General features: G+C 72.9%; 678 protein-coding genes, 1 tRNA gene, 18 pseudogenes and 3 riboswitches (2 of these 700 only partly in view). Of the genes and pseudogenes, 287 read left to right on the top strand and 410 right to left on the bottom strand.

Features of this window, described 5'->3' with window-relative positions; genetic code table 11:
- From GVV04_RS00275 to GVV04_RS00295, 5 genes are all read right to left on the bottom strand, one after another.
- Positions 1–248 carry the 5' portion of a small basic family protein gene (locus GVV04_RS00275; protein WP_161683699.1) on the bottom strand. It extends 85 nt beyond the left edge of the window, so the window shows 248 of its 333 coding nt (coding positions 1–248); its start codon is at positions 246–248; its stop codon lies off the left edge, out of view.
- Positions 245–1,213, bottom strand: coding sequence for a DUF881 domain-containing protein (locus tag GVV04_RS00280; RefSeq protein WP_161683700.1), 969 nt, complete (start codon positions 1,211–1,213; stop codon positions 245–247). The genes GVV04_RS00275 and GVV04_RS00280 overlap by 4 nt, the downstream gene beginning before the upstream one ends.
- Positions 1,210–1,848, bottom strand: a complete 639-nt coding sequence (locus GVV04_RS00285) for a CDP-alcohol phosphatidyltransferase family protein (protein WP_161683701.1) — start codon at positions 1,846–1,848, stop codon at positions 1,210–1,212. The genes GVV04_RS00280 and GVV04_RS00285 overlap by 4 nt, the downstream gene beginning before the upstream one ends.
- A gap of 290 nt (positions 1,849–2,138) precedes the next feature.
- Positions 2,139–2,609, bottom strand: a complete 471-nt coding sequence (locus GVV04_RS00290; RefSeq protein ID WP_161683702.1) for a MarR family winged helix-turn-helix transcriptional regulator — start codon at positions 2,607–2,609, stop codon at positions 2,139–2,141.
- Positions 2,610–2,654: 45 nt separating this feature from the next.
- A complete protein-coding gene (locus tag GVV04_RS00295; protein WP_161683703.1) occupies positions 2,655–3,842 on the bottom strand; it encodes a PP2C family protein-serine/threonine phosphatase in 1,188 nt (395 codons plus the stop codon).
- 266 nt (positions 3,843–4,108) lie between these two features.
- Between GVV04_RS00295 and GVV04_RS00300 the strand changes: the two genes are divergently transcribed.
- The 3 genes from GVV04_RS00300 to GVV04_RS00310 all read left to right on the top strand — a co-directional run bounded on the left by GVV04_RS00300 (position 4,109) and on the right by GVV04_RS00310 (position 5,776).
- Positions 4,109–4,990, top strand: a complete 882-nt coding sequence (locus GVV04_RS00300; RefSeq protein WP_161683704.1) for a universal stress protein — start codon at positions 4,109–4,111, stop codon at positions 4,988–4,990.
- A 106-nt stretch (positions 4,991–5,096) separates the two neighbouring features.
- The gene (locus tag GVV04_RS00305) at positions 5,097–5,306 is read left to right on the top strand and encodes a phosphatidylethanolamine-binding protein (RefSeq protein ID WP_161683705.1); all 210 of its coding nucleotides are present in this window, start codon (positions 5,097–5,099) and stop codon (positions 5,304–5,306) included.
- Positions 5,303–5,776 (top strand): hypothetical protein, encoded by a 474-nt coding sequence (locus GVV04_RS00310; protein WP_161683706.1) that lies wholly within the window; start codon positions 5,303–5,305, stop codon positions 5,774–5,776. Before GVV04_RS00305 ends, GVV04_RS00310 begins: the two co-directional genes overlap by 4 nt.
- Here the strand turns inward: GVV04_RS00310 and GVV04_RS00315 are convergent.
- On the bottom strand, positions 5,773–5,979 hold the full coding sequence (locus tag GVV04_RS00315) for a hypothetical protein (RefSeq protein ID WP_161683707.1): 207 nt from the start codon (positions 5,977–5,979) through the stop codon (positions 5,773–5,775). The genes GVV04_RS00310 and GVV04_RS00315 overlap by 4 nt on opposite strands.
- A 202-nt stretch (positions 5,980–6,181) precedes the next feature.
- Between GVV04_RS00315 and GVV04_RS00320 the strand changes: the two genes are divergently transcribed.
- Entirely contained in the window at positions 6,182–6,835 is a 654-nt protein-coding gene (locus GVV04_RS00320) for a hypothetical protein (protein WP_161683708.1), read from the top strand.
- 38 nt (positions 6,836–6,873) lie between these two features.
- On the opposite strand, the gene GVV04_RS00325 is transcribed toward GVV04_RS00320, so the two are convergent.
- The 11 genes from GVV04_RS00325 to GVV04_RS00375 all read right to left on the bottom strand — a co-directional run bounded on the left by GVV04_RS00325 (position 6,874) and on the right by GVV04_RS00375 (position 19,053).
- The gene (locus GVV04_RS00325) at positions 6,874–7,059 is read right to left on the bottom strand and encodes a hypothetical protein (protein ID WP_161683709.1); all 186 of its coding nucleotides are present in this window, start codon (positions 7,057–7,059) and stop codon (positions 6,874–6,876) included.
- A 77-nt stretch (positions 7,060–7,136) separates the two neighbouring features.
- Complete coding sequence (locus tag GVV04_RS00330) at positions 7,137–7,334, bottom strand: hypothetical protein (protein ID WP_161683710.1); 198 nt, start codon at positions 7,332–7,334, stop codon at positions 7,137–7,139.
- Between the two features lie 90 nt (positions 7,335–7,424).
- On the bottom strand, positions 7,425–9,206 hold the full coding sequence (selB, locus tag GVV04_RS00335; protein ID WP_161683711.1) for a selenocysteine-specific translation elongation factor: 1,782 nt from the start codon (positions 9,204–9,206) through the stop codon (positions 7,425–7,427).
- 1 nt (position 9,207) lies between these two features.
- A complete protein-coding gene (selA, locus tag GVV04_RS00340) occupies positions 9,208–10,506 on the bottom strand; it encodes an L-seryl-tRNA(Sec) selenium transferase (RefSeq protein WP_161683712.1) in 1,299 nt (432 codons plus the stop codon).
- A gap of 22 nt (positions 10,507–10,528) precedes the next feature.
- A tRNA-Sec gene (locus tag GVV04_RS00345) sits at positions 10,529–10,624 on the bottom strand.
- 68 nt (positions 10,625–10,692) lie between these two features.
- Positions 10,693–11,856, bottom strand: coding sequence for an NrfD/PsrC family molybdoenzyme membrane anchor subunit (gene nrfD / locus GVV04_RS00350; RefSeq protein ID WP_161683713.1), 1,164 nt, complete (start codon positions 11,854–11,856; stop codon positions 10,693–10,695).
- Positions 11,853–12,899 carry a 4Fe-4S dicluster domain-containing protein gene (locus GVV04_RS00355; protein WP_161683714.1) on the bottom strand — a complete coding sequence of 349 codons (1,047 nt, stop codon included), beginning with the start codon at positions 12,897–12,899 and terminating at the stop codon, positions 11,853–11,855. The genes nrfD and GVV04_RS00355 overlap by 4 nt, the downstream gene beginning before the upstream one ends.
- On the bottom strand, positions 12,892–16,221 hold the full coding sequence (fdh, locus tag GVV04_RS00360) for a formate dehydrogenase (RefSeq protein WP_161683715.1): 3,330 nt from the start codon (positions 16,219–16,221) through the stop codon (positions 12,892–12,894). Before fdh ends, GVV04_RS00355 begins: the two co-directional genes overlap by 8 nt.
- 454 nt (positions 16,222–16,675) lie before the next feature.
- On the bottom strand, positions 16,676–16,990 hold the full coding sequence (locus GVV04_RS00365; protein ID WP_161683716.1) for a MazG-like family protein: 315 nt from the start codon (positions 16,988–16,990) through the stop codon (positions 16,676–16,678).
- A 97-nt stretch (positions 16,991–17,087) separates the two neighbouring features.
- Positions 17,088–17,687: a hypothetical protein gene (locus GVV04_RS00370; protein ID WP_161683717.1), complete on the bottom strand. Its 600-nt coding sequence runs from the start codon at positions 17,685–17,687 to the stop codon at positions 17,088–17,090.
- Between the two features lie 379 nt (positions 17,688–18,066).
- Positions 18,067–19,053 carry a GntR family transcriptional regulator gene (locus GVV04_RS00375; protein WP_328822135.1) on the bottom strand — a complete coding sequence of 329 codons (987 nt, stop codon included), beginning with the start codon at positions 19,051–19,053 and terminating at the stop codon, positions 18,067–18,069.
- 144 nt (positions 19,054–19,197) lie between these two features.
- Between GVV04_RS00375 and GVV04_RS00380 the strand changes: the two genes are divergently transcribed.
- Entirely contained in the window at positions 19,198–20,307 is a 1,110-nt protein-coding gene (locus GVV04_RS00380) for an FAD-dependent monooxygenase (protein WP_161683719.1), read from the top strand.
- A 129-nt stretch (positions 20,308–20,436) separates the two neighbouring features.
- Here GVV04_RS00380 and GVV04_RS00385 read toward each other — a convergent pair whose 3' ends face one another.
- The 4 genes from GVV04_RS00385 to GVV04_RS00400 form a co-directional block, all read right to left on the bottom strand.
- Positions 20,437–21,168 (bottom strand): hypothetical protein, encoded by a 732-nt coding sequence (locus GVV04_RS00385; protein WP_161683720.1) that lies wholly within the window; start codon positions 21,166–21,168, stop codon positions 20,437–20,439.
- Positions 21,169–21,521: 353 nt separating this feature from the next.
- The gene (locus tag GVV04_RS00390; protein ID WP_161683721.1) at positions 21,522–22,151 is read right to left on the bottom strand and encodes an MBL fold metallo-hydrolase; all 630 of its coding nucleotides are present in this window, start codon (positions 22,149–22,151) and stop codon (positions 21,522–21,524) included.
- Complete coding sequence (locus GVV04_RS00395; protein WP_161683722.1) at positions 22,148–23,236, bottom strand: S-(hydroxymethyl)mycothiol dehydrogenase; 1,089 nt, start codon at positions 23,234–23,236, stop codon at positions 22,148–22,150. Before GVV04_RS00395 ends, GVV04_RS00390 begins: the two co-directional genes overlap by 4 nt.
- Before the next feature lie 177 nt (positions 23,237–23,413).
- Positions 23,414–24,733, bottom strand: a complete 1,320-nt coding sequence (locus GVV04_RS00400) for an MFS transporter (RefSeq protein ID WP_328822136.1) — start codon at positions 24,731–24,733, stop codon at positions 23,414–23,416.
- 299 nt (positions 24,734–25,032) lie between these two features.
- Here GVV04_RS00400 and GVV04_RS00405 point away from each other — a divergent pair, with 299 nt between their 5' ends.
- On the top strand, positions 25,033–26,478 hold the full coding sequence (locus GVV04_RS00405) for a cryptochrome/photolyase family protein (RefSeq protein ID WP_161683723.1): 1,446 nt from the start codon (positions 25,033–25,035) through the stop codon (positions 26,476–26,478).
- Positions 26,479–26,484: 6 nt separating this feature from the next.
- Here the strand turns inward: GVV04_RS00405 and GVV04_RS00410 are convergent, their stop codons facing one another.
- From GVV04_RS00410 to GVV04_RS00420, 3 genes are read right to left on the bottom strand one after another with little or no spacing between them, the layout of a single operon-like run.
- Positions 26,485–27,336, bottom strand: a complete 852-nt coding sequence (locus GVV04_RS00410) for an alpha/beta fold hydrolase (protein WP_161683724.1) — start codon at positions 27,334–27,336, stop codon at positions 26,485–26,487.
- Positions 27,337–27,367: 31 nt separating this feature from the next.
- The gene (locus GVV04_RS00415; protein ID WP_161683725.1) at positions 27,368–28,300 is read right to left on the bottom strand and encodes an SDR family NAD(P)-dependent oxidoreductase; all 933 of its coding nucleotides are present in this window, start codon (positions 28,298–28,300) and stop codon (positions 27,368–27,370) included.
- A 33-nt stretch (positions 28,301–28,333) separates the two neighbouring features.
- Complete coding sequence (locus GVV04_RS00420) at positions 28,334–29,839, bottom strand: flavin-containing monooxygenase (RefSeq protein WP_161683726.1); 1,506 nt, start codon at positions 29,837–29,839, stop codon at positions 28,334–28,336.
- 311 nt (positions 29,840–30,150) lie between these two features.
- Here GVV04_RS00420 and GVV04_RS00425 point away from each other — a divergent pair, with 311 nt between their 5' ends.
- The 3 genes from GVV04_RS00425 to GVV04_RS00435 all read left to right on the top strand — a co-directional run bounded on the left by GVV04_RS00425 (position 30,151) and on the right by GVV04_RS00435 (position 32,057).
- Positions 30,151–30,570: a VOC family protein gene (locus GVV04_RS00425; RefSeq protein WP_161683727.1), complete on the top strand. Its 420-nt coding sequence runs from the start codon at positions 30,151–30,153 to the stop codon at positions 30,568–30,570.
- A gap of 136 nt (positions 30,571–30,706) precedes the next feature.
- A complete protein-coding gene (locus GVV04_RS00430) occupies positions 30,707–31,636 on the top strand; it encodes a pentapeptide repeat-containing protein (RefSeq protein WP_328822137.1) in 930 nt (309 codons plus the stop codon).
- A gap of 190 nt (positions 31,637–31,826) precedes the next feature.
- The gene (locus tag GVV04_RS00435) at positions 31,827–32,057 is read left to right on the top strand and encodes a hypothetical protein (protein ID WP_161683728.1); all 231 of its coding nucleotides are present in this window, start codon (positions 31,827–31,829) and stop codon (positions 32,055–32,057) included.
- Positions 32,058–32,085: 28 nt separating this feature from the next.
- Here GVV04_RS00435 and GVV04_RS00440 read toward each other — a convergent pair whose 3' ends face one another.
- From GVV04_RS00440 to rnhA, 3 genes are all read right to left on the bottom strand, one after another.
- Positions 32,086–32,277 (bottom strand): ferredoxin, encoded by a 192-nt coding sequence (locus tag GVV04_RS00440; RefSeq protein WP_161683729.1) that lies wholly within the window; start codon positions 32,275–32,277, stop codon positions 32,086–32,088.
- 14 nt (positions 32,278–32,291) lie between these two features.
- A complete protein-coding gene (locus tag GVV04_RS00445) occupies positions 32,292–33,509 on the bottom strand; it encodes a cytochrome P450 (RefSeq protein WP_161683730.1) in 1,218 nt (405 codons plus the stop codon).
- Positions 33,510–33,595: 86 nt separating this feature from the next.
- Positions 33,596–34,069 (bottom strand): ribonuclease HI, encoded by a 474-nt coding sequence (gene rnhA / locus GVV04_RS00450; protein WP_161683731.1) that lies wholly within the window; start codon positions 34,067–34,069, stop codon positions 33,596–33,598.
- 94 nt (positions 34,070–34,163) lie between these two features.
- On the opposite strand from rnhA, the gene GVV04_RS00455 reads away from it, so the two are divergent.
- Positions 34,164–35,264 carry a serine hydrolase domain-containing protein gene (locus GVV04_RS00455; protein ID WP_161683732.1) on the top strand — a complete coding sequence of 367 codons (1,101 nt, stop codon included), beginning with the start codon at positions 34,164–34,166 and terminating at the stop codon, positions 35,262–35,264.
- A 17-nt stretch (positions 35,265–35,281) separates the two neighbouring features.
- Here the strand turns inward: GVV04_RS00455 and GVV04_RS00460 are convergent, their stop codons facing one another.
- Together GVV04_RS00460 and GVV04_RS00465 are read right to left on the bottom strand one after the other, a co-directional pair.
- Entirely contained in the window at positions 35,282–36,475 is a 1,194-nt protein-coding gene (locus GVV04_RS00460; RefSeq protein WP_161683733.1) for a lycopene cyclase family protein, read from the bottom strand.
- 45 nt (positions 36,476–36,520) lie between these two features.
- Entirely contained in the window at positions 36,521–37,414 is an 894-nt protein-coding gene (locus tag GVV04_RS00465; RefSeq protein WP_161683734.1) for an aldo/keto reductase, read from the bottom strand.
- An 87-nt stretch (positions 37,415–37,501) separates the two neighbouring features.
- Here GVV04_RS00465 and GVV04_RS00470 point away from each other — a divergent pair, with 87 nt between their 5' ends.
- Positions 37,502–38,329 carry a class I SAM-dependent methyltransferase gene (locus GVV04_RS00470; protein ID WP_161683735.1) on the top strand — a complete coding sequence of 276 codons (828 nt, stop codon included), beginning with the start codon at positions 37,502–37,504 and terminating at the stop codon, positions 38,327–38,329.
- 12 nt (positions 38,330–38,341) lie between these two features.
- Here GVV04_RS00470 and GVV04_RS00475 read toward each other — a convergent pair whose 3' ends face one another.
- Positions 38,342–38,875, bottom strand: a complete 534-nt coding sequence (locus tag GVV04_RS00475) for a GNAT family N-acetyltransferase (RefSeq protein ID WP_161683736.1) — start codon at positions 38,873–38,875, stop codon at positions 38,342–38,344.
- 95 nt (positions 38,876–38,970) lie between these two features.
- Between GVV04_RS00475 and GVV04_RS00480 the strand changes: the two genes are divergently transcribed.
- A complete protein-coding gene (locus GVV04_RS00480) occupies positions 38,971–39,480 on the top strand; it encodes a DinB family protein (RefSeq protein ID WP_161683737.1) in 510 nt (169 codons plus the stop codon).
- A 75-nt stretch (positions 39,481–39,555) separates the two neighbouring features.
- Here the strand turns inward: GVV04_RS00480 and GVV04_RS00485 are convergent, their stop codons facing one another.
- Entirely contained in the window at positions 39,556–40,488 is a 933-nt protein-coding gene (locus tag GVV04_RS00485) for a TauD/TfdA family dioxygenase (protein ID WP_161683738.1), read from the bottom strand.
- Positions 40,489–40,650: 162 nt separating this feature from the next.
- Positions 40,651–41,088 carry a DUF6069 family protein gene (locus GVV04_RS00490; protein WP_161683739.1) on the bottom strand — a complete coding sequence of 146 codons (438 nt, stop codon included), beginning with the start codon at positions 41,086–41,088 and terminating at the stop codon, positions 40,651–40,653.
- A gap of 200 nt (positions 41,089–41,288) precedes the next feature.
- On the opposite strand from GVV04_RS00490, the gene GVV04_RS00495 reads away from it, so the two are divergent.
- The 7 genes from GVV04_RS00495 to GVV04_RS00525 all read left to right on the top strand — a co-directional run bounded on the left by GVV04_RS00495 (position 41,289) and on the right by GVV04_RS00525 (position 47,238).
- Positions 41,289–42,383 (top strand): sensor histidine kinase, encoded by a 1,095-nt coding sequence (locus GVV04_RS00495; protein WP_161683740.1) that lies wholly within the window; start codon positions 41,289–41,291, stop codon positions 42,381–42,383.
- Positions 42,380–43,045: a response regulator gene (locus tag GVV04_RS00500; RefSeq protein WP_161683741.1), complete on the top strand. Its 666-nt coding sequence runs from the start codon at positions 42,380–42,382 to the stop codon at positions 43,043–43,045. The genes GVV04_RS00495 and GVV04_RS00500 overlap by 4 nt, the downstream gene beginning before the upstream one ends.
- 193 nt (positions 43,046–43,238) lie before the next feature.
- Positions 43,239–43,721 (top strand): LPXTG cell wall anchor domain-containing protein, encoded by a 483-nt coding sequence (locus tag GVV04_RS00505; RefSeq protein WP_161683742.1) that lies wholly within the window; start codon positions 43,239–43,241, stop codon positions 43,719–43,721.
- Positions 43,722–43,808: 87 nt separating this feature from the next.
- A complete protein-coding gene (locus GVV04_RS00510; protein ID WP_161683743.1) occupies positions 43,809–44,444 on the top strand; it encodes a class F sortase in 636 nt (211 codons plus the stop codon).
- 75 nt (positions 44,445–44,519) lie between these two features.
- Positions 44,520–45,629, top strand: a complete 1,110-nt coding sequence (locus tag GVV04_RS00515; protein ID WP_161683744.1) for a magnesium and cobalt transport protein CorA — start codon at positions 44,520–44,522, stop codon at positions 45,627–45,629.
- Positions 45,630–45,997: 368 nt separating this feature from the next.
- Positions 45,998–46,660 carry a C39 family peptidase gene (locus tag GVV04_RS00520; RefSeq protein ID WP_161683745.1) on the top strand — a complete coding sequence of 221 codons (663 nt, stop codon included), beginning with the start codon at positions 45,998–46,000 and terminating at the stop codon, positions 46,658–46,660.
- A 254-nt stretch (positions 46,661–46,914) separates the two neighbouring features.
- Positions 46,915–47,238 carry a YchJ family protein gene (locus tag GVV04_RS00525; RefSeq protein ID WP_407938750.1) on the top strand — a complete coding sequence of 108 codons (324 nt, stop codon included), beginning with the start codon at positions 46,915–46,917 and terminating at the stop codon, positions 47,236–47,238.
- 381 nt (positions 47,239–47,619) lie between these two features.
- Here GVV04_RS00525 and GVV04_RS00530 read toward each other — a convergent pair.
- The 3 genes and pseudogenes from GVV04_RS00530 to GVV04_RS00540 all read right to left on the bottom strand — a co-directional run.
- Positions 47,620–48,342, bottom strand: a pseudogene (locus tag GVV04_RS00530) (membrane protein); the annotation flags it as partial.
- Positions 48,343–48,461: 119 nt separating this feature from the next.
- The gene (locus GVV04_RS00535) at positions 48,462–49,304 is read right to left on the bottom strand and encodes a hypothetical protein (RefSeq protein ID WP_235965711.1); all 843 of its coding nucleotides are present in this window, start codon (positions 49,302–49,304) and stop codon (positions 48,462–48,464) included.
- Positions 49,305–49,339: 35 nt separating this feature from the next.
- Complete coding sequence (locus GVV04_RS00540) at positions 49,340–51,016, bottom strand: serine/threonine-protein kinase (RefSeq protein WP_161683748.1); 1,677 nt, start codon at positions 51,014–51,016, stop codon at positions 49,340–49,342.
- Between the two features lie 349 nt (positions 51,017–51,365).
- Here GVV04_RS00540 and GVV04_RS00545 point away from each other — a divergent pair, with 349 nt between their 5' ends.
- Positions 51,366–52,496 (top strand): peptidoglycan recognition protein family protein, encoded by a 1,131-nt coding sequence (locus tag GVV04_RS00545; protein WP_161683749.1) that lies wholly within the window; start codon positions 51,366–51,368, stop codon positions 52,494–52,496.
- Between the two features lie 106 nt (positions 52,497–52,602).
- Here GVV04_RS00545 and GVV04_RS00550 read toward each other — a convergent pair whose 3' ends face one another.
- On the bottom strand, positions 52,603–54,648 hold the full coding sequence (locus tag GVV04_RS00550; RefSeq protein WP_161683750.1) for a HelD family protein: 2,046 nt from the start codon (positions 54,646–54,648) through the stop codon (positions 52,603–52,605).
- A gap of 90 nt (positions 54,649–54,738) precedes the next feature.
- Here GVV04_RS00550 and GVV04_RS00555 point away from each other — a divergent pair, with 90 nt between their 5' ends.
- The 5 genes from GVV04_RS00555 to GVV04_RS00570 all read left to right on the top strand — a co-directional run bounded on the left by GVV04_RS00555 (position 54,739) and on the right by GVV04_RS00570 (position 58,408).
- A complete protein-coding gene (locus tag GVV04_RS00555) occupies positions 54,739–55,416 on the top strand; it encodes a TetR/AcrR family transcriptional regulator (RefSeq protein WP_328822138.1) in 678 nt (225 codons plus the stop codon).
- A gap of 75 nt (positions 55,417–55,491) precedes the next feature.
- Positions 55,492–55,603, top strand: a riboswitch (SAM riboswitch).
- Positions 55,604–55,635: 32 nt separating this feature from the next.
- Positions 55,636–55,779 (top strand): hypothetical protein, encoded by a 144-nt coding sequence (locus GVV04_RS31985; RefSeq protein ID WP_201752771.1) that lies wholly within the window; start codon positions 55,636–55,638, stop codon positions 55,777–55,779.
- Between the two features lie 102 nt (positions 55,780–55,881).
- Complete coding sequence (locus GVV04_RS00560) at positions 55,882–56,775, top strand: ABC transporter substrate-binding protein (protein ID WP_161683751.1); 894 nt, start codon at positions 55,882–55,884, stop codon at positions 56,773–56,775.
- A gap of 80 nt (positions 56,776–56,855) precedes the next feature.
- Positions 56,856–57,662 carry an amino acid ABC transporter permease gene (locus GVV04_RS00565; protein ID WP_161683752.1) on the top strand — a complete coding sequence of 269 codons (807 nt, stop codon included), beginning with the start codon at positions 56,856–56,858 and terminating at the stop codon, positions 57,660–57,662.
- Positions 57,659–58,408: an amino acid ABC transporter ATP-binding protein gene (locus GVV04_RS00570; RefSeq protein ID WP_161683753.1), complete on the top strand. Its 750-nt coding sequence runs from the start codon at positions 57,659–57,661 to the stop codon at positions 58,406–58,408. The genes GVV04_RS00565 and GVV04_RS00570 overlap by 4 nt, the downstream gene beginning before the upstream one ends.
- A gap of 119 nt (positions 58,409–58,527) precedes the next feature.
- On the opposite strand, the gene GVV04_RS00575 is transcribed toward GVV04_RS00570, so the two are convergent.
- Positions 58,528–59,559, bottom strand: a complete 1,032-nt coding sequence (locus GVV04_RS00575) for a serine protein kinase RIO (protein WP_328822139.1) — start codon at positions 59,557–59,559, stop codon at positions 58,528–58,530.
- 269 nt (positions 59,560–59,828) lie between these two features.
- Between GVV04_RS00575 and GVV04_RS00580 the strand changes: the two genes are divergently transcribed.
- Positions 59,829–61,238 carry an endo-1,4-beta-xylanase gene (locus GVV04_RS00580; RefSeq protein ID WP_161683754.1) on the top strand — a complete coding sequence of 470 codons (1,410 nt, stop codon included), beginning with the start codon at positions 59,829–59,831 and terminating at the stop codon, positions 61,236–61,238.
- A 552-nt stretch (positions 61,239–61,790) separates the two neighbouring features.
- Here GVV04_RS00580 and GVV04_RS00585 read toward each other — a convergent pair.
- The 6 genes from GVV04_RS00585 to GVV04_RS00610 form a co-directional block, all read right to left on the bottom strand.
- Entirely contained in the window at positions 61,791–62,897 is a 1,107-nt protein-coding gene (locus tag GVV04_RS00585; protein WP_328822140.1) for an ABC transporter ATP-binding protein, read from the bottom strand.
- Positions 62,894–63,715, bottom strand: coding sequence for an ABC transporter permease (locus tag GVV04_RS00590; protein ID WP_161683755.1), 822 nt, complete (start codon positions 63,713–63,715; stop codon positions 62,894–62,896). The genes GVV04_RS00585 and GVV04_RS00590 overlap by 4 nt, the downstream gene beginning before the upstream one ends.
- A gap of 5 nt (positions 63,716–63,720) precedes the next feature.
- The gene (modA, locus tag GVV04_RS00595; RefSeq protein ID WP_407938740.1) at positions 63,721–64,521 is read right to left on the bottom strand and encodes a molybdate ABC transporter substrate-binding protein; all 801 of its coding nucleotides are present in this window, start codon (positions 64,519–64,521) and stop codon (positions 63,721–63,723) included.
- 23 nt (positions 64,522–64,544) lie between these two features.
- Entirely contained in the window at positions 64,545–64,967 is a 423-nt protein-coding gene (locus GVV04_RS00600; RefSeq protein WP_161683756.1) for a TOBE domain-containing protein, read from the bottom strand.
- Between the two features lie 342 nt (positions 64,968–65,309).
- Positions 65,310–66,494 (bottom strand): acyl-CoA dehydrogenase family protein, encoded by a 1,185-nt coding sequence (locus tag GVV04_RS00605; RefSeq protein WP_201752852.1) that lies wholly within the window; start codon positions 66,492–66,494, stop codon positions 65,310–65,312.
- A gap of 130 nt (positions 66,495–66,624) precedes the next feature.
- Entirely contained in the window at positions 66,625–67,470 is an 846-nt protein-coding gene (locus tag GVV04_RS00610) for a maleylpyruvate isomerase family mycothiol-dependent enzyme (protein WP_161683758.1), read from the bottom strand.
- 128 nt (positions 67,471–67,598) lie between these two features.
- Between GVV04_RS00610 and GVV04_RS00615 the strand changes: the two genes are divergently transcribed.
- Positions 67,599–68,537, top strand: a complete 939-nt coding sequence (locus GVV04_RS00615) for a hypothetical protein (protein WP_161683759.1) — start codon at positions 67,599–67,601, stop codon at positions 68,535–68,537.
- 52 nt (positions 68,538–68,589) lie between these two features.
- Here GVV04_RS00615 and GVV04_RS00620 read toward each other — a convergent pair whose 3' ends face one another.
- Positions 68,590–69,141, bottom strand: coding sequence for a carboxymuconolactone decarboxylase family protein (locus GVV04_RS00620; RefSeq protein ID WP_161683760.1), 552 nt, complete (start codon positions 69,139–69,141; stop codon positions 68,590–68,592).
- A 248-nt stretch (positions 69,142–69,389) separates the two neighbouring features.
- Here GVV04_RS00620 and GVV04_RS00625 point away from each other — a divergent pair, with 248 nt between their 5' ends.
- The 3 genes from GVV04_RS00625 (at position 69,390) to GVV04_RS00635 (ending at position 72,586) form a co-directional block, all read left to right on the top strand.
- A complete protein-coding gene (locus GVV04_RS00625) occupies positions 69,390–70,544 on the top strand; it encodes a M20/M25/M40 family metallo-hydrolase (protein WP_235965522.1) in 1,155 nt (384 codons plus the stop codon).
- A 145-nt stretch (positions 70,545–70,689) separates the two neighbouring features.
- Positions 70,690–71,808, top strand: coding sequence for a carboxylate-amine ligase (locus tag GVV04_RS00630; protein WP_161683762.1), 1,119 nt, complete (start codon positions 70,690–70,692; stop codon positions 71,806–71,808).
- A gap of 178 nt (positions 71,809–71,986) precedes the next feature.
- Positions 71,987–72,586 carry a nitroreductase family protein gene (locus tag GVV04_RS00635; RefSeq protein ID WP_201752854.1) on the top strand — a complete coding sequence of 200 codons (600 nt, stop codon included), beginning with the start codon at positions 71,987–71,989 and terminating at the stop codon, positions 72,584–72,586.
- Positions 72,587–72,589: 3 nt separating this feature from the next.
- Here GVV04_RS00635 and GVV04_RS00640 read toward each other — a convergent pair whose 3' ends face one another.
- The gene (locus tag GVV04_RS00640) at positions 72,590–74,143 is read right to left on the bottom strand and encodes an NAD(P)-binding domain-containing protein (RefSeq protein ID WP_161683764.1); all 1,554 of its coding nucleotides are present in this window, start codon (positions 74,141–74,143) and stop codon (positions 72,590–72,592) included.
- Positions 74,144–74,324: 181 nt separating this feature from the next.
- Complete coding sequence (locus GVV04_RS00645) at positions 74,325–74,639, bottom strand: hypothetical protein (RefSeq protein WP_235965523.1); 315 nt, start codon at positions 74,637–74,639, stop codon at positions 74,325–74,327.
- 578 nt (positions 74,640–75,217) lie between these two features.
- Here GVV04_RS00645 and GVV04_RS00650 point away from each other — a divergent pair.
- From GVV04_RS00650 to GVV04_RS00675, 6 genes are all read left to right on the top strand, one after another.
- On the top strand, positions 75,218–77,188 hold the full coding sequence (locus GVV04_RS00650; protein WP_161683765.1) for a CRTAC1 family protein: 1,971 nt from the start codon (positions 75,218–75,220) through the stop codon (positions 77,186–77,188).
- The gene (locus GVV04_RS00655; RefSeq protein WP_161683766.1) at positions 77,185–78,168 is read left to right on the top strand and encodes an enediyne biosynthesis protein; all 984 of its coding nucleotides are present in this window, start codon (positions 77,185–77,187) and stop codon (positions 78,166–78,168) included. The genes GVV04_RS00650 and GVV04_RS00655 overlap by 4 nt, the downstream gene beginning before the upstream one ends.
- Before the next feature lie 97 nt (positions 78,169–78,265).
- Positions 78,266–84,085 (top strand): type I polyketide synthase, encoded by a 5,820-nt coding sequence (locus GVV04_RS00660; protein WP_161683767.1) that lies wholly within the window; start codon positions 78,266–78,268, stop codon positions 84,083–84,085.
- 1 nt (position 84,086) lies between these two features.
- Complete coding sequence (locus GVV04_RS00665) at positions 84,087–84,560, top strand: acyl-CoA thioesterase (RefSeq protein ID WP_161683768.1); 474 nt, start codon at positions 84,087–84,089, stop codon at positions 84,558–84,560.
- 45 nt (positions 84,561–84,605) lie between these two features.
- Positions 84,606–85,109 carry a flavin reductase family protein gene (locus tag GVV04_RS00670; RefSeq protein ID WP_161684572.1) on the top strand — a complete coding sequence of 168 codons (504 nt, stop codon included), beginning with the start codon at positions 84,606–84,608 and terminating at the stop codon, positions 85,107–85,109.
- A 140-nt stretch (positions 85,110–85,249) separates the two neighbouring features.
- Positions 85,250–85,513: a hypothetical protein gene (locus GVV04_RS00675; protein ID WP_161683769.1), complete on the top strand. Its 264-nt coding sequence runs from the start codon at positions 85,250–85,252 to the stop codon at positions 85,511–85,513.
- A gap of 216 nt (positions 85,514–85,729) precedes the next feature.
- Here the strand turns inward: GVV04_RS00675 and GVV04_RS00680 are convergent, their stop codons facing one another.
- The 5 genes from GVV04_RS00680 to GVV04_RS00700 form a co-directional block, all read right to left on the bottom strand.
- On the bottom strand, positions 85,730–86,461 hold the full coding sequence (locus GVV04_RS00680; protein ID WP_161683770.1) for a hypothetical protein: 732 nt from the start codon (positions 86,459–86,461) through the stop codon (positions 85,730–85,732).
- Between the two features lie 231 nt (positions 86,462–86,692).
- Positions 86,693–87,556: an NADP-dependent oxidoreductase gene (locus tag GVV04_RS00685; RefSeq protein ID WP_201752772.1), complete on the bottom strand. Its 864-nt coding sequence runs from the start codon at positions 87,554–87,556 to the stop codon at positions 86,693–86,695.
- A gap of 132 nt (positions 87,557–87,688) precedes the next feature.
- Positions 87,689–88,531, bottom strand: a complete 843-nt coding sequence (locus tag GVV04_RS00690; RefSeq protein ID WP_161683771.1) for a helix-turn-helix domain-containing protein — start codon at positions 88,529–88,531, stop codon at positions 87,689–87,691.
- Between the two features lie 223 nt (positions 88,532–88,754).
- Positions 88,755–90,122 (bottom strand): cytochrome P450, encoded by a 1,368-nt coding sequence (locus tag GVV04_RS00695; RefSeq protein ID WP_161683772.1) that lies wholly within the window; start codon positions 90,120–90,122, stop codon positions 88,755–88,757.
- Positions 90,119–91,105 (bottom strand): DUF1702 family protein, encoded by a 987-nt coding sequence (locus GVV04_RS00700; RefSeq protein ID WP_161683773.1) that lies wholly within the window; start codon positions 91,103–91,105, stop codon positions 90,119–90,121. Before GVV04_RS00700 ends, GVV04_RS00695 begins: the two co-directional genes overlap by 4 nt.
- Positions 91,106–91,338: 233 nt before the next feature.
- On the opposite strand from GVV04_RS00700, the gene GVV04_RS00705 reads away from it, so the two are divergent.
- Positions 91,339–92,430 carry an SDR family NAD(P)-dependent oxidoreductase gene (locus GVV04_RS00705; RefSeq protein ID WP_161683774.1) on the top strand — a complete coding sequence of 364 codons (1,092 nt, stop codon included), beginning with the start codon at positions 91,339–91,341 and terminating at the stop codon, positions 92,428–92,430.
- The gene (locus GVV04_RS00710) at positions 92,427–93,128 is read left to right on the top strand and encodes a maleylpyruvate isomerase family mycothiol-dependent enzyme (RefSeq protein WP_161683775.1); all 702 of its coding nucleotides are present in this window, start codon (positions 92,427–92,429) and stop codon (positions 93,126–93,128) included. The genes GVV04_RS00705 and GVV04_RS00710 overlap by 4 nt, the downstream gene beginning before the upstream one ends.
- 200 nt (positions 93,129–93,328) lie before the next feature.
- On the opposite strand, the gene GVV04_RS00715 is transcribed toward GVV04_RS00710, so the two are convergent.
- Both GVV04_RS00715 and GVV04_RS00720 read right to left on the bottom strand, forming a co-directional pair.
- Positions 93,329–94,108 (bottom strand): helix-turn-helix transcriptional regulator, encoded by a 780-nt coding sequence (locus GVV04_RS00715; RefSeq protein WP_201752773.1) that lies wholly within the window; start codon positions 94,106–94,108, stop codon positions 93,329–93,331.
- 454 nt (positions 94,109–94,562) lie between these two features.
- Entirely contained in the window at positions 94,563–95,642 is a 1,080-nt protein-coding gene (locus GVV04_RS00720; RefSeq protein WP_235965525.1) for a carboxymuconolactone decarboxylase family protein, read from the bottom strand.
- A 349-nt stretch (positions 95,643–95,991) separates the two neighbouring features.
- Between GVV04_RS00720 and GVV04_RS00725 the strand changes: the two genes are divergently transcribed.
- Together GVV04_RS00725 and GVV04_RS00730 are read left to right on the top strand one after the other, a co-directional pair.
- Positions 95,992–96,552: a carboxymuconolactone decarboxylase family protein gene (locus tag GVV04_RS00725; protein WP_235965526.1), complete on the top strand. Its 561-nt coding sequence runs from the start codon at positions 95,992–95,994 to the stop codon at positions 96,550–96,552.
- A 25-nt stretch (positions 96,553–96,577) separates the two neighbouring features.
- Complete coding sequence (locus tag GVV04_RS00730) at positions 96,578–97,453, top strand: SDR family NAD(P)-dependent oxidoreductase (RefSeq protein ID WP_161683777.1); 876 nt, start codon at positions 96,578–96,580, stop codon at positions 97,451–97,453.
- 79 nt (positions 97,454–97,532) lie between these two features.
- Here the strand turns inward: GVV04_RS00730 and GVV04_RS00735 are convergent, their stop codons facing one another.
- The 3 genes from GVV04_RS00735 to GVV04_RS00745 form a co-directional block, all read right to left on the bottom strand.
- Complete coding sequence (locus GVV04_RS00735) at positions 97,533–98,132, bottom strand: copper resistance CopC family protein (protein ID WP_161683778.1); 600 nt, start codon at positions 98,130–98,132, stop codon at positions 97,533–97,535.
- The gene (locus tag GVV04_RS00740) at positions 98,122–98,712 is read right to left on the bottom strand and encodes a hypothetical protein (protein WP_161683779.1); all 591 of its coding nucleotides are present in this window, start codon (positions 98,710–98,712) and stop codon (positions 98,122–98,124) included. Before GVV04_RS00740 ends, GVV04_RS00735 begins: the two co-directional genes overlap by 11 nt.
- A 165-nt stretch (positions 98,713–98,877) precedes the next feature.
- Positions 98,878–100,224 carry a carotenoid oxygenase family protein gene (locus GVV04_RS00745; protein WP_161683780.1) on the bottom strand — a complete coding sequence of 449 codons (1,347 nt, stop codon included), beginning with the start codon at positions 100,222–100,224 and terminating at the stop codon, positions 98,878–98,880.
- Positions 100,225–100,320: 96 nt separating this feature from the next.
- Between GVV04_RS00745 and GVV04_RS00750 the strand changes: the two genes are divergently transcribed.
- Together GVV04_RS00750 and GVV04_RS00755 are read left to right on the top strand one after the other, a co-directional pair.
- Entirely contained in the window at positions 100,321–100,971 is a 651-nt protein-coding gene (locus GVV04_RS00750; protein WP_161683781.1) for a TetR-like C-terminal domain-containing protein, read from the top strand.
- Positions 100,972–101,190: 219 nt separating this feature from the next.
- A complete protein-coding gene (locus tag GVV04_RS00755; RefSeq protein ID WP_161683782.1) occupies positions 101,191–102,729 on the top strand; it encodes a GMC family oxidoreductase in 1,539 nt (512 codons plus the stop codon).
- 381 nt (positions 102,730–103,110) lie between these two features.
- On the opposite strand, the gene GVV04_RS00760 is transcribed toward GVV04_RS00755, so the two are convergent.
- The 5 genes from GVV04_RS00760 to GVV04_RS00780 all read right to left on the bottom strand — a co-directional run bounded on the left by GVV04_RS00760 (position 103,111) and on the right by GVV04_RS00780 (position 108,165).
- Positions 103,111–103,671, bottom strand: a complete 561-nt coding sequence (locus tag GVV04_RS00760) for a pyridoxamine 5'-phosphate oxidase family protein (RefSeq protein ID WP_161683783.1) — start codon at positions 103,669–103,671, stop codon at positions 103,111–103,113.
- Between the two features lie 330 nt (positions 103,672–104,001).
- Positions 104,002–105,465 carry an MFS transporter gene (locus GVV04_RS00765; RefSeq protein WP_201752775.1) on the bottom strand — a complete coding sequence of 488 codons (1,464 nt, stop codon included), beginning with the start codon at positions 105,463–105,465 and terminating at the stop codon, positions 104,002–104,004.
- A 209-nt stretch (positions 105,466–105,674) separates the two neighbouring features.
- Positions 105,675–106,475, bottom strand: coding sequence for an SDR family NAD(P)-dependent oxidoreductase (locus GVV04_RS00770; protein ID WP_161683785.1), 801 nt, complete (start codon positions 106,473–106,475; stop codon positions 105,675–105,677).
- 95 nt (positions 106,476–106,570) lie between these two features.
- Complete coding sequence (locus GVV04_RS00775; RefSeq protein ID WP_161683786.1) at positions 106,571–107,830, bottom strand: RNA polymerase sigma factor; 1,260 nt, start codon at positions 107,828–107,830, stop codon at positions 106,571–106,573.
- Positions 107,827–108,165: a YciI family protein gene (locus GVV04_RS00780; RefSeq protein WP_161683787.1), complete on the bottom strand. Its 339-nt coding sequence runs from the start codon at positions 108,163–108,165 to the stop codon at positions 107,827–107,829. The genes GVV04_RS00775 and GVV04_RS00780 overlap by 4 nt, the downstream gene beginning before the upstream one ends.
- A gap of 204 nt (positions 108,166–108,369) precedes the next feature.
- Between GVV04_RS00780 and GVV04_RS00785 the strand changes: the two genes are divergently transcribed.
- Both GVV04_RS00785 and GVV04_RS00790 read left to right on the top strand, forming a co-directional pair.
- On the top strand, positions 108,370–109,254 hold the full coding sequence (locus GVV04_RS00785; protein ID WP_161683788.1) for an alpha/beta fold hydrolase: 885 nt from the start codon (positions 108,370–108,372) through the stop codon (positions 109,252–109,254).
- A 130-nt stretch (positions 109,255–109,384) separates the two neighbouring features.
- Entirely contained in the window at positions 109,385–110,251 is an 867-nt protein-coding gene (locus GVV04_RS00790) for a helix-turn-helix transcriptional regulator (protein ID WP_328822141.1), read from the top strand.
- A gap of 104 nt (positions 110,252–110,355) precedes the next feature.
- Here GVV04_RS00790 and GVV04_RS00795 read toward each other — a convergent pair whose 3' ends face one another.
- Positions 110,356–111,108 (bottom strand): DUF899 domain-containing protein, encoded by a 753-nt coding sequence (locus GVV04_RS00795; protein WP_161683789.1) that lies wholly within the window; start codon positions 111,106–111,108, stop codon positions 110,356–110,358.
- Between the two features lie 252 nt (positions 111,109–111,360).
- Between GVV04_RS00795 and GVV04_RS00800 the strand changes: the two genes are divergently transcribed.
- The gene (locus GVV04_RS00800) at positions 111,361–112,545 is read left to right on the top strand and encodes an acyl-CoA dehydrogenase family protein (protein WP_161683790.1); all 1,185 of its coding nucleotides are present in this window, start codon (positions 111,361–111,363) and stop codon (positions 112,543–112,545) included.
- Between the two features lie 67 nt (positions 112,546–112,612).
- Here GVV04_RS00800 and GVV04_RS00805 read toward each other — a convergent pair whose 3' ends face one another.
- The 3 genes from GVV04_RS00805 to GVV04_RS00815 all read right to left on the bottom strand — a co-directional run bounded on the left by GVV04_RS00805 (position 112,613) and on the right by GVV04_RS00815 (position 114,019).
- A complete protein-coding gene (locus tag GVV04_RS00805; protein WP_161683791.1) occupies positions 112,613–113,395 on the bottom strand; it encodes an inositol monophosphatase family protein in 783 nt (260 codons plus the stop codon).
- Between the two features lie 85 nt (positions 113,396–113,480).
- On the bottom strand, positions 113,481–113,735 hold the full coding sequence (locus GVV04_RS00810) for a hypothetical protein (protein WP_161683792.1): 255 nt from the start codon (positions 113,733–113,735) through the stop codon (positions 113,481–113,483).
- Positions 113,732–114,019 (bottom strand): DivIVA domain-containing protein, encoded by a 288-nt coding sequence (locus tag GVV04_RS00815; protein ID WP_161683793.1) that lies wholly within the window; start codon positions 114,017–114,019, stop codon positions 113,732–113,734. The genes GVV04_RS00810 and GVV04_RS00815 overlap by 4 nt, the downstream gene beginning before the upstream one ends.
- Before the next feature lie 395 nt (positions 114,020–114,414).
- Here GVV04_RS00815 and GVV04_RS00820 point away from each other — a divergent pair, with 395 nt between their 5' ends.
- The 6 genes from GVV04_RS00820 to GVV04_RS00845 all read left to right on the top strand — a co-directional run bounded on the left by GVV04_RS00820 (position 114,415) and on the right by GVV04_RS00845 (position 119,255).
- Positions 114,415–115,296 carry a helix-turn-helix domain-containing protein gene (locus GVV04_RS00820; RefSeq protein WP_161683794.1) on the top strand — a complete coding sequence of 294 codons (882 nt, stop codon included), beginning with the start codon at positions 114,415–114,417 and terminating at the stop codon, positions 115,294–115,296.
- On the top strand, positions 115,289–115,483 hold the full coding sequence (locus tag GVV04_RS00825; protein WP_161683795.1) for a DUF397 domain-containing protein: 195 nt from the start codon (positions 115,289–115,291) through the stop codon (positions 115,481–115,483). The genes GVV04_RS00820 and GVV04_RS00825 overlap by 8 nt, the downstream gene beginning before the upstream one ends.
- Before the next feature lie 332 nt (positions 115,484–115,815).
- Positions 115,816–117,192 (top strand): alpha/beta fold hydrolase, encoded by a 1,377-nt coding sequence (locus GVV04_RS00830; protein ID WP_161683796.1) that lies wholly within the window; start codon positions 115,816–115,818, stop codon positions 117,190–117,192.
- A gap of 4 nt (positions 117,193–117,196) precedes the next feature.
- A complete protein-coding gene (locus GVV04_RS00835) occupies positions 117,197–117,796 on the top strand; it encodes a hypothetical protein (RefSeq protein ID WP_161683797.1) in 600 nt (199 codons plus the stop codon).
- A 305-nt stretch (positions 117,797–118,101) separates the two neighbouring features.
- A complete protein-coding gene (locus GVV04_RS00840; RefSeq protein WP_161683798.1) occupies positions 118,102–118,857 on the top strand; it encodes a DUF4352 domain-containing protein in 756 nt (251 codons plus the stop codon).
- 59 nt (positions 118,858–118,916) lie between these two features.
- On the top strand, positions 118,917–119,255 hold the full coding sequence (locus tag GVV04_RS00845) for a nucleotide pyrophosphohydrolase (protein WP_161683799.1): 339 nt from the start codon (positions 118,917–118,919) through the stop codon (positions 119,253–119,255).
- A 61-nt stretch (positions 119,256–119,316) separates the two neighbouring features.
- On the opposite strand, the gene GVV04_RS00850 is transcribed toward GVV04_RS00845, so the two are convergent.
- The 3 genes from GVV04_RS00850 to GVV04_RS00860 form a co-directional block, all read right to left on the bottom strand.
- Complete coding sequence (locus GVV04_RS00850; protein WP_161683800.1) at positions 119,317–120,222, bottom strand: bile acid:sodium symporter family protein; 906 nt, start codon at positions 120,220–120,222, stop codon at positions 119,317–119,319.
- A 543-nt stretch (positions 120,223–120,765) separates the two neighbouring features.
- The gene (locus GVV04_RS00855) at positions 120,766–122,946 is read right to left on the bottom strand and encodes a UvrD-helicase domain-containing protein (protein WP_161683801.1); all 2,181 of its coding nucleotides are present in this window, start codon (positions 122,944–122,946) and stop codon (positions 120,766–120,768) included.
- On the bottom strand, positions 122,943–129,386 hold the full coding sequence (locus tag GVV04_RS00860) for a DEAD/DEAH box helicase (protein ID WP_161683802.1): 6,444 nt from the start codon (positions 129,384–129,386) through the stop codon (positions 122,943–122,945). Before GVV04_RS00860 ends, GVV04_RS00855 begins: the two co-directional genes overlap by 4 nt.
- Positions 129,387–129,599: 213 nt before the next feature.
- On the opposite strand from GVV04_RS00860, the gene GVV04_RS00865 reads away from it, so the two are divergent.
- The 7 genes from GVV04_RS00865 (at position 129,600) to GVV04_RS00895 (ending at position 136,564) form a co-directional block, all read left to right on the top strand.
- Positions 129,600–130,946: a hypothetical protein gene (locus GVV04_RS00865; protein ID WP_161683803.1), complete on the top strand. Its 1,347-nt coding sequence runs from the start codon at positions 129,600–129,602 to the stop codon at positions 130,944–130,946.
- Positions 130,936–131,574, top strand: coding sequence for a hypothetical protein (locus GVV04_RS00870; RefSeq protein WP_161683804.1), 639 nt, complete (start codon positions 130,936–130,938; stop codon positions 131,572–131,574). Before GVV04_RS00865 ends, GVV04_RS00870 begins: the two co-directional genes overlap by 11 nt.
- A 2-nt stretch (positions 131,575–131,576) precedes the next feature.
- Positions 131,577–132,251 (top strand): hypothetical protein, encoded by a 675-nt coding sequence (locus GVV04_RS00875; RefSeq protein ID WP_161683805.1) that lies wholly within the window; start codon positions 131,577–131,579, stop codon positions 132,249–132,251.
- Between the two features lie 142 nt (positions 132,252–132,393).
- The gene (locus GVV04_RS00880; protein ID WP_161683806.1) at positions 132,394–133,623 is read left to right on the top strand and encodes a trypsin-like serine peptidase; all 1,230 of its coding nucleotides are present in this window, start codon (positions 132,394–132,396) and stop codon (positions 133,621–133,623) included.
- A 294-nt stretch (positions 133,624–133,917) separates the two neighbouring features.
- Positions 133,918–134,754, top strand: a complete 837-nt coding sequence (locus tag GVV04_RS00885) for a CPBP family intramembrane glutamic endopeptidase (protein ID WP_161683807.1) — start codon at positions 133,918–133,920, stop codon at positions 134,752–134,754.
- The gene (locus tag GVV04_RS00890) at positions 134,754–135,908 is read left to right on the top strand and encodes a sensor histidine kinase (protein ID WP_161683808.1); all 1,155 of its coding nucleotides are present in this window, start codon (positions 134,754–134,756) and stop codon (positions 135,906–135,908) included. The genes GVV04_RS00885 and GVV04_RS00890 overlap by 1 nt, the downstream gene beginning before the upstream one ends.
- A complete protein-coding gene (locus GVV04_RS00895) occupies positions 135,905–136,564 on the top strand; it encodes a response regulator (protein WP_161683809.1) in 660 nt (219 codons plus the stop codon). The genes GVV04_RS00890 and GVV04_RS00895 overlap by 4 nt, the downstream gene beginning before the upstream one ends.
- 48 nt (positions 136,565–136,612) lie before the next feature.
- Here GVV04_RS00895 and GVV04_RS00900 read toward each other — a convergent pair whose 3' ends face one another.
- The 3 genes from GVV04_RS00900 to GVV04_RS00910 form a co-directional block, all read right to left on the bottom strand.
- Entirely contained in the window at positions 136,613–137,872 is a 1,260-nt protein-coding gene (locus GVV04_RS00900; protein ID WP_161683810.1) for an RNA polymerase sigma factor, read from the bottom strand.
- Positions 137,860–138,231, bottom strand: coding sequence for a YciI family protein (locus tag GVV04_RS00905; protein ID WP_161683811.1), 372 nt, complete (start codon positions 138,229–138,231; stop codon positions 137,860–137,862). Before GVV04_RS00905 ends, GVV04_RS00900 begins: the two co-directional genes overlap by 13 nt.
- 148 nt (positions 138,232–138,379) lie before the next feature.
- Positions 138,380–139,297 (bottom strand): hypothetical protein, encoded by a 918-nt coding sequence (locus tag GVV04_RS00910; RefSeq protein WP_161683812.1) that lies wholly within the window; start codon positions 139,295–139,297, stop codon positions 138,380–138,382.
- A gap of 405 nt (positions 139,298–139,702) precedes the next feature.
- Here GVV04_RS00910 and GVV04_RS00915 point away from each other — a divergent pair, with 405 nt between their 5' ends.
- Positions 139,703–139,984: a hypothetical protein gene (locus GVV04_RS00915; protein WP_235965527.1), complete on the top strand. Its 282-nt coding sequence runs from the start codon at positions 139,703–139,705 to the stop codon at positions 139,982–139,984.
- A gap of 470 nt (positions 139,985–140,454) precedes the next feature.
- Complete coding sequence (locus tag GVV04_RS00920; RefSeq protein ID WP_161683814.1) at positions 140,455–140,991, top strand: hypothetical protein; 537 nt, start codon at positions 140,455–140,457, stop codon at positions 140,989–140,991.
- A gap of 97 nt (positions 140,992–141,088) precedes the next feature.
- Here the strand turns inward: GVV04_RS00920 and GVV04_RS00925 are convergent, their stop codons facing one another.
- Positions 141,089–141,736, bottom strand: coding sequence for an SDR family NAD(P)-dependent oxidoreductase (locus GVV04_RS00925; RefSeq protein ID WP_328822142.1), 648 nt, complete (start codon positions 141,734–141,736; stop codon positions 141,089–141,091).
- Positions 141,737–141,776: 40 nt separating this feature from the next.
- Between GVV04_RS00925 and GVV04_RS00930 the strand changes: the two genes are divergently transcribed.
- A complete protein-coding gene (locus tag GVV04_RS00930; protein WP_161683815.1) occupies positions 141,777–144,647 on the top strand; it encodes a hypothetical protein in 2,871 nt (956 codons plus the stop codon).
- 282 nt (positions 144,648–144,929) lie between these two features.
- On the opposite strand, the gene istB is transcribed toward GVV04_RS00930, so the two are convergent.
- On the bottom strand, positions 144,930–145,721 hold the full coding sequence (gene istB / locus GVV04_RS00935) for an IS21-like element helper ATPase IstB (protein WP_161683816.1): 792 nt from the start codon (positions 145,719–145,721) through the stop codon (positions 144,930–144,932).
- The gene (gene istA / locus GVV04_RS00940) at positions 145,721–146,947 is read right to left on the bottom strand and encodes an IS21 family transposase (protein ID WP_161683817.1); all 1,227 of its coding nucleotides are present in this window, start codon (positions 146,945–146,947) and stop codon (positions 145,721–145,723) included. The genes istB and istA overlap by 1 nt, the downstream gene beginning before the upstream one ends.
- A gap of 492 nt (positions 146,948–147,439) precedes the next feature.
- On the opposite strand from istA, the gene GVV04_RS34200 reads away from it, so the two are divergent.
- Complete coding sequence (locus GVV04_RS34200; RefSeq protein ID WP_161683818.1) at positions 147,440–148,930, top strand: pentapeptide repeat-containing protein; 1,491 nt, start codon at positions 147,440–147,442, stop codon at positions 148,928–148,930.
- A 1,588-nt stretch (positions 148,931–150,518) separates the two neighbouring features.
- A complete protein-coding gene (locus tag GVV04_RS00950) occupies positions 150,519–151,205 on the top strand; it encodes an HAD family hydrolase (RefSeq protein WP_161683819.1) in 687 nt (228 codons plus the stop codon).
- Between the two features lie 686 nt (positions 151,206–151,891).
- On the opposite strand, the gene GVV04_RS00955 is transcribed toward GVV04_RS00950, so the two are convergent.
- Positions 151,892–152,515, bottom strand: coding sequence for a TetR/AcrR family transcriptional regulator (locus GVV04_RS00955; protein WP_161683820.1), 624 nt, complete (start codon positions 152,513–152,515; stop codon positions 151,892–151,894).
- A gap of 167 nt (positions 152,516–152,682) precedes the next feature.
- On the opposite strand from GVV04_RS00955, the gene GVV04_RS00960 reads away from it, so the two are divergent.
- A complete protein-coding gene (locus GVV04_RS00960) occupies positions 152,683–153,447 on the top strand; it encodes an SDR family NAD(P)-dependent oxidoreductase (protein WP_161683821.1) in 765 nt (254 codons plus the stop codon).
- Positions 153,448–153,529: 82 nt separating this feature from the next.
- Here the strand turns inward: GVV04_RS00960 and GVV04_RS34205 are convergent, their stop codons facing one another.
- Positions 153,530–157,045, bottom strand: coding sequence for a CHAT domain-containing protein (locus tag GVV04_RS34205; RefSeq protein WP_161683822.1), 3,516 nt, complete (start codon positions 157,043–157,045; stop codon positions 153,530–153,532).
- Positions 157,046–157,134: 89 nt separating this feature from the next.
- Here GVV04_RS34205 and GVV04_RS00970 point away from each other — a divergent pair, with 89 nt between their 5' ends.
- From GVV04_RS00970 to GVV04_RS00980, 3 genes are read left to right on the top strand one after another with little or no spacing between them, the layout of a single operon-like run.
- Positions 157,135–157,497, top strand: coding sequence for a hypothetical protein (locus GVV04_RS00970; RefSeq protein WP_161683823.1), 363 nt, complete (start codon positions 157,135–157,137; stop codon positions 157,495–157,497).
- Positions 157,494–158,324 carry a hypothetical protein gene (locus GVV04_RS00975; RefSeq protein ID WP_161683824.1) on the top strand — a complete coding sequence of 277 codons (831 nt, stop codon included), beginning with the start codon at positions 157,494–157,496 and terminating at the stop codon, positions 158,322–158,324. The genes GVV04_RS00970 and GVV04_RS00975 overlap by 4 nt, the downstream gene beginning before the upstream one ends.
- 17 nt (positions 158,325–158,341) lie before the next feature.
- On the top strand, positions 158,342–158,941 hold the full coding sequence (locus GVV04_RS00980) for a tetratricopeptide repeat protein (RefSeq protein WP_161683825.1): 600 nt from the start codon (positions 158,342–158,344) through the stop codon (positions 158,939–158,941).
- Positions 158,942–159,042: 101 nt separating this feature from the next.
- On the opposite strand, the gene GVV04_RS00985 is transcribed toward GVV04_RS00980, so the two are convergent.
- On the bottom strand, positions 159,043–159,369 hold the full coding sequence (locus GVV04_RS00985; RefSeq protein ID WP_161683826.1) for a hypothetical protein: 327 nt from the start codon (positions 159,367–159,369) through the stop codon (positions 159,043–159,045).
- A gap of 12 nt (positions 159,370–159,381) precedes the next feature.
- Positions 159,382–160,038, bottom strand: a complete 657-nt coding sequence (locus GVV04_RS00990; protein WP_161683827.1) for a DJ-1/PfpI family protein — start codon at positions 160,036–160,038, stop codon at positions 159,382–159,384.
- Positions 160,039–160,135: 97 nt separating this feature from the next.
- Between GVV04_RS00990 and GVV04_RS00995 the strand changes: the two genes are divergently transcribed.
- Positions 160,136–161,104, top strand: a complete 969-nt coding sequence (locus tag GVV04_RS00995) for a GlxA family transcriptional regulator (protein WP_161683828.1) — start codon at positions 160,136–160,138, stop codon at positions 161,102–161,104.
- A gap of 27 nt (positions 161,105–161,131) precedes the next feature.
- On the opposite strand, the gene GVV04_RS01000 is transcribed toward GVV04_RS00995, so the two are convergent.
- Together GVV04_RS01000 and GVV04_RS01005 are read right to left on the bottom strand one after the other, a co-directional pair.
- A complete protein-coding gene (locus GVV04_RS01000; protein ID WP_161683829.1) occupies positions 161,132–161,302 on the bottom strand; it encodes a hypothetical protein in 171 nt (56 codons plus the stop codon).
- A gap of 38 nt (positions 161,303–161,340) precedes the next feature.
- A complete protein-coding gene (locus tag GVV04_RS01005) occupies positions 161,341–162,177 on the bottom strand; it encodes a LysR family transcriptional regulator (RefSeq protein ID WP_161683830.1) in 837 nt (278 codons plus the stop codon).
- A gap of 94 nt (positions 162,178–162,271) precedes the next feature.
- Here GVV04_RS01005 and GVV04_RS01010 point away from each other — a divergent pair, with 94 nt between their 5' ends.
- From GVV04_RS01010 to GVV04_RS01020, 3 genes are all read left to right on the top strand, one after another.
- Positions 162,272–162,997, top strand: a complete 726-nt coding sequence (locus GVV04_RS01010; protein WP_161683831.1) for an SDR family NAD(P)-dependent oxidoreductase — start codon at positions 162,272–162,274, stop codon at positions 162,995–162,997.
- 421 nt (positions 162,998–163,418) lie between these two features.
- Complete coding sequence (locus GVV04_RS01015) at positions 163,419–164,300, top strand: helix-turn-helix domain-containing protein (protein ID WP_161683832.1); 882 nt, start codon at positions 163,419–163,421, stop codon at positions 164,298–164,300.
- On the top strand, positions 164,293–164,487 hold the full coding sequence (locus tag GVV04_RS01020; protein WP_161683833.1) for a DUF397 domain-containing protein: 195 nt from the start codon (positions 164,293–164,295) through the stop codon (positions 164,485–164,487). The genes GVV04_RS01015 and GVV04_RS01020 overlap by 8 nt, the downstream gene beginning before the upstream one ends.
- A 64-nt stretch (positions 164,488–164,551) precedes the next feature.
- Here the strand turns inward: GVV04_RS01020 and GVV04_RS01025 are convergent, their stop codons facing one another.
- The 5 genes from GVV04_RS01025 to GVV04_RS01045 form a co-directional block, all read right to left on the bottom strand.
- The gene (locus tag GVV04_RS01025; RefSeq protein ID WP_161683834.1) at positions 164,552–164,836 is read right to left on the bottom strand and encodes a hypothetical protein; all 285 of its coding nucleotides are present in this window, start codon (positions 164,834–164,836) and stop codon (positions 164,552–164,554) included.
- A 190-nt stretch (positions 164,837–165,026) separates the two neighbouring features.
- On the bottom strand, positions 165,027–169,943 hold the full coding sequence (locus GVV04_RS01030; RefSeq protein WP_161683835.1) for a DNA methyltransferase family protein: 4,917 nt from the start codon (positions 169,941–169,943) through the stop codon (positions 165,027–165,029).
- Positions 169,940–172,741 carry a DEAD/DEAH box helicase gene (locus GVV04_RS01035; RefSeq protein WP_161683836.1) on the bottom strand — a complete coding sequence of 934 codons (2,802 nt, stop codon included), beginning with the start codon at positions 172,739–172,741 and terminating at the stop codon, positions 169,940–169,942. The genes GVV04_RS01030 and GVV04_RS01035 overlap by 4 nt, the downstream gene beginning before the upstream one ends.
- Before the next feature lie 13 nt (positions 172,742–172,754).
- Positions 172,755–173,822 carry a serine/threonine-protein kinase gene (locus GVV04_RS01040; protein ID WP_161683837.1) on the bottom strand — a complete coding sequence of 356 codons (1,068 nt, stop codon included), beginning with the start codon at positions 173,820–173,822 and terminating at the stop codon, positions 172,755–172,757.
- Between the two features lie 96 nt (positions 173,823–173,918).
- The gene (locus tag GVV04_RS01045) at positions 173,919–175,889 is read right to left on the bottom strand and encodes an N-6 DNA methylase (RefSeq protein WP_161683838.1); all 1,971 of its coding nucleotides are present in this window, start codon (positions 175,887–175,889) and stop codon (positions 173,919–173,921) included.
- 217 nt (positions 175,890–176,106) lie between these two features.
- On the opposite strand from GVV04_RS01045, the gene GVV04_RS33790 reads away from it, so the two are divergent.
- The 8 genes from GVV04_RS33790 to GVV04_RS01085 all read left to right on the top strand — a co-directional run bounded on the left by GVV04_RS33790 (position 176,107) and on the right by GVV04_RS01085 (position 184,930).
- Entirely contained in the window at positions 176,107–178,614 is a 2,508-nt protein-coding gene (locus GVV04_RS33790) for an AAA family ATPase (RefSeq protein ID WP_161683839.1), read from the top strand.
- A complete protein-coding gene (locus GVV04_RS01055) occupies positions 178,611–179,060 on the top strand; it encodes a hypothetical protein (RefSeq protein ID WP_161683840.1) in 450 nt (149 codons plus the stop codon). The genes GVV04_RS33790 and GVV04_RS01055 overlap by 4 nt, the downstream gene beginning before the upstream one ends.
- 153 nt (positions 179,061–179,213) lie before the next feature.
- Positions 179,214–179,606, top strand: a complete 393-nt coding sequence (locus GVV04_RS01060) for a DUF1974 domain-containing protein (RefSeq protein ID WP_161683841.1) — start codon at positions 179,214–179,216, stop codon at positions 179,604–179,606.
- A 93-nt stretch (positions 179,607–179,699) separates the two neighbouring features.
- Positions 179,700–181,058 carry a coiled-coil domain-containing protein gene (locus GVV04_RS01065; RefSeq protein ID WP_161683842.1) on the top strand — a complete coding sequence of 453 codons (1,359 nt, stop codon included), beginning with the start codon at positions 179,700–179,702 and terminating at the stop codon, positions 181,056–181,058.
- Between the two features lie 80 nt (positions 181,059–181,138).
- On the top strand, positions 181,139–182,137 hold the full coding sequence (locus GVV04_RS01070) for a radical SAM protein (RefSeq protein ID WP_161683843.1): 999 nt from the start codon (positions 181,139–181,141) through the stop codon (positions 182,135–182,137).
- Positions 182,134–183,243 carry a PEP-utilizing enzyme gene (locus GVV04_RS34210; RefSeq protein ID WP_161683844.1) on the top strand — a complete coding sequence of 370 codons (1,110 nt, stop codon included), beginning with the start codon at positions 182,134–182,136 and terminating at the stop codon, positions 183,241–183,243. The genes GVV04_RS01070 and GVV04_RS34210 overlap by 4 nt, the downstream gene beginning before the upstream one ends.
- Before the next feature lie 53 nt (positions 183,244–183,296).
- Entirely contained in the window at positions 183,297–183,842 is a 546-nt protein-coding gene (locus tag GVV04_RS01080; protein ID WP_161683845.1) for a dCTP deaminase domain-containing protein, read from the top strand.
- Positions 183,842–184,930, top strand: a complete 1,089-nt coding sequence (locus tag GVV04_RS01085) for a pentapeptide repeat-containing protein (RefSeq protein ID WP_161683846.1) — start codon at positions 183,842–183,844, stop codon at positions 184,928–184,930. Before GVV04_RS01080 ends, GVV04_RS01085 begins: the two co-directional genes overlap by 1 nt.
- 17 nt (positions 184,931–184,947) lie before the next feature.
- On the opposite strand, the gene GVV04_RS01090 is transcribed toward GVV04_RS01085, so the two are convergent.
- Positions 184,948–185,682, bottom strand: a complete 735-nt coding sequence (locus GVV04_RS01090; protein WP_161683847.1) for a PEP/pyruvate-binding domain-containing protein — start codon at positions 185,680–185,682, stop codon at positions 184,948–184,950.
- 222 nt (positions 185,683–185,904) lie between these two features.
- Here GVV04_RS01090 and GVV04_RS01095 point away from each other — a divergent pair, with 222 nt between their 5' ends.
- From GVV04_RS01095 to kynU, 9 genes are all read left to right on the top strand, one after another.
- Entirely contained in the window at positions 185,905–186,837 is a 933-nt protein-coding gene (locus tag GVV04_RS01095; RefSeq protein WP_161683848.1) for an STM4015 family protein, read from the top strand.
- 7 nt (positions 186,838–186,844) lie between these two features.
- Complete coding sequence (locus tag GVV04_RS01100) at positions 186,845–187,795, top strand: STM4015 family protein (protein ID WP_161683849.1); 951 nt, start codon at positions 186,845–186,847, stop codon at positions 187,793–187,795.
- A gap of 1 nt (position 187,796) precedes the next feature.
- Positions 187,797–188,927: an STM4014 family protein gene (locus tag GVV04_RS01105; RefSeq protein ID WP_201752777.1), complete on the top strand. Its 1,131-nt coding sequence runs from the start codon at positions 187,797–187,799 to the stop codon at positions 188,925–188,927.
- Positions 188,915–189,718: an STM4013/SEN3800 family hydrolase gene (locus tag GVV04_RS01110; RefSeq protein ID WP_161683850.1), complete on the top strand. Its 804-nt coding sequence runs from the start codon at positions 188,915–188,917 to the stop codon at positions 189,716–189,718. The genes GVV04_RS01105 and GVV04_RS01110 overlap by 13 nt, the downstream gene beginning before the upstream one ends.
- Positions 189,715–191,040, top strand: coding sequence for an STM4012 family radical SAM protein (locus GVV04_RS01115; RefSeq protein WP_328822143.1), 1,326 nt, complete (start codon positions 189,715–189,717; stop codon positions 191,038–191,040). The genes GVV04_RS01110 and GVV04_RS01115 overlap by 4 nt, the downstream gene beginning before the upstream one ends.
- A complete protein-coding gene (locus tag GVV04_RS01120; protein WP_328822144.1) occupies positions 191,037–191,954 on the top strand; it encodes an STM4011 family radical SAM protein in 918 nt (305 codons plus the stop codon). Before GVV04_RS01115 ends, GVV04_RS01120 begins: the two co-directional genes overlap by 4 nt.
- Before the next feature lie 322 nt (positions 191,955–192,276).
- Entirely contained in the window at positions 192,277–193,920 is a 1,644-nt protein-coding gene (locus tag GVV04_RS01125; RefSeq protein WP_161683852.1) for an MFS transporter, read from the top strand.
- A 47-nt stretch (positions 193,921–193,967) separates the two neighbouring features.
- The gene (locus tag GVV04_RS01130; RefSeq protein ID WP_161683853.1) at positions 193,968–194,939 is read left to right on the top strand and encodes an Lrp/AsnC family transcriptional regulator; all 972 of its coding nucleotides are present in this window, start codon (positions 193,968–193,970) and stop codon (positions 194,937–194,939) included.
- A gap of 177 nt (positions 194,940–195,116) precedes the next feature.
- Entirely contained in the window at positions 195,117–196,379 is a 1,263-nt protein-coding gene (gene kynU, locus GVV04_RS01135) for a kynureninase (protein ID WP_161683854.1), read from the top strand.
- A gap of 74 nt (positions 196,380–196,453) precedes the next feature.
- Here kynU and GVV04_RS01140 read toward each other — a convergent pair whose 3' ends face one another.
- The 3 genes from GVV04_RS01140 to GVV04_RS01150 are packed head-to-tail and all read right to left on the bottom strand — an operon-like array spanning position 196,454 to position 199,085.
- The gene (locus GVV04_RS01140; protein WP_161683855.1) at positions 196,454–197,026 is read right to left on the bottom strand and encodes a GerMN domain-containing protein; all 573 of its coding nucleotides are present in this window, start codon (positions 197,024–197,026) and stop codon (positions 196,454–196,456) included.
- A complete protein-coding gene (locus tag GVV04_RS01145) occupies positions 197,023–198,402 on the bottom strand; it encodes a sensor histidine kinase (protein WP_161683856.1) in 1,380 nt (459 codons plus the stop codon). The genes GVV04_RS01140 and GVV04_RS01145 overlap by 4 nt, the downstream gene beginning before the upstream one ends.
- A complete protein-coding gene (locus GVV04_RS01150) occupies positions 198,399–199,085 on the bottom strand; it encodes a response regulator transcription factor (protein WP_161683857.1) in 687 nt (228 codons plus the stop codon). Before GVV04_RS01150 ends, GVV04_RS01145 begins: the two co-directional genes overlap by 4 nt.
- Before the next feature lie 152 nt (positions 199,086–199,237).
- On the opposite strand from GVV04_RS01150, the gene GVV04_RS01155 reads away from it, so the two are divergent.
- Genes GVV04_RS01155 through GVV04_RS01165 form a run of 3 tightly spaced genes read left to right on the top strand, consistent with a single transcriptional unit; the run spans position 199,238 to position 200,320 of the window.
- Positions 199,238–199,675 (top strand): STAS domain-containing protein, encoded by a 438-nt coding sequence (locus GVV04_RS01155; RefSeq protein WP_328822145.1) that lies wholly within the window; start codon positions 199,238–199,240, stop codon positions 199,673–199,675.
- A gap of 31 nt (positions 199,676–199,706) precedes the next feature.
- Positions 199,707–199,976 (top strand): GlsB/YeaQ/YmgE family stress response membrane protein, encoded by a 270-nt coding sequence (locus GVV04_RS01160; protein WP_161683859.1) that lies wholly within the window; start codon positions 199,707–199,709, stop codon positions 199,974–199,976.
- A 44-nt stretch (positions 199,977–200,020) separates the two neighbouring features.
- Positions 200,021–200,320, top strand: a complete 300-nt coding sequence (locus GVV04_RS01165) for a BON domain-containing protein (protein ID WP_161683860.1) — start codon at positions 200,021–200,023, stop codon at positions 200,318–200,320.
- A gap of 273 nt (positions 200,321–200,593) precedes the next feature.
- Here the strand turns inward: GVV04_RS01165 and GVV04_RS01170 are convergent, their stop codons facing one another.
- Positions 200,594–200,797 (bottom strand): hypothetical protein, encoded by a 204-nt coding sequence (locus tag GVV04_RS01170; RefSeq protein WP_161683861.1) that lies wholly within the window; start codon positions 200,795–200,797, stop codon positions 200,594–200,596.
- 777 nt (positions 200,798–201,574) lie between these two features.
- Between GVV04_RS01170 and GVV04_RS01175 the strand changes: the two genes are divergently transcribed.
- Entirely contained in the window at positions 201,575–202,177 is a 603-nt protein-coding gene (locus GVV04_RS01175; RefSeq protein ID WP_161683862.1) for a hypothetical protein, read from the top strand.
- Positions 202,178–202,334: 157 nt separating this feature from the next.
- Here the strand turns inward: GVV04_RS01175 and GVV04_RS01180 are convergent, their stop codons facing one another.
- The 4 genes from GVV04_RS01180 to rph all read right to left on the bottom strand — a co-directional run bounded on the left by GVV04_RS01180 (position 202,335) and on the right by rph (position 211,883).
- Entirely contained in the window at positions 202,335–205,685 is a 3,351-nt protein-coding gene (locus tag GVV04_RS01180) for a hypothetical protein (RefSeq protein WP_161683863.1), read from the bottom strand.
- Positions 205,686–205,928: 243 nt separating this feature from the next.
- Positions 205,929–206,591 (bottom strand): transglycosylase family protein, encoded by a 663-nt coding sequence (locus GVV04_RS01185; RefSeq protein ID WP_161683864.1) that lies wholly within the window; start codon positions 206,589–206,591, stop codon positions 205,929–205,931.
- Positions 206,591–206,744, bottom strand: a riboswitch (cyclic di-AMP (ydaO/yuaA leader). It overlaps the preceding gene by 1 nt.
- Before the next feature lie 467 nt (positions 206,745–207,211).
- On the bottom strand, positions 207,212–209,125 hold the full coding sequence (htpG, locus tag GVV04_RS01190) for a molecular chaperone HtpG (protein ID WP_161683865.1): 1,914 nt from the start codon (positions 209,123–209,125) through the stop codon (positions 207,212–207,214).
- 157 nt (positions 209,126–209,282) lie between these two features.
- Positions 209,283–211,883, bottom strand: coding sequence for a rifamycin-inactivating phosphotransferase (gene rph, locus GVV04_RS01195; RefSeq protein WP_161684584.1), 2,601 nt, complete (start codon positions 211,881–211,883; stop codon positions 209,283–209,285).
- A 982-nt stretch (positions 211,884–212,865) separates the two neighbouring features.
- Here rph and GVV04_RS01200 point away from each other — a divergent pair.
- On the top strand, positions 212,866–213,579 hold the full coding sequence (locus tag GVV04_RS01200) for a hypothetical protein (RefSeq protein ID WP_161683866.1): 714 nt from the start codon (positions 212,866–212,868) through the stop codon (positions 213,577–213,579).
- A 138-nt stretch (positions 213,580–213,717) separates the two neighbouring features.
- Complete coding sequence (locus tag GVV04_RS01205; RefSeq protein ID WP_161683867.1) at positions 213,718–214,164, top strand: hypothetical protein; 447 nt, start codon at positions 213,718–213,720, stop codon at positions 214,162–214,164.
- Between the two features lie 151 nt (positions 214,165–214,315).
- On the opposite strand, the gene pip is transcribed toward GVV04_RS01205, so the two are convergent.
- The 22 genes and pseudogenes from pip to GVV04_RS01310 all read right to left on the bottom strand — a co-directional run bounded on the left by pip (position 214,316) and on the right by GVV04_RS01310 (position 256,847).
- On the bottom strand, positions 214,316–215,296 hold the full coding sequence (gene pip / locus GVV04_RS01210) for a prolyl aminopeptidase (protein ID WP_161683868.1): 981 nt from the start codon (positions 215,294–215,296) through the stop codon (positions 214,316–214,318).
- A gap of 120 nt (positions 215,297–215,416) precedes the next feature.
- Positions 215,417–216,589, bottom strand: a complete 1,173-nt coding sequence (locus GVV04_RS01215; protein ID WP_161683869.1) for a trans-sulfuration enzyme family protein — start codon at positions 216,587–216,589, stop codon at positions 215,417–215,419.
- Between the two features lie 34 nt (positions 216,590–216,623).
- Positions 216,624–217,484, bottom strand: a complete 861-nt coding sequence (locus GVV04_RS01220) for a carbon-nitrogen hydrolase family protein (RefSeq protein ID WP_161683870.1) — start codon at positions 217,482–217,484, stop codon at positions 216,624–216,626.
- Entirely contained in the window at positions 217,466–217,795 is a 330-nt protein-coding gene (locus tag GVV04_RS01225; RefSeq protein ID WP_128763597.1) for an AzlD domain-containing protein, read from the bottom strand. The genes GVV04_RS01220 and GVV04_RS01225 overlap by 19 nt, the downstream gene beginning before the upstream one ends.
- 5 nt (positions 217,796–217,800) lie before the next feature.
- Complete coding sequence (locus GVV04_RS01230; RefSeq protein WP_161683871.1) at positions 217,801–218,742, bottom strand: AzlC family ABC transporter permease; 942 nt, start codon at positions 218,740–218,742, stop codon at positions 217,801–217,803.
- Positions 218,735–223,885 carry a non-ribosomal peptide synthetase gene (locus tag GVV04_RS01235; protein WP_161683872.1) on the bottom strand — a complete coding sequence of 1,717 codons (5,151 nt, stop codon included), beginning with the start codon at positions 223,883–223,885 and terminating at the stop codon, positions 218,735–218,737. Before GVV04_RS01235 ends, GVV04_RS01230 begins: the two co-directional genes overlap by 8 nt.
- 16 nt (positions 223,886–223,901) lie before the next feature.
- Positions 223,902–225,740, bottom strand: coding sequence for a condensation domain-containing protein (locus GVV04_RS01240; protein ID WP_161683873.1), 1,839 nt, complete (start codon positions 225,738–225,740; stop codon positions 223,902–223,904).
- Positions 225,737–228,541, bottom strand: a complete 2,805-nt coding sequence (locus GVV04_RS01245; RefSeq protein ID WP_161683874.1) for a non-ribosomal peptide synthetase — start codon at positions 228,539–228,541, stop codon at positions 225,737–225,739. The genes GVV04_RS01240 and GVV04_RS01245 overlap by 4 nt, the downstream gene beginning before the upstream one ends.
- Positions 228,538–229,404 carry an SDR family oxidoreductase gene (locus GVV04_RS01250; RefSeq protein ID WP_161683875.1) on the bottom strand — a complete coding sequence of 289 codons (867 nt, stop codon included), beginning with the start codon at positions 229,402–229,404 and terminating at the stop codon, positions 228,538–228,540. Before GVV04_RS01250 ends, GVV04_RS01245 begins: the two co-directional genes overlap by 4 nt.
- Positions 229,401–230,102 (bottom strand): thioesterase II family protein, encoded by a 702-nt coding sequence (locus tag GVV04_RS01255; RefSeq protein ID WP_161683876.1) that lies wholly within the window; start codon positions 230,100–230,102, stop codon positions 229,401–229,403. Before GVV04_RS01255 ends, GVV04_RS01250 begins: the two co-directional genes overlap by 4 nt.
- Positions 230,099–230,854, bottom strand: a complete 756-nt coding sequence (locus tag GVV04_RS01260; RefSeq protein WP_161683877.1) for a thioesterase II family protein — start codon at positions 230,852–230,854, stop codon at positions 230,099–230,101. Before GVV04_RS01260 ends, GVV04_RS01255 begins: the two co-directional genes overlap by 4 nt.
- Positions 230,847–232,700, bottom strand: coding sequence for a condensation domain-containing protein (locus tag GVV04_RS34655; protein ID WP_407938751.1), 1,854 nt, complete (start codon positions 232,698–232,700; stop codon positions 230,847–230,849). The genes GVV04_RS01260 and GVV04_RS34655 overlap by 8 nt, the downstream gene beginning before the upstream one ends.
- Before the next feature lie 300 nt (positions 232,701–233,000).
- Positions 233,001–236,189: pseudogene (locus GVV04_RS34660) on the bottom strand (amino acid adenylation domain-containing protein); the annotation flags it as partial.
- Positions 236,186–237,205 carry a TauD/TfdA family dioxygenase gene (locus GVV04_RS01270; protein WP_161683879.1) on the bottom strand — a complete coding sequence of 340 codons (1,020 nt, stop codon included), beginning with the start codon at positions 237,203–237,205 and terminating at the stop codon, positions 236,186–236,188. The gene GVV04_RS01270 and the pseudogene GVV04_RS34660, both read right to left, overlap by 4 nt.
- Entirely contained in the window at positions 237,202–238,299 is a 1,098-nt protein-coding gene (locus tag GVV04_RS01275; protein WP_161683880.1) for a TauD/TfdA family dioxygenase, read from the bottom strand. Before GVV04_RS01275 ends, GVV04_RS01270 begins: the two co-directional genes overlap by 4 nt.
- The gene (locus GVV04_RS01280) at positions 238,296–241,718 is read right to left on the bottom strand and encodes a non-ribosomal peptide synthetase (RefSeq protein ID WP_161683881.1); all 3,423 of its coding nucleotides are present in this window, start codon (positions 241,716–241,718) and stop codon (positions 238,296–238,298) included. Before GVV04_RS01280 ends, GVV04_RS01275 begins: the two co-directional genes overlap by 4 nt.
- 524 nt (positions 241,719–242,242) lie before the next feature.
- Positions 242,243–242,818, bottom strand: coding sequence for a GNAT family N-acetyltransferase (locus GVV04_RS01285; RefSeq protein WP_161683882.1), 576 nt, complete (start codon positions 242,816–242,818; stop codon positions 242,243–242,245).
- A gap of 138 nt (positions 242,819–242,956) precedes the next feature.
- Entirely contained in the window at positions 242,957–243,370 is a 414-nt protein-coding gene (locus tag GVV04_RS01290; RefSeq protein ID WP_161683883.1) for a type II toxin-antitoxin system Phd/YefM family antitoxin, read from the bottom strand.
- Positions 243,371–243,438: 68 nt separating this feature from the next.
- A complete protein-coding gene (locus GVV04_RS01295) occupies positions 243,439–243,678 on the bottom strand; it encodes a hypothetical protein (protein WP_235965529.1) in 240 nt (79 codons plus the stop codon).
- Positions 243,675–254,948, bottom strand: coding sequence for a non-ribosomal peptide synthetase/type I polyketide synthase (locus GVV04_RS01300; protein WP_161683884.1), 11,274 nt, complete (start codon positions 254,946–254,948; stop codon positions 243,675–243,677). The genes GVV04_RS01295 and GVV04_RS01300 overlap by 4 nt, the downstream gene beginning before the upstream one ends.
- Positions 254,945–256,204 carry an MFS transporter gene (locus tag GVV04_RS01305; protein WP_161683885.1) on the bottom strand — a complete coding sequence of 420 codons (1,260 nt, stop codon included), beginning with the start codon at positions 256,202–256,204 and terminating at the stop codon, positions 254,945–254,947. Before GVV04_RS01305 ends, GVV04_RS01300 begins: the two co-directional genes overlap by 4 nt.
- Before the next feature lie 97 nt (positions 256,205–256,301).
- Positions 256,302–256,847: an RNA 2'-phosphotransferase gene (locus GVV04_RS01310; protein WP_161683886.1), complete on the bottom strand. Its 546-nt coding sequence runs from the start codon at positions 256,845–256,847 to the stop codon at positions 256,302–256,304.
- A 114-nt stretch (positions 256,848–256,961) separates the two neighbouring features.
- Here GVV04_RS01310 and smpB point away from each other — a divergent pair, with 114 nt between their 5' ends.
- The 4 genes from smpB to GVV04_RS01330 all read left to right on the top strand — a co-directional run bounded on the left by smpB (position 256,962) and on the right by GVV04_RS01330 (position 261,410).
- Positions 256,962–257,450, top strand: a complete 489-nt coding sequence (smpB, locus tag GVV04_RS01315; RefSeq protein WP_161683887.1) for an SsrA-binding protein SmpB — start codon at positions 256,962–256,964, stop codon at positions 257,448–257,450.
- A 220-nt stretch (positions 257,451–257,670) separates the two neighbouring features.
- On the top strand, positions 257,671–258,354 hold the full coding sequence (locus tag GVV04_RS01320) for a TetR/AcrR family transcriptional regulator (protein WP_161683888.1): 684 nt from the start codon (positions 257,671–257,673) through the stop codon (positions 258,352–258,354).
- Positions 258,355–258,401: 47 nt separating this feature from the next.
- On the top strand, positions 258,402–259,889 hold the full coding sequence (locus tag GVV04_RS01325; RefSeq protein ID WP_161683889.1) for an MFS transporter: 1,488 nt from the start codon (positions 258,402–258,404) through the stop codon (positions 259,887–259,889).
- Positions 259,890–260,030: 141 nt separating this feature from the next.
- A complete protein-coding gene (locus GVV04_RS01330; protein WP_161683890.1) occupies positions 260,031–261,410 on the top strand; it encodes a hypothetical protein in 1,380 nt (459 codons plus the stop codon).
- A gap of 8 nt (positions 261,411–261,418) precedes the next feature.
- On the opposite strand, the gene GVV04_RS01335 is transcribed toward GVV04_RS01330, so the two are convergent.
- Together GVV04_RS01335 and GVV04_RS34215 are read right to left on the bottom strand one after the other, a co-directional pair.
- A complete protein-coding gene (locus tag GVV04_RS01335) occupies positions 261,419–262,618 on the bottom strand; it encodes an RtcB family protein (protein WP_161683891.1) in 1,200 nt (399 codons plus the stop codon).
- A 529-nt stretch (positions 262,619–263,147) separates the two neighbouring features.
- Complete coding sequence (locus GVV04_RS34215) at positions 263,148–264,143, bottom strand: LuxR C-terminal-related transcriptional regulator (protein ID WP_201752778.1); 996 nt, start codon at positions 264,141–264,143, stop codon at positions 263,148–263,150.
- Between the two features lie 230 nt (positions 264,144–264,373).
- Here GVV04_RS34215 and GVV04_RS01345 point away from each other — a divergent pair, with 230 nt between their 5' ends.
- Positions 264,374–267,304, top strand: a complete 2,931-nt coding sequence (locus GVV04_RS01345; protein ID WP_201752779.1) for a S8 family serine peptidase — start codon at positions 264,374–264,376, stop codon at positions 267,302–267,304.
- A 108-nt stretch (positions 267,305–267,412) separates the two neighbouring features.
- Here GVV04_RS01345 and GVV04_RS01350 read toward each other — a convergent pair whose 3' ends face one another.
- Positions 267,413–267,811: a hypothetical protein gene (locus GVV04_RS01350; RefSeq protein ID WP_161683893.1), complete on the bottom strand. Its 399-nt coding sequence runs from the start codon at positions 267,809–267,811 to the stop codon at positions 267,413–267,415.
- Between the two features lie 187 nt (positions 267,812–267,998).
- Between GVV04_RS01350 and GVV04_RS01355 the strand changes: the two genes are divergently transcribed.
- Positions 267,999–268,784 carry an alpha/beta hydrolase gene (locus GVV04_RS01355; RefSeq protein ID WP_161683894.1) on the top strand — a complete coding sequence of 262 codons (786 nt, stop codon included), beginning with the start codon at positions 267,999–268,001 and terminating at the stop codon, positions 268,782–268,784.
- A gap of 70 nt (positions 268,785–268,854) precedes the next feature.
- Here GVV04_RS01355 and GVV04_RS01360 read toward each other — a convergent pair whose 3' ends face one another.
- From GVV04_RS01360 to GVV04_RS01380, 5 genes are all read right to left on the bottom strand, one after another.
- On the bottom strand, positions 268,855–269,361 hold the full coding sequence (locus GVV04_RS01360; protein ID WP_161683895.1) for a DinB family protein: 507 nt from the start codon (positions 269,359–269,361) through the stop codon (positions 268,855–268,857).
- 143 nt (positions 269,362–269,504) lie between these two features.
- A complete protein-coding gene (locus tag GVV04_RS01365) occupies positions 269,505–270,179 on the bottom strand; it encodes a M15 family metallopeptidase (RefSeq protein WP_328822147.1) in 675 nt (224 codons plus the stop codon).
- A 505-nt stretch (positions 270,180–270,684) separates the two neighbouring features.
- Positions 270,685–271,536: a peptidylprolyl isomerase gene (locus GVV04_RS01370; protein ID WP_328822148.1), complete on the bottom strand. Its 852-nt coding sequence runs from the start codon at positions 271,534–271,536 to the stop codon at positions 270,685–270,687.
- 188 nt (positions 271,537–271,724) lie between these two features.
- Complete coding sequence (locus GVV04_RS34220; RefSeq protein ID WP_201752780.1) at positions 271,725–272,174, bottom strand: hypothetical protein; 450 nt, start codon at positions 272,172–272,174, stop codon at positions 271,725–271,727.
- Positions 272,175–272,271: 97 nt separating this feature from the next.
- Complete coding sequence (locus tag GVV04_RS01380) at positions 272,272–273,555, bottom strand: D-alanyl-D-alanine carboxypeptidase family protein (RefSeq protein ID WP_161683897.1); 1,284 nt, start codon at positions 273,553–273,555, stop codon at positions 272,272–272,274.
- A 240-nt stretch (positions 273,556–273,795) separates the two neighbouring features.
- Between GVV04_RS01380 and GVV04_RS01385 the strand changes: the two genes are divergently transcribed.
- On the top strand, positions 273,796–276,069 hold the full coding sequence (locus GVV04_RS01385; protein WP_161683898.1) for an ATP-binding cassette domain-containing protein: 2,274 nt from the start codon (positions 273,796–273,798) through the stop codon (positions 276,067–276,069).
- A 98-nt stretch (positions 276,070–276,167) separates the two neighbouring features.
- Here the strand turns inward: GVV04_RS01385 and GVV04_RS01390 are convergent, their stop codons facing one another.
- Positions 276,168–276,590: a protein-tyrosine phosphatase family protein gene (locus GVV04_RS01390; protein ID WP_161683899.1), complete on the bottom strand. Its 423-nt coding sequence runs from the start codon at positions 276,588–276,590 to the stop codon at positions 276,168–276,170.
- 142 nt (positions 276,591–276,732) lie between these two features.
- A complete protein-coding gene (locus GVV04_RS01395) occupies positions 276,733–277,335 on the bottom strand; it encodes a hypothetical protein (protein ID WP_161683900.1) in 603 nt (200 codons plus the stop codon).
- Between the two features lie 452 nt (positions 277,336–277,787).
- Between GVV04_RS01395 and GVV04_RS01400 the strand changes: the two genes are divergently transcribed.
- From GVV04_RS01400 to GVV04_RS01410, 3 genes are all read left to right on the top strand, one after another.
- A complete protein-coding gene (locus GVV04_RS01400) occupies positions 277,788–278,150 on the top strand; it encodes a hypothetical protein (RefSeq protein ID WP_161683901.1) in 363 nt (120 codons plus the stop codon).
- Positions 278,147–278,809 carry a nucleotidyl transferase AbiEii/AbiGii toxin family protein gene (locus GVV04_RS01405; protein ID WP_161683902.1) on the top strand — a complete coding sequence of 221 codons (663 nt, stop codon included), beginning with the start codon at positions 278,147–278,149 and terminating at the stop codon, positions 278,807–278,809. Before GVV04_RS01400 ends, GVV04_RS01405 begins: the two co-directional genes overlap by 4 nt.
- 88 nt (positions 278,810–278,897) lie before the next feature.
- Positions 278,898–280,691, top strand: coding sequence for a bifunctional metallophosphatase/5'-nucleotidase (locus GVV04_RS01410; RefSeq protein ID WP_161683903.1), 1,794 nt, complete (start codon positions 278,898–278,900; stop codon positions 280,689–280,691).
- 113 nt (positions 280,692–280,804) lie between these two features.
- Here GVV04_RS01410 and GVV04_RS01415 read toward each other — a convergent pair whose 3' ends face one another.
- The 3 genes from GVV04_RS01415 to GVV04_RS01425 all read right to left on the bottom strand — a co-directional run bounded on the left by GVV04_RS01415 (position 280,805) and on the right by GVV04_RS01425 (position 284,225).
- Positions 280,805–281,839, bottom strand: coding sequence for an LVIVD repeat-containing protein (locus GVV04_RS01415; protein ID WP_161683904.1), 1,035 nt, complete (start codon positions 281,837–281,839; stop codon positions 280,805–280,807).
- Positions 281,840–281,878: 39 nt separating this feature from the next.
- Complete coding sequence (locus tag GVV04_RS01420; protein WP_161683905.1) at positions 281,879–282,769, bottom strand: hypothetical protein; 891 nt, start codon at positions 282,767–282,769, stop codon at positions 281,879–281,881.
- A gap of 292 nt (positions 282,770–283,061) precedes the next feature.
- Positions 283,062–284,225: a geranylgeranyl reductase family protein gene (locus GVV04_RS01425; protein WP_161683906.1), complete on the bottom strand. Its 1,164-nt coding sequence runs from the start codon at positions 284,223–284,225 to the stop codon at positions 283,062–283,064.
- A 160-nt stretch (positions 284,226–284,385) separates the two neighbouring features.
- On the opposite strand from GVV04_RS01425, the gene GVV04_RS01430 reads away from it, so the two are divergent.
- Both GVV04_RS01430 and GVV04_RS01435 read left to right on the top strand, forming a co-directional pair.
- Positions 284,386–284,622, top strand: a complete 237-nt coding sequence (locus GVV04_RS01430; protein WP_161683907.1) for a hypothetical protein — start codon at positions 284,386–284,388, stop codon at positions 284,620–284,622.
- An 84-nt stretch (positions 284,623–284,706) separates the two neighbouring features.
- Positions 284,707–286,179 (top strand): MFS transporter, encoded by a 1,473-nt coding sequence (locus GVV04_RS01435; protein WP_161683908.1) that lies wholly within the window; start codon positions 284,707–284,709, stop codon positions 286,177–286,179.
- Positions 286,180–286,294: 115 nt separating this feature from the next.
- Here the strand turns inward: GVV04_RS01435 and GVV04_RS01440 are convergent, their stop codons facing one another.
- The 3 genes from GVV04_RS01440 to GVV04_RS01450 form a co-directional block, all read right to left on the bottom strand.
- Positions 286,295–286,957 carry a hypothetical protein gene (locus GVV04_RS01440; protein WP_161683909.1) on the bottom strand — a complete coding sequence of 221 codons (663 nt, stop codon included), beginning with the start codon at positions 286,955–286,957 and terminating at the stop codon, positions 286,295–286,297.
- A 13-nt stretch (positions 286,958–286,970) separates the two neighbouring features.
- Positions 286,971–288,755, bottom strand: coding sequence for a DUF4012 domain-containing protein (locus tag GVV04_RS01445; RefSeq protein WP_161683910.1), 1,785 nt, complete (start codon positions 288,753–288,755; stop codon positions 286,971–286,973).
- 88 nt (positions 288,756–288,843) lie between these two features.
- A complete protein-coding gene (locus tag GVV04_RS01450; protein ID WP_161683911.1) occupies positions 288,844–290,103 on the bottom strand; it encodes a glycosyltransferase family 4 protein in 1,260 nt (419 codons plus the stop codon).
- A 147-nt stretch (positions 290,104–290,250) separates the two neighbouring features.
- On the opposite strand from GVV04_RS01450, the gene GVV04_RS01455 reads away from it, so the two are divergent.
- Entirely contained in the window at positions 290,251–290,805 is a 555-nt protein-coding gene (locus tag GVV04_RS01455; protein ID WP_161683912.1) for an arsenate reductase/protein-tyrosine-phosphatase family protein, read from the top strand.
- On the opposite strand, the gene GVV04_RS01460 is transcribed toward GVV04_RS01455, so the two are convergent.
- The 8 genes from GVV04_RS01460 to egtA all read right to left on the bottom strand — a co-directional run bounded on the left by GVV04_RS01460 (position 290,786) and on the right by egtA (position 298,587).
- A complete protein-coding gene (locus tag GVV04_RS01460; protein ID WP_161683913.1) occupies positions 290,786–292,258 on the bottom strand; it encodes a polysaccharide biosynthesis tyrosine autokinase in 1,473 nt (490 codons plus the stop codon). The two genes, GVV04_RS01455 and GVV04_RS01460, sit on opposite strands and share 20 nt — an antisense overlap.
- 369 nt (positions 292,259–292,627) lie before the next feature.
- Positions 292,628–292,834: a hypothetical protein gene (locus GVV04_RS01465; protein WP_161683914.1), complete on the bottom strand. Its 207-nt coding sequence runs from the start codon at positions 292,832–292,834 to the stop codon at positions 292,628–292,630.
- Between the two features lie 126 nt (positions 292,835–292,960).
- Positions 292,961–293,314, bottom strand: a complete 354-nt coding sequence (locus GVV04_RS01470) for a DUF1622 domain-containing protein (protein WP_161683915.1) — start codon at positions 293,312–293,314, stop codon at positions 292,961–292,963.
- 38 nt (positions 293,315–293,352) lie between these two features.
- A complete protein-coding gene (locus tag GVV04_RS01475; protein WP_161683916.1) occupies positions 293,353–293,940 on the bottom strand; it encodes a TMEM165/GDT1 family protein in 588 nt (195 codons plus the stop codon).
- 251 nt (positions 293,941–294,191) lie between these two features.
- Positions 294,192–295,157, bottom strand: coding sequence for an L-histidine N(alpha)-methyltransferase (egtD, locus tag GVV04_RS01480; RefSeq protein WP_161683917.1), 966 nt, complete (start codon positions 295,155–295,157; stop codon positions 294,192–294,194).
- A gap of 16 nt (positions 295,158–295,173) precedes the next feature.
- Complete coding sequence (egtC, locus tag GVV04_RS01485) at positions 295,174–295,950, bottom strand: ergothioneine biosynthesis protein EgtC (RefSeq protein ID WP_161683918.1); 777 nt, start codon at positions 295,948–295,950, stop codon at positions 295,174–295,176.
- Positions 295,951–296,023: 73 nt separating this feature from the next.
- Positions 296,024–297,355 (bottom strand): ergothioneine biosynthesis protein EgtB, encoded by a 1,332-nt coding sequence (egtB, locus tag GVV04_RS01490; RefSeq protein WP_161683919.1) that lies wholly within the window; start codon positions 297,353–297,355, stop codon positions 296,024–296,026.
- Positions 297,352–298,587 carry an ergothioneine biosynthesis glutamate--cysteine ligase EgtA gene (egtA, locus tag GVV04_RS01495; RefSeq protein ID WP_161683920.1) on the bottom strand — a complete coding sequence of 412 codons (1,236 nt, stop codon included), beginning with the start codon at positions 298,585–298,587 and terminating at the stop codon, positions 297,352–297,354. The genes egtB and egtA overlap by 4 nt, the downstream gene beginning before the upstream one ends.
- Before the next feature lie 502 nt (positions 298,588–299,089).
- On the opposite strand from egtA, the gene GVV04_RS01500 reads away from it, so the two are divergent.
- Both GVV04_RS01500 and GVV04_RS01505 read left to right on the top strand, forming a co-directional pair.
- Positions 299,090–300,481 carry a serine/threonine-protein kinase gene (locus GVV04_RS01500; RefSeq protein ID WP_161683921.1) on the top strand — a complete coding sequence of 464 codons (1,392 nt, stop codon included), beginning with the start codon at positions 299,090–299,092 and terminating at the stop codon, positions 300,479–300,481.
- A 152-nt stretch (positions 300,482–300,633) separates the two neighbouring features.
- Positions 300,634–301,896, top strand: coding sequence for a nucleotide sugar dehydrogenase (locus GVV04_RS01505; protein WP_161683922.1), 1,263 nt, complete (start codon positions 300,634–300,636; stop codon positions 301,894–301,896).
- 48 nt (positions 301,897–301,944) lie between these two features.
- Here GVV04_RS01505 and GVV04_RS01510 read toward each other — a convergent pair whose 3' ends face one another.
- The 4 genes from GVV04_RS01510 to GVV04_RS01525 form a co-directional block, all read right to left on the bottom strand.
- Positions 301,945–304,428, bottom strand: coding sequence for an ABC transporter permease (locus GVV04_RS01510; protein ID WP_161683923.1), 2,484 nt, complete (start codon positions 304,426–304,428; stop codon positions 301,945–301,947).
- Positions 304,425–305,210, bottom strand: coding sequence for an ABC transporter ATP-binding protein (locus tag GVV04_RS01515; RefSeq protein WP_161683924.1), 786 nt, complete (start codon positions 305,208–305,210; stop codon positions 304,425–304,427). The genes GVV04_RS01510 and GVV04_RS01515 overlap by 4 nt, the downstream gene beginning before the upstream one ends.
- A 147-nt stretch (positions 305,211–305,357) precedes the next feature.
- On the bottom strand, positions 305,358–306,023 hold the full coding sequence (locus GVV04_RS01520) for a response regulator (protein WP_161683925.1): 666 nt from the start codon (positions 306,021–306,023) through the stop codon (positions 305,358–305,360).
- Positions 306,020–307,249 carry a sensor histidine kinase gene (locus GVV04_RS01525; protein ID WP_161683926.1) on the bottom strand — a complete coding sequence of 410 codons (1,230 nt, stop codon included), beginning with the start codon at positions 307,247–307,249 and terminating at the stop codon, positions 306,020–306,022. The genes GVV04_RS01520 and GVV04_RS01525 overlap by 4 nt, the downstream gene beginning before the upstream one ends.
- A gap of 371 nt (positions 307,250–307,620) precedes the next feature.
- Here GVV04_RS01525 and GVV04_RS01530 point away from each other — a divergent pair, with 371 nt between their 5' ends.
- Positions 307,621–308,625: a hypothetical protein gene (locus GVV04_RS01530; protein ID WP_161683927.1), complete on the top strand. Its 1,005-nt coding sequence runs from the start codon at positions 307,621–307,623 to the stop codon at positions 308,623–308,625.
- A 133-nt stretch (positions 308,626–308,758) separates the two neighbouring features.
- On the opposite strand, the gene GVV04_RS01535 is transcribed toward GVV04_RS01530, so the two are convergent.
- Complete coding sequence (locus tag GVV04_RS01535; RefSeq protein WP_161683928.1) at positions 308,759–309,766, bottom strand: linear amide C-N hydrolase; 1,008 nt, start codon at positions 309,764–309,766, stop codon at positions 308,759–308,761.
- Positions 309,767–309,949: 183 nt separating this feature from the next.
- On the opposite strand from GVV04_RS01535, the gene GVV04_RS01540 reads away from it, so the two are divergent.
- Positions 309,950–311,176: an ArsB/NhaD family transporter gene (locus tag GVV04_RS01540; RefSeq protein WP_161683929.1), complete on the top strand. Its 1,227-nt coding sequence runs from the start codon at positions 309,950–309,952 to the stop codon at positions 311,174–311,176.
- An 18-nt stretch (positions 311,177–311,194) separates the two neighbouring features.
- On the opposite strand, the gene GVV04_RS01545 is transcribed toward GVV04_RS01540, so the two are convergent.
- Positions 311,195–311,665 carry a DUF1203 domain-containing protein gene (locus GVV04_RS01545; protein ID WP_161683930.1) on the bottom strand — a complete coding sequence of 157 codons (471 nt, stop codon included), beginning with the start codon at positions 311,663–311,665 and terminating at the stop codon, positions 311,195–311,197.
- Positions 311,666–311,962: 297 nt separating this feature from the next.
- Between GVV04_RS01545 and GVV04_RS01550 the strand changes: the two genes are divergently transcribed.
- Positions 311,963–314,962 (top strand): carbohydrate binding domain-containing protein, encoded by a 3,000-nt coding sequence (locus GVV04_RS01550; protein ID WP_161683931.1) that lies wholly within the window; start codon positions 311,963–311,965, stop codon positions 314,960–314,962.
- A gap of 39 nt (positions 314,963–315,001) precedes the next feature.
- On the opposite strand, the gene GVV04_RS01555 is transcribed toward GVV04_RS01550, so the two are convergent.
- From GVV04_RS01555 to GVV04_RS01580, 6 genes are all read right to left on the bottom strand, one after another.
- Positions 315,002–316,603, bottom strand: coding sequence for an asparagine synthetase B family protein (locus GVV04_RS01555; RefSeq protein WP_161683932.1), 1,602 nt, complete (start codon positions 316,601–316,603; stop codon positions 315,002–315,004).
- Positions 316,604–316,606: 3 nt separating this feature from the next.
- Complete coding sequence (locus tag GVV04_RS01560; RefSeq protein ID WP_161683933.1) at positions 316,607–317,575, bottom strand: DUF5715 family protein; 969 nt, start codon at positions 317,573–317,575, stop codon at positions 316,607–316,609.
- Between the two features lie 606 nt (positions 317,576–318,181).
- Positions 318,182–318,427 carry a transposase family protein gene (locus tag GVV04_RS32605; protein ID WP_328822149.1) on the bottom strand — a complete coding sequence of 82 codons (246 nt, stop codon included), beginning with the start codon at positions 318,425–318,427 and terminating at the stop codon, positions 318,182–318,184.
- Between the two features lie 251 nt (positions 318,428–318,678).
- Positions 318,679–319,017, bottom strand: a complete 339-nt coding sequence (locus GVV04_RS01570; protein WP_161683934.1) for a YrdB family protein — start codon at positions 319,015–319,017, stop codon at positions 318,679–318,681.
- 5 nt (positions 319,018–319,022) lie between these two features.
- Positions 319,023–319,526 carry an SRPBCC family protein gene (locus GVV04_RS01575; RefSeq protein WP_161683935.1) on the bottom strand — a complete coding sequence of 168 codons (504 nt, stop codon included), beginning with the start codon at positions 319,524–319,526 and terminating at the stop codon, positions 319,023–319,025.
- Positions 319,527–319,570: 44 nt separating this feature from the next.
- Complete coding sequence (locus tag GVV04_RS01580) at positions 319,571–319,921, bottom strand: hypothetical protein (protein WP_161683936.1); 351 nt, start codon at positions 319,919–319,921, stop codon at positions 319,571–319,573.
- 70 nt (positions 319,922–319,991) lie between these two features.
- Here GVV04_RS01580 and GVV04_RS01585 point away from each other — a divergent pair, with 70 nt between their 5' ends.
- The gene (locus GVV04_RS01585; RefSeq protein ID WP_201752783.1) at positions 319,992–320,465 is read left to right on the top strand and encodes a MarR family winged helix-turn-helix transcriptional regulator; all 474 of its coding nucleotides are present in this window, start codon (positions 319,992–319,994) and stop codon (positions 320,463–320,465) included.
- Positions 320,466–320,771: 306 nt separating this feature from the next.
- Here the strand turns inward: GVV04_RS01585 and GVV04_RS01590 are convergent, their stop codons facing one another.
- Positions 320,772–322,367: a cellulose binding domain-containing protein gene (locus GVV04_RS01590; RefSeq protein ID WP_161683937.1), complete on the bottom strand. Its 1,596-nt coding sequence runs from the start codon at positions 322,365–322,367 to the stop codon at positions 320,772–320,774.
- A 475-nt stretch (positions 322,368–322,842) separates the two neighbouring features.
- Here GVV04_RS01590 and GVV04_RS01595 point away from each other — a divergent pair, with 475 nt between their 5' ends.
- A complete protein-coding gene (locus tag GVV04_RS01595; protein WP_161683938.1) occupies positions 322,843–324,555 on the top strand; it encodes a DEAD/DEAH box helicase in 1,713 nt (570 codons plus the stop codon).
- A gap of 109 nt (positions 324,556–324,664) precedes the next feature.
- Here the strand turns inward: GVV04_RS01595 and GVV04_RS01600 are convergent, their stop codons facing one another.
- Entirely contained in the window at positions 324,665–325,036 is a 372-nt protein-coding gene (locus GVV04_RS01600) for a DoxX family protein (protein ID WP_161683939.1), read from the bottom strand.
- 123 nt (positions 325,037–325,159) lie between these two features.
- Positions 325,160–327,490, bottom strand: a complete 2,331-nt coding sequence (gene lon / locus GVV04_RS01605) for an endopeptidase La (RefSeq protein WP_161683940.1) — start codon at positions 327,488–327,490, stop codon at positions 325,160–325,162.
- Positions 327,491–327,983: 493 nt separating this feature from the next.
- Between lon and GVV04_RS01610 the strand changes: the two genes are divergently transcribed.
- Positions 327,984–328,331, top strand: coding sequence for a histone-like nucleoid-structuring protein Lsr2 (locus tag GVV04_RS01610; RefSeq protein ID WP_161683941.1), 348 nt, complete (start codon positions 327,984–327,986; stop codon positions 328,329–328,331).
- A gap of 1,442 nt (positions 328,332–329,773) precedes the next feature.
- Here the strand turns inward: GVV04_RS01610 and GVV04_RS01615 are convergent.
- Together GVV04_RS01615 and GVV04_RS01620 are read right to left on the bottom strand one after the other, a co-directional pair.
- A complete protein-coding gene (locus GVV04_RS01615) occupies positions 329,774–330,667 on the bottom strand; it encodes a PDDEXK family nuclease (RefSeq protein WP_161683942.1) in 894 nt (297 codons plus the stop codon).
- A complete protein-coding gene (locus GVV04_RS01620; RefSeq protein ID WP_161683943.1) occupies positions 330,651–330,833 on the bottom strand; it encodes a hypothetical protein in 183 nt (60 codons plus the stop codon). The genes GVV04_RS01615 and GVV04_RS01620 overlap by 17 nt, the downstream gene beginning before the upstream one ends.
- Before the next feature lie 24 nt (positions 330,834–330,857).
- Between GVV04_RS01620 and GVV04_RS01625 the strand changes: the two genes are divergently transcribed.
- The 3 genes from GVV04_RS01625 to GVV04_RS01635 all read left to right on the top strand — a co-directional run bounded on the left by GVV04_RS01625 (position 330,858) and on the right by GVV04_RS01635 (position 333,546).
- Positions 330,858–332,000: a DICT sensory domain-containing protein gene (locus GVV04_RS01625; RefSeq protein ID WP_328822151.1), complete on the top strand. Its 1,143-nt coding sequence runs from the start codon at positions 330,858–330,860 to the stop codon at positions 331,998–332,000.
- A 459-nt stretch (positions 332,001–332,459) separates the two neighbouring features.
- Positions 332,460–333,017: a hypothetical protein gene (locus GVV04_RS01630; RefSeq protein WP_328822152.1), complete on the top strand. Its 558-nt coding sequence runs from the start codon at positions 332,460–332,462 to the stop codon at positions 333,015–333,017.
- Positions 333,018–333,177: 160 nt separating this feature from the next.
- Positions 333,178–333,546: an FKBP-type peptidyl-prolyl cis-trans isomerase gene (locus GVV04_RS01635; RefSeq protein WP_161683944.1), complete on the top strand. Its 369-nt coding sequence runs from the start codon at positions 333,178–333,180 to the stop codon at positions 333,544–333,546.
- A gap of 270 nt (positions 333,547–333,816) precedes the next feature.
- On the opposite strand, the pseudogene GVV04_RS34225 reads toward GVV04_RS01635, so the two are convergent.
- Positions 333,817–334,128 (bottom strand): annotated as a pseudogene (locus tag GVV04_RS34225) (STAS domain-containing protein); the annotation flags it as partial.
- A gap of 265 nt (positions 334,129–334,393) precedes the next feature.
- On the opposite strand from GVV04_RS34225, the gene GVV04_RS01645 reads away from it, so the two are divergent.
- Complete coding sequence (locus GVV04_RS01645; RefSeq protein ID WP_161683946.1) at positions 334,394–335,413, top strand: SMP-30/gluconolactonase/LRE family protein; 1,020 nt, start codon at positions 334,394–334,396, stop codon at positions 335,411–335,413.
- 148 nt (positions 335,414–335,561) lie between these two features.
- Here the strand turns inward: GVV04_RS01645 and GVV04_RS01650 are convergent, their stop codons facing one another.
- The 5 genes from GVV04_RS01650 to pdhA all read right to left on the bottom strand — a co-directional run bounded on the left by GVV04_RS01650 (position 335,562) and on the right by pdhA (position 343,475).
- Positions 335,562–336,821: a L,D-transpeptidase gene (locus GVV04_RS01650; protein ID WP_161683947.1), complete on the bottom strand. Its 1,260-nt coding sequence runs from the start codon at positions 336,819–336,821 to the stop codon at positions 335,562–335,564.
- A 227-nt stretch (positions 336,822–337,048) separates the two neighbouring features.
- Positions 337,049–338,731: a right-handed parallel beta-helix repeat-containing protein gene (locus tag GVV04_RS01655; protein WP_161683948.1), complete on the bottom strand. Its 1,683-nt coding sequence runs from the start codon at positions 338,729–338,731 to the stop codon at positions 337,049–337,051.
- A gap of 1,017 nt (positions 338,732–339,748) precedes the next feature.
- Positions 339,749–341,230: a dihydrolipoamide acetyltransferase family protein gene (locus GVV04_RS01660; RefSeq protein ID WP_161683949.1), complete on the bottom strand. Its 1,482-nt coding sequence runs from the start codon at positions 341,228–341,230 to the stop codon at positions 339,749–339,751.
- Positions 341,227–342,243 carry an alpha-ketoacid dehydrogenase subunit beta gene (locus GVV04_RS01665; protein WP_161683950.1) on the bottom strand — a complete coding sequence of 339 codons (1,017 nt, stop codon included), beginning with the start codon at positions 342,241–342,243 and terminating at the stop codon, positions 341,227–341,229. Before GVV04_RS01665 ends, GVV04_RS01660 begins: the two co-directional genes overlap by 4 nt.
- Entirely contained in the window at positions 342,243–343,475 is a 1,233-nt protein-coding gene (pdhA, locus tag GVV04_RS01670; RefSeq protein WP_161684596.1) for a pyruvate dehydrogenase (acetyl-transferring) E1 component subunit alpha, read from the bottom strand. The genes GVV04_RS01665 and pdhA overlap by 1 nt, the downstream gene beginning before the upstream one ends.
- A 135-nt stretch (positions 343,476–343,610) precedes the next feature.
- Between pdhA and GVV04_RS01675 the strand changes: the two genes are divergently transcribed.
- Positions 343,611–344,054 carry an Lrp/AsnC family transcriptional regulator gene (locus GVV04_RS01675; protein ID WP_201752889.1) on the top strand — a complete coding sequence of 148 codons (444 nt, stop codon included), beginning with the start codon at positions 343,611–343,613 and terminating at the stop codon, positions 344,052–344,054.
- Between the two features lie 61 nt (positions 344,055–344,115).
- Here the strand turns inward: GVV04_RS01675 and GVV04_RS01680 are convergent, their stop codons facing one another.
- On the bottom strand, positions 344,116–344,937 hold the full coding sequence (locus GVV04_RS01680) for an SAM-dependent methyltransferase (protein WP_161683952.1): 822 nt from the start codon (positions 344,935–344,937) through the stop codon (positions 344,116–344,118).
- Positions 344,938–345,043: 106 nt separating this feature from the next.
- Positions 345,044–345,370 (bottom strand): hypothetical protein, encoded by a 327-nt coding sequence (locus GVV04_RS01685; protein WP_161683953.1) that lies wholly within the window; start codon positions 345,368–345,370, stop codon positions 345,044–345,046.
- A gap of 349 nt (positions 345,371–345,719) precedes the next feature.
- Here GVV04_RS01685 and GVV04_RS01690 point away from each other — a divergent pair, with 349 nt between their 5' ends.
- The 3 genes from GVV04_RS01690 (at position 345,720) to GVV04_RS01700 (ending at position 349,829) form a co-directional block, all read left to right on the top strand.
- Positions 345,720–347,210 carry a S8 family peptidase gene (locus GVV04_RS01690; protein ID WP_161683954.1) on the top strand — a complete coding sequence of 497 codons (1,491 nt, stop codon included), beginning with the start codon at positions 345,720–345,722 and terminating at the stop codon, positions 347,208–347,210.
- Positions 347,211–347,434: 224 nt separating this feature from the next.
- A complete protein-coding gene (locus tag GVV04_RS32615; protein ID WP_235965530.1) occupies positions 347,435–349,210 on the top strand; it encodes a GNAT family N-acetyltransferase in 1,776 nt (591 codons plus the stop codon).
- A 118-nt stretch (positions 349,211–349,328) separates the two neighbouring features.
- Complete coding sequence (locus tag GVV04_RS01700; RefSeq protein ID WP_161683955.1) at positions 349,329–349,829, top strand: hemerythrin domain-containing protein; 501 nt, start codon at positions 349,329–349,331, stop codon at positions 349,827–349,829.
- Between the two features lie 159 nt (positions 349,830–349,988).
- On the opposite strand, the gene GVV04_RS01705 is transcribed toward GVV04_RS01700, so the two are convergent.
- A complete protein-coding gene (locus GVV04_RS01705; RefSeq protein WP_161683956.1) occupies positions 349,989–350,837 on the bottom strand; it encodes a metallophosphoesterase family protein in 849 nt (282 codons plus the stop codon).
- A gap of 142 nt (positions 350,838–350,979) precedes the next feature.
- Positions 350,980–351,069: riboswitch (ZMP/ZTP riboswitch) on the top strand.
- Positions 351,070–351,087: 18 nt separating this feature from the next.
- Here GVV04_RS01705 and GVV04_RS01710 point away from each other — a divergent pair.
- The gene (locus tag GVV04_RS01710) at positions 351,088–352,527 is read left to right on the top strand and encodes a glycine hydroxymethyltransferase (protein WP_161683957.1); all 1,440 of its coding nucleotides are present in this window, start codon (positions 351,088–351,090) and stop codon (positions 352,525–352,527) included.
- A 109-nt stretch (positions 352,528–352,636) separates the two neighbouring features.
- Here GVV04_RS01710 and GVV04_RS01715 read toward each other — a convergent pair whose 3' ends face one another.
- The 6 genes from GVV04_RS01715 to GVV04_RS01740 all read right to left on the bottom strand — a co-directional run bounded on the left by GVV04_RS01715 (position 352,637) and on the right by GVV04_RS01740 (position 358,955).
- A complete protein-coding gene (locus tag GVV04_RS01715; RefSeq protein WP_161683958.1) occupies positions 352,637–352,897 on the bottom strand; it encodes a hypothetical protein in 261 nt (86 codons plus the stop codon).
- Positions 352,898–352,958: 61 nt separating this feature from the next.
- Positions 352,959–354,362, bottom strand: a complete 1,404-nt coding sequence (locus tag GVV04_RS01720; protein WP_161683959.1) for an aminotransferase-like domain-containing protein — start codon at positions 354,360–354,362, stop codon at positions 352,959–352,961.
- Positions 354,311–355,423, bottom strand: a complete 1,113-nt coding sequence (locus GVV04_RS01725; RefSeq protein ID WP_161683960.1) for an alpha-hydroxy acid oxidase — start codon at positions 355,421–355,423, stop codon at positions 354,311–354,313. Before GVV04_RS01725 ends, GVV04_RS01720 begins: the two co-directional genes overlap by 52 nt.
- Positions 355,416–356,387, bottom strand: coding sequence for an alpha/beta hydrolase (locus GVV04_RS01730; RefSeq protein ID WP_161683961.1), 972 nt, complete (start codon positions 356,385–356,387; stop codon positions 355,416–355,418). The genes GVV04_RS01725 and GVV04_RS01730 overlap by 8 nt, the downstream gene beginning before the upstream one ends.
- A 9-nt stretch (positions 356,388–356,396) precedes the next feature.
- Positions 356,397–357,614: a cytochrome P450 gene (locus GVV04_RS01735; protein WP_161683962.1), complete on the bottom strand. Its 1,218-nt coding sequence runs from the start codon at positions 357,612–357,614 to the stop codon at positions 356,397–356,399.
- A gap of 69 nt (positions 357,615–357,683) precedes the next feature.
- Positions 357,684–358,955 carry an SGNH/GDSL hydrolase family protein gene (locus GVV04_RS01740; protein ID WP_161684599.1) on the bottom strand — a complete coding sequence of 424 codons (1,272 nt, stop codon included), beginning with the start codon at positions 358,953–358,955 and terminating at the stop codon, positions 357,684–357,686.
- A 377-nt stretch (positions 358,956–359,332) separates the two neighbouring features.
- Here GVV04_RS01740 and GVV04_RS01745 point away from each other — a divergent pair, with 377 nt between their 5' ends.
- Positions 359,333–360,907: an AMP-binding protein gene (locus tag GVV04_RS01745; RefSeq protein WP_161683963.1), complete on the top strand. Its 1,575-nt coding sequence runs from the start codon at positions 359,333–359,335 to the stop codon at positions 360,905–360,907.
- Between the two features lie 113 nt (positions 360,908–361,020).
- On the top strand, positions 361,021–362,244 hold the full coding sequence (locus GVV04_RS01750; RefSeq protein ID WP_161684601.1) for an MFS transporter: 1,224 nt from the start codon (positions 361,021–361,023) through the stop codon (positions 362,242–362,244).
- 45 nt (positions 362,245–362,289) lie between these two features.
- Here GVV04_RS01750 and GVV04_RS01755 read toward each other — a convergent pair whose 3' ends face one another.
- Positions 362,290–362,874 (bottom strand): hypothetical protein, encoded by a 585-nt coding sequence (locus GVV04_RS01755; protein ID WP_161683964.1) that lies wholly within the window; start codon positions 362,872–362,874, stop codon positions 362,290–362,292.
- 563 nt (positions 362,875–363,437) lie between these two features.
- Here GVV04_RS01755 and GVV04_RS01760 point away from each other — a divergent pair.
- Positions 363,438–364,136, top strand: coding sequence for an SGNH/GDSL hydrolase family protein (locus GVV04_RS01760; protein ID WP_161683965.1), 699 nt, complete (start codon positions 363,438–363,440; stop codon positions 364,134–364,136).
- A gap of 41 nt (positions 364,137–364,177) precedes the next feature.
- Here the strand turns inward: GVV04_RS01760 and GVV04_RS01765 are convergent, their stop codons facing one another.
- Positions 364,178–364,921, bottom strand: coding sequence for an ABC transporter permease (locus GVV04_RS01765; protein WP_161683966.1), 744 nt, complete (start codon positions 364,919–364,921; stop codon positions 364,178–364,180).
- Between the two features lie 26 nt (positions 364,922–364,947).
- A pseudogene (locus tag GVV04_RS01770) lies at positions 364,948–365,652 on the bottom strand (ABC transporter ATP-binding protein); the annotation flags it as partial.
- Positions 365,653–365,784: 132 nt separating this feature from the next.
- Between GVV04_RS01770 and GVV04_RS34230 the strand changes: the two are divergent.
- Together GVV04_RS34230 and GVV04_RS01780 are read left to right on the top strand one after the other, a co-directional pair.
- Entirely contained in the window at positions 365,785–367,710 is a 1,926-nt protein-coding gene (locus GVV04_RS34230) for a sensor histidine kinase (RefSeq protein ID WP_161683968.1), read from the top strand.
- Positions 367,674–368,321, top strand: a complete 648-nt coding sequence (locus GVV04_RS01780; RefSeq protein WP_161683969.1) for a response regulator — start codon at positions 367,674–367,676, stop codon at positions 368,319–368,321. Before GVV04_RS34230 ends, GVV04_RS01780 begins: the two co-directional genes overlap by 37 nt.
- Positions 368,322–368,365: 44 nt before the next feature.
- Here GVV04_RS01780 and GVV04_RS01785 read toward each other — a convergent pair whose 3' ends face one another.
- From GVV04_RS01785 to GVV04_RS01845, 13 genes are all read right to left on the bottom strand, one after another.
- A complete protein-coding gene (locus GVV04_RS01785) occupies positions 368,366–369,343 on the bottom strand; it encodes a phosphotransferase family protein (RefSeq protein WP_328822153.1) in 978 nt (325 codons plus the stop codon).
- 180 nt (positions 369,344–369,523) lie between these two features.
- Positions 369,524–370,882 carry a hypothetical protein gene (locus GVV04_RS01790; RefSeq protein ID WP_201752786.1) on the bottom strand — a complete coding sequence of 453 codons (1,359 nt, stop codon included), beginning with the start codon at positions 370,880–370,882 and terminating at the stop codon, positions 369,524–369,526.
- Positions 370,882–371,853: an alpha-ketoacid dehydrogenase subunit beta gene (locus tag GVV04_RS01795; RefSeq protein ID WP_161683970.1), complete on the bottom strand. Its 972-nt coding sequence runs from the start codon at positions 371,851–371,853 to the stop codon at positions 370,882–370,884. The genes GVV04_RS01790 and GVV04_RS01795 overlap by 1 nt, the downstream gene beginning before the upstream one ends.
- Positions 371,853–372,824 (bottom strand): thiamine pyrophosphate-dependent dehydrogenase E1 component subunit alpha, encoded by a 972-nt coding sequence (locus GVV04_RS01800; protein ID WP_161683971.1) that lies wholly within the window; start codon positions 372,822–372,824, stop codon positions 371,853–371,855. Before GVV04_RS01800 ends, GVV04_RS01795 begins: the two co-directional genes overlap by 1 nt.
- Entirely contained in the window at positions 372,821–373,618 is a 798-nt protein-coding gene (locus GVV04_RS01805) for a DUF3050 domain-containing protein (protein WP_161683972.1), read from the bottom strand. Before GVV04_RS01805 ends, GVV04_RS01800 begins: the two co-directional genes overlap by 4 nt.
- 3 nt (positions 373,619–373,621) lie before the next feature.
- Positions 373,622–374,551, bottom strand: coding sequence for a phytanoyl-CoA dioxygenase family protein (locus GVV04_RS01810; protein WP_161683973.1), 930 nt, complete (start codon positions 374,549–374,551; stop codon positions 373,622–373,624).
- A complete protein-coding gene (gene hppD, locus GVV04_RS01815) occupies positions 374,548–375,633 on the bottom strand; it encodes a 4-hydroxyphenylpyruvate dioxygenase (RefSeq protein ID WP_161683974.1) in 1,086 nt (361 codons plus the stop codon). The genes GVV04_RS01810 and hppD overlap by 4 nt, the downstream gene beginning before the upstream one ends.
- A 71-nt stretch (positions 375,634–375,704) precedes the next feature.
- Complete coding sequence (locus GVV04_RS01820; protein WP_161683975.1) at positions 375,705–376,964, bottom strand: beta-ketoacyl-[acyl-carrier-protein] synthase family protein; 1,260 nt, start codon at positions 376,962–376,964, stop codon at positions 375,705–375,707.
- A complete protein-coding gene (locus GVV04_RS01825; protein ID WP_161683976.1) occupies positions 376,961–378,577 on the bottom strand; it encodes a class I adenylate-forming enzyme family protein in 1,617 nt (538 codons plus the stop codon). Before GVV04_RS01825 ends, GVV04_RS01820 begins: the two co-directional genes overlap by 4 nt.
- The gene (locus GVV04_RS01830) at positions 378,574–379,140 is read right to left on the bottom strand and encodes a hypothetical protein (RefSeq protein ID WP_161683977.1); all 567 of its coding nucleotides are present in this window, start codon (positions 379,138–379,140) and stop codon (positions 378,574–378,576) included. Before GVV04_RS01830 ends, GVV04_RS01825 begins: the two co-directional genes overlap by 4 nt.
- Positions 379,137–380,231: a beta-ketoacyl-[acyl-carrier-protein] synthase family protein gene (locus tag GVV04_RS01835; RefSeq protein WP_161683978.1), complete on the bottom strand. Its 1,095-nt coding sequence runs from the start codon at positions 380,229–380,231 to the stop codon at positions 379,137–379,139. Before GVV04_RS01835 ends, GVV04_RS01830 begins: the two co-directional genes overlap by 4 nt.
- Positions 380,224–380,469, bottom strand: a complete 246-nt coding sequence (locus GVV04_RS01840; RefSeq protein WP_161683979.1) for an acyl carrier protein — start codon at positions 380,467–380,469, stop codon at positions 380,224–380,226. Before GVV04_RS01840 ends, GVV04_RS01835 begins: the two co-directional genes overlap by 8 nt.
- On the bottom strand, positions 380,469–380,735 hold the full coding sequence (locus GVV04_RS01845; RefSeq protein WP_161683980.1) for a phosphopantetheine-binding protein: 267 nt from the start codon (positions 380,733–380,735) through the stop codon (positions 380,469–380,471). Before GVV04_RS01845 ends, GVV04_RS01840 begins: the two co-directional genes overlap by 1 nt.
- Positions 380,736–380,750: 15 nt before the next feature.
- On the opposite strand from GVV04_RS01845, the gene GVV04_RS01850 reads away from it, so the two are divergent.
- On the top strand, positions 380,751–381,491 hold the full coding sequence (locus GVV04_RS01850) for a 4'-phosphopantetheinyl transferase family protein (protein ID WP_161683981.1): 741 nt from the start codon (positions 380,751–380,753) through the stop codon (positions 381,489–381,491).
- A gap of 50 nt (positions 381,492–381,541) precedes the next feature.
- Here the strand turns inward: GVV04_RS01850 and GVV04_RS01855 are convergent, their stop codons facing one another.
- On the bottom strand, positions 381,542–382,882 hold the full coding sequence (locus GVV04_RS01855; RefSeq protein WP_407938741.1) for a class I adenylate-forming enzyme family protein: 1,341 nt from the start codon (positions 382,880–382,882) through the stop codon (positions 381,542–381,544).
- A 460-nt stretch (positions 382,883–383,342) separates the two neighbouring features.
- Between GVV04_RS01855 and GVV04_RS01860 the strand changes: the two genes are divergently transcribed.
- On the top strand, positions 383,343–386,915 hold the full coding sequence (locus GVV04_RS01860; protein WP_161683983.1) for an nSTAND1 domain-containing NTPase: 3,573 nt from the start codon (positions 383,343–383,345) through the stop codon (positions 386,913–386,915).
- Between the two features lie 51 nt (positions 386,916–386,966).
- Here the strand turns inward: GVV04_RS01860 and GVV04_RS01865 are convergent, their stop codons facing one another.
- The 9 genes from GVV04_RS01865 to GVV04_RS01905 are packed head-to-tail and all read right to left on the bottom strand — an operon-like array spanning position 386,967 to position 395,065.
- Entirely contained in the window at positions 386,967–387,287 is a 321-nt protein-coding gene (locus tag GVV04_RS01865; RefSeq protein WP_161683984.1) for an antibiotic biosynthesis monooxygenase family protein, read from the bottom strand.
- Positions 387,284–388,573: a beta-ketoacyl synthase N-terminal-like domain-containing protein gene (locus GVV04_RS01870; RefSeq protein WP_161683985.1), complete on the bottom strand. Its 1,290-nt coding sequence runs from the start codon at positions 388,571–388,573 to the stop codon at positions 387,284–387,286. Before GVV04_RS01870 ends, GVV04_RS01865 begins: the two co-directional genes overlap by 4 nt.
- Positions 388,570–389,844: a beta-ketoacyl-[acyl-carrier-protein] synthase family protein gene (locus tag GVV04_RS01875; RefSeq protein ID WP_161683986.1), complete on the bottom strand. Its 1,275-nt coding sequence runs from the start codon at positions 389,842–389,844 to the stop codon at positions 388,570–388,572. The genes GVV04_RS01870 and GVV04_RS01875 overlap by 4 nt, the downstream gene beginning before the upstream one ends.
- Positions 389,841–390,275, bottom strand: coding sequence for a cupin domain-containing protein (locus GVV04_RS01880; protein WP_201752787.1), 435 nt, complete (start codon positions 390,273–390,275; stop codon positions 389,841–389,843). The genes GVV04_RS01875 and GVV04_RS01880 overlap by 4 nt, the downstream gene beginning before the upstream one ends.
- The gene (locus GVV04_RS01885) at positions 390,268–390,996 is read right to left on the bottom strand and encodes an SRPBCC family protein (protein WP_161683987.1); all 729 of its coding nucleotides are present in this window, start codon (positions 390,994–390,996) and stop codon (positions 390,268–390,270) included. Before GVV04_RS01885 ends, GVV04_RS01880 begins: the two co-directional genes overlap by 8 nt.
- Positions 390,996–392,432, bottom strand: a complete 1,437-nt coding sequence (locus tag GVV04_RS01890; protein ID WP_161683988.1) for an acetyl-CoA carboxylase biotin carboxylase subunit — start codon at positions 392,430–392,432, stop codon at positions 390,996–390,998. The genes GVV04_RS01885 and GVV04_RS01890 overlap by 1 nt, the downstream gene beginning before the upstream one ends.
- 13 nt (positions 392,433–392,445) lie before the next feature.
- Positions 392,446–392,874 (bottom strand): acetyl-CoA carboxylase biotin carboxyl carrier protein, encoded by a 429-nt coding sequence (accB, locus tag GVV04_RS01895; RefSeq protein ID WP_161684609.1) that lies wholly within the window; start codon positions 392,872–392,874, stop codon positions 392,446–392,448.
- Positions 392,875–392,885: 11 nt separating this feature from the next.
- Complete coding sequence (locus GVV04_RS34665) at positions 392,886–394,835, bottom strand: acetyl-CoA carboxylase carboxyltransferase subunit alpha (RefSeq protein WP_161683989.1); 1,950 nt, start codon at positions 394,833–394,835, stop codon at positions 392,886–392,888.
- Complete coding sequence (locus tag GVV04_RS01905; RefSeq protein WP_161683990.1) at positions 394,832–395,065, bottom strand: hypothetical protein; 234 nt, start codon at positions 395,063–395,065, stop codon at positions 394,832–394,834. The genes GVV04_RS34665 and GVV04_RS01905 overlap by 4 nt, the downstream gene beginning before the upstream one ends.
- A gap of 425 nt (positions 395,066–395,490) precedes the next feature.
- On the opposite strand from GVV04_RS01905, the gene GVV04_RS01910 reads away from it, so the two are divergent.
- The 5 genes from GVV04_RS01910 to GVV04_RS01930 all read left to right on the top strand — a co-directional run bounded on the left by GVV04_RS01910 (position 395,491) and on the right by GVV04_RS01930 (position 400,850).
- Complete coding sequence (locus GVV04_RS01910) at positions 395,491–396,303, top strand: AfsR/SARP family transcriptional regulator (protein ID WP_161683991.1); 813 nt, start codon at positions 395,491–395,493, stop codon at positions 396,301–396,303.
- A 221-nt stretch (positions 396,304–396,524) separates the two neighbouring features.
- On the top strand, positions 396,525–396,875 hold the full coding sequence (locus tag GVV04_RS01915) for a TcmI family type II polyketide cyclase (protein ID WP_161683992.1): 351 nt from the start codon (positions 396,525–396,527) through the stop codon (positions 396,873–396,875).
- A gap of 15 nt (positions 396,876–396,890) precedes the next feature.
- Positions 396,891–398,240: an FAD-dependent oxidoreductase gene (locus tag GVV04_RS01920; protein WP_161683993.1), complete on the top strand. Its 1,350-nt coding sequence runs from the start codon at positions 396,891–396,893 to the stop codon at positions 398,238–398,240.
- A 1,216-nt stretch (positions 398,241–399,456) separates the two neighbouring features.
- On the top strand, positions 399,457–400,110 hold the full coding sequence (locus tag GVV04_RS34245; protein ID WP_407938752.1) for a hypothetical protein: 654 nt from the start codon (positions 399,457–399,459) through the stop codon (positions 400,108–400,110).
- Positions 400,111–400,640: 530 nt separating this feature from the next.
- Positions 400,641–400,850, top strand: coding sequence for a hypothetical protein (locus tag GVV04_RS01930; protein ID WP_161683994.1), 210 nt, complete (start codon positions 400,641–400,643; stop codon positions 400,848–400,850).
- Positions 400,851–401,010: 160 nt separating this feature from the next.
- Here GVV04_RS01930 and GVV04_RS01935 read toward each other — a convergent pair whose 3' ends face one another.
- The 4 genes from GVV04_RS01935 to GVV04_RS01950 all read right to left on the bottom strand — a co-directional run bounded on the left by GVV04_RS01935 (position 401,011) and on the right by GVV04_RS01950 (position 407,921).
- Positions 401,011–403,290: an APC family permease gene (locus GVV04_RS01935; protein ID WP_235965533.1), complete on the bottom strand. Its 2,280-nt coding sequence runs from the start codon at positions 403,288–403,290 to the stop codon at positions 401,011–401,013.
- A gap of 565 nt (positions 403,291–403,855) precedes the next feature.
- Positions 403,856–404,002 carry a hypothetical protein gene (locus GVV04_RS01940; RefSeq protein ID WP_161683995.1) on the bottom strand — a complete coding sequence of 49 codons (147 nt, stop codon included), beginning with the start codon at positions 404,000–404,002 and terminating at the stop codon, positions 403,856–403,858.
- Between the two features lie 72 nt (positions 404,003–404,074).
- The gene (locus tag GVV04_RS01945) at positions 404,075–404,845 is read right to left on the bottom strand and encodes a DUF5995 family protein (protein WP_161683996.1); all 771 of its coding nucleotides are present in this window, start codon (positions 404,843–404,845) and stop codon (positions 404,075–404,077) included.
- A 124-nt stretch (positions 404,846–404,969) separates the two neighbouring features.
- Complete coding sequence (locus GVV04_RS01950; RefSeq protein ID WP_161683997.1) at positions 404,970–407,921, bottom strand: helix-turn-helix transcriptional regulator; 2,952 nt, start codon at positions 407,919–407,921, stop codon at positions 404,970–404,972.
- Positions 407,922–408,109: 188 nt separating this feature from the next.
- On the opposite strand from GVV04_RS01950, the gene GVV04_RS01955 reads away from it, so the two are divergent.
- Positions 408,110–410,776 (top strand): AAA family ATPase, encoded by a 2,667-nt coding sequence (locus tag GVV04_RS01955; RefSeq protein WP_235965534.1) that lies wholly within the window; start codon positions 408,110–408,112, stop codon positions 410,774–410,776.
- Between the two features lie 104 nt (positions 410,777–410,880).
- On the opposite strand, the gene GVV04_RS01960 is transcribed toward GVV04_RS01955, so the two are convergent.
- Positions 410,881–411,447, bottom strand: a complete 567-nt coding sequence (locus GVV04_RS01960; protein WP_161683998.1) for a dienelactone hydrolase family protein — start codon at positions 411,445–411,447, stop codon at positions 410,881–410,883.
- A 213-nt stretch (positions 411,448–411,660) separates the two neighbouring features.
- On the opposite strand from GVV04_RS01960, the gene GVV04_RS01965 reads away from it, so the two are divergent.
- The gene (locus tag GVV04_RS01965; protein ID WP_161683999.1) at positions 411,661–412,848 is read left to right on the top strand and encodes a hypothetical protein; all 1,188 of its coding nucleotides are present in this window, start codon (positions 411,661–411,663) and stop codon (positions 412,846–412,848) included.
- A 114-nt stretch (positions 412,849–412,962) separates the two neighbouring features.
- Here GVV04_RS01965 and GVV04_RS01970 read toward each other — a convergent pair whose 3' ends face one another.
- The gene (locus tag GVV04_RS01970; protein ID WP_161684000.1) at positions 412,963–413,934 is read right to left on the bottom strand and encodes a zinc-binding dehydrogenase; all 972 of its coding nucleotides are present in this window, start codon (positions 413,932–413,934) and stop codon (positions 412,963–412,965) included.
- A 327-nt stretch (positions 413,935–414,261) separates the two neighbouring features.
- On the opposite strand from GVV04_RS01970, the gene GVV04_RS01975 reads away from it, so the two are divergent.
- The 3 genes from GVV04_RS01975 (at position 414,262) to crcB (ending at position 416,118) form a co-directional block, all read left to right on the top strand.
- Positions 414,262–415,044: a class I SAM-dependent methyltransferase gene (locus tag GVV04_RS01975; protein WP_161684001.1), complete on the top strand. Its 783-nt coding sequence runs from the start codon at positions 414,262–414,264 to the stop codon at positions 415,042–415,044.
- Between the two features lie 145 nt (positions 415,045–415,189).
- Positions 415,190–415,759, top strand: coding sequence for a FluC/FEX family fluoride channel (locus GVV04_RS01980; protein WP_161684002.1), 570 nt, complete (start codon positions 415,190–415,192; stop codon positions 415,757–415,759).
- Positions 415,756–416,118 (top strand): fluoride efflux transporter CrcB, encoded by a 363-nt coding sequence (gene crcB, locus GVV04_RS01985; protein WP_161684003.1) that lies wholly within the window; start codon positions 415,756–415,758, stop codon positions 416,116–416,118. The genes GVV04_RS01980 and crcB overlap by 4 nt, the downstream gene beginning before the upstream one ends.
- Before the next feature lie 64 nt (positions 416,119–416,182).
- On the opposite strand, the gene GVV04_RS01990 is transcribed toward crcB, so the two are convergent.
- Positions 416,183–416,518 carry a hypothetical protein gene (locus GVV04_RS01990; RefSeq protein WP_161684004.1) on the bottom strand — a complete coding sequence of 112 codons (336 nt, stop codon included), beginning with the start codon at positions 416,516–416,518 and terminating at the stop codon, positions 416,183–416,185.
- 224 nt (positions 416,519–416,742) lie between these two features.
- The gene (locus tag GVV04_RS01995) at positions 416,743–417,993 is read right to left on the bottom strand and encodes an MFS transporter (protein ID WP_328822154.1); all 1,251 of its coding nucleotides are present in this window, start codon (positions 417,991–417,993) and stop codon (positions 416,743–416,745) included.
- Between the two features lie 164 nt (positions 417,994–418,157).
- On the opposite strand from GVV04_RS01995, the gene GVV04_RS02000 reads away from it, so the two are divergent.
- Positions 418,158–418,874 carry an alpha/beta hydrolase gene (locus GVV04_RS02000; protein ID WP_161684006.1) on the top strand — a complete coding sequence of 239 codons (717 nt, stop codon included), beginning with the start codon at positions 418,158–418,160 and terminating at the stop codon, positions 418,872–418,874.
- 42 nt (positions 418,875–418,916) lie between these two features.
- Here the strand turns inward: GVV04_RS02000 and GVV04_RS02005 are convergent, their stop codons facing one another.
- Together GVV04_RS02005 and GVV04_RS02010 are read right to left on the bottom strand one after the other, a co-directional pair.
- The gene (locus GVV04_RS02005) at positions 418,917–420,074 is read right to left on the bottom strand and encodes an FUSC family protein (RefSeq protein ID WP_235965535.1); all 1,158 of its coding nucleotides are present in this window, start codon (positions 420,072–420,074) and stop codon (positions 418,917–418,919) included.
- A gap of 69 nt (positions 420,075–420,143) precedes the next feature.
- On the bottom strand, positions 420,144–420,761 hold the full coding sequence (locus tag GVV04_RS02010; RefSeq protein WP_201752789.1) for a DedA family protein: 618 nt from the start codon (positions 420,759–420,761) through the stop codon (positions 420,144–420,146).
- Positions 420,762–420,973: 212 nt separating this feature from the next.
- Here GVV04_RS02010 and GVV04_RS02015 point away from each other — a divergent pair, with 212 nt between their 5' ends.
- The gene (locus GVV04_RS02015; RefSeq protein WP_161684007.1) at positions 420,974–421,831 is read left to right on the top strand and encodes an HD domain-containing protein; all 858 of its coding nucleotides are present in this window, start codon (positions 420,974–420,976) and stop codon (positions 421,829–421,831) included.
- A 948-nt stretch (positions 421,832–422,779) separates the two neighbouring features.
- Here GVV04_RS02015 and GVV04_RS02020 read toward each other — a convergent pair.
- The 5 genes from GVV04_RS02020 to GVV04_RS02040 all read right to left on the bottom strand — a co-directional run bounded on the left by GVV04_RS02020 (position 422,780) and on the right by GVV04_RS02040 (position 426,979).
- The gene (locus GVV04_RS02020; RefSeq protein WP_268926213.1) at positions 422,780–423,172 is read right to left on the bottom strand and encodes a phosphotransferase; all 393 of its coding nucleotides are present in this window, start codon (positions 423,170–423,172) and stop codon (positions 422,780–422,782) included.
- Between the two features lie 35 nt (positions 423,173–423,207).
- The gene (locus GVV04_RS02025; RefSeq protein ID WP_161684008.1) at positions 423,208–423,531 is read right to left on the bottom strand and encodes a hypothetical protein; all 324 of its coding nucleotides are present in this window, start codon (positions 423,529–423,531) and stop codon (positions 423,208–423,210) included.
- Positions 423,528–425,717, bottom strand: a complete 2,190-nt coding sequence (locus GVV04_RS02030) for an EAL domain-containing protein (protein ID WP_161684009.1) — start codon at positions 425,715–425,717, stop codon at positions 423,528–423,530. The genes GVV04_RS02025 and GVV04_RS02030 overlap by 4 nt, the downstream gene beginning before the upstream one ends.
- Before the next feature lie 181 nt (positions 425,718–425,898).
- Positions 425,899–426,630, bottom strand: a complete 732-nt coding sequence (locus GVV04_RS02035) for a restriction endonuclease (protein WP_161684010.1) — start codon at positions 426,628–426,630, stop codon at positions 425,899–425,901.
- Positions 426,631–426,739: 109 nt separating this feature from the next.
- Complete coding sequence (locus tag GVV04_RS02040; protein ID WP_161684011.1) at positions 426,740–426,979, bottom strand: winged helix-turn-helix domain-containing protein; 240 nt, start codon at positions 426,977–426,979, stop codon at positions 426,740–426,742.
- 310 nt (positions 426,980–427,289) lie between these two features.
- Between GVV04_RS02040 and GVV04_RS02045 the strand changes: the two genes are divergently transcribed.
- Together GVV04_RS02045 and GVV04_RS02050 are read left to right on the top strand one after the other, a co-directional pair.
- Positions 427,290–427,583 (top strand): DivIVA domain-containing protein, encoded by a 294-nt coding sequence (locus tag GVV04_RS02045; protein WP_328822155.1) that lies wholly within the window; start codon positions 427,290–427,292, stop codon positions 427,581–427,583.
- Between the two features lie 2 nt (positions 427,584–427,585).
- Positions 427,586–427,855 (top strand): hypothetical protein, encoded by a 270-nt coding sequence (locus GVV04_RS02050; protein WP_161684012.1) that lies wholly within the window; start codon positions 427,586–427,588, stop codon positions 427,853–427,855.
- Between the two features lie 17 nt (positions 427,856–427,872).
- Here the strand turns inward: GVV04_RS02050 and GVV04_RS02055 are convergent, their stop codons facing one another.
- Entirely contained in the window at positions 427,873–429,672 is a 1,800-nt protein-coding gene (locus tag GVV04_RS02055) for an ABC transporter ATP-binding protein (RefSeq protein WP_161684013.1), read from the bottom strand.
- A gap of 83 nt (positions 429,673–429,755) precedes the next feature.
- Here GVV04_RS02055 and GVV04_RS02060 point away from each other — a divergent pair, with 83 nt between their 5' ends.
- On the top strand, positions 429,756–430,208 hold the full coding sequence (locus GVV04_RS02060) for a MarR family winged helix-turn-helix transcriptional regulator (protein WP_161684014.1): 453 nt from the start codon (positions 429,756–429,758) through the stop codon (positions 430,206–430,208).
- 262 nt (positions 430,209–430,470) lie between these two features.
- Here the strand turns inward: GVV04_RS02060 and GVV04_RS02065 are convergent, their stop codons facing one another.
- Complete coding sequence (locus GVV04_RS02065) at positions 430,471–430,995, bottom strand: peptidoglycan-binding domain-containing protein (RefSeq protein WP_161684015.1); 525 nt, start codon at positions 430,993–430,995, stop codon at positions 430,471–430,473.
- Positions 430,996–431,319: 324 nt separating this feature from the next.
- Here GVV04_RS02065 and GVV04_RS02070 point away from each other — a divergent pair, with 324 nt between their 5' ends.
- The 11 genes from GVV04_RS02070 to GVV04_RS02115 all read left to right on the top strand — a co-directional run bounded on the left by GVV04_RS02070 (position 431,320) and on the right by GVV04_RS02115 (position 440,217).
- Complete coding sequence (locus GVV04_RS02070; RefSeq protein WP_328822156.1) at positions 431,320–432,672, top strand: flavin monoamine oxidase family protein; 1,353 nt, start codon at positions 431,320–431,322, stop codon at positions 432,670–432,672.
- A gap of 57 nt (positions 432,673–432,729) precedes the next feature.
- Entirely contained in the window at positions 432,730–433,281 is a 552-nt protein-coding gene (locus GVV04_RS02075) for an NADAR family protein (RefSeq protein WP_201752792.1), read from the top strand.
- A gap of 315 nt (positions 433,282–433,596) precedes the next feature.
- Complete coding sequence (locus GVV04_RS02080) at positions 433,597–433,938, top strand: hypothetical protein (RefSeq protein WP_161684017.1); 342 nt, start codon at positions 433,597–433,599, stop codon at positions 433,936–433,938.
- The gene (locus tag GVV04_RS02085; RefSeq protein WP_161684018.1) at positions 433,935–435,035 is read left to right on the top strand and encodes a WXG100 family type VII secretion target; all 1,101 of its coding nucleotides are present in this window, start codon (positions 433,935–433,937) and stop codon (positions 435,033–435,035) included. Before GVV04_RS02080 ends, GVV04_RS02085 begins: the two co-directional genes overlap by 4 nt.
- A complete protein-coding gene (locus GVV04_RS02090) occupies positions 435,032–435,427 on the top strand; it encodes a YbaB/EbfC family nucleoid-associated protein (protein WP_161684019.1) in 396 nt (131 codons plus the stop codon). Before GVV04_RS02085 ends, GVV04_RS02090 begins: the two co-directional genes overlap by 4 nt.
- Before the next feature lie 9 nt (positions 435,428–435,436).
- Positions 435,437–435,793, top strand: a complete 357-nt coding sequence (locus GVV04_RS02095; protein ID WP_161684020.1) for a YbaB/EbfC family nucleoid-associated protein — start codon at positions 435,437–435,439, stop codon at positions 435,791–435,793.
- Positions 435,794–435,804: 11 nt separating this feature from the next.
- Positions 435,805–435,930 (top strand): hypothetical protein, encoded by a 126-nt coding sequence (locus GVV04_RS33795; RefSeq protein ID WP_268926189.1) that lies wholly within the window; start codon positions 435,805–435,807, stop codon positions 435,928–435,930.
- Between the two features lie 123 nt (positions 435,931–436,053).
- On the top strand, positions 436,054–436,569 hold the full coding sequence (locus GVV04_RS02100; RefSeq protein WP_161684021.1) for an NUDIX domain-containing protein: 516 nt from the start codon (positions 436,054–436,056) through the stop codon (positions 436,567–436,569).
- A gap of 144 nt (positions 436,570–436,713) precedes the next feature.
- Positions 436,714–438,120 carry a selenium-binding family protein gene (locus GVV04_RS02105; protein WP_161684022.1) on the top strand — a complete coding sequence of 469 codons (1,407 nt, stop codon included), beginning with the start codon at positions 436,714–436,716 and terminating at the stop codon, positions 438,118–438,120.
- Positions 438,117–438,773 carry a hypothetical protein gene (locus GVV04_RS02110; RefSeq protein ID WP_161684023.1) on the top strand — a complete coding sequence of 219 codons (657 nt, stop codon included), beginning with the start codon at positions 438,117–438,119 and terminating at the stop codon, positions 438,771–438,773. The genes GVV04_RS02105 and GVV04_RS02110 overlap by 4 nt, the downstream gene beginning before the upstream one ends.
- 112 nt (positions 438,774–438,885) lie before the next feature.
- Entirely contained in the window at positions 438,886–440,217 is a 1,332-nt protein-coding gene (locus tag GVV04_RS02115; RefSeq protein WP_161684024.1) for a sulfite oxidase, read from the top strand.
- Positions 440,218–440,314: 97 nt separating this feature from the next.
- On the opposite strand, the gene GVV04_RS02120 is transcribed toward GVV04_RS02115, so the two are convergent.
- The gene (locus GVV04_RS02120) at positions 440,315–442,414 is read right to left on the bottom strand and encodes an ABC transporter ATP-binding protein (protein WP_328822157.1); all 2,100 of its coding nucleotides are present in this window, start codon (positions 442,412–442,414) and stop codon (positions 440,315–440,317) included.
- Positions 442,415–443,202: 788 nt separating this feature from the next.
- On the bottom strand, positions 443,203–444,258 hold the full coding sequence (locus GVV04_RS02125) for an ISAzo13-like element transposase-related protein (protein WP_161684025.1): 1,056 nt from the start codon (positions 444,256–444,258) through the stop codon (positions 443,203–443,205).
- A gap of 484 nt (positions 444,259–444,742) precedes the next feature.
- Between GVV04_RS02125 and GVV04_RS02130 the strand changes: the two genes are divergently transcribed.
- From GVV04_RS02130 to GVV04_RS02165, 8 genes are read left to right on the top strand one after another with little or no spacing between them, the layout of a single operon-like run.
- Positions 444,743–448,690 carry a non-ribosomal peptide synthetase gene (locus tag GVV04_RS02130; protein WP_161684026.1) on the top strand — a complete coding sequence of 1,316 codons (3,948 nt, stop codon included), beginning with the start codon at positions 444,743–444,745 and terminating at the stop codon, positions 448,688–448,690.
- Positions 448,687–449,679, top strand: a complete 993-nt coding sequence (locus tag GVV04_RS02135; protein ID WP_161684027.1) for a fatty acid desaturase family protein — start codon at positions 448,687–448,689, stop codon at positions 449,677–449,679. Before GVV04_RS02130 ends, GVV04_RS02135 begins: the two co-directional genes overlap by 4 nt.
- Positions 449,676–450,320 (top strand): GNAT family N-acetyltransferase, encoded by a 645-nt coding sequence (locus GVV04_RS02140; protein WP_161684028.1) that lies wholly within the window; start codon positions 449,676–449,678, stop codon positions 450,318–450,320. Before GVV04_RS02135 ends, GVV04_RS02140 begins: the two co-directional genes overlap by 4 nt.
- A gap of 21 nt (positions 450,321–450,341) precedes the next feature.
- On the top strand, positions 450,342–452,060 hold the full coding sequence (locus tag GVV04_RS02145; RefSeq protein WP_161684029.1) for an aspartate aminotransferase family protein: 1,719 nt from the start codon (positions 450,342–450,344) through the stop codon (positions 452,058–452,060).
- A gap of 2 nt (positions 452,061–452,062) precedes the next feature.
- Positions 452,063–453,517: an AMP-binding protein gene (locus GVV04_RS02150; RefSeq protein WP_161684030.1), complete on the top strand. Its 1,455-nt coding sequence runs from the start codon at positions 452,063–452,065 to the stop codon at positions 453,515–453,517.
- Entirely contained in the window at positions 453,514–454,458 is a 945-nt protein-coding gene (locus tag GVV04_RS02155; RefSeq protein ID WP_161684031.1) for an amidohydrolase family protein, read from the top strand. Before GVV04_RS02150 ends, GVV04_RS02155 begins: the two co-directional genes overlap by 4 nt.
- Positions 454,455–454,706 carry an acyl carrier protein gene (locus tag GVV04_RS02160; protein ID WP_161684032.1) on the top strand — a complete coding sequence of 84 codons (252 nt, stop codon included), beginning with the start codon at positions 454,455–454,457 and terminating at the stop codon, positions 454,704–454,706. The genes GVV04_RS02155 and GVV04_RS02160 overlap by 4 nt, the downstream gene beginning before the upstream one ends.
- Positions 454,703–455,659: an amidohydrolase family protein gene (locus tag GVV04_RS02165; RefSeq protein ID WP_161684033.1), complete on the top strand. Its 957-nt coding sequence runs from the start codon at positions 454,703–454,705 to the stop codon at positions 455,657–455,659. Before GVV04_RS02160 ends, GVV04_RS02165 begins: the two co-directional genes overlap by 4 nt.
- Positions 455,660–455,742: 83 nt before the next feature.
- On the opposite strand, the gene GVV04_RS02170 is transcribed toward GVV04_RS02165, so the two are convergent.
- Positions 455,743–456,627, bottom strand: a complete 885-nt coding sequence (locus GVV04_RS02170; RefSeq protein ID WP_161684034.1) for a phenylalanine 4-monooxygenase — start codon at positions 456,625–456,627, stop codon at positions 455,743–455,745.
- A gap of 336 nt (positions 456,628–456,963) precedes the next feature.
- Here GVV04_RS02170 and GVV04_RS34250 point away from each other — a divergent pair, with 336 nt between their 5' ends.
- Positions 456,964–458,211, top strand: coding sequence for a cytochrome P450 (locus tag GVV04_RS34250; RefSeq protein WP_161684035.1), 1,248 nt, complete (start codon positions 456,964–456,966; stop codon positions 458,209–458,211).
- Here GVV04_RS34250 and GVV04_RS02180 read toward each other — a convergent pair.
- Positions 458,177–459,202 (bottom strand): methyltransferase, encoded by a 1,026-nt coding sequence (locus GVV04_RS02180; RefSeq protein WP_161684036.1) that lies wholly within the window; start codon positions 459,200–459,202, stop codon positions 458,177–458,179. The two genes, GVV04_RS34250 and GVV04_RS02180, sit on opposite strands and share 35 nt — an antisense overlap.
- Before the next feature lie 192 nt (positions 459,203–459,394).
- On the opposite strand from GVV04_RS02180, the gene GVV04_RS02185 reads away from it, so the two are divergent.
- The 3 genes from GVV04_RS02185 to GVV04_RS02195 are packed head-to-tail and all read left to right on the top strand — an operon-like array spanning position 459,395 to position 464,734.
- Positions 459,395–462,562, top strand: coding sequence for a non-ribosomal peptide synthetase (locus GVV04_RS02185; RefSeq protein WP_161684037.1), 3,168 nt, complete (start codon positions 459,395–459,397; stop codon positions 462,560–462,562).
- On the top strand, positions 462,559–463,407 hold the full coding sequence (locus GVV04_RS02190; protein WP_161684038.1) for a thioesterase domain-containing protein: 849 nt from the start codon (positions 462,559–462,561) through the stop codon (positions 463,405–463,407). Before GVV04_RS02185 ends, GVV04_RS02190 begins: the two co-directional genes overlap by 4 nt.
- Positions 463,408–463,459: 52 nt before the next feature.
- Entirely contained in the window at positions 463,460–464,734 is a 1,275-nt protein-coding gene (locus GVV04_RS02195) for an MFS transporter (protein WP_161684039.1), read from the top strand.
- Positions 464,735–464,939: 205 nt separating this feature from the next.
- On the opposite strand, the gene GVV04_RS02200 is transcribed toward GVV04_RS02195, so the two are convergent.
- Together GVV04_RS02200 and GVV04_RS02205 are read right to left on the bottom strand one after the other, a co-directional pair.
- Positions 464,940–466,688, bottom strand: a complete 1,749-nt coding sequence (locus tag GVV04_RS02200) for a M28 family metallopeptidase (protein ID WP_161684040.1) — start codon at positions 466,686–466,688, stop codon at positions 464,940–464,942.
- Positions 466,689–467,017: 329 nt separating this feature from the next.
- Complete coding sequence (locus GVV04_RS02205; protein WP_161684041.1) at positions 467,018–468,676, bottom strand: FAD-binding dehydrogenase; 1,659 nt, start codon at positions 468,674–468,676, stop codon at positions 467,018–467,020.
- A gap of 136 nt (positions 468,677–468,812) precedes the next feature.
- Between GVV04_RS02205 and GVV04_RS33800 the strand changes: the two genes are divergently transcribed.
- Positions 468,813–470,006 carry a helix-turn-helix domain-containing protein gene (locus tag GVV04_RS33800; protein WP_161684042.1) on the top strand — a complete coding sequence of 398 codons (1,194 nt, stop codon included), beginning with the start codon at positions 468,813–468,815 and terminating at the stop codon, positions 470,004–470,006.
- A 158-nt stretch (positions 470,007–470,164) separates the two neighbouring features.
- Here GVV04_RS33800 and GVV04_RS02215 read toward each other — a convergent pair whose 3' ends face one another.
- Genes GVV04_RS02215 through GVV04_RS02235 form a run of 5 tightly spaced genes read right to left on the bottom strand, consistent with a single transcriptional unit; the run spans position 470,165 to position 477,604 of the window.
- A complete protein-coding gene (locus GVV04_RS02215) occupies positions 470,165–473,062 on the bottom strand; it encodes a DUF5682 family protein (protein WP_328822199.1) in 2,898 nt (965 codons plus the stop codon).
- A gap of 53 nt (positions 473,063–473,115) precedes the next feature.
- Positions 473,116–474,228, bottom strand: a complete 1,113-nt coding sequence (locus GVV04_RS02220) for an ATP-binding protein (protein ID WP_161684043.1) — start codon at positions 474,226–474,228, stop codon at positions 473,116–473,118.
- Positions 474,229–474,240: 12 nt separating this feature from the next.
- Entirely contained in the window at positions 474,241–475,689 is a 1,449-nt protein-coding gene (locus GVV04_RS02225) for a VWA domain-containing protein (RefSeq protein WP_161684044.1), read from the bottom strand.
- Entirely contained in the window at positions 475,686–477,101 is a 1,416-nt protein-coding gene (locus tag GVV04_RS02230) for a hypothetical protein (RefSeq protein ID WP_161684045.1), read from the bottom strand. The genes GVV04_RS02225 and GVV04_RS02230 overlap by 4 nt, the downstream gene beginning before the upstream one ends.
- Positions 477,101–477,604 carry a hypothetical protein gene (locus GVV04_RS02235; protein WP_161684624.1) on the bottom strand — a complete coding sequence of 168 codons (504 nt, stop codon included), beginning with the start codon at positions 477,602–477,604 and terminating at the stop codon, positions 477,101–477,103. The genes GVV04_RS02230 and GVV04_RS02235 overlap by 1 nt, the downstream gene beginning before the upstream one ends.
- A gap of 385 nt (positions 477,605–477,989) precedes the next feature.
- Between GVV04_RS02235 and pgi the strand changes: the two genes are divergently transcribed.
- From pgi to GVV04_RS33805, 5 genes are all read left to right on the top strand, one after another.
- The gene (pgi, locus tag GVV04_RS02240; RefSeq protein WP_161684046.1) at positions 477,990–479,627 is read left to right on the top strand and encodes a glucose-6-phosphate isomerase; all 1,638 of its coding nucleotides are present in this window, start codon (positions 477,990–477,992) and stop codon (positions 479,625–479,627) included.
- Positions 479,628–479,832: 205 nt separating this feature from the next.
- Positions 479,833–482,532: a class III lanthionine synthetase LanKC gene (gene lanKC / locus GVV04_RS02245; protein WP_201752794.1), complete on the top strand. Its 2,700-nt coding sequence runs from the start codon at positions 479,833–479,835 to the stop codon at positions 482,530–482,532.
- 6 nt (positions 482,533–482,538) lie between these two features.
- On the top strand, positions 482,539–482,658 hold the full coding sequence (locus GVV04_RS02250; protein ID WP_117669281.1) for a SapB/AmfS family lanthipeptide: 120 nt from the start codon (positions 482,539–482,541) through the stop codon (positions 482,656–482,658).
- A 74-nt stretch (positions 482,659–482,732) separates the two neighbouring features.
- Entirely contained in the window at positions 482,733–484,454 is a 1,722-nt protein-coding gene (locus GVV04_RS02255) for an ABC transporter ATP-binding protein (protein WP_161684047.1), read from the top strand.
- Positions 484,451–486,451: an ATP-binding cassette domain-containing protein gene (locus GVV04_RS33805; RefSeq protein WP_161684048.1), complete on the top strand. Its 2,001-nt coding sequence runs from the start codon at positions 484,451–484,453 to the stop codon at positions 486,449–486,451. Before GVV04_RS02255 ends, GVV04_RS33805 begins: the two co-directional genes overlap by 4 nt.
- Positions 486,452–486,538: 87 nt before the next feature.
- On the opposite strand, the gene GVV04_RS02265 is transcribed toward GVV04_RS33805, so the two are convergent.
- From GVV04_RS02265 to GVV04_RS02285, 5 genes are all read right to left on the bottom strand, one after another.
- Positions 486,539–487,117 carry a response regulator transcription factor gene (locus GVV04_RS02265; protein WP_161684049.1) on the bottom strand — a complete coding sequence of 193 codons (579 nt, stop codon included), beginning with the start codon at positions 487,115–487,117 and terminating at the stop codon, positions 486,539–486,541.
- A gap of 123 nt (positions 487,118–487,240) precedes the next feature.
- On the bottom strand, positions 487,241–487,846 hold the full coding sequence (locus GVV04_RS02270) for a response regulator transcription factor (protein ID WP_328822159.1): 606 nt from the start codon (positions 487,844–487,846) through the stop codon (positions 487,241–487,243).
- A 197-nt stretch (positions 487,847–488,043) separates the two neighbouring features.
- Positions 488,044–489,090 (bottom strand): hypothetical protein, encoded by a 1,047-nt coding sequence (locus GVV04_RS02275; RefSeq protein WP_161684051.1) that lies wholly within the window; start codon positions 489,088–489,090, stop codon positions 488,044–488,046.
- 423 nt (positions 489,091–489,513) lie between these two features.
- Entirely contained in the window at positions 489,514–494,061 is a 4,548-nt protein-coding gene (locus GVV04_RS02280; protein WP_161684052.1) for a HAMP domain-containing protein, read from the bottom strand.
- Positions 494,062–494,173: 112 nt separating this feature from the next.
- Positions 494,174–494,656 carry an ATP-binding protein gene (locus tag GVV04_RS02285; RefSeq protein ID WP_161684053.1) on the bottom strand — a complete coding sequence of 161 codons (483 nt, stop codon included), beginning with the start codon at positions 494,654–494,656 and terminating at the stop codon, positions 494,174–494,176.
- Positions 494,657–494,746: 90 nt separating this feature from the next.
- Here GVV04_RS02285 and GVV04_RS02290 point away from each other — a divergent pair, with 90 nt between their 5' ends.
- Entirely contained in the window at positions 494,747–495,787 is a 1,041-nt protein-coding gene (locus GVV04_RS02290) for an SDR family NAD(P)-dependent oxidoreductase (RefSeq protein WP_201752795.1), read from the top strand.
- 28 nt (positions 495,788–495,815) lie between these two features.
- Here GVV04_RS02290 and GVV04_RS02295 read toward each other — a convergent pair whose 3' ends face one another.
- Complete coding sequence (locus GVV04_RS02295) at positions 495,816–496,439, bottom strand: DUF305 domain-containing protein (RefSeq protein ID WP_161684054.1); 624 nt, start codon at positions 496,437–496,439, stop codon at positions 495,816–495,818.
- Between the two features lie 61 nt (positions 496,440–496,500).
- Entirely contained in the window at positions 496,501–497,253 is a 753-nt protein-coding gene (locus tag GVV04_RS02300; RefSeq protein WP_161684055.1) for a lytic polysaccharide monooxygenase, read from the bottom strand.
- Between the two features lie 824 nt (positions 497,254–498,077).
- On the opposite strand from GVV04_RS02300, the gene GVV04_RS02305 reads away from it, so the two are divergent.
- From GVV04_RS02305 to GVV04_RS02340, 8 genes are all read left to right on the top strand, one after another.
- Complete coding sequence (locus tag GVV04_RS02305) at positions 498,078–499,469, top strand: DegT/DnrJ/EryC1/StrS family aminotransferase (protein WP_328822161.1); 1,392 nt, start codon at positions 498,078–498,080, stop codon at positions 499,467–499,469.
- Positions 499,466–500,671 (top strand): MFS transporter, encoded by a 1,206-nt coding sequence (locus GVV04_RS02310; protein ID WP_161684056.1) that lies wholly within the window; start codon positions 499,466–499,468, stop codon positions 500,669–500,671. Before GVV04_RS02305 ends, GVV04_RS02310 begins: the two co-directional genes overlap by 4 nt.
- Positions 500,668–501,621, top strand: coding sequence for a sulfotransferase (locus tag GVV04_RS02315; RefSeq protein ID WP_161684057.1), 954 nt, complete (start codon positions 500,668–500,670; stop codon positions 501,619–501,621). The genes GVV04_RS02310 and GVV04_RS02315 overlap by 4 nt, the downstream gene beginning before the upstream one ends.
- 5 nt (positions 501,622–501,626) lie before the next feature.
- The gene (locus GVV04_RS02320) at positions 501,627–502,454 is read left to right on the top strand and encodes an SDR family NAD(P)-dependent oxidoreductase (RefSeq protein WP_161684058.1); all 828 of its coding nucleotides are present in this window, start codon (positions 501,627–501,629) and stop codon (positions 502,452–502,454) included.
- Between the two features lie 61 nt (positions 502,455–502,515).
- Positions 502,516–503,361, top strand: a complete 846-nt coding sequence (locus GVV04_RS02325; protein ID WP_161684059.1) for a class I SAM-dependent methyltransferase — start codon at positions 502,516–502,518, stop codon at positions 503,359–503,361.
- A 60-nt stretch (positions 503,362–503,421) separates the two neighbouring features.
- On the top strand, positions 503,422–504,297 hold the full coding sequence (locus GVV04_RS02330; protein ID WP_161684060.1) for a family 3 encapsulin nanocompartment shell protein: 876 nt from the start codon (positions 503,422–503,424) through the stop codon (positions 504,295–504,297).
- 10 nt (positions 504,298–504,307) lie between these two features.
- Positions 504,308–505,660, top strand: a complete 1,353-nt coding sequence (locus GVV04_RS02335; protein ID WP_235965536.1) for an NAD(P)/FAD-dependent oxidoreductase — start codon at positions 504,308–504,310, stop codon at positions 505,658–505,660.
- On the top strand, positions 505,657–506,358 hold the full coding sequence (locus GVV04_RS02340; protein ID WP_161684061.1) for an aspartate/glutamate racemase family protein: 702 nt from the start codon (positions 505,657–505,659) through the stop codon (positions 506,356–506,358). Before GVV04_RS02335 ends, GVV04_RS02340 begins: the two co-directional genes overlap by 4 nt.
- Positions 506,359–506,753: 395 nt before the next feature.
- Here GVV04_RS02340 and GVV04_RS02345 read toward each other — a convergent pair whose 3' ends face one another.
- The 6 genes and pseudogenes from GVV04_RS02345 to GVV04_RS02365 form a co-directional block, all read right to left on the bottom strand.
- Entirely contained in the window at positions 506,754–508,598 is a 1,845-nt protein-coding gene (locus tag GVV04_RS02345) for an IucA/IucC family protein (protein ID WP_407938753.1), read from the bottom strand.
- A 114-nt stretch (positions 508,599–508,712) separates the two neighbouring features.
- Positions 508,713–509,189: pseudogene (locus GVV04_RS34670) on the bottom strand (GNAT family N-acetyltransferase); the annotation flags it as partial.
- Positions 509,186–510,481, bottom strand: a complete 1,296-nt coding sequence (locus GVV04_RS02350) for a lysine N(6)-hydroxylase/L-ornithine N(5)-oxygenase family protein (RefSeq protein ID WP_161684063.1) — start codon at positions 510,479–510,481, stop codon at positions 509,186–509,188. The pseudogene GVV04_RS34670 and the gene GVV04_RS02350, both read right to left, overlap by 4 nt.
- A gap of 44 nt (positions 510,482–510,525) precedes the next feature.
- Positions 510,526–512,064: a pyridoxal phosphate-dependent decarboxylase family protein gene (locus tag GVV04_RS02355; RefSeq protein WP_161684064.1), complete on the bottom strand. Its 1,539-nt coding sequence runs from the start codon at positions 512,062–512,064 to the stop codon at positions 510,526–510,528.
- Between the two features lie 134 nt (positions 512,065–512,198).
- Entirely contained in the window at positions 512,199–513,056 is an 858-nt protein-coding gene (locus tag GVV04_RS02360; RefSeq protein ID WP_161684065.1) for a siderophore-interacting protein, read from the bottom strand.
- 3 nt (positions 513,057–513,059) lie between these two features.
- Positions 513,060–514,091 carry an ABC transporter substrate-binding protein gene (locus tag GVV04_RS02365; RefSeq protein ID WP_161684066.1) on the bottom strand — a complete coding sequence of 344 codons (1,032 nt, stop codon included), beginning with the start codon at positions 514,089–514,091 and terminating at the stop codon, positions 513,060–513,062.
- A gap of 64 nt (positions 514,092–514,155) precedes the next feature.
- Here GVV04_RS02365 and GVV04_RS02370 point away from each other — a divergent pair, with 64 nt between their 5' ends.
- From GVV04_RS02370 to GVV04_RS02380, 3 genes are read left to right on the top strand one after another with little or no spacing between them, the layout of a single operon-like run.
- The gene (locus tag GVV04_RS02370) at positions 514,156–515,268 is read left to right on the top strand and encodes a FecCD family ABC transporter permease (protein WP_407938743.1); all 1,113 of its coding nucleotides are present in this window, start codon (positions 514,156–514,158) and stop codon (positions 515,266–515,268) included.
- The gene (locus tag GVV04_RS02375; RefSeq protein WP_161684067.1) at positions 515,265–516,290 is read left to right on the top strand and encodes a FecCD family ABC transporter permease; all 1,026 of its coding nucleotides are present in this window, start codon (positions 515,265–515,267) and stop codon (positions 516,288–516,290) included. The genes GVV04_RS02370 and GVV04_RS02375 overlap by 4 nt, the downstream gene beginning before the upstream one ends.
- 29 nt (positions 516,291–516,319) lie before the next feature.
- On the top strand, positions 516,320–517,132 hold the full coding sequence (locus tag GVV04_RS02380) for an ABC transporter ATP-binding protein (protein WP_161684634.1): 813 nt from the start codon (positions 516,320–516,322) through the stop codon (positions 517,130–517,132).
- A 275-nt stretch (positions 517,133–517,407) separates the two neighbouring features.
- Here the strand turns inward: GVV04_RS02380 and GVV04_RS02385 are convergent, their stop codons facing one another.
- Positions 517,408–518,106, bottom strand: a complete 699-nt coding sequence (locus GVV04_RS02385) for a hypothetical protein (protein WP_161684068.1) — start codon at positions 518,104–518,106, stop codon at positions 517,408–517,410.
- A gap of 381 nt (positions 518,107–518,487) precedes the next feature.
- On the opposite strand from GVV04_RS02385, the gene GVV04_RS02390 reads away from it, so the two are divergent.
- From GVV04_RS02390 to GVV04_RS02400, 3 genes are read left to right on the top strand one after another with little or no spacing between them, the layout of a single operon-like run.
- A complete protein-coding gene (locus GVV04_RS02390; protein WP_161684069.1) occupies positions 518,488–518,874 on the top strand; it encodes a GntR family transcriptional regulator in 387 nt (128 codons plus the stop codon).
- Positions 518,871–519,761, top strand: a complete 891-nt coding sequence (locus GVV04_RS02395; RefSeq protein ID WP_161684070.1) for an ABC transporter ATP-binding protein — start codon at positions 518,871–518,873, stop codon at positions 519,759–519,761. Before GVV04_RS02390 ends, GVV04_RS02395 begins: the two co-directional genes overlap by 4 nt.
- Positions 519,758–520,753 (top strand): ABC transporter permease subunit, encoded by a 996-nt coding sequence (locus GVV04_RS02400; protein ID WP_161684071.1) that lies wholly within the window; start codon positions 519,758–519,760, stop codon positions 520,751–520,753. Before GVV04_RS02395 ends, GVV04_RS02400 begins: the two co-directional genes overlap by 4 nt.
- Before the next feature lie 114 nt (positions 520,754–520,867).
- Here the strand turns inward: GVV04_RS02400 and GVV04_RS02405 are convergent.
- From GVV04_RS02405 to GVV04_RS02420, 3 genes and pseudogenes are all read right to left on the bottom strand, one after another.
- Positions 520,868–521,556, bottom strand: a pseudogene (locus tag GVV04_RS02405) (SDR family oxidoreductase); the annotation flags it as partial.
- Positions 521,439–522,611, bottom strand: coding sequence for an AMP-binding protein (locus GVV04_RS02415; protein WP_201752796.1), 1,173 nt, complete (start codon positions 522,609–522,611; stop codon positions 521,439–521,441). The pseudogene GVV04_RS02405 and the gene GVV04_RS02415, both read right to left, overlap by 118 nt.
- Positions 522,612–522,670: 59 nt before the next feature.
- The gene (locus GVV04_RS02420; protein WP_161684073.1) at positions 522,671–522,916 is read right to left on the bottom strand and encodes an acyl carrier protein; all 246 of its coding nucleotides are present in this window, start codon (positions 522,914–522,916) and stop codon (positions 522,671–522,673) included.
- Positions 522,917–523,032: 116 nt separating this feature from the next.
- Here GVV04_RS02420 and GVV04_RS02425 point away from each other — a divergent pair, with 116 nt between their 5' ends.
- Complete coding sequence (locus GVV04_RS02425) at positions 523,033–523,386, top strand: hypothetical protein (protein ID WP_161684074.1); 354 nt, start codon at positions 523,033–523,035, stop codon at positions 523,384–523,386.
- 87 nt (positions 523,387–523,473) lie between these two features.
- Here GVV04_RS02425 and GVV04_RS02430 read toward each other — a convergent pair whose 3' ends face one another.
- Both GVV04_RS02430 and GVV04_RS02435 read right to left on the bottom strand, forming a co-directional pair.
- Positions 523,474–524,565, bottom strand: coding sequence for an IS630 family transposase (locus GVV04_RS02430; protein WP_161684075.1), 1,092 nt, complete (start codon positions 524,563–524,565; stop codon positions 523,474–523,476).
- 45 nt (positions 524,566–524,610) lie between these two features.
- Entirely contained in the window at positions 524,611–525,033 is a 423-nt protein-coding gene (locus tag GVV04_RS02435; protein ID WP_161684076.1) for a MarR family winged helix-turn-helix transcriptional regulator, read from the bottom strand.
- A 150-nt stretch (positions 525,034–525,183) separates the two neighbouring features.
- Between GVV04_RS02435 and eno the strand changes: the two genes are divergently transcribed.
- Positions 525,184–526,491 (top strand): phosphopyruvate hydratase, encoded by a 1,308-nt coding sequence (gene eno, locus GVV04_RS02440; RefSeq protein ID WP_161684077.1) that lies wholly within the window; start codon positions 525,184–525,186, stop codon positions 526,489–526,491.
- Positions 526,492–526,559: 68 nt separating this feature from the next.
- On the opposite strand, the gene GVV04_RS02445 is transcribed toward eno, so the two are convergent.
- On the bottom strand, positions 526,560–526,994 hold the full coding sequence (locus GVV04_RS02445; protein ID WP_161684636.1) for a VOC family protein: 435 nt from the start codon (positions 526,992–526,994) through the stop codon (positions 526,560–526,562).
- A 148-nt stretch (positions 526,995–527,142) separates the two neighbouring features.
- Between GVV04_RS02445 and GVV04_RS02450 the strand changes: the two genes are divergently transcribed.
- The 5 genes and pseudogenes from GVV04_RS02450 to GVV04_RS02470 form a co-directional block, all read left to right on the top strand.
- Positions 527,143–527,715 (top strand): GNAT family N-acetyltransferase, encoded by a 573-nt coding sequence (locus GVV04_RS02450; protein WP_161684078.1) that lies wholly within the window; start codon positions 527,143–527,145, stop codon positions 527,713–527,715.
- Between the two features lie 199 nt (positions 527,716–527,914).
- Positions 527,915–529,417: an MFS transporter gene (locus tag GVV04_RS02455; RefSeq protein ID WP_161684079.1), complete on the top strand. Its 1,503-nt coding sequence runs from the start codon at positions 527,915–527,917 to the stop codon at positions 529,415–529,417.
- A gap of 39 nt (positions 529,418–529,456) precedes the next feature.
- Positions 529,457–530,059 carry a TetR/AcrR family transcriptional regulator gene (locus GVV04_RS02460; RefSeq protein ID WP_161684080.1) on the top strand — a complete coding sequence of 201 codons (603 nt, stop codon included), beginning with the start codon at positions 529,457–529,459 and terminating at the stop codon, positions 530,057–530,059.
- Between the two features lie 97 nt (positions 530,060–530,156).
- Entirely contained in the window at positions 530,157–530,639 is a 483-nt protein-coding gene (locus GVV04_RS02465; RefSeq protein WP_161684081.1) for a hypothetical protein, read from the top strand.
- A gap of 76 nt (positions 530,640–530,715) precedes the next feature.
- Positions 530,716–531,096 (top strand): annotated as a pseudogene (locus GVV04_RS02470) (MFS transporter); the annotation flags it as partial.
- A 151-nt stretch (positions 531,097–531,247) separates the two neighbouring features.
- On the opposite strand, the gene GVV04_RS02475 reads toward GVV04_RS02470, so the two are convergent.
- Complete coding sequence (locus GVV04_RS02475; RefSeq protein ID WP_161684082.1) at positions 531,248–532,150, bottom strand: LysR family transcriptional regulator; 903 nt, start codon at positions 532,148–532,150, stop codon at positions 531,248–531,250.
- A 95-nt stretch (positions 532,151–532,245) separates the two neighbouring features.
- Between GVV04_RS02475 and GVV04_RS02480 the strand changes: the two genes are divergently transcribed.
- Both GVV04_RS02480 and GVV04_RS02485 read left to right on the top strand, forming a co-directional pair.
- Positions 532,246–533,409, top strand: coding sequence for a nuclear transport factor 2 family protein (locus GVV04_RS02480; RefSeq protein WP_161684083.1), 1,164 nt, complete (start codon positions 532,246–532,248; stop codon positions 533,407–533,409).
- A gap of 501 nt (positions 533,410–533,910) precedes the next feature.
- A pseudogene (locus tag GVV04_RS02485) lies at positions 533,911–534,000 on the top strand (VOC family protein); the annotation flags it as partial.
- 154 nt (positions 534,001–534,154) lie between these two features.
- Here the strand turns inward: GVV04_RS02485 and GVV04_RS02490 are convergent.
- The 6 genes and pseudogenes from GVV04_RS02490 to GVV04_RS34675 all read right to left on the bottom strand — a co-directional run.
- Complete coding sequence (locus tag GVV04_RS02490; protein ID WP_161684084.1) at positions 534,155–534,415, bottom strand: hypothetical protein; 261 nt, start codon at positions 534,413–534,415, stop codon at positions 534,155–534,157.
- 178 nt (positions 534,416–534,593) lie between these two features.
- Complete coding sequence (locus GVV04_RS02495; protein WP_161684638.1) at positions 534,594–534,809, bottom strand: GntR family transcriptional regulator; 216 nt, start codon at positions 534,807–534,809, stop codon at positions 534,594–534,596.
- Entirely contained in the window at positions 534,779–535,060 is a 282-nt protein-coding gene (locus GVV04_RS02500; RefSeq protein WP_161684085.1) for a winged helix-turn-helix domain-containing protein, read from the bottom strand. Before GVV04_RS02500 ends, GVV04_RS02495 begins: the two co-directional genes overlap by 31 nt.
- 207 nt (positions 535,061–535,267) lie before the next feature.
- The gene (locus tag GVV04_RS02505) at positions 535,268–535,915 is read right to left on the bottom strand and encodes a 2'-5' RNA ligase family protein (protein WP_161684086.1); all 648 of its coding nucleotides are present in this window, start codon (positions 535,913–535,915) and stop codon (positions 535,268–535,270) included.
- A 9-nt stretch (positions 535,916–535,924) separates the two neighbouring features.
- Entirely contained in the window at positions 535,925–536,491 is a 567-nt protein-coding gene (locus tag GVV04_RS32670; RefSeq protein WP_328822163.1) for a UTRA domain-containing protein, read from the bottom strand.
- A gap of 9 nt (positions 536,492–536,500) precedes the next feature.
- A pseudogene (locus GVV04_RS34675) lies at positions 536,501–536,710 on the bottom strand (GntR family transcriptional regulator); the annotation flags it as partial.
- A 273-nt stretch (positions 536,711–536,983) separates the two neighbouring features.
- On the opposite strand from GVV04_RS34675, the pseudogene GVV04_RS34680 reads away from it, so the two are divergent.
- From GVV04_RS34680 to GVV04_RS02520, 4 genes and pseudogenes are all read left to right on the top strand, one after another.
- Positions 536,984–537,203, top strand: a pseudogene (locus tag GVV04_RS34680) (DivIVA domain-containing protein); the annotation flags it as partial.
- A gap of 192 nt (positions 537,204–537,395) precedes the next feature.
- Positions 537,396–537,737 carry a hypothetical protein gene (locus tag GVV04_RS32675; RefSeq protein ID WP_235965537.1) on the top strand — a complete coding sequence of 114 codons (342 nt, stop codon included), beginning with the start codon at positions 537,396–537,398 and terminating at the stop codon, positions 537,735–537,737.
- Positions 537,721–537,891 (top strand): hypothetical protein, encoded by a 171-nt coding sequence (locus tag GVV04_RS32680; protein ID WP_235965538.1) that lies wholly within the window; start codon positions 537,721–537,723, stop codon positions 537,889–537,891. The genes GVV04_RS32675 and GVV04_RS32680 overlap by 17 nt, the downstream gene beginning before the upstream one ends.
- Positions 537,878–538,801 (top strand): helix-turn-helix domain-containing protein, encoded by a 924-nt coding sequence (locus GVV04_RS02520; RefSeq protein WP_328822164.1) that lies wholly within the window; start codon positions 537,878–537,880, stop codon positions 538,799–538,801. The genes GVV04_RS32680 and GVV04_RS02520 overlap by 14 nt, the downstream gene beginning before the upstream one ends.
- A gap of 232 nt (positions 538,802–539,033) precedes the next feature.
- On the opposite strand, the gene GVV04_RS02525 is transcribed toward GVV04_RS02520, so the two are convergent.
- Positions 539,034–539,558: a DUF6194 family protein gene (locus GVV04_RS02525; protein WP_161684090.1), complete on the bottom strand. Its 525-nt coding sequence runs from the start codon at positions 539,556–539,558 to the stop codon at positions 539,034–539,036.
- Positions 539,559–539,647: 89 nt separating this feature from the next.
- On the opposite strand from GVV04_RS02525, the gene GVV04_RS02530 reads away from it, so the two are divergent.
- Positions 539,648–540,391: a TioE family transcriptional regulator gene (locus GVV04_RS02530; protein WP_161684091.1), complete on the top strand. Its 744-nt coding sequence runs from the start codon at positions 539,648–539,650 to the stop codon at positions 540,389–540,391.
- Between the two features lie 54 nt (positions 540,392–540,445).
- Here the strand turns inward: GVV04_RS02530 and GVV04_RS02535 are convergent, their stop codons facing one another.
- The 3 genes from GVV04_RS02535 to GVV04_RS02545 form a co-directional block, all read right to left on the bottom strand.
- The gene (locus GVV04_RS02535; protein WP_161684092.1) at positions 540,446–541,072 is read right to left on the bottom strand and encodes a lipoprotein; all 627 of its coding nucleotides are present in this window, start codon (positions 541,070–541,072) and stop codon (positions 540,446–540,448) included.
- Between the two features lie 124 nt (positions 541,073–541,196).
- Complete coding sequence (locus tag GVV04_RS02540) at positions 541,197–541,451, bottom strand: hypothetical protein (protein ID WP_161684093.1); 255 nt, start codon at positions 541,449–541,451, stop codon at positions 541,197–541,199.
- 156 nt (positions 541,452–541,607) lie between these two features.
- On the bottom strand, positions 541,608–542,849 hold the full coding sequence (locus GVV04_RS02545; RefSeq protein WP_235965539.1) for a hypothetical protein: 1,242 nt from the start codon (positions 542,847–542,849) through the stop codon (positions 541,608–541,610).
- Positions 542,850–542,987: 138 nt separating this feature from the next.
- Between GVV04_RS02545 and GVV04_RS02550 the strand changes: the two genes are divergently transcribed.
- From GVV04_RS02550 to GVV04_RS02565, 4 genes are read left to right on the top strand one after another with little or no spacing between them, the layout of a single operon-like run.
- Positions 542,988–544,592, top strand: a complete 1,605-nt coding sequence (locus GVV04_RS02550; RefSeq protein ID WP_161684094.1) for an NAD(P)/FAD-dependent oxidoreductase — start codon at positions 542,988–542,990, stop codon at positions 544,590–544,592.
- Positions 544,593–544,625: 33 nt separating this feature from the next.
- Positions 544,626–545,348 (top strand): FadR/GntR family transcriptional regulator, encoded by a 723-nt coding sequence (locus tag GVV04_RS02555; protein WP_161684095.1) that lies wholly within the window; start codon positions 544,626–544,628, stop codon positions 545,346–545,348.
- Complete coding sequence (locus GVV04_RS02560) at positions 545,336–546,172, top strand: sterol desaturase family protein (RefSeq protein WP_235965540.1); 837 nt, start codon at positions 545,336–545,338, stop codon at positions 546,170–546,172. The genes GVV04_RS02555 and GVV04_RS02560 overlap by 13 nt, the downstream gene beginning before the upstream one ends.
- The gene (locus GVV04_RS02565; RefSeq protein WP_161684096.1) at positions 546,169–546,843 is read left to right on the top strand and encodes a lysoplasmalogenase; all 675 of its coding nucleotides are present in this window, start codon (positions 546,169–546,171) and stop codon (positions 546,841–546,843) included. Before GVV04_RS02560 ends, GVV04_RS02565 begins: the two co-directional genes overlap by 4 nt.
- Before the next feature lie 90 nt (positions 546,844–546,933).
- Here GVV04_RS02565 and GVV04_RS02570 read toward each other — a convergent pair whose 3' ends face one another.
- The 5 genes and pseudogenes from GVV04_RS02570 to GVV04_RS02590 form a co-directional block, all read right to left on the bottom strand.
- Positions 546,934–547,203 (bottom strand): GlsB/YeaQ/YmgE family stress response membrane protein, encoded by a 270-nt coding sequence (locus GVV04_RS02570; protein WP_161684097.1) that lies wholly within the window; start codon positions 547,201–547,203, stop codon positions 546,934–546,936.
- A 266-nt stretch (positions 547,204–547,469) separates the two neighbouring features.
- A complete protein-coding gene (locus GVV04_RS02575; protein ID WP_161684098.1) occupies positions 547,470–548,837 on the bottom strand; it encodes a helix-turn-helix domain-containing protein in 1,368 nt (455 codons plus the stop codon).
- A 45-nt stretch (positions 548,838–548,882) separates the two neighbouring features.
- Positions 548,883–549,095: pseudogene (locus GVV04_RS02580) on the bottom strand (hypothetical protein); the annotation flags it as partial.
- 12 nt (positions 549,096–549,107) lie between these two features.
- Positions 549,108–549,293: an SDR family NAD(P)-dependent oxidoreductase gene (locus tag GVV04_RS34685; RefSeq protein ID WP_407938754.1), complete on the bottom strand. Its 186-nt coding sequence runs from the start codon at positions 549,291–549,293 to the stop codon at positions 549,108–549,110.
- A 25-nt stretch (positions 549,294–549,318) separates the two neighbouring features.
- On the bottom strand, positions 549,319–550,947 hold the full coding sequence (locus GVV04_RS02590) for an alkaline phosphatase D family protein (RefSeq protein ID WP_161684101.1): 1,629 nt from the start codon (positions 550,945–550,947) through the stop codon (positions 549,319–549,321).
- Between the two features lie 122 nt (positions 550,948–551,069).
- On the opposite strand from GVV04_RS02590, the gene GVV04_RS02595 reads away from it, so the two are divergent.
- Positions 551,070–551,999, top strand: coding sequence for a diacylglycerol/lipid kinase family protein (locus GVV04_RS02595; RefSeq protein ID WP_161684102.1), 930 nt, complete (start codon positions 551,070–551,072; stop codon positions 551,997–551,999).
- Between the two features lie 229 nt (positions 552,000–552,228).
- Here the strand turns inward: GVV04_RS02595 and GVV04_RS02600 are convergent, their stop codons facing one another.
- Positions 552,229–552,795, bottom strand: a complete 567-nt coding sequence (locus tag GVV04_RS02600) for a snapalysin family zinc-dependent metalloprotease (protein ID WP_161684103.1) — start codon at positions 552,793–552,795, stop codon at positions 552,229–552,231.
- 134 nt (positions 552,796–552,929) lie between these two features.
- Here GVV04_RS02600 and GVV04_RS02605 point away from each other — a divergent pair, with 134 nt between their 5' ends.
- Both GVV04_RS02605 and GVV04_RS02610 read left to right on the top strand, forming a co-directional pair.
- Complete coding sequence (locus GVV04_RS02605) at positions 552,930–554,285, top strand: carbohydrate-binding protein (RefSeq protein ID WP_161684104.1); 1,356 nt, start codon at positions 552,930–552,932, stop codon at positions 554,283–554,285.
- Positions 554,286–554,520: 235 nt separating this feature from the next.
- Positions 554,521–555,519, top strand: coding sequence for a DUF1996 domain-containing protein (locus GVV04_RS02610; protein ID WP_161684105.1), 999 nt, complete (start codon positions 554,521–554,523; stop codon positions 555,517–555,519).
- Between the two features lie 27 nt (positions 555,520–555,546).
- On the opposite strand, the gene GVV04_RS02615 is transcribed toward GVV04_RS02610, so the two are convergent.
- From GVV04_RS02615 to GVV04_RS02625, 3 genes are all read right to left on the bottom strand, one after another.
- A complete protein-coding gene (locus GVV04_RS02615; protein ID WP_161684106.1) occupies positions 555,547–556,302 on the bottom strand; it encodes a dienelactone hydrolase family protein in 756 nt (251 codons plus the stop codon).
- 73 nt (positions 556,303–556,375) lie between these two features.
- Complete coding sequence (locus GVV04_RS02620) at positions 556,376–557,311, bottom strand: ion transporter (protein WP_161684107.1); 936 nt, start codon at positions 557,309–557,311, stop codon at positions 556,376–556,378.
- 432 nt (positions 557,312–557,743) lie between these two features.
- Positions 557,744–558,958, bottom strand: a complete 1,215-nt coding sequence (locus tag GVV04_RS02625; RefSeq protein WP_161684108.1) for a Cmx/CmrA family chloramphenicol efflux MFS transporter — start codon at positions 558,956–558,958, stop codon at positions 557,744–557,746.
- Positions 558,959–559,326: 368 nt separating this feature from the next.
- Here GVV04_RS02625 and GVV04_RS02630 point away from each other — a divergent pair, with 368 nt between their 5' ends.
- Positions 559,327–560,340 (top strand): LacI family DNA-binding transcriptional regulator, encoded by a 1,014-nt coding sequence (locus GVV04_RS02630; protein ID WP_161684109.1) that lies wholly within the window; start codon positions 559,327–559,329, stop codon positions 560,338–560,340.
- Positions 560,341–560,573: 233 nt separating this feature from the next.
- A complete protein-coding gene (locus GVV04_RS02635) occupies positions 560,574–562,013 on the top strand; it encodes a cellulase family glycosylhydrolase (protein ID WP_161684110.1) in 1,440 nt (479 codons plus the stop codon).
- Between the two features lie 58 nt (positions 562,014–562,071).
- Here GVV04_RS02635 and GVV04_RS02640 read toward each other — a convergent pair whose 3' ends face one another.
- The 6 genes from GVV04_RS02640 to GVV04_RS02665 all read right to left on the bottom strand — a co-directional run bounded on the left by GVV04_RS02640 (position 562,072) and on the right by GVV04_RS02665 (position 568,812).
- A complete protein-coding gene (locus tag GVV04_RS02640) occupies positions 562,072–563,211 on the bottom strand; it encodes a DUF3103 family protein (RefSeq protein WP_161684111.1) in 1,140 nt (379 codons plus the stop codon).
- 106 nt (positions 563,212–563,317) lie between these two features.
- Positions 563,318–564,382 carry an ABC transporter ATP-binding protein gene (locus GVV04_RS02645; RefSeq protein ID WP_161684112.1) on the bottom strand — a complete coding sequence of 355 codons (1,065 nt, stop codon included), beginning with the start codon at positions 564,380–564,382 and terminating at the stop codon, positions 563,318–563,320.
- Entirely contained in the window at positions 564,379–565,434 is a 1,056-nt protein-coding gene (locus tag GVV04_RS02650) for an ABC transporter ATP-binding protein (protein ID WP_161684113.1), read from the bottom strand. The genes GVV04_RS02645 and GVV04_RS02650 overlap by 4 nt, the downstream gene beginning before the upstream one ends.
- Complete coding sequence (locus GVV04_RS02655; RefSeq protein WP_161684114.1) at positions 565,431–566,312, bottom strand: ABC transporter permease; 882 nt, start codon at positions 566,310–566,312, stop codon at positions 565,431–565,433. Before GVV04_RS02655 ends, GVV04_RS02650 begins: the two co-directional genes overlap by 4 nt.
- Entirely contained in the window at positions 566,309–567,253 is a 945-nt protein-coding gene (locus GVV04_RS02660; protein ID WP_161684115.1) for an ABC transporter permease, read from the bottom strand. The genes GVV04_RS02655 and GVV04_RS02660 overlap by 4 nt, the downstream gene beginning before the upstream one ends.
- 17 nt (positions 567,254–567,270) lie before the next feature.
- Positions 567,271–568,812, bottom strand: coding sequence for an ABC transporter substrate-binding protein (locus tag GVV04_RS02665; RefSeq protein ID WP_161684116.1), 1,542 nt, complete (start codon positions 568,810–568,812; stop codon positions 567,271–567,273).
- A 390-nt stretch (positions 568,813–569,202) separates the two neighbouring features.
- On the opposite strand from GVV04_RS02665, the gene GVV04_RS02670 reads away from it, so the two are divergent.
- Positions 569,203–569,739 carry an STAS domain-containing protein gene (locus tag GVV04_RS02670; RefSeq protein WP_161684117.1) on the top strand — a complete coding sequence of 179 codons (537 nt, stop codon included), beginning with the start codon at positions 569,203–569,205 and terminating at the stop codon, positions 569,737–569,739.
- Between the two features lie 130 nt (positions 569,740–569,869).
- On the opposite strand, the gene nhaA is transcribed toward GVV04_RS02670, so the two are convergent.
- Entirely contained in the window at positions 569,870–571,222 is a 1,353-nt protein-coding gene (nhaA, locus tag GVV04_RS02675) for a Na+/H+ antiporter NhaA (protein ID WP_161684118.1), read from the bottom strand.
- A gap of 226 nt (positions 571,223–571,448) precedes the next feature.
- Here nhaA and GVV04_RS02680 point away from each other — a divergent pair, with 226 nt between their 5' ends.
- The 3 genes from GVV04_RS02680 to GVV04_RS02690 all read left to right on the top strand — a co-directional run bounded on the left by GVV04_RS02680 (position 571,449) and on the right by GVV04_RS02690 (position 573,759).
- Positions 571,449–572,759, top strand: coding sequence for an extracellular catalytic domain type 1 short-chain-length polyhydroxyalkanoate depolymerase (locus GVV04_RS02680; RefSeq protein WP_161684119.1), 1,311 nt, complete (start codon positions 571,449–571,451; stop codon positions 572,757–572,759).
- 242 nt (positions 572,760–573,001) lie between these two features.
- Positions 573,002–573,352, top strand: a complete 351-nt coding sequence (locus GVV04_RS02685; RefSeq protein WP_161684120.1) for a hypothetical protein — start codon at positions 573,002–573,004, stop codon at positions 573,350–573,352.
- Positions 573,349–573,759: a hypothetical protein gene (locus GVV04_RS02690; RefSeq protein ID WP_161684121.1), complete on the top strand. Its 411-nt coding sequence runs from the start codon at positions 573,349–573,351 to the stop codon at positions 573,757–573,759. The genes GVV04_RS02685 and GVV04_RS02690 overlap by 4 nt, the downstream gene beginning before the upstream one ends.
- 124 nt (positions 573,760–573,883) lie before the next feature.
- On the opposite strand, the gene GVV04_RS02695 is transcribed toward GVV04_RS02690, so the two are convergent.
- The gene (locus GVV04_RS02695) at positions 573,884–575,188 is read right to left on the bottom strand and encodes an MFS transporter (RefSeq protein WP_328822165.1); all 1,305 of its coding nucleotides are present in this window, start codon (positions 575,186–575,188) and stop codon (positions 573,884–573,886) included.
- 212 nt (positions 575,189–575,400) lie between these two features.
- Positions 575,401–575,793 carry an HflX-like GTP-binding protein gene (locus tag GVV04_RS32685; protein ID WP_235965541.1) on the bottom strand — a complete coding sequence of 131 codons (393 nt, stop codon included), beginning with the start codon at positions 575,791–575,793 and terminating at the stop codon, positions 575,401–575,403.
- 154 nt (positions 575,794–575,947) lie between these two features.
- On the opposite strand from GVV04_RS32685, the pseudogene GVV04_RS32690 reads away from it, so the two are divergent.
- Positions 575,948–576,202, top strand: a pseudogene (locus GVV04_RS32690) (mycothiol transferase); the annotation flags it as partial.
- Positions 576,203–576,362: 160 nt separating this feature from the next.
- Here GVV04_RS32690 and GVV04_RS32015 read toward each other — a convergent pair.
- Positions 576,363–576,512, bottom strand: a pseudogene (locus GVV04_RS32015) (IS5/IS1182 family transposase); the annotation flags it as partial.
- 236 nt (positions 576,513–576,748) lie between these two features.
- Between GVV04_RS32015 and GVV04_RS02710 the strand changes: the two are divergent.
- Complete coding sequence (locus tag GVV04_RS02710; RefSeq protein WP_235965659.1) at positions 576,749–580,051, top strand: CHAT domain-containing protein; 3,303 nt, start codon at positions 576,749–576,751, stop codon at positions 580,049–580,051.
- An 82-nt stretch (positions 580,052–580,133) separates the two neighbouring features.
- Here GVV04_RS02710 and GVV04_RS34255 read toward each other — a convergent pair whose 3' ends face one another.
- A complete protein-coding gene (locus tag GVV04_RS34255; RefSeq protein ID WP_161684123.1) occupies positions 580,134–581,195 on the bottom strand; it encodes a T3SS (YopN, CesT) and YbjN peptide-binding chaperone 1 in 1,062 nt (353 codons plus the stop codon).
- Positions 581,182–581,541: a hypothetical protein gene (locus tag GVV04_RS02720; RefSeq protein WP_161684124.1), complete on the bottom strand. Its 360-nt coding sequence runs from the start codon at positions 581,539–581,541 to the stop codon at positions 581,182–581,184. The genes GVV04_RS34255 and GVV04_RS02720 overlap by 14 nt, the downstream gene beginning before the upstream one ends.
- A gap of 273 nt (positions 581,542–581,814) precedes the next feature.
- Between GVV04_RS02720 and GVV04_RS02725 the strand changes: the two genes are divergently transcribed.
- Positions 581,815–582,447, top strand: coding sequence for a CG0192-related protein (locus GVV04_RS02725; protein WP_161684125.1), 633 nt, complete (start codon positions 581,815–581,817; stop codon positions 582,445–582,447).
- Between the two features lie 599 nt (positions 582,448–583,046).
- Here GVV04_RS02725 and GVV04_RS02730 read toward each other — a convergent pair.
- The 3 genes from GVV04_RS02730 to GVV04_RS02740 all read right to left on the bottom strand — a co-directional run bounded on the left by GVV04_RS02730 (position 583,047) and on the right by GVV04_RS02740 (position 586,023).
- Entirely contained in the window at positions 583,047–584,897 is a 1,851-nt protein-coding gene (locus GVV04_RS02730) for a UvrD-helicase domain-containing protein (RefSeq protein WP_201752797.1), read from the bottom strand.
- A gap of 50 nt (positions 584,898–584,947) precedes the next feature.
- The gene (locus GVV04_RS02735; RefSeq protein ID WP_161684126.1) at positions 584,948–585,385 is read right to left on the bottom strand and encodes a hypothetical protein; all 438 of its coding nucleotides are present in this window, start codon (positions 585,383–585,385) and stop codon (positions 584,948–584,950) included.
- Between the two features lie 80 nt (positions 585,386–585,465).
- The gene (locus GVV04_RS02740; RefSeq protein ID WP_161684127.1) at positions 585,466–586,023 is read right to left on the bottom strand and encodes a winged helix-turn-helix transcriptional regulator; all 558 of its coding nucleotides are present in this window, start codon (positions 586,021–586,023) and stop codon (positions 585,466–585,468) included.
- A gap of 74 nt (positions 586,024–586,097) precedes the next feature.
- Here GVV04_RS02740 and GVV04_RS02745 point away from each other — a divergent pair, with 74 nt between their 5' ends.
- Positions 586,098–586,742 carry a dihydrofolate reductase family protein gene (locus GVV04_RS02745; RefSeq protein WP_161684128.1) on the top strand — a complete coding sequence of 215 codons (645 nt, stop codon included), beginning with the start codon at positions 586,098–586,100 and terminating at the stop codon, positions 586,740–586,742.
- Between the two features lie 90 nt (positions 586,743–586,832).
- Here GVV04_RS02745 and GVV04_RS02750 read toward each other — a convergent pair whose 3' ends face one another.
- Together GVV04_RS02750 and GVV04_RS02755 are read right to left on the bottom strand one after the other, a co-directional pair.
- On the bottom strand, positions 586,833–587,714 hold the full coding sequence (locus GVV04_RS02750; RefSeq protein WP_161684129.1) for a helix-turn-helix domain-containing protein: 882 nt from the start codon (positions 587,712–587,714) through the stop codon (positions 586,833–586,835).
- On the bottom strand, positions 587,711–587,980 hold the full coding sequence (locus GVV04_RS02755) for a hypothetical protein (RefSeq protein WP_161684130.1): 270 nt from the start codon (positions 587,978–587,980) through the stop codon (positions 587,711–587,713). Before GVV04_RS02755 ends, GVV04_RS02750 begins: the two co-directional genes overlap by 4 nt.
- A gap of 135 nt (positions 587,981–588,115) precedes the next feature.
- Between GVV04_RS02755 and GVV04_RS32700 the strand changes: the two genes are divergently transcribed.
- The 4 genes and pseudogenes from GVV04_RS32700 to GVV04_RS34690 all read left to right on the top strand — a co-directional run.
- Positions 588,116–588,316 carry a helix-turn-helix transcriptional regulator gene (locus GVV04_RS32700; protein ID WP_328822166.1) on the top strand — a complete coding sequence of 67 codons (201 nt, stop codon included), beginning with the start codon at positions 588,116–588,118 and terminating at the stop codon, positions 588,314–588,316.
- A gap of 268 nt (positions 588,317–588,584) precedes the next feature.
- Positions 588,585–588,821 carry a GntR family transcriptional regulator gene (locus GVV04_RS02765; protein WP_161684132.1) on the top strand — a complete coding sequence of 79 codons (237 nt, stop codon included), beginning with the start codon at positions 588,585–588,587 and terminating at the stop codon, positions 588,819–588,821.
- A gap of 24 nt (positions 588,822–588,845) precedes the next feature.
- A complete protein-coding gene (locus tag GVV04_RS02770; protein WP_328822167.1) occupies positions 588,846–589,046 on the top strand; it encodes a helix-turn-helix transcriptional regulator in 201 nt (66 codons plus the stop codon).
- A gap of 187 nt (positions 589,047–589,233) precedes the next feature.
- Positions 589,234–589,375, top strand: a pseudogene (locus GVV04_RS34690) (transposase); the annotation flags it as partial.
- A 271-nt stretch (positions 589,376–589,646) separates the two neighbouring features.
- Here the strand turns inward: GVV04_RS34690 and GVV04_RS02780 are convergent.
- Genes GVV04_RS02780 through GVV04_RS02790 form a run of 3 tightly spaced genes read right to left on the bottom strand, consistent with a single transcriptional unit; the run spans position 589,647 to position 594,600 of the window.
- Positions 589,647–591,377: an ABC transporter ATP-binding protein gene (locus GVV04_RS02780; RefSeq protein ID WP_161684133.1), complete on the bottom strand. Its 1,731-nt coding sequence runs from the start codon at positions 591,375–591,377 to the stop codon at positions 589,647–589,649.
- Positions 591,374–593,437, bottom strand: coding sequence for an ABC transporter ATP-binding protein (locus GVV04_RS02785; protein WP_161684134.1), 2,064 nt, complete (start codon positions 593,435–593,437; stop codon positions 591,374–591,376). Before GVV04_RS02785 ends, GVV04_RS02780 begins: the two co-directional genes overlap by 4 nt.
- A 56-nt stretch (positions 593,438–593,493) precedes the next feature.
- Entirely contained in the window at positions 593,494–594,600 is a 1,107-nt protein-coding gene (locus GVV04_RS02790) for an NYN domain-containing protein (RefSeq protein WP_161684135.1), read from the bottom strand.
- A 1,049-nt stretch (positions 594,601–595,649) separates the two neighbouring features.
- On the opposite strand from GVV04_RS02790, the gene GVV04_RS02795 reads away from it, so the two are divergent.
- From GVV04_RS02795 to GVV04_RS02805, 3 genes are all read left to right on the top strand, one after another.
- On the top strand, positions 595,650–603,122 hold the full coding sequence (locus GVV04_RS02795) for a LamG-like jellyroll fold domain-containing protein (protein ID WP_161684136.1): 7,473 nt from the start codon (positions 595,650–595,652) through the stop codon (positions 603,120–603,122).
- Positions 603,123–603,332: 210 nt separating this feature from the next.
- Positions 603,333–604,187 carry a DUF4240 domain-containing protein gene (locus GVV04_RS02800; protein ID WP_161684137.1) on the top strand — a complete coding sequence of 285 codons (855 nt, stop codon included), beginning with the start codon at positions 603,333–603,335 and terminating at the stop codon, positions 604,185–604,187.
- A 146-nt stretch (positions 604,188–604,333) separates the two neighbouring features.
- A complete protein-coding gene (locus tag GVV04_RS02805; RefSeq protein WP_235965543.1) occupies positions 604,334–605,698 on the top strand; it encodes a serine hydrolase domain-containing protein in 1,365 nt (454 codons plus the stop codon).
- 53 nt (positions 605,699–605,751) lie between these two features.
- Here GVV04_RS02805 and GVV04_RS02810 read toward each other — a convergent pair whose 3' ends face one another.
- Positions 605,752–607,761, bottom strand: coding sequence for a putative bifunctional diguanylate cyclase/phosphodiesterase (locus GVV04_RS02810; protein ID WP_161684139.1), 2,010 nt, complete (start codon positions 607,759–607,761; stop codon positions 605,752–605,754).
- A gap of 447 nt (positions 607,762–608,208) precedes the next feature.
- Here GVV04_RS02810 and GVV04_RS02815 point away from each other — a divergent pair, with 447 nt between their 5' ends.
- A complete protein-coding gene (locus tag GVV04_RS02815; protein ID WP_161684140.1) occupies positions 608,209–610,332 on the top strand; it encodes a cellulose binding domain-containing protein in 2,124 nt (707 codons plus the stop codon).
- 276 nt (positions 610,333–610,608) lie between these two features.
- On the opposite strand, the gene GVV04_RS02820 is transcribed toward GVV04_RS02815, so the two are convergent.
- From GVV04_RS02820 to GVV04_RS02850, 7 genes are all read right to left on the bottom strand, one after another.
- Positions 610,609–611,592 (bottom strand): NAD-dependent epimerase/dehydratase family protein, encoded by a 984-nt coding sequence (locus tag GVV04_RS02820; protein WP_328822168.1) that lies wholly within the window; start codon positions 611,590–611,592, stop codon positions 610,609–610,611.
- On the bottom strand, positions 611,589–612,719 hold the full coding sequence (locus tag GVV04_RS02825; RefSeq protein WP_161684141.1) for a cytochrome P450 family protein: 1,131 nt from the start codon (positions 612,717–612,719) through the stop codon (positions 611,589–611,591). Before GVV04_RS02825 ends, GVV04_RS02820 begins: the two co-directional genes overlap by 4 nt.
- Positions 612,720–612,777: 58 nt before the next feature.
- The gene (locus GVV04_RS02830) at positions 612,778–614,268 is read right to left on the bottom strand and encodes a class I adenylate-forming enzyme family protein (protein ID WP_161684142.1); all 1,491 of its coding nucleotides are present in this window, start codon (positions 614,266–614,268) and stop codon (positions 612,778–612,780) included.
- Positions 614,269–614,300: 32 nt separating this feature from the next.
- Positions 614,301–615,038 carry a glycosyltransferase family A protein gene (locus GVV04_RS02835; protein ID WP_328822169.1) on the bottom strand — a complete coding sequence of 246 codons (738 nt, stop codon included), beginning with the start codon at positions 615,036–615,038 and terminating at the stop codon, positions 614,301–614,303.
- Complete coding sequence (locus GVV04_RS02840; protein ID WP_161684143.1) at positions 615,035–616,066, bottom strand: 3-oxoacyl-ACP synthase III family protein; 1,032 nt, start codon at positions 616,064–616,066, stop codon at positions 615,035–615,037. The genes GVV04_RS02835 and GVV04_RS02840 overlap by 4 nt, the downstream gene beginning before the upstream one ends.
- 177 nt (positions 616,067–616,243) lie before the next feature.
- Positions 616,244–617,392 (bottom strand): hypothetical protein, encoded by a 1,149-nt coding sequence (locus GVV04_RS02845; protein ID WP_161684144.1) that lies wholly within the window; start codon positions 617,390–617,392, stop codon positions 616,244–616,246.
- 391 nt (positions 617,393–617,783) lie between these two features.
- Complete coding sequence (locus GVV04_RS02850) at positions 617,784–620,228, bottom strand: ATP-binding protein (protein WP_328822170.1); 2,445 nt, start codon at positions 620,226–620,228, stop codon at positions 617,784–617,786.
- 247 nt (positions 620,229–620,475) lie between these two features.
- On the opposite strand from GVV04_RS02850, the gene GVV04_RS02855 reads away from it, so the two are divergent.
- Positions 620,476–621,441: an ABC transporter permease gene (locus GVV04_RS02855; RefSeq protein WP_161684145.1), complete on the top strand. Its 966-nt coding sequence runs from the start codon at positions 620,476–620,478 to the stop codon at positions 621,439–621,441.
- Positions 621,442–621,590: 149 nt separating this feature from the next.
- Positions 621,591–622,823 carry an ATP-grasp domain-containing protein gene (locus GVV04_RS02860; protein WP_161684146.1) on the top strand — a complete coding sequence of 411 codons (1,233 nt, stop codon included), beginning with the start codon at positions 621,591–621,593 and terminating at the stop codon, positions 622,821–622,823.
- Between the two features lie 182 nt (positions 622,824–623,005).
- Here the strand turns inward: GVV04_RS02860 and GVV04_RS02865 are convergent, their stop codons facing one another.
- The 4 genes from GVV04_RS02865 to GVV04_RS02880 all read right to left on the bottom strand — a co-directional run bounded on the left by GVV04_RS02865 (position 623,006) and on the right by GVV04_RS02880 (position 627,296).
- Positions 623,006–623,878 carry a hypothetical protein gene (locus tag GVV04_RS02865; protein ID WP_161684147.1) on the bottom strand — a complete coding sequence of 291 codons (873 nt, stop codon included), beginning with the start codon at positions 623,876–623,878 and terminating at the stop codon, positions 623,006–623,008.
- A 317-nt stretch (positions 623,879–624,195) separates the two neighbouring features.
- On the bottom strand, positions 624,196–625,047 hold the full coding sequence (locus tag GVV04_RS02870) for a phosphatase PAP2 family protein (protein ID WP_235965544.1): 852 nt from the start codon (positions 625,045–625,047) through the stop codon (positions 624,196–624,198).
- A gap of 141 nt (positions 625,048–625,188) precedes the next feature.
- Entirely contained in the window at positions 625,189–626,832 is a 1,644-nt protein-coding gene (locus tag GVV04_RS02875) for an MDR family MFS transporter (protein WP_161684149.1), read from the bottom strand.
- Positions 626,829–627,296 carry a MarR family winged helix-turn-helix transcriptional regulator gene (locus tag GVV04_RS02880; protein ID WP_328822171.1) on the bottom strand — a complete coding sequence of 156 codons (468 nt, stop codon included), beginning with the start codon at positions 627,294–627,296 and terminating at the stop codon, positions 626,829–626,831. The genes GVV04_RS02875 and GVV04_RS02880 overlap by 4 nt, the downstream gene beginning before the upstream one ends.
- Positions 627,297–627,405: 109 nt before the next feature.
- On the opposite strand from GVV04_RS02880, the gene GVV04_RS02885 reads away from it, so the two are divergent.
- Positions 627,406–628,020: a TetR/AcrR family transcriptional regulator gene (locus GVV04_RS02885; protein WP_161684151.1), complete on the top strand. Its 615-nt coding sequence runs from the start codon at positions 627,406–627,408 to the stop codon at positions 628,018–628,020.
- A gap of 3 nt (positions 628,021–628,023) precedes the next feature.
- Here the strand turns inward: GVV04_RS02885 and GVV04_RS02890 are convergent, their stop codons facing one another.
- The 10 genes from GVV04_RS02890 to GVV04_RS32020 all read right to left on the bottom strand — a co-directional run bounded on the left by GVV04_RS02890 (position 628,024) and on the right by GVV04_RS32020 (position 640,091).
- Positions 628,024–629,343, bottom strand: coding sequence for an ROK family transcriptional regulator (locus GVV04_RS02890; protein WP_328822172.1), 1,320 nt, complete (start codon positions 629,341–629,343; stop codon positions 628,024–628,026).
- A gap of 109 nt (positions 629,344–629,452) precedes the next feature.
- Positions 629,453–630,553, bottom strand: a complete 1,101-nt coding sequence (locus tag GVV04_RS02895) for a substrate-binding domain-containing protein (protein WP_161684152.1) — start codon at positions 630,551–630,553, stop codon at positions 629,453–629,455.
- A gap of 53 nt (positions 630,554–630,606) precedes the next feature.
- Positions 630,607–631,905, bottom strand: a complete 1,299-nt coding sequence (gene mmsB / locus GVV04_RS02900; protein ID WP_161684153.1) for a multiple monosaccharide ABC transporter permease — start codon at positions 631,903–631,905, stop codon at positions 630,607–630,609.
- Positions 631,902–633,449, bottom strand: a complete 1,548-nt coding sequence (mmsA, locus tag GVV04_RS02905; protein ID WP_161684154.1) for a multiple monosaccharide ABC transporter ATP-binding protein — start codon at positions 633,447–633,449, stop codon at positions 631,902–631,904. The genes mmsB and mmsA overlap by 4 nt, the downstream gene beginning before the upstream one ends.
- Before the next feature lie 490 nt (positions 633,450–633,939).
- The gene (locus GVV04_RS02910; RefSeq protein ID WP_161684155.1) at positions 633,940–634,134 is read right to left on the bottom strand and encodes a ferredoxin; all 195 of its coding nucleotides are present in this window, start codon (positions 634,132–634,134) and stop codon (positions 633,940–633,942) included.
- A gap of 36 nt (positions 634,135–634,170) precedes the next feature.
- The gene (locus GVV04_RS33810; RefSeq protein WP_268926191.1) at positions 634,171–634,296 is read right to left on the bottom strand and encodes a hypothetical protein; all 126 of its coding nucleotides are present in this window, start codon (positions 634,294–634,296) and stop codon (positions 634,171–634,173) included.
- Positions 634,290–635,579: a cytochrome P450 gene (locus GVV04_RS02915; protein WP_328822173.1), complete on the bottom strand. Its 1,290-nt coding sequence runs from the start codon at positions 635,577–635,579 to the stop codon at positions 634,290–634,292. Before GVV04_RS02915 ends, GVV04_RS33810 begins: the two co-directional genes overlap by 7 nt.
- A gap of 189 nt (positions 635,580–635,768) precedes the next feature.
- Positions 635,769–638,027, bottom strand: coding sequence for a catalase (locus tag GVV04_RS02920; protein ID WP_161684157.1), 2,259 nt, complete (start codon positions 638,025–638,027; stop codon positions 635,769–635,771).
- A 118-nt stretch (positions 638,028–638,145) separates the two neighbouring features.
- Positions 638,146–638,625 (bottom strand): hypothetical protein, encoded by a 480-nt coding sequence (locus GVV04_RS02925; protein WP_161684158.1) that lies wholly within the window; start codon positions 638,623–638,625, stop codon positions 638,146–638,148.
- Between the two features lie 134 nt (positions 638,626–638,759).
- Positions 638,760–640,091 carry a helix-turn-helix domain-containing protein gene (locus GVV04_RS32020; protein WP_328822174.1) on the bottom strand — a complete coding sequence of 444 codons (1,332 nt, stop codon included), beginning with the start codon at positions 640,089–640,091 and terminating at the stop codon, positions 638,760–638,762.
- 177 nt (positions 640,092–640,268) lie between these two features.
- Here GVV04_RS32020 and GVV04_RS02935 point away from each other — a divergent pair, with 177 nt between their 5' ends.
- Entirely contained in the window at positions 640,269–641,012 is a 744-nt protein-coding gene (locus tag GVV04_RS02935; protein WP_161684159.1) for a YqjF family protein, read from the top strand.
- 47 nt (positions 641,013–641,059) lie between these two features.
- Here GVV04_RS02935 and GVV04_RS02940 read toward each other — a convergent pair whose 3' ends face one another.
- The 6 genes from GVV04_RS02940 to GVV04_RS02965 all read right to left on the bottom strand — a co-directional run bounded on the left by GVV04_RS02940 (position 641,060) and on the right by GVV04_RS02965 (position 647,006).
- The gene (locus GVV04_RS02940) at positions 641,060–641,899 is read right to left on the bottom strand and encodes a peptidoglycan-binding domain-containing protein (RefSeq protein ID WP_201752798.1); all 840 of its coding nucleotides are present in this window, start codon (positions 641,897–641,899) and stop codon (positions 641,060–641,062) included.
- A 116-nt stretch (positions 641,900–642,015) separates the two neighbouring features.
- Positions 642,016–642,678, bottom strand: coding sequence for a M23 family metallopeptidase (locus GVV04_RS02945; protein WP_328822175.1), 663 nt, complete (start codon positions 642,676–642,678; stop codon positions 642,016–642,018).
- Positions 642,679–642,739: 61 nt separating this feature from the next.
- Entirely contained in the window at positions 642,740–643,726 is a 987-nt protein-coding gene (locus tag GVV04_RS02950; RefSeq protein ID WP_201752929.1) for a LacI family DNA-binding transcriptional regulator, read from the bottom strand.
- Between the two features lie 97 nt (positions 643,727–643,823).
- On the bottom strand, positions 643,824–644,663 hold the full coding sequence (locus tag GVV04_RS02955) for a carbohydrate ABC transporter permease (protein WP_161684162.1): 840 nt from the start codon (positions 644,661–644,663) through the stop codon (positions 643,824–643,826).
- Positions 644,660–645,658 carry a carbohydrate ABC transporter permease gene (locus tag GVV04_RS02960; protein WP_161684163.1) on the bottom strand — a complete coding sequence of 333 codons (999 nt, stop codon included), beginning with the start codon at positions 645,656–645,658 and terminating at the stop codon, positions 644,660–644,662. The genes GVV04_RS02955 and GVV04_RS02960 overlap by 4 nt, the downstream gene beginning before the upstream one ends.
- 55 nt (positions 645,659–645,713) lie before the next feature.
- On the bottom strand, positions 645,714–647,006 hold the full coding sequence (locus tag GVV04_RS02965; protein ID WP_161684164.1) for an extracellular solute-binding protein: 1,293 nt from the start codon (positions 647,004–647,006) through the stop codon (positions 645,714–645,716).
- 251 nt (positions 647,007–647,257) lie between these two features.
- Here GVV04_RS02965 and GVV04_RS02970 point away from each other — a divergent pair, with 251 nt between their 5' ends.
- Together GVV04_RS02970 and GVV04_RS02975 are read left to right on the top strand one after the other, a co-directional pair.
- On the top strand, positions 647,258–648,883 hold the full coding sequence (locus GVV04_RS02970) for a glycoside hydrolase family 43 protein (RefSeq protein ID WP_161684165.1): 1,626 nt from the start codon (positions 647,258–647,260) through the stop codon (positions 648,881–648,883).
- Positions 648,884–648,909: 26 nt separating this feature from the next.
- The gene (locus GVV04_RS02975; RefSeq protein ID WP_161684166.1) at positions 648,910–649,608 is read left to right on the top strand and encodes a polysaccharide deacetylase family protein; all 699 of its coding nucleotides are present in this window, start codon (positions 648,910–648,912) and stop codon (positions 649,606–649,608) included.
- Positions 649,609–649,708: 100 nt separating this feature from the next.
- Here the strand turns inward: GVV04_RS02975 and GVV04_RS02980 are convergent, their stop codons facing one another.
- The gene (locus GVV04_RS02980; protein ID WP_161684167.1) at positions 649,709–651,109 is read right to left on the bottom strand and encodes a glycosyltransferase; all 1,401 of its coding nucleotides are present in this window, start codon (positions 651,107–651,109) and stop codon (positions 649,709–649,711) included.
- Positions 651,110–651,496: 387 nt separating this feature from the next.
- Here GVV04_RS02980 and GVV04_RS02985 point away from each other — a divergent pair, with 387 nt between their 5' ends.
- On the top strand, positions 651,497–651,727 hold the full coding sequence (locus GVV04_RS02985; RefSeq protein WP_161684168.1) for a DUF2188 domain-containing protein: 231 nt from the start codon (positions 651,497–651,499) through the stop codon (positions 651,725–651,727).
- Between the two features lie 300 nt (positions 651,728–652,027).
- Here the strand turns inward: GVV04_RS02985 and GVV04_RS02990 are convergent, their stop codons facing one another.
- The 13 genes from GVV04_RS02990 to GVV04_RS03050 all read right to left on the bottom strand — a co-directional run bounded on the left by GVV04_RS02990 (position 652,028) and on the right by GVV04_RS03050 (position 665,249).
- Positions 652,028–652,300: a hypothetical protein gene (locus tag GVV04_RS02990; protein WP_161684169.1), complete on the bottom strand. Its 273-nt coding sequence runs from the start codon at positions 652,298–652,300 to the stop codon at positions 652,028–652,030.
- A gap of 101 nt (positions 652,301–652,401) precedes the next feature.
- The gene (locus GVV04_RS02995) at positions 652,402–653,148 is read right to left on the bottom strand and encodes a GntR family transcriptional regulator (RefSeq protein WP_161684170.1); all 747 of its coding nucleotides are present in this window, start codon (positions 653,146–653,148) and stop codon (positions 652,402–652,404) included.
- 108 nt (positions 653,149–653,256) lie between these two features.
- Positions 653,257–654,459: a dipeptidase gene (locus tag GVV04_RS03000; protein WP_201752799.1), complete on the bottom strand. Its 1,203-nt coding sequence runs from the start codon at positions 654,457–654,459 to the stop codon at positions 653,257–653,259.
- A 33-nt stretch (positions 654,460–654,492) separates the two neighbouring features.
- Complete coding sequence (locus GVV04_RS03005) at positions 654,493–655,497, bottom strand: ABC transporter ATP-binding protein (RefSeq protein WP_161684171.1); 1,005 nt, start codon at positions 655,495–655,497, stop codon at positions 654,493–654,495.
- Positions 655,466–656,449: an ABC transporter ATP-binding protein gene (locus GVV04_RS03010; protein ID WP_161684172.1), complete on the bottom strand. Its 984-nt coding sequence runs from the start codon at positions 656,447–656,449 to the stop codon at positions 655,466–655,468. Before GVV04_RS03010 ends, GVV04_RS03005 begins: the two co-directional genes overlap by 32 nt.
- Positions 656,446–657,282 carry an alpha/beta fold hydrolase gene (locus GVV04_RS03015; protein WP_161684173.1) on the bottom strand — a complete coding sequence of 279 codons (837 nt, stop codon included), beginning with the start codon at positions 657,280–657,282 and terminating at the stop codon, positions 656,446–656,448. Before GVV04_RS03015 ends, GVV04_RS03010 begins: the two co-directional genes overlap by 4 nt.
- Positions 657,279–658,460 (bottom strand): M24 family metallopeptidase, encoded by a 1,182-nt coding sequence (locus tag GVV04_RS03020; protein ID WP_161684174.1) that lies wholly within the window; start codon positions 658,458–658,460, stop codon positions 657,279–657,281. Before GVV04_RS03020 ends, GVV04_RS03015 begins: the two co-directional genes overlap by 4 nt.
- Positions 658,461–658,462: 2 nt before the next feature.
- Positions 658,463–659,344, bottom strand: coding sequence for an ABC transporter permease (locus tag GVV04_RS03025; RefSeq protein WP_161684175.1), 882 nt, complete (start codon positions 659,342–659,344; stop codon positions 658,463–658,465).
- A 118-nt stretch (positions 659,345–659,462) separates the two neighbouring features.
- Positions 659,463–660,416 (bottom strand): ABC transporter permease, encoded by a 954-nt coding sequence (locus tag GVV04_RS03030; protein ID WP_161684176.1) that lies wholly within the window; start codon positions 660,414–660,416, stop codon positions 659,463–659,465.
- Positions 660,417–660,447: 31 nt separating this feature from the next.
- On the bottom strand, positions 660,448–662,073 hold the full coding sequence (locus tag GVV04_RS03035; protein ID WP_161684177.1) for an ABC transporter substrate-binding protein: 1,626 nt from the start codon (positions 662,071–662,073) through the stop codon (positions 660,448–660,450).
- Entirely contained in the window at positions 662,070–663,272 is a 1,203-nt protein-coding gene (locus tag GVV04_RS03040; RefSeq protein ID WP_161684178.1) for a dipeptidase, read from the bottom strand. The genes GVV04_RS03035 and GVV04_RS03040 overlap by 4 nt, the downstream gene beginning before the upstream one ends.
- Positions 663,273–663,656: 384 nt before the next feature.
- Positions 663,657–664,406: an ABC transporter permease gene (locus GVV04_RS03045; RefSeq protein WP_235965545.1), complete on the bottom strand. Its 750-nt coding sequence runs from the start codon at positions 664,404–664,406 to the stop codon at positions 663,657–663,659.
- An 87-nt stretch (positions 664,407–664,493) separates the two neighbouring features.
- Positions 664,494–665,249 carry a M23 family metallopeptidase gene (locus GVV04_RS03050; RefSeq protein ID WP_161684179.1) on the bottom strand — a complete coding sequence of 252 codons (756 nt, stop codon included), beginning with the start codon at positions 665,247–665,249 and terminating at the stop codon, positions 664,494–664,496.
- Between the two features lie 584 nt (positions 665,250–665,833).
- On the opposite strand from GVV04_RS03050, the gene GVV04_RS03055 reads away from it, so the two are divergent.
- Together GVV04_RS03055 and GVV04_RS03060 are read left to right on the top strand one after the other, a co-directional pair.
- Positions 665,834–666,271 carry a hypothetical protein gene (locus tag GVV04_RS03055; RefSeq protein ID WP_235965546.1) on the top strand — a complete coding sequence of 146 codons (438 nt, stop codon included), beginning with the start codon at positions 665,834–665,836 and terminating at the stop codon, positions 666,269–666,271.
- Positions 666,272–666,312: 41 nt separating this feature from the next.
- The gene (locus tag GVV04_RS03060) at positions 666,313–666,678 is read left to right on the top strand and encodes a hypothetical protein (RefSeq protein WP_161684667.1); all 366 of its coding nucleotides are present in this window, start codon (positions 666,313–666,315) and stop codon (positions 666,676–666,678) included.
- A gap of 96 nt (positions 666,679–666,774) precedes the next feature.
- Here GVV04_RS03060 and GVV04_RS03065 read toward each other — a convergent pair whose 3' ends face one another.
- Complete coding sequence (locus tag GVV04_RS03065) at positions 666,775–668,076, bottom strand: MFS transporter (RefSeq protein ID WP_161684180.1); 1,302 nt, start codon at positions 668,074–668,076, stop codon at positions 666,775–666,777.
- Between the two features lie 107 nt (positions 668,077–668,183).
- Positions 668,184–670,352, bottom strand: coding sequence for an ABC transporter permease (locus GVV04_RS03070; protein WP_161684181.1), 2,169 nt, complete (start codon positions 670,350–670,352; stop codon positions 668,184–668,186).
- Between the two features lie 171 nt (positions 670,353–670,523).
- Here GVV04_RS03070 and GVV04_RS03075 point away from each other — a divergent pair, with 171 nt between their 5' ends.
- Positions 670,524–671,180, top strand: a complete 657-nt coding sequence (locus GVV04_RS03075) for a TetR/AcrR family transcriptional regulator (RefSeq protein WP_161684182.1) — start codon at positions 670,524–670,526, stop codon at positions 671,178–671,180.
- Positions 671,181–671,274: 94 nt separating this feature from the next.
- On the opposite strand, the gene GVV04_RS03080 is transcribed toward GVV04_RS03075, so the two are convergent.
- Positions 671,275–672,720 (bottom strand): peptidoglycan DD-metalloendopeptidase family protein, encoded by a 1,446-nt coding sequence (locus GVV04_RS03080; RefSeq protein WP_161684183.1) that lies wholly within the window; start codon positions 672,718–672,720, stop codon positions 671,275–671,277.
- Positions 672,721–672,914: 194 nt separating this feature from the next.
- Positions 672,915–673,331, bottom strand: a complete 417-nt coding sequence (gene tnpA, locus GVV04_RS03085; RefSeq protein ID WP_161684184.1) for an IS200/IS605 family transposase — start codon at positions 673,329–673,331, stop codon at positions 672,915–672,917.
- On the opposite strand from tnpA, the pseudogene GVV04_RS34695 reads away from it, so the two are divergent.
- Positions 673,312–673,431: pseudogene (locus GVV04_RS34695) on the top strand (helix-turn-helix domain-containing protein); the annotation flags it as partial. The gene tnpA and the pseudogene GVV04_RS34695 overlap by 20 nt on opposite strands.
- On the opposite strand, the gene GVV04_RS32705 reads toward GVV04_RS34695, so the two are convergent.
- Positions 673,380–673,736: a hypothetical protein gene (locus GVV04_RS32705; RefSeq protein ID WP_235965548.1), complete on the bottom strand. Its 357-nt coding sequence runs from the start codon at positions 673,734–673,736 to the stop codon at positions 673,380–673,382. The pseudogene GVV04_RS34695 and the gene GVV04_RS32705 sit on opposite strands and share 52 nt — an antisense overlap.
- Positions 673,737–673,798: 62 nt before the next feature.
- Between GVV04_RS32705 and GVV04_RS32710 the strand changes: the two genes are divergently transcribed.
- Positions 673,799–674,332 (top strand): RNA-guided endonuclease InsQ/TnpB family protein, encoded by a 534-nt coding sequence (locus GVV04_RS32710; RefSeq protein ID WP_328822177.1) that lies wholly within the window; start codon positions 673,799–673,801, stop codon positions 674,330–674,332.
- On the opposite strand, the gene GVV04_RS03095 is transcribed toward GVV04_RS32710, so the two are convergent.
- The 10 genes from GVV04_RS03095 to GVV04_RS03140 all read right to left on the bottom strand — a co-directional run bounded on the left by GVV04_RS03095 (position 674,319) and on the right by GVV04_RS03140 (position 700,799).
- Positions 674,319–675,854: a hypothetical protein gene (locus GVV04_RS03095; RefSeq protein ID WP_161684185.1), complete on the bottom strand. Its 1,536-nt coding sequence runs from the start codon at positions 675,852–675,854 to the stop codon at positions 674,319–674,321. The genes GVV04_RS32710 and GVV04_RS03095 overlap by 14 nt on opposite strands.
- A gap of 144 nt (positions 675,855–675,998) precedes the next feature.
- Positions 675,999–676,178, bottom strand: a complete 180-nt coding sequence (locus tag GVV04_RS03100; protein WP_161684186.1) for a hypothetical protein — start codon at positions 676,176–676,178, stop codon at positions 675,999–676,001.
- Between the two features lie 166 nt (positions 676,179–676,344).
- Positions 676,345–677,928 carry a bifunctional NAD(P)/FAD-dependent oxidoreductase/class I SAM-dependent methyltransferase gene (locus GVV04_RS03105; protein WP_161684187.1) on the bottom strand — a complete coding sequence of 528 codons (1,584 nt, stop codon included), beginning with the start codon at positions 677,926–677,928 and terminating at the stop codon, positions 676,345–676,347.
- Between the two features lie 164 nt (positions 677,929–678,092).
- Positions 678,093–679,088, bottom strand: a complete 996-nt coding sequence (locus GVV04_RS34260) for a peptidoglycan-binding domain-containing protein (RefSeq protein WP_161684188.1) — start codon at positions 679,086–679,088, stop codon at positions 678,093–678,095.
- A 35-nt stretch (positions 679,089–679,123) separates the two neighbouring features.
- Positions 679,124–681,001 carry a hypothetical protein gene (locus tag GVV04_RS03115; RefSeq protein ID WP_161684189.1) on the bottom strand — a complete coding sequence of 626 codons (1,878 nt, stop codon included), beginning with the start codon at positions 680,999–681,001 and terminating at the stop codon, positions 679,124–679,126.
- Positions 681,002–681,053: 52 nt separating this feature from the next.
- The gene (locus GVV04_RS03120; protein WP_161684190.1) at positions 681,054–682,985 is read right to left on the bottom strand and encodes a hypothetical protein; all 1,932 of its coding nucleotides are present in this window, start codon (positions 682,983–682,985) and stop codon (positions 681,054–681,056) included.
- On the bottom strand, positions 682,982–687,706 hold the full coding sequence (locus GVV04_RS03125; protein ID WP_161684191.1) for a hypothetical protein: 4,725 nt from the start codon (positions 687,704–687,706) through the stop codon (positions 682,982–682,984). The genes GVV04_RS03120 and GVV04_RS03125 overlap by 4 nt, the downstream gene beginning before the upstream one ends.
- Positions 687,703–692,667: an FG-GAP repeat domain-containing protein gene (locus GVV04_RS03130; protein ID WP_161684193.1), complete on the bottom strand. Its 4,965-nt coding sequence runs from the start codon at positions 692,665–692,667 to the stop codon at positions 687,703–687,705. Before GVV04_RS03130 ends, GVV04_RS03125 begins: the two co-directional genes overlap by 4 nt.
- Before the next feature lies 1 nt (position 692,668).
- Positions 692,669–696,388: a DUF6603 domain-containing protein gene (locus GVV04_RS03135; protein WP_161684195.1), complete on the bottom strand. Its 3,720-nt coding sequence runs from the start codon at positions 696,386–696,388 to the stop codon at positions 692,669–692,671.
- Between the two features lie 46 nt (positions 696,389–696,434).
- Complete coding sequence (locus GVV04_RS03140; protein ID WP_161684197.1) at positions 696,435–700,799, bottom strand: hypothetical protein; 4,365 nt, start codon at positions 700,797–700,799, stop codon at positions 696,435–696,437.
- Between the two features lie 277 nt (positions 700,800–701,076).
- Here GVV04_RS03140 and GVV04_RS03145 point away from each other — a divergent pair, with 277 nt between their 5' ends.
- The 8 genes and pseudogenes from GVV04_RS03145 (at position 701,077) to GVV04_RS03180 (ending at position 709,966) form a co-directional block, all read left to right on the top strand.
- A complete protein-coding gene (locus GVV04_RS03145) occupies positions 701,077–701,430 on the top strand; it encodes an NAD(P)/FAD-dependent oxidoreductase (RefSeq protein ID WP_235965549.1) in 354 nt (117 codons plus the stop codon).
- Positions 701,431–701,942: 512 nt separating this feature from the next.
- Positions 701,943–703,109, top strand: a complete 1,167-nt coding sequence (locus tag GVV04_RS34265) for a cytochrome P450 (protein ID WP_201752802.1) — start codon at positions 701,943–701,945, stop codon at positions 703,107–703,109.
- Positions 703,110–703,145: 36 nt separating this feature from the next.
- Entirely contained in the window at positions 703,146–704,612 is a 1,467-nt protein-coding gene (locus GVV04_RS03155; RefSeq protein ID WP_201752803.1) for a M28 family peptidase, read from the top strand.
- Between the two features lie 87 nt (positions 704,613–704,699).
- Complete coding sequence (locus tag GVV04_RS03160) at positions 704,700–705,806, top strand: methyltransferase (protein ID WP_456238319.1); 1,107 nt, start codon at positions 704,700–704,702, stop codon at positions 705,804–705,806.
- Between the two features lie 990 nt (positions 705,807–706,796).
- Entirely contained in the window at positions 706,797–707,357 is a 561-nt protein-coding gene (locus GVV04_RS03165) for an RICIN domain-containing protein (RefSeq protein ID WP_161684205.1), read from the top strand.
- Between the two features lie 573 nt (positions 707,358–707,930).
- Positions 707,931–708,407: pseudogene (locus GVV04_RS03170) on the top strand (transcriptional regulator); the annotation flags it as partial.
- Complete coding sequence (locus tag GVV04_RS03175; RefSeq protein WP_161684207.1) at positions 708,404–708,985, top strand: HD domain-containing protein; 582 nt, start codon at positions 708,404–708,406, stop codon at positions 708,983–708,985. The pseudogene GVV04_RS03170 and the gene GVV04_RS03175, both read left to right, overlap by 4 nt.
- A gap of 372 nt (positions 708,986–709,357) precedes the next feature.
- The gene (locus GVV04_RS03180) at positions 709,358–709,966 is read left to right on the top strand and encodes a dihydrofolate reductase family protein (protein WP_161684209.1); all 609 of its coding nucleotides are present in this window, start codon (positions 709,358–709,360) and stop codon (positions 709,964–709,966) included.
- Between the two features lie 112 nt (positions 709,967–710,078).
- Here the strand turns inward: GVV04_RS03180 and GVV04_RS03185 are convergent, their stop codons facing one another.
- The 9 genes from GVV04_RS03185 to GVV04_RS03225 form a co-directional block, all read right to left on the bottom strand.
- Positions 710,079–710,609, bottom strand: a complete 531-nt coding sequence (locus tag GVV04_RS03185; protein ID WP_161684211.1) for a P-loop NTPase family protein — start codon at positions 710,607–710,609, stop codon at positions 710,079–710,081.
- A gap of 90 nt (positions 710,610–710,699) precedes the next feature.
- On the bottom strand, positions 710,700–712,757 hold the full coding sequence (locus GVV04_RS03190; RefSeq protein ID WP_161684213.1) for a non-ribosomal peptide synthetase: 2,058 nt from the start codon (positions 712,755–712,757) through the stop codon (positions 710,700–710,702).
- Positions 712,754–715,642 (bottom strand): type I polyketide synthase, encoded by a 2,889-nt coding sequence (locus GVV04_RS03195; protein ID WP_161684215.1) that lies wholly within the window; start codon positions 715,640–715,642, stop codon positions 712,754–712,756. Before GVV04_RS03195 ends, GVV04_RS03190 begins: the two co-directional genes overlap by 4 nt.
- A complete protein-coding gene (locus tag GVV04_RS03200) occupies positions 715,639–719,103 on the bottom strand; it encodes a non-ribosomal peptide synthetase (protein ID WP_161684217.1) in 3,465 nt (1,154 codons plus the stop codon). Before GVV04_RS03200 ends, GVV04_RS03195 begins: the two co-directional genes overlap by 4 nt.
- Positions 719,103–719,369 carry a phosphopantetheine-binding protein gene (locus GVV04_RS03205; RefSeq protein ID WP_161684219.1) on the bottom strand — a complete coding sequence of 89 codons (267 nt, stop codon included), beginning with the start codon at positions 719,367–719,369 and terminating at the stop codon, positions 719,103–719,105. Before GVV04_RS03205 ends, GVV04_RS03200 begins: the two co-directional genes overlap by 1 nt.
- Positions 719,369–721,639, bottom strand: a complete 2,271-nt coding sequence (locus tag GVV04_RS03210; protein WP_161684221.1) for a beta-ketoacyl synthase N-terminal-like domain-containing protein — start codon at positions 721,637–721,639, stop codon at positions 719,369–719,371. The genes GVV04_RS03205 and GVV04_RS03210 overlap by 1 nt, the downstream gene beginning before the upstream one ends.
- Positions 721,632–724,856: a non-ribosomal peptide synthetase gene (locus GVV04_RS03215; protein WP_161684223.1), complete on the bottom strand. Its 3,225-nt coding sequence runs from the start codon at positions 724,854–724,856 to the stop codon at positions 721,632–721,634. The genes GVV04_RS03210 and GVV04_RS03215 overlap by 8 nt, the downstream gene beginning before the upstream one ends.
- A 187-nt stretch (positions 724,857–725,043) precedes the next feature.
- On the bottom strand, positions 725,044–725,883 hold the full coding sequence (locus GVV04_RS03220; protein WP_161684225.1) for an aminoglycoside phosphotransferase family protein: 840 nt from the start codon (positions 725,881–725,883) through the stop codon (positions 725,044–725,046).
- Positions 725,884–725,888: 5 nt separating this feature from the next.
- Positions 725,889–726,656 carry a LuxR C-terminal-related transcriptional regulator gene (locus GVV04_RS03225; RefSeq protein ID WP_201752804.1) on the bottom strand — a complete coding sequence of 256 codons (768 nt, stop codon included), beginning with the start codon at positions 726,654–726,656 and terminating at the stop codon, positions 725,889–725,891.
- 545 nt (positions 726,657–727,201) lie between these two features.
- On the opposite strand from GVV04_RS03225, the gene GVV04_RS03230 reads away from it, so the two are divergent.
- Complete coding sequence (locus tag GVV04_RS03230) at positions 727,202–728,449, top strand: MFS transporter (RefSeq protein ID WP_161684226.1); 1,248 nt, start codon at positions 727,202–727,204, stop codon at positions 728,447–728,449.
- A 122-nt stretch (positions 728,450–728,571) separates the two neighbouring features.
- Here the strand turns inward: GVV04_RS03230 and GVV04_RS03235 are convergent, their stop codons facing one another.
- Together GVV04_RS03235 and GVV04_RS03240 are read right to left on the bottom strand one after the other, a co-directional pair.
- Positions 728,572–729,921 carry an FAD-dependent oxidoreductase gene (locus GVV04_RS03235; RefSeq protein WP_161684228.1) on the bottom strand — a complete coding sequence of 450 codons (1,350 nt, stop codon included), beginning with the start codon at positions 729,919–729,921 and terminating at the stop codon, positions 728,572–728,574.
- A gap of 202 nt (positions 729,922–730,123) precedes the next feature.
- The gene (locus GVV04_RS03240) at positions 730,124–730,609 is read right to left on the bottom strand and encodes a hypothetical protein (protein ID WP_161684230.1); all 486 of its coding nucleotides are present in this window, start codon (positions 730,607–730,609) and stop codon (positions 730,124–730,126) included.
- 347 nt (positions 730,610–730,956) lie between these two features.
- Here GVV04_RS03240 and GVV04_RS03245 point away from each other — a divergent pair, with 347 nt between their 5' ends.
- The 3 genes from GVV04_RS03245 to GVV04_RS03255 all read left to right on the top strand — a co-directional run bounded on the left by GVV04_RS03245 (position 730,957) and on the right by GVV04_RS03255 (position 733,648).
- Complete coding sequence (locus GVV04_RS03245; RefSeq protein ID WP_161684232.1) at positions 730,957–731,772, top strand: RNA polymerase sigma factor SigF; 816 nt, start codon at positions 730,957–730,959, stop codon at positions 731,770–731,772.
- Between the two features lie 220 nt (positions 731,773–731,992).
- Entirely contained in the window at positions 731,993–732,427 is a 435-nt protein-coding gene (locus tag GVV04_RS03250; RefSeq protein ID WP_161684234.1) for a beta/alpha barrel domain-containing protein, read from the top strand.
- Positions 732,428–732,625: 198 nt separating this feature from the next.
- Positions 732,626–733,648, top strand: coding sequence for a fatty acid desaturase family protein (locus tag GVV04_RS03255; protein ID WP_161684236.1), 1,023 nt, complete (start codon positions 732,626–732,628; stop codon positions 733,646–733,648).
- 24 nt (positions 733,649–733,672) lie between these two features.
- Here the strand turns inward: GVV04_RS03255 and GVV04_RS03260 are convergent, their stop codons facing one another.
- The 6 genes from GVV04_RS03260 to GVV04_RS03285 form a co-directional block, all read right to left on the bottom strand.
- Positions 733,673–735,205: a glycoside hydrolase family 130 protein gene (locus GVV04_RS03260; RefSeq protein WP_161684238.1), complete on the bottom strand. Its 1,533-nt coding sequence runs from the start codon at positions 735,203–735,205 to the stop codon at positions 733,673–733,675.
- Positions 735,202–736,266, bottom strand: coding sequence for a glycosyltransferase (locus tag GVV04_RS03265; protein WP_407938746.1), 1,065 nt, complete (start codon positions 736,264–736,266; stop codon positions 735,202–735,204). Before GVV04_RS03265 ends, GVV04_RS03260 begins: the two co-directional genes overlap by 4 nt.
- Positions 736,263–737,399 carry a glycosyltransferase gene (locus tag GVV04_RS03270; RefSeq protein WP_161684240.1) on the bottom strand — a complete coding sequence of 379 codons (1,137 nt, stop codon included), beginning with the start codon at positions 737,397–737,399 and terminating at the stop codon, positions 736,263–736,265. Before GVV04_RS03270 ends, GVV04_RS03265 begins: the two co-directional genes overlap by 4 nt.
- Before the next feature lie 165 nt (positions 737,400–737,564).
- Positions 737,565–738,578: a glycosyltransferase family 4 protein gene (locus GVV04_RS03275; protein ID WP_161684241.1), complete on the bottom strand. Its 1,014-nt coding sequence runs from the start codon at positions 738,576–738,578 to the stop codon at positions 737,565–737,567.
- A complete protein-coding gene (locus GVV04_RS03280) occupies positions 738,575–738,751 on the bottom strand; it encodes a hypothetical protein (protein ID WP_161684243.1) in 177 nt (58 codons plus the stop codon). Before GVV04_RS03280 ends, GVV04_RS03275 begins: the two co-directional genes overlap by 4 nt.
- A 179-nt stretch (positions 738,752–738,930) precedes the next feature.
- Complete coding sequence (locus tag GVV04_RS03285) at positions 738,931–739,134, bottom strand: hypothetical protein (RefSeq protein WP_161684245.1); 204 nt, start codon at positions 739,132–739,134, stop codon at positions 738,931–738,933.
- 236 nt (positions 739,135–739,370) lie between these two features.
- Between GVV04_RS03285 and GVV04_RS03290 the strand changes: the two genes are divergently transcribed.
- Positions 739,371–740,603, top strand: a complete 1,233-nt coding sequence (locus GVV04_RS03290; RefSeq protein ID WP_161684247.1) for a S8 family peptidase — start codon at positions 739,371–739,373, stop codon at positions 740,601–740,603.
- Between the two features lie 264 nt (positions 740,604–740,867).
- On the opposite strand, the gene GVV04_RS03295 is transcribed toward GVV04_RS03290, so the two are convergent.
- Both GVV04_RS03295 and GVV04_RS03300 read right to left on the bottom strand, forming a co-directional pair.
- Positions 740,868–741,842, bottom strand: coding sequence for a COG1361 family protein (locus GVV04_RS03295; RefSeq protein ID WP_161684249.1), 975 nt, complete (start codon positions 741,840–741,842; stop codon positions 740,868–740,870).
- A gap of 52 nt (positions 741,843–741,894) precedes the next feature.
- The gene (locus GVV04_RS03300) at positions 741,895–742,440 is read right to left on the bottom strand and encodes a hypothetical protein (protein WP_161684251.1); all 546 of its coding nucleotides are present in this window, start codon (positions 742,438–742,440) and stop codon (positions 741,895–741,897) included.
- Between the two features lie 430 nt (positions 742,441–742,870).
- On the opposite strand from GVV04_RS03300, the gene GVV04_RS03305 reads away from it, so the two are divergent.
- From GVV04_RS03305 to GVV04_RS03345, 9 genes are all read left to right on the top strand, one after another.
- Positions 742,871–743,173: an urease subunit gamma gene (locus GVV04_RS03305; protein WP_161684253.1), complete on the top strand. Its 303-nt coding sequence runs from the start codon at positions 742,871–742,873 to the stop codon at positions 743,171–743,173.
- A 42-nt stretch (positions 743,174–743,215) separates the two neighbouring features.
- The gene (locus GVV04_RS03310; RefSeq protein ID WP_161684255.1) at positions 743,216–743,677 is read left to right on the top strand and encodes an urease subunit beta; all 462 of its coding nucleotides are present in this window, start codon (positions 743,216–743,218) and stop codon (positions 743,675–743,677) included.
- A gap of 49 nt (positions 743,678–743,726) precedes the next feature.
- Entirely contained in the window at positions 743,727–745,445 is a 1,719-nt protein-coding gene (locus tag GVV04_RS03315; protein WP_161684257.1) for an urease subunit alpha, read from the top strand.
- Between the two features lie 63 nt (positions 745,446–745,508).
- Positions 745,509–746,072 (top strand): urease accessory protein UreE, encoded by a 564-nt coding sequence (gene ureE / locus GVV04_RS03320; RefSeq protein WP_161684259.1) that lies wholly within the window; start codon positions 745,509–745,511, stop codon positions 746,070–746,072.
- Between the two features lie 21 nt (positions 746,073–746,093).
- A complete protein-coding gene (locus tag GVV04_RS03325) occupies positions 746,094–746,771 on the top strand; it encodes an urease accessory protein UreF (protein ID WP_201752806.1) in 678 nt (225 codons plus the stop codon).
- Positions 746,772–746,876: 105 nt separating this feature from the next.
- Positions 746,877–747,506: an urease accessory protein UreG gene (gene ureG, locus GVV04_RS03330; RefSeq protein WP_161684263.1), complete on the top strand. Its 630-nt coding sequence runs from the start codon at positions 746,877–746,879 to the stop codon at positions 747,504–747,506.
- On the top strand, positions 747,503–748,420 hold the full coding sequence (locus GVV04_RS03335; protein ID WP_161684264.1) for an urease accessory protein UreD: 918 nt from the start codon (positions 747,503–747,505) through the stop codon (positions 748,418–748,420). Before ureG ends, GVV04_RS03335 begins: the two co-directional genes overlap by 4 nt.
- 19 nt (positions 748,421–748,439) lie before the next feature.
- Entirely contained in the window at positions 748,440–749,486 is a 1,047-nt protein-coding gene (yut, locus tag GVV04_RS03340; protein WP_161684266.1) for an urea transporter, read from the top strand.
- Between the two features lie 6 nt (positions 749,487–749,492).
- Positions 749,493–751,157 carry an ammonium transporter gene (locus tag GVV04_RS03345; protein WP_328822178.1) on the top strand — a complete coding sequence of 555 codons (1,665 nt, stop codon included), beginning with the start codon at positions 749,493–749,495 and terminating at the stop codon, positions 751,155–751,157.
- Between the two features lie 121 nt (positions 751,158–751,278).
- On the opposite strand, the gene GVV04_RS03350 is transcribed toward GVV04_RS03345, so the two are convergent.
- The 4 genes from GVV04_RS03350 to GVV04_RS34270 form a co-directional block, all read right to left on the bottom strand.
- On the bottom strand, positions 751,279–752,013 hold the full coding sequence (locus tag GVV04_RS03350) for a YoaK family protein (RefSeq protein WP_161684268.1): 735 nt from the start codon (positions 752,011–752,013) through the stop codon (positions 751,279–751,281).
- A 227-nt stretch (positions 752,014–752,240) separates the two neighbouring features.
- A complete protein-coding gene (locus GVV04_RS03355) occupies positions 752,241–752,636 on the bottom strand; it encodes a DUF3037 domain-containing protein (protein ID WP_161684270.1) in 396 nt (131 codons plus the stop codon).
- A complete protein-coding gene (locus GVV04_RS03360; RefSeq protein ID WP_235965552.1) occupies positions 752,633–753,415 on the bottom strand; it encodes a HipA family kinase in 783 nt (260 codons plus the stop codon). Before GVV04_RS03360 ends, GVV04_RS03355 begins: the two co-directional genes overlap by 4 nt.
- A gap of 64 nt (positions 753,416–753,479) precedes the next feature.
- On the bottom strand, positions 753,480–754,697 hold the full coding sequence (locus tag GVV04_RS34270) for a cytochrome P450 family protein (RefSeq protein ID WP_161684272.1): 1,218 nt from the start codon (positions 754,695–754,697) through the stop codon (positions 753,480–753,482).
- A 65-nt stretch (positions 754,698–754,762) separates the two neighbouring features.
- On the opposite strand from GVV04_RS34270, the gene GVV04_RS03370 reads away from it, so the two are divergent.
- The 3 genes from GVV04_RS03370 to GVV04_RS03380 are packed head-to-tail and all read left to right on the top strand — an operon-like array spanning position 754,763 to position 757,611.
- Entirely contained in the window at positions 754,763–755,521 is a 759-nt protein-coding gene (locus GVV04_RS03370) for a TetR/AcrR family transcriptional regulator (RefSeq protein WP_201752807.1), read from the top strand.
- A gap of 57 nt (positions 755,522–755,578) precedes the next feature.
- Positions 755,579–757,249, top strand: coding sequence for an MFS transporter (locus tag GVV04_RS03375; RefSeq protein WP_161684274.1), 1,671 nt, complete (start codon positions 755,579–755,581; stop codon positions 757,247–757,249).
- A gap of 29 nt (positions 757,250–757,278) precedes the next feature.
- Positions 757,279–757,611, top strand: coding sequence for a DUF6204 family protein (locus tag GVV04_RS03380; protein WP_161684276.1), 333 nt, complete (start codon positions 757,279–757,281; stop codon positions 757,609–757,611).
- A gap of 66 nt (positions 757,612–757,677) precedes the next feature.
- Here the strand turns inward: GVV04_RS03380 and GVV04_RS03385 are convergent, their stop codons facing one another.
- The 11 genes from GVV04_RS03385 to GVV04_RS03435 form a co-directional block, all read right to left on the bottom strand.
- Positions 757,678–759,090: a leucyl aminopeptidase family protein gene (locus GVV04_RS03385; RefSeq protein ID WP_161684278.1), complete on the bottom strand. Its 1,413-nt coding sequence runs from the start codon at positions 759,088–759,090 to the stop codon at positions 757,678–757,680.
- Between the two features lie 3 nt (positions 759,091–759,093).
- On the bottom strand, positions 759,094–759,648 hold the full coding sequence (locus GVV04_RS03390) for a DUF2087 domain-containing protein (protein WP_328822180.1): 555 nt from the start codon (positions 759,646–759,648) through the stop codon (positions 759,094–759,096).
- A 135-nt stretch (positions 759,649–759,783) separates the two neighbouring features.
- Positions 759,784–761,733 carry a RiPP maturation radical SAM C-methyltransferase gene (locus GVV04_RS03395; RefSeq protein ID WP_201752808.1) on the bottom strand — a complete coding sequence of 650 codons (1,950 nt, stop codon included), beginning with the start codon at positions 761,731–761,733 and terminating at the stop codon, positions 759,784–759,786.
- A gap of 7 nt (positions 761,734–761,740) precedes the next feature.
- Positions 761,741–762,928, bottom strand: a complete 1,188-nt coding sequence (locus tag GVV04_RS34275) for a cytochrome P450 (RefSeq protein WP_201752809.1) — start codon at positions 762,926–762,928, stop codon at positions 761,741–761,743.
- Positions 762,918–764,315 carry an amidohydrolase family protein gene (locus GVV04_RS03405; RefSeq protein WP_161684280.1) on the bottom strand — a complete coding sequence of 466 codons (1,398 nt, stop codon included), beginning with the start codon at positions 764,313–764,315 and terminating at the stop codon, positions 762,918–762,920. The genes GVV04_RS34275 and GVV04_RS03405 overlap by 11 nt, the downstream gene beginning before the upstream one ends.
- The gene (locus GVV04_RS03410) at positions 764,312–765,115 is read right to left on the bottom strand and encodes an alpha/beta fold hydrolase (RefSeq protein ID WP_161684282.1); all 804 of its coding nucleotides are present in this window, start codon (positions 765,113–765,115) and stop codon (positions 764,312–764,314) included. Before GVV04_RS03410 ends, GVV04_RS03405 begins: the two co-directional genes overlap by 4 nt.
- Positions 765,102–767,003, bottom strand: coding sequence for a RiPP maturation radical SAM C-methyltransferase (locus tag GVV04_RS03415; RefSeq protein WP_161684284.1), 1,902 nt, complete (start codon positions 767,001–767,003; stop codon positions 765,102–765,104). Before GVV04_RS03415 ends, GVV04_RS03410 begins: the two co-directional genes overlap by 14 nt.
- Positions 767,000–768,328 carry a YcaO-like family protein gene (locus GVV04_RS03420; RefSeq protein ID WP_161684286.1) on the bottom strand — a complete coding sequence of 443 codons (1,329 nt, stop codon included), beginning with the start codon at positions 768,326–768,328 and terminating at the stop codon, positions 767,000–767,002. The genes GVV04_RS03415 and GVV04_RS03420 overlap by 4 nt, the downstream gene beginning before the upstream one ends.
- Positions 768,261–769,391, bottom strand: a complete 1,131-nt coding sequence (locus GVV04_RS03425; RefSeq protein ID WP_161684288.1) for a hypothetical protein — start codon at positions 769,389–769,391, stop codon at positions 768,261–768,263. The genes GVV04_RS03420 and GVV04_RS03425 overlap by 68 nt, the downstream gene beginning before the upstream one ends.
- A 90-nt stretch (positions 769,392–769,481) precedes the next feature.
- Positions 769,482–769,622, bottom strand: a complete 141-nt coding sequence (botA, locus tag GVV04_RS03430; RefSeq protein WP_161684290.1) for a bottromycin family RiPP peptide — start codon at positions 769,620–769,622, stop codon at positions 769,482–769,484.
- 54 nt (positions 769,623–769,676) lie between these two features.
- Entirely contained in the window at positions 769,677–771,605 is a 1,929-nt protein-coding gene (locus GVV04_RS03435) for a RiPP maturation radical SAM C-methyltransferase (protein WP_407938747.1), read from the bottom strand.
- 204 nt (positions 771,606–771,809) lie between these two features.
- Here GVV04_RS03435 and GVV04_RS03440 point away from each other — a divergent pair, with 204 nt between their 5' ends.
- The gene (locus GVV04_RS03440) at positions 771,810–772,697 is read left to right on the top strand and encodes a helix-turn-helix domain-containing protein (RefSeq protein ID WP_161684294.1); all 888 of its coding nucleotides are present in this window, start codon (positions 771,810–771,812) and stop codon (positions 772,695–772,697) included.
- A gap of 160 nt (positions 772,698–772,857) precedes the next feature.
- Positions 772,858–773,691: a class I SAM-dependent methyltransferase gene (locus tag GVV04_RS03445; protein WP_161684296.1), complete on the top strand. Its 834-nt coding sequence runs from the start codon at positions 772,858–772,860 to the stop codon at positions 773,689–773,691.
- A 47-nt stretch (positions 773,692–773,738) separates the two neighbouring features.
- Here GVV04_RS03445 and GVV04_RS03450 read toward each other — a convergent pair whose 3' ends face one another.
- Positions 773,739–774,998: an MFS transporter gene (locus tag GVV04_RS03450; RefSeq protein WP_161684298.1), complete on the bottom strand. Its 1,260-nt coding sequence runs from the start codon at positions 774,996–774,998 to the stop codon at positions 773,739–773,741.
- Between the two features lie 228 nt (positions 774,999–775,226).
- On the opposite strand from GVV04_RS03450, the gene GVV04_RS03455 reads away from it, so the two are divergent.
- A complete protein-coding gene (locus GVV04_RS03455) occupies positions 775,227–775,556 on the top strand; it encodes a DUF6204 family protein (RefSeq protein WP_161684300.1) in 330 nt (109 codons plus the stop codon).
- Positions 775,557–775,623: 67 nt separating this feature from the next.
- Entirely contained in the window at positions 775,624–776,181 is a 558-nt protein-coding gene (locus GVV04_RS03460) for a DUF2087 domain-containing protein (protein ID WP_161684302.1), read from the top strand.
- A 70-nt stretch (positions 776,182–776,251) separates the two neighbouring features.
- Here GVV04_RS03460 and GVV04_RS03465 read toward each other — a convergent pair whose 3' ends face one another.
- From GVV04_RS03465 to GVV04_RS03530, 14 genes and pseudogenes are all read right to left on the bottom strand, one after another.
- Positions 776,252–777,595, bottom strand: a complete 1,344-nt coding sequence (locus GVV04_RS03465; protein ID WP_161684304.1) for an acyltransferase domain-containing protein — start codon at positions 777,593–777,595, stop codon at positions 776,252–776,254.
- Between the two features lie 52 nt (positions 777,596–777,647).
- Positions 777,648–778,607, bottom strand: coding sequence for a class I SAM-dependent methyltransferase (locus GVV04_RS03470; protein WP_161684306.1), 960 nt, complete (start codon positions 778,605–778,607; stop codon positions 777,648–777,650).
- Positions 778,604–779,059 (bottom strand): aspartate 1-decarboxylase, encoded by a 456-nt coding sequence (panD, locus tag GVV04_RS03475; protein WP_161684685.1) that lies wholly within the window; start codon positions 779,057–779,059, stop codon positions 778,604–778,606. Before panD ends, GVV04_RS03470 begins: the two co-directional genes overlap by 4 nt.
- Positions 779,060–779,070: 11 nt before the next feature.
- On the bottom strand, positions 779,071–780,270 hold the full coding sequence (locus GVV04_RS03480; RefSeq protein WP_161684308.1) for a cytochrome P450: 1,200 nt from the start codon (positions 780,268–780,270) through the stop codon (positions 779,071–779,073).
- Positions 780,271–780,521: 251 nt separating this feature from the next.
- Entirely contained in the window at positions 780,522–783,782 is a 3,261-nt protein-coding gene (gene fabD, locus GVV04_RS03485) for an ACP S-malonyltransferase (RefSeq protein WP_161684310.1), read from the bottom strand.
- Positions 783,783–783,784: 2 nt separating this feature from the next.
- Positions 783,785–784,786 (bottom strand): methyltransferase, encoded by a 1,002-nt coding sequence (locus GVV04_RS03490; protein ID WP_161684312.1) that lies wholly within the window; start codon positions 784,784–784,786, stop codon positions 783,785–783,787.
- 23 nt (positions 784,787–784,809) lie between these two features.
- Positions 784,810–787,887, bottom strand: a complete 3,078-nt coding sequence (locus tag GVV04_RS03495; protein ID WP_161684314.1) for a non-ribosomal peptide synthetase — start codon at positions 787,885–787,887, stop codon at positions 784,810–784,812.
- Positions 787,884–788,705: a hypothetical protein gene (locus GVV04_RS34280; RefSeq protein ID WP_161684316.1), complete on the bottom strand. Its 822-nt coding sequence runs from the start codon at positions 788,703–788,705 to the stop codon at positions 787,884–787,886. The genes GVV04_RS03495 and GVV04_RS34280 overlap by 4 nt, the downstream gene beginning before the upstream one ends.
- Before the next feature lie 299 nt (positions 788,706–789,004).
- A pseudogene (locus GVV04_RS32735) lies at positions 789,005–798,253 on the bottom strand (SDR family NAD(P)-dependent oxidoreductase); the annotation flags it as partial.
- Positions 798,254–798,288: 35 nt separating this feature from the next.
- A complete protein-coding gene (locus GVV04_RS33820) occupies positions 798,289–805,203 on the bottom strand; it encodes an SDR family NAD(P)-dependent oxidoreductase (RefSeq protein WP_161684320.1) in 6,915 nt (2,304 codons plus the stop codon).
- A 20-nt stretch (positions 805,204–805,223) separates the two neighbouring features.
- The gene (locus GVV04_RS03515) at positions 805,224–825,050 is read right to left on the bottom strand and encodes an SDR family NAD(P)-dependent oxidoreductase (protein ID WP_161684322.1); all 19,827 of its coding nucleotides are present in this window, start codon (positions 825,048–825,050) and stop codon (positions 805,224–805,226) included.
- The gene (locus GVV04_RS03520; protein WP_161684324.1) at positions 825,050–829,756 is read right to left on the bottom strand and encodes a non-ribosomal peptide synthetase; all 4,707 of its coding nucleotides are present in this window, start codon (positions 829,754–829,756) and stop codon (positions 825,050–825,052) included. Before GVV04_RS03520 ends, GVV04_RS03515 begins: the two co-directional genes overlap by 1 nt.
- A complete protein-coding gene (locus GVV04_RS03525) occupies positions 829,753–843,246 on the bottom strand; it encodes an SDR family NAD(P)-dependent oxidoreductase (protein ID WP_161684326.1) in 13,494 nt (4,497 codons plus the stop codon). Before GVV04_RS03525 ends, GVV04_RS03520 begins: the two co-directional genes overlap by 4 nt.
- 26 nt (positions 843,247–843,272) lie before the next feature.
- On the bottom strand, positions 843,273–849,293 hold the full coding sequence (locus GVV04_RS03530) for a beta-ketoacyl synthase N-terminal-like domain-containing protein (RefSeq protein WP_201752810.1): 6,021 nt from the start codon (positions 849,291–849,293) through the stop codon (positions 843,273–843,275).
- A 1,347-nt stretch (positions 849,294–850,640) separates the two neighbouring features.
- Here GVV04_RS03530 and GVV04_RS03535 point away from each other — a divergent pair.
- On the top strand, positions 850,641–851,411 hold the full coding sequence (locus tag GVV04_RS03535; RefSeq protein ID WP_201752811.1) for a hypothetical protein: 771 nt from the start codon (positions 850,641–850,643) through the stop codon (positions 851,409–851,411).
- Between the two features lie 78 nt (positions 851,412–851,489).
- Here the strand turns inward: GVV04_RS03535 and GVV04_RS03540 are convergent, their stop codons facing one another.
- The gene (locus GVV04_RS03540; RefSeq protein WP_161684328.1) at positions 851,490–852,584 is read right to left on the bottom strand and encodes a prenyltransferase; all 1,095 of its coding nucleotides are present in this window, start codon (positions 852,582–852,584) and stop codon (positions 851,490–851,492) included.
- Between the two features lie 565 nt (positions 852,585–853,149).
- On the opposite strand from GVV04_RS03540, the gene GVV04_RS34285 reads away from it, so the two are divergent.
- From GVV04_RS34285 to GVV04_RS03555, 3 genes are all read left to right on the top strand, one after another.
- On the top strand, positions 853,150–853,404 hold the full coding sequence (locus tag GVV04_RS34285; protein WP_328822183.1) for a carbohydrate-binding protein: 255 nt from the start codon (positions 853,150–853,152) through the stop codon (positions 853,402–853,404).
- Between the two features lie 138 nt (positions 853,405–853,542).
- Positions 853,543–854,976 carry a sugar porter family MFS transporter gene (locus GVV04_RS03550; RefSeq protein WP_161684330.1) on the top strand — a complete coding sequence of 478 codons (1,434 nt, stop codon included), beginning with the start codon at positions 853,543–853,545 and terminating at the stop codon, positions 854,974–854,976.
- A gap of 68 nt (positions 854,977–855,044) precedes the next feature.
- Entirely contained in the window at positions 855,045–856,025 is a 981-nt protein-coding gene (locus GVV04_RS03555; RefSeq protein ID WP_161684332.1) for a DUF2804 domain-containing protein, read from the top strand.
- A 43-nt stretch (positions 856,026–856,068) separates the two neighbouring features.
- Here GVV04_RS03555 and GVV04_RS03560 read toward each other — a convergent pair whose 3' ends face one another.
- The 3 genes from GVV04_RS03560 to GVV04_RS03570 form a co-directional block, all read right to left on the bottom strand.
- The gene (locus tag GVV04_RS03560; protein ID WP_161684334.1) at positions 856,069–857,874 is read right to left on the bottom strand and encodes a glycoside hydrolase family 2 protein; all 1,806 of its coding nucleotides are present in this window, start codon (positions 857,872–857,874) and stop codon (positions 856,069–856,071) included.
- The gene (locus GVV04_RS03565; RefSeq protein WP_328822184.1) at positions 857,871–859,274 is read right to left on the bottom strand and encodes an MFS transporter; all 1,404 of its coding nucleotides are present in this window, start codon (positions 859,272–859,274) and stop codon (positions 857,871–857,873) included. Before GVV04_RS03565 ends, GVV04_RS03560 begins: the two co-directional genes overlap by 4 nt.
- Positions 859,275–859,387: 113 nt before the next feature.
- Positions 859,388–860,182 carry an anti-sigma factor gene (locus GVV04_RS03570; protein ID WP_161684336.1) on the bottom strand — a complete coding sequence of 265 codons (795 nt, stop codon included), beginning with the start codon at positions 860,180–860,182 and terminating at the stop codon, positions 859,388–859,390.
- 307 nt (positions 860,183–860,489) lie between these two features.
- On the opposite strand from GVV04_RS03570, the gene GVV04_RS03575 reads away from it, so the two are divergent.
- Complete coding sequence (locus GVV04_RS03575; protein WP_161684337.1) at positions 860,490–861,149, top strand: LuxR C-terminal-related transcriptional regulator; 660 nt, start codon at positions 860,490–860,492, stop codon at positions 861,147–861,149.
- Positions 861,150–861,192: 43 nt separating this feature from the next.
- Here the strand turns inward: GVV04_RS03575 and GVV04_RS03580 are convergent, their stop codons facing one another.
- The 3 genes from GVV04_RS03580 to GVV04_RS03590 all read right to left on the bottom strand — a co-directional run bounded on the left by GVV04_RS03580 (position 861,193) and on the right by GVV04_RS03590 (position 890,269).
- A complete protein-coding gene (locus GVV04_RS03580) occupies positions 861,193–863,265 on the bottom strand; it encodes a hypothetical protein (RefSeq protein WP_161684339.1) in 2,073 nt (690 codons plus the stop codon).
- Between the two features lie 43 nt (positions 863,266–863,308).
- Positions 863,309–883,324 carry a hypothetical protein gene (locus tag GVV04_RS03585; RefSeq protein WP_161684341.1) on the bottom strand — a complete coding sequence of 6,672 codons (20,016 nt, stop codon included), beginning with the start codon at positions 883,322–883,324 and terminating at the stop codon, positions 863,309–863,311.
- A 102-nt stretch (positions 883,325–883,426) separates the two neighbouring features.
- The gene (locus GVV04_RS03590) at positions 883,427–890,269 is read right to left on the bottom strand and encodes a hypothetical protein (protein ID WP_161684343.1); all 6,843 of its coding nucleotides are present in this window, start codon (positions 890,267–890,269) and stop codon (positions 883,427–883,429) included.
- A 1,429-nt stretch (positions 890,270–891,698) separates the two neighbouring features.
- Between GVV04_RS03590 and GVV04_RS03595 the strand changes: the two genes are divergently transcribed.
- Positions 891,699–892,100: a hypothetical protein gene (locus GVV04_RS03595; protein ID WP_161684344.1), complete on the top strand. Its 402-nt coding sequence runs from the start codon at positions 891,699–891,701 to the stop codon at positions 892,098–892,100.
- Between the two features lie 474 nt (positions 892,101–892,574).
- Positions 892,575–892,901, top strand: coding sequence for a YbaB/EbfC family nucleoid-associated protein (locus tag GVV04_RS03600; RefSeq protein WP_161684346.1), 327 nt, complete (start codon positions 892,575–892,577; stop codon positions 892,899–892,901).
- A 54-nt stretch (positions 892,902–892,955) separates the two neighbouring features.
- Here GVV04_RS03600 and GVV04_RS03605 read toward each other — a convergent pair whose 3' ends face one another.
- The 7 genes from GVV04_RS03605 to GVV04_RS03635 all read right to left on the bottom strand — a co-directional run bounded on the left by GVV04_RS03605 (position 892,956) and on the right by GVV04_RS03635 (position 902,969).
- Positions 892,956–894,347: an EsaB/YukD family protein gene (locus tag GVV04_RS03605; RefSeq protein WP_161684348.1), complete on the bottom strand. Its 1,392-nt coding sequence runs from the start codon at positions 894,345–894,347 to the stop codon at positions 892,956–892,958.
- A gap of 39 nt (positions 894,348–894,386) precedes the next feature.
- Positions 894,387–894,713, bottom strand: coding sequence for a WXG100 family type VII secretion target (locus GVV04_RS03610; RefSeq protein ID WP_161684350.1), 327 nt, complete (start codon positions 894,711–894,713; stop codon positions 894,387–894,389).
- 27 nt (positions 894,714–894,740) lie between these two features.
- Entirely contained in the window at positions 894,741–895,115 is a 375-nt protein-coding gene (locus GVV04_RS03615) for a WXG100 family type VII secretion target (RefSeq protein ID WP_161684352.1), read from the bottom strand.
- Between the two features lie 121 nt (positions 895,116–895,236).
- On the bottom strand, positions 895,237–899,280 hold the full coding sequence (gene eccCb, locus GVV04_RS03620; RefSeq protein WP_161684354.1) for a type VII secretion protein EccCb: 4,044 nt from the start codon (positions 899,278–899,280) through the stop codon (positions 895,237–895,239).
- Positions 899,281–899,308: 28 nt separating this feature from the next.
- Positions 899,309–900,064 (bottom strand): hypothetical protein, encoded by a 756-nt coding sequence (locus GVV04_RS03625; RefSeq protein ID WP_161684356.1) that lies wholly within the window; start codon positions 900,062–900,064, stop codon positions 899,309–899,311.
- A 60-nt stretch (positions 900,065–900,124) separates the two neighbouring features.
- Complete coding sequence (locus GVV04_RS03630) at positions 900,125–900,649, bottom strand: WXG100 family type VII secretion target (protein WP_161684358.1); 525 nt, start codon at positions 900,647–900,649, stop codon at positions 900,125–900,127.
- 22 nt (positions 900,650–900,671) lie between these two features.
- On the bottom strand, positions 900,672–902,969 hold the full coding sequence (locus GVV04_RS03635; RefSeq protein ID WP_161684360.1) for a WXG100 family type VII secretion target: 2,298 nt from the start codon (positions 902,967–902,969) through the stop codon (positions 900,672–900,674).
- 174 nt (positions 902,970–903,143) lie between these two features.
- Between GVV04_RS03635 and GVV04_RS03640 the strand changes: the two genes are divergently transcribed.
- The 3 genes from GVV04_RS03640 to GVV04_RS03650 are packed head-to-tail and all read left to right on the top strand — an operon-like array spanning position 903,144 to position 906,452.
- Positions 903,144–905,453, top strand: coding sequence for a right-handed parallel beta-helix repeat-containing protein (locus GVV04_RS03640; protein WP_161684362.1), 2,310 nt, complete (start codon positions 903,144–903,146; stop codon positions 905,451–905,453).
- Entirely contained in the window at positions 905,363–905,851 is a 489-nt protein-coding gene (locus GVV04_RS03645) for an AAA family ATPase (RefSeq protein ID WP_161684364.1), read from the top strand. Before GVV04_RS03640 ends, GVV04_RS03645 begins: the two co-directional genes overlap by 91 nt.
- A gap of 58 nt (positions 905,852–905,909) precedes the next feature.
- On the top strand, positions 905,910–906,452 hold the full coding sequence (locus GVV04_RS03650; protein ID WP_161684366.1) for a hypothetical protein: 543 nt from the start codon (positions 905,910–905,912) through the stop codon (positions 906,450–906,452).
- Positions 906,453–906,528: 76 nt separating this feature from the next.
- Here the strand turns inward: GVV04_RS03650 and GVV04_RS03655 are convergent, their stop codons facing one another.
- Positions 906,529–907,044 (bottom strand): sigma-70 family RNA polymerase sigma factor, encoded by a 516-nt coding sequence (locus GVV04_RS03655; RefSeq protein WP_235965556.1) that lies wholly within the window; start codon positions 907,042–907,044, stop codon positions 906,529–906,531.
- 379 nt (positions 907,045–907,423) lie between these two features.
- Here GVV04_RS03655 and GVV04_RS03660 point away from each other — a divergent pair, with 379 nt between their 5' ends.
- From GVV04_RS03660 to GVV04_RS34700, 4 genes are all read left to right on the top strand, one after another.
- Entirely contained in the window at positions 907,424–909,166 is a 1,743-nt protein-coding gene (locus GVV04_RS03660) for a lysozyme family protein (RefSeq protein ID WP_161684370.1), read from the top strand.
- Positions 909,167–909,213: 47 nt separating this feature from the next.
- The gene (locus tag GVV04_RS03665; RefSeq protein WP_328822185.1) at positions 909,214–911,016 is read left to right on the top strand and encodes a S8 family serine peptidase; all 1,803 of its coding nucleotides are present in this window, start codon (positions 909,214–909,216) and stop codon (positions 911,014–911,016) included.
- A 96-nt stretch (positions 911,017–911,112) separates the two neighbouring features.
- Entirely contained in the window at positions 911,113–912,201 is a 1,089-nt protein-coding gene (locus GVV04_RS03670; RefSeq protein WP_161684372.1) for a hypothetical protein, read from the top strand.
- Between the two features lie 139 nt (positions 912,202–912,340).
- A complete protein-coding gene (locus GVV04_RS34700; protein WP_161684695.1) occupies positions 912,341–912,607 on the top strand; it encodes a type 2 periplasmic-binding domain-containing protein in 267 nt (88 codons plus the stop codon).
- A gap of 31 nt (positions 912,608–912,638) precedes the next feature.
- Here the strand turns inward: GVV04_RS34700 and GVV04_RS34705 are convergent, their stop codons facing one another.
- Both GVV04_RS34705 and GVV04_RS03680 read right to left on the bottom strand, forming a co-directional pair.
- A complete protein-coding gene (locus GVV04_RS34705; RefSeq protein WP_407938755.1) occupies positions 912,639–912,899 on the bottom strand; it encodes a M64 family metallopeptidase in 261 nt (86 codons plus the stop codon).
- 21 nt (positions 912,900–912,920) lie between these two features.
- Positions 912,921–913,457 (bottom strand): annotated as a pseudogene (locus GVV04_RS03680) (M64 family metallopeptidase); the annotation flags it as partial.
- 597 nt (positions 913,458–914,054) lie between these two features.
- Here GVV04_RS03680 and GVV04_RS03685 point away from each other — a divergent pair.
- The 3 genes from GVV04_RS03685 to GVV04_RS03695 all read left to right on the top strand — a co-directional run bounded on the left by GVV04_RS03685 (position 914,055) and on the right by GVV04_RS03695 (position 921,333).
- Positions 914,055–916,985 carry an ATP-binding protein gene (locus GVV04_RS03685; RefSeq protein ID WP_235965558.1) on the top strand — a complete coding sequence of 977 codons (2,931 nt, stop codon included), beginning with the start codon at positions 914,055–914,057 and terminating at the stop codon, positions 916,983–916,985.
- Positions 916,986–917,056: 71 nt separating this feature from the next.
- The gene (locus tag GVV04_RS03690) at positions 917,057–917,233 is read left to right on the top strand and encodes a hypothetical protein (RefSeq protein ID WP_161684376.1); all 177 of its coding nucleotides are present in this window, start codon (positions 917,057–917,059) and stop codon (positions 917,231–917,233) included.
- 38 nt (positions 917,234–917,271) lie between these two features.
- Entirely contained in the window at positions 917,272–921,333 is a 4,062-nt protein-coding gene (locus GVV04_RS03695; RefSeq protein WP_161684378.1) for a S8 family peptidase, read from the top strand.
- Between the two features lie 93 nt (positions 921,334–921,426).
- Here GVV04_RS03695 and GVV04_RS03700 read toward each other — a convergent pair whose 3' ends face one another.
- Positions 921,427–922,746, bottom strand: the end of a protein-coding gene (locus GVV04_RS03700) for a hypothetical protein (RefSeq protein ID WP_161684380.1). Its footprint extends 25,167 nt past the window's final position; 1,320 of the gene's 26,487 nt are visible here — the last part of the coding sequence; its start codon lies beyond the right edge, outside the window — the gene reads right to left on this strand; it ends in the stop codon at positions 921,427–921,429.

The following is a 922,746-nucleotide window of genomic DNA, read 5'->3' on the forward strand; positions in this document are numbered from 1 at the left end:
TGCCCACCCACCCCCAACTGGTCACCCAGGTACACGATCAGACCCGCCACCAGCACGTTCGAGATGAACGACACCACGAACTGCTTGTCGTCGAAGATCCGGTCGAGCTTCGCCCGCACCCCGCCGAACACCGCGTCCAACGCGGCCACCACCGCGATCGGCAGATACGGCTGCAACGCCGCCGGGACCGTGGGATCCAGGTACACCCCCAGCACCACACCGACGAGCAACGCCAACACCGCGATCATCGGCCACCTCCGGAAGGGCTGGGAGACGTACCCGAGCGGGACGGCTCGGGCCGGGACGAACGGTCGGCACCCGACCCCGACACGGACGGGCTCGGACTGACCGACGGCTCGGCGTAGCGTAGCCGTGGCTCCGGCGCCGCCGGCAGGGTGAGGTCATCCACCTCACGCACCTGGAACGACAACCCCACCGACTCCACCAGGTCCCGCATCAGATACGCCGCCCGGCTGTCCTCGAACCGGTCCCGCATCGACCCCGGCCCGATCGCCGACACCTCGTACGGACCCGTCACCGGCCGGAAATCCACCAGGATGGCCTCACCCGCCGACCGGATCGTCGACGTCGCCGTCAACCGCTGCCCGTTGATCGCCACCGCCTCCGCACCCGCCGCCCACAGGTCGTTGGCCACCTTCTGCAGATCCGTGTACAACACGCGCGGCGGACCGCCCCCGGACCCGGTCACCCCGTCCTTGTTCTGCGCCGGCGCGTCCGCCAGCCGCACCACCACACCGTCCCCGCGCACCCGACCCAGCCCCGTGCCCGCCTCCAGCCGACGCAGCCGCGACGCCTGCGAACCACTCAACGCCGCGTCCCGCTGCCGACCGACCTCCTCACGCAACCGGTCCGCCCGCGCCGCCAACCCGTCGGTCTCCGCCTCGCGCTCCTTGATTTCCGCCACCAGCCCGGCCCGTGCCTGGCTGCGCCCCGGCTCCTCGGCCATCGTCTGCCGGTACGCCACCGCGAACAGGAAACCCAACGCCACGGCCAGCACCAGGCTCACCGACCGCGACGGCCACGCCCGCCACCCCGACGGCGCCTTCCGGCGGCGGGCCGCCGCGTCCGCGTACCCCGGATCCAACGGGTTGCGGAACAACTCGGTCAGGAAATCCGGCGTGTAGACCCGGGAGGTGGGACCCGGCCCCTCGCCGGCCGCGCCCGACCGCTGCCCCGCCGGCTCCTCCGTCACGCCGGCACCCCCGACGACCCGGCCCGCGCAGACCGCACCAGCCGCGCCGCCTGGACCACGTAGAGCGCGGCGGCCGCCCAGTACAGCACCAGGCCCCACCACGCCAGGCCCCAGCCGACCGCGCCCGCGACGGTCGCCGTGGCCGCCGACGTCGCGTGCGCCACCAGCAGCACCGGGAACGCGGCCAGCAGCAGGAACGTGGCGGTCTTGCCGACGTAGTGCACCGGCGGCGGGCCGTAGCCGTGCCGGCGAAGCACGCCGAGGGACCCCAGCAGCAGCAACTCCCGCGCCAACAGCGCGGCGGTGAACTGCCACGGCACCACCTCACGCGCCGTGAACGCCAGCAGGGTGGCCAGGATGTACAACCGGTCGGCGAACGGATCGAGCAGCTCGCCCAGGCGGCTGACCTGCTGCAACCGGCGGGCGACCCAGCCGTCCACCCAGTCCGTCGTGCCCCCGATCGCCAGCACCACCACGGCGGCGACATCGGCGCGCCGGACCAGCAGCAGGTACAGGAACAGCGGGACGCCGAGCAGCCGGATGAGGCTGATCAGGTTGGGCAGGGTGAGGATCCGGTCCCCGCTCGGCCCGGCGGTGTTTTCCGGGGGTGACGCCCCCGCCGGCCGACGCGACACCGAACCTCCCTCCGCAGCACGGTCCGGCACCCGCGGGCGGGTGCTACGGAAGGACGTGCGCGTTGCCGGGCCGGGCTCCGCCGGCGCCTGTGTGGTCCCGGACCGGGACCATCTCCCCTGGTCGGCCTGCGATCACGGGGACCACCGGCCGGTGAGTTCCGCTGCCACTATATCGGGCTCGCTTTCGGCTTCCACGGGCCCGCGTGCGGCTGACCGCCGTGTTCCGTGTGTTGTGGCGTAGATCACGTCGCCTGCCGGATCCCAGGGCGTGGGGTGCGTGCGGCGGCGGGTCAGGCCGTTCGGGCCGGCGAGTCCGACTGGGCGTCGACCGGGCCGGGCGCGGCCGCCTGTCCGAACGCCAGCAGGGCGAGCAGCAGCTCGTGCTGCGTGAGTGGGGGCATCCGGTCCAGCACCGCGCCGATCGCCCGATGCCGGCGCTCCACCAGCTCCCCCAGCAGGGTCTCGGCGGCGGCCGTCGGCACCAGCCGCACCTCCCGCCGGTCCCGCGGGTCGGCGGCCCGCCGCAGCAGCCCGATCGCCTCCAGCCGGTCGCACAACCGGCTCGCCGACGACGGCACGACGTCGAGCAGCTCCGCGAGCCGGTTCACGTTGGTCGCCGGGCGGCTGCTGATCAGCGAGAGCACCCGCAGCTGAGTGGGCGACACGGTCATCTGGTGCCGGGAACCCGCAGGGTCCAGGACGCCGACGAGTGCCTCGGCGGCAGCGGCGATCGCCGCTGCCAGATCCGGAGGTTGCTCCACCAACGTCCCCTGCGATTTCGCGCTCGTGTTCCGCTTACCGCCCCGTCACCGTGCCCAGCCGACCCCTGCCCCGCTCTGGCCGCGCCAGTCGAGGCAGACGACCACGGCGTCGTCGCGGAGATCGACGTCCGCGTGATAGGACTGCAGCCCGCGCATCACCGTACCAACTGCCTCGGTCGCCGGTTGCAGCCGCGTCGCGCGCATGGACCGCGCCATGGCCCGCTCCCCGTACGGTTCGCGGCCGCCGGGAGCCGCCGCGTACACGCCGTCGCTGACCACGAAGAGCCGATCCCCGGGCTCCACGGTGAACTCCTGCACCTCGTACCGGGTCTCGGCGAACATGCCCAGCGGCAGCTGCTGCTCCAGCGGCACCCGGGCGACCGACCGGCCGCGCACCCGCAGCACGTGCGGGGACCCGGCGTCCACCGCCCGGACCCGGCCGTCGGTGGTGTCCAGCTCCAGCAGCAGCGTCGCCACATGCCGTTCGCCCCGGTGCTGGAAGAAAATTGTGTCCGAGGCCAGCTCGGCCTGCTCGACCAGGCTGCCACCGGAGCGGCGGGCGTTGCGCATGGCGTTGACCGACACCGCCGTCAGCAGCGCCGCCGACAGGCCCGTGTCGGCGCCGTTGAGCACCGTCACGGTGAGCCGGTCACCGTCCACCGACCAGTCGAAGTGGTCACCGCCCACCGTGTACGCCGGCTCGAGCTGCCCGGCCAGCAGGAACGCGCCGTGCGTCACGCTGCGGCCCGGCAACAGATCCCACTGCATCTCGGCGGCCATGCTCAGCCGCTCCCGGCGGCGGGCCCGGCGGTACCGGTCGGTCTGCCGGTCCGCCGCGCGCAGCGCCACCGCCAGCTCGCCGGCGATGTCCCGGACCGTCTCGACCGTCGCCGCCGACGGGGAGGCCGGCAGCTCCACCAGGAACACGCCGAGACGTTCACCCCAGACCGTCAGCGGAAGGTACACCCGGCAGCGGCCGTCGTCCCCGCCGTCGAACATCGGCTGCTGGCTGCTGAAGCAGCGCTGGGCCACGCCGTGGCAGGCGAGGAAGCCGGCGTCGGGCAGCTCCGGGTCGAGCACGGGCCACAGCCCGCTGATCCGGTAGTCGGCAACGAAGACGTCCGTGCGCGACGCGCCCATCCCGGCGCGGACGGCCCGGTCGGCGACCTCGGCCAACCGGTCGGGTGCCGCCTCGCGCAGCGCGCGGGCCACCGGTCCGAACGCGTCCGACATGATCCCCCTCCGACAACTCTTGCTGTAGGGCAAGCATCATACGGAGGGCCGCCGCCGGTCGGGCGGCGCGGTCGGTCGGGGGCGGGCGCGACGGCCGTCAGCCGGAGCGCTTGGTGGCCAGCCCGCGACCCCATCATCGCCAGGGCCTCCGAGTACGGCGAAGTGTCGGAGCAGCGTAGCGACCCCCCGTCCTGCGCGGTATCGCCTCGACGACGCCCAAACGGCCGGGATACTGACCGCGAAACCACGGCGGAGGAGGTACGGCGGTGAACGCGGCCAACGGCGCGGCGGTGGTCGTCGGGGTGGACGGCTCCGAACCGGCCCAGCGGGCCGTCCGGCTCGCCGCCGGGGAGGCCGCGCGCCGGGGCCGGGCCCTGCGGGTGGTGCACGGCTTCGTCTGGCCGCTGCTGCGCGTGCCGCTGGGCCCGGTGCCCGACGCGCCGCCCGGCGCCGGCCTGCGCGAACAGGCCGGACGCCTCGTCGCGCAGGCGGTGGCGCACGCCGAGTCGGCCGCCCCGGGGGTGCGGGTCACCGGAGAGGTCATCGACGGGGAGGCGTCCGCCGTGCTGGTCGGCGAGTCGACCGCCGCCGCGCTGATCGTCCTCGGCGACCGAGGGCTGGGCGGCTTCGCCGCGCTGGCGGTCGGCTCCGTGGCGATCCAGGTCGCGGCGCACGCCGACTGCCCGGTGCTGGTCGCCCGCGGCGCCGACCGGGCCGACGGCCCGGTCGTGGTCGGGGTGGACGGCTCCGCGCCGGCCCGCGCCGCCGTCGAGTTCGCCGCCGACGAGGCGGCGACCCGCGGCGTCGCCCTGCGCGCGGTGCACGCCTACCGGCACCCGGCCTCCACCGGGCCCGGTGACATGCAGCCCCTGGTGTACGACGAGGGGCAACTGCGCGGCGACGAGGAGCGGGTGCTGGCCGAGTCGCTGGCCGGCCTCGGCGACCGCCGGCCGGCGGTGCGGGTCGAGCGGGTGCTGGCCCGGGGTCGGGCCGCCGCCGCGCTGGCCGAGGCGTCCCGCGCGGCGCAGCTGCTGGTGGTCGGCGGCCGGGGACGCGGCGAGTTGACCGGCCTCCTGCTCGGCTCGGTCAGTCACGCCGTGCTGCACCGCGCCGACTGCCCGGTCGCCGTGATCCGCGCCCCGGAGTGACACCTGCCCACCCGGCCGGCGGCACCCCGGGCAGGGGCGACGGTTGGCCCCGGCGCAGGCGGGTAGACGGCGTGACCAACGGTCACCGCGACGTCAGGAGGCGGCTATGCCAGGACCACGGCCGGGCAGCAACGCGTACGACAAGGAACGGGCGCGACTGCGCGATCTGATCGAGAACTCCGGTCGGGCGGCCGACCAGGAGGCCAACCAGGTCGCCAACCGGATCCTGCAGGAGGACCGGGGACAGCGCGGCATCGTGCGGGGCGAGCGGACGTACGGCCCGAAGGGCGAGCGCGAACCGGGCGACCCGAAGTGAACGGCGCCAAACTGGTCGACGGGGCCATCGCCGGAGCGGTGGGCAGCGCCGCGCTCAACATGGTCAGCTACCTCGACATGGTGCTGCGCGCCCGACCGGCGAGCAGCACACCAGAGGAGACCGCCGGGCGGGTGGCCGGGCTCGCCCACGTCGACCTGGGGCCCGAGGACCGGGCGGCCAACCGCCGCTCGGGCCTCGGGCCCCTGCTCGGGTACGGGATGGGCATCGCCGCCGGCGCCGCCTTCGCCCTGCTCGCGGGGCGGCGCACGGCGGGGCCGGTCGCGGTGGCCCTGCTCGGCGGGAGCGTGATGGCGATGTCGGACGGCTCGATGACCGCGCTGGGGGTGACCGATCCGCGCCGGTGGGGCCGCACCGACTGGCTGTCGGACCTCGTGCCGCACCTGGCGTACGGGATGGCGGCCGCAGCCACCTGGAACCGGCTGCGGCCGCCATCGTCCCGACGGTGCTAGCCGCGCTCGGCGCTCTCGTCGTCGGCCACCTGACCGCCGGCCGGGCCGTACGGCGACACCTGACCGCGCGGCACCGTGCGGCCACGGTCGCCCTGGGACGTGCCACGGTGGCCGGGGTGACCGGACACGCCGGGCCCCTTGGCGTCCTGCACCGCGTCGTTGCGCGCGTTGCGGCGCAGTTCCGGCTGCTGAGGGTTCGTCACGGGAGTCTCCCTTCCGGGTGGACGGCGCGGCGTGGGCCACGCCACGACCGGCTTACCCGCCGCCGTTGCCCCCATGCCGCCCACCCCCCACGCTGCTAATACACGGAATCAGTGGCCTCGCGCCGCCTCAAGGCCACTAATTCCGTGTATCTGCGCGACGTCGGGGGCGGGGTGAGCGGTGGCGATCGGGGTACCCCTGGGTGTGGCAGACACGCGGAGGACGGCACGGGCCCTGCTGGACCGGCAGGGCCGCACGTACGCGGAGGAGGCCGGCATCCGGCTCGCCGACCGGCCCGGGCCGCTGTACCAGCTGCTGGTGCTGACCACGCTGCTGAGCACCCGGATCCGGGCGTCGGTCGCGGTGGCCGCCGCGCGGGAGCTGTTCGCCGCCGGCTACCGCACCCCGCAGGCGATGGAGGCGTCCGGCTGGCAGGACCGGGTCGACGCGTTGGGCCGGGGACACTACCGCCGCTACGACGAACGGACCGCCACGATGCTCGGCGCCGGCGCGCGGCTGTGCCTGGACCGGTGGCACGGCGACCTGCGCCGGCTGCACCGGGAGGCCGGCGGGAACCGGCCCGCGCTGCGGCGGCTGCTCACCGGGTTCCCCGGCATCGGCCCCACCGGCGCGGACATCTTCCTGCGCGAGGCGCAGCAGGTGTGGCCCGACGTGCGCCCGTACGCCGACCGGCGGACGCTGGCCGGGGCTGAGCGCCTCGGCCTGCCGGCGAACCCGGACGGGCTGGCCGGGCTGGTCGGCGGCGGCGACTTCGGCCGGTTCGCCTCGGCCCTGGTCCGGGTCGCCCTCGACGAGGAGTCCGCCGGCGAGGTCACCCGCGCCGCCGCCGCCCGCTGACGCCGGTCGGGTGTCGCCCGCGTCCCGCGTGGACGCGGTCACTTGGTCGCGTTGTCGCCCGGCTTGGTCAGGTGCCAGGCCAGGGCCGCGGCCAGCACCGCGAGCACCACCACCCCGCCGGAGACCCCGCCGCCCTCGTCGGCGCTGCGTCCCTTGCTGCCGAAGTAGATGACCGCGAGGCCGGCGAGCACCGCCACGGCCGTCCGCATTCCTCGGTCCTTCACGCCCCGCACGGTACGGAGACGACACCGGCCCACACTCCGGAAACGGGGACGGTTCCCCCGGACGAGGGGCGGCCGGCTCAGTCGGTCTCCAGGTCGTCCAACGAGATGGCGTGGGTTATCAACCAGCGGGCCAGGGCGGCCATCCCGAACAGCCACAACGGGGCGGACTCGGTGGGGCCGTTGGTGGCGTAGACGGCGAAGCGCAGATCCGGCGCCCGGTACGCCTCGATCCGCCACCGGTGGCTCTTGTCCCGCCAGACCGCCGAAGGGTCCATGCGGCCACGCTAGGCCACGCCCGGCCCCACCGGGGCCGCGTCGCGGCGGACCCCTCCACCCGTGATCGTTCGCCGTGGACGCAGCCGGCGTCATGGCGGGGCGGCGGCCACGCCGGGCTGGGCGACGACTGTGCGGGCGTCGTCGGGCAGGCGGCGGGTGACGCCCCGCCGGTCCAGCAGCTCCAGCAGCGGCACGGCGACCCGGCGGGTCGTGTCCAGGGCCTGCCGGGCGGCGCTGAGGGTGAACGGCTGCGGCAGCCGGGCAAGGACCCGGGCCGCGTCGTCGACCGCGCCGGGCAGCAGCACCACGTTCTCCGCGAGCCGCAGCAGCGCCCCCGCGCGCACGGCCGCGCCGATCTCCCGGGGCCCGAGACCCAGGCCCGCGAGGCGGTCCGCCCCGGGGGCCTGGAACGGGCGGTCGCCGTACTCGGCGCGGACCCGGGCCACGGCCCGGGCCACCGGCTCCGGCAGCGCGTCCCCGGCGTCCTGGCCGACCCGGCCGGCGCGCACCCGCAGCGGCGGGCGGACCAGGGCCTCCACCAGCGCCCGGTCGGGCAGGTCGAGGCGCTGACGTAGCACGTCGACCGGGACGCCCGGCTCCAGCGGGTGCGCGGCGGCGTACCGGGCGGTCTCGGCGGTCAGCCGGACGGCGAGGGACCGCCAATGGTCCGGGTCGGCCACCCAGTCCCCGGCGACCGGGGCGACGGTGACCGGCACCCCCATCCGGGTCAGCTCGCCCCGGCGGGCCAGGAGCCGGCGGCGCAGCTCCCCGGCCAGGTCCGGCCGCCCGTCGAGGCCGGCGAGCACCCGGGCGCGGGCGGCGGCGGACCCCCGCCGGGTCAGCGGCGGCGGGGCCACGTCGAGGACGGTCACCCCGCCGGCGACGTGGTGGCGGCCGGGGTCACGCAGCAGCGCCCGGTCGCCGACGAGCAGCGGCAGCGGGCGGACCAGCCGCAGCCGTGCGGTGTCCGGGCCGAGCGGGCGGACCCGGGCGGCGACGGCGGCGGCGCCGACGTGCAGGGTGAGGGTGGCCGGCAGGTCGGCGGCCGGGGCCCCGGCGACCCGCACGTCGAGCAGGTCGGTGCGGTGGAACCGGCCGGGGGTGAGCAGGGCGTCGCCGCGCCCCAGCCGCTCACGGGGCACGTTGCGCAGGTTCACCGCCACCCGGGCCACCGCGTCGACCCGGTCGTGGGGCACGCCGAGACAGTGCAGGCCACGCACCCGCACCGGCTCGCCGGTGTCGGCCAGTTCGAGGTGGTCGCCGACGGACAGCCGGCCGCCGCCGAGGGTGCCGGTCACGACCGTGCCGCTGCCCCGGACGGTGAACGACCGGTCCACCCACAGCCGCACCGGGGCCTCGGCCGCCGGGGCGGGCAGCCGCGCCACGAGCCGGTCCAGGGCGTCCCGCAGCTCGGGCAGGCCGGCCCCGGTGACCGCGCTGACCGCAACGGCGTCCACGGCGCCCAGGGAGGTGGCGGCGATCTCCGCGCGGGCGTGCGCCAGCGCCGGCCCCGGATCGGCCAGGTCCGCTCGGGTCACCACCAGCAGCCCGTACGCCACCCCGAGCGCGTGCAGCGCCGCCAGGTGCTCGGCCGACTGGGGCATCCACCCCTCGTCGGCGGCGACGACCAGCAGGGCTGCCGGGGCGGGGCCGACACCGGCGAGCATGTTCGGCACGAACCGCTCGTGGCCGGGCACGTCGACGAACGCCACGGTGCCGCCGGAGGGCAGCGTGGTCCAGGCGAAGCCGAGGTCGATGGTCATACCCCGGCGCCGCTCCTCGGCCCACCGGTCGGGCTCCATCCCGGTCAGCGCCCGGACCAGGGTCGACTTGCCGTGGTCGACGTGCCCGGCGGTGGCCACCACCCACACGTCAGGCGTCCACGGGCACGGTCAGGACCGCCGAGCGCAGCGCGTCGTCGGCGGTGGCGGGGACGCAGCGCAGGTCCAGCAGCAGCCGCCCCTGGGCCACCCGGCCGAGCACCGCCGGCGTGCCGGCGCGCAGCGGCCCCGCGTACCGCTCGGGCAGGGCCAGGGCCCACGAGCCCAGCTCGACGCCCGGCGCTCCGCCCCCGCCGACCACCGCGACGGCGGGCACCACCTCGGCCTTGCAGCCGTCGGCGGCCAGCCGGTCGCGCAGCCCCTCGGTGCGCTGCCGCAGGGCCGCCGGGTCGGCGTGCAGCGCGGCCCGGGTGGGAGTGTCCGGGGTGTGCAGGGTGGCCGCGAGGGCCGCCAGGGTCAGCTTGTCGACCCGCAGGGCGCGGGCGAGTGGGTGCCGGCGCAGCCGCTCGACCAGGTCGGCCTCGCCGAGCAACAGCCCGGCCTGGGGGCCGCCGAGCAGCTTGTCGCCGCTGGCGGTGACCAGGTGGGCGCCGGCCCGCAGGGTGCTGGCCGCGTCCGGCTCGGCGGGCAGCAGTGGGTCCCCGGCGAGCAGCCCGGAGCCGATGTCGGCGACCACCGGCACGCCGAGGGTGGCCAACCGGTCGACGCCGACGGCGCTGGTGAACCCGGTGACCACGAAGTTCGACGGGTGGACCTTGAGCACGAAGCCGGTGTCGGGGCCGACCGCGGCGGCGTAGTCGGCCAGGCTGGTGCGGTTGGTGGTGCCCACCTCGCGCAGCCGGGCACCGGTGCTGGCCAGCAGTTCCGGCAGGCGGAACCCGTCGCCGATCTCCACCAGCTCGCCCCGGCTGACCACGATCTCCCGGCCGGCGGCGAGGGCGGTGGCGGCGAGGACCAGGGCGGCGGCGCCGTTGTTGACCACGTGCACGGCGCCCGCGTCGGGCACGGCGGCGGCGAGCGCGGCGAGGGCGTCCCGGCCGCGCCGGGCCCGCCGGCCGGTGGACAGGTCCAGCTCCACGTCGGTGTGCCCGGCGGCGGCCACGAGGGCGTCCACGGCGACGGCGGAGAGCGCCGCCCGGCCAAGGTTGGTGTGCAGCACGACGCCGGTGGCGTTGAGCACCACCCGAGGGGCGGGCGCGGGCAGGGCGGCGAGCGCGGCGTCGCGTACCCGCTCGGGGGTGATCTCGCCGCGGCGGGCGCGTTCCTGGGCGACGACGATCGCGGCCTTGACCCGGTTGCGGCCGAGCGCGGCGACGGCCGCGGCCAGCCGTGGGTCGGCCAGCAGGAGATCTGTGCGCGGCACCCGCCGCCGTGGATCGGCGTCGCGCATCGCGTCCTCTCCTAGGGTCGCCTGGCGGAGACGGACGGGAATCGAACCCGCCTGGCCCGGGTACCGGACCACACCGGTTTTGAAGACCGGGAGGGGCACCAGCCGCCTGAACGCCTCCACCGGCTATTCGATCACAGCGCCCGCCCTGCCGCGCGGGAAGGGCCTCAGCGCCCGCCGGGAGGGGCCTCAGCCCTCGACGGCGGGGCGCTCCGCCTCGCGGCGGCGGATCCGTTCGCGCTGCGGGACGACCGTGTACTTCGGATCGCGGGCGGAGGCGACGCCACCGTGGAAGATCCCGAACCGGGTGGCCACCGACGCGGCGAGCAGGGCCACGCCGGAGAGCCCGGACAGCACGCGGCTGCGCCGGCCGACGAGCGCCCCGGCCACCCCGGCCGCCGTCAACACCCGGCCGGCGCGCAGCAGCCGCCCGGGGGTGCCGGTGCGGTAGGGCTCGCTGAGCAGGCCGAGCCGGTGCTCCACCCGGTGCGAGCCCCACAGCTCCAGGGCCGCGCCGGCCACCGCCATCCGCCGGGCCGGCCCGGCCTGGTCGCCGGGCGCGGCGAGCAGGCCCACGCCGGCGCCGCTGGCCAGGGCGCTGCCCGCGAAGATGATCGGCAGTTCCGGGTACGCCTCGTGCCACGACGGTACGGCCGTGCCGGCCAGCAGCACCCCGGTGTACGTGGCCAGGGCCGGCGCGGTCGCGGCGGCCAGCAGCCCGGCGGCCTGCCCGACCGGGGGCAGCAGCCGGCGGCCCAGCCCGAGCACGCCCCGCTCGGGCAGCCACGGCGCGGCCTCGGTGACGGCGGCGACCCCGGCGGCGGGGCCGAACACCGTGAGGATCCAGGTGCCCACCGACATCGGGGAGGTCAGCTTCGCCACCCGCAGCATGTGGTGGAACCGGGCCGGCCGACCCAGGTCGTTGACGAGAAAGTACGCGCTGGCGCTCACCGCGACCAGCGAGGCGATCCGGCCGGCGCGGCGCAGCGCCGGCCGACCGGTGAGCTGGCCGCCGGCGGCCAGCAGCGACGAGCCCGCGGCCAGCCCGCCGGTGAACAGGTACGCCGCGATGTCCCACTTCCACACCGGCGGCTTGAGCACCGGCCGGCCGTAGTAGGAGGTGAACTCGGCCGGCGGGACGTTGAGCTGTTCCCCGCCGCCGCGCCGCCCGCCGCCGCGCCGACGCCGCTCCCCGGGGGCCGCCGAGCGGGGCTGGCCGGGGGTGCGGTCCCCCTCGGGGGTGTGCGGTGCGGCGGGGCGGTCGGCGCTGAGCCCGCCTGCCGGGCCGGCGGCGTCGAGGCGGCCCAGGAAGCGGCGGAACCGGTCACCCACCGGGGGGCGGTGCGGGCTCACGAGGAACCTCCGACGAACGCGACGACGGCAGCCGCCGCCATGGTCAGGGCGGCCAGCCCGGCGCGCTTCCACATTTGGGGCAGGTCCCGGGTGGTGACCACCGGGTCCGGGGGCAACCCGTACACCTCGGGAGCGTCGAGGAGCAGGAAGAACGCGCCGTCGCCGCCGACGCCGTCGGTGGGATCGTGGCCGTAGAGCTGGGCCTCCGGCACCCCCCGCTCGTGCAGGGTGGCCACCCGCTGGGCGGCCCGCTCCCGCAGCTCGTCCAGCGGGCCGTACATGATGGACTCCGTGGGGCAGGCCTGCGCGCACGCCGGGGTGTTGCCGGCGCCGAGCCGGTCGTAGCACAGGGTGCACTTCCACGCCCGGCCGTCGCCCTTGCGCTGGTCGATCACCCCGTACGGGCAGGCGGAGATGCAGTAGCCGCAGCCGTTGCAGATGTCCTCCTGCACCACGACGGTGCCGAACTCGGTGCGGAACAGCGAGCCGGTGGGGCAGACGTCCAGGCAGGCGGCGTGGGTGCAGTGCTTGCACACGTCCGACATCATCAGCCAGCGGAAGTCGGTGCGCTCGGCCACGCCGGTGGCCCGGCCCGGCGGCTGGGAGCCGGGCATGCCGAGGAACTCGGGCCCGGCGGCCATCCGGGCGGCGGCGACCGGATCGCCCGTCGGGAGCCCGGGTTCCGTGCCGGTGTCGTCGGCCGTCCCGGCGGCCACCACCGCCGCCGACGTGGCGCTGGCCGGCGCGGCGGTGGGGTAGCCGGCGAACGGCGGGGTGCGATGCCCGGCCGGGGCGGGCTGCTCCACGAACGCCACGTGCCGCCACGAGTTCGCGGTCAGCGCGCCGGTGTTGTCGTACGACATGCCGAGCAGGTCCAGCCCAGAGCCCGGCACGTCGTTCCACTCCTTGCAGGCCACCTCGCACGCCTTGCAGCCGATGCAGACGCTGGTGTCGGTGAAGAAGCCCATCCGGGGGCGGGCGTCGGTCCAGCCGGCGTCCGGGGCCGGGTCCAGCGGCCCGTAGAGGCTGTTGGCGTCAGGCATCCTCGCCTCTCTTCTCGCCCGCCGCCGCCTCCGGCGAGCGCTGGTCCGTGCTGCCGGCCGCGTCGTCGCAGCCCACCGCGTCGGTAGTGACCAACGGGATCCTCCGGTCCACGGTCATTCCGGCCCGCCGCCGGTAGTCGGCGACCAGGTCGAGCAGGGCCGGCCCGGTGGGCCGCCGGCCGGACCGCACGTCGCAGGTGCCGACCTTGCTCTCCTGGATCAGCACGTTCGGGTCCAGGGTGATGCCGAACAGGTCGTTGGCCGAGTCGCCGGTGACCAACCCCTCGGTGCCGAAGTGGTACGGCAGCCAGAGCTGGTGGATGATCCGCCCGTCCACCCGCAGCGGGGTGAGCCGGTCGGTGACCAGCACCTTCGCCTCGATCACCGAGCGGCCGGTGACCAGGTGCGCCCAGCCCAGGTGGGCCAGCCCGGCCTCGGCGGCCAACTCCGGGGACACCTCCACGAACATCTCCGGCTGCAGCTCCGCCAGGGGCCGCACGGTGCGGCTCATCCCGCCGGCCGTGTGGTGCTCGGTGAGCCGGCTGACCGTGAACACGTACGGGAAGACGTCGCTGTGCGCCTCCGGCGGGCTCGGGTTCATCGGGTTCACCGGGTTCTCGTAGACCTTGCGGGCCGGGTTGGCCTGCTGGCCGTACATCGGGTTGCGCATCGGGGACTCGGCCGGCTCGTAGTGCGTCGGCAGCGGGCCGTCGAGCACCCCGCTCGGCGCGTACAGCCAGGCCTTGCCGTCGCTCTGCATGATGAACGGGTCGTCGCCGGCGATCCCGTCCGGCCCGGAGGCGTCCTCCGGCGGACGGTACGTCGGCGGCTTGTTCTTCTCGAAGTCGGGCACGTCGTAACCGGTCCACTCCGCCTTCTCCGGGTCCCACCAGACGTAGCGCTTACGTTCGCTCCACGGCCGGCCCTGCGGGTCGGCGGAGGCGCGGTTGTACAGGGTGCGGCGGTTCGCCGGCCACGCCCAGCCCCACTCGGCGGCCACCCAGTCCTGCTCGTGCCGGGACTTGCGCCGGGCCGCCTGGTTGACGCCGTCGGCGTACACGCCGGTGTAGATCCAGCAGCCGATCGCGGTGGAGCCGTCGTCGCGGGCCTCGGTGAACGCGGACAGCGGCCGGCCGGAGGCCGTCTCGTAGCCGTTGATCTCGCGCAGCACCGCCTCGGCGCTGGGCTCGGCCAGGTCACCATGGGTCGGGTAGTCCCAGGTCAGGTCGAGCAGCGCCCGGTCGCGCGGGTGGGGTGAGTCGGCCAGCCTCTCCCGCAGCTTCCGGCCCAGGTGGTAGAAGAACCACAGTTCGGAGCGGGCGTCGCCCGGCGCGTCGACGGCCTTCTCCCGCCACTGGAGCAGCCGCTGGGTCTGGGTGAAGGTGCCCTCCTTCTCCACGTGCGACGCGGCGGGCAGGAAGAACACCTCCGTGCGGCACTCCTGCGGCACGATCTCGCCGGTGGCCACCTCGGGGCTGTTCTTCCAGAACGTGGCGCTCTCGATCAGGAACAGGTCCCGCACGACCAGCCAGTCGAGGTTGGCCATGCCGAGCCGCTGGGCCTTTCCGTGCGCGGAGCCGACGGCCGGGTTCTGGCCGAGCAGGAAGTATCCCTTGATCCCGCCGTCGATCATCTTGAGCACCTGCTGGTACGTGCCGTGGTCGCCGGTCATCCGCGGCAGGTACCCGTAGCAGAAGTCGTTGTCCGGCGTCGCCGCGTCGCCCCAGTACGCCTTGAGCAGGCTCGCCGCGAACGCCCGGGAGTTGCCCCAGAAGCCCTTCTGGCCGGGGCGACTGATGCTGCCCACCCAGTCGTCGAAGGTTTCGTGGTCGGCGTGGTGCGGCATCGGCAGGTAGCCGGGCAGCAGGTTGAACAGGGTCGGGATGTCGGTCGAGCCCTGGATGCTGGCGTGCCCGCGCAGCGCCAGGATGCCGCCGCCCGGCCGGCCCATGTTGCCCAGCAGGGTCTGGATGATCGCGCCGGTGCGGATGTACTGCACGCCGACGCTGTGCTGCGTCCAGCCCACCGAGTAGACCAGCGCGCCGGTGCGCTCCCGGCCGGAGTTCTCCGTCCAGGCGCGGGCCAGCTCGAGGAACCTCTCCTGCGGGATCCCGCAGACCCGCTCCACCATCTCCGGGGTGTACCGGGAGAAGTGCCGCCGCAGGATCTGGTAGACGCAGCGCGGGTGCTGCAACGTCTCGTCCCGCCGGATCCGCCCCGACGTGGGCACGCCGTGCGACTCGTGCTCCAGGCCGGCCGCGCTGTCCCGTTCCTTCCCGGTGTCCTCACCTCCGGAGTTGCGCTCCTGGCCCTCGTACTGCCAGCTCGCCTGGTCGTACGAGTTGGTATCGGTGTTGTAGCCGGAGAAGAGGCCGTCCAGGTCCTCGGTGTCGAGGAACTGCTCGCTGACGACCGCCGCCGCGTTGGTGTACGCCAGCACGTACTCCCGGAAGTCCAGCTCGTTCTCCAGGATGTACCGCACCACGCCGCCGAGCAGGGCGATGTCGGTGCCCGCCCGGATCGGCAGGTACGTGTCGGCGACCGCGCTGGTCCGGGTGAACCGGGGGTCGACGTGGAAGACCTTGGCGCCGCGCCTCTTGGCCTCCATCACCCACTGGAAGCCCACCGGGTGGGCCTCCGCCATGTTGGAACCCTGGATGACGATGACATCAGCGTTGACCAGGTCCTGCTGGAAGTCCGTCGCGCCGCCGCGACCGAAGCTGGTCCCCAGACCGGGGACGGTGGCGGAGTGTCAAATACGGGCCTGGTTCTCGATCTGGAGCGCCCCCATCGCCGTGAACAGCTTCTTGATGAGGTAGTTCTCCTCGTTGTCCAGCGTCGCCCCGCCCAGGCTGGAGATGCCCAGCGTGCGGTTCAGCGGCCGGCCGGCGTCGTCGACGTCCTCCCAGGTCTCCTCGCGGGCGGCGAGGATCCGGTCGGCGATCATGTCGACGGCGGTCTCGAGGTCCAGGTCCTCCCACTCGGTCGCATACGGCCTGCGGTAGCGGACGGTGGTCTGCCGCAGCGGGCTGGTGACCAGCGACTTGCTGGCCGAGCCCTTCGGGCAGAGCCGGCCGCGGGAGATCGGGCTGTCCGGGTCCCCCTCGATCTGGGTGACCCGGCCGTCGGTGACGAAGACCCGTTGGCCGCAGCCGACCGCGCAGTACGGGCAGACCGACCGGGCCACGCTGTCGGCGGTCTCGGTGCGCGCGGTCAGCGCCGCCGAGCGGGCCGACTGGGCCGCCGCGCCCCGGCCGAGCGGGTCGGTGCCGGTGAGCTGCCGGTAGACCGGCCAGCCCTGGATGAAGGTCCGTAGACCCATCCGGAAGCACCCCCTCCCCCGGTCGGTGGACGCTGACCTCCTGAACATAGGTCAGGCCGGGCCGGGTCGTGTCCCCGGGCCGGATCTTTTCCGCCCTGTGGGGCCGGTTCGACCGGAGCGAGGACGGCGAGCCCACCGTGTCAACCGGGCCGTCGGCCCGAGAGCAGGGCCCACGGCGTACGGGTCGGGGACGCGAAACCGCCCCCGGCCGGTGGCCGGGGGCGGTTCGGTGTCGGTGTGCAGGTCGCCTCTCGGCGCGTGGCGCAACGCGGCTCCAGCCGGACGGTATTCCGCGAAGGCAATTCAGGTGAGGCCCGGGGACACTGAGCACACCGACACTGGCTACAACCTACCCACCCCACGGGCTGTTCCAACCGTCCCGGGTAATCCACCTCACTCCCCGACCGTCGCCGGTACGCGGGCGGACACCGCCGCGCGTCGCACCCGGAGGCGGTCAGCCGGTGCCCGTGCGGGCGCGGACCTTGGCGGCGCAGGCGTCCAACAGTGCACGCGGGTCGAGGCCGAGGCTCTCGATGGCCACCAGGGCGGTGAACGCCACGTCGGCCAGTTCGGCCCCGACATCCTCGCGGCTGTGCGTCACCCCCTTGCGCGGGTTCTGGCCCAGCACCCCGATCCACGCCCCGGCAACTTCGCCGGCCTCCTCGGTCAGCTTGAGGATCCGGCAGGTCAGTTCCGCGTCCCCGGTGCCGTTGGCGGCGTCCAACCAGCCCCGCGACGCCCGCACCGAATTCCAGATCGACTCGTCCACCCGTCCAGTGAACCCGACGGGGTCGCCCGCGCGAACGCCGCCGGCCGGTCCCCGGTGTGTCGGGGACCGGCCAGTTGGCTGTTCGGTGGTGCTGTGGTCAGCTGTTCCAGTGCTGGGTGACGAGGTCGGCGGCCTGCTGTTCCCACTGTGCGTACGCGTCGGGGTAGGCCGACACCTGGACGGTCTGTGCGGCGTCGGTCAGGGGCATGTCCTGCCACCCGTCGACCTGCTTCAACCCCTTCAGGAACGCCAGGGTCGAGTACTCGGGGTCGGTGATCTGCTCCGGGGTGCCCCAACCAGACGTCGGGCGCTGCTGGAACAGGCCCAGCGAATCGTGGTCATTGCGGTCACCGAGGTGACCCAGGTTCTCCAGCTTCGACTCCTGCAGGGACGTGCCGATGGAGATGACGGCCGCCCGCTCGTCCAGGCCGGCCTTCTTCGTGGCGGCGATGATCGCCTTCACGTTGGCGGTCTCCTCGTCACCGAGGTCGATGCGGGACTGCTCACCCTGCACACCGTGCGGGATCAGCTTGCCCTTGTCCACGCCGGGCTTGTCGGCCTGCACGGCCACAGCGGTCGTCGGGGTCGCCGACTCGGGGGTGGGGGTGGCGTGGGCGGTGGCCGGGCCGGCGAACACGCCACCGGCGAAGGCCAGACCAGCGATACCGAGAACGCTCTTACGCATGATCGTGTTCATGGGGGTGACTCCAATCGGGGGTCGACACACACACCACCCCAGGGGAAGGGGCGGGGGTGTAAGCACCACGTCGAGGCGCCCAAAAGATCAAAAAGGGGGAAAGCCATCCGGCTGCTCACCGCACCGGGGGGTGCTCGTGGCGCCGGGACCATGTGTAACGACCGGCCACCGGCCCGCATTCCCTGGGTCCGGGGGGTTCAGTAGCGGTGTGCGCTACTCGATCGTCTGCCAGGTGTAACGACCCCGCCCCGGCCGATGTTCCGCCGACCGGATGCCACCGGTCACACCCGCAGCCCGGACCGGACATCTGATGCGATTGGCCTCAGACAGCCCGGCCGGCACACGGGCTGGTTCGAGGCCTGTCAGCCATCCCCAGGGCTCATGTCGACGGGTGCTCCTTCGTCTCGTGGTCGATGAGTCGCTCCAAGCCGTCGAGCAGCGCCCGGAGACCAGTCTCGAACAGCGCGTTGATGTCGAAGTCGTAGCCATCGACGAGTCCGTCCATCATGTGGGCGTAGTTCGGATACCTCCCGGAGTGCGCGAGCGCGTGCATTTCCGCGGCCTGACCGTCTATCCACTGCTCGTCCGACAGGCCGGTTTCCGCCTGCGCGCGCGCCTCCCGCTCCAGATGGACGGCGAGGCCTTGACCGTGGCTGTACAGCAGGATCTGGAGGTCGAGAACGCGGGTCGCCGGCAGACCCTGCCTGGTCAATGCGCCGATGATCCATTCGCCGTGGCGCAGCAGATTGGGCAGCGGCAGGGGCCTGGCGAGCGGGCCCAGGTGCGCGAGCCACGGGTGGCGGCAGTACAGCCGCCACAGCGTGCGTGCGCCGAGTTCGAGCCTGGCACGCCAGTCGTCGGGCGGTATCGCCGGGTATTCGCCTTCGCCGTATGCCGCATCGACCATCAGCAGGACGAGTTCGTCCTTGCCAGCGACGTGTCGGTACAGCGACATGGTGGACACCCCCAGCCGTGCGGCGACGGTGCGCATCGACAGGGTCTCTAGGCCCTGGGCGTCGGCGATCTCAACGGCGGCCCGGACGACGCGGTCGCGGCTCAGCTCCACCTCCGGCGTGGCGGCGGATCGGGGCGACGCCGCCTCCGGGCGGGCCACCGACCGTCGAGCCGTCCGCCCGATGCGCGCGGCAGGTGGCGGCGCCACGATGGTGCCCACCCGCGGTTGGACGCGGACCACGCCCGCCTGGCGCAACTCGTTCAGTGCCTTCGCGGCGGTGGCCAGCGCCACTCCCCACTGCGCGGCGAGCGCCCGGGTGGACGGCAGCCGGTCACCCGGGCTCAACTCCCGTGCGGCGATCCGGCGGTGCAGATCCGCGGCGATGCGCAGGTACGGCGGCTCAGTGGTCACGCAGCTCCCCATTCTGTTCTAGGACACACACCGGGGCAGAGCATCTCTGTACTAGCTCAATGCCGCCACAATACGTTGTCGAATCAGGCGCGTACACCGTATCTTCGCGGTGCGTACAGCGTACATCCACACAAGGAGGACTACGTGAAGACTGTGCTGATCTCGGGTGCCGGCGTCGCCGGACCGGCTCTGGCGTACTGGCTGCACCGGCATGGCTTCGTCCCCACGGTGGTCGAGCGGGCACCCTCGTTACGGGCCGGCGGACACGCGGTGGACGTGCGCGGCGTGGCGCTCGACGTGATCGAGCGGATGGGGCTGACCGATCCGCTGCGCCGGGCGCGTACCCAGATGCGAGGGATGTCGATGCTCGACCCGCACGGCAACGAGGTCATGCGCTCGACCGAGGTGACGCTGAGCAGCGGCCGGCTCGACAGCGGCGACGTCGAGGTGCTCCGGGAAGACCTGATCGGGCTGCTCTACGACCTGACCCAACCCCACACCCGATACCTCTTCGGCGACTCGGTGACCGCCCTCGAACAGAACGGCGACGGCGTCCGGGTGACCTTCGACAACGCCGCAGCGGAAACCTTCGACCTGGTGGTCGGCGCCGACGGCCTGCACTCCACCGTGCGGCGACTCGCCTTCGGGCCGGAGCAGCCGTACCTGTACCACCTCGGTTCCTACGTCGGCGTGTTCACCGCCCCCAACTTCCTCGATCTCGACCGCTGGCAGGTCTGGCTGGGCGCCGAAGGCGTCGGCTACGGCATCTACTCGGCGCGCGACAACACCGAGATGCGCGTGAACCTCGGCTTCGGGGCCGACCCCCTGGACTACGACCGTCACGACATCGATGCCCAGCGCAAGCTGGTCGAGGACCGGCTCGCCGGCGTGGGCTGGGAAACCCCGCGGTTGCTCGCCGCGATGTGGCAGGCCACCGACTTCTACTTCGACGCGATGGCGCAGATCCGCATGGACCGCTGGTCCGCCGGCCGGGTGACGTTGCTCGGCGATGCGGGCTACTGCCCGTCACCGCTGTCCGGACAGGGCACGAGTCTGGCGCTCGTCGGCGCGTACGTGCTCGCCGATTCCCTGGCCAGCTCCGGCGGGGACCACGGGGCCGGACTCGAACGCTACGAACAGCGGATGCGCGAGTTCGTCACGCTCAACCAGGCGCTCGCCACCGAAAATCCCGGCGGCCCGCCGTCAGAGGAGTCCAGCGAGCGGGCCAAGTCGGCCATCGACCTCGATGCGTGAGCACGTCATTGCGGCCGGGGCGGGGTGGAGCATCGGTCACTCGTACCCGTGATGCCGTTGACCTGGGCGACCACGACAAGGCCCCGGCCGGCCCGGTGAAGGGCCGGCCGGGGCCGGGTCAGGATTCCGTCACCAGAGCTGCTGGACGACGTCCGCAGCCTGCTCCTCCCACTGCGCGTACGCGTACGGGTACGCCGACACCTGCACCGTCTGCGCGGCGGCGGTCAGCGGCAGGTGGTTCCAACCGCCCACGTTCTTCAGGGCGTCGAAGAACGCCTTGGAGGCGTAGTCGGGGTCGGTGACCTCGTCGGGCGAGCCCCACCCCGACGACGGACGCTGCTGGAACAGGCCCTGCGAGTCGTGGTCGTTGTACGCCCCCAGGTGGCCGAGGTTGTACAGCTTCGACTCCTGCAGCGAGGTGGCCACACCGATCACCGCGCCCCGCTCGCCGACGCCGGTCTCCTTGGCCGCCTTGATGATCGCCTCGGCGTTTTCCAGCTGCGCGTCGTCGAGGGGGATGCGCGACTGGGCGCCCTCGAGGCCGTTCGGGATCAGTTCGTCCCGGTCCGGCTTCTCGGCCGACGTGGTCTTGCTGATGCTCTCGCCCGTGGTCAGCGCGGACTCGACGGTGGCGCTCTCGCGGCTCTTGCCGGTGGCCAGGTCGATCGCGGCCACCGCACCGGCGTGCGGGCCGCTGGTGACCGGGGCGGCGACGGCCATGGGGCCGAACGCCAGGCCGCCGAGGGCGGCGACGCCGGCGACGCTCAGGACGGTCCTACGGGTCGGGGTCTTCGCGATGGTCTGGATCCGGTCGGTGGTCTTCGCGATGGCCGGGAGCCATCGAGTGAAGTCAACCCTCACGATGGTTGCCCTTTCGATCGTTGCGACGCGCTCCGGGTTGAGCGCCCCTCGGGGGACCGCTCCGCCATAGGGGTTTACCGACGGGCGGTACGGGGGACACAACCAGCCGCACAGGTCCGTCATTCCGGATATGCGGGGTAGCGGCGTGGGCTGCGACCCCGGTCACGCCCAGAATCGGTCGACCCCGCCAACGGGCGCGCGGCGCCCCGAACCGGACGCACACGTGCCGGATCAGCCCGTCGGCCGCTGACCCGGTGTCGACCGGCGCGGCCGCGACGACGGGGGTGACGCCCACCCCGCCACCCGCCCCGCCCCGGCGGGCCTGCTGGCCGGGGCGGGTGGCGGCGGACGGGTCAGTGCCCCCGGGCGATCCACTCGTCGAGGTGCGGGGCCTCGTCGCCGACGGTGCTGCTGTCGCCGTGGCCGGTGTGCACGACCGTCTCCGGCGGCAGGGTGAGCAGCCGGGTACGGATGGAGTCGACGATGGTGCCGAAGTCGCTGTACGAGCGGCCGGTGGCGCCCGGTCCGCCGGCGAAGAGGGTGTCACCGGTGAAGACCACGCCGAGCTGCGGGGCGTACAGGCTGCACGCGCCGGGGCTGTGGCCGGGGGTGTGCAGCACCCGCAGGCCGGTGCCGGCCACCTCGATCGTGGCCCCGTCGCGCAGTTCCCCGTCGGGGGCGGTGCCGGGGTGCACCAGGTCCCACAGCACCCGGTCGTCGGGGTGCAGCAGCACCGGCGCACCGGTGGCCCGGGACAGCTCCGGGGCCACCCGGACGTGGTCGTCGTGGGCGTGGGTGGCCACGATCGCCACCACCCGGCGCCGGCCGACGGCGCGCAGGATCGCGTCGACGTCGTGCGGGGCGTCGACGACGACGCATTCGCTGTCGTCCCCGACCACCCAGACGTTGTTGTCGACGTCGAAGGTCTGCCCGTCGAGGGAGAACGTGCCGGAGGTGACGGTGTGGTCGACGCGGACGGTCACGGGAAGACCACCACCGAGCGCAGCACGTCGCCGTGGTGCATCCGGGTGAACGCCTCCTCGACCTGGTCCAGGGCGATCTCCTCGGTGACGAACGCGTCCAGGTCGAGCCGGCCCTGCAGGTAGAGCTCGGTGAGCATGGGGAAGTCGCGGCTGGGCAGGCAGTCGCCGTACCAGCTCGACTTGAGCGCGCCGCCGCGGCCGAAGACGTCCAGCAGCGGCACGTCGACGGTCATCTCGGGGGTCGGCACGCCGACCAGCACGGCCGTCCCGGCGTGGTCGCGGGCGTAGAACGCCTGCTTCCAGGTCTCCGGCCGGCCGACGGCGTCGATGACGACGTCGGCGCCGAAGCCGCCCGTGGCGGCGCGGATCGCCTCGACCGGGTCGTCCTCCGAGGCGTTGACCGTGTGGGTGGCGCCGAACTTCCGGGCCCAGTCGAGCTTGCGGGAGTCGGTGTCCACGGCGATGATCGTCGTCGCCCCGGCCAGGGCCGCGCCGGCGACGGCGGCGTCGCCGACCCCGCCGCAGCCGATGACGGCCACGGAGTCGCCCCGGGTGACCCCGCCGGTGTTCATCGCCGCGCCGAGGCCGGCCATCACCCCGCAGCCGAGCAGGCCGACGGCGGCCGGCCGGGCCGCCGGGTTGACCTTGGTGCACTGTCCGGCGTGGACGAGGGTCTTCTCGGCGAAGGCCCCGATGCCCAGGGCCGGGGACAGCTCGGTGCCGTCGGTGAGGGTCATCTTCTGGGCGGCGTTGTGGGTGGCGAAGCAGTACCACGGCCGGCCCCGCCGGCAGGCGCGGCAGACCCCGCACACGGCCCGCCAGTTGAGCACCACGAAGTCACCCGGCGCGACGCCGGTGACGCCCTCGCCCACCTGTTCGACGATGCCGGCCGCCTCGTGGCCGAGCAGGAACGGGTACTCGTCGTTGATCCCGCCCTCGCGGTAGTGCAGGTCGGTGTGGCAGACCCCGCAGGCCTGGACGCGGACCACCGCCTCGCCCGGCCCCGGGTCGGGCACCACGATCGTGGTGACCTCGACCGGCGCGCCCTTGCGCCGTGAAATGACTCCCCGGACTTCCTGGCTCACGTTCTCCTCCTGCTCCACCGCTGTCGATGCCGGCGGCCCGCGGTGGGCGGACCGACGACAGAGAGCGCCACCGGGCGGGTACGCCACGTCGATCGCGCTTCCCGGCGAAACTACCGCCGATCACCATGTCGAGCCCAGCAACGCCCGACGCCTACCCCGGCCGAGGCCGCAGGGGGCTCACGCGGGTCGATGGGCCGGCGCGGGTTGCGTGAGCGGGGCGGCGTCGCGGGCGAGGTCGGCGAGGTGGCGGCGGGCGGCGTTGCGGTAACGCAGCACCTGGACCGCGCCGAGCGCCCACAGGACGTACTGCATGGCGAAGGCCCACCGGAACGCGGTCAGGTCCGGTGCGGCGTGGCCGGCAGGGGTGGCCAGGTCCAGCACGACCCCGACGGCCAGCACCAGGACGATCGAGGCGGCGAAGCCGCCCACGTTCACGATGCCGGTGGCGCTGCCGATCCGGCTGGCCGGGTTGGAGGTGCGGGCGTAGTCGAAACCGATGGCCGAGCCGGGGCCGTTGACGGCCAACACCACGACCAGGGCGACCAGCAGCCAGCCCGGGGCGCGGCCGGGCCAGGCCAACACCACCGCCCAGATCGCGGCGGTGGCCGCGGTGACGGTGAACACCAGCACCGAGCGGCGGAACGGGTGCCGGGCGCACAGGTGGGCGATCAGCGGCCCGGCCAGCAGGCCGGACAAAGTCATCAGGGTGAGCAGGGACGCCGCGGTGGTGGGCGACATCCCCTGGCCCTGCACGAGGAACGGGTATCCCCACAGCAGCGCGAACACCGCGCCGGAGAACTGGGTGACGAAGTGCGTCCACAGGCCCAGCCGGGTGCCGGGCTGGGCCCAGGCGGCGGCCAGTTCCCGGCGTACGGTGGCCAGGTCGGGGGCGGGCGTGGCGGCGTGCTCCCGGTGCGGGGTGTCCCGGACGGCCACGACGACCATGGTGAGCACGGTCGCGCCGAGCGCCGCGGCGGTGAGGAACGCCGGGGTCCAGCCGGCGCGGTGCAGCAGGGCGACCAGCGGCACGGCGCCGAGGACCGCGCCGAGCTGGCCGAGTGAGCCGGTGAGCTGCACCAGCATCGGGTTGCGGCGGCCGGGGAACCAGAACGCGACGATGCGCAGCACGCTGATGAAGGTCATCGCGTCGCCGAGGCCGACCAGCACCCGGGCGGCGACGGCGAGCCCGACGTGGGTGGCCACCGCGAAGCAGAGCTGGCCGGCGACCATCAGCAGCCCGCCGGCGATCAGCAGCCGGCGGGAGCCGAACCGGTCGAGCAGCACCCCCACCGGCACCTGCATGGCGGCGTACACGGCGAGCTGGGCGACGGTGAAGACGGCCAGGGTGGAGGCGCTGATGTCGAAGCGGTGCGCGGCGTCGACCCCGGTCACGCCGAGGGAACTGCGGTGGAACACCGCCGCCACGTACGCGCTGAGGGCCACCGCCCAGACCAGCGCGGCGGAGCGGCGGGGCACGGCGGTCGGGGCGGCGCTCACGGGTGCCGGTACGCCCGCCCGGTGGTCACGGTGGCGGCGGCGCGCGCCGTTGAGCTGGGATGCGTCATGTCCTCATGGTGCGTCGCACCCCCTGCGGGGCCGGTACGCGGGCTGCCCGGACGTGGCCCGGGCCACGGGCGGCCAAGGCTTCCGGGTGGGATCACCGCCGGCTGTCGGCCCGGAGTCGCCGGCCATGCCCGATCGTCACCTGGACGAGGGAGGGGCGCTGTGGCGTGCGCCACTTGTGGGACACGCCGGCACGGCGGGCGACGCCCCGCCGCACTGGGCAGAATCGACGCATGTCTTCGCGCCGGTGGCTGCTCGCCGATCAACTCGGGCCGCACTTCCTCGACGACGGGGCGCAGCCGGTGCTGCTCGTGGAGGCCCGGGACCTGTTCCGTCGGCGCCCCCTGCACCGGCAGAGGGCCCACCTGATCCTGTCCGCGCTGCGTCACCGGGCCGCGGAGCTGGGCGACCGGGCGCTGCTGGTGCGGGCCGCGACGTTCCGGGAGGCACTGGCCCGGGTCGACGGGCCCGTCGAGGTGTGCCACCCGCCGTCGCGGGCGGGGCTGGCCTTCGCCCGTTCCGTGCCGGGGCTGACGATCCTGCCACCCCGGGGCTTCCTCACCAGCCGCGACGACTTCACCGCCTGGGCGGACGCGTACCGGCGGGGGCCGTTGCGGATGGCCGAGTTCTACCGCTGGGCCCGCCGTGAGCACCGCGTGCTGGACGGGCCGCCGGGGCGGGTGCCGCGCCGGCCCCGGCGGGCCGGCGGCACGGTCGCCCCCGCTCCCCCGCCGATCGTGGAGGACGAGATCGACGCGGAGGTGCGCGACGATCTGGACCGGTGGGAGAAGGAGGGGATGCGGTTCGTCGGCCGAGACGGGCCGCGCAGCTACCCCGCCACACACGCCGAGGCCGACGCCCGGCTGCGGCACTTCGTCCGGCACCGGCTGCCCGACCACGGCCGCTACCAGAAGGTGATGAGCGTCGACGACCCGATGCTGGCGCACAGCGTGCTGTCGTCGTCGTTCAACCTGGGGTTGCTCGACCCGGCGGAGGCGATCCGGGCGGCCGAGGGAGCGTGGCGCGACGGGGCCGCGTCGCTGTCGGCGGTGGAGCCGTTCATCCGGGGGCTGCTCGGCTGGCGGGAGTTCCTCTGGCAGCTCTACTGGTACTTCGAGCCCGCGTTCCGGAACGGCAACTGGCTGGCCGCGACCGAGCCGCTGCCCGGCTGGTTCGCCGACCTGGACGCCGACGCGGTCGAGGCGCACTGCCTGGCCGACGTGCTGGCCGGGGTGCGGGACCGGGCCTGGGCACACCACTCGCAGCGGCTGCTGGTGCTCGGCAACTACGCGTTGCAGCGCGGCTGGCGGCCGGCGGAGCTGGCGGACTGGTTCAAGGGGTGCTTCGTCGACGGCGCCGACTGGGTGATGAACGCGACGGTGGTCGGCATGAGCCGCTACGCCGACCTGGGCCGGGTCGACACCCGCCCGTACGCGGTCGACGGCCGCTACATCGACGAGCTCAGCGACTACTGCGGCGGCTGCCGGTACCGGCCGGACGCGGTGCTCGGCGACCTGGCCTGCCCGTACACCGGGGGGTTCGACGCCTTCCTGCACCGCAACCGGGGGCGGCTGGCCGGCGACCCGCGGCTCGCCGCGGAGCTGGCCGAGCGCGAGGACCCGCAGGTGCGGGAGGCGGTGCTGGCCCAGGAGGACAAGCGCGGCGGCAGCCCGCCCTGACCGCCCTCAGCCGCGCGCGGGGTGCCCGGCCCAGAAGTCGGTGACCAGCCCGTGGAACTCCGCGGCCCGCTCGACCTGGGGCAGGTGGCCGGTGTCGGCGAACAGGTGGGCGCGGGCCCGGGGCAGCCGGGCACGGGCGGCGTCGAGGTGCGCGGCGGGCAGGATCAGGTCGCGGTCGCCCCAGATCACCAGGATGGGCAGGTCCAGCCGGGCCACGGCGTCGAGCAGTTCGGCGCGCCACCCGGGGGCGACACCGCGGACCGTGCCGAGGCTGCCGACGAGTTCCAGCATCACCCGGGCGGCGTGTGGTCGGCGGGCCACCGCGAGGGCCTCGGCGAGGCGTGCCCGCGTGACGTGCCGCCGGTCGTGGAACAGGGCCCGCTCGGTGTGCCGGACCACGGCCCGGCTCGGCCGCAGCAGCAGCCGGCCGAGCGGTCGCAGCGCCAGCAGGCGCAGGGCGATCGTCACCTCCGCGCCGAAGCCGGCGCTGTCGACCAGGACCAGGCTGGCCGCGCGGGTCGGGTCGTCGACGGCCAGCCGCATCGCGACCGCCCCGCCGAGGGAGTTGCCGACGAGGTGGGCGGGGCGGTCGACGCCGAGGGCGTCGAGGCAGTCGGCGGTGGCCCGGGCCACCGCCGGCAGGGTGTGCGGCTCGTCCAGCGGCGCGGAGCCGCCGTGCCCGGCCAGGTCGAGGCTGATCACCCGGTGGTCGCGGGCGAGCAGGTCGTGCTGTTCGGCGAAGTCGGCGAGGGTGCGGCCGACGCCGTGCAGCAGCACCACCGGCGGCCCCTGCCCGGCCACCCGGCAGCGGACCGCCCGCCCCCGGACGGTGAGGGTCGTGTCGGTCGGCCCGGTCACGTCGGCTGCCCCTTCCGGCCGTCCGGCCCGGTCACGTCGGCTCCCCCGCGCCGTCCGCCGACGCCGGGGCGGGGGGCGGCGCGGCCGGCCGGTGGGGTACGGGCGTCGGGGGCGCGACGGCGGCCGGCCGGGGGGCGCGGTTGAGGGCGAGGGCAAGGGCGAGGACCCGCCCGTACGAGGCGGGGGCGAGCCGGGCCAGCAGGTCCGGCAGCTTCGCCGACCAGCCGATCAGCACCCGGCCCCGGCGGCGCTCGACGCCGCGCAGGATGACCTCGGCGGCGACGGCGGGGTCGATGGAGAGCAGCTTCTCGAACTGCCGGCGGTCGGCCTCGAACTCCTCGGCGGGCACGCCGCTGCCGAGCCGGGCGCTCTGCGCGATGCGGGTGCGGATGCCGCCGGGGTGCACGGAGGTCACCCCGATGCCGTCGTCGACCAGTTCGTGGCGCAGCGCCTCGGTGAAGCCGCGGACGGCGAACTTGCTCGCCGCGTACGCGGTCTGCCCGGCGGGGGCGATGAGCCCGAACAGGCTGGACACGTTGACCAGGTGGGCGCCGGGTTCGGCCTTCAGGGCGGGCAGCAGGGCGTGGGTCAGCCGCACCACGGCCCGGAAGTTGACGTCGATCACCCAGCCGAACTCGTCGAGGGTGATCTGGTCGAACCGGCCGCCGAGGGCGACGCCGGCGTTGTTGATCAGCAGCCGCACCCGGGGGTGGCGTCGGCGGATCTCCTCGGCCACCGTGATGGTCGCGGCGGCGTCGGCGAGGTCCACCAGGTGGGTGGTGACCGGCCGGTCGGGGTGGTCGGCCCGGATCGCGGCCACCACGGCGGCGAGCCGGTCGGCGTCCCGGTCGAGCAGGACCAGGCCGGCGCCGCGCCGGGCCAGGCCGTGGGCGAGGGCCTCGCCGATGCCGCTGGCCGCCCCGGTGACCACGGCCGTCCCGGCCGCGAAGTCGAACCTGCGCACGTCGGTCTCCTCTGCTCGGTCGGCGGGGTCCGGTCAGCCGGCGGGGGTGCCGGCGGGATCCCACCGGTCGGTGGTGGCCGCCTCGCCCGCGCGGGAGAACCGCACCCCCGAGTCGGCGAGCCGGCCGTGCCGCATCAGCAGCACGTCCCGGGCGTAATTCTGGTGCAGCCGCCACGGCGCCGCCGCGCCCTGCTTGGGCAGCACGTCGAGGCCGCGCAGCACGTACCCGGACTTCAGGTCGATGAGCGGCTCCAGGTCGCCGGAGGTGGGGGCGAGCGGGGTGACGACCTGCTGGCCGGTGGCGTCGAGGTGGGCCAGCAGCCGGCAGACGTAGGTGGCCACGAGGTCGGCCTTGAGCGTCCAGGAGGCGTTGGTGTAGCCGATGGTCAGCGCGAAGTTCGGCACGCCGGAGAGCATCATGCCCTTGTACGCCACCGTCCGGGCGAGGTCGACCCGCTCGCCGTCCACGACGATCGTCATGCCGCCGAGGACGAGCAGGTTGAGGCCGGTGGCGGTGACCACCACGTCGGCGGTCAGCTCCGCGCCGGAGGCGAGCCGCAGGCCGGTGGCGGTGAAGGTCTCGATCCGGTCGGTGACCACCGAGGCCCGGCCCTGACCGAGGGCGGTGAACAGGTCGCCGTCGGGGGCCACGCACAGCCGCTGGTCCCACGGGTCGTAGCGGGGCGAGAAGTGCCGGTCGACGTCGTAGCCGGCGGGCAGCCGATCCGTCGCCGCGCGCCGCAGGAACCGCTTCACCAGCTTCGGGGCGCGGCGGCTGAGCTGGAAGGTGGCCGTGCCGAACAGCACGTTCTTCCACCGCACCACCGGGTGCACGGCCTTCGGGGGCAGGAAGCGGCGCAGCGCGTCGGCGAGGGCGTCGCGCGAGGGCAGCGCGACCACATACGTCGGTGAGCGCTGGAGCATGGTGACGTGGGCGGCCCGCTCGGCCAGGGCCGGCACCAGGGTCACCGCGGTCGCGCCGCTGCCGATCACCACCACCCGCTTGCCGGTGTGGTCGAGGTCGGCGGGCCAGTGCTGCGGGTGCACCACCCGCCCCGTGTACGCCCGCGCGCCGGGGAGGTCCGGGGTGTAGCCGGTGTCGTAGCGGTAGTAGCCGGAGCAGGTGAACAGGAACGCGCAGGTGACGGTGACGTCCTCGCCGGTGTCGTCGCGGTGGGCGCGCACCGTCCAGCGGGCGGTCGCGCTGTCCCACTCGGCGGCGAGCACCCGGTGGTGGAAGCGGACGTGTTCGTCGACGCCGTACTCGCGGGCCGTCTCGCGCACGTAGTCGCGGATCGAGTCGCCGTCGGCGATGGCCACCGGGTTCGTCCACGGCTTGAACGAGTAGCCGAGGGTGAACATGTCCGAGTCCGACCGGATGCCCGGGTAGCGGAACAGGTCCCACGTGCCGCCGATCGCGCCGCGCGCCTCCAGCACCGCGTACGTCTTGTCGGTGCGGCTGCGGCGCAGGTGGCAGGCGGCGCCGACACCGGACAGGCCGGCGCCGACGATCAACACGTCGACGTGCTCGGGGGCCATCGCGCGTCTCCCGTCGCAGGGCGGTGGATCGGACCATATCCAGTGCCGTCGACGTCGGTCAACGGCTGGCCGAGGACCCGCGGGCCCGGCGGCGGGAGCTGATCCACCGGTTCCGCCCCGGTGGGCCGCCAGGGCGGCGTGGTCGGGTTCGACGGCTGACCCGGTACGACCGACCGGGGGTGCCGCGGCCACCCCCCGAGCCGGCACGATTCGTCAGGCGGCAAAAAAGACTGTCGATGTCGCGAGGGCTCGACGGCCGGACCCGCCGCCGCACCGGACAGAACCGCTCGTCGAGGCCAGGGGGCTGGACAATGGACTTCACGCTCGAACTCGTCGCGGTGCCGGTGTCCGACGTGGACCGGGCCAAGGAGTTCTACCAGGAGCGCGCCGGGTTCCGGCTGGACGTCGACATCCGCTCCGGTGAGGACTTCCGGGTCGTGCAGCTCACCCCGCCGGGGTCGGCGTGTTCGATCGCGCTGATGCGCGACCCGGACGGCGCGGGCGGCGTCAGCGGCCTGCACCTGGTGGTGACGGACCTCGACATCGCACGCGAGGAACTGCTGGCGCGCGGGCTGCCGGCGAGCGAGATCTTCCACTTCGAGGAGGGCGGGGTGCGGGTCCCCGGCCCGGACCCGCAGCGGCGCGACTACGCCTCCTACCTGTCGTTCAGCGACCCCGACGGCAACGGGTGGCTGGTGCAGGAGGTCCGCCGGACGACCACGACGGCCTGACGGGCGGACCCGGGTTTCCCGGCGGAGTGCCGCGACACCGCCGGCACCCCCGGCCCTCGGGCACGGGAGCCGGCGGGACAATGGGGGAATCCGGGGGACCGCCCCCGGCGCCTCGCCCCGTAGGAGAACGCCCACCGTGTCCGGAACGCCCCAGCCCGCGCCGTCACCGTCCACCGGCGGCGGCGACCTGCGGGCGGACTGCTCCCGGTGCTTCGGGCTGTGCTGCGTGGCGCCCGCCTTCGCCGCGTCGGCGGACTTCGCCGTCGACAAGCCGGCCGGGCGGCCCTGCCCGAACCTGGGCGGTGACTTCCGCTGCGGCATCCACCGGGACCTGCGGGACAGGGGCTTCCCCGGGTGCACCGTCTTCGACTGCTTCGGGGCGGGGCAGCAGGTCGCCCAGGTCACCTTCGCCGGCCGCGACTGGCGGTCCGCCCCGGCCACCGCGGCGCGGATGTTCGACACGTTCGCGGTCATGCGTCCGCTGCACGAGCTGCTGTGGTACCTGACCGAGGCGGTCGCGCTGACCCCGCCCGGCCCGCTGCGCGAGGAGTTGGGCGACGCGTTGGCGCAGACCCGGCGGCTCACGGCCGGCAGCCCGCAGGAACTGCTCGGGCTGGACGTCGACGCGCATCGGGGGCGGGTGAATCCGCTGCTGTCCCGGGCCGGCGAGCTGGCCCGGGGCGACCGGGCCGGGCTCGACCGCCGGGGGGCCGTACTGGTCGCCGCCGACCTGCGGCGGGTCGACCTGGTCGGGGCGAACCTGCGCGGCGCCGTCCTGCTCGGCGCGGACCTGCGCGACGTGGACCTCACCGGCGCCGACCTCACCGGCGCGGACCTGCGCGGCGCCGACCTGCGCGGGGCGGACCTGCGGCGGGCCCTGTTCCTGCACCAGTCGCAGGCCGACGCGGCCCGCGGCGACCACCGGACCGGGCTGCCGCCGGCGCTGACCCGGCCGGCGCACTGGTCCCTGCCGATCACCCCGGTCCGCCGTCCCGCCGGGCCACGGCAGCCCCGCAGGCCCCACCGCGACGGCGGCAGCCCGGCGGCCGGCGGTCGCCGCCGGTGACGAGCCGGAGTGCGAGGAGCCGGCCGGTGGAAGTCGCCTGAGCGGGCGGCCACCGGACGCGCGCCGCGGCCCGGGACAGCGTGGCTGAAACACGCGGCCAGCGAACACCGCGACCCCACAGCGGGCGGGCCGCGACGGTGCGGGCCGCCGGGGCACGTTTGCCGCAGGCCGGGGCGGGCAGGACTGCGACATGACCAGTGAGGAACGCTTCGACCGAGCCAGCAGCGACGAACCCGACGGCGCGACCGCCTACGAGGCGTCCCTGCGACCGCCGGGCGAGTCGCTGCGCACGACCGAGGACACCGGGGACGACTTCGCCGACCTGCCGTCCGAGGACGCCCGCCCGGCACGGGAGACCAGCCGCGCCGGTTACGACGTCGACGCCGTCTCCGGCACCACCGACCCCACCCGCGAAACCTGACCCCACCCACGTCGGCGCCGCACCGGGGTCAGGTGAGGTGGATGGCGCCGGCTGGGCAGAGGTCGGCGGCGCGGCGCACCCGGTCGGCCGCCTCGGCCGGCGGGGCGGGGCGGAGCAGGAGCACCAGGCCGTCGGCTTCGTCCTGGTCGAAGACCTCGGGCGCGGCGAGCACACAGTTGCCCGACCCGCAGCAGCGGTCCCGGTCCACCTCGATCCGCATCGTGCCGCCTTCGGTCACCACGTCACCGGGAGCCTGTTGAGGCCGAACACGACCGACGTGTCGCGGGTGGAGAGCTGCTCCGGCGTCGCGGTGGTGCGCAGGCCGGGGAAGCGGCGGGCCAGCTCGACCAGGGCGATCCGCAGCTCGGCGCGGGCCAGTGGCTGGCCGATGCACTGGTGCACCCCGAAGCCGAACGCCAGGTGCTGGTGCGCCTGCTGGTAGGGATCGAACTCGTCGGCGGTGCCGAAGACCTCCGGGTCGCGGTTGGCCAGGGACAGCACGGCGATCGCGCCCTCCCCCGCCCGGATCAGCCGGCCGCCGATCTCGACGTCGTCCACAGCCAGCCTGGGCAGGCCGGTGCGGACCACGCTGAGGTAGCGCAGCAGCTCCTCGACGAGCGCGGGGGCCCGGTCCGGGTCCTCGCGCAGCGCGTCGAGGCGTCCCGGCTCACGCAGCAGCAGCAGGGCGCTCAGGCCGATCATGTTGGCGGTGGTCTCGTGGCCGGCGACGAGCAGCAACAACGCCATGCCGACCAGCTCGTCGACGGAGAGCTCGCCGGTGGCCACCCGGTCGCGGACCAGCCGGCTGATCAGGTCGGTGGCGGCGTCGGCGTGCCGGGCGAGGGCCAGCTCGCGCAGGTAGGCCCGCAGCTCCCCGACCTCGGTGCGGACCCGCTCCACGGGCGCGGTGCGGTCGAGCAGGGTGCGGCTGCGGGCCTGGAAGAAGCCGTGGTCGGCGTACGGGACGCCCAGCAGGTGGCAGATCACCATCGAGGGCACCGGCAGGGCGAACGCCTCGACCAGGTCGGCGGGCGGGCCGGCGGCCTGGAGGGCGTCGAGGGCCTCGTCGACGGTCTGCTGGATCAGCGGCTCGACCCGCCGGACATTCTTGATCATGAATTCGGCGGTGAGCATCCGGCGCAGCCGGGTGTGCGCGTCGCCGTCCATCCGGATGAAGCCGCCCTGACGCTCCAGCTCGGACTGGGGCGGCAGCGGACGCAGCAGCGGGAAGCCCGGCTTCTCGAAATTGGCGCTGAAGGCGGGGTGACGCAGCAGCTGACGCACGTCGGCGTGCCGGGTGACGAGCCAGGCGGTGGCGCCGGTCGGCAGCCTGACCCGGGTCACGGGCTTGTCCAGGCGACCCCGCTCCTGCTCGTCGAGCAGGGCGAACGGGCCGTGGTCGGGGTTGGTCGGCGGCCAGAGGGGCAGGTCGGTAGCGGCGGTCGCGGTCACGCGGACACCTCCCGTGACAACTGTCAGTGACGCAATCGATCCGCAACGTTACCCATCGATGTGGATCGACGCAAGGCTGCGCGGCCTCACCTGGCTGCGGTCACCGCCCGGGCCTCGGTCATCCCCCGGTTGGCCAGGGCGTCGGCCCGCTCGTTTTCGGGATGGCCGTTGTGCCCCTTCACCCACAGCCACGTCATCTCGTGCCGTTCGCAGGCCGCCTCCAGCCGCTGCCACAGGTCGGCGTTCTTGACCGGCTGCTTCGCCGCCGTCAACCAACCGTTGCGCTTCCAACCCGCCAGCCAGCCGGTGATGCCGTTGCGCACGTACGTGCTGTCGGTGTGCAGCCGCACGGTCACCGGCCGGGTCAGGCTCTCCAACGCTCGGATCGCGGCCATCAGCTCCATCCGGTTGTTGGTCGTCGGCGTCGCCTCACCGCCGCACAACTCCCGCTCGTGGGTGCCGTAGCGCAGCAGCGCGCCCCAGCCGCCCGGCCCCGGGTTGCCGCTGCACGCCCCGTCGGTCCAGATCTCCACGACCCGCTCGGCCGCCGCGTCCACCATGCCCGCAACCTACCGGGTACGCCCCGTGCCCCCACGGACCGGACCGTCGAAAACGGGCGGCGCCGGCCGCGGCCCTCTGGCAGGCTGCCCCACCATGACCGGACACTTCGACGGCCTGCGGGCCGAGGTACGCGACACCGTCGCCGGGCTCGTCTCCTCCGGGCGGGAGGCGGGGATCCAGGTGGCGGCGTACCTGAACGGCGAGCCGATCGTCGAGGAGCAGGCCGGCGTCGCCGACACCACCACCGGCCGGCCGATGACCGCCGACACCCCCGTGTACGGCGTCTCCACCGGCAAGGGCCTGACCGCGACGGTCGTGCACGTGCTCGCCGAACAGGGGCAACTCGACTACGACCTGCGCGTCGCCGACGTGTGGCCCGAGTTCGCCCGGCACGGCAAGGACCGGATCACGCTGCGCCACGCGCTGACCCACACGGCGGGCCTGCCGGCGCTGCCGCCCGACACCACCCTCGACGACTTCGCCGACTGGGACCGGATGTGCGCGATCGTCGCGGACTCCGCGCCGCTGTGGGCCCCGGGCGAGCGGTTGGCGTACCACGCGTGGACGTTCGGCTGGATCGTCGGCGAGGTGGTCCGGCGGGTCACCGGTCGCCGGGTCGGCGAGGTCCTCGCCGAGGACGTGGCCGCGCCGCTCGGCGTGGCCGGGGAGCTGCTCCTCGGCGTACCTCGGGCCGGGCAGGGCCGGCTGGCCCGGATGGAGGACGGCAACCTCTCGGCGATGCTGGAGGCGTTCGCCGGCCAACTGCCACACCTGGACCGGGTCGCCCCGCCGGGGGTCCGCCCGGACGCGGGCCTCGCCGCCCGCCCGGACGTGCTCGCCGCCGACGTGCCCGCCGTCGGCACCCTCACCGCCCGGGCCGCCGCCCGGATGTGCGCGGCGCTGATCGGCGAGGTGGACGGCGTACGGCTGATCTCGCCGCGGCGGCTGCGGGCGGTGGCGGCGCGCGGCCCGGAGTGGGTCTTCGGCCAGGAGGCGGCGTGGGGGCTCGGCTACGCCGTGGACGACGACGGGTCGTTCGGCGCCGCCGGCAGTGGGGGCAGCCTGGCCTTCGCGTACCCGGACCTGGGGCTCACCGTGGCGGCGACGCGCAACCGGCTCGCGGTCGGCGACGGCGACCCGCTGGAGCGGCTGCGCCGCACGATCCGCGACGCGGTCGCCGCGCGCGTCGACTGACCGGCCCCCGCGACGGGTCAGCCGGCGGGGCGGCGCAGCCGGCCGCGCAGCCGGCCGGCGGCGTCGCCGACGACGGCGGAGGTCATCGCCAGCAGCGGGCTGGACCGCATCACCGCCAGGTCCTCCCCCGGCGACGTGTCGCCGTCGAGGAAGCGCAACACCCGCTCGGCGGGGTTGCGGTCGAACAGCCGGTCGAAGAACTCCGGGCCGCCGACCCGGCCGGTGTCCAGGGCCCGCAGCGCGACCGCGTCCATCCACAGGTGCCGCCGGGGGTACGCGGGCGCGGGCACCGGCGGCCGGCCGGCGGCCAGCGCGCGGGCCACCTGGTCGGCCTGGCGCAGCATGGCGGAGAAGGTGAAACCGGTGGACGGGCGGGTGGCGCCGCCGGCCGTGCCGAGGCGGACCACCCGGGGCGAGGGGCGGCGCGGGAACGGGGCGTCGGTCATCGGGATCACCCCGTCCTCCACCTCCCGCACCGTCAGCGCGGCCGGGTCCAGGCCGAGCCGGCCGAGGTAGCCGCGCAACGCCCGGTCGTACCCGTCGTCGGTGAGCCGGTCCGGGGAGAACTCGGTGTACTCGACCAGCGCATACCGGTCACTGACCGGCAGCACGTAGCCGAAGGAGACGCCCCGCCCGGGCTGCGGGGTGCGGAAGTCCATCAGCACCGCCCGGGCGGGGTCGAACAGCGGCCCGCCGGACTCCACCCACCAGCCACGGAAGTGCTGCAACCAGGACGTGCGGCCGGGCCGGGCCGGCGGGTGGGGGCGGGAGTCGAGCACCCAGGACGCCCGGGCCAGCGGGATCCCGTCGTCGCCCCGGATCAGCACCCCGGTGCCGTCGTCGTCCAGGCCGGTCACCGCCGCGTCGATCCGCCTCACCCCGAGGCGCCGCTCGGCGTCGGCGGCCCGGGCGTAGACCGGGGCGGAACGCAGCATGGCGTACCGCAGCGGGGTGAGGTCGAGCACCCGGCGGCGGGCCGGGGTGGTCACCTCGACCTGACCCCAGCTCGCGCTGAGCAGCGGGTCCAGGTCACCGCCGGGGCGGCCCCAGAACGCCCAGGTGCGGTCCTGGCCGCGCCTGCGCACCGGGTCGACGACCGCGACCCGCAGCCCTCGCACGCCGTGCCGGTCCAGGGCGGCCAGCACGAGGGACCCGGCCCCGCCGCCGCCGACCAGGGCGAGGTCGACGGCGACCGGCGCGGAATCGTTCACCCCGACACGCTGTCACACCGCCCGACCGGGGGCGTCACTCGGGCGTCACTCGCCGCGCTGGTGCACGGCCTCCAGCCGGGCCAGGTCGTCGGCGGTGAGCCGCAGCGCCCCGGCGGCCACGTTGGCGGCCAGGTGCTCCGGGTTGCCGGTGCCGGGGATGGCCAGCATGTTCGGGCTGCGGTGCAGCGCCCAGGCGATCCGCAGCTGGGCGGTGGACACCCCGTGGGCGGCGGCGACCGCCCGGACCTCCGGGTCCTCGTCGCCGCTCGCGCCGGCCTCCCGGCCCGTGGTGGCGATGGAGAAGAACGGCACGTACGCCACGTCCTGCGCGGCGCAGTCGCGGACGAACTGGTCGTGGCGGGGCCGGAAGCCGAGGCCGTACGCGTTCTGCACGCAGACCACGGGGGCGACGGCCAGGGCCTGGGGCAGGTGGTGCGGGCGGACGTTGGAGATGCCGAGGTGCCGGATCAGGCCGGCGTCGCGCAGCTCGGCGAGCGCCCCGACGTGCTCGGCGACCGACTCCAGGCCGGCCTGACGCAAATTGACCAGGTCGAGGTGGTCGCGGCCGAGCTGACGCAGGTTCTCCTCGACCTGGCCGCGCAGCTCGTCCGGCCGGGCCAGCGGCAGCCACCGCCCCGACGGGTCCTTGCCCGGCCCGACCTTGGTGGCGATGACCAGGTCGTCGGGGTACGGCGCGAGGGCCGCGTTGATCAGCTCGTTCGCGGAGCGCAGCGGCGAGAAGTAGAAGGCGGCGGTGTCGATGTGGTTGACGCCCAGCTCCACGGCCCGGCGCAGCACCGCGATCGCCCGGTCCCGGTCGCTGGGCCGGCCGTCGGCGGTCGCGGTGAGCCGCATCGCGCCGAAGCCGATCCGGTTGACGGTCAGGTCGCCCAGCGTCCAGGTGCCCGCGGCGTCCGCGGTGATGATCCCCGTTTCCATGATCATGATTGTGGCATGGGTCGGGGGCCGCCGCCGTCCCGTGAATCCCCGTTGAACCCGAAGCGGCGGCTGTGGGACCGTCGCGCCGTGACGGACTATCGCAGCGTCAATCGGGCCAGCTGGGACGAGCGGGCGCCCGCCCACGCCAAGTCGCCGGACTACGCCCTGGACCGGTTCCTCGCCGACCCCGGGCACCTCAGCGAGGTGGTCCGCTTCGACCAGCCGCGCCTGGGCGACCTCACCGGCCTGCGCGGGGTGCACCTGCAGTGCCACATCGGCACCGACACCGTGTCGCTGCACCGCCTGGGGGCCCGGATGACCGGGCTGGACTTCTCCCCCACCGCCCTGGCCGAGGCCCGCCGCCTCGCCGCCGGCACCGGCGCGGCGGTCGACTTCGTCGAGTCCGACGTGTACGACGCGGCGGAGGCCCTGGAGCCGGGCGGCTTCGACCTCGTCTACACGGGCGTCGGGGCGTTGTGCTGGCTGCCCGACATCCGCCGCTGGGCGTCGGTGGTCGCCGCGCTGCTGCGCCCCGGCGGGCGGCTGTTCCTGCGTGAGGGCCACCCGATGCTGTTCACGGTCGACGACGCCCGCCCCGACGGGCCGCTCACCGTCGAGTTCCCATACTTCGAGCGGCCGGAGCCGACGGTGTTCCAGGCCCAGGGGACGTACGTGACGACCGAGGAGACGTTCACGCACAACGTCACCCACGAGTGGAACCACGGGCTCGGCGAGGTCGTCACCGCCCTGCTGGACGCGGGGTTCGAGCTGACCATGCTCGCCGAGCACGACAGCGCCCCGTGGGACGCCCTGCCGGGGCGGACGGAACGCGCCGGTCCCGGCGAGTGGCGCCTTGCCGACCGGCCCTGGCGGCTGCCGCAGACGTACACGCTCCAGGCCCGCCTGCGCGGCTGACCCGGGGTGGGGTCACGCGCCCGCGCGCCGGCGGTACAGCACGCTGCGGCGCAGCGGGCCCGACTCGACCTCGGGGTCGTCGAAGTCCTCACCCGGGTCGGTGGTCATGCCCAGGCGGCGCATCACCGCCTGGGAGCGCACATTGCCGGCGGCGGTGATCGCGACGATCTCGGGCAGCCCGAGATCGCCGAAGCCGTGCCGCAGAACGGCGTGGGCGCCCTCGGTGGCGTAGCCGTGGCCCCAGGCGGTACGGGCCAGCCGCCAGCCGACCTCCACGCCCGTGAGCGGCATCCCCTCGTCGACGTCGTCGAGGCCGACGAAGCCGACGAACTCGCCGGTGTCGCGGACCTCGACGGCCCAGAAGCCGTAACCCCTGGCGTCGAGGTCGGCCTGGAAGCGGCGGGCGGACGCGGCGGACTCCTCGGCGGTCAGCGGCGGGCCGAGGAACTCGCGCACCTGCGGGTCGGCGTTCATCGCCGCCCACGGCGCCAGGTCGCTGTCCTGCCAGCCCCGCAGCACCAGCCGTTCGGTCCGAATCTTGATCATCGACCCACCGTACCGCCGGGGTCGAGGGGTTTCCGTGGCCGCGACGGCGACGGCGCTCACGGTCGCCGGGCCGGCCATGGCGCATACTCCCCGCCATGAGCCTGCCACTGCCGGAGCCCGGGCCGTCGTCGGACGTGCCCACCCTCTTCCTCACCTACCTGGACTCCTACCGGGAGACCGTGGCCGACCGACTCGCCGGGCTGACCGACACGCAGGCCCGCTCGGTGCGGGTGCCGTCGGGCTGGACGCCGATCGAGCTGATCCGGCACCTGACGTTCATGGAACGCCGCTGGCTGGTGTGGGGGTTCCTCGGCGAGCCGATGCCCGACCCGTGGGGCGACCGGGTGGACGGGCGCTGGCACGTCGGCCCCGACGAGTCGGTGGCCGACGTGTTGGCCGCGCTGCGCCACGGCGGGGCGCGGACCAGGAGCATCGTCGGGAGCACCGCGCTGGACGCGCCGGCCGCCCTCGGCGGGCGGTTCACCGACCCGGCCGCCCGGCCGACGCTGGCCGCGATCCTGTTCCACGTGCTGCAGGAGTACGCGCGGCACGCCGGGCACCTCGACGTCGTCCGCGAGCTGATCGACGGCCGCACGGGCAAGTGACCGCCCGCTGGGGGTAGCCGTCGGGCTGGTCGCGCCGGCGTCCCGTCCCGCTGCCCGCCGGCCGAGCCGGGCGGGTCAGCGGCGGCCGGTGTCCAGCCAGAGCCGGATCAGGTCGCGGCGCCGCTCCGGCTCGGGATGGTCCTCGTACGCGGTGCGCGCGTGCACCACGACACCGTTGTCGAGGAACTGCATGTCCCCGGCCCGCAGATCCATGCCGAGGAAGAACCGAGGGTCGGCGTGCAGCCGGTCCAGGACGTCCAACGCCTCCCGTTGCCCCGGGGTCAGCGGCGGCACGTGCGCGCCCCGCTGGGCCGAGCGGATGTAGTCCGGCCCGTAGTGGGCGGCGAGGCGATCGCCGTCGCGGGCGTACACGGGCCGCTGGACGAAGCTGTCCGGCCCGTCGCCGGTGCGCCGGTCGTGCCACCACGGCTGGTAGAGCAGCCGGGCCAGGTCGGGGCGGGTGCGCACGACCTCGTTGTGCACCGCCACCGAGCTGACGACCGTGCTGAGCCCGCCGCTGCGGGCCGGCCGGACGCAGAGCAGGGCGACGACGTCGGTCGGGTCGGCGTGGTACCCGACGCCACGACGATGCTCGTAGCTGCGGGTCGTCGGCCGGTCGGGGTCGGCCCCCCGGTCGCGGACGTGCCGCAGGAGCACGCCGTCGGGCCCCTGCGGGACGAGCCGGCCCAGGTGCGCGGCGACGCCGAGGGCGAGCAGTTCACACCCGCGTTCGGTCAACCCGGCGACGGGCAGGCCCCGCACCATCCCGACGCCGCAGCCGCCGGTCACCTCGGCGGCCAGCCGGTCCAGCTCCGGGCCGAGGGCCGGCAGCGGGAAGTCGGCCCGGGACAACCCGTCGAGGGGTACGCCCGCGGCCCCCACCGCGGCGACGGCGGCCCGCAGCTCGGCGCGCTGGGCGTCGTCGACCGTGAACCGCCACCGCCCGCCGTCGGCGAGCTGGTCGGCCCGCCAGTCGGCCGGCCCCCGCACCTGGTCGATCACCGCCACGGCGCCTCCCCCGGGTCGGGCCCGGCCGGGACGGCCGGGCGTCACCTCCAGTCTGGACCGGCATGGTGTGCGGACGCGGCACGCTCTGCCAGGGGCATAAACGCCGGCCGGACCACGCCCGCTGGTGCCCGACCGTTCGGCACCCTGCCGGCCTCTGCCCGGTCAGGGGCGTCGGGCGCCGCCTCGGCCGAGCACCGGGATCAGGACGGCCCCGGCCACGAGGTGCAGGGCCAGCAGCGTCGCCGTCGAAGCCGTCCCGACGCCCTCGGTCACCGGCCCGGCCAGCGAGACCAGCAGGACCGCGACCGCGACCGCCGTCCACACCCCACGCGCCCGCCGGGTCCGACGCTCCAGCAGGGCGAGCAGCGCCCAGCCGGCGAGGCCGGCCAGCAGCGTGGCGACGGCCACCGCCCCCGGAGCCAACGGCTGCGGCCCGGTGCCCGACCGGACCTCGACGTCGATACCGGCCAGCCCCGTGGCGGCGTACCAGACGGTGTGGGTGGCCGCCGTCGCGGCGAGGACGGCCAGGGCCCGGGTCCGGCGCCGGGCCGCCACGCAGGATGCGGTGGTGGCCGGCCGGCCGGTCGTGTCGGTGATCATCGCGTTGCGCCTCCTGTGGTGGGCCGGGTGTCGGCGTGCGCCGCCCGGTGTTCTGCGTTCTCCAGCACGGTAGGCGGGGCCGCGTCCCACGCGGATCGGCTGCGGGACCGGTTCGACGCTCCGTCCCAGGACGGGGGGACGGCCGGATCTCCGTCTCACGGCCGATGAGCCCGGCGTCGGGCCCGCCTACCATTCCGGGCATGTACCGCTGGTCCCGCCCCACCGTCCTTCTGCTGGTCGACGCCGGTCTCGCCCTCGCCGCCCTCGCCGTGTCACTGCCCGTCGCCGTCGTCGTGCAGTCCGGCGGTGGCCTCGTGGCGGCGTGGGGGCTGGCCGCCGCGCAGGCGAGCTGCCTGCTGTGGATCCGCCGGCGGCCCGTGGCGGCGCTGGCGGTGGCGACGGTCGCGGGCGTCGGCCTGGAAGTCCTCTGCCCGCAGCTCGGCTGGCTGGGCCTGGTGGCCGCGCCGCTGGCCTACCTGGCGCGGCTGGGTCCGCCACGGGTGTCCCTGGCGGCGCTGGGGCTGCTGGCCGCCGGCACACCCTGGAAACTGATCGACGGCGGCGGCCGGGACCTGCTGCTGGCGCTGGCCGGCCTCGTCGCGGCCTGGGCGCTGGGCGAGGTGCAACGCGGCCACGCCGAGCGCCGCGACGCGCTGCGCCGGCAGGTCGCCGTGGCCGAACGTGCCCGGATCTCCCGCGAGCTGCACGACGTGGTGGCGCATCATGTGGCGGTCATCGCCGTGCAGGCCGCCGCCGCCGAGGACGTGCTGGAGCTGCGGCCGGACCAGGCACGCGCCGCGCTCGGGTCGATCCAGGAAGCCGCCCGCTCCGCGCTGACCGAGCTGCGCGCGATGCTCCAGGCGCTCAGCGCGTACGACGACGGGGCCGAACAGAACCGGCCACAGCCCGGCCTGGCCCAGCTCGACACCCTCGTCGAGGCGGTCCGGGCGGCCGGGGTGCAGGTCACCGTCGACCGCACCGGCGTCGGCGGCGCCCTGCCCGACGGGGTGGAGCTGTCGGCGTACCGGATCGTGCAGGAGTCGCTGACCAACGTCCTGCGGCACGGCCGGGCCCGCCGGGTCGACGTCACCATCCGCCACGACGACGGCGATCTGCGGGTGGAGGTCGTCGACGACGGCTCGGGCCCACACCGCCGGTCGACCACGGGGCTGGGCCGCGGCGTCGTCGGCATGCGCGAGCGGGCCCGGCTGCTGGGCGGCACATTGGAGGCCGGCCCGCTGCCGGCGGGCGGGTTCCGGGTCCGCGCCCAGCTCCCCGTGCGGGAGGTCCGGTGACGATCCGGGTGCTCATCGCCGACGACCAGGACCTGATCCGCGCCGGCCTTGCCATGATCATCGAGGCGCGGCCGGACCTGACCGTGGTGGGCGAAGCCGCCGACGGCGTGGAGGCGGTCACCCTGGCGGAGCGGCACCGCCCCGACGTGGTGCTGATGGACGTGCGGATGCCCCGCCGCGACGGCATCGAGGCCACCCGGGACCTGGTGGCGCGGGGAAACCCCGCCCGGGTCATCATGCTCACCACCTTCGACCTGGACGAACCGGTGTTCGCCGCGCTGCGGGCCGGCGCCAGCGCCTTCCTGCTCAAGGACACCCGGCCCGCCGACCTCGCCGAGGCGGTACGGGTCGTGGCCCGCGGCGACGCCCTGCTGGCCCCGACGGTGACCCGCCGGCTGCTCGACCGGTACGTCGACCGGCTCCCCGCCGACCCGCAGGCGCCCCGGCGCCTCGCCGAGCTGACCGCCCGGGAGACGGAGGTGCTCGTGCTGGCCGCGCAGGCGCTGTCCAACGCCGAGATCGCCGCCCGGCTGTACGTCAGCACCGCCACGGTGAAGACCCACATGTCCGCCGTGCTCACCAAGCTGGGCCTGCGGGACCGCGTCCAAGCCGTGGTCCTCGCCTACGAGACCGGCCTGGTACGACCCGGACCGCCGGGCTGACGCACGCCAGCACCTCCGTTTCCGCAGCTCTCACGCCGCCCGGGTGGACACGTGACGGCAACGAAGAATTCTCGTTTTCACCCGATCGGGGGGCCAACCCTCCTAGTGTTGGGCACACCGGTGCTAGTCACGGAGTTGGCCACCCGAACGACGTCCCACGCAGTCAGCGGACGAAAAGTGAGGGAAGACGCGAATGAAGACACAGTCAATTCTCGGATCGGCGGCGCTCGGCGTGGGTCTCGGCACGCTCCTGCTCCCGGCCGCCGCGCTCGCCGACACCACGGTGTCACCGGCCACCACCCCCGTCGGCGGGACCGTGGTGCTCACCTCAACCTGCAACCCGAAGTCCGGCGACGCGCTCTTCCACGTCACCGGCCCCGACCGCGACCAGAACGTCCGATCCACCACCGCCGCCGCAGGCGGCGGACTCAGCGCCGAACTGTTCACCGCCGGATTCACCCTCGGCACCTACACGGTCACGGCGACCTGCGGCGACGGGACCTCCTCCGGCAGCGCGACATTCACCGTCACCCCCATCGGCGGGGCCCCGGCCGGCACCGGCACCGACGCCGACAACCACGGCCTGCTGGCCGCCGGCGGCACCCTCATCGGGGCCGCGACCACCGGCGCGCTGCTCCTGGTACGCCGCCGACGCCACGCGGCCACCCACGCCTGACGACCTACCTCACCACCATCCTGAGACGGGTGCCCGCGCCGGCCCACGCCGCCGCGGGCACCCCCCGCACACCCGAAGGAGACGCACATGCCCACCGGCGACCGGGTCCCACGGACCGCCGTGGCGCTGATCGCGCTGGCCGGCGTCGCCGGAGGCGGACTACTCACCCTCGGGGCAACCCGCACCCACCCACCACCACCCCGGGCCGCCCCGGGCACCAACACCGATCCGGCGGAAGGCAGCGGCACCGCACCCGGGACACCGCTGCCCCACGCCACACCGGCCCAGATCACCATCCCAGCGATCCACGTACACGCCGACCTGGTGCCCGTCGGCGCCAGCGCCACCGGCGAACTGGAGGTCCCACCGCCCGACCGACCCACCGTCGCCGGCTGGTACCGCCTCGGGGTCAGCCCCGGCGAAGCCGGCAACGCCGTCATCGTCGGACACGTCGACTCCCGCGAGACCGGACCGGCGGTCTTCTACGCCCTCAGCCGGCTCCAGCCCGGCGACCGCATCCACGTCACCCGCTCCGACGCGCGGACCGCCACCTTCACCGTCGACGGCATCGGGTCGTACCCGAAGACCCGATTCCCCACCGACCTCGTCTACGGTGCGGGCACCGCACCCCGGCTGCGCCTGATCACCTGCGGCGGCCGGTTCGACGAACACACCCGCTCCTACCTGGACAACGTCGTCGTCTTCGCCACCCTGCTCCCCTGACCGCCGCCCCCGGACCACCAACCGCCGGGAGATCGCCTACGGTTGCCGTCAGTCCCGGCATGGCGGAGGTGAGCGGTGGACCAGCGACCCGCACGGGCCCGATGGCTCGGGCAACTGCCCGCCCTGCTGCGCCACCCATGGAACCGGCCGGTCGCGGACCCCACACCAACCGACACACGGTCCAACCCGGACGCCGTGGTCGACTGCGCCGTCTACGTCAACGGACGACGCCAGCCCGGGCGCCCGCACTACGCCGAGGCGCACGCGCAACGCCGCCGCGACCGGCGGTCCTTCGTCTGGCTGGGCCTACACGAACCGACACCCGCGGTGATGGCCGCCGTCGCATCGACCTTCGGCCTCGACGAGCACAGCGTCACGCAGGCCCTCACCGACGGACACCGGCCGACCCTGCAACGATACGGCGACGTGACGCTGCTGGTGCTACGCACCGCCGGCTACGTCGCACACACCGAACTGACCGACACCTCCGAAGTGATCGACACCGGCGACGTGATGGTGTTCCTCGGCGACCGGTACGTCATCACCGTCCGACACGGCGCCGCCGGAGCGCTCGCCACGGTCCGCGAAGACGTCCAACGCCGCCCGGCCGTGCTGACCCAAGGCCCCTGGGCGGTGGCGTACGCGGTGTGCGCCCGGATGGTCGAGCTGTACCTGGAGGTCGCCGGAAACGTCGAGACGGACTTGGAACGGCTGGAGGAAACGGTCTTCGCCCGCGACCGCTCCGCCGACATCCAGCAGATCTACCAACTCAAGCGCGAAATCGTCGAATTCAAACGGGCAGTCCTGCCGCTACAGGCACCGCTACGGGCGCTGCTCGGGCAGCAACCCGACGGCCCACCCCCCGCCCTGCACAACTGGTTCGCCGACGTGGACAGCGACCTCGCCCGGGCCGTCGACCGGGTCGGCGCATACGACGACCTGCTCAACTCGATCCTCCAGTCCCGGCTGGCACAACTGGCCGTCGAACAGAACAACGACATGCGCAAGATCGCCGCCTGGGCGGCGATCGCCGCCACCCAGACCGCCGTCGCCGGCATCTACGGCATGAACTTCACCAACATGCCCGAACTGCACTGGCGCTACGGCTACCCGGGAGCGCTCCTGGTGATGGCAACCGCCGCACTGACCCTGCACCGACTCTTCCGCCGCTCCGGCTGGCTCTGACCCGCCACCCAACCACCACATCAGGCCCGCCAGCACACCCCCTCCCACGCCGGAGGGCGGATGTCCGGTCCGGGGATGGATGTCCGTTTGCCTGGATGGGTCGGTGGTCGGGGTCACCGTGGGTGTGGAATCGGTGGGGGATCGGGGGCGTTGTACATGGTTCACCCGGGTGAGACCGGCCCGGGGCAGCTCCCCGGCACCGGGGCCTCGTGGAATGCGGGGCCGGCCGGGATGGTTACACCCCCCGGACGCCCGAGCAGGTCCCCCGGATCGCCGGGCTGTCCCCCTGATCTGATCCCCCCCTCGCGGCGCATGTCGTCCCCCGGCGGATGTCGCCGCGTGTCCCCCGACCAGAGGAGCACGCCATTATGCGTACCGATCTGATCCGTAAGACTGTTCTGACCGCTGCTGGGTTCGCCGCCACCGCTGGTGGTGTCGCCGTTCCCGCCATCGCCGCGCAGGCGGCTCCGGTGGAGAAGGCCGCCGTCGTTTCGGTGCGGGCCGATGGTAAGGCTGGCGGGGAGCGTCAGCTTGATGTGCGGTACGAGGCGCAGCCGAACTTCTACTTCTGTGGGCCGGCTGCCGCGCGTAATGCCCTGTCGGTGCAGGGTAAGGCCATCAGCGTCGACGCGATGGCGAAGGAGATGGGCACCACCGAGGACGGCACCGACTCGATCAACGACATCACCCCGGTGCTGAACAAGGAGACCGGTAAGGCCGACGCGTACCGCAGTGTCGAGATCAAGAGTGGTAAGGCCGACGACGGGCAGACCGACAAGCTGCGCGCCGACGTCGTGCGCACCGTTGACGACGGTCGCGCGGTGGTGGCCAACATCGCCGGCACCGCCACCGACGTCAACGGCGGCGTCCACTCGTTCGAGGGTGGTCACTACATCAGCGTCGTCGGTTACCGCGACAACGGCCACATCGTGAGGATCGCCGACTCGGCCAACCCCGACCAGGCCAGCTACGAGGTCACCGTCGACAGTCTTGCCGACTGGATCGCCACCCGCGGCTACGCCACCTCCTGACCCACCACAACAACGACAGGGCCGACCCCACCACGGGGTCGGCCCTGTCGTTGCGGGTCAGCCGACCATGCCCCACGGCCACCACGCGAAGCCGGGAGCCCGGGACAGAGCCAGGAACCCCCGCCCAGGCGTCCCGACCGCTGCGGCAGGATGGAGACGTGGCGAAAAAACCCGCCCGGGGCGGCGCACCCCGAGACGCGAACAGACCCTGCCCGTGCGGGAACAGCCTGCCCTACCCGGAGTGCTGCGGACCGCTGCACCAAGGCAAGACCGACGCAGCCACCGCCGAAGCGCTCATGCGATCCCGGTTCAGCGCATTCGCCACCGGCCACACCGCCTACCTGCTGCGCAGCTGGCACTCCTCGACCCGACCCGAACGACTGCGCCTCGACCCCGGCCAGCGGTGGACCCGGCTGGAGATCCTCGGAGCCGAGCACGGCGGCCTGTTCGACAACGCCGGCACTGTCACGTTCCGGGCCCACTACCGCGAAGACGGACAGCCCGGGACGCTCACCGAACACAGCCGCTTCACCCGCCAGGACGGCCGCTGGGTCTACGTCGACGCGCTGCCGGACTGACCAGACGCGGGGCGGACCGGGCCCGCTGCCCATCCACCCCGCGCCCCGGCCTCAGCGAGCAGAGGCCTCCCCGTCCGGCCGGGGAATGACCACCGTGGCGTCGCCCGGCAACCGATCGTGGTCGCCGCCGCGCTGCGCAAACGGCGAGGCCGGCTCCGCCCCGGCATACGGGACCACCGGCTGGATAGGCTCGACACCCTCGCCGGCCAGCCGGGGCACCACCTGGGTCCGGTCAGGATCCTGACCGGCCACGACCACCTGCGTCCGATCGGGGTCATAGCCGGACTCCCTCGGCACCACCTGCGTCCGGTCCGCGTCATCATCGGCCGCCGCGACGACCTGCTCGGCCCCCTCGGAGTCCCCGGCAGCCGGCCCCGTCGCCGCCAACCGAGCCGCCACATCCCGCCGACCCGCCTGGTACGCCCGCGCATGCGTCGCGATCAGCCGCGACTCCCGCTCCGCCCGGCTCAGCCACGACTCCCACCGACTCTGCATCGGCCGGACCAGCCCGCCGCCCACCCCGACGACAAGAATGCCGCCGACGGTCGCCAGCACCGCGACCAACACCGGCGTGGTCACCGCCGTCGCCACACCGATCTGGTTGAGCGCCGCGATGACACCCAACCCGAGGATGAACACCGACGCGATCGTCGCCAGCACCCGCCCGTACGACAGGCCACCCAGCGCGCTGCTGATGATGTCCTTCACCGCGTGCGCGATCGCCGCCGCTACCACCACGATCACGATCGCCACAAACGCCCGCGGCAGCCACGCGATCACCCCGGCGATCAGGTCCGAGATCGGGTTCGGACCCCAGATACCGAAAGCGAGCTGCAACGTCACCAACAGCACCCCGTAATAGGCGAGCTTCGCCACGATGTCACTCGCGTCGAACCTGGACCGGGCCAACGCGGCCTTGACCCCGCCCCGCTCGACCGCCCGGTCGAAGCCGACCCGTTCCAACACCTTGTCCACGACCTTCAGCACGGCCTTCGCGACCAGCCAACCAGCCACCAGGATCGCCACAAAACCAAGAGCCTTGGGCAGGAACAGCAGCACCGCGCGCAGGGCATCCCCCACCGCGTCACCGAAGTTGTCTCTCATCGAAGGGTCCTTCACACCAGAGGTCGCAACAGATCCGCCCGCTCTACCCCGACCGCCCAACGCGCAAACGCCACCACACCCCGCAGCGGACCACCGGCGGCGCCCGCAGACATCCGCCGTCAGCGCCGCCGGCAGACGTAACGGACCTCGGTGCCGGCCTGCACCGGCGACGGCTCGACGATGTTGACCGTCGCCGTCTCCCGCGTCGCACCCACCCCGCTGAAGGACCACTTCAGGGGCAGCGCCACCGTCCGCTGCCCCCGCCCGACCCGCTCGCCGACGAGCGCCCCCGGCGTCGACCCGGAACGCAGCCACTGGTACCGGATCGTGCCGGCGTTGCCGTTGGTCCGCACCGTCGCGACCACCTCCACCGTCACGTCACACCGGTCGCCGGCGGGCTCGGTCACCGCCACCACGACCCCTTCGACCACCAAGGGACTCAGCCGCTGCCAGACGAACAGCCCGACCGCCACCACCAACACCACCGTGACCAGGGTGGACAACACCGAGACGACCCGCCGCCACGGCGACCGGGGCCGCCGGGCCGGGCCCGACTGCCGCCAGGCCGGGGCAGCCGGCGCGACGCCCGGCACCCCCGGCCCGAACCGCACCTCGCCCCCCGACCCGCCGACGGTCGGCCCCGCCGCCGTGGCCGATGCGGCCCCGCCGGCCCCGATCGTGGGACCGGCAAAGCCCCCGGCGGTACGCGCAGAGCCGCCCCCGCCCCACGTCGCCTCCTGCTCGCCCGACCCGTGCGGCCACACCCCGCCCCCTGCGGGCGGCACAGCCGCAGGGACCGTACCGCCCAACCCGACCGTACGGCCGAGGTCCACCGTCCGGCCCAGGTCGGCGGTCGGCTCCCCCAGCCCCGATCCCGGCCCCGGCCGCCCCGAGCCGGACGGCACCCCGGGGCGCGCGCCACCGAGGGGCAGCGCCGTCGTCGGCTCGTTCGGATCGCTCATCGCCAGCCTCCCGGCATCATCGTCGGCCGCCCCGCTCAGCCCGGCGTGCAGAACGACTGCAGGCTCACGTACGCCGGCCCACCCGACCCGGCCGAGTTGCCCGCGGCGTCGACGGCGGTGACCTGCACCGAAATACGCAGGCTGTCGGCGGGCGGGGCGAACGGGCCGAGGATGCCCTCGAACACGCCCCTGCCCACCGACGACATGGACACCGTGCCCGACTCCCCACCGGACGTGTAGCGGAACGACACCCGCAGCCCGTCGGCACCCGACCGGTCGTCGGTGACCGTCACCGTGACCGGGGTCGACGTCGCCCCGTACGGGCAGCCCCTCGGATCCAGGGTGGTCCACCGGGTGCTCGGCGCCCCGACCGTAGGGGCGGAGACGTCCGGCGCCGGCGGGGTGCTGCCGGCCGACACGGTGGGGGTCGGCCTCGCCGTGCGGGTGGGCCGGCCCGTCGGCGTCGGGGGCCGGGTCGTCGGGGCGGCAGTCGTCGGCCCGCCGGTGGTCGGGGCGACGGCCGAGGGCGTCGGCGTGGTCACCGGCGGGGTCGGCGTGACCGGCGGCGGCGTGGCGGATCCGGAGACCGGGTCGACCGGCGCCGGCGGGGCGGCATCGCCCGCCACAGGCACCACGTCGGGTTCATCGCCGGAGGCGTACCAGTAGCCGACGCCACCGACCAGCACGGCCGCGACCAGGGCGCCGCCGATCAGGGCCGGGCGGGCCCGCCCGGTGCGCATCCGTCGACCGGTGCGGATCTCCCGACCCGCGCCCAGGCCGTCGTCCGACACGAGGACCGTGCTGGCCAGGCTGGTGCTGCCGCCCGAGGCGTCGGAGAACGGGAAGAACGCGGCCAACAGGGCGGCCCGTCGGGCCAGCTCGCGCACCCCACGCTCCTCCCAGTCCGCCCCGTACCCCTCGGCGGCGATCTGCTCCAGGATGCCGAGGAAGACGTGTGCCGGTTGGGGGCGTTCGGCGGGCAGCTTGGCCATCCCCCAACGCAGCAGCTCGTGCACCGGCGGCGGAGCCGGGTCGGTGGGGACCGGCGCGTACGCGTGCTGCTCGCGCAGGGCCAGCAGACTACGGCCGTCGTAGGGAGGTCGACCGGTCAGGCACTCGAAGAAGGTGGCCGTGGCGGCGTAGATGTCGCAGGCCGGGGACGCCGCCGCGCCCGTCCACTGCTCCGGGGCCATGTAGCGGGGCGTGCCGGTCACCGTGGTGGCCGACTCCCGGCCGACCGGCATGGCGATGCCGAAGTCCGCGAGCTTGCTCTCCCCCTGGGCGGTGACCAGCACGTTCTCGGGCTTGTAGTCGCGGTGCACCACGCCCCGCGAGTGCGCGGCCGCGAGCCCGGCGAGGGACCCCTTGAGGACGCGGAGCGCGGCCTCCGGCCCGGTGGGCCCGTTGGCGCGCAGCATCTGCCGCAGCGACACCCCGTTGACCAGCTCCATCACGATCGCCGCGCCCCCGGGCGACTCTACGTACTCGTAGAGCCGGGAGACGTTCGGATCGTCGATGTCGGCCAGCAGCCGGGCCTCGGCTCGGAAGGGATCGCGGAAGGCCGGGTCCGCGCCGAGGACGCCGACGAGGTACTTCACGGCGACCGGCGTGCCGGACGCGTCGTGGGTGGCGAGCACCACCCGCCCGGACGCGCCCGAGCCCAGCTCGCGCACCTCGGTGTAGCCGGACACCCGCCAGCTGTTCCCACTCATTGGACGGTCTCCACGGCTCTTCCGGATTTATGCCCGGCACACAGGGACGCCGCTCATTGTGGCGGGCGCTGTCCAGTCCGCCATCGGCGCAACGGTTGTATCCCCCGCGCTGCGTGTCGGTGCCTTGTTGGTGGTCCGTTTACCTTGACTGTGGGCGGCACCCCTCCCCCTAAGGCATCCTAGGAAGCTAGGTGTACGGGTAAGCGGGCTGTGGCGACCATCCGCACCGGCGCCGACTCCCTGCCGGTCACCTCTGGTGCTGCGCGCCGGCCGGAAATATCCTCCACCTCATGCGTTGCCCCTGAAGCTCCTTTTCACCCCGGCCGTCGTCGGCCACAGAGGAGATGTCATGCACTTCGACCACCCCGAGCTGGACCGCCGCACCCTGTTGCGGGCCGGACTCGGCGCGGCGGCTGTCGCCGTCGTCGGCACGGAACTCGCGTTCCCCGCCGCCGCGCAGGCGTCCGGATCGGACGTCGACTGGATCATCAGCTGCGACGAGTGGGGCGCCCGGCCGCCGGCCGGCTCCCTGCCGCTCAGCGCCATCGCCACCAACAAGATCATCGTGCACCACATGGCGTTCCCGAACGTCACCGACTACTCGCGGGAACAGGCCGTGAAGCTGGCCCGGGACTGCCAGGACCTGCACATGGACGGCAACGGCTGGTCCGACACCGGCCAGCACTTCACCGTCAGCCGGGGCGGGCACGTGCTGGAGGGCCGGCGCGGCAGCCTCGAGCGGCTGGCCGTCGGCGACCGACAGGTGATCTCGGCGCACTGCCCCGGGGAGAACGGCCGCGCCATCGGCATCGAGAACGAGGGCACGTACGTCACCGAGACGCCGCCGCAGGAGCTGCTGGACTCGCTGGTCCAGCTCTGCGCCACAATCGGCCGCCGGTACGGCCTGCACGCCCACGACATCTTCGGGCACTGGGACTTCCGCGCCACCGCGTGCCCGGGAGCGGCGTTCTACCGGCAGTTCCCGGAACTGCGCCGACGGGTCTTCCACGAGCTGGGCACCAACATCGGCGACGTGCCGGCCCGCCGCTGGCCGGACCTGTGGCGGTTCGTCAACTCCCCCACCGTGCGGGTGGCGCAGTACCTGCTCACCCACCGCGGCTACGTCGTGCCGGTGAACGGCACGTTCGACGCCGCGACCGTCGCCGCCGTGCAGGACTGGCAGGCCCGCAACGGCATCCCCGTCGACATCGACGCCACCATCACCGCGCCGACGTGGGAGACCCTCGCCCCCGAGCTGGACAAGAAAGCCACCGGCGCCCCGGTCAGCGCGGTGCAGTTCATCCTCAACTCGAAGGGCTACGCCGACGTCGCGGTGACCGGCGAGTTCGACCACGCCACCATGAAGGCCGTCCAGGACCTCCAGCGGCTGCACGGCCTGACCCCGAACGGCAAGGTCAGCACGAGCACCTGGTGCGCGCTCGTCGGCGGCGTGGTCCGCCAGTCGTTCCAGGCGGGCTGACCGGCCCACGGCCGTGGTGGGGCGGGTCCGGCCGTGGTCCGGCCCCACCACGCACGCCGGGGCGCCCGTAGCAGGCCGCGGGACGCGGGGGCGGCACCTCGGCCGGTCAGCCGCGCAGCGCCGCCGGCAGGGGCCGGTGGTGGACGATGTCCAGTCGGGACACCGCCCTGGTCAGGGCCACGTACAGCCGGTGCGGGCCACGCGCCTCGGCGGCCACGATGTCCGCCGGCTCGACCAGCACCACGTGGTCGTACTCCAGGCCTTTGGCCAGGGTCACGGGCAGCAGGGTGACCCTGGCCGACGGATCCACCTCGTCCACCCCGGCGGCCGGGACGCCGGCGGCGCGCAGCGGGCCGGCGAGCCGCGTGACGGCCGCGTCGACGCCGATGACCGCGACCGAGCCCGCGTACCCGAGCGCCTCCCGGACCGCGTCGAGGACGCCGGCGTCCAGGTCGTCGGCGTGATGTACGCGCAGGTGGCCGTCGGCACGGACGGACCGGGTCGGCGGCACGTCCACGCCGAGCGTCCCGAGCAGCCGGTTGGCCGGCGCCAGCACCGCGCCGGGCACCCGGAATCCCGCGGTCAGCGGCACGACCCGGGCCGTGGGCCGGCCCAGGTGGGTCAGCTGGTCGGGCCAGCTCCGCGCCGCCCACGGCGTCGTGCCCTGGGCCAGGTCGCCGAGCACGGTGAGGGAGCCGTGGACGCTGCGGCGGGCGAGGGCGCGGCACTGCATCGGCGAGAGGTCCTGCGCCTCGTCGACGATGACGTGGCCGTATCCGGGGGGATGCTCGATCAGCCCGGCGACCTCGTCGAGCAGGACGAGGTCGGCCACGGACCAGCGGGCGGTCCGGGCGCCGCGCGGGCGGGTCCAGCGGACGGCGTTCTGTTCGTCGGCGGTGAGCGTCCCGTCGGCCGCCTCGGCGAGCGCATCCGGGTCACCGAGCAGCCTCGCGAGCAGTTCCTCCGGGCGCACTGCGGGCCAGGCCCGGTCGAGGAGGTCGCGGACCGGGGCGCAGCGGCCCACCCGCCGCGCCCAGGCGACGCCGGACAGCTCCACGCGTCGCTCGGCCTGTCGTTGCAGCAGGCCCACGACCCGGGACCGCAGCCGCTCCCGGCCGATCCCGTAGGGCGGGGACTCCCGCCGAATCTCGGCGACCAGTCCGGCGACGGCCCCGGCGGGCAACCGCCAGCGGTAGGACCCGTCGGGCACGGTGAGTGCCTCGGCGGGTACGCGAAGGCGTCCGTACAGCGCCCGGTCGAGCACGGCGGCCATCCGGATGTCGTGCTTGACGGCGGCCGCGGCATCGTCGTCGACGACGGTGGCCGCGATCGGGTGCCGGGCCAGGAGGTCCTCCAGGGTCCGCTGGTCGACGTCGACCTCGCCGAGCGCGGGCAGCACGGCCGAGACGTACCGCAGGAAGGCCGGGTTCGGGCCGATCACCAGCACCCCGGTGCGGCCGAGCTGCCGCCGGTGGGTGTAGAGCAGCCAGGCGGCGCGGTGCAGCCCCACGGCGGTCTTGCCGGTGCCGGGCGCGCCTTGGACGCAGACGGACGTGTCGAGGCCGGCGCGGACCAGCTCGTCCTGTTCGGGCTGGATGGTGGCGACGATGTCGCGCATCGGGCCGATCCGGGGACGCTCGATCTCCGCCGCCACGAGCCGGCTGCCGCCGCCGAGTTCCTCCCCCCGGTCGAGGTGCTCGTCCTCGAACCCGGTCAGCCGGGCCGGGGCCGGCGGGGCCGAGCTCCACCCGTACCGGCGGCGGACCGCGACGCCGAGATGGTCCCGGGCGGTGGCCCGGTAGAAGGTACGCGACACCGGCGCCCGCCAGTCGATGACGAGCGGGTGGCCGGCCTCGTCGGTGATGTGGCGGCGGCCGAGATGGTAGCGCTGGCCGGCGTGCTCGCCCGCCTCGGCGGCGACGCCGAACCGGAGGCGGCCGAAGTAGGGCGGAGCGTCCGGCTCCTCGGCGAGTTCCTTGGCGTGGGTCCGCAGCATCCGGCCGAGGGTCTCGGCGGTCCACCGGTCGCCGGCCACGTCCGCGCCGGTGGCCACCCGGTGCCGGGCGGTGTCGCGCATCCGGGCGAGCGCGGCGCGGGTCGCGGCCAGGTGCGCCTGCTCCCGCGCGAGTTCCCGGTCTACCCGGTCGTCCATGGCAACCTCCGATGAAATGACTTGACCGGGTTAACACTCTAACCGAGTTATGGAATTGACCCGGTATCGGTCGCTGGTAGCCTGGGCCGCGTGACCGGAGAGCAGGGACTGCGCGAACGCAAGCGGCAGCGCACCCACGACGCGATCTCGGCGGCGGCGATCTCGCTGTTCGTCGAGCGAGGCTTCGACCGGGTGTCGGTCGCCGAGGTGGCCGCGGCGGCGGAGGTCTCCAAGCCGACGCTGTTCAAGTACTTCGCCACGAAGGAGGACCTGGTCCTACACCGGATCGCCGACCACCGGGGCGAGTCGGCCCGGGTGGTGCGCGGCCGACACCCGGGCGAGGCGCCGCTCGCCGCGCTGCGCCGGCACTTCCTCGACGGGCTGGACCGCCACGACCCGGTCACCGGTCTCAACGACGACCCGCGGGTGCTGGCGTACCACGGGATGGTCTTCTCGACCCCGAGCCTCGCCGCCCGGCTGGCCGGGCACGCCGCCGCCGAGGAGGCGGTGCTGGCCGACGCCCTCGACGACGCCGCCGGCGCGCGCGGCGACGAGCGGGGACGGCCGGCGGCCGGGGCCCGGCCCGACGGGCTGACCGGCCGGCTCGCGGCGGCACAGATCGTCGCGGCGCAGCGGGTGCTCGCGCGGGACAACTGGCGCCGTCTCACCGAGGGGCACACCGCCGCGCGGGCACACCCGGAGGCGGTCGCCGCCGCCGACCACGCCTTCACGCTGCTCGGCGCCGGCCTGGCCCCGTACCGGGGCTGAACCACGTGGTGCCGGAGTGAGCGTGGTCATAACGACTGGACGCCCGGCCCGGTGCCGTTGCTAGGCTCCCCACCAGGTCATGAGCGCCAGCGTCAAGCCCCGGCTCGCTGGCCGGCAACCCTCCTCCGCGGTGGGGTGCCCCGGGTGAAGACCAGGCACCGGAGTGTCCCCGGTGCAAGCGTGGCCTGGTCCCCAGGTCAACACCGACCTTGGAGAGCCATGTCTGCTCGTCCTTACGTCCTGCTCGGTGCCGCCCGCTCGGCACCGGCCGCGTCACCATCCCGCCCCGCGCTGATCAGGCGTCGGCACGTGGACCTGATGCGGGTGTGCAGCGACGGCTGTCGCCGGCACGCGGCGCGCTGAGCGCCTCCCCTCTTCCGCAGTAGCCCCTTCCGCGGCGCCCCACCGGCGTGCCGCGTCCGGCGGTGTGCCGTCCGCGCGCCGCCCTCATCCCAGGAGACACCTGTGCGATTCCTCCCTGCCCTGACCAGGTTCGCCGCGCTGGGCGTCGCGGCCGTCGTCGGCGCCGCCGCCCTCACCGCCTGTGGCGACGACACCCCGGCCGCCGCCGAGAACCCGTACGGCCTGGTGCAGCCCGGCGTGCTGCGGGCCGGCACCCTCACCGACGCGCCGCCGAACGTGTACCTGAAGGACGGAAAGTTCACCGGCTTCGACAACGACCTGCTCACCGCGGTCGCGGCGAAGATCGGCCTGAAGGTGGAGTTCGTCGGCACCGACTTCTCCGCGCTGCTGTCGCAGGTCAACAACCGCAAGTTCGACGTGGGCAGCTCCTCGATCACCATCACCGAGGCGCGGAAGAAGACCGTCGACTTCGGCAACGGCTACGACTTCGGCTACTTCGGACTGGACGTACCGGCCGGCTCCCCGATCACCGGCTTCGACCAGCTCGCCGGCAAGCGGGTGGTGGTCGTGCAGGGCACCGTGCAGGACGACTACGCCACCGGCCAGAAACTGGACCCGGTGCGGGTGCCGGACTACAACGGAGCGCTCAACCAGCTCAAGGCGGGCACCGCCGACGCCTGGATCGCCCCGGCCGAGATCGGCGAGAAGTCCGCCGCCGACAGCGGCGGGAAGATCACGGTGGCCGCGAAGCAGCTCAGCCCCACCCCGACCGCGTACGCGGTGGCCAAGGGCAACGACGCGCTGCGCGCGGCGCTGGACAAGGGTCTCGACGAGGTCATCGCCGACGGCACGTGGAGCCGGTTGCAGGAGCAGTACTACCCGGGCCGGCCGGTCCCGGCGGACTTCAAGCCGGGCAGCGGCTCGGTTCCGGTGCCGGGCGCATCGGCTGCGGCCCCGGCCGGGTCCGCCGCGCCGTCGGCGTCGGCGTCGTCCTGAGTACGCGGGCGTGACGGCACGGGCGACGACGAGCCGACGGTACGGATGACCAGCGAGCGGGGCGGACGGGAAGACGACTGATGGATCCACTGAGCACCCTGTGGGAGACCTTCTTCGACTGGGACTCCATGCGTGCGGCGCTGCCCGAGATGCTGACCGTCGGGCTGCCCAACACGCTGATCCTGGCGATCTCGGCCGCCCTGCTCGGCTCGCTGCTGGGCATGCTGCTGGCGGTCGCGGGCATCTCGCGTACCCGGTGGTTGCGCTGGCCGGCGCGGGTGTACACGGACGTCTTCCGCGGCCTGCCGGCGGCGGCGACGATCCTGCTCATCGGCGTCGGCCTGGCGCCGCTGGGCATGCAGGTGTGGGGGCCGAACCCGTACCCGCTGGGCATCCTGGCGCTGTCGCTGATCGCGTCGGCGTACATCGGGGAGATCTTCCGGGCCGGCATCCAGAGCGTGGAGGCCGCCCAGCTGGAGGGGGCCCGGGCGCTGGGGTTCTCCTGGGGCGAGGCGATGCGGCTGGTGATCATCCCGCAGGGGGTCCGCCGGGTGCTGCCGGCCTGGGTGAACCAGCTCATCGCCCTGATCAAGGACTCCAGCCTGGTCTACTTCCTCGGCCTGGTGGCCAGCCAGCGGGAGCTGTTCCGGATCGGGCAGGACCACGCGGCGACCACCGGAAACGAGTCGGCGCTGCTGCTGGCGGGCCTGTTCTACCTGACGCTGACCGTGCCGCTGACCCACGCGGTGAACTGGATCGACCGGCGGCTGCGGCAGGGCCGGCCCGCCACGGCGGCCGAGGACGACGACGCGCTGGCGCTCGCCGGGCAGAACGCGCTGCCCGGCGACGCTGCCGCCCGCGCGAGCACGGGAAGGGACGAGCGATGAGCACCGCGACCGGCACGACGACCCCGGTGAGCCTGAGCGTGCGGGACGTGCACCTCGCCTTCGGCGCCAACCGGGTGCTGCGGGGCGCGAGCCTGGACGTCGGCCGGGGTGGCACGGCCTGCGTCATCGGGCCGTCCGGGTCGGGGAAGTCCACCCTGCTGCGCACGATCAACCGGCTCATCGAGCCGGACCGCGGGGACGTGCTGCTGGACGGGCGCAGCGTGCTGGGCGACGACCCGGACGCGCTGCGCCAGCGAATCGGCATGGTGTTCCAGCAGTTCAACCTCTTCCCGCACATGACGGTGCTGCGCAACATCACCCTGGCGCTGCGCCGGCTCAAGCGGCTCGGCGAGGACGAGGCCGCGCAGGTGGCCCGCGCCCAGCTGGAGCGGGTCGGGCTGGCCGGCAAGGCCGACGCCCGGCCGGCGCACCTGTCCGGCGGGCAGCAGCAGCGGGTGGCGATCGCCCGCGCGCTGGCGTTGCAGCCGCAGGTGATGCTGTTCGACGAGGCGACCTCGGCCCTGGACCCGGAGCTGGTCAAAGGGGTGCTGGGCATCATGGCGGAGCTGTCGGCGGGCGGCATGACCATGGTGGTGGTGACCCACGAGATGGGCTTCGCCCGCGAGGTCGCCGACACCGTGGCGTTCATGGACGGCGGGGTGGTGCTGGAGTCCGGCGAGCCGGCGGCGATCTTCGAGCGTCCCCAGCACCCCCGGCTGCGCCGCTTCCTGTCCGAGGTGCTCTGACCCGGCCTCGGGGAACGTCGGTACGGCCGCAGCCCGGGCCGGGAGTCCAGCTGGACTCCCGGCCCGGGGTGGCAGCTCGGCCACGCATCGGCTGAGGGCCCGCGTTCTGCAGAAGGCGATCAGAACACCATCGTGAGCAGGTCGGCGAACAGCTCCTGTTCGTCGATCTCGAGCCCGCGGCTCGTGAACCACGTGGCCATGTTGTGGCAGTCGCGCATCAGGAAGTCCATGCCCTTCGGGTTGCCGACGATGTCGACGACCTGGGGCAGGTCGATCATCACGATCCGCTCGGCCTGCGCGAGAACGTTGTACGGCGAGAGGTCGCCGTGCGCGAGCCCCGCGCGGGCCAGTTCACGCATGCCGTCGCGGAGCTGCTCGAAGTACACACCGAGCAGCTCCTTCGACGGCCGGACCTGGGCGAGCCGGGGCGCGGCACCGTCCTCACCGTCGTCGATGAACTCCATCAGCAGCTCGGTGCCGTCCACCTGCACGGGATACGGCACCGGGACGCCGGCCTTCCACAACCGGTTGAGGGCGTCCCATTCGGCGTACGCCCACTGATCGGCCGCGACACTGCGGCCATGAGAGGTCTTCTTCGCCATCGCCCGGCTGTCGCGGCTGTTGCGGGTACGGCGGCCTTCGACGTACGACGTACTGCGGTGGAAGGACCGGTGTTCCTCGGTGCGGTACCGTTTCGCGGCCAGCAGCGAGGACTTCGCCGGGTTGTCGCCGATGGCTTCGACGGCCCGTTCGAGCAGGAAGACGTCGGCTTCCTTGCCGGTTTTGAGGACGCCGAGCTCGGTATCGATCGCAGCCTGTTCCGTGACGACCCATGAGGGGCGTGGTTCTGGGCCGCGAGAGCCGCGCTCGACGTCCAGCCAGGTCGACCACCGCTGATCCGGGCCCAGCTTCTCGTCGACCGAATGGAACGTGAAGACGAAGGCGTCGGCCGGATCTGGTTGGGGCTCGGCACCGGTGAAATCGGACCTGCGGGAGTCGAGGTCGGAGTAGGTATCAGAGAGTTCGTACTCGGAAGACAACGGGTGTGCTCCTGAACAAAGAGGTGGGACTGTTGCGGACATGCCGCAGCACCGTGACGACCATCCGTCAGCCCTCCTTAGTCCAGGCAGCGTTCGCCGCCGCTCGATCACCGAGCATGCCCGCCCGTTCCGGACCCCGCAACGTATTTACCGGAACCGGGACCGAGCGGTGTGCACGCGCCCGCCGAAGCGCCGACACGTTCGAACTGCGGTGCTCACCCCAAGAACTGCACGGACAGCCGAAACTTTCGGCGTCGCTGGCCACGCATGACCGGCAAATGTCGGACTAGAGCTTTCCGAAACTTCTCGATAACCTGTATCGAAAGTCGCTGATGTCGTCGGCCGCGCGACGACTTCGATCCCCCGGAGGGCAGTCAGGCATGAACAGCTCAGCAGCACGCGACCGCGGAAGCGCCAGGGTTCGACCGGGCCGACGCGCGGCGCTGGTCTCCACCGCCGTCGGCACGGTGGCCGCCGGCATGGTGCTGGCGCTGGCCACCGCGGCCAGCGCCGGCACCACCCTCGCCACCTCGGCGGCCGAGAAGGGCCGCTACTTCGGCACCGCGGTGGCGGCGAACAAGCTGTCGGATTCCACGTACGTCGGGATCCTGAACCGCGAGTTCAACATGGTCACCCCCGAGAACGAGATGAAGTGGGACGCGACCGAGCCGTCCCAGGGCCAGTTCAACTACACCAACGCCGACCGCATCGTCAGCCACGCCCAGGCCAACGGCATGCGGGTCCGGGGCCACGCGCTGGCCTGGCACCTCCAGCAGCCCGGCTGGGCGCAGAACCTCAGCGGCAGCGCGCTGCGCTCGGCGATGGTCAACCACGTCACCCAGGTCGCCACCCACTACAAGGGAAAGATCCACTCCTGGGACGTGGTGAACGAGGCGTTCGCCGACGGCGGCAACGGCGCCCGGCGCGACTCGAACCTCCAGCGCACCGGCAACGACTGGATCGAGGTGGCGTTCCGCACCGCCCGCGCCGCCGACCCGGGCGCGAAGCTCTGCTACAACGACTACAACACCGACGGGCAGAACGCGAAGTCCAACGCGGTGTACGCGATGGTCTCCGACTTCAAGGCCCGGGGCGTGCCGATCGACTGCGTCGGGTTCCAGTCCCACTTCAACAGCGCGTCCCCGGTGCCCGGCGACTACCAGGCGAACCTGCAGCGGTTCGCCAACCTCGGCCTCGACGTGCAGATCACCGAGCTGGACATCGAGGGCTCCGGCACGGCGCAGGCCAACTCGTACGCGACCGTCGTCAAGGCGTGCCTCGCGGTGTCCCGCTGCACCGGCATCTCGGTGTGGGGCATCCGGGACACCGACTCGTGGCGGGCCAGCGGCACTCCGCTGCTGTTCGACGGCAACGGCAACAAGAAGGCCGCGTACACCGCGACGCTGGACGCGCTGAACGGCGGCACCACCCCGCCGACCAGTACCCCGCCGACCACCGTCCCGCCGACCACCACTCCCCCGACCACCCCGCCGCCCGGCGCGGGCTGCACGGCGTCGCTGTCCCTGCAGACCTGGACCGGGGGCTTCGTGGCGACGGTCCGGGTGACGGCCGGTTCGTCCGGCACCAACGGCTGGGCGGCCACCGTCACGTTGCCGTCGGGCACCGCGGTCACCAACGCGTGGAACGCGCAGGGCAGCGGCACCACCGGCACGGTCCGGTTCGCCAACGTCGCCTACAACGGCCGGCTCACCGCCGGGCAGTCGACCGAGTTCGGCTTCCAGGGTGCCGGCACCCCGCCGTCGGGCACCCCTTCCTGCACCGCTAGCTGACCCGGCTCCGGACCGTCGTCGAGGCGTACCTCCCTCGGCGACGGTCCGGCCCCGCCGGGCCCGGCCGCTCGACCAGGGCCCGGTGGGGTGGCCGTAGTTTCCAGCCGCGCTGGCTGCCGGCCGGGCTACTTGGCCAGGGCCTCGGTCTGACCGGTCCTGCGCTGTGTCCCCTCCCCCGCGAGTGTTCCGGGGACGTCGGCCGCCCCACGCCGCCCCGCATGCCGGGCAGCCGGGCGGCGGCCTGACGAATGCGCCCCGCACCCGGTCGGGGACCTGTCCTTCGGCCCCTGTGGAGCTGCCCCGTCCACGCGCCCGCTCCACCGGTAGCACAAACGGGGCAGCTCCACAGGGACCAACGGAGGGTAGGCCGCCTCGGCGAAGACCGCCCCGGCACGGGCCGATGGTGTCGGCAGCGCGCACATCCCCGGGGGCCCGCCAAGCCGGAGAACCACGACTTACCCAGAGGTCGGAGTCGGTGGGCCGTACCTGAGTCGTCACAACCCACTATGGCCGGCCGGCCCGGTCCTGTTGCGTGTCCGGGTCAGCGGCAGGTCAGCGACCCACCGGGTACGCGCGGGTCTCGGCGGCCCTGACCGCCGCCCACACCGCCAGGCCCGGGACCAGCCGCAACTGCGCGGCGGCGGCCGGGGTGACGTCGGCGACGACGGGCAGCGGCCCGTCGAGCTGGACGCGCAGGTTGTCGCCGTGCCGCTGCACCCCGGCGACGGTGGCTTCCCAGGTGTTGCGGGGGCTGCCGTCGGGCCGGGCGGGGTGCAGCACCACGGCGGCCGGCGGGAACGCCACGAACGCCTCGCCGGCCACGCTGTCGGCGGCGGTGAGGGTCAGCCCGCCGACCCGGACCTGGTGGCCGTCGGCGTGGCCCCGGTGCAGGTTCAGCCCGACCAGGCGGGCGACGTAGTCGGTGCGGGGGCGGGCGGTGACGGTGGCCGCGTCGCCGGTCTGGACGACCCGCCCGTCCTCCACGATGACCAGCCGGTCGGCGAGCACCAGCGCGTCGAGGGGGTCGTGGGTGACCAGCACGGCCGCGCCCGGGTGGGCGGCGAGGTGGCGGTGCAGCTCGGCGCGGGTGTCCAGGCGGGTGCGGGCGTCGAGGGCGGCGAGCGGCTCGTCGAGCAGCAGCAGGGTGGGATCGACGGCGAGGGCGCGGGCCAGCGCGACCCGCTGCGCCTGCCCGCCGGAGAGCTGCCGGGGCCGGCGCCGGGCGTGCTCGGCGAGGCCGACCCGGGCCAGCCAGGCGTCGGCGACGGCCCGGGCGGCCCGCCGGTCGGCGCCGCGTCGGCGCGGGCCGAAGGCGACGTTGTCCCGGGCGCTCAGGTGCGGGAAGAGCAGGTAGTCCTGGAAGACGACGCCGACCGGGCGGCGCTCCGGCGGAATCCACGCCCGGCGGTCGGGGCGGTCGAGGTCGGCCCCGGCGAGGGTGAGGTGGCCGGCGGTCAGCGGGTGCAGGCCGGCCAGCACGCGCAGCGCGGTGGTCTTGCCGGCGCCGTTGGGGCCGAGCAGCGCCACCACCTCCCCGGCGCGCACCCGCAGGGCGACGTCGAGGTGGAAGCCGCCCCGGTCGGCGACGAGGTGGGCGTCCAGCAGCGGCGGGCCGGGGTCGCCGGTGCCCGCCCCGCCAGACGCCGCGGCGGCGGTCACGGGCCGGCTGTCCACTTGTCGCGCAGCCCGGCGAGGATGGCCACGGAGACGGTGAGCAGGACGAGGCTGAGCACGATCGCGGCCTCCAGGTCGGTCTCCAGGGCCAGGTACACGGCCAGGGGCATGGTCTGGGTGCGGCCCGGGAAGTTGCCGGCGAAGGTGATGGTGGCGCCGAACTCGCCGAGGGCGCGGGCCCAGCACAGCATCGCCCCGGCGGCCACGCCGGGGGCGACCAGCGGCAGGGTGACGTGCGTGAAGGTGGTCCACCGGCCGGCCCCGAGGGTGGCGGCGGCCTCCTCGTACCGGACGTCGGCGCCGCGCAGCGCGCCCTCGACGGCGATGACCAGGAACGGCATGGCCACGAACGCCTCGGCGAGGACGACGCCGGCGGTGGTGAACGGCAGGGTGATCCCGAAGGTGGCGTCGAGCCAGCCGCCGAGCAGGCCCCGCCGACCGAACACCAGCAGCAGGGCGACGCCGCCGACCACCGGCGGCAGCACCAGCGGCACGGTGACCAGCGCCCGGACCAGCCGCCGGCCGGGGAACTCCACCCGGGCCAGCAGCCACGCCAGGGGTACGCCGAGGACGACGCAGACCAGCGTGGCGACCGTGGCGGTGAGCAGGGAAAGCCGCAGCGCGGTGAGCACCCCCGGCGCGGCCAGCCGCTGCGGCAGGGTGGCCCACGGGGCGCGGGCGAGCAGCCCGGCGAGGGGCAGCACGAGGAAGATCAGCCCGAGCCCGGCCGGGACGAACAGGGCGACGGGCATCCGCCGCCCGGGGACTCGGCGGCGCGGTGTCGCCGGGCGGGCTCGTACCATCGAAGTCAGGCCCGTGGGGGCTGGAACCCGGCGGCGGTCAGCGCGGCGCGGCCCCGGTCGGACCGCACGTACGCGACGAACTCCCGGGCGGCGGCCGGGTTGCCGGCCTGTCGGAGCACGACGATCGGGTAGTCGTTGACGGCCCCGGCGGACTCGGGGAACTCCACGGCGTCCACCTCGGACGCGGCGGCGTCGGTGCGGTACACCAGCGCGGCGTCGACCTCGCCGAGGCGCAGCTTGGACAGCGCGCCCTTGACGTCCTGTTCGAGGGTGACCGGGGTGAGCGGCACGCCGGCGGCGTCGAGGGCGGTGCGGGCCGCCGCGCCGCAGGGCACCTGCGGGGCGCACAGCGCGACCTTCGTCCCGGGCCGGGTCAGGTCGGCGAGCCCGGCCACGGACCGCGGGTTGCCCTGCGGCACGGCGATGACGAGCTGATTGCGGGCGAAGACGACCGGGGGGCCGTCGGCGTTGCCGGCGTCGGTGACCGTACGCATGGTGGCCGGAGACGCGGCGGCGAACACGTCGGCGGGTGCGCCCTGGTTGACCTGGGTGGCCAGGGCGGAGCTGCCGGCGAAGCTGAAGGTGACCGTCGTGCCCGGGTGGGCGGCCTCGAACTCGGCGCCCAGCCGGGTGAACGACTCGGTCAGCGACGCCGCCGCGAAGACGGTGACCGGGCCACGCACCCCGTCGCCGTCTGCGGACGGGTCGGCCCCGCCGGCGCAGCCGGTGGCGGCGAGGGCCAGCGCGACCGCCCCGACCAGCGCGGCGCAGGCCCGACGGGTCCCCGGGTTCCCGCGTGCGGTCACGGGCCGGTCCTTCCTCCGTGCGGTCACGGGCCGGTCCTTCCTCGCGGGGGGTGCGGGGCCGGCCGTTCCACCACGACCGTGGTCGACTTGATCACCGCGACGGCGACCGAGCCGACCTGGAGGCCCAGGTCGTCGACCGCCTCGCGGCTCATCAGCGACACGATCCGGAACGGCCCGGCCTGGATGTCGACCTGGGCCATCACGGCGTCCTTCACCACGGCGGTGACGATGCCGCGTAGCCGGTTGCGGGCCGACGACAGCTCGGCGTGGCGCTCGGGCGCGGCGGCAGCGGCGCGGACGAACGCGGCCAGGTCGACGCCGTCGAGCGCCCGGTGGCCGTGCTCGTCGCGGGTGGCGACGAGGCGGCCGGCGTCGACCCAGCGCCGCACCGTGTCGGTGCTGACGCCGAGAAGCTCGGCCGCCTCGCCGATCCGAAACATCGTCACGAGGGCACTCTACCGTGCCGCAGATGCGGCCCGATAGCTCACCGGTTCCCTGCATCTGCGGCGTTCATACCGACCAAGTATTCGCAGATGCGTCGCCGGGCCGGCGTCCCGGGCGGACGGGACTCGCCGGCCGTGCGAAACCCGGCGACCCCGGGGAGACTGACGGCATGAGATGGGGTACGCCGAACCGTGCCCGCCGTCGCCGCCGCAGTCGCGGCGCTGGCCGCCCGTGACGTCCTCCCCACCGCCATACCCTGACGGCGGCGGCCCCCGCCCGGTCCGGACGCAGGCGCCCGGGGCTCCCCCACCAGGGGCGGTGGGAGAGCCCCGCGACGCGAGGCGTCACAGGTAGAGGGTGTTGGGCTCCAGCCCGCACAGCACCCGGCCGTACAGCTCGGTGTTGACGTCCGGGACGACGAGGCCGTGCAGCGCGGCGGAGGTGACGTCCCGCACGATGCGCTGGATCGGCACGTCGCTGTAGATGGAGGTGCCGCCGCTGGCCATCTGGAAGATGTCGGCGACCTCCTTGGCCAGGCGGGCCGCCTCGCCCTGGTCGGCGCGCGCCCGGACCCGCTCCTCGACGGTCCACGCCTCGCCGCTGAACGCCTTGTGGTCGACGACCTCGGCGATCCGCCGGGCGTGGAACAACGCCTGGTCGATCTTGTGGGCGGCGGAGCCGACCCGCAGGTGGGTCAGCGGGGCCTCGGCCTGGCTCGGGTACTCGGTGTAGATGATCTTCCGGTCGGGCAGCCGCTCGAAGAAGCTGTCCCAGGCCGCCTTGGCCAGGCCGGCGAGCATGCCGGCGCCGGAGACGGCGGCGACCAGGGTGGCCGGGGTGGAGTAGATGGGAATGTTCCGGTTGGTCTCGGACAGGGTCTCCGGACCGAGCGCGGCCCCCAGCGGGATGACCCGCTCGGCCGGGAGGAAGACGTCCGTGGCCACGGTGGTGATGCTGCCGGAGCCGCGCAGCCCGGTGGTGTGCCAGTCGTCGACCAGCTCCATGTCCGACATCGGGACCATGGTCATGACCGGCTCCGGCTCGGCGCCGTCGCGCAGGATCACCGCCGCGGCCTCCATCCAGTGCGCGTGGTGCGCGCCGCTGACGAATGGCCACCGGCCGTTGAGGAGGTAGCCGCCCTCGACCGGGACCATCGTGCCCTTGGGGGCGTTGGTGCCGCAGACCCGCACGTCCGGGGTCGAGAAGACCTCGTCCTGCACCTCGTCGGGGAACATGCAGACCAGGTAGGTGGGGATCCAGTTCACCATCGCCACCCAGGCCACGGAGCCGTCGATGCGGCCCAGCGCCGCGCCGACCTCGACCAGGGTGGCGCCGTCGCACTCGTAGCCGCCGTACCGCTTGGGCACCCGCATCCGGAAGATGCCCGCCTCGGCCATCGCCTCGACCGTCGCCTCGTGCAGGCGGCGGTTCTCCTCCGACCACGCCACGTGCTCCCGGAGCACCGGCTCGGCTTTGGCCACGCGGCGCAGGATCTCCTCGCGGGTGGGGATTTCGGTGATCGTCACCAGTTCCTCCTTGGGAAGGCTCTCCGGTCCATGGACCTTGTCCCCCTCACGGTCGCACCGGCCGCCGCGCGGGCACTTCTTCTGTATTGCGGGGGTGCCCCGGAGCCGGATCCGGGGGCGCCACGGCCTCGGCTCAGGACGGCATCCGCATGGTCCGCAGGAAGACGGGCAGCAACCAGGGCCGCCGCCCCCCGACGGACAACTTTCGGGCGAGCACCGCGCGCACCCGGTGCACCCGCCCGAACAGCATCAGGGTGAAGGTGGCCGGGTCGAAGGAGAGCCGGACGTCCGGGCGCGGGTCCGGCGGTTCCACCGACACCCGGCCGTCGACCAGGGCCAGGGTCACCTCCGGGCCGAAGCGGTGCCGGAAGTTCACCGAGATCCGTCCCGGACGCGCCGGGGCGTCGCGGTCCAGCAGCCGGCCGTAGCTGCGGCGGGTCATGTCGACCAGGAACAGGTCGACGAAGAGAGCGGCGTCGGCGGGGTCGATGACCCAGCGTCTCCCAAGCGCCCGGGCGATGTCCCAGGAGTGGATGTTCAGCTCGTTGAGCAGGTGGGCCAGCACTCCGGTGACCGGCAGCCGGGCGCCGCCCAGCCAGGACACCTCGTGCTCCGGCCCGGTCTCCCCGACCGCCCGCAGCACCTCCTCGACGTCGGCGCGCAGCCGGTCGGCCAGCACCGGCAGGCGCCGCTCGGTGAACTGCCGCAGCACCTCGGCGTTCATCACCGAGACGGTGTCGACGGTGGTGCGGCGGCGCAGTTCGAGCAGGCCGGGCACCGGAAGGTCGGGCGGGGAGCCCCGGACGAGGGACAGGCCCATCGCGGCGACGCCGCACAGGTGGGCCAGGGTGTCGGCCACCGTCCAGTGCGCGGTGGCGGCCCGGTCGGGCGGGGCGTCCTCGACGAGGTCGAGCAGCCGCCCCAGGACGACGGGCACGGAGGTTCGGACGCGGCGCCACTGGTGCGGGGTGACCGACATACGTCCACCATGGAGGACGGGGCGCGGTGGAGACTTGTTCGAGGTTGCTGTCCTGCCGCCGTCGGGCCCGGCGCGAATTCGGCAATTCTGAAGAAGTCAACGGGCAGATCGGTCCCCATAATCCATCCATGACTGTCACCGGAAGCGCGGGCGCGGTCCACCTCGCCGCGCACACCCACCCGCGGGCGCGCGGGCGGATCGTCCTGGGCGGTGTCGCGGCGGGAGTCCTGCTCGCGGTGCTGTGGTCGTACGAGTTCGTCGACCACGTGATCGGTGACAACGTCGCCAACACCCTGCTGGGCCACGACGCGAAGGCCACCGCCATCGGTGGCACCGTCGCGGGCCTGGTGTTCGCGTTCGTCTCCGGCCTGGCCGGCACGTTCACGGCGTGCAACATCGCCATGGCCGCCGCGGTCGGCCCGATGAGCCAGGCCGGCGGCGCCGGGGCCACCCGGGCCGGGCTGCGCGGCCTGCTGCGGCCGGTCGGCTGGCTCACCGTGGGGATGGTGGCGGTCTCCGCGGTGTACGGCTTCGTCGGCGTGCTGCTCGGCGACCGGCTGCCGCAGTTGTCCACCGACACGGTCGGCGGGCTGCCGGTGCGCCTGATCCAGTCGATGGTCGTCTTCGGCGTGATCGGGCTCGCCTTCGTCTACCTCGGGCTGGCCGCGCTCGGGACGCTGCCCGACCCGTTCGCGCACCGCCCCGTCGCCCGGGTGGTGGTGCTCGGCGCGCTGGTCGGCGGGTTCCTCATCGGCCGGCCGTACCCGCTGTTCAACAAGCTGTTCCACTGGGCGGTGGACACCGGGAACCCGCTCTACGGCGCGGGCGCGTTCGTGCTCCAGTCGCTCGGCAACATCGCCATCGTCGCCGCGCTGTTCGCGCTGATCATCGTGGCCACCCGGGGCCGGTTCATCCAGTGGCTGTCCGGCAGCCCCGCCCGCACGGCCGCGGTGACCGGGGCGCTGCTGATCGCGCTGGGCGTGTTCATGGTCGTCTACTGGGACGTGCGGCTGCCCGCGATGTTCGACTACGGCTGGTTCCCCACCATGCCGTACAACGCGCGATAGCGCCCCGCCGTGCCGGCGGGCGCGTCCCCGCGCCCGCCGGTGCCCGCGCCGGTCAGGCCGAGCCGACGTACCCGCCGGTCTTGATCCGCTGCGCGGTCTCCTCGTAGGCGACCGGGTCCTCGGGCAGCCGGGTGCCGAGCCCGTCGACGTAGCGGTTGAACATGCAGAACGCGCCGGCGATCAGCACCGCGTCGTGGATCTCCAGATCGGTGGCGCCCTCAGCGCGGGCCGCGTCGACCAGCTCCGCGCTCACCTTCTGCCCACTCTCCTGCACCGCCCCCGCGATCCGCAGCAGGCCGCGCAGCTTCGCCGACACCTCGGCCGCGTCCAGGTCCGCCCGGACCTGCCGCACCAGCGGCATGCCGCCGTCGAGCTGGGCGGCGGCGAACGCGGAGTGCGACGAGCAGCAGAACGTGCAGTCGTTGAGCCCGGAGACGTACGCCGCGATCAGCTCCCGCTCCCCGGCCGTGAGGGTCGGGTGCGGCGCGTGCAGCAGCGCCTCGGCCAGCGCGTTGAGCGCGACGGCGGTCTCCGGCCGGTAGCGCATGAGCCCGGTGATCCCCGGGTATTCAGCCTCGTCCAGACCCAGATCGATGTGTGCCACATGCTCTCCTCGGCGTGACAGGCCGCGGCCGGCGGCTACGCGGTCCTGCTGCGCATGGTGCCGGCCCGGCGGCCCGTCCGCTTCTTCCAGCGTGCCCCGTTCGGGCCGGCGACGCGGACCGCGATCTCTCCCAAAGTGCCGTTTACGGGGCCGACACCTGGGCCGACACGGAGCGCCACGAGCAGGGCACGGACGCGTATTGCCGCTGCGTACGGGGCACTGCCACGATCGGCTCCATGGTCGACACAATGGACATACGGCAGGGGGCCCTGGCACAGTCCGGGGCCCTGGTGGACCGACTTCGCCAACTCGTGCACCAGGAATCCCCACCCGGGGAGGTACGGCATCTGCACGCCTGCGCCGACCTGCTGGAGAGCTGGATCAACCCGGTGCTGGGCCGCCCCGCCGTGCGGGTGGTGCGCGACGGGCTGCCGCACCTGCTCTGGCCGGCAGAGGACCAGCGGGTGCTGCTGCTCGGGCACTACGACACGGTGTGGTCGGAGGGGACCGTGCGGGACTGGCCCTTCGCGCTCGCCGACGGCATCGCCACCGGCCCCGGGGTGTGCGACATGAAGGCCGGCATCGTCCAGATGGTCACCGCCCTGTCGCTGCTGCCCGACACCTCCCGGGTGGGGGTGCTGCTGACCTGCGACGAGGAGAGCGGATCGCCGACGTCCCGGCCGCTGATCGAGCAGCAGGCCCGGCGGTCGCGGGCGGTGCTGGTGGGCGAGCCGTCCACGGAGACGGGCGCGGTCAAGGTCGCCCGCAAGGGCGGCTCGAAGTACGAGATCACCGTACGCGGCCGGGCCGCGCACGCGGGCGTGGAGCCGCACCGGGGGGTGAACGCGGCCGTGGAGCTGGCCCACCAGGTCCTGGCCGTGCGGGCGTTCGCCGCCGAGGGCACCAGCGTCACGCCGACGGTGCTCAGCGCGGGCAGCATCAGCAACCAGGTGCCCGAGTCGGCGAAGTTCTGCGTCGACGTGCGCGCCTGGACCCGGGAGGAGCTCGACCGGGTGGACCGGTTGATCCACGCGATGACCCCCCGGCTGACCGACGCCGCGCTGGTGGTGGGCGGCGGGATCAACCGGTACCCGCTGCAGGAGGCGGTGGCGATGCCGCTGCTGGAGGTCGCCCGGCGGGCGGGCCGGGAGCTGGGCCTGCCGCCGCTGGAGGCCGCGCACGCCGCCGGGGCGTCCGACGCTAACTTCACCGGGTCGCTGGGCGTGGCCACCCTGGACGGCCTGGGCGGGGTGGGCGGCGGGTCACACGCCCGCAGCGAGTGGGTGGACGTCACCCAGATGCCCGACCGCGCCGCCCTGCTCGCCGCGACGGTCGCCGGCGTGCTCGCGCAGCCCCGCCGGGGCCACGTCGCCGCGGGCCGGGGCGTCCCCGCGCGCCTCTGACGCGCGTCGCTGCTCCCCAGGGGCGGGCTTGACGTCCATAATGGTGCGTCGAGACGGCGCGCCGCCCGGTCCCCGCGCCGCTGCCCATCCGCCGGCGGTCCACGTCCGTGGCCGCCGGCGCAGCGAGCGGGAGGACGACCGCACCATGACCCCCACCACGCGTCAGCCCACGCCGCCGCCACGCTTCGGGGTGGAGGAGGAGTTCCTGGTCGTCGACGCCGTCACCCGGGCCCCGGCGCCCCGGGCCGCCGAGGTCGTCGGGGCGGCGTCCGCGCTGCTCGGGGAGCGGGTCTCCGGGGAGATCACCACCCTGCAGCTGGAGACCCGCACCGACGCCTGCGACACGCTCGGCGAGCTGGCCGCCCAGCTCGCCGAGGCCCGCAAGGTCGTCGCGGACTGCGCGCGGACGGCCGGGCTGCGGGTGGTGGCCACCGGCACCGCCCCCGTCGCCGGGGCGGTGCCGCCGCCGATGACCGTCGGCCCGCGCCAGAGCAGGGGCAACGAGACGTACCGGGGCCTGCACGACGAACTGGCGCTGTGCGCGCTGCACGTGCACGTGGAGATGCCGAGCCGGCAACGGGCGGTGCTGGTCGGCAACCACCTGCGGACGTACCTGCCGCTGCTGCTCACCCTCACCGCGAACTCGCCGTACTGGGACGGCCGCGATTCCGGGTACGCGAGCTGGCGCACCACCGTCTGGGGGCGGTGGCCGGTGGCCGGTCCGCCGCCGGTGTTCCACTCGGCGGAGCACTACGACGAGGTGGTGCAGCGGCTGCTGGACACCGGCGCCCTCGTCGACCGGGCCACCATCTTCTGGGACGTACGCCCCTCGGAGCGGCACCCGACCCTGGAGGTCCGGGTCGCCGACTCCGCCCTCACCGCCGAGGACTCGGCGCGGTACGCGGCGCTGGTGCGGGCGCTGGTGGTGCACCTGTCGGCGGCGGTGCAGGCCGGCGAGCCGGCCCCGGACGTCGCCGGCGAGCTGCTGCGGGCGGCCTACTGGCGGGCGGCCCGCGACGGCCTGGACGGCGAGGGCGTGGACCCGCGCACGGGCCGGCTGCGGCCCGCGACGGCGCTGGCCCGCGACCTGCTGGACATGGTGGAGCCGGTGCTGCGCGCCCACGGCGAGCACGACCTCGTCGCGGGATGGTTGGAACAGCTGGGGGCCGACGGCACCGGGGCGCGGCACCAGCGGTCGGTGGCCCGCCGGGGCGGGACGCTCGCCGACGTCGTCGACCACCTGGCGGAGCAGACCGCGGGCTGACCCTGCCGCGTTGCCATCAACCGTGCCGTCCACGGCTCGGCGATCTGGGCAATTCCGCGCAACCAGCGGCGGGTGCCGTGGGTAATGCTGGAGAGGCCCCCGACCTGCCGATGGAGGCTCTTCCGTGAACCAGATCGCGACCACCCCGTTCCACCTGGACAGGCTGGAACCCACGCTGATGAACCGCACCGCCCGGGCGTTCGCCGACCAGATGGCGGCCCGCCGGTCGGTGCGACACTTCTCGGCCGAACCCGTGCCGCTGGACGTCGTCGAGGAGGCCGTGCGGGCCGCCGCGACGGCGCCCAGCGGCGCCAACCTGCAACCCTGGCGCTTCGTGGTGGTCACCGACGCGGAGCGCAGGCGTCGGCTGCGGGAGGCCGCCGAGGCCGAGGAGGTCGAGTTCTACACCCGACGCGCCTCGGCCGACTGGCTGAACGCGGTGGCGCCGATGGGCACCGACTGGCAGAAGCCGTTCCTGGAGACCGCCCCGGTGGTCATCGTCGTGTTCGAGGTCCACCAGGGCCCGCACACCCCGAAGCCCTACTACGTCAAGGAGTCGGTCGGCATCGCCGTCGGCGTGCTGATCACCGCCCTGCACCTGTCCGGGCTGGCCACGCTCACCCACACCCCCAGCCCGATGCGGTTCCTCAACGAGATCTGCGAGCGTCCGGCCGAGGAGCGCGCCTGCGTGGTGATGCCGGTCGGCTACCCGGCCGACGGGGTCACCGTCCCGGACCTCACCCGCAAGCCGCTGTCGGAGGTCATGGTCCGCCGGTAGGCGTCACCGCCCCAGGTCCGCGGCGAAAAAGTCGAGCAGGGGCTGCACGTGCCGGTCCGGCCGGCGCCACTCGGCCAGCAGGTCCTCCAGCAGGTGCAGCTCCTCGACCAGCTCCCCGCCCCGGTACCGGCGCACCACGGGGTGGATGAAGGCGCTCTCGGCGGCCCGGTCGGGCTGCGGATGCCGCTCGACGGCGAACACGTCGACGTACGCGTCGCGGCCCCAGCGCAGCGAGAACGTGTAGTAGTGGCTCTCGCCGCCGAACCGCTGCACCGCGTGGTCCTCGGGCAGGTCCTGGTAGTGGCGGGCCCCGCCGGCGCCGGGGTCGACGACGATGACGTCGCAGAGGAACTCGAACTGGGTCCACAGCGCCGAGCTCCAGTTGACCCGGTCCAGCACCACCCCGGTGAGCGTCTCGGGGTCGGCCTCCACCTTCTCGTACGGCAGCGGTGCGCCCTCGTACCGCTCGCGCAGCAGGGCGGTGAGCGTCCGCAGGTTGTAGCGGAACCCGTCGATGAAGGCCGAGGACGCCTTCTTGAAGTCGCGGTCCTGGGCGAGCGTGCCGGCGAAGTACAGCCCGTCGACGTCGACCGACTGCCAGTCGGTCCGGGTGGCCGGCAGCCGCCCGCTGGGCACCCTCGCCGGGCGGCAGTTCTCGGCGAACATCGAGGTGTCCATGGCGAAGCCGGTGCAGCGCAGCACGGTCTCGTACTCCATGACGGCCGTCTCGCCGTCGGCATGGGTGTAGGTCAGGTGCACCTCGTACCTGTCGCCCACCGGGCGGATCTCGTCGATGACGCAGTCGAGCACCGCGTGCAGGGTCTTGAACTGGTAGCTGTCCAGGACGGCGCCGTGGTGGCCCCGCACGTCGCCGGGGTGCTTGGTGTTCCAGGCCAGCCGCATCGGCCGGGGACTGGCCAGGTGGATCATGGCAGCGTGCCCGAGGATCGCCGAGGCGGTCTCGAAGCCGGAGTTGCCCTTGCCGAGGATGAGCACCCGCTGGCCGGCGTAGTCGGCCGGGTCGGTGCTCATGTCCTCGTAGCCGACCGCGTGCTCGATGCCGCGCACGTCGGGGACGTTCGGGGGGCCCCAGCCGGTGGCCACCACGACGCAGTCGGCGTGCAGCAGCCGGCCGCCGGCCCGCACGAGGAAGCCGTCGTCGGTCTTCTCGACCCGTTCGACGGTGGTGTCGTAGCGGACGGCCAGCCGGTGGTGCCGGGCGAAGTCGCCCAGGTAGCGGACCAGGTCGTCGGCGGAGGGGAAGTATTCGCGGCTGTAGTCGGAGAACGGCAGGTCGGCCGGCTCGTGCAGCAACGAGTTCCAGTCCCAGCGCAGCCGGATCTCCGGGTCGGTGCTCGTCGTGTGCACCTTGTTCAGGGAGATCAGCCGGCGGTGCCGGGGGAACCGGCGGAAGAACTCGCCGGGGCTGGCCGCGCGTTCCAGCGTCAGGTAGTCGCTGCCGGCCTGCTGGAGGTAGTAGCTCAGCTGTAGGCCGGCCGGACCTCCGCCGATGATCAGGTAACGGTGGTGCTCGGTGCCTTCTGGCAGTTCGGTCATGGGTGCTCCCGCGTCGAGTACCCATGACCATTGATGATAAATGCACTTAAGTCAATACATATCCGGGTTGGAGCGTGGACCCGAAGGGCCGAGGAGCGCGACCCCGGCGGGGGTTCCGATCCGGTGCCGACCGCCCCCGACGGGTGGACCCCGGGGGCGGTCGGGCGACGCGGGCGGCGGCTCAGGCCGGCTGGGCCGCCGGCTCGCGGTGGCCGCTGACCTTCGCGGCCGGCATCGGGCCACCACGGGCGGTGCCGGTCATCTCGTCGCCGTCGATCGTCACGTCGAAGGCCAGGTCCATCCGCATCGGCCTTTTGATGGACTGGTACCACGACAGGCGGTTGCCCTCCAGCTGGAGGTCGTTCAGGGTGAGCGTCTCCTTCTCACCCCGCGAGATTCCCTGTAGGACACCGTCCTTGCTGAACAGCTCCAGCTCGGTGCGGCGGGTGCCGAACGGGGTGGCCACGGCCACCTTCCAGAATCCCTCGACAGACACGGCGGCTTCCTCTCTTCGCGGGGTCCCGGGCGGGGTAATCCCCGAAGACAGCGCGCCCGGGCAGCGCCGCCACCCACGCTAGCCACCGCGCGGTCCACAGTTAGTCGCCATATTGCCGTCTTCGGCTCCCGGGGTGGACACAGCGGGTCAACACGACGAGATTGACCTAAAGGGATCCGGCGCGTCAAACCGCCCGCTAAACGCGAACCAAACGGCGACATGCTGGGAAGACGTCGGGAGCAATGTGAAAGAAGCGCAGTCCGGGGCCACCGTCGCACGATGAAGTCGCACGATGAACCTGGGCCCGATCCGGTCGCCCTAATCCACTTTCCCCGCCCGCCGCAGGAGGAAACCAGGCACCCCAGAAATCGCATTCGCCACGTCGGCAAAAACGGCCGGCTCTACCGGCCGGTTCCGACGCGCCGGCAGACCCGTGCCGCCAGGCGACAATTTCCCATTCCCTACCGCGCGCCGCCCACGGCACCGACCGTGGAACATCGTTGCGGCGACGCCGCCTGCCCTGTTCACGCCATCGGCTTTGACAGAAGTCGATGGCTCTGTCGTAAGGAGACCTTACCGTGCTGGGTCAACGCGCACGCTCGCTCAGTCCCGGAATAGTCGCGATTCTGCTCGCGGCCTCGCTCTTTTTCATCATCGACGCCCGAGTGTCCGTCGCCGGCGCCGACGAGGCCGCCACACGATACCGCTTCACCGAGCAGCCCATCGCCTACCCGGACGGCTACGACAAGCTGCCCAAGAGAACGAGCCGGGACGTCAACCCGACGTACCACAAGATCCGGGCCTGGATCTCGTCGGTCGGCGCGAGCATCGCGCTCAACGACCTCACCGACCACGGCCGGGCCAACAGCCTGTGCTTCGTGGACGTGCGCACCAACCAGGTGGTGGTCACCTACGCGCCCACCGCGCCGAAGGAGGACCAGTTCACGCCGTTCCTCCTCGACGCGGCGCCGCTGCCGATCGACGACACCATGGCGCCGATGGCCTGCGTACCGGGCGACTACAACCTCGACGGCCGGATGGACCTGATGGTCACCTACTGGGGCCGGGTGCCGATCATGTTCCTGCGCAAGGCCGGCGCCACGACGGTGTCCAACGCGACGTACCAGCGCCAGGAGCTGCTGCCGCAGAGCTCGCCGGACGGCCGCTACCACGGGCCCAAGTGGCACACCAACGCCTCCCTGGTCAGTGACCTCGACGGCGACGGCAAACCGGATGTGATCATCGGGAACTACTTCCCCGAGTCCGACGTGCTCAACACGCGGGGCCAGGACAACGTCGAGATGAACGACACCCTGTCCAGTGCCACCAACGGCGGCGGCCTCCACGTGCTGCGCTGGCACTCCGCGACCACCGGCGACAACCCCTCGGTGAGCTTCGTGGCGGAGCGCGGGGCGGTCCCGTTCAAGAAGTCCACCGGCTGGACGCTGGGCCTGGCGGCGGCCGACCTGACCGGGCGGGGGCTGCCGGACGTCTACGCCGCCAACGACTTCGGCCACAACCACCTGCTGCACAACATCTCCTCTCCCGGCCGGATCAAGTTCAAGGCGGCGATCGGGGAGCGCACCCCCACCACGCCCAAGTCGTTCGTGCTCGGCAACGGCTCGTTCAAGGGCATGGGCATCGACTTCGGCGACCTGGACCGCAACGGCAACTTCGACATGATGGTCTCCAACATCACCACGGCCTGGGGCCTGGAGGAGAGCAACTTCGTCTGGATCAACAGGGCCCGCAACGAGGGCGACATGCTCACCAAGCTCGGCAAGGGCATCGCACCGTTCACCCAGGAGGCCCGGCCGCTGGGCATGGCCTGGAGCGGCTGGGGCTGGGACGTCAAGTTCGGCGACTTCCTCAACAGCGGCGACCTGGAGGTCGTCCAGACGCTCGGCTTCGTCAAGGGCGACATCAACCGGTGGCCGTGGCTGCAGGAGATGGCCATGATGAACGACGACCTGCTGTCCAACCCGGCCATGTGGCCGAACATGCAGCCCGGTGACGACATCGCCGGCCACCAGCCGTTGGCGTTCTTCGCCCGCACGGCCAGCGGCGAGTTCGCCAACATCACCAAGGAGATCGGGCTGGACGTCCCGATCCCCACCCGTGGTGTCGCCACCGCGGACACCCGGGGCATCGGGGCGCTGGACCTCGCGGTGGCCCGGCAGTGGGGCCCGCCGGCGTTCTACGTCAACGAGGCGCCCAGCAAGGGCAACTTCCTGAACCTGCGGCTGTACCGGCCGGCAGTCGGCGCCCCTGCGGGCCAGATGCTCTGCACCCCGGCGTACGGCGCGACCGTCACGGTGACCACGCCGGACGGCCGCAAGCAGATCTCCCAGCTCGACGGCGGCAGCGGCCACGCCGGCAAGCGGAGCTTCGAGGTCCACTTCGGCCTCGGCAACAGCAGTGGCCCGGTCACCGTCGACCTGCGCTGGCGCGACCTGGGCGGCCAGCAGCACAGCACCAGCCAGCAGTTCACCGCCGGAACGCACACCCTCGTGCTGACCGACCGCGTCGAGGAGGTTCCGAACCGATGACCACGATCGCCCCGCCCCCCAGCATCAACACCGCCCCCGCGGCCCCCGTCGTCCCCGCCCCGGCCAAACCGGAGCCCGACCGCCGCTACCTGGCCCTGCGCAACTTCGCCCTGTCCATCAGTGTCTTCAACATCTTCGGCTACACGCTGCTCGGCTTCGAGCAGCCGTGGCTGTGGCCCATCTTCGCGGTGCTCACCGCCTACGCCGCCGAGATCACCTTCGAGCTGATCCGGGCCTGGGCCAAGAAGGAGACCCCCCGGTTCCTCGGCGGCGGCGGCCGCCGGGTGTACGAGTTCCTGCTGCCCTCGCACATCACCGCGCTGGCCTGCAACATGCTCCTCTACGCCAACGACATGTTCCTGCCGATCGCGTTCGCCGTGATCATCGGCGTCACCGGCAAGTACGTCCTGCAGGCCCCGGTCTACGGCCGGATGCGGCACTACATGAACCCGTCGAACTTCGGCATCACCATGGCGCTGGTCTGCTTCGGCTCCTGGATCTCCATCGCCCCGCCGTACGAGTTCACGGAGAACGCCAACACCTACTTCCGGGTGATGATCCCGATCATCATCGTCACCGCCGGCACCGTGATCAACGCGCTGCTGACCCGCAAGGTGCCGCTGATCGTGGGCTGGCTCGGCGGCTTCGCCATCCAGGCGTTCATCCGGCACTGGATCTGGGACGTCGCCCTGTTCTCCGCCCTCGGCGTGATGACCGGTGTGGCGTTCGTGCTGTTCACCAACTACATGATCACCGACCCGGGCACCACCCCGGCCAAGCCGATGAACCAGTTCATGTTCGGCTCCTCGGTGGCCATGGTCTACGGCGTGCTGATGCTGTTCAACGTCGTCTACACGCTCTTCTTCGCGGTGGTCGTGGTCTGCGCCATCCGCGGGCTGGGCTGGTGGGTGGCGGGCCTGCGCAAGAAGTCCCGGGAGCAGGCCGGGCTGTCCCTCGGCGCCCCCAGGCGCATCGCGTGATCCGGCGGGACAGGACGCGCCGCGCGGGCTGGCGCGACGCGCCGGCCGACCAGGTCGACCCCGTCAGGGCGGTCGACGGACGAAGCGAGGAGCAGGAATGAGCGAACGCATCGCGGTCGTCGGGATCGCCTGCCGATATCCCGACGCCGAGAACCCCAACCAGCTGTGGGAGAACGTGCTCACCGGCCGCCGGGCGTTCCGCCGGCTGCCCGACGAGCGGATGAACTCCGAGGACTACTACTCCCCCGACCCAACCGCGCCCGACCGGTTCTACTCGGCCAAGGCCGCCGTGATCGAGGGCTTCGAGTTCGACCGGGTCCGGTACAAGATCGCCGGAAGCACCTTCCGGTCCACCGACATGACGCACTGGCTGGCCCTGGACACCGTCGCCCGGGCGCTGGAGGACGCCGGCTTCCCCGACGGCGAGGGGCTGCCGCTGGCCACCACCGGTGTGGTCATCGGCAACACCCTCACCGGCGAGTTCAGCCGGGCCAACCTGCTGCGGCTGCGCTGGCCGTACGTGCGGCGCACGGTCGGGGCGGCGCTGCGCGAGCAGGGCTGGGGCGACACCGAGGTCGGCACGTTCCTCGACGAGCTGGAGCCGCGCTACAAGGCGCCCTTCCCGCCGATCGACGAGGACACCCTGGCCGGCGGCCTGGCCAACACCATCGCCGGGCGGGTGTGCAACCACTTCGACTTCAAGGGCGGCGGCTACACCGTCGACGGCGCCTGCTCGTCGTCGCTGCTGTCGGTCTCCACCGCCTGCAACGCCCTGGCCAACGGCGACCTCGACGCCGCCGTGGCCGGCGGGGTGGACCTGAGCATCGACCCGTTCGAGGTGATCGGCTTCGCCAAGACCGGGGCGCTGGCCACCGGGGAGATGCGGGTGTACGACCGCAACTCCAACGGGTTCTGGCCGGGCGAGGGCTGCGGCATGCTGGTGCTGATGCGCGACTCCGACGCCGTGGCGCGCGGGCTGCGCCGGCACGCCGTCATCGCCGGCTGGGGCTACTCCTCCGACGGCAAGGGCGGCATCACCCGGCCCGAGGCCAGCGGGCACCGGCTGGCCATCCGCCGGGCGTACGAGCGGGCCGGCTACGGCATCGACTCGGTCGCCTACCTGGAGGGCCACGGCACCGGCACCGCCGTCGGCGACGCCACCGAGCTGACGGCGTTCACCGAGGCCCGACAGGAGGCCGACCCGGCGGGCGCGCCCGCCGCGATCAGCACCGTGAAGGGCAACTTCGGCCACACCAAGGCCGCCGCCGGGGTCGCCGGGCTGCTCAAGGCGATCCTCGCGGTACGCCAGCAGGTCATCCCGCCGGCCACCGGGCACGTCGACCCGCACCCGGTGCTCGACGTGGAACGGCCCGCCGTGCGGGTGCCCGCGACGGCGGAGCTGTGGCCGGCGGACAAGCCGGTCCGGGCGGCGGTGTCCTCGATGGGCTTCGGCGGCATCAACGCCCACGTGGTGCTCGAGAGCGCGGAGAACGGCCGGCGGACCCGGATCGGGGCGTCGACGACCGCGCTGGTGCGCTCCCGGCAGGACACCGAGCTGCTGATGTTCGACGCGCGCACCCCGGAGGAACTGGGCTCGCGGCTGTCGGACCTGGCACCGTGGGTCGGCCGGCTGTCGTACGCCGAACTGGGCGACCTGGCCGCGGTCCTGGCCGGGAAGCTGGCCGACCGGCCGGTGCGGGCCGCGGTGGTCGTCGCGTCGCCCGAGCAGGCGCGACAGCGCCTGGAGCGGCTCGTCGAGCTGGTCGACTCCGGCGAGCAGCGGGTGATCGACGCGGCCGGGGGCGTCTTCCTCGGCACGACCGGTTCCGCCCCCCGGATCGGGTTCCTGTTCCCCGGCCAGGGCGCGGGTCGGCGGGCCGACGGCGGCGCGCTGCGCCGGCGGTTCGAGGAGGTCGACGCTTTGTACCAGGCCCACCAGCCGCCGCCCGGCGCGGACCTGGTGGCCACGGCGGTGGCGCAGCCGCGGATCGTGACCGCGTCGGTCGCCGGCCTGCGGGTGCTGTCGATGCTCGGGGTGCGGGCGGTCGGGGCCGCCGGGCACAGCCTCGGCGAACTGACCGCGCTGCACTGGGCCGGTGCCATGGACGAGGCGACGCTGATCGCCACCGCCGGGGCGCGTGGCCGGATCATGGCCGACGCCAGCGCCGGCGACGGCACGATGGCCAGCATCTCCGCCGCCCCCGAGGTGGTGGAGCCGCTGCTGGTCGGCACGCCGGTGGTCATCGCCGGCTACAACAGCCCGCAGCAGACCGTGGTCTCCGGCCCGGTCGCGGCGGTGGAGCAGGTCGGCGCGTTGGCCGAGCGGTCCGGGCTGTTCTGGACCCGGATCGCGGTGTCGCACGCCTTCCACTCGGAGGCCGTGGCCCCGGCCGCGGTCGCGTTCGCCGAGCACCTGGGCGGCCTGCCCTTCGCCCCGCTGTCCGGTGGGATGGTCTCCACGGTCACCGGGGACGTGCTGCCGGCCGACACCGACGTGCCCGACCTGCTGCGCCGGCAGGTGCTGGACCCGGTGCGGTTCACCCAGGCGGTGCGCCGCCTGGCCGACGACGCCGACCTGCTGCTGGAGGTCGGTCCGGGTCGGGTGCTGCGCGGCCTGGCCGCGGACATCGCCCCGGAGGTGCCGACGATCTCGCTGGAGACCGACAGCCTGTCGCTGGCGGGCCTGCTCAGCGCGGTCGGCGCCGCGTACGCGGCGGGCGCGACGGTGAACCACTCGGCGCTGTTCCAGGACCGGTTCACCCGGCCGCTGGAGCCGGGCCGGCCGCTGCGGTTCTTCGCCAGCCCCGCCGAGTCGGCGCCGGCCGGGGACTTCGCGGTGGCCCGTACCGGGACCGAGCCGGCCGCCGGCGCGGTGTCGCCGGCCGGCTCGTCGGTCGCGGTCTCCGGGCCCGGCGCGACGGCCGACACCCTGGAGCTGCTGCGCCGGCTCGCCGCCGAGCGGGCGGAGCTGCCGCTGGAGGCCGTACGGCCGGACAGCCGGCCGCTGGACGAGCTGCACCTCAGCTCGATCACCGTCGGGCAGATCGTCAACCAGGCCGCCCGGGAGCTCAACGTGACCGCCCCGACGTTGACCTCCAGCTACGCCACCGCCACGGTGGCGGAGATCGCGCAGATCCTCGACGAGGCCGGCGGTGGCGGCGGCGCGGAGGAGCCGGAACGGTCGATCGCCGGGGTGGCCCCGTGGGTCCGGGCGTTCGCGGTGGACCTGGTGCCCACCGAGGCCGGTCCGCGGGTCGACGCCCCGGTCGAGGGCGGCTGGCAGGCGTTCACGGCCGGGCACAGCCCGCTCGCCGAGCCGCTGCGCACGGCGCTGCAACAGGCCCGGGTCGGCGGTGGGGTGCTGCTGTGCCTGCCACGCGACTGCCAACCCGAGCACATCCCGGTGATGCTGCGGGCCGCCCGGGCCGCCGTGTCCCAGGGCGGCGCCGTCCGGTTCGTGGCGCTGGGCGACCGGCGCAACGCGGCCGGCCTGGCCAAGACGCTGCACCAGGAGCACCCGGAGATCACCACCACGGTGGTCACGCTGCCGCTGGCCGGCGAGCCGTCCGCCGACGACGTCGCGGCCACGGTGGCCCGGCTCGTCGCCGACGTGGCGGCGACCGCCGGATTCAGCGAGGTCCACTACGACGCCGACGGCAACCGGTACGTGCCGGTGCTGCGGCCGGCGCCCCTGCCGCCCAACGGCGGGCCCGGCCTCGGGGTGGAGGACGTGCTGCTGGTCACCGGGGGCGGCAAGGGCATCACCGCCGAATGCGCCCTGGCTCTGGGGCGGGACACCCTGACGGCGGTCGGCCTGATCGGCCGCTCCGACCCGGCGGCCGACGCGGAACTGGCGGCCAACCTCGAACGGCTCACCGCCGCCGGGGTGCGCTTCCACTACGCCCGGGCGGACATCACCGCCCTCGACGAGGTGAAGGCGGCCGTCAACGACATCGAGCGGGTGCTCGGCCCGGTCACCGGCGTGCTGCACGGCGCCGGCCGCAACGAGCCGACCACGGTGGCCAACCTCGACGAGGCGACGTTCCGGCGGACCCTCGCGCCGAAGATCGACGGGCTGGAGGCCGTGCTCGCCGCGACCGACCCGCACACGCTGCGGCTGCTGGTCACCTTCGGCAGCATCATCGGCCGGGCGGGGCTGCGCGGCGAGGCGCACTACGCCACGGCCAACGACTGGATGACCGACCTGACCCGCCGGGTCGGCGAGGACTACCCGCACATCCGGTGCCTGGCGCTGGAATGGTCGGTGTGGTCCGGCGCCGGCATGGGCGAGCGGCTCGGGGTGCTGGAGGCCCTCACCCGTGACGGCATCGCCCCGATCCCGGTGGAGGCCGGCATCGCCACGCTGAAGGAGGTGCTGGCCAGCCCGTCCACGCCGCAGGCGCTGGTGGTGATGGGCCGCGCCGACGGCCTGTCCACGGTCACGCTGGAGCGGCGCGAGCTGCCGCTGCTGCGCTTCGTCGACCGGCAGCAGGTGCACTACCCGGGCGTGGAGCTGGTCGTGGACGCCGACCTGACCGCCGACGACGACCTCTACCTGCCCGACCACCTGCTCGACGGGGACCTGCTCTTCCCCGCCGTACTGGGCATGGAGGCGATGGCGCAGGCGGCGGCGGCGCTCACCGGGCGCACCGAGGCCCCGGTGCTGGAGGACGTCGAGCTGCTGCGCCCGATCGTGGTGCCGCCCTCGGGCAGCAACACGATCCGGATCGCGGTGCTCGCCGCGGCGGACGGCGCGGTCGAGGCGGTGGTGCGCAGCAGCGACACCAACTTCCAGGCCGACCACTTCCGGGCCCGGCTGCGCTGGGACCAGCCGCTGCGGGTCGAGGCCCGGCCGGGGACCGCCGCCGCGCGGCTGTTGCCGATCGACCCGGCCCGCGACCTGTACGGCCCGGTGCTGTTCCAGGGACGGCGGTTCCAGCGCCTGCTGGGCTACCTGGACCTGGCGGCGACGAGCTGCACGGCGCGGGTGTCCAACCGGCCGGTCGAGGCGTGGTTCGCCCGGTACCGGCCCGGCGACCTGGTGCTCGGCGACCCGGGCACCCGGGACACGGTGATGCACGCGTTGCAGTGCTGCGTCCCGGACGCGACCCTGCTGCCGGGGGCTATCGAGCGGCTGCACCTGGCCGACCCGAAGGTCGCCGCCACCCTGGACACCGTCACCATCCACGCGGTGGAGCGGCTGCGCCAGGGCGACACCTACCACTACGACGTGGACGTCTGCGACGGTGACGGCAACCTCGTCGAGCGGTGGGTGGGGCTGCGCCTGCACGCCGTACGCAAGCAGGACGGCACCGGGCCGTGGCTGCCGGCGCTGGTCGGCCCGTACCTGGAGCGGCGGGCCGGCGCGTTCCTGCCCGACGAGCTGCGCTGCGTCGTACGGCCCGACGACCCGGACGCCACCGGCACGCCGGCCCGGCGTCGGCAGACCGCCCGGGCGGTGAGCTGGGCGTTGGGCGCGGAGACGACGGTGCGTTACCGGCCCGACGGCAAACCGGAGGTCGACGGGGACGTCCGGATCTCCGCCTCGCACGGCGCCGGGGTCACCTTCGCCGTCGCCGGCGCCTCGGCGGCGGTGGGCTGCGACGTGGAGCTGGCCGCGGCCCGTTCCGCCGAGGAGTGGGAGGGCCTGATCGGCCCGGACGGGGTCGCCCTGGCCACGCTGCTGGCCCGGGAGCAGGGCGAGGACCTGTCGGTCGCCGCCACCCGGATCTGGGGCGCGGTCGAGTGCCTGCGCAAGAACGGCCACACCCGGGTCGACCTGGTGGCCGAGCCGAACGGAACGGCCGGCTGGGTCGCCCTGCGGTCGGGGGCGGCGCGGGTCGCCACCTTCGTCACCGCGCTCAACGACATCGGCGACCCGGTGGTGTTCACGATGCTGGCGGAAGGAGGCAGGTGAGATGGAGTCCTACTACGAGTACCGGCACCTGGTGGGGTTCGAGGAGACCAACCTCGTCGGGAACGTCTATTACGTCAACTACATGCGCTGGCAGGGCCGGTGCCGGGAGATGTTCCTGCGGGACGAGGCACCGGAGGTCCTGGCGGACATCCGCGACGACCTGAAGCTGTTCACGCTCAAGTGCGAGTGCGAGTTCTTCACCGAGATCACCGCGTTCGACGAGCTGTCGATCCGGATGCGGCTGGAGGACCTCACGCAGACCCAGATCGGCTTCGCGTTCGACTACGTGCGGCTGCGTGACGGCTTCGAGGAGCTGGTGGCCCGGGGTCGGCAGCGGATCGCGTGCATGCGCGGCCCGAACACCGACACCCGGCCGACCCGGGTGCCGGACCCGCTGCGCGCGGCCCTGTCGCGCTACGCGGTGCCCCCCGCCGCGGGTGGCCGGCGGGTGTTCGAAGGCGTCGGGGAGGGCTGAGCCGTGACCAGAGCGGACCAGCGCCCGACTGCGGGCCCGGCGACGATGCCGGCGCCCGACGCGGCCAACCACGCCGAACTGCGGGCGGTGATGGGGATGTTCGCCACCGGCGTGACGGTGGTGACGTCGGGCCGGGACCTGCCGCACGGCATGACCGCGAACGCGTTCACCTCCGTGTCGCTGGACCCGGCGATGGTCCTGGTGTGCGTGAAGCGCAGCGCGGTCATGCACGACACCGTCCTGGCCCAGGGCACCTTCGCGGTGTCCATCCTGGCCGCCGACCAGGAAGGGCTGGCCCGGTACTTCGCCAGCTCCAGCAGGCCCCGCGACGAGCGGGAGTTCGAGACGGTGCGGTGCGAGCCGGGTCCGCACACCGGGGCGCCGATCGTGACCGGGAATTTGGCCTGGGTGGAGTGCAAGCTGGCGGCGGTGTACGACGGCGGCGACCACTCCATCTTCCTCGGCTCGGTCCTCAGCACCGGCCGTGGTGACAGCACCGACGCGCTGTTGTTCCACGGCGGCCGGTTCCGCGAGGTCGGCAAGGGCTGACCGGGTTGGCCGGGCACCCACCGGGCCGACCACCGACGGCCGGGCGGCCACGCACCCCGCGTGGTCGACCCGGCCGTCGGTGTCCGCCGCCTGTCCTGCTACGCCGACTGGCCGCATGGGCTGCGGCCAAAGGTCTGCCGGTGGACCTTCGTCGCTGGAGCGATGACGACGCCCGCGGCTGGATCGAACATCAGCGGGGAAACGTCGCACCCAGCACGCTGGTGTCGTTCGTCATCGTCGTCAAGCTGCTGCACCAGCTCGACCCGGTACTCACCGGCGGCGGTCTCACCCGTGACCCCTGGCCGGGCCGGCCCGCGCGCAACGTCGCCCAGTATGTCAACGAGCCCAGCGTCCGGACCCGCAACATCGCTCCGCCGCCATGTCGAGGAGGCGCTGCGCGCTGATCCCGGCCGCGGTGTTCCCGGTGGCCTGCTGGACCGCTACGCGCACGTCAGCCGGCTCAACGGCAGTACCGGTCCGTGGCATCCCGGCCTGTGTCCCCGCGGCGTGCTGGACGAATCCATCGCGCTGCGGGCGGCCTGCTACTGCTTCGTCGCCGCGCTGAGCATGATGCGCGACTCCGAGATCCGCGAGATCACTCGCGGCGCACTCGGCGAGTTCTACGGCGCGCCCGCCGTCGCCTCGATCAAACGCAAGCACGACCCCGACCAGCCGCGTGAGCACTGGTGGATCATCGAACCTGTCGCGGAAGCGATCCGGGTCGCCGAGCAACTCTCCAACCACCCAGAACTGATCTTCGGCAGCGTTAACGACCGGGCCGGCCGCCTCGGCGACGGATCCAGCGACTCCGGATTCCGCAGCGGCGTCGTCGTCACGAACTTCATCGCCCACATCAACGACACCAGCAGCTCGACCGGCCTGACCATCCCCGACGGCCACGTCGCACCGCACATGTTCCGCAAACCATGGCCATGCTCACCGGCACCGAGCCCAGCTCCGAGATCGCCCTTGGCATCCAACTCAAGCACGTCGCTGTCCGCGCACTGGCCAACCGCTGCACCCCCGGCTACGCCGCCACCGACACCTCCTGGGCGGCGCTCCTGGACACGGCACTCGATCAGGCCAGATTCACCCACCTGCGCGAGCTCTACGACGAACACCACGCCGGCTACAGCATCGGCTCCGGCCCGGCCGCCGAGCGGATGTCCAGCACCTTCCGCGCCATTCGGCAGACCGCGCTCGCCCGCCAAGGCGACGCCCGCACCGAATACGACCTGCTCCGCAAGGCACGCATCTCGCTGCGGTTCGGCAAACTGAACCACTGCCTCTTCGACGACAGCGACCCCGCCGGCGCGAAATGCCTGGAAAGCGCGATCTTGCCGCCGGGCCACCGCGGACCCCTCATCGACAGCGCTCCACCTCGGCGGCGAGGCGCCGACGACTCAACGATTACGTTGGGTGACGGCGAGCCGTCCGAGTGGCTTCCGGATCTGCCGACGAGCGGACGTCGGCGCGGGCGACGGACCAGCACTGGTGGCGCGTCTCGGAGAGTTGGCCCGGTGAAAAACAGGGCGGTGACGGGCCGGTTACGCATATCCCGTGGGGGTGGTGTTCGGGTGTTGTCAGAAGGCCACGGCGACCTTTCCCTTCAGACCGCCCTGTGCGAAACGCTCGTGCGCGGCACGCATTCGGTGGATCCAAAACGTGGAGTCGACGCGGAGCGTCACAGCACCCTGGTCGACGTACCTGGTGAGTTCACGCAGCCCGGCACCGTCCTCACGGACCTGGTTGACCGTGGTCCGCACGTTCCTCGCGGACAGGTCGGGGACCGGTCCGGCCTGGGTGGCGATCGAGGCGTACCGGCCGCCGTCGGCCACGGCGTCGGTGACGAACGCGCCGAAGGTGTCGAAGACCGCGTCGTAGCCGCGGTCGGCCAGGGTGGTCGGGTCGGTGGTGGCGAACTCCGCGCCGTGGTCCCTGACGAAGTCGAGGTGGACTTCGCGGGAGACCAGGGCGTCCACACGCGCGCCTCGTGCGCGGGCGATTTGCAGGGCCAGGCCTCCGACCGCGCCGGCGGCTCCGGCGATGAGCAGTCGTTTACCCGCCGACACGGCCAGCCAGTCCAGCGTCTGAAGGGCGGTCAACCCGGGCAATGGCAGGGTGGCCGCCTCGACGAGGCTGACTGACGCCGGTGCCGGTGCCACCGAATCAGCGGGCAGCGCCACACTGTCGGCCCATGTTCCCCGGCCCGTGCCCAGTTGGTGCGACATCGCGATAACCCGCTGCCCGGTCCGCAGACCGCTCGCGCCGCCGTCGATCACCACACCGGCCAGATCCCAGCCAAGCGTCATTGGCAGCGGCGGCGTCCCTTCGCCGATAGCGCCTTCCCGCGTCTTGTCGTCGACCGGGTTGATGCTGGTCGCGATCGCGCGGATCAACACCTCGCCGTCTCCCGGCTCGACCTCGGGAACCTCGTCGACCCGCAACGTGTCGATCCCGCCGAAACGATCGATTCGGATAGCACGCACGAAAGTCCCTCCCCGACATGATGGCCACTCTCCGCACGAAACCGGTCCGCCGGACGGTCGATTCCGCCCCGGCACGGGAAGTGCCCCAGATCACCCTTGCCGTCGGCACGCAGTCGGATGTCCTCGGCCGCACGGTTTCCCGGATGATCGTCCTGTCATGCCACGATCCGGCGTCGGCCGATTGCGTGCTGGTGACCGAGCGTAAACGGTGGCGCGGCGGACCGGTGGGCGGGTGGCAAACAGGCACGCGGCTGCTGCGGTATGCGGATCTTCGTACGTCGGCGTGCCTGACTCTGTAGCGGAACCAGTACGGCGACATCTGTCATCGGTAGGTGCTCGCATGCTCGCCGCCGACGGATCAACGCCCTGCCGGCTCCGACCCAACCAGGCCCGATGACGGACAGCCCCGAAGCGTCTCCTGAGACACCCGGATTCTGGAGAACACAACAACTGCGTCCACTCCGCGGCCACTGTGTGCAACTCGGGGGCGTGCGGGCCCCCGGCCTGCGCGGCGAGTTCCTGCACGGTACGCCACTGCGGAACGGCCGACGGCAGCATCAGCGGCGCGGCCACCGCGTCATCGAGGCGACGTTGCGCGGCCAGCACGTCGGCGAGGAGACGGACGGTCACCGCGTCCAGGTCGGTGGGCTGGGCGATCACGTGCGCGATCCGCTGGTTGTCGTCGGGTGTGGTCACGGTCGGCGTCTCGATGACCATCGCGGCGAGCTGCCCACCGGCCTGCAAGGCGGTGTCGAGGCGGCCCGCGACGTCGCTGGTCGGCGGCGTTCGGCCGACCTCAAGATCATGCAGGTAGCTTTTGCTGTAGTAGACGCGCCGGGCCAGGTCGCGCAGCGACATGCCGCGCTGGCGGCGCAGCCGGGCCAATTCGGCGGGGAATCGTGGAGCCACGAGGATACGGACGCGTGCTGGCATGAGAACTCCCCAGGCAATGTGGCGGTCTGGGTGGTGGGCCGCCGACCACTACCACCGGCGACGTCACCGTCCGCAACGGTACGCCTCCGGAACGACAGCGGAGCCATCCGTGATGTGGGTGCCCTGCGGCTGTCGAGGTCGGGCGGCCCGGCCCCCGGGCGGACACGACGAGGCGCAACCGGCGGGAAGCACCGGTTGCGCCTGGATCGACGGGTCGGACGGGTCAGGCCTCGTGGACGTGCATCGGCAGGCCGCCCCGCACCCGCAGGGTCAGCATCGGCTCCGGCACCACCTGGTAGCCGGGGCTCAGTGTCAGGCGTAGCTGGCGGGCCACGCAGGCGAGGACGAACACCGCCTCCATCAGCCCGAGGTTGTTGCCGACGCAGAAGCGCGGGCCGGCGCCGAACGGGATGTAGGCGTACCGCGGTCGGTCGGTGCGCCGGTCCGGGTCGAAGCGGTCCGGGTCGAAGCGGTCCGGGTCGGGCCAGAACTCCGGGTGCCGGTGCAGGGTGTACGGGCACAGCACCAGGTCGGCGCCGGCGGGCACGTGCCACCCGCCCACGTTGTCGTCGGCCTGGGCGACGCGCGGCAGCAGCCACACGGGTGGGTACATCCGCATCACCTCGTCGACCACCATCGCGGTGTACCGCAGCCGGTGCAGGTCCTCGTACACCGGGTTCCGGTCGCCGAGCACCTCGACGGCCTCGGCGTGCATCCGCTCCCACACCTCATGGTGCTGGTCGAGCAGGTAGAAGGCCCAGGTGAGGGTGCTGGCGGTAGTCTCGTGCCCGGCCAGCAGCAGGGTGACCAGCTCGTCGCGCATCCGCTGCCGGGCCACCCCCGGGTCGGTCTCCCGGCCCGTCGACTCGATCAGGCGGGACACCACGTCGTCGCGGCCCTCGGTGCCGCCGGGCTGCGCCCGCCGGTGCGCCACCAGCCGGTCGACGATCTCCTGGAGCTCGGCGCGGGCCCGGCGGAAGCGCAGCTGCCGGGGCAACGGCACCCAGGTCGGCACGGTGCTCAGCGACATCATCTCGAAGATCGCCTGGTCCTGGACCGCCTCGAAGGCCTCGCCGAGCCCGCCGAACTCGCTGAGGTCGGCGTCGAGCAGGGTCCGGCCCAGCACGCCGAGGGTCAGCTCGGTCATCTCGTGCCGGATGTCGACCGGCCCGCCGCCGGCCGCGCGTTGCAGCCGGGCGGCCATCCGCACCGCCTCCTCGGCGACCGCGTCGGCCTGGCGGGCGATGCGGCGTGCCTGGAACACCGGCTGGATCACCTTGCGCTGCTTGGTCCACAGCTCACCCTCGCTGGTCAGCAGGCCGTCGCCGAGGGTGCGACGGGCGTGCACCAGCCCGATCCCCTTGTGGTAGTTGCCGGGGTTCTCGGCCAGCACGTACTTGGCGTGGTCGGGGTGGTTGAAGAAGTAGAGCGTCTTCGGCCCCAGCGGCAGCCGGACCGCGTCGCCGTGCCGGGCGGAGACCGCCCGCATGACGTCCAGCCGGTTGCGGGCCATCCGCCCGAGCAGCACCGGCGCCGTCCAGGGCGACGGCCCCGGCGGGCGCAGCCGACCCCGGTCGGCGACGGCGGTCACGGCTGCACCCTCGCGCCGACCCGGAACCGCTCGGCCACGGCACGCCGCCACACCTCGTAGGCGGGCAGGCCGTCGGCCGCCGGGCCGGCGGGTACCAGCTCGTCGGTGATCCGGCCCGCCTCGGCGGCGGAGGTCCGGCAGAACACCCGGGCCGCCAGCTCCGTGTGCGGCACCAGCAGCCCGGCCCGGATCCGGGCCTGCGCCGCGAACGCGGAGGCCTGGGCGACGAACGGGGCGTGCTCGCCCGCCCGGGTCAGGAACAGCCGCAGTTCGTCCTCGGTGCAGCCGCCCGCGTACGTCGCCGCGAGGCCGGCGCCGCTGTAGAGGTCCTGGTGCCGCGCAGGCTCGAACCGGTCGATGAGGTCGGCCGCGAGCTTCGGGTCGCACCCGGCGACGAACCAGGTGGCCCGACCGATGCCCTGGTCGATGGCGCGGGCGGCGTACGAGGTCGGGCCCTCGGACGGCCACGGGAAGTCGGTCACCGCGCGCCGGCCGTGCACGTACTCGTCGGTGTGGAAGTACGCCTGGTGGAAGCCGTAGCCGTCGTGCACGAGCCAGCGCAGCAACGGATCGGTGGCGGCCGCCAGGGCCCGCCGCCACAGGAACTTCGGCAGTCGGGCGAGCGCCCAGCCGAACCCGACGTAGGCCATGTAGATGTGCCGGTCGCCGGTGCCGGCGAGGAACTCGGCGCTGCGCCGAGGGGTGCCCGGCATCAGCGCGTCGACCAGCGCGAAGCCCATGGCCGCACCCTCGTAGGCGAACCCCTGGAACCGGGTGGGCAGCTCGGCGAGGTCGGTGTCGACGTCGGTCACCCGGCGGGCGCCGGCTGCCGAGGAGAGCCCGGTCAGGAACGACGAACCGACCGTCTCCAGGATGGTGCGGGCCTCCGGCCCCTTGTCGTGGAACCCCCGGGTGGAGACGAGGGTCTCCTTGACGTCGGGGGTGAGGACGCGGCGCCTGAGCGCCCTGATGGTGCCGGCCACCTGCTGCTCCCATTCATCCAGGATTGACGATCCAACTGCCCAATCCTCCCGGCCGAGCGGCGCCCGACACCACTTCCCAATTGCCCTCTGACCTGCGGTGGAATGGCCAGGACAACGGCACGCTGGGAGTAGTTCGCCGCCGCCGGGCGGGGCACGATCGAGCCGCCCGCCAGGCCCGGCAGCCGCGACGCGCCGCGCGTCCCACACCGGTCGCGGGCGGAGAGGAACTCGCGATGTTGGTACTCGTGACGGGCGGTACGGGCTTCGTCGGCGCGCACACGGTGGCGGCGCTCGCCGCAGCCGGACACCGGGTGCGGGTGCTGGCCCGCGACCCCGACCGGGTCGCCCCGGCCCTGTCGCCGCTGTCGGTGCCGAGCGATGCCGTGCAGGTCGCGGACGGCGACGTCACCGACGAGACGGCGGTGGCCCGGGCCGTCCGCGGCGTCGACGCGCTGGTGCACGCCGCCTCGGTCTACTCGTTCGACAGCCGGTGGCACGCGGCCACCCGGCGCACCAACGTGCGCGGCACGGAGGTGGTGCTGGGGGCGGCCCGCCGGCTCGGGGTGGGGCGCTCGGTGCACGTGTCGACGTTCGGCGCGCTGCTGCCGTCCCCGGCCGGGACGGTGGGCCCGCAGTCGCCGCCGAGCGCGGCCCGGGAGACCTACCTGGCGAGCAAGGCCGCCGCGGAGCGGGTCGCCCGGCAGCACCAGGCGCACGGTGACCCGGTGGTGATCACCTATCCGCCCGCCCTGCTGGGCCCGGACGACCCGAAGCTCGGCGACCAGAACGCCCGGCTGCGCAACGTGCTGCGCGGCCTGATGCCGATGTGGCCCACCGGTGGCTTCCCGGTCGGCGACGTGCGGGACACGGCGGCGCTGCTCGCGGAGCTGGCCACCGGGCCGGGCGAGGTCGGCGACCGGCACCTCGGCCCGGGCCGCTACCTGCGCACCCGCGACTACGTGCGGGCCGTGCGCGAGGTGACCGGCCGGCGGCTGCCCACATTGTTCCTGCCGGCCCGGGCGATGCTGCCCTTCGCCTACGCCACCGACGTGGTGCAGCGGGTGTGGCCGTGGCACATCCCGGCCGAGTACGGCGCCTGCTACGTCTGCGCCTGCGACGCCCGCCCGGAGGACGCGGCGCGGTCGGCGGGGCCCGAGCCCCGGCCGTTCACCGAGACGCTCGCCGACACCGTGCGCTGGCTGCAGCGTACGGGGCGGCTCACGGCGGCGCAGGCCGGCCGAGCCGCCGCACCTGCCGAGCCCGCCGCGCCCGCGGCGGGGTCCGTTCGAGCCGCGGCAGCGCCGCGGAAGGAGGCACGACCATGACCGTCGCAGAACCGCACCCCACCCCCTCGTCCGAGGCCCGCGCCGTCGCGGCCTACCGCCAGGTCCGGGAGACCACGGCGGCCCTGCTGGCCCAGGCGCCTCCGGAGGCCGACGCGTGGCCGGTGGCCAACTGTCCGGGATGGACGGTCCGGGATCTCGTCGCGCATCTGGTGGAGATCTGCGCGCGGGTGCACGGCCGGGCCACCGGGTCCGCCCCCGGGCCGGTGCCCGCGGGAGGGATGCCGGAGCTGTTCGACGAGTGGGAGCGGTTGAGCGGGCCGGTGGAGGAGTTCCTCGCCGGACCGGGTTCGATGGACCGGCACATCCTGGTCATGGACGCGTTCACCCACGAGCTGGATCTGCGTCAGGCGCTGGGCGTGCCGCCGCCGGTCGACCACCCGGCGCTGCCGGTGGCCTCGGGTGTCCTGCTGACGGGGCTCTCCGCCTCGCTCGACGGCCACGGCCTGCCGCCGCTGGCGGTCGAGACCGAGCACGGGCGGCGCGTGGCGGGAACGGGCGAGCCTGCGGTCGAGATGTCCGGCCCGTGGTACGAGGTCTATCTGTCGCTGGCCGGTCGCCGCACCACGGCGCAGATCCGGTCGCTGTGGTGGAGCGCGGATCCGGGGCGCTGGCTGCCGGCGTTCACCTGGGGGCCGTTCCGGGTGCCGGATTCTGCCGGCGCCGAAACCGCACGCTGAACGCCGGTTGCGACGTGCGCGCCGGTCGGCGTCCCGGCCGACCGGTGCCCCCGTCCCACCGGCCTGCTCCCCTCCCCCTGGGAGGTCTTTCAGGGCTCGTTGCCGGGTCCCGCGCGGCCCGCGCCCTCATCCCCCGGTGGCGACGCCGCCGCCCGGTCCGTGGCCCCGGGTGCGGGGTCGCCGCCGCCCGGTGGCTGCGGTCACGACTTGGCCCCGTGCAGCATCCGCGACGACCGGGTGGCGCGCCGGTCGTTGCGGGCGAAGCCGTGCCGGGTCCGGCCGCCGGGTGCGCTGCTGTCCAGTTCGGGCAGCGCGATCAGGATGGGCAGGTCGAACACCCCGGTGTGGTGCAGCTCCAGATCCACCGTGAGTTCGTCGCCGACGGCGACGGTCAGCACGTCGTGGGAGCCGACCGCCAGGGGCCGGCGCATGGACGGCCGGGCCGCGATGTCGTCGAGCGCGATCGCCGCGGCGCGCAGGTACCACTCCCCCTCCGGCACGTCACGCAGCATGTACTCGCCAGAGGCCTCCAGGATGTCGCAGGAGGCCGGCAGGCCCTGCACGATGGGGCTGTCGAAGATGCCGACGTACACCTTGACCGGCACGTCCACCTGGGGCAGGACGAGGCGTCCGCCGATGCTGGCGCGGCGGCGCGGGCCGGCCGTGCGGGTGCGGGCCAGCTGCGGGATGCCGTGCTCGGCCAGCCACCGGTACCGGGCCGGCGAGATGCCCACGCTGCGGGTGAACCGGCTGATGAAGGTGCCCAGGCTGTTGTAGCCGACCGCGTAGGCGATGTCGGTGACGCTCATGTCCGTCTCGAGCAGCAGGTTCTTGGCCTTGTAGAGCCGGATCGCGGTCAGGAAACGGCCTGGCGAGGTGCCCGTCTTGGACCGGAAGAGCCGGGAGAAGTAAAAGCGGCTGAGAAAGGCTGAATCGGCCATTGCGTCGAGCGACAGCGGTTCGTGGTAACGATCCCACATGATCGTGATGGCTCTTTCGACGGCGTTGTGCACGGCGAATCAACTCCATTCGGTGAACACGTTGGAGACACTCCGGCCGCATCCTGACACGACGTGCCCGCGCGCCGGGCGCCGGTCGTGGGGCTGTCCCCACGACCGGCGGCGTGGTCCTGCCCAGGGTCGCCACGACTTCGTCGTCGCGCCGTATCGGAACAGGTGTTCGATCATCCGGTGAAAACTGTGGAGAATCGCCAGTTCACCGGTGTGGTCGGCTAGCGTAAGTGCGGGCCGAAACCTCTCGAACCGTCCTTACTGTAAGTGTCCTAAGTGGTCCGGATGGGTTAGGACGATACCATGCATGGAGATCAATAAATACGGTAGTTTTCAACGTTCTTACTCGCAGCGACGTGACTTAATCTGACAGTCGCAGCGATTATCCGAATTGTTCGCCGATGCGCGTCGTGTCCGGACATGATCAGTGCGGGGCCGGGAGCTGGCCACCCAGCCACCGGGCCGCCGCCATCGCCGCCCAGGAACAGATCTCGACCAGCGTCTGGTCGTCCGCGCCGACCAGCCGGCAGCTACGCAAGACCCCCGGGTCCACCTGGTAGGAGGCGAAGGCCACCAGCAGGGCCAGCCGGCCGACGGGGCGCTGCTTCTCGGACAGCCCACCGACGAGCTCCTCCACCCAGTCCCGGCTGATCCCCCGCGGACCGCCGCGCCAGCCGACCAGGTTGACCAGCACCAGGTCGCGAACCGCCTCGGGCACCGAGCGGCGTCCCGCCTCGTCGATCGCGGCGCAGGCCCGGCCGAACGCCTCCGCGATCGCCGGGCTGCCGGCCGCCCAGGACAGGTCTGCCGGCAGCGGCGCGGCCGGCAGCAGGTCCAGGGACCTGCCCGGATCGTGCGGGCGCCGCGACGCGCTCATCATCGCCCGGCCGAGCACCCGCAGCACCATGGGCAGGGCGACCTCAGGCACCCCCGGTGGCAGCGGCACGTCGCGCAGGAACACGTTCACCACCCGATTGAGGTAGTGCAGCAGCACCGCCACCCCGGCCAGCTCCGGCATCTGGGCCGCGGGGAACGGCGGCCGGTCCGGCCGGGTCCGCCCGTCCGCGGGCATCGCCCAGGCGACGACCTCCTCCAGCGCCGCCGCACCGACGTCACCTTCCGGGCCTGGTCGGGTGGGCCTGTCGGGGCCGGCGCCGCCGCCGAGCAGGTCCAGCGCGTTGTTGTGGATGGTCGCGCAGTACGGGCAGGCGTTGCCCAACGAGACCGCGGTGGCCACCGCCTCCTTGGCCGCCCGCGGGGCGGCGCCGGGAACGACCAGCGTTTCCCGGAGCAGCATCCACGCGGCAGCCAGCACCTCGGGAGCCGGCGCATGCAGGGCCACCGGCGGCGCGAGCACGCCGAAGTCCCTCTCCACCTGCTTGTACACCTCGGCCACCAGGCCACTCGCCCGACCCCGACGCACCGCGTCGACGTATCGGATCTGCGTCAACCCGAGCGCGCCCAGCACCGGTCGCAGCACACTTGCCGGCATCACGTACCTCATCCATCTCTGTGAATTGAATACAGGCTATCGGCGAAAAGTGCCTTCATCCAGTACTCAGTGCGGTCGAACCGCGCCGTCGGTTCATCCGGGGACGGCTGCAGTAGGCAACCTGGGAGAGCCTCGGACCTGCGGAGACGTGCCATCATGGGCCAGCGGAATCGCTGCCCGACCGCCGTCGTCGGCGTTTCCGTGTCGCCCCGCAGCCCCGTCGGAGATGGCTGCGGCCGGTGCCGACAGCGCTCCCACTTCGTTGCGGGGCGCAATGTCGCGCGGCCGGCCCGACGTCGCCCGAGCAACGAGGAGAAGGCTCATGGAAACGACGACGAAACAACCGGGAGTCAGAGTCCCGATGATTGACGAGGATCAGGCGGAGGGACGCACCGCCGAACTCTACGAAGAAATCAAGGCGGTCACCGGGCTGCCGTTCGTGCCCGACATGTTCCGGCTCACCTCCACCAATCCGCGGCTGCTCGCGGTGGTGCTCGCCGGATACGGCGGCGTCTTCGGTGGTGACACGCTCCCCCGACACATCAAGGAACTGATCTCGGCCTGGACGTCCAAGCTCAACGGCTGCCCATACTGCGTCGGGACGCACAGCTGGTTCCTCAGCCAGTTCGGCGGCAGCGACGAACTGCTGGAGGCGGTGTCGGACGCGAACACCGCCGAGGAGTTGCCGGTCGACGAGCGCACCATGCCGCTCATGCAGCTGGTGACGAAGGTGAGCACCGGCGCGTACAAGATCACCGACGCGGACTGGGCGAAGGCCGCCGCCGCCGGCTGGAGCGACGCCGAGATGCTGGAGGCGGTCTTCTGCGCCTGCCTGTTCGCGTTCATCAACCGGTTGGTCGACGCCACCGGTCTGGGCTCCTCCGTCGACCGCAGCCGCATCGCGCGGCTGTCCGACGAGTGACTCCCGGCCGGGAAGGGATCTCATCATGACCCAGTCACGCGCAATCCTGCTGACCGGCGCCTCGTCGGGCACCGGCATGTCCTCGGGCAGCGGCAAGGCGACCGCGTTGCGGTTGCACCGGGCCGGCTGGCCGGTCTACGCCACCGGGCGCAACCTGGAGGCCCTGGCCGACCTGGCCGACGAGGGCATCACGGTGCTCTATCTCGACGTCAACGACGAGGAGTCGATGGCCGCGGCGGTCAAGCGGATCACCGACGAGCACGGTGCGGTCGGCACCCTCATCAACAACGCCGCGTACAGCCTCAACGGCACCATCGGCGAGACCCCGATGGACCAGGTCCGCGCCCAGTTCGAGACGAACGTCTTCGGGCTGTGCCGGCTCACCCAGATGGTCCTGCCCGGCATGCGCGAGCAGGGCGGCGGGCGGGTGATCATGATGTCGTCCATCTTCGGCATGTTCGCCACCCCCGGCCGGGGCTACTACCAGGCCACCAAGCACGCGCTGGAGGCCATCAGCGACTCGCTGCGCCTCGAGGTGGCTCCCTTCGGCATCAAGGTGGTGGTGCTCCAGCCGGCGCCCATCCTCGGTGGCTTCGTTCCCGACAGCGTCTCCGACCTGGGCATGGACTCGCACGAGAACCCCGCGCTGTACCGGGACTTCTGGGAGCACTTCGTCGACTGGCACCAGGCGTACCGGCTCAGCGACAACCCGCCGCTGCGCGGCAAGATCGCGGTCCGGGCGGAGAACGTCGCCAAGGTCCTCGAGACGGCGGTCTCCACCCCGAACCCGCGCATCCGCTACCGGCTCGGCATGCCGCCACGACTGCTGCCGAAGATGCGGGCGATGATCGGTGAACGCGGGTGGGAGAAGTTCGTGCGCGCGTTCTTCCCCGTCCCCTGACCGCGGGCACGAGCGGCGCCGACGGATGTCGTCGGCGCCGCTTTCCGTTGCCCCGGGTGCCGTCACGTCGGGCCGCCCGTCAGGTCTGCGGGTCGAGGCGCAGGGACGCGGCCCGCCCGCCGCGCGGACGCAGCCACAGCAGGGCGAGGGCCACGGCCAGCACCGCGCCGTCGATGACCAGCAGGAAGGCGCTGAATCCGTCGATGCCGTGCCCGTGCCCGACCACCACTTTCTCGCCGGCCTGGCGGGCCGCGTCGTCCAGCGGGGCCGGCGCGACGCCGGTGCCCACGCTGAACCGGTGCGCCCCGGTCGCGGTCGACCCGTCGGTGAAGGTGACGTGGTACGCGATCGTGTAGTCGCCGGCGGCGCCGATGCTCACCGGCAGCCGCAGCCGCGTGGAGCCGGCCTTGGTCGGCTCGCCGTCGGTGACCGTCCGGCTCTCGACGTCGAGCACCGCGACGTGTGACTGCCCCTCGTCGACGCCGGCGTCGAAGTCCAGGGTCACCTCGGCCGGCGCGGCGGTGAGCACCGCGCCGGCCGAGGGGCCGGCGGAGACCAGGCCGCCGTCGGCCCGAGCCGCGCCGGGGGTGAGCGCGAGCAGCCCGGCGACCGCCGCGACCACGGCCGCGACGGCCGCCCGTCGACGGCCGCCGGACGGGAGGCTCAGCTCACGCGGCATGGGGCACGACGGACTGGCTGGAGACGCGGTGCACGATGCAGCTGCACGTCATCAGCTCCTGCTCGCGCCGGTTCGGCCGCAGGTGCAGGTACATCGCGACCACCATCGGGATGAACACGATCGAGTTGTAGAACAGGTGCAGCTCGACCCGCGGCAGCACCAGCTGAAGGATGCTGGTCGGCACCTTCTGGCCGAAGAACATGGTGCCGCTCTGCACCTGCCACAGCAGCATGAAGTGCTCGATGTGGTGCCAGAACTGGATGGCCAGCGCCACCACCCACCAGGTGTGGGCGCGGCCGACGAAACCGCGGCGCAGCGCGAAGAGGAAGACCAGCATCACGATGGCGTAGCCGTAGTGCAGCCACTCGGAGGAGACCAGCCAGGGATAGAACTGGCCCAGCACCCCGCGCGCCTGCGGCCGTGGCGTGCCGAGCACCCAGATCTGGTACGCCTGGACCAGGTGCTCGGCCCAGTGCGCCAGCACGATGATGAGGAAGCCGTTCAGGGCCGCCTTGTGATGGGCTCCGTTGAGCCGCGCGAGCAGCCCGGACGACGGAGCGGCGGTAAGGGGTTGGGTCATCTTTAGGCACCTTCCGTGAAAACGCGAGGGAGTCCGCCGTACGACCCGTGGGAACGGGGACAGCGGCTTGCCGCGAAGCTAACCGCCTATCCTGTTCCACGGTTCCTCCAGATTGCCCAGTTGCTGTCGGCAATCTGCCTGTTCCCGGCGCCGCCGAGTGACCACTCAGGACACCAGCCAGTTGGCGTGGAACCCGCTGGGCACCCGGCCCGGCAGGTGCACGACGGCGACCGGCGGGCCGGCGAAGTCGCCCGCGTCGAGCACGACGAGGTCGCTGCGGTCGGTCCGGCCGTCGTAGACGTAGGTCAGCAGCCAGCCGTCGTCCTCTGCGGACAGCGGCCCGCGCGGGACGAACACCGCCTCCCCCGCCTCGCGGTGCGGCCCGAAGTCGTGCACCGCGACCTCCCGGCGCACCATGTCGTGGCGCAGCAGCGCCGAGCCGCCCAGCACCCCGGCCCCGGACTGCATGGCCACGGTGTAGGCGTACCGGTGCGGCATCGTCTTGCGGCGGTCGTCGATGCGGGGGAACTCCTGCGGGATGTCGTCGAGCTGCTCGGCGCCGACGGTGCCCCGGGTCAGGTCCAGCGTCCACCGCCACAGGGTCGGGGCGGACTCGCCCGGGGCGTGCAGGTCGCGGTCGAAGACGCGGTCGTAGCGCACCACGTCGACCACGCACCGGTCGTCGACCTCGTAGGCGTTGACGGGGTGGAAGACGTAGCAGGGGTCGACCTCGAACCAGCGCACGTCGGCGCCGCGTCCCTCGCGCGGGAGCAGCCCGAGCCGGGCCGGCCGCTGCGGCGACCACGCGTACGGGAAGCGCGAGCCCGCCCGGGCCAGCGCCGGGTTGAAGGTGACCGGCAGGTCGAACAGCACCGAGTGCCGGTCGGTCAGCGCCAGCGAGTGCATCAGGGGCGGGCCGGACACCTCGATCCGCTCGCTGCGGCGCACCCGCCCCTCGGGGGTCAGCACGAGGTGCTCGACGTACGGCAGCTCGTGGTAGTAGGCGACGGCGAACAGCTCTCCGGTGACCGGGTCGCACTCGGCGTGCGCGGCGAAGCCGTGCGGCAGGGTGGCGTCGAAGTCGATCCGGGCCACGGAGTCCAGCTCGTCGTCGAGCTCGACGGGCAGCACCCCCGCCTCGCCGAGGGCGAGGATGCGCCCGCCGTGCCGGATGACGTTGGCGTTGGCGTTGTCGGACAGCCCGTGCCGCGGGCCGGGCAGGGCGAGCTCGCCCAGGGCGCGGGTGGTGCGGTCGGTGCGGATCCACCGGTTGCGATACCACAGCGCGCGGCCCTCGCGCAGGCGCACCCCGTGCGCCATGCCGTCGCCGACCAGGGCGTGGCCGGGCCGGTCGCCGGCCATCGGGTTCGGCCCGATCCGGACGAAGCAGCCGTTCAGCTCGGCGGGCAGCCGGCCGGTGACCGCCAGGTCGAGCTCGGTCGCCTCGGCGGCGACGGGGCGCCGGCTGTCGTGCTGGGGCAGGGTCTGGGGGGCGAGGGCGACGACGCTCATTGGGGCCTCCACGAGCTGGCGCGATCTTTTGGGATATCGCAGTTACGTAACAGCGTTACTTCATCGAAGGTACGCCGGGCGTGAGATCATGTCAACGTGAGCCCGCGCCGGATCGACCCTCAGTTGGCCACCACCCTGCTGGAGGCCGCAGCCCGACTGCTGGCCGAGGAGGGCGCCGCCGGCCTCACCACGCGCCGCCTCGCCGCCGCTGTGGGCACCTCGACCACGGCCGTTTACACGCACTTCGGCGGCATGGACAACCTGGTCCGGGCGATGGTGCACGAGGGCTTCGCGCGGCTGCACCGACGGATGTCGACCGTGCGGGCCACCCCCGACGCGGTCGCCGACGTGATGGCCCTCGGGTACGCGTACCGGGCCAACTCGCTCGACCACCCGCAGCTCTACCAGGTCATGTTCGGCAGCGCGGCACTCGGCGGGTTCGCCCTCGCCGACGGCGACCGGCAGCACGGCAAGTACACCCTCCAGCCACTGGTGGACGCGGTGGCCCGGGCCACCGAGCAGGGCCGGTTCCGCGCCGGCGACCCGCTGCTGGTCGCGCAGAACATGTGGATCGCCCTGCACGGGCTGGTCAGCCTCGAACTCGGCGGCTACCTGATCGACCCGTACGACGCCGACGTGTGCTTCGAGGCGCAACTGCGCTCGCTGATGGTCGGCGCGGGCGACGAGTACGAGGCGACGGCCACCTCCCTCGCCCGGGCCCGGCGGCGGCGCTCCCCGCGCTCCTGAGACGCCCGCGTCGCCGGCCCAGACGGCCCAGCGACGGCCTCCTGATGGAACACGCCCCCAGGAACGCCGGGGGCCGGTGAGCAACGGCGGAGAAGCGACGGGCGGAGCCCGGTGTGATGCTCGTGGCGGGTCCCGAGCACGTCTGCAATGGAAGCGCATCCACTCCTGTGGGTCAGCCGACAGGATCGCCAACCCTCCACGTACCGAAGGACGCCGATGATGCACGGAATCGATTATCTCGTGGTCGGGTCCGGCTCCGCCGGAGCCGCGCTGGCCGCCCGGCTGAGCGAGGATCCCCACCGCAAGGTCCTGCTGCTGGAGGCAGGCCCTGACTTCGCCACGGTCGCCGACACGCCATCCGACCTGCTCAACGGCAGCGCGATGTCGATGGACATCCACGACTGGCACTTCCAGGCCGAGATCACCGACCGGCGGCGGATCATCTACCCGCGCGGGAAGGTCACCGGCGGGTCCTCTGCGGTCGGCGCGACCATCGCGCTGCGCGGCAATCCGGTGAACTTCAACGAGTGGGCCGAGATGGGCAACCCGGCCTGGGCCTGGGACGAGGTGCTGCCGTTCTACAAGCGGCTCGAGGACGACCTGGACTTCGACAACGAGTACCACGGCAAGGGCGGCCCCATCCCGATCCGGCGGTTCAAGGGCGACGAGCTGGCCCCGGTGCAGCAGGTGTTCCAGGACGCCTGCCTCAAGGCCGGCTTCCCCGCCATCGAGGACCACAACCACCCGGAGGCCAGCGGCGTCGGCCCGATGCCGTCGAACCGCCGCGGCAGCCACCGGTTCTCCACGGCGATGGGGTACCTGGGCGAGGCTCGCGGCCGGGAGAACCTGGAGATCCGGTCCGGGGTCCAGGTCAACCGGGTGCTGTTCGCCGGCAACCGGGCGCGCGGCGTCGAGGTGGCCAAGCCCGGCGGCGGCACCGAGGTGATCGAGGCCGGCACCGTCGTGCTGGCCGCCGGCGCGGTCAACTCCCCGGCCATCCTCCTGCGCTCGGGCATCGGGCCCGCCGGCGACCTGCGGCGGCTGGGCATCGACGTGCTGCTGGACCGCCCCGGGGTGGGCGCCGACCTGATCGACCACCCGCGCACCGGCGCGTTCATGGTGCCCGAGCCGGGCACGTTCAACACCGACGACGCCTTCCTCCAGATGCTGCTGCGCACCACCGCACCGGGGTCCACGGAGTTCAACGACCTCCAGTACTACATGATCAACCACTTCGACCTGACACTCTTCCCCGAGCTGCAGATGCTGGCCGCAGCGAAGACGATCTTCGGGGTGATGGTCGTGCACCAACGGCCGGAGTCCCGGGGGCGGCTCACCCTCACCTCGGCCGACCCCACCGCACCGCCGGACGTCCTGCTCAACTTCCTCGACACCGAGAACGACATCCAGACCCTCATCGCCGCCGTGCGCCAGTGCTGGCAGTTCATGCAGACGGCGGGCATCCAGGACAAGGGCCAGCGGTTCGTCGTGCTCGGCGAGGAGATGGCCGAGGACGACGAGCTGATGCGCCACTACGTCCGGCTCAGCCTGGACAGCGGCTACCACCCCGTCGGCACCGCCCGGATGGGCGCGGCCGGCGACGAGGGCGCGGTGGTCGACGAGCGGCTGCGGGTGCACGGCATCGAGGGCCTGTACGTCTGCGACGCCTCCGTCATGCCGTCGATCGTCAACTGCAACACCAACCTGACCTCGATCATGATCGGTGAGCGCCTCGCCGACTGGCTCAGGCAGTCCTGACCGGCCGTACCGGACACGGGCGTCCCGCGTGGTGTGAATCCCGCGGGGCGCCCGTCGTGCTGCCCGGCCCCGCCGGCGGCACGGCCTGAGCGCGGCTCCCGGAGCCAGGCCCCGCACCGCGGCACCCACCTGCGCCGCGCGCACATGCCCGTGCCCACACGCCCCGCGAGCGCGAACCCGCCGGACGCCGCACGGGCCGCCCTTGCGGGCGGCCCGTGGAGGCCGACGTATGGCGTACCGAGCCCTCAGCGGGCCGGAGCGGGGCGCGGGTGGACCGCCCCGGGCCGGACAGCGCACCGTCGAACCCGCGCACCACCGCAGCGCGCCGCCGGATCAGCGCGCCGCCGGATCAGTGCGCCGCCGGATCAGTGCGCCGCCGGATCAGTGCGCCGCCGGCCCTGGGGACGCCCCGTGGGCGGGGGCGTTGACCTCGACCGGCGGCGGGAACCGGGTGACGAAGTCGCACACGGTCACGTGGGTCGGCACGATCGTGACCAGGGCCATCTCCCTGGTGTGCTCGCGCTTGCTGCGCTCCCACTCCGGCACGTTGTGCTCACCGATCATCCGGCGGGACGCGTCGATGTGCACCTGGGGCAGCCCCTGCTCGACCTCGATCGAGGCCGTGCCACGGACCAGCATCATCAGCGGTGTGTAGTCGGCGACCGGCGCACCGAGCACCGCCGCGACCTTCGCGCGGGGCTCAGCCGCCATGGTGTCCACGGTGAAGGACACCTGCGGATGCGCCGCGATCGCCCTGACCTTGTACGCCGTGGTCGGGCTGGCGAAGACGAAGGCCCTGCCGTTCCACACGTAGGCGACCGGGACCGAGCGTGGATGGCCGTCCAGCCCCACGTACCCGAGCCGCATCAGGATCGGCGCCTCCAACAGAATCTGCACCACCGGGTCGGTGTTCACCAGGCGCACTATCTCCGGGTAGTCCATGGGTGCCCCTTCGGTACGAGCGGAGCGACGACGGCGGAGACCACGCCCACTCCGTCACGGTGCGCACCCTCCGCCGCGATCCGATCTGCCGCGCCTCCGGGTGGGCATGTCCATACCGACCAATTTAGGCAGGGCGTGGAGGGCTCCCCTTCTCTGAACGTGCCTACCCGAACGAAGGCCCGTCGCCGCGACCGCGGCGACAACGGCGGCGAGGCCCCCGGCGGGTGGTCATCATCGATGAACCATCCGCCGGGAGCCTCGCCGGTCAACGGTCTCGGCACCCGGCCGAGCAAGGTGGGTCAGCCGCCACGGCGGACCCTGGCGCCGGCCCTACACCGGGTTCTCGCTGACGGTGCGCGGCACCGGCACCGGCGCGGGCTGCTGCGCCTCGGGGGTCAGCTCCGGCTCCTGCCGCCCGGTGGCCGACGGCCCGGCGGCGGTGCCCCGGTCGCGCAGACCGAACCAGATCAGCGCCACGGACACCAGGATCACGACGATCTGCACCTGCATGGCGAGGTGGACGCCGTCGAGCACGTCGGTGCGGGCGGCGACGATCGCCCCGAAGATCGGAATGCCGATGGTCACCGCGATCTGCTGGGCCAGGGTGGCCAGGCCGGTCGCCAGGCCCTGCTGCGAGTCTTCCAGCCCGGAGGTGGCGGTCACCGTGTAGGCGACGACGGCCGTGACGTGCCCGAAGTACATCAGGAACAGCGACGGGACGATCAGCAGGAGGCTCGGGGTGGTCGAGGTGCCGGTCAGCAGCAGCGGGACGGTGGTCAGCCCCTGCACCAGCAGGCCCACGGCGAGCACGTTGCGGTAGCCGTAGCGCCCGATCATCCGGCCGGCGATGACGCCCGCGACGACGGCCACCAGGCCCGGCACGCCGAACACCAGGCCGGTGGTGAACGGCTCCAGCTTGAGCACGTCCTGCATGTAGAGGGTGAGGCCGAAGTTGATGCCGCTGGCCATCACGAAGGCGACCATGCCGCCGAAGTTGCCCCACTTGATGTTCGGCCGGTTGAGCAGGGTCAGCGACACCAGGGGCGCCTTGGCCTTCAGCTCGACGAACCAGAAGGCGGCGATGAACACCGCGCCGACGGCGAGTGCGATCCAGTTCTGCATGCTCACGCCGTAGACCAGGGCGAGCAGGCCGGCGGTGACCGTGACGGCGCCCGGCACGTCCAGCTTGACGCCGGCCGGACGGACGCTCTCCTTGATCACCAGCGGGGTCAGCACCAGGATGGCGACCGCCACCGGCACGTTGATCCAGAACGCCCAGCGCCAGTCCAGGGCGCTGACGAGGCTGCCACCGACCAGGGCGCCGATGGTGAAGCCACCGGAGAGCAGCGCGCCGTTGAGGCCGAGCACCCGGGCGCGGGCCCGCTCGTCGGACACGGTCGTGATCAGCAGCGCCATCGCGGCCGGGATGGCGATCGCGTTGGCGAAGCCCTGCAGCACCCGCGCGCTCAGCAGCATCGTGGCGTTGGTGGCGAAGCCGCCAAGCAGCGAGGCCACGGTGAGCAGCGCGATGCCGGTCAGGAACAGCCGCCGTCGGCCGAACAGGTCGGCGATCCGGCCGAACAGGAGCGTGAAGCCGGCCGCGGGCAGCGCGTACGCGCTGGCGACCCAGGGAAGGTCGGCCAGGCTGAGCCCGACGCCCTCGCCCATCCGCGGCAGGGCCACGTTGAGGATGGAGAAGTCGACCGACAACATGAACTGCGCACCGAGCAATACGAAAAGGGCAAGTTTCTGCGCGGAGCTGAGCTGCTCCGACGTGCTCTGGTTCTCCGCCATGACCACAAACACTAGGTAGCCACGGTCGGGGTACCCATCTCCCTGCCGTGCGTACCACTGGCAGTGGCACCCTGCGCACCCGCCGTGGCGGCCCATCCACACGCTACCCCGCCCCGGCCCTCTTCGAGCTTGCTCTATTTATCACCTGGCGAGGAGGGCCGGTCGCCGGCCGCCCGGTCGATGTCGCACCCGGGCGGCCGGCCGGGCCGTCAGTCGACGAGAACTCCACACCCGACGGTGGTGATCGATCCGGTGAGCCCGCTGGACAGGTCCGAGGCGAGGTACACCGCGGTGCCGGCGACGTCGGCCAGGGTCACCGCCCGGCCCAGCAGCGGATCGGGCATGCCGGGCTTGGCGGCCAGCATGTCCTCCAGCGTCGCCCCGTTCGCCTCAGCCGCGCGCCGCCACGTGTCGCGGACGTACGAGCCGTGCCGCACGCTCTCCGGGATGGCATCGGGCCGCAGGCAGACCACCCGCACCCCGAACTGGCCCACCTCCCCGGCCAGCTCCCGGGAGAGCGACTCGATGCCGGCGCAGGCCACGCCGAACCCACCCGAGGGCATCGGCGCCCGGGCCGCCGACGTGGACAGGATGACGATGGCCCCGGAGCGCTGCTCGACCATCCGCCGCGCCGCCGCCGTGGAGGTGAGGAACTGGGTGCGGACGAAGGTGTTCATCGGCATCAGGAAGTCGTCCAAGCCCAGCTCGCGCAGTGGGACGCCCTGCACGTGGTCCAGGCCGACGGCGTTGAACGAGACGTCGATGCCCCCGGCCTGCTCGACGACCAGCGCCGCGTGCTCGTCGACCGACTCCTGGTCGAGCGCGTCGACCTGGTGGGCGTACGCCCGGCCGCCCTCGGCGGTGATCTCCTTGGCGAGCATCTCGACCCGGTCGAGGTGACGTCCGGCCAGGTAGACGGTGGCGCCCTCGCGGGCGAAGGCACGCGACACCGCGCCGCCCAGCGCGCCCGCGGCGCCGTAGACGATCGCGGTCCTGCTCTCCAGCAACATGTCTGATCCCCTCGTCGTGGACCGGGCCGGCGGTACCGGACCGGGTTCGTCAGACCGACGGGCAGCCCTTGGGAAAACATACATTTTCTGGTGCTTTATTTTGCTTGGTCCCGGGGCGGGCCGGTCACCTCCGCCAGCCGCCCCCGCAGGTACCGACGCTCGGCGTCGTTGCCGGCCAGGTCGAGCGCCCGCCGGTACGCCCCGGCCGCCTCGCCGCGCCGGTCCAGCCGGCGCAGCAGGTCCGCTCGGACGGCCGGGACGAGGTGGTTCCCGGCCAGCTCGCCCGAGCGCTCCACCTGCTCCAGCAGCGCCAGGCCCCGCTGCGGGCCGTGCGCCATCCCGACCGCCACCGCCCGGTTGAGCCGCACCACGGCCGACGGCGCCAGCTCCACCAGCTCGGCGTAGAGCCCGGCGATCTGGGCCCAGTCGGTGCGCGCGGCGTCCGGGGCGGTGGCGTGACAGGCCACGATCGCCGCCTGGACCTGGTACGGGCCGGGCCGGCCGCGACGCAGCGCCAGGTCCAGCAGGCCCAACCCCTCGGCCACCCGGCCCCGGTCCCACCGCCGGCGGTCCTGCCGTTCCAGCGGCACCAGGTCGCCGTGGGCGTCGGTCCGGGCGTCGCGCCGGGCCTCGTGCAACAGCAGCAGCGCGAGCAGGCCGAGCGTCTCCGGGTCGTCGGGCAGCAGCCGGGCCAACAGCCGGCCCAGCCGGACCGCCTCCGCGCACAGCCCGCGCCGCACCAGGTCCGCGCCGGCCGTGGCCGCGTACCCCTCGGTGAACAGCAGGTACAGCACCGCGCGCACCGCCGTGGCCCGCCCCGGCAGCTCGGCGGCCGGTGGCAGCTCGCAGCGCAGGCCGGCCTCGCGGACGCTGCGCCGGGCCCGCACCAGCCGCTGGGCCAGAGTCCCCGGCGGGACCAGCAGGGCGCGGGCGATCTCCGCCAGGCCGAGCCCCACGACGGTACGCAGGGTCAGCGCGACCTGCGACGGCAACGACAGCGTGGGGTGGCAGCAGGTGAAGATCAGGCGTAGCTGGACGTCCCGGATCAGGGGCGGCACCGCCGGCAGTTCGTCGTACGCCGGGAGGACGGCCGCCGCCTCGCGCAGCCGGGCGGCGCGTACGGTCTCGTGGCGCAGCCGGTCGACGGCCCGGTTGCGCGCCACGGTGGTCAGCCAGGCCCCGGGCCGGCGCGGCACGCCCTCGCCCCGCCAGCGTTCCAGCGCGGCGGCGAACGCCTCCTGCACGCAGTCCTCGGCCAGGCCCCGGTCCCGGGTGAGGTCGACCAGGCCGCCGACGAGCTGGTGGTACTCCCGGCGGAACGCGCCGGCCACGGCGGCGTCGACGGTGAAGGTCACCGGGTCCAGACCGGCCTCACCTCGATGGCCCCCAGCTCGGCGAACGGGTGCAGGGCGGCGAGCTCGGTCGCCTCGTCGAGGTCCGCGCAGTTCAGCAGGACGAACCCGCCCACCTGCTCCCGGGCCTCGATGAACGGCCCGTCGGTGACCAGCGTGCCCTCGGCCCGGGTGCGGACGGTCCGGCCGGCGCGGCCGGGGCGCAGCCGCTGCCCGCCCGCGAACGCCCCCCGCCGGCGCACCTCGTCCAGCCAGGCCCGGTGCCGGGGGTGTTCGTCGATCTCCGCCGGGCTCAGCTCGCCGGTCTCGTCGTGAAAGATCACCAGTGCGTACTCCACGGTCCCCCTCCCAGGTCCGCGCAATACAACGACGGGGGGACCGGGACAGACGCGACCACCCGGTCTTTCACCGGATCGGGGGACATCCCGGTCGATGCCGCACACGGGGCGTCGGGTCGTGGTAGGGGCAGCACGCAGGGAGAAGCGGGGCACCGTCGGCTCGGCCAGTCTTGGATCAATCCATGCCCGCCGAGGAGGCACCCCATGCGTCAATCACAGGTCACCGTCAACGGTGTCGACATCGCATACCGTGAGCTGGGCGAGGGGCCGCTGGCCCTGCTGGTGCACGGCTTTCCCTTCACTCCCGGCACGTACCGGCACCTGATGCCGGCGTTGGCCGACGCAGGCTACCGGGCCGTGGCCCCGTGGACCCGCGGTTTCGCCCCCAGCGCGGTCCCACCGCCGGGCCGCGAGCACCTCGCCGACCTGGTCGCCGACGTCAACGCCCTGCACCAGGTCCTCGGCGGGGACGAGCGGGCGGTGCTGGTGGGGCACGACTTCGGGGCGGCCACCGCCTGGGGCGCGGTGGCACAGGAGCCGCAGCGGTGGTCGCGGCTGGTCGCCTGCGACGTGCCGCCGTTCCAGTTCTTCGGACCGCTGGTGCTCAACCCGCGGGGCATCGACGTGCAGACGCACTTCTGGTTCTTCCAGATGGCCGCCGCCGACGAGCTGGTCGCCGCCGGCGACCTGGGCTACCTGGAATTCATGCTGAACAAGTACACGTCGGACCACTACGACGTCAGCGAGGACCTGGCCGCGATCCGGGCCGCCCTCGGCACCCCGGAGAACCTGCGCGCCGCGCTGGGCATGTACCGGACCACCTTCCCCGCCGCGACGTTCGGCAGCCCTCAATGGGCGGCCGAGCAGGCCGCGCTGTGGGGCGCCCTGCCGAGCCAGCCGACGCTGAGCGTCTTCGGCGCCCAGGACGTCAGCTTCGCGATGAACGAGGAGGTCCTCGCCCGGATCGTCGAGGCCCTGCCGAAGGGCTCGGCCGGCGTGCTGGTCCCCGATTCCCGGCACGTCCCGCTGACCGAGCAGCCCGACGTCACCAACGGCCACATCCTGCGGTTCCTGGCCGAGACGGCCTGACCGGTCCGGACGGCTCACCGGGTCCCGGCCGGGCGCGGCGGATTCCTGTCCCCGCCCGGCCGGAAACCTGTTGGTACTTCCACGGTGGGTACCACTGACAGTGTCAGGATGGTCCGTCATACTGAGTCGCATGAATCCGCTGGGCGAGTTCCTCCGATCGCGACGCGGTGTCATCCGGCCGCAGGACGCCGGCCTGGCCCGCTACGGCGAGCGCCGGCGGGTCTCCGGGCTGCGCCGCGAGGAGCTGGCCCAGCTCGCCGGGGTCAGCGTCTCCTATTACACCCGGCTGGAGCAGGGCCAGGCGCACAACGTGTCCGACGAGGTGCTCGACGCGGTCGCCCGGGCGTTGCAGCTCGGCGGTGACGAGCGGGCGCACCTGTTCACGTTGGCCCGCCCCGGCCGGACGGCGCCCGAGCGGGCGGTCCGGGCCAGCTCCGCGCCGCCGGCCCTGCGCCAGATGCTCGCGATGATGCCCGACGTGCCGGCGATGGTGCTCAGCGCCGCGACCGACGTGCACACCTGGAACCCGCTGGGCCACGCCCTGCTCGCCTGGCACCTCGACGAGGCGCCCAACATGAGCCGGTCGGTCTTCCTCGACCCCCGGATGCGCGAGCTGTACGCCGACTGGCCGGGCAAGGCCCGCTCCGTGGTGGCATACCTGCGGATGGCCGTGGGCCGCTACCGCGACGACCGCCGGGTCGTCGGGCTGGTCGAGGAGCTGCTGTCACGCAGCCCGGAGTTCGCCGGGATGTGGGCCGAGCACCCGGTCAGCACCTGCGAGACGATGACCTACGACATGGCCCACCCGGTGGTCGGCGCGCTGACGGTCAACCAGCACACGCTGCGGCTGGAGGAGGCCCCGAACCTGATGCTCGTGACCTTCACCGTCGAGGCCGGCTCGTCGTCGGCGGCGGCGCTGCGGATGCTCGGCGGCATCCCCCGGCAAGTCACGGCCCCGGTGCCGGCCCAGCGGCAGAGCGTCGCCGTCCCCTCCTGATCCCCCACGCGCGACGGCGGCCGGCCCCGGCGACGGCCGAAGCCGCCGGCCGGGAACCGGCCGCCGCGGACGGTGGGGTGCCGCCGCACCCCACCGCGCCGCCGTCACTGCGTCGCGGCCTCCGTCGGCTGCTGCGCGGCCGGGCTGTCGTGGCGCACCTGGAACTTGTTCACACCGGTCCACCAGTTCTCGCCCGGGTTGGCGGCCTGCTCGGCGTCGTAGCGGTCGTGGTGCCGCCACCAGTCCCACGGGTGGGCCAGCTCCTCCTCCTGCCGGCCCAGCGGGGTGACGTCGAGGTAGTTGTAGGTGTTGATGAACACCTCGCCGCCCCGGTCGAACACCGAGCTGGCGTGGAAGATCTTCTCGCCGTCGCGGATGAAGGAGCTGACCGCCGGCAGCTCACCCTTCTCCATGGTGACGTTGAAGTCGTAGTTGAAGTCGCTGCCGTACGAGGAGACCCACGGGATGTGGCTCCAGCCCATCCGGGCCTTGAACTTCTCGATCTTCTCCAGCGGGGCCCGGGCGATCATCACGAACGAGGTGTCCCGAGCGTGCATGTGCGACAGGTCCCCGACGTTGTCGGCCTGCATCGAGCAGCCGACGCAGCCCTCCTTCGCGTCCGGGGCGAACATGAAGTGCCGGACGATCAGCTGGCTACGCCCCTGGAACAGCTCGAGCAGCGTCACCTCACCAGTGGGCGAGGCGAACACGTACTCCTTTTCCACCGGCACCACCGGCATGGCCCGGCGCGCGGCGCTGAGCTGGTCGCGGGCGCGAGTGAGCGCCTTCTCCTCCTCCAGCAGCCTTTCCCGGGCACTGGTCCATTCCTCACGCGAGACGATCTGCGGAAAACTCATCGTTCCTCCCTCAACGGTCGCCGCCGGCGCACACGAAGACCGGGCGACACCTGCGACCCTGACACGGCCACGGAGGGGCCGACTTCTCCGCTCGTGCCCTCTTCACCGGCCTGATCCGTGCGCCGGCAACGAGCAATCCGGGTATCGGCAACGAGCAATCCGGAAGAGGTCGCGGCAGCCGGGATGTGACAGCGTCGATGGCGCTTGGCAGACAGGATTCCGGCCGATCCGGTCGCCCGTTGAGGAGGACACGTGCCCACGATCACCGAAGCACCCACCCGCGAGGAACTCGTGCAACGCGCCGCGGATCTCGTCCCGCTGATCCGCAAACACGCGGCGTGGCAGGAGGAGAACCGTCGCCTCCACGATGAGACGGTCGCCGCGATCGAGGAGGCGGGGCTGTTCAGGCTCCGCACGCCCCGCCGCTACGGCGGGTACGAGGTGGACACCCGCACGCTCGTGGCGGTCGCCACCGAGCTCGGCCGGGGCGACGCCAGCACCGCCTGGGTCACCTCCGTGCTGTGGATGCCCACCTGGCTCGCCGGCCTGTTCCCCGACGCGGCCCAGGACGAGGTGTTCGCCAACCCCAACACCCGGGTGTGCGGCACCAACAGCGTCGGCGGCACGGCCGTCCCCACCGACGGGGGCGTCGTCGTCAACGGCAGCTGGCACTTCATCAGCGGGGCGCACCACGCGCAGTGGCAGGAGATCGCCGCGGTCGTACTGCGCCCGGACGCCGAGCCGGAGCCGATCATGGCGCTGATCCCGATCGGCAGCCTGGAGATCATCGACGACTGGCACACCACCGGCCTGACCGCCACCGGCAGCGTCACCACCGTGGCCCGGGACGTGTTCGTGCCGAGCAGCCACATCATCCCGATGAGCGCGGCGATGATCCCGCAGGGCCTGTCGCAGGGCAACGCGGACTCCCCCGTCTGGCGCACCCCGGCCGCGCTGAACGCGGCGGCGTCCGGCGTGGGCACGGCGGTCGGCGTGGCCAAGTCCGCGCGCGACGAGTTCCTCGACCGGCTCCCCGGCCGGGGGATCACCTACACCGACTACGAGAACCAGAGCGAGGCGCCGGTCACCCACCTGAAGATCGGCACCGCCCTCATGAAGATCGACCAGGCCGAGTTCCACGCGTACCACGCCGCCGACCTGGTCGACAGCAAGGCGGCCAGCGGCGCGGAGTGGACGCTGGAGGAGCGGGCCCGGGTCCGCGCCGACCACGGCTGGGCCACCCGGTTGGCCAAGGAGGCGGTGGACATCTTCGCCTCCGCCAGCGGCGGCTCGTCCATCTACCGTGACGTGCCGATCCAGCGGATCGCCCGGGACATCAACGCGATGAGCCTGCACGGGCTCATCAACCCCGACACCAACACCGAGCTGTACGGCCGGGTCGTCTGCGGCCTGGGCCCGAACACGCTCTTCCTCTGAGCTTTCCCCGACGTGGCGAGCCGCCCGGCGCAACCCCCCGCCGGGCGGCTCGTCGCACTTTTCGGCGTCAGCCCAGCGCGGCGACCCGGGGCCGGAACTCGTCGATCAGCTCCGGCGGCGCGGCGAGCACCCGGCTGCCGGCCACCTCGACGGCCGCGCCGGCCTCGGTGGCGATCACCAGGCCGGCCGCCCAGTCCCAGCGGAAGGCGCGATCCTCGACGTACGCGTCGCAGCGCCCGGCGGCCACCCAGCACAGGGCCAGCGCGGTGGAGCCGAGCATCCGCACCCCGCGTACGTCCCCGGCCAGGTCGGTGACGACGGCCGCCTGCACCCTGCGGTGGGCGACGTCGTACGCGTACCCGGTGGCGAGGATGACCTCGTCGAGGGCCGTGCCGGCGGGCCGGGCCAACCGGGTGTCGCCCAGGTACGCGCCCCGGCCCAGGGCCGCGTGGAACAACTCGTCGTGCACCGGGTCGAGGACCACCCCGACGAGCGGCTGCCAGCCGTCGGCCGTCTCCTCCTCGCAGGCCACGCTGACGCACCAGAACGGCATCCCGGACACGTAGTTCACGGTGCCGTCCAGCGGGTCCAGCACCCAGCGCAGCCCGGAGCGGCCGACGTGGCCGCTGCCCTCCTCGGCCAGGATGCCGTCGTCGGGCCGGCGGGCGCGCAGCAGCTCGACGACGAGCGCCTCGCTGGCCCGGTCCGCGTCGCTCACCGGGTCGGTGTGGGCCGTCTTGTAGTCGACCCGGCCGTGGTCGCCGAAGCGCCGCAGCAGCTCGCGCCCGCCGAGCCTCGCCGCCTCCTCGGCGACCCGTCGGCAGTCGTCCAGCTCAGCGTCACTGACCATCGCGCTCTCCTCGCCGGGTTCGGGGCCGGTCATGATCGTCGCACCGGAGCGGGCCGGGCACCACTCGCCCCCGTAGACCCGGTCCTCAACGGCGCAGGCGGCGGGCGCAGGGGCCGTCATGGTCGGCGCGCAGCAGGCAGCGCCGGCCGCCGCCGGGCATCCGCCGGTCGCAGAAGACCCGGTGACGTACGTTCTGGTCGTCCTCGGTGGACACGGTGGTCTCCCCCGGGTCGGCGTGCGGCAGCACGAGCAGCCACCGACCGACCAGCCGGGCCAGCCGCTGCGCGGCGGCCAGGTCGACGGCGACGACGGGCAGGTGGATGACGTACCGCCGGGTCACCGGCACCGGTCCGGGTCGGTGGACGGGGCCTCCTCGCGGCGCAGCGCGTACGTGAGCCGGGCGGCCTCCCGCCGGCTCGCGCCGAGCGCGGCGTAGGCGCCGGCCAGGTCGGCGGCGACCCGGTCGAGGAAGGCGTACACGTCGTCGGGGTCCAGGCCGCGGCGTCCGCGCCCGGCGGGCCGGAAGCGGCGCTCACGCACCTGCCACGGCAGCAGGCTGGTGTACGCGGAGGAGCGGTACGTCGCTCCGCCCAGGTGATCCGGACGCTGGTTGCGCAGGCTCATCCGGCTCCGTCCTCTCGGCTGTCGGTGGGATGGCTGGGGCGCGCGGCGGCCGGCGCCGGGGGGATGGTCCGGCCGCCGCGTCGGGAACCAGCATGGGCCGGCCTCCAGCGGAATGGCAACGACCTGAACCGCCATTTCTCCGCATTCCGTTGACTTTCTTTCCCGTGAGCTGTAGCAGTTACGGGAAGGGCCACGTCCGGGTAACAGAAATGCACAGCACGTCACCCGGAAACGTCGTGGCGGGACACCCATCGTCGCAGGTGGACTGTAGTGTCGGGGAAGAAGCAACCAACCGGCGACGCACCCGCAAAACAATCATCGGCGGCGATCGCCGCATGTTTCAGCAATGGCATCCGGATGTAACAAAATGCAACGCGGAAAGGAGCCGAGAGCCGATGGCCGAGGACATGGGATCGACCGTGCCCCGACGACAGTTGGGGCGGGCCCTGCGCGAGTTGCGCACCGAGGCCCGCATGACGCTGGACGGCGCGGCGGAGGCGGTGCAGTGCAGCCGACAGAAGATGTGGCGCATCGAGACCGGCCTCGGCGCGGTCCGGGCGGTTGACGCCCGGGCGCTGTGCGAGTTGTACGGGGCGACGCCCGAGCTGACCGCCGCGCTGACCGGCCTGGCCGGCGAGACGAAGGCGAGCGGCTGGTGGCACTCGTACGGCCTCGCCATCCCGGACTGGTTCGAGATGTACGTCGGGCTGGAGTCCGCTGCCTCACGGCTACGCGGCTACGACGAGTCGTTGATCCCGGGCCTGCTCCAGGTTCCCGCCTACACCCGGGGCGTCTACCAGAACCGGTCAGGCATGGGTGACGAAGAGTTCGAGCAGGTCCTCGAAGTCAGACGCCAGCGGAAAGGTCTCCTGACCCGGAGGCTGCCCAAGGCCCCACATCTCCAGTCGGTGCTGTCCGAGGCGGTACTGCTCCGATGCGTCGGCGGGCCGGCAGCGATGGCGGAACAGCTTGGGCACCTGCTTGAGCTTGCCGACCTGCCCAACGTCTCCATTCGCGTTCTGCCGCTGGCTGCGGGGGCGCACTACGGCACGCTCGCAGGGACCTTCATGATGCTCGACTTCCCGCTGGCCAACCGGGTGACGCCAGAGCCCTCGGTCGTCTACTGCGAGTCGCTGACCGGCGCGCTCTACCTCGATCGGCCTGAAGAACTCGCGACCTACGAACGAGTGTGGGCGAGCCTCGATGCCCTGTCCCTTGATGAGGAACAATCCAAGGAACTGATCAACAAGATCACCGTGGAGGTCCACCATGGCTGAACTGACCAACGCCCAGTGGCGCAAGAGCACCCGCAGCGGCGACAACAACGGCGCCTGCGTCGAGGTGGCCGACAACCTGTTCGGCGTCGTCGCCGTGCGGGACAGCAAGGACCCGGCCGGTCCCGCCCTCACCTTCTCCCCCACCTCCTGGTCCGCCTTCGTCCGGTCGGCGAGGTCGGCACGCTGAGGTCGTACCCCGAGAGAGAGCGCGCCCGGCGGAGCCCGCCGGGCGCGCTCTTCTGTTTTCCCGGAAGGTCGTGCGCAGGTACTGGCTGAGGGCTGTCAGCAATCCGTCTGTCCGCGCCGTCATGCAGGCCAGCCCCACCGCCGCCCCGAAGGGGGCAGCATCGACGTCGTTGCATCCCTACGAGGCGGGCCGATGCTCGGTAACATCAGCGTCCCGTTCGTGACCGTCAGCCGGGGAGGTTGCACGGCGTGGATCCGCGACGCCCGTTCGCCGGCCGAGCGGCTGCTGTCCCACGCGGGTCCGTTGGCGATCTCATAGCGGGCAGGTGAGAGATGTCGGCCATCGTCCTCGTTCGGCATGTCGAAACCGAGAAGAACCGCAGCGACATCCACGGCGCATCCGCACTGGACACGGTGACGCCCGACGGCCACCGTCAGGTGGAACGGCTGGCCGTCGCGATTCGCACCAGCGCGGTCGCGGTAGCCGCCGTCGTCGCCACACCCACCCCGCAGGCTGTCGCATCGGCCCGGCTGATCGCGGCGGAGCTTCACCTGCCGTACGAGGGCGAGCTGGCATTGCCCGCCGTCGACCTCGGGGTGGCGGGCGGCCGGTCCGGCGACGAGCTGCGGGGCGTCCACCCCGAGGCTCATCGGGCGCTCGACCTGTTCCGAGCACGGGTGATCAGCGCCGGGGAGCTGAGGATCCGCGGAGGCGAGGACGCGTACGCCCTCGAACGGCGGCTGACCAACTGGTGGCGGACCGAGGGGCGGACGCGCTGCCCCAACCGCCTGGTCGTGGGTAGCAACTCCACCGTTCTCATGATCGCGCATCTACTCAACGGGATCCTGCCCACCGACCCGCGCTACCGCTGCCTGGCCACTCCCAACGGCACCGCGCGTCTCTGGCGCGGCGACGGCGACAGCTGGAACTCCGCTCCTTCGTTTCCCGGCGACTCGTGGCCCGACCTCGAACAGTTGCGACTGCCCTCGCCGGGCGGCTCGGTGGCCGTGACCAGGCATGCGCCGAGCTGGGTGCCCAGCGAACACCGCATCGTCATCGTGCCCGGCTACTTCGGCAGCTCACGGCACGGGCCGTACGGGCTCTACAACCGGCTGGCCCGGGCGTGGGCATGGCAGGGCTTCGAGACGTTCACCATCGACCCACTCGGGTCGGGCGATTCGACCGCCGTCTTCCGCGACTTCACCTCGGAGGTGCGGTCCGTGGAGATCGTCAGCGAGTGGGCCGCCCGACGGTCCGCCTCGCTGCTGCTGGTGGGACATTCGATGGGCGGCGCCACCGCGCTGCGGGCCCGGGAGCGGGCGGGGGCCACCGGGTGGAAGGTCTGGTGCCTCGCGCCGCTGTGCAGGCTGGCGGATCTGGTCAGGGTGTTCCTGTCTGCTGATCAGCTCGACGAGCTACGGAGGACCGGGCGGACCTACCGGCACGGCTTGGAGCTGCGCCAGGACATGATCGAGGAGTCCGGCGCGGCCTGGGACGAGCACTCCAAGGACGTGGACGGCGTGTGGATCGCCGGAGACGACCGCTACACGGCGGGCATGGACCTCTCTCCGATTCCCGCCACCAGGACCCACATCATCGACGGCGCTGACCACAACTTCTCGACCAACGACAGCCTCCCCCGCTTACTCACGTCCACCGGCGTCCTCCTCGCCGGGCTGGCCGGACCGATGCCCTCCACCGAGGGCTGAGAGGATGCCGCAGCGCCCCCACGCCGTGTGGTCCGGCCGGTTCCAGCCACCGCACGTCGGGCACCTCGCGGTGCTGCGGCACAGCCTGGCGGTTCTGCCGTTGCCGCACGTCGCGATCCTGACCACCCACTTCGGCTGGCGGGCACCGGGCGATTACGGCGAGCAGGCCGCTGCGGCGTACGCCCCGGCCCGAAATCCGCTGACCGTCTGGGAGCGGTTCTCTCTCCTGCGGCTGGCCCTGGCCGACGCAGGCATGACCGACCGCGTCTCGCTGCTCATCGCGCCTCGTCACGACCTGGACTGGCCGACCGTGGCACAGTTCTACCCACCCCACCGGGTGATCTGCCTGACCGCCAAGGACAGGTTCGAGGCGACGAAGGAATCCCTGTGGCGGTCCCGGGGAGAGCGCGTACACGTCTTCGAGGGCCTGGGGTCGGCCCAGGTTCTCACCACGACGGCCATTCGGGCCGAGGTGGCGGCGGGTGCGGACTGGCGGACGTTCATTCCGCCCCGATGTCACTCGTACTTCGAGGACATCAGCGGCCCTCGGCGGGTCTTCGGGATCATGGACGGCCCCGGGGCGCGAGACGCGACACAGCCCTGACGGGCAGGGATGTGACGCCCGGCGAGGCCCCGGGCGCCACATCCTTACGGGCATCAGCCGATCTGGGCGGAGCGGTCTCCCGCTGGCACGTTCTGTCGACGTGCGGAGCCGACCGGGCCCGATGTCCCATCAAAGGGACATCAGCCGGGTCCGGCTGGGCGCGAAACGTCCGACCTGTCGGTCATTTTCGGCCACAAACCCTGTCAGGAAGGAGACACGGCAGCATCGGCGACGATCCACATCAGTACCGTCGGCGGGACTCGCGCGGCCAGAATGCCGCGCGCACGATCTGTGGGGACCCATCGATGACCGCTCCTGGCCAACCGAGCCAACACCAGCCCTACCCGAACCGGCCCACGGCTGGACCCCCGCCGTACGGGCCGGCGCAGATGCCGGGGGCGACCGTGCCCGCCCCGCGCAAGCGGCCAGCTTGGCTCGTGCCGACGCTGCTCGGCGTCGGTGCCATGGTGGCGATCTGCTGCGGCATCGGCATTGTCGGCGCGCTGCTCGGGGACTCGAAGCCGGCAAGCGAGTCGACCAGCGGCAAGGCCCCGGCGGCAGAGCCGGCGCGGACCGACACCACGCCCGAGCCGGCGGCCGCCAAGACCAGCGCTGCCCCGAAGAAGACCACCGCGCCGTCGCCCGCCGGTCCCAAGTCGTACGGGGTCGGGGACAAGGTGCGAGGGGGCGACTTCGAGTTCACCGTCAACGGCGTCAAGTGCGGAATCTCGCAGGTCGGCGACTCGTTCCTGAACCACAAGGCCCAGGGCAGCTTCTGCCGGGTGAACATCACGGTGAAGAACGTGACGAAGTCGGCTCACCTGTTCCATGCCGACGGCACGGTCACCGCCGAAGATGCCGCCGGGCGGACGTTCGACGCCGACGGGGAGGCCGCCATCTACGGGAACGACGACGCCAAGGGCTTTCTCGACGAGATCAACCCGGGCAACTCGGTGCGGGCGAACGTCTTCTTCGACGTCCCGAAGGGCACGAAGCTCAAGACCGTCACCTTCGACGCCGGCCTGTTCACCTTCGCCGCGGACGCCGTGGTGACCTTGTGACGGCGGCCCGATAGGTTCCGTACTCGGGAGTGCGACACCGGCACGGTGTGGAGGATGCTGTGGACGAACTGACGGCCAGGGTGCGAGCGTTTGCCGAGGAGCGGGACTGGCAGCGGATCCACACGCCGAAGAACCTCGCCATGGCCCTCGCCGGCGAGGTCGGTGAGCTGCTGGCCGAGTTCCAGTGGCTGACGCCCGAGCAGGCCGCCGCCGTGATGGACGACGCCGAGGCCGGCGCCCGGGTCGAGGCGGAGATCGGCGACGTGATGATCTACCTGACCCGCCTCGCCGATGTGCTCGGTATCGACCTGTCGAAAGCGGCACTGACGAAGCTGGACGAAGTCGCCACCCGCTATCCCGTCGTCGAGGCCAGGGGGTCGGCGGAGTCGGCGCGCTGAGGCCGTACCAGGAGAGAGAGCGCGCCCGGCGGAGGCCGCCGGGCGCGCTCTTCGGTCTACGTCACACCCGGCTGGGAGTCGCCAGCCGCTCGGTGCCCCCGGTCCCGGCCCGCACGCGGCGGGAGACGATGATGCCGAAGACGGCGGCGGTGAAGAACATGACGAATCCGTACGTCACCGACGGCATCGCCATCGTGGAGTTGTTGAGCAGCGTCGGGCTCATCCCGATGGTGATGGCCAGGCTGGCGTTGTGCAGGCCGATCTCGAAGGCCGAGGCGATCGACTCCCGCTCGCGAACCTTGAACAGGCGCGGGCCGAAGTAGCCGATCGCCATGCTGATCAGGTTGAACGCCACCACCACGAGGATGATCTCCCCGAGGATGTCGAACACCTCCGCGCCCAGGCCGGCGATCACACCGGAGATCATCACGATCAGCGCCACCACCGAGAGGATCTTGACGGTGCGCTCCATGCGCTGTGCGGCGGCGGTGAACTTCGCGCGGATGGCCATGCCGATGGCGATCGGGATCAGGACCAGGGCGAACACCTGGATCACCTTGTCGAACTGGAGGCCGAGCGAGCTGTCCGACCCGACGAAGGCCGACACCGACAGGTTCACGATGATCGGCAGCGTGAACAGCGCCAGCACCGAGTTCACCGCGGTCAGCGAGACGTTGAGCGCCAGGTCGCCCTTGAACAGGTGGCTGTAGAGGCTGGCCGTGCTGCCGCCGGGCGAGGCGGCGAGCAGCATCATGCCGACCGCCAGCTCGGGGCGCAGGTTGAACACGACCACCAGGCCCAGGCAGATCGCCGGCAGGATCAGCATCTGGGAGACCAGGCAGATCACCATCGCCTTGGGATATTTCACCACCCGGCGGAAGTCCTCAAGGGTCAGGGTGAGGCCGAGCCCGAGCATGACGATGCCCACGATGATGGGGAAAAGTAGGAGGACCGAATCACTACTCATGATCACTCTGCCTTCTGGTCGTAAGAGATCCATGAGTTTCACATCGGTGATCGACGCCATACTTCTCGGAACTTGCCCTGTGCGGGGCCGGTATCCGCGCCAAGTGCACAGTGGACCATGGCGACGTAAAACGGCAGGTGGCGCTGGTTCGCGTTCTCGCGCAGGCGAAAGCGACATCCTGGTGATTGCGCCCCGGATCCGGTCGGGGACCTGTCCAGCGGCCCCTATGGAGCTGCCCCGTCCACGCGCCCACTCCACCGACAGCACAAACGGGGCAGTTCCACAGGGACCGAAGGAGGGCAGGCCGACCCGGCGAAGACCGACCCCGGCGAAGACCGACCCAGGGGCCGCCCCCGGCAGGGGCCGGCGTGGGCGGTGGCCAGGAACGCACCTGCCCGGGCGGCGATGGAGACCGCCTCGCCCATTCCGCCGCGCCGATGGGATGCGTCAGGACTCGTACCGATCGTCGATGCGATCCCGCGCCTGCGCCTCTTCTTGCCTACCCTGGTCGCGAACCGGCCCTGAACGCCCCGAGGCCGGCACTCAGGTCAGTTGCCGCTGGACGAGGCGGCTGGTCAGAAAAGGGCTGGGCGTGCCGTGCCAGAGCACCGTCAGCCCGTCGCGGGGCCGGGTGGCGGCGACGAAGAGCAGCGACCGGTCCCGTTGGCGTTCGCGCTGGTAACGCTTGGGGTCGGCGTCGCGGTACCGGTTGATCATCTGCCGTGGCACCAGCCCGTCGCTCACGCCGGCGATGATCATGCGCTGATACTCAAGGCCCTTGAAGCGGTGCATGGTGCCGACATGGACGCCGTCGGGCTGCTTCGGGCCGTCCGGGCCGATCTCCACGGCCGGCAGGCCGGCGGCTCCGAGGCGGCTGATCACGTCCGCCGCCAGCTCCTTCGTGGGTACGCAGACGGCCACCGAGCCGTCGGCGGGATCGCCCCAGCTGTGCAGCTGCTCGACGATCAGGTCGCGTTCCTGGGCCCAGGTCGACGCGCCCCGGAACACCGGTCGGCCTCCCCTCAGCAGGGAGCGGTACCCCGCCAGGTCCTCCTCGCCGCCGTCGAGGTCGTCGTACACCTCCCCGGTCATGATCTGAAGAGCGTCGGCCAGGATCTGGCGGGTGGTGCGGTAGCTCAGCGTGAGCCGCGACGATCGGCCCCGGATGTTGACGCCGAGGCTGCTCAACGTGACGTGGTTGTCGTAGATGCGCTGGTGGGTGTCGCCGGTGAGGAACATGTCGTCGGGGCCCGGAGCGACCATGGCCCGCAGCATCTTCCAGTGGGCCGCGCTGAGGTCCTGCGCCTCGTCGACGACCACATGCCGGTAGCGCGGTCGGTAGAACCCGCCGGACGACTCGCCCGTCACACCGCCGTTGTGCGCGGTGCGGTCCATCTCGAGGCGGGCGGCCCGCTGGGCGACCTGCCGCCAGGTCCACACCCCCTGCCCCTCCAGCCAGGTGGTGAACCGTTCGGTGAGGTGCCAGATCTGGTCCCGCTCGATCCGGGTCAGGCTACGACCACGGTTGGGGCGACGGGCCCGGAAGTACTCCGTCCGGGAGGTGAGCACCTGGCCGAGGACCACCTGGATCCACTCGGCGGCCAGGAACTCGGCGTCCCAGCCGGCGTCCCCGGTCTCGACGAGGAAGTCCGCCCACAGGTCGGGGACGCGGTTGTCGTCGACCACCCGCCGGCTGCCGCCCGCCTTCGCCTCGGTCACCACCCGGCTGGCCAGCCGGTCGATGTTGACGATGTCGACCCGCGACACCAGCTCCTGCCCGCCGAGGGCCAGCAGTCGGGTCTTCAGGTCCGCGGCGAGATTCCGGTTGAAGGTGGTCAACAGGATCGGCTTGTCCGCCCCGGCGGGCAACTGCCGGACGAGGTGCGCGACCCGGTGCAGGGCGACGATCGTCTTGCCCGTGCCCGGCCCGCCGCCGATCCGGGCCGGCCCCTTGTACCTGCGCTCGACCAGCTTCCGCTGCGTCGGGTGGAGGAAGATCTGCCACCGCTCGAACGCCTCGCCGAGCATCCCCTGCAACGCCTCGTCGTCGGAGGTCACCTGCGTGGCGGGGCGTTCCACCGCGGTCTCGAAGTCCTGCTGGTCCACCGGGTCGTCGGCGCGCACCGGATCGGTGACCTGGTGGAGCACCTGGTCGTAGGGGGCGCCGTCGAAGAGCGCGAAGAGCACGTCGGTGGTGAGCTGGGGCGCCCGGTCGAGCAGTTCCAGCAGCTCGGACTCGGCGGTGAGAACGCGGATCTGCGGCAGCAGCGGCTCGGCGACGCCGAGCTCCAGCAGCTGGCCGTCGGTGTACGCGGCGAAGAGCGGCTTGCGGGCCGGCTCGGGCTCCTCGGCCGGCGGGACGACCCGGCCGACGATGCTGTCACCCACCGGCGTCAGGTCGACGACCTCGATGCCGCCGGTGATCCGGTTGATCCGGTACGCGTACCGGCTGAGGTCGTCGTACACCTCGCCACGGTGCTTGACCGCGACGAGCAGGTAGTCGCGTCCGGCGATGTGCAGCAGCAGGGCCCGGTAGTCCTTGTTGACCCGGGCGGACATCAGCCGCGAGTCACCGCTGAGCGATTTCAGGTTGAGCCCGGGGTTCTCCGGGTTGTGCCGGAACTTGTGCATGAACTCGTAGACCGCGCCGATGTCGGCGCGGGTGAGCTTCATGACCTCCTTGTCGGCGCGGTCCAGCATCCGCAGGATTGCCCCGGTGCTCATCGACGTTCTCCCCCGCTCGTCGCCCTGATCTGTGCCGCCAGCTCGTCGACCGACCACTCCCGCGCGGTGCGCGCGCGCCAGCCGGCGTCCGCGTACGCCCGGTCGCGGTCTTCGGTCTCCGGGTCGTCGGGTCGGCCGGCGAGCACGATCGCGATGCGCTGCTCGGGCCAGGCCAACTCGGCCTGCCAGCCCTGGTCCCCCAGCTCGTAGCCGGCGACGGGCGTGGGAACGTTCTGCCGCGCGAGCTGCTGCACCAACAGCTCCAGGGTGCTCTCGTCCCGGTCGAGGTAGCGGAGGATGTCCCGCCATGGCGAGGAGTCGTCGACCGGCTCCGGCCCGGCGGGCACCGGTTGCGCCGCGACGCCGAGCCAGGTCGCGGTCTCCTCGTCCAGCGGCATCGCACGCTGGATCAGGGCGAGCCCGGTGCCCTCGGTCACCGCCATCGACGCGGGCTCGAAGGCGTCCAGGGCCGAGGCGGCGAGCTGGCCGGCGTCGCCACCGCCGGGCAGCAGGAACTGGATGATGTTGCCCCAGGTCAGCCAGGCGGCCCAGCGTTCCCGGTGCCCGGGGCCGGACACCGCGGCCGGCAGGTCGTCGAGGACGGCGAGCGCCGACCACGTCGGCAGCGGCTTGCTACGCCCGTCGACGACGACGATCACCGGGCAGTCCGCGTTGTCCCGCGCGCGGGCGACGATGATGTGGCGTGCGGTGGGGGCGGGCAGGGGCTGGCCGCGCAGCGCCGCGAGCAGCCGTTCCGAAACGCCGTTCGAGTCGGTGGTGGTGTTTTCCCGGGCCTGCTTGAGCAGGCCGCCGAGGGTCGCTTCGGCCCTGCGCTGCCAGCGGGTCAGGTCTGGCTCGGCGAGGAAGCGCAGCAACTGCTCGATCGGGTTCACCCAGATGCTCTCTTCGAGCTCGTTCGGGTCCACGCCGGGGAGGAAGCTGCGGTACCGCTCCCGGGCCGCCTGCTTGCAGACGCCGCCGTACGGGGTCCACCGTCCCTGGCCGTCGGTGCCGCCCCAGGTCTTGACGTCGTCCCAGGTGCCGGCGAAGACCAGGTAGCCGTGCGCGCGCAGCCGGGCCCGCTTCTCCGCGTCGTCGGCGAGCCGGTTGTGCTGGACGGAGGCGTGGTACTTGAAGCCGTCGAGGTAGACGACCACCTCCGGCGACGCGCCGTCGAGGCGGGTGAAGTGCACGTCGGGGCGGGTGCCCCGGATGGTGTTCTGCAGCTTCATCTGCCAGTGGGTGACGCCCCGCCCGCCGTCCCGGACGAACCTCAGGTCGGCGACGCGTGCGCCGTCGTGGTCGGTGCGCCGGTCGATGCGCAGCCCCGAGCCGGGGGTCTCACCGAGGGCGAGCAGCTTGGTGAGGAAGCGCATCTCCAGCTCGCTCTCCACCTGATGGATCAGCGAGATCTCGTCGGTGCGGACGTCCCGCTCGACCTCCCAGTTGTCGAGGAGCCGGTCGAGCATGCCCAGCGCCGCGTCGCGACTCATCAGCGCGAACTCCTCGTTGCGGGCGTAACGCAGGAGGCAGCGGTGGCACACCGCCTTGGCCTCGTGCCGGCAGTCGCAGTCGGCGATCCGCTGCCGGGCCAGCTCCAGCACGCGGCGGAACTCCGCCGGCGCGGCCAGGCGGTGCAGGTAGCCGGTGCCCTGCGGCTGGGTGTCATAGACGACGACGAAGTTGCGCGTGCCCTCGCTCTGCTCGTCGGGCATGGTGGCCGACACGATCTGAAGGTGCGCCGGGTCGCCGCCGTACTGCGCGGCGATGCCGAGGCGGACGGCGGCGGCGAACGAGACGAGCCGTTCCGCCACCATGGCGGTGGCCACGGGGATCAGGATGCGCAGCGCCTCGGTCTCCAGCTCGTGGGCCAGGATGAGATCCACATGGGTGTCCGACGTCGCCGGCGAGCGACGGTACGGACACCACGGCAGGTGGTGTTCGGCGCCCTGCACGACCGTCGCCCCGGAGGCCTGCGCGGCGAGCTGCTGACTGACCGCCGGGACGCCGTCCACCGTGGTGCCGCCGCACGACGTACAGGTGTGGAACCGGTTGATCCTGACCTCGTCGCCGGCGAACGCCTCGGCGGTCCGGTCGTAGCGCTGGGCGCCGAGGTTGAAGTGGCGGATCATGGCGTGCCGGCTGTAGTCGACGCCGAAGGTGTCGTGCGCGTGCCGCCACGAGGAGTCGACCCGGTCCGGGTCGATGTCGACGGCCGTGGTGGTGGCGTAGAAGCGGCGGTCCCGGTCGTCGCTGTCGTCGCGGATCCGCGCGTCGTCGCGCTTGTCGCGGCTGCGCACCCGGGTCGGCTGGAGCACCTGGAACAGCCGCCCGTGGTCGGCGATGCCCCGGTCCTTGCAGCGCGGGCAGGGGCTGGTGTCCTCCTTCGCCAGGTGGGTGCGGACGTAGCCACACTGGGCGCAGACCCGCCACTGCTCGTACGCGGGCCGGTCGGCCGGGCCCACGTCGAGCCCGGAGATCTCGTGCTTGTAGCCCCGGACGTAGTAGCTGTTGCCGGGGGCGATCTCCACCAGGGCCTGCCGGGCCGGGCGGGCGTACTCCCGCAGCTCGCTGTGGAACCGGCGGTCCCCGTCGGCCTTGTCCTCCCAGGTGAGGGTGGCTTCGAGGTCGGTGCGGGAGTCGATGAGGGCATAGTTCGGCAGCAGCCCGAACTCGACCATGGTGCCGTGCGCGGCGGCCCCGCTGACCTCCCGCAGCCGGCGGCGGACGGCGCCCTGCTCCGCCTTGAGCATCTTCAGCTCGCGGGCGTGGTCCGGGTCGCTGGACACCAGCGTCCCACGGGCGGCGGCGATCTCCTGGAGCCGACGCCGCAGGTCGGCCAGCCGCGCCTCCCAGGTCTCGTCGGCCTCCTTGACCCGGTGGACGATGCCGTCGCCCGCGAACTCCCGCAGCCGGTCGGCGGCGTCCGGCAGGACCTTGTCGCCGAAGAGCGCCAGGAACTGCTCGACCAGGCGGGACCCGTCGCGCCGGCCGGCCTCGGCGAGGCTCGTGAGCCAGCCGGTCGGGCCGAAGAGGAGGTGCGCCCGCCGGGGCATCGGCAGCACCCCGGCCAGCCGGCCACGGGCCGCCAGGTCGATCAGGTGGGCCAGGTACTGCCGGCGCAGGATCTCCACGGCCGACAGGAAACAACCGGGCGGCACGATCTGCCCGGCGATCATGTCCCGGGGGTCGGTGAGGTAGTAGCGGTCCCGCTCGGTGCGGCCGACCAGGGTCAGCACCAGCGCGTTGCCGCTCCTGCGGCCGGCCCGGCCGGCCCGCTGCACGTAGTTGGCCGGCCCGTGCGGGAGCGAGGCCAGCACCACCGCCGACAGCTCCCCGATGTCGATGCCCATCTCCAGGGTGGGCGTGCAGGACAGCACGTTCGGGTCGGTGTACCGCGTGCCCTCCCGGAACTGCTTCTCCACGGTTTCCCGCTGGTGGCGGGTGAGCATGCCGGTGTGCTCGCCCGTCACCACGCGGAACACCTGCCGCTCCAGGTAGAGCCGCCGGTAGTAGTCGTCCGAGGCGGTGTCGTCGTGGGCCGCCCGCAGGCTGCCCCGGCAGCGGTACTGCCGGCACGGCTGGTCGATCCAGTCGGCCACCCGGTCGGGATGCTCGGTCTGCTGCCAGTGACAGGTGTCGCAGCCGACCCCGGCCACCACGGCGGCCTCGTCGTCGAGCCGGGTGACCCGCAGGTGACCGGGCATCAGCCCGTACACCGTGTTGCCGTCCTCGGTGTCGCCGGCGGCCACGATGCCGGCCGCGGCCAGGGCGGGCAGCAGCCGGGCGAGGTACCCGGCGGTGTCGCCGAGGTCGAGGCCGAGGCAGCGGGACGTCCAGTCCTGGTACCAGTTCCCGCGCGCGGTGACCACGTCGAACTCCGAGCGCGACTTCGGCGACGCGAGCAGGAACGCGGGCGCCGACAGGCCCCTGGGGAAGGCCGGCATGCCGGACGGGCGACCACCCCAGACCTGCCACCGGGTCCCGCCCCGCCGCAGGTACGGCACCAGCCACTCGTGGTAGACCGCGCCCCGGGTCCGCAGCCGCTCCAACAGGCCACGCAGGAAGGCCAGATAGCGGGCGTCGTCCGGCGGGTCGGCGTCGAGCCGGTCGGCACCTCGCCGGTCGGCGCCGGTCAGGTCCACGTCCCGGCAGATCGCGGCCGCCCCGGCGGGGTCGTCGAGGGCGACCTCCACGGCGACGCTGCGGGTCAGTTCCAGGGTCCGGCCCTGCCGGGAGCGCAGCCCGGTCTCCATGACGGCGGCGAAGACGAGCCGCTCGCTGATTAGTTCCCAGGTGTCCCGGCTGCCGGTGTGCTCCCCGGCCAGCAGGCTGTCGACGCCCGGCTGGTCGTGCAGGTCGGGCGGCACGACGGTGCAGAGGATCTCCGGCTGCGCAGCCGCCTCGACCATGTCGGCGACGAGGTCGTCCAGCCCGACCGGCTCGCCCGGCCGCAGCTGGTCGGCGAGCAGGGTGCGCAGCGAGAAGGCGTACGAGCGGTTCGCGACGAAGCCGGCGCGGTGCGCGGCGTCCTGGACGGAGTCGTTGAACAGCAGCGTCTTGCGCTCCGCGTCGTCCAGCTCGCCGCCGGTGAAGAGCTGCGTGATCGCCACCGAGGCGAGGGTGGCCAGGCCGGCGCCGAGGAACCGGATGCCGTGGTCAAGCTGGCAGGACGGGCAGCGGTCCTTCTCCGCCGCGTCGACGCCGAGGACATCGCCGAGCACCACGATCTCGTCGTCGCCCACCTGCCGGTCCCGCTGCTCGTCGAAGGGGCGCACCCGCCGGCCGTACTCCAACACCAGCAGGCCGGCGGGGCGCTGTCGAACCTCGTCGTCGGTCGCGGCGATCAACGCGCGGATCCGGCGCTTGTCCCGCCCGACGCTGGCCCGGTAGATCTTGTCCGGGTCGGTCTCCAACTCCTGCGGATCCTTCTCCGGTGACAAGGCCATCCAGCCGGACCGACCGCAGTGCCGGCAGTAGACGGCCGGCAGCCGGGGATGACGGTTGTCGGCGACCACCGTGTCGGCGACCGGCGCGTAGGGGTCCAGCTCGCGCGGGGCCTCGCCGTACCAGCCGAAGGCGGCCTGGTGGGAGGTGCCGCGCAGCAGCCGGGAGACCGCGCGTACCCACAGGTGGGTCTCGATGTTGAGCAGCGGCCGGCGGATGTCCTCCGGGTTGCGCGCCATGGCGAGCAGGCCGACGAACCGCGCGAGCGCCCTGGCGGTGATCTCGGGCCGCGTCCTCATCGCGCTGCCCCAGCCGGTGGCGTTCTTGCGCGGCAACTCCTCGATGATCTCTTCGAGGGTGCACGGCCGGGCGTGCAGCGAGTCGAGCACCGCCTTGGTGAGCGGATGCTGCCGCAGCAGGTCACCGAGACGGGTCGGGTTGTCGAGACAGCGCTCGCCGAGCATCAGCTCGGCCACCTCGGCCATCATCTTCTCGGGGTCGCGGTCGTCGACGGCCGCGAGCTGCTCCGGGCTGGGCAGGGGCAGGCTGAAGTCCTGGCGGGCCACGAACTCTCCGGGCTCGTAGCGGTCCTCCCCCACCAGGGAACCGGCGTCGAAGGCGACGCCGAAGACCTGCTCGGCGACCTCAAGGATCGCCGTACGCCCGTCCCGGCCGCCGCCCTCGCCGAGGGTGGCGGAGGTGGCCACCGGGCAGATCGGCCCGAGCGGGCGGTCCGGCTCGTCCAGGCCGAGCGCGGCGGCGAGCCGCCGCAGCAGCATCGCCACGTCGGTGCCCTGCGCGCCGTCGTAGGTGTGGAACTCGTCGAGCACCACGTACGCCGGTTCGGCCCCCTCCCACAGCGGCAGGTCGTCGGCGCGCTGGAGCAGCAGGTCGAGCATCTTGTAGTTGGTGATGAGAACGTCGGGCGGGGTGCGGCGCATCTCCGACCGCTTGGTGAACACGTGCGGGTACTCGATGGCCGCGACGTCACCGATGTAGAGGCCGGCGGTGATCCCGTGCAGCGCCGGGTCGGCGAGCATCTCGTCGATGCGCTGCGCCTGGTCGGTGGCCAGGGCGTTCATCGGGTACAGCAGGATCGCCTTGATCCCGGCCCTCCCCTGCTGCCGCCGTCGGCGACAGTGGTCCAGCACCGGGATCAGGAACGACTCGGTCTTGCCGGAGCCGGTGCCGGTGGTGACGAGGGTCGGCTCGGCCGCCTTGCCCTTCGTCGACAGCCGGGCGAACGCCTTCGCCTGGTGCAGGTAGGGGCTGAATTCGGCCGGCGCCCAGTCGAGGCTCGCCCGCCAGTCGCCCTCGGCCGGGCGGAAGGGGGTGCGGATCCGCAGGTACGGCCCGCGGAAGATGCCCTGCTCGCGGTGCGAGAGGAAGCCCTCCAGGCCCTGGCGTACGCCGTCTTCGGTCAGGCCGAAGGTGGTGGTCAGGTACTGGGTGAGGGTCCGGCGCAGGATATCGGCGGCGATGGTCGGCCTCATGAGCGGATCACCCGGGGCATGCTACGTCAGCATCCACTGTGGTTAGAGCGCTCCTCAGTGGATCATGAGTCGGGTTCGCGACAATTCGCGGCATGGATCATCGCCTTGGTTCTCCTGAGCCGGAACAAGGTGGACATCGACCGCTTCCTGCCCGTGGCATGATCTGAGTCCCGGTTCATCGGGTGTTCGTGCGGATCTCGGGGAGAGCGGCAGGTGCGACAGCAGTCTGGTAGCGGAGCCTGTGGTGGCTGGTCGCGGCGCTCGGTGTTGCTGACCACCGGCCTCGTCGTCGCCGGCTGCGGGAAGCAGGAACGACCCGAACTCCAGGACGAGGGCAGCCAGTCCACGGGCATGCCCACCAAGGCGGCGCTGCAGACCCTGCTCGACCGGCGGGCCGAGGCGTTGCAGAAGGGCGACGAAGCGGCCTTCCTGGCAGACCTGAACCAGTCTGACGACAAGCTGGTCCAGGGGCAGAAGCTGCTCTTCGGCAACCTGCGCAAGCTCAAGCTGGCCACCTTCCGGTACGTCACGAACCAGGCCATCGCTCTGCCGGACGGTGACGTGCGCCGATTCCTCCCGGTGCACGAGGTGGTGCAGCTCAGCGCGGACGCCGGCCCCGGCGGGGTGGCACCCGCCTCCAGTCACCGCTACTCGGTGGCGCGCCGCGACGGCCGGTTGGTGATCACCGAGATCCTTCCGGTCACCAGGGAGAACACCAAGGAGCTGGGTGGGCCCAACGCCCTGCCCGGAAACGCCCCCTGGCACCTCACGCCGCTGACCGTCCAGCATGTCGACAGCGCCTGCCTGATCGCCGACGCCAGCGTGTCGGATCTTCAGCGCTACGCCGACGCCGCGAGCAGCGAGATCCGCCATGTCGAGTCACTCTGGGGTGACCGGCTCCGGTTCCCGGGCTACGTGCTGTTCCTGACGCGGGACGCGGAGAACTTCAAGAAGTGGTTCAGCTTCGGTAGCGCCGGCAACTTCAAGCCCGAGGTCGAGGGTTTCCAGGTCCCGCAGTACGGGGTGCGCCAGACCGGCGATGTCTACCACGAGCAGTACGCGGGCTCCCGGATCGTGGTCAACCTCAGGACCATCGCGGCCTTCGACGACGACCCGCGCCGAGTGATCCGGCACGAGCTCGCGCACAGCATCAGTTCCCGGGCCACCACGCTCAGCCCGGGTGGCTGGGTGCTGGGCGCACCGACCTGGGCCGTCGAGGGCTTCGCCCGCTGGACCGAGCAGATCAACGAGCGCCCGTACCTCGCCAGCCGGGTGGCGGCCGGCGCGTTCCAGGGCAGGGTGCCCGCCTCGACGGACTTCTACGGTCGGGATATGACCTTCAACTACGCATTGTCGTCGACGGTCTTCTCCTTCGTGGAGCGGAAGAAGGGCCGAGCCGCTGCGGTCGAGTTCTACGCCAGCGTGATCAAGTACAACGACCTCGAGGGCGAGCCGTTGGTGGACGCCCCGATCTTCAACGCCATCTGCAAGCGGGTGCTCGGCACGACGAGCAGCGCCTTCGCCGAGCAGTGGGCGAGCTTCGTACGAAATGGAGCGTGACGCGGTGCAGGCGACGCCCCCCACCGTCCCGGGCGAGCCCGCCCTGCCGTCCGGTCCGGCCGCCGCCGGAGCGAAGGAAGGGCGGCGCGGGACGGGCCGGCGGCGGCTGGTCCTCGTCGCCGCGGTGGTTGGCCTGGTCGCGCTGCTCGGCGCCGGCGCCGGCGGTTACGCCATCGCCCGCGACTCGAAGCTCGGCGAGCAGACCGCCTCCTGTGGGAACAGCCGATGCTTTCCCGGCATCACGCCGGCCATGGTGGTCGAGGCGCTCACGCGGAAGGGCTTCGCCTGCGAGGAGGAACGCCGCGGCGACTGGACCTGCCGGCTCACGATCGCTGGCGCGGAATTCAGGGCATATGTCGAAAGCTACGAGGGCTTGATCAGCGATTTCTCCGGGTCGGTGCACCCCGGCTACGAGGACGAGGTCCCGGCGATGACCAGGTCCTTCCTCGGCTGGCTCGGGTCCATCCCGGTCGCCCACGACCCGGTCCTCGCCGGGGAGGTTCGCGGCTGGCTCGACCAGCACTTCGAGGGCGGCGCGGAAGCCAGGGCCACCATCGGTCATTACCGCTACGAGTTGAACGCCGAGGAAAAGGCAAACATCGATCTTCGGGTCTGGGTGGAAGAGTGAACATGCCGCATCAGCCGCCCACGAACGCCGACGCCCAGTCGGCTGGCACGCCGCCGACGGCCGCCCCGCCGCCCGGAGGTCCCGGGCGCTCCCCCGCGCCGGGCAAGGCCCTGCTGGTGCTGGCCGTGGTCGCCCCCCTCGTCCTGTGCGGGCTCGTCGGCGTGCTGTCCGGTGGGATCGTCGCAACGTCGACCACCGATCCCGTGGGGCCGTCGGCGCTGCCGTCGACCGACGCCGACTTCCCCTCCGTGGATCGGCGCTACCTGCCCGGGGTCAAGGTCGCGACCGTCGTCGAAGACTGGTTGAAGAAGACCAACTCCTACACCTGTACGCCCCCCGAGCGGCCCAGCAGGACCCTCAGCGAGGCACCGCAGCGCCAGGGGTGCACGGCCCCGGGCAACCTGAGGTGGAAGCTGAGCGTCGACGTCGAGTTCGACGACGAGACGCATGTGCGGCACGTCAGGGGGGACTGCGTGTTCAAGCCGGGTGCCAAGGTGTGCGCCTCGCTCTTCGCCACCATGGCCGACGCCGTGCTGTCCGGGAACCCGGAGCTGCGCAAGCAGGCGTACGAGTGGGCGGAGAAGAACGCCGAGGCGGACAACGTCACCACGATCGGGGGCGTCCGGTTCACGATCAAGCTGGAGCCGCGCAGCATCACGGCGGAGCCAGCCCTCTGACACTCCAGCGTCGCCTGGCTTGGCGTTAAGCCGGGGGCCACGCCGGAGCCGCCATCGTCATTGGTTTATTTGCATGTGTCGATTGGTTCGGGTATGAAGGCTGGAAGCACGTCTGGATGCTGGTTCCTGGGGAGGAGCGACGATGAGACACACCCTGCGCCGTCTGCGAACGGCGGCGGTAGCGCTCGGCGCCTGCACACTCGGGCTGAGTCTGCTGTCAGTACCCGCCGCCGAGGCGTACTCGGCTCAGCCTCTCGCACCGCAGTCCGAGCGGGCACCCGAATCGGCCCAGTTCACGGCCGAGGGCGTCACCACAGTCGGTGAACTCCGCACCGTCACCGGCTCGCCGTCCTCCGCCCAGGCCGCCGGGACGCAGATCATTCGGCACCCCGGCGCGGCGTACGTCAAGGTGCACTTCAGCTCACTGCGGCTGGCCCCCGGCGACCACGTGACCGTGTCGAGCCCCGACGGCCGGGAGAGCTACCGGTACGACCGCCACCTGAACCGGGCGACCGGCTCGGACTACACCACCGACGGACAGCCGGGCTTCTGGGCGATGTCGGTGGAGGGCGACACCGCAGTGGTGACCCTGCACAGCAGCCGCTCCTCCTCCGACAACGCCGCGGTCGTCGACAAGTTCTGGCGCGGCTACGACCGCGCGGAGATCGCCCGGCACAACTTCTCCACGCAGTCCGTCTGCAGCACCGACGCTCGCCGCGACGTGGTCTGCTACCAGAGCAGCCACCCCACCGAGTACGCCCGCGGCCAAGCTGCGGCCAAGCTGCTGATCAGCGGCGGCGGGTCGTGCACCACCTGGCGGGTCGGCAACACCAACCGCATGCTCACCAACAAGCACTGCTTCTCGACGCAGGCCGCCGTCAGCGGCAGCGAGATGCAGTTCAACTACCAGTGCGCCACCTGCGGCGGCTCGAACCCCGGCGCCGGCACCAAGGTCAGCGGCGCCACCCTCTACAAGGTCAGCAGCGGCGGCTCAAGCGACCTCGACTACACCCTGTACTCGGTGAACAACTTCGCCAACATCCAAGGGTTCGGCACCCTGTACCTGGCGACGACGGCCACCACCACCGGCACGCGGATCTACATCCCCGGGCACGGCGACGGCAGCCCGAAGCGACTGTCGATCTACGAGGACACCCAGAACGGCACGACGTGCAGCGTGAAGAACGCCAACTACAACACCTCGAACATCAGCTACAGCTGTGACACCTCCGGCGGCAACTCGGGCTCGCCGGTGCTGAACGCCAGCCACCGGGTGGTCGCCCTGCACCACCTCGGCGGCTGCCCGTCGAACCAGGGCGCGAAGGCACACCTGATCTACAACGAAATCGCCAGCATGATCGACAACGGCTGACGACAACGCACAACCACGGGCCGCCGGGGCGCGACACTCGCCCCGGCGGCCCGCCTGCTCCCCCACCCTGTCCCGCCCCCCATCCCCGCGATCTTGCACCCCGGGCCCCGACAGAAGGCGCAAAAGCCTCACCACAGGGGCCGAAGGTGCAAGATCGCGGGGGTGGGTGGGGGGTGTCCCCCGGGCGAGCTACTCGCGAGTGTCCACCGCACGGTGACGACTGCTGGCCGGCTACTCCATAGCGTTTGACGTGGCCGCTGTGCTCCAGCCGCGGACCTCGTCGGAGGAGTCGTCATGCGTTTGTTGAAGCAGTTCGTGGCCGTTGCAGCGGTCACCTTCGTCGGCAGTCAGGCCGTCGCCGCGGTGGAGGGGAACGCCTGGCTCGCCCTGCCCCTGGGCGTGTTGGCGGCGGTGGCCGCGATCGGTGTCTACGCGTGGGTGGTGCGGCGTACCGAGCGCCGGGCGGTCACGGAGGTGGCCCGGGCCGGGGCCCGCGCCCGGATCGTCCGGGGGGTGCTGATCGGGTTCGGGATGTTCGCGGCCGTCATCGTCAACATCGCCTTCATCGGCGGCTACCACGTCCACGGCCTGGGCTCGGTGTCGGGCGCGGTGGCGCTGTTCGGGTTCATGGCCGCCGCCGCCACGACCGAGGAGCTGCTCTTCCGCGGCGTCCTGTTCCGCATCGTCGAGGAACGCACGGGCACCTGGATCGCGCTGTTGCTGACCGGCGTGGTGTTCGGCCTGATGCACCTGCTCAACCCGGACGCCAGCCTGTGGGGCGCGATCGCCATCGCGATCGAGGCCGGTTTCATGCTCGCCGCCTGCTACGCCGCCACCCGCAACCTGTGGGTGCCGATCGGCCTGCACTTCGGCTGGAACTTCGCCGCGGGCGGCCTCTTCAGCGTCGTGGTCTCCGGCAACGGCGAGTCGAAGGGGCTGCTGGACGCCACGACGTCGGGCCCCGCCCTGCTCACCGGCGGCGACTTCGGGCCGGAGGGAAGCCTGTACACGGTGGCGGCGGGTGTGGTGCTGACCCTGGTGTTCATGTGGCTGGCCCACCGCCGCGGCAACCTCGTCCCGCGTCGCCGCCGCGCGGTCGGCGTCGAGCCGGCGACCGCTACGGTTTCCTGATGATCGGCCTTCGGATGGTTCCGGACTCGTGGCGGCGGTGGGACGTCACGGTCCGGGATCTCCCGTTGGCGCTGCTGGTCGCCCTCGCGTCGGTGGTGCCGGCGCTGCACAACCACGGTACGCAGCTCGGTGACCTGCCGGGGCGTCCCTTCGACGCGCTGACCGTCGGGGTGGTCGCCCTGGAGTGCCTCCCGCTGGCCGTCCGCCGACGCTGGCCGGCGCTCTGCCTCGCCCTGGTGTCGGTCGGCTTCGCCATCGACCAGCTCCGCGCCTACCACACGGTCGCGGGCGCCGCGCTGGCCATCGCGCTGGTGAGCGCGGGGGCCCACCTGGAGCGTCGTCGGCGTACCACCGTGGCCCTGGCCTCCGCCGCGTACGTGGTGCTGGCCGTCGCCCTCGACCGGCTCGGGTCGACCGAGGGCGTGACCGGGTTCGTCACGTTCTACCTGGCGACGACCCTCGCCTGGGGCATCGGGGCCTGGCTGCGGCAGTCCCGGGCCGCCGAGGCCGAGCGCCGCCGCCACGTCGCCGTGACCGCCCGCGCCGCCGAACGCACCCGCATCGCCCGCGAGCTCCACGACGTCGTGACCCACCACGTGACGGCGATGGTGGTGCAGGCCGAGGCGGCGCGCTACCTGACCGCCGCCCCCGAACGCCTCGACACGACCCTGACCGCCATCACCGACACCGGCCGGCGGGCCATCACCGACCTGCGGCACCTGCTCGACCTGCTCAACCCCGACCACAGCGCCGAGCCGCGTACGCCGTCCGTCGGCGAGCTGCGCGCCCTGGTGGAGCAGGCCCGGCAGGCCGGGCAGCCGGTGGAGTTCACCGAGGAGGGTACGCCGGCGGAGACGACCGGCGGAGACGAGCTCGCGGCGTACCGGGTCGTGCAGGAGGCGCTGACGAACGCCCTCAAGTACGCCCACGGCAGCCGCACCGCTGTTCACGTGCACCATGGCGAAAGGGAGATCACGGTGGAAGTCAGCACCGACGGCTCGGGCTCGTACGCCGGGGCCCTCGGCGGGAGCGGGCGCGGCCTCGCGGGGCTCCGCGAACGGGTCGACGTGCTCGGTGGCGAGTTCAGCGCGGGACGGCGGGCGGGCGGCGGCTTCGTCGTACGGGCCCGCATTCCCACCGGGAGCCCGTCGTGACCGCGCCGATCCGGGTGCTGGTCTGCGACGACCAGGCGCTGATCCGTACCGGCTTCGCGACGATCATCGGCGCCCAGCCCGACCTGGAGGTGGTGGGCGAGTGCGGGGACGGGCGTGCCGCGGTCGACCTCGCCGGTCGACTGCACCCGGACGTGGTCGTGATGGACGTACGGATGCCGGTGCTCGACGGCATCAAGGCGACCCGGCTGCTGGCCGGCGCCGGGGTGGCGCACCCCGTCAAGGTGCTGGTGGTGACGACGTTCAACCTCGACGAGTACGTGTACGAGGCGCTGCGCGCGGGAGCGAGCGGGTTCCTGCTCAAGGACGCCCCGCCGGCTCAACTGCTGCACGGCATCCGCACCGTCGCGAGCGGTGCCGCGCTGCTGGCGCCCGAGGTGACCCGGCAGCTCGTGGGCAGGTACGCGGCGCGGATCCGTCCCGCCGAGGGCACCCCGGACGACGTGGGGCTGACCCCGCGCGAACTGGAGGTGTTACGCCTCATCGCCGACGGCCTGTCCAACGGTGAGATCGCCGCGACGCTGGTGATCAGCCACGAGACCGTCAAGACGTACGTGTCGCGCATCCTCACCAAGCTCGACCTGCGCGACCGCGTGCAGGCCGTGGTCTACGCCTACCGCCGGGGCCTGGTCACCTGAAAGGGGTGCTCCGCTCCGCGCGGCCGGGGAGATGGGACGTTTTCACCGTCACGTGTGACCAGCCGTCGGCGGCGACCAGTCACCCACCTGCTCGCGCATGGCGACGAGGTGTTGGCGTAGTGCTGCCTCGGTGGTCAGTGAAATGGCCTTGTCGAAGGCGTCCCGGGCGGCGTCGGTGTCACCGGCTCGCGCGAGCAGGTGGGCCCGGGTGGCCCAGGCGGGCTGGAAACGCTGAGCCGCCGGCCCGGTCAGGGTGTCGAGCAGGGTCAGCCCGGCCTGCGGCCCGTCGGTCTGGGCGAGCACCGCCGCGAGCGACACGGTGCCGCCGAGCGTGGGGACCACGGACAGCAGGGCCTGGTGCAGGGTACGTAGCGCGGCCCAGTCGGTGTGCCCGGTGACCCGCCGGGCACAGTGCACGGACTGGATGGCGGCCTCCAGCTGAAAGCGCCCTGTCCGACGCAGGCGGTGGGCGTCACGCAGGTACCGCTCCCCACGCTCGATCAACTCGCCGTTCCACGCGGTGACATCCTGTTCGGCCAGGGCGAGGAACCTCCCGTCGGGGGCGGTCCGGGTGCGGTTGCGTGCCGACGACAGGCAGATCAGGGCGGCCAGGCCGAGCACCTCCGGCTCGTTCGGGAGCAGGCCGGCGAGGGTTTCGGCTAGGTGCAACGCCTCGCCGCTCAGGTGTTCCCGTTCGGTCGGCGCGGCAATGCCCTGCCAGTCGATGGCGTAGGCGCCGTAGACGGCTTCCAGCACGGCGGCCAGCCGGCCCGGCATGGCCGACCGGTCCGGGATCGTGAACGGGATGCCTGCGTCGCGGATGCGGCGTTTGGCCCGGACCAGTCGCTGCAACATGGTGGGCGCGGGCACGGCGAAGGCCCTGGCGATGTCCTGCGAGGCGACCCCGAGCACGGTCTGCAGCATCAGCGGGGTACGGATCGTCGCTTCGATGGCGGGGTGGGCGCAGACGAACAGCAGCGCCAGACGGTGCTCGGGTATCGCGTCGGGGTCGACGTCGTCGACGGTGTGCAGGTGCAACGCCTCGTCCAGCGCGACGCTGGTGCGGTGGGCGGCCGACCGGTACCGGTCGCGCTGGCGGTTACGGGCCACGGTCAGCAGCCACGCCTGCGGGTTGTCCGGCACGCCGGTGTCCGGCCAACGGGTCAGGGCCTGCTCGAACGCGTCGGCCAAGGCGTCCTCGGCCGCGACGATGTCCCCGCTGCGCGCGGCCAAAAGGGCCAGCAGGCGGCCGTAGCAGGTACGGGCGGTGTCCTCCGCCCGTACCCACGCGGTGGCTACTTCGTCCACTGGCCGTTCAGGAACGCGGTCGCCGTCGGGCGCACCTCGACGGTGCCGTACTGGGCGCCGGGACACCGCTCGGCCCAGGCCAGCGCGGCATCCAGATCCTCGACGTCGATGACGAACACGCCCGCCAGGGCTTCCTTCGTGTCGGCGAACGGCCCGTCCTGCACCTGCAGGCTCCCGGCGCGCAGCGTGACGGTCGTGCTCGCCGTACTCGGCTGCAACACATCAGCGGACCGCAGCACCCCGGCTACCTCCAGGTCCCTGGCGTACGCCTGGAACGCCTGTTGCGCCGCGGCGATTGTTTCCTCGGGGACCTCCCCCGCAGTCGGCTCCAGATTGTGCAACAGCAGGCAGTAACGCATCGAAGTACCTTCTCTTCCACCACACGGAGCCGCCCCTTGCGGCTCCTACCAGTGATGACGAACAGCGGCCGCGCAGAACGACACCGCCCACACATGATGGCCCCGGCTGACCGGGTGGGTGTGGAGGTCAGTCATCTCCACCGCCAGCTCACCAGATCTCATAGCCGGCCCCCTGCCGCCCGCCGGCGGGCGGGTCCGGGTCGGGGCCGGTCAGGAGCATCGTCGACGACCACTGCAACTTCGGCACCTCGCGTCCGTTACGTCGGGCGGTCTCCGCCAAGTGGTCCCAGGAGTCCTCGTCAATCCCCTGGACGTGCTCCTCCAGCAGGGCGCCGTCGGGATCCAAAGCGTCGTACCGCTCCCACTGCTCGGTGCAGAAGAGGAAACGCGCCAACAGGTTCGGTGACTCCGGCTCCTGGCCGCTGTCCATGGCGGCGGCCAGCGCCTCGGCGTCGCCCTCACCGGCGAGCAGGCACAACCACTCCCGGCCCGGGCCGGGGCCCAGCGCACGCAGCCAACGGCGGCACACCTCGGCGACCGGTGCCGGGAACGTCCTGCCCGCGAGGCGCACCAGCTCCGACACCACGGACGCCGGGTCGTAGCTGTCGAGCAGGTCGGCCCGCCCTTTCAGGATCGCGACGACGGCGAGCCCGGTGCGGTACTGCCCGACCGGCGCGGGCCGGCACAGGTGGGGGTTGTCCAGCGCGAGGTCGAGCACCGCCTGGGAGGCGGTCCCCCCGCCGCCCAGGGCCGCCTCGAAGTCACCGAGGAGAACCGGATGGTCGGTGGCGCGCAGGACGCCGGCCATCGCCTCGCGCACCTTCGGATCGGGGCAGTCCAGCGCGGCCCGCAGCACCCGGCCACCGTCTGGTGGCGCGGTGACCAGCCGTACCCGCGGCTCGTGCGGACAGTCCGGCGCGGGCGCGAACAGGAACCGCGACGCCGGCCCCGGCGTGTCGGCCAGCGCGGTCCAGATCCGGTTGGACGCCTTCTGGTCGCTGCCCCAGGCTCGGGCCAGGGCCTCCTCGGCCATCGCCGAGACCCGCTCGTCCCGCGCACCCGACATCAGCCGGACCGCCGCGCCGGTCTGACGGTGGCGGCGCCGCAACCGTCTACAGAGCAGCCGCGTGGCAAGTCGTGCCGCCGGCCCGCCGCCACTCACAGCGATCCGCTCCAGCATTCGCCCATCATCCCCGGGGTCCGCCAAGGTCGCCAGGTGCTGCCACGTGGTGCCAGTGAGCGGTTGCCCTCGCGGGCGTGGTGACGGTTGACGGCGGCGGCCCGACCGGCGGTGATGACGTAAACGACTCAGCTCCATGGGCGCCGCCCCACGGCGCCGCCCCACGGCGTCGACCGCCGCGCCCACAGCTCCGCCCCGGCCACGGTCCCCGGGCCAACCAGGGACCGCACCCGCGACAACGCAATGCCCCTGGGGGGGCTCGCATGTAAAGATGCGCCCATGGACAGCGACATGGCGATCGACGTGAGCGCACTGGCCATCAATGTCACGATCCCGGAAGCACTCCGCTGGACCGACACCCGACGCGGCGAGGAGTTCAGGCTGAGCACGCTCAACGTCCGGCTTCTCCCGGACGGGCGCCTCGCGGCGAAGGCCTACGGCCGGCCGACCGCCGGCGGCCGGGGCGCGTACGTCTCGTTCCCCGTTCCCGACAGACCCGAGCTGATCGCGCTGGCGGACGAGGCAGCCCGGCGTGCCGGCGCGCTCTGGGCGGCCCACCGCGGTCTCGGCTAAGGGTTCGACTGCACGGGCACATGGTCATGCCGGCCCCCGCCGGTCAGGTCCCGGCATGACTGCGGGAGACGGCGGGGCGCAGTGGCCCGCCGACAGCTGACCGCGCTGCGCCTCGGCCGGCGCTTGGTGACCGAGGTGACCGCCGCCAAATCTACGACATCGGCGCGGTCCTGGCGCACAGCACGACGGTCACCGGCGAGACCCGACTCTCCGGGGGCGCGGACATCAACGCCCGCCAGCGGGCCCGATCGAGCTGAGCATGAGGCGTCGTCGTGGAGCGGGCTCCGGCCTCGGCAACCTCCGCTGTCCGGTCGCGCAGGAAAAGGGTCCCGGGTGGACGGACGCGCCGGATGGCGGCGGCCGCCCGGCCGCATGGTCGATATGGCTCCGCCGAAGGCCGACTGGATACTGCACGTGCCCAATCGAGCGCCCAGGGTTAACAATCTGGGTGTCTGCTGACAGGAGATGACGTGCTCAGACGTACTGCAACCGTCGGAATCGCCCTGCTGGCCTGCCTTGCGGGTGCCGGCGCGGTGGCCATGCCGGCGCATGCCTGGCTACCCGAGTGCCCCATCGAGGAATGCGGCGGTGGCGGCGGTGGCGGTGACGGCGGCGGCGGCCCCGTTACGCCGCCGTCCTCGCCAGCGTACAACCTGCAGGGCGTCATCCAACTGGAAGAGACCGGCCACGAGGGAGCCTGGCCGTTGCGCACCGGCGGCGTCAAGGTCCGTGGGTATTCACGGCTCGCCACCTGGGGCAACGACCGGGTGGACGCCAATTACATCAACGTGCGGTGCTTCGCCAACGTGCTCAGCTACAGCACGCAGGAGTACGACTCCGAGAACAACGGCGCGCTCGTTGACGTGCACTTCTGGTCTCCGACCGTCCCGGTCAGTGGCGTTCCCGTCCAGTCCCGGACGGTCACGGTCAACTGCGTCCACCACGCCGAGAAGTACGGCGTCAGTTACGACACCACCAGCACCGCGCAGTTCGTCATTTCCGAGTGATTCCCGGTGGGGCGCCCCGAACCGGGGCGCCCCGCCGGGCTGCTGCCGGAAACAGGGCCTGCCCGACGACGCCATCGACTGGTGCGGGCGTTGCCGCCTACCAGTTCAACTCCCCGAGTTCGTCCGTAAAGGTCCCGGTCGGGCCGTCCGCGCCGAGCGTGGCCAGGCGCACCACGGTCTTGGCACTTTCCACCACTGATCTCCCGATTCCGAAGGCGGCGGTCATGTCGGTGGCGGTGGCGCCGGGCTCGACTGCGTTGAACTTGATGCCCGGCTGGGACTTGGCGTACTGGACAGTGAGCATGGTTGCTGCCGACTTGGACGCCGCGTAGAGCGCCAACGGCATATTGAACTCCGGCCGGTCGGGATTGTTCACCGCCCAGAAAGATCCAAGGCTGCTGGAAAGGGTGACCACCGTGGGGTTCGACGACTTTCGCAGCAGGGGCAGTGCCGCCTCCGTGACTCGGACAATCCCCACCGCGTTGGTGTCGAACACGCGGAGGGCAGTTGGTCCGTCGATGGCTCCGGCCCCGAGGATGCCCGCGTTGTTCACCAGGACGTCGAGTCGACCCTCGGCCGAATCGGTGCAGCAGACCCGTCTCCCACCAAACGGCCGAACTCCTGTGCCTTCGAAGCTACAGCGCGGACATGGCACCAACGCCGAGGCAGCCCCGCAGCGAGGTGATACTCCGCCAGCTCGGCGGCCAAGTCTGGAAGTCTGGACACGCCGTGATCCTAGAGCCACGCTTCATGCTTCGCCAGTCCCGGCGAGCTAGGGTGACCGGATGCCACGCAACTACACGAAGTCGACGATCAAGTTGCTCTTTGGCACTGCTACCCACTGTGCATATCCCGGCTGCGCTGCAAAGCTGATTTTTCAGGACAGGGGCCTCTATACCGCCGTCACCGAGGTTGCTCACATTCGGTCGGAGCAGGTCAATGGTCCGCGCTATGACCCTACCTATCCTGTAGTCAAGCTAGATGAGTTCGACAACCTGCTTCTTCTCTGCGGTCAACACCACCCGCCCGTAGACCGTCACGAATCTGCGTACACCGTTGAGGAATTGCTCGAATGGAAGAAGGCTCAGGCCGAGCAGGGGGACCGGCCCCTACGTGAAGCTGAACTAGCTGCAATCGAGCGACAGGTAAACAAGGCGCAGCCGATCGCATCAAGCGCAATCCTCCGGGGTCCTGTTCACGACTTGGGAGAGGCTGAGCGTCTGCAGCAGGCCCAGGACCGTTTGTCCGAGGCCCCGCAAGAGGCTGCCGAACTATTTGGTCAAGTAGCTTCTGCGTTAGAGGCATCGCCATTTGTTCAGCACGCGTCGATCGTACGAGGCAGGCAGGCGGGAGCCTTGGAAGCCGCACAGAACTTCGAAGCCGCTGGAGAGTTGCGAATTGATTTAGGCTGGCGCAGCTACCGGTCAGGCGACCGCTTTGACATTCAACAGCAGTTGCGCGAAATTTCTAAATATGAATCCAGTCTGAAAGAGGAGACAAGGCGAGGGGCAGCCGGCCTCTCGGTGATCGCAGGCTTTGGGTTCGACCGCTCAATTTCTATTGAGAACTTGGCTGAAGTGTTCGATGAGATGGAGCCATCAGATCCAGGGTATGCAAATTGTGGTTTAGCCCTCGCAGAGCAAGCCATCGTCTGGCGTCGTTCAGATCTAATCACGGCCCGCACCGAATCGATTAGCAATCTCTTGAATGACGCATCGCTTGACGCTGCAGGCTTACGGTTCCGCGCTCGCATCGCGATGTGCCTGGCGGAAGCCTCCGACGACTGGATAAGCTTACTTGGCGTTGCCCGAACCGTATATCCGCCTGAACTAGTGGCGTGGATAGCGGCTCGGCACGCGCGTTACCTGTCATTAGTCGGGCGACCGGACGATGCAATTCAGAGGTGGCTTGATGCTATCGACAAGGCTGTTGCGGAAAATCTAAATGACAGTGCAGCATCGTGGCTCTATGGCCAGCGGCTAACCAAATTGCAATACAGGCGCCTTGAAGCCAATCTGGACGAACTCCATAGACTTGCCCAGGCGCTGCGTGCTGCCGGCAGTGACTCCGTTTTGCCAGAAGCTTATCCGTTGGCCGAGCGGGCCTTATCGCGGATGTTGGACAAGAAGTGGCCAGATGCGTTCGAATATCTGCACCAATACCTTAGCCATTCTGTAATAACTGCCAGTTGGCAAGGCGAACAGACCGCGCACGGTCGATTCGGGGATCTATTTGCGGCAACCGAACAATGGGACGAGGCGATAAAACACTATGTTTGGGCCGGAAGGTACAGCACGCTAGAAAAATTGGTGCCATCGCTTCCCGACCACCCGCTGCAGTTTGAACCGCCGCCCAAGGACGCGCCGGTGTGGGAGCGGATTGCGTCGTTTAATTTTGTAGCAAAGATGCCCGACATTCTTCCTGCTGAACTTGCGAAAACGTGGTCGAGTGCGTGCATGGAGGAATTGGTCGGTGTCGACCAGGACAAATCATGGACGGATTTCCGGATAGCCGCATTTGATGCTTTCGCTGCAGTTTCCGATGAGGCATCCAAGTCTGATGCGGAGAATTTCCTTAATCTTGCACAGGGCCTTTTCCGCCGCGAACCTGGGTCACATTATCGGACCGACGAAGGTCATGTGAAGGCGGTGGTGAAACTTGCTGGCGCTTACCCTGAGCTTCGTGAACGAGTCGCCGGCATGCTATGCGAGGCAATACTCATTGACAATGAGGTCGCACAGAACGCAATTTCCTCCGGGGAAACGATACTGAGGGACTATCCGAAAATCGTCGAAGCGACGCTCGCGAGAGCGGCGTCTGAGGGGCACGTTCACGCGGCGCTAGCCATGGTAGTCCTGGGAGCGGACCCTACTCCTGCTCTACAGGTCGCTCGCAATGAAGTCGCCCGCGACCTTCAGCCCGTGGAACGCGCTCCGGGGATGATGACCTTGGGTACTCTTGTCCGTCGAACCGGGATTCTGGCGACCATCCTCCCCGAGTCCGACCAAATTCGCTTCGCCGAAGCGATGCTTGCCCGACTCAGGGACGTTGAAGATGAAGCGAATAATCGCGGAGACGCCCTGGCTGCGATTTCGCGAGTTGCGCAGCAACTTTCCACAGATGAGAAGGCAAAAATCTTCGATGTACTGATCGAGTTCGCCCAGAATCCGACTGACAGTGAACCGCCCGTGCGCTTCGGATTTGGTGACGACCCCTTTAGTCGCTTCAAGTTCAATATTCCTGTACCACCGCTTGCCGCTGCAGCGCTCCATAGTTCTGCTCTACTTGCCTCAAATCCGGAGCAGTATCGGAGAGTGCGAGAGTTGACGCTCGAATTGATGCCTGGAGCCGATGACCGGTCAATGAGGATCCTGGCGCAGGCCCTACTCTCAGTTTCCTCGACCGAGATCGAGGATTCAGTCCCGTTCTTCGCGGCACACCCGAGCCGCTGGCTTCGCTGCTTGGCAGCCGTGTTGTGGTCGAAGAATCCACGGAGATGGCCACAACTTGGTGAACGCCTCGCCCGGGATGCCGAACCGCGAGTTAGGTTCACACTTGCCGCCGAGATGGGAAGTGAAGCTGACTTTGACAGCACGAGACAGATCCTGCAGCAGGACCCGCGGCGAGGAATTAAGCGTGCAGCGCAGCGCAGGTAGGCAGTCGTCTACTCGCAACCTGTGGGCTGATGGCATGTCTGGATGTGAGAACTTTCTGTACGAGATCAAGGCGGCCCGCTTCGCAGGCCGCTCGCGCCGCCGACCAGGGGCCGAGCCAAGCGGGTCGCCGATCGGGGACCCCGCGCCCTTAGCGCAAGCGCACGGGCGCACGCCGAACGGTTGCAGCCCCGCCGGCGGCGCGATATACGAAGTGTCAACGCCGCCTCAACCCTGACCACCGTGGTCCGGCTGAAACTGGACCACCCCCGGGTTGGTTGATCTTTAGTCGTTGGTTTTGGTGGCCGGTGGGACGCGGCCGAGGTCGCGGTCTTTGAGTCGGTAGCTGTCGCCCTTCATGGAGATGACCTCGGCGTGGTGGACGAGGCGGTCGATCATGGCTGCGGCGACGACGTCGTCGCCGAAGACTTCGCCCCAGCGGCCGAAGGGCTTGTTGCTGGTGACGATCAGTGAGGCTCGTTCGTAGCGGTTGGAGACGAGCTGGAAGAACAGGTTCGCGGCTTCGGCTTCGAAGGGGATGTAGCCGACCTCGTCGACGATCAGCAGCGGGATCCGGCCGAGCTTGACCAACTCGTCTTGAAGGCGGCCGGCATGGTGGGCATCGGCCAGGCGGGACACCCACTGGGCGGCGGTCGCGAACGCGACCCGGTGTCCGGCCTGACAGGCCCGGATCCCGAGTCCGATGGACAGGTGAGTCTTGCCAGTGCCGGGCGGGCCCAAGAAGACGACGTTCTCCTTCGACGCCACGAAATCCAGGGTGCCCAGGTGAGCGATCGTCTCCCGCTTCAATGATCGCTGGTGCTCGAAGTCGAACTCCTCCAGACTCTTGCGGGCCGGGAACCTCGCCGCCCGGATCCGGCCCTCACCGCCGTGGGCCTCCCGGGCAGCCACTTCCCGTTGCAGGCAGGCGGCGAGGAACTCCTCATGCGTCCACGACTCCGCCCGAGCCCGCTCGGCCAGACGTTCGACTGAAGCGGCCAGGGAGGGTGCTTTCAGAGCGCGGCTGAGGAACGCGATCTCCGAGGTGACATTGCGGTTGCTGGTCTTAGCGGCCATCACGCAGCCACCTCATCCAGGCCGAACATCCGGTCGTAATCGCTGAGCTGCCGGTGCTCGACCTCAGCAGTGACCACCGGCGCCGGTGCCTGCCGGGCAGCCGTCCGCAAATCGGCGGCTGCCTCGCGGTGAGCCGGATCGGTGATGCTCTGATGCCTCGCCCAGCAGCGGTCATGCCCAGCAACCTGGCGGCCGTCGCAGAACACCTGCACCCGATCGGCGTCAGCGACGATATCGACACGACGGCCCACCGCAGCCGGGTGCACCGAGTAGTCGTTGCTGTCCAACCGAACGTAATGATCACGAGGTAACCGCGTCGTCTGTCGCCAGCCAACCACCGGGGCGACCGGTGGCAGCGACAGCATCGCCTGCCGGTCGGCGTCCCACCGGTCCACCGGGCGGCAGCCCAACATCCGGTGTTGGCGGTTGTTCGCCCGCACCAACCACTCGGTGAGCTGGGCGTTGAAATCCTGCGCCGAGGCGAACCGGCGCCCAGGCAAAAACGACGTCTCCAGATAGCCGTTGGCCCGCTCCACCAGACCCTTGGCCTCCGGATCCGCCGGCCGGCACTGGATCACCTTGATGCCCAGGGTGCCACGGAAGCCGTTCATCGCCTCGGTCAACTGCGGCCGACCGGCCCGCCACTGCCCGACCGCGGACTCGTTGTCCCACACCAACGCCCTGGGCACCCGCTCCCACCCAGAGATCAACGTCCAATGCCCGAGCAGCAGATCAGCCGACTGCCGCGACGGGATCATCACCGCCGACAGCCACCGCGAATACCCCGACACCATCACCAACACCGGAGGTCGACCGGTCTGCCCGAACCCCAACGACACGTCCGCCGGCGGAAACCACAGATCACACTGCACCAACTCACCCGGCAGATACTCCGTCCGCTGCGCCGGATCCGGCCGGCGGAACAACGGCCGCAACTGCTGCACCCGATCACAGAACACCGTCTTACCCCGGGTCCACCCGACCCGCTCCATGATCACCGTCGAGGGCATCTCCGGGAACTCCGCCAACAACACCCGGATCTGCGGCTCCACCACATCCACGATCGAACCCTTCACCGCCCGCCGATACCGCGGCGGCTCATCACTGGCCAGGGCCTTCTTCACCGTGTTGCGAGACATCCTCAACCGCCGTGCGATGGCCTGAATCGCCATCCCCTCCGACCGCCGCAGCCGCCGGATCTCCGCCCAGTCCTCCACGCTCAGCACCTCCCGATGCTTCAGGAGGTGGTCCCGATTCAGCCGGAACCACGTGGTCAGTTTTCAGGCGGAGCCGACACGAAGAAGCCCCGGGCCGCCATGGTGAGTGGCAGATCCGGGGCTTCGGTGTTGAAGGCGACGACCGGGGCGTGCCTCCGGCGGGGCGCTCAGGCGCTCTGGGATGGTTGTCGCCATCCCGACAACCTCCGTCCGGGCAAAGCCGAGCGGATGGGGCCTGTCCGGTCAAGGTCGTTCAGACGGTGGGGTACTCCACCTTGACCGGACAGGCCCCACCGACTCCACGACGTGCGGACGAAGGCCGACGGGATGGCTTAGGTGCCGGGGGTTAGGCGGAGCGGGAGGGCTTCCGGCAGATCCGGCACCACCGTGAGCGGAAGCCGTTGCGCTAGTAACGGCGTGGATGCGCGCCTTGATCCGGGTGTCACGGCTTCGGCACTATGAGAACCAGAACCTGTTGCGTCACGACGACCGGGAGCCTGTGTGGGTGCAGAACGGACGGCTCGCCGTGGAGACGCAAAAGAAGCCAAGGGACGACACAGCTACCGGCCGCTGCGACCGGCAACTCTTGTCGCAACCAGCTTGGTTCTAGTCCTGCTCGCCGCCGCAGCAGGCTTTTGGATGTGGAAAAGCTATCTCTCGCTTCCGGTGCCACAGGCAGGGACTCTCACGCCGGCACAAGAAGCCGACTTCTCCGTTCGCAGAGTTCAGCTCCAACTCGACGCTATCCGCAACGCGCTCGGCGTGGCCGCCGGTTTAGGGGCGGTGGTAGCTCTACTGTTGGCGCTGCGAAGGCAGTATGTGAAAGAACGCGTCGATGGCGAGGATCTACAGGTCAAATCTCGCTCCGCAGATATTGCCGAGACGGATGCTACCGAGAAGCGGCTGACCGAGTTGTATGTCAAGGCTGCTGAGCAGCTTGGCTCAGAAAAAGCGCCGATTAGAATGGCCGGAATCTACGCCTTGGAAAGGTTGGCTGACGGCTATCCGCAACAGAGGCAGACGATCGTCGACTTGCTTTGCTCTTATCTTCGAATGCCCTTTGAGGCCGACACCGCTGATCCTGGAAATTCATGGCTTGAGTCGGAAATGCCAGAGCATCGAGAAAGGCGCGAAGCGGCATCGCGGGAGCGGGAAGTCAGACTGACTGTCCAGTCGGTCTTGCGGCGCCATCTCTGCGCAAAGGAATTGGGTCAGTCGGATGGCGCGATTGGCCTTGGTAAGCCGATCAGTGACGCTCCTATGGTCTATAAGTGGTGGGGAAGCCTTACTCTAAATCTTGCTGGTGCTTATCTCATTAACCTCGATCTTTCAGGCTCAAGGGTTGGAGCGGCGGTCTTCGACGGTACCGTCTTTTCTGGCCGAACATCGTTTGCGGAAAGCGTCTGTGAACATCTCAGCTTCGTGGACTCCACCTTTGTTGACGAAGTAGATTTCTCCTTCGCCATGTTGGAGGTGGCGAATTTTGCAAACACCAATTTCGTCGGCCCGGCTGTCTTGAGTGACATGCAATGCCACTTCCTCGACGCGGCCGGGGCGGTGTTTCACTCGGCGGGGTCTTTCGATCGTGCCAGCTTCTTGATTGGTGCCGACTTTGGGCGGGCTGTCTTCTTCGATGAGGCCCTCTTCCGTCAAGCACAGTTTGTTGACGGAATGAACTTCGAAGGCTGCCGATTTTCTGGCGATGCCTATTTCACCAGCTGCTCTTTCGGGCAGGCGGTCAGATTCCGTCAGGTGACAATTATGGGTCATCTCGCCTTGGACGGATCACTCGCTCCGCGCCTGCCTCTCGATAGGCATTGGTTGCCAGGTGGCTGGGAACTAGACAACGATAATACCGACGCGGTTGGCGTTTTGGTCCCAGTTTCGGTGGCCGCGCTCGGCGAGCCCGAAGACTTTCCGGCGCGCCCCTACACTGTTCCGGCATCCGAGGTGGGCTGTTGCGTTCCATCATCCCGATACATGGACTATTAAGGCTCCTGCAAGGTGCCAGCTCGTACGGACCCGGCAGTACAGCAGCGATGTACAGCAACCGACGGGATCACACACTAGACCGCTACGGCGCTCAACAGCCCGTTACACAGCGGCACCAGCCTCATCCGACCACTCTGCCGAGGTCTGGGGGTCAAGGGGTCGTCGGTTCGAATCCGGCCGTCCCGACGCAGGTCAGAGGGCTGATCCGGAAATCGGGTCGGCCCTTTCGCCGTTCTGGGGACCAAGATCAGTCAGGTTGGAGCGTGCTTGGCGCTGGTTGACCAGCGGTCAAGCAAGGCCGAGCGGTGCTCAGCCTTGTTTGGCATCTCCACCGGAGCCACGTTGAAGGGAAGTGACCCCCTGTTACCTCTGCAGCGGCGGCCTGGGCATCCTGTACCCTCGCGCTGTCGTTGCCCCCGCACCTCTATGGCAGGTGTAGATGTATGACGTCCGGGTCGACCTGCGGGACATCCAAGTGTTGGCGGGTGACGATGCTCCCCTCGTCGGACGGCTATGGATCCGCTTCCCTAACCAGTCCTTTCCTGGTGATGCTTGGTCCGACTTCATCGCTTCCGTAGTCAGTTCGACGGTTACGGCTCTACGCGAGACGGTAAGTGGAGACGGTGAGGGGTTCGCCTACTTTTTCGATGGGCCGTACTACGTCTACTACCGGCTTTTGCCGGCCGTTGCCCCGAGCTTGTATATCGAGGCAAATTGTGACAGAACTGGCGAGCCGTTAAGTGAGTGGGTGGGAGAGGTGCCGCTGGCGCAAGTCGTTGCTTCATGGCTCAGTGCAGTGAAAGCGATTCTTGCCCGATGTGCGGAGGCTGGTCTCTCAGGTGTGTCCGTAGCCGTACTGCAACGTTCTCAATCCGAGTTGGTAGCCATAGCCGCACAGGCTCCGTGGGCATCGAAAGACTGCGACTGACTGAGTTCCGGGAATTTCGTCGCCTGCTCCATCTGCGGCCCTGACGGCTGGGTCTGCGAAGCGAGCGGCTGGCTAGGTGGCGCGCACGCTGGTTACGTACCACAGCAGCAGGCTTGCCGGTGCGCCGGACTGGGGACCACGCAGGGACCACACGTTGTCCGCGCTAATGGACGGTGCGCTGTCGGCCGAACGGCTTGATCATGGGCATAGCGTGTGTGACGTGCGTGGACGTGTGGCGAAGCGTCCTGGGGGTCAAGGGGTCGTCGGTTCGAATCCGGCCGTCCCGACAGGATGTAACCGCAGGTCAGAAGGCTGATTCGAGTAATCGGGTCGGCCTTCTTGGGTTCTTGGGGACCACTGCGGTCAAGTGCGCCGTCTGGTAGCGCTCCTTGACCGCTGGTCAAGTTTCAGGTGGCTACCCGGGTCATCTGCCGAGCTGTTCGTCTTCTGGATCAAGGCGGCCCGCAAGCGGGCCGCGCCGGCCGCGCTCGGCCTGCTGGCGGCGCAAGCGCCGGCATCGGCCGGCGCGCCGGCCGATAAGGGCTTTGCCTCCGGCGGGGGCCAGACGACTCCGAGATGGAGTTGCCGAACGGTTCCGGTTCGTGGCTGGCGGGATGGCAAGAAAGGTAACAACGGTGATGATCTCAGTAGGATGCTGAGATGTCTCGACCAGTGATCTTCGACCTCTTCCATACCTTGATCCAAGGGGCCGACGAGGAGCGTGACCGGGTAGTCGGCGAAATGGCGGTCATGGTCGGCGTGGCTCCGGCCGAGCTGGTCGCCGCGTACCACGCCACCTGGCGGGACCGGCTGGTCCGGTGGGACGTGGAGGAGACCATCCGCATCCTCGCCGGACGCCTCGGCGGCACACCGACCGACGCCCAGGTGGCACGGGCCGGTGAGCATCGGCGAGCCCTCGGACGCCGGATGCTGGACAGCGTCTCGCCCGCCACCCTCGACGTGCTCGACGCGCTACGCGCCGATGGTCGTCCGCTGGCCCTCATCAGCAACGCCACCTCGGACACCTCCGAGCCGTGGCCGCAGAGTCCGCTTGCCCGACGGTTCGATGTCGCGATCTTCTCCTGCGATGTAGGGCTGGCCAAACCCGACCCGGCGATCTATCACCTTGCTGCCGAGCGCCTGGGGGTCGAGCCGGCGGAGTGCTTCTTCGTCGGCGACGGCTCAAACGGTGAGCTGCCCGGGGCGGCAGCGGTCGGTATGACCGTCTTCCGGACCACGGAGCACAACGACACCGACCCCAGCTGGGGCGGGCCGGTTATCCATACCTTGGGTGAGCTGCCCGCCATACTCCGAGAGCCGTCCAAGGTCATGGAGCCGGCCGAGTAGAGCGGTCAGTACAGCCATTCGTACAGCCAAGCCCGCCGACGGATACCGTCCGGGGCCGATGGCAGGCGACACGGCGAGCAGCTCAGCGGCAGTCACCGATCCAGGCAGACAGCCGTCTTGATCTTTGCAAGGCAGGGGCCAACTCCGGGGCTTGCCTTTCCGCGCCTGCGGCCTCGCCCTGCGGCCTCGCCCTGCGGCCTCGCCCTGCGGCCTCGCCCTGCGGCCTCGCCCTGCGGCCTCGCCCTGCGGCCTCGCCCTGCGGCCTCGCCCTGCGGCCTCGCCCTGCGGCCTCGCCCTGCGGGCGGCCTCTGGCCGCCCTCGGGCAGCCCGCAGCGCCCGTGCCGGTTGCTCGGACCATGTACGGATTGATCTTGGTCAAGCGCCCTGAAGGGTGCTCTAGCGATGCAGGCCAGTGGGCCGGGCCCAGCTCGGCCCATACTCCATTCCTAAACCGTGTGCTGAGGTCGTCGAGCGTGTCAGAGTCCCGGGGACCAAGTGGGGACCACGCGGCCTGCGCGATGGTACGCGGCACGACGTCGACCGCACGGTCTGATCTTGGGGATAGCGTGCGTGACGTGCGTGGACGTGTGGCGAATCGTCCTAGTGGTCAAGGCCGAGATCGGTCTTGAGTTGGCGGTAGTCGTGCTCGATGCGCCAGCGGCTCTTGGCCAGGCGTGTCGAGGGCGTCAGGTGGCGTCGAGGTCGGTTCTGCCCCGTTCGGGGCGTAGGACGTCGAAGGCCTTCTCCGTCAGGTCGGGCAGCAGGCCGACGCAGTCGCCGGCCACCCAGATCGCGATCGCGGCGTTCAGTGCGCCGATCGCCGCACCCGCGAGGGTGCGGGGCCGCAGGTCCATGTCGATCTCGCAGCCGAGTCGTGCCGCCAGGGCCTCCGCGACCGTCTGTTCCCAGGCGGGCTGAAGCTTCTGCCGAAAGTAGCTGCTCACCGGAGCCGAACTCGTGGAGAGCCGGGACCGCAGCATCACGGCCTGGCGGTCGCGGTCCAGGCCGTGCGCGAGGCTCAGCACCGCGGCGCGGACTGCCCGCAGCGGGTCCAGGGCCGGGTCGGCCTGCTCGACCTGACGGACCAGTTCGTCGAGCTGCCACTGCCACTCGCCGAAGAGAACCGCTTCCTTCGAGTCGAAGTGGCGGAAGAAGGTGCGCTGGGAGATGCCGACCTCGGCGACGATCTCGTCAACCGTCGTCGTCTGGTAGCCCTTCGACCGGAACAGCCGCAGCGCGGCGGCCTCGATCGCCTGCCGGGTGGCGAGCTGGCGCTGCCGCCGAGGGCCGTCCTCCGTCGAAAGCTGCACGAGTCGAGCATATCAGCGCGTTCGTGGCAGCTATGCCGCGTAGGTCAGAATGGCTTGACCTGCAAATATGTGTGATTATGGGCTCTAGTCTTCGAGGCTGTTGACAGAACTGCCACCACGGCGCAGCCTGCGGAAGAAGGGTTTTCTTGATCAGGCAGGGAGTCACCATGAGGTACGAGAACAAGGTCGTTCTGGTCACCGGAGGCGCGGCGGGCGTCGGGCGCGCGACGGTGCTGAAGTTCGCCGCCGAGGGTGCCAAGGTCGTCTTCACCGACCTCGACGGCAAGCTCGGCGAGGGATTCGCCGCCGAGCTCAAGGCGGCCGGCCACGACGTGCTCTTCACCGTCTCGAACGCCACCGACGAGCAGGACGTGCAGCGGCTGATCGCCACGGTCGTGGCCACCTACGGCCGCCTCGACGTGGCCATCAACAACGTCGGGAACATGGCCGGCGGCGACCGGGTGGGGTTGAAGCTGCACGAGACCCCGGCGGCGGCGTTCGAAGGCACCCTGTCGGTCAGCCTGCGCAGCACCTTCTACGCGATGAAGTACGAGATCGAGCAGATGCTCAAGCAGGGCGGCGGTGTCATCGCAAACACCGTCTCGGTGGCCGGCATGATGGTCTTCCCCGGCGCCTCGACCGCGTACGGCGCGGCCAAGGCCGGCGGCATCCATCTCACCCGGACCGCCGCCACCCAGTACGCCCAGGACAACATCCGGATCAACGCGGTGGCCCCGGGCGTCATCGAGACGCCCGGCATGCGGGCGGCGGTCACCCCCGAGGTGTACGCGGGAGCGGCCGGAGCCCACCCGATGAACCGCCTGATGGTGGCCGATGAGATCGCCGACGCGTTCCTCTACCTCTGCTCGGACGCGGCCTCCGCGGTCACCGGCGTCATCCTGCCGGTGGACGGCGGCGCCACGGCGGCCTGAGGTTGCCACCGCGCTTGTCGCGGGGCGGCGGGACGTTGGCGATCAGTGTCTATCCGCTTTCCACCGGAGCGAACCTCCGTGTTCACGGGCCGTGGTGGATGAACGGTGCCCACCGGCTCGGCTGGTACGGATCCTGCCGGCGCAGCCGCGCCGTCACCCCGTGCAGCGCCTCCGCCGACCGGGACGGGTCGAGTGCGCCGCCTTGGGCGGTAAGCACGTCGTACAGCTCGGCAGCCACGGCAGCCGCGGTGTCGTCGCCGATCGCCCACAGCGTGGAGACGACCTGGCGGAACCCAGCCACCTGGAGGGCGGCGGCCAGGTGGCTGGCCTCGTCGGGCAGTTCAGCGCCGCCCATGGCGGTGTGGCAGGCCGACAGCACCGCCAGGTGCGCGTCGGAGAGATCCAACCGCGCAAGGTCCGTGATGGTGAGCGGGGCGTCGGCGAGGAACAGCGCGGCCCGACCCTCCGAGCCGACGTCGCCGTGGCAGGCGAAGTGGGCGCAGGTCTGCCCAGCCAGCAGCTCCGTCACCCGGGCAAGGGTGGCCGACGCTCCGCTCAGGACCATGGCGTCGGGAAAGCGGGACCGTAGCAGGTCGGCCTCCCGGGCTGCGGCGGGCAGGTCGGGCAGCCCGGTGACGTAGCCGGGCCGCTCGGCGCAGGCCACCACCAGGAGTCGGTGCTCCGACGACCGTGACGGCCGGCGGGCATGGCGCAGCGACCGCACGGTCGAGGTGGTCGATGAGACCACCCGGTCGAGCACCGCGCGCCCTACGGGCTGGTCGTCGGGATCGTGATAGCCGGCGGCGTGCAGCGGGGCCAGGGCGAGCGGGCCCGTCGGGCACCACCACAGCCTCGTCACCGACGGTGGCAGGGCCGCGAGCACCGGGGCCGCGACCACGTCCCACAGCCACTCCAGGTAGCCCAGCAGCACCTGCTCGCGGGGCCCCGACGAGAGGCCGCCGACGCCGACCTGGGCCACCGTCTCGAGGTATCGACCGGTGCGCTCGTCGGCCTGCGCCGCGCTCAGCTCCGGCAGCGGCACGACGTGGACGTCCCGCTCGGTCAGCACGAGCGCGTCGCACCGGTGGCGGCTCACGTTGACCAGCACCACCGGGCCGTCGGTCGCCGCCTGCGCCAGCTCGACGAACGGCGTGGGCAGCAGGAAGTTGGCGAATCCGGGCCGGGCGCGTACGGCCGCGACGGCCTCGTCCCACCCCCGTGCCGAACGGCGCCGGCGCGCGGCGTCAGCCGACCCGTCGGTGCCCACCGGTTGGTCCTCGCGCAGTGCGGCGAGTCGGTCGGCGAGGTCCGGATGGGCCGCGCGCAGCGCGGTCAGCTCGGCCCGGCCGTCCAGCACCTGCCCCCACCACAGGGACCGTCCGTGGTCGAGCAACTCCACCGCCCGCCGGGGGGTGCCGGCGGCGATCGCCGCGGCTGCGGCGTCGCACGCGACGCTCGCCCAGCGCTTGACCAGCGTGTCGCGGTCCGCGGCCCCGATCCCCCGCCACACGGTCAGGTGCAGCTGCGCCACGGCATCGCCGTAGGCCCGGGCGGCGTCGTTCCACCCGGCGCGACCGTCGGCGGCGAGCTCGGCCCGGAGCCCGGCGAGCATCACCAGCGCGTCCATCCGGTCGAAGGAGCGGTCGGGGCCCACCTCCGCCACCCCGTCAAGCACGGCGAGGGCCTCCTCGGCGCGACCGAGGTCACCAAGCACCTGGGCCAGGCCCAACCGGGCGGTCAGGTGGGCCGGCGAGCCCGGCGGCACCGCGGCGAGGACGTCGCCGAACTCGTCGACCGCCTCGAGCAGATCATCGCGGCGCTCCGGGCCACGGTCCCGCAGGGCAAGAGCGAGGTTGAGCCGTGTGTTCGGGTTCGGATCGACTGCCGCCGCCGCGCGCAGGTGGGTCACCGCCGCGTCCAGGTCGTCCGGGTTGCGCCCGAGACGGAAGCGATGGCGCAGCCGGTTGCCGAGGTTTGCCCGCGCCAGGTTGGCGTCGTCCCCAGTGCCGGCGGCTGCCAGGGCCGCCTGCCCCACCTCGATCGCCTCGTCCAGGTCAAAGCGCCGCCCGGTGTGCTGCGACCGGTAGACCAGCGCGGTGCCCAGCGTGAGCAGGTAGCGGGCACGACTCGGATCCTCCCGCTCGGCCAGCTCCACGGCGCGGCGGCTGTGTGCGATCGCCTCGTCGAGGTCCGCCACGTCGCGGTCGCGTAGGAACCGGTTGATCAGGGCCGCGGCGAGGTTGATCAGCTCACCGCGGAGGTGCGTGGGGCTCAACGCGGGGCGGTCGACGGCCTCACACAGCAGATCGACCGCTTCGTCCAGGTCGGCGGCCAGCCCGTGCGCCTCGAAACGGCGCATCAGCGCCGGGCCCAGGGGAATGGCGATCATCGGACGGGCCGGATGACCGGCGGGCAACCGCGCCAGCAGGGTGTGCCCGTCGTCGCAGACGCGCTCCAGCAGGGCGAGGTCGCCGGTGCGCTCGTACGAGTCGAGTAGGCCGGCGAGCGCCGCGCTGTGCCGGGCCAGATCCTCGAGGTCGTCGACGGCGACCTCGGCCGCCGGGCGCAGTGGCGTGGAGCCGGGGCCGGCGACGAACTGCAGGTCGGGGGGTACGCGCACCGGGAACTGCGGACCCCGCAGGTCGACGATCTCGGCCAGCGCACCCTCGGCCGACGCGCGTGTCGTGTCGTCCGCTGTCCGCTCGGCGACCAGCCGCAGGTGGTGCGCGGCAGTGTCCAGGTCGGCCACATCGCCGGTCAGCCGGTAGCGGTCACGGTGCAGCAGGCCCAGGTTGTGCAATTTGGCCATCGCCACGGGATGCTCCGCCGGGTACAGGTCGAGCACCTCGCGGGTGGACCGCAGCACCGCGTCGAGCGCCTCCGCGCTGCCCGTCTGCTGGTAGCGCAACAGGTGTACGCCGCTGAGCAGAGCCACGAACGGCAGGCGGTTGGGATCACCGGCCGGGCACAGCCGCACCGCCCTTTCCACCTCCTCGGTGGCCTCGCCGATCCGCGACACGTCGCCGGTGCGTTCCGTCCACTGGATCAGGGCGGAGCCGCGCAGGGCGGCCAACGCGGCGCGGTCGGGATGGTCGACGGGCAGCAGCAGCACCGCCTGCCCCAGCAGCTCGGCCGCCGCGGCGTGCATCGGGGCTGTGCCGGTCGACGCGCCGAGGGCGTTGAGCTCCCGGGCGGCGAGCACGGCGTCCTCGACGTGGCGTTGTACGCCTGTGACGACCCCCAGCCGCAGCGACAGGCCGGCGAAGGAGTACAGGAAAACGCCCGTCAGGTCGGGCTGCTCCACCGGGGCCAGCCGGGCCAGCTCCCGGTAGACCTCGACGCAGCCCGCGAGGTCCTCGGGTGAATCGGCGACCTCAGCGCGCGCTTTCCGCGCCTCGCCGATGACGAGCAGGGCGGCGAACCGCTCCGGCGCGTCGGCGGGACAGAGCGCCAGCGCATACACTCCTGCGGCCACCGCCTCGTCGAGGTCGGCGGCCCGGCCGGACTCACGGAACCGGGCGAGCCAGCCCCGGACCTCCCGCAGCGCGGCACCGATCCGGTCCTCGTCACCCGCTGGCCGGTCGCGTCGTCGAAACACCGCGCAACCTCCCGTGGTCGGCGTGACACCCAGGGTAGAGCAAGCTCGATAGACTCAGGCGCCCACAACGGACCGGGGAGGCCACTCAGGTGCAGTCCGATGTAGACGTCCTGGCCGTGTGGTGCGCCCTACTGCCCGCGCTGCGCGAGCAGGCCCGGGCCAACGGCGTGCTGGACCGGCTCGACCGCGACGCCGAGCGGGTCCGGGCGGGCGGCTCCGCGCGGCAGGCGCTGCTCAAGTGGCAGCCACGCGACGCCGCCGGGGAGCTGCGCGGCTGGTCCGACCGACCGACGGCCGGGCTGGCCGGGCTGCCGGGGCTGGCCCACGCGCCGGGTGTCGGTGCGGGGAACTACACCTGCCCGCGGGACCGGTGCGCCCGCCGCGCCACCCGTGACGAGCACGGCCACCCGCCCCGCTGCCCCGCCTTCGACACCCCGATGCGGCCGGCATGATCGGCGTCCTCACCGAGGTCGGCAAGCGGGTCAACGGCCGCTGGCTGACTGCGGTCCTGCTGCCGGGTCTGCTGCTGGTCGCCGTCGCGGCGGTCGCCGCCGCGCTCGGTCACACCCGCCCGTTCGACGTGGACCACCTCGCCGCGACGACCGGGCGGGCGGGCCGCGACCTGGCGGCGGATCCGGGACGGCTGGTGGTCACGCTGGCCGCCGCCTTCGTCGCGGCGGGGCTGGCCGGCACGGCTGCACCCGGCCTCGGTCGGCTCGCCCAGCGCTGGTGGCTGCGCGAGCGCTTCCTCACCGGTGACCTGATCACCCGTACCCGGTGGTCACGGCGCTCCCGGGCGCTCGCCGCCGCGCGCCGCGCCGACGCGCCGGTCGTCGCCGCGTACCTGCCGCAGCGTCCCACCTGGCTGGGCGACCGGGCCCGGCTGGTGGAGGTGCGGGCGCGGGCGCAGTACCACCTCAGCGCGGCGCTGGTGTGGCCACGGCTGTGGCTGCTGCTGGACGAGGACTCCCGCCGCCCGATCACCGACGTGCGGACCCGCTACGGCGAGGCCGTCGCGCTGGTCGGCTGGGCGGTGCCGTACCTGTTGCTCGGGCTGCGGTGGTGGCCTGCGCTGCTGGTCGGTGCGGGGATGCTGCTGACCGCCTGGCGTCGCCTGCGCGACACGCTGGCCGAGCTGGCCGAGCTGATCGAATCCGCGCTCGACCTGCGCCTGCGTGACCTGGCGGAGGCACTCGGCCAGCCGCTGGCCGGTGCCGAGCCGAGCCCCGCCGAGGGGCGGGCGCTCGACGACCGGCTCGGCAAGGCCGGGCCCGTGTAGCGACCGAGGAGCACCGGATGAGATTCCTGCCGTCCCGACCCAAGCCGCTGCCCGCCGACCTGGACCGGCGCGCCCGGGCCGCGCTGGCCCTCTTCGACGCCGGCCAGTACGCGCTCGCCGAACGCGCCTGGCACACCCTGCTGGCCGACTGCGAGCGCCAACTGGGTCCGGATCATCCCGAGACCCTGTGTACCCTCGACCGGCTCGGGTCCGCGCTGTTCCGCCTCCGGCGGCCGGTCGAGTCGGCCGACCGGCACCGCGAAGCTCACCGCCGGGCCGCCGCCAGCCTCGGCCGCAGCCATCCGACGACACTGATGTACGCCTACAACCTTGGGTGCGCACTGGTGCTGATCCACCAGTGGGGCGAGGGGCTGCCGGTGCTGCGGGAAGCCCTGCGACGCCAGCAGCGCAAGCTCGGCGAGGCGCATCCGGCCTCCCTGGCCACGGCCAAGACCCTCGGCGTGTCGCTGTTCATGGCCGGCGACGCCCGGGCCGCGTTGGAACTGCTCGAATCCAGCTACCAGGTGGCTGCCCAGGCCTTCGGACCGCACGACCCGCTGGTGCGCGACATCGGCGAGAACCTGCGGGTGGCGCGGCGCAACACCCACCGAACCTGAGGGACGTCGGGGGTGCGTGGACTTCGGGATCGCCGAGCGGCCCTGCCGCATTCGTTGTCCGAGCACGACGACGGTTCCTGCCGGGACAACTCGGCCGTGGCCTAACTTCGGATGTCTCGGGACGCCTGATCGCGGCGGGTGCCGGTAACCGCGGTACGGGGCAGGCGCCCCGCGCGGGAGTGACCGGTCAGGGTGGCGCCATCCACGACCACGTCGAAGTCGAGATTGAGGCGCATCGGGCGGGTCACCGACTGCCGCCAGGTCACCCGGGGGCCGTCGCAGACGAGTGCGGCCAGCGCCACGGTCTCCGACGCGGTCGACGCGGTGCCGGTGAGCGCGCCGCTGACGTCGTCGAAGACATAGGTGGCGCGCAGGGTGCCGATCGGGGTCTTCAGGCTGACGTCCCAGGTGCCGAGAATGGGGTGCACGAGCGCCTCCCTTCAGACCGTGACGGGCGCGAGGCCGGCATTGCGCCACACGATGCCGCGCCGTTCGTACTCGAAGAGGGTTTCGACGGCGTGCGCGACGCGCGGGCCGAACTCGCGCTCCAGGATGTGCAGCCCGAGGTCCAGGCCGGACGTGACGCCACCGGCGGTGACGAGGTCGCCGTCGTCGACGACCCGGGCCTGAATCGCGCGGACGCCCGTCGCGTCGAGCACGTCCATGCCGAGGTGGTGGGTCACCGCGTGGCGGCCGTCGATCAGGCCGGCCATGGCCAGGGCGAGCGACCCGCCGCAGACGGCCGCGACCGTGACGTCGGGGTTGTGGAGGGCGGCGCGCAGCAGCGGCACGACCGCCGACTCGGCGAATCGGGCCAGCAGTACGGGGATCGTCACCGCGCCCTGGTCGGGGTCGCCGACCGTGGGCCCGCTGGCACCGGGTACGACGACGTAGCCCGGTCGGTCCGGGTCCAGCTTCCCGGTCGCCCGCAGCAGCAGGCCGCAGGTGCCACTGACCACGTCCCGCCGGCCCTCGGCGGAGACGAGCTCCAGGGTCAGGGCACCTCCGGCCGCGTCGCTTCCGGCCGCGAGGACCTCGAAGGGGGCGATGACATCGAGCGGGTCGAACCCGTCGAACAACACGATCTGCACCAACATGGCTCTGATCCTCGGCGTCACCGGTCGACGCGACCAGTGGCAAGATTGCCATCGTTCGACTGTTTCCTGCCGCGCCCTTCGACCGAGGAGTGTCGCCGTGCACACCGTGCTCGTCCTGGCGCTACCGGACACGATCGCGTTCGACCTCGCCACGCCGATCGAGGTGTTCGGCCGGGTGCGGCTGCCGGACGGTCGGGCCGGCTACCGGGTGCTGGTCTGCGGCAGCGAGCCCACGGTCGACGCCGGCCCGCTGCGACTGGCCGTCGACCACGGCCTCGACGCGCTCGCGGGCGCCGACACCGTGATCGTGCCCGGCCGGTACGATCCGGCCGCGCCGGTGCCCGCTGCGGCACTGGGCGCACTGCGGGCCGCTGCGGCCGCCGGCACCCGCATCGCCTCGATCTGCGTCGGCGCGTTCACGCTCGCCGCCGCCGGGCTGCTCGACGGCCGGCGGGCCACCACGCACTGGGCCGCCGCCGAGCGGTTGCGCGCGGCGTTCCCGGCCGTGCGGGTCGACCCCGAGGTGCTGTACGTCGACGCGGGCCAGTTCGTCACCTCGGCCGGGGCGACGGCGGGCGTCGACATGTGCCTGCACCTCGTGCGCCGCGACTACGGTGCCGCAGTCGCCGCCGACGCCGCCCGGCAGGCCGTGGCGGCACTGCACCGCGACGGCGGGCAGGCGCAGTTCATCGTGCGCCCCGGGGCGGGCGGCACCGAGATCGGCCTCGGCGCGGTCCTGCAGTGGCTGGAACTGCACGCCTGCGAGGGGCTGACCCTGGCCGATGTGGCCGCCCATGCCGGGCTCAGCGTGCGCACGCTCAACCGCCGCTTCCACGAGGAGACCGGCCGCACCCCGATGCAGTGGGTCACCGCCGTGCGCGTCCGCCGGGCGCAGGAGCTGCTGGAGAGCACCGATCACGGCGTCGACCGGATCGCGCACCTCGTCGGCTTCGCCTCGCCGGCGCACTTCCGCGTCCAGTTCAAGCGAATCAGCGGGGTGGCGCCGCAGGCGTACCGCAGCACCTTCCGCGCCCGGCCCCGCACGGCGACGAGCGCGCCCGCGTAGCGCACGCCGTCGGCCGGTGCTGCGCCGCTATCCGTCGAGCGACGCCTTGGCGGCGTCGATGGCGTCGAGCAGCTCCTCGTGGTGCGCGAAGGCATCCTCGACGACGGCGACGTCCACCCCGCATTCGCGTTGCCGAGCCCGCAGCAGCGTCTTCTCGGTCAGGGCCACCGGGAAGGCCAGCGGGTCGAGGCCGGGCACCTCGCCTTGGCAGTCGGCGGGGCTGGGGGAGCGGAGGCTCAGAGGCGTGTGGCTACGCGGACCAGGTCGGCGAGTGCTCGGGAGCGGCTGTGTGGCGGCCAGGCGATGACGGTCGTCACGGTCGGCGCGTCTAGAACCGGCACGGCGGCCAGGCCTTCGAGCAGGTTGGCTCGGCAGGATTCGGGCATGACCACGGTGGTGCGGCCAAGCGCGATCAGCTGGAAGAGCTGCGTCTGGTTGCGTACCTCCGCGCCGGGGCCTTCGGGGTAGGCGCCGCCGGGGCCGGGCCAGCGAGCAAGCGGGAGGTCCGACAGTGAACTGACATCCGCTGTCCGGACGTGGGATCTGCCGGCGAGTGGATGCGAGGTGGGAAGGATGGCGACCTGTCCCTCGGTGTTCAGGATTTCGGTGTCGAGTTCGGCCGTCGAGTCGAAGGGTTGATGCAGTAGTGCCACGTCGGCCTGGCCGTCATGCAGCGTTTGCTGGGGCTGGGATTCGCAGAGCAGCAGGTCGACGGCGACGGCACCCGGCTCGGCGGCGTACGCGTCGAGCAACTTTGCCAGTAGTTCGCCGGAGGCGCCGGCCTTGGCGGCCAGGACGAGCGAGGGCCGACTCGTCGCGGCATGCTGGGTGCGCCGCTCGGCTGCGGCCAGCGCGCCGAGGATCGCCCGGCCTTCGGCCAGCAGCACTGATCCGGCTTCAGTGAGCGTGACTCTGCGGCTGGTGCGTTTCAGCAACGGAACTCCGAGTCGTTGCTCGAGCTGAGTTATCGTCCGCGACAGCGGCGGCTGGGCGATACCCAGGCGCTGGGCGGCCCGGCCGAAGTGCAACTCCTCGGCGACCGCAACGAAGTACCGCAACTCCCGCGTCTCCACCCGTTCAGACTACCGCCCGATCCATACCAGCTGGGTATCGTTGCGTGACTCAGACGGTGTTGGTGCCTGCCAGCCGCCCAGTACGTTCAAAGGCATGAGCGAACAGACAATTGCGCTGGTCACAGGCGCGAACAAGGGAATCGGATACGAGATCGCGGCCGGGCTCGGCGCGCTGGGCTGGAGCGTCGGAATCGGGGCTCGGGACGAGCAGCGCCGGGAGGACGCCGTGGCGAAGCTGCGTGCGGCCGGCGTCGATGCGTTCGGTGTGCCCCTGGATGTGACCGACGACGCGAGCGTTGCGGCCGCCGCCGCACTGATCGAGGAGCGCGCCGGGCGGCTCGACGTGCTGGTCAACAACGCCGGCGTCGCCGGGGCATGGCCGGAGGAGCCCTCGACCGTTACGCCGGAGGGTATGCGGGCGGTGGTGGAGACCAACGTGATCGGCGTCGTGCGGGTCATCAACGCGATGCTGCCGCTGCTGCGCCGCTCCGAGCGCCCGCGGATCGTCAACCAGTCCAGCCACGTCGCTTCCCTGACCTTGCAGACCACGCCGGGCGTCGACCTCGGCGGGGTCAGCGGGGCGTACTCACCGTCGAAGACGTTCCTCAACGCGGTCACCATCCAGTACGCCAAGGAGCTGGGCGACACCAACATCAAAATCAACAATGCCTGCCCCGGCTACGTCGCGACCGATCTCAACGCCTTCCACGGAACCAGTACGCCCGCAGAAGGCGCCAAGATCGCCATTCGGCTCGCCACGCTGCCGGACGACGGCCCGACCGGAGGGCTGTTCGACGACGCCGGGAATGTGCCCTGGTGACGAGCCTCCTGCCCACCCACCGTTGAGATGCCCCACGAGGTGGGCGACCCAGTAGATCACTCCCTGTCTGCACACCGTCCCGTAACTGCCGTCGGCCGCGTAGTTCCGATATACCAAGCAACGAACCTATCGACCTCCGCCGCCGGGCATCTCACCCGGACGTCCGCTTCGGACTGCTCAGCCATGGCCGAGATGAGCAGGTGACGGCGGCCATCGCTGCCCGATGACGCGCCACAACCCGATTCTCCCCGCATGGAAATTGCACGGTGATGGCTCTTGTCGGGGGTGTCTTGTATGGTCAGAGGCGCATTCGAATTGAATGGTCGCCCACCTCCGTAACTCATCACAGGGCACCATTCCAGTGTTTCACGGACGCCAAGAAGCATGTAACAAAATGCAACACGGAGAGGGGCGGGAGCGGATGACCGAAGACATGGGATCGACAGTCCCCCGGCGACAGCTCGGGCGGGCGCTACGCGACCTGCGCACCGAGGCCGGCATGACACTCGACGGCGTCGCCGAGGCGATGCACTGCAGCCGGCAGAAGATGTGGCGCATCGAGAGCGGCCTCGGCGCCGTCCGCCCCATCGACGTCCAGGGCATGTGCCAGCTGTACCGGGCGACGCACGAGCTGATGGGCGCCCTCATCGCCCTGGCCGCCGAGACCAAGACCAAGGGCTGGTGGCACTCGTACGGCGACGCCATCCCCGACTGGTTCGAGATGTACGTGGGTCTGGAGGCCGCCGCATCGCGGCTACGCGAGCACGACGACACTCTGATTCCCGGGCTGCTCCAGACCCGAGGCTACGCTTATGGCGTCTATCAGCATCGCTCGCGCATTTCTCAGGACGAACGCGATCGGCTGGTCGAGGTCCGACTGCAACGCCAGGCGCTACTGGGACGCCGCCTTCCACCCGCACCACAGTTCGAGGTCGTTCTCTCCGAGGCGGTGCTGCTCCGGGTCGTCGGCGACCCGGCCACGATGGTCGAACAGCTACGACACCTGCTCGACGCAGGCAGGCTCCCGCACGTCTCGATCCGGGTGCTCCCCCTCAGCGCCGGTCTCCACTTCGGCGCGGTCGCCGGCCCCTTCGTCATGCTGGACTTCCCGCTTCGCAACAGGGTGGAGCCGGAGCCTTCGGTCATCTACAGCGAGTCGCTGACCGGGGCGCTCTACCTCGACCGCAGGGAAGAACTCGCGATCTACGAAGAGGTATGGACAAGCCTCACCGCACTCGCCCTTGATGAGCAACAATCGAGGCAACTGATCAACAAGATCATCGGAGAGGTCCATCATGGCTGAGCTGACCGGCGCCCAGTGGCGCAAGAGTATCCGCAGCGGCGACAACGGCGGTAACTGCGTCGAGGTCGCCGACAACCTGCCCGGCCTCGTCGCCGTACGCGACAGCAAGGACCCGGCCGGGCCCGGCCTCACCTTCTCCCCCGCCGCCTGGACCAGCTTCGTCCGGTCCACCAAGTCCCCGCACTGAGCCGTACACCAGACGGGAGCGCGGCCGGCAGACACGGCGGACGCGCTCCCGTCACGCAACCGGGTCAGGACGCCGCGTCTCCACACGCGGGTTGGGCCGGGTCACTGAACAGCGACCACCGGTTCCGCCACGCCTCCACATTCGCCGGGTGGATCGCCGTGTGCCGGCTACTCGGGTAGCGCGGGCGGATGCCACCAACGCTCGCCATAATCTCGTCGTGCCGCTCGCGTACTCCGCTGCGCAGCTCGTCCCCGGGCACGACGTAGAAGTCTCGGCGTCCATCGGTAACGTCCACGAGGACGTAGAGATCAATCGACGCCGCCGTCATCTGGTCGATGTCCGCGATCATCCACGCGTCCTACGCGGCGACCTGAACGGCCGCCTTCCTACCGTTGATCTCCACGAACCTCTGCGCACGTGCAGGCTCGCCGAATAACCCTGCAACAGAGCCTCGGCCACGGCAAGGTGCCGCCCGGCTTGGTGCTTCTGGTGGTTGCTCGGGGCCATCTACTCTCCCTCGGAGTGAAGAGGACAGTGAACTACGACGGCTGCCAGCCAGCGTCGATCGCATTCTGAAGCCGCTTGCTAAACACGGCATGAGCCTGCCGATACTCGTTCTCCCGGTCCGCCTTGTAAAACGGTGCCGTATACCCGTCCGGCACTGGCAGTGAATCAGGGTCGCCGAGAAATACGAGCAGTTTCTCGTAGGTGCCCTTCGCCTGACCAAATCCGTATGCGTATGAATCGGCAGCTACCCGACGCCCAGTAGAATCGAACCACATTTCTTCTTCCCGGTCAGACAAGATCGAGTATCGCGACCGCAGGACTGCAATTAGCTCATCAACGCCAATCCCTAACCACACAGCAACCAGCGCGTCGAGCTCGACAAGAAGGGAGCGGCGGGCGTACTCGCTACGCATCGGCACACAAGAGTCCCAAAAGCCATGCACGGAACCGAGGGATTCTTGGAAAGGCCACAACACAGCCCACCCCTCACCCAGCCACGTCTCGCTAAACAACGCCTCCCAGAGGTCCCTGTATGCAGAGGTAAGGCAGTTCAAGCGAAGCGTCCGAAGAAGAAGGGCGTTAGCCAGGGGATGACTCCCTTGAGCTGCTGGCATGGAACGAACATCTGCAGGATGCAAATCAGAACGGCCAGTGACTCTCAGGTAATAGTCCAGAGGAATCGACGCCCAAAAGCCCGCCGTGAGCGCCATAACCAACGGGTCCGAAAGCGCCATCGAACAGATTGTGTTCACATGCGCCGGGCCCGGAGGAAGGATCGCAGCAAAGAGCGAGCGCTCGGTATTGAATGGAATCATTCGACGCCACGCCAGTCGGAAGTAGTCCGTGTATGCACGCTCATTCCATTTATCCTGGCCAGATCGACTCAAAGCCTCACTCTGCGTCATCACGTAGTTCGTGACCGGGACAAAATCGTCGGGGAGGCGAGAAAGTTCCACATAATCCCAGTCACGGTTACTACGACAGGGAATTCTCGGCTGCTTCACGATGGGTTGCGCAACGCCAAAGTGCGGACCTTGAAGTACAACCTGGCTCAGCATCTCAGGCGCGGTCTGCTCCCAGTGAATCAAACCCTCCTTTCGAGCGGTGGATTCGTCATAGCCGCGGCTAATTTGAAGCGAACTCTCTCCCAGCCGGCGATAGAACTTGGCGAGAGCAGAGATAGCGCCAGCCTCATGCACAGTGATCGGATAAATGATCTGCACTTGCTCCAACGAGGCATCGGTCTCGCGCCTCAAGAGCCGCCACTCGGCCAACAGATCGGCGTTTACGTTAATAACCCGGGAACGATGCGGGCGAACGTCCCACCTGCCGCGAAACTTCAGTCTTGGTGACTCACCGATGCCATCATGAGTTAGCGACAACGCGAGGGTCGAGGCACTGTAGAGCCGGCTGAGATGCTTAAACTCGGGGTGTTGCGGAGAGCCGTAGATATGTAGCCCGAATTCAAGGCTTCTCACAGCGTCAGCAAACGCCCAGTTCGATCCGTTAACAAAGCTTCCATGAACCCTCAATCGGGCGTAGGACGCGGCCCGAAGGGCCCCTTCCTTCACCCCACCGAGATGCGTATCTGGGTGAATCATTCCCGACGTTCCTGGCGAATTTGAATTCCGCCATACTTGACACATCATCGCGCGATACAGGTCGGGCTGAGTCCCTACCAGCAAAGGGTAAGCTGCGACAGAACCCAGGAACGCGACAGTGCCACAGCTATTGGAGAATTCATGAAGGAAAGATAAGCGGAAATCTTTCGCAGAAAGTAGGCTCTTTGCGCGTCGTAGCCACTGCTCGGTCGACGCCCTTTCCACAAGTTTGAACCAGGGCTCAGATTCAGCCAATACAGCGTCGGCCTCCCAACGAGGCCGCACCCACGGCGGGTTGCCGACTTGGAGGTCGAAGCCGCCCTTGGCGAAGGCTTGGACGAAGGTCAACTCCCAGTGGAAGAAGCCCTGCTGTTCGGCGATCTGGTCGGCGGCGAGGAGCCAGGGGAACCGGTCGGAGAGCGTCCAGGGCGAGTCGACGCCGATAACCCCGTCAAGCCTCTGCTCGAACTCGCTGATCTCGCTCAGGCTCGTAAGCTCCCGACCGTAGAACCGTGCCGCGTTCTCGTCCGCGTCACTCCGGCCGATGAGCGCCTCGGCGAAGGTAAGCCAGTCGTCGAGGTTGGTCAGCGGCACCTGCTGACGGAGTTGCTCCGCCACGGTCACTCGCCGCGCGCCGCCGGTCGGCTTCGTCGGCAGCTTCATCTGCTGCGGCTGCACGTTTCCGAAGACGTCCACGACCTCGTAGGCAGCCGGCTCCTCGTGCTCCGGCACCTCGCTGACGTGCGACACCTGGACGGGCGTCGCCGGGTACGCCGCATCGGAGCCGTCGAGCAGGCCGACCTTGTCCAGCGGCCAGAACCACAGCGCGCACCACACGTCCATCAGCGTCTTCAGCCGCCAGTACGGCGTGCCGGGCGCGGTCAGGTCGGCGAGAATGTCCTCCCGGGCCACCGCCCCGGTCACCGGCGGCAGGTCCTCCGCGCCCCAGACCTTGATGTCCCGGCGGATCTCCCGCTCCGAGATGTCGAGCCGCTGCTGCACCAGCCCCCACAGGAACTCGACCCGCCGGGCGAGCGCCTGCAAGCGGCTGACCTGTGAGTTCTTCCCCTTCGCGGACGGCGTGCGCTTCATCGCCGTACGCCATGCCTTGAGCTTGGCGGTTTCGGCCGGGGCCAGCTCGCGGGCCTCCTTCTCCCCCGCGACCGCGCCCCACCCGTCGGCGGGGAGCAGGAAGTGGTGGATGGTGCCCTCGTCGATCGGCCCGTCCCGGAACGGCTTCTCCGCCGGGGCGGTGCCGAGCCACGACTTGTCGGCGAGCTGCTTCGCGTCGTAGGTCTTGCGCCCGCAGCCGATCAGGGAGTTGCCGCGTTGCAGGTGCAGGCCGAACCAGGGGGCCTGGAGGCCGGCGTGCATGACGTTGAGCCAGAGGGAGACCTCGGCCAGCTCGACGGCGGTGCGGTTGAGGTCGACGCCGTAGCAGTTGTGCAGGGCGATGTACGCCTTCACCCGCTGGAGTTCGAGGTGGTAGTCCTCCGGGTCGAGGGTCACGTCGAGTTCGGCCTGCCGGCGGCGCAGGTACTCGGCGGCGACCTGGTTGATGGCCTCGTTGAGGAACGCGCCGGAGCCCAGCGCCGGCTCGCAGATCGTCCAGTCCAGCAGCTCACGCGCCAGGGTGGTGGTGCCGTCCTGGTCGAGGCGGTACTTCAGGGCGAGCTGGACGGTGACCTCGGTGAGCGACTGCGGGGTGTAGTAGGAGGCGCTGGTCTGCCGGTCCCGGCCGGCGAGCCGGTAGACGAACTGGCCGGGCTGGTAACTGACCCGGCTGCGGACGCCCGTGTACGGGTCCTCCTTGTAGACGAAGACGCCGTCCTCGTACTCGTCCGACTTGGAGGCGGGGATCATCCACGAGCCGTCCTTCGGGTCGCCGTTCTTGGCGACCTCGTAGAGCTGCTCGGTGGCGACGAAACCGGTGTACGACATCAGGCCCTCGTACACCGCGCCGAGCTGGTTGATGCCGAGCTGGGCGTACGAGATGAAGCCGCCGCGCCGCTTCCGGCCGCCCTTGGTGAGCATCAGCCGGCGCAGCACCTCGTAGAGGACCTTGTTGCGCAGCCGGGTGTCGATCCGCGGGCCCTGCTCGTCGTCGGGGTCGCTGCCCGGCTCGGCGATGAGCCGGCCGATGAGCTTGGTCTTCTCCGGCAGGAACAGGTCCGAGCGCATCGGCTCGAAGCGCAGGCCCTCACCCTCGCTGGCCTTTTCCTCGACCTCCGCGCCGCCGCGCGGGCGGTGGCCCTCGTTGACCATGCGGAACAGCAGGTCCAGCGACTCGTGCAGGTGGGTGCCGCCCTCGGCCGACGGCGCGAGGCGGCGGGAGACGAGGTCGCCGAGGCGGGCGAGGCTGTACCCCTCGACGTACTGGGGGTCGTTGACCGGCAGCACGCCCAACTCGGGGCGGGCCTCGGCGTAGAGCAGGAACAGGATGCGGTAGAGGTAGCGCAGGGCCTCCCGGCCCAGTTCCTTGGCCAGCTCGTCGAGGTCCATGACCTGCTGCGGCTGGTGGCCCGCCTGGCGGATGCGGTCGAGGACCTCGTTGGCGATGAGCTCGACGGAGACCTTCAGGCCCTCGCGGAGTTCGCCGGAGACGCCGACGGCGTGCTGGCGGGAGCCGGCGACCAGGTCGGCGAGGGGTTCGGTGCCGCCCTCGGCGGGTGGGCGCAGCGAGTCGGCGCCGAACAGGGCGGCGACGACGTCGTACTCCCGGTCGTCGTTGCGGGCGTACAGGGTGTCGAGGCTGACGGCCAGGTAGCGGCCCTCGCCCCAGGCGCTGCGGTCGGCGAGGGTGACGACGCCGCCGCTGAGGATGAGCACGTACCGGAGTTTGGGGTTGTCGGCGGCGAGCAGCCAGGAGGCGAGCTTCGCGCCGGTGGTGATGGACTCGTTGCCGGGCAGGGTGAGCGGGTCAAGCAGCCGGCCCGCGCCGTCGGGGTCCTGGGCGGCCTCGGAGTCGACGGCCCAGCCGCAGTCCAGGGCGACGATGCCGTGGGTGGTGTCCAGCTCGGCGTGGGCGACGCGGATCTCGTGCGCGTGGCCGGCCCGCTCGACGGTGACGGTCCTCGGCTGCGGCTCGTACCCGAGGGACTTCAGCAGCTCCTGGTGGAGCTTGCGCAGCCGCTCCGGGTCGAAGAACTCGTCGTCGGCCAGCTCGGCCTTCGCGTCGAAGTAGGGGCGGCGCAGGCCGCGCAGCCCGGTGCGCGGCGTGCCCTGCCCGGACTTCTCCCGCTCGGCCCACTGCTTGACCAGCCCGCCCTTGAGGGTGGTGGGCAGGATCTCGGCCAGGTAGTGCGCGGAGAGGTACTCGCCGCGGTTGGTCAGCGACTCGAAGCTCATGCGGCACCCTCCGGGGACGGGACGAGGACGGCGAGGACCCGCAGCAGCGGATCGCCGGCGGTTTCCAGGCGGTCGAGCAGGTCGTGCTGCTCGGCGACGGTGGCGTGTACGCGCTGGCGGCGCTTCTCGCGGTGCGCGCCGGGCAACTCGTCGAGGATGCTGGCCTGCTCGAAGGTCCTCAGCTGCTCGCGGTGCCGGCGCAGCGGCTCGGCGTTGGCCTCGGCCCACTCGTCGCGCTTGCCCTCCAGGTGCCGCCGGGCGGCGTCCACGGCCTGCGGCAGCAGGTCCTTCAGCGGCGCGATCGCGACGGACCCGGCGCGGTTGACCATGGTCGGGCCGACGTCGGCCGCGCGGAGGACCTCGTCCATGGGGCGGACGGTCGGCTGCCCGGGCAGCCCGGAGACGGCCATCCACTGGACCACGGTGGGTTGGCCGAGGCGGTTGGCGTAGACGCCCTGGATCAGATAGGTCGGTGCGGTCACGTCGGCGGTGAGCACCGGGGCCTGCTGCCGGCCGAGGCGGATCAGCACCTTGTCCACCAGCCAGTCGACCATCGGGTGCACGTCGCTGAGGAACGCGATCTCCGGCCACATCGGCGTCCGGCTCTGCCGGGCCTGGTCGAGCTTGCGCTGGGCGAGCGCCCGATCGAAGGTGACCTTGAGTCGCAGCTTCTCGCCCTCCCGGTGGGCCCGCAGGTAGGAGCGGGGCAGGTCGGTGAGCCGGTGCACCAGGTCGTCGGGGGCGAAGAAGGTCAGCAGCTCGTCCTCGCGGCGCAGGTCGATGTGGTCCTCTGGGCGGTCCTCGTAGATCTCGTGCAGGGCGGCGTCGACGAAGTCGCGGGTGGAGTCGAAGAGCTTCGGCACCCGGGCGCGGGGCACGTCCGCCGTCACGGGGGCGGTGCCGACGTCGCCGAAGAGGTCGGCCATCACGTCGACCTCGGCGTGGGCGTCCTCGTAGGACTCCTCCACCGACCTGCCGGCGAGCAGGTCGCGGACGAGCCGGTCCTCCTCGGCCCTGGCGTCGTAGAGCCCGGTCGCCGCCTCGACGCTGCCGAGGCTGCGGTGGGCCGTCTCCTCCCGGTCGAGCAGCTTCTTGGCGACCGTGCGGTCGTCCTTGGCGTCGTCGCGGGCCGAGGTGAGGATGAGCGCCCGGAACTGCGGCTGGTGCTTCTGGCCGTACCGGTCGATGCGGCCGTTGCGCTGCTCGATGCGGATGAGGCTCCACGGGACGTCGTAATGGATCAGATGGTGGCACTGCTGGTGCAGGTTGACACCCTCGGAGGCGACGTCGCCGGTGAAGAGCAGCCGCACGTCGCTGCCGGCCAGCTCGAACTCCTGGAGGATCTTCTGCTCGTCGGAGTCGGCGACGCCGCCGTGCAGCACCCGGACGGCGTTCGGCTTGAGGCCGAGCAGGCCGGGGACGACCTCGGCGAGCCACTTGACGGTCGGCACCCGCTCGGAGAAGACCACCGCCCGGAGGTCGCTGCCCCGGCCGACGCCGATCTTCTCCAACTCCTCGACCAGCCTCCGCAGCTTGCTGGAGTCCCGGTCGGACATCGCCGAGGTCAGCTCCGCGAGCCGGTCCAGCGCCGCCAGTTCCGTGCCGGTGGCCTTGCCGCGCCGGTTCGCCACCGTCTCGCGCAGCGCCCGGTGGGAGGAGAGGAAGGACTTCAACAGCGTGTACGGGAAGAGCCGGTGCTGACCCGTGACCGCCTCGTCGCTCCACTTGCCGGCCAGCCACACGTCGGTCAGCTCGTCGAAGATCTGCTCCTCCACGCCGCCCGCCGCGCAGTGCAGCGCCTGGGAGGGGCCACGGTCGGCCCAGCGGTCGCCGATCTGGTCGCGCACCTCCGGGCTGATCTTCGTACGCCGCAGGTAGAGGTGGGCGATGTCGCTGGCCTGGTAGTTCTTCTCGTTGGCGATGGCCGCCGGGTCGAGCAGCGAGATCAGTTGGGCGAAGGACTCCTTGTCACCGTTGTGCGGGGTGGCGCTGGCCAGCAGCAGCGCGTCGGTCTGCGCGGCGAGCCGGCGGGCCAGCTCGTTGCGCTGGGTGCCCTTGTTGATGAGGTTGTGCGACTCGTCGATGACGACGGCGTCCCAGGTGGTGGCGTCGAGGTGGTGGCCGAACTGGCCGGCGTCCTTGAGGGTGTCGACGGAGATGATGGCCCGCTTGAAGTAGGTGAACGGGTTCCGCCCGGCGGGGATCTCCTGCTGGATGCGCTGAATGCCGGTCGAGTCGAGCCGGACCAGCGGGATGGCGAAGCGGGTCCAGAGTTCCCGCTGGAACTGCTCCAGCACCTGCTGGGGCGACACGACGAGGATGCGGTCGCCCCGGCCCCGGCGGATCAGCTCGGCGAGGATCAGCCCGACCTCCAGGGTCTTGCCGAGGCCGACCACGTCGGCGAGCAGGATCCTTGGGCGCAGGCCGGACAGGGCCAGCTCGACGGGGCGCTGCTGGTAGGTCAGCGGGTCGAGCAGGAACCGGTCGGCCAGGGCCAGGCCCCGCTCGGTGCGGGGCAGCGGGGTGCGCCGCAGCACGGCCTCCAGGAACAGCCGGCTCTGCCGGAACCGGGAGGAGGTGTCCTGGACGAGTTCCGTCTCCTCGGGCACCAGCGGCGTGATCTCCTCCAGGCCCGTGAAGAAGGTGGCCTCGACGTCCTGGACGAACTCGGAGACGCCGACTGCCTTGATCATGGTGCCGTCGGCGGTGCCGGTCTTCACGCCGCGGACCAGCCACTCCTCGTCCCGGACGGCGATGCGGGAGCCCGGGGCGAAGGTCGCGGCCTGGGTGGTGGTCATCGGTGGGGCCTTCCTACAGGGTCGAGCGGCGGGCGTACTGGCGGCGCATCCTGTCGACCAGCCACCGCACGTCGGCGGGGGGCGGGGCGGGCCGCTCGGGGTCGGCCTTCGTGGGGGCCGCCGTCTCCAGCTGCGGGGTGCTGTCCTCCGCGACGGGCGCGGCGTCCTCCGGGTCGCGGCGGGGGTCGTCCAGGCCCGGCGGGACCCGCAGCTCCAGGCCGCCGTCGTAGGTGAGGGCGGCGACCTCCTGCCGCAGGTCGTGGGCGGTCCGGCCGCTGCTGGCGGTGGCCACCGCGAGCAGTCGGGCGTGGACGGCGTCGAGCCGGGGCCGGGCCGTGGGGTCGAAGGCGAGCATCGCCCCCAGTAGCTGCACCAGCTCGGCCGGCACGTCGGACAGGTCGGGCAGGTCCCCCGGCTCGCTGATCCGCAGCAGCAGGTTCCACGAGTTGGTCGGCGGATAGAGCCCGTGCCCGGTGAGGGCGAAGACCAGGGTCGCGGCCAGGCCGTAGATGTCCAGCGCCGCAGTCAGCTGCCGCTCGCCCCGGACCTGCTCGGGTGACATGTAGGCGGGCGTGCCGACCAGCACGCCGGGCTCGGTCAGGTAGTCGCTGCGGTCGATGAGCAACGCCAGGCCGAAGTCGATGAGCTTCGGGCCGTCCGGCCCGAGGATGATGTTCTGCGGCTTGAGGTCGCGGTGCAGCAGCCCGGCCTGGTGCACCTTGGCCAGGCCGTCGGCCAGCATCGCGCCGGCCATGGCGGCCAGGGGAAGCGGCAGCGGCCCCCGCGCGTCGACGTGCTGCCGCAGGGTGGCACCGGCGACGTACTCGACGGCGAGCCAGGCCGGGTCGGCGAAGGGGTCGGCGTCCTCCAGCCGGGCGACCCGGGAGCCGAAGACCAGCTTGAGGCTCTCGACCTCGGCGGCGAACCGCTCCCGCACGGTCGGCCCCTCGATCAGGTGTTGCCTGATCACCTTGAGCGCCACCCGGTCCGCCGTCGGCGACACCGCGAAGTAGACGTCGCCCATGCCTCCCGAACCGAGCAGTCTGACCAGTTCATAGCCGCCGATTGTGCCCAGCGTCATTCGTCTCCTTCACGATGACACCCACCCGAACCGTGGCCGTCATGTCGGTCCACGTCAGACGGACGCATGACCGTACAACGCTGTCCGACCAGGGGGCTACCGGCGCCTCGGTGCCCTGCGCTGCTCCTGCGGGTCACCGTCCGGACGCAGGCCACCGCTCGCCAGGCCATCGGCGGTGAGCTGCACCAGCTCCGCCCCCAGCGCCGCAGCCTGTCGGATTGCCGACTCGAAGGCGGCGAGCCGCCGGAACGCCTCCCCCAGCGCCCGCTGCTCGTCGGGCGGCAGCCGCCGCACCTGCGCCCGCCGGATGTCGACGCGCAGCGTTCCGGACAGGCTGGACGCCTGCCGCTCGTTGGCGGAGGTGCGCAGCTGCCCGGCGAGGAACCACGGGTCGAGGGCGGCCGGGTTGGGGCGCAGCAGGTAGAGGTTGCGGCCGAGCAGCGCCCCCTCGGCGGTGACGACCCGGGGGGTGAGCTGCCGGGCGATCATCGGCACCACCACGTCGCCGACGGCGAGCGGTATCTCCTGGCCGAGCCTGCCGTCGTCCCGGCCGGAGGCGTCGTCGCCGTTCAGCACGTCCTCGACGGTGAGCACGGGCGGCCCGTCGGCCGGGGCGCCGTGGCCGTCCGGGCCGGTGGCCTTGATCGGCCCGATCAGGTGGAGCGCGCCGGTGCGGGCCAGCTCGCCGACGGTGAGGGTGGGCTGCGGCGGGCCGCCGGGCGCGGTGACGACCTGGGTCATCAGCGCCGGCAGCTCGCCGACGAGGGCGGCCAGCCGCTCTCTGGCGCGTACCAGACGCTCGCCTGTCGCCTCGCCCCCGACGGCGGGTTGGCGGCGGGCGGGGGTGAGGTCGACGTCCTCGTCGAGCAGCTCGATGACCGGGACCGCGCGGGCGAAGCCGGCCTGCTCCATCTCGGCGTCGCCGGCGGCGGTGAAGGCCCGCCAGGCGGCGAGGACCCGCGCGGACAGCGCGGCCGGGTCGCTCCCGGCGGCGTCGACGAGCAGCGCCCGCGCCGGTGGGGGCGCGTCGGCAGCGGCCCGCCGCAGCACCCACAGGTGCAGCGGTACGCCGTGCGCCGCGCCGACCCCGACCGGGAGCGCGACGACGGCGCGCAGATGGCCCCGGCGCAGCAGTTCGGCGCGGATCCGGCGGCCGGAGCGGCGGCCGGCGACGGTGGGTGGCATCAGCAGGACGGCGTGCCCGCCGACCCGCAGGTGGGCGAGGGCGTGCTGCGCCCAGGCAAGTTCGGGCTCGCCTCGGGGGGTGCTGCCGACGATCCACCGGGGGTCGTGGCCGAGTTCCTCGTCGCCCCAGTTGCTGACGCCGAACGGCGGGTGGCAGACGACGGCGTCGACCGGGTCGTCGGCGAAGGCGTCGGCGCGCAGCGAGTCGCCGGGGCGGACCTGGCCGGGGGCGTCGTGCAGGGCGAGCCAGAGGCCGGCGAGCGTGGCGAAGTCGGGGACGAGCTCCTGCCCGTACGCGGCGGTGCAGCCGGCGCGGACGGCGGCGCGGAGGAGGGCGCCGGTGCCGGCGGCCGGGTCGAGGACGGTGCCGCCGACGTCGGCGAGCCCGACCATGAGGTCGGCCAGGTCGTCCGGGGTGGCAGCGGGGCGGCCTGCGCTGTGGGCGGCGAACCGCTGCCACAGCTCGTCGAACGCGCCCTGCGGGCCCCGGTCGGCGGCGAGGGCGTCGAGGTCGGGCAGCAGGGGCGCGAGGTGCGGGTCGAGGTCGGGCAGCGGGGGCGTGTCGACCGGTCGGCGGTGGGGGCGCTCGCCCCGCCGGCGGCCCAGCAGGTGGGCGCCGACTGCGGCGAGGCCGGCGGCGGGTGAGTTGCCGGTCGCGGCGAGGTGTCGCCAGATCCGGTCGGCGGTGGAGAGCTCGCCGAGCTTGCCCTGCCCGCGCAGCCACTGCTCCACCTGGGTCAGGTCGAACTCGGGGCTGGCCGCGCTCCCGCCCACGGGGGCGGGGAAGTCGGCGTGCCGCTTGCGCCAGTTGCTGACGGCGGCGCGGCCCACCCCGGCGAGCCGGGCGATGTCCGCCGCCGTGACCGTCACTGTCTCCTGCATCCTCGCAGTGTGGCAGACGCGTCAACCGTCATGCTTGTTGACACGGTTCACAAGCGGTGCTTCTATTGACCGTCACCGCCGCCGGGTCAAAGGACGGCGGTCCCGGCCACCGGCCCGTCCGCGACACCAGCTCCACATCGTCCACACCCCACATCCACCGCCCGTCGGGCGGGCCGGCGAGCCGCCGGCCCGCAGACGCCACGCGCTTGGAGACGCCATGAACCGGACCTCGCAGCCCAGCACCGCGCCCGTGCTCGACCTGATCTTCGACCGGCTGGCCGACGACGACGTGCCGACCGACACCGCCGAGCTGGTCCTCGCCGCGTTCGGCGGCGACGGCGACCTGGCCTCCGCCCTCGCGGGCCACCCCACCCGGCTCGACCCCCGCTCCCACGAACCCGACGGCCCGCCGGACCGGATCTGGCTCACGTCGGTGACCGTCGCCGGGTTCCGGGGCGTCGGCGCGGAGCGGACCGTCGAGATCGGCCCCGGGCCGGGAATCACGCTGGTCGTCGGGCGCAACGGCTCCGGGAAGTCCAGCTTCGCCGAGGCCGTCGAGCTGGCCCTCACCGGGGACAGCGCCCGCTGGGCCGAGCGCACCAGCGTCTGGCGGACGGGCTGGCGCAACCTGCACACCCCGGACCCGTGCCGGATCGGCGTGGAGCTGCGGGTCGACGGGGAGGCCACGCCGACCCGGGTGACGCGGGCCTGGCCGGCCGGGGCCGAGCTGGACGACGCCCGGGTCACCGTCACCAGCGCCCAGGGGCGGCACGCCGGCCTCGCCGAGCTGGGCCTGGCCCGGCCGCTGGAGCTGTACCGGCCGTTCCTCACCGCCGCCGAGCTGGGCCGGCTCGCCGCCGGCACCCAGAGCCAGCTGTTCGACGCGCTCTTCGCCATCCTCGGCCTCGACGCGCTCACCGAGGCCGACCAGCGACTGCTGCGCGCCACGCGGCCCATCGACGCCGACAACAAGGAGGTGCGCGCCCGCCGCGCCGCCCTCACCGACGTGCTCGCCGGAATCGACGACGACCGGGCCCGGCGGGCCGGTGCGCTGCTGCGCGGCCGGGGACCGGTCGACGCCACCACGCTGACCGCGATCATCGACGAGCCGGACGAGACGGGCGGGGACGAGACCGTGCGGGCCTGCCGGTCCCTCGCCGCCCTCACCCTGCCCCCGGCCGACGAGGTGGCCCGGCTGGCCAGCGAGCTGCGCCGGGCGGCGGAGGAGGCGGTGCGGCACGACGGTGACCGGTCCCGGGCGGCGCTGCGCGGCGCGGAACTGCTCCGGCTCGCGCTGGAGGAGCACGAGGACCGGGGCGAGGGCCCCTGCCCGGTCTGCGCCACCGGCACCCTGGACGGCGGGTGGCGGGCCACCGCCACGGCGTCGCTGACCGAGCTGCGGCGCCGCAGTGTCGCCGCACAGTCGGCGGCGACCCGGCTGACCGCACTGCTGCAGCGGGCGCACCACCTCGTGGACGACCTGATGGTCCCCGGGGACGACGTGCCGCTCGCGGCGGCCTGGGCGGCGGGCGAGGCCGGGGCGCTGGGCGAGGCGACGGGGACCGTGGGCGAGGCGGTGCAGGCGCTGGGCGAGGCGACGGTGGCGCTGCGGCGCGTACCCGCTGATCCCGCGGAGCTGGCCGACCACCTCGCCGCGCGGTACCCGCAGGTGCTGGCGGCGGCGGACGTGGCGCGGACGCACGCCGAGGAGTTCCTGCGGGGACGCGACACCGGGTGGCGCGCGGCGGTGACCGAGCTGCGGAGCTGGCTGGCCGCCGTGGAGGGCCTGCCGGCCCGGGAGGCCACCCTGGCCCGGTTGAAGGCCGCGCGCGGATGGCTGAAGGAGGCCGGCGCGGCGATCCGCGACGAGCGGGTCGCACCGTTCGCCGCGCACTCCCAGCGGATCTGGGAGCAGCTGCGTCAGGAGAGCAACGTCGAACTGGGGACGATGGCCCTCGCCGGGACCAACACCCGGCGGCGGGTGGTGTTCCCGGTCAGCGTGGACGGCTCCGACAACGGCACCGCGCTGGGGGTGATGAGCCAGGGCGAGATGCACGCCCTGGGGCTGGCCACGTTCCTGCCGCGCAGCTGCGCCGAGGAAAGTCCGTTCCGGTTCGTCATCGTCGACGACCCGGTGCAGAGCATGGACCCGTCCAAGGTGGACGGCCTGGCCCGGGTGCTTGCGGAGCTGGCCGAACACCGGCAGGTGGTGGTGTTCACCCACGACACCCGGCTCCCCGACGCGGTGCGCCGGCTGGACCTGGGCCGGGCCCGGATCGTGGAGGTGCACCGGGCGGAGCAGTCGGTGGTGACGCTGCGGCCCGGCTCCGACCCGGTGTCCCGCTACCTCGACGACGCGTACGCGCTGTCGCGCAGCGACGAGGTGCCGGCAGAGGTGCGCGGGCCGGTCGTGGCGGAGCTGTGCCGCTCGGCGGTGGAGGCTGCCTGCCACCAGCGGGTGTGGCGGACCAGGGTGGCGCGCGGGGTGCCGCACGACGAGATCGAGGCGGCCGTCGCCGCGTCCCGCCGGCTGACCACGACCGTGGCGCTGGCCGTCTTCGACGACGCCGAGCGCGGCGGTGAGGTGCTCGGCTGGCTGGGCCGGCGGGGCCACCGGGCGGTCGACGCGTACCGGGCGTGCCGGGAGGGCGTGCACGGGGCCTACCTGGCGGACCTGCCCGGCCTCGTCGCGGACGCCCGCGCCCTCGCGGGGGTGCTGTCGTGAGCGCCCCGACGATGCTCCGCAGCAGGGTGACCGCGCCGACCCCCCAGCGCTGCCTGGCGGCAGCCGACCAACTGCTGCGCGGGGCGGGCCCACTCGGCGCGCAGGCGGTGGACGCCGGCTGGTGGCCGCGGGCGTGCGCGTGCCTGATCCGGCTGGCGCTGGAGGGCGGCGTCGACGGCTACTGGCGGCGGGTGCGTCCGGCGGTGGCGGAGTGCCAGCAGGGCCGGGCCAAGCACCTCATGCTGGGCGGCCGGCTCGGGCCGGGCCGGCCGGTGGCACGCCGCGTCGCGTACGCGTGGGCGGCGCTGTCGGCGGCGACCCACCACCACTGCTACGAGCTGGCGCCGACGGCGGCGGAGCTGCGCCGGCTGCACACGGAGGTCACCGCCCTGCTCGCCCGCCTCGACCGGACGGACACGACCCCGGCCGACCACGGGGCGGACTGACGGTCGGCCCGATGTCGCCGATCGGACAGCACGGGTGGCACCCGGTCGCGGGGATCGCGTCTACTGTCGAGGCCCGCCGCCCGGTCGCCCCGCCCGGCGCAGCCACGACCGTCGTGCGGGTCGTCGACACACAGCCGAACGGAAGGCTCCCCTGTGGATCGGGCATCGCCCCCGGGACCGACGGCGGAACAGCCGGGGTCGGACCCGCCGCCCGACCGGCGGCGGGTCCAGGCGCTCACCCGGCGGCTCGCCCAGCTCGCCACCCGGCACGCCGAGGCCGAGCACCGGCTGGTCGAACTCGACCATACGGTGCAGGACCACGCCCACGAGAACGGGCGGCTGCGCGCAGCGCTGGGCCAGGCGACGCGCACGGCGGACGACCTCGCAGCCCGGCTGGCGGAGTTCGGCGAGCTGACTCCCGAACACCTGCGCCAGCGGGCCGCCGAAGTCGACCGGGAAGCCGCCGACCGGCTCGCCGGAGGCCCGGCGGCGGACGGCGACCGGCCCGGACGGCAGACGGGCCGGACGGCGGGCGGGGCGGGGTGACCGGGTACGGCCAGCGGCGGTAACGTTGCGCGGCATCGCGTTCGGCGGAGGGGTGGTCCGCCCGCAGCGTCCCGGGAGTACGGAGGTCGACGCATGTCCACTGCTGGTGATTCTTTCGCGACGCGGGGGGACGCGGCCCAACGGCCGAACTTCGAGCAGGCGCTGCGCGGCTACGACAAGCGGCAGGTCGACCGGTACGTTGCGCAGGTCGACGGCGCCGCCGCGTCGCTGTCGTCCGAGCGGGACCGGGCGCAGCACCAGTTGCGCAACCTCACCCTCCAGTTCCAGCAGCTCCAGGCGGAGGTGTCCGAGCTGCGCCAGCGCCCGGCGCAGGTGGACCGGGCGTCGTTCCGGGACCTGGGGCCGGTCGTCGACCAGATCCTCGCCCTCGCCGAGAAGCAGTCCGGGCTCATCGCGGAGGCCGCCACCCAGCGGGCCGGCGAGTTGCAGGGCGAGGCGGAGCGGATCCTGACCGAGACCCGGGAACACGCCGCCCAGGCGCTGCACGACCTGGAGGCGGAGCTGTCGGCGCGGCGGGCCGAACAGGAGAAGGCGTACGAGGAGCGACGCTCGGCGGCCGAGGCGCAGCTCGCGGACATCCAGGAGCTGGTGGAGCAGTTGCGGGTGGACGGTGAGGCCGCCCACGAGCACGCCCAGCAGGAGGCGAAGCGGATCAACGAGCTGACCGCCCAGCAGGTGGAGCAGGCCCGCGCCGCGGCCGAGGCGCTGACCAAGGCTGCCCGTACGCAGATCCAGCAGGAGGTCCAGGCGGCACGCGCGCAGAGTCAGCAGGAGCTGACCCAGTGGCGGGTCAACGTGGAGCGGGAGATCAACGAGCGGCGGGCGGCGGCCGAGCAGGAGCTGGCCGAGCACCGGGCGGCGGCCGAACGGGAGGTGGCGGGTCAGCTCACCGCCGCCGAGGAGAAGATCGCCACGCTGATCGCCGAGGCGCAGCAGTACTCGACGGAGGTGCGCAAGCGCGCCGACGAGCAGGCGACCCTGCACCAGGAGCAGCTCACCGCCGTGCAGCAGGAGGTCGGCAGCCAGCGGCAGGCGCTGACCCAGCTGCACGCCGAGCTGGACGGCGCCCAGCAGCAGCTCGCCCGCGTCCGCCAGGAGGGGGGCGCGACCGAGCACCAGGTCCACCAGTTGCAGCAGCACCTGGGTGAGCTGCGGCAGGAGCTGGCGGCCGAGACGAGCCGGCTGGAGGAGGCCCGCCGTTCGGCGGACTCGGTCGAGCAGCACGCCAAGGACGTCCGGGCCCGGGTGCAGCGGGAGGCGAAGCGGGTGGCCGACCTGGCCGCCGCCGCGGTGATGGCCGCCGCGGCCGGGGGCGGCGAGACCGCCGAGTACCCGACGGTGCGGTCCCGACCGGACGCGCCCCGGCCCGCCGACGGGGTGGACGCGTCGCCGGTCGACCGGGCGGCCCCGCCCGTGGCCTCACCGGCCTGACACCCCGCCTCGGGGTGCCCGCATCCGACATTGTCGTGGCGAGGATATGACGCAGAGTTGGCGATCTGTAGGCTGACCGGGTGCACGTGCCCACTGCGGACATCTACGTGACCTACCGGTGCAACATGCGATGTCGGCACTGTTTCGTGGGGTCCGCGCTCGATCGGGAAACGGATCTACCGCGCGACGCGCTGATCGGCTTTCTCCGCACGGCGTGGTCGGACTGGAGCACCCGTGAGATCTCGTTGCTCGGCGGTGAACCGACGCTCTATCCGGACATCGACCTCGCCATCCGGGCCGGCCGGGAGATCGGATTCCAGGTCCGTGTCGTGTCCAACGGCGGGCCCGCGCTGCTGCGCATGATGGGTCGGCACGACACGACGGATTTCGGCATCGCCGTCAGCGTCGACGCGGCGTCGCCCGACCGCCACGACGCGATCCGCCGACCCGGCTCGCTGCGGTCCGCGTTGCGGTGCGTCGCGGCCGCCCGGGAGCAGGGACGCCCCGTCTCCGCGATCCTCTCGGTCGGCCGACACAACCTCGACCAGGCGGTCGCGACGCTTCGCCTCCTCGGCGGGCTCGGCGTCGACCACGTCAACGTGCACTACGTGACCGATCGCGGTTTCGCGTCCGCGGAAATGCTGGTGGGCGTGCCGGAGTGGCTGCGGTTGCGGGACGAGATCGCCGCCACGCCGGGGCTGCCCCCGGTCCGGTTCGAGGGCACCTTCCAGCCGGCCGGTCGCCCGCTCGTCTGTGCCGCGGAGCAGGAGTCGATGCTGATGCTCTTTCCTGACCTGCGGGTCTACTCGTGCAGCATGTACCTGGGGCTTCCCCATGGCAACGCCTTCCGGTGGAGCGGCCGCGCCCTGGTGCGCAACGCCCGTTTCGACGCCCGCTACGGGTCGCCGGTCCCCGGGGTGCGGCACTGCCCGGCGAGCCGGTTCGTGAACGCGTCGTTGCCCCGGTCCGCCGAGTCCGTGGGCCGTACCGTCGGCTGCATCTTCGACAAGGAACTGCTCAACGCCGGCCCTGCGGGCAGCACGGTCGCATCGAGGACAACCGACAGGAGAGAGCTGTGACCGCCGACAGGACCAAGGACTACTTCCGGCAGCACTCGGCGCTGGCGGACTGGTTGCGGGCGGTCCGCTCCGGTGACCGCAGCCCGATCCTCGCGGAGGACTCCACCCGCTCATCGCGCCTGAAGTTCCTGGCCGACACCATCGGCCTGCCCATCATCGGGACGACCACCTTCACCGGACGTGAGGTGGCGAGCAACTCCGATCGGTTCACCGCCTTCGTGCGGTCCGCGGATGGCCGGTACGCCGTGCGCGCATTTCCGTCACACGACGGCGGTCAGGTGCTCCGCAACCGGAACCTTCCCCTGGACCCGCTCGTGGCGTGGCTGATGCGGCAGGGACTCGACCTCGACACGTACGAGATCGAGTTCAGCCAGCACCTGCCGAACCAGTGGGCCACCATCTTCGTGGTCAACACCGACGGCATCATCGGTGAGATGGTGCGGGGAAGCCTGCGGCAGCTGACCCAGGGTGGGCCGGCGACGGCCCCGTCGGTCAGCTACGTGCACGACTTCCAGGGCTGGCAGTTGGACTCGCCGGATCCGCAGTGGCAGCGGATGGCTGCGGCAGCGGTCGCGTTCACCGAGGTGCCCGATCCCGTGGTCCGGGAACGGCTCCGGGAGAGCCTGGGCTGCTCGTTCGCGCGGGAACGCAACCTCTGCGGCTACTACGAGGCCATCGTCACGCCGAACGCCGACATCCGGTTCATCGACTACAACATCAGTCTCGGCGAGCAGATCCCCGGCGCGTTCGTGCACCTGATGAAGGGCGATCGCGATGGAGACGCCGACCTGCGGGGCAGAACGGCGAGCCGGGGCAGCGTCACCGCGCCGGCCCGCGTCGTCATGCACGACGTGGACGAGTCGACGCCGCTCGACCAGGGCGACGTGCTGGTCTGCGTGGAGCCCACGCCCGACATGGTGCCGCTGCTGGCGAGGGCCGGCGGGCTGGTCGCCGACCGGGGCGGCGTGCTCAGCCACGCCTCCATCGTGTGCCGGGAACTCGGCATTCCGTGCGTCGTCGGCACCGTCAACGCCACCGAGATCATCCCGGACGGCGCCCGCGTGCAGATCGACGCCGACGCGGGCCTCGTCCGAGTGCTGCACTGATCGAAGTATTTTAATATCGTGCTCTGGAGCGGAGTCTCTGTCGAGGAGTGGCGATGCATCTGTGCAGTCGGGACGACATCGGCCGGTTGAGGAAATCCGGGGACCTGGAGGTGTCGACTCCGGGCGGCACGGAACCCGTCTTCCTCGACGAGCACCGGCTGGGGATGCACATTGCTGAGCTGCACCGCGTCGAGGACGACATCGACCTGACCGCGCCGGACGCCGTGCGGTCCCGGCGGCTCGACCCGGCTGGCCTCCGGCTCGAACCCGACGCCTTCTACCTGGGGGTCACCAGGGAGCGATTTCGCCTCGGCGGAGGGCTGGCCGCCTCGCTGCACACCCGCTCCCGGTATGCCAGATTGGGGCTGGAACTGCTCGGCTCCTCCAACTTCGTGGTGCCGGGATTCGGCTCCACCGGGGCCGCGCCACTGGTTTTCGAGATCTCTGTCAAGAAAGCGACACAGGGCTTTTCCTCGTCCACGCCCTACTGCTTTCTTCTGTTGTACCGCCTCCTCTCACCCCGACGCACCGTCAATCAGTCGGACTACCGTAGACGATTCCCGATGCAGCACACCGCTCAAGCGGGGGACACAACATAGTGACGACGCACCCCTACACCGGAACCTGGTCGCCTGATCAGTTCACGGGCAAGACGCTCGTCGGCCTGGACTTCTCGAACCGCTGCCTGGTGGGCGCGGACTTCTCCGGCGCCGTCCTCAAGGACTGCGACTTCTCGAACAGCGACCTCAGCCACGCCGACTTCTCCGGCGCCGATCTCTACCGCTGCAACCTCTCCCGTTCGGTGCTGTACGCCGCCGAGCTGGACGACGCGAACCTGACCCGAGCCAACTTCTCCCAGAGCTACACCTACGGCTGGCTGCTCAACGCCTCCGCCAACGTCACCTACGCCCAGCTCCTCGACTTCTCGATCGAGGAGCGGCGACGCTCGGTGACGATCAGCGAGACCCGCCCGGACTACGTCCGGGCCGTCGCCTTCGGCCAACAGATCGGCCCGACCGGGGAGCTGTGCCAGCGGGACTACCAGGTGGGCAACTACCGGTACACGTTCAGCGAGTTGGAGCCGCAGGAGGCGGCGCTCCAGAAGTCCCAGGTCTACAACAGACTCAAGCGCCTGTACCGGGAGAACCAGAACGGCGAGGCAGCCCTGCACTGCCTCTACCAGGAGCGGTACTGGCTGACCCGGTCGTACTACCGGCTCAGCCCGCTCACCCTGGGCAGGTTCCGGGAGAGCATGGTGAAGACCGCCGCGAAGACCGCAGGCGCGTTCCTCGCCGAGGTGGTGAGCGGGTACGGGGTCCGACCGACCCGGATCATCCGCAACATCCTGCTGCTCTGGCTCACCTTCACGATCGCGACCACGGTGATCGCGGCGACGTCGCAGTCGGACGGGGTGCTCTACACGGCCCCCACCTGGCCGGCCACCGCCACCACGGCACCGGCCGGGGGCGAACCGGCACCCACGCCCCAGGTCGTCGACCTCGGCCGGCCGGACGTGCGCTACGGCCAGATCCTGCACTACACGCTGTTGTCGACGGTCACCCCGGATCCGCAGCGGTACACCGCGTACGGGGTCATGAACGCCCTGTCCCTGGTCTACTTCTTCCTCGCCGCGGCGCTGCTGGCGCTGTTGTTCTCGTCGGTCTTCATCCGCCTGCTGAGCGACTGAACGGGGCCGGGGACCGCTCAGCCGAGTGCGGAGATCGCCCTCGCCTGAAGGACCCAGACCATGCCGTCGCCGGAGGTCCACTCGATGTCCAGCCCCTCGCCCAGCACCGCCTCGCAGGATCGGGCGGCGCGCGCCAGCTCCCCGAACAGGGGCGGCAGCGCGGCGGGCAGGGCGGCCACCTCGTCGGGGTTCGCCGGTTCGCCGGAGGGCTCCAGGACGACGTACGCCACCGACGCGGATCCCGCCGCGTCGGGGGAAACCTCCACCACCAACTGCCGGGCCCCGGAGAGCGGGTCGCGGGTGAACATGACGCCGGCGCACGACCGGTCCATCATCGGTTGGACCAGCGCCGCCATCCCGGCAGCCGTGATGCCCATCGCCTGCCGATAGGTCTCGGCACTCGCCCCGCTCAGGGAGGCCCGCACCTCGCGCAACGCCCTCCGCACGCTGTCCGGGTCACTCGGAACGTCGAGCACGGACCGGAACACCCCCGCGTACGAGTGTTGCGGCGCGTCCTCCCCGATCGCCGAGGACCGCACCGCCACCCGTTGCGCACCCAACCGGCCGAGGGCCTCGACGAGCGCCTCCGACATCGCGTCCGAGTCGAGCCGGTCCATGCCGTCGGCCGTGACGCAGAACCCGGGTGGCACTCGGACCTCTTGCCGCAGCAGCCGGGAGAGGGCGAACGCCTTGCCGCCCACGGCCAGCGGCCCGGCTGCCGCGGCAGCCCCCAACAGCAGGAGGTTCTCCATCACAGCCTCTTCGGATCGTCCGGACCGCGTCCGCGCTCCCGCCGGAAACCCGGTGCGGTGACGGTGACACGCGCGACGTTTGCTGCGGTGAATCCTAGACGGGTCCCCGCACGCCGTCGGGGTGCGGACCCGGGAGGCAGCCGCGCCACCGCCGGTGACCTCAATGTCGGTACGGACTGTTACGGTCGCGCCGCCGCTGCACCAGTCGAATCGGAGGTTGGCGTGATCCGCTCCCATCTGTCGTCGTTCACGGGGCTACCCGTGCTGCCCTTCACCCCGGGGATGACCCTGCCCGACGACCCGTCGGCGGTCGCCTGGCGGCTGGAGGTGGAGGACTTCGAGGCCGACCCGGAGGAGTTCGCCGCCTTGGTGGCGGCCCTGCGCGACGAGGTGCCCGCCGACGCGGTCCGGGCCCTGGTGATCGGCGAGTGGGGCTCGGCGTACGAGCAGGCGCCGCCGGTCGACCTGCTGGTCGAGGCGGCGCAGAAGTGGACCTCCCTGCGGGCGGTCTTCCTCGCCGACCTGGTCAGCGAGCAGTGCGAGATCTCCTGGCTCACACACGGCGACATCACCCCCCTGCTGGAGGCGTACCCGTCGCTGGAGGTGCTCTGGGTGCGCGGGGGCAACGAGCTGCGCCTCGACCCGGTGCGGCACACCGGGCTGCGGGAGCTGGTGTTCCAGACCGGCGGGCTGCCCGGGTCGGTGGCCGCCGCGGTCGGCGGCTGCGACCTGCCCGCGCTGGAGCGGCTCGAGCTGTGGCTCGGCCGGCAGGACTACGGCGGCGACACGACCCGGGCCGAGTTGGCCGACGTGCTGGCCGGCACCCGGCTGCCGGCGCTGCGCCACCTCGCGGTGTGCAACGCCGAGTTCGCCGACCGGATCGCGGAGGCGGTCGCCGCCGCGCCGGTGGTCCGCCAGCTCGAGGTGCTCGACCTGTCGAAGGGGGTCCTCACCGACGTCGGCGCGGAGGCGCTGCTGGCCGGGCAGCCGCTGACCCACCTGCGCCGCCTCGACCTGCACCACAGCTTCCTCTCCGGGTCCGCGCGGGAGCGGGTCGTCGCCGCCCTGCCGGGCGTCGAGGTCGACCTGTCGGACCCGCAGACCGCCGAGGTCTACAACGACCGCGAGTACCGCTTCACCGCGGTCGGAGAGTGAGCAGGCCATGACCGTCGGATCCCACGCCGGCTCCTTCGCCGGCCGCACCGTCGTCGAGGTCCCCGCCGACGGCCCGCTGCCCGCCGCCGACGGCCCCACGGCCTGGCGGATCGCCGCGCACGACTGGGATGGCAAGAGCACCGAGAACACGCTCTCCCCCGGGTTCCGCGACGCCTTCGAGCGACTCGTCGACCGGGCCGGCGAGTCGGTGGAGGCCCTGGTGATCGGCTCCTGGGGGTACGCGGCGTTCAACGTCGCGCCGATCGCCCAGCTCTGCGAGGCCGCGCCGCGCCTGCCCAACCTGAGGGCCCTGTTCCTCGGCGACATCGTCGCCGAGGAGTGCGAGATCTCCTGGATGAAGGTCGGCGACGTCAGCCCGCTGCTGACCGCCTACCCCGGCCTGGAGGTGCTGCGGGTGCGCGGCGGGGAGGACTTCCGGTTCTCGCCGGTGCGCCACGAACGGCTGCGCCGGCTGGAGGTGCAGAGCGGCGGCCTGCCCGCCGAGTTCGTCCGGGCCGTGCTCGACTCCGAACTGCCCGCCCTGGAAGAGCTGGAGCTGTGGCTGGGGGTCGACGAGTACGGCGGCGACACCACCATGGCGGACCTGGCCCCGCTGCTGGCCGGGGAGCGGTTCCCCGCGCTGCGCCGGCTCGGGCTGTGCAACTCCGAGATCGCCGACGACATCGCCGAGGCCCTCGCCGCAGCGCCGGTGGTGCAGCGGCTGGAGGCGCTGGCCCTGTCGCTGGGCGCCCTCGGCGACCGGGGCGCGCTCGCCCTGGCCGGCGGGCAGCCGCTGACCCACCTCGCCAAGCTGGACCTGAGCCACCACTACGTCTCCGAGGACACCGTCGCGGCGGTGAAGGCGGCCCTCCCGGGCGTGTGGGTGGACCTCTCCGACCCGCAGGAGGAGGAAGAGTACGACGACGAGACGTACCGGTACACGGCGGTGTCGGAGTGACATGCGGCTGACCGTCGTCGGCAACCCCGACAACCGCCGGGTGGGCCTGTTCAACCGGGCGGTGCTGGCCGCCGGCCTGCCCCGGCCGACGGTGCTGCCCTGGGTCGACGTGCTCACCGGCGCGGCACCGCCGCCCGCGGGCGCCCTGGTGCGCGTCGACTCCCCCGGCGAGGACCCGGAGGTGGACCGGCTGCTGCGTCGGGCGGTCGGCCCGGCCCGGCACGGCGAGCTGATCGGCCTCGCCGACACGTACGCCGGCCTGGTCGACGGGCTGGCCCGGGTCGCGGCCGGCGGCGCGGAGCTGCTCAACGACCCGGCCGACGTGGCCGCGCTGTGCGACAAGCGCCGCTGCCACGCGCTGCTGGCCGCCGCCGGGGTCGCGGTGCCGGGCGCGCTGCCCCCGGTCGACGGGTACGCGGGGCTGCGCGCGGCGATGGCGGAGGCGGGCTGGTCGCGGGTGTTCGTCAAGCCCGCGCACGGCTCGTCGGCCGCCGGGGTGATCGCCCTCGCGGTCGGTCCCGGCCGGGTCCGGGCGGTCACCCCGATCGAGGTGGCCCCGGACGGGCTGTTCAACTCGCTGAAGGTGCGCCACTACGACGACGAGGCAGGCGTCGCCCGGCTCGTCGACCGGCTCGCCCCGGAGGGGCTGCACGTGGAGCGGTGGCTGCCCAAGGCGGGGCTCGGTGACCGGGTCGTCGACCTGCGGGTGGTGGTGGTCGCCGGCCGCCCCACCCACGCGGTGGTCCGCGCCGCGCGGGGGCCGATGACGAACCTGCACCTGGGCAACGCGCGCGGCGACCTGGCCGAGCTGCGGGACGCCGCCGGGCCGGCGGCGTGGGCGGCGGCGATGGAGACCTGCGAGCGGGCGGCGGCGTGCTTCCCGCGCAGCCTGCACGTCGGCGTCGACCTGATGTTCCTGCTCGGCTGGCGGCGGCACGCGGTGGCGGAGGTCAACGCGTTCGGGGACCTGCTGCCCGGGGTGCTGGTCGACGGCCGGGACACCTACGCCGAGCAGGTGCACGCCCTGACCAGCGGCCGGTGGGACCGCTGGCGGGCGGCCGGGGCGCGAGCCGGGCGGCCGGCAAGGCAGCCGGACCCGGCAGGGCGGGAGGTCATCGCGTGCGGAACCTGATCGGCGGCCACGACATCTGCCTGGTCACCCTGGACACGCTGCGCTGGGACGTGGCCGACGGGCTGGCCGACGCCGGGCGCACCCCGCAGCTCGCCCGGGCGCTGCCGGGCGGCCGGTGGGAGCGCCGGCACTCCCCCGCCAGCTTCACCTACGCCGCGCACCACGCGTTCTTCGCCGGCTTCCTGCCCACCCCGGTCAGCCACGGCCGGCACGAGCGGCTGTACGCGGCGGCGTTCCCGGGCAGCGAGACGGCGGGCTCCGACACCTGGGTGTTCGACGCGCCGGACCTGCCGACCGCCCTCGCCGGGGCGGGCTACCACACGCTCTGCCTGGGCGGGGTGGGGTTCTTCAACCGGCGCAGCCCGCTCGGGTCGGTGCTGCCCGGCCTGTTCGCCGAGGCGCACTGGGAGCCGGAGTTCGGGGTCACCTCCCCCACCTGCCTGGACGCCCAGCTCGACCGGCTGGCCGAGGTGCTGCCCCGGGTCCCGGCTGCCCAGCCGCTGTTCACGTTCCTCAACGTCGCGGCGCTGCACCAGCCCAACCGGCACTACGTCCCCGGTGCCGCGCACGACGACCCGGCCAGCCACGCCGCCGCCCTGGAGTACGTCGACAGCCGCATCGGCCGGCTGTTCGCCCTGCTCACCGGGCGGGGCCGGCCGGTGTTCACGATCATCTGCTCCGACCACGGCACGGCGTACGGGGAGGACGGCCACACCGGCCACCGGATCGGCCACGACGTGGTGTGGACGGTCCCGTACGCCCACTTCACCCTGCGACCGGGAGAATGGTGACCAGCATCGACACGGGCCTCGACGGCTCGCCGTACCAGCAGTACCTGTACGCGTACCCGCACAAGACCTCGTACCGGGCGCTGCGGCCCCGCCCCCTGCTGGCCGACGTGTGGCGGGCCGAGGCACGCGACGCGCTCTTCCTCTACGTCCACCTGCCGTTCTGCGAGATGCGCTGCGGGTTCTGCAACCTGTTCACCCGCGCCAACGCCCCCGCCGACCAGGTCACCGCCTACCTGGGGCAGCTACGCCGGCAGGCCCAGCGGGTGGCCGACGCGCTCGGCGGCGACACCGGGTACGCCCGGGTGGCGCTCGGCGGCGGCACGCCGACCTACCTGACCGCCGACGAGCTGACCGAGCTGTTCGACATCGCCACGTCCACGCTCGGGGCGCGGCTGCCCGGCGTACCGCTGTCGGTGGAGACCTCGCCGGCCACCGCGACGCCGGACCGGCTCGCGGTGCTCGCGGCGCACGACACCACCAGGGTGAGCATCGGGGTGCAGAGCTTCCTCGACGTCGAGGCCCGCGCCGCCGGCCGGCCGCAGCGCCGCACGGAGGTGGAGGCCGCCCTCGGCGCGATCCGTGACGCGCGGATCCCGGTGCTCAACATCGACCTGATCTACGGCATCGACGGGCAGACCGCCGACACCTGGCGGCAGAGCCTGGACGCGGCGCTCGCGTGGCGGCCGGAGGAGCTGTACCTGTACCCGCTGTACGTGCGGCCACTGACCGGGCTGGGCCGGCGGGCGCACGGCCGGGCCGACTGGGACGCCCAGCGGCTCGCCCTGTACGAGCAGGCGGTGGACGCCCTCGGCGCGGCCGGGTACCGGCAGGAGTCGATGCGGCAGTTCCGCCGGGCCGACGTGCCGACGCCGGACGGCCCGGACTACTGCTGCCAGGACGACGGGATGGTGGGGCTGGGCTGCGGCGCCCGCTCCTACACCACGGGCCTGCACTACTCGTTCGACTACGCGGTGAGCGTGCCCGAGGTGCGGGTGGTGCTCGACGACTACCTGGCCCGGCCGGCCGACGACTTCCGGTTCGCCGAGTTCGGGTTCGCCCTCGACGACACCGAGCAGCGCCGCCGCTGGCTGCTCAAGTCGCTGCTGCGCGCCGAGGGGGTGGACCCGGTCGCGTACCGGGCCCGGTTCGGCCGCCCGCCCGGCGAGGACTTCCCCGAGCTGGGGCGGCTGGCCGACCGGGGGTGGGCCAGCGACGGCGGGCTGCGGCTCACCCCGGCGGGGCTGGCCCGCTCCGACGCGGTCGGTCCGTGGCTGACCTCCGCGCAGGTGCGCAGCGCGATGACCGGGTACGTGCCACGGTGAACCCGGCCGAGCGGTGTCTCCCTGGCCCTCGCATCGACGCTGATGGCCTCGGCGGGGCAGCGGGCCTGGCGATCCTCTACCGAGGGCCCCTGGCGAGCTGCAACTACGACTGCCCGTACTGCCCGTTCGCGAAGCGGCGCGACCCGCCGGAGCTGCTGGCCGAGGACCGGGCCGCCCTGGAGCGGTTCGCCGGGTGGGTGGCCGCGACGACGGACGTGCGGCTGTCGGTGCTGTTCACCCCGTGGGGCGAGGGGCTGACCCGCCGCTGGTACCGGGACGCGTTGGTGTCGCTGTCGCACCTGCCGCACGTCGACCGGGTGGTCATCCAGACCAACCTGGCCGCCCGGGTGGACTGGCTGGCCGACGCCGACCCGACCCGGGCTGCGCTGTGGACGACGTACCACCCGGGGCAGGTCACCCGGGAGCGGTTCCTGGCCCGCTGCGCGCGGCTGGCGGAGCTGGGGGTCCGGTTCTCGGTGGGGGTAGTCGGCCTGCCGGAGCACCTCGACGAGGCGCGGGCCCTGCGCGCCGCGCTGCCGCCCGAGGTGTACCTGTGGGTGAACGCCGCCGAGGGCCGCCGCTACGACGCCGACGAGGAGGCGACCTGGACGGCGCTGGACCCGCTGTTCGGCTACAGCGTGCGCCCGCACCTGTCGCTGGACCGGCCGTGCCACGCCGGGGAGACGGCGATCTCCGTGCGCGGCGACGGCACGGTGCGCCGCTGCCACTTCGTCGACGAGCCGATCGGCAACCTGTACGACGGGTCGTGGCGGGCCGCGCTACGGCCCCGCGCCTGCGTCAACGCGGTCTGCGACTGCCACATCGGGTACGTCCACCTCAAGCCCCTCGGGCTGCGCGACGTGTTCGCCGGCGGCCTGCTGGAACGCATCCCCGCCGCCTGGCCGCGCGGCTGACCCGGGCCGCCCGGCGGTCAGACCCGCAGGCTGTGCGGCCCGGCGGCTGCCGATAGGCGTCGGCGAAGCGGGCGTCGCGGTACGCGTCGGCGAAGCGGGCGCCGTGGGCCAGCCCTCCGCCGCACCACAGCCGGCTCGGGTCCCGGCGGCCGTGTCGGAAATCGTGGGCCGACCGGGTCCTGATGTCGAGTTCCCGCGAGGTGGCGGGATCTGGCTGGCCCGGTGGCGTGGATTCGACGGATCGTGGGCGTGCGGTGACCAACCGCGTCGTGCCGTGTCGTGCTGGAGAAAAGGGCGTCCTTTGAACGTGTCGAGTGGGGGAATGACGGCTCGCGGGCGGGGGGCCACGATCGCGCTGGCGTGCGCGGGGGTCTTCGTCGCCTATCTGCCGGTGGTCACCGTCGCGGTGAGCCTGCCGGCGATCCAGCGGGCGTTGGGCGCCTCCACCGCGCAGCTGTCGTGGGTCTCCGACGCCTTCGTGCTGCCGGTGGCCGCGCTGATCCTCACCGCCGGGGTGTTCTCGGACGTCCACGGCCGCAAGAAGGTCTACCAGGTGGGCCTGGCGTTGTGTGCCGCGGGCGCCCTGGTGGCGTTGTGCGCCCGTTCGGTCCAGATGCTCTGGGCCGGGCAGGCCCTGGCCGGTGCGGGAGCCGCCGCGCTGCTGCCGGTGACGTTGGCGTTGATCAGTCACGCGGTGCCCGATCACCGGGAGCGCGGCAAGTACATCGGGTTGTGGACGACCTGCATGATGGCGGCCATGGCGGTGCCGCCGCTGATCGCCGGGGTGATCCTCAATCACGTGGGCTGGCGGTGGATCTTCCTGCTGCCGGTGCCGCTGGCGCTGTTGACCATGGTGTTCGCCGCGCGGCTGCTCGACGAGTCCCGGGGGCACGGCGGGCGCAGGCTCGACTGGCCCGGACAGCTCACCGCCGCGCTCGCGATCACCTCGTTGATCTACGGGGTGATCGAGGGTGGGGCCGAGTCGTTCACGCATCCGCGGGCGCTCGCGGCCCTGGCCGTGTCCGTGGTGAGCGCCGCGGCCTTCGTGCGGGTGGAACTGCGCAGCAAGGCGCCGATGCTGAACCTGGCGTTGTTCCGCAGCCCGGCCTTCACCGCTTCCACGCTGGCGGCCATGATCAGCTTCCTGGGGCTGATCGGCTTCTTCTTCGTGCTCAGCCTGTACTTCGGCCTGGTACAGCAGTTGACCACCCTGGAGTCCGCCATCCGGATGGTGCTGGTCAACATCGTGTCCATGTTCCTGGGCCTGGTGATGGGGCGCGTGATGCGGCACGTGCCGGCCCGGGTGCTCATCACGGTCGGCCTGCTGGTCGCGGCGGTCGCGCTGTTCTGCCTGACCACGGTCGGCACCGACACGTCCTTCGGCTCGGTGGCCTGGCGCCTGGCCCTGCTGGGGCTGGGTCTCGGCCTCGCCTTTCCGTGCATCACGAACATCGCCGTCTCCTCGGTGCCCCCGCAGTGGGCCGGCATGGCGGCTGCGGGCAACAACGCCTTCCGGCAGGTCGGCGGCGCGCTCGGACCGGCCCTCATGGGAGCCCTGCTGACCGTGAAGGCGGTGGGCGCCCTGCCGGGCCATCTCGCCGACGCGGGGCTGACCGGTGAGCGGGCGCGGCAGATCACCGAGACGGCCGACGCGAACGGGATCGGCGCCGTCGCCGGGATGGACCTGGGCGCCGACACCGAACGCGCCCTGGGCGCGATGTCCGAGGCGTTCCTCGACGGGCTGCGGCTGTGTCTGTTCGTCTCAGCGATCCTGCTGGTGCTCGCCGCGCTGGCTGCCGCCGTACTGCTGCGACGACGGCGGCCGGCCACGACGGCCCCCGCCGTGGCGGGCAACCCCTCCTCCGCTGGCTCGGTGCCGCAGCCGGCACTGAGCACGCCGCAGCCGGCGCGGTCTTCGCATCCGGGAGGCCGCGATCGTGCCTACAATGAGCCCGACCAGCCCTGAACGCCCGCCGCGCCGTGCCCCGTTGCCGCCCCGCGCAGGAGAAGCCTGTGGCGTCCCAGACGCTCGATCAGATCGACCTGAGGCTGCTGCAGGCGCTGGAACTCGACGGGCGGGCGTCGTTCAGCCGGATCGCCGAGGTGCTGGGGGTGTCCGACCAGACCGTGGCCCGCCGGTTCCGGCGGCTGCACGCCACGGTACGTCTGCGGGTGACCGGCATGACCGACGACAGCCGTCTGGGCCGCGACAGTTGGATCGTCCGGCTGGGCTGCACCCCCAACGTGGCCGAGCAACTTGCGCTCGCGCTCGCCAAGCGCCCCGACACCCAGTACGTCGACCTGGTCTCCGGCGGCACCGAGGTGTTGTGCGCGATGAGGCCGCGCACCCGCCAGGAACGCGACGACCTGCTCCTGGAACGTCTTCAACGCACCCCGCGCGTCACCTCGGTCAGCGCCCACTGCATCCTGCACTCCTTCTACGGCGGCCCCGTCGGCTGGTTACGCAAGATCAACGCCCTCGACCCCGACCAGGAGGCCGCGCTGCGCACCCCGGCCGGCGCCGCCTCCACCGCCCCGATCGTCCTGGACCCCGTCGACGAGGCGCTGCTGGCCGCGCTGCACCGCGACGGCCGCGCCGCCCTCGCCGAGCTGCAGAAGGCCACCGGTCAGTCCGAGGCGGTGACCCGGCGACGCCTGGAGCGGCTGCGCGCCACGGGAGTGCTGTACTTCGCCGTCGAATACGACTACGAACCCCTCGGGCAGGGCGTCGGGGCGATGTGCTGGCTGACCGTCGCTCCGCACGCCCTCGCCCAGACCGGACGGGCACTGGCAGGCCACCCGGAGGTGCGCTTCGCCGGGGCCGTCACCGGCCCGGCCAACATCGCACTCTTCATGGTCTGTCGCACCAGCGGCGACCTGTACGCGTACCTCAGCGACCGGATCGGCGCCCTGACCGGGGTCCAGAACGCGGAGACCGCCCTCATCCTCCGACGGGTCAAGACTCTCACCTACCTGCCCCGCTGACGCGCGCCGGCAGCCGGCGCAGGTGCCGGTGCCCGGCCGACGCGGTGCGCCCGGCCGGGCACCTCGCTACACCCCTGGCACGTGCGTCAACCGTGGGACCGGCGTACGCGGCCGTCGCCTCGACACCACCGATCAGCTAGGTTGGCCGTCGTTGCACGTCAGAGCAGGGAGCGGCACATGCGAGATGACTTCCCTCGGTACCTGGCCAAGGAGCTGGACGCCGCCGACCCGCTGGCCGACCTGCGGGACCGGTTCGTGATCGCCGACGACGATTTGATCTACCTCGACGGCAACTCCCTCGGGCGGCTGCCGGCGGCCACCCCGGCGCACCTCGACCGGCTGGTCCGGCAGGGGTGGGGCGATCGGCTCGTCCGCTCCTGGCCCGACTGGATCGAGTGGGGCCGGCGGCTCGGCGACCGGCTGGCCGCCCACGCCCTCGGCGCGCGCGACGGCGAGGTGGTGATCTCCGACTCCACCTCGGTGAACCTGTACAAGCTGGCCGCCGCCGCACTGGACGCCGCCGGGGACCGCCGCACGGTCCTCGTCGACGCCGAGGACTTCCCCTCCGACCGGTACGTCATCGAGGGGCTGGCGCGCTCACGCGGGCTGACGCTGCGGATGCTGCCCTCCGACCTCGACGAAGGGCTCGGGCTCGACGAGCTGCGCGCCGCCCTCGACGGGGACGTGGCGCTGGTCGTGCTGTCGGCGGTGTCGTACCGGTCGGGGGCGCTGCTGGACATGGCGGCCGTCAACGCCGCCGCCCGCGAGGCCGGCACGGTCGTGCTGTGGGACCTGTCGCACGCCGTCGGGGCGGTGCCGATCGAGCTGGACGCCAGCGGCGCCGACCTGGCCGTCGGCTGCACCTACAAGTACCTCAACGGCGGCCCCGGCGCCCCGGCCTTCCTCTACGTCCGACGGGAGTTGCAGTCCCGGCTGCGCCAGCCGATCCAGGGCTGGTTCGGCCAGCGCGACCAGTTCCTCATGGGCGCCGGGTACGACCCGGCCCCCGGCCTGGACCGGTTCCTGGTCGGCACCCCGTCGATCCTGGCGCTGGCCCCGCTCGACCCGGCCCTGGACGTCCTCGCCGAGGCCGGCATCGACCGGGTACGCGAGAAGGGCCGCCGCCTCGGCGAGCTGATCGTGACGCTGACCGACGCGTGGCTCACCCCGCACGGCTTCCGGGTGGCCTCCCCGCGCGAGGCCGGCCGGCGCGGCAGCCACGTCTCGCTGCACCACCCGGAGGCGTTGCGGATCTCCCGGGCCCTGACCGAGCAGGGCCGGGTGGTGGGCGACTACCGCACTCCGGACCGGCTCCGCCTCGGCCCCGCGCCGCTGTACACCCGGTTCGTCGACGTGTGGGACGCCATGGACCGGCTCCGGGACATCGCCGAGCGGCACGCCTGGGAGCGGGTGCCGGGCGGGCCGTCCCGGGTCACCTGACGCGTCACCCGGGGACGGCGAGAGAACTGTGAGATTTCCCGGCCGAGCAACCGGGGGCGCGGCAGCGGGCCGGGTCAGCGGACGGCGGTGAGGGCGGTGTAGTCGGCGGCCGTCAGCGGCTGGGCGGAGAGCGAGCCGTCCGCCCGGGGCACCCCGAGGGGGCGGCCGTCGCGCAGGAACGACACGGTGGTGACGTCGTCCCGGGCGTCGAGGGTGCAGACGATCTGCCCGAACGCCAGGACCTCGTCGCTGCGGCCGGTCTCGTCGCCGGTCTGGCCGACCGTCACCCGGGCGTGGCCGCCCGCGACGTCCGCGACGACGGCGCTCATCGCCCCCGGCAACGCGCTGGTCAGCCCGGCGTCCCGCTCGACGGCGGTGGGGCCGGCGAGCAGGTCGCTCAGCTGGGCGTCCGCGTCGGGCGCACGGTCGACGCGGCGCGGCACCGGCACCAGCCGGTCGTCCCGGACGAAGCACAGCGTCTCGGTGACCCGGCCGGTCGGCGCGGTGCTGCCGGCCGTCGCCGGGGACGGGAACGGCCCGGGCGGGACCTCGACCGCCCGGGGCCGGTCCTCGGCGGGCACCCCGCAGGCAGAGGCCAGGACCAGCAGGCCGGCCAGGACGGCCGGGACGGCACGGCGGCCGGTCACGGCAGGCTCCTGGGCAGGGTGACGTGGAACCGGGCGCCCCCGCCGGGACGGTCGACCACGCCGGCCCGCCCGCCGTGCGCAGTGGCGTGCTGGGCGACCAGGGCCAGGCCGAGGCCGGTGCCGTCGCCGGTGCCCCGGGCGTGGGCGGCCCGGCCACGGACGAAGCGATCGAAGATGGCCTCCCGGTCCTCCACCGGCACCCCGGGGCCGTCGTCGTCGACCTCGATCACGCCGGCGTCGCCGTCGCGCGACAGCCGCACCGCGACCGGGCCGGCACCGTAGCGGGTCGCGTTGTCGAGCAGGTTCACCAGCACCTGCGCGACGCGCCGCTGCTCCACCCGCCAGGTATGCGGCGTGCCCGACGTCAGGCGCACCAGCGAGGCCGGCAGGTCCCGCTCGGCGCAGGCCCGCCGCGCCAGCTCCGCCACGTCGACCGGGGTGCGGTGGGCGGGCTGGTCGCTGCGGGCCAGGTCGATGAGGTCGTTGACCAGCCGCTGGAAGCGGTCGATCTCGTCGGCGACGAGACCGGCGGCGGTGGCGGTGCGCTCGTCGTGGTGCTCCCGCCGCCGTTGCAGGACGCTGGCCGCCGCGGCGAGGGTCTGCAACGGCGAGCGCAGCTCGTGGCTGACGTCGGCGGCGAACCGGCGGTCCCGTTCGATCCGGCGGGCCAACTGGTCGACCATGTGGTTGAACGAGGTGGACAGCCGGGTGAGGTCGGGGTCGGTGGCCGGGTCGAGGCGGGCGGTCAGCTCACCGGCGGCGATCTTCTCCGCGGCGTTGGCGACCGCGGTCAGCGGACGCAGGCCGTGCCGGGTGGCGTACCAGCCCAGCGCCGCGCCGGAGCCGGCCACCATGATGGCCACGGCGGTCAGCGTCAGGGCCAGCGCCTGGAACGTCCGCTCCAGCTCGCCCAGCGAGTTGACCTCGTAGTACGTCGCCGAACCGGACAGCGGCACCCCCACCAGCAGGGCGGCCTGCCCGTCGACGCGGACCCGCTGCACGGCCGGTTCCCCCGCGCCGACGAGCCGTTGCAGCTCCTCGGGCACGGCTGCGGTGAGCCCGACGTCGGCGGTGCGGGCGTGCCAGTCGCCGTCGAGGTTGAGCAGCGCCCGGCGGCTGCCGCCGGTGTCCAGCGACCGCAGCACCTCCACCACGTCCGGGTCGTCGGTGTCCAGGCCGTTGCGCACCACGGCGGCGTCGAAGTATGCGGCCCGCACGGCGGTGCGTTCCCGCTCGTCGATCAGCGACCGGCGGGTCAGCTCGTACGAGACCAGGGCCATCGAGGCGGCCAGCAGCAGCGCCCCGGCGGCGAACGCCGCGGTGACCCGGGCGCGCAGGCCGAGGCGACGCCGCGCGGGCCGGCGGGGGCCGCTCATCGCTGCAGCTTGTAGCCGAGGCCGCGCAGGGTCACCAGGTGCTCGGGGTTGGCCGGGTCCGACTCGATCTTCTGCCGCAGCCGGCCGACGTGCACGTCGACGAGCCGCTCGTCGCCGGTGTCGTATCCCCAGACCCGTTGCAGCAGTTGCTGGCGGGACAGCACCCGGCCGGCGTGCTCGGCCAGCTCGCACAGCAGCCGGAACTCGGTGCGGGTCACCGACACGCGGTGCCCGGCCCGGCGCACCTCCCCCGCTTCAGGGCTGACCTCCAGGTCACCGAAGGCCAGCACCGGCACGGGCTCGGCCACGGCCGGCACGACGGCGCGGGCGCGCCGGCGCAGGGCGCGCAGCCGGGCGGTCAGCTCCTTGATCGCCACGGGCTTGACGACGTAGTCGTCGGCGCCGGCCTCCAGGGCGGCCACGATGTCGTGGGTGTCGTCGCGGGCGCTGACCACCACGATCGGCACGTCGTCGTCGCGGCGTAGCTGGCGGATGCACTCGAAGCCGTCCAGTCCCGGCAGCATCAGGTCGACCAGGACGTAGTCGGTCGGGTTCCGGCGCTGGGCGCGCAGCCCCTCCTCGGCCGTGGCAGCGCCGTGGGCGTCGTAGCCCTCGTCCTCCAGCGCGAGCAGCAGCGCCAGGCGGATGCGGTCGTCGTCCTCGATCACCAGTACGGACGTCATGCCGGAATCATCTCCAAGGCCGTCCGCCGACGGCCAACCGTGTCCCACGGATGGCGGATTTGTCACGCAACTGTCACACGTCCGCGCGGTGCCCGCCAACCCCGACCGGCACGGTGGTGGGCGTCCGGGTCCGCGAGGGAAGGGGTACGGCCGTGACGACGCCACTGGCACACCGGGAGTGCACGATTCCCCTGGTAGAGGTGGCCGTGACCGAGTTCGACCTGGCCTGCCTGTCGGCGACCGGCGCCGTGTTCGACCAGCTGCTCGCCCTGCACCCCGCCCAGGTCGTGGTCGACCTGTCCGGCTGCCGGCACATCGACGCCGCCGCGATCGGGCTGCTGCTCGACGTGCACCGGCGGCTCACCCGCGCCGACGCGGTGCTCACCGTACGTGACCCGAACCCCCGGATCTGGCGCATCCTGCAGTCCGCCCGCCTGGACCAGGTCCTGCCGATCGTCTCCGGCCGGCCGCCGGAAGCCGACCGGCCCCTTCCGCCGGGGTCCCACCGGGCGGGGCGAACGCCCGCCGGCCGGGCGGCCGTGCCGGTGCGGGGACTGCCCGACGGAACGCCGGCCGGCGGGCCGCGATGAGCCTCCGTACCCTCGTCGCCCGGGAGCGGCCGTGACCGTCGCCGGGCTCGTCAGCGCCCTTCTCGTGGGGCTCGTCGTCGGGGCTCTCGGCCGGCTCGTCGTCCCCGGCCGGCAGACCGCGCCGCTCTGGCTCACCCTGGTCGTCGGCGTGGTCGCCGCCCTGCTCGGCACCATCCTCGCCCGCCTCGTCGGCGTGGCCGGGGCCGGCTTCCGGTTCCAGGACGTGCTCGTGCAGGTCGGGCTGGCCGGCGTCGGCGTCGTCCTGGTGGCGGCCACCGCCGGCCGCTCCGACTCCGCCTAGACACACCGACACCGACACCGCACACCGAGAAGGGACCATCCCCCGTGGTCATCCCCTGGCCGTCGCCCGACGACCACTCCTGGCCCGCCGAGCCCGACAAGCCCGGGCCGGCGGACGAGGACGCCCGGCTCGCCGCCGTCGTCGCCCGGCGGCTCGGCGGCGACCCGACGGTCCGCCACGAGCCGGTCAGAGTCAGCGTGCAGAACCGGGTCGTCATCCTCACCGGGATCGTCACCGACCCGCGGGCCCGACGGGCCGCCGGGGAGCTGGCCTGGGAGGTCACCGACGTCGCCGACGTCTGCAACGCCCTGCGGCTGGCCGATCCGGGGCGTCCGCACCGGTGACCGCGAGCCCCCGCGCCGCCGCCCGGCCCCGCCGGTGCGACCCGGCCGGGGCGTGACCGCGGGGCCCGCAGCGCCCGCACCAGCGCTGCGGGTCTCGCGGTGACATCACCCCGCCGGCAGGACGGCGGCGGTCCCCGGAACGCGGGGCCCGGTCGTCGGGGCCCGGTCGTCGGGGCCCGGTCGTCGGGGCCCGGTCGTCGGGGCCCGGCTCACCTGCGGCCCGGGGACCGGATCCGGGCCCTGGCGGGCGACACGGGCGGGCACCCGTCAGGCTCAAGGTCCGGATGGTTCCTCATGACGATGCAGCCATCGCACGAGAAGTTCGATGCGTCCTTGTTCCCGCATCCGCCGGATCAACAGGGCCATTGCGAGCGACAGGATCAGGGCCGCCCACACGGGTGCACCCACTTTCCAGGCAAGCCCCCCGATGAGCAGGGCGATCAGGAGCAGCAGCCACTCCACCCATCCCGTGGTCACACCGCATAACGTAGCGCCCGTGTCACCGGGCCAGGGCCCCGGCAAGGTCGTGGGTCTCCGGCTTGGCAGGCCCCAGGGATGCGCGCGCTACCGACGTCATCGGCCCCTGCCGGGTCGGTCTTCGCGGGGTCTGTCTTCGCCGGGATGGCCTACCCTTCGTTGGTCCCTATGGAGCTGCCCCGTTTGTGCTACCGGTGGAGCGGGCGCGTAGACGGGGCAGCTCCATAGGGGCCGAAGGACAGGTCCCCGACCGGGCACGGAGCGCATTCGTCAGGCCGCCCACCCGACTGCCCGACGTACGGGGCGGCGTGGGGCGGCCGACGTCCCCGGAACATTCGCGGGAGAGGGAACACACAGCGCAGGACCGGTCAGACCGAGGCCCTGCCCAAGATTTCGGGTCATCCTCAAGGAGCGGAACGGGATTCCCGGAGAGCGGATCAACGCCGAGCGGGATCGGACACCCGCGACTGTGCCGGGGCCCTGGTCACCGGGCCGACCGGGAAGCGTGTGGCAGCGCGGCGACACTGGCGACGAGCAGGACCAGGTGGGCCGCGAAGGCGGGCCCTGTGGCGGGCAGGAAGGTCCGGCTCACCAAATCGCCCCTCTCTGTCCACCTTGGACATACGCCAAGCGGGCCTATGTGACACTCTTCGAGTGACGTTGCCTCCACCGCCGAGCATGCCCGACCAACCGGGTGCACCTCCACCGAACCCCGGGGCGCGACCGCCGCAGCCACCACTGACGCCACCGAAACGCAATACGCCTCTCATCATCGGTGTGGTCGCCGCAGCGCTGGCGCTGTGCCTGCTCGGAGTCTGCGGGGCCGCAGTGGGCGGGGTGGTCATCTTCAAGGCCAGGAGCGGCCCGCAGGACCGGTCCGCAGTCAGCCCCGCGCCCGGGCCGATGGAGACGACGAGAACACCTCCGCAGGTTGAGCCGACGTACTACCCGCCGCAGATCGTCCCCACGACCGAGGCGGTTCCGCCACCGCCACCGGCGAAGATCGGGCAGTGCGTCGTAGTCAGCGAGAAGGGCAGCTTTCAGGGCATCGGCAACTGCAACGGCACCCGTGGCACCTACCGGGTGGTCTCGATGGACAATTCCCAGGGCACCTGCGCTGACCCCGATTCCGCGTACATCACCGAGGCGGGCTATCGGCTGTGCCTCGAGCTTCACCTGGTGCGCTTCTACTGTTACAAGTTTCCGAAGGGCAGTGGCTGGGTCGTCGGCGCGACGAAGTGCAAGGCGAAGGGCACTGTCCACATCATCGACATCGTCCCCGGCGCCTCCAACGGAAACAGGTGCACGCGGGATCGCAAATGGAATCGTTGGTACCGGTTCCTGAACCCGACTGTCGTCTACTGCGTCATGAAATACTGACGGCGCCGCCGACCGAAGCTCCGGCGATCTACATCGATCGCCGACGAGCGGCCTCCCGACGCCGTCAGTCGCGCCGAGTGCATTCCAGGTGCGGCCCGCCACGCCTGCCGCCGGCACCCCACCGGCCCCGGTCCGCACCACCCCGGGGCGGGGCGGGTCACCCCGACATGGACAGGTCGAGGGCGGCGTCGCGGACGTCGGCGACGGGGTGCCCGCGCAGCGTCCGCAGCAGGTCCCGCCACGGCGTCGACCAGCCGTACGACTCCCCGGCCCGGGTCAGCGCCAGCGCGAGGAGCCCGGCCCCGTCGCCTCGGCCGGCCAGTTCCCGGGCCGCCGCCAGCAGCAGCCCGGCGTCCACGACAGCGGCGTCCCGGCGTACCCGGTCGGCGAGGGCGTCGGCCAGGCGGGCGGCCAGCGCCGGGCGGCCGGCGGCCAGCTCGAACAGCCCGGTCAGCTCGGCGACGAGCTGCTGCGGGGTGCGCCCGTCGAGGCGCACCAGAGCTGCCAGCAGCCCGGCCGCGCCGGGCACGAACCCCGGGTGCCGGGCCAGGTTGCGGGCGGCGTCCCGGGCCGGGCCGCGGTCGGCGTCGACGCCGGCGCGCTGCGCCCACACCCGCACGGTCCGCAGGATCGCGTCGATCCGGCGGCGGGCCGGCCGGTCCCGCTCCGGCCCGCCCGGGTCGTCGTCGGCCGCGTCGAGGGCCACCAGCCGGCGCAGGGCGACGTCGAGCGCGGCCCGCTCGGGGCGGTGCGGCAGGTCCAGCAGCGCGCGGAGCAGCATCGACCGGGCCGGCCAGCCGGCGTGCGCGTCTAGGTCGGTGAGCGTCTCGACGGCCAGGTCGGTGATGTCGGGCGCCCACCGGGCCCACTGCGCCAGCCGGGTCAGCGCCGCCTGGGAGACCACCTCGTCACCGCTGCGGCAGGCGGTGACGACCAGGCCGGCGTACCGGGGTCGGTGCGGCTCCGGCACCTCGTGCGGCCCGGCGGCCAGCACGGCCAGGGTGTCCTCCCGGCCGCCGCCGACGGCCAGGTCCAGCACCGCCCAGCTCTGCGGCGTGTGCAGCCGCTGCCGGGCGGCGGAGGTGACCGCCGCCCGGACGTCGCGGTGCTGGTCGGGCTGCTGCCACACCTGCCGCAGCAGCGGCACCGCCTCCGGCGGACCGTGCCGGCCGAGCAGCCGGACGGCCTCCTTGCGGCTGGTCACCCTGCCCCGGCCGAGGGCGATTCCGCTGAGCCGGGCCAGCAGCGCGGACGGGGCGACGAACCGGGCGGCCCGGCCGGCGGCGTACATCGCCACCCGGGCCCGATCGTCGTCGGCGTGCGCGAGCAGCGTGGTCAGGGCCTCCTCGGGCCGGTCGGTCCAGGGCAGCGCACCGAGGGCCGCCTCGGCGAGGGTGACGTTCGACGAGTCGACGTACCGCAGCACCAGGTCGCGGCCGGCGTCGGGGACCCGCGCCGCGCGGGCGAGCGCGGCGGCCCGGGCGTGCATCGGCTGACCCGCGTCGCGGGCCACCCGGGCCTGGAGGTCGACGTACGCCCGGCGGTGCCGGGGCAGCCAACGGCCGACGTGCCACGGATGCCCGGGCACCCAGCGCGGCCCGGCGGGCAGGAACGCCCCGGCCGGCGGCGGGCCGAGCAGCACCCCGTCGAGCAGGTCGGTGCGCCGGCCGCAGACCGTCCGCCACACCGCCTCGAACGTGATCACCGACGGGTCGGCGGCGAGCAGGAGGGCAACCCGCTCGCCGCGCGGCGCCGGGTCCGCCAGCCACAGGTCGGCGGCGGTACGGACGACCGGGGAGACGTTGCCCGGGCCGGTGGCCCGGTGCAGCAGCTCCTGGAGCGCGGGCAGCCGCCACGCCCGGCGTCCCAGCGCGCGGGTGACGGCGAACAGGGCGGTGAACTCGCCGCGCGCCATCCCGGCGGTGATCCGGGGCAGGAGCCGGTCGAGGACGACCCGCTCCTGCCCCCGCCGCAGGCCGTGGTCGAGCCGGCCCAGCGGGGGCAGGTGGTGCCCGCCGAGGAGGGCGTCGAGGGTGGCCAGCGCCCAGCCCAGCAGTTCCGGTTCGTCGACGTGGTGGCGCAGCACCCCGCACGCCAGGTCGCCCAGCGCGGACAGCGTGCGGATGGACGCGTCCCGGGCGTGGGTGGCGTCGGTGACCAGCGCCGCCAGCACGGGCCGCGAGTCGGCGCGCAGCAGTCGGGGCATGGTCGCCAGGGTGGCCAGCGCCGCCGACCGGACCGGGTCCTGCTCGTTGCGCAGCCCGCCGAGCCGGGCCACGGCCTCGGCCACCGCCGCCGGGTCGTCGCTGCGCCGCGCGGCGGTGAGCAGCAGCTCGTACGCGCTCGCCCGGTCCTGGGCGTCGGCGGCGCGCAGGGCGGGCGTCAGCACCGCGGACGCCTCCGGCCAGGGCAGCTCGGCGCTCCACGCCCGCACGGCGGCCTCGTCGGCGCGGACCCGGTCGAGGGTGAGCACCCGGCGGGCCTCCCGCTCCCGCCAGCGCCGGGGCAGCACCGCCATGACCTCCCGGGACGGGATCGCGGCGGCCGTCTCGACGTCGGCGAGCGCGGCGTCGTACAGGGTGCCGCGCGCCGCCGGGGGCAGCGCGTCCAGCAGCGCCGCGAGGCTGGCGCTGTCGGCGCGCAGCCGCCGGGCGAGGGTGACCAGGTCCGCCGCCGGCAGCACGGCGAGGCGGCGCAGCAGCACCGGGGGCAGGGCGGCCCGGGTCAGCCAGCCGGCGCGGGCGGGGGCGGTCAGCAGCGCGAGCGCCCGGTGCGGGGACGCCGCGGCGAGCACGCCGTAGCGGGCGAGGCCGCCGGGGAGCCCGTCGGCCGGGGCGTGGCGTTCGAGCAGGGCGAGCACCCGCTCCGGGTGGTCGGCCGCCGTGCCGAGCAGCGCGCCCGCGCGGGCCGCCCACCAGCGGGAGCGTTCCGGGCCGTCGAGGCCGGGCAGCGTCGCCTCGGCGTGGTCGAGCAGGACCCCGGCGTGCCGGCGGGCCAGGGTCGTCCCGCCGCCGAGCGCGTGGTCGAGCAGGGGCAGCAGCCGGCGTACCGTGTCGGGGCCGCAGGCCGGCAGCAGCGCGACCGCCTCGGCGTCGCCGAACCGGTCGCGGACCGCGTCGACGAGCCGGTCGGCGGCCTCCGGGCGGCGCAGCGACCGCAGCGACCGGTACACCAGCCGGCGCAGGTCGGCCGGGGCGTCGGCGAGCAGGGGGCGCAGGTCGTCGGCGGTGAGCCAGCCGGCGCGCAGGCAGGCGCGGACCGCGACGGCCCGGATCGCCGCGTGCGGGTCGTCGAGGGCGGCGGCCACCCCGGCGCGGTCGCCGACGACCTGGGCCGCGGTCACGGCGAGGAACCGGTGGTACGTCGACCCGGCGCGCAGGTCCGCGAGCACCCCGGCCAGCCGGCCGGCGGCGGCGAGGGCCCGGGACCGGGCGGCGAGGGCTGTCATCCGCTCCCGGTACGGCAGTTCGTCGAGGTCGTCGAGCAGGGCGGCGGTTCGGGGCGACATCGCGCCATTGTGCCCGGCGACGGGTTCGCGGCCGACTCGTTTATGCGGGGGCTGTGACGGTGTTCCCGCTCGCCTGACCTGACGTGGAGTCACCGGTCCCTCCCGGGTGGCCGGTGTCCCGGCCCGCAGTGTTGCTGCCCGTCGGGGACGCGGGAGCGCCCGGCCGGACGAACCGGCCGGGCGCCTGCGGTGCTGGGTGCCCCGCGACCGGGACGCCGGGTCGCGCCGACCCGGCCGGGCGGGTCAGAGGCTGAGCCGCTGGCCCGGGAAGATCAGGTTCGGGTGCTCGCCCACGACCCGCTCGTTCTTCTCCCACAGCGCGCGCCAGCCGCCCCGCACGCCCTGCGCCGTGGCGATCTCGGAGAGGGTGTCGCCCGACCGGACCACGTAGGTCGTCCCGCCGTTGGACGGGGCGCTCTTCGGGGCGCTCCTCGTGATGTCCCGCTTGCTGCGCGAGGCCGGCTTCTCGGTACGCGAGGACCGCTCCTTCGGGGCGGCCTTCGTCTCCGACTTCCGCTCCGACTTCGGGCTGTCCTTCGTCGAGCCGCCCTTCTTGCCGCAGGTCGGCCATGCCCCGATGCCCTGGCCGTCGAGCACCTTCTCGGCGATGCGGATCTGCTCGCTCCGGGTCGCCAGGTCGGCGCGGGCGGCGTACTTCTTGCCGCCGTAGCCGGCCCACGTGCCCTGCGAGAACTGCAGTCCGCCGTAGTAGCCGTTACCGGTGTTGATGTGCCAGTTGCCGCCGGACTCGCACGCGGCGACGGCGTCCCAGTTGACCGCGGCCTGGGCCGGCGCGGCCGGGCCGGCCAGGGCGACGGCCCCGGCGAGGGCGCCCGCGGCGAGAGTGCCGACGGCGGCGCGACGGACGGTCATCCGACGGTGGCGGGCAGTGTGTGCAGTTGCCATGTGTGATTCCTCCACGCCGGCGAGGTGAGCTGTCGGGTTCGGGCCGAGGAGCCCGGCCGCCGCAGGCGGCTTCACCCCGAGGTGCGGTGCACCGAGGAACATGTGGGTCCCCCGCTCCTGCCTGACTGACAAGGGAACCGACGGTCGAAGGCAGGACTAGGCGTTACCGACCGTGGTCGCCGCATTCGCGGACTCCATCGACGTTAGGCACCGTTCGTGACGAGTGCCCACCTCTTGTGAAGTTCTTCACCCGCTCGGGCGAAGGGCCGCATCGTCGACTTGCGAGACTTCACCAGCCATGCAGGGCGAACGCCGGGCCGAGTCTGATCAGGGCGAACCGCCATTGGACAACCTCACCCCATCACTAAGAGTAACTGGGGTCCGATTGCGCACATCGGATGCCGGAAACGCTCGGTGAGCGCCCACACAGCTCAGTGGGGCGATCGGCGGCCATGCCCGGCCGCGGCGCCAACCCGCGCGGCCGCCCCCGAAACATCGGGCCGTCATCCCGGTCGAACCGGCTGCCCGGGAACCCCGCTCGGGGTGGCAGACGGCGCGCGCCGGGCGTCCACGGTCGATGGTGTCGACCGTGGAGCCCGGCGCGCGGCGCTTCTCGGCGGCTACAGGGTGCGGGCCAGCCGGTCGGCGAGGATGCGGGTGAACCGGGACGGGTCGGCCAGCTCGCCGCCCTCGGCCAGCAGCGCCATCCCGTACAGCAGCTCGGCCGTGTCGCCGAGCGAGTCGGCCCCGGCCTCCTGCTCGTGGGCCTTGCGCAGCCCCTCGACCAGCGGGTGCCCCGGGTTCAGCTCCAGGATCCGCTTGACCTGCGGCACCTCGTGCCCCATCGCCCGGTACATCTTCTCCAGCGTCGGGGTGATGTCCTGGGCGTCACCGACGACGCAGGCCGGCGAGGTGGTCAGCCGGGTGGAGAGCCGGACCTCCTTGACGCTGCCGGAGAGCTTCTCGCTCATCCAGGTCAGCAGGTCGGCGTACTCCTGGCGCTGCTGCTCGCGGGCCGACTCGGCCTCCTCCTTCTCCTCCTCGGTGTCCAGGTCGACCTGGCCCTTGGCGATGGACCGCAGCGGCTTGCCGTCGAACTGCCCGACCCGCTCGACCCACACCTCGTCCACCGGGTCGGTGAGGATCAGCACCTCGTAGCCCTTGGCCCGGAACGCCTCCATGTGCGGCGAGTTCTCGATCATCGCCCGGGACTCGCCGGTCATGTAGTAGATGTCGCCCTGGCCGTCCTTCATCCGCTCGACGTAGTCGCGCAGGCCGGTCAGCTCCGCCGGGTCGTGGGTGGAGGCGACGGAGACGATGTCGAGGATGGCCTCGGCGTTGTCCGGGTCGTCGAGCAGGCCCTCCTTCAGCGCCGGGCCGAACTCCGACCAGAAGGTGCGGTACTTCTCGGCCTCGTTGGCCTTCAGCTCCTTGACGGTGGCGAGGATCTTCTTCACCAGCCGGCGGCGCACCGCCTGGATCTGGCGGTCCTGCTGGAGGATCTCCCGGGAGATGTTCAGCGACAGGTCGTGCGCGTCGACGACGCCCTTGACGAAGCGCAGGTAGTTGGGCATCAGCGCGTCGCAGTCGTCCATGATGAACACGCGCTTGACGTAGAGCTGCACGCCGCGACGGGCCTGCGGGGCGAACAGGTCGACCGGGGCGTGCGACGGCAGGAACAGCAGCGCTTCGTACTCGAAGGTGCCCTCGCCCCGCATGTGGATCGTTTCGAGGGGGTCGGCCCAGTCGTGGCTGACGTGCTTGTAGAACTCCTTGTACTCCGCCTCGTCGACCTCGCTGCGCGGGCGGGCCCACAGCGCCTTCATCGAGTTGACGGTCTGCACCTCGCGGGTGACCGCGTCGTCCTCGCCGGGACGCTCCACGGTCATCCGGATCGGCCAGGCGATGAAGTCGGAGTACCGCTTGACGATCTCGCGGATCTTCCAGTCGGCGGTGTAGTCGTGCAGGTTGTCGTCGCTGTCCTCCGGCTTGAGGTGGACGGTGACGGCCGTGCCCTGCGGCGCGTCGTCGATGGTCTCCACGACGTACGTGCCCTCGCCGGTGGACTCCCAGCGGGTGCCCTCGGCCTCCCCGGCGCGGCGGGTGACCAGGGTGACCCTGTCGGCCACCATGAAGGTCGCGTAGAACCCGACCCCGAACTGGCCGATCAGGTCGGCGGACCCGGCCGAGTCCTTCGACTCGCGCAGCTTGGTCAGCAGCTCGGCGGTGCCGGACTTGGCGATGGTACCGATCAACCCGACGACGTCGTCGCGGGACATGCCGATGCCGTTGTCCCGGACGGTCAGGGTGCGCGCCTCGCGGTCGACCTCGATCTCGACGTGCAGGTCGGAGGTGTCGGCCGCGAGATCCTTGTCGACCAGGGACTCCAGGCGCAGCTTGTCCAGCGCGTCGGACGCGTTGGAGATGAGTTCGCGCAGGAAGACGTCCTTGTTCGAATAGATCGAATGGACCATCAGCTGGAGCAGCTGGCGCGCCTCCGCCTGGAATTCCAGCGTCTCGATCCGGTTGCTCACACCGACCCCCTTCAGTTACGTCCGACCTTCGCGCACAGGATACGAGCCGTCGCTACCGGTCGCGTCACCCGCCCGGCCCGGGACGCCCCTGTGATTCGGCTGCGCCCGGCGCAATTGGTTCGACCGAAGCTACGACAGCCTTCCCGGTCGTGGTCGGTCAAGACAGGATCTCGACGTACCCGTCGGTTCCGTGCACGCGAATCCGTTGCCCGTCCCGAATCAGCGTGGTCGCCCGCTCCACACCGACGACGGCGGGCAGGCCGTACTCCCGGGCGACCACCGCACCGTGGGTCATCAGGCCGCCGACCTCCGTCACCAGCCCCTCGATCGCGACGAACAGGGGTGACCAGCTCGGGTCGGTGAAGGCGGTAACCAGGATGTCGCCCGGTTCGAGGTCGGCGTCGGCCAGGTCCAGGATGACGCGGGCCCGCCCCTCGACGATCCCGCCGGAGACCGGGAGGCCGACCAGCGCGCCGGTCGGCACGTCGTCGCGCCGGTACGCCCCGGAGATGCCCTCACCGTCCGACGTGAGCACCCGGGGCGGGGTGAGCGCCTGATACGACCTGAACGCCTCCTTCCTCCGGTGGATGAGCTGGTCATCCGCCCGATGCGTGCGTACGACGTCGTGCAGCTCCTGGAACGTGAGGTAGAAGACGTCCTCCTTCTCCCGAAGCACGTTGGCGTGCACGAGGCGCTCGGCCTCTTCCAGCAGGGCCTGCTTGTAGACGAAGTAGCGGCTGACGATGTCGTACTTCGGGTACTCCCGGTACCCGATGAAGGTGCGGACCCGGTCGATCATCCGCTTGGTCTCGTCGGCTTTCCGCTCCCCGTCCGGCAGGGCCCGCAGGCGCTCCAGGACGTCCTGTTCCTTCCCGGCCGCCGCCCGGAGGCCCTGTGCGAAGCGCCGTCCGCTGGCGCCCGACTCGAAGTTCCTGACGTTGTCGAGGATGAGGGGCACGAGCGTGGTGGGGCGTTCGCTCCAGCGCGGCCTCGTGATGTCGATCTCGCCGACGCAGCGCATGCCGTACGTGTCGAGGTAGGCCCGGATGGCGGCGCGCGCTTTCCGGCCGCCCGGGAGCGTGTGCAGCTCCTCCAGGAAGCCCTCGTCCTCGACCTCCCGCAGGTACGCCACCACCTCCGGATGCGGGCGGATGACGTCGGCGACGTCCAGGAGCGCCAGCCCCATCTCCGACGTGACGTTGCCGGGCGCGGAGAGCGTGAGGGTGTCGGCGGCGTTCTTCTCGCCCAGCCACTTGGCCAGGTGCTCGTTGAGCCACCGGGTGGCATCCATTCCCGCCATGATCACCTGCATGCTGCGGGGGTCGCCGAGGGACCGCTTGTGCTCCTCGAAGGCCGCCAGGAGAAGGTCGAAGAGCGCCGGCCCCGAGGCCGTCCGGATGGCGCCCCGCAGGGTGACGATGCGCGCCCGGCTGCCGTCGACCAGGTCGGTGACGATGGCCGGATCGGTCTCGATCGGGGCGGGCGGGCCCCCGGCGGGCGTCCACGCCTGCACCTGATCGGGCAGCGACGGGATGAAGTCGTCGCGGTCGATGACGGTCTCCAGCGCGTCCCTCATCAGCGGATCGGTATACGTGCCCAGGGCGTCGAGCAGGCCGGCGCGGCTCGTCGGCGACGCCAGGTGCCGGGTGACGTCGACGAAGAGCCGTCCCCCGGCGTGGTGCATCGGCGCGAGGGCCGTCAGCTGCCACACGGAGAACCCCAGGGGCTTCATGGCGTCGGTCATCATCTGCTGATGACCGACGGAGACGTACACGTGGTTCTCTGCGTCGTCGGTCTCGGGTACCGGAAAGAGCGTGGTGATCGGCCGGCTCTGGACGATCTGGAAGTCATCGTCGACCAGGCACCATTCAATGTCCTGGGGGTGGCCGAAGTGGGCTTCGATCCGCCGGCCCAGCCGCACCAGCCGCACGACCTGCGCATCCGTCAGCGCCGGCTGCTCCTGCCGCTCCGGGTCGATCGCCTGTTGCGTCGTCCCGCCACCCGGCAGGGCGTGGACGGCAAGCCGCTTGGCGGCGATCGCCCTGTCGATGATCTCACCGTCGCGCACCCGGTAGGCGTCCGCGTTCACCAGCCCGGAGACCAGGGCCTCGCCGAGGCCGAAGCTGGCCTCCACGGAGGCGACCTTCCGGTTGGACGTGACGGGGTCGGCCGTGAACAGGACGCCCGCCGCCTGCGGGAAGACCATCCTCTGCACCACAACCGCCATCTGGACCGTACGGTGGTCGATGCCGTTCCGCTGGCGGTAGGTCACGGCGCGCTCGCTGAAGAGCGAGGCCCAACACCGGCTGACGTGCGACAGGATCGCCGCCGGCCCCATGACGTTCAGGTACGTGTCCTGCTGGCCTGCGAAGGAGGCCGTCGGCAGGTCCTCGGCCGTCGCGCTGGATCGGACGGCGTAGGCAGCCCGCTCACCGAGCCGGGTGAGAGCCCCGGTGATCGCCGCAGCCACCTCGTCGGGAAGGACTATCCCTTCGATGATCCGGCGGATCTCCGCACTGCGCGTGCGGATCGCCTCCCGGTCGTCCGGGCTCAGACGCGACAACTGATCGAGCCGATCGTCAATCGACGGCGCCTCCGCCATGATCCGCCGGAAGGCGTCCGTCGTCACGCAGAAGCCGGCCGGCACCCGGATGCCGTCGATCCGCGACAGCGCCCCCAGGTGCGCGCCCTTGCCGCCAACAGTCGCGCCCTGCGTCTCGTCGACCTCTTGGAGACCTGACACGTAATGCTCGATCATCGCGATGCCTCCGAGGCGGCTGTCGTCCATTGCACTTCGCTGACCGGGTGAATCGCCATGCACGTCGTGCCCCAATTCGTCGTCCATTCCTGGGTCCGGCCGACGATTCTGCGGCAAGACCCGGGTCTTGCCGCAAGCCCCCCAGTGCGATATAAGTTGAAGTTGGCCGGCGCGCATTTTGTAGACACCACGCCGTCGCGGTAGGCCACCACCTCGCCCGAGAGGGCAGTTCGAGGGTAGGGCCCCGGCAGGTCGTGGATCTCCGATTTGGCAGGCCCCAGGGGGATGCGCGCTGCCGACACCATCGGCCCCCGCCGGATCGACCCCCGCCGGATCGACCCCCGCCGGATCGGCCCCTACCGGATCGCCCCCGCCGGATCGGCCCCTGCCGGGTCGGCCGTCCGCCGGATCGGCCTACCCTTCTTCGGCCCCTATGGAGCTGCCCCGTTTGTGCTACCGATGGAGCGGGCGCGTAGACGGGGCAGCTCCATAGGGGCCGAAGGACAGGCTCCCGACCGGGCACGGAGCGCATTCGTCAGGCCGCCCACCCGACTGCCCGACGTACGGGGCGGCGTGGGGCGGCCGACGTCCCCGGAACATTCGCGGGAGAGGGAACACACAGCGCAGGACCGGTCAGACCGAGGCCCTGGCCAAGATTTCGGGTCATCCTCAAGGAGCGGAACGGGATTCCCGGAGAGCGGATGAACACCGAGCGAGATCGGACACCCCGCGACTGTGCCAGGGCCCTGGGTTCGGGGGCCGGCCGTTCTTTGACGCGGTGGCCGTTGTACAGGTCGAGGCCGCGCGCGACGATCGCGCAGGTCGCTGACGGACCTTGGGGGTCAACCGGGACGTTGCGTAGCTGGGGCCGCGCCGACGAAGGTGGGTCAGCGGGATCGTTCAGCCACCCCTTCGGCCACGAGGGAGGTCCGACGCACTAGCATTGCCGCAGTCCGGGACGGCTCTGCTGAAACGAGGCGAAATGCGTTGGCTTCAGCGGTTGCTGGGCGGCGGGCGGGTCCAGCTCGATGCGGGGCGGCAGCAGGTGCTGCTACGGGAAGTCCAGCACCAGTACGGCGCCCATGCGCGGATCCCGTTTCCCGCGCAGGTCGAGGCGGTCACCGGGATGCTGAACGGCGACGACGGCCTGGTGGTGGCGGCCCGGATCGTGAGCCAGGTCGCCGACGAGGCCCACGCGGACCTACAGGCGCAGGCGCAGGAAGTGCACCGACGAACGGGGCGGCGGCTCCTGGTGCACCGCCGGAACTACCGGCCGCTGTGGATGGAGGCCGGCCGGTCCCTGCGCTGGCCACTGTTCACTCTGCCGTGCGGCTTCCACCCGTACGCGCAGGTGGCCGCCGCCGTCGCGGTGGTCGGCAGCCAGGCGTCCCGGCTCGACCGGGTGACCGACCCGAACGCGCTCGTGACCCACGTGTTCGAGGTGCTCGACCTCACCACCGCCGGCTGGGAGTACGGCCGGGTGCGCGTGGACACCGACGCCGCCGCCCTGGCCGATCGGCTGATCTCCACCGCAGGGCAGGTCCTCGCAGCCATGGACGACCCGCCCCGGCTGCCGCCGCCGGTCCGTGCGCTCATGCGTCGCAACAACACCCTCGGCGTGCTCGATCCGACCGGCCCTCGGATAGTAGGTGGGATCAATCCGGGCGCGAGGATGCGCGAGCACCTGCTGGCCTGAGGACAAGCCGAGGTCGACGGCCCGTCTTCCTCGTCCGGCCCTGCTGCTGTCACCGTCGCCGCTGACAGCAGCAGGGGCGACAGGGGCGGGTGCCGTCGACCGCATCAGTTCGTTGCTGACCCTTTCTAGAGTCCGACCATGATCCGTCGACGGATAAGCCGAACCTTCCTGCGGGTGTTCTCGACATTCGGTCTGGCCTTAGCGATCACGCTCACGGCGCTGGCCACCTGGTCCATCGCAGACGAATGCCGGGGAGCAGACGCAGTGGCTGAGGTGGCCGGCGTCGAGCATCGCGGAGCAAGAACCTTTCTGACGGTTCAGTTCACGACAGACCGTGGGGAGCTGTGTCAATCGACCCTGCGCGCTACGGTCGATACGAACCAAGCCGTGAGCATCGGAGAGCGCATCCCCGTCCACCACGCCAGGAGCGACCCTTGCCTGAGAGTGCGCGAGGTCGGCGATCAATTCGGATGGCTGATCATCCCCGGCGCAGTGGCACTTCTGATCACGTTCGCCATCCTGACCTACCTGGCGTGGCGCCGGCCCCGGCCTACGCTCCCCCTCCGATACGCGGACATGCCATGACGGCACGGACGAGGCCGGTCTGACCCGGACCATCGTCAGACGTTGAAGCGGAACTGGAAGCCGCTATCTCCCCACCAGCCGGAACGGGATCGGGCCGGTGCCCGGCAGACCCTCATCACACCCCGCCCACCCGGACCGACCGAGGCGCGGCTCAGCGGGCGGCGAACCGGGCCAGCGCGGCGCGCAGATGACCGCGCAGGGCGTCACTGCCTGTGTGGCCGGAGTCGTCGACCACGATCAGTTCCGCGTCGGGCCAGGCCCGGGCCAGCGACCACGGCGTCTCCAGCGGCGAGCCGAGGTCGAGGCGGCCGTGCACGAGCACCCCGGGAATGCCGGCCAGCCGCCCGGCGTCGCGCAGCAGGGGGTCGTCGTCGAGCCACGCGCCGTGCGAGAAGTAGTGCGCGCAGATCCGGGCGAAGGCGAGCCGGTCGTCCGGCGGTTGATCGGTGTACGCGTCCGGCTTGCCGTTGGGTTCCAGCGAGACGACGGCGTCCTCCCAGGTCAGCCAGGCGTTCGCCGCCCGGTGCCGCACCCGCGCGTCCGGGTGCTCCAGCAGGCGCGCGTACGCGGCGAGCAGGTCGACGGCCGGCCCCTGGCCCGGCTCGCCCGTCGGGCGGTCGGCGGCCGGCACGGCGTCGGCGAACCGCCGCCACTGCTCGGGGAAGAACCGGCCGACGCCCCGGTACAGCCAGTCGATCTCCGACCGGCGGGGCATGGTGACCCCGACGAGGACTATCGCGTTGACCCGCTCCGGGTGCCGCTGCGCGTACGCGAGCCCCAGGGTCGAGCCCCACGAGTCGCCGAACAGCAGCCAGCGGTCGATGCCCAGGTGCTCGCGCAGCCGCTCCATGTCGGCCAGCAGATGCGCCGTGGTGTTGTGCCGCAGGTCGGTTGCCGGGTCTACGGCGTGCGGGGTGCTGCGCCCGCAGCCACGCTGGTCGAACTGGACGATCCGGTACCGGGCCGGGTCGAACAGCCGGCGGACGCCCGCGCTGGAGCCGGCCCCGGGCCCGCCGTGCACAACGAGCGCCGGTGTGCCGCCCGGGTCGCCGGACACCTCCCAGTGCACGAGGTTCCCCTCACCCACGTCCAGCACGCCCTGCCCGTACGGCTCCCCGACCCCGTACCCCACGAACCTCTGGTGCGCGCAATTACACGGAATGTGTGGCCTTCGACGCACGCAATAGCCACGAATTCCGTGAATTTGCGGCGGTGGGTCGACGGGTGAGGCGGCGGGTGAGGCGGCGGTGGGTTAGTGGGTGACGGTGTTTAGGGCTTGGGTGAAGTCAGCGAGCAGGTCGGGTGTTTCCTCGATGCCGGTAGAGACGCGCACGAGGCCCTCGCCGATGCCCGTGGCGGCGAGTTGGTCGGCGTCGACGATGCCCGCCCACATCGAGCGCGGGTGCACCACCAGGGTGCTCACGCTGCCCAGGCTGGCGGCCCGCTTGGCCAGCCGCAGCTCTGATAGCAGGGTGGCCGCCGCCGGCCGGCCGCCGGCCAGGTCGAGGCTGAACACGCCCCCGTACCCGCTCATCTGTTTGGTGGCCAGGTCGTGCTGGGGGTGGCTGGCCAGCCCCGGGTAGCGCACCCGGGCGACGGCCGGGTGTTCCTCCAGCGCCCGGGCCAGCGCGAGGGCGTTGTCGTTGTGCCGGGCCATCCGCAGCGGCAGCGTCCGGATGCCGCGCAGCAGCAGCCAGGCGTCGATCGGGCCGAGCGTCGCCCCGGTGACGATCGAGGTCTGCCACACCCGGTCGATCAGCTCGGCGGGGCCGACCACGACGCCGGCGGAGACGTCGGAGTGGCCGCCGAGGAACTTCGTGGCGCTGTGCCAGATCAGGTCCGCGCCGAGGGCCGCCGGGCGCTGGTTGACCGGGGTGGCGAAGGTGTTGTCCACGACGGCGTACGCGCCGTGGGCGTGCGCCAGGTCGACCACGGCGGTCAGGTCGGTCAGCTCCAGCAGCGGGTTGCTGGGGGTCTCGACCAGCACCAGCTTCGTCTGTGGGGTGAGCGCCCGGGCGAACGCGTCGACATCGGTCTGGTCCACCTGGGTGCAGGTCACCCCGAAGCGGGTGAGCAGCCCGGTGGTCAGCGAGGTGGTGCCGCCGTACGTGCTGCGCTGCACGATCACGTGGTCGCCGGCGTTGAGCAGGGCCAGGGCGATCGTGGTGATCGCCCCCATCCCGGACGCGGTGACCAGGCCCGCCTCGACGCCCTCCAGCTCGGCCACCACGGCGGCGACCTGGGCGTGGTTGGGGTTGCCGTAGCGGGTGTAGAAGGCGTCGCCGCGCGTCTGCGTGGCGATCTCGGTGAACTGCTCGTCGGTCTCGGCGCTGAAGGTGGCGCTCTGCACGATCGGGGGCGACACCGCACCCGTGGGGCTCAGCCCGTCGTCGCCGTGGATCGCGGTCGTGCCGATGCCGGTCACGGGTGCTCCTTCGGTTGTCAGTGCGAGAGGGAGGTCAGGGTACGACGACGACGGGCGCCGGGGCGGGCGCGGGGGCGACCCGGTCGGCGAGCATCCGCTGGCTGTCGCGCTGGTGCCGCAGCCGGGCGTCGTCGAGGTCGGCGACGGCCACGCCGGCGGTGGCCCCGGCGTCGGCGAGGGGACGGCCGTCGGGGGCGTACACGGCGCTGTGGCCGGCGAACCGCCACCCGCCGTGCGTCCCGGCGAAGTTGGCGAACACCACGTAGCTGGTGTTCTCCAGGGCGCGGGCCGGGAAGTAGACGCTTCTGCGGTGGTCGGAGTCGCCGACGGTGAACGCGCCGGACACCAGGTAGGCGTCCGCGCCGGCCAGCGCGAGGCCCCGGGCGTGCTCGGGGAAGCTGGCGTCGTAGCAGACGCCGAGGCCGAGCCGCCAGCCGCGCACCCGCACGAGGGTGTCGGTGGTGCCGGGGACGAAGACCTTCCGCTCGTCGGCGTCGAGGTGCCGCTTGTGGTAGGTCGCGGCGACCGCGCCGTCCGGACCGACCACGTGGGCGGCGATGGCCCAGCCGTCGGCCCGCCGGGCGCAGCCGCCGACCACGGCGGTCACCCCACGGTCCCGGCAGGCCTGGCCCACCGTACGCAGGGCCGGGTCGCCGGGGGCGACCTCGCACCGGGCGACGTCGGCGGTGAGCAGCGGGTAGTCGTACCCGCACAGCGACAGCTCGGGGAAGACGACCAGGCTCGCGCCCAGGTCGGCGGCCCCGGCGATCGCGTCGGCGTGCGCGGCGGCGTTGCCGGTCAGGTCGCCGCCGACCGCCTCGATCTGCGCCGCCGCCACCCGCAGCGGCTGCCGCAGCGGGGTGTCGCCCGTCGTCGTCACATCGCCCCCAGCCACCAGCGCAGCCCGAAGAAGACCGCCAGCCCGACGGTCCACACGATCATGAACCGTTCGACGAAGAGGCCGGTCACCAGGGTCACCACCCCGGCCACCAGGTACGGGATCGTGACCACGGTGATCTCCACCCGGTTGTCGACGGGGGCGAGCACCGACGGCACCGCGATCGCGGCGAGCAGCGCGGGCGGCAGGTAGCCGAGGAACGTCTTCACGTCGGCGGGCAGCTCCCGGTCGCGGAAGACCAGCAGCGGCACGTACCGGGGGGCGAAGGTGGCCAGCCCCATCCCGAGGATGAGCAGCAGCATCGACATCGCGGTCACCTTCCGTCCACGTCAGCGGCGGCGTCGGCCGCCCGGTCCCCGGCCCGTACCGGCTCACCGGGGCGCCCGCGCGGCACGGCCCCCGGCGGCGGCCCGTCCGGCGGCGACCCGGCACCTGCCGCGCCCGCCGCGACCTCCGGTTCCACCGGGCGGGCCGGGTCGGACGGGTCCGGCGGGGCGGCCGGGTCGGCGGGCTTCGGCGGGAACCAGCGGCGTTCGATCCGCTCGCAGGCCATGCCGACGCAGGCACCGCCGAGCGCGGCCAGGATCAACCCCAGGTTGTACGGCAGGCCGAGGGTCAGCATGGCCAGCGCGCCGGCCGAGACGGCGCTGGTCCAGATCTTCCAGCCGGCGAGGGCCCCGGCGAGCACGACCAGGAAGACCGCGGTCATCGGGAAGTCCAGGCCGTCGCGCAGCCGCTCCGGCAGCAGGTGCCCCGCGACCATGCCGACGACCGTGGCGATCGCCCAGTTGACGTACATGATGGCGGACGCGCCGAAGTAGAACATGCTCTTGCGGCGGGCCGGCTCGTCGCCCTTGATCCGGTCGAACGCGACGAAGAACACCGCGTCGATCAGCCCGAAGCCGAGCAGCAGCCGCCACCGCTGCGGCAGCTCCCGCACGTGCGGGGCGAGCAGCGTCGAGTAGATCAGCATGCGCAGGCTCAGGATGAGGGTGGTAAAGATGATCACCGGCCACGCCGCGCCCTCGGCGATCAGCTTGAAGCCGATGAACTGGGCGGTGCCGGAGTTGACCACCATGGCCAGCCCGAAGGTCTCCAGGTAGGACAATCCGCTGGCCAGGCCGAGCGTCCCGCCGATCACCCCGAGGGGGAACGCGGAGATCAGGAACGGCACCATCGTGCGGGCCCCGGCGACGAACTCGCCGCGCGGCGTCGCGGGCCGCTCGGCGGCGCTGGTGGGCGTGCGGTCAGACATGGTCCTCCCCGGGGCGGCGGGCACGCGGAGCGGCCGGGCCGGCGGCGCCGACGAGGGCGGCCACCTCCCCGGCGCGGGTACGGCAGAAGTAGTGTCCCCCACCGTCGATCTCTTCGAGGGTCACGTCGGCGGCGATTCGCCGCCACGCGGCGTGCTCGTCGGCCGAGCCGGCGGTGAGCGGGTCGTCGCCGGCGAGCACCACCGTCACCGGCACCGTCAGCGGCCGGTCGGCCAGCGCGTCGAGCCGGTCCCGCAGGTACGCGTGCGAGCCGAGCGCGTCGTGCCGGAACGCGGCGACCAGCGCCGAGGTGTGGTCGGCGTCGAGACCGTCGAGGTCGGTGAAGCCGGTCTGCCCGACCAGCCAGTCCACCACCCCCGCCTCGTCGAGGGCCCGCACCTCGGCGATGCTGGCGTCGATGTCGGCCGCGTCCCGCAGCAGCTTGCCGCCGAGGAAGAGCCGCACCGGCGGGGCCCCGGCGGCGGCGAGCAGCCGGGTCACCTCGACGGCCAGGGCCGCGCCGACGCAGTGCCCCCAGAGCAGCACCTCGCCCCGGGCGTCGGCGCGGATCTCGTCGGCCACCCGCCGGGCCACCTCGTCGAGGTCGACCAGCGGCTCGGGGTTGCCGGGGTCGTGACCGGGCAGGGCCACCGCCTGCACGGCCACGCCGTGCCCGGCGAGCGCCCCGGCGAGGGGACGGAAGGCCAGCGGGTTGCCGGCGGCGTACGGGAAGCAGACCAGGACCCGGTCGGAGGCGACGCCCGACGGCGACAGCGGCTGGAGCAGCGGGTCGTCGCCGGCCCGGGCGACCCTGGCCCCGACCGCCGCGCCGGACCCGGAGGCGACCGCCGCGCCGGACCCGGAGGCGACCGCCGCGCCGGACCCGGACCCCGTGCCGGAGCCGGCGGGGGCCTCGGCGGACTGGGCGGGCTTGGCGGGCTTGGCGGGCTGGGTGGCCTCGGCGGCCCGGGCCAGCGGGCCGAGGTCGGAGTGGGTCATCAGCTGCCGCAGGGTGACCAGCGGGCGCAGCGCGGCGACGACCCGCATCGCGGCGAGGGAGTTCCCGCCGAGGTCGAAAAAGTTGTCCTCCTCGGCGATGTCGTCGACCGGCACGTCCAGGGTCGCGGCCCAGACCTCGGCGATGCGCCGGGCCACGTCGGTGGCGGGCGGGGTGCGCCCGGCGGGGCCGGCGGCCGGGGCGGGCGCGGTCCGGCTGAAGGTCCGCCGCGCGGGGGTGACCCGGGCCGGCGGCAGGCCGGCGGCGTACCCGCCGTGCGGGGCGTCCGGGGTGTCGGCCAGCGCGGCGAGGGCCCGCCGGTACGCCTCACCGATCCCGGCCGCCTGCTCCGGGCTGAACTCCGCCGAGTGGTAGTGCAGGCTCAGCCGGACCTCGTCGGTGAAGAAGTCGCGCATGAACTCGGCGCGCAGGGCGAACTCGGTCTCGGTGCTGACCCGCACGTCGAGCAGGTCGAAGCCCGGCCGCTCCCGCAGCCGCTTGAGCAGGTAGAAGTGGGTGTAGTTGAACACCGTCTCGAACAGCGGGTCGGTGGTGGCGGCGTCGGCCTTCATCTGGGCCATCGGGTAGCGCCGGTGCGGCAGCAGGTCCGCCTCGGCCCGGTAGACCCGGCCGACGAGGTCGGCCCAGCTTCCGCCGCCGAGGTCCACGCGCAGCGGCACGGTGTTGAGGAACAGCCCCATCGCGGTCGTGGCGCCCTCGGACTCGGGCCGGCCGCTCTGCTCGTACCCGGTGACGACGGCCGCCTCGGCGGCGAGCGCGCCGATGACCTTGACGTGCGCGGCGAGCAGCAGGGTCTTCAGCGGCACGGCGAGCCGGTCGGCCAGCCACAACAGCCGCTCGGACAGCCCGGCGGACACGTCCACCTCGTGGAAGGCCACCGGGCGTTGCGCCTCGGCGGTCGGCGGCTCCCAGCGGGGCAGCTCGGTCACCCCGCCGTCGGCCAGCACGTCCCGCCAGAAGTCCCGGTCGGCGGCCGAGGCGACGGCCCGGCGTTCCAGGCCGATGTAGTCGCGGAAGTGGTTCCCGGCCGGCGGCTCGGGCAGCGGCCGGCCGTCGCGCAGCCGGTGGTACGTGTCGAACAGCCGGGTGTGCAGCAGGGTGATGCTCCACCCGTCCAGGGCCGAGTTGTGCTGGCTGAGGCTGTACCGGTACAGGTCGTCGGCGAACAGGTGCACGTGGACGCGGACCAGCCCCGGCTCCCGCCAGACGAACCGGTACGCCTGCTCCCGGTCGTGCCAGTCGGCGTACCGGCGCTCCTGCTCGGCCGGGTCGAGGCCGCGCAGGTCGGTCACCCACAGCGGGGTCGGCGCGTCGGCGTGCACGAGCTGGAGGTACTCGTTGTACCCGGTGAGGTGATAGCTGGTGCGGAAGATCGGATTGTCGGCGACCAGCCGCCGCACCGCCCCGGTGAACGCGGCCTCGTCGAACGGCGCGCTGATCAGGAAGCTGATGATGTCGTGGTACTGGGCCGCGCCCCGGGCCAGCTCGTTCTGGAAGATCAGCCCGGCCTGGAGCTGCCCCAGCGGGTACGCGTCGACCACCCCGTCGGGCAGCAGCGCCCGGTCGGCCGGGGACACCAGGTCGAACGGCGCGTACGTGGGGGGCCGCTCGCCGGTCGCCGGGGCCGCCGCGAGGGCGGCGATGGTGGGGTGGCGGAACATCTGCTGGAAGGTGAGGTCCAGCCCGGCGGCGTGCGCCCGGGCGAGCACGGTGACGAAGTGGATGGAGTTGCCGCCGAGGGCGAACAGGTTGTCCTCCACCCCCACCCGGTCCACCCCGAGCACGTCGGCCCACACCTCGGCGAGAATCCGCTCGGCGTCGGTGCGCGGCGGCACGTACGGGCGGTCGTCGGCGGGCGGGTCGGGCAGCGCCCGCCGGTCGAGCTTGCCGCTGCCGGACAGCGGGAACTCGGCCAGCTCCACCACCCGGGCCGGGACGAGGTGCCGGGGCAGCAGGCCGGACAGGTGTTCGGTGAGCGCCCGCTCGGCCACCGGGGAGTGGGTCAGCACGTACCCGAGGAGGTTGCCGTCTCGGGCCACCACCACGGCGTCCTTCACCGCCGGGTGGCCGCGCAGCGCCTCCTCCACCTCGCCCAGCTCGACCCGGTGGCCGCGCACCTTGACCTGGTGGTCGAGGCGGCCCAGGTAGTCGATCGTGCCGTCGGGCAGCACCCGGGCCAGGTCGCCGGTGCGGTAGACCCGCTCCTCCCCCGCGTCCGGGGCGGCCACGAACCGGTCCCGGGTCAGCTCGGGGCGGTTGAGGTAGCCCCGGGCGAGCTGCACGCCGGCGATGCACAGCTCGCCGGGCACCCCGACCGGCTGGACCCGCAGCCGCTCGTCGAGGACGTGCAGCCGGGTGTTGTCCACCGGCCGGCCGATCGGCACCCGGTCGGCGCCGGGCACGCAGCGGTGGTGGGTGACGTCGACGGTGGCCTCGGTCGGGCCGTACAGGTTGACGAGGGTGACGTGCGGCAGCAGCGCGGCGAGCCGGTCGACGTGGTGTGGGCCGAGCGCCTCGCCGCTCGCGAAGACCCGGCGCAGCCCGGCCAGCGGCGCGGTGTCGGCGGTGGCCAGCCAGTCGAGGAACGCCCCCAGCATGGACGGGACGAAGTGCAGGGTGGTCACCCCGTGCGCGGCGACCGCCGCGACGATGGCCTGCGGATCGCGTTCCGCGCCGGGCGGCAACAGGCACACCGACGCGCCCTCGCGGGCCCACCAGAACAGCTCCCACACCGACACGTCGAAGGTGGTGGGGGTCTTGTGCAGGACGACGTCGTCCGGGCCGATCGGGTGCAGCCGTTGCATCCAGGCGAGCCGGTTGGCCAGCGACCCGTGCTCGATCATCGCCCCCTTCGGGGCGCCGGTGGAGCCGGAGGTGTAGATGACGTACGCCAGGTCCCGCCCGTCGGCCTCCGCCGGCGGCCCGGCCTCCACCGCGTCGGCCTCCGGCGCGGTCACCGCCGCGTCGGGCGGCGGCAGCGGGAGCGCCGGGACGCCCTCGGGGACGGCCGCCGGGTCGGCGGCCAGCACGAGCGCCGCGCCGCTGTCGGCCAGCAGGTAGCCGATCCGGGCCGACGGGTAGCCGGGGTCGACCGGCAGGTAGGCCGCGCCGGCGCGGTGCACGGCGAGGATCGCCGCGAGCTGGGCGGGCGACCGCTCGGCGAGCACGCCGACGACGGTCTCCGGGCCCGCGCCGGCCGCCCGCACGGTCGCGGCGAGGGCGGCCACCCGCCGGTCCAGCTCCGCCCAGGTCCAGGTGACCTCGTCGGTACGCACGGCGACGGCGTCGGGCGTCTCGGCGGCCCGGCGGGCCACCCAGGCGTCGGGGCGCAGGGCGAGGTCCGTGGCGGTGTTGGGGTCCGTGGCGGTGTTGGGGACCACGGCGGTGTCGTTCATCGCGTCGAGCACCGCCCGGTCGGCGGGGGTGACCAGGGCGACGTCGTCGACCGGGGCGTCCGGGGCGGCGAGCGCGGCGGTCAGCAGGAGCAGCAGGTGCCCGGCGATCCGGTCGGCGGTGGCCCGGTCGTGGCGGGCCGCGTCGTGGTGCACGGTCAGCTCGGCGACGGAGACCGCCACGGTGACGCCGACGCGGGGGTCGGGGGCGGCGTCGGTGGTGTGCACGGCGACGTCGAGAAACGGGTGCCGGTCGGCCTCGGCGTGCGGGGCGAGGTCCTCGGCGAGCAACTCGACGGGGTAGTCGGCGTACCGCTGCGCCTCGGGCAGCGCCGCGCGGAGCTGCCCAACCAGGTCCCGGTAGCTGACGTCGGGGCCGCCGGTCACCGGCAGGGGCAACAGGCCGGCCAGCGCGTCGCCGTCGGCCGGGCGGCCGACCAGCAGCGCCGACGCGCCGGTCCAGCGACGCAGCAGCGCCGCCACGGCGGCGGCCACCAGCACGTACCGGGCGGGCTCGGCGCCCCGGCTGGCGACGGCGAGCCGGTCGGCCAGCGCGGCGCCGAGGGGCACGGTGACGGCCTGCGGGCGGGCCGGGGCGCCGGGGGCGGGGGTGCGGTCGGCGGGGAAGCCGACCCGGTCCGCGCCGGCGGTGAGCACGTCGCGCCAGTGCCGGGCGTGGTCGGGCCGCCGCGCCGCGGCGATCCTGAGCTGGCCCCGGGTCATCAGAGACTGCATGATCTCGCTCTCCGGCTCACAGGTCGATGTCGATGTCGATGGTGGCCGCCGGGTCGGCGGCGGGCCGCGCGCCGGTCAGCGCGCCGACCGGTCGACCCGGGTCGGCCAGCACGGCGTCGAGGAGTTCCAGGTACAGGTCGGCGAACGCGCGCACCGTCGCCGGCAGGAACAGCCCGGCGTGGTACGCCCAGTGCACGCGCAGCGAGTCGGCCCGCTCGTAGACCTGCATGTCCAGGTCGAACATGGCCTGCCCGGTGGGGGCGATGGCCAGTTCCACCGGCCGGCCGAGGAAGTCGACCCGGGCCACCTCGTCGTGCTGCATCGCGAAGAGGGTGTCGAACAGCGGGTGCCGGTGCGGGTCGCGGACCGGCAGCACGGCCTCGACCAGGCTGTCGAACGGGAAGTCCTGATGGGCGAAGGCGTCCACCACGTCCCGGGCCACCTCGTCGAGCAGCGCCCGGAACGGCGCGTCGGGGCGGACCCGGTGGCGCAGGCACACGGTGTTGACGAACATGCCCATCGCGGCGTCCAGGCCCGGCGCGCCCCGCCCGGCGACCGGGGTGCCGACGGTGACGTCCGCGCCGACGGTGGTCCCGCCGCCGGAGCCCGCGCCGCCGGTGGTCCCGCCGCCCGTGGTCGTCGCGAGGAAGGCCGCGTAGACGGCGAGCAGGAGTTGGAACAGGGTCACCCCCTCGCGGCGGGCCAGGGCGCGCAGCGCGGCGGTGCGGGCGGCGTCCACGGCGAACTCGACGACCCCGCTGCCGGCGGTCGGCGTCGGCCCGTCGCCCGCCGGCCGGTCGGCGTCGGTGGGCAGCCGGGGCGGGGCGGGCGGGTCGGCGAACCGGGCCAGCCACCAGTCGCGCCCCGACGGCTCCCGCCCGTCGACCCAGGCCGCGTAGTCGGCGTACTGGGCGGGGACGGGTGGCAGCTCCCGGCCGGCGTAGCGGGCGTCGACCTCCCGCAGCAGCAGGGCCAGGGAAAGCCCGTCGGTGACGATGTGGTGCAGCTCCAGGGCCAGCTCCGGCCCGGCCGGGGTGCGCCGCAGCTCGGCGCGCAGCAGCGGCGGGGCGGCCAGGTCGAACGGGCTGACCGGCACCGGGGCGTCGGCGGGGGCGGCCGCCTCGGGCAGCTCGAACGTCACCCCCGCCAGCACCCGCTGCACCGGCCGGCCCGCCTCGGTGCCGAACGCGGTGCGCAGGACGTCGTGCCGGGCGATGACGTGCCGGAACGCCCCGGCCAGCCGGCCGGCGTCCACGTCCGCCGGCAGCGGCAGCACCAGCGGCAGGTGGTAGGCCACCGACGCCGGATCGCGGGACTGTGCCAGGTACACCCGCCGCTGCTGCGGCGACAGCGGGTGCGCCGCGCCGGCGGCGGCCGGCGGCAGCGGCGCGGCGGCCCGGGACCGGCGGATCTCGTCGGCGAGGGCGGCCACGGTCGGGTGACGCAGCACGGCGGCCAGCGACACCGCCACCCCGAACACCCGCTGGGCGTCCACCGCCAGCCCGGCGGCGGCCAGGGAGTCCCCGCCTGCGGCGTAGAAGTCGTCGAGGACGCCGAGCTTCGGCACCCCGAGCGCCCGCTCCCAGACGCGCACCAGCGCCCGCTCGACGTCGTCGCGGGGCGGCAGGTACGCCCCGTACCGGTCGTCGGGGGCGACCAGGTCGGCCGGGTCGAGCGAGTCGACCTGGACGACGTGCCGGGGCAGCTCCGCGTCGGTCAGCTCGGCGGCCAACTGGCCGCGCAGCACCAGCGGGTCGAGGAAGTCCTCGGCGACGACGTACACGCAGCCGTCCTTGACGGCCACCCGGTCTACCTGCGGCCAGAGCCGGGCGAGGGTTTCCACGTCGGGGGTCATCGGGCCGCTCCGATCGCCTCGGCCAGCCCGCGCACGGTCTGGTGCAGGTAGAGGTGGCGGGGGGTGAGGTCGGCCAGGCCCTGCTCGCGCAGCTCCCTGAGCAGCCGCAGGGCCAGCAGCGAGTTGCCGCCGAGGTCGAAGAAGTTGTCCTCCGGCCCCACCTCCGCGCCGAGGACCCGCTGCCAGATCGCCCGGATCCGCTCGTCCAGCCCCGCGTCGTCGGCCGGCGCGAGGGCCGGCTCGGCGGCGGGGACGGGAGCGGGCAGCCGGGCGGCGTCGAGCTTGCCGTTGGCGGTCAGCGGCAGCGCCGGCAGCGCGGTGATCGTCGCCGGGACCATGTAGTCGGGCAGCAGCCGGGCCGCCCGGCGGCGCAGCTCGGCCACCGAGCCGGCGGCGTCGGCGAGCACCACGTACGCGTGCAGCCGGGTGTCGGCGGCCTCCGCGCCGGTCTCGACCACCACCGCCACGGCGAGCGCGGCCGGGTCGTCCAGCAGCACCTGGCGGATCTCGTCCAGCTCGATCCGGTAGCCGCGCACCTTCACCTGGTTGTCGAGGCGGCCGAGGTGCTCCAGCCGGCCGTCGGGCAGCAGCCGGCCCCGGTCGCCGCTGCGGTACATCCGGCCGCCGGAGAACGGGTCGGGCCGGAACCGCTCGGCGGTCAGCTCCGGGCGGTGCAGGTAGCCGTCGGCCACCCCCGCCCCGCCGACGTGGATCTCCCCCGCCGCGCCCGGGGGCAACAGCCGACCGGCCGGGTCGAGCACGTACACCCGCCAGCCGGGCAGGGCCCGGCCCACCGACCGGCTGCCGGCCAGGGCGAGCCCCCGGTCGAGGGTCTGCGCGGTGACGTGCACGGTGGTCTCGGTGATGCCGAACATGTTCACCACCCGGCAGTCGGGCTCCGGGTGGCGGTCGTACCAGCCGGTGAGCATCCGGGCGTCGAGCGGCTCGCCGCCGAAGACGACCAGCCGTACGGCAAGCGGGTCGGCGGCCCGCCGGTCGACGTCGAGCAGCTGCGCGAACGCCGACGGGGTCTGGTTGAGCACGGTCACCCGCTCGGCGGCGAGCAGGGCGTGGAACTCGGCCGGGGAGCGCACCACCAGGTGCGGGACGACGACCAGGTGCCCGCCGGTGAGCAGGCAGCCCCAGATCTCCCAGACGGAGAAGTCGAAGGCGCTGGAGTGGAACATCGTCCAGGTGTCGTGCGGGCCGAGCCCGAAGTCGGCGGCGGTGGCGTCGACCAGGGCCAGGACGTTGCGGTGCGGCACCCGCACGCCCTTGGGCCGGCCGGTCGAGCCGGAGGTGTAGATGACGTACGCCGGGTCGTCCGGCCCGCCGACGTGCGGCTCCACCGGGCTGGGCCGATCGGCGGGTGGCCCGGCGGCGGTCAGGTCGGCGGCGTCGACGCCGCCGGCGCCGACCAGCAGGGTGACGCCGGAGTCCTCGACGGTGTAGCGGATCCGGTCGACCGGGTAGGCCGGGTCGACCGGCACGTATGCGGCCCCGGCGCGGAGCACGCCGAGCAGCACCGCGACCAGGTCCACGGAGCGGTCCAGGCAGACCCCGACCCGGTCGCCGGGGGCGACCCCGCGCGCCGCGAGGGCGCGGGCCACCCGCCGGGCGCGGGCGTCCAGCTCGCCGTACGTCAGTCGGGTGCCCGCGCAGGAGACGGCCGGCGCGTCCGGGTGGGTCGCGGCGTGCCGGGCGATCCGATCGTGGATGGTGTCCTTCGGGGCGGGCAGCTCGCCGGGCCCCCGGCCCAGGGCGACGATCGCGGCCCGGTCGGCGTCGCCCAGCGGTTCGCAGTCGTTCAGCGGGCGGTCCGGGTCGGCGAGGACCCGCCCGAGGACCCGGACGACCTGGCGGGCGAACGCCTCGACCAGGTCGACGGCCCACGTCGCCGTGTGGTGGTGGCAGGTGAGGGTGTCACCGGCCAGCGCCAGGGTGAGCGGCCACAGTGGGGAGAGACACGGCCGGTACGCGTCGGCGGTGCTGTCCGCTTCGAGCGCGCCCACCTCGAGGTCGAGCAGTCCGGCCGGCGCCGGGGTCCCGGGGGCCGGCCAGGGCGATCCGGGCCCCGCCGTGGCGAGCAGGTCGCGGGCGCCGCCGTCCACCGGCACCGCGACGACGGTCAGCCGCTCGCCGACGACCGCGCCGACCCGGGGCCGGCGCACCCCCCGGTACCGGGCCAGCACCGCGCCGGCTGCGGCGACGAGGGCGGTGAGGTCGGTGCCGGCCGGCACGGCGACGGTGTGTACGGCGGTCCGGTCGACCCCGGGGTCGCCGCGCAGCCACCCGACGTCGCCCGCGTCACCGGCGTTGCCCGCGTCGTCGCCGCCCGACAGCTCACCGGCCGACGCGTCAACGGCGAGGGCGGGGTCGGAGTCGGTCGGGGCGGAGTCGGTGAGGGCGGGGGCGGAGTCGGTCAGGGCGGAGTCGGTCAGGGTGGGGTCGGTGGGCTGGGTGAGTTCGGTGAGCAGGGTGCCGAGGCGGTGCCGGCCGACGGCGTGCCGACGGGCGACCAGCACCAGGTCGGCGCCGTCGTCGTGACGCAGCAGCACCGCCCGCAGGTCGGGCCCGCCGGCCGGCAGGGGCCGGGCCAGCTCGGCGTCCCGGCGGGTCGACGCGAGCCCCGCCGGGACCCGCTCGACCCACAGCCGCCCCGCGGCCAGCCGGTGCCGCCGGCTAACGGTGGCGTACCGGTCGGCCAGCCGGTCCGGGTCGGCGTCGGCGGCCAGCCGGACGGCCGCCGCGTGGCACAGCCGCGCCGGGTCCGGGTGTTGTGCACTGTGCTGGGCGCTCATCGGGTGGTGAACCCCCCGTCGACGGTGATGACGGCGCCGGTGACCTGCGCCGACTCGTCGGAGGCGAGCCAGAGGGCGGCCTGCGCCACGGACCCGGGCTCGATCAGCGCGTTCATCGGCTGGGCCTGCACGAAGGTCTCCTCGTGCTCGGCGACCGGGACGTCCAGCGAGCGGGCGATCTCGGCGAGCATCCGGCCCTCCACGTGCGGGTCGTCGCGGACCGAGCCGGGGCACAGCGCGTTGACCCGCACCTTCAGCGGGGCGTAGTCGAGCGCGGCGGCCCGGGTCAGCCCGACCAGGCCGTGCTTGGCGGCGACGTAGCCGGCGAAGTGCCGGTAGCCGACCAGGCCGGCGGTGGAGGCGACGTTGACGATGCTGCCGGCGCGCTGCCGGCACATCACCTCGCCGACCGCGCTGATCATCCGCCACGGCCCGGACAGGTCGACGTCCAGCATGAGCTGCCACTCGGCCTCGGTGATCTCGTGCGTCGGCTTGCCCGACGGCGCGGCGATGCCGGCGTTGTTGACCAGCACGTCCACCCGGCCGAACCGGTCCAGGCACAGCGCGACGGCGGCCCGGACGGCGGCGGAGTCCCGCACGTCGGTCCGCACCGGGTACGCGGCCACCCCGTACCCGGCGCACAGGTCGGCGGTGTGCCCGAGCTGGCTGGCCGAGCCGAGCGGGTACGGCACCCCGGGCAGGTCGGCGGCCAGGTCGACGAGGACCACGTCCGCGCCCTGGGCGGCGAACGCGACCGCGCAGGCCCGGCCCAGCCCTCGGGCGGCGCCGGTGACGATGGCGGTCTTGCCGGCCAGCCGGTCGCCGGTGACCACCGGCGCGGGCCGGGTCGGCGCGTCGGTCATCCCGCCAGCTCCCGCCGGACCAGGTCGAGCAGGACCGCCGGGGAGTCGGCCAGGTACATGTGGCCGCCGGGCAGCCGCCGCGCGGCGAAGCCGGCCGAGGTGACCCGCTCCCAGCCGACCAGCGCCGCGTCCGCGACGAGGGCGTCCTCCTCGCCGCGCAGCGCGGTGACCGGCACCTCGATCCGCTTGTCGGACGCCGGCCGGTACGTCTCGTGCAGTTCCACGTCGGCGCGCAGCCCGGGCAGCAGCAGCTCCCGCATGTCCGGGTCCTCCAGGGCCGGGTGGGTGTAGCCGGCGAACTCCTCCACCCGGGCGACGAACTCGTCGTCGGGCAGGTCGGCGGCCGTGCGGTCCCGGCCCGACCAGGGATCGGGCGAGCCGCTGACGAACAGGTGCGCCACGGTCACCCCGGCCGTCCCGGTCAGCCGGCGGGTCATCTCGTACGCCAGGACCGCGCCCATGCTGTGCCCGAACAGGGCCACCCGGTCCGCCCCGGCGACCAGTTCCAGCACCTCGTCGAGCAGCCCGTCGACGGCCTGCTCCATCCGGCGGTAGGGCTCCTCGACGAACCGCTTCTCCCGCCCGGGCAGCGACACCGGGGCGACCTCCAGCTCGGGCGGGGCGAGGCGACGCCACGGTTGGTACACCGACGGGCCCGCGCCGGCGTACGGGAAGCAGAGCAGTGTCGTGCGGGTCAAGACGACTCCTTGCCGACGAGGGCGGACCGGACGGCGCGCAGCAGCCCGGCATCGGCCCGGGCGAGCAGGTCGTGCCCGCCGGGGACGGTCAACGTGGTGCAGCCGGCGGTGGTCAGGTCGGCCCAGGCCGCCGCCTGCGTCGCCGGCACGTGCGGGTCGGCGTCGCCGACGATCGCGGTGACCGGGACGCCCACCGGGTCCGGGTCGCGCAGCCGGTAGCTGCGGCCCAGCTCGAAGTCGGCGCGGGCCGCCGGCAGCGCCGCCGCCGCCAGGTCCGGGTGCCCGGCGACCGCCGGTGGCATGGTGCCCAGCGCCACCAGTTCGGCGAGGAACGCGGCGTCGTCCACGGCGGACCAGTCCGGCTCGACGCCGGCCCGGTGCGGGGGCACCGCCGAGGAGACCACCAGCAGGTCGGCGGGGCGGTGGCCGCGCCGGGCCAACCGCCGGACCAGCTCGAACGCCACGTACGCGCCGAGGCAGTCGCCGTAGACGGCGTACGGGCGGTCCAGGTGGGGGGCGAGGGCCGCCTCCAGGGCCTGCACCAGCGGGGTCATCCGGCGGGGCGCCTGCTCGTCGGCCCGTTCCCGCCGGCCCGGGTACTGCACGGCGTTGACCTCGACGGACCGGGGCAGCCCGGCCCGCCAGGTCTCGAACGCCCCCGCGTTGCCGCCCGCGTACGGCAGGCAGAACAGCCGCAGCGCGGGGCGGGGCACCGGCGCGCGGACCACCAGCCAGGGCGTGTGCTCAGCCATGCCGGGCCATCCGGTCTACGAGCGCCCCGAAGTCGTCCAGGGCGACGAACTCGGCCAGGGTCAGGTCGCTGCCGTAGCGCTGCCGCAGCCCGGCGACCAGCCGCAGGGCGCGCAGCGAGTCCCCGCCGGCGGCGACGAACCCGGTGTCGTCGGAGCGCGGCGCCACCCCGACGACCTCCCGCCACAGCCCGGCGACGCGGGCGGACCAGCGGGACCGGGCGTCGGTGGGCACCGCTTCGGCCGACCCGACCGGCGGCAGCGGCGCGGTCGGGTCCGCGGCCAGCAGCCGGGTGAACGTCCCGGCGAGCCGGTCGGCCCAGTCGTCGTCGAAGCGCCGGCCGTCGTACTGGAGGGTGAGGGCGAGCCGGCCGGTGTCCGGGGCCACCTCGACGTCGACGGCGAGGCTGAACGCGACGTCGACGGTGATCCCCCGGCTGGCCACGATCCGGGGGCCGGCGGCGTCGGGGGCGGCGTGGAAGTGGGTGTAGTTGAAGAAGCTGTCGAAGCGGGGGCCGGTGCCGCCGGCCCGGACGATCTCGGCGAGCGGGAACCGGTGGTGGCCCATCAGGGACCGCTCGACGTGCCACGCGTCGCCGGCCAGCTCGGCCAGCGGCCGGTCGCGCAGGGTCGCGGTGACCGGCAGGGTGTTGAGGAACAGCCCGAGGGTGGCGTCGCTGCCCTCGCCCTCGGGCCGGCCGCCGACCACCAGGCCGGAGACCACCTCGTCCCGGCCGGTCGTCTCGCCGAGCGCCCGCAGGTGCACCGCCAGCAGGTACGCCTTCACCGGCACCCCGGCCGCGCGGGCGGCCCCGGTGACCCGGTCGGTGACGGCCGGCTCCAGCGGCACCCGCCGGGTGACGGTGATCCGGGGGGCCGGGCCGCCGAGCAGCAGCGGCGCCGCCGCCCCGGCGCCGTCCAGCCAGAACCGGCGGGCGGCCGGGTCGGCGAGGGCGGCCCGCTCGGCGGCGACGTAGGCGCGGAACGGCAACGTCGCCGGGGCCGGCGCGGACCGGCCGGCGCGGCGTCGGTCGTGGTCGGCCAGCAGGGCCCGGACGAACGCCTCCAGGCTCCAGCCGTCGAGGACGGCGTGGTGCTCGGCGACGACCAGGGTGAACCCGTCGGCGCCCTCGTCGAGGGCGTACAGCCGGACCAGCGGGGGGCGGGCCATGTCGAACGGCCGGGTCCGCTCGGCCTCGATGAGGGCGTCGACCCGGGCCCGCCGGGTCTCCTCGTCGGCCCCGGTCAGGTCCCGCACCGGCACCTCGACCGGCACGTCGGCGTGCACCAGTTGCAGCGGCTCGGCGTACCCGCCGGGGGCGAAGCCGGTGCGCAGCACCGGGTGCGCGGCCACCAGGGCGGCGAACGCGGCCCGCAGCGCGTCGGCGTCGAGCGGCGCGTCGATCCGGTGCGCGGTGACGTTGTGGTACGTCGCCGGGTCGCCGGTCAGCTCGCAGTGGTAGAGCATGCCCTGTTGCAGCGCCGTCATCGGGTACGCGTCGACCACCCCGGCCGGCAGCCGGTACCGGTCGGCGGCGGCCAGCAGCACGAACGCCTCGGCGTCGGGGGTTTCGGCGGCCGGCTGGCCGGCGGCGTCGGCCGACCCGGCGTCCGGGTCGGCGAGGCTGATCTCGCCGTGCTCGACCAGCTCCCGGATCGACTGGTGGACGAAGATGTCCCGCAGCCGGAACGACAGGCCCCGCCGGTTGGCCGCGACCTGCATCTGGATGCTGCGGATCGAGTCGCCGCCGAGGGCGAAGAAGCTCTCGGTCACCCCGACCGTCGGCACGCCGAGCACCTCCCGCCACGCCTCGACGAGGATCTCCTCGGCGCGGTTCGCGGGGGCCACCTGCGGGCCGGCGGACCGGCGGCCCAGCTCGGGGGCGGGCAGGGCGGCCCGGTCGAGCTTGCCGTTGCGGGTCAGCGGCAGCGCGTCGAGGACCACCACGGCGGCCGGGACCAGGTGCGCCGGCAGCCGATCGGCCAGCCACCCGGCGAGCCGGTCCGCGAGCGGCTCGCCGCCGGCCGGTTCGGGGGCGGTGACCACCGGGCGGGGGTCGTCGGCGTACTCGGGGCGCACGGCGTGCAGGGTGTACCGGTCGGTGCCGACGAGCAGGTCGTCCTGGCGGGTGACCACGTCGAAGCCGCGCTCCTCGAAGAAGGCGATCAGCTCGTCGAGGCGGCCCTCGGTGGGGGTGCCGACGCCGTCGTGCACCTCCATCGCGACCTGGGCGACCAGCGGCCAGTGCCGCTCGTGCAGGCCGGCGAGCACGTCCGCCTCGGCCCGCTGCACGTCGATCTTCAGCAGGTCGATGCGCTCCGGGGCCACCTCGTCGATCACGTCGGACAGCGGCCGGACGTCCACGGTCAACGTGTCACCGGCGAACCGCTCCTGGAGCAGCTCGTCGACCCGGTCGAGCAGGGTGTCCCGGTCGGCCTCGCCCCGGTCCCGCTCGTTGGCCAGGAACCGCTTGATGACGGCCCGCTCGGCGTCCGGGTCGGCGTACTCGGCGTGGCCGGACATCATGGCGTAGCCGGGGTAGTAGGTGAAGCTCACCTGCCCGGGTTCGGCGGCGAGCCCGTACGGGTGGACGGTGGCCGGGACCCCGAAGGCGGCCACGTTGCGGCGCAACGCGTCGGCCACCGACGGCACCGGCTCGAACGCGTGGATGGTGGCGTCCGGACAGACGGCGTGCGCGAACAGGGAGAACATGCCGATGTTCGCGCCGACGTCGAAGATCGTGGCGCCCTGGCGCAGCACCACCCCGTCGCGCAGGTAGACCTGCTGGACGAAGATCTCGTCGTACAGGTAGCGGGTCTCGTGCGGGTTGATCCCGACGACGCGGTCCACGTCGACCGTCGCGCCCGCGTCGGCCGGGGTGACGTAGCCGACCAGCCGGGCGCCGTGCCCGTCGTCGTCGCGGGCCACCACGGCGGCGTCGGCGACCCCGGGGTGCTGGCGCAGGGCGGCGGCGACCTCCCCCGGTTCGATCCGGAAGCCGTTGACCTTCACCTGGTCGTCGAGCCGGCCCAGGTACGCCAGCCGCCCGTCGGCGTCGAAGCGCACCCGGTCGCCGGTGCGGTAGACCCGCTCTGCGCGCCCCGACGGCAGGGTCACCGTGACGAACCGGCGGGTGGTGGTCTCCGGGTCGCCGAGGTAGCCGTCGGCGAGCTGGGGGCCGCTGAGACACAGCTCGCCGGCCACCCCGGGCGGCAGCGGGCGGAGCTGCCCGTCGAGCACCCACGCCCCCACCCCGGGCAGCGGCCGGCCGATGGTCGGCGCGGCCCCGGCGGTGATCTCGGCGGCGGTGGCGTCCACGGTGCACTCCGTCGGGCCGTACAGGTTGACCGCCCGCACCCCGGGCAGCCCGGCGAGGGCGTCCCACAGGTCGGGGGCGACCGCCTCGCCGCCGAGCAGCAGCAGCCCCGGCAGCCGGGTCCGGCCCGTGGCCACCCCGTCGGCGGCGAGCAGGATGCGGAGCTGCGACGGGGTCAGGTCGAGCACGTCGACCCGGTTCTCCGCGAGCACGGCGGCCAGCTCGGCGCCGTCGCGGCGGGCCTCCTCCGGCACCAGGTACAGGGTTCGGCCGTGGCCGAGCTGGACGAGCTGTTTGATCGAGGCGTCGAAGGTCAGCGGGGCGTTCACCGCGACCCGAGCCCCGGCCGTGGTGCCGGCGTGCACGGTGCGTTCCAGGGCGTGCGCCAGGTGGGCGGCGGCACCGTGCGAGACCTGCACCGGGCGCGGGGCCCCGGTGGAGCCGGAGGTGAAGATGACGTACGCCGGGTCGGCCGGCCGGGAGGCGGGCACGGCGGCGGTGGCGGCGGTGGCCGCCAGCTCGGCGACGCCCACGGCCGGCACGTCCCCGACGGCCCGGTCGCCGAGCACCAGGCCGGCTTCGACCGCGCGGACCAGGGCGGCGAGCCGCTGCGCCGGGGCGGCCGGGTCCAGCGGCACGTACACCGCGCCGGCCCGCAGCACGCCGAGGAACCCGACGACGGTGTCCCGGGACCGGGTGGCCAGCACGCCGACCCGCCGGCCGCCGTGCAGGCCGAGCTCGACCAGGCCGGCGGCGACCCTGGCGGACAGCTCGCGCAGCTCCCCGAAGGTGTACGCCCCGTCGGCGGCGACCACCGCCTCGGCGTCCGGGTCGGCGGCGGCGAGCCCGTCGTCGAGCAGCTCGGCGAGGGTGCGGGTGGGCGCGTCGGACGCGCTGCCGGCGGCCTCGACCAGCCAGCCCGCCTCGGCCGCGCCGAGCAGGGCCAGCGGGGTGCCGTCGGTCAGCGCTCCGGGCAGCGTGCCGAGGACGGCGAGCAGCCCGTCGCGCAGCGCCCGGCCGCCGGTCACCCGCAGGGTCACCGCGTCCGGGCCGCACACGGCGGTCAGGTGCGGGCCGGCGGGCGGCGCCGGGACGTCGACGTCCACGGCGGTGGCGCCGAGGCCGGCCAGGGTCGACGGGTCGACGGCCGGCACGGCGGCGAAGCCGGCCACCACGTCGGAGTCGACGCCGACCGGCTCCAGCAGATGGAACGCCTCCTCGGCCGGGCGCTCCGCGACGCGTACCTCGTCGAGGAGCTGCTTGGGCGCGGCCGGCAGGGGCAGGCCGAGCCGGACCGGCGCGTAGCCGCCCAGCGGCCCGACCACGGCGGCGGTCCCGTCGGCGTGCCGGCCGTCGGTCCACCGGGCAAGCACCAGATCGGCGTCGTCGGCCCCGGCGGGCGGCTCGGCGCGGCGGGACAGGGTCAGCGCCCACGCGGCGAGCAGCAGGCTGGGCACGCCCACCCCGGCGGCCTCGGCGGCGGCGGCCAGCGGGCCGAGCGGCACGTCCGCCTCCGCCGGCCCGTCGGCGTCGGCGTCGCCGTGCGGGGCGACCAGCCGGGCGGCCGGCGCGGCGGGGGCCGCCGACGGCTGCGCCTCCTGGCGCTCGCCGAGCTGCCACTCGGAGACGTCGAGGAACTGCAACCCGTCCGGGTCGTCGGCGAGGCCCTGCCCGGCGTACGCGGCGGCCAGGTCGGCCAGCACCAGCCGCAGGCTCGCGGGGTCGGCGAGCAGCGGGGTGGCGGCCAGCTCCAGGGTGTCGTCGGTGAGGGTCACCGACAGCTCGCCGGCCGCGCCGACGGTGACCGAGCGGGCGTCGTCGACGTCCTGCAACGGCACCCGCAGGCCGGGGTGGTGCACCAGGGTCAGCCGCAGCGCCTCGTGCCGGGCGACCACCGCGTCCACGGCGGCCTGCAGGCGCGCGGCGTCCAGGGGCCGGTCCAGGCGGACCTGGGCCCGGACCAGCTCCCGCGCGCCGGTGTAGGCGAGCCGCTGGACCGGGGAGAGTCGGTAACCGTTCACACCACGCTCCGGTTGACGTAGAGGTCGGACATGGCGACCAGGATCTGCCGGTCGCCGGAGAAGGGCTCCCGGCCGTGGGTGGCGAGGAAGTTGTCCACCACCAGCACGTCGCCGCGCTGCCACGGGACGGAGACGGCGTGCTCGCGGTACAGGTCGCGGATGCCGGCGACCACCTCGTCGTCGATCGGGCTGCCGTCGCCGTGGTACGCGTTGCGGGGCAACCCCTCCGGCCCGTACTCGCGCAGCAGGGCGGCGGCCACCTCGGCCGGCAGGTTCGAGGAGTGGAACAGGTGGGCGTGGTTGAACCACACGGTCTCGCCGGTGCGCGGGTGGGTGGCGGTGGCCTGCCGGCGGGCGCGGGTGCGCAGCCCGTCGTCGCCGAGCCAGGTGAACTCGGTTGCCGACGCGGCGCAGTACGCCTGCACCTCGGCCCGGTCGGTGGTCTGGAACGCCTCCTGCCAGGGCAGGTCCAGGTGCGGGCCGTAGTTGCGCACGTAGCACAGGCCGTCGCGGGTGAACCGCTCGCGCACCTGCGCCGGGATCCGTGGGGTCACCACCCGCTCGCTGGCCAGCGGGGTGGCCCCGCCGTCGCCGGTGGCCGGCTGGGCGCACCAGAAGTACAGGTGGGTGGGCCAGTTGTGCGAGTACGACATCTCGTGGTGCAGCGGGATCCACTGTTCGGCGTTGAACTCGGTGGAGGTGAACACCCGGTCGGCGACCTCGTTGCGGGGGGCGGCCCGCTCCAGGTAGCCGAGCAGGTCCGGGGTGACGGCGCGGGCGGCGCGGCTGAAGTCGTCGGGGCTGCCCACCTCGAAGCCGCGGAAGAAGACCGCGCCGTACGAGTCGAGGTCGCGCAGCAGCTCGTCGTGGCGCCCGGCGAGCCAGCCGGCGAGGTCGAGGTCCGGCACGGTGGCCTCGACCAGCAGCACGAACGTGTCGTCGACCAGCACCCGGCGGGTGACCGGCGCGGTGGCGGCGGAGGTCGTGCCGCGGCGGCGCGGTCCCGGCCCACTCACGACCGGTCCCCCGTTGTCGCCGTGCCTGCCGGGGCGGACGCGGCCCCGGGGACGGGCGTGGACACGGATGCCGCCTCGGGGGCGGCGAACGGGTCGGACATCGCGGTGAGAATCCGCCGGGGCGGCGTGAACGGCTCCCGGGCGTGCGCGGCGAGCATGTTCTCCACCAGCAGCACGTCCCCGCGCCGCCAGGGGAACGACCGGGTCTCCGCCGCGTACGCGGCGCGCAGCTCGGCGAGCACGTCGTCGCCGATCGGCGTGCCGTCGCCGTACGCGGTCTGGTAGGGCAGGTCCTCCTCGGCCAACGCCCGGCGCAGCCCGGCGCTGACCTCCTCGGGCAGCGAGGTGACGTGGAAGAACAACGCGTGGTTGAACCAGGTGCGCTCCCCGGTGACCGGGTGCTCGCGTACCGCCGGGCGGACCTGCCGGGTGCGTAGCTGCTCGTCGCCGACCCACTGCGCCTCGATCGCCGACCGGGCGCAGTACGCCTCCACCTCGGCGCGGCTGTCGGTCTGGAACGCGGTCTGCCAGGACAGGCTGATCCCGGGCAGGTAGTTGCGCTGGTAGCGGACCCCGCCCCGGCGCTCGAACTCCGCGACGGTGGCCGGGCTCAGCCGGGCCAGCACCCGCCGGCTGTCCGCCAGCGGGGTACGCCCGCCCGCAGCCGGCTCGGTCTCGCAGAAGAACACGATCCGCAGCGGCCAGTTCAGCGTGTACGACTGCTCGTTGTGCAGCACGATCGGCTGGTCAGCGGGGTGCTCGGTGGAGGTGTAGACGCCCTCGGTCACCTCGCTGCGCGGCGAGGAGCGCTCGCCGTAGCTGAGCACGTCCCCGGAGAGGGCGGCCATCGCGGTGCGGAAGTCGGCGGCATCGGCCACGGCGAAGCCCCGGAACAGGACGGCGGCGTGCCGCCGGGCCAACTCGTCGACGGTGGCCCGGTTGCCGGCCAGCCAGGTCGCCAGGTCAAGGTCGGGCAGGTTGGCCTGGACGAGGACCGGCAGCGGCCCGCCCGGCCAGTCGGGACGTACGTCGACCAGGGCTCGTTCCCGGTTGCGGCGCGGGATCACCGGCGCCACCCGGATCTGCTCAGTCATCTCTCGTTCCCCCAAGGGCCATCGACACACTCGGCGAGGCTGCGCTGCGGGTCGATGGCCGCCCGGCGCAGCACCTCGGTGAAGCGGCGGTGCCACGCGGTGACGCGCCCGCCGTCGAACAGGTCGGTGCGGTAGGTCCAGAGCGCTTCCAGGTCGCCCCGGCGCTCGTCCAGCCAGAGGGTCAGGTCCAGCCGGGCGGCGTCCGGCGCGAGTTCCACGCCGGCGAAGTCCAGCCCCCAGGAGCCGTTCCAGGCCGCCGCCGGGGCGTTCTGCACGCCGAAGGCGACCTGGACGAGAGGGCTGCGGTGCGGGTGGCGGGCCGGGCGCAGCCGCTCCACCACGGCGTCGAACGGCACATCCTGGCGGGCGGCGGCGGACAGGGCGGCGGCGCGGGCCTCGGCGAGCAGGTCGGCGAAGGACCGGCCCGGCGCGGGGCGCAGCCGCAGCGGCATGGTGTTGACGAAGCAGCCGAGGCTCTCCTCGGCCGGCACGCTGGTCCGGCCGGCGAAGGCGGTGCCGACGAGCAGGTCCGTGCGCCCGGTTCCCGAGCCGAGCAGGGTGGCGAAGGCCGCCAGGCCGACCATGTAGAGGCTGGCCCGGTGCGCCCGGGCGAGCCGCCGGACGGCGTCGGCGGTGTCGGGGTCTACCGGGACGCGCAGGCTGGCCCCGTCGGGCCGGTCCGTGGCCCCGGTTCCCCGCCCTGCGGTCGGCCGAGCGGTCGGGCCCCCGGTCGGTCGCACGGTCGGCTCCCCGGTCGGCCGAGCGGTCGGGCCCTCGGTCGGTCGGGTGGCGTCGGGGGTGGCCGGCGCGGCGGCGAGGTCGAGCAGGGTGGGCGCGCCACGCAGCCCGGCGACGACCTCGTCGAGGGCCCGGCGGCCAGCCGGGCCGGCCAGCCAGTCCCGCTGCGCCACCGCGAACCCCGCCGGGCCGGGCGCGGGGTGGGCGGGCCAGGGCGGCCGGGGCCGGGCGACCCGCACGGCAGCCTCACGCTCGCTGTCGTAGCAGCGGCCGAGATCGCGGACGAGGACGCTGAACGACCAGTCGTCGCAGACGATGTGGTGGGCGACCAGCAGCAGCGCGAAGCGCCGCCGACCGTCGCCGACCAGGTGGGCGCGCAGCAGCGGCCCGGCGGCCAGGTCCATCGGGGTGCGGGCGCTGGTCGCGGCGATCCGGGCGACCCGCTCGGCCAACGGCACCCCGGGCAGAGGCGCCTCGATGACCAACTCCACCTGCGGGTCGTCGTGCACCCGCTGGACCGGGCCGGCCGCGGAGCCGGGGAAGACGGTGCGCAGCGCGGGATGCCGGGCGACCACCCGGCGCAGGGCCCGGGCCAGCGCCGCCCGGTCCACGGGCCCGCGCAGCTCGACCACGTAGGACACCAGGTACGAGGGGTCGGCGGGGTCGAGCTGGTGCAGGAACCACAGCCGACGTTGCGCCGCCGACAGCGGCGCGTCCCCGTCCCCCGTCGTCCCGGCGACCGGCCCGTCCCCGGTGGCGGCTGACCGTCCGGCGGTGGCCGAACCGGTGGCCGTGGCGGGGCCGGTCGCCGTCCCGTCCCGCGTCGGCCGGTTTCCCGTGGCCATCGGCGCGTCCCCGGCGGTCGCCGGCCCGTCCCCCGGGCCACCGGGACGGCCGGGGGCGGCGAGGTGGGCGGCGAGGGCGGCCACCGTGGGGTGGTCGAAGAGCGCGGCCGGCGGCACCGGCACGCCGGTCGCGGCGGTGAGCCGGGCCGCGCACCGCACCGCCAGCAGGGAATCGCCGCCGAGGTCGAAGAAGTCGGCGTCCGGCCCGGTGACCGGCACCCCGAGCACGTCGCGCCACACGGCGGCCACCTCGCCGGCCGGGCCGGCGTCGCCCCCGTCGAAATCGGCCAAGGCGGGAGCGGCGTCGGGATCGTCCCAGGTCGGCGCCGGTAGGGCCGCCCGGTCGGTCTTGCCGCTCGGCGTGGTGGGCATCCGGTCCAACCAGACCACCACGGCCGGCACCATGGGTGCGGGCAGCCGCTCGCGCAGCCGGGCCGGCACGTCGTCGCGGCGCTGGCCGACCAGGTAGCCGACCAGCACCGGGTCGCCGCTCGGCCCGGTCCGCACCGCCGCGGCGGCCTCGCGTACGCCGGGCAGTGCGGCGAGGGCGGCACCGACCTCGCCCAGCTCGATCCGGTGTCCGCGCAGCTTCACCTGGTCGTCGAGGCGGCCGAGGAACTCCAGTTGCCCGTCGGGGCGCAGCCGCACCCGGTCCCCGGTGCGGTACATCCGGTCGCCGGGGCGGAACGGGTCGTCGAGGAAACGGGCCGCCGTCTCCTCGGGGCGGCCGAGGTAGCCCCGGGCCAGGCCGGCGCCGGCCAGGTACAACTCGCCGGGGGCCCCGGACGGAACGGGCAGGCCGTCGGTGTCGAGCACGTACGTCCGGGTGTGCGGCAGCGGCCGGCCGATCGGCGGCACTGTCCCGTCGGCGGTGACCTCCGCCCAGGTCGAGTAGGTGGTGTCCTCGGACGGGCCGTACAGGTTGAGCAGCCGGCGCACCCCCGGGCGGGCCCGGACCCGGGCGGCGAGGGCGGCGGTCAGCGGCTCGCCGGCCAGGCAGACGGTGCGCACGCCGGCCGGCAGGGCGTCGGCGGCGAGCAGCTCGCTCATCGCCGAGGGGACGGTGTTGACCAGGGTGACCGGCAGCCGGGCGGCGTCCGGCGCGGCGAGCGCGAGGACGGTGTCGACCAGCACGACCCTCCCGCCCCAGCAGAGCGGCCCGAATATCTCGAAGATCGACAGGTCGAAGCAGACGCTGGTGGCGGCGAGCATGCCGCCGAGTTCCTCGTCGGCGAAGGCGGACCGGGTCCAGTGCATCAGCACCGACGCGGAGCGGTGCTCGACGGCCACGCCCTTGGGGCGGCCGGTGGAGCCGGACGTGTAGATCACGTAGGCCAGGTCGGACGGTGCGCCGCCGACGTCCGGACGGCCGGCCGGCTGGTCGGCGAGGTCGAGGGCGTCCAGCGGCAGCGCCGCCTCGCCGAACCGGTCGGCGAGGCCGGAGCGGGTGAGCACCACCCGGGCACCGGAGTCCTCGGTCATGAACGCCACCCGGGCCGGCGGGTACGCCGGGTCGAGCGGCACGTACGCCGCGCCGGCCTTGAGCACGGCGAGCAGCGCGACGACCAAATCCACGTCGCGGGTGAGGCAGACGCCGACCCGGTCCTGCCCGGTGACGCCCCGGGCGAGCAGGGCCCGGGCGAGCCGGTTGGCGGACTCGTCGAGTTGGCGATAGGTCAGCGAGCGGTCGCCGTGGCGCACCGCCTCAGCGTCGGGGGTCCGTTCCACCTGGGACTCGACCATCCGGTGCAGACAGTCGACGATGACCGGGATGCCGGAGGCGCGGGGAGTGATGGACCGGCGGACCGGGCCGGTGGGCCGGACGGAGGTGGTCACTCCCGCCCGCGATTCGTCGTACGCATGCAGCCAGACACCGAACGCCCCCCAAGGATCGTGACGGTACGTGTGCTCCGGATTACCCCTCGGCAGGTCAGCGCCTCAAGGCCTTCACGCTGTGCTACTTAAAGCGATCAATTGATCGCTCTCCGGTGAGAGGTTCCACGAGCATCGACAGCACTGCCAAGAGCCCTCCCGAAATACGGGACGGCGGTGACGAAACCCGGAACGGGGGTGCCCAGCCACGCACTCGGGCCGACGGCCACCCCCGACGCGCCCACCAGCACCGATGCCCGCCCAGGCGAGCCTTCGCCCGCCTCCGCCGGGGCCGCTCCTGTCAGGAAGACGCCATCGGCCGTGGGACCGCGATCACCCGGGTCGGCGGCGCCCCCGGGGCCGCGACCTGCGGGGATGGATACGACATGCCGGATACGCCGCCGGGCGCCACGCGCCGCCGACCGTCCTCAGGGGATGGCGGGGACCGGCGGCGCGGCGGTCGGAAACCTGTCCGGGTCCGATGCCCGTCAGGGCGCCGCCGGGGGCGGCACGGTGGTGGACGGATTGCGCCACTCGTCGGCCAGCACCGACCAGATCTCGATGTCGATGCGCCGGGTGGCCCCCGGGTACACCTGCCGCAGGGTGCCGTCGTGGCGCATGCCGAGGCGCCGGGCCACGGCCAGGCTACGGACGTTGTCGGCGTTGGTGCGCCACTCCACCCGGTGCATCCCCCGCTGCCCCACCGCCCAGTCGAGGACGACGCCGACCGCCCGGGTGACCAGGCCGCGCCCCTCCGCGGCCGGCTCCAGCCAACAGCCCACCTCGCACACCCCGACCGCGGTGTCGAACGCCACGAACATCACCCCGCCGACCAGCACCCCGTCGAGCCAGATCCCCCAGATTCCCCCGGCGTCGCGGGCCCACCGGTCGGCGTAGCGTTGCAGCACCTCGCGGGCCGACGGCAGGTCGGTGGCCACGAAGGACGCGCCCACCCACGGCGTGATGTGCTCCCGGGCCCGGTCCAGGTTGCGCAGGAACTCCTCGGCCCGCCACGGCTCCAGCGGGCGCAGCTCGGCGTCGGCGGTCAGGGCGCGAGCGAACACCGGGCCTCCCGGGGCCTGCGGACGTCAGGGACCCGGCTAGCAGACCACAGACTGATCGCAATCGGCCACCCCGGGACGCGGGCTCGACCCCCAACCAGCCAGCTCGAAGCCGAGGTGCAGGCTCCCCGGCCGGGCGGGTCAGTCTCTCAGCAGGTCGGCGTGGGCGGCGCGGAGCCGGGCCAGAGCCGGGTCGCTGCCGGGGACGATCCGGTGGTCGAGCTCGGCCCAGACCTCGGCGAGCGCCGCCGTGAGGACCCGCAGCTCGGCGGCGTGTCGCCGGCTGCTCTGCCGGTGCAGCTCGTCGAGGCGGCGGGCCCAACCGGCGGTCACCGTGGCGAGCCGGTCGGCGTCGGCCCGGGCCTGCGCCGCCGAGCGGGCGGCGGAGGCGGGCACGATCGCGGCGATCGGGCGGGGGTCGCCGTCGCGGGTGACCAGCGTGACCGCGTCGGTCAGCTCGGCCATCGCGATGAGCTGGGTCAGCCGGGTGCGGGCCTCGCGCAACGGCAGGGCACGCGGCGGGGTGGGCTCGTGGGCCAGGGCGGGGGCAGCCATGCGTCCATGCTGACGACTGGGTACGACAATAAATGTCCCCGACCGTCCACGATGGCCGTCGCCACAGGTCAGGGCTCTACACGCATCGCCCTGATCCCGGTGCTGAACGTCGCGGTGACGGCGGGGACGGCGACCAGCGCCGGGAAGATCAGCATCGCTGTCCCGCTGGAGAACCGGGCCAGCAGCAGCCCGGCCAGCCCTGGGGCGAGGGCCGCCGCCGAGGTGGCCGCCAGGGACATGACGCTGACCACCCGGCCCTGACGCCGGTCCGGGGTGATCGCCGCCTGGTAGCTGCGGGCGCCGCTCACCGGGGCGAGCCGTCGCCACCCCGGGCGTCCGCGACCGCTCGGGTCAGGATGTCGACGTACCGGCGGCACCGGCCGGCGACGGTCGCCTCGTCGAACAGGTCCGTCGCATACTCGACGACACCCCGCAGGCCACCGTCGGCGGGGGTGACCATCAGCGCCCAGTCCCGGCGCGCGCAGTCCAGCCCCTGATCGGTGACGTCCGTGACCAGCCCCGCCAGGCGCAGCGGCGGCATCCCCGGATTCCAGGCGAAGATCGCACCGGTCATCGGCGGCGGATCCCCCATCCGCCAGTCCGGGTCGACGACGGCGTGGAGGACCGGCAACGGCGCGGGCTGGTGCCGCACCGCGTCGAGGAACACCGCGTCGGTCCGGGCCGCCAGGTCGACGAGGGGCTCCCCGTCGCGCAGCCCCACCCGCAGCGGCAGGGTGCTGGCGAACAGGCCGACCACCGGCTCCAGCTCCCGCCGCTCCCGGTGGGCGTACGGGCAGGACAGCACGACGTCCCGGGCCCCGGTCAGCTCGCCGACCAACCGGGCGTACGCGGCGGCGAGCAGCGGGAACAACGTTAGGCCCGCGTCGACGGCGAGCCGGTTCAGGCGGCCGGTCAGCTCGACCGGCACGTCGAAGGCGTACTCCGCCCCGCGGCCCGACGGCGTGGCCGGCCGGGGCCGGTCGGTGGGCATCGGGACGGCCCGGGGCGCGTCGGCGAGCCGGTCCCGCCAGTGGCGCAGCACCGCCGGCGGGACGCCGGTCGCCCGCTGCCGGCGCGCGTGGTCGACGTAGCGCAGCGCCGGCGCGCGGTCGGGCGGCGCACCCGAGTAGCCCCGCCCCAGCTCGTCGAGAAGCTGGAGCATGGACCAGCCGTCCCCGCACAGGTGGTGCACGACCATCAGGAGCACCCAACGGTCGCCGGTCAGCCGGGCGAGGCGGGCCCGCAGCCACGGCCCGTCGGCCGGGAACGGCGCCCGGCCGGCCGCCACGCACCACGCCCGCGCCCCGGCGAGGTCGGCGGTGGCGAGGTCGGTCACCGGCACCGGGACCGGCCGGTGGGCCAGCACCTCCTGCACCACCGCGCCGTCGCGCGCCACGACGCGGGTACGCAGGGCCTCGTGCCGGGCGACGAGGGCCTCGACCGCCGCCGCCAGTGCGGGCACGTCGAGCGGGCCGGCGAGGTCGACGCGTACCGCCATGTGCACGGCCGCCGGGTCGGGGGCCAGGCGCTGCCGGTGCCACATCAGCTCCTGCTGGTACGTCGCCGGCGCCCGGTCCCGCACCGCGACGTCGCACTCCACCGGGGCCGGGCCGGGGTCCGGGACCGGAGCGACGGAACCGGCCCGGTCACCAGGGTCCACCGGGGCGCCCGGCCCGGCCGATCCGCCGGGCCCGGCCGGGGCGGTGAGGGCGGGCGGGGCGGTGGGGGCGGGCGGCGGGTCGGCGGCCATCGCGCGGACGCCCGGGCTGCGCAGCACCCGGTCCACCCCGACCTCGACGCCGAGCGCCTCGCGTAGCCGGTTGGCCAGGCGGACCGCGCCCAGGGAGTCGCCCCCCGCGGCGAAGAAGGAGACGTCCAGCGGGACCCGGGCCACGCCCAGCTCCGCGCACCAGGCGTCGTGGACGAGCCGTTCCCGGCCGGGGCGCGGCTCCTCCCCGGCGGGCGGCTGGTCGGGAGCCGGGAGCCGGGCGACGTCGACCTTGCCGGTGTCCCCGGTGGGCAGGGCGTCCAGCGTCACCCACGCCCGAGGGACGAGGTGGGCCGGCAGCCGCTCCCCCAGCTCGGCGGTCAGCCGGGCGGTCCGGGCGGCGGGCGGCTCGCCGTCGTCGCCGCCGACCACGTACCCGACCAGGTACGGCTCGGCCCGGTCGTGCCGAGCGACGACGGTGGCCTGGCGTACCCCCGGCAGGAGCGCGAGCGCGGCGGCGGCCTCGCCCGGCTCGACCCGGTGCCCGGCGATCTTCACCTGGTCGTCGACCCGGCCGAGGAACTCCACCGTGCCGTCGCCGCGGAGCCGGACCAGGTCCCCGGTCCGGTACATCCGGCCCCCGGGCGTCGCGGCGAACGGGTCGGGCAGGAACGCCGCCGCGGTCGCCGCGGGCCGGCCCAGGTAGCCCCGGGCGAGCCCGGTGCCGCCGACGTACAGTTCGCCGGCCGCGCCCGGCGGCACCGGCCCGCCACGCCGGTCCAGCACGTACAGCCGGCGGTGGTCCACGGGCCGACCGATGTCGATCGGACCGGGGCCGTCGGCCGGCACCGGGCCGGCGGTGGTGACGACGACGACCTCGGTCGGGCCGTACGCGTTGAGCACCGCCGCCGGGTACCCGGCGGGCGGCCGGCGGCGCAACTGACTCCCGCCGACCACCAGGGCCCGGACCGTCGGGGCGGGCGGCGTCGGGAGCGCGAGCACCAGCTCGGCGAGGGGCGCCGGCAGGAAGGCGACGGTGACCCCGGCCCGGCGCCACTGCGCGACCAGCCGCGCCGGGTCCGCGCGCACCCGCGACGGCACGAGGTGCAGGGTCGCCCCGGCGGCGAGCGCCGGGTGGATCTCGGCGAGGTTCGCGTCGAACCCGAGGCCGAGGGCATGCGCCACGGTGTCCGCGCCGGTGAGGGCCAGGGCGCGCGCGTGCCAGTCGACGATGTCCACGGCGGCCCGGTGTGGCACGCCCACCGCCCTGGGCCGGCCGGTCGATCCGGAGGTGTACACGCACCAGGCGAGGTGCCCGGGCCCGGCCGCGTCGACCGGGTCGGGCAGGTCCGGCTCGGCGGGCCCGTCCACCAGCACCCGGACCACCCCGGCGGGGGCCCGGACGGGGTCGGGGACGTCGGCGGCAGTCAGCAGCAGGCGGGCGCCGCTGTCGGCGAGCAGGTCACGCAGCCGGGCCGCCGGCAGGCCCGGGTCCAGCGGCAGGAAGGCCGCGCCGGCCATCAGCACGGCGAGCTGCGCCGCGACCAGCTCCGGCCGGCGCGGCAGGAGCACGGCGACGAGGTCGTCCGGCCCGACGCCGTGCGCCGCGATCCGCCGGGCCAGGTCCCGGGCCCGGTCGCGCAGTTCCCGGTACGTCCACCGACGCTCCCCGGAGACCACGGCGACCGCGTCGGGGGTCCGGGCGGCCTGCCGGACGAACAGGTCGTGCAGCCGATCGGCGGCGGGTTCGGGTTGCGGCCCGACCGGGCGGACGGCCGGATCGTCGAGCCGGTCGGCCAACCGGGACAGCGGCAGGCCCGGCTCGCGGGTCAGCACATCCAGCAGCCGGTGGAGGTGGTCGAGCAGCCGGTCCACGGTGGCCCGGTCGAGCACCTCCGTGCGGTACTCGACGTGGCAGCGCAGCGTCCCGCCGTGCGACAGGTAGACCATCAGGTCGACCGGAGCCTTGTCCAGTCCCACCGGCAGGGGCTCGGCGGTGACGCCCGGCAGGTCGAAGGCGAACGCCTCGGGGCCGCTCTCGTACTCCACGACCACGTCGAAGAGGGGATGACGGCCGGCCTCGCGGTTCGGGGCCACGGCGTGGACCAGGGCGTCGAACGGGACCCGGTCGTGCTCGTACCCGTCGGCGGCGGTCACCCGGACCCGGGCGAGCAACTCCCGGAAGGTCGGGTCGCCGGTGAGGTCCAGCCGCAGCGGGAGGGTCCGGACGAAGAACCCGATCAGGTCGGCGGTTTGCTCGTCCCGGCCGCCCGTGCCGGTGCCGATCACCAGGTCTGCCTGGCCGGTGAACCGGAACAGCAGCACCCCGAACGCGCTCAGCAGGACGGTGAACGGGGTGACCCGCTCGTCCCGGCCGAACCGCCGTACCCGCTCCGCCAGCTCGGCGGGCAGCTCCCGGAAGACGCTCTCCCCCGCTGCCGACGGCAGCGCCGGGCGGGTCAGGTCGGACGGGATGACGAGGGTGGGCGGGGGCGGGTCGAGCCGGCCCCGCCAGTAGGCCAGGTCCTTGTCGTCGGGCTCGCCGACGCCGGCCGCCGCCAGCTCCGGGTAGGTGACCGGCAGCGGCGGCAGATGGGGGTCGGCGCCGGCAGCGCGGGCCCGGTAGCAGGCCGAGACCTCCCGGGTGAGCACGGCGTACGACCCGCCGTCGGTGGCCAGGTGGTGGAACGTCAGCACCAGCACGTGGTGGGTGGCGGAGAAGCGCAGCAGCGTGAAGGCGAACACCGGCCCACGGGCCAGGTCGGACACCCCCCGGCTCCCGGCGGCCAGCGCGGCCCGGACCACCGCGTCCTCGGCCTCGCCGGCATGGTCGCGCACCGGGCACTCCACCGGCACCCACGCGGATACGACCTGCCGGGGCTCCCCGTCGACCTCGGCGTAGCTGGTGCGCAGCGGGGCGTGCCGGTCGACCACGTCCCGCAACGCGCCCCGCAGCGCGGCGTGGTCGAGCGGGCCGCGCAGCCGCACGGCCACCCCCTCGTGGTACGCGGGGGTGCCCGGGTGCAGCCGCTCCACCAGCCAGAGCCGGCGCTGCGCGGACGACAGCGGCGCGGTCCGGACAGCCCCGCCGGTTGCGTCGGTTCCTGCGGTTCCTGCGGTTGCGTCGAGTGGCGGGGGCACCGGGCTGCCGGGGGCCGGCGTCGGTGCCGCGCTGGCCGCCGGGGGCCCGGTGGGGGCGGCGATCCGGCGCGGGGTGGCCCGGCGCAGTGCGTCGAGCGCCGGCAGGCCGGCACGGACCGCGTCCCCCGGGAGTCCGAAGTCGACGAAGCAGGCGATCTCGTCGACGCCGGCGTCGAGCACCGCCTCGACCACCGCCCGGCAGCCTCCCGGGGACCCGATGAGCGCGCGCTCGGCGCAGTACCGCTCGTACGCCCGGGACAGCACGAACCGGACGTCGTCGTCCGGGGTGTCGGCCAGGTCGACGTTCATGCCGAGGCTGTTGACCACCTGCCCGAGCAGGCTGAACGAGGAGCGCAGGTAGGCGCAGAACGGCTCGAACGCCTCGGCCCGGGCCCGCTCGGCGTCCTCGCCGAGGTAGGCGTGCAGCAGCACCACCACGCGCCCACCGGCCGGGTCGAGCCCGTGCTCGGCCCGGGTACGCCGATACAGGGCGACGTTCTCGGCGAGACGCGCCACGTCCTGCGTCATCAGGTTGGTCACCACGCCGACGTCGCGGCGGGCGGCCTCCCGGTAGCTGTCCGGGTTGCCGACGATCGCGGTGAAGACCGGCGGCTCCGCCTGGACCGGCCGGGGGAACAGGCGTACCGCGATCTGCTCGCCGCTGCCCGACCGGGCCGGCACCGACTCCCCGCGCCACAGCCGCCGGACGGTGTCCAGGTGCTCGTACATCACCTGTTTGTGCCGCCCGAAGTGGTCGGGCTGGAAGACGAAGTCGTTGGCGTGCCAGCCGGGCGCGCAGCCGAGCCCGATCCGGCCGCCGGAGAGGTTGTCCACCATGGACCACTCCTCCGCGACCCGGACGGGATGGTGCAGGGGCAGCACGACCGAGCCGGCGTTGAGCCGCACCCGCCGGGTGCGCGCCGCGAGGGCGGCGGCGAGCACGGACGGGTTGGGGAAGAGACCGCCGAAGGAGTGGAAGTGCCGCTCCGGCATCCAGACGGCGTGGAAGCCGTGCACGTCGGCGAACTCCGCCGCGTCGAGGACGACCCCGTACTTGTCGTCCCGGTCCTGGTCGGGGTAGTCACCGAAGAAGTAGAGGCTGAAGTCGGCGGTGTCCGGCGCGGCCACCGGCGGCGCGACGGCGTCCGTGGAAGCGACGACCGGCACGGCGGCGAGGGACACGGCGGCAACCGGCTCGGCGGCGAGGGGGCGGGCGGCGGACTCCGCAGCCGACGACACCGCCGGGGTCGCGCCTGCCGGCGGGCCGTCGACGAGCCCGGAAGCGGCGCCGAGCAGGGCGAGCTGCTGCTGCATCAGGTCCAGCTGCCGATGGATGATGCCGGCCAGCTCGCCCGGCACCGGCCGGCCCCCGCCGGCGACGAGGCCGGCCGGAGCCGGCCCGAGCGGCTCCGGCCCGGGCGACTCCCGTCCGAGGGACTCCCGTCCGAGGGACTCCCGTCCGAGCGGCTCCCGTCCGAGCGGCTCCGGCCCGAGCGGCTCCGGCCCGGTCGCGGGGGACCCGGCCGCCCGGTGCCGCCCGGGAGGCGCGGTCGCCCCCGGGTCCGTCGCCCCCGGGGTGGCGGTGGTGATGGCGGCGGCCAGGCGGCGGGGGGTGTCGACGGCGGTGAACAGGTCCCGCACCGGCACCCGGACGGCGAAGGCACGGTCGATCTCGCGGGACATGGTGATCAGCAGGAGCGAGTCGGCGCCCAGGGCGAAGAAGCTCTGGTCCGGGTCGACCTCGGCGACGGCCAGGCCGAGCCGCTCGGCGGTCAGCGCCCGCACCCGCTCCAGCACCGCCGAGTCCACCCCCGCCGATTCCTTCCCCACCGCCGGAGCCGGCGCGGCGACAGACCCCACGGAAGCGGGCACGACCGACGCTGCCATGACGGCGGGCGGGTCGGCGGCGGGCAGGTCGGCGGCGCGCGGATCGGCGGCGCGCGGGTCGGCGGCGGCGGGCGGGTCAACCCAGAACCGGCGGCGCTGGAACGGGTACGCGGGCAGCGTGGTCCGCCGGCCGCCACAGCCGTCCACGAGCCCTGCCCAGTCCAGCGGAGTCCCCGCGACGTGCAGCTCCGCCGCCGCCCGCCACAGTCCGGCGGCCGGGTCGAGACCGCGGCGCTGGGACGGGACCCAGCGCGGCGCCGGCCCGGCCACGGCGGCGATGCCGGTCAGCACGCAGTCCGCGCCCGCCTCGACCACCGTCCGACAGCCCTCGGCGGCCAGGGCGGACACGGCGTCGTGCCAGCGCACCGGCTCACGCGCGTGCCGGCACAGGTGCTCGGCGTCGGGCCGCCAGCCGGGCGGGTGGACCCGGCCGTCGAGGGCGCTGACGACCGGCAGCCGGGTGGGCCGGAACGCGACCTCGCCGGCCAGCTCCCGAAGGCGGTCCAGCACCGGCGCCACGGCCGCCGAATGGAACGCCCGGTCGACCGGGAGCCGCCGGGTCACCACCCCGAGCCGGGCGGCCCGGGCCGCGGCGGCGTCGACCTCGGCCGGCGGGCCGGCGAGGACGTGCTGGGCCGGCCCGTTGACCGCCGCCAGCTCCAGCGACGAGCCGGCGATCAGGTCGGCCACGACGTGCCGGTCGGCCAGCACCGCCAGCATCGCGCCGGGCGGCAGGCCGTCGGCCATGAGGCGGCCCCGGCAGGCGGCGAGGCGGACGGCGTCGGCGAGGGACAGCGCGCCAGCGACGACCAGGGCCGCGTACTCGCCGACACTGTGCCCGAGGACGTGGTCCACGGTCAGACCCCACGACCGCCACAGCTCGGCCAGCGCCACCCCGACGACGACCAGGGCCGGCTGGGCCACGTCGGTGGGTCGGCCGGCGGGCGGCCGATCCTCGCGCAGCCGGTCGACCAGGTCCCCGCCGCCCGCCTCCCGGTACGCGTCGGCGGCCTCGTCGAGCACCGCGCGGACCACCGGGAACCGCGCCGCCAGCGGGAGCAGCGCCTCGCGGACGTCCCCCTGGCCGGGGAACGCGAGGGCGACCGGCCCGGCGGCGTCCCCGCCGGTGTCGCCGGCGACCACGTCGGCCGGGAGGCCGGCGGCGTGCCGGTCCAGGGCATCGGCCAGCGCGGCGGTCGAGTCGCCGAGGGCGACGAGGCGGTGGCGCAGGTGACGGCGACCGGTGCCGGCGGTCAGCACCAGGTCCGCCAGCGGCGGGGCGGGGTCGGCGCGGAGCCGGTCCCGGTGGGCCAGGGCGAGCGCGGCCAGCGCGGCCGGGTCGGCGGCGGAGAGCGGGAGCAGGCCGGGGACCGGGGCGGGCCGGTCGCCGGGCCTGGGCGGTGGGGGCGGCGGTGGGGGCGGCGGCTCCTCGACGATCACGTGGGCGTTGGTGCCGCCGACGCCGAGGGCGCTGACCGCGGCCCGCCGGGGCGACCCGGTCGCCGGCCAGTCGGCGGCGACGGTGGTGACGGTGAACGGCCCGTCGGCCAGGCCCAGCGCGGGGTTCGGCCGGGTGAAGTTGATCTGCGGCGGGACGCGGCCGGAGCGGACGGTGAGCACGGCCTTGATCAGGCCGGCCATCCCGGCGCAGCTGTCCAGGTGCCCGATGTTGGCCTTCACCGAGCCGAGGAACGCCTGCGCGGGCGCGTACGCCTCGGCGAGGGCGTGGTGCTCGATCGGGTCACCGAGGGCGGTGCCGGTGCCGTGCGCCTCGACGTACCCGACGGAGGCGGCCGACACCCCCGCGTCGCGCAGGGCCCGCCGGACGACGTCCACCTGCCCGGGCACCCCGGGCGCGGTGTAGCCGACCTTTCCGGCCCCGTCGTTGTTGACCGCCGAGCCGAGGAGCACCGCGTGGATGCGGTCGCCGTCGGCGAGCGCCCGGTCGAGCGGCTTGAGCACGACGGCCGCCACCCCGTTGCCGCCGACGGTGCCGTCGGCGTCGGCGTCGAAGGGCCGGCACCGCCCGGTGGCGGACAGGATCGACCCGGGGGTGTGCCGGTACCCGGTGACCTGCGGGACGTGCACCGCCACCGCGCCCGCCAGGGCGATGTCGGCGTCGCCGGCCAGCAGGGCGCGCGCCGCCAGGTGCACCGCGACCAGCGAGGTGGAGCAGGCGGTCTGCACGGTCACCGCCGGGCCGGTCAGCCCGAGCCGGTACGCGACGCGGGTCGCCAGGAAGTCGGGCTGGTTGCCCAGCGCCGCGCCGATGGTGGTGGCCGGGTCGGCCGAGCCGACCGCCTGCGGGAGCTGGTGGCGCAGGTACGTGTGGTGCGGGTACAGGTTCATCCCGCCGCCCGCGTACACGCCGATCCGCCGGCCGTCGGTCTCACCGGGGCAGCCGGCGTCCTCGAGGGCGTGGTGGCAGGTCTCCAGGAACAGCCGGTGCTGCGGGTCCAGCAGCTCGGCCTCGCGGGGGCTGACGCCGAAGAAGCCGGCGTCGAAACCGGCGACGTCGTCCAGGATGCCGCTGGCCGCCACGAAGCCGGAGGCTCGCACGGCCTCCTCGGGCACCCCGGCCGCGGCCAGCTCCTGCGGGTTGAAGAAGTGGACGCTCTCCACCCCGGCGAGCAGCCGCTCCCAGTACTCGTCGGCGGTGCCCGAGCCCGGGAACCGGGCGGCCATGCCGACGATCGCGACCCGCCGGTCCGCCGGGAATGCCTGCGTCGGCGCGTGGCCGGCGCTCGGACCGGCGCTCGGACCGGCGCTCGGACCGGCGGCGAGGTGCGCGCTGAGGGCGTCGACGGTGGGGTGGGCGAACAGCGCCGGCTGCGGGACCGGGCGGCCCAGGGCCTGCTCCAGCCGGGCCCGGAACCGCACGATCTCGACGGAGCCGACGCCCAGCTCGTAGAACGGCCGGTCCGCGTCGACCGGCCGGCCGAGGACGTCGGCGAGCGCGGCACGGACGACGGTTCGCATCGCCGCCCGCCCGGGTCCGGCCTGCGGCGGCTCCCCCACCGGGCCCGCACCGCCCCCCGCCGGCTCCGCGCCCACACCCGCCGGGCCGGGGCCGGCGACAAAGCCGGCGACGGGGCCAGGGCCGGGGCCGTCGCCGGGCGGGAAGCCGCCGGCCAGGAACCGCCGCCGCAGCTCCGCCCGCTGGGCCTTCCCCCCGGAGGTACGCGGGAACTCCTCCTCGGGCACGGCCAGCACCCGCGCCGGGACGATCTGCCACCGGCGGGCCACCACCGCGGTGAGCGCCTCGGCCACCCGCTGCGCCGGCTCGGCCGCGTCGGGATCGGGGACGTGGAACAGCACCAGCGACTCGGTGCCGGTGCGGGCGTCGGGTACGCCGACGGCGGCGACGAGCCCGGCGCGTACCCCGGCGACCCCGGCGGCCATCCGCTCGATCTCGTGGCAGGGGATGTTCTGCCCGTTGAGGATCAGCAGGTCCTTGGCCCGCCCGGTGACGGTGACCGCGCCGTCGCGCAGGTAGGCCAGGTCCCCGCTCTCCAGCCAGTCCCCGTCGGGGAAGGCCGCGCGGTTCGCCTCGGGGTCGCCGAGGTAGCCGGGGGTGACCCGGGCCGAGCGGACCTGCAGCCGGCCGACCCGGCCCTCGGGGAGCACCGCGCCGTCGGCGTCGACGATGCGCAGCGTGACCCCGGGGGCGGGCCGGCCGACGGACAGGAACTCCGTGCAGTCGGCCGCCGCGTCGTCGTCGACCCACTCCAGGTCGCCGTCGAGGCTGGCCGTGCCGATCCGCTGCCGGCAGCCGGGCGCGGTGAACGACGCGAAGGTGATCCCGGTGCAGGTCTCGGACATCCCCCAGGCCGGGGTCATGGCCGCCGCCGGCACCCCGGTCGCGGCGACGAACGCCTCGAACGTCTCCGGCAGGCACTGCTCGCCGCCGCTGACCATGCGCCGCACCCCGTCGAGGTCCCACCGCCGGCCCGGGGCGCGCGCCACCGCGTCGACAACCAGCCGCAGGCCGAAGTTCGGTGCCCAACTGTGCGTCACCCCGTGCCGGCGCATGAGGTCCAGCCAGCGCGGCGGGTCCGCCAGCACCAGCGGTGTGGCGACGTGGACGGACGTGGCGCCGAGGAACACCCCGCCGAGGTGGTACAGGAGCAGGCCGGCGACGTGGTCCAGCGGCAGCCAGTTGAGCAGCACGTCGCCCGGGCGGACGTCGAGCATCTCGCGGGCGCCGACGGCGTACTCGGACAGGCCCCGGTGGGTCAACGGAATGATCTTCGGGGTGCCGGTGCTGCCCGACGACAGTTGCAGCACGGCCACCCCGGCGGGGTCGGGGGCGGCGTCGGGCTGTTCCCCGGTGGCGTCCGTGTCCCCCGCCGCCAGCTCCGCCACGGCGAGCACCCGGCCGGCCAGCGGCAGACCGGCCAGCCCCGCCACGTCCTCGGCGCCGGCGAGGACGACCGGGGCGTCGAGGGCCCGCCAGGCGTGCAGCAGCGCCGCTAGGGCGGGGCTGTCCGCGTCGTAGCCGGCCGGGGCCCCGACGGTCAGCGGCACGACGCCGCCGAGCACGCAGCCCCAGAACGCCGGCCAGTACTCCGTGCCGGCGGTGACCCGCAGGATCGCCGACGAGCCGGCGGCGACCCCCCGCGCCCGCAGGCCGGCCCGCACCACGCGGGCCCGGGCGAGCAGCGTCGGATGGTCGAGGAACACGCTGCGGCCGTCCTCGTCCACCACCCGGATGCCGGCGTCGGGGAACTCCCGCGCCGCCCGCCGCAGCGCGTCGCCCAGCGTCCGGGGGTGCTCCGGGTCGGCGGGCAGGTCGCCCCCATGGCTGACGGCGGGGCGGCGGGCGGGCGGCACGGCGGTCACGGCGTCACCTCGACGGGTCGGGGGCTCGGTGGACCGTGCCGGTCGGCCGGTCGGAACGTCTGGACGAGGAGGAACGCCAGGGCCGTGGCGAAGGCCGCCCCGTGGGCCACGGCGACAACCGTGAGCGGGGCCGCCCGGTCCAGCGCGGCGGCGCAGCCGACCATGCCGAGGCCGAAGCCGGCGTTCTGCGCCGCGCTGGCGAACCCGAACAGCCGGGCGCGCCAGGGCTCGTCGACCGCCTGGAGCCGGGTGGTGTAGCTGATCTCGGCGTAGCCGTCGGCGGCGCCAGCCGCCACGGTCAGCGGGACCAGCAGCCACAGGGGAGGATCGGTGAAGGCGAGCACGAAGAAGACCGACATCAGGCAGGTGGCGACGCCGAAGGAGCGCGGGGAGCCCACCCCGCCGGTGCGGGCGGCCAGCCGGGCGCACCACCGGCCGGCGACGAGGCTGCCCACCGCCCAGCAGGTCAGGAAGACGGCGGCGTATCCGGCGGGCGAGTCGGGGCGGACCAGGCTGGCCTGCACCGGGATGCCCACGTTGTGCGACGCGGACCCGAACGCGTCGGCGGCGCGTACCCCGATCATCGCCGCCACCACGGGCGCGACCACCCGCAGTATCCCGAAGCCGGCCAGGGCACGCGGGCCGGCGGGCGGCGCGGTCCCGGGCGGGGCGGTGGCCGGCCGGCGGGCCGGCACCCGGGCCAGCAGACCGGCGGACAGCACGTACGTGCCGGCGTCGAGCAGGAACGCCACCTCGTAGCCGAGCTGCGCGACCAGGATTCCCGCCGACGCGAACCCGAGCAGCATCGCCACCGACCGGGCCGCGACGAGCCGGGCGTTGGCGCGGGCCCGCCGATCGGGGCCGGCCAGCTCGGGCAGCTCGCTGCGCAGCGCGACCCCCCACAGGGTCTGCCCGCAGCCGAGCACCACGGCGAGCGCGTAGAGCATCCCAGGCCGCGCCCCGGCGGGGGCCGCGACCAGCAGCGCCAGGGTCACGGCCGACAGCACGTCGGCGCCGATCATCAGGCGGGCACGCCGGCACCGGCCGGCGAGCAGCCCGCTCACCGGCCCCATGAGGAAGCCTGCGGTCATGCGGACGGCCATGAACAGGCCGGTCTGCACGGCGGAGCCGGTGATCTCCAGCGTGAACAGGCCCAGCGCCACCAGATTCAGGTAGCTGCCGTACGTCGACGCCGCGTGCGCGGCCACGACCAGCCGCAGGTCACGCGCCGGACGCCCCCCGTCGGCCCCATCCACCACTGAAGGTCCCCACCATTGTCGATGCCTCCGGACCGCCGATCCTGCCTGCCGGCCGGGCGACTTTCAATGGCGCAGTCGGGATTGCGGGGTGCCCCTACCGTCCCGGGGTGAGGTAACGGGCGGGGACGGCGTCGGTCAGCCACACCCCGTTGGCGCTGCGGTGGAAGAGGTGCCCGTCGCGGGCCATCGCCGCCGCGTCCACGGTGAACACCACCACGGCCCCGCCCCGCCGCGCGCCGACCCGGCGGGCGGTCTCGACGTCCGGCGACAGGTGGACGTGGTGACGGTTACCCCGGTGCAGCCCGGTCGCCCGGATCGAGTCGAGGGCGGTGGCGCCGGTGCCGTGGTGCAGCCGGTCGGGCGGCACCGCCGGCGCCAACCCCAGATCGACCGGGATGGAATGGCCCTGGTTGGCCCGGATCCGTTCGGTCCCGTCGGGGCCCCGCTCCACCGCGAAGCGCTGCTTGTCGTTCTCGGCGACCACCACGTCGAGCGCGTCCCGCCCCACCCGCAGGGCGGCCAGCAGGTCGTCGACCAGGACCCACCCGGCCCGGTCCGGCGTGAGGCCCAGGCGGTGCGGCTCGTGCCGTAGCGCCCGGGACATCCGCTTGCTCAACTTGACCGTGGCGCGGTGATCCATCCCGGCATTGTGACCGGGGGTCACCGCGCCGCTCTACCCGTTTTCCACGCGACGACCGGCTGCGCGGCTGCTAGCCTCTCGCGTTGACGTGGAACCACCATCGGGAGGCCGACCGTGCCCAGGGAGACCGGACGCACCCTCGTCGCCTCGAACAAGAAGGCCCGGCACGACTACGACATCCTCAAGACGTACGAGGCGGGGCTGGTGCTCGTCGGCACCGAGGTGAAGTCGCTGCGGGCCGGCCGGGTCTCGCTCGTCGACGCCTTCGCCCAGGAGCACGACGGCGAGTTGCTGCTGCACGGCCTGCACATCGCCGAGTACGGCTTCGGCACCTGGACCAACCACCAGCCCCGCCGGATCCGCAAGCTGCTGCTGCGGCGCGTCGAGATCGACCGGATCCTCGACCGGACGCGCGAGGGCGGGCTCACCCTCGTGCCGTTGTCGCTGTACTTCGCCGACGGCTGGGCCAAGGTCGAGCTTGCCCTTGCCAAGGGCCGTAAGTCGTACGACAAGCGGCAGGCGATCGCCGAGCGGGACGCCAAGCGGGAGATCGCCCGCGAGTTCGGCCGCCGGCTCAAGGGCGCCCGCGCCCGCCGCGCCTGACCCGCCCCCGCCGCATTCCTTCCCGGCCCCGCCGCCTCTTTCCCGGGCCTCGCCGTGCCCGATCCCGGGCCTCGCCGTGCCCGGCCCCAGACACTTTGCTCACACCGGCATAAGACAATAGCGTTTCGCCCCCTGGAATGCGATACAGATCGCATCCCGGCCTGTAAACGCCCTGGTCCTTACTACGCTCGGGTACGACATCGTTTCGCAGGAGGGGCCAGTGACGAGCGAGCAGCAGCACGCGACGACCCCGGCCGTCCCGCCGGCACGGACCGCCGCGGCATCGGCACGGACCAGCCCGACGCCGGCCGTTCCCGCAGCGCGGACCGCCCCGGCACCGGCGCGGGCGGAACGCTTCCCGGAGCTGCTCGCCACCGTGATCCACCTGCTGCGCGAGGTGGGCTACGACCGGCTGACCATCGACACCGTGGCCGCCCGGGCCCGGGTCAGCAAGGCCACCATCTACCGGCACTGGCCGGGCAAGCCCGAACTGGTCGCCGCGGCCCTGCACGAGCGCCACGTCGACCGGCGCATCCCCGCCGACACCGGCTCGCTGCGCGGCGACCTGCTGGAGATGCTCCGCGTCACCGCTGCCATCTGCACGGCCGACAGCGACCTCATCCAGGCGCTGACCCTGGCCATGCGCACCGCCCCGGAGCTGGAGAAGCTCATCCGACATCAGGTGATGCCGGCCGGCCGCGTCCTCAGCGCCGCCGTCGTCGTCCGCGCCGCCGCCCGTGGCGAGATCCCGCCCGAGGCCGGCGAGCGCGACCTCTTCCACGACCTCGCACCCGCCATGGTGATGTCCCGGATCCTCGCCCACGGGCTCCCCGCCGACGACACGTTCCTCACTGAGCTCGTCGACCAGGTCCTGATTCCCGTTCTGCGGTACCGCGCCGACTGATCCGGCGGTCCGCCCACGCACCGACACCCTTCACGGAAGGCTTCACCATGCCCGGATCCACGTCCAGCGCGCCTGCCTCGCCCGGGGCGACGGCAACCTCCGCGCACCCGCGGCGCTGGGTCGCGCTGGCGATCATCGCGATCGCCCAGCTGATGGTCGTCCTCGACGCGACCATCGTGAACATCGCCCTGCCCAACGCCCAGATCGACCTCAACATCTCCGACGCCGACCGGCAGTGGGTCGTCACCGCCTACACCCTCGCCTTCGGCGGCCTGCTGCTGCTCGGCGGCCGGATCGCCGACTACTGGGGCCGCAAGCGGGCCTTCATCGTCGGCATGGCCGGCTTCGCCCTCGCCTCGGCCCTCGGCGGATTGGCCCAGAGCGGCGGGCTGCTCTTCGCCGCCCGCGCCCTCCAGGGCGCCTTCGGCGCGCTGCTCGCCCCCGCCGCGCTGGCCCTGCTCACCGTGCTGTTCACCGAGACGAAGGAGCGGGCGAAGGCGTTCGCCGTCTACGGGGCGATCTCCGGCGGCGGCGCGGCCGTCGGCCTCCTCCTCGGCGGCGTGCTCACCGAGTACGCCAACTGGCGCTGGTGCCTGCTGGTCAACATCCCGGTCGCGATCATCGCGATCGTCGCCGCCATCCCGCTGGTGCCCGAGAGCCGCGCCCACGGCGACACCCGGTACGACGTACCCGGCGCCGTCGTGGTCACCGCCGGCCTGGTCTCCCTCGTCTACGGGTTCACCAAGGCCGCCGAGGACGGCTGGGACGCCACCGCCACCCTCGCCTTCATCGCCGCCGGCGTGATCCTGCTCGCCGTGTTCGTGGTGATCGAGCTGCGCTCCAGCCACCCGCTGCTGCCGATGCGCATCCTGCTCGACCGCAACCGGGCCGGCGCGTACATCGCCTCCACGCTCGTCGGCGCCGGCCTGTTCGGGGCGTTCCTGTTCCTCGCCTTCTACTTCCAGGTGGTGCTCGACTACAGCCCGCTGGAGGCGGGCCTCGCCTCCCTGCCGGTCACCGCCGGCGTGCTGATCGCCGCCGCCGCGGCCAGCGTCCTGCTCCCCCGCATCGGCGCGAAGCCGCTGATGCTGGCCGGCGCGGTCCTGGCCGGCGCCGCCATGCTGTGGCTCACCCAGATCGACGTGGACACCTCGTTCGCGGCGCACCTGCTTCCCGCCCAGGTCGTCCTCGGCATGGGCCTCGGTTTCACCTTCGTGCCGGTGTCCAGCCTCGCCCTGGTCGGGGTGCCCGAGCACGACGCGGGCGCGGCCAGCGCCACGCTCAACGCCACCCAGCAGATCGGCGGGTCGCTCGGCACCGCCCTGCTGAACACCATGTACACCAGCGCGGTCGCCGGATATTTGGCCACCCGGGTCCCCGGCCCCGCGACCCAGGTCAACGCGCTGGTGCACGGCTACACGGTCGCGTTCGCCTGGGGCGCCGGGCTGATCCTGCTCTCCGGCCTGGCCACCCTGCTGCTGATCAAGGTCCGCCGGGAGGACATCCCGGCCGGTGGCACCGTACACATGGGCTGAGACCGCCCGGGCCATGGCCGGTCCCGGCGCCGCGCACCTAGCGCGCCGCCGGGACCGGCCTTTCCTCTTCCGGTACGCGACGCGCGGGCGACGCCGACCCGCGCGGTGGTATCAAGGACCGGAGTCCGCAGAGGAGGGGCCGTGCAGAGCTTCGCCCGTTCGTTCGTCCGCAACCTCGTGATCTTCACCGTCTGCGGGGCGGCGGGGCCGGTCCTCCTCGTCGTGGGCGCCCTCGGCGTCAGCGAGGTCGGCTCGGGCGAGGGAGGCGTCCCGCTGGCCTTCCTCGCCACCGGGCTGCTGTTCACCCTCGCGATCCCGATCGGCGCCTTCCTGTTCACCCGGGCGCACTTCCGGGTGATCACCGACCGCAACGAGGTGCACGACGCGCACCGGCGCGACGACGACAGCTTCGCCATGTGGACCCCCACGGCCCGGATCCCGTTCCAGGACGGCCGGTTGGCCATGGCCGAGGTGCGCGAGGCGACGTTCGTGACGTACGGCCAGGACTGGGAGGCGACGTACCAGAGCTACGGCGGCGACCTCGACCCCGACGAGCCGAAGGCGCGCATCCGGCTCAGGCTGCGGGTTCACCCCGAGGGCCGTGAGCCGTTCGAGTCGACGGCCACGTGGCGCGTGCCGTCCCTGTGTCTGGCGGCCGTCACCGCGGGGCGCCTCGTCGCCGTCGTCCACCCGGGCGTCCCCGCGAAGTTCGGCATCGACTGGCCGCGCAGCGCCCTGCTGTCGGGCGTCCGGGTCTGCCGGCTGGTCGGGCTCGACGGCCGACGCGTCGACCTGACCGGGCACCCGGATCTCCTCCTGGAGCGGATGAGAACCGCGAGCGCCACGGACCGGATCGCCCTGGACGGCGACACGATCGACCTGCGCCGCGTCGACCCCGCCGTGGCGGCGCAACTGCACAGCCTGGTCGAGCGGGCTGCGGCCGGTCGGCCGATGCCCGAGCCGGTGCCGGACGGCGGGGCCAGGTGGGTGATCGACCGCCTGCCCGGCGCGGAGGGGGCGTTCGGTGGCGTCGACCGCCGGTGGGCACGCCACGGCGGGCAGCTCGTCCGGGGCCGGTTCCTGGAGCTGCGGGGCACGGACACCTTCCAGTACGAGGGCCCGGTGCTGAAGACCGTCCTGCGGCTGTTCCCCGACGGCGGTGCCCCGTTCGACGTCGAGAAGAAGCTGACGGTGCCGATGAACTACCTCGCGCTGCTGCACCGGACGAAGCAGCTCGTCGTGCAGGTCGGCGGGGACCGGCGGTCGTACGAGATCGACTGGGAGCGCACCAACCTCGCCGCCGGCGTCACCCCCGCCGTCGTGATCGGTCCGGACGGCCGGCGGTTCGACCTGGCCGGCCGGTTCGACCCCCTGCTGGCGATCATGCGGCTGCTCGTGGCCCACCGGGTGAGCATTTCCGGCGCCGTCCTGGACCTCCGCGACCGCCACTCCTCCGCAGCGGCGGCGGCGGAGGTCATGGACGTGATCCGACGCACCCCGCTGAGCCTTCGATCAGGCTGAGCCGAGGCTCAGCCCTTCACGCAGACCACCTGCTTGAGGTGGGCGACCACCTCGACCAGGTCCTCCTGCTGGGCCATCACCTCCGTGATGTCCTTGTACGCGGCAGGGATCTCGTCGACCACCCCCGCGTCCTTTCGGCACTCCACCCCGGCGGTCTGCCGCGCCAGGTCGTCCGTGCTGAACGTCCGCTTCGCCTGCCCGCGCGACATCCGCCGCCCGGCCCCGTGCGAGGCGGAGCAGTACGCGTCCGGGTTCCCCTTCCCGCGCACGACGTACGATCCGGTGCCCATCGAGCCGGGGATGATGCCGAGGTCCCCCGCGCCGGCCCGGATCGCGCCCTTGCGGGTGACCAGCACGTCCACCCCGCCGTACGTCTCCTCGGCGACATAGTTGTGGTGGCAGCTGATCGGCTCGTCGAAGCCGACCTGCGGGAGCGCGTCACGGACCACGTTGCAGAGCACGGCCAGCATCACCGCGCGGTTGCGGCGGGCGTACTCCTGCGCCCACCACAGGTCCCGCCGGTACGCCGCCATCTCCGGCGTGCCGGTGAGGAAGACCGCCAGGTCCCGGTCGGGCAGCTCGGCGTTGTGCGGCAGCCGACGCGCGACGCCGATGTGCCGCTCCGCCAGCTCCTTGCCGATGTTGCGCGACCCGGAGTGCAGCATCAGCCAGACCCGGCCGTCGTCCGGGCCGCCCTGCTCCAGGCAGACCTCGATGAAGTGGTTGCCACCGCCGAGGGTGCCCATCTGCCGCTGGGCCCGGGTCTCGAGCTGGGCCACCCGGTTGTCGAGGGTGCCGAAGCGCTCCCAGAAGTCGGCCCAGCCGCGCTGCTCCAGCCCGCGCACCCGGCGCGGGTCGATCGCGGTGTCGCGCTTGGCGAAGCCGACCGGGATGGCCGCCTCGATCGCGGACCGCAGCCCGGCGAGGTCGTCAGGCAGGTCGGCGGCGGTGAGCGAGGTCCGCACCGCCGACATGCCGCAGCCGATGTCCACGCCGACGGCGGCCGGGGAGACCGCCTGCCGCATCGCGATCACCGAGCCGACGGTGGCGCCCTTGCCGAAGTGGACGTCGGGCATCACGGCGACGCCCTCGACCCAGGGCAGCGCGCCGATGTTGCGCAGCTGCCGGGCCGCCTGCTCCTCGATGGCGTACGGGTCGGTCCAGACCCGGACGGGCGCGCGGGTGCCCGGAAGCGGGGTGAATGCCATCGTGTTCTCCTCGTTCGTTCTCGTCTTCTCCGGGGCGGCTGGCCGGATTCCGTTCTCGTCTCGCCCGGAGCGGCTGGCCGTGTTCGGAACCGGCGGTCTCCGCTCTGGCGGGGTGACGCGCTGCCGGGCCGCACCACAGCCGCGAGGCCGGCCCACCGGCGGCGGGACGGGCGTGGGCGGTACGGTCCGACGGGCGGGCGCCGGGGACGAAAGAGCCGCCCGGTCCCGGACTCGGGATGGGCGGCTGCGCGTGTCGCGCTGGCGCTATCCGCGCCACCACCCGGGTTGTCGGCGCTGACACCGGCCGAGGGTCTGCCCACCGGTGAGCAGCGGGGCACCGCCGCGCGGCATGGGCCGCGAGGTTGTGGTGCGTGTGCGCTGCGACACGACGTGCTCCCTGGATCAGCTCGGGTTGGCCTTGTCCGATGAACGTAGGCGAGGGCCACGACGTCCGCAATGGATATCCGGCCGACCCGGCACGCCGGCCCGACGCGCGCCTCCCCGACGCTCGGCGGGTCGGTCGGGGCGGTCAGAGCCAGCCGCGCGCGGACGCCTCGACGCCGGCCTGGAACCGCGTGGTGGCACCCAGCCGGTCGATGACGGAGGCGATCCGGCGGGTGGCGGTGCGCGCGCTGACCCCGAGTTGGCGGGCGATGGCCTCGTCCTTGAGGCCGGCCTTGAGCATCTGGAGCAGCAGCAGGTCCTCGTCGCTCGGCTTGTCGTCGGCCGGCGGGTGGGTGCCGGCGAGCGGTGTGGCCCGACCCCAGTACGCCTTGAACAGTTCGATCAGCGCGTCGAGCAGCCCCGAGGGATGGATCAGCGCGATGTTGTCGTAGGCCCCGCCGGCGAGCGAGACCACCGCCACCCGCAGGTCCATGATCCGTAGCTTGAACGGCAGGCTGGGGAGCATCCGGGCCTGCTCGCCCGCCTCGGCGAGCCTGACCAGCAACTCGAAGCGGCCCGGGCGTCCCATGGACTCCGGGCAGTAGACCGTGCGGATGTCGACCCCTCGGGCGATCAGGTCCTCGGTCTCCGCGATCTCCGCCTCGTTGGTGTCCGGGGTGCCGTCCACGTGCTTCATGTAGGGCGGCCGGTCGAGCACCCACAGGTGGGTTCGCACGGACCGGGTGAGTTCGTCCACCCGCCGGTTGACCGTCTCCCGGCCCGACAGCACCTCCACCCAACGCCCCGGATCGCGGAGCCGAGCTTTCTGGAACTGTTGGGCGAAGTCCGCGACCGCCGCCTGTACGCCGTCCAGCGCCGCTTCCGTCTCCAGCCGGTGCCGGGCGACGAGGGCCGTCAGCGCCGCCTGCGGCCCCATGGCTTCGTACTTTCCCGGCGCTGTCCGTCTCAGCAGGTTGAGCCGGCTCAGCCGGGCGACGGCGCTGCGCACCCGGGCGGTGTTGACGCCCAGCGCGTCGGCGGTCTCCGACAGCGGTTGGTCGGGCTGGATCAGCAGCAGACGGTAGACCTGTTCGTCGAACTCGCTGATGCCCAGTGCGCCCAGCACCGGATCGTTCCGCACGCCCCACCCGCCCCGTATCCACGTTCCCGCTGCGTGGCGCGATTCGCCACGTGACCGAAGACGCCATGAAGATATCTCGACTTCTTTCGGGCTGAGACGTTCACTACTCACCGTCCCACCTGGCGATCTTGCCGGCGGGGGCAGGCCCTCGTCGTCTCGAACACCCCCAAAGAGGAGCAATGGCCCGTAGGATCCGACAAACCTCCCGCTATGGCGCGGCGGTAGCTGCTGTGGCCCTGGCGATCACGATCAGCCCGGTCGCGGCATCCGCCCAGCCGGAGCCACCGGCGTCGCCGAGTGTCCTGCCCTCTAGTGCCGGGGGCAGCGACGCCTACATCGTGACCTTGGCCGACAAGCCGCTGGCGACCTACGAGGGCGGGATCGCCGGAATCGCCGGCACCAAGCCCGGCAAGGGCAGGAAGGTGGACGTGGGCGCCGCCAACGCCCAGCGCTACCGCAGCCACCTGACGGACAAGCACACCAGGGTGGCGCGCAGCGTGGGCGCCAAGCCGCTCAGGAGCAACTCCGTCGCCTCGAACAGCTTCGTCGCGGAGCTGACCCGGGCGCAGGCGATGAAGCTGCTGGTCACCGGCGGCGTGGTTTCCGTGGTGCCGGACAAGCTGCTCAAGACCACCGACGACCGCAACTCCGTCGACTTCCTCGGTCTCTCCGGTCGCAGGGGCGTGTGGTCCAAGCTCGGCGGCACGGCCAACGCCGGCAAGGGCGTCGTCGTCGGTGTGATCGACACCGGGGTCTGGCCGGAGAGCGCGTCGTTCACCGCGCCGGCGCTCGACGCCACCGCGCCCACGTCAACCGACCCGTACCGGCCGTACCGTCAGGGCACGGCCACCGTCATGCGCAAGGCCGACGGTGGCACGTTCACCGGCACCTGCCAGACCGGCGAGCAGTTCGCCGCGACCCTCTGCAACGAGAAGGTCATCAGCGCTCGGTACTTCGGCGACGGCTGGATGAGGCGCGTTCCCGCGGAGAAGCGGAAGGACTACGTCTCTCCCCGGGACGCCCAGGGACACGGCACCCACACCGCGAGCACGGCGGCCGGCAACACCGCTGTCCCCGTCACCGAGCAGGGCGTCGACTTCGGGGAGATCTCCGGAGTCGCGCCGGGTGCGGCGATCGCGGTCTACAAGGCCCTCTGGCAGGGCACCGACGACGACACGACCGGCGGACAGACGTCGGACATCATCGCCGCCATCGACCAGGCGGTGGCCGACGGCGTCGATGTGATCAACTACTCGGTGGGCGGCACGAACGAGTCGTCTCCCGACGACCCGACCCAACTCGCCTTCCTCAACGCGGCGGCGGCGGGCATCTTCGTCTCCGCGTCCGCCGGCAACTCCGGTCCGGACGCGTCGACGATGGACAACACCCCACCGTGGGCGATGACGGTCGGCGCCAGCACGGTCGCTCCGTACCCGGCCAGCGTGGAACTGGGCAACGGGGCCCGCTTCAACGGCACCAGCACGACCGTCGCGGCGGCGTTCGGACCCAAGCCCCTGATCGCTTCCCGGGCGGCGAAGGCCGCCTCCGCCGACGACGCCAACGCCGACAACTGCCTGACCGGCAGCCTCGACCCGGCCAAGGTGACCGGCAAGGTCGTCGTCTGCCTCCGTGGCGTCGTCGCACGGCCGATCAAGTCCGCCGAGGTCAAACGGGCCGGCGGCGTCGGGATGGTGCTGGCCAACCCGAGTGACCAGGACCTCAGCGGGGACCTGCACAGCGTGCCGACCGTGCACATCAACTCGCCAGACACGCAGGCCGTGCTGGACTACGCGGCGACCGCGGGGGCGCAGGTGACCCTGCTGCCGACCGGCCCGACCATGCCGTACCCCCAGGTGGCGGCGTTCTCCTCGCGCGGTCCCTCGGAGCACCACCCGGACCTGCTGAAGCCGGACATCGCCGCTCCCGGCGTCGCGATCCTCGCGGCCGTGGCCCCGCCGGGTGCCGAGGGGAAGAACTTCGACTTCTACTCCGGCACCTCGATGGCCGCGCCGCACATCGCCGGCCTGGCCGCGCTCTACCTTGCCAAGAACCCGGACTGGTCGCCGGCGCGGGTCAAGTCCGCGATGATGACCACCACCTTCCCCACCAGGACCGCCACCGGGAAGCGGACCAGCGACGTCTTCGCCCAGGGCGCGGGCCACGTCGACCCGGCCAAGATGCTCAACCCCGGTCTGGTCTACGACGCGTCGGAGCAGGACTGGCTGGGCTACCTGGAAGGGCTGGGTGTCAGGACCGGTTCCGGGGTCAAGCCGATCCAGGGCAGCGACCTGAACTACCCGTCCATCGGCGTCGGCAAGCTCTTCGGCACCCGGACGGTCACCCGTAAGGTCACCGCCGTCACCCCCGGCGTGTACCACGCCACGGTCGACCTGCCCGGGTTGAAGGTCAAGGTGAGCCCGTCCACCCTGCGCTTCAAGAAGGCGGGGGAGACCAAGCAGTTCACCGTCACCATGGAGCTCAAGACGGCTCCCGCCGGCGTGCCGACCATCGGTTCGCTGACCTGGCATGGCGGCGGCACCGTCGTTCGCAGCCCGATCGTGGTGACCCCGCAGAGTGTGCTCGCGCCGACCGAGGTCCGGGGCGCCGGCGCCGCCGGCTCGGTGTCCTTCGAGGTGACTCCGGCGCTCAAGAAGCTCCCGATCACCACCTACGGGATGGTGTCGGGGCCGCTGACGCCCGGCACGGTGAACGCCAGCGACGTCTGGGGCAAGGACTTCCCGGTCACGGTGGCCAAGGGCACCAAGGCCGTTGAGTTCACCGCACGCGCGGACAACCCTCAGGCGGAGATCGCCCTCATCGTCTTCCGGATGGTGAACGGCAATTTGGTCTTCCAAGACTGGGCCGTGACGGGCAATGACATGCGCCTCATTTTTGCGAGGCCGGAACCCGGCCTGTACCAGATGACGATCCTCACCTTGGCGGACCTGCCGGGAACCACGGAAACGCCCTTCAAGGTTCAGGCGAACCTGGTCACCGGCAAGGGTGGCGTCGGCAAGCTGACGGTGTCCCCCAAGAACCCGAAGGTCACCCCGGGCACTCCGCTGACGGTCACCGCGAAGTGGTCGGCAGTGCCCGCCGGGCGGCACACGGGCTACGTCGAGTACCCGAACGGGATCGGCACCGTCGTCAGCGTCAACTGACCTGATGCCGTAAGGGCGGCGGGGCCGGACAGTATCGTCCGGCCCCGCCGTCGTACGTCCGAGGCCCGTCGCGGCGGCCGAACGCGCGCCCGAGGGATCGGGTGCCGGTCAGGCGAGCGTGGCGTCCTCGCCGACCGGCTCGGTCACGTGGTCGAGGAAGGGAAAGCGGGCCCGCAGCTCGGCGAACCCCACCCCGCCGCGCCAGGCGTCGGCGATCCGTACGACCTGGTCCAGGTCGGTGGTGTCGCCGTCGGCCCGGGACCCGTCCGAGCCCGAGATGTCGACCATGAAGTAGCGGGCCTGGGACCCCAGCCCCACACAGATCGTCCCCCGCTCGGAGATCAGCTCGGCGCAGGTGAACCGGCTCCGCCCCTGCTCGGGAGCGCTGATCCGGCCCACGTCCACCTGACACCGGGTGGCGGTCAGGGCCAGCGCGGACGCGAGCCCGCCCAGCTCGACCAGGTCGGGGTAGAGGCGCACACCCAGGGCCGTCGACACGTCGCTCATCACTGACTCCCACTTCTCTGTGACAGGTCCAGCAGCGCGGACGTTACAGCCTGGTAAACCTTTGATCTAGGGTCCTGGCCGTCCCCGGGACAAAAACGTTCCTTCGTGGCCGGTCCCGGCCGGGACGCCGCCGCGCCGGCCGGGACCGGCCGGAGGCGTTGGTTGACGCCGCGTAGCATCCACGCCCATGGCGCTGATCCGCTGCGACTTCCACTCCGAGGCGCTGGGCATGGGCACCTCGATGACCGTGCTCCTGCCCGACCCGGCCGGCTCCGGGATCGGCCTGGACGGCAGTGCGCCGGTTGGCGACCCGCCCGTGCTGTACCTGCTGCACGGCCTCAGCGACGACGACACCGTCTGGACCCGGCGCACCTCCGTCGAGCGGTACGTCGCGCCGCTCGGGCTGGCCGTGGTGATGCCGCAGGCCGGGCGCAGCTTCTACACCGACGAGGAGCACGGCAAACGGTACTGGACCTTCCTCAGCGCCGAGCTGCCCGAGCTGTGCCGGTCGTTCTTCCGGCTCTCCGACCGGCGCGAGGACACCTTCGTCGCCGGCCTGTCCATGGGCGGGTACGGCGCGGTCAAGTGGGCGCTGCGCGAACCGGGCCGGTTCGCGGCGGCGGCCAGCCTCTCCGGGGCGCTGGACTTCGCGCGGCGGCGCGACCACCCGACCAGCCCTGTGGACCCGGCCGTGTGGCGTCCCGTCTTCGGCGACCGGCACGTCCCGGGCAGCGACGACGACACGATGGCGCTGCTGGAACGGGCCGGGGACGACCTGCCGGCGCTCTACGTGGCCTGCGGCACCGAGGACTTCCTGTTCGACGACAACACCCAATTCGTCGACACGGCCCGGCGGAGCGGCGTGTCGCTGACCGTGGACTTCTCCCCCGGCGCCCACGACTGGGCGTACTGGGACGCGAAGATCCGCGACGTGCTGGCCTGGCTGCCGCTGCGCACGCCCAGCGGGGCGTGACGGCAGGTCCCGCAGGTCCTGGCCGAGGAGGGGCCGAAATCGTCGAGAACCGACCGGGCGCAGCGGCGGTTCAGACGCCGACCGAGCCGTCGACGGCCTCGCGCAGGAGGTCGGCGTGGCCGTTGTGCCGGGCGTACTCGTGCATCATGTGCAGCATCACCAGGCGCAGCGACACGTCCTCGCCCCAGCGGGGGTTGTGGGCGACGACGTCCAGCGACCCGGCCTCCCGCTCGATGCGCCGGGCGTGTTCGACCTCCTGCCGCCACGCCTCGAACGCCTCGGACGCGCCGGCGGTGCGGGCGTCGTACGCCTCCTGGTAGTCGCCGGCGTCCGACCAGACCAGCGGCACGTCCTCGCCGCCGATCACCCGGCGGAACCAGTTGCGCTCCACCTCGGCCATGTGCCGGACCAGGCCGAGCAGGCTCAGCGTGGACGGCGGGGACGACTGCCGGCGCAGCTCCTCGTCGGTGAGACCCGCGCACTTCATGGCGAGGGTGGCGCGGTGGAAGTCCAGGAACGCGCGCAGCATCTCGCGCTCGTCGGCGATCAGGGGCGGGCCGATCCGCTCGGTGGTCATGTCCGGGTCCTCTCCGGTCGCCGACGTCCCGGTCCCACAGGGGTCGGCGGACCGGAGGCCGCCGAGGGGCGATGCGCTCGCCGGACGAGCCTAGTGCCGATGCCGCCGGAGCCGCCGGGCGGCCGGGCGGGGCCCCGCCCAGTTCAGCGGGACGGGCGGGCCACGGGAAAGTCGAAGTACGTCTCGGGGTACGGCTCGTCGTCGTACCGGTAGTGCCACCACTCGCGCGGATAGTTGGTGAAACCGCCGTCGGCCATCAGCCGCTTCAGCAGTTCGCGGTTGTCCCGGGCGGCTCCGGTGACCCGACCGTCGGCGGTGTGGGCGCGTGGGTCGAAGCAGTCGAAGCCGGTGCCCATGTCGACGCTGTTGTCCGGGAAGCGGTCGTCCTTCGGCGCGGTGCAGGCGGTCAGGGGCTCGCCGGGGACGTAGGGGCGTTGGCCGGCCGGCGGGTCGTCGACCAGGGTCAGGTCGACGGTGCTGCCCCGGCTGTGCGCGGTGGGGGCGCCGAGGTAGCCCTCGTCGAACAGCCGCGACTTCGCCACCTCGGGGTAGAACTCGGCCTTCGTCTGCTCCTCGCCGGGGCGCTTCGCCCAGGCCACGAAGTCGTCCACGGCCGGCTGCGGGCGGTAGCAGTCGTACACCTTGAGGCTGTGGCCCGTCGCGCGGGCGGCCTGCTGCACCCGGCTCAGCGCCTCGGCGGCGGGCCGGGTAAGCAGGCACAGGGGCTCCCGGTACCCGGCGATCGGCCGGCCGACGAAGTTGTGCGCGGTGGCATAGCGGATGTCGGACCCGATGCTCGGGTCCACATCGGACAGCACCACAAAATCCCCCGGCACCCGCGAACCGTCCCCGCCCGACGAGGGCACCCCCGCAGACGACCCCACCGCAGACGGCGCCGACACGGACGGCCCCGACGCGGACGGCCCCGACGCGGACGGCCGCGCCACAGACGGCCCCGGCGCAGACGGCCCCGGCGCAGACGGCCCCGCCGCGGAGCACCCTGCCAGTAACAACGCACCCCCGGCGACGACCCGACCCAACCCCCCGCCCACCCGCTGCCGCCACCCCGCTCCCCTGCCACCCTCCCGCGCCCGCCCTACTGCGGTGATCAAGAGGTTTGCGTCAGGTCTGACCCCCGGTCCCGGCATAAACCTCTTGATCGACCAGCGGTGGGAGGGTGGGTGGTCGGGCAGCGCGCGGGGGGCGGGCAGGGGCGTCCGGCGTAGCTGTCCCATGCACACCGTTGTAGCAGCATCAGAGCCGTTCTACGGTGAAGCCCGGCGGACCCGCCGACACTCACCGCGCCGGCGGGTCGACCGAGGGTCACAGCCTGCGGGCCGCCCGGCAGATCTCCACCGGCAGCGCGGGTGCGCCGTCGACCGGGGCCGGGTCCTCGGCCGTGGGGGCGATCCCGCCGGCGGCGATCCGGTCCAGGGTGGCCAGGCCGGCGGCGTCCACCTCACCGAAGATGGTGTAGTTGGGGCGCAGCGCCGAGTTGGCGTACACCAGGAAGAACTGGCTGCCGTTGGTGTCCGGGCCGGCGTTGGCCATGGCGAGCATGCCCCGGGCGTACACCTTGCGCACACCCGTCGGGTCCGTCGGCGCGGGCGGCAGGTCGGTGGGCAGCTCGTCGGCGTACCGGTAGCCGGGCCCGCCCTCGCCGGTGCCCGACGGGTCGCCGCACTGGAGCACGCTGAGCGTCGGGTACGCGGTCAGCCGGTGGCACGAGGTGCGGTCGTAGAACCGGTGCCGGACCAGGTGCAGGAAGCTCTGCACCGTGCAGGGCGCCTGCTCGCGGTCGAGGGTCAGCCCGATCGGGCCCTGGTTCGTCCGCAGCGTGACCCGCACGGTGCCGTGGCCCGGCGTCCGCCGGGGGTCGGGCGGCAGCGGGACGGGCCGGGCGGCCGGCTCGTCCGGCGTCTCGGTGTACGCGCACGGGCCCGGGGTCGTCCTCGGCGGCGCGGCGGCCGCAGGGCCCGCACCGGCCGAGGCCGCACCGCCTGCGACGGCGGTCGGGACCGTGCCGCCCGGGGCGGCGGTCGGGGCGGCCACGGCGGCGACGCCGCTGCCGCCGATCAGGGCGGTGGCGAGCAGCGCGACACCGGTAAGGCGGGACAGCGTGCGCGTCCTGCGGGGGTGGGCCGGGAACGGCTGCCGACGGGATGACCTCGACACGGGGCGTCCTCCTGGGCTGATGAATCCAGAAAGATCGCAGTCTATGGATTCGGCGGTACCCCTGTCGATGGCGACACGCGAAGCAGGGCGCGGCGGCCGGGCTCGCCCGCTGGGCGGTGGCGAGCGCGACGGCGGCCGTGCCGATCAGCGCGGTGGACGCCTTCGCGGCGGACGTCCGACAGGGGCGGTCACCGCCGGCCCGTCCAGCGGATCGACGGCAGGACCGTGGCCAGCACCGCGACCGCCTCGCCCACCGCATCCAGCACCGACCTGCGGTGGTACGCCTCGGACGCGGCGACGGCCGGCAGCCGGGCAGCCACCTCGGCCACCAGCCCGGCCCGCCGGGCCCGTCCCCGCAGCGGCGTGAGCGCCCCCCGCAGCACGGCGGCCACCAGCCGGGACCAGCCGGTGGCGGCGATCAGCACGCCGTAGCCCCACGGAGTCCAGCGCAGGCCGCCCCGGTACGCCCCCCGACAGATCCACCGCACCGGGCGCGGCAGCAGGCCGAGGAAGTTCGCCCGGTCCACGACGAGACCCTGGTCGGCGAGCCGGCGCGTCGATTCGGCGGCCGCCGTGTCGTGGCCGGCGCTGACATCGGCCGACACCACGACGATCCGCCCCCGGCGCTCCGCGGTCACCGCCCGCGCTTACCCGCCCGACGCGGGTTGATTCCCCCGGCCCGGGCGGCCACGGCGCGGCGCCGGCACCAATCCCGTGGCACCGGCAGCGGAAAACTCAGGCCCGGCGGCGCCGGCGACGCAGGAGCGCCGTGGTAAGCAGCGCGGCCACGACGACGGCAGCGGCGGCAGCGCCCGCGACGACCGGCCACGACGCGGCCCAGCCGGGGCCCGCGACCCGGCGGGCGGCCACCGCCCGGGGCGCGGGCGAGACCGCCGGGCCGGGCGAAGCGGACGCCGACGGCGAGCCGTTGGTGGCCGTCTCCCCCGGGGAGACGAGACGGCCCACCGAGGCGTCCCGGGGCAGCGAGAAGCCCCAGTCCAGCAGCGTGGCGCCCTGTTCCCAGCCGCGCATCGGGCTGGGCTCGGCCCCGAGCAGGGTGACCACCAGCCGACGCCCGCCGCGCTGCGCCGCGCCGACGTAGGTGTGCCGGGCGTAGTCGGTGAAGCCGGTCTTCCCGCCCAGCGCCCCCGGATAGCGGTAGATGAGCTGGTTCTCGTTCTGGATCTGGAAGCCCTTCTTCCGCAACGCCGGCTGGTCGGGAATCCGGGTGCTCTCGGTCAGCGCGTACCGGCGGAAGGTGGGGTCGGCGAAGCAGGCCCGGGCGATCAGCGCCAGGTCGTACGCGCTGGTGAACTGGCCAGGGCCGTCAAGCCCGGAGGGGGTGACGGCGTGGGTCTGCAGGGCGCCGAGGCGGGCCGCCTCGGCGTTCATGGCCCGGACCCCGCCGGCCGCCCCGGCCGGGCCGCCGACGAGCCGGGCCAGCACGTTGGCCGCCTCGTTACCGGACTGGAGCAGCAGCCCGAGGAAGACCGTCTCGACGGTGTAGCGGCCGCCCTCCAGCAGGCCGACGGCGGAGCTGCCGGGGGCGATGTCGAGGTCGGCGTGGGTGACCGTCACCAGCTGTTTCGGGTCCAGCCTCGGCAGCGCGGTGGCGGTCAGCAGCAGCTTCTGCACGCTGGCCGGGGTGGCGTACCCGTGCGGGCCGCAGCCGCCGAGCACCGCCCCGGTGTCCAGGTCGGCGACCAGCCAGGAGGTGGCGGTGACCGCCGGCGGCGGGGTGACCCCGGCCGGTGCGGCGAGACCCGTGGCGGCCAGCGCCGCGCCGCCCACCGCCTGCTGCTCCGGCACCGACGGCGGGGGCGTCGGCTTCGGGGAGCGCGGCACCTTCGGCGCCACCGCCTTCGGGCAGGGCACCGCCGCAGTCGCCGGGAAGGCCGGCGCAGTGGTCGAGGAGGCCGCCGCAGTCGCCGGGAAGGCCGGCGCGGCGGCGGCTGGAACGGCCGGCACGGCACCGGCGAGGAGGACGGCGGCAGCGGCGGCCAGCACCGGAGCTCTCATGCCCAGCACCCTAACGGGCAGGATCCGGCGCCGACGGGCGGACCACACGCGCGCCGGCTGCCGCTCCGCCGGGGCGTCCGCCATCCTACTCACGCGCTGTTTGAGACTTTCCGTCGCTGTTTCCCTAGATGGTCGCGAAAAGTCTCAACGTGGGAGTCAATGAGATGATTGAACCGGCCAGGCCCAGCAAGCAGCAGCCGGGCAGGGTTCACCCTGCCCACGATCGACCGAAGGGTTCGCATGCAGCAGCCAACTCGGACCGTCGCCGACAGCCACGACATGATCGAGGTAAGCGGTGCCCGGGAGAACAACCTCGCGTCCGTCTCCGTGGACATCCCCAAGCGGCGCCTCACCGTCTTCACCGGGGTCTCCGGCTCCGGCAAGTCCTCGCTCGTCTTCGGCACCATCGCCGCCGAGTCGCAGCGGATGATCAACGAGACCTACAGCGCCTTCCTCCAGTCGTTCATGCCCAGCCTGGCCCGGCCGGACGTCGACTCGCTGCGCAACCTCAGCGCCGCGATCATCGTCGACCAGGAGCGGATGGGGGCGAACTCGCGCTCCACGGTGGGCACCGCCACCGACGCGTACGCCATGCTGCGCATCGTGTTCAGCCGGCTCGGCCAGCCGCACGTCGGGTCGGCCGGCGCGTTCAGCTTCAACCTCGCCGAAGGGATGTGCCCCACCTGCGAGGGGGTGGGCCGGGTCTCCGACCTCGACGTGCACGAGCTCGTCGACGTCGAGCGGTCGCTCAACGACGGGGCGATCACGGTGCCGAACTTCGCGGTCGACTCCTGGTACTGGCGGGCCTTCGTCACCTCGGGCCTGTTCGACCCCGACGTCAAGCTCCAGGATTTCACGCCCCAGCAGTGGCAGGACTTCCTGCACAAGCCGGCCACCAAGATGAAAATCGGCGGCGGCAACCTCACGTACGAGGGCCTGGTCGTCAAGGTCCGCCGGCTGTACCTGAGCAAGGACAAGGAGCCGGCCCAGCCGCACATCAAGGCGTTCGTCGAGCGGGCCGTGACGTTCGCGACCTGCGGCGACTGCGGCGGCGCCCGGCTCAACCGGGCCGCCCTGTCCTCCCGGATCGCCGGCCGCAACATCGCCGAGTGCTCCGCGATGCAGATCAGCGACCTGGCCGCGTTCGTCCGGGCGGTCACCGATCCGTCCGTGGCGCCGCTGGTGGCCAACCTGCGCGACCTGCTGGACTCGCTCGTCGAGATCGGCCTGGGCTACCTCAGCCTCGACCGCGAGTCGGGCACCCTGTCCGGGGGCGAGGCGCAGCGGGTGAAGATGGTCCGCCACCTCGGCTCCAGCCTCACCGACGTCACGTACGTCTTCGACGAGCCGACGGTCGGGCTGCACCCGCACGACATCGCCCGGATGAACGGCCTGCTGCTGCGGCTGCGCGACAAGGGCAACACCGTGCTCGTCGTGGAGCACAAGCCGGAGACCATCGCGATCGCCGACCACGTGGTCGACCTCGGCCCGGGGGCCGGTCCGGACGGCGGCCGGGTCTGCTACACCGGCGACGTCGCCGGGCTGCGCCGCTCCGACACCCTGACCGGCCGGCACCTCGACCACCGGGTCACCCTGCGCGAGCGGGTCCGGCCGCCCGCCGGGCAGTTGCCGATCCGCGGCGCCGACCTGCACAACCTGCGTGACGTCAGCGTCGACGTGCCGCTCGGGGTGCTGACGGTGGTGACCGGCGTCGCCGGCTCCGGCAAGAGCTCGCTGATCCACGGCTCGCTCCCCCGCCGCGCCGGGGTGGTGGTCGTCGACCAGTCCCCGATCCGCGGGTCCCGGCGCAGCAACCCGGCCACCTACACCGGCCTGCTCGACCCGGTCCGGGCCGCCTTCGCCAAGGCCAACGGGGTCAAGCCGGCGCTGTTCAGCGCCAACTCCGAGGGCGCCTGCCCGGCCTGCAAGGGCATCGGGGTGATCTACACGGACCTGGCCATCACGGCCGGAGTGGCCTCCAGGTGCGAGGAGTGCGAGGGCCGCCGGTTCACCCCGAAGGTCCTCACGTACACCCTGCGGGGGAGGAACATCAGCGAGGTCCTCGCCATGTCGGTGACCGAGGCCCGGGACTTCTTCCCCGGCGGGCCGGCCCGGTCGGTGCTGGACCGCCTCGCCGACGTGGGCCTGAGCTACCTCAGCCTCGGCCAGCCGCTGACCACCCTCTCCGGGGGCGAACGGCAACGGCTCAAGCTCGCCATCCACATGGGCGAGAAGGCGCACACCTACGTGCTGGACGAGCCCACCACCGGCCTGCACCTGGCCGACGTCGACAAACTGCTGGCCCTGCTGGACCGCCTGGTGGACGCCGGCAACACCGTGGTGGTCATCGAGCACCACCAGGCCGTGATGGCGCACGCCGACTGGATCATCGACCTCGGCCCGGGCGCCGGTCACGACGGCGGCCGGATCGTCTTCACCGGCACCCCGGCCGACCTCGTCGCGCACGGTGACACCCTGACCGCCACCCACCTGCGGGAGTACGTCGCCCAGTGAGGTCCGGGCCGGGTCCACCGCGCCCACGGTGGGCCCGGCCCGTCGTCGACATACCCGCGAACGCGCCGGCCGGAGTCCGAAGTCCGCGCCGCTGCGGATCAGTGCGGGACCCGTCGCACCCAACGCCGCTGCCCGGGGGTCTCCACCGCCTGCGGGTGGTAGTGCTCCCGTACCCACGACACCGCCCGATCGGCCGGCAGCCCGTCGAGCACGGCGAGCGCCGCCAGCGCCGTCCCGGTCCGGCCGAGCCCGCCCAGGCAGGCCGCTTCCACCCGCTCCCCCGCGTGCGACCGGCGCAGCGCCTCCCGCAGCGCGTCCAGCGCGTCGGCCCGGTCCAGCGGCACCCTGAAGTCGGGCCAGCGGATCCGCCGGTGCGCCCAGGCCGGTGCCGGGCCCGGTGCCAGCAGCAACGCGAAGTCGGCGGGCGACGCCGGATCACCGATCCGGCGTCCGCGCACCGTCGACCCGCCCGGCAGTACGACCACCCCGGCGCTGCCGTCCCATCCCGTCACCTCGCCCATAACCCACCATTGTCCGACCGGAGGGAAGGGCCCTCCATCAGCGGCTTCCATCGGGGGGCCGCGCCGGTCGAACTCCGTGGACGCCACTGGCCGGGCCCCCTTGTCGAGGGCCCGGCCAGTGGGCTGTTCGGTGGTGCTGGGGTCAGCTGTTCCAGTGCTGGGTGACGAGGTCGGCGGCCTGCTGTTCCCACTGCGCGTACGCGTCGGGGTAGGCCGACACCTGGACGGTCTGTGCGGCGTCGGTCAGGGGCATGTCCTGCCAGCCGTCGACCTGCTTCAACCCCTTCAGGAACGCCAGGGTCGAGTACTCGGGGTCGGTGATCTGCTCCGGGGTGCCCCAACCAGACGTCGGGCGCTGCTGGAACAGGCCCAGCGAGTCGTGGTCGTTGCGGTCACCCAGGTGACCCAGGTTCTCCAGCTTCGACTCCTGCAGGGACGTGCCGATCGAGATCACGGCCGCCCGCTCATCCAGGCCGGCCTTCTTCGTGGCGGCGATGATCGCCTTCACGTTGGCGGTCTCCTCGTCACCGAGGTCGATGCTGGACTGCTCACCCTGCACACCGTGCGGGATCAGCTTGCCCTTGTCCACACCGGGCTTGTCGGCCTGCACGGCAACGGCAGCGGCCGGGGCGGCCGACTCAACGGTCGGGGTGGTGGCGGCGTGATGCAGGGGACCGGCGGCCAGACCACCGGCGAAGGCCAGACCAGCGATACCGAGAACGCTCTTACGCATGATCGTGTTCATGGGGGTGACTCCAATCGGGGGTCGACACACACACCACCCCAAGGGGGAAGGGGCGGGGGTGTGAGCACCACGTCGAGGCGCCCAAAAGATCAAAAAGGGGGAAAATCATCCGGCTGCTCACCGCACCGGGGGGTGCTGGTGGCGCCGGGACCATGTGTAACGACCGGCCACCGACCCACATTCCCTGACGGGGTCACGGGCGGTTCAGTAGCGGTGTGCGCTACTCGATCGTCTGCCAGGTGTAACGACCCCGGGCCGGCCGATGTTCCGCCGACCGGGTGCCCCCGGTCACCACGAACCGGACATCCGCCCCAGACGTCCGCCACGGGCAGGCACCGGACAGCACGATCGACTCCAGGTCCCCGACACGGGGGCCGGCCGGGTGCGTACCGACGAAAACGGGTGGACGGCACGAGCGCCGCGACAGCCGGACCAGGCGTTACCCTGACACCATGCAGGGCGTTGCCTCCCCCACCTCGGCCGGCGTGGCCTTCCTGGCCCGCCCGGGCCGCCCGGCCGTCGTCACCCCCACCCTGGCCGAGCTGACCGGCCCCACGTGGGGGATCGTCGAGCTGCCCGTACGCCTGATGTGGAACACCCACCGCACCTTCGACCTCGGCGACCCGGACGACCTGCTCTGGATGTACGAGAACGTGTTGCGCGAGACCACCCACGCGGACGACCTGCGGAAGCTGGTCAACGGTCACCTGCTGCGCCAGGTATGGCCCATGCTCAACCTTCCCCGTGGGGTCCGCGCGGCGTGGGAGCACCGCCACCGGGCCCTGCGGGACGACCGGGCCCTCCGCACGGCGTGAACGACGCCGCACCGCCGGACGAGTTCTACCGCGAGGTCGCCCGGGTGGCCCTGTCGGTCGCCGGCCGGCACCGGTTCGTGCTCGGTGGCGGCGTCGCCTGGGCAGCGCACGGGCTGTTCTCCCGCCCCACCGAGGACGTGGACCTCTTCGCCGACGTCGAGGGAGCAGCCGCTGCGGCGGCGGCCGGCGTGCGTACCGCCCTGGAGCGCGCCGGCTTCGGCGTGACCGACGCGGACCCGGACAGTGACCTGGCCGAGCTGTTCGCCGGGTTCGACCAGGACATGAAGGACTTCGTGGTGAGCCGGGGAACCCGGCAGATCCGGCTGAGCCTGGCCCGGCTCGACCGGTACCGCAGCCCGGTGGTGATGGACCTCGGGCCGGTGATGGACATCCGCGACCTGGTGGCCAACAAGACGGCGGCGCTGGTCAACCGGCGGGAGGTCCGGGACTTCATCGACGTGGGGGCCGCCCTCGACCACTATTCGGTCGCGGAGCTGCTCGGCCTGGCCCGGCAGCTCGACCCGGCGCTGGAACCGGAGGACGTCCGGGCCGCCGGCCGCTACCTGGACCGCCTGCCCGACCGGCGCTTCGCCCGGTACGGCCTGGACGCGGCGCAGGTCGCGCGGCTGCGGGCCCGGCTGGCCGCCTGGCCCCGCTGACGGCCCCGGGACCGGGTACGGGCCGTCGGCTCGTTAGGGTGCGCAACGGCGCCGGTGAGGCGCGCCCACCCCCTTGGAAAGGCACCCCATGACCTCCTCCTCCGGCGCGTCGCGCCGCCAGGTGCTGGCCGTCGCCGCCGCAGCCGCGACCGCTCCCCTGATCGCGGGCGTGCCCGCGCAGGCGGCCGGGCCCAAGGGCCCGAAGACCTGGGACCTGACGATCCTGGGCACCTCGGACACCCACGGCAACGTGTACAACTGGGACTACTACTCCGACGCCGAGTACGACGACAGCAAGCACAACGACGTCGGCGTCGCGAAGCTGGCCACCCTGGTCAACCAGATCCGGGCCGAGCGGCGGGGCAAAGCCACCCTGGTCCTCGACTCCGGCGACACCATCCAGGGCACGCCGCTGGCCACGTACTACGCCAAGCAGGAGCCGATCACCAGCACCGGTGCGACGCACCCGATGGCCAACGCGATGAACATCCTGAAGTACGACGCGGTGACGCTGGGCAACCACGAGTTCAACTACGGCCTGCCCCTGCTCGCCAAGTGGATCAAGCAGCTCGGGTTCCCGGCCCTCGCCGCGAACGCGGTCAACGAGGCGACCGGCAAGCCGGCGTACCTGCCGTACGTGATCAAGGAGGTTCGGCTCGGCGGGCACGGCGCGCCGAAGCTGAAGGTCGGCATCCTCGGCCTGACCAACCCGGGCGTGGCGATCTGGGACAAGTCCAACGTCGAGGGCAAGCTGATCTTCGCCGACATGGTGGAGACCGCCGCCAGGTGGGTGCCGGTCATGCGGGCGCGCGGCGCCGATGTCGTCATCGTCTCCGCGCACGGCGGCGACAGCGGCACCTCCAGCTACGGCCCGGAGCTGCCGAACGAGAACCCGTGCACGATGATCGCCGAGCGGGTCCCCGGCATCGACGCGATCCTGTTCGGCCACGCGCACAACGAGGTCGTCGAGAAGTTCGTGACGAACGCGAAAACCGGTGCCCAGGTGCTGCTCTCCGAGCCGTCCAAGTGGGGCCAGCGGCTGACCCGGATGGACTTCACCCTCACCCGGGTGCGGGGCTGCTGGAAGGTGACCACCAAGCGCGCCACCATGCTGAACACCAACACGGTGGTCGAGGACCCGGCGGTGCTCGCGGCCGTGCGCGGCCAGCACAGCAAGACCATCGCGTACGTCAACACGGTGGTCGCCCAGTCGACCGTGGAGTTGTCGGCCGCCGCGTCGCGGTACCAGGACACCCCGATCCTGGACTTCATCAACCACGTCCAGACCGAGGTCGTCACGGCGGCCATGGCCGGCACCGCGTACGCGGGGCTGCCCGTGCTGTCGATCGCGGCGCCGTTCAGCCGCACCGCCGTCTTCCCCGCCGGTGACGTGCGCATCCGCGACGTGGCCGGACTGTACGTCTTCGACAACACCCTCGAGGCCGTGGTGCTCACCGGCGCCGAGGTGCGGGCCTACCTGGAGTACTCGGCGAAGTACTTCACCACCCTCGCGGTCGGCGCACCGGTCGACCCGGCGACGATCAGCGACCCGGCCGTCCCGGACTACAACTACGACGTCTTCTCCGGGCTGGACTACGACATCGACATCAGCAGGCCGGTCGGCCAGCGGATCACCCGCCTGGCCCTGCCCGGCACCGACACCCCCGTCGCCGCCGATGCGCAGTTCGTGGTCGCGGTGAACAACTACCGGCGCAGCGGCGGCGGCAACTTCCCCGGCATCGTGAAGACCCAGGTCTACAACGCGCAGCAGGAGATCCGCCAGCTCCTCATCGACTGGGCGCAGGCCCGGGGCACCATCGACCCGGCCGACTTCTACGTGCCGAACTGGAAGCTGGTGCGCGAAGGCGTGCCGGTCTTCTGACCCGGCGCCCCGCACGTCAGGGGCGAAGGGAAGAACGCGCGAGGGAGGCACCACGAGCCGGTGCCTCCCTCGACCACGCGGGGTGTCCTCAGGTGAGCGGCGGTGATAACCGCTCAGCCGGGGGAAGGGAACCGGGGAAAGCCAGTCAGGGTGTCAAGTGCCCACAACTGCACTTCGGAGGGTGGGGGGTTCGGCTCGACTTCCGGCGCAGGCACTTCGTGTCGAGCGATGAGCGCGCGTTTGCCGTCGTGGTCGAGCGCGATCTCCCACAGCAACGCGGAGCCGCCGCTGGTGTCCGGGACGATCTTCCACCCGGTCATCGGCCTCAGTTCGGTCTTGTCCCACGTGCGCAGGTCCCAGTAGGTGACGAAATTCTTGTAGGTGGTCCATTGGTGGTAGCCGACGAGTGCGGTGTTTCCGTCGCCGCTGAGGGCAACCGTGTTCGAGGAGTAGTACCCGCCATTGCGTATCAGCGAATACCCCTCCGGGTCGGCCCGGTTCGACAGGTCGTAAACCATCACGCCGCCATCGCCGTTGCCGGACTGGTGGCTGACCAGAGCGCGTTTCGCGTCGTCACTTATCGCCACCTCGTACCAGTCGGTCGAGTATTTGCCCACACCCAGGAGCATCTTTTTCCGCACCTGGGTCGGGTTGGCAAGGTCCCAGAAATGGACGCCCTCGTCGCCGCCGGAGATGGCATAGCGGCCGTCGTAGTTCAAGGCCAGTGACGTTACCCCTTTGGCGGCCAGTTTCCGGGGAGACGGGTGCGAAGGGTCTGCGAGGTCCCAGAGAGTCAGCTCTCCCCGCAGGTCGAAGGTCGCCGCATGTCTGCCGTCGCCACTCAGGGCCACCTCGCGCGCCGTGCCCCCGCGATCAGCTACGAGTGCCGAAGCACGAGGGCGCAGCGGATCGCTCAGGTCCCAGAGCGACACGGATCCGTGCGGAGGATCGGCCATTTCTTCCACGGAGCTCGTAAGGGCGCGTTCGCCGTTACTGCTCATGGCGACACCGTGGGCGATGTTCGTCTGCTCCGACAGCAGGGTGACTCGAAAGTCCTTCGGTGCCTGGGCAGTTGGCGAGTTCGCGGCCCCGCTCGGGGTCTTACCTGCCGAACAGGCCGTGCTCGTGGCGAGAAGGACTGCCGCCACGCAGCTGAGCCCAGCCAGAGAGGTGCGCCTCATGTTCGCTCACCCGCCGCACGAGGAGGAAGTTGACACCTTGGTCCAACCTCGTTCTGAAGGTTGGTGTACTTGTCGGTAGGCGGAGCAGTCGAGGTGGCCGCCCTGGACGACCAGGGCCGTTACCCGGAACGGCTTGCCCTGGTTGTCGACGGTCATCGACTCGGGTTTGCCGTCGGCAAGGTACTCCAGCTCGAAGGCGTATTCGCAGTATCGTCTGCCGGTCACGGCGGAAAGGCGAAAAGTGGCCTGCTCACCCAGCTTCAGCACGTATTTTCGGTCGGCAAAATAGTTGCCGGTCAACTGCGGCCGCAGATCACCGTCGTTCGTCTTGGACTCCTGTGCGAAAACGGGATCGCGGTCGAGATCGTAACCGATCTGGACGGTTTCCGCAGATCCCTCCGGTGGGTTGTCGAAGATCGCGCCCGTCAGCGGCTCACGGCAGTTCGGGCGGATGGCGATATTGGTCAGCCGCACGTCCTTCACGCGATTGCCCTCGAGTTCCAGCTCTACCGTGGAGACGCCAGCTTCGACGCCTCCGTGCGAGCGCATGATGTCATGGCTGCTCTTCTCGTACGCTCGGAACTCGTCATTGATCTGCCCGAGGGTCTGCGCGCTGACCACACCGGGAAACACCCAGGTGTTGTCGTTCTCCCTGGGCACGAGGGTGATCTTGTTGATTTTGATCGGATCGCCAGCAGGAGCAGGCGGCGGCGTCGGCTTGTCCCCACCGAGGCCGAGCCACTCCTGGCCGGCGGTGGTTCCCAGGGTGCCGACCACGGTGAAGACCACGGTGATGGCACCTGTCACGAGCGTGCGCCACAGCCACTTGTCGCGCGAGGTCGACTCGCTGTCTCGAATCTCCGGCCGTCGTCGGGTGGCTGACTTCTTGCCAGGCAACTACGTCACCAGCCTTGGGGCACGAGAGCTAATGGGGCCATTGATGCCACATCATAGCTCCGCATCGTCGTTCGGTGAGGGGCGCGGAGACCCCGTCAAGGTCTTCGCAAGACGGGATTCCGGATAAGGGCGCGGTCTTCTGACGATCATTCAGGTGTCCATGCCTCGCGCCTTCGCCAACGGGTACCCAAGGGCGGGCGCTGCTTACCTGGCCCACACCCTGCCGGCCGACAGCAGCCTCGCACCGCGGAAACAGCAGGGCCGGTGTTCCGGGCACGTCGGCGTGCCCGCCTCAGCGGGACACGACCGGCGTCGAACGGACCTGGCGGGCCGGCGGGAGCCGGTCCAGCAGCGCCAGCGCCGCCCGCACCGGAGCCCGGTTCAGCGTCTCGTCGAAGCTCGCCCGTCCCTGGCAGAACCGGACGAACATCCGCCACCCGGGCGGGGTGGCCAGCAGGGCGTGGAAGACGTCCGGCCGGTGGGAGAAGACCTCCAGCAGCCGGTGCCCGGCCCGCATCGACGGGACCAGGTCCCGATCGACGGCGCGCGAATAGCCGTCCAGGTCGCCTTCGACGACCGCCGCCCCGGCGAGCGCGCCGGAACGCAGCGCGTAGCTGATCCCCTCCCGGCTCCACGGCTCCAGCAGGCCGGCCGCGTCCCCGGTCACCAGCACCCGGCCGTGGCGCAGCGGCGAGTCATCGGCGCGGCAGCGGGTCAGGTGCCCGGAGTCGTGTTCCGGGTTCACCCCGGACAGGCCCAGCCGGTCGACGAAGTCGCGCAGGTACTCCCGGGTCCGCTCCCCCTCGCCCCGGCCGGCGATCACCCCCACCGTGAGCCGGTCGCCCTTCGGGAACACCCACGCGTACGAGCCGGGGATCGTCCCCCAGTCCAGCAGCAGCCGGCCGCGCCACCGGCGCTGCTCCTCCTCGGGCACCGGCAGTTCCAGCTCCAACCCCAGGTCGACCTGCCGGTACCGGACGCCGACGTGCCGGGCGGTCACCCCGGAGGAGCCGTCCGCGCCGATCACCGCACGGGCGCGCACGGTGTCGCCGTCGGCGAGCCGCAGGCGTACCTCGTCGGGGTCCTGCTCCAGGGCGCGGACGGCGACCCGCTCGCGCACCTCGGCCCCGGCGGCCACCGCCGCGGCGCGCAGCCGGTCGTCGAACTCGTCGCGGCGCACCATCGCCACCAGTGGGCCGTCGGCGTGCCGGCGGGTGAACTCGCGCCGCCCGTCCCGGGTGAACGTCACCCGGTCCACCCGGTCGTGCGCCGGCACGTCGATCCGGTCGCCGACCGCCGCGAGGGAGGTGCCGATCAGGCCGCCACCGCAGGTCTTGTACCGGGGGTGCGCGGCCCGCTCGACGACCAGGGTACTCAGGCCGGCGCGGGCCGCGGCGTGGGCGGCGGAGAGCCCGGCGGGGCCGCCACCGACGACAGCGAGGTCCCAGATGATCACGGATGCAGCCTAGGGCACGGCCGGTCGGAAGGCCGGGCGGCGCAGCGAGGTACGGGACGGCGGGAACCGCTCGATCGGGCTGGCATCAACGGCGGGGTGGCGGGTAACCGCGCGGCGCAGTCCCCGCCCGCAGCCGGGCGGCCACGCCGAGGAGGAAGTCATGCAGGAGGTACGGCTGTCGGACGTCGAGAAGCGGGTCTACCAGGCGGTGGCCGCGCTGGAGGCCCGTGGGCAGGTTCCCTATCCCGACATGATCGCGCAGGAGTCGGGGTTGGCCCAGGACGAGATCCACGGGCCGCTACACATGCTGACCGAGAAGAACCTCCTGCACCGGGAGGATTCACCGATGGCGGGGCTGGACTTCGGCCCGCGCTGGTGTGCCCGCCAGATGGCGTGAACCGGCGGAAAGCCCCGGCTTGCCCCTCGTGGGCCCGGGTAGCGATCATTGAGACGTGATCGACGGCCGACGGAGGGCATCGCCATGAGCCCAGGACGGCCGGACCGACCGGGCCGATCGACGGATACTGCCGGCGGGGCCGACGACGTCGACAACCGACGGCGCTGGCAGGCCCTCGGGGTCGGCCTGGTCGCCGCCTTCATGACGCTGCTCGACGTGAGCATCGTCAACGTCGCCGTGCCGTCCATCGACCGGGCGCTCGGCGCGACCCCGAGCGACCTGCAATGGGTCCTGTCCGGGTACGCGCTCACCTTCGGCCTGGTGCTGGTGCCGGCCGGACGGTTCGGCGACGCCCGGGGCCGCCGCAACGCGTTCGTCCTGGGGATCGCCCTGTTCACGCTGACCAGCGCCCTGGCCGGGCTGGCCAGCTCGCCCGAGTGGCTGATCGCCGCCCGGCTGCTGCAGGGCGCCGCCGCCGGAATCGTCAACCCGCAGGTCACCGGCCTGATCCAGCAGTTGTTCCGGGGCCCGGAACGCGCCCGGCCTTTCGGCCTGCTCGGTGCCACGATCGGCATCTCCACCGCGGTCGGCCCGCTGCTCGGCGGGCTGCTGATCCAGGCGGGCGGCGAAGAGCACGGCTGGCGGTGGGTCTTCTTCGTCAACGTTCCGGTGGGGATCGTCGCGGTGCTGCTCGGCTGGCGGCTGTTGCCCGCCCGCCCGTCCGGCGGCGTGTCCCGCCACCGGCTCGACCCGGTCGGGGTGCTGCTGCTGGCCGCCGGCGTGCTGCTCCTGCTGCTGCCGCTGGTGCAGCGGGAACAGTGGCACGGCCCGTGGAAGTGGGCGCTGGTTCCCGCCGGCCTGATCACGCTCGCCGGCTTCGGCCTCTGGGAGCGGTGGTACGCCCGGCACGAGACGCCGCTGTTCGACCTGCGACTGTTCAGGTTCCGCTCGTACACCCTCGGGTCCCTGATCGCGCTGGTCTACTTCGCCGGCTTCACCGCGATCTTCTTCATCTTCACCCTGTATCTCCAGAACGGCCTCGGCTACAGCGCGCTGATCGCCGGCCTGGCCATCACGCCGTTCGCCCTCGGCTCGGCCGCCGCGTCCGTGCTCGGCGGGCGGATCGTCAACCGGTACGGCCGCCCGCTGGTCGCCGTGGGCCTGCTCGCCGTGGTGCTCGGCCTCGGCGCGGTGGTGTTCGTGCTGCGCGGCGACCCGCACGGCTCGGTGCCCCTGCTCACGGCGGTGCCGCTGCTGATCGCCGGGCTGGGCAGCGGCCTGGTCATCGCCCCGAACCAGACCCTCACCCTGTCCCAGGTGCCGGTGGAGCAGGCGGGCAGCGGCGCGGGGATGCTCCAGACCGGTCAGCGGATCGGCTCCGCCGCCGGCATCGCCGCCGTCGGTGCGGTCTTCTTCTCGTCCCTGGCGGACAGCGGCGGAAACTGGTCGACGGCGTTCCGGCACTCGGTGCTGCTGGCCGCCGGCATCATCGCGTTCGCCCTGATCGCAGCCCTGATCGACATCCACCGCAGCCGCCGGGCCGCCACTCACCGCTGACCGCCCCGACCCACGTCGAAGGCCCCCGCCGGCAACGCGCGTGACGGTGCCCGCCGGTGAACAACCCGGCGGGCACCGTCACGCGATAGCTCGGGCACTGCCCGGCTCAGAGCGGTCAGCGCGTCGACCCCGTGCCGAAGCGGTTGCGACGACGCCAGGCCAGCCCGGCGAGCGTCAGCACCACGCCGACACCGACCAGCCCACCACCGACGGCCAGCGGCGTGCCGATGCTGTCACCGGTCACGGGCAGCCCTCCGTGCGGCTTGCGGGTCGGCGTGGGTGTCGGCTCGTGGCGTACGAGCACGGTCAGGGCCGCGGTGGCAGTCCTGCCCGTGGCGAGGCCGGTGGCCGTGAACGTGAGCCGCCCGGTGACACTCGGCGTGTAGCGAACGGAGAATTTACCCGCCGCGTCGGCCTGCACCGTGAACTGCAACGGCGCCGCCGCCTGGTAGGCCACCGGAGCCATCGCGACGGTGCTGCCGTCGCTGCGGCGGGCCGGCGCCTGACCGGGCAGGCCGGCGGCGAGTGGCGTCGTCGACACAACGTGCTCGACGGACTCGATCGGCTCGAACCCGGCACCGGTCAGGGTGACGGTCTGACCGAGGACGATCGTCGACGGGTTGACCGTCAGCGCCGGGGGCTGCGGCGGGTACTGCGGCGGCTGTTGTGGGCCGGACGGCGACGGTGTCGGCTGCGGCTGCGCCGCCCCCGCCGCGGTCGGCGCCGCCACGACGGCAAGGCCGACCGTGAGCGCCATGATGATGCGGGATAGCCGCATGATTGGTTCCCTCCTACTGTTCGCAGTGTGGTGCGGACTCAACTTGGGTGGTCCATGGGGTGGCGGTCGGGGTGAGCCAGAGGTCGGCGTCTCCGCTGTCGGTCCTGCCGGTCAGCACGTCGACATCGAGGGTCCGGGTGGTGCCGGGGCGTACCTCGACGTTGGCGATGACGACCTGTCGCCGCCGTTCGAGGCCGCTGCCGACCCGCAGGTCGGCTCCGTCGAGCCGGCTGGCTAGCACCGCGCCGCCGGCCGGGCTGTAGACGGAGACCAGGGTGCGGGCGGTGTAGGGATTTCCGGCCAGGCCGAGGCCGAGGACCGAGGGGGACAGCCCGCCGGGGGGCGCGGTCGAGTGGAGCGTGAAGCTCAGCCGTAGCTGCCGCCGGCCGTCGGGGCGGCACTGCCCCACGGTCAGGGTCGCCGACGGCCGCAGGTAGTAGCCGAGCTTCGCGCCGCTGCCGTCGTTGAGGAACACGCCGACGGTGGGAACGTTCTCCTGCTCGGGCAGCGCCCCACCCAACCGGCTGCCGGCGATGACCCGCTGCTCGGCCGGGTGGGCGCTCCAGAACAGGATCCGCCGCTCGACGATGGCGCGGTCCAGTGCGGACAGCAACGCCCGGGGGTCGACCTCCCGGGTGAAGAAGGTGTTGAACACCGCCGCAGCGGAGGCCGCGAAGAACTCGTCCTGCCGGGCCAGGTCCAGCCGCTGGTACGAGTCGGAGAGCAGGGTGTGCACCACCTTGTCGCTGACCAGCGTGGCGTTGCCCGGCACGGGCACCGGCCCGGTGGCCTTGAGCAGGTACGACAACACCACCGGGTCGACCGCGAGCACCCCGTCGACCGTGGTGCCGCTGCGCTTGCGGTACATCTCCCGGAAGAGCGCCGCAGCGGTCGGGAAGTGCGGGGTCAGGTTGACGTCCGCCGGGTAGGTGCCGACCAGATCGGTGTAGAGGTTGCGGACCTCGGTGCTCAGCTTCGCGGACAGGTCGAAGCGGCCCAGGCTGCTGGCCGCGTCCTGTGCGCCCATCCGGAGCCGGCCGTCCTCGGCCTTGATCACCGCGTACGCGCCGAACATGCCGCCGGTGGCCCGCAGCTCGGCAGGGTTCTGCGACACCAGCAGGTAGCTGCGCGGCTCGTCCGCGCCGAGCAGGTTCGGCAGCAGGCGGGCGGCCTGGTCGGCGGACCGGGTCAGGGCGGCCAGGCGATCGGTCTCGGCCCGCAGGTCCGTCACGGCCTGTCGGACCTGGTCGACCAGTCCGGTGGTGGGCACGGCGGCGAGCCGGGCGTTGGTGCGCCGGACGACGTCGTCGGTGTCGGCGAGCTGGGCCGAGACGGCCCGGAGCTGGTTGACGTCCAGCCGTCCCTTGCCGGGCAGCAGGGTGGACAGGTCGGTGCGCAGCAGGGCCGGGAACGCGTCCCGGGCGAGTTCGTCGACGGCCACCGCGATCTCGCGGACCGCGGCGAGGTCGTCCCCGGCGTACGGGGTGTGCCGCCCGACCCACCAGCCCGGGTCGGCGGTGGCGTCGCGGGCCGCGGCGGCCTGATCCTGGAGCGCGGCGAGGGTGCGTTGCGCCCGATCGGCGTCGCCCCCGACCACTTCGGTGCTGAGCTGCCGCGCCAGCCCGGCGGCGTTGAGCAGGTGGGCCCGGGCCTGCCAGCCACGGAAGCCGACCCAGCCGCCGCCGAGCGCGACGAGCGAGCCGACGATCAGGCCGGTGAGCAGGGCGCGGCGTACCCGGGCCCTGGTACGCCGTCGGGGTCTCCGCCGACGGCGGTGGGGCCGCACAGTTTCGCTCACACCTTCTCCCGTCGAAAAGCGGACAGAAATGACGATTCATCGTTTTCTAGCACGCATGACGCAGGCCGCGTGGCTGTATCGCGCTTTTTTAGCTTTCGAGTCCCGTACGAGAGTTTTCTTCCGTCGAGTCCGAACCGCGGCGCAGCGCGGCCACCTCGTACAGCAGCTCCTCGACGCGGTCCACCCCGCCGCGCGTGGACATGTCGCGCAGGTACGCCTCCCGGCCGCGTCGCCCCATCTCCAGCCGGGCCGGCGTCGGGATCGTGGCGGCCAGCCAGAACCGGTCGGCCAGGGTGGCCCAGTCCTCGGGCGGGCAGGACAGCCCGGCCCGGGCCCGTTCCACGATCTCCACGGTGTCGCCCCCGGCGGAGGCCACCACCGGCGAGGCGGAGCTGAACGCCGCCTGGAGCTTGCCGGGGACGCTCCCGCGCAGCTCCGGCAGGTCGCGCAGCATCACCAGCTGGTAGTCCGCGGCGGCGTACAGGTCGGACATCTCCAGCGGTGACCGACGCGCGACGAACCGGACGTTGCGGGCCCCCAACTCGTCGGCGAGCCCGCGCACCCGACCCTCGTCGGGGCCCGAGCCGACCAGGACCAGGTCCATCGTGCCGCGCAGCGGGGCGGCGGCCCGGACCGCCGTCTCCAGGCCCTGCCGGGCGCCGATGGTGCCGGCGTACATCACCGCGCAGCGGCCGTCGCCCCGGACCAGCCGGCGGGCCTCCCGGGTCGGCTCGGCGGGGTGGAACAGTCGCTCGTCGGTCCAGTTGAGCACCACCCGCACCCGGTCCGCGTCGGCACCGCCGGCGACCACCAGGTCACGCATGGCGGGGGCCGCCACCGCGACCAGGTCCGCCGAGCGGTAGAGCCGCCGGGTGGCGGCGGCGATCCGGCCCGCCCAGGGCCGTGCCGCCTCCGCCGGCCCGGGCAGCTCCGGGTGCACGTCCTGGACGTGCAGCAGCGTCGGAACCGCGCCCAGCAGGCGCAGCAGCCCGAGCGCGGCGAAGGTCGTCGGCGGCAGCTGGTGGACGTACAGGGCGTCGACGCCGGCGAGTTGCCCCCGGCCGATCGTCCCGGCGCTGGCGGCGAAGGACAGCCAGCTCGCCATCCGGGCGCGGACGGAGGCGTCCCCGCCGGTCCACCGCGGCACCCGACGCACGGTCAGCCGCTCGCTGCGGCTCTCGTAGCGCCACCGTTGCCGCCAGCCCGGATAGGCGTGGCCGCCCGGGTAGTCGGGAAAGCCGGTCAGCACGCGGACCTCGTGGCCGCGGGCCGCCAGCCCTTCGGCGAGGCTGCCGGAAATGAACGCCGGCTCCGGCGGGAAGTGGTACGCCAGGATGCCGATCCTCACCGGACACCCCCACCCCGGAGGTCACCTTCCGGCGCGGCGCAGCCACCCTGCGTGGCGACACCTGCATACGATGCCGGCAGCGCGCTGCCCACCGGCGCCGGCACGGTGCCAGGCCGCCGCGCGCCCAGACCGCTGGGAGAGTCTCCGATGGCCGACCGGATCCTGTTCGTCTGCCACGCCAACCTGTGCCGCTCGCCGATGGCCGAGTACCTGGCGGGCTGGCTGCTGGCGAAGCTGCCGGTCGAGGTGGCCAGCGCCGGCACGGCCGCCGTCGACGGCCGGCCGATGCATCCGTACGCGGCGCAGGTGGCCGCCGGGACCGGCCGGGACCCGGCGGCGTTCCGCAGCCGGGCGCTGACGGCCGGCCAGCTCGCCGACGCCGCGCTGGTGCTGACCGCGACCCGTCGCCAACGGGCGGCCTGCGTGTCGCTGGCTCCCGCCGCGCTGCACCGCACCTTCACCCTGCGCCAGTTCGGCCGGCTCGCCGGGCTGGCCGACGCGCCGGACACCACGGACGCCGGGCCGCTGCGCGCGGCGGCGCGGGCGGCGGCCCAGGCCCGGGGACGGTTGCAGCCGACCAGCACGGCCGAGGACGACCTCGGCGACCCGATCGGTGGCACGCCCGCGGACTTCCGGCGCTGCGCGCAGGAGATCGAGCGGTCGTTGACACCGGTCGCGGCGCTCATCGACGCAGCCGGGTGAGTTCCTGCGTCGGGTCGGCGGCCCGTTCCTGACCGAAGAACCCGCTGCTGGTGGCGGTCGCCGGGGGGCCCATCCGCTCGGCCGGGGCGGCGGCGGGCGCGGGGGGTACGTCGATCCGGTAGCTCTCGTACTGGTCGGTCTCGGCGCGGCCGAGCTTGGCCATGTTGAGCACGCAGCCGAGCATCCGGACGGAGACCGACTGGAGCGCCTGCGCGGCGGCGGCGATCTGGCCGCGGTCGGTGCGCCCGTACCGGCTGACCATCAGCGCCCCGTCGGCCTGGACGGCCACGACGACGCCGTCGGTGACGGTCCTCAGCGGGGCGGTGTCGATGACGACGATGTCCGCCGACTCCCGCAGCACCAGCAGCAGGTCCGCCATCGCCTTGGAGCCGAGCAGCTCGCTGGGGTTGGGCGGGACCGACCCGGCGGGCAGCACCAGCAGGGACTTGTCGCCCCACCGCTGCACCACGTCCCCCACGCTGACGTCGCCCAGCAGGACGTCGGTCAGCCCGACGCTCGCCTCCAGGTTCAGGTACTCGGCCACCTTCGGCCGGCGCAGGTCGGCGTCGACCAGCGCGACCCGCCAGCCGGCCTCGGCGAGCGCGATGGCCAGGTTGCAGGAGAGGGTGGTCTTGCCCTCCCCCTGCAACGCGCTGGTCACGGCGATGACGCGCGCCGGTTCGTGGACGTCGACGAAGCGCAGGTTCGTCCGCAGCTTGCGGACCGCCTCGGCGCGCGGCGAGCTGGCCGCGTCCCCGACGATCAGCGGCGCGGTGCGTGCGGCGGGGTCGAACGGGATCTCACCGAGCAGCGGGCTGCCGGTGGCGCGCTGGAGGCCGACCGCGTCCCGCAGCCGGTTGTCGAACCGGGTCCGGAGCACGGCCAGTCCGATGCCGACGAGCAGGCCGGCGAGCCCGCCGACGGAAAGGTTGAACGGCGGCTTGGGCGACACCGGCACGGAGCTGACCCTGGGTCCGCTGATCACCTCCACCTTGATCGGGGCGGTCCGCCCCTCGGGGGGGGTCTCCACCGCCTTGACCAGCTCGACGAACTGGGCGGAGACCGCCTCGGTCAGCCGCAGCGCCCGCGTCGCGTCGGTGTCGGTGACCGTGCCGCGCAACAGGACGGTGTCGGGGACGGTGCTGGCGCCGATCCTGGCCTGCACCTCCTCCGCCGTGAGCCCGAGCGGGTTCTTCGCCACGACGCTCTGCGCCAGCCGGTCACTCTTCAGCAGGTCGGCGTACGACTTGACGCGCTGCTGCATGAAGATGCCGCCCTGGTACGCCTCGCTGACCCCCTGATTGGGGACGGTGACGAAGTAGGTCACCGAGGCGACGTACCGGGGCTTCGTCTGGACCGTGACCAGAGCGGCCACGCCGAGGCCCACCATGACGGCGAGCAGGACCAGCCACCAGCTGCGTCGGACGGCCCGGAGGTAATCACGAACGTCCATCAGCCGGGAAGCCCCCGTCCGGTCCGTGCGGTCGACTTGTCAAGCACAAGAGCTCCTCAGCAGTCACGGGGCGGTCACCGGCTCCGACACCCCCCACCCAGCGCATTCGGTTCCACCGACTGTAGAGGATGTAAGCGGTCAAAACGCCGCAAACGGTTCACTCAGCCAGATATCACCATTAATGGCCGCACCGCATCGCCGAATGCGTTCGGAACAACTGCCCCGGGACCCGGGAAGTGACGTGCGACGCGGCGGACAACCGACGCGAGGGGCCCGTGGGCGGGCGGCGGCGGCCCTCGCGACCGCGGCGGGCCCGCTCCCCGGGTACGGCGGTGGGGGCGGCCGGCTGCCGTCGCCCCCACCGTGGACTCAGCGTCGGCGATCGGCCGGCTCGTCCTCCTCGGACTGCTCGGTCTCGTCGCTGATCGCCTCGTTGAACGGCTCGGTGAGGTCGTCGCCCGGGACGGCCACCTCCTCGGCAAGGTCCTGCTCGTCGGGCCGCCCGCCGGGTTGCGGCTGGGGCGCGGTGGCGCCACCGGCGAAACCGTACTCGTTGGGCTCGTCGTGCCGGCTCATACCGTCATCCTCCCGATTTATTCCGGTTTGTCTCCCGTGGCCCACGGTAGGCCGTGATCGTCTTCGGCGCAGCGCGCTACGGATTTGTCGACCCGACACCGGCTCGACCTGGCGGGCGTGGCGCGGTCATCGATCCAGGGTCACCTGTCGCTGCTCCTGGGCTATCTCACGACGCAGGAAGAAGTTCAGCGCGGTCCGGATGGTGGCGATGGCCGCGAGCTGGCCGATCTGGCCGAAGGTCGGCGACACGGCGGTGCGCAGGATGTCGGCGGCAAGCTGGAACTCCAGCCCGAGGACAAGGAACCGGCCGAAGGAGAGCCGGATAGGGGTGAAGACGGCGGCGCTGCGGTGGCGCAGTCCCTCGACCACGAACCGCAGCGCCGCCCAGAACGCGCCCACGAAGATCACCAACGCGCCGATGACCTCCACCAGGGCGACCAGGACCTGGTCGCCCTGGCGCAGGAATTCCTCCCACCTCACCCCGGGCCGTTACCCGCCCCGGCAGGCGGTAGTCGGGATCAGTTGAGCTCGGCGACGGCCTCGAAGATGAGCCAGAGACCGCAGATGGCGAAGAGCACCGCCGCGCCGTACCGGATGGCGCGCTCCGGCAGGTGCCGGCCGAGCATCCGGCCGACGAGGATCGCCAGCGCGTCCGCGGCCACCATGCCGATCGTCGACCCCAGCCAGGTGCCGAACCAGCCGTACTTGGTGGCCAGGGTGATGGTTGCCAGCATCGTCTTGTCACCCAGCTCGGCGAGGAAGAACGCGACGCCGACGGCGATGACGGCGGACTTGCCGCTCCGCTCGGCCTTGCGCTTCTCCTCCTCGGTGAGCTTGTCGCCGCGCAGCGTCCACGCGCCGAAGCCGAGGAACGCGATGCCGGCGACGAGGGAGATCCAGCCGGTGGGCAGGGCGGCACCCAGCCCGTAACCGATGGCCACCGAGGCCAGATGGACGAGGGCGGTGGCGATCGTGATGCCGATCAGCACCGGGACCGTCTTGAACCGCGTGGCGAACGTCAGCGCCATGAGCTGGGACTTGTCGCCCAGTTCGGCGACGAAGATGACGCCGAAGCTGACGACCAGCGCGACGAGGAAACCTTCCATGACACCCTTCCCGATGGTGCCGGGCCGGGGTGTCGGGGCGCCCTCGACCCGGCCGTTGTGCACAGCCTGGGTCGAAGGTCTCGCCCGCCTCACCTGACGGTGGGGCCGCGTGGCCGGATGCGTGACGCACCAGTATGTCGACCACGACATTGAGGGCTACTCCCCTTCGCCCCGGCAGCCTAGCCGACCGGCGGGGCAGGGGGCGACGCCGGGTGGACTGCGTCACCCGCGTCGGGCCGGCGGGGGCGGGCTCAGTCGGCGCGGGCCAGGGTCACGCCGAACAGACCGTCGGCGTCGGTCCAGAACTCCTCGGCGGTGAAGCCGGCGGTGGCCAGCTCCGCCGCGATCCGCTCCGGGCGGAACTTCGCCGACACCTCGGTGCGCAGCTCCTCCCCCGCCGCGAACGCCACCTCCAGATCGAGCACCCGGACCCGCTGCGGGCGCTCGGCGCGCAGCCGCATCTCGACCCACTCCCGCTCCGGGTCCCAGAGCGCGACGTGGGTGAACGCCTCCGGGTCGAAGTCGGCGCCCAGCTCCCGGTTGACCACCCGCAGCACGTTGCGGTTGAACTCGGCGGTCACCCCGGCCGCGTCGTCGTACGCGGGGACGATCACCGCAGGGTCCTTGACCAGGTCGGTGCCGAGGAGCAGCCAGTCGCCGGGCTCCAGGGCCGCGCGCATGGCGGCGAGGAAGCCGGCCCGCTCGGCGGGGAGCAGGTTGCCGATGGTGCCGCCGAGGAAGATCACCAGTCGGCGTCCACCGGCGGGCAGCCGGTCGAGATGTCGGGTGAAGTCCCCGACGATGCCGCGTACCCGCAGCCCGGGGTAATCGGCGGCGATCTGCTCGGTGGACTGCCGCAGGGCGCTGACCGAGACGTCCAGCGGCACGAAGGTGCCCAGCCCGCCATGGTGGGTGAAGGCGTCCAGCAGCAGCCGGGTCTTCTCCGACGAGCCGGAGCCCAGCTCGATCAGGGTCTTCGCCCCGGTCAGCTCGGCGATCTCGCCGGCCCGCTCGGTCAGCACGGACCGCTCGGCCCGGGTCGGGTAGTACTCCGGCAGGCGGGTGATCTCCTCGAACAGCTCGCTGCCCCGGGCGTCGTAGAACCACTTGGGCGGCAGCCACTTCGGTGCCGCGGTCAGCCCGGTCCGTACGTCCTCCCGCAGCCCCCGGCCGAGGTCCTGCTCCTCCAGGTAGATCTCCAGCGGCTCGACGCTCATCGGGTCTCCTCCTCCGTCACTCAGTCGTTTCCCCACCTGCGGGGCGGTCGACGGCCAGGGCCTCGACCCGGGCCCCGGCGGTCGTGGCGACCACCAGCCGCCCGTCCGGCACCGCCTGCCAGCCGGGCTCGTCGTCGTGCGGTTCCGAGGCCAGCAGCACCGCGCCCGGGGTCCGCCGCAGCGACAGCGCGTGGCCGGCGACGCTGGCCACGACGGTCCGCCCGTCGGTGAGCAGCAGGTTGAGCCGGGACCCGGGCGCCGCCGCCGCGACCCGGGTCACCGTGTCGGCGACCGCCCGCGCCGGGTCGTCCCCGGCGCGCAGCCGGTGCCGCACCAGGGCCCAGAGCAGCGCGGCGTCGGTCGGCGCGTCGAGGGTGAGCAGGTCGCGTACGGGAAGCCGGCCGGCGAGCCCGGCCACCGCGTCGGGCCAGCCGCGAACCACCCCGTTGTGGCTGAACAGCCACGGACCCTCCGCGAACGGGGCGGCGGCGGTGTCGAGCACCGGCATGCCGACGGTGGCCGACCGGACGGCGGCCAGCACCGCGCCGCTGGTGGTGGCCGCGGCCAGCTCCGGCAGCGTCACGTCGCCCCAGATCGGCGTGCCCCGCCGGTAGCGCAGCGGCTCGCCGCCGCCGGGCGGGTACCAGCCGACGCCGAAGCCGTCGGCGTTGACCGTCCCGCCACCGCGCATGTCCCGGGGCGCCCAGGACTGTCGCACCAGGGAGTGCGGCGGGTCGTACAGCAGGGCCCGCAGGCTCACCGGCGGCCCGACGTACGCCAGGTGCCGACACATCAGGCGGCCCCGCCGGACGGGCCCACGACCCCGCCGGACCTCCGTCGGGGCTCGGTCGCCGCCGGGTACGGCGTCACCGGTGGGACTCCTCCGGCCGGGCGTCGCGGGCGCAGCGGAAGCCGCTGAAGATCTGCCGCCGGATCGGGTAGTCCCAGTTGCGGAACGTCCCCCGGCAGGCGGCCCGGTCGGTGCCGAAGGACCCGCCGCGCAGCACCCGGTGGTCCTCGCCGAAGAACACCTCCGAGTACTCCCGGTAGGGGAACGCGGCGAACCCGGGGTGCCCCCGGAAGGCGCTGGCGGTCCACTCCCAGACGTCGCCGACGAGCTGGTGCACCCCGAGCGGCGACGCGCCGGCCGGGTACGCGCCCACCGGCGCCGGCCACAGGTGCCGCTGCCCGAGGTTGGCGTGCTCGGCGGTCGGGTCCTCGTCGCCCCACGGGTAGCGGCGGGACCGGCCGGTGACCGGGTCCCAGCGGGCGGCCTTCTCCCACTCGGCCTCGGTGGGCAGCCGCCTGCCGGCCCACGCGGCGTACGCCTGCGCCTCGTGCCAGCAGACGTGCACCACCGGCTCGTCGGCGCGCACCGGGGACCACCGGCCGAACCGCTGGTACGCCCACCGGCCGCCGTCGCGTCGCCAGTGCATCGGCGCGGTCAGCCCGGCGTCGGTGCGGTGCCGCCAGCCGGCCTCGCTCCACCAGCGCGGGTCGTCGTAGCCGCCGTCGGCGATGAACCCGGCGTACCGGCCGTTGCTGACGGGGGCGGCGTCGATGACGTACGCGGGCAGGTGGACGGTGTGCGCGGGGCGTTCGTTGTCCAGCGCCCACGGGTCGGTGGAGGTGCCCATGGTGAACTCGCCGGCCGGGACGAGGACCTCGTCGGCGACCCGGGCGCGCGGCTCCGGCGGGGGCGGGGCGTGCAGCGCCGGGGGGCCGAGGCGGAGCTGGTGGGTGGCGAGCATGGTCTCGTCGTGCTGCTGCTCGTGCTGGACGATCATGCCGAAGGCGAACCCGTCGGCGACCAGCGGCCGGTCGGTGAACGGCATCCGGTCGAGCAGGTCGTGCACCTTGTCCCGGACGGTGGCGAGGTAGGCGCGGGCCTCGGCGGGCGGCAACAGCGGCAGGGCCGGGCGGTCCCTGCGGGGCTGCTTGAACGCGTCGTACAGGTCGTCGATGTCCCGGCGGACGGGCTCGCGCCCGCCGACGTCCCGGACCAGCCAGAGTTCCTCCTGGTTGCCGACGTGGGCGAGGTCCCACACCAGCGGGGACATGATCGGCGAGTGCTGGCGCATCAGGTCGGCGTCGTCGACCGCCTCGGTGAGCAGGGTCGTCCGCGTCCGGGTGCGCTCCAGCTCGGCGGCGATCCGGTCGCGCAGCCGCTCCGTGCCGAGTTCGTGGATGGTCGTCACCTCGGTCCCCTCTCCGTGGCGGCCAGTCGCCGCAGTAGTGCGCGGGTGGTCTCGTCGTGCAGCGGGGCCGGCAGGTCGAGCCGGGGCAGGGCCGCCAGCGCCAGGTCGAGCAGGCCGGCGGCGGCGCGCGCCAGCGGGGGGTCGGCCAGCCCGTGCCGGGCCGCGGCGGCCCACCGGTCGGCCACCGGGGCGGCGACGCTCGCGGCGCGGGCCACCGTGCCGGGGTCGGCGAAGAGCGCGGCCAGCACGGCCAGCGGGAGCCGCCAGTCCGGCCCCGGCTGGGCGTCCAGGTAGCGGATCTCCAGGTACCCCCGGGGCCGGACCACCGGGAACAGGGTGCTCAGGTGGTAGTCCAGGTCGTCCGTGGTGGGCGGGCGGGGCAGCGCACCGGCGAGCCAGTCGCCGAAGGTCACCCCCGGCGGCGGGGTCCAGTCCGTGGCGTCGTCCCGCAGGCAGAGCAGCGGCGCGGCCAGCGCGTACGCCGTCCAGGCCGCCACCGGGTCGGCGTCGGGCCGGGCCGGGGACCAGACCGGCCGGGTGCGGGCGGGGTCGATGGCCAGCCAGGCCGCCATCCGGGCGGACGCCCAGCCGGTGCGCCGCCCGGCGTGCCGGCCGGCGGTGGCGAACGCGGCGAGCAGGGGCGGGCCGACCGCGTGCGCAGCCGCCCAGCGGGCCGCCACCTGGGCCGGTTCGCCAGCGTCGAGGCAGACCTGGAGGCCTGCGGTGCTGTACATCATGGTCCGGCCGGCCGGCCCGCACCGGTCGAACACGCAGCGCATGGCGCGGTAGCGCGGGGTGTCGACGACCGGGCGCGGTGCCCGGAACGGGTCGATGCCGGTGCGGCCGAGGGCCAGGCCGGCGGCCCGGAGCAGGCCGGTGACCTGGGCGATGTCGGCGTCGGTGGCCTCGATCAGCCCCGTGATCGAGGGTCGCGGCGGGGTGGATAACTCAAGCTGGCCGCCGGGCTCGACGGTCACGGCGCTGCCGTGTCGGAGCGGTGCGGCCGGGCTGGAGTCGTCGATGGTGACGGGGCTGTGTCGCCCCAGCGCCGCCAGCAGCCGTTCCCGGTCGACGGGGAGGGCGGGGTCGGCGGCGTCGTGCACGGTCCATTCCAGTTCGACGCCGGTGTGGGTGGGCGGGCCGGTCTTGAAGCAGATCCGGGCGATGTGCCGGGCGGCGTCGGCCGCCTCCAGCAATCGGATGTTCCGGTCCAGCTCCGGTGATGTCACCACGAGACGATTCCTCCCGCGCTGGTTGACTGACGACCACACCGGTGACGGCCGTTTCGTGACCGTGACCGTTCCGGGCGTCCATGCTGCCCCCATCCTCTGTCTAGCAGACGGAATCCGCTCGCCTTGTCGTAACAGATGTTTCGCGGCGGCCGGACCTCCTTCCGCGCCATGGCTCGGTAGGGGTGGAGGGTCGGGTGAACAAGTCACCGACCGCCGGGAAAAGAGTGAGAATTCTCAACTCGTGCGTCCGGCGTGTCGATGCAACGTGCCGGGGCCAGCCGACGCAACCGCCCGCCCGCGAGGGCCGCGGGTGGGCCGGTTGACGCAGGCCACGGCCCGCTTGACCGACCCGCCGGGCCGGACCCCATGACCGACTGTCGCGAAATGGTCACAGAATATCCGACATAGGGACCCACCCACAGCCCTCGTCGCCACGGGCGGCCCATCCGATTGGGCCAGATCACGAGAAGTGCTCCGCGCCGGCTCTGGGTACGGTAGTGCCGTGTTGTCTTCGGGAGTCGTGCTCAGCGGTCGGTACCGCCTGGACGACCGTGTCGCCACCGGCGGCATGGGTGACGTCTGGCGTGCCACGGACCAGATCCTCGGCCGCCAGGTCGCGGTGAAGGTCCTGCTTCCGGCGCTGGTCTCCGACCCCGACTTCATCGCCCGGTTCCGGACTGAGGCGCGGATCATGGCAGCCCTGCGGCACCCGGGCATCGTGCAGGTCTACGACTGCGGCGAGGACGACCTGCCCGACGGCGGGCGGGCCGACTACCTGGTCATGGAGTTCGTCGAGGGCCAGCCGTTGTCCCGGCGGATCGAGGCGGCCGGGCAGCTCGGCGTCGCCGAGACCATGTCGATGGTCACCCAGGCGGCGCAGGCGCTGCACGCGGCGCACATCGGCGGCATCGTGCACCGCGACGTCAAGCCGAGCAACCTGCTGGTGCAGGACGACGGCACCGTCGTGCTGGTCGACTTCGGGGTGGCCCGGTCGGCCGACGTCACGAGCATCACCAGCGCCAACGCGGTGCCGGGCACCGCGCTCTACATGGCCCCCGAACAGGCGGCCGGCCGGCCGGTCTCCGGGGCCACCGACATCTACGCGCTCGGCGCGGTGGCGTACTGCTGCCTGACCGGCGGGCCGCCGTTCACGGGGGACAACCCGTTGCAGGTGGCCGTCCGACACCTGGACGACGAGCCGCCGGAGCTGCCGCAGGAGATCCCGGCGTCGGTGCGGGAGCTGGTGGGCCGGGCCCTGGCGAAGAATCCGGCAGAGCGGTTCGCCACCGGCGCGGCGATGGCCGAGGCGGCGCGGGCCACCATCGCGGACGACTCGGCGCCGACCAGCACCGTGCCGGTCCCGCTGCGTGGGGCCGCCGGCCCCGCCGCCGCCCCGGGCATCAGCGCTACCACCCGCGACGACCTGACCCCGGTGCGGCGGCCCGCCCCCTCCTCCACCCGGCGCGGCGGGCGGCGCGGCACCCTGCTCGGCGCGCTCGCGGCGGTGCTGGTGGCGTTGGCCGGGCTCACCGCGGCCCTGGGGTTGACGCAGAACGAGGACCTCCCCGCGACGAAGTACCGGCCGACGGCCCCGGCGGCCGTCCCGACGCCTGACGGCGGATCGGCCGCCACCGAGGAGGCCGCGGTCGACGAGGATCGCACCGACCGGCCCGGCCCGACCCGCTCGGCCCCGGCCAGCCCGACGGCGACCCCGCAGCCCAGCGGGTCGCCCGCGCCGATGCCGTCCAACGCGCCGACGACGAGCGCGCCGGCCAACCCCCCGACCACGGCGAGCACCCCGGCCGATCCGCCGCCCACCACGGCGAGCACCCCCGCCGACCCGCCGCCCACCACGGCGAGCACCCCCGCCGACCCGCCCGCCCTGAACGGCTGACCCCACGAACCGACCGACCCCGGGGCCGGATGACCGATCCGGCCGGCGTCACGGCTTTCCCACCGGCCCCATCATCCCCAAACCGGACTTTAAACGCAGATACTCCCTTTACGCTGACGAGGATGCATTTTCCGTCGTCTGAGGGAGCGCGGGTGAGCGCTGAGAAGTTGGTCGTCATCGGCCAGGGATACGTCGGTCTGCCGCTGGCCGTGCGGGCGGTCGAGGCGGGACTGGACGTCGTCGGCCTCGACGTCGACGCCGACCGGGTCAAGCGGCTCGCCTCCGGCGAGTCCTTCGTCGAGGACATCCCGACCGACCGGCTCGGCCGGGCGCTGGGCAGCGGCCGGTACCGGCCGAGCACGGAGTACACCGACGCCGAGGGCTTCGACGTCTGCGTGATCACCGTGCCCACCCCGCTGCGCGACGGCGTCCCCGACCTGAGCTTCGTCGAGCAGGCCGGGGTCGGCATCGGCCCGTACGTGCGGCCGGGCTGCGTGGTGGTCCTGGAGTCGACCACCTACCCGGGCACCACCGAGGAGCTGCTCCGGCCGCTGCTGGAATCGGCCAGCGGGCTGACCAGCCCCGGCGACTTCCACCTCGGCTACAGCCCCGAGCGGATCGACCCCGGCAACCCCACCTGGAAGCTGGAGAACACCCCGAAGGTGGTCTCCGGGGTCGACGCGGAGTCCCGCGACCGGGTCGACGCGTTCTACCGGCGGCTGGTCGAGCGGACCGTGCCGGTGGACTCCACCCGGGTCGCCGAGCTGACCAAGCTGATCGAGAACACCTTCCGCCAGGTCAACATCGCGTTGATCAACGAGCTGACGATGCTCAGCCACCACCTCGACATCGACGTCTGGCAGGCGATCGAGGCGGCCGAGACCAAACCGTTCGGGTTCATGCCGTTCCGCCCCGGGCCGGGGGTCGGCGGGCACTGCCTGCCGATCGACCCGTGCTACCTGTCCTGGCAGGTCAAGCGGCGGCTGGGGCGGCAGTTCCGGTTCATCGAGCTGGCCAACGACGTCAACCACGAGATGCCCGAGCACGTCGCACAGCGGATCATGGGCGGGCTGAACCGGGTCGGCCGCGCGGTCAGCGGGGCCCGGCTGCTGCTGCTCGGGCTGGCGTACAAGCCGAACACCGGGGACATGCGGGACTCCCCCGCCGTCGACGTGGCCCGCCGCCTCCAGGCCCTCGGCGCGGACGTGCGCGCCGTCGAGCCGTACGCCGAGCCGCACCACGTGCCCGCCGGGGTGACCGTGGTCGGGCTGACCGAGCACGAGGTCCGGCAGGCCGACGCGGTGGTCGTGGTGACCGACCACGACTGCCTCGACTACGACCTGGTGGTGCGGCACGCCCGGTACGTCTTCGACACCCGCAACCGGTGCCACGGCCCGACCGTCGAGCGGCTCTGAACGAGGGATCGCGCGGGGTCCCCGCCCGTGGGCGGGGACCCCGCGTCGTCACTCGGCGCCGAGGGCCTCCACGACCGGGCGGGCCAGGGCCCGACGGGCCGGGAGGACGGACGCGGCGAGCGCGGCGAGCACCGCCACCGCGAGGATCAGCCCGAGCTGCCCCCACGGCATGACCAGCGTGAAGTCGCCGCCGATGCGGGCGACCACCGCCATCGCCCCGGCGCTGACCCCGGTGCCGAGGCCCACCCCGAGCACCGCGCCGACCAGCGCCATCAGCACCGCCTCCACGGCGAGCATGGCGCGCATCCGGCCCCGGGTCAGCCCGATCGCGCGCAGCACCGCGTTCTCCCGGGTCCGCTCCACCACCGACAGGCTCAGCGTGTTGGCGACCCCGACCAGCGCGATCACCACGGCCAGGCCGAGCAGCGCGGTGACGAACGCCAGCAGCATGTCGACCGTGCCGGTGAGCGACTTCTTGTACGCCGCCTGGTCCATCAGGTTCACCGTCGGGTAGCGGGTCACCACCGACTCGACGGCCTCCCGGGCCCGCTCGGCGGGCACCCCGGCGGCCGGGTCGACCTCGACGAGGTAGCCGCGCTCGGCCGGGAAGAGGCGGGTGAAGTCGGCGTCGACCACGTCGACCACGTGCCCGGCCGGGACCGGGCTGCCGGCCAGCAACGGGCCCTCGGCGTCGACGACGGCGGCCACCTCGAACGGCCGGCCGGCGAGGGTGACGGTGTCGCCGACCGCCCAGCCCTTCGCCCGGGCCAGTTCCCGGTGCACCAGCACCCGGCCCGGCCCGAGCCGGCCCGCGTCGCCGGCGTCCACGGTAGTCAGGGTGCGCCCGACCAGCGTCGGGTGGGCGGCCCGCAGCTCGATCCCGCCGCTGATCCGGCTGCGCTGCTCGTGCACGACGCCCAGCTCGACGCGGGCGGCCAGCTCGGCCGCGAGGGTCGGCGGCAGGTCCCCGCCGATGCCGGTGACCAGGAAGTCCACCCCGATCTGCCGGTCCACGGCGCGCTCGATGCCGGCCTTGACGCTGCCCGCCCCGACCACGAACGCGGACACCAGTCCGATGCCGATGACCAGGGCGGTGGCGGTGGCGGCGATCCGGCGCGGGTTGCGCACCGCGTTCGCCACGGCCAGCCCGGCGGTCGCCCCGAACAGCCGGCGTGCCGGCCAGCCGAGCACCCGCACCAGCGCCGGCACCAGCACCGGCCCGAACAGCACGATGCCGAAGAAGGTGAGCACCCCGCCGGCCGCGACCAGCGGCACCTGGCCGCTGGCCCCCGCCGCCACCAGCGCGGCCACCCCCGAGCCGAAGACCAGCGCGCCGGCGGCGAGCCGGACCCGGCCGGCCCGGCGGGTGGGCTGCACCGCCGCGTCGGTGAGCGCGGCCACCGGCGCGATCCGGGTGCCCCGCCAGGCCGGCACGGCGGCGGCCCCGACGGTGAGGGCGGCGCCCAGCAGCAGGCAGGTCAGCACGGTCGACGCGGTGACGGCGAGCCCGCCGGAGGAGACGGGCACGTCGAACGCGGACAGCAGCGCGTTCATCCCGACGGCGAGGCCGGTCCCGGCGGCCACCCCGAGCGCGGAGGCGGCCAGCCCGGTCACCGCCGCCTCCAGCAGCATCGCCCGGAACACCTGCCCCCGGGTCGCGCCGACCAGCCGCAGCAGGGCGGTGCGCCGGGTGCGCTGGGCGAGCACGATGGCGAAGGTGTTGGCGATGACGAACCCGGCCACCACCACGGCGACCCCGGCGAACGTGAGCAGGAGCAGGTTGAACTGCTTCACGTCGCGGACGGCGTTCTCGACGGCGGCGTCGAGGATCTCCTGCCGGTCCTTCACGGTCACGCCGGCACCGGTCACCGCCGCCAGCCGGTCGGCCAGCTCCGCCGCCGGCACGCCGGGCGCGGCGGCCACCATGATCCGCCCGTAGCCCTTCTCCGCGCCGACGTCGAGGGCGTCGGGCCCGGCCAGGCCGATGAACGGCCCGCCGACGTCCCGGGAGGTGCCGGCCACGTCGACAGTGCCGACCAGGGTGTACGGGCGGGCCGCTCCCCCGCTGCCGCCGACGCTCACCGGCGACCCGAGGGCGAACCCCTCCTCGGCCACCGTCGGCGCGTCGAGCACCAGCTCGCCGGGGCGCTGCGGGAGCCGCCCGGCCACCACGTCGTACGACTGGAGGGCCGGGTCGGTGGGGATCGCGGCGAGGACGGCGAAGCCGAGCACGGGCCGGCCGTCGGAGCCGACCACACCGGCGGTGCCGGTCAGTTCCCCGTCGGCGGCGCGCACCCCGTCGACCGCGCGCACCTGCTCGACCAGGGCGGGCGGGATCGGGGTCTGCTCGGCGTACACGGCGAGGTCGGTGTGCCGGTCGAAGGTGCCGGCCCGGTCGTACGCGCCCTGTTCCATCCCGTCGGTGAAGATCAGGGTGCCGGCGATGAACGCGACGCCGAGCACCACGGCCAGCGAGGAGAGCATCAGCCGCAGCGCGTCGGCGCGCATCAGGCGCAGGGTCAGCCGGATCATCGACGGGCCCCCGTCGCGCCGGCCGGGGCCGGGTCGAGGCGGGCGAGGGCGTCGAGGACCGCCTCGGCGGTCGGCGCGGTCAGCTCGCGGACCAGCCGCCCGTCGGCGAGGAACACCACCCGGTCGGAGTGGCTCGCGGCGACCGGGTCATGGGTCACCATCACCACGGTCTGGCCGAGGGTGTCGACGGCCTCGCGGAGCAGCCGCAGCACCTCCGCGCCGGAGCGGGAGTCGAGGTTGCCGGTCGGCTCGTCGGCGAAGATCACCCACGGCTTGGTGATCAGGGCGCGGGCGACGGCGACCCGCTGCTGCTGGCCGCCGGAGAGTTCGGCGGGCCGGTGCCGCAGCCGGTCGGTCAGCCCGACGGCGGCGACCACCTGGCGCAGCCAGCCCGGGTCGGGGCGGCGGCCGGCGATGGCCAGCGGCAGCACGATGTTCTCCTCGGCCGTCAGCGCGGGCAGCAGGTTGAACTTCTGGAACACGAAGCCGACCCGGTCCCGGCGCAGCAGGGTCAGCCGCTTGTCGTCGAGCCGGCCGGTGTCGGCGTCGCCGATGCGCACCGTGCCGGCGCTGGGCCGGTCGAGGCCGGCTAGGCAGTGCATGAGGGTGGACTTGCCGGAGCCGGACGGGCCCATGATGGCGGTGAACCGGCCGGCGGCGAAGTCGACGTCGACGCCGTCGAGGGCGACGACCCGCGCCTGGCCGGCGCCGTACTCCTTGCGCAGGCCCCGGGCGGTGACCGCGACGCCGGCGGCGGCGAACGCGGGAGGTGGTACGGACACGTGGTGCTCCCCGTGGAGAGGGTGGCTGGACGTCTCCGACGCTATGGCCGCTGCCGGTGTGTCCGCGTCCACCCACGTGCTCGGCCTCGGTGCGCCGCAGGGCGTCCCCGACGGGGCGGTCCCGTACGCCTCAGGTCGTACCTCCGGTCAGCCTCCGGGGGTGACCAGGCCGCTCTCGTACGCCAGCACCACCGCCTGGACCCGGTCGCGGAGCTGGAGCTTGGCCAGGATCCGCCCGACGTGGGTCTTCACGGTCGCCTCGGCGACGTGCACCCGGGCGGCGATCTCGGCGTTGGACAGGCCCTGCGCCACCAGCAGCAGGATCTCCCGCTCCCGCTCGGTGAGCTGGGTCAGCCGGGGATCCCCGGTGGGGCCGGGGCCGAGCTGGCCGGCGAACCGTTCCAGCAGCCGGCGGGTGATCGGCGGGGCGACCACCGAGTCGCCCTCGGCCACCACCCGGATCGCGGCCAGCAGCTCCTCCGGGGGGACGCTCTTCAGCAGGAACCCGCTCGCCCCGGCCCGGAGCGCGGCGAACGCGTCGGACTCGGTGTCGAAGGTCGTCAGGACCAGCACCCGGGGGCTGCCCCCGGGACGGCCGGCGCAGATCCGCCGGGTCGCCTCCACCCCGTCCATGGTCGGCATCCGGATGTCCATCACCACCACGTCGGCCTCGATCCGGTCGAGCACCCGCAACGCGTCCGCGCCGTCGATCGCCTCACCGACCACGGTCAGGTCGGGCTGGGAATCCAGCACCATCCGGAATCCCGCCCGCACCAGCGCCTGGTCGTCCACGATCATCACGCGGATCGTCATGCCGTCACCTCCGTCACGGTGCTCGACGGTAGCGGCAGCCGCACCTCGACCTGCCACCCCCCGGCCAGCCTGGGCCCGGCGGTGAGGCTGCCGTCGTACACCGTCACCCGTTCGCGCATGCCGACCAGGCCGTGGCCGCCGGAGGGCGCGGGCCGGACCACCGGCCGGCCGCGACCGTCGTCGACGGCCCGGACCACGACGGCGTCGGGCGGGTGGTCCATGCCCAGCGCGACCGTCGCGCCGACCCCGGCGTGCTTGAGTGCGTTGGTCAGCGCCTCCTGCACCACCCGGTACACGGTCAGCTCCAGGCCGGGCGGCAGCGCCGGGGGCTCGCCGGTGACCGTCCAGTCGATGCGCAGCCCGGCGGCGCGGAACCGGTCCAGCAGTTCGGGCAGCCCCACCAGCGCCGGTCGCCGGTGCACCGGTTCCGCCGACAGGCCCAGGGGCCCCGCGCCGTCCGTCCCGGCCGCCGGGTCGGCCGCGCTCGGCTCCCGCAGTACGCCCACCAGGCGGCGCATCTCCTCCAGCGCCTGCCGGCCGGTGTCGGCGACCACCTTCACCGCCTCCCGGGCGGTCTCCGGGTCCCGGTCGAACATGTACCGCGCCCCGTCGGCCTGCACGATCATCACGGCCATGCTGTGCGCCACCACGTCGTGCAGCTCCCGGGCGATCCGGGTGCGCTCCTCGGCCACCGCGGCCCGCGACTCGGCCTCCCGCTCGCGCTCCAGGGTGGTGGCCCGCTCCTCCAGGCTGAACACGTAGAGCCGCCGGGTACGCACGTTGAGGCCCATCAGCCAGACCGCGCCGGTGACCAGGCCGAACCAGATCGCCGTGGCCCACCAGGCGACGGTGCCCTGCATCTGTAGCGCGCCCAGCACCACCCCGACGGCGGCGACGATCCCGAAGATGATGCCGTCGCGCAGCCGCTCGGCGTACTTCACGACGCTGTACAGGGCGATCAGCACGGCGACGTCGAAGGCCAGCGGTCCCCAGCCGGCGGCGACCTGGACCAGGGCGAGCACGGCGACGGCCGCCGCCACCGCCGACGGGTGGGCGCGCCGGAACAGCAGCGCCACGGCCATCGCCGCGCCGACGCCGGTGCCCCACCACCCGCCGGGCTGGTTGACCGCGCCGGTGAGGCCGAACAGCACCACGAAGCCGGAGACCGCCACGTCGAAGGCCACGCTGCGCAGCGGCCGGCCGAACAGGATCCGCTTCACGGTCACCCAGCGTACGGGCCGGCATGCTCTCCGGGCGCGGCCGGCCGGCTCCGGGTTGCCCGGGCGCACCCGGCTCACGGGGGGCCCGTCGGGTGGGGCGCGAACTGGTAGGCGTACAGGAGTGTCGTGGGCCGCCGTTGATACACGATCACGCGTGACTATTCGATTCATGTTCCGCCGTATCCGGGAATTACCGCCTCCCCGGCAAATGCGGACACCCTTTGAGTAATCGACGCTCTTGAGTGTTTCATTGTTCGCGACCATTGCCCTACAGTAATCGAGCCGGGTGGACGGGATCACCGAAAACACTCGGACATCCACCGCCCCGTCGAAAGGGAATCAGTATGAGAATCGCACGCACACGTCCACGGCCGCGCATGGCGCGACTGCTGTTCGGCGCCGTCCTGACCGCTGTCATGGCATTCGCCGTGGGCGGCACCGCCGCAGTCGCAGCGGACGCGGGCAGCGGCATGTCCGCCAACGCCCGCACCGACGTCTACATCCGGGACATCGCGAGCGACACCGGCTTCGAGCCGCACGGTGCCATCTACTCGTCGTTCTTCAACAGCCCGGACATCAAGATCTGCCCCACCGCGGTGGAGTGCGCCGCGTCCACGAATCCGGTCGTCGGCTCGACGAGCTACGTTTTCGTGAAGCTGAACCAGCACGGCCCCTACGGTTCCGGAATCAGCACCGGAACGCTGAAGGCGTATTACACCACCTCCGGCGGCGCCGCGAACTGGCCGCTCAACTGGACGCAGATCGGCGCGAAGCCGCTGGTGGTCGCCGCCTCCGGAGTCACCACGACGTCGATCGCGTGGAACAACGTGCCCTCCATCGGGCACTTCTGCCTCCTGCTGCGTTGGGAGTCGCCGACCGACCCGATGCTGTTCGAGGGCACGTCGACGTCCATCAACACGCAGTACAACAACAACATCGCCTGGAAGAACGCCAACACCGTCCCGGCGGGCGGCGGCACGGGCGTCGTGGTCCGGCCGTACGCCCTGGCGAACGGCCTGGCAGTGCCGGCCAAGTACGACCTCGCGTTCCGGCCGCTGGGCGAGGCGGTGCCGGGTGCCAAGATCATCGCCGACCTCGGTCCGGAGATGTTCCAGCGCTGGCGGGCCGCGGGTGCGCCGGGTGAGGGCATCCGGGTCGTCGGCGACACCTCGATCCAGATCGTCGACCCGTACAAGGCACAGATCAAGGACCTGCTGATCAACCCGGACGAGCGGCCGGTGCTGTCGCTCAGCTTCTCGACGGACCAGGTCCTGCAGCGGTCGTACATGCTCCAGGTCGTCCAGGTCGGCCCGGCCAAGGAGCTCGGGGAGAAGTACGACGTCGGTGGGGTGGACTACACCTTCGAGCCCGCCAAGCGCTGATCGAGGGGGCGGTGGGCCGGGGGCCGGGGATCACATCCCACGGCACCCGGCCCACCGGCATGCCCCCGCCCTCTGTGCACCGGACAGATCTTGGAGGGAAACGGCCCCTCCGGGGGCCGAAATCTTCCAAGGTCTACGGGGTGACCGGGAGGCGGTACGTGCGGTCCGTGCCCGTCGCGGTGCGGAGGTGGATCTCGCCGGTGCGCAGGCCGTACGTGACCGACCAGCGGGTGTGGCCCTGCCGGACGTCGTTGAGCAGCTCCAGCGCCGCCCGGTCGTCGACCACCCCGCTGGCCTTGGTCAGCGCGGCGGCGAGCACGCCGTAGCGGTGGTCGGTGCGCCGCTTCTCCTCGGGCACGCCGACAACGGGCACGTTGGTCAGCGCCTGCCAGCTCCCCCGCCCCTTCTCGACCCTCATCGCGCCGTCGACGAACTCGACCACGGCCGAGGCGCCGGTGGCGTCGGCGAGCAGGTAGTGCAGCGGGGGCCCGCCCTCGAAGTCGAGGTTGTGCCGGCCGAACACGGCGACGGCCTCGTCCACGGTGGCGGCCTGGTCGAGCACCAGTCGCAGGATGCGCACCGAGCCGACGGTGGGCTTGCCCGCCTCGGGCCGGGCGGTGGCGGCGTCGTCGGCGGCCAGCCCGACGGCGAGCCCGCGCTCGTTCATCCCGTCGAAGGGCAGCAGGGGCGCGTCGAGCAGCCGGCGGTCCCCCGTGGGGTCGGCGCCGACGCCGAGGTAGGACATGTCGACCAGGGAGACCGTGGCGTACCCGTCCGGTGGGTCGGTGCGCAGCACCAGGGCGGGGTTGGCCTCCCAGTCGAAGTTGCGGGCGAACAGCGGCCGGCTCCGGTCGCCCCACGCGGCGAAGAGCGAGCAGCCGAACGGGCTGGGCGGCGCGGCGTCGGTGCCCACGGTGGGGTCGTAGTCGCCGACGAAGGTCATCTCCCACATCGGCAGGCCGTCGACCTTGCGCAGGCTGGCCAGAGTCTGTTCGGCCTCGGGCGCGCTCTGCCGCGAGGCGGTAGGCGTGCCGGTCGACGGGCCGGCGGGCGTCGACCCGGCGGCGGTGGGCTCGGGTCCGGAGCAGGCGGTGACGGCGAGCAGCAGGGCCAGGCCGGCGCCGAGGAGGGTCCTACGCATAGTCCCTGAACGCTAAATCAGCCATCGACCGTTGTCCACCACGGCCGGCGGCCCGGAGGGTCGCCGGTGGGAACACCGCCGCCGCCCGTCAGGTCCGTCCGATCCCGGCGGCACCGAGTGCCTGGTCACAGGGGTACGGCGAGCCGCCGGGGCAGCCCGGCCGCTGTGCGAGTATCACCCGCCGTGACCCCTGACGGCGGCGAGCCACCCGCACCGGCCGGTCGAACCCGGCTGCGTCGGTTGCACCCGCTCGACGGGGTGGCGCTGGGGCTGGCCCTGCTCGGGGCGGCCTGCGCGCTGACCGGGCTGCTGCCGCGCGCCGAGACGGCGGCCACCCTGGCACGCGTCCTGCCGCTGCTGCTGTTCCTCGGCACGGTGGTGGTGCTGGCCGAGCTGACGGCGGTGGCCGGGGTGTTCGACGTGCTGGCCACCCGGCTGGCCATCGTCGCCCGGGGCAGCTACCCCGCGCTGTTCGTGCTCTGCGTCGGCCTCGCCTCCGTCACCACGATCGCGCTGAACCTGGACACCACGGCCGTCCTGCTCACCCCGGTGATGCTGGCGCTCGCGCGCCGACTGGGCATGCCGCCGCTGCCGCTGGCGATGACCACGGTGTGGCTGGCCAACACCGCGAGCCTCCTGCTGCCGGTGTCCAACCTGACCAACCTGCTCGCCGCCGACCGGGTCGGCCTCGACCCGCTGCCGTACGCGGCCCGGATGGCGCTGCCACAGTTCGCCGCGATCGGGGTCACCATGGCGCTGCTCTGGGCCGGGTACTGGCGGCGGGGGCGGCGAGGCGTGGACCGGTTCGTCGCGCCCGAGCGGCTCGCGCCGGTGGACCGGGTGCTCTACCGGACAGCGCTCGCCGGCTGTCTGCTCTTCATCGCCGGGATCCTCGCCGGGGTGGAGATCGGGATCGCCTCGGCGGTGGCCGCCGGGCTGGTGCTGGCCGGGTTCGCCGTCCGGTCCCGGGCCACGCTGCGGCCGGCGCTGGTGCCGTGGCGGCTGCTGCTCTTCGTCACCGGGCTGTTCCTGGTGGTGCAGACCCTCGGCCGGCACGGGCTGGACGACCTCGTCGGCGTGCTGCTCGGCCCGGACGGGGGGACGCTCGGGGCGCTGCGGGCCGGCGGGACGGGCGCGCTGCTGGCCAACCTGGTGAACAACCTGCCCGCGTACGTGGCGGGCGAGGCGGTGCTGCCCCCGGGTGACGTCACCCGGCTGTTGGCCCTGCTCGTCGGCACGAACGTGGGGCCGCTGGTCGCGCCGTGGGCGTCGCTGGCCACCCTGCTCTGGTACGAGCGGTGCCGGGCCGCCGGGCTGGCGGTGCCGCTGGGCCGGTTCGTGGCCGCCAGCGCCGTACTCGCGGTGACCGCCACGCTCGCCGCCGTCGGCGCGCTGCTGCTCACCGGCTGACCCGGGCGGCGGGGCGGGTCAGCCGAGCCGGTCCACCGCGAACATGAAGCATCCGTATGCCACGTTGCGGCTGTGCAGTCGTTGCACCGCCGGGTCGGCCAGCAGTTCGGCGATCACCGCCTCGGGGTCGGAGCCGTCGTGCACCCGGGCGTCGTGGATCCACCCCCGCCGGTCGTACGCGCGTAGCACCTGCCTTCGCCCGCGCCAGGCCGGCGGGTACCCCGGGGCCGGGGTGCCCGCGCACGGGCCGGCGTGGGCGAAGACCGGGCCGACCTCCCGGTACGGGCTTACCGATATCGGCGGGGCGTAGCCGAACAGCATGATCTCCTCGCCCGTGGTGGCGTCGCGCAGGCAGCAGCGCAGCGGTTCGCCGCCGGCGGCGGTCGAGCGGTGCGGCGGCAGGCCGGAGGCGTCCCGGTCGGTGGCGCGGACGGCGGCGGGGACCTCGGGCGGCAGCGCCCGGACCCGGAAGGCGGGGGTCGTCGTCATGGTGCCAGCCTGCGCCACCGGCGGCCGGGACGCTGGCGGAAATCGGTCGTCGCGCCCGCGTGTCAGGCGGTGCCGGCAGGGTGTTTTCCCGCCTGTTGTGAACATCTGGTGTCGGGACGTTGATGGTGGTAACTTTCTCGACACTTGCAAGACTTTGCAGAAAGATTCGGCCTTGATTGACGTTATGCGTCATTCCACTGTCCGGATCGGACAGCCACCCCCGGACCGACGGCTGTCCCGCAAGGGTCCCGTCCCCCTTCGGCCCAGGTGCCGACATCTCACCCCCGAGGAGCCCCGATGGGCAGCAGATCCGGCCGACGACGACGGATGATCGGGGCCGCGACGGCCGCCGGTCTGGTCGTCGGGCTGGCCCCCCTCAGCCTCGCCGCCGCCGCGAACACCGTGACCGTCTACTACCAGCCCCCGGCCGCGTGGACCGGCACCGTGAACCTCCACTGGGCCCCCGACGGCGGCGCGTGGACGGCCGTGCCGGGCGTACCGATGGAGCCGGCCTGCACGGGCTGGCGCAAGCGGACCGTCGACGCCGGGTCCGCCACCGGCCTCCAGGCGGTCTTCAACAACAACGCGGGGACCTGGGACAACAACAACGGCCGCAACTACCGCCTCGGCACCGGCGTGGTGACCGTCTCCGGCGGCGTGGTCGGCACGGGCGACCCCTGCGCCGGCACGCCGCCCTCGCCCACCCCGTCGACCGGCCGGACGGCCGACGTCTGGTACCACGTCGCCACCCGGGGCTGGACCACCGCGAACATCCACTACCAGCCCGCCGGCGGAGCCTGGACCGCCGTGCCCGGCGTGCCGATGGAGGCCGGCTGCACCGGCTGGGCCCACCGGGCGGTCGACCTGGGTGCCGCCACGACGATGAAGGCGGCGTTCAACAACGGCGCCGGGAACTGGGACAACAACAACGGCGCGGACTACGCCATCGGGGCCGGGGTGACCACGGTCAAGGGCGGCGTGGTGACCGCCGGGGCGACCGCGCCGTGCGCGCCGGAGACGCCGGACACCACCGCACCCTCCACCCCGACCGGGCTGGGCGCCATCGCGAACGGGGTGCGGGTGGCGGTGTCCTGGGCGGCGGCCACCGACGACCGGGCGGTCACCGGCTACCGGCTCACCCGCACCGGCGGGCCTGAGGGCACGGTCACGACGACCACCGCCGCCACCAGCTACCTCGACGGCGCGCTGACCGCGAACACCCGCTACGAGTACACCGTGCGGGCGTACGACGCGGCCGGCAACACCTCACCGGCCAGCGACCCGGCGGCGGCGACCACCGGCGACGGCCCGCCACCGGCGACGGCCGGCAGCCCGCTCGGCGGCGATCCCCGCGAGGACAGCATCTACTTCGTGATGACCGCCCGGTTCGCCGACGGGGACAGCGCCAACAACCGGGGCGGCAGCCAGCACGTCAGGTCCGGCAACGCGGCCAACAACGACCCGATGTTCCGGGGCGACTTCAAGGGCCTGGTCGACAAGCTGGACTACATCAAGGCGCTCGGCTTCTCCGCCCTGTGGATCACCCCGGTGGTGCTGAACCGGTCCGACTACGACTTCCACGGCTACCACGGCTGGGACTTCTACCGCGTCGACCCGCGCCTGGAGAGCCCCGGCGCGAGCTACCAGGACCTGATCAACACCGCGCACGGCAAGGGCATCAAGATCTTCCAGGACGTGGTCTACAACCACAGCTCCCGCTGGGGCGCCAAGGGCCTGTTCACCCCCACGGTGTACGGCGTCCGCGACGAGCAGTGGAAGTGGATGTACAGCAAGCAGGAGCCGGGTCGCGGGTACGACCCGATGGTGGAGCACGCGGGCGCCGATCCGGACCTGACCCCGGCGCAGAACGCCCTGGCCAAGGGCCGCGCGTACAACGGGGACGTGTGGTCGACGGCCGCGCCGGCCGGCAACCAGTGCCCGCGCTGGGGCACCCCGAGCGGCACCAGCCCGGAGGGCTTCACGCTCTACGGGTGCCAGTGGCCGGCCCCCACCAACAAGCTGTTCCCGGCCGACCTGTACCACCAGTGCTGGATCGGCAACTGGGAGGGCGAGGACGCCCGGAGCTGCTGGCTGCACGAGGACCTGGCCGACTTCAACACCGAGAACGCCACCGTGCAGCAGTACCTGATCGACGCGTACAACCGGTACATCGACATGGGGGTGGACGGCTTCCGGATCGACACGGCCGTGCACATTCCCCGGGTCACCTGGAACCGCCGCTTCCTGCCCGCCATCCAGCAGCACGCCCTGGCCAAGCACGGCGAGAAGGGCAAGGACTTCTACGTCTTCGGCGAGGTCGCCGCGTTCGTCAACGACAAGTGGAACCGGGGCTCGGTCAACCACTCGGCGCAGTTCTTCACCTGGAAGGAGCGCAAGGAGTACAGCCCCGACGACGTCCGGGCCGCGATCGAGCAGTTCGACTACGAGCAGCTCGCCGGCCCGGGCGGCCAGCCCACCACCGACAACGCGTTCCTGCGCGGGAACACCTACCACGCCCCGGACCGCTCGAAGTTCTCCGGCATGAACGTCATCGACATGCGGATGCACATGAACTTCGGCGACGCCAACAACGCGTACGGCAACGGCAAGGACTCCGACGACAGCTACAACGACGCCACCTACAACGTCGTCTACGTCGACAGCCACGACTACGGGCCGAACAAGTCGAACACCCGGTACACCGGGGGCACCGACGCCTGGGCGGAGAACATGAGCCTGATGTGGACGTTCCGGGGCATCCCGACGCTCTACTACGGCTCGGAGATCGAGTTCCAGAAGGGCGTGAGGATCGACTGCGGGCCGACCTGTCCCCTCGCCACCACCGGCCGGGCCTACTACGGCGACCACCTCCAGGGCACGGTCACCGCGGCGGACTTCGGCAAGGTCGGCTCCGCCACCGGGCCGGTGGCCACCACACTCAGCCAGCCGCTGGTCAAGCACGTGCAGCGGCTCAACCAGATCCGCCGGGCGGTGCCCGCCCTGCAGAAGGGGCAGTACTCGACCGAGGGGATCAGCGGCTCGATGGCGTACAAGCGCCGGTTCACCTCCGGCGCGGTGGACAGCTTCGCGCTGGTGACGGTCTCCGGCAACGCGACGTTCACCGGGGTTCCCAACGGCCGGTACGTCGACGCGGTCACCGGCGACGTGCGGACGGTGACCAACGGGACGCTGACCGCGGCCGTCGCCGGCAGGGGCAACCTGCGGGTGTACGTGCTGGACCTGCCGGGCAACCCGGCGCCGGGGAAGATCGGCGAGACCGGCCCCTACCTGCGGTGACCCCGTGGCGGGGCGGCCGACCGGCCGCCCCGCCACCGGTCAGCCGACCGGCGTACGCCGTGTGGTGCGCGGGCCGACCAGCCGGCGGACCACCGGCGCGGCGTTCCACTTCGCCGCCCCGACCAGGTCCCGGGCGTGCTCCAGCATCGTGTAGTCCGGCCTGGCCAGCCCGTCGGCGATGGCCCGGTCCAGGTCGTTGCCGCACCGGCTGAGCACGCTGTCGAAGTCCCGCCGGACGGGTTCGAGCAGGTGGTAGCCGAACGAGCGGTGCAGCCGGGCGAACAGCGGCTTGTAGAGCCGGGCCCGCTCGTGCAGCCCCGACGAGTACGACATCGGGTTCTTCGGCCGGCGCAGCACGTAGTCGGGCAGCACGTCGGCGAAGGCCCGCCGCACGATCCACTTCTCCCGCCCCTCGCGCAGCTTCAGCTCCAGCGGCAGCCGCATCGCCAGCTCCACCACGCTGAGGTCGAGGAACGGCACCCGCGCCTCCACCCCGTGGCCCATGCTGGCCCGGTCCACCCGCTGCAACTCCGTACGGCACAGGTTGCGGATCCGGTGCAGGAACAGCCGGCGGGCCCGCTCGGGGCCGACCTGGTGGTACATCGGGTAGCCGCCGAACAACTCGTCGGAGCCATCCCCGGTGAGCACCACCCGCACGCCCAGCTCGCGGAGCCGACGGAAGATCGGCACCGAGACCACCGCGTTGATGATGTCCCCGTACTCGGTCAGCTCCGAGATCCGGATGGCCTCCCGCACGTCGGCGAGCCGGACGTCACCGGGGCGCAGCTCGACCACCTCGTGCGGCACCCCCAGGTCGGCGGCGAGCCGCCGGGCGTACGCCACGTCCGGGCTCTCCGGCACGCCGACGGTGACCGCCACGCAGTCCGGGTGCATCTGGTGGGCGTGCACCAGAGCCAGGGAGCTGTCCAGCCCGCCGGAGAGCACCACGCCGAGGGGCAGGTCGGTGTCCACCCGCATCCGGATGCTGTCGGTGAGGGCGGCACGGACGAGCAGGGCGGCCTCGTCCGGGTCGTCCACCATCGGCAGCCCTTCGCCGAGGGTCAGCAGGTCGACGTACGGGCGCAGCCGGACGTCGCCGCCCGGCTCGGCCCAGCCGTGGTGCCCCGGGGGCACCTCGCACACCGGCGCGCCGTGCCCGACCAGCGCCTTGACCTCGCTGGCGAGGTGCAGGCAGCCGGGCACCCGGGACCAGTACAGCGGCTTGACCCCGAGCGGGTCACGGGCCAGGTAGGCCCGCCCGGTGGCCCGCTCGACGACGACGAACGCGTACTCGCCGCGCAGCCGCCGCACCGCGTCCTCGCCCCAGGCCAGGAACGCGGCGAGCAGCACCTCGGTGTCGCTCGAACTGCGGAACGGGTGGCCGAGTCGCGTCAGCTCCGCGCGCAACTCGTGGTGGTTGAAGACCTCGCCGTTGAAGCAGAGCAGGAACCGCCCGTCGGCGGAGACCCAGGGCTGCACGGCCCGGTCCCGGTCGACGATCCGCAGCCGGCGGGTGCCGGCGAGCAGCCCGGCCTCCCGGCGGGTCTCGGTCACCTCGCCGCGCGGGGCGAGGGCGGACAGCATCCGGCGGAAGGTGGCCGGGTCAGCCTCCGGGCCGATGCTCAGCGCGATACCACACACGGCTCAGACCCCCATCTCGGCCTCGTACGACCGACGGAACCGCAGCCCGGCGGCGGGCGCGAGGCACAGATGCCAGGCCTGTCCCTCGTCGACCACGTTGACCTCCCCGGCCCGCTGCCGGGCGAGCAGCAGGCCGGCCAGGGCGTCCCGGGCGCCGAACCGCTCGAACCAGGCCAGCTCCACGTCGACGGCGTAGCCGAGGCAGTGCCCGCTGGGCACCATCGCGGCGTAGCCGAGGCGGCGCAGCTGGTGCTGGTGCGCGGCGCTGCGGACCAGGCTGGTCACCCACAGCGGCGGGGTGCCGGGCGGGGTGATCCGGGCGAACTCGCGTCCGATGTCGTTGAGCAGGCCGACCACCTCGCGGCGGGCGCGGCGGAACTTCAGCCCGGCGGTGCGCGGCCGGGCGTCCGGCAGCAACCGGCGACGCACCGCCCGCACGCCCCGGCCGACGACGGTGGCGGGCTGCTCCTGGTACCGGAAGCGGAGCAGGTCGCGGCGGCGCAGCCACTCCAGGTCCACCAGGTCGGCGCTGCCGTTCACCTCCGCGTCGGTCATGAAGGTGGGCGCGTCGCGCCACCACAGCATGTCGATGCGGGAGAGCAGGTAGATCCGGACCAGGGCGGTCAGGTCGGCGGCGGAGCTGCGCGGGTTGGGCCGGTAGCGGGCCATCTCCAGCAGCAGCGTCTCCCGGGCCCCGATGAGGCCCTGCGGGGTGGCGTCGAGCACCGCGGCGATCGCCGGCTCGCGCAGGCGCTCGTCGAGCAGCACCTGTCGGGCTCCCGCCGACTCGGGTTCGGCCAGGGCGCCGACCTCGATCAGCAGCTCCGCCACGGCCGCCCGGTAGGCGTCGAGGTCCGGGGCGGCGGGCGGGGCCGGTCGGCGGGCCACCCCCCGGGGCACCCGCCGGGCCGGGGTGGCGGACGCGACGGACGTGCCGGGCTGTTGGCCGGGGCTTCGGCTGGGCACTCGCATGGTCGGGTCCTCTCTCCCGGTACGACACGGTGCGGCTGGTACGAAACTCACCGTAAGCACCTGGAGCGGGAAGAGCCCGAACAATTCTCCTATTTCACCCAAAGTCTGCGAGCGGCCCGGCCAGCCCGGTACAGCACTTCAAAGACTTGGAACGGGGGCGGGCCTGGACGTTCCCGGCCGACACCGCGCCCCGGATCGGGCCGGTGGCCCACGGCGACGCGGAGCCGCCGGTGACCGCCGAGTTTGACCACCCGCGCTTGCACCGCTGACGGGGTGGAGCTGAACGGCCGGGGTGGGTGCGGCACCCCGGCCGTTCGCCCGGGCCTCGATTCCGATCGGAAGAGGCCCTTGTCCCAGTTTTGCCGAAGCCAGCCGATCCCGCAGCCCCCTCCGCCGACCCGGAAGCCGACGGGGTCGGGGCCGCCAGGACGGTGCCGAGGATCAGGCCGACGGAGCCGGCAGGCTGTGCGCCTCGAACCGGACACCCGCCGCCGCCACGGCCGCCACCGTCGGCGCGAGCTGCCGGTCGTACACCCGGGTGGCGTCGTTGACACACATTTGTGAGTCGCGCTCGCCGCAAGTTCGGGTCAAGTGCCGGGATGGAGATCATGATGGCGTTGCTGCGCCTTCGTAGCCGGCATCGGCCAGGGTCGGTAACCGCAGTTCGGAAGCTGCCCAGTACAGGGCGCCTGCGACGTTCAGTCGTTGGGCGCAGGTCAGGTCGTGGAGTTGTCCGGGCATCGCGTCGGAGGTCCAGATCGGTAACCCGTCCGGGCACGGCACGGCTTGGATGTTCGCGCCGAAGTCACGGTGCTTCCCGGAGTACCAGCCGTCGATCGTGTTGCCTTTCACGCTGAGGGTGGTCCGGGGCGGTCGGTGTTGAACAGTTTCCCGTCGAGGATGACGTGGCAGGCACCCACCCTGCACGACGCGCTACGCCGGGGTCGCCGCTGACGGCTGGTCACCCGCGAGGACCCGCACGGCCTCGGCGAGATATCGGTAGGCGGTCGCTCGCGAGATCCCGAATCCCGCTGCGAGGGTGGCCTTGTCCTCGGCCTTGCCAGCCGGCTCACTACCGCTTCCGCGACCGGGTGGCGGCCCGTTCATGGCCTATTGGCGACAGCGATGGCGATGTTGATGATCACGACGGCCGCCAATACGGCCGCCCAGCTGCGATGGCCGAGACTTGCCAGAGCCGCCACGGCGATGGCGAACACCAGCGCTTTGACGCTCACAACGCCGGCGAGAGGAAGCGTGATCCAGGCCCGTGGAGCGGCGAAGGCCGCCCAGGTCACCGCAGCCAGTAGCGGGGCGCCAAGTCCTAGCGCCGCCGAGGTGGGCAGACCGTAGCCGCGGGTGAATCCCCAGCGGGCCAGGACCGCCAGCATGATCAGCTCCAGCGCGAACGCCAGCAGGTCGTTCACTTGGATCAGTAGCCGCATGGCGCTCACCGGGCCTGGTTGATGTGGAGGTTCTGCGCGACGCGTTTGATGCCCTCTGCCCAGGCCACCAGCGCTTCCTGCAGCTTGGCGGTGTCGAAGAACAGGCCGAGGAGCGGTCCAGCCATGGACTCGTGTATCTCCAGGTCAGTACCGGCGTCGGCCCTGCGCTGCAACTGGTGCCGGTGGACGGCTCGGGCTCCGAAGCTCACCCCGGTCCAGCTCAGCTCCGCATCGGGACGGACCACTGCGAACCGGGATTCGATCTTCGCTTTGCCGTTGGTCCACGAAAACGGTGTGTCCGGCGCGACTGCCCCGATCATCGTCACGTCGCGGATCGTCGGGTCGATGCGTGACCACGTCGCCGGAGTGGCTAGGACGTGCCAGACCGTGCGGACGGGCGCGTCGATCATGACGATCTGAGAGGCCTTCACGGCCGCGTAATCGTCGATGCGGCCCTGCTTGGCGTAGTGCTCGTGCAGGTGGTCGAGCGACGGACCGGAGTACAGCAAGGATCTCAACATGGCAAGCCTTTCAGGGACGGATGGACCGGCTTTCAGCGGATGAGGAGCCACCAGGCCGAGCCCAGGTGGATAGCTGCGGTGACGCCCGCCGAGATCGCCATGCCGGCGACACGTCGTCGGATGCCCAGCGCCGAGTCGGCGGCCTGGACGAGACCGGAGGTGATCAGCAGCGGAAGGATCGCGGCCACATTGCCGGTGGCGAGCGTGACGATCGTGGCGATACCGAGCGGCACGGCCCGGACGCCGTAGGCATAGGCGTAGTACGTGAGACCTCTCGTCAGGTGCTCGCCACTCGCGAGCAGCAGCGGCCTGACAAGGCCGACGATGCCGAAGACAGCGGTGAGCAGCGCGCACAGGGCGTTGACGAGCACGACAACAGTCATCGAGACTCCCCAGTTCTAGCCGAGAATCGTTCACGGCCTGAATGAATACCGGGATGCTAGCATTCACAACGTGAACGATGTCAAGCTGTCGACCGGCCTGCCCGAGACCGTGACCTTTCAGCTCGGCACGCTGGGAGCGTTGATCGCCGAGCGGTTTGCCAACGAGATCGCGGTGTACGCCCTCAAGCCCAAGCACGTAGGACTGCTGACTGCGCTCATCCACGCCGGCGCCGCCTCCCAGCAGGAGCTGGCCGCCAAGCTCATGGTCGCCCCCAGCCTGGTGGTGTCCCTGGCGGACCATCTTGAACAGCTCGAGGCAATCAGCCGAGTACGAGATCCCGGAGATCGACGCCGCCAGATCCTCAAGCTCACCGACGAAGGCGCCCGTCTGCTGACCCGATGCGAGAACATTGCTCGCACGATCGACGACGACCTGCTAGGTCCGCTCCCCGGTCGCCAGCGCACGGCGCTCCGTCACGCCCTTAAAGCCCTCGCCGCACAGAAGGGGCTTCCGATCACATCTTCGAGGAAGGACGCTACATAGCGCGAGCGGCCCTGCGAGACCAGGCCGGCCTCGATGACACCCGACTCGGCACCGCACTGCTGTCATCAGCGCCCGTCCAGCAGGAGGGGTGTTCCGGCAGGAGAGCTTCGCGTACGGGTTCTGCGGCCCCGGGCGTGGCCCGCGCGCACAAATCGGCCCGGGGCGCGGAGGCGCGCGCCGCCCGGCCCCGGCCCCGGCCGGGCGGCGGGCGGCGGGCGGCGGGAAAGTCGGTGGTCCCCGGCCGGTTCGGCCGGGGACCCCGTGGCTGGTGCGGGCCTCCCCCTCGGGCCGCCCGCACCGGACGTGTCAGCTCTTGGCGCAGCCGACGCCGTTGAGGCTGAAGGCGGTCGGGACACCGTTGGTCCCGGGAGCCGAGGTGGCGGAGAAGCCGAAGTTGACGGTGCCACCGGCGGCGATCGTGGGGTTCCACGACGCGTTTCGGATGGTGACCTGCTTCCCGGACTGGGCGGCCTCCCCGTTCCAGATGTTGTTGATGGTCTGGGCACCGGGGAACGAGAAGGTCAACGCCCAACCGTTGACCGCGCTGCCGGCACCGTTGCGGATGGTGACGTCGGCGTTGAAGGTGTTGCCCCAGTCGGACAACACATACCGCACCGTGCACGCGCTGGGCGGCGTGGTGGGCGGCGCCGTCGGGGAAGCCGTCGGGCTCGGGCTGGTCGGTGACGCGGTCGGTCCAACCGTGGGGACCGTGCCGCCGCTCTTGGCGACCATCCGCTCGGAGTGGGCACGGAACACGGCCAACTCCGGATCGCCCTGGGTGACGCCGAACTTGCCGTCGATCTCGCGATCGGCGTACCACCAGAACGCGCTGCCGTCGCCGCCGGCGGCCTCGAAGTCGACGAAGAGCTCCCGCCACCATGCGGTCCGGTCGACGTTGTGCGTGTTGAACTCGCCCATGAAGAAGGGCTTGCCGACCAGGTTGTGTGAGTCCGAGATCCACCGCCGGACCAGCGCCTTGGTCTCGGCGAGGTCCAGGTCGGCCCACGACTCCGTCGGGTAGGGATGGGCGGAGGTGAAGTCGATGTACGGAGACTGGTGGACGTACACGAACGGGTTGCCCTCGTCGCCGCCGAACCCGTACCGCGTCTCGTGCGCCTCCAGGCCGGTGCCGAGCAGGTGGTGGGGGTCGATGCCCTTGACGAAGGCGCCCATCTCGTCGACCCAGGCCCGCAGGGTGGTGCCCGTGGTGTTCTCGTTCGGGGTCTGGTCCTGGTAGCGAGGCTCGTTCATCAACTCCCAGGCCAGGACGGTCGGCTCGTCCTTGTACCTGACGCCGCTGTAGTGGTTGACGCGGTTCAGGACGTGGCTGACGTAGTTCTTGTACGAGGTGAAGCAGCCAGGGCACTTGGACTTGTTGAAGAACTGACCGCGTCCGGGGTGACCACCGGACAGGCCCTCCCACTGGAGGCGACGGTCGATGCCGCCGTATGCCTCCCAGTAGTTCTCGAAGACCGGAACGAGCCGGATGTTGTGTGCCTTCGCCGACTGGATGACGTAGTCGAAGAGCGCGAACTGCTGCTCGTTGTAGATGCCCTCGGCCGTCTCGAACCCGTGCCAGCTTTCCATGCTGAACAGCCAGGTCCGCACCACCGTGACCCGATCCGCACTCATCCGGGCGAACTGGCCGTCGATGCGAGCCTTGTCCATGTACTGGTTCTCGGTCTCACCCGATCCGCTGCCGTAGGTGAACAGGTCGTACGTGTTCGTCCCGGCGAAGTAGAACGCCTGGCCGTCCAGACAGAAACGGATGCCGCACCGCTGGACGAACGGCGACGCCGCCGCCTGCGCGCCGGGGCCCACCGCGAACACGCCGATCGCGGCCAGCAGAGCGCCGAGGAGTAGACCTACGAACAGTCCTGGGCGGGATTTCTTCCTGGGCATGCTGAACTCCCAACCATTCGGGAACGCTGAACTTGTCGCGGCCAGGCCGGGCCGCTCGGGCGATGACCACAGGGAGGGGCCCCTGGGCCGGGGCTACGGCCGTTGGCCGCCCGAGCCGGGCGGCAGGTGGCCGTTGCGCCGAGGGAGGAGCGATACGCGGCCGAGTCCGGCCCGATGCAAGACATCGATCGTGCTGGTTGCCCGGTCAGCCCATCAAAGCACTGAACCGATTAAGTTACAAGACTGTGAACCGGGGACGGCGATCTGGCCGCCTTCGCCGCGACCGTGGCGTTTGCCCTACTGGACCGCGTCGCCGATTGTTAACCGATTCAGTTGCTCTTCCGGTGGCAGGGACGGTGCCATGCCAGCGGGCTGGTCGCGGCACCCCACCGGCCGTCGCCCGCGACACAGGCCGAGAAAGCCGGTTGTGCCGGTCGCCCGAGCACGCCTCGAGGGGTGATGAAAGGCTTGTCCCATGAGCTCCGCACCAACACCGACCGACCCGACCGCCACGCCCAGCACCGACGAGGCGACCGCCTTCACGGATCTCGGGTTGCGCGCCGAACTGCTCGGCGCCCTCTCCGCCCTCGGCTACGAGGAGCCGACCCCGATCCAACGGGAGGCCATCCCTCCCCTGCTGGCCGGTCGGGACCTGCTGGGCCAGGCGGCCACCGGCACGGGCAAGACCGCCGCGTTCGCGCTGCCACTGTTGCAGGGACTGCCGGACCGGCGCCCCGGCGGGGACCCGGTGGCGCTGGTGCTGGTGCCCACCCGGGAGCTGGCGGTGCAGGTCTCCGAGGCGTTCCACCGGTACGGCAAGGACCTCGGCACCCGGGTGCTGCCGATCTACGGCGGGCAGCCGATCGGCCGACAGCTACGCGCCCTGGACCTGGGCGTGGACGTGGTGGTGGCCACCCCGGGGCGGGCGCTGGACCACATCGCCCGGGGCACCCTGCGGCTGGGTGAGCTGGCCACGGTGGTGCTCGACGAGGCCGACGAGATGCTCGACATGGGCTTCGCCGAGGACATCGAGGCGATCCTGGAGCACGCCCCGGCGCAGCGGCAGACGGTGCTGTTCTCGGCGACCATGCCGTCGCGCATCGACGGGATGGCCCGCCAGCACCTGACCGACCCGGTGCGCATCCAGATCGGCCGGGAGCAGCCGGTGGCCGGCGAGGCGCCCCTGGTCCGGCAGAGCGCGTACATCGTGGCGCGGGCACACAAGCCGGCGGCGCTGGGCCGGGTGCTGGACGTGGAGTCGCCGACCGCGGCGATCGTGTTCTGCCGCAGCCGCGAGGAGGTGGACCGGCTCACCGAGACGATGAACGGCCGGGGCTACCGGGCCGAGGCGCTGCACGGCGGGATGAGCCAGGAGCAGCGGGACCGGGTGATGGGACGACTGCGCGCCGGCACCGCCGACCTGCTGGTGGCCACCGACGTGGCGGCCCGGGGCCTGGACGTCGAGCAGCTCACCCACGTGGTCAACTACGACGTGCCGTCGGCCCCGGAGTCGTACGTGCACCGGATCGGTCGGGTGGGCCGGGCCGGCCGGGAGGGCGTGGCGATCACCCTCGCCGAGCCGCGCGAGCACCGGATGCTCAAGACCATCGAGCGGGTGACCGGGCAGCGGATCGCGATCGACAAGATCCCGACGGCGGCCGACCTGCGCACCCGACGGCTGGAGCTGACCCAGGCGGCGCTGCGGGAGTCGCTGCTGGAGGACGACCTGGATCCGTTCCGGGTGATCGTGGAGTCGCTGTCGGACGAGTTCGACCTGATGGAGGTCGCCCTCGCCGCGGTGAAGCTGGCCCACGAGGCCGCCTCGCCGGGTTCGGACGACGACGAGGAGGAGATCCCCCAGGTCGCGGTCCGCCCGCAGCGGGAGACCCGCCCGGGGTACGAGGGGCGCGGCGGCGACCGTCGCCCGGCCCGGCCCCGGTCGGGGAGCGCCACGCAGGTGTTCATCGGGCTGGGCCGACGCGCCGGGGTGCGCCCGCAGGACCTGGTGGGGGCGATCACCGGAGAGACCCGGGTGAGCGGCCGGGACATCGGCTCGATCGAGATCGCCGACCGGTTCTCGCTGGTGGAGGTCCCGAACAGCGCGGTCGACGAGGTGATCGCCGCGCTGCGCGGCAGCACCATCAAGGGCCGCAAGACGACGGTACGCCGGGACCGCGACCGCCCCTGACCTCTTGATCGAATCGGCGTCGGTGACCATCGCGGCCCCCGCGTTCCAGGGCACCGCCAGGTCACCGACGCCGAGTTGATCCGCCGCGACGCGGGGCGGCCGGGTCAGGTCAGAACGCGTATGAGCCGAACCTGCCCCAGGCGACGACGAGCGCCGCGACCAGCAGCACGGCGGTGAACGCCGCGCCCGGGTACTCCTTGGCCCGGGCGTGCACGACGACGGCGCCGGCCATCACGATCGCCGCGCCCACGGCGGCCAGCGGGGTCAGCACAGTGGCGATGCCGGTGACGGCCGGCAGGATCAGGCCGACGGCGGCGAGCACCTCGAGTGCGCCGAGCGTCTTCACGGCGGGCTCGGGCACGCCCTCCACCCAGCCCATCCGCTCGCGCAGCTTCGCCTTGGGTTGGGCCACCTTGGTCAGCCCGCCCACGGCGAAGACCACAGCGAGCAGGATCTGCAGGATCCACAGGACGGTGTTCATGAGGGTGCCTCCGAAGGGCTGCCGCCCACCCGGGCGGGTAATTTACTTGACCGCCTTGGCCGGGCCCGCGTTGACAGAGGTCCCCCGCCGCGTGAAGCGATGACAGGGGACCTCTGTCGCCCCTCAGGCGGCCGTCAGGGTGGGGCCGGTGAGGGTGTCGGCGTCGGCCGGGCGCAGCGCCAGGGCGAGCACGTCGGCGACGTCGGCGAGGGTGTGCACGGTCAGCGCCTCCCGTACCTCGGTGGGCAGGTCGTCCAGGTCCGGCTCGTTGCGGGCCGGGATGATCACCTCGGTCAGACCGGCCCGGTGCGCCGCGAGCAGCTTCTGCTTCACCCCGCCGATGGGCAGCACCCGGCCGGAGAGCGTCACCTCGCCGGTCATCCCGAACTCGGGCCGCACCGGCCGGCCGGTCACCAGCGAGGCCAGCGCCGTCACCATCGTGATGCCGGCGCTCGGCCCGTCCTTGGGCACCGCGCCCGCCGGAACGTGCAGGTGGATCCGCCGCCCGGCGAGGGCGTTCGGGTCGATGCCGAGCCGACGCCCGTTGGAGCGCAGGTACGACAGCGCGATGTGCGCGGACTCCTTCATCACGTCGCCGAGCTGACCGGTGAGGGTCAGCCCCGGCTCGCCCTCCATGCTGGTGGCCTCGATGAAGAGCACGTCCCCGCCCGCGCCGGTGACCGCGAGGCCGGTGGACACGCCGGGCACCGCCGTCCGCTCCGCCGACTCGGGGGTGAACCTGGGCCGGCCCAGGTAGCGGGCCAGGTTGTCGGTGCCCACCCGGACGGGCGTCGGATCGGCCGCCAGGGCGACCGCGACCTTGCGCAGGATCTTCGCCAGCGCCCGCTCCAACTGCCGGACGCCGGCCTCCCGGGTGTGCTCCCCCGCGATCCGGGCGAGCGCGTCGTCGGCGATGGTGACCTCCTCGGCGGTCAGGCCGGCCCGCTCCCGCTGCCGGGGCAGCAGGTGGTCGCGGGCGATGGCGACCTTCTCCTCCTCGGTGTAGCCGTCCAGGGTGACCAGTTCCATCCGGTCCAGCAGTGGGCCGGGGATGGTCTCCACCACGTTGGCGGTGGCCAGGAACAGCACGTCGGACAGGTCGAGGTCGACCTCCAGGTAGTGGTCGCGGAAGGTGTGGTTCTGCGCCGGGTCGAGCACCTCCAGCAGGGCGGCGGCCGGGTCGCCGGCGTAGCCGACCGCGAGCTTGTCGACCTCGTCGAGGAGCACGACCGGGTTCATCGAGCCGGCCTCACGCAGCGCGCGGACGATCCGGCCGGGCAGCGCGCCGACGTACGTGCGGCGGTGGCCCCGGATCTCCGCCTCGTCGCGTACGCCGCCGAGGGAGACCCGGACGAAGTTGCGGCCGAGCGCCCGGGCGACGGACTCCCCGAGGCTGGTCTTGCCGACGCCGGGAGGGCCGGCGAGGGCGAGCACCGCGCCGGAGCCACGCCCGCCGACCACCCCGAGGTTGCGCTCGGCCCGCCGGTTGCGCACCGCGAGGTACTCCAGGACGCGGTCCTTCACGTCGGCCAGGCCGGCGTGGTCGGCGTCGAGCACGGCGCGGGCCGCGGCCAGGTCGGTGTTGTCCTCGGTACGCGTGTTCCACGGCATCTCCAGCACCGTGTCCAGCCAGGTGCGGATCCAGCCCGCCTCCGGGGAGGCGTCGCTGGCCCGCTCCAGCTTGCCGACCTCGCGCAGCGCCGCCTCGCGGACCTTCTCGGGCAGCTCGGCGGACTCGACCCGGGCCCGGTAGTCGGCGGAGCCGTCGGGCTCGTCCTCGCCGAGCTCCTTGCGGATGGCGGCGAGCTGCTGGCGGAGCAGGAACTCCCGCTGGGACTTCTCCAGCCCCTCGCGGACGTCGCTGTTGATCTGCTCGGTGACCTCCTGCTCGGCCAGGTGGTCCTTCACCCAGCCGACGAGCAGTTCCAGCCGGGCGGTGACGTCCGGCGCGGTGAGCAGTTCGGTCTTCTGCGCCAGCGTGAGCCAGGGAGCGTAGCCGGCCGCGTCGGCCAACTCGGAGAGGTCGGTCATCCGCTCCATGGCGTCGACGACCTGCCACGCGCCGCGCTGCTGGAGCACGGACGTCATCAGGGCGCGGTACTCGCGGGCGAGTTCCCGGGCCCGGCCGGTGGGGACGGTTTCGGGCAGTTCGGTGGCTTCGACCCAGAGGGCGGCGCCGGGTCCGGGTACGCCGGAGCCGATCCGGGCCCGGGACAGCCCCCGGACCACGGCGGCCGGCTCGCCGCTGGGCAGTCGGCCCACCTTCTCGATGGTGGCGACCGTGCCGACGGGGCCGTACTCGCCGTCGATGCGGGGCACGGCGAGGAGTTGCTTGTCGCCGGTGGCGCGGGCCGCGTCGACGGCCGCCTGGGTGGTCGGGTCGAGGGTCACCGGGATGACCATGCCGGGCAGCAGGACGGCGTCGGTCAGTGGAAGTACCGGAAGAGTTGCCATCGAACACCTACTATCGCGTCGGGTTGAGCCTGACTCACTCAAGTAACAAAGCGTTCCCCTTGTTCCGAAGCGTGACTCAGGACACTCACGCGGCCGGTCGGGGCGGCACCGGCGCAGGTCCCGGGAGCGGGTCCCCCGCGCCGACGCGGGGCGTCCGACGAGGAGCGACGCCAATCCCCGCACCCGATCGCGGCCGGGCCGGCACCCGCGAGATCTTCGGGAAACCGCCTGCTGCCGAAGGGAAGGCGTGGCGGATGACGACAACACCGCCGCCGCGCCGGCCACGGTGTCGGGCCGAATCGGGAGGCCTGTCCCGCCGGGCCTCGGGCCTGCTCAACCGCTTGAGCGGCACCAGCAAATTCCACCGGCCGAGCGGGATTCCAACCCACGTAACTCGACTCGCCGAATGCAGAACCGGGCATATTCTTGCGGAATTGCCAGTTGATACGTCAAACTCTTAGCACACCCCGTCCCACACAAGGAGTAATTGGCGATGGCTCGGAAAGTAATCACCGTTCTGACTGATGACCTCGACGGCGGGAAGGCGGATCGGACCGTCGAGTTCAGCCTGGACGGCGTGGCGTACACCATCGATGTCTCCGACGAGAACGCCGGCACCCTACGCAAAGCGCTCGACCCCTACATCAACGCCGGCCGGCGCATCGGTCGGGGCCCGGTCGAGACCGGCCGGACCGCCCGCCGCCCCGGAAGGGCCCCGGTCTCCGGAATGGACCGCGAGCAGAACCGGGCCATCCGGGAATGGGCCGCCAACAACGGCCACGAGATTTCCGACCGCGGGCGCATCCCGGTGTCGGTCGTCGAGGCCTACAAGAACCGCTGATCCCACGGCGGGGCCGCGATCCGAGGATCCCGGTCACGCCGTGGCGGCCAACACCCACTGGCCCCTTTCCGGTCGCATTTCCACGGCACCGGCCGGCTCCGGAGCCGAGCCGAGCCGAGCCGCCCCGCGACCCGGCCGGCCAGCTACTTGGCCGTCCCCCGGCCGGTCAGCGCACCCGGCCGATCGGCGTCGGCTCTTCCCGCCGTACCGAACCGCCGGTCCGCCGAGGTGACGGCCACCCGCGCCGTCCCACGTCCACCGGTCCGGCCCCGCAGGCACCGGCCCCGCCGGTGCCCGGACCGCGTGACGGGTCGCCCGGGGGCGATCGCCCCCGGGCGACCCCGGATCTTCCCGACGGGCGGCGGCGGCGCCGTGTGACTCAGTTGACCTGGACCCGCACACGTCGAAGGCGGGGTCCGGTCGGCCCGTTCCGCCATCGCGATGCGGTGCGGGCGCCATCGGCCCGGACCGCGCGCTGGGCGGCTCCGGGCTCGCGCTGGGCGGCTCCGGGCTGCGGCAGGCCGCGGATCCGGATGATCACGGCCCGGCTGCGCGCCGCCTGACCGGTGGCGAGAAGCCGGTCCCGCACCAGGTTTCGGGGGCGTCCGTCAGCTGAAGCGCCTGACAACGCTGAACCCGCTTCGAGAACTGGGGATCAGCAGCGACGGGTTGTTGGCCGCCGCGCCGGCCCCGCCGAACGAGGTGCTGACGCAGCGATTACCGATCTGAAAGCCGTCGTACGGCTGAAGCGGTTGTTACCGCAGCCCTTCGCGAGGACCTCCAGCCCGCTACCAGCCGCCGTTCTCGCCGCCTCCGTTCTGGCCGCCGCCGTTGTTCCCGCCGTGCTGACCGCACTTGTTGCCGATTCCGCCGAAGGCCGCGAGCGAGCCGACAACGGCCAGCAGCCTCCTGCTCCGCCGATACCGGCCTACGGCGTGCCCGGGCGGACCTGCGCGTCGAATTGCTCCCCTTCTCGATCCGGTGGCCGCCACGTGGCCCCGCCGGACCGATCAATTCGGGTGGGACGCCTCGGTGCGGATCGCTGCGGCCGTGCGGGCACATGTCGCTGGTCGTCGACGATGTGCTTTCCGCACCGTCAGCAGCCACGCCCGCAGACGCGGTGGCGAGAGAGATCCTGTCCATTTCCGCTGGAGTCGAGGCCGTGCCGCGAAGGTTCGACCCGGATATGGGAATTCTGCGGGAGCGGCCTTCCGGGGAAGCAGGGTCATTGCGTTGTCGCGGGTGCGGTCCCTGGTCGGCCCGGGGACCGTGGCCGGGCAGAGCTGTGGGCAAGGCGGTCGATGCCGTGGGCGGGGCGCGGTCGGTGCCGTGGACGGCTGGCGACGAGGCATACGACAACGAGCGGCGCCCACGCCAGGCCCCCAGACCTCCCGATCGAAGCGCTCCCGCCCGACCTCGCAATCGCCCTGCTCCAGGGGGCGTCAGTCCGCGCAGAGGTGATCGAAACCGAAGCCGTTCCGCATTTCGTCACGGCGTGCCCGCAGCCGGCGGATGTCCCCGTCGAGCTGCTCGCGGGCCACCAGCTCCGGCTCGTCGCCGTCGAGGCCACGCAGCCGCTCGCCCACCGCCACGGCGGCGAGATCCTCGGCGAGCCGCCCCGGCTCCACCCCGCAGGAGAGGCGGTGTTCTGACACCCGCACCCGTTCCACCAGGCACCGACCGGGACGCACCTCGACCCAGCTCCAGCCCTCGGCCGCGCCGTCCGCCCAGCACACGTGCAGGCCCCGAACGATCGGGTCGACCAGCCGACGGGAGACGTAGGCCTCCACGGCTGCCGCCCGGGCCAGGGCACCGAGGTCGTTGACGTGCCCGCTACGCCCGTCCGGCAGCCGGCCGACGATGTCCCGGAAGGCGACCGGCGTGGCCTCCCCGGGTTCGGTGTGTCCCGGGTCGGACCGGACGGCGTCGGCGTAGGTGCGCGCGTCGATGACGTACTCGACGATCCGCCGGCCATGGTCGGCGGCGCGCAGGGTGGGCGAGGCGATTCGCAGCACCGCCAGGCCGACCGCCGCGCACACGGCGTCCTTCATCCGCTCGGCGCGCTGGGCCGGCGACCCGGGCGGCACCGGCGGCCCGACCTCGACGGCGAACAGCGGGTAACCAGTAGGTGCGGCGCACACCACGTGGTCGAAGCACTCCCGGCCGGCCGAGCTCCACTGGTGGCCGGTGACCCCCGGCGGGCGGCCGTGCAGCAGCTCGCCGAGCCGACGGGCGGCGTACACCACCTGGCCGCCCCGGGCGAGGGCCGGGCCACGGCCGGTCGACGCCGCGACGGGGCGCAGCAGGGAGCCGTCGTCACTACCGGTACTCGTCATCCGCCTTGTCCATCCGTCGGGCCGTCGACCGGCCCGAGTCTAGGCCGTCGATCACGATTCCCACCTCGCCGGTGCGGCCTGCGCCCGGCCGCCGGTCGGCCCGGGTACGCCCCCCGGACGCTCCCGCCACGGCGCCGGCGGGGCGGGGCCGGCGGAAGCGGTCCATGGTCCGATTCTCTAGGCTCAGCGGGTGCTGCACAGTGGACGGCCCCCGGAACTCATGACCAAGCGCAGCCTCGTCGCCGTCTCCCACGCCATCGAGTGCGCCGCCCTGGCCACCGCCGAGGACGGGCCGCTGGTGGTCATCGCGCTCTTCCAGCGGATGCCGTACCTCGACCGGGAACGGGCGGTCTACGAGCGGATCGCCGCCTCGGGGGCGGTGACGGTGGTGGGCGTGGTCGGGCAGCGTCCTTCGGGGCTCCCCGACGGCGCGTACGCGGTGGCCCTGGAGGAGACCGAGGACCTCGCGCGGGAGTGGAGCGTGCTCGCGCTGACCCCCCGGTTCGGCGCGGCGCTGGTCGCGTACGACCGGGCGGAGGTGGAGCCGGCGGCCACGCTGGAGGCCGGCCGGCTCTTCGACGGCCAGTGGTGTTTCCGCCGCGACGAGGCGCTGCACCAGGTCCTGCGGCTGCGCGACCGGTTCGCCGACCGGCTTCCCGACCCGGTCCGCGCGGCCGTGGACGACGTGCTGGCCCGGGTACGCGATCTGCCCTCGACGCCCGGCGAGACACGCGGCGAGGCGGCACTGCGGCTGATGTTCTCCCGCGCCGAGCGGGCGGCCCGGAACCGCTGGGCGACCGGGTCGGGGCCGGGTGACCACGGCCGGGGCGCCGAGGCGGGAGCCGCCGAGGGCGCCGCCCCGCTGCTCGACGAGCCGGGGATGCGGCGGTGGACGGGCGCGGACGGGATCACCGCGTCGGGCACGCTGCCGGTGGCGCTGATCGGCGTCCGGGTGGACGAGCCGGCCGGCGCGCCGGAGCGCTTCGGCCGGCGCAGCGCGGCCCGCGAGGCGCAGGCGGTGATCGGGGCGGTGACCGCGCCGCTGCGCCCGGTGGACCGGGCCGTACGCCTGTCGGACCAGGAGTACCTGCTGTTGCTGCCGGCGCTGACCGAGGAGCAGGCGGTGATGGTGGCCGGTCAGGTGCACGAGGCGGTCGGCGGCCTGGTCCGGTCGTACCCGTTCGTCGCGTTCGCGGTGCACGCGGCGGTCACCGTGACGGCCCGACGGCCGCTGCCCGTGGCCGACGTCCGGCACGCCGTCGGGTGGGCCGCCCAGGAGGGCGTGCCGGTGGCCCGGCTGGCCCCCGAGACGGCCGAGGTGCCCGTCGGGTAGCGACGGGGCGACCAGATTGTCCCGCTCCTCCTGCGGGCGGTCGAGCAGCTCGTTGAGCAAGCGCATCGGCTCAGGGTGACCGGATCGTGGGGCACCGAACCGTTGTGTTTCCCGGCGTCGGGACCGCCAGCAGACTGAGCCGCAAGGCCGACGCGGAGGCGCTGCTGGCCGGGCAGCTCGACCGGCCGGTGTCCCACCCCGGCTGACCCCCTACGGACCGGCAGCCGGCGCGCTCACCGGTCTCCCGGTCCCATCGGTTGCGGTTGCGGTTACGCGATCATCAACTACGGTCGGACGAAGCCGACGGGGGGAAGGCCCGGCGGGGAAGGCCGACCGGACCGAGTGGATCGGGGTCCAAGGTCCCGGTCGGAAGCGGACCCATCGGCCCTGACCGGGACGTCGGTGACGATGTCCAATAGAACTGCCACCGGGAATGCGGTGCGAGGCACAGGAAGGGACGTGGAGACCATGGCCGCGACGATCGAGCGGACCACCGCCAACACCATCGCCCCATCGGGCGAGACCACCCGGCAGAAGGCCACCCGATACGTCCTGGCCGGAATTCGGATCGCCCTGGGCTGGACCTTCCTCTGGGCCTTTTTGGACAAGATGTTCGGCCTCGGCCACAGCACCGAGGCGAAGAACGCCTGGATCGAGGGGGGCAGCCCCACCAAGGGCTTCCTGGCCTTCGGCACGGCCGGCCCGTTCAAGGGGTTCTACACCGAGATCGCCGGCGCGGCCTGGGCGGACTGGCTGTTCATGGCGGGCCTGGCCGCCATCGGCGTGGCCCTGATCCTCGGCATCGGGATGCGGATCGCCGCCGTCGCCGGTGGCCTGCTGCTGGTGATGATGTGGACGGCCGTCCTGCCTCCCGAGAACAACCCCTTCATGGACGACCACCTCATCTACGCCGCGGTCCTGGCAGTCCTCGCCCTGCTCGGCGCGGGCGACACCTTCGGCCTCGGCCGGGCCTGGAAGCGGCTGCCCATCGTCCAGCGGTTCCCCTGGCTGATCTAGTCGGACGAGCACGGCCCCGGCGGGCGCCACCTTCCCGGTGGCGCCCGCCGACGCATGTCGGGACCGCCGGGCGCGGGACCGCCGGGCATCGGCAGATCGCGATCCGGCAGGATCGACGGCGACCGCAGTTAGCCGCAGCACCGAGCAGGAGGCGTACGACATGGACAAGCCCCAGGTTGGCCCGATCGAGGGCGCGCCGCCCGCCGATCTCGTCATCGAGGACCTCACGGTCGGCGAGGGCCCGGAGGCCCAGCCCGGTCAGCGGGCCACCGTGCACTACGTGGGGGTGGCCCACTCCACGGGCCGCGAGTTCGACGCGTCCTGGAACCACGGCGAGGCGTTCGAGTTCCCGCTGGGCGGCGGGAGGGTCATCGCCGGCTGGGATCAGGGCGTGGTCGGCATGCGGGTCGGCGGCCGGCGCAAGCTCACCATCCCGCCGCACCTCGGGTACGGCAACCAGGGCGCCGGCGGCCTCATCAAGCCCGGCGAGACCCTGGTGTTCGTCGTCGACCTGCTCGGCGTCCGCTGACCCGGGTGGGGTCGTCGGCCGGTGCCGGCGGCCCCACCCGACGGCAGGCCGTCAGACGCAGGCCAGCATGGGTGCGGAGGACGCCTCCGCCACGGGCACCAGCGACCCCAGGGCGCGGGCCAGCGACCCGAGCGCGGCCGGCTCCGGCAGGGTGACCGCCGGATCCGGTCGCGCCGACGACTCCCCCGCCGGGGTGAGGGCGAGCGGTGCCAGCACACGCGGCGCTGCCGCAGGCAGGGCGACGGCGGTCGAGGCGGCGGCGCCGTCCCGGACGGGGATGACGCGGTCCAGGCCGGTGACGTGCAGCACCCGGGCGACCACCGGGGCCGGGTCGACGAGCACCAGCTCCCCGCCGCGGGCGCGGACCCGTCGGTGCGCGGCGATCAGCGCCCGGACCCCGGCCGCCGAGAGCAGCCGGACGCCGGAGATGTCGAGCCGCAGCAGCGGCCGGGCCGGGGCGGCCCACAGCGCGGTGCGCAGCAGGCCGACGGTGGCGATGTCGACCTCGCCGGTCGCCCTCATCTCCACCGCGTGGTCCCCCACGCTGACCTGCACGTGGAACCGATCGCTGCGCTGCTCCATGACCACGAATCTAGCCCCACCCCCCGACAATTCCACCCTGCCAAGGGGTGACTCCGGGTACATCCAGGGTCTGACCCCGAGTCACTCCGGGTCCACCCTGAGCAGGAGATACGGCAACGCCGGGCACCCGGTGGCACCGGCCGACCGGGTACGGCTCGCGGGCGGGCCGGGCGGGCCCGGCGACCGTCGGGGTGCGGGCGGGCGGCCCCGCACGACACGCGCGGCGGGGACCGGGCCGGCGGCGCGGGCGGGCGACAATGACCCGATGGTCGTACCCCGCACCCGTGTGCCCCGGCCCATCCGGCCCGTCCGCGAGCCGGCCACCGTGCCGCCCCCGTTGAACGGGCCGTGGGAGGCGACCGACCTGCGGCTCGACGACGCGGAGCTGCTGCCGCTGGCCGAGGGCGCGCACGGCCCCGAGGACGTCGTGGTCGACCCGGACGGCCGGGTGGTCAGCGGCGACGAGGACGGCCGACTCTGGTGGTGGCCGGCGGACGCGCCCGCGGGCACCCGCTCCCAACTGCTGACCGAGACCGGAGGCCGGCCGCTCGGCATCGAAGTCGACCCGCGCGACGGTAGCCTCGTCGTCTGCGACGCCTACCGGGGGCTGCTGCGGGTCACCCCGGACGGGACGGTACGGGAGCTGACGGGCACCGCCCCGCCGGTACACCTGGCAAACAACGCCACCGTCGCCCGGGACGGCACGATCTACTTCACCGATTCCTCCGACCGGTTCCCGCTCTCGCACTGGAAGCACGACCTGCTCGAACACCGCCCCAACGGGCGGGTGCTGGCGTACGCCCCGGGCACCGGGCGCACCGAGGTGGTGGCGAGCGGTTTCTACTTCCCCAACGGAATCGCGCTCACCCCGGACGAGGCCGCGCTGATCCTGGTGGAGACGACCACCCACCGGCTGCTACGGATCGACCTGCCCGGCGGGGCGGCCACCGTGCTGACGGACCTGCCCGCGTACCCGGACAATCTGTCCGCGGTCGGCGACGGGACGTACTGGATCGCCCTGCCCAGCCCTCGGCTGCCGGCCGTGGAGCGGCTGCTGCCGCACCCGCGGCTGCGGCAGCTGGTGGCGCTGCTGCCCGACGCGGTCCGGCCGCAGCCGCGCCGCTACGGGCTGGTCGCGCTGGTCGACGGCGCGGGCACGGTGCTGCGGACCCTGCACGGCCCGCGCGGCGCCTACTGGATGATCACCGGCGTACGTCAGCACGGCGACCGGCTCTGGCTCGGCAGCCTGGTCGGCTCGGGCGTGGCCCGGGTGCCGCTCACCTGAGGGCCGACCGGGGGGCGTTTCCCTGTCGGCTGAGGGCCGACCGGAGGCGTCCCCTGTGCGGTGGGCGACGGGGGGGGTACCCGGTGAGGACGGCGACCGGTCCGCCACCGTGCGGTGGCGGACCGGTCCGGCGGTCGTTCCTCCCGTGTCAGCCGCCGCTGGCCGAGGGGGCCGGTGCGGGCGAGCTGCCGCCGGCCACCGCGCCGGGATGCTGCGCCGCGTGCGGGCTGGGCCGCAGCCCGGCCGGCACGGGCAACGCGCTGCCCTTCGCGAACTCGTCCCAGCCGACGTTCCAGGCCGTCCAGCCGTTGCCGGCCTGCAGCGGCACCTCGGTGCCCTTGACGGTCACCAGGTCGCCCACCTGGGTGTTTTCCATCAGCCAGTCGGCCGCCGTGGCGGAGACGTTGGCGCAGCCATGGGAGACGTTGGTGTAGCCCTGGTCGCCCTCGGACCACGGCGCCGAGTGGATGAACTCACCGCCCCAGGTGAGCCGCTGCGCGTCGTCGACGTCGACCACGTATCCGCCGTCGGGCTCGCCGCGGGTGTCGAACGTCGTCCGCTCGTGCTTCTCCATGATCACCATCTTGCCGCTGGAGCTGGGCGTGCTCGGCTTGCCGAGGCTGACCGGGATGCGGCGGACCAGCTTGCCGTCCCGGAACACCGACATCTGCTTCGTGGCGTTGTCGATGTCGACGGCGACCTGTCGCCCGATCTTCGAGGTGGCCTTGCGGTCGGCGTCACCCATCCGCTCCTTGCCGATCGGCAGCCCCTCCAGCGCCGCCCGGACGCTGATCGCGGTGCCCGGCCGCCAGAAGTCGGGTGCCCGGTAGTACACCTGGCTGCCGTCCTCCAACCACGACCAGGTGCCCGGCTGCGGCGGATCGGTCTTGACGAACAGCCGCTTCTGCACCGCCGCCCGTGCCTCCTTCGGCACGGCCGGCTCGAAGGCCACCGTCACCGGCATCGCGGTGCCGTACGTCTGGTTGCCCGCGAAGTAGAGGGTGCTGGTGATCGCCGGCTTCGTCGGCTTCGACGCCGTGGTGAAGGTGGTCTTCCGGGTGGACGTCCGCCCCCCGTCCCCGGTCGCCGTCACCTCGGCGGTGTACGTCCGCCCGTTCACCAGGGGCCCGCTGGGCACCCAGCTCGACCCGTCGTTCCGGGGCTCGCCGCCCAGCTGCCGCCCCTTGTCGTCGGTGAGCCGGACGGAGCTGATCTTCCCGTTCGTCACGCTGGTGCCCACCTCGGCGCTGATCGGGACGTCCCGGGCCCGGTCTGCGGGCGTCAGCTCGACCGCGGGCGGTGGCGCCGACTCCCCGGCTGCCTTCCGCTCGGCGGTGCACCCGCCGATGACCAGCGGCGCAGCTGCGATGGTTACCGCAAATAGCGTCAATCGCCGCCTCACGTTCATATTCCGCACCCCATTCCCATTTCCCCTTGGCCACATTCTGTACGGCCCGACGGGAGGCGCGACGCATCTTTCCTGGATTTACGTGAAACATTTTTCGGCAGTTTCGGCAACACCGGGGCGAAAGTGTTCCCGCCGACCTGACAGGACCCGGTGTCACGGTTCGGCCGGCTCACCCCGGACGACCGGTTCGCCCCGCCGTGCACCCGACCGGAACCGTCCACCGGCGGTCAGCAGTCCCAATCCTGGTCACCGTGGTTGCGGTCCCACCGGCCGCCGACCGGCGGGGTGTCCAGCCGGGTGGGGGCCACGGCGTTGCCGGCCAGGTCGTTGTCCTCCACCCGGCAGGCGACGCAACTGCCCCGCTCGGTGATCCACAGCCCGTGGGTCTGCGTACGCCTGTCGTGGTTGTCCCAGATCCGGTTGCCCCGGACGGTGGCGGAGTCGAACGGCGCGTTGATCGTGATCCCGGCCCGGCACTCCGGCGCAGCCGGCAGCTCGTACGCGGCACCGGGCAGGGGGGTGTCGCCGCTCCACGCACTGTAGGCGTCGGGGCGGACCGGGGCGAGGCTGAGCTCGTTGCCGTCGTTCGCAGCGACCACGGCGACCCCCCTGTCCACCCGCAGCACCTTGCCCCGGTGCCCGTCGTGCGGCCAGTCCGCTGCCCGGTCGATCAGCGACTGGGCGTCGTAGCGGACAAACTCCCCGCTGCCCCGGTACTCGTCGACGCACTGCCGGCCGTTGTTGCGGATCCGGTTGTTGAGCAGCACGGCGTCGACCATTGGGCGGTCGACCCGGATGCCGTCCAGGCCGTTGCCCCAAAAGTCGTTGCTGTCGATGACCACGTCCATGGCCGCGCCCTCGTAGCCGTGGCCCAGATCGTGCCCGTGGTACCCGTACGCCCCGTTCCCGCTGATCCGGTTACCCCGGATCGTGTACGGGCCGGGGGTGTTGCCCATGCTGACGCCGTCGCGGACGTTGCCGTCGATGACGCAGTCGGTCAGCAGGCCGCCCCGGCCGGCGATGCCGGACGTCCCCTCGGCGGAGACGTCGAAGCCAGCCTCCAGGTTGCCGATCATGGTGCAGGCGGAGACGATCAGCCCGTCGGCGCCCCAGTCGGAGATGCCGAACCGGTTGCCCTGGCTGTGGCAGCCGATGATCCGGTAGCCACGCGGGGGCGGCCAGTAGGGCTTCTGCAGCTCCAGGAAGATGCCGTTGGTGCCGTTGCCCAGCGTGGTGCAGTTGGCGATGGTGAGCCGCTCCACGGTGCCCCAGCCGCCGATGCCGACGCCGATCCCGGCGCCGCCCATCTCCTCGCCGTTGTCCAGCCGACCGCAGCCGACCGCCACGACCCCCTCAATCAGGCTGTCCTGGAGGAAGTCGCAGCCGAGCCCCGTCGCGGCGGTGTGGTGGATGTAGAGGTTCCGGAACCTCCCGCGCACCACGTACTGGAGGCCGAGCCCCTTGGCCAGGTAGTTGTACTCGGCCAAGCCCACGCCGGAGCCGTCGATCTCGAAGTCGGCGAAGGTGCAGTCGGCGATGTGCCGGTCGCGGTCGGCACCGTGTTGGACGGCGGTCCAGAAGGCCAGCGGCGTCGGCTCGACGCGGTTGCCCTCGTTGCTCAGCAGGAACCGGGTCGCGCCCGGTCCAGCCCCGATCAGCGACACCCCGCTGCGCCACACCGTGCCCGCGTCCCGGATGGAGTAGATGCCGGGCGGGCAATAGATCACCCGGGCCCGACCGTCGGCGGCGTACCCGGAACCGAGGCGGTCCACCAGCGCGGCCAGCGCTGGCTGATCGTTGGTCACCCCGTCACCGCACAGCCCGTACTCGGTGGCGTCGCAGTGCAGCGGCGCTCCGGCGACGGCGGGACGACGGTCCCGGACCTTGACCGGCACTCCCTGGAACGGCACTGCGCTCTCCTCTCGGACGGCGAACAGACGGGCGGTCGACGGCGCGGCTCGCACCCGTACCGCCACGGACGACCGGGACGCGGCCGCCGACGGCACCGTTTTCCCGGCCTCCGCGCCGGAAAACGGAATGGTGCCGCCGCTGTCCCGGCGCCTCAGTCAAGATTGCGCTCAGATCGGGGAAACAGTTCCCTCATCGCACCCGCGAGGCCACTATTTACCGGATCGCGCGCGATATTCCCCGCCGTGACGAGTTGACGGAATTGTCGGGGCAGTATGCCGGCAGGGCTCGGACACCTATTTTCGCCGGAAAGGACGTCGTCGCCCGGGCGAGGTGGTTCGCGACAAGGCGCGCCGAATGCGGGGACCGACGGGTTCGCGTGCGGACCCCGGGCCTCGGCGGAGTCGTGAGGGTCTCCGGCTTGGCCGGGCCCCAGGGGATGCGCCCGCTGCCGACATCATCGGCCCTGCCGGGACGGCCTTCACCCGGGGTGGCCTTCGCCCGGACGGCCGTCACCCGAACGGCCTCCGCCGGGGCGGCCTATCCTCCGTTGGCCCCTATGGAGCTGCCCCGTTTGTGCTACCGATGGAGCGGGCGCGTAGACGGGGCAGCTCCATAGGGGCTGAAGGGCAGGTCCCCGACCGGGTGCGGGCGTAATCGTCAGGCCGCCGCCACCCGACTGCCCGGTGCACGGGGCGGCACGGGCGACACGGGGCGGCGTCGCGGCGACGCGACTGTGCCGGGGCCCTGCGTGCGGACCGAACCGGACCGAACCGGACCGAACCCGACCGGGCCGACTGCCGCGGCCGAGCCCGGCCGTGGTCCGGCGCCGATCCGGTGCCCGACCCGGCCGGCGCCGTCACCGGCAGCCCGCGTGCGCGGGCCCCGCGCCGCCGCAGGCGCAGGCGCCACCGAGGGCGTAGCCGGCGATCGTCGCCCCGCCGCGCCTTCGGGTGCACCTCTTGTCGCCAGGGCAGCAAGAGACGCACCCGAAGGACGGCGCGCCAGGACCGGCGCGGTCAGACGTTCGCCACCAGCAGGGCTGGCTGTTCGACGCAGTCGGCGACGTGCCGCAGGAAGCCCCCGGCCACCGCGCCGTCGCAGACCCGGTGGTCGAAGGTGAGGCTGAGCTGCGTCACCTTTCGTACGGCGAGCTGCCCGTCGACCACCCACGGCTTGTCCACGATCCGGCCCACCCCGAGCAGTGCGGCCTCCGGGTGGTTGATGATCGGGGTGGAGCCGTCGACCCCGAACACCCCGTAGTTGTTGAGGGTGAAGGTGCCGCCGGTGAGGCGGGCCGGGGGCAGTGCGCCGGCCCGGGCCGCGGCGGTGGTCTCGGCGAGGGCCACGGACAGCTCCCGGGTGGTGAGCAGCTGGGCGTCGCGCAGCACCGGGACCAGCAGGCCCCGGTCGGTCTGCGCGGCGATGCCCAGGTGCACCCCACGGGACTGGACGATCCGCTGCCCCTCGGTGTCGACGTGCGCGTTGAGCTGCGGGAACCGGCGCAGGCCGCTGAGGCAGATCCGGGCCAGCAGGGCCAGGATGCTCACCGGCTGGTCCGGCGTCGCGGCGTTGATCGCCCGCCGGGTCTGCACCAGCGCGGTGGCGTCCGCGTCGACCCAGATGGTCACCTCGGGGATCTCCCGCCGGCTGCGGGAGAGCTTGTCGGCGATCGCCTTGCGGATGCCGGTGAGCGGGATGACGAGGTCCTCGTCGCCGGCCGCCCGGACGGGCTCGGGCCGGGCCGACACCGGGGCGAGCCGGGGGGCCAGGTCGAGTGGGGTGGTCTGGGCGAGCGGGGTGGCCTGGGCGAGCGGGGTGGCCTGGGCGAGCGGGGTGGCCTGGGCGAGCGGGGTGGCCTGGGCGGCGAGGGCCGCCTCGACGTCGACCCGGCGGACCACCCCGCCGGGGCCGGTGCCCCGCAGGGTGGCCGGGTCGATGCCGTGCTCGCGGGCCAGCCTCCGGACGATCGGCGAGATGACCAGCGCCGACCCGGTCCCGGTGCCCGCCACCGGGGCGAGCGCGAGAGCCACAGCCGGGGCCACGGCCGGAGTGACGGCCGGGGTTGCGGCCGGGGCCACGGCCGGGGTTGCGGCCGGCGGTTCCGGGGCGATCGCGAGGCGGGGGCGACGACGCCGCCGGCCCGTCCCGCCGTGCCCGGTGCCGTACCCGATGAGGACGTTGCCGGAGCCGGCGCGCTCCTCCTCCCGGTAGGCGGCGTGCTCGGCGGGCTCGCCGCCGACGCCGGCGGGCGGCGCGATGGTGATCAGTGGCTGGCCGACCGGGCGCATCTCGCCGGCCGCGCCGTGCAGGGCCACGACCAGGCCGGCGTACGGGCAGGGCACGTCCACGACCGCCTTGGCGGTCTCCACCTCGACGACGGTCTGGTCCACGGTCACGGTGTCGCCCACGGCGACCCGCCACTCGACGATCTCCGCCTCGGCCAGCCCTTCGCCCAGGTCCGGCAGGAGGAAGACCTGGGTACGGTCGACGGTGGTCATGCCGCGCTGCCCTGGGCCAGCCAGCGCGGGTCGGGCCGGTCGTCCCACTGGAGCCGGGCCACCGTGTCGAGCACCCGGTCCACCCCGGGCAGGTGGGTGTGCTCCAGCATCGGCGCCGGGTACGGGATGTCCAGCCCGGACACCCGCAGCACCGGGGCGTGCAGGGCGTGGAAGCAGCGCTCCTGCACCCGGGCGGCGATCTCGGCGCCGACCCCGGCGAAGCCCTGCGCCTCCTGGATCACCACGCACCGGCCGGTCCTGCGCACGGAGGCGGCGATGGTGGCGTCGTCGAGCGGGACGATGGTGCGCACGTCCACCACCTCCAGGTCCCAGCCCTCCTCGCGGGCGGCCTCGGCGGCCTCCAGCGCGACCGGCACCGCCGGCCCGTACGCGATCAGGGTGGCGTCGCGGCCGGGGCGGCGCACGACGGCCCGGCCGAACGGCTCGGTGCGGGTGGGCAGCTCGGCCTCGGCGCTGGAGAAGTAGAGCTTCTTCGGCTCCATGAAGACCACCGGGTCGGGGTCGGCGATCGCCTCGCGCAGCAGCGAGTACGCGTCGTCGACGGTCGCCGGGGTGACCACCTTCAGGCCCGGGGTGTGCGCGTAGTACGCCTCGGACGAGTCGCAGTGGTGCTCGACCCCGCCGATGCCGCCCGCGTACGGCACCCGGATGACCATGGGGACGCTCAGCGCGCCCCGGGTGCGGTTGCGCAGCTTGGCCACGTGCGAGGCGATCTGCTCGAACGCCGGGTACGCGAACGCGTCGAACTGCATCTCCACGACCGGCCGCATCCCGGACATGGCCAGGCCGACGGCGAAGCCGACGATGCCCGCCTCGGCGAGCGGGGTGTCGAAGCAGCGCCTGTCGCCGAACCGGGCCTGGAGCCCGTCGGTGATCCGGAAGACGCCGCCGAGCTTGCCGACGTCCTCGCCGAAGACGAGCACCCGCTCGTCGTCGGCCAACGCGTCGGCGAGCGCGGCGTTGAGCGCCTTCGCCATGGTGGTGGCGCCCATCAGCCGTTCCCCTCGGACTCCCGGTCGGCGGTCAGTTCGGCGCGGACCAGCTCGCGCTGCTCGACGAGCTGCGGGGTCGGCTCGGCGTAGACGTGGTCGAAGAGGCTGAGCGGGTCGACCTCCGGCTGGATGTGCATCCGCTCGCGCAGGTCGGCGGCGTACGCCTCGGCCTGCTCGGCGATCGCGGCGATCGCGGCGTCGTCGAGCACCTCGCGCGTGCGCAGGTACGTCTCCAGCCGGGCGATCGGGTCGCGGTCGCGCCAGGTGTCGACCTCGGCGCCGTCGCGGTAGCGGGTGGCGTCGTCGGCGTTGGTGTGCGGCTCCATCCGATAGGTGTGCGCCTCGACCAGGAACGGGCCCTGGCCGGCGCGGGCGTGCTCGACCGCGCGGGCCAGCACGGCGAGCACGGCGACGGGGTCGTTGCCGTCGACCTGCTCGCTGGGCACGCCGTACCCGACGCCCTTGTACGCCAGCGACGGCGCGGCGGTCTGCCGGGACAGCGGGACGCTGATGGCGTACTTGTTGTTCTGCACGAAGAACACGACGGGGGCCTTGAACACGGCGGCGAAGTTGATCCCCTCGTGGAAGTCGCCCTCGCTGGTGGCGCCGTCGCCGATGAAGGCCAGCGCGACGGTGTCCCGCCCCTGGTGGGCCTCCCCGTAGGCGAGCCCGGCGGCGTGCACGCACTGGGTGGCCAGCGGCGTGCACTGCGGGGCGGTGTGCCGCTGCGCGGGGTCGTACCCGCAGTGCCAGTCGCCGCGCAGCAGGGTGAGCACCTCGACGGGGTCGATGCCCCGGGAGACCAGCGCCATCGACTCGCGGTAGGTGGGGAAGACCCAGTCGGTGTCCCGGACGGCGAGCACGGCGCCGACCTGGCAGGCCTCCTGGCCCCGCGAGGAGGGGTAGACGGCGAGCCGGCCCTGCTTGGTCAGGGCGGTGGCCTGGGTGTCGAACCGGCGACCGACCACCATTCGGCGGTACAGCTCGCGGAGCGCCTCGGCGGGCGGCTCGGGATAGTCGGCGCGGGCCGGCAGCGGGGTGCCGTCGGGGTCGAGCAGTCGCACCGGCTCCGTCTGTGGCAGCAGGCCGGCGGTCGGGTCGGTCGTCGCCTGCCCGCGGGCGGGGGCCTTGGTGGGCTTCTTGGCCGGTGGGCGGGTGCGCGGGGATGCCCTGCGGACCGCCTGGGGTGTGCTCGTCACGGCGGGGACCTCCTGGACGTGTGGTGGCCCTATGCTCCTGCCGTTGGATGATTGACTCAAGATTCACGATGAACGTAGGACGAATGGCACTGGGGAGGGCTTGAGGTGAGCCAGGGGACAAATCCGGAGCCGGGCGGAACGGGCGGGGCGGGACGTTCGGCCGGGCCGCTGGACGAGGTCGACCGGCGCATCCTCGACGAGTTGGTCCGCGACGGCCGAATCTCCATCCGTACGCTCGCGGAGCGGGTGCACGTCTCCCGCACCAACGCGTACGCCCGGGTGGAGCGGCTGCTGCGCGACGGCGTGATCACCGGGTTCCGGGCCCAGGTCGCTCCGGAGCCGGCCGGGCTGGGCACCTCGGCGTACATCGCGCTGACCATCCAGCAGAACACCTGGCGGGAGGTGTCGGCCGAGCTGGCCCGGGTGCGCTACATCGAGCACGCGGCCCTGCTCGGCGGCGAGCACGACGTCCTCGCGCTGGTCCGGGCACCGGACAACGCCACCCTGCGGGACGTGGTGCTGGCCCGGGTGCAGAGCATCTCCGGGGTGCTGTCGACCCGGACCTGGCTGGTCTTCGAGGAGTTCGACGGCGCGCAGAGCCCCTGGGAGTGAGCCCGCGCCCGGCTCAGCGTTCCGGTGGGTTGACCCGCCTCCCGGCGGATCGGGCCCGCGGTCAGGGCTTGCGGGCCACGCAGCCGTACTGCGGGACGGTGACCGGCTCCTCCCCGTCGTCCGGCCGCCACCGCCCGCACGACACCAGCCCCGGATCGATCAGCTCCAGGCCGTCGAGGAACCGGGTGATCTCGGCTGCGGTGCGGGACCGGATCGGCGGGGCGGCGTTCTCGTTCCAGAACTTCATGGCCGGCACGTTCGCCTCGCCACCCAGCTCGACGGTCGGGTGGGTGAGCGCCAGGAAGCTGCCCGGCGGCATCTCGTCCATCAGCCGGCGGACTATCGCCACGGCCTCGTCGGTGTCGAGCACGAAGTTGAGGATGCCCAGCATCATCACCGCCACCGGCCGGTCGAGGTCCAGTGTCCGGGCGGCGCCGGCGAGGACCGACGCCGGGTCGTGCACGTCGGCCTCCAGGTAGTCGGTGGCACCCTCGGCGGAGCTGGTCAGCAGGGCCCGGGCGTGCACCAGCACCATCGGGTCGTTGTCGACGTAGACGATCCGGGAGTCGGGGGCGACGGCCTGCGCGACCTGGTGGGTGTTGTCGGCGCTGGGCAGGCCGGTGCCGATGTCGAGGAACTGCCGGACGCCCGCCTCGCCGGCCAGGTGCCGCACCGCGCGGGCGAGGAAGCGTCGGTCGGCCCGGGCGACCTCCTGGATGACCGGGAACGTGGTGCGGACGTGCTCCCCGACCCGGCGGTCCGGCTCGAAGTTGTCCTTGCCGCCGAGCCAGTAGTTCCACACCCGGGCGTTGTGCGCCACTGAGGTGTCGATGCGCTCCGCCCGTTCCCCGTTGCGGACCCCGACGTCGCCGGCCTCTGACACGAAAACTCCTCGACTGTCGCTGTTGTCCGGTCAGCGTAGCCGAGCCTGTGGCCACCGCCACGCCGTGGCCGGATGGTCGGACAGGACGTGTGGACGTTGGGGACGGTCAGGACAGCAGCGTCACGCCGACGACCATCAACGGCAGCGAGACGAACAGGAAGATGCCGACCCCGGTGAGCACCCGGCCGCCGCCCGCGTCCTCGCGCTCCGGGGCGAGCCCGAACGTCGCCCGGGCCGGCAGCATGCCGATCCGGCTCAGGGTCAGGTCGCCGGTCAGCCCGAGCAGGGTGCCGACCACGATGAGCGCGACACCGAACCGGAAGACGAAGTCGCCCCCGCCGACCACCGTCCACACGCCCACGGCGGCGGCCACCGCCACGAGCGCGATGACGAACAGCACGAGCGCCTCCCGCAGGCCCCTGACCACCGTCATCGCTCGCCGCCTCCTCCGGCCGGCCGGTTGCCGGCGTCGCACCGACACCCCGCCGCCGGGCACCCCGGCGACGCCCGGTGACATTCTGCCGGTCGGAACCCCTCTACGCTGCACCTGTCCCCTATGGCTCGAAGGAATGCCGGCCACGAACGCGCCGGCGAGTAGGGGTCCGCGCCGGACGGCCTGCATTGCCACCGTCTGACAGGTCCTGTTTGGCCGGACGGAGGTTTGTAACGCCGCGACGAATTCCTACGCTGTGTTCCGGAAGCGGGCGCCCCGTCCGCTTCCCGCCGAGCCGCGCCTCCGCCAGGGGCGCGAACCGGCCTGAAACAGCCCCCTGGGAGTCTGTGTGAAGAACCTCCGTCGCAAGACCCTGGCCGCCGCGTCCTCCGTGACGCTCGGCGTCGGTCTCGCCCTCACCGGCGGACTGGCCCCGGCGGCGGCCGCCGGCCCGGACGCCACCTACCTCGTCGTCGCCCCACTGGGCAGCAAGGCCGACAGGGCCGCCGCCCGGGTGGCCGCCGCCAACGGCACGGTGGTGGCCCGCTACGACCAGATCGGCGTGCTCGTCGCCCGCTCCACCAACCCGAACTTCGCCACGGACGTGAAGGGCGCCGGCGTCGAGGCGGCGGCCTCCACCGCCGGCCTCGGTACCGCCCTCGAAGAGGGCGAGACCGTGGAGGTCCCGGCGGCCAACGTCGTCAACTCCACGGGCGACCCGACCGCCGAGCCGATGTACGGCCAGCAGTGGGACATGCCGATGATCGGCGTCCCGCAGGCCCACGCGGTCAACAACGGCCGCCCGAGCGTGGTCGTCGGCGTGCTGGACAGCGGCATCTCCAGCAGCCACCCCGACCTGGCCGGCCAGATCGCCAAGGACAAGAGCGCGTCCTGCGTCGGCGGTGTCGTCGACACCACCGAGGCGGCCTGGAACCCGACCTCCTCCGACCACGGCACCCACGTCGCCGGCACCATCGCCGCCGCCGTCAACGGTGTCGGCGTCACCGGTATCGCCCCGGGCGTCAAGGTCGCCGCAGTCAAGGTGGTCAACGACGACGGCTTCATCTTCCCGGAGTCCGCGGTCTGCGGGTTCATCTGGGCGGCCGATCACGGCATGCAGCTGACCAACAACAGCTACTTCGTCGACCCGTGGGAGCTGAACTGCCGCAACGACCCGCGGCAGCGTCCGGCGTGGACCGCGATCCACCGGGCCATCCGCTACTCGCAGAGCAAGGGCGTGCTGAACGTGGCGTCCGCCGGTAACTCGAACTGGGACCTCGCGGGCAAGATCACCGACGACGGCAGCCCGAACAACGGCACCCCCGAGACCCGGCCGGACCTGGGCAACGAGTGCCGCGTCCTGCCGGCCGAGGTGCCGGGCGTGGTGACCGTGTCGGCGGTCGGCCCGACCGGGCAGAAGAGCTACTACTCGTCGTACGGCAAGGGCGTCGTCGAGGTGACCGCCCCGGGCGGCGACACCCGGTTCCGCACCCAGGGCGCGCAGTCGACCATCGCCGACGGCATCCTGTCCACCACCTTCAACACCGCCACCCGCACCAACGGCTGGGGCTACAAGCAGGGCACCTCGATGTCCTCCCCGCACGCGACCGGCGTCGCCGCCCTGGCGCTGTCGGCCCACCCGAGGATGGGGCCGCTGCAGCTGACGCTGTTCCTCCAGCTCACGTCGGTGGCTCAGGCGTGCCCGGCGGGCGCGGTGTACAACCCGGTGCCGCTGATCGCGGCCGGCCCGCACGCGTACGACTCGACCTGCTCCGGCGGGAAGTACTACAACGCGTTCTACGGCTCGGGCATGGTCAACGCGTACAACGTGGTGAAGTGACCGACTGACCGCACGACCAGTGGTGGGGCCCGGCGCGCACGTGCCGGGCCCCACCCGTGCGGTCACCGGGCCAGGCCGACCATCATCACCAGGTGCGCCACGTCGGTCGGCGTCGGACCGCCGCGCGCCACGTCACCTGGAACACCGGTGGCGCCGAGGTGTGGGCGGCACGGGCGATGACTTCGCTCGTTGACAGGACCCGGTGGCCGGGGAAGGGTCTGGCCATGATCGGACACCTCGATGACGACCGGCTGAGCGCCTTCGGCAAGCCGGCGCGGGTCACGGTATGGCCCGCGCCCGACGCGTTGCTGGAGGTCGGTAACGCGGAGACCCTGCTCAGGATCGTCGAGCGGGACGGCTGTTTCGTGGTGGAGAAGCAGGACCGTGGCGGGGCGTGGCACCCCCAGATGTCCACCGAGTCGCTGACGGTCGCGCGCCGCTACCTGATCGGGGAGATCGGCGGCTGGGTGCGGGCCGCCGTGGAACGGGGACAGCGAGGGCCGTCCCCGGACGAGCCGCTTCGGGACGGTTTCACGTTGACCGACCTCGGGCCGGCGGGGCTCGTGCTGTCCTGGCGCGAGGCGTCCGGTGAGCGGTCGGCCCGCTTCCCCCTTGGCCCGGGGCGCGGCAGGGCCGTGCGGTTCGCCAGGCACGCCGATCTGTCGGAGGAATCGATCATGCGCCGGTTCGGCGGCACCGGGGCGACGCCGGACGCGCTGCCGCCCGGCACCACCGCCCCGGCCGACGCCGACACCGAGGAGCAGCGGATGGCGGCGCGCGAGATCGTGCGGTTGGTGCGCCGCGAGCTGCCGGCGGGAGCGGACCGCCTCACGATGCGCGCCGGCGTCCTGGCGACGGTCGACTGCTGCCGGTGGTGGACGGCGTGGGGCGAGCGGCGCGAGGAGATCCACCCCCCGGACGACCCCGCGCTCCGCGACGCGCTCCACGCGTCGCGGCGGGCCTCCTACCGGCCGGGCCTGGGTACGTGGTTCGGCCTGGAGCTGACCGTGACGTCAACGGGCGACGTGACGATGCGGTTCGACCACGACGACGAGCCGGTGTGGTGGTCAGAACCCGTCGACCCCACCGCGTACGTGGCGGAGCAGCGGTGCTTTCCCCGCGAGGAGACGCACCAGCCGCCGTGGCTGCGTCAGCGCCTGGCGCAGGGGCGTGCGCAACTGCCGCAGCGCCTGGTCGAGTGGGGCACCGAACTGTTCGGCCGGATAGCGCCGGGCGCCGAACTCGTCCACCACCTGCTGCCGGAGGACGACGCGGTGCTCGTCGTCCGCCCGGTCCGGGGCGGCGGTTCGATCTACGTCGCGCACGACGGGACCGTGCTGTACGTGGCGTCCGCCGTGCCGCCGCACCAGGCGCTCGAACTGTTCCGGTCCGGGCGGCGTACGCCCGCCGAGAAGTTCGTGGGACCGCAGGAGGATCCGCGTCCGGGGCGGGCAGGAGGCGGGGCGATGACGCTCCCGCTCCGCGAGTTCTCCCGCCCGCCGGATAGGCCGCGGGTGACCGGGCTTCAGCGGCTCGACGTCCAGCACGCCGACGCGCTGCTCCGCTTCGAGCGGGAGAACCGGGCGTACTTCGCCCGGTCCGTGCCGGACCGGGGCGACGACTACTTCGCCGGCTTCGACGTGCGACACGCGGGCCTGCTCGCGGAGCAGGCCGCCGGCCTGTGCCACTTCCACGTACTGGTCGACGGCGACGGGGTCGTGCTGGGCCGGTTCAACCTGGTCGACGTCACCGACGGCAGCGCGGAGCTGGGGTTCCGGGTGGCCGAGCGGGCGGCTGGGCGGGGCGTGGCGACGGACGGCGTGCGCCGCGTGATCGAGCTGGCCCGCGCCGGGTACGGGCTGCGCCGGCTGGTCGCGTCGGCCGCGCTGGACAACGCCGGTTCGCTCGGGGTGCTGCGGCGCACCGGTTTCGTCCCGGCCTGCGAGGTGCTGCTCGACGGGCGTCCCGGGCTTCGGCACGTCCGGGAGCTGGGGGCCTGACGCGGATCGACGCGCCCGCGTCGCCCCCGGGAGGCGGTCGACCCGACCGGGTGACGGCTGTTTCCGCAGCTCACCTCATGGGTACCGGAGGGATCACCAGCAACCGAGGGGGTCACGGGTGTCCACCGATGCCATCGTCCTGTTGAAAGAGGACCACAAGGAGATGCGCCGTCTGTTCAAGGCGTTCCAGGATGCCGAGGACGGGCCGGCGAGCCGGCGGCAGAAGCTGGTCGGGCAGATCCTGGAGGCCCTCACGGTGCACACCTACCTGGAGAACGAGGTGATGTATCCGGAGGTCCGCAAGCTGCTGCCGGACCTGGAGGACGACATCCTCGAGTCGTACGAGGAGCACCACGTCGCCGACCTGCTCTGCGCCGAACTGGCCGCCATGGATGCCGACCACGAGCACTTCAACGCCAAGACGACGGTGCTGATCGAGAACGTGCAGCACCACGTCGAGGAGGAGGAGCAGGAGTGGTTCCCGAAGGTGCGGGAGGCGCTCGGCCGCAACCAGTTGCAGGAGATCGGCGAGCGGATGATCGCGCTGCGCCCCGACGCGCCGCGCAGCCCGACCGAGCCCAAGGCGATCAAGAAGGCCGTCGACGCGGTCACCGCCTGAGCGCGCACGACCCTGGCCCGGGGCCCGGCCCAACGGCCGGGCCCGCCGTCGTCTCCACCGCCGATTTTTGGACGGTTGCCGTCCGCCGGTGGCTGTTCAGTCCCGTGGGAACGGCAACCGTCCAAGATCCGAGGTCGCCGAGCGCGGGGAGGGGGCGGGTCAGGTGGTGGGGGGTGGGGGGAGGATCTGGCGGAGCTGGCCGGGTGGGGCGGCGCGGGGGCGCCACTCCCGGGGGTAGCCCACCGACACCTCCTCGAAGCGCACCCCGTCGTGCCAGGTGGTGCGGGGGATGTGCAGGTGGCCGTAGACGGCCGCGACGGCGTCGTAGCGCAGGTGCCAGTCGGCGGTGGCGTCGGTGCCGCACCACTGGGCGAAGATCGGGTAGCGCAGGACCCGGGTCGGCTCTCGCACCAGCGGCCAGTGGCTGACCAGCACCGTCGGTATTGCCGGGTCGCGGGCGTCGAGCCGCCGGGCGGTCCCGGCCACCCGGGCCGCGCACCACGCCTGCCTGCTCGGGTACGGGTCGGGGTGCAGCAGGAACTCGTCGGTGCAGACGATCCCGGTGGCGTACGCCTCGGCGAGCGCCGCCTCTCGGGTGTCCAGCCCTTCGGGCCGCCAGCCGTAGTCGTACAGCAGGAACAGCGGCGCCACCAACGCCGGCCCGCCGGGGCCCCGCCACACCGGGTACGGGTCCTCCGGGGTGAGCACGCCCAGCCCCCGGCAGACCTGGACGAGGTGCCGGTAGCGGGCCTCGCCGCGCAGGGCGATCGGGTCGGCCGGGGGCGTCCACAGCTCGTGGTTGCCGGGCGCCCAGACCACCTTGGCGAAGCGGCGGCTGAGCAGGCCGAGCGCCCACTCGACGTCGGCCACGGTGTCGCCCACGTCGCCCGCGACCAGCAGCCAGTCGCCCGGCGAGCGGGGCCGCAGGCCCTCGACGATGTCCCGGTTCTCCGCGTACCCCACGTGCAGGTCACTGATGGCGAGCAACGCGCCGTCGTCCTTCGCCATCCGTCGATCCTACGGGAGGCAACTCCCGCCCCGGGAGGCACGGCGGCGACGGCCGGGTCGTGCGCTCGCCGCGTCTCTCCGCTCCCCCGCAGGCAGGGCCACGGAGGGCGGCCGGGGCGGCGGAGGCGGACCGGGTACGATCAGCACGGGCCGTGACTGGCGCGTGGGGATGGAAAACCATCGGGAAGCGGTCCCGTCATGAGGACGTTTGCCGAGCGCCTGGGCCTTCCGCACGTCACCAGGAGGTCGCATGTCGTCGCCGAATGCCGAGTCCACCGCCTTCCGCAGCGCCCTTGAGGTGATCCGGGCCGTGGAGCCCCGGGTCGCCGACGCGATCGGGGCGGAGCTGGCCGACCAGCGCGAGTCGCTCAAGCTGATCGCCAGCGAGAACTACGCCTCCCCCGCCACGCTGCTGGCGATGGGCAACTGGTTCAGCGACAAGTACGCCGAGGGCACGGTCGGCCGCCGCTTCTACGCCGGCTGCCAGAACGTCGACACCGTCGAGGCGCTCGCCGCCGAGCACGCCAAGGAGCTGTTCGGCGCCGCGCACGCGTACGTGCAGCCGCACTCCGGGATCGACGCGAACCTGGTGGCGTTCTGGGCGGTGCTGGCCGACCGGGTCGAGGCGCCGGCCCTGAAGAAGGCCCAGGCGCGGCACGTCAACGACCTGACCGAGGAGGACTGGTTCACGCTGCGCCGGGAGCTGGGCAACCAGCGGATGCTCGGCATGTCCCTGGACGCGGGCGGCCACCTCACCCACGGCTTCCGGCCGAACATCTCCGGCAAGATGTTCGACCAGCGCAGCTACGGCACCGACCCGGTGACCGGGCTGGTCGACTACGACAAGGTCGCCGAGGCGGCCCGCGAGTTCAAGCCGATGATCCTGGTCGCCGGCTACTCGGCGTACCCGCGGAAGGTAAACTTCCGGATCATGCGGGAGATCGCCGACTCGGTCGGCGCGACGTTCATGGTCGACATGGCGCACTTCGCCGGCCTGGTGGCGGGCAAGGTCTTCACCGGGGACTTCGACCCGGTGCCACACGCGCACATCGTCACCACCACCACCCACAAGTCGCTGCGCGGCCCGCGCGGCGGCATGGTGCTCTGCGGCCCGGAGCTGGCCGACCAGGTGGACCGGGGCTGCCCGATGGTGCTCGGCGGCCCGCTGCCGCACGTGATGGCCGCCAAGGCGGTCGCCCTGGCCGAGGCCCGCCGCCCCGACTTCGCCGACTACGCCCAGCGGATCGTCGACAACGCCCAGGCCCTCGCCGAGGGCCTGCTGCGCCGGGGCGCGAAGCTGGTCACCGACGGCACCGACAACCACCTGGTGCTGATCGACGTCTCCGGGTACGGGCTGACCGGCCGGCAGGCCGAGCAGGCGCTGCTCGACTCGGGCATCGTCACCAACCGCAACTCCGTCCCGCAGGACCCGAACGGCGCCTGGTACACCTCGGGCATCCGGATCGGCACCCCGGCGCTGACCACCCGGGGCCTGGGCGTCGCCGAGATGGACGCCACCGCCGAGCTGATCCACACCGTGCTCAACCAGACCGTCTCCGGCTCGAACGCCGACGGCACCCCGTCGAAGGCCAAGTACGTCCTCGAACCGGCGCTGGCCGACAAGGTCAGCCACCAGGCCGCCGAGCTCCTGTCGGCCTTCCCGCTCTACCCCTCGGTCACCCTGAGCTGATCCGCCCCTCCGCCCCCGCCGATCCTGGAGGCGTGGTGCCCGGAGACGGCTGGTTCACACCAGCCCGTCCCCCGCCACAAGTCCATGATCGGCGGGGCGGGGGCGAGGATCAGTCGAGGGGACGCTTGAGGTGGTAGCGGTGGACCTCGGTGCTGCCCTGGACGTTGTTCACGTCCTCGGCGGCGGAGACCAGCTCCCAGCCGTCCCGGCCGGCGCGGTTGAGGTGGGCGATCGCGGTGTCGCCGTACGCGGTGATGTCGGTGCGGGACCCGTCCGGGCCGTACCAGACGAACGAGACGTGGAAATTGCGTCCCTGCCCCTGGTAGCGGCGGACCAACAGCGCGTACTCCCATGCGACCATGCGATCCATTATGGCCGGTGCGTCCGGACGGCGAACGCACGGGGGGTGGCGGAACGGCGACAGTGCGGGGTCAGGCCAGCGCCGCCGGGGCCGCCGCCCGGGTCAGCTCGTCGGCGATCAGCGCGGCGAGGCGGTCCAGGCCGACGTCGATCTGCTCGCAGGTGACGGCGCTGATCGACAACCGCAGCGCGGCCACCGGGGCGGTGTCGTCGTAGAAGTGCGCCATCGGGGTCCACAGCACGCCGTACTCCTGCGCCGAGCGGCGCAGCAGCGCGTCGTCGACGGGGAACGGGACGGTCAGCACCGCGAAGAAACCGCCGGCCGGGACGTTCCAGGACACCGGGGAGGGCGCCGGGAACCGCCGCGCCAGGCCCGCCACCAGGTGGCGCAGGTTGCGGGCGTACGCGGCGCGGTGCCGGACGTTCGCCGCGACCAGGCTGCCCCCGTGGGCGAGCAGCGCGCCCCCGACCACCGCCTGGGCGATCGCCGAGGTGTTCACCGTGACCATGCTCTTGATCTTCGCGAGCTGGTCGGCGAGCGGCCCCACCGCTCCGTCGGAGCCCCGGACCCGCTGGTCGGCCACCACATAGCCGACCCGGGCCCCGGGCAGCACGGTCTTGGCGAACGAGCCGAGGTAGACCACCCGCCGGCCGGTGTCCAGGGCCTTGAGCGTCGGCACCCGCTGCGCGCCGTCGGCGTGGAACAGCCCGTACGGGTTGTCCTCGATCAGCAGCAGGTCCTCCTCCGCGGCGAGGTCGAGCAGCCGCCGCCGGTCGGCCAGGTCGATGCTGGTCCCGGACGGGTTGGCGAAGTCCGGCATCACGTAGCAGGCGCGCGGACGCAGCCCCTCGGAGCGGGCCCGGCGCACCTGCTGGCGCAGGTCGGCCAGGTCGATCCCGGCCGGGCCGCCGGCGACCGGGCGCACCGGCAGGTCCACCAGCCGGGCCGCCCCGGTGAGCCCCACGTACGTCGGGGCGACCGCGAGCAGCACGTCCCGGGGGTCGGCGCGCAGCGCGCGCAGCACCAGCAGCATCGCCTCCTGGCAGCCGACGGTCACCACGATCGACTCCGGGTCGACGGTGATCCGCTCGTCGACGGCGAGGTTGCGGGCCACCAGGTCGTGGATGATCCCCTTGGTCCGGCCGTACTGGAACAGGGTGCGGTGCACCTGCTCCGGGCCGTACCCGAGGTCGTCGACCAGGTGCGCCCGGAAGGTCTCCAGGTGCCGGTGCAGGTCGGCGACGTCGAAGAACTCCTCGTGCGGCCGGCCGGCGGCCAGCGACACCGCCGCCGGGTAGCGCTGGGCCACCTCGTTGAGGAAGTTCATCGAGTTCAGCGCCGGATCGTCCACCGCCGGGTGCAGGTCCGCGACGTCCAGGTCCACCTCCATGGCCGCCTCCACCGGTCGTCCACCGTCCACGTTCAGCCTCCCGTGATCGTCTGCAGGTCGCGGGCCTCGGCCGGGTCGGCGCACCCGGCGAGGGTGAGCGCGTCGCGCAGCTCGGCGGCGAGCAGCGCGAACGCGGCGTCGGCGCCGGCCCGCCCGCCGACGGCCAGCGCCCACAGCAGCGGCCGGCCGACCAGCACCCCCGACGCGCCGAGCGCCAGTGCGCGCAGCACGTCGACGCCGCCGCTGATCCCGCTGTCGACGAGCACCTCGCACCGGTCACCCACCGCGGTCAGCACCTCCGGCAGCATGGTGACGGCGGCCGGGGCCGCGTCGAGCTGCCGCCCGCCGTGGTTGGACACCACCACCGCGTCCGCGCCCGCGTCGGCGGCGAGCACCGCGTCGCGGGGGTCGAGGATCCCCTTGACCACCAGCGGCAGGTCGGTCTGCCCCCGCATCCAGTCGACGTCGGACCAGGTCAGGGCGGGGGCGAAGACGGCGCTGGTGTGCCGGGCCACGGCGGAGGTGCCGGGGATGCCGGCGTGCGCGAGGTCGTCGCGGCTGCCCGGCAGGTTGGCCGCGCTCACCTCCCGCGGCAGGGCGAAGCCGTTGCGCACGTCGCGCAGCCGGGGGCCGAGGATCGGCACGTCGACGGTGACCATGAGGGCGGTGCAGCCGGCCCGGTGCGCCCGGTCCACCAGCTCCCGCACCATCCCCCGGTCGCGCAGCCAGTAGAGCTGGAACCAGACCGGGCCGCCGACCGCCGCGATCTCCTCGACGGTGGTGCTGCTCAGCGTGCTCACCACGTACGGCACCCCGGCCGCGTGGGCCGCCGCCGCGAGCGCCGGCTCGCCGTCGGGGTGCACCAACCGCTGGTACGCCATGGGTGCCACCGCCACCGGCAGGGCGTACGGCCGGCCGAGCAGCGGGGCGTCGGTGCGGGGCCGGTCGACGCCGCGCAGCATCCGGGGCAGCACGGCGATCCGGTCCAGCGCGGCCCGGTTCCCCGCGAGGGCGGTCTCGGTGCCGCTGCCGCCGGCCACGAAGTCGTACACCTCGGGCGGGAGGACGTCGCGGGCCAGGGCGGCGAAGTCGGCGAGGCTCGCCGCGAGCGGCACCCCGCCCGGGACGGGGGCCGGGTCAGTCATCGACGGCTCCCGCCTCGGAGAGGAGCGCCGGGGCGGTCCCGAGCCGCTCACGCAGGAACGCGGCGGCCCGGTCCTGGGCCCGCCGGCCCGCGTCGAACGCGCCCGGCATGGCGAAGAACCCGTGGATCATCCCGTCGTAGCGGGCCAGCTCGACCGGCACCCCGGCGTCGCGCAGGCGGGACGCGTACCGCTCCCCCTCGTCGCGCAGCGGGTCGTACTCGGCGGTGACGACCAGGGCCGGCGGCAGGCCGGTCAGGTCCTCGGCGAGCAGCGGCGAGGCGAGCGGGTCCTCGGCCGTGGCCGGGTCGGGCAGGTAGTGCCCCCGGTACCAGGCCACCGAGTGCCGGTTGAACAGCAGCGGGTCCTGCTCGCCGGCCGGCTCGTCCCGCCGGCGCTGGTCGGTGTTCGGGTAGACCAGGAGTTGGGCGGCGAGCGCCGGCCCGCCCGCGTCCCGGGCCAGCAGGGTGACCGCGGCGGCGAGGTTGCCGCCGGCGCTGTCCCCGCCGACGGCCAGCCGGTCCGGGTCGACCCCGAACTCGTCGGCGTGCCCGGCGAGCCAGCGCACGGCGGCGTGGCAGTCGTGCACGGCCGCCGGGAACGGGTGTTCGGGGGCCAGCCGGTAGCCGACGGTCACCACCTGGCAGCCGGCGGCGTTGGCCAGCCGGCGGCAGATGCCGTCGGCTGTGTCGACGCTGCCCAGCGTCCAGCCGCCGCCGAAGAAGTAGACCAGCGTGGGCAGCAGGCCCGCCCCGGCCGGCCGGTGCACGCGGATCGGGAGGTCCCCGGCGGGGCCGGGGACGACTTCGTCGCGTACCTCGTGCACCGGCTCGACGTCGCCGCCGCCGGCCCGGATCGCGGCCAGGTCGGCGGCGCGGGCCTCGGCGAGGGACTGGGTGTACAGGGGCGTGCCGCCGGCCGCCGCACGGGCGGCCCGGTACTCGATCACCTGCGGGTCCAGGGGCATGCCGGTCTCCTAACCGCCGGTAGTGACGAACAGCTTGTCGATGCCGCGCAGGAACAGACTGCCGCTGTACACCGGCGTCTGGGTGATCCGCAGCTCGGGGAAGCGGGCGAACAGCCTGGGCAGGGCCAGCCGGCCCTCCAGGCGGGACACCGCCGCGCCGAGGCAGAAGTGCAGGCCGACGCCGAAGGCCAACGACGGCGGGCCACCCCGGCGCGGATCGAAGCGGTCGGGGTCGGGGAAACGGGCCGGGTCCCGGTTCGCGGCGGCGATCAGCAACATCACGTTCTCGCCCTCGGCCACCGGGACGCCGTGCAGGACGGTGTCCCGGGGCGCGGCGCGGGCCAGGAAGTGCACGGGGCTCTGCATCCGCAGCACCTCGTCGACACAGCCCCGGGTCAGCTCGTCGTCGCCGGGCAGGGCGGCGGCCACCTCGGGGTGGTCGAGCAGCAGCGGCAGGCCGTTGCTGAACATGTAGACGGTGGTGACGAAGCTGGCGTTGAACAGGACGATCAGGTTGCTGATCAGCTCGTCCTCGGTGAGGTTCACGTCGCCGGAGTCCAGCGCCTCGACCAGGCCGCTGACCAGGTCCTCACTGGGGGCGCGGCGGCGGTCGGCGATCAGCTCCCGGTAGTACGCGCGCAGCTCGGTGGCGGCGGTGTTGGCCTTGGCCAGCCGCTCCGGGGTTCCCCCGCCGAGGTCCAGGAAGTCGTCGATCCGCTCGACCCGCTCGCGGTACCAGGCCAGGTCGGCCTCGGGCAGGCCGATGAACTCGGCCATCACCAGCGCCGGGAGCGGGTACGCGAAGTCGGCCACGAAGTCGACCTCGGCCCCACCGGCGCCGGCCTCGGCCATCTGGTCCAGCAGCCGGCCGGTGATCCGATCGATCACCGGTTCCAGGGCGCCAAGCCGGCGCGGCGTGAACGTCTTGGCGAACACCGCCCGCATCCGGGTGTGGTCCGGCGGGTTGATGAACATCATCGAGGACTCGAAGGTGCGCAGGATCTCGTGCTGCTCCCAGCCCGGCGGCGACTGCTTCGTCCACTCCGGGTCGCGCAGCATCTGGTCGACCAGGTCGTATCCCCCGGCGACCGCGGCGACGGTGCTCTGCGCGGCACGGTTCGGGATCTCGCGGATGGGGCCCAGCTCGTGCAGGGCCGCGTACAAGGGGTACGGATTCTGCCGGCCCTGTTCGCCGTACAGGCTGGTCAGCAGCTCTTGAACGTCCATCGTGGTGCTTCCTCCCCAGGAATTCAGAGACGGGGCGGCGGGGGGATCGCCCCCGCCGCCCCGCCGGTGTCACAGACCGAGCAGACGCAGCGGCACCGCGTTGGCGATCGCCTGGTTGCCCAGGTCGTTCGGGTGGATGTGGTCACCCGAGTCGTACGCCGGGAGCAGCCGGCTCGGCTGCGCCGGGTCGCGCAGCACCTTATCGAAGTCGAGGACCCCGTCGAACTCCCGGCTGCCGCGCAGGTACGCGTTGACCGCCTGGCGGGTGGCCTCCTTCTCCGGCGTCCACACCCCCTCGACGCCGTGCCCCTGGTACGGGGTCAGCGTGCCCACCAGGCTGGTCAGGCCGCGGGCCTTGACCTGCTGGTTGATCTGCCGCAGCGAGGCGATGATGTTCTCGGCGGAGTCGCCGGACATCCAGATGTCGTTGATGCCCAGGTGGGTGACGACGGTCTGCACGCCGGTCTGCGGGAAGACGTCCTCGTTGAGCCGGGCCAGCCCGTTCGGGCCCAGCTCGTAGTAGCCGGGGAAGCCGCCCGTGCCGGGCTCGGTGCCCTCGTGGTTGAGCCGGTTGCCGGCCAGGCTGAGGTTGAGCACGCCCGGCGTGCGCACCTCGGGACGGCCGTCGATCAGCCGGTCGGCGAGCAGGTCCGGCCAACGCTTGTTGGAGTTGACCGAGCTGCCGTTGCCGTCGGCGATCGAGTCGCCGAGGACGACCACCGAGCCGGGGCTCTGCCGCCGCTGCACGTCCACGCCGGACAGGAACATCCAGCAGCAGTCGGGGCGGGTGGTGAATCCGGTGCCCGCGGCGGCGCCGGTCAGGTCGGTGGCGCCGATGAACGTGGTCTGCCGGGACTGGCCGTGGAAGGTGACCGGCCCGGTCAGCACCGGGAAGTACAGCGTGACGACCAGGTCCTCCTGGTCACCGACCGGGAAGTCGATCGGGTCGCTGAGCAGCTCGGCGCCCCGGTTCATGGTGACCGTGGCGGAGCCGTCGAACTTCAGCTCCCGGACGCTGGCGGCGGTGACGTCCGACAGGTCCGTCGGGGTCGAGGCGTCCGGTCGGGCGACGGTGGCCCGGCCGACCTTCACGGCCTGCTCGCCGTAGACGTTGCTGAGTCGGATGCGCAGCCGTGGGCCGCCCACGGTGGTGTGCACGATCATCCGGATGCTGTGGTTGTTCAGGCCGGTGTTGGTCAGGCCGGCGCTGTTGCCCCGCGTCACCGCGGCGGCCCAGCTGCCCGCCCACACGGGAGCGCCGGGGCGCTCCCCCTTGTCCGGTCCGGCGGTCGCCACCACGGCCGGCGCCCCCACGACCAGTGCCGTGGCCACGGCCGCGATCATTTGCCATCTCTTCGGGGCTTTTGTCAAGTGCCATCTCTTCGGAGTCGACATTGAACCTCCATGTTGGCCCAGGGTCGTCCACTGACGACAGCTGCCTGGACGATGGTCCAGAAACCTAGCGGCGCCCCTGAGAGGCGTCAATCAACCTGATCGACAAGATCAAATGACGTCGAGGTGCGGCGGGGCACCGATCGGCCCTGTGCCGGGTGGGCCCGCGCGGCCTAGGCTCGAAGCGGCGGCGGTGCGGTCGTCGAAGCGCCCCGCCGTCGCCGCGTCCTGACCGTGAACTGTCCGGACGCCGCTCGCGGCCGGTCATCGCGGGTGCCTCACCGGGTCGCCACCGATCGCCGCCGAAAAGCTGATGGGGGCTGGCGATGACTGACGGGTCCAACCGACCGACGACCTACGTCCACGAGGCGCTGGAACTGTTCGCCGGCTTCGGCGACCGGGAGGCGCTGGTGGGTGGCGGACGCCGATACACCTATCTGGACGTGGCCGCCGAGGTGCGCGGCATGGCCGGCGCGCTGGCCCGGGGCGGGGTCCAGCCGGGCGCCGCGGTGCTGGTGATGCTCGGCAACGCGGTGGAGGGTCCGCTGCTCCAGCTCGCCCTGCACCTGCTGGGCTGCCGGACGATGTGGATCGCCCCGGTCACCTCCCGCCGAGAGGTCGACGACTTCGTCCGGCTGTCCCGCCCCGAGGCGTTCGTCTACGACGCCCGCACCGGCGACGGGTTGGGCGCGGAGATCGCCGCCGGGCTGGCCGGCGTACCGGTGCTCTGCCTCGGCCCGGGGGGTGCGGGTCCGGACCTGACCGCCGCCGACCGGGACGCGGCCGCCGGGCTGCCCGGCGACGTGCCGGAGCCGGAGTCGTTCCTACAGACCAGCGGCACCACCGGCACCCCGAAGCTGGTGCACCACCGGGAGAGCTTCTACCGGCAGATCCTCACCCTGGCCGCGGGCTTCCGCGCCGGCGGGGTCCCCCTGCTGCGGCACCTGTCCCACTCGCCGATGTGGCTGGCCAGCGGGCAGATCACCACACTGGTCAACCTCTTCAGCGGTGGCGTGCTGTTCCTGCGCGAGCAGTGGGACCCGGCGACGTTCATCGCCACCGTCGGCCGGGAGCGGATCAACTCGACGTTCGTCACCCCGCCGATGCTCTACGAGGTGCTCGACCACCCCGACATCGACGGCGCGGACTTCTCCGCGATGTTCATGTTCAACGTGGGCGCCGGGCCCGCCGCGCCCGCCCGGCTGCGGCAGGCCATCGCGCGCTTCGGCCCGTGCCTGCGCATCGTGTACGGCCTCAGCGAGGCCGTCGTGATCACCGCCCAGCCGGGGCTGACCGAGGACCCGGAGCACCCGGAGCGGCTGCGCTCCTGCGGCAGGCCCTACGGCGACGTGGCCGTGGAGATCCGCGACGCCGACGGCGCGGTGCTGCCGTCAGGGGTCGACGGCGAGGTGTGGGTGCGTACGAAGCTGAGCTTCGCCGGCTACCACGGCCAGCCCGAGCTGACCGCCGAGACCCTGGTCGACGGCTGGGTACGGACCCGCGACATCGGCCACCTGGACTCCGACGGGTACCTCTACCTCGTCGACCGGCTCCAGGATCGGATCCTCACCCGGCAGCGGAGCTGGCCGATCTACTCGCGGCCGATCGAGGACGTGCTGGCGGGCCACCCGCAGGTGCGCGCCGCCGCCGTGATCGGGGTGCCCGACGAGGTGGCCGGCGAGCTGCCGCACGCGTACGTGGTGCCGGCGCCCGGGGCGACGGTGACCGGGGCGGAGCTGATCGAGCTGGTCACCGCCGAGCTGAGCGAGACGTGGGCGCCCGGCGCGGTGGAGTTCGTCGACGCGCTGCCACTCAACCGCTCGGCGAAGGTGGACAAGCGGGCGCTGCGCGAACGGTACGCCGCCGGTCGCCCCGCCGACCCCGTCGGCAGCCCGGCGTGACGACCGACGCCGCCCCCGAGCCTGTGGTGAAGACCCCGGGGGCCACGCGGGAGGCGGACGTGCCGGCCGACGCCGAAGGCCGGCCCGGCGTGAAGGGCGCCCGGCCGCCCGGCGTGGCCGCCGCCCGGCGGGAACTGATCACCCTGGTCGCCGCCGACCTGATCTCCAACCTGGGCAGCCGGATCTCGGTCATCGCCATTCCGTGGCTGGTGCTGACCACCACCGGCAGCCCGGCGAAGATGGGCATCGTCGCGGCGGCGGAGTTCCTGCCGTACATGCTCTCCAGCTCCCTGGCCACGCCGTGGGCGGACCGGTTCGGGGTGCGACGCACCTCCATCGTGGTGGACGCCGCGAGCGCGGCGGCCATGGCCGTGGTGGCGCTGACCCCGTGGCTCGGCTTCGGGGCGCTGGTCGTCCTGGTCGCGTTCGCCGGCGGGCTGCGCGGCATCGGCGACCGGGTCAAGCACGTGATGTTCCGGCCGGCGGCGCAGCGCGCCGGGGTGGAGCTGATCCGGCTCACCTCCGCCTACGACGGCCTGGCCCGGGGGGTCACCCTGTTCGGGGCGGTGATCGGCGGCCTGCTCATCGACTGGGTCGGGGTGACCCGGGCCATCTGGATCGACGCGGGCAGCTTCGCGCTCTGCGCGCTGCTGGTCGGGATCCTGGTGCGCCCACCGGCCGCCGACGCGCCGGCCGCGCCCCGGGAGAGCTACTTCCGGGCGCTGCGCACCGGCTTCGCCTACCTGCGCACCGACCGGGTGCTGCTGGCCATGCTGCTGGTGGTCTCCGCGCTGAACATGATGGCCGCGGCCAACACGACCGTGTGGCTCCCGGTCTGGATCCGCGACGTGCTCGGCGACCCCGCCGGCTTCGGCCTGGTGCTCGGCGTATTCGGCGCGGGGGCGCTGCTGGGCAACGTGGTCTTCACGGCGATCGGCCCCCGGCTGCCCCGGACGCTGGTCTTCGCCGTCGGCGCCGCGTTGAGCGGCGCTCCCCGAATGCTCACCATGGCCGTCACCGACCACCTGGTGGTGGTGCTGGTGGTGACGTTCCTGTCCGGGATCGGGATCGCCGCCGTCAACCCGCTGCTCGGGGCGACCCTCTACGAACGGGTGCCGGACGCGCTGCAGACCCGGGTGCTCGGCATCGCCGGCTCGCTGGCCTTCGTCGGGCTGCCCATCGGTGGCCTGGTCGGCGGCTGGTCGGTGGCGGCGCTCGGGCTCAAGCCGGCGCTGCTGGTGATGGCGGTGGTGTGCGCGGTGCTGACCGTGGGGCCGCTGCTCGTCGGCCCGCTGCGGGCGGGCCGGTCACGACCCCGGCCGGCCCCGGCGGGCTGAGCGCCGGCCTCGACGCCCGCCGGTCCCGAGTCGGCGAACCCAGCCCTACCGGCCCGGGACCGGTGGGCTCGGCGGGCCGGCCGGGTTCGCCTCCTCCGCGCCGGGCGCGGTGGCGGGACGCCGTCGGCCGGCCAGCTCGGCACGCAGCCGGCCGACCCCCGGGGCGAGGCCGAACAGGGGCACCCGAATCTCGTACGGCCGCTGGGCTTGGGACTGGCTCCACAGGCCGCTGCGGCTCCACTCCCAGCGGTTCAGCGCCGGCCGGACGCGGCCCGGGTCGGCCGGCTCCAGGACCAGGATCGGCCTGCCCCGGCCGCGTACCTCGGCGACCGCCAGGTTGTCCCGGTCGATGGTGAGCGACCCGCCATCGGGACGGGTCACCACGATCTGCCCCTCGGTCAGCAGCAGCGGGAGGCCGACGTGCTTCTGCGCCTGGACGTACGCAACGACCGCCGCGAGCAGAGGGATCAACAGTTGCGGGAACAGGCCGACGCCAGCCACGCCGAAGAGGAGGCGGCGCGTCAGCCAGGCGACCGCCATGACGACCAGTGCTCCTGCGGCAAGGTACAGCAGCGTCCTGCGACGGGACCACCGGAACCGCACCTCCCCCGGCGCGCTCACGGTATTCATGACCCCTGATTGCCGGTTCCGCCCGTCGGCAAACGGGTGACACCGCGGGAAACGGTGGCGTTGGGCGGGAGGGGTGGCGCTGATGTCCACGCGGGCTCCGGCGTCGTCGCCGGTCGGCGGTCGGCGGTTGGCGGTTGGCGGTCGACGGATGGCGGTCGGCGGATGGCGGATGGCACCTGTGGCGGCTCCTTTGCTCTGCTGCCCCCGCTGCAACGCGCGGGTCGCGGCGACTCCTGCCCTGCGTTCGTGCTGGTCCGCGACGTGCGGCGGCCGCCTGGTCCGCGACGTGTAGCGGCCGTCTGGTGCCGGTGTTGCGGTGACGGCAGCAGCGCAAAGGGGCGGGGAGGCATCACCGGACGGCCGACGGCTCCTCCCAGCAACCGCCGACAGAACCCCGGCTGACTTCCGGGACAGGCCCCCGCCGAGCAGCGCGCCGAGCAGCAGGCCGAACCGTGCGCCGAACCGCAGGCCGAACGCGGTCGGCACAAGGCTCACGCCGAGGCCGCCGAGCACGTTGAAGGCCTCGATGGCGGGGTTCCCACCCCGCTGCTAGCGTGCCGATCATGGCATCGACCCTGACCGAGGCGACCGATCCGCACTGCCTGCGCGCCGGGGAGAGCGCGCGGCTGCTGGCCGGTCACCCGTGGCGGCGGTTCGTGGTGCTCGGCGACAGCGTCGCCGAAGGCCTGTGCGAGCCGGTCGACGGGTACCCGGACGTGCAGTGGGCCGACCGGATCGCCGCCGAGCTGAACGCGGCCCAGCCCGGGCTGGCGTACCGGAACCTGGGGTTGCGCGGGTTGCGGGCGCACGAGGTCCGCGCGGCGCAACTCGGCCCGGCGGTCGAGTTCGGCCCGGACCTGGCCCTGGTGGTGTGCGGCGGCAACGACGCGTTCCGCCAGGCGTACGACGCGGACGCCGTCGACGCCGAGCTGGCCGCGATCGTCACCGGCCTCCAGGCGGCCGGGGCGGACGTGATCACGGTGGGGATGTTCGACGTGTCGCACAGCCCGGCGGTGCCGGAGCGGCTGCGCGAGGCCCTGGGCGGGCGGATGCGCCGGCTGGCGGCGCGCACCCGCGCGCTGGGCGAGCGGCTGGGCACCCTGCACGTGCACCTGACCGACCACCCGGCGGTGGCCGAGGCGGGCCTGTACAGCACTGACGGCCGGCACGGCAGCGCCCGCAGCGACGCCATCGCCGCCGCCGAGACGATCCGCCGCCTCGGCGCCCACCTGGCCGTTCGAGGTGAGGCGGACACCCCTTGACCTACGGGACGTCGGCGGTGACCGTCTCCCCCGGTCGCGGCTCATTCCCAGCGGAAGTAGCGGGCCGCCAGTCCGCCCAGCACCACGGTGAACGCCACCATCACGGCCAGGTGCAGCAGCGTGGGCCACGAGCCCGCCCAGGCGTCCTGCACGGCCAGGGACGCGGCCCCCAACGGGGTGAAGTCGGCGATCTTCCGCACCAGGTCCGGCATCTGCGGCCCCGGCGTCCACACCCCGGCGAAGAACATCATCGGGAAGTAGATCAGCTGGCCGACCCCCATCGAGGCCCGGGCGCTCGGCGTGACCGCCGCCACGAGCAGCGCGAGGGCGCACATCGCGCTCGCCCCGAGCGTGAACGCCAGCACGAAGCCGACCGCGTTGCCGGGCGGCGGGACGTCGAAGACGGTCGCCGCCACCAGCCAGGCCAGGCCGCACGCGACCAGCAGTGCGGCGACGTTCACGGCCACCTGCGCGACGAGCAACGCCGTCGGCGAGACCGGGGTCGTCGACAGCCGGCGCAGGATGCCCCGCTCGCGGTAGCTGCCCACCACGCCCACCAGCGTCATCATCGTCACCGTCGCGATGGCCAGCGTCATGGTGATGGGCAGGTAGACCTCCAGGGGAAGGCGGCCGTCCAGCTCGTCCGCCGGCTCCCGAATCCCCGGCATGGCCAGGCCGAGCACCAGGATCAGCAGGGCCGGAAACGCGATGGCGAAGAACATGCCGACCGGATCCCGGAGAAACAGCTTCGCCTCGACTCGAATGATCTTGGCAAGGGCGGTCATCAGATACTCCTGGCAGAGGTGAGGGAGAGGATCGCGTCCTCGAGGGTGGGCCGTTCGACGCCGGGCACTTGGGCACCGGCGATCAGGTTGCGGGGAGTGTCGACGGCGACGACCCGGCCCGCCGCGACGACCGCCAACCGGTCACACAGGCGCTCCGCCTCGTCCATGAAGTGGGTCACGAGCAAGACCGTGACGCCACGGTCCCGGACGTGGCGGATCAGCTCCCACGTGTCGCGCCGCGCCTGCGGGTCCAGGCCCGTGGTCAGCTCGTCCAGGATCGCCACCGACGGGTTGCCGACCAGTGCGAGCGCGATCGACAGCCGCTGCTTCTGGCCGCCGGAGAGCTTCGCGAACACCGTGTTCCGTTTGGGGCCCAGGCCCAGCTCGTCCATCAGCGCCCGCCAGTCGGCCGGATGCGGATAGAACGAGCTGTACAGGTCGAGCACCTCCCACACCTTGATCCGATCCGGCAGCTGGCTCTCCTGGAGTTGGATGCCCAGCTTCTGCCGCACCGCCGCGCGGTCCCGGCGCGGGTCCAGCCCCAGCACCCGTACCGTGCCGGAGTCCGCGGTCCGGAGCCCCTCGATGCACTCCACGGTGGTGGTCTTGCCGGCGCCGTTCGGGCCGACAAGCCCGAAGATCTCGCCCTCGTCCACGCTCAACGACACATCGGCGACGGCCACCTGATCGGCGTACTGCTTGCGGAGGTTCCGCACCTCGATGACTGGCATGCCGACAACGCTAGGAATCTCACCGGCCGCGGATAATGGGTCCAGCTGCCCGGTGGGTGGTGTACCCAGCTCCACCCCTGGCCGGTAGCCTGCCCCAGTGCGGCGGCGGTCGGTGAGAAGAAGACTCGGTCCGTGACTCGCTTCGCGCTCGCCATACCACGTTGCGTTGCCCTGGTCGCGCTGAGCGTGGCCGGGTTCGCCTACGGGCATGTCCTCGTGGTCGCCGCCACCCTGGTGGTCACCTACCCGCTCGCCGTCTCCGGCCAGTACCGGCTGACCGCGCTGGCCCGCCGGCTCGCCCGCGCCTGGGCTGGGGCCGTCCTCCCCGACCCCGTCCGGTCGCTGCCACCCACACCGCACCGGCGCGAGGACGGCTGGTACGCCCACGACGACACGGTGTTCAGGTCGCCACGGGTGCCGGCGTTCCTGCTCAAGCTGGACCACTACGCGAAGGACCCGACGGTCGGCCGGGAATGGCTGTGGCTGATCCTCACCCCGGTCATCGGCGCGGTCCCGATCCTGGTGCCGCCCGCGCTGATCGCGGCCGGCGTGTTCCTGCTCGCCTCGCCCCCCTGGCCACTCGCGTGGTCGGTGCCGGCGGCCGGCGGGGCCGTTGTGGCCGCGTTCCTGCTGGCTCCGGGCGCTCTGCGGGCGTACGGGCTGTGGGCCGGCGTGCTGCTGGGAACCGGGGAGCCGCCGCAGACGGCGGTCAGCCGATGGGTCACCCGGACGTCGGCCGCAACCTGGCGGGGGGCCGGCCTGGCCGGGCTGACCCTCGCCGGGTTCGGCGGCCTGCTGCTCAACCTGCTCGCCGCAGCCCTGTCGTGGGGCGGGCTGCTGCCGTACACCCTGCCGGTCACGCGGTCACTGGTGGAGCTCTACCGGCGCCACGTCGGCCGGTGGACGGGCACCGACCTGCCCGCACCGTACCGGCCCTACCCGCCGGCGCCCAGCCCCGGTAAGGACGGCAGCTACCGGGTCGGGCGGGTCCTGTACACCGACCTCCCGGCAGCCGTCCAGGGTCAACGGCCAGGGTGGCTGCTCGGCGACCCGGCCACCTGGCGGGACCAGCTGTGGTCACTGGGCTCGGTCGCCCTGGCCCCGCTCTCGTTCGTCCCGGCGGTCCTGGTCGGCCTCGGGTTCTACGGCCTGTTCTGCCAGCCCCTGACCTGGGTGGGCTGGGCGGTGCCGATCGGCCTGTTCACCGGCTACTGGGTCACCCCGTTCTACCTGTGGTTCGGTATCGAGCACATCCAGCCCGACGCGTCGTGGTTGCCTGGCTGGGCGAGCATGACCGCCGGGCTGGCCATGGCGCTGCTCGGGCTCGGCCTGGCCAGCCCGCTGATGCGGCTGCGGCTGTGGTGGGACCGGCTCCTGCTCACCCCCACGGCGGCCACCGTGCTCGCCTCGCGGGTCGCGCACCTTGCCACGACCCGGGCCGACGCCGTCGACGTACAGGCGACCGAACTGCGCCGCATCGAACGCGACCTGCACGACGGCGCCCAGGCCCGGCTCATCGCCGTCGGGCTCGGCCTGGCCGCCGTCGCACGACTCATGGAGACCGACCCGGTGCGGGCACGCCGGGTGCTGGAACAGGCGCAGGAGACGTCCGCCGCCGCGCTGGCCGAGCTGCGCGACCTGGTACGCGGCATCCATCCGCCGGTGCTGGCCGAGCGCGGACTCGGCGACGCGATCCGGGCGATCGCGCTCGACACCCCGCTGCCGGTGGACGTGGACGTCGACCTGCCCGGCCGGCTCGACGCGCCGGTCGAGTCGGCCGCCTACTTCGTCACCTGTGAGGCCCTCACCAACGCGGCCCGCTGCGCGTCCCACATCTCGATCTCGCTGTCCCACCGCGACGGGGTGCTCCGGGTGGTGGTGACCGACGACGGTCCCGGCGGGGCCGACCCGACCAGGGGAACCGGGCTGCGCGGCATCCAACGGCGGCTCGCTACATTCGACGGGACCATGACCCCACACAGTCCGCCCGGCGGACCCACCGTCGTCACCATGGAGATCCCGTGCGCGTCGTCCTCGCCGAGGACCTCCACATCCTGAGGGATGGGCTGGTCCTGCTCCTCGAAAGCCACGGCTTCACCATCGCCGAGGCCGTCGGCGACGGGCCGGCGCTACGCGCCGCCCTGGCCCGGCACCGGCCCGACGTGGCCATCGTCGACGTGCGGCTACCGCCGACCTTCACCGACGAGGGCCTCCAGGCGGCGCTGGCCGCCCGGCGGGACGTTCCCGGCCTGCCGGTGCTGGTGCTGTCCCAGCACGTCGAGCAGCTCTACGCCCGGGAGTTGTTGGCCGACGGGGCCGGCGCGGTCGGCTACCTGCTCAAGGACCGCGTCCTGAACGCCGACCAGTTCATCGACGCCGTACGCCGGGTCGCGTCGGGCGGCACCGCGATGGACCCCGAGGTAATCGCGAAGCTGTTGACGGCCGGCGGCACCGCCTCGCCCCTGGCCCGACTCACGCCGCGCGAGCGCGACGTCCTCGAACTCATGGCCCAGGGGCGTTCCAACGCCGCCATCTCGCAGCGGCTGTTCCTCAGCGAGAGCGCCGTGGGCAAGCACACCGCGAGCATCTTCGACAAGCTGCGGCTCCCCCCGTCGTCCGACGACAACCGCCGCGTCCTGGCCGTGCTCACCTACCTCAACAACACCTGAACCCCGGATGCACGCCCGCCCGCACGGTCCTCGCCGCCACCGGCTCAGGCGAGCTGGTCCAGCGTCCTGGCGACGTTGTGCTCGGCGATCGCACGCATGCCGGCCCGGTCGGGGAAGTCGCCGTCGAGCAGGCGTAGCGGGCCCGCCACCAGCGACAGGTGCAGCGCGAGCCGGTAGAGGCGCATCCGGTCCTCGTCGAGACCCTGCACGGCCAGCGCCGGGTAGGCTTCGCCGAAGCGCAGTTCGAGGAAGGCGTGCTCCCACTCCACGTCGAGGAAGACCGCACCCTCGATGTCGACGAGCACCGGATGGTCCCGCGCGTCCACGAGCACGTGGTCCGGGCCGAGTTCCCCGTGGATCAGGCCGTAGCGGGAACGGGGTGCCACAGCGGCGTACCGCTCGGCGAGGGCCCCGGCGAGACGGTCCCGCACGGCGGCGATCCGCTCGACCCGGGCGGCGGCATCGGCCAGGTCGCCGAACGCCCGGTCGAGGATGATCCGCTGCACCGACCGGCCCGCCGTCGGCCCGTCGAGCCCTGGTCGGCCGTGCCGGTCGCGGCGGCGGGCGTGCATGGCCCGCACGGCGTCACCGAGCCGGTCCAGCACCACCCCGGCGCGTCGCGGATCACGTCGACACAGGTCCTGCAGGGTGCCGCCCCGGACGTCCTCCACCACCGCCACCTCGCCGGGCACGAGCCGTGCGGTGGGGGCGAGCAGCAGCCCGGGCACCCGCACCCCGGCGGCGGTTAGTTCCCGGTACGCCGCCGTGAACAGGTCGGCCCCGGTCGCATGCCCGAACGGGTCGTCCGGGTCCGGGGCAGACGGTGCCGGCCAGTAGTCCTCCGTGGGGTGCCACACGTAGGCGATGCCGGTGGACCCGTCGTCGAGGGTCAACCGGTAGACGCCCTTCTTCGTGCCGCCGGTCAGCCGTTCGACCGAGAGCAGCGCCCGCTCCCGCCCGAACGCCGCCCACCCCACCGCGCGCAACCCGTCGACCGTCAACCCCACCCGAGCCCCGTCCACCCGCCCATCCTGCCCGACCACCCCACCCGTGCCCCGCCTGACCCGCCTGACCGACGTCGATCATGCATTTATGGCCCTTGGTTCATTCACTTATGTCCACTTTAGGCGGGCCGCAAGTGCATGATCGACGCCGATGGGCGGCGGTGGGGGGCGGGGCGGGGGTGGGGGTGGGGTGGGGGGTCAGTCGGTTAGGAGGATGCCCGTGAGGAGGACGCCGCGGGCTAGGTTGAGGACGCTGTCGCAGCCGGGGAAGCCGACCCGGGCCAGGGCGCCGGAGCCCTGCCGGCCGAACAGGTACGGGGCGAGGCTGTACGGGACGTCGGCGGTGACCGTCTCCCCCGTCTCCATCCGGACGAAGTCCATCGCCACCCGGTCGGCCGGCATGTACTCCTGGAGGATGTAGCCGCCCTCGTCGATGGCGGCGCGCAGCCCCTCCTCCCACGCCTCGGCGGAGGTCTCCGGGCCGAGTAGCACCCCGATTCCGGCGGAGCCGTCGGCGGGCTTGGCGACCAGGTCGTGCTGCTCGGCCAGAGCCCGGGGCAGCTCGGTGGCGGTGAGCGCGCTGGTGCGCGGGACGTACCGGCGGATCAGCGCCTGGTCGGCCTCGGCCAGGATGTCGAGGTCCTCCCAGAGCCAGGCAAAGTTGATCTTGTTGCCGAGCAGCCAGGCGGCGGAGCTGACGAACATCGGCAGGGTGCCGGCCGCGAGGGCCCCGGCGACGGCGTCCAGGCCGGCGCTGGCGTGCACCCGGTTCGGCACGAACAGCCGGAACAGGCCGTCCACCGGGGCGCCGCCGACGACGAGCCGGCCCTTCTCGTCCAGGGTCGACAACTTGAGCTGGGCGATGACCAGGTCGATGCCGAAGTGCCGGGCCCGGTCTGCCAACGGCGAAAGGATCCTGATGAAGTCGTCCGGGGTCTCCAGGCCGGGGTAGTCGGCGTCGAAGTCCAGCAACAGCGCCACCCGGGCCCCGTCGGCCAGGCCCAGCTCGTCCCGGATCGCCACGAACCGCTGGTCCAGGAGGGACGGCGCGGGCCGCACCGGCAGCCCGTCGAAGATGCCCTGGTCCTGGTAGATCTTCGTGTACCGGTAGACGACCGTGTCGGCGTCGAAGCCGCCGCCGAGACTGCTGTCGATGTTGTACTCGACGAACTTCGGCACCCCGCCGGAGATCAGCACGTCCGGCCGGTACGCGGCCAGCAGCGCCTCGGACAGCTCCTCGTCCTCGTCGAGCAGCCTCGTCTCCTCCGCCGGCACGCCGAGCAGCCGGGTCAGCTCCCCCGCGGTGCGGGCGCGGCGCTGGCACGTCTCCAGAATGAGCTGGGCGAGCCGGTCGCAGACCTCGTTCAGCTCGCGGAAGGCGTCCGCCGGCATGACCGGCGGGCGGGCCAGCCGCCACGTCTGGTTGTACGTCGCGCAGCCGTAGAAGACCTCCTTCCAGGCGGCGGCACCAGCGGCCACCATCGCCGCTCGGGTCGGCTCCGGCAGGTCGTTCCACGCCTGGTCAAGCCTGGGCCAGGCGTAGTTCGGATCGATCATCATCCGTCCTTCATGGTGAGTTGGATGGCGGCGGTGAGCTGCTCGCGGCCGGGCTGCACGGCCCGGTCCAGCGCCGGGGCGAAGGGCAGCACCGCGCCGTCGGGGCGGGTGACCCGCCGGGGCGGCGCGAGCAGCCGCACCCGTTCGACCACGGTCGCCATGATCTCCCCGGCGATGCCGCAGGACCGGTTGGAGTCGTCGACCACGACCAGCCGGCCGGTGCGGGCCACGGACTCGGTCAGCCCGTCCCAGTCGAACGGGTAGAGCGTGCGGGGGTCGAAGACCTCCACCGAGACCTGCCCGGCCAGCTCCTCGGCGACGGCGAGCGCGTCGTGCACCAGGTGCCCGACCGCTACCACGGTGACGTCGTCGCCGGCCCGGTGCACCCGGCCCTTGCCGATCGGCACCGGGGCCAAAGTGGCGAAGTCCACGTCGGCCCGGACGTCCATCGCCCCGGCCGGGGCGAACAGCACCACCGGGTCGACGTGCCGGATCGCCGACACCAGCAGCCCGTACGCGTCGGCCGGGGTGGCCGGGACGAGGGTGGTCACCCCGACGTGGGCGAACAGGCTGTACGGGTGGTCGGAGTGCTGCCCCGCCCACCCGGTCCGCGAGCCGGAGCCCGGGACCAGGTAGGTGACCGGCACCGCGCACTGCCCGCCCGTCATCAGCGGGAACTTGTGCGCGTGGTTGACGATCTGCTCGAACACCAGGAACAGCAGGGACGGGATCTGGAACTCCACCACCGGGCGCAGCCCGGCCAGGGCCGCCCCGGTGGCGAAGTTGGTGAACGCCTGCTCCGACAGCGGGGTGTCCAGCACCCGCTCCGGCCCGAACTTCTTCAGCAGCCCGGCGGTGACGTTCGAGGCGGCCACCCGGATGTCCTCGCCGAGCAGGAAGACCGACTCGTCGCGGGCCATCTCGTCGGCGAGCGCCCGGGTGAGCGCCTTGCGGTACGACAGCCGTGGCATCAGCCACCTCCCATCCGGGCGACCAGCCCGCTGGCGTACAGGTACTCCAGCGCGCCGGCCGGGTCGGGCTCGGGGCTGGCCAGGGCGAACTCCACCGCCGCGTCGAGGGTGGCCTCGACCTCGGCGTCGACGGCGGCCCGGTCGGCGTCGGCCAGCCGGCCGCCCTGGATCTCGACCGGGTCCCGGGACCGGCCCCGGGCCACCTCCTCGGGCGCGCGGTAGTCGAGGCGTACCGCGTGCTCGAAGGTGTGGTGGGCGTCGAAGCGGTAGGTGCGGGCCTCGATCAGCTCCGGCCCGCCGCCGGCGCGCATCCGGTCGACGGCGGCGGACGCGGCCAGGCGTACCGTCTCGGGGTCCTGGCCGTCGACGACGGCGGCCGGCATGCCGAACGCCTCGGCCCGGCCGCCGATGGTGCCGGCCACCGCGCCCTCGACGGGCATGGTGGTGGCGTAGCCGTTGTTCTCGCAGACGAACAGCACCGGCACCCGCCACAGCGCGGCCAGGTTGAACGCCTCCAGCAGCATCCCCTCGTTGACCGCGCCGTCGCCGAAAAAGGTCGCCCCGACGATGTCGTCGCCGCGGCGCCGCCGGGCCCACACCGCTCCGGTGAGGATGGACCCGGCGGCGCCCACGATGGCGTTGGCGCCGAGCACCCCGACGCCGAGGTCGGCGGCGTGCATGGAGCCGCCCCGGCCCCGGTTGAGCCCGGTGACCCGGCCCAGCAGCTCGGCGAGCATGCGGGCCGGGTCGGCGCCCTTGGCGAGCACGTGGCCGTGCCCGCGGTGGGTGCCGGTCACCAGGTCGTCGGCGCGCAGCGCGGCGCAGACCCCGACGGCGATCCCCTCCTGACCGAGGTACGGATGGATGCCGCCGACGATCGCTCCGGAGCGGACCAGCTCGATCGCCCGCTCCTCGAACCGGCGGATCAGCCGTACCGCCCGGTACAGCCGGACGGGATCGGTGGGGGTCACGCCGGGCGGCCCTCCTTGATCGCGTCGAGGATGTCGTCCCAGAGCTGCGCCCGGGCGGCCAGCGCCATGTTGACCGTGTCGGCGCACTCCTGCCACTTGGCGTCGTCGTCGCCGCACAGGTCCGCCAGCATCTGCATGGCCATCGGGGTGTGCTGCTCCCCGTCGACCTCGATGTGCCGCTCCAGGTAGTCGACGAACTTGTTCAGCTTCTGGCTGCGCTCGTTGACCGCGACGACCTGGGTGAACATGTCGGGGATCAGGTCTTCCCGGCCGAAGGCGAACGCCGCCGCCTGGCAGTGCACCGGGGTCGACTCGATGATCTTCCAGGTGGTGCCGGCGAACGCCCGGGACGGGCCGGGCACGCCGGCGGACTCCAGCGCCTCGGTCACCGACGTGCCGGCCCGCAGCAGGTCGATCAGGGAGTTCACGGCGGTGGTGTCGGCGCCGGCCTCGGCCATGCCCTGCACGTACAGCTCGAAGTGGCTGATGTAGCCCTCGCCGAGCTCGTCGCTCTCCTCCACCATCACGATGTCGTTGATCAGCCGCCGGCTGCCGGTGGGCCCGGTGGGGATCCACGGCACCGTCACGCAGGTGAGCTGCCGCTGCAACGACTTCAGCAGGGACATGAAGTCCCAGACCGCGAAGACGTGGTGCTCCATGAAGGCGACCAGCGCCTCGTGGGTGTCCAGGTTGGCGTACAGCGGGTGCTTGACCACCACGTCGCGGCGGTCGCTGACCGCCTGCTCGAGCCGCTCGATGCCCGGGTGCGTCTTGCCCCAGTCGTACCGTGACATTGTTCAGCCTTCCTGCTGGGCGCTGTCGCGCCAGATAACCGGGCAGTATTCGGGGTCCGCGTAGTCCGGCCGCCCGTCGTCGGTGCGGCGGACCAGCACGTCGTGGTTGTACGCGGCGAGGGTGCCGTCGGAGAGCGGGAACTCCCGGTAGGCGTTCGCGCCGTCCTGCAGGTGCAGCGAGATCGCCCGGCGGGGGCGGTCGCTGACGTTCGCGCCGCTGCCGTGGTAGGTGCGGCAGTGGTGGAAGCTCACGTGTCCCTTGGGGATCACCATGGGGATCTTGTTGATCTGGGCGCCGTTGTGGGCGGCGTTCTCGGCCAGCATCTCCTCGAGCTGGCCGCGGTCGCGCTCGGCGAAGTGCCGCACGACGGTGTCGTTCGCGCCGATCTCCTTCCACCGGTGCGACCCGTCGACCATGGTGATGGTGCCCATCTCCTCGCCGCAGTCGTGGAAGGGGATGAACGCGGTGAGCATCTCCTCGGAGGACGAGGACGACCAGTAGTGCTTGTCGAAGTGCCAGGGCACGATGTTCGACGGCTCGCCGGAGATCGGCGGCTTGTAGATCAGCGTGGACTGGAACACCCGGATCTCGGCAGCCCGGGCCAGCCGGGCGGCGACCGCCCCGAGCAGCGGCTTGCGCAGGATCGCGGCGATCCCGTCGTGCTCGTGGTGGACGTAGTCGTTGTGCCGCTGCACCGGGCCCTTCGACGGGTCCCAGTAGGCCAGCTTCGGCGGGCGCACCGGCAGGGTGCGGTCCCGCTCGCCGTCGTAGTACCGGTCGGTGGCCGCCACCAGGGCGTCCACCTCCTCGTCGGTGAACAGCTTCTTCGACAGGTACCAGCCGTGCTCGGCGTAGAACCGCACGTCCTCCTCGGACGGCAGCAGCGCCTCCTCCTCGGCGGTCAAAGCCGGCTGAAAGTCGACGGTAGTCACGCTCCCACCCCCTGTGCTGTGGCCGTGGCGGCCAGCTCGCGTTCCTTGGCCTCGTAGAGGGCCTTGACGTTGCCGCTGCCGAAGGTCAGCGCCCCGCGCCGCTCGATCAGTTCGAGAAAGAGCGTGCGGCGCACGTGAATCGACTCGGTGAAGATCTGCAACAGCTGGCCTCCGTGGTCGCGGTCGACCAGGATGCTCAGCTCCCGCAGCCGGTCCAGCGGCGCGTCGACCGGGCCGACCCGCCGCTCCAGGTCGTCGTAGTAGGCACCGGGGGTGCCGGCGAAGCGGACCCCCCGCCCGCGCAGCGCGCCGACGGCGGTGACGATGTCGTCGGTGCGCAGCCCCAGGTGCTGCACCCCGGCCCCGGCGTGCTCGGCGAGGAACGCGTCGATCTGCCCCGGCCGGTGGCTGGTGTCCGGCTCCAGCAGCACCAGCGTGACCCGCCCGGACGGGCTCTGCACCGCCGTGGAGTTCATCGCCTGCCCGGCGACCTCCACGTGCTCGGTGAAGATGTCCGAGAAGCCGAAGACCCGCTCGTAGTGGGCGACGGTCTCCCCGAGCTGCCCCGGCGGCACGCAGATGGCCAGGTGGTCGATCTCGGTGAGCAGACCGTCGTCCCCGCCGGTCGGCGGGTCCATCTCGAACGCCCCGGGCAGGAACTCGCGCCGGTCGCCCCGGCGCTGCACCAGCCGGTGCAACACGTCGCCGAAACCCCCCACCTCGGCGGTCACCACCTCGGCGTCCACGCCGGTGAAGGTGGTCGGTGGGGTCACCGGCGTCGCCCCGCGGGCCACCAGCTCGGCGTACGCCCCGGCGGCGTCGTCGACCTCCAGCGCCACCACCGCGATGCCGTCGCCGTGCCGCTGCACGTACGTCGACGCCGGGTGCTGCGCGGTCAACCCGGAGGTGAGCACCATCCGGATGTCGGCCTGGCCCAGCAGCAGCGAGCGCTGCCCGGCCAGCCCGGTCTCCGGGCCGCCCTGGCCGCGGAGCCGGAACCCGACGGCGGTGCCGAAGTAGAAGGCGGCCTGCCGGGCGTCCCCCACGTAGAGTTCGATGTGATCTATAGAACGGATGTCCATTTTCCAGCCCTTCCCCATGTCCCCCCGTGACTGCCGCCCGGGCGGCGTACCGCCCGGAGTGGAACGAGCGATCACCTCCCCGGAGCGGCGGCGCGCGCACCCGCACCGGTGCTGCGCCGCAGTAGCAGGCTGACGTTCTGACCGCCGAACCCGAACGAGTTGGTCAGCGCGTGCTCCGGGGCGGCCGCCCTCGGTTCCTTGCTGATGTGATCGGCGGGGCAGGCCGGGTCCGGGTCGTCGAGGTTCCAGGTCGGGGGCAGCAGCCCTCGGCCCAGCGCCAACGCCGTGGCCGCGGCCTCCAGCACCCCGGACGCGCCGAGCAGGTGCCCGGTGAGCGCCTTGGTGGAGCTGACCGGCACCCCGCCGTCGCCGAACACCGCGGTCAGCGCGGCGGTCTCGGCGATGTCGCCGAGCTTGGTCGCCGTGCCGTGCGCGTTGACGTAGCCGATGTCGCCGGCCGTCACTCCCCCGCCGGCCAGGGCGCGGCGCATGCACTCCGCCGCCCCCGACCCGTCCGGCCGGGGCGCGGTCGGGTGGTACGCGTCGGTGTTCGCCCCGTAGCCGGCCACCTCGGCGTACCCGGTGACGCCCCGGGCGGCGGCGTGCTCGGCGCGTTCCAGCACCAGCAGCGCCGCACCCTCGGCGAGCACGAAGCCGTTGCGCCGGGCGTCGAACGGCCGGCTCGCCTCGGCCGGGTCGGCCCAGCCCCGCGCGAGGGCCCGGGCATTGCCGAAGGTGTCGGCGAAGGTGGGGAACAGCGGGGCCTCGCTGGCCCCGCAGACCACCACGTCGGCCTCACCGGCCCGGATCAGCCGGACCGCGTCGGCCACCGCCTGCGCACCGGACGCGCAGGCGGTGCCGACCGACGAGCTGTAGCCGCGGATGCCGTGGGCGATGGCGATCCGCGCCGCCGGCATGTTCGGCAGGATCCCGGTGAGCAGGTACGGGCTGACCGCCGCCCGGCCCCGGGCGGCCCGGGCCAGCACCTGGCTCTCCAGGGTGGACATCCCGCCGACCCCGCCCACGATCACGCCGATCCGCCCGGGGTCGACGTCCCGGCCCACCTCGATGCCGGCGTCGGCGAGCGCGTCGGCGGCGGCGAGCAGGGCGAGCACCACGATCCGGTCCAGCACCCGGGTCTCCGGGCCGGACGCGACGGTGCGCGGGTCGATGTCCGGCAGCAGCCCGGCCACCTCCAGGGACTCCCGTGCGGGGTGGTCGTCGGCCGGGCGGGTCAGCCCGGACCGGCCGGTGAGCAGGGCGTCGAAGGTCTCGGCGACGCCCCGCCCGACCGGGGTGAACAGGCCCATCCCGGTGATGACGGCGGTCATGACGGCGACTCGGTCAGGTAGCGCTCGCGCAGCGCCACCTTGCGCACCTTCCCGGTCACGGTGACCGGGATGTCCTCCGAGCGCACCGGCACCACCCGGCGCAGGGTCGCCCCGACGTCCTCGCCCAGCGCGGCGCGCACCGCCTCGGTGCGGTCGGCGTCCGGGTCGGCGCCGGCGGCCAGCTCCAGCAGCACGTCGGTGACGACCGTGTCGTTCTCCCTGACGATGACCACCGTGCAGTCGGTGACGTCGGGGCAGGCGGCGAGGATCCGCTCCTCGGACAGCGCGGTGAAGTACCGCCGGCCGTCGCCGACCTCGACGGAGTCGGCCGCCCGGTCCATGTGGTAATACCGGCCCTCGTCGTCGGCGTACACCAGGTCGCCGGTGAGGTACCAGCCGCGCAGCCGGAACCGGTACGTGGTGACCGAGTCGTTCCAGTAGCCCCGGAACAGCGACGGGGAGTCGATGCCGAGCCAGCCGACCTGCCCCGGGGGCAGCTCGTTGCCCTCGGCGTCGAGCACCGCGACCTTGGTGAACCGGTACGGGCGGCCGACGCAGCGGCCGTACTGGTCGGTCTCGGCGGTGTGGGTGATGTGGAACATCGAGTGGCCCATCTCGCTGGACCCCAGCCCGTCGATGAAGACGGACCCGGGCACCCGGACCACTCCCTGGCGGGTGACGGTGTCCCGCGAGCCGACCGCGACGAGCCGGCGCACGTGCGGCTCGTGCGAGCAGTCGCCGGTGTTGAACCACAGCCGCACCGAGTCCAGGGCGTACCCGGACAGGTCGAACCGGGCCAGCTCCGCCCAGGTGACGGAGAACCCGAACACCCCGTCCGGCCGCCACCGCTGGATGGCGTCGAGCACCCGTTCCCCGCCCTGCTCGGACAGCAGGAACATCTCCGCCCGGTTGCCCAGCGCCTGGTTGACCATGAGGACGGTCGCGGTGTGCGGGGCGGGCAGCGCGTTGAGGATACGGCCGGTGCCCTGCGCCTGCGGCATGGACAGCAGGTGCCGGGTCGCGGCGAAGAGACTCGCGTGCGAGTGCAGCACCGCCTTCGGCACGCCGGTGGTGCCGGAGGTGTGGGTGATGACGATCGGGTCGTCCTGATGGTGCCGGTAGTGCGCCGGGGCGGCGGCCGGGTCGCCGGCGCCGGCCTCGGCGGGGGTGCCGATCAGCGGCGCGCCGAGGTCGTGACCGGCCAGCAGCTCGGTGTGCGCGGCGTCGGCGAGCACGCCCGCGCCGCGCAGCCGGCGGATGTACTCGGCGGCGATCTCGGGGCGCAGCCTGCCGTTCATCAGCGCCGGGATCGCGCCGATGCGGGTCAGCGCCAGGAAGCTGAGCACCATGTCGGCGGCGGCGGTGGCCCAGACGGCGACCGGGTCGCGCGGCTTGACGCCCCGGGCGTGCAGCCAGGCAGCCCGGGCCGCGACCAGCTCGTCGAGCTGCCCCAGCGTCAGCGGGTGCTCGGCCGGGTGCCCGTCGACCGGCGTGTCGAAGGTCAGCCCCGGGCCGTCCGGGTCGGCGCCGTGCGCCAGCACCCGGGCCAGCACGTTGCCGGCGCCCAGTTCGGTGTCGGCGGCCAGCACGCCGCGCAGTCCTCTGGTCCTCATCGCGTGTCTTCTCCCCCCAGCAGCACCGCGGTGGCCCGGATCCCGGGCGCCTCGCCCGGAGTCCCGGCCGCGACGCCCGCACCGGCGTCGTCGGGTGCCTGCTCAATCATGATCAACAATGTCTCGTCGGCGTCGCCGTCGTACCGCAGCAGTTCCGCCTCGGCCGTGCCCTCGGCCAGCGGATCCCCGGTCGGGGCGACGCAGACCACCGGCCCGCCCAGCCCCCAGCGCGCGGCGACGTGCCCGGCGACGCTGTTGGGCACCGACTGGTAGAAGAACAGCGGCCCGGGCCGCCCGCCCCGCGCGACCGTGGCGTGCACGTGGTCGGCGCTGGCCCGGTCCCCGGCGGCGCTGACCAGCACCACCGCGGTCCGGACGCCGACCGGCTCCGGGGCCGGCCGTTCGCCGTGCCGCCGGGTGAGGCACCGGTCGGCGACGGCCGCCACGACCGGGCTGAACGTCGAGTGCACGAAGCCGGGCAGGGTCGGCGGCGCGCCGTCGCCCGGCTCGGGCCAGCGCGCCTGCGCGAGCACCCGCAGCGCGCCGGGCGTTCCCCCGGTCACGCCGCACCCACCAGAAGGGCGGTGTTGGCACCGCCGAAGGCGGAGTTGAGGCTCAGCGCGTAGGCGGTGGCGGCCCGGCGCGGCGCGTCGCGGATGACGTCCAGCGGGCACGCCTCGTCCGGGCCGAGCCAGCCGGCGTTGACCGGCAGCTTCCCGTGCCGCACCGCGAGCACGGTCACCACCAGCTCCAGCAGCCCGGACGCCTCCAGCGCGTGCCCGTGCAGCGCCTTGGTGGAGCTGACCGGCACCCGGCCGGCGTGCTCACCCCAGGCCAGCCGCAGGGCCGCCGCCTCGGCGGCGTCGCTGTACCCGGTGCCCGTGGCGTTGGCGTTGACGTACCCGATCTCCTCGGGGTCGAGCCCGGCCCGGCGCAGGGCCGCGCCGACCGCCCGGGCCAGCCCACGCCCCTGCGGGTCGGGCTGGCAGGGGTGGTGGCCGTCGCCGGCCCGCCCCCAGCCGAGCACCGACGCCAGCGTCGGCGCGTCCCGCCGCCGGGCCGCCCCGGCCGACTCCAGCACCACGGCGGCCACCCCGTCGCCGAGCAGCAGCCCTCGGCGGCCGGCGCTGAACGGGCGCACCGCGCCGTCGGTCGCGAGCGCCCGACCGGCGTCGAACAGCGCGTACTGGTCGGGCTCGACCAGGTAGCCGGCGGCGACGACGACCCGGTCGACGTCGCCGCGACCGATCAGCGCGGCGGCGTCGGCCACCGCCGTGGACGCCGACACGCAGGCGCTGGTGTAGACCCGGGGGGCGCCGGCCAGCCCGCACCGGCCGGCCACTTCCCCGGCCAGCGCGGGCACGCCCGCCCCGCCGTGCGCGGCGAGCAGCAGCGGCGCGCCGGCCCGGTCGCCGGCGCCGAGCCGGGCCGCCGCGCAGGCGGCGTCCACCGCCTCGGCCAGCTCGTCGGCCAGCGGGCCGACCTCCGGCAGGGTGGCCGCCACGGCGACCCGGCGGGCCGAGGTGTCGAAGCGACCGACCGGCCGGAACGCCGGGGTGCCGGCGAGCACCCCGGCGAGCTGCGCCTCGGCTCCCCTGCCGAGGGCGCTGAGCGCGTGGACGCCGGTGATCCTTACGCCGGGCCGCTCAGCCATCTGCGGGAGCGGTCAGGCAGGCGTGGAACACCGCCAGGGCGTCGTCGACCGTCCGGATGCCGGCGAGTTGGTCGTCGGTGAGGTCGAGCCGGCGGTCGTAGCGCTGTTCGACGAGGTGGACCAGCCAGGCGAGTTCCATCGATCCCACCCGGTCGGACACCTGGTCGACCGGTTTCGCGGTCATCTCGGCGAGCATGGTGAGCAGGTCAGCTCGCCCCAGGTCGGGCTGACCGGACATCAGGCGTTGCCGTCGGCCGACGCGACGACGCGGTCGGCGATCATCGTGGTGAATTCGCCGACCGTCATCAGGGCCAGCTTCTCGGACTCGTCGTCGGCGAACTTCAGGCCGTAGCGGTCCTCGACCCGCACGGCCAGGTCGGCCAGGGCCAGCGACTCCAGGTCGACGCCGGAGGGGCCGAGGGTGGTGTCGTCGTCGATGTCGTCGATGTCGTAGTTCATGTCGGTGAGCTGCTCGATCACAAAGACCCGGACCTCGTCGCGCATGGTTAACCTCTTTCCGTGAGCCAGTCAGCGGTGCCCGGTCGGGACACCGTGTACGTGTGGTTCGGCCGCACCACCGGCGATCGGCCGGAGGCGGCCCGACGGCTGTTGCGGCACGCGGGTGGCATGCTGCTCGGCCGGGCGGAGGCGGAGATCCGGGTGGGGCGCGACGCCGCGGGGCGGCCGTTCGCCCGCACCGGTGACGCGGCCGAGCTGCCGGTCAGCGTGAGTCACTCCGGCGACGTCGTGGTGGTCGCGGCCCGCCGCGCCGGCCCGGTCGGGGTCGACGTGGAGACGCGCCGGGAGCTGCCCGCGGTGGCGCTGGCCCGCCGCTGGTACGCCCCGGAGGAGGCCGCGTGGCTGGCCGACCGGCCCGCCGAGCGGCACGCCGAGGCGTTCCTGCTGCTCTGGACGGCCAAGGAAGCCGTCGGCAAGGCCCTCGGCCGAGGGCTGCGTGACGGCGGCCTGGGCCGGCGGATGCCCCGGCCCGATGGGCCGGGCGGACTGCTGCGCCCGGTCCCCGGGCCGGGCGGCCTGTGGGTCGGCCATCCCCGGCTGACCGGCGACGCCGCCGGTGACCGGGTCGCCGTCGCGGCCCTGGCAGGCAGCCCGGCGCTGGTCGCCGCCGCCGCTTTGACCGACGATCCGGCCCTGGCAGGCAGCCCGGCGCTGGTCGCCGCCGCGGCGGGGCCCGGCGGGCTGGTGCTGGCGGTGGCGGCCGGCGGGCCGGTCGACGGGGTCGAGCTCATTGCCGACTGATTGATCAGTCAGCGTCGGGGGCGCGACGGAGAACCGCCGGAGCGGGCTGGTCACGGCGTGGCCGCCCGCAGCGCCTGGGTCGAACGGACCAGCTTGCCGGTGGTGGTCCGGGGCAGCCGGTCGAGCAGGTGCAGCGTCCGGGGCCGCTTGTAGCCGGCGAGCCGCTCGGCGATCAGCTTCTCCAGCGCCTCCTCCGACAGCGGCCCGTCCGGCTGCACGTACGCGGTGATGCCGTCGTCGTAGACCACCACGGCGGCTCCGACGCCGGGCAACCCGGCGAGGGTCGCCTCGACCTCGGTGAGGTCGACCTTCAACCCGCCCACGGACACCTGGGAGTCGAGCCGGCCGCGCACGGTCACCAGGCCGGTGTCCGGGTCGACGAGGCCGGCGTCGCGGGTGTGCAGCCAGCCGTCGGACCAGCGATCCGGGTCGGAGAGCCCGACGTAGGGCGACTCCGGGCAGCTCACCCAGAGCTCGCCGGTGGCAGACTCGCGCACCTCGATGCCGGGGGCGGGGGCGATCGCCGGGCGGTGCCGACCGTGCAGGTCGGTGCCGATCACCCCGACCTCGGTCATCCCGTACATGTTGCCCAGCGGCACCCCGAACCGGTCGGTGAACGCGGCGACGACGGCCGCCGGGACCAGCTCGCCGCCGGTCGTCATCCGCTTGAGCTGCGGCAGCGGGCCGGCCGACCGGGTGGAGGCCAGCAGTCCGATGTGGAAGGGGACGCCCAACACGGTGGCGGGGGTGTCGTCGGCGGCGACGGCGGCGAGCACCGCGTCTCCGCTGAGCCGGTCCGGCGGGACCAGCGTGATCCGGGCGTGCAGGCCGTAGAGCAGGCCGCCCACGAGGCCCAGCACGTGCACCATGGACGGCAGCAGGATGATCCGCTCCCCGGGCAGCGCGACCCCGTCGATCCGGGTGTAGCGGCGCACCTCGGCGACGAGCGAGGCGGCGCTGCGACCGATCACCTTGGACGGTCCGGTGGAGCCGGAGCTGAGCTGGATCACCGCGTGTGGGCTGCCGGCCGGCCGGTCCGAGTGGGCGGTGACGCCCTCGGTCACGTCGACGAAGACCTTCAGTGCGGCGGGGCCGGTGCGCACCGGGGCCACCACGACCTGCGGGGTGAGCCGCTCCAGGGCTTGCTCCACCTCGTGGTCGGTGAGCCGGTGGTCCAGCAGGATGGCCTGCGCGCCGCTGCGCCAGGTGGCCAGCAGGTTCACCACGTACGCCAGCGACGGCGGCAGCCGCAGCGCGACGGCCCCGCCGGGGCGCAGCCCGCCCTCGGCGAGCCGGGCCTGGGCCTCGCCGACCAGCCGACGCAGGGTGCCCCGGTCCACCGGGTCGGGCAGCCGGAAACAGACGTCGGTCGACGGGCCGGCCAACAACACTTCGTCAACCCAGGCAGCATCGTCTACTGTAGATTCGGCTGCCGAACGATCCTTGCTCACTGTGGTCTACCGCCAAGCATCAGAAAAGGGCACAACCGCCCAATATGGTGCGTCTTTCGGTGTGCTGACGGAACAGTACGACAAGCGCCGAGGCCATTACTAGGTGCGAATGGCTAGATCAAAAAGGTCGGCCGGCCCGATTGCCGGTCGGCCGGTTCGGCGGGCAGGATCGGCCGCAACGGGGCGGCCGGCGGCAGCCTGCCCGCGTACACCCGGCGTCCGGCGGGGGCGTGAGCCTGCCCGCCTGGGAGCGGGCCCACCGGGGCGGCAACCTGCCCGCCGCCACGGGCCCGAGGTCCCGGCCCGGCTTCGTCCCCGTGGCGGCGCGGACCCGACATGATGGTCACAGGGCCGCAGACGGCCCGGCCCCTGCCGATCGACCGACGGGAACGGGTGGACCGTGGACGGAACGCGCCGCATCCCGATCGAGGCCGCTCTGGTCCGCCTCTGGAAGGGCGAGACCCCGGTCGGCGCCGGCTTCCTCGCCGGGCCGAGCCACCTACTCACCGCCGCCCACGTGGTGGCCACCGCACTCGGCTGCCCGGCTGACGGCGACCCGCCCACCGACGCGGTCGAGGTGGACTTCCCGCTGCTCGCCCCGGGCCGCCGGCTGACCGCCGAGGTCGTGGCCTGGCAGCCGGTCGCCCCCGAACACACCGGTGACGTCGCCGGGCTCCGCCTGCTCTCCCCACCCCCGCCCGGGGCGAGGCCGCTCAGCTTCGCCCGGCACCGGAGCCTCTCCGACGCCCAACTGGTCATGGTGGGCTTCCCGGCCGCCCTGAGGATGGGTGGCTGGGTGTACGGCCGCACCGGCGGCGCGGTCGCCACCGGCTGGGTGGAGATCCTCAGCGACGACCGCCGGCCGTCCACGCTGGAGAAGGGCTTCTCCGGGTCACCCGTGTGGGACACCGAGCTCGACGCCGTGATCGGCATGGTGGTGCAGAAGGCCAGCGGCACCCCGCCCCGGATCGGCTACCTCCTCCCCACCGACCGGCTCCTGCCGGCCTGGCCGGAGCTGGCCCGGGTCGCCGAGGGCGAAGCCCCGTTCCGGGGGTTACGGGCGTTCGGCGAGCAGGACGAGGCGCTCTTCTTCGGCCGCACCGAGCAGGCGGAGCAGCTCGCCCGGCAGGCGCTGTCCGTGCCGGTGCTCTGCCTGGTCGGGCCGTCGGGGGTCGGCAAGACCTCACTGTTGCACGCCGGGGTTCTCGCCCGGCTGCGCCGCACGCCGCGCCTCGCCTTCGCCGTCCTGCGCCCGTCGGACGCGGCCACCGGGCTGCACGCCCTCGCCCTGGCGCTGGACCGGCTGACCGACCCGGACCCGATGGACGGGACGGCCACCCAAGTCCGGACCCCGGTCGACCGGGTGGACCGGGTGGCCGCGCTGGCCGCCCGGCTGGTCGACGCGGGCGGCGCCGACGTGCTGGCGACCGTGCTCGCCGCCACCGGCGCCGACCGGCTGGTCCTCGTGGTGGACCAGTTCGAGGAGGTGCTCGCCCAACCGGAGGCCGCCCGCCGCGCCCTGACCGACGCGCTGGGCGCGGCGCTGCGCCCGGGGGCGCGGGTGTCGGTCCTGCTCGCCCTGCGGGACACCTTCCTCGGGGCGTGCCTGCGCGACCCGACGATGACGGAGCTGACCGCCCGCTGGCTGCCGGCCACCGTCGCCGAGCTCACCCCGTCCCAGTTGCGCGAGGTGGTCACCGGGCCGCTGGCCAGCACCGGCACGGTGACGGCGGAGGCCGGGCTGGTCGGGCGGATCGTCGACGACGTGCGGGACGCGCCGACCGCGCTGCCCCTGGTCCAGTTCACCCTGACCGAGCTGTGGCAGCGCCGGCACGCGGGGCTGCTCACCCACGGGGCGTACGACGAGCTGGGTGGGGTGCGCGGCGCGCTGGCCGGCTACGCCGAGCGGGTGTGGGGCAACCTCGGCCCGGCGGCCCGGGCCGCGGCGGAGCGGCTGCTGGCCCAGCTCACCCGGCCGCTGCCCGAGTCCGGGCTGTCGGTGCGCCGTACCGCCGCCCTGGCCGACCTGGACGACGCGCAGCTCGCGGTCGCCCAGCGGCTGGCCACCACCCGGCTGCTGGCGCTGCGGACGGCCGACGCGACGCCCGGCGTCGAGCTGGCCCACGAGTCGCTGGTCACCGGATGGGAGCGGCTGCGCGCGCTCACCGACCGGCACCGCGAGTTCCGCACCTGGCAGGAGATGCTGCGGCTGCGGATGGCCGGCACGCCGGCCGGCGACGCGGCGGGGCGGCGGTGGCTCACCGGCGGGGACCTGCACGACGCCCGGCGCTGGGCCGGCACCCACGGCGACCAGCTCGCCCCCGCCGAGCGCGCCTTCGTCGCCGACAGCTCGCGCCGGCACAACCGGCAGATCCTCGCGGCCCTCCTCGTCCTGCTGGTCGTCGTGGGCGCGGTGGGGGGAGCGTGGCGCACCACCGCCGAGCAGCGCGCCGAGATCGCCGCCGCCGACCTCGCCAGGGAGGCCGGCGCTCGGGCGGGGGTGGACAGCTACGGGGCGAACCAGCTCGCGCTGCGGGCCTGGCGCACCGACCCCGACGTGTCGTTCACACCCGGCGGCGCCCCGGACTGGTACGAGGGGGTGGACGCGCTGCTGCCGCACTACGCGGGCGTACGAAGCACCACGGCGGAGCCCACCTCCGGCAGCGCGACCAGCAAGCCGCCCACCGGCGAGTGGTTCCGCAGCGACCTGTCGCAGCAGCTCAGCGCCGACGGCACCCGACTGGTCACGCAGGACGCGGCGCTCCGCCCCGCGCTGTGGCACCTGACCGACGCCGTCAGCCGGGACGCCACCCTGACCCGGCTGGCCCGATCGGGCGTCGGCACCGGCCGGCCGGTCGTCAGCCGTTCCGGCGATCGGGTGGCGTTCGTCCAGTCGGTCCTGCCGGTCCTGCGGACGGGGGCGCCGGTGGACGGCAGGGGGCTCCCGAAGCCCGACCCCGACGACTACCCCACCTGCCGGCCCGCCTCGCTGTTCGAGGCGCTGAGCTGCCTCGTGGTCTACGACACCGGGGCGCGGCGGGTGAGCCACGCGGTGCCGCTGGACGGGATGGCGGCCGGTCTGCGGGTCCGGGCCATGAGCATCGATCCCACCGGGGAGGTGCTCGCCCTCGTGACGCCGGCCAGCAGAAAGCTCGGCGACCCGGGCGCGGACCTGAACACCGTCGTGCTGTACGACCTGCGCACCGGGGCGGAACGCAGCCGGGTCACCCTGGCCTGGCGCAGCACGGTCGCCAGGCTCTGGCTGGGCCCTGGCGGGCGCAGCGCGCTGCTGGTCGAGGTGCCCTCGGGCGAGGGCGGCACGCTCGGTCGGATCGCCCTGTCCGCCGCGGACCTGACCGGGGCGACCGCCCGGCGGGTCCTGGTCGACGGGATCAGCGACGTGGCGATGAGCGCGGACTGGAGCACGGTCGCCGCCACCACGCGGGACCGGACCGGCGACAACGCCCGGGTGAGCGTCCTGGACACCGCCTCGCTGCGCCCGAAGGCCCCGGCGATCGACCTGCGGCCGGAGGAACGGAGCGGGGCCATCGCCCTGGACGCGACCGGGTCGACCCTGGTGCTGTCCTGGCGGCGCGACCTGCTCAGCGCCACCACCAGCGACATCGGGGAGCTGGCCGCCAGCGCCACCCCCGAGGTGAGCGTGTGGTCGCTGCCCGACGGGGCCCGCTCCGGCGAGCGCCGCACCCACTCCGGCGAGTGGGATGCGGTGGTGCCCCTGGGTCGGGGCCCGGACGGGCCGGTGGCGGTGCTGGACAGCAGCACGATCGGCGTCGCCCTGCCGGCCGCCGGGAAGCCGCCGCCGCTGCGCCGACTGGCGCAGGACACGCGCCGCCGCTCCGTCGACGACGTGATGGACCGGCTCTGCGGGCTGCTGGCCGACCCGAACACCGACGACGCCGTACGCGACCGCGTGCCGGGCGACGCCGACCAGGGTGAGCTGTGCCCGGGCTGAGGCGACGCCGGTCTCGGCCACACCCTCCGGCCCGTCCCGCGTGGGCTCCGATCACGCCAGGGCGGGCGTCTGCGCGTAGACCAGGAAGCGCAGCGACAACTCCTCCTCGCTGAAGCACTCGCGCAGCGGCCGCACCAGGTCCCGGTGCTGCGCGCTGCGCTCCCACGCCTCGAACGCGGCCAGGTTGACCCACTCGCTGGTGATCAGCCACTGCTCCGGGTCGGCGGCCGAGCGGCACACCTGGTCCACCAGGTGCCCCGGCGTCCCCTCGGCGACCAGGTGCCGGATCGACTGGTACGCGCGGAGGAAGTCCCCCGTGCGCTCGTCCGGCACCCTGACCAGGAACACCACCCGGGCCCGCTGTTCGATCATCCATCCGCTCCTCTCGTCACGCCGGGCTCGGCCGCCCGGCGGGGTTGTGGCGCCGGGCGGCCCGCCGCGCCGCGCAGCACCAGCGCGCTGTTGAAACCGTCGAACCCGCGGGCGCCGACGAGCGCCACCCGGGATGCGGGCCGGCGCGGCTCACGCAGGAAGTCCAGATCGCAGCCGTCGGCGGGGCGGTCCGGGCCGGCGGAGGCGGGCAGCGTGTCGTGCGCGAAGGCGAGCAGGGCCGTGGCCACGTCCAGCGCCGACCCGCCCTGGTGGGCCCGGCCGGTCAGCGGCTTCTGGGTGGTCACCGGGACTCCACGCGCCCCGAACACCGCGCGCAGCGCGTCGGCCTCGGCCCGGTCGTGGCGGGGGGTGCCCAGCGCGTCGGGCAGCACCACGTCCACGTCCTCCGGGGCGACCCCGGCGCGGTCCAGGGCCAGCCGCATCGCCCGGGCGTACTGGGCGGGGTCGCCCGCCGAGTCGGGGCCGGTGTGCGCGGCGTCGTGGGTGGACCCCCACCCGGCGACCTCCCCGTAGACCCGGGCGCCCCGGGCCAGGGCGTGCCCCAGCTCCTCCACCACGAACACCGCGCCGCCCTCCGCCGGGACGTACCCGGCGGCGTCGGCGTCGAAGGGCCGGTACGCCCGCTGCGGGTCGTCCTCCGCGCTGAGCAGCCCGGAAGCGAGCTGGCAGGCCAGCGCGTACGGGCTCAGCGGGCACTCGGTGGCCCCGGCGATCACCACCGGGGTGCCCCGGCGCACGGTGCGCACCGCGTGCGCGAGGCTGTCCAGCCCGCCGGCGGACTCGCTGACCAGCACCCCGCACGGGCCCTTGAACTGGTGGTGGATGGAGAGCTGCCCGACGCTGGCCGCGTAGAACCAGGCGATCGACTGGTACGCCCCGACGGTGCGCGACGTGCCGCCCCAGAGCCGTTGCAGCTCCCGCTGGCCGAACAGGTTCCCGCCCGACGAACTGGCCAGGGTGACCGCGTACCCGTACGGGTCGGGGGCCCGCTCGGGCAGCCCCGCGTCGGCCAGCGCCAGCCGGGTGGCCGCGAACCCCAGGTGGGTCCACCGGTCGGTCTGCACCAGCCGGCGGTTGTCCGCCCAGGTCAGCGCCTCGAAGCCGGGCACCTCACCGGCGATCCGGGTGGGGTAGGACGCCGGGTCGAACAGGGTGATCGGGCCGGTGCGCCGGGTCCGCGTGGACACCGTGGACCAGTGCGCGTCCGCGCCGACGCCACTCGGGGCGACCACCCCGATGCCGGTGACCACCGCCCGGGCGGTCACCCGGCCACCACCGGGGACAGCCGGCGGAACAGCATCGCCGACTGGAAGCCGCCGAAGCCGCTGCCCACCGACAGCGCCACATCCACCGGCAGTTCCCGCGCCACGTTCGGCACGTAGTCCAGGTCGCACTCCGGGTCGCGGGTGGCCCAGTTGGCCGTCGGTGGCACCACCCCGTACTCGACGGCCAGGGCGCAGGCGGCCATCTCGATGGAGCCGATCGCGCCGAGCGAGTGCCCCACCATGGACTTGATGGAGCTGATCGGCACCCGGTGGGCGGCCTCGCCGAGGGCCCGCTTGAACGCCGCCGTCTCGTGCCGGTCGTTCTGCCGGGTGCCGGAGCCGTGCGCGCTGATGTAGGAGACCTGCTCGGGAATCAGCCGGGCCTGCTTCAGGGTGGCCGAGATGGCCAGCCCCATCTCCAGCCCGTCCGGGCGCAGCCCGGTCATGTGGTAGCCGTTGCTGCGGCTGGCGTACCCGGCCAGCTCGCAGTAGACGTGCGCGCCCCGGCGGCGGGCGTGCCCGTACTCCTCCAGCACCAGCACGGCCGCGCCCTCGGCGAGGACGAAGCCGTGCCGGTCGGCGTCGAACGGGCGCGAGGCGTGCGCCGGGTCGTCGTTGTCGGGACTGGTCGCCTTGATCGCGTCGAAGGAGGCGACGGTGACCGGGGAGATCGGCGAGTCGGCCGCCCCGGCCAGCACGATGTCGGCCTCGCCGTCGGCGATGAGCTGGTGGGCGTACCCGATGGCGTCGATGCCGGAGGTGCAGCCGGTGGAGATCACCTGCGCCGGGCCGTGCAGCCCGTGCCGGCAGGCCACGTCGGCGGCCAGGCTGCTGGGGATCAGTGCCTGATACAGGTACGGCCCGCCGCGCGCGTGGTCGACGAGCCAGCGGCTGCCGGAGTCGCTGACGGCGACGTACTCCTGTTCGAGGGCCATGGTGCCGCCGACGGCGGTGCCGAGCACCACCCCGGCGCGGTCCCGCTCGGCGTCGGTCAGTTCCAGCCCGCTGTCGGCGATCGCCTCGATCGAGCAGGCCAGCGCGAACTGCACGTACCGGTCGGCACGGCGCCGCTCGGCCTCGGTGAGCCCGGCGGCGACCGGGTCGAAGTCGCACTCGGCGGCGATCCGGGAGCGGAACGGCGACGGGTCGAAGAAGCTGATCCGCCGCGTCGCCGTACGCCCCTCGGTGATCGTCTTCCAGAACCGGTCCCGGGTCGCGCCGCCCGGGGCGACCACCCCGATGCCGGTCACCACCGTGCGGCGCGCGGTCACGACACGCCCCGCTGTTCGGCCAGTTCGGTGTCGACGTGCCCGAGCTCCGGGCGGGGCGCGAGCGGACCCAGGTGGAACACCACCTCGGCCGGCTCGGTGCCGGTGTTGCGCAGCCGGTGCCGCACGTTGACCGGCACGAACAGGGACTCACCGGTGGCCAGCGGCACGGGGCTGCCATCCAGGTCGACGGTGATCGCCCCGCGCGTCACGTACAGGAACTCCTCGCTGTAGGGGTGGTAGTGCTCGGCGATCCGCTCCCCTGGGGCCAGGGCCGCCACCCCCATGAACCCGGAGGTGCTGCCGACCGTCTTCGGGCCGAGCAGCACCCGCAGTTCGCCGCCGCGGCGCCGGTCGGCCGGCACGTCCCGGCCGGCGACGGGCCGGTGCGCCGGTGCGTCGGCCGCCGGCCGCTGGTCGGTGGTCTCACTCATCGTCGCCTCCGGTGGTGGTGTTGCGGGACCCGGCCGCCCGCTCGATCCGTTCCTTGATCACCGTGAGCTGGACACGGCTGTTGGCGTTGATCCGCGCGGTCATCCCCGCGTTGTCCAGCGGCGCCTGCGGGCGCATCGCGAAGTCCTGCGTCCAGGTCATCCGGGTGCCGTCGGGCTCGGTGTCGTAGCGCCAGTGGATGCGCATGTACTCGAACGGGCCGGTCTCCACCCGGTGCGCCCGCACCTCGCGGCTCTCCCAGTCGGTGGTGCGTTCGCTGACCCAGCTCCACACCGTGCCGTTCTCGTCCGGGTGCATGGTCAGCCGGAACCGGACGGTGCGGCCGTCGCGTTCGAGGATGTCCGCCGTGGCGTACTCGGTGAACAGGTCCGGCCAGTTCGCCACGTCGTTGGTCAGTTCCCAGACCAGCGGCAGGGGCGCGGCGATGACGATGCTGTTCTCGGTGTGCCCGGGCGGGTCGGTCTCCCGGGCGACCAGCTCGGCGACGGCGTCGATGCTCAGCTGCCCGGCCTCCTCCGGGATGCGCACCCGGTACCGGTCGGCGAGCACGGCGGACAGTTCGAGCAGGGCGAGCGAGTCCATGCCGAGTTCCTCCAGGGACGCGGCCGGTTCCCGGGCCGCGGCCTCGGCGTCCAGGCCGCAGTGCGCCACCAGGATCTCGGTGATCTCGGTGGTCAACGGTCGGCCGTGGGTAACGGTCATCAGTTCCTCCTCTGGTCGTGGCCGGACGGCACGGCGCCGTCGGCGGTCGGGGCGGCGGCACCGGCCGCGGCGTCGGCGGCCGGTTCGGCGGCCCGCAGCAGCCGGTCGACCAGGCCGGTCGAGTAGCGCCCCTTGCGGAAGGCGGCGTCGTCGAGCACCCGCCGGACGAAGGGGATGGTGGTCCGCACGCCCGGCCCTCCGATGTCGAACTCGTCGAGCGCCCGTTTCAGGCGGTTCAGCGCCAGTTCCCGCTCCGGCGCCCACACGGCGACCTTGGCGAGCAGGGAGTCGTAGTGGGGGCCGACGACGTAGCCAGGTCGGCCGTGGGTGTCCACCCGGGTGAACGGCCCCCCGGGCGGATGGAACCGTTCCAGCCGGCCGGGGGTGGGCGCGAACCCGCGGTCCGGGTCCTCCACGTTGACCCGGCACTCCACCGCGACGCCGCGCGGGCGGACGTCGGACTGCCGCAATCGCAGCGGCATCCCGGCGGCGATGTGCAGTTGCTCGTGCACCAGGTCGATCCCGGTGATCATTTCGGTGACCGGGTGTTCCACCTGGATCCGGCAGTTGATCTCCAGGAAGTGGAACCGGTCGGCGTCGTCCACCAGGAACTCCACCGTGCCGGCGCCGGTGAAGCCGACCTCCAGCACCCCCCGCAGCGCGGCCCGCGCGATGCTGTCCGCGACGGCCGCCGGCAGCGACGGGGCGGGCGCCTCCTCCACCAGCTTCTGGTGGCGTCGCTGCACCGAGCAGTCCCGGGTGCCCAGGTGCACGCCGCTGCCGCTGCCGTCGCAGAGCACCTGCACCTCGACGTGCCGCGCGTCGGTCAGATACCGCTCGACGTACACCCGGTCGTCGCCGAAGGCGGCCAGGGCTGCGGCCCGGGTCCGCGCGTACGCCCCGGGCAGGTCGCCCGGGGTGTACACCACGGTCATGCCCCGCCCGCCGCCGCCTGCGGCGGCCTTCACGATCACCGGGTAGCCGACCTCGGCGGCGATCTCGGCGGCCCGCTGCGCCGTCGGCAGGGTCTCCACGCTGCCCGGGGGCAGCGGCAGCCCGGCCCGGCGCATCCACGCCCGCGCGGTGGCCTTGTCCGACAGCGCGGACATCACCGACGGCGGCGGGCCGATGAACGTGAGCCCGTTGTCGGCGCAGATCTCGGCGAAGTCGGCGTCCTCGGAGAGGAACCCGTAGCCCGGGTGCACGGCCTGCGCCCCCGTGCGCCGGGCCGCCTCCACGATCGCCGCCGCGTTGAGGTAGCTGCGCCGGGCCTCCGCCGGCCCGATCCGGACCGCCTCGTCGGCCAGTCGCACGACCGCCGAGTCGGCGTCGGCGCTGGAGTAGACGGCCACCGTCCGCACGCCCAACTCCCGGCACGCCCGCAGCACCCGCAACGCGATCTCGCCCCGGTTGGCGATCAGCACCTTCTCGAACATGTCCCCACCCGACCTAGGCCGGTTCCAGCGCGACCAGCGGCTGGTCGTACTCGACCGGCGCCGCGTCGTCGGCGAGCACCGCCGCCACCCGGCCGGCCCGGTCGGCCGTGACCTCGTTCATCAGCTTCATCGCCTCGACGATCCCGACCACCTGACCGGGCCGGATCAGGTCACCGACCGCGACGAACGGCGCGGCACCAGGTTCCGGCGCGCGGTAGAACGTGCCGACGATCGGCGACCGCACGACGGCGCGGTCGGTCTCCTCGCGCGGCGGCGCGGGTTCGGCGCGCGGGGCGTCCGGCTGCTCCGCCGTACCGTGCCACTCCACCTCCAGGGCGGTCTGCCCGCTGCTCAGCCGCACCCGGCGCACCGGGCCCGCCAGCTCGGCGACGAGGGCCCGGGCGTGCCGGCGCAGCCCCGCCAACACGACGTCGTCGGGCATCGTCTCGGCGCTCACCGGACGACCCCCACCGTCGCGCCCGCGCCGCCGGCCCGGGCCGCGCCGTACCGGCGGAACCGCTGCCGGCGGCGGCGTACCAGCGTCGCGGGTGGCACGTCGAGCAGCGGGGCCAGGTTCGCCAGCACCGCCCGGCGCAGCAGCTCCCCGGCGGCCTCCGGGTCCCCGTGGGCCGCCGGCTCCGGCTCCGCCACTATGTCGTCGGCGATGCCGAGCGCGCACAGGTCCGGCGCGGTCAGCCGCAGCGCCCGGGCCGCCAGCGGGGCCGCGGAGCTGTCCGGCCAGAGGATCGCGGCGCATCCCTCGGGGCTGATCACCGAGTAGACCGCGTGCTGGAGCATCAGCACCCGGTCGGCGACCGCGAGGGCCAGCGCCCCGCCGCTGCCGCCCTCACCGGTCACCACCGCGACCACCGGCACCGGCAGGCTGCTCAGGGTGAGGATGTTCTCGGCGATGGCCGCCGCCTGTCCCTGCTCCTCGGCGCGTACCCCGGGATCGGCCCCGGGGGTGTCGACGAGGGTGACCACCGGCAGGCCCAGCCGGGCGGCGAGCCGCATCAGCCGCAGCGCCTTGCGGTGCCCGGCGGGGCTGGCCATCCCGAAGTTGCGGGCGACGAGCTCGGCGGTGTTGTGCCCCTTCTGGTGGCCGATGACCATCACGTGCCGGTCGCCGAGCCGGGCCAGCCCGCCGACCACGGCCGGGCAGTCGGCGCCGAGCCGGTCGCCGTGCAGCTCGACGAAGCCGTCGAACGCGGTGCCGAGGTAGTCCAGGGTGGTCGGTCGGCCCGGGTGGCGGGCCGTCCGCACCGTGTCCCACGGGTCGCGCGCGCCCGCCCGACCCTCGTCGGCCCTGCCCTCGCCCCTACCCCCGTCGGCCTTGCCCCCGTCGGCCCTGCCCTCATCGGCCCGGACCCCGTCGCTCTGACTCGCCGCCGCGCGGCCGTCCGACGCGCCGCTCAGCCGGCCGGGCGGCCCGTCTCCCCCGGCGCGACCGGCCGGCGCGTCGCTCGTGGCACGGCCCGGCGGGGCGGCGAGCCCGGCACGGCTGTGGCCGGCCGGCCCGGCGGCCGGCTGGCGGGGCATCAGTTGCGCGGCATCCGGCCGGCACACCAGCCGCCGGTCCGCCGCCCGCCGGTCCGCACGGGCCGAGCGGGCCGCCGCGAGCAACACCAGCAGCCGCGCCCGCAGGGACCGCCGCTGCACCACCATGTCGACCTGACCGTGCCGCAGCAGGAACTCGGCTGTCTGGAACCCCTCGGGCAGGTCCCGCCCGGTGACCTGGCGGATCACCCGAGGGCCGGCGAAGCCCATCCGCGCGCCACTCTCGGCCAGCACCACGTCCGTGTTGGTGGCGAACGACGCCGCCACCCCCCCGTACGTCGGGTCAGTCAGCACGCTCACCGTCAGCAGCCCCGCCTCGCGCAGCGCCGCCACCGCCTGGCTAACCGTGGCCATCTGCATCAGCGACAGGGCACCCTCCTGCATCCGCGCCCCGCCCGAGGCGGTGACCAGCACCAGCGGGACGCCGTCGTTCAGCGCCCGCTCGGCGGTACGGGTGATCAGCTCGCCGACCACGCAGCCGAGGCTGCCGCCGAGGAACCGGAAGTCCATCACCGCCAGCGCCACCGGGTGACCCCCGATCGTGGCCGTGCCACAGACCACGGCCTCGGGCAGGCCGGTGGCGGCCCGGGCCGCCACCAGCCGATGCGGGTACGGCAGCACGTCGACGAAGCCGATCGGGTCCACGTCGTCCGGACGGTCCGGCAGGGCGGCGAAGGAGGACGGGTCCACCAGCTGGCGCAGCCGCTCCGGCGCGCCGAGCCGAACGTGCGAGCCGCACTCCGGGCAGACGTCCAGGTTTCGCCGCAGCCGCTTGCGGTAGAGCAGGGCACCGCACCCGTCGCAGCGCGACCAGAGCTGCTCACCGTGACCGACGGTGGCGGTCACGGCCGTCGCCCGACTGTCGGCTCCCAGCGGTGGCAGCAGCCCGCCGCCGGCTCCAGCCCCAGCCGCCCTGGATCCCCCGGGTGGACGTGACGGACGTGCGGCCGGCACGGCGGCCGGTGGCGGTCCCCGGCCAGGCGCGGCAGCTCCGCCGCGCCGGGCCCGGCGAAGACCCCGGCGGCCTGCTCCCCGGCGGTCGGGACCACCGGGTCGACAATCAGCGAACGATGCATGGGCGTGCCTCCCTAGGGCGCGTGGCGGGCGTGGCCTGGCCCGTCCGTCACGCGGGACGACTGCCGTCACGGTGCGCGTGCCGCCGTCACGGCGGCGTCACCACCGAACCCCGACCGGACACGACCTGTGGTGACGGTGCGTTGATGCAAGCTGTGAATAATCCATGCCGCACCTTTGAATCACCTTGACGGTGACGACAAGTTTTCGCAGTTGGGAAGGTGTCGATCAGGTGACATGGCCCGTGTCACCGCAGACCACATGTTGACTCACTGTAATCAGTGGGTTTAATCTTCGAGAGGGCCAGCCCGGTGGTCGCGGCGCTCGGTCCGGTGCCTTGTGGAGCCACCGGCGACGGTGGCGTCCCGGGTACGCCGCACCGGGACACACGACAGTCCGGACGAGGTCCGGTGCAGGGGGTGCCGCCGTGACCGCTGATCCGACCACGCCGACCACGGAGGACGGCGCCTCCCCACAGGTCTCGCTGCACCTGCTCGGCGGCTTCCGCCTGCTGCACGACGGAACCCCGGTCGTCGTCCCCCGCGGGCTGCAACGGGTCCTCGCGCTGCTCGGCCTGCGCCCCGGCGCCACCCGCAGCCACCTCGCCGGCCTGCTCTGGCCCGAGGCGCCCGAGGAACGCGCCCTGTCCTCCCTGCGGACCGCGCTCTGGCGGCTGCGCCAGGACCCGTGCTGCCCGCTGGTCACCACCGGCGACACCGCGCGCCTGCACCCCCGCGTCCGGCTCGACGTCGACGAGCTGACCACCACCGCCGCCCGGGTACGCGACGGCGACGACCCGGGCACCACCAGCGCCGCCCGCACCGCCGGCCGACACGACCTGCTGCCCGGCTGGTACGACGACTGGGTGCTGCTCGACCGGGAACGACTGCGCCAGCTACGGCTGCACATGCTGGAACAGGTGGCCCGCAACCACATCGCGGCGGGCCGGCACGGCGAGGCCCTGGAGGCCGCGCTGGAGGCGATGGCGGCGGAACCGCTGCGCGAGACGCCACACCGGCTGGTGGTCCGCATCCACCTCGCCGAGGGCAACGTGTTCGAGGCCGTGCACGCCTTCTACGCCTACCGCGACATGCTCCTGCGGGAGTTGCGCCTGGAGCCGTCCCCGGCGATGTCCGCCCTGCTGCACGACACGCTCGCGCCGATCCGGCAGGCCACCCGGCCGGCCGCGCCCGAGCCGCGCCGCGAGCCGCTCCCCCGCACCGGCCCCCGCCCGCGCTGACCCCCGCCCACGCCCGGTCCGCACCCGGTGTCGGCCCGAGCCTGTTCTCGTTTTCGTTCCCGGCACCGGCACCGGCCGACCCCGCCCCGCGCCGGGCTGCTCCGTCACCATCGCCACACGGACAGTGACGGCCACGTGACAGGGTGACCGGCAAGGTGGGCGGCAACGGTGCACGCGGTCACCCGACCTGATCCAGGAGCACCACCGGCGGGAGGGGTCCCATGAGTCGTCTACTAATCGTCAGCCGGATCAGCCCCGGCGCGGAAGGCCGGGTGGCGCAGATCTTCGCCGAAGCCGACGCGACGGAACTACCGGGCCTCACCGGGGTCCGGCACCGCTCCCTGTACTGCCTGCACGACCTGTGCGTACACCTGATGGAGACCGAGGACGTCGACCCCGACGTCCTGGCCGAGGCGCGCAACCACCCGCTGTACCTCCAGGTCAACGAGCGGCTCTCCGCGCACACCTCGCCGTACCTGCCCACGTGGCGCTCACCGCGCGACGCGATGGCCGGCTGCTTCTACAGCTGGGACGCCACCTCGTCGGTCAGCGCCACCGGCACGGCCGGCTGAACCGGCGCCGGCCCCGTGTCAGCCAAGGCTCCACACGTACTTGTCATCGGGGCCGGCACCGGCGGCCTGTGCCTGGCCCACGGGCTGCGCCGGGCCGGCCTCGACGTCTCGGTGTACGAACGCCACACCACCCGCGCCGACGGGCTGCTCGGCTACCGCGTCGGCATCAGCCCCACCGGCAGCAGGGCGCTGCGTGAGTGCCTGCCGCCGGAACTGTTCGACACCTTCGTCGTCACCTGCGCCCGCGCCCCCCGCTACTTCAACGTCATCACCGAACGGATGCGCCAGACCGCGTCGTTCGAGCTGCGGCCGGACACCGACCCGGTCGACACCGAACGCTCCGTCGCGCGCATGACCCTGCGCCAGGTGCTGCTCACCGGCCTGGAGGACGCCGTCCACTTCGGCCGGACCTTCACCCGGTACGAACAACGCGACGACGGCACCGTCACCGCTTACTTCGCCGACGGCAGCAGCGCCACCGGTGATCTGCTGGTCGCCGCGGACGGCACGCACTCCGCGGTCCGCCGCCAGTACCTGCCGCACGCCGCCAGCCGGGACGCCGGCACCATCAACATCGCCACCCGGATCCCGCTGACCGACCACACCCGCGAACTGATCCCGGAGCGGCTCCAGCAGGGCATCTCCCTGATCTTCGGCGCCGGCGGGATGATGGGCGTGCTGCACGTGATGGAGTTCAAGTGGGGCCACCACGGCGAGATCAAACCCGGGGTCACCGACGCCGACGCCGCCCTGTTGCGCCGCTGGCCGGGCCTGCGCCACGACACCACCCGCGACAACATCAACCTCATCGTGTGGAGCACCGCCCGCCGCTTCCCCGCCGACATCATGCGGCGCCGAGGCCGCGAACTGGTCGAGGTCGCCCAGGAACTCACCCGAGGCTGGCACCCGAGGCTCCGCGAGGTGCTGGCCCGCTGCGACCCGGGCAGCGCCCTGCCGGTCAAGGTGTCCACCGCCGAGCCGGTGCAGCCGTGGAAGAGCAGCACCGTCACCCTGCTCGGCGACGCGATCCACAGCATGACCCCGGGCCGCGGGGTCGGCGCGAACACCGCCCTGCGCGACGCCGCCCTGCTCAGCCGCCAGGTCAGGCTGGCGGCCTCCGGCGGCAAGACCCTGGTGCAGGCCGTCGCCGACTACGAGGCCGCGATGATCCCGTACGGCTTCGACCGGGTCGCCGACTCGTTGCGCAGCAGCGGCACCAGCGGCGACGACGCGCTGTACCGGCCGGTGATCGGCCGGCTCGCGCTGCTCGGGGCGCGCAGCTACTTCGGCGTCACCAGCAGGGTGCCCGCACTGCGCCGCAGGTTCGTCGACGACTTCTACACCTACCGTGGCGAGGCCGACTGACCCTGCCCGCGCGGGCCCGGCACCGACCTACGGGTGCCGGGCCCGCGCTGTCCGGGTCAGGTCGCATGCCCTCGGTTGGACGGCGGGTCGGCGAGCCTGTGCCGAAGTCGGCCTACCTCTGACGTGGTCCGGGTCCGTATGAGCGCACACGATCGCGGGGCACACAACCGGGCTGGATCTTAGGTCTCCGTTCATCGTCAGGGCGGCGGTCGATTTCGGTTGGTGGCGATCGCGCCTGCCACCGCCGAAGTCGAAGACGTAGCCGTGCGTCTCCCGCGCCTCGACGCACGCCCGCGACGCGGCGGAGCGCGGACGCCCCGCCGAATCACGGTGAGTCACCCCGTCGCCACCCCGGGTGCGAAGCACCCCACCAGCGCAGGAAGCCCACGGACCGCCCTGTCGCCGATACGGCGCGTGTGCGAAGCTGCGACGGATTTTTCTCGCGACTTTTCACCGACCACACTCAATAAGAGGGAGGTTTGCCGTGCCGTCGACTTTCGGGCAATGGCTGATCGTGATCCTGGCTCTGCTGCTGGGTTCGGCGGCCGGATGGGTGCTACGCGGCCGGCAGGACGCACCGGCCACCGTTAAGCCCATCGTGGAGGGCGACCCCGTCGCCGGGGTCGCCGTGGTGTCCACCCCGACCGCCGAGGCCACCGTCGACGCGCACCGGCCGGAGGCGATCGTGGCCCCGGCCGTGGCCCCTGCCGCCGTGGTCGACCCCCCCGCTCCGGAGACCGCCGAGGCGACCCAACCGGGCGCGGTCCTCGCCGACACCGACCCGACGGTCTTCGCCCCCGACGACACCGCCACCACAGGTGTCCCCGCCGACGCCGAGCCCGGCCCTGGCCCCGCCTCCGCTCCTGCCACCGACCCGAGCCCGGTGGACGCGATCACGACCGAATCGCTCTCGGCCGACGCTGCCGTCGACAACGGAGCGACGAAGGCCGGCCCGTTCGTCGACGAGGTCCGGACGGACGACGAGGCCAGCCCGGCCGCGCCGGCCACCCCGGCCCACACCGACGCCGTGCCGATCGAGGCCGCCCACACGGAGGCCACTCCGGTCGAGGCCGCCCACACGGAGGCCGCTCCCGCCGCGACCACGCCGGCTGAGGACGCGGCGGAGGAGCCCGCTCCCGTCGGGACCCCGGCGGCTGAGGAAGCTCCGGTCCCGGCGGCTGAGGAAGCTCCGGTCCCGGCAGTCGCCGGGCCGATCGTGCCGGCCCCCCGGGCCGCCGCCGACGACGCCGAGCCGGCCCCGGCCGTTCCCGACGACGCCGAGCCGGCCCCGGCCGTTCCCGACGACGCCGAGCCGGCCCCGGCCGTTCCCGACGACGCCGAGCCGGCCCCGGCCGTTCCCGACGACGCCGAGCCGGCCCCGGCCGTTCCCGACGACGCCGAGCCGGCCCCGGCCGTTCCCGACGACGCCGAGCCGGCCCCGGCCGTTCCCGACGACGCCGAGCCGGCCCCGGCCGTTCCCGACGACGCCGAGCCGGCCCCGGCCGTTCCCGACGACGCCGAGCCGGCCCCGGCCGGGTCCCGGGACGGCGTCGGCGAGGCCGGCCCGTCGGCCCCGGACGTGGCCCCTGTCCCCACTCCGTCAGCCGGTTCCGCAACCGCCGACGACTTCCGGCGCATCCAGGGCATCGGGCCGAAGATGGCCGCCGCGCTCCAGGGCGCCGGCATCCGCACCTACCGGCAGCTCGCCGACCTGGACGAGGCCGGACTGCGGGACACCATCCGCACCGCCGGCCTCCGGGGGGCGCCGAGCCTGGCCACCTGGCCCCAGCAGGCCAAGGTGCTCGCGGGCGCCCCGGCTGAGGCCGACCAGGCCCTCCCCGCGCCGGTCGGCGCCGACGACCTGTCCTGACCGACGGCGTCGGTCGGTGGCCCTGCGCGGGCCATCGACCGGCGCGCGGCCGACCGTTCCTCGTCATCACCCCGGGCGATGACGCTCTGGCCGCCGGCACCATGTTCAGCCTCAGTCAGCCGAAGGCGTGGCAACCCGGCCGCCTCCGGCTGACGGTCCACGAAGGCCCGGCCGACGGTCGGCCCGGTGATCCGACGCCGTTCCCGGTCGGTCGGGCCGATCTGGGGCGCGGGGTTGCCCGGCCGGGTCTCACAGTCCTGACCGGGACGGCCTACCAGCCCTGCTCACCGCCGCCCTCGGGAACGCCACCCGCCGCCGCAGGTCACTGTGCCCCGGCGATGCCGGAGCTCACCTACGTCACCGTGACCGAGCACCGGCGCAGCCGGGGTCGCCGGCCCGGGCCGCCCGGCTGTGGCGCTGACCGAAGTCGGGCAACCGTCCCGCCTGCTCGGCCCGGACGCCGTTTAGCCGGTCGGCGCAGTTGGGTACAACGGGGCTCACCTTGACTCACCACAACCCGGGAGGAAGCCATGCGGCGTGGCCCGTCGATTTTGGGAATCATCCTTGTCATCTGGCTCGTCATCGGCGCGATCGCCGCAGGCCAGCGTGGCTACTACAAGGGCGACGACACGAACTGCGCCGAGGCGGGCACCATCCTGGTGACCATCGTGGCCGGCCCACTGAACTACATCGGTGCCAACCCGAAGATCGACTGCGATCTTCCAGAGCCGTCCAAGTAGGCCCACCCGCATCCGGCCCGCGCCCCCACCTCAGGGGCGCGGGCCGTTGCATGCCCGCCCGGCCCTGCTCTTCCGGGGACGCGTCGGCCCTTGGGGGGCGGAGCACCACCTCCAGGGCATCCTAGGAGGCTGGTTTTAGTCCTTCCGGAGCCGCCGGGGGTCAGCCGCCGACGTGGATGCCCGGACGGCGGGACGGGTCCGGCTCGGACCTGCGGATGATCTCCCGTACGACGGGCGGGGTGTCGCCGCGGCCGAGGATCAGGTACCGCAGCAGGTGGGCGATGGGGTTGCCCTCGGACCACTCGAAGTGGGCGTGCGGGCGTACGCCGGTGGCGTCGCGCAACGCGAGCAGGATCGCGGCGATCGCGTTCGGCACGGCCGGGCTCGCCGCCCGCAGCACCCGGAACCCGCCGGCCTCCACCCCGTGCACCCGCAGCACCCGGCTGAACTCCGACGGGTCGACCACGTCGATCTCCAGGAACAGCACGTCGGCGGCCCCCGGGACCGGGTTCATGCCGCGCTGCGCGCGCTCCTTGACCCGATACTCGCTGACCGCACCGCTGTCGCGCCTCTTGGCGATCAGGTGCAACCGGCCGTCATGGGCCAGGGACTCGGCGACGAACCGGCGGGCGGCGTCGTCGAACTCGATCCGCTCGGCGCGCAGCTCGGTGGTGCGGGTGACCCGGGAGACCAGCGAGACGACGACGATGCCGGCCACGAACATGCCGGAGATCGCGATCCCGTCCGGCTTCTCGATCACGTTCTCGGCCAGGGCGTAGAGCAGCACCGCCGTGAGCACGGCGAAGCCGGCCGCGGCGACCCGCTGGCGGGCACGGGCCGCCGCGGCAGTCACCGCCACCGCGCCGGAGACCATCATCGCCAGGATGCCGGTGGCGTACGCGCCGGCCTGGGCGTTGACGTCGGCGCGGAAGGCAACGGTGATGGCGATGCTGATCAGCGTGTAGACGATCACCACCGGGCGCACCGCCCGTCCCCACTCCGGAGCCATCCCGTACATGGGCAGGTAGCGCGGCACGATGTTGATCAGGCCGGCCATCGCGGAGGCGCCGGCGAACCAGAGGATCAGCACGCTGCTGACGTCGTAGACGGTGCCGAACCCCTCGCCGAGGCGCTCGTGGGCCAGCCAGGCCAGCGCCCGGCCGTTGGCCGCGCCGCCGGGCTGGAACTCCCGCGCCGGGATCAGCACGGTGGTGACGAAGGTGGTGCCGACCAGGTACACCGACATGATCAGCGCGGCGGTGGTGAGCAGCCGGCGGGTGTTGCGGATCCGGGCGGCCAGCCGCCGGGCGGCGTCCGGGCCGTTCCCGCGTACCAGCGGCATCATGCTCACCCCGGTCTCGAAGCCGGAGAGCCCCAGCACCAGCAGCGGGAAGGCCAGCACCGCCGGACCGACCACGTCGGCGAACCCGGAGCCGCCGGCGGTCAGCGCGCTGGACCAGTCGCCCACCGTGGCCGGCTCGGCGACGATCTGCGCCAGCCCCGCCACCACGATCACCGCGTTCAGCGCGAGGAAGACCGCGACCAGCGGGATGGCCACGGTCACCGCCTCGCTGAACCCCATCAGGAACACCCCGCCCAGCACGAGCAGCAGCACCACGGTCACCGCCACCGCCGCGAGATCACCGTGCGGGGCGGACGCCGGCAGGTACGGGTTCTCCAGCAGATGAACGGTCGCGTCGGCGGCCGACAGGGTGATCGTGATGATCCACGAGGTGGCGACGAAGCCGAGCAGGACGAGGACGAAGATCTTGCCGCGCCAGAACGGCAGCAGCCGCTCCAGCATCGCCACCGAGCCCTGCCCGTGCGGGCTCTCCCCGGCGACCCGCCGGTACATCGGCAGCATCCCGAACAGGGTCAGCGCCACGATCAGCAGCGTGGCCAGCGGGGACAGCGCCCCGGCGGCGAGCGCGGCGATTCCCGGAAGGTACGACAGGGTGGAGAAGTAGTCCACCCCGGTCAGGCACATCACCTGCCACCAGGGGTGGGTCTTCGCCTGCGCCTCCCCGGCCTCCGGCCCGACCGGCTGCACCCGGTGCTGGAACAGCCAGCGGCGCAGCCGGCCCGCGGGCTCGCCCCTGGGGCCGGGGCGCTCAACGCGCTCCGGGATCGCCGCCGTGCCGAGGCCGCCGGGGCCGCCCAGGCGCGGGTCCCGGGCGGCCCGCTCGGCCGGGCTGGGGCCCTGGGCAGGCTGCTCCCCCGGGCCCGGGCCCTGGACAGGCCGCTCCCCCGGGCCCGGCTCCCGGGCGGCCCGCGCCTGGCGGCTCGGGTCCCGGGCGGCCCGCTCCGACCGGCTCGGGTCCCGGGCGGCGTCCCCGTCGCCCGACGGGTCCCGGGGCGCGCGGGGTTTCCGGTCGGGATTCGGCGCACGCCGGTGCTCCCGGGCCCGCCTCGGCCGCGCACCGTCCCGCCGCTCCGCCATGCCACGCCACCCCTTCACGCCCTGCTCCGACGGTAGGCGGTGCCGGCGGCGTCGCCCGCCGGAACGGTGAGGAAGGCCGGCGGAATGGCGCGTGGACCCGGCAGGGTCACCGACGACCAGCGAAGCGGGCCACGCGGCGACGGGGAGCAGCACGGTGATGGGGGCGGCTGGTGGCGAGGGCGGCGGGTCAGCTCGGCCCGACGGCGCGGCACGCGCGAGGCTCAGCTCAGCGCGGCGGACCAGGCGTCCCGGTGCGCGTCGAGGTACCCCGCCACGTCCCGCCAGCAGGGGCCGTCGGGGGCCCAGATCCGGGCCCCCGGGCTGCCGACCCTCCCGGGTCCCGGCGGCGAGCAGGTCGTACATCGCCCGGGCCCGCGCCGCCCGAGCACCCGAGCGCCCGGGGCAGTTCGACCCGGTCCGGGCCGTCGAGGCCGTAGCCGTCGGCGGGGCCCGCAGCCGCGCCGCCGACTCCCGCACCGGCCGGCCCGACGCATCCCGGCCCGCTCTGCGCCGCGTACGCCAGCTCCCACAGCCGCGAACCCCGGCCCGGCGGCGTCCCAGTCGATCAACCCCCGGCCGCGCGACGACCGGACCAGATGTCACGGTGCGGCGTCGTGTCGGTCCACTGACCGGCCGGGCGCCGGACGGTGTCGCCGACCCGGACGACGCTCACGGTGGCGTTGCCGGGCGGCGGCTGTTCGCCGGTCGTCATCCGGCCATCCTGCCCGGGACAGGGGGATGCCCCCGCGCTCCCCCCCGGTAGCGCGGGGACCCCCCGTCCCGGCTACTGCAGGAGCGCCCCGAGGGGCGACAGCAGCAGCCGGCCGAGCGCGGCGGCGTTGTCGTCCAGCCGTTCGCGCTCACACTCACGGGCCTCCGGGTCGTGCCGGCAGCGCCAGATCTTCTGCGCGTTGCGCCAGGCCACGTTCCGGGTGTACTCCACCAACTCGCCCTGGTACCAGTCGTCGATGTCGCCGTTGAGCATGTCGATCATGATCTGCCAGTTGTCCAGGTAGCCGCGGCGCAGCTCCGGGATCCGCTCCGCGAAGATCTGATTGATCTCCAGGTAGTCGTGGTGCTGCTCGCTGCCGTCGACCGGCTCGGACTCCAGGCTGTCGAACGTGGTCACCAACGCGAACGGCAGGTCGTAGTTGATGTGCGCGTTCACCCCGGCCGCGGCCGAGGGCAGCGGCCGGGCGTCCGGGCCACGCATCCGCCGGAACAGGCACACCCAGGCCCGCGGCGTGACCGGGCTCGACTCGGTCCAGTACCGCAGCGCGTCGAAGTAGCGGGCGGCGAACTCCACGTCGAGCCGGGCCAGGAAGACCGGGTCGGCGAAGCGGTCGTCGTACAGGCCGTTGAGCACGCTGGTGGTGATGGTCAGGTAGAGCTCGTTGAAGTCCGCGAGGGGGCAGCTGCGCTCCAGCGGCGGCAGCCGGACCAGCATGTCCTGGAGTTTGGTGAGGTGGTCGACCACCGCCGGCACGTCCGCCGGGTGGTCGGCCAGCAGGCCGACGATGTCCTGGTGTACCGGGCCCCAGACCGGTTCGCCCATGTCTCCTCCACTGTGGTCCGAGGCACCCCCGTGCCGCCGTCATCGGAGCACAGCCTTTCAGCCACGGCCCGTGCGGCGGATCAGTAGAACGACGTATAAGCAGCCGACCGACGTACGTCGGCGGCTACTCGGAACGGTTACGCAGGAAGATGGCGCTGGCCTGCACCCGGGTGCGGACCTGGAGCTTGTCGAAGATGTGCGAGACGTGCACGCCGATCGTCCGCTCGCTGATGAACAGCCGCTGGCCGATCTCCCTGTTGGTCAGCCCCTCCGCCACCGCGGCGAGCACCTCGCGCTCCCGGGCGGTGAGCACCGCCAGCTCGTCGCTGGCCGACTCGGCGCCGGCCGGGGACCGGCCCTCGACCGACGCGCCGTGCTCCTCCAGCTGCACCCGGGCCCGGCCGGCCAGGGTACGGATCTCGGTGCTCAGCGGCACGGCCCCGAGCCCCTGCGCCACCTCGTACGCCTGGCGCAGCAGCTTGCCGGCGGTCGCCGTGCGGCTGCGCCGGGCCAGCAGCGCCTCGGCCTGCCGCAGCCGCGAGTACGCCGCCGGGTACGGGTGGTGGCGGCGGTCCCACTCGGCCACCGACCGGGCCCACAGCACCGGGTCGCTGCCGTCGAGCCGGCTGAGCTCGGCGTCGCACAGCGCCAGGAACCCGTCGACCACGTCCCGCACCGAGCGGACGGCGTGCTCGCTCTTGCGGGCCACCCGCTCGGCCACCTCGCGCAGCCGGCGTACCGCCGTCTGGTCGACCGGAACCGTGCGGGACGCGTACGCCTCGGCCTCGGCCCGCAGCCCGTGCCAGACCAGCGCGGCGAGGATGCCCACGTCGTCGGAGCGGCTCTCCGTCAGCCCCCGCTGCACCGCCTGGCGGGCCAGGTCGTGCCGGCCCTGCCACATCGCCAGGCCGGCGCGGAGGGTGAGTAGCGGGATGACGTGCCGGGCGCCGCCGCCGGCCAGCACCGTGGCGACGGCCTCCAGGTCCCGGTCGGCGGCCTCGATGTCGCCGTAGCCCACCCAGAGCCGGCAGCGGGCCAGCAGCAGCTCCACCGCGTCCGCGCCGGACGGGCGGTGCCGCAGGGCCGCCGCGACCACCTTCTCCGCCTCGGCCCACTGCCCGACCCGGAACAGCCCGTTGGTGGCGATGGCCAGCAGCCGGGTCTCGTACGTGCGGCCCAGCCCCAGCTCGGCGACCCGCTCGGCGCCCCGGCGGGCCACCACGACACCCTCCTCCAGGATGTTCAACGGCCCGGTGAGCAACTCCGCCAGGTGCAGGTACGCGCACGCCACGTCCTCCGGGCGACCGGCCCGCTCGGCGGTGTCCAGGGCCTCCCGCATGACCGCCAGCCCGGTGTCCGGGTCCTCCAGGTACGCCTCGCTGAACCCCAGCGCCATGCTGGCCATGACGACCTCGGGGACGGAGCCGTCCACCTCGGCGGCCAGCGCCAGGGCCTCCCGGGCCCGGTCGCCGGCGTCCGCGTACCGGCCCAGGTGCAGCAGCAGCTCGGCCAGGTGCGCGGCGGCGGTGGCCCGCTCCCGGGAGGTGCAGTCGGCCGCCGCGAGGGCCCGCCGGTACTCCGCCTCCGCAGGGGCGGACCGGCCGGCGGCTGCCAGGTAGCGGGCCCGCCGGATGTGCAGCGCGCAGGCCGGGGCCCCGCCGTCGGCGGTGGTGGTGACCAGTTCCTCCAGCAGGGCCAGCGCCCGGGCGTGCTCGCCGCAGTGGTGCGCCGCCTCGGCGGCGTGCCGCAGCAGGTCCGCGCGGTCGATGTCGAGGCCGCCGTCCGCCGGGGACGCCCCGGTGGTCGCCGCGGACGCCCCGGTGGGCTGGACGCCGGCCAACTGGAGGGCCACCGACCAGTGCCGGTGGGCCTCGGCGTAGCCGTGCAGCCGCTCGGCCTCCTCGGCTGCGGCCACCGCCGCCGGCAGGGCACGGGCGGGCTCGCCGGCCAGCCGCCAGTGGTGTGCCAGCCGGGCCTGGTGCAGCTCCGCCGGGGCCGACGTCAGCGCCTCCGCGTACCGGCGGTGCAGGGCCGACCGCTCGGCGGGCAGCAGCTCGTGGGCGAGGACCTCGGCGACGAGCCGGTGCCGCAGCCGGTACCCGTCGTCGTCGCCGACCAGCAGCCGGTGCGCCACCGCCGCCCGGACCGCGTCGATCAGCTCCTGCTCCGGCAGCCGGGTCACCTCGGCCAGCAGCCAGTGCGCCACCGGCTCCACCCCGGCGGCCACCGCGTGCACCACCGCGTGCGCGGGCTCGGGCAGGGCGTCCACCCGGGCCAGGAACACCTCCCGCACCGTGTCCGACAGCCCGTCCCGGCCGTCGCGCAGGTCCCGCGCCAACTCCTCCACCACGAACGGGTTACCGCCGCTGCGCTGCCACACCGACTCCGCCGCCTCCACCCCCAGCGGCCCGCCCACGATCTCCGCCGCCAACCGCTCGGTGTCCGCCCGGTCCAGCGGAGCCAGGTCGAGCACCCGCACCGACCGCAGCCGACGCAACTCGGTCAGCACCCGACGCAACGGATGCGCGCCCTGCAACGACTCGGCCCGCACCGCCCCCAGCACCGACAGCTGCAGGTCGCCCAGGCCGGCGAGCAGGTAGAGCAGCAACTGCCGGGTGCTCCGGTCGACCCACTGCAGATCGTCGAGCACCAGCACCAGCGGCCGGCCCTGGGCCACCAGGTGCAGCCCCCGGGAGACCCGCTCCAACAGGGCACCCGCGCCGTCCGGGCCACCGGTCTCCTCGGCGAACATCTGCAACAGCCCGCGCACCGCCGACGAGGTGCGGGGGTGCGAGGCGGTCAGATCCGCGTCGAACCGGCGCAACGCCTGCAACAGGGGGTGCAACGGGGAGGCGTCCCCGATGTCGAGGCACGCCCCGGTGAGCACCAGCGCGTCGGCCGCGCGCAGTTGGTCGCCCACCTCACGCAGCAGCCGGGTCTTGCCCACCCCGCTCTCGCCCGTGAGGAAGACCGCCGCCGTCTGTCCCGGCCCGACATCGTCGAGCAGCGCGGACCGCAGTGTCGCCACCTGGCCGGCACGGCCGACGAGCGGTGCGGCGTCCACATCGCTGGCCATGGCTCGCAGCCTAGTCACAGGTCCCCGGACCGTTCTACGGGTCTTTACCGCCACTGGTCCGCCTCGCGTCGACATTGCGACTAAAGGTTGCGGGGGGCCGACATACGTCGTTCTGCCGATCCCCCGACCTGCCGGTGGTGGGAGTCTCCAGAGGTCGTCAGGCACCAAACGGGGGGAAGGACGGTGCGATGCTTATGTCCACGATCGTCACAGAAGCGCACGTCACGGCACCGGCGGACTGGCCCGTGCCGGAGGAGCGGCGGACGGTCAGCGTGCTCTTCGCCGACATCGTCGGCTCGACCGCGCTGGTCGACCGGCTCGACCCGGAGGAGGTCCGGGCGCTGCAACGCGCGTACTTCGACACCGTCGCCGGGGTGCTGGCCCGGTGGGGTGGCGTGGTCGAGAAGTACGTCGGCGACGCCGTGATGGCCCTGTTCGGGGCGCGGGAGTCCGACGGCTTCGACGCGTACCGGGCGGTGCGGGCCGGGCTGGAGATCCAGCGCGCGCTGGACGGGCGGACGCTGCCCGGCGCGCCAGCCCTGCGTACCCGGGTCGGGGTCGCCACCGGCGAGGCGCTGGTGGACGTCGCCGCGTTGCGCGACGGCGCGCACGGCACGGCCAGCGGCGCGGTGATCACCGCCGCCGCCCGCCTCCAGGAGCACGCCCCGCCCGGCGCCGTCGTCGTCTGCGCGGCCACCCGCCGCGCCACCGCCACCCTGATCGCGCACCGCGCGCTCCCCCCGCTGACCGTCGCCGGCAAGCCACTGCCGATGGACGTCTCGATCGCCGCCGGCGTGGCCCGCCCCGAGCCGGCCGGCCACCACGGCCGGCTGGTCGGCCGCCGCCGCCACCTGGCGCACGCGCGGGACCAGGTGCTAAGGGCGGTACGCGAGAACAGCCCCCGCTGGGTGTCGCTGGTCGGCCCGGCCGGCAGCGGGCGCAGCCGGATGCTGCACGAACTGCGCCGGGCCGTCGACGCCTCCGACGGGACGCCGGTGCGCTGGTACGTGGTCGCCTGCCCGCCGTTCCCGGAACGGCCGGTGGAACCCGTGGCCGACCTGCTGCGCGCGTTCGCCGACGTGCGCGCCGAGGACCCGCCGGCGACCGTCCGCCGACGGCTGCTGGCGGCGACGGACGGCCTGGTGCCGCCGGTGCGGGCGCTGTCCACGGCCGTCGCCCTGGAGGGGCTGCTGGACGGGTCGTTCCCGGCCGGCGCGGTGGTCTGGCAGCGGCTGCTGCTGTCTCAGGCCGCCGTGCAGCCCCTGGTGGTGGCGGTGGACGACCTGGACCGCGCCGCCCCGGCGGTGACCCGGTTCCTGCGCGGCCTGATCGCGGCGGCCGTCGTGCGGCGACTGCCGTTGGCGGTGGTGACCACCCACCGTCCGGAGTGGGCCGACACCCGGCCGGGGCCGGACGACCGGCGCGACGAGGTGCCACTGCCGCCGCTTTCCCAGGTGGAGACCGGACGGCTGCTGCGTCAACTGCTCGCCCGGGCCGGTCAGCCGACGGCGCTGGCGACGCGGCTGCTGCCCCTGGTCGGCGGCCTGCCCGGGACCGCCGAGGCGTACGCGCGGCGGATCCCCGAGGGGGCGGACCCGGCGGCAGCGCTGCCGGACCGGGTGCGCGCGAGCGCCACTGCCAGGCTGGACGCCTGCGACGGCACGGAGCGCGCCGCGACGATGGTGGTCGCCGCGCTGGGGCCGTCGGCCCCCGCCACGACGGTGGACCAGGCGATCGGCTGGGCGCCGGGGCGGGCCGAGCCGGTCCTGCGCCGGCTCGCCGGACGCGGCCTGCTGCGACGCACGGCCCGGGACGGCTACCGCGTCGCCGATCCGGCGCTGCGCCGGGTCGCGCACGACCGGCTGCCCAGGTCGGTACGGACCGAGATCGCCCGGCGGGTCGACCTGGGAACCCCGGTCGGCCCGCGCCTGGCGACGCTGCCGATCAGCGCCGCCCTGAGGCACCCGACGCTGCCGATCAGCGCCGCCCTGACTCACCCGGCGGACCTGGCGCGACAGGCCGGCGCGACCCTGGGACACCCGGCGCGATCAACCGATACGACCCTGGGATACCCGACCGGCGCGCCCCTGCCCCGCCGGGGTGGCGGTGGCCCGCCGATGGGGACTGGGCGGTCGCCGGCCGCCCGGCGGGGCTTGACCGCGCTGGCCGGCCACGCCGTGGCTGCCCGCCCAACACCCGCCGGTTCGGCCCGGGATATGCCACGCCCCACGCCCACCGGCCCATCCGAGGGCCCACGCCCCACGATCGCCGTTCCGCCCGACACGGGGCGGGAACCCTGCGGCTCGCGGTCACCCGTCCTTCCGCACCCGACCACCGCATGTCGGGCGGCCCTGCCACGCCGGCCGGCCGGCCGGCGTGGCAAATCCGGCGCGGGCCGGGAGACAGCGGGGCGGCCCGATCCGGGCCCAACGGCGCGGCCTGGCCCGACGGCCGATGGGCGCCGGTCGTCCGCCTACCCGAGCGGGCAGCGCCGGCATCCGACGGGGCGGTCAGGTCAGTGGGCCCGGTGGACCCGGTGGACCCGACAGGGAGCATCGGCGGAACCGGGGCCGGGCCGGCCGACCGGCCGACGCCGGGCGGCACGACGACCGACGCACCGGCAGTCGCGTCGGTGGCACCGGCAGCTCCCGAGCGCACGACGGCCGCCCGGGGCGCAGCCGGCACGGCGACGGCGGCGGCTGCCGGGGTGCGCCCCGGCGCGACGGCCCGCCCCCGGACAGGCCGGGCGACGACAGGCCGGGCGACGACCGAGCGGGCGGTGGCGGTTCGAACGGCGGGCCCGACGGCGGGCCGAGCGGTGGACCGGACCGTGGCGGTCGGGGCGACGGGCCTGACGGAGGCCGACCGCCCGGCCACCGGGGCCGGACCCGCCCGGCTGGCCGAGGCCGCCTGACGACCGAGGCCGCCGGGTGGGGCCGGGTCAGCCGGGCGTGCGCCGTCAGCGGCCGTCGAGGAAGGCGAGCACGCGTTCCCAGGTCAGCTCGGCGGCGGCCGGGTCGTGATCAGGGAGGTCCGCGTCGGTGAAGAGGTGACCCGGGCCCGGGTAGCGGTACACCGAGAGGTCGGCGCCCGCGGCGGTCATCGCCCGCTGCCACGCGTCGACCTCGTCCTGCGGCTCGTGCTCGTCGGGGTCGGCGAGGTGCAGTTGCACCGGCAGGCCCGGCCGGACCGTCTCCGGCGGGCCGGCGACGCCGTGCCACAGGAGCAGGGCGGCGGCGTCGGGGCGCTCGGCGAGCAGTTCGGCGGCCACCCAGACGCCGAACGAGAAGCCGGCCAGGACCGTGTCGGGCGGCAGGTCGGCCACGGCCGCCCGGGCCCGGTCGAGCACGGCCCCCTTGCCGATCTTGTCGAGCAGGGCGAACCCCGCCTCGGCGGTGTCGGCGGCGGGCTCCCCGTACAGGTCGGGGGCGACGACCTGGTGCCCGGCCGCGCGGAGCCGGTCGGCGGCGGCGAGCACGGCCGGGCGCAGGCCGTAGACGGAGTGGAACAACGCGATCTGACTCATCCCGCCATCGTGGCGCGGGGGACCGACATCCGTTGACGGCGGACGGAACCCGCCGGCGCCCGGGAGACCTGTAGTACGGGAAGCCCCACGCCGGGTGTTCCACCAGGTGGACGTGGGGGCGACCCGCCCGGCACGAACACCCGAGGATCCCAGCTCATCACACAGAGGAGTCGCACAATGACGTCGAGTCGCCGACTTCCGAGAGGGCCACTGATGACGAGCAGCGGAGTCCACCACAAGACATCCCCGTGCGCCCCTGCGGCCGTCCCCCGGGTGCCGCCGGCCACCCGCCGGGAGGACCTGGTCACCGTCCTGTTCGGCGCGTGCCTGACGGCCGGGGCGATGTCCGACGGCTGGGCGCACAGCAACATCGTCGAGACCATCGAGGGGTTCTTCACCCCGTGGCACGGCCTGCTCTACGCGGGTTTCGTCGCCACCGCGGCGTGGACGTTCTGGCTGGCGTACCAGCGGCGCGACGCGGCACCCCGGTGGTGGCGGGACGCCTTCCCGGCCGGTTACCGGGTCGGGGCGATCGGCGCGGTGGTCTTCCTGCTCGCCGGCCTGGCCGACATGGCCTGGCACGAGATCCTCGGGGTGGAGGTGGGCCTGGACGCCGAGTTCAGCCCCAGCCACCTGCTGCTGGACGCGTCGGCGGTGCTGCTGCTGACCAGCCCGCTGCGGTCCTGGTGGGCCAGCGGGGAACGAGGCGGACGATCGGCGACGGGGGTGGCGTCCCTGGCCCTGGGCGTGATGGTGCCGTCGATCCTGCTCACCTACGCGTCGGCGTTCCTCACCCTGGCGCCGACCCGCGCGATCGGCGCCGTCGGGACGCAGCAGGCGGCGATCCTCGGCGTCGACGCGTACCTGATCACCACGCTGGTGCTGGTCGGGCCGTTCCTGCTCGCCCACCGGAGGCGGGCCACCCCGGGGACGGCCGCCGCCCTGGCGGCCGGGGTGGCGCTGTTCGACCTGGTGATGCACGAGTTTCCGACACCGCAGGCGTGGGCCGCCCTCGGGGCGGTCTGCGGCGCCGGCCTCGCCGACGTGCTGCTGCTCCGGCTGGACGCGATCCGTGGGCGGGACGCCGCGCTGCGACTGCCGCTCGCCGGCGCCCTGCTCGCCGGGCTGGTGGTCGCCGGGCACCTGGCGGGGCTCGCGCTGGACGCCGGGATCGGCTGGACGCCGGAGGTGACCACCGGCGTCATCACCCTCGCCGCGCTCCTCGGCGCCTTGCTCGGCGGGCTGGCCGCCCGGCCGGCACCGGCCCCGGACCCGGCCGACCCAGCCCGAATCCCGCCGCCGGCCGGCCCGGCCCGAATCCCCGCCCCGGCCGGGCCTGCCGGTGCTACCCCGGTGGTCGCCGACCCCGTCACCCCGGCCCCGGCCGACCCGGTCCGCTGACCGACAGCCGATTCCGTCCCGCCGGCCCCGGCCGACCAGGGCCGGGGTCGACCCGGGCCGCTGACCGGCGTCCGGCCGGGGCGTCGGTCCCCGGCCGGCCCTGGTCCGTCCGGGTCAGACGGAGAGCAGCGTCTTGCCGATTGTCTCCCGGTCCTCGATGGCCCGGTGTGCGTCGGCGGCGCGGTCCAGCGGGAACGTCTGCCCCACCAGCGGCGTCACCCGGCCGGCCGCGACGGCGTCCAGCGCCGCCAGCAGGTGGTGCCGTCGGGCCTGCGCCGTGAGGGCCCGCAGGTCCCCGATGCCGGTGACCGCCACGCCCCGGTCACGGGCCGACGCGGGGTCCGGCACGGCGAAGCCACCGGCCGGGGCGCCGTACGCGCACGTCCGGCCGCCGGGCACGACCAGATCGAACGCGGCCCGGCCGTACGCCCCGCCGGCGCCGTCGAGGAGGATGTCGACGCCGCCGAGGACGGCGCCTACCCGATCGGTCCAGTCCGGGGCCGAGTAGTCCACGATCTCCTCGGCGCCGAGCCGGCGAAGCGCGTCCCGCTTGGTCGCCCCGCGCGCCGCCCCGACCACCCGGGCGCCCGCGGCGTGTGCCGCCTGGAGCAGCACCGCGCCCGCTCCCCCGGCGGCGGCGGTGACCAGCACCCGATCGCCGGCCCGGACGCCGCCGACCAGGTCGAGCACGGCGAACGCGGTGAGCCCGTCGGTCAACAGGGCGGCGGCGTCCCGCAGCGACACCGTCGGGGGCACGGCGAAGAGTTCGTCGACCGGCACCAGTGCCCGGTCCAGATAACCGCCCTCCGGCCCGGTCCGCGTGACCACCCGCCGGCCGACCCAGGCGGGATCGACGCCGGCACCCACCGTGGCGACCGTCCCGGCCACCCCCGAGCCCGGCCGGTACGGGGGCCGGTCCGGGAACCACGCCCCGGCCCGGCCCGCCCGGATCGCCGTGTCGATCCACAGCACGTTCGCGTAGGCCACGGCGACCACCGCCTCGCCCGGGCCCGGCGACGGGTCCGGCACCTCGGTCAGCGCCAGCACCTCCGGCCCACCGAACCGGGTCACCTCGATCACTCTCATGCCGTACCTCCGTGTGGCTCGCCCTTGCTTGCCACCCAGGCTCGGAGATGAAGCAGCGTTGAGGTCAACCGGAGGCGGGAGTGATGTGGGTCACGGGTTCTCGGGGTCGAGCGGCCGCTCGCGCAGCAGCGGCGCTGGAGAAATTCGGACTGTCAGCCCGGCGGGATGGGCGACACGGGGCGACGTCCCGGGCGGGGATGGAACCACCGCCGCCCGGGACGCCCACGCCGGCCTTCCGGCGATCATCGCACTGCCATCATCAGGCAAATGCAAATAGTTTGCAACAAGGTCTGGACTTGCACCGGTGGCGTAACTAGCCTGCTCGGCATGACTCCTTACATTGCAGAGGCTGCGGACCGGCTCGCCGGCACGGCGACGGCCTTTCAGGAAAGCTGGGACCGGCAGCAGGAGGCGTTCATGCCGGACCGGGAGGCGCGCTTCGCCGCCATGCTCGACGCCGTCGACGCGGTCACCGACGGGGACGCGCCCCGCCTGCTCGACCTCGCCGGGGGCACCGGCACCATCTCCCTGCGGGCGCTGGCCCGCTTCCCCCGGGCCGAGGTAACCCTGGTCGACCTCGACCCGGCGCTGCTGGCCCTGGCCGGTGCGTCGCTGCGCGACCGGGCGAAGGTGCTGGTCGCCGACCTGAGCCGCCCCGACTGGCCCGACCGGCTGCCGCACCGCGACTACGACGCGGTGCTCACCGCCACCGCCCTGCACTGGCTGCCGGCCGACCGGCTCACCGACCTCTACGCCGAGATCCGGGGCCTGCTGCGGCCGGGCGGGCTCTTCGTCAACGCCGACCACATGCCCGACGACGCGCTTCCGGGGCTGACCGGCAGACTGACCGCCCGGGCCCGCGAGCGCCGGGCCGCCCGGTACGCCGCCGGGGCGGCCCTGTCGTGGCCCGACTGGTGGGAGCGGGCTGGCGCGGATCCGGTGCTCGGCCCACTGGTCGCGCGGCGCCGAGAGATCTACCCGACCGGGCACAGTCCCGAGTGGAACCCCCCGGTCTCCTGGCACCTCGCCACGCTGACCGCCGCCGGCTTCACCGAGGCCGGCACACTGTGGCGGGGCGGCGCCGACGCGGCGGTGGCCGCCGTCCGCTGACCGGACGCGCCGCCTACGTCGCGGCGGCCGATGGACCCGCCGCCGGTAGGCTCGTCCCGGCGAAGCCACGAGGGGCCGCCGGGCACCAGCACGTCCGCCGCCGACGGGTTCCCGCCGGCGGCGGACGTGCTGGTGGGAGGGCGAGGTGACCGGAGCGGACCCGCGCCGGGTCGATCCCGACGTCGACCTGCGCGTGCCCGGGGACCGGGGCGAACTGCGGGCGCACCCGGCGGCGGTGCTCGGCGTGATCGCGGCGGGGGGCGTGCTCGGCGCGCTGGCCCGCGCAGGGCTCCAGGCCGCCTTCCCGCACCGGCCCACCGGCTTCCCCTGGGCGACGTTCGCCATCAACGTGACCGGATGCCTGCTGATCGGGGCGCTGATGGCGGTGGTCGCCGCCGGGCGGACCCGGCCGCTCACCCGGCCCTTCCTCGGCGTCGGCGTGCTGGGCGGGTTCACCACCTTCTCCACGTACGCGGTCGACGTGCGGCTGGCGGTGGCCGCCGGGGCGGCCGGCACCGCGCTGGCGTACCTGGTCGCCACCCTGGTGGGGGCGCTGGTCGCGGTGTGGCTCGGCGACGCCGCTGCCGGCCGGCTCCTGCGCCGCTCGGCCCGGCCGGCAGCGGCGGGCGGTGACGGGCCGGGCGCGGGCGGTTCCCGGGCGGCGGACGGGCCGGCCCCGAACGACCGGGCCGACGAGGATCGGGGGGCCCGGTGACGGTCCTGCTGATCGCCCTCGGCGCGGCCGTCGGGGCGCCGCTGCGCTACCTCACCGACCGGGCCGTGCAGTCCCGGCACGGCTCGTCGTTCCCGTGGGGCACCCTGACCGTGAACGTGCTCGGCTCTCTGCTGCTCGGCGCCCTGGTCGCCGCGCCGGTCGGGCCGGCCGCCGCCGCGCTGCTCGGCACCGGCTTCTGCGGCGCGCTCACCACCTACTCGACCTTCGGCTACGAGACGCTGCGGCTGGCCCGCGACGGACCCCGGTGGACCGCCCTGGCCAACGCGCTGACCAGCGTGGCCGCCGGGCTGGCCGCGGCGTCGCTCGGCTACGCGGTGACCCGCGCGCTGAGCGGGTGACCTACGCACCGAGCGGGTGCCACCCAATCCCGACGGCCCGTGGGGGTGACGGCTCCGCCCGGGGTCAACGCGCCCGGCGCTCCGGGTGCGCCCGGTTCCAGGCCCGCATCCGCTCCGGGTACCCGGTGCGGGCGGCCTCGTACAGGGGCACCGCGTGCCGCTGGGCGATCTTCGCAGCGGCCCGGGGCGAACCGGTCCGCCGCCGGATCCACTCCCCGTCGTGGGCGATCGCCACCACGGTGGTGTCGGTCGCGGTGGTCTCCGGCTCGAGGTAGAACTCCACACCCCGGCGGCTGGCCACGAATGTCTCCAGGGCGGCGAGGTCGTCGGGCGTCGCCTCCCGGTCGAGTTTCGTCGGGATCCCATCGACGGCGCGCTGTCGCCGGCTGAACCAGCCCATGCCCGGCTCCTCTCCTCAGCGTCCCACCAGTGGAGCACCCCCGCCTGACATCCTGCTGGATGCGGGGTGAGAGGAACCTGACCACGGGGCCGGCGGGCCGTACGCTCGCCCGGTGACCGGTGTCGACGGCCCGGCGGCGGCCAAGCGGACCCGGCGGCCTCCGGCGGCAGGGACGGCGGCCCGGCGTTCGCTCGGCACCCCCGGGGCGCCGAGCGGGGGTTCAGTCAGCGGGTGGGCCGGGAGCCGGCCAGCGGCCGGATCACCGGGACCAGGGCGAGGGCCGGCAGCAGCAGGAGCGGCACCACGATCAGGGCACGCAGCGTGCCCACCTGGTCGCCGAGCAGGCCCAGCAGCGGAGGACCGCCGAGGAACGCGGAGTAGCCGATCACCCCGACGACGCTGACCCGGGCCGGCGCCCGGTCCTCGTCGTCCGCCGCGGCGCTCAGCCCCACCGGGAAGCCGAGCGACGCGCCGAGCCCCCACAGCGCGACCCCGGCGATGGCGACCGGCCCGGAGCCGGCCAGCACCGCGAGGGTGGCGCCGACCCCGGCGCACAGGATCGTGCCGAGCAGCACCGGCACCCGGCCCCAACGGTCGAGCGCCACCGTACCGACGGTGCGGCCGACGGTCATGCCGACCACGAAGACGCCGAAGACGGCAGCGCCGGCGGCCTCGCTCAGTCCGTACCCGTCGACGAACGCCACCGCGAGCCAGTCGTTGGCACTGCCCTCGGTGAACGCCATCACCAGCACAAACAGGCCGATGAGCAGGGTGCGCGGCTCCCGCCAGGCCGCGAGCAGCGAGCCGCGGCGCGCGGCGGCGGCGTCGCGGGCGGACCCCGGGTCGACCCCGTCGGCCGCCAGGAACGACCGGGCCCCGAGCAGCGTGCCGGCGAGCACGACCGCCGCCAGCACGGTCAGGTGCGCGGCGATCGGCACCCCGGCCCGGGCCGCCGCCGCGCCGAGTCCCGCGCCGGCCACCGAGCCGAGGCTCCATGCGGCGTGGAACCGGGGCAAAATGGTCCGGCCCAGCCGCCGTTCGACGGCCGTACCCTCGATGTTCATCGCCACGTCGCAGGTGCCGGAGCCGTAGCCGAACAGGAACAGGCCGACGGCGACGCCGGGCAGGAACCCGGCGAACCCGGCGGACATCCCGGCCACCGTCATGCCGCCCGCCACCAGCAGGACGCTGATCGCCACCGTGCGGGCCGCGCCGAGACGCTGGGTGACCAGCCCGGCGGTCGGCATCGCCAGCAGCGAGCCCGCGGACATGGCGAGCAGCAGCAGCCCGAGCTGTCCGGCGGTGAGGCCCAGCGCCTCGCGGACCGCCGGCACCCGGGAGAACCAGGAGGCGACCGCGAGGCCGTTGAGGGCGAACACGGCCGCGACGCCGTTGCGGGCGGCCAGGACCGCGCGTGGTGCGCCGGGAGGCGCGCTGCCCGGGCCGGCGGTCGGGGCGTCGGCGGTGCTGCTCACGGGGTGGTTTCCTCTCCGGGGATTACGTCGCCCGAACATTGGACACCCCGGGCCGACAGCACCGACTGCCGGCCCCACCCCTTACCGCGATCCGGGCCGCCTAGCCGGCGGCGGACCGGGTACCCCGGCCCCGGCGACGACCGACGCGAGGCGGTGAGGATGACGTGACCGAGCCCGCCCCGCCGCACCGGGAGCCGGCGCAGGACCACCGGCACGGGCGGCTGGCCGCCCGCCCGGCCCCACCGACCGGCCGGGGCCGGCCAGGGCTGACGCCGGTGACCGACCCCGGGGGCGAACCCCGGGCCCTGGTGTACGCCCCGGACGACGCCGACGAACGGCCGTACCGGTTGGTGCTGCTGCTGCACGGTGCGGGCGGCTCGGCCCGGCAGGGCCTGGACCTGTTGCTGCCGCTGGCCGACGCGCACCACCTGCTGCTCGTCGCGCCGCAGGCCACCGCGTCGACGTGGGACCTGATCACCACGGGTTTCGGGCCGGACGTGCGCCGGATCGACGAACTGCTGGAGACCGTCCTGTCCGCCCACCCGGTCGCCGACGTGGCGTTCGGCGGCTTCTCAGACGGCGCCTCGTACGCGCTGTCTCTGGGCCTGACCAACGGCGACCTGGTCCACGCGGTGCTGGCCTTCTCCCCCGGGTTCGCCGCGCCCCTGGTCACCCACGGTCGGCCACGCGTGTTCGTGTCGCACGGCGCCGCCGACCGGGTGCTGCCGGTGGACGTGTGCAGCCGCCGGCTGGTGCCCCGGCTGCGCTCGCTCGGCTACCCGGTCGACTACGCGGAGTTCGCCGGCGGGCACGAGGTGCCGGCGGAGCTGCGCCGCCGGGCGGCGGACTGGCTCGCCACCCCCTCGCCCGGCCCGGCCTGACCGCCCGCGCCGGCCCGACCACCCGCGCCCGCGCCGGCCGGGTCACAGCGCCGGCAGGCCGAGCGCTTCGTCGACCCGCCCGAGGACGGCCGCGTCGTCGTCCACCCCGACTCCGCGCAGCAGGTCGATGGCGGTGGCCCGCACCGACCCGACGATCATCGCGAGCGGCAGGGTCTGACCGGCGGTGAACAGGCGGCCGGCGCCCCGGACCGCCTCCAGCGCGGCCGTCTCGGCGCGGGCGGCGTGCTCGTCGGCGAGGGCGTCCCGGCCGTCCAGGTCGGCGGCGAACGCCTCCCCGGCGGCGTGCATCGCGTCGGCCAGCAAGCGGATGGCGACCCCCAGACCGGGCGGGACGGGGGTGGGCAGCCGGGTCAGGGTCACCCCGGCCCGGGCCAGGACCCGCACGTTGCGCACCGCGTAGTCGATCTGCCCGATGGACGCGTCGACCGAGCGCAGCCGGCCCAGGTGCCGGCGACGGCGTACGTGCAGGGTCAGCGCCTCGCCGGCGGCGAGCACCCCGGCGCGCAGCCGCTCCACGGCGGCGTCCATCCCCCGGGCCCGGTCGAGGGCGGCCAGGGCGGCGGTGGGGTCGCGCTCGTCCAGCGTGTCGGCGACCTCGCGCAGCAGCCCGGCGAGCTCCTCGAAGGTCTGCCGGAACTCGGCGACCAGCGGGGCGAGCGGGTGCCGGGCGTCGACGAGTTGGCTGGCGACGAGGGCCACCACCCCACCGATCAGCGCGTCGACGAACCGGAACGGGACCAGCGACTCGGTGGACGGGGAGACCACCACCAGGTAGAGAGCCGAGACCGCGGCCTGCACCACGGAGACGCTGCTCGCGCCGATCGCCACGGCCAGGACGATGGTCAGCAGGATGACCGTGAAGACCGTCCAGCTGGTGCCCGGCCCGAGGGCCTGCACCACCACGTCGGCGACGAGCACCCCGGCGGCGACGCCGAGCACCACCTCCACCGCCCGGCGCATCCGCTGCCCCCTGGCCTGCCCGAGGACGATCAGCGCGGCGGCCGGGGCGAAGAACGGCTCCGGGTGCCCGACCAGGCGGGTGGCCAGCACCCAGGCGACGGTGGCCGCCACGGTGCCCTCCACCACCGGCACCCAGCCCTGTCGGACCCGGCCGGCGGCCTCCCGCAACCAGCCCCACCGCACCATCGCCGCCTCCTCCGCCGTTGCACCGCCCACCATGGTGCTCCCCGGCGGGCCGGGCGCCGCCGCCCGGGCACGCCGACCCACCGCGCAACCGGCCCCACGGCCTCATCCGGCTGCCCGGCGGGCGGCCCGGCGGTGCCGCCAGAGGCGGGCCGCCACCAGCACCACCAGCAGTCCCAGCAGCGCCTCCCCGCCCAGGCCGAGTCGGCGCTCCAGCAGCCGGTACGAGGCGCCCGCCAGGTAGCCGAGCACCGCCACGGTCACCGCCCAGAGCACCCCGCCGCAGACGTTGGCCAGGGTGAACGTGCCCCGGGGCACCCCGCTGAGCCCGGCGATCCCCGGCACCAGGGCACGCAGCCCCGCCACCCAGCGGCCGAGCAGCACCGCCACCGCGCCCCGGCGGCGGACCAGGTCCAGCGCCCGCCGCAGCTCCCCCGAGCGGACCAGCCGGCGGGGCGCGTGGGACAGCAGCCGACGGCCGTACCGGCGGCCGATGAGGTAGCCGGTCTGATCGCCCAGCGTCGCCCCGGCCACCGCCATGGCAGCCACCGCCCACAGCGGCAGCCGACCCGAGTGGGCGAGCACTCCACCTACCAGCACCGCGATCTCCCCCGGAACGAACAGCCCGAGGAGGGTGGACGCCTCCAGCGCGGGAAGCAGGAAGACCAGGGCGAGCACCAGCGCGGGCGGCGACGCCACCAGCACCGCGAGCACCCGGTCCACCCGACCATTCTCCCCGGACGGCGACGGCCGGCGACCCCGATCACCGTTCCCGCCGCCACCCGCCCGCGCCGGGGACAGGGGACGAGACGGGGACGGTACGAACCCCGGTCCGGCTGGTCAAGCGGGTGTCGGGCGGCGGCTGACCCGCGTGGCGGCCGTCGCAAGGCCGACGAGGGTGCCCACCGACGGCGAAGATCAGCTATAAGTGGTCCATGGACTTCCCGCCGTACCTGGCCAGCATGCCGATGCACGCGATCACCGAGATCCACGGCGAGCCCGGGCTGCTGGAGCGGTTCCGGCTGGAGATCCGCGCGTTCGACTCCGGCGCGCAGGCCCGGCTCACCGCCGCCCTCGACCTGGCCGCCGAGCTGCACCGCGACGACCGGCGGGTGCGCGAGCCGTACCTGAACCACCTGCTGCGGGTGGCGATCCGGATGATGCACCACTACCAGGTGCGCGACGTGGACGTGATCGTCGCCGGCCTGCTGCACGACGCGGTGGAGGACCACCCGGCTGAGCTGGCGGGCCTGACGGAGAACCACCCGGTCGAGCCGGCGGGCCTGACGGAAAACCACCCGGTCGAGCCGGCGGGCCGGGCAGAGGACCACCCGGTCGAGCCGGCGGGCCGGGCGGGGCGCTACCCGGCGGGGCCGGAGGTGGAGGTGGCGGCCGGCGACCGCACCGCGGCGGCGTTGGCGGTGCTCGCCGCGCGGTTCGGCCCGCGGGTCGCGCGCCTGGTCGCCGCGGTCACCAACCCGGCGTACGACCCGGGGCGCGACCGGCACGCGCAGTACCGGGAGCACGTGGCGGCCAGCCTGGACCGGGAGCCGTGGGCCCGGGTCATCAAGGTTTCCGACTTCACCGACAACGGGGTCGGGGTGATCCACACGGTCGGCCCGAAGGTGTTCTCCTCAGCGACGAAGTACCGTCCGCTGGTGCCGGTCTTCCGGGAGCTGATCGCCCGGCCGGACACCCCGCTCGCGCCGGCGGTGAAGGCGCACATCTTCAGCCAGCTCGACCTCGCCGAGGAGCGCTTCAGCGCGATCCTCGACCATCCGGTGAGCACCTGAGGCCGAGACCGCCGTCGAGGTGAGTTTGGGCGGCTCTGAATACTCCAGCCGCGCCTGATGAAGTCGAAGTCTTCGCTGGTAGTGGGCTTGTTTAGCGCGGTACTGGTGTCGGCGTCACCATCGTGACCATCGATGTATGGGGTCGGTAGTCCGGGTGGCGGTGATCAGGTGTGCCAGGAGACGGCGGACCTCACCCAGGGTGAGAGGGGATGAGTATCTCATGATCAGGTTCGAGCCTCCTCCTTTCGCGTGGGCGGCGGTGACGGCAAGGTAGGCGCGGGCCCAGGGCCCCGGCAAAGTCGCGAGGTGTCCGATCCCGCCCGAAGTTCATCCACCTTCCGGGAATCCCGTTCCGCACCTCAGGATGGCCGGAGATCATGGAAGGAATTGGCCCCTCCGGGGGCCATTTTTTACCAAGATCTCCCGCGTGGTCAGTCGTGCCGTCGGAAATGGCGCTCCTGGTAGTGGTGCGCCGTACGGGGGCCGGGGCCTCGGTTCCGCCGAACCTCAGCTGTTCCATATTTCGCCCAAATGCCGGGGAGGCCGCCGCTACGCCGCCCCATGCCGCCCCGCCCGTGCGCCGGGCAGTCGGGCGGCGACCTGACAATCGCCCCCACCCGGTCGGGGGACCTGCCCTTCGGCCCCTACGGAGCTGCCCCGTCCACGCTCCCACTCCACCGACAGCACAAACGGGGCAGCTCCATAGGGACCAACGCAGGGCAGACCGACCCGGCAGGGCCGACGATGCCGGCAGCGCGCGCATCCCCGGGCGCCTGCCAAGCCGGAGACCCTCAAGACTTTGCCGGGGCCCTGGGCGCGGGCCCCGGTCCAGCAATCTGATAAGAGGGTGGCCCGCCGATCATGACTTGGCCGCTGTCGAACCAGAGCCTTCGCTTGGTTTGAGCGGTGAACGATGGGGCTCGGGCCGTACGCCGAACCTGTTTCGATTCAGCCCGACGCGTCCATCAGTGCGGTGATGTAGGCATCTAGGCGCTCCTCCACGGCCCGCGTCGTCAGGTCTGTCCTGCCTGCCTCGCGCCAGGGCTGCGAAACCGACTGCACCTCTTCTGAGCACGCCAGCGCGTCCCGCACTTGCCAGTACAGCCGCTCGCTCGCATGCGCGGCCAGCACCCCGCCGACCTGCTCATACGCCTGCGCGAACTGCGGGCCCCAGGCCAGGCCGTGCAACAGCGCGAGATTGGTGGAGCAGTGCGCCACATCGAGATCCGCCGGGCCCCAAGAGGTCCCTGCCCAGTCGACGACGCCGGCGATCTGGGCACCTGCCGGCCCGAGGGACCGCAGGTCAAACAGCACGTTGCCAGGTTGAAAGTCCCGGTGCAGGAATCGCCCTTACCTGCCACGGGTAGAGGTCGGCGTCAGTCCTGGTCGTCGAGGAGCGGGCGGAGTTGCTCCAACAACCGGGCCCGGCTGACGTTCCGCGGCAGGTCCACCTTCAGGTCGATCCCGGGGCCCGTGACCGTCAGGGTCACCGAGGGGCGAGGGTCCCGCAGCCGCCAGTTGCGAATCGCGGCCACCAGGTCGCCCAGCTGGGGCTGCAACGCGGCGAGGGCGGCGAGGTTCGCCAGCAGGCCCGTTCCCTCGACGGCAAGGGTGATCGCCGACAGGTCACGAACTCCCTCGTACGGCAGGTCGAGTTCCTCAAAGACCTCGGCCGGCAGCAGCAGTTTGACTGTGGTCATTCCTCGCCTCTCACCAGGCCCGCGATCCGCTCGCGGGCGGCTTGGTCCAGTGGTTGCAGCGACGTCGACGCGACGGCGCCGCTGAAGAATCCCTGCACGTGGTGGATTCCCAGGTCGTAGATCTGCTTGAGGGTCACCGGCGCCGCGTCGTCGAACCCCTCCACGATGACGGCCCTGGGCGTGGGGGCCTGCCCGAGGTCGCTCGCGTGCCGGGACACCCGCGCCACCAGCGCGAGTTCCTCCAGCGCCATCGGATGGTGCAGCACCGCCCGGTCGACCTTGATCTGGGTCAGCGGCAGCTCCGCCATCCGGGCCAGCGAGGCGTACCCGACGCCGAAGTCGTCGACGGCGAAGCTGATCCGGAGCTCCCGGGCCAGCTCGGTGAGGCGCCGGTGGAAGTAGAGCAGCGGTTCCTGCGGCCACCGCTCCCCCGGGCCGGGCTGGATCGCGTCCTGCTCGGAGATCTCCAGCGTGAGCGTTCGCGGATGCATGGCGGCCTCGGCGAGCGCCCGGCTCACCTGGTTGAGGTAGGAGTCGCTGAGCAGCGAGCGGACCGCGACGTTCACCGACAGCGGCTTGGTGCCGTGCCACGGGGCGTCCCCGTCCGCGACGGCGTACGAGTGGATCGACTTGGCGAGCAGCAGCGAGTCGCGCTCGATGATGAAGCGGTCACCCCAGACGTACGCCATCTGCAGCGCGGCGAGTGGCGCGCGAAGCTCCTTTTCGCTGCGGCGCGCGAGGGCCTCGAAGCTGTGGATGCTCACTCCGGCCGGGCGCAGGTCCAGCTCCACGACAGGCTGGAACACCATGATCATGGAGTCGACGAGCTTCTGGTAGAGGCTGAACGCGTACTCGTAGAGGTTCAGTGGCAGCCGACCGAAGGCGGTGCGCAGGGCGGTCACCACCTGCATCTCGGCCTGCAGCGGGTCGCCGAGGAGGTTCGAGTCCCACAGGGCACGGAGCATGACGGCGAGCGGCTCGCCCATGTCGAGCAGCGCGACGGCGGGGTCGACGACGGTCAGCGTGAGGATGCGATCGTCCTCGTAGGAGAGCGGAACGCAGAGGAGCCGCATGCCGGCGTCGTTCGAGACGATGTGCCCGGGCATCGACGTGCGGTAGCGAATCGCGTCGGCGGCGCTCAGCTCCAGCAGCGGCCGCAGCTCCTCCTTGTCGAAGCGGGCGGTGGAGTCGGCCACCCGGATGGCCGGGCCGGAGAACTCCACCACGGCCACGGAGGCCGCCGCCAGCGCGTGCCGGACGATCTCCACCCGCTCGGCGTGCCCGCGCTGCTGCGACGCCCGCATCGGGTGGGCCTCGGACCGGAAGACCCGACCGAGCAGCTGCACGATCGAGCTGGACTGGTCCTCCAGGGGGCTCTTGCAGGGCCGGGTGGTGCTGGGGTTCGCGGGCGAACTCTGCAACCGACGCTCGTGCCGCGAGGTCGGCGGCTGGACCAGCACGGTGGTCGGGCCCCACATGTGCACAAGCTGGACCGGTGGCGGTTCGAGCCCCTGCTCGGCCACGAACGCGGCCATCTGACCGAACGACACCCGGCCCCTGTCGTCCGCCGCGCCACCGCGAAGGGCGCTGAGCAGGTGATAGGTCAGCACCCCGTGCCCGTATTCCTCGTCCTCCCGTGCCGCCGCGCCGTTGCGGCAGGCCAGCAGCGCGCTGTGCCGGTCGACCCGGGTGCGGTAGGTCTGCATCGCCTCGGCGTGGCGCAGGTCGGCGTCCAGGTAGATCCCGGCGTGGCAGCAGTCGAGGACGAGGAAGGAGGTGCCGGCAAAGGTCTCGAAGACGTCCCGCTTGAGGAACTCCATCCGCAGGCCGTTGTCCGGCTCCCGGCGGAGGGCGTCCGGGTTGAGGTCCGCCGTGACGAGGTACGCGTCGAGTTGGGTGCTCCACTCGGGCACCAGCGCGTGGCCGGCGAAGTACACGAGCAGCACGTCGGAGGGGCCGGAGTCCAACGCCATCTCGCGAAGCCCGGCCTTGATCTCCCGCCAGGTCGCCTCCGCGCCGACGTACATCCTGATGTCGGCGTCGTCGAAGGTGCCGATCTCCTCGTCGAGCAGCACCCCCCGGACCGCCTGGACATCGCGTTCCGCATATCGCAGGGCGGGCAGTCGAACGTCGCTCCCGCCCTGGTTGACCCCGATCAAAACCGCCCGCCGCCGGCTCGGCGCCATGCAGAACCCCCACTGGATGATTCGCCCGCGCTGACGAGACGGAATCGGAGCAGCGCTCAGGGCGAGGCTATCGGTTTCGACGGGCGTCCTTGATCTGACCGCCGAGTCAGATACCCGTCAATGGTGGAATCGGCCAGCGAGCACCCGGCCTGCCGCCCGGGCGGACAGCCGATCGGGAGACTCAGCGGGCCACGAACAGGCCCGGGGGTGGAGTGTGCGTCAACGCCCAGGTCTCCAGAGCCGTTCGGTCCACCAGCGCGATGTCGAGCTGCTGGGCCAGCCGCACGCCGTCGCCCGCCGTGAAGAAGCTGTTGGTCACGATCACGCAGAGCTGACCCCCGTGCACCTCGCGGCAGGTCCCCGCGAAGCGCTGGATGGCGGCGCTGCCCACCCGGTTGCGTACACCCTGCCGCTTGCACTGCACGACCACCCGCCGCCCGTCCGGCGCGACGGCCACGACGTCGGCGCCCCGGTCCCCCGACCCGCCGGTGACCGTCACCTGCCGGAACCCCGACGCCTCCAACAGCCGGGCGAACCATCGCTCGAACTCCGGCCCGGACATCGCGTCCGTCACCGCGATCAGCCGGTCCCGCCGAGCCTGCTCAGCCCACTGTCGAGCCTGCTCAGCCCGCTGTCGGGCCCGCTGCCTCGCCCGCGCGAAGAGCAACGCGGCGACGGCGAGGCCGAGGACCGCCACCAGGAGGGCCGACCAGTACGGGTGCCGCCGCACGAAGTCGACCGCCACGACCACGAGCACCAGCGCGGGCACGCCCCAGAGGAGCGGCGCCGCGCTCCCTGCGCCTCCGCCGGACCGGCCACGGCGGGCCGCCCCGCCGCGAGCGCGCCGCCGCTTGCGGTAGTGGGCCCGGACCCGGGCACCGTCGCGGCGGATGTGGGACTTCACGTACGGCATGCGGCACCTCCGACGACGGGACACCAGCTTGCCGATCGGCGGGGACAAATCTCACGCCCCGACGCCGATTCTGTCGGCTACCCGTCACGCCGGCACCGACCTCGTCCGCCTACGGCTCCCGCATCCAGGTCTTCGGATCGGTGACGAAGACACCCTTGCCCTGCTGGCGGCGGATCACCCGGAGCGCTTCAAGCCGTGCGTACGACATCTGCACGGTGCCGTGACTGACTCCGTACTTCTCGCGCAGCTCGGTGATCGAGGGCAGCCTGTCCCCCGCCTTGAGCTTCTTGGACCTGACGTCGGCGATCACATCATCGGCGATGCGCCAGTAGTCCGGCACTTCTCGCATGGCACTCCTCGCGTGGCAACCCGATTCGATCACACCGCGACGCGCCTAACAAGCAGCGTTGACTGGTCTGACTGTTCTAGCTATGTTGTTTGCGGGCCGTTCCTCGCGTGGCAACGAGATCGGCTCATCCCCCGGTCGGGGCGGGCGCCCCCTGCCCGCCCCGACCCACCGGGCCGCTCTGCCGCCCTACCGCCGAACCGGGCTGCGGCGGCGGACCGGGCGGGCCGTCCGTGGCCGGCACGGACGGCCCGCCCCTCCCGACCCACCGCACGGACCCTGCACGCCTCCGTCTGCCCCGGAAAGGATCGTCGTGGCCCAGGTGTATCGAGGTCGCCAGCTCTACGGGACGGGCCGCCCGGCCCGGTTGACCCCGCAGGAGGTGCGAACCCGGGCGTTCGACCCGCGTCGGCGCGGCGTCGACGCCGATCAGGTACGCGAGTTCCAGACCCGGCTGGCCGACGAGCTGACCGAGCTGTACGGGGAGGTGCGGCTGCTCGCACAGGAGAACGACCGGCTCAAGCGGGCGCTGCGCGACTGGCAGATCATGCACGCCCAGGAGTGCCGCCCGCCGGAGCAGCGGCCACCCAACCGGGGTCGCTGGTAGCGATGCGCCCCTCCCCCGGAGACCTGCTGGCCATCGGCGGCCGGGCCTCGGTGCAGTTCGCCGGCGACCGCGCCCTCACGTTCCGCGTGGTGTCGGTGCCCGACCTGCCGACGTACCACGGCTGGATCTGGCTGACCGGCTACGTCCTCGACCATCGCGGCCTGGCCACCGCCAAGCGCGAGATCTACGTCCAACTCGCCGGCCTCCGCCCCGCCCTGCCGCCGGCACCGCAGTTCCGCCGGACGGCTCGACGCGCCGTACGAGCGGGTTGACCTCCCCCTGGGGTTGGTCAGGTGGCGAGGGCGGCGTAGCGGCCAGAGTAGTCGAGCAGGCCCTCGTGCGTGCCGGACTCGACGATCCGGCCGTGGTCGAGCACGGCGATCTGGTCGGCGTCCCGCACGGTGGAAAGCCGGTGGGCGATCGTGATCGTGGTACGTCCCCGGGCCAGCTCGTCGAACGCCCGCTGCACGGCACGCTCGGTCTCGGTGTCGAGCGCGCTGGTGGCCTCGTCGAGGACCAGCACCCGGGGGTCGCGCAGCAGGGTACGGGCGATGGCGAGGCGCTGCTTCTCCCCGCCGGAGAACCGGTGCCCCCGCGAGCCGACCATGGTGTCGTACCCGTCGGGCAGGGCGACGATGAGATCGTGGATCTGGGCGGCGCGGGCCGCGTCGGTGATCTCGGCGTCGGTGGCGTCCGGCCGGGCGTACCGCAGGTTCTCCCGCACGGTGGTGTGCAGCAGGTACGTCTCCTGGCTGACCACGCCCACGACGGCGGCCAGGTCGATCAGCCGCAGGTCGCGCAGGTCGATCCCGTCGATGGTGATCCGCCCGGCGGTGGGATCGTGCAGCCGGCTGACCAGGGCTGCGAGGGTGCTCTTGCCGGAGCCGGTGTGCCCGACGAGAGCCAGGCCGGTGCCGGCCGGCACATCGAGGGTGATCCCGGCGAGCGCGGCGGTGTCGCTGCCCGGGTACGTGAAGGTGACGCCCTCGACGCGCACGTGGCCGCGCACCCGGCGCGGGTCGATCTCGACCGGGCGCTCGGGGTCGTCGACCTCGACGGGAAGGTCGAGGTACTCGAAGATCCGGGCGAACAGCGCCATCGAGGCGGTGAGCGAGACGCCCACGTCGAGCAGGCCCATGAGCGGCCGGAACAGCCCGCCCTGGAGGGCGGTGAAGGCGACCAGGGTGCCGATGCTCAGCGTGCCGGCGGTCCCGGGGACGCCCGCGCCGAGGTAGATGAGCGCGGGGATCGCCGCGAAGATGACGCTCATCGAGGCCATCCGCCAGCGGCCGGCCAGGTCGGAGCGCAGCTCCAGGTCGACCAGGCGGGCCGACGAGGCCGCGAACCGGTCGATGAGCGCGTCGCCCGCGCCGAGGGTCTTGCTGAGCTGTACGCCGCTGATCGACAGCCCCTCCTCGATGGTGACGTTGAGGTCGGCCAGCTCGCGCTGCCGCTGCGCGGTGATCTCCCGACGCATCCGGGCGACCCGGCGGGTGAGCCAGATCGACGGGGGCAGCACGACCAGGGAGATCAGCGACAGCCGCCAGGACAGCGCCGCCATGGCGACGGCGGTGGCGACGACCGTGGTGAGGTTCGACGCGATCGAGGTGGCGGTGGAGGTGACCACCGTCTGCATGCCGCCGATGTCGTTGGTGATCCGGGACTGCACCTCGCCGGTGCGGGTGCGGGTGAAGAACGCGATGGACTGGCGGTGCAGGTGGGCGAAGACGTCGGTGCGCAGCCGGTGCATGACCTGCTGGCCGACGCGGGTGGAGAGCCAGGTCTGGACCACGCCGAGGGCCGCGGTCACGACCGCGACGGCGACCATGCCGAGGACCAGCCGGACCAGCAGCGTCAGGTCGCGCTCCGGCAGGGCCCGGTCGATCACCGTACGCAGCAGGAACGGCGACGCCATGGCGACGACCGAGGAGACCACGATGATCGCGGTGACGGTGCCGAGCTGCCAGCGGTGCGGGGCGAAGAGCCGGCCGATGCGGCGCAGCGAGACCTGCCGGGCCTGGGCCTTCTCGGCGGGGCTGACGGTACGGGAGCCGCCACGGCCCTCGCGCTGGGTGGGGGGTGTGTCCAAGGGTGTGCCTTCCGATGGGGGACGATGATGCTGAGGTTACCTCATCATGAGGTGACAACAGGAAGTGCTGCTACGGTATTCCGGTGACCGCCGACGACCGCGCGACCGGGCCGGAGCAGCCGGCCGGGGCCGACGAGGACAGCCTGGCGGAGAGCTTCTGGGCCGTTGCCCGGCGGTTGCGTCACCTGTCCCGGCAGACCCTCGAACCGTGGGCGATCAACCCCGGGCACTCCCGGGCGCTGGGCGTACTGACCCGGCACGGCGCCATGCGGCTCAGCGCGCTCGCCGAGCACCTGCGCATCGCACCGCGCTCCACCACCGAGGTTGTCGACGGCCTGGAGGAGCGGGGCCTCGTCGCCCGCCGCCCCGACCCGGGCGACCGGCGTGCCACCCTGGTCGCGTTGACCGACGAGGGCACCCGGGTCGGCGCGGCGATCCGGGCGGCCCGGCACGCCGAGGCGGAACGCCTCTTCGGCGGGCTCAGCCCGACCGACCGGGCCCACCTGGCCCGCATCCTGCGCACCCTGCGTGACTGACCCGCCGCCCGACACCGCCGAGTAGAATCGTCAAGCGGCCGGCTCCCGGCTCTGTGCCACGGAGACGCCAGCGGGCAGCTCCGCGACCGGTGCGGCGGCCGGCCAGGCCGGCCAGGACCTCGGCGCGCACCCGGCGCGGCTCGCGTACCGGCCCGCGTCGGCGAAACAGCGGAAGCGGCCCTGGCGATGCTCACCGGCTGAGCCGGCGGATACGGAAAGCCGGCCGCGCCCGCAGGGGCACGGCCGGCTTCCCTTCGTGTGATCAGGAGCAGACGCTGAAGTTCGCGTACGTGTACGAGAGAAGCTTCCAATCCTGGCCGGGAGCGAGGGTCATATCCCATTTGCCGTCGGCGTTGCGACCGAAGTAGATGAGTTTGCTGCCGGCGCCGTCGTACCAGTACCAGCCTTCGCCCTCATAAACGCCAAGCTTGGCCCCTGCCTTGGACAGGGTATTTGCGCCGACGACACCGTCGCTGACGAGACCTCGGTCGCTTTGCCACTTCTTCGTGGCGGAGGTCGTCACCGACCCGAATCGGCAGTCGACATCGGCCTGGGTCAGATATCCGTCGGCCCAGAGAATCATCTGCCACGCGGCGACGACGTTGTTGTACGAGCGCGTCGACGCGGAGATGGGGCCCTCATCTCCCCAGTCGTCCGTCCAGTCGCCTGAGCCCATGATGTATCCCTGGCTGACGGAGGCCGCCGCCGGAGCGGCCGAGATGGCGAGAGTGCCGCCGGACACGGCGACGACCATCGCCAACGCCGCGACCCTGATTCGTAGAGACATGTGCATCACCCTTATCTGGTCGATGAGTGGCCCAAGTGACCCATTGAATAACACCTTACTGCTTAGCGCCACCCGAAGGGCTTGTCGTGTAGGCGATTCGACGAGCCGCAGCCGACCCAGGTCCAAACGCGTCCGGAGGAATTCGCGGCCGGGGGTGTCGCGGGAGGAAATATCGGCGCCCCTCGATCCGTACCCGGAACTGCCGCCGCAGGCAGGGCATCGCCGACGATCAAGGAAGCGGAGGGCGTGGGCTGGCGTGGTGGGCCGGGTTGGGGGTATGCGGCTGGGGTGGGAGGGGTGAGGCGGGTGAGGCAGGTGGGGCGGGTGGTGGTTGTTGGGGGTGGGTTCTCCGGGCTTGCCGCTGCGCTGGCGCTCGGCCGCGCGGGGTGGGACGTGCGGGTGGTGGAGGCCCGGGAACGGGTGGGTGGGCGGACGCTCACCCGCTGGATGGCCGACGGCACCCAGCTCGACCTGGGCGCGCAGTGGCTCGGCCCCACCCAGGACCGGATGTACGCCCTGGTAGCCGAGTACGGCCTGACCACGTTCCCGTCGGCGGCCCTCGGCGCGCCGGTGGTGCGCTGGGACGGTGAGCGCCGCCCAGGACCGCCGGAGTCCGCCGGGCGGGTGCTGGCCCGGCTCGACGCCCTCGCCGCGCGGCTGGACCCGGCGGCGCCCTGGCAGGCTGCCGAGGCGCCCGAGTGGGACCGGCTGCCGTTGTCCGGCTGGCTGGCCGACGCCGCAGGTGATCCGGCGGGTGCCCGGTACCTGGGCCGGCTGCTGGCCGGCGGCCTGCTCGCCACGGGCCCGGACGAGATCTCCCTACTCCAGATGCTGTTCTACCTGCGCAGCGGCGGCGGCAGCGCCCTGCTCTTGGGGATGGTCGGCGGGGCGCAGCAGGACCGGGTGGTGGGCGGCCCGGCGGCGCTGGCCGAGCGGATGGCGCAGCGGCTGACGGCCACCGTGGGGCCGGGGGCGCTGTGCCTGGGCGCGCCGGTGACGATGATCGCGCAGGACGCCGGCGGGGTGCTGGTGCGCACGGACCGGGGCGCGTACCCCGCCGACGCGGCGGTGGTCGCCGTGGCCCCGACGCTGGCCGGCCGGATCCGGTACGACCCACCGCTGCCGGCGCTGCGCGACGGGCTCACCCAGCGGATGCCGATGGGCTCGGCGGTGAAGGTGCACGCGCTCTACCCGGAGCCGTTCTGGCGCGCCGACGGGCTCTCCGGCGTCGGCACGAGCGCGACCGGGCCGGTGACCGAGACGGTGGACAACAGCACCCCGGACTCGACGCGCGGGGTGCTGACCGCGTTCAGCTACGGCGACGAGGCGCGTGAGCTGCGCCGGATGTCCCCGGAAGCCCGGCGGGTGGCGGTGCTGGACGCGCTGGTGGCCATGGTCGGCCCGGACGCCGCCCGCCCGGACGGGTTCGTCGAGTACGACTGGTCGGCCGACCCGTACACCCGGGGGTGTTTCTGCGGGGCGCTGACCCCCGGCTCGTGGCGCAACTACGGGCCGGAGCTGCGCCCGCCGGTGGGGCGGGTGCACTGGGCGGGCACCGAGACGGCGGTCGGCTGGACGGGCTACCTGGAGGGCGCGGTGCGCGCGGGCGAGCGCGCGGCGGCCGAGGTGACCGGTCACGGCCGGGTCGGCGGGGACCGCGTGGACCCGGTTGGCTGACGGTCCACGTGGGAATTCGGCGGCGCGGTGTCGGGGGCGGAGGGCAGACTGTCGGCCATGTCGCCTCGATCCGTCGCCGACCTGGTGGCCCTGCACCGCGCCGGTAAGCCGGTGAAGTACCTGCACTTCTGGGGTCACCGGCCCCGGCCGGACGGCTCCGTCGGCCCGGGCTGCCTGAGCCAGTGGTGGCCCGCGCCGTTCACCGTGGATGGTCGGGTCTTCCACACCGCCGAGCACTGGATGATGTGGCGCAAGGCCGTCCTGTTCGGCGACGACGCGGTGGCGGAGCAGGTCCTCGCCGCCGGGCACCCGCAGCGGGCCAAGGCCCTCGGCCGCCGGGTCAGCGGCTTCGACGAGGCCGTCTGGGTGGCCCATCGGTACGACGTCGTGGTCGCCGGCAGCGTCGCCAAGTTCACCCAGCACGCCGACCTGCGCGCGTTCCTGCTGGCCACCGGCAACCGGGTGCTGGTCGAGGCGAGCCCGATGGACCGGGTGTGGGGCGTCGGCCTCGCCGCGAACGACCCCGCCATCGAGAATCCGGCCCGCTGGCGGGGCGAAAACCTGCTCGGCTTCGCCCTGATGGACGCCCGGGCGGCCCTGCGCGGCTGACCCAGGCGGCCCTGCGCGGCTGACCCAGGCGGCCAACGCTGACCCAGGCGGCCAACGCCGGATCCCAGGCAGCCGGCACCGGACCGCCAACCGGCGGCAGGCGCGGACCGGTGGCCGTTCGCGCCGTATCGAACCCGTCAAAATCGCGTAGGGAACGTATCAAGATCCTTGCGCCCCGGCCTCTGCCGCTGCTGTTCTGTGAATCCGATCCGGATGGATTCCGTGGTCCCGGCTCGACGAGTTGCGGGCCGCATGAACAGTTATCAATGGGCCGACAACACATGTCGGAGCAGCCGAGCGGGGAGTGGGAGTGTCGTGGCCGACAACGAGTTCGGGGACCTGGCCGCGTCGATCCAGTGGGGAATGGGCGCGATGCTGGAGCCGGCGGGGAGGCCGTTGCCAGAGCAGGTCGTCCGGCTATGCGCGCGCACCGTCGCCGAGTGGGATCCGGGGCGGCGCGTGCAGGCGACGGTCCGATTGGACGGCTTGCTCGAAGGGCTCCTCATCGCTCCGTACGCTCGGCGCGATTTGACTCCGGAGCGCCTGGCAGCCGCCTGCGAGGAGGCGCTCGCCGCAGCTCGCGCCAGTAGTGTGCGCCTGCTCGCCGAAGGGCTGCACGAACTCACCGACTTTCGAAAGACGACGGCGCGGGCATGACCACTGTCGATGTGCCTGGACTTCGCGAGGCGGCCGACGGCTACGTCCGGTACGGCAAGGACTTCGGCGGCGTCGCGAGGACCAGCATTCCCGCCTGCTCCCTGCCCTCGTCGGCGATACCCGTGGTCGACTTCGGGTTCCAGGGTGCCTACCGCGCTGCCTATGAGGCGATGGACCTGGCCACTCGGACGCTCAGCGGGACCCTGGGCACGATCGGGCTGGCGCTCACCCGGGTCGCTAACCACTATGAGGGCAACGACGCGGCCAACGCGCAGATGTTCCAGGGCAGACCGGTCACGGCGCTCTCGGCGCCCGAGCCGCGCCGGATGGACACCGGACTCGGCGACGGCGAGTACGACCGCGCCTATCTCGGCGGGATCGGAGCGGCGGCGCTGGTGCTCACGGCGGGCCAGAAGATGTTCGCCGCGGCGGGGCCGTTCGGTCTCCCCTTGCTCGGCATGGGCATCCCGCTTCTCACCTCGGCAGTGCTCAACCTCCGCGACCCAGTCCCGTACTTCGACGCCCAGGCGGGCTGGGCTGAGGTGGGCAAGGTCCTGAACGACGCGGCGGGCCGGGTCCCCCAGCTCTGCAACGACGTGGTCTACCGCGGCAACTGGGAGGGGGCAGGCAAGGACGCCTTCTACGCCTGCGTCAACAACGACATCCAGCCCAGCCTGGGCGCGATGAAGGACCTGAACAACACCATGCAGCTCAGCTGCGTCACCGGCGGCATCGCCATGGGTACGGGGATCGCCACGTTCGTCGCGGCCACCCTGACCGCGATGGGCTTCTGCGCCGCGGCCACCGCGACCGCGGCGGCCACCGGCGGCGTCGCCGCGCCCGCCGCCCAGGCCGCTGTCACGATCACTATCTCCCAGTGGATCATCTTCACGCTCGAACTGCTGGCCGAGGTGGGTGCGGTCTTCGGCGGCATGGCGCTCACCAGTACCCAGATCGGCCAGTCGTACGACGCGCTGAAGGCCTTCCTCGGTGGGAAGGACCAGCGACTGGAGGCGGGCTCGCTGCAGCTGAGGCCGGCGGAGGTGACGGCGATCGCCGACTGGGAGAACAACTGGAAGGAGCCGGAGGAGTCATGACGAACGAGTTCGACGCACTGCGGGACCTGCTTGACCGCGAGGGCCGGGCCGCCAACCCGTCCGCCTTCCGCCGGATGGCCGAGGCGGCCACCGCGCTGCACGACCAACTGACGCGGGAGCTGAGCCAGACCGTCGGGGGAGCTGACCCCACCGGGTACGTCCAGGCGACCGTACGCCTGGACGGCGGGGTGGAATCCGTCTATATCTCGCCGCACGCGCTGCGGCAGTTCGATGCCGCCGGCCTGGGCCGGGCCTGCGTTTCGGCGCTGGCCGCGGCACGGCAGGCCAGTTCCGAGACGCTGGCCGAGCGACTCGGGGAACGTTTCGGCATCCGCCCCGGGGAGTACACAAATGCCGATCTCGCTCGAATCGACCGACTAGCCGTGTACTGAGGAGAGACCGTGCCGACCCCCGATCCCAGTGAAGTAGTGACCATGCTCAACAGGCTCACCGCCGACCTGCCGGCGGCGCAGGAGCAGGCCAGCCAGGTGGCGGCGCAGATCGCCGAGGCGACCTTCGAGGGCACGGCGGCGGATGGCCGGATCTCAGCCACGGTCACCGGTCTGGGCGTTGTCACCAAGGTGAGAATCGGTGAACTGGCCCGCCGTGGAATGGACAACCTGACCCTGGGTGAGGCGGTGACCGAGGCGGTCCGGGCCGGCGAGGCCGTCGGCCGCAAGGCGCTACGCGACCGGATGGCCGAACTGGCGATCGGCGGGCGAGCCCTGTCGGAGTACGCGCCTTTCGGCCGCGACTAGGGGGCCTTGTCGTGCTGCTGGCGATGGATTCGTTGACGTTCACAGCGACGCTCTGCTTCTGGATATTCCTGGGCGCGATCCCGGCGGTGGTGGTGATCCGGGAGATCCGCCAGTACCTCCGGAAACGTCGCCGCTAGCACGCACGAGCGGACGCGTTCCGCCCAGCGCAACGCCGTCACCTCGCCGCTGTGGATCACCCGCCGGCTCTCCGCGGCCACCCCGGCGGGGGCCGGGCGGCCGGGGCGGTAACGTGCAGCGGCATGACCGGCGCACCGTACTCCCACTGCTCCTACTGCGGCGTCGCCTATCCGGCGGGGGACGGCTGGCCCCGGGCCTGCGCGGCCTGCGGGCACGCCGTCTGGCGTAACCCGCTGCCGGTCGCGGTCGCGGTGCTACCCGTCCGCACCGACGCTGGTTTGGGCGTGGTCGTGGTGCGCCGGGACATCGAGCCCGCGCGCGGCCTGCTCGCCCTCCCCGGCGGCTTCATCGAGTACGGCGAGGAGTGGCGCGACGCCCTGGTCCGGGAGCTGCGGGAGGAGACCGGCCTGGTCGCGGCGGCCGGGGACGCGGAGCTGTTCGCGGTGCACAGCGCCCCGGCGGGCGGCACCATGATGGTCTTCGGGACGCTGCCCGAGCAGGCCGCCGGGCAGCTCCCGCCGTCCGCGCCGACCGAAGAGGCCACCGAGTGGCTGGTGCTCACCGAGCCCGCCGAGCTGGCCTTCTCCACCCACACCCGGGTGCTCGCCGACTTCCTCGCCGCCCACCGGGACGCCTGAGAGGCCGCCCCCGCCGGGCAACCCTGGGCACGGAAGTCAGCACGATGCGTTAACCACAGCGCCCCCTCGGATCAGTAGGCTGTCTCCGCTCGCTGACATGCGTCGATGCGACCGGTCCGGCACGCCGACCCCGGAGGAGCAGCCATGAGCCGCTGGACACCCGACCCGTCCTTTTATCCCTCACCCCGCGACGCCGCCCGGGGCCCCGCCGAGAAGCTGGCCTACGTGGCCGCCTTCGACCGCTCGGCGGCCCGCCCCGACGCCATCGCGGTCCTCGACACCGACCCCGCCTCCCCCGCGTACGGGCGGGTGGTGGGCTGGACCGACCTGCCGAACACCGGCGACGAGGTGCACCACTTCGGGTGGAACGCGTGCAGCAGCGCGCTCTGCCCGGCCGCGCCGCACCCGCACGTCGAGCGGCGCTACCTGATCGTGCCCGGGCTGCGCTCGTCGCGGGTGCACGTGTACGACACCCAGCCCGACCCGCGCGCCCCGAGACTGGTCAAGGTGATCGGCCCGGAGGAGTTGGCGGAGCGGGCCGGCTACTCCCGGCCGCACACCGTGCACTGCGGCCCCGACGGGATCTACCTGTCCGCCCTCGGCGGCGCCGACGGCGCCGAGGGCCCCGGCGGCATCGCGATCCTCGACCACACCAGCTTCGAGGTCCGCCGGGCGTGGGAGGCCGACCGGGGGCCGCAGTTCCTCGCGTACGACTTCTGGTGGCACCTCAACCACGACGTGCTGGTGACCAGCGAGTGGGGCACCCCGTCGATGATCGAGGACGGCATCGTCGGCGAGCTGCTGCTGGGGCGGAAGTACGGGCACGCCATCCACTTCTGGGACCTGGCGACGCGCCGGCACGTGCAGCGGGTCGACCTCGGCGACGCGTACCAGATGGCCCTGGAGCTGCGCCCCGCGCACGACCCGACGAAGACGCACGGCTTCGCCGGTGTGGTGATCAACGTGGAGGACCTGTCGGCCTCGGTGTGGCTGTGGCACCGCGACGGCGACGCCTGGGCGGTGACCAAGGTGATCGACATCCCGGCCGAGCCGGCCGACCCGGCCGACCTGCCGGCCCTGCTCAAGCCGTTCGGGGCGGTCCCGCCGCTGGTCACCGACATCGACCTGTCGGTGGACGACAGGCACCTCTACGTCTCCTGCTGGGGCACCGGGGAGCTGCGCCAGTACGACGTCAGCGACCCGTTCCACCCCGTGCAGACCGGGTCGGTGCACCTCGGCGGCATCGTGCGGCGCACCCCCCACCCGGGTTTCCCCGACGAGCCCCTCGCCGGCGGGCCGCAGATGGTGGAGATCAGCCGCGACGGCCGCCGGGTGTACGTGTCCAACTCCCTCTACGGCTCGTGGGACGACCAGTTCTACCCCGACGGGGTGGGCGCCTGGCTGGCCAAGCTGGACGTCGACCCCGACGCCGGTGGGCTCGCCCCGGACCCGCGGTTCTTCCCGCGCGGGGAGGAGTTCCGGGGGTTGCGGGTGCACCAGACCCGGTTGCAGGGCGGCGACGCGTCCTCCGACTCGTACTGCTTCCCGTGACCGGGACGACCTGGCTGGCGCTGGCCGGGCTCGGCGCGTTCCACGGGCTGAACCCGGCCATGGGCTGGCTGTTCGCGGTGGGCCGGGGCCTTCAGGAGCGCAGCCGGCGGATGCTGGTGACGGCGCTGCTGCCCATCGCGCTGGGCCACCTCGCCTCGGTGGGCCTGGTGGCCGCGCTGGTCAGCGCCACCAGGTCGGTCGTGGCGAGCACCACCGTGGCGATCGTCGGCGGGGTGCTGCTGGTCGGGTTCGGGCTGTGGCAGCTGCTGTCGCGGCAGCACTTCCGCTGGGCCGGGATGCGGCCGTCCAACGCGCAGCTCGCCGGGTGGTCGTTCCTCATGTCGTCGGCGCACGGCGCCGGGCTGATGCTGCTGCCGGTGCTGCTCGCCGAGCCGGCCGCGGCGGGCGGGCACGGCGGGCATGCCGGGCACGCCGGGCAGTTGTCGGCAGCCCCGGCCGGCGCGCTGCCCGGGCTGGCCGCCGCCGGGGTGCACACGGTGGCGATGTTCGGCGTGGCGCTGGCCGCCGCCGTGGCGGTGTACGAGGTGCTCGGCGTCGGGGTGCTGCGGCGGGCCTGGTTCAACGTGGACCGGCTCTGGGCCTGGGTGCTGGTGGTCGCGGGGGTGATCACCGTCGTGGCGGCGGCGACCTGAGCGGCGCCGGTGGGCTCGGCCGAAGGAACGGCGGTTCCCGCTCGGCGCCGCCCCGGCGAAAACTCCTACTGATTGAATAGGAGTTCGTGCCGCCGAGCCGGAGGGACCCCCGATGCCGCACCCCCTGTCGTACGACGAAGCCGACCATGACGCCCGACGGGCCCGGCAGTGGCTGGCCGGCCGGGCCCGGGGCGCAGGCGTGCCCCGCCCCCACCTGCTGGAGCTGGGCACGGCGATGACCGCCCTGGCCGCCGCCGCCGACGAACGCGAGCCGGTCGCGGTGGCGGCCGACCCGGTCGGCGCCGACCCCGGGCGGGACGCAACCGGGCGGGACGCCACCGGGCGGGACGCAACCGGGCAGGGCATGGTCAAGCCGCTGCCGGACCGGCTGTTCACCCGGCACGACACCAATGCCGAGATGCGCTGGGAGGCGATGGCCGGGCAGGGGCACGTCGTGCCGAACGACCGGTTCTTCGTCCGCAACCACACCCGCACCCCGCTGATCGACCCCGAGACGTGGCGGCTGAGCCTGTTCGGCGACGGCCTGCGCGGCACGCCCACCCGGGACCGGCCGGTCGAGTTCGGCTACGACGACCTGCGTCGACTGCCCGCCGAGCGGGTCACCGCGCTGGTCGAGTGCGCCGGCAACGCCCGCCGGTTCTTCGCCGGGCAGCAGGACGGGCCCTCCCCCGGGGTGGCGTGGGGCCTGGGCGGCGTCGGGGTGGCGCACTGGCGGGGCGTGCGGCTGTCCACCGTCCTGCGGCGGGCCGGGCTGACCGACGCGGCGGTCGACGTGATGCCGGAGGGGCTGGACCCGGAGTATGTCACCGGCGGGGTGAACCTGGGCCGGGTCCGCCGGCCGCTGCCGATCGGCAAGGCCCTCGACGACGTGCTGCTGGCGTACGAGATGAACGGCGAGCCGCTGCCGCCGGACCACGGCTTCCCGGTGCGGGTGGTGGTGCCGGGCTGGATCGGCATCTCCTCGATCAAGTGGGTCGGCCCGGTGGAGGTGTCGACCACCCCGCTGTTCTCGCCGTGGAACACCCAGCTCTACCGCATGTTCGGCCCCGGCCAGCCCGACGGCGGCGGTGAGCTGGGCACCCAGTCGGTGAAGAGCGCCTTCGAGCTGCCCTGGGACGCCCGGGTCCCGGCCGGCGCGGAGGTGCTGCTGCGCGGCCGGTCCTGGTCGGGCGCTGGCCCGATCCGATCGGTGCAGGTGCACACCGGCGACGACGGCTGGCGGCCGGCCGAACTGGTCGCCGAGGACGCGGGCGGGCCATGGCAACGGTGGACGGCGCGCTGGCTGCCGGCGGGGCCTGGGCCGGCGACGCTGCGGGCGCGGGCCACCGACGTCACGGGAGCCGACCAGCCGGACCGGGCCCGGCCCAACGACCTCGGATACCTCTTCGACGGCGTCGTCCGACACCCGGTCACGGTCTGCTGACCGGGCCGGCGACCGGGCCGGCGACGTCGAGTTGCCAGGTGACGCGCGCCGACGCGGCGACGAGGCCGAGGACGAGCTTCGGCAGGGGACGGGTCGGTCAGCGCGGAGCCGGGGCGGGGTCGCCGGCCTCCCCGGCGGCGGCGAGGTACCCGCTGGCCTGGAGGTGGAACAGCTCGCGGTAGAGCCCGTCCGCGGCGATCAGCTCGTCGTGCGTGCCGCGCTGGACCAGCCGGCCGCGTTCCATCACGAAGATCTGGTCGGCGTGCCGGACGTTGGCCAGCCGGTGGGTGATCAGCACGACCGCCCGGTCGGGACGGCGGCGCAGGTGCTGGAAGAGGGCGTGCTCGGCCCGGGCGTCCAGCGCCGCCGAGGGCTCGTCACAGATCAGCAGCGGGGCGTCCCGGTACAGGCCACGGGCGGCGACGAGGCGCTGCCACTGGCCGCCGGAGAGGTCGTGGCCGTCCTTGAACTCGCGGTCCAGCAGGGTGTCGTACCCGAACGGCAGGTCCATGATCATGTCGTGGGCGGCGGCGGCCCGGGCGGCGTCCTGCACACTCGGCCCCCCGGCCGCCCGGTCGTGCCGGCCGACGCGGATGTTCTGGCCGGCGGTGAACGGAAACTTCCACCAGTCCTGGGTGAGCACCGCGACGTGCGCGCCGGCCTGACGGGGGTCGAGTTCGGCGGCGTCCACGTTGTCCCAGCGGATCGCCCCGCCGGTCGGCCGGTACAGGCCGGCGATGAGCTTGGCCAGGGTGGACTTCCCCGAGCCGTTCTCGCCGACCAGGGCGACCACCTGTCCCCGGTGGACGGTCAGGCTCACCCCGTCGACGGCGGCGCTGTCGGTGTCCGGGTAGCGCAGGCTGACCCCGTCCAGCTCGATGGCGTCGAAACCGTCGATCGGCTGGTCGCCACGGGGGCCGATCCGGCTGAGGGCCCGGTCCAGGAAGTCCCGGTAGTCCTGGTAGTAGAGGGCGTCCTCGTAGAGCGCGTTGGTGGCGAAAACCGCGATTCCGAGGTTGGAGCGCGCGGACTGGAGGGCGATCAGCGCGGTCGCGGCGGCGGCGAGCGCCACCATTCCGGTCAGGAGCAGGCCGGCGAGGACGGCGTACACGCCGAAGGTGGCCACGCCGGCGGCGGACGTGCCGAGCACCCGGGTCCGGGTCTGGGTGCGGACCAGGCGCAGGAGGGCGCTCGTCTCGGTGGCCATCATCCCCCGGTACTCGCCGAGCAGGAAGTCCCGCATCTGGTACGCCCGGACCTCGGCGGCGGTGTGCCGGTTGGCCATCAGGTTGGCCAACATCGACATTCGGCGACGCCGGTTGATCCTGGCCAGCATCTCCAGGTACTGCCGACGGGCGATCTTCACCGCGGTCGCCGCCTCGGGCACCGCGGCGAGCAGCAGGCAGGGCAGCAGCAGCGGCTGGATCACGGTGACCGCCGTCGCGGTGGCCAGCACCCCGACCACGCCGGTGATCAGGTTGACGGTGTGGTCGACGATCCAGGCCGCCTCGGTCACCCCGCGCTCCCGGGCCCGGTCCATCTCCTCGGCGAACCCGGCGTCGTCGAACGCGGCCAGGTCGACGGCCGTGGTGGCCTCGAACAGCCGCAGCTCGACCTGATAGTTGATCTGCGGGGTGAGCCGGGCCTGCGCCCAGCCGGCGGCGATGGTGAGCCCGCCCTTGGCCATCACGGCGGCGGCGGTCAGCGCCAGGGCCGGCAGGGCCCCCCGGATCCGGTCCGGCGTGGGGCCGGCCGCGAACAGCTCGCGCAGCACGCCGGTGGTGGCCAGCAGGCCGAGGGTGGTCATCGCCCCGGCGGCGACGTTCAGCCCGATGGACGCGGCGGTGTCCCGGCGGCTGGTCGCCCAGGCCAGGGCGATCGCCTCGCGGACCAGCCGGGGCAGCCGACGGGCCACCGCCCAGAAGCTGGTGTGGGCGAAGTCGTTCGCGTGGTGCATCCACGCCCGGTCCTCCAGCTCGGGCAGGGTCGACGCCTCGACGCCGTCAGTTGGCGGGCCCTCGGCCGGCGTGACGGGGTCGGCCGGCGTGACGGGGTCGGCCGGCGTGACAGGGTCGGCCGGGGTGACAGGGTCGGCCGGCGTGACAGGGTCGGCCGGGGCGACAGGGTCGGCCGGGGCGACGGGGTCGGCCGGCGGGGTCTGGTCGGGCGCTCGGCGTTGGCGGACGGCTTTCTCCACGGACCCTCCCGGAGAGCTGGCTCCGGACCGCCCGCTACGGTCGGCAGCCACGGGGGAGCCTACTGTCCGCAACGCGACGGTGTCTCCCCGTCATCGGCGTGTCGCACACGTGTCGCAGGCATCGGTGGCGGACCGCCCCGGCGCCGCATTTCTCCGACGCCGCAGCGTAATCGCCTCCCGTTCGCCGTGCCCGACGCGCCGTCCGTGCAATCGCGATGTCGGGCGGCCCCGGACACCCACCCGTGCCGTCCTTTTGCCGCAGCGAACCCAAAAATGGCAACGGGCAGTAACGTGGCGCAGGTCACTCGACAGTCGCTCCGACGGGGAATCGCGTGCGGCACATCGCCGCGATTCCTGACGCGGTTCCCCGCCCCGGCGTCACGGAACGTGCACATTGGCGTTCCGGTTCACAGATCGGGTGCCGGCAAATCCTGCCGGCTCCGTCCCGGTCGCCGCGCGCGCAAGGTCCACTCTCGACGGCGTGCCGTTTTCGGCGGCCGTGGTGGCGCCGAGCGACGGCCGGCCGAAAACGGCGACCCGGACGGCGGCGAACTGACGAGGCGCGGAGGAATCAGGGTCATTGCCGGTCGGGCCACCGCCGTCGCGTTACCCACCGCCCCGTCGGGTCGTCGCCGGCGGTCGCCGAACGCGGCGGACGTGGCTGATGTCGTATCCGGCTCAGCTCCATAGGCGCCGGGAGGCATCCCTGCCGTGGCGCGCGCCCACGCCAGGAACCCCCAGACACCCTGATCGAAGCGCTCCCGCCCGACTTCGCACCTGCGGGACGGTCACGCCTCGACGAGGTAGTTCCAGGCCGGCGGCCCCTGTGGGTCGGGAGGCCGGGCCGCCGGGCGGCGCACGCCCGACTCGGCAATGACCCGCAGCTCCACCTCGTGCCGGCTGGGCACGGCACCGGGCGGGCTGAGCAGGACGGTGGAGCGCACCTGGTCCTCCCCACGGTTCCAGCGCATCGTGTTGGCCGGCAGGTGCGACACGCAGACGGCCGCGTCGATCTCGCGGGCGAACCGGGTGAGCCCGGTCCGCCACGACGCGCCGAGGGTTCCGGCGACGTCGGCGACGAGCAGTAGCTGACGGGCCCGCTGCCGGGACTCGCTCCACCAGCCTCGGACGGTGGCCAGGGCGACGGCGGAGGTGCCGTGATCGGCGGGCTGGTCGGCCCAGCCGACGCCCCCCTCCGCGCCGACGGTCGGCAGCCCCGTCGCGGGGCCAGCCGGCCGGGGTGGGCCCACGGGCCGGCCCGGCTCGGCCCGCCGGCCGCCGAGCGCCGACTCGTCCGCCGGCCCGGCCCCGGCCGCCGGCCGCTGCCGCCGCATGGTGATCACGACGACCGGCTGGCCCGCTACCAGCCAGCCGTCGATCTGCTCGTTGACCCGGTGGAACTGGGCGTCCCGATCGAACCGCTGGCTGGCCACCAGCGGCCGGGAACTGCTCGACAGCCGGAAGCCGGCCTCGCGTAGCAGGCGGCTGACCGACCACGCCGAGACGCGATGCCCCCGGCCCGCCAGCTCCTCGGCGAGCCGCCGGGTGGACCGGGTGGTCCACTGCAGCACCGGACGGGGCTGCCCCCGGGGTTCCATGAGGCCCACCAGGGCCGTCATCAGGCCGGGGTCGGTCTCGGTGAGCCGCTTGCGACCGCCGCCCGGCCGGCGGGCCCGGCGCGACGGGGCCCCCGGCGACTCCAGTTCCTCGATGCCCTTGGAGACCGTGCTCGGGTGCACCCCCGCCGCCAGGGCGATCCGCCCGATACCCCCGCGGCCGAGGGAGCGGGCCCGCGCCGCGAGCACCAGCCGCCGCTGGCGTTCGTCGAGATGCGGTTCCAACATCCGGAACTCCTCGGCAAAACCCTTTACCCCGTCCCCGTTAGCCATCACGGCCGAAGCGTACACATCTGCATAATAGCTTATCAAGATCGTCTCGGGACGCCAATTTTCACATCCTTGAATTGACGGCTGGTGATGTGCAAAAGATCGGTTGATTGACCGACGCGGCGGTCGGGCCACCCCACCCGGCCGCTGCGCTAGCACAGCTACGACGCCTTTCGAGCCTCGCGCCGGGCACCAGAACCCATCGACGACCACCTCCGGACCAGAAGAATTCGCGCAGTTATTTCCTCGCGGACTCGGCCACCTTCACCTCACACGGGACCGGAGCCGCCGAAACTCGCCAGGCAATCCTGAAACAACCAGCCACGGCGGGCGGAAACATGCGAGGAAATAGATATTTGCCGCTGCCGCAAGTGCCGTGTTACCTCATGGGTCTGTGCGGAGCGAACTCGGGGGAACACGAACGGCTACTGGGGAGGCGTCGGTGTTGTTCGACCACGACAGGGAGGCCCGGCCGCTGCTGGGCGCCCAGTCCGGCATCTGGTTCGCGGAGTCACTGAACGCCACCGGGGCGTCCTACAGCATCGCCGACCGGATCGACATCCCCGGCCCGGTCGACGTCGCCGCCATGACCGAGGCGCACCGCCGGGTCGAGCGTGAGTGCGAGGCACTGCGGCTGCGCTTCACCGTCACCGACCAGGGACCCGCCCAGTACGTCGACCCGGACGCGTCGACCCCCCTGCGCCTGGTCGACCTCGGCGACGAGGCCGACCCGGAGGCGGCGGCGCAGCGGTGGATGGCCGACGACCTGGCCGCGCCCGTCGACCCGCTGGGCACTGACCTGTGCACCACCGCCCTGCTCCGGCTGGCACCCGAGCGCTGGGTCCTCTACCGGCGGGTGCACCACCTGACCGTCGACGGCTGGAGCCTGGCCCAGCTGCACCGGCGCACGGCCGCCACGTACACCGCGCTGATCACCGGTGGCGACCCCGGCCCGCCGCCGCCCCCGTTCCGCGTCCTGCTCGACGGCGAGGCGTCGTACCTGGCCTCCGCCCGGCTCGACCGGGACCGGCGGCACTGGCTGCGACGTCTCCCCGACCGCCGCGAGCCGACCCGCCTGGGTGGCCGGCGCGGGCCGCGTGGCGGCCCGGTGATCCGGCGCCGCGCCCGGCTCGGCCCCGACCTGATGGCCACCATGCATGCGTGCGCCCGGCGGCTGGGCGTCGGATGGTCGGAGCTGGCGATCGGTCTCGCCACGGCCTACGTGGCCCGGATGACCGGCGAGGATGAGGTCCTGCTCGGGCTGCCGGTCACCGGCCGCACCAGCCGCGCCGAGCGGGACGTGCCGGGCATGACCACCAACGCGATCCCGCTACGGGTGGGGCTACCCGCCGGCACCAGCCTCGCCGACTTCGTCGCCGGGGTCGGCTCGGAGCTGCGCGCCGGGCTCATGCACAGCCGGTACCCGGCCGCCCTGCTCGCCCGCGACCTGGGCCGCACGGGTCAGGGCCGGGCGTTCTGGGGCGCCGTCGTCAACGTCATGGGCTCCGCCGCCGAGCTGCGCTTCGCCGGGCACCCGGCGGCGGTCCGCACCCTGTCGCTGCCCGACATCGACGATGCCTCGATCGTCTTCTTCCAGCTCCCCGACGGAGACACCGAACTGCTGTTCGACGCGGACTCCGCCGCCCACCCGCCCCGGGACCTCGACGAGCACCTGCGCCGGCTCCTGTTCTTTCTGGGCGCCGCAGCCGCCGCCGACCCGGGCGAGGCCGTCGACCGGCTCCCGCTGGTGGACGAGGCGGAGCGGGAACGCCTGCTGGACTGGGGGCGCGGGCCGGTCCACGACATCCCGCCGATCGGCATGCACCAGCTGTTCGAGGACTGGGCGGACCGCACGCCCGACGCCCCCGCGCTGGACGACGGCACGACCACATTGTCGTACCGGGAGCTGGACGAGCGGGCCGACCGGCTCGCCCGGCACCTCGTCGAACGGGGCGTCGGGCCCGGCCAGGTGGTGGCCCTGGCCCTGCCCCGCTCGGCCGACCTGATCACCGCCGTGCTGGCCGTGCTGAAGTCCGGCGCGGCCTTCCTCTCCCTCGATCCCGCCTACCCGGTCGCCCGGCTGTCGTTCATGGTCGCCGACGCCACGCCCAGCCTGCTGCTGCTGCGCGCCGAGACCGCCGACCTCGGCACGGCGCTGTCCGTGCCGCACCTGCGGCTCGACGACCCGGTGCTCGCCGAGCGGTTGGCGGTGCTCGACGGCGGCCGGCTGACCGACCGCGACCGGACCCTGCCGACCTCGCCGTGGCAGCCGGCGTACCTGATCTACACCTCCGGCTCCACCGGCCGGCCCAAGGGGGTGGTGGTCCGCCACCGGGGCGTGGTCAACCTGACCGCGGCCATGGTGGACCGGCTCGGCTCCGGCCCCGGCGGCCGGACCCTCCAGTTCGCCTCGGCCAGCTTCGACGCCTTCGTCGGGGAGATGACCCAGTCCGTCCTGGTCGGCGGCACCCTGGTGACCGCGCCGGCCGAGCGGCTGACCCCCGGCCCCGAACTGGCCGCCCTGATCCGGGAGCAGCGGCTCAACGACCTCGTCCTGGCGCCGTCGGTGCTCGACGTGCTGTCCCCGGACGACCTGCCCGACGGCACCACCGTCTCCATCGTCGGCGAACTGTCCGCGCCGACGGTGGTCGAGCGCTTCGCCCCGGTGTGCCGGCTGATCAACGGGTACGGCCCCACCGAGACCACGGTCTCCACCGCGATGAGCCAGCCGCTGTCCGCCGGGCAGGCGGAGTCGCCCCCGATCGGCACGCCGCTGCGCAACCTCCGGGTCTACCTGCTCGACGAGCACCGGGCGCTCGTCCCCGCCGGCGCGGTGGGCGAGCTGTACATCGGCGGCGCCGGGGTGTCGCTGGGTTACCGGGGCGCCGAGGCACTCACCGAAGAGCGCTTCCTGCCGGACCCGTTCGTCCCGGCCGGCGACGGGGCCCGGATGTACCGCAGCGGCGACCTGGCCCGTTGGAACGCCGATGGCGAGCTGGTCTTCGCCGGCCGCGACGACGGCCAGGTCAAGCTGCGCGGCTTCCGCATCGAGCTGGGCGAGGTGGAGTCGGCGCTGGTCCGCCGGCCCGGGGTCGCCCGCGCCGCCGCGACGATCCGCGACGACGGGGCCGGCAATCGGCAGCTCGTGGGGTACGTGGTGGCCGAGGCCGGGGCGACGGTCGACCCCGGGCGGATCCGCTCCGGTCTTGCCGAGGTCCTGCCGGCCCACCTGGTGCCCGGGGTGGTCGCGGTGCTGGCCGACCTGCCGCGCAACGCCAGCGGCAAGCTCGACCGGACGGCGCTGCCGGACCCCTTCACCGTGGCGGACGCCCCGCCGGTGGCCGCACCCCGCACCGACGCGGAGGAGGTGCTGACAGGGCTCTTCACCGACCTGCTCGGCGTCCCCACGGTCGGTGCCGGAGACAGCTTCTTCGACCTGGGCGGGCACTCGCTCTCCGCCACCCGGCTGGTCGGCCGGGTCCGGGCCATGCTCGCGGTCAAGCTGTCGGTACGGGACCTGTTCCGACACCCGACCGTGGGAGCGCTGGCGGCCCACGTCGACCGGCTGCCCGTGCCGTCCCGCGGGGCCGCCGTCCTCGTACCGCTGCGGCCGGCCGGCGACCAGCCGCCGCTGTACTGCCTGCCCGGCGACGACGGCCGGGTGTGGCCGTACCGCCGGCTCGTCGCCCACCTGCCGGCGGACCTCCCGGTGCACGGGCTCCAGGGCGGGCTGACCCCGGACGCCGGCTTCGACGACCTGGTGGCCGCGTACACCGAGTTGGTCCTCGCGGCCGGTGCCGGCCGGCCGTACCGGCTGGTCGGCGTGGGGCTCGGCGGTCACCTGGCCTACCAGGTGGCGGTCGCGCTGCGGGCGGCCGGCGAGGAGGTGGGCCTGCTGGCGGTGCTGGACAGCTACCCGCCGGACGAGACGCACCCGCCCCGGGCGCTGACCGCCGACGGCGCGCTACGGGCGGTCCTCGCGCACTACGGCACTGCCGCCGTCGGGCAGGCGCCAGGGCCGGCGGACGTCGCCGCGGCGCTGCGCGGCCGGGGCGGTGGGCTCAGCGCCGTGGACGCGTCCACGGTGGAGCGGCACGCCGAGGCGTTCCAGCAGCTCAGCCGGCTGGCCCACGAGTTCGTGCCGGGCCGGTTCACCGGAGACCTGCTGGTGCTGACGACGCGCCGGGGCGGGGAGGCGGACGCGCCACCGGGGCCCGATTGGAGCAAGTACGCCGCGGGCCGGATCCGCGAGCAGAGCATCGACGGCGACCGGCCGGGTTGGCCGCTGGAGCCGCTCGGCGCGGCGCTGACCGACGCCCTGGCCGCCGACGCCGCCGACGGCCGGGCCGGGGCAGCCGAGGCGACGGCAGGAGGAGACGGCAGACCGTGAAGACCACCGATGACCAGACCCGCGTTCCACCGGCCAGCCCCGGGCCGGGGGGTGACGCGACCGGCGTCCGGCCCGGGGCGGCCACCCGGGCCGACGTACGAAACACGCTCGGGCACCTGCGCACCGAGGTCGACGGCCGCCGGTTCGCCCTGAAGCTGGCGCTGTGCGCCCTGCTCACCGGGATCGGCGCGGTGCTGGCCACCCGGCCGCACCTGGCGGCCCGGGTGCCGGGGGTGATCCTGCTCGGCTGCATGTTCGCGCACGCCGCGGAGTTGCAGCACCAGACGCTGCACGGGCTCGGCTTCCGGGGGCGGCGGGCCAACCGGTGGGCCGGGGTGCTGCTGGGCCTGCCGATGCTCATCTCCTTCTCGGCCTACCGGGCCACCCACCTGCGCCACCACCGCGACCTGGGCACCCCGGCGAACCGGGAGTTCTTCGACTACGGCGACCAGTACGGCGCGGACCGGCCCCGATCGCGGACGCGGGTGGGGCGGGACTGGCTGGTCCGGTTCTCGATGCTGCACCACTACGGGATGTTCCTGGTCGACGCCGGGCGGGCGCTGCGCGGGGCCGACCACCCCGGGGAGACCGCCACCACCTCCCGCCGGATCCGACACGAGCACCTGCTCGTCGTGGCCACGCTGGTCGCCCTGACCGCCGTGTCGGCGCTGGTCGGGTCGGCGCTGGTGGGATGGCTGTGGCTGGCCCCGCTGCTGCTGGTGGCCGGGCCGGTGCACGCCACCGTGGAGCTGCCCGAGCACTTCCGGTGCGAGACGCTGAACGAGGACCCGTTCGCCAACACCCGCACGATCCGGTCGAACCGGCTGATGACCTGGTTCACCAACGGCAACAACTTCCACGTCGAGCACCACCTGATGCCGAACCTGCCGATCGAGCGGCTGCCCGACCTGCACCGGCAGGTGCGGCACCGGCTGCTGCACTTCCACCCGAGCTACGTCGACTTCTTCCGCACCCTGGTGCGCCGGTGAGCGCCCCGCCGTCACCGCCGGTGACGTTCCAGCTGGCCGAGTCGCCCGCCGACCGGGCCGCCGTGCTGCGGCTGCGCGACGAGGTCTACGTCCGAGACCAGGGACGGCTGCTCGACGCCACCGACACCGAGGCCACCTTCGACCGCTTCGACCCGTACGCGCACTACATCCTGGCGGTCGCGGGCGACCGGGCGGTCGGCACGGTCAAGGTGATCCCCGACCAGGAGGCCGGGCTGCCCTGCGAGGACGTGGTGGACCTCGGCGCGCTGCGGCCCGGCCATCGGCTGGTGGAGTTCGGCCACCTGATGACCCTGCCGACCATCCGCAACCAGTCCATCGGGATGGGGCTGATGCGGGAGGCGCTGGTGCACAGCGTGTCCCGGTTCGCGGCCACCCACGTCATCGGGGACTTCTTCGTCGACGGCGAGTCCGGCCGGCTCCGGGACTTCTACCTGGAGCTGGGCTTCGTGCCGCTGGGCGAGCCGTACCCCGACGAGCGGTTCGCCGGGTCGCCCCTGAGCGCGGTGGCCTACCTCGACCTGCCCGCGGCGGTTCGCCTCTCGCGCACCGGGCCCGGCCGACAGAACCGCCTGCTCCAGTACTTCTTCGCCGACTACGACTCGTACGCCGGCGCCCGCTAGCGCCGAAGGGAAGGACGAGGGTTGCGCACAGATCGTCAGCTGCTGGCCGAGGCGAAGACGGCCCACAACCATCCCACCTACTCCACGATGTCCTTCGTGATGGGCTGCGGGGTGCAGGGGCCCGGCTCTGGCGCCCACGTCAGCGACGGCGCGGGCAACCAACTGCTGGCCCTGTTCGACCAGTACGGCAACCAGTCCTTCGGCTACTCCCACCCGCGGATCGTCGAGGCCGTCGCCGACCAGCTCGCGACCGGCCGACTGAACAGCACCAAGATCCTCTTCGAGGAGGAGCAGATCCGGCTGACCAGCCGGCTGGCCGAGCTGACCGGCGGCCGGCTGCCGTACTCCTACCTGGCCAACGGGGGCGGGGAGAGCATCGACAACGCGCTGAAGCTGGCCCGGGCGGCGACCGGGCGCTCCGGCTTCGTCACCGCGGTCGACTGTTTCCACGGCAAGACCCTCGCCGCGCTGAGCGCCTCCGGCCGGCCGGAGCACGCCGCGCTGTTCAGCCCGTTCCTGGAACGGTTCCGCCAGGTGCCCTTCAACGACGTAGCCGCCCTCGCCGACGCGGTGGACGGCGACACGGCGGCCGTGCTGCTGGAGCCGGTGCAGGCCGAGGGCGGGGTGATCGTGCCCGACCCCGGCTACCTGACCGAGGTGCGCCGGATCTGCGACGAGGCCGGGGCGCTGCTGATCCTGGACGAGATGCAGACGGCGTTCGGCCGCTGCGGCACGTTCTTCGCCCACGAGCGCTTCGGCGTCACCCCCGACCTGGTCTGCATCGGCAAGGCCTTCGGCGGGGGCGTGCTGCCGATCTCGGCGGTGCTGGGCAGCGCGGATGTCTGGCGGACGCTGCGGGCCCTGCCGTCGACCTTCGGCTCCAGCCTGGGCGGGAACCCGCTGTGCTGCCGGGTGGGTTCGGTGGCCATCGACATCGCCACCGACGAGTCGTTCCTGCGCGGGGTCGACGCGCACGGGGAAACCATCACCGACCGGCTCACCGCCCTGGTCGAGCGACACCCGGCGGTGCTGGCCGCGCACCGCGGCGTCGGCATGATGCACGGCCTGGAGTTCCACGACGAGTCGCTGGGCGGAATGGTGCTCAGCCTGCTGCTGCGGCACGGGGTCACCTCGACCTACTCGCTGTACCACAACCGGGTGCTGCGGGTGCAGCCGCCGATGGTCATCTCCGCCGCCGACCTGGCGCGCGGGCTGGACGTGCTGGAGATGGTGGTCGCCGAGGTCGACGCGCGGCGGCCGGCGGGCGCGGACCGGCCGACCGTGCCCTGTTCCCCGGTCATGCGCAGCGCGGTGCTGGCGGCGTCGCCCGGGCGGTTGCGGGCGCTGCTGCGCCGCCGGCCGCACCTGCTCGACCCCTTCGCGCTGGACGCCGACCGGGAGACCGGGCCGGGCCTGGAGGAGGAGTTCGCGGGCACCCTGGGCCACGACCGGGTGGTCTGGGGCGACCGGGTCGAGCCGACGGCGGAGGGCGTCGACCTGCGGGCGGTGCCGGACTGGCTGTGGCGCCGGCTGGACCGCTCGGTGCGGGTGCGTCCGGTCGAGGGCGACGAGGACCGGTGCGCCGTGGAGGTACGCGTGGATTGGGACACCGGCTCCGGGGCGTACGAGCCGCTGCTGGCCGGGCAGCTCGGCCCCTTCGTCACCGACCGGCTGCACACCCTGCTCACCCAGCTCGGCCGGCGTACCGGCGCGGCCGAGACGACGACGGCGAGGACGTGACCATGAACCTGGCAGAACTGACGGCCCGGTACCGCCACCGCGAGACCGCGCGGATCGTGGAGATCGACACCGGTGGGGGGCGGCGGGAGCTGACCCACGCGGAGCTGGGCGTGGCCGTCGAGGACCGGGCGCGCTGGCTGCGCGACGCCGGGGTGGGCGCCGGCCGGCGGATCGGCATCCGGGCGTCGAACAGCATCGACTGGGTGACCTGGGACCTCGCCGCCCTAGCGGTGGGGGCGGTGGTGCAGGCGTTCCCGGACGAGACCGAGATCGACGACCGGGCGGCGTTCGCGGCCCGGCACGGGCTGGCGGTGCTCGTCGACGGCGACGCCGTGCACCGCGCCGAGCCCGCGCCACCGGCCGAGGAGGTTCCCGGCGACCTGCACAGCCTGGTCTATTCCTCGGGCACCTCCGGCGCGCTCAAGGGGCTGCGGATCAGCCGGGCGGGCACCGAGTACGTGATCAACCGCTTCGTCGACAGCTTCGCGGTCACCCCGGCGGACCGACACCTGATCTTCCTGCCGCTGGCCAACTACCAGCAGCGGCTGTCGGTCTACTGCTGCCTGTGGGTGGGCGCGGACCTGGTGCTCTCGCCGTACCAGCGGGTCTTCGCCGCGATCCGGCAGGAGCGGCCGACCTTCGTCATCGCGCCTCCGGTGTTCTACGACACCGTCCTGCAACTGCACGCCCGCACGGCGGCCGGGACGCCGCTCGGGGAGTTCCTCGGCGGCCGGATTCGCTTCATGATCACCGGAATGGCGCCGATCTCCCGGGCCACCCTGGACGGCTTCCGGGCCGCCGGGGTCCGGCTGCTGGAGGCGTACGGGATGACCGAGAGCGGGATGATCGCCTGGAACACCGAGGACGCCCAACGGGTCGGCACGGTGGGCCGGCTCATCGACCCGGACGCGGTCACCTTCCTGCCCGACGGCGAGTTGCTGATCCACCGGCCGGCGCCGCTGAGCCTCGGCTACTTCGACGTGGAGCCGGCGGTCGCGGCGCAGACGTTCCGCCCCGACGGCGCGATCGTCACCGGCGACTACGGCCGGCTCGACCCGGACGGCTTCCTGACCCTGGTGGGGCGCAAGAAGGACGTCATCACCCTGGGCAACGGCCGCAAGGTGCACCCGGCGGAGATCGAGGGGCTGTTCGCGGGCGTGCCGGGGATCGCCGACCTGATCGTGGTGTCCACCCCCGCGCAGCGGCTGGGCGCGATCGTCACCCCGGTCGTCGACGGCGACGGGGAGCGGGCCGCGATCCGCGACGGCGTCGCCCGGGTCAACGAGCGCCTCGACGGGCACCAGCGGATCAGCGGCGTGGCGTTCAGCGCCGAGCCGCTGCGCAGCGACCGCCGGTTCCTGACCGCCAACATGAAGCTGAGCCGGACCGCGGCGGCCGACTGGTTCGCCGGGCAGGCCGACGCCGGCCCGCTCACCGCTGGGGCCCGCTCCGCATGATCGTCGACTCACACGTGGTGCTCGCCAGCGACCGGGTCATCCCCCGGGAGTACCTGGAGGAGCAGGCCACCAACATGCACCACCGGCTGAGGGCGCACGGCCGGGACGTCGGCCTCGGCCCGGTCACCGACCGGCTGCTGGCCCTGCACTCCGACCACGACGGCGACCGGCTGGTCGCCGAGATGGACTCCGCCGGTGTGTCGCTGGCCTTCCTGGTGGCGGCGGACTTCTCGCACGTCTCCCCCCGGGCCCTGCCCCCGGCCGAGCTGGCCCGCCTGCACGCCGCGGTGTGCCGCCGCCACCCGGGGCGGTTCCGGGTCTTCTGGGGCGTCGACCCGCGCGCCGGGCCGGACGGCCCCGCCCTGTTCGAGCGGCACGTCACCGACCACGGGTTCGCCGGGATGAAGCTGTACCCGCCGGCCGGGTACTCCCCGAGCGACCGCCGGCTGTACCCGTACTACGAGATCTGCGCGGCCCGCGGCCTGCCGGTGCTGACCCACACCGGCCCGGGTTGGGCCCCGCTGGACTTCACCCTCGGGCCGCCGCTGCTGGTGGACCAGGCCGCGCGGGACTTCCCGGGGGTCGACTTCGTCCTCGGCCACGGCGGCGTCACGCACGTCGAGGAGGCGTCGTACCTGTGCGCCCACCGGCCGAACGTGTACCTGGACGTCAGCCAGTTCCCGGCCATGCTCGCCGCGGAGGGCTGGGCGGAGCACCTGAACCGGCTGTTCCGCAGCGGAATCAGCCACAAGATCCTGTTCGGCACCTGCTGGCCGTCGTTCCGGATGTCCACCTCGCTGCCGGCGGTGCTGTCGGCCTTCACCCCGGACGCGGTCTTCGCCGGCGTCCGCCCCTCAGTACAGAAAATGATCATGGCGACTACCGCCCTTCGTCTGGTCGGCGACAGCGTCGCCGCCGTCACCCCGGGAGGCCACCAGTGACCGTCGACACCGAGGCGCTGCACGCGGAACTGATCGAGTGGGTCCGTTCCTGGAACGAGGACGAGTCGACGGCCGAGGTCGACCTGGACACGCCGTTGCTGGCCAACGGGCTGCTCGACTCGATGGGAATGGTCGCGTTCGTGTCCCACCTGGAGGAACGCACCGGCAAGCCGTTCGACTTCAGCACCTACATGCCGGGGCCGACCGCGTCGATCCGCACCCTGCTGGACCACTGCCTCGGTCGATGATCCTCGACGGCCACTGCCACGTCGCGTCCACCGACTTCGTCCCCCGGGCGTTCATCGAGGACGTCGTCGACAGCATGCGGCGGCGGTTGGCCGCCGTCGGCCGGGCGCCGGCCCGGGAGGCGCTGGTCGACTCGTACCTCGCCCAGCACCAGGACCACGACGCCGACCGGCTGGTGGCCGAGATGGACGCCGCCGGGGTGGCCCGGGCCGTGCTGCTGGTGCCCGACTTCGGGATGGTCATGGCGGGCCGGCTGGACCTGGCCGCGATGGCCCGCCGGCACCACGAGATCCGGCAGCGCCATCCGGGCCGGTTCTGGGTCTACCTGGGCGCGGACCCGCGCCGGGGCGAGCGGGGCGCCCGGGAGTTCGCCGACCTGGCGGACCGGTACGCCGTCGACGGGCTCAAGCTGTACCCGCCGTGCGGGTACTCCCCCTCCGACCCGGCCCTCTACCCCTACTACGAGGAGTGCCGGGCCCGACGGATGCCGGTGTTCGTGCACATCGGACCGACCGCCCACAGCCTGAGCTTCCCGTTTGCCCACCCGCTGCTGATCGACCGGGCGGCCCGGGACTTCCCGGACCTGGTCTTCGTGCTCGGCCACGGCGGGGTCAGCCACGTGGACGTCACCGCGTACCTGGCGCTGCACCGGCGCAACGTCTACCTGGACACGGGCGGCTTCGCGGGGACGCCGGACGGCGACTGGCCGGCGCGGCTGAACCGGCTGTTCCGGCTGGGCCTCAACCACAAGATCATATTCGGCACCGACTGGCCCCTCAACCAGCTCTCCGGCGGGATGCGGCGGCTGCTCGACCGGGTGGTCCACGGGCCGGAGGTGTTCGCCGGGGTGCCCCACGGGGACCGGGCCCTGCTGCTCGGGGAGAACCTGCTGCGCGTCTTGCCCCCGGCGCCGAACCGCTCCGGCCGGGAGGCCGGGGCCGGGGCGGCGTCGTGACCCCCGATCCGGCGAGCCGGCACACCCGGGGCGGCCACCGCCCGGCGGGCCCGGCAGGCCCGGCGGGACGGCGGACGGCCGGCTCAGCCCCGGGCCGCGCCGGTGGGTGCGCCGCAGCGCACCTCGTCGAGGAACCCGTCGAGGAACGCCTCCAGGTCGTCGAAGGAGTCCGCGCAGAACAGCACCGGCTGGTAGTCCTCCACCCGGTAGGTCAGCGCGCTCATCTCGGCGGCGTCGAGCGGGCGGATGTCGGCGGCCTCCCGGAACTGCTCCAGCTCCCCCACCGACGACAGCAGGCTGGCCCCGCAGGCCCGGATCTCCCCGTCCTCGCGGACCAGGCCGTACTCGAGGGCGAACCAGAAGACCCGGGAGAGCGCGGCCAGCGACTCGCGGTTCTCCGCCCGCCGAGCCGCCTCGCCGACGCGCAGGTAGATGCCCGCGAGACGGTCGTTGGCCAGCGCGCTGCCGTGCCCCACCACCTCGTGGATCATGTCGGGCTCGGGGGAGAACCGGGGCATCGAGCAGTGCCGGATGTACTGGGTGGCCTGGAACAGCCCGTCGGCGAGCGAGCCGTAGAAGTCCCGCATCTCCACGATGCCGGCCGCCGGGCGGAACCGGAACCCGGTCAGCTCGGTCAGCCGCGCCGAGGCCTCGCCGAGCTGGGGCAGCCGGTCCGTCGGCAGGTCCAGCCGGCGGACGCCGTCGAGGAACTCCCGGCAGGCGTAACGCTGGTGCTTCTCCCGCAGCTCGGCGCCGACCAGCCGCCACAGCTCGTGCTCCTCGTCGGTGTACCGCACGTCCGGGACCGGCTGACCGGGCACGTGGTCCAGGGCGAGCTTCGCGATCCGTGCGCGGTGCCGCTGGTACGCCTCGTCGTGGCGCCCAGGATGCTCCTCCGCGAACAGCACCGACACGTGCCCGTTCTCGGTCCGGATGACCGGCGAGTACAACGTCGCTTCCTTGAACATCGTCGCTTCCTTCTCACGCCCCCCGGGCGTGCGTCGAAGAACCACGGCACGTCGGCGCGGCCCGGGGCGTGCCGGCGTCGGCGCGATGTGCGCCCCCCGCGACGGACGAATGCTTTTCCGCTGCCGCACACGAACCCTTCCCGGCACCGCGCGGATGGTCATATGAGCCGAGCATAACCAGTCGAGCCCAATCGACGCAGTGAGAGAAAATAAGTGGGTGAATCCGCTCCGGAACAATTTTCCGACGCGAGCGGCAGCACAATGCTACCCATATTTCCCGCCACCGTTCCGGCGCCGGGCACCACCGCCGCGACCGCCACCGAATTGGGAGAGCCCGTGACCACGCAAACCCCACCGGCCACCGCCGCCGGGCCGGACTTCGACCCGACCGACCCGCGGCAGTTCACCGGGGACCGGCACCTGGCCCTGTGGCGGCAGGCGCGGGCCCGGCACCCCGTCGCCTGGCAGCCCACCGCCGACGGCGGCTTCTGGTCGGTCACCGGCTACCGGGCCGGGGACGAGGTGGTCCGCCGCCCGGCGGTGTTCACCTCCACGCGCGGGATGCGGCTGGGCAGCGCCCCCGAGGCCGTCCGGGCCGCCACCGACCGGATGCTGGTGGTCTCCGACGGGGCCGCGCACCGCCGGCTGCGCACCGCCCTGGCGTCGTGGTTCACCAGCCGGGCCCTGGCCGGGCTGCACGACGACCTGCACCGGCGGCTGACCGGGCACCTGGCCGGCCTGATCGGGCGCGGCACGGCGTTCGACGCGGTCGGCGAGCTGACCACGCTGATCCCGGCGTGGGTGCTGCTGCGGATGATGGGCGTGCCGGCCGAGGACTGGGACCGCCTCACCGGGCTGACGATCCAGGCCTTCGACGACTCCGACACCAGCCCCGGGGCCCTCGCCGACCGGGTCGAGGCGCACACCGAGATCTTTCTGTACTTCGGCGAACTGCTGGACAGCCGCCGGACGGAGCCGGGCGACGACATGGTCAGCGTGCTCGCCGGGGCCGTGGTCGACGGCAGGCCGCTGACCGACGAGGAGATCATCCTCAACTGCGACGGCCTGCTCAACGGCGGCCTGGAGACCACCCCCCACGCGGCCTCCGGCGCGCTGCTGCTCTTCGCCGAGCAGCCCGAGCTGTGGGACCGGCTGCGCCGGGAGCCGGAACTGACCGACCGGGCGGTGGAGGAGATCCTGCGGCACACCTCGCCGCCGATGCACGCGATGCGGACCGCCACCACGGCGACCACGCTCGGCGGAGCGCGGATCGCCGCGGGCGACCGGGTGGTGGTCTGGTTCCCCTCCTGCAACCGGGACGAGGAGGTGTTCGCCGAGCCGGACCGGTTCGTGCCCGACCGGTCGCCGAACCCGCACCTCGGCTTCGGCGCCGGCCCGCACTACTGCCTCGGCGCCGCCCTCGCCCGGATGGAGCTGCGCTGCCTGCTCGACGTGCTGCGGGACCGGGCCGAGGGCTTCGCGGTCGCCGGCGCGGTGACCCGCCAGCCGTCGAACTTCCTCAACGGGCTCAGCCGGCTGGATCTGGCGGTCACGCCGGCCGGCCGCCCCGGTGGGCCTCGATGACGTGCATGCCGGGCGGCCCCGCGACCGTGCCGTCCAGCGCCCAGCCGGCCTGCTCCAACAACGCCCGGTACTGCCCGAGGGTGCGCTCGCGCGCCCCGTCGTACAGGACCATCATCACCACGTCGGACCAGGCCTGGGTCGGGGCGAGCGGGCCCTTCTCCGGCAGCAGGTCCTCGAAGAGCCGCAGCCGGGCTCCGGGGGCCGCCGCCTCGGCCAACCGGGACAGGATCCGGGCCACCGCCGCGTCGTCCCAGTCGTGCAGCACCCGGGAGAGCAGGTACACCTCGGCGGCCGGGGCCCGGTCGAACAGGTCGTGCGGGAGCACGTCGCACCGGCCGGCGAGCCCGTGCCGGTCGAGCCGCTCCCGGGCCCGGGGCAACACCTGCGGCTGGTCCAGCAGCAGCCCGCGCACGCCGGGGGCCGCCTCGAGGACCGCCGTCAGCAGCACCCCGCTGCCGCCGCCGACGTCGGCCACCGTGCCGCCGGCGGGCCAGTCCAGCAAAGGCACGCAGGGCAGCGAGAGTAACCGGGCCTGCTCGGCCATCGCCTCGCTGAAGACCGCCTGGCGGTCCGGCCGCGCGGCCAGGTACGCCCAGAACCCCTCCCCCAGCGCCGCCGGGGCGGCCGGCCCGCCGGTGCGCAGCGTGTCCACGAGCCGGTGCGCCACGTCCGAGACGCCGAGCGTGGCGAACGTCGCCCGCAGCGACATCGGGTGGTCCCGGCAGAGCAGTTCGCCCCGGTCGGTGAGCCACGCCTCGTCGGCGCCCGGGTCGTACCCGACGATCTCGTGGCACTCCAGCAGGCGCAGCAGCCGGCGGAATGCGTCGGCGTCCAGGCCCAGCTCGGCGGCCACGCCGGTGACGTCCCGGGGGCCGTCGGCCAGCCGGTCGGGAACCTCCAGCCGGGCCATCGCGCAGATGGCGTGGAAGGCCAGGCCCTGCTGGTACACGTCGAACAGCGCCGCGATTTCCGCTATCGGTTCCCGGTACACCAGAATTCGCCCCCATAATCCCTCGGAGGCCGCCCGTTGCAAGCGGCTCCGGTCAATGTCGATACGCGTTCGCGGATCGTACCGCGCGGGCGCTGGAGACACGACCGCCGTTTTCCGGCGCCGTTGCGAATTACGCACGACGCCGTCGGCGGGTACCCGCATGATCCGTCGATCCATGAAAGGATGCCGATGATGACGTCCCCCACCACGACATCGGGCACTGCGGCCGACGAGGCCACCCCGGCGCCGCTGCCGCTGTCGTTCGCGCAGGAGCAGCTGTGGCTGGTGGACCAGCTCACCCCGGGCGAGTCCACGTACAACAGCCCCCTGTTCTACCGGTTGCGGGGCCCGCTCGACGTCGTCGCGCTGCGCCGGGCGGTCACCGGGCTCGTCGCCCGCCACGACGCGCTGCGGACCACCTTCGGCGCCCGCGACGGCGTGCCGTACCAGACGATCGCCCCGCCCGCCGACGTGCCGATCGACGTCGAGCCACTCTCCGGAGACCACGCCGCCCGGGAGGCGGCCCTGGCCGAGGCGCTGCACGACGAGGTGGGCACCCCGTTCGACCTGCGACGCGGGCCGCTGTACCGGTTCCGGCTGCTGCGGGTGGCCGACGAGGACCATCTGCTCTGCCTGACACTGCACCACATCGTCACCGACGGCTGGTCGACCGGGCTGCTCCAGCGGGACCTGGGCGCGCTCTACCGGGCCGCCGTCGAGGGGCGCCCGGCGAACCTCGCCCCGCCCCGCGGCAGGTACGCCGCGCACGTCCGGTCCCAGCGGGCGCGGGCGACGCCGGAGGCGCTGGAGGAGGGTCTGGCGTACTGGGCCGGGGCGCTGCGCGACCTGCCGACGCTCGACCTGCCCGGCGACCGGCCCCGACCGGTGGTGGCCAGCCAGCGCGGCCGGGCCGTCACCCGGGAGGTGCCGGCCGGCCTGGTCGGCCGGCTGCACCGGCTCTGCCGGGAGCGGGGGGTGTCGCCGTTCATGGCGTTGACCGCCTCCCTGGCCACGGTGCTGGCCACCCACGCCGGGCAGGAGGACCTGCCGCTGGGGGTGCCGCTGCTCGGCCGCGACGAGCCGGAGCTGGAGGACGTGGTCGGGCTCTTCGTCAACATGGTCGTGCTCCGCCTCGACCTCACCGGCGACCCGACCTTCACCGAGCTGCTCGACCGGGTCGCCGAGGCGAACCTGTCCCTGTACGACCACGCCGACGTCCCGTTCGAGAAGGTGGTCGAGCGGGTCCGGCCGGTGCGCGACGAGGCGCGCAACCCGCTGTTCGGAGTCTGCGTCCAGCTGCTCGGCGAGGGCACCACGGGCGGCGGGCTGGAGCTGCCGGGCGTCGCCGTCGAGCTGGTCTCCCCGCCCTCGACGCGCGCGCCTTTCGACCTCTCGGTGGACTTCACCGCCGCCGGTGACCGGCTGACGGTGCACGTCCAGTACGCCACGGACCTGTTCGACGACTGGCGGATCGAGGCGCTGCTCGACCACCTGTCGCGGGTGCTGGACGCCGCCTGCGCCGACCCCGACCGGCCGCTGTCGGCGTTGCCGCTGCTCTCCGGCGAGCAGGAGCGGGCGCTGCTCGACCTCGGCGACGGCGGTCCCGCTCCCGCCCACGACGAGCCGCTGGACGCCCTGATCGCGGCGGTCGCTGCGGACACGCCGGACGCGGTGGCCGCCGTCTGCCGGGGACGCGAGCTGACGTACGGCGAGCTGCTGCGCCGGGCCGACGGCATCGCCGCCGAACTGGTCCGCCGGGGGGTGGGGCCGGACCGGGTGGTCGCCGTGGTCGCCGACCGGGACCTGGACGTGCTGCCCGCCATGCTCGGCGTGCTGCGGGCCGGGGCGGCCTTCGCGATGCTGGACCCGCAGCACCCGGCCGCCCGGCTGGAACACCTGATCCGGGACACCGCCGCCCCGGTGGTGCTCACCCGGTCCACCCTGCTCGACCGGCTGCCCGCCGCCGTGGGCTGGGAGCCGGTGCTGACGGACCTGACCCCGCAGGCCCCGCCGGCCGCCCCGCGCAGCACCGCCGACGCGCTGGCCGCGGTGGTCTACACCTCGGGCTCGACGGGCCAGCCGAAGGGGGTGGCGCTGGAGCACGCCGCGCTCGCCTGCTTCGTCGCGCACTACCGGCGGCGGCTCGACCTCGGGCCGGCGGACCGGCTGCTCCAGTTCGCCGCGCTGACCTTCGACGTCGCGCTCGGCGAGATCCTCACCGCGCTGACCGCCGGCGCCACGCTGCTGCTGGTCTCCCCGGAGGAGGGCTCGTCCCCGGACGAGGTGGCGGCGCTGGTCCGCGACCGGCGGGCGACGTACCTGGGGCTCACCCCGACCATGCTGGCCAGCCTCGAACCGGGGTCGTACCCGGACCTGCGAGCGGTGATGAGCGTCGGCGAGGTGCTACCGGCGGAGCTGGTCAACGCCTGGAACCTGCCGGGCCGCCGGCTGGTCAACCTGTACGGCCCGACGGAGGCCGCCGTCGGCTGCACCGACCACGAGTGCGCGCACGACCGGTGGCGCTCCGCGCCCCCGATCGGCCGGCCCCACCCCGGGCGGCGGTTGTACGTCATCGACCGGTACGGCCGGCTGGCCCCGCACGGCGCCAACGGCGAGCTGCTCATCGGGGGCGCCGGGCTGGCCCGGGGCTACCTCGGTCAGCCGGAGCTGACCCGGGAACGGTTCGTGCCCGACCCGTTCCGCCCGGACGGCCGGGTCTACCGCAGCGGTGACCTGGTGCGGTGGGACGCCGACGGCCGGCTGGAGTTCCTCCGCCGCCTCGACGACCAGGTGAAGCTGCGGGGGCTGCGGATCGAGCCCGGTGAGGTCGAGGCGGCGCTGGCGGCCCTGCCCGGGATCCGCCGGGCGGCGGTGGCGGTCCGCCCCGACGCCCGTGGTGAGCCGTGCCTCGTCGGCTACCTCGCCGTGGACGGGACGCCGCCCGCGCCGGCCGAGCTGCGCGCCCGGCTCGGCACGCAACTGCCCGCCCACCTGGTGCCGGCCGTCTGGGTGATGCTCGACGAGCTGCCGCTGACCACGTCGCAGAAGATCGACCGGACGGCCCTGCCCGACCCGGGGCCCGCCGACCCGGGCTTCGCCCGCGGCACGACCGCCCCGGCGACCGCCACCGAGCGGGCGCTGGCCACGATGTTCGAGGAGGTCCTCGGCGTCGCCGGGATCGGCGCCGACGCCGACCTGTTCACCCTCGGCGGCAACTCGTTGCAGGCCATGCGGCTGATCAGCCGGATCAACCGGGCCTTCGGCGTCAAGCTCCAGCTCCGGCAGATCTACGGGGCCGCCACGGTGGCCGACGTCGCCGCCCTGGTCGACCCGCCGGGGCACGGGCGGGCGGGGCGATGAGCGCCGACGCCGCGGCAGTGATCGCCATGACCGATGCCACCGGGGGCCCGCCGCTGTGCTGCGTACCGGCCGTCTCCGGCTCGCCGTACCCGTACCTGCCGCTGGCGCGGCTGCTCGACGACCAGCCGATCGTCGCGCTGGAGGCCCCCGGGTTCGAGGACGACCGGCCCCCCGCCGGGTCGCTGGCGGAGCTGTCGGCCGGGTACGTCGAGGCGCTGCGCCAGGCCCGACCCGGGCCGGCCTACGCGCTGCTGGGCTGGTCGATGGGGGGCGTCGTGGCCCTCGACATGGCGCACCGGCTGCGCCGGGCGGGGGCGCGGGTGCCGGCGCTGATCCTGGTCGACAGCGCGCTGCCCGCGGCGATGCGCCACCCGGTGGGGCTGCGACGGGTGGCGAGGTTCGTGGTGGACCTGCTCGCCGCCGGAGGCGTCGACACCGCTGCCGTGGCCGCGGTGCTGGCGACCCTGCCCGCCGACACCCGGCCGGGGGCGGCGTTCGAGGCGCTGGGCCGGGCCGGGGTGCTCCCCGAGGACCTCGACGGATCGTTCCTGGACAGCCGGTACCGGCTGTTCGAGGCGCACCTGTCCGCGCTGATCGCCCACCGGCCGGTCGAGGGGTACCCCGGCCCCGTCACCGTGGTCCGCGCCGCCGACACGCCGGCCGAGCTGATGCGCTGGGAGCGGATCGCGGGAAACGTCACGCAGGTCGTCGTCCCGGGCGACCACTACTCGATCTGGCGAGGAGGTGGCCTGGCCGCGCTGAGCACCGTGGTGCGCCGGATCCTGCACGGCATCCGGCGTCCCGATGCGGCGTCCGACCCGGACGAACCGCACCACGACCAATGACCGATACCCCCCGCTCAGGGCGCCCGGGCGCCCCGGAAGGAACGGCTGACGAATGTCCTCCAGCACCTGGCGGCGCGTGATCGTGCTGCTGGCCCTCGCGCTGTCCGCGTTCACCTTCAACACCACCGAGAACCTGCCGATCGGCCTGCTCTCGCTGATCTCCGACGACCTCGACGTGTCGCTGTCCTCGGTCGGCTACCTCGTCACCTGGTACGGCCTCACCGTGGCCGTGATCTCGCTGCCGTTCGCGCACGTGAGCCGCGGCTGGCCCCGGCGGTACGTCCTCAGCGGCGTGCTGGCCGTCATGGTGGTGGCGACCCTGGTGTCGGTGCTGGCCGACTCGTACTGGGTCCTGCTCACCGCCCGGGTGGCCACGGCGCTGGCCCAGGCGCTGTTCTGGGCGGTGCTGGCCCCGGTGGCGGTGGGCCTGTTCTCCCCCGCCGTGCGGGGTCGGGTGATCGCGGTGATGTCGGTGGGCGGCTCGCTGGCCACCGTGCTCGGCGTGCCGGCCGGCACGTGGCTGGGCCAGCAGGGCGGTTGGCGTGCGCCGTTCCTGGCGCTGACCGCCCTGGGGGTGCTCGCGCTGGTGGTGATCGCGGTGCTGCTGCCGACGACCCGACCGGAGGACAGCCACGGCGCGTACGCCTCCGCCCCGCACACCGGCCGCTTCGTCATCGTGCTGGCCACCACCGCCGTCTCGGTGACCGGCATCTTCGCCGGGTTCACCTACGTGGAGCGGTTCCTCACCACCGTGACCGGCTTCGCCCCGCAGACGGTGAGCGTGATGTTGTTCGTCTTCGGCCTGGCCGGCATCGTCGGGGTGAGCGGGGTCGGCCCGCTTCTCGACCGGTTCCCGCACGGTTCGCTCGTGCTGACGGTGGGGTTGCAGGCGGTCGCGCTGACCGGGCTGTACCTGTTCGCCGACGTCAAGGCCGCCGTGATCGGCCTGCTCGCCCTGCTCGGCGCCTCCGCGGCTCCGGTGTTCATGGCCACCCAGGCGCGCATCCTCCAGGTCGCCCCGGGGCGGACCGAGCTGGGCTTCGCGGCGAACTCGGCGGCGTTCAACGTGGGCATCGCGGGCGGCGCGCTGATCGGCGGTGTCGCGCTGTCCACGGTGGACACCAGGGGCACGTTCCTGGTCGGCGCGGTGCTGACCTTCGTGTCGCTGGCCATCGTGCTCGCCGAGCGACTACTCCCGGGCGAGACCACCCCGGCACAGGCCGCTCCGGCACAGGCCGCTCCGGCACAGGCCGCTCCGGCACAGGCCGCTCCGGCACAGTTGAATCCGGCGCCGCCGACGCCTGAACGGGCCGCCGAGGCCTCCTGAGTCGTCCCGGGGCCACCCGGCCCACGCCGCGTCGGCCGCCGGCCCCACCCCGGGCGGGCCGCCGGGGGTGGGGCCGGGCCATCCCTGCGGAAACGACGGCCGGCCGTCGCGGCGGGCAGCCGCGACGGCCGGCGGAGGTCGACGTGAGCCGGTGGAAGGGAACCCCGCCGTGGCGCAGGCGCTGGCGGGGCCCCTTCCGCTCCGGTCAGCTGGCGGTGAGGGTGACGTCGTCGACGACGAAGCTGGTCTGCAGCGAGACGTCCTCGACGCCGGTGAACTTCAGGGTGACCGTCTGCCCGGCGTACGCGGCGGCGTTGAAGGTGCGCTGCACGTAGCCGGTGGCCTTGTTGAGGTTCGAGTACGTCGCCAGCGTGGTGCTGCCGACCTGGACGGTGAGCTTGTCGTACGCCGTGGAGGTGGTGGTCTCGGTGGTGTCGATGTGCAGCCAGAACGACAGCGTGTACGTGGTGCAGCCGGCCGGGACGGTCAGCGACTGGGACAGCGTCTCGGTGTTGGTGCTGCCGCTCCCGTTGAGCCACGCCTTGTAGGAGCCGGTGCGGGCGGCCTGGCTGGTGGAGTTGGTGATCACGCCGGAGGACGCGGTCCAGACGGTGGCCCCGCTCTCGAAGCTGGAGTTGCCGACCACCTGGCCGCCGGCGCAGCCACCGGTGCCGGTCACGGTGATGCTGTAGGTGGCGGTGCGGGTCGCCGACCCGGTGCCGGTGACCGTGATGGTGTACGTGCCGGTGGCCGCCGTCGAGGAGGCCGCGACGGTCATCGTGGACGAGCCGCCGGAGGTGACCGACGACGGGCTGAACGACACGGTCACCCCGCTGGGCGCGCCGGAGGCGGACAGGGCGACGGTCTGGGCGCTGCCGGAGGTGGTGGCGGTGGAGACCGTGGCGGTGGTGGAGGCACCCTGGGCGACGCTGCCGGAGGTCGGGCTGACCGCGACGGAGAAGTCGTTGGTCGGGGTGCCGCTGCCCACCGCCTGGTCCCAGATCGCGTACGCGATGCCGTCGGCGCTGCGGTTGAGCCCGGTGGCGTTGACGTTGCTGGTGGTGTCGCAGGACGCGTGGTAGCAGGGGTCGTACGCGGCGTTGGCCGTGCCGCCCCACTTGGTGGCCTGCGCGCTGGTCTTGCGGGCGCTGGCCCCCATCGCGTACCCGGAGGTGGGGATACCGCCCTGCTGGAACGAGTAGTCGTCGGAGCGGCCCTGGCCCTCGACGTTCTCCTCCGGCGCCAGGCCGAGGGAGTCCCAGTACGCCTTCAGCGGCGCGGCGGTGGTGGAGGTGACCCGGTTGATGAAGTAGCCGCCGTTGGTCGAGGCGACCATGTCGAAGTTGTAGTACCCCTTGATGTAGCCCTTCTGGGCGGTGGTCAGCGAGTTGACGTAGAACTTCGAGCCCTGCAGGCCCTGCTCCTCGCCGTTCCACCAGGCGAACCGGACCCGCTTGGTCATGGTCGGGTTCTGCTGGGCCAGCACCAGGGCGTTCTCCAGCAGCACCGAGGAGCCGGAGCCGTTGTCGTTCATGCCGGGGCCGGCGGAGACGCCGTCCAGGTGGGAGCCGAACATGACCACCTGGTCGGCCGGGGCGGTGCCGGGCCACTCGGCGATGACGTTGTTGCCCTGGTAGGTGCAGCTCGTGCAGGTCTGCTCGGTGACCGTGTAGCCGGCGGCCTGGAGCTTGCTCTTGACGTAGCTGACCGAGGCGGTGTAGCCGGCCGAGCCGGCCCGGCGGTGGCCGCTGTTGCTGGTGGCGATGCTCTGGAGCTGGGTCAGGTGGGCCTGGACGTTGGTCACGGAGATGTCCGGGGCGGCCAGCGCGGCGAACGCCGGGGCGGGGGCGGCAGGGGCGACGGGGGCGGCGGCGGCCGGCAGCGTCGCCGTCGACGCCGTCAGCGCGACGGCGGCGGCGAGCGCGATGCCCGCGGTCAACGTTGTGCGTCTCATGATGCTCCTCGGTGCAGGTCGGGGGTTCGTGCACCTGGGCGTGACCGGACCCCGCGCGCAGGGGGTGGGCGGCGGGGTCCGGCGGCGTCCGGAGGGGCGCCGCGACGTTCGTTCCAGGGAAGCAAACACTGACATGCGTCTATCGCCTGGTCAATATCCATTACGGTCATACTCCGCGCCGATTCCCCGATCGCGGCGCGGCGTCGGAGCTGCCCGCCGCCGACGGGTCGCGCGGCTCCCGGCGGTCAGGCGGTAGCGCGGCTCGCGGCGGTCAGGCGGTCGGGGCGATCAGGCGGCCACGGCGGTCGCGGTCGCGGCGGCCACGGCGGTCAGGCGGTCGCGGCGGCCACCGCCCGGCCGGCGGCCCGGCCGGAGAAGAGGCAGCCGCCGAGGAAGGTGCCCTCCAGGGAGCTGTAGCCGTGCATGCCCCCGCCGCCGAAGCCGGCCACCTCGCCGGCCGCGTACAGGCCGGGCAGCGGCTGCCCGTCGGCCCGCAGCACCCGGCCGTCCAGGTCGGTGTGCAGGCCGCCGAGGGTCTTGCGGGTGAGGATGTTGAGCCGGACGGCGATCAGCGGCCCGGCCGCCGGGTCCAGCAGCCGGTGCGGCGGGGCCACCCGGATCAGCCGGTCGCCCCGGTACGCCCGCGCCCCCCGGACCGCGGTGACCTGGGCGTCCTTGCCGAACGGGTTGGCGATCGCCCGGTCCCGGGCCTCGACGGTCCGGCGCACCTGCGCGACGTCCAGGCTCGGGCCGCCGTCCGGGGCGACGAGGTCGTTCATGCCGGCGACCAGGGCCTCCAGCGTGTCGGCGACGACGAAGTCCGCGCCGTGCTCCAGGAACGCCGCCACCGGCGCGGGGGTGCCCGCGCGGGCCCGGTCGACCACCTGCCGGATGCTGCGGTTGGTCAGGTCCGGGTTCTGCTCCGAGCCGGAGAGCGCGAACTCCTTGGCGATGATCTTCTTGGTGAGCAGGAACCAGCTGTGGTCGTGGCCGGTGGCGCGCAGGTGGCGCAGCGTGGCGAGGGTGTCGAAGCCGGGGAACAGCGGCGCCGGCAGGCGTCGGCCGGTGGCGTCCAACCACAGCGAGGACGGCCCCGGCAGGATCCGGATGCCGTGCTGCGGCCAGATCGGGTCCCAGTTGCGCAGCCCCTCGACGTAGTGCCACATCCGGTCGGGATTGATCACCTGCCCACCGGCGGCCTCGGTGATGCCGATCATCCGCCCGTCGACGTACGCCGGGACGCCGGAGACCATCCGCTTCGGCGGGCTACCGAGCCGGGCCGGCCAGGCCGCCCGGACCAGGTCGTGGTCGCCGCCGATGCCGCCGGAGGTGACGACGACGGCCTGCGCCGCGTACTCGAACTCGCCGACCTCGATCCGGGAGCTGGGCGCGCCGCGCGGGGCGTCGCTGGGCTCCAGCACCGCCCCGCGCACCCCGGTGACCGCGCCGCCGGCGGTGACCAGGCCGTCGACGCGGTGCCGGAAGCACAGCCGGACCCGGCCGGCGTCCACCGCCGCGCGCAGCCGGCGGGCGAACGGCTCGACCACCCCGGGGCCGGTGCCCCAGGTGACGTGGAACCGGGGCACCGAGTTGCCGTGCCCGTCGGCCGCGCCGCCGCCCCGCTCGGCCCAGCCGACGACCGGGAAGATCCGGTGGCCCATCGACCGCAGCCAGGCCCGCTTCTCCCCCGCCGCGAAGTGCACGTACGCCTCGGCCCACCGGCGCGGCCAGTGGTCCTCCGCGCGGTCGAACGCGGCGCTGCCCAGCCAGTCCTGCCAGGCCAGGTCCACGGAGTCACGGATGCCCATCCGCCGCTGCTCGGGCGAGTCGACCAGGAACAGCCCGCCGAACGACCACCACGCCTGCCCGCCGAGGTTCTGCTCCGGCTCCTGGTCCAGCAGCAGCACCGTCCGGCCGGCGTCGGCCGCCTCGGTGGCGGCGACCAGGCCCGCCAGTCCGGCCCCGACAACGATCACATCCGCGTCCATGCCGGAACCCTACGAACCATGGTGCCAAAATCGGTGGTACGCCGACGCAGGATCGGCCCCGGCATTTGTCACCCGGGTGACAAGGATTGCGGCTGTGGTGCCGCACATCGTCGGCGGATCGGGAAGGCGGGCGACCGTGGCGGACACCCTGGAAGAGCTGGAGCCCCGCCTCGCCGGGCTGCCCCGACACGTCGGCGAGCACCTGCGGGCGGTCCGGCCGCTGCTGCACGAGGAGACCCTCGACAGCGTCCGGGCCACCATGCGGGCCCAGGGCCGCTCGCTGACCGGCGGGCAGGGCCGGGGCCTCGCCCTGGGCGTGGAGACCGCCGTCGACGCGTTCGTGGCGGCCGTCGCCGACCCCGGCCGGCCCCTCGCCGACACCCGGCGGGTCTTCCACGACCTCGGCCGCACCGAGTACCAGGAGGGGCACCGCGTCGACGCGCTGCGCTCGGTGCTCACCGTCGGCGCCCGGGCCCTCTGGGCGTTCCTCGTCGCGCCCGAGCGGCCGGACCGGCTCGCCGCCGACGAGCTGTACCTCATCGCCGCCGCCCTGTTCGGCTACACCGACACCCTCGCCGGGGCCGCCGCCGAGGGCTACCTCGACGAGCAGCGGGACGCCGCCCACGACTGGACCGTGGTCCGCCGCCGACTGATCACCCTGCTCGTCCAGCCGGACCCGCCCGGCGACGCCGCGCTGCACGCCGCCGCCGAGGCCGCCCGGTGGCCGCTGCCCGGCACCGTCGCCGTGGTCAGCGTCGACGGCACCGACGACGAGCACCTCGCCCGCGCGCTCGGCGGCGGCGCGGTGGCCACGGTCATCGACGACGTGGTCCGGATCGTGCTGCCCGACCCGGGCGCCCCGGGCCGCCTCGCCCACCTGCGCCGGGCGTTGACCGGCCGGCGGGCGGCCCTCGGCCCGACCGTGCCGCTGCGGCAGGCCCGCACGTCGTACCGGCTGTCCCGGCGGGCGCTGCGCCTGCAACGGGACGGCGTGCTGCCCGCCGACGGCGTGCTGGACTGCGACGCGCACCTGCTCACCCTGCTCACCGCCTGGGAGCCGGGGCTGACCGACCGGCTCGTCGCACGGGCGCTGGCGCCGCTGGCCCCACTCGGGCCGGCCGCCCGGCGGGCCCTCGCCGACACGCTCGCCGCCTGGCTGGACACCCAGGGCCAGGTGGTCGAGACCGCCCGGCTCCTGCACACCCACCCGCAGACCGTCCGGTACCGGCTGCGCCGGCTGCGCGAGCGGTACGGCGCGCAGCTCGACGACCCGGACACCCGGCTCGCCCTGCACCTCGCGCTGCGCCACCACCTGGGCCGCCGCCCCTGACCGCCCCGCCGCTCCGCCCCGGACCAGCCCGACCGCCGACCCGACCCGACCGGCCATCGCCTGCCGGGCCATCGCCTGCCGGGTCGGGGTCCGCCGGTCATGGTCCGCCGGGTCGGATCAGCGGTCGGGGTCCGCCGCTCGTGGTCTGCCGGGTCGGGTCAGCGGGCCGGGGCGAGCAGGGTCTCGACCTCGGCCGTGGTGGCCGGGTGCGCGGCGAGCAGAGCGATCACCTCCGGATCGACCGCCGTCGCGGGGCCGGCCGGCGGCTCGCCGATCCGCCACTCGCCGGGGCAGCCGAGCAGGTCGGCCACGGCGTCGCAGGCCGCCGGGTGGCCGACGAGCAGGTCGACCACCGGCCCGGCCGGGGCGGACACCTGCGCGGCGGCGGGCGACGCGACCGGTCGGGCCGCCCACGGCGGCACCCACGCGTCCAGGGCGGGCAGCGCGGCGGGGAACGTCCGGCCGGCCTCGCGGACCAGCGTCGGCACCAGCTCGCCCGCCTGGTCGCGCAGGGTGGTGATCAGCGTGGGCAGCCAGGGCAGCAGCACCGGGTCGGGCAACCGGGCGAACGCCGTGGACATCAGCTCGACCACGAACGGCGCCAGGCCGGGCACCGGCTCCAGGGCCTGCACGAACCCGCTGAGGTACTGCGGGAACGCCGGCACCACCAGCGGGTTGGCCAGCAGCTCCACGGCGCGGGCCCGCAGCTCGGCGAGCGGCAGCAGGCCGAGCTGGTGCTGGGCGGCCCAGTGCAGCGCCACCCGGGCCGGCGCCTCCGGCCGGGACTGCCCAACGGCCAGTTCGAGCTGGGCCCGGTCGCAGCCGAGCGCCAGCGCGAGGCTCTCCATGCTGAACAGGAAGCCCAGCATGGCGGCCACCTGCCGGACCCCCGCCTCGGCGTCGACGAACGCGGTGGGCAGCAGGGTGCAGTAGTGGGCGTAGCCGGTGGTGACGAAGGCCGCGCACCAGGCCGGCAGGTCCGGCTCGGTGGCCCGGTAGTGGGCCAGCAGCCGGCGGATGCGGCGCAGCACCTCCGGGGCCTCGTCGACGGTCCGCTCGGCGGCGAGCAGCTCCACGGCACGGGCGCCCAGCTCATTGACGAGCCGGCGGCCGTCGAGCAGCAGGATCGCGTCCTCGACCGCCTCCAGCGCGACCGCCGCGGTGGCCTGCGGCCCCCACGCCCGGCGGCGCAGCCGCTGTTCGAGGACCTGCTCGACGGTGACGCCCTCGTAGCCCAGCTCGATCAGCCCGCGCTGGTGCCGGCCGAGCGCCAGGTCCCAGCTCTCCTGCGCCGAGCGCTCCCCCAGCCGCCGCTCGCCCATGATGGGGCGGACCGCGTCGCGGGGCAGCAGGTGGCGCAGCCGCCACAGCAGGTCGGAGCAGGGGACCACGGCCGGCTGGTTCTGGAGGTCCAGCAGGGCCCGCTGGATGGTGCGCTTGTCCAGGTCGAGCCCGAGCGGGGCGAGCCGGTCGAGCACGTCGCGGGCCAGCGGCGGCAGGGCTTCGTAGCCGACCTGGCCGATCCGGTCGCCGCCGAGCAAAATCTCGCAGAGCCGGCGGACGTCCCGCCGGCCCGGCACCACGTCCTTCTCGATGCAGGTCACCGCCGCGTCGGCGAAGTCGTACGGGGTGGGGCGGGCCCGGTTACGCAGCCCGGCGAGCAGGATCGACGTCTCGAACACGGCGATCGCGTCGGCGGTGCTGGCCAGGTACCCGTTGCGCCGGGCCAGCCGGACGATGTCCACGCACCAGCCGCGCAACTCCGCCTCGTCGAGGTCGTCGAGGACCGGCGGGCGGGCCAGGAAGCCCGACAGGCGGTCGGTCACCGGCTCGTCGGCCACCGCGACCGGGGCGGCTGCCCTGCGCGAGCGTCCCAACGCGCGCTTGCCGCCCTGCTGGCCGGCGAGCCGGAACGGGGCCGCACCCGAGCGGGACACCGCCTTGGCCCAGGTGGCGGCGGCGATGGACACCGAGCCGGGTGCCAACCCGAACTGCGCCTCGATCGCCGAGTGGCTGGACGGGATCAGCCCGTACAGCCAGCGGGTGGCGGTGCGCGGGCTGATCTCGTACGCCGCCGCGTCGGGGCCGGTGCCGAACTGCGCGACGGGGCTGGCCGCGTGGAACGCGCCGCAGACGTACAGGCAGTCGACCGGGTCGGCGCCGGAGGCGGCCAAATGCTCCCGCATCCGGGTCCACATGTAGCGCTCGCGCTCCTCGTCGCGGTCGAGCCGCTCGGCGTCGGCCGGGCGCAGCCGCCGGAACAGGCTGCCGATCAGCACCATCACCTGGCGGTACGTCTCGTGGTCGGCGCCGACGAGGGGCTGCTCGACGTACTGGTCCCACCACTCCGACCAGTGCCGCACCTTGCCGTGGTGCAGCAGGTACGCCTCCAGCTCGGCGAAGCCGGGCCGCAGGTCGCCGATCTCCACGCCGACGGCGTCGCCGTGCAGCGCCGCCTCCTCCTCGTGGGTCGCCGCCGCCTCTTGCGGCGCCCCGTCGGCGGGGCCGCCCGCCCCGCCACCACCCTCGACAGGCTCCCGGGGCGACCACTGGAACACGTGGTCGACCGAGCGGTCCACCAACACCAGTTCCACGCCGGGGGTCTCCAGCGCGTACGCGATGGCCTGGTACTCCGCCGACGCCTCGGTGATCGGGGCGACGACGCTCAGCGGCGCCCACTCGACGGGGAACCCGTCGAGCTTCGAGGCGAACGCCTGCACCGCCACCGGCAGCCGGCAGTTGCGCAGCTCCCCCAGCAGGGGTTGCAGGTCCTCGCACAGCTCCAGGTAGATGACCTTCGGCCGCTTCGCGCGCAGCCGGCGCACCATGGCCAGCGCGGAGGCCGGCGAGTGGTGGCAGACCGGGAAGATCTCCAGCCGCTCGCCGAGCGCCCGGTCGACGTCGTCGATCATCCCGGTGAGGATGCCGGCGAGCGCCCCCGGGCTGTCGGCGAACGCCTCGGCGGCGTCGGTGAGCTGGTCGCGCAGCCCTCGGAACGCGCCGGACGCGGCGTCGGCGGCCGGGGACCCACCCCCGGCGGCCCCGGCCGACGGGATCGCCCCGAGGGGCGGTGCTGGGGTCGCGCCGGGTGGCGCGGTCGTCGGGCCGGTCACGACAGGTTGGCGATCGCCTGGCGGCCACCGTCGAGGAAGCCCGCCCAGGAGCCGCCGTCCTTCTTGGCCCGGGGCTCCACGACGCCGTGCAGGTACTTGTTGAAGATCGCCAGGTCCTCCGGACTGCGCCGGGCCAGCGAGCCGACCAGCGAGCCGGCGAGGGTCTCGGCGCTCAGGGTGCGGTCGCCGAAGAACTGGCTGTGCAGGATCGCGTCCTCCAGCACGCCGATCTGCTCGGCGGTGGACAGCGCCGACTCCAGCTTCTCGTCGTCGCTGGTGGCCGAGGCGGCGGCGGCCCGCAGGTCCGCGAAGCTCTGCAGCAGGATGTCCAACAGGGTGGGCGGGACGTCCAGCTCGATGCTGTGCCGGCGCAGCAGCTCCTCGGTGCGGAACCGGACGATCTCCGCCTCGCTGCGCTTGTTGGTCACCACGGGGATACGGACGAAGTTGAACCGCCGCTTCAGCGCCGAGGACAGGTCGTTGACTCCCCGGTCCCGGCTGTTGGCGGTCGCGATGATGGAGAAGCCGGGCTTGGCGAAGACGATGTTGTCGTCGTCCAGCTCGGGGATGGAGACGTACTTCTCGGACAGGATGGAGATCAGCGCGTCCTGCACGTCGCTGGTCGAGCGGGTCAGCTCCTCGAACCGGCCGATCACCCCCTGTTCCATCGCGGTCATGATCGGCGATGGGATCATCGAATCCCGGGACTGCCCCTTCGCGATCACCATGGAGACGTTCCACGAGTACTTGATGTGGTCCTCGGTGGTGCCGGCGGTGCCCTGCACGACGAGGGTGGAGTTGCCGCAGATCGCGGCGGCGAGCAGCTCGGCCAGCCAGCTCTTGCCGGTGCCCGGGTCGCCGATCAGCAGCAGGCCCCGGTCGGAGGCGAGGGTGACGATGGCCCGCTCGACGAAGCTGCGGTCGCCGAACCACTTCTGGGCGATTTCCCGGTCGAGCCCGTCGGCCCGCTCGGAGCCGAGCACGAACAGCCGCACCATGCGGGGGCTCAGCCGCCAGGAGAACGGCTTCGGGTCGGTGTCGACCGACTCCAGCCAGGCCAGTTCCTCGGCGAACTTGACCTCGACGGGGGCGCGCAACATCTCGGACATGTCAGGGGTCTCCTAGGTGAGGAAGTTCTTGAGCTCGAAGACGAGTTTGCGGATGTGGCCGGAGATGACCGGGGTGCCCAGGTCCTTGAGGCGCTGGCGGAACCAGGGGTTGACGATCTGGCTGCCGGAGCTGTTGACCGAGCCGACCGGGATGAACTTCACCCCAGAGCGGTGCACCGCCTCGATGCCGTCGAAGAGCGGCTGCGAGCGGCTGAACTCGTAGAAGTCCGAGATCCAGACCATGACGGTGTTGCGCGGCTCTGTGATCTTGGGTCGGGCCATGGCCATCGCCACCGGCCCGTCGTTGCCGCCGCCGAGCTTCGTGCGCAGCAGCACCTCGAACGGGTCGTGCACCCACGGGGTCAGGTCCAGCGCCCGGGTGTCGTACGCGATGAGGTGCACGTCCACCTTGGGCAGCCCGGCGAAGATGGACGCCAGGATGGTGCAGTTGACCATCGAGTCGACCATCGAGCCGGACTGGTCGACCACCACGATCAGCCGGGCCGGGGTGGTGCGCCGAGCGGTCTGCCGGTAGTAGAGCTTGTCGACGTAGAGGCGCTGGTCCTCCGGGCTCCAGTTGGTGAGGTTCTTCCAGATCGTGCGGTCCAGGTCCAGGTTGCGGAACACCCGCTTCGGCGGCACCGACCGGTCGATGGTGCCGACGCTGGTCTGCTCGACCTGGGTGCGCAGCACCTCGGCGACCTCGTCGACGTACCGGCGGATCAGCGCCTTGGCGTTGGCCAGCGCCACCCCGGACAGGTTGGACTTGTCCCGCAGTAGCTGCTCGATCAGCGACATGCTCGGGGTGAGCTTCGCGGCCAGCTTCGGGTCGGCGAGCACCTCGCGCAGGTGCATCCGGCGTACCAGGTCGCCCTCCAGGCCGGCCAGCACGCCGCCCAGCCCGTTGCCGGCCCCGGCCTGCCGGCGCAGCTCACCCGGCTCGCAGCCGAGCGCCCGCTCGAACCAGCCGGCGTCGGACTGCCACCGGGCGAGCTGACTGGCGCTGACGCTGCCCCCGCCGGTGGCGAAGACGTTGAGCAGCAGCTTGGACACCAGCGCCGCCCGCCGCACCTCGGCCTCCCCCGCCGGGGCCGACTCGGCCTCCGCCAGGGCCGGCTCGTCGTCCGCCGGGGACACGGGAGTCGGACCCGCCGCCGGGGACACCGCGCCCGGCCCGCCCGTCGCCGGTGGGGTGGCGGTGGCGGGGGTGAGCAGGCCGTCCAGCTCGGCGGCAAGGTCGGGGAAGCGCTGCACCACGGTGTCGACGGACACCGACGGGTCCAGCAACGCGGCCGGCAGGCCGAGGTCGTCGACGACGGCCACACTCGCCGCCTCCAGGGACGGCTGCTCGTCGGCGGGGTCGAAGAGCTGGGCCAGCAGCCGCCAGTAGAGCACCTGCCGACGGTTGGCGTCGGGGTTCACCTGCGCGCCTCCTCCGGGCGCCTCGGGGGTCGCATTCATCGGCGCAGCAGCCGTCCGGCGCGTTCCCGCAGCACGGCGACGGAGTCGCCGGCCTTCGCCTCGGCCTTGGCGACCTTCGGGTCGGTGGGGCCCTGCGCCCAGTCGCCGTTGTGCGCGGCGACCGGGGCTCGCTTGACCGTGGCCTGCACGGCGAGCGGCTGCACCGTCCACCGGCCGTCCCAGCGCAGCAGCCCCAGGCAGGCCGTCGAGGCGGCGACCAGGGCCGGGGTGAGCGGGCCGCAGGCCGGCAGCCGGTCGACGTCCACCGCGACGCGTTCCCCGTCGACGGTGAACCGGAGGCCGCCGTCCTCGCCGGTGTCGACGGCGTACCCCTCCAGCAGCACCGGCTCGGCGACGGCGACCGGGTGCCGACGAAGCGGCGGGACCGGCGCGGCGACCGCGGTGGGCAGCAGCACCCGGGCGGTGGCGAACGGGTCGGCCGGCTCGCCGGGGCGGGCCTGCCCGTCGCGCCACCACAGGTCGCCGCCGGACAGCGGGAGGTCGGTCACCTCCAGGCTGCGGTGCTCGGCGAGCGCGCCCAGCAGGACCGGGTGGTCGGTGAGCAGCCGCCACAGCGCCGGCCCGACGATGGTGTCGACCTTGGTGGCGGTGACGCCGGTGCGCACGAGGCGGGCCGGGCCGCCGTCGGCCGGTTCGAGGACGGCGTGTGCCTGCACCTGGACGGCGGTGGCGTGCTCGTGCACGTCGACGCCGAGCACCAGCAGCCGCCCGGAGACGGTCTCGACGCCGGCGGCGGACGGGTCGGGTACGCCGGCGGCGTCCTGGGCGAGCAGCACGGCGCGGGCCCACAGGTCGGCCCAGCGGCGGGCCGGCACCGCCGGCATCGTGGCCACCGGGCAGGACGCGCGCAGCTCGGCGGCCAGGCCGTCGAGGAGGACGGCCAGCCGACGCAGCGCCGGGACGGCGAGGGTCGCCTCGACCGGCCGGCTGCCGGCCGCGACCAGGTCGTGGTCGACGCCGCGCCAGCCGGTGATGGCCAGCTCGGTCAGCCAGGACCGGGCGGCGGACAGCGGGGCCACCGCCTCGGCGGGCAGCGGGCCGGCGGGCGGGGTCGGCTGCGCGGCGCGTTCCCGGCCGAGGGCGGCGTCGGCCCCGGCGAGCAGGGCGTCGTGCGCCGCGCCGAGCAGGGCGGTGCGCGCCCCCGCCAGGGCGGCCAGGTGCTCGTCGGCCAGCGACCCGGCGGTGAGCTTGGCGACCGCCTCGGCGACCCGGTCGCCGAGCGGGGTGGCGGCCAGGGCTGCGGCGAGGTCGCCGAGCGCGGCGGCCTGCGCCTCGCCCACCCGGGCCAGGCCGGCGACGAGCGCGTCGTCGAGGCCGGCGACCAGGTCCAGGGCCGGGGCGAGACCGGCCGGCGCGGCGTCGCGCAGCGCGGTGAGCTGTGCCCCGCGCATCAGCGGCCCGCCCCGGTCGCCGGGAACCAGTCCAGCTCGGGCAGCGGGCCGTCGGCGGCCGGCAGCTCCAGGTAGGCCAGGTGGCGCAGGAACCGGCTGAACACCACCGCCGCCGGGGTCGGCTCGTGGTGGCCGTCGAGCCGGCGGGCCAGGTCGACGCCGGTCTGCACCCCGTCGGTGACGTCGATGCGCAGGTACCGGCCGACGCGCTCGACGCCGTACTGGAGGACGGCCTCGTCGAGCAGGGCGTGCAGGTGCTTGCAGGGCGCACCGCGCAGGCCGCCGCACGGCCGGTTGTTGTTGGTGGAGCAGTTGAACCCGTGACTGCCGGCGACGATCGAGGAGACGTAGACCCGCTCGATGTCGGAACCGCTGGACACCACCCCCTGCAACCGGCCGTCCGCCAGCTCGACGAAGGGGACCTTCGCCAGCTTGCGGGGGCGCACCGCGCGCAGCACCGGCGCGAGGCCTCGCCGCTCCCACGGGACGTGCTCCGTCTCCAGCACCTGCGACCTCCGCACCCGGTGCGTCCGCGGGCGCACCGACTCCGCGCCGGCGACGGGCCGGCGCACGACAAAAAGGGGGTGGCGGGCGTGACGACCCGCCGGAACCGGGGCCACCGGGCGCCCGTCCTGAGAAAGATCTTGCCTCAGGGGTACGACAGGAAACGCCGCCCCCCGGGACAGGATCGGCGCGCCGGGGCGGACCTGCACACCCCGCCCCCGGCGCGGTGCTGGCCCCGCCCGCCGGGGGCATCGCCCGGGTGGCCTGAGCCGGCCCGGGGTGCGACACGTCCCGGCTGGTGGCAATCTGGCCCGGGCGGGCCGGCACACACAGTACGGTGACGGCCGCGCAACGGTTGAGCAGGTGCGGGAGGAGAGCCGGAGAATGGCCGAGGAGATCACCACCACCGACGAGTGGCGGGCGCTGGCGGCGCACGCGGAGCAGGCCCGGGACGCGCACCTGCGCGACCTGTTCGCCGCCGACCCGGACCGGGGTGAACGCCTCGCCGGTGAGGTGGCGGACCTGCACGTCGACTGGAGCAAGAACCTCGTCACCGACGAGACGCTCACCCTGCTCGCCGCCCTGGCGCGGCGGGCCCGACTGACCGACCGGATCGCCGCGATGTTCTCCGGCGCGCGCATCAACGCCACGGAGGACCGGGCGGTGCTGCACACCGCGCTGCGCCAGCCCCGGGACGCCTCGCTCGACGTGGACGGCCGGGACGTGGTGGCCGACGTGCACGAGGTGCTGGACCGGATGGCGGCGTTCGCCGACCGGGTCCGCTCCGGGCAGTGGGTCGGGCACACCGGCGGGCGGATCCGCACGGTGGTCAACATCGGCATCGGCGGCTCCGACCTCGGGCCGGTCATGGCGTACGAGGCGCTGAAGGCGTACCGGGACGCCGGGATCTCCTGCCGGTTCGTCTCCAACATCGACCCCACCGACATCGCCGAGGCCACCGCCGACCTGGACCCGGCGAGCACCCTGTTCGTGGTGGTGTCGAAGACGTTCTCCACCCAGGAGACCCTGGCCAACGCCCGGCAGGCGCGCGACTGGCTGCTGGCCGGCCTCGGCGGCGACGACTCGGCCGTGGCCCGGCACTTCGTCGCGGTGAGCACCAACGCCGACCGGGTACGGGACTTCGGCATCGACCCGGAGAACATGTTCGGCTTCTGGGACTGGGTGGGCGGCCGGTACTCGCTGCCCTCGGCCGTCGGGCTGTCGGTGATGCTGGCGGTCGGGCCGGAGCGCTTCCGCGAACTGCTGGGCGGGTACCACGCCGTCGACGAGCACTTCCGGACCACGCCGGTGGAGCGCAACGTGCCGGCGCTGCTCGGGCTGCTCAACGTGTGGTACACGAACTTCCTCGGCGCGCAGACCCACGCGGTGCTGCCGTACTCGCAGTACCTGAACCGGTTCCCGGCGTACCTGCAGCAGCTCACCATGGAGAGCAACGGCAAGTCGGTGACCCTGGACGGCACGGCGGTGTCGTACGACACCGGGGAGATCTTCTGGGGCGAGCCGGGCACCAACGGCCAGCACGCCTTCTACCAGCTCATCCATCAGGGCACCCGGCTGGTGCCGGCGGACTTCATCGGGTTCAGCCGCCCCCGGCACGACCTGGACGACATGCACGACCTGTTCATGTCGAACTTCTTCGCGCAGACCGCCGCGCTGGCCTTCGGCCGGACCCGGGAGCAGGTCGAGGCGGAGGGCACCCCGGCCGAGCTGGTGCCGCACAAGGTGATGCCGGGCAACCACCCGACCACCTCGATCACCGCCGCCGAGCTGACCCCGGCGGTGCTCGGCCAGCTCATCGCCCTGTACGAGCACATCGTGTTCACCGAGGGCGCGATCTGGGACATCAACCCGTTCGACCAGTGGGGGGTGGAGCTGGGCAAGGTGATGGCCAACCAGCTCGCGCCGCTGCTCACCGGGGACGAGGCCGACCTGTCCGGGCTGGACTCGTCCACCCGCGCCCTGATCGCCCGGTACCGGGCGCAGCGGCACGCCGCCGGCTGACCCGCACCGACCCGCGCCGAGCCGGCCGACGCCTCCGTGGCGTCGGCCGGCTCGTCCCGTTCCCGGCCGGCTCCCGGCTCGTCTTGGCCCGTTCGCGCAGGTCGCATGGCTCCACGCTGACTTTTGTCACCCCGACCCGTGTAACACGCATTCGACTTCGTGACTTAGTGCACTGGGGTTGGGTGGGTCCCTCCCACGAGACTCGATGCATCGCCGGAGAACGGAACCGGCCGGGATCGCGGAGGGGGCCACGGTGGACGAGCGCTACGACAACTACTGCGCCGCTGACCGGCTCTTCTACGACTCGCTCGGCAGCGCGGTCGCGCAGCCGGCCTTCGCCGCCGCCGAGCGGGACGTGCCGGCGGGCTGGCGCCGCGAGCCGCTCGACGACTGGCTCATCCACGCCCCGGAGGGCGGCTCGCTGCCGCAGCAGGGCTGGAAGATCCACGTGTCGGCCACCCTCGCCAACGCCGAGCGGGTGCTCGACGCCGTGTGGGCGTACTGCGTGCCGCGCGGGCTGTCGTTCAAGTTCCTGCGCGGCCCGCGCACCCTGCTGCTGCGCAACTCCAAGTACGCGTCCCGCTCGGCCAGCGGCAAGTTCGTCACCATCTACCCCCGGGACACCGCCGAGCTGGAGCTGGCCTGCAAGGAGCTCGACGCGCTGCTCGCCGGGGAGGCGGGGCCGTACATTCTCAGCGACCTGCGCTACGGCGGCGGCCCGGTGCACGTGCGATACGGCGGCTTCGCCCGCCGCTACTGCCTATCCCCGGACGGGCAGGTGGTCCCCGCGATCGCCGACGGCGCCGGCACGCTGGTGCCCGACCGCCGCGACCCGGTGTTCCACCTGCCGGACTGGGTCACCCTGCCGGACTTCCTCGCCCCGCACCTGGCCGCCCGAGGCGCCACCAGCACCACGGAGGTGCCGTACCGGATCGAGAAGGTCATCCACTTCTCCAACGGCGGGGGCCTGTACGTGGGCCGGGACCTGCGCACCGACACCGAGGTGGTGCTCAAGGAGGCCCGCCCGCACGCCGGCCTGGACGCCGACGGCATCGACGCGGTGGCCCGGCTGGAGCGGGAGGCGACCGCCCTGCGCCGGCTCGCCGACCTGCCCCAGGTGCCCGCCGTGCACGACGAGTTCGCCCTCGGCGAGCACCGCTTCCTGGCCCTGGAGTTCATCGAGGGCCGGGCGCTGAACAAGGTCGTCGTCGACCGGTACCCGCTGATCGACGCCGACGCCACCGAGGCCGACCGGGCGGCGTACGCCGACTGGGCGCGGGACGTCCTGACGCAGGTCGAGGCGATCGTCGCCGCGATCCACGAGCGCGGCCTGGTCTACGGCGACCTGCACCTGTTCAACATCATGGTCCGCCCCGACGACCGGGTGGCGCTGGTCGACTTCGAGGTCGCCGCGCCGATCGAGGGGCACCGCCGGCCGGGGCTGCGCAACCAGGGGTTCGCCGCGCCCGGCGACCGGACCGGCCCGGCGGTCGACCGGTACGCCCTGGCCTGCCTGCGCCTGGCGCTGTTCCTCCCGCTGACCCAGCTCGTCCGGATCGCCCCGGACAAGGCCGCGCACCTGGCCGACGTGATCGCCGAGAGCTTCCCGGTCCCCCGACCGTGGCTGGCCGAGGCCGTCGCCGAGATCACCGGGACCGCCGCGCCCACCGCCACCGACCGAGAGGCCGGTGCCGGTGCCGGGGCCGCCGCCGGGGCCGCCGCCGACCCGCTCCGGTACGACCTCGACGGCGACTGGCCCGAGGTGCGACGGCGGATCGCCACCGCCATCCTCGCCAGCGCCACCCCGGACCGCGACGACCGGCTCTTCCCCGGCGACATCGCGCAGTTCCACACCGGCGGGCTCAACCTCGCCCACGGCGCCGCCGGGGTGCTGCACGCCCTGGCCGTCAGCGGCGCGGGCCGCCGCCCGGAGCACGAGGACTGGCTGGTGCGGCGGGCCACCGCCCCCGCGTCCGGCACCCGGCTGGGCTTCTACGACGGCCTGCACGGGGTGGCGTACGCGCTGGAGCACCTGGACCGCCGGTCCGACGCCCTCGACGTGCTCGACATCTGCCTGCGCCAGCCCTGGGCCGAGCTGGACCTGAGCCTGGCCAGCGGCCTGTCCGGGATCGCCCTGAACCTCGCCGAGCTGGCCGGGCGCACCGGGGAGACCGGGCTGCGCGACGCCGCCGACGAGGTGACGGCGGCCGTCGTCGAACGGCTCGCCGACGACCCCGGCCCGGACATCAGCGGCGGACGCAACCCGTACGCGGGCCTGCTGCGCGGTCGCAGCGGGGCGGCGCTGCTGCTGCTCCGGCTGCACGAGCTGACCGGCAACCCGGCCCTGCTGGACCACGCGGCCACCGCGCTGCGCCAGGACCTGCGCCGGTGTGTGGTGCGCCCGAACGGCGCCCTGGAGGTGAACGAGGGCTGGCGGACCATGCCGTACCTCGGGCAGGGCAGCGTCGGCATCGGGCTGGTGCTGGACCAGTACCTGCGCCACCGCGCCGACGAGCGGTTCGCCGAGGCGAGCGCCGGGGTGCGTCGCGCCGCCCGGTCCCCGTTCTACGCCCAGTCCGGCCTCTTCGCCGGGCGGGCCGGGATCATCGCGTACCTGGCCACCCTGACCGACGACCCGGTGCAGCGCCGCGAGCTGGACGCGCAGTTGCGCCGGCTCGCCTGGCACGCCCTGCCGTACGGCGACGGCACCGCCTTCCCCGGCGAGCAGCTCCTGCGGCTGTCCATGGACCTGGGCACCGGCTCCGCCGGGGTGCTGCTGGCGCTGGCCGCCGCGCGGCACGACGAGCCGGTGGCCCTGCCCTTCCTCGCGCCGCTGGCCGGCGCGCCGAGACTCCCTCGCACCGGCGAGGGCGACCCTGACCGCACTCACCACGGAAGGAGGTGAATCGACATGGCGCTCCTGGACCTCCAGGGCCTCGAGATGGCCCCGGCCGACCGCACCGGCGGCGGCTCCAGCGCGAGCCTGCTGCTCTGCGGCGACAGCTCGCTCTCCATCACCACCTGCAACTGACCGGGTCGATCCGCGGCGCCCCGGGTGGACCTGACGGGTCCACCCGGGGCCGCCCGCCGTTCGAGGGGGAACCGATGCGTACGGGCGACGGGCTGTTGCGGCGGGTGGTCCGCGACGCCGGGGGGTGGACGGTCGCGCTGGCCACGGTCACACTGACCGGCGCCGTCGCCGAGCTGCTGCTGCCGGCGGTGCTCGGCCTCGCCGTCGACGCGGCGCTGACCGGCGGCACCCGGTGGTGGCCGGCCGCCGCCTGCGCCCTGGTCGTCGTCCTGGTCGCCACCGACACCCTCGGCGACCTGGCCAGCGGGTACGGCGCCGCCCGCGCCACCGCCCGGATCCGGGAGCGCCTGCTGCGGCACCTGTTCGCCCTCGACGTGCGCGCCGCCCGCCGGCACCCGGTCGGTGACCTGGTCGGCCGGCTGGTCGGGCAGGCCGCCGACGCCGGTCAGGCCGGCACCGCCGTCGTGTTCGGCGCGATCGCGGTGCTCCCCCCGCTCGGCAGCGTCGTCGCGCTCACCCTGATCGAGCCGGTCCTCGGGGTCACCCTGCTGGCCGGGCTCGTGTTGCTGGCCGGCCTGATGCGCGCGTTCGTCACCGACGCCTCGGCCGCCACGGCCGGCTACCAGAAGGCCCTGAACTCGATCGCCGGCCGGCTGCTGGAGTCCCTGGCCGGCGCCCGGACCATCGCCGCCGCCGCGACCCGCGGCCGGGAGGAGCAGCGGATTCTCGCCGCGCTACCGGAGCTTCGCGGATACGGCCGGCGCGGCTGGGAGCTGCTGGCCCGGGCCAGCGCCCGAACCGCCGCCGTGGCGCCGCTGCTGCAACTGGGCGTGGTCGCCGTCGGCGGGTACGCGCTGGCCGCCGGCTGGCTCACCCCCGGCCAGCTCGTCTCGGCGGTCCGCTACGCGGCCACCGGCGCCGGGCTGGGCGCGGTGCTGGCCACCCTGAACCGGCTGGTGCGCAGCCGCTCCGGAGCCGCCCGGGTCGCCGAGCTGCTGGCGTACCCCGCGCCCGCCGACGGCGACCGGCCGCTGCCGCCGGGCCGTGGGGCGCTGCGGCTGAGTTCGGTGAGCGTGTACGCCGACGACGGCCGGCCCGTCCTCGACGGTGTCGACCTGACCGTCCCGGCCGGGGCCACGGTGGCCGTGGTCGGACCGTCCGGCGCCGGCAAGTCCACCCTCGCCGCCGTCGCCGGACGGCTGCACGACCCGGACGCCGGCGAGGTGCGTCTCGACGGGGTGCCGCTGCCCCTGCTGCGCCCGGACGCCCTGCGCCGGGCCGTCGGGTACGCCTTCGACCGGCCGGCGCTGGTCGGCGCGACCGTGCACGACGCGATCGGGCTGGCCCTGCCCCCGGACGGGGCCGCGCCACCGGCCGACGGCTCCCCGGCCACCCACGCCGTACGGCAGGCCGCCGAGGCGGCGGCGGTCGCCGACGTCGTCGACCGGCTGCCGGCGGGTTTCCGCACCCCGCTGGCCGACACGCCGCTGTCCGGCGGCGAGGCCCAGCGGCTCGGGCTGGCCCGGGCCTTCGCCGCGGCCGACCGGCTGCTGATCCTCGACGACGCCACATCCAGCCTGGACACCGTCACCGAGCACCGGATCGCCCGGGCGGTGGCGGGGCAGCCGGGCGAGCGGACCCGGCTGGTGGTCACCCACCGGGTCGCCACGGCGGCGGCGGCCGACCTGGTCGCCTGGCTCGACGGCGGCCGGCTGCGCGCCCTCGCCCCGCACCGGCGGCTCTGGGCGGACCCGGCCTACCGGGCGGTCTTCCGCGCCGACGGGCACGGCGGATGAGCCGCCGGAGACTCGACACGAGCCACCGGGGCCTCGGCACGAGCCGCCGGAGCCTCTTCACGAGCCACCGGGGCCTCGGCACGAGCCGCCGGAGCCTCTTCACGAGCCGCCGGGGCTTCCGGGTCAGCATCCGGGGCGGCCGCCGGGGCGACCCGGGCACGGCCCGAGCCGGGGTGCGGCAGGTGACCTGGGCGGCGCTGCGAGCCCGCCGGCCGGTCGTGGCGCGGCTCGCCGGCTGGTCGGTCGTCGAGGCGCTGCCGGCGCTGCTCTCCGGCGTGCTGGTCGCGCGGGCGGTCGACGAGGGCTTCCTGGCCGGCCGACCGGGTGTGGGCCTGGGCTGGCTGGGGCTGCTCGCCGGGGCGGTGCTCGTCGGCGCGGTGGCGACCGGCCGGACGTACCGGAGCCTCGGCGCGGTGGTCGAGCCGTTCCGGGACGACCTCGCCGCCCGGGTGGTCCGGGCGGCCCTGCGGGACGCCACCCGGGCCGGCGGACGCGCGGACAGCGCCTCGGCGGCCCGGCTGACCCACCAGGTGGAGCTGGTCCGGGACACCTTCGCCGGTCTGCTGCTGGTGACCCGGGGCTTCCTGTTCGCCGCCGGGGCGGCCCTGCTGGGGCTGGTCGCCCTGGACCCGGTGGTCGCGGCGTTGGTGGCCGCGCCCCTGGTCGCCGGGCTGGCCGTGTTCCTCGGTGCGCTGCCGGCGATGGCCGGGCAGCAGCGCCGGTACGTCCGCGCCGGCGAGGAACTGGGCCGGGCCGGCGCGTCCGCGCTGTCCGGACACCGGGACGTGCGGGCGTGCGGGGCGGCCGGGCGGGTCGTCGCCGACGTGGGCCGGCGGGTGGCGGACCAGGCCGCCGCCGAGCGCGTCCTGAGCCGGATGTCCGCCGTGCGCAGCCTCAGCCTCGGCGTGGGCGGCTGGCTGCCGCTGGCGGTGCTGCTGCTGGCCGCGCCCCGGCTGGTGGACCGGGGCCTGACCGCCGGCGCGGTACTCGGCGCGCTGATCTACGTCTCCACCGGCCTCCAGCCCGCCCTGCACGCCCTGGTGCAGGGCCTCGGCGGGGGCGGCCTGCGCTACGTGGTCACCCTGGACCGCATCCTGCGGACCTGTCCGGACCCCCAGGACGAGCCCGACCCCCAGCGCGACGTCCCGTCGCCGGGGGGCGCGCCGGCCGACCGTCCGGACGAGCAGGCACCGTCAGCGCCGGACCCAGGCCCGGGCCCGCCGGCCGGGTTGGCCGGGTTGGCCGGCACCGGGCCGGCCGTGCTGGTGCGCGGGCTGACGTTCCGCTACGGCGCGGCGGCGCGGCCGGTGCTGGCGGACGTCACCCTGAGCCTGCCCGCCGGGGAGCACCTCGCCGTGGTCGGGGCGAGCGGGGCGGGCAAGTCCACCCTGGCCGCGCTGCTGTCCGGGCTGCTCGCCCCGCAGGCCGGCACGGTGCTCCTGGGCGGGGTCCCGGTGGCCGGCGCCCCGCCGGCCGCGCTGACCCGGCTGCGGGTGCTGGTGCCGCAGGAGGCGTACGTCTTCACCGGCTCGCTCGCCGACAACCTGCGCTACCTGCGCCCGGAGGCCGACGACGGCATCGTGGCGGACGCCGTCGACGCCCTCGGGGCGGGGGCGCTGGCCGCCCGGCTCGGCGGGCTGGACGGGGCGGTGACGCCGGGCGCGCTCTCCGCCGGCGAGCGGCAACTCGTCGCCGCGGTGCGCGCGTACCTGTCCCCCGCCCCGCTGGTGATCCTCGACGAGGCGACCTGTCACCTGGACCCGGCGGCCGAGGCGACGGTGGAGGACGCGTTCGCCCGCCGGCCCGGCACCCTGGTGGTGATCGCGCACCGGATCAGCTCCGCCGTCCGGGCCCGCCGGGTGCTCGTGGTCGACGGCGAGCGGCCGGTGGCCGGCACCCACGAGGAGCTGCTAACCCGGTCGGCGACCTACCGGGAGCTCGTCGGGCACTGGGACGACCGGCCCACGCCGGCACCGGCACCGGCCCGGCAGGGCTGACCCACCCGCCCTGCCTCACGCGCCCGTTCCGCCCTGCGCGCCCGCCCCGCCGCCGCTCCTTCACGGCGGCTCGCGGGGGGTCTCGCGTCAGATCCAGCCGGACTCCCGGGCCACCCGGACCGCCTCGACCCGGGTCCGGGCCCCGGTCTTGCGGGCGATCCGCCCGAGGTGGTTGCGGACGGTCCCGTGCGAGAGCCGCAGCGAGCCGGCCACCTCGGCGACCGGGGCCCCGGCGGCGGTCAGCCGCAGCACCTCGGTCTCCCGTTCGGTCAGCGGGCTGTCGGCGCCGAGCGCCGCCAGCACCAGCTCGGCGTCCACCACCGACTCGCGCCGGGCGAGCCGCCGGATTCCGTCGACCACCCGGTGCGGGGCCACGTCGCTGGCGAGGATGCCGACCGTCCGGCCCGGGGAGAACACGCTGTACAGGCCCCGGGCGCGGCGGGGGTCGGCGAGCACCAGCAGGGGGCACCGCTGCGGCGCCGCCCCGTCGGCCATCAGGTCGAAGTCCACCACCGCGACGTCCGGCCGGCCGGCGCGGACCGCCTGGCCGACCGCGTCACCACGGCCCACCTCCGCCACCACGTGGATGTCCTCCTCGGCGGCGAGGACGAGCGACAACGCGCCCCGGACCAGGGCACCGTCCAGGGCGAGCAGGGTACGGATCACGGCGGACCTCTCCCGAGCATCTCCATTGATCACGGACAGTCAACATTCAAACACGTAACTGCCGGGTCCGCTCGGTGAGCGGGCGGACCCGGGCGCTCACCGCGCCGGGCCAGCCCGCGACAACTACAGCCAGCCGTCCCGCTGTGCCAGTCGGACGGCCTCCATCCGGTTGCGGGCACCGGTCTTGCGCAGGATGGCCGACAGGTGGTTGCGCACCGTCCCGTGGGCCAGGAAGAGCCGACGGGCGATCTCCTTCAGCGGCAGGCCCTCGGCCGCCACCCGCAGCACCTCCAGCTCCCGGCGGGTCAGCGGGTTGGCCGGCGGGCTCAGCACGGCCGCCGCGGCGGCCGGGTCGATGACCCGCTCACCGGCGGCGGTCGTCCGGACCGCGCGCACCAGCTCCGACAGCCCGGCGTCCTTGCTGACCAGGCCGCGCGTGCCGGCCGCCAGCGCCGCCTCGACCAGCGGCGGGCTCCAGCGGTGGCTCATCGCCAGCACGGCCGTCCCCGGGGCCTCGGCGACCACCTTCGCCACCACCGACGCCGACTCGGGCACCTCCGGCCTCAGCCCCAGCACCAACACCTCCGGGTGCTCCCTGCGCAGCACCCCCCACAACTCACCGATGCCTGCGGCATCGGCGACGACCTCGATGTCCTCCTCGTTCGACAGCGCGGCGCACAGCGCGCTGCGCAGCAGTCCCATGTCCTCGGCCACGACGACGTGGATCACCACGTATCTCCGATCTCGGGTACGCGTCGCGCCGCCCGGACCACCGGCTCGACGCCAGGGCGGGTGCGGTGCGCGCGGGAACGGACAGCGTCGGCCCGGAGCGGTGCCACGACGGGTGCTCACGGGCCACGGCGGGCCACGTCGGGCGGTCGGCACGGCACGGAGCCGTCGACCGCGGGACGGGCCGGACCGCGGGCTCAGCCGGGGCGGACGGTCACTGCCGGGACCCGGTCGTCGACCGGAACCGACGAGCGCGTGGTGCGCTCCCGGCCAGCGACGTACGACGGCCAGCGGGTGTCGTCGGTCGAGGCGGGCGCGGGCCCGGATCCGGTACGGCCGTCGTCGGCGCGCTCGGTGGGCGGCACCGACCGGCCGGGGCCGCCCGACGGCTGCGCCTCGGCCGCCGTACCGACCTGCCCCGAGGCTGCCCGGGCCGCGCCGGGACCTGCCGTCCAGCCGGTCGGGGACGCCACGGCCGCCCCGGAGGACATGCCGCCGACCCGGCCGGACGGCAGCGGGGCCGGCACACCGGGAACGGACGCGGGGACGCCGAACCCCGGCGCCCCGGGCTCGACCGGCCCGCCGGGCGGCGCGGGCCCGGCCGGTGGGGTCGCGGGCCCGGGTGGACCCGCCGGGTCGGCCGGCAGGGCAGGCAGCGCCGGCAGCAGTGGGGTGAGCAGTTCGTCGACCAACTCCAGGGCCGGCGGCAGGACCTGCTGCGCTGCCCCGGTGACCGCGTCGGTGACCAGCCCGGCCAGGGCGGTCGTGAGGCTCCCGACGCCGCCCGGCGACGCCGCCCCGGACCCGGGACGGGCGTCGGGCAGCGACGGCTTTCCGGACCCAGGACCGGCGTCGGGCCGCGCGGGCCGAACCGGGCCCGGGGCGTCGGGCTCCGCCGGAGGGGGAGCTGCCGGCGAAAGCGGCAGCGGACTGGTGGGCCGGTCGACGAGGCGGTCCGGGCGGGAGACACCGGGCCGACCACCGTCGGAATGGCCACGGCCGGGCTCGCCACGGCCGGGCTCAGCGGGACCGGCGGGCCGGGCGTGGTCGGCGCGGGCGGACAGGATGCCATCAAGGACACCAGCCAGCGGGCCCACCCGGCGAGACGCCCCGTCGGGGCCCGCTGCGGCCGGAGGCCGGCCGCCGTCGTGCGCGGCGACGGGGCCGGCGAGCAGCACGGCCCCGACGATCCCGGCACCCGCCGCGGCCAGCAACAACCCGATCTGCCGTACGAGCCGAGCCACCCCCACCTCCACCGCCCCTGCGCGCACTTTCACGGAATGTGTGGCATCGGCGCGCGCCAGAGCCACACATTCCGTGAAAGTGCACGCACCGGGGGCCTCCGTGGCCGGGGAGGCGGGGGGGCAGCACGCCGATGTGGTCACCACGGCCGGTGCGGGGCGGACAGCAAGACAGCGGGACAGCGCACGCGGACAGCCCCCTCCTCGAAGACGTCGACACATCGTAACGACGCCATCACCCTCACGCATCCCCCGGCCGGCTCGGTCCTGCCCGGCGAGCCGGACGCTCACCCGGCCGGGGGTTGGGCGCGCAGCGCGGCAACCCGGGCCACCGTGAGGTACGACGGTTGGGCTCCGGCGGCCGGCGGAACGCCTCAGGACAGCTCCGGGCCGGCCGGGGTCAAGGCACGGGGGGTCCGGTCGGGGTCAGGCGTCGAGCCAGCGGCGGATGCAGTGCAGCAGGTCCTCGGCGTCCACCGGCTTGGTAACGTAGTCGCTGGCCCCGGAGGTGATGCTCTTCTCCCGGTCACCGTGCATCGCCTTGGCCGTCACGGCGATGATCGGCAGGTCGGCGTAGCGTGGCATCGCCCGGATGGCGGCGGTGGCGGCGTACCCGTCCATCTCCGGCATCATCACGTCCATCAGCACCAGGTCGATGTCGTCGTGACGCATCAGGGTCTCGATGCCCTTGCGGCCGTTCTCGGCGTACACCACGTCGAGCCCGTGCAGCTCCAGGATGTTGGTCAGGGCGAAGACGTTGCGGGCGTCGTCGTCGACCACCAGGACCTTGCGCCCGGCCAGCCCGGCGGCGACGACACCCCAGGGCGCGTCGGCCTCCTGGGCCGGCCGACCCAGCGGCACCACCCGCTCGGGCACGTCCATCGACAGGTGCAGGGCGATCCGCTCGCGCAGGTCGTCCAGGCTGGCGACGATCTCCAGGGGACGGGCCCCGGCCGTCGCCCGGAGCAGGGCCTCCTGCCCGGGCGCCAGTGGCCGCGCGTGGTACGCCAGCACCGGCACGCCGCCGTTCACGGCGTCGTCGTGCAGCGCCCTGAGCAGCACGGTGCCGCTGTCGTCCGGCAGGTCCAGGTGGACCACGAGGCAGCGGTGCCGACGACGGGCCACGGCCTTCAGCGCCGCGGGGGCGTCCAGGACGGTGGCCACCTCGACCGGCGGGAGGCCGTCGGTGAGCCCGGCCGCGATGCCGTGGACCAGCATGGTCAGCAGGCCCTTGTCGTGGTGTTCGAGGACGAGGATGCGCCGCTCGTCCGCCGGGGGCGGGCCGGTCGGCAGCCCGAACGGGGCGGGCACGGCCGCGAGGTCGCGCGCGACCTGGCCGGCGAGGGCGGCGAGGGACGTCGGGAGGCCGGCGGGTACGGCCGAGCCGGGCACGGTGGCCGGCAGGTAGAGGGTGAAGGTGCTGCCCCGCCCGAGGACGCTGCGCGCGGTGATCCGGCCGCCCAGCAGGTGGGCGATCTCCCGGCTGATCGACAGGCCCAGCCCGGTTCCGCCGTACCGGCGGCTGGTGGTGCCGTCGGCCTGCTGGAACGCGTCGAAGATCGCGGTGAGGTGCTGCTCGGCGATCCCGATGCCGGTGTCGACGACCCGGAAGGCCAGCACGGCCTCCCCCGGCGCGAACCGCTCGGGCAGCTCTTCCGGGCGGGCCCGCTCGATGCGCAGTTCCACCCGGCCCTGCTCGGTGAACTTGACGGCGTTGGAGACGAGGTTGCGCAGCACCTGCCGCAACCGCTGCTCGTCGGTGTGCAGCCGCTGCGGCACGTCCGGCGCGGTGCTGATCTCCAGCGCCAGGCCGCGCGGTGTGGTCAGCGGCCTGAACGTGGCGTCGACGTAGTCGCGCAGCACGCCCACCTCGAACGTCTCCGGGTTGATGTCCATCTTGCCGGCCTCCACCTTGGACAGGTCGAGGATGTCGTTGATCAGTTGGAGCAGGTCGGTGCCGGCGGAGTGGATGACGGTGGCGTACTCGACCTGCTTGGCGGTCAGGTTGCGGTTCGGGTTCTGGGCCAGCAGTTGGGCCAGGATGAGCAGCGAGTTCAGCGGGGTACGCAGCTCGTGGCTCATGTTGGCGAGGAACTCCGACTTGTACTTCGAGGCCAGCGCGAGCTGCTGGGCGCGGGCCTCCAACTCCTGGCGGGCCTGCTCGATCTCGGAGTTCTTGGTCTCGATGTCGTGGTTCTGCCGGGCCAGCAGCGCCGCCTTGTCCTCCAGGTCGGCGTTCGAGCGCTGGAGTTCCTCGGAGCGGGCCTGGAGCTCCTCCGAGCGGGCCCGAAGCTCGGCGGCGAGGCGTTGCGACTCGGTGAGCAGCACGTCGGTGCGGGCGTTGGCGACGATGGTGTTGACGTTGACGCCGATGGTCTCCATGAGCTGGTCGAGGAAGTCCCGGTGCGCCTCGGTGAACCGGCTCATGCTGGCCAGCTCGATGACGCCGAGCACCTGGTCCTCGAACAGGATCGGGAGGACCACCAGGTGCAGCGGTACGGCGGCGCCGAGGCTGGACGAGACGGTGACGTAGCCGGCGGGGACGGCGTCCACCACGATCGCCCGCTTGCTCACCGCGGCCTGCCCGACGAGGGACTCGCCGAGGGTGTACCGGCGGCCGGAGGCCCGGTGGCCGTACCCGCCGACCACCCGCAGGGTGCGCGCGTCCCCGGTCTCCTCCACCAGGAGGAAGGTGCCGAGCTGCGCGGAGACCAGCGGGGCCAGCTCGTCCATCACCAGCCCGGCGACCACCTCCAGGTCCCGGTGGCCCTGCATCAGGCCGGAGATCCGGGCGAGGTTGGTCTTCAGCCAGTCCTGTTCCTGGTTCATCCGGGTGGTCTCGCGCAGCGACTCCACCATGGAGTTGATGTTGTCCTTCAGCTCGGCGACCTCGCCGGAGGCGTCCACGGTGATCGAGCGGGTCAGGTCGCCGGTGGCCACCGCGCTGGTCACCTCGGCGATGGCCCGGACCTGCCGGGTGAGGTTTCCGGCCAGCTCGTTGACGTTCTCGGTGAGCCGCTTCCAGGTGCCGGAGACGCCCTCCACCTCGGCCTGCCCGCCGAGCCGCCCCTCGCTGCCCACCTCCCGGGCCACCCGGGTCACCTCGGCGGCGAACGACGAGAGCTGGTCCACCATCGTGTTGATGGTCGTCTTCAGCTCCAGGATCTCACCGCGGGCGTCGACGTCGATCTTCCGGGTCAGGTCGCCCTGGGCCACGGCGGTGGTCACCTGGGCGATGTTCCGCACCTGGCCGGTGAGGTTGTTGGCCATCGAGTTGACGTTGTCGGTGAGGTCCTTCCAGGTGCCGGCCACGTTGGGCACCCGGGCCTGGCCGCCGAGCCGCCCCTCCGTGCCCACCTCCCGGGCCACCCGGGTCACCTCGTCGGCGAACGCGCCGAGGGTGTCGACCATGGTGTTGATGGTCTGGGCGAGCACGGCCACCTCACCCTTGGCCTCCACCGTGATCTTGCGGCTCAGGTCGCCCTGGGCCACCGCCGTGGCGACCAGGGCGATCGAGCGCACCTGGTTGGTGAGGTTGTTGGCCATCTCGTTGACGTTGTCGGTGAGGTCCTTCCAGGTGCCGCCGACGTTGGACACCCGGGCCTGGCCGCCGAGCCGCCCCTCCGTGCCCACCTCCCGGGCCACCCGGGTCACCTCGTCGGCGAACGCGGAGAGCTGGTCGACCATCGTGTTGATGGTCTCCTTGAGGGCCAGGATCTCGCCCCGGGCGTCGACCCGGATCTTCTGGGTCAGGTCGCCCTTGGCCACGGCCGTGGTGACCTCGGCGATGCTGCGGACCTGGGCGGTGAGGTTGTCGGCCATGACGTTCACCGACTCGGTGAGGTCCTTCCAGGTGCCCGAGACGCCCTTGACGTCGGCCTGGCCGCCGAGCCGCCCCTCCGTACCCACCTCCCGGGCCACCCGGGTCACCTCGTCGGCGAACGACGAGAGCTGCTCCACCATCGTGTTGATGGTGTTCTTCAGCTCCAGGATCTCGCCGTGCGCGGTGACGGTGATCTTCTGCGACAGGTCCCCCCGGGCCACCGCCGTGGCGACCTGGGCGATGCTGCGCACCTGGTCGGTGAGGTTGACCGCCATCGAGTTCACCGAGTCGGTCAGGTCCCGCCACGTCCCGGCGACGCCGCTGACCTGGGCCTGGCCGCCGAGCCGGCCGTCGGTGCCGACCTCCCGGGCCACCCGGGTCACCTCGTCGGCGAACGACGAGAGCTGGTCCACCATCGTGTTGATGGTGCTCTTGAGTTCGAGGATCTCGCCCCGGGCGTCCACGGTGATCTTCTGCGACAGGTCCCCCCGGGCCACCGCCGTGGTGACCTGGGCGATGTTCCGCACCTGGCTGGTCAGGTTGCCGGCCATGAAGTTCACCGAGTCGGTCAGGTCGCGCCAGGTGCCGGCCACCCCGGGCACCTCGGCCTGGCCGCCGAGCCGGCCCTCGCTGCCCACTTCCCGGGCCACCCGGGTCACCTCGTCGGCGAACGACGAGAGCTGGTCCACCATCGTGTTGATGGTGACCTTCAGCTCCAGGATCTCGCCCCGGACATCCACGGTGATCTTCTGCGACAGGTCCCCCCGGGCCACCGCCGTGGCCACCTCGGCGATGTCGCGCACCTGGTCGGTCAGGTTGCCGGCCATGGCGTTCACCGAGTCGGTGAGGTCCTTCCAGGTGCCTGACACCCCGGGCACCTCGGCCTGGCCGCCGAGCTGGCCCTCGGTGCCCACCTCGCGGGCCACCCGGGTCACCTCGGAGGTAAACAGCGAGAGCTGGTCGACCATGCCGTTGAACACGGTGGCGATCTCGCCGAGCAGGCCGTCGCCGTCCTCCGGCAGCCGGGTGCCGAAGTCGCCGTCGCGCACCGCGGTCAGGCCCGCCAGCAGTTGCCGCAGGCCCGGGTCGGTCACCGATCCGGCCGGACCGGGAGCCGTACCACTACGCCGTGCCGCCGACTGCTCGACCATCGCAACCCCCCGGAACCGACCCGCCGGGTGGACGGCCCGGCGGCGACGACAGCAAACCGGGCCAGTATGCACGTGACCGCGCGCGGACGGCGAGGAGTGGCCCTCCCGCGGCTCAGCCCGGGAAGGCCCGGGGCGGGGGCGGGGTCACCGCCCGCAGGGTGGCCAGCCGGGCGCTGACCCGGACCGTCGTGCCCCGGTCGTCGGCACGGATCTCCAGGCCGTCGGTGAGCTGCTGGGCGAGCCACAGGCCGCGTTGGCCGACCTGGTCCGGCGCGGGGAGCGCGACCCGCACGTCGCCGAGGCCGGGGCCGTCGTCGGTGATCTCGCACGTCAACAGATCGCCGTCGCGGCGCAGTCGCAGTTCGCCGCTGCCCCCGCCGTGCCGGACGACGTTGGCGACCAGTTCGTGCACCGCCAGCACGAAGTCCTCCAGGGCCGCGCCGGCCAGTCCGGCCGCCCCGGCCGCGGCGACGACGGCGTGGCGCAGCGCCGTCACCTGCCCGGCAGCGATCGTCTCCGCCAACAGCGTCACCCCGGTACCCGCACGGGACGCGCCGGCTCCCGAGCCGCCACCGTCACCCCCACCGCTGATCATGGCCGGACCGTACACGCCCCGCACCCGTCGCGGGCGGGCCGGCCGGCGAGCGGGGGCGGCGGGGGCGGTCCGCCACGGCCGCCGGTCACCGTGCCGGGGACGCGCCCGCTCAAGGTCCGTTCGCGCATCGTCGCCGACACCATCGACGTCGTTCCGCCGTCCGCACCCTTGCCGAAGCAGCAGGTCAGCGACGCCGCGACGGTCCCGGGGGACAACAATGGGTCGGAGAACGCGGAATCGCGTTCGTCATCGAGCAGACATGCGAGCACGGCTCGCAGCAGGGGGAGCCCCGTGGCGACAGCGATCATCACCGGCGGAGCGGGCGGCATGGGCCTCGCGACGGCGAAGATCATGGGCCGGCACCACCGGATCGTGGTGGCGGACGTCAACCAGGAGCGCATCGACGCCGCCGTGGCGGAGCTCGCCGCGCTCGGCGTCGACGCCTCGGGCGTGGTGTGCGACATCACCGACCGTACGTCCGTCGACCGGCTGATCGCGTCCGCGCAGTCCGACGGGCACGTGCGGGCGGTGGTCCACGCCGCGGGCGTGAGCCCGCAGATGGGATCCGCCGAGTTCATCCTGCGGATCAACGCCGTGGGCACGATCAATGTCACCGAGGCCTTCCTACGCGTCGCGGGGGAAGGTGACGTCCTGGTGAACGTGGCGTCGATCGCCGGTCACATGAGTCCGGCCGCGCTGGAGCCGACACGCACCTACAAGCTGGCGTTCACCGACGTCACGAAGTTCGAGCACAAGCTCGTCCGCTCGGCGAACCGTATGCCGAAGCGCATGCGACCGGGCGTGGCCTACAGCACGAGCAAGGCGTTCGTGATCTGGTACACCCGGAAGGTCGCGGCCGCGTTCGGCGCAAAAGGGGCACGGGTCGTCTCGGTCTCTCCGGGGACGTTCGACACCGCGATGGGGCGTCTGGAGGAGCGGTCCGGCTCCGCCAAGATGCTGGACTTCGCGGCCCTCAAGCGACCCGGCAGGCCCGAGGAGGTCGCCGAGGTGCTCGCATTCTGCGCGAGTGAGCAGCCCGGGTACCTGACCGGCACCGACATCCTCGTCGACGGCGGGACGAAGGCCGGCCTCGGCCTCAAAGGCATGATCGCCATGGCCCGCGGCGCCTGAGACGGTGGCGGCGCGATGGTCGCGTCCATCACGATGAAGGCCGCGCGGCCGGCAGCCCGGACAGCAGCTTGAGCTGGGCGGTGCGCGACCGCTCGATGCGGTCGGCGAGGGCGCGTACCTCGGGGCCGACCGCCACCGGCAGGTGGGCGCGGGCCAGCGCGGCGGCCCGTCGCTGGTGGGCGGTGAGCACGTCGACGAGCGCGGCGTCGAACCGGGCGGCGGTGGCGGACCGCAGCCGGTCGAGCTCGGGGTCGGGAGCGGGGTCGGGGTCGGCCGTCGCCGATGCGCCGTGGTGGCCGGCGTGCCCGCCGGCCGGGTCGGCCGGGGCCGCGGCCAGCCACCGCCGCATGGTGGCCAGCTCGTCGGCCTCGGTCGCGTCGATGGCCGCGACGAGGGTACGCAGCTCGGGGTCGACGATCCGGCCCGCCGCCTCGACGGCGACGACCCGGGTCCGGTCGTGGTGGGCCACCATCGCCGTCAGGAACGGCACGTCCGTCGGATCGGTCCGGGCCGACCCGGCGACGGGCGACTCGCCGGTCCCGTTGGGCAGCGGGGCGGCGGCGGGGGACGCGCAGCCGGCGACCGCGAGGAGCGCGGCGAGCGGGAGCGCCGCGAGGCAACGGAGCACGCCGTGGGCTGCGTGAGGTCTCATGGTGCCGGGGCCTTCCGTGCTGGGCGGGTGTGGCCCGGTCCCGGGCCACACCCGGGGCGGGTCAGAGCCGGGTCCAGAGCGCCGGCACGTTCGGCGGCTCCCAGCCGGGCAGGGCGGTGTGCGGTTGCAGGCACCGGTACGTCGAGCCGCCGTAGGTGACCTGGTCACCCACCCGGTACGCCTGCCCGGCGGTCCAGGTGCCGGACGGGGCCGGGGTGGTCGGGGCCGGCGTGGTCGGGGCCGGCGTGGGGGTCCGCGTCGGCGACGGGGACGCGGTGGGGGTGGGCGTCGGGTTGCCGCCGCCCCCGCCGATCTGGAGGTCCACGCACGAGTAGAAGGCGTTGGCGGTGTCGGAGATGTTCCAGATGGCGAGCAGCTTCTGCCGCCCCGAGAACCCGCCCAGGTTGACGGTGTGCGAGACGGTGGCGCCCGGCTGCTGCCCGCCCCCGTTGACCAGGCCGACCCGGGTGCCGCCGATCCAGTACTCCCAGTTGCTGGTGGCGTGTCGGGCGGTGTTGGTCCAGGTGAAGGTCACCGAGCTGCCGACCGAGGTGGCCGGCCAGCCCCGGGCGTCGTCGTTGAGGACGGCGAACTGGCTGATCCCGGCGTGGCAACTGCGCAGTCCTTTCGGGCCCTCGACGCTCTGCGGCTCGTACTTGATCTGACCGCAGTCGGGCACCCGGTTCTGGGCGCAGAGCGCCTGCCGGCTCGGCGGGCCGGAGATGTACCCGTGTGCCTGGGCGGGCACCGCGACGGCCAGCGAGGCGACGACGGCGCCCGCCGACGCGAGCGGAAGGACGACTGTTCGACGCATGTGGATGCTCCTTCGGATCGAGGCGGGCGTCGGCACAACCGCCGAGCTGGGGGAATGCGCCCGCTGGGGGATGCGATGAACATAAAGTAAACATTCTTAACAGTAAATACCCCGGCCGAAAAACATCCCGGGCGACCGGCACCCGCCCGTCGCCATCCCCGCGCGGCGGCGGCCGGCCGGGCCGTGGAGGATCCCGCCGCCTCCCCGGGCCGCAAGGCCCGGCCCAGAGCCGGCCCGAGGTCGGATCGCAGAGCCCGGCCCCGGAGTCGGATCGCATCCGGCGAGGCCAGGCGCAATCCATTCCGCGGCGACAGCGCATATCTCCGGTTCCGCTCGGACAAAATGCAATTGACGGCTGTTGACCGATTTGCGCGCCGGCAGGTCGACGGCGACCGAAAGTCTGCTTTTCCGATAGGGAATTCGTAGTTATCGGGTTCGAGGGAAATCGGCAATCCGACCTCGCCGGGAGGGCCGCACGGAGGGTGACAGTCCGTCCCGCGATCGCAGGCGCTCCGATGCGCATCAACCCAGCCCAGTGGCGTCCTCCAGGTCAGTCGACGCCCGCGGGGCGGCAACCGGCGGTCACGACGAGTCGCCTGCCGCCGCGCCGGGCAAGCAGATTGCAGAATGCACGGGTTGACGCGCCGCACCCCCACGACAATCATTGCTGTCACTGGACGGCGATTATCGCGATTCCGGATAGGCGACGTTTTCCCACGTCAGTGGGTTTATTCGTGGCGTCCGCAGAAGCGCCGGCCCTCGTCGGCGTCCAGCCAGGAAATCCATCATCGGAACACCCCCAGCAACGAGCGAGGAGTCCGCCGGTGAAGGGGAACGACGAAGCTCCCGCGCAGCCCCGGCAACTGCCGGCGACGCGCCACGACCGACCGGCGGACCGCCTCGCCCTGCATGGCGGGGCACCGGTCCGCCGCACCCCCTGGCCGACCTACGACAAGGGCGCCGTCTTCGTCCATCCCGAGGACGAGGAGGCTGCCTGCCGGGCCATCCGCAGCCACCTCTACTTCCGCTACGACCACCGGCCGCAGCACGAGACGGAGTGCGGCCGGTTCGAGGACGAGCTGTGCCGCTTCTTCGGCACCCGGCACGCCCTCGCGGTGTCCAGCGGCACCGCCGCCCTGGCCCTGGCCATCATGGCCGCGCGGGTGCCCCCGGGCTCGCTGGTCGCCTGCCCCGGGTTCACCTTCGTCGCCACGCCGAGCGCCATCGTCATGGCCGGGTGCCGACCGTTCCTGGTCGAGGTGGACCAGGATCTGCGGATGGACATCGACGACCTGCGGCGCCGCTGGGACCCCCGGATCGGCGCGATCCTCGTGGTGCACATGCGTGGCTTCGCCGCCGACGCCGAGGCGCTGGCCCGGTTCGCCACCGAGATGGGGGTGCCGCTGATCGAGGACGCGGTGCCGGCGCTGGGCGCCGAGCTCAACGGCCGCAAGCTCGGCACGTTCGGGGCCGCCGGGGCGTTCAGCACCCAGTCCGACAAGGCGCTCAACTGCGGCGAGGGCGGCTTCCTGGTCACCGACGACCGGGAGTTGTTCGCCCGTGCGGTGGCGCTCTCCGGCGCGTACGAGGGGCGGTTGCGGCGGCACTTTTCCGACGGCGAGCCGCCGTTGACCGGCCTGGACCTGCCCCTGCTGAGCCTGCGGATGGACGAGATCCGGGCCGCGCTGCTGCGCGCCGAGCTGACCCGGCTGCCAGAGCGGCTGCGGCTGTTCCACCGCAACTACGGGTACGTCGCCGCAGCTCTGGCCGACCTGCCGGGCATCGCGATCCGCCAGCCCGTCGCCCCCGGGGCGTACCTCGGTGAGGCGTTCGTGTTCCGGGTGCCCGGCGGCGACGCCGGCTGGTTCGCCCGCGCGCTGTGCCGGGAGGGCGTCGACGCGCGCAACATCGGCGCCGACGACGACCTCAACGTCCGCGCGTTCTGGAACTGGCGGTTCGTGTACGACACCGACGACCTCGACGAGATCCGGGCGATGCTGCCGCGCACCGCCGGGTACCTGCGGGAGGCGGTGGACGTGCCGCTGTCGTCCAGCCTGACCCTCGACGACTGCGACGACCTGGTCCGGGCGGTCCGCAAGGTGGCCGCCGCCGCGTCCGCCGAACACCCCGGGCCCGCCGAGCGCCCCGTGACCGCCGCGCAACCCGTGACCGCCGGACCTGCGTCGGCCGGGCCGGCGGAGCCGGTACGCCGATGACGGCCGCCGCGACCCCCGCCGTGCCGCGCCTGGCCCTGGTCGGCATCTTCGGCGGGCTCTTCGCCGGCTACCTCGGCCTCACCGCGGTGCTCCCGGTGCTGCCCGGGTTCCTGCGCGACCGGCACGACGCCGGCGACCTGGTGGTCGGGCTGGTCGTCACGGTCACCGCGGTGACCGCGCTGCTGGTCCGGCCGGTCGCCGGGGCGCTGGCCGACCGGTACGGCCACCGCACCGTGATGCTCACCGGCGCCCTCGTGGTGGCCGGCGGCGGGCTGTTCTACTTCCTGCCGCTCACCGTGCCGGCGCTGGTGGCGGTGCGGCTGCTGCTCGGCGCCGGCGAGGCCGCCCTGTTCACCGCCGGGGCGGTGTGGACGGTGGCGCTGGCCCCGCACCACCGGCGCGGCCAGCTCATCGGCCTGTACGGGATGAGCATGTGGGGCGGCATCTCCGCCGGCACCTTCCTCGGGGCCACCCTGCAACAGGTCTCCTTCACGGCGGTCTGGGCGCTCGCCGCCGCCGCTCCCCTGCTGGCCGCCGCGCTGGTGGCCATGGTTCCGGTCCCGCACCGGGACCCCGCCGCCACCCCGGCGAAGGGCGGCGGCGGGCTGCTGCTGCGCCCGGCGTTGCTGCCCGGCACCGCGCTCGCCCTCGGCGCCGCCGGGTACGCCGGCCTGGCCGCGTTCATCGTGCTGCACCTGGACGCGCGCGGGATCGGCTCCGGCGTGGTGGTGCTGAGCTGCTTCAGCGCCGTGTACGCGCTCACCCGCCTGGTCATCGGCCACCTGCCGGACAAGCTCGGCCCGCGCCGGGTGGCGGCCTGGTCGGCGGCCGGCGAGGCGGTCGGCCTGGTGATCATCGCGGTGGCCCCGAATCTGCCCGTAGCCGTGGCCGGCGGCGTGGTCACCGGCGTCGGGTTCTCCCTGCTGCACCCGTCGCTGGCGCTGATGGTGATGAACCGGGCCGAACCGGCCCGACAGGGGGCGGCGATCGGGGCGTACACCTCGTTCTGGGATTTGGGGCTGGCCGTGTGGGGGCCGGTGACCGGCCTGGTCGCGGCGACCCTCGACTACCCCTCGGTGTTCGGCGTCGGCGCGGCCTGCGCCGTCGCGGCGGCGGTGCTGGCGGTGTGGATCGGCCGCCCGGCGACCGGTCCCGGCACCGACCTGCCCGCCGGACGAGAGACGGAGGCCCGCGCGGCATGAGCGACCTGACCGTCCTGTGCGTCACCGGCTGGTGCCGCAACGGCAGCACCATCATCGGCAACGTGCTCAACGAGGTGCCCGGCTTCTTCCACGTCGGCGAGCTGCACTTCCTGTGGCGGAACTCCACCGGCCGGGGCGTCAACGACCTGTGCGGCTGCGGCGTCCCCCTGACCGCCTGCGACATCTGGTCGCGGGTGCTGCCGGTCGGCCGCCCGGCGGGGACGTCGCCGGACGCGCACGCCGCGACGGTGATCGACCGCCAGCGGTCCCGGGTACGCACCCGGCACACCTGGCGGTTGCTGCGCCGGGGCCTGTACGACGACGAGATCCGCGCGCACGCCGACCTGATGGGCGAGGTCTACCGGGCCGCCGCCGAGCGCACCGGCGCGCACACCATCGTGGACACCACGAAGATCCCCGGCGAGGCCGCGCTGCTGCCGTACGTTCCGGGCATCACCCCGTACTACGTGCACCTGGTCCGCGACCCGCGCGCGGTGGCGCACTCCTGGCGGGAGCCGAAGCAGTACGTCTACGCGATGTCGGCGGCGCGCAGCACCACGTACTGGCACGGGTTCAACCTGGCCTCGGCGGCGATCACCCGACGGTTCCCCGAGCGGTCGACGCTGCTGCGCTACGAGTCGTTCGCCGCCGACCCGGCCGGCACCGTCGACGCGCTGCTGCGGCTCTGCGGTGCCGACCCGGCCGGCAACCCGGTGCGCGGGCGGACCGTCGAGCTGCACACCAACCACACGGTGACCGGCAACCCGGACCGGTTCCGCACCGGGGCCACCGTCATCCGGGACCGCGACGACTCCTGGCGGCGCACCCTGTCCCGGGCGGACCGGCTGGCCGCGACGGCCCTGGCCCAGCCGCTGTTCGCCCGCTACGGCTACCGGTCCGCCCCGCGCGGGGCGGACCGGGTGTCACCGACCAGCGAATCAGGGAGGTAACGAGCGTGGATCTCGGGCTCAAGGGACGGGTGGTCCTCGTCGCGGGCGGGTCCAGCGGAATCGGGCTGGCCTGCGCGAAGGAGTTCGCCGCCGAGGGCGCGCACGTGGCGATCTGCGGCCGCGACCCGGACCGGCTCGCCGCCGCCGAGCGGGAGCTGGCCGGGATGGCCGCCGGCCGGGTCAGCGCCACCAGCGTGGACGTCACCGACACCGACGCGGCCCGCCGCTGGGTGGACGGGGTGGCCGCCGACCTCGGCGGGGCCCACGTCCTGCTGGTCAGCGGCGGCAGCCCGCCGGTCGGCACGGCCGCGCTGTTCGAGGTGGCCGACTACCGGGCCGCCGTCGACCGGGTGTTGCTGCCGGCCGTGGGGCTGGCCCTGGCGGCGCTGCCGCACCTGCGCACCGCCGGCTGGGGGCGGCTGCTCTTCGTCGCCTCCGAGACCGCGAGCGTGCCGATCGGCCCGCTGGTCCTCTCCGGGGTGACCCGGGCCGCGCTGGTCCGCTTCGCCCAGGGCCTCGCCGTCGACGTGGGCCGCGACGGGATCACCGTCAACGTGCTCGCCCCCGGCAGCGTGCGCACCCCGCCGATGGAACGGGCCGCCGCGCGGCTGGCCGGCGACGGCGACGTCGAGGAGCAGCTCGCCGCCATGGGCCACCACAGCGCGCTGGGCCGGCTGGCCGACCCCGGGGAGGTCGCCGCCGTGGCCGCGTTCCTGGCCAGCGAGCGGGCCTCGTTCGTCACCGCGGGCGTGCACCTGATCGACGGCGGGGCCAGCGCCACCGGCCCGGAGCTGCCGCACCTGACCGGCGTCCGCAAGGACACCTACGCCTGACCCCTCCCCCGACCCGGGCGGCGGCGACGCCGCCCGGCTGCACAGCACGAAGGAGTGCGCGATGTCCACGACCAGCCCCACCTTCACCGAGCGGGACGTCTCCGAGTTCTTCGACGAGACCACCCAGACGTACCTCAGCTTCTGGGACAGCGAGGGCGTGCTGCACACCGGATACTTCGCCGACGACGCCGACACCGACTACCACGCCGCCGCCGACCGGACCTCCGACCTGCTCGCCACCGAGGCGGGCGTCGACGCCGGCTCGACCGTGCTGGACGTGGGCTGCGGCTGCGGCAACTTCCTGCTCCGGCTCGCCGGGCAGACCGGCTGCCGGGGCGAGGGGCTGGACCTGAGCATCGAGCGGATCCGGTTCGCCCAGGCCAAGTGCGCCGAGCGCGGGACGCCGGGGATCGCCTTCCGGCACGGGTCGGCCACCGCCCTGCCGTACTCCCCGGGCAGCTTCAGCCACGTGGTCAGCCAGGACGCGCTGTTCCTGGTGCCAGACAAGCCGCGCAGCCACGCCGAGATGCACCGGGTGCTCGCCCCCGGCGGGATCCTGGCGATCACCGACTTCCTCCAGCCGACCACCGAGATCGGCGAGGCCGCCCGCCGGCACGTCTACGACCGGGTGCGCTGGAGCAGCGGCTACTCCCTCGACGGGTACGCCGAGGCGCTGACCGGGGCCGGGTTCGAGGTGCTGGTCGCCCGCAACCTCGACGCGCACATCCGGCAGACGTACCGGGTGCTCGGCGAGACCGCCCGGCAGCGGGCCGCGTCCACCGACGACCCCACCGCCCGGGAGTGGATCCTCGGCTTCGCCGCGTCCTGCGGGGAGATCCAGGCCGCCATCGACCGGGGCGAGTTCGGCTGGGGCATGTTCGTCGCCCGCAAGCCCGCCGCGCAGTGACCGTCCGACCAGTGATCCGCCGTGCGATGACCGTCCGACCCGACCACGAGGTGTGAGGCCATGCAACGAACCGACGTCATCAAGCGGACGATCGCCGAGGTCGTCGAGCACCGGAAGAAGCAGCTCTCGCCGGGGCAGGTCTTCGCCGACGCCTTCGCCGAGCAGGGCTTCGACACCTGCGTCGAGTACGACGTCACCATCACCGACTCGCTGACCAGTTCCCGGCGCAAGCCGCGCTACCCGTCGCGGAACGTGCTGAAGGTGGTGGACCTGTCCCGGGACCCGCAGGAGTTCTACTGGCACGAGAGCCGGGCCCTCCCGGACGACCCGGCGGTCGACGGCGCCGACCTGCGCCGGGAGGCGGCCAACCACTTCCACCGCTCCCCCATCCCGCCGCTGTTCACCACGAAGGCGTGGGTGCAGGTGCCGGACGGGCTGTGGGACGACCCGACGAGCTTCGCGGAGTTCATCAACTACCGCCTCGTCGTGCGGCTGGCCACCGCCGAGAACGTCACCATCCTGCGCGGCGAGGGCGGGCTGCTGACCATGCCGGAGATCGCCCGGCTCACCGACCCGGGCCCGTTCGGCTCCACCATCCTGTCCGCCTGCAACGAGGTGGAGCAGAACGGCAGCACCGCCGACGGGCTGATCATCAACCCGGCGGACTACTACCGGCTGCTCGGCTCCGGCACGCTGATGCGCGACGTCGAGGAGAACGGCGTGTTCATCGTCCGGACCCGGCTGGTCGACCCGGGCACCGCGATCGTCGGCGACTTCGGCCACGGCGCGCTGCTGTTCGACGCCGGCCGCTCGAAGATCGGTTTCGCCGAGCCGCCGCCCGGCACGTTCGCCGACCCCGGCCTGGCGCTGACCGCCGAGATCTACGAGCGGGTGGTGCTCAACCTGCCCACCTGCTTCTTCGTCGTGAGCGTGTAGGGCGCGGGCAATGTCGACGACGCCCGCGCCGCGCCCGAGCGGCGACGAACCCGCGCCGCGCCCGAGCGGCGACGAGCCCGACGTGCTGGTGGTCGGTGCGGGCATCGTCGGCCTGTTCTGCGCCTGGTTCCTGGCCCGCGACGGCCACCGGGTCACCGTCGTCGACCGGGGCGAGGTCGGCGACCCGGCGGCCTGCTCCTCGGGCAACACCGGCTTCGTCGGCACCCAGGGCTCCGCGCCGCTCGCGGAGCCCGGCGTGCCGGCCAAGGGCCTGCGCTACCTGCTGAACCCGGAGAGCCCGTTCCACATCCGGCCCCGCTGGGATCCGGCCCTGCTCGCCTGGCTCTGGCACTTCCGCCGGGTCTGCACCGAACACGACGCCCGGGCCGCCTTCGACGTCCTGCTGTCGCTCAAGCAACGCAGCCTGGCCATCCTGCACGAGGTGTGCGCGGCGGGACCGCTCGCCGACACCCTCACCGCCCAGGGCATGCTGCTGGCCTGCAAGACCCCGGAGGGCTTCGAGCAGGCCCGCCGCTCGGTGCCGGCGGCCGTCGCCCGGGGCGTGCCGCTGCGGGTGCTCGAACCCGGCGAGCTGGCCCGCCTCGAACCGGGCGTCGAGTTCGACGTGGCCGGGGCGCTGCTCAACGCCGAGGGCGCCGCCCTGCGCATCCCGGCGTTCCTCGTCGAGTTCGCCCGGGTGCTGCGGGGCATGGGTGTGGACATCCGCACCCACACCGAGGTCCTCGACTTCGAGGTGGCCGGGGACCGGGTCCGGGCCGTGCGCACGAGCCGGGGGGACCTGCGCCCGGCCGAGGTGGTGATCGCCGCGGGGATCTGGTCCGTGGCCTGCGCCCGCAAGCTCGGCCTGGAACTGATGCTCCAGCCGGCGAAGGGCTACGCGGTCACCGTCGCCGCCCCGGAGACTCCGCCCCGGCTGCCGATCCTGCTCAGCGAGGGCAAGGTCGCCGTCATGCCGCTCGGCGACCGGCTGCGCCTCGCCGGCACCCTGGAGCTGACCGGAATGGACACCTCCGTCTCGCCCCGGCGGGTCGACGGCATCGCGCGCACCGTCCGGTCGTACCTGCCGGGGCTGGACACCGACCGCCGGGTGCAGGTGTGGAGCGGGCTGCGCCCCTGCACCCCGGACAGCCTGCCGCTGCTCGGCCGCGCCGGGGCGTACCGGAACGTCTGCGTGGCCGCCGGGCACGGCCACATCGGGATGGGCCTGGCGCCGGCCGGGGGGCGGCTGATCGCCCAGCTCGTCGGCGGCGTCCGCCCGGAGCTGGACCTGGCCCCCTTCGCCGTGGACCGCTGGCGGCGCCGCTTCCCGCGCCGCCGCCCGACCCCTGGGAGTACGCGATGACCGACGACGCCCCGATCGGGGTGCTCTGCCTGGACACCTCGTTCGAGAAGATCCCCGGGCACATCCGCAACCCGGCCACCTTCGACTTCCCGGTGCGCTACCGGGTGGTCGAGGGGGCGACGCCGCAGCGCCTGGTCCGCGAGGCCGACCCGACGCTGCTGGAGCCGTTCATCGCGGCGGCGAAGGACCTGGAGGCCGCCGGGGTCGCCGGCATCACCGGCGCGTGCGGCTTCCTGGTGCTGTTCCAGGCCGAGCTGGCCGCCGCCGTGTCGGTGCCGCTGTGGTCGTCCAGCCTGGTCCAGCTCCCGATGGTGCACCGGATGGTCGGGCGGCCGGTCGGGCTGCTGGTCGCCGACGAGAACGCGCTGACCCCCCGCCACCTCGCCGCGATCGGCGCGGAGTCGGTGCCGGTGCGGGTCACCGGCATGGCCGGCCAGCCGGAGTTCCGCGAGGTGATGCTGGAGGGCCGCCGCGACGCCCTCGACGCCGACCGCCTCGGCCGGGAGGTCCTCGACCGCGTCGACCGACTCGTCGAGGCGCACCCGGACCTGGGCGCGCTGGTTATCGAGTGCACGGACCTGGTGCCGTTCGCGCACGCGATCCAGGCCCGGCTGGGGCTCCCGGTCTTCGACATCGTCACCCTCACCACGATGCTGCACGCCACACTCACCCGCCGCCCCTACCCCCACCACCCCTGACCCACACCTCCGCACCCCACACCCCACACCCCACACCCCCACACCTCCGCACCCCGCACCTCCGCACCTCCGCGCCCTGCGCCTCCGCGCCTCCGCACCTCCGCGCCCTGCGCCTGCTCGCAATTTCACGGAAAGAGTGGTCATTCCGGCCGAGATGGCCACTCTTTCCGTGAAAGAGCGGGCGGGCGGCGGGCGGCGGGCGAGCGGCGGGGCGGCGGGCGAGCGGGCGGGCGGGCGAGCGGGCGGGCGGGCGAGCGGGCGAGCGGGCGGGCGGGCGAGCGGGCGGGCAGGTGGGCAAGCGGGCGAGCGGGCGGGCGGGCGGGCAGGTGGGCAAGCGGGCGAGCGGGCGAGCGGGCGGACAGGTGGGCTGGCTGGACCCGCCGCGGCATGCGGGGTCAGGGACGGTGGGCGTACGGGGCGATGGGGTTGGCAAGGGTACCGGCGAACTGGAGCGCCGCCGACGGGTCGGACAGGTCCACCATCTGCTCGTTGTTGCGCAGCTGGAGCCGGTTGAGGCAGGAGTGCGCGAACTCCGGGGCGAACAGGTCGTACCGGCGCAGCCGGTCGGCCAGGTGCGGCACCCGGCCGGCGTAGTCGGCCGCGCAGTCGGCGACCATGCGCCAGAACTCCTCCTCGGTGAGCAGCCCCGCGTCGGTGAACACGACGTTGAGGTGGCGCAGGAAGCAGGAGAACACGTCGGTGAAGATCGACAGCAGCTTCTCGTCCTCGGGGATGGCGGCCCGGACGCGGTGCACCGCCTCGGGCAGGTCGGCGTCCGGGTCCATCACCACGATCTCCTCGGCGATGTCCTTAAAGATTGCCCGCTGCACCGCCCCGCCGCGCAGCACCAGGATGACGTTCTCGCCGTGCGGCATGAACGCCAGGTCGTACGCGTAGAGGGAGTGCAGCAGCGGGACGAGGTACGCGTCGAGGTACTGGCGCAGCCAGGCCCCCGCCGGCAGGCCCGACTCGGCGACCAGCGCGGCGGCGAACGACTCGCCGGCCGAGTCGACGTGCAGCAGCGACGCCATGGTGGCCAGCCGACACCCCGGCTCCAGACCGGGGACGGGGCTTTCCCGCCACAGCGCCGCCAGCATCTTCCGGTACGGGGAGTACCGGTCGGTTGCCGCCTCGAACCGGCGGTTGCGGTACCCGATCGCGGCCCGCTCCCGGATGATCGTCAGCCCGGTGGCCCGAAGCACCTCGTCGCGCTCGATCAGGTCGGCGAGCCAGTCGTTGATGGCCGGGGTGGCCTCCATGTACGCCGCCGACAGCCCTCGGATGAAGCCCATGTTCAGCACGGACAGCGCGGTCTTGACGTAGTGCCGTTCGGGGCGGGTGACGTTGAAGAAGGTGCGCACGGACTGTTGGGGAAGGTACTCGTCCGGGCCTGGGCCGACCAGGACGAGGCGGCGCTCGGCCACGTCGGCGGCGAACGTGACGGCGAGCCGGTTCCACCACTGCCACGGGTGCACGGGGATGAACAGGTAGTCGGCCGGGTCGAGTCCGAGCCTGGTCAGCGTGGCGGCGAAGCCGGCCAGCGCGTCCTCGCCCAGCTCCTCGCGCAGCAGGGCGTCGGCGTCGGTGTCCGTGGAGCAGGTGAAGGTGGTGTGGTCGCGGTGCGCGGCCAGCCAGAGCAGCCGCACGGGCCGGCCGACCTCCGGGGCGTACCGGTGGTATTCGTCGATGCCGAAGCCGATCCGGCCGTTGTTGGCGACGAAGCCCGGGTGGCCCTCGGTCATCCGGGTCTCGATGGTCTGGAAGTCGGCGCGGGCCAGTTCGGCGGCGCCGATCTCCGGCCGGTCCAGCTTGTACGCCCACCCGGCCAGCGTGGAGGTGATCTCCTCCAGGTACACGGGCAGCACCCGGTCGGTGAGGCCGAGCGCGCCGCGCAGCTCCACGCACAGGTCGAGGGCGTCCAGGGGCAGCTCCGCGCCGTCGCGGCGGCGGGTGATGCTGTCCGGGTCGATCCGCCAGTGGTCGAGGGCGAGCCGGCGGGCGGCGAACCGGTAGGTCACCGTGCCGTCGTCGCTGGCCACCTCGTACTCGGCCGGCTCACCGGGGGCGGGGGTGACGGGCTCGGGGGTGACGGGCTCGGGGGTGACGGGCTCGGGGGTGACGGGCTCGGGGGTGAGCAGCCGCTCGTGGGCGAACTCGGCGAGCGCCTTGCGGACCAGCAGCCGGTTGGCCCGCGCCCAGGTGTCGGGGGTGAGGTGGGCGACGGCGTCCTGGGGGTCCACGGTGGTCGGTCCTTCGCTGCTGGTCGGGGCCGGGCCGGTGGCGGCGGCGAACTGGGCGCGGGTGCAGAAGCTGAGCAGGGCCGTCTTGGCGGGCAGGGCGAGGGGCCCGGCGGGGACGAAGCCGACGGCCGCGTTCAGCGCGTGTACGGCGGTGTTGCGCACGTCCGGCTCGACCACCACCCGGCGGTGCGCCGGGTCGGCGAACAGCCAGTCCATGACGGTGGTGATGACGGCCCGGGTGAAGCCGGAGACCGGGGTGTCGGCGGGCGCGCAGAGGAAGTGCATGCCGACGTCGCCGGGGCGGGCCGGGTAGCGGCCGGCCAGCTCGACCCGCGCCGGGTCGTACCGCTCGACGAGGAAGGCCGGCTCGCCCCGCCACAGCCCGACGAACGCGTCGTGGTGCTCCTCGGCGGCGATGCGCGCGTACTCGGCGGCGACCCGGGCCAGGTCGGCGTCGGCCATCAGCCAGAACGCGGCCTTCGGGTGGGTCACCCAGGAGTGCAGCAGCGCGGCGTCGGCGACCGGGTCGAGGGTACGCAGGGCGAAGTCGCCCAGCCGTGGGTCGGTGCGGGTGTGCACGACCTCGGTCACGCCCCCACCCCCGCCGGCACGCCGAACTCCTGGAACGCGATCCGCCGCTCGACCGGGTAGTGCTCGCGGCCGAGCAGCTCACGGATGATCACGGCGTTGCGGTACGGGCCCATGCCGAGGTCGGGCGAGGTGACGCTGTGGGTGTGGGTGCCGGCGTTCTGGAGGAACACCCGGCCGGCGTGGTCGACGCTGTAGTCGCGGGCCACGTCGAACCGGCCGTGGGTGTCGAAGCGCAGCAGGTGGCGCACCGGGTCGAGGAAGTCCGGCACCGCGTAGCGGTATCCGGTGGCCAGCACCAGGCCCTCGGTGGCCAGGGAGAACTCCCCCTCCTGCTCGACGTTGCGCAGCCCGAGGGTGTACTCGCCGGTGGCCGGGTCGTGCCGGGCGCCGGTCACCTCGGTGTTGGTGAGCAGCCGGGTGTCCACCGGCCCGGGCACGCTCTTGGCGTAGAGCAGGTCGTAGATCTCGTTGATCAGGTCGGCGTCGATGCCCTTGAACAGCCCCTTCTGCTCGGCCTCCAGCCGGTAGCGGGTGGGCTCGGGCAGGGCGTGGAAGTAGTCGACGTAGTCGGGGGAGGTCATCTCCAGGGTGAGCTTGGTGTATTCCAGGGGGAAGAACCGGGGCGAGCGGGTGACCCAGTTCAGCCGGTAGCCGTACGTGTCGATGTCGCCGAGCAGGTCGTGGTAGATCTCGGCGGCGCTCTGCCCGGAGCCGACCACGGTGACGCTGTTCTTCTCCCGCAGGGCGGCCCGGTTCTCCAGGTACGCCGAGGAGTGCACCACGTCGCCGTCGAGCCCGGCGCAGGCGGCCGGGACGTGCGGCGGGGTGCCGGTGCCGAGCACCAGGTGCCGGGCCCGGTGGGTGACGGTCTCACCGGTGGCGGTGACGGTCACGTGCACGGTGAACAGGTCGTCGGCCTCGTCGTGGGTGACGGCGGTGACCAGGTGGCCGAAGCGCACCCCGGCCAGCTTCGCCGCCGCCCACCGGCAGTATGCGTTGTACTCGCTGCGCAGCGGGTGGAACCGCTCGCGGATGTAGAACTGGTACAGCCGCCCGGTCTCCTTGAGCCAGTTCAGGAAGGAGTACGGCGAGGTGGGGTCGGCGAGGGTGACCAGGTCGGCCAGGAACGGGGTCTGCAACCGGACGGCCTCCAGCAGCATCCCGGGATGCCAGTCGAAGGAGTCCCGGGCCTCCAGGAACAGGCAGTCCAGGTCGGTCAGCGGCTCGGTGAGGCAGGCCAGGCCCAGGTTGTACGGGCCGAGTCCGACGGCGATGACGTCGTGCGTGGACATGGGTTCGCTTTCTGCGCGGGGGCGGGGGGTGGGCACGTTCGCGGTCAGCCGACGGGACAGGGGGTGACGGCGGTGGCCCGCTCGTGCACGTACCGGCCGGCGTGGTCGGCGATGAGGTCGACGACGTGCGCCACGTCGTCCAGCGTGGTCTCGGGGTTGAGCAGGGTGAACTTCAGGTACTGCCGGCCGTCGACCTTGGTGCCGGCGACGACGGCCGCGCCGGAGGCGGCGAGGGCCCGGCGGGCGTACCGGTTGGCGTCGTCGGCCAGCACGGCCGCCGGCCCGGTGGGCAGGTAGCGGAACACCACGGTGCTCAGCGCGGACCGGGTGACCACCTCGAAGCGGGGGTCGCCGGCGAGCAGCCGCCACGCCCCGTCGGCCCGGTCGATCACCTCGTCGAAGAGCGCGCCGACCGCGTCGGGGCCCATCATCCGCAGGGTGAGCCAGAGCTTCAGCGCGTCGAACCGGCGGGTGGTCTGGAGGCTCTTGTCGACCTGGTTGGGCAGCTGTTCCCCCGTCGTCCGGGGGGCCGGGTTGAGGTAGTCGGCGTGGTAGGTGGCGTGCCGCAGCGCCTCGCCGTCGCGGACCAGCAGGGCGCTGGAGGAGACCGGCTGGAAGAAGGACTTGTGGTAGTCGACGGTCACCGAGTCGGCGCGTTCGATGCCGGCGAGCAGGTGCCGCCGGGTGGGCGAGACCAGCAGCCCGCAGCCGTACGCGGCGTCGACGTGCAGCCGGACCCCGGCGGCGGCGCACCGGTCGGCGATGGCGTCGAGGGGGTCGATGGAGCCGAAGTCGGTGGTGCCGGCGGTGGCGACGACCGCCATCACGGTGAGCCCGTCGGCGTGGCAGCGGGCCAGCTCCGCGCGCAGGGCGTCGGGGCACATCCGGCGGTCGGCGTCGGTGGGCAGGGCGATCACCGCGTCGGCGTCGAGGCCGAGCAGGGTGGCCGACTTCTGCACGCTGAAGTGGCCGGCGCCGGAGGCGATCACCCGCAGCCGGGGCAGCAGGTCACGGCGGGGCGTCGCACTACGGGCGAACGCCTCCTCCCGGGCCAGCAGCAGGGCCTGGAGGTTGGACAGGGTGCCGCCGCTGGTGAACACCCCGTCGGCGGCGGGGCCGAGGCCGATCCGCTGGGCCGTCCAGTCGATCAGGCGGCGCTCGATGAGGGTGCCGCCGGCGCTCTGGTCCCAGGTGTCCAGGGAGGAGTTCACGGCGGTGAGCACGGCCTCGCCGAGCAGCGCGGGGATCACCACCGGGCAGTTGAGGTGGGCCAGGTAGCGGGGGTGGTGGAAGTAGACCGCGTCGCGCAGGTACACGTCCTCCAGCTCGTCGAGGGCGGCGGCCGGGTCGGCGAGCGGGCGGTCCAGGTCGACGGCGGCGACGGTCGGCGCGAGCGCGGCCGGGGTGACGCCGGTGAACGGGCGGTCGGTGCGGGCGATCCGGGCGCTGACCCGGTCGATCCCCTCGGCCAGCACCCGCCGGTACTGCTCGGCGGTGCCGTTGGTCAACAGGTGGGCGCGGGGGCCCGCCGGAGCGCCGGTGGCGGGCGGCACGTCGGGAGCGGGACGACCCGGGATGCTCATGCGGTTCCTCGACGGTCGATGGGACTCGGGGCCGGCGGTGCTGCGGGGACGGCCGGTGACCCCGGCGGGCGGGGCGCTCGGGGCCACGGTCGGACGGTCGGTGACCCCGGCAGGCGGGGCGCTCGGCGTCAAGGTCAGGCCGCCGCGGCGGCGGGGGCCTCGCCGCGCAGGGCGTCCTCGGACACGCCGCACCGCCAGTAGCCGGAGAAGGCCACCCGGCGGCGGTCGGTGCCGCGCTCCTGCACGAGGTGGCGGCGCAGTCCACGGACCGTGGCGGACTCCCCGGCGAGCCACGCGTACGGGACGACGCCGGGCAGCCGGGCCGCGCGGACGGCGTCGCGCAGCAGGCCGGAGCCGGGCGGGGTGGTGCCCCGGACCAGCCAGGTCACCTCTACCCCGGGCGGGGCGGGCAGGTCCTGGATGTCGGCGACGTGCGGGACCTCGATCCAGGCGCGGGCGCGGGAGCCGGCGGGCAGCCACTCCAGGATGGACCCGACGGCCGGCAGCGCGGTCTCGTCGGCGGCGAGCAGCATCCAGTCGGCGTCGACGGGTGGCCGGAAGCAGACGGCACGGTTGTCGGCGACGGTCGGGCCGAGCAGCAGCACCTGGTCGCCGGGGCGGGCCCGGCCGGCCCACCGGGAGGCGGGGCCGGTGTCGCCGTGGCCGGCGAAGTCGATGTCCACCTCGCCGGCCTCGGGGCGCTGGGCGCGGACGGTGTACGAGCGCATCACCGCCCGTACGGCCGGGTCGAGGGCCCGCCACCGCCCGAACCAGTCGTCACCGGCGTCGACCGGCACCACGGGGGCGCTCTGGCCGGGGTGGGGCAGGAAGAGGTTGACGCTCTGGTCGCGCCCGCCTCCGGCGAAGGCGGTGAGCTGCGGGCCGCCGAGGGTGATCCGGGTCATGGTCGGGCCGAGGGGGCGGGCGTGCACGACCTGCGCCTCGTAGAACCGGAATCGGGTGGCGACCGGGTCGAGGGTGGCGTTGGCCACGACTCAGCTCACCTTCTTGGCGGTGGCGATCGCCTTGGCGAGGTTCTCCAGCAGCGGGGCCGCGCCGGCGTACGAGAAGCGCGGCACGGCGTCCCACGGGGTGACCTGGTTGGCCTTGACCGCCGGGAGCTGGGCCCAGGTGGGCTTCTTGGCCATGTCGGCCGGCTGCAGGGCGGTGGCGCGGTTGTCCAGCAGGATCAGGTCGGCCGGGAACTTGCCGGCGTTCTCCCAGCTCAGGGCCTCGAAGTAGTCGCCCTGCTCCAGCTTGGTCGGCACCACGATGTCGACGCCCAGCTCGGCGAAGTACATCAGGTCGGTGCTGACCTTCGGGTTGGAGGCGTAGAACAGGTCTGGGCTGCCGGACGCGGCGAGCACCTTGATCCCGGGGTTGGCCTTGACCGCCTGCCGGACGGACTCGGCGGCGGCCTCGAACCGGGCCTTCGCGTCGGTGACCTTCTTCGCCTTCAGGTCGGCGCCGAGGGACGCGGCCAGCTCGGCGTACCGCTCGATCGGGCGGTTCATCGGCACCCGGGCGGTCTTGATCGCGACGGTGGGGGCCAGGCCGAGGATCTTGTCGCGGCTCTCGTCGGGGACGTACCAGAAGGCGCCCGGGTCGTACATGTGGGTGACCAGCAGGTCGGGGTTGAGCGCGGCGTACTTCTCGATGCTGAACTCGCCCCAGACGTTGCCGAGCACGCCCACCTTGGTCACGTCGAGGTCGCCGGCCTGCGGCTCCTTCGACCCGTCGGCGCGGGTGGTCTCGCCGAAGACCCCGACGATCTGGGCGTCGAGCCCGAAGTCGACCAGGGCGGCGGCGACGCCGGTGAAGGCGACGACGCGCTTCGGGGTGGCGTCCCGGGTGACCTTCTCGGGCCGGTCGTCGGTGAACGACCAGGGGCCGCTGTTGGCGGCCGGCGAGGAGGCTTCGTCGTCCTTGCCGCCGCAGCCGCCGAGCAGCGCGCCGAGGGCGAGGGCGCCGCCGGCGGAGAGCAGGCCTCGGCGGGTCAGGCGCGGACGGGACACGGGTACGGGCATGACGACTTCTTTCACTCCGGGGTGGTCTGATGACCAAGGGCGAGGTTAAGTTACCCTAACCTAAGTGCTTGTCAACAGCGTCGCCGGTCGATTTCCACCCACACAGGAGCTCGCACTGTCCGTCATCGACTCGTCGCCGACCGCCCTCGCTCCGGCGGCGACGCCCCCACCCCCGCCGCCCCGCCGCGGCCGGCCGGCGGCCCGCCTGGCCGGGCTGCTGGCCGCGTTCCTGCTGCTGGCGGCCGTGGCCGCGCTCAGCCTCGCGGTCGGCGCGAAGCAGCTCACCCTCGCCGAGGCCTGGCAGGGGCTGTGGGACGCCAACTCCCCCGAGCACGCCGTGGTGCGCCAGATGCGGCTGCCGCGCACCCTGCTCGGCCTGCTCGCCGGCGCGGCGCTCGGGGTGGCGGGCGCGGTCATGCAGGCGGTCACCCGCAACCCCCTCGCCGACCCCGGGCTGCTCGGCATCAACGCCGGCGCGTCGGCGGCCGTGGCCACCGCCGCCGCGTTCCTCGGCGTCACCGGCGTCGACGGGTACGTCTGGTTCGCGCTGGCCGGCGCGGCGGCCGTCACCGCCCTCGTGTACGCCGTCGGCGGCGGCCGGGGCGCCACCCCGGCCCGGCTGGCCCTCGCGGGGGCCGCGCTCAACGCGGCCCTCTACTCGTACGTCAGCGCGGTGATGCTGCTCGACGCGGCCTCACTGGAGAAGATGCGATTCTGGACCGTCGGCTCGCTGGCCAGCGCCGACCTGGCGACCGTGGTCCGGGTGCTGCCGTTCGCGGCGGTCGGGCTGGTGATCGCCCTCGCTGCGGCCCGGCCGCTCAACGCCCTCGCGCTCGGCGACGACCAGGCGCGGTCCCTGGGCGCCCGGCCCGCCGCGACCCGGGCGGCCGTCGTCGTGGCGGTGACCCTGCTCTGCGGCGCCGCGACGGCCGCCTGCGGGCCGCTGGTCTTCGTCGGGCTGCTCGTGCCGCACCTGGTCCGCGCCCTGACCGGGCCTGACCTGCGCTGGCTGCTGCCGGCCTGCGCGCTGCTGGCGCCGGTGCTGCTGCTCGGCGCCGACGTGGCCGGCCGGGTGCTCGGCCGCCCCGGCGAGATCCAGGTGGGCATCATGACCGCCGTGCTCGGCGGCCCGCTCTTCCTGCACCTGGTCACCCGCACCCGGGCGGTGCGGTCGTGACCGTCGTACGGGTGCGCCACTGGTCGGTGCGGTTCCGGGCCCGGGCCCTGCTCGTCGGCGTCGGCTGCGCGCTGGCCGCGCTGGCCCTGGGCGTGCTGTCGATCGGCGGCGGCGACTACCCGATGAGCCCCGCCGACGTGCTGCGCACCCTCACCGGGGGCGGCACCCCGGCCGAGGACTTCATCATCGGCGAGCTGCGGCTGCCCCGGCTGGTCACCGCCCTGCTGGTCGGGGCCGCCCTCGCCCTGGGCGGCGCGGTGTTACAGGCCCTCGTGCGCAACCCGCTCGGCAGCCCCGACATCCTCGGCGTCACCCAGGGCGCGGCCACCGGCGCACTCGTCGTGGTGGTGGTCGGCGGCAGCACCCTCGCCCTGGCCGGCGCGGCCGTGGTCGGCGGCCTGGCCACCGGCCTGCTGCTGTGGGCGGTGGCCTGGGCGCGCGGCGCGCACGGCCACCGGCTGATCCTCGCCGGCATCGGCGTCGCCGCGATCCTCACCGGCGTCAACGGCTGGCTGCTCACCCGCGCGCAGCTCATGGACGCCGCCCGCGCCGTGCTCTGGCTCACCGGCAGCCTCGACGGGCGCGGCTGGGCGCAGGCCGTCCCGCTCGCCGTCACCCTGGCGGTGCTGGTCCCGGTGGTGCTGTTCGGCTGCGGGCCGGCGCTGCGGATGACCGAGCTGGGCGACGACACCTCCGCCGCGCTCGGCGTGCCGGTGCGGGGTCTGCGCACGGTGCTGCTGGTCGCGGCGGTGCTGCTGGTCTCCGTCGCCGCCGCCGCGGCCGGGCCGGTCAACTTCGTCGCGCTCACCGCGCCGCACCTGACCCGCCGGCTGACCCGCGCACCCGGCCCGAACCTGGCCGCCGCCATGGCGCTCGGCGCGGCGATGCTGGTCGCCGCCGACCTGGTCGCCCAGCGCGCCTTCACCGGCCACCAGCTCCCCGTCGGCGTGGTCACCGGCGCGCTCGGCGGCGGCTACCTGGTGTGGCTGCTGGCCACCGAACGCAAGGCGGGCCGGCTGTGACCGGCGACCTGAAGACTGGAGCACCCCTGATGCAGCCCGGCACCCCACGGCTCAGCGGCGACGGCCTGACCCTCGCGTACGACAAGCGGACCATCACCGAGGGGCTCAGCGTCGCCGTCCCCGACCGGTCGTTCACCGTCGTCATCGGACCCAACGCCTGCGGCAAGTCCACCCTGCTGCGGGCCCTGGCCCGGATGCTGAAGCCGGCCGCCGGCACGGTGCTGCTCGACGGGCGGGACATCCACGCCCAGCCGGCCCGCAAGGTCGCCCGCACCCTCGGGCTGCTGCCGCAGTCGTCCACCGCCCCCGACGGCATCACGGTCGCCGAGCTGGTGGCCCGGGGCCGGTACCCGCACCAGGGTCTGCTGCGACAGTGGTCCCGCGACGACGAGCGGGTGGTCGACGAGTCGATGGCCGCCACCGGAGTGGCCGACCTCGCCGACCGGCTGGTCGACGAGCTGTCCGGCGGGCAGCGGCAGCGGGTGTGGATCGCCATGGCCCTGGCCCAGCAGACCGAGCTGCTGCTGCTCGACGAGCCGACCACGTTCCTCGACATCGCCCACCAGGTCGAGGTGCTCGACCTGTGCGCGACCCTGCACGAGGAGCAGGGGCGGACGCTGGTCGCGGTGCTGCACGACCTCAACCAGGCCGCCCGGTACGCCAGTCACCTGATCGCGATGCGCGACGGTGCCGTGGTGGCCGCCGGGGCGCCCCGGGACATCGTCACGGCCGAGCTGGTGGAGCGGGTGTTCGGGCTGCCCTGCCGGGTCATCGACGACCCGGAGACGGGCGGGCCACTCGTCGTCCCGGCCGCCCGGCGACCGGCGGCGGCACGCCGCTGAGCAGTCGCCGGTCGCCGCCCGCGACGCCGCTCCACGCCCCCGGGCGAGGATGTGCGAATACCAACCCCTTGTCAGGCTGGCTGATGTCTCCGACCACCGCGCCGGCAGTTCGCGTGCCCTGCGGTGAATGTGGGGCGATTCCGGCTGGATACGGTTCGCGACGAGCCCGGGAAGGCATGTGGGGTGACTCTGGCTTCAGCGCGGCCGGCCGAACCCTGACGCTGGAGACTTCGGGCAAGTCACTTCCCGGGCCCGCAGCCAACCAGGCTGAAGCACTACTCTCCCCCGCCCCCATTTAGCACAGAAGGGTGCCTGCTCAGTCTGGCGAACCACAGGTAGGCGGCGACAAATAACATCAGAGTCACCGATATGCCCAGAGAAGCGGCGGCCGTGATGGTCGAAATTCTCGGATCCTTGAACAGGATGACGAATATGTATATTTGAAAGCCCGCGAGAGCGGCGGTGCCTGCCCAAGCGTCAACCATTCTCACCGCCTGATGCAAGCGGTCAACTCCAGGATGCTCATTCACGTCGAGACGTGTTGGGCTGGCATGAGTCGACATCGGGCCTCTCCATGGGCTGAGCAGAGGTATCAGCCCGGAGTCCTGCCAGCTCGGCAGGTGCCTACCGACCACCTCGTGGAAGATGCGGCGATAGAAGGTGGAGAGCCGCAGGACGGTGACGGCGCGAAGAACCATCAGCATCATGGCGACTGGGATAATGAGCCTCAGGGGTGAGATGTCATGGATTTTCATTCCCAGCAGCTCGGCTTCCAGGAGCTTGCTGTGCGTCAGGATGATAAATAGAGCCCCGAGGCCGGCTCCACGTAATACTGCTCGGCTGGCGTCTCGCCCCTGGTCCTCCTGAATCTGCAAGAGGCGCGACAAGAAGAAGCGTAGATCATCTTTGTCAACGTCATCACCATCAAGGAGCTTTGCCGCCCGCTGCTCAATCGAAAGTTCATCCACAGACATGCATGTTATCGGGTGCGGACAACGGTAGGGCACGGCGCGCGCCTGCGATCTAGGCTGCGTTCCGCACCCCGTAACCGTAGGCACCGTTGGACTGGCCGCCGTCACCAACCAACACACCAACGATCATCCATCAGACCATCCACCCATCGGCATGACAGCGCTCTCGACTGGCCGCTGCCGGGCGGGGGCGTTGGGAGCAGATTGGGAGCAGCGGGGCGCTCCCAATCGGCGCTGAATGGCGTTCAACCCGCGTGAGCTGCTCCGATTCCCGAACCCTGAGCCCTCCGGCGCGACTCCCAGCTGGAACCCAGCAGCGCGAGCCTTGACGCCACCCGCCCGCCGCGTTCTATAGTCCTACGAGACTAGAGGAATGCGGGAGACATGATCGAGTTTCATCTGGACGGTCGCTCCGGCGTCGCGCCCTACATGCAGCTGATCCGGCAGGTGCGCCACGCCCTGCGCCTCGGACTGCTGCGCGAGGGTGACCGACTCCCGACGATCAAGGACGTGGTCGCCTCCGTCGCGATCAACCCGAATACGGTGCTCAAGGCCTACCGGGAGCTTGAGTACGAGGGCCTGGTAGCCGCCCGCCCCGGTGTCGGCACCTTCGTGGCCCGCACGCTCAACGACGAGGCCGCCGCGGTCGAGCCGCTGCGCGAGGAACTGCGGGCCTGGCTGCGCCGGGCGCAGGCGGCCGGGCTCGACGCGGAGAGCATCGAGGCGTTGTTCGCGACCACCTTCCGCTCCCAGTTTCAGGAGTCCGCATGACCGACCCGGTGTTGCAGGCCGACGGCCTGACCAAGCGCTACGGGCGCCGCGTGGCGTTGGCCGACTGCACCGTCGACGTGCCGCCCGGCCGGGTCGTCGGGCTGGTCGGCCCGAACGGCGCCGGCAAGACCACCCTGCTCCAACTCACGGTGGGCATGCTCACGCCCACCGCCGGACGGATCACCGTGCTGGGCGGCCGCCCCGGCGACGGACCGGGCCAACTGGCGAAGGTCGGCTTCGTGGCGCAGGACGCGCCCACCTACGCCGGCCTCTCCATCGCCGACCACCTGCGCTTCGGCGCCCGCACCAACCCGCGGTGGGACCAGGCGCTGGCGGATGAGCGAATCGCCCAGCTCGGCCTGGACCCGGCGCAGAAGGCGGGCCGACTCTCCGGTGGCCAGCGCGCCCAGTTGGCGCTGACCATGGCCGCAGCGAAGCGTCCCGAGCTGCTGATCCTGGACGAGCCGGTGGCCAGCCTCGACCCGATCGCCCGGCGGGAGTTCCTGCGCGGCCTGATGGCGCACGCCGCCGAGCACGGCAGCAGCGTGATCCTCTCCTCTCACCTGGTGTCCGACCTGGAGCGGGTCTGCGACTACCTGATCGTGCTGACCGCGTCCCGGGTCCGCGTCGCCGGCGACATCGAGGAGCTGATGGGCAGCCACTACCGGCTGACCGGCGCCCGCCGGAACGCCGCGGACCTGCCCGCCGGCGCCGAGATGATCGAGCACAGCTTCACCGAACGGCAGTCCACGTTCATCGTGCGCAGTGTCGTGCCGATCGAGGACACCTCGCTGACCGTCGAACAACTCACCCTCGAAGACGTGGTCCTGGCCTATCTGTCGCGCTCCATCGAGGCGCACCGGCCCGAGTTGGAGATCTCCCGATGATCTGGTTCACCTGGCGCCAGTTCCGCACCCCGGCTGCTGTCGCCGCGGTCGCTCTGGCCGTTCTCGCCGCCGTGCTGCTGGTCAGCGCCAACACCATCACCGACCTGTACGCGGGCGTAGCCGCCTGCCAGGGCGACTGCGGCAACGCCATCGAGGCCTTCCTCACCCGGTTCGACAACAGCGCCGGCGGCACGATCTACTACGTCACGCTGGCGATCATGTACGCCGCACCACCGCTGATCGGCATCTTCTGGGGCGCGCCGCTGGTCGCCCGCGAGATCGAGGCCGGCACCCACCGACTGGCCTGGAACCAGTCGATCACCCGGTCCCGCTGGCTCGCCACCAAGCTCGGCCTGGTCGGTGCCGCCACCGCCGCCACGACCGGCCTGCTGAGCTGGGCGGTCACCGCCTGGGCGAGCCGGGTCGACAGCGCTGCGGCGGACCGGATCACGCCGCTGGTGTTCGGCGCCCGCGGCATCGTGCCGGTCGGGTACGCGCTGTTCGCCTTCACCCTCGGCGTCACCGTCGGGATGCTGATCCGCCGCACAGTCCCGGCGATGGCCGGCACGCTGGCGGTCTACACCGCCACGGTGGCCGCGATGCCGCTGTGGCTGCGTACCCACCTGGCGCCGGCCCGGCACGAGACGCCGCCACTGGACATGGACAACCTGGACGCGCTGATGATCGACCGGAGCCGCAACATGGTGATCGAGCCGAACGACGTGACCAACGCCTGGACGATCACCAACCGCCCGATCACCCCGAGCGGCCAGGTCTTCACCGGGCCGTCCGACCCGGCCCGGTGCAGCCCCGACGCGCCGCACGGTTCGTGCGCCGACTGGGTCGGCACGCTCGGCCTGCGCCAGGACGTCGTCTACCACCCGGACAGCCAGTACTGGACGCTGCAGCTGGCCGAGACCGCCGTCTTCGTGGCCCTCGCCGCCGCGCTGGCGATCGTCAGCTTCTGGTGGCTCCGCCGCCGGCTGTCCTGACCGAGGGACCGGGTCACACCGTCCTGACCGGGGGCCGGGTCGCGAGCTCCGATCCGGCTGACACCGCCGGGTGAGCCACCAAGACGCGCATCCGCAATCGCTCCCCGGCCCGCATCAGCGCTCGACTGTCTCCGGGAGCCACCCTGTCCGGATGAAGTACCCGACGCAGGCACCGAACAACGCCTCGTCCACCTCCGGGCGGGACACGCCGGAGCCGGCCAGGGCGGCGTCGGTGGCGCTGGGGTCGAAGACCAGGCCGCCCTCCGAGCCGGCTCCGGTCAGCTCCGCGGCCAGCGTGCCCAGCAGCGGGAACGCCGCGTTGCCCGCGTCGGCGCCGATCCGGTCTAGCCACTCCCCCGGGTCGACCTCGGGCAGCGCGTAGCCTCTCGACCGCAGCCAGCCCAGCGCGGTGTCCAGCCGCAGCAGCCGCCCGGCGGCCAGGTGGAAGGTGCGGCCGGCCGCCGCAGGCTGCCGGGACAGGGTGACGATGGCGTCGCTGACGTAGTCCACGGGCACCAGGTCGAAGGCGGCGTCCACCCCGGCGGGCGCGGCCTGGGCCTGGACGCAGCCCTTGAGCAGCAGCCACAGGTACTCGCCGCGCTGACAGGCGCCGGTGCGGCTGTGCCCGGCGATCCGGGTGGGCCGGTAGACGGTGGCGGGCAGGGACCGGGCGCGGCGGCCTCGATCAGCCCTTCGGCCACCCACTTGCTCTGCGGGTAGCCGTGCTCCAGGGCCTCCGCCGGACCGGTGGGATGCTCCGGACCGATCGGGTGGTCCCCGTTCCCCGGGTACACGCCGACGGTGGAGACGTGGTGCACCGGCACGCTGCGGTGCCGGGCCGCCAGCCGCAGAATATCCCGGGTATCCGGCGTGCGGCGCTCTCGATCTCGCCCGGCTCGATCCGGTGTCCGGCGATCTTGACCTGGAAGTCGGTCCGGCCCCGGAAGTGCAGCACCCCGGCGGAGTCCAGGAAGCCCAGGTCCCCCGTCCGGTACACGCGCACGGGCGCCCCGCCGAGCGGGACGAGGGTGAAGGCGGCGGCAGTGGCATCGGCGTCACCGACGTAGCCGAGGGCCAGCCCCGCACCGGCGAGGCAGATCTCACCCACCGCCCCCGGCGCGGCGACCTGGTCCCCGTCCAGGATGTGCACGGTGGTCTCGGGCACCGGGACGCCGAGCGGGATGCCGCCCGGGCGATCGCAGTCCGCCGCGCTGACCCGGTGGGTGGTGGCGAAGACACAGCTCTCCGCCGGCCCGTAGCCGTTGATCAGGGCGCAGTCCGGGTACCGGGTCAGGAATCGCTCCACATGGGTGGGTGAGAGCCGCTCGCCGCCGGTGATGACCTGGCGCAGGCCGGCGAGGCAGGGGCGATCCGGGTCGTCCTCGTCGACGAGGAAGTTGAACAGCGAGGAGGTCAGCCAGGCGGTGTCCAGCCCGGTCGCAACGACGAGGTCGGCGAGGTCGGCGGGGAGGAGATAGTCCGCGTCCGCGATGACGCAGGTGCCACCGCTGGTCAGCGGGCCCCACAGCTCCAGGCTGAAGGCGTCCCAGGAGACCGGGGCGGCCTGCAGCACCACCCGGCCGGGCCCGAAGTCCGCGAAGCCGCGCCCGGGGAAGAGCCGGGTGGTCGCGTGGTGCGGGGAGAGGACGCCCTTGGGTACGCCGGTGCTGCCCGAGGTGAAGAAGACGGTGGCGGCAGCGGCGCTGTCGACGTACGCCGACGGGGGTGCGGCGTCGAGGGTCGCGTAGTCGACGCGCTCGTCGCGGTGGGCGAGCGCGATGGCGGAGGGACGCAGGCGAGCCTGGTGGGCCACCGCTTCGTGGATGAGCCGTGGAGCTGCGGGCAGGGGGTGCGGCACGAAGTTGACTCCCGAACGTCCGACAGGGATGGGGCGTCGCGCGAGATGGGGTGCGGTGCTCAGGCCCCGGTCGCCGAGATGACGTCGGCCAGGGTGTCGCTGTCGAACAGGACCTCCGGGCTGATGCGCACGCCCAGTTCCTTGCCGATCCGGGCGCAGATCCGCATGGCCTGCAGGGACGTGCCGCCGAAGTCGTAAAAGCTGTCGGCCGCCGCGACATGCGGCACCTTCAGCACGTCGGCGACGATGCGGAGGACGGCGTCGTGGCTACCGGTGCGCGGTGCGGGGATGTGCTGCTCGGTCAACGTCCTGTGCCCACTCTCGCCTCGGATGGGGGTCTCGCCGGAGCGATGCTCGAAAGCAACCGTAGTCAACCCTGCCGACCCCACGTCAACGAGCCCGCCGGCCTTACCCTCGCACCATGGCCAGGATTCGCAAGCGGATGATTCGCGTCGACGGCGTCGATTACCAATGGGTGGTCCGGCACGTCGACGCCGGTCACGTCGCAGTCATGGTCCGGCACATCGCGACCGGACGAGGCACGCAGTTGGAGGTCCAGGTGGCCTTCGACGACCCGTGGCTCAACTATGGACCGATCATCACCGCGCCGCCGGACCGGGTGGCCGAGGTCTTCGCCCTGGCCCCGGTCACGCCGCAGTTGGTCGCGGAACTGATCCAGGCGGCGCTCGCCGCAGGCTGGCAGGTTGATGGGGTCGGCGGGCCACTACGCTTCACGCTCAGCCGGGACCATGACCGGCTGGAGCCCGTGTCCTGACGACTACCAAACTGACAGGTACGGGTCCGGAGGCCGTTACGGCGCTTTTCGACTGGGGGTTCGGCGAGCTCGGGCTGCGCCGGATCTCTAGTGTCCTGCGCCGGAAATTCGCCTACAAAATTGTGCGGCTGATTCGAGGATCTCTTCGGCGGTCTTGGTCCAGGTGAACGGCCGTGGGTCGCGGTTCCAGTCGGCGATCCAGGAGCGGATGTCGGCTTCCAGGGCTTGGACGCTCTTGTGTGCGCCGCGGCGGATCTTCTGCTCTGCGAGGTGGCCGAACCAGCGTTCGACCTGGTTGATCCAGGACGAGCCGGTCGGGGTGAAGTGCATGTGGAACCGGGGATGTTTCGCCAGCCAGGCCCGCACGGTCGGGGTCTTGTGGGTGCCGTAGTTTTCGCAGACCAGGTGCACATCCAACTCGGCCGGCACCGCCTTGTCGATCGTGGTCAGGAACTTCCTGAACTCGACGGCGCGGTGCTGGCGATGCAACTCGCCGATCACGTGACCGTCGGCGATGTTGAACGCGGCGACCAGGCTGGTGATCCCGTTGCGGGCATAGTCGTGGGTACGCCGTTCGGGCATGCCGGGCATCATCGGCAGGACCGGCTGGGACCTGTCGAGGGCCTGGATCTGGCTCTTCTCGTCAACGCAGAGCACGACGGCCCGCTCGGGTGGGTTGTGGTAGAGGCCGACGACGTCGACGACCTTCTCGATGAACAGCGCGTCCGTGGACAGTTTGACGGTCTCGCTCCGGTGTGGCTTGAGGCCGAAATCCCGCCAGATTCGTCCGATCGTGGACTTCGACAATCCCGACTTCTCGGCCATCAACGTGCGTGACCAGTGGGTGGCGTTGCGCGGAGTCCGCTCCAACGTCGTCACCACCACGTCCTCGACCTGGTCGAGGCTGATCGACGGTGGGCGCCCTGGTCGCTGCTCGTCCACCAGCCCGTCCAGCCGTAGCTTCAGAAACCGCCGCCGCCACTTGCCCACCGTGGACAAATGCACCCCGAGATCCCCTGCGACATCGGTGTTCGACGCACCTTCAGCACAGGCCAGGACGATCCGTGAACGCATCGCCAGGACCTGCGACGACTTCGCCCGCCGTGACCACCGCGTCAACGTCACTCGCTCTTCGTCGGTCAGCGTCAGGGGCGCAGTGGGACGCCCGGTTCTCGGCATCCCACCACCCTGCCCACTTATCAGGCGAACTTCAGGCGCAGGGCACTAGCGTGTGGCGAGCCGCTCCAGCAGGGCCGAGCTCCGTCCCAGCAACGCCCGCTCCTCATCCGTGAGTTCGGCCTCGATAGCCTGCGCGAGCCAACCGGCCCGGCGACCGCGCTCCGCTTCGAGCGCGGCCCGGCCCGCGTCCGACAGCTCGATCAGCGACTTGCGGCCGTCCGTGGGGTGCGCCCGGCGCGTAATCAGATTCTGTTCCATGAGCAGCCCCACCGCCCGGGCCATCGACTGGGGGCGTACGCGCTGATCGGCGGCGAGATCGCTGGTGGTCATGGCGCCGTCGCGGTCGAGTGCACCGAGCACGGCAACCTGGCCCAGCGGGATGCGGTCCTCGTGTTTGACGCGTCGGGTGAGCTTGCCCATCGCGGTGCGCAGTTCGGCGGCGATGGCGGCAGCTTCCGAGGTGGGCATAGGGCACTTTACCCCGTTGGTCAGCAAACCTGTGCACCTGACCTGCACAGCAACACTGAACAGCATTGCTGTATGGTTTGGCGTCGTCGGGTTCAGCGCCAGCGTTGTCGCAGCCGGGGCCACGGCACACGACAACGGGAAGGAACTCCCATGTCCGCAAAGGCAGTCGGAACCGTCAACGCCGCCATCGAGACCGTCACCGCCCGCCGGATCATCGACAGCCGGGGCAACCCCACGGTCGAGGTCGACGTCGTCCTGGCGGACGGGTCCCTGGGGCGCGCGGCTGTCCCCTCCGGCGCCTCCACCGGCGCCAGGGAGGCCGTGGAACTGCGCGACGGAGACTCCGCGCGCTGGCACGGCAAGGGCGTCGACCGCGCGGTGGCCCACGTCAACGGGGAGATCGCGGCGTCCGTGCGCGGCCGGGACGCGGCGGATCAGGCGGGTCTCGACGCCGCGCTGGTCGCCCTCGACGGCACCGCCACGAAGTCTCGGCTCGGCGCCAACGCGATCCTCGGCGTCTCCCTCGCCGCCGCCAAGGCCGCCGCGGCGGCCCACCGCCAGCCCCTCTACCGCTACCTAGGCGGCGCCGACGCCCACCTCCTGCCGCTGCCGATGATGAACATCATCAACGGCGGCGCCCACGCCGACAATCCGCTGGATTTCCAGGAGTTCATGATCGCGCCCGTGGGCGCGGACACCTTCGCCGAAGCCGTTCGCATGGGCAGCGAGGTCTTCCACACCCTGCGCCGCGATTTGCTGGCCTCCGGGCACTCCACGGGCGTCGGCGACGAGGGTGGCTTCGCGCCCGCGCTGCGTACCGCTGAGGAGGCGCTCGACTTCGTGATGACCGCCATCGAGCGCACCGGCTACCGCTCCGGCACGGACATCGGCCTGGTCATGGACCCGGCGTCGTCGGAGTTCTTCCGCGACGGGATGTACGACTACGCGGGCGAGGGGGTGCGCCGCACCCCCTCCGAGCAGGCCGACTACCTGGCCAAGCTCATCGACGCCTACCCGGTCGTCTCCATCGAGGACCCGATGGCGGAGAACGACCTGGACGGCTGGCGCGAGCTGACCGCCCGCGTCGGCGACCGCTGTCAGCTCACCGGCGACGACGTGTTCTGCACCAACGAGACGCTGCTGCGCGAGGGCATCCGCACCGGCGTCGGCAACTCGGTCCTGGTCAAGGTCAATCAGATCGGGACACTGACCGAGGCGCTGACCGCGGTGGCCACGGCCCATCAGGCGGGCTGGACTGCTGTCATGTCGCACCGCTCGGGCGAGACGGAGGACACCACCATCGCGGATCTGGCGGTGGCGACCGGCTGCGGTCAGATCAAGACCGGCTCGCTCTCCCGCTCCGACCGCACGGCGAAGTACAACCAACTGATCCGGATCGAAGAGGAGTTGGGCGACTCGGCGCGCTTCGCGGGCCGCTCCGCACTCCGTCGGGCGTGAACAGCGGGCAGAGGTAGAGACCATGTGGGGCCCCCCGATCACGATCGGGGGGCCCGGCGTGCGGCCACTCAGTCGAGGCAGAACTCGTTGCCCTCGATGTCCTGCATCACGAGGCACGACTCGTTCTCGCCATCGGCACGCAGCAGTCGCACGCGTGCCGCGCCGAGCGCGATCAGCCGTGCGCATTCGGCCTCAAGTACGGCAAGCCGCTCCTCACCCACGAGCCCGGTGCCGACCCGCACGTCAAGATGCAGCCGATTCTTGACGACCTTGCCTTCGGGAACGCGCTGGAAGTACAGTCGCGGGCCCACGCCTGAGGGATCGTTGCATGCGAAAGCTGCGCCCTGTCGCTCAGGCGGCTGCGCGCGATCGAAATCGTCCCAGGTAGCAAACCCCTCCGGTGGCGGCGGTACGACGTACCCCAACACCTCGCACCAGAATCGAGCGACGCGCTCGGGTTCCGCGCAGTCGAAGGTGACTTGGATCTGCTTGACCGATGCCATCGGTCCACCATAGAGGCGCTTCGTCGTCTCCACGGGCCCACCCCTGGCTGGGTTGGTGGCGCATGCGGCCGACTCGTGAAGATGAGCGGGACCTTGAGCCGCGGGATATCGAGAGGCCAGCAGGCTCCGGCTCCCCTACGATCGCGTGATGTTCCGGCCGACGTACCCGATTCGCACCGCGCGGCTCACCCTGCGCCCGGTCACGCTGGACGACCTCGACGACGTGTACGCCTATCAGCGCCGCCCCGACGTCGTGCGCTGGATGCTCGGCGCGGAGCCGCGTACCCGCGAGCAGTCACGCTCGTCGGTGCTCGCCATGGCCGGCGAGGACGCGCTGCGCGCGGAGGGCGACTGCCTGACCCTGGCCGTGTCCACCGACGCCGGGGTGATCGGAACCGTGGAGCTGGTCTGGCGCAGCCGGCTCGACCGCACGGCCGAACTCGGGTACGTCTTCCACCCCGACCATGGGGGACGGGGGCTGGCGACGGAAGCCGTGACGGCGCTCCTGGACTGGGGGTTCGACGAGTTCGGGTTGCACCGGGTCTACGGCCGGTGCCACGGCCGCAACGAGGCGTCCGCCCGCCTGATGACCCGGATCGGCATGCGCCAGGAAGCGCGCCATGTCGAGAGCTACCTGCTCCGGGGCGAGTGGGCGGACCGACTCGTCTTCGCCGTCCTGGCCCACGAGTGGCGGTCCCGCGCGGCGACAGCAGAGGGCTGACGCCCCTGGGCCGCACTCGACGCCCCGCTCCACGAGGTCAGCACACCCGGCGGCGAGACCGTTCCTGCTGGTGAACGGTTCGCCGCCGGTGTGGGCAGGGGCCAAGGCATGATCAGGAGATGCTGCTCTCTCTGCGGTTCCGAGGCCGCCCTGCGGCTTGCAAACTTTACCGACTGGTCAGTACAGTTTCGAGGTGGCCATGACCTCCTCGCCTACCTCTGCCCTGTCGCCGACGCGTCGCTGGGCCGCGCTCGGCGTGCTCTCTGCCGCCGTACTGCTGCTCGCGATCGACGGCACGGTCCTCGCCCTCGCGGTGCCGTCGCTGACCGAGAGCCTCTCGCCGACCGCCGAGCAGATCATCTGGATCGGCGACGTCTACTCCCTCGCCCTGGCCGGCCTGCTCGCCCTGATGGGCAACCTCGCCGACCGGCTCGGCCGCAAGCGCATCCTGCTGGCCGGCTCGGCCCTGTTCGGGTTGGCCTCGCTGCTCGCGGCGTTCGCCACCAGCGCGGAGTCGCTGATCGTGGCCCGGCTGCTGCTCGGCGTCGCCGGCGCGACGCTGATGCCGTCGACGCTCTCGCTGATCCGCAACATCTTTCCGGACGACGCGGAGCGCACCCGGGCGGTCGCCGTCTGGTCGGCCGCCTTCGGCGCCGGCTCCGCCGCCGGGCCGATGATCGGCGGCTTCCTGCTCGAACACTTCTGGTGGGGCTCCGTCTTCCTGATCAACCTGCCGGTCATGGTCGTCGTGGTGATCTCCGGTGTCCTGCTGCTGCCCGAGTCCAAGGACCCGAACCCGGGCCGCTTCGACGGCCTCTCCGCCGTGCTGTCGATGCTCACCGTCGTGCCGATCGTCTACGCCATCACCCACCTGGCATCCTCCGGCGTCAGCCCGATCATCGTGGCCGGCGTCGTGATCGGCCTGGTCGCCGGCACGCTCTTCGTGCGCCGGCAGCGCCGCCTGCCCAATCCGATGCTCGACGTCGACCTGTTCCGCAGCCCCGCCTTCTCCGGCGCGGTGGCCGCCAACGTCGTCTCGATCTTCGGGCTGGTCGGCCTGCTCTTCTTCTTCTCCCAGTACCTCCAGTTCGCCCGCGGCTTCTCCCCGCTCCAGGCAGGTGTCGCCGAGCTGCCCGCGACCATCGCGTCGGTCGTCGTGGTGGCCCTGGTCGGCGTCGCCGTCGCCCGGCTCGGCCGGGGCCGCGCGATCGCCGTCGCCCTCACGGTCGCCGCCGCGGGGCTGGCACTCGTCGCGCCTGCGGCGGGCCAGGCATCGTACGTGTGGCTCGCGCTCTGCCTCGCCCCCGTCGGTCTCGGCGTCGGCCTGTCGATGACCCTGGCCGGCGACGCGATCCTCTCCGCCGCGCCGCCCCGCAAGGCGGGCTCCGTGTCGGCCGTCACCGAGACCGCCAACGAACTCGGCGTCGTGCTCGGCATCGCCGTGCTCGGCTCGCTGGTCACGGCCGTCTACCGCTCGAAGCTCACCCTGCCCGAGACGCTCCCGGAGACGGTGCGGGCCCGCGCTGAGGACTCCCTCGGCTCCGCCCTCGCCGTCCTCGAACCGGGCAGCGCACCCGCCCAGGCCGCCCGGGACGCGTTCGTCACCGCCATGCAGACCACCTCGCTGGTCGCCGCCGGCCTCACCCTCGCCGCGGCGGCCCTCGCCTGGTGGCTGATCCCCTCGCCGCGCGGCTCCCGATAGCCTGTTCCCCCGCCACCACCACCGAGGAGGCCACCGCACATGGGACGAACCGCCGGCCGGTCACCCGGGGACACCCGGCGGGCGCTCCTCGACGCCGCCGGCGAGGCCATCCGCACGCGCGGCGTCAACGCCACCCTGGACGACATCGCCCGCCAGGCCGGCGTCTCCAAGGGCGGCCTGATCTACCACTTCGCCAGCAAGGACGAGCTGATCCTGGAACTCGCCCGGGACCTGCTGGCCGCGTACCGTGCTGACATCGAAAGCCGGCTCGACCCGGCGGACCACGAGCCCGGCCGCCTCACGCGGGCGTACGTCCGGGCCTGGCTCGCCCCCGCCGAGGACGAGATCACCACCCGCAGGACCATTGCCCTGGTCGCCCAGCTGACGACCATTCCGGCGGTCGCCGAACTGGTCGACGCCGACACCCAGCAGCTCATCGCCGAGCTGCGGGCCGACGGTCTCCCCATCGACGTGATGACCGTGGTGACCGCCGCAGCCGACGGCATGAGCAGCGCGCCGCTCTGGGGCGGAGCCGGGCGCGATGCCGAGTTCCGACGACTGGAACGGCGGCTCATCACGCTCACCCGTCACCCCGAACTCTGGCAACAACTGCCCTGGGGCAACGAGGACGAAGAGCGGTAACGGATTGCCGGGCCACCACGGGTGCCGTGGCGCTGCCCCTGAGGCCGTCCGTCGATGGCGTTCGTGACAGGATCCGTTGTCAATGTAACGTTGACAGATGACACCCGAGGTGACTGAGCTGGCCGGCGTCACGGCCGACCGGGCACGGCTGGACGAGCGTGAGCTGGAACTGATCGACCGCGCGCGGCACGCGGGTGCGACCTGGGTACAGATCGCCGCCGCGCTCGGCCTCGGCAGTCGGCAGGCCGCGGAGCAACGCCGGCAACGCCTGGCGGTCGTACGACGATCGCGGCGGCACGAACGCGACCTGGGGTACTCGGCGCGGATCGCGGCGATACGGGGTGCGGTGTCCGACCTCCAGCGCTGGATCGACACCGACCGGCGGTGGGACGCCCGGTTCGGGCGGGCGACTCTCGTCCGCAAGACCGCGGAGGCCGCCCTCGACGCCGACCCGAGTCCGCTCTATGCGCTGGCAACGCTGCTCGCGGTCGACCTGCGCCAAGCGGACGGCGAACGGTTGCCGGCTCCGGTGCGGGCCATCGCCGCACGGCTCGACGACCTTTTGTCAACGAAACCTTGACAGCTCTGGAAGAGCTTGCCTGAGCCTCGCTCAACATCAAGGATCTGAGTCATCTCGACTCAACCTTGGAGGGCTCATGCGCCGGAACGCCGGGCTGTTCGTGGCGATCTCGCTGCTGTCCGGCTTCGGCAGCAGCGCCATGTCGCTGGTGGCCGGGATCTGGATCCTGGACCTCACGGGTTCCACCGGCCTCGCCGCCCTCGCCGGGCTCTGCGTGTACGCCCCGGTCCTCGCCGGCCCGTGGCTGGGCGGCCTGCTCGACCGAGCGCCGAGGCGAACGCTGGTCATGGCGGTCAACCTCGCTCTGGCCGCTGCTCTACTCAGCCTCCTCACGGTTCGCGGACCAGGTCAGACGTGGCTCATCTTCCTGGTTTCCTGCGCGTACGGCGTCAGCTACGTACTGATCGACGCGGGCGAGACGGCGCTGCTGCCCTCCGCGCTGTCGCCTACCGCCCTCGAAGGCGGCGGGAAGAGAAACGTATGTCGGAATCAGGGCTGTCCACCGGGGAGGCACGTCATGTTTAGAGCACCTGTTCCGGGGAGACTGGGCCGACCGACTCGTCTTCGCCATCCTGGCCCACGATTGGCAGTCACGGCCCAAGTGGATATCACCTCGGGCGTCTACCACCGAGCCCGAACGCTGTAGCGAGCTGGTCGAGCAGGGGCGCTGCTGATGGGTGCGGGTCGTGGCGGGGTGTGATCGTGTAGATGCCGCGGGTCGGAGCATCGACGAGTGCCACTGTGGTGACGTCGGTCCGCAGCGCGCACGTCAGCACTCCGGGTATGAGCGCGATGGCATGACCGGTGGCGACCAGGGCCACCTTGCTGGGCAGGTCGGCCGCGGCGAGGTCGATGCGGGCGGTGACTCCGGCGCGGGCGGCCTGCTGTCGCAGCAGCGCCGCCGATCCGTCGTTGTCCTCGACCCAGGTCTGGTCAGCCAGCTCCTGAATGCGCACCGGCCCGGGCCCGGCCTGCGGATGGCCCACGGGTAACACGACGACCATCTCGTCCATCCCCAGGAACCGGTGGTCGACGCGCGGGTCGTGGTGCAGCCCCGGTGGCGCGTCGGTGACGACAGCGACGTCGAGACTGCCGGCGAGTACGCGGGCGTGCAGCTCCGGACTGAGCCCGGGTGACAGGCTCCAGCGGAGGGGGGCGGCCGTCTCCAGCAGGCGGCGGATTGCCGCGGGCACGATCCCGGCGGCCAGAGAGGGTGTCGCGCCGACGGTCAGCGGTCGGCTGGGCACCCCGTCACGAACGTCTCGTACGGCGCGGACGGCGCGGTCGACCTCGTTGAGCGCAGTCAGGGCGTGGTGACGGAACACCTCGCCGGCCGGCGTCGGACGCACTCCGCGCGCATGACGCTCCATCAGGGGTACGCCGAGCTGCCGCTCCAGCCCGGCGATCTGTCGGGAGATGGCCGACTGCGAGTGGTTGAGTTCGGCGGCCGCTGCCGACAGTGACCCGAGCCGGCACACCGTCACGAACGTCCGCCACGCGGTCAACTCCATGGCGCAAGTATGCCGAGGCGGTATGCGTGTCCCGCATGGCTGCCCTGTGGAATCTGCGCTTGTCGCAGCCATCACGGTGCACCACTCTGGCATGCATGACCACGCCACACACGGTCGCCGTCCTCGGTTTGGGCCGCATGGGCACCGCGATCGCGACACGACTCGCCGACCACGGCTGGGACGTCGTCGGTTGGACACGATCCGGGCGCACGGCAGGCACCATCGAGACGGTCGGTGACCCGAACGACGCCGTTGCGAAGGCCGACCTCGTTCTCCTGGCGTTGTTCGACGGCCAGGCTTGCCAGCAGGTCGTCAACCACGTCCGCGACTCGCTGCGAACGGACACGATCGTGCTGAACACCAGCACCATCGCCCCCGCCGAAGCATCGGGGCTGGCCCGGCAACTCGGCCCGTCTTACGTGCATGCGCCCGTGCTCGGCTCCGTGCCAGCAGCCGCCGCCGGCACGCTGCAGATTCTCGCCGCTGCCGACCACGACGCGCTCGACCGGGTCCGACCGATTTTGGAAGCGCTCGGCACCGTGCAGCGCGTCGACGACGCTGCCACTGCTGCCGCACTCAAGCTGGTCGCCAACAACAGTCTCGCCGGCGCCGTCCTCGCGCTGCGCGACTCGTTGCGGCAAGCCGACGCCCTGGGCCTGCCCCGCGCCCAGGTGCTGGACGTCCTCGAACTCGGCCAGCTCGGCGGGCTCGTGGCCCGCAAGCGACCCTTCCTCACCAACCAGGCGCCCGCCACCACGGCCACGGCCGAGTTCACGATCGGTGCGCTGGCCAAGGACATGGCGCTGCTGGCCGCCGCGTCAAACACCCCTCTGCGCAGCGCCGCCGACCTGGCCGACATCCCTGCCGACCCTGAGGCCGACATCGCGGTTGCCGCCACCGTCCCCGTGGAGGGTGACGCCGTGCTCGAACCGCTGCGCGCCTACCTCCGCGGACACGCTACCGGCGATCCCGCCCACTTCCGCGACGCGTTCCTGCCCACCGCCCACATCGAGGGAGTCCGGGATGGCGCATTCGTCTCGTGGCGCCTGGACGAGTACTGCGCTCTCTTCCACGGCCGGCCAGCCCCGGACGAACCAACCCGCTCCCGCCGCATCGACGCCATCGACGTCCACGGCACCGTCGCGGCCGCAACCATGACGCTCTGGCACGGCGCGGACACCTTCACCGACATTTTCCTGCTAATCCAGGTCGACGACACGTGGCGCATCGCCAACAAGGCCTACCACCGACACTCCTGAGATGACGGGATACACCGGATGGGCTGTGGTCCGAAGCCGACCTTGCGCGGGTTGCGCTCGACGATCTCGACGCCGATGTCGTAGTACGACTACTGGGTACGGGCGGTCCGGGCGTCGTGCGTCGTGCGTCGACCCGATCTTCGCCTGGCACGAGGGCCGGACGCAGCCAGCGGCTCCCGAGCAGCGGGAATAGCGAGCCGTTGATGCCCTATCGACCCACCCGCAGTCCGATTTACTCATCTAATCCACATTTTTCGGCTCAGAACCCCCTACTGCACCCGCGTCCACTTGGGGTTCCTAGATCACCAACGCTCCGTGGGTCAATCAGCCGCGGCTTGCCGACACGTCGAAGGCACCCGCGCGAAGCTGAAACGCATGGTCAACCGCCAAGTCCTCACCGAAGAAAAGCCCGGAGTATTCACCCTCGCCCCGAAACGAACCTAATCCTCCAATGTGGGAGGCGCGTCGCCCTCGTCGACCGCCGGCCACATCGGGCACCTGACGCCCTGGGACGCCTTCTGGGGCCAGCGCTACGCCGTCGTCCACGACCCCGACGGCAACAGCGTGGAACTCTTCGCCACCCTCGGCTAACCCCGGCGGGACCCCGGGCGCCACCCGCACCTCCCTGCGCTGCGGTGGCCGCCCGGTCGGCGTACCGGCTGCGATCGGTGACCTCGGTGGCGGCAGGGTGGGGCGCACGAGCCCGGCGTACACTGCCGCCACCTGATCCGGTCGCCCGGCGGCCCTACCCCGGCAGCCAAGCCCGGAAGTACCAGCCGTTGTATTCGCTGTTGGGCAGGGTGCGGTATTCGCAATTGCCGCTCACCTCACCCCAGTAGCTGGCATCGATGCGGTGGAGCTCGCACTCGTCGTAGGTCACGAAATAGCCGTTCCAGTCGAATTGAACGGCGGCGGCCGGGGCCGGCTGGACGGTGAAGCTGACGGCTGCCGCGGCGGCGGCGACAACCGCGAGGCGGGCGAGCCGGCGGCGGAGCGGCTGGGGCATGGCGAGTCCTTCCGGAGTGGTGACGAACCTGCCCGGCCATCATAAATCCACGGTCACCGATTGATGATCCGCCATACGGACAGCCCGGACCCACCAACATCGACGGATGCCACCGTCACTGCCAGCCTGTTGCGCGGCCCTAGCCAGGCCGGTGCCTAGCAGTCGACTGCGCGGCCCCCTACGCTGGCGGCTCATCCACGACGTACACCCCGCTGCCGGCGCGACCCACGGTGAACCCTCGCTCGCGGGTCAACTCCAACGCGCGCTGAATGGTCGACACGCTGACCGAGTACATGTCGGACAGCTCCCGCAGCGACGGCAGCTTGGTGCCGGGCCTGTACTCCCGAGCAGTGATGCGGTCGGTCAGGTCGTCTGCGATCTGCCTCGACGACAGACCTCACCCAGCGATGGGCTTAGAAGGGTGGCGCAGGTCCGGGGTGCAGTTGTAGCGGATCTTCGCTGCGAGCGTGCATCAACCAAGCCCTCGGCCTTGAGCACCAGCATGGCTCCACGGATCGAGCCGTAGGACACGCGGTGCTGGGTCCGCAGCGCACTAGTCGAGGGCAGCTTGTCCCCAACGGCCAGTTTGCCGGCGCGAATTTGCTCGCGGATGGCCTCTGCCACCCGCTCGTACTTCGCGGTCATCTCCACCCCTCGGGTCGCAGCCTCAGAGATTACTTCGAGACACCGCCAGCAGCCGTCCCGTGGACCTCGCGCTACTACAAGAGACACAAAGATGGCCGCCGATGTCGGCAGCCCGGCCATCGTCGCCGCCACGCCGATCCTCACGCTCCCCGTTTCCGGCGAAGGTGACAACCTCCGATAATCCACCTCTGCCGCCTGCCGCCGCGCCTATCTCAAGGGGAGGGTGGTCACGGTACGCCACTCGTACATCTGGTGGTCGCGGTGCATCTCGATCAGGTCAACCTGCCTGATAGCCACGTGAGCGGGCTGAATCTCCGCACGGGCCGTGGCCCTGATGTAGGGGTCGGCAGGCCCACCGGCGGTGATATAGGCGACGCTCACATGTGGACGAAACCGATCCGGGTCTTCGCCAACCTCGTCGGGGCCCAAGACTCGGCCGATAGCCTGCCGGGTTAGGTGGCGTAGCTCGTGGATTCGCTCGGCGGGCTCGGCTGGCATCAAGATCGCCTCGTCGGCCACGACGATTGGCCCGAACTTGACCTGGAACGCTGGAACGGCGGCGAGCAGCGAGCGCGCTTCGACGGCGATGTCCTGGACAACGTCTTGGGCGAGTTCATCGGCGAAGCCGATGCCCTGCATGGTGAGGTGCAACCATCGATCCGGGATCAGGGTGAGGCTCGGCATCCCTGCCAGAGCTGTTCGGTAGGCCGTCGCGGTGTCGCAGAGTTGGTGTTGGTTCTCGAAGGTGATGTGGAAGGCGTAGAAGCGCCTGCCGGCGCGCCACCCTGGACGCCACCACCAATGGTTACGGACTTCGTCTGCGTGCTGGCCCGGGGCAAGGTCAAGAAGCGACATACGGCTCCCTCAAACTTCGGACGGAGCATCGGGCTGAGATGGCTCTGCCTCTACGGGGTAATCGTCGATGACGACGATCCGGTCTGCGGGCCAGACGGACTCCGACACCTCCAGGACTGTTCCGTCATCGGCCCTGGCGACGTGGATCACCTGCATGACGGGGGCGCCGGTCGGCAGCTCCAGCGCGGCTGCTTCCTCTGCCGTGGGCAGGCGAGAGAACCAGTGATCGCGGGCCGTTGCGTAGCGCTTGCCGCTGAGTTCCTCAATGCAGAGGAAGAGAGCTTTGGGCACCACCCTGGGCTCTTCCAAGTACGTCCCGTCAGCAAGATCGATCGGGATGTAGCTCGCGCCGATCTCTTCGGGCTTGCCGGTCTCCTCGTCATGGAGGTGCCGCCGTCGAACTACCACGTCGGTTCCAGCCGGCACGCCCATCGCGGCAGCGATCTCACCCTGGACCTGTGCCTTGCCGGCGAACACGATGTCGTGTCGCAGGTGCGCTGTCAGCAACTTGAGGTCGCTACGAGCGCGCCCGTAGCGATGCCGAGAGAGGCGTTGCAGCCGCCGGCTCTCGCGCACGAAGGTTCCTACACCGTGGCGGGACTCGATCAATCCCTCAGCGCGGAGGACACCCATAGCATTACGCAAGGTAATCGGACTGACCCGAAACCGTCCAGCTAAGGCTGTCTCCGCTGGCAGTTGCTCGCCCGCCTGCAACTCCCCGTCACGGATGCTACGTCGCAACTTCGCCGCGATTTGAAGGTACTTCGGTGCTTTTGTGCCTAGCTCGTCCGTCATCGCCGCCCTCACTCAGGTAGTCCTCTCTAGGACAACCCCTCCGCACCACCACTGTACGGCCACCTCTCGCCTGACGCAGACCGGCCAATCTTCAACATTCGCCAACACGCTGGTCGGGGGCTTGCGCGCGGGCAGCCCAAAGCCTACGGTCCTATATAGGTCTACAGGAGTTGCCAGGCGTCGGACCTGATCAGCCCAGCGGGCCACCCCGCACCAGCTCGTTCCAGCAGCCGGACAGGGGCAGCGCTGTCCGACAGCCCAGGACGGAGGCACATGGAGCCCAGCACAGACGCGGTTGGGAACGGGCCCGCTATCGATGTCGGCGGCACCCGCGAGGGCGGCGCGGTCTATCAGTCCAGGCGGAACCTGCTGACCCCGGCCGAGATCCGGTGGCAAGACTTCCCGATGACCAAGCTCGGTCGGCGTGGCCTCGACCCGGAGGCGGTCGGCAGGTTTCTGCGTCGGGTCGAGGCCGACCTGGACGCCCTGTACCAGGAGGTCGTGACCGCTCGGGACGAGGCGCGCTACCACCGGGACACCGTGACGGAGCTGCGCGCGGAGCGCTGGCGTCCCCGCGAGCCGTGGGCACAGCGACCACGCGGCGAGTACCGACGCCCACCCATGTGGCCGCCCTACTCCCCCCGCCGGCAGGGCTGCCACCGTCAGCCGGGAGACGACGGCGGCGATGACTGACTACCCGGCGATCCACGGCCCGTCTAGGCCGGACTGGACCTGCCTCGCCTGCGGCAACCCCTGGCCCTGCCTGACCCGCAAGCGCCAGCTCAAGGAGCTGTGCCAGTGCAACATCCGGACCCTCGTCCGCTACATGACCGCGTATCTACCGGACGCCCACAAAGAGATCGACGGCATGAGCACCGCCGAGGTCACCGAACGCATCGTCGGATGGTGCGGCAGACCGTTGGAGATGTGGACGGTCCAGGAGCCCTCGACCGACGCAAAAGATCAAGACCGGCAACGGCGGTACGAACCCAACCAGAAGGCAGGGAGATATGGACGGCACGAGTAGCGACCCGGGGCAGAGCCGGAGTGAGCGGGCCGAGGCCGCCGAGCGGCAGGCGGCGAGGCGACGCCTGCTGGAGCAGGCCGAGGCGGACCGGGTGCCGGTGGACGACACCACGAGGGCGGTGCCCGATCGGCGGTGGCGTCGTGACCACCCATGATCTGCCGATAGGCCGCCGGGTCGCGCGGTTGCGGGTCCGGCGGCGGATGACCCAGCAGATGCTGGCCGACCGGCTCGGCAAGTCGAAGAGCTGGGTGGACAAGGTCGAGCGGGGTACCCGCGCCCTGGACAGGTTCACCGTCATCCGGGACCTCGCCGACGCGCTCCGCGTCGACCCGGTGGCGCTGCTCGGCCGGGATGCCCGGCCGCCGGCTGCCGCCGGTGCCGCCGTGGACGGCGTCGACGGGGTGCGGGCCGCCCTGGCGCGCTACGACACCGTCCTGGCCGGGCCGGTCGGCCGGGTGGCACCGCCGGCCGGTGAGCTGGGCCGGCGGGTGGGGCACGCCTGGCTGACGTACCAGCATGCCGACTATCCGCAGTTGCTGCGGATGTTGCCGGAGTTGCTCGGCGACGCCCAACGCGTCCATGCCGGCGGCGGCGGGCACGGCGCGGCGGAGCTGCTGGTGCAGGCGTACCGGATCATGTCGTCGGTGCTGGTGAAGCTCGGCGAGGGCGATCTCAGCTGGCTGGCCGCCGACCGGGCGATGTCCGTGGCCAGGGGTGACGCGCTGCTGGTGGCGGCGGCCACCGTGCCGCTGGGGCAGGCGCTGCGTGCCCTCGGCCGGGCCCGGCCGGCCCTGGCCGTCACGGTCGCCGCCGCAGACCGCATCGCCCCCACGGCGGTGTGCGTCGGCCCGCCGCGCGAGCCGGCGCTACGCGGGACGCTGCTGGTCCAGGCCGCCCTGGCCGCCGCCGCGTGCGGCGACGCGCGGAGCGTACGGGAGCTGGTCGACCGGGCGGCCGGGCTCGCCGAGCGGGCCGGCGGCCCTGCCCGGAACTTCGCAGCTGACGGTTCCAGCTCGGCCACCGCCGCCCACCCCCCGGGAATCCCGTTCCGCTTTATGGGATAGCCGGAGATCTTGGCGCGAATCGGCCCCTCCACGGGCCAGTTCCTTCCAAGATCTCCCACGCGGCAGTCGTGGCGTCGGGTGGGATCGCTTTGATCAGGACGTCTCGGGGGGCCTGGCGTGGGGGCCGCTCGACGGCAGGTATGCCTCCCGGCGCCCATGGAGGCTGAGTCGGATACGGCATCAGCCACGCTCCGCGAACGACGACCCGACGGGGCGGTGGGGGCACGCCGGGTCAGCGGGAGTCGTGCTGCTCCCCGCGTGCCCGCCGGTGTTCGCCGGACGCCCGGCCGTGTGCGTGGGCGAGCAGCCGGTCAACCTCGGGCAGCCGTCGGACGCCGGGGTTGAGCACGCACGCCCAGCCGTACGTGCCGTAGGCGGGGTGGGGCAGGACCTCGTCGCACCGGGTGAAGTCGACTCCCGACCGATGGTCGGGCAGTTCTGCGGGCGGATAGCCGAACCGGCGCTGGAACTCCTCGCGGCCGACGTGCACGTTGAGGCGGAAGATCCCCGGCCGATCGAGGCGCGAGTCCTCGTCGAACCCGGGGACGTCGTGTTCCACGATGGTGGCGAACGGCCGGCGGCGGTCGGACCCGACGAAGAAGAACCGGTCGCCCCAGCTCGCCTCCGGCGCACCGGACCGCTCGTCGGCCTGCACCTGGGTGACGTGCGGCAGCGCGACGATCCGCTCGACGAGTTCGGCCACGGCGGCGGCGACGTGCGGCACGGCGTCGTCGGAGGGCTCAGGCAGAGAAGTCATGACCTTTACCGTATCGTTGACTCGCCCTGTGAAGGTTTGACGCTATCTGCTGCTGGGAGACCGTGCTGAAGTCTCAAACGCAAGAACGTGTGCGATCGTACCGTCCCACAGACCTCGCCCGGGAGCACGGCATCTCCACCCAGGCGGTCCGCAACTACGAACGCGACGGGGTGCTGCCGCCGGCCCCGCGCACGCCGAGCGGCTACCGCGCCTACTCGGCCCTGCACGCGCACGCGCTGCGCGCCTACCTCGCGCTCGTTTCGGCGCACGGCTACGCGACCGCCGGCGAGATCATGCGCGCCGTCAACGCCGGCGACGTGGACACCGCACTGCGGGCGATCGACCGCAGCCACGCCCTACTGCTCCGCGACCGCGAGACGCTCGACGCCGTCGAGGCGGCCGTCGGGGTCCTGGCGGTCACCGGCGTCCCCGCCGGGGCCGCACCGGCGACACCGCCGGCCACGGGCCGGGCCGACCGTCCGCTGACGATCGGCCACCTCGCCCACCGGATCGGCGTTACGCCGGCCACCCTGCGCAAGTGGGAGCGGGCCGGCGTCCTCGTGCCGCAGCGCGGTCCCGACACCGGCCACCGGCTGTACCGGGTCGACGACGTCCGCGACGCCGAACTGGCCCACCTGCTCCGGCGCGGCGGCTACCGGCTCGACCACATCGCCACGGTCCTGCGCCAGGTCCGCGCCGCCGCCGGCCCCGAGGCGCTGGCCGGCTCGCTGGAGGGCTGGCGGCGGCGGCTCACCGACCGGGGGCGGGCCATGCTCACCGCCGCCGCGCGGCTCGCGGACCACCTGTCCCCGCCGGACGGGCCCCGGGGCTAGGGGACCGCCGGGGCGCGCGTCCCGGCCCGTCGATGGGCCGGGACGCGCGGCCGGTCACTTCGGCAGGTTCGCGCTCGACTTGGCCAGCTGGTACGCCGGGAGCATCGCCTCGAACTCCTCGTCGTCCAGGCCGCCGAGGGTGAGCATGAGCCGGCCGTACAGGGTGGAGACCACGATCGCCCGCTTGCGGCTACCGTCCTCGGTCCAGGTCGCCTCGAACGAGTCCAGCGGACCGGCCTTGGTCCGGCGGTACTCCGAGTTCTCGGCCTTGCTGCTGTACTCGTTGAGGAACTTGTCCACAGTGAGCTGCGGGTTCAGCGGAGTGGCTCCCTCGATCTTCCAGACCCGCAGGAAGCCGATGTGCCCGGCCGGCTTCGCGTCGATCTCGCAGAGCAGCAGGGCGGGGCCGGCCCGGTAGTCCGTCCCGGACTTCATTGCCTTCACCTTCCACTCCGCCGGCACCGAGAAGGTCATCGACAGCGGGCAGACGCTGCCCTCGGGGCCGACCGTGGTGCCGGCCGCCGCCGGGGTGACCTCGTCGTACCAGGGCGGGCCGGCCACGACCGGCGACGCGGTCGGGCCGGCCGACGACGGGGGCGCCACCGTGGGCGTCGCCTTGTCGGCGCAGCCGACCGTCGCGGTGAGGGTGAGTGCGGCCAGTACGGCCACCCGTCGGAACATCTGTCGTTGCCCCCGTCGTGGTTCGCGCCGCCGGTGTCGCGGCGACGGATGCTAACCCGTCCCCGCCCCGCCGCGCTGCCCGCGCCGCCCCCGGGGCGGGGTCAGGCTCGGGTCCCCGGGGCCGTCAGGCGGCCTCCCGACCGGCGCGGGACCGCCGCTGGGGCGGGGCCGGTGCGGCGGACTGGGCGCGGGGTGCGGTCCCCCGGGATTCGACGGCCCCGGCCCCCCGGGCCAGTTCCATGGCGCGCTTCGCGTTGTGCAGCGTCTCACACGGGGCCTGCTGGCCCGCGCAGAGCAGGCTGCGGCAGCGGCCCGTCTCGTCGGGTTGGTGGGCCTCGGCGACGTCGTACGCCAGGCGCCACAGCAGCGGGTCCGTCACGTCGCTCGGTGCGGTTGCGGCGTGACTGGACCGGTGGTGCGTTGTGCCGGACACGCGGGGACCCCTCTCGTCGTCGCTGTCCCTGAACGTTGACCGCCCCCGGGGTCCGCTAAACCTGTGCCGGGGCGGGGCGTCGGTCACACCCGCGCGGCGGCGTCAGATGACGAAGTGGGTCCAGTAGGTCAGCCAGACCACGAACAGGGCGCCCTGGAGCAGGGCCAGGGCGGCGGTGAGCCAGGTGTCGACGGTGGCGCGGCGGGCCCACCGGGCGAGGACCAGGGCGACCGGGAACGCGGCGAGCAGGTAGCGCAGCAGGCTCTTGTACACCGGCGGCCCCATCGAGAGCGGCACCAGCACCACGATCAGGGTGTAGACCAGGTAGGGCAGCTCGGCGCGGCGGAACCCGGCGACCGCCACCGCCACGACGGCCAGGGCCAACCAGACCCGCGCGGCGTCGGCGGCCGAGCCGCCGGTCAGGCCGTGGTACGCCACCCAGAGCGGGTTCTGCACCCGGATCCCCCAGCCGCGCTCCTGGGCGTGCTGGTAGGCGAACCAGTCCCCCGTCTGCCATGCGGCGACCGCCATGAACGCGAGCCACCCGGCCGGCAGGAGCAGCAGCGGCCAGCCGAGCCGCAGGTACCGGCCGAGCGTGCGCGGGTCCAGCCGGTACGCGTGCTGGCGCAGCAGGACCAGGGCGAGCGGGACGACGACGAGGAAGCCGACCGACCGGCTCAGCGCGAGGAAGAAGCCGACGACGCCGACGAGCAGCCACCGCCGCCGCTCGGCGTGGTAGAAGGCGGCGAGGGCGAGGCAGAGGAAGAGCGACTCGGTCAGCGCCGCCTGGAACAGGAACGCGGCGGGCAGCAGCAGCAGGTACCGGACGAAGCGCCGGGCCGACGCGTCGTCGCCGCAGAGCCGCTCGCCGAGCCGGTGGGCGTAGTAGAGCTGGAACAGGAACGCGACGTTGGCGACCAGCAGCAGCGCCCCTGCGGTGTTCCCGCCCAGCAGCGCGGCGACCGGCCGGGCCAGGAACGGGTAGAGCAACGGGAAGGCGAACTCGCTCCACCCGCCGGTGAGCGGCAGCCGGGCCAGGTGGTCGTAGAGCAGGCCGTCCCAGGCGAACCAGAGGGAGAGCCACCGGTGCGGCGAGATGGCGTCCTGCTGGGCGCGCATCGTCGCCTCGTCCGCCGGGGGCGCCCCGGGGACCCCGTCCCAGGCGGTCAGCGCGGTCACGGCGACCAGCGACAGCACGAGCTTGGAGCCGACGAAGACGGCCAGCACGAACCCCCACGGCGCGGGTATCCGGGCAGCGGAACGGGCCGCCCCCCGGGTGGCCCGGCCAGGCCAGGCCCGTACGCCGGTCGGCCGGTCGTCGGCGGCTCCGTGCCCCTCGCTCATCTGGTGGTCCCCCGGCTCGTCCGCGACCGGCCGGGTTTCCCCGCTCCCGGCCGGCTCACACCCGGACGGCAGGTGAATTCGGCGGCGGACCGGGTAAGGGCGCTGCCTCATTCGGCAAGTACGGGGGGCGGCACGGGCATGGGCGCGGAACCCGGCACGGTGGTCATCGGCGCGGGCCCGGCCGGGCTGACCGCGGCGTACGAGTTGCTCCGGCACGGCGAGGCGGTGCGGGTGTACGAGGCCGACGACGTGGTCGGCGGCATCAGCCGCACGGTGGAACGCGACGGGTGGCGCTTCGACATCGGCGGGCACCGGTTCTTCACGAAGGTGTCCCGGGTCGAGGCGTTCTGGCACGAGATCCTGCCCGACGAGGACTTCCTGCTCCGCCCCCGGATGAGCCGGATCTTCTACCGGGGCGCGCTCTACGACTACCCGCTCAACGCGCGCAACGCGCTGCGCAACCTCGGCCTGCGGGAGGCGGTGCGCTGCGTCGGGTCGTACGGCCGGGCCCGGCTGCGCCCGCCGAAGGACCAGTCGCACTTCGAGGGCTGGGTGTCGGCGCGCTTCGGCTGGCGGCTGTACTCGATCTTCTTCAAGACGTACACGGAGAAGGTCTGGGGGATGCCGGCGGACCGGTTGCAGGCCGACTGGGCGGCGCAGCGGATCAAGAACCTCTCGCTGTCCCGCGCGGTGTGGGCCGCGCTGCTGCCCCGGCGCAACCGCAGGGACGTGACCAGCCTGATCGAGGAGTTCCAGTATCCGAAGTTCGGGCCGGGGATGATGTGGGAGCGCTGCACCGAGCAGGTCCGGGCCCGCGGCGCGACGGTCAGCACCGGCACCCGGGTACGGGCGGTGCACCGCGATCCGGACGCCCGGCGGGTGACCGGCGTGACCGTCGTGGGGCCGGACGGCGAACGACGGGAGGAGGCCGCGCACGTCATCTCCTCGATGCCGATCTCCGAGCTGGTGGCGGCGCTGGACCCGCCGGCACCGGCGGAGGTGCTCGCCTGCGCCGCCGACCTGCGCTACCGGGACTTCCTGACGGTGGCGCTGGTGGTGCCGGAGGAGTTCTCGTTCCCGGACAACTGGATCTATGTGCACGACCCGACCGCGCGGGTGGGGCGGATCCAGAACTTCGGCTCCTGGTCGCCGTACCTGGTCAAGGACGGCCGGACCTGCCTGGGCCTGGAGTACTTCGTCTTCGAGGGCGACGAGATGTGGCGGCGCTCAGACGAGGACCTGGTCCGGCTGGCCGCCGCCGAGCTGGAGCAGCTCGGCCTGGTCGCGCCCGGCGTCGTCGAGGCGGGCCACGTCGTCCGGATGCCCAAGGCGTACCCGGTGTACGACGAGCGCTACCAGCACAACGTGGACGTGCTCCGGGGCTGGCTGGCCCGCGAGACGCCGAACCTGCACCCGGTCGGTCGCAACGGTATGCACCGCTACAACAACCAGGACCACTCCATGCTGACCGCGATGCTCACCGCGGAGAACATCGCCCACGGCACGACCCACGACGTCTGGTCGGTCAACGTCGAGCAGGACTACCACGAGCAGCGCGCCGGCGGGGGCGACGGCCGTCGGGGAACCGGTCGCGACGCCCCGCTGGTCCCGGCCCGCCCGGTGGCCCACGCCGACGACCGGCGGCCAGGCGCACATCTGGCCCGGTCACCACGGCCAACGGCAGCCTCTACGGCACCCACTCCATCGATATCGACGGCGGGGCGGGATGGTCCAACCAGTTGACGGGTTGATGTGGTGGGGGACACACTGCACCGCATGGCCTTCGTTCCCGCCCCCCGCGCCTCCGTGTCCGACCACGTCTTCGGGCAGCTGCGCGACGCGGTGGTCAGCGGGACGTACCGGCCCGACGACGCGCTGCCCGGCGAGCGGGAGCTGGCCGCCGCCTTCGAGGTGAACCGGCACGCCGTCCGGGAGGCGCTGCGCCGGCTGCAACAGCTCGGCCTGGTCCGGGTCAGCCAGGGCGGCGCGACCCGGGTGCTGGACTGGCGGGTGCACGCCGGGCTCGACCTCGCGCTGTACCTGGTCCGCTCCGGTGACGTCCTGCCCGTCGACACGCTGGTGCGGGACATGCTGGAGATGCGGGCCTGCATCGGCGTCGACGCGGCCCGGCTCTGCGCCGAACGGGCCGACGCGGCGACCCGCGAGACCGTCACCCGCGCCGCGCGGGAGTACGCCGGGCTGGCCCCCGACCTGCCCCGGATGGCCGAGGCCAACATCGCCCTGTGGCGGCACGTGGTGCGCGGCTCCGGCAACACGGCGTACCTGCTGGGGTTCAACAGCCTGGTGGCCGGCGCGCTCGCCGTCGGCCGCGTGCCACCCGAGCGGCGGGCCGCCGAGCTGCTCGACGTGGCCGGCCACCACCGGCTCGCCGAGGCCGTCGCCGCCGGCCGGGGCGACGCCGCCGCCGAGCAGGCCCGGTCCCTGCTCACCGCCGCCCTCACCCCCACCACCCCACCCGGAAGGGAATGCCGAGCATGATCCCCGCCGTGCTCTACGCCGTACCCGCGTTCCTGCTGCTCATCGTCGTGGAGGCGCTGTCCTACCGGTTCGCGCCGGACGACGACGAACGCGGCTACGAGCTGCGCGACACCACCACGAGCCTCACCATGGGCGCGGGCAGCCAGGTGATCGGCTTCCCGTGGAAGCTGCTCACCGTCGGCCTCTACGTCGCGCTGTGGACGGTCGCGCCGGTCCACCTCTCCCCCACCAGCGTCTGGACCTGGGTGCTGCTGTTCTTCGCCGACGACCTGGCCTACTACTGGTTCCACCGCGCCCACCACGAGGTACGGCTGTTCTGGGCCGGTCACGTCGTGCACCACTCCAGCACGTTCTACAACCTGTCGACGGCGCTGCGGCAGAGCTGGACGCCGATGACCTCGCTGCCGTTCTGGCTGCCGCTGGCCCTGCTCGGCGTCCCGCCGTGGATGATCTTCCTTCAGCAGTCGGTCAGCCTGTTGTACCAGTTCTTCCTGCACACCGAGCGGGTCCGGGTGCTGCCCCGGCCGGTCGAGTGGCTGTTCAACACGCCGTCGCACCATCGGGTCCACCACGGCGTCAACGCCGAGTACCTGGACCGCAACTACGGCGGGATCCTCATCGTCTGGGACCGGCTGTTCGGCACCTTCGAGCCGGAGCGCGCCCCCGCCCGGTACGGGCTGACCAAGAACATCGGCACCTACAACCCGCTGCGGGTGGCCATCCACGAGTACGGGTCGATCTGGGCCGACGTGCGCTCCGCCGCGTCCTGGCGGCACCGACTCGGCCACGTGTTCGGCCGTCCCGGCTGGCAGCCCGCCCGATGAGGCGCCTCATCCCGTTCGGCGTGGCCGCCGCCGTCGAACTCGTCGGCGTCGCCACGGACAACGCCGTCCTCCAGTGGCTGGCCAAGCCGCTGCTCGCCCCGCTGCTGCTGCTCTGGCTGCTGCGCTCCGGCCGACGCTTCGACGGGTTCGCGCTGGGGCTGATCTTCGCCACCGCCGGGGACGTGGCGCTGCTGCTGCACGGCGAGCCCGCGTTCCTGGCCGGAATGGGCTTCTTCCTCTGCGCCCAGATCAGCTTCATCGTGACGTTCGCCCGGCGCAAACGGCCGCCGGTGCCGGTGGTGGCCGGCTACCTCGTGCTGTGGGCGCTGGCCAACGTCGTGCTCTGGGGTCCGCTCGGGGAGCTGCGGCTGCCCGTGCTCGGCTACAGCCTCGCCCTGTGCCTGATGGCCGCGGCGGCGGCCGGCGTGTCGGCTCGCGCGGCGGTCGGCGGGGCGTTCTTCCTCGTCTCCGACCTGCTGATCGGCCTGGACGCGGCCGGCACCACCCTGCCCGGCCACGGCCTGCTCGTGATGAGCACCTACATCACGGCGCTGCTGCTGCTCACCACGGCGTGGGCGGCGGCCGGTGGGCCCGACGCCGCGCGCCGGCCGGACCGGCGTACCGACGACGGGGGCCCGGCCACCCTGGCTGGCGAGCCGGCCACGCACTGACGCCGGCCGCCGGCCCGCCCTGAGCAGGGCGGGCCGGCGGCCGGCGAGGCGAGCGCCGACGGCGGCGGGGCGGCCGTCGGGCGCGGCGGGTCAGTGTCGGCGGCGGCCGTAGGCGCCGGCGGCGAGCGACACGCCGATCGCGGCGAAGATGACCTGGATCAGCAGCTCGATCCAGTCGATGCCGGCGGTGTCGTCCACCCCGAACGCGCCGGCCACGAGGGTGCCGAGGATCGCGGCGACCACGCCGATCAGCAGGGTGAGCCAGATCGGGATGCTCTGCTTGCCCGGTACGACCAGCCGGCCCAGCGCGCCGACGATCAGGCCGATGATGATGGCGGTGAAGAACCCGGTTACTTCCACGGTGGGCCGTTCCTTTCAAGAGGGTTGTCGCCTGCCCCACCACGGTGCCCCCGGAGACCGGCCGGCCAAACCGCCGAATCCCCGACCAGCGCATTCTTCACGGAACTGTCACAGTCCCGCGCGGAAACCGTCACAGCCCACGGCCGATCCGGGGGGTCAGCCGGCGCAGTGGGCGTACCTGGCGGCCCGCTCGGCGAGCCACAGCCAGCGGCGCTGCGTCTCCCCGGCGCAGGTAGGTCGGTTCGGATCTCACGCGATCCTGGCCCTCACCGTCCCGGCTGGCTCGGCTCGGCCGCCCCGGGGGCCGGCGGAGACGCCTCGGCTCCGATGGCGCCGAGCAGTCGCCGCATGGCGACCCGGTAGACGGTCTGCGGGCGGCCCGCTCCGGTGCTGACGTGCACCCCGACCTCCTCGGCGAAGCCGGCCGCGCGCAGCGCCTTGAGCAGCCGGCGGGCCGAGCGCGCCTCCACCCCGTACGCGTCGGCCAGCCCCCGGGCGGTGACCTCGTCGGGGTCCATCTGGTGCAGGGCCTCCAGCAGCCGCCGGGTGGACAGCGGCCCGATCCCGAGCTGCTCGGAGACCCACAGGACGCCCGGGGCGGTCTCCCGCAGCCGGGGCCGGACGGTGGTCTCCCGGCTGGAGTAGACCTCGCCGTCGGGGAACACCACGTGGGTGTCGCCGCCGTGCCGGCCCAACGCGAGGGCCTTGCGGGCGTTGTCCTCGGCGGCGGCGATGGTGGTGCCGGCGCCGAAGCCGACGGCGTGCTCGACGTCGACCCCGCGCAGGGTGAGCAGGGAGGCGTGCCCGTCCCGGTGCCGGGCGATGGCGCTCTCCACGGTGCCCCGGGTGGTGGTGATCAGCAACGTCCGGTCGTCCACGGTGGCCAGCCGGCCGCGCATCCGCTCGGCGTGCTCCAGCAGCGCCTCGCGCACCCGAAGCCGCTGCCGCTCCGCCTGGTACGGGTCCTGCGCCCGGGTTGTCGACACACCCAGGTCGACCATCATCACGGCGATCTGGGTGGCCCGGGACTGGCGGATCTCGGCGGCGAGCCAGGCCCGGCGCAGCGCGTCGCGCACCGAGGCGCGGGTGTGCTCGACGCGCCACACCGGGACCCCGCTGTCGGCGAGGTCCCGGTGCACCGCGCCGAGGCAGGTCAGGCACGCCTCGACCGCGCCGGAGGCGTACCGCTCCCGGTGGTAGGCGGTGATCTCGTCGAGGCCGGTGAAGAGCAGCCCGGAGGAGTCGGCGATCGGCAGGATCTCCGTGGGCGGGGCGACCTCGATGTCGTGGTACGTCTCGCGGACGGTCTCCGCCTCCATGGTGTCCACGCTGACCCGGGGCAGCTTCCCGCCGGTGGCCAGCAGCATCCGCGACAGCGTCCGGTACAGGTCGATGCCGGCGTGCGGGACGTAGTCGATCTCCGCCCGCAGCTCGCCGGCCGCGCTGGCGAACGCGTGCGGGATGCGCCCGGTGAACAGCAGCACCTGGCACACCTCGTCCAGCTCGCGGGCCAGCTCGGGGGCCTGCTCGGGGCGGGTGTACACGCGTGTGGTCACCGCCTCCGCGCGGCCCTCCCCGGCCGCCACCTCCTGCACGAGCCGGATCGAGTCCTCCGGGCCGATGATCCCGATCACGATGCTGCCTCCACGTGTGTCCCGCTGGCCTAGAGGGTGGGGTGCTCAGCCCGTGCAGACCGTGCCGACCAGGCCGGCGCTGACCGGCGATGCCAGCAGCACCAGCACCGAGGCGACGTCCTCGGGGCGGCCCAGCGCGGCCTCGATCGCGGCGACCCGCCCGCCGTCGGTGCCGTTGACCCGCGCCTCGTCCAGCGGCCTCCGCATCAGCGGCGTGTCGATGTCTCCCGGGCAGAGCGTGTGCACGCAGGTCCCCTGTGGACCGAGCTGTCAGGCCAGCGTGAGCGCCAGACCGTGCAACCCTCCCTTACTCGCGCCGTAGGGTACCGAGCCGGAGCCGGTCTGGACGCCCGCCTTCGAGCCGACCAGCACGAGCACCCCGTCGCCGGGGCTCAGGTGCCGGGCGGCGTGGTGGGGCGGCTGCGCGGCGCGGGGCGGGGCGCGGGGCGGGCGGATCGCGTCCGCCCGCCCCGCGACGGGGTCATGCCGGGGGCGCGGTCTCCCGGCTCAGCTTCGACGAGCCGGGCGCGACGGACCAGCCGGCCGCCCAACGGCTGGCGCTGCCCGGCCGGGTCCGGTCGGCCAGGTGGTACCAGTCCATCCGGCAGCGCTGCCGGGTCACGTCCAGCACGCCGTAGCCGTGGCCGTCCAGCTCCGTCCAGCGCACGTGGTTGTTGGTCGCCCGCAGCAGCGACGCCCCGAGGCCGCTGAGCGCGTTGCCCTCCGGCAGGCGGAGGAAGTCGTTGATGTTGTCGCTGGTCACCGACGGAACGACGAACTCGGCGGCGATCGGGGCGGACCCGCCGGTGGCCCGGGTGGTCACCTCGTTGGCCCAGGAGGTGTGGATGTCGCCGGTCAGGAAGACCACGTCGCGGGTCGCGGTGGCGCGCAGATGGTCGACGAGCTCGTTGCGGTCGGCGTTGTAGCCGTCCCACTGGTCGACGCTGAGCGCCGCGCCGTTCTCGGGGATGCCGAGCAGCTTGGCGAGCGGGCCGAGCAGCCAGGCGGGGAGCGTGCCGACGTCGAGCCGGGCGATCATCACCGGATTGCCGACGAGCTTCCACCGGGCGGTGGAGGCGGCCAGGCCGTTCTTCAGCCAGGACATCTGCGCGTCCCCGGTGATCGTCCTCGCCGGATCGTCGACGGCCGTGCCCGACGCCTGCTTCGACCGGTACGTCCGCAGGTCCAGCATGGACAGCTCGATCAGCTTCCCGAAGCGCAGCCGACGGTAGATGGCCCCGTCGACGCCGGTGCGCACCGGCATCCACTCCGCGTACGCCCGCTTGGCGGCGGCCACCCGGTCGGCGTAGTCGCCCTCGGTGCCCGGGGTGTGGTTGCCCGCGCCGTCGGACCACTGGTCGTTGGCCACCTCGTGGTCGTCCCAGGTGATCACCCAGGGCACCGAGGCGTGCAGCGCCTGAAGGTCCGGGTCGGTCTTGTACAGCGCGTGCCGGATCCGGTAGTCCGCGAGGGTCAGCGCCTCGTGCGCCGGCAGGACCGGGCGCACCACCGTGCCGCCGGCGTCGAACTCGCCGGTGCCGTACTCGTAGAGGTAGTCGCCGAGGTGCACGACGAGGTTGAGGTCGCCCCGGTCGGCCAGCCTCCGGTAGGCCGAGAAGTAGCCCGCCTCCCAGTTCGCGCAGGAGACCACTCCGAGGCGGAGCCGGTCGATGTCGGCGTCGGCCGGCGGCGCGGTCATCGTCCGCCCGGTCGCCGACCACGCCCCCGCGTACCCGAACCGGTACCACCAGGTGGTGGCGGGGGCCAGGCCGGTGACCGCCACCTTCACGGTGTGGTCGCGGGCCGGTCCCGTGGTCAGCGTGCCCTGCGCCGTCACCGTCGAGAAGTTGGGGTCGGCGGCGACCTGCCAGGTCACCACCGCCTCCGGGCCGACGCCGGAGCCGGGCTGCGCCGCGTCGGTCGGGGTCAGCCTGGTCCACAGCAGAATGCCGTCGGGCAGCGGGTCGCCGGAGGCCACCCCGTGCCGGAACGCGCCGCCGGCCGCGCCGGCGGGAGCCGGGGCGGACAGCGCGGCTCCGGCGAGCACGGCCGTGCCGGCGGACGCGCCGGCCATCCGCAGGATGGCACGACGGTCGATGGTGTTCGTCATGGCTCATGTATCTACCTCCTTCAGTGCCCTTCCCGCTGCCCCGTCCCGCGAATGTTCGCCGGGCCCTCACCGGCCGTCCACCGGCCCGCCCGCCGGGCCGGGCGGAGATAGGGTCGGCACCCATGCGGACGAAGCAGGAGCTGGGCGCGGCCATCCGGCACGAGCGGCGGGCGGCGCTGGTGGTCAACGCCCGCTCGCGGCAGGGCCGCCAGCTCTACGAGCACGCCCGGTCCCGCCTCACGGAGGCCGGCTTCGGCCTGCTCGGCTGCTACCCGGCCGACCGGCCCGGCGAGCTGGAACGCAGCCTGGCCGACGCCCTCGCGCTCGGGCCGGACCTGCTCATCGCGGGCGGGGGCGACGGCACGCAGAGCGCCGCCGCCCGCCTGCTCGCCCACCGCGACGTCGCGCTGGGCCTGCTGCCGCTGGGCACCACCAACAACTTCGCCCGCACCCTCGGCCTACCGCTCGACCTCGACGCCGCCGTGGCCGTCCTGGCCGAGGGCAAGGTGATCGACGTCGACCTGGGGCTGGCCGGGGACGTGCCGTTCGCCAACCACGTCGGGGTGGGGCTGTCGGCCGACATCATGCTCCGGACGCCCCCGGCGCTGAAGCGGGTCACCGGGCGGCTGGCGTACCCGGCCACCGCGCTGGCGCTGCTGGCCCGGCACCGGGCGCTGCGGGCCACCGTCCGCGCCGAGGGCACGACCCACGAGTTCCACACCCACCAGCTCTACGTGGCCAACGGCGGCTTCCACGCGGGCCGGCCGATCACGTCGGACACCGACGCCGACGACCGGCTGCTGGTGGCGTACCCGGTGGGCGGGCCGACCCGGCGCGGGTTGCTGCGGGACACGGCCCGCAACGCGGCGACGGGTCACCGCCGCACGCTGGCCGAGACCACGTTCCTCGCCGTCGGCGAGCTGTGGCTGGAGACCGACCGACCGGCGCGCGTCGAGGTCGACGGCGAACTGTGCGGCCACACCCCGATCCGGATCGGCCTGGCCCCCAACGCGCTGCGCGTGATGGCCCCCACCGACAGCAAGGATCGCTAACCCCCACCCACCCCCGCCCCCAACCCCCAACCCCCAACCCCCACCCACCCCCACGCCCTCCGCCCACACGCCCCCAGGCGGTGATCAAGAGGTTTGCGTCAGGTTTGCGCCCCGAATCCGACGCAAACCTCTTGATCACCGCGCTGGGGGCGGGGTGGGGGGTGGCCGGGGTCGGCGGGGTGCGCCGACCCCGGCCGGGGTGGGGGTGGGGTGGGGTTGGGGTTGGGCGTTAGCGCTGGGCGCCGGCGGTTGCCGGGGCCGGCCAGCTGCCGGTGAAGACCTCGGCGCCGGTTGCGGTCAGGGGTGCGAAGCCGAAGAGCGTGTCGACCCTGGCAGCCTCGGCGGAGCTCGGGTACGGGTTGGTGCAGGAGGTGCCGGCGCTGCCGCCGGACATCAGGATGGCGCAGTTGCCGTTGTAGTTGTCCGGCAGGCCGAGGATGTGCCCGATCTCGTGGGTCATGATCCGCAGCGGGCTGTACTGCTGGGCCTGGACGGTGTCGATGACCACGCGGCCGTTGCCGAGGCTCGTGCGCTGGGCGTACGAGCCGCCGCCGGTGGTGTAGGAGATCACCAGGTTGGAGCCGCACTGGGCCATGTTGATGTTGTTGGTGTAGTTGTTCCAGATCGCGGCGGCCTGGACCGCGTAGCTGGCGAAGGGGCCGGCCTGGCTGGTGGTGTAGCAGACGTTGCGGACGGCGGCGGAGGCCGGCGCGGCCTGCACGGCGGTGAGGCCGAGCGTCGCCATCGCGGCGGCGGCGAGGGTGGCGAGGATCCGGGACACCTTGGACAGACGCATGGGTCACGCTCCACTGGGTGACGGGGTGAGCGGGGACCGGGTCAGCGTATTCATCGATATAGATCGATAGCAATGCCTCTTTATATTTAAGAAACTTTACTGATACGCTCCGGCCATCGACGAGAGGAGATGTCATGAGACTTCGACGCGGGGCCACCGCCCTGCTGGCGGGGGCGACGCTGGTCGTCGCCACCGGGGCCCTCACCGCCACCGGCGGTCTCGCCGCGGGCGCCACCGGCCCGGCGACCGCCGCCGCCGTGGCCTGCTCCGCCCCCGGCTGGGCCGAGGGCACCAGCTATCCGGCGGGCACCCGGGTCAGCTACGCCGGCCGGCTCTACCAGGCCCTCGTGACGCACACCCCGCCGGCCGGCGCGGGCTGGAACCCCGCCGCCACGCCCGCGCTGTGGAAGGACCTCGGGGCCTGCGACGGCACCCCCACCCCCACGCCCACCGCGACCTCGTCGCCCTCCCCCACCGCGTCGCCGACCGCACCGCCCACGCCCACGCCGACCACGACACCCCCGCCGGGCACGGAGACCTGCGCGGTCAAGCCGAGGCCCGCCGGCAAGGTGCTCCAGGGGTACTGGGAGAACTGGGACGGCGCGGCCAACGGCGTGCACCCGCCGCTGGGCTGGATCCCGATCACCGACTCCCGGATCACCGCCCACGGGTACAACGTGGTCACCGCCGCGTTCCCGGTGATCCGCTCAGACGGCACCGCGCTGTGGGAGGACGGCATGGACGTCACCGTGAAGGTGCCCACCCCGGCGGAGATGTGCCGGGCCAAGGCCGCCGGCCTGACCGTCCTGCTGTCCATCGGCGGCGCGGCGGCCGGCATCGACCTCGGCTCGGCGACCGTCGCCGACCGGTTCGTCGCCACCGTCGTGCCGATCCTCAAGCGCTACAACTTCGACGGCATCGACATCGACATCGAGACCGGCCTGACCGGCAGCGGTAACATCAGCCAGCTCTCGGCGTCGCAGGCGAACCTGATCCGCATCATCGACGGCGTGCTCGCCCAGATGCCCGCCGGATTCGGCCTCACCATGGCGCCGGAGACCGCGTACGTCACCGGCGGCAGCGTCACCTACGGCTCGATCTGGGGCGCGTACCTGCCGATCGTCAAGAAGTACGCCGACAACGGCCGGCTGTGGTGGCTGAACATGCAGTACTACAACGGCAGCATGTACGGCTGCCACGGCGACTCGTACTCCGCCGGCACCGTGCAGGGCTTCACGGTCCAGACCGACTGCCTCAACACCGGCCTGGTCGTGCAGGGCACCACCATCCGGGTCCCGTACGACAAGCAGGTTCCCGGCCTGCCCGCCCAGCCCGGCGCCGGCGGCGGTCACCTCGGGCCGGCGGCGGTGGCGCAGGCGTGGAACACCTACGGGGGCGGCCTCAAGGGCCTGATGACCTGGTCGCTGAACTGGGACGGGTCGAAGGGCTGGACGTTCGGCGACAACGTCCGGGCGCTCCAGTCGCGCTGACCCGCCCCGCGGTGTCCGGCCCGGTTCAGGCCGGCCACCGTGGACGGGGGTGCGCGTCACTGGGCCAGCTCGGCGACCGACCCGCGGAGCTACGGCCCGGACCACCCCCATCCATATTGACAACCGCCGCTCCCTTCGGTTCTCCTGGGAAGTGAGAGCGCTCTCACCCCCATTCGTCCCGTTGATCGCCCGGCGGTCCCGGGCCGGTGCTCGGTGCGCCGGGCGAGGAGGAAGCATGCGGTTCACCCGAGGGCGCGGCGGCGCCGATCCGACCGGACACCCGCTCCCGCGCCGGGCCGGCGCGCTGGCCGTCGCCCTGCTGGCCCTGGTCGCCGGCGGGGTGCTGGCCGGCCACGACGCCGTCGACGCGCAGGCAGCGCCCGACGGCCACGCCGACCACGCGTACGTGCTCAGCCCGGAGCAGGAGCGGGCAGCCCTGGAGCTCCAGCTCGCCCCGGTGCGCGGCTCGGAATTCCGGGCCGACTGCCCGAGCAAGGGACGCGCCAACGACGACCCGATCGTCCGGCCGGGCCAGCCGGGCGCTTCGCACATGCACGAGTTCTTCGGCAACACGACGACGAACGCGTTCTCCACCCTCACCTCGCTGAGGGCCGGTGCGACGACCTGCGACCCGGTGACCGACAGGTCCGCGTACTGGGTGCCGACGCTCTACCAGAACGGCACGGCGGTCACGCCGCAGAGCGTCCGGATCTACTACCAGGGGATCACCGACCGGGCGAACGTCCAGCCGTACCCCCAGGGCCTGCGGATCGTGGTGGGCAACCCCCTCGCGGCCAACCCCGACCAGAACCCGGCGGCCCGGTGGAACTGCGTCGGCATCCCCCAGGCCAGCCGCGACTTCCCGGTCTGCCCGGCCGGCTCCAGGCTGGAGACGTACCTCGACTTCCCGACCTGCTGGGACGGGAGGAACCTGGACAGCGCCGACCACAAGAGCCACATGGCGTTCGGCCTGGGCGGCGTCGGCGGGACGTGCCCGACCAGCCACCCGGTGCCCGTGCCCCGGCTGGAGTTCCTCATCACCTACGACGTGCGCGGGACCGGGCTCACTCTGGGCGGCACCCGCGACGGGGCCAACGTCACCACAGCCCCCGGCTACACCTTCCACGGCGACTTCTTCAATGCCTGGGACGAGCAGGCCCTCGCCGACCGGGTGCGGCAGTGCGTCGTCGACGGCTACGTCTGCGGCAACGACGGCAAGCCCATCCAGCAGTGATCCGCAGCGGGTCAACCCCGGCTCCGCTCAGCTGCGGAAGGTGCGGTCCAGCAGGTCGAACAGGGCGGCCCAGTGCCGCTCGGCGGCCCGCTCGTCGTAGGCGGCGGTGTCGGCCATGGTGAACCCGTGGGCGGCGCCGACGTACAGCTCGGAGCGGTGCCGGACCCCGGCCGCGTCGAGCGCCGCCTCCAGCGTCGCGATCTGCTCGGGCGTCATGGACCCGTCCTGGTCGGCGTGGGCGAAGTACAGCTCGCCGGTCACGGAGCCGACGCCCAGGTGCGGGCTGTCCGGCGCGTCGGTGACGACCCGGCCCGCGTGGAAGCTGGCCACCGCAGCAATCCGGTCGGGATGCGCCTCGATGGCGCGCAGGGCGTTCGTGCCGCCCATGCAGTAGCCGGTGACGACCACCGGGCCGGGCGCGACGTCGTCCCGACCGGCCAGGAAGTCCAGGTACGCCGCCGTGTCCCCGGCCACCACCTCCGGGGTCAGCGCGGCGACGAGCGGCATGATCCGCTCGAAGGCCCGGGCGCGCTCCTCCGGGTCGTCCAGGCGGGAGAGGTCGAACAGCGGGGCCCTGCCGGCCCGGTGGAACAGGTTGGGCACCAGCACGACATGCCCCCGGGAGGCGATCCGCTCGGCCATCTCGACCAGCCGGGGCCGCAGGCCGAACGCGTCCATGAAGAACAGCACGGCCGGGAACGGGCCGTCGCCGTCCGGTCGGGCCAGGATCGCGTCGGCGACCCCATCGCCCACCGGCACATCCACCGTCGTCGTACGCGCCACGTCATCCTCCGTCGGGTCGTCGTCCGACCCGCACCCTATCCGTCCGGGCAGCGGCCCGGTTCCGGCGCCCGGGTCACCCCGGGTCGCGGCGCGGTCGGGGTGGCCGGTCGTCCCGGTCGATGCGCAGCTCCCGCTCCAGCTCGCCGATGACGGCCCGCAGGTCGTCGAGCCGCTGGGTGAGCGCGATCCGGTCCACCTCGTCGGGCACGCCGTCGCCGTCCTCGTCGTAGTCGGGCCCGAGCCGCTCGGTCATCTCCAGCCGGCGGGCCTCCTCCATCGAGTTGACGATGACCGCGATCAGAATGTTGAGCAGCAGGTTCACGGTGATGATGACGTAACTGACGTAGTAGACCAGGGTCCACGGGGACAGGGCCATGCCCTGCTCGACGAGGTCCGGCAGCGTCTCCAGGGACAGCAGCACGAACAGGGTCAGCAGCGACCGTCCGATGTCGCCGTACTGCTCCGGCTGGGCCCTGCCGAAGATGAGCCAGCCGGCCATCCCGTACACGTAGAGGGTCACCCCGGCCAGCGCGAGGAAGCCCGCGACGCCCGGCAGGCTGCGCCACAGCGCCGCGACGATGGTGCGCAGCCCGGGCGAGAACCGCACGAGCCGCACCATCCGGACGACCCGCACGACGCGCAGCAGCGCGGAGTCGCCGTGCAGACCCGGGACGAAGATCGCCGCGATCACCAGGAAGTCGACGACGTTCCAGCCGTGCCGGAAGAAGTCCAGCGGCCGCCGACCGTACGCCGCCATCCGGACGGCGATCTCGGCCACGAAGGCGGCCCGGAAGACCCACTCCAGCCAGAGCAGCACCGGCCGCGCCGGCCCCAGCTCGGGGTACGTCTCGACGCCGAGCACCACCCCGTTGGCCAGGATGACGACGACGATGGCGACCTCGAAGGGGCGCGACCCGGCGATCCGGGCGCACCGGCCGGCCAGCCCTGGCGGCCCGGCCCGGCGCACCGGCCGATCCTCGGTCGACGTCGGCCAGGGTACGTCGAGCATGGCCCCACCCTACCGAGGGCACCGACGGGCGACGCCGCGCGCCAGGGCGGGCGTACGCAAGCCGCGTCGAACGACGACCGCCACCGACGGGGCCAGGCCTCGTATCAAGCCGCCACGCCGTCAACAACGCTCATGGTCACTACAGCTAGTCACCGCGCCCAACCCTGCCGACCCCGCCCGCGGGTGCTGCGCTGCCGACGCCGACGGTGCCCGACGGTCAGCCACAAAGATCGTCTGTCACGTACCGGCGTCCCACCCGGCGTGTCGCGCCGGTGACCAGCAGACGATCAAGGGGCGGCCCATGAGGAAGCGTGCGGGGCGGGACGGGGCGGGGCGACGAAGGACGGCAGGGAACGCCGCGCACCGCGCACGTTGCACAGGGGGCAGCAAACCACCCATCACCCGCGTCAACAACGGTGCTGGGCATTACAACTAGCCGTTCGGCCGGGTTGCGGGGTCGAGGGCCGCATCAGATCGCCCGGCCGATGCGGGGACGATGAATCGCCGGAGCGGCAGGCCGATGAGCAGTGCGACCGCGACCAGGAGGCCACTGATCCACACCGGGCCGAGGTCGCCAGCGTTGGCGCCGAGGGTAGCTGCTGCAACGACGGGGCCGCCGGCAGCACCGATGTTGAGCGCCGCGGTCGCGTACGACCCTCCCATGGTGGGGGCGCCTGCTGCCTCATGGAGCACCCTGGCGATCAGGGTGCCGCCCAACGCGAAGGAGAGCGTGCCCTGCACGAACGCGAGGAGCAGAAGCGCCACCGGCTGGGCAGCCAGGGTCGCCAACGCGACCCAGCCGAGCAACAGCAACGGGCCACCGACTGCGATCACGATGCCGGGACGCCGATCGGAGAGCCGTCCCGCGAGGGTGACGCCGACGAAGGACCCGACACCGAAGAGCACCAGCACGACCGGGACCCACAGCTCGCCCAGGCCTGCGGTGTCGGTCACGATCGGTGTCAGGAAGGTGAACGTGGCGAAGGTGGCGGCGTTGACCAGGGCGCCGAGCAGCATGACCAGGACCAGCCTGGGCATCGCGAGCTGGCCGATCTCGCCCCGAAGAGACGAGCCGGCCGAAGTGTCCCGAGGGGTTGTTCCGGCACGGGCCGGAATGCCCTTCACGACGCCGAAGGCAGCGGGAAGGCAGAGCAGTGCGATCGCCCAGAAGGTTGCCCGCCAGTTGAGCACCGTGCCGAGCACCGCGCCCCCGGGAACCCCAGCGATGGTGGCCACCGTCGTACCCGAGAGCAGCACCGCCAGCGCGCGCCCTTTCTGATCAGATGCGACGAGCGTGGCCGCCGTGCTCAGTGCCACAGCCAGGAAGCCCGCGTTGGCCAGGGCGGCGATCACCCGGGTGACGAACAGCACCGCGAAACTCGTCGTGAGGGCGCCCGCGACGTGGGCCACGGCGAAAGCCAGCACGAAGCCCAGCAGGCTGGCCCGGGCAGGCCACCAGCGCGCAAGCGCCGCCATCAACGGCGCGCCGACGATCATCCCGACAGCGAACGCCGAGGTCAGAAGCCCGGCGGACCCGACCGACACGTCGAGGCCGATGGCGATGTCCGGCACCAAGCCGGCGAGCATGAACTCCGAGGTGCCCATGGCGAAGACCGCCACGGCAAGCAGGTAGAGCGGCAGAGGCATCAGGAACTCCGAGGTGAGAGGAAACGACGAGACGTCTCGTCACCGCGGCCAGCACCCCAAGGGCGCGCGCACATGTCCCATGCAGCGAGACTGCTGGGAAGCGGGCGATGAACTCAGCGGTTCAGGGGGCTGACGGCGTGACCGAAAGCCCCCACCTTGGATGCCTCAGGGCTCGACATGACGCGAACACTACCGGCTCTCGATGTCCATGCGCGACGCCGGGCGACCGGAGTTTTCGGAGATGTTTCGGCTGCCGGGCGGTGGTGGAGACGGCCGGGACGGCTGGAGCGGCACCGGTTCCGGGAGTGCCCGACCGTCGAAAGTTTCGGGATATGCTGCGGCCGGGCTGGCCTCGTGAGGGAGACGACATGGAGCAGCGACGGGCGACGCTGGCGGAGATCGCGGATGTCGCCGGCGTGTCGGTCCCCACCGTCTCGAAGGTGCTCAACGGCCGCCCCGACGTCGCGCCGGGCACCCGTCGGCGGGTGCAGTCGCTGCTCGACGAGCGTGGCTACACCGCGCGCGGGGCCGGCCGGCCGGCGGCCCGGGCCGGTTTGATCGACCTGGTACTGCGGGACCTGGGTAGCCCGTGGGCGATGCAGATCATCGACGGGGTGGAGGAGTTCGCCTACCGCGCCGGGTTCGGCGTGGTCGTCTCCGCGGTGCACGGCCGGCACCGCAACCGCCCCGACCGCCGGTGGACCGAGCAGCTCGCCGCCCGGCGCTGCGACGGCGTGCTCCTCGTACTCTCCGACATCTCGGCCGGCCAGCGCGGGCAGCTCGACGAGCTGGGCATCCCGGTGGTGATCATCGACCCGGCCGGGCAGCCCGAGGCGGACATCCCCTCGGTCGGCGCCACGAACTGGGCGGGCGGGCGCGCCGCCACCGAGCACCTGCTCGGCCTCGGGCACCAGCGGATCGCCGTGATCTGCGGGCCGGCCGCCGTGCCGTGCAGCCGGGCCCGGGTCGACGGGTACCGGGCCGCCATGGACGCCGCCGGGCGGCGGATCCCCGCCGGGTACGTCCGCGCCGGGGACTTCACCTCGCCGTCGGGCTACCGGGAGACGAACGCCCTGCTCGACCTGACCCGGCCGCCCACCGCGATCTTCGCGTGCTCCGACGAGATGGCCTGGGGTGCGTACGAGGCCCTCTACGAGCGCGGGCTGCGGGTGCCCGACGACATGAGCGTCGTCGGCTTCGACGACCTGGACGCCGCGCGGTGGGCGGTGCCGCCGCTGACCACCGTCCGCCAGCCGCTGACCGAGATGGCGGGGATGGCCGCCCGGATGCTGCTCAACCTGATGGACGGCGAGGAACTGGGCAGCCACCGCATCGAGCTGGCCACCCCGCTGATCGTCCGGCACAGCACGCGCGCCCGCTGACCGCCCGGCACCGCACGAGGCCCACCGACGCCCCCGCCGGGTCCCCGGCCGGGCCGCCGGCTCCCAAGGCTTCGATGTATCGACATGTTGCGTGATGGTTCCGAACGCCCCTAAGCTGCCATGGGAGCGCTCCCGAGGCTTCCCCGATGCCCGCAGCGGATGCGCGCCGGCACGCCCCGCACCACACACCCCCCGGGCCTCGCCCCACCACCCCCGACGGAAGAGACGGTCCGATGAAGAGATTCCCCCGCCCGTCCCGACGACACCTGGCCGTGGCAGGAGCCGTCGGCGCGCTGACCCTGGGCGCGACGGCGACCCTGCCGGCCACCAACGCCATGGCGGCCACCGGCTGCGCCGTCACCTACACGACCAACAGCTGGGCCGGCGGGTTCACCGCCTCGGTCACCATCAAGAACCTCGGGGACGCGGTCAACGGGTGGACCCTCGGCTTCGGCTTCCCCCACTCCGGGCAGCGGGTGGTGCAGGGCTGGTCGGCCACCTTCAACCAGACCGGCAGCGCCGTCACCGCGCAGAGCCTGAGCTACAACGGCTCGCTGGCCACCGGAGCGAGCACCAACATCGGCTTCAACGGCTCCTGGACCGGCAACAACCCGGCACCGACGTCGTTCGCGCTCAACGGCACGGTGTGCACGGGCGGGACGACGCCCACCACCGCCCCGCCCACCACCGCCCCGCCGACGACGCCCCCGCCCACCACGCCCCCGCCGGGCGGCACGACGCCGGTGGCGATCAACGGCCAGCTCCGGGTGTGCGGAGTCAACCTGTGCAACCAGTACGGCAAGCCGATCCAGCTACGGGGCATGAGCACCCACGGCCTCCAGTGGTTCTCCCAGTGCTACAACGACGCGTCCCTCGACGCGCTGTCCAAGGACTGGCTGGCCGACCTGCTCCGCGTCTCGATGTACGTGCAGGAGGACGGCTACGAGACCGACCCCGCCGGCTTCACCAACCGGGTCAACACCCTGGTGGACGAGGCCACCGAGCGAGGCATGTACGCGCTGGTCGACTTCCACACGCTGACCCCCGGTGACCCGATGTTCAACCTGGCGCGGGCCAAGACGTTCTTCGCCGCCGTGTCGGCCCGGCACGCCAGCAAGAACAACGTCATCTACGAGATCACCAACGAGCCCAACGGCGTGAGCTGGTCGACCATCAAGAACTACGCCGAGCAGGTCATCCCGGTCATCCGCGCCAACGACCCGGACGCGGTCGTCGTCGTCGGCACCCGCGGCTGGTCCTCGCTCGGGGTGTCCGAGGGCGGCAACTCCACCGAGGTCGTCAACAGTCCGGTGAACGCCGGCAACATCATGTACGCGTTCCACTTCTACGCCGCGTCGCACCGGGACAACTACCGCGCCGAGCTGGAGCGCGCCGCCGCCCGGCTGCCCATGTTCGTCACCGAGTTCGGCACCGTCACGTACACCGGCGGCGGCGCCGTGGACGCGGCCAGCAGCACCGCCTGGCTGGACCTGCTGGACCGGCTGAAGATCAGCTACGCCAACTGGACGTTCTCGGACGCCGACGAGGGCAGCGCCGCGTACCGCCCGGGCACCTGCTACGGCGGGACGTACACCGGCACCGCCGTGCTGACCGAGTCAGGCACCTTCATGCGCAACCGGATCCGCACCCCGGACAACTTCCCCACCAGCTGAGCCCGCCACCCGCACCCGGTGGGGCCACCCGCGTTCGGCGGCCCCACCGGGTGAACGGTCAGAGCGGCTGCACGAAGTACGGGGAGACGTCGAACCAACCGTTGCCGGCCGCGCCGCTCAGCCGGCCGCTGCTGGCGGTGGACAGGGTGTACCAGGAGTCCACGTAGTCCGGGTCGTCGGTGTACCAGGAGGTCGGGATGGCGTCGAGGATCGCGCTCACCAGCGGCTGGTACACCCCGCCGTCCACGATCACCAGCAGCGCGCCGACGATCGCCTGGACCAGGGCCTTGTAGTTGGTGTCGCCGTCGTCCTCCATCATCACCACGTCGGCCAGGTTGTACTTGTAGGCCGAGAAGTGCACCAGGAGCTGGTTCGGGCGGTAGGTGGTGCCATCGTGGTCGAGGTAGGGCATCTGGACCAGGTCGACCGTGGGCTTGCCGTCGAGCCCGAATCCGGCCACGAGGCTGTAGATCTCCGCGTCGCCCTTGAGCCACGGCTCCTTGTCGTCGTTGAGCCGTACCGCGTCGACCTTGGTGGCCCAGTAGCCGGACGCCGCCGTCGCCCGCGCGGTGGTCGCCGCCCGCGCGGCGGCGGTGTCGGTGACGCCCCGGCGGGCCAGCTCGCCGCGCATCAGCTCCAGGCCGGCGGACAGCGCCCGGCCGGTGTCGACCTCCACCAGCAGCACCGGGCGGGCGGGAGCCCGGGAGGCGTCCAGCCGCACCGGCCGGGCACCCCGGTCGTAGGCGGTGACGTTGGTCAGGGCGTCGTCGGTGGGGGTCGCCGCCACCAGCGCAACCGCGCCCCGGGTCGCCGCGGCGCGCATGTCCGGGGTGGCCCAGCGCAGCCGCAGCAGCGACCCGGCCGTTGCCGGCAGGCCCTTGGCCGCGAGCACCCGCCGGTTCGCGGCCCGAGCCTCGCCGGACAGGCCCGGCGCCGCGAGCGGGACGGCGAGCAGGTCGGCCGGGCCGTCGGCGGTGGCCGCGAGGACGGCCCGGGTCGCCGCCGGGTCGGCGAGCGCCCCGGCGAGCCGGCGGGCCAGCCCGTCGGTGACCGAGAGGACGGTCCCGGCCGGGGCGGCGGCGGGCGCGGGGCCCCGGTGCTCGGGGCGGGCGTACGCGGGGGTGGCCACCGGGGCGGCCAGGACGGCCGCCGCGAGGCCGGCCGCAAGCGCGGCGCGGCGGAGGGTGGAAGTGTGCACGCGGGCTCCTCTGCATGGTCCGACCGCCGGATCGTGGCGACGGTGCAGAGAAGATATACATCTAGACTCTTGCACTTATCAATGCCCAGGGTCGACGCGTGAGGCGTCAGTGGACGGTTTCCTCGCCCACCGTCCCGGCCCGCATCGCGCGGACGGCCTCCCCCGCGTACCGGCAGGCGGCCCACTGGCCGGCGGCGACCTCGACCAGCACCGGGTCGACCTCGGCGCAGTCGGGGCGGGCCTGCGGGCACCGGGTCCGGAACCGGCAGCCGCTCGGCGGGTCGACGGGGCTGGGGATGTCGCCGCTGAGGATGATCCGCCGGCGGTGCCGCTCCACCTTCGGGTCGGCCACGGGGATGGCCGACAGCAGCGCGGCGGTGTACGGGTGGGCGGGCTGGCCGTACAGCTGCTCGGGCGTGCCGGTCTCCACGATCCGGCCCAGGTACATCACGGCGACCCGGTCGCTCATGTGCTCGACGGCGGCCAGGTCGTGCGCGATGAACAGGTACGTCAGCCCGAGGTCGCGCTGGAGCCCGCGCAGCAGGTTCATGATCTGCGCCTGCACGCTCAGGTCGAGCGAGGCGATCGGCTCGTCGAGGACGATCAGGTCGGGTTCCCCGGCCAGCGCCCGGGCGATGCCGACCCGCTGGCGCTGGCCGCCGGAGAGCTCGTGCGGGTGCCGGTCGGCGAGGTCGGCGCGCAGGCCGACCATCTCCAGCAGCTCCGCGACCCGCCGACGGCGGGCGTCCGCGGAGTCGACGAGCCGGTGCACCACCAGCGGCTCGGCGACGCTCGCGCCGATCGTGCGGCGGGGATCCAGTGACGCCTGCGGGTCCTGGAACACCATGGCCACCCGGCGGCGCAGGCCGCGCAACTGGCGGCGGGACCACCACGTCACGTCCCGGCCACCGACCCGGACCGACCCGCAGGTCGCGTCGACCAGGCGCAGCAGCGCCAGGCCGGTGGTCGACTTGCCGCTGCCCGACTCGCCGACCAGCCCGAGCGTCTCGCCCCGTCGGATGCCCAGCGACACCCCGTCGACGGCGCGGACGGCGGCGCCGCCGGGCGCGGGAAACCACACCCTGAGGTTGTCCAGCTCGGCGACGATCTCCCCCGGGTCGGCGACGGTCTCCCCCGGGTCGGCGGCCGGGGCGGCGGGGTCGGCGGTCATGCGTCCTCCGAGAGCGGGTAGAAGGTGCGCACCCGGTGACCGGGGGCGACCGGGACCAGGGGCGGCAGCTCGTGCTCGCAGCGGGCGTCCCCCCGCACCGGGCAGCGGGGCCAGAAGGCGCAGCCGGCCGGCAGGTCCAGCGGGCTCGGCGGCGACCCCTGGATCGCCGGCAGGTCCCCGTCCCGGACGCCGGGGCCGGGCCGCGCCGCCAGCAGCGCCCGGGTGTACGGGTGCGACGGCGCGTCGAACACGGCGTCGACCGGGCCCTGCTCGACGATCCGCCCCCCGTACATGACGGCGACGGTGTCGGCGACCCCGGCGACCACGCCCAGGTCGTGGGTGATCCAGACGACGGCGGTGCCGAGCCGGCGGCGCAGGTCGGCGATCAGCTCGACGATCTGCGCCTGGGTGGTGACGTCGAGCGCGGTGGTCGGCTCGTCGGCGATCAGCAGGTCCGGCTCGCAGGACAGCGCCATGGCGATGACGACCCGCTGGCGCATCCCGCCGGAGAACTGGTGCGGGTACGCGTCCACCCGCTGCCGCGGCGATGGGATGCCGACCAGGTCGAGCAGCTCCACCGCCCGTTCCCGGGCCTGGCGGCGGGTCATGCCCAGGTGCTCCTCGCACGCCTCGGTCACCTGCCGGCCCACGGTCAGCACCGGGTTGAGCGAGGTCATCGGGTCCTGGAAGACGAAGCCGACGTGCCGGCCCCGCAGCCGACGGCGGCGCGGCTCGGGCAGCGCGGTCAGCTCCTCGCCGAGCAGCCGGACCCGGCCGGTGACCCGGGCCGTGCGGGGGGCGAGGCCGGTCGCGGCGAGCACGGTCAGGCTCTTGCCGCTGCCGGACTCGCCGACCAGGGCGAGGGTCTGACCGGCCCGCACCGACCAGTCGACGCCGGCGACCGCCCGGGCCGGGCCCCGGCGGGTGCCGATCGTCACCGTCAGGTCCTCAATGGCCAGCACCGGCTCGGCAATGTCAGGGCCGGCGGGCTCGTGGCGGTCCGTCGCGCCGGCGCGGCCCGGGCGGGTCGGTCGGTCGGTCCGTTCCCTCATCTTCTGCTCCTCCTCGCCTCGCCGACGGTGAGCTGGCGCGGGTCCAACACGTCCCGCAGCGCGTCGCCGACCAGGTTGAAGGCGAGCACGGTGAGGAAGATGGCGGCGCCGGGAAAGACGCCGAGCCACCACGCCTCGGTGACGAACCCGCGTCCGTCGTAGAGCATCCGGCCCCACGCCGGGTCGGGCGGCTGGATGCCGAGGCCGAGGAAGGACAGGGCCGCCTCGGACAGGATGGCGAAGGCCAGGGACAGCGACGTCTGCACGATCAGCGGGGCCGCGATGTTGGGCAGCACGTGGCGGCGGATGATCCGGGCGTCGGACGCGCCGATCGACACCGCCGCCCGGACGAAGACCTGCTCCCGCACCGAGAGCACGCCGGCCCGGGTGACCCGGGCGAAGATCGGGGTGTAGACCACCCCGATCGCGACCATCGCGGTGAGCAGGCCCGGCCCCAGCACGGCGACGATCGCCACGGCGAGCAGCAGCACCGGGAACGCGAACAGCACGTCCATGCCACGCATCAGGACGTTGTCCACCCAGCCCCGGTACCAGCCGGCCAGCAGCCCGACGGTGACCCCGACCAGCAGCGCGATGCCCACGCTGACCAGGCCCACCTCCAGCGACACCCGGGCGGCGACGAGCACCCGGCTGAGCACGTCCCGGCCCAGCTCGTCGGTGCCGAACAGGTGGTCGAGGCTGGGCGGGCGCAGTATCCCGTCGACGTCGACGTCGTTGACCCCGTCCGGGGCCAGCCACCGGCCGGCCACCCCCACCACGAGCAGCAGGAGCAGCACCGCCGTGCCGGCGACGGCCGGCGGGTCGTGGCGCAGCGCGGACAGCGCCCGGCGCAGCGTGCCGTCCGGGTGGCCGCTCACCGGACGCCGATCCGCGGGTCGAGGCGGGCGTAGAGGACGTCCACCAGCAGGTTCATCAGCAGGAACAGGGCGGCCACGAAGAGCACCGCGCCCTGGAGCACCGGGTAGTCGCGGGCCTGGACGGCGTCGTAGGTGAGCCGGCCGACGCCCGGCCAGGCGAACAGCACCTCGATCACGATCACCCCGCCGATCAGGCTGGCCAGCTGCACCGCCACCACGGTGACCACGGGGATGAGCGCGTTGCGCAGCACGTGCCGGACGACCACGATCCGGGAGCGCAGCCCCTTGGCCTCGGCGGTGCGCACGTAGTCCTCGGAGAGCACCTCCAGCACCGAGGAGCGGATGAACCGGGTGAGGATCGAGGCGGTGACCAGCCCGACCGCCCCGGCCGGGAGGAGCACGTGGGACGCCCACCCAGCCGGGTCCTCGGTCAGCGCCACGTACCCGGACGGCGGCAGCCAGCCGAGCACCCCGGCGAAGAGCAGGATGCCCATGATGCCCATCCAGAAGTCGGGCACCGACACCCCGAACTGGCTGAACACCCGGGCGGCGTGGTCGAGGGCCGAGCCGCTGCGCACGGCAGAGAGCACGCCCAGCGGGAAGGCGACCAGCAGGGCGAGCAGCACGGCGGTCACCGCCAGGGACAGCGTGGCCGGCAGCCGCTCCAGCACGATGGTGGTGACGGGCTGGCCACTGCGGAAGCTGACCCCGAGGTCGCCGGTCAGCGCGTGGCCGACGTAGCTGGCGTACTGCGCGACGAGCGGCTGGTCAAGGCCGGACCGCTCCCGCAGCGCGTCGTAGGTCTGCTGGTCGAAGCGGGTGCCGAGGGCGACCCGGACGGGGTCGCCCGGCACCAGTTGGAGCAGGAGGAAGACGACGAGCGTCACCCCCAGCAGGACGACGACCGACTGGAGCAGCCGGCGGAGGACGAAGCGTGTCACGCGGGGCTCCCGTCAGCTCACCGGTCGAGGCCGACGTCGCGGAACCGGACGGCCCGGTCGGCGCGGACCTGGTACCCGGTCACCTGCTTCGACCAGCCCTGCACCACCTCGGGGTTGTACAGGTAGAGGTAGCTGGCGTCGTCGACGATCTGCTTGGCGGCCTGGTCGTACGTCCGCTTGCGGGCCGCCGGGTCGGTCTCGGTCCGGCCCGCGTCGAGGAGCTTGTCGACGGCCGGGTTGCTGTACCTGTGGAAGTTGAACGTCGCGCCGGTGCGGTGCTGGGCGTAGTAGAACTCGTCCGGGTCGATGTTGCCGAGCCAGCCCAGCATGAACGCGTCGAAGTTGCTCTTGCCCTGCTCGTCGAGCCACTGGGCGAAGTCGAGGGTGCGGATCTTGACGGTGATCCCGACGTCCTTGAGCTGGGCGGCGATCACCTGGGCGGCGGCGACCGTCTCCGGGTACTCGTTGGTCACCATCAGGTCCATGGTCAGCCCGCGCACGCCGGCCTGGCCGAGCAGCTGCCGGGCCTGGGCCGGGTCGTGCCGGTACGGCGCGTACTCGTAGTACCAGGAGCTGCCCTCGGGGATGGCGGTCTGGTTCGGCTTCGCCAGACCGAACTTGGTCGCCTTGGTGATCGCCTCGCGGTCCAGGGCGAAGGCGATCGCCCGGCGCACGTTCACGTCGTCGTACGGCTTGCGGCCCTGGTTGAGCGCCAGGTACCAGTAGTCCGTGGAGGGCCTCGACTCGACGGTCACGCCGCCGCCGTTGCCCTTCAGCGCCGCGACCTGCTGGGGCGGGAGGTTGTCGGTCCACTGGACCTCGCCGCCGCGCAGGTTCTGCAGGGCCACGGTGGGGTCCTTGACGAAGGTGAAGGTGACCCCGTCGAGCTTGGGCCGGCCGCCCCAGTAGGCGTCGTTGCGGACCAGCTTGACGCTGTCGCCGGAGGTGTAGCCGGCCACCGCGAACGGCCCGCTGCCGACCGGTCTGGTCTTGACCGCACCGGACTCGACGTTGGACTTCTCGACGATCGCGACGCCCTTGAACCCGCCGAGGTTCGCCAGCAGGTTCGGGGTGGGCTTGGTGAGCGTGACGACCACGGTGGTCGGGGCGGGCGCGGTCACCGACTTCACGGTCTCGAACTTGTACGCCTGGTTGAGCTTCTCGGAGATGATCCGGTTGTACGAGTAGGCGACGTCCTCCGAGGTCAGCGGCGATCCGTCGGAGAACCTGACCCCCTCGCGGAGGGTGAAGGTCCAGGTGAGCTGGTCGTCGCTGGTGGTCCACCTCGTCGCCAGCGACGGGCCCATGCGCAGGTCCGCGCCCGGCTCGACCAGGGTGTCGTACACGTTCTCCAGCACCTGGAAGCTGTAGTAGGCCGAGGTCCGGTGCGGGTCGAGCTGGTCCGGCTCCCCGCCGATGGCCGCGGCGAGCGTCCCCCCGGCGCCCCCGCCGCCCGTGTCGCCGGCACCGCCGACGTCGACGCTCTCGCCGGAGCTGCACCCGGCTGTCGCGGTGAGCGCGAGCGCGAGCACCGCGCCGGCCAGCCTGGATCTGGTCATGGACCGGTCCCCCTCCCCTGGTGGGCGGGGCGGACCCGCAGCCGTCGGAGCGCCACCGTCCGTCCCGTCCACTTTCGACGGCTTCCCACCACCATGCCCTCTCCGGCCCGGATGCGAAACCTGAGGCGCCGAAACCAGGGGGCGCCGGCGGCGTCACCACCGCGCCCCCGCCGATCCCGGCGGCCTGCGGTTTTGTCACACAACTGTCATACGACTGGGAGATTCCCTCCAAGACGGCGTAGCAGGGTTGCGGTTGCCCGGACGCCGCAGCGGCCCCGTGTCGCCGCCAGGCGGTGACCGACGGGTCCGGACCGGTTCGGTGTCACCCCGACGCCCGGCCGGCGCCCTCCGTGGCCCGACCGTGGCAGCGGACAACGAGAGGAATCCGGGATGACCGTCGTACCGGACGATCACCTGATGACGCTGATCTGCGACGACTGCGGCGACACCACCACCGGTCATGCCTACGTGCTGCCCGACGCCGAGGTCGTCTGGACGCTGGTGTCCGAGCACGGCTGGAGCGGCTCACCCTTCGCCATCGGCCCGCACCGCTGCCCGCCGTGCAGCATCGCCGGCCCGGAGGGCGGCCCGGCCCTCGGTCTGGACCATGTCGACGACTGCGACCAGGCCACGGGCCGGGACGAGGGCGCCCTGCGCGCCGCGCTCGACGACACGGTCGAGTTCGACGGGCGGGCCGTCGTGGACCTGCACGGCGTGGAGCAGATCGACCCGACCGGGCTCGGCCTGCTGGTGCGGGCGCACCAGCAGGCCAGGAACCGGGGCGTCGTGCTGTGCCTCGCCGCCCCGTCCCGATTCGTCCGCACCGTGCTGCACACGATGCGGCTGGACGGTGTCTTCCCGGTCTTCGACACCCAGCGCGAGGCCCTGCTGGACCGCCCCCGCCCCACCCACACCCCGGTGCCGTGACCCCCGGCCCGCCCCCGGTGCGGTGGAACGCCCGGCCCGCCCGGCGTCGGGGTGACCACCGGGGCCGGCGGGGGCGCGGATGCGGGCCGGACGGGTGGATCCGCCCGGGCGGATTCGGATCCGGGCCGGTTCAGCGGTCGTCGGGCCGTCCGGGCTCCGGCTGGTAGACGTCGGGCACTCCGTCGCGGTCGAGGTCGACGTTCTCGGCCTCGTGCACCTGCCGGTACAGCCGGCTGCGGCCCCGAAGGATCACCGTGGCCAGGACGGCGGAGACCAGGGAGCCGGTGAGCACCGCCACCTTGACGTGGCCGTCGCGCTCGCTGCCCAGCCCGAAGGCCAGCTCCCCGATCAGCAGCGAGACGGTGAACCCGATCCCGCCCAGCAACGCCAGGCCGAGGACGTCGAGCCAGTTCAGCCCCTCGTCGAGGTCGGCCCGGGTGAACCGGGACACCAGCCAGGTGGCCAGCATGATGCCGACCGGTTTGCCGAGCACCAGGCCGACCACGACGCCGATCGCCGCCCGGTCGGTCAGGGCGGTGACCAGCCCGGCGAGGCCGCCGACGGTGACACCGGCGGACAGGAACGCGAAGACCGGCACCGCGACGCCGGCGGAGAGCGGACGGAACCGGTGCTCGAAGTGCTCGGCCAGCCCCGGACCGGCGTCCGGGCCGCCGGCGGCCTGGCTGCGGACCACCGGCACGGTGAAGGCCAGCAGCACACCGGCGACGGTGGCGTGCACCCCGGACTCGTGCACCAGCGCCCAGGTCGCCGCCGCCAACGGCAGCAGCAGCCACCAGGAACGCACCCGGCGCCGCACCAGCAGGGCGAAGACCGCCAGCGGGACCAGCGCGCCCAGCAGTGGCCCGACGGCCAGGTCGGAGGTGTAGAACACGGCGATGATGACGATGGCCAGCAGGTCGTCGACCACGGCAAGGGTGAGCAGGAACGTGCGCAGCGCCGCGGGCAGGAACCGCCCGACCACGGCGAGTACGGCCAGCGCGAAGGCGATGTCGGTCGCGGTCGGGATCGCCCAGCCCTTCGCCGCGTCGCCGTCGGCGATCAGGGAGTAGAGGACCGCCGGCACGAGCACCCCGCCCGCGGCGGCGGCCACCGGCACCGCGGCTCGGCGCGGGTCGCGCAGGTCACCGGCGACGAACTCGCGCTTGAGCTCCAGCCCGGCGACGAAGAAGAAGATCGCCAGCAGGCCGTCGGCGGCCCAGGTAGCCAGGCTCAGGTCCAGGTGCAGCGCCGCCGGGCCGAACCGGAGGTCCCGCAGCGCCCGGTACCCGTCGGACCAGGGCGAATTCGACCAGATCAGGGCCAGCAGTGCCCCGGCGAGCAGGAACGCGCCGCCGACGGTCTCCTTGCGCAGGATGGCCGAGATGCGGCTGGTCTCACCCCACGAGCGTCGGGCGAACAGGCTGGCACGGCGCCGGGGGGCGTCGGTCACGTGAGGTCTCCTCGTCGGCAGGGGTCGCGTCATCCATCGCCGACCAGACTTCCCGGCACACCAGAACGCAACGTTATCCCGCCGGGCCCGGAACTCGCCGAGGGAGGCGGCCGTTCCGCCCGTCGGCACCACTCCGCAGGTTGCCAGCCGGGAGCTGGCCATCCATACTGATGGATGTTCCTGAGCCGGACATGATCGGGCGCCGGGCAGCCTCGATCGGCAACCCCGCCCCATTCGCGTCCTCCGGAGGAACCCGTCCATGAGAGCGAAGATCAGACTGCTGTGCGCCGCCCTGGCGGCCGCCGCGGTGACCGCGCTGGCGGCGCTGACCGTCCCGACCCCCGCGTCGGCCGCGGCGCTGACCGAGGTCACCGGCTTCGGCACCAACCCGAGCAACCTGCGCATGTACCTGTACGTTCCGGACAACGTCGCGCCCCGACCGGCGCTGGTGGTCGCGGTGCACTACTGCACCGGCACCGGCCCCGCCATGTACTCCGGCACCCAGTTCGCCGCCCTGGCCGATCGGTACGGCTACATCGTGGTCTACCCGTCGGTGACCCGGAGCAGCCAGTGCTTCGACGTCGCCTCGCCGCAGGCGCTGCGCCGCGACGGCGGCAGCGACCCGGTGGGCATCAAGTCGATGATCGACTACGTCCGGCAGCGCTACCCCGTCGACCCGAACCGGATCTTCGCCACCGGCATCTCCTCCGGGGCGATGATGACCAACGTCCTGCTCGGCCTCTACCCCGACGTGTTCGCCGCCGGCGCGGCGTTCGCCGGCGTTCCGTTCGGCTGCTTCGCCACCACGAACGGCTCGGAGTGGAACAGCGAGTGCGCCAACGGGCAGCTCACCAGGACGCCGCAGGCGTGGGGCGACCTGGTCCGCAACGCCTACCCCGGGTACACGGGCAAGCGGCCCCGGATGCAGCTCTGGCACGGCACGAACGACGAGGTCCTGCGCTACCCCAACTTCGGGGAGGAGGTCAAGCAGTGGACCAACGTGCACGGGCTGAGCCAGACCCCGACGTACACCGACACCCCGCAGTCGGGCCACACCCGCACCCGGTACGGCGGCAGCGGCCCCACCGCGCCGGTCGAGGCGATCAGCATGAGCGGCGTGTCGCACAACCTGCCCGTGGACGCCGCCCAGGCCATCCGCTTCTTCGGCCTCGACAGCACCACCCCGCCCACCACCCCGCCGCCGACCACGCCGCCTCCGACCACCCCGCCTCCGACCACCCCGCCGCCCGGTGGTGCCTGCCGGATCGGGTACGCGGTCAACGCCTGGAACAGCGGCCTGACCGCCGCCGTCACCATCACCAACACCGGCAGCACCGCGGTCAACGGCTGGGTTTTGGCGTTCACCCTGCCGGGCGGGCAGACCATCACCAACGGCTGGAACGCGTCCTACTCCCCCGGCAGCGGGGCAGTTACCGCCCGTAACGTCTCCTACAACGGCGCCATCGCGCCGAACGCCTCGGTCGACATCGGCTTCCAGGCGACCCACACCGGCAACACCGCAAGGCCGACCTCGTTCACCCTGAACGGGGCGGCCTGCGCCGTCGCCTGACCGGCCGCGCGGGCGGCGGTGGGCGTCGGGGACTCCGGCGCCCACCGCCGCCCTGTCCGCCGGGCCGTGGCCGGGGACGGCCGCGGCCCCCGGTCAGGGGACGCCCGGTCGGGGGACCCCCGGACGGTGCATCCACACCAGGCTGATGACGCCGTCGGACCTGCCTTGACGGTCGGCACCCATCCGGAAATGAGTACGAAGACGGATAGGTCAGGTCTCGAAGCCGTGGCAGGTTCGTGGGCATGGATGATGTGGATGCGCCGCGCCGAGCGTCGTTCGGGCTCAGCGCTCTCGTCGCGCTCGGCTGGTACGCCACCGCGATCGCCGCTGTTTTCGTCGGACGGTCCGGGATGCCGGCTACGCCGAACCAGGACTGCTCGGCGGCGTTCAGCTGCCTGACACCGCAGGAGGAGATCGGCCTGATGCTGATCCTCGGCGCGCCGGTCCTCGCGGGTCTGCTGATCACCACGCTGGTGATCATCGGCCTGCTCGCGCGCCGAGTCCCCTCCTCGATCCTCGCCGGCACCCTGTCGGCGCTGGGCAGTGCTGCGGTTGCGGTTGTGGTCGGTGCGGTCTGGCAGGGTGCCCGATGAAGCGCATCGGGCTCGGCGCACTGCTCCTCGCCTGGCTCTACGGCGTGCCCTTCCTGCTCATCGTCGGGTTGGTTCGACGGACGTCCTCGCCCTCCATCGCGACCCACGCGGCGGCACGTGCGTTCGGCTCGACCACGGGCACCATCCTGACCGCGGCACTGGTCCTCAACCTGGCACTCCCGGTGGCTGGGGTGCTGCTCGCCCGGCTCGCCCGCGATCAGTACTGGACTCGCCACTTCGTCTGGTCACTGGCGGGTATGGTGCTGATCTATTTTGCTGTCGCGATCGTGGGAAGCGCGGCCACTGGTCCGTTGATCGGCTGGACGCCGGCCAACCAGGAGCCGGCACCCTACGGCGGCACCCAATGCATCCCGATCAGCGGCGGCCGTGGCTGCCCCGGCGGCTGATCCCGGCGTACGGCGCGGCATGCCGCACCCGCATGCGCTGTCCCGCCTGCGCCAGCAACGCGCTCATGGCGACCACAGCCGGGGTTCCCCGACATGGTCACCGTGACGCCCGGTCGGCGGCAGATCAGTGCACGTGATCATGAGTCGCAGCTGGTGCCGGAAGCGCCGGCCCGAGGCGGGCGAGCGGGGACAGGGCCATCAGCACGGGTGACAGCATCATGCCGGCGACCGTGACCAGCAGCGCCGGGCGTATCCGCCAGTGTTCTGCGAGGAGGCCGCCGAGCAACGAGCCGAATGGCGTCAGGCCCATGCCGGCGAAGGTGAGCGTCGCGGTGACGCGGCCCTGCATCGTGTTCGGGGTGACGGCCTGCCGGACGGCCATGACAGCGACGTTGACCAGTTGGCCGAAGGCCCCGAACACGAGGTTGATCGCGATTAGTGCGGCAATGGTGGCCACGGAGGTGCCGTGCAGCGCGGGCACGCACAGCAGCACGCCATCACCGATGGCCGCCGCCGCCACGAGTACGGTTCCGTAACCGAGGCGGCTCGGGAGGCGGGCGGCGAGCAGGGAGCCCACGAGCGCGCCCGGCCCCGTCGCGGCGAGCACCAGTCCGATGGCGGTGCCGGACAGGTGCAGCTCCCGTGGCAGGAAGAGCAGGTAGGCGGTCATCATGGCCGCGAAGGAAACCTGGAATGCGGCCGAGGCGAGGCACACGGTACGTAGCCAGGTGTCGCGGACGACGAAGCGGAGGCCCTCGTGGATCTGCCGCCAGATCCGCTGGGGACCGCCCGGGTGCTGCGGGATCGACTCGCGGTGACGGATACGGGAGATGCCCAGGATCGACACCACGAAGAACAGGGCGCTGGACGCGGCGGCGATCGGCGCCGACAGCAGGGACATCATCGTCCCGCCGAGAGCGGGACCGCCGATCTGGGCCGCGGACCGGCTTCCCTCGATCGCGCTGTTGCCCTGCAGCAGCTGATCGCGTCTCACCAGGCGTACGAGAGAGGCTTGGTAGGCGACGTCGAAGAACACCGACAGGGCCCCGATTGTGAAGGCGATGGCCAGCAGCGCTGGCAGGCCGAGGCCGCCCACGAGGGCGGCCACGGCGGCTCCGCCCAACGCCAGGGCTCGGCCGAGGTCCGCCAGGACCATGACGGTGCGGGTCCGCCACCTGTCCACCCACACGCCGACGAACAGCGCGAGCAGCAACTGCGGTGCCTGCCCCACCGCGCGCAGGACGCCCAGTTGATCCGCGCCGACGTTGAGCGTCAGGACGGCGATCAGCGGCAGGATCACCAGACTCGCGTGTTCGCCCAACTGTGAGGCCGTCTGGCCTATCCAGAGGCTGCGGAAGTCCGAGTTGCGCCACAGGCTCGGCGTGACGGATCGAGCGGAATCGGAAACGGCGGAGTAGCCGGACGGCACAGAGACCCCTTGGATTGCTGCGGAGGAGGCGCACCGACCGCCGTACGACAAACGTACTGACGGTGCAGGTGGGGAAGACTCGCTGTGCAGCGCGATTCAAGGGCAGCACGCGATGACAGGCCGATCACAGCCTGAGACGTCAACGCGCCGCCATCCGTGGTCGACCGACTCTGATCTTTTCGTGACGTGCGAACGGGGGCATGGGTGGACACTCACCGGCCGGGTGCGGGTAGGTCCTCGCCGCTGATCACGATGCACCCGAACAAGTCGCCGAGCACAGCCCGTTGGTGGTCCGTCAGCGGGTTCACGAAGACGGCAACGTCGGCATTCGCGGCCAGGCACGCTTGTGCGACTTCGCGCGCCTTGCCAGGGCCGAGCAGTGTCCGCCGCGAAAACGGCTCAGTCATCTTGGCCGCACCGCCGTCCGAGACACCCCGCCGCTGGACGTGCTGGCTCACCACCCGTCCACCGTGTGCCTCTACCGAATTCGCCAGCAGATCGAGCTTCCGGCCGAACTCTTTGTCCCTCGCCGAGAACAGGCCCACGAGCACCACGTTGGCGCCCGCCAGCACGGAGATCGGTGGCCCGCCCGGATATCGCCGCACGAGGCGATCGTGCCATGCCAGACGCCTTACGGGCATCGAGGAGACAGCTGCGATCCCGAGTCGACGCCGCTCCGCTGGTCACGGAACGCCACGCTCACCACTTCCTGCCGTGGATCTCGCCGACTTGCTCGGTCTGGTGAAGCATTCGGCGGCCATGGAGATCCTCTACTTCGGCGTCGTGTTCGGCCGACCGTTCAAGCAGGATCTGCCGTACGTCGGCGACGGAGCGGAGGCCAATGCCGACATGTGGGCGGCCCCAGATGAGACCCGCGAGGAGATCGTCGACTTGTACCGTCGCGCGATTGCCCACGCCGACACCACCATTGAAGCCCTTGCATTGGATGAGGCCGGCCGCGTGCCCTGGTGGGGCGATGCAGCGGTCACGTTGCACCACGTCCTGGTCCACGTCGTCGCGGAAACGCAACGGCACGCCGGCCACGCTGACATCGTGCGCGAACTCATCGACGGCGCGGCCGGGCTGCTGCCCAGGAACGACAACCTGCCCCCGCCGACAAGTCATGGTGGCTGGACTACCGCCAGCGAGTGGAGCAGGCTGCCCTCGACGCCAGCCTGCAGACCGCCCGGTCGAAGGCGGGTGGTCGCCCGCCGGCGCTGCCCCTGGCGGCTCGGCGGGCGACCTGGCCCGAGCGTTCCGGGATGACGTGCCGGATCCCGCGGTACCGCAAAGCGCGGCGGGTGGAGTCGTGGGCGTAGCCCTTCGTCCCGTCGGCCGTACGCCGGCCGCTCGAAGCCATCTCGACCAACAGCGAGCCCGAACTGGGCGAGATCACCCCGTTACGCCGTGCCATCGACTGAACGGTTCGCGGGCCGCTGGCAGTCCGTCAGGTGGTGGTGAGCAGGCCGACCGGGAGGTGTGATGCGTGGTCGTGAGGAATCACCGAATGAGGTGACGAGTCTGCTGCGTCGGATCACTGGGGAGCGAGGCCCCGTGGCGATGCTCGACGCTGAGGCACTGCGGTCGGTGGGTCTCCCTGCGGATGCCGTCGACGACACCGGAATGCTCCTGCCGCACCTGGCGCAACACGCGATCCGGGCAGCTATTGGTGGCACAGTGCGGGCTGATGCCGACAGCCTGCCTTCGTTCATCGACCTTTGGGACCGGATTCTGTGTTCCGCGCCCCGGAGCGGCTCCGACTGGGCGAACGCTGTGGCGGGCTTCGGCGCGGCGATGCAGGCCAGGTTCAACCGGACTGGAGTGCCGGACGAGTTGGCCGTGGCGGTGGAGGCGCACCGCGTCGCCCTGGGCGCCACGAGCGCTGACCAAGCCAGCCGAGCAACGTGCTGGCTGAATCTGGGGCGGGCGTTACACACCAGGTTCCGCCTGTCCGCGTCGGGCGCCGACTTGGACGAGGCAATTCACGCCACGGAGTCAGCAATCGCGGCTGCCCAGCGGGGCGGGCCGGTGCGGACGATCGCTCTCCAGAACCTCAACATGATGTCACGCGACCGTTACGAGAAAACCGGGGACATCGCGGATCTGGACCGGGCGGTGGACGCCGGCTTCTCGGCGCTGAACGCGGTCTCCCCTGGTCATCCTGACCGGGCGGCGCATCTACAGAACTTGGGCATCAGTCTGCGCGCCCGGTATGCGCACACCGGGGCGGCACGCGATCTGGACGCGGCCGTCGAGGCGCTCGGCGAGGCCGTGGGCCTGGCGAGCGAGGCCGCCGAGTCAGGCGCGTACCTGTCGAGCCACGGCGCAGCCCTGCTCGCGCGGTTCAACCGGGCGGGGCGGATGACCGACTTGGACGCGGCGGTGGAGCTCTCCCGCCGAGCCACGGCCACAGCCTCTCTCGACAACCCCGATCAGGCGGTGTACTTCCTGAACCTGTGCGCGGCATTGCTCACCCGGTTTCGCTCGACCGGTTCGGTGGACGACCTCGATGAGTCCGTGGCCGCCGCTGCCCAGGGCGTCGCGGCCACCGGCCTCGGCCACCCCTGTTACGCCAACACGCTGTGGAACTTCGGCTCCTGCCTGTCGGCGCGGTTCGACTTCCTCCAAGACCCGGAGGACATCGATCTGGCCGTGGGAATTCACCGCGAGGCCATGGCAGCCACTCCGGAAGGCCATCCTGACCGGGCATCGCGCCTCTCAATTCTTGGCACGTCGTTGCACGCCCAGGCGAAAAAGGACGACCGACCCGACGCGCTGCACGAAGTGGTGGACATCTTCCGCCAAGCCGTGGCCGCGACCCCGATCAGCCACCCCGAGCGGGTAGGACGACTGGACAGGCTCGGCAGCGCACTGGCGAGCCGGTTCGAGCACACCGGGGCCGCGCCCGACCTGGACGAGGCCGCAGCAGTCCTCCGGGAGGCGGTGGCCACCGCCCCAGTCGACCATCCTGACCGCACCAGGTGGCTGGCCAACCTGGGTCTCGCGTTGTGGCGACGCTACCGCCACTACGGTCACCAGGAAGACCTCGACAACGCCGCGAAAGCGTCTGCCGAGGCTACCCGGGTGCTTTCCGCACCGCCGATTGAGCGGATCAAAGCCGCCCGGATCGCCGCGACCGTCGCTGAGCAGAACAACGACCTCGCTGATGCGGCCGATCTGCTGGAGGCTGCGGTCAGGTCGCTGCCCGAGTTGGTTCCTCGCCGCCTTCCCCGCCCCGACCAGCAGGCCCGGCTCGCCGCCGTCGCAGGCTTGGCCAACCGGGCCGCCGCAGCGGCATTGGCGAGCCCGGCTACGCCCGTGTCCCACCGTGCCGCGCGAGCGATGGCCCTTCTGGAGGCCGGGCGCGCAATACTGCTCAGTCAGAGCCTGGAGACCCGCGGCGACCTCACCGATCTGCGCGCCATCCGACCGGACCTGGCGACACGGTTCGCCGAGCTGACGGATCGCCTCGACCAGCACACCGCCCAGCGGGTACACACCGACCCGGTGGCGGGCCGCACCAAGTCGGTCTCCGAACGGTTCGTGATCATGTCTGAGGTTGCGGGCCGCCCCGATTCGGCCCGCGCGGGCGACGCGGCCGACCGGATTCGGTTGGCCGAGGAGTTGGCCGAGGCCATCCGCCACATCCGCGAGGTGGACGGGTTCGCGAGCTTCGGCCTGCCCCCGGACGCCGGGGAGTTGCTGGCGGAGGCCGCACACGGGCCACTCGTGGCCTTCACCGTCACTGCCGACCGCGGCAACGCCTTGATCGTCACCGACGACCGGGTCGAGTGCGTGGAGCTGCCCGGATTGACCACGGAGGTGCTCGCCGATCGGGTCAGCGCCTTCCACCGTGCTCTCCGGAGAGCCACCAGAAGCCCCAGCACCCGAGACCTGCGGCCAGTCGCAACCACAACAGATCGTCAAGCTGATCTGCGGGCCGTCCTCGAATGGCTGTGGGACAGCGTGACCGGGCCGGTGCTGGACCACCTGGGGTTGCGCCGCACCCCGTCGGAGAACGCCCGCCGGTGGCCGCGCATCTGGTGGATTCCCTGCGGCCAACTCGCCCTACTGCCCCTCCACGCAGCCGGTCACCACGCTGACCCGGCGACGCCGACGCGCCGCGCCGTCCTGGACCGCGTCATATCCTCGTACACGTCCACCGTCGGCGCTCTGCGGCACGCCCGCCGGTCCCCCGCCACGGCACGCCCGCCCCAACGCTCGCTCGTCGTCGCCATGCCCACCACACCCGGCCTGCGCGGTGGCGGAAAACTCCCGCATGTCCGCGTAGAAGTCGATGTCGTCGCCTCCCTGCTCCCCGACCCCCTCGTCCTGAGCGCGCCACCCGACCCGGCGGACGCCGTGCCCGGACCCGCCCTCCCCACCGCACGCCGGGTCCTCGACGAACTGCCGTCCAGCGCGATCGCGCACTTTGCCTGCCACGGGATGCACCATCCGACCGAGCCCGCAGCCAGCACGCTCCTGTTGTACGACCACGCGGAGGCGCCGTTGACGGTGGCGCACCTGGCCCCGGTCGCCCTCGACCGCGCCCAGTTGGCCTACCTGTCGGCGTGCGAAACCGCACTGAACAAAGTCGAGCGCTTCCTCGACGAGGCCATCCACCTTGCGGCCGCGTTCCAACTCGCGGGCTTTCCCCACGTCATCGGCACCCTCTGGGCGGTCGACGACGAGTTCGCCGCCGTCATCGCCAGCCGCTTCTACCGCGGCCTCCACGACCAGCACACCGCCACCGTCACCGTCGGCGACGCCGCGCGCGTCCTGCACGAGGTCGTCCGCGACCTGCGGGACGAATCCCCCGACACGCCCTCGCTGTGGGCCGCCCACCTGCACTTCGGGCCGTGAGCGGGGCTGTCTCGCTAGCGGCTCTCCGGCAGCCCGAGGCCAACACGGTCTCGATCGTGACAGGCTCATCGAAGGGGATCCGTCAGTCCCCGGGGGCGCTGTCGGGGGCGCTGCGGGCCGCCCACCGGCGCAGCAGGTCGATGCCCTCGTCGAGCCGGCCGTGCTCGGTCAGCAGCGTGACCAGCAGCGACAGGGAGCGCCGACTGCCCTGGTCGACGGCCCTGCGGAGCAGGTCGATCGCCTCGTCCGGGCGACCGGCGGCGGCCAACAGGGCGGCCAGTTCGTCGTACGCCCGCACGTCGCCGTGGTCGGCTGCGACCCGCCAGTACCGCTCGGCCTCGTCGGTCTGCCCCCGCTCGGCCAGCAGGGCGGCCAGGCGGGCCGCAGCGTGCCAGTCGCCGTGGTCGGCGCGTAGCCGCAGCTCGTCGGTGTGCCCCCGGTCGGCCAGCAGGTCGACCAGGACCAGGCCGGCGCCCATCGCGCCGGAGTCCCCGGAGTCGGCGAGGTCGCGAAGATACCCGGTGGGGTCGGGCACGGGGGTCAGCCCGGTGGCCTCCGACCCGAAGAACCGGCTGCCGCCGAACTCGTGGCGCAGCCGGTCGTCCAGGTCGTCGGCCAGCGCGATCATGGCGCGCACGGCCAGCAGCAGGTGGGTGGGGACGAAGTCCTGCCCGAAGACGGGGATCGACGCCCAGACCGTCCCGCCGGTGCAGTAGATCCGGCCGACGACCAGCCCGTTGGTCAGGTCGAACAGCCGCTGGTAGAGCGTCTCCGTCTGCTCGACGCCGGTGAGCAGCGGCGAGAAGACGTCCACCAGGGGCGGGTCGTCCTGGGCGCGTACGAAGATCATGGCGGAGCCGGCGCGGATGCCCACGTCGCCGTCGGCGTCGACCCGGAGCTGGTCGGCGGTGACGCCGAGGACGGTGGCCAGGATCTCCTTCACCCGCTCCGTCAGCTTGCCGTCGCCGGCGTGCTGATCGGCCGGCCCCGCCACCGTGGGGCGGCGCGGGGCGGTGACCGGCCGGGCCGCCAGCGCGGCGGCCAACCTGGTGCGCCGGGGCACCGGGGTGGCGGTGGCGGTGACGGCCGGCCGGGCCGCCAGCCCGGCGACCAGGCGGCTCCACAGGGTGTCACGCGCCGTCATCGTGCTCACCGTCCGGGCCGGCGGCGGGCGGACCTGCCGGCGGCTCCACCATCCGGATCTGGTCGAACATCTTGGCGATCACCAACGGCGCGGCCACCCCGAAGGTGAAGCTGGCGAACGCGGTCTCCGCCAGGCCACCCGCACCAGCCGCAGCGGCCAGGCCGGTGCCGGCCACCGCCCGCAGCAGGACGGCGAAGACGATGATCGGCCGGTCCCGCCGGTCCTGCCACGGCCACTGCCACCGCCCCTTGGACTCGGTGGTCGGGCGCATCATGCCGTAGAGGTTCAGTGCCTCGGCGACGGCGCTGCCGACCATTCCCCACATCGCGGCCATCCATAGAGACACGTCCCTACCCTAGCGATCGAGAGATTTACCACCCGCGCCGCCCTCCGCGCGGATGTCGACGTTATCGCCGACGGTAACCGGACGGCACAAGCCACCGTCCATCCGGGACGGGTGAGGGCCGGCGGCCTGCCGGGCGCACGGGCGATGAACGCGGCCGCCGGCCACGGCCGCGGTCAGCGCCCTGCCGACGCCGCCGACGCGAGCGGCGCGCGTGGTGGCGCCGCAGCCCGGCCCGTAAGGGACGGGACGGGCTGGCTTCCCTATGATCCGGGTATGGCTTTGCTGCACCGGGCGGAGATCCGCCCCACCAAGCTCGAACTCCTGGAGACCTGGCTTCCCGGGCGCCCGTGGTTCCGTGGGGAGGTAGACGTCGTCGTGGAGCGGGTCGCCGCGTACCGCTTCGACGACCCCGCCGGCGAGGTGGGGATCGAGACCATGCTGGTCCGGGCCGGTGCCGGGCCGATCTACCAGGTGCCGCTGACCTACCGGGGCGCGCCGCTGGACGGTGCCGGATCATGGCTCGTCGGCACCTGCGAGCACTCGGTGCTGGGCCGGCGCTGGGTGTACGACGCCTGCGGCGACCCGGTGTACGCCGCGGCCCTGGCCGGGGCGATCCTCGCCGGCACCGGCCAGGCGGAGGAATACTTCGAGGTGGACGGCCGGCGTGAGCACCGGGTGCCCAGCATGGGGATCGCCGCCGACGGCGCGGGGCGATTCGACGTCCCGAAGGTCGGCGTGGTCGACCGGGTCGAGGACGGCGACCCGACCCACATCGTCACCGACTCCGTCGAACTGTCCGTGGTCCGGCTGGTCGGTGGCAACACCGGGCTGTACGGGGCCCGGCTGACCGGCACATGGGACGGGCAGCCGGCACCGCTGCCGCTGGCGTACGCGGCGCCGCGCTGACGCCTGGCCGGCGAACCGGAACCTCCGCCCGAAACCGGAATTGACCGCCGGAAATTCCCGGCCCTACGCTCGGAGCCCGCCTTCGGCCTGACCGTGCCCGAGGGCGCGTACTGGATCCCGATGGACCAGCCGCCGGCGCGGTCGGGGTGCCGGCCCGCACGCTGATCCCCGAGCTGGACCGTGCCGGGCGAGTTCTCCACAATCAGCGAACGATCGTGGAGTCCCACGCGGCCGGGGGCGGGGCGGGAGGCAAGGCATTGACCGGGAGCGCCGACGCTGGCTTTGACGCAGGCGTTAGTGTCGTCGCCGACCTGCGGGGGGGGGATACCTGCTCGGCCCCCTTTGCTCTGCTGCCTCCTGTGCAACGCACGCGGAGCGTGACCGACGGTTCCTGCCGTCCGCCCGTGCCGGCCCGCGATGTGAAGCAGCTGCGCGGTGCTGGTGTTGCGGTGACGGCAGCAGAGCAAAGGGACGAGTTGGCATGACCCGCCCGGCACCTCAGCCTGCGGAACGGCTGGCTCGTCGGCGCGAGGGAGTCACCGCCACTCGTTGACCGCGACATCGCCGGCGAGGGGGTGGCAGATCCGGTCGGGGCTTTCCTACTGGTGATCGAAGACCCACGACAGAAACTGGCTGGATGCACCGCTCCAAGACACGTGCAGTGCCTCCCGAGCTCGGGTGCTGGCGACGAAGAGCAGGCAGCGTTCCCGGAGCATGTCGCTGTCGTGCTGGAGCTGATCGACCTCACTCGGCGTGACTTCCTTGGTGAAGGGAACAGCCTTGGCCGTCACGCCCACCACCGCGACGCAGCGGAACTCCAGCCCTTTCATCGCGTGCATGGTGGCGAGGCGTACCCCGTTGACGTCCGCGCCGGGCTGGTCGCGCACCCGCACGGCGGAAATCCCGGCCCCGGTCAGCTCGTCCTGCACGCTGCCGAGGACGGTGTTGAACCGCGCGCAGACGGCGATCTCGCTCGGCCGGACGCCCTGTTCCAGCCACTCCCCCACCCGCTTGACGAGCGCTGCCGTCTCGGCCTGCGGCGTCGGATAGCCCTGCGTGTGCGGCCGCTTGCCGTGCAGCAGTGACCGGTACCCGGTAAGGCTGTCGTCGCCATCGCCACCGAGGTCCTCGACCCGCGCTCCGACGAGCACGCCGGTGGCCCAGGTCAGGATCTCCTCGGTGCTGCGGTAGTTGACGCGCAGCCGGCTGCTGCGCCCCGCGACGGAGATGCCGAGCGCGGTGAGCGACACCCGGGAGTCGTAGATCCGCTGGTGCGGGTCACCGGTGATGAACAGGTCGTCGGGGCCGGGCGGCACCGCCGCGCGCAGCACGCGCCACTGCGCGGGGTGCAGGTCCTGTGCCTCGTCCACGACGACGTGGTCGAACCCGTGGGCGGCGAGGTCCGCGCCGTCGAGCAGCCGCGCCGCCCGCGCGCACACCTGCAGGTGCGTGGCGGTGCCGGCCGCCGTCAGCTCGGCAGAGAACATCTCCACGGCGTCCCACACCCGGTCGCGCTGCCGTGGGCCCAGCGCCGAGCCCCGGCCACGCCGGCTGACCTCCCGGTACGCCTCCCGGCCCCGCACGTCCTGGGCGAGGATCACGTGGCGGTACTCCTGGGCGAGGAACTGCTCGGTCCACGGCAGGTCCAGCCGTCGACACACCCGCCGCCAGACCTGCCGCTCATCGGCGTCCCCGATCGGGGCCGGCACGCGGCCGGCGAGGCCGCGCACGGTCCGGTTCGCGTAGGCGTTGACCGTGGTCACGTCCACCCGCGTCAACTGTTTCTCGTCGTCGAGGAGCAGCGCCAGGTTCTCGCGCAGGGTGGCGGCCAGGGCGTTGGTGTACGTGGTGAGCAGCACCCGGCTGTCGGGCGAGCGGGCGAGCAGGTGCTTGACCCGGTGCAGGGCCACCACCGTCTTGCCCGTGCCGGGGCCCCCCGTCACCTGCGCCGGCCCGTTGTAGGAGACCCGGTACGCGACGCGCCGCTGCGACGGGTGGAGGAATACCCGCCAGGCGGCGAACGGCTTGTCGAGGATCTCGGCCAGCTCGTCGGGCCGGGTCACCAGCGTGATGCGGCTGGTGGTGTTCGCGATCGCCATCGCCAGGCTCTCGCTCGGTTCGGAGGTGGCGTCGACCGGCCGGCGCTGGGTGACGAGGTCGCGGTAGACCGCCTCCGGCGAGAAGCCCTCGGCGAGATACTGCAACACCTCGAACTGGTCCTCGGGCAGCAGCGTGCCGAACGCCTCCAACTGCGGCTTGTCGATGATCGTCCGTACGGCCCGCAGCACCTGGTCGTCGATGCCCAGGTCACGCAGCACCGTGTCGGAGTGGCGGGCGAAGAGCAGCGTCGGCGCCCGCGCCGCAGCCTTCTCCAGCGCGGGCATGAGCTGCTCGATGGCGACGGCGTTGCGGACCTCCAGCGCCCGCGTCGCCGTGTTGACGGTGGCCACGCTGCGGCAGGCCGATTGCCGCACTGTGCGGGGCTGTGGACACTACGAACCTACGAACCTACGAATCGGAACTCTGGCTCTCGGATGTCCACAGTGATCGTCACGCCGTTCGTCGACCGAAACGTGGCTTGCCCACCGCCAACCGCGATCTCGTTGAACGGGTTGGAGAGGGTCAGATGGACAACCCAGACGAGCTGCCTTGCCGCGTCCAGACGTGCGAACCATCCGGCGGACCCGTGGTATGTGCACTCACCGCAGCACAAGTAGCCCTGACCCGCGTCGAGGTCGACCGTCTGAAAAGTGCCGAACCAGGTCGTCGCCTCGGGCTCCTCGCGTAGTTCCTCCTCCGCGTCGAATTCCTCGGCGATTCGCAGTCCCGCAGGGGCGGACGGGTCCTCGTCCAGTTCGAACGCGTGGCCGTCGGCGTAGTAGACGGCGTCCCAGTTCGGGATCTCGCCCTGAGCCCACATCCGGATGATCACACTCACTGCTCGCCTCCTCCACCCTGCCGGGCTTCCCGCTCCGCCCGCTCCCTGGCCCGCTTCCGCTCGCGCGCGAGCCTTGGGATTCACATAGGTGTCGGACGGTATCTCGCCGTACTTCTCTTGCTTGTGGAAGCGGCGCGTTCGTAGGCCAGGGTGAGTTCGGCGAGGACGCCGTCGGCGGGGTGCGGACGGCCTTCGAGGTGCGTGGCGCGGAGTTCGTCCATGAACCTCTCCCACATCTCAGGGCCGCCGTCGGCGAGAAGCTGGGCGCGGATCGACAGCTCGGGTGATGTCGGGAGCCATCGGGAGCCCCAGGCGCCGAGATGGGCCATGAGCGGAACGAGTTCGATCGCCGCCTCGGTGAGCCGGTAGTCGATCTTCTGTCGGTGGCTCGGGTCACCGTGCCGACTGAGCAGGCCCGCGTCCACGAGCTTCGACAGGCGGCTGGCGAGGATGTTCGACGCGATGCCTTCGATCGAGTTCGTGAGCAGCTCACGGAAGTGCCGGTGGCCGCCGAACATGACGTCCCGCAGCACGACCAGGCTCCATCGGTCGCCCAGCAGCTCGACGGTCAGGTTGATGGGGCACCCCGATTTCCCCTCGGGCACGGGCAGGCGACCGACCCCTACTGGTTGCGACATGCCACCAGCGTAGTATGGTGCAACCGGTTGCACGTTGCAATCGGAAGTTGCTCGTCAGGTCCCAAGGAGAAGACATGCCGCAGCTGTTGAGGGTGCAGAGCTTCACCGTGTCGCGTGACGGGTTCGGCACCGGGGAGGGGCAGAGCCTGGAGCGGCCCTTCGGCCACGTCGACCCCGGTTCCCTGTTCTCCTGGCGCACCGCTACCGCCAGCTTCATGTACGGCACCGAACCCGGCGGCACCCGCGGCCTGGACGACTACCTGGCCCGCGACTACGACCACAACTTCGGGGCGGAGATCATGGGCCGCAACAAGTTCGGCCCCCAGCGCGGCCCCTGGGAGAACCACGAATGGCAGGGCTGGTGGGGGGACAACCCGCCGTTCCACACGCCGGTCTTTGTGCTCACCCATCACGAACGCCCGTCGTTCACCCTGGCCGACACCACCTTCCATTTCCTCGATGCGTCCCCGGCCGAGGCGCTGGCGCGCGCGAAGGAGGCCGCCGCCGGTCGGGACGTACGCCTCGGTGGTGGGGTTGCCACGATCCGCGAGTTCATCGAGGCCGACCTGGTCGACACGATGCACATCGTCGTGGCGCCCGTCGACCACGGTCGAGGCGAGCGACTGTGGGAGAGCCACACCGATCTTCTCGACCGCTTCCACCTCGAGTCGGTGCCGAGCCCCAGCGGAGTCACGCACCTCCTGTTCTGGAGACGATGACCACCGACCCGCGCGATCGCACCAGCCCGGCCGATCTGCTCCGGTGCCGCCGGAGGGACCGAACCGGGCCGGTGCCGCCCACAGGTCGGCTCAGCCGTGGTGGACCTCCTCCATGACCTTGACGATCAGCCGTCGGGACTCCTCCTCGTCCAGGGCCAGCGCGTCGAGGCTGGCCCAGACCCCCTCGTACGCAGCCAGCTCCGCCGGCCGGTCGAGGTACAGCGCGCCGGTCAACGACTCGCGGTAGACGACCGACAGTTCGGGATCGACGCGCATGCCGAGCGGGAAGTCGAGCAGCACGAACGACCCCGACACGTCCCCGGCGTGCAGGCCGGCGGCGAGCGGCACCACCCGGACCGAGACGTGCGGCAGCCGGCCCGCCTCCGCCAGGTGCCCGAGCTGTTCCGCCATCGTCGCCGCGCCGCCCACCACCCGCAGCAGCGCCGCCTCGGAGAGCACCGCCTCGAACCGGGGCGGCCGGGGCAGCCGCCGCCGGAGCAGGGCCCGCCGTTTCAGCCGTACGTCGATCAGGCGCTCCCGCTCCTCGGCGGGCGTCCCGGGGCGGCGCGGGCCGGCGGCCGACACGTACGCCCGGGTCTGCAACAAGGCGGGGACCAGCGCCTCGGCGTGCTCGCGGAGCCGGCACGCGGCGGACTCTAGGCCCGCGTACAGGTCAAACCAGTCGGAGACCGCGCCACCGTACGCGTGCCACCAGCCCTTCTCCCGCGTCTCCCCCGCCAGGGCGGTCAGCGCGCCGGTCAGCTCGGGCCTCGCCCGGTACAGCTCGCACATGGCCCGCACGTCGACGGCGCGCGACGAACCGTTGCCGCTCTCGATCCGCCACACCTTCTGCCGGCTGCACTGCAACGCCTCGCCAACGGCGTCCAGCGTCATGCACGCCTCGGTGCGCAGGTCCCGCAACGCCCGCCCGAGCTGCCGGCGCGGCACGGTCGACCCCAGGTCCTCAGTCATCGGAGCTCCCCTTGATGCCCTCGGTCAGACGGCTTCGCCCGGTACCGCTCCGCGCGCTGGTTCGGCCCAGGGGCCGCCCGCCGCCGCTCGGGCCACTCGTAGACGATCGCGCCGTCGCACCGCGAGGTCTCCACCTCATCGGGTACGACGCCCTCGACCGTCTCCCGCCGCCAGCGCCCCGACACGTCCCCGTCCGGCACCACCTGCCCGGTCAGGTCGACCGCGACCTTCCCTGGCCGCAGGAACCACTTCCACCACCTGCCCATGAACCCTCCCGTTCTCGTTGCGTCTTGCATCGACTCAAGAGTGAACAGGTGAACAGCCTACCCGCTCAGGTTCGGATGAAGAGAGCATCCGCACAGAGAACACATGTTCAGTTCGCCTGCTTCTACCGTGACCGCGTGGGAAAGCTTCGGCTGGTGGCGAGCCAAGAGGTGCAGGAGATGCTCGGCGTCTCCCGGACGCGCGCCTACCAGATCACCAACTCGAAGACCTTCCCCGACCCGGCGGCCGTCCTGTCGGTCGGACGGATCTGGCTCGCCGAGGACGTGGAGCGGTGGATCAAGGACCACCGGCCGGACCTCCAGGACCGGGAAGCCTAGCCAGGACAACCCGTCCAAGCTCGACCTGCGCCGTCGCGCACCGCCAGATTTCCAACCCATCGGGTAGGACGCACTTGACCACCTCCCGCCGGCAGCACCCCACCGGGCACCACCTGGCACGCGAGTCAGCCCCGATCACCCGTAGCCGCAAGAATCACCTCCACCGCCCTCTCGCTGGCCCGGCTTGAGCGTAGCACTCCTATAAAGCCTGTAAAGATAGGCTGGGGATGCTTTACATGTTCATCAAAGCGACTGCTTTGCTGACCTCATGCCGTACGCCCAGCCGCTCTGGCGACAGATCAGAGATGACCTGCGCGCGAAGATCAAGGCCGGCATCTACCCGCCAGGGAGCAAACTTCCCTCCGCGCGCCTCCTGGCCGAGGAGTACGACACAAGCCACATGACTATCCGACGCGCCCTCGACTCCATGATCGAGCTTGGCGAGCTGGTCGGCCGCATGGGCATCGGCGTCTTCGTGGCCGACACCTCGGGGCAGAACCCGTAGGACGTTTGCTCTCACCATGGCCGCGTGGGGAAGCTTCGGCTGGTGGCGAGCCAGGAAGTACAGGAGATGCTCGGCGTCTCCCGGACGCGCGCCTACCAGATCACCAACTCGAAGACCTTCCCCGACCCGGCGGCCGTCCTGTCGGTCGGACGGATCTGGCTCACCGAGGACGTGGAGCGGTGGATCAAGGACCACCGACCGGACCTCCAGGACCAGAAAGCCTAGCCAGGACACCCCGTCCACCCGCGCCATCGCACCGCAAGATCTCCATTCCATCGGGTAGGACGCCCTCGACCGCCCGCCGTTGGTAGCGCCCCGGCACGCCCGGCAAGCCAGTCGGCCGTCAGCTCCGTCAGCGCGCCGTCCCACTCGGCGGCCTTTCGGACTGCCGGCTCGAAGGCTCACAGCCGCTGCGCCGGTCACCCGCCGATCCGGCAGCAGCATCTGCGGCGAACACCCCGCTCACGGCGGCAGTAAGCACCTCAAACGGGCGTTCTTCCTCGCTGCGTTCGCCGCCCCATCAGCCGCGCTACGACGACCGCAAACGCGCCCAGGGCAACCGCGTCCGATGAATCGCGATTCTTGGACAGTTATCGTCCACTGTCGACGGAAACTGTCCAAGATTCGGGGGCGGTACCGCACGCGACAGGGGCGGGGCGGCGTTCGGCGCGAGGTGGTGGTGCGGCGTCGCGGCACCAGCATTGACGCCGGCCCGGGGCGTCGGGAGGGGAAACGGTAGCGTCGCAACGACGACCGGCTCCGCCCCGCCCATCGCCGCTTGACGAAACCCATAGGGAAACCCCAAGCAGGGCCGCCGCCAGACCGTCAGTGGTGCCAGGAGCGCCAGAGAGCGGCGTACGTCCCGTCGGCGCGGACCAGCTCGTCGTGGCTGCCCAGCTCGGTGATCCGGCCGTCCTCCAGCACCGCGACCCGGTCCGCGTCGTGCGCGGTGTTGAGCCGGTGCGCGATGGCGATGACGGTCCGCCCGGTAAGTACCGCCGCGAGGGCGCGCTCGGTGCGCCGGGCGGTGGTCGGGTCCATCGCGGCGGTCGCCTCGTCGAGGATCAGCGTGTGCGGGTCGGCGAGCACCAGCCGGGCCAGCGCGAGCTGCTGGGCCTCGGCCGCGCCGAGTTGCCGGGCGCCGTCGCCGAGCGGGGTGTCGAGGCCGTCGGGCAGGTCGGCGTACCAGTCCGCGCCCACGTCGACCAGCGCGGAGCGCATCCGCTCGTCGGAGACGTCGGGCGCGGCGAAGGCGAGGTTGTCGCGGACCGAGCCGATGAAGACGTGGTGTTCCTGGGTGACCAGGGCGATCCGGCGACGCCGCTCGGCCGGGTCCAGGTCGGTGACCCGGCAGCCGCCGATGCTCACCTCACCCTCGCGGGGGGCGTCGATGCCGGCGAACAGCCGGGCCAGGGTGGACTTCCCCGCCCCCGACGGGCCGACGACGGCCAGCCGCTCGCCGGGGCGTACCTCCAGGTCGATGCCGTGCAGGACGTCGCGGCCGTCGGCGTACGAGAAGCGCACCCCGCGCGCGACGAGCCGCTGCCCCCGCGGCGGGGTGACCGTGCCGGGCGGCTCCGGCGGCACCTGGCCGACGCCGAGCACCCGGGCGTACGACGCGATGCCGCGCTGTGCCTGCTCGGTCCACATCAGGATGCGGTCCAGTGGGTCGATGGCCTGTTGCAGGTAGAGCGCGGCGGCGATCACCTCCCCCAGCGACACCGTCCCCCGGGACAGCAGATAGCCGCCGACGAGCAGCACCGCGGCGACCGGCAGCGGATAGCTGGCCTCCACCACCGTGAAGAACACCGTCCGCAGCGCGAGGGTCGCCCGCCGGGTGCCCCAGAGCCGGGCGATGCGGTCGGTGCCGTGCCCGATCCGCTCGTCGGTCAGCCGCAGCGCCTCCACGGTGCGGGCACCCTCGGCGGTGGTGGTCAGCGTTTCGGTCAGCTCGGCGGTGGCGGCCCCCTCGGCGAGGTACGCGGGACTGGCCCGGCGCAGGTACCAGCGGGTCACCGCCCAGATCGACGGCAGCCCGGCCAGCGCCACCAGGCCGAGCAGCGGGTGCAGCAGGAAGATCGCCCCGAACAGCAGCGCCAGCTGCGCCGACGCGATGACCATGGTGGGCACGACGTCGCGGACGGTGGTCCCGACGGTCGACACGTCGACCGAGCTGCGGGTCGCCAGGTCCCCGGAGCCGACCCGCTCGACGACGGAGACGGGCAGGGCGAGGGTACGCCGGACGAACTCCTCGCGCAGCCGCGCGACGGCCCGCTCCCCGAACCGGTGGCCGGCATACTGGGCGTACCGGGAGATCAGCGCCTGCGCCAGCACGCAGCCGACGATCGCCAGCGCCAGCCGGTCCACGGTGGCCACGCCGGTGCCCGCGCCGACCTGGTCCACGATGCGGCCGAGCAGCCACGGCGCGGCGAGCCCGGCGACCGTGGCGGCGACGTGCAGCGCCAGCACGACGGCGACCGCCCGCCGGTCCCGGCCGACGAGGTCCACCGTGGCCCGGCGTACGGCGGCCCGGTCCGCCACCGGCAGCCCGCTCATCGCAGCACCCCCTCGACTCCGGCGGACGGGTCGAGGTCGGCGGCGTCGCCGTCCCGGGCCACCAGCGCCCGGTAGCCACGGTCGCGGTCGAGCAGCTCGGCGTGGGTGCCGGTGGCGACGATCCGGCCGGCGCGCAGGTGGGCGACGGTGTCGGCGTGACCGAGCAGCAGCGGCGAGGTGGTGAGCAGGATCGTGGTCCGGCCGGCTCGCGCCGCCCGCAGCCGCTCGGCGATCCGCGCCTCCGTGTGCGCGTCCACGGCGGACGTCGGGTCGATCAGGATCAGCACCTCCGGCTCGGCGAGCAGCGCCCGGGCCAGCCGGACCCGTTGCCGCTGGCCGCCGGAGAGCGTGCGGGCGCGGGTGCCGAGCGGGGTGTCGAGGCCGTCCGGCAGCGCGTCGACGACCTCTTCGGCCGACGCCGCCCGCAGGCCCGCCGTCAGCCGCGCGTCGTCGTCGGCGTGCGCCGGGTGTTCGTCGCCCCGGCCGCCGCCACCGCCCAGCCGGACCCGGTCGCCGGCTCCCCCGGCCCGGCCGCCGAGCCTGCCGCCCCGGTCGCCGGCTGGCCCGGCCTGGTCGTCGAGCCTGCCGCCCCGGTCGCCGGCTGGCCCGGCCTGGTCGTCGAGCCTGCCGGCCCGGGGCCCGACCCGCCCGCCCCGCAGGACGTCGCGCAGTGTGCCGGCGAAGAGGTAGGAGTCGTGATCGGCGACCAGGATCCGCGCCCGCACGTCGTCGAGCGGGATCGCGGCCAGCGGCACGCCGCCCCACGTGACGTCGCCGGGGACGTACCGGCCGAGCCGGTCGGCGAGCGCGTCGGCCTCGCCGGGGTCGGTAGCGGCGACGCCGACCAGCCGGCCGGCCGGAACGGTGAGCCCGGTGGCCGGGTCGTGCAGGTCGCCGGGCCGGCCCGGGGCGGCCCGGATCCCGGGCGGGCGGACGGGCGGCACGGTGGCCGGCGGGCCGCCCTCGGGCCGGGCTGCCGGCTCGTCGGCCCGCCGCGCTTCACCAGCCCGGCGCGGCTCGACGGACTCGCGTGGGCCGGCGGACTCGCGTGGGCCGCCCGCGTCGTCGGGAACCAGGGTGAGCAGGGCGACGATCCGGCCGGCGGTGACCCGGCCCCGGATCAGCTGATAGCTGCCCTCCAGCAGGAACCAGACCGGCACGATGAGGGTCGCCACGTAACCGTAGACGGCGACCAGTTGCCCGATGGTGATGTCGCCAGTCACCGCCATCCGGGCGGCGAGCCACACCACGGCCGCGAGGAACAGCCCCGGGATGGCGACCGCCAGCGCGTCGATCCAGCTGTTGACGGCTCCGACCCGGTAGCCCTCGGCCAGCAGGCCCCGGGACCTGGAGGCGTACCGGCGGGCGAACAGGCCCCGGCCGCCGACCCCGGCGAGGACCCGCAGCCCGGCCACGATGTCGCCGGCCTGGGTGGTGAGCTCGCCCTGCTGCTGGCGGTAGACCGACTCGGCCCGTTCGAGGCGGCGTAGCAGCGGCCCGACGACGAGCGCGATGGCCGGCACGCCCAGCAGCACACACACCGCGAGCAGCGGGGACACCGACCACAGCACGACGGCGATGACCGCGTACGCGACGACCGCGCCCACCCCCGGCCCGGTCAGCGTCAGCACCTGCGAGGTGTGGCTGATGTCGGAGCCGCCGACGGTGGCCACCTCCCCGGCGGCGAGCCGGCGCGGCAGCACCGCGCCGATCCGGGCGAGCTGGCGCAGCAGGACCGCCGCCGAGCGGGCCGTCGCGTCCTCCCGGATGAAGGTCATCGTGCGGTGCCGCATGATGCCGAGCCAGGCCAGGAGCGCGCCCGCGAGGACGATCGCCGCGACCCAGAGCAGCAGCGCGGCGTCGTCGCCGGCGCGCAGCCCGTCGTCGACGGCGCGGGAGATCAGGTACGGCCGGACCGACAGCCCGATCATCCAGGCCGTGCCGAACAGGCTGCCGCGCAGCACCCGCCAGGGCTGGCAGCGGACCAGCCACCAGATGTACCTCAGCGGCCCTCTCGTGTCCGGAACGCCGGGGTCAGGGTGGGGAATCTGCGGCGGCACCCGCCCACGCTACCCACCGACCCCGCCGCATGCAGGCCCATTTCCGCGCGGCGCGGTCAGGTGGTCGGCGTGGTGAGGAGGTAGTCGTCCGCGTCCGCGCTCCACTCCAGCCGGACCGCCCCGCTGGTGGCGGCTGCCTTGCAGAACTGGAGGAAGCCGCGGTAGCCGAGCTTCTTCTCGCTGAAGTCGGGCCGGACCCGACGCAGCTGGTTCTTCAGCCCGGACAGGGCCACCGCCCCGTCGGCCCCGGCCAGGTCCTGGACCACGGAGCGCACCAGCGCGAACGCCACCTCCTGGTCGCCGTGCTCGGGCAGGGACACCTCGGGATCGCCCTTGGCCGGGCCCTCCGCCAGCTCGACCACCCGCTGCGCGGCGAGGTGCCGCAGCAACTCGCCGAAGGTGCGGAACCCGTAGTCGGACTCGCTGAAGGTGGGGTCCTTGCGCAGCAGGGTGCGCTTGAGCGTCGAGGCGGTCACCTCACCGCCGGAGCTGCCCTGGAGGCCGGCGACGGTCTGGGCCACCAGGACGGCGAGGGTGTCCGCGTCGCGGGCCGACTCCTCGGCCGTCGGCTGCGGCTCGGGCTCGGGTTCGCGCTCCGGCGCACGCTCGCGCTCCTGCTCCACCGGCGGCGCCTCGGCGTGGGGCAGCCGGGCCGGTCGGCCGCGCCGGCCGCGCGTCGGCGGGGCGTCGACGCCTTCGAGACGGTCGTAGTAGAGGAACTCGTCGCACGCGGGCGGCAGCAGCGCCGAGGTGGACTTCTCCACGCCCACGCCGATGACGCGCTTGTTCAGCTCGCGCAGCTTGTGCACCAGCGGGGTGAAGTCGCTGTCGCCGGTGCAGATCACGAACGTCGAGACGTACGCGCGCTCGAAGGCCAACTCGACGGCGTCGACGGCCATCTTGATGTCGGCGGCGTTCTTGCGGGAGGCGCCCATCCGCTGGGGCATCTCGATGAGCTCGACGTGGGAGCGGGTGAGCATCCGGCGGTCCTCGTCGAAGTACGACCAGTCGGCGTACGCCCGCCGCACGACCACCCGACCGCGCTCGGCGAGGGCGTCGGCGATGGGACGCAGGTCGAACGCCATGCCGCCGAGGTGTTCGCGCGCCCCCAGGGCGAGGTTCTCGTAGTCGAGGAACAGGGCGATCCGGTCTTCTTGATCCACGGCCGCCAGCCTACGCCGGGGACACCGGCCTACCAGCCCGTACGTGCCGTGGCGGGTAGGGCGGATCAGTCGATCTATAGTTCCGTCAGCCAGGCCCGCCGTTCCCGCTCGGTGTGGTCCGGGCCCTGCGGGGGCCGGTCGCCGTGCGCCCTCCAACCGCGCGAGGCCGGTCCGCCGCACGTCTTCCAGGGCCACCACTCGTACGAAGCCGATGACCATAGGTAATGGTCGCCTCATCGCCGGAGCAGGGTGTCTCGGTGTATTTGCCGAGGTCGGCATCCTCGTCCGCCAGACGGCCCCACACCTCGTCCTGCTCCAGGGTGGCAAGGATCGTCTCCTGCTCCTCGCACGACCAGTTCTCCTCCCGCTTCGAAACACCCCCCGCGCCCACGACGAGCAGCGCCAACACGGCGGCAAAGACGCAGATCTTACGACGGCGACCTCGGCTACAAGGGCGAGCCGACCACAATCACGGTCGCGTTCAAGAAACCCCACAACGGCAACTGCGCCGCCGCCGTCCATCAGCAGTTCAACAGGGTCCACAACGGTGTCCACGCGATCGGTGCACGCGGAAATTCCCCACCTTCAGCGCTCTACGCAACGTCTACCTCTGCGCCTAAGGCATCAGAAAGACCACCGCAGCCGCTTTGGTCCTCCTCCACGGCGACCACGCCCACTCAGCGGGATCACACACCGCCACGACCGGTTGCACGCAGAGTCTCAATGAGAGACATTTATCACGATCCCACGCCTTGCGAAGCTTGACCGCTACTGACAATCCCCGCCAGGGGAACCTGGGGCACTCACTGGGAAGAGCCCGGTCCATAACTACTGCGAAGTGCTGATGTCACTCAGCGTCACGGCCTGCCGATTGGCCCTGATTCGGGTGAACCTCAATTGCCGTGCAATCATCGATGTGAATCGATGCTCCGCACGCGCAGGTCAATGCCTTGTTCGCGCGGCGAGCCGCCCCTACGCTTCGTCTGCCTCGCAGTGAGGCTCTTATGGAGAGGGCGGCCGACGTGCCGATACATCAATGGCGCTCACGTATGTTTATTGGCCTGGCGGGAGGTGCTCAAGCAGGTCGCGTCCGGCGGCTGTCGATCCTGCTGGCCATCGCGATGGTAGCGACGCTCTCCGATGTGCCGTCCGGTCCGGTATCGCCTGCGGCGGCGGCGCCGCCGAAGCCGGCCTCTAAGCCCAAGTGCCCCGACGATCGTGCCGACGAGGTATCTGCGGCGATCTCGGCCCGGCTGTGCGGCTCGCGGGTGGAGGTCATGAACCGGCGGACCGAGACCACCCAGGTTTTCGCCAATCCGGATGGCACCCTCACTGCCGAACAGGCTCTCGCCCCGGTCCGGGTGCGCGTCGGTGACACCTGGAAGCCGGTCGATCTGACCCTGGAGCGAGGCCCAGACGGAGCGGTGGCGCCCAAGGCACACCCGCGCGGTCTGACCTTTGCCGGTGCCACGACGGGCAGCGGCGAGCATGAGATCGTGTCGCTCGGCTACGGGGCCGATCGGGCAGGTCTAGGCTGGACCGGCGCGCTCCCCGAGCCGGTGACCAGCGACCGGACGATCACCTACCCAGACGTGCGGCCCGGCGTCGACCTGGTTTTCCGCGCCCACGCGACCGGCTACGAGCAGCACTTTGTGGTGAAAACCCGGGCTGCGCTGGCGCAGGTGCGGAAGCTGCAGTTGCCGCTGCGTACCGGCAAGTTGAGCGCTGTCACCGACGGCATGGGCGGGCTGCTGCTGAAGGACGCCCGTGGCCGCCAGGTCGGCCGGGCGCAGACGCCGCTGATGTGGGACGCCAAAGTCGCCCCGCAGTCCGGCGAGAACGTCAACCATGCCTCGGTCGCGCTGCGTACGATCGCTGCGGGCAAGGGCCGCACCGTCATGGAACTGACCCCGGACGCGGCGTTCCTGGCCCGGGCCGACCTCACGTTCCCGGTGATCATCGATCCACCGACGTCGTTGTCGCCGTCGTTCGACGCATTCGTGCAGAACGACTACGCCAGCGACCAGTCCGGTGCGGCGGAGCTGAAGTTGGGCTATTCCGACGACGGCGCGGCCCGCACCGCCCGGTCCTATCTGCGGTTCAACACCACTGGCTTCGCCGGCAGCAGGATCACGACGGCAAAGCTGCGGCTGTGGAACCACTATTCCTGGTCCTGCACGGCGGCATCGTGGGAGGCATGGCGCACCGACTACGTCGACTCCTCGGCCCGGTGGACCAACCAGCCCACCGCCCGCGCCAAGGTGGGCACCTCGACCGAGACCCGAGGCTACAACTCCTCCTGCGGTGACGGTTATGTCTACGTCGAGGTCGGCGGCGCCCTCCAGTACGCCGCGGACACCAGCGCGACCAGCGCCAGCGTGATGCTGCGGGCGACCTCGGAGACGTCGACGTCGGGTTGGAAGCGCTTCGACTCCGCCGAGGGCACCCACCCGCCGCTGGTGTCGATCACCTACAACAGTGCACCGTCGGTGGCGTCGGCGTTGGCCGTTGCCCCCTGCTACACGGTCTGCGGATCGGGAGCCCGGACTTCCTCTCTTCGCCCCACCCTGTCGGCGAAGCTGGCCGACACCAATGCCGGTCAGACGCTGCAGGGCGAGTTCGTCGTCCGTAACAAGACGACCCTCGCAGTAGTCAGCTCGTCGGGCCTGCGTTCGGGCAGCCCGGCCTGGACCAACGGATCCACCGCCTCCTGGCAGGTGCCGGCGGATCTGGCAAACGGCACCCAGTACGAGTGGCAGGTCCGGACCAAGGATGCGTACACCTATGGAGCCTGGACGGCGTGGACACCGTTAACCGTGGACACCACGAAGCCGGGCGTGCCGTTCGTCGCCGCGACGATCTATCAGAACGACGGGCAGCCGCACGGCGGCGCGAACCAGCCGGACACGTTCACCTTGACCCCGGCGTCGGGCAGCACCGATCTCGCCGCCTTCGTCTACAAGTTCGACTACGACAGCGCGGCCACTACGGTTGCGGCGACCGGGGCGAAGTCAGTTACGCTCAGCCCGCGCGACGGCCACCGCACCCTCACCGTGCAGGCGAAGGACTCGGCCGGCAATCTCTCCGACCCCAACCTCTACGTCTTCGACGCGGGTAACGCCGCGCTGGCGGAGCCACTGCCTGGCGCGACGATCGTCAAGCGCACCAAGTTGCGGATCACCACCCCGGTCGCCGGCTACACCCGCACGTACTTCGAGTACCGCCGCGGGCCGGGTGGGGCGTCCCTGCCGGTGCCGTCGGTCAACCTGACCTCTGCCACCGGGGCCCCGATCACGGCCACCGCCGCAGCCCCGGTCGCGATATCCGCGCTCGGCGGGTACGCGATCTGGAACGCCACCGACACCCTGGGGCTGGTCGGCGGCGTGGTCGAGGTGCGTGCGCACCTCTACACGGCTACCGGCACCACCCCCGCCTACACCATTCCCTGGTTGCAGGTGAGCGTCGACTCCAGTGGAAGTGGAGCCGCAGGTGACGAGATCGGCCCTGGATCGGTCAACCTACTCACCGGCAACTACTCGTTGTCGGCCACCGATTCCGAAGAGCTGAGCCTGTCGGTCTCCCGTTCGTCGATGTCACGCAATCCGGTCGACGGCTATCAGCGGATGGCCCAGCGGCTCACCGGGAACCAGCAGCAGATCTCCACCGACCTGGCAGGTTTCACGGTGCCCTCGACATCTTCGGCGGTTCGCTCGACCGCCCGGGGGCAGGGCGAGACGACTCCGGTGGACTCGCTGGAGATCACGCCGGTCACCACGACCAGCAACGACACCTACGTCGCGGTCGGCGGTGACGGCGGCGCGATGCGGCTGGGAATGATCGCAGGCAGGACGTACCGGATGACCGGCTGGGTCTATGTACCCGGCTCGACCGGCCTACTTCCGGACTTCACGCAGCGAGGATTGCGCATCGTCGGTCTCTCGAAGGTCGGCACCACCTACACCGAGGTCACGTCGGCCAGGGCCAGCTACACGGACGGCTGGCAGGAGCTCACGGTCGACATGACGGTTCCCGTCGGTGCGACGGAGGCGTTCTTCCGGCTCTACAACGGTATGCAGGGTGGCTCCGGCCGAAAGGTCTACTGGGACAACCTCTCCTCGACCGAGATCATCGCCCCGTTCGGTCCGTCCTGGACCGGTGGCATGACCGGTGGCGCTGCTGGTTCTGCCTATGCCACGGTCACCCTGCCTGAGCCCTCACTCGCCGAGGTGACCACCGTCGACGGCGATTGGATCACTTTCGCCAAGAACTCCGACGGAGTGAACTTCACCCCGGAACCGGGTGCCGAGGGGATGGTCCTGACAAAGATCGGCACCACCTCCTATCGCCTATCGGATCTGGACGGCACGGTCACGGAGTTCACCCCGCAGGGTGGGGTGTGGGCGGCGACATCGTCCTGGACCAGCGAGTCCAACACCACGTCGCGGTACATCTACGACACGGCGAGTAGTCGAGTGCTACTTAAAAAGGTGATCAACCCGGTCGAGCCGGGGGTGGACGACACGAACCACTGCACCACTGCCGTCCCCGCTCGCGGCTGCGAGGTCCTAGAGTACGAGTACGCCACCGCCACCACCTCCGGTCTGAGTTCCACTGTCTTCGGTGACTACGCCGACAGGGTCTCCGCCGTGAAGCTCTGGGCCTGGTCCCCGGTGACCTCCACGATGACCGCCACGGCGACGGCACAATACGCCTATGACAATTTGGGCCAGCTCCGCGAGATCTGGGACCCACGAGTCAGCCCTGCCCTCAAGACCGCCTACGAGTACACCAGCGGCCGTGTCACCAAGGTCACGCCACCTGGTCAGCTGCCGTGGAACTTCGACTACGGCAACCCGGACATCGACTCCGCCGCGCTGCGCTGGGACCTGGACGCCGGCTCCGGCACCTCCGTGGCCGACTCCTCTGGCAGCGGCCGAAACGGCACCATGGCCGCCGGGGTCACCTGGGGCCAGGGCAACGATCCGGACAACGCCTCCGACCGCGCCGCCGTGCTCACCGGTGGATCGGGTCAACAGATCACCGTCGCCGGCACCGCTCTCTCCAACACCGCCTCCTACACCGTCTCGGCGTGGGTACGGATCAAGGACAAGTCCGTCAACCGGACCGCCGTGTCCCAGGACGGCACGAGCACCAGCGGCTTCTTCCTCAACTACGTGGCAGCCGACGATCGCTGGGCCTTCTCCCGGGTGACCTCGGACAGCACGAGCGCCACCCCGGTCCGGGCCACTTCCAACACTGCAGCGGTGGCGGGCAGGTGGACCCACCTGACCGGCGTCTACGACACCGCCACGGCCAAGATGAAGCTGTACGTCGACGGGGTGCTGCAGAGCACCACGGCGGCGACCGGTGGCTGGAACGCCACCGGCAACTATGTGATCGGTCGGGGGAAGTGGGCCGGCGCTGCAGCGAACGTTTGGGACGGCGAACTCGACGACGTGCGGATCTACGGTAAGGCCCTCAACGCCGACCAGGTCACCGACCTGGCTGGCGACGAGAACGCCGGCCGCTTATTGCGGGTCCGCAGAGCTGGCCTGCAGCAGGGCTCGAAGACAGTCACCGACGGGGAGACCGCAGCCAACATCGTCTACAACGTTCCTCTGACCAAGAACGGCGGCGGGCCCCACGACCTGAACGCGGCCGCGATCTCCACGTGGGGACAGGTCGACCTACCCACCGACGCGACCGCCATCTTCGACCCGCAGGACAACCCCGGCCGCAGTAGCGCCACCCAGACCGCGCCGGGTGTCGACGGCTACCGGTACGCCTTGGTGCACTACCTCGACGCCGGAGGCCGGGAGGTCAACACCGCCACTCCGGGGAATCATATCGACACTCAGGAGTACGACCGCTTCGGTAACGCGATCCGGACCCTGGAGGCGACCAACAGGGAGCTGGCGTTGGGCACGCTGCCCGGCGCGGCCGAGTACCTGGAAGAACTTGGTCTCGCCGGCTCGGACGTGGCAAGCAGGGCCCTCGCCCTGTCGACCGTGCACACCTACAGCACCGACGGGGCCGACCGCGTCGACACCCTTTGGCCCACCTCGACGGTCGTGCTCAGGGACGAAGCCCCTGACCCAGACGGTGCCGGGCCCCTCGCGGCAATTCCCGTGGGCGCGACCGTCATCGGCCGGCACCACGTGACCGTCAACTACGACGAGGGCAAGCCTGACGGCGCGACTTACCACCTCCCCACCACCGAGAAGAAGGGAGTCCAGATCGTCGGCTACGCCGACGCGGACGTCCAGGTCACCCGTAGCGGGTACGGCAGCGTCAGCGGCGGCACCTCCGGATGGACGCTGGGCAAGGCCACGACCCGCGTGACGGATGCCGTCACGAACGGAGCGAACCTCACGTCCACTACCGTCTACGATGCCTCTGGTCGAGTGCTCAAGACCTTCGGCATCGACTCGACGGGCACCGACGCGCGGGCCGAGGAGAACGTCTACTACACCGCTGGCACCAACAGTCAGGACAGTGCGTGCGGCAACCGGCCGGAGTGGGCGGGCAACCAGTGCCTGGCACGGACGATCGGTTCGGTGACCGGCCACGATCCTGCCCGGATGACGACCCAACTCCCGACCCGTCGGATCGCCTCCTACGACCCTTTCGGAGGCGAGGCACAGATTACCGAGTCCGTCGGTGGTGAGACCCGCACCGTCGTCATCGACTACGACGCAGCGGGCAGGGCCATCGGAAAGACCGTCACGGCGTCGGAGGGCGTCGCCGTCGACCAGTCCACCACTGCCTACAGCCCGACCACGGGAGTGGTCACCACCACCACGATGGCCGGCGCCACCATCACGCGGGAGTACGACTCTCTCGGTCGCCTGGCCAGCTACACCGATGCCGATGGTGGCACGACCACCACCGAATTCGACCGAATCGGCAAGACGGTGAAGGTGGCAGACCCTACCGGGTGGTCGACCTTCGACTACGACCGTGCGGCGGAGCCGCGCGGATTGGTCACGAGTGCCACCGACAGTATCGCGGGAACCTTTTCGACGAAGTACTCACCGGACGGTCATCTTACCGAAATGAAGTACCCGGGCGGGATCACCCGTGTGGACCGGTTGAACGCCAACCTCGAAGCGGCGGAGCGCACCTACACCCGGGACTCGGACGGTTCGGTCATCTACTCCGAATCCGTGGTGGAGAACAGCTCCGGGCAGTGGATGAACCACAGCTACACAGGAGGTAGCAAAAAATATCGCTACGACCGGGTGGGAAGACTGACCCGAGCGCAGCACGACAGCGCGCTGGCCGGGGGCTGTGTCACCCGGACGTACTCGTACGACAACCGTTCCAATCGCACCGAGAAGTCACGGTTCGATCCGGCAGCGGACGAGTCATGTGACGAAAGCTCCCCCGACGAGCAGGTCAGCCACACCTACGACACCGCCGACCGACTCACCGACGCCGGTTACACCTACGACGCCTTCGGCCGGACGACGGCGACCCCGGATGGACTCGCCAACACCTACTTCGTCAACGATCTGGTCCAAGGGCAGCAGTCCGGTGACGCGCGGCAGACATGGACTCTGGACCCGGGGCAACGGTTCCGTGCTTTCACCACGGCAACGCAGGTGGACGGGAACTGGGTCACCTCCTCGACCAGGACCAACCATTACGGCGACGACTCCGACGAGCCCCGATGGATCGTCGAGGACGCCACGAGCGGAAGCGTCGCGCGCAACGTGGCAGGCCCGGACGGCGACCTCGCTGCCGTCACCTCTGCCACCGGAAACGTTCGCCTTGCCCTGACGAATCTGCACGGAGACATCTCCGTCACGATCGACACCGCACTGGTCGAGCCTGAATTCCTCGACTTCGATGAATTCGGCGCCCCGGTCGCCGGACAGGCCGACCAGCGCTACGGGTGGCTGGGTGGCAAGCAGCGGTCTGCCGAGGCGCTCAACGGCGTGATCCTCATGGGTGTCCGCCTCTACAGCCCGTCACTGGGTCGCTTCCTCCAGGTCGATCCGGTGCAGGGCGGTAGTTGCAACCCGTACGACTACGTGTGCGCGGACCCGGTCAACGAGACGGACCTCTCCGGAAAATGCCCGCCGTGCGGCGTTGCTCTGGCCGGCGTCGTAGAATACGTCATCGCGGTCCTGTTAATCATGCTGGTCTACGCCGTCGCCCGATGCGTCATCAAGGGATGCGGATTGAAAACGGCCATCCGCAGCATTCCCTTTCCGAGTATCCATGCGCCGAGCGTCCAGAAATTCTTCAGGAAGAGCTACATCGTCTATCAGATCTCATACTTCAAGAGGGGTAGCTGGCGCACCTGGAAGTACGGCCTCTCGCGGGTAGGGACGTCGCGGCCGTCCGGCCAAATCTCGAAATGTAAGCGGAACATGCGGGTAGGTGCCTGTCGGTACACGGTGAGGAACCGGGTCACCGGATGGTACGTGGCTCGGAGCCTGGAAGCCGGCTACATCCTGGCTTATTACCGGCGGCACGGGCACTGCCCACCAGGTCAGTACTGGAGCTGCATCTGACCGGCTGCGAAGCTGACGGAGACCGTCTCGTCGCGGTAGCGTGATTTCGACCCGACAACGATGTTCGCGCCGCTCTTGCCCCTCGGGAGGCAGGGGCGGCGCGACCGTTCTCGGGGCCCCGCGTCGATACGCTCAGCCAGCGCGGCGGCACCATGACGTTCTCCGCTGCTCACCTGGTGGTACCGGCGCACATTGTGGAAGGATGTAGCGGTGATTTCGGAAGAGTTTTGGTCGCACATAGCTGTCTTCGACGGTGTGGTCACTTCCCACAGATGTACGCGGCTCGCCAAGCGCTTGGCCGCAGCCGGGGAGCCAGCAGTGCTGGAGTTCGCGGACGACCTCGCAGCGGCGGTGTACGCACTCGACACCCCACAGCACATGGCGCGGGCTGTTTGGGATGTCTCGGAGCCGGCAGACTCTCCGTCACTTCCGATGTCCGACGACGTCTTCCTCTACGCGAGGCTGGCCGTGGTCGCCGCAGGGCTGCAAACCTGGCAGCGGGTGGCCGCCGACGCCGATGCACTGTCGGGGCGCTGGCAGGTCGCGAGCGCCGAGGAGCTCCTCGAGGTGGCGCCTCGTGCGCTACAGATGGCCACCGGGCTGGACTGGGACCACGAGACAGCCGTGGACATGGCCGCCGGCAGCAATGCCGTCGCGTGGGGAACCATCGGCGTCGAGGAGGACGAGAACGAAGAAGGGCCGCACTGGTACTCGTGCGGTCATGGGTACGACGAGAATGCTGCTCGCGACGACTTCGACACCGTGTCCTACGCCCTGGAGAAGGCGATCGACTCCGATCCCGTCTGGCAGGCGTGGTGGAGTAGCGCCCGAGTGGCCGACCTCGAGACCTATCCCTATTACACATGGACCAAGGTGCCTAAGCCCCGCCTCGGCAAAGGGCGGAGGGTGGTGCGAGTCGATTTCGAATTCGACGCTGCGATCCTGCAGAGCACGTCGGTCCCGAACCTGCCCCGGCTGGCAGCCGAGCATCAACGGATGATGCTCCAGTTCGTGCAGTCGAAGCTCGGTCTGCCGGAGATACCACCTCTGCCGGTGCTGCCGTAGCGGGATTGAACGATGCCGCGCCTGTCTATGTGCCGATTGAGCCGGGCCTCGACGGTTGCACCTGCCGCAACAACCACGCTTCGGTGCGTGCTCATCGCGGCACACCGACGTCAATGCCGCCGACCGCACCTGCCATGATGCTGACCATGTCAGTGCACCGTCGTGCCGTCCTAAGTGCGGGATTCGCCACCCTCACCGCCGCCCTCGCCGGCTGCCGCGACCAGGCCCCCGCGGGTCGACCCACCTCCGGGCCGACCTCCGCGGCGGCGTCCCCGGCGGGGCGGGCGGCCACCGGGGCGCCGACCACCGGCCCGTCCGCGTCCCCGAGCGCCACCGCCGAGGGCCGGATGGCGCAGCGTGGGCCGCAGGACCACGGGCCGCTGACCGCCGTCCTGACCCGACACCTCGCGCCTACCAGCGCCAACCCCGACCACCCGGCCTACGCGGGCGCGGTGGCGCTGTGCCAGATCGGCGGCACCGTCATCGCCCGCTCGGCGGTCGGCAGGGCGCTGCGCTACGGCGCCGGGCCCACGCTGCTGCCCGAGGCGAAACAGGTCGCGATGCGCCACGACTCGGTCTTCGACCTCGCCTCGATCACGAAGGTCTACACCTCCATTCTCGCCCTGCAACAGGTGGACCGGGGGCGCTTCGACCTCGCCAGCCGCGTCGTCGACCACCTGCCGGGGTTCACCGGTGCCGGCAAGGACCGGGTCACCGTGTCGATGCTGCTGACCCACACCAGCGGCCTGCCCGTCGGCGCCAAGGTCACCGGCCTGCCCGACGACGCCGCCCGGCGGGCCGCGGTGCTGTCCACCCCCCTGGTCGGCGGCGCCGTCCCGGGGAAGGTCTTCCGCTACTCCAGCGTCGGCCTGATGGTCCTCGCCCAACTCGTCGAGAAGGTCACCGGCAAACGCCTCGACCAGGTCCTCAAGAGCGAACTCACCGGTCCCCTCGGCCTCCGTGACACCGGCTTCAACCCGAAGACCTGGCTCAGCGCCACCGACCAGGCCGCCCGACTCGTCGCCACCGACGCCCGCTCCTCCCGTGGCCTGCTGCGCGGCGTCGTCCACGACGACGTCGCCAACCACCTCGGCGGCATCGCCGGGCACGCCGGCATCTTCAGCACCGCCGCCGACCTCGCCGTCATCGGTCAACTCCTACTCGACGGCGGCATCCACAACGGCACCCGCATCCTGTCCGAGGCGATCACCCGGCAGATGCTCGCCGACGCCAACGCCGGCCTGCCCGCCGTCGACCCCGAACGCCCCAACCGCACCTCCGCCCACGGTCTCGGCGTCGTGCTCAACCAACCCTGGTTCATGGGGAAGCTCGCCGGCCCCCGCACCTTCGGCCACACCGGCTTCACCGGCACCTCACTCCTGGTGAACCCCGACCGCCGGATGGTCCTGGTCCTGCTGACCAACCGAGCCCACCCGAACTGGAGCTGGGCCGACCCCGACCCCGTCCGCGTCGCGGTCGCCGACACCCTCGCCGGGCCCGTCAAACGCTGAGCTTCCGGTCGACGGCCCGTCGGGTTGGCCCAGCACGTCGGGGGAACGGCGGATCAGTGGTCGGGACGTCGCAGCACGGCGCCGGCCGGGGCGCGGACCTGCCCCTCGTCGCGGACCGAGCCGAGCAGGATGTCCAACGGGACCGGGCGTCCCAGGTGGAAGCCCTGGCCGGCGTCGACGCCCAGCCGGCGCAGCGCGGGCACCAGCGGTTCGCGGTCGACCGACTCGGCGACCGTCTGCATGCCCAGCCCGTGCGCGGCGCGGACGACCGCGTCGATGAGGACCGGGTCGGCCCCGCCCCGGTCGGCCTGGCGGACGAAGTCGCCGGCGATCTTCACGGTGCTGAACGGCAGGTGTTTGAGGTAGGTGAACGACCCGAACCCGGCGCCGAAGTCGTCCAGGCTCAACCGGCAGCCGGCGTTGCGCAGCGTACGGGCCAGGTTGCGGACCGCCGCCACGTTGGTGATCGCCGCCGTCTCGGTGACCTCCAGGCCCAGCCGGCCAGCCTCGACGCCGGCCGCGCGCAGCCGCCCCACCACCCAGTCACCGAAGCCCGGCGACTCCATCGAGCGGGCGGAGATGTTGACGTCGAAGCACATCCCGGCCGCCGCGGCCGAGGGGTCGGCCAGCGCCGACGTGGCGGTTGCCACCACCCACCGGTCGAGTTCGCCGATCAGGTCGTCGCGTTCCACCGTGGGCAGGAAGTCGGCCGGGGTCAGCGGCGGCTGCCGGCCGTCGCGTAGCCGGATGAGCAGCTCGTGGCTGACCACCTCGCCGGTCAGCAGGTCGACGATCGGCTGGGCGTCGAGTTGCATGCGGTGCTCGTCGAGGGCGGTGCGGACCCGGGTCACCACGTTGACCCGCTGCACCGCGTGCCGGTACTGCTCCGGGAGGTACAGCCGGGCCCGGTTGCGGCCGGCGTTCTTCGCCTCGTACAGGGCGAGGTCGGCGTGGGCGAGCACCACGTCCCGGTTGTCGCCGGGCCGCAGCGAGGCGGCCCCGATGCTCAGGGTGACCCGCAGCCCGGCATCGGTCAGCGGCACGGGGGTGCCCACGGCGGCGTTACACAGGCCCTCGGCGACGGCGAGGGCGTCGCCGGCCGAGGCGTCGGGCAGCACGACCGCGAACTCGTCGCCACCCAACCGGCCCAGCACCGTGCCGGGCGGCAGGTGGTGGGCGAGCAGCCGGGCCAGTACCCGCAGCACGTCGTCGCCCACGCCGTGCCCGTGCACGTCGTTGATGTCCTTGAAGTTGTCGATGTCGATCAGCAGCAGCGCGCCGGACGGGTCGCCGCCGGGGACCAGCAGGTCGTCGAGGCGGGCGAGCAGGGCGCGGCGGTTCGGCAGGTCGGTCAGCGGGTCGTGCTCGGCCAGCCGGGTCAGCTCGTCCTCGGCCCGGCGCCTCTCGGTGATGTCGTGGGCGGTGCCCAGGACGCGCGCTGGGGCGCCGTCCCCGTCGGTGAAGACCTCGCCGTAGCACTCGAAGACGCGCAGCGTCTCGCGGTCCGCGAGGTACATGCGGTGGGTGAACGAGAACGGCGCACCGGTGCGCAGCGCGGTCTCCAGGGTCCGCTCGATCAGGGCCACGTCGTCGGGGTGCAGCAACTTCCGGTACGACGGGTAGTCCAGCGCGGTGCCCGGCGGGAAGCCGGCCATCTGCAGCAGCATGTCGGACCAGAGGACCACGCCGGTCGACACGTCCCACTCCCAGCTGCCCACCTTGGCGAGCTGCTCGATGTGGGCCAGGCGCCAGCGGTGGTTGCGCCCCTGTTCGCGCTCCCGGCGCTCGACGGTGACGTCGCGCATCTCGTACAGGCGCAGGCGCTGTCCTTCGCGGTCCATGCCGTGGCAGCGCACCTGGAGCCAGCGGGCGGGCCCGGCGGCGTCGGGCCAGGGAGCCTCGACGGCCGGGCCGCCCGGCTCCACCTGGGTCACCGGCAGGTCCTCCGGCCGGATTCCCAACCGCCGCGCGGCCTCGTTCGACCACAGGCACCGGCCGTCGGGGCTGAGGACCATCAGGGCGGTGGAGGCGGTGTCGGCGGCGGCGTCGGGCAGAGTCCTCACCTGGCGGCCATCCCATCCCTTGCCCCGTCACGGCATTCGGATGGCACCAGCACACGGTGATCCGGCCGCGACGCGGAGTCTACCCACGGGCACGACCGTGGTGCTCGCCCCGCTCGCAGGTGACCGGCGGGTACGCGACGACGCATGCGGGCCGGCGGCACGATCGCCGCCCGGTCGACGCCTGCCCCGGCCGGTCCCCGGGCGGCCTTGAGCTACCCGGGACCGCCGTGAGATTCTGATGCGTCGATTAGGCGCCGCGCGGGGCTGACAGTCGTCCGAAGGGCAACCGGGGGCCAGCACGGCCTGCGGGGGACGGCGGCAAATGCGATGACCACCGGGCAGTCCGTCCACGAGTCCGCCCGCCGCTGCCCCGGCGCACCCCGCAGGTGCGTGCCACCCGTCACCGGCCCGGGCGAGTCTCCGTCGTACCCCACGAAGGACTCCACCATGCAGAACCCGATCAGCCCCGGGCGCCCCGCGCTGCCCTCGCCGTCGCGCCCGACCCGGCCCGCCCGCCGCCGCTGGCCGGCCCTCGCCGCGAGCCTGTTGCTCGTCACGGCGGCGTCGGCCACGGTCAGCCCACCGAGCGTCAGCGCGGCGACCACCAGCCCGGTCGCCGTCACCGTCAACGCGCGGGCGGGACTGGCGACCGTGCCGGACACCGCGCTGGGCGTCAACCAGGCCATCTGGGACCAGAACCTGGGCACCGACGAGACGTCGGAGAAGCTGCGCGGCGCAGGCGTGCAGATGCTGCGGTACCCGGGTGGCTCGTACGCCGACATCTACCACTGGAAAACCCACACCGCCCCCGGCGGGTACGTCGCCCCGAACACCGACTTCGACACCTTCATGGCCGGGGCCCGGCGGGTCGGCGCCCAGCCGATGATCATCGCTAACTACGGCACCGGCACCCCGGCCGAGGCCGCCGAGTGGGTGCGGCACGCCAACGTGACCAAGGGCTACGGCGCGAAGTACTGGGCGGTCGGCAACGAGAACTACGGCAACGGCCACTACGGGTCGGCCTGGGAGGCCGACGACCACCCCGACAAGAGCGCCACCCAGTACGCCCGGCTGGTCGTCGACTACGCCGACGCGATGAAGGCGGTCGACCCCACCATCAAGGTCGGCGCGGTGCTGACCATGCCGGGGAACTGGCCGGACGGCATCACCGCCGGCAGCGACCCGGGGCCGTGGAACTCCACCGTGCTCTCGCTCGCCGGGCCGAAGATCGACTTCGTCGACGTGCACTGGTACCCGGGCGGCAGCGCCGCCGAGTCGCTGGCGCGCACCGGCCACATCGACGACGCCGCGCACCTGCTGCGGCAGCAGATCGCCAAGTACGCCGGGCCGAACTCGGGACGCATCGGCATCAGCTTCACCGAGCTGAACGTCGACGCGGGCCGGACCACCCAGCCGGGGGCCCTGTTCCTCGCCGACGCCTACAGCGACCTGCTGGAGAACGGCGTCTTCACGGTGCAGTGGTGGAACGTGCACAACGGCATCGGCACGGTCTCGCAGGTGGCGGGGCACACCGACTACGGCGACTTCGGCATCCTCTCCAGCGGGGGCTGCACCGCCGACGGGTCGGTCTGCGAGCCGCCGCTGAACACGCCGTTCGCGCCGTACCACGGGCTGTCCATGATGAACCTGTTCGTCCGGGCCGGCGACCAGCTCGTCCGCGCCGGCACCGACCAGCCGCTGGTCACCGCGCACGCCGCGCGCCGGGCCAACGGGGACCTCGCGGTGCTGCTGGTGAACAAGGACCCGGACAACGCGCACCCGGTCGCCATCGACTACGCCGGGTTCACCCCGTCGGGCGCCGCGCCGACGGTGCACACCCACACCAACGGCGCCACCGCCATCGCCACCGGCCAGTCGGGCAGCGCGACCAGCCGGGTCCTGCCGCCGTACTCGCTGACCACGCTCGTGCTGCGCCCGGCCGGCGCGGTCACCGGGCAGCCCGGCGCACCGGGCCGGCCCACCGCCGCCGCCGTCACCGACCGGGGCGCGACCATCTCCTGGCCCGCGGCCACCCCGGGCGGCAGCCCGATCGCCAAGTACGAGGTGTACCGGCAGAACGGGGCGGTCAGCGAGCAGCTCGGCGAGACCTCGGCGACCTCGCTCACGGTCGGCAACCTCGTCCCCGGCGGCAGGTACACGGTCAACGTGCTGACCCGGGACACCGCCGGCCGGGTGTCCTGGTCCTCGCCGCCACTCACCTTCACCACCGGCAGCCCCGCCAGCAGTTCGTGCGGTGTCCGCCTGACCGACACCTCGAACTGGGGCAACGGCTTCGTCGGCGCCGTCGACATCGTCAACAACGGGGCCGCCCCGATCAACGGCTGGACGCTCACCTGGACCTGGCCCACCACCTGGCAGCAGGTGAACAGCGGCTGGAGCGCGAACTGGGAGCAGGTCGGCCGGACCGTCCGGGTCACCAACACCGCCGACAACCGGCAGATCGCCGGCGGCGGGGGCAGCACGAGCGCCGGCTTCGTCGGCGCGTACAGCGGCCCGAACGTGCCGCCGGCCGCGTTCACCCTCAACGGCGTCGTCTGCACCACCCTGTGACGTCGCCGTCGGCCCGGGCCCGGCACCCGCCGGTCCCGGGCCGACGGTCTCACCCCGGCGGGTGCGGCCCCAGGGCCCCGGGCCCTCACCCCGTACACCACCACCAGGAGCGCCATTTCGACGCCAGGCCGGATCATGACTGACACATGGGAGATCTTGGAAGGAAGTGGCCCCTGGAAGGGCCACTTCCTTCCAAGATCTCCGGTCATCCTAATGGGCGGGACGACATTCCTGGGAGGTGGACAACTTCGGGCGAGTTCGGCGGGGCGGCGGCGATCAGCGCGGCGGGACGGGGCTCCCGTGAGGGCGGGACCGGGGCGGGACGCCCAGGTGGTCGCCGAAGCGGTGAGCTGGCCGGTAGCCCTGCGCGCGCGCCCGGCTGATGTCCAGCACCATGGCCCGGGCGAGCTGGTCGACGGCGTACCGGGTCAGCACCGGCGCGCGGCAGGTCAGCCGGGACAACGCGGTCGCCGCGCCCGCCGCACCGGCGGCCAGGCCCACCGGCAGGTGCAGGAGCCGGGCCGGGGCACCCGTCGCGGCGAGCACCCCGCGCAGCACGGCATCACGCCAGTACGGTCGGTCGTCGGCGATGTTGTAGGCGCCGGCAGGCCAACCGGTCGCCGCCAAACAGGCGTCGGCGAGATTCTCCACGGCGGTGAGGCTGAGCCGCACATCCGGGCCGGGCACCGGCAGCCAGCCGCCCCGGCGGGCCCGCAGCAGGCGGGGCAGCAGGTGCGGGTCGCCGGGCCCGTACACGGCGCGGGGGCGCAGCACGACGGCCCCGGCCGCCAGTGCGAGCCGCTCCCCGGCGGCCTTGGTGCGCCCGTACGCGGAGAGCTGCCCGTCAACCGGGTGGTCCTCGGTGACCAGGGCCGCTCCCCCGGGCCGGTAGACGCTGGCGCTGCTCACCCAGACCAGCGGGCGGCCCCCGGCGGCGGCGAGCAGCCGGGCGGTGCCGTCCACGTTGACGGCCCGGTAGGCGCGCTCGGCCGCCGGGCCGGGCACCGGGTCGCCGACTGCCGCGGCGAGGTGGATGACCAGGTCGGCCCCGGCGAGGTCGGGCACGTCGCGGCCGGCGTCCCACGGCACGTGCCGGCCCACCGGGCCGGGTCGCCGGCCGAGGCAGCGCACCCGGGCCCCGGCCGCCTCGGCGGCTCGCGCCACGGCCGACCCGCAGAACCCGCTCGCACCGGTGACCACCACCTCGGCGCCGTCGAGATTCGCCAACCCGCCGTGATCGTCGGTCCCGGTGCGGTTCACCGGCCCGCCCGGATCACCAGGCGCGCCCAGCCGGGCAGCGCCGCGCGCCCGTCGGCGCGGGCCCGCACCACGACCGGCCGGTGCGGTGCCAGGGCGGCGAGGGTGTCGGCGAGCTGCGCACGGGCCAGCCGGGCACCCGGGCAGGAGTGCGGGCCGGCGCCGAACACGAGCCGGGCGGTCCGGGCCGGTGCCGGCGCGGCGCAGTCCGGCCCGGCGCGGTGCGCCCCGGCGGCGTGCCGGGCGACCAGCAGCAGCCGGTCCCCGGCCCGAACCGGGCAGCCGGCCACGGTCGCGGCCCCGGCGGCGACCCGGGGCAGCACCGGGCTCGGCGCGGTGACCCGCAGCAGCTCGTCGACCAGGACGTCCCGGCTGCCGGCCGCGTCGGCCCGGTCCCACAGCCGGTCGTCGGCGCACCAGGCGACGGCGCGCGGGATGCCGGACACGGTGGTGTTGACCGCGGCGAGCGCCAGCATGCCGGCCAGGCCGGCGTCCTCCGGCGGCAGGTCGAGCAGCTCGGCCAGGTCGGCGACGGCCCGGCTTGCGGCGCGGGCCCGCCCGGGTGGGCGCGGGCCGGGGAGCTGCTCGGCGGCGGTCGCGGCGGCGGCGCGGCGGGCCGCCGTGGCCAGCGCGACCGGGTCGGCGGCCACCCCGAACAGCGCCGCCGTGGTGGCGCCGGCCAGCTCGGCGACCACCGGCACCAGGTCTACCGGTTCGCCGTCGGCCAGCGGGGCCAGCCGCCGCCGCAGCAGCGCCGTCCAGACCGGACGCAGCCGGGCCACCCCGGCGGGCCCGAGGCCGTCGGTGAGGGTGCGGCGGGCCTGCCGGTGCTCGGTGCCCTCCTGGTCGAAGAGGAGACCATCGGTGCCGAGCCGGTGGGCGGTGCCGCCGACCGTGCCGGCGGCGGCCCGGTCCAGGGGGGTCCGGAGGAGCGCGTCGAGGTAGCCGTCCGGGTCGTGCACCACGAGCGTCCGCCCCAGCCGCACCGCCGGCCAGCGCCGGGTGGCCGCGAGCAGGGTGAACAGCACCGGGTACCGCCGCAGGTAGACCCGGCGGTCCCGGCGTCGTCCCCGGCTCGGCGCCGGGCGCCGCGCGTCCCGGGCGGGGGCGTCGGCCGGCCCGTCAGCCACGGCGTCGACCGTCCACCAGGGCTCGCCCACGCGTCCGGCGCGGGCGCCCCCTCGCCGGTCAGCCACGGCGTCGTCCGCCCGCCGGGGCACGCCGGTCGGTCGCAGCGGCGGCGAGGGTGGCCGCGGCGGCCCGGTCCGGCTTGCGGGAACGGCCCTTGGTCGGCACCGGGGCGAAGACCAGCGAGTCGGGCCGGGCGGCATCCATCCGGGCCAGGACCGGGCCGAGTGCGGCCCGCAGCCGGCCCGGGTCGGCCCCGGGCTCGGGTTCGACGACGGCGACGAGGCGTTCGTCGCCGTCCTCGGCCGGCACGCCGACCAGGACCGCCAGGTTGACCCCGGGTACGTGCAGGGCCGGCTCGTAGAGGCCGGGGTAGATGTTCTCCGCGCCGCGCAGGATCATGTCCTTGCTCCGTCCGGCGAGGACGATCCGGTCGCCGTCGAGCCGGGCGACGTCGCCGGTGTCCACCCAGTCGTTCGGCTCCTCGCCGAGGTAGCGATGCGCCTGCCCGGGCCCGGCGAGCAGCAGCCGCCCGTCCGGCCCGACCCGGGTCCGCACGCCCGGCAGCGGCACACCGACGAGGTCCCCCGCGCCGGTGAAGGCGGCCTTCTCGCTCGCCTCGACGGCGGCGGCCGGGAAGAGCTCGGTCAGGGCGTACACCCCCCACGCCTGCGCGGCCCCGGCCCGGCGGGTGCGGTCGAGCAGGGCGGCGCTCACCGGTGCCGAGCCGCTGTAGAACCGGCCGCAGAGTCGGGGCCGGTGCGCCAGCAGCGCCCGCAGCTGGGGCGGGGTGAGGTAGCTGGCCTGCGGTCGCAGCCGGGCCACCTGCCGGGCGAGCACCCGGGCGGAACGGGCCGGCAGGGCGACGGGTGCGCCGCTGGCCAGGGTGGGCACGAGCACGAAGAACGTGCCGCCGAGCACCGGGGAGTCGGGGCGCGGTCGGACCAGGTCGACGACGGCGCGCATCCCGGCATCCAGCCCGGCCCGCCGGTGGACCACCGCCCGGGGTCGGCTGGTCGTGCCCGAGGTGAAGATGATGACGGCGTCGCCATCGTGGCCGGTGCGGTCGGGGGTCGGCCCCGACCGGGGTCGCAGCGCCGGGGCGCAGCCGGGCAGCCGGGGGCCGGCGGTGCGCACCGGCCCGAGGTCGGCCAGCCGGGGCAGGGCCAGCCGGGCCCGACCGGCCAGCGGACGCGCCCACCCGGCGACCGCCTGCGCCGCCGCGTCGGCGACGACGAGGGCGGGTCGGGCCAGGGCCAACCGCGCGGTGAGCACCTCCGGGCCGGCGCTGGGGTCGAGGACCGCCACCCGCAGCCCGAGCCGGTGCGCGGCGAGCATCACCGACAGCGCCCGGGGGCCGGGGCGCACCGCCACCCCGAGGGTGTCCCCGGCGACCAGGCCGTGGTGGTGCAGTGCGGCGGCGTACCCGTCGGCGAGGTCGGCCAGCTCGCCCCGGGTGGCGCGGATCCGGGGCCGGCCGGAGCGGCCCGAGGTGAGCACCGCCGGACGGTCCGAATGGCGGCGCAGCGCGGCGGCCAGCTCGTCGAGCATCGGGAACTCGCTCTCCTGAAGGGGATGGGGGGTCAGCGAGGGTCCGGGGAGAGCCGGCCGCTGCCCCGGTCCAGGTACCAGGCGGCGGTGCGGCGCAGGCCGTACGCCCGCAGCCGGCGGGTCGAGTTCTCCACCACCATCGTCCGGTCGTGCACGATTGCGTCGGTGTGCCGGCGTACCCGGTTGAGGAACTCCCGGTCGGTCGGCGACGGGCGGCGGGGCATGCCGCCGACGCCGAGGTACGCGGCCGGGGTGATGGCCATGTTGTTGCCCGCGTGCATCCGGTAGGGGGCCCGGTAGCCGGGCCCCCGGTGCGCGGGCCGCAGCCGGCCGAAGGTGGTGGCGACGGCCACCAGGCAGCGGAACACGGCCCGGCCGAACGGCCCATGCTCGTCGCGGCGGGCCTCGATCCGGCCGCAGGCCATCGCCGCGCCGCCGGTGAGCGTGCGGCGGGCCGCCGCCACCCAGCCGGGCCGGGGCAGGCAGTCGGCGTCGGTACGGGCCAGCAGCGTCGCCCCGTGCGCGATGGCGTGCCGGAAACCGGTGTCCACGGCGGCGCCGACGCCCCGCTGCCGCTCCTCGACCAGCCGGGTCGGCACCGGCGACCGGGCGGCGAACCGGCGGACCGCCTCGGCGGTGCCGTCGGTGGAGGCGTTGTCCACCACCAGCAGGGTGAAGTCGAGATCGGTCTGCCGGGACAGCGCGTCCAGGGTGGCCCCGATCCGGGCGGCCTCGTTGTAGGCGGGCACCACCACCCACAGCGCGGTCACGACTTCTCCCAGACCATGGTCATCACGCTGACGCCGCCGCCGAGGCCGATGAACAGCACCCGGTCGCCGGGGCGCAGCCCGGCGTCGACGCGGGCGAGCTGCACGCCGAGCGTGGCGCTGGCCAGGTTGCCCAGCTCGGCCACGGTGATCTCCAGCTTGTCCCGGGGCACGCCGGTCACCTCGACGAACCGGTCCAGGTAGGGCAGGGTGACCTGGTGGACCAGCACCCGGGCGTAGTCGGCCCAGTCCAGACCGGTGCGGTGCCGGACCCGGTGCAGGATGTCCGTGCCGATCTTCTCGAACACGTCGCGCAGCGCCCGCCCGTCGCCGGTGAAGTAGGTGTGCTCGTCGCCCCGGGGATGCCGGGAGCCGCCGCCGGGGATGCCGCCCACCGTCCAGTGCTCGGACCAGGTCTCGGTGTCGACGTCGACGATCCCGCCCCGGGCGACCGGCTCCACCAGCACGGCGGCCCCGGCGTCGCCGAACGTGTAGCCGGCAAAGGCGGTGCGGGCCTGGTCGAGGTCGGTGAGCTGCCAGCGCATCGCCCGGGTCGGTGTCTCGCCGGTCACCACCAGGGCACGCCGGGCGCGGCCGGCGAGAACGGCCGACCTGGCCAGGTCGATGCCGTTGAGGAAACTGTTGCAGGCGTTGGTCACGTCGAGGGCGTGCGCCCGGCCGCCCAGCTCCGCCTGCACGATGTGGGCGGTGGCCGGCTCGACGACGTCCCGGCTGGCGGAGGCGAACAGCAGCAGGTCCACCTCCTCCGGTTCGCGGCCGGCGGCGGCGAGCGCCTGCCGGGCGGCGCGGACCGCCAGGGTCGAGGCGTACTCCCCGTCGCCGGCCATCCGGCGGGAGGAGATGCCGGTCATCCGCGACAGCAGCCCGTCCGGCAGGTGCAGGCCGCTGGCCTCGGCGATGCGGCGGTGCAGTTCGGCGGTGGGCACGACCTGATCGGGCAGGCTGGCGCCGACGGCGGTGATGCCCACTCGTTCCCGGGCGGAAGACGACGCTGACGTGGGGGCGATCATGCGTTGAGCTTGCCCAACGCCGTCGGCGGGCGGATGAGTAGGGGTGCTCATGTTCGCCTGGCGGTGGCCCGGCCACGTCACCGCCACCGCCCGGGCCCGGCCGCGCGGTGGCGGTGGACGGGCCCGGGCGGGCGTCGGGCGTGGCCGTTCCGCGAACGGGTCGCGGGCTACGCCGGCCTACCGGTAGAGGGTGATCGCGACCTCGGCGCCGTACTCGATCGGCTGGGTGAGCGGCAGCGTGAAGGGATCGCCCCACCACGGCGGCGGGGGCGGCGGCCGGCGCCACCACCAGTACAGCCACCACCAGAGGTCGTTGCCGCACCAGGCCGAGTAGAGGTAGTCGTCGACGGCCACGATCGCCAGCGGGCCGCCCGGCTTGGCGGCACCGGCCGCCGTCGTCACCGACTGCTGCCACCCGCCGGCCATGTTGGTCACCACCCGGACCGCGCCGTCGGAGCCGGCGAAGAACACGTTCGACGGGCCGCCGGTGAACTGCGCCGCCGCGAGGCGGGCGCCGGCCGGGGCCGCGCCGGCACCGGTGATCGCCACCGGCTGCCAGGGTTCGGGGCGCGGGCCGAAGGCGAAGCCCACCTGCCAGATCCGGCCGTCCAGCCCGGCGACGTACGCCTGCACCCCGGCCGTGGCGGCCACGGCGACCCCGCCGCCGGGCGGTGCCATGCCGGTCGGACCGGCCGGGATCGTCGCCCAGGTGCCGGCGGAGGTACGCCAGACCGAGGTCAGCGCGCCGTCGGCCCCCACGAAGACCACCCCCGGCATGGTGGACTGCCGGGTCGCGGCGACGACCGCCCCGGGCGGCGCGAGGCCGGGCGCGGACACCCGCTGGGGGCCGCCGCCGGGCCGCACCTGGCGGTTGTAGGAGGCGCTGTAGATCGCCCCGTCGGTGCCGGCGAAGAAGACGTGCAGGTAACCGGCCGAGTCGGTCACCGCGCTCACCCTGGCCCCGGGCGGGGCGAGGCCGGCCGCCCCGTCCCGGTACACGCTGATGTTGGAGGTGGCCGAGCTGGTCACGGCGGCGACGAGCCCGCCCTGGGTGCCGATGACGAACGCGGCGACGTTGCCGTCCGGCTGCCGGGCGGCGGCGACGCCCGCGTTCGGCGGGGCAACGACCGTGCTGCCGAACGGGGTGATCCCGGCCGGCGATGCCAGGTAGAGGCGCCCGTCCTGGCCGACGGTGAAGCTGACGACCTGCGACGCCGCGGCCTGCGCGGCCCGCGCGGGTGGCGCCCCGGTCGGGGTGACGGCCAGAGCCAGTGCGGCTGCGACCGCCACCGCGACGCGGGGGCGCCGGAAGCGGGTGGGTATCACGATGTCCTCTCCGTTCGCCGGGTACCGGGAGGACAGGTTCTCGGCCCGGGCGTGGTCATCGCCAGATGTCGACCGAACAGGTAGCCATCTGCGCGAACACCCATCCGGCGGAGCTCCGCAGCCCGCCGTCCGGCGCCCCGAGTCAACCCTGCCCGGCCAGACGAACATCCCTTCTCGGGCCGTTGAACAGGGGAAACATGCGCCTGTTCCGGCACGCCCGCCGTCCGGCGTCCGGGAATCCGCCGGACGGCGGGCGCTTGCGTCATCGTTCAGGCTGGGGCACCATCCGCTGCGCGGGCGTCCGGGCCGGTCGGGTCGGGTCGGGTGCAGAGCATCGGCACGGACCAGGCGGTGCCCCTCGTCGGGGTTCCGGCGGTCGGTGTGGGTGGGCTCAGGGGGTGCCCCGGGCGTCGGGGTCCAGCCTGGCCCGGACCTGGTCGGCGTCCGGGTGACCGAGCCGGTCGAGAATGTCGACCGCCTGGCGCCAGGCGGTGCGGGCGGCCCCGGGAGCCCCGGCGGTGTGGCGGGTGTCCCCGAGGTGCGTCAGCGTGGTGGCCTCGAAGTAGCGCTCGCCGGCCTCCCGCCAGAGCGCGAGCGCGCGTTCGTAGCAGTCGACGGCCTCCGCGGCCTGGCCGAGGTGGTGGTGCGCGTAGCCGAGGCTGTCCCAGGCGTGGGCCTCCCAGTACCGGTTGCCGGCGCGCTGCTGCTGGGCGAGGGCCCGCCGGCAGTAGTCGAGCGCCCGCCGGTGGTCCCCGAGCTGGATGTGGTACCAGCCGATGTTGTTGAGCGCGTTGCCCTGACCGTAGGCGTGACCCGCGGTCTCGAACAGGTCGAAGGCGCGCTGTGCGTGCCCGAGGGCCTGCCGGTGGTGGCCCTGCCGCTCGGCCAGGATCCCGAGGTTGAGCTGGGTCCGGGCGCTGCCGACGTGGTCGCCGAGCGCGCCGTGCAGATCGAGGGCCTGCTCCAGGTGCGCACGGGCCTCGTCGTGGGCGCCCAGCCGCAGGCATGCCACGGCGCGGTTGCGGTGCGCCCGGGCCTGACCGTTGGGGTCGCCCGCCTGCGCGGCGGCGCGCAGCGCCACCTGCTGAGCGGTGGACTGGTCCTGCCAGGCCCCCACCCGGTCGAGGTAGGTGTTGACGCTCCAGGCGAGTTGCCAGGCGTGGGCCCCGAAGCCGTTGCCGGCGGCGAGGGCGACGGCGGCGAGCAGCACCCGGTGCTCGGCGGTGAGCCAGGCCCACGCCTCGTCGCGGTCGCGCAGGTTCGGCAGCGCCGCACCGGGGTCCGCGGCCGGCAGGTCGATGTGGTCGCGGTGCCGGTACAGCAGCAGGTCCGCGGCGTGGGCGGCGTGCAGGTAGTGGTCGAGCAGCCGACCCAGCACGGCCCGACGCACGGGTTCGGGATCGGTGGCCCGGGTCAGCTCTGCGGCGTACACGGCGAGAAGGTCGTGCAGGGCGTACCGGCCGGGGGCGGGCTCGGCGAGCAGGTTCGCCCGGGTCAGGGTCGCCAGCGGCCCCCGCACCCGCGCGACGGTGGTGGCCGCGAGGCTGGCGGCGGCCGCGACGGAGATGTCCGGGCCGGGGTGCAGCCCGAGCAGCCGGAACAGCACCGCCGCCGAGGGCTCCAGGCTCTGGTACGACCAGGACAGCACCGACCGCACGTCGGCGGCGGCCTCCCCGCCGGAGAATCCGTCGAGGCTGCCCCGCGTGTCGTCCAACTCGTCGGCGAGCCGGGCGAGCCGGAACTCCGGTTGGGTGGCGGCCCGCGCGGCGACGACGGCCAGGGCCAGCGGCAGCCCCGCCGACGCCCCGACGATCCGGTCCACCGCGTCCGGCTCCTCGGCCACCCGCGCCGCGCCGAGGCGTCGGGACAGCAGTTCGCGGGCCTCGGTGGCAGACAGCAGGTCCAGGGCGAGGGGGTGGGCGCCCTGGACGGCGACGAGGCCCGGCAGCCGGTGTCGGCTGGTCACCAGCACCAGGCAGCCCGTCGAGCCTGGCAACAGCGGTCGCACCTGGTCGGCGTCGCGCGCGTTGTCCAGCAGCACGAGCATCCGCCGGCCGGCCAGCAGGCTGCGGAAGAGCGCGGACTGGGCGGCGAGTCCGGTCGGGATCCGCTCCGGCGGCACCGCGAGCGCCTCCAGGAAGCCGCCCAGCACCTCCGCCGGGCCCGTCGTCCTCCCGTCGGGGTCGAACCCGCGCAGGTTGACGTAGAGCTGCCCGTCCGGGAACCGGTCGGCCACCTGGTGTGCCCAGTGCACGGCGAGGGCGGTCTTGCCGACCCCCGCCGTCCCGCCGATGGCGGAGATCAGCACCGTGCCCGGCGCGTCGGCGGGGTCGGTCAGCAGCGCGGTCAACGAGGCGAGCTGGGGCGTCCGCCCCACGAAGTGCGGCGCCGCCGCGGGCAGCTGCCGGGGCACCATCCACTGCCCGGGCGTCCGCCGGTCCCGGCCGGCCGGCTCGGCCGGCGCGGCCCGGGCCCGACGGCCGAGTTGGGCCCGGGCCGCGCCGCCGAGCCGGTCGCCGGCCCGCGCGGCGTCCACCGCCCGCAACAGGCGCCAGTGCGCGTCCTCCCACCGGGCGAGTTCCGTCAGCTCCGCCGGCAGCCGGGCGCCGACCTGCTCGGCGTGGGCGCGGCAGGCGCCGACGTACGCGACGACGAAGTCCCACTCGGGCAGGGACTTGGCGTTGAGCTTGTCGCTGAGGGTGGACCGGGCGAGCGGCCGCCCCAGCCCTGCGGCGACCGCGACCAGCGTGTTCAACGACGGCCCCCCGGCGAGCGTCCGGAGCCGCGTGAGCTCGCCGACGAACACCACGAGCGCGTCCCGACCGGGCTCCCCCACGCCCCACCTCCCCGACGCACACACGAGCTTCGATGAGCTGGGATCAGGGTAGCCACCCGGCGGCAAAGGTGGGACGTCCGCCGCCAACGCGGCCGCCTCGGGGCGGCCGTGACTGCCGAGACAGCGGACAGCGCGGCCGGCCCGGAGCCGCTACCGTGGGCGGTGTTCCTGCGGTTTGGTGCTCCCCCAGTTCCTGACGAACCTGTTGGTGGCCCGCCCGGAGCCGCCCTGGCCTCGAGGATCCGCGATGAGTGACCACAATGCCGACAGTCCCTTCGCCGCGAAGCCAACCGGGGCCGGTCCGCCCGCCGATGCCGCCCTCCTCGGCCCCGGGCACGAGGAGAAGCCGCGTGGCCTGCTCGGCGACGCCTGGCGCGACCTGCGTCGCCGGCCGCTGTTCTGGGTCTCCGCGACCCTCATCACCGGGTTCGTGCTGATGGCCGCGTTCCCCTCGCTGTTCACCTCGGGCGACCCGGTCAACGGCGTGGTGGCCCGCAACTTCGACATGCCCTCCTCGCACGCCTGGTTCGGCTACGACGTGCAGGGCCGGGACGTCTACGCCCGGGTGATCTACGGAGCCCGCGCCTCGATCGTGGTGGCGCTGCTCTCCACCGCCGGCACGCTGCTGATCGGCGGCGCCATGGGCATGATCGCCGGTTACCGCGGCGGCTGGGTGGACGCCCTGCTCTCCCGCTTCGCCGACGTCTTCTTCGGTCTGCCGTTCGTGCTCGGCGCGATCGTCATCCTGAGCACCTTCAACGGCGCGGGGGCGAACAACAGCGAGTGGCGGATCATGGGCCTGGTGATCATGTCCCTGGTCGTCCTGATCTGGCCGGTCGTGATGCGGCTGATGCGCTCCTCGGTGCTGGCCACCAGGGAGGCCGACTACGTCGTGGCCGCCCGCGCGCTGGGCGCGGGCACCGGCCGGATCGTCCTCAAGCACCTGCTGCCGAACTGCCTGGCCCCGCTGCTGGTCTACGGCACCATTCTGGTCGGGTCGCTCATCGGCGTGGAGGCCACCCTGTCCTTCCTGGGCATCGGGCTGAAGACCCCGGTGGTGTCATGGGGGATCATGATCAGCGAGTCGCAGGACTACATCCGGGCCTCGCCCTTCCTGCTCTTCTTCCCCGCCATGTTCCTGGTCACCGCCGTGCTCAGCTTCGTGATGCTCGGCGAGGCGATCCGCGAGGCCCTCGACCCGAAGCTGCGCTGACCACAGCCCGGTCCGGTCACCCACCGCGAGCCGAAAATTCCACATGGCAACCATCCCGCCGTTCGGGCAGACTGTAGCCGGCTGCGGCCCATCGACCGACATGACCGTGCCGCTGCGTCAAACGGGGTGCCTCACATAGGAGAACCGGCATGAAACCCCAGCTTCTGGTGGTGACCCCCGGCGGACAGTGGTTCCGGGAGTACCTGCTGAGCAGCATCAGCCAGGACTACCGGGTGCACCTGTTCTGCGACCGGGAACCGGCCTGGGAGCAGGCGTACCTGCACGGCTGGACGGTGCTGAACACCCTCGACGTGGACGCCATGACCGCCGCCGCCCGCGCCGTGTCGGCCGAGAACCGCATCGACGGGGTGATCTGCTGGGACGAGACCCGGATCCTGGGCGCCTCGCGGGTGGCCGAGGCGCTCGGGCTGCCGGGCGGCGACCCCGAGGTGGTGGGCCGCTGTCGGGACAAGCACCGCACCCGGCTGGCGCTGGCCGCCCGGAACGTGCCGCAGCCACGCTCGCTGCCGGTCGCCGACGTCGACGCGGCGCTGGCCGCCGGCCGTTCGACCGGCTACCCGGCCGTGCTGAAGCCCCGCGCGCTGGGCGGCAGCATCGGGGTCACGGTGGTGCACTCACCGGCGGAGGTGGCCGCCGGGTTCGCGATCGCCGATACCGGCCACGCCGCGCTGCCCGAGGTCCCCGCCGACGACTGGGGGATCCTGTGGGAGGAGTACGCCGACGGGCCGGAGATCAGCGTCGACGCGGCGGTGTTCCGGGGCGAGGTGTGGCCGATCTGCGTGGGTCACAAGCAGCTCGGCTTCGCGCCGTACTGCGAGGAGGTCGGCCACCTCGTCGACGGCGCCGACCCGTTGCTGACCGATCCGGAGCTGCTCGCGGTGCTGCGGGACACCCACGCCGCGCTCGGCTTCACCGACGGCATGACGCACACCGAGCTGCGGCTGACCGCCGCCGGCCCACGGGTGATCGAAGTCAACGCGCGCGTCGGCGGCGACCTGATCCCGTACCTCGGGCTGCTCGTCGGCGGGACCGACCCGGGGCTGGCGGCGGCGGCGATCGCCTGCGGTCGGCAGCCGCGCACGGTGCCGCCGACGGCCCGGGTCGCGGCGATCCGGTTCTTCTACCCGGAGCGCGACGACACGGTTGTCGGGTCGGTGCGCGTCGACGGCGGCCTGCCGCCCGCGGTAGACCGGTTCGTCGTGCTGGCCGAGGCGGGCGCCTCACTGTCGCCGCCGCCGAAGGGCACGATGGTGGGCCGGGTCGCCTACGCCACGGTCGTGGCCGACGACCGCCGGGAGTGCATGGCGGCGCTGGACGCGGTGCAGGAGCGCCTGCGCATCCTGCCGCCGGACGCCGCCTGACCCGTCCCGCGCCCGCCTGCGGCGGGCTGCACCTCTTCGTCCGGGGCGCGGGAGACCGGGCCCACCGGGCACGCGTCGGCGGGTAGTCGACCCGCTGCGGGGCCGCCGATGAGCGGTCGCCGCGCTGGTCACCCGGACCGGGGAGGGCCGGTCTCCCGCCCTCCCCGGTTCCCGTGGTCGACTCAGGACAGGAACTTGTCCAGCGCCGCCTCGATGCTGCCGCTGTCCGGCGCGGCGTACGACTTCATGGTGGCCTTGTTGTACGAGATGAAGCTCGGGCAACGGTTGGCCGGGGCGCTCACGGTGCCGCCATCGCCGATCTTCTCGCCGGTCTTCGCCGCGTAGAACGTCAGCGTGTAGCTCGAGGAGATGTAGGAGACGGTGACGGTCTTGCCCGCGCTGTCCTTGTAGGTGCACTCCTTGGGCGTGCCCTCGCTGCCGGCCACGACCTTCAGGCACCCGACCACGGACACCGTCTGGTAGTCGGCCGACTTGGCGTAGTACGGCTTGTTCGAGCTCACCGACTTCGACGACCACGACGACGGCCGGTCAGGGGAGTTCGAGAAGGCGTACGCCTTGGCGCCGGACGGGCCGTTGTACGGTGCCGCGTTCAGGATCTGGCCGCCGTCGCAGACCGCGGACAGCTCGCTGGAGTAGCGGGCGGTCACCCCGTTGTTGTTGTTATTGTTCGGCTGCTCCTGCGACTCGGACGGCGTCGGCTCCGTCGAGGTGTCCGTGCCCGGCTGCGGGGCAGCGGTGGGGTTCGCGGGCCCGGACGCGACCGGCTTGGGGTCGTCGTCGTCCCCGTTGACCAGTAGGTACCCGATGCCGGTGCCGCACAACGCGAGCAGGACGACCACGGCGGCGCCCACGGACAGCCCGATGACCAGCCCTCGGTTCGACTTCTGCGGCGGCGGCACGGGGGCGGCGAACTGCGGCGGCGGCTGGCCGTAGGCGGGATATCCGCCCGGCTGAGCCTGCGGGGCCGGCGGCCCGCTCCACGGAGTGACGTTCGGGTCCGGCTGCCCTCCGTACGGAGGGTGACTGTGGGTCATCTGAAGCCCTTATCGCTGTCGACGGGTGCCCAGGCACAAGAACATGAACAGGGTAGTGAGCCACGCAAAACCCCGGAACCCGCCGGCGACCGCAACGGGGCACCGCCGGCCCGGACTGGCCACATCCCGTCACTCTGCGCAGACGGGGACAAGCCGCTCCGTGGCCGACCACAGTGCCACCGAAGGGATGTCGGGGACCCCGGCGATGCCCGCTGGCAAAGGGAATCCGCCCCGTGAGGGCGTTCGCCCCAGGCCCCCGGCGGGCTGGTTGCGGACTGTGACGAAAGTTACTGGGCCCGATGCCCGGGCCGACGCCGTCACCGCACCCGTGCCCGCCGCCGCGCACCGCGTCGGGACGCCGCCCGGCACCGGGCCGGCCCGGCCGTCCGGCCCGCATCGGCGGGGGCACGCCGGGGCGCGCCGGAGGACCGGGAGGCGGGATCGGGCCCAGGCAACAGGAACAGGACCAGGGCGAGCAGGACGGCGGCCACGACGCCGTCCAGCCAGTAGTGGTTGCCCGTGCCGACGACGACCAGCACCGTGGCGAGCGGGTGCGCCAGCCACAGCCAGCGCAGCCGCCCGGCGGTGGCCGCGACGAGCGCGACGGCTACGGCGACGGCCCAGCCGACGTGCAGGGATGGCATGGCCGCGTACTGGTTGCTCAGCTCGTCGGCGCCGGGCGCGCCGTAGACGGCGGGTCCGTACCGGCTGCCGGTGTCGACCATGCCGGTCAGCGGGGTCAGCCGGGGCGGGGCCAGCGGCACGAGCAGGTGCAGGGCCAGCGCGGCGGCGGTGAGCCCGGCCAGCGCTCGGCGCGTCCAGCGGTAGTGCGCGGGGCGGCGCAGGTACAGCCACACCAGGCACGCGACCGTGGCCGGGAAGTGCACGTAGGCGTAGTAGCTGTTGGCCAGGCGCACCGGAAGGTCGCCCGCGAGCAGCGGGAGTTGGACGGCGGCCTCGCTGGGCAGCCGGAGCAGGCGTTCCAGCCGCCAGATGAACTCCCCGTTCGCCTCTGCGGTCGCCACCCGGCCGACCACGGCGACGCGAGCCACCTTGTACGCCAGGAACAGCACGGCCACGAGTGCCAGCTCGCGCGCCGCCCGACGCAGCGGACCGCGCCGCCGGCCGGGCACCGAAAGCGCAGCCGGTGCGGCCTCGGCAGTTTCCAAGGGGTCCTCGACTCGGTCACGGCCGTGGGTGACGGCCCTCGCTAAGGGGATCGGCAGCGTACGCCGACCCCCGACGCTCCACATGGGCCGGGGGCCGCCACCGTCGTCGGACGGTGGCGGCCCCCGGTACGTACGTCGACGTCAGGCGTCGGCGGCCGGCGGACGCCTCGTTTCGCCGGAGTCGACGCTCACCTGGTCGAAGGCGGGCGCGCCGTCGATGGCGTCGGCGGCGACGGCCACGGACTTCGCCGGGTCGGGCAGGTCGATGCTCGTGCGCAGGTTGACCGGCTTGAGCAGGAGCGCCGCGATGATGCCGACGACGGCGATGGCGGCCGAGATGAGGAAGATGTGCCCGGTGGCGTCGCCGTACGCCGCGCGGATGATGTTCGCCACGGGCTCGGGCAGGACCTCGAGGTTGAGGCTGCCGCCCCCACCGCCGGACGCGGGGATCCCCGCAGCGGTGAGGTCGTGGGTGACCTGGTCGCTGACCCGGCGCGCGAGGACGGCGCCGAGCACGGAGACGCCGATGGTGCCGCCGAGGGAACGGAAGAACGCGACGCTGGAGCTGGCCGCGCCGATGTCCTTGAGCGCCACCGTGTTCTGCACGGCGAGGACGAGGTTCTGCATGGTCATGCCGACGCCGACGCCGACGATGAGCATGGCCGCGCCGACCAGGACGAGCGACGTCTCGTGGTCGATGGTGCCGAGCATGCCGAACCCGATGACGAGGACGACCGACCCGAAGACGATGTACGGCTTGAGCTTGCCGGAGTTGGTGATCATGCGCCCGGCGATGATGGACGAGCCGAGGACGCCGGCCATCATCGGGATGGTGAGCAGGCCCGCCTCGGTGGGGCTGTAGCCGCGCCCGATCTGGAAGTACTGGCCGAGGAAGACGGCCCCGCCGAACATGGCCATGCCGACCGCGAGGCTGCCGAGGATGGCGAGGGCGGTGGTGCGTTGCCGGATGATGCTGAGCGGGACGACCGGCTCGGCCGCCCGCGACTCGACCCAGGTCGCCAGGCCCAGCAGGAGAACGGTGCCGCCGACCATCGCGCCGGACTGCCAGGACACCCACGCGAACGAGCTGTCGACGAACGAGATCCAGATCAGCAGCACGCTGACGCCGGCGGCGATCAGGCTCGCGCCCAGGTAGTCGATCTTGACGTTCTCGCGCCGGACGGTGGGCAGCCGCAGGGTCATCTGGAGCAGCACCAGCGCGATCGCGGCGACGGGCACGCCGACGAAGAAGCACCAACGCCAGCCGAGCCAGGACGTGTCGACGATGAGCCCGCCGAGCAGCGGTCCGCCGACCGTCGCGACTGCCATCACGCCGCCGAGGTAGCCGTTGTACCGGCCGCGCTCACGCGGCGGGATCATCGCCGCGATGGCGACCTGGACGAGGGCCTGTAGGCCGCCGACGCCGATGCCCTGGAACGCGCGGGCGGCGATGAGCTGGCCGGCGCTCTGCGAGAAGCCGGCGACCACCGAGCCGACCAGGAAGACGACGATGGCTACCTGCACCAGGGTCTTCTTGTTGAACAGGTCGGCCAGCTTGCCCCAGATCGGGGTGGTGGCCGTCGCGGTGAGCAGGGTGGCCGTGACCACCCAGGTGTACTGGATCTGCGAGCCGTCCAGCGCTCCGATGATCTTCGGCAGCGCCGTCGAGACGACGGTGCCACTCAGCATGGCGACGAAGAGCACCAGCAGCAGGCCGCTGAGTGCCTCCAGCGTCTGCCGATGGTTCATCGGCGCGTCTGTCGCCGTGGTGGTGGGTGCGCTCATCGCGCGTCCTCCAGGTTGTCGTTGGTTTTGAGGGCGACATCGAGGTCGCGGGTGAACCGGCCGAGTGCGGCGCACAGCGCCTCCACCTCGCCGGGAGTCCAGTCGGCGAGCGCCCGATCGAGCAGTTCGCCGTACCAGCCGTGTGCGTCGGCCAAGGCGCTCTGGCCCTTCGGGGTGATGGCCAGCCAGCTGGCCCGCCGGTCGGCCGGGTCGGTGCGCCGCTCGACCAGGCCGTGCGAGACGAGCGAGGCGACGGCGCGGCTGACGGTCGACGGGTCGAGCCCGGTGCGGGAGGCCAACTCCCTGGCATGGCAGCCGGTGGCGTGCTGGTCGATCTGGATGAGCATGCCGACCATGCCGATCGGCACTGACGGCCGGTCGTCGGCCCGCCGCTGCTTGACCATCCGCACGCTCTTGAGCAGGCCGAACATCCGAATCATGAGTTCACGGGCGGTGGTTTCCACGCTTACCCTCCCGGTTCCCGATGGTTGCCGCATGCAACTATCCAGCAATCTTGCGCGGCAGGCAAATTTGCGCATTGAGAACTAGGTCACCGTCCCGTAGCCTGGCGGCATGCACGAGGCCGGGCTACGGGAACGCAAGAAGGCGGCCACCCGCCTCGCCCTGCACGAGGCGGCCCTGCGCCTCGCCGCCGAGGAGGGCCTCGACCGGGTGACCGTCGAGGCGATCGCCGACGCCGCCGACGTCTCCCGGCGGACGTTCTCCAACTACTTCTCCAGCAAGGAGGAGGCGATCTTCTACGGCGACACCGTGCGGCTGCGCCGGATGCTGGAACTGATCCGGGACCAGCCGGCCGACGAGCAGCCGTGGACGGTGCTCAGCCGCGCGGCGGAGGCCCTCACCATTGAGGTGTACGGCGAGCTGGCGCCGACCTGGCTGGCCCAACGCCGGCGGGTGCGCAGGCACCCGGGCCTGCTCGCCCACCATGTGGCGGCGTACACGACGGTCGAACGGGAGCTGGCCGCCGAGCTGACGCACCGGCTCACCGGCCCCGAGGTGGCCCTGCGGTCGCGGGTCCTGGCGGCAACCTGCCTGGCCACCCTGCGCGTCGCCCTCCAGCAGTGGATCGAGCACCCGGACGGTCCGCTGCTCGACATGATCCGGACCGCGCTCGCCGAAGTGAGGCCCACACCGGGCACGCCGGGCCCGGCAACAGGCCCCGGCTGACGATCAGGCCGGGGTGGGGTCGGTCCCCGACCAGCCCACGGCCCCGACGTTCAGCGGGTCCGGCGTGGTGGGGTCGGCCCCCGACCAGCCCGCGGCCCCGACGTTCAGCGGGTCCGCCAGCAGTTTGGCGAAGGCCAGCTCGGCGGCGCCGATCAGGGCGGCGTCGCGGCCGAGCGTCGCCGCCCGAAGCCGCAGGTGCTCACGGAAGGCGGGCAGCACCATGCTGTCCAGGCGGCGACGGACGGTATCCGCCCCGGCGGCGTAGATGTCGCGCAACGAGCCGCCGAACACCACCACGCCCGGATTGACCACGTTGGCGAGGTTGGCCACGCCGAAGCCGAGCCAGTCGGCGACCTGCCGCACCGCCGCCTGGGCGGTGCGGTCGCCGCCGGCCGCCGCGCGCAGGACCTCGACGACCGCCGAGGGCCCGCCCGGCTCCCGGCCGGCGTGCCGCAGCAGCGCGGCCCCACCGATCTCGGTATCCCAGCAGCCGCGTGAGCCGCAGCCGCAGGGCAGTCCGTACGGGTTGACCACCATGTGGCCGACCTTGCCGCCGTGCCCCCGGTGGCCGACCACCAGCCGGCCGCCGACGATGATGCCGGCGCTGACCCCGAGGTCGCCGTGCAGGTAGACGAGGTCGTCGACGCCCACCGCCACGCCCCGGACGTGTTCGGCCAGGCCGGCGATGTCGGCCAGGTCGCCGGCGACGAGACCCGGGCCCGCGGCGAGCTCGGCCTCGAACGCGGCGCGCAGCGGCTCGCCGGGACCGCCGATCCGGATCCTCCCGTCGCGGTCACGGGTCGTGTCGGTCACCGCGACCGCGCCGCCCACCAGCAACGCCTCTCCGGTGACGGCCCGCTGCATGTCGCGGACCAGGCCGGCCAGCGGGCCGATCGCGTCGAAGACCGACATCCCGCCGGGCCTGTCGACCTCGCGCAGGTCGAGGATGCGACCGCCAAGACCGATGCGGGCGGCGCGTAGCCAATCCGCCTCGACGCTCAACGCGTGCGTGTACACCTGTGCCGAGCGGGGACGCACCACCAGCGAGGGCCGCCCGGCGCGGCGGACGGTGGTCGGTGCCTCCTCGGTGACCAGCCCGGCGGCGGTGAGGTCGGCCGCGAGCGCCCCGATGGTGCTGCGGTTGAGGCCGAGCCGGCTGGTCAGCTCGGCACGGGACGTCGGGCCGTGCACGTGGACGTGACGCAGCACGGCACCGAGGTTTCGCCGACGGGTCTCCTCCTGGGTCATGCCGGGCGCTCCCGGCGCGGCAAGCTCCGGGTCGCGGCCGACCCGCGCCTGCCCGGGCCGGGTGGGTGTCGCCACGGTCGGGCCTCCTCCCCCGGGTCGGCTCGGCGTCGCTGGTGGACGCCGTCACGGCGAAGGGCCCCGGAGCGGACTCCGGGACCCTTCGCCGCTGGTTACCTCGCGGTGCTCACTTGGTGAGCGGCGCGAGCTTCGGGTCGTTCGCGTAGGCCTCGGCCGCGTTGGCCTTGGTGACGGCGACCGGCGGGAGCAGGTACGTCTCGACGACCTTGCTGCCGTTGTTGTAGGACTTGGTGTCGTTCACCTCGGGGTTCTCACCGGCCTGCAGGGACTTCACCATGGTGATGGTCTGCTTGACCAGGGTCCGGGTGTCCTTGTTGATCGTCATGTACTGCTCGCCCGCGATGATGGACTTGACCGACTCGACCTCGGAGTCCTGGCCGGTGACGACCGGGATCGGCTTGTTGGCACCCTTGATCGAGGTGATGATCGCGCGGCCGAGCGTGTCGTTCGGGGAGAGGACGCCGTCCAGCTCCTTGCTGCCGTAGGTCGAGGTCAGCAGCTGGTCCATGCGGGCCTGCGCACCCTCGGCCTTCCAGCCCTGGATGGCGGTCTGCTTGACGTCGACCTGCTTCGAGCCGACGACGACGTTGCCCTTGTCGATCTCCGGCTTGAGCACGTCCATCGCGCCGTTGAAGAAGACACCGGCGTTGTTGTCGTCCGGCGAGCCGGAGAAGAGCTCGATGTTGTACGGGCCGTTCGGCTTCTTGGCCTTCATGCCGTCCAGCAGGGCCTGGCCCTGGAGCTGGCCGACCTTGAAGTTGTCGAACGCGACGTAGTAGTCGAGGTCCGGGCTGTTGGTGATGAGCCGGTCGTAGGCGATGACCTTCACGCCCGCCTGGTGCGCTGCGGCGACCTGGGTCGACAGCTGCGCGGCGTCGGTCGCGCCGATGACGATGACCTTGGCGCCCTTGGTGACCATGGCGGTGATCTGCGCCTGCTGGTCGGCGACCGTGGTCGACGCGCCCGCGTACTGCACGTCGCTGGTGAACCCGGCCTCCTTGAGGCCGTTGCTGAACAGGTCGCCGGCGAGGACCCAGTTCTCCGAGGTCTTGGCCGGCAGGGCCACGCCGATCAGGGAGTTGGCCGCGAAGCCCTTGGCGTCGCCGCCGGAGCTGCCGGACTCCTCGTCGCGGCCGGAGCCGCAGGCGGTGAGGGCCAGCGCTGCGATGGCACCGATGGCCACCGACTTGCCGAGGAAGTTGCGCATGAGCAGTAATGCCCTTCTACGGAGGTGATACGGGAAGACAAGGTCGGTGGGCGTCAGCCGGCCACCTTGACGGGGGCGGCATCGCCGCCCACCTTTGGTGATGCGGTGGGAGGGCCGGAGCCGTCACGGCGGAACGGGCGCGTGAGGCTGCCGATGACGGAGAACCGTCCCTGGCTCTTGTTGTAGACGTCGATCGCGACGGCCAGCAGCAGGACCAGCCCCTTGATGATCTGGACGCGGTCGGTGCCGACGCCCATCAGTTGCAGGCCGTTGTTGAGCACGGCCATGACCAGACCACCGACGATCGAGCCGCTGATGGTCCCGATGCCACCGGCGACGGCCGCGCCACCGATGAAGACCGCGGCGATCGCGTCCAGTTCCCAGCCGTTGCCGTCCTGCGGACCGGATGCCGCCGAACGGGCCACGAAGATCATGCCGGCCAGGGCTGCCAGCACGGACATGTTCATCATGACGAAGAAGTTGACCCGCTTGAGCTTGACGCCGGACAGCTCGGCCGCCCGGGAGTTGCCGCCCACCGCGTAGATGTGCCGGCCGCCCGCCGTGTTGCGGGTGTAGAAGGAGTACGCGAGCACCAGGGCCACCAGGATGATCCCGGAGACCGGGAAGCTGGTGCCGACGCGACCGCTGGCGAAGCGCAGCGAGGCGAAGACGATCACGCCGATCATCACGGCCAGCCGCAGGATCGAGATCCACATCGGGGCCGCGTCGGCGTCCATCTGCCGGCGCGTCCGGCGCGACTGGAGCTCCCGCCACACCACGGCCGCGCACGCGGCCAGGCCCAGCAGCAGCGTCATGTTGTTGTAGCCGGTGTTCGGGCCGACCTCGGGCAGGAACCCGGAGCCGATCACCCGGAAGCCCTCGGGCACCGGGATGGTGTTCGCGTTGCCGATGAACTGGTTGCCGCCCCGGAAGAGCAGCATGCCCGCCAGGGTGACGATGAACGCCGGCACTCCGACGTAGGCCACCCAGAAGCCCTGCCAGGCGCCGATCACCGCACCGATCACCAGGCCGAACACGATGGCGGCGGGCCAGGGCAGCGACCAGTCGGCCATCGACTTGGCCACCAGGATTCCGGCGATCGCGGCGACCGAGCCGACCGACAGGTCGATGTGCCCGGCGACGATCACCATCAGCATGCCGATGGCGAGGATGAGGATGTACGAGTTCTGCTGGAACAGCGCGATCAGGTTGTCCGACCGCAGGGTCAGGCCGTCCGTCAGGATCTGGAAAAGGACGACGATCGCGACCAGTGTGAAGATCATCCCGAACTGACGGGCGTTGGAGGTCGTGCCTCCGAACAGGTTCTTCTGAAGGTCCTTGATCCGGCTCATCGTGTCTGCATCTTCTTCGTCGAGGTCATCTGCTTCATGAGGGTCTCCGGGTCCGCGTCGGCCCGGGCGATCTCGCCCGTGATGGTGCCTTCGAACACGGTGTAGGTGCGGTCGCAGAGCCCGATCAGCTCAGGCAGTTCCGAGGAGATGACGACGACGCCCTTCCCCTGGTCGGCAAGCCGCTGGATGATGCCGTAGATCTCGTACTTGGCGCCCACGTCGATGCCGCGGGTCGGTTCGTCGAGGATCAGCAGGTCCGGGTCCGTGAACATCCACTTCGCCAGGACGACCTTCTGCTGATTGCCGCCGGAGAGCTTGGAGACGCCCTCGTCGACCGTCGGGGCCTTGGTCCGCAGCTCCCTGCGGTACGCCTCGGCGGCCTGGTACTGCTCGACCTCGTCGAGCACGCCGTGGTGCGAGATCTTGGACAGCTTGGCGGCCACCGTCGAGGTCTTGATGTCGTCGAGCAGGTTCAGCCCGATCGCCTTGCGGTCCTCGCTGACGTACGCGAGCCCGTGGGCGATCGCGTCCGCCACCGACTTGAGCACGATCTCCTTGCCGTCCTTGATGATCGTGCCCGACTCGTACACCCCGTAGGAGCGGCCGAAGACGCTCATGGCCAGCTCGGTGCGGCCCGCGCCCATCAGCCCGGCGAAGCCGACGATCTCGCCACGCCGTACGACGAAGCTCTCGTTCTTGCAGACCTGGCGGTCGGCGGAGATCGGGTGCCGGACGTTCCAGTTGCGGACCTCGAAGAAGATCTCGCCGATCTTCGGGGTGTGGTCCGGGAACCGGCTGCCGAGCTCGCGGCCGACCATGCCGCGCACGATCCGGTCCTCGTCGACGCCGTCGGCCTTGACGTCCAGGGTCTCGACCGTCCGACCGTCGCGCAGGATGGTGATCTGGTCGGCGATCGCCTCGATCTCGTTCAGCTTGTGGGAGATCATGATCGAGGTGACGCCCCGGGCGCGGAAGCCGCGCAGCAGGTCCAGCAGGTGCCGGGAGTCGGCCTCGTTGAGCGCGGCGGTCGGCTCGTCCAGGATGAGCAGCTTCACGTCCTTGGCGAACGCCTTGGCGATCTCCACGAGCTGCTGCTTGCCGACGCCGATGTCCTTGATCAGGGTGTCCGGGTCCTCCGCCAGGCCGACCCGGGCCATCAGCTCCAGGGCCATCCGGTTCGCGGACTTCCAGTCGATCGCGCCCCGCCTGCGCGGCTCGTTGCCGAGGAAGATGTTCTCGGTGATCGACATGCCCGGGATGAGCGCGAGCTCCTGGTGGATGATCACGATCCCCGCGCTCTCGCTCGCGCGGATGTCGGAGAAGCGGGTCTCCGCGCCCTGGTAGACGATCTGGCCGTCGTAGGTGCCGTACGGGTAGACCCCGCTGAGCACCTTCATCAGCGTGGACTTGCCGGCGCCGTTCTCGCCGCAGATGGCGTGGATCTCGCCGGCGCGCACCACCAGGTTGACGTCGGCGAGGGCCTTGACTCCGGGAAACTCCTTGGTGATGGAGCGCATCTCCAGGAGGATGGGTACGTCGTTCATCGTTCGCACCACCTCGCCAACATCATCGATACCTCCGGAAGGGGAAGAACCTTCACCTGGTTTTGTTGTTGGAGGCAACGTATTCCGGCGGAGGGCCGATCGCAAGGCTGGACCGGCCCTAACATGTAACAATCCCGCAATGCTGGGGGTAGCTCGGCGTCATCCGCACCACCCGTCACGCCGACACCACCAGAACGACCGGCGGGCCGGCCCACCGCCGGCCCCGCCCGCACGGAGCGCGGACACACGACGACCCCGGCCACGCGCGGCCGGGTGCGGAACCCGGGAACCGCAGAGCAACGGTAGTCGGCCGACGCGCCCGCCGCCGGGCGGGACTCCGCCGGCGCCGTGGTGGTCGCACGGCAAGGTGTGCACGGCAAGGCATGACAGCCGGGCGCGCGCGTGGAACAGAGTTCCAGATCCCCGCAGTGCCGCGCCCGCCCCGCCTGCCGCGGTCACGTCGCCGATCAGACCTCGCCCGGCGGTGGGGTCACGGCACCACGGCGATCGCGGCGGCGGGACACACCGCTGCGGCGTTGCGCACGTTGTCGGCCTGATCGGCGGGCGGGGTAGCGGCCAGGAGGACGACGACCCCGTCCTCGTCGCGCTGGTCGAAGACCTCCGGCGCCACCAGGACACACTGCCCCGCGCCGCAGCACTTCTCCTCGTCGATGGTGATCCGCATGGTGGAAACCTTCCGTGGCTCGGGGTGGCGGAGGGCTCAGCGCCCGTCGGTGGCGGCGAAGAGCCGCTCGGCGGCGCTCAGCAGGAGCGCCCGGGTCGCCGCCGCGTCCGCGCGCAGCCGCCGCTGGGACGCCAGGCGTTCCTGCGGGGCTGGGGTCACCATCGGACCGGCAACTCCTCCAGCCCTCCGACGACCAGGCCCTGACGGCGGCGCAGCTGTTCGGCCGGGACGGCCAGGTCCAGGCCGGGCAGCCGGTCGAGCAGCACCCCCAGGACGGTCTGCAGCTCCACCCGGGCCAGCGCCTGGCCGAGGCAGGAGTGCGGGCCGGCGCCGAAGGCCAGGTGCGGGTTGGGCGACCGGTCCAGCACCATCGCGTCGGCATCGGCGAACGCCCGCTCGTCGCGGTTGGCCGCCGCCAGGTTGGTGATCACCGTCGAGCCCCTGGGGATGGTCCGGTCGCCGACGCAGACCTCCTCCGAGAGGTAGCGGGGGATGCCGAAGCCAGGGTTGGCGTCGAACCGCAGCGCCTCCTCCACGGTGTTCGACACCAGGGACCGGTCGGCGAGCACCCGCTCCCAGCGGCTGCGGTCGGACAGCAGCATGGCGACCATCTTGCCGATCATGTTGGCGGTGGTCTCGTGCCCGGCGACGAGCAGACCCTGGGCGGTGGCGACCAGCTCGACCTCCGTCAGCCGCCCGTCCTCCGAGTCGACGACCGCGGCCAGCTCGCTGATCAGGTCGTCGCCGGGATCCGCACGCTTGGCCTGCACGTGCGCGGACATGAACCCGTGGAACTCCCGGGCCGCCGCGTCGATCTCGGCCTGCTCGTAGCGGGTGAGGTTGAGCATCGTGTCCGACCAGTGGGAGAACCGGTCGCGGTGCTTCGTCGGCACGCCGAGCAGCTCGCAGATGACGAACACGGGCAGGGGCAGGCCGAGAGACGCGGTGAGGTTCGCCGGCGCGCCGCCGGCGACCATGTCGTCGACGAGCTGGTCTGCGATCTGCGTGATCCGGGGGCGCAGGGCGGAGACCCGCTTGGCGGTGAACGACCGGCTCATCAGCCGACGCCAGCGGGCGTGCCCCGGGCCGCTCTTCATCGACATGCCGCCACCGGCCTGCCCGTCCGCCTCGGCCCCGCCCTCACGCGGCTTCTCGTACGGGGGCGTGTTGTTGAACACCCCGCCCTTCTCCGAGGCGGAGATCCGGGCGGCGTCGGGCTTGTCCAGGCTGTGCGTGAAGCGCGGGTCGGACAGTAGGGCCCGGACGTCCTCGTACCGGGTCAGCAGCAGGGCCTCGTCGCCGCTGGCCATCCGGATGCGCGCCACGGGGCACTCGGCGCGCAGCGCCTCCCACTCGGGCGGCGGGTCGAGCGCGGCCGGGGCGTCGAACGGGTACGACGGCACGGCCTCGGCCACGCCATCCTTGAGCGGATTGTCGTGTTGCACGGATTTCCTCCCCAGCATTCCGAGGCACCGAACCTAAGCCAGCTGACTGACCGGAGTCAATACGGGGCGCAACCGTCCGACTCGGATCCGTCACCTCTCGATGCGTACCCCTGCGGTCACCCCCGGTCCCGGGCCGCGAGGAGGGGCCGTCCCCCGCGCTGCGGCGGACGGCCCCTCCTCGCGGGCGGGTCAGGCGACGGAGGCGGGGAACCGCTCCCACACCCGGTGCGCGGTCATCAACTGCCGCACGGCGGTGAGGACCTCGGCTCCGGAGTCGCCCGTGACCACGCCCGGCGTGCCGGTCACCCCCACCTGATCCAGCACCGCGACGCCGGCGCCCCACGCGCCGACGGCCTTGGCGTGCCGCCAGCACTCCTGCACCAGGAGCAGCACGCGCGGGTCCACGGACGCGGAGTCCGCCGCTCCCGCCTTGGCGTCGCGCGCGGGGAGCGCGTCCGGCGCCGGCGCCGGCGCCGCGGCCAGCAGCAGCGCGTCGAACTCGACAGATCGGCCGGTGGCGAAGGTCCGCTGCACGGGCAGATCCCCGACCGTGCCGCCGTGCGGCGCGATCAGCAGCGGCACCATGCCCATGGCGAACACCTCGCGGCGCACCTCGCCGACGCCGTCGAGGTCGCTGTCGGGACCGACGACGATCCCGATCGTGCGGCCGTCGGTCGGCCACTGCCGGCCTACCTGCGACAGCGCGGGGCTCGGCGCGACGTCGGCGAGCGGCACGGTCGGCTCCGGCGCGGGAAGGCCCAGGCCGGTGGCGACCTGCGAGCAGAGCACCGGGTCGATGTTGGCGAGGCTCTGGAGCTGGCGTTCCTTGATCGCCTGGTGGTAGCACTTGCCGAGCTCGAAGGTGTAGGCGCGGATGATGTGCTCCTTCTCGACCGGCGACATGCTCAGCCAGAACAGGCGGGCCTGGCTGTGATGGTCGTCGAACGAGGCCGGGCTCGCGCGCACCTTGGGCGCCTCCGCCACCGTCACCGGCACGTCGACAAACGCGTGCTCGGCGTCGCCGGCCGGGAAGGGGTTGCCGCCGTCGAGCGAGTTCGGCCGGTACGGCGCCACCCCGGCGTGGACGGCGTCCTGGTGGAAGCCGTCGCGCAGCATGTCGTTGACGGCGCCGTGCGGGCGGTTGATCGGGATCTGCGAGAAGTTCGGCCCGCCCAGCCGGGTGAGCTGCGTGTCGACGTACGAGAACAGCCGGCCCTGCAGCAGCGGGTCGTTGGTGACGTCGATCCCCGGCGGCAGGTGGCCGACGTGGAAGGCGACCTGCTCGGTCTCGGCGAAGAAGTTCGTCGGCGTGCGGTTGAGCGTCAGCTTCCCGACCGGCTGCACCGGGGCGAGTTCCTCCGGCACGATCTTCGTCGGGTCGAGCAGGTCGATCCCGGCGAACGTCTCCTCCGGCGTGTCGGGGAAGACCTGGAGGCCGAGTTCCCACTCGGGGTACGCGCCGGCCTCGATCGCGTCGTACAGGTCCCGGCGGTGGAAGTCCGGGTCGATGCCGCCGAGCAGCTGCGCCTCCTCCCAGGTCAGGGAGTGCACGCCCAGCCTGGGCTTCCAGTGGAACTTTGCCAGCACGGTCTCCCCGGCGGAGTTGACCAGCCGGAAGGAGTGCACGCCGAACCCCTCCATCGTCCGGAACGAGCGCGGGATGCCCCGGTCGGACATGTTCCACATCGTGTGGTGCTGCGCCTCGGTGTGCAGGGAGACGAAGTCCCAGAACGTGTCGTGCGCGCTCTGGGCCTGCGGGATCTCCCGGTCGGGGTGCGGCTTGCCGGCGTGGATCACGTCGGGGAACTTGATGGCGTCCTGGATGAAGAAGACCGGAATGTTGTTGCCGACGAGGTCGAAGGTGCCCTCGTCGGTGTAGAACTTCGTCGCGAAGCCGCGGGTGTCGCGAACCGTGTCGGCCGAGCCGCGCGAGCCGAGAACGGTGGAGAACCGGACGAAGACGTCGGTCTCCCGCCCCTTCTTGAGGAAGCCGGCCCTCGTGATCCCCTCGGCGGTGCCGTACGCGGTGAACACGCCGTGCGCCCCGGCCCCCCGGGCGTGCACGACCCGCTCGGGGATGCGCTCGTGGTCGAAGTGGGTGATCTTCTCGCGCAGGTGGTGGTCCTGGAGCAGCACCGGGCCGCGCGGCCCGGCCTTCAGCGAGTGGTCCGTGTCGCGCAGCCGGGCCCCCTGCGAGGTGGTGAGAAAGGCGCCCTGCTGGCCGTTCGCGGTCGACGGCGCGCCGGTCTTCGCGCCGGTCGGGGTGCGGGTCTCCGGCGCCCCCTGCTCCTTGCCCGGTGGCAGCGGGTCGTGTGGCGTCGCCGGCTCCGCGACGGCCGGTGGGGCGCTGCCCGGAGCGCCAGGCACCTCCGGGGTCAGGACGTCGGCCACCTTCTCCGTTGCTGCCTCCACGGCGTCCTTGGCCGCCTTGGCGAAATTGCTGCCCATTTGGTCTGTTACCTCCGTGGAGCGGCTGTTTTGCAGGCTCCTGCGCGGTACCCAGGTCCGCGCGAGCAAAACAGGCCGGTGTCCCGCCCGTGGGGGCGGGACACCGGCTGCCCTCCGATCAGCCGCAGAACTCGGGGAAGCTCTCGTAGCCGATCCAGTACGGGGCAGCCCCGCCGCTGGGGTAGTAGTAGGCGTACCCGCCCCACTGGATGCACTTGTCCGCCGCGTTCACGTAGACCGGGCCCGCGTAGTAGCTGTAGCTGCCCCGGTCGACGACCCAGCTACCACCCTGCGCCTTCACGCGGGCGTCCACCGGGGTCTTCACGCCCAGGTGGTTCTGCTTCAGCGTGACGACGCAGTTCTTGCCCGTGCTGCGGTTGTAGAGCACGTAGATGTAGTAGTCGCCGTCCGCCGGGTTGACGTCGAGGACGTAGTACCCCGCGCCACAGAGCCCGGACGCCGAATACGGGTTCTTGTCCGCCGCGTGGGCCGCGGTCGGACCGGTCAACAGGGCGGCCATACCCACGGCGATCGCCACCACGGCTGCGGCGAACCGCCGGCCCAGCACGTCGGCGAGTCTCTTCTGGCGAATGGACACGTTGTTCTCCTTCCGGACGCCGCACCGAACGCGGCGCCCTGTCGGACTCGTTCGTACCGGCGCGGTTGATTGATCGCGTCCCCGATCGGGGCGCGCCGATCAATCCCGCCGGGACGGCCCGCCGGGAACCGGCGTCAGCGGTCGGGGTACCGGCACGCCGCCCTCCCGGCGGCGACCCGCTGACCTGGGTCGAGAGGCCGGGACGGGGCGGCGAGCCGGGCCCCGGCCACCCGCCGGACGTCGAGCACGTCGGTGGGGCCATCGCCGCCCAGGCAGGCCGCCGCGGCCAGCAGCACCGCACCGGACGGCTGGACGGGCGGGTGCTGCCGGGCGGGCCGCCACTCGGCGGTGAAGGCGGGCCCCGAGGGGCCGGTCAGGGCAAGCTGGTGCCAGCGGGGCAGCCCCCGGCTGTCGTCGGCGTAGTACGCGGCGAAGCCGACCACGTCCACCCGACGGCCGGCGGCCCGCAGCCGCAGCCGGCCCCGCTCGGCGGTCCCCGCCTCGGGCGTGGGCTCGGCGGCCAGGGTGATCTCGGTGGGTGGCGTCCGTCCCCCCGGGCAGTCGACCGGGGCGGCCTCGCCCGCCGGGTTGCCGTGCACGATCCCCGAGGCCATCACCCCGCCGCCGGCCACCGTGAACCAGCGGACGTCCGGCGTACCCGACGTGGCGTCCAGCACCGCGTCACCGAGGCAGAAGCCGGTGAAGCCGACCGAGCAGCCCGCCGGCACCATCGACAGCACCGGGGCGTCGAGGTGCGCGCCGGTGCGCACGCGTGCCCCGATGCCGTACGTCGTGCCGGTGAACCGGGCTTCCGGCCCGACGGACGGGCAGGTCGCCGCCCCCGTCCCCCGGGACACCGCCGGCCCCCGGTCGGTGAGCACCCCGACCGCCGTGGCCGCCGTCACGGACACCACCGTGGCCGCCACGAGCACCCGCCGGGCGTGCCGACGCCCCGCCGCCGGCCCACCGGGCACCACCGACCCGGCGGGACCGGACGGCGCCGCTGGCCCGGACGGTGACGCTGGCCCGGACGGTGCCGGCGCGGCGAGCGCCTCGGCGTCGGCTGACCCGGCGGTAACGGCGGCGACGTCCGGCAGGGGCTCGGGCGACACGGGATCGGCCGGCGCGAGGTCGGCCGACACGGGATCGGTTGACTCGGGATCGGGTGACTCGGGATCGGGCGGCGGCCCGGCGGCCGCGCGCAGCGCGGCGTCCAGTTCGTGCCAGCGGTGCCGCCACTGCTCGGTGTCCCCGCCGCAGGCGCCCACGTACGCCAGCACCACGTCGAGGCTGGGTCGGCGCATCCCGCTCGCGGCCTCGGAGAGGGTGGTCGGGCTGTAGCCGGCGGCCCTGGCCAGGACGCGGTAGGCGGGGTTGCCGGCCGCCGCCCGGAGCATCCGTAGTTCGTGGGCGAAGCGCGGCAGCGGACCAGCCCTGAGGTCGATCGGTCGTTCCTTGCGCGCCACGTCGCCCCCGTCCGCGTGTCCTTGCTATGACGCAGGATCCGGACCGGCGCCGGATGGATCGTACGAAACTGCCCGTACCGCTACGGACGCCCGGTTGCCCGCCTGCGGATAGAGTGCCGTCGACCGCTCGTGGTGGCTGGTGTCCGGCGGGTCCACCGGGCGGGGCACGATGGATGCATGGACATCGAGCGGGTCGACCCCGCACCTGATCGGGCGTTCCGTCGGGCGGTCCTGCGGCAGCGCTGGGAGGACCTCACCTTCCTGCACTGGGCGGTCGAGCCGGAACTCGTCGCGCCGCTGCTGCCCGCCGGCACCCGCCCGGACACCCTCGACGGGGTCGCCCACGTCGGGCTGATCGGCTTCCGGATGGTCGGGCTGGGCCTCGGCCAGGGACCGGAGGTGCCGTACCTCGGCACCTTCTGGGAGACCAACGTGCGGCTCTACTCGGTCGACGACACCGGCCGGCGGGCCGTGGTGTTCCGCTCGCTCGACGCCTCCCGGCTCGTCCCGGTGCTGGTCGCCCGCGCGACCCTGCGGCTGCCGTACCTGTGGTCGGCGATGCGGCTGGACCGCGACGGCGACCTACTGACCTACCGGTGCCGGCGCCGCTGGCCCGGCCCGGCCGGCGCGACGAGCCGGATGGTCGTCCGGGTGGGCGAGCCGCTCACCGACCCGACGCCGCTGGAACACTTCGTCACCGCCCGCTGGGCGCTGCACACCCGGGCGTACGGGCGCACCCTGCACCTGCCGAACTGGCATCCACGCTGGCCGCTGCACCGGGCCGAGCTGCTGCACCTGGACGACGAGCTGGTCACCGCCGCCGGGCTGCCGGCACCGGCCGGCCCGCCGGTGAGCGTGCTCCACTCCCCCGGCGTCCCGGTCGCGTTCGGCCCACCGGTCGCCCTGCGCCAGCCCGGCTGACCGCCACGCGGGTGGCGGCGATCAGCACGAGCCGGCGGGCTGGGTGGTCACAGAGTCCGCTGGTACTCCTCCCAGGTGAGCTTGGGGGTGACAGCGGGCCCGTCGTCGGCGCCACGGTTGGCCAGTCCGTTCAGCCCGAGGTAGTAGTCGCCGGCCTGGTGCTGGGCGGGAGCCGACTGATCCGTGTCGGCCAGCGCGACGGCGTGCACGTGGTAGGGCCAGTTCCCCTGGCTCGGGGTGCGCAGCCAGGCGGCGAAGCCGACCTGACGCAACTGCCGGACCACGGTGGTGCGGAGGGTGCTGGACATGCCGTCGGCCGACAGGTCCAGGACTCCGCCGCCGTCGTGGGTGCCGGCCGAGGTCGGATCGCTCGTGCTGTAGGAGCCCTGCGAGATCGTCAGCTGGCGGCCGAGCAGCCGCTCGGCTTCGAGCAGCATGGCCCGGGTCCGGGTGTTCACCTGGGCGCCACGGAACGCGACGGCGCTGCCGGGCGTGACCGCGCGGGTCACCGTGAAACGCTGCTCACCGAGCAGCCGCAGCGACGTCTGCCCGGGCAGGCCGGTGGCGTCGAGCCCCGAGTATCCGAGGGAACGCTGGTACGCGGCGTAGGCCGAGACGGTGCTGGTGCCGAAGTGTCCGTCCACATAGGTGGCGGCGAGGAACCCCCGGTCCCGAAGGGCCCGCTCCACGAGCAGCACACTGTCCTTGCTGCCGGCCGTGATGGCGGTGTCGGCGCGGCGCGGGTCGATCTGCGCGGCCTTGATCAGTGCTTCCATGTCGGCCTGCGGCAGCACGGCGGAACCCGGAGCGGGCAGAACCTGGCCGCCGACCGCGAGGCCGACCGTCGCGACTATCGCATTGTGGAGCAGGCGTCTTCTGGTGAGCACTGTCTCTCCAATATGGTGTGGTGACCGCCGACCGAGGTGTCGATGATCTTACCCTCGCCCCGGTCGATCGCGACGCCCTCGCGAGGCCCGGAACCGGCCCGCCCGGCGGGCCGCGGCTACGGCGTCCCGGGGCCGCAGTTGTTGCTGGTACGCGTGACCGTGTACTCGGTGTCGTCGTGGGTGATGCCGGACGGTGAGCCGTCGAAGTGGGTCTCCACCTTCTGCCAGCCCCTGTGCTGCTCGTAGTGCAGGTGCGGTGCCCCGGAGTTGCCGGTGCTGCCGACCCGCCCGATCTGCTCGCCCCGGGCGACCCGCTGACCGACCCGGACCACCGGTGGTTCGAGCAGGTGGAGGTACTGCGTCTCCCACCTGCCGCCGTGATCGATCTTCACCCAGTACCCACCGCCCCGACCGCGCGGGCCGTCCGGGTCGTCCGGGGTACGCCCGCCCAGGGACCCGTTGATGCCCGCCTCGGTGACCGTGCCGGCGTCGGATGCGAGCACCGGCCGACCCCACGCCTCGCCCTCGGTGGGGAACAGGTCGACGTCGTAGTCGTCGTGGCCCGGGTAGGTGCCGAGCTGCCAGGTCTCGCCGCACGCGACGGGGAGCTGGAAGGACGGGCGCGGGCCCGGCGGCAGCAGCAGCGGGACGACGACCACGGCGACGGCGGCGACGGCCCCGATCGCGCCGACCGCGAGGCCGGCGCGGAGGAGCCGGCTGCGCCGGTTGCGGCGGGCGCGGCGGTTACGGCGGGGGCTGGTCGGATGGCCGGTCGTCACCGCCCCGAGCATGGCAGACCCCGGCAAGACACCGGCCGCCGGACACGGGCCGGCCGGCCCCTCACCGGGGCCGGGGTGGTGTGGTGCTGTCGCGTACGACGAGCTCGGTGGCGAGTTCGAGGCGGGGGCTCTCGATCTTCTCGCCCTGGGCCAGCCGCAGCACGGTACGCGCGGCCAGCATGCCCATCTCGGCCAGCGGTTGACGGACCGTGGTCAGCGGCGGGGAGCACCACCGGACCTCGGGCAGGTCGTCGAAGCCGACCACGCTGATGTCGTCGGGCACCCGCAGGCCACGTTTGCGGACCGCCTCGTAGACGCCGAGGGCCATCTGGTCGCTGGAGGCGAAGATGGCGGTCGGCGGATCGGGCAGCGCCAGCAGTTGTGTGCCGGCGGCGTAGCCGGACTCGTGGTAGAAGTTGCCGGGGCGGATCAGGGCGTCGTCGACGGCGACGCCGGCCGCGTCGAGTGCCGCCCGGTAGCCGTCCATCCGCGCGCGGCTGCACATCAGCTGCGGCGGGCCGGCGATGAAGCCGATGCGGCGGTGGCCGAGGCCGAGCAGGTACTGGTTGGCGCCGAGGCTGCCCGCCCAGTTGGTGGCGCCGATGGTGGGAGCCTCCTGCGGGGCCACCCCGGCGGGGTCGACGATGACCACCGGAACGTTGAGCCGGCGCAGCTCGGCCTGCAACGGTGGCGCGACCATCGAGGTCACGAAGATGACCCCCTCGGTGGAGCGGGTACGCATGTTGTCGAGCCACTGCTTGGCCGAGGAGGTGCGCCGGTGGATGGCCGAGACGACGGTGCCGGCCCCACTGCTGTGCGCGACGTCCTCCACCCCTCGGATGATCTCCACCGCCCAGGGGCTGTCGAGGTCGTTGAACACGAGGTCGATCAGGGCTGCACTGGGCCGCCTGCTCGACGAGCGGCGGCGGTAGCCGTGCCGGGTGAGCAGCTCCTCGACGCGTTCCCGGGTCTGGGGGGCGACGTCGGAGCGGCCGTTGATGACCCGGGAGACCGTGGGCACGGAGACGCCGGCCAGGCGCGCGATCATCGCGATGGTGACGTTCCGGCTGTTGTCGGTGCCCACGGTCCACCCTTTCGCCTTTGGGGAGCCTACGGTCGCAGAAGGCTACCCCAGCGGGTGCGCCTCACCCCTTCACGCTGCCGGCCAGGCCGCCGATGAGCTGTCGTTCGGCCACGGCGTAGAAACCCAGCGCCGGCAGCATGGACAGCACCACGTACGCGAGCACCCGGGCGGTGTCGTCGGCGTACTGACCCTGGAATGCCTGGACCCCGACGGGAAGGGTCCACCAGCTCTGGTCGGTGAACACGACCAGCGGGAGCATGAAGTTGTTCCAGCTGGTCACGACGGCCAGCACCGACACGGTGGCCAGGGCGGGGCGGGCCATCGGCAGCAGGATCCGCCAGAAGAACCCGAAGGGAGTGCACCCGTCGAGGATCGCGGCCTCCTCGACCTCGCCGGGGATGGTACGGAAGAACTGGCGCAGGATGATGATGGTTACCGGCAGCCCGAACGCGGCCTGGGGCAGGATCACCCCGAGCGGATTGTCCAGCAGGCCCAGGCCGCGCAGCAGGACGAACAGCGGCAGGATGGCCACCGCGAACGGGAACATCAGCCCGACCGCGAACAGGGTGAACAGGAGTTCCCGGCCCCGGAAGGCGAAGCGCGCGAAGACGAACGAGGCCATCGCCGCCGCGCCGACGACGACGACCGTGCTGGCGACGGCGATGAGGAGGCTGTTGCCGAGCTGTCGCCAGAACACGCCGGAGGCGAGGATGCCGGTGTAGTTCCCGGTCACCCAGGGATCTGGCCAGCCGAGTGGGTTGGTGGAGAGCTGCCCGTTGTCCTTGAACCCGCCGAGCACCCCGAACCAGACCGGTACGACGATGAGCGCGCCGACGGCGATGCAGACGAGGTGCAGCACGAGGCGTCGGGCCCGCAGGGCGGGGTTCGCCGTGCCGGTCATCGCTGGACTCCCTGTGTGGTGATCGCGCCCTCGGTGTCGCGGCGCATGACGACGCGCTGGTAGAAGAGGGCGAAGACGAGGCTCAGGACGAACATGACGATGCTGATCGCGCTGGCGTAGCCGACTTCGAAGCGGCGGAAGCCGTACTGGTACATCGTCACGGCCATGGTCTCCGAGGAGTGGATCGGGCCGCCGCCGGTGAGCACCCAGACCATGTCGAACAGCTGGATGGTGCCGATGACCGACAGGAACACGCTGATCCGGATCGTCGGCCCGAGCAGGGGCAGGGTGACGTGCCGGAATGCCTGCCAGGAACTGGCGCCGTCGGTGGTGGCCGCCTCGGACAGTTCCTTGGGGATGCCCTGCCGGGCGGCCAGGAAGAGCATCATGTACAGGCCGAAGTACTTCCAGGAGACGACCAGGAAGACGGCGACCAGCACGGTGTCCGGGTCGGCGAAGATCGCCCCGGCGTCGGCGCCCAGCCACCGCGAGATCGCCTCCCCCAGCCCTCGGTTGGGCGAGAAGACCAGGGTGAACAGGACCGCGGTGGTGACCTCGGAGAGCACGTACGGGGCGAAGAAGACCAGCCGGTAGACGCCCCGGCCCCGCAAGGGCTGGTTGAGGAGCATCGCCAGGCCCAGCGCGGCGGGCAGCTGGATCGCCAGCGACAGCACGATCAGCACGAGCCCGCGCCACAGGTCACCGCGGAAGGTCGGATCGCGGAAGGCGCGGGTGTAGTTGTCCAGCCCGACGTGGTTCTCCGGCAGGCCGAAGCCGTTCCACTTGTACAGACTGGCGTAGCTGGCCACCACGATCGGGGCGACGACCAGCAGCAGGAAGAGCACCAGGGACGGGGCCAGGAAGGCGGCGAGGACGGCCCGGCGGCCCCGCCGGGGCCGGCGACCGCGCCGCCGCGTGACGCCCGGCCCCGGCGTCGACGGGTCGGTCGCCTTGTCGCCGTGCGACGCGTGCGGCACGGTCGAGGGCCTGGTCATGCCTGCTCCACTCGGTTCTCGCAACCGGCAACGGGTCGGTGGGAGGTGGCCATGCCTACTGGCTCTTCGCCACCGTGGTGATGTCCTTGACGATCTGCCCGGGCGTCTTGGAGCCGGCGATCAGCTCGGCGACGCTGTCGTTGACCTGCTGGCCGACGGCGGGCGGGTACGCCTGGTCGAGGTAGAGCTGGAAGCCGGTGGCGCTGGCCAGGGTCTCCGAGACGATCTTGTTGTTGGGGTCGGAGATGGCGTCGGTGGCGTCCCTGACCGTCGGCAGCACCGCGCCGGTCCTGGCGGCCCTGCGCTGGTTGTCGGCGGTGAGCAGGGCCTTGAGGAAGTCGACGGTCGCGGTGGGGGCGTCCTTGCCGACGACGAAGCCGTTGCCGCCGCCGAACGCCTCCGAGGCGGCGCCCTTGCCGCCGTCGACGGCGGGGAACGGGAAGAAGCCGAGCTTGTCGCCGAGGCCCTTCTTGCTGGTGGAGGACGACGCCTGCACCGACGGGGCCCACTGGCCCATCAGTTCCATGGCCGCGCGGCCGTTGCCCATGGTGGCGGCCTGCCCGTCCGGTGAGCTGTAGTCGGCGCCGAGAAAGCCCTTCTGGAACGGTTGCAGGTCGACCAGTTCCTTGAGCCGATCGCCGGCGGCAACGAAGTCGGGGGTGTCGAAGTTGTGGTCCTTGGCGGCCTGTTGCAGGGCGCCGAGCCCGCCGATGCGCATCGCCAGGTACGCCCAGTAGTAGTGGGCCGGCCACTTCTCCTTGCCGGCCAGCGCGATCGGGACGGTTCCGGCGGCCTTGAGCCTGCGGACCGCGTCGAGCACCCCGGCCCAGGTGGTGGGTGCGGCGGCGACGCCGGCGGAGGCGAAGAGGTCCTTGTTGTACCAGAAGCCGACCATGCCGACGTCGAACGGGACGCCGTAGATCTTGCCGTCGATGGTGAACGGCTGCACGGCGGCGGGCAGCAGGCCGCCGATCCAGGGCCGCACGTCGTCGGTGAGGTCCTTGACCAGGCCCGCGTCCACCTGCTGCTTGAGCACGCCCCCGCCCCAGGACTGGAACAGGTCGGGCGGGGACCCGGCCTGGGTGGCGGTGGTCAGCTTGGCCTTGAACGCCTCGTTCTCCAGCGGCTGGATCTCGACGGTGACGTTGGGGTGGGCGCCCTGGTAATCCCGGGCCATCGCCGCCCACACCGGCAGCATCGGCTCGGTGTTCTGGATGTGCCACCAGTTGACGGCCTGCGGAGCGTCCGGGTCGTCGGACTTCCCGTCGCCGCAGCCGGCGAGCAGGTAGGCGCCGGCACCGGCGCCGGCGAGGCCGAGCAGCGTTCTGCGGGAGAGGTGCGCGGTCATGGTCCATCCCTTCGGGGACTCACAAGGTGCTCGGATGCCGATCCAGCCGGCAGGATTCGAACGTCGATCTCCGGAACTTTCGGTGCACCTGCCGGTAATACCGATCGATGGCCGGCACGCTACGACGTAGCATCTACCCGGGTCAAGGGGTCTGTCCTATCGCGACACAAACGGCTACCGTGTTCGTCATCTACCGAGATTCCGGGTGGAACATCCGGAAGTTTGCCGAGAGCTACACCAGAGGAGCCGACGTGTCGACCGAGACCGCTGACGTGGCGACCGCTGCCCGGTCGATCCGCAACCCCGTCCTCGCCGGGTTCCACCCGGACCCGTCGATCCTGCGGGTCGGCGACGACTACTACCTGGCCACCTCGACGTTCGAGTGGTATCCGGGGGTCCGCGTGCACCACTCCCGCGACCTCGTGCACTGGCGGGCACTGGGCGGGATCATCACCGAGCGCCGCCTGCTCGACCTGCGCGGCTGCGGCGACTCCAACGGGGTGTGGGCGCCCGACCTGTCCCACCACGACGGCGAGTTCCTCCTCGTCTACAGCGACGTGGCCAGCTTCGCCAGCGGCTACTGGGATCCGCAGAACTACCTGGTCACCGCGCCCGACATCGCCGGCCCCTGGTCGGATCCGGTGGCACTGCACGGGCGCGGTTTCGACGCCTCGCTGTTCCACGACGACGACGGTTCCAGCTGGCTGCTGAGCATGAGCGCCGACTGGCGACCCGGGCGTGACCGCTTCGCCGGCATCGAGATCCAGCGCTATGACCGGGCTGCGCGGCGACTCGTCGGCCGGCCCCGGCTGCTGTTCACCGGCACCTCGGTCGGGCTCACCGAGGGCCCGCACCTGTACCGCCACGACGGCTGGTACTGGCTGGTCACCGCCGAGGGGGGCACGAGCTGGGAGCACCAGGTCACGGTGGCCCGGTCCCGCGAGCTGTTCGGGCCGTACGAGGTGGACCCGGCCGGGCCGCTGCTGACCTCGGTGGGCCAGCCCGACCTGCGGTTGCAGAAGGCCGGCCACGGCAGCCTGGTCCGCACCCCGCACGGCGACTGGTACCTGGCCCACCTGGTCGGTCGCCCCTACACCCCGCTGGGCAACTGCGTGCTGGGCCGGGAGACCGCGATCCAGCGGATCGAGTGGCGGCCGGGGGGCTGGCCCCGCGTACCCGGGGGCGTGCCGGCGGACGAGGTCCCGGCGCCCGACCTGCCCGCGCACCCGTGGCCGGTCGATCCCGCCACCGACCACTTCGACGCCGCGCAGCTCTGCCCGGGGTGGTCGACGTTGCGCCGGCCCGCCACCGCGGACTGGGTCGACCTGCGGACCCGCCCGTCCCATCTGCGGATCCACGGCGGGCAGTCGCCGGTGGGCCGGCAGACCCCCAGCCTGGTCGCGCGGCGCGTCGGCGCGACGCGGTGCTCCCTGGAGACCGTGGTCGAGTTCGACCCGCTCGACCACCGCCAGTTGGCCGGGATCACCGCCTACTACAACACCCTCAACTGGCACCACCTCTACCTGACCCGGGCCGACGACGGCCGGACCGTGCTGGAGCTGCTCAGCTCCGACAGCGGGCGGCGCACCCCGTACCCCGGGCTGACCGTCGACGCCACCGGCGTCGCCCGGGTCGGGCTGCGGGCGGTGTTCGACGGGCCCGTCGTGCGTTTCTGCTACGACCTCGGCGACGGCTGGCGGCAGCTTCCGGTGGACCTCGACGCGACGATCCTGTCCGACGAGCACGCCGCGCTGATCATCGACGGGGAGCCGGCTGCCTGGGGCTTCACCGGGGCGTTCCTCGGCCTGTGGGTGCAGGATCTCGGCGGCGACGGCGGCTACGCCGACTTCGACCTGGCCACCTACCGGGAGGACTGACCGGCGACCGCAGAGAGGACGTCCCGATGCCACTGTCCCGAGTGACCCGCCCGGTGCCGTACCTGGCGGTCGCCCTCAGCCTGGCCCTGGCGGCCACCGGCCGCGCCCGGGCTCGCCCCGGCGTCAGCGCCGACATCGTCGACACGGCCCAGGGCGGCGGTCGGGTGCTCAGCCTCACCTTCGACGACGGGCCGAACCCCGCCGACACGCTGCGCCTGCTCGGCGTCCTGCGCCGGCACCGGATCACGGCCGTGTTCTGCCTGTGGGGCGAGCACGTCGACGCGCACCCCGCGGTGGTGCGCCGGATCGCGGCCGACGGGCACACCCTGGCCAATCACGGCATGCGCCACGACGACATGTCCTCCTGGCCGCCCGAACGGATCGCGGCGGACCTGCGGGAGACCAACGAGGCGATCCGCCGGGCCGTGCCGCACGCCCGGGTCCGGTACTTCCGCGCGCCCTACGGCGCCTGGGGGCGGACCCCCGCCGTGGCCGCCGCACTGGGCATGCGGCCGCTCGGGTGGCGGCTGGCCGTCGGCGACTGGGAGCCACCGGGTGCCGACGAGCTCGTCCGCCGGCTGCGCGACGGCGTCACGCCCGGCGCCGTGGTGCTGCTGCACGACGGCGGCGGGGAGCGCGGCCAGACCGTCGACGCGGTCGACCGTGTCGCCACCGCGCTGAAGGCGGAGCGCTGGCGGTTCACCCTGCCACAGAGGCGTGCCTGACCCGCCCCGGCCGCGCGTCACCCGCCCGGCTGGTCGGCGCGGCCGCCGGGCGGGTGGTGTGCAGCCGAGCGGCGGCTCCGGTGCGGGTACGAGCCGAGGCTCAGCCGACCGCCGAGGCCGTCCGGTGGGCCGCCGCCTCGTCGCGGTGCCGCAGCACGAGGTCGGCGGCGACGGTGACCCCGCCAGCCTGCCGCATCCGCTGGCCGAACAGCTCCGCCCGTTCCCGGAACGAGTCCTCGCTCAGCAGTCTCTTGATCTTGGCAAGAATGTCCTCGACGTCCAGGGGGTCGGCAAGCTCGACGGCCAGCGCCACCCCGCTGTCGACCGCGCGCACCACGCCATCGGGGCAGTCCAGCCAGAACGGCATCATCAACTGTGGTGTGGCGAAGTAGACGGCCTCGTGGATGGCGTTCGCGGCACCGTGGTTGAAGAAGACCCGCACGTGCGGGTGGGCCAGCACCCGAAGCTGGGAGGGCAGCCATTCCTCCACCCGAAGGTTGCCCGGCAGTTGCGCCGCGGGCGGGAGGAGGCGCTGGTGCTCCGTGGACAGCTTCCAGAGCACGGCGTGCTCCGGCCCGAGCCGCTCCGCGACCTCGACGATCGCCCTCACCTGCGCCTCGGACGGTCGCATGATGGTGCCGAACCCGACGTAGATCACCGAGGGATGATCGTCCAGCCAGCGGGTCAGCTCGTCCTGCTCGACCGGCGGCAACTCCCTGGGCACCACCGGACCGACCATCCGCAAGGTCGCCGGGGCGGTCGCGAACGGGTACTCGAAGCCGAAGACCGTGTACGACATGAGCGCCACGGCATCCTCGACGTAGAGCCCCGGTCGCATCTCGGGATTACGAAGGCCGGCTTCGTTGCGGCGAGCGATGGCAACGAGGTTCCGCCGTAGCCGTACCGGCTCCATCAACGCCCGCACCAGCCTGCTCCGGAAGCCGGCGTTGGCCGCCTGCTGCTGCGGCGTCATCCGCAGCGGCAGCCCGGAGAACGGGGCAGGATAGCGGGGCGGCAACAGTTCCTGGAGGAAATTGGACGGCGGCGTCGAGATGCTGACCATGAAGGGCACCTGCCGGGTCTGCGACGCGTCCATCGCCCAACTGGCCTGGCTGTCCACCACGGTCACCGCCGGCCCGACGTCGTCGATGACCTCCAGGCAGCGCTGGTAGAGCTGCTGCATGTGGTCGTAGTCGGTGCAGACGTCGAGGTACCGGGCGAACCTGGCGGCACGGTCGCCGCTGGTCAGGGCCTGGTATTTCGCGTCGTCCCAGGTGTCCGGTGACGACTGCGGGAGGGGCGGACCGAGCGAGACGAAGGAGACCTCACCCGGGCCGGAGAGCGCCTCGACGTCCGCCCGGCGGTCCTCGGTCGACGCGAACCAGACGTTCCCGATGCCTCGGGCCTTCAGCTCACCCACGATACTGAGCAACGGATTGAACAGACCGGCGCTGTTATACGTGAATACCAGCACCGCTCTGCCGCACTCGTCCCCGGTCATGAACACCGTCCCATCCGTCTGTCGAGGTGCGCCGCTGCGCCAAATGTCAGCGTGACTGCGGTTCAGACATCTCCACCCGGCGGCCCCCGAAACCATAACATCGTCGTATGCAAATACGGTCATTTTTCGACCAAGACCTGATGGCGCGACCGGGCGCGGGAAACGCGATGGCGGGGTTGCGCAGGCCGGCCGTCGCGCGAGGAGGGTGCACCGGTGCGGGCGCTGCAACGCTCCAGTCCGGTCCGGACAGTCACCATTCACGCCGACGGCGGGTGGACATCAGCCGGCAACACGGGGAGATGTCTGCCCGATTGTTTGGCCGGAATTGTTTCCGGCAAGTAGTTGGTGGCAGCGCAGGTGCACGCGAGGGACAGACGGGAGTCGACAATGGTCAAGGGCGACATCGACACTTATCAAGAGGACGGCCAGTGGAAGACCCGCGCGGAGGGCAACCAGCAGGCCAGCAGCACCCATGACACCAAGGACGAGGCGCAGGCCCGGGGGCGCGAGATGGCGGCGGACCGTGGCGTCGAGCACGTGATCAAGAAGCAGGACGGCACGATCGGGGAGAAGAACACGTACCCGCGCAGTTGCGACCCGCGGGACATCGAGGGCTGACCACGGCCGAAGAGAGCCGACGCCAGCACCCGGACCAGCATCGGAAGAACGGATGGATGCGGGGCCGCCCCGCATCCATCCGTACGGGGACGACGGTCGGACCGGTCAGTCCGGCGGCGGCGCGAAGGGGCGGCGGCGGGGCTGACGCAGCTCCCAGTCGGCCGGACAGAGGTACGCCCACGCGGCGGCCGTCACCTGCTCCTGCTTGGGGATGGCGCCGCCCCAGCTCAGCGGGCGGTCGGCGGCGTGCCGCAGATAGCGTCCGTAGACGGCCTGGAAGTGGTACTGCGATTCGGCCCGTCAGAGCGCGTACGGTTGCTCACGCATCCAGGTGCAGGCGGCGTCGCCCTCGGCGATCAGGTCGCCCGCGGGCGGCAGCACCGGCACCGGGTCATAGCTGCCCGGGTCGCCGTACCGCTTGAGGTAGGCCAGGTACCCGTCCTCGTCCCGGGGATGGAGGACGTGGACGCCGAGCACGGCGACCGGGCCGCCGAGGACGCCGACCACGGCCAGACCCAACGCGATCCGCATCCGCACCCGCACCCGCACCCGCACCCGCACCCGCACCCGCACCCGCACAGGGTAGACCGATGGGGACACTGACGTGAGCCGCGCTGCGGCCGAAGCCCGGCGGACGACGCACGGGAGCAGGCGATCCCGGCGGCACCCGGCCCTCACGCCGCAGGCTGGGGCCCCCCTCCCCGACTGATGCGCAGGGTCAGCACGTCGGTGCGGACCGTGATGTGGCCGTGGAAGAGCGCCGCGTCGTCCACCCCGTAGCCGATCTGGGTCGCGGTGACCAGCGGATGCCCGAGCGCCACGCCGAGCCGGGCGGTGGATTCCTCGTCGGCGAGCACGGCGGCGAGTTCGATCTCCGCCCGCCGCACCGGCATGCCGGTCGCGCTGGCCAGGAACTCGAACATGTCCAGGTCGATGCTGACCAGCCCAGACGGGTCGAGGTCCCGGCCGGCGAAGCGCAGCGGCAGATGATCCCGGATCCAGGCCGCCGCGACCCCGTCCACGGCGAACAGCCGGTCCACCCGCCACACCGGCGAGCCCGGCTCCAACCCGAGCACCCTGGCGCAGTCAGCCGGGCACTTCGCCCGGCTGACTGCCGCGTCCTGAAGCGTCGGCCGGTGGCCCGAGGCGGTGATCCGGTCCCGCAGCGCGGTCACGTCGCCGATCGACACGGGCACCCGCTCGACGCCGTCGTGCACGAAGGTGCCGATCCCCCAGGTCCGGGTCACCACCCCCTCGCCGGCGAGTTGGCCCAACGCCTCACGCACGGTGGCCCGGCTGACCTCCAACCGGTCGGCCAGTTCCCGCTCGTTGGGCAGCTTGTCGCCCGACCGGAACTCGCTGCCGATCAGCTGCCGCAGCCGACCGTGCGCGGTCTGTAGCGCGGTCTCGCGCCGAACCATCCGCCCCACCTCTTCGCTCCCCGCCGCCGGCCGCGGCCTACGGAGTTTAGTTCGTCCGTGCCCGCCTGGTTAATCGGCCGGCGGGGCACTACCAGAGCTGGCGGGGCGCTACCAGACCTGTTCGAGCACCCGGACGGTGTTGCCGCCGACCACCTTGGCGATCTCGTCGTCGGAGTAACCGTGGGTGACCAGCCACCCGACGATGCTGCCGAACGCCTCGCCCGGGTTCTCCACCCCGGACACGTACTCCACCCGGGGGTGCTCCGGCCGGTTGCCGGCGTCGTGCGCGTAGTTGCCGGCGTAGGTGTTGTGCACCCCCACATGGTCACCGAACATGGTGTCCGGCCCGAACGTGACGTGGTCGATGCCGACCAGCTCCACGCAGTACGTGAAGTGGTCCATCACCGACTCGATCGAGTGGTGCGGGTGCTCGGCCGACAGGGTGGTGTGCGGAGCGGCCTCGATGCCGATCACGCCACCGCGCTCGGCGCAGGCCCGGATCACCTCGTCCGGCTTCATCCGGGGGGTGTCCCAGACCGAGCGGGCGCCGGCGTGGGTGATGAACACCGGCACCCTGCTCGCCTCGACAACGTCCAGCGAGGTCTGGTCACCGGAGTGCGAGATGTCGATGGCGATGCCGAGCTTGTTCATCCGGTCCACCGCGCGCCGACCGAAGTGGGTCAGCCCGCCGTCGTGCCGCTCGGAGAGGCCACCGCCGAGCATGTTGGCCTGGCTGTAGGCGATGCCGAGCTGGCGTACGCCGAAGCCGTAGAGGATGTCGATCCGGTCCAGCTCGTTCTCGATCGGACTGGCGCACTCCAGGCCCGCGACGAGCGCCAGCCGGCCGTCCCGCTTGGCGGCGTGGATGTCGGCCAACGAGGTGGCCAGGAAGACGTGGTCCTGCTTGTAGAGGTCACTCATCCGCATCCCGAGGGCGTAGATGAGGTCGTTCCACTTCCAGCCGTTCTCGCTGGTCACGCAGGAGGCCCCGGCCATGAAGTTGTCGAACACCGCGGTCAGGCCGGAGCGGGCCAGCCCCTCGTAGCCGGTGCGCTGGCGCGCGGTGCGGTTGTACGTGCGCAGCTCGCGGACGTCCTCGGGCAGGACCACCGGGTGCTCGTGCAGGGAGATCGCGACGTGCTCGGTCAGCAGCCGGGTCACCCGCTCGCGCTGGGCGTCGGTCAGGCCGAGGTCGTGCTCGGGCACCCGGCCGACTTCCCGCGCCAACTCGAACACCCGGTAGTCCGCGTGCGGCTCCAGGTACGAGTAGGACCTGTGCCCCTGGTAGCGGGGGGCGGGTTCTTGCAGCAAGACACCTTCTCCTTCGGGACGGTCGCCGGCCGGTTACGCGGCCAGCGGGAAGTGGCAGGCAACCGGGTGTACTCCGGCGGCCAGCGGCGGTTCGGTGGTGGCGCAGGTCTCGGTCGCCTGCCAGCAGCGGGTCCGGAACCGGCAACCCGAGGGCGGGTTGACCGGGCTGGGCGGGTCACCGGTCAGCAGGATCCGTTGCCGTTGCCCGCGTCCGGCCGGCTCGGGCACCGGCACGGCCGAGAGCAGAGCCTTGGTGTACGGGTGCCGGGGCGTGTCGTACAGGCTCGCCTCGGGGCCGGTCTCCACCAGCTTGCCGAGGTACATCACCGCCACCCGGTCGGAGATGTGCCGCACCACGGACAGGTCGTGGGCGATGAAGACGTAGGCCACCCCCAGCTCCTCCTGGAGCCGTTCCAGCAGGTTGACCACCTGGGCCTGGACCGACACGTCCAGCGCGGAGACCGGCTCGTCGCAGACGATCACGTCGGGCTGAAGGGCCAGCGCCCGGGCGATGCCGATGCGCTGGCGCTGCCCGCCGGAGAACTGGTGCGGGTAGCGGTCGAGGTGCAGGTCGGCGTCGAGACCGACCAGGTCGAGCAGGTCCCGGATCCGGTCGAGCCGGCGCCGCCGGTCCAGCACGTCGGGATGGATCTCGAAGGGCTGGAACAGGATCTCCCGGATGGTGCGCCGGGGGTTCAGCGACGTGTACGGATCCTGCAGCACGATCTGGATCCGCCGACGCAGGGCGCGCAGTTCCCGCCCCTTGGCCTCGTGCACCACCGACTCGCCGAAGCGCACCGCGCCGGAAGTGGGCTGTTCCAGCCCGACCAGCATCCGGGCCAGGGTGGTCTTGCCGCAGCCGGACTCGCCCACCACGCCGAGCGTCTCGCCCCGGCGCAGGTCGAAGGAAACCCCGTCGACGGCTTTGACCACGCCGCCGGAGGTGAAAGGTATCCGCCCCTTGAGCGGGAAGTGCTTGACCAGGTTCTCGACCCGCAGCACCACATCATCGCCGGGTGGCACCGAGCACCTCCTCATGGTGGTGGCAGGCGCTGGCCCGGTTGGCGGGCAGCGCCTCCAGCAGCGGCAGGGCCGTCCGACACTCGTCGGTGGCCCGGGGACAGCGCAGGTGGAACGGGCAGCCTGCGGGCAGCCGGGCCGGATTGGGCGGGGCGCCCGGAATCGCGTAGAGGACGTCGTCGCGCCGGTCCACCCGGGGCATCGAGGCGAGCAGCCCTTCGGTGTACGGGTGCGCGGGGCCGTCGAAGATCTGTTCGACGGTGCCCTGCTCGACGAGCCGGCCGGCGTACATCACCGCCACGTCGTCGGCGACCTCGGCCACCACCCCGAGGTCGTGGGTGATCAGCAGCAGGCCCATCCCGCTGTCCCGCTGGATCTCCGCGAGCAGCTCCATCACCTGGGCCTGCACGGTCACGTCCAGGGCGGTGGTGGGCTCGTCGGCGATCAGCAGGTCCGGTTCCAGGGAGATGGCCAGCGCGATCATGATGCGCTGCCGCATCCCGCCGGAGAACTGGTGCGGATAGTCCCGGACCCGGTCCTTGGCGGCCGGGATCCGGACCCGGTCGACCAGTTCGACGGCCCGGCGGCGGGCGTCGGCCCTGGACATGCCGCGGCGGACCCGCAGCACCTCCATGATCTGGTGCCCGACCGTGAAGACCGGGTTGAGCGCGGCCATCGCGTCCTGGAAGACCATGCCGATCTCTTCGCCGCTGATCCGGTCGCGCTGCTTGCGCGGCAGGGTCAGCAGCTCCCGGCCGTGCAGCCGCACCGCGCCGCTGATCCGGGCCGGAGGCGTGTCGAGGATGCCCATCACCGCCTGCGCGGTGACGCTCTTGCCGGAGCCGGACTCGCCGAGGATCGCCAGGGTCTGCCCGGCGTCGACCTTGAGCGACACCCCGTTCACCGCGTTGATCGGCCCGGTCGGGCCGGGGAACGCGACCCGCAGGTCGTCGATCTCCAACAGGCTCATCGCAGCACCCCGGCTTCGGCGAGGAAGTCGCGCACCACCTGCTGGAACAGCTCGGGCTCCTCCAGCTGCGGCGAGTGCCCGGACTTCTCGAAGACCACCAGCCGGCCGTCGGGGACCAGGTCCGCGATGACCTGCGAGGCCGCCACCGGGGTACGCCAGTCGTGCCGGCCAACGGTGACCAGGGTCGGGCAGGTGATCGACGGCAGCTTCGGCTTGAGGTCGTAGTTGGGCATGTTCTGCCCGAAGGCCGCGTTGTGGGTCCGGTAGTGGAACCGGGTGGCGGCCAGCTTCGCCTCGTCCTTGGCCGGGTCGTGCTGGTGGTCGTACAACGGCAGGATCGCCCGCCAGTACTCCCGCAACTGATCGTTGCTGGCGAACCGGCCGGTGCCGATCCGCTCGATGACCCACTCCGGGATCACGGACCGGTCGGTGTTGCGGGCCCGCTCGACCGCGAGATGGTCGTGGGCGGTGTCCGCGGCGGTGTCCCGCAGCACCAGCGCGGAAACCCGGTCCGGATGGGCGACGGCGTACTCCAGGGCGATGAACCCGCCGTACGAGCCGCCGGCCATCACGATCTTCTCGTAGCCGAAGTGCTCCCGGATGGCGTCCACGTCGGCCACCCACTGCTCATGGGTGAACGGCTCGTCGTCGCTGGACTCGCCGGACCCACGGGCGTCGAAGACGATGACCCGCATCCGGTCGGCGAACGGGCCGAAGGAGCGCTTCGGCTCGTTGCGCGAGCCCAGGCCGGGCGCACCGTGGTGCACGATCATCGCCGGTGCGTCGGTCGGGCCGAACGCCTCGACGACCAGTTCCGCGCCGTTGATTCTCATCGAACCCCCTCGATGACGTTGGATGCCAGGTCGCGCGGGTAGCTGGTGAGCCGGCGCGGGCCGGCCTCCCGCACCAGGACCGTGTCGGAGATGCGGTAGCCGGCGTGGCCGGGGACGTAGACGCCCGGCTCGCTGGAGAGCAGCATGCCGGGGGCGAGCACGGTGTCGTCGCCGTCCTCGACCCACGGCGCCTCGTGGTTCTGCAACCCGATGCCGTGCCCCTGCCGGTGCCGGATGTAGTCACCCAGCCCGTGCCCGCGCAGCACGTCCAGGCAGATCCGGTTGACCTCGGCACAGGTCCGACCGGCGATCATCGCCTCGGTGCCGACCTCCTGCGCCTCCCGGTCGGCCTCGTAGTAGCGCACCTGCTCGGCGGTGGGTTCACCGATGACGAAGGTGCGTTCGCTCTCCACGAACCGGCTGGCGACCGCCGCGCCGAGGGAGAGGATCAGCGTGTCCCCCGGCTGGAGCCGCCGGCGGGTCGGCAGGCCGTGCGGCAGCGCGGAGTTCGGGCCGGCGTAAACCAGCCCGCCGGCCAGCTTGGTGGTGTAGACGACCAGGTCGTACTGGGCGTACATCCGGTCGGTGCCGTACCCGATCACGTGCCGGGCGATCTCGTCCTCGCGGGGCAGTGGTCCCCCGCCGACGAGCGCCTCCTCGATCAGCGACCGGCCCGCGCCGAGCATCTCGTCGCAGATCCGCGCGGCGGCCTCGTGGAACGGGATCTCCTCGGGGAACTTGCGCAGCCGCAGCCGGGCCACCGCGTCGGTGGTCTCCAGGGTGGCCCCCGCGATGGCCAGGGACAGTGCCCGGAACGCGCCGACCGGGATGCCGGCACTCACCCCGATCCGGCGGATCGGGCCACCGGGGCGGGACAGCGCCGCGGCGAGGGTCTGCTCGGCGGTGACCACGCCCGGGTACTCGAAGTAGCTGGCCGTGGCCACCTGGACGCCCTGCTGGGCGGCGTACTCCTCGTCGAGTCGGGGGATGACCAGCAGCGGATCACCCTCCCGCGGCATCCAGAGGTAGACGGGGCGTTCGGTGGCGATGTAGAAGAAGCCGCTGAGGAAGGCGACGTCGGCCGGCGAGGTGGCCAGGAAGCCGTCCAGGCCACGCTCGTCGAGCGCCTCGGTTAGCCGGGTCCGGACGCTGGTGTAGAAGCTGTCGGGCAGTCGCATGGTCAGCCTCCGTTGCGGCGGGGGTCGCGGGTGTCGTTGAACCTCATGCCGGCGACGGTCGCCGAGAGCACCAGCAGCAGGATCGCCAGGGACGGGAAGAGCGTCTGCCACCAGGCGATGGCGATCACGCCGCTGCGCTGGGCGTTGAGCAGGATCCGGCCCCAGGACCAGGCGTCCGGGTCGCCGAGGCCGAGGAAGCTCAGCCCGGCCTCGGAGATCACCGCCCGGGAGGCGGTGAGCAGGACGCTGACGATCACCAGCGAGACGACCGCGGGCAGGATCTCCCGGGTGACGATCCGCCAGCCGGTGGCGCCGAGCACCCGGGCCCCGTCGATGTAGGGCATCGCGCTGACCACCAGGCCCTGCGACCGGATCAGCCGGGCCACCTCGGGCCAGGCGAAGAAACCAATGATCATGGTCAGCGTCCAGACGCTGGGGCTGACCACCGCGGCCAGCATGATCATCAACGGCAGGGTCGGCAGCGCCAGCATCACGTCGGTGACCACCGTGGCGACCGCGTCGATCGGGCGGAAGTAGGCCGAGGCCAGCCCGATCGCGGTACCCAGCACGATCGCGATCACCGAGGCGGCCAGGCCGATCACCAGGCTGGTCCGGGTGCCCCAGACCACCTGGGCGAAGATGTCCTGCCCGAGGTCGTCGGTGCCGAACCAGTGCGCACCGGACGGCGAATGCAGCACGTCCGAGCCGGCACCGACCGGCTCGTCGGCGATCAGCGGCGCGAAGACCGCCATCACCACCATCACAAGCAGCACCAGCACCGACAGCGCCGCGGAGGGCTGGCGCAGGTAGCCGTGCCAGGACCGCTTGACAGGGGCCGGGGCGACCGGCGGCACCGTCTGCTCGGTCAGGACGGGGGCGCTCACGGCATTCTCCCTTCAGATGTGGCGGCGGACGGGTCCGGGCGAAGCGCCGCTTTCGGCGCGCTCACGGAGGTGACTTCGTTCGCGACTGCGGGGCTCCGCTGCGCTGCGTTCCTCACGCTCACAGTCGGATCCGGGGGTTGAGAACGGCGTAGAGCATGTCGGTCAGCGCGTTGGCGGCCACCACCGTGACGGCGAGCATGATGAACGCCCCCTGGAGCACCGGGTAGTCCTGCTGCCCGACCGCCTCGAAGATCAGCCGGCCGACTCCGGGGTAGGCGAAGACCGTCTCGGTGAGCACCGCGCCGCCGACCAGAGTGCCCAGTTGCAGGCCCATCAGGGTCAGCGCCGGCAGGATCGCGTTGCGCAGGCCGTGCTTCCAGACCCGGCGCCGGGCCGACAGTCCCCGGGCCTGGGCGGCCCGGATGTAGTCCTCGCCGAGGACCTCGATCATGTTGGTGCGCAGGGTCAGCGCGTACGGGCCGAGCTGCACCAGCACCAGCGACAGCACCGGCAGCACCAGGTGGTGGGCCAGGCTCAGGTAGGCCGCCGCGCCCCGGGTGTCCGGGTCGACCGCCCCACCGATCGGGAACCAGCCGAGCCGGGCACCGAGGAAGACCAGCAGCAGCATGGCGACGCTGGGCACGAAGAGCGCGTGCCCGCCGATCCCGAGCGCCTGCAGCGCACGGTCCAGCCACCGGCCCCGGTGCACGGCGGCGGAGACGCCGATCGGGATGCCGACGGCGATGGTGATCACGAACGCGCTGCCGGCGAGCAGCAGCGTCCAGGGCAGCCGGTCGACGATGATGTCGGCGACCGGCTGGATCTGCCGGAACGAGATGCCCAGGTTGCCCTGGAGCAGCTCACGCAGGTACGACACGTACTGCTCCCACAACGGACGGTCCAGGCCGTACGTCTTGAGCAGCGCCGCCTGCATCTCCGGAGTCATGTCCCCCTCGACCATCAGGGCCGTGGGGTCCCCCGGCAGCATCCGGAGCAGGAAGAACGTCGAGGTGATCGCAATCCACACGGTCAGGACGGCCTTCAGTGCCCGGCTGAGCATGAAACGCGCCACGGGGGACCCCTCCTTTCCCTCTGGTTTCTGGTTACTTGACCGGGGTGACCTGGGCGAGCGAGTACGCGGTGACCATGCCGAGCAGGTCCGACGGCGACGGGGAGAAGCCGGTGAACTTGCTGGCGTTGTAGGCGAACCGGAAGTTCTCCACGTACAGCGGGGTCAGGTACGCCTGGTCGTGCACGACCTTGTCGAGGTTCTTGATCTTGGCCTTGAACGCCTCGGGGTCGGTGGTGCCGGCCGCGTCGTTGATCAGCTTGTCGATCTCGGCCGACTCGAGCAGGTTGTAGTTGATGCCACCCGGGTTGCTGGACAGGTAGGTGCTGCGCAGCTGGTCCATCGGGTTGTCGAACACACCCCACTGCGAGGCGTCGATGTCGTACTCGCCGCTCTTGGTACGGGACAGGAAGGTGTTCCGCTCGACGCACTCGTTCTTTAGCTTGATGCCGGCCTTGGCCGCGCTCTCCCGGAAGAGCTGCACCACGCGGGTCATGTTCGCGTTGGACTGGTCGCACGCCACGCCGAAGGCCAACTCGTCGAAGAACCCGTCGTTGTTGGCGTCCTTGTAGCCGGCCGCGGTCAGCTTGGCCTTCGCCCCGGCGGGGTCGAACGCGTACGGCTTGACCTCGGAGTTGTCGTACTCCGAGAAGGTCGGCGAGATCGGGCCGGCCATCTCCTGGGCGTCGCCCTGGAGCACGGCCGAGATGATCGACTTGGTGTCGACCGACATCGACAACGCCTGCCGGACCTCCTGGTCGGCCAGGAACTTGTTCTTCATGTTGTAGGTCAGGTGCGCGAAGCCCAGCGCGCCGACCTTCTCCATCTTGATCTTCGAGTCACCCTCGAAGGTCTTCGCCGCCGACACCGGCACCGGGGTGCCCATCAGGTCGATGTCACCGTTGCGCAGCGCCAGCATCATCGTGTTCACGTCCGGGTAGACCCGGTACTCGACCTGGCTGACCGCGGCCTTGCCACCCGGGGCGAGCGGGTAGTTCTCGTTGCGCTTCATGACGTAGCGCTGGCCCTTGGTCATGCTGTCCAGCACGAACGGCCCGGCGCCGACCCAGTTCGAGTCGTTGGGGAACTTGGACAGGTCCCCGGCCGGCTCGAAGACGTGCTTCGGCACGATCGACATCCAGAACCCGACGCCCTCGGCGAACGGCGCGTACGGCTGGGAGAGCTTGAACTTGACCGTGGTCGCGTCCGGCGCCTCGATCGACTCGACCCAGGTCAGCTTCGCGGCGACGTTGCCGAGCTTGTACTTCATGGTCATCTCGGCGCTGAACTTGACGTCGTCCGCGACTACCGGCTTGCCGTCGGTCCACTTGAAGTCGTCCCGCAGCACGAACACGGCGGTCTTGCCGTCGTCCTCGTAGCGGTACTCCTTGGCCAGCTCCGGCGCCTTCTTCGCGTTCTCGTCGATCCGCAGCAGGTGCGGGTACATCGCGTTGAGGATCCACGAGTCGGTCTTGCTCAGCGACTGCAGCGGATTGAAGTTGCTCACGTCGGTGGTGGTGCCGATCCGCAGCACCGAATCGCCCGACGAGCTGCTGGAGGATGCGTTGTCCTCGTTGAGACCGCAGCCGGAGACGCCGAGCGTGGCCACCACGCCGAGCGCGACGGCAAGCCGCCACCGACCCTTGACTGTGCTTTTCACCAAACCTCCTCAAGAACCCGGATGATGTTGCCGCCGATGACCTTGGCGATTTCGTCGTCGGAGTAGCCGTGCGTGACCAGCCACCCGACGATGTTGCTGAAGCACTCCGCCGGGTTCTCCATGCCGCTCACGTACGGGACCCGGGGGTGGTCCACCGCTCCGTGGGCCTTCCCGATCGCCAGGTGCTGGGTGAAGCTGTCGTGCAGCCCGACGTGGTCACCGAAGTTGGTGTCCGGGCCGAACGCCACGTGGTCGATGCCGACCAGCTCCACGCAGTACGTGAAGTGGTCCATCACCGACTCGATCGAGTGGTGCGGGTGCTCGGCCGACAGGGTGGTGTGCGGAGCGGCCTCGATGCCGATCACGCCACCGCGCTCGGCGCAGGCCCGGATCACCTCGTCCGGCTTCATCCGGGGGGTGTCCCAGACCGAGCGGGCGCCGGCGTGGGTGATGAACACCGGCACCCTGCTCGCCTCGACAACGTCCAGCGAGGTCTGGTCACCGGAGTGCGAGATGTCGATGGCGATGCCGAGCTTGTTCATCCGGTCCACCGCGCGCCGACCGAAGTGGGTCAGCCCGCCGTCGCGGTCCTCGGAGAGACCGGATCCGAGCATGTTGGCCTGGCTGTAGGCGATGCCCATCTGACGTACGCCGAAGCCGTAGAGGATGTCGATCCGGTCCAGCTCGTTCTCGATCATCGTGGCCGCTTCCAGACCGGCCACCAGGGCGATCCGGCCGTTGCGCCTGGCCTCGAAGATCTGGTCCAACGTCGTCGCCAGGACCACATGGTCCTGCTTGGCGACATCGGCGAAGCGCAGGCCGATGTCGTAGATGACGTCGTCCCACTTCCAGGCGTGCTCGCTGGTCACGCAGCCGGTGCCGTTCATGAAGTTGTCGAAGACCGCGGCCAGGCCCGACCGGGCCAGGCCCTCGAAGCCGAACGAGTTGCGGCCGGTGCGGTTGTAGTCACGCAGCTGCGACACGTCGGCCGGCAGGATCTTCGGGTGCTCGTGCAGCGAGATGGCCAGGTGCTCGCCGAGCAGCCGGGCAACCCGGCCGCGCTGGTCGTCACTCAGGCCGAGGTCGTGTTCGGGCACCCGGCCGAGCTGCGGCGCGAGCTCGAAGACCTTGTAGTCGGCGTGCGGCGTCAAGTAGTCGAAGGACCGGTATCCGGTATAGCTGGGGGCGGGTTCCTGCACTCGTCAACTCACCTCGTCGGGTTAGAGGTATGAGGCATGAGGTCTGACCTCGTGTCTCACCGGGAGGCTAGCCGAGCAGCAACACCTCCGGAATGCCTCGTGACCTGACCGTTACCGCAATCGGCCGAGATTCCCGCAGGTCAGGATGGGAGCGGTGCGCTGCGCTGGTTGCCGGAGGCCACGCCCGCACTCCGGACACCCGACCCTTCGATCCGCCGTTCGGCGGATCGTCGGTGACCTCATGGCACGCCACGCGACCCAGTGGTCCGACCACTACGCCCCGGCGATTAGTCCAAACAGGGATTCCGGCACCGATTCCGGCACCCAGGCGGCGGGCAGCAACGCGCAACGACGTGTAACGCGGCGCAGTGGCGGGCAGGCAGTTCACGCCGAGTTCGGTCGCAGGCGACCTCGGGCCACCAGTTCGACGGTGAGGACGACCGCGACGGCCTCCACCGCCAGCAGACCAACCAGGACGAACAGCTGCGTGATCCCGGCCGCGACCGGGCCGGCTCCGCCGAGCAGCACACCGACGAAGGCGCCGGGCAGGGTCACCAGACCAACCGTGCGGGTCTGGTCCAGCGCCGGAATCAACGCCTGGCCGGCTGCGGGTCGGCAGACCAGCAGCACCGCGTCTCGGGACGGCAGGCCGAGGGCCAGGGCCGCCTCGACCTCGCCGCGCCGGCCGGTGAGCTCGTCGAGGGCGCGTCGACCGGCAAGTGAGGTGGCGGTCATCGCGCCGCCGATCAGGATTCCGGCGACCGGGATGACCGCGATTCCCCGCACCGGCACCAGGCCGGCCAGCAGCAGCCCCCCGACAACGGACAGGCTTCCCGCGACGATCGGCACGGCGGCCCACCAGCCGCGAGCGCCACCGGTGATCCGTCGCCCCGAGGTGCCGGCCGCCACCGCGCACATCAGGACCACGAAGGCGGCGGTGGCCCACAGCGACGCCACGATGGCGGCGATCAGCAGCGACACGGCCGCCAACTGCACAGCCGCGCGGACAGCGGCGACAACGATCTGCTGACCGTGCCCGAGCTTCCCGACGGCGACCACGACCGCCGCCACGGCGGTCAGCACGACCAGGGCGACGAACAGTTCGGGGCCGACCACCAGCATCGTCGAGGACATCCGGTCAGTCTGCCCCAGCGGTTCGGGGAGAGAACCGCGTGACTACGGCCGTCGGTGCGGCGCTGAGGCGGTCCGCCGGGTCGACCGTCAGGACGGCGCCTTGACCTGGCCGTCGAAGGCGATGCTGCGCCACAGGTCGAACTGGCGGTCGTTGCCGATCAGGGGGTTGCCGACCAGCGCGACGGCGGCCGTCACCTCCTCGTTGTTGCTGAGCTGGCGGAAGTAGCCGGGGCCGACCAGCGCGATGCCCCGGTTGGTGGACTGGATCAGCTTCATGTCGTCCTTCCACAGGTCGAGCGGCGGGGTCGGATTGACGTAGGCCAACGGATTGATCCGGCGACCCGCGGGGTCGATCATGTGCCAGTGCAGGTGCGGCCCCGTCGAGGAGCCGGAGCCGGGAGCGCCGGCCGCGCCGCCGGACCTGCCGACGATGGCTCCCGACGCCACTGAGGTCCCGTTCGCCAGCAGAAACTGGGACAGGTGCAGGTACTGGCTGCGGTACCCGTCGGAGTGGTTGATGGTCACGGTGTGACCGCCCGTGCCGTTGTTCGGGATGTTCGAGATCGTCCCGGCGCCACACGCAGGAAGGTTCGTGCCGACCGACATCGCGAAGTCGACGCCCCCGGCGGAGCCACGGTCGAGGTGCTCCTGCCATCCGTCGGTGATCCGGTAGCCGCTGAACGGGTTGTAGATCACCGGTGCCGCCAGCGCGGGCGCCGACTGGAACAGTCCGCCGAGCACCACACCGCCCGCCACCGCCGCCGTACCCCGCAGCAGCTCCCTGCGGCCCACGGCCGGCAGCTCGCCGCCGTCACCGCGGTGAGGCTGGGGCTCGTTCGCCATGACTGCCGTCCCTCCTGGCCCCGGGTGCGCGTGTCCTTCGAGTACCTCGTTGGTAGATCATCCCGGGCCGACACTATATCCACAGAGGCAGATGTCCCGGGTCCCTCGACCGGTCCCGCGGTGGCGGCGGCCCACCGGGCGCCGGTGTGCGACCCGGTGGGCCCGCGCCGGGCGAGCGCAGGGCCGGCGTCCCCGGCGGCAGCCGCCCCTGCCGGCTACCCGCCGACGGAGACCGGGCGAAGATAGGACACTGCGGACAACGCAAACAACTGTCGATATTCTGACACTCGTTCCCCTGAGCGCTGCGGTGATCCAGTCACCCCCTCCAGGCCGCCGAAAGGCACCTGACCTGCGCATATGGTTGATTCATGTGGTTTGGGACCGCAGGCAGGCCGCGCGACGTGGCCCGCGGCACGGGGAGTGATGCGAGCACGTGCCCACCCGGCGGGCCGGCGGAGGATTGCCCGGCGTCATGTCCCGACACCGCGGCGGCAGCGTCGTCGCGCGGCGCCACGTTCGAAGATCATCGGTCGTCCGTGCGTCGACGAGGCCGCACCTGGGGAAGGGAGTGTGCAATGGGGAGCTTGCGGGATCGGACAAGCAACCGGGTGTACGAGTTCGCGGTCCTCGCCACCACGCCCGTGTGCGGCCTCCTGCTGGCCGTGGGTGGCATCCGGCCGCATTCGTTGGAGGTGGCGACGCCCGACCCGATCAGGGTCCTGTGGGAGTTCGGCCTGATCGTGGTCGGCGCCGCGGGCCTGCTCGGCATGTTCTGGCCGGGGCAGCTCGGCACCGGGCTCGGCATCGAGCTCGCCGCGGTGCTGGCGCTGGGTGCGCTCGCCGCGATGTACGTGATCGCCGTCCTGGTGTTCGCCGGAGACCAAGCGGTGGTGGCCGCGTCGTTCGTCGGGGCGGTGGCTCTCGGGTCGTGGCTGCGTTCGGCCGAGATCCTGGGATCACTGCGCCGGCTGATCCGGATGCACCATCCGCAAGATAATCCGTGCTCGAAGGTGCAGACATGATCGCCGCATCGAACCCGGACGCCCTGTACTGGGCGCAGCTGATGATCTCCATGCTCGGGATGCTCGGGGGCGCCGGCGGGCTCGCCGTGCTGGCCACGGTGACCGTGCAGCGGCGAAAGCTGAAGGCCGAGACGGCCGGAGCACTGACCGATGCGGCGCTGGCCCTGGTGCAGCCGCTGCGGGCGCGGGTCGCCGAACTGGAGGCCGAGGCGCTGACCGTCCGGGAGCAGCTGACCGCATCCCAGCGTGAACTGCAGGAACTGCGGAGCACGGTGTGGGACCTGACCAGGACGCTGGAGCGGTGGCGGGAAGTGATCATGGCACCAGGCGCGACCATCCGCCGGGTGCAGTCAGTCGTGGCGGAGGATCGTCGGGCACCCGGTCAACTCCCCCGCCGCCTGCCGTGAGCCGGCCTGCATGGCGGCGGTCGGCTGGCTGACGCCCCGCCGGACGCGGGACAGGGCACCTCTCCCGGCGTCGTTGCTGGCGCCACCAGAGCCGGGTCAGGCGCGGCCGGCCGGTTCGGCGGGCGCGGTGACAGTGCGGTCCCCCGGTCCGCCGTCGGCCTGCCCGGCCGGCACCGCATCGGGGGCGGGGGCGGGGGCGGGGGCCGCCGTCCGCAGCCGGCGGACGTCCCGGCTGGCCAACATGCCGACGACGGAAGCCACCACCAGCGCCGCGAGGATCAGCAGCGTCTCGCGGGTGCCGATCGCCCCGGCGACCGGCCCCACCACCACCTGGCCCAGCGGAATGGCGACCCAGGACCCCAACATGTCGTACGAGTAGACCCGGGCCAGCCGCTCGGCGGGAATGTGCTGCGCGATCGAGGTCTCCCAGGCCACCGCGAACTGCTCGACGGCGATCCCGACCGCCATCCCGGCCACCACCAGCACGACGACGGTCGGCGCCAGGGCCAGCCCCAACAGCAGGAACGACTCGGCGAACATGCAGGCCACCCCGAGCAGCAGCAGCCGGCGTACCCGGATCCGCAGGGCGATCAGCCCACCGACGACCATCCCGACGGTCTCCGCCGCCAACACCACGCCCCAGGCGCCGCGCCCGATCGTCTCGTCGGCGACGGCCGGGCCGAGCACGTTCACCCCGCCGGCCAGCGCCGCGTTGAGGACCATGAAGCCGAGCACCACCACCCAGACCCAGGTCCGCGCGGTGAACTCGCTCCAGCCCTCCCGCAGGTCGGCCAGGATGCTCGCGCCGGTGCTCGCTGACCGCGTGGCGGCCACCCGGACACCGGCGAAGGCGACCGCCGCGAGGGCGAAGGTGAGCGCGTCGACGGCGAGGCCCCAGCCGGGCCCGACAGCGGCGACCAGCAGGCCACCGAGCGCCGCCCCGCCGATCATGCCGGCGTTCATGCCGAGCCGGATGAGCGCGTTCGCCGGCTGGATCAGCTCCGGCGGCACGGTCTGCGGCGTCGCGGCGGCCGACGCCGGCTGAGCCAGCGCGCTCACGACGCCGTTGGCCGCGCCGAGCACCAGCAGCAACGGGATGGTCGCCGCGCCGGTCAGCACCAGTGCGGCCACCACCGCCTGGGTCAGCGCGCCGAGCACATTGGAGCCGACCAGCACCAGCCGGCGCGGCATCCGATCGGCCAGCACCCCGCCGAAGAGCACGAACAGCACGTTCGTCAGCGACCTCGCGCCGACCACCAGGCCCAGGTCACGCACCGAGCCGGTCAGGTCGAGCACGGCGAAGGCCAGCGCGACGGGAGCGATCGCGTTGCCCAGCATGTTGACCAGCCGACCGGCAGCCAGGTGACGGAAAGCGGCGTACCGCAGCGGAGCGAACATCAGCCCTCCATCCGGAGGGGTGATGGTAGCGCCGGCCCGGAAACCCGGCCGGGCGGGCGCCGCACTGCCTCGACGGATCGAGGCGCGGCACCGGCCCGGCCGACGGCTCAGCGTGCTGCGGCCTGCTCAAGCCCCCCGAGGCCGCCGAAGCGGGCACCGACCTCGGCCGTCCCGGCGGCCGGCGGAGGACCGTCCGGGCCGGCGGTCCCGACCCGGCCGTCCCGGTGCCGCCGCCAACGGTCGACGACGAGGTTCAGCACGAGGCCGATCACCCCCCAGATCGCGACGACCAGGAGGTTCCTGCCGACTCCGTCGCCGCCGAAGTAGATCAGCGATCTCGCCGTGTCGACCGCGGCCGGCAGCGGCAGGATGCCCTGCAGGGTACGGAACAACTCGGGCACCATGTACACCGAGAGCCCACCGCCGGAGGCGGGCACACCCGCCAGCATCATCACGACCATCACCGGGACGATCGCGGCGAGGCCGAAGGTCCGGGTGAACACGCCGGTCACCACGGACACGGCGAAGATGGTGACGGCGCCGAAGCCGATCATCTCCCAGGCGTGCCCGCCGACCGCGCCGATGATGACGTCGAAGAGCAGCCACAGCCACACGGCCATCCCGATCGACCAGCCGCCGAGCAGGGGCAGGAACTGGCGCAGCCGCTTCAGCTCCGGCGCCCCGCCGCGCAGCACGGCCATGATCAGGAACCCAGCCATGATCCACGACATGCCCATGTACAGGCTGTTGCTGCCCATGGTGTCGGTGTCGGTCAGCGGTGCCACGTCGGTCACCGTCAACGGGCTCTGCTGTTGGGCGGCGACCTGCTGGAACATCGCCTTCGCCACGCTCTGCTGGCTGACTCCGGCACCCGAGGAGGTGTAGAGCGTCGCCTCGCCGCCGGGCGCCTGCGGCAGCACGTAGGCGGCCACGATGTCCTGGTCGAGAATGCGGTCGGTGGCCTCGGTCACCGACGCGGCGACCTGGACGTCGAGCATCCCGCCCAGCTTCGACTCCAGGCCGGCGGCCATCTGCTCGGCCTGCTCGGTCGCGGCGCCGACCACGACGACGGGTAGGTCATGGACCTCCGGCTTGTGCATGGAGAAGCTCATCAGACCCACCACCATCACCAGGATGGAGAGCGGGAACGCCGCCACCGCCACGTAACGGAACCGCTTGGACCTCGGCGGGCCGCCGGCGAGCGCCGGCAGCGGCACGTCGGGGTGGCTCACCGTCGGGGCGCCGGGGATCGAGGCTCCGCCCTTGCGCTCCTTGAGCAGACACAGCAGCAGCGCGGCGACGAGCCAGGCGGCCAGCGTCAGCAGGTGAGCCCCGGCGCCACGGCCGTCGAAGTAGAGGAGCGCGCGGAGCGTCTCGCCCGCCGCCGGGAGCGGGAGCACCCCGTGCAGGAACGAGAAGAATTTGGGCATCATGTCGACCGGCAGCGCCAGGTTCGACGACGGCATGCCGAGCACGACGTAGAGCAACATGCCGATGAGGACCGCGAGCGGCCCTATCAGCTTGGTGAAGAGCAGCTGGGCGAGGCCGACGGCCCCGGTTGCCAGCATTCCGACGCCGAGGAACTGGAGGTAGTGACCGTCGACGGCGCCCACGATCGGCCCGAGAATCACCCAGATGATGGTGCTGGTGAGCGCCGACCAGCCGGCCAGCAGTGGCAGGAACCGACGCACGGACAGCAGGTGGGGAACCGCCATCAGCAGCATGCTCAGCGGCACGTACCCGGCGAGCATCATGCCCATGCCGGCGAACAGGACCGCAATGCCCGACATGTCCCCTTCCGGCAGGGGAACGACGTCCTCGGCCGCCGTCGTCCAGTTCTGCCCCACGGCGACCGGGGCGAGAATCTGCTGGGCGGTCGTGGCCTGGGAGGCCCCGGCTGCCATCGCGGTGTAGATCGTCGCCCGGTCCGATCCCTCGGCGGGGACCGCCAGCGCGCCCGCGATCTCGCGGTCCTTCAGCAGTTCCACCGCGTCGCTGCTCGACGGGACCAGCCGCGCGTCCACGGCCTGTCCCGGTGCGGAGTTCAGCGTGTTGACGATCGCCTCCGCCCCGGGTCCCGTTCCCACGACGGCCACCGGCATCTCCCGCGGGTGCGGTGAGTGCATGGTGCCCACGTAGGTGGCGAACATCATCGTGACCATGATGAACGGCATGGCGAAGAGTGCGATGTAGCGCGCGATCCGGGTCTTGCGGTCCTCCACTGCCGGAGCCTTTCCGGGTGCGGTGGTGGACGAGGGGTCCGGCGGGGACTCCATAGGCGTGACTCCTGGGGTGTTGTCGGACGAGTGCCAGAGGAACGAGAGCCGTCGCGGGTGCGCCACGCGGACCGACCCACCGAGCAAATGTAAGTCACGTGGCTTACGAAGTCGCGGTCGGGTACCTTGATGTCCGTCACACCGGCCCCGACGTGCGAGGAGGTGCCCCCGATGGCCCGCTCAGAGGCGGCGCGGACCGCGCTGCTCGACGCGGCGGAACGCCTGTTCGCCGAGGCCGGCATAGCGCAGGTCTCCGACCGCAAGGTGGCCGAGGCGGCCGGCAACACCAACCACTCGGCCGTGCACTACTACTTCGGCGGCCGCGAGGGCCTGCTGCGGGCGCTGATCATGCGGCACGGGACCGCGCTGGAGGAGCCCCGCCGGGCGATGTTCGCCCGCTCCGACTCGGTCCTCGACGATGTGCGGAGCCTCGTGATGCCGTCCATGGACAGCCTGGCCGCACTGCCTCGGCCGAGCTGGCGGGCCCGCTTCCTCAGCCAGGCCATCAACGACCCGGCCACGGCGACGCTGATGCGCGAGTCCACGGAGTCCGTCCCGACCGCGACCCTCATCGCCCGTTCGGTGGCGTCCCGCCTCGCCCACCTGGATCAGGGGGTGGTGACCGCCCGGGCGAGCCTGATCGCCCTGATCGTCGCGACGGCCTGCGCGGAGGTCGAGGCACGCGCCGAACGGGACGGGCAGGACCCGCGCTGGCACTCGGTGGGCGACTTCCTGTCCGACGCCATCACCGGGATGCTGCTCGCCCCGATCAGCCAGGCGGGGAGCAGGAACCCGTTGACCGAGACGCCGACGCCGACCGTGCCGTAACGGCGCTTTGGCACCGCAAAGGCATGTCGGTGCGGTAACGGCACGTTCGTGGCGCAACGGCACGTGCCCCCGGGTGCCGTGACCGGGACCCCGGTCAACGACCCACGAGCGCCAACTGGGTGGAGTTGTCGGGGAGGCCGGCGAGCGAGACCCGGCTGCCCCTGGCCGGCGTCGGGGTTCCGACGCCAGGCAGGCTGTTGAACTCTGTCCAGGAACCGCCGGCGCCACGCACCCGGTGGTAGATGGCGTCGTCCGCGCCGACGATGACCACCTGCGAGGTGCCGTCGGGCAGCCCCGCGACGGCGACGTCCTTGGCCACCGCCGGGCTGCTGGTGCCGCTGCCGTTGAGCGGCTGGAACGGGCTCCAGGCGCCGGTGGCGGACCGGATGCGGTGGTGCAGGTATCCGTTGACGCCCGCGATGACGACCTGCGACGACCCGTCGGGCAGGCCGGCGACGGCCACGGCGCTTCCGATCGCCGTCGTTCCGGTGCCGTTGCCGTCGAGCGGCTGGAACTCGCTCCACGGCCCGCCGACGCTGCGGATCCGGTGGTAGATGCCGCTGTCCATGCCGACGATGACCACCTGTGCGGTGCCGTCGGGCTGCCCCGAGATGGCGACGTCCCTGGCACCGGCCGGGCTCGGGGTGCCGAACCCGTTGAGCCTGCCGAATGCGGTCCAGTTCCCGTCGGCGTAGCGGATGCGGTGGTAGACCGTGTCGTCGACGCCGACGATCACGACCTGGGCCGAGCCGTCGGGCAGGCCGGCGATGGCCACCCGCTTCCCCCGCGCGGTGCCGGTGGTGCCGACGCCGTTGAGCGGCTGGAACGGGCTCCAGGTGCCGTTGGCGTTGCGGATGCGGTGGTAGACGCCGTCGTCCAGGCCGACGATGAGCATCTGCGCCGTGCCGTCGGGGAGGCCGGCCACCGCCATGTCCTTGGCGCTGCCGTGCGCGGTGGTCTGGTAGCCGTCGAGCGGCTGGAATCCGGTCCAGGCCCCACTGGCGACGCGGATCTGGTGGAACATCGGGCCGCCGGCGCCCGCCGGCGGGTTCTGCGCGATGTAGACCAGCGGATTGAGATAGGCCCCGGCTGGGTTGATCATGTGCCAGTGCAGGTGCGGCCCGGTCGAGCTGCCCGATCCGGGTGCGCCCGCGGCGCCGCCGGACAGCCCGACGATCGCGCCGGCCGAGACGTACGTCCCGTTGGCCAGCGCGAACTGGGACAGGTGGAGATACTGGCTGCGATAGCCCTCGGAGTGGCTGATGGTGACCGTGTGTCCGCCGCCGCCGTTGAACGGCGTGTTGGTGACCGTGCCCGCCCCGCACGCGGGCAGTGGTGTGCCCACGCGCATCCCGAAGTCGATGCCGCCCCGGGAGCCCCGGTTGAGGTGATCCTGCCACCCGTTGGTGATCGGGTAGCCCGCGAAGGGGTTGTGGATCGCCGGGCCGGCATAGGCCCGGCCGGGCAACAGCATCCCACCGGCGGACAGGCCGGTGAGGGCCGCCGCGCCACGGATGAGACTTCTCCTCGCGATTCCCATGTGCTCCCTCTCCCGGGCAGAACTGATCAACCACGGCAGAGGTATTCCTACATGTACACCCATGGAAATATCAATGCCCGCCCTGGGTCGCCGGGTCGGGAACCACCGCTACCGGGGTTGCGGGCCAACGCTTCGCCCTTCCGGGTGGGGGTGGAGGCCCGCGTTGGAAGGGCCGCCAGGGCCTGAGCGGTGTCTTAGGTCGGGCGGTTCTGCTGCTCGATGTAATCATGTACGACCTTCAGTGGTGCGCCGCCGGCGGAGCCCGCGAAGTACGAGCCGGACCAGAGTTTGTTGGTCTGGTAGTAGTGGTGTGTGAGGTCGGGGAACTCCTGCCGCATCCGTCTGCTGGACACACCCTTGAGGCTGTTGACCAGCTTCGCCGGGGCGACCTTGGGTGGGAAGTTCACGAGCAGGTGGACGTGGTTGTTTTCCCCGTTGAACTCGATCAGCTCGGTCTCGAAGTCGGCGCATACGGCCCGCATGATTTCTTCCATCCGGGCGAGGTGCCGGTCGTCGAACACCCTGTGCCGCAACTTGGTGACGAAGACCAAGTGGGCGTGCAGAGCGAAAACGCAGTGTCTACCAGTGCGGATGCCTTCAAATTCAGCCATAGACCAATGGTACGGTGATCGGGTACAGCTCCGTTACCACTACCGGGTCTACCCGGACACCGCCCAGTGCGAAGCGCTGGCCCGGTCGTTCGGGTGCGCCCGCGTGGTGTTCAACGACGGGCTGCGCGCACGACAGATGGCCAGGGAGAACGGCGAGAAGTACCTGTCGGACGCCGAGTTGTCGAAACGGATCACCGAGGCCAAGGCGACACCGGAACGGGCGTGGCTTTCCGAGGTGTCGTCGGTCGTGTTGCAGCAGGCCTTGGCCGACCTGAACACGGCGTACCGCAACTTCTTCGCCTCGATCAGCGGCAAACGCAAGGGCCGCAAGGTGGCACCCCCGAGGTTCCGTTCCCGCAAGGACAACCGGCAGGCCATCCGGTTCACCAGGAACAGCCGGTTCAAGGTCCTGGACAACGGTCGCCTGCGCCTGCCGAAGATCGGCGACGTCCCGCAAGAAGGCCGTCGTGAAGGTCGCCCGTGCTCATGCGCGAGTGGTCGACACCCGGCGAGACTGGCAGCACAAACTGTCCACGGCGATCATCCGCGACAACCAAGCGGTGTACGTCGAGGACCTGTGCGTGATCGGTCTCGGCCGGACCCGGCTCGCGAAGTCCGTCCACGACGCCGGATGGGCTTCGTTCACGAGGATGTTGGAGTACAAGGCCGCCCGATACGGGCGCACCTTCGGCCGGGTGGATCGGTTTTTCCCGTCCACCCGGATGTGCTCCGACTGCGGCCAGATCAATTCGAAGACGGCCCTGGACGTCCGAGCGTGGGACTGCCCGTGCGGCAGCCACCACGACCGGGACGTCAACGCCGCCATTAACATCAAGGCCGCCGGACAGGCGGACTTCAACGACCGTGGAGCGCAGGTAAGACCAGCAGCGATGCTGGCACCGCGCGGCGAAGCGGTAACCCACCCGGACGCCGCGTGTTCCACACGCAGCGTAGAGGGAATCTCCGCCCTTAAGGGCGGAGAGGATGTCAACGCTCCTTGAGGCGGCGGTTGACCTCCTCGGAGATCCGTCGGTTCAGCTCGGCCAACCGCTCGTCGGAGTACGTGGTCAGGTCCTCCGGGCCGGGGCCGCCGTTCGCCGCCTGCTCCTGCTGCTTCTGCCGCTCCCGGCGTTGCAGCTCCTGCTCCTCCGGCGAGCCGGGGGCGGCGTACGCGCACCGGATCAGGGTCCCGTCGGCGTTCTTCAGGCAGGTCGCCTCCCGCCCGTTGACCTGGCCCCGCCCCTCCACCCGGTACCGGATGCTCTGCGCACTGCCGAGCGTGGCGGTCCAGGTGCTGCCGCCGGTCGGCACGACCTCGAACACCTGGTCGTCGTTCCAGCAGCAGACGTCCCGGTACTCCGCCTTGATCAGGGCGACGATCGCCTGAGGCGACGACCAGGTCGGGCTGAGCCGGTGCACGGTCAGCGGGGCGAGCCCGCCGCCTGAGTGCCGGGGCGGCACCGTGGACACCGCCACCACCGAACTGGCCTCGCCCTGCGGGGTGAGCGGGGTGACGTACGCGCTGCCTCCACTGCCGTCGCGGTGGCGCAGGGTGAACTCCGACTCGTTGCCCTCGTTCGCGCCGTCCTCGGAGGCGTCCCAGCCGCTGCGCTCGAACCACCAGTCGGCGAAGCCTCCGACGGCGGCTGTGCCCTCCCGCTGGTCGGCTGCCAGGCTGATCGGATAGGAGGGTCCGGGCACCTTCGTCGTGTCGTCGGTGATCGTGACCTTCCCGGTCCGGCCGTCGTACAGCGCCACGCCGGCCGGCCGCTCGGTCACCACCAGGACTCCGGTCTGCCGCTTCAGCGGCACCACCACGACCGGGGTGTCGCCCCGGCAGTGGACGTAGGCGTCGTCGGCGGAGAACCGGGCCCAGCGCCGCTCGGCGGAGATCTTCCGGCCCAGGTTGTGGGTGAACCAGCCGCCGATCCGCGCGTCGGCGGTCGACACGTCGAACTGGCACCGCTGCTGCGCCCGGCTGTTGCCGCCGAGCGGCACCTCCTGCACCAGGCCGACCTCGTAACCGGTCAACCAGCCGCGCCGCTCGACCAGGACGGCGAACCGGTCGGAGTCGGGCAGGTAGCTGACGTCGGTGATCTCGCCGGTGACGTCGCCCAGGTTGGGCGCGGCCTGTGCCTTCCCGACCACGTACGGCGCGCGGGCGGTCAGCTCCGGGACCGGATCGTTCACCACCCGCATGGTGGTCACGTACGCCCGGTCCTGGAGGTACTCGCCGTAGGCCAGCCAGAACGCCCCCAGGGCCAGCCCGACGGCGGCGCCCAGCCAGCCGAGGGCCACGATCCCGCCGGGCGCCGCGGGCGTGGTCCCGCCCCGGCGGAGCCGGTGGGTGAGCAGTCGCACCAGGAACGGCGCCCCGGCGAGCAGGGCCACCAGGGCCGGCGCCACCAGCCAGGGCACCAGTTTGCGCACCTCCCACACGAGGATGGTGGTGACGTACGAGGCGTACCAGCCGACTGCGCCCAGCAGGAGAATCGGGATACCCACCCGCAACGTCCGCCCCATCGAAACCCCTCCTCGCGGATGACGAGCTTCGATCCTATTTAGGCCGGTCAAGGCGGCTTAATTGGCGGAGTTCGAGCGCCGCGACGGAACCTCGCCACCGGCCCCGGTGGCGAGCGGCCGCCCGGGCCGGCAGCGCCCCGCCTCTCAGCCGCCGCCCATGGTCGACGAGCTGTTGTCCGACGAGTTGCCCCGCCGTGACGTGTACCGACCCGAGCGCAGCCCCGCCCTCGCGCGGCGCCCCAGCACCTTGCCGATCGACAGCAGTACCGCGGCGAAGAGCACGGGTATGCCGACTGCCACCGCCGCGACCATTCCAACCCTCATACCGATCGCCTCCCTGCGGCTCCACGGCTCGACCACGCGCGGGGTGGAGGCGTGCAGCCGGCACGCGCCACCTGAAGGGGCACGGCCCACCCCACGCGCATGGAGGTCCTTCCCGATGGACCGGGACCGATTCTCCTCCCCGCGCCCGTGGCGAGGAACCCGCCGGTCAGGCTCGGCGGTGCGCGACCAGGACGGCGTCGTGGATGGTGATCTCGCGTCCCTCGGGGTCGACCGCCGCGCGTGGGCGGGCCTCGGCGGCCAGCACCTGCCACGTGGCCGGGTCGAGCGAGGACGCGACCTCCTCGCCGGTGAACATCATCTCCGGGAAGTGCATCCGGCGGGCGGTGGTTCGCAGGTCCGACGGGTGATGGCCGACGATCAGCAGGGTGCCGCCGGGGGCCACCGCGGCGGCCAGCCGGGCGAACAGCTCCCGCCGCGCCTCGCCCGGCAGGTGCATGAACTGCGCCGACACCAGGTCGTACGCGCCCTCGGCGGGCGGCTGGTCGCGCAGGTCCGCGTGCGTCCACTCGATGCGGCCCGCGACCGCCGGACCAGCGGTGGCGGCGTGGGCGGCGGCCCGCTCCAGGGCGGTGGTGGAGATGTCGACCGCCGTGACCCGCCAGCCCCGTTCGGCCAGCCAGAGCGCGTCGGCGCCCTCGCCGCAGCCGACATCGAGCGCCCGGCCCGGGGGCAGCCCGGTGGCGTCCGCGACGAGCTGCGGGTTCGGGCGACCGCTCCACACCGCCGCGCGGGCTCGGTAACGCTCCTCCCAGGCGGCCTCCTCGAACATCGTGTCCGCCTGGTGCCGGTAGGCGGCCACGGCGTCACGGGTCTCCTCGGCGACGAGGTCGGCGTTGATCGCCGCGCCGGCGGCCAGACCCGCCGCGGCGGCCGTGATCACCTGGGCGCGTACGTCGGCCACGTTGCCCGCCACCCACACGCCGGGCACGGCGGTGGCCCCGGTCGGGTCGGCGGAGACCTGGCTGCCGATCACCTGCCCACCGAACTCCACGTCGACCGGCGTCAGGCCGAGCGACTCCAGCACCTCCGCGCGGGCGGTGAACCGCGGCGCCACGACCAGCGCGTCGAGCGCGACCACCTCGCCCGAGGCCAGCCGTACCCCGGTCAGCGTGTCGCCGGCCACCTCCAGCCCCGCGACCGGGCCGTCCACGACGGTGATCCCGCGCGCCGCGAGCCGCTCGGTCTCCTCGGCGCCGGGCGTCGTGCCGTGCAGCAGCAGCATCACGTGCGGGCTCCACTGCCGCCACAGGTCCGCCTGGTGCGCGGCCATCGGGCCAGTGGCCAGGACGCCGAGGCGCCGGTCCCGGACCTCCCACCCGTGGCAGTACGGGCAGTGCAGCACGTCGCGCCCCCACCGCTCGGCCACCCCCGGCACGTCGGGCAGCTCGTCCACGAGCCCGGTCGTCACCAGCAGCCGCCGCGCCCGCACGCCGCGCCCGCCGTCCAGCGTCACGACGAACCCGGCACCGTCCCGCGACGCGGTCTCGGCCCGACCGGCGACGACCTCGCCGCCGTACCGGGTCACCTCGGCACGCCCGGCCGCCACCAGGTCGGCCGGCGGCGTGCCTTCCCGGGTCAGATAGTTGTGCACGTGGCCGGCCGGCGCGTTGCGCGGCTGTCCGGCGTCCACCACCAGCACCGACCGTCGCGCCCGCGCCAGCGCCAGCGCCCCACTCAGCCCGGCTGCGCCCCCACCGACCACCACCACGTCGTACGTCTCGTCCGTCATGTGCGTCCCTCCGCTCGTTAGGGACAACCGTTCCGCGGGCCCCGCCGATCCGACAAGTAAATTTGCCGTTCTGGCAAACGACGAGACCACGGCGAAGTGACCGTCCACGGGACAGCGGGAACGGGTACGGCGGTCCCGGGTGACCGCCGTACCCGTTCCGAGGGTCAGTAGGCGACCTTGACCTGCATCTGCCGCCAGGTCTGCGGGCCGACGACCCCGTCGACCGTGATCCCGCGCATCCCCTGGTACCAGCGCACGCCGGCCTCGGTCCGCGCGTCGAAGGCGCCGGTCGCCCGGCCGCACCGCCGCTCCCCCACGAACCGCTGGACGAAGGCCACGTCGTCGCCGTTCGTCCCCCGGCGCAGGGTGCGCGAGCCGGGTGCCCGCCCGGCCGGCGTCGGCGCGGGCGGCCTGGTCGCCTCGCGCAGGGCGGCGACCGTCCACGGACCGACGACGCCGTCCACCGCCAGCTTCCGGGACTGCTGGAAGGTACGCACCCATGCCTCGGTGGCGGCCCCGAAGTCCCCGTCGACGGCCAGCCTGGCACCCAGCCGACCCGCGACGGTCTGCAACTCGCGTACGTCGCTGCCCCGGCTGCCGCGCCGCAACACCCGGTCACCGAGCTTCGGCACCGGCGCGGTGACGATCCCCCAGCTCCGGTCGCTCCGCTCCGCCGACGGGGTGTGGCCGACGCTGACGTGCAGGTGCTTGTCGTGCGGGTTGCTGCCGGTGTACCGGGCCGGGGCGAAGCCCCGCGTCCGGCTCCAGATCGTCCGGTCGAAGATCACGTACTGGGTGGACGGGTGCGCGATGCACTTGCGGATCACCAGCGGCGGGTCGATGCCGTCCCGGTCGACGTCGAGCGCGTTGACCGAGCGGTCGTCCGCGTCCGGGTTGTGGTCGGAGGTGCCGGCCTGGTGGGCGGCGTCACCGATCCAGCCGTCCGAGGCGCGGTCCCGGTGCGGCCAGCGCCGGTCGATCTCGTCGCGCAACAGCCGCAGCGTCGGCGCCAGGTGGAACGCCACGAGCCCGGCTGGCTCCGGCGACGGCTCCTCCTCGGCGGCGAAGAGGTCGTACTCGACCGCCTCCCCGATCCGGCCTCCCGGATCGTCGTCCTCCGGGGTCCGGTCGACGTCGACCTGATCGATCACCGCGTCCACCTCGTGCTCCTCTCTGCTGATCGCCGGTGGGGGTGTCACGCGGCGGTGGGGGTCGCCGGCGCCGGATCGGGCGTCGGATCGGTGCCGGCCGGGGCAGGCCGGACGGTGTGCGGCGCCGCGGCGGGAATCTCGGCCACCAACGGGTCGAGGTCCGCGCGGATCGCCGAGACCTGCCAGTAGAAGGCGTGCGACGCCTTGGACCCGTCGACGGTGCGGACCCGGAACTCGCCGGCCACGACCCGCGACGCCGCCAGCGGTGACACCGGCTCGTCGTCGTCGAAGACCGGGGTGAGCTGGACGGTGCGGCCCTCCAGCCGGGTCAGCGCCTCGAAGTACTCGGGCAGGTCGACGGTGGCGGCCCCGTCGACGAGCCGCCCCTCACCCCGGTAGTAGACGCCGTTCTCGGGGCCCTCCAACGCGGCGTGCACCAGCAACCGGCGGTCCGGATCAGCCGGGTCGTCGAGCGGGTGGTCGATGACGAACTGCTTGGTCCGGCCCACGATCTTGCCGGTGGCGGCCTCCAACGAGATCGGGTACGGGCCGCCGGCCGGCCCCGCGTACATCGCCCCGGAGACGAACAGGTCGAAGGTGCTGACGCCCCCGCCGCTCCAGTCGGGAATCGAGTTCGGGCTCGTCTTCACCCCGAGTCGGCCGTTGACCTGAAGATCACCGCCGATCAGACCCCGCTTCTCCACCCACAGGCAGCCCGCGTCCGGCTCGGAGCTGCCGCCGTGCCCGATGTACACGCCCTGGGTGTTGAGCAGGTACAGCCGCTCCGGGCCGGTCAGGTGCAGCCGGCCGGCCCCGAGGAGATATCCCGACGCGGGGAGGTGGACGTTCCCGCCCACCCCGAGCGCCCCCTGCACGGTCAGGTCCCCGCTGGCGCCGGCCTCCTTGACCACGAAAAGCCCGGCACCGGCCCTGACCGCCACCTGGCCGTCGCTGAGCAGGTTCAGCCCGCCGCGTCCGCGCACCCGGGCGGCCCGCAGTTCCTGCACCTCCAGGTCCGCGTACGGGCGGCTGTGCAGGGGGTAGCCCAACGAGGGGGTGTCCGTGCTGCGGTCGACCAGTTCGAAGCCTCGGCCGGCCCGGAAGGAGAACTGCCCGTGCTGGACGCCGGGCCCCCAGAAGCCGAGGCCGGCGGCCACCTGGTCGGCCGGCACGGCGGTGCCGTCGAGGCTGCCCAGGTGCAGCATGCTCTGGCTGATCCGCAGCCGGTCCGCGCCGGCCTGGTGGAAGGTGATCGCGTCGTCGGGGTCGTTGTTGTTGCCGATCCGCAGGACGGTGTTCTCGCCGGCCGCCGCCCAGTAGCGGATGAACGCCTCGTCGCCGGCCCCACCCCCGGCGTTGGCGGGAAACTGGATGCCGGCCTGCGGCGAGTTGCCGACGGACGGCACGAGCGCCCCGACCGGCACCCGCAGGCCGGCGACCAGCCGGCCGGTGCTCTGCACGGTCACCACGCCCTGGCTGCGGACCACCCGGCCGAGCACGATCGCGCGCTGTGGGTCGGCCGGCGGTGCGGTGGTCAGCTCCACCCGGCCCTCCTCGGTCCACCGGGTCTCGGCGGCCACCCCGCCCTCGTCGCGCCGGTCGGTCAGCGTCTCGAGGTAGCGCAGGGTGACGTGGAACGTGCCGTCGCCGGGCGGGCTCACCCGGCGGCTCGCCGGCACCACGATGAGCAGCCCGTCGGCGTCGACGGCCGCGCCCTCGGCGACCGTGACGTCGCCCCCGGTCGCGCTGAGCTCCAGCCCGCTGACCACCCCGACCGGCTGCCGCAGCCGGGCGGTGAGGTGCTGGCGGGACAGCAGGTAGTCCACCGCCTGGGCCAGGTCGGCGGCCCGCAGGTACTGGTGGTCGTAGTACCGGGGCCGGGCCATCGGCAGCGGCACGTCGTTCTTCCAGTTGATCGTCATCGGTTTCTCCGCGCGGTTTCGGGATCGGTGGATACGGGCGGGGCGGCAGGGCTCATCGGGGCTCCACGGCGTCGTAGCGCAAGCCGCTGGAGACGGCGCCGCCGGTGGGGTGCCGGGAGCGGCCGAGCCACAGGTGCACCGAGCCGTCCACGCCACGGGCCAACTGCCACCGGCGCAGCACCCGGACCCCGGCTCGGCCGATCTCCTCCTCGGGGACGGCCAGTTCGACCACCCCGGTGCCGCCGGGGCCGGGCCGCCAGTCGAGCACCCGGCTGTGCCCGAGCACCGGGACCGGCGGCCCGTCGCGGGTCGGCTGCTGGATCGGCACCCGCCGCAACCGCACCGCCGTCGGGTCGCCGGCCGGCGCGGTGGGCACGAGCGGCACCCAGTTCTCCGGCACGGTGGTGGCGAACGCGTAGGACAGCTCGGGCACGACCACCGGGCGTCCGGTCGCCGGGTCGACCGGCGGCGGGTCGGGCACCGGCGGGCGGGCCGGTACGGCGGACCGGGCGACCTGCGCGCTCCGGTCGATCGCCCGGCCGGTCGCGCCGGTCACCGTACGCTCGATCGCCCAGACCAGGTTCGCCATCTCGTCCCGGCCGAACCGGACCTCCTCGACCGGCTCGGAGTCCACAGTGGCGGCCGCCGTCGCGGGCAGGACGAGCACGTCGGCGGGCCCGTCGGTGACGGCGCCGGACGGCCGGAACAACGCCCAGCCCCGCCCGCCGGGGGCGGCCGGCACCAGGGTCCGGGTGCCGAACGTGTCCGTGACGATCAGCGACCTGATCCGGGTGGCCGAGCCGACCGGCAGCTCCAGCGGGACGATGAAGTGGTCGTTGGCGTAGACCAGGCCGTACTCGAGCAGGAACATCCTGGCCAGGTCACCGGCGCCCGCCCCGACCTGGCCCAGGTTGATCCGGGAGTCCTCCATCTCCCAGAACCGGGTGGCCGGCATCCCGGCGTAGCCGACCGGGGTGGGCAGGGTGATCCGGACCAGTTCCTGGCTGGCCGGTTGCGCCTGCAGGGTGTCGACCGGCGCGTGGTCGAAGTGGTACCAGTCCAGCCGGTCACCGTCGTACTCCCGGGCGGTCAGCACCAGCTCGCCGGCCGATCCGGCGGCGCCGACGGCGAACTCGTACTCCATCCGCTCCCGCTGCCAGGCGGCGCCCTCCAACCCGGCCGCGCTGATCAGCGGGTGGAAGTCGGCCGGCGGCCACGGTGGCGTCGCCGGCCGGGGGTCGACCCCCGGCGCGATGACCGCCGGCAGCTGCAACAGGTACCCACCGGGCGGGCCGGGCGGGCGGGGCGGCACCCCGAGCCAGGCCAGCCAGCCCGTGATCGCGGTACGCAGCGCGCCGGCCAGCGCCGGCGGCACCGGCAGGTCGTCCTCGACCGTCCCGGCCGCGCAGGCGCGCAGCAGCAGGTCGCCGTGCGGCACCCGGCCGGCGACCACCCGCAGGTAGCCGACCGTGCCCGCGTCGGCCGCCGACGGGGCGTCCGGGGGCACCGCGGGGATCCGGTAGCGGTCGGCGACCGCCGGGCCCAGCTCGCCGCCGCCGGCCTCGGCCAGCAGCCGCAGGAACTGCTGGCCGGTCTCCGCCGAGAGGCGCAGGTCGTCGGCGGTGGCCGCGCCCTCCCGCTCGACGAGCGCCTCCAGCGGGATGCCGGCCGGCAGCCCGATGGTGCTGCCCGAGGCGGCTCCCGGGCGGTACCGGGTGAACGGGGTCACCTCGGCGTGCACCCGGGCGACCACCGGCGAGCCGGCGTCCTCGCCGGTGAACTCGCCGAGCTGCCACTGCCGGGCGAGCAGCCACAGCGGGTCGGCGGTACGCGCCTCCAGAGCCGGGCTCAGGTCGCCGCGCCGGGTACGCGGCTCCAGCCGGGTCCAGGTGGTCACCGACCCCGGCGGATCCTGCGGCGTGGTCGGCCCGGCGGCCGGCGGCCCGCCCGGCGCCACCTGGTTGTCGTGCACGAGGTGGCTCATCGGCCCTCCTGCTCACCCGGCGCGACGGGTGCCGCGTCCGGTACGAAGTCGGTGGTGGTCGCCGCCTCGGCGACGTTGGTCGGCAGGTAGAACGCGGGCAGGTACTGCCCGCCGGCACCGAGCGAGTCGAGGTCGGTGACCCGGGCGACGGCCAGGTCGAGGGTCTCCTCGACGGCCTGGGCGAGCCCCGCCGGCTGCCAGGTCGCGGCGCCGTCGGCGCTGACCGCCAGCAGCACCGCCTGGCCGGCGGCGGCGGCCGGCGCGTCGTACTCGAAGGTCAGCCCGGTCCGCGTCGTGGCCGCCGGCACCACCTCGGTCCACTCGTCGACGAGCAGGCCGTGCACCGGCCGGGTGAGGTCGAGGTCGCCGAGGCTGACCAGGACCAGCGAGGTCGGCTGGCTGCCCGGCGGCGGCGCGGCCTCACCCGCCCACCGGTCGCCGGCCTGGTACGGCAGCTGGGCGACCCGGACCCGCGTCGGCACCCGCACCGTCCCGCCCGCGCCGAGCGCGTCGGCGTAGGTCAGCACCTCCTGCAACCGGCCCACCGCCGGGCGGACCCGCCCGTAGCGGGCCAGCCAGCGCCGTACCGGGTGGGGCGAGCCGCCCTGCAGGGCGTCGCTGGCGGCGAGCGCGGTGGTCAGCGCGACCGGGTCGGGGGCCCGGCTGGCCGACAGCACCGGCATGTCGGCGCCGAGCAGCGCCCGGATCCGGGCGACGTGCAGCTCCCGCCGGTCCGCCGGCGGCGCGGTCGGGTCGTCGAAGTCGGTCTCCGGGTCGCAGACGCAGCCGCCCACCGGGCACGGGGTGCGTCCGCGCGCCTCGGCCACCAGCCGGCAGTGCGCGGCGACCCGGCGGGCCAGCTCGTCCCCGGCGGACCGGGCGGCCTCCGCTGCGGTGGCGGCGGCGCCGGTCCCCGGCAGCGGCGGGAGCACCCCGACGATCCCGAAGCCGGCGGCCGTCCGCAGCAGGGTGCGCACGGTGGTCTCGTTCCAGCCCGGGTCGCCCGGGCTGCCGGCGGCGCGCAGCCCTGTGGCGGTGTCGAGGGCGAGCTGCCACAGCTCGGTGGCCTGGCTCCGGGTGGCGTCGTCGACCTGGACCGGCGCGTCGGAGTCGGTGCCCAGGTCGGCGGCGAGCAGTTGCCGGCCCCGGCCGAACAGGTCGCGCAGCGCCGCGACCGCGGCGAGGAACTCGGCCAGGCTGACCCGGGAGGCCGGCCAGCCGGGCGCCCGGTCGTAGTCCAGCTCCAACCGCCACTCGGGGGTCACCTGGGGCGGCGCGAGGCTGCTCCAGGCGACCATTTCGATCCGTCGGTCCAGGTCGGTGCCGGCCGGGGCCCCCGGATGCGGCGGCGCGGCGAGGTGGTCCACCGCCGCCACCTGGAGGCGGTCCAGGCTGCCCTCGACGTGGTCGGTGACGCCGCCGTCCGGCGCGTGCCAGCGCGCCCGCCAGCACACCCGGTTCGCGGGCGGCAGCAGCGCGGCGGTCAGCGCGTCGGCCGCGGCGCCGATGACCCGGGGCTGCTCGGAGCGGCCGGCCGGCCAGTCGGAGCGCCGGTCGGCGAACCGGGCGTCGAGGTTGAACAGCAGGGCGACCCGGTGGGTGACGCTCACCCCGCCGGCCGGGGTGCGGGTGAAGTGCAGCTCGGGCGGGCTGCCGGCCGCGCCGGAGGCGACGTCCACCGCCGCGGCGGCGCGGTCCATGTCGCCCACGGCGAGCTGGTGCACGCCCTCGGCCAGCAGGGCGTCGGCCACCGCGTCGGCGTGGTCGGCCAGCTCGGCGAGCACCTCACCGACGGCGATCCGGGCGCCGCCGGGCAGCTTCGCCAGCTCGGTGGCGAGCGCGCCGGCCCGGTGCAGCCGGTGCAGCTCCAACCCGTCGGCGACGGCGGTGGACGCGACCGTGCCGACGATGTCCGGCGGGCCGTCCCCGTTCGGGTCGACCCGGTGCGCACGGACCGGGGCCAGCCGGCGGAACAGCGGGATGTACTGGTCGAGCGGGCCGCCCGGGTGATCGTGCAGGCCGCGCTCGAAGCGGTAGCCGAGCAGTTCGCCCAGCGCCTGCCCGTCGCGCATGCCGGCGAGGATCTGCCCGGCCAGCCGGACCCGGCGCGAGGAGAGGTCGACCGCGACGGGGTTGTCGTCGCCGCCGCCGTGCGAGCGCCACGCGCTGCGCAGCACCGCGGCGGTGACCGCCTGCGCCGGCGACGGGGCGTGCACATGGCCGGCGTCGGCCGGGGCCGCCACGAGCTGCGGGGGCGCGGCGGTGTCCGGTACGTGCGCGGGCCGGTCGACGAGCGTGGGCGGCGGCGCCGGGTGCAGGTCGGTGAGCCAGCCGTACGCGCCGACGTGCACCCCGTCGGGCGTCCCGGCCGGCCGGGTGGCGGCCAGCCGGTCCAGCCGGGTGCTGGCCAGCGAGGTGATCCAGGCGTCCAGCCGGTGGGCGGTGAGCCCGAGCGTCCCGGCGACGTACCGGTCCAGGTCGTCCGGGTCGAGAGCGGCCGGGTCGTCCCCGGTGGGGGCCAGCCCGGTCGCCAGGTCGGCCAGCGCGTCGCGGAGTTCGCGCAGGTCGGCGGTTGCCAGCCGGTGCCGGGTGTCGTCGTCCCCGGCTGCGGCGGCGAGGTACTCGCCCACGCTCCTGCCGCCGGTGCCGGGCACGGTGACCGCCAGCCGTCGGCGCAGCGTCGGGGTGACCTCGCCCGGCCGGATGTCGACCAGTTCCGGCTCGGGGATCTCGGCGGCGGCCGGCAGCCCGGCGGCCTCGGCGAGCAGGTCGGCGGCGGCCGAGTGTTCGGCGATCAGCGCCGCCCGCAGCAGCCGGTGGAACAGCGGCACCGGCCCCGCCGAGGCGGGTGCCGCCGGGATCTGGTCGCCGCGCAGGCCCACGGCGGCGAGCGCGTCGAGGTAGGCGCGGATCCGGTCGGCGCGGTCCTGACCGGGCGCGGCCACCAGCGGGGTGCCCAGCGCGAACGCGTTCTTGGCGAAGACCGCCAGGGACAACCGGGGGTCGACCGGCCCGCCCAGGCCGAGCGCGGCCAGCAGCGCCCGGCCGGGTTCGACGACCTGCTGCCGCCAGCCCGGGCCGAGGTCGAGCCGGGCGAAGCGCCACAGCCAGCTCACGTACTCGTTGCCGAGCATGCTGCGGGCCCGGACCTCCAGCACCCGGGCGTCGGTGGCCAGGATCTCCACCATGGTCTGCTCGGGGTCGGCCAGCCCCGGCCGGATCCGGGGCGCCGGGGCGGCCAGCCAGACCTGCTGCCAGAGGTTTCGCAGCACGGTGACTGCGCGTGCCTCGGCGGGGCTGGCCGGCTGCCAGCCGCGCAGCGCCGCCACCGGCAGCAGTCCGTAGGGCTGCGCGCCGATCCGCAGGGTGGGCAGCGGCCCCTCCGGGTGCAGGTGCTCGACGAAGTGGGCGCGCAGCTTCCGCTGCTCGGCCGGGGTGGCCACCGGCAGCAGGTGCCGCAGCATGCTGCCCGGCCCGGCCGGCCAGAGGGCCCGGCGGACCAGCCGGGCCAGCCGGCGTTCGTCCCGGTCGGCCGAGGCGGCGCGGGCCAGCGCGGTCGGCGCGTCGGGGCGTACCGCCCGGCGCCGGACGGTCGCCAGGTCCTCGACGGCCGGCGGGGGCGGTGCGCCCACAGTCGGGGTCGACCCGGCCGGTACGCCACTGAGCGGTGCGGCGCTGAGCGGCACGGCCAGGGCCCGGCCGGCCAGGGCGGCGGCGTTCTCGACCTGCGGGCCGGTGCCGCCGGGTACCACGTCCGTGCCGGTGACCGGGGCGACCGGGGGGCGCTCGGTCACGGTGACCGTCTCGGTGTTGTTGGTCGGGGTGCCCGGCGGCAGGAAGGCCAGCCCGTCGGTGGCGGCGTGGGCCTCCAGCAGCCGGTTCAGCCGCGCCGCGGAGATGTCCGGCGCGGTGTCGGCGTCGACGCCGAAGACCAGCAGGCGGTCCACGGGCTGGGGCCGGCCGGCGCCGTCGGTGGGCACGTCGACGGCGAAGGCCATTCCGGCGGCCACGGCGGCCGGGTAGTCGACCATCCAGCGCATGCCCTCGTCGACCGGGGGCGACTCGGCGGCGCCCGCCCCGATCGGGGTCCCGGTCGCCGGGCCGCCGGTCGGCACCGGGGTCGGCCCGGCGGCCAGGTCCCGGGCGACCGGCCCGGAGACGCCGGTGAACAGCGTGTTGCCGGTCGTGCGGCCCACCGCGTACCAGCGGGTCGGCAGCAGCCGGACCCGGGCCGGTTCGCACCACGGCGCCGGCCGGCGCAGCGGGTCGGGCAACTCGCCGGTGGCCGGGTCGGGCTCCATCACCCGGGCGATCCAGCCGGCCCGGGTCGCCCCGAACCGCCGGACCAGCTCGGTCCAGGCCTCCGCGCCGGGCGGGGTCCGCAGCGGCCCGTCGGGGGGGCCGGCGGGGCCGGTCGACGCCAGCGGTGCCGGCGGGGCCGGGTCGCCGTCGGCGGGCGGGCCGAGCCAGTACGCCCGGCCGGCCGCCACCTCGTCGTCGGTCATTCGGGGCTCGTGGCCGTCGATGTGGATCTGGTCGGGGTAGACCCTGATCCGCAGGGTGGCGCCGGCGAACCGGGTCTCCAGCCGGACCGGCAGCAGCGCCACCGGGTACCCGGTGGACAGCGTCCACGGGGTGCCGGTGAGCGCGTCGGACAGCGGCGGTGGGGCGGCCGGGGCGGCGGAGGTGGTGCCGGCGGAGCGGCGGGGGATGACGGTCATGGTTGGGTCTCCGGCGTGAGCAGCAGGTCACTGGCGTGGCGGGCGAGCATGACGGGCCGTTGCAGCGCCACCCGGGCCATGTCGGCGGCGTTGCGGCCGAACACCGCGCCGTCCACCGGCGTGGCCGGGAAGCCCGGCGCGTACGGGGAGAGGAACCGCGCTCCCGAGGGCAGGTCGCCCCAGTGCAGGTCGTCCCAGTGCTGACCGGCCCAGACCGGGGCGCCGGGCGGGTCCGCCGCCGGCCAGCCGTCCGGCTCGGCGTCCAAGCCGAACCGGGGCGCGGTGGGCTGCTCCCGCAGGACGAAGAAGTAGCCGGGATCGCCGTGCGCCTCGTCGGTCGCGCCGCGGGCCTGGTCGGCGGTGTACGGGAAGCCGAACAGCAGCAGGTCCGGGGAGAGCCAGGCGTTGAAGATCGGCGGCAGGTCCACCCCGGTCGGCTCCCGCCGCTGCGGCCCGGTCCAGCGGGCGCGGCGCATGGTGACCACGGCGGACGGGAAGCGGCGCAGCACCTCGCCCCGGATGACCAGGACCAGCGACTGCTCGTCGGGGCCGCCGACCGCGGTCAGGTGGCTGCCGAGCGGGCCGGTGAGCCAGGCCGCGTCGGTCAGCGGTGGCATGTCGGTCAGCGGAGCGCCGGCCGACGCCGCGCCCCGGACGTCCCAGAACTGCCGGAACCAGGTCTGCCGGGGGTCGGCGGGGAATCCCCGCCACAGCATCTCCCGGCTCATCTCGTGGTTGAGCCCGACCAGGAACGCCTCGATGAACCGGGGATTGGCGGCCAGCGCGGTCATCGTCTCCGGCGCCACCGCCGGCAGGTTCGGCACCACGTGCTCCTGGGACAGCCCGCGCAGCAGCTCGTAGCTGGGCACGTCGAAGGTGATCCCGGCGAGCAGCCGGCGCAGCGGGTCGCTGGTGGCCGGCAGCGCGTCGGCCAGGAGTTCACCGCCGACGCTCAGCCCGGCCAGCACCTCGCCGGCGACCGCGGTCTCCGGGCGGAGCGTGGCACGCACCGCGCCGGCCGCCGGGCCGAGCGGCAGCGGCAGCGGCTTCACGTCGACGGCCAACGCCTGGGCCGGGGCCAGCCGGTCCTGGTGGTTCGCGGCGGCGGCCATGAACCGGTCGCCCATCGTGGCGCGGGCGGCCACCAGGTCGGCCCGCAGGTCGGCGACGAGCAGGCCGCACCCGCGCCCGGTCGACGCGTCCGCCGCCCCGGGGATGTCCTGCGGCGGGCTCCAGATCACCGGCACGCCGGCCGGGTCCAGGTCGAAGCCGACCCTGGTGGTGAGCACGCCGACCCGGGAGCGGTGCGCCACCACCAGGTCGGGCCGGCGGGTACCGCTGACGTCGACGACCGCGACCCCCGCGGCGACGCCGGCCGCCACCTCCGCCTCGCCGTCGACCGGCAAGGGGCTGGTCCACCCGGCGTCGGCGATCCGGCCACGCCGGTTGACGCCCCGGCCGGTGAAGTACCGGGCCACCTTCTGCCCGGAGGTGTTCTCGCCGGCCACGAAGACCAGCAGGTCCGGCGTCTGGTCGCCGGTCATGTCGACCACGTCGACGCTGACCGAGCGGATCGCCCGGAAGGTGTGCGGGGTGGGCAGCGAGTCGGTCCAGCCCCGGGTGACCCGGCCGGCCGCGTCCAGCCCCCAGCCGACCCGGTAGTACACCCGGTTCGCGGCGGCGTCGGGGCCGTCGATGGCGTAGCCGACGACGAGTTCGGGTGACCCGTCGCCGTCCAGGTCGGCGACGGTGACGTCGAGCGCGCCGGCGTACCCGCCGACCGGGTCGGGCAGGTCGTACGGGCCGGCCCAGCCGCCGGTGGCGGTGCCGCCGGCGTCGATCCCGCTGCCCACCCAGTAGGCCAGTCGCCGGGTGCCGGGCACGGCGCCGGCCAGGACCGCCACCGCGAACAGCTGCGCCGGCCGGCCGCCGGTGAGCGGCGCGGCGGTGACGGCGGTGGCCACCGCGGGCACGCCGGTGAACGGGCCGGCCGCCACCGCGGTGAGGGTGTTCTCCCGCAGCGCGCCGTCCTCGCCCAGGTGGTGGGCGGCCTGCGAGCGGATCCGGCTGCCGGCCCCCTCGTCGGCCGTGTACGACACCAGCAGCGAGGAGAGCAGGCCGACCCGGGGCGCGAAGCGGACGTGGGCCGGGGCCGGGGCGGTGTCCGGGCCGGCGCCCCGGGGGTCGGCCGGGGTGCCGTGGTCGACCCAACCGCCGCCCCGGTCGCCCCAGGAGTACGCGGCCAGCCGCCCGTCGGCGGTCCGGACGAAGACCTCGCCGTCGCGCTCGTCACCGGTGACCGGGCCGGGCCGGTGCGCCGCGATCCCGTTGGCCGGCCGGCCGATCTCCTCCCAGTACCAGGAGTAGACCCCGGTCTCGTCGTTGCGCCACTGGTAGCGGCCGTACAGCCGCAGGTCGGCCGGGTCGGCGTCGGGGTGGGCCAGGACGAGCAGCTCCGGCTCCTCGTCGTGGCCGCTGGTGACGGTCTGCTGGCCCAGCGAGACGATCCGCAGGTTCTGCGGCAGCGGTGGGCGGAAGGAGACCCGGCCGTGGTTGAGGATCCCGCCCCAGCCGGGCACCCGGGTGACCAGTTCGCCGGTCGGGGTGAGGTAGCCGAAGCCGTCGGCCCGGGGATGGCTGAAGGCGTGGTAGGCCGCCGGGGAGCCCCAGATCGGCGGCGGTTGGCCGGGACCGTCGGCGATCAGGCTCCACTGCCCGTCGTGGACGAACAGCCGCTGGGCGGTGGTGGCCACGAACACGCCGGCCGGGGTGGGGCGCGGCGAGCCCCACAACCGCTCGCCGGTGGCGAGCTGTGGGCGCCCCAGCGACGCCCAGGTCCGGGCCACGGTGCCGAAGCGGTACAGGTCACCGCTCGGGCCGAGCATGAAGACGTCGGTGCCGCGGGCGGTGGGCCGGCTTGCCGTGCCGCCGGGCGGGCTGCCGCAGTCCGTCCACACCCACCGGTCGCCGTCGTACCGGCGCTCGTAGAGCCGGCTGTCGCGGGTGCGCACGTACACCCGGTCGGGGGCCACGGTGGCGCCGGAGGTGACGACCTGGGTGCCGGCCGGGGCGCCGTGGTCCCGCCAGGTCCAGCCGCCGTCGAGCCGGCGGCGTTCGAACAGCCGGCCGTCGGCGGCGGCGACGAAGAACCGGTCCGGGCCGAGCAGGTCGCCGCCGTTGCTGGCCAGCGTGGTGACCGGATCGTCCGCTGCGGCCGGGGCCCAGGCCGCAGCGGCCGGGGTGGCGGCGGTGTGCCACCACGGGTTCCGGCCGGCAGCCTCGATCGCGGCCCGGGTCAGCCGGGCGATGCCCTGCCCGGGCGGGACCAGGGTGTCGAAGACGATGCCGCCGGCCGGGATCCGGGCCGGCGGCACCGGGCTCGCGCCGCCGGCCAGCCTCAGCAGCGCCGACGACGACGGCGCGGCGGGGCGCAGCCGGCGGGCCAGCGGGCCGCGCGGGCGGGCCAACCGGCGAAACGGCGCGCTGGTGGCCGCCCGGGCGCCGGCGTTGCGGTCGAACAGCTCGTCCAACGACTCGACCGGGGCGGCGCCGGCACCGGCGAGCCCGGTCGCGGCCGGGGCCGCTACCAGGTCGTGCACCGGCCGGGCCAGCGCGACGAGCTGGTCGTCACCGAGGGCGGTCCCCGGCGCGGCCGGGTCCACCCGCTTGGCGAACAGGGCGGCGGCGCTGTCCCGGGCGGCCTGCCCGCGCAGCAGCTGCTCGTTGATCTCGCGCAGCTCGGCGGCCCGCTGCCAGGCGGCGGCGGCCAGGTCCTCCTGGTGTTTCTGGATCACCCGGGTGCCCAGCGCCGCCGCCGCCCGGTAGCGCGGGTCGAGGTTCAGCCCGGCCAGCCACCTCGGCTCGCTCCCCGGTGGCGGCACCTGCCCCTGCCGGGTGTGGATCTCGCCGTACAGCGGTGGGGTGAGCCAGTCCTCGACGTGCGCCAGCAGCTCGGTCATCCGGGCCTGCCAGGGCCCGGCGGCAGCCGGCTGCCAGACGGTGGGGGTCATCGCGGGCGAGGCGAGCGCGCCCTCGAAGGCCAGCACGGAGCGGCCCTCCACGCCGGCGGGCTCAAGGTCCGGCAGCCCGCCGCCGGCGGCGCCGATGTCCACCGGCTGCCGGCCGACGTCCGCCGGCAGGGCCCGGCCGCGCAGCCGCCGGGCCAGCGACTCGAAGTCGCCGTCCGGGCCGGTGCGGAAGGTCCAGTGGTGGTAGACCGGAAGGACGATCGGGGCCTGCGGATCGGCCGCCGGGGAGCCGGGGCCCCAGGCCGGCACCAGTGGGCCGCCGTCGAGCGGCAGGCCCAGCCCGGCGCGCACGCCGGCGTCGAAGGCCGGCACGACGGCGGCCAGGTAGTCGGTGTCCGGGTCCAGCCGCCGGGGGCAGACCAGCCGGGACAGGGTGCGCTCCGGCGCGTCGGCGATGACGGCGGCGACGTCCTCGTTCTCCGTGACGACCAGCACCTGGGCGTGCGCCCAGGCCCAGGACTCGGCGAGGTCGGGCAGCTGCCCGACGGTGGTGCTCAGCCGGGCCAGCGGTTGCCCCGCCGACGTCTCCAGCCGGTCCTGCGGGCCCACCGGGACGACGACGAGCACCAGCCAGGGCCGCAGCCGGCCCTGCGGGTCGGGCTTCGCGGGGGTGTACAGCCAGGGCAGGTCGGGCCGGTCGAACTCGACCGCCGCGAACAGCGTCCCGTCGACGTTGTCCGCGCCCGCCGCCGGGTGGCTGCGGATGATCTGCTGGCCGTCGAGGCCGGTCACGTCACCAGGGCCGTGCAGCAGCGCGGTGGTGGTGCCGACGACGTCCACCGGGTCGACCCCGGCGGGGCCGGTGCCGTGCGCGGTCACCGAGAGCGTCACCTCGGACCGGGTGGCCGGCAGCGGCCCGGCGAGCGGGTCGGGTTCGGAGACGAGCCGGGCGACGCCGTCGCGTACCCAGGGCAGGAAGCGGAGGCCACCCATGTCAGGACACCTTCTCGGGTTCGGGCAGGACGATGGTCGGTTCGGGCACGTGGACGCCGGCCCGGCGGATCAGCCGGCCCCGGTCGCCCCCGGGGGCCACCTCGGCGGCCTGGGTAGCGGTGGGCAGGGCGGTCGCCGTGGGGCGTACCCGGGCGGGGGCCTGGCGGGCCCGCCGGCCGGCCGGGTGCGGGGCGCCCCGGCCGGCCAGCCAGGACGGTCCGGCGTCGCGCAGGCCGAGGCCGGCGCCGGTGAACCGGGCCGCCCCGCTCGTGCGGGTGCGGGCGTTGGCGGCCGGGCCGGTGGCGGCGAACAGGGCCAGCAGCCCGCCCGGTACGACGTCGGCGGCCGACAGCGGGTGCGCCGCCGCCGGCATCTCCCGGCCGGCGTCGTCCGGGTCGTCGATGATCACCCGGTCGTAGGCGCCGTCGCCGTCGAGCCCGGCGAACACGGTGCTGCCGTCCACCGGCAGGGCGGTGCCGTCCGGCAGGGCCACCTCGCGGCCGGCCTCCAGCCGTTCGAAGCCGGGGGTGAGCACCCGCTGCTCGGGGGTCAGGTCGCGGAACTGGCCGGGGGCGAAGTCGTCGAGGATCGGCGCGCCGAGGGTGCCGCGAACCGTGTCGTCGCCGGTGCCGGCGCTGACCTCGGTGAGGGTGAACCGGTTCGGGCCACGGAGGCGGGAGGTGCCGATCCGCTGCAACTCGACGCCGAGGGGAAGGACGTTCTGGCGTACGCCGAGGGCGGCCCCCGGGGAGAGCAGCAGCGCTCCCCCGGTGTCCTCGACCGCCCGCAGGGCCACCGGTTCCGTCCCGATGGCGGCGGCCCGGATCTCCCAGGCGTCCGGGGTGGACAGCGCCGGCTGGAGCAGGTCCGCGGCGTTCACGTACGTGGGTTCGGGCTGGTCGTTCCGCTTCCCGTCGGTCCAGTCGAGCTTCGCCGACACCTCCCACCACAGGAACTTGATGCGCGCCTCGCCCCAGGCCCGCCAGGGGCCGGGGCCGCTCACCCCGATGAACAGCCGGACGACCAGCAGCTCCGTGCCGTCGTAGGTCAGGGCGACGTACGCGCCGATCTCGGCGGTGAACCAGAACGGCTTGAACTGGAACAGCACGTCCAGCCAGGCCCGGCCGTCGAGGACGAACCCGGCCGCCTCGAAGTGCATCAGCAGTTCGGCGCCGAACTGGGCGGTGTTGCTGGTGACCGCCAGGTACGCGTTGAGCTTGATCCCCTTGCCCAGCTTCAGCAGCTTGATCTCGAACCGCTTGAGCGACGGGAAGCCGGCCGGCGGGCAGAACCTCGGGTGGAACCCGCCGATCGACAGGGCGAACGACTTGTCCCCGCCCCACCGGGCCCGCAGGGCCATCTCGCCGGAGACCGGCTGGCCGAACAGGTTGGAGTCGATCAGGGCCGCGTCGAGGCTGATCTCCTTGCCGGCGACGTCGACGATGCCGGCCGAGTCCATCCGGAGCCGGCCGGCCGGCTGGAAGTCGATGACCAGCTTGCCGAGCAGCAGCACCCGGACCGGGTCGGGGAACTCGACCAGCACGGCCAGGTCCGCGACGATCTGCCCGGAGAGGAAGTTCAGCCGGACCATCGCGCCGAGCACGGTGCCGGTGGGGTCGACCGGGAAGATCCGGCTCAGCGTGGCGATCACCGCCGGGGCGCGGCCCACCGGGTCCTCGGGGAACAGCAGCGAGTCCAGGGTCCCGGCGCGGGCGGCGTTGCGGACCTCCTCGGGGTTGCTGCGCCGGTTGTGCCCGACCACCAGGCCCAGGCCGGTGATCGAGATGCCCCAGAACAGCATCAGCCCCGGGTACCACTGGAAGGTGCCGACGACCAGCATCGAGAAGGTGTGCTCGCCGTCGGCCTCGGCCAGTCGGCTGCCGTCCGGGTTGCGGGTGTTGAGGATCGCGGTGGCCTGGAGCACGAAGCCCCGCATCGGCGACAGCCCGTCCTTGGCGGCGATGCCGAGCTGGAGCGCCCCGGCGTACATGCCGCGCGGCTCGTCGACGAACAGGTAGCCGCCGCCGCTGACGAAGCCGTTGTCGATCCGCAGCCCCACCCCGTCCGGGGCCTTGAAGCGGGGCACCAGGTCGGCGCCGCCGAGGTTGCCGGTGCCGGCCGGCAACGCGGGCGGGAAGGTCAGGTCGGCGCGGATGCCGATGTTCTCCACGACCGCGTGCAGCGGACCGATCTCGGCCCGGACGGTGGTGGTGACCGTCAGGCCGACGCTGGCGGTGTGCGTGCTGGCCGCGAGCGCGACCCGCAGCCCTTCCAGGTGTACGCCGCCCAGCGAGAGGTGCATCGGGTAGTCGGCGGTCAGCGCGGCGGCTCCGGACAGGTGCAGGCCGGTCCGCAGCGACCAGCCGAGGCCGAGGTCGAAGCCGAACCGCAGGCCGTCGGCCGGCAGCAGCCGGGCCAGCAGCCCGTCGCCGTCGCCGGCCTTGATCACCAGTTCGGCGCGGCCGGCGGCGAGCATCAGCTCGATGTCGTCGCGGCCGGTGCCGAGTGCCGCCCGGCCGCGCAGCACGAGCTGCCCGATGGCCAGGTGGGTGCCGTCGGGCGCGCCGATGACCCAGCCGGGCTCGCCCTTGGGCGCGATCCGGGCGACCTCGGCGGAGAACTTCACCGCCGGTCCGCCGCCGGCGACCGTCACGCCGGCCGAGTTGATCGCGATGGCCGGCCCGGCCCCGGCCAGGTCGGTGGCGACGTTCCAGCGACCGAGCGCGCCTTCGAGGTGCGTCTCGCCGGTGGGGGCGACGATCCCGGTGAGCAGGCCGTCCCAGCAGGCCAGGGCGAGGGTGACGCCGAGGTGGAGCTGGGCGTCCAGGCCGGCGTCGGTGTCGGCGTGCAGCGCGCCGTGGATGTCGGACGGGACGGGACGCGGTCCCGGCCGGCCGGCGAGCGCGGCCTGCTCCCCGGCGCCGGGTGGCCCCGCGACGGCGAACCGGATCCGGAGCAGCCCGTCGGCCAGCCGCAGCCCGGCCTCGCCCTGGTCGGGGCCGACGCCCGGCCGCACCCCGTGCGCGGCGTCCACCCCGAACGCGCGCAGCGTCGCGGCCAGCCGGGGCAGCAGCCGCGCGGCCAGCTCCTCGACGGCCTCCGGGGTGTCCCAGCCGGCGGGCGCGTAGAGGTCCTTGAGATATCCGCCGGGGTCGGTGACCAGCTCGACGAGCCGCTCCAGGTGCAGCTCGTCGCGGTGGCGGGGCAGCCGGATCGGCGCGTCGCCGGCCGGCATCGGCGGGCTCGCCGGCAGCTCGGCGCCGGGGGTGACCAGGCCGAGCAGGGTCAGCAGCGGCACCGTCCAGGGTGCCCGGCGCAGCAGGTAGGTGAGGATCAGGTGGTCGACCAGGTCGTCGGCCAGCGCCTCGGGCAGGCCGTCCACCGGGGGCAGCTTCCCGCGCAGGGTCGGGGGCAGCGTGCCGACCTGCCCGAACGCGGTGCCGGCCGCGGTGGCGATCTTCTTGAGCTCGGCCAGCGAGTCGGGCAGGCCGTCGGTGATCGCCGCGTCCAGCGTGTCGACCGCCGTTCCGACGGTGCCGACCCACGTCTCGAAGGTGTGCGCGTCGACTCCGCTGATCGCCTCCAGGTCCCAGCCCAGCGCCCGCATCAGCCGGGCCCGCCGCCACGGGTCGTACGCGCCGAGCACGGGCTCGGCCAGGGTGCGGAGTTCGCCCCAGAGCAGGGCGAGGACGTTCCGGTTCCGCTCGACGTCGTCGCTCATGCGTCCGGGTCTCCTTCACTGCGGTGGTGGTCATGACGCCGGGGGCTCATCCGGTCACCCGGAACAGTTCGCCGGTGTCCAGCCGCAGCGAGCCACGCCGCGGCGACAGCGTCCGGTCGGCCGTCGGCAGCGCGGCGACCGGGAGCTGGTACGGGGTGCCGCCCGGCCAGGTCGGCCAGGCCCGCACCGCGGCCAGGGCGGCGGGCAGCTCGGCGTCGGCCGTGGCCCCGGCGACCTGGCCGATCGCGGTGATCAGGGCGGTCTCGTGGGCGTCGGTCCAGCCGGTGGGCGGGCCGGTGAAGTTTGGCCCGAGGGTCCGGGCCACGGTCAGCACGGTGCGCAGCTCGGTGGCGGCGCGAGGCACGGTCCGCTGCTCGGGCGGCTCGCCGGCGACCGGCGGCCCGAGGGCGACGAGGTGGTGGGCGCGGTACGCCTGCCAGCAGGCGAGCTGGGCCACCGCCCGTTCCGAGGTGAACAGGTCACCGACCCGGGCCCGGCGGGGATTGCCGTCCGGGCCGGGCACGTCCGGCACCGTCACCGGGGCCGCGCCGGGCGGGTCCCACGCGGTGCTGAGCAGGTCGTGCAGGCCCTGGCGGGCGAAGCGCCAGATGCTGTGCCGGACTCCCGGCTGGGTTCGCAGGCCCGTCGTGAAGCGGTGCACCCAGTGCCAGCCGCGCAGGTCGAGCAGCTCGACGACGTTCTCGATCGGCGTGCCCGCGCCGCCGGTGTGGTCGCTCATCGCGGGTCGGGCCCGGCTGACCCGCAGCTCGGGGTGGAGCAAAGCGCCGCCGTCGACGCCCCAGCCGGGCGTCGCGGACAGCCCGGCCAGCCCGCCCATGGCCTCGTACGCGTCGCGGTCGGTGGCGCGCAGCGCGGCCAGCCAGGCCCAGAGCTGGCCGGGCTCGGTGCGCCAGTCCGGCCGGGGCGGCAGGGTCACCGGCGTCGTGCGCGGCCCGTCCGCCGGCCAGCCGAACGGGCCGATCCGCAGCACCCCCGCGTCGGTGCCGTCCAGCACGTCGAACCAGCCGCCGGTGGAGCCGGGCCGGGTGTTCTCGGCGGCCGCCCGCAGCACCTTGAAGGTGGACAGCCGGCGGCGGGCCGGGTCGGCCGTCGCGGGGTCGGCGCTGCCGGCGGCGGCGACCAGCGCGGCCAGCGACGGCCCGCCGGCCTGCCCCTCCCCCGGCGGGATCAGCGCCTCGGGGAGCAGTTCGACCGCCGGCTCGACCAGCGGGCCGGCCCACTGCGGCGCGGCGGGCCGGCTGCTCCAGCCGCCCAGCGGGATCAGCTCGGGGTGGTTGGCCGGCGCCGGCCCGGCGCCGGCCGGGCGGCCGGTCACCACCCGCGAGTAGAGCCGCTGGTCGGCCGGGTGGGCGGTGTCGGCCTGCCAGACGTTCCCGGCGGCGAGTTGTTGCGGGCTGCCGCCAGCGACCTGCCACGCCTCCACCACCACCGGGCAGCGCCAGCGCTTGTCCAGCCAGTGCCGGACGGCGAGCTGGGTGGCCAGGTCGGCCACGCCGGTGACCGGTCCGGGATAGCGCTCGGCCTCCGGCACGTCGACCGGCGCCAACCGGTCGGAGTACCGGGCGGCGGTGGCCCCGGCGGGTTCGTGGGCGACCCGGGCCGCGCGAGCGTACGTCTGGAACTCGCGCACCGCCCAGTAGGTCGTCGAGTCGAACTCGCCGGGGTTGCGCGCCGGCCCGAACCCCAGCGTGGCCAGGTCGGCCTGCAACCGGGTGACCCACCGGTCGGTGACGAGGGTGGCCGGCCGGTCGGCGCCGTCGTAGTGCGCCTTCCCCCCGGAGCGGGCGTCGTGGTCGTCGGGGCGCAGCACGTAGCCGTACGGCGGGTCGGCCAGCAGCGAGCAGCCGTACGACAGGTCGATGGTGTATTTGGTCAGCGCGGCGGCCCGGTTCTCCGAGGGCAGATGCCACCAGAGGCGCTGGGTGGCCGACTTGCCCTCGCCCGCCGGCCAGTCGAAGGTGATCTCGCCGAGGTTGTTGTGGCCGACGATCTCCTTGCCGTTGCCCCACTTGCCGAGGTACCCGTCGAGGTTGCGGGCGGCGGCCAGGTACTGCGCCAGCGCCTGGTCGCGGGGCAGGCCGGTCGGGTCGAGCACGCCCTCCGGGGCACCGTCCCGCCGGACCGTCGGGTCGGCCTCGTCGTGGTGGGCGAACTGCACCTGGATGCTCCACTCCGGTGGACGGCTGAGCAGCTTCAGCCGGTCGTAGTCGCTGACCGCGGGCCGGCCGGACACCCACCATCCGGAGACGGCGTCGGCGGCCACGCTGACCTGGACACCGGCCTGGAAGCGCCGGCCCTGCCGCTGCTCGTCCTCGTTGGCCCAGCCGACCAGGTCGATCCGGCCGAGGGTGTCCAGCAGCGGCACGTACCCGACGTCGTGCAGCATGCGGGTCAGGAACACCTCGTTGCGCAGCGCGCTGGAGACGAAGCCGGCGATCACGCCCTCGGTGCGGTTCACCCCCTGGAAGGGGTGGGCCGGGTCGGGGCCGCAGGCGTACGGCAGCGTCGCGGAGTAGCGGATCCGCTCGGCCGAGCCGAAGTGGATGTCGCCGCCGAGCATGACGATCCGTCGGCGCCGGATGCCGTCGGGGCCGGGCGGGGCGGCGGAGAGCAGCCGGCCGAGGAACTTGTGGGTGGCCGCGTCGCTGGTGATCCACGCGTCCTCGGCGTCGGCGTCGTACCGGCCGGCGAGGGCCTTCATGGCGGGCTGGGCCACCTGTTCGAGCAGCGGCATGCCGAACACGGCGACCGGTTGCGCCAGTACGGTGACCGACTCGTCGTCCAGCACCCCACCGCCGCTGATCATCTCGTTGAGCGGGTGGTCGGCGAGCAGCAGCCCGCCGGGGTGTTCGGCGCCGGCCGGGAACTCCCGCCAGGTGCGGGTGTCCAGGGCGACGAGCTGGTAGCGCGGCCAGGTGACCGTGAAGTGGTAGGTGAGCGCGCCGGCCGGGCGGACCGGCCGACCGTCGGTTCCGACCGCGGTGGGCAGGCCGAGGCGTTCCCGCAGCCGCAGGTCGTCCGCCGCTCCCGGGGCGGCCAGCCAGCCGCTCAGCGCGGCCAGCAGATCCCGGCCCGGCTCGCCGGCCGCCCCCTGCTCGGCGAACCGGGCCGGCGTGTTGCCCCAGGCCTGGAAGACCGCGTACGCGGCCATCGCGTTGCGCACGACGCGCCGGCCCAGCTCCGAGGTGATCACGGCACCGGTGACGAACTCCCGGGTCATGTTCCAGTCGTCGGTGACCTCGTGGTCGTCGGCGACCATGTACGTGGGCACGTTGGCCAGCAGCCGGCGCACGGCGGCCAGCCCGCGCTGGAAGTTCATCAGCCGGATGGTCTGCTCCCGCCACCGCAGGTAGCGGTGGATGATCTTCTGCTGCTGGCTGCTGGCGTCGTAGGCGCGACCGACCAGCAGCCGGTCGTAGACGGTGTCGCCGGGCCCGCCGCCCTGCGGGTCGCGCAGGATCCGGGTGTCGGCCGGGAAGACGTGCTCGAACCTCGGGTACGTCGCCGGCCAGAGCTGGTCCGACCAGGTCAGCAGGTACATGCAGGCGTACTCGCGCAGCGACATCAGGTGGCTGTGGGCCTCGCCGGAGGTGAACTTCGCGTCCCGGGCCAGGGTCACCGCCCGGTTGCCGGGGGTGAACAGCCGGTCGGCGGGCGGGCTGGTGGAGCCGTCGGGGAGCAGCTCCGGCGGCAGGCCCAGGGCGGCCCCGATGCCGGGCAGGGCCGGGACGGCCGGCTGCCCGTCGCGGGCGGGGACCGCGTCGTGCCCGTGCACCATGGCCAGCAGGACGTCGGCGACGTCGTCGGCGTAGATCTGGTCGCCGCCGAGCACCAGCTGGTGCGGGCGGACCGTCGGGTCCACGCCGGCCGCCGCGATGATCGGGTCCAGCACGGCCAGCGCGTCGTGGCCCTCGCCGTGCGGCTTGCGGCACGACCCGTGGAAGATCCGGAGCCGCCCGGGGTCCGCCGGGGGTGTCACGAAGCTGGGGTACTCGGGCGCACCGCCCTTGTTCAGCGGGTCACCGGCGTAGCTGAGCAGCGATCGGGCGGCGGTCCTGTCGGCGGCCACCGCCCCCGGGGCCAGCAGGCTCGGCCAGCCGCCGGTGGAGCCCGGGAAGGACAGGTCGTAGCCGTAGAGCCGGCCCTGCTGGAGGCCCCCGACGGCCTGGACGGTGGCCACGTACAGGTTGCCGCCGAGCCGGACCGCGGCCCGGCTGCCCGTCGCCACCGTGGCGCCCGGGGCGAAGTCCGGGCCGGGGCCCACCTCGAACACGGTGAGGGCGACGGTGCAGGCGGACCGGACGGCGACGAAGACCGCCACGCTGCCCGGGTCGACCCGGCGCACGATCGGCCCACAGACAACGTGGGGTGGTCCGCCCGGAGCGTCCATCGTCGAGGTTCCTTTCGCAGTTCCAACGGGCCGATCGGCCGGGTGGGTCGGTGCACCGCGCGGGCCGGCGGGGAGTCCCACCCGTCGCTGCCGGCGGCCGCTGATTCGCGGCACGGTGAACGCGCCACGGCCGCTGCGGTAGCGGCGCACGGAAAGTCTGTCCGGCGGTCGCGCCCGTCCACCAGAGACGGGTGTCCCGGGTGGTCGGGACGCCCGCCGCTCGGCCGTACGGGCAGCGGCCCCCCGGCCCGTTCGGGCGGCGGTGCCGCGGTGCAGAATGAGCGGCTGCCTCGCCTGCCCCGCGAGGAGGTCGCCGGGCCGGCTGGCCGCGCACGCCTGCGGCGAGCTGCACGAATTGCAGCCGATCGACATCTACACGGTCCCCGAGATCAGCTTCGTCGGGAGGACCGAGGAGCAGCTCACCGACAGCTCGACGCCGTTCGAGGTCGGCGTCGCGCGCTACCGCGAGCTGGCGCGCGGCCAGATCGTCGGCGACTCGTACGGCATGCTGAAGCTGCTCGTCGCGCCGGACGACGGCCGCCTGCTCGGCGCGCACGCGCTCGGGACCGGCGCCACCGAGATCGTCCACATCGGGCAGGCGGTCATGGGCTGCGGCGGCACGGTCGACTAACTGGTCGACATGGTCTTCAACTATCCGCCCCTGGCCGAGGCGTACAAGGTGGCCGCCCTGGACGCGTCCAACAAGATCCGCAACATCATCACCCGGATCGACGGCTAGCAAATACGCCCGACTATGCGTCGGACGTATCGCACAAGGTTCACCATATGAAGGTCGGCGTATTGTTCGACGTCAAACGTTGACACCCTGAAGCTCCTGTGGCAGGTTGACGAATGGCACGGGGGCGCCCACCCTCTGAAACTCAATCTCGGCGTTTTGTTGTTTCAGGGTGCGGCACTCCTCGCCTCGTCCTACCCGTATCACGGATTACTGCCGGGTCGCCGTCAGCTTCACCGACGATCCGAGAGCCGAGCGGAAGGGGGCCCCAAAATGCGTTACCTCCACTGACATGTCGCGCTGCCGCGGCCGTCCGGCGCGTCCGGGCGGCCGCGGCGCCATGTGCCCGCGAATATCCCACCACCTCGGAAGGGACGTCTCCTGTGGCGGACGAGGCCACTGCTGCCGTGCGTGACCCGATCTACGATCCACTGGCCCCGTCCGTGATCGCGGACCCGTACCCGTACTACCGGAAACTCCGGGAAACGAATACGGTCCACTGGCACGAGTTCCTGGATTCCTGGGTCGTCACGGGGTATGCGGAGTGCCGACAGGTGCTCGGCGACACCACAAACTTCGGCTCCGACTTCCGGCGGATCGGTGTCGAAATCCCGGACACCCAGTTGAGCGTGCAGTCACTCGATCCTCCCGAGCACGGCGCCATTCGGCACCTGCTCGTTTCGGCATTGCACGAGCAGCCGCTGACCACCGTGCGACAGCAGTTCGCGACGATCGTCGCGCGGCAACTCTCCGAACTGTCCGGGCAGCCCGGGGCCGTCGACCTGGTGAGCCGGTTCGCGCGCCCCGTCGCGCTGCGGACGATCACCGCCTTCCTGGGCGTGCCGCCGCCCGACGGCGCCGAGTTCGAGCAGTGGTCCAACGCGATCGTGCGGAGCATGGACGCCGGCATCGAACCCGCCCGGGCGGAGCCGGGAAACCAGGCGCGGGCGGAGCTGAGCCGGCTCGTCACGCGGTGGCTGGCCGACGCCGACGAGCAGGGATTCGTCGGGGCGGCCCGACGCGCCGCCCGGGCTCAGGACGTGCCGGCCGCAGTGCTGGCCAATTCGTTGCGCGCGGTGCTGCACGCCGGTTACGAGTCGGTCAGCCGGCTTTTGGGCGGCGTCCTCGCCCGGCTCGTCCGGCACCCGGAGCTGCTGGCCAGACCGGCTGCCGACGAGGCCCTCATCGACGAGCTGATCCGGTTGGACGGCCCGGTGCAGGCCGACGCGCGGGTGTGCGTACGCGACCGGGCGGTCGGCGGGCAGGCGGTGCGGCGGGGCGACGTGCTGGTGCTGTTCATCGCGGCGGCGAACCGCGACCCGGCGGTCTTCCCCGACCCCGACGCCGTGCGGCTGACCCGGCGCAGGGGCCTGCACCTGGCGTTCGGGCGGGGCGCGCACGCCTGCCTGGGGGCCGGCCTGGCGACCCTCCAGCTGCGCGAGGTGCTGGGGGCGCTGCGCGCGGGCGGGCTGCGGTTCGCGCCGGCCGGCCCGGCGACGTACGAGCCCACGGCCACCCTGCGCGGGCTGGCCGAGCTTTCCGTATCGGTGCGCCAGTCGCACCAGGCTCACTGACCGTGCCCGACAACAACCGGGGGTTTCGTGCGTAGCGTGAGGGTGTACCACAGACTGGCCGGGCTGGTCGGCGCGTTGTTGCTGGCCGGCGTCGCCCTGCCCCCGGGCGGGGCCGCCCGGGCCGCGCCGGGTTCCCTGGCCGACCGGCTGGCGGCGACCGTCACCGGCGCCGGGGTCCACCGTCACCTGGCGGCGCTCCAGCACATCGCCGACGCCAGTGGCGGCGACCGTGGTTACAACCGCGTCGGGTTCACCCGCTCGGCCCGGTACGTCAGCACCGTGCTGCGGGCCGCGGGGTACCAGGTCGTGGAGCAGACCGTCCCCTACACCGACTTCGACATCGCCACCGAGCGGCTACGAATCGACGGGGCCGGCGGGGACGTGCCGGTGCTGATGACCCGGTTCACCCCGTCGACGCCGGCCGAGGGCATCGAGGCGCCCGTGGCGGCGCCGATCGACGGGCGCACCGGCTGCGACCCGGCCGACTACGCCGGCGTCGACGCCGCCGGAGCGATCGTGGTGCTCGCGCGGGCCGCCTGCGGCTACACCCACCAGCAGCAGGTCGCCGCCGGCCTTGGCGCACGGGGGGTGCTGCTGTACCACGCCACCCCGTCCCCGGAGAACAGCTACCGGTTCCACGCCTTCACCCCGGAGGCGTTCACGATCCCGACCGCCTCGGTCGCCCAGCGGGACGGGGAGACGCTGGCGCGCGCGGCACGCGGCGACGGCGCCCGCGTGCACCTGACGCTGCGGGCTCGGGCCGTCGCCCGGACCACCGTGAACGTGCTCGCCGAGACCAACGGTGGTGACCCGGACAACGTCGTGCTGCTCGGTGCCCACCTCGACAGCGTCCCCGAGGCACCCGGCATCAACGACAACGCGGCGATGGCCGCCACGGTCCTCCAGGTGGCCCTGGCGCTGGCCAGCCGCCAGCACGCCGTGACCAACAAGGTGCGGTTCGCCTGGTGGGGCGCGGAGGAAATGATCAACGTCGGCTCGGGGCACTACGTGGCCGCCCTCTCCGGCGACGAGCGGCGGCGCATCGCGGCCGTGCTCAACGGGGAGCTGATCGCCTCGCCCAACCACGGTCGCTTCGTCTGGGACCCGGGGGCCGGCGGCGGACACGTGCTCGCCGACCTGTTCGCCGGGTACTTCGACCGTCGAGGGCTGCCCTACGAGCGGACCGGCCCGGAGTCCGTCGGGTCCGACCACCTGGCGTTCGAGGCCGTGGGCATTCCGACCGGCGGGATCGACGGCGGCAACGTACAGGTCAAGACGCCGGCGCAGCAGGCCCGCTTCGGGGGCCAGGCCGGGCAGATGTTCGACCACTGCTACCACCAGCGCTGCGACCGGCTCGACAACCTCAACCGACGGGCCCTGGACGCCAACGTTCCTGCCGTGGCGTGGGTGCTCGGGCGGCTGGCCGAGGACGTCCGGGACGTCCGGGCGGCGATCGCTGCGGGGCCGGACCGGCAGATCGCGTACCCGCCTGTCCGGGACTGAGCGGAGCAGCACCGGCCGGCAACGCGTCCGCTTAGGGCGGGCGGCACCGATTCCGTACGCGCGAGAAGGGGCCCGACACTGGAAGTACTGCCCGATCCTGCCCAGGTCGAACGTCTCGCCACGCTGCTTCAAGGACACGCCGTCACGCAACTGCTCGCCTCGGCGGCTCGCTTCCGGATACCCGATCTGTTGGCCGAGGACGGCCTCCCGGTCGCCGGCATCAGCGCGCGGACCGGAATACCGGTGTCCGCGCTGAGCCGGTACCTGCCGGCCCTGGAGGAGCTCGGCATCGTCCAGCGCGAGCCCGACGGCACGTACCGCGTCACGCCACTTGGACGCCTGCTGCGGCGCGACACCGGTTCGCTCCACGGTCAGGCCCTGATGGCCGGCGACGAGTACTACGGCGCCTGGCAGGAACTGGACCACTGCCTGCTCACCGGCGAGTCGGCGTTCCACGCCCGGCACGGAAGCGGGCTGTGGGAGATGGCGGCGAGGAAGCCGGACCTCGCCGCCAGTTTCGCCCGCACCATGCGGTGGAACTCCGCCCGGGCCCTGTCCGACATCCTCGCGCTCTACGACTTCACCGCGGCGCGGCTCGTGGTGGACCTGGGGGCGGGCGACGCCACGTTGCTGTGCGGCGTCCTGGCCCGCTACCCGAAGGCCCGAGGGCTCGCCGTCGAACAGGGATCGATGTCGGCACATGCCGCAGCGACCGTGCGGGAGGCCGGCCTGGACCAGCGGTGTGCCGTGCGGACCGACGACATCCGCCGGGCGGTGCCGAGCGGCGGTGACGTCTACATCCTCAAGTCGGTCATCCACAACTGGCCGGACGCCGCTGCCGTGGACATTCTGCGCACAGTCCGGGACGCCATGCCGGCCGGCAGCCAACTGCTCCTGGTCGAAAAGGCCCACGACAGCGCCGACCCGCAGGCGGCGCTACGAGATCTGACGATGATGGTGCTCTTCGCCAGCCAGGACCGCACGCCCGCCGAGTACCACGCGCTGCTCACCCGGGCCGGTTTCACGCCTTCCGCACCGCGACTGGGCAGCTCCGGCATGTGCCTGATCCCCGCCACCGCCGACAACGCCCGCTGCGAACCGGGCGACCAGCCACGCCCGGAAGGTGATTCCGGCGGGCCTGAGCCAGCCGGACGTGCGCCAACAACGCATCGAGAGAACGAAGAGCTCGAATAGCCCGAGGGCCACGACACGCGGGTTTGGAGATCATTCCGGGCCGCATCCCAAATGGGCGGGTCGACGGCAAATGGCATGGCAAGAGAACTTGGTCTACCGCTCACGGGCCCACACCGGCGCACACCGCTCTTTGTCGGTAAATGTGCGGACCAGGACAAGTACGACGAGTGGCTGTGACAGGCTCTGGCAATGGTCCGGAGCAGTCGATCAATGATCGCATCGCAGCGTATGGATTCACTGGCCACACCACTCAGACACGATCAACCTGACGCAGGGTGGATATGACGAATACTTGCGGCGAGCGTTACGGTCATGTTACTTTTCGCCTGCCGAGAAGTTGGTGATTATCAATCGGTAGGCAAACACATCTCGAACCTCCGAAAGGATCTTATGAGACCGAGGTGAACAAACGGTGCTCGCGGCCGCTCCCCACTCCGGCCGCCGCCACCGCGAGCACCCCGCCCAGTGCCGTCACCGCTTCGGCCCGACGGCGCACACCTCCATCGCCCACCTGATGGGCGGGATGCGCCAAGACGCGCCCGGCGGTACCGCCGAGAAAGAGGAAACCGGTCCGACAGCACCACCACAACGACGGACCATCCGGCAGTGGGAGCAGATCCCCGGCCCGTACGCCGGATACGGCCGACTACGGAACCTCGTCAGGCACAGCCATGAATTCCTCGACGTCCGCGATGAAAGAGACCGCCCAGCGGCGGGTGCGCGCCCAGTGAGCCTGGCAGACAAGGCAGGCATCGACCGGGGATCTTGCGTCTGGGGCTACCTGTTCCGGGATGCGCATATCTAATCCGGTACGGCCTGGTTTCCATTGCCACCATTCCCCTCGGCCGCCACCTCGCCGGAGGGTTTCATCGACTCCACCGCACCTGCGACCCGAATGCTGACCGCGCCGGCGAAACATCCGGAAACGCAACCAATCCTGTTCGTCAGTGGCCTCGCGCCACATCCTAGGCATGCCTCTAGAGGAGCATCATGTTCAACTTCAGACAGAGCCTGTCCGCCACCCTTATGGCCGTCCTCGCCGCGGCCACCGGCGTGGTCGCCGGATCTGCGCCGACGTCCGCGGCACCGGCGTCCACGATCGGGCCGATGTACTCCACCACGACTATCGTCAACCGCGCGACGATCGTGGTCGGCAACACTCCGATGTGCCTGGACGTGCCCGGTGGTTCCACCTCGAACCAGTTGCAGGTCCAGCAGTACAACTGCAATGGCGGCACCAACCAGCAGTGGGAGTACATCCCGGGCTCGACCGCCGGTTACGGCCAGCTACGCAACGTCGCCAGCCAGAAGTGCCTGGACGTCCGCGACACGAGCAGTGCCGCCGGCGCGGTCGTCCAGCAGTACATTTGCATGAACGTGCCGAACCAGCAGTGGCTCTACGACTCGTCCAGCGGATACCTGATGGCCATGCACAGCGGCGGGTGCGCAGCCGTGTACGCCTTGGTGTACAAGTCAAAGGCGCACCAGGAGGTCTGCGGCGGCGGCAGCGCCCCGTACCCCATCTTCACGCGGTGGAACGCCAGCGTCTAGTACCGCGTCCTTGAAACGTTGACCGTGTAATCCGTCGGTTCTGAGGACGTGTCGGGCAGGCCGCCTCCCCGCTGTTGTCGGCGTGGGAGGTGGTGTCTGGTGGGTGGACGCCCTACGGGGTGCGATCCACGCCTTCAACGATCGGGGGTTCGACGCGCTGGCCCAGAACGGGTGCGGGGACGCACCGAGACGGATCGATGAGCAGACCCGAAAGGATCTGCGTCATCGCCCGGTGCGCCCCCCGCTTCCTCGGCCGCCCCTACCGACGGCCTCTTCGTCCCGAACTGGCGGCGGGCGGGTCGGATCGGGTGTCTTCCGAGGTCATCCGGTCTGCTGGGGGTCGTTCGGGTCGGGTGCGGTCGGGTCGGGTGCTGTACTCCACAGCTGTACTTCCTTGGCTGCGCGGAGGACGTCATGGGCGGCGAGGGCCACCGGGCAGTTTGCCGTCCGGCAGATCGGGCAGCGGCCGTCGGGTCCGGGTCGATGGTCGCGGAGGACCCAGCGGGCGGTGAGGATCAGCCGGTTGCGGATCTGTGCCAGGGACAGGAACGGCGCGGTCATCCTCAGCCCCACACCTGGTCACCGCTGTGGCCCGACGCCCGCTCCGTCGTCACCTCCCTGGCCAACCAGGGAGACCCCGAACCACTCCGGGACTTCATCGCCCGCGCACACCCCGACGACGCCTGCCAACGCGCGGCCCTCAACTACTCCGCGTACTGGGTCGGCGAGATCCCCTACCGCCAACCCGACGACTCCTTCATGCCCGCCACCATCGACGATTGGCGCGGAATCCGCCTTCTGCGGCACCTGGTCGAACGCCTCGACGCCGACCACCCGTTCATCGACCTCAACACCCACAACCTGTGGGCACTGCTCACCGCCCGACGAGGACTCGTCCACGACCACCCCGCCACCGGGCAAGCGCTCGCCAACCGTGCCGTCGCCGTCCTGGACAGCGACCAGATCTCCGCGCAGTCCCGCCAGGAACTAACCTCTATCGTCTACACCCTGCGGACAGAGGGCATCACCGGCACAGGGACGGGCAGATGAACGACGATCAACACGCCGCCGCGATGAGGTTCATCTTCGAGGCCGGCGTCCTGAAACGCGCCGCTCGTACCGGCTGGTGGTTCGCCGGGGTCAAGCACCCCGAAACCATCGCCGAGCACTCCCACCGCACCGCCCTGATCGGCATGATCCTCGCCGCCATGGAAGGAGCCGACCCCGCCCGCGTCACCATGCTCTGCGTCCTGCACGACACCCAGGAAACCCGCACCACCGATATCCCCCACATCGCCAAGCGCTACCTCACCGCCGCACCCAACACCGCCATCACCGCAGACCAGATCGCCGACTGCCCACCCGCCGTCACCGACACCATTACCGCCGCCGTCACCGAGTACGAAGCCGGCGAAACCCTCGAAGCCGTCGTCGCCCGCGACGCCGACAAACTCGAATGCCTCGTCCAGGCCGTCGAATACCGCCACCAGGGCATCGACAACGTCCAACGCTGGATCGACAGCAGCCGCGCCGCACTCAACACCACCTCCGCACACCACCTCGCCGACGCGGCACTGACCGGCCAACCCCTCGCCTGGCTCACACCACCGCCGCAACCGGCGGGCTGACCCCTCGCTTGTAAGTTCTGAACGCTTCGTCTGGCGGGCGGGGTCCGTCCGAATCCGCGACCTCGGACCGTTGTCCGCGGGCGGCAGTCGGCGGCTGTCCTTGTGCCGCGTCGTTGCTGTCACCGTTACTGTCGACAGCCGCCCCGCCCGGTGGTGGGCGCCATCGATCCTCGTAGCGGTCCTGACCGCACCAACAAACGGCCTTGCTTTACAGATCATCGGCTTACCAGTCACTATCACCACGCACCTTCTTGCCGAGGGCCCCCGCCGACCATGGATTTACCCAACCGGGATCTCAGCGCGACTATTGGCGCTCGGCCGGCGACACACCTGCGCCGTGTCCCTCCTAACACACCAACTAAGGATCGCTTCATGCGCAAGCTCGTGTACTACATCGCCTCGACGCTGGACGGCTACATCGCCGGTCCCGACGGTGCCGACCCCACCGGCCCCGGGGGCTTCTGGCCAATCCCCGAGGACTACCTGCGCCATCTGGTGGCCGAGTATCCCGAAACCCTGCCAGGACCGGCCCGGCAGGCTCTCGCCATCACCGCCGCCGGAAGTCGCTTCGACACGGTCCTGGAGGGCCGCCGCTCCTACGACATCGGTCTGAAGGCCGGCGTCACTGACGCCTTCCCCCACCTACGCCACCTGGTGTTCTCTCGCACCCTCTCCGAGAGCCCGGACCCGGCCGTCGAGATCGTGTCCGGCGACCCGATCGTCAAGGTGCGCGAACTCAAGCGGCAGGACGGCAAGGATCTGTGGGTCGTCGGCGGCGGCGAACTGGCCGGCGCCCTGTATCCCGAGATCGACCAGCTCATCGTCAAGCTCGCACCGCTGACCATCGGCACCGGCGTCCCGCTGTTCGGTCGAAGCGCCGTCTTCGACCCCCGCACCTGGGAACTCACCGACCACACCATCTTGGACAGCGGTGCACTCTTCCTCACTTACACGCGTACGTCAGCCGACCCTTCGGCATAACGGGCGGCAGCGACATCCGCTTCTTCGCGGCGGCGCCCACGACCCCTCGCTTGCAAGTTCTGGTCGCTTCGTCCGGTTGAGGCCGCCGCCGATGGCATCGCCGGCGAACCTCTCAGCGGCCAGGTAGGCCGGCCAGCCAGCGGTCCAGGGCCGCCGGGGAGCGGAACAGCAACACCGGCGGCCCCGACGGGTCGGCCTGCCAGGCCCGCATCCGCCGGCGGGCCCGGCCGAACGCGGCGACGTGCCACACCAGGATCGAGTCCCGGGACAGCACGCTGCCCAGCGACTCGCGGTTGCCGTTGCAGATCTCCTCCCCCGTCACCAGCCGGCGCGCGGTGCGGCGCAGCAGCCGCCACAGGGAGCACCAACGCGGGTAGTCCAGGCCGACCACCAGGTCGGCGCGGGCCAGCGGCACATCCCGCCACCCGTGGTACGCCCCGTCGAGGATCCAGCGGTCCCGTCGGCAGATCTCCTCGATCCGGCTGCGCTGCTGCGCGACCGGCACCTCGACCCAGCCGGGCTGCCAGAGCAGGTCGTCGACCGGGTACCACGGCACCCCGAGGCGCCCGGCCAGCCGCGCCGCGAGGGTGGACTTGCCCGCGCCGTACACCCCGTAGATCAGGATGCGGGACGGTGCGCTCATCGCGGCAGCGTACGCCCGCCAGCGGCCCGGCATGTGCCTGATTCCCGCCACCATCGAGCGGCGGCGGGCCGCGACGCCTGCACGGTCCGGTCATCGACGCCCGGCGTCCGACAGGCCGACAGCGGCGGCGTCGACGGTCCCGACCGGCCGGCGGACCCGGGCCGGCGGCGCGGGCAGGGCACCCCGGTCGACCTTGCCGTTCGCGGTCGCCGGCAGCTCCGGGAGGACCACGTACCGCAGGGGCACCATGTAGTCGGGCAACTGCTGCGCCATGAGGGCGCGCAGCACGGGTTCGGCCAGGCGTCGCGGGTCGGCGTCCCGCTCGGCCACCAGGTACGCCACCAGGGTCGCCGCGACGCCCAGGTCGTCGCGGAGCAGCACGACGCTGTTGGCGACGAGCGGGTGCCGGTTGAGCACCGACTCGATCTCGCCGAGTTCCACCCGCTGCCCGCGGATCTTCACCTGCGTGTCGATGCGCCCGCCGTAGTGGAGGTGCCCGCTCGGCGACCACCAGGCCAGGTCGCCGGTGCGGTACACCCGTTGCGGCCACCCGGCGACGTCGACCTCGACGAACCGTTCCGCGGTCAGGTCGGGCCGCCCGGCGTACCCTCTGGCCAGGCAGTCCCCGCCGAGGACCAGTTCCCCGGGCAGCCCCAGCGGCGCGAGTTCGCCGCGCTCGTCGAGAACGTACGCGGCGACGTTCGTGATCGGCCGGCCGATGGGGACCGTGTCGCCCGGTTCGGGCCGCCGGCACGGCCAGGCCGTGACGTCGATCGCCGCCTCGGTCGGCCCGTACAGGTTGTGCACCTCGACCTGCGGCAGGGCGGTGGTGAGCTTGTTGACCAGCTTCGGCGGCAGCGCCTCCCCGCTACAGATCACCCGGCGCAGGCCGGTGCACCGGCCCAGCCCGCGCTCCTCGACGAACAGGGCGAGCATGGACGGCACGAAGTGCACCGTGGTCACCGACTCGCGGGCGACGACCTCGACCATCTCCTGCGGGTCGCGGTGCGCCTGCGCCTCGGCCGCGACCAGGGTCGCGCCGGCCATGAACGCCCACAACAGCTCCCACACCGACACGTCGAACGTGTACGGCGTCTTCTGCAGCACCACGTCGCCCGGGCCGATGGGGTATTCGTCCCGCATCCACACCAGCCGGTTGGCCAGTGACAGGTGCGTCATCTGCACGCCCTTGGGCGCTCCGGTGGAGCCGGAGGTGAAGATGACGTACGACAGCCCTCGCACCACCTCCTCCGGTGCCCGGTAACCGCGCCAGTCGACCGGTGCGGCGGGCAGGCCACCGCCCGACAGCGGCCGTACGGGCACGAACGGCTCCCCGCCGGAGCCCAGCGCGGCCCGCCCCGCGTCGTCGGCCAGCACCAGCACCGCGTCGGCCGTGCGGAGCATGAGGTCCAGCCGGGGGCGCGGATGCGACGGATCCAGCGGCAGGTACGCCCCGCCGGCCAGCAGGACGCCGAGCACCGCGACCACCATCTCGGGGCTTCGCTCGGTGCACAGGCCGACCACCGACCCGGGTCCCACGCCATCGGCGCGCAGCCGCCCCGCCAGCGCCGCCGCCTCGTCCAGGAACTCGCGGTAGGTGCGGTCGCGTCCGCCGCCGCGCAGCGCGACGGCGTCGGGGGTGAGCTGCGCCTGGCGGCAGATCGTCTCGTGCACGGGCGTGCGCGGCGCGGGGGTCGGCGCGGCGTTGAAGCCGAGCAACGTCCCGCGCTCCCCCGGGCCGACCAGCGCGGCTTCCCGCACCGGCCGGTCCGGGTGGGCGGCGAGCCAGGCGTGCAGGGTGTCCAGGCGCTCCTGCAGGTGTGCGGGATCGCCGTGGCCGTGGGCGAACCACACCGGTGTTCCGCCCAGCGCCGCCGACGCCCCGGCGCCGCCCGTCGTGGGCGCCGTCGGCCCGACGTCCACCGCGACGGACGCCGAGGGCTCGTCCGACGCGGGGACCACGACGGCGGGGCCCGGCTGCGGGCCGCGCGTCTGCTCGCGTACCTGGGTCATGGTGCTGTCCGGGAGGACCCGCACCAGGCTGTCGCCCCACGGGCCGCGCACGGCGACCGAGGTCGCGGACGACAGGCGGTGGCAGAGCACGGCCGCCACCGCCGCAGCCAGCGTCGGATCGGCCCGGCCGGTCATGCCGTCACCAGCCCGGCCAGCACGCGCGGCGTGGGATCGGCGGACAGCGCCTCCGTCGACACGCGCACCCCGAACCTGCGCTGCACCTGGCTGATCATGCGGATGAACAGCAGCGACTCGCCGCCGAGCGCGAAGAAGTTCGCGTCCGGCCCGATCTCGGGAGAGCCGAGCATCCTGCCCCACAGCTCGATGATCTCCTTCAGCACCTCGTCCCCGCCCGCGTCGGCGGGGTGCGCCGCCGGTTGCGGAGGGTCCTCGGCCGGTCGCGCCGGTGCGGCGTCGAGCCAGTGCCGGGTACGGGCGAACGGGTACGTGGGCAGCGCGACCCGCCGAGCCCTGCTGTCGCCGCGCACCGCGGCCCAGTCCACGGCCGCTCCGGCGGTCCACAGCCCGCCGAGTCCGGCGAGCACGTCACCGGCGTCGGCCCGCTCCGCCGGCCGGGGCTGCAGGGCGAACCCGGGTACCCGCCGCCCGTCCTGCGGCAGCTGCCGGGCCGTGCCGGTCAGCGCGGTGCCCGGCCCGACCTCGACCAGGACCGGATCGGGCAGGCCCAGCCCGGTCAGCAGCGCGTCGTGGTAGCGCACCGGGCTGCGCAGTTGCGCGGCCCAGTAGCCCTCGGCGCGCGGCAGCCCCTTGCCGAGCAACCCGCCGTCGATGCTGCTGACCACCGGGATGGTGCGGGGCCGCTGGGCGATGCGATCCGCCTCGACGCCGAGCAGCCGGGCCGCGCCGGCCATCATCCGCGAGTGGAAGGCGCGCTGCGCGGGCAACGTCCGGCAGCGGATCTCGGCCGCCTCCAGGCGCTCCCGGAACGCGGCGAGCTGCGCCACCGGCCCGGCCACCACGGTGACCTCGGGGCCGTTGTGCGCGGCCACGTCGAGGTCGTCCAGGCCCGCCAGGTGCTCCTGGAGGGCGGGCGCCGGCGCCAGCACGGCCAGCATGCCGCCCTCGGGCGCGTCCTGCATCAGCCGACCGCGGGTGACGACCAGGCGCAGCATGTCCTCGGCGGCCATCTCGCCGGCCAGGGCCGCAGCCGCGAACTCGCCGATCGAGTGGCCGATCAGCGCCGCCGGGCGTACGCCCCACGACACCAGCAGCCGGCCGAGCGCGAGCTCGTGCAGCGCCAGCGCGGGCTGGGTGATGTCGGTGCGGTGCACGACGCCGTGCGGGTCGACGTCGACCAGCACGTCGCGCAGGTCCAGCCCCAGGTCCGGGGCCAGCAGCCCCGCCCCGTGGTCGAGGTCGGCGCGGAAGGACGGGTAGCGGTCGTAGAGGCCCCGCGACATGGCGGGGAACTCCGCGCCCTGGCCCGGGAACAGGAACACCACGCTGGGCCGGCGTGCCGCCTCGCGGACCGGCGCCCTGCTCAGCCGGGTCAGCGCCGCCGGGACGTCCCGCGCGGCGACCGCGAGCCGGTACGGGAAGTGCCTGCGGTACGTCTGCGACGTCAGCGCGACATCGCCGACGGCCAGGTCGGGGCGCTGCCGCAGGTGCTCGCTCAGCTGCTCGGCGCCCGCACGGACCGCCTCCGGGCTGCGCCCGGACAGCACGATCAGCTCGGCGTCGCCGTCGGCCGGGGAGGAACCGGGCACGGCCGGCCCGTCGGCCTCCTCCAGCACCACGTGGGCGTTGGTGCCGCCCAGGCCGAAGGAACTGACCGCCGCCCGACGCGGCCCGCCGGCGGCGTCCCACTGTCGGGCCACGCTGTCGGCGGTGAACGGGGTCGACCCGTCGAGCAGCTCGGGCCGGGCCTGCTTGAGGCCGGCCAGCGGCGGGATCTGCCGGAAGTGCAGCGCCAGCGTGGCCTTGATGAGGCCCGTGACACCGGCCGCCGCGTCGAGGTGGCCGACGTTGGCCTTGACCGAGCCGATCGAGCACGGCCGCTCGCCCCGACGGAACACCTCGGTCAACGCCGCCAGCTCGATCGCGTCGCCGACCTCGGTGGCGGTGCCGTGCGCCTCGAGGTAACCGACGCTCGCGGGGTCGACCCCGGCGGCGGCGTACGCGCGCGTCAGCACGTCGATCTGCCCGGCGACGCCGGGCGCGGTGTAGCCGACCTTCAGGCCCCCGTCGTTGTTCACCGCCGACCCCTTGATCAGGGCGTACACGGTGTCCCCGTCGCGGCGGGCGTCCTCGGCGCGTTTGAGCGTCACCATGGCGACGCCGTTGCCGGGGACGGTCCCGTCGGCCGAGGCGTCGAAGGGGCGGCACGTGCCGTCGGGCGACATGATGCCCTTCGTCTCGTAGAAATAGCCGGCCTGCTGCGGTACGGCCACGCAGACTCCGCCGGCGAGCGCGACGTCCGAATCGCCGGTGCGCAGGCTCTGGCAGGCCAGGTGCACCGCCACCAGCGACGTCGAGCAGGCGGTCTGCACGGTGACCGCCGGGCCGCCCAGGTCCAGCCGGTACGCGATCTTCGCGGCCAGGTGGTCCTTCTCGTTGCCCAGCACGACCGACAGCAGCCCCTGGGTCTCGACCAGGCCGGGCTGCGTGAACACGTGGTGCAGCGCGTAGTAGTTGAAGCCGGCCCCGGCGAACACGCCGACCCGCCCGAACGGTTGCTGGCCGGCCAGCCCGGCGGACTCCAACGCGGCCCACGCCGTCTGCATCAGCAGCCGGTGCTGCGGATCCATGGTCTCCGCCTCCCGTGGCGTGATGCCGAAGAAGGCGGCGTCGAACAGGTCCGGGTCGGCCAGCACGCCCCGCGCCGGCACGTACGCCGGGTCGTCGAGCCGGTCGGCGGGCACGCCCGCGGCCAGCAGCTCGCCGCGGGTCAGCTCGCTGATCGTGATCGTCCCGGCGACCACGTTGGACCAGTACTCCCAGACGTCGGCAGCGCCGGGGAACCGGCCCGCCATGCCTACGATCGCGATGTCGCCGTTCATGAGGATGCGCCTACTCCTTCGGTCTGTGCGTGCAGATGCCTGGCCAGCGTCTGGACGGTCGGGAAGCGGTAGAGGTCGGTCAGCGGGATGATCCGGCCGGCCAGCCGCTCCTGCAGCAGCCGGCGCACGATCGCCAACCGCAGCGACTCCCCGCCGACGTCGAAGAACGCCTCGTCGACGTCGAAGTCGTCGGTGCCCAGCGCCTCCACCCAGGCCACCGTCACCAGTTCCTCGAACTCGGTCAGCGACGCCGAGCGCTGGGCGGGGATCCGCGCCACCGCCGGGTCGGCCACCGCCGGGTCGGCCCGGGGCGGGTCGGCCGGCTGCGGCACGCCGGCCAGCGCGCCCAGGGCCCGCAGGTCGACCTTGCCGTTGCGGTCGAGCGGGAACTCGGCCACCGTCACCCACTGCTGCGGCCGGGCGTAGGGGGCCAGTTCGGCCTCCACCGCCCGGCGCACGCCGGCCACGTCCAGGCCGTCGGGCCCCGGCTTGAGCGCGGCACACAGGCGTACGCCGGTCGCCGGATCCCCGGTGGTGAACACCACCGCGTCCCGCACCCCGGGCCGCGCCCGCAGCCTGCGCTCGACGTCGACCAGCTCCACCCGGTGCCCGGCGATCTTCACCTGGCGGTCGTTGCGGCCCAGGAAGCGCAGTTGCCCGTCCGCGCCCCAGCGCACCAGGTCCCCGGTGCGGTACAAACGCACCCCGGGGTCCCGGTGCCGGACGAACGACGCGTCGGTGCGTACGGGATCGTTGAGGTAGCCGTCGGCGAGCCCGGTGCCCGCCGTGCACAGCTCGCCGACCGCACCCGGCGCGACGGGGCGCCCCGCCGGGTCGACGACGTACAGGTCGGTGCCGTGCACCGGCGTGCCGATCGGCAGCGGGTCCGGCGTAGCGTCGGCGTGGTCGACCGGGTACGTCGTGGTGAACGTGGTGTTCTCGGTGGGGCCGTAGGCGTTGGTGACGCGCAGCCCCGGGCAGGCTCGCAACACCCGGCGTACGTGCGCCGGCGAGACCACGCCGCCGCCGGTGAACACCTGCCGCAGCCCCGCGAACGCGTCCGGGCGGTGGTCGGCGACCAGGTGGAACACACCCGAGGTGAGCCAGACGTGGGTGATCCCGGCGGTGCGCAGGAACTCCGCCAGCCCGCTCGGCGTCGGTTCCCCGGGCGGGAACACCACCACCGTGTCGCCGTTGGCCAGCGGCACCAGCAGCTCCAACGTGGACGCGTCGAACGCCAGCGGGGACAGCCGCGTGATCCGCAGGCCCGCCGGGTCGGCGAACAGGTGGGGATCGTCGGCCAGCCGCAGCACCGCCCGGTGCGGCACGACCACGCCCTTGGGCACCCCGGTGGAGCCCGACGTGAAGGAGACGTACGCGGTCCGCGCCGGGTCGGCCGGGGCCGCCGCGACCGGGCGGTCGCCGTGCCCTGCGCCGGAGCCGTCCGCCCCGCCCGGCGGCGGCGTCGCCGGGCAGGCCAGGGCGCATTCGGCGACGCCCGCCCACTCCGGGCCGGGCGCGTCCGCGCCGAGTCGGGCCCGGGGCGCGACGGCGGCGGCGACGTGTGCCCGCCACTCGCCGGTGGCGTGCTGGTCGACCGCGACGTAGTGGGCGCCCAGCCGCAGCACGCCCAGCACCGCCACGGCCTCGGCGGCCGAGCGCGGCAGCTCCAGGATCACCGCGTCACCGGCGCGCACGCCGTGCGCGTGCAGCAGCCGCGACTGCTCGACTGCGTGGTCGTGCAGCTCGCGGTAGGTCAGCGTGCGCCCGGCGTGCGCGTCGACCAGCGCGATCCGCTCGCCCGCGGACTCCGCGTGCGCCGCGAACCGGCCCCACACGTCGCCGGAGGTGTCGTACGAGCCGCCCGCGCCCAGCGCCCGCAGCCGGGCGTGCTGCCGCTCCGACAGGGTCGTGACGGTGCGCAGGGCCTCACCCGGCCCGGCGGCCAGCTCCAGCAGCGCCGCCCGGAACGACTCGGCCAGCTCCCCGGCGTCGGCGGCGGTGAGCGCCGACGTCGCGTACTCCAGGGCGAACCGGGGACGACCCGACCACGACTGAAGGTAGAGCAGCGCGTCGAACACCGCGCCGTGGCAGTGGCCCTCGTGCACCCGCCAGGTGCGACCACCGGCGGCCAGCTCGTCGGGCACCAGCTCGTGGTGGGCGGCGAAGCCGACCTGGGCCAGCGGGTTGCGACCCGGGTCGGTGGGGACGCCGAGCCCGGAGACGACCCGCTCGAACGGCACGTCTGCGTCGGCCGCCGCCTCGGCCAGCGCCGCCGCCACGCCGCGTACGTAGTCCCGCGCGTCGACGTCGTCGGCCGCGACGCAGCGCACCGGGACGACCCGGGTGCACAGGCCCACGATGCCGTCCATGCCCGCCTCGAACCGGCCCGCCGCCGGCACCCCGAGCACCAGGTCGGTCAGGCCCGCGCGGCGGGACACGGCCAGTGCCCAGGCCGCCATGGCCACCGACGTCACCGTCACCCGGCAGTGCCGGGCCAGCTCGGTCGCGGCCCGCGCCGCCTCGGCGTCGAGGTGCAGGTGCAGCCGCGCGCCGTGACCGTCGGCCTCGACGACCGGCGGCAGGTCGGTGGGCAGCGTCACCGTGAACGGCGCGCGGTCCAGCCGGGCCGCCGTCCGGGCCAGCGCGCCGTCCAACGCCCCGGATGCCTCCTGCGCGGCCAGCCGCGAGCCGACCCAGTCCGGCGACGGCGCGGCGCCCGCCGGACCGTTGCCGGCGTAGAACTCGGCGAACTCGCGCCACAGCACGCCGATGCTCCAGCCGTCGGCGATCGTGTGGTGCACCAGCATGGTCAGCAGGTCGCGCCGCCCGGCGCGGGTCAGCACGAAGACGACCGGCGGCTGTTCGAAGGGGCGCAGCAGTTGCGCGGCCGAGCGGCCGTACAGGTCGTGCACGGCGCGCACCGCGTCGTCGTCGGGCAGCGTCTGGTGCAGCAGCCTCGGCTCGTACGGCGCGGGCAGCACGATCCGGGCCTGACGCGGGTCCCGGACAAACCGGGTGCGCAGCGCCTCGTGCCGGGTCGCCAGCTCGCGCAGCGCCGAGCGGGTCCGGGCCCCGTCGAGCGGCCCGTCCGCCTCCAGCGTGAACATCAGGTGGTAGGGCGCGTCCCGGTCGAGCAGGTGCCCGGCCAGCATGGACCGCTGGCCGGGCAGCAGTTCCAGCTCGGCGGGCCGCCGCGCGGCCACCGGCGGCGCGGTGTCCACGTAGTCCACCGCGCCGGCCAGCGCCCGCGCCAGCGGCAGCGCCGACAGCAGCCGGGCGCTGTCCACGTGCGCCCGCAGCTCACGCTGGCCCAGCGAGACCAACGCGATGGCCTGCAGCGAGGTGCCGCCGAGGGCGACGAACGACTCCGTGCCGGCCGCGTCGCGCAGGTGCTCGGGCGTGAGGCCGAGCACCCGCGCGGCGAGCGGCGTCCAGGTGGTGAGGTCGCGGGGGGCCATCACACGCTCTCCGCCACGGGCTTGTCCAGCGCCACCTGGCTCGCGACGTCACGCAGGTCGGCGAGGCGGGGGTTCTCCAGGACGTGGCCGAACATCACCGCGAGGTTGAGCTCCTGACGGATCAGCGTGCTCAGCCGCAGCGCGCTGAGCGAGTGGCCGCCGAGGTCGAAGAAGTCGTCGTCGTCGTCGACCGTGTCGACGCCGAGCACCTCCATCCACAGCTCCTCGAACTCGGCCACCCAGGTCCGGTCGTGTACGTCGCGCATCAGTGGTGCCTCTCTGTGTCCAGGCGGGTCGCGGGGGCGTCCAGGTAGTGCCGGGTGGCCGCGAAGGGGTAGGTGGGGGCGGGCAGCCGACGCCGGCCGGTGTCCTGCACGCCGTCCCAGGCGCCGATGACACCCCGCTGCCACAGCGCGCCGACGGTCGCCAGCAGGCGGGCGTGCCGGTCGGCGGGCAGCACGGGCTGGTCCGGGCCCAGGTGTGGGGTGACGCTCGTACCGATCTCGATCCAGAGCACCGGGTCGAGGTCGACGGGCAGCGTCGCCGGCGCGGGCGGTTCGGCCGCCCGCGCCCGCCAGTACGCGAGGTCGCCGCCGCCGGTCAGCGGCTGCCCGTCCGAGGCGTGCACGGGCAGGTCGGCCGGGTGGAGCCGGATGCCGTCGACGCCGGTGCCGCGGATCAGCCCCAGCGCGTTCGCGACGGACATGATCCCGGCCACGACCGCGCAGGCCACCGCGCCGATGCCGGCGCCGGCCAGGGCGCGCGGGGCCAGGCCCCGGCTGCGCAGCGACCGCGCCAGGCCGACGCAGGCCAGCAGCCGGTCGCAGCGCTCCCGGACGGCCTCGTCGAGGTCGTGACCGCGCAGCAGCGCCACGCCCTCGTCGACGACCCGGCGGTACACCGGGTCGGCGTCGTAGTTGGGCCGGTTGCCGGTCAGCTCGCCGGCCCCGGTGAGGTACAGCGCCACCCCGCGCGCCCGCGCCTTCGCGTCGGCCTGCCGGACCGTCGCCGGCGAGCCGTGCGCTCCGGTCAGGAACGCGGCCCGCCACGGCAGCTCGGCCCGGCCGGTCCGCAGCGTGTACGCGAGGTCGGCCAGTTCGCCGGGCGTCGTCCCGGCCACGTGGGCGACGGCGCGGTCCAGGCTGTCCTGCGCCACGGCGGCGGTCTTGGCGGAGACCAGGACCAGCTCGGTGACGTGGCGGCGCGGCCGGGACCGGACGGCCGGGGCCTCCTCCAACACGACGTGGGCGTTGGTGCCGCCGATGCCGAAGGCGCTCACCCCGGCCCGGCGTACGCCGTCGATCGGCTCCCAGGGCCGGGCCGTCGTCGGCAGCTCGAACACCGAACCGTCCAGTTCGACCGCCGGGTTGGGCGTGCGCAGGTGGGCGATCGGCGGGATCACCCGGTGCTTCAGCGCCAGCACCGTCTTGATCAGGCCGATCACCCCGGCGGCGGTGTCCAGGTGCCCGACGACCGACTTGGCCGCGCCGAGCGCGCAGGGCAGCCGGTCGGGCCGGACGCTGTCGAAGACCTGCCGCAGCGCCGCCACCTCGATCGGGTCGCCGAGCGCGGTGCCGGTGCCGTGGGTCTCGATCAGGCCGACGGTATCCGGGTCGACGTCGGCCACGCTCAGCGCCGCCGAGATCACGCCGGTCTGGCCGGTGGGGCCGGGCGCGGTGAAGCCCGCCTTGCGGGAGCCGTCGTTGTTGACCGCGGAGCCGCGGATCACGGCGTGCACGGTGTCGCCGTCGCGCAGCGCGTCCCCGAGCCGTTTGAGCACCACCACGCCCGCGCCGTCGCCGGGCACGGTGCCGTCGGCCGCGGCGTCGAAGGCCCGGCACCGGCCGTCGGCGGAGAAGATCCCGCCGGGCTCGTACAGGTGCCCGCGCCGCGTCGGCGGGGCAACCGTGGCGCCCCCGGCCAGCGCCACGTCGACGTCGTAGGTCAGCAACGCCTGCGCCGCCTGGTGCACCGCGACCAGCGACGTCGAGCAGGCGGTCTGCACGGCCAGCGCAGGGCCCTGCAGGTTGAGCTTGTACGCGATCCGGGTGGCCGCGAAGTCCTTGTCGCTGCCGATGATCAGCCCCAGGCCGCCGGCCGCCTCGACCGCGCGTTCGTTGGGCCACACGTTGTCGAGCAGGTAGACGTTCAGGCCGGTGCCGACGTACACGCCGATCCGGTTGCCGTCGGCGGCGACGGGCGGGTAGCCGGCGTGCTCCAGCGCGGTCCAGGCGCACTCCAGCAGGATCCGCTGCTGTGGGTCCATCAGCGCGCTGTCCGACGGCGAGTAGCTGAACAGCCGGTGGTCGAAGCGGTCCGCGCCGCGCAGCACCGCCCGGGCGGGCACGAAGTCGGGCCGCTCCACCACGTCCTTGGGCGCGCCCCAGCCGACGAGCTGCTCGGGTGTGAAGAAGGTGACCGCGTCGACTCCGTTGACCACGTGGTGCCAGAACAGGTCCAGGTCACGTTCGGCGCCCGGGGCCCGCACTGCCATGCCGACCACCGCCACCGCCGCGCTGTCGTCGAGTTCAGCCACGGCTGCCTCCGGTACGGCGCCGGTCGGCGAGCAGGGCGCGGCCCTGACGGCGCTGCGCCGCCTTCGCGTCGGCGAGCACCGGGGCCTCCTGTTGCAGGTGCGCGGCGCAGCCGGCGACCGTGCCGGAGCGGAACAGGTCCGTCACGGAGACGTCCAGGCCCTCCTCGGAGAGCCGCTGTTGCAGCGCGATCAGCGTGAAGCTGTGCCCGCCCAGGTCGAAGAAGTTGTCGTGCAGCCCGATGTCGACCCGGTCGAGCACCTCGCCCCAGCAGGCCCGGATGCGCTCCTGGAGCCCGGTGCCGGCGGTGAGGTCGCGCCGCGCCTCGGGGACGGCGGCCGTGCGCGCGGCGCGGCTGTCGGCCAGCAGCCGCGCGGTGTCCACCTTGCCGTGCGCGGTCAGCGGGATCGCCGCGACGGTCAGGATCCGCGACGGCACCATGTACGCCGGCAGCGTCCGCCGCACGTGGGCCCGCAGCTCGCGTTCGGCGTCCGGGCCGAACTCGCCGACGACGAAGGCGGCAAGCTCGTCGTTCTCCGCCGCCACGGCGCACGAACGCACCGCCGGGTTGGTCAGGAACGCGCCCTCGACCTCGGCCAGCTCGACGCGGTAGCCGCGCAGCTGCACCTGGGTGTCGTTGCGGCCGAGGTACACCAGGTTCCCGTCGACGCCCCACTTGACCACGTCGCCGGTCCGGTACATCACGCCCCTGCCGTACGGGTCGGGCAGGAAGCGCGCCTCGGTCAGCTCCGGGTTGCCCACGTAGCCGTGCGCGACGAGCACGCCGCCGCAGTACAGCTCGCCGGGCACGTTGAGCCCGGTCGGCCGCAGGTCGTCGCCGAGGACGTAGCAGCGCCCCGACGGCAACGGCACACCGACGTTGCCCTCCCTGACCCGGGCCAGGTCCGTGGCGGGCGCCGCGAAGATCGTGACGTGGATGGTGCCCTCGGTGATGCCGTACATGTTGACGAACACCGCGCGCATGCCCGGCGTGCCGGCGACCAGCGACGCGACCCGCGACCAGCTCAGCGCCTCGCCGCCGAGGATGACGTAGCGGATGCTGGAGTCCTCCGCGCCCAGCAGCCGCAGGTAGGGGGGCAGCAGCCGGTAGAGCGCACCCGGGGTCTGGAAGACCACCGTGACGGCCTCGCGGCGTACCAGCACGGCCAGCCGCTGCCGGTCCACCAGGTCGGCCTGGTCGGCGACGACCAGCCGGCCGCCGGTGGTCAGCGCGCCCCACATCTCCCACACCGAGGCGTCGAACGAGAACGAGCTCGCCGCCAGCCACACGTCGGCGGCGGTGACGTCGAGGCCGGCCGGGGTCGGGCTGTGCAGGGCGTCCAGGCCGCCGTGTCCGACCATGACGCCCTTGGGCACCCCGGTGGAGCCCGAGGTGTAGATGATGTACGCCTGGTCGTCCGGCCCGGGGAACGTCTCCGCGACCACGGACGCCCCGTTGACGGTGTGCACGTCGGCCAGCCGGATGTCGCGGTCCTGGGCCAGCGCCCCGGCGGCGTCGGCGGTGCTGGCCTCCACCAACATGAACGGCATCGCGGCGTTGGCCGTGATGAGTTCGAGGCGCTGTTGCGGGTACTCGGGGTCCAGTGGCACGTAGACGCCGCCGAGCTTCCACACGCCCAGGATCGCCGCGACGATCGCGGGCGACCGGCGCAGCAGCAGCCCGACCCGGTCGCCACGCCGGGCGCCCCGATCGGCCAGGCCCGCCGCGATCCGCCCGGCCCACCGGTCCAGCTCGGCGTAGGTGACCTCCACGTCCCGGTGGCGCACCGCCACCGCGTCGGGGGTGCGCGACACGTGCTCGGCGAACCGGCGCAGCACCGACGGGTGCTCGACCGGGCGCGGTGGGACCGGCGGGTTCACCCCCTCGGTCAGCAGCAGCCGCTCGGCCTCCGCCACCATGGACGGCTCGGCGGCCGGCTCGTCGACGATCGACCTCAGGAAGGTCAGGTAGTGGTTGAGCAGCGTCTCGACGGTCGCCGGGGTGAACAGTTCGGTGCTGTACTCGGCACGCAGGAACGGTGTGCCGGTGGAGACGTCGAGGGTCAGGCCCAGGTCGAACTTCGTGACGTCGATCTCGACGTCGACCTCGGTCAGCTTCACCCCGTCGAACTCGGGGAACGCGAACGGGAAGTTCTGCACCGTCAGGGAGGTCTGGAACAGCGGGGCGTGGCTGAGCTGCCGCTCCCCCACGGTGGCCCGCACGATCTGCTCGAACGGCACGTCCTGGTTGGCGAACGCGGCCATGCTGACCCGGCGGGCCCGGTCGACCAGTTCGGCGAAGCTCGGCCGGCCGGACACGTCGAGGCGGATCGGCAGCGTGTTGACCAGGCAGCCGACGACGCGCTCCTCAGCCTCGTCCATCCGGTTGGCCACCGGCACGCCGATCACCACCTCGTCCTGGCGCGCGTACCGCGACAGCACCGAGGCGTACGCCGCCAGCGTCACCGCGAACAGCGTCGCGCCCCGCGCCCTGGCCCAGCCGGTGAGCCGCTCGACCAGCGCGGGCTCGACGGGGCGGCGGAGCACCGCGCCGTTGGCGCTGAGCACGCTCGGCCGGGGGAAGTCGGTGGGCAGCGCGAGCTGCGGGACGTCACGCAGCCGGGCTCGCCAGAAGTCCAGCCCGGAGCTGTCGCGCTCCCAGGACTCGCGCTGCCGCCGCGCGTACGCCAGGTAGGACTCCGGCGGTTCGGCGTACGCGGCGGCACCGGTTCCGGACAGGGCGGCGTTGTACTCGGCGGCGAGGTCCCGCAGCAGCAGGCCCACCGACCAGCCGTCGCAGGCGATGTGGTGCACCAACACCGCGAGCGTGTGCTCGTCCGGGCCCCAGGAACGCAGGAAGGCGCGCAGCACCGGCTCGTCGCCGAGCCCGAAGGGACGCCGGGCCTGCTCGGCGACCAGGGTGTGCAGGAAGGTCTCCTGGGTGTCCCGGTCGGCCCACCCGCCCACCTGGATGTCGATGTCCGCGTGCGGGGTGGGCGACACCCGCTGGGTGAGCACGCCGTCGACCAGCGCGAACGTGGTGCGCAGCGCGTCGTGCCGGGCGACGACGCGCGTCAGCGCCCCGCGCAGCACCTCGGGTCGCAGCGCGCCGTGCAGGTGGACCGCGAAGGCCACCACGTACGCCGGATTGCCGGGCTGGAGCTGGTTGAGGAAATAGAGTCGTTCCTGAGCGAAGGAAGCAGGACCGGTACGAACCATGGATCGAGCGTGGCCCCTGCGACGTCCCACCCGACAGAGCATCGTTCCCCGCTCCCCGGGGAAATCCTCCCGGGTCGGGTTCCCGGCACCTCGACGCCTCCACCGGACGCGGACCGGCCCCCGGCCCGACGGGGTCAGCCGTCGGACCGGGGGCCGGTCGGGATGTGCGCGCCGCCGTGGAACGTCGCTAGTACTCGCCGCGACCGAAGGCCGCCAGCTCCGCGGAGTGCCCCGGGTTGCTGACGTACGTCGCCCCGATCGGGGCGGTCACCCGGCACCACATGTCGAGCCGCTGCACGTCGATGCCGGCCGCGGCGGCCAACTCGTCACGCCGGCGCAGCATCTCCGCACGGTCCAGGCCCTCGAGCACGTAGTCGACCGCGTCGAAGCAGGGGTCACCGGCGCAGGCCATCGGGTCGATGGCCACCAGGCCCTTCGCCCCGCCGCTGAGCACGTTGCCCAGGTGCAGGTCGCCGTGCAGCAGCACGGTGTCGGTGGGTGCCGCGAACAGGTCGTCGCGCAGCCGCTTCGACCCGGCGAGGTCGGCGCCCCGCCGCACCGCCGAGTTGAACAGCACGTCGATCCAGTCCTCCAGTTGCCGTGGTGCGGCCGCCGGGTCCCCGACGCCGTGCAGGTCGTTGAGGAACGCGGCGTACTCCGCCGGCGAGGGCGGCTGCGGCATCTTCTCCACCAGCGTGCCCGGGTGGATCGATTCGAGCAGCACCGCGCCCTTGGCCGTCGCCAGCACCGCCGGCACCCGCCCGCTGGCCGCGAACTGGCGCAGCATGTCGACCTCCTCCCGCACGGCGTAGCTGTCGGGTGACAGCTTCAGCACCGCGTCGCCCTGCGGGCCCCGGCACCGGAACACCACGGAGGAGTTGCCGGACTTGAGCTGGTCGCCGAGGTCGAGCGCCCACTGCTCGACGAGTTCGTCCAGCCGCTGGGTCAACGTGCCGACCCAGCGGTGCGCCGCCTTGCCGAACCTCGGCTCCAACCGATTCGTGATCGCTTCCAGATCAAGGACCATCCCACTCACCTCTCGATCGATCGCGCGCCGACGTACGCGGCGGAGTCGCCCACCTCGGGCAGGGGTGTGGCGCCCCACCTGTGGGCCAGCGGGACGCTGCCGCCGGACACCCGGTCGGGGCTCGGCGCGGGGCTCGGCGCGGGGCGCTCCAGCCTGGCCTTTCGGGCCACCTCGATCGCCTCGTACCGGTCCGACACGTTCAGCTTGTTGAAGATGGTCGAGATGTGGTTGCTGACCGTCTTGGGCGACAGGTGCAGCTGCGTGGCGATCGCCCCGTTGCGCATACCCGACGCGATCAGCTCCAGCACCTGCCGCTCGCGCGCCGTCAGCTCCGGGAAGAGCTGCTGGTTGCGGGGCTCCCGGCCGAGCTGCGCGATGAGTTGATCGGCCACCCTGGGTCCAAGGATCACCTCGCCCGTCGCGACGCCCCGGATCGTCCGCACAATGCCGTCGCCCGGGCAGCTCTTCAGCACGTAGCCCCGCGCGCCGGCGCGCATGGCGGCGAAGACCGACCCCTCGTCCTCGACCGCGGTGAAGACCAGCACCGCGGTCGAGGGTGAGATGCGGGCGATCTCCTGTAGCGTCACCCCCGCCTGGAAGTCCGGCAGCTCGATGTCGAGCACGAGCACGTCGGGGCGCAGCGACGCCGCCCCTTTCATCGCCTCCCGCGCGGTCCCCGCCTCGGCGACCACGGTGACCTCGGCCGAGGAGGACAGCAAGGCACGCAGGCCCTTGCGCACCACCGGCTGGGCGTCGGCCAGCACAACTGTCACGGGACGGGATCCTGCCTCGTACGCGACACCTACTGGCTCCCGCCTCATCGTATGAGCCAGTTCGGTGGTCGAGCCCACGCTGACCATCACAACACCTCACCCGTCCTAACTGGCCCGTGACGCCACCCTTCCGTGGAGGCGTCGCGGAATCGCCGACTCCGCATCGACGTGAACATCTCATGACCACCAACAGAAGAACACGCATGCTTAGCCGTACGGTATCCATGTCTATCTTCTGACGCAATTGCAGCGATCAAATCAATATGAACGATCGGAGGGGGCTTCTCGACGACGGAACGACCCACATCGGACCGGGTGTCCAGGACGAAACCCACGTCCCACCTGCTCAACGTCTCGCCCGACCCGGGACGCCCGCCCTGGTCAGGCCGCACGACTAGCCCACCGCGCCCCGGGCGTCCACAGGAAACCGTCCCGGCCGACCCAGGAATTCGTCCCACCCCCGGCCCACCGAACGCCCTGTCCCGCCCTGTGCCGCCACCGCGATGATTGACGCCGACCGCTCCCCCACACCAGGATGTGCGAATATGCCCTTTTCGCGATTAATTGATTCCGGAACCCGTTTGGTACCGACCGATCCGCTACGCAGGAAACTGATCGCGATCCGGCTGGCCGAATCGATCGGCAAGGGAGTCTTTCTCAGCGGCAGTGTCGTCTACTTCACACTCCGCGTCGGACTCGACCCCAAGCAGGTCGGCCTGGGCCTGTCCGCGGCGGGCATGTCCGCCTTCATCTCGTCGGTCCTGTTCGGCGTGATCGCCGACCGGGTGGGCGCGCGCCGGCTGCTCGTCATGCTGTTCGCCGCGCTGACGGTGGGATTCGGGCTCTACGCCCTGGTGGACAACGCGATGCACTTCTTCGCCCTGGTGGTCGCCGTCGGCTTCATCGAGTACGGCACCGGCCCGACCAACGGGGCTCTCGTCGGCAACCTCGTGCCCGCCGAGGAACGGGTCAAGCTCAAGGCCATGATGCGGTCGGTGTTCAACATCGGCTTCAGCATCGGCATCGGCGTGGCTGCCGTCGCCGCGCTCAGCCAGCGGCTGCTCGTGCTGATCCCGCTCACCACCGCCGCGCTGATGGCCAGCGCCGCGCTGCTGGTCACCCGCCTGCCCGACACGCCGTCGCGTCCCGTTCCGGTGGGCTTCAAGCGCTTCGCCGCCGTACGCGACCCGCGCTTCCTCTCCGTCGTCGGCGTCTCGACGGTGCTCGCCTCCCACGTCACCGTCATCCTGGTCACGATGCCGCTGTGGGCGCTCAACCGCACCTCGCTGCCGCACTTCCTGATCCCGCTGCTGCTCATCTTCAACACGGTGTTCGTCATCCTGTTCCAGGTGCGGGCCAGCCGTGGCGCGGACACCGTGGACGGTGCCGGCAGGCTCGCCCGGCGCTCCGGCTACTGGCTGGCCGGCGGCTGCGCCGTCATCGCGGTGACCGCCCTCAACGACGACGTCGTGCTGGTGTCCGTCGCGATCGTCGCCGCGGTGCTGATCCTGTCGGTGGCCGAGGTGATGCAGGCCGCCTCGGGGTGGGGCCTCGCCTTCGGCCTCGCCCCGGAGCACGCCCAGGGCGAGTACCTCGGCGCGTTCGACCTACACGTGATCACGCAGAACATCATCGGCCCGGCCATGCTGTCGGGCCTGGTCATCGCCTTCGGCTTCTGGGGCTGGCTCGGCATCGCGGTGGCCGCGTTGGTCGCGTCGGCGCTGATCGTCCCGGTCGCGCGCCGCGGCGAGGTCACGCTCGCCCGGGCGACGGCCTCCGCGACCAGCCCGTAGGCCCCACACCGTCGGCCGGGGTCATCCCGGCCGACGGGCCGGGCACCCGGCGTCCCCGTTCGCGCCGCTGGTGGGGCCGGGGAAGATCCTGACCGTGGGCCGGGCGGCGGTCGCGGCCGGGATCAGGTCCCCGGGGCGGCTCCGGGCCGGACACCCCGCGAGGCGCCGCCGCGCAGCACCCGGCGCACGATCGCCGGACGCAGCAGCCGGTGCGGCGGGTCGACAAGGTTGAGGACCCGCAGGAAGGCGGTGCCGAGCACCGCGTCGGTGCGGGCGGCGGCATGGAGCCGGTGCACGTACGCGTTGACGAGCCGCACCCGCATCGTCCGGCGCCCGTCCACCTCGGGGAAACGCAGATCCGTGCCGACCGCGATGGACCACGGGCCGTCGATGAGCTTGCCGGCCCCGTGGAAGAACCGCCGCCACAGCCGGTCCCGGTCGCCCGCCAGCAGGGTCCGCAGCAGCAGGCCCTCGGTCGCCGCGACCGTCATTCCCTGACCGTAGACGGGGTTGAAGCTGCACAGGGCGTCCCCGAACACCAGGTAGCCGCCCGGAAAGCGGCGCAGCCGCTCGTAGCGCCGCCGGACGCTCGCCGGATACCGCATCAGCGCCGGTTCGCCGACGGGGGTGGCCTCGCGCACCAACCGGCTGATCAGCGGCAGACCCAGCGACTCGGCGAACCGCGCGTAGCCCTCGTCGTCCAGCGGCGGCTGCTCGCCGAGCACCCCGGCGAGGGCCACCCCGAAGCGGCCACCCTCCTGGGCGGCGACGATGCCGGTGCGCGGACGCCCCGGAACGGCGTTGGTCAGCGCGCCGAGGAGGCCGTCGAGGTGCCGGGGGTCGCGCTCGTAGTTGCGGGTGACATAGGTGACGTCGACCGCGACCCGCTGTTCGGCCGGGGCCGGAAAGCCGAGCGCGGTCAGCCACCCCGGGGTACGCGACGCCCGGCCGCAGGCGTCGACCACCAGATCGGCGTCGAGCCGGTAGGCCGCCCCGTCGCGCGGCGTCACCAGGACACCGGTGATCCGGCGACGGTCGTCGGTGCTCAGCAGACCGGTCGCCTCCGCCGGCGGCCGGAAACGGACGTTCCCCAGCTTCTCCACCCGGGCCCGCACCGTGCGCTCCAGCAGGGGGCGGCTGACCCCCACGCCGATGAGCTGGGACGGGGAGCGGCGCATCGGGTAGCCGTCGTTGCACCAGTGCACCTGCCCGTTGAGGTCGACGAGGGGTGCGCCGGCCCGGTGGAGCTCGTCGCTGAGACCGTCGAACAGTTCGTCGAGCGCCTGCCGCCCCCGGGCCAGCAGAACGTGCAGCTGACGCGACTGGGGCACGCCGCGCCGTGGCGCCGCCGCCTCGGGAAGGACGTCGCGGTCGACGATCGTGACGGTGTCGTACGCGTCGCTGAGCACCCGGGCGGCGATCAGCCCGCCCATGCTGGCACCCAGCACCACGGCGTTGCCTGCGCGGACCATGGTCGAGACGGTAGGCGACCGAGGCGTGCCGATCCTCTTCGAGATTGCGCAACCGGCGTGACCGCCCGGGCTCCGCACGGTTGGTCGACGTACCGCCGAGGCTGATCCACGGGCGATCCGCCGCCGGCCACCGAGGACGGCGTCCAGGTCGGACGGACGCTGTCCTCAGTGGCCGGCGGCCGAGGGGGTCAGGGCGAGGCGGTCAGGGCGAGGTGGAGAGCGAGGCGAGGAGCCCGGTGCCACCGCAGCAGAGCAGCCCGAACACGACCAGCGTGACGAGCGTGACGCTGTAGTTCGACCACATGCCGAACTTCGTCACGTCGGTGCCGTGCCCGTCGTGGACGCGGTTGCGCCAGCCGCCGAAGCGGAACGACAGGGCGTGCAGGGCCCCGGGGTGGGCGACGAGCCCGGTGGTCATGACGGGGATGCCCATGAAGTCGGTGTAGCGGATGTCGTGCGGACCCGCCGGGACGGCCACGTACCAGGTGCCCTCGCCGGGAATCGGGACCGTCTGACGGTCGATCTTGAACCTGCACGTGGTCGGGGCGGGCACGATGTAGGGCCCGCGGTTGACCGAGACGGCCAGCACCGCGTGGCCCGGGGGCGGTGGAATCGGTTGGGGGTAGGCGATCAGCGGCGTGACGGCGCCGGGCATGGGCGGGTACGACGGATAAGGGGGGTACGACACCGCCACATCCTGGCACGGCCCGGCACGCCCCGGCAGAGCCGCCGGTGGGCACTCGGCGGGCACCGATCGGCGGCCGAGCCGGCGCAGGCCCCGCCAACCCTCGCACCCCCGAAATCCGCTTCAGCGCGGTGCGAAGGACGCAGCACCCCGCATCATCCGTTCGGCTAGTAATTAGCCGATCCTTCGGGTAGTGTTCACAACATCATCTGGACGACATGACGCGGTGGCGAGGCCCGTGATCGTGGCCTTGCGACAGCGCACCCGCCCGTACGTGTGCTCCGGCGATAGCCGGTTCGGAGATCTTCCGGTCGATCCGATCCACGGGCACGTTCGGGAAGGACCACCCCATGGCATCCACCACCCTCGAACCGGCGACCAACGCCCGCTTCGGCGAACGAAGCAGCGCGCACAACGCTGACAGCGCCGACGACCTCCTGGCCGTGATGGCCGCCACCCCGGCCGACGACCCCCGCCGACCGGCACTGCGGGAACGCGCCATCGAGGCGTGGTTGCCACTCGCCCGTCACCTGGCACACCGCTACGCCGGACGCGGCACACACGACGAGGACCTGGCCCAGATCGCCGCGGTCGGGCTCATCAAGGCCGTCGACAGGTTCGACCCCGCCCGGGGCGTCGACTTCACCGGGTACGCCATCCCCACCATCATCGGCGAGATCAAGCGGTACTTCCGTGACCGCACCTGGGCCGTGCGGGTGCCCCGCCGCCTGCAGGAGCTACGCCTGTCGATCAGCGAGGCGAACAGCACCCTCACCCAGACGTTGGGGCGCTCGCCGACCGTGGCCGACATCGCGACCTACCTCGACCTGACCGAGGAGGCGGTCCTGGAAGGACTGGAAGGGGCCCGGGCCTACCGGGCCACCTCGCTGTCCACCCCGACCGGCGCCGACGGCAGCATGGAACTCGGCGACACCCTCGGCGCCGACGACCACGGCCTCGACCTGGCCGAGATCCGCGTCGCCCTCGGCCCGGCGCTTGCCACGCTGCCGGAACGCGAACGCAGGATCCTGAGCATGCGTTTCCACGGCAACCTGACCCAGGCCCAGATCGCCGACCGGATCGGCGTCTCCCAGATGCAGGTCTCCCGGCTCATCACCCGAGCGCTCGCCCACCTACGCGGCCAACTCTCCAAGGACTACGCCTAACCCTCAGGTCACACCCCAAACCCCCACCCCACCCCCGCCCGTGCGCGTTGATCAAGAGGTTTGTGTCAGATTCGGGCCGCCATCTGACACAAACCTCTTGATCAACGCCGCTGAATGCCTGGCGGAATCGGTCAGTAGGTCTTTGAAGGGGTGGGAGGTGCAGGGGGTGGAGGGTGGGACGGCGTGGAGCGGGGGTGGGGTTCGTTGAGATCATCTGTCGATGCCCGTGAGGAACTCCCGCCTCCAGCTGGTGACGACGGTCGCCGCCCTGACCGGCGTCGCCGAGCTGCTGGCCGGGCCGACCCCGTACGCGAAACCGGTCACGCCGCTCGCGGCGGTGTCCGCGCCGTTCCGTCAGGTCTCCTTCGTGCCGACCGGCGGCATCGACGTCGACTCGGCTGCCGACTACCTCGCGCTGCCGTCGGCCCTCGCCATGGGCGATAGCTGGATGGTGCCCCACGCGGCGATCGCGGCCGGCGAGTTCGACCACGTCGCGGACCTGGTGGCCGCCGGCGTGGCGGCCGTCGCGCGCCGAACCCGTCCCACTCGCGCAATAAAACCCAAACCGCCCTGGCCGGCTCGCGGATCGGACGAGACTGGAGGCGCGGAGGCACGAGAATCAGCTGGTGAAGGGCCGGGAGGTAGGACGCCGTGACATCGGGATCGATGAGCCAACGGATCAAGGATCGGCTCAACAGCCCGGTAGGGCGTGATCTGATGCGGCGTGGCCGTCACCAGGCGGCCAAACCCGGCACTCAGCGGACGCTTCAACAGTTGGTGGCGCGCCTGACCGGCCGGTCGGGCCGGCGCCGCTGAGCCAGCCGGCGGACAGGGACCAGCGGGAGCAGCCACTATGAGCGACATCAGCCTTGGCACCGACCGTCAGCGGGGCAGCGACTACGCCGACCTGTCCCGACAGGTTCGCGCGGCGGGTCTACTCGGCCGGCGGCGGGGCTACTACGCGGTACGCATCGGTCTCGTCGTCGGTTGCTTCGCCGGACTGTGGGCCCTGTTCGGCTGGTTGGGTGAATCGTGGTGGCAGCTGGGCGTCGCGGTGGCCCTCGCGGTGGTGTTCGCGCAGGTCGCGTTCATCGGCCACGACGCCGGGCACCGGCAGATATCCCGCTCGCGCCGGGTGAACGACCTGATCGGCATCGTGCACGGCAACCTCCTGACCGGGATCAGCTTCGGCTGGTGGGTGGACAAGCACAACCGGCACCACGCCCACCCCAACACCGAGGGCAGAGATCCCGACATCACCATGGCGGCCTTGTCCTTCACCGCCGGCCAGGCCCGGCGACGACGCGGCCTCGGCGCACTGCTCGTCCGTCACCAGGCGTACCTGTTCTTCCCGATGCTCCTGCTGGAGGGCCTGCACCTGCACGCCGCCAGCGTCCGGGCGGTTCTCGGCCAGCGCCGCACCGCGCGTCGACCCGTCGAGGCCGGGCTGCTGGCCCTGCACTTCGGCGGCTACCTCGCCGCCGTGTTCCTGGTCCTGAGCCCGGCACAGGCGGTCGCGTTCGTCCTCGTCAACCAGGGCGTGTTCGGCCTCTACCTCGGCTGCTCCTTCGCCCCGAACCACAAGGGCATGCCGATCCTCGGCGCCGAGGACGACCTCGACTACCTGCGGCGGCAGGTCCTCACCTCCCGCAACGTCCGCGGCGGGGCGTTCCTCGACACCCTGCTCGGCGGCCTGAACTACCAGATCGAGCATCACCTGTTCCCGAGCATGCCGTGCCCCAACCTCCGCCGGGCCCGGCCGTTGATCATGCGGTTCTGCGCCGAACACGACATCGCCTACCACGAAACCGCCCTGGGCAGCTCCTGGGCGGAGGCACTGCGCCACCTGCGCGACGTCGGAGCGCGTACCCCGTAGACGGACGTCCAGCCGCTGCGGTCGCTACCCGTGGGCGCCGTCTCCGGGCGGCCGCTGAGCGGGACTCCCCCGCCGTCCGTCGGGCGGTGGTGGGAGTTCGACCATCGCCGCGATGAGCGCGTCCACCGGCACGGTGGCGAAACCGACCCGGGCGTCGCTGGCCCCGTACGGCAGCCACAGCAGGCCGGAGTGGACGAGCCCCCCGCAGGAGTAGACGACGTTGGGCACATACCCGTCCCGTTCGGCCTCGTCCGGCGCCAGGAGCGCGCCGGGGAACTCGGCGAGGACCCGTTCCGGTCGGTCCAGGTCGAGCAGGAGGGCACCGACGGCGTACCGGCGCATCGGGCCGACGCCGTGGGTGAGCACGAGCCACCCGGCGTCGGTCTCGATGGGTGATCCGCAGTTGCCGACCTGGATCAGTTCCCAGCTGCGGCCGGGGGCGTGCAGCTGCACCGGCGCCTGCCACCGGTTGTCGCCGTCCAGGCAGGTCAGACCGATGGTCTCGCCGTCGGCGCGGCACAGTGCGAGGTGGCTACCGCCGACGGTACGGGGGAACAGCGCGACGCCCTTGTTGCGGGCGCCCGGGCCGCGCATCGGGGTGATCTCGAAGCGACGCAGGTCCCCGCTGGCCAGTGCCCGGGTGGCGATGCGCCGGCCGTCGTAGGCGGTGTAGGTGGCCCGGTACACCGGCCCGGACTCGTCGACGAACCTGACGAACCGGGCGTCCTCCATGCCGTTGCTCTCCGACGGGGTGGCCGGCCAGAGCACCCGTTGATGCAGGCTGGTGTCGGCGGGGAAGGTCACGGCGTAGCTGGCGGCATTGGTGCGTCGCAGTTGTTCGACGATGCCGGGCGCGCTGCCGCGGGAGAGCAGGTCGGGCGGGAGGCCGGCGAGGGTCCGCTCGAAGGTGGCCTCGTCGTAGCGTTCGGGCAGGGAGTCCAGCACGGTGGCGGAGACCTCGTTGTCACAGTCGTCCTCGGCCAGTCCGGCGGCGAGCAGGTCCCGGCGGCGTTGTACGGCGGCCTGCTGCCCGACGACGAGCGGGCCGGGGCGACCGGCGACGGCGAGCCGGTCGTCCGGTCCGAGCACCGCGCTGGCAAACCCGATCGAGGACAGGTGTCCCTCACCGATCTGGCGCAGGCTGATCGCGACCCGCAGCTGTCCCGGTTCCAGGCCGTCCTGGTCGGGGTGGGCCACCATCGACGGGTTGCACAGCGCGGCGGACTCGACCGCGTACTCGTGGCTGAAGTAGGCGCCGACCAGGAGACGGGTGGTGGGGGAAAGGTCCCGGGCCCGAGGCGCCCGGTGCCGGACGAGGTCGTAGTGGTGCTGGAACGTGGCGGCCAGGTCCCGGTGCCGGCCACCGAATCGGTGGAGGGTGTCCCGCAGCAGCCGGACGGTCTCCTCGTCGTCGAGGCGGGCGACGCGGTCGATGAGCGCCTGCGCGCGGGTACGGGCCACGGCGGCGTCCTCGCCGGGCACGAAGAGCTTGACGACGACCCGGCTCGGGTCCGGACCCAGGGTGAGGTTCTGCCGGACGACCAGGTTCCGGGTCACGACCACCGCCGGGCGTGCTGCAGGGTGGAGATCAGCGCGAGGGTGGACTCGGCGCCCTGGTTCAGGTTGGGTCCGTGCGGGGTCAACCCGTCGTATCCGCCGCCGGTGGCCGGATCCCACATCGGCGTGCCGACGTCGTTGTCGCCGAGGAACCAGCCGACGGCCTGCCGCACCCCGACGTCCCAGACCGGGTCGCCGGTGACCGTGCCGGCCGTGGCGCAGGCGTCGGCGAAGGCGGCGACCTCGATCGGCTGCTGGTCGTGACGCAGCCGCGCCGCACCCCGCTCCCAACCGGCGGCCGGCACGACCGACAGCCGCCCGTCGCGCAGTTGGACGTCGCGCAGCCAGGCCAGCATCCGCAGGCCGCTGTCGAGCAGGGGGCCGTCGTGGCGCAGTTGGCTGGCGGCGATGACGACCTCCGCGAGGGCCGCGCTGGCGTAGGTCAGGCGTGGCTGGGGCCAGGGCCATCCCGGCTCCGCCGACGGGGTGCCGACCGTGGCGGCCGCGGCGGCCAGCAGCGCGGCCGCGGCGGCATGGGTGGGGTGACGGCGCAGCACCTCGGCGGCGCCGAGCCCGGCGAAGGCCATCGCGTGCGGGGCGGGGCTGCGCCGCGCGGCACCCACGCTGAAGGCGACGAGCGCCTCCTCCCGGATCCAGGCCGCGGGGCTGCGGGCGGCGGCGGTGCCCAGGCCCCACAGGGCCCGTCCCCACCAGTCGCCGAGCCCGGGCCGGTCGGCCCAGCGCCGGTCGTGGCCGAGCCGGTTGTGGAAGGCGCCGCGGGCGTCCTGCGCGTGGGTCAGGAAGGCGAGGTAGCACTCCGCGAGTCGGAGCACCGCGCCGGTCGGCTCCGGCTCCCGGCTCGTGACGAGCAGACCCCGCGCGACGTCGTCGGTGCAGTAGCCGTGTTCCCGGCGGACGATGGCGTGCCGGGCGTGTTCGAACAGGCCGGTGTCGTCGCTCAACCTGGCCAGATGAGCGAAGCTCGGTGCGGGCGCGTTCAGGCGCCGGCCGGGCGGCGAGCTGCCGGCCGTCGTGGCGGGACGGCCGGCGGTCAGGGTCACGCCGCCGCCGCGCTGACCACCGGCGGGCGGGCGGTGGTGAGCCGTTCCGCGAGGGCGTCGTACCGGGCCGCCACGGCCGGCCAGCGCAGCTCCGCAGCCGCCGGCCGGACGCGGCCGGCCAGCCGGGCGGCCAGGCCGGGATCGGTCAGGATCCGCCGGATCGCCTTGGCCAGCGCCACCGGATTGCCATGGGGTACGAGCAGGCCGGGCCCGTTGGTGAGCAACTCGACGGCGTGCGGGAACGGCGTGGCCACGACGGGAACCCCGGCGGCCACCGCTTCGACGAGGACCCCGGAGGTGACCTGCTCACGGGAGTCGTACGGCAGCAGGACCACGTCGGCGGAGCGGATCAACGCGCCGAGCGCGGCCGGGTCGTGGTACTGCGACTGGTAGTCCACGGTGTGCGCGACGCCCAGCTGCGCACCGAGCTGGTGCAGTCCCGCCCGGTACGCCTCCCCATGGTGCTCGATCACCTTCGGGTGGGTGCGACCCGCGACGGTGAAGGTGGGGGTCGGGTCCAGGTCCTGCAACCGGGCGAGGGCCCGCAACGACCACTCGATGCCCTTGCCGGGGCCGAGCAGCCCCCAGGTGAGCAGGTGCGGACGGGTACGGCGCGGGGCGGAAAGGCCGGCGTGGTCGTCGGCGCCGTGCGGAATGACCGTGACCTTCGCCGGTTCCACGCGGTAACCGACGAGAAGCCGGTCGCGGGCTGTTTCGGTCATCGTGACGACTGCCCCGGCCTCGGCGACGACCTGCTCCAGCAGGGACTTCTGCCCGGCGGTGGGGTTGCTGAGCACGGTGTGCAGGACCACGATGCTCGGCACGGCGAGCTGGCGCAGCAGCGGCAGAACCTCCCGGCCGTCGGTGCCGGGGTAGATCCCGTACTCGTGCTGGACGATCGCCACGTCGAAGGCGTTCAGGGCGGCGGCGGCGTCCCGCCAGCCCGCCGGGGCGTCCGCCGCCCAGGTGTGCACGACCTCGGGCAGGGCACGCTGGTCGTCGCCCCTGCCGGTGAGCCGTACGACACCCCCGCGGGTGCCGCCGGCGGTCAGGTGTGCGGCCAGGAGGGAGTTGAAGCTGGCCAGTCCGCACCGGGTCGGCGGGTGGGTGCTGAGGAAACCGTAGCTGGGCATGGCTTGGGCCTTTCGGTTGTGGGCCGCCGCCCGAGGAACAGGGGGCGTGCCCCGTGCGGGTGACAGCGCACGCGGACGGCGTGGGTGGCCGGCGGAAGGGGCCCGGGTCCGGCCGCCGCGGGTGCGGGGTCCGGTTCGTCAGGGGTCGTCAGTCGTTCAGCGGGTTCAGCGCTGTGGACGGCCGATGAGGTCGTCGTAGACCGCGAGGTAGTCGTCGACCATCCGGTCCGCGTCGAAGCGCTGCCGCGCCCGCTCCCGGCATCCGGCCCGGTCGATCCTCGCGACTGCGGCGACGGCGTCGACGGCCTGCTCGACGGTGTTCACGAGCAGGCCGGTCACCCCCTCGTCGACGACTTCCGGCATGGATCCTCGCGCGTACGCGACGACCGGCGTGCCGCACGCCATCGACTCCACCACCGACAGGCCGAACGGCTCGTCGAAGGCGATCGGGTGCAACAGCGCGGCGCTGGCGCCCAGGATTTCCGCGCGCCGTCGGGGGCCCACCGAGCCGAGGAAGATGACCCGTTCGCCGTCGATGTGCGGTGCCACCAGCTCGGTGAAGTACCGCTCGTCCTGCACGATGCCGCAGATCGTCAGGGGCCGACCGGCGAGCCGGGCGATCTCGATGGCGGTGTGGGTGCCCTTGTCGGGGTGGATCCGCCCGAAGGCGACCAGGCCGGGGCCGCCCTCCGGGGTGAACGGCAGCCCGGTCATGTCCACGCCGTGGTGCACCGTGGCGACGTAGTCGAGCCCGGCGACCCGGTCGGCGTCGGAGATCGACACGTAGGACGACCGGGCCCTGGCGTACGCGGGCAGGATGCCGGGGCCCGAGAAGCCGTGGACGGTGGTGAGCAACGGGGCGCGACAGTGCTCGGCGAACGCCAGCGGCAGCCAGTCGAGGTGGTTGTGCACCAGGTCGAACTCCGCCGAGCGGGCGAACGCGTGCGAGACGTGCATCGCCTCCCACACCCGCCCGTCCATCGACGGCTCGTCGGCGTACCCCCGCGGGCAGACGCCGTCGAGGGCGGCGGAGGTGACCGAGTCCAACGTCGCGAAGAGTGTCACGTCCACCCCACGGGTGGTCAGCCCCTCGGCCAGCAGGCCCGTCACCTGCTCCCAGGGGCCGTAGTGGTGCGGCGGTGTACGCCACGCCACCGGCCCGAGCAGAGCCACCCTCACGGGGATGACGCCTCGGCGAGCTCGGCCGGATCGAGATGCAGCGTCGAGAGCAGCCCGGTGTGCTTGGCGGGGTCCACCCATTCCGGTAGCTCACGCTCGACCCAGTCGGCCCTGGCGTGCTGGTCCCGCCCGCGAAGGGCGTCGACAATCCGGTGCCGTGCGATCCTCATCATCTGCGCTCCCTTTGTTGAACCGTGGGTACGGGCGTGGCCCTCTCCCGGGCTCGGAGGGGGTAGCGGTGCGAAAGGTGCTGGGCCTGCTCTGCGGGCCCGCGAATCTTCAGGTTGACCGAGGGGCCGCCAGTCAGGGTGCCGTCGCTGTCGCGGCGGAGCTGAGCGTTGCTCAATGCCCGTCAGGGGTTGGCGGCGGCGGAAATGGCGGGGCCACCGGAGACCCGGGCGACATGGCAACCGTACGCCTCATCCGGCAATAGGGCAGCCTTCGGTCCGTTTCCTTCGTGGTCGCGGGCGTCGTTCGTGGTAAATGTGACGACGATCTCGCTCGTCGAGCGCGGCAGAACGGTCACGAGATCCTCGCAGACCTGGTTCCGAGCCATGATCACCGGCTCCCGGATCGCGCAGTCACCCGGCCACCCAGTGGCTACCATAGATTCATTTCGATCAGTACACTCGTGTCTGGTCAGCCACACCACGACCGGCGTGATCGCCAGCCCGGGAACGGGTTCGTCGAAGCACCTGCTGCACCTGGTTCCCCCATTCTGATCAGCACCGTCGTTCCACCAGCATCGAGGCGATCCCGCCCTGGGCCGGTCCCATCCGGTGAGGAGACGAGATGACCAGTTCACGTGTGCGGGGTCGGGTGCTCGCCTTCGCCCTGGCGACCGCCCTGAGCGCCGCGCTGCTCCCGGGTGGACAGGCAGCCGCCGGGACTGCCGCCGAGGGAACCATCCGCCAAGCCGGCACCGCCGACGCCGTACCGGGCAGCTACCTCGTCGTGCTCCGGGAGGCCCCGGTCCGCTCGTCGGTGGGGGTGGGCGCCGCCGCCGAGGTCACCAGAGCCGCCGACCGGCTGCGGGCCCGCTACGGGGGCACCGTCGGCCACGTCTACGGCAGCGCCGTGGCCGGATTTGAGGTACGGCTCACGGAGCGGGCCGCTCGCCGCCTCGCCGCCGACCCGGCGGTGTCGTATGTCGAGCAGAACCAGGTCACGCCGCTGATCGGCCCCGGCGTGCAGATCAACCCGCCGTCATGGGGACTGGACCGGATCGACCAGCGGAACCTGCCGCTCGACGGCCGGTACGCCTACCCGAACACCGCGCACAACGTGCACGTGTACGTCGCCGACACCGGTGTCCGGGCCACCCACACGGACTTCGCCGGCCGGGTCAGCGGCGGTGTCGACCTCGTCGACGGCGCCCTTCCCGCGGACGACTGCAACGGCCACGGCACCCACCTGGCCGGCACGATCGGCGGCACCCGGTACGGGGTGGCCAAGGAGGTCCAGATCCACCCGGTCCGGGTGCTCAACTGCACCGGCAGCGGCACCACCGCCACGGTGATCGCCGGGATCGACTGGATCACGGCGAACGCCCTCCGGCCGGCGGTGGTGGAGCTGGCCATCGGCGGGCCGGTCACCACCGCCCTGGACACGGCGGTCACCAACTCGATCAATCGGGGCATCACCTACGTCACCGCCGGGGGCAGCTCGGGCGGGAACGCCTGCAACAACTCACCCGGCCGGGTGCCGGGCGCGTTGACCGTGGTGGGCACCTCGTCCACCGACGCCCGGATGCCGAACGGCAACTACGGCAGTTGCATCGACGTGTTCGCCCCGGGGGCGAACATCCCGTCCACGTGGCACACCAGCGACACCGCGATCGTCACGATCAGCGGCGGCTCGGCGGCCTCGGCCCACGTGGCCGGCTGTGCCGCGCTGGCTCTGTCGGCCAACCCGGGCTGGTCCCCGGCCCAGGTCGCCAGCTACCTGGTCAGCCGGTCGACCACCGGAGTCGTCACCGGCGTCGTCGCCGGCACCCCGAACCGCCTGCTCTACTGCGGCCCGTGAATCGTCTGTTCCAAGGGACCAGGCTCGACCTGCTCCATCGCTGGCGGCCGACCCCGCTCGGAAGTCCCGGACGCGAGATGTCTCCGGCCTGCGGGCCGGAGACATCTCCGCCTCACGACCCGACCGAACAGGACACCAGGCCCTGACTGCGGCGCGCGCCGCTGCAACGTGTTCGCCCGTGTCGGGTCGACACCGTGCTGGGCCCTCCTCACCAGTCGCAACGCCTGGCGGTCGGGCCGAAGCGCCGTTCAACCACAGTCCCGATCATGACAAAGCACCTCTGGAGCGGCGGTAGTGGCCGCTCCGCCGATGGCGGCGGTAGGCGAGGAAGGCGAGGAGAGCGCCCACGAGTGCCGTGCCGGCCACGACAGGGACCGCGATCCGGGTGCCCCCGGCGCTCCTGGCCACCACCGACCTGACCGGTACGGGAAGGGTGATCGTGCCTTCTGCGGTGCGTCGCACCGTCCCGCTGGTCAGTTCCAGTTGGACATGCCATCCGCCGGCGGACAGGGGCTCGTTCAGTTCGGTGCCGACCTGGCCGACCTGGCCGGGCAGCACCGTGACGCCGGTGGTGATCTTGAAGGGGCCGGCCTTGGACGAGCCGGACTCGCGGGACAGGAACAGGTTTCCGCTCATGTCGATCGCGCGTTGGCCCGTGTTGCGAACCTGCGCGGTGACGACCGGCCACTGCCCGGGGCCGGGGCCCCCCGCGATGTCCCCGATGCTGAAGTCGGTGGGCGGCTCCCCGCCCGGGCCGATGTTCAGGTAGATGCGCACACCGACGCGGCGGATCTGGCCGATGTTGCCACGGTCGGTCGGCGTGCGGGCGACCTGGGCGAGGACCGCGGCGTACCGCTCGCCTGCGGAGGCGGTCTCCGGCACGGCGATCTCGACCTTCACCACCTTCTTGCCGCCCGGCGGCAGGTCGACGCTGTTCACCCCTACGCTCACCCAGCCGCTCAGCTCGTTGCCGCTGCGGCCGTCGAGGGCGGTGAAGGTGTTGTTCTCGACGGTGGCGCCGACGGGGTAGAACTCGACGTGCTGTGATTCGGGCGAGGCGTTGTGCACCTCGACCCGGCGGTCGATCGTGGCACCGGGCTTGAGATGGTCGATGATGTAGTTCCGGGCGCGCGGGTCCGTCAGCCGCGCGACCGGGATGTCCACGAGCCGGACGCCGATCCTCGCGTCGTCCTCGGCCGGCTGCTGTGCTGCCCCGGCGCCGGCCGGCGCTGCGGGCACCAGGCACGCCAGGACGGCGGCCGATGCCAGCAGTGCCAGCCGGCGCAGGCGGTTACAGGACAGTGTGGGTCACCGTGCCCGTGTAGACCCCGGCGACGACGCCCTCGGGGACGTTGACCACGAGGGTCGGGTTCCAGGTGGCGGAGTTGTCGCCGCTGCCGCCGGTGTGGGTGAACGCGTCGCGCGGCACGTTGATGATCGCCGCGTTCCCCGCACCCGCCTGGCCGGGGGTGAAGGTGCCGCTGCCGGTGGTCGCGGTCGCCCCGCCGGACCAGTAGAGGACGTTGATGTTCGGGATGGTCTCCGGCCCGGTCGCCCCACCGGTGGTGAAGTCGGTGGCGATGACCGTGGCGTTCCAGTTGGCGTTCAGGGCGGCGCGCTCGTCGGTCACGATAACCGGCCCGATCTGTCCGGACACCGTGTCGCCCGGGTTGCCGGTGCCGATGTTCGCCGTCGCCGGAGCACTGATCGAGAGACCGTCTTCGGCCGTCACAGTCAGCGTCACGATGGTGTCCGCGGTGTCCGCCGATGCCGGCGAGGCGAACCCGAGGACGAGCGCCGAGCCGGCCAGGCCGGCCGCGAAGAGCTTGGATCTCATGAAACCTCCATCAATGGATAGAAAGGAAACAAGTCGGGATATTAGTCGCTAGGCGCGACCTTCGGCCCGAAATCGCTACTGAACCCTGAGCCGGGCGAGGCGGCGCCCCGGCAGATGGATGAGCGGCCGGCCTCGGACACCCTCGCCACCGCCCCGCGCAACGCGAGCGTCGGCGCCACATCCACCCCGATCAAAGGTTGCGCGCTCAGCCGTCCAAAGCGGCTGGACGCAGCCGCTGCGGGATTTCGGTATCCACCCCAAGCGGGCAAGACCACTGATAGCGTCTGAAACGCGACCGGGACATACCCGGCCGCAACGGGCAAATACTCCAGTCTCGCCCGAGGTGCCCGCAGCCGCACCAGGCCGGCCGCCGCGCCTACCCGGACTGACTGGCGGCTCTCACGATCGACAGTCGCGAAGGATCAGGACAGTGCATCTGACACCGAAGGAATTCGACAAGCTCACGATTCTCTCGATGGCGTTGGTGGCCAACGCCCGACGGGCCAGAGGAGTGAAGCTGAACCACCCCGAGGCCGTCGCGGTGATTTGCGCCGCCGCGCTGGAGGGGGCCCGCGACGGCAAGACCGTCGAGGAGGTCATGAACGAGGCGCGCAGCGTCCTCAGTGCGGACGACGTGATGCCGGGCGTGGGCGACATGTTGCCCATGCTCCAGGTGGAGGCGGTCTTCACCGACGGCTCGCGGCTGGTCACCGTCCACTCACCCATCCGATAGGGGTACAAGCGGAGACGCGGTCTCCAGGAAAGCGGGGGCGAAATGGCCAAGCAACATCCCGGCCCTAATTCCAAGCACCTTCGACCCATCGGCGGCTATCTGCTCAGCGACCAGCCGCTGGAGCTCAACGCGGGCCGACCGGTCACTGAAGTGGTCGTGCAGAACACGGGCGACCGGCCGATCCAGATCGGCTCGCACTTCCACTTCTTCGAGGTCAACCGCCTGCTGGCGTTCGACCGCGAGGCGGCCTTCGGCAAGCGGTTGAACATTCCGGCGACGACGTCCATCCGCTTCGAGCCGGGCGACAAGAAGACGGTGGAGCTCGTTCCCTACGCCGGCACCCAGCGGGTCTTCGGGTTCAACGGGCTGGTCCAGGGCTGGACCGGCGACGGGCCCACCCCCGGCTACCGGCCCGACCGGATCAGGGCGATCCACGTCGCCAAGACCCGGGGTTTCAAGACCAGTCCGGAGAAGCAGGAAGACACCAAGAGCAAGAAGCAGTAGGTCCACCATTTCGCGGGCTGCCGACCCCGGGCACGGGAGAGAGACTTCGATGAGCCAGATTTCACGTAAAGAATATGCCGGAATGTACGGCCCTACCACGGGCGACCAGATCAGACTGGGAGACACCGACCTCCACATCGAGATCGAGAAGGACCTCCGCGTCCTCGGCGACGAGGTCATGTACGGCGGCGGCAAGACGCTGCGCGACGGCATGGGCGTCGACAATCAGTACACCAACGCCGCCGGCGCCCTCGACCTCGTCATCACGAACGTGACCATCGTCGACGCGACGCTCGGCGTGGTCAAGGCGGACGTCGGCGTCAAGAACGGCAAGATCGCCGGCATCGGCAAGGCGGGTAACCCGCGCACGATGCAGGGGGTCACCCCCGAACTGGTGGTGGGGCCGGGCACCGACGCCATCTCCGGCGAGCACCTCATCCTGACCGCCGGCGGCATCGACGCGCACGTGCACCTGGTGGCGCCGCAACAGGCGTACGCGGCGCTCAGCAACGGCGTGACGACGCTGTGGGGCGGCGGCACCGGGCCCACCGACAGCAGCAACGGCGTGACCATCACCCCCGGCCCGTGGAACATCCAGGCGATGATGCGGTCGTTCGAGAACATCCCGATCAACTTCGGCATCATGGCCAAGGGCAACAGCAGCGGCCGCGCGCCCCTCGTGGAGCAGATCATGGCCGGCGCGCCCAGCTTTAAGATCCACGAGGACTGGGGTGCGCCGCCCGCGGTGATCCGGGCCTGCCTGGCCGTCGCCGACGAGTTCGACGTGCAGGTCAGCATCCACACCGACACCCTCAACGAGAGCGGCTACATCGAGGACAGCATCGCCGCGCTCGAGGGCCGGACCGTCCACACCTTCCACACCGAGGGCGCCGGTGGTGGGCACGCGCCGGACATCATCAAGATCGCCGGCGAGATGAACGTGTTGCCGAGCTCGACCACGCCGACGGTCCCCTACGGGATCAACAGCCAGTCCGAGCTGTACGACATGATCATGGTTTGTCACAACTTCAACCCGTCGGTCCCCTCGGACGTCGCCTTCGTCGAGAGCCGGATCCGCACGGAGACCATCGCGGCCGAGGACGTGCTGCTCGACGAGGGCGTCATCTCGATGATGCAGAGCGACTCGCAGGCCATGGGACGGGTCGGCGAGACCTGGCTGCGGACCATCCAGCTCGCCGGGCAGATGAAGATCGCCCGAGGCAAGCTCGCCGAGGACTCGTCCTCCAACGACAACTTCCGGGTGCTGCGCTACGTGGCCAAGATGACCATCAACCCGGCCATCACCCAGGGCATCTCGCACGTGGTCGGGTCGGTGACCCCGGGCAAGATGGCCGACCTGGTGCTCTGGGAGCCGGCCTTCTTCGGCACGAAGCCGAAGCTGGTCCTCAAGGGCGGGCTGATCGCCTGGTCGATCATGGGCGACCCGAACGCCTCGCTGCCGACGCCGCAGCCCGTCTACTACCGCCCGATGTTCGGCGCCTTCGGCAGCCAGCTCGCCAAGAGCTGCGTGACCTTCGTGTCCCGTGCCGCCCACGAGAACGGGATCGGCGAGGAGCTCGGCCTGCAACGGCAGATCATTCCGGTCTACCGGACCCGGGGCCTGACCAAGCGGGACATGGTCCGTAACGACAGGACGCCGAAGCTGGAGGTCGATCCGGAGACCTTCGCGGTGAAGATGGACGGCGTTCACGCGACCGTGCCGGCGGCCAAAAATCTGCCGATGAGCCAGCTCTATTTCTTCAGCTGACCCCCACAGGACGTCTTCGCGGTCGTGTCGGGTTCCGGCACACGCGTGTGAAAGGAGAAACCAGTGCTCATCGAAACGGTGCTGGGCAACGTGAGCGAGCCGAACTGGATCACCCGGCTGAAGGAGGCGCGGATCGACGATCTCGTGCTCGACCAGTGGGATGCCCAGAAGAGCCGCCTGCTCAAGATGACCAGTTCGGGCGCCGAGCTGGCGGTCTCGCTCAGCCGTGGCGTCAGGCTGCGCGACGGGGACATCCTGGCCTGGGACGACCTGACCGCCACCGCGGTGGTGGCCCGGGTCAGGCTCGGCGACGTGATGGTGGTGCACCTCGACGGGCTGCACGGGGAATCGCCGGAACTGCTGATCCGCGGGGCCGTCGAGCTCGGTCACGCCATCGGCAACCAGCACTGGCCGGCCGTGGTCAAGGGCACGAAGATGTACGTCCCGCTCACCGTGGACCGCAAGGTCATGGACTCCGTGATGCGGACCCACGCGTTCACCGGGATCACCCACGAGTTCGTGCCCGGTACCGAGATCATCGCCTATCTCGCGCCGCACGAGTCGCGGCGGTTGTTCGGTGGCGCTGACTCCACGCCGCACACCCACCTTCCCGCGAACCTCAACTGAGGGGGCCGGCCGGTGCGCGCGATGGTCGAGACACTGAAGCTGTTGCAGTTCGGCGACTCGGTCTTCCCGGTCGGCGCCTTCTCCTTCTCCAACGGGCTGGAGATGGCCGTCCAGCACGAGGTCGTCCATGACCGGGTGACCCTGCAGGACTTCGTCCGGACGGTCACCCGGCTCGCCGCCACGGGGGACGGCGTCGCGCTGCTCGCCGGGCACCGCGGCGCCACCTCCGGCGACCTCGACCGGATCCGGCACGCGGACGAGGCCGTCTGCCTGCGAAAGATCAACGAAGAGATGCGGACCATGTCCGTACGGATGGGACGCAAGCTGGCCGAGGCCTCGACCCGGATCGTCGGGGAGTCGCTGCTCAAGAAGCGGATCAGCGAGTCGGCGAACGGGGTGCCGGTGACCTATCCGGTCGCGCTCGGCGTGCTCTTCGCCGAGCTCGGGGTGAGCGAGGAGGACGCCTTCGCGGCCCACCAGTACGGCGCGGCCTCGATGGTCCTCGGCGCGGCGGTCCGGCTGATGCGGGTCGACCACCTCGACGCGCAGTCGATCCTCTACGCGGTCAACGAGAAGGTCCCCGACGACTACCGCGAGGTGCGCACGGCGAGCCTCGACGACATGCAGAACTTCGCTCCCCACATCGACGTTCTGGCGGCCGCGCACCAGCACGCCCACGTACGGATGTTCATGAGTTGAGCGCCCCTGGCCCAACCCGGCGGGCCTCCTGATCGACCCGGAGAGACTCCGACGTCAGCAGGTCCCGAATTTGGTGAAATTTCTTTGAGAAGCAGAGGTCACGTCATGAAGTCGGCAAGTCGTATCGGAGTGGGCGGCCCGGTGGGCAGCGGCAAGACCGCGATCATCGAAGCCGTCGTGCCCCGCTTCGTGGATAACGGACTGCGGGTACTGGTCATCACCAACGACGTCGTCACCACGGAGGACGCGAAGCACGTGCGGCGCGCATTGACCGGGGTCCTGGTCGAGGAGCGGATCATCGGGGTGGAGACCGGGGCCTGCCCGCACACCGCCGTCCGCGAGGACCCGAGCATGAACCTGGCCGCTGTGGAGGACATGGAGGCCCGCTTCCCGGACAGCGACGTGGTGCTGATCGAGAGCGGCGGGGACAATCTCACGCTCACCTTCAGCCCGGCGCTGGTGGACTTCTTCATCTACGTGATCGACGTGGCCGCCGGCGACAAGATTCCGCGCAAGAACGGCCCGGGGATCTCCAAGTCCGACATCCTCGTGATCAACAAGACCGATCTCGCCCCGTACGTGGACGCCGACCTCGACGTCATGGCGCACGACGCGGATCTGATGCGCAACGGAAAGCCGGTCGTCTTCACCAACTGCAAGACGGGTGACGGCATCGACGAGCTGGTCTCGCTGATCCGCCGGAACGCGCTGTTCGACGCCGAAGTGGTCGCATGATCTCACTGGACACCGCCCGGGAGCTGGAGCCGTACCAGGACGAACCCGCCCAGCTGCCCGCCGGGGCCAACGGCAAGGTCGGCGTGCTGCGGATGAGCTTCGAGCGACGCGGCGACCGGACGATCCTGGACGACCTCTACCGGCAGTCGCCGCTGCTGGTGCAGCGGGCGCTCTACTGGGACGAGGAGATGCCGGAGCTGCCCTGCATCATGATCCTCACCACCTCCGGGGGCGTGCTCCAGGGCGACCGACTGCGGATCGACGTCGACATGGCGCCGGGGACCCAGGCACACCTGGTCACCCAGGCCGCCACCAAGATCCAGGAAATGGACGCGAACTACGGCACCCAGATCCAGACCTTCACCCTCGCCGACGACGCGTACCTCGAATTCCTCCCGGAGCCGGTGATCCCCTATCGGGGCAGCCGGTTCGTCACGGACAGCCGGGTGCGGCTCCCCGAGAGCGCCACCATGCTCTACGCCGAGGTGCTGCAACCGGGCCGCAAGCACTACCGCGACGGCGAACTCTTCGCCTACGACCTCTTCTCCTCCACGCTGCGCGCGGAGCGGCCCGACGGTCGGCAGTTGTTCGTCGAGAAGTTCGTGGTCAGCCCCGGCCGGTTCGAGGTGGCCCGGACCGGGGTCATGGACCGCTTCCACATCTTCGGCAACGTCGTGCTGCTCACCAGCCCCGAGCGGGCCGCACGGGTCTTCGACCGGACCTCGGCGCCGGTCTGGGACGAGGATACGCCGCTGGCCAGCGCGGTCAGCCGACTGCCGAACGATGCCGGGCTCATCTTCAAGGTCCTGGGGCAGGAGACGGAGCCGGTTCGCGCCGCGGTACGCGCCTTCTGCGTGGCCGCCCGCGAAGAGGTGACGGGCCGGACCTTCCCGCCGGCATTCAGCTGGCGATGACTAGGCGAAGGAGAGGAACATGACCCAGGTCGCACGGCGATGGGACGGTCTGAGTGACCGCAATCCGCTGATCGAGTTCGTCGACGCGTGTCTGCGCGGCCCCGCGCAGGTGGTCTTCCAGAACAATCCGCTCTCCGGCCTGCTGATCCTCGGCGCGATCGCCTGGGGTGCGTTCGACAGCGGGCAGCCCCGGATCTTCGGCGGGGCGGTCCTCGGTCTCGTCGTGGGCACGGTGACCGCCATCCTGCTCCAGGTGGACCGGCCCTCGTTGCGGAAGGGACTGTTCGGCTTCAGCCCGGTGCTGACCGGGATCGCCGTACCGACGTTCCTCGACGACCGGCCGTTGATGTGGCTCTACCTGGTGCTGGGCGCCGCGGCCACCACCGTGGTCACCCTGGCGCTGAACAGGGTCTTCAAGGCCTACGGGCTGACCGCGTTCACCTTCCCGTTCGTGCTGACCACCTGGGTGCTGTTGTTGGGCGCCTACCAGTTCAACCAGTTCACCGTCCTGACCAACCTGAAGCCGAAGTTCCCCGGCGAGGGCGCGCTGGTCGGCGGCCGTTTCGACTGGGACCTCATCCCGATCTTCTTCCGTGGGGTCTCCCAGGTGTACTTGATCAACAGCTGGGTCAGTGGGCTGATCATCCTGGTCGCCCTGCTGATCAACTCTCGGTGGTCGGCGCTCTTCGCGCTGGTGGGCAGCGCCGGCGCGACCCTGCTGGCGCTCTGGTTCGGGGCCGACGGGATGTCGCTCGACAAGGGCCTGTACGGCTTCAACGCGGTGTTGACGGCGATCGCGGTGGGCGCGGTGCTGCACCGTCCCGGTGTGTTCGTGACGATCTACACCCTGTTCGGAATCGCACTGACGCTCTTCGTCCACGTGGCCCTCGCGGCGGTGCTCACCCCCCTGGCCATCCCCGTGCTGACCGGGCCGTTCAACATCGCCACCTGGCTGCTGTTGCTGCCCCAGCGGCACTTCGCGCCGGTGCCCAACCACGAACGCATCAAGGAGACCATCGTCTCCGCGGCGAAACGCACCATCCAACCCTTGCACAAAGAGAGGTGAGGTCCCGTGCTCGCTCAGAACGCGGTGAACCCGGGCGACACCGCCTGGGTGCTGGTCTGCGCCGGCCTGGTGCTGTTCATGACCCCCGGTCTGGCCGTCTTCTACGGCGGCATGGTTCCCGCCCGCAACGTGCTCGCGATGTTGCAGCAGAACATCATCGCGCTGGGGGTCGTCAGCCTGACCTGGGTGCTGGTGGGGTACACGATCGCCTTCGGCGACGACGCCGGCACCGGCCTCTTCGGCAACCTTGAGCTGCTGGGGCTGACCGATCTCAAGGTTCCGCCCGCGCCCAACCTGCACGTGGCCGCCGGCCAGGTGACGATTCCGACCCTGGCGTTCATCGCCTTCCAGATGATGTTCGCGGTGATCACTCCCGCGCTCGCCACCGGAGCCACGGCCGGTCGGCTGAGGCTCGCCGGCTGGGCGTTGTTCCTGGCGGTCTGGTCCATCGTGGTCTATGCGCCCGTCGCGCACTGGCTCTGGCACCCCGAGGGCTGGTTGGCCAAGCTCGGCGCCCAGGACTGGGCCGGCGGGATGGTGGTCCACTCCTCGGCGGGAGCCGCGGTCCTGGGGCTGCTGCTGGTCGTCGGCCGCCGCCGTAACTGGCCGCACACCGCCGCCCCGCCCAACTCGATCCCGTTGACCATCCTCGGTGCGGGCATCCTCTGGTTCGGTTGGTTCGGGTTCAACGCCGGCGACGGGCTCCAGGCCAACGGGGTGGCCGCCCAGGCCCTGCTCAACACCCACGTCGCGGCAGCGGCCGGGATGCTCGTCTGGCTGGTGGCGGAGCGGCTCAAGGACGGCCACTGCACGGTCGTGGGCAGCGTCACCGGTGCGGTCGCGGGGCTCGCCACGGTCACCCCCACCGCCGGTTACGTCAACACGCTCTCCGCCATCGCCATCGGCATCATCGCCGCCATCGTCTGCCACACCGCGCTCCGGCTGAAGTACCTGTTCCGGCTCGACGACGCGCTGGACGTCCTCGCGGTCCACTTCGTCGGCGGCATGCTCGGCTCACTGCTGCTCGGCTTCTTCGGCGACAGCGGCATTAATTCGCTGGGCGTGGACGGTCTCTTCTTCGGCGGCGGCGGGTCCCTGCTCTGGCACCAGGTCGTCGGCGTGGTGACCGTGGTGGTCTTCTCCTTCGTGCTCAGCTGGGCGATCGCCGCCGCCGTGCAGGCAATCGTCGGGCTCCGCGCCCCGGCCGACACGCAGGACAGCCTCGACCGGACCCAGCAGGACACCGACGCGTACCACCTCGGGAGCGTCGCGGGACTGAGTGGAACGGGGGCAGCCCAGCGAGGCAACCGACGCCGGCAGGGCCGCTCCGGCGATCGGCCCGCCCAGGGGGCGGCCCAGCGGGACAGGCTGGTCATCGCGATGCTGGATCCGGTTCTGCTGCCCGACACCCGGGAGCTGCGGGACACCCTGCTCGGCGCGGGGGCCAGCTCGATCGTGGTCTCCGACGCCACGGTCTCCACTGCCACGCCGGCCGCCCAGTCGCTGCCCCGGGGGTACTGGCAGGAGCAGGATCTCCTCGGTCGGGTACGGGTGGAGGTGCTGGCGGGGCAGGAGGCCACGGCCGCGGTGCTGGACGTGCTCAGCCGGTACGGCGCCGACCGGTCGGAGAGCTACGTGCAGGACGTCCAGCCCGCGACGGACATCCACTGACCGGTTCGGTCGCCGGGGCCGGCTTCGGGTTGCCGGCCCGGGCCGGCTTCGGGTTGCCGGGTCGGCAGGGCGGTGCCCGGGGCGTCGGGCGGGCGGACGCGGGGGCCGGCGTCCACCGCCCTCACGCCCCGACCCGGACCCGGCGGACCAGCAGCGCCACCAGCACCAGCGGGAGCAGTCCCCAGGCCGGCACCCACTGGGGCTGCTGCTGCGCCTCGGCCCCGATGCCGGCCCCGACGGAGTAGCAGACGAGCGTGAGGAGTCCGAGCAGCGATGCCCGCCTGGCCCGGTCCCGGTCGCTGCCGGGGGCGAGCCACCGGACGAGGTGCCCACCGGTCTTGACGACCGTGCCCGACTGGTACGTGATGGTGGTCGTCACCCCCGCCGTGCGGACGAACAGCGTCGTGAAGGAGCCCGTGGCGAGTGCGCCGGCAGCGGCCAGGACGACCCGCGACGCCGGACCGTGCTGGCCGTGGTGAAGCAGGACGTTGAGGAACGTCCAGAGCGACAGGGTGAACGCCGTGGCACCCAGGCCTCGCAGGGCCGGCGACCAGCGGCCCGGCAGGGCGCGGATCCAGGAGACCACGCCGGCCCCAGTGGCGAACGCGAGCAGCGAAGCGCCCGAGGCCGGCCAGTCCGGGTGCCACCCGGCCGGACCGATGCCGAGGAAGATGAGGTTGCCGGACTGGTTGGCGACGAACGTGCCGTAGCGCAGGAACGCGAAGGCGTCCAGGAAGCCCGCAGTGCCCGTGCAGAGCGCCAGCACCAGGATGGGGCGACGAAACTCGCGGTACGACTCTGCCGGCCCCGACTGGGCAGGATCGTCCGACGACGGCGTGAGTTCTGAGCCACCCATTGTCGTCGGCACCTCCGGGAGCGCACGTCGGGGACGTCGCCTCGACCGGACTACAAGCTCCCCTCATTCTATCGCATTTCGGGCATAAGCTATCGAAGGGGCGCCACCAGCCACCACTGGTCGGTGGCATCTCCCCCGCGATGACCCCCGCCGGAGGGGCCCGGTTACGGGAACCCCTCAGGTGGCTGCGGACGCGAGACGCACGACCGGCCCGCCCACCGGCGCCGTCAGTGCACCAGCCGGCCCATCAGGCGCTTGAGCTCAGCGGCCGGATCCGTGGTGAGGCCGCCGTGCACCGGACTGGTCTGGATCACCGTGCTGCGCGGCGCGGTGAGCCAGCCGAACCGTGCTCGCCGGGTGCCGGCGGCGATGCGGCCCGCACCGGAATCACCCGCGCACACGGCGCGGATCGCGTCGAGGGCCGCGGAGACCATGTCGACGTCGACGTCGGGATCCAGCGCGCGCAGTCGCTCAACGTCCACATGCACGGCGGCGGCGAGGAAGTCCGCACCCGGGCAGTAGAGCAGCGCGCCGACATTCACCTGCTCGCCGCGGTCGACCCGCGGGACCGCCCGCAGCAACGCGTAGTCGAAGCCCAGGGCGGGGATCGGACCGCCGGTCACGCGATCGCCTCCGTCGGCCACCAGCCACGATCGCCCATCCGCCGGGCCAGCAGGTACTCGACGTACCGCCGCCGCAGCTCCGCCGGGTCGGCGTCCTCCGTCACGGAATTCAGGCTCACCAGGAAGCTGTCGGGCACCAGGGCGACGACCTCCTCCAGGAGCTCGGCGGTCACGATCGCCGCCAGCTCGGCGTCCAGCTTCGCGAGGACCGCGGGGCCCAGCTTCGTCACGAGATCCGCGAGCACGTGCTGGGACAGGTCGTACCGGCGGGCGGCCCAGGCCTCGACCGAGGGCCAGGAGTGCTGGAACAGCAGCGCGGCACCGTGGTCGATCGCCCACAACTGGCGATGCCAGATGAGCAGGTTGGGGTTGGACCAGGTGCGGTCCACGTTGGCGGTCAGTGCGTCCAGCCAGTAGATCCGGGCGGCCTCCTCGGGCGGCGGCTCCCACCCGACACCGTCGTAGCCCACCGACCCCGGCAGGAAGTCCATGCCGAGGTTCTCCCCGGCGCTGGCCCGCAACAGCTCCTGAACCTCCTGGTCCGGCTCACGACGCGCCACCTCTGGGTCGACGCCGATGACGGCGAGCTCGGGCACCCGGATGCCGAGCCTGCGGCCGAGCTCACCGACGACGACCTCCGCCACCAGGGCCGCGCTGCCCTGACCCGCTCCGCGGAACTTCACGACGTAGGTCCCGTCGTTGTCCGCCTCCACCACCCCGGGTAGGGAACCGCCCTCCCGCAAGGGAGTCAGGTACTGCGTTCCCATTACTCTCTGCAACAGAATCCACCCTACTGGTCACTGACACGAGAAAAGAGAAATCAGGCTCCGGACCGCGCCGCGCTCACCTCAGCCGGACCGGCAGACGGGAGACCGCCCGGAGGAACCTCGGGCCCACCTCCTCGGGATCGGCGGCGAGCCGCACGCCGGGGAACCGGGCGAACAGCTCGTTCAACGCGATCTCCGTCTCCGCCGTCGCGAGGGCCGCCCCCGGGCAGTAGTGGTCCCCCGCCGCGAAGCTGAGCTGAGGATTGTCGGCCCGGGTGACGTCCAGGGTCCGGGGGTCCGCGAAGCGCTCCGGATCGTTGTTGGCCGCGCCCACCACGAGCTGGATCTGGCCGTCCTTCGGGATCGTCACCCCGTCGATCTCGATCGGCTCCACGGCGAAGCGGGGCAGCGCCATCTTGATCGGGCCGGAGTAGCGCATCAGCTCCCGCACCGCCCGACCGGTGTGCTCGGGCTGCGTCCTGACCAGCTCCAGCTGCTCGGGGTGGCTCAGCAGGTAGAAGAAGCTGAGGGAGATCGAGTGCCGGACCGTGTCGAGGCCGGCCTGCACGAGGACGAGCACCAGGGCGACCAGCTCCACCTCGTCGAGCTGCTCGGTCTCGTCACTGACCCGGACCAGGTCGGAGATCAGGTCGTCACCGGGCTTGACACGACGCGCGTGGATCAGCTTCACAACCGTGTCGACCATGCCGCGCAGCGCGGGTGGCAGCAGCTTCGGGTCCGGCCGGATGAAGGTCGTGAACGCCTCCGTCCACTTCAGCCACTGGTCCCGATACTCGTCGTCGACGCCGAGCAGCTCGCAGATCACGGTGGTGGAGATCGGGTGCGCGTAGTCAGCGACCAGGTCGGCCTCTCCCCCCGGATCCATCCGGTCGAGGAGGTCACTGGCCAGGGCCTCGATCCGGGGACGGAGCGAACGGACCCGGCGCAGGGAGAACGCCCTGTCGATCAGGGCGCGGACGCGGCGGTGGTCGTCCGGCACCATCGTCATGATGGTGGAGTCGAAGTACTTCAGCAGCTCCTCGGGCACGCCGCGCCTGCGCATGCTGTCGAGGTGCACCCCCTCCGGCGGGTGGTTGCTGACCCGGCGGTCGGCGAACAGGCTGCGGACCGCCTCGTACCGCGTCACGACGTACACGTCGTTGCCGTCGGAGAAGCGGCCCGGGCAGACAGGGCGAGGGGCGCCGATCCAGCGCTCCCCGGCCTCGCGGTCGGTCACGAAGCTCTCGTCGGACAGGTCGAACTCGACATCCGTCCAGTCGAACGTTCCGGCCACCATCATCCCCTTCGATCGCTCGTGACGTCCGACCCGCGCGCGGCTACCGGCTCGCATCCGATGACGTGGCTTCGAGCCGGATTTGCCGGTGTTCGGATACGGCACCGTATCAGCATACGATACTGTATCTGAGTTCCCGGAGGGGGTCGATCGTCATCAATAAAAGGCTGACGCGGCAGGAGAGCCGTGAGATCACGCGTAAGGAGCTGCTGCAGGCGGCCGCCGAGCTGTTCGCCGAGTGCGGCGTCAACGGCACCTCGGTCGAGCAGATCGTCGAGCGCGCCGGCTACACCCGGGGCGCGTTCTACGGCAACTTCGACGGCAAGCACGAGCTGGTCCTGGCCCTGCTGGAACAGCGGACCGAGCACGAGCTGGAGGAGGTCCAGGCGCTCAGCCGGCGGGCGGGCTCGTTCGAGGAGACGATCGAGCACCTGCGGGGCTGGCACCGCGAGCGGGACAAGAACTTCGCGAGCTGGCTGGCGCTGCGCACCGAGCTCTGGCTCTACGGGCTGCGCGATCCGGAGATGCTGCCGCTGCTGGCCGATCGCGAGCGGCGTTCCCGCGAGGCGATGACCCAGGCGCTCGCGCAGGGCTTCGCCGCCCGCTCGGTCACGCCACCCGCACCGGTGGAGCTGCTGGCCCTGATCGTGCACGCACTGGACGACGGGCTGTCCATCCAGCGCGCTCTCTCGCCCGACGACACCGCCGGAAACGTCATGGACGTGGTGGATCTCCTGATGAGGTCCTGGACCGCCCTGGCCCGGGCCGGCACGAACAACCCCGCCGACCTGCCCGACCCCGGGAACGACACCCCTCGCCCATGAACCCGTGGCCGGCCACCACGGCCGCCACGGACCAACCGGAGAACTGGAGTGCGAGCAATGAGCGAGGAAGTGCAGACGGCACGGCCGGCCCACGCCGCCGAACCGCCTGTCGTCGACGCCCCCGAGCTGGATCCCAAGCGCTGGCTGGCGCTGATGGTCCTGCTCGTCGCGACCTTCATGGACCTGCTCGACGTCAACATCGTCACGGTGGCGATCCCGAGCATTCAGGAGGATCTCGGCGCTTCGTCGGCCGCCATCCAGGCGTTGACCGTCGGCTACACGCTGTGCTTCGCGGTCATCCTGATCACCGGAGGACGGCTCGGCGACATCTTCGGTCGCAAGAAGATGTTCCTGACCGGGGTCGCCAGCTTCGTTCTGGCGTCCGCCCTGTGCGCCCTCGCCCCGAGCTCCGAGATGCTGGTGGGCTCCCGGGTGCTGCAGGGGATCGCCGCCGCGATCATGGTGCCGCAGGTCCTGGCGATCATCCACGTCACGTTCCCGCCGCAGGAGATCGGCCGGGTCGTCAGCCTGTACGCCAGCATGATCGGCCTGGCCATCGTCGCCGGACCGCTCCTGGGCGGGGTGCTCATCCACTGGAACCCGTTCGACCTGGGCTGGCGGACCATCTTCGCGGTCAACCTGCCGATCGGCACGGCGGCCCTGGTCGCCGCCTCGCTGTGGATGCGTGAGTCCAGGTCGCCACGCAACACCCGACTGGACATCGTCGGCATGGTGCTGGCGATCGTCGGGCTGCTGTTGTTGCTGCTGCCCCTGCTTCGGGGCCGGGAGCTCGGCTGGCCCGCGTGGAGCATCGTCGCGCTCGTCGCCTCCGTCCCCGTTCTCGCCCTGTTCGTGGTCTACGAGCGCCACAAGACCCGCAAGGACGGGTCGCCGCTGGTGGTGCTGTCGCTGTTCCGGATCCGGACGTTCGGCGCCGGCATCGGCACCCAACTGCTCTTCAGCTGCATTCCGGCCGGCTTCTTCCTCACCTGGACGCTCTACCTGCAGGGCGGTCTCGGCTGGTCGGCCCTGCACACCGGCCTGACCGCGATCCCGTTCTCGCTGGGCGTCCCGATCGCCGGCAACTACGCCGTGCGCAAGCTGTTCCCCCGGTACGGACGCAACTGCCTGTTCGCGGGTGCGCTGATGATGCTGACCGGCCTCCTGCTCTACGCCTGGACGGCGCAGCACGTCGGATCCGCGATCACGTCATGGCACGCCGTGGCGCCGATGCTGCTCCTGGGCTCGGGCATGGGCATGCTGCTCGCCCCGCTGACAGGCATGACCCTCACCGAGGTCCAGCCCCGGGAGGCGGGTTCCGCGTCCGGCCTGATCAACGCAGCCGGCCAGCTGGGCGCGGCCCTGGGCGTGGCGATCATCGGCGGCATCTTCTTCTCCGCTCTCGCCGGCAACGCCGGGCCGCAGGCCGACAGGGTGGTGCCGGCCGTTCAGGCAGCGGCGCCGGGGCAGGCGGCGATCAAGATCTGCGCCATCGACTCGCTCGGTCAAGCGGACCTCACGGCCGTACCGGACAGCTGTCGTTCCCTCGCCGGTGGCGGCGACCCCGGCCAGCAGGCCGCAGTCGGCACGGCCCTCACCGACATCCGCGAGCGGACGTTCGTCGCCACGTTCAGCGAGACGCTGTACTGGGCGGCCGGCGGTCTGGCAGGGGTGATCTGCCTGCTCTTCCTCCTGCCGCGCCAGCCGCGGCGACCGACGATGTCCTGACGCCCACCCCGCTTCCGGAGGCCCCCGCAATGTCCCGCAAGACCTATCAGGTCATCGTGCGCGGCAGGTTCGCCCCGCTCGACGACGACCAGCGAGCCAGGCTGCTCGCCAAGGCCGACGAGCACGACGTGTTCCAGGCCAGATTCACCGAGGACGGCACGGTGACCTACGAACGCGCCCTGCTCGCGTTCACCTTCCGTTGCCTCGTCCCGGCCACCGAGGAGGACAGGGCCGAAGTCGTGATCGGCAGGGCGGAGGCACTCGCCGCGGCCGCCGTCCGAACACTCGGTGCCGGGTCTCAGGACCTCAGTTCCGTGTCGACCGACCTCGACGACATCAAGGTCCGTCGACGGGGGCCGTGACTCCCGAAGCCGGGTGGGGAGTCACGGCCGGGACGGGACCGGGCGGAGCGGAGGCGCGGGCACCGGTCAGGCGCCCGCGCCGCGCAGCAGTTCGACCAGGGTCCGTACGCCGAAGCCGGTGGCGCCGTGGGGCGTCTCATCGTGCGGGGATTCCTCGTTGAAGGCCGCCGACCCGAGGTCGAGGTGGGCCCAGGGGGTCTCCGGGGCCACGAAGTCCCGGAGGAAGAGCGCCGCCTGGATCGCGTCCCCGGGGCGGTGGGAGGCGTTGGCCCGGTCGGCCACGGACGAGCCGAGGTGGCGGCGCTCGGACCCCAGCAGCGGCAGGCGCCAGAGGGGCTCGCCCGCCCGCGACGCGGCCCCGAGAAGTTCCGCCGCGAGCGCCTCGTCCCCGGTGAAGAGGGCCGCGGCCCTGGTGCCGAGGGCGTGGGCGACCGACGCGGTGAGGGTCGCCACGTCGATCAGGGCATCGGGGGCCGGGTCCCTGGCCAGCAGCAGGGCGTCGGCCAGGACCACCCGGCCCTCGTTGTCCGCGTTCAGGATCTCCGTGGTCGTCCCGTCGGCGTGCCGGACGACGTCACCCGGGCGCACGGCGGCAGGGCCGGGCATGTTCTCGGCCAGGGGCAGCAGCGCCCGCAGCCCGACCGGCAGGCCCAGCGCGACGGCGGCCGACACCGCGCCGACGACCGCTGCGGCGCCGCCCATGTCGGACTTCATCGCGCACATCCCCTGCTGGCTCTTGAGGGAGAGGCCGCCCGAGTCGAAGGTGATGCCCTTGCCCACCAGGGTCACCTCGCGCGCGCGGACCGGCGGCGCATAGCGGATCTCCACCAGGCACGGCGGTTCGGCCGACCCCCGACCCACCGCCAGCAGGCCCGCCATGCCCAGGGCGATCAGCGCCTCCCCCTCGTGCACGGTGCAGGAGAGCGGCCCGCCCGCGAGCCCCGCGACGCGGCGGGCGAACTCCGTGGGGGGCAGCTCCCCTCCCGGGCTGTTCACCAGGTCGCGGGCCAGGCAGACCCCCTCGGCGACGGCCACGCCCTCGGCCACCGCCTCGGGATGGGCGGTGCGGACGGTGATCTCGGTCAGCGGCTGGGCGGGGCCGGAGCGGTGCCGGTCGTAGCGGTACGCGGCCAGCACCGCCCCCTCGGCCACCGCGCGGGCGCGGGCGGGCGCGGGCACCGGACCGCCTTCGGCCTCGGCCAGGTCCAGCCGGAGGGTGCGGGCGGGGCCCGCGGCGCGGACGGCGGCGACGGCCGCCCGGCGGAAGGTCGCCGCAGTGGCCGCCCCGGCGGGCCCGAGGCCCACGGTGAGCAGCACCGTCCGGCCGTCGGGGTCCGGCTCGGCGACCACCTGGCCCGCGCGGCCGGTGAAGCCGCGGCGCAGGGCGAACGTCCCGGGGCGCGGACCACGGTGCCAGGGCAGGGCCACCGCGTCGGCGGGCCCGGCACCGGCGACCGCCGTCACGGCGACGACCGCCACGGCTCAGGCGCGCTCGTAGGCGGTGCCGGCGTGGTTGCGCTTGAGCAGGCCCTCGTCCACCAGGGCGCGGCGCAGGGTCACCCAGTCGTCGAACCACTCGCCGCAGAGGGCGTTGACCCGGGTCTCGGGGTACACCTCGCCGGGGGTGAAGGCGTCGGCCACCACGGCCAACACCCGGGAGCGGATCTCGGCGTCGCCGGGGATGGCGGTGATCCGGCCACGGCGGAAGTACGCGCCCGCGCCGTTCCCGCCGCTCCGGCCGGCGACCCGGACCTCGGCCTGGACCGCGCGACGGAAGGCGTCCTGCACCGGGGCGTACGAGTGGGTCTCGCGGTTCTCGGCGGCGATCCCGCCGTCCACCAGCTTGCGCAGCGCGCTCGCCGCGGCCTTCTGGGTCAGGCCCGCCTGCTCCGCCACCGACCCCACGGTGCGCGCGCCGAGCACGAGCGCGGCGAACGCGGCACGGCGCGCCGGCTCGGCGAGCAGTCCGACGATGTCGCCGCAGGACGGCGGGCGCTCGGCGGAGCCGGTCGGCGGCTCAAGGTCGACAGTGGGCACAGGGCACCTCGCCTCGGGATCGCTGGGCGGCATCGATCGCTTCCGGGCCAACCCGTTTCCGGGTTCGTCCACTTGCACAACGTAGCAGTCGCCAACGGCCGCTCCGGTCCGGAAACCGGTGCCGTCCCGGCGGGGTCAGGTACGCACCGTCGGCGCTTCCAGCGTGACCGGGACGGCCGTGCGGGGCCGACGGACGCTGCTCTCCGCAGGCGGCGTGCGGTACGCCGAGGGCCGGTGCCGCACGGGCAGGGCGATCACCTTGGTCCCCTCGATGAACACCCAGCGGCGGCGCTGCCACGCGTGCAGCAGCTCCAGGGTCGGCTCCCAGCGCGCGCCGGACCAGCCCTGCGCCTGCAGATCGCGGAAGCGGGTCCCACCGATCAGGGCGCGGAACAGGCGGGCCTCCTCCCCGCTGAGCACGGCGTCGCCTCCGGGCAGACCGGGCCGCTGGTCGGTGAGCACGACCGAACTGAAGCCCAGCCGATAGCTGAACCGGGCGCCGCGGTGGTGGGCCTTCCAGAGCCGCACCCGCGCGGCCAGCCGGGTACGCAGCTCCGCGTTGCGGGCGTCGTCGTCGAAGTCGCCCTCGAAGTGGTAGGCGATGTCCCACAGTTCCTCGTCGGACAGCGCCGGGTAGGCGAAGCGGTAGCCGGGAAAGGGCTCCGACAGGGTCAGACCGAAGGACCCGGGCCGCTCCACGTACGGGCTGAACCGGTCGAAGTGGATGGCCAGGATGTCGGCGTCCGGCGGCTCCAGGTGGGTCAGCGAGGCCACCAGGTTGATCTGGGCCAGAAGTGAGGCGGGCGTCTCGCCCGGGTACCCGGTGAGGATGTTCCATACCGGCAGGACGCCGAACTCCGAGCAGCCCAGCAGGAACCGCACGTTCTGGAACGCGGTGGCTCCCTTCTTCAGCGCGCGCAGCCCCTCGGTGCTCAGGCTCTCGATTCCGGGCTGCACCGAGCGCACGCCCGCGCGGCGGACCGCGCGGATCTGCGCCCAGTCCATGTTCGCCTTGACCTCGAAGAAGAGCGAGTGGTCGGTGCGCAGCCGCTCCACCCGGGGCAGCGCGGTCTCCAGGTAGCCGAGGTCGAGGATGTTGTCCACGGCGAAGAAGTCGAGCACCCCGTAGCGGTCCATCAGGTAGCGCAGCTCCTCGGCCACCGAGTCCGGGTGCTTGCTGCGGTAGTTCATGGTCGCGCCGTTGAGCCCGCAGAAGGTGCAGTGCGTCTTCGCGCCCCACCAGCAGCCACGGGAGAACTCCACCGGGAGGGTGATATCGGGTTCCAGGCCGTGCAGGCCGACCGCGCGCAGCTGCTCGAAGAACCCGTCGTAGTTGGGCCGGGGCACGCTGAGCTGATCACCGTTGCGCGGGACGGGTGGGGCTGGCAGGGCGCGGGCTGCGGGCGCGGCGTCCCCACGTACCACCAGCCGGCCCCCGCCGACGAGCGGACCGCCGGCCGCGACCTGCCGCAGCAGCGCGGCGAAGGCGTCCTCCCCCGGCCCGTCCACCACCGCGTCCACGGCCAGGAACTTCGCCAGCAGGGTACGGCCCATCGGGCCCTCGCAGTTGCTGCCGCCGAGCACGATGGTCCCGGAGTAGCCCGCCTCGCGCAGCCGCTCGGCCACCGCCAGGGTCGGGCCGTTCTGGCTGAAGGTGCTGGTGAAGCCGATGATCTGCGGATCGGCGCGGAGCAGGCCCTCGGCGGTCTCGGTCACGTGCCGGTCGGCGACCGCGCGCAGGGCGTCGACCAGGGCGATCTCGTCCTCGGTGATCCCCCGGTCGCGGAGCAGCACGTAGTAGGCGGCGCGCTCGGCGTCGCCCGCCCCACGGCGGGCGTACACCCAGTCTCCGACCGACAGGTGGTACAGGCCCTCGGACACCCGCGCGTACGCGGCGGACCAGTCCGCGGCCGACAGGCCGAGCATCCGTTCGGCCAGGGCGTAGAAGCTGAGGTAGGCGTAGTCGGAGACCACCTCCCAGCCCTCCGCCTCGGCCACCGACCGCAGGGTGCCGACCTGGATCGACGGCCGGTGGACGTTGTTCCAGGGCATCGACACGAGTGCCGCGCGGCCGGCGTCGCTCATGGGTTCCTCACCAGATGACGCGCAGGTCGTAGACGTTGCGCAGGAAGGGCGGCTCGGCCGCCGGGTCGGGCAGCCGGTAGTCGGGGATCAGCGCGTGCCACTCCTCCCAGGCGGTGAGGATCTGCGCCCGGGCGTACGCGGCACCGAGGCACTGGTGGTGGCCGGTGCCGAAGGCGATGTGCGGGTTGTGCTCGCGGTCGAAGTCCACCCGCTCCGGTTCGGGGAAGACCGCCGGGTCGTAGTTCGCCAGGGCCAGCGGCAGCAGCACGGTGGAGCCCTCGGACGCCACCCCGGCCGCGCCGTCGCGGGTGGCCAGCCGGCCCGGGTACATGCAGGAGTTGGCCCGCAGGAACTCCTCCAGCGCGGCGGGGCGGATGCCGGGGTCGCGCAGGAAGCGGCGGCGGTCGTCGGGGTGGTGGGCGAGGTGCTGGATGCTGTTGGCCATGTGGTTGACCGTCGAGTCCACCCCGGCGAGGAAGAGCACCGTGAGCAGGGACTCGCGGTCGGCGTCGCTGACCGGGACGCCGTCGATCTCCCAGCCGAAGGTGGCGCTGGTCAGGTCCCCCTCGACCGGCTCCGCGCGGCGCCGCTCCACGTGCCGCCGCACGTACTCCTGGAGGGCGGGGAAGGCCGTCTCGGCGTTGAACGCCTGGCGCGGGTCCGGCGCCTCGCGGGAGCGGATCATCGCCACGTCGATGGCGAGCAGATGGTCGAGGTCGGCGAGCGGCCAGCCGACGGCGAGCATCAGGTTCTCCATCACGTACGGCCGGGCGAACTCGTCGGAGAAGGAGACCTCGCCACGGTCGACGAGGGCCGAGATACGCCGCCGGGCGTTCTCCCGGATCGCGGGGGTCAGGTCCCGGGCGCGCTGGGGAGTGAACCAGGCCGCCAGCCGCCGCCGCCACTCGTTGTGCCTGCTGCCCTGGATCGTGAGCGGGATCCAGCGCTCCTCGTCGGCTCCCGCGTTGGCGCTGACCCGGGACACGCTGAAGGTGTCCTCGTCGCGGAAGGCCGCGCAGATCCCCTCGTAGCTGGAGAGGACCCAGAAGCTCTCGCCGTGCGAGCTGTGGAACGCCCCGTCGCGGGCGTGTCCCGCGGCGACGCGCCGGTACGCCTGCGGCGCGGCGAAGAAGTCGAAGTCCACCGAGTCCACCGCCCCGGTCGCTCCGGTGACCGGGCACTTGTCAACCTGCACCAGCTCTCTCCTTCTTTCGTTGAACAGCGGGGGCCGGGTCGAGCCCACCCCTCGGCCAGACCCCGTCGGCCAGCCCGGCGGCGGTCAGCCGCACGGACCAGAGCTCGTCGAGGTCACCGGCGTCGAGCAGCACGCCGTCGACCAGCACGGCGTCCGGGCGCGCGAGTTCGGCCACCGCCTCGGGCGGCCTGCGGTAGAGCACGAGGTCGGCCGCCGCCTCGGCCGTGCCCCAGCGCATCGCGGCGTGCGCGTCGGTGGTCGCCGCCCGCAGCAGGGCGGCGAAGGGCAGGCCCGCGCGGTGCAGCTCGGCCAGCTCCTTGTGGAACGACGGCCCCGCCACCACGAACGGGTTGCCGCAGTCGGTGCCGACCAGCAGCCGCGCGCCCGCGTCCGCCAGGGCGTGGACCAGGCCGCCGAGCCGGTCCACCAGGGCGCCGCGCTCGGCCGCGGCGGCGCGGTCGAGCCCCAGCGCCTCCCGGGCGGCCGAGGTCCACGCGCGGACCCGACCCGCGTCGGCCAGGGCGAGGGCCGTGGGCGACGGACGGGTCCACCGCCGCTCGCCGGTCAGCGCCCGCCAGGTCACCAGGGTGGGGCAGGCGAAGCGGCCCGCGAACCCCTCGGCCAGGGCGACGACGTGGGGCTCCACGCGGTCCAGGGCGGCGGCCAGCACCGCCCAGCGCCGGTCGGCGGGCAGCCGGAAGACGTTCGGCACCAGTCCGTAGAGGTGCTCGGTGGACCACATCGCGGCGCGCGCCTCGGCGAACGGCACCCGCTCGGGGGCATGCCCGACGACGGGGAGGCCCACCCGGTCGGCGGCGGCGGTGATCGCGGCGAACCAGGCGGGCTCCAGGTCGTCGTAGACCTTGATCCCGTCGAAGGCGAAGCCGAGGGCTTCGTTGAGGACGTGGTCGGCCGAGCGCGGGTCGTCCACCACCATCGCCCCGCCGGGCACCCGGGTGCCCGGGCCGTCGACCACGGCCGTGCTCACCCAGGCGCGCGGGACCACGGCCGTCCGGGCGCGGTGCACGCCCGCCGTGTAGCGGTGCGCGGGCTCGCCCCAGAGCTGCCGGTAGCCGGTCACGCCATGGGTGAGCAGGCCGATGAGGTCACCTGCCGAGGACACGTGCGCGTGCGAGTCCACGAACCCCGGCAGCGCGTACCACCGGGCGGGCCCGTCGGCGGGCAGACCCTCGACCAGCCCGCCGTCGGAGACCACCAGGTCCCGGGCGGGCCCGGGACGGCCGGTGGCCGGATCGACCGCCGCGACGGCGGGGATGCGGTGGGAGCGGGGCCGGGCCGCGAGCGCCCGCAGCGCCTCCGCCTGCGGGTCACCGACGGGGAGCAGCCCGACCCGCAGCCGCCACTGTGCGTCCTCGCTGGGCTTCACCTGACCCCCGTCCCGGCGGCGCGTCCGGCGATCTCGGCCGCCACCCGCGCCCCGACCTCGGCGAGCCGGTGCGCCGCCTTGACCCGGGTGGGACTGTCCACCAGCCAGAGCCGGGCGTCGAGGCGGCGCTCACCCACGGTGAAGACGTCCAGCTCGGCGTCGCCCTCGGCGGTGATCAGCACGAGGTCCTGGCCGGAGTGTCGGCGCTCGACGCCCCGGGCCGAGCCGTGCCACAGGCCGCGGGTGACCGCCGCCAGCTCCGGCAGGTCGACCCGGGTGCACGCCTCGACCATCCAGTCCGGGGCGCCGACGCGGCGGAAGTGGTCGGTGAGGTAGCGGCACCCGTCGGGGGCCTCGATCGCCGCCGCTTCCTCCTCCACCGCGTCGTCGGGAAGCTCCACGGCCTCCGCGTGCGCGCAGAAGGAGTAGGCGCGGGTCACGCGCGCGTCGGCGGCAGCCACCTGGAGGGCCGTGCGCCCGCCGAAGTAGACGCCGAACACGGCGTAGCCGGGGTGGCCGAAGAGGTCCATCACCGCCCGGACGTCCTCGACGTGCCGGTCGATGCCGTGCCGCTCCGGGGCGCCGACGCGCTCGCTGGCCCCGCGCCCCCGCAGGTCCAGGGCGAGGATGTCGGCGTCGGGCAACGCGTCGAGGAACCCCGAGTCGACCCAGATCCGCCGGTCCATCGCCACGCCGTGCACCAGCACGATCGGCTCCCCCGAACCCGGCCTGCGTATTCCGCGCAGCCGGGCGCCGTCGGCGGAGGCGGTCTCGAAGGGTTCCAGGTCAGGCTGTCTCACTGCGGCCTCCCAGGGCGATGGCGCGGCCCAGATCGTCGCGGCCGCTGTCGTGCACGGCCAGCACCAGGCCGTGCGGGGCCTCCAGGAACACCCAGCCGCAGTCGGCCCACCCGGTCAGCTTCTCCCGGGCCTGCTCCTCCGTGGCACCCGCCTCGACGGCGGTCGCCACCGCCTGGGTGATCCGTCCCCCGTGGGCGAACCCGCGGAACAGGACGTTCTCCCAGCCGCGCAGCACCTGCCGGCCCCGGCCCACGTGCGGGCGGTGGTCGTGGACCGCGGTGACCGTGGGGCCGAGCCGGTAGGTGAAGCGGGACTGCTCGTGCAGCTTCTTCCACAGCCCCACCCGGGCGCCGAGCCTGCGCCGTAGCGCCAGCAGCAGCTCGCCGTCGGCGGCGGCCGGCTCGTCGTGGTCGAACGAGTAGGCCAGCCCGGCCCGGTCGACCTCGGCGCCGGGGTGGACGTACCGGTACTTGGCCTCCGGACCGCGCAGCTCGATGCCGAACTCATCGGGCTTCTCGAAGTACGGGCTGTAACGGTCGACCCGGACCTTGCTCACCGTGGACGGCGGGTCCAGGTGCGACAGGAAGGGGATCAGCTGTAGCTGTTCCTCCAGCATCCCCGCCTGCTCCCCCGGCATCGCCGAGAGCAGGTTCCAGCCGACCTCGATGCCCAGTTCCCGGCAGAGCACCAGGAACCGCAGGTTGTGGAAGGCGGTGGCGCCCTTGCGGAGCAGCCTCAGCGAGCCGGTGCTCAGGCTCTCGATGCCGGGCTGCACGGTCATCACCCCGGCGGCCCGCAACTGCCCGAGCGCCTTGGGCCCGAGGTTCGCCTTGACCTCGAAGAACGTGGTGACGTCGACCTCGGCCTCGGCCAGCTCCGCCAGGCCGTTGTCGTCCTTGGCCAGGATCGTGTCCACCGCGTACGTGTCGAGCACGCCCTGCCGCTCGGTCAGCTCGCGCAGCGTGTGCACCAGTTGCCGGCCCGACTTGCTGCGGTAGGGCATGCCGCTGCCGTTCTCGCCGCAGAAGGTGCAGTGCATCTTCTCGCCCCACCAGCAGCCGCGCGACATCTGGAACGGCAGCGCCACGTTCGGGCGGATCAGCTCGGTCCAGGGCAGCTCGCCCAGCCGGCGGAAGTAGTCGTCGTAGCGGGGCACCGGCACCGCGTCGACCGACTGCACCACCGGCGCGGTGACCACCAGCCGGGAGCCGTCGCGGACCACCACCCCCGACGCCGAGATCGGCGTGTCCGGGCCCTCGGCGGCGCAGAGCGCGGCCACCGCGGCCTCCCCCTCGCCCTGCACGACCAGGTCCACGAACGGGTAGGTGCGCATGACCGCCTCGCCCATCGGCCGGTCGCAGTTCGCGCCGCCGAGGAAGATCAGCCGGTCCGGGGCGCGGTCCTTGATGGCCCTGCCGACGGCCAGGGCGGGCACGAGCTGACTGAACGAGGTGGTGAAGCCGAAGCCCTGCGCGCCGGTGGCCAGCAGCCGCTCGGCGGTCTCGGCGACGAACCGGGGGGCCCCGGCGCGCATCGCCAGCACGAAGTCCACCAACTCACCGGAGACACCGCGCTCCCGCAGGAACGCGGCGTACTCGGCGCGGGCGGTGTCCTCGTCCTCGTCGCGCGCCCCGGGTAGGCCACGCCCGAAGATCCAGTCGCCGACACCGAGGCCGTAGAGCTCCTCGCCGATGGTGTCGTAGACGGTGGCGAACCGCTCCGGCCCGCAGTCCAGCTCCTTGACGGCGAACTCGAACCAGTCCAGGTAGATGTACTCCGCGGCCACCGGGCCGCCCCCGGACTTGACGGCCAGCGCCATCAGCGAGGCGACCTGGATGGACGGGCGGTAGAGGCTGTTCCACGGGGGCGCGACGAGGACGAGTTTCATGCCCGCGCGCCCCCTTGCCCGGCCATCGCCTCGCCGAGCCGCCCGGTGGGCAGCACCGGGTAGCCCGCACGGGCCTTGTCGAGCAGTTCCAGGCCCGGCGCCACGACATCGACGACGGTGATGGCACCCGGCCGGGTCAGCACCCGGTAGTAGGCGTGCACCCCGACCGCGGCCAGCCGGTCGACCAGGTGGCGCAGCAGCTGTTCGGGCGGGGCCTCCTCGGGGAGGCCGTCCTCGGCGCGGAAGGGCTCGGTGCGGCGCGGCAGTTCGCGTACGTCGAAACGGGCGGCGGCCAGGTGGCGCGGGTAGCGGGCCAGCGCGGTGGTGATCTGCGCGGCCTCGGTGCCCGCGTCCACCGGACCGTACCGGAACATGGTGCGCACCTGGAGGTACTCCAGCAGCCCGCGTTGCAGGGCGTAGGACCGCACGGGCGAGGCGCCGCTGCCGATGAGCCGGATCTGCTCGTCCGCGCTGCCGTCGCAGACCACGTACGCGGGCACGCCGGTGTCGCAGGCGATCGACACGATGAGGATCGGCGCCCCGGTCAGCTCCTCCACGCTGTCGGTCAGGGCCCGCAGGTCCGCCGGGAGCGTCGCCGGGTCGACCGCCACCAGGTCGGGCGCGCCCATCCCGAAGTAGCTGCGGGCGATCTGGCACGACCAGGCGTCCCGCTCGATCACCTCGTTGAGCGCGTGCACCAGCGCCTCGAAGAGGGTGGTGCCCGCGGCGTAACCCGCGCTGGAGGTGTAGTGCCACAGGGGCCGGAAGCCGCCGTCGTCGTCGGGGTGCGGCCAGTTGCGGTACCCGCCGTCGCGCAGGAAGACCGGCTGGCGGTGGGAGGTGCCGCCGCTCTCGCCGAAGGCGGTGGCGACCGGGACGTACTCGCGGGTGAAGACCGAATTGTCCGGCAGGATCCCGCCCAGCCGCCGCAGCAGGGCCGAGCGGCGCGCGGTGGGCTGCTCGGCCACCGCCCGTCCGGGCATGAACCCGCTCCCGCCGGAACCCGCGTCACGCCGCCAGTCCAGGTGGTAGTGCTCGGCGCTCTCGAAGAGGGCGCTGGCCAGGCTGCGGTGGCCCAGCCCCTTGCCGGAGCTGCGGGAGCAGAGCGCTCCGTCCGCGTCGTGCAGCCGCACCTCGTAGGTGGGCGCGCTGTCCGGGCCGTACTTGCGGATGTCGGGCGTGAGCCGCTCGGCGGTCAGCCAGTCGCGGACCGCGGTGAGCGCGGTGCCGATGGGCGTCTCCCGCTCTGGAGGGACGTCATCGCGCTGCGCCCCGCCCAGCAAGGCGGCGGCCAACAGGTCGTGGTCTGCGTGCTCGGTCGTCAAGGGTCTTCCTCACTTCCCCCATGTCAAAGACGGGAATGCCAGCGCGGACGAGGCCCAGAAGCGGCTGCGGCCGGGAGACGGCGTGTGCGAAGTGCATTAGGGCGGGGGGCGCGTCGGGCACGGTGACCTCCAGCTCCCCCGTGTCGGCCCAGACCCGCACGCCCGCGGCGGCCAACTCCTGCTCGGGCGGAGCGGGAGCGCCGTCGGGGGCGGGAGCCGCGACCGGATCGAAGTCGAGGGTGGCGCAGCGCAGGAGCAAGGGCCACCGCTCGAAGCGGCGCAGGAAGTACCGCTCGGCCGGGACCGCCGTCTCGTTGGCCCGCCACATGGTCTCGGCCTGGGCCAGTTCCAGCAGCGCGCGCTCGGTGGCGCCGGCGACGGTCTCCGCCGCCCCCAGGCCGGTGGCGGGCATCCGCCGGCCGGCGCGGGCCACGGCCAGCACCACCGGGGTGCCACCGACGAACGAGATGGGGATGATCTCCACCCCGGGTCCGTCCGCCTCCGCTGTGCTCCGCCCGCCCGGCGAGTCGGCCAGCGAACGGTAGAGGAAGGCACCGTGGTCGAGCAGTTCGGTCAGCTCCAGCACCGCCCCGCGCAGCGCCGCCGCAGGCGTCGGCGCCACCGCCCAGCCGATCGTGCTGGACAGCCGCGCCACCGGCGGGGTCAGCGTGCCCTCGGCCAGCTCCGCACCCGCCACCCACGGCGCGGACCAGAACAGCGGAACCGACAGGTCCGGCCCGTTGTCGAGCGCCCGGTAGCGGCGCAGGCGGCACCCGGGCGGGGCCGTACGCGCGCCGTCGGGCTCCGGTGCGGCGCCGTCCTCGGCGGCGCGGGTGGTCGACGGGCGGGCGATCAGGGCGAAGGGGGTACACGCGAGCAGCCGCTCGACGGCTTCGGACAGCGCCTTGAGCCGCGCGACGGCTTCGGTCTCGGCAGTGCCGTAGCCCTCCGCCGTCGCCGTGTCGACGACGACCGCGCACCGGACGGTGACCGTGCGTCCCGCCGGGAACGCCTGGTACTCGACCCCGCGTAGCGCGCACGTCACCACCGCTGTCACGGTCATCGCCCTCCTCCCTGTTCTCCCCGCCCGTCGACCGGCCACGCCCTGCCCATCGGGTGGGGACGCGACCTCCGGACGCTTACCGCCGTCGGCCTACGAGGTCGTCTCGACCTCGTCCGACCAGGTGCCCCACGACTCGAGCTCGCGCAGTTCCAGATCGCTCAGCTCGGCGTTGTTGGGGTCGTCGTTCAGGAAATCTGCGGTCATGCAGTCGAACACGACAACCGGTCCCATTTTCCCTCCCCTCTGGTGCGTCGTACGGACGGGATATTCCGCCGCCCCGCGCCGTCAACGGCGCGTGGCGGGGCTGGTGAGGGTGAGCGGAATCTGGGTCCGTGCCCGCTTCGGCGCACCCTTGGCGGGCGGCGTGCGGTAAGCCGAGGGCTGCTGGCGCACGGCCAGCGCGATCACCTTGGTGCCCTCGATCATCACCCAGCGCCGCCGCTGCCAGGACTGCAGCAGCTCGAGCGTGGCCTCCCAGCGCGGCCCATCCCACCCTTGGGCCTGGAGGTCTCGGAAACGGGTGCCGCCGATCACCGCGCGGAACAGCCGGGCCTGGTCCCCGTTCAGGGTGACCCGCTGCTGCCGCAGGCCGGGGCGCCGGTCGTCGAGCACGACGCAGGCGAAGCCCAGCCGGTAGGTGAAGGAGGCGCCCTCGTGGCGGTTGCGCCACAGCCGGATGCGCGCGGCCAGGCGCCGGCGCAACTCGGCGTTGCGGGGGTCGTCGGTGAACTCCCCTTCGAAGTGGTAGGCGATGTTCCACAGGTCCGCCTCGGAGAGCTCCGGGTAGGCGAAGCGGTAGCCGGGGAACGGCTTGGTCAGCTCCAGGCCGTAGGAGCCCGGGGCCTCCACGTAGGGACTGAAGCGGTCGAAGCGGATCAGCGTGACGTGCGGCGGGGTCAGGTGCGACAGCGAGGCCACCAGGTCGAGCTGGGCCAGGATGGACGCCGGCGTCTCCCCGGGGTAGCCGGTGAGGATGTTCCAGTCCGCCCGCACGTCGTATTCGGCGCAGCCGAGCAGGAATCGCACGTTCAAGAAGGCGGTGGCCCCCTTGCGCAGCGCGCGCAGCCCTTCGGTGCTCAGACTCTCGACTCCCGGCTGCACCGATCGCACCCCGGACCGACGCATCCTGCGAATGTCCGCCCATTCCATGTTCGCCTTGACCTCGAAGAACAGGGAATGGTCCGAATGCAGTTCCTCGACGGCCGGGAGAGCCGTATCGAGGTAACCGAGGTCGAGAATGTTGTCGACCGCGAAGAAATCAAGCACGCCGTAGCGGTCCATCATGTGCCGGAGTTCACCCGCCACGGAATCGGGGTGCTTGCTGCGATAACGCATGGTGGCCCCGTTCAGGCCGCAGAAAGTGCAGTGCGTCTTCGCACCCCACCAGCACCCGCGGGAGAACTCCACCGGCAGCGATACCTCTGCGCCCAACCGGTCCAGACCGGCGGCCGACAACTGCTCGAAGAAACCGTCGTAGTTGGGCATCGGCACGGTGAGTTGGTCCGCGGGCACCAGCTCGGCGACCTCGACCACGGCATCGCCGCGGGCCACCAGCCGGCCCGCCGAGGCCAGCGGGCCGCCTGCGGCGACCTGGGTCAGCAGGACGGCGAACGCCTCCTCGCCGGGCCCGTCGACCACCGCGTCAACCGCCGGGAAGTTGGCGAGCAGGGCCCGGCCCATCGGGCCCTCGCAGTTGCTGCCGCCAAGCACGATCGGCCCTGCGTAGCCCGACTCGCGCAGCCGCTCGGCCACCGCCAGGGTGGCGCCGTTCTGGCTGAACATGCTGGTGAAGCCGACGACCTCGGGCTCGGCGGCCAGCAGCCGCTCGGTGGTCGCGGCCACGTGCCGGTCGGCCACCGCGCGCAGCGAGTCGATCAGGGTGATGGTGGCCTCGTCCACGCGCTTGGACCGCAGCAGGTCGAAGTACTCCGCGCGCTCCTCGGGCGCCGCACCGCGCCGGCTGAACACCCAGTCGCCGACCGACAGGTGGTACAGCCGCTCGGAAACCATTTCGTACGCCTGGGCCCAATCGTCGCCGGCCAGCCCAATCATTTTCGGGGCCATCGCGTAGAAGTCAAGGTAGGCGTAATGGGAATCCACCCGCCACCCTGCGGCCTCGGCCACCGAGCGCAGAATGCCGACTTGTATGGACGGCCGGGTAGCGCTGTTCCACGGCATTGATACGAGCGAGACTCTGCGCTGTTTGATGACCAATCACCGCCCCAGTCGATGTGGCACGCTGGGGTCCCATGTTCGCCACTACAGGCCGCGCTCGTCAAGTCTCAACCCGTGATTTCGGCACGCCCCTTCCAGAGTTGCGCGGCCCGTGGTGACCCATGAGTTCCAAGTTCCTTGGCGGGAGTTCACGTGATCCTTCACAAGGTTGACCGACGTCAATTGACCGATCAAGAACGCCGTGTGCTGCGGCAATGGAGCACCGCCCCGGACGTCGCACCCGCGCTGGCGCTGCGCGCCCGGATCGTCCTGGCGTGTGCGGACGGGGACACCAACGCCCGGGCCGCGCGGCGGCTGAAAGTTTCACGGGAGACCGTCCGCAAGTGGCGGGACCGCTTCGCCGCGCACCGCCTCGCTGGCCTCACGGACGAGCCCCGATCGGGCGCCCCGCGCACGATCGGCGACGACATCGTGCGCCGGGTGGTGACCGCGACCCTCGACCTGCCCGCCCCCACGGGCGGCCGGTGGACCACACGCTCGCTGGCCGCCTCGGTGGGCGTGTCGCAGACCGCGGTCTCGCGCATCTGGCGCGAGTTCGGCCTCTGCCCGGATCGGGTACGCACGTGGCGGCTGGTGGCCGATCCGGAGTTCGTGGCGCGCGTACGCGGCGTGGCCGGGGTGCACCTGGCGCACCGAGGGAGCGCGCTCGCCCTCGCGGTGGGGCACGCGGACGCCCCGACCCCCGTTCCACGGGGCGGGGGGAAGGCCCCGCCGGCGGTGGTCTCCGTGGCCGAGGGACCGGACTGGGCCGGGGACCTGCTGGGGTTCCTGACCGAGGTGAGCGCGACGGTCCCGTCAGGAGCGCTGCACGTACTCTGCGCGGACGAGTCCGTGCTGGGTGCGGGCCCGGTGCGGTGCTGGCTGGCCCGGCGCAGGCGGTTCCGCTGCCACGCCACGCCCGAGTGTGCCCCCTGGACGGTCCTGGCCGACCGGTGGCTCGTCAGGTCCGGGGACGTCGGCGCTCCCGGAGCGGCGGATCTCCGGGAGCGGGTTCGTGGGTGGGGCCGGGAAAGTGGGCAGCATCCGTCCGACGTGGACTATTTCCGTCGACTCAGGACACCCGATCGATGACGGAACGTCCGGATCTCCTTGCCGTGTGTAGTGAGCGTCGGTAGTATCGGGCCGCGGTGGCAGATCCACGCCAGCTGTGCCGCCACTTCCGGCTCCCCCCGACACACCCCGCCGCGACGCGGTGGCGGTAGGCCGCGCGCACCGGACCAAGGGATGTGGAATGAAGGTTTCGCTGACCGGAGCGGCGGAGACGACGCTCGCCACCCTGTGCGCGCGCGCCGTCGACGCCCGCTCACCGCACCCGATGCTCGGCGACCGCACCGCGGCCGAGATCCTGGACAGGCTGGACTACGACTTCTCCGGGCTGCGCATCCAGCCCGCCACGGCGATCGGCGTCGCCCTGCGTACGCGGTTCTTCGACCGCTGGACCCGGCGGTTCCTCGACGCCCATCGTGAGGCCACCGTGCTGCACCTGGGCTGCGGGCTCGACGGCCGGGTGCAGCGACTGGACCCGGGGCCGGGGGTGCGCTGGTTCGACGTCGACCAGCCCGAGGTCATCGAGCTGCGGGACCAGCTCTACCCCCCACGCCCGAACTCCCGCACGCTCGGCGCCTCGGTCGTCGAGGAGGGCTGGCTCGCGGAGATCCCGACCGACCGGCCGGTGCTCGTGCTGGGCGAGGGCCTGGCGATGTACCTCGGCGCCGATGACGGCCCACGGATGCTGCGCGCCGTCGTGGCGCGTTTCCCGCTCGGCGGGGAGATCGTCTTCGACTCGTACTCCCGGGCCACCGTGCGGATGAGCGGGCCGCTGCCGGTGATGCGCCAGACCGGCGCGCAGATGCGCTGGGGGGTCGACGACCCGCGCGAGGTGCCGCGCGAGGTGCCCGGCCTGCGGCTGGTCGAATCGGTCAAGGCGTACGACACCGCCGACCCGGGCGACCACCGGCGGCTGCCGTTGGGCCTCCGGCTGCGGCTGCTGCTCGACACCAGGGTGCTGGCGAAGCTGCCGATCTCCCGCGGCGTCGGGCACATCTCGCGCTTCGCCTTTCCCTGACGGGGCGGGGGCGGGCGCCGGCCCTGGACGGGCCGGCGCCCGTGCCGTCACTCGGCGGCCGAAGCGGTCTCCGCCGTGGGCTCCCGCTCACCCACGGGCGCCTCGTCGGCCCGCTGCCCGCCCGCCGGCGGCTCCAGCCGACGCAGGGCCGGCACCAGCAGGGCGAACGCGGCGACCACGCCCCAGGCGACGGCGAGCAGCACACCCGTCTCGCGCAGGCCGATCCCGCTGATCAGCAGGCCCGCCACCAGGGTGCCCACCGGCACGGCGGTCATGGTGGCGGCGTTCTGCAGACCCAGGACGCGGCCCCGGTAACGCTCGGGGATGCGCTCGGTCACCAGCACCAGGGCCAGGGCCTGCATGGGCCCCGCGCCGAAGCCGGCGAGGGCGGCGACGGCCAGCAGCACGGGGAGCGGCGGCAGCAGTGCCAGACCGACCGTGCCGAAGGCGGTGACCACCTGGGCGGCGACAAAGACCGCCCGCCGGGAGAGCCTGGCCCCGGCGATCGAGTACACGATCGACCCGCCGATGCCGCCCACCGCGAGGAAGGCGATCACCAGGCCGAACCCGCCGGGCGAGTCACGGGCGACCAGGTACACGGGGAGCAGGATGTTCTGCAGCGGCGCCAGGACGAGGACGCTGATCGTCACCACGAGCGTCATCGCGGCGAGCACCCGGTCACCGCCGAGGACGCGGAAGCCCTTGAGCAGCTCGGTGCGGACGCCGCCGCCCGCCTCGCCCGAGCCCCGGCCCAGCCGGGCGGGAAGCGTGGCCGTGGTCAGCGCCGCCGCCGCCGAGCAGACCGCGGTGATCCAGAGGACCGTGGTCGGGTCGAGGAGCACCAGCAGCCCGCCCGCGGCGGCCGGGCCGACGACCAGGACCACGCCGCTGACGCCCTCCCGCAGGCCGGCCAGCCGCTCCAGGCCGACCCCCGCCGCCGCGGCGACGTCGGGGGCCAGGGCCTCGCGGGCGGTCATGCCGGGCACGTCCAACAGCGCGCCCGCGACGCCGAGCACCATGAACCAGGCGACGGTGAGCCCCGAGACCTCGTCGACGAAGGGCACCGCGGCCACCGCCAGGGCCGAGGCGAAGTCCGCCCAGATCGACGTCCGGCGCCTGCCGAACCGGTCGATGACCAGCCCGCCGGCCACTGCGGCCACCAGCATGGGGAGCGCGCTCACCGCGGCGATCAGGCCGGCCGCGGCGGGATCCCCGGTGCGGACCAGCACGAGCCAGGGCAGGGCGATCGCGGCGATGGAGTTCCCCAGCAACGAAAGGGCGTGGGAGAGGAGATAACGGATCAACACCTCCCAGATTCTGCGGGATGCGGTTCACCCACGGCAGGTGGATATCGGGTTGTGTCGCGATCTGCGGGAACCCGGCGCGGACCGGGCCGACACCTCAGATACAGAACCGTATTAGGATATGGTGCTGTATTTGAACGCGCGTGGAGGAGGCCGCCATCGCCGCCAGACGGCTGCCCCGGGGCGGCCGGACGACCACCGCCCGCACCCCGATGTGGAGATCCCGCAGCCATGAGCAGTAACACCTACAAGGTCATCGTCCGCGGCAAGTTCGCCCCGCTCACCGAGGAGCAGCGCGCCTCGCTGCTCGCCCAGGCCGACGAGCACGACCTCTTCGCGGCCAGGTTCACCGGCGAGGGCACGGTGACCTACGAGCGACCCCTGCGCACCTTCACCTACCGCTGCCTCGTCCCCGTCACCCCCGACGACAGCGAGGCAGTCGTCTTCGGGAAGGCGGAGGAGGCCGCCACGGCCGCCGTCCGCCAGCTCGGCGCGGACAGCACCGACCTGCACTCGGTCTCCAGCGACCTCGAGGACATGCTCCGACGGCGGGCACGCTGACCCTGTCGGTGCGCGTCCCGGCGCCGTCGGGCCGCCGGGCACTCGTTGAAAGGATGCGAGCCATCTCATGACCCCTGAGGAATTCACCCTCCTGCTCTCCGAACCCACCCTGCGTCGGGTGTTCTGCGCGGTCGACCTGGGCGGGGCGACCCCCACGGAGATCCTCGCCGCCTCCGGTCTCGAAGCGTCGCAGGCCGCTCCGGCCATCGGGAAACTCCTCCGGGCCGGATTGTTCAGGCCCGACGGGCCCGGTCGCCTCGCCGTGAACGAGGAAACCGTCGCCGGGGCGGCGGCGGTGGCCACCCACCGGCAGGAGGAGCAGGCCGTCGCCGAGCAGCCAGACCCACGGCTGCGCGGCTTCGTCCGCGGGGGCGTCCTCGTACACCTGCCGGAGGACGACGCCGACGCCCGCCGAACCGTGCTGCGGCACGTCGCGGAGACGGCCTTCGCCCCCGGCGACGAGTACGACGAACGCTACGTCACCGATTGCCTGCGGCCCTGGTGCGCGGGTGGCGCGGTCGACGCCGTCTACCTGCGGCGCCTCCTCATCGACGGCGGCGTCCTGCGTCGGGACTCCGGCCGGTACGCGCTGGTCACCCCGGACGCCACCGCGACGACGCGGTGACGACGACCCGCCGGGCACGGTGACCCGGGCCGGCGCCGGGGGGGAGCGCTGGTGGGAGTGCTGGTGGGAGTCAGTGTGACGTCGCCACCCGGGCGGGGACCGGTCTCGGCCGCCGCGCGGCCTCCAGCACCGCGGCCTGGTACGGGGTGATGGTCGGCTCGGCGACCCGAGGGACAAGCGCCGCCCAGTTCGGCTCGCGACCGCAGGCGTAGAGCGTGCCGAGCGACGACAGCGCCGACCGGCGCTCCGCGTGCCTGCGGCCCGTGGAGAGCAGCCAGCCGGATCGGCCACCCCGTTCGAGGGTCTGCCGCACCGGGCTGAGCAGCACCGGATGCGCGCTGACCTCGACGAAGACCTCGTGGCCGGCATCGCTCAGGTTTCCGATCGCGGCGGCGAGCCGCACGGGTTCGCGGAGGTTCCGCATCCAGTAGGGGGCTCCGAGGGCCGTACCGGGCACCGGCTCGGCCGTCACGGTGGAGTACATCGGCAGGCGGGTCGGCGTCGGCGTCAGGGAGCGGAGCGAGCCGTGCAGGTCCACGCGCAACTCGTCGACGTAGTGGCTGTGCGAGGCGACGGTTCCGCTGATCACGCGACAGTAGACGTCCTGGCGGGAGAGGTCCTCGACGAGGGCGGCGAGGGAGTCGGCGTCGCCCGCCAGCACCGTCGACCGAGGGCTGTTCTCCCCGGCGACGGTGATCCGGCCCGCGCTGGCGTCGGCCACCGCGTGGGCCTGGGCCGGCGACAGTTCCGTGGTGGCCAGTGCCCCCTTACCCACGATCCGCCGGAGCAGCGCGCTGCGCCGGCAGGCGATCAGCGCGGCGTCCCGCAGGGAGAGCGCGCCGGCGGTGTGCGCGGCGGCGATCTCCCCCATGCTGTGGCCGACGACGGCGTCCGGGGTCACGCCCCAGCTGCGCCAGAGTGCCGTCAGGGCGATCTGCAGCGACACCATCGTCGGCTGGAGCACCTGGATCTCGTCCGTGCGGGACGCCGGCGGGTCCAGCCGTAGCTGGTCGACCACGGAGAAGTCGGCGAACTCGCGGACCTGCCGGTCGCAGCGGTACAGCGCCTCCCGGAAGACCGGCTCGGTGGCCAACAGCTCACGCCCCATCCCGTGCCACTGGGCACCCTGCCCGGCGAAGACGAAGACCAGTCCGGGACGCCGGGTGGTGACCTCCGCCGGGACGCGGTCGGCCGTACCGGCGGCGATCTCCGAGAGCTGCTGCGCGAGTTCGGCGTACGACTCGACGGCGACCGCGACCCGGTGCGGGCCGGCGGTACGGGTCGCGGCGTGGTGGCAGTACCGGACCAGCGGTGGCAGTGCCCGCCCGGCGCGGATCCGGTCGACGTGCGCGAGCAGCGTCGCGCGGAGCCGGTCGTCCGTGTCGGCGGCGACGGCGAAGAGCGTGCTACTCACGTCTCCTCCTCCCGGCCGCCCGGTGCGGCGACGGTGGGCCCGGTCGTCGCGGTCATTCGCATACGGCGATCTGGTGGCGGTAGCTCTCCATCGGCAGGCCGCTGATCCACGGCACGACGCCCAGCCTGTTCAGCGCCTTGATCGTGTTCGACGGCCGGTAGCCGGCGAACATGCCGCCGAACATGAGGATCTGGCTGTGCGCGACGATGTGCCGGGTCAGCCGGTTCATCCGTTGCTTCGCCAGCATCCTGCGGAAGTGGCTGTCCGGGGCCATCCGGCGGCGTACCCCGGCGCGGACCGCGTCGGAGATGTCCCGGTCGGCGATCCAGTTCAGACCGTCGATCTCCTTGGTGAGCCGGCGCATGGTGGCGTAACGCTGGTGCGTGAAGACGTCGATGTGGCTGAGCATGCCGCCCGGCCGCAGCACGCGCTTCACCTCGCGGAGGAACCTTCCGAGGTCGGGGTACGTGTGCGAGCTTTCTATGTTGACCAGCACGTCCACGGAGTCGTCCTCGAACGGCAGGTCCTCCGCGTCGCCGTGCACGAAGCGCAGTTGGTCGCCCCGGGAGAGCGTGGCGGTGGCCCGGGCGACCGCCTTCGGCGACAGGTCCAGGCCGATCATGCGCGCGTCCCGGTGGATCCTGGAGAGGAAGTTCAGGCCCTCGCCCGTACCGCAGCCGACCTCGAGGACGACGCGGCCGGCGTGCTCGGTCAGGTCGACGGGTAGGTCCCGGAGCGCGAGGAAGTAGAGCTGCTCGCTGAGGCCGTCCGTCCAGGGCTCGCCGAAGCCGGGGACCAGGGCGCGGATCTGTTCGGCGACCTCCGCGTCGTACATTCCCCAGTTCCACAGCTCGCCCCGTCCGGAGAGGGTGGCAGCCATGTCGTAGATGACGGCGCTGGCCGACTTCATCTCGGTGGCCTTGGCGCCGGGGCGCGGGGCGGTCGACTCGTCGAGATTGATCTCCGCCAGTCCGCTGGTGAACGCGGTCATGATCTCGGGGGTGCTGCTCATCTGCGCTCTCCGGGCAACGGGATGGAATCGATCATTCGCGGGACGGTGTTGCCAGGTAGCAGGCCGAAGCCGTCGGGCACCTCGGCGGGGTCGCAGCCGATCCGGACCGGCCGGTTCTCCGCGTCGACGAAGACGATGCTCGGCTCGTGCGAGCGGGCGCGCTCCTCGCTCATGGCCGCGTAGGAGATGATGATGACCAGGTCGCCCGGGTTGATGAGCCGGGCGGCGGCACCGTTGATGCCGATCATCCCGCTGTCGGGCTCCCCGGCGATGACGTAGGTGCTGAGGCGGGCACCGTTGTCGATGTCCACCACGTCGACCTTCTCGCCCGGCCACAGGTCGGCGGCGGCCATCAGCGTGGCGTCGATGGTGATCGAGCCGACGTAGTGCAGGTGGGCCTGCCGCACCCTGGCGCGGTGGATCTTGGACTTGAGCATCTCGCGGTAGAGCATGTTCTCCCCGTTCACCAGGTCACCATCAGCTCACCGATGCCGTAGATGATCATGTCGGCGCGGGTCGGGACCGCCTCGGCGGGAACGGCGAGACGCAGCCCCGGCAACCGACGGGCCAACGTCTCGAAGACGATCCGCAGCTCCAGCCGGGCCAACTGCTGACCGACGCACTGGTGGATGCCGTGGCCGAAGGCCAGGTGCGGCACCGGCTCGCGCGTGATGTCGAGGCGGTCCGGGTCCACGCAGAGCGCGGGATCGCGATTGGCCGCGCCCAGGGAGAGCGAGACCGCGTCCCCGGCCGCCAGGTGGTGCCCGCCGAACTCCATGTCCGCGCCCGCCGCGCGGATCGAACCCGCGTGCACGATCGTCAGGTACCGGAGCAGCTCCTCGACCACGTTCGGCGCCAGGGACGGGTCGGCGACGAGTGCCGCGTACTGGTCGGGGTGCTCCAGCAGTGCGAACGTACCCAGGCCGATCATGTTCGCGCTGGTGTCGTAGCCGGCCACCAGGAGCACGCTGCCGACCGTGACGAGTTCCTCGTCGGTGAGTTCACCGGTGGCGGCCAGCGTGCCCAGCAGGTCATCGGTGGGTTCGGCACGCCTGGTGTTGACCAGCCCGAACAGCAGCCCGCCGATGTTCTGCCAGGCTCCGATGGCCTCCTCAGCGCTGGAGTGCACGGTGAACAGCGACGTGATGGCCTTGCCGAACAGCTCGCGCTGCTCGGCCGGCACGCCGAGGATCTCGCAGATCGCCAGCGCGGCCGTCGGCTCCGCGAACGTCGACACGAGGTCGACCGGGCCGCCCTGCGCGATCATCGCGTCGAGGTGTGCCTCGACGACCTCCGTCAGCCAGGGCTCCAGGATCCGGGTGCGCCGCGTCGAGAACCACGCGGCCACCTCCCGGCGGAACCGGGTGTGCTCCGGCGGGTCCATGGCCGTAAACATGCCCGGTGCCACCTCGGTGCGGTCCCCCGCCATCGGCAGCGGAATGGGTGAGCGCAGCAGGTCACCCCGCGAGCTCAGGCCGCGGTCGGCGAGCAGCCGGCGGACCTCGTCGTAGCCGGTGACCAGCCAGCCGACGTGCCCGTCCGGGAAGACCATGCGCGCCACCGGGTGCTCTCGGCGCAGTTCGGCCAGCTCCGGGGCCGGGTCGAACGGGCAGCGGCCCCGACTCATCGGTAGACCGTCGACGGTGGGAACGGTGTCGGTCATCGACCTTCCTCCTCAGGTACCGGGTGGACCGGGAGCCGCCGCCCCGAAGGCAGGCGGCGCGGCGGGATCTCGGACGGATCAGCGGCGAGCCGCACCCCGGGGAATCGTTCGGACAGGATGCTCGGTGCGCTCAGCGCGCTCTCGCGGACGCGGACGGGATCGGGGACGCGGACAGGATCGGGATCGGGATCGGGGAAAGATGTCTCGGTCATCCAGTCGGGCCTCGTTTCCAGCTCGGGGCGGGCGGCGGATCAGGCGGCCGTACCCACGATCACGGCGGCTTCGGCCATCAGCAGGTCGGCCAGGTCGTCGACGTGCCGGTCGCGCCACGCGCGCAGGGGCGTGTGCCGCAGCCAGTGGTTGGCGGCACCCAACGCCGGCCCGCAGGGAATCTGGTAGTCGGCGACGCGACCCGGCGTTCCCTCGATCGCCCACCTGCCGGCCTGCGCGCAGTACCAGCGGAAGACCAGGGCCATCCGTCGCTTGGGGTCCAGCGGCGGCTCGGCCGGGCCGGCGATCCGGGCGTAGACCTCGTCGAACGGCGTACCGAGGTAGGTGGTCTCCACCTTCGACCGGGTCGCGGCGGGCACCGCCTCCCACGAGTCGTGGTTGCGCCACAGGTCGTGCAGCCTGCCGGCGCGGGCGTGGAAGAGCACGCCCCGCTTGAGCACCCGCGCCCGGCCGCCCAACTCGAAGAGGGGGCCGTACGGCGCGTACGCGGTGTCCTGCACGTCCGCCTCCTGGAGCAGGTCCTTGGCGGCGGCGCTGATCCCGCTCTCGACCGTGCAGAGGTTGATCGAGCCGGTGAGCACGAAGTCGGCGCCGAGGACGAACGAGGCCGCGACCGACTCCGGCGAGCCGATGCCGCCCCCCGCCCCGATCCGGACCGCCCCGGCGACTCCCCCCAGTTGCGCCCGGAGCCGGCGCACCGCCGGCAGCAGCGCCCAGAGGACGCCCAGGTCGGAGTAGTCACCCGAGTCACCGACCGCGCAGACGTCGTCGGCCAGCGCGATCCGCTCACCGGCGGCGGCCTCCTCTGCGGTGAGCAGGCCCTCGGCGACCAGCCGGCGCACGAGCGCGCTGGGCGCCGGGGAGAGGAACAGTCGCGCGATGTCCGGTCGGGTCACCTTGGCCAGCAGCTTGCGGGGCGCGTCGACCGTGCCGTCCGCGCGAATCCGGGCGCCGGTCAGCCGGTGCCGGACCAGGGCGGCCGAGACCTCGACGTGGGTGGCCGCCTCCACGAACCGGACGTCCTGGCGGACCAGCACGTCCACCAGGTCGGCCTCGGCCTGCGGATCGAACGGGTCGTGTGTGACGTTGACCCCGAACGGCGCGTCCGCCGGAAGGCGGTCGCGGATCCGGGCGACGGCCGTGGCCACCTCCGGGGCGGAGAGTCCGGCGGCGCCGAAGTACGCCAGCACGCCCGCACCCGCCATCCGGGTGACCAGGTCCACCGAGCCGACGGCGTGGCGCATGCCGCCGGCGGCGTAGGCGAGGCGGACCCCGTAGTCACGGCGGAACGCCTCCGATCCGAGGGTCTCCGGCGACCTCCCGGTGTTCGGCCTCTCGGCGGGCGTGGGCTCCCGCCGGTCCGGCGACGCGAGGGCTCCGACGGTCGTCGCCGGGAGCGGGGTGGCCTCGGTCCGGATCCGGTTGACGAGCTTCGTCAGCACCTGCCCCGGGCCCAGTTCCCGCACCTGGAACTCGCCCAGACCCATGAGCAGCCGGACGCTGTCGGTCCACCGGACCGGAGAGACGATCTGGCGACGCAGCATGCCGGCCACGTCGCCGGGTTGGTAGGGCCTGGCGTCGACGTTGCCGATCACCGGGATCTTGGGCGTCGCGAACGTGGTGGCGTCGAGCAGCTTCCCGAACCGCTCGGCGGCCGAGGCCATGTAGCGGCTGTGGAACGGGGCGCTGACGTTCAGCGGGGCGCAGCGCGCCCCCGCCGCCTTGAACAGCGGCAGCGCGCGGTTGACCGCCTCCACCGGACCGGCGATCACCGTCTGGGTCGGTGCGTTGTAGTTCGCGACGTCGATCTCGGCGAGGCCGTGCTCCCGGAGCACCTGCTCGACAAGCGCGGCGTCGACCCCGGAGACCGCGGCCATCGTGCCGCCGGTGACCTGGCCCATCAGCCGGCCGCGCTCGGCGACCAGACGCAGCCCGGTCTCGAAGTCGAACACGCCGGCCGCGAAGAGCGCGGCGAACTCGCCCAGGCTGTGCCCGAGGAGGTAGTCCGGCAGGCGGCCACCTTCCTGCAGGGTCGCCAGCCAGGTGAGCGCCTCGACGACGTACAGCGCCGGTTGGGTGTACCGGGTGTCGCGCAGGTTCCGGCCCGGGTCCACCAGGCACAGCTCCCGGATCGAGTAGCCGAGCAGCGCGTCGGCGCGGGCGACGAGGTCCGGGAACCGGTCGAACAGCTCCCGGCCCATGCCCTTGGCCTGGGCGCCCTGCCCGGGAAAGACGTGGACGTCGAGGACGACGGGGCTGACGGCGGGACGGTCCAGGCTCGCCGGTGGAGCAGTCACGAGGTCCACCTCGGTTCGTCGTGCCGGAGCGGCGATGGTGGCCCGCGCGTCGAGGACAGCCTGGTAGAGCACCTCGTCCCGGGCGTACGGGGAGAGCAGCGGCAGGACGCGGGACCTGCCACCCGGCGGCAGCGCCGCCCGGACCAGGTTGGCCACCGACCCGGACGGCCCCAGGTCGAGGAAGAGCAGATCGTCCCGCGCCAGCAGCGGCGCCAACGCCCTGGTCAGGTCGAACGGCTGCCGCAGCACCTGCCACAGGTGCGCCGCGTCCGGCAGGTGCACGGCCCCGCCGGTGGTGCCGGAGATCAACGGAACCGCGGCGGGCCGCGCGGTCAGGTCGCTCACCAGTTCCTTGAACGCGCCCTCCACCGGGTCGATCAGCGGCGAGTGGAACGGGTACGGGACCGGGAGCCGCTGGCAGAGCGTGCCCGCGGCGGTGAGGTGGCGCTCGATCCGGTCCAGGTCCCCGGCCGTCCCGGCCAGCACGAAGTTCGTCGGCGAGTTGACCGCGGCCACGTGGGCCGGGGCGAGGACCGGATCCCGCCGCGCGAGCTCGACATCGGCGAGGACCGCGAGCATGCCGCCCCGGGGGCACTCCGCTTCGATCAGGGCCACCTGCCGCAGGAGGGAGCGCAGGCAGTCGCGCGGGTCGAACACCCCCGCGACGGCCGCCGCCGCGACCTCACCCAGGCTCGCGCCGAGCACCGACGCCGGTACGAACCCCTGCGCCCGCAGCATCTCGGCGAGCGCGTACTCGACCATGAAGATCGCCGGCTGGCTGAGCGACAGCCGCGTCATCGGCGGCACGGGGCCCTGGGTCTCCCGGTGGACGGCCGCGACCACCGAGTCGCCACGGACCTCGCGCACCACCGCGTCGAGTGAGTCCAGGGTGTCCCGGAACACCGGGTCGGCGCCGTACAGCCACCGCCCCATGCCGTGGTACTGGGAGCCCTGACCCGGGAACAGGAAGACCGGCGTGAGCATGATCAGGCAGTTCGCAGGGCCGACACGAGGAGCTTGTGGCCGGTGGGCAGCCTCGCCATGGACTCGACGGTGAACCCGCCCTCGGCCAACGCCTCGCGCAGGCGCGTCTCGTCCAGGCCGAGGGTGCCCTCGTCGCAGGCCACCGCCTGGAACATCGCCCGCCAGCCGTCGAGGTCCGTCTCCACCAACGGCTCCACGACGAGCAGCCGGGCGCCGTCCGGGCTCTTGGCCATGGCGGCGGCGACGCTGCGCAGGATGCGGACGCAGTTGTCGTACGTCCAGTCGTGCAGCACGTTCTTCAGCACGTAGCGGTCGGCGCCCGCGGGCACCTCGTCGAAGAAGTCGGTCGGGGCGTAGGTGATCCGGTCGAGGACAGCGGGGTCGGCGACCCGCGCCAGGATGCCCGGGCCCCGCTCGCAGACGTCGGCCCGGTCGGCCACGACGCCCCCGATCCGGGGATGGGCCGCCATGATGCCGGGCAGCAGGCCGCCGCTGCCGCCGCCCACGTCGACGATCGTCGTCACATCGGTGAAGTCGTGCTCGGCGAGCAGGCACGCGGCGATCGGCCCGGCCAGGTCGACCATGCCCTTGTCGAACAGCTCGGCGGTGTCGGGGTGGGCGTCCAGGTACTCGTAGAGCGACATCCCGTAGAGCTCCTTGAACCCGGACCGGCCGGTCCTGACCGTGTGCATCATCCCGGCCATCGCGTCGTCGTACAGCTCGGCGGCGAGGATGGCGAAGTGCCGCTGGGTGAACGGGTGGTCCGCGCGCAGCGGCGCGTACGCCTCGGTGAGCCGGAACTCGTCCCCGACCCGCTCCAGCACACCGGGCACCGTGAGCATCTGGAGCAGGCGGTGGAGCACCTCCGGGTGGGTCCCGGTGCGCTCGGCCAGCTCCGCAGCCGTCATCGACTTGCCGTCCAGGATGTCCGCGATCTCCAGGCGCGCGGCGACGGCCATCGCCCGGGCGAACCAGCCGCCTACGGCCAGCTTGAGGATTTCCATGATGGGTCCCTTCCGATGTCGGGTCAGACGTGCCGGTGCAGCCGGGCTGCCAGTGCGGCGGGCGTCGGGTTCTCGAAGACGTCGGTCAGCGCCAGCCGGACACCGGTGGTGTCCCGGATCCGCTGGGCGAGGGTGGCCGCCAGCAGCGAGTGGCCGCCGTTGGCGAAGAAGTGCGACCCGACGTCCACGTCGGAGCGACCGAGCAGCTCGGCGAAGAACGAGACGAGCGTCGCGGTCAGGCCGTCGGCGTCGGCGTCGCCCGCGTCGCCGCCGACGGTGGGGCCGTGGTGACCGGCGGCGAGTTCGGCCAGGGCCAGGTAGTCGACCTTGTCGCTGCCGGTCCGGGGGAACGCGTCCAGGGCGATGAAGCGGTGCGGCACCACCGACCGGGGTAGCTGCCGGTGCGCGTGGTCCCAGAGTTCGTCGACGGCCTCAGGCCGGCCCGGCACCCGGACGAAGGCGGCGAGGGTGCCGTCCGCGCCGGCGTCACCGACGACGACCACGGCCGCCGCCTCGACGTCGGGGTGCCCCAGCAGGACGGCCTCCACCTCGGCCAGTTCGATCCGGTTGCCGCGCAGCTTGACCTGCCGGTCCAGCCGGCCGTACAGGTCGATTCGGCCGTCGGGCCGCCAGCGGGCCACGTCCCCCGAGCGGTAGAACCGCCCGTGATCGGCGTCCGCCCCGAAACGATCGGCGGTCAGCTCCGGTCGCCCGTGGTAGCCCTGCGCGACGCCGATCCCGGCGACGCAGAGTTCGCCGCGCAGGCCGACCGGAAGTGGTCTTCCGTGCGGGTCCGCGATGAAGATCTGGGTGTTGGCGACCGGGCCACCGACGTCCACCCGCCCGTCCGGGTCGGCCGCCACCCGTCCGGCGGTCGCCCAGATCGTGCTCTCCGTCGGCCCGTACACGTTCCACAGCTCGGCGCCGGCCGCCAGCAGGGTGGCCGCCAGCTCCGCCGGCAGCGGCTCGCCGCCGCTGAGCAGGGTGCGCCCGGCCAGCACCTCGGCGGCCTCCGGGGCGACCAGCCGCCACGTGGTGGGGGTGGCCTGCAACAGGCCGATGTCGTGGGCCCGGACGGCGGCGGCCAGCAGCCTGCCGTCCGTGCGGGCCTCGTCCGGCAGGACCACCGTGTGCCCGCCGTGCAGCAGCGGCATCATCAGTTCCAGCGTCGAGGTGTCGAAGCTGTAGGTGCTCAGCCACCCGGTCGGCCGGGCCGAGTCGGTCAGCCCGAACCGGTCGGCGTAGTCGACGATGTGGTTGACCAGGCTGCCGTGCCGGATCGGGATGCCCTTGGGCTTGCCGGTCGACCCGGAGGTGTAGATCAGGTACGCGAGCTGATCGGGTTCGACCGCCGACGCGGCGGCGGCGTCGACCGGGAGCGGGGACACGGCCTCCCAGTCGGTGGCGGGGACGGCGCGCCGGCCCGGCGGAGCCGTGATCCCCGCACCGACGACCACCGTCCGAGCGCCCCCGTCGTCGAGCTGGTGGGCGAGCCGCTCCGCCGGATGGTTCGGGTCGAGCGGCAGGTAGGCCGCGCCGGCGAGCCAGGTGCCGAGGACCGCCGCCGCCAGCGCCGCGCCGCGTGGCACGAGCAGGGCGACGACGTCACCCCGGCGTACGCCGGCCGCGGCGAGCCGGTCGGCGGTGTCCCGAGCGGCGGACCAGAGCGCGCCGTACGTCACCGTACGGTCGCCGTCGCGCACCGCCACAGCGCCGGGCCCCGCCGCCGCCCGGCGGACGAAGCCGGCGAGCACCGAGGGAAGGTCCACGGCACGGGTCGTCGCGTTGGCGGCTTCGACGACCGCGCGGTCCCGGGCCGACCAGGTCGGCAGCGCCGCGATCGGGGCGTCCGGATCGGCCCCCGCCGCGACCAGCAGGGCGTCGTAGCGGCGGACCATGAACTCGACGTCGGAGCGCTCGAGCACCCCGGTGTAGAAGACCGCCCGCACGGTCGCGCTGTCCTGGTCGGAGGTGACGAAGAACTCCAGGTCGAACTGGCTGAACCCGTTCTCGACCACGATCAGCTCCGCCGGGTCGCCGGCGACGGTGAACGCGCGCTGGCTCGCCGCGAAGGGCACGTAGTTGAAGACGTGCTTGAACAGCACGTTGCGCCAGCCGGGGCCGTCCCGCTCGACCACCCCGAGCAGCTCGTCGGCGGGCACGTCCAGGTGCGCCATCGCCTCCAGGAACGTCCGCCTGGCCAGGCCGGTCAGGTCCCGGAAGGTCGCGGAACGGTCGATCAGCAGGCGCAACGTGAGCAGGTTGCTGTGGTAACCGACCGCCTCCATCGCCTCCCGGGGGCGGGAGTTGACCGGTGAGCCGATGGTCAGGTCCGGGCCGGCTCCGTGCGCGGCGAGCAGGACCGCGTAGGCGGTGAGGAGGACGACCGACTCCGGCGCTCTCAGCTCGCGTCGCAGGCGCCGGACCACGGCGTGGGCCTCGGCCGACAGGACGTGCGTGACCTCGTCGCCGGCCAGCGTGGTGACCGGTTGTTCCGTCCGCTCACACCAGAGCTGCGAGCCGGACGAGCGGAAGCCGGCCATGGCGTCGCGCCAGAATTGCCGGCTCTCCTGCGACGGCTCCGGCTCGTGCCACGCGGGGACCTCGGGGCGTTCCGGACGCTCCCCGGCGACCACCGCCTCGTAGAGGGCAACGAACTCGGCGCGCAGGATCGCCGTCGACTGCACGTCCGACACGGCGTGGTGCAGGGCCAGACAGAGGACGTCGCTGTCGGGTCCGTGCAGCAGCAGCGCGCGGACGAGCGGACTCCCGTCCGGGGTGAACGGCCTGGCCACGAAGGCCGTCAGCGCGGCCCGCTCGTCGCCGCGCAGCTCGGACTCCGCCAGGTCGACGGCCACCGCCGGCAGCACTGCCCTGGTGAGCACCGCGTCCTCCCGGTGGAACACCGTGCGCAGCGCCTCGAAGCGGCCCAGCAGCAGCCGCAGGGCCTCCCCGGCGGCGGCCGGGTCGAGCCGGCCGGCAATCCGGAACGCCAGCGACAGGTTGTTCGCTCCGCTGCCCGGGACCAGGTCGTCGAGGAGCCAGAGGGCGGTCTCCTTGCGGCTGGGGCGGACTGGGGTGATCGAGGCGTCGAGGCTCACGGGCGGGTCCTCGACGAGGTGGCCAGCAGGCCGGCCACGGTCTCGGCGACCGAGGGGGTCCGCAGCAGGTCCCGGTGCTCGACCTCGAAGCGGCGCTCGTCGGCGACCTCGATGGGCGCCACGCCCGGGGCGGTGCGCATCCGGTTCAGGCCGCTCCGGGGGCTGCCGGACGTGATCACCGTAGCCCGGGCCCATCCCGGTCTGGGGTCGAGACCGGCGGCCACGCCGAGGTACGCCATGAACGAACCGACCAGGGTGACCAGCTCACCCGCGTAGTCCTCATCGAGCCCGGCCCGACCCAGCGCGGCCGTGCCGACCGGCGTGAACACCGCGTAGAGGTCGGCCGCGAACTCGGCGGGGCCGATGCCGGGCCGGGCGGCGAGCCGCTCCGCCGTGGCGGAGAGCCCGGTCGCCTCGTCGGCGGTCAGCACGCTGGTCATGTTGCCGACCACCCGTCCGAACTGCAGGTGGACGGTGGGCACGTCGACCATCTCCGGGTCGAAGACCACCACCCGGGGGGCGTGGGGTCCCCGCGCGGCGATCTTCTCCGCCAGCACGCCGGCGAAGACGGAGCCGACGCAGTAGCCCAGCACCGCCCGTACCGTGCGCCCGCTGGCGGCGACCTCGGCGAGCCACGGCTCCAGGTAGTCGTCGCCGGAGGTTGTCGCGGCCGGGTCGCGCACCGGCGCGACCGTCTGCCACAGCGCGCAGTCCAGGTTCAGGCCCGGCGCCAGGTCGACGAATCCACCCTCGTTGCGGCCGGTCACCGGGAAATCCGCGGCGAGCACGACATCCGTGTCCGTTCCTGCGTCGTGCACGACGCTCCATACCGCAGGGTTTGACATCTCGATTTCTCCCGACTGTCTGCCACACGTCTCCGGGCGATTTATCCAGCCTCTCCGACGCAGCGGTTTCGCCGAATATACGGTCACGTTGCTCGATCTGTCCAGAACGAATACGCGACTTTTCATAGCCCTACCTACCTGGGCAAACTGGCATGGCTTACCGGGTGACGCCAGCAGTGGCGACACCCGATACGCACGGTTTCAGGAATGAGGTTCAGGCCAAACAAACCCCCGAATCCGGCACGACTTCACGCATTCTCAAGTCAGTCAGGTCACCCGATTTCCGTCGCGAGTCGCGCGAGCACCAGATCGGTCAACGCGCGCGGCGTCGGACACTCGTACAGCACGTCCGCCGCCAGATCCAGGCCGGTAAATCCGCCAAGGTGGCTGCGCAGCTCGAGCGCGGTCACCGACGACAGGCCCAGATCGAGGAACTCCTCGTCGACGCCGATCTCGGCGGCGGAGTCGTGTCCCAGCACCGCCGCCGCCAGCGTGCGAACGCCGCCCAGCACGGCGGCGTCCCAGCGGTCGCGGGGCAGCGTCGTCAACGTCACCCGCAGCTCGGCCCGCCCCGCGCCGTCAGGCACGGATTCGCCCGCACCGGCGTGCGGCTCGGGTACGGCTGCGGGCTCGGCCTCCGGTGGGGGCCCCGGGGCCTGTGGATCATGTCGCGGAGGCGCTGGATCCACCGGGCCTCCCGACGCGGACCCGGACCCGGGTGCGGGTGCGGGTGCGGGAACCGGGTCGGGAACGGCAACGAGGGCCGGCGCGGGCGCGGGCGGGGCTGCGACGAGCCGTACGGCCGGGTCGCCGGCCGCCATGGCCTCCCACACGCCGAGCACCGCGGACCGGGGATCGAGTTCGGGATCCACCGCCACGGCGACCGAGGCCCGGCCCCGCGCGACGTCCTCCTCCGATCGCGGGTCCACCCGGCGTCCCATCGACACGATTGCGACCAGCGGCGCGGTCACGTCCGCGAGTTCGGTGCCGGCGCGGACGACCGCCGCCGTGAGGGACGGCGGCTCCGCGACGTCCGTGACCCTGACCGCGCCGGGTGGGCAGGGCGTGTCCCCGGCCACCAGGCAGCGGGCGCCGCCCCGCAGCACCGCGGCCACCAGGGCCCCGGTCAGCTCGTCCGTGGGACCGGCGACCAGCACGTCCCCGTGCGGCTGCCACCGGTCGGCGGTCCGCGCCGTCTCGTACTCACGCACGAACACGCCGTCCGGTCGGATCCGCGTGTCCCGGTGCCCGGCGGCGACCACCGCGCAGAGCCGGGCCCGGGCCCGGCCGTCGACCTCCAGCGGCAGGGCCACCACGTGGTCGCCATCGCCACCGGCCCCACCCTGGGTGAGGGTCCAGCACGGTACGCCGGGCCCGGCGACCGGCTCGGCACCGGGGAGCGCGACCACCAGGTCCGGCGGCTCGACACCACCCACCCGTACGCGGGCTCCGTGCCTCGTCAGGGCGCCGGCGACCGCGTCGGCCAGGTCCTCACCGCCGGCAGGTGGGGCGACCAGCAGCACGTCCCGGGCCAGGACCACGGGTGGACCGTCCGGCACTCGACGCCAGCTCGCCCGCTGCCGGACCGGGGGCACCACCCCGGACCGCAGCCGGCTCAGGGCGGAGAGGACCTGGGCCGGCGTCGCGTCGCCACTCAGATCCAGTCGCCTGAGCGCGGTCGCGACGTCGCCACCGTCGACCGCCGACCAGAACGGATCGGTCGCGGCCATCATCGCGGTGGCGGACAGCGGGCCGGTCGCGGACGCCATCGCCGTGGCGGACAGTGGGCCGGTCGCGGCCACCGTGGGGATCGCGGCGGCCTCGGGCCAGTAACGGCGGCTACGGAACGGGTACCTCGGCAGCGGCACCCGACGCGCCGCGCGTCCCGCGTGGACGGCCGGCCAGTCGACGTGCACGCCATGCGTGTGCAGGGCGCCGAGCGCCTCGGTGACGGCGCGCACGTCCGGGCGGTCCCGCCGCAGCAGCGCCACCGGGCGTACCGGCGCGTCCGGAAGACACGCCTCGGCGGCCGGCGCGAGTACCGCGTCCGGCCCGACCTCGGCGAAGGCGGTGACGCCCTGTTCCCGGGCCTCCCGCACGGCGTCGGCGAAGCGGACCGGCCCGCGCAGCTGGTCGACCCAGTACGCGGGCCCACCCATCTTCTCGTCGGTCCGCACGGTGGAGACGATCGGAATCCGCGGCAGCTCGAACCGCAGGGTCTCGGCGACCGCGCGGAACCCGGCGAGCACCGGATCGACCCGGTGCGAGTGGAACGCGACACCGACCCGCAGGCGACGGCTACGGTGACCCCGGGCGGAGAGCTCGTCGGCCACCGTCAGCACGGCGTCCTCGTCGCCGGAGAGCACCACCGCCCGCGGCCCGTTCACGGCGGCGATCGACACCCCGTCCCGGTCGGCCAGGAGCGGGAGGACCTCCTCCTCGGCGGCCCGCACCGACACCATCGCCCCGCCGGGGGGCAGAGCGCCCAGGGCGTGGCCGCGCGCGGCCACGAGCGTGGCCGCGTCGGCGAGGGACAGCATCCCGCAGACGCAGGCCGCGGAGAGCTCGCCGATCGAGTGGCCGATCAGGACATCGGGGGCCACGCCCCACGACGACAGGAGCCTGAACTGGGCCACCTGGACGGCGAAGATCGCCGGCTGGGTGTACTCGGTGCGGTCGAGCAGCTCCGTGCGCCCGAACACCACCTCCCGCAGCGGGGTGTCGAGCGAGAAGTGCGCGCACACCTCGTCGAAGGCGTCGGCGAACGCCGGGAACGCCTCGTACAGGCCCCGACCCATCCCGGGAAGCTGACTGCCCTGACCGGCGAAGAGCAGCGCCAGCCGCTGCCGGCCGGCGGTCGCCCGCAGGGCGCCGGGTGCCGGGCGACCGGCGGCCAACGCCGCCAGGCCCGCGCGCAGCGTCTCCCCGTCGGCGCCGGTGACCATCGCCCGGTGTCGGTGGGCGGCCCGGGTGGTGGCCAGGGAGCAGGCCACGGTGGCCGGGTCGGTGGCCCGGTCCAGCTCCAGCAGGCGGGTCGCCTGCGCGCTGAGGGCCGCCTCGGAGCGCGCCGACAGCAGCCACGGCACCCCGTCCAGGGGCGGTCGCCCCGGCCCGCTGTCCACGGCCGGCGGCGCCTGCTCGATCACCACATGGACGTTCGTGCCGCTGATGCCGAACGACGACACCCCCATGCGCCGCGGTCCCGGACGCTCCGGCCACGGCTGCGCCGAGGAGAGCAGGGCCACGTCGCCCTGGGCCCAGTCCACGTGCGGCGTCGGCTCGTCGACGTGCAGGCTGCGCGGCAGCAGCCCGTTCCTGATCGCCAGCACCGACTTGATGACGCCGGCGATGCCGGCCGCCGCCTGGAGGTGACCCAGGTTGGACTTGAGCGACCCCAGCCAGAGCGGCCCCGGCCGGTCCCGGCCGTAGACGGCCAGCACGGCCTGCGCCTCGATGGGGTCGCCGAGCGCGGTGCCCGTGCCGTGTGCCTCGACGGCGTCCACGTCGGCCGGGCGCAGCCCACCGGCGGCCAGCGCCGCGCGGATCACCTGCTCCTGCGCCCGACCGTTCGGGGCGGTGAGCCCGTTGCTCGCCCCGTCGGCGTTCACGGCGCTGCCGCGCAGGACGGCGAGCACCCGGTGGCCGTGCGCACGGGCGCGCGACAGCCGTTCCACGAGCACCACCCCGACGCCCTCGCCCAGCGCCGTACCGTCGGCCGCCGCGGCGAAGGGCTTGCACCGGCCGTCGGCGGCGAGCCCGCGTTGCCGGCTGAACTCGACGAACACCGCCGGTGTGGCGAGCACCGTCACCCCGCCGGCGAACGCGAGGTCGCACTCCCCCGCCCGGATCGCCTGCGCGGCGAGGTGGAGCGCGGTCAGGGACGACGAACAGGCCGTGTCGACGGTGATCGTCGGGCCCTCCAGCCCAAACGTGTACGCCACCCGCCCGGAGAGCACGCCGCCACCCACCCCGGGCGCGAGGAAGCCCTCGGCGGACGCGCCCTCCAGCAGCCGCGCGTAGTCCTGGAACATCGCGCCCAGGAACACCCCGGTCGGGCTGCCCCGCAGCGTGGTGGGATCGATGCCGGCGTCCTCGCAGGTCTCCCAGACCGTCTCCAGCAGCAGCCGCTGCTGCGGGTCCATCGCCACGGCCTCGCGCGGTGACACCCCGAAGAAGGCGGCGTCGAACGCGGCGACGTCGGCGAGGAAGCCGCCGTGCCGGGTGTAGGAGGTGCCGGCCGCGTCGGGATCGGGGTCGTACAGGCGATCCAGCGGCCAACCCCGGTCCCCGGGGAACGGGCCGATGCCCGCACGCTCGGCGACGAGCAGCTCCCACAGGTCTTCCGGGGTGCGGATCCCCCCGGGAAGCCGGCAGCCGATCCCCACGAGCACCACCGGGTCGTCCGGGTCCGACGTTCCGCCCCGGGCCGACGCCGGGGCCACCGCCCCGGTCCCCGCGAGCCGGTCGTCCAGGTGACGCGCCAGCGCGGTGGGCGTGGGGTGGTCGAACACCAGGGTGGCCGGGAGCCGCAGCCCAGTGGCGGTGGCGAGCCGGTTGCGCAACTGGACCGCGCTGAGCGACCCGAACCCCGCGTCCCGGAACACCCGGTCCGGATCGATCAGGTCCGACGACGCGTACCCGAGCACCGCAGCCGCATGGCCGACGACCAGGTCGAGCAGTATCCGCTGCCGATCGGCCGGGACCCGGCCCGCGAGTTGGCCGGCGAGTTCGGAATCGGTGCCCGGTCCGCCCCGGGTGGCCGCCCGGCGGGCCGGCGCACCCGCGATGCCGGCCAGGGGCGCGGGCACGGCCGACCCCTGGGCCCGCAGGGCGGCGAGGTCGAGCCGGATCGGCGCGAGCACCGGATCGGGCGAGGTCAGGGCGGCGTCCAGGGCGGCCAGCGCGTCCTCGCTCGGCAGCGGTGGGAAGCCGGAACGGTCGAACCGGGCCCGGTCGGCACCGTCCGTCATCCCGCTCCCGGCGGCCCAGAGCCCCCACGCGAGCGAAATGCCGGGCAGCCCCTGGGCGTGGCGGAGCCGGGCCAGCGCGTCCAGCCCGGCGTTGGCCGCCGCGTAGTTGGCCTGCCCGAGACCACCGAGCACGCCGGCCGCCGAGGAGAAGAGGACCAGCCGCGCCCCGGGCAGCAGCTCGTGCAGGTGCCACGCGGCGTCGAGCTTCGGCCGCAGCACCCGGGCGAGGCGCTCGGGGGTCAGGTCGGTCACCAGGGCGTCGTCGAGCACCCCGGCGGCGTGCAGCACCGTGCTGAAGCCGCCCGCGTCGACCAGCCGCGCCACCGCGGCCCTGTCGGCCACGTCGCACGCCACGACCTCGACCCGGGCGCCGAGGCCGGTCAGCTCCTCGGCGAGCTCGGCCGCGCCCGGAGCCCGTGGCCCGCGCCGGCTGGCCAGGACGAGGTCCCGCACGCCGAGGGCCCGCACCACGTGCCGGGCGACGAGCCGGCCCAGCGTCCCCGACGCCCCGGTCACCAGGGTCCGGCCGAGATCGCCCGGCGTGCCCGTGACCGGGGCGACCCGGACCAGTCGCGGCACGGTCGCCCGGCCGGCGCCGAGCGCGACCTGCGGCTCGCCGGCCGCCAGCGCGGCGGGGACCAGGGTGAGCGTGGCGGCGTCGCCATCCGCCAGGTCCAGCAGCATGAAGCGGTCGGGGTGCTCGATCTGCGCGGACCGCACCAGACCCGCCACCGCCGCCTCCGCCACGTCGTCGAGCACCCGGCGGGTCACCACGACCAGCGTCGACGCCGTGCTGCGTTCGTCGCCCAACCACTCCCGCACCAGGGCGAGCGCGCGCGTCACGGCGTCCGTCGGCTCGCCGGACGGGGCCGGGACCAGCACGAACGGCGCGACGTCGGCCGTGGGCCGGCGGCCGAGCAGCGCCGCGAGGTCCGGGTCCGCGACCGCGTACTCCGCCGCCTCGTCGGGCAGCGGCCGGGGCACCCGGAGCGGGCGCAGCAGGTCACCACGGTCCGGCCGGCCCAGCGCGCCCTCCGGCAGCGGGCTCAGGGTCAGCGCGTCCACCGACGCGACAGGCGCCCCGGCCGGGTCGGCGAGTTCCACCCGGACGGCGTCGGGGCCGGCGGCGCGGAGGGTCACCCGGACGGCGTCCGCGCCGACCGCGTGCACCCGCAGGCCCGTCCACTCGAACGGCAACGAGGGGCGGTCCTGCGCCCCGGTGAGGAACCCACCGAGCGCCACGGGGTGCAGGCAGGCGTCGAGCAGCGCCGGATGGACGCGGAAGCCACCGGGCTCGACGCCGGGGAGCACGACCTCGGCGAAGAGTTCGCCGTCCCGGCCCCGCCACATCGCCCGGACCCCCCGGAAGGTGGGCCCGTACCGGAGGCCGACACCGTCCAGCCGCGCGTACAGCTCCTCGACGTCGAGCGGCTCCGCGCCGGGCGGCGGCCAGGCGACGTCCGCCTGCGGGGGCGGGTCGCCGCCGGGCATCAGGACGGCGCTGGCGTACGAGGTCCAATGACCCCCTGCCGTCCGGGCGTACAGCGTGAGCCGGCGTGACCCGTCCTCGCCCGGCCCGGTGACGTCGATCCGCAGTCGGAGATCGGCGTCACCGGGAAGCACGATCGGCGTGAGCAGGGTGAGCTGGTCGACCAGCGCGCAGCCGACCTCCTCACCGGCCCTCGCCGCGATCTCCGCCACCGCCGCGCCGGGGAGCACGACGTGCCCCTCCACCACGTGGTGTGCCAGCCACGGCGCGCCGGCCACGGAGAGCCGCCCGGTCAGCACGAGCCCGTCGGCTCCGGGCAGGGCGGCGCGGAGGAAGGGGTGCTCGACGGCGTCGAGGCCGACGGCGGTCGCGGCACCGCCGCCGGTGGCCGGCGGCAACCAGTACGACTCGGTGACGAAGGCGGTGGTGGGAAGCTCGACGAGACGCGCGCCCGGCCACACCACCGACCAGTCCGGGCGTACGCCCCGGACGTGCAGGTGCGCCAGCGAGTTCAGCAACTGCTCCGGACCGCCCTCGTCCCGGCGCAACGTGTGCACGACGGCGACGTCGGCGCCCAGGGCGTCGACGGTCTCCTGCGCGCCCGGGGTGACCACCGGATGCGGGCTGACCTCCAGCAGGGTGGTGCAGCCGCGGTGGACCAGCGCGGTCACCGCCTCGTCGAAGCGCACCGACTCGCGCAGGTTGCGGTACCAGTAGTCCGCGTCGAACGCGTCGTCGCGGTCGATCCACCGGCCCTCCACGGAGGAGAAGAAGGGCACCTCGGGGGCGCGCGGGAGCACCGGGGCGAGCGCCTCCAGCACCTCGGCGCGGACGGCCTCCACGTGTGGGCTGTGCGAGGCGTAGTCCACGTCCACCCGCCGGGCCCGCACCTCGTCGGCCTCGCAGGCGGCGAGGAGTTCGTCGAGCGCGTCGGTGTCACCGGAGACGACCACCGACGTGGCGCCGTTGACCGCGGCCACCGCCAGCCGCCCGTCCCACCGGCGCAGCCGGTCCCGAACCTCGTCGGCGGGGAGCGCGACCGACATCATGCCGCCCAGGCCGGTGATCGCCACCAGGGCCCGGCTGCGCAGCGCCACGACCCGCGCGGCGTCCGCGACGGTCAGGGCTCCGGCCACGCACGCGGCGGCGATCTCGCCCTGGCTGTGGCCGACGACCGCGGCTGGTCGGACCCCGACCGACCGCCACACGTCCGCCAGGGCCACCATCACCGCGAAGAGGACGGGCTGGACCACGTCGATCCGGTCGAGGCCGGGGGCGCCGCGCAGCACGGCCGTCAGCTCCACGTCGACGTACGGGGCCAACGCGGCCTCGCACTCGGCGATCCGCTCCCGGAACACCGCGTTGGTGTCCAGCAGGCGCACCGCCATGTCCCGCCACTGGGACCCCTGTCCGGGGAAGAGGAAGGCCACGCCACCCGACGGCCCGGTGCCGCCCTCCACCACCGTGGGCGACGGCCGGCCGGCGGCCAGCTCGGCCAGCCCGGCCAGGAGCGCGGGCCGGTCCGCGCCGCAGACGACCGCCCGGTACTCGTGCGCGGCGCGCGTGGTGGCCAGCGAGAACGCCACGTCGCCCGGATCCGGGTCGGGTCGGTCGGTCAGGTACCCGGCCAGCGCGGCGGCCTGGGCGCGCAGGCCGGCGGACGACCGGCCGGAGACCGTCCAGGCCCACGGCCACGAGGTGTCGCGCGCCGCCGCCCCGCCCCCGGCGGCCGGCTCGGCGCCCGGGATCGGGTCCTCGACCTGGGCGGGCGGCTCCTCCAGCACCACGTGCGCGTTCGTGCCGCTGACGCCGAACGAGGACACGGCCGCCCTTCGGGGCGCGTCCCCGACCGGCCACGGGACGTCGGCGGCGAGCAACTGCACCGCCCCCGCCGACCAGTCCACGTGCGGGGTCGGCGCGTCCAGGTGCACCGTCCGGGGCAGTACGCCGTGGCGCATCGCCATGACCATCTTGATGATCCCGGCGACGCCCGCGGCGGCCTGCGTGTGCCCCAGGTTCGACTTGACGGAACCGAGGCGCAGCGGGCTCGTCCGGTCCCCGCCGTAGACGGCAAGCACGGCCTGCGCCTCCACCGGGTCACCGAGTGGGGTGCCGGTGCCGTGCGCCTCCACCGCGTCGACCTGCGCGGGGGTGAGCCCCGCGTCCACCAGGGCCTCCCGGATCACCCGCTGCTGGGCGGGGCCGTTGGGCGCGGTCAGCCCGTTGCTCGCGCCATCGGAGTTGACCGCGGTGCCCCGCACGACCGCGAGCACCCGCCGACCGGCGGCCAGCGCGGCCGAGAGGCGCTCCACGACGAGCACCCCCACCCCCTCCGACCAGGCCGTGCCGTCGGCCGCCGCCGCGAACGGCTTGCACCGGCCGTCCGGGGCCAGCCCGCGTTGCCTGCTGAACTCGACGAAGGCGTCCGGGGCGGCCATCACCGTCGCGCCGCCGACCAGGGCCAGCTCGCACTCGCCCCGGCGCAGCGCGCGGACGGCGAGGTGGAGCGCGACCAGCGACGAGGAGCAGGCGGTGTCCACCGTGACGGCGGGGCCACGCAGGCCGAGCTGGTACGACACCCGCCCGGAGACGACGCTGCCCGCGCCCTGCGAGCCCGGGTAGTCGTGGTGCATCACCCCGGTGAACACCCCGGTACGGGTCTCGCGCAGCGCGGTCGGGTCCAGGCCGGCGCGTTCCACCGCCTCCCACGAGGCCCGCAGGACGAGCCGCTGCTGCGGGTCGGTGAAGAGGGCCTCCCTGGGGGAGATGCCGAAGAAACCGGCGTCGAAGTCCCCCGCGTCGTGCAGGAAGCCGCCCGCCCGGACGGTGCTGGTGCCGGGATGGTCGGGGTCCGGGTGGTAGAGCGCGTCCAGGTCCCAGCCACGGTTTCCGGGGAACGGGGTGATCCCGTCCCGGCCCTCCGCGACCAGGTCCCACAGCTCGTCCGGTGATCCGACACCGCCGGGGTAGCGGCACGCCATGCCGACGATCGCGACCGGCTCGGCGGCTCGTTCCTCGACCTCGCGCAGCCGGCGGCGCGTCGACTGCAACTCCGCCGTGACCCGCCGCAGGTACTCCCGCAGCTTCTCCTCGTTGCTCATCGGATTCGCTCCTCCAGCTCCGGAAGCGGGCCGCCGAGTTCGGCGTCGATCAGGGCGAACACCTCGTCGTCTGTGGCGGTGTCGAAGGCCGCCACCGGTCCGGTCGCGGCGCCCGGTGTCAGTTCGGCGAGCAGGCCGCGGACCCGGCGTGCCGCACGGTCGCGCGCCTGGTCGTCCGTGGCGGCCCCGGCCAGCGCGGCGGCGATCCGGTCGAAGGCGGCGAAGAGCCCGGGGAGATCACTGGCCGAGGCCTCGCCGGAGAAGCGTTCGTCCAGGTGGGCGGTCAGGTCGGCCGGGGTGGGGTGGTCGAAGACCAGCGTCGCCTCCAACGGCAGGCCGAGCGCGGCACCGAGCCGGTTGCGGAACTCCACCGAACTCAGCGAGTCGAAGCCGAGTTCCTGGAACGACCGGTCCGACTCGATCGCGGCGGGGCCGGAGTAGCCGAGCACCGCGGCCGCCGCACCGCGGACCAGCGTGGACAGCCGGGCCCGCCGCTCGTCCGGGTCGAGCCGGGCGAGGCCGTCACCACCGAGGAGCCGACCGCCCTGGTCGGCTGCACCGACCGGCGCGGCCCGTTGGAGGCCCCGCAGCAGGTGCGGGACGACGGCGGCCCGGCCCGGACTCAACCGGACCGGGACGACGCCCGCATTCGGGCCGGCGAGGGCGGCGTCGAACAGGCGTAGCGCCGCGTCGACCGGGAGCAGGTCGATGCCGCCGCGTTCCAGCCGGTGGCGGTCGACCGTCATGCCCTCCGTGATGGCCCACGGGCCCCAGGCCAGGGAGACGGCCCGCCCGCCAACCGCGACGCGATGCCGGGCGAGCGCGTCGAGGTACGCGTTGGCCGCCGCGTAGTTCGCCTGGCCCGGCCCGCCGAACACGCCCGCGGCGGAGGAGAAGAGCACCAGTTCGGCGTCGGGGAGCAGATCGGCGAGGTTCGCCGCGCCGTCCACCTTCGGGCGGAACACGGCGTCGAGCCGCTCCGCGTCGAGCGCGGTGATCACCCCGTCGTCGAGCACACCCGCGGCGTGCAGCACCATCGTGACCGACCGGCCCGCCAGCGTCGCCGCGAGCCTGGCGCGGTCGGCGACGTCGCAGGCGGCGACCTCGACCCGGGCGTCCAGCCCGGACAGGTCGGCCAGGTCGGCGCTGACCCGGCCGCTGCGGCTGACCAGCAGGAGATCCCGGACCCCGTACCGCTCGACCAGGTGGCGGACGACCGGCCCGGCGAGGGCGCCGCTGCCGCCGGTGACGAGGACGGTGCCGGGGATGCGCCGCTCGGGCGCCGCCACGGTCGGCGTACGCACCAACCGGGCGGCGAGTATCCGGCCGCCGCGCACCGACAGCTGGGGCTCGTCGGACGCCAACGCGCGGGGCAGCGATCCGATGTCGTCGGTGTCGACGAGCGTGAACCGGCCCGGGTGTTCGGACTGCGCGGAGCGCACCAGGCCCCAGGCCGCGGCCGTGGCGGGGTCCGGGTCGGCGGTGACGAAGACCAGTCGGGCGGCGGCGAACCGGTCGTCGGCCAGCCACTGCCGTACCCGGTCGAGGGCCTGCCGGGTGAGCGTGTGCGCGGCGTCGGCCGTCGCCCCGCCGGGGCCGACCGGAAGAACGACCACCGGCGGCACCTCGCACAGCTCGGGCAGGCTCTCCGCCCGGGTCACCCGCACCCCGCACGCGCGCAGCGCGGCGTCGACGCCGGCCGGGTCGGCGCCGACGACCGCGTAGTGCGGGTCCGGGTCCGGGTCGGGGACGTCGACCGGCACCCAGTCGACGCGGTAGAGGGGGTCGGCGGGTGCCCCGGCCGGGCGCAGCGCGACCGAGTCGACCGACGCCACCGGCGCTCCGGACGCGTCGACGAGCCGCACCGCGACCGTGTCGGGCCGGATCCGGGTCACCTGGGCCCGGGCGGCCGTCACGCCGGGGGTGTGCACCCGCACGCCGGACCACGCGAACGGCAGGTACGCGCGATCGCCGGGGAGGAACCCGCCGACCGCCACCGCGTGCAGGGCGGCGTCGAGCAGCACCGGGTGCAGCAGGTACGGCCCCGCGTCCCCGCCGGGCACCACCACGTCGGCCCAGACCGTGTCGGCGGCCCGCCAGGCGCGGCGCAGGCCCTGGAAGGCGGGGCCGTACCCGATCGACTGGTAGAGGTCGGCGACGTCGACCTCCTCGGCGTCGGCGGGGAGCGGCACCGTGGCGACGGACGCCGGCCCCGGGGGGCTGGCACCCGCCGCCACGTCGTCTCGGGCTGGGGCGAGGGCTCCCGTCACGTGCCGGGTCCACGGGCCGTCGGTGGGCCGGGCGTGCAGCTCGAAGCTCCGCTCCCCGGTCGCGCCGGGCGGCCGTACGGTGAACCGGAGGTCGGCGTCGCCGAAGGGCAGCGGGGTCTCGGTCACCAGCTCGGTCAACCGGGGGCAGCCGAGCCGGGTTCCCGCGTGGAGAGCCAGCTCGACGAGGAACGTTCCGGGGACGAGCGCGACGCCGTCGATGGTGTGGTCGGCCAGCCACGGCTGGTCCGCCGGTGACGTCCTCGCCGTGAGGACGTCACCGTCCGGCAGTTCGACGAGTTCGGCCCTCGCCCGGGTGGCCCGTGGGCCGGCGTCCACCCAGTGGCGGTCCCGAGCGAACGGGTAGCCGGGCAGCGAGAGCCGACGCGGACGTGCGGGCGACGGGATCGTGACCTCGGCGCCCGTCACCCAGGCACGGGCGAGCGCGGGCAGGTCGTCGCCGGCTGCCGGGGCGGGGGGCCGCTGTCGTCTCCCCCGGTGGCAGCCGACGCCGGTGCGCAGGGCCTCGACGAACTCGGCGGTGGACGTGGCGACGACGGCGAGGCGCTCGTCGAGATGGTCGCGCCCGTCCCAGAGGGTGAACGCGAGCGCCGCCGGGTCCCCGGCCGGGACGGCCGCGCCGATCCGGGCCGCCAGGTCGGTCAGGGTGCTCTCCCCGTCGATCGGCGGCCGGACGTCGAAGGTCTCCTCCACGCGGTGGCCCAGCTCCACCAGCTTCGGGTAGTCCAGCCCCAGCTCCGCCAGGGGCTCGTCCGGGTCGACCGGAAAGCCCACGACCCCGGTCAGGATCGCCGCGAGGATGGCGGGGACGTCCCCGCCGGGCCGCTCCAGACGCGCCAGCAGCCCCGCCACCAGTTCGTCGAGCCGGGTGCCGTCCTTGGCGGAGAGGACGAAGAGCCGGGGCTCGACCGGCTCGGGCTCCGGCACCGCCACACGATGCTCGGCGAGGACGACGTGCGCGTTCGCGCCGCCCGCGCCGAAGGAACTGATCGCGGCGGCCCGTGGGGCGCCACCGCACGAGGCCCAGGGCTCCGTGCTCCGCTGCACGCGGAACCGTGACCTGGCCCAGTCCACGGTGGGGTTGAGCGGCTCGGCGTGCAGGGACGGCACCAGTTCCCGGTGGCGCAGTTGCAGCACGACCTTGGTGACCGCGGCGATCCCCGCCGCCGATTCGAGGTGGCCGATGTTCGACTTGATCGAACCGAGCGGCCACGGGCCACGACCGGCACCGACACGGTCGAAGGCCTGTTCCAGCGCGGCGACCTCGATCGGGTCGCCGAGGCTGGTGCCGGTGCCGTGCGCCTCGACGTAGCCGATCTCCGCCGGGTCCACGGCGGACCGGGCCAGCGACTCCGCGACGAGCGCGGCCTGCGACGCCGGGTTGGGCACGGAGAAGCCCGCGGTACGGCCGCCGTGGTTCAGGGCGGTGCCCCGAACGACCGCGTGCACGTGGTCGCCGTCGCGCAGCGCGTCCCGCAGCGGTCGCAGCAGCACCACCCCGACGCCCTCACCGGGGACGTAGCCGTCCCCGCCGGTGCCGAAGGCGCGGCACCGGCCGTCGGTGGAGAGGAAGGACGACTGACTCAACAGCAGGTACTTGTTGGGGTGGACGGCGAGGTTGACCCCGCCGGCCAGGGCCGCCTCGCACTCCCCGCGCCGGATCGCGTCGACGGCGAGGTGGATCGTCGTCAGCGACGACGAGCACATCGAGTCCAGCGCGATGCTCGGCCCCCGAAGGTCGAGGAAGAACGAGACCCGGTTGGCGATGGACGCGCTGAACGAGGAGGGCACCAGGCCCGGTTCGTCGCGGACTCCGTGGAGTTGGTACTGGTTGTACATCACCCCGGCGAACACCCCCACGGCCCGCCCCCGCCAGGCCGAGGGCGCGTGCCCGGCCTCCTCGAACGCGTGCCACGCCTCCTGGAGGAAGAGCCGCTCCTGCGGATCCAGCACCGCGGCCTCGTTCGGCGAGATGTGGAAGAAGGAGGCGTCGAACTCGTCGACCCCGTCGACGAAACCGCCCCACCTGCCGTACGACCGCCCGGGGACGCCCTTGCTCTCGGCGTGGATCGCACGGTGGTCCCACCGGTCCGCGGGGACCTCGGTGACGCAGTCGCGGCCGGCGCGCAGGTTGGCCCAGAACTCGTCCAGGTCACGGGCCATCGGATAGCGGCCGCTGATGCCCACGATGGCGACCGCGTCGTCGACGTCGGCCGACGCGGGCCCCGGGACGGCGGCGGTGGCCACGGCTGCGTTCCCGGCGGCGGTGCTTTCGGCGGCGGCACCCCCAACGGCGGCGGTGGCCTGCACGAACTGGGCGGTGATCATGGCCGGGTCGCCGACGAGGGCCACCACGTGCGACCGGCCGCTCCCCACCGAGCGCAGCAGGATCTCCACCGCCGTCGGGGTGTCCATGGCCCGCAGCCCCATCCGCCGCAGGCCGGCGGTGTCGACCGGCATGCCTCCGTCGGCCCACGCCGGCCAGGCCACCGACACGACGTCCGGCTTGCCCTCGGCGAAGCCGTCCAGGTAGGCGTTGGCGCAGGAGTAGTCGGCCTGACCGGGGTTGCCCCACACCGCGGCCGTGGACGAGCAGAGCACCAGGAAGTCCATGTCGAGGTGGCTGGTGGCGTCGTGAAGATGACGCGCTCCGGCTGTCTTGGGCGCCAGCACCGCCCGGACGTCCTCGGGGGCCTTGCCCACGATCAGCCCGTCGCGCAGAACACCGGCGGCGTGCACGACGCCGTGCAGCGCGCCGAACGTGTCCACGGCGGTGTCGACCGCACGGCGTACCTCGTCGCCCCGGGTCACGTCCGCGACCACCGTGACGACCTCGGCGCCGAGGCCGGTCAGTTCAGCGGTCACCGCCGGGTCGGCGGCCGTCCGGCCGCAGAGCACCAGCCGCGCCGCGACCGTCCGCGCCAGGTTCCGGGCCAGAGCCAGGCCCACCCCGCCCAGACCCCCCGTGATCAGGTACACGCCGCGGTGCCGCAGCCGAGCCGGCCGGTCCGGCGCCGGCATCGGCGAGAAGACCCGGACCTGGCGTTCGCCGGCCGCGTACCGGACGTCCACGTCGGGCACGCCGGCGGCCAGCTCCGCCAGCGCGTCGGCCCGCCGTGGCGACCGCACCACGGCCGCTCGGGCGTTCGGCTGCTCGCGGACGAGGGTCCGGAACAGGCCGGCCACGGCCGCGACCGGCGCGTCGACCGGAAGGTGGCACACCAGCCGGAGCGGTCCCCTTCCCGCCCGGAGCACTGCGGCGGCGAACCCGGTCAGGGCGACGGCCTCACGGTCGAGGTCCTGCGGGTCGGCCGGGAGCCAGAGCACGTCCCGGGCGTCGTTCGCGGCCAGCAGCGCCGGCCAGGATCTCGGCGTGGCCGCGTCGACGGTCAGCACGGACGCCGGCGGCGGGACGGAGGGCAGCGGCGTCGTCCGCCAGGTCGGCTCGAACCACACCACCTCCGCCGGCACGTCGGCCGGAGCCTCGGTCGACCCGTCGGCAGCCGCTCCGCTCGACACCGGCCGCCCGCCGCCCACCGGCTCGTACGCCCCGAGGTGCCCGACCAGCGCGGCGAACGTGTTGTGCTCGAAGAGCAGCGTCGGCGAGAAGTCGGTGCCGTAGACCCGTTCGAGGTCCCCGGCGACGCCGAGCAGCGCCCCGGAGTCGAGGCCCAGCTCGTAGAAGCCGGCCTCCTCGTCGAACTCCGCGCTGCCGAGGCGCTCGGCGACCAGCCCACGCACGATGCCGGACGCGGAACGCGGCGGTCGCGGCGGCGCACCCCGCAACCGGGTGATGGCGGCCTCGTCCCGGACCCGTTTGGAGGTCAGGCCACGCAGCCACAGGACAGTGCCGCCGTCCGGTTCGTGGAAGCTGATGTCGCAGGTGGTGAGGTCGCCGTCCGGGCCGGCGGGGCGGGGCGGCGTGGTGTGCACCAGGTTCCGCCCCCCGATCGGCCCCCGGGCCCGGAACGACTCGATCAGCATCGGGATGTACGGCCGGGCCGCCGCGCCGACCACACCGGTGGCGAACTGCGTCGGCAACAGCGTCGACGAGTCCAGCGCGGCCGGGTGCAGGTGGAAGTAGTCGGCGTACCCGGCGGCCTGCGGAGCCAGCGACAGGTCCGCCAGCAGCTCCCCCGCGCCGACGTGCAGGATGCCCCGGGCCCGCATGAAGTCCCCGTGTTCGATGCCGGTGGCCCGGACCGTCGCGTACAGCTCCGCCATGTCCACCGTGCGGTTCGCCCGCGCCCGGACCCCGGCCAGGTCGATGACGTGCGCCGGGAAGGGCAGATCCAGGTGGAGCTGGCAGTCCAGGACCGGCTCGGCGACCCCCGACGGCCGGCGGGTGCCGGTGACCGAGACCAGGTGGTGCCCGCCGGACGCGGTGAAGCGCAGGGTCAGCGTGGTGTCGAAGTCCACCCCGGCCGCGACCGGCGTACGGAACAGCACCCGGCGCAGCTCGGCGCGGGCGGTGTCGACGCCCCGTGCGCGCAGGATCCGGTAGATCATGTCGAGGAACGACACGCCGGGCAGGATGCGCGTGCCGTACACGCGGTGGTCGCGCAGCACCGGATCGGTTCCGCGCACCAGCACTGTGCAGGTCAGTCCGTCCAACGCGTCCATCTGTTCCCTCCCGGCAGGCACTAGAACTGGAGCTCGAAGAACGGCACGGGCGGCACCGGTGGTTCCCGATGGCCGTTGCCGTGTACGGGCGGACGCGCCGGCGGGTCGAACCAGAAGCGCCGCCGGCGGTAGCGGGGCGGCTCAAGGACGGGGCGCGAGGACAGGTAGCCGTCCGGTGCCTGGCGGACCACCAGGTGCGCGTTGGTGCCGCCGAACCCGAATGAGCTGACCGCCCCCCGGCGCACCCCGTCGCGGCCGGCCCACGGTCGCGACTGCCGGACCGGGAACAGCGGCGACTCGTCGAACCGGAAGCGCCGGTTGAGCGTCGCGCAGTGCAGTGTCGGCGGCAGCTGCCCGTGGTGGACCGAGAGCACCACCTTGATCAGCCCGGCGATGCCGGCCGCGCTGAGGGTGTGCCCGATGTTCGTCTTCACGCTGCCGACGCCGCAGAAACCGATCTCGTCGGTGGCTCCCCGGAACACCTCCGTGAGCGCCTTCAGCTCCATCGGGTCACCGATCATGGTGCCGGTGCCGTGCGCCTCCACGTAGCCGAGCTGGGCCGGGGAGACACCGGCGTCGGCCAGTGCCGCCTCGATGACCTCCCGCTGCGCGCGCGGGTTGGGGGTGGTGATGCCCATGGTGCGACCGTCGTTGTTGACGGCGCTTCCCTCGATCACCGCGTACACCCGGTCGCCGTCGCGGACCGCGTCGCCCAGCCGCTTGAGCAGCAGGACACCGACGCCCTCGCCGAGGACGATGCCGTCGGCCCGCTCGTCGAACGTGTGGCACCGCCCGGTCGGCGACAGCGCACCCGCCTGGCTCATGCCGACGAACGGCACCTCGTCGAGGAGGATCTCCACGCCCCCGGCGAAGGCCAGATCCGACTCCCCCGCCCGCAGGCCCGCGGCGGCCAGGTGCACCGCGACGAGCGCCGACGAGCAGGCCGTGTCGACCACGACGGCGGGCCCGCGCAGGTCGAGGAAGTGCGACAACTGCGCGGCGATGAAGTTCTGCGCCATCCCGCTGATCGAGTGCGGCCCCGCCGTACCGTGATGCGCGCCGAAGTTCGCCGCCCGGCCGCCCGCGTACACGCCCACGCGCCGACCGGCGACGTCGGGCGGCGTGAGCCCGGCATCGGCCAGGCACTCCGCGCCGGCTTCGAGGAACTGCCGCACGAGTGGGTCGAGGTGCGCGGCCCCGGCCGGGTCGAGCCGGAAGAACTCCGGGTCGAAGTCCTCGATGCCGTCGAGGAAGCCGCCCCACTTGCTGACGGTGGTGCCGGGTTCCTGGACGGGCCGCCAGAACCGGTTCGGGTCCCAACGCGACGGCGGCACCTCGGTCACCGAGTCACGCCCGTCCGCCAGGTTTCGCCAGAACGACTGGTGATCGGGTGCGCCGGGGAAGTGGGCGGCGATGCCCACCACGGCGACACCGTCGCGGCGGTGGGCCGGCCGGGCCGCCATCACGACCGGCGCGGACGTCACGACGGGCGCAGGCTCGTCCGGGACGGTCGGGCCGGTGCCGGACCCGAGGCCGATCCCGGACCCCGGGCGGGTGCCGGGCTCCGGGTCGGTCTGCCCGTCCGGGTCGGTCTGCCCGTCCGGGTCGGTCTGCCCGTCCGGGTCGTCGAGGGACGGGAACTGTTCCCGCAACGCGGCCGCGAGCAGCGTCACGGTCGGGTGCTCCAGGACCACCGACGCCTCGGCGAGCACCCCGAACCTCCGCTCGAACGCGGCGAGAAGCTGGGCGATCATGATGGAGTCCATGCCGAGATCGGCGAAGTCCGCGTCCGGCCCGACCTGCGTGACGTCCAGCCTGAGCGTCTCGGCGACGACCTCGCCCACCCGCCGGGCGAGGGCGGAACCGGGTGCGGCCGGGCGGGCCGGGGGGCCGTCGGGCGCGACCGGGCGGGCCGGGAGGTCACCGGGCCGGGAGGTCCGCGTCGGCGTCGGCGCCGCACCCGGCCGGCCGGGTACCGGCACCGTCAGCAGCGCACGGGCGTCGAAGCGGTCGATGTCAACGGCGCAGGGCAGCACCACCGGGTCCGCAGCGGCCATGGCCTGGTCGAGCAGGACCAGGCCGGTCGCCGGGTCCAGCGTCCGCAGGCCGAGGTCCCGGTACGCGGCCGTGTCGACCTCGGGCATGCCGGCCGACCGCCAGCTCGGCCACTGCACCGACCGCACGACCGGCCCGGTCCCACCGGTGGCGGACCGGTACTCGGCGACCCGGTCCAGCACGGAGTTGGCCAGCGCGTAGTCGCTCATGCCCACCGCCAACGCGGGCACCTGCGCGGCGATGGACGAGTACAGCACGACGAACCGCAGCGGGTCGTCCGCGCACGCGTCCAGGACGGCCTGGAGCCCCGAGGTCTTCGGCATCAGGACGCGGCGCATGTCCTCCGCGCGCTTGCCGATGAAGGCCGGGTCGCTCATCACGCCGAGGCCGGCGCAGTGGACGATGCCGGCGATCGGGCCCCACTCGCGCCGTACGCGATCGAGCACCCCACCGATCTCCGCCAGCGGCGCGCTCTCCACGAGCACCCGCACCCCCGGGCGGTCGAGCGCCGCGAGGTCACGAAGTCGCGCCGCCAGCGACGGCTCGGTGTCGGGATCGTCGACCAGCGCGGACCAGTTCTCCCGGTCGGGCAGCGCGGACCGCCCCAGCAGCACCAGCCGGTCCGCGCCGCGTTCGACGAGTTCGGCTGCCACCAGCCGGCCCAGGGCGCCCGTGCCGCCGGTGATCACCACCACCTGCCCGGCCAGGTCGGCCGACCACCCGGCCGCCGTCGCGGTCGCGTCACCCACGCGCAGCACCGGCGTGTGCCGCACGCCGTCGCGCAGGCACACCTCGGTCACCGGGTCGGTCGCAGCGAGTTCCGCGGCGACGGCGGTCCGCAGCGCGGCCGGGTCGAGGGTGTCGACGTCGAGGGTGCGCGCGAACACGGTCCGGTACTCGGCGGTCAGCATCCGGACGAGGCCCGCGAACGCGGCGCCGCGCAGGCTGGGCCGCTCGGCGCGGAACGTGGTGAGGCCGCGGGTCAGATGCAGGTAGGCGAAGCCACGCCTCCGGTTCGCGGCGACCAGCTCGCGGGCCAACGCGATCCGGGCCCAGTCGACCGTCACCGCCCCGGTCGGCTCGGCCGACACGTCGACCAGGTCGACCACGACCGGGACCGGCCCGGCCGACGCCGCGATCCGCAGGCCGGTCGCCTCATCCGTGTCGTCCAGCCGGACGACCGTGACGCCGGGGCCGAACGCCGCCCGGGCGACGGGTTCCGTCTCCGCGCTGACCAGGACCATGACCCCCGCCGGCAGGTCTCCCGGGGGCAGCGGCGCGGGTTCCCACGCCTTCACCAGCAGGCGCGTCTCCGGCCGCGAAGGCCGCCGCCCGTGTTCCGGCGCGACGCCGGTCGTGAGCCAGTGCCGTTCGCGGGCGAACGGGTAGGTCGGCATGGACGTCAACGGCGGCCGGTCCGCGCGCAGCGCCGTCCAGTCGATGTCCGCGCCGTCCTGCCACAGCCGGGCGATCCGGTCGAGCCGCCCCTCCCGCGCCATGCGGTTCAGGTAGCTGAGGCCCTCCGGCTCGGAGAGCCACCCGTGATCGCCGTTGGCGGCACCGCACGGCCGATCGTCGGCGAGGAAGGCGGTCAGCTGGTCACGCAGGTGGTCGGTGGACCCGGCGACCAGGGCGAGCCGCACCGCCATCGGCACCCGTCCCACCTGTGAGGTGTGGGCCACCGAAGGCAGGGACGGCGGTGCGTCCGCCAGGAAGGCCACCATCGCGGCGGCGTACCGGCGCAGCGCGTCGGAGTCCCGGGCGGAGAGCACGAACACCTCGGGACCGGGCGAGTGGCCGATCGCGGCCGACGACGGCGTTGCGGCCGGCGACGGCGGCGACGGCGGCGGCTCCTCCAGGACGACGTGCGCGTTGACGCCGCCGAACCCGAACGAGCTGACGCTGGCGCGCAGCGGCAGCGGCGTACCGTCGGTGGCCGTGGGTGCCCACCGGGTCGTCTCCCGTACCGGTTCGAACGGCGTACCGACGAGATCGATCAGCGGGTTGACCTGCCGCAGGTGCAGCGTCGGCGGCAACGCCCGGTGGCGCATCGCGAGCACGACCTTGATGAGCCCTGCGACGCCCGCCGCGGGTTCGAGGTGTCCGATGTTGCTCTTCACCGTCCCGATGCCGCAGGTGACCGCCGGCCCGGCGGCGAGCGCGCGGTGCGCCCGGATCAGGCCGTCGATCTCGACCGGGTCACCGAGAGAGGTGCCGGTGCCGTGCAGCTCCACGTAGGAGACGGTCTCGACCGGCACCGAGGCGTCGCGGTAGGCGTCGACGAGCAGGTCGGCCTGGGCCAACGGGTTCGGTGCGGTCAGCGAGGCCGCGTGCCCGCCGTGGTTGACCGCGCTGCCGCGGATCACCGCGTGCACCCGGTCACCGTCGGCGAGGGCCGACGCCAGGGGCTTCAGCACGAGGACGCCGACACCCTCACCCTTGACGTACCCGTCCGCACGCGCGTCGAGCGCCTTGCAGCGGCCGTCGGGCGAGAGGACACCGAGCTGGTTCCCCGCGACCACCGTCTGCGGGGAGAGCACGAGACTCACCCCGCCGGCGACGGCCAGCTCACTCTCCCCGGTACGCAGGGCACGGACGGCCCGGTGCACCGCCACCAGGGAGCTGGAGCAGGCGGTGTCGATGCTCTCGCTCGGGCCCCGCAGGTCCAGCAGGTACGAGATGCGGTTGGCCAGCATCGTCCGCGCCAGGCCGGTGCCGGCGTGTGCGTTCACGTGCTCGCCACGCAGGACCAGCGCCTCGTAGTCGGTGAACTGCACGCCCGCGAAGACGCTCACCCGGCGACCGGCCAGCCGGTCCGGCCGGCAGCCGGCGTCCTCCAACGCCGCCCACGTCTGTTCGAGGAACAGTCGGTGCTGCGGATCGATGACCTCGGCCTCGGCGGGAGAGATCTTGAAAAACAGCGGGTCGAACCGGTCGACGTCCGTCAGGAAGCCGCCCCACCTGGCGGTCCCCCCGAAGCGTCGGGACACCTCCCGCCAGTCCCACCGGTCAGCGGGTGTCTCGGTGATGAGGTCCCGCCCCTCGGCCAGGTTGCGCCAGAACTCGGCGAGGTCCGCCGAGCCCGGGAACCGCCCGGCCATCCCGATGATCGCGACGGCGTCGTCCCCGTCGGCGTCCCCGGTCCGGGCGTTCCCGGCGGCGGCGCTCGCGGTGCGGGTGGGACCGGTGCGGGTGGGACCGGTGCGGGTGGGACCGGTGCGGACGGGCGTGGCGCGGGCGGGACCGGTGCGGGGGTCGTCGGTGCCCGGTCCGGTGCCGGTGGCGGCGGGTGCGCCACCGGCCGGGACGGCCCGCCGATCCAGCAGGGCCGGGTGCTCCTCGGCCAGGTGTCGGGCGAGCTTCGTGATCGTGTTCGCGCCGAACAGGGTCGTCGTCGGCACCGTCACGTCGTAGCGTTCGGCCAACGCGGCGGAGAGCGACTGGAGGCCGAAGGAATCCAGGCCGTACTCGCCGAAGCCGGCCTCGGGGTCGAGCGCCGCCGCCGTCATGCCGAGGATCTCCGCGATGATCGCGGTGAGTTCGGTGGCCAGCTCCCCCGGGACGGCCGGTGCCGCGACGGGCACCGCCCGGACCGGCGCCGGGGACGGCGGCAGCACCGGGGCGGCCGGCGACGCGCTCTCCCGGATCCGCGTCGCCGAGACCAGTTCACGCATCCGGTCCGGATCGCCCGGCAGGACGGCCACCTGGGGGCGGTCCAGCCGCAGCACGAGATCGAGGAGCCGTTCGCCCTCGTCGGCCTCCAGGTAACGGAAGCCGGTCCCCGCCAGGTAGCGGCGCTCGTCCTCGGCGTCCACGTGCATGCCGCCGGCCCGCCACATGGGCCAGTCCACCGAGACCGTACGTCCCCGGCGGCGGCCCGCCAGCCGCAGTGCCTCCCGCTCGACGGCGAACCCGTCCAGGTAGCGGGCACCGACCGCGTAGTCCACGAGGCCGTAGTCGCCGAGCTGCCCGGCCAGCGACGAGTAGAGGACGAAGAGGTCCAGCGGCGCGTCCCGGGTGACCTCGTCGAGGACGCCGGTGCCCGCGATCCGCGCCCGCAGGTGGGCCCGCAGCTCCGCGACCTCCTTGCGCGGCAACGGCGTCCGGGACGCGGTCCCTGCGAGGTGGAAGACACCGGTCAGGTCCCCCCACGAGTCGCGGACGGCCGCCACGACCCCGGCCATGGCGGTCACGTCGTCCACCGGGGCCTGGAAGTACTCGACGTCGCCGAGCGCGCGCAGCTCCGCCAGCTCCCGCGCGTGCCGGGCGGCGGGCGACCGACCGGTGCAGGCGACCCGGGCACCCCGCGCCAGCAGCGCCCGGGTGAGCAGCAGCCCGAGGGCGCCGGCACCGCCGGTCACGAGGTAGACGCCGTCCGGGCGCAGCGGCGACGGCGCGACCGGGTGCGGGGGGATCTCCGACAGCACGCGTACGGACCGGTCCGTGGTCGACAGTCGGACGGCCGCCCCGTCGAGCCGTCCCACCGCCACCTCGGCGAGCAGCGCGGCGGGCTCGACCCGGCCGACGACGTGTACGACGCTGAACGCCACGCCGGGCAGCGCGGCGCGCAACGAGGCGTCGAACCCGCCCCACGCCTGCGCCATCGCACCGTCCGGCACGAGGACCTGGATCCGAGCCGGGGCACGGGACGCCATCAGGGCCCGCGTTAGCAGGAACATCGACTCGACGCCGAGGTCGGCACGGTCGGGGGCGAGCAGCGGCCACTGGTGCACGATCCGGTCCGCCGGCACGGCGAGCAGCCGGACGTAGTCATCGGCCACCCCGGGGCGGATGGTGACCACGTCGCCCTCGTCGGCGTACTCCGCGCCGGCGCGCACCCGCACCGCGCCGGGCACCGGCAGCTCGCCGAAGACCAGCACCCGGTCCGCGCGCGGCACGGCGGCCGGTACGGGCTGACGCACCCACTCGGGCGCGAAGAGGCTGACCGGCGCCGACCCGTCCGTGCCCGTACCGCCCGTCCCGCCCGTCCCACCCGTCCCACCGCCGGCACCGGTCCTGTCGGTCCCGCCGTCCTGGCCGGTCCCGCCCGCGCCGGTCACGCCGTCGGTGAACCAGTGCCGTTCGGCCGCGAACGGGTACGTCGGGAGCGAACGCCGGTTCGGTGGCCGCGTCCACCGGGAGGGCCAGTCGACCGTCGCGCCCCGGACCCACGCCGCGGCGGTCTGGTCGTCGCCGTGACCGTCGAACGGCGTCCGGTCGACGTGCCGGTCGACGTGACCGACGTGGCTGCCGGTGGTGTCACCGACGAGGAATCGTCGCAGCGTGGCCACGGCGTGCTCCCCGGAGTACGTGACGAACGCCAGGCGTTCGGCGTGGTCCCCCCGGCCGACCTGGAGGGTGTACGCCGTCCCCGCGACGTCGTGCCCCCAGGCGTCCCGGGTGTCCACGAACGACTGCGCGTAGGCGCGCAACCGGGCGCTGTCCCGGGCGGAGAGGGTGAACACCACCGGTGCGTCCGTCGGCGACGGCTCGCCGGACCGGTGCTCCTCGATTACGGCGTGGGCGTTGACCCCGCCGTACCCGAACGAGCTGACCCCGGCGCGGCGTGGCACGCCGGGCGCGGGCGGTGGCCAGGCGCGGGCGTCCACCGCGACCTCGAACGCGGTGCCCTCCAGGGCCAGCCGGGGGCTCAACTCCGGGCCGTGCGGGTCTCCGGTGATCCGGCCGTGGCGCAGCTGCAGAAGCACCCGGAGCACCGCGGCGATCCCCGCCGCCGGTTCCAGGTGTCCGATGGTGTTCTTCAGTGCGCCCAGGGCGCAGTGCGGGGCGGCTGGCGGCTCGTGACCCCACTCGCGGTAGAGCTCGGCGAAGGCCTGACGCAGTCCGTTGGTCTCGGCGGGGTCTCCGATCACCGTGCCGGTGCCGTGTGTCTCGACATATCCGATCGTCGCCGGGTCGACACCGGCCTGCCGGTGCGCCCGCAGGATCACCTCCGCCTGGGCGCGCGGGTTGGGCGCCGTCAGCGAGTTGGACCGCCCGCCGTGGTTGACCGCGGTGCCGCGCAGCACGGCGACGATCGGGTTGCCGTCGGCGAGCGCCCGGCTGAGTCGCTTGAGCACGACGACGCCGACGCCCTCCCCCCGTACGTAGCCCGCTGCGTCCCGGTCGAACGCCCTGCCGACGCTGTCCAGGCTGAGCATTCCGGCGCGTTCCAGGGACGCGAACGTCACCGGCGACAGCATGAGGCTGACGCCGCCCGCGATGACCGTGCCGCAGTGCCCCAGCCGCAGCGCCTCCGCCGCCCGGTGCAGGGCGACCAGCGAGCTGGAGCACGCCGTGTCCACCGGTTCGCTGGGTCCACGCAGGTCGAGGTGGTACGAGACCCGGTTGGCGAGCATCGACGGGGTGAGCCCGGTCGACGAGTATGCGTCGGTGGCGGTGCCGGAGCGTTGGATGAGTTCGGCGTACTCCGACGAGCCGACGCCGACGAAGAGCCCGGTGTCGGTGCCGGCGAGGGCCGCCGGGTCGATGCCCGCGTCCTCCAGCGCCGTCCACACCGTCTGGAGCAGCAGTCGTTGACGGGGGTCCATCCAGCGGGCCTCCCGTGGCGAGATACCGAAGAAGAGCGGATCGAACCGGTCGATGCCGGGCATGAATCCGGCCCGGGTCACCCGGGTCCGGTCGGGATGCCGCGCCGGGTCGCCGTGGTGCGCGCGCGCGTCCCACCGGTCGGCCGGCACCTCGCTGAACAGGTCGCCGCCGCGTTCCAGGTTGGCCCAGAAGGCGTCCAGGTCGGCCGATTCGGGAAGCACACCGGCCATCCCGACGATCACGACCGGGTCGTCCCCCACCATCTCGTCCCGGGCGGGTCCGGCCGACTCGTCCCGGCTGGATCCGGGCGTGGGGACGGCGTCCGGGTGCTCGCGTTCCAACCAGGCGGCGAGGGCGGTCGCGGTGGGGGTGGCAAGCAGTTGGTCCGGTCCCACCGGCACGCCGAACGCGGTCGACACCTCGTCGGCGAGCCGGATCAGGCTCAGCGAGTCCAGACCGTGGTCGTGGAAGGACCCGGCCGGGTCGAGTTCGGCCACCGGGTAGCCGCTGACGGTGCTCATCAGCCGCAGGACGGTCGCCAACACCACCGGCCCGCCGGCCCGCGACGCCCCGCCGGTGGCCACGGGCGGCGTCCCGTCGACGGCGGCCCGCGACGCCCCGGCAGAGGCCGGGGCCCCGGCGTCGATCCAGCAGCGGGTACGGGCGAACGGGTACCCCGGAAGCGACAACGGCCGCACCGGGCCGCGGTGCGCGGCCGTCCAGTCGAACGCCTCGCCTGCCACCCAGCGCCGCGCCACGTCGTGCGGATCGGCCGGCGACGGCACCGTCGGCGCACCCGGTTCCACGGTGGCGACCCCGACGTGCCCGCCAGGGCTGCCGGCGAGGAAGCCGGCGAGCCCTTCGACGAGTTCACCGGCCGACCGCGCGACGACGGCGAAGCGGTGCGCCATGGGCTCCCGCCCGGCCTGCAGGGTGTACGCCACACTCCCCAGGTCGACGCCGGGGGCGGGGCCGGGATCGGGGCCGGGATCGGGCAGCAGGGCGGCCAGCTCACGCAGGGTCGTCCCGCCGTGCACGGCACCCGGCCGTACCGCTTCGCCCCGGCCGATCAGCCGCACGATCGTCGCCGGGTCCAGTCCCAGCTCGTCCAGCGGCTCGTCCACGGCGGCGACGGGCACCCCCGCCAGGGCGGCGACGCCGGTCGGGTCGACCTCGCGGTCACCGGCCCGCAGCCACGCCAGCATCCGCTCCACGACCCGCCGCAGGGCGTCCGCGTCCCGGGCGGAGAACGGGAAGACGGCCGGCCCGGTGACGCGGGCAGAGTCCGGCGCGTGCCGGTACTCCTCGACCACGAGGTGTGCGTTGGCACCGCCGGCGCCGAAGGCGCTGATCCCCGCCCGTAGCGGCTCGACACCGGTCCACGGCGCGAGTTCCCGTTGGACCCGGAACGGCACCCCGGGCCAGTCGACGGCCGGGTTGAGGGTCTCCGCGTGCAGCGACGGCGCCAGCTCCCGGGCACGCATCTGCAACAGGACCTTCGTGAGCGCGGCGACACCCGCGGCCGACTCCAGGTGCCCGACGGTCGACTTCACCGAGCCGATGGCCACGGATCCGGCCGGGCGGTCGCCGAACGCGCGGACCAACCCCGCCACCTCCGCCGGGTCGCCCAGTGCGGTGCCGGTGCCGTGGGCCTCCACGTACGACAGGCTCGCCGGGTCCACGCCCGCCACCCGGAGCGCCTCCGCGATGACCTCGCCCTGGGCACCCGGGCTCGGCACGGCGAACCCGCCCGTCTTGCCGCCGTGGTTGACCGCGCCGCCGAGGATCACCCCGAGGATCCGGTCGCCGTCCCGCTCGGCCGCCGCCAGCGGCTTGAGCAGGACCGCCCCGACGCCCTCGCCGGGTGCCATGCCGTCGCCGCCCGCCGCGAAGCTGCGGCACCGCCCGGTCGCGCCGGTGAAGCCGCCGGCCGCGAGCTGCCGGTACTTACGCGGGTGCGGGGTGAGGTTGACCCCGCCGGCGAGCGCGTAGTCCACGCCGCCGGCCGCCAACGCCTCGCAGGCGAGGTGGATCGCGGTCAGCGACGACGAGCACATGGTGTCGATCGCCAGGCTCGGCCCCCGGAGGTCGAAGAAGTACGAGACCCGGTTCGCTATCGAGGCGTACCCCATGCCGCCCGCCAGGCCCGACTGGTTCTCGAACAACTGGTAGTGCCCGTACATGACGCCCACGTACACGCCGACGCGGCTGCCGCGCAGTCGCGCCCGCGGGTACCCCGCGTCCTCCAGCGCGTGCCAGGAGGTCTGGAGGAAGAGCCGTTCCTGCGGGTCGGTCAGTTCCGCCTCCCGCAACGACATCTGGAAGAAGCGGGGGTCGAACTCGTCGATGCCGTCGAGGAAGCCGCCCCACCGGCTGATCGGCTGCCCGTCCACCTCGCTCACCGCCCGGTGGTCCCAGCGGTCGGGCGGCACCTCTCGTACGCAGTCCCGGCCGCTGCGCAGGTTGGCCCAGAACCCGTCCAGGTCGTCGGCGAGGGGGTACCGGCCCGCCATGCCGACGACCGCGATCCGGCGGTCCGGGGCGGGACGCGCCACGCTGGGCCGCCCGGTCGCCTCGACCGCCGGCGCGACCGGGGCGTTCGGGATGTCCGGGGCGTGCAGGGTGTTCGGGATGTCCGGGGTGTCCGGGGCGTTCGGGGCGACCGGGGTGACCGGGGCGTGTACCGGGGCGGCCGGGACGAGGCGGCGTACCGCCTCGGTGTGGCGTTCGACGAGGTGGTCGGCGACCTCGCGGATCGTGGGGTATTCGAACAGCAGCGTCGCGGGCAGTTCGCCCATGCGCTCGGAGAGCAGGTCGGCGATGCGCGGCACCGTCAGGGAGTCGACGCCGAAGTTCTCGTACGTCTCGTCCAGCCAGAGCCGATCCCGGGGCACCTGGAGGACCTGCTCGAACGCGTCCTTCACGTACCCGATGGCGGCCTCGGTCAAAGCGTCGGTGGCACCGTCGCCCGCCGGCCCGATGCACATGGGCGGCTGCCCGTCGGTGTGCGGCTCGGCGGTGCGCGGCTCGGCGGTGCGCGGCTCGGCGGTGCGCGGCTCGGCGGTGCGCGGCTCGGCGGTGCGCGGCTCGACCGGCGGCCCGGCGGTGCGCGGAGACGACATCGACGGCGGCGCCGGGGAGGGCGGCACGGCGGTCGGTGTCGTCTCCGCGACCACCACGTGCTGGGTCAGCCCCTCGTCGGCCGGCACGGCGCGGCTGCGGGCGAAGCCGGCGAGGGCGAGCGCCCGACGCCAACCGGGTCCGGAGAGCAGCGGGGAGCCGGGCAGCCGCAGTTCGGCGTCCCGGTGCAGCCACCAGCCGTCGAGCAGGCCGAAGGTCAGCGTGGCGGTGAGGACGTTGCTGCTGGCCTCGTTCAGCACCAGCCGCCCGCCGGGCCTGAGCAGCCCCGACACCGCGCGCAGCGTGCCGAGCAGGTCGGCGGTGGCGTGCAGGACGTTCGCCGCCACCACCAGGTCGGCGCTGCCGGGGGCGAACCCCTGGGCGGCCGGGTCACCCGAGATGTCGAGCCGCTGGTAGCGCACGAACGGGTAGTCGCCGGCGAACCGTTCCCGGCCGTGTTGGAGGAAAGCGCGGGAGATGTCGGTGTAGACGTAGCTCACGTCCGCGCCCGAGGCGGCCAGCGCGGGCAGCAGGCTCGCCGTCGTGCCACCGGTGCCCGCGCCCACCTCGACGACGGTGACGGGGCCACGGTGGTGGGTCAGCCGGTCGATGACGGCCGCCACCACGAGTTCGTTGGCCCGGTCGACGACCGGGCTTCCCCGGTACGCGCCCTCGACCAGCGCGGTCGACCCGCCGGGGAACATCACGTCGGTCGCCCGGACCCTGCCCCGCAACACGCCGAAGAGCTGGTGCGCGCACGGCCGCAGCAGCAGGTCGAAGCGGTTCAGTGCCGGCGTCCGCGCGCAGAGCGCGACCAGGTCGTTCTCCGGATCACCGGTGACCTGACGCGCGGTGGGGACGAGGTGCCCGTCGCCCGTACGCAGGAGGCCCCCCACGGTGAGGACCCGCAGCAGCTCGGCGAAGAGCCGACGCTGCGGTTCCACGACGCCGAGGTGCTCGGCGAGCCCGGTCGACGTCCACCGCTCGTGGTCGGCCAGGAAGACGCCCTCCCGCCGGAACAGCGTCCACAGCCAGCCGAGCATGATCTCGTCGAGGCGGGCGTGGTCGGCCTCGGTGAGCAGCCGCGCGACGGGCGGGAGCGCCCCCAGCGACGGCACGAGCGTCTCGTCGTCCGCCGGTACGCCACCCTCGCCCGCTGGGACGTCCACGCCGACCGGGACGTCCACGGCGCCCTGGACGTCCACGCCGACCGGGACGCCCCCGCCGGCCGAAGGCTCTACGCCACCGGCCGGCAGGTCCACGCCGGCGGCCTTGAGCGCGGCCGGGTCGGCCTTGACCGCCACGACCTGCCGGTCCTCGCGGCCCAGCACGGCGTGCACCGCCGCCATCCCCTCGTCCGGGGCGATCGACCGGATTCCGGTGCTGGCCAGGCGACGGCGGTAGTGCTGGTCGGCGACGATCCCCACGGTCCCCCAGTAGCCCCAGTTGATCACGGATACCCGGGGGGCAAGCACACCGTCGAGGTGGTGGGCGAAGGCGTCCTCGAACGTCGACCCGGCCGCATAGTTGGCCTGCCCGGCGCTGCCGGAGAGCGCCACCGCGGAGGAGAAGAACAGCACGAAGTCCACGCCGGTCGCGTCGACGAGGGCCGCGTGCAACGCCACCGACGTACGGGTCTTCGCGTCGAGGACCGAGCGGAACGTCTCCTCGGTCATGGTGGCCACGGTCTGGTCGCGCAGGACGATGGTGGCGTGCACGACCCCGTGCAGCGCCCCGTGGGTCTCCCGCGTCCAGGCCACCACCGCGCGCAGGGCCGCCGGATCCGTCGCGTCGGCCCGCCGGTAGCTGACCAGGTCACCGCCCGGGTCGATGCGCCGCAGCCGGTCCCGCCGCGCGAGGTCGAGCTCGCTCCGGCCGACCAGCACGACCTTCGCCCGGTACCGGCGCACGAGCCACTCGGTCAGTTCGAGGCCGATGCCCCCCGCACCGCCGAGGAGCACGTACACGCCGCCGGCGCGGACCCGCTCCTGCGGGCGGGTGGCCGTGACCGGCACCAGGCGACGGCCGTGCAACCTGCCGTCCCGCAGCGCGTACGGCCCGCCGGCGGGAGCGTCCAGCACGTCCGCGGACACCTCGTCGGCGGAGGCGCGGTCGACGACGGTCACCCGCCACCGGGGGTGCTCCTGGGCCAGCGAGAGCGCCAGGCCGTGCAGGCTCGCCGCGAACGGGTTGCCGACCGGCTCGGCTCCGGTGGTCAGCGCGTCCTCGGTGACCACGGTCAGCCGTACCGGCGCACCGAGCCGCTGGAGGCGCTTGGCCAGCCGGAACAGGGCCAGGACGCCCCACTGCTGTGCCGACTCCAGCGCTTCGGGGTCGTCGGTGCGCCATCCCGCGGCGCAGGCGAGCACGACGACGTGCCGGGGACGGCCGGTCAGGGTGTCGATCCGGTCCGGGTCCACCTCGGTGACGGCCCCGCCCAGGCGTGCGCCGACCGCTGCGGCGAGCGCCTCCGACCCGGGGCCGCGTACCAGCCAGGCGTCGCCGTCGGTCCGGGCCGGCGGGGCGTCCCGCACGGCCGGGGCGGGCAGCGGCGACCAGCGCGGAACGTACATCAGGTCGTCCGCCGACGCCGGTGGCGCGGCAGGCGGCGGCACCGCCGGTCCGGCCCGGTCCGACCCGGTCGGGGCGGGGCGCAGGGAAAGGTCGCGCAGCCGTACGCAGACGCGTCCCGCCGCGTCGGTCAGGGTCAGGTCGTAGCGGTCGGCGCCAACGGCCCGGACGTGCGCGTATCCGAGATCGGTCAACGGCGCCAGGACCTCGGCGGCGGTGAGCGCGAACGGCACCATGGCGGGGCCGGCGGCCCGGTCCCGGAGCGCCGCGAACGAGTGCAGCGCGCCGTCGACCACCGCGGGATGCACCGCGCCACCGGCGAACCGGGCGGCCTGTGCGGGAACCCGCAGGCGCGCCAGCGCCTCCCCCTCGCCCGCGGCGACCCACTCGACGACCCGCAGGGCCGGCCCGTACGTCAACCCGGCGGCGGCCAGCTCGGCGTAGAGGTCCGCGCCGTCGTGCCGGCGGGGCAGGCGGGCCTGGATCTTCTCGACCGCGACGACCTCCGGCGCAGGGTCGATCCGGTTGTCGAGGTGCCCCTCGGCCAGCAGGGCACCGGTGTCGTCCCGCAGGTCGAACGCCAACTCGCCGCCGGCGCCGGTGCCGATGCCGCCGCCGATGCCCGTGCCGGTGCCGGTGCCGCCGTTCACGCGGCGCAGCCGTAGCCGGGTCGACCGCTCGGCGTCGGCCACCACGAACGGCCGGAGCCACCGCACGTTGCGCACGCGCACCGGCACCGCGAACCCGGCCTCGGCGGCCGCGCCCTGCGCCATCGCGAGGACGGCGGCGGCGGGGAGCAGCCGGGTGTCCCCGATGCGATGGCCGTCGATCAGCGGGTGCGCCGGGGTGAAGGTGGTGCGGTAGGTCAGTCCGTCGAGGCTGTCGACCGGGTCGATGTCGTCCAGCAGCGGATGCGCGGTCCGCGCCGAGGGCGGGGACCAGATCGGGTCCGTGAGCCAGCAGCGCAGTTCCTCGAACGGGTAGCCCGGCAACGGCACCCGCCGCCCGGAGCCGCCCGGCCACGCCACGGTGGCCCCGGCGACCCAGGCGGCTGCGACGTCTGCCGGCTCGGCGCTCGTCGGTGCTGCCGCCCGGGACGACGCGCGGCCGCGCACGCTGCCCGTCCAGACCCCCGCCGCGCCGCCGTCCCGCAGCCGGGCCGCGAGTTGCGCGGTCGAGGACGCCAGGACGACCATCCGGTCCGCCCACTCCTCGCGTCCGGTCTGGAGGGTGAAGGCCACGTCCGCGAGGTGGTACGGCAGGTCCCGCTCGACGGCGTCCGCCACCCGCCCGGCCAGCGCGCGCAGGCCCTCCGGCGTCCGCGCCGACAGCGGGAACAGCCACGGTCCCACCGGCCGGTCCCCCGGTGGGGCCGGAACGTGCTCCTCCACGACCAGGTGGGCGTTGGCCCCGCCCGCGCCGAACGAGCTGATGCCCGCGCGCCGGGGCGCGGCGCCGCGTCGCGGCCAGGGTTCGAGGTCGCGTTGCACGCGCAGCGGGGTCGGATCGAAGTCGATGTTCGGGTTCACCGGATCGGCATGCAGCGACGGCACGAGTTCGCCGTGCCGCATCTGCAGCAGCACCTTGCAGAGGCCCGCCATGCCGGAGGCGGACTCCAGGTGCCCGATGTTGGACTTGACCGAACCGATCGGCACGCTGCGCGGCGGCAGCTCGGAGGCGCTCAGCGCCCGGGCCAGCCCTCGGATCTCGACCGGGTCACCGAGCGCGGTGCCGGTGCCGTGGGCCTCCAGGTATCCCAACGAGGCGGGGTCGACGCCGGCCTCCGCCAGCGCCTGCCGGACGAGGTCGCCCTGGGCGACCGGGTTCGGCACGGTGAAGCCGTTGGTCCGTCCGCCGTGGTTGACGCTGGAACCGAGGATGACGCCGTGCACGTGGTCGCCGTCCCGGACGGCCGCCGCCAGTGGCTTGAGCAGGACGACACCGACACCCTCGCCCGGGACGTACCCGTCACCGTCGGCGCCGAAGCTGCGGCACCGCCCGTCGCTGGAGGTGAAGCCGCCCTGGCCGAGAAAGCGGTACTTGTACGGGTGGACGTGCAGGTTGACGCCGCCGGCCACGGCCAGTTCCGCGTCGCCGGCGCGCAGGTCGCGTACGGCGAGGTGGATCGCGGTCAGCGAGGACGAGCACATCGTGTCCACGCTCAGGCTGGGGCCGGTCAGCCCGAGGGTGTACGACACCCGGTTGGCGATCGACGCGTGCGAGGACGCGCCGATCCGGCCGTCCCCGGCCTCGTGCATCTGGTACAGCCCGTACATCGCGCCCACGTACACGCCGACGCGGTGCTCGCGCAGGTCCGCGCGGGTGCGCCCGGCGTCCTCCATCGCGTGCCAGGCCGTCTGGAGGAACAGCCGCTCCTGCGGGTCGATGATCTCCGCCTCGCGGGGCGAGATGCCGAAGAACAGCGGGTCGAAGAGGTCGATGCCGCGCAGGAAGCTGCCCCACCGGCTGTACCGGGCGGCCCGGTCGGCCGGCGTCGCCTGGTCGTAGGCGCGCCAGTCCCAGCGGTCCGCCGGGATCTCGGTGATCAGGTCGCGTCCCGCCCGCAGGTTGGCCCAGAACTCCCCGAGGGTGTCCGACTCCGCGAACCGGGCCGCCACGCCCACGATGGCGATGGGCACCGGCCCGGCCGGCACCGGGGCGACAGGCGCAGGGGCCACGGAGACGACGGACGCGGGGACGACGGATGCGGGGACGACGGGCGCTGGCGGGACGACGGGCGCGGGGGCCGGCGCCAGCTCGGCGAGCCGGGTCGCGTGCTGCCCGGCGAACCAGCCGGCGAGCGACCGCAGATCCTGGTACTCGAAGAACAGCGTCTTCGGCAGGGACCCGAAGTGCTCCTCGAGCCGGCGGGTCAGCTCCATGATGAGCAGCGAGTCGATGCCGAACTGCTCGAACGGGACGTCCTCGTCGAGCTCCTCCGGCGGGTACTCGAACACCTCGGCGAGGATCCCGCGCAGGAAACCCTCGGCGCGGGACTGGTCCTCGTCGCGCGGGTGCCCCCCGACCGGGTCCCCGGGTGGCTCCTCCGCGCCGGGGCGTCCCGCTGCCGGCCCGGGAACCGGAGCGGTCGCCGGCGGGTCGAGGAGCCGTCGGAGACGCTCAAGGTGGCCGTACGCGACCAGAACGTGGTCGCCGTCGTGGCCCCACGCCCGGTCGAAGGCCTCCAGCGCGGCGTCCGTCGGCAGCGGCACCAGCCCGACGTGCCGGGCGATCCGGGCCTGGGTGGCGTCGTCGGCGTCCATCCGGATCCCGCCGTCGGCCCAGAGCGACCAGAGCACGGAGAAGCTGCGACCGGGCCGTTCACTGCCGCGTCGCCAGGCCACGAACGCGTCCAGGAAGCGGTTGGCGTACGCGTAGTCGGCCTGCCCCGGGCTGCCGGCCGCGCCGGACAGGGAGGAGAAGCAGACGAAGAAGTCCAGCGGGTCCCCCGCCGTGGCCTCGTCGAGCTCGACGGCGCCCCGGACCTTGGGCCCCAGCACGGCCGCGATCTCCTCGTCCGTCTTGCGCAGCAGCCACGAGTCGCGGGTGGTCCCGGCGAGGTGCAGCACGCCGTGGATCGCGCCGAAGGAGGCGTGCACCCGGTCGACGAGTTCCGCCGCCGCCCCCGGCACGCCCAGGTCGGACCGGAGGTAGTGCACGTCGAGGCCGGCGGCGCGCAGGTCGGTGAGGTCGACGTCGGCCGACCGGCCGGTCAGCACGTACCGCGCCGAGGCACCCAGGTGGGCGACGAGTCGACGGCCGATCGCGCCGGCTCCGCCGGTGACCAGCACGGTGCCGGTCGGCGCGACCGGCACGGCGACCGGCGCGACCGGTTCCCACCTGGGCACCTGCCGGCCCCTCGCCGGGTACCGGACCAGGAACTCGTGGTCGGCCCCGGCCTCGGCGGCGGCGACGGCGGGGAGGTCCGGCCGGTCTGCGCCGACCACCGCGATCCGAAAGTCCGGATGCTCGTTGGCGACGGTACGGGCGATGCCCTCCAGGGCGTACACCCGCGCGTCCGAGACTCCGCCGGTCTGCCGGAACAGGTGCAGCACGCGTACGGGGTGCCGGACCGGCTGCGCCGCCCAGGCGCGGAAGAGTCGCAGCAGCCCGGGGAGCGGATCGCCGTCCACGACCCGCACGACGAGGACCGGCTCGGCGCAGGGGAAGACCGCCTCCTCGGTGGACCGCCCGGCACCGGGTGCCGCCGCCTCGCCGGGCCACACGGTACGACCGGTCCACGTGCCCGCCGGGCCGGGCGCGTCCCGCCACCGCTGCACGAGCAGGCTGGTGGCGGCGGAATCGTCCCGTACCGCAGGGCCGTTGACAGCGCGGGTCACGACGCCGCGCAGCCGGACGAGCACCCGCCCGGCGTCGTCGGCGAACGACACGTCGTGGCCGGAGCCGGTGGCGACCGCGTACGCCCAGCCCTGCTCGGGCAGCGGCCCGAGGATGTCGACGCCGTCCACGGAGAAGGGCAGCTCGCGGGCCCTCGGGGCGGACGGGTCCGGATCCGTCCAGAGGCAGACCTGGAGCATGCCGTCGAGCAGCGACGGGTGCAGGGTGAAGTCGGTGAACGGGACGTCGGCGGCCGCCGGCACCTCGACGCGCGCCAACGCCTCGCCCGGCGAGTGCCGCACCGACCGCAGCCCCCGCAGACTCGGGCCGTAGCCGCCGCCGAGCGCGGTGAAGACGGCGTAGCAGTCGTCGGCCGAAGCCGTGCGGGGCAGTCGGGCGCGCACGGCCGTCAGGTCGATCCGTGGGGCGTCCCCGGCGGCGTCGAAACGCAGCGTGCCGGTCGAGCAGAGCTCACCGCCGGTGCTGCCGTCGACCCGCCGCACCTCGTAGAAGACCCCGTCGGCGACCGGCCTGAGGTCCAGCCGTACGCGCACCGGCTCGTCGGTGACGAGGACGGGACGGGCCCACAGCACGTTCACGATGCCGGTCGCCCGGCCGTGCCCGGCCCGTGCGGCGGCGTCCACGGCGAACTCCAGCGCCGCCACCGCCGGCAGGATCCGGACCGGGCCCAGGGCGTGGTCCCGCAGGAAGAACTCGGCCCCGGTCAGCAGCCGCTCGGGGCGCGCGTCCGCCAGGGCGGCCGGCGCGCTGATCCAATAGCTTCGGGTCACCGGCCGCGGGTGCGGCAGGGAGAGCCGGGCCGGGCGCCCGCCGGGCAGCGCCGGCCAGACGATCCGTCGGCCGGCGACCCAGAGCCGGGCGGCTTCGTCCAGGTCGGCGGGCTCGACGGGGTCGGCCGGGTCTCCCGGATCCGCCGGCCCGGTCCCGTGCGCCGGGGCGGTGCCCCGCACGACGTTTTCACCGTCGCGCAGCCGCGCCGTCAGCTCCGCCACGCTCGACACGGCCACGGCCAGCCGCTCGCTCTGCGGCTCCCGGCCCACCTGCAACGTGTGCGCGATGCTGTCCAGGGACGCCGTCGGGTGCTGATCCAGCCAGGTCGACAGGTCCACCCGGTAGCGGTCGAGCTGTTCGCGGCAGCCGGCCGACAGCACGACCAGCCGAGCGCCGCGGTCCTCAGTGGTGGCGGCCATCAACGCTCCCCCGCTTCTTCCATGATCACGTGCACGTTGCTGCCTCCCATGCCGAACGAGCTGACCCCGGCTCGCGCCGGCACGCCGTCGGGCGGTTCCCATGCCTGCGCCTGCGACTGGAGCCGGAACGGGCTGCCGGCGAGATCGATCATCGGATTGGGGACGCGCAGGCCGACCAGGCCGGGCAGCGTGCGGTGCCGCATCGCGAGCAGCACCTTCACCACCCCGGCCACCCCGGCGGCGGCCTCCAGGTGACCGATGTTCGTCTTCACCGACCCCACCCCGGTCCGTTCCGGCGCTACCGGAATCCGCCAGTCGGCGTAGAGCTGACCGAACGCGTCCTTGAGCGCCTCGACCTCGATCGGGTCACCGAGCTGCGTCCCGGTGCCGTGCGCCTCGATGTAGCCGACGGTGTCGGGCGGGACCGCCGCCGCGCGGTGTGCGGCCACCACGACGTCACGCTGCGCCTGCGGGTTGGGCACGGTCAGCGAGTGGGTGTGTCCGCCGTGGTTCTCCGCCGAACCGATCAGCACCGCGTGCACCGGGTCACCGTCGGCCCGCGCCCGGTCGAGCAGCTTGAGCGCCAGCAGGACCACGCCCTCGCCCCGGCCGTAGCCGTCGGCGCGTTCGTCGAAGGTCTTGCACCGGCCGTCCGGGCTGAGCATCCCCGCGCGCCGCAGCCCGGTGAAGCCGTGCGGGGAGAGCAGCAGGTTCGCCCCGCCGGCGAGGGCCAGGTCGCAGTCACCCCGCTGGAGCGCGCGTGCCGCGCGGTGGATGGCCACCAGCGAGCTGGAGCACGCGGTGTCGTAGACGGCGCTGGGGCCGCGCAGGTCGTACACGTAGGAGATCCGGTTGGCCGCGATGGAGGCGACGTTGCCGATCAGGAAGTGGTCGCCCATCTCCTGGGAGCCGTGACCGAGCAGGCTCAGGTAGTCGGCGCCGCTGAGACCGACGAAGACCCCGGTGCGGCTGCCCGCCAGCGCGGCCGGCACGGAGCCGGAGTCCAGCACGGCCTCGTGCGCGGCGTGCAGCAGCAGCCGGTGCTGCGGGTCCATCTGCGCCGCCTCCCGCGGCGAGATCCGGAACAACGCGGCGTCGAACGCGTCCACGTCACGGACGTACGACCCCCGGAAGCCCTCCGGGAAGATCCGGTCGGAGAAGCCCCGCTCCAGCGGATAGGGGCTGGTGAGGTCGCGGCCCTCGGCGAGGTGCCGCCAAAACTCGTCCAGCGTGTCGGACGCGGGCAGCCGCCCGCCGACACCGATGATCGCCACCGGCGGGTACCCGTCCACCACCGTTGCCGGAGCCGAGCCGCCGGCCCGGGCCCCGGACGTGGGCTCCGGCGCGGTGAACGCCTCCGGGTAAGCATCGGTCAGGAAGGCCGTCAGCGAGGTGAGCGCCGGGTGTGTGTAGAAGACGGTGGGCCGGACCGTGACGCCGAACCGGTCCCGCAGCGCGACGGCCAACCGGGTGAAGCCGATCGAGTCGAAGCCCACCTCGCCCAGCGGCCGGTCGACGGGGACCTGCGCCGTGGGCAGGCCGGCCACCCCGGCGGCCATCGCCCGCAGCTCGGCCAGGAGTTCGCCCCGAGGACGGCGGCCCGCCGGGGCGGCCACGGCGGGCCCGGTACGCCCGACCGGCTCACCGGGTACGACAGCCTCCGCCCCGCCGGCCTGGCCGGGGTGGCCGAACCGGCGCACCAGTTCGATGAGGGGAAGGGCACCCAGCGGGCCCACGTCCACCTTCGCGTTGGGGGTCAGGGGAAGCCGCGCCAAGGCCACCGTCCGGGTCGGGACCATGTAGTCGGGCAGCCACTCCCCGATCCGCCCGACGGCCGCCGCCGCGACGCCCGGGGCGGCGGTCACGAACGCGACGAGCTGCGGATGCCCGGCGAGATCCTCGCGCAGGACCACGCGTGCGTCGCCGACCGCGTCGGTACGGCGGACGGCCTCCTCGATCTCACCCAACTCGATGCGGTGCCCCCGCAGCTTGACCTGCCGGTCGGCCCGGCCCAGCAGCACGACCTCCCCGGTGGTCGACCACCGGGCCAGGTCGCCCGTGCGGTAGCGCCGCTGCCCGGTCGACGGATCGGGGACGAACCGCTCGGCGGTCAGCTCCGGCCTGCCCCGGTAGCCCCGGGCGATGCCGTCCCCACCGATCACCAGCTCCCCGACGGCGCCGAACGGCACCGGCGTGCCGTCCGGCCCGACCACGTGGAACGTGGTGTTGGCGATCGGGGTGCCCACGGTGACCGGCGCGGCCCGGCGTACCCGCAGCACCGACGACCAGATGGTCGTCTCGGTCGGCCCGTACATGTTCCACAGCTCGTCGCTGCGGTCCAGCAGCTGGGCCGCGAGCTCGGCGCTCATCGCCTCCCCGCCGCAGAGCAGCCGCGCAACGCGCCCGGCCCAACCGGCGGCCAGCAGCATCTGCCAGGTCGCCGGGGTGGCCTGCACGATCGTCGCGCCCGATTCGCGGATCAGGTCGGCCAGCGCCGGCCCGTCCCGTACGACGTCCGTGGGGGCGATGTGCACGGTGCCGCCGCGGACCAGCGGCAGCAGCAGTTCCAGGCCGGAGATGTCGAACCCGGCGGTGGTCACCGCCAGCAGCACGTCGTCCTCGGTGCAGCCGGGCCGGTCGGCCATCGCGGTCAGCAGGTTGACCAGGTTGCCGTGGCTGACCTCCACGCCCTTGGGCTGCCCGGTCGAGCCGGAGGTGTAGAGCACGTACGCGAGATCGGTGTCCCGGCCCACGACCGGCTCGACCGGCGTCGCCGGGCCGGGATCCGTGAGCGGGATGCGCACGGCCGTCGTCTCGTCGGGCAGCCGGTCGCCGAGCTTCGGGTCGAGCACCACCGCCGCGAGGCCGGCGTCGGCCGCGATGTGGGCGAGCCGGGCGGCCGGGAAGTCCGGGTCGAGGGGGACGTACGCGGCCCCCACCACCTGCACCGCCAGCATCGCCACGATCAGCGCTGACCGTCGCTGCGTCAGTACGCCGACCAGGTCCTGCGGGCTCACCCCGTGGGTCCGCAGGACCCGGGCGAGGGCGTGCACCCGGCCGGCGAGTTCGGAGTAGGTCAGCGAACCGTCGGCGTCCACGACCGCCCTCCGGTCCGGATGTCGCGCCGCACGGGCCAGGACGAGCTGGGCGGCGCTGACGTCGCGCGGGCGTTCGGTGCGGGTGGCGTTGGCCCGTTCGATCAGCCGGCGCTCCGCACCGGTCGCGAGGGGGAGGTCGGCCAGCAGCCGGGCGGGTTCGGCGGCGACCGTGCCCAACAGCAGCCGGTAGTGCTCGGCCAACCGCTCGACGGTGCTCCGCTCGAACAGCTCCGGGTCGTACTTGAGGTACACGAGTGCGCCGGGGCCGCGCCGGACCACCTCGACGACGAGGTCGTTCTCGCCTTCCTGGGTGAGGTCCAGCGCGTCCCGGAAGACGGTCTGCCCTTCGGCCATGTCCTGGTCGCCACCGACCCCCTGCTGCAGGTAGAAGCCGATGTCGAAGCTCGCCTCCGGGTCCGAGGCCCGGCGGAGGTCGTCGACGACCGAGGCGAACGGGTACGTGCCGTGCTCCTCCGCCTCCGCCATCCGCTCCTGGACCGCGCTCACGAACTGGGCGCAGCTCTGGTCGGGGTCGCAGTCCAGGCGGAGCACCACCGGATTGATCAGATAGCCGACGGTGCGGTCGAAGCGGTGCGTCGGGCGGCCGTCGGTCGGCACCGTCACGCTGATGTCGCGGTGGCCGGAGTGCCTGCTCAGCAGGGCCGCGAATGCCCCGAGGACGACGCTGAACGGGGTGACCCGCGCGGCGCGGGCGGTGTCCCGGACGGCGCTCCACGCGGCCTCGGGCAGCTGGATCTGCACCATCGCGCCGTTGGTGCGGGTGGCGGGACCGGCGCGACGGCGGTCGGTGATCGCGTTCAGCACCGGCGCGGTCGAGGCACCGGCGAGGCGGTCGAGCCACCACCGCCGGTGGGTCTCGGCCTCCGGCCCGGTGAGCATCGACCGCTGCCACCGCACGAACTCGCGGTACGGCGCGGCCGGCTCCACCGGCGGCAGCGCGCCCGGCCCGGCCATCGCGTCGTGGCAGGCCACGATGTCGCGCAACAGCAAATGACTGGAGACGCCATCGGTGATCAGGTGGTGGAAGACCAGCAACAGCAGCGTCGCGCCGCCGGGCGCCGCGATGAGCCACATCCGGTGCAGCACGTCGTGCCGGAGGTCGAACGGCTGGTGCACCAGGTTCCGGACCCGGGTCGTGAACTCGGCGTCGGTGACGTGGCCGAGGTCCAGCCTGGTCACCTCGGCCCGGCGATCGGTGATCTCCTGTACCGGTCCGGAGGCGTCCGGCCGGACGGTGATCCGCAGCCCCGGGTGCCGCTCCACCACGCTGACCAGCGCCTTCGCCAGGACGTCCGGGTTGACGTGGTCGCCGAGCCAGAGCCCCAGCGGCAGGTTGTACGACGTGGTCCCCGGCTGGTTCTCGTGGATCGCCCACAGCGCCGCCTGGCCACGGCTGAGCGGGTACGGCCCCGGCTCCGGCGCGGCCGGGGACGCGGGCACGGATCCGGGCGTGGGCGAATGCGTGGGGGGCGGTTCCGTGGGTTCTGGCGCGGGCGTGATCAGGCCACGCAGCAGCGACTCCGCCAGGTCGTCGGAGACCTCGCCCGCGGCGACCGCGGCGAGCAGGTCCCGCAGCACGGCGCTCATCGGGCCGCCCGCCGCTGCAACTCCGCGAGCGCGTCGTCCACCCGGACCGTGCCGTCGCGCAGTCCCGCCAGCAACGCCCCGAGTCCGTTCGAGGCCGAGTTGCCGGCCCCGTTCGAGGCCGGGCGATCGGCCCCGTTCGAGGCCGGACCGCCGGTCCCGTTCGAGGCCGGGCCGGGCGTCCCGCCCCCGTTCGGCGTCGGTTCCGTCCCGTCCCCTGGGTGTGTCGGCAGCGGCCCGTACGCGTCGAAGACCGCCCGCGCCACCGCCCGCACCGTCTTCCCCACACCGAACATCCGGGCCGGTACGGTCACGCCGTAGTCGGCGCCGAGGCGGCGACTGAGCCGGCGCAGGCCCAGCGAGTCCACCCCCGCGTCGGAAAGCACCCGGTCCAGCGGGAGCCGGCCGGGCTGCGTCCCCAGGTGCGCGGCGAGCAGCGCGCGCACGTGCTCGCGTACTGCGGCTTCGGCGTCACCGTCGTCAAGCGGTGGTGCCGACCCGCCGCCCGGCGTCGGCGCGACCGGGTCGGCCTCGACCGCCGGAACCGCTTCGGCGGCCCGGACGGGTTCGGCTGCCCGGCCGGGCTCGGCGGATCGGACGGGCTCGGCGGATCGGACGGCGACGTCAGGTGCCTCGTCGGCGGCCGCGACCAGGCCCGACTCGGCGGCCTGCACCTGGTCGAACCGCGCCCCCGGGGTGAGCCAGTAGCTCTCCCGGGCGAACGGGTAGGTCGGTGCTGGCACCCGCCTCGGGAGCGGGCCCGGCCACAGGTCGGCCCAGTCGATCGGAGCGCCGCCGACCCAGAGCCGGGCCAGCTTGTCCAGCCGGCCGGAGCCCACCACGGCACGCAGGTACTGACGTCCCTCGGTCCCGTCCAGCAGGAAGGCCGTCGCGCCGTCCCGGCCATCCCCGGCGAAGACGCCCGGCGGGTCCTCACCGGCCAGCCAGGCCGTGAGGCCGGCCGCCAGCGCCGGTGTCCCGTCCGCGACCACGGCGAGACGCTCGGCACGCTCGTCGCGCCCGGTCTGCAGGGTGTAGGCGAGAGCGGCCGGATCGACGTCCGTGCTGTCCCGGGCCCAACGGGCGAGTCGCTCCGCATAGCCGCGCAGCCGCTCGGCGTCCCGCGCCGACAGGACGAAGAGGTACGGACCGGCGGGGCCGGCGGCCGGCTCGGCCGGGTACTCCTCGATCACGACGTGCGCGTTGACGCCCCCGAGCCCGAACGAACTCACGCCGGCCCGCAGCGGCGCCCTGGTGCCGTCGGGAGCCGGCAGCCGCCGCCACGGCTCCCGGCCGCGCAGCACGCGCAGCGGGGTCCCGTCGAGGCGGAGGTGTGGGTTGAGGGTGTCGAGGTGCACGTTGCCGGGGATCTCCCGGTGCCGCAGCGCCAGCAGCACCTTGATCAGGCCGGTGACGCCCGCTGCCGCCTCCAGGTGCCCGGTGTTGGTCTTCACCGCGCCGAGCGCGACGTGCGGCTCGACACAGACCGCGCCGTGGTCGGCGTAGAGCTGGGCGAACGCCGACTTCAGGCCCTCCACCTCGATCGGATCGCCAAGTTCCGTGCCGGTGCCGTGGGTCTCGACGTAGGTGACGGTCCTCGGGTCCACCCCCGCGCTGTGGTGCGCCCTGACGATGCAGGCCGCCTGGGCGTCCGGGTTCGGCGCGGTAAGCGAGTTGGTGCGTCCCCCGTGGTTGACCGCGCTTCCCCGCAGCACCGCGTGGATGACGTCGCCGTCGGCGATCGCCGCGCCGAGGCGCTTCAGCACCACCACCCCGACGCCCTCGGCGCGGGCGATGCCGTTGGCCCGCGCGTCGAAGGTGCGGCAACGGCCATCCGGGCTGAGCATGTCGGCCTGACTCATGTCCACGAAGAGCGTCGGCGACGTGATCACGTTCACCCCGCCCGCGAGGGCGATCCGGCAGTCGCCGTGCCGGATGGCCTCGGCCGCCCGGTGCACGGCGACCAGCGAGGACGAGCACGCGGTGTCGATGGTCTCGCTCGGCCCGTGGATGTCCAGCAGGTACGAGACCCGGTTGGACATGATCGCGTGTGCCCGGCCGACGGTGTTGTACCCGTCGAGCGGGACGCCGAGGGCGTGCTGGAGCTCGAAGTAGTCGTACGTGCCGCTGCCGATGAAGACGCCCGTGTCCGTGCCGGCCAGTGCGGACGGCCGGATTCCGGCGTTCTCGATCGCTGTCCAGGCGGCCTCCAGCACGAGCCGGTGCTGTGGGTCCATCGCCACCGCCTCGGTGGCCGAGATGCCGAAGAACTCCGGGTCGAACAGGTCGACGCCGCGCAGGAACCCGCCCCATCTGGCCGTCGTGCGGAACTGCCCCGGCTCCGGTTCCCCGTGGATGCGTCGCCAGTCCCAGCGGTCCGGCGGGATCTCGGTGACCAGGTCGTCGCCGGCCACCAGGTGGGCCCAGAACTCGTCCAGGTCGTCGGAGCCCGGCAGCAGGCCGGCCATCCCGACGATCGCGACGGCGTTCGGCTCGGCGGCGTACGGCGGCGGTTCGATCACGGCCGCCGTCCGCGCCGCCCCAGCGGCCGACGCGGCGAGAACCGGAGCGGCGGACAGGCCAGGAACCGGAGCGGAGGTAAGGCCGGGAGCCGGAGCGGCGGACGCGGCGGGAGCCTGACCGGCGGACGGGCCGGGAGCCGGAGCGGGCGCCGGAGCGGCGGGCGCGGCGGGAAGGGTCGACACCGCCGGGGCGGGAGGCGGCGTGGGCGTTGCGGTGCGGGAGTGGTGCGCCGAGAGGCCGGCGGCGCACTCCCGGATGATCTTGTTGATCAGGTCCTTCGCCGTGGCCACGCCGAAGAACGCCGCCGGGGTGAGATCGAGGTCCCACCGCGCGTTCACCCGGTGACTCAGTCGGGTGTACATGATCGAGTCGAAGCCGAAACGGCTGAGCTGGTCGTCCGGCCCCAACTCGGCCGGCCGCACCCCGGCCACGTCCCGCACCAGCGCCAGCAGTTCGGCGGCGACCGGGTCGCGCCACGGCTCGTCCTCGCCGGCCGCCTGGACGCCGATGTCGCCGAGGAAGTCGTCGGTGCCCGACACCACTGCCACTTGAACCTCCTGCCGGCCGAGCACCCTGCTCAGCGCGTCGAATCCCGCCTCCGGGGCGAGCGGGTGGACACCTGCCGCGGCCAGTCGGTCGCGGTGGCGCTCGGTCAGCGCCGATCCGGACCAGGAACCCCAGTTCAGGACCCGCACCGGGTACGGCAGCCGGTCGGCCAGCGCCGTCCCGATCGCGTCCTGGCCGGTGCATCCCGCGGCGTACGCCGCCTGACCCGGGTTGCCGAGGAAGGACTGCACCGATGAGAAGATCGCGAGGAAGTCCAGCCGGCGTCCGGCGAGCGCCTCGGCCAGCGCCAGGGCGGTCCGGGTCTTCGCGGCCAGGCTCTCGACGAACCACGTCTCGTCCATGGCGGCCAGGGACCGGTCACCCCGCACGGTTACCGAGTGCAGGACGCCGTGCACCTCGCCGACCTGGTCGAACACCGCACGCAGCAGGGTCGGGTCGGTGGCATCCGCCTGGCGGACGTCGACCAGGGTGCCGGACGGGTCCAGCCGCCTGATCCGGGCGGCCCGGACGGCGTCCGGGCGGGACCTCCCGACGAGGACGACCCGGGCCCGGTGCCGGCGGACGAGGTGCTCGGCGACGTCCAGGCCGACGTCACCCGTGCCGCCGACGAGCACGTAGGTGCCGCCGTCGCGCAACACCGGTGCGACCGGCACCGTGTCGTCCAGCGGTCGCAGCACCTGCCTGTACCACCGTCCGGCGCGGTACGCGTAGTCCCCGGGGACCGCGACCCGCAGGGTGGTGGGGTCACCCGGCCCCACGTCCACGGCGCTGACCCGCCAGCGCTCGCACTCGCGGCGCACCGACATCACCAGGCCGCGTACGGCCGCGCAGACCGGGTCGGTGATCGGCCCGTCCACCGCCACCGCGTTCCTGGTCACGACGGTCAGGGCGAGCTCACCGGCCGCTGCGGGACGGGACTGGAGGTGCTCGACGAGCCGGAACAGATCGAGGACCGCGGACTCGCCCCCGGTGACCACGGCGTGCACCGTGGCCGGTGTCGGCAGCGACTCCAGCGGCACACCGCTCACGCGGTGGACCTCCGCCGAGGGGAACTCGTCGCAGCCGAGCACCCACACCGGGCCGGGGACCGGACCGCGCGCGGTCAGCTCGCCGATCTGCTGCCACCGGGGCGCGTACGTCCGCACCGGCGGGGCCGGGACGTCCGTCTCCGCCGGCCGGCGCCAGTCGTCGACCCAGCACCCGCGACGCTCGAACGGATAGGTGGGCAACGGAATCAGCCCGCCGCCGTCGGGCCAGTCCACCTGCTCGCCCATCACCCATCGGTCGGCGATCGCCGGGCCGTCGGGGCGGGCCAGGGCGGGATGGTCCCCGGCACCGTCGATGACGGCCGACAACGCGGCGACGAGGGTCCCCCGGTCGGCGGCGGTCACCGCGAGCCGTTCGCCCATCGCGTCCCGGCCGTGCTGCAGCGTGTGCGCCACATCCGCGAGGGCAGGCACCCGGCCGTCGGGCGCGACGTTCAGCGCACGGCCGTCGGGCGCACCGTTCAGGAAGGCGCGCAACGCGGTCGCGTACCGGCGCAACGCGTCCGGCGTGCGGGCCGACAACGGAAACACCCAGGGGCCGGCCGACCGGGTCGGAACCGGCGCGGACGTCGCCTCCTCCAGCACCACGTGCGCGTTCACCCCGCCGTAGCCGAACGAGCTGACCCCCGCCCGCCGTGGGCCGCCGGCCGGGCGCGGCCACGGAGTCGCCGTGCGGACCAGGTGGAACGGGCCGCCGTCGAGACGCAGGTGCGGGTTCGGCTCCCGAAGACCGGCCAGGGGCGGCAGGACGCCGTGCTCCATGGCCAGCAGCACCTTGAGCACTCCGGCTATGCCTGCGGCGGACTCCAGGTGGCCGATGTTCGCCTTGACCGCACCCACACCGCAGAACGGCTCGGTGAGTGGCTGGCCGCCACGGCGGCGCAGAAGTTCGTCGAACGCCAGGCGCAGACCGTTGATCTCGACCGGGTCGCCGAGTTCCGTACCCGTGCCGTGGGTCTCCAGGTAGCCCACCGTCGTGGGATCGCTGCCGGCGCGCTCGTGGGCACGCACGATCATCTCGGCCTGCGCGACCGGGTTCGGGGCGGTCAGTGACCGCGCCCGGCCCCCGTGGTTGACCGCCGTCCCGCGCAGCCAGGCCCGGACCCGGTGCCGGCGGGCCCGCCGCGCGCCGGTCAGGACCACGAGCCCGAGCCCCTCGCCCCGCACGAAGCCGTCGGCCCCGGCGTCGAAGGACTGGCACCGCCCGGACGGGCTGAGCATCCCGGTGCGGCTGAGCAGGACGTGGTTCTGTGGCGACAGGATGAGGTTCACCCCACCGGCGACCGCGATCTCGCACTCCCCCGCCCGGATCGCCTCGGCGGCCCGGTGCAGCGCGACCAGGGAACTGGAGCACCCGGTGTTGACCGGCTCGCTCGGCCCATGCAGGTCGAGCAGGTAGGACACCCGGTTGACCAGGATGGAGTGGGCGGTCGCGGTGGCCGCGTGGGCGTCGACCGGTACGCCCGCGGCGCGCCGCACCTCCTCGTAGTCGCTGGATCCGGCACCGATGAAGAGGCCGACGTCGCTGCCCGCGAGCGTGCCCGGCGCCAGGCCGGCGTCCTCCAGGGCGGTCCACACGCCCTGGAGCACCAGCCGCTGCTGCGGATCCATGCCGTCGGCCTCGTGCGGCGAGACGCCGAAGAACAACGGGTCGAACATGTCGACGTCGTGGATGAACCCGCCGCGACGGGCGTGGACGTCCTCCGGAAGGGAACGCCAGTCCCACCGGCTCGGGGGCACATCGGTCACCAGGTCCGCGCCGGCGACCAGGTGGTCCCAGAACTCGGCCAGGTCGCGGCTGCCCGGCAGCCTCGCGGCCACGCCGATCACCGCGATCGGCTCGTCGGTGTCCGACCGCGCCGCGCCCCCCAGCCCCGACACCGCCCCCGACACGTCGACAACGGACGCCGGCACGTCGACAGCGGGCGCAGGCACCTCGACAACGGACGCCGGCACCTCGACAACGGACGCCGGCACCTCGACAACGGGCGCAGGCGGCTGTGGCTGTGGCTGTGGCTGACGATCCGCCGTGGCCGGTGCCGTCGGCGCGGCCGCGTACCGGGCGGCGAGCAGGTCCGCGTGGTCACCGGCGAGCCGGTCGACCAGCGCCCGCAGGGTGGCCGTCTCGTAGAACAGCGCCGGCGTCACATCGAACCCGAACTCGTCGTTGAGGCGTCCGGCGAGGAGGCTGTAGCTCACCGAGTCGAACCCGTAGTCGCCGATCTCCCGGTCGAGGTCGAGGTCTTCTCGCGGAATGCCCGACGCCTCGCAGGTCAGGGCCAGGATCTCGGCGGTGAACGGGGCGCGGGCGTCGCTCACCGACCGGAGGGCGGGGCCCGCCGTGGCCACGACGACGTGCTGGAGGTTGCGGGTCGTCTGGCCGGCGCCGGGGATTGGGACCACCGGCCCGTAGCCGGACCGACACAGCAGCGCGGTCCAACCGGCCACGTCCAGCAGCGGCGACCCGGGCAGGCGGAGTTCCGGGTCGGTCTGCGCCCACCATCCGTCGAAGAGCCCGTACGTGACCGTGGCCGGCAGCGTGACGGCGGTCAGCTCGTTGAGCAGCAACTGGCCCCCGGTACGCAGCACGGCGCGCAGGTGCCGCACGGCGCGGCCCACGTCCGAGGTGGCGTGCAGAACGTTGGCACCGACCGCGAGGTCGAAGCCGTCCGCCGGGAAACCCTGCGTGACCAGGTCGGTGTCGAGGTCGAGCCGCTTGAACCGTACGAACGGGTGCGCTGCGCCGAACTCCCGCCGGCCGTGCGCGAGGAACGCGACGGACAGGTCGGTGTACCAGTAGTCCAGGTGCTCCCCGTACGGGCTCAGGGCGCGGAGCAGGCCGGCGGACGTTCCTCCGGTGCCCGAGCCGACCTCCAGGACGCTGATCCGCTCACCGGCGGGCAGTTCCGCCAACCGTTGCTCGACGTGCGCGACGAGCCGCGCCGTGAGCAGGTCGTTGTAGAGGTCGCTGATGGGGTTTCCCCGGTACACCGCCTCCATGAGCGACGTGCCGGACGCGGGGAAGAGCAGGTCCGTGGCGAGCAGGTCGCCCCGCAGCAGCTCCGGATAGCGGTCGAGGCAGAGCGCCAGCAGCCGGACGAAGACCGCGTTCCGTGGATTGGCCTCGGCCAGTTCCCCGAGCCGACGGACGTGCCCGCCGACACCAGCACCGACGCCGGCACCAGCACCAACACCAACACCAACACCAGCCAACGCGGCCGGAGTCGGCCGGTACCGCCCGTCGCGCACCGTCAGCAGGCCCGCTCCGGCGAGCATGGTCGTCAGGGTCCGCATCAGCGGGCCGTACCGAGGCACGACGCCCACCCGTCGGGCGATCTCGTCGGCGTCGGGGTCCGGTCCGTCCCACGCGCCCATCTCGCCGAGCAGGGCGAGCAGGGCCTCCCGGGCGATCGCCGCCAGCTGCCCGTCCAGCGCGTGGAAGTCCGCCACCACCCGAAGGTCGGCGGCGCTCAGCGGCCCGCCGGGGGGCGGCGTCTCCGGGGTCGGCGGTCCGGCCGCGCCCATCCGCTCGCGCAGCTCGGCGGTGCCGGGCACGACGACGACCTGGGGCGTCGGCTGCCGCAGCGCGTCCACGAACGCGGCGAAGCCCGCCTCGGGGGTGATGGATCGGAATCCGGCGGCGGTGAGGCGACCCCGGTGCGTGTCGTCGGCGACGGACCCGACGGTCCCCCAGAACCCCCAGTTGATCGCCCGCACGGGGTACGGCAGGCGACCGTCGAGCGAGTGGGCGTAGGCGTCGAGGAACGTGGAGCCAGCCGCGTAGTTCGCCAGCCCGGGATCGCCCAGGAACGACTGCGCGGAGGAGAAGAAGACCAGGAAGTCCAGCGGCCGCCCGCGCAGCACGTCGACGAGGGTGGCCGCGACGGCGGACTTGGCCGCCAGGCTCTCCCCGAGCTCAGTGTCGGACAGGTTGCGTACCAGGCGGTCCCGCTGGACCATCGCCGCGTGCACGACGCCGTGCACCGTGCCGGCCTCGTCGAGGGCCGCCCCGAGCTGCCGGGCGTCGGTGGCGTCGGCCCGTACGTAACGGATCCGGTCGCCGAGGTCCGCCTCGGCGCGGTCCCGACGGGCCACGAGCACGACGTCCGCGTCCCACTCGGTGACGAGTTGCCGGGCAAGGGCCAGACCGATGCCACCCGCACCGCCGATGATCACGTACCGGCCGCCGCGACGGACCGGGAGGGAACCGTCCACGGCCGGGGCGGGGCGCAGGGCCTGCTGGTGGCGGAGGGTCCCGGTGTACGCGACGCGGGTGCCCCGGGGGCCCGCCGTCACCAGTGCCGCCGACAGGCGGGCCGGGTCGAGGTCGAGGGTCGAGACCGACCAGCCGGGGTGCTCGTTCTCCAGCACCCGGGCGAAGCCGACAACCCCGGCGGCGTACGGGTCGGTCACGGTCCGGCCCGGCGCGGCGGTGGCCCCGGCGGTCACCACCACCCAGTCGAGCGCGGGTACGTCCGCCCACTGGCGCGCGTACCGGGAGAACGCGCGGACGCCGGCGGCCTCGGCGCGCGCGACCCGGTCCGCCTCGCACCCGGCGGTGCCCGTCGCGCCGACGAGGAGATAGACCAGGCGCGGCGTGCCGGTGACCGGTGCGCCGATCTCGGCGAGGACGGCCCCGTCGTGCCGGGCGGCCAGCTCCCCGGCCAGACCGGCGTGACCGGGCGCGTGGAGCACGACGACCGGGCCGGCCGGCGTGGGGAGCCCGGCGGGCGGCGGGCGGACCTCCCAGGAGGGGATGTCCAGGGTGGGGCGCTCCGCGGCGGCCGACGCGGGTGCGGCGGGCGCCGGGTCGACCCAGCAGCGCACCCGCGCGAACGGGTAGTTCGGCAGCGCCACCTTCCGCGGCCTGCGGCCGGACCGCAGCTCACGCCAGTTCGGCGCGGCGCCCGCCGCCCATGCCTCGGCCAGGACGCGCGGGTCGCGGGAGTCGGGAACGGCGACCGTGGTGCGGTCCGGGACCGTACCCCGATACCCGTCCACCACCGAGCCGTCCAGGAAGGCGCGCAGTGCCGACCGCAGCTCGTCCAGGTCGGCGGCGACCACGGCGAGCCGCTCGGCCATGGCCTCCCGGCCGACCTGGGTCGTGTACGCGAGGTCCGCGAGCGAGACGCGTGAGCGGGTTCTCGACGTGAGGGCGGCGGCGAGCCCGGTCAGCGTCGAGCGGGCGTCGACGTGCGGTGCCCGACCGGGGTGCCGCTCCGCCAGCGCGCCGGCCAGCCTGCGCAGATCGTCCGCGTCGAGGCCGAGTTCGTCGAGTTCCGCGTCCGGATCGGCACCGGAGAGGCCGGCGAGCTCCGCCAGCCAGGTGACATGGTCGGCCGCCGGCAGATCCAGGTACCGCTCGGCGAGGGCGCGCAGGGCCTGCGGGGTACGGGCGGAGAGCAGCACCACCTGCGGGCCGGTGGTGGGCTCGTCGTTCACCGGTGGCTCCGCGAACTCCTCCACGATGACGTGCGCGTTCGCGCCGCCCGCGCCGAACGCGCTGATGCCGGCGCGGCGCGGCGTACCGGGCTCGACCGGCCACGGCGTGAGGCCCCGCTGCACCCGCAGCCCGGTCGCGCCCCAGTCGATGCCCTCGTTCGCCGGGTCGGCGTGCAGCGACGGGACCAGGGTGCGGTGGCGCAGTTGGAGCAGGACCTTCGTCAGGCCGGCGACACCCGCCGCGGACTCCAGGTGACCGATCCCGGACTTCACCGACCCCAACCGGCACCCGGCCGCGCCGAAGACCTGGCTCAACGCCGCGATCTCGACGGGGTCGCCGAGCGCCGTGCCCGTGCCGTGCGCCTCGACGTAGCCGATCGTGGCCGGGTCGACGTCCGCCCGCTGGAGCGCCCGCCGGACCACGTCGGCCTGCGCGACCGGGTTCGGCGCGAAGAAGCCGCTGCCGCGCCCGCCGTGGTTCACGGCGCTGCCCTTGATCACGGCGAGGACGCGATCGCCGTCCGCCAGCGCCCGGGCCAACGGCTTGAGCACGACGACGCCGACGCCCTCCCCGGGCACGTAGCCGTCGCCGCCGGCCCCGAAGGACCGGCACCGGCCGTCCGAGGAGACGAAGCCGACCTGGCTCAGGTGCAGGTACTTGTACGGGTGGACGATCACGTTCACGCCACCGGCGAAGGCCAGCTCGCACTCGCCGGAACGGAGGCTCTCGCAGGCGAGGTGCAGCGCGGTCAGCGACGACGAGCACATCGTGTCCAGCGCCAGGCTGGGCCCACGCAGGTCGAGGAAGTAGGAGAGGCGGTTCGCCACCGCCGAGGAGAACGACGTCGGCAACACCGGCAGCCGGTGTTCGGCGCCCAGCCCGAGCATCTGGTACTGGGCGAACATCACCCCGGCGAAGACCCCCACCTGGCGACCGGCGACGTCGGCCCGGGTCAGCCCGGCATCCTCCAGCGCGTGCCAGGCCGCCTGGAGGAACAGCCGCTCCTGCGGGTCCATGGCCGCCGCCTCACGCGGCGTGATCCGGAAGAACGCGGGATCGAACTCGTCGATCCCGTCCAGGAACGCGCCCCACTTGCTGTACGACCGCCCCGGGGTCCGGTCCGGCTCGTAGAAGCCGGCCAGCGCCCACCGGGTCTGCGGGATCTCGGTCACGCAGTCGCGCCCCCCGCGCAGGTTCGCCCAGAACTCGTCGAGGCTCTCGGCCATCGGGTACCGGCCCGCGACGCCGACGACGGCGATGTCGGCGGCAGCCACCGGCACGTCCCCGCCCACCGCCTTCGCGGTCGTCGCCTTCGCGGTCGTCGCCTTCGCGGTCGTCGCCTTCGCGGTCGGCCCGGTCGGCGTCGGGTCCGTCGGCGTGACGGGTGGCGCGGGAGCCGCGTCCGTCGGCCCCGCAGTGGCGGCGAGAAGGCCGAGCGACCCGCGTGCCAGCTCCGGGTCGCCGTGCAGCACGACCACCTCCGTCCCGGGGAACCCGACCACCCGCTCGAACACGGCAAGGCCGTCCGCCGTCGGCAGCGGCACCTGGCCCTGGCGGCGGAAGAGCGCCTCCGTCGCCGCGTCGGTACGCATCCCCCCGTGCGCCCAGAGCGGCCAGGCGACGGAGGTGAACCCACGCTCACGCGCGTAGGCGTCGAGGAACGCGTTGGCCGCCGCGTAGTCGGACTGCCCCACGTTGCCGGTCACGCCGGTCAGCGAGGAGAAGACGACGAAGAAGTCGAGGCGCAGGTGGCGGGTCGCCTCGTCGAGGAGCACGGTTCCCCGCACCTTCGGCGCGAGCACCGCCGACACGTCCGCACCGGACTTGCCGGGCAGCAGTCCGTCGCGCAGGACGCCGGCCGCGTGCACGACGCCGTCCAGCCGGCCGTGCCGGGCGAGCACTCCGGCGACCATGTCGTCCACCTCGGAGCGTACGGTCACGTCGGTCGGGACGAACTCCACGTCCAGCGGCCCTCCCGGTGCGGTGCGTCCCGCCAGGACGACCGTGGCACCCCGAGCGCTCAGCCACCCGGCCAGCGACCGTCCGATGCCGCCCGCCCCACCGGTGATCAGGTAGACGCCGTCGAGGTGGCGCGGGGGCCGGTCGTGGAGGTCCAGGTCGCGGTAGCGGCGGACGTGCCGCCGCCCCTGTACGTGCCGCACCCAGACGTCGCGGTCGTCCCCGAACTCCGCGAGCAGCGCGGCGGGATCGGGTACGTCGTCGCTCTCCACGGCCGTCACCACGAGCCTCGGCTGCTCCAGGCGTACGGTCCGGGCCAGTCCCGCCACGGCGGCGGCGACCGGTGGCGCGGCCACGTGCACCACCCGTGCCGGCGCCCCGGTGAGCGCCTGCGCCAGGGCGAGCACCTCGCGGCAGGCCGACTCGACCGCCCGGGGCAGGTCGGGTCCGACAGGCTCCGCCACGTACAGGACCGCCTCCGGCGGGCCGCCGAGGTCGGCGAGGAGCAGCCGGAGATCGTCCCGCTCGCCCGGCCGGACCTGGTACGTGTGGTGGCCGAGCCGACGGAAGGCCGGACCACGGCGAGCGGTGATCTGGCCGGGTGCCACCTCCAGGTCACCGATCACCAGCAGGGAGCCGATCGACGGCGTGGCCGGGCGCGCGGCCGGCTGCCACAGCCCGGTCAGGCAGCGGGTCCGCGCGGGGAGGTCGTCCGCCGGCCGGTCCGGGGTGCTCCGGGTACGCCGGTCCTCCGGCAGCAGCCCCACGAGGTGGGCGGCGACGGCGTCGACCGTCGGGTACTCGAAGAGCAGGGTCGGGTACAGCGTCACGTCCCACCGGTCCTCAAGGGCGCGGACCAGCGCGAGCAGGTGACCGGACTCCAGGCCCAGGTCGTAGAACCCCCGGTCGGTCTCCACCGCGAGACCGGGGTCGCCGACTGCCTGACGTACCAGTTCGACGATCTCCGCGCGGACGTCGGCGGCGTCGCGGTCGCCGGCCGTGGGGACGGCCGTGGGGGCGGCCCTGGGCGGGGGTGCCGGGGCGGGCGCGGCGACGGCCGACGGCGCGACGGTGGGCGCCGCGACGGCCGGCGTCCCGGTGACCGGCGCGGCGGTGGTGAGGCGGGTGATCGCCGAGGTGGAGCGGACCCGTTTGAGGGTCAGGCCGACGAACCGCGCCGCCAGCTGCCCCGACCGGTCGTACAGGTCGATGTCGGCCTTCACCACGTCGACGCCGGCCCTCGCCGGGCTGAGCCGGAGGTCCACGGTGCAGGCGACGCCGAGCGGCCGTGCCGCCCGGAAGGCGGCGATGTGCAGCGGGATCAACGGTCGCGCGTCCGGGTCGGCACCGCCGAACACCAGCGCGTACGTCTGCATGGTGGCGCTGTCGAGCAGGGCGGGATGGAGCAGGAAGTCGTCCACGGTGGCCCGCGCCTCGTCGCCGAGGGCGATCTCGGAGCGGACCCGGTCGGTTGTCGTGCGCAGCGTGCCGAGGCAGCGCATGAACGCGCGGTGCTCGATCCCGGCCGACCGTCCGGCCGCGTACACCTCGTCGACATCACGGGGCACGCCCGACTCCATCGGCTCCAGCACACCCGTCAGGGGCGGCGCCTCGGTGCGCAGGACGGCCCGCAGATGGGTGGTGACCACGTCGTCGACCGGGACGCCGTCGTGCACGCGCCGGCTCGTCGCCGTCACGTGGAAGACGTCGCCGTCTGGGCGGAGGTCGACGGCCAGCTCGCGGTCGAAGGCCTCCGTCGTCACCACCGGCTCGACGAAGAGCACGTCGGCCAGCTCGGTACGTTCCAGCGCGATGCCCCGAGCGGCGAGCAGCCGACAGACGATGTCCAGGAACGTCACCCCCGGCAGGGTGCGTACGCCGTGCACCCGATGGTCGTCGACGATCGGGTTGTCCCGGCCCAGCGTCAGGGCGCAGCGAAGAGACCGTCGCTCCACGTGTCTTCTCCTGGTGATCGAGCGGTTCAACGCAGTGGAAGCAGCGAACCGGGCTGGTCGACGGGTGTGAGGGTCAGGTCGAGCCGGGCCGAACGCACCCGGGCCACGGACGGTGGGGGCGCGGGCGGCTGGGCCGTGGGGGCCGGCCGGTGCCAGAACCTGCGGCGCCGGTAGACCGGCGGCGGCAACGGCGCTCGGCCTTCCTCGCCGAGCGCCCCGGGTCCGAGTACGACGTGGGCGTTGGTCCCGCCGAACCCGAACGCGCTCACCGCCACCCGGCTACCGGGCGGCAGCTCCGCGACCTCGGTCACCGGGAAGAACGGCGACTCGGCGAACGCGAAGCGGGGATTCGGTCGACGGCAGTGCAGGGTCGGCACCAGCCGGCCGTACCGCAGGATCTGCACCGCCTTGATGAACCCGGCGATCCCCGCGGCGCTGAGGAGATGCCCCATCGAACTCTTGATGCTGCCGATCCCGCAGTAGCCGCGATCGGCCGTGTATGCCCGGTGGACGGCGGTGAGGGCCTGCAACTCGATCGGGTCGCCGATCATCGTGCCGGTGCCGTGGGCCTCGACGTAGCCGATCGTGCGCGCGTCGATCCCGCCACGGGCGAGCACATCGGCGATCAACGCACGCTGGGCCCGGCCGTTCGGCGTGGTGTGGCCCATGGTCCGGCCGTCGTTGTTGACGCCGGACGACTCGATCACGGCCAGCACCCGGTCACCGTCCCGCTCGGCGTCGGCGAGCCGCTTCAGCAGCACCATCCCGGCGCCCTCACCGGGGACGAAGCCGTCGGCGGACTCGTCGAAGGTGCGGCACCGGCCACTGGGTGACAACGCCCTGCCGGCGCTGAGCATGAGATACGGCTCCTCGTCGAGGAGCAGGTCCACCCCGCCGGCCAGGGCCATGCACGACTCGCCCGACGCCAGGCTCTGGGCCGCCAGGTGGATGCTCACCAGCGACGACGAGCACGCGCTGTCGACCACCAGGTTCGGTCCGGTGAGGTCGAGGAAGTGCGACACGTGCGCGGCTACGAAGTTCTGGTTCACGCCGACGATGAACTCCCGCTTCGGCGGCCGCAGATGCTCGCGATGGTTGCCGGTGCGGGAGCCGACGAACACCCCGATGGGCCGGCCGCGAAGCTCGGCGTCGGTGTAGCCGGCGTCCCGGACGCACTCCACGGACACTTCGAGCGTCTTGCGGACCAGCGGGTCCAGGTGCCGCGCCGTCTCGTCGTCGAACCCGAAGAAGTCCGGGTCGAACAACGCGGCGTCGTCCAGGAAGCCACCCCACCTGCTCTGGCTTCGGCCCGGCCCGCCGTCCGGGCTGTAGAGCGACGCGACGTCCCACCGGTCGGCCGGCACCTCGCCGACCGCGTCCCGCCCGGTCAGCAGCAGGTCCCCCAGCTGCTGCGGATCTGCCGCGCCCGGTAGCCGGCACGCCATGCCGATCACGGCGATCGGCGTCGGCTTCCCGCCGAGCGCCGGTGCCGGTGCCGTGGCCGTGGCCTTGGCCGGTGCCGTGGCCGGTGCCGCGCCGACGGCGGCCGGAGCTGGCTGGACGGCCGCCCGAGATCCGGTCGCGGCAGGCGGGCCGAGCGCCTCGGCCAGGGCCTCCAGCGTCGGGTGCTCCTGCAACAGGCTCGGGTCGACCACCTCGCCACGCACCGCTTCGAGCTCCCGGACCAGTTCGGCCATGAGCAACGAGTCCACACCGAGATCGACGAGCGTCGTGTCGGGTCCCATCAGGGCGGGATCGACCCGGGTCGTCCGCGCCACCACGGCGGTCAGCCATCCGATGTCCGGGGTGGGCCCCCTCGGCGTCGACGGGGCCGGGGTGGGCTGTCCCGGCGTTGACGGGCCCGGGGTGAACGGCGTCTGCTCGGCGGGAGGCACGCGCCGGGGCGACACGAGCAACTCGTCCGCCGCCACCGAGGCACGCTCCACCCGGCACGGCAGGAGCACCGGCTCGCCGGACACCCGCAGGGCGAGATCGAGCAGCCGCAGGGCGTCGCTCTCGCCCAGATCGGGGATGCCGAGTTCACCGCTGGCGCTGGTCCGGTCGTGTCCCATGCCCACCCCGCGCCACAGTGGCCAGCGCAACGCGCGTACCGCGCAGCCGGACACGCCCGAGTGCGCGAACGCGAAGTCGTCGAGCGCGGTGTTCGCCGCCGCGTAGTCCAGGTAGCCGGCGGCCAGTCGCGGCACCGCCCCGGCCACCGACGAGAAGAGCACCAGCAGTCTCGGTCGGTGGGGGCCGAACGCCGACCAGAGCACCCGCACGCCGTCGACCTTCGGCCGCAGCACCCGGGACATCTCGTCGGGCGTGCGGGACAGGAAGGACGCCGGCTGGTCCATGACGCCCGCGCAGTGGAAGGCTGCGGTGATCCCGCCGGCCCGTCCCCGGACATGGTTGATCAGTCTGCGCAGCGAGGTGACGTCGTCCAGGGCATGGGTGCGTACGGTCAGGGTCACGCCGCGGTCGGCGAGGACGAGCAGCGCCGCGAGTCGGGCCCTCAGCGCCGGTTCCGTCGACTCGGCGGCGGCCAGGGCGGCCCACCGGCTCCGGGCCGGCAACCGGGAGCGGCCGACCAGGACGAGGTGCCGGGCGCCACGGTCGGCCAGGTGGGCCGCCAGTCGGAGCCCGATCCCGCCGAGACCGCCCGTGATCAGCACCGCGCCCCGGTCGAGCCCGGTGAGCGCGTCGGCCCCGGTGGCGGCCGGTGCGAACGTCGCCACGGGACGCCGCCGGCGCGACCCGGCGTACCGGACCTCCGTCTCCCGGTCCGTCGCCCGCGCCTCCACCGCGACCGCCGCCGCCAGCTCGGGTACGTCGCCGTCGACCCGGACGGTCCGGGCGTGGACGCCGGGGAACTCGCCGGAGAGGCCGCGGTAGAACCCGGCGACCACGGAACGGGCCACGCCGCTCACGTGCACACAGTGCAGTCCGGTCCGGGGACGCGTGCCGAGCACCCGTTGCAGCAGCGCGATCCGCTCCGGGACCTGGGAGCCGGGGTCGGTCCAGTCGACGAGGTCGACGACGCCGGTCAGCCCGTCCATCGCGGGCACGGCCGCGCCGGGGAGGTGGGCCACGCCGCGGTCACCGAGGACGACGCGGGCGAGTTCCGGATCGGTCGTGACGACCAGGTACCGGCCGTCGGGAACCGTCTGCGGGCGGGGCGCGTCCTGCCAGGTGGTGGTCAGGAACTCGGGCCCGGCCGACGGCGCCACCCAGTGCTGGTCGCGGTTGAAGGGGTAGGTGGGCAGCGACACCGGCGGGGCGTGCGGAGTCGTCCACTCCAGCTCGGTGGCGGGACCGGTGTCGAACGCCGTACCGAGCTTCTCGGCCAGCTCGTCGAGGTCCGCGGCCTCGACGGCGACGCGGTGCGGGAAGGCCGCGCGCCCGGTCTGCATCGTCCGTGCGATGGAGGCCAGCGGCGGCGCGTCGGGCGACCGCGCCACGTCCAGCAGCGCGGCCACGGCCCGCCGCAGCGCCTGGGAAGTACGGGCCGAGACGGGTACGACCACCGGTCCCGCCCCAGGTGGGGCCGGAGTCTCGGGCGCTTCCTCCAGCACGACGTGCGAGTTCGTCCCGCCCATGCCGAACGAGCTGACCCCGGCCCGGCGTGGGCCGCCGCCGGCCGGCGCCTCCCACGGACCGCGCTCGACCTGGAGCCGGAACGGCGAGCCGACAAGCTTGATCATCCGGTTCGGTCGGCGGACGTTGCGGGTAGCCGGCAGGGTCCGGTGCCGCAGGGCCAGGATCACCTTGATCATCCCAGCGATCCCGGCTGCGGCCTCCAGGTGGCCGATGGTGGTCTTGACCGACCCGATGCCGCAGTGCGGCTCGGCCGGGAGCGGGCGGGACCACCGGTCGTAGAGGCGTCGGAACGCCGCCACCATGCCGGAGACCTCAATGGGATCGCCCAGCCGGGTGCCCGTGCCGTGCGCCTCAAGGTAACCGACGGTGCCGGGATCGACGCCCGCCTCGGTGTACGCGCTGACGAGCAGGTCGGCCTGGGCGTCGGGGTTGGGCGCGGTGAACGACTGCGCCTGCCCGCCGTGGTTGACGGCCACCCCACGGATCACCGCGTGCACCCTGTCCCCGTCGGCGACGGCCCGGTCCAAGGGCTTGAGCAGCAGGGCGCAGACCCCTTCGCCCCGGACGTAGCCGTCCGCGTCGTCGTCGAAGGTGTGGCAGCGGCCCCGCGGGCTCAGCACGCCGGTGCGGTCGTACGCGGTGTGCCTGCCGGGGTCGCAGAGCACGTTCACGCCCCCGACGAACGCCTGGTCGCACTCGCCCGCCCGCAGCGCGGACACCGCCTGCGCCACGGCCACCAGGGACGACGAGCAGAGCGTGTCCACCGCGACGCTCGGCCCCCGTAGCCCCAGGGCGTAGGATACGCGGTTGGCCACCAGCGACGGGGAGACGGCGACGCTCAGGTGCGGTTCGTCGTGACCGGCGTGTGCGGCGAGCAGGGCCGAGTAGTCCGAGTGGCACACACCCGCGTAGACGCCGGTGCGGCTGCCGGCCAGCGAGGTCGGATCCCACCCGGCGTCCTCGGCCGTCGCCCACGCCACCTCCAGCAGGAGCCGTTGCTGCGGATCCATCAACGCCGCCTCCCGGGGGCTGATGGAGAAGAACTCGTGGTCGAAGCGACGGATGTCGTCGAGCAGGGCCGCCTTCCCCACCACCCCGGGGTGGGCGGCGGTGTCCCACCGGTCGATCGGGATGTCCCGAACGGCGTCCTCGTCCCGGCCGAGGAGGTCCCAGAGCGCGTCCACCCCGTCCGCGCCGGGAAACCGGCCCGCCATGCCGACCACGGCGATCGGGGCGGCCGTGTCGGGTCGCGCCGGTGCCGCCGGGGTGCTCGGAGCGGGGGCACGGGTCTGACCACGCAGCACCCGCACCATCTCCGCGACGGTGAAGGCCTGGAACATGACGCTGGGGTCGATGGCCAGGCCCGACTCGTCGCCGGCCCGGGCGGCGAGCTCGGAGAGCGAGACACTGTCCAGCCCGCGCTGACGAAGGTCGTCGTCCGGGGAGAGGGAGCCGGCGGGCTGGTCCAGTACGCGTTCCACCAGCGGAAGCAGGATGCCCGCAAGCTCTTCTGAGGCGGGTGGCGCAGCCGGAGCGGGTGCCGTGACCCGGGTGGGAGCCGGCACGGGCCCCTCGGGCCGGTCGGGCTGGTCGGGCCGGTCCGGCCGGTCGCCCCACAGGCTCGCCAACGCGCTGTGTCGGACGAGCCGTTTCACCGTCTCGATCCGGGCGAGCGGCCGGCCGTCGCGCTCCCGCAGCAGCGTGGACCTCAGCACCGCACGGTGGCCGGGTTCGAAACGGCAGTCGTCGAGCCGGTACCGCACCGCGTCCTCGATGCCGCAGTTGCCCAGGTACACGATGTCCCGGCTGACCGTGGCGGCCTCGGTGGACCACTCGCCACCCGGCACGAGGGAATGCAGGTGCCTACGCTCGCCGTGGTCGTTGATGTGTGCGTACGACGCGAAATACAACAGGCCAGCAGCATTGATGTCGACAAATGGATTGAGTTCGTAGCGGCAGGTGTAGTGGCCAGGACCGTCGGGCCCGGAGGCTGCCATCGAACGGAAGTCGCGGTGGAAAGTCAACTGCTCCTCGGTCGGCGCGGCAAGCGACTGCCGACCCGCGCGCCGCGGCACGCCGGGTGTCAGCCAGTTCCCGGTGCCACGTCGCACGAAGACCGTGAGCAACCGCACGTCGACGCGCGCCGCAGCCGTCTCGAACCGGACATCACCCAGGAACGTGTGCTCGTCGATCCTCGTCAACGAGCCACTGAACCGCCCCTCGTCGTGTTCGGTGAAGGCCCGCAGCGAGTCGGCGACGGTCAGCCGCACGCGGACGAAGGCGGGCAGCAGCCGGGCACCATCAGCACCGGCGAGCTCGGCGACCGGCACCCCGAAGTGCTCGCCGATGAGCGCCCACTGCAGGTCACCGGCCTCGCGCAGCAGCCAGTTCTCGGAGAGGCCACTGGATGAGAGCGCGGGAAGACCGAGCACGACACCCCGGGTCACCACGACTGCACACCGACCCGCCGCACGGCCGGGAGCGGCGCACGCTCCGGACGTCCCACTACGGACCGTCCGGCGACAGGAGACGCGCCGGACCACGGTCCACACTGAAGCATCTGATCACCCTGAGTCCCTGGTCGATCACTTTCCGCTGCGCCGTCGCCCACCATAGCGCAGCGGATTGGTGCTGTAAATCGAGGGATGTCGACGCGAAGAGGTCGTTACGGAGACCCGCGGAACAGCGACCGAGCGTCAGGGCAACGGGCGTCGGCACATGCAGGCAGCAAAAACCCAGGTCGGGGCAAGCTCGATTGCCGACAGGCTCCACCCCCGAACACCGGCGCCGGACACACCGTTCAGGGGAACCGAGATTCGCCATTCCGACACTCGACGAACCGGCGCGCAGCGGCTCGACCGATCGCGTTTTCCAAAGAGATCCGTCGGTGCCAAATCCCTCACCCCCGCGCCGACGCAACGGCTGCCATGAGCGACGCCACGGCGGTGGGTGACGTGACGGCGGTGGGTGACGTGACGGCAGTGGCCCGCCCGGCGGTGCTGACGCAGACGACTCAGCTCCGTAGGCCTCGCCCCACGACATCGGCTGCCTCGACCCTCAGCTCCACGCCGGCCACAGTCCCCCCGGGCCAACCAGGGACCGCACCGTCCTCAGCCAGGCCCCCTCTCCCGCGAATGCCCCGGGAGGTCGCCACCCCGTGCCGCCCCATGCCGGCCCCGCACACCGGGCAGTCGGGCGGCGGCCTGACGAATGCGACCTGCATCCGGTCGGGGACCCGCCCTTCGGTCCCTATGGAGCTGCCCCGTCCACGCTCCCGCTCCACCGACCGCACAAACGGGGCAGCTCCATAGGGGCGGACGGAGGGTAGGTCGCCCTGGTGAAGGTCGACCAGACGAAGACCGACCCGGCAAAGACCGACCAGGCAGGAGCCGACCTCGGCAGGAGCCGACCCGGCGAAGGCCGATTCGGCGAAGGCCGATTCGGCAGGGGCCAACCCGGCAGGGGCCGGTGATGTCGGCAGCGCATGCATCCCCTGGGGCCTGCCGAGCCGGAGACCCTCACGACCTTGCCGAGGCCCTGCCGTTGCACCGAGCAAGGTGCTGTCGGCAAGTTGCGAACAGCAACAGGCACCCCGGTCGAGAGATTCACAGGCGACAATCTCTCGAAGACCCTCCTGCCATTCGAATCACGCGTTGAACACGCACTTGTGATCATCGATGAGGCACCCCTATGATCCAAGCCAGCTTCCCATAAATCCTCCCCACAGTTGCTTGCGGCAATAATGGTTGCGTTCCCAACGCACCTCTTGGTGCCCGGAATTCCAGGAGAAACACATGATGGAGAACACGTCGGTGAGCCGACGGAAAGGGCTCGCCGCCCTGGGCCTGGCCCTGGGCGTGACCCTGCTGGGCGGGGCAGTGGCGCCTTCGGCGCAAGCCACGGCGAGTTCGGCGTCAGAAAGCCGGAGCACCACCGGCCTCGCCGCCACGTCGTACAGCGTCACGATCGTCAACAATTCGGCGATCGACGACGAGAACGCCATCGTGTTCCAGCAGCAGCCGACCCAACCATCGGACGTCCACTCGCTGGCCTGGCTGTCGAAGATGTGCCACGCGGGCACCAGTGTCACGTTCGGGTGGACGGTGGACTACAACTTCGTCTGGGGTCAGACGGGAACGCTCAAGCCCGGCGTGAATTACGATGCGGGGCAGATCGTTCCAGCCGATCTCGATACCGCGAACACGATTCCCCTGTCGTACATCAAGGACGGTTTTGAATTCGGCAAGCCGACCTCGGGGGCCGCCAGCGGGTCGCTTGTCATCAATGAGGACGACACGGTTCCGGGCCCGGATTCGTCCGATCAGGGAAGTGTCGGCATCGGGATGTCGGGGGCGGGAACGTTCGTGGTCTCGACGCAGCCGGACACCGGCGTCGAGTTCGAGATCACCCCGACCTACTGGCTGGCCTTCGGCAGTTACGAGGCCGGCACGGTCGTCAGCGAGGACATTCTGACCAAGCCCTATCAACTACAGTTCCCGGACGGCTCGACCAAGGCCATCGCCACCTTCGACGGCAAGAACTGGACGGTCGAGTACGGCGGATAGCCAACACGGGAACCTGACATCCCGGTGGAGGGCTGGCAGCAACCAGCCCTCCACCGTTTTCGCGCCGGCCAGCGCAGCTCAGGCGCGAGCCGGCCCATGCCCAGCGGGTCGGCGGGCCAACCACAGCCGGTGGGCGAACAGCATCCCGTAGCCGGCGAGGACCGCGCCGAGCACCGCCAGCGCACCGGCGTCGGCGGAGCGGCGTGCCGCATCCAGGATCACGCCGAGCATCGCCGCCGCGACGATCAGGGACACGTGGTTCGAGGCCCAGAACACCACCGGCGTCATGCGCCGGGGATCGAGGTCACGCATCGCGCCTCCACGGAGCTGCCGGACGAGCCAGACCGACAGCGGCGCGGTGGCGGCCATCGCGGCCCAGACCAGCCACGGCAGCCAGCCGAGCAGCGCGAAGACGGTGAGCATCGCGTACGCGACCAACTGCCCGCCGACGATCACGTGCACCGCCGGCTGGTAGCCGATGATGACAGGCAGCGTGCGCTTGCCGACCATCGCATCCGACCGCCGGTCGCCCAGGTTCATCACCATCATCCGTACCACCTGCAGCACCGCGGTGGGCGCCAGCACGGCCAGCAGCAGCATCGGCACGGCACCCGCCTGGAGCACTGCTGCGACGGCGGGCCACAGGCCGTTGAGGATCGCGGCCACCGTCAGCTCTCCCGCGCCCCGGTAGTTCGCCCGCACCGGCGGCGCGGTGTAGAACCAGGCCAGCACCACGGCCGAGGTGGCGAGCACGCGCGCCTGCCAGGACGGCATGACGGCCACCATCAGCGTCGACGCGCTGAACAGTACGAACCCCGCGCCGAGCGACACCAGGGGTGCGACCGACCCGTCCACGAGCGCCCGGCTGCCGCCCGTCCACGGGGTGAAGTAGACGTTCGCCCGGTCGGCCTCCAGGTCGAAGTACTCGTTGCAGTAGTGGGTCATGACGTGGACCGTCCACGCGAACAGTTGCGCGACGACGTACCACGTCAGGTCGAGCGGGTAGCCCTGGTGTACCGACACCGCCACGGCGAGGCCCACCGGCAGGACGTTGTACAGCAGGAAGCGCAGTCGGGCCAGTCGGAGGAAGCCCCTCCAGGAGGTTCCATCCCGCCCGGCGGCGGGCCCGGCGGCAGCTTGGCGAGGCCCTGGGATCAACTGAAATTCCCGCATCGCGGCCATGTTCAATGCCTCCCCGTAGTCAGACAGTGGCAGCAACCTATATCTCCGGGAACGGCGACGGAAACGATCTGTCGGAAAAGCAGCTCCCTGCCCCCTTCGCTGGACACGTCCATTTGGTCTACGACTGTGGGGGGTGCCCGTGGTCGTCCCGCCCTCGGGCGGCGGACGCGAATCAGCGAGGCCGGGCCGATGAACCACCCCAAAGCGACGGTCAACCACTTTTTTTGAGTCTTGACTAAACACCTGAACGTTGCTTTGATCAGCAGTCATTGATGTTCCCGCAAGGGTTGCGTCGAGGCTGCCCGTCCCGCCCATTCCCACGTTGTGCCGAGTCGATCCGTCCCGTCGGCCTGCCGCCGCATCCTCCGTGGAAAGGAGTCCCCTTGCCCTCGTCCGGGAATCCGCCGTCCGAGCGCCCGCGCACCGCCGCCCGACGTCCACGCCACCGCGTGCTGGGCACCGCTCTGCTCGCCATCTGCGTGCCGGCCGCCGCCGGGATCGCCGTGGCCACCGCCCCGTCCGCCTTCGCCGCGGCTCCGGAACGTACGACCTCGAGGTGAGGGTCGCCACCGGCGCGGGCTTCGGCATCACGGACGCGCTGTCGCTGCGCGATGCCGCGAACAACGTGCTGGCCACGGTCTCGGTACCGGACACGGGCGGCTGGGCCACCTACCAGTCGGCGCACGCGACCGTCGACCTGCCGGCGGGCGACCAGGTCGTCACGCTGTACTGCGAGACCCGGGGGCTTCAACCTCGACTACCTCCGGCTCGCGCCCCAGGTGCTGACTCGCGAATCGTGAGTCGGATCTGACCGACCACGGCCGGGCTGTGCCTCGCACCCGAGAGAACGCGCGATCCGAGGACCCCACCACCCCTCTTTGCCTATGATTTGCTGCAAATGATGCCTTAAGGGCATGTTCGGCGACTCGGTGGTTGCGGGAGAGGTGCTGTGACGGCGGACAAGAGCGCAGCCGGTCGAGGGAGGCCACCCAGGCGCTACCTCGTGGCGGTGGTGTCGATCGTCGTCCTCTCCGGCGCGCTCTTCGGCTACGACCAGGGGGTCATCAGCGGCGCGCTCCGGGAGATCCGCCGGACGTTCGACGTGGACACCTTCGCGGTGGAGGCGGCGGCGAGCTGGGTGACCCTTGGCGCGCTGGTGGGGGCCCTGGCCGGCGGACACCTCGCGGACCGGATAGGGCGGCGGGGGGCGCTGTGGGTCGCCGCCGGCACGTTCGTCGCAGGCGCGATCGTCCAGTCGGTGGCGCCCACGATCGGCGTGCTGGTCGGCGCCCGGCTGATCCTCGGGCTGGGGATCGGGGTGGCGTCGGTCGCGGGCCCGATGTTCGCGGCCGAGGCCGCGCCGGAACGTATCCGCGGTGCCCTGGTGGCGGTCTACCAGCTCTCCATCACATTCGCGATTTTCATCGGCTATCTCGCCGACGAGACCTTCACCCGGGCCGGGTCGTGGCGCTACCTGCTGGGCACTGCCGCCCTGCTGGGAGTGGCCCTCACGCTGATCACCGTCGTGATACCGGATTCCGCCGTGTGGTACCTCAAACGGGGCGATCGGCACCGCGCCGAACAGTCGCTGAGCCGGACGGTGCCGCAGGCGAAGGTGCAGACCAGGCTGCAGGACATCCAGAAGAGCCTGCACGGCAGGAAGGCGGGCTGGCGGGAGATCCTCTCCCCGAGGTGGCGGCGCCCCCTCGCGCTGGGGGTCGGACTGGCGCTGTTCCAGCAGACGACCGGCATCAACGGGATCATCTACTACGCGGACTCGATCTTCTCGGCGGCGGGCTTCCGCACGCCTGAGGCGCAACTGTCCGCCACCACGTGGGCGATCGGAGCTGTCGACACGGTCTTCACCCTGGTCGCGGTGGCCTTCCTGGACCGGGTCGGCCGGCGACCGCTGTTGCTGGTGGGACTGTTGGGCATGACCGCCGCGCTCGTCGTGGTGAGCCTCAGCTTCCTGAAGCTGGGATCGGGGACGCAGGGGGAAGGGAGGGCCGGCCCCTCCGACGCGGGGATCTTCCTCCTGGTCGGCGTGGTCCTCTTCGTCGCCTTCTACGCCATGTCGATCGGCCCGACCGCGTGGACCGTCATCAACGAGATCTTTCCCGGGCCGATCCGCGGTCGGTGCGTGGCCATCGCCACCGCGACCCACTGGGGCACCGAGTACCTGATCACGCAGTTCTTCCTGAGCCTGCTCGGGACGCTCGGCAGAGCCGGCGTCTTCGCGCTCTTCGCCGGGCTCTGTGTCCTCGGCTTCCTGTTCATCTGGCGGTACCTGCCCGAGACGAAGGGCAAGACGCTCGAGCAGATCCAGGACATGTGGCAGAACGACCGCCCCGCACGACCACACCGGTCGGCGCGGCGGGTGTGAGCCGATGGTCGGCGGGACCGGCCACGTCGTCGCCGGCGCGGTCCCGCCGACCGGATACCCTCGCCGTCGTGACGCACGAGAACGAGATCACCGAGCCGACCGACTTGTGCCTTCCGGGCGGGCGGCTCCAGCCCGCCGCGGTGGGCTGGAGCCGCCACCCGGTGCACCGGGCGAACCTGCGCGGCTGGGGCCGCAACAAGCGCTGGGAGTACTGGGGCTTCGTCACCCCGACCCACATCATCGGTCTGGTCGCCTCGTCGCTGGACTACGCGGGCGTGCACGGCCTCTACGTGCTCGACCGGGCGACGAAGGTCGAGATCGACAGGGGCGCGGTGGTCCCCTTCGCCCGGGGCGCGGTCTTCCCGCCGGTCAGCGGGGCAGGCGCCGTGCGCGCCCGCGGCGGCGGGCTCTCGATCGACATCGACCAGGAAGCCTCGGGGACCACGATCCGCGCCACCGCCCCCGGTCTGGAGGTCGATCTCGTGGTGCCGCTGCCGGCGGGTCACGAGTCGCTCGGCGTGGTGGTGCCCTGGAGCACCCGCCGGTTCCAGTACACCGTCAAGGACGTCGGCCGCCCGGTTCGCGGCACGCTGCGGGTGAACGGGGTGGACCATCCGGTCGCCGAGGCGGACTCCTTCGCCGTCCTCGACCACGGGCGCGGCAGATGGCCGTACGCGGTCCGCTGGAACTGGGCCGCCGGCAGCGGCCCGGGCCGGGCGATCCAGCTCGGCGGCAAGTGGACCGACGGCACCGGCTCGACCGAGAACGGCCTCTTCGTCGACGGCCGGCTGCACAAGATCGGCGACGAGCTGCGCTGGGAGTACGACCGTTCCGACTGGCTGCGGCCGTGGCGGATCAGCGGTGAGCGGGTGGCGGTGGAGTTCCACCCGTTCCACGAGAAGATCGCCCGGACCAACTTCGGTGTGCTCGCCAGCGAGACGCACCAGTGCTTCGGGCACTTCACCGGCTGGGCTGCCGCCGACGACGGCGAGCGGGTCGACCTGGACGGCCTGGTCGGCTGGGCCGAGGAAGCGCGCAACCGCTGGTAGCGCGCCGGTCCGGCGGCACCGTCCGCCGGACCGGTCGAAGGACTCAGAGCCGCAGCCGGCCGTTGACCTGCCGGACCGCGTCCTCGGGCAGCTTGAGCACCCGCCGGTCGTAGCTGAACAGGCCGTTCAGTTCGTCCTCCACGTCGGACAGTTGGGTGTAGACGGTGGCCGCGAGACCGGCCGGGATCGCGGGCACGATCTGCTCGTCGTGCAGCCGGGTGAACGCCCCGGCCAGTTCGGCGTCGGTGCGGAAGCGCTTGTACCCGAACTCGGCCGGCCCGAAGGCGTGCCCGTCGAGGCGCAGGGTGTAGCCGCCGTACTCGGAGAGCACCAGGGCCCGCCGGTCCCGGCCGGGCGCGGCGCCGTCGCGGACCGCTCCCCCGCCCGGCGTGGCGTCGCGGCGTGACCGGCGCCGCGACGCGCGGAAGCGACGGAAGTAGACGTGCAGGCTGCGCAGGTCGCCGCCGCCCTGGTCGTGCCAGCCGCTGGCGTGGTCGACGGTCCGGGTCGGATCGAGGGCGGCCACCTCCCGGGCGACCTCGGCGGCGTCGAACTGCCCCCAGCCCTCGTTGAACGGCACCCAGACGGCGATGCTCACCACGTTGCGCAGGTGCTCGACGGTCTCGCGCGCCTCGGCGCGGAACTCGTCGCGGCCGGCCGCGTCGGCGCGGCCGAACCAGCGCCGCCAACGGCCCCGGTCGGGCAGCCGCAGCGGCGTCAGCACCGGTGCGGTGACCACCAGCGGGCGGTACGTGCTGCCACCGTTGACCATGTCCTGCCAGACCAGGATGCCGAGCCGGTCGCAGTGGTGGTACCAGCGCAGCGGCTCGATCTTGATGTGTTTGCGCAGCATGGTGAAGCCGAGCCGCTTCATCGCGGCGATGTCGGCGACCATCGCCGCGTCCGACGGAGCGGTGTAGAGGCCGTCCGGCCAGTAGCCCTGGTCCAGCACCCCGGCGTGGAAGTACGGCTCCCCGTTGAGCAGCAGCCGGGGCACCCCGTCCGCGTCCGGCCCGACCCCGAACGAGCGCATGCCCACGTAGCCGCGTACGTGGTCGTCGCCGTAGCCGACGGTCACGTCGTACAGGAACGGGTCCTCGGGGGTCCAGGGGCGCACCTCGGGCAGCGGCAGGCGCACGGCGGTCCCGGCGGCGGCGCTCGCCTCGGCGACCACGACGCCGCCGGCCAGGACCCGGATCTCCGCGTCGCCCACGGCCCCGCTCGCGTGCACGGTCACCTCGACACAGCCCTGCGCCAGGTGGGGCGTGAGGGTGAGCCGCTCGACGTGGGCCTCGGGGACGCACTCGGCCCAGACGGTCTGCCAGATCCCGGACTGGGCGGTGTACCAGATGCCGCCCCGGCGCAGCTTCTGCTTGCCGCGCGCGTGGTAGCTCGTGTCGCTGTCGTCGCGCACCGCGACGACCAGCACGTTCTCGCCGTCGCGCAGGGCGTCGGTGACGTCGCAGCGCACCGGCAGGTAGCCGCCGGTGCGCCCACCGACGGGCACCCCGTTGAGCAGGACGGAGCAGGTCTGGTCCACCGCGCCGAAGTGCAGCAGCACCCGGTGGCCGGGCCGGTGGAAGCCGTCGGGCAGCCGCAGCGTGCGGCGGTACCAGAGGGTCTGGCCGGGCAGCAGTTGCCGCCCCACCCCGGACAGCGGCGCCTCCGGGGAGAAGGGCACCAGGATCTCGCCGTCGTAGCGCGCCGGCTCCCGGGCGTCGTCGGTGATCGCGTACGCCCACCGGCCGTTGAGGTTGAGGTGGCTGTCCCGGACCAACTGCGGGCGCGGGTACTCGGGCAGCACCCGGTCGGGGTCGAGGGCCTCGCCCCACTCGGTCGTCAGCGTCACGCGTCTTCCCTCCCGATCCGGTGGCGGCGCAGGGCGAGCACCGGCACGACGATGAGCGTCAGCACGGCCAGCGCCATCAGGAAGATGCCCGGCGTCGGCACCTGCTTGACCACCCCCAGGTCCTGGTACGTCTCGTCGGCGTTGCTGATCACCACCGCGCCCAGGTACGGGCCGATCAGCATCGGGATCAGGATGGCGAAGACCATCCGCAGCCCCTGCACGTGACCGGCCCGCTCCGGCGGCGAGTAGTCCCGCACCAGCGCGCCCAGCGGCGCCAGCACCAGCATGAAACCCGACATCATCACGATCCCGGCGCCGATCACCGGCAGCGTGCCCCGGGCCAGGAACATCAGCAGCAGGCCGGTGCCGTAGACGGCCGCCGCCGGCAGCACGAACCGGACCTTGCCGACCCGGTCGATCACCCGACCGGCGAGCACGCTGACCACCGACGCGGTCACCAGCACGACGGCGAGCACCACGGCGTACCCCTCGACCTTGAGGTAGCGCTGTAGGTAGATGACCAGGTACGGCAGGAAGACCTGCGTCGAGATGCCCCAGACCGACCAGGCGGTCAGGGCCAGGTAGAGGCCCGGATTGGCGCGCATCGCGGACGGCCGCAGGCCGTGGAACACCGAGCGCAGGTAACCGGCGTCGTTGCGTACCAGGGTGGGGCTGTCCTCGACCAGGAACCAGGCGGCGACGCCGGCCACGGCCATCACCGCCCCGATGATCAGAAAGAAGGTCCGCCAGTCACCGGCGCGGGCCAGCCCGTCGAAGCCACCGAAGATCACCAGCATGGCGAGCAGCGGCATGATCGCCAGCACCGCCTCGACCCGGCCACGGTTGGCCGGCCGAGTCACGTCGGTCACCCACGCCTGGAACGCCGCGTCGTTGGCACCCGAGCCGAGGAACGACATCAGGCAGTCCAGCGCGATCACCGCGAGCACGGTGAGCAGGACGACGTTCGCCACCGGCGCGATGTCACCCGTCGCGCCCACGGTGAGGAAGCCGAACGCGGCGGTGCAGACGCCCCAGAGCAGGTAGCCGCCCGCGACGAACGCCCGGCGTCGCCCGAGGCGGTCGGAGAGCGCGCCCAGCAGCAGGGTGGCGAGCGTCGCGGTGGCGGCGCTGGCGGCGACCATCGTGGCGATCACGGTCGGGTCGTCGGTGATCGTGTCGTAGACGAAGAGGTTCAGATAGATGTTCTCGACCGTCCAGGCCATCTGGCCCACCAGGCCGAGCAGCACCACCGCGACCCAGGTACGCGACCGCAGCCGCGCGGGACCGTCGGTGGGCACGTCGGTGGTGCTGCGGACGTCGGCGCGCGGCTGGGCCGGGGGCGGTAGCGGGTGCGGGACGGACATGGCGACCTCCTCGGCGGTCAGCACATGATGAACCACGCTCACCTTCTGCGAGAACGGGGTACGCCCAACCCGAACTCAGGCCCGACCGGCTCCCGCCCACGAAGGCCCGCGTCGTCGACTCCGCAGTCCGGTCAACGCGACGGCGGGGCCTACCTCGACACGTACGCCGAGACGACCGGGGTGCCGTCGGCGCGGGTGACCGCGAAGAACGACAACGCGCCCACGTCCACCGGCGCCTCGCCGGTGACCTCCGGCACGGTGTCGGAGCCGACCCAGCCGGCAACCAGGTGGGTGTTGCCGTCCGTGGTCACCGCGTAGAGCTGGTACCGGGTGCCGGGCCTCAGTTTGGTGACGGTGGCTCGTACGGTGACCGCCCCGTCGTGTCCGACGGCGACGACCGAGAGGGTGGCTCCGTCCATACCCGCGGCGGCGGTGGCGGCGAGCGTGACGTCCACCGGCGCGGTCCGGCCACTGTCCCCGTCTTCGCCCTCGGCCGCGAGGCCGATGAACAACCCGGCCGCGATCAGCACCGCCAGCACCGGGCCGGCGATGCCGAGCAGGCTTCTGGCGCGTACCGAACGCCGGGTCCCGGGACGGCTCGCCGACGAGGGCCTGCCGGGCCCGGCTCGCACGGTGCCAGCCCTGGTTCGGGTACGCGAGGCGGCGTCGGAGACCGGCCGGTCGGCCACCGGCGGTGCCGGCCCTGACGTCGCGGCCCCTGACGTCGCGGCCGCCGCGTCCCGCGCCGGAAGCCCTGGCGCACCGAACTCCTCGACGATCCCGCGCCTGTCCTCGTCGGAGATCAGCGCCAGCACGGCGACCACCTCACCGAGTTCGTCGGACTCCGCGAGGCAGGCAGGGCAGACCGCGAGGTGGCGCTCCACCTCCTCACGCTCCTGCGGATTCAACGAGCCCAGCAGGTACATCCCAAGCGATTGCCGCACATGCCATTCATCGGTGGAGTCCGTCACTCGGCATCCGATCCTCAAAGCCACTCCGGCGATTTACTGTTCTTAATACGGGCGCCTCCGTCATCCGGTTCACGGTTGCGGGCGGCGACTTTGCCGGCGGCCCCGATGTCGGGCCCGGACGCATGCGGGAAACGTCGCCGACATATTCACCGGCGCCCTCGAAGCCGCCGGAGAGCCCCCCGATCGGGGGACAAGCCGCGCCCCGCCGGAAAGTGGCCCGGTCCGTGAACCACGCCGCGAACCTGTCCGTCTTCAAGTCGGCGACATACCCAGGCGGGCCGTGGAGGTAGATGTGTTCAGCGTCGCGATCGTCGACGAACAACCCGTGTCCCGGGCTGGCATGGAGAAACTCGTGTCGGACGACCCGGCGTTGGAGGTGGTGGCCTCGGTCGGTGCGATCGACGACCTGCCGCACACCGGCCGGGACGCGTACTGTGTCGTGATCGTCGATCTGCCGGCGCGTGGCGGCGGCAGATCCCTGGAGATCATTTCCAGGGTCGCCGGGATCGGCCGGCCGCTGGTGTGCGCGTCCTGGGAGCAGCCGCCCACGCTCCTGGCCACGATCCGCGCCGGGGCACGGGGTTGCATCACGCGGCACACCGAGCAGACCGCGGTCCGCGACGCGCTGCGCATCGTCGCCAAGGGCGGCTTCTACCTGTGCCCCCGGCTGGTCGGCCGGTTCCAGACCGAATTGACCCGGCAGGCCGACGATGACCCGAGCGGCCTGGCTCCCCGAGAGGTCGAGACGCTCCGGTGGATCGCGCTCGGCTTCACGCACGCGCAGGTCGCCACCCGGATGGGCCTGTCGCAGGCCACGGTGAACACCTACGCGAAGCGGATCCGCGCCAAGCTGAACGTCAGCAACAAGGCGGAGCTGACCCGGATGGCGATCGAGCTGGGGCACCTGACGGAGAGCCGGCAGACGTACCCGGCTGCGTAGCCGCCGTGGCGGCTACGCAGCCGGTGTCCTGCGCCGACGCCCATCAGTCCGGGCATTGCATGATCATGGTGCCGATCTCCGCCAGCCCCAACTGGTGATCCGGGAGCTTGTCCTGTAGGGCACCGATCCGGCGGACCCAGTCGGCGCGGCCCCCCCGGGGCAGGTGTGCCTTGTGGTCCTCGATGCTCTTGTTGATCTGCTCAGGCGTCATCGAGCCGTCGAGCTGCCCGGCGATGGCCGTCAGGATCGCCTGGCTGGCGAAGTCGTTCAGACCGCCGCCGGCCAGCGTCGCGAGGTGTGGCAGCAGCTTGGTGACCGTCGCCTGGGCGGCCTCGGCGTCGACGTTGACGAGGGGCTCGAAGATGGCGTCGCCGCGCGCCTCACCCGCGCCGAGGTAGTTGACGACGGCGTCGCCCTGGCCCAGGTCGGCCAGTTGGAGGGTGGCGTCGTGGGCGGCGAACGACGGGTCGCGAAGGGCAATCTGCTCGACCAGCGGCTTGAGCGTCTTCACCCCCGGGCCCCGTAGATCAGCCGCCAACCGACCATCGCCGAGGTGATCGGTCAACGACGTGGAGAGGAAGGTCGCCACCTGCTCCGGCGGGCGGCCGAACCTCGGGGTCCGGTGCCGGCCGGCGGCGGTCAGCAACAAGGGCAGGGTCAGCTCCGACTGCGCACCCGGAGTCGAGCCGGCCCCCGTCGCGATGCCCGGCTGGCGCACCGTCCAGTTCCACTGCGGGCCGAAGTTCACCGACAGCCCGCCGGAGGCCGTCGACGCCGCGGCGACCCGGTGCACCAGCGCAGCGCCGTAGCTGTCCAACACCTCGAACAGGTCCTTGCTGGTCTGACCCCGGGTGACCACCACGGGCACCCGGTTGCGCCAGCCGTACTGCTCCAGGAGGGTCCGGACGGCCGCGATCCGCGCCGGGGTGAGGGGTGTCCGGGTGTGCTCCACGGCCAGGACGATCACCGGTTGGTCGAGCTTGCCGATGGCCCCGTAGACCGTGTTGAGCAGGCTTTCCTGCTCGGTCTCTGCCGAACCGATCACCACGACGTCCCGGTCGGGGCGGGTGTCGTCGACCGCCACGGCCGCCCCGTCCGGCCAGCGGATGGGCCAGCTCGCCGGCGGTTCGGCCGCGTACCGCGCGGCGTCGAGCACGTCGAGGCGGTCCGCGAGCGCCATGGTGTCGGGCAGCACGGTGAGTTCGATCCGGGTCGGGTCGCTGGGGAAGCTCGCCGCCCTCGCCGCGCCCGGGTCCAGGAACGACACCCCGGTCAGGTCCCGCTGGGCCAGGTGCACGGCGGAATCCGCCCCGTCGGCCACCCCGACCAGCGCCTGACTCTGCGGCGGCAGGGCCTCGAGCCGCCGCATCAGCTCGACGTACCCGTCCACCTGCACGGTCGACGCGGTCTTGTCCGCAAGCGCTGCGGTGACGTCCTTCTCGTCGAGCGGTCGGCCGAGCCGGGTCACCGTATCGCCGAACCACGCTTCGACCAGCCCCGCCGGTACGCCCAGTTCGACGTCGTCCGGCCCGAAGACGATACGCCCGGCGAGGTACGGGCGCTTCGCCGCCAGCTGCGCCACCTCGTCGCTCGGGTTGGCGTGTACGCCGACCGCCCGGGAGAGCTTCGGCAGCACCCGGACGCTGTGCGCCTCGTCGACGCTGGTGATCCTGCCCGCGCTGTCCAGTGGAAGCACCCGGTGCTGCCGTCCGGAGGGCAGGGTGCGGCCCGGTGTGAGCTGCCCCACCGGCACCTGCACCGGAATGCCGAGGCCGTCCGCCCACTTTGCCAGCTCGACCTCGTCCGGCGACTCCTGCAGGCTGCCCTTCGGTGGCACGTACATCATCTGGTCGAGCGTCAGGGTCGGCAGGCGGCCCAGGTAGTTGGTGACCAACGGCGAGCTCAGGCCGTCCGGCCCGAAGCTGAGCGGCACGATCTGCGGCATCCGTGGCCGGCTGTCGAGCTCCTGCAGGAAGGGATCTGAATCGATCTTGCCCTTGGTTCCCAGATGCAGATACATCCCGCCCGAGCGCAGCGGGACGATGCGGCCGTCGGCGCAGAGCTCGGACTTCGGTCGGGGCTCGGAATTCGTTTGGATCAGCAGGGGCAGGTTCATCGGTCCTCCAGGGCGCGGAGCGGGTGCGTGGGCTGCGGGCGCGTCAGCAGTTCGTCAGCTTCTCCAGCAGCACGTGAAGGAGAGCCGCATGGCCCGGTTGCCCACCGGCCACCTGATCGTGGAAGGCGTCGAAGCGCGCCACCCAGCTCACCCGATCGGCCGGAAGGACGTCGCAGTTCGCCACGGCATCGGCCAACCTCCCGAACTCGCTGTTGTCGTGCGTGGGAAGCTCGGCCACCTTCTGCGGCATCCGCATCACCGCGGCGATGGCCGCGAAGATGGTCGCGTTGGCGACACCTCGGCTGCCCTCGGCGACCCCGTTCGCCAGGGCCACCATCTGCGGACCGGTCAGCTTCCCCATGCTGAACAGGCGCAGCAGCAGATCATCCCAACTCGCCCGCTCCGTGCGGACGGTCGACGGCTTCGGCTTCGGCCTCGGCAACAGGTAGTCGAACGCGAAGGTCTCGCGCAGCGGCCCCTCCAGCGCGACGGGCGGCTCGAACTTGTGACTCGGGATGTCAGCAGCGGGTGCGAGCCGGGGCGCATCCTCGCCGGCCGGGCCGCCGTTGGCGCGTACCAGGTCCAGAATCACCTGGGTCGCTCCCGCCAGGTTCCCGTCCTCGCCTGCTGGCAACCCGGTCATCGTGCCGTCGGCGTTTCGCCCGAGCACCGCCTGGACCTCGGGCGCGAGCAACTCCTGGAAATGCGCTCGCAGGTACGTCTCCCGGTCCTGCCAGTTGTTCTCGGAGAGCCACCCGGCCAGCGCCGGAGGGAGCTTCCGGGCGGCGAGCCGGGCGGAGATCTCCCCGGTGGGGGGACCAGCGGCGCTCTTCTGGGCGGCGAGCGCGTCGGTGATGACGTCGTAGAGCCCCGCCAGCCGACCGTCCGGGCCGGAGAGCTGCCACGAGCTGTCGTCGAGGTTGACCACGCGACGCTGCAGCGTGCTGAACACGTAGTCCGCGCGCAGTTCCTCCAGCACGCCTGGGGGAGTGTTCCAGAACAGAACGGTCGGTATCACGCCGATTCGGGCAGTCCGCTGCAGCGCGGTCCGCAACTGGTCCAGGACGAGCTGACCGCCCTTGTCGCGAGTCGGCTTCACCGCGATCAGGATTCCGGGAGGGTTCTCGGTCGACCAGTGCCCCACCTGCGTGAGTTCATTGAAGGACGGCCCTCCCCACGTGCCGATCACCAGGGTGTTCCCGTCCCAACGGCTGCCCTGCGGCGCTGGCACCGGCGGCGGGACCGGCGAGTCCGCCAGTGGCGGCGACGGGGCCGTCGACGGTCGCCCGGACCGCGACACCTGCGGCTCGCCGACCGGACCGGCCGGTGCGTCGACCCCCGGGTAGTTGACCGGCGTGATCCGCCCATCCGGGGAGATCCGGTCGATGGCGGTCTCGGGGTCCCCTGGCGACGCCGACTCCCGCCATCGGTAGCCCGCCTGCCTGACCTCGACATGGGTGTTGAGCCGGAAAGCGATCTCCTGTGCCTGGTAGACCGGATTGCCGCCCAGCGCGCGCAGCAGGGTGCTCGGCGGCGACGCGCTGAGGGCCCCCGCCCTTGCGATGGCCTCATCGACGAGGCCTTCCAACTCCCGGACGCCCGCCGGGGTCTCGGCCTTGGGCGTCAGACCGTCGAGCGTTGTCAGCCGCTCCTGGTTCGCCGCACGCGCGGCATCGGAATCGGCCGCCGCGCCGGGGTAGCGGAGGTCGAACTCCCATTCCGAGACGGCTTTGTAGGTCAGGTAGGCGCGCTGCCCGACATGGGTGGAGAGGATCAGCGTTGGCTGTTTCTCCTGCGGCTGGCGTAGTGATTGGGCCACCTGGCCTGGCGCGTCCACACCGCCGTTCTTCGCGGCCTCGAACAGGCTCCGATCGAGGTCCACCTCCCGCGGTGCCCCCTCCGCGGCGGGCCACGGGGTCGGCTCCTTGGCCGGTGGGGCGGTTCGGAACTCATGGAGCTGCCGCTGCATCTCTTCGATCTGCTCACCGAATGCCTGGATGTAGCCCTCGCCGAAGATCGGTGCGCTCCGGACGACCTTTTCGCGCTTCTTGTTCTCAGAGCTGAAGAGCCCCTGCTTGTAGCGGGTCATCTCAAGGAAGAAACGGCCTTTCACCTCCACCAGGTAGCTCGGCCCAAGCTGTTTGGAGTGTTGCTCCCCCCGCTGTGCGAGATTTGCGTCGGCGCTGCTGCCGAGCGGGGCCTGACGGGAGAACGGAGTCGAGCCACTCATCTTGTCGGACACCTGCTCCGAGCCGAGCTGCCTATCGTTCACGGTCCCGCTCTGACCGATCTCGAGACTCGCGGCGGCGTCGGGCTTGTCCAGCGAGACGTTGACGCTGTTGTTGCTGATGTCCTTCACATAACGACCGGTGCCCATGCCTTCGTCGATCATCCGGACCACCCTGAGTTCGTGCAGTTCGCCCCGGATGTGGAACTCGGCCCGGACGCGCGAGTGCCCCGGTTCCAACAACGTGGGCGTCAGTCGGTGACGTTGCCCGGCGAGCATCTTCGGCAGGTGGTTGCCGAGGTGGTGGGGGGAGAGCAGGGTCGACAGCGAGAGACTGGGCCGGTAGTTGTCGGCCTCCTTCCCGAACACGGATGTCGCCAGCCAAGGGCCGAAGATTTTCTTCGTGGCCCCCTCGCCGAACGTTTTCCTCAGGAGTTCCTCCGCGACCGGCAGCGCGTTTTCGAGCCTGAACGAAATGACCGCCATGTCGACCGGCAGTTTCGGCAACGGATGCATGGTCGGCATCGGAGCCGGCCCCTGCACCGGCGGCGACTCCACCAGGCCCTGCGGAAGCTTCACGATCAGCTCGCCGGGGTAGCTGACGGACTCCCCTCGCGGCAGCGAATGACGGAACTTGGCGAGGATGTTGTTGACGACCCGGCCCGGCATCATCTGACGATTGACCTCGATCGCTATCGTGATCGGTCGCCGATAGTGGTATGCCTTATTCCAGGAGTAGGCAGTAGCCTCCTCGATTCGCTCGACGTGTTGGTTGTTGGAACGGCGTTGGCCGCCAGCCCACTGGGCGGCCCCGCCCACCGTCGTGCCCTTGCTCGAATAAGTGGGAGCGAAGTTTCCCTTCAGGGTGGCCGAGTAGATCGAGTCGCGGCCCTTGCCCGTCGAGTCCATCTGGTAAGCGTGGAAGTAGTTCTCCAGACCGCTCTCGGGGACCAGGTCGATCGGCTCTGGTTCGCCGTCGCGCCACTTCACGCTTATCTTCACGTCGACCACGTCGCTCAGCAGCCAACCCATCGGGTTGACGATGGAGAACCGGAACGGGTCGTCGCCGAGCATGTCCTCGATCAGTGGCTGATCACGCCCACCAGCCAGCATGGCCTGCAGCCCGTCCAACCCGCCCTGCACCCGGCCGATCAGGGACTTCCCCGAGTCGCCGAAGAACGACCCACGCCAGACCCGCGCGTTCTGCCAGTCCGCTCTTTCCCGGCCGAGCAACCCCGGCACGACCTTGTCGATTGCTCGGCGGACCAGGTCATAGGCCGTAAAGGTCTCGCCCGGAACGCTCGGGTCCTGGTAAGTGAGCGAGTGGATGCCGGCATGACCGAGTGCCCGGGGCGCTCCTTCGAGGAAGTAGGGCGGGAGGTAGGTGCTGCGGGCAGCATTCGGCAGATCCTCGTCGGCCGCAACGGGTGTCAGGGAGATCTCCGGGAACGTCTCCGCGAAGCGATTGCGGTCCGCAGAGTCGTAGATTCGACCAGTGTCGTTCCGGTGCTTCTCGGCGAGCTTCCGCGCCCATGACTCGCGTTCGTTGCGGTACGTGTCCACCACCCCGGAGTCCGCCACGGAGCCGTGCCACTGCGTCAGGGCGCCGACCAGAGCCTTGGTGCTGAATTCCGTCTTTTCGCTGATCCATCGCTCGAACACGTCGGCCAACTGGTCCTCGGGGAGGTCGACCCTCCCTGCGGCGAACTCCTTCAGGGCATCCGGCTCGGACAGCGCGTACCGCAGGGAGCCGCCAGGCACCTTCTCCGGCTCGCTGATCTCACCCTTGTTTAACATCAGCTTCCCGTGCTTCTCCCGCACGGCCTGCACGGTAAAGCCGGTCGGCGCGTCGAACACGTACGCGCGGGCGAAATTCAGCTCCAGGTACTCCTTGCCCCCGGTCTGCCGCGCACCATGCTTCTTCGTGTAGGCCCTGGTGTAGGAAAATGCCGGCCCGGCGGCCCCGCCGTAGTTGGCGGCCTCCGCGCTCGTGGGCGCCGCCGCGCTGCCACCCGTGGCGCCAGGACCCTCAATGCCGTGGCCCACGACACCCCCACCGCCCCCACCGCCCCCACCGGGGTCCGCGGCTTCCCCGCTGGGGGCTGCGGTGGTCCCGCCGAAGGTGAGCTCCCCGTTTAAGACGCCCTTGTGCGACCTGGTGGCGTTCTGGGACGACTGGGTCAACGACAACTTGATCAAACCGAGAGTGAAGTTGTCCTTCGTGACGCCGACGAAGGTCGACCGACCAACTTCTGCCTTGATGCCCAACGATCCGAGCTGGTGGCGGAAGAATCCGGGCCTGAAGAAGCTGTCGGTGGTGTACCGGTCCGCCATCATTTCCTTGAGGTGCGCGTGCAGGGAGACGTTCGAGGTGAACCTCGTCGTCGGCTCGTCCGCCTCCCTGCCTGGCTTGGTGAACCCACGCAGGACCTTCCGCGCTGCTGCCAACACCCCCGTGCTGTCCAGGTGCAGGACGACCGCGTTCTCCAGGACCGCAGGCGGGGTGTTTTGTGGAGCTCGACCACGCATGGGCGTGGCCGTCCGCGCGACGTTGAAGTCCTCCAACAGGTGCACGGTGGCCGTTGCGCCGATGGCGTCGCTGCTCCAGCTCTTTTCTTTGTCGTCCTCAAATTCGAGCTTGATCTTGTATTCGGAGGGGAGCTCAAGCTCGTGAGCCTTTGCGGTGGACTCCTGAAGCTGAGGCATGTTCGTGACGATGCTGTTGGACTCGACCGCGCCGACACTTCGGGTGTAACCGATGCTGAGGCCGAACCTGCCCAGGACTCCCTTTGCGACACGGGCATATCCGCCGAGCCCGAAGTTGATGTTCGTGCTCCCACCGGCGCTCTGCCCGGCAACGTCCAGCCCCATTGCCAGGTTGACGGTCGAGTAGTCGTCCGTCAGATCCTTGATGTAGACAGAGCTCTTGTTCTTCGGGTCTATCTCTTCGGTCAACTCCTGCGTGGCCACGACCGTGACACGGATGATTTTTTCCTGGCCGTAACGGTTCTGCCTACGCAGCGTCAGGAACATGCCATCCTGATGAGCCTGATCGTAATGAGAATCCAGACTGTCCGAGGACAGGAACAGCCGCAGCGCCCGGTCGTTGCGCTGCCGGCTCTGCACCGCTGCGCCGCTCTCGCTCCTCAAGATGTCGGGCAGGAGAGCGCTCCGGCCGACGGTCTTCAGCTGCTTGGCGAACGGGAGGTCCAGATCATTGGACACGTACCCGCGCTTTCGGAGCTCTTCGCTGACCGCTTCGTACAGCTTGCCGGGCAAGGCGGTGTCGACCTCCACCAACGCGTGACCTGCTCCTCTTCCCCTGAGGAGGTAGGCGGGAAGCCGAGCTTCGCTGACCTCGTTCTCGGCGCGCGAATCACGCACCGCATCCTCGACGAACGGAACCTCCTTCGCGCTGGGCACGTCCTCTTTGAGGGCCGCCCGGTCGACCGGGAAGCTGTAGTCGAACGCGTCCTTCTCCGGAATCCGAAGCAGCGTCTCACCCGGCGTCGGCCGGGGGGATTTGAACGAGTTTTTCCGGTCGTTGAGAACGGTCAGTTCCAGGTCGAAGTCGAATTTAAGATGGAATGCCACAGTGTAACCCGTGTAGCGAGACACCAGCACATTCAGCCCGTTACGAGACGCCGAGACGCCGTCACTGTTGGTCGCGGTGAACGTCGCCCTCGCCTCGGGTCCCGCAGCGATCATCGGCGCTTTCACCAGGTCGAACGCGGCCTCGATGCCCAACCCGCTCTCGTTGGTCAGATTGAAACCGCTGGTGTGCGTGGAGATGGCGGTCCGGACCTTCTCCAGGTGGGCCTGGTTGCTGGGTGTGCCGATCGGCAGCGGAGTCCCTTTTCGCCTGCCCCGCGCGACCAGCCGGCCGATGTCCCTTCCCGCCTCGTCGGCGAGCGGAATGACGTATCCGCGCGGGTCGTTCACCGCCGTGTCCAGGTGCGTGTCGAGGTTCCACAGGGCGCGCGCCACCTGTTGGAGCAACGTGCCGGAATCGACCGGGAGCCCGGCTTTTTGCAGCAGTTCGACGCCGTCGGCATAGAGATCGGAGAGCCCGCCCAGGCCGGCGGCGAAGAAGTACCTCGGGATCCGCTCCCGGTTTTGCTTGAACCGCGAACTCCGCTTTTTGAAGGTTTCGATCTCCTGCGGCGTAGCGTCCGGCTGCGGCGCTTCGGGCGCAATTGCCCTGACCTGGTCGGCGCTCGGCTGCCCCACATACTGCAGGGGCATCCACAGGATCAGCGGCTGCTTCTCCCCGGTGACCACGACCGGCGTCGGCGCGGACCAGCGATAGCCCTGCCCCTTCACGCCCTTACCGATCGAGAAGGACCACTTGGTTTCGACGTTGGTCAGTACGAGTTCCGAGCGGGTGTCGTCGACGTGTGCGGTCTCGGCGGTCGTGAAGTAGCCGGTACTCCGATCGACCTTGTTCATGGTCGCCGTGAACCTGGGGCCTGCCCTGCCAGTCATGAATCTCAATACGGGCGGCGCTCCGTTGATGCTGATGCCGGCCCGCGTCGCGGAGGTCTGGCCGGTACGGCTCCCCGAGTCGCCGCCGGTTGCCACGGTCATCTGAATCGCCCCGACGCCCCTGATCGGCGACCCCTTGCCCTTGGCGTCCTCAGCCGGCTTGCCCGGCACCGGCGGCGCGGGCAGCGCCTTCGGGTCGCCTGCCGCCCGAGCTTCACCCAGCTCGAGCCGGAACCGCAGGTCGAGGTGGCCCTGGCGTTCCAGATATCCGCTTGGCGAAGTGATCTTCCGGTAGTTGGCGAGCAGCCGTTGCCTCAGCTTCAGCCATTCGTCCTCGTCGAGCGTGACTCTTTCACCGCTCAGGGCGTCGCGCAGCTGTGCGGTCAGTTGGTCCAGGTACGGCAGGCCCTCTTTCGGGACACCCATCGGATACGCCGAGGGGGCTATATCGATCAACTCGCCCGCAGCCGGAACCTTCACGGGCGCCGGTTCCGGCCTGCCCAGCGCGGCGGACGGCTCCTCGACGGACCCTGTAGCGGGTGATTTGCCGGCCAACCCGGTGGCAGCCGATGTCTCAGGCACCTCCACGCTGCGGCCCAGCTCCGCCTCCGAGCCGCCGGCCTGCTCGGCTCCCGGCCGATCGCTCGGTACCGCCGGGATGTCCACGCTCTCCAGGCGTCGCACGGTGCCCGCTTCGGCGGGATCGGCCGGGGCCGTGGCCATGACTCGGCCGTCTGCGCTGGTCACCAGCACGAGCTGCGGCCAGTTCTGGTCGATCATCGCTCCGCCGAGCCGCACATCCGGCTCGACGAGCAGCACGTTCACCCCGAACAGCTGCGCGACGGCGGGGGCCAGCCACTTCGGTGTGTCCGTCGGGGCAGGGACCCCCGGCGTGGACAAATCCGTCACCCACTTGAGCAGCTCGTCCCGACTGCTGCTGAATTCCTGTGACGTCGCCCCGAGCAGCGGCCAGGCGTCACCCGCCGCCGCCAGGTCAGCCCGCAGCAGGGCGCCGAACATCACGCGCAGTTCCGCAGCCGGCCAATCGGACAGGCCCCGCAACCGGTACTGGTCGTGTTCGGCGGCCTGAAGCAACGCCTCGAAGAATCCGCTCGGCGCCGCTGGGTTCCACACCGCAGACCGGCCGCGGTCGGCCAGATAGTTGGCCTGGTCGGTGGTCAGCTCCGGATAACCCTGCCCTGCGGGCACCCGCTGCCACTTCGGGGGCTCAGCGGGCAGTAGTGGCTTGGCGTTCTTCGCGACGGCCTCGCGGACGGCGGTGAGGATCCCTTCCAGGCCCGGCCCGGCAACCAGGCCAGCCTCCTCGCGCAGCGTCGCCGCACGCAGCCGATCGGAGAGGTCCGTTGGAAGGGTTACGGATGCGTCGCCTGAGACGGCTGCCAGGAAGCTCGCCAGGTCGTTGAAGGCAAGCTCGTCGGCGGGCAGTCCGACCGGCAGACCGGTCGACACCACCGGGCTGATCAGGCTGCCTTCGACCGCAGCCAGCACCGCCGGTACGGTCTCGATCGGCACCGTGGCCAGCACGGCGGACGCGCTCTCGACCAACGTGATGACCGGGTGCTCGACCACCGCCACGTCGGAGGGCTTGTACCACTCAGTGGTGCCATCGGCCCGGATCAACTGGATCTGCCGGGCCAGCGCCGGGGCCGTCAACCGCAGCAGCACCTCGGTCGCGGCAGAGGCGGCCGGCAGGCCCTCCGTCAACACTCCCGGCACCTGATCCGGATCGAGGCCGCCGGCGATCCAGTCGTAGATCTGCTGGATCGATGCGGGATCGGGATCGGGCACTCCGAACGACGACCAGTCCCGGGCCTCCCGCAGCTCGTCCGCGTAGGCCTGGACCCTCGTTCGGACCAAGTCCGCGTCCAGGTACGCCAGCTCCTGGTCACCCTGGTAACCCGCCGACGCCGCCACCTTGGCGAAGAACGGCATCCCGGACTGGTCGGCCAGGCCGCGCAGGCCGTTGACGGTCAGGGCCTGCTGCACCGGCGCGGACAACGCGCTCCCTGGCGCGACAGATTCCCAGCCCCAGGTGACCACCCGGGCTTCGTCCCCGGGGTCACCGATGCCGGTGGTCGCCGGGCCGGCCGGGGCCGTAGCGGGTCGTGACGCGTCCGCCGGGACGTCGGCCTGAGTGCGGTCTGCGGGGGCCTCTCCCCCGCCCTCTTGCGCCTTGCCCTTGCCCTTGTCCTTCGGCGGGGCCGGGCGGGTGCGGACGAATTCGTCCGGGTCGCGGGGTGCGATCGGCAGGCTGGGATCAGTGGTGTGCGGGGAGACCTCGCTGGCGGCGGTCGCAGCGATCCGTTCGATGTGCCGGGGCTGCAACTGCGGCCGGTCGGCCGGTTTCGTCGTGGCCATCAGGGAGTTGTCCCTGAACACCGCCGACGACCGATCCTTGCTCAGCAACAGCCGCCGCTCGTCACCCACCGGGTCGACGTACTCGTCGGGCAGGCCGAGATAATGACCAATCTCGTGGGCATACCGCAGGTCGCTATCAGTCACCGACCACGCCGTCTGGCTGGTGTCGACCGCCTCCTCGCCGAAGAGACCCACGGTCGCATGCGCAAGCTCGGGCTCGGCCACGAACTCGACGTTGACGTGAAGCTGGTCGGCACCGATCCGGAACTGCTGGTTGAACGCGCCATCGACGGCCCTCGCAACCCGCTCCCGCACCCCCGACTCCGCCGCACGAGCGGTAGCGTCCTGCGGGCTCAAATGCACCCGAACCGTGAAATCCTGCACCCGCCGACCATCAGAGGCCTCCAAGACCCGATAGTCAAAAGCCACCGGCCCCTCAACACGACGACTCAGACTGACCCGGGGCAGATCGACACGGCCCAGGTCGACCTCGGACAGGCCGCCCGTCACCGACGCATCACGATCCTCAGCCTGAAACGCGACATGGGAATCGATGACCATCCGAGGCAGCCCACGCTCGGTGGAGGCCCCCTCCACGACGTCGTACGCGATGGTATTGGCAGTCCGCGGCAGCACGGTGGAACGCAGCTCGTCGATTTCAGCGCTCTCGACCAGCGAGGCCACGAGCGCCGGGCGCTCACCGGAGGTACGCACCACATCCGAGTCCTCCGGCGCCCGCCGCCCCCTCCCACGCCTTCCGGCACCCCTGCTGGCCTCCCTGGCCGCTGGCTCGGCGGTGCCGTCGGACGACGGAAAGTTGTCCATGACCGGCGTGACCGTTATATCCGGCACCCCGTACGAATCCGGCGAGAACGGCGTACTCGACTCCGAGAACGCAGGCCGCGCCGACCCCCAATACGAATCCGGCGAGAACGGCATGCTCGACTCCGGGAACGCAGGCGGATCCATAGGGTCCGCAGTGGACAGCGCGCGCATACGCGCCTCCAAGTCGCCCAGCGCCGCCACATCCGATCCAGGGTCCGAGGCATCGAGATACGGCCCCTCGGAGGCGGACGCCGGCAATATCGAGGGACCCACGCCGAACGTGCTGTCGAAATAACTGGAGGTGAAATGGTCACCGATGCCCTGACCGCCCGCAGCCGCCGCCGTCAACCGCTCAGCGTGGTAGTACGCCTCGATCTCCTGTTCGACGAGTTCTTCGGTGTAGGTCTCGACGTGGCGGGCGGGTGCCGCCCGAACCTTGTAGGCCCGAACCTCGATGACGACCCTGGGCAACTGCATCCGCCTGTTGATAGGGACAATCGTCATCATGTCCACCTGCGCGGCGCTTAAATTTGTAAATTCCTCGCCGTTCGATTCTCGCAGTCGATCGGGGTTCGAATTTTCGACGTCCGCGAACCAGCCCAGGCCGCCGATGACATCAGAATGTCCCTCGATGCGCCAAACCTGAGTCAGATAATCGACGGGAAGGCCGAACTGCGCCTGGAAGGCGGCCTTGAAATGGCTCAGAATCTCAGCTCTATGGGCCGCGAAGAATGCTTTGATTCCCTCGGGTAATTCTTGGTAGATGAGCCGCTTATCATTCCGCACAAGAGCTGCGGCGTCGTTCTTGAGGGTCCCCCGTTGGGCTTGATCTGGATTGCGCCAGTGGAATTCGAGCATAGCGCCCATTGCGAACGTCTCGTAGTACAGTGCGATGACGCCCCGGATCGTCTCGGTCTCCACATGGGGTCGATCGAGCAGTTCCTGGAGGGGCACCTGGCGACCGGTGCGCCAGTTGACGTAGTCGGCGGCTACCTGAAGCCCAACGCCCAGACCGTCATTGAGGTGCTCCTTGGCCCAGTGCGGATGCCCGTTCGTCTTCGTCCGCCAGGTGTTCTCCGCGACGAACTCCAGGAACTTCGCGACTCCCGCGAACGGAACATCGTGGTTGTACTGCGGGAGTATGCCCTCCCAACCGCCGATCAGACGCGGCCCGACCTCAACCTGATCCCAGCCAGGTTGGATTTGCCACCCCATCTCCGGCGTCAGCAACTCCGACAGCGTTAACCATGGGTCGGCACGGTGCGCCACGCGGAACGCTTGTGCCACCTGCCTGCGCACCCAGTGGATCTGCCGCCTGTCCTCGCCCGGCTCTTCCGGGAACGAGCTCGACACCGGGGCGACGAACTCGGCCAGCCCCACCGTGAACGGCTCGGTCTCGGGTCTACGTGGCTTGGATTGCCAGAACGACGTCTGATCGCGATTGGTGTAGACCTCTCGTGTTTCCAACGTCAACTGGGCACCGTCGGGCCGCGTAGCAATCAGCGTGTGTGCCGTCGTCCCTGCGGGCACACCGATGAGGATGTTGCTGAACTCGCCTTCGTCGGCCGATCCCAGATAACGCAACCCGGGCGCGGGATCGACAAGCGCGTTCGCCGTGGTCGCCCCGGTGGCAGCCGGCCCCGCCTCACCATCGGCGAACGGCACCGCTACACCATCAGGGCCTGCCACGATGACCCGCGCCCCCAACAGACCCGGCAACCAGGGCGGAGCTACCGGCCGCCCCGCCCCGTCAACCGCATCCCACACCCGCTCACCCACGGGATTCTGCGTCTCGACAGCGAAGACACCACCCTGCCAGGCGGTAAGCACGATCCCATGACGCGGGCCAACCGGCGGAGACACCAACACGAAAGCCGCCGCACCATCACCCAACCCCCGCAACCGCGTCACCAGCGGATCGAGCGAATCTCCCACCGGCCGCCAGTCGCCACCAAGAGCAGCCGCCAACCGATCCTGCACCCGCCCCGTGCCCAACCCCGCATCATCAACCGCGACCGGCCCACCGAACCAACCCCGACGAACCGCCTCCAACCGATCCAGACAATCCTCAAGCGCATCCCCCGCATCCCGACCCGACGGCAGCACCTCGGCAAGCCGATCCTCCAACCCACGCCGCACCTCGGCCATGGAAACCGCCAGCACGTCCCGCCCGACCGACCGACCCGGGCGGGTGCCGACCGTATCGTCCGGGTCGCGCGGTGCAACCGGCAGATCGGGATCAGTGGTGTGCGGGGAGACCTCGTTGGCGACGGTCGCGGCGATCCGCTCAATGTGCCGTGGCTGCAACTGCGGCCGGTCGGCCGGCTTCGTCGTGGCCATCAGAGAGTTGTCCCCGAACACCGCCGACGACCGATCCTTGCTCAGCAACAGCCGCCGCTCGTCACCCACCGGGTCGACGTACTCGTCGGCCAGGCCGAGATAATGACCGACCTCGTGGGCGTACCGCAGGTCGCTATCACTTACCGACCACGCCGTCTGGCTGGTGTCGACGGCCTCCTCGCCGAAGAGACCCACGGTCGCATGCGCAAGCTCGGGCTCGGCCACGAACTCGACGTTGACGTGAAGCTGGTCGGCACCGATCCGGAACTGCTGGTTGAACGCGCCATCGACGGCCTTCGCAACCCGCTCCCGCACCCCCGACTCCGCCGCGCGAGCGGCAGCGTCCTGCGGGCTCAAATGCACCCGAACCGTGAAATCCTGCACCCGCCGACCATCAGAGGTCTCCAAGACCCGATAGTCAAAGGCCACCAGCCCCTCAACACCACGACTCAGACTGACCCGGGGCAGATCGACACGGCTCAGGTCGACCTCGGACAGGCCACCCGCCACCGACACATCACGATCCTCAGCCCGAAACGCGACATGGGAATCAATGACCATCTGCGGCAACCCACGCTCGGCGGCAGCCCCCTCCACGACGTCGTACACGGTGGTATTGGCAGTCCGCGGCAACACGGTGGAACGCAGCACGTCGATTTCAGCGCTCGCGACCAGCGAAGCCACGGCCGCCGGGCGCTCACCGGAGATACGCACCACATCCGAGTCCTCCGGCGCCCGCCGCCCCCTCCCACGCCTTCCAGCACCCCTGCTGGTCTCCCTGAAGGCAGGTTCGGGGGCCACGAAAGCCGCGTCTGGTGGTACGCCCATGCCCGCAGCAGGGCCATCGAGATACGACCCACCCGGAGGAACGCCGAGCGAGTCCGACGAGAACGGGTACGAGTCCGACGAGAACGGCTGCTCCGACGAAAACATCGACGGGTTTGAGGAACCCGCCCCGGAAAACGTGTTTCCGCCTGCGAAGGAGCCGTCCGCATACGACCCACCCGGGTCGGCATACGAGGCACCCGGATACGGCTGTCCGAAGTACGACGTCGGCAGGCTCGAAGGGCCCGCGCCGTACGCAGCGCCCTGACTGCCGCCAGGGCCTGGCGCGAAGTGATCAAGGGCGCCTCGGCCACCGGAAGTAGCCGCCTCCAACTCTTGGGCAAAGCGGTACGCCTCACGCTCCTGCGCGACGAGTTCTTCCACGTACCTCTGGGCGGTGGCCACATCGACCTGCCGGTCCTTGTAGGCCCGAACCTCGATGACGAGCCTGGGCAACGTCATTCGCATGTTGACGGGAACCATGGTCATGCCATACAGATCGGCGGGCTCGCTCGGGCCCTCCCGGGGTAGGCCCAGACCATCGCGGATTTCCGCCATGTTCTGCGATTTCCATTTAAAACCGCGATTATCAGCAGAAATCTGGTACCGGTCTGCGAATGTGGCCTTGAACCTTTCCGTAATGCGTTCGCCGTTGGTCGTGAGGAATTCCCTGATCCGGTCGGGAAGCACCGGATACACGCCCCAAGTTTCGTTCCGGAGCAGAGCTGCGGCATCGTTCTTCGGAGTCCCTCGACCCTCAGACAAAATAGTGTCTATGGACCATTCATTCACACCGCTGATCGCAAACATCGTGTAGTACAGTGCGATGAGGCCTCGGATCGTTTCGGTCTCCGAGTGGGGCCGATCAAGCAGGTCCCGCGGGAGCACCTGCCGGCCGCCGCTGAGCCGAGCAACGTAATCGGCGGCCACTTGAAGCCCCACTCCCAGGCCATCCTCCAGATGCTCCCTGGCCCAGTGCGGATGCCCGGTCGCCGCCGTCCGCCAGGTGTTACGCGCGACGAACTCGAGGAACCTCGCAGTTCCCGCGAGCGGCACGTCATGGTTGTACTGCATCAGAATGCCCGGCCAACCGCCGATCAGGCGCGGCCCGACCGCAACGTCCGCCCATTCACCTTCGACAAGCCACCCCATCGCCGGCGTCAACAGCTCCGACAGTAGCGGCAGGCCCTCGCCCTGTTGCGCCTGCTCGTGCGCCTGGTGGAACGCGAGGGCCACCTGCTGGCGTACCTGGTGGATTCTTTGCCTGTCCGCGCCCGGCTCACCCATCAACGAACTCGACACCGGAGCGACGAATTCGGCCAGGAAGACCTCCTCTTCGTCTGTGGTGATACCTTGCGGCTTGCTGGCCCAGAAGAACGTCCCGGTGTCACCTTCTTCACGGTAGGCAGTCCGTTTTTCCAACTGCAGCTCGACACCGTGGGGACCCGCCGCAATCAGATCGTGGAAGTCTCCCCCGTCGTTCCAATACAGAACGTTGCTGAACTCGCCCTCGTCAGCCGCGCCCAGATAACGCAACCCGGGCGCGGGATCGACAAGGGCGTTCGCCGTGGTAACCCCGGTGACACTCGGCCCGTCCCCACCCTCCAACGGAACCGCAACGCCATCAGGGCCGGCCACGATGACCCGCGCCCCCAACAGCCCCGGCAACCAGGGCGGAGCCACCGGATGCCCCGCCCCGTCGACGGCGTCCCAGACCCGCTGCCCCACACGATTCTGCGTCTCGACAGCGAAGACACCACCCTGCCGGACGGTAAGCACTATCCCGTGGCGCGGGCCCGCCGGCGGAGACACCAACACGAAAGCCGCCGCACCATCACCCAACCCCCGCAACCGCGTCACCAGCGGATCGAGCGAATCCCCCACCGTCCGCCAGTCGCCACCCAGCGCAGCCGCCAACCGATCCTGCACCCGCCCCGTGCCCAACCCCGCATCATCAACCACAACCGGCCCACCAAACCAACCCCGACGCACCGCCTCCAACCGATCCAGACAATCCTCAAGCGCATCCCCCACATCCCGACCCGGCGGCAACACCTCCGCCAGCCCATCCTCCAACTCACGCCGAACCTCCGCCAGCGGGTCCGACGGATCCGCACCCGCCAGCACGCCCCGCACCGCCATGGAATCGCCCAGGGACTCCTCATCCGGCCCGAGATACGACTCGTCGGCGTCCGACTGCTCGGAATCGGACGCCGGCAGGTTCGACAGGGCCATCCCGGGCACACCACTCGGACTGTCGTCATGAGCGAGGGTGAAGTGGTCCCCGATGCCCTCGCCGCTCGAAGCCGCCGCCATCAGCCGCTCGGCGTGGTAGTACGCCTCGCGCTCCTGGTGGACAATCTCTTCGGTGTAGACCTGGACCGTGCGGACGTCCACCTCCCGGGCCTTGTAGGCCCGAACCTCGATGACGAGCCTGGGCAACGGCATCCGCATATTGATGGGGACGATCGTCATAACGTCGACGAGATCGTCCGAATCTTCGTACACGCGGGGCTGGCCCAGACCGTCGCGAATCTCAGAGTGTTCCTCGATATTCCAAGTCTGCGTCAGGTAATAGTCAGGAATGCCGAGGGGAAGGCCGAACCGGGCCCGAAATGCGGCCTTGAACTGGCTCATGATGCCCACGCCCTGAGCCGCGAAGAATTCTCTGACCCCCGCAGGCAACGCCTTGAAAACGAGCCGCTTATCATTCCGCAGAAGAGCTGCGGCGTCGTTCTTCAAGGTGCCTCGACGGCGACGATCTGGATCGTAGGCACTCCATTCAGCCATACTGCCCATCGCGAATGTCACATAGTTCAGGGCGATGAGGCCGCGGATCGTCTCGGTCTCCGCGTGAGGCCGATCGAGCAACTCCCGGAAGGGCACCCGCCGGCCGGTGCGCGAGTAGACGTAGTCGGCGGCCACCCGAAGCCCAAGGTTCAGACCATCATTGAGGTGCTCCTTGGCCCAGTGCGGATGCTCGTTTACCTTCGTCCGCCAGGTGTTCTCCGCGACGAACTCCAGGAACTTCGCGACTCCCGCGAACGGGACATCGTGGTTGTACTGCGGCAGGATGCCCGTCCAACCGCCGGTCAGACGCTGGCCGACCTGAACATTCTGCCAGTCAGGGTGGATTAGCCACCCCATCTCCGGCGTCAGTACGTCCGACAGCGGCTGCCGCATTTCGCTGAAGTGCGCCCAGGAAAACGCTTCTGCCACCTGCGTACGCACCCCGTGGATGGCCTCCCTATCCGCGCCCGGCTCGTTCGGAAGCGAGCTCGACACCGGGGCGACGAACTCAGCCAGCGGCACGAAGGTCCGCACGGTAAAGGGTTCTTCTGGCCTGTTTTGCCACACCGACGTTTGGTTTCTATCGGTGTAGGCGGCCCGCCTTTCCAATGTCACCTGGGCACCGTGCGGACCCGAAGCAATCTGCGCGCCCAACCTTGCCGCTTCGGGCACTCCGAATAGGATGTTGCTGAACTCGCCCTCGTCGGCCGATCCCAGATAACGCAACCCCGGCGCTGGATCAACAAGCGCGTTCACCGTGGTCGCCCCAGTGACAGCCGACCCCACCCCACCAACCGCGAACGGCACCGCTACACCATCAGGACCCGCCACAATGACCCGCGCCCCCAACAACCCCGGCAACCACGCCGGCGCCACCACATTCCCCACCCCATCAACCACATCCCAAACCCGCTCCCCCACCACATTCTGCGTCTCCACCACAAACACACCACCCCGCCAAGCCGCAACCACAATCCCATGACGCGGCCCAGCCGGCGGCGCCACCAACACAAACGCCACAGCACCATCACCCAACTCCCGCAACCGACCCACCAGCGGATCAAGCGAATCCCCCACCGGCCGCCAATCACCACCAAGAGCAGCCGCCAACCGATCCTGCAACCGCCCCGTACCCAACCCCGCATCATCAACAACAACCGCCCCACCAAACCAACCCCGACGCACCGCCTCCAACCGATCCAAACAATCCTCAAGCGCATCCCCCACCTCACGCCCCGCCGGCAACACCCCAGCCAGCCGATCCTCCAACCCGCCACGAACCCCAGCCTGCGACACCGATTTGCCGAAATGTGCGACGATATCCTGGCCACTGAAAGCCTTCGCCATCAATTCAGCCGCGAATATGTACGCCGCGAGCTCCTGAACGACGATCTGCTTGGTATAGACCTCGACCATGTTTGCGCTTACCGCTCGGGCCAGGTAGGCCCGCACCTCGATGACGAGCCTGAGCAACGGCATCCGCTTGTTGATGGGAACAATCGTCATGGCGTCTACCAGAGCGGAGTCCGGATCCCTGCCTTCGTTGACGTCCGAATCTTTTACCCATCGGAGCTGGCCCAGACCGCCAAGAACCTCAGGGTGTTCCTCGATATCCCAAACCTTGTTCAGGGATTCAAGAGGAAGGCCGAACCGCGTCTGGAAGGCGGCCTTGAAATGGCTCAGGATCTCACCGCTCCTGCTCGCGAAGAATACCCTGATATCCTCGGGCAGCGCTTGGTAGATGAGCCGCTTATCATTCCGTACAAGAGCTGCGGCGTCGTTCTTCATGGTGCCTCGACGGTCTCGCTCTGGATTTAATAATTCCCACTCAGCCATGCCGCCCATCGCAAACGGCATGTAGTACAGTGCGATGAGGCCCCGAATCGTCTCGGTCTCCGCATGGGGCCGCTCGAGCAACTCCTCAAAGGACACCTGTCGACCCGCGCGCGAGTAGACGTAGTCGGCGGCCACCCGAAGCCCAAGGTTCAGACCGTCTTCCAGGTGCTCCTTGGCCCAGTGCGGATGCCCGCTCGCCTTCGTCCGCCAGGTGTTCTCCGCGACGAACTCCAGGAACTTCGCGACTCCCGCGAACGGGACATCGTGGTTGTACTGCGGCAGGATGCCCGCCCAACCGCCGGTCAGACGCTGCCCGACCTGGACATTCTGCCAGTCCGGGTGGATCTGCCACCCCGTCTCCGGCGTCAGCAACTCCGACAGCAGCTGCCGTGATTCGCTAAGGTGCGCCCAGAGAAACGCTCCTGCCACCTGCCTACGCACCCGGTCGATAGAACTTCTTTCCTCGCCCGGCTCCCCCGGCAACGAGCTCGACACCGGGGCGACGAACTCGGCCAACGGCACGATGGTCCGCACGGTGAAGGGTGTTTTTGGCTTGTCTTGCCAGAACGACGTTCGATTGCTATCGGTGTAGACGTTTCGCATTTCCAACGTCAACTGGGTACCGTGCGGACCCGAAGCAATCTGTGCGCCCAACACCGCATCTTCGTGAGATTCGAAGAGGACGTTGCTGAACTCGCCCTCGTCGGCCGATCCCAGATAACGCAACCCCGGCGCTGGATCAACAAGCGCGTTCACCGTGGTCGCCCCAGTAACAGCCGACCCCACCCCACCAACCGCGAACGGCACCGCTACACCATCAGGACCCGCCACGATGACCCGCGCACCCAACAACCCCGGCAACCACGCCGGCGCCACCACATTCCCCACCCCATCAACCACATCCCAAACCCGCTCCCCCACCACATTCTGCGTCTCCACCACAAACACACCACCCCGCCAAGCCGCCACCACAATCCCATGACGCGGCCCAACCGGCGGCGCCACCAACACAAACGCCACCGCACCATCACCCAACTCCCGCAACCGACCCACCAGCGGATCAAGCGAATCCCCCACCGGCCGCCAATCACCACCAAGAGCAGCCGCCAACCGATCCTGCAACCGCCCCGTACCCAACCCCGCATCATCAACAACAACCGCCCCACCAAACCAACCCCGACGCACCGCCTCCAACCGATCCAAACAATCCTCAAGCGCATCCCCCACACCCCGCCCCGCCGGCAACACCACAGCCAGCCGATCCTCCAACTCACCCCGAGCCCCGGCCGTCGACACCACCGGCCCACTCCGTCCGACCGGCAGACCAGCCCGGTCCACGCGGGTCACCCGGGTGCCGGCCGCGCGCAGCGCCGCGACCCGCCCGTCGTCGGAGTCCGGGTCGAAGGCGACCGGCAGCAGGCTCCCGTCGGTCTGGGGCTCCACCCACCACAGCCCCGGCACGTCGGCGTCGCCCGACATGAGCCAGGCGGTCCGGGTGGCGCCCCCGGTGTGCGAGCGCACCAGCACCGCCGAGCCGGGTGCCTCGCGCAGCTCTTCGACCAGCGTCTCGACGTCGGCGGTCACCCCGTCGGCGAGCGCGAGGAACCCGGCCACCGTGTCGGCGACCGCCGCCCGCGGCAGCGTCGACCGACCCACGGCGTCCACGTCCAGCCCGGGCGGCACGCCGTAGCGGCCGAGGTAGGCGACGACGGCAGCGACCTCGGCCGCAGCCGCCGCTGCGGCGAGCGACGTCTCCGGCGGTACGAAGAAGTCGTCCTCGGTCTCGGCCGCCATCGTGAGCACCTGCTCGAGGCGGCGCATCGACGGCGGCGGCTCCGAGTTTTGGGCGATGGCCAGCGCCGCACCCAGTGCCACCCGGGCGGCGGCCTGCGGGCGGTCCAGCAGCCGTACCGCCGTTGCCTGTGGCCAGGGCGCCCCCTGGCCGTGGCCGTCGATCGGCACCGCGCGCGGCGACTGGCGCAGATCCAACGCCACCGGGACCTCGATGGGCAGGTGGTAGAGGTCGGTCAGTTCTTCCAGGGCCCGCACCGCCGCCGGGTCCAACCCCTCGGTGAGGGTCGGCGTCGGCACCACGACGAGATGATCACGAACGCGGTCGGGCAGCCCGTCCAGGTAGTTCCGGACGATCGAGGAGAGCTCCGCCCCCGGGGCCAGGTGCACCAGGGTGGCGTCCGAGCGCGGTTCGTAGAACGACGCCCGGGCCAGCGAGACCTCGTCGACCGGATCGGAGAGCCCGGTCCCCGGGGAGCGCTTGTGCACATACACGCCGCTGGCGACCGGAATGACCCGCCCATCGGGACAGATCACTACGGACGTGCCGGTACCAGGCATGCCGCTCCCTCTTCGTCGTGGAAACGCCGTCACCGTAAAACGGCTCTCCGTGCGGCAAGGTTCATTCCGGCTACCAGACGGGAGTGATTTAATCGCCGGGCATCAACACGTCATGACGTGGTCGGCCAATGTGCCGATGCCCTCGCGTCGATCGGGGAGTGCGTCGCGCAGTTCGCCCAGCCAACGCACCCAGTCGATGCGCTGCCGACCGACCAGGGCGCTCCGATTGCGCAAAATCACCTCGTACGCCCGATCCGGCCGGTCGGAGAGGAAGAGCCGGATCGCCTCGAGCATCGCCGCATTGGCGTGCTGCGACTGGCTGGCACCCGCGCCGCCACCGAGCGACACCGGCGGCGGCAGGGCGAGCCCCACCTCGCGCAGCAGCGAGGTCAACTGATCCGCGCCCGACTCGACGTGCAGCGCGGCGAGGTGGTGTTCGGCCAGCTCCTGGTGACCGAGGTTGGCCAGCCGGAGCGCCTTGGACGACGCCGCGACCACGGGCGCGACGGTTGCCCGGCCGACGGCCTGCTCCACCCACGTCCGGGTCGTCGCGGTCTGGAGGGCGGTGAGCCGCTCGTTGTTGATCAGCCGCGAGCGTTCGCCCCGGTCCTCGACGCGCTCGGCGGGCCACTGCCTGCGGCGTAGGTAGAGCGGCACCCAGGCGGGCGGCAGCGGCGGGTCGTCGCTGCGCCGCAGCACGGCCCGATCCCGCACGCCGGACGGCAGCGACCCGAGGATCGCCCCGACCGGAACGCCCCCTCCGACCTGGATGAGCGTCACGTCCGGCACCGGCGGGACGTCCCGCGCCCCGTCCAGCTCCGCCGGCGTTTCCGTGCCCCGCACCACCAGGTGACCCGCCGGGAGCTGATGGGCGGTGAATCCAGGTGGCAGGCTCTCGCGCACCGCCGCGTTCTCCAGCGCACGCAGACCGTCCGGTTCGCCCGCGAGGGTGACGTCCAGCGGGCGGCCCGCGCGCAGCCCCTCCAGCACGGTGAACAGCCCGGCCCGCTGGGACTGGTTCGGCGCTCCGCTGACGCTGATCCGTACCGCGTCCGGACGTGCCGCGCTGGCGGCGATCGGCGGGGGCGGCGGCAGCGCGACGCCACCGGGCCGGATGTGCACCATGCCCGGGTACGTCGTGTCGACCACCCAGTCCCGCAGACCGGGAAGCTCGATTCCGAACCGGCCGTCACCGTCACCGGCGGAAAGGCCGGCCGGCAGCGGTTCACCCGGCGTCGCCCCGGGCCCGTACACCCGGTAGTGGTCGGCGAAGTGCGGCAGCGTACGCACCGGGCCGGCCGGGCCCCACGTCATCGGCACGAAGCCCGACGCCGACGCCGGTGGCGCCTCGGCCAGCCGCGCCACCGGCACCACCAGGGCGGGCACCCCGGTGGCACGCGTCGGCAGCATGCCGCTGAGCTCGGCAAACGCCTGCCACGGCACCGCCGCGCCCGGCACCGGCTGCACCACCACCCGGTCCCGCAACAAACCGGGCAGCGCCGCCACGAGGTCCGCCACGGAGCGGGCGACCGCCGCCGCATCGGCGCCCGCCGGATCCACGAACAACACCCGCGAGCCCGGGTACGACGCGCGAGTGGCCGCCACGCCCGGGTCCGCCGAAGCCACCGCCCCCGCCGCAGCGACGACCCAACCGGCCGGGACCGGATGCGCCTGCCAGCCGTCCGGCAGCACGGCGCGGACCTGCCCCAACTGCTGCCGCTGCCCGCCGGTGAGCGCCCGCCCGACCAGCACCATTTCCGTGGGTACCGTGGCCGTCCGGATCCGACCGAGCTGCGCCAGCACCTCGTCCGGCACGAGCTCACCCGGCTCGCCGACCACGATGGGCACCGTTTCATCGGCACCGCCGCCCCGGGGGACGACGGTCTCCGGCAGGTGCCGTCCGACCCACAACCTGTCGGAATCGCGCGCGTCGAGGTACCAGCCGGGGGTCAGCTCGTACGTGCCGTGCCATGGGCCCGGCGTGAGACCGTACGGGGTCCGGGTCCTGGGTGCCGACACGTCGTCGCCCGCCCGGAGGCCGTCGCCCGCGTGGAAGCGGAAGGCGGCGGCGGTCGCCGCGAAGGTGGCGTTGCCATTCGCGTCGACGGGCACCACCCAGGGGGTCGGTGCCGGGCGATCGGCCAGATCGTCCGCCGGCACCTGTAGCGCGGCGGTGGGATGCAGGTCCCCGAGCAGCTCGTTCGCCATCGACTCGGCCTGCTCCGGGGAGAGGCTCGGCCATCGGCCGGCGAACTGGAGGGTCAACCTCGACCGGAACTCCGGACGCAGCTGCCGCAGGGCCGCCGGAACCTGGGCCAACCGCTGCCCCTCCAGATCGAGGACGACCGTCAGGCCGGCACGGGAGCCGCGTGGTCGGTCCGCCGCAGGCAGTGTCGGAGCCCGGCCCTCGTGCAGGAGGACGGCCCTGCCGCTGGCGGTGGCTGCCAGCCCGTCGAGCGGGCCGGCGAAGTAGTCGGAGCCGATACGCCGCATCGGAGGTGCCGGCCGGGGAAGTGGTGCCGGCACGGGCCCGGGCACGGACAGCGGCCGCGCCAGGTGCCCGGGACCGGAGCCGGGCGGGAGCACCGCAGCCGGCGGTGGCACGGCAACGAGCATCCGCCGGACGGCCTCGTCGCCGGCCCGTTCGACAGCGGTCGGAACACGTGGGCCCGACGGGGCAGCAGCCGGAACGTGTGGGCCCGACGGGGCAGCGGCCGGAACGTGTGGGCGCGGCGGGGAGCCAACGTTGGCCAACGGGCTCCGCAAGGGGTTGCGCGGGGCGTCGACCGGCGGGCGTTTCGCGACCACGTCGCGTGACCCCGTCCGCCCACTGGTGTCAGCGCCGACGGCCGGCCCATCCAGCCGGGACGGCGAGATGACGGAACCGTCGCTCACCGGCGGGACCTCCACAGCGGCGCCGGAACCGGGGCCGGTACCCGGCGACGAGGACTGCCCGCCCCGGGAACCCCCACCGACCGGGCCGCTCTCCGGCACCACCGCCGGACGATTCCCACCGAACGGGGCCGATGACGGAGCCCTGGGCGCGATCAAGCCGTCCGCCCGGGCCCGCGCCAACAACAACTCCGCCATCGCGTCGCCTGTCAGCGGACGCCCCGCGAACACCACCTCCGGGTCGAACCGGAGTGCGGGGGCCGTCATCTCCTCGGCGGAGCCATCCTCATAAAGGCGGTGCGAAACACCCAGCTGGTCGTCGTACGCGACCGTGAACGTGCGGCCATCGGCCTCCATGCCATCCAACAACCGAAGCCGGCCATCCAAACGGGCCGTGATCACCCCGTCCGCGTACTCAAGCCGCCCCTCGTGATCCCCGTCCCGCTCATAGGAAAGGACGAACCGCCGACCACCCGGCGCCACACCCGCAGTCGGCCGCCCGGCGTTGTCGAACGTCGTCAGCACACTTCCGTCAGACGTCGTCCGAAGAACCATCGCACCAGCGCGAATTGCAGACTTACCCCACGGCTCATGCCAAACGAAATCGGCGCCGTGATACTCCCACTCCTTGTCGCCAAGGCCCTCGTGCCTCGTCCGGACAATCCGACCCGAGCTGTCGAGCTCCTCCATCGCACCGCGAGAACCCGCGCCACCCTCGCCCTCCAATGCCCCATCCGCACGCACAGCAGCAGACGAAACCTCCGGCGAATCCACGCCCAGCGCCTGCGCCTCCGCGACCATCCTCGCCACCACGTCGTCGGCCGGCGGACGTGCCGCGACCATCCGCGCCACCACGTCGTCGGGCCGCGGGCGTTCCGCGACCAAGGTGGGTGCCCCAGTCCGCCCATAGCTGCGCCCGCCGGTGCCCGCGCCGCTGGCCGGACCATCCAGCCGGGACGGCGGAATGACGTCGGAACCGTCCCTGACCGGCGGAACCTCCACCGCGCCGTCGGCGCCGGATCCGGTGCCCACGGGTGAGGGCTGCCCGCGCCGGGAACCCCCACCGACCGGACCGCCCTCCGGCACCACCGCCGGAAGATCCCCATGACCCTGAACCGACACGTCGGGTCGGGAGCCCGCCCCACCGTCCGACGGCCCACCCGGACGCACGCCAGCAGAAGCCGAGGCTTCGGGCGCGCTCGGGCCCTCCGCCTGCGCCTGCGCCTGCGCCCACAGCCTCTCCGCCACATCGGCCGACGGGCGCTTCGCGAACAACACCTCCGGATCGAACCGAACCTCGGGGGCTTCCATCTTCTCGACGGAGCCATCCTCATAACGACGAGAAGAAACACCTTGCTGATCGTCGTAGGTAACCGTGAACTTCCGACCACCGGCGTCGATGCCAGCCGACAACCGAAGTCGGCCATCCAGCTCGAACGGCACATCACCGTTCTGGTAATGAAGCTGCCCGTGGCGATCCCCGGTCCGTTCGTAGAGAAGGACGAACCGCCGGCCGTCCGGCCCCACACCCTCAGTCGGCCGCCCACGACTGTTGAACTTCGTCAGTTCATTCCCGTCGGACGTCGTCCGACGAATCATCACGCCATCATGAAACGCAGACTTACCCCACGGCTCGTGCCAGATGAAATTGTCCCCGTGATGCTCCCACACCGTATCGCCAAGTCCCTCGTTCCGCGTCCTGATGATCCGACCCGAACTGCCATATTCGTAACGGTCACCCGCGAGCACGTCACGAGAGGTCCCCGTGCCGGAGTCCCCACCGACGCGCGGGCTCCCACCACCGGCGGCCTGGTCCATGCCGGGTGTCCTGACGGTCACGCCGAGGTCGGTCGAGTCGACCTCGGTGAAGCGGCCGGCGTCGGAGGCGGAGTGCGCAGCTGCCGGCGGCGGTTCGGCGTGGCTCCGGCTGAGCAGCGTGACCCCGTAGCCATCCTGTTTCAGGGGCAGCCTGGCGAATATCTCCCTGCCCTGCGTCAGCACCGACGGCGGGATCTCCGTGTGGGGCGAACCGACGACGAAGTCGGGATCGGTGGATGTCTTATCGGCGTAATGGCCGGAGCGGACCAGAGCGGCGACATCGCTCGGCACCTCCGCCGGTCGCACCCAGACCCCCCACTTGTGAAGCTCCATCTTCCAGCCCTCGTTCAGAGGGAACGTGTTCGGACCGTCGTCGTGTTGACGCAACCTGGCCATGTCCTGCAACTCCCGCAGGAAGCTCAACCCTTCAGTCGTGCGCTCGAACTGGTTGGTCGACATCTTCTCGTGTGCCAACCAACCGTCGACAGATTCGCCGGGGCGGCCGAATGTTTTATGGTAGTTGGATACGTACTGGTGACGAAATTCGTCGGCGATTGCGACGCGCTCCGCGTAGGGAATGTCGTACCGGGCTTTGGTGACCAGGCCGAGGCCGGCCAGACTGGGTGGGTCGGCCGGACCGAAAACTATCTCGAAATCGCGGGCCGCGATGTCGAGAACAGTGTGGAGTCGATCCTCGTGCAGCATGTGCACGTCCAGCCGCCCGCTGAGGTCCTGGGTACGAAACTCCCAGCGGGACCAGACGCTCTTGAGGTTCTCGTCGCCCGGCCCCTTGGCGAATGCGCCCGGATGGTCGCCCCAGACATCCTGGTACGCCTTCTGGAGGTCCTGTTCGAACGCTGCGCGTACCCGAACCAGGGCGTCTTCCGACAGGTTGAGCTGCCAGTCCTGTTCGACCTGACGCTGTTTCACGTCAGCCATAAGCTGCTCTCGCTGGATCGCGAGGGCGAGCCTGTCGGCCGCCAGCTTCTCGGCCAGGGCCCTGCCCTCCAGCCATTTCGGCACCGCATCGCCGGGGTTCTCCCCCGCACGGGCATCGAGATAGGCCTCGCGGGAACGCGTCAGGAACGCGGCGCGCTCTCGGGCGATGGTGGGCTTGTCGAGCAGCGCCGCCTTCTCCGGTGGAAGGCCGGCCAGGGCCTGATCGAAGGGGCTGCCGTCCTCAAGCGTGTGGAAGCTGTTCATGTCGCGCTCGTCGGCGAGTCTGCGCGTCTCAGCCGCATGGGCGCGGTCGAAGCGATCCGGCAACGCGTCGGCCGCGGCGTCCTGCCAGTGTCGGTCGCCGCCCGGCTGCTCGCTGCGCGCCGAGGACCGCTCGTGCGGACTCGGGCCCTCCGTCAGGTGGAGACGCTGCTCCGTACGGAAATCCTCAGCGACCTTTCCCTCCCACGGGAGCGGACCGTCGTCCAAGCCCCGGGCCTGCTTCCACTGGTCAAGCCGCTCAGGGAACCGGCCCTTCATGAAGGTGTCGAGCTCTATCTCCTTGCCGAACCGGCCCGGCAGCCCCTTCTCCAACTGATTCTGCCAAGCATCGAAGCTCCGGTCCGCCTGCGGCTTCCAGGTCTGGTACGACCCATCCGCCCTCGCGGCGAAGTCCGCCTGGTAGTTGATCCGGTACGTTCTGGTGACCAGGTCGACGTACTGAGCCTTCGACTCCGCGAAGTCGCCGGCCGTCCGGCCGCTGCCCGGTTGCGGACGCTCGAAATCCATCCGGGCATCATCAAACGCCTTACCCGCACGAGCCTGCGCCTGGTACAGATCAGCGTAGTAGTCGAACCTGAAGTTCTTCGCCAGATTGTCGACCTTCGTCGGCCATCTGCGGTAGAAGATGTCGAACCTGCCGCCCCGGACGCGGTCCGTGTTCGTGAACTTGGTCTGCCAGAGTTGCTCTACCCGCTTGCTGAATTTTGCCTCCGCCCGGGCCAGTTCCTCGGGGGTGTAGCTCTTGCCGCTCCGCTCCCTCCAGGCGGCGTACTCCCCGCGGAAGCGCTCCAGCGCCGTGCCACCCGTCTCCTTCATGCCCTGCTTCATCTCGCCGAGCGCGTGGGTCTTCTTCTGCTCCCGATTTTGGAACTCGGCCTGGTTTTTTGCCTCTTTCTGCGCCCTGACTTCATATGCCTCACGGTCGCGTCGCCAAACCGGGCCCTCGCGGTCGGGATCCCGGCCCTCCGGGAAGTGGCGGCGTTGCAGACGCCGTCCCGGCTTGTTGTCGGGCACCGCCCGCTCCGGCATCGGAGTGCCAGATGGGGTGTCCGGGGTGGGATCGCTCTGCGGCGATGCCGCCCGGTGGCCCGGCGAACCCGAGGCGGCGGACGGTGCCGAGGAATCCGAGGCTTGCCTGCCCGTGTGCGTGGGTGGCGGTGCGGCGCTGGCCTCCGGTGGCCCCTGATCACGCGGAGTTCTGACCTTTCCGTCGGCTGCGGCGGAGCTGGGGTGGCTCGGGGAAGAATTCGGGTGGCTCCGGGCACTGGGAGCCACTGGCGCGGCCTCCAGGGAGGCTGGGCGGGCGCCAACACCGCCAACTGCCGATCGATCGCCCCGCCCACCCCCAACCTCACCACGCCCCGGCACCACCGAAGCACCGTCCGCCCGCGCGGCAACACCCTCACCACCGGCAGTCTCACGACGCCCCACCACCGGCGAGCCAGCCTCACTAGCCCCAGCGACCCGACCAGCCGGCACCTCGCCCGCACGCCCGGGAACCAGAGGCACCTCACCCACACGCCCCCCACCCGGCAACACCTCACCGGCACGCCCGGAAACCGGAGGACCGTCGCCCACACGCCCCCCACCCGGCAACACCTCACCCACACGCCCGGAAACCGGAGGCCCTTCACCCACACGCCCCCCACCCGGCAACACCTCACCCACACGCCCGGAAACCGGAGGCACCTCACCCGGACGTACGGGGGGTGCTGTCTCAACCTGTGGGCGCGGCGACACCGCAGTGCCGTTGCCGGTGACCCCGTCCTGGCCAGGCTGATGTGCCCGGGAGGTGCCCGGGCCGACTCCCTCCGCCCCGCCGGGCTGTCGAGGGCCGCCGCCGGCATTGGTCCGACCGCCACCTGCGGATGCCGCGGGGGGAGCGCCCTGCCCGGTAGGCGGCGGCTCGTTGACCGAGTGCCCATTGACATCGATGACCTTACGGCCCCCCGCACCGGCCGGCGGGTTACCCAGCACGGGGCTCCCCGAGCCATTGGCGGGCGGGCTGTTGTCCAGGCGCGCGGGGGGAACCGCGTTGCCGTCGACGGACAACCGCACGCCGCCGCCTGGTCCCACCCCGGCTTCGGGCAGGTCGGTGAAGCGGCCTAAACGGGGGGTTGCGCGCTGCCCCGCGCCGGGGATCGTCTGGGCACTGGCGGACGATTTACCGGCACCCGGGCTGCCGACGGGGGGCAAGCCGGCCCCAGCGCCGGTCGGGAGGTGGCTGCCACTCTCAGCGTCGACCCTTCCCGGAAGCGGCGTCATGGCCGTCGAAGGGACGTCGACCTCGCCCAGGTCGCCTGAACCGGTGATCTGCGGCCTGCCTTCTCCGGTACCGGAAACGGTATGGGGAAGGCCGTTGGACGACAGTTTCGGGGTGCGGCTGCCGGTGAAGGGGAATGGGTGACGGTCCATGAAGCCACCGCCCCGAAACTTGCTGTCCGTGACCAACCCGGAAAACACCGCCCCGGCGGCGAAGCCGGCTCCCGCAGCTATACCGAAGGTCTTTCCATCGATCTTCACATCCGTGTTGGTAACACCGGAGGCGGTGAGCTCTGCGACGAAGGCGATCGCGACTTCGGTTGTCGCGCCGATCGAGCCACCTACGACCAATTCCGATAGGACCTTCGGCGACGTGAACGGCGTCACCAGGGCCCTCACGCTGGTCGGCACGACTTTGCTCGCCAAATTGCCGACCGCAACGAGGACTTTTGCGAGCCCGTCGATGAGTCTCCCCATCAACGCACCAAGCCCTGGTATCCACATCGTAGCAAAAGAAAATACAATCGTGATAATGCTGATGAGCTCAGCCTTGATGGCCTGCTTAATCATCTCCCGGACCTGATCCGAGTACTGCTTGATGTTCTCGCTGATGGACCGGGCTGCCGCAGCGACCTCGGTCACCTGTTTCCAGACCAGGGTGGTGACTTCGATGAAGTAACTGGCCGACCGGCCTGTCCAATCCATATCAACGGCTGCCACCTGGGTGGCAAGGGTGTCCAACTTGTCGGCGGCGCGTCCCCACTCCACGGACATTTCGTCGAGCTTGGCCGTGTCCGGGTAGGAGACGCCGCCGATCTCAGGCATTCTCCGTACCCTTCACCGAGGCACCGAACAGACACCGCATTCGTCCACCGTGCCATTGCCGGCACGTCGCCGCACAGTGCCCAGAACGAGGACATGGCCGCCCACCAGCGAGGACGTGCCGTGTCCCCCGCCTCGTGAACCCCGGCACCGGTCCGGCCGTCTTCCCGGGTGGAAGACCACCGGCTTGCGGGAACCCCCCGGGAGCCGTCCGGAGCCGGGACAGGAGAGCACGATGGGGTACCAGGACGATCTGAACGAGTTCCTCCGTCAGACGCAGGAGCTCGCCACGCAGGCGAACGCGGCCAGCGCCGACATGGCAGACCGCGAGGTCACCGGCGCGTGCGCGGGTGGCGCGGTACGGGTGACGATGACGACGTCCGGTCAGGTCCAGTCGGTGACGATCGACCCGCACGCGGTGAACCCGGACAACCTGCGCCACCTGGAGGGCAGGGTCGCCGAGGCGATGCAGAACGCGCTCGACAACGTGCGCGACCTCATGGAGCAGGTGATGCGGCCCTTGACCGACGAACTGAACCGGCTGACACCCGGGCAGCCGTGACGGGCGCCGCCCGGGTCGGGGGCCGGCCGGCACCGTACCCGGGCGACGTCCGACTCACCCGACCATTTCGCGACCCATCGTGAACAGCTCGGTGAAGACGCCGAACACCCCCAGCGCCAGCGTCGCCGACAGCACGAGGCAGACCACGCCGATCGTCTCGACGAACTTGCCCCGGTCCCGGGTGTCGACGACCGGACCGAACGGCGTCTGGCCGTCTTCCTTGGCGGCGGCGCGGGGGCGGGAGGCGAGCGCGACGGCGACGCCGACGCCGACCACGGCGGCCCCGATCAGCAGCAGCACCAGGACGGACGGGCCCGAGGCGAGATAGCGGTAACCGCTCGCCCCGATCACGCTGAACAGCCCGATCGCGCCGGGGACGGCCAGCAGTACCACCTCGCTGACGAAGCCGACCTGACGGGCGCGGATCACCAGTGCCGCCCCGGCCACCGCCGCCAGGCCCACGGACCACCCCTGACGGGACAGCGCCAGCACCGGGAACGCACCGGCCAGGGCCAGCGCCGGGAACACCAGGATGAGCGCCAGCAACTGGCGGGCGTTCAGCATCAACCGGGCGGTGGCCGGTGCCACGCCGGCCGCCGCCTTCGGCATGGGGGTGCTCCAGGCCGCGACCGCGGCGGCGAGCGGGCGGGCCACGGCCACCAGGAGCAGGGCCGCGAGCACGGTGGCGGCGGCGATCTGGGTGCCGTCCGCGTCGAGGAACACCAGCACCACAGCGAACGTGCCGGCCAGCGCGAGGGCGGCCTCGGCGGCGAGGATGGCCGGCTCCGGCGTGGCGGCCAGGGCCATCAGCAGACCCGCGTTGGCGCCGAGCACCACCCCGCACCAGAAGAGCCCGCCGCCCAGCGACTGGCCGACCAGGCCACCGGCGGCGGCCAGGCAGGGCACGGCCGACAACGAGATGGCCAGGCACGCGGACGCCGGAAGCCGTGCCCGCTTCTGGTTGAGCACCCACCCGAGGCAGAGCACGACGATGCTGACCAGGACGAGACCGAGCGCGGCGAGGAGGTCGTTGCGGTGCGGACGCGCCGCGACCACCGCCGCGACGAGGGTGAGCCAGCCGGCGCCGATCCAGACCGTCAGCACGCCCCGGGCCCGGGCGTCGACCCGCTGTTCCTGCGCGTCGGCGGCCACCAGTTCCTCAATGTCCTCCACCACCGGGGCGGTGCCCGGGTCGCGGGCGACGTCGCGCAGGTAGAGCACCTGCCCGTCGGCGACCCCGGCCTCGGCCAGCGACGACTCGATCGAGAAGGGTGCGCCGCCGGCGGGCGCCAATGACCAGGCGGGGGCCATGAGACCTCCGCCGGTCTGGCCGCACAGTTCGGCCAGCCCCGCCACGTACTCCCCGATCGGGCTCTCACTGGGAAGCGCGACGTCGACCCGCTTCCCGCCGCCGTTCACGGTGACCCGGCTACGCCTGTCCAACATCGGTGCGGTCCCTCTCATCCCCCGGTCTCGGCACGCGCGTCAGCGCTGCCAGGTCCTCGTGTTGGACTGCTCGGCGTTCGTGTAGTTCTGGTACGACACGTCGAGCGCGTGTGCGATGAATGGCAGCAGCCCGCCGCTGCCCTGGCCGCCGTCACCCCACAGACCCGTGGCGGCCATGTTCCATTCCTGTTCCAACCCTTTGAAGTACGTGTAGGTGGTGCCCGTCCAGGACTCCTCCAGCGGGGCCAGCTTGCTCTGCAGGCTGGCCAGTTCGGCGGCGAGGGTGCTGGAGATCTGGCGGATGTGGTTCCCGGCCTCACCAAGTTCGGCCGGTACCTGCAGTCTGCTTGATTCGATGTTGGGCACGGTCGGCTCCTAACGACTAAGGCGAGGTCAGAGGTTGGCGGGTGGGATATGGGTGTCCCCGGCCGGGTTTCGTGTCACGGGGTTGTACAGGGCCGGTTCGAGGCCGCTGCTGAGCGAGGCGATGTTCCTGGCGTTGTCCGTCTCGCTCTCGACGTAGTTCGCGACGTTGCCGCGCAGGCCCTGACCGATGTCTACCAGCGCGTTGTGCAGGTTGACGGAGTACGTGTGGAAGGTGTTCATCAGTTCGGCGAACTGCAGGGCGGACACCCCGAGCCAGCTGGCACCCAGCCCCGCGACGTAGGTCTGAAGCGCCGCGAGCTGGGTCTGCACGTCGTTGGCGACGACGTCGCAGTCCGCGGCGGCATTCGCCACGTACTCCGGGGTGACGTTGTACTGCGTCACGATCCGCTCCTTCTCATCGTGGGCGCGGCCGACCGGCCACGTCCGTAACAGCCTGGGCCCTCCGAGGAGGACACGGATAGTTCCCCAATCACCGGACACCCACCGTGCCGCGCCGGGGATGTCACGAGGCGGCCCCGCTGGTCGCCATCGCGTCCTCGGTGAGCGCCACCTGGATCAGCTCGGCAGCTGAGCGGGTCACCAGCACGCCCCGGCCGGGTGGCCGCTGGGCCGCCCGGTGGTCGCCGACGAGCGTGCCCTCCCGGCGATCGCCGCTGAGGATGAGCCCGACGGAGCCCATCTCCTGCATCCGGGTCGCCAGCACGTCGGACATCAGGGCGCGGGAGGAGCCGGCGACGCGGCGGACCAGCACGAGGTGGAAGCCGATGTCGCGGGCGTGCGGCAGGAACTCGACGAGCGCCCGCAGCGGGCTGTTCATGCCGGCACCGAGCAGGTCGTAGTCGTCCACCACGAGGTAGATGTCCGGGCCCTCCCACCAGTTGCGCGCGGCGAGCTGCTGCGGGGTGACGGTGGGTGGGGGCAGCCGCTCGCGCAGCTTGCCGGCGACCTGTTCGACGTACACCTTCAGCGCCTCCGGGTCGGCCGCGTAGGCGCCCAGGTGCTCGTCGGGGACGACGCCGAGCAGGCTACGGCGGTAGTCCGCGACGACGAACCGGACCTCCCATCCGGAGCGGCGGGCGACGGTCGAGGAGATCCAGGTACGCAGGAAGGAGCTCTTGCCCGAGCCGCTGTCGCCGAAGACGAGCAGGTGCCGCTCGTCGCCGGAGAGGTCGAGGGTGACCTGCCCCAGGTCGCGCTGGGCGATCCCGATCGGCGTCCCGTCGTCCTGCCGCGCGGGCAGCGCCAGCACGTCGGAGAGCGAGATCGTGGCGGGCAGCACCTTGACCGGCGGGGCCACTGAACCCGGCCAGTTCCTGGCCGCCTCCTCGATGACGGCCGCCTGCGCCTCGCGTAGCCCGTCGGTCGTCTCGGCCCCGTCCACCCGGGGCACGGCCACGTGCAGATACAGGCCGGTAGGGGCCAGACCCCGGCCGGGCATGTCGGCCGGGATCTGCGCGGCGAGCTTCCGGTTGATCTCCGAGTCGTTGTGGTCGTTGAGCCGCAACTCGATCCGGGTGGCGATGGAGTCCCGCAGCGCCGGGCGGATCTCCAGCCAGCGGCCGGCGGTCAGCACGAGGTGGACGCCGACGCCGAGCCCTCGCGACGCGATCTCGGTGACGAGCGCGTCCGCCTCCTCGAAGGTGCTTCGCAGCCCACCCCAATTGTCGATGAGCAGGAAGACATCGGCCGCCCGCACCCCCTTGGGTAGCCGCCCGGCGAGGCGTCGGGCCCGGAACTCGGCGATGGAGTCGACGCCGAGGGAGCGGAACTGCTGTTCGCGCTCCGCGATGAGGGTGTGGACCTCGTTGAGGGTGCGCCGGGCCAACTCCTCGTCGCTGCGCCCGGCCACGGTGCCGACGTGGGGGGCTTCGGCGAACGGGTAGAGCGTGCCGCCGCCGAAGTCGATGCAGTAGAACTGCATCTCCGCCGGGGTGTGGGTGAGCATCGCGCTGAGCAGCACCGTGCGCAGGAAGGTGCTCCGCCCGGTCTGCGGGGCGCCGACCAGCGCGAGGTTGCTCTGCGTACCCCCGAAGTCCATCATCAGCAGTTGCTGTTCCTGGTGCATCGGGCGGTCGAGCACCCCGATCGCGACCTTCATGTCCGATCCCGGCCACTCGGGGGCGCACAGGCCGCGACCACTGCGCACGGCCGGCGTGCCGAGCAGCAGGTCCAACGGGATGACCGGCGGCAGCGGCGGCAGCCACACCTGGTGCGCCAGGGCGGCGATCGGCTTCATCCGGTCGGCCAGGACCTGGAGCTCGGTCGGGCCGGAGAGCACCGGCTCCTCCACCGGCTCCTCCTCGGTGGACTGCTGGAGCGCGCTGTCCGGCAGCGGCCCGACCGTGAACGGGACGACCGCGCGGAGCAGGCCACCGGCCTCGGTCCGCTGCTCGCTGGTCAGGTACGGCGTGGAGACGTGTGCCACCCGCAGCCGCAGGTAGACGGACTCGCCGACCTTGAGGTACGCGGACCCGGGGATCGACGGCAGTTGGTAGGCGTCGGTGGTGCCGATCACCGTGCGGCTCTCGCTGGCGGAGAACGTGCGCAGGCAGATCCGGTAGGACAGGTGCGAGTCGAGACCGCGCAGCCGGCCCTCCTCCAGCCGCTGGGTGGCCAGCAGCAGGTGCATGCCGAGACTGCGCCCGACCCGGCCGATCTGCACGAAGAGGTCGACCAGCTCCGGCCGGCCGGAGAGCAGCTCGCTGAACTCGTCCACGATGATCATCAGGTACGGCATGGGTTCCAGCTCCGTACCGTCCGCCTTCTTGACCCCGGCGGCGCGGCGGGTCTGGTACTCGCGGATGGAGTCCACGTCGCCGGCGTCGCGCAGCATCTGCTGCCGGCGCTGCTGCTCACCGAGGAGCGCGGCGTGCATCCGGCTGATCATCGTCTGGTCGCCGACCAGGTTGGTGATCAGGCCGGCGACGTGGGGGAGCTCGGCCAGCGGCGCGAATGCGGCCCCGCCCTTGAAGTCGACCAGGACGAAGCTGAGCACCTCGGGCGAGTGGGTGAGCGCGAGGCCGGTGACCAGGGTCCGCAGCAGCTCGCTCTTGCCGGAGCCGGTCGCGCCGACGATCAACCCGTGCGGGCCCGCGCCGCCCTGCGCCGCCTCCTTGAGGTCGAGCAGGACCGTGCCGCCCTCGCTGTCGGTGCCGATCGGCACGCGCAGCAGTCTGCTGCTGTCCGGTCGTACCCAGAGGGTCGTCGGGTCGATGGCCAGCGGGTCGCCCACGAAGAGCATGTCGGTCAGCGACACGTCCCGGATCAGCACCTGGTCGCGTTCGTCGATCAGGCGCAGCGGCGACAGCCTGCGGGCGACCAGCTCCGCGACCCGAGTGTCGAGGCTGTCGGGCACGCAGTCGGGAACGGGGGCGGTCATCAGCTCGGCGCGGCCCTCCACCGCGGCGTGGCCGTCCTCGGTCAGTCGGATGCGCAGGTCGACCCGGCTCGGCTCGTCCAGCTCACGCCGGGCCAGGAACAGCGCCGTGATGCCGAGTTGCGGGCCGGCCGCCTGCAACAGCGCGCGCAGCAGCTCCGAGCGGCCCCACTCGGAGACCGGCTGGAAGCCGGTGAAGAGCACCACCAGGCGCTGCATCCGGGGTGCCTGGGAGCGGTCGAAGCTGATCTGTACGCGCCGTACGGCGATCTGCTCCTGACGCCTGCGGATCTCCCGCTCCAGGAAGCCGGCCAGATCGACCGGGTCCACCCGGACCAGAGGCAGCACGCCGGCCTCGCCGGTGGCATCCGGCTCCAGCGCGTGCGGCAGCCACTTCGCCCACTCCCAGTTCCCGCCGCCGGAGGACTCGACGGCGATCACCACGTCGTCCGGTGCGTGCAGGACCGCGAGGTGGGTGAGGATCGCCCGGGCCAGGCCCTCGGTCTTCTCCGGTGGCCCGAGCAGACTCACCACGCCGGCCTCGGCGAGGTTGACGACGGCCGGTTGGTCCTCCACCCAGCCCAGGCGGGAGACGAGCTTCTTCGCGGCGGTCAGCGACTCCCAGTCGTACTCGCCCAGGGGGTCCAGCCGTTGGCTCATCTGCATCGGCGGGCTCAGGGCGACCCGCCCCAGGCCGATGCGTACCCGCATGAAGTCCGGGTCATCCGGGCGGCGCTCCCAGACCCGGTCCAGCGACGTGCTGATGGACCACAGCCGCAGCGGGTCCGGCTGGTTGACCGCGTTGACCGTGCGCTGCGCGGCGGCGTGGGCCCTGGCCTGCGCGCGCGCCTCGTCGAGGTGCGCCCGGTAGCGCCGTCGCTGCCGGCGCACCTCGCGACGGTTGCTGCTGCGCGTCTGCGACCGCATGGCGATGGCGACACCGATCGACATCACCACGAAGAGCAGACCGAACGCGATCAGGATGGGACGGCCGTACGTGATCATGTAACCGGCCATGCTGACCGAGCTCAGCAGCGGCAGGATCGTCGCGATCCAGCCACCGGTGTTGGTGCCGGTGCCGGCCTCCGGTGGCGGCGGCAACGCGATCGGTTCGGTGGAGAGCGCGGGCGGCAGGAACCGCGGCGGCCGGTGGAATGCCAGTCGAGTCATGCCCTCTTCCCCTGCCGGTGTTCCCGCGTCACCCGGTGCAACTGACCCTCACGTGCGCCACCGCGAGCATGGCCTGTTTGGCCGGCGGATCGCCCTCGGCGGACAACCGCACCGTGATGCCGCTGCGCCCCACCAGCCAGGTCCCGCCGGTCACCCAGCCGCCGGCGGCGGCGTCCTGCCGGACCTCGAACCGGGCGAACTCCGCGCCGCCCGGCTCGTTGAGCACCGAGTACGCGGCGCGGGAGACCGGCCGGTAGGCGGCGCGGTCCGGGGCCGGCACGAAGACCTCGACGGTGCAGCTCCGCATCTCGGTCGCCGGCCGGAACCACCACTGGGCGGTGGCCGGGGCCGCTGCCCGGGCGCCGGTGCCGGCGAACGGGATCGCCACGTAGTCGCCGTGGCAGCCGTCCTTGCTCCAGCCGCCCTGACCGATGGTCAACCAGGTGGGCCCCCGCCCGCTGGCGATGAAACCGTGGTCGTCGGCGGCCGCGCAGTCCCAGCCGGCGACCGCCGTGTAGCTGGGCCCGGCGGTGGGCGCGGCCGGGGCCGCCCCCTTGGCGGGCTCCAGCTTCACCGGCTTGATGAGCTGCATGAGTACGCCGCCCAGCAGCGCGCCCAGCAGCGCGACCGTGGCGACGACCATCGTCACGTGCGGCTTGGCGGTCGGACGGTCGAGACCCGGACGTGCCCAGCCCTGCTCCATGAACGCACGCGTGAACTCCCGCCGTTGCTCAGCGGGCGCACCGAGCCCTCTGTCCCGGTGCTGCGTCTCGACGCTCGTCACGACCTGCCTCTTCTGCGCTGTTCCTCAACTCCCCCTAGACGCCCGTACGGGGGCCGGGGTTCACGGATTTCCCGGTGTCACCTCCGTGATCGGCCCGCCGGTCCGGTTCCGGGGCGTGGGCACCTCGGCCGGCGGCTCCGGGGCCCCCTCCGGGCGGCTGGGGATCCCGGCCGGCAGCTCGCCGGGGAAGGTCTGGTCGCTCGTGCCCGCCATCGACTGGCCGAACTCGAGGAGGGTCCTGCTCAGCGAGTCCTCGGCGTGCGCGTAATTGGCCGCAGCGGCATTCGCCATGAAGTGGATCGCCGACAGGGCACCCGGGGTGCCGTCCTTCGAGGCGAACATGTCCGACATCGCGAGGAGCCACAGGTCGTTGAATTCCTCCGATTCGGCCTGGGTCCGGCCGGTCCAGCCGAGCTTGAGGTCCTCCCAGATCGAGTGAACGCTCTTGATCAGCAATTCGATTTCCTTGGCGGCTCTGTCGAGCTCCTTCGCGCAGCCCGCCACCTCCGTCGGGTTGACCGAGATCCTCCTCCCCGCATAGTCGTAGGGAATGGCTTCGTCCGGGTGTTCGTCTGGGCTGGTCATCCCACGCCTTCCGCCTGCTTGGCTACTTGTGTCCCGCCTTCGCTATCTCAGCGATGTTGGCGGCGTTCTGCGCCTCCGAGGCGAGGTAGTTCTGGTACGACGAGCGCATCCGCTGCACCGCCTCGTCCAGTGCCTCTTCCAGGACGTCGCTCGCCTTCCTGAAGTTCCCGGCCAGCAGCGAGAACGTGTTGCCGGCAGGGCTCATCCACATGGACTGGATGTTCTCGAAATTCCGTTGGACGGTCTGCAGGCGCATCTCGATGAGGTCCTTCGCCTTCTGTACCGAATTGGCGGCCTCGTTCAACGCCGGCAGATCCACCTTCCAGGTGATCTGCTCGCCCTCCGGGGTTATCGTCACAACCGGTTTACCGTCCGCGCCGTACGAGGTGGTACCGCTTGGGCCTTCGGTGACGACGCCCCCGCCGGGAGGGTAGTGGAAGCGGGTGCCGGTGGACGGGTCATTACCGGTCCATATCTGCACCAATACGCCATTGGCGTCGTACTTGCTGTGATCGTCTCCCTGGGTCCGGATGTTGGACCCGTCGGGCAGCCACTCAATCGTCTGCGGCTGCTCACCGGGTTCCTCGATCCGGATCGGCCGATCGGTCTCGTCGAACTCCGTGACCACGCCGTCAGGATCGGTCAGCGTGTAATGGCCGCCGTCGAGGGCCTTGTAGATGGAGGCCGTCGACTCGTCATCGCCCTCCCAGACCTTGATCGGGACTCCGTCCTTGCCGAACAACACATGGGTGTCACCGGTCGTCCCCACATAAGAATCATCATCACGGTACGCATAGGTCGTGACCGTGCCGTCGGCCTTCATGGTCCGGCTTACCAGCCGGTCGTCCGCCGAGTATTCGACCACATCATCGGGCCCGTCCAACTGGTAACCACCATTGGGCAAGTACTTGTAGTACGCCGCCGACGCCTCACCGTCACCCTCCCACACCTTGATCGGCTTGTCATCCTTGCCGTACAACACATGCAGATCGCCCGTCGTACCCACATACTGCCCATCACCCTGATACTCGTACGTCGTCACCACACCATCCGGCGAGGTCAGACGCACCCTGTCCCCGTCCTTCGTGTACTCCGTAACCGTGCCATCGGCAGCGGTCAACGAGAACGATTTATCCGGCGACCACGAATACACCGACGCCGACGCCTCACCATCACCCTGCCACACCTTGACCGGCAGACCGTCCTTCCCGTACAACACGTGCATGTCACCCGTCGTACCCACATACTGCCCGCCCTCGCGATACTCATACGTCGTCACCACACCATCCGGCGCAATCTGACGCACCCTGTCCCCATCCTCCGTGTACTCCGTCACCGTCCCGTCGGGATCGGTCAACGAGAAGCCGTTATCCGGCAACCACGAATACGTCGATGCCGACGCCTCATCATCGCCCTGCCACACCTTGACCGGCTTGTCATCTTCCCCGTACAACACATGCGAATCACCCGTCGTACCCACATACTGCCCGCCCTCGCGATACTCATACGTCGTCACCACACCATCCGGCGAGGTCAGACGCACCCTGTCCCCGTCCTTCGTGAACTCCGTAACCGTGCCATCGGCAGCGGTCAACGAGAAGCCGTTATCCGGCAACCACGAATACGTCGATGCCGACGCCTCATCATCGCCCTGCCACACCTTGACCGGCTTGTCATCTTCCCCGTACAACACATGCGAATCACCCGTCGTACCCACATACTGCCCGCCCTCGCGATACTCATACGTCGTCACCACACCATCCGGCGAGGTCAGACGCACCCTGTCCCCGTCCTTCGTGAACTCCGTAACCGTGCCATCGGCAGCGGTCAACGAGAAGCCGTTATCCGGCAACCACGAATACGTCGATGCCGACGCCTCATCATCGCCCTGCCACACCTTGACCGGCTTGTCATCTTCCCCGTACAACACATGCGAATCACCCGTCGTACCCACATACTGCCCGCCCTCGCGATACTCATACGTCGTCACCACACCATCCGGCGAGGTCAGACGCACCCTGTCCCCGTCCTTCGTGAACTCCGTAACCGTCCCGTCGGGATCGGTCAACGAAAAGCCGCTATCCGGCAACCACGAATACGTCGACGCCGACGCCTCATCATCGCCCTGCCACTGCTTGATCGGCTTGTCATCTTTGCCGTACAACACATGCAGGTCACCGGTCGTGCCCACATACTGCTCGCCGTCGCGGTACTCGTACGTCGTCACCCGACCGTCGGGCCATACTTGGCGAATCGCGTGGGCTGACTCGTCGTAGTAGACGATCGATCCGTCCGGCTGGGTGACCTGCTGATCGGCCATCGACTAGCTCCTCACGCGACCTTTTCGTCCGCGCGGGGGGCGACTGGGGGCGGCGCGGGCGCGGCTCAGCCTGCCAGACGGTGAAGGGGACGCGGCAGTGGCCGATTCGAGCGACCCCGCCGACCCGACGAGCGGGACATGAACCATCGCCCGCGTGCCACCGTTTACACGGCCATGACCGCCACCACACCGCCCAGCCCTCCACCGGTGAGGGGCCGTGGCACCCAGCGGGTCGCGGCCCGGGGGTGGGGCAGCCACCGCACCATCACGGCGGCGCTTCGGGCGGCGTCCAGCGGTTCGGTGATCAGTGTGTCCCGGGGCGTCTACCACGAGAATGTCCTGATAGACCGGGACATCAGCATCGTGGCCGACCGCGAGCACGGCCCGGTGGAACTGGTGTCGACCGGCGGGCCGGCCCTGGTCAGCCGGGCGGGTGCGGCCCTGGTGCACGGCCTGACCGTGCGTGGGGCGGTGCACACCAGCGACGGCGTGTTGACGATGGTCGACTGTGACGTGTCGGGCGGCGAGGTGGCGGCGGACGGGTGGGCCCGGCCGGTGCTGCGCGACTGCCGCATCCACTCGACCACCGGGGCCGGGCTGCGGCTGCGCGGGGATGCCCAGGCCGAGGTGGTCGGCTGCGCCATCGAGGGAATCGACGGCGACGCGGTCGTGGTCGCCCAGTCGGCTTCGGTGATGCTGCGCCACACGACGGTCACCCGGCCGTCCGGCAACGGGGTGGTGCTGTCGGACCGGGCCTCGGCCGAGCTCGACGAGTGCACCGTGACGCACACCGGCGGCGTGGGGGTGCACGCGCAGGAGCAGGCTCAGTTGACGCTGCACGCGGGGCGGGTCAGCGACACCGCCGGTGACGGCATCCGGCTGGTCGGTGCGCCGCGCGACGCGGACTCCGCCGATGCGCATTCGGCGGAGGCGGACGCGGGGGCGTGCCAGGCCGAGGTGGGCGACACCGTCGTCACCCGTAGCGGCGGCAACGGCCTGTCGGCGTACGGCGCGGCGCAGCTCACGGCGCGAAGCGTCAAGGTGGACGACTCGGCACGCAGTGGGCTGTACGCGCAGTCGGGCGCGCGGGTGGTCCTGGCCGGGTGCGAGATCGGCACCACCGGCAGCACCGGGTTGGCGGTCCGGGACGCGCGCCTGGAGGCAGTCGAGTCCACGGTCGCCCATGCCGGCGCGAACGGCGTCTTCGCCGACGGTGATGCCCGCGCGGTACTGCGGCGCTGCGCGCTGCGCGACTCCTCGTTCAGCATCGTGCACCTGGCCGGCCACGCCGACGTCGAACTCGATGACTGCACGATCAGCGGCACCCCGCAGCACGGGGTGCGGGTCACCGGACGGTCGTTCCTGCGGATGTCCGGCGGCACCGTGAAGCGCGCCGAGATGACCGGCGTGCAGGTCGAGGAGGACGGCGACGCGACGGTGCGGCACACCACGATCGAGAACGTGGCCGTCGGAATCCGGGTGGAGACCTCGCACCGGCCGCTGTTCGAGGACTGCACGGTCCGCTCCACGCCCCAGGCGGGCATGGAGGTGGGGCCGGACTCCGGCCCGACCGTACGGGACAGCCACTTCTCCGACAGCGGCGGCGCCGGGGTCTTCCTCGACCGGGACAGCGCGGCGACCATCGAGGACTGCGTGATCCTCGACGCCGGTGGCAGCGGCCTGGTGGTGTGGGACGACGCCCGGCCGGTGGTGCGGACGCTGCGCGTACGCGACTGCGGCAAGAACGGGGTCTACTTCAGCACGGGCAGCGCCGGTGTGCTGGACGACCTGACCGTCTCGGCGAGCCAGTTCCCCGCCCTGTTCCTGGGCCCGCAGGCCCGCCCCCGGATTCGGCGGTGCCACGTGGAGGACACCGACAGCGACCTGAACCTGGCCGAGGGCAGCGAGCCGACGTTCGTCGACTGCACGACCAGCAACGTGCGGTCGGTCAGCATGCCGACCACCGAGACGCCGACCCGCCGGGTGCTGGCGGGTCAGCCGAGCGGCACACCGGCGGCGGCCGGTTCCGCGCCGGGGACCGAGGCGGAGGAACGGCCGGATCTGGAGAGCCTGCTGGCCCAGTTGGACGACCTCGTCGGGCTGACCCGCGTGAAGCACGACGTGGGAACCCTGGTCAGGCTGATGCAGATGGTGAAGCGCCGGCAGGAGGCGGGCCTGGCACCGCCGCCGCTCTCCCGCAACCTGATCTTCGCCGGCAATCCGGGCACCGGGAAGACCACGATCGCCCGGGTCTACGGTCAGATCCTCAACGCGCTCGGCATGCTCACGCAGGGCCATCTGGTGGAGGTCGACCGGGGCGCCCTGGTGGGTGAGTACGTGGGCGCCACACCGCCCCGAAGACGCAGGCCGCGTTCCGCCGGGCGATCGGCGGCGTGCTCTTCATCGACGAGGCGTACGCCCTGGTGCCCGACGGCCAGTCCAACGACTTCGGCCAGGAGGCCATTTCGACACTGGTCAAGCTGATGGAGGACCACCGCGACCAGGTGGTGGTGATCGTCGCCGGGTACCCGGACGAGATGGTCCGCTTCATCGCGGCGAACCCGGGCCTGTCGTCCCGGTTCAACCGCACCCTGACCTTCGACGACTACGTCCCGGAGGAGTTGGTCGACATCGTGGCGCACCACGCCGGCCAGCACGAGTACCAGTTGGCTGATGTCACCCGACAGGCCCTGACCAACTACTTCTCGTCCGTGAACCGGGCGGACAGGTCCGGCAACGGTCGGTTCGCCCGCCAGGTCTTCCAGGAGATGACCGAGCGGCACGCCTACCGGATCGCCGACGACAACGACCCGACCAAGGAGCAGCTCAGCACCCTGCTGCCCGCCGACGTGCCGGAGGAAGCCCGACTGCGGGAGCAGTGAAGCGGCGGCCGTGACGCCGACTGACCGAGGAAGACCACCGACCCGAGAGGAATGTCCAGTGGCCGACGAGGAGAAGCCCCCACTGCAGGACGTCACCCCGCCCGACGTGACGATGCACGGGGAGGGATGGCCAAAGCAGATCACCGGCGAGCTGTCGGGCGCGACGGAAAGCGAGGGGGACCCGAATGCGCCCGTCCCCGTCGTGCCGGAGTTCTCGGTGGTGCTCTCACCGTTCTTCGACGCGCAGAACGCCGTCATGGCGCCGTTGATGGACGCGGTGATGTCGTACGAAGCGCTGAAGAACATGACCAACGAGCGCAAGGACTGGGTCTTCGCGCAGGCGCATGCGGGCGACCTCGGTGAGACGAAGGACAGGTCGACGGCCTGGTCGAGGAACTGGGGTGGCGGCTCGGGGGGTAAACGGATAACCCGCGATCCGGAGCTGGTGAAGGTGGCGCCGGAGATGAGGGCCGCGCTCGACAACGGGTTGCTGGCCATCGCGGACACGCTGTACCTGGTCGGCGAGTACGTCGGGATGTTGAACACGGTGCCGCAGGTGTACACCAACGCCGACAAGAAGTCCTTCGTGCCCACCGAGTGACCGTGGGGCCGAAAGGACACGGCGGTGGCCGGTCTTCGGGTCCGCTCCGACCGTCGGGGCGGGCCCGTGCGGCGGGTCAGCGCTCGTCGCGCCCCCGGGTGCCCGGCGTGAACCCACGCTCGATGAGTTGCTCCCGCAGCGCCCGCAGGGCGTAGAAGGTACGCGACTTCACGGTGCCTGGCGGCACGTCCAGCACTTCCGCCGCCTCCGCGATCGAGTGCTCCTGGAAGTAGATGGCCACCAGCGCCGTGCGCAGCCGCTCGGGCAGGGCGGCCAGCGCCGCCCGCACCTCGCGCGCGTCGAGCAGTCGGTCGATCTCGTCGTCGGGCCGGGAGAACGATTCCATCCGCTCGTCCGACATCTCGGTGGGCCGTGCCTGTGCGGCGCGGACCTGGTCGATGGCGATCCGCCGGGCGACCGTGAACAGCCAGGCCCGGCTCCACCGGCCGTCCGCCGACTGCGCCTCGGGATGCTTCCAGGCGCGCAGCAGGGTTTCCTGCACGATGTCCTCCGCCCGGTGCCGGTCACCGTTGGTCAGGCGCAGCAGGTAGCTCAGCAGGATGGGGGCGTGCGACTGGTACAGGTGACGCAACGCCCCATCATCTGTCCGGGCGGGACGTCCCTCAGTGGGCGACGGGTGTCCCACGGCCGAGTCCATGGACTGCACTACGTGGCAGTACCCCTCAAGGTTCACATCGGAAGCAATCCAGAAGAGGATCGTGGCCGTCCCGACGCCTCCGGCCTACGCAGCGGGCCGAAATATCCAGATATCAGCAGACGTACCGACACATGACCCACCTTCCCGACGAGACGTACCCTGTTCGGAACTCGGCCGTCCATCGTTGGGCCTCCGACGGACCGCTGCACCGCTTCGGTCCGACCGCGTCCGATATCGTGATGCCGCAAAATGAACCGGCTTCGACTTTCGCTCGTCGTGCACGCGACAACGAACGTACAGGGGAGAGCGATCCGTGAAGGTAACCGCCTTGCGCCGACGGCTGGCCCGGCACGCCGCGACAGTCACCCGTCCAGTGGCCCGAATGGCCCGCGGGCAGAGCCGCCTGCAGCGTACCGACCTGGCCCTGGCCCTGGTGCTGGTGATGGCGCTGGTCACGGTGGGCCTCCTCGAGTTCGCCCCCGCCCAGGCCCGCAACGACCGGTTGGCCGGCAAACCGGTCCCGGCCGGCGACCTGGCCACCATCCAGAGCGCCGCACTGTCCTGCCCCGCGCTGACCGGGCCGCGCCTGGCCGCACAGGTCATGGCCGCCAGCGGCTTCGACTCCGGCGCCGTCAGAGCCGGTAACGTCCGGGGCCTCGCCGGCCTCGACGACACCACGTGGCGCAGGTGGGAGCCATGGCCGAAGGCGCAACTCAGCGATCGACGGGCCAACGTCGTCGCCCTCGCCCACCACACCTGCGAGATGGTCGGCCAACTCCGAGCCGCCGGGGTCTCGGGTGACCCCTGGCGCACTGCCGTCGCCGCCACCCATGCCGGGCTGCAAGCGGTGCTCGACGTCAAGGCCATACCGGCCAGCGCCCAGAGCTACGTCGACACCGTTTCCGCGTACGCGGAGTGGTACACCCGCCAGCCACAGTTCGGTGGCCTGGACCCCACCGCCACCGCATCGCCCGGCCTCCCGCTGGCCGCCGCGGCAGCCGGCGCCAAACCTCTACCCCAGCAGTACGTCGCCGACGTTGTCCGCGCCGGCAACATCTGTCTCCCCGTCACCCCGGCACGGATCGCCGCCCAACTCATGGCCGCCTCCGGCTTCGACCCGAACATGCGCTCCGCCAACGGCGCCCAGGGCATCGCCCAGTTCCTCCCTGAGATCTGGGCCCAGTACGCGGCCGCGTCGAACTCCCCCGCCGCCTCCCCCTGGAACCCTCACTCCGCGATTCCCATGCTCGGCAGCGTCATGTGCGACCTGTCCGGGCAGCTCTCCGCGCTGACCGCAGGCGACCCGTACACGCTCGCTCTGGCCGCGTTCCAGTGGGGCACCGGCGCCGTCCGTGCGGCCGGCGGCGCACCCCAGGCCCCGGCGCTCCAGGACAACACCAATCGCGTTCTGGCCTACGTGGACTACTACGCCAAGGACAAGCGGCTCGGTGCCCCGCCCTCGCCGACGGCTTCGGCGTCGCCTTCGAAGTCGCCCGGGCCGTCACCCAGCCAGTCACCCGCCAGCCCGCCGCCCGCCGCCCAGTCGCCTGCCGCGCCGCGGCCCAACCCGCCCGCCGCGCCGACCGGCTACAACTTCGAGTCCGGCACCATGGGCTGGCAGCGTGGCCAGAACATCGCTCGCGTGGAGCGGGTCACCACGTTCGAGAACCGTCCCAGAACCTGCTACTCCGGTTCCTGCCTGCAGGCCGTCGGCGAGTTCATCGCCAGCACCACCCCGCGAAGCGTGTACATCGCACCCGCGAAACCGATCGACATGTCCAAGAAGTCCATGTTCAAGGTGCAGTTCAACTGCTTCGGTGGGGTGCAGGGCGCGACCGGCTACCGCGCGATCGTCGCGCTGACCGGCAGCGACGGCAGCCGGGTGATCGCGACCCTGGCCCCCCCGGCGGACACCTGGACGACCCTCTCGGTGAACCTGGCCAACTGGTCCTCGGTGTCGTCGGTGACCCGGATCGAGGTCACCTTCCAGGCGGTCGGCACCACCTACCCGAACTGGACCGGGAACTTCCAGCTCGACAACGCCACGTGGGGCTAGGAGTCAGGAATCGTGTTGTCAACCCAGACCTACGCCAAGGACCAACGGTGGCTGTTGACCAGTTGAATGATGGCTTCCGCCGTCCCGGGACGGCCAGCACCGGCCGCCGGTACGGCACGGTGACAGCGGCGGTGGCGGGTCTCGTCGCGGTCGTGGCGGGGCTGCTGCTGGCAGGTCTCCCCGCCGTCGCGGTGCCCTCGGACAGTGCCGAATACGTGAAGTACTACACCGTCACGTCGTCCTACCAGGGCGCCCCGGAGACGCTCGGCGGGATCTCCCAGCGTTTCCTCGGCACCACCGACCGGTCGGTGGAGATCTTCAGCCTCAACGTGGGCCGCACGCAGCTCAACGGCGACAAGCTGAGCGATCCCAAGATCCTGCGTCCCGGCTGGCAGCTGGTGCTGCCATGGGACGCGGTCGGCACGGGCGTGCAGTACGGGTTGCTGCCCCAGAAGAACTCGAAACCCGCGCCCTCGGGCTCGGCGCCGGCACCGGCGGCACCCGGGCAGTCGACGCCCACGCGCGCACCGACGAACACCCAGGCACCCCGCGCCGGCAACCCGGCCGTGGTGCCCAGCGCGGCGCCCAAGCCCACCTACAAGAGCGGCCAGTGCGCCGCCGCGACCACCTCCAACTCCCCGTCCAACTGGGCCGCCCTGCGCCTGGCCCCCGACCAGGCCTGGGCGCACAGCCGGGGCAAGGGTCAACTGGTGGCGATCGTGGACTCCGGCGCGGACGGCAGCCTGGCGCAGTTGGCCGGGCGGGTGGCCCTCGGCGCGGACATCGTCTCCGGCAGCGGCCGTGGCAACACCGACTGCCTGGGTTCGGGCACCGGCATGGCGGGCATCATCGTGGCCAAGCCCACCCAGGGCAGCGCGCTGTCCGGCATCGCGCCGGACGCCACCGTGATGCCGGTGCGGATCGTCACCACCAAGGCGGAGGCCCGGGCCTCCGACCAGGCGGCCGGCATCGAGGTGGCCACCTCGGCCGGTGCCACGGTCATCGCGCTCGGCTCCTACGTGAACACCAGTGACGCCGCCGTGGCGAAGGCCGTCGCGACGGCCGTCAGCCGGAACATCGTGGTGGTGTTCGGCGCGCCCACCACGACCACACCCACCAGCCCGGACATGGTCACCGGCGGTGACGGGGTACTCCGGGTCGGCGGTGTCGGAGTGGGCGGCCAGCCGGCCGCCTCCTACCGACCCAGCATGGTCGACGTCGTCGCGCCCGGGCTGAACGTGACCACCCTCGGGGTCACCGGAACCGGCGTACTGGCCAGCAACGGCACCCCTTACGCGGTGGCGTTCGTGGCCGCCGAGGTGGCCCTGGTCCGGGCCGCCTACCCGGGCCTCGACGCTGCCCAGGTCACCCACCGGGTGAAGGCGACCGCCGACAAGATGTCGGACGCGGTGCCGGACAAACGCTACGGGTACGGAACAATCAATCCCGCCGCCGCTGTCACCCGCGAGTTGGCCGAGGAACATCACGCGGTCGCCCCGACGGCCCGACGCTCGTTCGACGATGGCCCCATCTCGGGCAACCGGACCATGGCGCTGATCATCGTCAGCGTGGTGGGGCTGGTCGCCGCCGGACTGCTGGCCTTCCGGGTGCGCCGGCTGGTGCACCCGAACCAGGACGGGCCCGCCGACGGTTCAGCGGGTAAGGCCCCCGACCGGGGGGACACCGGGGGCGGCGGAGCGCCACCCGGGGGCGCGGCGCCCGCGGCCGGCGAAGCCGCCGCCCGTGCCGGCGGGCGCCACCGGCCAGACCACGGTATGCCGCCTCCACTCGCGGATTCGGCGAAGGCGAGCCCGCGACCCCGGCAATCCTCCCCCGCCGTACGCGAATAGGAACTCCCGGTCCGAGCCGGCACGACAGGGCGCCCAGCGCCCTACGGACGCGGCCCAGCCGTCGATCAGTTACAGAGATTGTGGTCGAATGGCACCATGCCTGAGTTCCGCAGAGCCGACTACGGGCCGGAGTTCCACCGCCTGCTGCTGCGCGTGGCCGGGCACGCGCCGGACGACACGATCGCCGAGGCGCGGCACGCGCTGGCCCAGGGCCGGGTGGCCGACGTGGCCCGGGCGGTCGGCGCGATCGCCTCGGCCGCCGGGCTCGCCCTCACCGGGGAGGAGCACGCGCTGCTCGCGGCCGCCGCGCCGGAATCCGTCGGCGAGCTGCCCGGCACGCAGCCCGGCGAATGGCCGCCGCCGTCCTTCAGTTTCACGCCCGCGCTGGTGGACGAGGCGATGTTCGCCCCAGAGGCGGCTCCGCCGCTGCTGGACCTGACCGACTCGCCCACCGAGTTCTTCGACGCGGTCACCGACGAGATCGACCACGCCGCGATCGGGGCGATGAGCCGGGTGCCGGGCGCGACGGCACTGTGGCGGGCCTGGCGCCTCGGTGATCCCGACGGCGAGGCCGGCCCGGTGGCGCAGGTGTTCGTGCTGGCCACTGACGTGCCCACGGACGACCTTCCGGTGGTGACCGCGCTGCTGCAGGAGGAGTTGGCCCAGGCGGGCGCGGCGGAGACGCTGGTCGAGGCGTACGCGCCGGGCGACGAGCTGCCCGCGTACCAGGCGCAGGCGCGCGGGGCCGCCGCGCTGTTGTGGACGGCGGCCGACGCGTACCCGATCGCGGTGGCCCGGGTCTTCGACGGCGTCGATCCGGCCACCGGGCCGTGGTTCGCCCCGGACCACCCGCGCCTCGACGGAGCCGACCGGGAGCGGATGGTCTCCTTCCTGGAGTCCGGTCGGCCGGTGCTGACGACGACCCAGCGGATGGGCGACATCGTGGAGCCGGAGCGCGGTGCCGTCGTGCCGCTGTCCTACCGGACCGACGGCGTGTGGGTATGGACCGACACCGTCACCTACTACCTGCGTGCCCACGGGCTGGCCCCCGACGGGGATCTGCTGGACCACGCACGCGGCATCGACTTCCGTCCCGCGCTCGTCGACGAGGTCGCCGAGCACCGTGTGCTGGCCGCGCTGTTCCGCCCGGCCGCGGCCGGCTCGCCCACCGCCGCCCGAGCATGAACCCCCGAACACCTCACCCCTGCGGCGAACCACCACGTTGATTGATTTCCTGCGGCTTCCAGAAGCTCGACCGCTGCCATAGCCCGACGCCGAGGCCCGGCTGCAGACCGAGTACTCTCCCCGGCCGCTGTCGGACCTGATGCTGGACGATCGGCTCGACGCCCCGGCCATCGTCAACTACCCCGACCTCTCGCCGCGGTTGCCAGCCACGGCCCTGGCCGAAACGATCGCGGTCGAGCCGGTGTTCGCGGCAGTGTGCGAGCAGCACCCGTTGGCCGATCGGGATGAGATCGAATTGGCGGATCTCGCCCACGAGCCGTGGGCGCTGACTCCACTCATCGGGTCGGCAGCAAGCGGTGACAGGCGTGGAGGCAGCGGATCCCCCGTCGGGTGGGGAGCGCACTAGCCGCCGCTCACCCGCCAGGAGTGTTGCTGCGTCAGGTATCGCGCCCGGTACTCGGTGCTGCGCACCCAGGAGGCACCGCCAGCACCTCGATCGCGAGTGTGCCGCCGGGCGCCACGGCGGCTCCGGACGGGACGGCCGCGTCGATCGGGCGGACCGTCGCGTAGAAGGACTGGATCATCTTCTCCCGGCTGACCACGTTGAACTCCCGCCGCAACGCCTTCATCAGCGAGTTCTGGCTGGGCCGGTAGATGCCGAACTGGGTGTAGTAGCCGCCCTCGTAGGCGTCGATCACGCCGCCGTCGGGTGTGTCCGCGCCCAGCCAGTACCACCACTTCTTGCGCGGGTGCAGCAGCTGGTCGGCGTTCTTCTTGGAGATGTTTGCCTCGGCCGGTTCCGGCCCCCGGTAGCGGCTGCCGTCGTCGGGAAAGGCGTAGTAGTCGTACTCGTCGGCGAGGTCGCCGATGGAGTGCCCGAGCTCGTGCGGCAGGATCTCCGCGGCCAGCGGATGGCCGCCGGCGAAGGTCGCCACCTCCTCCTCGGTGTAGCCGGCCCCGCCGTACATCCCGCTGTTGGCCAGCACCGCCACCTGGTCGGCGTCGGGTGCGAAGCCCGCGTAGTGCTTGACCTGCTCGATGTCGGCGCAGAGCAGCCGCTGCAACCCGTCACACCAGTAACTCGCCGCCAGAGGAGTATCGCGGCTCACGTCAGCGGTCGGGTCGCCGCTGACCCCGGACACCGGCGAGACCAGGTCGACCCGCCAGACGTTGAACAAGGTGCGGTAACTGCGGAACGGCTCGCGATTGGCCAACAGCTCCCAGGTCCGGCTCACCTGCGCGGCGTAGGTGCCGAGCTCGGGCTGGGTTTATCCGTCACCGACAAAGACGATGTCGAGGCGGTTCCCGCTCGGGCCGTGCACCTCCACCGGAGTCACCGTGACGGATGCGGCGGAGGCCCGCGCGATCGCCGCCGACCAGGTCGCGAACAGCCCAGCAGCCAAGGCCACCGCAAGCGACACAGTTCTACGTACAGGCAACATGAGCGCCTCGACAATCGGCAGAGACGGGGGTGTGTGCCGATATCCTGCGCAATCCGTTGTCCAGCCGCCATAGCCCGCCGTGGCGCAGGTGCCGGCGGCCGACCCCCACACCAGCGAAATGCCAGGTCAACGGCCGGCCATAACAGAGCAGCTATGCAAGTTGAGATACCACCTGAACCGGAAGAAACGCCGCCTGACCGCTTGAGGTCCCGGGCTTCCACGGCGCTCGAGCCGTTGATCGAGATGCCCGCCGCGACGCCGCGTCCGGGCAGGGACCGGGTTCCCGACGGCTGTCAGCCCGACGACGCCGTCCCCGGGACGTGGCAGGATGCCTGCAGTCATGCGCCCTCACCTGGGCACCCGCCGTGCTGTGCCCCGCCCGGCGGTGACGAACGACGACGGGAGCCGCCGATGGCGATGCGGGAGGCTGAGCCGGGGGACCCGCGGCAGCCCTCCCCCAGGCCGTCGCCCCCCGGTTTCGTCGGACGCGAGGCGGAACTCGCCGCGCTCGGTACGGCGTTCGACAGCGGCCCGGCGGTGGTGCTCATCGAGGGAGAGGCGGGCATCGGAAAGAGCCGTCTCGTCGGGGAGTACCTCGTCTCGGCCGCCGGTCGGCGCAACCGCAGCCTGGTCGCGACCTGCCCGCACTTCCGTGAGCCCTACACCCTGGGGCCGATCGTGGAGGCGGTGCGGCAGGCGACCGACCGGGTGGCGGATCTGCCGCTGAGCGATCTCGCCGGTGCGCTCCGGCCGCTGTTCCCGGAGTGGGCCGACGAGCTACCGGCGGCGCCGGAGCCCCTGGGCGACGTCCGCGCCTCCCGGCACCGGTTGTTCCGGGCCCTCCTCGAACTGCTCGGCAACCTGGACCTGGCCGTGCTGGTGGTCGAGGACGTCCACTGGGCCGATGACGCGACCCTGGAGCTGCTGCTGTTCCTCGTGGCCCGCCAGTCGCCGCCGTTCAGCGTGGTGGTCACCTACCGACCCGAGGACGTGCCGGTCGGGTCGCTGCTGCTGCGGTTGACGTCGCGACTGCCGTCGACCACCACAAGGTTGCGGCTGCCCGTCGGTCCGCTCGACGTGTCGCAGACCGCCCAACTGGTGTCGTCAATGCTCGATGCCGAGCACGTCTCGCAGACCTTCGCCGGCTTCCTCCATCAGCGGACGGCGGGAATCCCCCTGGTGGTGGAGGAGTCGGTACGCCTGCTCCGGGACCGGGCCGACCTGACCCGTGTCGGAGGTGAGTGGGTACGCCGCAGGCTCGACGAGATCGACGTCCCGCCGACGGTGCGCGACTCGGTCCTGGAACGCGTCGCCCGCATCGGCCCGCACGGGCAGGCGGTGCTCCGGGCCGCCGCGGTGCTCGCCGAGCCCAGCGACGAGGCGACCGTGACGGCGGTCAGTGCCCTGACCCCGGCGGAGGCCCTGGACGGGCTCACCGAGGCGCTCGGCTCCGGGCTGCTGCGCGAGAACAACCGCTGGCTGGTGTCGTTCCGCCATGCCCTGGCCAGTCGGGCCGTGTACGAGGCCATTCCCGCGCCCCAACGCCGCGGGATGCACCTGCGTGCCGGCCTCAGCCTCGAAGACCGACCGCAGCCGCCGGTGGCCCGGTTGGCGTACCACTTCCGTGAGGCCGGCCGCACCGCCGAGTGGTGCCGGTACGCCGAGCTCGCCGCCGATCTGGCGCTGGAGTCCTCCGACGAGGCCACGACGGCGGCCCTGCTGCACGATCTGCTGACCAAGGCCGAGCTGCCTGCCCGAACCGTGGTCCGGCTCGTCATGAAGGTCCCGTTCGGCGCGTTCGCCGGGCGGGACCGCCACGCGGACGTGGTCGACGCCCTGCGGACCGTGCTGGCCGGCGGCACCCTGCCGCCGGCCGACGAGGCGGTGGTCCGGTTCCGGCTCGGCTGTGTGCTGTTCGTGACCGAGGACTACGAGGCGAGCCGGGCCGAGCTCGAACGGGCGATCCAACAGCTCACCCATGACCCGGTCAAGGCCGCTCGGGCGATGGCCTTCCTCGCCTACCCGCAGGGTGTCACCGCGCCCGCCGAGACCCACCTGGCCTGGCTACGCCGGGCTTCCGAGATGCGTGCGTCGATGTCGCCGGCGGACCAGCTGATCCTCACCGTCGACACGGCGTCGGTGCGGTTGATGCTCGGGGAGGAGGCGGGCTGGGAGGACGCGGCCAGACTCCCCGCCGACGCCGAGTCCCCCGTTCTGCGCCAGGAGCTGGTGCGCGGTCAGCTGAACGTCGGAACCGAGGCCGTGATGTGGGGCCGGTACGCGGAGGCCGCACGCCGGCTCACCGGCAGCCTCCAGCTCGCCGAACGGCATCAGTACCTGCGTTACCGCGGCTGGATCCTGGCGACCCGGCTGCAGCTGGACTGGTTCCTCGGGGAGTGGAGCGGCCTGGCCGAACGGATCGACCTGCTGGTCGACGACGAGGACCTGGACCCCGCCGCCCGGAACAAGGCGCTCCTGGTGCGCACCTCGCTGCAGGCGGCGGCGGGCACCCTCGCCCGGGATGACGACGAACTGCTGGCGGCGTCCCACACGCTCGGCGTCGCCGATGTCGGGATGAGTCCGGCGGCGGTGCTGGCGCGATCCTGGCTGGTCGAAGGCCGCGTCGCCGAGGTGCTGACGCTGACCGGCGAGGCCCTCGGCATCGTGGCGCACCGTGGGGTCTGGATCTGGGCCACCGATCTCGTCCCGATTCGGATGGACGCGCTGATCACCGCGGAGCGGACCGGTGAGGCCGCCGACCTCGTGGCCGCGTACGCCGACGGCTTGCGCGGCCGTGACGCCCCGGCCCCGCTCGCCTCGCTGGCGCTGTGCCGGGCGATCCTCCTGGAGGCCCACGGGGACCGCCAGGGGGCAGCCACGGCGTACGACCGTGCGGCCGCCGCGTGGCAGGCGCTGCCGCGACCGTACGACGCTCTGCTCACCCGGGAGCGACAGGCGAACTGCCTGATCGCCGCCGGGCAGGCCGAGGCCGGGCTCGCGCTGTTGGCCGAGGTGTGCCGCGACCTGGCCGGGCTCGGAGCTCACGCCGACGCGGCCCGGACGGCGGAGCTGTCGCGGGCGCACGCCGTCGACGAACGACACGACGTGCGGCGCGGGCGACGCGGCTACGGCGACCAGCTCTCCCCACGGGAGCTGGAGGTGGTCCGGCTCGTCGTGACCGGCCGGACCAACCGCGAGATCGCCCAGGCGCTGTCCCGGTCACCGAGGACGGTCGCCGCGCAGCTCAACTCGGCGATGCGCAAGCTCGGTGTCTCCTCGCGGACGGCGGTGGCGGTCAGCGCCCTGGAGTCGGGCGTGCTCACCGACCCGCCCATTCTTTAGGTCATCTGGCGCATCACAACCAGTCGCTGTCGGCCGAGACTCGGGACCCTCAGGTCCTGGAAGGAAAGCCGATGGCAGACGACCCTACCGGCACGCGTACCGACGACTCCCCCACGCCGGCCGCGCAGCCCGCGCCTGGCCCGCGACCGCAGCCGGAGGGGCGGGACCCGCACGACGCCGGCGACCCGTCGACCGGTCGCGGAGCACCGGCCGGCGGCGATTCCCGACCGACGTACGAACCGCTCTAGCCCGCCCCCTTCGCCCATCACCCCCAAGGAGTCTCACGATGCGCGTGAAACCCGGATCGAGACGGCCGCTCGCCGTCCTCGCGACGTTCGTCGCGATGTCGACGGCGGCGGTCGCGGCGCCCCCACCGGCCGCCGCCGGAAGCCCGCTGGCCCTGCCGGCTCCGGCCGGTTCCGCCCAGGCCGCCCCCACCCAGACCTCTCCCGCCCAGAACGCGAACCCGATCCAGCTCACCGGCGTCGGCGCGGGCCCGCACACCGTCACCCTGGTCACGGGTGACAAGGTCACGCTGTCGAGCAGTGGCGGGCCGTACGCCGTCGACGTCGAAGCGGCCGCACGCCCGGACGGCAAGCGCCCCCAGTTCGTCACCCAGTCCGAACCCGGCGGCGTGTACGTGCTGCCGACCGACGCCATGCCGGCGGTCCAGGCCGGGCGGGTCGACCGGGAACTGTTCGACGTCAAGTACCTCGTGGAGCACGGCTACGCCGACGCGCGGACGGCGAAGCTGCCGGTGATCGTGCAGTACGCCGGTGACCGGGCCGCGAAGTCGGTGTCGGCGGCGGCCGCCGCACTCCCGGCGAGCACGCCCACCCACCAGTTGGAGAGCATCCAGGGCGCCGCGCTCGACGTGGCCAAGCAGGATGCGGGGAGCTTCTGGACCGCCGTACGCGGTGAGGTGCCGCAGCCGGGTCAGCCGGCTGCCGCGCGGACCAGTGGACTCGGCGGCGGCATCGCCAAGCTGTGGCTGGACCGCAAGGCCACCGTCAACCTGGACTACAACCTGTCGCTGATCGGCGCCCCGCAGGCGTGGGCGGCCGGTCACGACGGCACCGGGGTGAAGGTCGCGGTGCTGGACACCGGGATCGACGCCACGCATCCGGACCTCGCGGGCAGGATCGCCACGTCGCGGTCCTTCGTCCCCGGCGAGGACACGGGCGACGGGCACGGGCACGGCACCCACGTCGCCGCCACCGTCGCCGGTAGCGGGGCGGCCTCCGGGAACGCGCGCAAGGGCGTGGCACCGGGCGCGCAACTGGTGATCGGCAAGGTCCTCAACGCGGCTGGGGAGGGACAGGATTCCTGGATCATCGAGGGCATGGAGTGGGCGGCGACCAGCGGAGCCAAGGTCGTGAGCATGAGCCTCGGGGGCGCGCCGACCGACGGGTCCGACCCGATGAGCGAGGCCGTCAACGAGCTCACCGCGTCGACGGGGACGCTGTTCGTGATCGCGGCCGGCAACGCCGGCGCGGAGCGGACGGTCGGCACGCCGGGCGCGGCAGCCGCGGCGTTGACGGTGGCCGCGACCGGCCAGACCGACCTGCTCGCCGGCTTCTCCAGCCAGGGGCCACGACTGGACGGGGCACTCAAGCCCGACATCGCCGCGCCGGGAATCGACATCGTGGCGGCCCGCGCCGCCGGCACCACCATGGGCAACCCGGTCGACGAGCGCTACACGAGCGCCTCGGGTACCTCGATGGCCACTCCGCACGTGGCCGGCGCGGCCGCGATCCTGGCCCAGCAGCACCCCGACTGGACCGCCGTCCAGCTCAAGTCGGCGTTGATGAGCACCAGCAAGGACGCCGGCCACACCGTCTACCAGCAGGGCGCCGGTCGGGTCGACATCGCCCGGGCCGACCGGCAGGGGGTGTTCGCGACGACCCCGAACGTCGACTACGGAATGCTGCCCGTCACCCAGCCGGGGACGGCGAGCCGGCAGGTCAGCTACGCCAACCTGACCGGCGAGCCGGTGACCCTCACCCTCGCCACGACACTGGCCAACACCAAGGGGACCGGCGTCGGCGACGCGCTGCGCACCGAGCCCACGGTGACCGTGCCGGCCAACGGTACGGCGACGGTGGCGGTGACCGTCGGCCTCGACAAGCTCGGGGAGGGCATGTACACCGGGGCCGTCGTGGCGACCGCCGGTGAGGTGCGGTTGACGACGCCGGTCGGGCTGGTGCGGGAGCCGGAGAAGTTCGCCCTGACCGTGCGTACCCTCGGCCGCAGCGGTGAGCCGCTGCACCCCGTCCTCCACGACGTGGTCGACGTGGCCGATTCGCGGGGACGTGTCCTCGAGGCGTACGCGCCGGAGCCTGGGGTGATCGTCCAGAACGTCCCCGCCGGCACCTACAGCGTGGCGCAGATCGTGTACTGGGTCGGAGACGACTCGCGGGTCAACAACGCCTGGCTGTTCGCCCCCGAGGTCACCGTGACCGGTGACACCGAGGTGGTCGTGGACGCGCGGCAGGCCCGACAGATCACCTTCAACACGCCCAAACCCGCCCAGCCGCTCAACAACAGCGGTGGGGAGTCGGCGTACCAGCGGACCGATGTCGGCGGGCAGTCGTACGGGTTCTCGCCGATCCTGGGGACGCCGTGGGGTGCCTGGCAGCATCTGTGGGCGACACCGACCAAGCCGGTCAAGGTCGGCCAGTTCCGGTTCCGCCACCAGTGGACACTCGGACAGTCCGAGCTTGCGATGCAGATCCGCGGCGGGCGCGGGGTCGACCTGCACCCGATCGTCCCGGTCCGCTGGGAGGCGCAGGCTTCGGACGGCAGCTGGCAGCCCTACCAGTTCAGCAGCGACGGCTGGACCCCGTTCCGCACCGGGGATCTTCCGCTGGTCGACGCCGGCCGCGGTCGCCCGGAGGACCTCGCCGGCCGCGATCTTCGGGGCAAGCTCGCGCTGCTGGAGACCGATTTCGCGCCGAGCGGCGACCCACTCTGCTATGTGCTGATCGCCAACGTGGAAGCGGTCCGCGCCGCCGGCGCCGCCGGGCTGGTCGTCTTCCCGTCGAACCCGGGGTGTGCGACGCCGCTGTGGATCGGCCAGGAACAGTTCAAAGAGCCACGGCCGGCGAACATCGCCAACGTGTCGCTGTCCACCAAGGAGGGTCTCCTGCTGCGGAACCGGCTCGCCGGGCAACAGGTGACGATCCGGACGACGGCGACGCCGGAGACGCCCTACACCTACACACTCAACCCGTACGAGGAGGGGCGGATCCCGAACTCGCTGCGCTACACCTTCACCGAGCAGCAGCTCGCCCGGGTCAACACGAGCTTCCACGCCGACCAGCCGACCAGGATGAACGACTGGCGGTTCACCTGGAAGCAGGATGACCTCGTCATGCTCGGCACCGGCACGGCCATGGGTGAGATGGCGTTCACCGCGCCACGTAGTCGGGTCGAGTACGTCGGACCGCTACGCCCCGACGTCATCCACGAAAAGGGCGTGGCAGCTCGGGAGTCGGACACGCAACATGCGACGCGATTCTTCACCGCCGTTCACGATCGGCCGACCACCACCGACCAGCACTGGTTCGCCGGTCCGCACACGCCCGGTCCCTACACCACCGGTGACGACGTCTACGACGTTGTCGACCGCTACGGACCGAGCACCACAACGGCAGTGAGCTTCTGCATGACCTGTCGCCAGGGCAACGGTCTGGTCGTGCGTCCCGTCGACGCCTCGGCCAACCGGGGCGACCGGCAGATGCACACCGGGTCGGCCGACCGGGAGATGCGGCTGTCCAAGGACGGCGTGGACATCACCCCGGCCCAACTCGGGATCATCCGGGTGTTCCCGCTGTCGGACGGGCCGGGGAAGTACCGCCTCACCTCGCAGGATGCCAACAACTCCTCGGCGTGGACGTTCACCTCGGCGCCACCGACGAAGGCCGCGATTCCACCGGGTCACACCTGCCTGCCCGAAGGCTTCAGCCCGGGGCACTGCCGACCGGAACCACTGGTGTACGCCAGCTACGACCTCGGTGCCACCATCGACCTGAAGAACACCGTGTCGGCCCAGGGCAGGCACACGTTCCGGGTCAACGCGTTCCACGAGCGGTCCAGCGCGGCGATGCCGGCGATCGCCGGGCTGAAGCTGTGGAGGAGCACCAACGGCGGAAAGACCTGGGAGACCGTGAGCGTCAAGCGGGACCGGGCCGGCAGCTACGTCGCCACCACCACCTACGGCCATGCGGCCGGCAAGAAGGTCAGCTTGAAGGTCGAAGCCTGGGACACCGCGGGTAACCGCCTCCAGCAGACCACCCTGGGGGCGTTCACGCTCCGCACCACCGGCCACAGCGGCCCGACGCGGTAACCGACAACCGACGGCGAAGGGGCGGGACCCGGCCGGGTCCCGCCCCTTCCGCCTGGCGGGGACCGCGCGGGTGGGGCGCCCGGCCGAGCGGCTTCACGCGTGGAACACCACCTCGACGTACCAGATGTCGTCCTGTCCCGCATTGTCGCCGACCCGGCCGGTGACCCAGTCGCCGAGGTCCCGCAGGCTGCCCTCGCGCGGCCCACCGCCGGCCGCCGGCACGTACCACCGCAGTCCCCCGCCGGGAAGCACCACGCCGACGGCGACCGCGCCCGCGGCGACGACCACGACCCGGGTACCCGGCCGCGGGTCGGCCGGCGGCTGCCGGGTCGGCCCCGACGCGGCGAACCCCGAGCCGGGGTTCGCGTTCAGCAGGTCGGCCATGACATCCGCACGCTGCCCCGGCGCCGTCGCCGCCAACCAGACGGCGGCCACGTCGTCGGGACGGGAACCGTCCACCCGCCGGCTCGGCGCGGCACCGGTGGGCGCCGGCCAGACCTCGGTGCTCAGGCCGTCGGCCAGGACCCGCACACCGGCGACGTCCGTCGGCGGATCCGGCTGGGTCACCCACCGGTACGCCAGAAGCCCCTGATGGCGGTTCACGTCCTCCAGCAACGCGGCCACGCTGTCACCGAAGTCGTGCAACGACTCGACCTGCGTCTCGTGCAGAATCTCCAGCCGCTCCCATGCCTCCGGCCGGCGGACGTGCGCGTCCAGATCGTCCCGGACGGGCTGCGGCAACTGCCTGATGGCTTCGTCCACGGTCTCCGGGCGGCCGGCGGCGTTCAGCCGCACCACCTCCCCACCGGGGTAGGCGAGATACGGCCGCAGCCGCTGTCTCGCGGCGTCACCGACCCGCAACTCCACCATGACGCCGAGGCTTCGGGCGAGATCGCGCGCGATCCGGACCCGATCCAGGGTCAGTACGCCCTTCTCGTCCGACTCTCGACTGACCGCGTCGGGCTCCGGCCGCGCCGCGACGGCGGTCAGCACCAGACGGGCCGGAGGCGTGCCACCATGCTCCGCGCGCAGTTGGCGGGCCAACTCGGCGACGGCGGCGGACGGGCCGTAACCCGACCGGGCGAGGTCGGCCAACACCGCGTCCACATCCGTGCCGGAACCGGCCGGCAAGCTCGGCGGAACCGGCAGGTCGACCTCGGCCTGCGCCGTCTCCCAGGCCGCCTCACGCGCCACCGTGACCCGGTCGAGCACCTCGACGGCCTGAACGTGCGCATCGAGCGACGTCTCCCGGGCCCGCAGGTCCTCCCGAGCATCCTGCGTTCGCACGCGCAGGGCCGGCATCTCCCGCGCAAGGTCGCGGAGAGTCTCGTCAGCCCGCTCGATGTCCTCGTTCGCCTCGTCGAGCGCCTTCCGGGCGACGCCGAGATCCCGCTGCGCCTGATCGAGGGCCTG

Source organism: Micromonospora rubida (assembly GCF_009908295.1).
Classification (GTDB): Bacteria; Actinomycetota; Actinomycetes; order Mycobacteriales; family Micromonosporaceae; genus Micromonospora; species Micromonospora rubida.

Bases quoted from the DNA above. Each gene is read 5' to 3' on its own strand.
- GVV04_RS00295 (WP_161683703.1), bottom strand. From the start codon at position 3,842: ATGTCGGACGCGTTCGGACCGGTGGCCCGCGCGCTGCGCGAGGCGGCA.
- GVV04_RS00305 (WP_161683705.1), top strand. From the start codon at position 5,097: ATGCCAGGACCACGGCCGGGCAGCAACGCGTACGACAAGGAACGGGCG.
- GVV04_RS00330 (WP_161683710.1), bottom strand. From the start codon at position 7,334: ATGGACCCTTCGGCGGTCTGGCGGGACAAGAGCCACCGGTGGCGGATC.
- selA (WP_161683712.1), bottom strand. From the start codon at position 10,506: ATGCGCGACGCCGATCCACGGCGGCGGGTGCCGCGCACAGATCTCCTG.
- GVV04_RS00355 (WP_161683714.1), bottom strand. From the start codon at position 12,899: ATGCCTGACGCCAACAGCCTCTACGGGCCGCTGGACCCGGCCCCGGAC.
- GVV04_RS00370 (WP_161683717.1), bottom strand. From the start codon at position 17,687: ATGAACACGATCATGCGTAAGAGCGTTCTCGGTATCGCTGGTCTGGCC.
- GVV04_RS00405 (WP_161683723.1), top strand. From the start codon at position 25,033: ATGTCTTCGCGCCGGTGGCTGCTCGCCGATCAACTCGGGCCGCACTTC.
- GVV04_RS00420 (WP_161683726.1), bottom strand. From the start codon at position 29,839: ATGGCCCCCGAGCACGTCGACGTGTTGATCGTCGGCGCCGGCCTGTCC.
- GVV04_RS00425 (WP_161683727.1), top strand. From the start codon at position 30,151: ATGGACTTCACGCTCGAACTCGTCGCGGTGCCGGTGTCCGACGTGGAC.
- GVV04_RS00435 (WP_161683728.1), top strand. From the start codon at position 31,827: ATGACCAGTGAGGAACGCTTCGACCGAGCCAGCAGCGACGAACCCGAC.
- GVV04_RS00440 (WP_161683729.1), bottom strand. From the start codon at position 32,277: ATGCGGATCGAGGTGGACCGGGACCGCTGCTGCGGGTCGGGCAACTGT.
- rnhA (WP_161683731.1), bottom strand. From the start codon at position 34,069: ATGGTGGACGCGGCGGCCGAGCGGGTCGTGGAGATCTGGACCGACGGG.
- GVV04_RS00455 (WP_161683732.1), top strand. From the start codon at position 34,164: ATGACCGGACACTTCGACGGCCTGCGGGCCGAGGTACGCGACACCGTC.
- GVV04_RS00465 (WP_161683734.1), bottom strand. From the start codon at position 37,414: ATGGAAACGGGGATCATCACCGCGGACGCCGCGGGCACCTGGACGCTG.
- GVV04_RS00475 (WP_161683736.1), bottom strand. From the start codon at position 38,875: ATGATCAAGATTCGGACCGAACGGCTGGTGCTGCGGGGCTGGCAGGAC.
- GVV04_RS00480 (WP_161683737.1), top strand. From the start codon at position 38,971: ATGAGCCTGCCACTGCCGGAGCCCGGGCCGTCGTCGGACGTGCCCACC.
- GVV04_RS00490 (WP_161683739.1), bottom strand. From the start codon at position 41,088: ATGATCACCGACACGACCGGCCGGCCGGCCACCACCGCATCCTGCGTG.
- GVV04_RS00495 (WP_161683740.1), top strand. From the start codon at position 41,289: ATGTACCGCTGGTCCCGCCCCACCGTCCTTCTGCTGGTCGACGCCGGT.
- GVV04_RS00505 (WP_161683742.1), top strand. From the start codon at position 43,239: ATGAAGACACAGTCAATTCTCGGATCGGCGGCGCTCGGCGTGGGTCTC.
- GVV04_RS00510 (WP_161683743.1), top strand. From the start codon at position 43,809: ATGCCCACCGGCGACCGGGTCCCACGGACCGCCGTGGCGCTGATCGCG.
- GVV04_RS00520 (WP_161683745.1), top strand. From the start codon at position 45,998: ATGCGTACCGATCTGATCCGTAAGACTGTTCTGACCGCTGCTGGGTTC.
- GVV04_RS00535 (WP_235965711.1), bottom strand. From the start codon at position 49,304: ATGAGCGATCCGAACGAGCCGACGACGGCGCTGCCCCTCGGTGGCGCG.
- GVV04_RS00540 (WP_161683748.1), bottom strand. From the start codon at position 51,016: ATGAGTGGGAACAGCTGGCGGGTGTCCGGCTACACCGAGGTGCGCGAG.
- GVV04_RS00545 (WP_161683749.1), top strand. From the start codon at position 51,366: ATGCACTTCGACCACCCCGAGCTGGACCGCCGCACCCTGTTGCGGGCC.
- GVV04_RS00550 (WP_161683750.1), bottom strand. From the start codon at position 54,648: ATGGACGACCGGGTAGACCGGGAACTCGCGCGGGAGCAGGCGCACCTG.
- GVV04_RS31985 (WP_201752771.1), top strand. From the start codon at position 55,636: ATGTCTGCTCGTCCTTACGTCCTGCTCGGTGCCGCCCGCTCGGCACCG.
- GVV04_RS00565 (WP_161683752.1), top strand. From the start codon at position 56,856: ATGGATCCACTGAGCACCCTGTGGGAGACCTTCTTCGACTGGGACTCC.
- GVV04_RS00570 (WP_161683753.1), top strand. From the start codon at position 57,659: ATGAGCACCGCGACCGGCACGACGACCCCGGTGAGCCTGAGCGTGCGG.
- GVV04_RS00580 (WP_161683754.1), top strand. From the start codon at position 59,829: ATGAACAGCTCAGCAGCACGCGACCGCGGAAGCGCCAGGGTTCGACCG.
- GVV04_RS00590 (WP_161683755.1), bottom strand. From the start codon at position 63,715: ATGGTACGAGCCCGCCCGGCGACACCGCGCCGCCGAGTCCCCGGGCGG.
- GVV04_RS00610 (WP_161683758.1), bottom strand. From the start codon at position 67,470: ATGTCGGTCACCCCGCACCAGTGGCGCCGCGTCCGAACCTCCGTGCCC.
- GVV04_RS00615 (WP_161683759.1), top strand. From the start codon at position 67,599: ATGACTGTCACCGGAAGCGCGGGCGCGGTCCACCTCGCCGCGCACACC.
- GVV04_RS00625 (WP_235965522.1), top strand. From the start codon at position 69,390: ATGGACATACGGCAGGGGGCCCTGGCACAGTCCGGGGCCCTGGTGGAC.
- GVV04_RS00630 (WP_161683762.1), top strand. From the start codon at position 70,690: ATGACCCCCACCACGCGTCAGCCCACGCCGCCGCCACGCTTCGGGGTG.
- GVV04_RS00635 (WP_201752854.1), top strand. From the start codon at position 71,987: ATGAACCGCACCGCCCGGGCGTTCGCCGACCAGATGGCGGCCCGCCGG.
- GVV04_RS00640 (WP_161683764.1), bottom strand. From the start codon at position 74,143: ATGACCGAACTGCCAGAAGGCACCGAGCACCACCGTTACCTGATCATC.
- GVV04_RS00655 (WP_161683766.1), top strand. From the start codon at position 77,185: ATGACCACGATCGCCCCGCCCCCCAGCATCAACACCGCCCCCGCGGCC.
- GVV04_RS00660 (WP_161683767.1), top strand. From the start codon at position 78,266: ATGAGCGAACGCATCGCGGTCGTCGGGATCGCCTGCCGATATCCCGAC.
- GVV04_RS00665 (WP_161683768.1), top strand. From the start codon at position 84,087: ATGGAGTCCTACTACGAGTACCGGCACCTGGTGGGGTTCGAGGAGACC.
- GVV04_RS00670 (WP_161684572.1), top strand. From the start codon at position 84,606: ATGCCGGCGCCCGACGCGGCCAACCACGCCGAACTGCGGGCGGTGATG.
- GVV04_RS00690 (WP_161683771.1), bottom strand. From the start codon at position 88,531: ATGCCAGCACGCGTCCGTATCCTCGTGGCTCCACGATTCCCCGCCGAA.
- GVV04_RS00705 (WP_161683774.1), top strand. From the start codon at position 91,339: ATGTTGGTACTCGTGACGGGCGGTACGGGCTTCGTCGGCGCGCACACG.
- GVV04_RS00710 (WP_161683775.1), top strand. From the start codon at position 92,427: ATGACCGTCGCAGAACCGCACCCCACCCCCTCGTCCGAGGCCCGCGCC.
- GVV04_RS00715 (WP_201752773.1), bottom strand. From the start codon at position 94,108: ATGTGGGATCGTTACCACGAACCGCTGTCGCTCGACGCAATGGCCGAT.
- GVV04_RS00720 (WP_235965525.1), bottom strand. From the start codon at position 95,642: ATGAGGTACGTGATGCCGGCAAGTGTGCTGCGACCGGTGCTGGGCGCG.
- GVV04_RS00725 (WP_235965526.1), top strand. From the start codon at position 95,992: ATGATTGACGAGGATCAGGCGGAGGGACGCACCGCCGAACTCTACGAA.
- GVV04_RS00730 (WP_161683777.1), top strand. From the start codon at position 96,578: ATGACCCAGTCACGCGCAATCCTGCTGACCGGCGCCTCGTCGGGCACC.
- GVV04_RS00735 (WP_161683778.1), bottom strand. From the start codon at position 98,132: ATGCCGCGTGAGCTGAGCCTCCCGTCCGGCGGCCGTCGACGGGCGGCC.
- GVV04_RS00740 (WP_161683779.1), bottom strand. From the start codon at position 98,712: ATGACCCAACCCCTTACCGCCGCTCCGTCGTCCGGGCTGCTCGCGCGG.
- GVV04_RS00745 (WP_161683780.1), bottom strand. From the start codon at position 100,224: ATGAGCGTCGTCGCCCTCGCCCCCCAGACCCTGCCCCAGCACGACAGC.
- GVV04_RS00755 (WP_161683782.1), top strand. From the start codon at position 101,191: ATGCACGGAATCGATTATCTCGTGGTCGGGTCCGGCTCCGCCGGAGCC.
- GVV04_RS00760 (WP_161683783.1), bottom strand. From the start codon at position 103,671: ATGGACTACCCGGAGATAGTGCGCCTGGTGAACACCGACCCGGTGGTG.
- GVV04_RS00765 (WP_201752775.1), bottom strand. From the start codon at position 105,465: ATGGCGGAGAACCAGAGCACGTCGGAGCAGCTCAGCTCCGCGCAGAAA.
- GVV04_RS00770 (WP_161683785.1), bottom strand. From the start codon at position 106,475: ATGTTGCTGGAGAGCAGGACCGCGATCGTCTACGGCGCCGCGGGCGCG.
- GVV04_RS00785 (WP_161683788.1), top strand. From the start codon at position 108,370: ATGCGTCAATCACAGGTCACCGTCAACGGTGTCGACATCGCATACCGT.
- GVV04_RS00790 (WP_328822141.1), top strand. From the start codon at position 109,385: ATGAATCCGCTGGGCGAGTTCCTCCGATCGCGACGCGGTGTCATCCGG.
- GVV04_RS00795 (WP_161683789.1), bottom strand. From the start codon at position 111,108: ATGAGTTTTCCGCAGATCGTCTCGCGTGAGGAATGGACCAGTGCCCGG.
- GVV04_RS00805 (WP_161683791.1), bottom strand. From the start codon at position 113,395: ATGGTCAGTGACGCTGAGCTGGACGACTGCCGACGGGTCGCCGAGGAG.
- GVV04_RS00815 (WP_161683793.1), bottom strand. From the start codon at position 114,019: ATGAGCCTGCGCAACCAGCGTCCGGATCACCTGGGCGGAGCGACGTAC.
- GVV04_RS00820 (WP_161683794.1), top strand. From the start codon at position 114,415: ATGGCCGAGGACATGGGATCGACCGTGCCCCGACGACAGTTGGGGCGG.
- GVV04_RS00825 (WP_161683795.1), top strand. From the start codon at position 115,289: ATGGCTGAACTGACCAACGCCCAGTGGCGCAAGAGCACCCGCAGCGGC.
- GVV04_RS00830 (WP_161683796.1), top strand. From the start codon at position 115,816: ATGTCGGCCATCGTCCTCGTTCGGCATGTCGAAACCGAGAAGAACCGC.
- GVV04_RS00835 (WP_161683797.1), top strand. From the start codon at position 117,197: ATGCCGCAGCGCCCCCACGCCGTGTGGTCCGGCCGGTTCCAGCCACCG.
- GVV04_RS00840 (WP_161683798.1), top strand. From the start codon at position 118,102: ATGACCGCTCCTGGCCAACCGAGCCAACACCAGCCCTACCCGAACCGG.
- GVV04_RS00850 (WP_161683800.1), bottom strand. From the start codon at position 120,222: ATGAGTAGTGATTCGGTCCTCCTACTTTTCCCCATCATCGTGGGCATC.
- GVV04_RS00855 (WP_161683801.1), bottom strand. From the start codon at position 122,946: ATGAGCACCGGGGCAATCCTGCGGATGCTGGACCGCGCCGACAAGGAG.
- GVV04_RS00860 (WP_161683802.1), bottom strand. From the start codon at position 129,386: ATGAGGCCGACCATCGCCGCCGATATCCTGCGCCGGACCCTCACCCAG.
- GVV04_RS00870 (WP_161683804.1), top strand. From the start codon at position 130,936: ATGGAGCGTGACGCGGTGCAGGCGACGCCCCCCACCGTCCCGGGCGAG.
- GVV04_RS00875 (WP_161683805.1), top strand. From the start codon at position 131,577: ATGCCGCATCAGCCGCCCACGAACGCCGACGCCCAGTCGGCTGGCACG.
- GVV04_RS00880 (WP_161683806.1), top strand. From the start codon at position 132,394: ATGAGACACACCCTGCGCCGTCTGCGAACGGCGGCGGTAGCGCTCGGC.
- GVV04_RS00885 (WP_161683807.1), top strand. From the start codon at position 133,918: ATGCGTTTGTTGAAGCAGTTCGTGGCCGTTGCAGCGGTCACCTTCGTC.
- GVV04_RS00890 (WP_161683808.1), top strand. From the start codon at position 134,754: ATGATCGGCCTTCGGATGGTTCCGGACTCGTGGCGGCGGTGGGACGTC.
- GVV04_RS00905 (WP_161683811.1), bottom strand. From the start codon at position 138,231: ATGCGTTACTGCCTGCTGTTGCACAATCTGGAGCCGACTGCGGGGGAG.
- GVV04_RS00910 (WP_161683812.1), bottom strand. From the start codon at position 139,297: ATGTCGGGTGCGCGGGACGAGCGGGTCTCGGCGATGGCCGAGGAGGCC.
- GVV04_RS00915 (WP_235965527.1), top strand. From the start codon at position 139,703: ATGGCGATCGACGTGAGCGCACTGGCCATCAATGTCACGATCCCGGAA.
- GVV04_RS00930 (WP_161683815.1), top strand. From the start codon at position 141,777: ATGCCACGCAACTACACGAAGTCGACGATCAAGTTGCTCTTTGGCACT.
- istB (WP_161683816.1), bottom strand. From the start codon at position 145,721: ATGGCCGCTAAGACCAGCAACCGCAATGTCACCTCGGAGATCGCGTTC.
- GVV04_RS00950 (WP_161683819.1), top strand. From the start codon at position 150,519: ATGTCTCGACCAGTGATCTTCGACCTCTTCCATACCTTGATCCAAGGG.
- GVV04_RS00960 (WP_161683821.1), top strand. From the start codon at position 152,683: ATGAGGTACGAGAACAAGGTCGTTCTGGTCACCGGAGGCGCGGCGGGC.
- GVV04_RS00975 (WP_161683824.1), top strand. From the start codon at position 157,494: ATGATCGGCGTCCTCACCGAGGTCGGCAAGCGGGTCAACGGCCGCTGG.
- GVV04_RS00980 (WP_161683825.1), top strand. From the start codon at position 158,342: ATGAGATTCCTGCCGTCCCGACCCAAGCCGCTGCCCGCCGACCTGGAC.
- GVV04_RS00990 (WP_161683827.1), bottom strand. From the start codon at position 160,038: ATGTTGGTGCAGATCGTGTTGTTCGACGGGTTCGACCCGCTCGATGTC.
- GVV04_RS01010 (WP_161683831.1), top strand. From the start codon at position 162,272: ATGAGCGAACAGACAATTGCGCTGGTCACAGGCGCGAACAAGGGAATC.
- GVV04_RS01015 (WP_161683832.1), top strand. From the start codon at position 163,419: ATGACCGAAGACATGGGATCGACAGTCCCCCGGCGACAGCTCGGGCGG.
- GVV04_RS01020 (WP_161683833.1), top strand. From the start codon at position 164,293: ATGGCTGAGCTGACCGGCGCCCAGTGGCGCAAGAGTATCCGCAGCGGC.
- GVV04_RS01025 (WP_161683834.1), bottom strand. From the start codon at position 164,836: ATGATCGCGGACATCGACCAGATGACGGCGGCGTCGATTGATCTCTAC.
- GVV04_RS01030 (WP_161683835.1), bottom strand. From the start codon at position 169,943: ATGAGCTTCGAGTCGCTGACCAACCGCGGCGAGTACCTCTCCGCGCAC.
- GVV04_RS01035 (WP_161683836.1), bottom strand. From the start codon at position 172,741: ATGACCACCACCCAGGCCGCGACCTTCGCCCCGGGCTCCCGCATCGCC.
- GVV04_RS01040 (WP_161683837.1), bottom strand. From the start codon at position 173,822: ATGACGCTGGGCACAATCGGCGGCTATGAACTGGTCAGACTGCTCGGT.
- GVV04_RS01045 (WP_161683838.1), bottom strand. From the start codon at position 175,889: ATGCAGGAGACAGTGACGGTCACGGCGGCGGACATCGCCCGGCTCGCC.
- GVV04_RS33790 (WP_161683839.1), top strand. From the start codon at position 176,107: ATGAACCGGACCTCGCAGCCCAGCACCGCGCCCGTGCTCGACCTGATC.
- GVV04_RS01065 (WP_161683842.1), top strand. From the start codon at position 179,700: ATGTCCACTGCTGGTGATTCTTTCGCGACGCGGGGGGACGCGGCCCAA.
- GVV04_RS01080 (WP_161683845.1), top strand. From the start codon at position 183,297: ATGCATCTGTGCAGTCGGGACGACATCGGCCGGTTGAGGAAATCCGGG.
- GVV04_RS01090 (WP_161683847.1), bottom strand. From the start codon at position 185,682: ATGGAGAACCTCCTGCTGTTGGGGGCTGCCGCGGCAGCCGGGCCGCTG.
- GVV04_RS01100 (WP_161683849.1), top strand. From the start codon at position 186,845: ATGACCGTCGGATCCCACGCCGGCTCCTTCGCCGGCCGCACCGTCGTC.
- GVV04_RS01105 (WP_201752777.1), top strand. From the start codon at position 187,797: ATGCGGCTGACCGTCGTCGGCAACCCCGACAACCGCCGGGTGGGCCTG.
- GVV04_RS01125 (WP_161683852.1), top strand. From the start codon at position 192,277: ATGACGGCTCGCGGGCGGGGGGCCACGATCGCGCTGGCGTGCGCGGGG.
- kynU (WP_161683854.1), top strand. From the start codon at position 195,117: ATGCGAGATGACTTCCCTCGGTACCTGGCCAAGGAGCTGGACGCCGCC.
- GVV04_RS01145 (WP_161683856.1), bottom strand. From the start codon at position 198,402: ATGAGCGGCCCCCGCCGGCCCGCGCGGCGTCGCCTCGGCCTGCGCGCC.
- GVV04_RS01150 (WP_161683857.1), bottom strand. From the start codon at position 199,085: ATGACGTCCGTACTGGTGATCGAGGACGACGACCGCATCCGCCTGGCG.
- GVV04_RS01180 (WP_161683863.1), bottom strand. From the start codon at position 205,685: ATGTCGCCCCGAACCGCCGCCCTGCTCGACGACCTCGACGAACTGCCG.
- GVV04_RS01185 (WP_161683864.1), bottom strand. From the start codon at position 206,591: ATGGCAACTGCACACACTGCCCGCCACCGTCGGATGACCGTCCGTCGC.
- rph (WP_161684584.1), bottom strand. From the start codon at position 211,883: ATGATCGAGCATTACGTGTCAGGTCTCCAAGAGGTCGACGAGACGCAG.
- GVV04_RS01200 (WP_161683866.1), top strand. From the start codon at position 212,866: ATGCGTTGGCTTCAGCGGTTGCTGGGCGGCGGGCGGGTCCAGCTCGAT.
- GVV04_RS01205 (WP_161683867.1), top strand. From the start codon at position 213,718: ATGATCCGTCGACGGATAAGCCGAACCTTCCTGCGGGTGTTCTCGACA.
- GVV04_RS01225 (WP_128763597.1), bottom strand. From the start codon at position 217,795: ATGTCGATGCTGCTGCTCATCCTCGGGATGGGGCTGGCCACCTTCGCC.
- GVV04_RS01230 (WP_161683871.1), bottom strand. From the start codon at position 218,742: ATGTCTGACCGCACGCCCACCAGCGCCGCCGAGCGGCCCGCGACGCCG.
- GVV04_RS01235 (WP_161683872.1), bottom strand. From the start codon at position 223,885: ATGCAGTCTCTGATGACCCGGGGCCAGCTCAGGATCGCCGCGGCGCGG.
- GVV04_RS01240 (WP_161683873.1), bottom strand. From the start codon at position 225,740: ATGACCCCCGACGTGGAAACCCTCGCCCGGCTCTGGCCGCAGGTAGAC.
- GVV04_RS01245 (WP_161683874.1), bottom strand. From the start codon at position 228,541: ATGAGCGCCCAGCACAGTGCACAACACCCGGACCCGGCGCGGCTGTGC.
- GVV04_RS01250 (WP_161683875.1), bottom strand. From the start codon at position 229,404: ATGACCGACGCGCCGACCCGGCCCGCGCCGGTGGTCACCGGCGACCGG.
- GVV04_RS01260 (WP_161683877.1), bottom strand. From the start codon at position 230,854: ATGGCTGAGCACACGCCCTGGCTGGTGGTCCGCGCGCCGGTGCCCCGC.
- GVV04_RS01275 (WP_161683880.1), bottom strand. From the start codon at position 238,299: ATGACTGAGCAGATCCGGGTGGCGCCGGTGATCCCGCGCCGCAACCGG.
- GVV04_RS01290 (WP_161683883.1), bottom strand. From the start codon at position 243,370: ATGGCTGCCCCCGCCCTGGCCCACGAGCCCACCCCGCCGCGTGCCCTG.
- GVV04_RS01310 (WP_161683886.1), bottom strand. From the start codon at position 256,847: ATGGATCACCGCGCCACGGTCAAGTTGAGCAAGCGGATGTCCCGGGCG.
- GVV04_RS01325 (WP_161683889.1), top strand. From the start codon at position 258,402: ATGCCCGGATCCACGTCCAGCGCGCCTGCCTCGCCCGGGGCGACGGCA.
- GVV04_RS01335 (WP_161683891.1), bottom strand. From the start codon at position 262,618: ATGGCATTCACCCCGCTTCCGGGCACCCGCGCGCCCGTCCGGGTCTGG.
- GVV04_RS01350 (WP_161683893.1), bottom strand. From the start codon at position 267,811: ATGAGCGACGTGTCGACGGCCCTGGGTGTGCGCCTCTACCCCGACCTG.
- GVV04_RS01355 (WP_161683894.1), top strand. From the start codon at position 267,999: ATGGCGCTGATCCGCTGCGACTTCCACTCCGAGGCGCTGGGCATGGGC.
- GVV04_RS01360 (WP_161683895.1), bottom strand. From the start codon at position 269,361: ATGACCACCGAGCGGATCGGCCCGCCCCTGATCGCCGACGAGCGCGAG.
- GVV04_RS01380 (WP_161683897.1), bottom strand. From the start codon at position 273,555: ATGAGAGCTCCGGTGCTGGCCGCCGCTGCCGCCGTCCTCCTCGCCGGT.
- GVV04_RS01385 (WP_161683898.1), top strand. From the start codon at position 273,796: ATGCAGCAGCCAACTCGGACCGTCGCCGACAGCCACGACATGATCGAG.
- GVV04_RS01390 (WP_161683899.1), bottom strand. From the start codon at position 276,590: ATGGGCGAGGTGACGGGATGGGACGGCAGCGCCGGGGTGGTCGTACTG.
- GVV04_RS01395 (WP_161683900.1), bottom strand. From the start codon at position 277,335: ATGAACACGATCATGCGTAAGAGCGTTCTCGGTATCGCTGGTCTGGCC.
- GVV04_RS01400 (WP_161683901.1), top strand. From the start codon at position 277,788: ATGCAGGGCGTTGCCTCCCCCACCTCGGCCGGCGTGGCCTTCCTGGCC.
- GVV04_RS01410 (WP_161683903.1), top strand. From the start codon at position 278,898: ATGACCTCCTCCTCCGGCGCGTCGCGCCGCCAGGTGCTGGCCGTCGCC.
- GVV04_RS01430 (WP_161683907.1), top strand. From the start codon at position 284,386: ATGCAGGAGGTACGGCTGTCGGACGTCGAGAAGCGGGTCTACCAGGCG.
- GVV04_RS01435 (WP_161683908.1), top strand. From the start codon at position 284,707: ATGAGCCCAGGACGGCCGGACCGACCGGGCCGATCGACGGATACTGCC.
- GVV04_RS01440 (WP_161683909.1), bottom strand. From the start codon at position 286,957: ATGCGGCTATCCCGCATCATCATGGCGCTCACGGTCGGCCTTGCCGTC.
- GVV04_RS01455 (WP_161683912.1), top strand. From the start codon at position 290,251: ATGGCCGACCGGATCCTGTTCGTCTGCCACGCCAACCTGTGCCGCTCG.
- GVV04_RS01460 (WP_161683913.1), bottom strand. From the start codon at position 292,258: ATGGACGTTCGTGATTACCTCCGGGCCGTCCGACGCAGCTGGTGGCTG.
- GVV04_RS01465 (WP_161683914.1), bottom strand. From the start codon at position 292,834: ATGAGCCGGCACGACGAGCCCAACGAGTACGGTTTCGCCGGTGGCGCC.
- GVV04_RS01475 (WP_161683916.1), bottom strand. From the start codon at position 293,940: ATGGAAGGTTTCCTCGTCGCGCTGGTCGTCAGCTTCGGCGTCATCTTC.
- egtD (WP_161683917.1), bottom strand. From the start codon at position 295,157: ATGAGCGTCGAGCCGCTGGAGATCTACCTGGAGGAGCAGGACCTCGGC.
- egtC (WP_161683918.1), bottom strand. From the start codon at position 295,950: ATGTGTCGGCACCTGGCGTACGTCGGGCCGCCGGTGAGCCTGCGGGCC.
- GVV04_RS01510 (WP_161683923.1), bottom strand. From the start codon at position 304,428: ATGATCCGGCTGACCCTGCGCCTGATGCGCGCCGACGCGCTGCGGCTG.
- GVV04_RS01520 (WP_161683925.1), bottom strand. From the start codon at position 306,023: ATGACGATCCGCGTGATGATCGTGGACGACCAGGCGCTGGTGCGGGCG.
- GVV04_RS01530 (WP_161683927.1), top strand. From the start codon at position 307,621: ATGGCGCGACTGCTGTTCGGCGCCGTCCTGACCGCTGTCATGGCATTC.
- GVV04_RS01535 (WP_161683928.1), bottom strand. From the start codon at position 309,766: ATGCGTAGGACCCTCCTCGGCGCCGGCCTGGCCCTGCTGCTCGCCGTC.
- GVV04_RS01545 (WP_161683930.1), bottom strand. From the start codon at position 311,665: ATGACGACGACCCCCGCCTTCCGGGTCCGGGCGCTGCCGCCCGAGGTC.
- GVV04_RS01550 (WP_161683931.1), top strand. From the start codon at position 311,963: ATGGGCAGCAGATCCGGCCGACGACGACGGATGATCGGGGCCGCGACG.
- GVV04_RS01560 (WP_161683933.1), bottom strand. From the start codon at position 317,575: ATGCGAGTGCCCAGCCGAAGCCCCGGCCAACAGCCCGGCACGTCCGTC.
- GVV04_RS01570 (WP_161683934.1), bottom strand. From the start codon at position 319,017: ATGCGGCTACTGATCCAAGTGAACGACCTGCTGGCGTTCGCGCTGGAG.
- GVV04_RS01580 (WP_161683936.1), bottom strand. From the start codon at position 319,921: ATGACTGTTGTCGTGCTCGTCAACGCCCTGTGCGCGCTGCTCACCGCT.
- GVV04_RS01590 (WP_161683937.1), bottom strand. From the start codon at position 322,367: ATGCCCAGGAAGAAATCCCGCCCAGGACTGTTCGTAGGTCTACTCCTC.
- GVV04_RS01595 (WP_161683938.1), top strand. From the start codon at position 322,843: ATGAGCTCCGCACCAACACCGACCGACCCGACCGCCACGCCCAGCACC.
- GVV04_RS01600 (WP_161683939.1), bottom strand. From the start codon at position 325,036: ATGAACACCGTCCTGTGGATCCTGCAGATCCTGCTCGCTGTGGTCTTC.
- lon (WP_161683940.1), bottom strand. From the start codon at position 327,490: ATGGCAACTCTTCCGGTACTTCCACTGACCGACGCCGTCCTGCTGCCC.
- GVV04_RS01610 (WP_161683941.1), top strand. From the start codon at position 327,984: ATGGCTCGGAAAGTAATCACCGTTCTGACTGATGACCTCGACGGCGGG.
- GVV04_RS01615 (WP_161683942.1), bottom strand. From the start codon at position 330,667: ATGACGAGTACCGGTAGTGACGACGGCTCCCTGCTGCGCCCCGTCGCG.
- GVV04_RS01620 (WP_161683943.1), bottom strand. From the start codon at position 330,833: ATGGACCGCTTCCGCCGGCCCCGCCCCGCCGGCGCCGTGGCGGGAGCG.
- GVV04_RS01635 (WP_161683944.1), top strand. From the start codon at position 333,178: ATGGACAAGCCCCAGGTTGGCCCGATCGAGGGCGCGCCGCCCGCCGAT.
- GVV04_RS01645 (WP_161683946.1), top strand. From the start codon at position 334,394: ATGGTCGTACCCCGCACCCGTGTGCCCCGGCCCATCCGGCCCGTCCGC.
- GVV04_RS01650 (WP_161683947.1), bottom strand. From the start codon at position 336,821: ATGAACGTGAGGCGGCGATTGACGCTATTTGCGGTAACCATCGCAGCT.
- GVV04_RS01660 (WP_161683949.1), bottom strand. From the start codon at position 341,230: ATGACCACCGTCGACCGTACCCAGGTCTTCCTCCTGCCGGACCTGGGC.
- GVV04_RS01665 (WP_161683950.1), bottom strand. From the start codon at position 342,243: ATGGGCGCCACCACCATGGCGAAGGCGCTCAACGCCGCGCTCGCCGAC.
- GVV04_RS01685 (WP_161683953.1), bottom strand. From the start codon at position 345,370: ATGACGGTGGTCAGGGGCCTGCGGGAGGCGCTCGTGCTGTTCGTCATC.
- GVV04_RS32615 (WP_235965530.1), top strand. From the start codon at position 347,435: ATGATCGGACACCTCGATGACGACCGGCTGAGCGCCTTCGGCAAGCCG.
- GVV04_RS01705 (WP_161683956.1), bottom strand. From the start codon at position 350,837: ATGGCGAAGGACGACGGCGCGTTGCTCGCCATCAGTGACCTGCACGTG.
- GVV04_RS01710 (WP_161683957.1), top strand. From the start codon at position 351,088: ATGTCGTCGCCGAATGCCGAGTCCACCGCCTTCCGCAGCGCCCTTGAG.
- GVV04_RS01715 (WP_161683958.1), bottom strand. From the start codon at position 352,897: ATGGATCGCATGGTCGCATGGGAGTACGCGCTGTTGGTCCGCCGCTAC.
- GVV04_RS01725 (WP_161683960.1), bottom strand. From the start codon at position 355,423: ATGACTGACCCGGCCCCCGTCCCGGGCGGGGTGCCGCTCGCGGCGAGC.
- GVV04_RS01730 (WP_161683961.1), bottom strand. From the start codon at position 356,387: ATGCCCCTGGACCCGCAGGTGATCGAGTACCGGGCCGCCCGTGCGGCG.
- GVV04_RS01735 (WP_161683962.1), bottom strand. From the start codon at position 357,614: ATGGACGTTCAAGAGCTGCTGACCAGCCTGTACGGCGAACAGGGCCGG.
- GVV04_RS01745 (WP_161683963.1), top strand. From the start codon at position 359,333: ATGACTGACGGGTCCAACCGACCGACGACCTACGTCCACGAGGCGCTG.
- GVV04_RS01755 (WP_161683964.1), bottom strand. From the start codon at position 362,874: ATGAATACCGTGAGCGCGCCGGGGGAGGTGCGGTTCCGGTGGTCCCGT.
- GVV04_RS01760 (WP_161683965.1), top strand. From the start codon at position 363,438: ATGGCATCGACCCTGACCGAGGCGACCGATCCGCACTGCCTGCGCGCC.
- GVV04_RS01765 (WP_161683966.1), bottom strand. From the start codon at position 364,921: ATGACCGCCCTTGCCAAGATCATTCGAGTCGAGGCGAAGCTGTTTCTC.
- GVV04_RS01790 (WP_201752786.1), bottom strand. From the start codon at position 370,882: ATGATCGATCCGAACTACGCCTGGCCCAGGCTTGACCAGGCGTGGAAC.
- GVV04_RS01795 (WP_161683970.1), bottom strand. From the start codon at position 371,853: ATGCCACGGCTGTCGTACCGCAAGGCGCTCACCCGGGCGCTCGCCGAC.
- GVV04_RS01805 (WP_161683972.1), bottom strand. From the start codon at position 373,618: ATGTCACGGTACGACTGGGGCAAGACGCACCCGGGCATCGAGCGGCTC.
- hppD (WP_161683974.1), bottom strand. From the start codon at position 375,633: ATGGACATCCGTTCTATAGATCACATCGAACTCTACGTGGGGGACGCC.
- GVV04_RS01820 (WP_161683975.1), bottom strand. From the start codon at position 376,964: ATGACCGCCGTCATCACCGGGATGGGCCTGTTCACCCCGGTCGGGCGG.
- GVV04_RS01825 (WP_161683976.1), bottom strand. From the start codon at position 378,577: ATGAGGACCAGAGGACTGCGCGGCGTGCTGGCCGCCGACACCGAACTG.
- GVV04_RS01835 (WP_161683978.1), bottom strand. From the start codon at position 380,231: ATGGCTGAGCGGCCCGGCGTAAGGATCACCGGCGTCCACGCGCTCAGC.
- GVV04_RS01840 (WP_161683979.1), bottom strand. From the start codon at position 380,469: ATGTCCGGTCAGCCCGACCTGGGGCGAGCTGACCTGCTCACCATGCTC.
- GVV04_RS01845 (WP_161683980.1), bottom strand. From the start codon at position 380,735: ATGCGCGACGAGGTCCGGGTCTTTGTGATCGAGCAGCTCACCGACATG.
- GVV04_RS01865 (WP_161683984.1), bottom strand. From the start codon at position 387,287: ATGATCGAACAGCGGGCCCGGGTGGTGTTCCTGGTCAGGGTGCCGGAC.
- GVV04_RS01880 (WP_201752787.1), bottom strand. From the start codon at position 390,275: ATGAGTGAGACCACCGACCAGCGGCCGGCGGCCGACGCACCGGCGCAC.
- GVV04_RS01885 (WP_161683987.1), bottom strand. From the start codon at position 390,996: ATGACCGTTACCCACGGCCGACCGTTGACCACCGAGATCACCGAGATC.
- GVV04_RS01890 (WP_161683988.1), bottom strand. From the start codon at position 392,432: ATGTTCGAGAAGGTGCTGATCGCCAACCGGGGCGAGATCGCGTTGCGG.
- accB (WP_161684609.1), bottom strand. From the start codon at position 392,874: ATGCCCGACGACGTCGTGTTGGCGGGGCTGCGCCGGCACGCCCGGGCC.
- GVV04_RS01905 (WP_161683990.1), bottom strand. From the start codon at position 395,065: ATGCATCGTTCGCTGATTGTCGACCCGGTGGTCCCGACCGCCGGGGAG.
- GVV04_RS01915 (WP_161683992.1), top strand. From the start codon at position 396,525: ATGAGTCGTCTACTAATCGTCAGCCGGATCAGCCCCGGCGCGGAAGGC.
- GVV04_RS01930 (WP_161683994.1), top strand. From the start codon at position 400,641: ATGCGGCGTGGCCCGTCGATTTTGGGAATCATCCTTGTCATCTGGCTC.
- GVV04_RS01935 (WP_235965533.1), bottom strand. From the start codon at position 403,290: ATGGCGGAGCGGCGGGACGGTGCGCGGCCGAGGCGGGCCCGGGAGCAC.
- GVV04_RS01940 (WP_161683995.1), bottom strand. From the start codon at position 404,002: ATGACGACCGGCGAACAGCCGCCGCCCGGCAACGCCACCGTGAGCGTC.
- GVV04_RS01945 (WP_161683996.1), bottom strand. From the start codon at position 404,845: ATGGGCGAACCGGTCTGGGGCCCGGTACACCAGGACATCGTCGGCCTG.
- GVV04_RS01950 (WP_161683997.1), bottom strand. From the start codon at position 407,921: ATGGCCAGCGATGTGGACGCCGCACCGCTCGTCGGCCGTGCCGGCCAG.
- GVV04_RS01955 (WP_235965534.1), top strand. From the start codon at position 408,110: ATGCTTATGTCCACGATCGTCACAGAAGCGCACGTCACGGCACCGGCG.
- GVV04_RS01960 (WP_161683998.1), bottom strand. From the start codon at position 411,447: ATGAGTCAGATCGCGTTGTTCCACTCCGTCTACGGCCTGCGCCCGGCC.
- GVV04_RS01965 (WP_161683999.1), top strand. From the start codon at position 411,661: ATGACGAGCAGCGGAGTCCACCACAAGACATCCCCGTGCGCCCCTGCG.
- GVV04_RS01970 (WP_161684000.1), bottom strand. From the start codon at position 413,934: ATGAGAGTGATCGAGGTGACCCGGTTCGGTGGGCCGGAGGTGCTGGCG.
- GVV04_RS01975 (WP_161684001.1), top strand. From the start codon at position 414,262: ATGACTCCTTACATTGCAGAGGCTGCGGACCGGCTCGCCGGCACGGCG.
- GVV04_RS01990 (WP_161684004.1), bottom strand. From the start codon at position 416,518: ATGGGCTGGTTCAGCCGGCGACAGCGCGCCGTCGATGGGATCCCGACG.
- GVV04_RS02005 (WP_235965535.1), bottom strand. From the start codon at position 420,074: ATGGTGGGCGGTGCAACGGCGGAGGAGGCGGCGATGGTGCGGTGGGGC.
- GVV04_RS02015 (WP_161684007.1), top strand. From the start codon at position 420,974: ATGGACTTCCCGCCGTACCTGGCCAGCATGCCGATGCACGCGATCACC.
- GVV04_RS02025 (WP_161684008.1), bottom strand. From the start codon at position 423,531: ATGACCACAGTCAAACTGCTGCTGCCGGCCGAGGTCTTTGAGGAACTC.
- GVV04_RS02030 (WP_161684009.1), bottom strand. From the start codon at position 425,717: ATGGCGCCGAGCCGGCGGCGGGCGGTTTTGATCGGGGTCAACCAGGGC.
- GVV04_RS02035 (WP_161684010.1), bottom strand. From the start codon at position 426,630: ATGCCGTACGTGAAGTCCCACATCCGCCGCGACGGTGCCCGGGTCCGG.
- GVV04_RS02040 (WP_161684011.1), bottom strand. From the start codon at position 426,979: ATGCGAGAAGTGCCGGACTACTGGCGCATCGCCGATGATGTGATCGCC.
- GVV04_RS02050 (WP_161684012.1), top strand. From the start codon at position 427,586: ATGCGCCCCTCCCCCGGAGACCTGCTGGCCATCGGCGGCCGGGCCTCG.
- GVV04_RS02065 (WP_161684015.1), bottom strand. From the start codon at position 430,995: ATGTCTCTACGAATCAGGGTCGCGGCGTTGGCGATGGTCGTCGCCGTG.
- GVV04_RS02075 (WP_201752792.1), top strand. From the start codon at position 432,730: ATGTCGCCTCGATCCGTCGCCGACCTGGTGGCCCTGCACCGCGCCGGT.
- GVV04_RS02085 (WP_161684018.1), top strand. From the start codon at position 433,935: ATGACCACTGTCGATGTGCCTGGACTTCGCGAGGCGGCCGACGGCTAC.
- GVV04_RS02090 (WP_161684019.1), top strand. From the start codon at position 435,032: ATGACGAACGAGTTCGACGCACTGCGGGACCTGCTTGACCGCGAGGGC.
- GVV04_RS02100 (WP_161684021.1), top strand. From the start codon at position 436,054: ATGACCGGCGCACCGTACTCCCACTGCTCCTACTGCGGCGTCGCCTAT.
- GVV04_RS02105 (WP_161684022.1), top strand. From the start codon at position 436,714: ATGAGCCGCTGGACACCCGACCCGTCCTTTTATCCCTCACCCCGCGAC.
- GVV04_RS02115 (WP_161684024.1), top strand. From the start codon at position 438,886: ATGCCGCACCCCCTGTCGTACGACGAAGCCGACCATGACGCCCGACGG.
- GVV04_RS02125 (WP_161684025.1), bottom strand. From the start codon at position 444,258: ATGTTGGAACCGCATCTCGACGAACGCCAGCGGCGGCTGGTGCTCGCG.
- GVV04_RS02150 (WP_161684030.1), top strand. From the start codon at position 452,063: ATGAACCTGGCAGAACTGACGGCCCGGTACCGCCACCGCGAGACCGCG.
- GVV04_RS02155 (WP_161684031.1), top strand. From the start codon at position 453,514: ATGATCGTCGACTCACACGTGGTGCTCGCCAGCGACCGGGTCATCCCC.
- GVV04_RS02165 (WP_161684033.1), top strand. From the start codon at position 454,703: ATGATCCTCGACGGCCACTGCCACGTCGCGTCCACCGACTTCGTCCCC.
- GVV04_RS02170 (WP_161684034.1), bottom strand. From the start codon at position 456,627: ATGTTCAAGGAAGCGACGTTGTACTCGCCGGTCATCCGGACCGAGAAC.
- GVV04_RS02185 (WP_161684037.1), top strand. From the start codon at position 459,395: ATGACGTCCCCCACCACGACATCGGGCACTGCGGCCGACGAGGCCACC.
- GVV04_RS02190 (WP_161684038.1), top strand. From the start codon at position 462,559: ATGAGCGCCGACGCCGCGGCAGTGATCGCCATGACCGATGCCACCGGG.
- GVV04_RS02195 (WP_161684039.1), top strand. From the start codon at position 463,460: ATGTCCTCCAGCACCTGGCGGCGCGTGATCGTGCTGCTGGCCCTCGCG.
- GVV04_RS02200 (WP_161684040.1), bottom strand. From the start codon at position 466,688: ATGAGACGCACAACGTTGACCGCGGGCATCGCGCTCGCCGCCGCCGTC.
- GVV04_RS02205 (WP_161684041.1), bottom strand. From the start codon at position 468,676: ATGGACGCGGATGTGATCGTTGTCGGGGCCGGACTGGCGGGCCTGGTC.
- GVV04_RS02220 (WP_161684043.1), bottom strand. From the start codon at position 474,228: ATGTCCGAGATGTTGCGCGCCCCCGTCGAGGTCAAGTTCGCCGAGGAA.
- GVV04_RS02225 (WP_161684044.1), bottom strand. From the start codon at position 475,689: ATGAATGCGACCCCCGAGGCGCCCGGAGGAGGCGCGCAGGTGAACCCC.
- GVV04_RS02230 (WP_161684045.1), bottom strand. From the start codon at position 477,101: ATGCGCGGGGCACAGCTCACCGCGCTGCGCGACGCCGCGCCGGCCGGT.
- pgi (WP_161684046.1), top strand. From the start codon at position 477,990: ATGGCCGAGGAGATCACCACCACCGACGAGTGGCGGGCGCTGGCGGCG.
- lanKC (WP_201752794.1), top strand. From the start codon at position 479,833: ATGCATCGCCGGAGAACGGAACCGGCCGGGATCGCGGAGGGGGCCACG.
- GVV04_RS02250 (WP_117669281.1), top strand. From the start codon at position 482,539: ATGGCGCTCCTGGACCTCCAGGGCCTCGAGATGGCCCCGGCCGACCGC.
- GVV04_RS02255 (WP_161684047.1), top strand. From the start codon at position 482,733: ATGCGTACGGGCGACGGGCTGTTGCGGCGGGTGGTCCGCGACGCCGGG.
- GVV04_RS33805 (WP_161684048.1), top strand. From the start codon at position 484,451: ATGAGCCGCCGGAGACTCGACACGAGCCACCGGGGCCTCGGCACGAGC.
- GVV04_RS02280 (WP_161684052.1), bottom strand. From the start codon at position 494,061: ATGGTCGAGCAGTCGGCGGCACGGCGTAGTGGTACGGCTCCCGGTCCG.
- GVV04_RS02285 (WP_161684053.1), bottom strand. From the start codon at position 494,656: ATGATCAGCGGTGGGGGTGACGGTGGCGGCTCGGGAGCCGGCGCGTCC.
- GVV04_RS02295 (WP_161684054.1), bottom strand. From the start codon at position 496,439: ATGAGACCTCACGCAGCCCACGGCGTGCTCCGTTGCCTCGCGGCGCTC.
- GVV04_RS02300 (WP_161684055.1), bottom strand. From the start codon at position 497,253: ATGCGTCGAACAGTCGTCCTTCCGCTCGCGTCGGCGGGCGCCGTCGTC.
- GVV04_RS02310 (WP_161684056.1), top strand. From the start codon at position 499,466: ATGACGGCCGCCGCGACCCCCGCCGTGCCGCGCCTGGCCCTGGTCGGC.
- GVV04_RS02315 (WP_161684057.1), top strand. From the start codon at position 500,668: ATGAGCGACCTGACCGTCCTGTGCGTCACCGGCTGGTGCCGCAACGGC.
- GVV04_RS02325 (WP_161684059.1), top strand. From the start codon at position 502,516: ATGTCCACGACCAGCCCCACCTTCACCGAGCGGGACGTCTCCGAGTTC.
- GVV04_RS02330 (WP_161684060.1), top strand. From the start codon at position 503,422: ATGCAACGAACCGACGTCATCAAGCGGACGATCGCCGAGGTCGTCGAG.
- GVV04_RS02335 (WP_235965536.1), top strand. From the start codon at position 504,308: ATGTCGACGACGCCCGCGCCGCGCCCGAGCGGCGACGAACCCGCGCCG.
- GVV04_RS02340 (WP_161684061.1), top strand. From the start codon at position 505,657: ATGACCGACGACGCCCCGATCGGGGTGCTCTGCCTGGACACCTCGTTC.
- GVV04_RS02350 (WP_161684063.1), bottom strand. From the start codon at position 510,481: ATGTCCACGCACGACGTCATCGCCGTCGGACTCGGCCCGTACAACCTG.
- GVV04_RS02355 (WP_161684064.1), bottom strand. From the start codon at position 512,064: ATGAGCATCCCGGGTCGTCCCGCTCCCGACGTGCCGCCCGCCACCGGC.
- GVV04_RS02365 (WP_161684066.1), bottom strand. From the start codon at position 514,091: ATGCCCGTACCCGTGTCCCGTCCGCGCCTGACCCGCCGAGGCCTGCTC.
- GVV04_RS02380 (WP_161684634.1), top strand. From the start codon at position 516,320: ATGCAGCCCGGCACCCCACGGCTCAGCGGCGACGGCCTGACCCTCGCG.
- GVV04_RS02385 (WP_161684068.1), bottom strand. From the start codon at position 518,106: ATGTCTGTGGATGAACTTTCGATTGAGCAGCGGGCGGCAAAGCTCCTT.
- GVV04_RS02390 (WP_161684069.1), top strand. From the start codon at position 518,488: ATGATCGAGTTTCATCTGGACGGTCGCTCCGGCGTCGCGCCCTACATG.
- GVV04_RS02395 (WP_161684070.1), top strand. From the start codon at position 518,871: ATGACCGACCCGGTGTTGCAGGCCGACGGCCTGACCAAGCGCTACGGG.
- GVV04_RS02400 (WP_161684071.1), top strand. From the start codon at position 519,758: ATGATCTGGTTCACCTGGCGCCAGTTCCGCACCCCGGCTGCTGTCGCC.
- GVV04_RS02425 (WP_161684074.1), top strand. From the start codon at position 523,033: ATGGCCAGGATTCGCAAGCGGATGATTCGCGTCGACGGCGTCGATTAC.
- GVV04_RS02430 (WP_161684075.1), bottom strand. From the start codon at position 524,565: ATGCCGAGAACCGGGCGTCCCACTGCGCCCCTGACGCTGACCGACGAA.
- GVV04_RS02435 (WP_161684076.1), bottom strand. From the start codon at position 525,033: ATGCCCACCTCGGAAGCTGCCGCCATCGCCGCCGAACTGCGCACCGCG.
- eno (WP_161684077.1), top strand. From the start codon at position 525,184: ATGTCCGCAAAGGCAGTCGGAACCGTCAACGCCGCCATCGAGACCGTC.
- GVV04_RS02445 (WP_161684636.1), bottom strand. From the start codon at position 526,994: ATGGCATCGGTCAAGCAGATCCAAGTCACCTTCGACTGCGCGGAACCC.
- GVV04_RS02450 (WP_161684078.1), top strand. From the start codon at position 527,143: ATGTTCCGGCCGACGTACCCGATTCGCACCGCGCGGCTCACCCTGCGC.
- GVV04_RS02455 (WP_161684079.1), top strand. From the start codon at position 527,915: ATGACCTCCTCGCCTACCTCTGCCCTGTCGCCGACGCGTCGCTGGGCC.
- GVV04_RS02460 (WP_161684080.1), top strand. From the start codon at position 529,457: ATGGGACGAACCGCCGGCCGGTCACCCGGGGACACCCGGCGGGCGCTC.
- GVV04_RS02465 (WP_161684081.1), top strand. From the start codon at position 530,157: ATGACACCCGAGGTGACTGAGCTGGCCGGCGTCACGGCCGACCGGGCA.
- GVV04_RS02475 (WP_161684082.1), bottom strand. From the start codon at position 532,150: ATGGAGTTGACCGCGTGGCGGACGTTCGTGACGGTGTGCCGGCTCGGG.
- GVV04_RS02480 (WP_161684083.1), top strand. From the start codon at position 532,246: ATGACCACGCCACACACGGTCGCCGTCCTCGGTTTGGGCCGCATGGGC.
- GVV04_RS02490 (WP_161684084.1), bottom strand. From the start codon at position 534,415: ATGCCCCAGCCGCTCCGCCGCCGGCTCGCCCGCCTCGCGGTTGTCGCC.
- GVV04_RS02500 (WP_161684085.1), bottom strand. From the start codon at position 535,060: ATGACCGCGAAGTACGAGCGGGTGGCAGAGGCCATCCGCGAGCAAATT.
- GVV04_RS02505 (WP_161684086.1), bottom strand. From the start codon at position 535,915: ATGTCGCTTCTTGACCTTGCCCCGGGCCAGCACGCAGACGAAGTCCGT.
- GVV04_RS32675 (WP_235965537.1), top strand. From the start codon at position 537,396: ATGACTGACTACCCGGCGATCCACGGCCCGTCTAGGCCGGACTGGACC.
- GVV04_RS32680 (WP_235965538.1), top strand. From the start codon at position 537,721: ATGGACGGCACGAGTAGCGACCCGGGGCAGAGCCGGAGTGAGCGGGCC.
- GVV04_RS02525 (WP_161684090.1), bottom strand. From the start codon at position 539,558: ATGACTTCTCTGCCTGAGCCCTCCGACGACGCCGTGCCGCACGTCGCC.
- GVV04_RS02535 (WP_161684092.1), bottom strand. From the start codon at position 541,072: ATGTTCCGACGGGTGGCCGTACTGGCCGCACTCACCCTCACCGCGACG.
- GVV04_RS02545 (WP_235965539.1), bottom strand. From the start codon at position 542,849: ATGAGCGAGGGGCACGGAGCCGCCGACGACCGGCCGACCGGCGTACGG.
- GVV04_RS02550 (WP_161684094.1), top strand. From the start codon at position 542,988: ATGGGCGCGGAACCCGGCACGGTGGTCATCGGCGCGGGCCCGGCCGGG.
- GVV04_RS02555 (WP_161684095.1), top strand. From the start codon at position 544,626: ATGGCCTTCGTTCCCGCCCCCCGCGCCTCCGTGTCCGACCACGTCTTC.
- GVV04_RS02560 (WP_235965540.1), top strand. From the start codon at position 545,336: ATGCCGAGCATGATCCCCGCCGTGCTCTACGCCGTACCCGCGTTCCTG.
- GVV04_RS02565 (WP_161684096.1), top strand. From the start codon at position 546,169: ATGAGGCGCCTCATCCCGTTCGGCGTGGCCGCCGCCGTCGAACTCGTC.
- GVV04_RS02590 (WP_161684101.1), bottom strand. From the start codon at position 550,947: ATGACGAACACCATCGACCGTCGTGCCATCCTGCGGATGGCCGGCGCG.
- GVV04_RS02595 (WP_161684102.1), top strand. From the start codon at position 551,070: ATGCGGACGAAGCAGGAGCTGGGCGCGGCCATCCGGCACGAGCGGCGG.
- GVV04_RS02600 (WP_161684103.1), bottom strand. From the start codon at position 552,795: ATGCGTCTGTCCAAGGTGTCCCGGATCCTCGCCACCCTCGCCGCCGCC.
- GVV04_RS02605 (WP_161684104.1), top strand. From the start codon at position 552,930: ATGAGACTTCGACGCGGGGCCACCGCCCTGCTGGCGGGGGCGACGCTG.
- GVV04_RS02610 (WP_161684105.1), top strand. From the start codon at position 554,521: ATGCGGTTCACCCGAGGGCGCGGCGGCGCCGATCCGACCGGACACCCG.
- GVV04_RS02620 (WP_161684107.1), bottom strand. From the start codon at position 557,311: ATGCTCGACGTACCCTGGCCGACGTCGACCGAGGATCGGCCGGTGCGC.
- GVV04_RS02625 (WP_161684108.1), bottom strand. From the start codon at position 558,958: ATGCCTCTGCCGCTCTACCTGCTTGCCGTGGCGGTCTTCGCCATGGGC.
- GVV04_RS02630 (WP_161684109.1), top strand. From the start codon at position 559,327: ATGGAGCAGCGACGGGCGACGCTGGCGGAGATCGCGGATGTCGCCGGC.
- GVV04_RS02635 (WP_161684110.1), top strand. From the start codon at position 560,574: ATGAAGAGATTCCCCCGCCCGTCCCGACGACACCTGGCCGTGGCAGGA.
- GVV04_RS02645 (WP_161684112.1), bottom strand. From the start codon at position 564,382: ATGACCGCCGACCCCGCCGCCCCGGCCGCCGACCCGGGGGAGACCGTC.
- GVV04_RS02650 (WP_161684113.1), bottom strand. From the start codon at position 565,434: ATGAGGGAACGGACCGACCGACCGACCCGCCCGGGCCGCGCCGGCGCG.
- GVV04_RS02665 (WP_161684116.1), bottom strand. From the start codon at position 568,812: ATGACCAGATCCAGGCTGGCCGGCGCGGTGCTCGCGCTCGCGCTCACC.
- GVV04_RS02670 (WP_161684117.1), top strand. From the start codon at position 569,203: ATGACCGTCGTACCGGACGATCACCTGATGACGCTGATCTGCGACGAC.
- nhaA (WP_161684118.1), bottom strand. From the start codon at position 571,222: ATGACGCGACCCCTGCCGACGAGGAGACCTCACGTGACCGACGCCCCC.
- GVV04_RS02680 (WP_161684119.1), top strand. From the start codon at position 571,449: ATGAGAGCGAAGATCAGACTGCTGTGCGCCGCCCTGGCGGCCGCCGCG.
- GVV04_RS02685 (WP_161684120.1), top strand. From the start codon at position 573,002: ATGGATGATGTGGATGCGCCGCGCCGAGCGTCGTTCGGGCTCAGCGCT.
- GVV04_RS02690 (WP_161684121.1), top strand. From the start codon at position 573,349: ATGAAGCGCATCGGGCTCGGCGCACTGCTCCTCGCCTGGCTCTACGGC.
- GVV04_RS02710 (WP_235965659.1), top strand. From the start codon at position 576,749: ATGCTCGACGCTGAGGCACTGCGGTCGGTGGGTCTCCCTGCGGATGCC.
- GVV04_RS34255 (WP_161684123.1), bottom strand. From the start codon at position 581,195: ATGACGGCGCGTGACACCCTGTGGAGCCGCCTGGTCGCCGGGCTGGCG.
- GVV04_RS02725 (WP_161684125.1), top strand. From the start codon at position 581,815: ATGGCTTTGCTGCACCGGGCGGAGATCCGCCCCACCAAGCTCGAACTC.
- GVV04_RS02740 (WP_161684127.1), bottom strand. From the start codon at position 586,023: ATGTCGCAACCAGTAGGGGTCGGTCGCCTGCCCGTGCCCGAGGGGAAA.
- GVV04_RS02745 (WP_161684128.1), top strand. From the start codon at position 586,098: ATGCCGCAGCTGTTGAGGGTGCAGAGCTTCACCGTGTCGCGTGACGGG.
- GVV04_RS02750 (WP_161684129.1), bottom strand. From the start codon at position 587,714: ATGACTGAGGACCTGGGGTCGACCGTGCCGCGCCGGCAGCTCGGGCGG.
- GVV04_RS02755 (WP_161684130.1), bottom strand. From the start codon at position 587,980: ATGGGCAGGTGGTGGAAGTGGTTCCTGCGGCCAGGGAAGGTCGCGGTC.
- GVV04_RS02765 (WP_161684132.1), top strand. From the start codon at position 588,585: ATGCCGTACGCCCAGCCGCTCTGGCGACAGATCAGAGATGACCTGCGC.
- GVV04_RS02780 (WP_161684133.1), bottom strand. From the start codon at position 591,377: ATGAGCGGGCTGCCGGTGGCGGACCGGGCCGCCGTACGCCGGGCCACG.
- GVV04_RS02795 (WP_161684136.1), top strand. From the start codon at position 595,650: ATGTTTATTGGCCTGGCGGGAGGTGCTCAAGCAGGTCGCGTCCGGCGG.
- GVV04_RS02805 (WP_235965543.1), top strand. From the start codon at position 604,334: ATGTCAGTGCACCGTCGTGCCGTCCTAAGTGCGGGATTCGCCACCCTC.
- GVV04_RS02815 (WP_161684140.1), top strand. From the start codon at position 608,209: ATGCAGAACCCGATCAGCCCCGGGCGCCCCGCGCTGCCCTCGCCGTCG.
- GVV04_RS02830 (WP_161684142.1), bottom strand. From the start codon at position 614,268: ATGCTCGACGAGCTGGCCGCCGCGCTGCGCCGCCATTCGGACCGTCCG.
- GVV04_RS02840 (WP_161684143.1), bottom strand. From the start codon at position 616,066: ATGATCGCCCCCACGTCAGCGTCGTCTTCCGCCCGGGAACGAGTGGGC.
- GVV04_RS02855 (WP_161684145.1), top strand. From the start codon at position 620,476: ATGAGTGACCACAATGCCGACAGTCCCTTCGCCGCGAAGCCAACCGGG.
- GVV04_RS02860 (WP_161684146.1), top strand. From the start codon at position 621,591: ATGAAACCCCAGCTTCTGGTGGTGACCCCCGGCGGACAGTGGTTCCGG.
- GVV04_RS02865 (WP_161684147.1), bottom strand. From the start codon at position 623,878: ATGACCCACAGTCACCCTCCGTACGGAGGGCAGCCGGACCCGAACGTC.
- GVV04_RS02875 (WP_161684149.1), bottom strand. From the start codon at position 626,832: ATGAGCGCACCCACCACCACGGCGACAGACGCGCCGATGAACCATCGG.
- GVV04_RS02885 (WP_161684151.1), top strand. From the start codon at position 627,406: ATGCACGAGGCCGGGCTACGGGAACGCAAGAAGGCGGCCACCCGCCTC.
- GVV04_RS02895 (WP_161684152.1), bottom strand. From the start codon at position 630,553: ATGCGCAACTTCCTCGGCAAGTCGGTGGCCATCGGTGCCATCGCAGCG.
- mmsB (WP_161684153.1), bottom strand. From the start codon at position 631,905: ATGAGCCGGATCAAGGACCTTCAGAAGAACCTGTTCGGAGGCACGACC.
- mmsA (WP_161684154.1), bottom strand. From the start codon at position 633,449: ATGAACGACGTACCCATCCTCCTGGAGATGCGCTCCATCACCAAGGAG.
- GVV04_RS02910 (WP_161684155.1), bottom strand. From the start codon at position 634,134: ATGCGGATCACCATCGACGAGGAGAAGTGCTGCGGCGCGGGGCAGTGT.
- GVV04_RS33810 (WP_268926191.1), bottom strand. From the start codon at position 634,296: ATGGTGACCCCAGCCCCGCAGGAACGCCTGGCGTCCCAGCGGCGGCTG.
- GVV04_RS02920 (WP_161684157.1), bottom strand. From the start codon at position 638,027: ATGGGCAGCAATTTCGCCAAGGCGGCCAAGGACGCCGTGGAGGCAGCA.
- GVV04_RS02935 (WP_161684159.1), top strand. From the start codon at position 640,269: ATGGACATCGAGCGGGTCGACCCCGCACCTGATCGGGCGTTCCGTCGG.
- GVV04_RS02950 (WP_201752929.1), bottom strand. From the start codon at position 643,726: ATGATCGCGCGCCTGGCCGGCGTCTCCGTGCCCACGGTCTCCCGGGTC.
- GVV04_RS02955 (WP_161684162.1), bottom strand. From the start codon at position 644,663: ATGACCGGCACGGCGAACCCCGCCCTGCGGGCCCGACGCCTCGTGCTG.
- GVV04_RS02960 (WP_161684163.1), bottom strand. From the start codon at position 645,658: ATGACCAGGCCCTCGACCGTGCCGCACGCGTCGCACGGCGACAAGGCG.
- GVV04_RS02965 (WP_161684164.1), bottom strand. From the start codon at position 647,006: ATGACCGCGCACCTCTCCCGCAGAACGCTGCTCGGCCTCGCCGGCGCC.
- GVV04_RS02975 (WP_161684166.1), top strand. From the start codon at position 648,910: ATGCCACTGTCCCGAGTGACCCGCCCGGTGCCGTACCTGGCGGTCGCC.
- GVV04_RS02980 (WP_161684167.1), bottom strand. From the start codon at position 651,109: ATGACCGGGGACGAGTGCGGCAGAGCGGTGCTGGTATTCACGTATAAC.
- GVV04_RS02985 (WP_161684168.1), top strand. From the start codon at position 651,497: ATGGTCAAGGGCGACATCGACACTTATCAAGAGGACGGCCAGTGGAAG.
- GVV04_RS02995 (WP_161684170.1), bottom strand. From the start codon at position 653,148: ATGGTTCGGCGCGAGACCGCGCTACAGACCGCGCACGGTCGGCTGCGG.
- GVV04_RS03005 (WP_161684171.1), bottom strand. From the start codon at position 655,497: ATGAGGAGGTGCTCGGTGCCACCCGGCGATGATGTGGTGCTGCGGGTC.
- GVV04_RS03010 (WP_161684172.1), bottom strand. From the start codon at position 656,449: ATGAGCCTGTTGGAGATCGACGACCTGCGGGTCGCGTTCCCCGGCCCG.
- GVV04_RS03015 (WP_161684173.1), bottom strand. From the start codon at position 657,282: ATGAGAATCAACGGCGCGGAACTGGTCGTCGAGGCGTTCGGCCCGACC.
- GVV04_RS03020 (WP_161684174.1), bottom strand. From the start codon at position 658,460: ATGCGACTGCCCGACAGCTTCTACACCAGCGTCCGGACCCGGCTAACC.
- GVV04_RS03045 (WP_235965545.1), bottom strand. From the start codon at position 664,406: ATGTCCTCGACGATGCTGGTGGTCGGCCCCGAACTGTTCGTCGCCCTG.
- GVV04_RS03050 (WP_161684179.1), bottom strand. From the start codon at position 665,249: ATGGCGAACGAGCCCCAGCCTCACCGCGGTGACGGCGGCGAGCTGCCG.
- GVV04_RS03060 (WP_161684667.1), top strand. From the start codon at position 666,313: ATGATCTCCATGCTCGGGATGCTCGGGGGCGCCGGCGGGCTCGCCGTG.
- GVV04_RS03065 (WP_161684180.1), bottom strand. From the start codon at position 668,076: ATGTTCGCTCCGCTGCGGTACGCCGCTTTCCGTCACCTGGCTGCCGGT.
- GVV04_RS03070 (WP_161684181.1), bottom strand. From the start codon at position 670,352: ATGGAGTCCCCGCCGGACCCCTCGTCCACCACCGCACCCGGAAAGGCT.
- GVV04_RS03075 (WP_161684182.1), top strand. From the start codon at position 670,524: ATGGCCCGCTCAGAGGCGGCGCGGACCGCGCTGCTCGACGCGGCGGAA.
- GVV04_RS03080 (WP_161684183.1), bottom strand. From the start codon at position 672,720: ATGGGAATCGCGAGGAGAAGTCTCATCCGTGGCGCGGCGGCCCTCACC.
- tnpA (WP_161684184.1), bottom strand. From the start codon at position 673,331: ATGGCTGAATTTGAAGGCATCCGCACTGGTAGACACTGCGTTTTCGCT.
- GVV04_RS03095 (WP_161684185.1), bottom strand. From the start codon at position 675,854: ATGGGGCGGACGTTGCGGGTGGGTATCCCGATTCTCCTGCTGGGCGCA.
- GVV04_RS03100 (WP_161684186.1), bottom strand. From the start codon at position 676,178: ATGAGGGTTGGAATGGTCGCGGCGGTGGCAGTCGGCATACCCGTGCTC.
- GVV04_RS03105 (WP_161684187.1), bottom strand. From the start codon at position 677,928: ATGACGGACGAGACGTACGACGTGGTGGTGGTCGGTGGGGGCGCAGCC.
- GVV04_RS03115 (WP_161684189.1), bottom strand. From the start codon at position 681,001: ATGACGATCAACTGGAAGAACGACGTGCCGCTGCCGATGGCCCGGCCC.
- GVV04_RS03120 (WP_161684190.1), bottom strand. From the start codon at position 682,985: ATGAGCCACCTCGTGCACGACAACCAGGTGGCGCCGGGCGGGCCGCCG.
- GVV04_RS03125 (WP_161684191.1), bottom strand. From the start codon at position 687,706: ATGACCGTCATCCCCCGCCGCTCCGCCGGCACCACCTCCGCCGCCCCG.
- GVV04_RS03130 (WP_161684193.1), bottom strand. From the start codon at position 692,667: ATGGGTGGCCTCCGCTTCCTGCCCTGGGTACGCGACGGCGTCGCCCGG.
- GVV04_RS03135 (WP_161684195.1), bottom strand. From the start codon at position 696,388: ATGAGCGACGACGTCGAGCGGAACCGGAACGTCCTCGCCCTGCTCTGG.
- GVV04_RS03140 (WP_161684197.1), bottom strand. From the start codon at position 700,799: ATGGACGCTCCGGGCGGACCACCCCACGTTGTCTGTGGGCCGATCGTG.
- GVV04_RS03145 (WP_235965549.1), top strand. From the start codon at position 701,077: ATGAGCGGCTGCCTCGCCTGCCCCGCGAGGAGGTCGCCGGGCCGGCTG.
- GVV04_RS03165 (WP_161684205.1), top strand. From the start codon at position 706,797: ATGTTCAACTTCAGACAGAGCCTGTCCGCCACCCTTATGGCCGTCCTC.
- GVV04_RS03175 (WP_161684207.1), top strand. From the start codon at position 708,404: ATGAACGACGATCAACACGCCGCCGCGATGAGGTTCATCTTCGAGGCC.
- GVV04_RS03180 (WP_161684209.1), top strand. From the start codon at position 709,358: ATGCGCAAGCTCGTGTACTACATCGCCTCGACGCTGGACGGCTACATC.
- GVV04_RS03185 (WP_161684211.1), bottom strand. From the start codon at position 710,609: ATGAGCGCACCGTCCCGCATCCTGATCTACGGGGTGTACGGCGCGGGC.
- GVV04_RS03190 (WP_161684213.1), bottom strand. From the start codon at position 712,757: ATGACCGGCCGGGCCGATCCGACGCTGGCTGCGGCGGTGGCGGCCGTG.
- GVV04_RS03195 (WP_161684215.1), bottom strand. From the start codon at position 715,642: ATGAACGGCGACATCGCGATCGTAGGCATGGCGGGCCGGTTCCCCGGC.
- GVV04_RS03200 (WP_161684217.1), bottom strand. From the start codon at position 719,103: ATGGCCCCCCGCGACCTCACCACCTGGACGCCGCTCGCCGCGCGGGTG.
- GVV04_RS03205 (WP_161684219.1), bottom strand. From the start codon at position 719,369: ATGCGCGACGTACACGACCGGACCTGGGTGGCCGAGTTCGAGGAGCTG.
- GVV04_RS03215 (WP_161684223.1), bottom strand. From the start codon at position 724,856: ATGGTTCGTACCGGTCCTGCTTCCTTCGCTCAGGAACGACTCTATTTC.
- GVV04_RS03220 (WP_161684225.1), bottom strand. From the start codon at position 725,883: ATGGTCCTTGATCTGGAAGCGATCACGAATCGGTTGGAGCCGAGGTTC.
- GVV04_RS03230 (WP_161684226.1), top strand. From the start codon at position 727,202: ATGCCCTTTTCGCGATTAATTGATTCCGGAACCCGTTTGGTACCGACC.
- GVV04_RS03235 (WP_161684228.1), bottom strand. From the start codon at position 729,921: ATGGTCCGCGCAGGCAACGCCGTGGTGCTGGGTGCCAGCATGGGCGGG.
- GVV04_RS03245 (WP_161684232.1), top strand. From the start codon at position 730,957: ATGGCATCCACCACCCTCGAACCGGCGACCAACGCCCGCTTCGGCGAA.
- GVV04_RS03250 (WP_161684234.1), top strand. From the start codon at position 731,993: ATGCCCGTGAGGAACTCCCGCCTCCAGCTGGTGACGACGGTCGCCGCC.
- GVV04_RS03255 (WP_161684236.1), top strand. From the start codon at position 732,626: ATGAGCGACATCAGCCTTGGCACCGACCGTCAGCGGGGCAGCGACTAC.
- GVV04_RS03270 (WP_161684240.1), bottom strand. From the start codon at position 737,399: ATGCCCAGCTACGGTTTCCTCAGCACCCACCCGCCGACCCGGTGCGGA.
- GVV04_RS03280 (WP_161684243.1), bottom strand. From the start codon at position 738,751: ATGATGAGGATCGCACGGCACCGGATTGTCGACGCCCTTCGCGGGCGG.
- GVV04_RS03285 (WP_161684245.1), bottom strand. From the start codon at position 739,134: ATGGCTCGGAACCAGGTCTGCGAGGATCTCGTGACCGTTCTGCCGCGC.
- GVV04_RS03290 (WP_161684247.1), top strand. From the start codon at position 739,371: ATGACCAGTTCACGTGTGCGGGGTCGGGTGCTCGCCTTCGCCCTGGCG.
- GVV04_RS03300 (WP_161684251.1), bottom strand. From the start codon at position 742,440: ATGAGATCCAAGCTCTTCGCGGCCGGCCTGGCCGGCTCGGCGCTCGTC.
- GVV04_RS03310 (WP_161684255.1), top strand. From the start codon at position 743,216: ATGGCCAAGCAACATCCCGGCCCTAATTCCAAGCACCTTCGACCCATC.
- GVV04_RS03315 (WP_161684257.1), top strand. From the start codon at position 743,727: ATGAGCCAGATTTCACGTAAAGAATATGCCGGAATGTACGGCCCTACC.
- GVV04_RS03325 (WP_201752806.1), top strand. From the start codon at position 746,094: ATGGTCGAGACACTGAAGCTGTTGCAGTTCGGCGACTCGGTCTTCCCG.
- ureG (WP_161684263.1), top strand. From the start codon at position 746,877: ATGAAGTCGGCAAGTCGTATCGGAGTGGGCGGCCCGGTGGGCAGCGGC.
- GVV04_RS03335 (WP_161684264.1), top strand. From the start codon at position 747,503: ATGATCTCACTGGACACCGCCCGGGAGCTGGAGCCGTACCAGGACGAA.
- yut (WP_161684266.1), top strand. From the start codon at position 748,440: ATGACCCAGGTCGCACGGCGATGGGACGGTCTGAGTGACCGCAATCCG.
- GVV04_RS03350 (WP_161684268.1), bottom strand. From the start codon at position 752,013: ATGGGTGGCTCAGAACTCACGCCGTCGTCGGACGATCCTGCCCAGTCG.
- GVV04_RS03375 (WP_161684274.1), top strand. From the start codon at position 755,579: ATGAGCGAGGAAGTGCAGACGGCACGGCCGGCCCACGCCGCCGAACCG.
- GVV04_RS03380 (WP_161684276.1), top strand. From the start codon at position 757,279: ATGTCCCGCAAGACCTATCAGGTCATCGTGCGCGGCAGGTTCGCCCCG.
- GVV04_RS03395 (WP_201752808.1), bottom strand. From the start codon at position 761,733: ATGAGCGACGCCGGCCGCGCGGCACTCGTGTCGATGCCCTGGAACAAC.
- GVV04_RS03415 (WP_161684284.1), bottom strand. From the start codon at position 767,003: ATGAAACTCGTCCTCGTCGCGCCCCCGTGGAACAGCCTCTACCGCCCG.
- GVV04_RS03425 (WP_161684288.1), bottom strand. From the start codon at position 769,391: ATGACCGTGACAGCGGTGGTGACGTGCGCGCTACGCGGGGTCGAGTAC.
- botA (WP_161684290.1), bottom strand. From the start codon at position 769,622: ATGGGACCGGTTGTCGTGTTCGACTGCATGACCGCAGATTTCCTGAAC.
- GVV04_RS03445 (WP_161684296.1), top strand. From the start codon at position 772,858: ATGAAGGTTTCGCTGACCGGAGCGGCGGAGACGACGCTCGCCACCCTG.
- GVV04_RS03455 (WP_161684300.1), top strand. From the start codon at position 775,227: ATGAGCAGTAACACCTACAAGGTCATCGTCCGCGGCAAGTTCGCCCCG.
- GVV04_RS03460 (WP_161684302.1), top strand. From the start codon at position 775,624: ATGACCCCTGAGGAATTCACCCTCCTGCTCTCCGAACCCACCCTGCGT.
- GVV04_RS03470 (WP_161684306.1), bottom strand. From the start codon at position 778,607: ATGAGCAGCACCCCCGAGATCATGACCGCGTTCACCAGCGGACTGGCG.
- panD (WP_161684685.1), bottom strand. From the start codon at position 779,059: ATGCTCTACCGCGAGATGCTCAAGTCCAAGATCCACCGCGCCAGGGTG.
- GVV04_RS03480 (WP_161684308.1), bottom strand. From the start codon at position 780,270: ATGACCGACACCGTTCCCACCGTCGACGGTCTACCGATGAGTCGGGGC.
- fabD (WP_161684310.1), bottom strand. From the start codon at position 783,782: ATGCTCACGCCGGTCTTCCTGTTCCCGGGTCAGGGCTCCCAGTACCAC.
- GVV04_RS03490 (WP_161684312.1), bottom strand. From the start codon at position 784,786: ATGGAAATCCTCAAGCTGGCCGTAGGCGGCTGGTTCGCCCGGGCGATG.
- GVV04_RS33820 (WP_161684320.1), bottom strand. From the start codon at position 805,203: ATGGACGCGTTGGACGGACTGACCTGCACAGTGCTGGTGCGCGGAACC.
- GVV04_RS03515 (WP_161684322.1), bottom strand. From the start codon at position 825,050: ATGGCCGCCACCACTGAGGACCGCGGCGCTCGGCTGGTCGTGCTGTCG.
- GVV04_RS03520 (WP_161684324.1), bottom strand. From the start codon at position 829,756: ATGAGCGCCGTGCTGCGGGACCTGCTCGCCGCGGTCGCCGCGGGCGAG.
- GVV04_RS03535 (WP_201752811.1), top strand. From the start codon at position 850,641: ATGATGGAGAACACGTCGGTGAGCCGACGGAAAGGGCTCGCCGCCCTG.
- GVV04_RS03540 (WP_161684328.1), bottom strand. From the start codon at position 852,584: ATGCGGGAATTTCAGTTGATCCCAGGGCCTCGCCAAGCTGCCGCCGGG.
- GVV04_RS03580 (WP_161684339.1), bottom strand. From the start codon at position 863,265: ATGAACCTGCCCCTGCTGATCCAAACGAATTCCGAGCCCCGACCGAAG.
- GVV04_RS03585 (WP_161684341.1), bottom strand. From the start codon at position 883,324: ATGCCTGGTACCGGCACGTCCGTAGTGATCTGTCCCGATGGGCGGGTC.
- GVV04_RS03600 (WP_161684346.1), top strand. From the start codon at position 892,575: ATGGGGTACCAGGACGATCTGAACGAGTTCCTCCGTCAGACGCAGGAG.
- GVV04_RS03605 (WP_161684348.1), bottom strand. From the start codon at position 894,347: ATGTTGGACAGGCGTAGCCGGGTCACCGTGAACGGCGGCGGGAAGCGG.
- eccCb (WP_161684354.1), bottom strand. From the start codon at position 899,280: ATGACTCGACTGGCATTCCACCGGCCGCCGCGGTTCCTGCCGCCCGCG.
- GVV04_RS03630 (WP_161684358.1), bottom strand. From the start codon at position 900,649: ATGACCAGCCCAGACGAACACCCGGACGAAGCCATTCCCTACGACTAT.
- GVV04_RS03635 (WP_161684360.1), bottom strand. From the start codon at position 902,969: ATGGCCGATCAGCAGGTCACCCAGCCGGACGGATCGATCGTCTACTAC.
- GVV04_RS03640 (WP_161684362.1), top strand. From the start codon at position 903,144: ATGACCGCCACCACACCGCCCAGCCCTCCACCGGTGAGGGGCCGTGGC.
- GVV04_RS03670 (WP_161684372.1), top strand. From the start codon at position 911,113: ATGCCTGAGTTCCGCAGAGCCGACTACGGGCCGGAGTTCCACCGCCTG.
- GVV04_RS34700 (WP_161684695.1), top strand. From the start codon at position 912,341: ATGCTGGACGATCGGCTCGACGCCCCGGCCATCGTCAACTACCCCGAC.
- GVV04_RS03685 (WP_235965558.1), top strand. From the start codon at position 914,055: ATGGCGATGCGGGAGGCTGAGCCGGGGGACCCGCGGCAGCCCTCCCCC.
- GVV04_RS03690 (WP_161684376.1), top strand. From the start codon at position 917,057: ATGGCAGACGACCCTACCGGCACGCGTACCGACGACTCCCCCACGCCG.
- GVV04_RS03695 (WP_161684378.1), top strand. From the start codon at position 917,272: ATGCGCGTGAAACCCGGATCGAGACGGCCGCTCGCCGTCCTCGCGACG.